Raw genomic sequence first — 735,322 nt, forward strand, 5'->3', positions numbered from 1 at the left:
TCAAGGACTTCAGCCACAGCTTCGTCCCCGGCTGGCTGGCGCTCTGCCTGATGGCGGCGGTAGCCCTTGTGGTCACCGCCTGGAGCGGCCGCGGCCTGCCCACGGCGCTGCCACAGAAGCACTGAAGCGATGACGGCCACGGCCGAGGAGGCACGATGCGCGCGATCCTGTTCGATGTGTTCGGTACCCTGGTGGACTGGCGTTCCAGCCTGATCGAGCAGTTCCAGGCGTTGGAGCGCGAACTCGGCGGAACCCTGCCCTGCGTGGAACTGACCGACCGCTGGCGCCAGCAATACAAGCCGGCGATGGACCGGGTACGCAACGGCCAGGCGCCCTGGCAGCACCTCGACCAGTTGCACCGGCAGAGTCTCGAGGCCCTGGCCGGAGAGTTCGGCCTGGCGCTGGACGAGGCCCTGCTGCAGCGCATCACCGGCTTCTGGCACCGCCTGCGGCCGTGGCCGGACACGCTCGCCGGGATGCATGCGCTGAAGGCCGACTACTGGCTCGCCGCGCTGAGCAACGGCAACACCGCGCTGATGCTCGACGTCGCGCGGCACGCCGGGCTGCCCTGGGACATGCTGCTGTGCGCCGACCTGTTCGGCCACTACAAGCCCGACCCGCAGGTCTACCTCGGCGCCTGCCGCCTGCTCGACCTGCCGCCGCAGGAGGTGATGCTCTGCGCGGCGCACAACTACGACCTCAAGGCCGCGCGCGCCCTCGGCCTGAAGACCGCGTTCATCGCCCGGCCGCTGGAATACGGCCCCGGCCAGACCCAGGACCTCGCCGCCGAGCAGGACTGGGACCTGATCGCCAGCGACCTGCCGGACCTGCACCGGCAACTGGCGGCCTCGGCCTGACCGACTTCCTGCTTCCTGCCCCCTGAACCGCTCGCCTACCCGCGTGCCAAGGCGCGCCGGGAAAGGCGCGCGGGCAGCGCCGGTACGCGTCCGGCAGGAGCTTAGCCATGTCCGCGAAGGAGACCCCGGCCACCCAGGCCGCCGAGCCCGGGCGCGCCCAGCCGGTCGAAGTCCCCGGCGGCGGCCACTGGTGGCGCCGCCTGCTGGCCTTCGCCGGCCCCGGCTACCTGGTCGCGGTGGGCTACATGGACCCGGGCAACTGGGCCACCGATGTCGCCGGCGGCGCACGGCTGGGCTACCTGCTGCTCTCGCTGATCCTGCTCTCCAGCCTGATGGCGATGCTGCTGCAGGCGCTGTCCGCACGCCTGGGCATAGCCAGCGGCCTGGACCTGCAACTGCTGGCCGACTTCGCGTTCGGCTGAGCATTGCCCGACGGCACGCTGCATGGTGCGGGACGCGCACTCAGGCGATGCTCAGCCATCGAGCCCGCGGGGAAAGCGGTCGGCCACCAGGTTCAGGGCGATGCCGTGCTCCAGGCAGGCCTTGAGCCCGGCCAGCACCAGGGTGAAACCTTCGGTGGCGTCTACCACCCGCGGGATGACCTCTTCCGGGGTGCCGACGAAACCGCTGTTGCGGATGCTGACGAAAGTCCCGGCGCCGGGCAGTTCCTCGAACAGCCACTCCACCTGGGAAGGGTTGCTGTCGCCATTCGGCCATTCGATGAGGATGCGACGGTTCGTTTGCAGGTCCTTCACTTCGATTTCCTGGGAAACCCCGTACATGTCCCAGTGCCAGCGCAACCGTTTCCCGGCTTCGAGGCGGGCATCGCCGCGGCTGAACCAGAACCTGGCGGTGATGGCCGGATCGACGAAGGCTTCGAAGACCTCGGCGATGGGGCGGCGGATCAGCATCTCCGCCTTGGCGACGACCTGTGCGGCAGCAGTCATGGCAAGTCCTCCATGGGGTTGGGCAAGGGAGCGGCCGCCGCATCGGGCGGCCGCTCGCTGTTAGTGGCTCAGGCCGGGTATTTCTCGTTCAGAGCGTAGAGGATCGCCGCCGTCTCCACATCCAGCGCGCCGTCGTGGTTCTCCGGGCGGAAATGCATCTGGAAGGCACGCAGCAGGCTGGCGAAGTAGGCGTCGTCGATCGTCGCCGGCAGCGCATAGCCGTAGCGACGGAATGCCTCCAGCAGCTCGGCGCGCGGCGGCAGGCCGTCGCGCTCGAAGCCTTCGCGATAGCGATCGCGGCTAGCGTCGTCGTACCAGGCGCCGATGCCGGCCGCGTAGAGTTCCTTCCAGGGCAGCTTAGGACCCGGGTCGGACTTGCGCCCGACGGCGATGTCGGAGTGGCCGACCACATTCTTCGGCGTCATGTCCGGATAGCGTTGCAGGATGTTCTTCGCCAGTTGCTTGAGAGCGCCGATCTGCGAGCGCTCGTAGTCGGGGAAGGTGAACACGCCGTCGTCGTCGCGGGCGAGGTTGACGATCTCGATGCCGATCGAGGTGTCGTTGAGGTTGTCGCGCCCGGCCCAGCCGCTGATGCCGGCGTGCCAGGCGCGGTCCTCCTCGGCGACCAGGTTGAAGATGCGCTGGCCCTTGAAGCCGGCAGCCTTGTAGCTGGGGTCATGCGGCGCCGGGATCAGGTAGTGGGCGCTGGCGGCGCCGGTGGTCAGGGCCTCGACCGAGGCGGCGAAGTCGAGCGCGGTGTAGTGCAGCACCAGGAAGCGCACACGTTTGCCGTAGGGAGTGGTGGTGCGATAGCTGTTGTAGTCGATGGTCAGCATGGTTTTCACCTTTTTGCGGATGATGGAAAGCCCCCGGCCACAGGCTCGCCTGTAGCCAGGGACGTCGCTGCAGCGATGAGGTTCAGGGGCCGGCCGGGGAAACGCGGGCCCCGGGTAGACCGGAAGGAAGAAGACCGGGCATAAAAAAGCCCGGCACGCGGCCGGGCAAAAGGGATACACCAAAGGCAAGCCCAGCGAACTGGGGGTACGGGGGCTCACCGAGGCGACTGAACGATGGCGTTATGACAGCAGTCGGCACAACCGAACTTTAAGTTGGCCGGATGCCGTGCGGGTGCACGCCAGAGCCTTCCGCGCCGGTCGCCGCCACGCCGCGTCCGGTAACACGGCGGGCGGAAACGACGAAGCCCGGCGCTGGGGCCGGGCTTCGAAGGCGACCACGGGAAACGTGATCATGGGAAAAAGCTACCGCGGGCGTCCCGCCGCTGGCAAGGCCGTTCGTCCGCTGGACGCTCTACTTTGCACTTCTTCACAAAGACCACAAATACCCATACAGACCCTGGACGAAGCGACTACTACTCTACACACGCCAGGTGCGATTGCTCCTCTATTCCCTGGCATTTCCCGCCACTGCCCCCCGCACAGTGGCTTTTTTTTTGCCCGCTCGCCGGGCCTTCCGGCGCCAGCACCAGCGCCAGGATGCAGCCAAGCAGGAACACCTGCAGCAACAGCCGCGCGCCCAGCGCCTGGGGCGGGAAAGCCGGGAACGACTCCGGGTGCTGCCACATGTGGAGGTTCGCCGGGGTCACGCAGAGGGTCAGGAGGAACAACCCGCAGGCCGCCATGCGCCGCCAGCCCGGCAGCAACAGGACGAAGGCGCCGAGCAGTTCGAACACCCCGCTGGCATACACCGCCGCCAGCGGCCAGGGAATATAGGGCGGGACGATGCCGACGAAGAAATCGGTGAAGACGAAGTGGCCGAGCCCGCCCAGCAGGAACCAGGCGAAGACGAAGGCCAGCAGCAGCGTACGGACGGTCGACGGCATGGATGAACCTCGGCGCGAGGATGGCCGGCACCGGCATCCTGCCACGCGCCAGCGGCGGCGCGCCCATAACCTTTGCCCGGTTGGCGGCCGCCCTGAAACAAATGCTCAAACATTCCCGACCCCGGGACGACATCTGCTCAAAAAATATCCTGGCCTTTCCCGGCCGAAAGACATACAATCCGAAACTGCGTACCAAACTGAAAGTCAATCAGGCTTTACCCCACGACCGGGCCCACAGATGAAAAGGGCTCTACCATCAGGGTTACAGCCTTCCGATGGTTCTTCGGTCGCCACTCTTCTGAAGCAATCCCCTGCCACGCAGGGCCGATGGGAAGACCGGCGTCCCGCAATACCACCCGCAGATTGATCAGGATCCTGGCCAGGAAACTTTTCCGTCAGTCCATCCTCTGATTAGTACCTGAACTGCCAGCTTGCTCTTTTCGAAAAAAGCCGGCATAACCAGTACGTTCCCCCGACACAAAGCTTTCTTGGCACTGTCACGGAGCGGGAACATTTGCAATATACGCTGACCTACAAGCGTGAAAGTAAAGGAAATAAGAACATGTCCATTCAACATCGTACTCAGGATGCAATTCGCACCCTAACCGCCGCATTTGCGCCGTTCGACTGCCTGATCCAGGCAACTCGTAAAGGAAACTTCAGTTTCACCATCGTTGACCAGCATGGCGTGGCCTGTCACAGCGAGCGCCTGTATCCGGAGCAATACGACGACTCCGGCAAAATGGAAGAAGTGATCAATCGAGTTCGCAAGAAGACACTGGCTGCCTGAATCATGCAAGCATCAGCGCGAATGCAAGAGAAAAGCCCCGTCCCCGACGGGGCTTTTTTGTAGGTGGCGAAGAAAGCAGACTATTCCCAAGAAAAATCCTACATAAGAAATAAATATTTACTTATTCCTTTTTAAATAATTCCCGGACAACTTCGTCATGTTCAAACGGCCCGCGGGAAAACCGCCGGCCGCCTGCTCTCTCTTCCCCTCAGACGATCGCCAGGTGCCGCTTGCGGGACGGTGGCGGGAAGGCCCGGTCGAGCGCCCGCAGGTCCTCGGCGGACAACTCCAGGCCGGCCACCGCGGCGTTCTGCCGGATGTGCGCGGAGGTCACCGCCTTCGGAATCGCGATCACCCCCTGCTCCAGCAGCCAGGCCAGCGCCACCTGGGCGCTGCTGGCCTCATGCCGCGCGGCGATCTCGCCGAGCGCCGGATGCTGCAGCAACTTGCCGCCCTGCCCCACCGGACAGTAGGCCATCACCGGCATGCCGCGCTCCCGGCACCAGGGCAGCAGGTCGTACTCGATGCCGCGCTCCTCCAGGTTGTACATCACCTGGTTGGCGGCGCAGTCGCTGCCCTCCAGTTCGTGCAGGTCGCCCAGGTCGAAGTTGGACACGCCCCAGCGCTGGATCTTGCCTTCCTCGCGCAAGCGCTCGAAGGCCTCGACGGTTTCCTCCAGCGGATACTGGCCCTGCCAGTGCAGCAGGTAGAGGTCGATGCTGTCGCAGCCGAGCCGTCGCAGGCTGCGCTCGCAGGCCGCCGGTAGGCCCTTGCGGCTGGCGTTGTGCGGGTAGACCTTGCTGACCAGGAAGACCTCCTCGCGACGCCCGGCGATGGCCGCGCCGACCACCTCCTCGGCACCGCCCTCGGCGTACATCTCGGCGGTATCGATCAGCGTCATTCCCAGCTCGATGCCTTCGCGCAGCGCCGCGACCTCGCGCTTGCGTTCGCTGGGATATTCGCCAAGGTGCCAGGTGCCCTGGCCGATGGCGGCGACCTCGCGGCCGCCGATCAGCGTCAGCGTTTTCATGCAGCGTCTCCTGTGGTGAATGGACGGGGCCTCATGCCCAGGGATCATAGCTGCCGAAGCTCCAGACGTGGCCCTCCGGGTCGCGGCAGGTGAAGCCACGGCCGCCGTAGTCCTCGTCCGCGATGTCGATGACGATCTCGGCGCCGGCGGCCTGGGCGGCGCGGAACAGCGCGTCGGGATCGGCCACCACCAGGTAGAGGCTCTGGGTATTGCCGCCGGCTTCGTCGACGTGGCGCATCAAGCGGCCATAGGCGTTGTCGCGCACGCTGGAGCCGAGCATGAGCATGCCGTTGGCGCCGCTCGGGCTGGCATAGGTCAGCTCGGCATGGAGTATCCGTCCATCCTCGCAGGGGACCACCCGCTTGCGCTGGAAGCCGAAGGTCCGGCACAGCCAGTCGATGGCGGCCGGGGCGTCGCGGTAGCGCAGGCAGGGAATGACGCTGGCGACGGTGTTGCTGGCAGGCGTGTGCATGGCGCATACCTCCGGGGGAAAGCACGACCACCAGCATAGACGCTGGACCGGACCGCCCCCGAGGCACGGGTGGGCGGCGCGCCCTTCAGCGCAGCAGCGCCAGCACCCCGCCGAGCAACGGCACTCCGGCGGCGCAAGGCAACGCCCAGCGTGGCCGCCAGGCGAGCAGCAGGACCAGCGTGCCGGTCGCCAGCATCGACAGGCAGGCCCAGAAGACGATGCCGATCTCCACGCCCTGGCGATGGATCGAGAAAGCCAGCGCCAGGCCCAGGTCGAGCGCCGCCACGCCGCGTAGCAGAAGCACCCGGGAAGCCGGCGGCTCGTGGCCGAGGAGGTTCCTGTGGTGGCGGTTCATGGCCAGGCAGAGAGCGGTGAAGGCCAGCAGGTTGAGGCCGAAGACCAGCAGCATCAGGCCACCTCCCGGGCGTCCAGGCGGCGCCGCGCGGGCTTCGCCGCCAGCTGCGGACGTCGCCAGCCGAGCCAGGCGCAGAGCAGGCCGATCCCGAGCAGGCTGAGGTCGACCCCGGCAAGCACCCAGTCGCCGCGCTGCAGGCTGGCCAGCAGGTTGCCTTCCGGGCTGCGCAGCAGGCCGAGCAACGGCAGGCCCAGCGCCAGCACGGCGGCGAGGCGCAGTTGCGTGCGACCGAGCGTCCCGCTGTTGCGGCGGACGATGGCCCACAGCGCGACCAGGAGCCAACTGGCGCAGAACACGCGAACTTCCCAGGCGTCGCGGCCGGCCAGTTGCGTCGGCAGCAGGCGGTTGCCCCACAGCAGCGCCAGGCTGGCCAGCGGCAGGCCGCCGCAGACCGCCAGGTTCAGCGCGCGCACCAGGCCGATGCCGCGGCCGCCGCGCGCCTCGCGCTTGGCCAGCCAGACCTGCAGCCCACCGAAGATCATCATCGCCCCGGAAAGCCCGAGCAGCAGGTACATCCAGCGCACCAGTTGGCCACCCCACTGGATCATGTGCAGGCCGGTCAGCCAGCCGTAGGTGGCGTAGCCGGGCGCGTAGGACGGCTGGGCGTGCAGCAGTTCGCCGCTGGAGGCGTCGAAGCTGACCGTGCGCTGGTCGTCGAGGATGCGCGAGGCATCGCGGCGGCGGATATCCACGGTGGCCGCCGCGTCGTAGGGATGGTGCACGCTGATCCAGCCCGGCGCGCCGCCGTCGCCCCAGACCTTGCCGGCCTCGACGATCAGGCCGTCGATGGACGCCGGCGGCCCCGCCGGGCGGCCGACTTCCTCGCGTTCGTAGGAGCCCTGTACTTCCTGGAAGAACCGTTCGCCGTCGTTCTGGTAGACCACCTGCAGGCCCGCCTGCATGTAGTAGACGATGAAGATCACCAGGCCGGTATAGGCGATCATCAGGTGGAACGGTAGGCCGACCACCCCCAGCACGTTGTGCGCGTCGAGCCAGGCGCGCTGCCGCCCCGCCTGCGGACGCAGGGTGAAGAAATCCTTGAAGATCCGCCGATGGACGATGGTCCCGCTGACCAGCGCCACCAGCATCAGCATCCCGGCGATGCCGACGATATAGAGGCCGACCATGCCGGCGTGCAGGTCGTAGTGCAGAGTGAAGAAGAACTCGCCGCCGACCGTCTTCGGCAGCGGCTGGCCGCTCGCCGCGTCGAGCTGGAAGACCTGGAACTCGCCGCCGTCGCGCGGCTCCCAGCCGGCGTTCCAGTAAGGCGCGCGCTCGCTCGGCGGAAGCATCCACCAAGCATGGGCGTCAGGGGCGCGCTGGCGCAGCCAGTCGCGCACCTGGTCGGCGCCCAGCGACTGTGCGCCGGGCTGGTGCAGCTCCGGCTGCATCCAGCGGGTCAGTTCCTTGTCGAAACTGGCCAGGCTGCCGGCGAAGACGATGACGAACAGCAGCCAGCTGACCAGCAGCCCCGACCAGGTGTGCAGGCCGGACATCGATTGGCGCAGGCTCATGCGCGCGCTCCGTAGTCGAGGCCGAGCCAGGCCAGGCCGCCGAGGGCCAGGCTGGCCAGCGCCAGCACCCAGCAGGCGCGCCAGGCGCTGCGCGCGGCGAAGGCATAGACGATGGCCGCGACCCACACGGCGAAGCAGCCGAGGCTGCCGAACGAGACACGGTCGGGACGCGGCAGCGGCAGGTAGATGCTCAGGCAGGCGGTGGCCGCGTAGGCCAGCGCATAGCCAAGGAGGATCGCGGCGAGGATACGGCCGCTGACGGACAGTCCGCCGGCCGGAAGCGGGCGGGTCATGGGGTGGCGTCCCTCGGGAAAACGGGGCCTTGCATCGTCGCTACCTCTGTCTGGCTGGCACGGCGACGCCGCGCCCGCGCAAGGCGGGACGGTCATCGATCCGGAAGGTTTGCGACTGTATCTCAATTACGTTCGCATTTGTACTTGCTCCGGACGACCGCCAGGTCGCGTCCCGCCCGGGACTGGCGGGCGCGGCGGCATGCCGGTCATATCCGGACACACTTGTCCGGCACGGCCATCGACCGCGCCATACGTCCATCTCCGCTCTGCGCAAGCGCCTCGAGCTTGGTAATATCGGCTGTTTGCGGTTTCGGCTGGTTCCGCCGAAGGACATACCGGATGACTTCACCCTCCGCCCCAGACACCCAGCTCAGCCTGGCCATCGACCCGGCCCGGCCGTATGCGCGGCTGACCCTCGGCAGCCACGTCCACAGCGGCTACGACCTGCGCAGCGGACGCATGCAGAGCATTTCCCGGCACCGCGCGGCGCTGGCCTTCATCTATGCCGGCGAGGCAGTTTCCGGGCGTCCCGGCAGCGAGCCGCGGGAAGCCCGCCGGCGCATCGAACGGCGCCCGGCGCACGAGCAGGAATATCGCGAGACCCTGCGCCGCCTCGGCTTCAAGCCGGCGACCCGGCGCAGCGACGCGCTCGAGGAAAGCGCCGGCGAGATGTTCGAACTGCCCGGCGACAACGCCTGGCTGCACTTCATGCAGGAAGACCTGCCGCGCCTGCGCCAGCAGGGCTGGTTCATCGACATCCGCGCCGACTTCGCTTACGACCTGACGCCCATCGACGCCTGGTACGCCGAGGTCGAGGAAGCCGACGACCGCCAGTGGTTCGAGCTGGAGCTGGGCATCCAGGTCGCCGGCCAGCGGGTCAGCCTGCTGCCGGCGCTGACCGAGCTGATCCGCCGCAGCCCGGCCCTGCTCGACCCGCGCGCCCTCGCCCGGCACGCCGACGAAGAGCAACTGGTGCTGCGTCTGGAGCTCAACCCGCCGCTGCGCGTGGCGCTGCCCTTCGGCCGCCTGAAACCGGTGCTGGCGGCGCTTTCCGACTTCTACCTGGGCGACCCCGAGCCGCAGCGCAAGCTGCGCCTGGGCGCTCCGGACGCGGCGCGCCTGGCCGACCTCGACGAACTGCCGCTGGCCTGGGAGGGCGGCGACAACCTGCGCGACTTCGCCCGCCGCCTGCGCAACTTCCAGGCCCGCCCGGCGACCCCGCCGCAAGGCCTGCGCGCGGAACTGCGGCCCTACCAGCTCGAAGGCCTGAGCTGGATGCAGACCCTGCGCGAACTCGACAGCGGCGGCGTGCTGGCCGACGACATGGGCCTGGGCAAGACCCTGCAGTCGCTGGCCCACGTGCTCCTGGAAAAGCAGGCCGGGCGGCTCGACGCGCCGGCGCTGGTGGTGATGCCCACCAGCCTGATCCCCAACTGGCTGGACGAGGCCGGTCGCTTCGCTCCCGATCTGCGCGTGCTGGCCCTGCACGGCGCCGGCCGGCGCCGCGATTTCGCCCGCATCGACGAGCACGACCTGGTGCTGACCACCTACGCCCTGCTGCCGCGCGACGCCGCCGAGCTGGGCAAGCGGCGCTTTCACCTGCTGATCCTCGACGAGGCGCAGAACATCAAGAACGCCACCACCAAGGCCGCCGTCGCCGCCCGCGAGCTGGCGGCGCGGCATCGCCTGTGCCTGACCGGCACGCCGCTGGAGAACCACCTCGGCGAGCTCTGGTCGCTGTTCCATTTCCTGATGCCCGGCTGGCTCGGCGACGCCCGCCAGTTCGCCCAGGACTACCGCACGCCGATCGAGAAGCACGGCGACGAGGCGCGCCTCAGCCACCTGGCCGCGCGCCTGCGGCCGTTCCTGCTGCGCCGGACCAAGGAACAGGTGGCCTCGGAGCTGCCGCCCAAGAGCGAGTTCACCCAGTTCGTCGAACTCAGCGAGGCGCAGCGCGAACTCTACGAGACCGTGCGCCTGGCGCTGGACCGCAAGGTCCGCGAGGAGATCGCCCGGCGCGGCCTGGCGCGCAGCCGCATCGTGATCCTCGAGGCGCTGCTCAAGCTGCGCCAGGTCTGCTGCGACACGCGCCTGCTGCAACGCCAGGAAGACAGCGCGCGCGGCGGCCGGGCGGCCAGCTCCGGCAAGCTGGCCTACCTGCTCGACATGCTCGACGAACTGATCGCCGAGGGCCGCCGGGTCCTGCTGTTCTCGCAGTTCACCTCGATGCTCGCGCTGGTCGAGGACGCCCTGCGCCAGCGCGGCGTCGACTATGTCCTGCTGACCGGCGAGACCCGCGACCGCCGCGCCCCGGTGCAGCGCTTCCAGGGCGGCCAGGTGCCGGTGTTCCTGATCAGCCTGAAGGCCGGCGGGGTCGGCCTCAACCTGACCGCGGCGGACACCGTGATCCACTACGATCCCTGGTGGAACCCCGCGGTGGAGAACCAGGCCAGCGACCGCGCCTACCGCATCGGCCAGGACAAGCCGGTGTTCGTCTACCGGCTGATCGCCCGCGGCACGGTGGAAGAGAAGATCCAGCACCTGCAGCAGGAAAAGGCCGCCCTCGCCGACGGCCTGTTCAGCGAAGGCAACGGCGACGGCTGGAAGCTCGACGAGGCCGATATCGACGCGCTGTTCGCGCCGCTGCCCAAGCCGCTCTGAGGCCGACGCTCAACGCGCCAGGCCACGGTAGACGTAGGTCAACGGGCGCGGCCCGGGCAGGTAGCCCTGTTCCAGCTCGTCGATGCTGAAGCCGGCTTCGCGCAGCAGCGCCGGCATGTCGCGGTCCAGGTGGCAGCCGCCGGCCAGCGGTTTCCACCAGGGTGTCAGGCGCCGCTGCCAGGCCTGCACCGAGGCGTCCGGCGCGCGGCCGTGCTCGCAGAACAGCAGCTCGCCGCCCGTCTTCAGCACCCGGCGCATCTCGCCCAGCGCCGGCAGCGGCGCGGCGATGGAACAGAGGGTGAAGGTGCAGACGATGCTGTCGAAGCTTTCCGCCTCGGCGCGGATCTCGCCAAGCTCCAGGGCGAGCATCTGCACCGGGATGCCGATCCGCTCCGCGCGCTCGCGGGCCAGGCCCTGCATCTGCGCCGCCGGATCGACGCCGACGATCGCCGACACCTTCGCCGCGTCGTAGAAGCCCAGGTTCAGCCCCGTGCCCAGGCCGATCTCCAGCACCCGGCCATGGGCGCGCGGCACCAGCAGCGAGCGCTGCTTCATCACGTCGCCCATGCCGCAGGCGAAATCGATCAGGCGCGGCAACACATAACGGTCATAGATACCCACGAACCTTCTCCTGGCAGCGGCGGCCGAACGGGAAAGCATAGCCCAACGCGGCATTAGACGATTGTCGACAATCATGCGAAGAATGATTGACCCAGCCCAATCAAGGCGGTAGGTTTCGCACACATTGTCGACACATCGACACAGGCAGCCCAGGCATGACCCAGAACCCACCCTCCCTCGAAATTGCCCATGACGACGGCGAGACCCTCTCGGAACACGTCTTCCGCAAGATCCAGAGCGCCATCGTCAGCGGCGAGATCGCGCCGGGCAGCAAGATTTCCGAGCCGGAGCTGGCGCGCACCTACGGCATCAGCCGCGGGCCGCTGCGCGAGGCGATCCATCGCCTGGAAGGCCTGCGCCTGCTGGTGCGGGTGCCGCACGTCGGGGCGCGGGTGGTGTCGCTGAGCCATGCCGAGCTGATCGAACTCTACGAGATCCGCGAGTCCCTGGAAGGCATGGCCTGCCGCCTGGCCGCCGAACGCATGAGCCAGGCCGAGATCGACGAGCTGCGCCGGGTGCTCGACACCCACGAGCGCGACGAGGCGTTCCAGGCCGGGCGCGGCTACTACCAGCAGGAAGGCGACTACGACTTCCACTACCGGATCATCCAGGGCAGCGGCAACGCCACCCTCAGCCGCATGCTCTGCGGCGAGCTCTACCAACTGGTGCGGATGTACCGCATCCAATACTCGACCACGCCGAACCGGCCGCGCCAGGCGTTCGCCGAACACCACCGCATTCTCGACGCCATCGCCGACCGTGACGGCGAACTGGCCGAGCTGCTGATGCGCCGCCACATCAGTGCGTCGCGCCGCAACATCGAGCGCCAGCTGGAAACCCAGCCGGCGAAGCTCGCCTCCGCTTCCTCCACCGTCTAAGAGGTCCGTGATGAGCCAGACGTCCCTTACCCCCGGCCAGCGCTTCCGCGAAGCCGTGGCCACCGAACACCCGCTGCAGGTGGTCGGCACCATCAACGCCAACCACGCCCTGCTGGCCAAGCGCGCCGGCTTCAAGGCCATCTACCTGTCCGGCGGCGGCGTCGCCGCCGGTTCCCTGGGCCTGCCGGACCTGGGCATCAGCGGCCTCGACGACGTGCTCACCGACGTGCGCCGGATCACCGACGTCTGCGACCTGCCGCTGCTGGTGGATGTCGACACCGGCTTCGGCTCCTCGGCGTTCAACGTCGCCCGCACGGTGAAGTCGATGATCAAGTTCGGCGCCGCCGCGATGCATATCGAGGACCAGGTCGGCGCCAAGCGCTGCGGCCACCGGCCGAACAAGGAGATCGTCTCGCAGCAGGAGATGGTCGACCGCATCAAGGCCGCCGTCGATGCCCGCAGCGACGACTCCTTCGTGATCATGGCGCGCACCGACGCGCTGGCCGTGGAAGGCCTGCAGGCCGCCATCGATCGCGCCTGCGCCTGCGTCGAGGCCGGCGCCGACATGATCTTCCCGGAAGCCATGACCGAACTGGCCATGTACAAGGAATTCGCCGCCGCAGTGAAGGTGCCGGTGCTGGCCAACATCACCGAGTTCGGCGCCACCCCGCTGTTCACCACCGACGAGCTGGCCTCCGCCGACGTGTCCCTGGTGCTCTACCCGCTGTCGGCCTTCCGCGCCATGAACAAGGCGGCGGAGAACGTCTACACCGCGATCCGTCGCGACGGCACCCAGAAGAACGTGATCGACACCATGCAGACCCGCATGGAGCTGTACGATCGCATCGACTACCACAGCTTCGAGCAGAAGCTCGATGCGCTCTTCGCGCAGAAGAAGAACGCCTGAGCATAGTGGTCGGCGTGCGCCTGAGCGCCGGCCCGCGAACCCCGTGAAACCGAGTTGCAGCATCCAGAAAAAATTCAAGAAAGGAGAGAGCAATGGCTGAAGCAAAAGTACTGAGTGGCGCCGGCCTGCGTGGCCAGGTGGCCGGCCAGACAGCCCTGTCCACCGTCGGCCAGGAAGGCGCCGGCCTGACCTACCGTGGCTACGACGTCCGCGACCTGGCGGCAGCGGCGATCTTCGAGGAAGTCGCCTACCTGCTGCTCTACGGCGAGCTGCCGAACAAGCAGCAGCTCGACGCCTACCTGAAGAAGCTCCAGGGCCAGCGCGACCTGCCGCAGGCACTGAAGGAGGTCCTCGAAAGGATTCCCAAGGACGCCCACCCGATGGACGTGATGCGCACCGGCGCCTCGGTCCTCGGCACCCTGGAACCAGAGCTGAGTTTCGACCAGCAGCGCGACGTCGCCGACCGCCTGCTCGCCGCCTTCCCGGCGATCATGACCTACTGGTACCGCTTCACCCACGAAGGCCAGCGCATCGACTGCAACAGCGACGAGCCGACCATCGGCGGGCACTTCCTCGCCCTGCTGCACGGCAGGAAACCCAGCGAGCTGCACGTGAAGGTGATGAACGTCTCGCTGATCCTCTACGCCGAGCACGAGTTCAACGCATCCACCTTCACCGCGCGGGTCTGCGCCTCGACCCTGTCCGACCTGTACTCCTGCGTCACCGGCGCCATCGGCTCGCTGCGCGGCCCGCTGCACGGCGGTGCCAACGAGGCGGCGATGGAACTGATCGAGCGCTTCTCTTCGCCGCAGGAAGCCACCGCCGAGCTGCTGAAGATGCTCGAGCGCAAGGACAAGATCATGGGCTTCGGGCATGCGATCTACAAGGAATCCGACCCGCGCAACGAAGTGATCAAGGGCTGGTCGAAGCAGCTCGCCGACGAGGTCGGCGACAAGGTCCTGTTCGCGGTTTCCGAAGCCATCGACAAGACCATGTGGGAACAGAAGAAGCTGTTCCCCAACGCCGACTTCTACCATGCCTCGGCGTATCACTTCATGGGCATCCCGACCAAGCTGTTCACGCCGATCTTCGTCTGCTCGCGGACCAGCGGCTGGACCGCCCACGTCTTCGAACAGCGTGCCAACAACCGCATCATCCGCCCGAGCGCCGAGTACACCGGCGTCGAGCAGCGCGCGTTCGTGCCGCTGGAGCAACGCTGATCCACGCCGTCCGGCGCGCCGCCGACCGCGGGCGCGCCGGACGGTTGCCGCACCCAGAATTCGAAAGGCCGGCGTGGGCTGCGCCACGGCGCGAGCGACACGCTTCCGAACACCCCGTGATTGAGTCCGAGCCATGAACAGCGCACACCGCAAACCGCTCCCCGGCACCCGCCTGGACTACTTCGACGCCCGCGAGGCGGTCGAGGCGATCCAGTCCGGCGCCTACGCCAAGCTGCCCTATACCTCCCGCGTGCTCGCCGAGAACCTGGTGCGCCGCTGCGACCCGGCGACCCTGGAGGCTTCGCTGCGCCAACTGGTCGAGCGCAAGCGCGACCTCGACTTCCCCTGGTACCCGGCGCGGGTGGTCTGCCATGACATCCTCGGGCAGACCGCGCTGGTCGACCTCGCCGGCCTGCGCGACGCCATCGCCGACAAGGGCGGCGACCCGGCCCAGGTCAACCCGGTGGTGCCGGTGCAACTGATCGTCGACCACTCGCTGGCGGTGGAATGCGGCGGCTACGACCCCGAGGCCTTCGCCAAGAACCGCGCCATCGAGGACCGCCGCAACGAGGACCGCTTCCACTTCATCGACTGGACCAAGCAGGCCTTCCGCAACGTCGACGTGATCCCGCCGGGCAACGGCATCATGCACCAGATCAACCTGGAGAAGATGTCGCCGGTGATCCAGGCGCGCGACGGCGTGGCCTTCCCCGATACCTGCGTGGGTACCGACAGCCATACCCCGCACGTCGACGCCCTGGGCGTGATCGCCATCGGCGTCGGCGGCCTGGAGGCGGAGAACGTGATGCTCGGCCGCGCCTCCTGGATGCGCCTGCCGGACATCGTCGGCGTCGAGCTGAGCGGCCGTCGCCAGCCGGGCATCACCGCCACCGACGTGGTGCTGGCCCTGACCGAGTTCCTGCGCAAGCAGAAGGTGGTCGGCGCCTACCTGGAGTTCTACGGCGAAGGCGCCGCCAGCCTGACCCTCGGCGACCGCGCGACCATCTCCAACATGGCTCCGGAATACGGCGCCACCGCGGCGATGTTCGCCATCGACCAGCAGACCATCGACTACCTGCGCCTCACCGGCCGCGACGACGAGCAGGTCGCCCTGGTGGAGGCCTATGCGCGCACCGCCGGGCTCTGGGCCGACAGCCTGGTAGACGCCGAGTACGAGCGGGTACTGAAGTTCGACCTGTCCAGCGTGGTGCGCAACATGGCTGGCCCGTCCAACCCGCACGCCCGGGTCGCCACCAGCGAACTGGCGGCGAAAGGCATCGCCGGCAACCTCGAGCGGGCCCGCGCCGAGGAAGCCGAGGGCCTGATGCCGGACGGCGCGGTGATCATCGCCGCGATCACCAGTTGCACCAACACCAGCAACCCGCGCAACGTGATCGCCGCCGGCCTGCTGGCGCGCAACGCCGACCGCCTCGGCCTGGTCCGCAAGCCATGGGTGAAGACCTCGCTGGCACCGGGCTCCAAGGTGGTCACCGAATACCTGCGCGAAGCCGGCCTGCTGCCGCACCTGGAAGCCCTCGGCTTCGGCGTGGTGGCCTACGCCTGCACGTCTTGCAACGGCATGTCCGGCGCCCTCGACCCGGCGATCCAGCGGGAGATCGTCGAGCGCGACCTGTACGCCACCGCGGTGCTCTCCGGCAACCGCAACTTCGACGGGCGCATCCACCCCTACGCCAAGCAGGCCTTCCTCGCCTCGCCGCCGCTGGTGGTGGCCTACGCCATCGCCGGGACCATCCGCTTCGACATCGAGCGCGACGTGCTCGGCGTGGCGGACGGCAAGGAGATCCGCCTGAAGGACCTCTGGCCGAGCGACGAGGAGATCGACGCGGTGGTCAGGGCGGCGGTGAAGCCCGAGCAGTTCCGCCAGGTCTACATCCCGATGTTCGACATCACCCACGGCGAGCGCGAAAAGGTCGACCCGCTCTACGCCTGGCGCCCGACGAGCACCTACATCCGCCGCCCGCCGTACTGGGAAGGCGCCCTCGCCGGCGAACGCACCCTGCGCGGCATGCGTCCGCTGGCGGTGCTGCCGGACAACATCACCACCGACCACCTGTCGCCGTCCAACGCGATCCTCGCCGACAGCGCGGCAGGCGAATACCTGGCGAAGATGGGCCTGCCCGAGGAGGACTTCAACTCCTACGCCACCCACCGCGGCGACCACCTCACCGCGCAACGCGCAACCTTCGCCAACCCGAAGCTGTTCAACGAGATGGTGCGCAACGCCGACGGCAGCGTGAGGCAGGGTTCGCTGGCGCGGGTCGAGCCGGAAGGCAAGGTGATGCGCATGTGGGAAGCCATCGAGACCTACATGGAGCGCAAGCAGCCGCTGATCATCGTCGCCGGCGCCGACTACGGGCAGGGTTCTTCGCGCGATTGGGCGGCCAAGGGCGTGCGCCTGGCCGGGGTGGAGGCGATCGTCGCCGAGGGCTTCGAGCGCATCCACCGCACCAACCTGATCGGCATGGGCGTGCTGCCGCTGGAGTTCAAGCCGGGCACCACCCGCCTGACCCTGGGGATCGACGGCAGCGAGACCTTCGACGTGGTCGGCGCTCGCCGGCCGCGCGCCGACCTGACCCTGGTCATCCACCGGCGCGACGGCGAGCGGCTCGAAGTGCCGGTGACCTGCCGCCTGGACAGCGACGAGGAAGTCTCCATCTACGAAGCCGGCGGCGTACTGCAACGCTTCGCCCAGGACTTCCTGGAGGCGGCCGGCGCCTGATGGCGCCGGCGAAACACCCTGGTAGGACGGACGACGCGTAGCGTCATCCGCCGACGACCGGCAGCGGCTGCCGAACGCAGCGGCTGCCCCTGAATTCGATTGCCGAGGACGACGACGCATGGCCCACCCACCCCAGATCCGCATTCCCGCCACCTACCTGCGCGGCGGCACCAGCAAGGGCGTGTTCTTCCGCCTGGAAGACCTGCCGGAATCCTGCAGGGTCCCCGGCGAGGCGCGCGACCGGCTGTTCATGCGGGTGATCGGCAGTCCCGACCCTTATGCCGCGCACATCGACGGGATGGGCGGCGCCACCTCCAGCACCAGCAAGTGCGTGATCCTCTCGAAGAGCAGCCAGCCGGGCCACGACGTCGACTACCTCTACGGCCAGGTCTCCATCGACAAGCCCTTCGTCGACTGGAGCGGCAACTGCGGCAACCTCTCCACCGGGGCCGGCGCCTTCGCCCTGCACGCCGGGCTGGTGGATCCGGCGCGGATACCGGAAGACGGCATCTGCGAGGTGCGCATCTGGCAGGCCAATATCGGCAAGACCATCATCGCCCACGTGCCGGTGAGCGGCGGCCAGGTCCAGGAAACCGGCGACTTCGAGCTGGACGGAGTGACCTTCCCGGCGGCCGAGATCGTGCTGGAGTTCCTCGACCCGTCCGACGACGGCGAGGACGGCGGCGCCATGTTCCCCACCGGCAACCTGGTGGACGACCTGGAGGTGCCGGGGGTCGGCACCTTCAAGGCGACCATGATCAACGCCGGGATTCCCACGGTGTTCGTCAATGCCGAGGAGATCGGCTACCGCGGCACCGAGCTGCGCGAAGAGATCAACGGCGACCCGCAGCAACTGGCGCGCTTCGAACGGATCCGCGTCGCCGGCGCCCTGCGCATGGGGCTGATCAAGACCCCCGAGGAAGCCGCGACCCGCCAGCACACGCCGAAGATCGCCTTCGTCGCCCCGCCCCGCGACTACCGCACCGCCAGCGGCAAGCTGGTGGCGGCCGGGGATATCGACCTGCTGGTCCGCGCGCTGTCCATGGGCAAGCTGCACCACGCGATGATGGGCACCGCGGCGGTGGCCATCGGCACCGCCGCGGCGATCCCCGGCACCCTGGTGAACCTCGCCGCCGGCGGTGGCGAGCGCAGCGCGGTGCGTTTCGGCCATCCCTCCGGCACCCTGCGAGTAGGCGCCGAGGCCCGCCAGGCGAACGGCGAATGGACGGTGACCAAGGCGATCATGAGCCGCAGCGCGCGAATCCTCATGGAAGGCTGGGTGCGCGTACCCGGCGACGCCTTCTGAACCGACCTATCCTTGCTCCGGCCTGCCGCCACCGCGAAAGGCCGGGGCGTCTTGCAGCCACGACAAGAAGAACCATCCCCGAACCAGCCTGACCCGAGAGGAAACCCACCACCTACGAACCACTGGAGTACGCGATGAGTGCCAACGTCGATCTCAACCAACGTCCCGACTACGACGCCGTCCTGCAGGACATCGCCGACTACGTGCTGGACTACCGCATCGATTCCGCGGAGGCCCTGGACACCGCCCGCAACTGCCTGATGGATACCCTCGGCTGCGGCCTGCTGGCGCTGCGCTTCCCGGAATGCACCAAGCACCTCGGCCCGCTGGTCGAGGGCACCCTGGTCCCGCACGGCGCGCGGGTGCCGGGCACCTCCTTCCGGCTCGACCCGGTCAAGGCCGCCTGGGACATCGGCTGCATCGTCCGCTGGCTGGACTACAACGACACCTGGCTGGCCGCCGAGTGGGGCCATCCCTCGGACAACCTCGGCGGCATCCTCGCCGTCGCCGACCACCTCTCGCAGAAACGCCTGGCCAACGGCGAAGCGCCGCTGAGCATGCGCCAGGTACTGGAAGCGATGATCATGGCCCACGAGATCCAGGGCGTGATCGCCCTGGAGAACTCGTTCAATCGCGTCGGCCTCGACCATGTGCTGCTGGTCAAGGTCGCTTCCACCGCCGTCTGCGCCAAGCTGATGGGAGCCGACCGCGAGCAACTGCTGGCCGCCCTCTCCCACGCCTTCGTCGACGGCCAGGCCCTGCGCACCTACCGTCACGCGCCGAACGCCGGCTCACGCAAGTCCTGGGCCGCTGGCGACGCAACGAGCCGCGGCGTGCGCCTGGCGGACATCGCCCTGCGCGGCGAGATGGGCATTCCCGGCGTGCTCAGCGCGCCACAGTGGGGTTTCTACGATGTCCTGTTCAGCCACACCAACAAGGATCTGGCGACCAAGCCCGAAGACAAGCGGCGCTTCGGCTTCCCCCAGGGCTACGGCAGCTACGTGATGGAAAACGTGCTGTTCAAGATCAGCTTCCCCGCCGAATTCCACGCGCAGACCGCCGCCGAGGCCGCCGTGCGCCTGCATCCGCTGGTGAAGGACCGCCTGCAACGGATCAGCCGCATCGTCATCACCACCCACGAGTCGGCGATCCGCATCATTTCCAAGGTCGGCCCGCTGGCCAACCCCGCCGACCGCGACCATTGCCTGCAGTACATGACCGCCGTGCCGCTGATCTTCGGCGACCTGGTGGCCGAGCACTACGAGGACGCCTTCCACGCCGCCCACCCGCTGATCGATCGCTTGCGCGAGAAAATGGAGATCGTCGAGGAGCCGCGCTACAGCCGTGAATACCTGGAGGCGGACAAGCGCTCCATCGCCAACGCCGTGGAAGTGTTCTTCGACGACGGCAGCAGCACCGGCCAGGTCGCCGTGGAGTACCCGCTCGGCCATCGCCGCCGGCGCGCCGAAGGCATCCCGCTGCTGCAGGAGAAGTTCAAGGCCAACCTGGCCACGCGCTTCCCGCCGCAGCGCTGCCAGAGGATCTTCGACCTGTGCAGCCACCAGGCATCGCTGGAAGCCACGCCGGTGAACCGCTTCATGGACCTCCTGGCGATCTGAGCGCGCCCGCCTGGAAGGCGCTGGGCGGCTGGCCGAGGACCCGGCGGAACATGGTCGAGAAGGCTGCCGGGCTCTGGTAGCCGCAGTCCAGGGCGATGGCGGTGACCGTTTCGCCGCCGGCCAGCCGCGCCAGTGCCTGCACCACGCAGGCGCGTTGCTTCCAGGCACCGAAGCTGAGGCCGGTGTAGCGACGGAAGGTGCGGTTGAAACTGCGCAGGCTGGTATGCAGCAACCCGGCCCAGCGTTCGGCGCTGGCGCGGATGTCGGGCTCGACGAGGAACGCCTCGCAGAGCGCCAGCCAACGCGGCTCGGGCGGCAAGGGCACGTGCAGCGGCAGCGTCTCGGCCGCCGCCAGCTCATGGAGCAACAGCGTCGCCAACGCGCCGTCGCGACCTTCGGTGTCGTATTCCAGGGGCATGTCCACCGCCGCCAGCAACAGTTGCCGCAGCAGCGGCGACACCGCCAGCACCTGGCAGTGCGCCGGCATCGCCATGGCGCTGCCGGGCTCGATGTACAGGCTGCGGGTGCTCACCCCGAGCATTCGCACCTCGTGCTCGACGCCCGGCGGAATCCACACTGCGCGCTGTGGCGGCACCACCCAGCCGGCGTCGCCGGTACGCACCTGCATCACCCCGCTGGCACCGTACAGCAATTGCGCGCGACGATGCCGATGGCGCGGCAGCAGGTAGCCGTCGGGATAGTCGGTACCCATGGCCACCACGGCCCGGGGCGTGGCGTCGTACTGCTCGATGGAAGCGTTGCGCATGGTCGAAGCACCTGGCCGAAACACGAATAGTATTGGCCAACCTCGCGAAGCGGGCCAGCCCCGTGACGCCTAAGCTGGCCTTCCGCTCTCGCTCCGGAAACCCGCCATGTTCTATCTCCTGCTCTTTCTCTGCGGCTGCCTCACCGGGGTCAGCGCCGTGTTGTTCGGCTTTGGCGGCGGCTTCGTGGTGGTGCCGCTGCTCTATCACCTGCTGCAACTCGGTCGCGCCGCCGACGACCCGCTGGCCCAGGCGGCCATGCAGGTCGCGGTGGCCACCTCGACCTGCGTGATGATCGTCAACGCCGCCCTCGCCACCTATCGCCACCGGCGCGCCGGCAGCCTGCTGCGCGCCTATGTCTGGCCGCTGGGCGCGTACATCGGTATCGGCGCGGTGCTTGGCGCGGCGCTGGTCGGCCTGGCCAGCGGCGACTTCATTCGCCTGGCCTTCGTCGCCTACCTCGCCATCACCATCCTCGACTGCCTGTTGCGTCGCGGCTTCCTCAGCCGCGCCGAGGAGCGCCAGGCGCGGCCGCTGGGCGTCGGCGAGACGCGCCTGGGCGGAACGCTGATCGGTGCGATCGCCACCTTCCTCGGCGTCGGAGGCAGCGTGATGACCGTACCACTGCTGCGCCGCTGCGGGCTGAGCATGACCCAGGCGACCTCCATGGCCAACCCGCTGAGCCTGCCGGTGGCTCTTGGCGGCACCCTTACCTACCTGGTCCTGGCCGGCTACCAGGAGCAAGGCCTGGGCCGAGGCTTCGTCGGCTACATCGACCTGCTGGCCTTCGCCACCCTGGCCGGCGGCGGCTGGCTCGGCATCCGCCTGGCGACCCCGCTGATCGGGCGGATTCCCGATGCGCTGCATGCACGGGTGTACGTCGGCCTGCTGGCGGCGGTGATGCTGAGCATGCTGGCGGGCTGATGCCCCAGCCTGGGTAGGGCGAATAACGCCAACGGCGTTATCCGCCGCACCGGGCCGGATATTGGCGCAACGAAAAAGGGCCTCGTCCGAGGCCCTCTTTCCTTTCCGGCGCTACACCGCTCAGGACGCCGCGCGGCTCACCGCGCCGGCATCGGCAGGTTCCTTCGGCGCCAGGTTGAAGGCGTAGTACAGGACGGTCAGCAGCAGGATGAACGGCGGGCCGATGTACAGGGCGATGCGGGTGTCCTCGAAGAAGGCCATGAGCACCACCACCATCACCAGGAACGCCAGCGCCAGGTAGGAACTGACCGGGTACAGCCACATGCGGTATTGCAGCTTGTCGCGCTCGGCCGGGCTCAGGGTCCTGCGGAAGCGCAGCTGGGCCAGCAGGATCATCGCCCAGGTCCAGATCGCGCCGAAGGTGGCGATGGAGGTCACCCAGACGAACACCTTCTCCGGCACCAGGTAGTTCAGCAACACGCCCAGCAGCAGCGCCAGGATCGACAGGATCAGCGCCCGGCGCGGTACGCCGCTGCGCGAGGCCTTGCCGAAGAAGGCCGGGGCCTGGCGATGCTGGGCCAGGCTGTAGAGCATGCGCCCGGTGCTGAAGATGCCGCCGTTGCAGGACGACAGCGCGGCGGTGATCACCACGAAGTTGATGATTCCGGCGGCGGTCTTGATGCCCATGCGCTCGAAGGTCATGACGAAGGGGCTGCCCTGGGTGCCGATCTCGTTCCACGGGTAGAGCGACATGATCACGAACAGCGAGCCGACATAGAACAGCAGGATGCGCCAGAACACCGAGTTGATCGCGCTGGGAATGGTCCTGGTCGGGTTGCGCGCCTCGCCCGCGGTGAGGCCGATCATTTCCACCCCGAGGTAGGCGAACATCACCATCTGCAGCGACATCAGCACGCCCTGGATGCCGTTGGGCATGAAGCCACCGTGGGCCCAGAGGTTGGAGATGCCGGTGGCGATGCCGTCGTTGCCGAAGCCGAAGGCGATCATGCCGATGCCGACCACCACCATCGCCAGGATGGTGACGATCTTGATCAGGGCGAACCAGAACTCGAACTCGCCGAAGGCGCGCACCGCGATGAGGTTGATCGTGCCCATGCTCGCCAGGGCCGCCAGGGCCCAGATCCAGCGCGGCACGTCGGGGAACCAGATACCCATGTAGACGGCGACGGCGGTGATCTCGGCGACACAGGTCACCAGCCAGAGGAACCAGTAGTTCCAGCCGGTGATGAAGCCCGCCAGCGGGCCCAGGTAGTCCTTGGCGTACTGGCTGAAGGAACCGGCCACCGGGTTGTGCACCGCCATCTCGCCGAGGGCGCGCATGATCACCAGGATCGCCAGGCCGCCGAGGATGTAGGAGATCATGATGGCCGGGCCGGCCATCTGGATGGCCTTCGCCGAGCCCAGGAACAGGCCGACGCCGATACAGGCGCCGAGCGCCATCAGGCGGATGTGTCGCTCACCGAGCTCGCGCTTCAGGGAGCCGTCTTGAACCTTCTGTTCGCCGACAGACGACATGGGAACAACCTCATTTTGTTATTGAGATAGATCAGTTGCGAACTCGCTCGTGCGGTCGGGGTAGGGAAGCGGATTTCACCAACGGCGCAGCCCCTGCGCGGTACCGCACAGCGGGCGACGACGGGGCGTCATAGGTTCCAGGACTGCACACCGGAAGAGGCTGTCCGCTCTCGTGGAGCGAACGTGGGCATTGCGGGAGTCGACTACAACTGAGGTCGGGCCGGAGTTTTACACAAGATTTCGAGGCCGTCATGCCCCGTGACGGGGCAACTGGACCAAAGGCGTAAGCGCCGCCGGAGGTGGCCCGCGCTGAATGGTTTCACCGCGAGTTCAGCGCAGGGGCTCGCGGCAGTGGAGATCGCGATAGGGACCGTCGAGCCTTACCCAACCGTCGCCCGGCGAGGTCTGCATGCAGGCGACCTGGCCGTCGAGCTTGCTCTGCCATTTGTAGAAGGGCGCCGGCGCGGCCTGCGCCGCGAGGCCGGAGAAACCCGCCAGGACGACAATGGCGAGAAGGGGGAAAAGTGTGCGCATCGACATTCCGGACCCGAAACACAAGGAACTCAGACAGACACTCTAACCCCTGCGCCACGCCGCTCCAACCCTCGGTCGTCCGATGCCGCCAGGGGGATTTTCCTTGCACGAATGACAGCAGGGTTGCAACGGGACAACTAGACTTCCCCCCAGGTGCGGATGAATTGCGCAGCTACAGGCGGTGCGAGCATGGGTGCATCAGAACGATCCACGAACGACCCTTCCGAGCTGCAACCCTGCGGTCTGCCTGCCGCCGCTCCCTCTCGAAAAAACCGCCTGCGCCAACGCCTGATGCTGCTCGGCTTCGCCTTGCCGATCCTCGGCGCGGTGGGCATCGTGGTACTTCACGAAGCGCACACTTCGCGCCTGCAGGCGCGCGAGCTGGCACGCTACGCCGCGACCCTGGACTACGCGGTGGGCCAGGGACCCAGCGAGGCCATCCGGTTCCCGGAGGACGGCCCGTTCGACCGCCGCCTCGGCTACCAGTTGCTGCCGTCCTTCATGCAGCGCCTGTACGACCGCGACTACACCATCACCCGCCAGGCGCGCTTCTCCCCGGCGCTGATGCGCTACGCCGAACACCGGCTGTTCCCGCCCTACGCGGAGAAGCCCCAGGCCGGGCTGGACATAGCCGACTGCCGCGGCGTGCCGATCTACGACTTCCGTTATCCGCAACGGCGCTACGCGAACTTCGCCAGCCTGCCGCCGCTGGCGGTGCAGAGCCTGCTGTTCATCGAGAACCGCGACCTGCTCGATCATGAGCGCCCCTACCTCAACCCGGCGGTGGACTGGGGCCGCTTCACCCAGGCGGCGCTGTCGCAGGTCGGCAGGATGCTCGGCTTCAGCGCGCACTCCTCCGGCGGCAGCACCCTGGCGACCCAGATCGAAAAGTACCGCCACTCTTCCGAGGGCCGCACCACCAGCATCGGCGACAAGCTGCGGCAGATGTTCTCGGCCAGCGTGCGCAGCTATCGCGAAGGCCCGGCGAACTTCGCCGCGCGCCAGGGCATCGTGCTCACCTACCTGAACTCGGTGCCGCTGTCGGCGGCGCCGGGCTACGGCGAGGTCACCGGCCTGGCCGACGGCCTGTGGGTCTGGTACGGCGCCGATTACCGGCAGGTCGGCGCGGCCCTCGACGGCAAGGCCGGACTGGCCGCCCAGGGCCTGGCCCTGCGCCAGGTGCTGGCGCTGATGATCGCCCACCGGCGGCCTTCCTTCTACCTGGCGCCGCGCGGCCGCGACGAGCTGAACCGGATGACCGACAGCCACCTGCGGGTGCTGGCCCAGGCGGGCATCATCGAGGCACCGCTACGCGACGCGGCGCTGGCGCAGAAGCTGGCGTTCCGCGACTCGCGCAGCCAGCCGACGGTACAACCGCTGCCGACCAACAAGGGCGTGACCCTGGCGCGTACCCGCCTGGCCGGGATGCTCGGCGTGCCGCTGTACGACCTCGACCGTCTCGACCTGCGGGCCAATACCACCCTCCAGCACGAGTTGCAGGAAAGCGTCAGCGCCTACCTGCAGAAACTCGCCGACCCGGACTACGCCGCCCAGCTCGGCCTGATCGGCGAACGCCTGCTGACCCCGAGCTCGACCGGCGCGGTGCGCTACAGCTTCACCCTGTTCGAACGCACGCCGAGCGGCAACCAGGTGCGGGTGCAGACCGACAACACCGACCAGCCCTTCGACATCAACGAAGGCAGCAAGCTGGAGCTGGGCTCCACCGCCAAGCTGCGGGTGCTGGCCAGCTACCTGGAGAGCGTCGCGCAGATCCACCGCGACTATGGCGGCATGAGCGTCGCTGAGCTGCGCAAGGTGGAAGTGGAGCCGCTCGATTTCATCCTCCGCTGGGGCATCGACTACCTGATGGCCAGCCGCGACCGCGATCTTTCCGCGATGCTCCAGGCGGCCATGGAACGGCGCTATTCGGCCAGCCCCTACGAGAGCTTCTTCACCGGCGGCGGGCTGCACACCTTCAACAACTTCCGCAAGGAAGACAACGGCCGCCGGCCGATGCTGCTGGAAGCCCTGCGCGAATCGATCAACCTGCCCTTCGTGCGCCTGCTGCGCGACCTGATCCGCCACGACATCTACCAGAACGCCGGGAGCAAGGTGCAATTGCTGGCCGACGACAAGGACCCGCGCCGCGCCGACTACCTCGACCGTTTCGTCGACAAGGAAAGCCAGGTCTACCTGCGCCGCTTCTGGGTCAAGTACCGCGACAAGGACGCCAACCAGCGCCTGGAGACCTTTCTCGACGGCCTGCGTCCCTGGCCGGTGCGTCTGGCTGCGATCCATCGCTACCTGCGGCCGCAGGCCGACCTGGCGAGCTTCAGCGCCTTCCTCCGCGAACGCCTGCCCCGCGGCAGCCTGACCGACAAGCGCGCCGCCGAGCTGTACCAGCGCTACGGCCCGGGCAAGTTCAACCTCAACGACCAGGGCTACGTCGCCCGCGTGCACCCGCTGGAGCTATGGCTGCTCGGCTACCTGCAGAAGCAGCCGCAGGCGACTTTCGGCGAGGCGGTGGCGGCCAGCGGAGCCGAGCGCAAGGAGGTCTACGGCTGGCTGTTCAAGTCGCGGCACAAGAACGCCCGCGACAAGCGCATCCGCATCCTGCTGGAGGTGGAGGCCTTCCTCGACCTGCACCAGCAGTGGAAGAAGCTCGGCTATCCCTTCGATCACCTGGTGCCGTCCTACGCCACCGCCCTGGGCAGCTCCGGCGACCGCCCGGCGGCGCTGGCCGAACTGATGGGGATCATCGTCAACGACGGCGTGCGCATGCCGACCCTGCGCCTGGAGCACCTCGACTTCGCCCTGGGTACGCCCTACGAGACGCGCTTCGCGCCGGAAGCCACCCTCGGCCAGCGGGTGATGACCTCGGAAGTCGCCACCACCCTGCGCAACGCGCTGTCCCAGGTGGTCGACGCCGGCACCGCGCGACGCCTGCAAGGCACCTTCAGCCGTCCGGACGGCGCGCCGCTGGTGATGGGCGGCAAGACCGGCACCGGCGACAACCGCCTGCAGACCTTCAGCGCCGGCGGCCAGGTGCGCAGCTCGAAGGCGCTGAACCGCACCGCCACTTTCGTCTTCTACATCGGCCCGCGGCACTTCGGTACCCTCACCGCCTACGTCGATGGCAGCGAGTCGAGCCAGTTCAAGTTCACCTCGGCCCTGCCGGTGCAGGTGCTCAAGGGCATGGCGCCGATCCTCCGGGACTACCTCGACCCGCGCACCGCCACGCGCTGCCAGGTGCCATTGGCGCCGCAACAGATCGGCCGCCTGTAGCGGTTCAGCGCACCGGCCAGTACCAGGCCGGCCGGTCGAGTTCGCGCAGGCCCTGCACGCGGGTTTCGCCGAAGTCCTTCTCCAGCCCCAGCGCATGGCATTCCGGCTGTTCTTCGAGCGCCGCGATCAGCCGCGCGGCGTGCGACACCACCAGCACCTGGGAGCGTTGCGCGGCCTGGCCGACCAGGCGCCCCAGAGCCGGCAGCAGGTCGGGGTGCAGGCTGGTTTCCGGTTCGTTGAGCACCAGCAGCGCCGGCGGCCTCGGCGACAGCAGCGCGGCGACCCACAGCAGGTAGCGCAGGGTGCCATCCGACAGCTCCGCGGTGCGCAGCGGCCGCAGCAGGCCGGGCTGTTCGATCAGCATCTCGAAGCGCCCGCCCGGGTTGTCGATGTGCAGGCGGCTGCCGGGAAAGGCGTCGTCCACCGCCTCGTCCAGCGCCGCCGCGTCGCCGATCTCGCGGATGGTCTGCAGGGCCGCGGCCAGGTCGGCGCCGTCGGCGCCGAGCACCGGGGTATGGGTGCCGATCTGCGGGCGCCGCGCCGGCGCCTCGGCGTCGCTGCGGAAATGGTCGTAGAAGCGCCAGGAGCGGATCCGCTCGCGCAGGCCGAGCAGTTCCGGCACCTGTCGCGGATCCACCGCCGCGCCCAGCATGCTGTCGAAGCTGGCGAGGTGCTGCGCCACTACCTCCCAGCGACCGCCACCACCGCGTGTACGCAACAGCGGCCCGCGACGGTCGACGAGGACATTGGCCGGGCGCAGGAACGGGCCGGCCCAGATGCATTCGCGCTTGATCACCGGATCGAGGCCGAACTTGCTCTGGCTTGGCTGCGGCAGGCCGAGATCGATGCAATAGCCGAAATCCTCCCCGGCGAAACCCAGGCGCAGGTTCACCGACTGCCTGCGCACGCTGCCCTCGATCGGCTGCGCGCCGCTGCGCATGGCCCGGCTGATGTCCTCCGGCCCCGCCCACAGGGTCGACTGCAGGCCGCCCTCGCGCGCCAGCGACGGAATCACTTCGCCGCGCGCGCTGTCCGCCAGCAGGCGCAGGGCACGGTAGACGTTGGACTTGCCGGCGCCATTGGCGCCGGTGATCAGGTTCAGGCGCCGCAGCGGCATCACCAGGTCGCGCAGGGTACGGTAGTTGGACACCGCCAGGGTGGTCAGCATGGCTGCTCTCGAAGGAACGGAAACGCCGCCGATTGTAGGCCAAACGCCGCCTCCCTTACTTGAGCCCGGCCACCCCGGCGACGATCAACCCGACCGAGATCAGCTTCACCGCCGTCAGGCTCTCGCCGAGCAGGAGCACGCCGAGGAACACCGTGCCCAGCGAGCCGATCGCGGTCCAGATCGGATAGGCGACGCTGACCGGCAGTTCGCGCAGCGCCAGGGTCAGGAAATAGATCCCGCCGAGCGCCGCGACCAGCGTCAGCAGCGACGGCCAGAGCCTGCCGAAGCCGTTGGAGAACTTCATGCCCATGGCGAAGGCGACCTCGAAGGCCGCCGCCACCAGCAGATGGAACCAGGCCATGGCGCCTCCTCAGATCGACCGCGCCAGCGCCAGCAGCCGCTGTTCCGCCTCGGCGCAGGAGTCGGCGAAGGACTTGCCGCCGGACTCCTCGCCCTCCGCCGCGACCACCGTGACCTGGTCGATGCCGATGAACCCCAGCGCGGTGCGCAGCCAGGGATCGGCGTGGTTCATCGCCTGGTTCTCACCGCCCGGCCCGAAGCCGTGGCCGCCGCGACTGGTGACGATCAGCGCCCTTTTCCCATGTACCAGCGGCCGGTACTGGCCGACGCCATTGTCGAGGACGAAATCGAAGGTCACTCCGAGGCGCACGATCTGGTCGATCCAGGCCTTCAGGCCGCTGGGCACGCTGAAGTTGTACATCGGCGTGGAGATCACCAGCAGGTCGCTGTCGAGCAGTTCGCCCACCAGTTGGTCGCTCAGCGCCAGGTCGGCCCGCATCGCCAGCGAACGCTGTTCCGGCTGGGGATGGAAGGCGGCGGCGACGAAAGCCTCGCTGACCGCCGGCACCAAAGCCCGGCCGACTTCGCGGCGGGTCGAGCGGGCCTGTGGATGGGCCTGCTGGTAGGCATCGAGGAAAGCTTCGGCCAGGCGCCGCGACTGCGAGCGCTCGCCCCTCGGGCTGGCATGGACAACAAGAACTCTACTCATCTGTATCTCCTTGGATTCGGCTAGACTCGAAGCACCTTGCGGCCCTTCGCTTGCAGGCAAAACTATTGGCGGCGAGGGCCGTCGACAAATGAGCAATAGTTGTTCCGGATGAATTGAATTCATCCATGGAGATTCCAATGTTCGCTTCCCTGCCGCTGACCGCGCTGCGCACCTTCGAATCGGCGGCCCGCCAGTCGAGCTTCAAGGCCGCCGCCGAGGAGCTTTCGGTGACGCCGACCGCCGTCTCCCACCAGATCCGTTCGCTGGAAGCCTGTCTCGGCGTTCCGCTGTTCCAGCGCCTGCCACGGCAGGTGCGCCTGACCGACTGCGGCGAACGGCTGTTCCGCAGCCTGCACGGGGCGCTGCTGGAGATTTCGCAGAGCGTCGACACGCTGCGTCCGCAGCGCAGCGGCGGCAACCTGACGGTTTCCACCACGCCGGCCTTCGCCGCCCTCTGGCTGGTGCCGCGCCTCGGCCGCTTCTATGCCGCCCACCCGCAGATCAACCTGCGCCTGGACACCAACTGCGAAGTCCTCGACCTGCACCAGGACGCCAGCATCGACCTGGTGATCCGCTACAGCCTCGACGACTACCCGAACTTCTACGGCCTCTGCCTGTTCGACGAATGCTTCGCGGTCTACGGCTCGCCAGCCCAGGTCGCCCTGGCCGCGGAGCAGCGGCCGACCCTGATCAGCGTGCGCTGGCACAACTCCAGGCTCTACGCCCATGGCTGGGAAGCCTGGTGCGCGCAGGCCGGCGAGAGCTGGATGCAAGGCCGACCGGTGGTCCGCCAGTACGACGAGGAGCACTATGCCCTGCAGGCGGCCATCGCCGGCCAGGGACTGGTGCTGGCCAGTTCGATCCTGGTTTCGGAAAGCGTCGCCAGCGGCCTGCTGCAATCCTACAGGCCGGAGATCAGCGTCGACGGCGCCGGCTACAGCGCGCTGTGCGTGCCCGGACGGGAACGTCATCCACCGGTGAAGGCATTCTTCGAATGGCTGAGGCTGGAGGCACGACAGTCGGGACACGCTTGCCGGCTGGAGCGGGACGCCTGAGTCGCGCGACGAGATGGGGGCAACGCGGCCGCCGTTATCCGTCCTGCGCGGCCAGGCGCAGACGCCGGAAAAAACGACGGCCCGCACCTTGCGGGGCGGGCCGTCGCGATGGGCGGGCGCTTCACGCGCCCGCAGGCTCGATCAGCGCTGGGTTACCGGAGCGGCGGCCCCTTGGTGCGCCTCGCGGTACTCCTGCTCCGCATCGTCGAAGCGCTTGAGCATGCTCGTCGAAGGCGCCTTGCCGACCAGGCTGAAGACGACGATGGCGACGCTGGCGAAGAGGAAGCCGGGGATGATCTCGTACAGGCCGGTCCAGCCCAGCAGGTTCTTCCACAGGATCACCGTCACCGCGCCGACGATCATGCCGGCCAGCGCGCCGTTGCGGGTCATCCGCTTCCACAGCAGGGAGAACAGCACCAGCGGGCCGAAGGCGGCGCCGAAGCCGGCCCAGGCATAGGACACCAGGCCGAGCACGCGGTTTTCCGGGTTGGATGCCAGCCAGATGGCGATCACCGCCACCAGCAGCACCATGGCGCGGCCGACCCAGACCAGTTCCAGCTGGCTGGCGCCCTTGCGCAGGAAGGCCTTGTAGAAGTCCTCGGTGAGCGCCGAGGAGCAGACCAGCAGCTGGCAGCTCAGGGTGCTCATCACCGCGGCGAGGATGGCGGACAGCAGCACGCCGGCGACCCACGGGTTGAACAGGATCTTGGCCAGTTCGATGAACACCCGCTCGGGGTTCTCGCCGACCGCTCCGGCCTGCTCCGGATGCGCCTGGAAGTAGGCGATGCCGAAGAAGCCAACGGCCACGGCGCCGCCGAGGCAGAGGATCATCCAGGTCATGGAGATGCGGCGCGCGGCCGGGATCGATTTCACCGAGTCGGCGGCCATGAAGCGCGCCAGGATGTGCGGCTGGCCGAAGTAGCCCAGGCCCCAGGCCATCAGCGAGATCACACCGATGAAGGAGGCGCCCTTGAGCATGTCGAAGCTGGTCGCGTCCTTCAGCTCGATGGCGGTGAAGGTCGGCTCGACGCCGCCGGTGGCGATCATCACGATCACCGGGGTGAGGATCAGCGCGAAGATCATCAGCGAGGCCTGCACGGTGTCGGTCCAGCTCACCGCGAGGAAGCCGCCGATGAAGGTGTAGGCGATGGTCGCCGCGGCGCCGGCCCACAGCGCGGTCTCGTAGGAGAGGCCGAAGGTGCTCTCGAACAGGCGCGCGCCGGCGACGATGCCCGAGGCGCAGTAGATGGTGAAGAACACCAGGATCACCAGGGCCGAGAAGATCCGCAGCAGGCGGCTGTTGTCCTCGAAGCGGTTGGTGAAGTAGTCGGGCAGGGTCAGCGCGTTGCCGTTGTGCTCGGTCTGCACCCGCAGGCGGCCGGCGACGAACAGCCAGTTGAGGTAGGCGCCGACGATCAGGCCGATGGCGATCCAGCTTTCGGACAGGCCGGACAGGTACACCGCGCCGGGCAGGCCCATCAGCAGCCAGCCGCTCATGTCGGAGGCGCCGGCGGACAGCGCCGTGACGAAGCTGCCGAGGCTGCGGCCGCCGAGGATGTAGTCGGAGAAGTTGTTGGTGGAGCGATATGCCGCCAGGCCGATCAGGACCATGGCCGCGATGTAGATCACGAAGGTGATCAGCGTGGGCGTATTGACACTCATAGGGACTCCCCTATTGCTTGTTTTTATCCGGGCCCTTGCGTGTGCAAGCAACGGGTAGCGGGCCCTTGGTTGGCAGAATGGCGCTTGTGGCGTCACTCCGTGAGTGCTTGCCGGAGCAAGCCGGAAACGCGGGTGGCCTCAAACGAGTCCGAACAGGCCCACGCCTCACGATCCCTCCCCTGTCGGGCAGGGAAAATCGTCCTTTATGGTCCGTTCCGGGCACGCACCGGAACGGCGGTCATTTCCACGGTGCCCGCCACGGCGGACCCCGGAAACCGACCCGGGCGCCAAGGCGCCCGGGAACGGAGTATCACTCGGCGTCGGCCAGCGACAGCAGCGACGCGTTGCCGCCCACCGCGGTGGTGTTCACCGAGGTGGTGCGCTCGCTGACGAAACGCAGCAGGTAGTTCGGCCCGCCGGCCTTGGGACCGGTGCCGGACAGCCCGTGGCCGCCGAACGGTTGCACGCCCACCACCGCGCCGATCTGGTTGCGGTTGACGTAGAGGTTGCCGACCCGCGCCAGCTCTTCGATGCGGCGGGCGGTTTCCTCGTTGCGGCTGTGGACCCCCATGGTCAGGCCGAAACCGGTGGCGTTGATCGCCTGCACGACCTTTTCCAGGTCCTGAGCGGCGTAGCGCACCACGTGCAGCACCGGGCCGAAGTTCTCTTTCTTCAGCTCGTCGATGCCGCTGATCTCGAACGCGACGGGAGCGACGAAGTGACCGTTCAGGTTGCCCGGCACCGGGGTCTCGGCGATCAGCTTGCCGGCGGCCTTCAGCGCGGCGATGTGCTGCTCCAGGCCGGCCTTGGCCTCGGCGTCGATCACCGGGCCGACGTCGCTGACGCGCACATCGGTCGGACCGACCTTCAGCTCGGCCATGGCGCCCCTGAGCAACTCGATCACCCGCTCGGCGATGTCCTGCTGCACGTACATCACGCGCAGCGCGGAGCAACGCTGGCCGGCGCTGGTGAAGGCGGATTGTACCGCATCCTTGATCACCTGTTCCGGCAAAGCGGTGGAATCGACGATCATCGCGTTCTGCCCACCGGTCTCGGCGATCAGGGTGGCGATGGCGCCGGGCTTCTCGGCCAGTTGGCGGTTGATGATGCGGGCGGTGTCGGTGGAGCCGGTGAAGGCCACCCCGGCGACCCGCGCGTCACGGCAGAACACGCCGCCGAGGGTGGCGCCGTCGCCCGGCAGCAGGGCGATCACGTCCTTCGGCAGGCCGGCTTCGAACATCAGTTCGACGGTGCGCGCGGCGATCAGGCTGGTCTGCTCGGCCGGCTTGGCCAGCACGGTGTTGCCGGCGACCAGCGCGGCGCTGATCTGGCCGAGGAAGATCGCCAGCGGGAAGTTCCACGGGCTGACGCAGGCGAAGATGCCGCGGCCCTCGTAGAACAGCTCGTTGCGCTCGCCGGTCGGGCCGCGCAGTTCCTCGCGGACCAGGCGCTGGCGGGCCTGCTGGGCGTAGTAGCGGCAGAAGTCGACCGCCTCGCGGATCTCGTCGATACCGTCCTGCAGCGACTTGCCGGCTTCCAGGGTGCACAGCGCCATCAGCTCGCCGCGCTGGGCTTCCAGCAGGTCGGCGAGGCGTTCGAGGATGCCGGCGCGCTCGTCCACCGGGGTGGCGCTCCAGCGCGGCCAGGCCGCCTGCAACACGTCGAGGGCCTTGCCGGCCTGCTCGGCGGACGCGTACTGGACGCTGCCGACCAGCTTCTCCAGGTCGTACGGGCAACGCACTTCGTGGGCCGGGCCGGAGAGCTTCTCGCCGTTGACGATCGGCGCGGCTTGCCACTGGCGGGTCAGGTGCGGCTTGTAGGCGAGCTCCAGCTCGTTCCACTGGTTCTGGATGTTCATGTTGATGCCCTGGGAGTTTTTCCGCCCGGCGCCGAAGATCGCCTGGGGCAGAGGGATACGGTCGTTGGCCAGCGTCTTGAACTGGCGCAGTTGGGTAACCGGGTGCTGGATCAGCGTCTCCACCGGCACGCGCGGGTCCACCAGCTTGTGCACGAAGGAAGAGTTGGCGCCGTTCTCCAGCAGGCGGCGGACCAGGTACGGCAGCAGGTCCTTGTGCGCGCCGACCGGGGCGTAGATGCGCACGTTGCGGCGGTACTTCTCGATCACCGTGTCGTACAGCGCGTCGCCCATGCCGTGCAGGCGCTGGAACTCGAAGTCGCGCTCCTCGCCGCCGGCGGCCCTGGCCTCGTCGGCCAGGGCGAGGATGGCGCTGACCGTGTGGGCGTTGTGGCTGGCGAACTGCGGGTAGATCACCCCGCGGGTGTGCTCGCTGAGCAGGTAGCGGGCGCAGGCCAGGTAGGAAGTGTCGGTGCCTTCCTTGCGGGTGTAGACGGGGTAGCCGTCGGCGCCCTGCACCTGGCACTGCTTGATCTCGCTGTCCCAGTAGGCGCCCTTCACCAGGCGCAGCGGGATGCGCGCGCCGAGTTCGCGGCCGAGCAGGGTCAGCCACACCAGCACCGGCAGGCAACGCTTGGAGTAGGCCTGGATGACCAGGCCGAACTCGCCCCAGCCGGCGATGGCCGGGTCGCGCATCAGCTTCTCGTAGAGTTCGAGGGACAGCTCCAGGCGATCGGCTTCCTCGGCGTCGATGGTGATGCCGACGTTCAGCCTGCGCGCGCGCACCGCCAGTTCCAGGACGTTGCCGAACAGCTCGCTGAGCACCCGCTCGCGCTGCGCCACTTCGTAGCGCGGGTGCAGCGCCGAGAGCTTGATCGAGATCGACGGCCGCGGCCCCGGACCGACCTGCGGCTCGGCGCCGACGGTGTCGATGGCCTGGCGGTAGTCGGCCATGTATTTCTCGGCGTCGGCCGCGGTCAGCGCGGCCTCGCCGAGCATGTCGAAGGAATAGGTGTAGCCCTGCTCGCGGCATGGACGGCCGTTCTTCAGCGCTTCGGAGATGGTCCGGCCAAGCACGAACTGCTTGCCCATCAGCTTCATCGCCTGGTTCATCGCGGCGCGGATCACCGGTTCGCCGGAGCGCTGCACCAGGCGGCTGATGACGCTCGGGGCGCGGCCGTCGGTGCGTTCGTCGATGTTCACCACCTTGCCGGTCATCACCAGGCCCCAGGCGGCGAAATTGACCAGAACGTTGTCGCTCTGGCCGAGATGGCGCTGCCAGTCGGCGGCGGACAGCTTGTCGCGAATCAGCGCGTCGGCGGTCGCCGCGTCGGGCACGCGCAACAGCGCCTCGGCCAGACACATCAGCATCAGGCCTTCCTGGGTGTCCAGGCTGTATTGGCGCAGGAGTGCGTCGAGGGTATCGACGGCGTTGTCCCGGCTGCGCACGGTTTCGATCAGTGCGCGGGCGTTGCGGCGGATAGCCTCGATGCCGTCGGGACCGGGGTCGGCGAGTTGCAGCAGTTCGCCCAGGTAGGCTTCCTCGTCGACCGCGTAGTTGGCGCTGACGACGGGGAAGAATTCGGCTGCGGACCGGGTCTGGTCCTCGCCCTGCAAGACGTGACTGGCTTTGAACATCACGCCCTCCTCTTGTGGAGCCATTGTTATTGAAAGAAGTCCGGCCAGGCGTCCATTGCCCGGGGCACCGCCGCCGACGGGTGGTGCCGGCGGCGCGGCACGTCCTGTGGCGCGGGAATACGGATCAGTATGGGTCAGGCCCATTCCGCCGGCGCGAGGCATCAGCGGATAGCGGAATGTAGTGGCTGCGAGAGGGGCGATTCTTGCGAAAGGCTCTGGAGTTTTTGCGGAAAACTCCTGGCCGCGGAACTTTCCCGTTCCTCTTCGCCGGCAGGCATGCGGACATTGCCGCTGCTCGTCGGCACGACGCCATGCAGAGTGGCTACGCGGGTCTACCGACACAAAAAGAAATAATATAACATCCCAACAAATACGCCGATCCAACCCCGTCGCCCTTCCTCCGGGAAGGGCCTGGGTTCGCTTTGGCCTGAAAAAAGTCCGTCCCATGACCATGGAGCCCGCAATGTCCTCTTCCGGCCTTTTCCCTTCCCGTCCGCTCTGGCCTCTCACGCCACTGGCGCTGGCCTGCCTGATCGTTTCGGGGGAAACGCTCGGCGCCGACGGCCGCCCCAGCGAATTGCCCTCCCAGGTGATCACCGCCAACCCGCTGGGCAACCAATCTCCCGCCACACCCAGCAGCGTGCTCGAAGGCGACGAGCTGACCCTGCGACAGAAAGGCAGCCTCGGCGAAACCCTCAACGGCCTGCCCGGGGTGTCCTCCACCTACTTCGGACCGGGCGCCAGCCGACCGGTGATCCGCGGCATGGACGGCGACCGCATCCGCCTGCTGCGCAACGGCGTCGGCGCGCTCGACGCCTCGTCGCTGTCCTACGACCACGCGGTGCCGGAAGACCCCAACAGCGTCGAGCGCCTGGAAGTGGTACGCGGCCCGGCCGCCCTGCTCTACGGCGGCAATGCCATCGGCGGGGTGGTGAACAGCTTCGACAACCGCATCCCCAGCGAACCCGTCGACGGCATCCACGGCAGCGGCGAACTGCGCTACGGCGGCGCCGACACCACCCGTAGCCGTTCCGGCGCACTGGAGGCCGGCGACGGCAACTTCGCCCTGCACGTGGACGCCGCCAGCCGCGAGTTCAACGACGTCAGGATTCCCGGCTACGCCCATTCCAGCCGCCAGCGGCAGATCGACGGCGACACCGGCAAGCATCGGGTGCAGAACAGCGATGGCCGCCAGGACGGCGGCGCCGTCGGAGGCTCCTACCATTGGGAGCACGGTTACGCCGGCCTTTCCTATAGTGGCTACGACAGCAACTATGGCTCGCCGGCCGAGGACGACGTGCGCCTGAAGATGCAGCAGGACCGCTACGCCTTCGCCTCGGAGATCCGCGACCTCGAAGGCCCGTTCACCTCGCTGAAGCTGGACGCCGCCTATACCAAGTACGAACACAAGGAAATCGAAGACGGCGAGACCGGCACCACCTTCAAGAACGAAGGCTACGAAGGCCGCATCGAGGCCCGCCACCGCCCGCTCGGCCCGCTGAACGGGGTGGTCGGCGCGCAGTTCGCCAACAGCCGCTTCTCCGCCCTCGGCGAGGAAGCCTTCGTGCCGCACACGGAAACCGACAGCGCCGCGTTGTTCGCCCTGGAGGAATGGAAGCTCAGCGACCGCCTCGACCTCAGCTTCGGCGCGCGCCTGGAGCACACCCGCGTGGACCCCGACGCCAAGGGCAACGAGCGCTTCGCCGAGAACGACGGTTCGCAGAGCTTCACCACCGGCAGCCTGTCCAGCGGCGCGGTGTACAAGCTGACGCCGATCTGGTCGCTGGCCGCCACCCTCAGCTACACCGAGCGCGCACCGACCTTCTACGAGCTGTACGCCAACGGCCCGCACGCCGCCACCGGCACCTACGAGGTGGGCGATGCCGACGCGGACAAGGAAAAGGCGGTCTCCACCGACCTCGCCCTGCGCTTCGACAACGGCGTGCACAAGGGCAGCGTCGGCGTGTTCTACAGCCGCTTCTCCAACTACATCGGCCTGCTCGCCAGCGGCCGCCAGCGCAACGAGGAAGGCGAAGTGGTCGCCGCCGGCGACGACGAGGCGCTGCCGGAATACCTCTACAGCGGCGTTCGCGCGGACTTCTACGGCGTCGAGGCGCAGGACCGCATCCATCTGCTGGAAAGCCCGTACGGCAACTTCGACCTGGAACTCTCCGGCGACTATACCCGCGCCAAGAACAAGGACACCGGCGAACCGCTGCCACGCATCGCCCCGCTGCGCCTGAACAGCGCGCTGATCTGGGAATTGCAGCAGTGGCAGGCGCGGGTAGACGTCGAGCACGCCGCCTCGCAGCATCGGGTGCCGGAGGAAGAACTCTCCACCGACGGCTACACCACCCTCGGCGCCAGCCTCGGCTACAACTTCGATCTCGGCGAGAGCCGCTGGCTGGCCTTCGTCAAGGGCACCAACCTGACCAACCAGACCGTGCGCTACGCCAGCTCGATCCTGCGCGACCGGGTGCCGGCGGCGGGACGCGGCGTCGAGGCGGGGGTGAAGGTGGCGTTCTGAGCCAGGCCGTGCGGGACCAATCCGCTCGGCGGATGACGTCCGCGCCGTCATCCGCCCTACGCCACTCCCGGCAGGGCGGATAGCCGCTGCGCTTAATCCGCCGAAGGTGGCGAAGGGCGGACGGCGCTCAGCCCTTGCGCAACGACTTCGGCGTCAGCCCCAGGTAGCGGCGCATCGCCGTGGTCAGCGCGCTCTGGCTGGAGAAGCCGCACTCCTCGGCGATCCGCACCAGCGGCAGGCGGCTTTCCCGCAGCAGCCGCGCGGCGCAGTCCAGGCGGACCTTGAGCAGGTACTGGTGCGGGGTCAGGCCGACGCTGTCCTTGAACTGCGCGTGGAAATGGCTCGGGCTGAGACAGGCGACCTGGGCCAGTTCAGCGACCGTGATGCGCCGCGCCAGGTTCTGCACGATGTGCGCATCCAGGCGCTCCAGGTCCAGCGGACCGCTGGCCGGCAGCGGTTGCTGCTCGCCGAACAGGCGCAGGTGCAGGGCACGGATCAGCACGCCGCCGAGGGCGCGGGTCAGCAGCGGGTCGCTGCCGTAGCGCGCCAGTTCTGCCCCGGCGTAGCTGAGCAGGTTCTGGAAGTCGGCATCCAGGGTCGGGTAGCGCGGCGCCTCGAACAGGCGGGCGAGCAGGTCGGGGTCATCCGGGGTCGGGTTGTCCTCGCCCAGGTCGATGATCAGCATGCGGTTGTCGCCCACCCCGGCGAATACGTGGCCCGCCTCGCCCGGCACCAGGCAGGCGCGCATCCGGCAGACTTCCCCGCCACAGCCGTTGACCTCGAATTCGGCGCGCCCGGCCAGGGACATCACCAGTTGATGATGTTCGTGGGCGTGGGTATGCGACTGGTCGGGCAGGCGGATGAGGCGGGTGTCGAACATGAACGGCAACTGCTCAATTTTTGCGCACTTTACTCGACTTGCCCGGCGCTGCCCAGCATCTCGCCGCAACTGGCACCGGCGTACCGCGGACTCCGTGGAAACCTCCGGCAACATCCCCTGCGCGGGCAGGGATTGAAACCCTCCCCCGGGGCCCCATCTAGACTCTCATGTTTCAGTCAGTCAGGTGCCTCATGAGCGACCAGGACGTTAATCCCGAACACATCAGCGACGCACAGCCCACCAGCACCGGCCTGGTGCTGCCCGGCCAGACCCTGCCGACCACCCTGTACGTGATCCCGATCCACAACCGCCCGTTCTTCCCGGCGCAGGTGCTGCCGGTGATCGTCAACGAAGAGCCGTGGGCGGAAACCCTCGAACTGGTGGCCAAGACCGACCACCATTCGCTGGCCCTGTTCTTCATGGACAACCCGCCGGAAGACCCGCGCCACTTCGACGTCAACAGCCTGCCCGAGCACGGCACGCTGGTCCGCGTGCACCATGCCTCGCGCGAGGGCGGCAAGCTGCAGTTCGTCGCCCAGGGCCTGTCGCGGGTGCGTATCCGCGGCTGGATCAAGCGCCACCGCCCGCCATTCATGGTCGAGGTGGACTATCCGAAGACCCCGATCGACCCCAGCGACGAGGTGAAGGCATACGGCATGGCCCTGATCAACGCGATCAAGGAGCTGCTGCCGCTCAACCCGCTGTACAGCGAAGAGCTGAAGAACTACCTGAACCGCTTCAGCCCCAACGATCCGTCGCCGCTCACCGACTTCGCCGCGGCCCTGACCACCGCGCCCGGCGCCGAGCTGCAGGAGGTGCTGGACACCGTGCCGATCCTCAAGCGCATGGAGAAGGTCCTGCCGCTGCTGCGCAAGGAAGTGGAGGTCGCGCGCCTGCAGAAGGAGCTGTCCGCCGAGGTCAACCGCAAGATCGGCGAACACCAGCGCGAATTCTTCCTCAAGGAACAGCTGAAGATCATCCAGCAGGAGCTGGGCATCACCAAGGACGACAAGAGCGCCGACGCCGATGAATTCCGCGCCCGCCTGGAAGGCAAGGTGCTGCCCGAGCAGGCGCGCAAGCGCATCGACGAAGAGCTGAACAAGCTGTCGATCCTCGAGAGCGGCTCGCCCGAGTACGCCGTCACCCGCAACTACCTGGACTGGGCCACTGCCCTGCCCTGGGGCGTGTACGGCAAGGACAGGCTCGACCTCAAGCATGCGCGCAAGGTCCTCGACAAGCATCACGCGGGCCTCGACGACATCAAGGATCGCATCCTCGAATTCCTCGCCGTGGGTAGTTTCAAGGGCGAAATCGCCGGCTCCATCGTGCTCCTGGTCGGCCCGCCGGGGGTGGGCAAGACCAGCATCGGCAAGTCCATCGCCGAGAGCCTCGGCCGGCCGTTCTATCGTTTCAGCGTCGGCGGCATGCGCGACGAGGCGGAGATCAAGGGCCACCGACGCACCTACATCGGCGCCCTGCCCGGCAAGCTGGTGCAGGCCTTGAAGGAAGTCGAGGTGATGAACCCGGTGATCATGCTCGACGAGATCGACAAGCTCGGCGCCAGCTACCAGGGCGACCCGGCCTCGGCGCTGCTGGAAACCCTCGACCCGGAGCAGAACGTCGAATTCCTCGACCACTACCTGGACCTGCGCCTGGACCTGTCCAAGGTGCTGTTCGTCTGTACCGCCAACACCCTCGACTCGATCCCTGGCCCACTGCTCGACCGGATGGAGGTGATCCGCCTGTCCGGCTACATCTCCGAGGAAAAGCTGGCGATCGCCAAGCGCCACCTGTGGCCCAAGCAACTGGACAAGGCCGGCGTGCCGAAGGGTCGCCTGAGCATCAGCGACGCCGCCCTGCGCGCGGTGATCGAGGGTTACGCCCGCGAGGCCGGGGTGCGCCAGCTGGAGAAACAGCTGGGCAAGCTGGTGCGCAAGTCGGTGGTCAAGTTGCTGGAAGACCCCGAGTCGAAAGTGAAGATCGGTCCCAGGGACCTCGAGGACTACCTCGGCATGCCGGTATTCCGCAGCGAGCAGGTGCTTTCCGGGATCGGCGTGATCACCGGCCTGGCCTGGACCAGCATGGGCGGCGCCACCCTGCCGATCGAGGCCACGCGCATCCACACGCTGAACCGCGGCTTCAAGCTGACCGGCCAGCTCGGCGACGTGATGAAGGAGTCGGCCGAGATCGCCTATAGCTACATCGGCTCGCAGTTGAAGAAGTATGGCGGCGACCCGACCTTCTTCGACCAGGCCTTCGTCCACCTGCACGTGCCGGAAGGCGCGACGCCCAAGGACGGCCCCAGCGCCGGCGTCACCATGGCCAGCGCGCTGCTTTCCCTGGCGCGCAACCAGGCACCGAAGAAGGGCGTGGCGATGACCGGCGAGCTGACCCTGACCGGCCAGGTCCTGCCGATCGGCGGGGTACGCGAGAAGGTGATCGCTGCCCGACGGCAGAAGATCTTCGAGCTGATCCTGCCGGAGGCCAACCGCGGCAACTTCGAGGAACTGCCCGAGTACCTCAAGGAAGGCCTCACCGTGCACTTCGCCAAGCGTTATGGCGACGTGGCCAGGGTGCTGTTCCCGGCCTGATCCGCGAGCGCCCGGCAGGTATCCCGGCCGGGCGCCACGTCAACCTTGGCACTGGGACGCCGCCAGGGTTTATGCTGGCGTCCTTTCCATTCGAGCCGAGGAACGCTGCATGTCCTTTTCCCCCTCCCGTCTGCTGCTGCCATTGTCCATCGCGGTCCTGGCCGGTTGCGCCGGACAACAGAAGCCGGTGGTCAGCCTGGACGACGCCGACGACTGCTCGCCGCTGAAGCTGACGCAAGGCCAGGAACTGGTGCTGACCCTGCCGAGCAATCCCACCACCGGCTTCCGCTGGGAACTGCGCAACCCCGCTGCCGGCGTGCTCAGGCGCCTCGGGCCGGAGGTCTACAGCAACCCGGACGACAACGGACTGGTCGGCAGCGGAGGCGAATCGACCTGGCGCTTCCGCGCCGCCGCCAGCGGCGACGATCGCCTGGAACTGGTCTACCGGCGGCCCTGGGAAAAGGACGCGGAACCGGCGGAAAGCTTCTCCTGCGCGATCCAGGTGCGCTGAACGCGCGCCACGACGGACACATTCTGTAGGAAGCGCGCCGCCCCACCGCACCCTGACCTGGCCTATCCTGGCAGTCCCTGCAATCACGAGTCCTCCATGCTCCGCGCCGCCCTCGTCCTGCTCGCCCTGTCCTGCGCCAGCCTGCCATCGGCACTTGCCGAACCACTGCGTTTCGCCGGCGAAGACGGCTGCCCCTACCTGTGCCCGCACACGCCGCAGGAACCCGGCTACCTCGCCGAGGCGCTCGGTCTGGTACTGCCGGAACCGCCACGCTTCGACAGCCTGCCCTGGCCGCGCGCCGTGCAGATGGTCCGCGACGGGCATCGCGATGGCCTGGTCGGCGCCTACGGACTCGCCGGACTGCGGGTCGGCAGCGAACCCATCGGCTGGGTCGAGCTGGCCTTCTATACCCGCCGCGACAGCGACTGGCGCTACCACGGCGACGCTTCCCTGCTCGGTCAGCGCCTGGGCCTAGCCCAGGGCTACGCGAACAGCCCGCGCTTCATCGCCTGGCGTAACCAGGCCGGCGACGACGACCTGCACCTGCAGGTGCTCGGCGGCGAACGCGTGCTGCCGCGCAACCTGCAGAAACTGCTGCTCGGGCGCATCGACGTGCTGCTCGAGGACCGGCACATCATCGAACACTACCTGTATCTTCACCCGCAGCTCGCCGGGCGGATCCGCCGCGCCGGCGAGCTGCCCGGTCGGCAGCCGCTGCATGTGGGACTCAGTCCGCACCTGCCGGCGGTCGACGAGCGTCTCGCGGAACTCGACGAGGGCCTGCGCCAGCTGCGCCGCGATGGCACGCTGAAGACCCTCGGCGAACGCTATAGGCTTTCTTTCGACTGAGTTTTCGGCGACGCCGGAAACCGCCGCCAGGCCAGCAACCACGCCGCTTCCAGTCCATTGAATAAATCCCGGCGCGCCTTCCGGGGCATCGTCTGTTATTCAATCACGACGGTCCCGGAAGGAGGCGCGTCAGGAGCACCCCTCTTCGCTACTCGCAGCTCCGGGCGTCCACTGTCTTCGTTTGCTCCTGCGACAGCCTGCCGCCCAGCGAACGAGCGGAAGTCCCATCCCCCTTCGTCGACTATCTCGATGCCGAGTTGCGCTATTCACAGGCGCACCTCCGGCAGCACCACCCGGCTGGGTTTCGATCCGTTGCCCCAGGGCAACGGCCGCATGCTGTCGTTCATCGACGCGCGGCTCATATTCATCCAGCCGCACATCCCCATCGACTACCTGCCCGGTGGCCTGGTGCAATGCCCGGAAGCGAAGGACCGCTGCATCGGCTGCGCCTTCGGCTTCGGCAAGACCGACACCCAGCGGGTCGCAGCTTCTGGTCGGACCTGTTCGACTTCCGCGAGAAACGGGAATTGCAGGGCCGCTCGTTCAAGACGGTGTTCGTCTTCGTCAACGACGCGCTGGTGCGCAAGCTCAGCAACGGCGAAGCGAACATCCATCGCCTGGCAGACAGGAAGAACCCGCTGGGTCCGCTGCAGGGCGCGGGCGAGAGCTTCTCCGACAAGCCCAGGTGATACCGCGCACATCGGGCAGGGTGAATCGTCGCCGCACGGTTGGGCGACGATCGTCCCTCGGCTACAATTCGGCCCCCTGAAAAGCCGTGATGCCCGAGGTCACCCGCGTGAGCGAGTCCGATCGCCTGTTCGCCCAGCCCCAGCAACGTGTCGCCGACTTCGTGTTCAACGAAGACGTGGTGCGCGTGTTCCCCGACATGATCAAGCGCTCCGTGCCGGGCTACCCCACCATCGTCGAGAACATCGGCGTGCTCGGCGCGCAGTTCGCCCGGCCGCACAGCGTGCTCTACGACCTCGGCTGCTCGCTCGGCGCGGTCACCCAGTCGCTGCGCCGCCACGTGCGCAGCGACGGCTGCCGGGTGATCGGCGTGGACAACTCGCATGCGATGATCGAGCGCTGCGGCGAGTACCTGCACGCGCAGGACGCCATGTACCAGGAACTGCTGCCGGTCGAGCTGATCGAGGCCGACATTCTCGCCCTGGAGTTGCAACCCACCTCCCTGGTGGCGATGAACTTCACCCTGCAGTTCGTCGCCCCGGACCAGCGTCTCGGTCTGTTGCGCAACATCCGCCGGGCGCTGCTGCCCGGCGGCGCGCTGATCCTTTCGGAGAAACTACGCTTCGCCGATGCGCAGGAGCACGCCCTGCTCACCGACCTGCACATCGCCTTCAAGCGCGCCAACGGCTACAGCGAGCTGGAGATCGCGCAGAAGCGCAGCGCCCTGGAGAACGTGATGCTACCCGACACCTTCGAGGAGCATCGCGAACGGCTCCTGGCCGCCGGTTTCAGCCGCGTCAGCCAGTGGTTCCAGTGTCTCAACTTCGCCTCGATGATCGCCCTGCCATGATCCAGCACCTCGCTCTCGACGCCCTCCAGCGCCACCTCGCCGGCTCGCCGCTGTACGCCTGGGCGACCAGCCTGCCGGCGCAGATCGCCGCGCGCATCGAGGAAGGCCACGGCGACCTCGCCCGCTGGTGGAGCGCGGTGCAGCGCCTGCCCCAAGTGCAGGCGCCGACGGTCGAGCTGGCCGGGCGTTTCGCCCTGCACAGCGAGCGGGACGCAGCCCTGCAACCCCAGGTGAAGGAGGCGCTGCAGGGACTGATTCCGTGGCGCAAGGGGCCGTTCGATTTCTTCGGCGTGCAGGTCGACACCGAGTGGCGCTCCGACTGGAAATGGAGCCGCGTCTCGCCGCACGTCGATCTGCGCGGCAAACGCATCCTCGACGTCGGCTGCGGCAATGGCTACTACCAGTGGCGCATGCTCGGCGCCGGCGCGGAAAGCGTGATCGGCATCGATCCGAACTGGCTGTTCCTCTGCCAGTTCCTCGCCGCCAAGCGCTACCTGGCGGACCTGCCGGCCTGGCACCTGCCGTTGGCCCTGGAAGACCTGCCGGAGAAGCTCGAAGGCTTCGACACGCTGTTCTCCATGGGCGTGCTCTATCACCGACGCTCGCCCATCGACCACCTGCTGGCGCTCAAGGACTGCCTCAAGCGCGGCGGCGAGCTGGTCCTGGAGACCCTGGTGGTGGAAGGCGACGCCAGCACCGTGCTGGTGCCCGAGGACCGCTACGCGCAGATGCGCAACGTCTGGTTCCTGCCCTCGGTGGCGGCCCTGGAACTCTGGCTGCGCCGCGCCGGATTCGCCGACGCGCGCTGCGTCGACGTCAGCCTGACCAGTGTCGAGGAACAACGCGCCACCGAATGGATGCGTTTCCAGTCGCTGCCGGAATTCCTCGATCCGCAGGACCGTTCGCGAACCGTCGAAGGCCTGCCCGCGCCGATGCGCGCCACGCTGGTGGCGCGCAAGCCCTGACGGCGGATATGAAAAAGCCCATCCGCGGATGGGCTTTTTCATGGGCTCTGTCCCGTCCTGAACAAGGTTTACAGGAAGCGGGGCGCAATGGCCTCAGCGCTTGGCCGCCGCGGCCAGCATCAGGGCCTTCATCTCGGCCACCGCCTGCCTGAAGCCGACGAACAGGGCATGGGCGACGATGGCATGGCCGATGTTCAGCTCGTTGATGCCCTCGATCGCCGCGACCGGCTCGACATTGTGGTAGTGCAGGCCGTGCCCGGCGTTGACGATCAGGCCGAGGGAGCGCCCGAGGGCCACGCCCTCGCGTACCCGCTGCAGTTCTCGGGCCTGCTCCCCGGGATTTTCGGCATCGGCGTAGCGACCGGTATGCAGTTCGATAGCCGGCGCGCCGACCCGCGCGGAGGCTTCGATCTGCCGCGGATCGGGATCGATGAACAGCGACACTTCGCTGCCCACCGCAGCCAGGCGGCGCACCGCGTCGCGGATCCGCTGTTCCTGGCCGGCGACGTCGAGGCCGCCCTCGGTGGTCAGTTCCTCGCGGCGCTCGGGCACCAGGCAGCTGTGCGCGGGACGGATCTCCTCGGCGAAGGCGAGCATTTCCTCGGTGACGCCCATCTCGAAGTTCATCCGCGTCTGCAGCACTTCCTTGAGCATCCGCACGTCGCGTTCCTGGATATGCCGGCGGTCCTCGCGCAGGTGCACGGTGATACCGTCGGCGCCGGCTTCCTCGGCGTCCAGGGCGGCCTTCACCGGATCCGGATAGCGGGTACCGCGGGCCTGGCGCAGGGTGGCGACGTGATCGATGTTCACGCCGAGCAGAATTCGAGTGGCTTCAGTCACGGGGTGACTCCTTACGGTTCATGAACAGCTCGCGGCTGACCAGCGGCCGGCCGCCCAGATGGGGAGCGAGCGCCTGGCGCATCAGGCGCTTGGCCGCCGCCAGGGCGCCCGGGGCGCTCCAGTCGGCGTCGGCCATGGATAACAGTTCGACGCCCTGGAACAGGCCGGGCTGCAACTGCGTCACCGGTTCCAGGCCGGCTTCGGGCAGCAACTGGTACAGCGCCTGCGGTTCGATCGGGCGTCCGTGGATGTCGACGTCGAGAGCGAAACCATAGCCCAGTTGCTCCAGCAGGCGCCATTCGAACGCGCGCAACAGCGGCTCGAGCGGCCGCCCCGCCGCCAGCAGCGGCAGGGTCGCGGCGTAGTGGGCGAAGATCTCCGGTTGCGGGTCTTCCGCCGGCAACAGGCGGATCAGCAGTTCGTTGAGGTAGAGACCGCTGAACAGCGCCTGGCCACTGAGCAGGTTGGGAATGCCGGCGCTTTCCAGGCGAGCGACGGTCTTCAGTTCGCCACGCCCGCGCCACTCCGCTTCCAGCGGCACGAATGGCCGCGCCAGTGCGCCAGCCTTGCCGCGGGCACCGCGCAGGACCGCGCGCAGGCGGCCCTGCGCGGTGAAGAAATCCACCAGGGCGCTGGTTTCCTTGTACGGCCGGCTATGCAGCACGTAGGTGGCTTGGGCGGCGGCGAAGGTCATGGCGGCTCGACCGGGCGCGGGTGGGACGGCGCCTGGCGCCGTGCGCCAGGCGACCGGGAACGTCAGAGGTCGCCGTAGCCCAGCGAACGCAGGGCGCGCTCGTCGTCGGACCAGCCACCCTTGACCTTGACCCAGAGGTTGAGCATGACCTTGGAGTCGAATAGCACTTCCATGTCCTTGCGCGCATTCTGGCCGATGCTTTTGATCCGCTCGCCCTTGTCGCCGATGATGATCTTCTTCTGCCCCTCGCGCTCCACCAGGATCAGCGCATGGATATGCAGGATGCGACCCTCCTGCTTGAACTCCTCGATCTCCACGGTGATCTGGTAGGGCAGCTCGGCGCCCAACTGGCGCATGATCTTCTCGCGGACCAGCTCGGCGGCCAGGAAGCGGCTGCTGCGGTCGGTGATCTGGTCTTCGGGGAAGAAATGCTCGCTTTCCGGCAGGCGCTCGGCCACCAGTTTCTCCAGCACCTCCAGGTTGGTCCCGTTCTGCGCCGAGATCGGCACCACCTCGGCCTTCGGCAACTGCTGGGTGAGCCATTCGAGATGCGGCAGCAGGTCGGCCTTCTCCTCGATGCGGTCGGTCTTGTTCACCGCGATCAGCACCGGGCAACTGACGTACTGCACGCGCTCCAGGACCATCTGGTCCTCTTCGGTCCAGCGGCTGCGGTCGACCACGAAGATCACCACGTCGACATCCTTCAACGCCGCGCTGGCGGTACGGTTCATGTAGCGGTTGAGGGCCTTCTCGCCGCTCTTGTGCAGGCCGGGGGTATCGACGTAGACCGCCTGTACCTCGCCTTCGGTCTTGATCCCGAGCATGTTGTGGCGGGTGGTCTGCGGCTTGCGCGAGGTGATCGCCAGCTTCTGCCCGAGGATATGGTTGAGCAGGGTGGACTTGCCCACGTTGGGGCGGCCCACGATCGCCACGTAGCCGCAGCGGCTGCCGGCGGGGATGTCGTCGTGCATGTCAGTCATGGCCATTCTCCACGCCCAGGGCCACCAGCGCGGCGGCCGCGGCCACCTGCTCGGCGATGCGGCGGCTGCCGCCATGCCCGTGGGTCTTGTCGCTCAGCAGGGCCACTTCGCAATCGACGAAGAAGGTCCGGCAATGGGGTTCGCCCTGGATATCCACCACTTCGTAGCGCGGCAGGTCGCAGCCGCGCGACTGCAGGAACTCCTGCAGGCGGGTCTTGGGGTCCTTGTTGGTATCCACCGGGGTCAGCTCGCGCAACTGCGGCCCGAGCCAGGCGATGATCCGCTCGCGCGCGGAGTCCATGCCGGTGTCCAGGTAGATGGCGCCGATCAGGGCCTCCATCGCGTCGGCGAGGATCGACTCGCGGCGGAAACCGCCGCTCTTCAGCTCACCCGAGCCCAGGCGCAGGTAGTCGCCCACCTCGAAGCCGCGCGCCAGCAGGGCCAGGGTCTCGCCCTTGACCAGCCGTGCGCGCAGGCGCGAAAGCTGGCCTTCGCGGGCCTGCGGGAAGTGGTGGAACAGCGCCTCGCCGATGACGAAGTTGAGAATGGCGTCACCGAGGAACTCCAGGCGCTCGTTGTTGCGCCCGGCGTAGCTGCGATGGGTCAGGGCCAGGACCATCAGGTCCTGGTCTTTGAAGGTATAGCCGAGCTTGCGCTCGAGTCGGTCCAGCGGATTACTCACGGCATGCGTACACGGAATTCTTTGTCGAAGTGGACCACCAGGTCGATGTTGCTGATCAGTGGCTCGCGTTTTTCATATTTCAGGTGCGCCCGGAATTCGTTGTCTTCCAGTTGCACGTCCAGGGCCTTTTCCAGGTCCAGGTTGCGGATGCCGTTGATCTGCATCCCCTTGCCGACGTAGCTGTAGAACTCCGGTACGGAACGCACCTCGGCCGCCTTGTCGGTCTCCACGGAAGTGATCACCTTTTCCAGGGAGTAGTAGTCCAGGTAGTGCGGGATGATCTTGAACGCGGCGCTGGCGAAGAATGCCACCACGCCCAGCACCACCAGCCACCCCAGCAGGGACATCCCCTTCTGCGAACGCGCGAACCTCATGTCGGACCTCATGTCAGTGTAGTTATTCCGTCCTGCGACCGGTAACACCATCGGGCGGGCCCGGCGGCGGCGTTCGCGGAAGTGAAAGCGGGGCTGCCCTCGGGCGAGCAGCCCCGCTTCGCGATTATTCAGCAGGACCGCCCTTCCGCGTGGCGAACCTGCGCACAGGTCAGTGAATCACGCCGACCCGGGAGAAGTTCGGCAGGTTGCTCATCTTCGGATCGGGCCAGCTCATCCACACGGCGAAGGCCTTGCCGACGATATTGCGATCCGGGACCATGCCCAGCAGCTCCTTCGGGATCTTCGGATCGTTCCAGTAGCGGCTGTCGTTGGAGTTGTCGCGGTTGTCGCCCATCATGAAGTAGTGGCCGGCGGGAATGGTCCACTGGCGATCGGGCTCGATGCGGTAGCGGCTCATTTCCTTGCGGATCAGGTGCTCGGCCTGGCCCAGCTTCTCCTGGTACAGGGTCACGCTGCCGAGGGTGCCCGGCTCCTCGCCGACCAGTTTCTCAGCCACCAGCTCGCCGTTGACGTACAGGCGCTTTTCCCTGGTGTAGCGCACGGTATCGCCCGGCAGGCCGACCACCCGCTTGATGTAGTTGATGTTCGGTTCGCTGGGGTAGCGGAACACCATGACATCGCCGCGCTGCGGATCACCGATCGGGATCACCTTGGTGTCCAGCACCGGCAGGCGGATGCCATAGGCGAACTTGTTGACCAGGATGAAATCGCCGACCTCCAGGGTCGGTTTCATCGATCCCGAGGGAATCTGGAACGGTTCGACCAGGAAGGAGCGCAGCACCAGCACGATGAACAGGACCGGGAAGAACGACTTGCCGTACTCGACCAGCAGCGGTTCCTTGTTGAGCTTCTCCAGCACCGCCGGATCGGGCTCGTTCACCTGCCCTTCGTAGGACGAGATGGCGGCCCGCCGACGCGGCGCGAACAGCACCAGGTCGACCAGGGCCAGGGCGCCGCATACAGCCACGGCGATGACCAGCAACAACGGGAAATTGAGTGTCATGGGTTCTAGCTATCCACTTTGAGCACGGCGAGGAAGGCTTCCTGGGGAATCTCCACGCTACCGACCTGCTTCATCCTTTTCTTACCGGCCTTCTGCTTCTCCAACAGTTTACGCTTACGGCTCACGTCACCGCCGTAGCACTTGGCCAGCACGTTCTTCCTGAGCGCCTTGACCGTCGAACGGGCGATGATCTGCCCGCCGATGGCTGCCTGGATCGCCACGTCGAACATCTGCCGCGGGATCAGTTCCTTCATTTTCTCCACCAACTGGCGGCCCTTGTATGGCGCGTTGTCGCGGTGGACGATCAGGGCGAGGGCGTCGACCTTCTCGCCGTTGATCAGCACGTCGAGACGAACCAGGTTGGACGGTTCGAAGCGATCGAAGCTGTAGTCCAGGGAAGCATAGCCGCGGCTGGTGGACTTGAGGCGGTCGAAGAAGTCGAGCACCACCTCGTTCATCGGCAGGTCATAGATCACCTGCACCTGGCCGCTGAGGAAGTGCATGTCGCGCTGCACGCCGCGCTTCTCGATGCACAGGGTGATGACGTTGCCCAGGTGGTCCTTGGGCACCAGGATGGTGGCGCGGCAGATCGGCTCGCGCATTTCCTGGATCGAGGCCAGGTCCGGGAGCTTGGACGGGTTGTCGACGTAGATGATCTCGCCGTTCTTCTGCACGATCTCGAACACCACGGTCGGTGCGGTGGTGATCAGGTCCAGGTCGTATTCGCGCTCCAGGCGCTCCTGGATGATCTCCATGTGCAGCATGCCGAGGAACCCGCAACGGAAGCCGAAACCCAGGGCCTCGGAGCTTTCCGGCTCGTACTGCAGCGACGAGTCGTTGAGGGTCAGCTTCTGCAGGGCGTCGCGGAAGTCCTCGAAATCGTCCGAGCTGACCGGGAACAGGCCGGCGTAGACCTGCGGCTTGACCCGCTTGAAGCCCGGCAGGACCTCGACGTCAGGGGTGTTGTTGAGGGTCAGGGTGTCGCCCACCGGCGCGCCGTGGATGTCCTTGATGCCGGCGATGATGAAGCCCACCTCGCCGGCCTTGAGGTCGGCGGTCTCGGTGTGCTTCGGGGTGAAGACGCCGACGCTGTCCACCTGGTGGACCTTGCCGGTGGATTTCACCAGGATCTTGTCGCCCTTCTTCACCCGGCCGTTCTTCACCCGTACCAGCGAGACCACGCCAAGGTAGTTGTCGAACCAGGAGTCGATGATCAGCGCCTGCAGCGGCGCCTCGATCTCGCCTTCCGGCGCGGGAATGACGGTCACCAGGCGCTCCAGCACCTCGAGCACGCCCATGCCGCTCTTGGCGCTGCAGGCCACGGCGTCGGTGGCGTCGATACCGATGATGCTCTCGATTTCCTCCTTCACCCGCTCCGGCTCGGCCTGGGGCAGGTCCATCTTGTTCAGCACGGGCATCACTTCCAGGCCCTGCTCGATGGCGGTGTAGCAGTTGGCGACGGACTGCGCCTCGACGCCCTGGCCGGCGTCCACCACCAGCAAGGCGCCTTCGCAGGCGGCCAGCGAGCGGCTGACTTCGTAGGTGAAGTCGACGTGGCCGGGGGTGTCGATGAAGTTGAGCTGGTAGGTCTTGCCGTCCTGCGCCTTGTAGTGCAGGGTCACGCTGTGGGCCTTGATGGTGATCCCGCGCTCGCGCTCCAGGTCCATGGAATCCAGGACCTGGGCCTCCATTTCACGGTCGGACAGGCCGCCGCACATCTGGATGAAGCGATCGGCCAGCGTCGACTTGCCATGGTCGATATGGGCAATGATGGAGAAATTGCGGATATGGCTCAGGTCGCTCACGGCTCAACACACTCGAAAAGGGCAAGGGCGGCAATCCGCCGAAAAATAGCCGGGGAGTTTACCTGATGCTCGGGCAGGGCGTCACGCAGGTAACGGATTGACGGACATGAAAAAGGGCGGTGGAAACCGCCCTTTTTTCGTCAGCCGGCTTATTCGGCCAGCTTGAAGGTGATGAAGCTGGCACGTCCCTGGCGCAGAACCCGCATCGAAACCGAACGATTCTTCGGCAGCGCCTTGGCCACGTCGGCGAAGACCTTGGTCGAGGTCACCGCCTTGTTGTCCAGGTGGGTGATGACGTCGCCCGGACGCAGGCCGATGACCGCGGCGGGGCCGTCCTGGACTTCCTTGATTACCACGCCGCCCTGGATATCCAGGCTCTTGCGCTGCTCGGCGGTGAGGTCGGCGACGGTCACGCCGAGGCGGTTGCTGCTGCGCTCGGCACCCGGGGCGCCCATCGAGGCGATTTCCTCGTCGTCGTCCGGCAGGCTGCCGACCGCCATGCTCAGGGTCTTGCGCTGGCCGTTGCGGATCACCTCGAGGTTGATCTTGTCGCCCGGCTTCATGTTGCCCACCAGGTGCGGCAGGTCGGCGGACTCGTTGATCGACTGGCCGTTCAGGCTGAGGATCACGTCGCCCACCTGCAGGCCGCCCTTGGCTGCCGGGCCGTCTTCCACCAGTTGCGCCACCAGCGCGCCGGACGGCTTGTCGAGACCGAAGGACTCGGCGAGATCCTTGTTCACTTCCTGAATCACCACGCCCAGCCAGCCGCGGCTGACCTTGCCGGCTTTCTTCAGTTGGTCGGCGACATTCAGCGCGACATCGATCGGAATGGCGAAGGACAGGCCCATGAAGCCGCCGGAACGGGTGAAGATCTGCGAGTTGATGCCGACCACCTCGCCCTGCAGGTTCAGCAGCGGGCCGCCGGAGTTGCCCGGGTTGATCGCCACGTCGGTCTGGATGAAGGGAACGTAGCTCTCGTTCGGCAGGCTGCGGCCCTTGGCGCTGACGATACCGGCGGTGACCGAGTGGTCGAAGCCGAACGGCGAGCCGATGGCCAGCACCCACTCACCGACCTTCAGCTTGTTCGAATCGCCCAGCTTCAGGGTCGGCAGGTTCTTCGCCTCGATCTTCAGCACCGCCACGTCGCTGCGCGGGTCCGCCCCGATCAGCTTGGCCTTGTGCTCGCTACGGTCGGACAGGCGCACCAGGATCTCGTCGGCATCGGCCACCACGTGGTTGTTGGTGAGGATGTAGCCGTCGTTGGAAATGATGAAGCCGGAGCCCAGCGACTGCGCCTCGCGCTGCTGGCCGCGCGGATTGCGCGGAACCTGCGGGATGCTGCGCTCGAGGAAGTCGCGGAACATCGGTGGCAGGCCTTCGAGGTCCGGGATCGACAGCTGCCCGCGCGCCATGGCGCGATCCGGCAGCTTCTGCCGGGTACTGATATTCACCACCGCCGGCGACGCCTGTTCGACCAGAGGCGTGAAGTCCGGCAATTCTGCCCGGGCCGTCATCGCCAGGCTCAAGGCCAGCAAGGCCACCATCGCAGCCATACAGCGTTTTAGGGTATGCATCGACTACAGCTCCCGTGATGTTCGAGGGAAGAGAAGGACTCAGGCCGAATCGGACGGCCCGGAAATCAGCGCTCGCAAGACCACCGGCTGCGAGGCTGGATCATCGGCATGACGACGAGCATGCCGACGCACCAATAGCCAGGCCGCCAGCAAACCTGCCAGCCCGGACACGATGACCAGGGGTTCCACAAGACCTGCCCGGCTCGCCAGCAATGCTGCCACGAAAAACCCGAGCAGAGGGAAAAGATAGAAGAGGATGGAGGCGCGCAACAACAGGTCTTCGCGAATTCCTAGGATGACGCCGTCGCCGACCCGCAGGCTCAGGTCGCAGAGCGCGCGCACCCGGGCGCGCCCTTCGCCGACGCCAAGCCGCTGCAGCAGCCCCTGGCCACAGCCGGCGTTGACCGAACAGGATGAGCAGGTGCTGCGGCGCGCGGTTTCGACCCACACCGCTCCCGGCTCGGTCGCCACCACGCGCCCCTGCTCTTCGATCATTTCTGGGCGGCAGCCTCAGGACGGATGGACAGTGCCACCCGCTCGGCGGTACCCAGCGGTACTTCGCCGACCACGGTCACCATCTGGCCGCCATCGTCGGTCTGCAGGCGCTTGGACACCACCACGGTGGGGCCGAGCTGGCTGCGTGCGTCACCGACCATCGCGCCATGCAGGGGCTCGATGAATACCGAGAAACGCGCCAGGCCATCGTCGTAGGTCAGGCAGGCGACCGGGTCGGGAGTCACCGGGCTGCGCCGCATGAAACTGCGGGTCAGGGTGAAGCCCGGCGGCAGCCACTCGGAGCGCCAGGCGACGGCTTTTTCCGCCTCGCCCTTGACCGGGCCGACCGCCTGGCACTCGGCGCCAGCCTGCAACTGGTCGTCAGCCGGCGCGGCGCCGGTGTTCAACCGGGTGAACTGGAAACGCTCGAGCAACTGCCCTTTCTCGTTGAGCAACAGCGACTTCAGCGGCAGGCCGGTCTCGCGATCCAGGTGCAGCTCGAAGCCATAGCGATGCTGGTCGCGCGGACTTACCGCCAGGACCACAGCCGGGCGCCCGGCAACACGCGACTCGCCGACCAGGCGCAGGTCATACCAGGACGCCAGCTGAGAGGGATCGAACTTGCGCACCGGCCACAACTGGGCATCGGCCAGTTGGTCGGCAAGTCCGCCGCTGATGCACTGGGTGCGGCCGTCGACGCGAACCACCTCCTGGCGCGCACCGTCGAGCTGCAGCAGGCGTTCACGGACCGCACCATCGCCCTCGACGCGATGCCAGATCTCATGGGTCGAGAAGCTGCCATTGCGCTCGTAGACGAAGGTGCCCTGGAAACTGTTCTGGCGCTCGGCCTCGGCGAGGCGCTTCAGCCAGTCGGAAGCGTCGGCGGCCTGAATGGCGGGTACCGCCATCAGGCTGCCGAGCAGGAGCAACAGGGAGGTGGTGCGCATGTCTCTCCTCAGCGGTTTTCCAGGCTGGCTGCCCGAGCGTAGGGCAGCGCGCTCTCTGAACCACTGACGGCGGACTGTTGCACGTGCTGACGCAGGTAGATCGGCAGGCGCTGCTCGTGCCAGCGGGTGTCGCTGGACGAGGAGTTGGTGATCACCTGCGGCGCACCCTGCTCTTCGCTGTAGCCGGCCAGCACAGCCGGCCCCTTGACCTGCGGCAGGGCGATCTGCGGGGTTGCCCCCTGCTGCGCCATCTGCGGCAGTGCGTCGTTCTGGTTGTACAGGCGCACACCGGCCAGCACCGCCAGGGTGACCGACGCGGCGACCGCCAGACGACCTACCATGCGCCACGGTCCCTTCTCCGCTTTCGGCGGAGCGGCCTCGTCGGCCAGGGCAGCCGATACCGCCGCAGCGATATCCAGCTTCGGCAAGGTAGGCTCGCGGTGCATGACGGACCGCGCCAGCTGGTAACGCGACCAGGTGGAACGCAGCTCGGCATCCTCGCCGCAAGCTGCGAGCACCCGCCGCAACTCAAGTTCATCCGCCTCGTTATCCATCACAGCGGACAGAGTTTCCTGCAGGGCTTCACGACTCATAGCGATACCTCTCTTGGCATTTGCCGCTGTGTCAGGCTTCTCGCAACAAAGGCTGCAGAGCTTTGTCGATTGCTTCACGGGCGCGGAAGATCCGCGACCGAACCGTCCCCACCGGACACTGCATCACGGTGGCGATATCCTCGTAACTCAAACCTTCGAACTCGCGCAGGGTCAGGGCCGTACGCAAATCCTCGGGCAACTGCTGGATGGTCTGGTGCACGGTGGCCTCGATCTCATCCCGCAACATCGCCCGTTCCGGCGACTCGATGTCCTTCAGGGCATGATCGCCCTCGAAGAACTCCGCATCCTCTGCGGTCACATCGCTGTCCGGCGGCCGACGCCCGCGAGCGACCAGGTGGTTCTTCGCGGTGTTGATGGCGATCCGGTACAGCCAGGTATAGAAAGCACTATCGCCGCGGAAATTTCCGAGCGCCCGGTAGGCCTTGATGAAGGCCTCCTGCGCTACGTCCTGGGCTTCCTGGGCGTCATGCACGAAGCGCACGATCAATCCCAGTATCTTGTGCTGGTATTTCAGTACCAGCAGATCGAAAGCCCGCTTGTCTCCGCGCTGTACCCGTTCAACCAGTTGCTGATCCTGTTCCTGGGTTAGCATGAAAGCTCCTCTTCGAACCCGGAGGAGCTTCGAGCGTCCCAGCGAATCGTCTTGCCAAGATAGACTCGGGCTTCTTGCAAAAGTTCTCCCCTCCAAGCATGCGCCACGAGATTTTTCCTCGCTCGTGACGTGCGGCCCCGGACATCGTGTCCGGACCCCGCGAAAATGGATTGCATCGGGCTCAGGGCCCGGCCTCTGCGCCGCTGGGTAGGCCAACCGGACGAGGTCTTCAGGCATCCTGCTTTGGAACCGATGCGTCTAAGAAAGTTCCAGCACTACATCGCCCCGCTCTGATGAAGCCTGCCGCTGGCAGGCCCGCAACTCATCCGCCGGACCGGCGGCGGGGTGCGCTATTGTGCCGCCAGGCCCTTCTATATACTAGGGCTCCACCATGGGGAAATGCGGGCATGAGCCAACATTATCAACACGATGTACTGGTCATCGGCAGCGGCGCCGCCGGCCTGAGCCTGGCCCTTACCCTCCCGGAACACCTGCGCATCGCCGTCCTCAGCAAGGGCGAACTGTCGCAGGGCTCGACCTATTGGGCCCAGGGCGGCGTGGCCGCCGTGCTGGACGATACCGACACCGTGGAATCCCACGTCGAGGACACCCTGGTCGCCGGCGGCGGCCTGTGCCGCGAGGATGCGGTGCGCTTCACCGTTGAGCATAGCCGCGAAGCGATCCAGTGGCTGATCGAGCAGGGCGTGCCGTTCACCCGAGACGAACAGGGCAACCACGAGGAAGGCAGCTTCGAGTACCACCTGACCCGCGAAGGCGGGCACAGCCACCGGCGCATCATCCATGCCGCCGACGCCACTGGCGCGGCGATCTTCAACACCCTGCTGGCTCGCGCCCGCCAGCGCCCGAACATCGAGTTGCTGTCGCAACGAGTGGCGGTCGACCTGATCACCGAACGCAAGCTCGGCCTGCCGAGCAAGCGCTGCCTGGGCGCCTACGTGCTGAACCGGGAAAGCGGCGAAGTGGACACCTTCCGCGCCCGTTTCACCGTGCTGGCCTCCGGCGGCGCGAGCAAGGTCTACCTCTACACCAGCAACCCCGACGGCAATTCCGGCGACGGCATCGCCATGGCCTGGCGCGCCGGCTGCCGGGTCGGCAACCTGGAGTTCAACCAGTTCCACCCGACCTGCCTGTACCACCCGCAGGCCAAGAGTTTCCTGATCACCGAGGCATTGCGCGGCGAAGGCGCCCTGCTGCGCCTGCCCAACGGCGAGCGCTTCATGCCGCGCTTCGACCCGCGTGGCGAACTGGCGCCCCGGGACATAGTGGCCCGCGCCATCGACCACGAGATGAAGCGCCTGGGGATCGACTGCGTCTACCTGGACATCAGCCACAAGCCGGCCGAGTTCATCAAGGCGCACTTCCCCACCGTCCACGAGCGCTGCCTGGACTTCGGCATCGACATCACCCGGCAACCGATCCCGGTGGTGCCGGCCGCGCACTACACCTGCGGCGGCGTGCTCGTCGACCAGCACGGGCATACCGACGTGCCGGGCCTCTACGCCATCGGCGAGACCACCTTCACCGGCCTGCACGGCGCCAACCGCATGGCCAGCAATTCGCTGCTGGAATGCTTCGTCTATGCCCGCTCGGCCGCCGCCGACATGCTCCAGCGCCTGCCCGGCACGCCGCTGCCGGAAAGCCTGCCGAGCTGGGACGCCAGCCAGGTCACCGACTCCGACGAGGACGTGATCATCGCGCACAACTGGGATGAGTTGCGGCGTTTCATGTGGGACTACGTCGGTATCGTGCGCACCAACAAGCGCCTGCAGCGCGCCCAGCACCGGGTGCGCCTGCTGCTCAGCGAGATCGACGAGTTCTACAGCAACTACAAGGTCAGCCGCGACCTGATCGAGTTGCGCAACCTGGCGCTGGTCGCCGAACTGATCATCCGCTCGGCCATGCAGCGCCGCGAAAGCCGGGGCCTGCACTACACGCTGGATTATCCGGACCTATTGCCCGAAGCCCGCGACACTATCCTGGTGCCGCCCATCTACGGCGACTGAAGCGCAAGCGGACGCGCAGGCGCCGATGGCTGTCGGCGCCCAGCGCGTCGGCCGGGATACAGCAGCCAAGGGTGCGCCAGCCGCCCGGCAGGCGCACGCGCAGTACGATCAGCCAGGGCAGCGCCAGGCTGTCCGGGCGCAACTGCACCGCCTGCCAGCCGCTACCGGCACTCCACAACTGCCAGCCGCGCTCGTCGTGGCGCAACCCGCGGAAAGCCTGCGGACCGCGCAGCAGTACCTGGCGCTGGAGCCCCCAGCCGCCATAGGCGAGACAGCCCGCGACGAGCGCCAGCTTCAGCCAGACCGGCAATGCCGCCAGGAAGATCGCCAGCAGCGCCAGCCCCCACAATGTCAGACAGGCCGCCAGCAGGGTCGGAGAGACCCGCCAGCGGCATTCGAACGGCTCAATCCGGCTGGACACGGTCCAGAATCATCCGCACCATCCGCCGCAGGTCGGCGTCTTCCGGTTCGCCGCGCTGCATGAACCAGCCGAACATGTCCTGGTCCTCGCACTCCAGCAGCTTGCGGAAGCGCGCCTGGTCCTCGGCATCCAGCCCCGGATAGACCTCCTGCACGAAGGGCACCAGCAGCACATCCAGTTCCAGCATGCCGCGACGGCTGTGCCAGTAGAGTCGTTTCAGTTCGGTTTCATCTGCCATGTCGGGCTCCTCGAAAACGCCCGGCATTATAGGGCGGTTGCGCTCGAATGGCGCGGCCCGATGACGAGGCACCGCCCCGCCGGCGTCCGCCCTTGGTCGTATTGCCCATCGCGCGGGGGCCACAGGCCGTCCCACGGACCACGCCCGCGGCCGTTTCGGAAGGGTCCGACAACTCGCCGGCAGGAACGGCGAACGCGCGACCCGCTGACAAGCCCCGGACCGAGTTCTATGATGACCACCCTGACTGACTGACCGCGCAGCATCGCAATGGCCGACTCCGCTTTCCATACCCCGCTTGTCCATGAAGGCATCCTCGCCGTCCGTGGCCCGGACGCCGCCAAGTTCCTCCAGGGGCAGCTGACCTGCAACCTGGCCTATCTGAACGACGAAACCTCCAGCCTCGGCGGTCGCTGCACCATCAAGGGCCGGCTGCTGTCGAGCTTCCGCATCCTGCTGCAAGGCGACGGCCTGCTGCTGGCGCTGGCCAGCGAACTGCTCGAGGCCCAACTGGCGGACCTGAAGAAGTACGCGGTGTTCTCCAAGGCCACCCTGGCCGACGAGAGCGCCGCCTGGGTCCGCGTCGGCCTGCGCGATGCCGGGGAGGCCCTGCGCGCGCTGGGCATCGAGGCGCCGGACGAAGCCGGCGGAATCGCCCGCCACGCCGACCTGCTCGCCGTCGCCCTGGGCGACGCCCGGGTCGAGTTGTGGATCCCTGCGGCACGCGCCGAGGCTGTGCTCGCCACGCTCCGCGAGCACAGCCGGGAGGCGCCGCTCGACGACTGGCTGCTCGGCCAGGTGCGCGCCGGCATCGGCCAGGTGTTCGGTGCCACCCGCGAGCTGTTCATCCCACAGATGATCAACCTGCAGGCGGTCGGCGGGGTCAGCTTCAAGAAAGGCTGCTACACCGGCCAGGAAATCGTCGCCCGCATGCAGTACCTGGGACGTCTCAAGCGTCGCCTGTACCGGTTGGCACTGGCCGGGGAAGACCCGCCGGAGCCCGCTACCGGGCTGTTCTCGCCGGTCCACGCCACCAGCGTCGGCGAAGTGGTGCTGGCCGCGCGCACGCCGGAAAACACCGTGGAGCTGCTCGCAGTGCTGCAGGACGACGCCGTCGCCGACGGCCAGATCACCCTCGGCAGCAGCGACGGAGCGCCGCTCGTCCTCCTCAATCTGCCTTACACGCTGGACAGCGACCGCGAAATCCAGCGCTGACCGTAGACTGTAGGTGCCGTCCGCGGACGGTCCGCCAGTATTCCCATGGCCGGTGCACGCACAGCGTGCCCCGGCCATCGCGTTTTCAAAGGAAGTGCCATGAGCAAGCTTGCCGACAAAGTCCAACAGGACCTGATCCGCGCCATCGATCAGGATGAACTGGTGCTGCCGACCCTGCCCGAGGTGGCCCTGCAGGTCCGCGAGGCGGCCGAGGACCCGGATGTCAGCATCCAGGCCCTGAGCAGGGTGATCGGCAACGACGCGGCGCTGACCGCGCGCATCATCCGCGTGGTGAACAGCCCGCTGCTGCGCAGCCCCAAGGAAATCACCGACCTGCAGATGGCGATCAGCCGGCTGGGCATCAACTATACCTGCAACCTCGCCACCGGCCTGGCCATGGAGCAGATGTTCCAGGCCACCACCGACGTGGTCGACCGCAAGATGCGCGAGGTCTGGAACAAGAGCACCGAGATCGCCGGCATCTGCCACGTGCTGGCCCGTCACTACACGCGCCTGGCCCCGGACCAGGCGACCCTGGCCGGCCTGGTGCACCAGATCGGCGTACTGCCGATCCTCACCTACGCCGAGGACCACAACGAGCTGCTGTCCGACTCCATCAGCCTGAGCCACGTGATCGAGCGCATCCACCCGCTGATCGGCGAGCGCATCCTCAAGGCCTGGGACTTCCCCGCGCCGATCGCCGAAGTGCCGCGCCAGCACCTGGACTTCAGCCGCGATTCGCCGCGCGCCGACTACACCGACCTGGTCCAGGTCGCCACCCTGCAGAGCTACCTGGGCAGCGAACATCCCTACACCCGCCTGGACTGGAGCCAGATCCCGGCGTTCGCCAAGCTCGGCCTCGAACCGACCGTCGACATGAAGGAAGACGAGGATCTTTCCAGCGCCCTGGAAGCCGCCACCAGCATGCTCCAGTAAGGCGCCCTACTCCGCCGGGAAACGCACCCGCACCAGCAGGCCACCCAGTCCGCCCTGGTCGAGCTGGATCTGCGCGCGGTGCGCCCGGCAGACTTCGCCGACGATCGCCAGCCCCAGGCCGCTACCGGGACTGTCGCCACGCCGGTAGAAGCGCTCGAAGACCCGCTCGCGATCGGCCTCGGGAATCCCCGGACCGTCATCCTCCACTTCCAGCACGCCTTCCCCCAGTACCCTGAGGATCACATTGCCACCCTGCGGGGTATGCGCCAGCGCGTTGTCCAGCAGGTTGCTGAGCAGTTCGTTGAGCAATGTCGGCTCGCCCTGGATCCACACCGATCCGGCGCTTTCCAGGGCCAGCGTGGCACCGCGCGCGTAGGCCAGCGGCGCCAGCGCCATGCCCAGTTCCCTGGCCAGGGCGGTCAGGTCGATGCATTCGGCGCCCCCCTCGGCGATGGCCTGGGCGCCGCTTTCGATGCGCGCCAGGGAGAGCAACTGGTTGGCCAGGTGGATCAGTCGGTCGGTGTTCTTCGCGGTGGTCTCCAGGGTCGAGCGCCAGGACCCGGGCTCGCGTTCGCGCAGGCCGAGTTCCAGACTCGCCTTCAGCGCCGCCAGCGGCGTGCGCAGTTCGTGGGCGGCATCGGCGATGAACTGCGACTGGCGCTCGAACAGGCCGCGCAGGCGCTGGGTGAAGTGGTTCAGCGACTCCACCAGCGGGCGCAGCTCACGCTGCACCTCGAGCATCGGCAGCGGGCGCAGGTCGTCCGGCTGGCGCTCCTCCACTTCGCGCCGTAGGCGGTCCAGCGGGCGCAACGCGGCGCTCACCGCCAGCCACACCAGCACCAGCGCGCCGACCCCGAGCAGGCCCAGGCGCAGCAGGGTATCGGTCATCAGGCTGCGTGCCATGCGCTCGCGGGCGCCCTCGGTCTCGGCCACGCGGATCTCCGCCATGCCGCTCATGCTCGGCTCGCTGACTGGCTGCAGCAGGCTCACCACGCGCACGTCGACGCCCTGGTAGACGCCGTCGTAGAACTTCGCCAGGGCCGGATAGTCGTCGGTGCGCAGGGCCTCGGCGGGCGCCGCCGGAAGATTCTCATAGCCGGAGATCATGCGCCCGTGGATGTCATTGACCTGGTAGAAGATCCGCCCGGCGCTGTCGTAGGCGAAGGTGTCCAGGGCCACGTAGGGCACATCGGCGCGCAGCGTGCCGTCCTTTTCGTAGAGGCCGTCGGCGATCGCTCGCGCCGAGGCCAGCAGAGTCCGGTCGTAGGCGGTGTCGGCCGCCTCGCGGCCGTTCCAGTAGGCGCTCAGGCTGCTCGCCAGCAGCACCAGCAACAGGAGCAGGGCCAGCCGCAGCAGCAGCCGCCCGCGCAGGCTGCCGGCATCAGTCACCCTGCGCCTCCAGCAGATAGCCGAGGCCTCGGAAGGTGACGATGCGTACGGCGCCGCCCTCCAGTTTCTTGCGCAGGCGGTGGACGTAGATCTCGATGGCATCGGCACTGGCCTCCTCGTCGAGACCGAAGACCTGGGCCGCCAGTTGCTCCTTGCTCATCACCCGCCCCGGGCGGGCGATCATCGCCTCCAGCACCGCCTGCTCCCGCGAGGTCAGGATCAGCGGCTGCTCGTCGAGGCTGAAACGCCGGGTGCCGAGGTCGTAGGCCAGGGCGCCGCAACGCTGTACCTGCTCGCCGCCGAGCATGCTGCGGCGCAGCAGGGCCTTGACCCGCGCCTCCAGCTCGGACAGTTCGAAAGGCTTGGCCAGGTAGTCGTCGGCGCCGAGATTGAGCCCGTGCACCCGGTCCTTCACCTCGCCGCGCGCGGTGAGCATCAGCACCGGCAGGGTCTTGCCGCGCCCGCGCAGGCGCGCCAGCACCTCGAAACCGTCCATCCGCGGCAGGCCGACGTCGAGGATCGCCAGGGCGTACTCCTCGCTGGCCAGGGCCAGGTCGGCGGCCACTCCGTCCTGCAGCAGGTCCACCGTCCAGCCGGCGCCCTTGAGCGCCTGGACCACGCTTTCGGCGAGTTGCGGATGGTCTTCCACCAGAAGGATGCGCATGGACGGTTCTCCACCACCGGATGAGGGCACAAGAGGCGAAGTGTACCGGGGAAAACCCTCCGGTAAATGGCTTCTCTGCCACCGGGGATTGCTGAAAGCCTGGCGAAAGCTTGGCGTCTTAGGATCAGTCGATGGACGGCGCAGATCGTCCGCCAAAACGCCTTGCAGCGTGGTGCTCGGCGTACAAGAACAAGAATCGGAGACCACTGCATGTCGACTTCCCTGCCGCAGGCCGCAAGGTCTGTACGTTCGTCCCGCAGCACCACCCTGACCACCACCGCCGTCGTGCTCGCCAGCATCGCGCCCCTGGGCAACGCCGCCGGCTTCCTCGAAGACAGCAAGGCCAGCCTGGAAACCCGCAACTTCTACATGAACCGCGACTTCCGCGACGGCCCCGGCCAGTCCAAGCGCGAGGAGTGGGCGCAAGGCTTCATCCTCAACCTGCAGTCCGGCTACACCCAGGGCACCGTCGGCTTCGGCCTCGACGCCATGGGCATGCTCGGCGTCAAGCTCGACTCCGGCCGCGGCCGCAGCGGTACCGGACTGCTGCCGAAGGATTCCGACGGCCGCGCGCCGGACACCTACTCGAAACTGGGCCTGACCGCCAAGGTCAAGGTCTCGCAGAGCGAGCTGAAGGTCGGCACGCTGATTCCGAAGCTGCCATCGGTACAACCGAACAACGGGCGGATCTTCCCGCAGATCTTCGAGGGCGCCCTGCTCACCTCGAAGGAAGTCAAGAACCTCGGCTTCACCGCCGGGCGCCTGGAGAAGACCAAGATCCGCGATTCGAGCGACTCCGAGGACCTCGCGCTGAACGACAAGAACGGCCGTTTCGCCGGGGTCAGCGCCGACCACTTCGACCTCGGCGGGCTGGACTACAAGCTCAGCGACAACCTCACCGCCAGCTACCACTACAGCAATCTGCAGGACGTCTACCGCCAGCATTTCGTCGGCCTGCTGCATACCTGGCCGATCGGCCCCGGCGAACTGACCAGCGACCTGCGCTTCGCCCGCAGCACCGATAGCGGCTCGGCCAAGGCCGGCGGCATCGACAACAAGTCGCTCAACGGCATGTTCACCTACAGCCTCGGCAACCACGCCGTCGGCGCGGCCTGGCAACGAATGAACGGCGACGACGCGTTCCCCTACCTGGAAGGTAGCAACCCGTACCTGGTCAACTTCGTCCAGGTCAACGACTTCGCCGGTCCCCGGGAGCGCTCCTGGCAACTGCGCTACGACTACGATTTCGTCGGCCTCGGCATTCCCGGCCTGACCTTCATGACCCGCTACATCAAGGGCGACAACATCGAGCTCGCCGGCCAGCGTGGCGAAGGCCGCGAGTGGGAACGCGACACCGAGCTGCAGTACGTGTTCCAGAGCGGCGCACTGAAGAACCTCGGAATCCGCTGGCGCAACGCGAGTTTCCGTTCCAACTTCACCCGCAACGTCGATGAGAACCGCCTGATCGTCAGCTATACCCTGCCGATCTGGTAAGCCAGAACAAGAACTCCCCAGGAGCTCCGATCATGATGAAACCGTCTTTTCGTCCCCTCGCCTCGCTTGCCGCCGGCCTGCTGCTGGCCGGCGTCGCCGTGGCCGAACCCAAGCGTCCCGAATGCATCGCCCCGGCCTCGCCCGGCGGTGGCTTCGACCTGACTTGCAAGCTGGCGCAGAGCGCCCTGGTCGAGGGCAAGCTGCTGAGCAAGCCGATGCGCGTCACTTACATGCCCGGCGGCGTCGGCGCGGTCGCCTATAACGCGGTGGTCGCCCAACGTCCGGGCGACGCCGGCACCATCACCGCCTTCTCCAGCGGCTCCCTGTTGAACCTGGCCCAGGGCAAGTTCGGCCGCTTCGACGAGAACGCGGTGAAATGGCTGGCCGCCATCGGCACCAGCTACGGCGCCATCGCCGTGCGCAACGACTCGCCCTACAAGAACCTCGACGACCTGGTGAAGGCGCTCAAGACCGACCCGAGCAAGGTGGTGATCGGTTCCGGCGGCACCGTCGGCAGCCAGGACTGGATGCAGACCGCGCTGATCGCCAAGGCCGCCGGGATCAACCCGCGCGACCTGCGCTACGTGGCCCTGGAGGGCGGCGGCGAGATCGCCACCGCGCTGCTCGGCGGGCACATCCAGGTCGGCAGTACCGACATTTCCGACTCCATGCCGCACATCCTCAGCGGCGACATGCGCCTGCTCGCTGTGTTCTCCGAGGAGCGCCTGCCGGAAGAGGCGATGGCCGGCATCCCCACCGCCAAGGAACAGGGCTACGACATCGTCTGGCCGGTGGTCCGCGGCTTCTACCTGGGGCCGAAGGTCAGCGACGAGGACTACGCCTGGTGGAAGAACGCCTTCGACCAGTTGCTGGCCTCCGAGGACTTCGCCCGGCTGCGCGATCAGCGCGAGCTGTTCCCCTTCGCCATGACCGGGGAGGAACTCGACGGCTACGTGAAGAAGCAGGTCCAGCAATACAAGCAACTGGCCAAGGATTTCGGCCTGATCCAGTAAGCCTGCCCGCGCGCGGCCGCACTCCGGCCGCGCCACGAGGATCGTTCCATGCCCCATTCAACGCTCTACCAGCGCCTGTTCGCCGGGCTCTGGCTGCTCGCCTGCGTCGGCCTGGCGATCGCCGGCTGGCAATACCAGGCGCCGTTTTCCTACGAACCGGTCGGGCCGCGCGCCTACCCGCTGCTCTGCCTGGCGCTGATGGGCGCCGGCCTGGCCTGGCTGATCGCGCGGCCGACGCCGATCCGCCACGCCGAAGACGAACAACCGCTGGGCGCCGCCGTGCTGCTCAAGGTGGTCGCCTGCATCGCCCTGCTGCTGGTATTCGCCGGCCTGTTCGAAACGCTCGGCTTCATTCTCAGCGCCGCCCTGGTCGGCTCCTGCATGGCCATTCTCTACGGCGCCCGGCCGCTGCCCGCGGTGATCACCGCGTGTCTGCTCGGCATCGGCCTGTACTGGCTGTTCGACCGAGCCCTGGACGTCCCGCTGCCGCTGGGCATCCTCGACTTCCTGCCGCTGTGAGGACTTCGTGATGGAAACCCTGAACTACCTGGGCCACGGTTTCGGCGTCGCGATGACCCCGACCAACCTGATCACCGCGCTGATCGGCACCCTGATCGGCACCATCGTCGGCCTGCTGCCCGGTCTCGGCCCGATCAATGGCGTGGCGCTGCTGATCCCGGTGGCCTTCGCCCTCGGCCTGCCGCCGGAAACCGCACTGATCCTGCTCGCCGCCGTGTACCTGGGCTGCGAGTACGGCGGGCGCATCAGCTCGATCCTGCTCAACATCCCCGGCGAAGCCTCGACCGTGATGACCACCCTCGACGGCTATCCGATGGCGCGCAAGGGCCTGGCCGGCGTGGCCCTGTCGCTGTCGGCCTGGAGCTCGTTCATCGGCGCCTTCATCGCCACCTGCGGAATGGTCCTGTTCGCCCCGCTGCTGGCCAAATGGGCGATCGCCTTCGGCCCGGCGGAATACTTCGTGCTGATGGTGTTCGCCATCGTCTGCCTCGGCGGCATGGCCGGCGACAAACCGCTGAAGACCCTGCTGGCGGCGCTGCTCGGCCTGTTCCTTTCCTGTGTCGGGATCGACGCCAACAGCGGTGTCTACCGCTTCACCGGCGACAGCATCCATCTCGCCGATGGCATCCAGTTCGTGGTCCTGGTCCTGGGCCTGTTCTCGGTCAGCGAGATCCTCCTGCTGCTGGAGAAGACCCATCACGGCCAGGAGGCGGTGAAGGCCACCGGACGGATGATGTTCAACCTCAAGGAGGCCGCCAGCGTGTTCGCCGTCAACCTGCGCTGTGGCGTGCTCGGCTTCGTCATGGGCGTGCTGCCTGGCGCCGGCGCGACCCTGGCCAGCGCGGTGGCCTACATGACCGAGAAGAAGCTGGCCGGCGCCAAGGGCGAGTTCGGCAAGGGCGACATGCGCGGCCTGGCCGCACCGGAGACGGCCATCGGCGGCGCGGCCTGCGGCGCCATGGTGCCGATGCTGACCCTCGGCGTGCCCGGCTCGGGCACCACCGCGGTGATGATCGGCGCGCTGACCCTGTACAACATCACCCCCGGCCCGCTGCTGTTCCAGCAGCAACCGGACATCGTCTGGGGGCTGATCGCCTCGCTGTTCATCGCCAACGTCATGCTGATCATCCTCAACGTGCCGATGGTCCGCGTGTTCACCCGCATCCTCGCGGTGCCGAACTGGGCCCTGGTGCCGGCCATCGCGATCATCACCGGGATCGGCGTGTACGGCGTGCACGCCACTACCTTCGACCTGTTCCTGATGGTCGGCATCGGCGTGCTCGGCTACATCCTGCGCAAGCTCGACTTCCCGCTCTCGCCGCTGCTGCTGGGCTTCATTCTCGGCGGCCTGATGGAACAGAACCTGCGCCGCGCGCTGTCGATCTCCAACGGCGAACTGGGCATCCTCTGGTCGAGCCCGATCAGCCTGGTGACCTGGGCGCTGGTGGTGGTGATGCTGCTGTTGCCGCTGCTCCGCGCCTGGCGCCGCCGCGCGGCACGACGCGCGACAGGATTGGCCGATGCCTGACCGCGCCACCTGGAAGCTGTACTGGGCGACCCCGCTGGTGGGCGCCCTCGGCGGCTGGCTGGCGAGCCTGGTCGGCTGGCCGCTGCCATGGATGATCGGCTCCCTGCTGGCGGTGATGCTGGTGCGCTGCCTGGCCGACCTGCCGCTGGCCGAGGTGCCGGGCGCGCGCAAGTGCGGGCAGTGGATCGTCGGCATCGGCATCGGCCTGCACTTCACACCGGCGGTGATCGAGCAGGTGCTGGCGCACAGCGCGATCATCGTCTTCGGCGCCGTCGCCACCACGCTTTCCAGCGTGCTGGCGATCGTTTTCCTGCGCCGCAGCGGCGAGGACCGCGCCACCGCATTCTTCGCCAGCATGCCCGGCGGTGCCAGCGAGATGGTCAACCTCGGCCAGCGCCACGGCGCGGTGCTCAGCCGCGTCGCCGCGGCGCAGAGCCTGCGCCTGCTGCTGGTGGTGCTGCTGGTGCCGGCGGCGTTCCAGTACCTGCTCGGCGGCGGCCAGCCGGGCCCGCACCAGGCCGCGCCGGTGGACTGGCGCTGGCTGGCCCTGCTGTTCCCGGCCGGGGCGCTGGTCGCGCTGGGCTGGCAGAAGTTGCGCCAACCCAATCCCTGGCTGCTCGGCCCGCTGCTGCTGGCGGCCAGCGTCAGCCTCGGCTTCGACCTGCATATCGGCCTGCCGGCCGGTTCCAGCGGCGTCGGCCAGTGGCTGATCGGCAGCGCCCTGGGCTGTCATTTCAACCGCAGCTTCTTCCGCAGCGCACCGGCCTTCGTCAGTCGCACCCTGGTCTGCACGCTGTGGATGATGCTTGCCGCGGCGCTCACCGCCGAGTTGCTCGGCTGGCTGAGCACCCTCGATCACCAGTCGCTGATGCTCGGCATGATGCCCGGCGGCATCGCCGAACTGAGCCTGACCGCAGAAGCCCTGCAATTCTCGGTGCCGCTGGTCACCGCCCTGCAGGTGCTGAGGCTGTTGCTGGTGCTGTTCCTCGCCGAGCCGTGCTTCCGCTACTGGACGAAGCGCGCCGGCTGACCGAGCCACGCCGCCACACCGGATGTGTGGCGTTTTCCAGCCCGCCTCGTGCGGGCTTTTTTAATCGCGGGAACGGCTGCGGCGGACTGCCGGGCGGCGGCCCCGGCGGGCTTCAGAGATCCGGCAGCGACCAGTCGATCGGCGTCTTGCCGTTCTGTTCGAGGAACTTGTTGGTGCGGCTGAAGTGGCCGTTGCCGAGGAAGCCGCGGTAGGCCGACAGCGGCGACGGATGCGCCGACTTGAGGATCAGATGGCGCTGCGGGTCGATCAGCTTCTGCTTGCTCTGCGCGTGGCTGCCCCAGAGCAGGAACACCAGGCGCTCGCAACGCTCGTTGACCACCTCGATGACGCGGTCGGTGAAAGGCTGCCAGCCGGCGTTGGCGTGGGAGCCGGCCTTGGCCTGCTCGACGGTCAGCGAGGTGTTGAGCAGCAGCACGCCCTGCTCCGCCCAGCGCTGCAGGTAGCCGTTGTTGGGAATCGGGATGTTCAGGTCGCGGTTGAGTTCCTTGTAGATGTTCTGCAAGGACGGCGGCGTCGGTACCCCGGGCTGCACCGAGAAGCACAGGCCGTGGGCCTGGCCCGGCCCGTGGTAGGGGTCCTGGCCGATGATCACCACCTTGACGTTCTCCAGCGGCGTGGTGTTCAGCGCGTTGAAGATCAGCGGACCGGGAGGGAAGATCACCTTGCCGGCGGCCTTTTCCTGGCGCAGGAACTCGCCCAGCTGCTTCATGTAGGGCTTGTCGAATTCCTCGCGCAGCGCTTCCTTCCAGCTCGCCTCGAGCTTGATGCGGTCGTCGTTATCGGTCATGGAACCCCCTGTCTCGGTACTGAAAAAGTCGTCCGGCCTTTTCAGAAGGTCGCCGACAGCCTGTGGCCGCGGAACCGTAGAAAAGCGCGCCGCGCTTGTCAATCTCGGGACAGGCGGGCCTCTTCCACCGGATACTTCACGCACACCCGGTTGCGGTACAGGCACTCGCTGGCCAGCAGGGTGCCGGCCTGGCCCTTTTCCCGGATATCGCGCCAGATCTCGTTGAGCCTCAACACCGCATCGCCGTCGCGGACAAAGCGCTGGGCCCTCTCGTAGACGTGGTAGCGCACAGGGCGCGGCGCGCTGCACAGCAGTTCGCCTTCCAACTGGTGGGCGGCGATATGGAAGCGCAGCTGGAAGCTATCCGCCGTCGGATTGTGCAGCACCAGGTCGATGAAGTTGTAGAAGATCGCCGCGCCCGAGCCGAACGGCAGGATCCGTCCCTCGTCGGGGAACGGATCGAAGCTGTGGTTGGCCCGCTCCACCACGCGCAGCGGCGAATGCAGGGCCATCCAGTGGATCAGGTTGCTCAGTTGGCAGATGCCGCCGCCGATTCCGCTGCGCGCCTCGCCGAAGGACAATTCCATGCCTTCGACGAAGCCACGCCGGGCGCTGGGCCGACCGACCAGCCGGCAGAACGAGAAGTACTCGCCGGGGCCGATGCGCACGCCGTTCATGCAGTCCACCGCCAGGCGCAGGTTGACCACCTTGTTGCGTTGCAGGGCGAGGTCGCTGTCGCCGAGGCGCCGAATCAGCTTCGAGGTATGCCTGATGTAGCGGTGCGGCAGGCGCTCGTCGACCAATGGCAGCCGCGCGTAGCGGCGGCCGCCAAGACGCCAGCGGCAGTGCCGCCAGAGACGCCGTTGCCAGACCCGCAGCCAGTAGAGCCAGGGGTGGTAGAGCGATAGAGGTTTGCGCATCGACGATCCTTGTCGGTCTCGGCCCACTGGCCGGAGACGGCATTATGCCCGGAGTGCTAGCCCTGGTGCAGCGCCCGGTAGTGACTGGGCGCCATGCCCACCACCTTGCGGAACAGCCGCGAGAAGTAATAGGGATCGGCGTAGCCGAGCTGCTCGGCGATCTGCCGCACCTCCAGCGCGCCCTCGTCGAGCAGGCGGCAGGCATGGGCCATCTTCATCTGGATGAAGTCCTGGATCGGTGCCTGGCCGGTCAGGGCGCGGTAGGTCTTGGCGAAATGGAAACGCGACAGCTTGAACTGCGCCGCCAGTTCGTCGAGGTTCAGGCTGTCGTGCAGGTGCGCGCGCATCAGCGCCTGTACCGCGTCGATGTCCAGCACCCGCCCGGACTTCAGGCTGGCCCGCGCCGGACGCACCGCCAGCGAGGTGAGCAGGCCCTGCAACAGGTGCGCGGCATGGATGAAGTGCGGCAGGCTGAGGCCCTGGCGGCGCAGCGCCAGCAGCGCGTCAAACTCCGCCAGCAGGCGCGGCTGCATGCCCAGGCGCAGGCGCGGGACGCTGCCCAGCGGGTGCAGGAAGTCCTCCGCCAGGACGCCTTCGAAATGCACCCAGTAGATGCTCCATGGCCGCTGCGAGTCGGCGCCGTAGGCATGTTCCAGGCCCTTGGGCAGGACCAGCAGGTCGCCGCCGCCGACCTCGACGCGCTCGCCGGCGCATTCCAGCCAGCCACGCCCGGCGCGGCAGTAGATCAGCAGATGGTCATCCGGCGTGCGCCGCTGCATGCGGTGGCCATGGGCTTCGGGGTAATAGCCCAGGGCCAGTGGATAGCAGGCCTGGCCGAGCGGGTGGCGGGCCAGGGCGCGACGCAGGCGCGGCGGCGTGATGAAACGCACGCCCTGGTTGGGCAGGGGCCAGGCGGAGGTCTGTACGGAACGCTTCACGGCGATGCGACTCGGCAGTCTGAATCCCAAGATCGTCCATCCCTTGCGCAAGATCGTCAATCCACAGGCGGCTTGCGGCCGGCTATAACGACTCAAAACAACATCCCGGCCCACCGGGAAGCGGAGGCGACGATGGCCAAGGCAATCCCCCAGCTGATCGACGGCGAATGGCGCGGCAGCCGTTCCCGCGAACTGATCGAAGTCACCGATCCGGCGACCCAGGACGTCCTCGCGCTGGCACCGAAGGCCACCGCCGACGAGATCGAGCAGGCCATCGCCAGCGCCCAGCGCGCCTTCGAGACCTGGCGCGAAGTCCCGGCTTCCGAGCGAGCGCGGTTGATGCTGCGCTACCAGCACCTGCTCAAGGAACACCACGACGAACTCGGCGAACTGCTGGCCCGCGAGACCGGCAAGAACCTTGCCGATGCCAAGGGCGACGTGTGGCGCGGCATCGAGGTGGTCGAGCACGCCGCCAACGTGGCCAGCCTGATGATGGGCGAGACGGTGGAGAACGTCGCCCGCGAGATCGACACCGCCAGTTGGATCCAGCCCCTCGGCGTGTGCGCCGGGATCACCCCGTTCAATTTCCCGGCGATGATCCCGCTATGGATGTTCCCGCTGGCCATCGCCTGCGGCAACACCTTCGTCCTCAAGCCCTCCGAGCAGGATCCGCTGACGCCCAACCGCCTCGCCGAACTGTTCCTCGAGGCCGGCGCGCCGAAGGGCGTGCTGCAGGTGATCCATGGCGGCCGCGAACAGGTCGATGCCCTGCTCACCCACCCTGACATCCGGGCGATTTCCTTCGTCGGCTCGGTCGCCGTCGGCCAGCACGTGTACCGCACCGGCACTGCGCACCTGAAGCGGGTGCAGGCCTTCGCCGGGGCGAAGAACCACATGGTGATCCTCCCCGACGCGAACAAGGCCCAGGTCCTCGGCAACCTGGTCGGCGCCAGCTGCGGCGCCGCCGGCCAGCGCTGCATGGCGATCAGCGCGGCGGTGTTCGTCGGCGCGGCGCGCGAGTGGATTCCCGAGCTGGCCGAGCGGATGGCCGCCCTGCGCCCCGGTCACTGGCAGGACCCGGACGCCGCCTATGGTCCGCTGATCAGCCCGCAGGCGCGGCAGCGCGTGCTGCGCCTGATCGCCGAAGGCAAGGCGGAAGGCGCCGAGTGCCTGCTCGACGGCTCGCAGTGCCAGGTCGAAGGCTATCCCAACGGCAACTGGCTCGGTCCCACCCTGTTCCGCGCAGTGACGCCGAGGATGGGCCTGTACCGCGAGGAAATCTTCGGCCCGGTGCTGGCCTGCCTGGAGGTGGATAGCCTGGATGAGGCCATCGCCCTGGTCAACGCCAATCCCTATGGCAACGGCACCAGCCTGTTCACCCGCTCCGGCGGCGCCGCTCGGCGCTACCAGCACGCGGTGCAGGTCGGCCAGGTGGGAATCAACGTGCCGATCCCGGTACCGCTGCCGTTCTTCTCCTTCACCGGCTGGAAGGGCTCCTTCTACGGCGACCTGCACGCCTACGGCAAGCAGGCGGTGCGCTTCTATACCGAGACCAAGACCGTCACCAGCCGCTGGTTCGACGATGAACCGACGGCCGACGAATCGTCGGCCGGCCCGAACATGACCATCCATCTCAAGTGACCCGAGGACCTATGGATTTCGACCTCACCGAAGAACAACGCCTGCTGGTGGAGAGCGCCCGCGCCTTCGCCCGCCACGAACTGGCGCCGAAGGCGGCCGACTGGGACCGCGACCATCACTTCCCGGTGGACGTCATCCGCGCCGCCGCCGAACAGGGCTACCTCGGCCTGTACATCGCCGAGGAAGACGGCGGCCTGGGCCTGTCGCGGCTGTCCACCTCGCTGATCTTCGAGCAACTGGCGGCCGGCTGCGTGGCCACCACCGCCTACATCAGCATCCACAACATGGCCGCCTGGATGCTCGCCTCGTTCGGCGACGCGGCGCTGAAGGAGGCCTGGCTGCCCGGCCTGATCGGCGGCGAGCTGCTCGCCTCCTACTGCCTCACCGAGCCGGACGCCGGCTCCGACGCCGCGCGCCTGCGCACCCGCGCCCGCCGCGAGGGCGACGAATACGTGCTCGACGGCAGCAAGTGCTTCATCTCCGGCGCCGGCAGCACCCAGGTGCTGATCGTCATGGCGCGCACCGGCGAGGACGGCGCCAGGGGCATTTCCTGCTTCCTGGTGCCGGCCGATGCGCCCGGCATCCGCTACGGCCGCAACGAGGACAAGATGGGCTGGCGCGCCCAGCCGACCCGCACCATCACCTTCGACGGCGTGCGCATCCCCGCCGGCAACCGCATCGGCCCGGAGGGCCAGGGCTTCGTCTATGCCATGAAAGGCCTCGACGGCGGCCGCCTGAACATCGCCAGTTGTTCCCTGGGCGCCGCCCAGGCGGCGCTGGAGCAGTCGATGCGCTACGTCGAGGAGCGCGAGCAGTTCGGCAAGCCGCTGGCGACCTTCCAGGCCTTGCAGTTCAAGCTCGCCGACATGCTCACCGAACTCACCGCCAGCCGCCAGATGGTCCGCCTCGGCGCCCATCGGCTGGACCGCGGCGACGCCGAGGCGACCCTGTACTGCGCGATGGCCAAGCGCTTCGCCACCGACCGCTGCTTCTATGTCTGCAACGAAGCCTTGCAACTGCACGGCGGCTACGGCTATCTCAACGATTATCCGCTGGAGCGCTGGGTACGCGACACCCGCGTGCACCAGATCCTCGAAGGCACCAACGAAATCATGCGGGTGATCGTCGCCCGCCGCCTGCTGGAGCAGGGCGGCATGCTCGATCGCCTGCTGTGAACGCCGCGAACCATCGCATCCGATAGTGCCGGAACGCCCCGGCCCATGATCCAGTGAGGGACTTCATGAACACTGCCGTCGAACCCTACAAGGCTTCCTCCTTCGACCTGACCCACAAGCTCACCGTGGAGAAGCACGGGCACACCGCGCTGATCACCATCAACCACCCGCCGGCCAACACCTGGGACCGCGATTCGCTGATCGGCCTGCGCCAACTGATCGAGCACCTCAACCGCGACGACGATATCTACGCCCTGGTGGTGACCGGCCAGGGGCCGAAGTTCTTCTCCGCCGGCGCCGACCTGAACATGTTCGCCGACGGCGACAAGGCCCGCGCTCGCGAGATGGCCCGCCGCTTCGGCGAAGCCTTCGAAGCGTTGCGCGATTTCCGCGGGGTGTCTATCGCGGCGATCAACGGCTACGCCATGGGCGGCGGCCTGGAGTGCGCCCTCGCCTGCGACATCCGCATCGCCGAGCGCCAGGCGCAGATGGCCTTGCCGGAGGCCGCGGTGGGCCTGCTGCCCTGCGCCGGCGGGACCCAGGCGCTGCCCTGGCTGGTGGGCGAAGGCTGGGCCAAGCGGATGATCCTCTGCAACGAGCGGGTGGACGCGGAAACCGCCCTGCGCATCGGCCTGGTCGAACAGGTGGTGGACAGCGGCGAGGCGCGCGGCGCCGCCCTGCTGCTGGCGGCCAAGGTGGCACGCCAGAGCCCGGTGGCGATCCGTACCATCAAGCCGCTGATCCAGGGCGCCCGCGAACGCGCGCCGAACGCCTGGCTGCCGGAGGAGCGCGAGCGCTTCGTCGACCTGTTCGACGCCCAGGACACCCGCGAAGGGGTCAACGCCTTCCTCGAGAAGCGCGATCCCAAGTGGCGCAACTGCTGATCCTTCCCATCGAACCCGGCGGGCTGCGCCACAGCCCGCCCGAGCCGAGAGCCCCGACATGAACGTGCTTTTCGAAGAACGCCCGAGCCTGCATGGCTTCCGCATCGGCATCGCCACCCTGGATGCGGAAAAGAGCCTGAACGCCCTGTCCCTGCCGATGATCGAGGCCCTGGCGGCGAAACTCGACGCCTGGGCCGAGGACGCCGGCATCGCCTGCGTGCTGTTGCGCGGCAACGGCGCCAAGGCCTTTTGCGCCGGCGGCGACGTGCGCAAGCTGGTGGACGCCTGCCGTGAGCAACCCGGCGAGGTACCGGCCCTGGCGCGACGCTTCTTCGCCGATGAATACCGCCTCGACTACCGCATCCATACCTACCCGAAACCCTTCATCTGCTGGGCCCACGGCTATGTGATGGGCGGCGGCATGGGGCTGATGCAGGGTGCCGGGATTCGCATCGTCACCCCGTCCAGCCGCCTGGCGATGCCGGAAATCGGCATCGGCCTGTACCCGGACGTCGGCGCCAGCTGGTTCCTCGCCCGCCTGCCCGGCAGGCTCGGCCTGTTCCTCGGCCTGAGCGCGGCACAGATGAACGCCCGCGACGCCCTCGACCTCGACCTGGCCGACCGCTTCCTTCTCGACGACCAGCAGGACGCCCTGCTCGCCGGCCTGGTGCAGATGAACTGGAACGAGGCGCCCCAGGTGCAACTGCATAGCCTGCTCCGCGCCCTCGAACACGAGGCCCGCAGCGAACTGCCGGAGGCCCAGTTGCTCCCGCGCCGGCCGCGCCTGGACGCCCTGCTCGACCAGCCGGACCTGGCGAGCGCCTGGCAGGCGCTGGTGGCGCTGCGCGACGACGCCGACCCGCTGCTTGCGCGTGGCGCGAAGACCCTGGCCGAGGGCTGCCCGATGACCGCACAGCTGGTCTGGCAGCAGATCGCACGGGCGCGCTATCTGTCGCTGGCCGAGGTGTTCCGCCTGGAATACGCCATGAGCCTGAACTGCACGCGCCATCCGGAATTCGCCGAGGGCGTGCGGGCGCGGCTGATCGACCGCGACAACGCGCCGAAGTGGCACTGGCCGGAGGTCGGCGCGATCCCCGCGGCGGTGATCGAGGCGCACTTCGAGCCGACCTGGGAAGGCGAACACCCGCTGGCGGAGCTCTGACCCCCACGGCGGCCTTCTCCCGCGGGAAGAGGGCCGCCAGTCCCGTGCATAGCGTCTAAGCTGTTTCACAGCATCCCCAAGAGGCCCCGGGCCGCCACAGGAGGAGCTCCATGAAACAGATCGCCTTCATCGGCCTCGGCCACATGGGCGCGCCGATGGCCGCCAACCTGCTCAAGGCCGGCTACCTGCTGAACGTCTTCGACCTGGTGCAGAGCGCCGTCGACGGCCTGGTCGCCGCCGGTGCCAGCGCCGCCCGCAGCGCCCGCGACGCGGTGCGGGGCGCCGACGTGGTGATCAGCATGCTGCCGGCCAGCCAGCATGTGGAAGGTCTGTACCTGGGCGACGACGGGCTGCTCATGCACATTGCCGCCGGCGCCCTGGTGCTGGAGTGCTCGACCATCGCCCCGGCATCGGCGCGCAAGGTCCACGCCGCCGCCCGCGAACGCGGCCTGGCGATGCTCGACGCGCCGGTGTCCGGCGGCACTGCCGGCGCGGCGGCCGGCACCCTGACCTTCATGGTCGGCGGCGACGCCGAAGCCCTGGAAAAGGCCCGGCCGCTGTTCGAGGCCATGGGTCGCAACATCTTCCACGCCGGCCCCGACGGCGCCGGCCAGGTGGCCAAGGTGTGCAACAACCAGCTCCTCGCGGTGCTGATGATCGGTACCGCCGAAGCCATGGCCCTGGGCGTTGCCAACGGTCTCGAGGCGAAGGTGCTGGCCGAGATCATGCGCCGCAGCTCCGGCGGCAACTGGGCGCTGGAGGTCTACAACCCCTGGCCGGGGGTGATGGACAATGCCCCGGCGTCGCGCGACTACAGCGGCGGCTTCATGGCCCAGCTGATGGCCAAGGATCTCGGCCTGGCCCAGGAGGCCGCCCAGGCCAGCGCCAGCAGCACGCCGATGGGCAGCCTGGCGCTGAGCCTGTACCGCCTGTTGCTGAAGCAGGGCTATGCGGAGCGGGACTTCTCCGTGGTGCAGAAATTGTTCGATCCGACCCAAGGCCAATAGACACCACGGCGGCTCCTCGCCCAGGCTGGTCAATTCGCCCGATGCGAGGAGCCTTTCGTGAATACCCTGCTGCTGCGCTACCGTTTCCGCCTGCTGTTCTTCTCCACGGTCCTCTTCACCCTGGTCCTCGGCCTCCCTTCCAGCACCAAGCCACGGGTGCTCGGCGCCCTCCTGCTGCTGGTGCTCAGCGGCATGAATACCCTGCGCCGGCGCAGCCCACTGGTCTACCTGACGGCCTTCTTCGGCCTGTTCAGCCTGGCCCTGTACACCACCGCCGACTTCAGCAGCCCCTATTCCAGCCTGCCGCCCGGCCTGCTCCGCGGTCTGAGCCTGATCCTGCTGTACCTGACCCTGTTCGCCGCGCTGTTCCGCCGCGTCACCCAGGAGCGCCCGGTGACCCACGAGTTGCTCTACGGCCTCTGCGCCCTCTACCTGCAGATGGCGCTGGCCTTCGCCCTCGCCTACTACATGGTCGAGCAGATGGCGCCGGCCAGCTTCATCGCCAGCCATGGCGCGCTGGGCCTGGATACCTTCGTCTACTACAGCCTGGTGACCCTGACCACCGTGGGCTACGGCGACATCCAGGCGATCAATCCGCTGGCACGCCTGCTGGCGGGCAGCGAAGGGGTGATCGGGGTGTTGTTCATCGCTCTCGCCGTGGCCCGCAGCCTGACCTTGATGAGCGACAGCGAAGAGCTCTGATTATTAAGCAGAGCTAATGAGTGCATCCGCTTCGCAACGGTTTATCCCGATCGTCTCGGCGCGGATGATGTGTTCCACCGCCGCCCCGCGGCATGTCTCGAACGGAAGGTGCAGCATGAAAATCGCCCTGATCGGCGCCACCGGCCACGTCGGCCACTATTTCCTCAACGAAGCCCTGCTGCGCGGCCACGCGGTGTCCGCGCTGGTCCGCGACCCGGGCAAGCTGGCGGCCCGCGACGGCCTCAATGTAGTGCAGGCGGACGTCAGCGACCCGGCCCAGGTGGCCAGCGCCGTAGCAGGCCACGAGGTGGTCATCAGCGCCTTCAACGGCGGCTGGGGTAGCGCCGACCTTCGCGCCCGCCACGCCGCCGGCAGCCAGGCCATTCTCGACGGCGTGAAACGCTCCGGCGTGCCGCGCCTGCTGGTCCTCGGCGGCGCCGGGAGCCTGGAGATCGCCCCTGGCCAGCGCCTGGTGGATAGCCCGGAGTTCCCCGAGCAGTGGAAGCAGGGCGCCCTCGGCGCCGCCGACGCCTTCGACCAGCTGCGCGGCGAGCAACGACTGGACTGGGTGTTCCTCAGCCCGGCGATGCTCCTCGAACCCGGCCAGCGCAGCGGCAAATTCCGCCTCGGCGGCGACCAGGTGCTGTTCGACGCCAAGGGCGAGAGCCGGATTTCCCTGGAAGACCTGGCGCTGGCCATGCTCGACGAGGCCGAGCAGCCCCGTCATCATCGCCAGCGCTTCACCGTGGCCTACTGAAAAGCCAAGGCGCCCCTCTCGGGCGCCTTCGTCGTCAGCCCTCGGACTTCGCCGCCGGCGTGACGACATCGAACCAGAAGTCGAAGTCGCCGAGCATGCCGAACAGTTGCCCCAGCAGCAGCGGATTGCCGGAACTCTTCAGCTTGCCTTCGAGGACCAGGCGTACCGCCGACACCTCCTTGAGCAACAGCCGGTTGAGATCGGCGCGGTCGATGCTCACGGTCTGCCCGGCGTCCTCGCTCTGCACGCCGCGCAGGTTGTTCAGGTGCGAGTTCTTCAGTTCCAGCAGGTAGTCCTCGCCGATGTCCGGCAGGCGCAGGTTGATGCTCAGCGCCTTGCCCTCCGCAGCGCCGGCGTCCAGGCGCACGCCGAGATAGTCGAACAGCAGGCCGGTATCCATCGCCGCCAGGGCATCGGCGCTTCCGGCCTTCATCGTCGGCTGGTCGCGCGGTACGCCGTGGCGCAGTTCGTAGGCGGCGCTCAGGTAGCTGTTGCGCCAGCCGGCGTTCTCCGCCTGGTAGCCGAGCTGCTCCAGGGCGTCGGCCTGCAACTCGCGCGCGGCCCGATTATCCGGCTCGGCGAAGACCAGCCTGTTGACCACCTCGACCACCCAGCGGTACTCGCCCCTGGCGTACGACGCCCGCGCCTGCTCCAGCAGGCGCTCGGCGCCACCCATGTATTGCACGTAGCGGCCCGCCGAGTCCTCCGGGCTGAGCGGGTCGAGGGTCGCCGGGTTGCCGTCGTAGTAGCCCAGGTAGCGGTTCAGCACGGCCCGTGCGTTATGGCTGACCGAGCCGTGGTAGCCGCGGTCGTACCATTCCTGGTCGAGGCTGGCCGGCAGGCGCAGGCGGTTGTGCACCTGGCTGATGGTCACGCCCTGGTTGGCCAGGTGCAGGGTCTGGTCGTGCAGGTAGCCGTACAGGTCGCGCTGCTTCTCCAGGACCTGGACGATCTCCGCGTTGCCCCAGCGCGGCCAGTTGTGCACCGCGAACATCACCTCGGCCTGCCTGCCGAAACGATGCAGCGCCTGGTTGATGTACTTGCTCCAGCCCAGCGCATCGCGTACCTCGGCGCCGCGCAGGGTGTACAGGTTGTGCAGGCTGCCGACCACGTTCTCGGCCATCAGCAGGGCCTTCTGCCGCGGCAGCCAGATGTTCATCTCCGCCGGCGATTCGGTACCCGGCGTGTTCTGGAAGGTGAACGGAACGCCGTCCAGCACCAGGTCCTCGCCCTCGCCTTCGATCAGGCGGGTCGGCGCCAGCAGGCTCAGCGGTCCACGCGCCAGTCCCTTGCCGATGGCCATGTCGACCTGCCCCTGCGGCCCCTTGGGCAATTGCGTGCCGTACTGGTAGGTGGCGCGGCGCATCATGGCATTGCCGGCCAGGACGTTCTCCTTGATCGCCGCCTCCATGAAGCCGGCCGGAGCGATGATCTGCACCGCGCCGCTGGCGACCTGCTGCGGCTCGACCAGACCGCGCACACCGCCAAAGTGATCGGCGTGGGCATGGCTGTAGATCACCGTACGGATCGGCCTCTCGCCCAGCTCGCGGCTGACCAGCTCGTAGGCCGCCCTGGCGGTGGCCGGGGTGGTCAGGGTGTCGACCACGATCCAGCCGCTGTCGCCGCGGATGAAGGTGATGTTGGCCAGGTCGAAGCCGCGCACCTGGTAGATGCCTTCGGCAACCTCGAACAGGCCGTACTTGAGATTGAGCAGGGCCTGGCGTTGCAGGCTGGGATTGATGCTGTCGCGGGGCTTGCCGTCGAGGAGAAAGTCGTAGCCGCCGAGCTGCCAGGCGACGCTACCGTCGGGGTTGCGGATGAACAACCGCTCCGGGCGTCGGATCAGGCCGCGTTCGGCGCGCTCGAAGTCGGCGCGGTCGGCGAAGGGCAATTCCGCTTCGACCCGCCGCTGGGCCTCGACGGTGAAGGCGCTGGGCGGCTTGGCCGCGGTGGGTTCGGCGGCGCCGGCGAGCAGCGGGGCGAGCGCCAGGAGTGCGAGCAGACGGCTCATCGGATGCTCCGTTTTATTGTTGTGGGCTTCGGCTGGCACTATGCCGAGGGACACGCCAATAATTCCAATGCATTCCAAATCCATATTCGATGCGGAGTCCGCATGAGCGATCTACGCCAGTTCCGCCATTTCGTCGCCCTCGCCGAACACGGCCACTTCGCCCGCGCCGCCGAGGCGGTGAATCTCAGCCAGCCAGCACTGTCGCGCAGCATCCAGGCGCTGGAGGGCCAACTCGGCTGCACACTGGTGGAACGCGGCGGCCGCGGCGTGGCGCTCACCGCCCACGGCCGGCTGGTGCTGGAACACGCCCGCCGCCTGCTGGCCGGGCATCGCGCGCTGCATAACGCGGTGAGCCAGCTGGGAAACCTCGACAGCGGCGAGCTACGCCTGGGCGGCGGTCCCTTCCCCGCCGCACGGCTGTTGCCCGAGGCACTGGCCGGTTTCTCCAGCGCCCACCCATGCGTGCGCGTCGCGCTGCTCATCGAGGACTGGCAGACCCTGCGCCAGCGCCTGCTGGATGACGTCGTCGAACTCTTCGTCGCGGACATCCGCGAGTTGCAAGGCGATCCGCTGTTGCACATCCATCCGCTACCCGAGCATCCCGGCGTACTCTTCTGCCGGCCCGGCCATCCACTGCTGCGTCTGGAGCGGCCGGGCGCCGCGCAACTGGCCGCCTATCCGCTGGCGGGGCCGCGCCTGCCCAAGGAGATCCGCCGCGACCTGGCGCGCCTGCTGCGGCGCGACGAACCGCTCGGTGTGCAATGCGACGACGTGCTGATGCTCAAGGGACTGGTCGGCTCCAGCGAACTGATCAGCCTGGCGCCGTGGGACGTGGTCGCCGCCGATGTCGAGGCCGGCCGCCTGGCGCTGCTGCCCTGGCCGGTCGGCGTCGAGCCCGCCCGCGCCAAGGGTTCCGCCTACGGCCTGGTCAGCCGCGCCGGCCGCAGCCTTTCGCCGGCGGCGGCAGTATTCGTCGAGCGGGTGCTGGAACAGGAGCGGCGCTTCGCCGACGCCTGAGGTCAGCGCCAGCGACCGTCGTCGCGGCGATTCTGCCAGGAACGGTTCCAGTCGCGTCCGCGGTTGTCATGGGCGCGGTCGTGGTAGCGCTCGTAGCGGTAATCGGGGCGATGCCGGTGGTCGTCGCGGTCGTAGAGCACGCAGGCCGACAACGGCAGGACGAGGATCAGCAGGGAGGAAAGCAAACGACGCATGGCGCCTCCTGTGCGGCCCCGGCCTCTCCTGCGGATGCGGGAGGATTGCCTTCCGGAGCCTGCACATCGGACTGCGCGACGCGCGGGCGGTGCCCGCGGCGAGGGTAAAGCCTGTGTAAATCAGCCGCGGCTGCGCAGGTGCAGGACGCCGAACAGCAGCACCTGCAGGCGCTCCAGCCAAGGTGCCGGGCGCGCCTCGAGGCGCCCGTTGAGCAACAGGATCTCGGCGGCATGGACCAGCACCAGTACGCCGGACGACAGCAGGATCGGGCGGTGCAGTTCACCCAGCGGATAGGCCAGGTTGACCAGCGCGACGAGCCAGAACATCGCCAGGGCGCCCTTGGCGAACGACAGGAAATGACTCATGGGAACCTCCTCGTTTCGGTATCGGCAGAGTGTGCCGAGCAAATGCGCCAAGGGGGTCCGCACTTTCGACTGGAAAGCACGGCGGAGTTTGGCAGGCGCCGCCGTGCCTTCCATCGTTCAGTTGCGCCAGCGGGCCGCGCCGCCGTGGTGGTCCTGGCGCCCCGGGCGGTCCTGCCGACCGTGTTGCTGCCAGCGTTGCGGCGAGTGTCCGCGCCATTGCGGCTGGCCACCGCGCTGCCAGTTGCCCGGATGCCGCTCGCCGCGGTGCGCCGGGCGCGACTCGTGGTAGCGGCGCTCCTGGTAGCGATACTGCTCGCGCCGGTAGTCGCGATGGCCATCGTAGCGCCGTGGCGCCGGGTAGTAGCGGCGGTCGTAGTAGCGCGTCGAGTGGTAGCGCCTTTCACTGCGCCAACCATCGTCATACACGCGATAGCGCGGCACTTCGTAGGCGTAGCCGTAGGGCTGGCCGCGATAGTGGCGCCAGTCGCGGTCATCGTAGTCGTAGTCATAAACCGCGCAGCCACCCAGGCTGGCGAGAAACAGGAGAAGCGGAACTCTCAGGAATGTGCGCCACATGGCAGCCTCCTGCGGCCCCGCCGCCAGCCGGCCGGATGACCGGCGACGCTGCGAGGCGCGCATACGACGTGAAGACTCGGGAAGGGAGTGGGCTCAGCACCAGCCTTTCTTGGCATGGCCCGGGGGACAATGGGGCGGACCGCCGCGATCGTAGCCGTAGTAGCCGACGTCGAACGGATCCAGCTCGACATAGGCGCCCGGCACACGGACGCTGCATCCGCTTATCAGGTAGGCCGCCAGCAGCAGCCCGATCATTCGCACGACCATCAGCATTCTCCTTCATCGCAGAACGCAGCCGAACCACGCCTGGACAAGATCCCGATGGAGCGGGAAACCGGTTGCGGCGGATGCAATCCGGCTGCAATAAAGACTGGAAGGAAAAGCGGAAATTCCCTGAATCCGACCAACGACACGGCTACCCACAGGACGTGACCGCTACCAATCTTTCTCGGTAGAGTGCGCAGATCAAGGACTGCCGGCCCGCCGGCAACGCTCAAGGAGCATGCATGCAACCCCTCGACCGCGCCCAGGCCCAGCAGCGCGCCAACGACATCCTGGTGTTCCAGCGCGAGCTGCAACGCCTCGACCAGGAGCAGGCGTTCCGCCTCGAACCGACCCAGGCCCGGCAACTCGCCGACTACCACCTGGCCCTGCTGGACGGCTACCGCGACCGTTTCGACATCGACCACGACCTGCGCAGCCAGCAACTTTCGCTGGGCATGCGGGTGGCCTCGTTCTTCGGCGCGCTGGCCTTCGCCGCCAGCGTGTTCCTGCTGTTCTATCGCTTCTGGGGCCTGTTCCCCACCGTCGCCCAGGTGGCGATCCTGGGCGGCAGCGCCTTCGCCGCGTTCTTCGCCACGCTCTGGGTCCAGGCCAAGGACGCCTCGGGCTACTTCAGCAAGCTGGCGGCGATGGTCGCGTTCGCCTGCTTCGTCCTCGACCTGACCATGCTCGGGCAGATATTCAACGTCACCCCGACCGACCTGGCCCTGGTGCCCTGGGCGCTCTATGCCCTGCTCCTGGCCTACCTGTGCAACGCCCGGCTGCTGCTGGCGGCGGCGATCCTCTGCGTGATGGGCTTCATCGCCGCGCGCGTCGGCACCCGGGGCGGCGGCTACTGGCTGAGCGTAGGCGAGCGACCGGAGAACTTCTTCCCCGCCGCCGCGCTGATCTTCGCCGTGCCGCTGTGCTTCGAGCAGCGCAACTTCAGCGGCTTCGCCGTGACCTACCGGGTGTTCGCCCTGCTCGGCCTGTTCCTGCCGATGCTGGTGCTGGCCAACTGGGGGGCGGCCAGCTACCTGGCGCTGCCGACAGCGCTGATCGAGGGCCTCTACCAGGTCGCCGGCTTCGTCGCCGCCGCCCTGGTGATCTGGCTCGGCGCACGACGCAACTGGGCCGACGTGAGCAACACCGGGGTCACCTTCTTCGTCATCTTCCTCTACACCAAATTCTTCGACTGGTGGTGGGAAGCGATGCCGAAGTACCTGTTCTTCCTGGTGGTCGGCCTCAGCGCCCTGCTGATCCTGCTGGTCCTGCGCCGCTTGCGCGCGCCCCTGGGTATCGTGAAGAGGGACGACGCATGAACCGAAGCCGTCGCAACGCCCTGGTCGCCGGCAGCCTCCTGCTGCTGGCAGCGAACCTGGCCGCCCTCGGCGGCGTCGCCTGGAACCGTTCCGGCGAGGCCGAAAGCAAGCTGCTGCTCAGCCAGCGCGAACTCCAGCGCAACTGGTCCTACGACTTCTGGAGCGAAGAGAACAGTGGCGTCGAACTACGCCTGGAGCTCCGCTCGCCGAACAGCGATCCGCCCAATGACCTCGTTCCCCCGCTGCCACCTGAGCAGATGCGCGCCCTCGGTTTCAGCGTCCCGGATTCGCTCGACGAGGAAAACGTGCGGCGCTACCGTCGCCAGCAGGAAAAACAGGTGCTGCTGGTCCTTGAGCTCGACGGCCCGGCCTATCGCCGCGAAGTACGCCTGGCCGAGGAGCGCCTGGCCGAAGCCCGCGCCCGCAGCAAGGCCCTGCCCAAGGATGAAATGCTGTCCAGCCACATGGAGGCCGCTCGCCACCAATTGAAGCATGAGCAGGAAGAGGCCAGCCGACTGTTCATCGTCGACGCCGGCCTCGACCTGGCCGTTCTGCGCCAGCGCTACCCGGAGCGCCAGCGCTACGCCATCGTCAAAGGCCGGGTACGCCCTTGGTCCGCGGTCGACGGAGGCAGGACGCTGGTCGGCGGCTACGTCAGCCGTACCGACCTCGCCGCGATCAACGTGCCACGTCAATGGCACGCAGTGTTCGCCAAGGTCGACGAGCAAGGCTACCGGCTAGCGCCGCTGGAACTGCATCTCAGCTTCGGCCAGCGCCTGGAGCCCTGGATCACCAACGCCGTCCGCCGCTGAAACGCCCCGCCCGGCGCGCGGCGCTTGCATCCGCGCGCCGGGCGCTGCACCCTGAGCGTTCCCGCCCGCCAACCACCGCGTCATGAACAGCGAAATCGATCCCGGCCGCTGCCCGCTGTGCCAGCAATCCAACCGCTGCACCCTGGCCGACCCCGCCAGCGCCACCCAGGCTTGCTGGTGCTTTACCACGGAAATCGATGCGACCGCGCTGGAGCGGATTCCAGCCGAGCTGCGCCGCCGCGCCTGCCTCTGTCCGCGCTGCGCGCAACTGCTACCGCCCGACGCCGACCACTGATGCGCCTGGACCGCTTCCTCGCCAACCTGCCCGAACTCAGCCGCCGCGACGCGCAAAGGCTGATCGCCGGTGGGCGCCTGCGCGTGGACGGCCAGGTGGTGCGCGACGGCACCCACGAGGTGCGGGTATTCAGCCGGGTGGAACTGGACGAACGGCTGCTCCAGGCCGGCAAGCCGGCGCGCTACTACATGCTGCACAAGCCAATGGGCTGCGTCAGCGCCACCCGCGACCCAGAGCATCCAACCGTGCTAGAGCTGCTGCCGCCAGATCACCGCGACGACCTGCATATCGGCGGCCGCCTCGACTACAACACCACCGGGCTGATGCTGCTGACCAACGACGGCCGGTGGTCGCGCCGTCTGACCCTTCCCGGCAGCCGGCGCGACAAGGTCTACTACGTGGAGACCGAAGAGCCGATCGACCAGCGCTACGTGGACGCCTTCGCCGCCGGCATTCATTTTCGCTTCGAGGACCTCGTCACCCTCCCCGCACAGCTCGAACCGCTCGGTCCGCGCAGCGCCCGCCTGACCCTGCACGAAGGTCGCTACCACCAGGTCAAGCGGATGTTCGGCCACTTCGACAACAGGGTACTGCGCCTGCACCGCGAGCGCATGGGTGACATCCAGCTCGACCCGACGCTACCACCGGGGGCATGGCGGCCACTGAATGCTGAAGAAATCTGTTCGGTGTGAAACCCCGCCGCCGGCCCCAGTGTCCACCGAAAGAGGCCGGCCCCCGCGGTTTGGCCGACCGTCGCGACCGACGCTAAGCTGAAAGGCATCTGTCGGATCGACAGTCTTTCCCGCATGGAGCAAGAGAAAGCGCCGATGAAGAGACCCCTTGCCGTACTGCTGCTGGCCTTCGCCGTCGCGGCCGTCCAGGCGGCCCCCGCCAGCCCGCCGAACGCGCCGCTGCCGCCGGCGGACATCAAGGCCCGGTTGAAGAGCATGAAGCCCGGCGAATACCTCTGGTATCCGGAGGTATCGCCACAAGGCCCGGTGACCATCGTGGTCAGCCTCACCGAACAGAAGGCCTACATCTATCGCAACGGCATCGCCATCGGCGTCAGCACCTTGAGTTCGGGGAAGAAGGGCCGGGAGACTCCTACCGGGGTATTCTCGATCCTGCAGAAAAGCGTCGACCACAAGTCCGATCTCTACAACAGCGCGCCCATGCCCTACATGCAGCGCCTGACCTGGGACGGCATCGCCCTGCACGCCGGCAACCTGCCCGGCTACCCCGCTTCCCACGGCTGCATCCGCCTGCCCATGGCATTTGCCAAGAAGCTCTACGGCATCACCGGCTTCAGCTCGACCACGGTGATCATCTCCGATGCCAGCAGCGCGCCGAAAGAGGTCGACCACCCCGGCCTGCTGGCGCCGACCGTGGCCGACGGCCGTCCGGTGACACTGCCGGTGGAGCCTGGCGAGATCGCCTGGAACGACCCCGGCGCCGAGCGCGGCCCGCTGTCGGTACTGATCAGCCGCGCCGACCAGCGCGCCTACGTGTACCGCGGCGGCCAGCGCATCGGCACCGCGCCGGTACAACTGCCGGCACGCCCGCAAAGCGGCATGGCGGTGTTCTCGCTGCTGGAAAAACCGACCCGGGCGGAAATCGAGGAAACCTCGCCGAACCTGCGCTGGTCGGTGGTCCAGGTGAGCAATCCGGGGCATGGCCTGACGCCCTCCGAACAACTGGGCAAGATCCGCATGGATCCGGCCTTCGTCCGCGAGATGCTCGGCGCCATGGATGTCGGCAGTACCCTGGTGATCACCGACTGGGCCTCGACCCGGGACACCCACAGCGACTCCGATTTCACGGTGATCGCCACGGAAACCCCGAACAATCCGACGAAATCGCTTAAAAAGTAGTCGGCAAGTTGTTCAAAAATCGAGCACAATGCCTCTCATCCGGTAAAAACCACACTGAACCGATGGGAATACTGCTCGTATGCCAACCTTCCTCCGTGCCGCCCTGCGCAGGCTGAGCCTGGCGGGCGCCACCCTTTGCGCACTGGCCAGCCTGCCGGTGTTCGCCCAGCCCCTTCCTTCCGCCAAGGACCTTCAGGAACTCGCCCCCCGGGCCAGCCTGCCAACCCTCGAACTGGCCCTCACCGCCTATGCCTGCGCGAGCGCCAGCCAGGGCGGCGACAACGGCCTGCTGACGGTGATCGACTACTCGCGGCCATCGCGCGACAAGCGCCTCTGGGTATTCGATCTGAAGGCCCGCAAGCTGCTCTTCGAAGAGTGGGTGACCCACGGCAAGAACAGCGGCGACGACCTCGCCACCTCCTTTTCCAACCGGCCGAACAGCTACCAGTCCTCCATCGGCCTGTTCCAGACCGGCCAGCTCTATACCGGCAAGCATGGCCAGTCGCTACGCCTGGTGGGCCTGGAGCCGGGCTTCAACGACAAGAGCGAAGAGCGCGCCATCGTCATGCATTCCGCCGCCTACGCCGATCCCAGAGTGGTCCCCGGACTCGGTCGCCTCGGCCGCAGCCAGGGCTGCCCTGCGGTACGCCCGGCCGTAGCCGCGCGGCTGATCAACACTCTCAAGCGCGGCAGCTACCTGTTCGCCTATTACCCGCAGCCGAAATGGCTGGAAACCTCGCGTTTCCTGACCCCGCAGAGCTGCGCCGTGGCTCGCGCGGCCCGCACGCCGGAAGTGATCGCCAGCCTGCTCAAGTAGCCCGCCGGGGCGGGAACGCCCCGCTCCTCGAAAACGCAGCGCAGGGGCATCCGCGTGCGGCAACTCGTCGGATTCCCTCCCCTCCACCCCTTTTCAAAAGCGAAACAGGCTTGCGGTGCCGCACGCCTGCTGCTTAACTGACGACCACGTTGTGACCGACCAGTCACGAACGACTTCCAAGAAAGCCCGCGTATCTGCCCGCGCTTCGGCGCAGGCCTTTCCTGCCCGGCCGAACAGCCGTATCCCCATGACCTGAAAGGGTTTTTGGACGATCTCCTTTTGGCCAGTAAGTCGTTGAAAATTAAGAGTTTGTTAAGTTACTCCGAATGACATCCAACTGTCATTGGGAGGCGCTTTCATCTGCCCATGAGCAATTTGACTTCGCCGCGACAAGCAGGTCGCCGCGTTCCCATCGAACGATTCCAGGAGGAAGCGACATGAGGCCGGAAACCGCCATCGTCGAGATTCACGGGCAACACCGCGTCCACACCGAGTTCTACGGCAATCCCGCGGCGCAGCAGACCATCGTCCTGGTCAACGGCTCGCTGTCGACCACCGCGTCCTTCGCCCAGACCGTGAAGTACCTGCAACCACACTTCAACGTGGTGCTCTACGACCAGCCCTATGCAGGGCAGTCCAAGCCGCACAACGACAACCGGGCGCCGATCAGCAAGGAATGCGAGGCCGGGATCCTGCTGGAACTGCTCGAGCATTTCCGCGCGGAGGTGGTGATGTCCTTTTCCTGGGGCGGCGTCGCCACCCTGCTCGCCCTCGCACAGCGTCCGGGACGGGTGCGCAAGGCGGTGGTCAACTCGTTCTCGCCGCTGCTCAACCCGGCCATGCTCGACTACCTGCACCGCGGCCTCGACTACCTCGCCGCCTGTGATCGAACCCAGGTCGGCAACCTGGTCAACGAGACCATCGGGCGCTACCTGCCTCAGTTGTTCAAGCGCTACAACTTCCGCCACGTCAGCGGCCTCGACGAGCACGAGTACCGGCAGATGCACTTCCACATCCGCGAAGTGCTGCGCCTGAATGCCGGCAGCTACACCGAAAGCTTCGCCGGCATCGAGATCCCGGTGCTGTTCATGAACGGCGAGCTGGACATCTACACCACTCCCCACGAGGCCCGCCAGTTCGGCCAGCTGATCCGCGCCGCGGAATTCCACACCATCCGCAACGCCGGCCATTTCATCGACGTCGAGCACAAGGCCGCCTGGCAACAGACCCAGGACGCCCTGCTGGCCTTCCTTCGTCCACAACACGCAAAGCCGCTCAACCCGATCTACCGCCCCCTGCCCAACGGCGCCAGCGTCCCCCTTGCCGCCCTCGCCAGTTGACCACCGCCCGGGGAGCCCCGCTCCCCGGACGGAAAAAACCAGCCACATCAACAAAAAAACCGCCCCGGGCTTCACCTGCCGCCACGCATCTGGTAAAAAGGCGCCCTGGCCGCAAAAGCCGTCCGAGCGGGCGTCGTATAATGGCATTACCTGAGCTTCCCAAGCTCATGACGAGGGTTCGATTCCCTTCGCCCGCTCCAGAACATCCTGTCAAGCCCCTGAAATGCCTAGCGTTTCGGGGGCTTTGCTTTTTGGGGGAAGGAAAGGTGTCGAAGAAGTGTCGAGGCGCATTCAGCGCTACATGCTCAGGAGTAGAAAGCCATCACTCGATTGGCCCCACCAAGCAATAGCGGATCAATTGTTGCTCAACGCTCTGCTTCTGTCGCAAAACCAAGATCACTGCCACCTCGCCTTGCTCTTCGTGGAATTCGTAAAAAACACGATAGGGGCCGGTATTAAGCTCGCGATAGCTCAGCACCCCCAGAAGACTCGCCTGCTGGCTGACTGGGTAACCTTTAGGTGCAAGTGAAATCTTCTCTTCAATCTCATCCAAAAGGCTCAGTACTGACTGGAGTGCAGCCTGTTCACCTTGGAATGGAGCCAAGTGGTGGACTTGGTCTTCGATGCTTTGCTCTGCGGTATCAGTAAAACGAATGACGACCGGGGACATTAAACCTCCTTATTCTGGCTGAGCGAACCTCCTGGAAAGGCGAGCTTTCAAATCATCAACAGAGCGATGCTTGCCTTCTGCGTACTGGCGGGAGCCAATCGCAAGCAACTTCACCAGCGCAATTGCTTCATCGCGCTGCTTCCGCTCAGCATATGACTCAACCACATAGGCAGGAACACCGTTCTGCGTGACGACCATTGGCTCGGATAAATCCAGGTCAGCCGCATGACGTTTCAAATAACTAATTGTCTCGACTCGCATGAGCCGGTACCTCCATTGCTGTGGGAACACTTAAGGCCTGGAACTCAGGTTCTACGGTGTTCGAACTCCACCACGCTCCATATCCAGGCGACGAGTGGGATTCGCGCGTCGGCAGTCTGTCTACCGTCGGCTCCAACATCATAATCCGAATTCAGACCGAATTTGAACCACCTCAAGTCTATTTTTCTTTCCCTCTGTCGACCCCCGCAGCCTTCAACCTATGAGCGGGTTGAATCGAACAGCCTCAGATAGGTGGTCTTGGGAGAGGTGCGCATATCGCATCGTCATCGACAACGAGGCATGCCCCAGGATGTGCTGTAACGTCACGATGTGCCCGCCGTTCATGATGAAGTGACTGGCGAACGTATGGCGCAGTACGTGGCTGGCCTGCCCCTTCGGCAGCTTGATCGAGGTCGACAGCTGTAGTGGTCAACCCATCCCGGACAGTGGGTTGAGTTTTTCTTCGGCCACCGCAGGCGGTAGCCCGTCGTTGAATTGATGCGGCCTGATCCAGTTGTAGCGGTGCATCAGGTAATGACTGATGTCCCGTTGGGCCTCCTGCGCCGTCAGGTAGCCCGTTGACGGGACCCACTCCGACTTCAGACTGCGGAACAGGCGCTCCATCGGCGAGTTATCCCAGCAATTCCCCCGACGGCTCATGCTCTGCTGCATCCGATAGCGCCAGAGCCGTTGCCGAAACAGGCGGCTGGCGTACTGGCTGCCCTGGTCTGGATGGAACAGCACCTGCTGTGGCCTGCCGCGCTGTTCGTAGGCCATGTCCAGGGCCTTGATCACCAGCTCGGCATCCGGCTTGGCCGAGAACGCCCAACCGATCACCCGCCGGGTATGCAGATCCAGCACCGCGGCCAGGTAGTGCCAACGGCCTTGCGCCCAGACGTAGGTGATGTCGCCACACCACACCTGATTGGGATGCTCGGTCGCGAATTCGCGGTTCAGCCGATTCGGGATATCCGGCCGCTCAACCGTGGCCTGTTTGTAGGCGTGCGAGCCCGGTTGCTTGCTAACCAGGCCCAGCTCACGCATCAACCGACGCACTCGGAAACGGCCGATGGTCACGCCCTCTTCGCGCAGCATGCCCAGAATGCTGCGGCTGCCGGCCGAGCCCCGACTCTGGCTGAACAACTGGTTGACCTGGCTGCGTAGCGCCACGCGGCGAGCATCGACACGCCGCCGTCGAAGACGGTGGACGTAGTAGCAAGACCGCGCCACATCGAAAGCTGAACAGACCACTTCCACCGACTCCTGCTCACTCAACTGGTCTATCAGCGCGTACGATCGAGTTCGTCCGACATCAAGAGAGCGGTAGCCTTTTTTAATATCGCTTTCTCCCGCTCCAGCCGGTTGATCCGGGCTTCCAGCTCCTGGATCTTTTGCTGCTCAGGCGTCAACGCCTTGCTCTTCGGGGTCACACCCTGGCGCTCCGTCTCGAGCTGCTTCACCCAACGGCGCAAGGCCGAGTCCACCCACCCCCAGCGAACGGCAGGCGTCGATATGGCTGTAGCCTTGGTCCAGCACCAAGGCGGCAGCCTCTCGTTTGAACTCGGCGGAAAACGTACGTCGTTGCTTGCTCATCAGACACCTCTCTCACGGCGAGGATTCTCGCCTAAATCGGTGTCCGGGATCAGTAGACCACTACACCCTGGCGATTGCCGCGAACTGCGCAGACACGTTCCCCCAGGCGGACGTTTGATCAGAGGCTGAACCAAGGACATGGACGGATTCAGCCTAACTCACCTCGGACAATACTCTCTTGGACAGATTCGCATGAGGTGCCCTCAACGATCATGAGCATTTGCCAAGATGCGCGCTGCCATGTCGTATCAGAATATTTATCAGCCGCACCTATCACGGCACCGGATCCCTGAAAGCTCGATAAAAGGACGTCGATTCAGGAAGCGCTCCGGTAGCACATGCCCTCCATGTCCGAGAAGCTGCCATGACGCGCTCGCAATGGCAGTGGCATCTCATGCCACCTGGCAAGGCGGGCATAGACCGACAACGGACAGCCTACATCATCAGCAAATACACCTGCTCCAACTGGTCCAGGTCGATATCCAGGGGCAGCGGCAACGGCACTTCACCGATATGCTTCTCACTGGCGAACCGCCCCTGCGCCAGTGCCCGCGCGGGGGCGTTGAGGGCCAGGAAGTCGCCTTCGGCGTATTCCCAGAAATTCAGAGGGGAGCGGCCCGAGTAGGTTTCGTTCCAGCAGGCGACGTACGAGCGTTTGCCCAGAACCTTCGGCCGGCAGGAAACGTAGGGATCCAGGTAGACCTCGTGGGTCAGGTACATCAGAGTCAGCTCATCGATCCTATGGACCGGGACTTCGCTGACCTCTTGCGCCTCCTCGGGCGCTCCCATGGCCATACCTCCGCCGATGAAAAGGAAAGCAACCACGACCAACAACTTCAACACGACGAAACCTCGCCTGAAAAGCGCAGAGATTACGCCGACAACTTTTCAAGTATGCGAACAGGGTAGCCCGCAACGTTCACCCCTAAAGCCCGATATCAGGCAATTCCTACATGACGGAAAGTACCGACCGGCCCCACACCCGACAGGTCCCTCCGCTCAGCGCTAATTCACGATTTACCGCGACAAGCTTTTTTAGTAATTTTCTGTAGGAAAAACTCTCCGAAAAAACCTCCTCATTTCCGTTCGATACCGATTTCAACCAATGTGCCTTCGGTGACACACGGCTGCCGATCGGCCCGCTACCGTGTCCATCCGGAACTCGCTGCGGCGGCACTGAACCTGGGCACACCGTTGTTGCACAACGCAGATCGGTTGACGATCCGCCGCCGCGGTTGCCCGGGTTTAGCCAAAACCTGCCGGTCATCACCCTCGCCTCGACCAGATGCGGGCCGTATCTCGTCGCGGCGGCGACAGGCCTGGAGAGGGAGCAGCGCCAACATGCTGCGGCGCATGGCAGCCTCCCGGCCTGGTTGGCAATGGAACCGCGAGTCACCGCGGGAGAGGACGAACGCCCTCACAAACCGATGATCCCGGGACAGCGGCATGACGACGCAGCCACTGCCTTGTCGTCGCCTCGTCCGCTCGGCTAGACTGTCGCCCCATAGTCACCTCCGTGACTGCCCCTCCCCGTTCCGAGGCTTGCATGCTGGAGATAGTAGTCATCCGATAACCGCCGCTTCGTCGCCTTGCACGAGGTGTCGCCGGTTATCTGCCTTCGCCATGGTCCGCATGCGCCTGTTCGCGCCGTGCGACCGCGTTGCCATACCGATGACTACAGGTTCTCCCGACATGAACGTTTCCAAGCCGGAACAACGGACCCTCCACGCCTTGGCCCAGGGTGGCCATATCGCTTTCTTCCGCGACGCCTCGGGCAAGGTCACCCAGGTCGAATGCTACAACCGCGACGGCCATCTCCTGCTCGACTGTACCCTGGCGGTGTTCGCCAGGCTGAAGAGCAAGCGCCTGATCCACTCCAGCCAGGGCCGGCCCTACCGTATCTCGATGGCCGGACTGAAAGCCGTGCGCCCGCAGGCGGACAATCGCTGAGTCCAATTCTTCTCCACCGCCCTGGCCAGGAGAAGGCCAGGGCCATGCCCGAGGAGTACACGCATGAACATCTCCATCCGTGCGGAGACCGCCGCCGACATCGATGCCATCGCCCGCCTGACCGAAGCCGCGTTCCGCCGGGCTACGCATGCCAGCCATACCGAGCAGTTCATCGTCGCCGCCCTCCGTCGTGCCGGCTCGCTGACACTATCGCTGGTCGCCGAGGGCAACGGCCAACTGTTCGGCCATGTCGCCGCCTCACCGGTGACCATCGACGGCGCACCGGGCGGCTGGTACGGCCTCGCACCGGTCTCGGTAGAGCCCGAATGGCAAGGACGCGGCATCGGCTCGCGGCTGATCCGCCAGTTGCTGGCCGAACTGCGCTCGCTGGGCGCGGAAGGTTGCGTGGTGCTGGGTGAACCGGCCTACTACAGCCGCTTCGGCTTCCGCGCTGAAAGTGGCCTAGTGCTGCCTGGCGTTCCCGCCGCTTTCTTCCAGGCACAGTCCTTCGCTGGAGCGGCGGTCCGGGGAACGGTCGCCTTCCATCCCGCCTTCGACGCTACCGGCTGAACCGAAGCGCCAGCGCCCGGGCCACCGGGCGCCTGTCGCGGCGTTCAATCGAACAGGGGCCCTCCTGGACCAGTTCGATCCCGTAGCCAGCCGCCCCCAGAAAGGCGTTCACGCGGTGCCTCATCACCCCGGCCTCGCGGAACACGCGGGCCCAGCGCCCTGGCGATCTCTTCGCCTGCGCGCCGGAAGGCTTCGTCGCACGGTTTGCCTCGCAACAGCACGACCTCCATGCCACTACGGTCGTCGAACTGGACTCCAGAAGCATCCACTTCGCCTGGCGCAAGCAACAGGCTTCACCGCTTGTCCTGGGCTGCACCGACAGCATCGGCGCGGGTTGACGCCGGCGCCGCGCAGCGCAACACGCGTACGGCGGGAAAAACGGCAACAGCGGAACCACTGCACAGACCGGAGAAAAAACCGCTGGCCGCCAGGCCTGGCGGCGGCCACGGAAGTACCCTCGCGGCCGATTGCCGAGCCGATCCCCTGCCTGCCCACCGGGCTTTCCGACGAAAGACCTTGATTCGCCGGAGGCAGAACCGTCTCCGCTAGACACCCCTTCAATCCTGTGCACGGGCACTGTCCGTGCGCCTCGGCGAGATTTGCCCATAGAGCCATCACCTATGACTGCGACAGACAGAACGCCCCCGCCATTGAAATGGCTTTGCCTCGGCAACCGTGACGCGAACGACGGATTCGAGCTCTTCGCCCACGGCATCTATGCGAGGAACGGCGCGTTGGTCGGCAGCAAGCTCTCCCTGCGCGAACGCCGTCAACGGGTCGACCTGTCGGCCTTCCTCTCCGGCGCCCCACCATTGCTCGCCGAAGCCGCGGTGAAACACCTGCTGGCACGACTACTCTGCGTCCACCGACACAACACCGACCTCGAACTGCTGGGCAGGAACTTCATTCCCCTGCATGCCAGCAGCCTGGGCAATGCCGGAGTCTGCGAGCGTCTCCTGGCCTCGGCCAGGCAGTTGCAGCAGCACCAGGTCGAGCTGTGCCTGCTGCTGGCCATCGACGAGCAGGGCCCCGCCTCGCCGGAATATCTCGCCACCCTGGCCCGTCTGCGCGACAGCGGCATGCGCATCGCGCTGCATCCACAGCGCATCGACACCGACGCCCGCCAATGCTTCGCCGAGGTCGATGCCGGGCTCTGCGACTTCCTGGCGCTGGACGCCCGCCTGCTGGCGCCCGGCCCGCTGACCCGCAACCTGCGCCAGCGCAAGAGCATCGAATACCTCAATCGTCTGCTGGTGGCACAGGACATCCAGATGCTCTGCCTCAATGTCGACACCGAGGAACAGCACCAGCAGGCCAACGCGTTGCCCTTCGCCTTTCGCCACGGCAGGCACTACTCGGAACCGTTCCAGGCCTGGCCGTTCAGCGCCGGCACCTGAGCGCCAGCGCCGTCCGCCAGCCGTCACGCCGCGCTGGCCCGTCCCCTCGCCAGAGGCTACCCTTGAGCGCTTCGACGGACAGGGACGCCAGGTCATGGGCAATTATTTCGCGAGTAGCTTCAGGGGCAAGCTGCTCTCGGAGCAAGTCAGCAATCCGAACATTCGGGCGGGGCGCTACAGCTACTATTCCGGCTACTATCACGGGCATTCCTTCGACGACTGTGCGCGCTACCTGATGCCGGACCGCGACGACGTGGACAGGCTGGTCATCGGCAGCTTCTGTTCGATCGGCAGCGGCGCCACCTTCATCATGGCCGGCAACCAGGGACAGCACGCCGGGTGGGCGTCGACCTTTCCCTTCCATCTCATGCACGAGGAGCCGGCCTTCGCCAACGCCGAGAACGGTTACCTGCCGGCGGGCGACACGGTGATCGGAAACGACGTCTGGATCGGCGCCGAGGCGATGTTCATGCCGGGCGTGCGGGTCGGCCACGGGGCGATCATCGGCAGCCGCGCGCTGGTGACCCGTGACGTGGCCCCTATGCCACCGTCGGCGGCAACCCGGCGCGGACGCTTCGTAAACGTTTTTTCGATAGCGATATCCGGCACCTCCTGGAAATGGCCTGGTGGGACTGGTCGCTGGAGGAGATCGAGGCTGCGATTCCGCTGCTCTGCGCCGCGGTTATCCCGGCCCCGTACCAGCACTGGCAACGGCGGTGAGCAGAGGCCCGATGCCCGCAAGCATGATCCGGAGGGTTTTTCTCGGCTCCACAGGCATATCCTCCAGGCTCCAGGCGGTATACTGTCGCGATACCCGGGTATCCAGGCATGCATGCCAGAGCCTTTCCGACGCTGGCGTGCCTCCGCTGAAAGGGGTCCGCTGATTTCTCGGAAGCTTCCCGAAGACCGACCGCTGGAACATTCGCAGGACTTCCTGACCGGCGCGCCGCCCGGGGCGGTCGCCGTGCAAGACGAGTGACAAGAACGACACATGATTGCAGAAGCCACTTCCAGCAAGCCCTCAGGCACGACGGATACCCCCCTGGTCTCCGTCGTCGCGCCCTGCTTCAACGCGGAAAAGTACCTGGAAGAAGCCCTGCGGAGCATCTATGCGCAGGACTACCCGAATTTCGAAGTGATCATCGTCGACGACGGTTCCACCGACGCCAGCTATGCCATGCTGGAACAGCTGCAGGCCAGCTACGGCTTCCAGCTCTACCGCCAGCGCAACCAAGGCGTCAGCGCCGCGCTGAACTTCGGCCTGCAGCATGCCCGCGGCGACTACGTCGCCACTCCGGACCTGGACGACATCATGCTGCCGCATTCGCTGAGCGTACGCGCCGAGTACCTCGACCAGCACCCCGAGGTCGGCTGCGTCGGCGCCCTGGTCATCTACATCGACAGCGAAGGCCAGGAAACCAAGCGGCAGAGCAGCAACCGCATCCGCCAGCTGGACTTCGACTACCTGCTCGGCAACGCCTATGTCTGCGGCGCCCCGGTGTCCCTCTACCGCATGGAAGCCCTGCGCGCCGCCGGCTTCTACGATCCGCAGATCAAGGTCCAGGACTTCCAGATGACCCTGCGCATCGCCAGCCAGGGCTACCAGATCCACAAGCTGCCGGTGCTGGTCACCCGCTACCGGCGCCACCCCGACAACCTGTCGCGGCGCTACAAGGTGCTGCTCGACGCCGACCTGCGCACCATCGAGCCCTACCAGTCGCATCCGGCCTACGAGCGCGGCCGCACGGAGCTGGTCAACAAGGCCCTGAAATACGCCGTGGTATCGGACAAGAAGCATGCCTGGCAACTGCTCCGCTCGCTGCCCCTGCGGCAGTGGAACCGCACCACCTTCCGCCGTCTGAAGCGCTTCCTGCTCCATCACGAGACCACCTGAGGCCCGCCGCGCCTGCCAGGGTGGCAAGGTAAACCAATGAGATTCCTGGAAAAACTGAAAAAACGCAAAGAGCGTAAATACTTCCGTGGCTGGGAAAAGATCTTCAAGGCGCCCGAGAAGATCCGCCTCGCCTATCCCGGCTACGAGGTCGGCGTGGGCACCTATGGGATCCCCGAAGTCACCGAGTTTGGCGACAAGTCCACCCTCCGGATCGGCGCCTACACCTCGATCGCAGCCGGCGTGAAGATTCTTCTCGGCGGCGAGCATCACACCGACTGGCTCACCACCTATCCCTTCCCGAAGATGATCGACGAGGTCGCCGACATCCCCGACAGCACCACCACCCGGGGCGACGTGATCATCGGCAGCGACTGCTGGATCTGCACCAACGCGCTGATCCTCTCCGGCGTCACCATCGGCCATGGCGCGGTGGTCGCCGCCGGCGCGGTGGTGACCCGCGACGTGCCACCGTTCGCCATCGTCGGCGGCAACCCGGCCCGGCAGATCCGCTGGCGCTTCGAGGAAGACGTCCGCGAGGCCCTGCTGGCCTCGGCCTGGTGGGACTGGCCCGTGGACGAGGTGAAGCGGGTCGCCAGGACCCTCTGCAGCACCGACATGCCGGCCTTCCTGCGCTACATCGAGCAACGCAACGGCTGAGCCGCGTCGGCGGAACAATCGCCGGCGATGGGCTATACCTCCCCGATACGTCATGTTTCGAATCCGTGCCCGGCTCCGGGCACGCCGGTCGCGCCTCGTCCGCGGCCGGTCTTCGGGGGAGTCTGAATGAGCGCGCTGCACGATATCGAGGGAGCCCGCCTGCTGGCCCTGTTCGCCCGCCGGGAATTGTCGCCGAGCGAGTACTACGAGCATCTGCTGGAGCACATCCAGCGCTGGGAACCGCACCTCAACGCCCTGTACCGCTTCGACCCGCAACGCGTCCGCGAACAGGCCGCGGCGGCCACCGAGCGCTGGCGCAAAGGGCAACCGCGGGGCCCGCTGGACGGACTGCCGGTGACCATCAAGGAACTGATCGCCACCGCCGGCGAGCCGATCCCGCAGGGCAGCGCCGCCACCGCCGCTCAGCCCGAGCCCCGCGACGCGCCACCGGCGGCGCGACTGCGCGAGGCCGGGGCAATCGTCCTGGCCAAGACCACGGTACCGGACTTCGGCATGCTTTCCTCGGGTATCTCCAGTTTCCACGGGATCACCCGCAACCCCTGGAACCTGGCCAACAACACCGGCGGCTCCAGCTCCGGCGCCGCTGCCGCCGCGGCAGCCGGCTACGGGCCGCTGCACCTGGGCACCGACATCGGCGGCTCGGTGCGCCTGCCGGCCGGCTGGTGCGGTCTGGTGGGCTTCAAGCCGAGCCTTGGGCGGATTCCCATCGACCCCTACTACACCGGCCGCTGCGCCGGCCCCATGACTCGTGGCATGGACGACTGCCTGCTGCTGATGCGCCACCTGGCGCAGCCCGACGCCCGCGACGCCACCAGCCTGCCGCCACAAACGCTGGATTGGAGCGCCGAGCCGGTCTCGGTTCGCGATCTCGAGATCGGCCTGCAGCTCGACCCCGGCTGCGGCCTGCAACCGGACGCGGAGATCCGCGCGGCGGTCGAGGCCGCGGCACGGCTGTTCGAGGAACAGGGCGCGCGGGTCCGCGTCGTCGAGCCGCTGATGGACCGCGCCCTGCTGGACGGCCTCGACGACTTCTGGCGCGCCCGCCTGTGGAGCGAACTGCTGCGTCTGGACGAAACCCGCCGGGCCAGGGTGCTGCCCTACATACATGCCTGGGCCGAGGGCGGCGCGCGGGTCAGCGGGGTCGACGCGGTACGTGGCTTCAACCAGACCTTCGAGATGCGCCGGCGCGCGGCCAGCCTGTTCGGCGAGATCGACCTGCTGCTGACGCCGACCAACCAGGTCGGCGCCTTTCCCGCCGACTGGGCCTCGCCGCTGAACGACCCGCACCGGCCGTTCGAGCACATTGTCTTCACCGTGCCCTGGAATATGGGCGAACAACCCGCTCTCTCGATAAACTGCGGCTTCACGGCCGCCGGCATGCCGATCGGCCTGCAACTGGTCGCGCCGCGCTTCACCGATACCTGGCTGTTGCGCGTCGGCAAGACCTACGAAGGCTGGCGCGGTCCGATCCGCGCCTGGCCACGGCCGCCGGCGGACTGAAACCGGCTGCCGGTCGCTGCTCGGCGCCAGGCCCGAGTGTTTTCGTCGTCACTGCGAGAGGGCCTCGCCATGCACTCCCCCACCACAACCCCGGCGGCCGCCGAACCAGCCAGCCGCCGCAGCGTCTTCGCCGTGGTGCTCGGCAACGCCGTGGAATTCTTCGACTTCGGGGTCTACGCGACCTTCGCGGTGATGATCGGGCAGACCTTCTTCCCTTCCGACAGTGCCTTCGTCAGCCTGCTGCTGTCGGTCACCGCGTTCGCCGTCGGCTTCGTCATCCGTCCCCTCGGCGCGATTCTCATCGGCGCCTACGCCGACCGCGCCGGGCGCAAGCCGGCGATGCTCCTGACCCTGCTGCTGATGGCGCTGGGCACCGGCGGCATAGCCGTGCTGCCCGGCTACGACAGCATCGGCCTCGCTGCGCCGCTGCTGCTGGTGCTGACCCGCCTGCTGCAGGGCCTGGCCTGGGGCGGCGAAGCCGGCCCGGCGACCACCTACATCCTCGAAGCGGCGCCGCCGCACAAGCGCGGCACCTACGCCTGCTGGCAAGTGGTGGCGCAAGGTATCGCGGCGGTCGCCGCCGGGCTGATGGGCTACCTGCTGACCCTCTGGCTCGACGAGCGGCAGCTGCAGCAGTGGGGCTGGCGGATTCCCTTCGCGGTCGGCCTGCTGGTCCTGCCGATCGGCCTGTACATTCGCCTCAACCTGGCCGAGACCTTTTCCGGACGCGGCCGCCAGGCCAGCACCCGGAGCCTGCTCGGCGAGTTGTTCGGCAATCATCGGCGGGCCCTGCTGCTCGGCCTGCTGATCCTCTCCGGCAGTACCATCACCCAGTACTTCCTCAACTACATGACCACCTTCGCCCTCACCGAGCTGCACCTGCCGGCGGGCATCGCGATGCTCTCGACGCTGGTGGCCGGCGCCGCCCTGGCGCTGTCGGCGCTGCTCGGCGGTATCCTCTGCGACCGCTACGGCCGCCGCGCCGTGCTGATCCTGCCGCGCCTGCTGTTGCTCGCGGTGCTGTTCCCGGCTCTACAGGCAATGACCCGCCATCCCGAGGCGTCGACCTTCCTCGCCGTCCTCGCCCTGCTCTCGGCCCTGCATGGCATGAGCGGCGCGGCACTGATCGTACTGCTGGTGGAAAGCTTCCCGCGGGCGCTGCGCTCCACCGGTTTTTCCCTGGTCTACGCGATCGGCGTCGCCGCCTTCGGCGGCACCGCGCAGATCGTGGTGACCTGGCTGATCGGCGTCACCGGCAATCCGCTGTCGCCGCTGGGCTACCTGCTGCTGGCCAACCTGGTCTGTCTCGGCGGGGCCTGGCTGGCCCGCGAGACCTGGCCGGGTCGCGGAAACATGCGAAACGAGGCGCTGGTGGTGCGCGACTGAGAACTTGCGCGGTTCGTTCAAGCGCCGCCGGCCTGCCGCGAGCGACGCTGGGGACCTCATTCATCCGGAGGTCCCACCATGCAGTTCTTCCTGCGCTACGCCTACGCTCCCCTCTTCTGGTCCGGCTTCATCGGCCTGGCGGTCTGGCAGGTCGGCTATCGCCAGGCTTCCCACGCCTGGCTGGTCGCCCTGTTCCTCGTGGCGCTCGGCCTGTCCTTTCTCGCCGAACGACGACTGCCCTACCAGCCACGCTGGAACCGGCCGCACGCCGACCGCCTGCGCGATGTCCTGCACGCGTCGGTCAACGAAAGCCTGAACGCACTCGGCATCCTCGCCCTGCCACTGCTGGCCGGAGTCCTGGGCTTCTGGCCGGTATGGCCGCAGGCCTGGCCGCAGGCCTGGCCGCTGTGGCTGCAACTGCTCCTGGCTATCGTCCTCGCCGATCTCGGCATCACCCTGGTGCACTACGCCAGCCACCGTTCGGCGCTGCTCTGGCGGCTGCACGCGGTGCACCATAGCGTGCAGCGCCTGTACGGTTTCAACGGGCTGATGAAGCATCCCCTGCACCTGGGCCTGGAAGCGCTCGGCGGCACCCTGCCGCTGTTGCTGCTCGGCGTGCCGCAGACGGTCGTCGCGCTGCTCGCCTTCGCCATCGGCATCCAGTTGCTGCTGCAACACAGCAACGTCGACATGCGCATCGGCGGGTTGCGCCATGTGTTCGCCTGGGCACCGCTGCATCGCCTGCACCACATCCGCTACGGGCGCGCCGGCGACGTCAACTTCGCGCTGTTCTTCAGCGTCTGGGACCGCCTGCTCGGCACCGCACTCCATCGTCCCGGCTACCGCCTGGACAGCGCCGACATGGGCATCGGCGACCAGCCCGACTATCCCCGCGACTACACCGGCCAGTTGCTCGCGCCATTCCGCGACCTGCCGCGCCGCAGGTGCGTCCCGCAGCCGCCGGAAGGACTGGGGCGTTCAACCGGCCAGGCGTAGGTGCGGCAGCGACAGGCCGGCGCGGATGCCGAGCAGGCTGCGTACGCTGCGCGACAGATGCGCGGCATCGGCGAAGCCGGCGTGATGGGCCGCCTCGGTCAGGCTGCGCCCCTGCAGGGCCAGGGCGAAGGCCAGGTACAGGCGCCGCCAGAGCACCAGGCGGCGCACCGACAGGCCGACCTGGACGGCGAACAGCCGCTCCAGCTGGCTCAGCGAAAGACTGGCGCTGCGCGCCAGTCTTTCCGCCTCGACCCGCGCCACGAGTTGCTCGTCGAGCGCCTCCAGGGCCTTTTCGACGCGACGGTCGAGTCGTCGACGAGGCAGCCGCGCAAGCCGCCCCAGCAACGCCTCGGGCTCGCCGGGAGCGTCTTCGAGAAGCTGACCCAGGACTTCGCTGTCGAATGCCAGCGGCTCGACGTACAGCGCCAGCAACGACTGCGACGTTTCGACGCGATGAGCTTGCAGCGAGGGCACCAGCAAGCGCCGGGCCTCCAGTACCTGGCCGGCGAGGCGCACCCGCAGCGGCGTCTGCGCCAGCAGCAACTGGTGGGCATAGTGCGCGTGCTCGCGGGTGTCGCCGTTGATCCCGGCGAACAACGCATGGTCCCGCGCCAGCCAGACCTCGCCCTGCCAATGCCGCTCCGTCATCGCGTGTCTTCCGTCAGCCGTTCCGTGGCGAAACGGTGTCGGCTATGGCGGCGGCCGTCAAGCCCGCAATGTCAGCGTCCGAACCAGTCGCGCCGGTCGTCGAAGGCATGCTCGATCAGATCGAGCAAGGCACGGACCTCGGTGCGGTTCGCCGCCTCCGACTGCACGCTCAGCCAGACCTCGCGCCGCATCGGCTGGTCGAACACCTGCGGCAACGCCGCCAGGTTGCGTTCCAGGCGCCCGGCGTAGTGCGGCAGCAGGCCGATGCAGGCGCCCCAGAGGATCGCCTGTAGCAACAGATCGTGGCTCTGTACCTCGATCACTCCCGACTGCCGTGCCGCCACCCGCCGGTTCCAGGGTGCCAGGGCGGCGCTGGCGGCGTGGCCGTGGAGCTGCGCCAGCAGGTAGTCGTCCAGCTCGTCTTCGCTGGCCGGCCGCGTGCGCTCGCGCGAATAGCGCTTGCCGATGTGCGGCTGGTACTCCAGCTCGGCGATACGCGCCGGCGCCGCGTCATGGCCTTCCAGTATCGGATGCGGCTGGTCCGGATCGGCGATCCAGATGGCGATCTCCGCCGGGCCGGCGTTGCCCGGCCAGCCTTCGCGCAATTCGGCCAGCGCCACGCGCAGGTTGGCGTTCTTGCGCAGGTAGCCCCACAGCTCGCGGCTGAGCACGTCGTGCAGCACGCTCTCGGCCACCGCCAGGCGCACCAGCGGCTGCTGCCGGTGAAGATCGGCATGGCTGTGGCTGTCCTCGACCAGGCGCTGTCCCGCAGCCTGGAGCAGGCGGCCCTCGCGGGTCAGCGACAGGGCGTTGCCCTCGTGCACGAACAGGTGCAGGCCGAGACGCTCCTCGAGCCGGGCCAGGGTCTTGCGCAACAGCGTCGGCTTGACGTCGAGGCTGCGCGCGGCCTGCATGAAGCAGCCGCAGCGGGCGGTGACCAGGAAGAAATGCACCACTTCCAGGGAGCCGAACAAGTCGTGCCAGTAGGCACGGTCGTCGCGTCCCTGCGCGGGCCTGAGCAGTACCGGGCGCTGCCCGGCGGACTCCGATAGGGCCATGCTTCCTCGCTAGCGTCCAGGCATGAGGCGGATCCGCAGCTCGATCGGCTGCGGCATGTGGTCCGGCGGCGGCAGACGCAACGAGCGATCCATCAGGGCCCGCCGCAGTTCGGCGTCGATCGGTTCGGCATCGGCGCGCAGGCAGGCCAGGCCGACGATCCAGCCGCTGGCGTCGAGCCAGACTTGCAGGTCGATGTCGGTATTCGGCAATTGCCCCGCCGCGCGCCGCGACTCCAGGTAGGCTTGCAGCCGTGGCGCGACCTCGGCGTCCTCGCCGAGACGCTGCTGTACCTGCTCGCCGAGCCAGGCGGCATAGGCGATCCATAGCCGCTGGCGCTCGTCGCGAACCCGCTCGGGTTCACCGAACAACCAACTACGCAGGTGCCGCCAGCGACTACCGCGTGGCGCTCGACCCGTCTCCGGCGCGCGCTCCATCAACGCAGCTCGGCCAGGGTCTTGCCAAGCAGCGCGCCATCGATGCTCAGGGTGGCGTTGTTCACCAGACCGTCCAGGTAGGCTTTGGCGATCTGCTCCTGGCGTTGCGCGCGCAGGCTGGCGCGCAGGCGTTCGCGGACCTCGTCGAGGCTGGCGAGGCGGGGGTCGCGACGCTCGGTCAGCTTGACCAGGTGAAAGCCGTTGCCGCCCTGGATCGGTTCGGATACTTCGCCCACCTTGAGCCGTTCCAGCGCCGGGCGGATCGCCGGCAGCAGCTGCGCCTGCGCCAGCAGTCCACCGATATCGCCGCCGTTGCGCGCGGTCTGCGGGTCATCGGAATACTTTCGCGCCAGCTCGGCGAAATCGCCGGTGGCGGCCTGCCGGTAGAGTTCCTGGGCGCGCTTGCGCGCCTCGGCCGGGCCTCCAGCGGTGGCGGTGGCGATGAAGATCTGGCTGACCCGGTACAGCGCCGGCACCCCCAGTTGCGCCTTGTTCGCCTCGTAGGCGTCGTGCAGATCGGCATCGCTGGGATAATCCTCGGGCACCGTGCTCACCGACTCCAGGTAGGTGCGCAGGACGATCTGTCGCGTGGCCGCGTCGATCAGCGTCTTCACTTCCGGTCGCTGTTGCCAATCCTGGGCGCTGGCCTGCTCGTAGAGCGCCTTCTCGGCGAGCCGCGCACGCATCCAGCGCTCCAGAGCGTCGCGGTTCTCGCCCAGTTGCGCACGGGTTTGCGCCGGTACCTCGGCCAGCAGAGCCTTCAGCTCGTCCGGCGCCACCTGCAAGGCTCCGAGGCGCGCCACCGCGGGCTCCGCGACGCCGCTGGCAGGTGGCTTGGCAAGCGCGGCCTGGGCCTGGCCCGCGCCGCCGTTCCCGTCCTGGCCGCAGCCGGCGAGGATGACGAACGCGAGCGCCAGGCCGCCGCAACGGTAAACCGGCCGCATAGGTTCAGGCCTCGCCATCGACGGACCGCGCGGCTTCCTGCGCCACGCCCTGTTGCTCGGCGGCCAGGCGGCTGTAGTCGCGCAGATAGGCGAGGAACTCCTGCAGCAGGCGGTCCCACAGCTCGACATGGCTGCGCAGGTTGGCCGGGCTGACGCCACCGGCGACGATCACGTCCATCTCCATCACCAGGAACTCGCCCTGTTGCGACAGGCGGCCGAAGCGCCGGCTGAGGTTCCAGCGCTCGGTCAGCCCGGCCGGCAGCTCGCCCTGCACGCGCAGGGCGCAACTGAAGGTGAAGTCGAGGTAGCTCGCCGGCACCGACGCCGGATTGCCGAAGCGCACCGCGTAGCCGATCCCCTGGCTGGCGCTGAGCAGTTGCACCACGCCGTTCTGTTCGCTGCGATTGACCCGGTAGCCGGCGTCCTGCAGGGCTTCGGTCAGGCTGTCGATGGAAAGGTGTTCGATCAGGGTGATATCGCTCATGTACGGATTCCTTGATTGCTCTGGAGGTTCACTGGGCCAGCGCCGCCTGGCGGTCGTCGACCTGGGTCTTGTAGAGGTCGTCGCCGAGCTTCTGCGCCATCTCTTCGAATTTCACCCGCGCACCGCTGGCGAACGGCTGGCGGATCTTCATCACCTCGGCGACGCTGACGTTCTCGTAGGCGCCGAGGATCTCCTTGGCCACGCCATACATTTCCCGGTTCTTCGCGGTGCATTGCTGCAACTGCCGGTCATGCTCGCGGAACGCCAGGTCGAGCTTCTGCCGCTCGGCCTCCTTGGCTCGCGCCATGACCAGCAACTCGTCGTAGGCCTGCTTGTACTTGCCCAGTTGCTCGTTGCTCGCCTCGACCATCTGCCGCGCCCGGTCGTGCAAGCCCTGTTGCTGGGCCGAGAGCTGCTCGGCCTGGCCCTTGGCCCGGATCAGCTCGGCGGTCAGTTGCCTGACCTGGGCCAGCGCCGCGTCGCGCTGGCCTTCCAGCGCAGCCTTGGCCGCAGCGGCCTGGGCCTGCTCGGTCTGCAGCGCCTGCAGCTGCTGGGTGGTGCTGCGCAACTGGGCGCGCAGGCGTTCCTCCAGGCTGTCGGCATAGGCCGCCTGGCTGGCGTAGGCGGCGAAGGCGGCCCCGGCGAGCAACGCCTGGGCCCAGATCGGCAATGAGAAAGGTCGCATGTTCATGGTCTGCCTCTTCATGGCCTGCCTCGGGGAGCGCTCAGAAGCGCGTATTGACCTCGAGCTGCAGGACGTCGATGGAGAACGGTGCGCCGTAGACTTCGTCGGAACTGAGCCAGCGCGCGGTACCGTAGACGCGCTTGTCGAAGCCGTAGCTGGCGCCGAGGATGTAGCCCTTGGCGTTGGTCCCGCCGAGATGGAAGGTGGAGTCGTTGAAGCCATCCGGCAGGGCGTCCGGCTGGATGTACTTATAGGCGGCGAACACCTGCCAGTCGCCGGCCTCGCGCATATCCAGGGCGTTGCCCAGGGTGAACTGGAGCATCCACGCATTCGCCCCGCTCTTGATGTCGCCATCGGAGCCGAGGTTGTTGGCGATCTGCGCCACACCACCGGCGCGCTTGCGCATGTCGCCCTCGTCGTAACCCAGGTTGTGCACGTAGTTGCCGGCCACCCGCAGCTTGAAATCGTTGGGCAGCTCGGCGTCCCAGCCCAGGTTCAGGTCGAGCAGGTTGAACTCCGAGGCGAGGCCGACGTACTGCGGGTTCGGCGTGTTCGCCGGATCGGCCGGGTTGGGCACGATGTCGCGCAGGAGGAACACCGTGTTGCCCTTCTGCATGAAGGTCGGACGGCTGCCGTCGGTATCGCACTCCGGCTGCCCGGCCCAGGGCCGGCAGGGGCTGGAGCGTTGCCCTTCGATGTCGTCGAAGCGGTAGTAGGCCAGCGCGCCGGTAAGGCTGTGCCGCGGGTTGATCTTCCAGGTGGCGCCCAGTTGCGCGCCGTAGAGCCATTTGTTGTCGCTGTCTTCCTTGTCGAAGCCGTTCGACGAGGCGGTGTCCGAGCTGTATTCCACGGGGAACGCACCGACCGTGCCGAACAGCGAGACATCGCGGCCCAGCGGCTGGTTGAAGATCGCCGCCACGCCGTCGAAGTTGAGGTCGCTGGAATACAGCAGGTCGGTGGACAGGAACGGGTTGGCGATCCGTCCGCCGGTCAGGCTCAGGCGCTCGCTGGGCTTCCAGGTCAGGTAGCCCTGGTCGAGCCAGAGGTCCTTCTTGCCGAAACCGCCGCCGAGGGTCTGGGTGGTCGATACCGGGTTGTTGTCCGAACCGGTACCGATGCGGATCCCGGCGCTCCAGCTTTCCGACAGCGCCGCCTTGAGGCCGAAACGCGCGCGCAGGCGCAGCAGGCTGTCGCGGTCCTCGCGGGTATTGAGCAACGGCGGCAGGCCGGAGCTGGTGTTCGGGTTGACGTCGTACGGGCCGTCGTCGTTGAGTTCGGCGAAGTCGGTGATCTGGTTGCTGTTGCCGTTGCCGAAGGAGCGCGACTCGTAGCGCAGGCGCACGTCGCCGTCGAAACTGATGCGCGAGGCCCAGTCCGGGAAGGCGTTGGGCTGCGCCCAGTTCTCCGCCTTGGCCTGGGTCATCACCTCGGCCTTCACCTCGTCGCGGATCTGGTCGCGCACCACCTGCGGGATATAGGGCACGCGGACCTCCCCGGGGACCGCGGCGACGGCCGCCGCGGGCGCCACGGCCTGGCGCGCCTGCTGGGCCTGCAGCGCCTCGGCCTCGGCCTGCCTGACCAGCGCATCGGCCTGGTCCTTCTTCAGCACGCCCTGCTGCACCAGCAGGCGGATCAGGTTGATCGTGGCATTCTCCGAGGGCGCCGGCGGCTGGGCCTGCGCCTGGCCGGCCAGCGCGGCGAGCATGACGCCCATCGCCAGCGCCGGTCGGTTCATTTTCGCGTTCATCTGTGTACGGCTCCTAAGGTCCTTCAAGGCAGTCGCCTGCCGGAAATCGTTCTGGGTTGGCGTCTTCTCATCCCGGCCGCTTGCCCTGCAGGGCGATGCGCACCGGCAGGGTCAGCGAGGCCGGCGGGCGCTCCTGCAGGCGGCCGGCGCCGCGCAGGGCGGCGAGCACCTTCTGGTCGGTCTCGGGGTCGCCGCTGGAGCGGGTCAGCTCGACCCGGGTGATGTCCCCCGAGGAACTCAGCCAGACCTCCGCCTGCAGGCGGAACGCCAGGTTGCGCAGCTCGGGGTTGTCCCGCAGCAGGCGCTGGAAGGCGTAGGCCAGGTACTGGCTGTAGCTGGCGTTGCCGGCGCGACCGCCGCCGGAACCGGCCATCCCGCCGCCCTTGCCGGCGCCGATGTTGAAAGCGTCGGAACCGGACTGGGCATCGCCGTCCATCTGCATCGGATCGGCCAGGTCGTCGGCCGGCGACGGCGGCGCTTCCTCCTGCGGCTTGACTTCCTCCAGCTCTGGCTGCGGCTCCGGCTCGACGATCTTTTCCTCCTCCACCGGCTGTTCCGGCTCCGGCGGTTTTTCCGGCGGCGGCGGAGGCGGTGGCGGCAGCGGGATGATCGCCGGCACCTTGGGCGCCTCGCGGCGCACGCCGCTCATGTCGTTGGCCCACTCCCAGACCAGCCAGGCGAGGCCGGCGAGCAGCAGCGCGCCGATGCCCCACTTGAGGTAGCGCAGGGTCGGGTTCGCCGGGCGGCCGTCGATGGACAGCGGCGCGGCGTTGTTCGGCTCGGGGGTGTGCTTGGGATCGGCGGACATGTTCATCCCGGGCCTCAGGTCGGTTTGCCGGTGACCAGGCCGACCTGGGACAGCTCCAGGCGGCGCAGCAGGTCGAGGACCTCGATGACCTTTTGGTACTGCACCGTGGCGTCGCCGCGGACCACTACCGGGAAGTCGGGGTTGAGGGCCTTCTCCGTGCGCAGGCGGTCTTCCAGCTCGGGCAGGGTCACCGGGTAGGCGTCGAGGAACACCTGGCCGGCGTCGTTCACCGAGATCGCCTTGGTCTTGGGCTGCGACAGCGCCACGGTGGCACTGGCCTTCGGCAGGTTGATCTGGATCCCGGCGACCTGGGCGGTGGCGGTGAGGATGAACATCACCAGCACCACCATCAGCACATCCACCAGCGGGGTAATGTTGATGCTGTCGACGGCACCGTCGTCGTCATCGTCGTGGCTGCTGTTCACGGAAGCCATGGCGTTCTCCTCAGGCCGGCAACGGCTGGCCGTTGCGACGATGGGCCACTTCGCTGAGCTGGCTTTCGCCATGCACCTCGGCGAGGCGGGTAACGAATTCGTCGACGAACACCCGCATGTCCGCGCTGACTTCCTTGTTCCGCGTGACCAGGCGGTTGTAGCCGAACAGCGCGGGGATCGCGACGAACAGGCCCATGGCCGTGGCCAGCAGGGCGGCGGCCATGCCCGGGGCGATGGCGTTGATGTTGACGTCGCCGGCCATGGCGGTGCCGAGGAACACCACCATGATCCCCAGCACGGTGCCGAGCAGGCCGATGTAGGGGCCGCCGGCGATGGCGTTGGACAGGCTCGACAGGCGCGCGCCGAGCTGCTGGTTCTCCTTGGTGCGCACGCCGTCCATGGAGGCGCGGATCGCCTCGATGGTGGCCGCGGAAACGGAAGAAGTGTCGGCGCCCTGCTCGCGGCGCGTGCGGATCTCCTTCACCGCCACCTGGTACAGGCGCCACAGCGAGGAGTGTTGCAGGCGGGCGGCCAGCTCGCGGTCGTCGGCGAGCAGTTCCAGACGCGTGCCGACCTCGGCGAAGCGCTCGCGGAACAGCCCGTTGGCGCGACTGACGCGGCCGACGTTCTGGTTCTTGCGGTACATGATCACCCACGACTGGACCATCATCAGCGCCAGGATCGCGATGATCACCCAGGCGTCCAGCGGCACCGCGTTGAGCAGGAAGCCAAGCTTGCCGAAGCCGAAGCCGGACTGCTTCTCGTCGACCCCGTAGGCCACCAGGCGCGACTCGGCGCCCTGGGCGGTGGCGTCGGCGAGGAGCAATGCCGCCGGACGGGCGATCTTCGACAGGCGCAGCTCGTCGATCGCGCCCTGGAAGGGTTGCAGGGTCGGCGCCGCCTCGCCCTCGCCGGCGACCGCCGCGGTGGCTGGCGCGGGCTCCGCGCCGATGGCGATGGCGCCGCTGAACGCCGGTAGCGCCGCCGCCAGGCTGGCGACTTCGCGGCCGCCGAGATACAGCGCCAGGCGGCTGCCGTCGGCGACCAGGGCCAGGTGCTGCCACTGGCCCTGGACCAGGGCCTGGCCGGCGGCGCTGCGCTGGCCGTCCAGCTCGACGAAGGGCGCGCCCTGGGCCAGGCCCAGCAGCAGCGAGTGGCCGCCCTCGCGGCGCGCCAGCAGGACCTGCTCGCCGGCCAGTTGGTCGGGACGCACCCAGCCGCTGAAGCTGAAGCTGCCGCCGGCGCTCACCGCCAGCGACGGGCTGGGCGGCAGCAGCAGCGGCTGGCCTACCAGCTGTGCGGAGCGACCGATGACGCCTTCCACCGGGCTGCCGGCGGCGCTCTGCGCGTTGTTGGCATAGGCGGTGGCGTCGCGTGGCGGAGTGCCCGGCGCGCCGTCGAAGTGGTAGACCAGGGTGTAGTCCGGGTCGAACACCGCGGCGCCGTTGCCGCTTTCCGGGGCCTTGGCGTTGCCGTAGTACATCCAGATATCCTGGCGCTGGCCCCCCTCCACCCGCGGCACGTCGACCCAGATCAGCGCCATGCCCATCAGCGGGTCGAAGCTCTCCACCTGGTGGTGCAGCACGGTCTTGTCGTCGGCGGCGACGAAGCGGATGTCCGAGCCGTTCTCGTTGACCCCGTCGAAGGTGAAGTTGCCGGTATGCAGACGCACCAGCAGCGGCAGGCGACCGAGACTGTCGTTGATCGCCGCGCCTTGCGGGGTGGTATCGACCGATACCTGCTTGCGGTACTGCCAGTCGTCCTGCCACCAGGCACTGGCGCTGGCCGGGGCCAGCAGGCCCAGGCAGATCAGCGATGTCAGCAATAAGCGATACATGGGTGGGTACTCCGGGGTCGGGGTCAGAAACTCGCCTGCACGCTGAAATGCAGGCGCGAGTCGTGTTTGTCGGTGTTGGTTCCTTCCAGCAACGGGAAGGCCCAGTCGAGGCTGCCGGACAGCCAGTCGGCGAGTTGCGCGCGGGTGCCGATGCCGACGCTGGCCAGGCTGAAGTCGTCGTCCTGCTCGGGCAGCGCGTCCTGCAGGCGCAGTTGCGCGCCCTCGGCGAACACATAGAAGCGCCAGTCGTTGACGTAGCCGCCGGCGCGCTTGCCGAGGAAGCGTCCGAGGGACGGCGTACGCCATTCCTGGGAGAGCAGGTAGCCGTCGTCGGCGGTGTTCTCCGCCGCCAGGTAGCCACGCACGCTGGTGGCACCGCCGGCGGCGAACTGTTCGTTGGAAATCAGCGGCCCGGAGGCGAGCTGGAAGGCCGCCTTGGTCGCCACCTGCCAGTCGCCGCCGAAGGTCAGGGTGTGGTTGAGATCGCCCTTGAGCACGCCGAAGCCGGACTTGGCGCGATAGCGCTTGCGGTCGAACGCCTCGTCGTCGTCGCCGTAGCCGAGGACGCTGCCGGTGCCGGCCACCAGGCTCAGGCCGAGGGCCAGCTGGGAACGTTCGGTGTAGCGGAAACCGTTGTAGCCGAGGGTCAGCGGGGCGTACCTGATCGGTACCTTGTCGTTGTTGCCGCCGATCCGGGTCTGTTCCTCGAAGTCCTTGAAGTCGACGCCGAAGGAGAACGAGTGCGACCAAAGGCCGGTGACCGGCAGGCTGTAGATCGCCGCCACGCCGTAGGAGTGGCCCTGGCCGACCACGTTCATGCTGCCCACCGTGGCCACGTCGCTGTCGGACTGGTAGCCGGACAGCTGCACGCTCCAGCGCTGGCTCAGCGGCGCGGTGTAGGAACCGGACCAGACCTTGGCGTTGTCCTGGTCCTGCGGCGCCGTGAAGTAGGTCAGCGACACCGCGTGGCCGAGCTGCCACAGGTTGTCGTAGCCCAGCGAAACCACCGAGCGCAGGTGGCGGGTATCGGCGCTGTAGTCGTTGTTCAGGCCGATGCTGGCGTGCCAGGGATTCTTGTCCTCGACCTGCAGGTCGACATCCATGGTCCCGGGCCGCTGGCCCTCGCGCACCAACGGCAGCACCTGGCGGCCGGGGGTGCGATTGACCTGCGCCAGCTCACGCTGGACCTGGGCGAAATCGGGCACCTTGCCCTCCTCCAGGGCCGGCACTTCCTCGCGCAGCTCCACCGGCGAATAGTGCTTGGCGCCGACCACCCGGACACGACCGACAGTGGTCTCGGTGACCTGCAGGTAGACCACCCCGCCGTTCACCTGCTGCTCCGGCAACTCGACATGCACCGACTGGTAGCCCTTCTCCTGGTAGGCGGCCTGCAGCGCATCGCGCGCACCCTCGATGTCGCCCAGGCTGCGCTGCGGCCCGAGGAAGGGATACACCGCCGCCTCGATGGCGCGGTTGTCCAGCACGGTGTTGCCGCGCACCACGTACTCGTTGATGTCCACCAGACGCTGGGGCTCGCTTCCCGCCGCAGCGGGAGGCGCCTCGTCGGCCAGCGAAGCGCACGACAATGCGACAGCCAGGCAACCGATCGACCAGCGCTGGCGAAACGGGTGCGCACAATTGAACAGCGAACGCTTCACACGGTCCCCCGAAGTTCCATCGGGACTTATTGTTCTCTTCAACAAGTCCGTTCATCGAACAGTTCTATGAAAGGCAACAAACTAGCGACGGCGCATGAACAACCTGTGAAAAACAGTGCTCCGCCCTTATGAAATTTCGTTCTTTTCTATTTTCACCAGCGCGCTAGATATTCCGCTGTCGCACTCCGCCATGACGCGCCTGCCAGGTATGCAACAAGGCGAAATTGAGGGAGAACTCCGGCATCTGCATGAGGTCTCCGGAAATTACTTCGGCGATAATCCGGCCTATTATCTTCACCGCCTCCGCGCTATTCAGCAGAACGCTTATATCGCTGACGAAAACCGGGAAACTCCAGATCTTCTGCTTCATCTCGAGGCCGACGAACCAGCGGTACAGCAGGTTGTAATTGAGTTGTTCGTACAATTGCTGTTCGCTGGGAATCGCGTACAACAGTTGCAGCAACAGGGCCTGGATCAACGGCTCAGGCGCCAACTGCATGGCGTTCTCGCGGGCGATTCCCGAGAGGACTTTCGCCTCTTCGCCAAGGAGACTTTCTATTTGCGGTTTCAGCAATGCCAGGGAATGTCCGGGCGGTATATAACTGGAAACTTCCTTGAGCGCGCCCTGCCAATCTTCCTGGGACACTATCCAGACCCACGGCGCTCCATAACGATAAACCGACACCGGTTTCTTGCGCGCAGCCTCGACGATCTTCGACAAACGCTGGTCAAGCTCCTGCATACCGACCTTCGAATAACTTTCCATCAACGTTCACCGTCCTTCGCCATCGCCGTAGAAACACCGACGGCCGTTAGCGGATACTATTTCTCCTGTTTCAGAGCAGGGCTTGTCGTTGTCAATGACGCGCCCTTTTTCAGCAACCGGTTCGCGTAACCCGGAACAGCTCGCTTCCCTTCGTATCCATCCCTGGTCGTCATCGAGGAATTCCGTTTTCGTCATGCACACCTGATTGACGGAAAGGCCGCCGCACCACCGAACTTTTGTCATGAAAACTTCATGCGCCCCCTGGTTCGCCAGCCACCGGCGGGGACGAACGGACGTTCTCCCGAGGATCACGCCCAGTGGCGGTTGCTGCGAAAAAAAGAAGCCCTCCGCGGGGAGGGCTTCAGTGGTCCTTCCCGGCCCTACAAGGCCAGGTTGCCGCGCTCCTCGTCGGTCAGCTGGCGACGTGCCTGCTCGCTGAGCGCGCCGGCGCCAAGCACCTGCACGGCGCTGTCCGGGTCGTAGCCCGGCGCGCGGCTGGCGCCGTCGCGCGAAGGCTCCAGTCGCTCGTTGCCGAAGCCCAGCACCTGCACCGTGATCACCGAGGGCATGCGCTGCCGCGCGGTGGCCTGCTGCTGGCGGCTGACATCTTCCGCCGCCTGGCTCGCCGAACTGGCCGCGGCGCTGGCGGAAGTCAACGCGCCGGTGTTCACCGAGGCCACCACCGGGATACCGCTGGACTGGCCCTGGGTCTGGATGTTCGCCGCGTTGATCACCTGCAGCGCCGCCACGTTGACGTTGCCGGAAACCCGGATGCCGGCCTCGCCGGCGTCGATGGTGCCGAGCGGCGCGATCAGGTCGATATCGCCCGGCGCCACCTCGGGAATCGGGTTGAGGGTGGCGATGCCGGCGCCGGTGCTGGGCACCTGCGGCGACAGGCTGACATTGCCCCAGGCGTCGTACACGCGCCGCGGCGGGGTGTACACCACGGTGGTCTTGCTGCCACGCCCGGCGTTGATGTCTCCCTCGGCCGACCAGATCTGGATATCCCCGCCGAACGTGGTCATCATCCGGCTCTGGCCGAGGAGGATGCTGCCCTGGGCATAGGAGCGGATGTTCCCCATGCCCTGGGTCACCACGCCGGCGCTCGACGGCGGCGCCTCGCCCTCGATGCCGAACACCTGTTGTCCACCGGGAGTGAGCAACTGGATGTCGCCACCGAAGTTGGTGTGCACCCCGGCACCACCGTACATGACGATGTCGCCGTCGTAACGGATCGGGTTGCCTGCCGGGTCGCGCCCGGGGAATAGCGTGGCGATCGCGTTGCGGCCGCGCAGGTAGCTGCCCTGGCGCACTCCACCGGCCTCGTTGTACTCACGACCAGCGGCCTTGAGTTCGGCGAAGTACAGCTCGCGGGCGAAGATCCGTTGCTGCTCCGCCGGCAGGCCGGCGAGGAAGTCCCGCGCCTGGAGGACGTCGCCGCTGAAGCCATAGCGGCCGGCGAGCCACTCGACCAACTCGTTCTCGTAGGTCCGCACTACCTTGCCGGGCTGTTCCGCCAGAGACACTGCCGCCAATGCAAGGTTATCGGGTTCCAGGTAACGCTGGAGGAAACCGGAATAGTCCGCCTGGCTGGCGCCCGCCTGCAGGACGACGCTGGCGCCGGAACGAGCATCGCCCGGCGCGACCGGTCCCAGGCTGGTGACCGCCACCTCGTCTTCCATCAGCAGGTTGCGCCCGGCGCTGATTTCCAGGCTGCCCGGCCCGGCGACGTTGAAGTTGCCGTAGAGGATGTCGCGCCCCGCCTGCACCAGCGACACGTCGCTAGCCAGGGTATTGACGAACAGATTGCCGCTGCTGGCGTAGTTCTCCAGCGTGCTCGCGAACCGTCGCTCGATTCCCAGTCCGGTTCCGCTGCTGACGATGTCACGGCCGGCGAGCATGCGTACCGCGCCGTAGCCCTCGTACCGCAACTGGCCGAAACGCGCATCCCCCGGATCGGTGTAACGCAGCAGCCGTCCACTGTCGACGCCGACCAGGTCTCCGCTGAGAGCATGGAAGCGCGACGGTTCCTGCGCCGCTCCCCATTCGCCGGAAACGCTGTTGGCGCCGAAAGCGAACAGCGGGAACAGTTCGAAACTCGCGCGGCTGCCGTCGCTGGCAAGGTTGTCGGCCTGCCGCGCCCCCCCGGTGTACCCCTGGTAGCTCGGGTTCGACGGCGTGGCCAGGCTGGCGGCACTGGCGCCGGAGCGGCTGATGCTGTAGCCGCCAGCATAGATGGAATCGCCTGCCAGCAGGTCGAGACGGCCCTGGCTCGACGGCGCCAGGACCAGTGCGGTCATGTCGCTGCGTGTATTGTCGCGCCGTGTCGCGTTGCCGTAGTAGAGGCTGCCGGCAAGCGCCACCGCGGATAGCTTGGCGGGGTAGACCAGCGCCGAGTCGGTGACCTGCTCCGGCCTGCCCAGGGAAACCGGGGTCAGGTTGCCTCCCGCCGAGGCCAGGTCGATCGCCGTGCGTTCGCTCCACAGCGAGAAACCGCTCAGCCCGTAGCCATCGACGCCGCCGCTGGTATAGGGCGTGCCGTTCATCAATGGAGCCCGGCCGGGATCGACCACCCCCTGCAGGACCAGGTCACCCAGGCTGTTCAGGCTGAAGGTGGCGTCGCCCGGAACCAGCGTCGGCCCGCCGTTGGCCAGGCCGAGGGTCGCGACGAAAGGATCGTAGGCCCGCCGTTCGCCCGGAACCTGCAGGGAATCCGTACGGCCATAGAGCAGGTCGATACCGCCCAGGCTCGTCGCCCGTACCTGGGCATTGCCCCGCAGATTGATCACCGCGCCGTACAGCGAACTGCCCTGGTCGAAAGGGGTCAACGGATTGAGCGTACCGCCGATGCGCACGTCCATGTCGCCGCCGCCGCTCAGGCTCAACCGGCCATCCTCGCCGACCCGGCCACTGCCGCCCACCGCCAGCACCAGTCCCTGGCTGCGCTGCGACCTCACCTGCGCGACGCTGGACGTACGGGTCTCGATGATACCCGCATCGCCCGCGACCCTCAGGCTCAGGTCGCCACCACCAAGGGTGCCGATGCCGGTGAAGCCTACCTGCTGGGTGGCGGCGGCAGCCCCCTCGCTGCCGGGCCGGCGCGCATAGGTACCGAAGTTGACCCACCAGGCGGTGGCATCGGTCGTACCGGCGGTCGACGCGCTGCCCTGGCGCCAGAGCCAGTTGCCGACAGCGGCCGAATCCTGGCCGGTGTTGGACACGGCACCGGACAGCCGTCCCAGTATGTCGCCACTCAGATCGCCGCCGACCACCAGTGTCAGGTTGCCCCCCTGGGTCGGATACCAGGCGCTGTAAAGGCTCTGTTCGCCGCCATCCACCCATTGCTCGTAGCCGCCCAGCGCCGGATCGAGCAGAACGCTGCCGCCATCCCTGGCGCGTGGGAGGTTGTACCTGGCATCGACGAGGCTCGCGGTACCTGCGGTATAGACCCCGAACGGCGAGTCCATGCGCAGGTTGCCAGCGGCGAACAGCTCGAGATCGCCGGTACCGGTGCGCAACACGCTGAAGCGCGAAGCGTAGGGTTCGGCTTCCAGGGCGTAATCGTCTCCGGACGCCGCGCACCAGGTGGGGAAATCGTCACAGAGGGTCGGGTAGCCCAGCGCCTCCGGGTCCAGCGGATCACCCGGCTTGATGCCGGGATCGCCCCAGCCGGCCACACCTTCCTCGGTCCATACCATGCCGCCGGAACTCGCCGCGCACCAGCTCGGGAAATCATCGCAGAGCGTCGGATAGCCCAGCGCTTCCGGGTCCAGCGGGTCGCCGGGCTTGATGCTGGGATCGCCCCAGCCATCGACTCCCTCCTGGGTCCATACCAGTCCGCCGCCCGTCGCCGGTATGCGCCGCATGCCATAGTGCGTATCGGCGAGACGCATCTGCCCGCGGGAAAGCGGATCGGTCAGCCGCGGATCGGCCGCCTGCAGGTCGGCGCCAGCCACCAGGCGCAAATTCCAGGACTGCGAACCGGCCGTCAGCATCGGCGCAATGGCCCAGTTGCGCGAAACCGCGCCGACCGGGCGCACATCCACCGAGGCGGCGCCATCGGGCAGGCGGATGTCGCTGCCGGCCGGGAGGAAGGCCCCGGCGCGCAATTCCAGTCCACCTGCCAGGCGCACGCCATCGGCCTCGCCGTTGGCCAGCGTGGCGCGGCCGGGCAACGGCACGCCGCCAGGCCAGCTCATGGCCATCACCGGCGTCGCCAGCGGCAGGCGGCTGCCCGCGCCGAGGCGGGTGCCGGCGGGCAGCTCCAGGGCCTCGCCAAGCAGGCTGCCGGCCGGCTGCAGCAAATTGCCGGCAGCATCCAGGATCGCCCCTTCGAGCACGGTCCCCGCCGGCAGCCGCAGCGGCTGGCTGAGCACCGCCTCGACTGGCAGTCGGGTACCGGCGGCCATAGTCATGGCCTTGATCGGCAGTTCGAAGTTGAGCGTCTTGCCCGCCGGGAAGAAGCTGTCGTCGTCCAGGCGCACGCCGGCCGCCGGCACCACCCGGTCGCCGCCCAGGCGGTCCTGGCCGGAAAGCAGCCGCCAGCCCTGGTCGTCGTCGGTTTCCGGCGGAGGGGCGAAACCGTCGGTGACGCTGCCATAGATGTTCAGGTCGCCGCCGGCGCGGAGTGCCAGCGAACCGGCCTCTCCGGAACCGTAGACCATGGTCTTTGCCGTATGCGGGTTGAGGCTGGCGTAGCGATAGCCCGAGAGGTCCAGATCGCCCTGTACCACCAGGTCGCCGTCGGCCGTGGCGCTGACGATCTCCAGTCCGGGGCGGAGGTGGAACGCGTCAGCGTAGGCGGCATCGTTCAGGCCGGCCAGCTTGCCGTCGAGCAGGGCGGCATTGGCAAGGGCGGCTTGCATGAACAGCTCGTTCTGCTGGTGCTTGCCATCCAGATAGGCCTGGGTGATCTCCTGGTACGCTCGGCCGTTGCTCGCGGGCTGCGCGGCGCTCGGCGCATCGTCGTAGCGTTGCACGGCGTTGAGGGTGATGGTGCGGGCGCCGAGTATCTGCAACGGGCCGCTGGCGTCGACCGCGATGTCGCCCGCCGTCGCCCCGCCCAGGCGTGGCGCGTACAGGTCGAGGCTGCCGCGGGCGACGCCGTCGTTCTGCCCGGCCGCGCCGCCCGGTGCCGCTGCGGTGCCGTGGCGCAGGTCGATACGGGCGCCGGCGCCGAGGCTGAGCAATCCGTCTCCGGCATTCAGCTCGATCACCGCGCGGTTCGGCGAATCGATGATCTTGCCGTAGCTGTCCACCCGCAGCCGGCGCCCATGGGCGTCGAGCAGCGCCTCAGCGCCGATGCTCAGGCCCTGCTTGCCGGCCAGGCGGATACTACCGACCTGCTCGCCGCTGGCATCGAGGACACCGTTCACGCGCAGATGGCCACCGTCCAGCGACACCTCGATCGCCGCGGCCTTCACCTCGCTGCCGATGGTCAGGTCGCCCTGCTTGATCTGGAAACTGCGCGCGCCGAATACCTGGCCGGCATTCAGCCTCTGGTTGAGGTCGGCGAACCGGCTGTCTGGCGTACCCTCCCCACCCAGTTGCTGGGCGCGAATCTCGACGCTGCCCGCAGCGTATGGCACCAGGGTGCCACCGGCGTCGTATTCGCCGCTGCTCGCCGCCAGGAGCTGCCCCTGCAGGTCGACCACTCCAGCCTCGCTGCCCAGCGCCACCGCCGTCAGGCTGCCAGCCCGGTTGTTGCTCGCCGACAGGTCGATGCGCGAAGCGCCAGCCTGGCGGATATCGCCGCCACGGCTCAGCAGGTTGACTTCACCGCCCCAGCTGTAGCGGGTCACGTCATCGAAACGGACCGCCCGCCCCGCCAGGTCGAGCTGCGCGCCGGCGCCCAGTTCCAGGTCCTCCCGCGCGGTCAGGCTCAACTTGCCGCTGGGCAGGCCGACGCGAGTGTCCAGCAGCAGGCTCCCTCCTTCCAGGGCCAGCTCGGCGCCCAGGGCGCCATTGGCCAGTTCGAGCGGAGCGGACGTCACGTTGCCCGGCCCCGCGCTGACCCGCAACGAGCCGCCGGCCAGCAGGCTGTTGCGCGAGCCGGCCTCGCCGGTGAGCAGGGGCGTGATCAGGTTGAGGTCGCCGCCGCTGTATGCATAGCCGCTGCCGGCCTGGTACTCGCCCTGGCTCTGGTAGACCGCGAGGCTGCCCTTGTGGTTGGCGGTGATCCGCTCGCTGGCCGACAGGTTGACCGTGGCGAAGCCCAGCGCCAGGCGCCGGTAGCTGTCGATGGCGCTGGGCTGGCTGAAGGGGCCGTAGCCGAATTCCAGACGCTCGCTGCGGATGTCCAGCGTACCCTGGCCGCTACCGGCGCCACCGGCGATGACCCCGGCGGGCGGGGTCTGCGCGCCGTTCCAGATCAGGTTGGAGGTCCGGATCGAGGCGACGCTGTCGCTATCGCCATAGCCATAGATCGCCGGGGTGCCCAATACCAGGCGTGACAGGCGGGAACGGCCGGTCGCCGGATCGTAGGAGTCGAGGCCGACATCACCATAGAAGTTGAACGCGTCGCGGGCGTTCAGCACCAGGGTTTCCAGGGGCGGCGCCCCCTCCGACGCATCGCCCTGCAGCAGGCGGTCGAGCAGGCGCTGGTCGAGCGCCAACCCCGTCGGCAGCACGCCACGTTGCGCCAGGCCGGCCAGCAGCGCCTGCTCGCCGACATTGAAGGCGCCCGCCGCCAGGGTCAGGTTACGCGTGCCGTAGCGCACGCTGCTGTCGAGCACGAAACGCTTGTCGGTGGCCGCGACCAGACTGCCCTCGGAATACAACCGGGTTTCGCCAGCCGCTCCGCCGGCAGCGGAAACACCGAGCAGGATGTCGCCGGGACCGCGATCCGGCGTTCCCGCCTCCGGCGGCAATACATTCAGCACGCCGTTGGAGAGGGCGAGCATGGAACGCCCCCCCGGCGCATACAGGAAACCATCCCGCGCATCGTAGGCCGCTGCCCCTCGTCCCAGGGTGACGATGGCGGCGCCTTGCTCGAGGCTGATCGCCTCCCCCGGCCGGTTGGCCAGGAGGAACACCTCGGGCGCGGCCAGCTCGGCGCCATTGCGCAGGACAATACTTCGTGCGCTATCGGTGATATCGAAGCTGACGTAGTTGCCGCCCTGCCCGTAGAGAACCGTTGGCGTCGAGCCGATCACCAGGCGGGCGGCACCGACGGCGTTGAGATCGTCGGCCCGCAGCGTCACGCCCTGGAAACCCTCGCTGGCCTGCGCGCCGCCGCCGACGATCTCGATCCGCTGGTTGTTGCCCGATACCACCAGGCTACCGCCATAGCCGCCGCGGGCGGCCTGGAACAGCCCACGGCCGTCGAACGCCAGCGCGTCGGCGCCGCCCCCGGCGAGCAGGTCTAGGCGCAGGCTGCGCGCATCTTCCGGCAGCATCGGCCGCGGGACACCACGGCGGGCGGCATCGGCTCGAGCGAAGTCGCTGTAGCTCGTCTCGTTGTACTGCGAATGGCGTCGCACCACGTCCGCCGGGGTCAGCAGCACCTGGCGGTACAACTGGTCGCGTACCCCGGTCCCGGCCAGGGACAACTGCCCGGCCAGCGACCAGGAGCCGCTGCGCATGAGCTGGGTCGGCAACGCGCGGCCCAGCCCGGCCTGGCCATTGAGTTCGACCCGATACGCCCCGGGCAGCAGGGCATAGGTCGACGGCAGCAGCGTATAGGTTCCCGCCGGCAGGCCGGGCACGCCGCCGCCGATGCTGATCTGCTGGCCGACCAGCGGATCGACGGCACCACGTTCGGCGGCGACCGGCGCGATGCGCTGGACACCGGGCACGATGGCGTAGATCGGATTGTCGGCCAATCCCGGCAGGCTGAAGCGGCCATCCTCGTCGATGCGTACCAGCGGGTTGTAGCGCGCGTCGGTGGAACCGCCGCGACCGGAGACGAAGCCGGCGCCGAGCAGTTCGCCGCCGCCGGAAAGATCCAGCGTCGCGCCGGGCGCCACCTGCACGGAGAGGCCGCCCAGGTCGAGGCCGGTTTTCAACACTCCCCTGTCGTTGGAACTGCCGCCCACGCCGGTCAGAACGACTTCCTTGCCGGCGTAGCGCCAGGCCTGGCCGTCTACCGTACCGCCGTAGGGCAGCGCCAGACCGGCGCCGCTGACCGAGGTCAAGCTCCCGGGCAACAACTCGACCCTGTTGGTCGTGCCGGCACCGCCATTGCTCTGGCCGATCTCCAGGTAGCCCAGTGGCGCGCGCACGACACCACCCTGGATGACACTGGCCGCCCCCAGCGACAGGCTGCCGAAAACCGCAAGCGGCTGCTCCGGCGTCGTCGCACCGCTGCGCTCGATGCGCAGGCTGCGCGTCGGGTCGAATGCCGGGGCGGCGCCATCGGCCTGATAGCCGTAGCCGGCGAGAATGCGCGCGCCTGCACCGCTGCCCGGATAGAGCTGGGCGGCGCGAATCAGCACATCGCCAGCGCTGAGCAGCTGGGTGTTGATACGTTCCATGGGTTCGGCGTTCCCCGCCAGCAAGCGCATGTCGCCTGTGCTGGAAAGCTCGACCCGGTCGAAGCCGCGCCGGTCGACCACGCGCGTCCCGCCGGTGGCGTCGCGGAAACCGCCGCGCGAACCGAACACCAGGCTGTCGCGGATATCCAGCACCTGCGCGCTGGCCTCGAAGCGCGCCTCGCTGGGCTGCCTGGAGACCTGGGCCAGGCTGGTCGACAGCGGCTGGGTTTCATTGTTCTCCGCCGCTTCGTTGACGAACGCTCCCGCCAGCAGCAATGACGGCGCCGCCAATCTCACCCGGCTGTCGGCGGCGGCTCCTTCGCCGAGTCCCAGCGCCCCGCTGTAGAGGCTCAGGCGTTGCGCCAGGGACAGCTCCAGATCGCCGGCGAAGCTCAGCAGCCCGTCACTGAACAAAGTCAGCTCGCCGAACCCGCCGTCCTGCACCTGGCTCGCCGCCAGGCGGCCATGGCCATAGGCGTAGCCGCGCTCTTCCCCGGCGGTATCGCGCTGCTGGGCGACGACCAGCTCGCGCGGGCGCAGCACCTGGTCGGTCGCCAGGCTGGTCAGGTAGTTCGGCGTGGCCAGCGCCACCGACAGGCTGCCGGCGGCGGCACCCTCCCCACCGGAGAAGGCTCGCAAGTCGCCGTCCAGGTACAGGCCATTGGCCGAGGCCAGGGAGATACTGCCGCCGGCGCTGGCGACCCGGGTCTGGCCAACCCCCGGGATGTCCAGCAATGCCTCGGTGCCGGACGCATCCAGCAGGCTTCCCGGACGCAGATCGATGAACAGTTCGGCGGCGGCGGCCTTGCCGCCGGCCTGCTCGACCGTGCCGCCGATGACGATGCTGCCGCCCTCGGCCACCCGGCCGTAGCGCCGTCCCTGGAAATCCAGCGCGGTCGCGGCGCGCGCGGCGACATCGAGCACGCCCTGCTCGCCGACGCGGATGGCCCGCTGGTGGCCGACGCTCTCGAGCGGATCGCGTTGCGGAGCGGGCAGCGCCACGCTACCCAGCTCGATCGAACCGCCCCAAGCGTTCAAGCGACCTTCGATGTTCAACTGGCCGACACCGCGCAGCTCGATGCGCTGGCCGGGGTCGACCTCGAGCAGGCTGCCGCGGGCGATGTCGAGGACGCTGGCGGCTACCTGCCCGGCACCGGTCTGGCGAGTGCCGGCCTGCAGGAACAGGCTGGCGCCGGGACGCTGGAGCAGCTCGCCGCTGGCCGGCCGCTCCTCGTACAGTGGCGCCAGCCAGGGTTCCAGCGCGCGCAGCGGGTCGGCGCCGCTGGCGATGGCCACGGCGTCGTCGCGGAAACGGTACAGCGGGCGCCGCACCTGCACCTGCGTGCCTTCCGTCACTTCCAGGCCTTGCTCGCCGATCACCCGATAGCTGGCGAACCCCCTGTCGAAGAATCCGCTGGCAAGCGCCAGGGTGTCGTCCCGCGCCGTCGCGCCGATGCTCACCCGCGGCGCCTGGATGCTCAGGGTGCCGGCGCCGGCGACACCATGGCCGGCCAGCTCGCCGCCCAGTTGCAGGCGGCCGTCGGTCGCCGCCGCGCCGGTGTTGGCCGACAGCGTCAGGTCGCCACCCTTGCCGCCCACCTGCTTGCCGTCGGCGAGAAGCGCGGCGCCGGAGGACACGTCGATGCGGCTGTCCACGCCCAACGACAGGTCACCGCTGCTACGCAGGGAAACCCTTCCGCCATCGAGGTAGGCTCGCTCGGCTTCCACGCCACCGCGCAACAGGTTGCTCCAGAGGCCGCGCGCATCCAGCCTGACGCCATCGCCCAGGGTCACGCCGGCACGCTGGCCGGCGGCGGGGCCGAGGTAGGTATCGAGGCGCTCGCCACGCACCATCTCCACCTGTTCCAGGACGTTGCCCAGGCGAAGGCTGCCAGCGCGCGCGACAAGATCGGCGTTCACCTCTACCTCGGGAGCGTAGAGGGTGATCTCGCCACCGTTGCCGACTTGCAGGGCGTCGCCCACCTCGATCCGCTCGCTCGCCGCCACCCGTACCGCCCCCAGTTCGAAACCGGACAGGCGTTCGCTGTCGAGTTGGAGCGTGCCGCGCTGCTCGTCGGCCAGCGCGGTGTCCAGGCCGAGACTCGCCGCCGAGGGTCCGCCGCCATCGGCCAGGCGCACCCGTTGCAGAGTCGGTGCGAGGTTGTACGACACGTTGCCGCTGGCACCTTCGTAGCGTGGTGTATAGCTCCCCACGACCAGCTCGGCGCCGCGCGCCACCGCGTTCTGCGCCTGCCGATAGCCATCCGCCCCCGGCTGTGGCGCGCGCACTTGGCGCTCACCCTGGAACACCTTGCCGAGCAGGTCGCCCTCGAGCACCGCCGAAGCGGTGCCGACCACCATGCGGCCGGCGTCGCGTCCGACCATGTAGCCGTTCTCGTAGCGGCTCTGCGGGGCGATCAGCGGATTGTAGAAATAGCGCGTCTGTCCCCAGCGCGGGCTGCTGTCCTCGAAGCCACGATAGATACCCTCGTAGAGCAGGTCGCCGGGGGCGCGGGAAATTTCGTAAAGGCGCCCGTCGCTGCCCTTTAGCCAGGTTTGCCGGATGAGGCCGCCCTGTACGTCGAGGGTGCCGCCGGAGAGGTTGGCCACCGAGCCGGGCTGGCTGACCAGCTCGCCGCCGGTGAAGGTGAGGGTGCCGCCCTGGGCCATCCATTCGCCCGCCGAGTGGTTGCGCGTGCCGAGATAGCCGCCCAGCTCCAGCAGGCCGCCGGCGGTATACCAGCGATCGGAGGCATAGCCGTTGCTACCGGCCGGGACCAGCACCAGTTCGCGGGCGTCGACCCAGACATCGTTGCTGGCCAGCCCGCCACCTTCGCGGTTGACCGGTGCGTCGCGCTGTTCGTTGCCCTGGACGTTGATCCGGATGTTGTTGCTTTCCATTGCCACCTTCACCCCGACGGCGCCAGCGACATCCACCTGCGCGCCGTCGCGCAGCAGGCTCCGGCCCGCGGCGCTGACCGCCACCTGGCCGCCACTGGCCAGGGTCAGCGAGCCCCTCTGGAAATCCACGTTGCCACCGCTGACGATCTCGATCCGTGACTGCTCGCTGCGATCGGTGACCCGACTGAGGTTGTCGAAACGACCGGTGACGTTGTTGGTCGGCGAGGCACCGTCCAGCGCCTGCTGGGCGGCATCGCGCTGGCTGTCGAGCGCACCGGCGCCACTGGCGTCGACCAGCACCGCGGTGCTGCTGCCCTCGCCCAGGACCACGCTGCCCCTGGTATCGCTGGCCGAATTGAGCAGGTGGATGGTACCGCGCACATCGGTGGAACTGCTGGACAGGACGACCCCCTCCTGCCGTACCTGGCGGCCGGTCAGAGTGATGTCGCCGGTGGAGGCCTGGACCAAGCCCTGGTTGACCACCCGCCCGGCGCTGCTGCCGGCGACCAGCGCGGTGGCCACTTCGTTGCCGCGGGTGGTAGAGCGCAGGTTGCCGTCGGTGCCGACACCGCGGCGAATGTAGAAGCTATCGCCCGCCGCCAGGGTCGCCTGGCCCTTGGGCGTGACGATCTGCCCGGCGTTCTCCACCTCGCTGCCGAGCAGCAGCACGTAGCCGCCTGCCGCGGTGGAACTGGCCGGATCGGCGCTCTGCAGCAAGGCCCCCCGCTCCACCCGTACCGCTCCGGCGGCGTCGGTGAAGCTCGGCTGACTGCCGTTGGCATCGAAGTACAGCCCGCGCTCGCGGAACTGGATGTCGCTGATATTGGCCGCCGCGGCCACCAGGTTGCGGACATTGACCTGGCTGCTGCCGCTGAACACCACACCGTTGCGGTTGGCCACCATCACCGTGCCGCCCGCCTCGATCCGGCCCTGGATCTGGCTCGGCCGGGCGCTCGGGTCGTTGACCCGGTTGAGCACCGCCCAGTTGCTCTGCTGGTCGAAACGCAGGGTGGTCTGCCGGCCGATGTTGAAGGTTTCCCAATTGAGGATCGCGCGATCGGCGGTCTGCTCCACCGTCACCGTGGTACGCCCGCCATCTTGCGACTGCACCGGCGCCTTGGCGTTCTGCCAGGCCTGTTCGAACGGCAGGGATGCGTCCACCTTCAGGCCGCCCTCGCCCAGGCCGTCCGGGATATTCGTCGGCGCCGCCAGCGCGGCCTGGCGTCCCGCCGCCTGGGCGGCCTGCTGCGCGGCGATCGCCGCCACGGTGTTGTTGAGGTTCTGCAACGAACGCTGCAACTGCTGGTTGACCTTCTGCTGCTGGGCCAGCGGCGGTGGCGTCATGCCCGGTAGCGGCGCGCCCGGACGCGCGACTCCAGCGCTCTGCTGGGCGCCCTTGGCAGCGAACCAGGCCGCGCTGAACGGCTGGGAAGCCTGGGCACCACCGGCAACCATGAGCAGGGCGATGACCTGTGCCAGCGGTTTCAGCCGCGGCAGGCCGCTATCGAGCGAAACGACGGTTGACGAAGGGGCGGACGGGCGAGACGGGCGAGACGGCATGACGCGGGATTCCTTGGGCCTGTTCAACTCGACGCGCCGGTTCGCCAACGCGCACTCCTGATGGGAAGACGGCCGGCGACGGGGTGGGCCGAAGTCTTGTCACGGAAAGTTCATGGAAAGCGGTTATGCGCCGGAAAAAGAAACCGGCAGTGCTTGCGCACCACCGGTCCCGGGTATCGCCTGTAGGCGGGAACGTCTCAGAGCGGACGGCCAATGCCGTTGCAGACGTTGGTGTGGCCGATGTACAGGTTGTTGGTGGAAGTCAGGAACGACTGACGCACCGCGAGCTTCCAGGAAGCAGGCAGCGGCACGAAGCGATGGTTGGTGATCGCGGCGTCGTTGTTGACGCTGGCGCCGTAGTGACGGGTGAAGAAGTCGCGCACCTGCTGGGTCTGGGTGGCGTCCGCGTAGCACTGGCTGAAGATCAGGTTGGTGAAGCCGAGGATCGGGTAGCCGGTGGTGGGGTACGGACGTACGCTCGGATCGGTCGCGCTGGCGGTGGCGGCGAAGACCGGCACCCAGTTGTTCGGATCGGAGCGTTGGGCGGTGGTCGGCGGGGTAACGGCGCCGATGGCGGCCGAGACGTTGGCCGGAGCCGGCGATACGCCGCGAATCTGGGCGACCTTGGTGGCATCGTCGAGACCGGCCAGGGTCGGCGCGGCGAAGTCCGGGCTCATGTAGGTGATGCGGCCTTCGGCGGCGTTGAGCGTGTTCATCACGGCCTGGCTGCCCTGGGCCGAGACGGCGCCGGACGGCAGGCCGCCAGAGAAGCTGCTGCCGAAGCTGGTGGTGATGGCGAAGGTACCGCCCTCGGTGGCGCTGGAGCAGGAAGCGTTGAGGAAGCGGGTGAACAGCTCGGTGGTACCGCTGCTTTCCGAACGGTAGACCACGGTGATGGCGCCGGTGCGGCCCGAGTCGGGGATCTGGCTCCAGTCGGTCAGGCGGCCGGAGAACACGCCGCAGAGGGTGTTCACGTCGGCGAAGTTGACGGCGTTGCTGCCTGCCTTGTTGAACGGAATGGCGACCGAGGTGGCGACCGAGGGAACCTGGATCAGCGGACCCCAGGCGGCGCCATGGGCGGCCAGGTAGGGGCTGGTTTCGCTGGTCGGGTTCAGCTTGGAGTCGCTGCCAGCCCAGTGCACGTTCTTGTCGGTGGTGCCGGCGACGAACTTGGTGTAGTCGTTGTTCAGGAAGGCAGCCTTGCCGTTGCCGCTGCCGACGCCGATGTAGGCGGCGAAGCCGGCGGTCAGGACGCCGGGCTCCTGGTACAGCTGCTGCGGCAGGGTAGCGCCGCCGCCATTGACGGTGGCCATGGCCTGGGCGGATACGAGGGCGGCCACGCTCAGCGAGGCAGCGATCAGAGAGCGCTTGAACATGAAGAATCTCCTTTCATCGTGGTGTTGGTACGTTGAGAAGTCGTCTTGCATGAGGCGGCGCCGTGCTTGCCGGGCTTTGCATCCCTAGCCGGTCGAAGGGGCCGCTGGGGTTAAAACTCGCAAGTTCCGGTGACAGATCGGGGAAAAAATCTCGGGAGCATCGAATTGTTTTCAGGCCCTTTCCTCGGGTGTTCGAAGGCTCTGCGCCGGGCGTTTTCGCCAGGCGCGCAATGCCTTCTTGGCCTGCCCCGGCGGGTGGCCCGCGGCGGCCCTGGCGCGCCCGCGGGGCAACCTCGCTGAAACATGCACCCGAGCCCTGGCGCGGGGCCACACGGGTTGATGACAGCCAGAGGAAGGCCTGCCTGCCCTCGGCCCTCCCGCTGGCCGGGCAACGCCAGCGGCGTTATCCGCCCGACACGGCAGTGGATCGTCCAGGCACCGGCTACTGGACCAGTTGGTTCATCTCGATGATCGGCATCAGCACCGCCATCACGATCATCAGCACCACGCCGCCCATGACCACGATCATCAGCGGTTCGAGCAACGCGGTCATGCCCATGGCACGGCGTTCGATGTCGCGCGACAGGGTCTGCGCCGCGCGGTCGAGCATCGGTGGCAGCGCGCCGGTCTTCTCGCCGCTGGCGATCAGGTGGGTGAGGATCGGCGGGAATACCTGCCGCGCGCGCAGCGCCGAGGCCAGCGAGACGCCCTCGCGAACCTGCGCGGTGGCCTCCTCCACCGCCCACGCCAGGCAGTCGTTGGCCAGGGTCTGGCGCGCCGCGTCGAGCGCGCGCAGCAGCGGCACGCCGGCGCTGCCGAGGATCGCCAGGGTGGAGGCGAAGCGCGCGGTATTCACCCCGAGCACGAAGCGGCCGATCAGGGGCAGGCGCAGCACCCGGCGATGCCAGTCGAGCCGCGCCTGCGGGTTGCGCAGGTACAGGCGCCAGCCCCAGAAACCACCGCCGAGGGCTCCCGCGCAGAGCCAGCCCCAGGCGCGCACGAAGTCACTGGCCTGGAGCATCACCCGGGTCAGCGCCGGCAGGTCCTGGCGCGCCTGGGAAAAGGCGCTGACCACCTGCGGCACCACGTAGCCGAGGAGGAAGATGACGATACCGATGGAAACCACGCCGACCACCGCCGGATAGATGAACGCGGTGAGGATCTTGCCACGCAAGGCGTTGCGTTCCTCGATGTAGTCGGCCAGGCGCTCCATTACCTGGGCCAGGTCGCCGGACTCCTCGCCCGCCGCCACCAGCGCCCGGTAGATTTCCGGAAAGTCGCGCGGCCGCGCGGCGAGGGCGTCGGCCAGGCGCATGCCGCCGCGCACGTCGCTGCGCACGGCGCCGAGGGTCTGTGCAATATGCTTGCGCTCGGCCTGGTCGAGGGTCGCGCTCAGCGCCGCTTCCAGCGGCAGGCTGGCGGCCAGCAGGCTGGCCAGCTGGCGGGTGGCCCAGGCCAGGTCGCCGTCGGACAGGCGTGGGGCGAACAGCGCGCCCGCCCCTTGCCCGGTCCCGCCACCAGCCTGCTCGCGGACCTCCAGCGGAGTCAGGCCGCGGGCGCGCAGCTGGCCGAGGGCACCGCGCGGGCTGTCCGCCTCCAGGGTCCCGGTCTCGATCCGCCCCTGGGCGTCGGCGGCTTCGTAGCGGAAGGTCTGCATCAGGCGTCCCGGGTCACGCGGAGGATTTCCTCCAGGGTGGTGGCGCCGCTGGCGATCCAGCGCTCGCCGTCCTCGCGCATGCTGCGCATGCCGGCGGCGCGGGCGGCTTCGCGGAGATCCTGCTCGGCGCGGCCCTGGTGGACCAGGCGACGGATCTCGTCGTCGATCACGAACAGCTCGTGGATGCCGGTGCGCCCGCTGTAGCCGGTGTGGTTGCAGGCCGGGCAGCCGACCGCGCGCCAACCGCCGTCCTCTTCGACCCGGCAGTGCGTGCACAGGCGCCGCACCAGGCGCTGGGCGAGCACGCCGAGCATCGACGAGGCGAGCAGGAATGGCTCGACGCCCATGTCCACCAGCCGGGTCACCGCCGACACCGCGTCGTTGGTGTGCAGCGTGGCCAGCACCAGGTGCCCGGTGAGCGAGGCCTGCACGGCGATCTGCGCGGTCTCCAGGTCGCGGATCTCGCCGATCATGATGATGTCCGGGTCCTGCCGGAGGATCGCCCGCAGGGCCACGGCGAAGGTCATGTCGATGCGCGCGTTGACCTGGATCTGGCTGATCCCGGGCAGGTCGTACTCCACCGGGTCCTCGACGGTGAGGATGTTGCTGGTGCTGGCGTCGAGCCGCGCCAGGGCGGCGTAGAGGGTGGTGGTCTTGCCGCTGCCGGTGGGCCCGGTGACCAGCACGATGCCGTGCGGCTGGCGGATCAGCTGGTCCAGCGGCGCCAGCACCCCCGGGGCCATGCCCAGGGTCTCCAGCTTCAGGCGCCCGGCCTGCTTGTCCAGCAGACGCATCACCACCCGCTCGCCGTGCCCGGTGGGTACGGTGGAGACGCGGATGTCGATCGGTCGCCCGGCCACCCGCAGGGCGATGCGGCCGTCCTGGGGCAGGCGTTTCTCGGCGATGTCCAGCTGCGCCATGATCTTGATCCGCGATACCAGCGCCGCGTGCAGCGCCTTGCGCGGCGCGACCACGTCGCGCAGGGCGCCGTCGACGCGGTAGCGCACCACCGAATGGGTCTCGAAGGGCTCGATGTGGATGTCGCTGGCCTCGTCGCGCGCGGCCTGGGTCAGCAGCGCGTTGATCATGCGGATCACCGGCGCGCCGTCCTGGGTGTCGAGCAGGTCGGTGACCTCGGGGATGTCGTCCAGCAGGCGGTCGAGGTCGACCTCGCTCTCCGCCGCGCCGACCACCGCCGCGGCGCTGCCGGTGTCGGAATAGGCGCTGGCCAGCAGGGTGTCGAGTTCGTCATCGCGGACGCTCTCGAGACTGGCCACGGCATGCCGCTGGCGCACCTCGCTGATCGCCCAGCCGGGCGTGCGCGGACTGACCAGCAGGGTCGCGCCGTCGGCGCCCGGCCGCAGCAGGGCGCGCTGCGCCTTGGCCCAGGCGTAGGGCAGCAGGCTCACAGCGGCGCCGCCTCGTCCAGCGGTACCGCACGCAACGGCCGCGGGGTCGGGCGCAGGTCGTAGGCGGCCTGCGGGATGCCCTGCTCCGCCGGCGGCAGTACCGGCGCCTGCATGTCGCCGACGCTCCAGTCATGGCGCGGTTGCACGCGCTGCTGGGCGCGGCGGATGAAGTCGTAGCGGTTGAGGGTGATGCTGCGCCCGGCGGCGGCGTCGCGGACGATATAGGGACGCAGGAACACCATCAGGTTGGTCTTGGTCCGCGAGCGCTTCTGGTAGCGGAACAGCGAGCCGACGCCGGGCAGGCTGGAGAGTCCGGGAACGCCGTCGGTGTTGTCCTGCACGTTGTCCTGCAACAGGCCGCCGAGGACCATGATCTGGCCGTCGTCGAGGAGGATGCTGGTATCGATCGCGCGCTTGTTGGTGACCACCCCGGCGACGGTGCTGGCGCGCTCGTCGACGCTGCTGACTTCCTGGTAGACGTCGAGCTTGACCGTGCCGCCTTCGGAAATCTGCGGTCGGATGTTCAGCTTCAGGCCGACGTCCTCGCGCTGGATGGTCTGGAACGGGTTGTTGCTGGTACCGCCGCCGTCGGTGACGTACTGGCCGCTGACGAAGGGTATGGTCTGGCCGACCATGATGCTCGCCGACTCGTTGTCCAGGGTCAGAAGGTTCGGGGTCGACAGCACGTTGGTGCCGCCGCGGCTCTTCAGCGCCCGGGCGAGCACCTTGAGGTCGAGGATCTTGCCGATCCCCGGGATGTCCACGGTGCCATCCACCAGGCCGATGTTGAGGCCCTTGGGCAGCACGTCGATGCTGTTCCTGGCGGCCGTGTTCAGCGCCGACTGGCCGAAGTTGACCCCGCCGATCACGCCATTGCCGCCGAGGTTGCCGGCCTGCCACTGGATGCCGAACTCGCTGGAATCGTCCTCGCTGACCTCGACGATCAGGCTTTCGATCACCACCTGGGCGCGGCGCTGGTCGAGCAGGTCGATGACTTCGCGGAGGTTGCGGTACAGCGGCTCGGGCGCGGAGATCAGCAGGGTATTGGTGGTGGCGTCGGCCTGCACGGTGACGCCGCCGGCGGAGAACGCCGAGTTCTCCTCGCCCATCGCACCGGGTCCGCCGCCGGCCTGGCCGCTGCCCATCGCACCGTAGGCGCCGCCGCTGCGGTTACCGCCGCCCAGCCCGCTGGAACCGCTGCCCGTGGTATTGCCGCTGGTTCCCAGGCCCTGGCTACCAGTACCGCTGTTGCCGCCACCGAGCATGCCGCCGCCGCTCAGGCGCGCGCGCTGCTGGTCGCCCTCGTTGCCCTCGCCGCCGCTGTCGCCGGTGATCAGCCCGCGCAGGGCCTGGGCCAGGCGGGTCGCCTGGGCGTTGCGCAGGTACACCACGTGGAGGTTGCCGGGGTTGCTCTGCACGCTGTCGAGCTTGCCGATCAGCTCGCGCGCCAGCTGCGTGCGCTCCGGGCTCGGCGAGCGGATCACGATGCTGTTGGAGCGTGGATCGGCGAGCACCACGGTCTTCTGGCCCTGCTCGGCGCCACCGCTGCCCTGATTGTCGAGCAGTTCGGAGACGGTGCTGGCGATGTCCACCGCGATGCCGTTCTGGATCGGCACCACATCGGTGTCGCTGGCGCTGGGGGTGTCGATGCTGGCGATGATCCCGGCGACCCGGTCGAGGTTTTCCGCGTAGTCGGTGACCACCACGGTGTTGTTCCCCGGATAGGCGTTGATCGGATTGTTCTGCGCGACGATCGGGCGCAGCACCGGGATCAGGTTCACCGCGTTCTCGTAGCGCAGGCGGAAGGTCCGCGTGACCATCCCGTTGGCCGCCGGCCGGTCGGCGCCGTAGACCGGCCCGCCGAGCAGCTTGGCGTCGGCCTCCGGCACCACCTGGCTGACGCCGTCGACGTCGACCACGCTGAAGCCCTGCATACGCAGGGCGCTGGTGAGCATCCGGTAGGCGGTGCGCGCCGGCACCTGGCCTTCGGAGACCAGGGTCAGCTTGCCTTTCACCCGCGGGTCGACCAGGAACTGCCGGCCAGTGGCGCGCGACAGCGCGCGCACCACCGCTTCCACCTCGGTATCGACGAAATTCAGGCTAACCGGCTGCTCGCCGAGTTCGGCCGGAGCTGCCGGAGCCGGGGCGCCGCCGCTGGAGCGCGGCCCGCCGCGCCCGGCGCCCAGCGCGCGGCGGGCCTGCTCGGCCTGGGGTCGCCCAGCGACATCGGCGTTGCGCAACGGCGCGCCGGAGCGGACGCTGCTCAATGGCCGGCCGATTTCCTCATCGGCCGGTGGCACGCCGGGAAGCTTCGGCGTCTCGCTGCACGCCGCGACCAGCAGCGCGCCCAGCGCCACGCCCAGTACAGGCCAACGACGCCGGGCAGGATGGAAAGCTGTTTGCCTCATGGGGAATCCTTGGGAGCGGAAGTCGACTGCAAATGGATCGAGGCGGACACCAGCCCGCCGGCGGCTTGCTCCTCGGTGGGCGCCTCGAGACGCGTCACCCGTGCCTGGTCGACGCTCAGGCGCAATGCTGTCGGGCTGCGCGCCAGCCAGCGCAGCAAGGCCTCGCCGGAAGCGCTGGCGAAGTCCAGTTGCCACTGGCCGGGCCCTATCGCCTCCAACTGGAAACCATCCAGGCCCTGGTCGCGCAGGCTGCGGCCGATCGCCTGGGCATCCGCCGCACCATCCAGGAGCGGGCCGCGCAGCGCCTCGACTTCGCCCAGCACAGCGTCCACCGCCGCCGCCTGCGAACGCAGGCGGGGCAGCTCGGCCTGCCAGTGCTCGATGCGCGCCAGCGGCGGCTCGACGAAGAGTTGCCAGGTCAGCGCCAGGCCCAGCGCCAGGCCGCCGCCGGCGACGGTCCTGCGCTCGCGCGGAGCCAGTCGCCGCCAGTAGGCCTGCGCCCGCCGCAGCAGGGGATTCCAGCGCTGCGCCGGAGCCGTCAGGAAGCCCGCCAGGCGCCTATTCATCGCCGGCCACCCCGGTCTCGCCACCATCCGCCGTGCCCGGCGCCAGCGGCGTTTCCGCGGCACGCACCTGCCAGCCCCTGTCGGAGGCGTCGGCCTGCAGGCCATGCTTGCCCAACTCTCCCTGCCAGGTGGCGGCATCGGTGATGGCGGGCCCCGGCAACAGGGCCAGGTCCAGTTCGCCGTCGCGGTAGTCCAGGCGCTGCAGGCGCCCGGCGAGGAACGGCATCGCCTCGCCGGTGCCATGCAGCAGCGCGGCCAGTCCCGGCGCGGCATCGCCATCGGCCTTGCCGGCCAGGTAGGCGTCTCGGCGCTCGCGAGCCTGGCGCAGCGGATCGAGCACCACCGGCAGTTCGGGAAACGCCTGCTGTACGCGCTGGATGCCCTGCCGTTGCAGGGCCTGGCCCTGCCCCGCCAGGCGCCCGGCATACAGGTTCAGGCCGGCGACCCACACCAGCAGGGCGAGGGCGGCGCAGGTCAGGGGGAGCTTCCAGGTGCCACGACCGGCACCCGCCATCGGCTGTTTCAGCGCCAGTCCCCAGGGGCAGGCGGGCCCGCTCCAGCGCAACGCCTCGTCCAGCGCCTCGGTCCGCGCCAGGGTGGCGCAGTTCCACGTTGGCCGTTCGCCCAGCCAGTACAGGCGCAAATCCTCCGGCAACTCGTCCAGGCCTTGTTCCGGCAAGGGGTGGACCGCGGCATCGGTCAGCGAGCGGCGCAGCAGGAGATGGCCATCCCACTCGCCGGCCACCCAGCCGTCTTCGCGCAACGGCAGCAGGAACGGCGCGGCCTGCACCTGTCGCACATCGAGCCGCAGGCGCTGCAGGGCCTGCTCCAGCGGAGCCAGGGCCGACGCCTCCAGCCAGCCCAGGGTCAGGCCCCCGTCGGCGCCGCGCGGCCCATGGGCCAGGCGCAGTTGCGCCGGATCGCCGAGGACCAGCGCCTCGGCCGCGCAGTTCACCGCGGCGGCGAGCTTCGCCGCGGGCAGCGCCGGCAGCTCGAGAGCAGCCAGGCGGCAATCGCGCGGATGCAGGTAGAGTTCCACGGGCAGGCCCTGGCGCCGCTGCGCCAGTTCCCCGAGGGACAGTTGGCAACGCTCCAGGAGCACTCCCCGCGCATCCAGGCGCAGGCAATCCAGCGACGCCGCCTCGGCGAACCCGGCCAGCGGCGGCAGCAGGCAACGCCAGGCGGCCTTCACGGGCCCACCCTCAGCCAGTTCACCGTGGTGCGCTCGCCGGCCTGCCGCTGCAGCAGGGCCTGCAGACGCACCTGTTGCTGCTCGCGCTGGGCGTAGGCATCGAGCAGGAACCAGTCGCTGGTGATCCCGACCTTCACCGACTGCGCCTGCAACTGCGGCATGTTCAGGCGGTTGACGAAGTCGCCGCGGTTGAGGAACCAGCGGCCCTGGTCGCGCTCGCCGACCACCCGCCGCGCCTGCTCCAGGCCGAGCCCGGGAACGCAGGCGGCGAGCACTTCGGCACGCGCGGTGTTGCCGTTGACCCAGGTGCTTTCGGGCAGGATGGTGACGTAGGGGCGCAACCGCTCCAGGGTCGCCGCCGGAATCCCCAGCCGCGCCAGATCGTCGAACCGCCGGAGCGGCGGTCGGCGTGCCGCAAGCGCTCGCCGCGCAGCGCCCGGTGAGGTTTCGCGACCGCTGTCGAAACCCGGGGGACGCGTATCGGCCAATGGCACCTCGGCGGGTAGCCGCGCATAGGAGGCGAGCACTCGCTCGACGATCAGCCGCGCGTCCTTCGGGCGCACGCCGAGCAGCCCAGCGAGGCGTTCGAAATTGGCCTGTTCCTGCGCATCGGGACGCTGGTCGACCAACAGGTTGCGCAGGTTGAACTTGCCCTGTTCATCTTCCATCCGGCCGTTGAACAGCAACTCGGCGTCGCTCAGGCGCAGATCGCGCATCGGTCGCGCCCAACGCTGGTCGAGGCGGGTCAGCGGGTCGCGGCGGCTGTCCTCGAGCAGCAACTGGCGACTCCACTCCAGGCCGCCGCGCAGCATCCAGCTGGCGCGGATGCGCAGTTGCTCGCTCTCCAGACCGCGGATATACGCACCCTGGCGGGCGATCAGGCCGGCGGCGATGACCGCGACCACGGTGACGATCAGCAGCGCGCTGATGATCGCCATGCCGCGCTGGTGACGGCCGTTCATGGCGCGCTCAGAGCTGCCAGGAGCCGATGTCGGCGTTGATGCCCTCGCCGCCCGGCTGGCCGTCGGCGCCGAGGGAGAAGACATCGATCTCGCCGTTCACGCCCGGGTTCAGGTACTGGTAGGGCTTGCCCCAGGGATCGTTGGGCAGGCGCTCCAGGTACGAGCGCCAGTTGCTCGCCGAGGCATCGGCGGGACGTTCCGCCAGCACCTTGAGGCCCTGCGCCTGGCTCGGATAGCGCCCCTGGTCGAGGCGGTAGAGCTTGAGCGCCTGCATCAGTCCGGAAATGTCCTGGCGCGCCGCGGTGGCGCGGGCCTGGTCGGGCCGGTCGAGCACCTTGGGTACCACCATCGCGGCGAGGATGCCGAGGATCACCACCACCACCATGATCTCGATCAGGGTGAAGCCCCGTTGTCCCCGACGTCCTTTCGGGCTGGAGCTGAACTGCACGATATCCATCTCGACACTCCTCGGCATGGTTCGATTCGCCGCGGATTGTTTCAGGAAGATATGTCAACGATATTGAAAATCCTCGGGTGCGCACCTCTCCCGCAGGGGCGCGGAAGGCCCTGGAACAGGGCTCTCCGGCAGGTCTTGGAAGGCCCGCCGGGGGAGCCCTCCCGAGCTTTTGTCAGGTATCGGTCAGATTCCCCGGCTAGCCTGGAAGCCCTCCTTTCGCCGACCCGCGATGCCCATGCCCTCTTCTTCCCGCGGTTTCACCCTGATCGAGGTGCTGGTGGCCCTGGCCATCGTCGCCATCGCCCTGGCCGCAGCGATCCGCGCGGTGGGCCTGATGACCGATGGCAACGGCCTGCTGCGCGACAAGTCGCTGGCCCTGCTGGCGGCGCAAAGCCGTCTCGCCGAACTGCGCCTGGATGGGGCCGTGCGTCCCGGCGAGAGCGATTTCGAATGCTCCCAGGGGCGCCTGCGGCTGTACTGCGAGCAGCGCGTCCAGGCCACCGCCGACCCGGCCCTGCTGTGGGTGGAGATCCGCGTACGCGCGCAGCGCGAACAGGCCGTCCCGCTGGCACGCCTGAATACCCTGCTGAGCCGCGTGCCCTGATGTCAGCCGCGCTTGAGGGTGGCCAGTGGCGGCGGCTCGGCGAGCCGCGGCATGGCTACCCGGCGAACCTCGCCGTTCTGCTCGATGAGCACCGCGTCGGCCTCGATCCGCCGTACCTTCGCCGCACGCCCCAGCGCCTCGCCCTCGCGGTAGGCCTGGAGTGGCGCGCCATTCACCGAAAGGATGGCGATCGCCGCCGGCCCCCCACCGATCAGCCCGGCCAGGGACACCTCGATCTCGCTGGAAGGTGCCGCGAACCAGCGCTGCGCGGGCTCCTCGCTGGACACTGGCGGAGCGGCGCCGACTTCGGCCTGGACCACGCCGGGAATCGGCGCCAACAGCAGGTAGCCCCAGAACAGCAGGCCGGCGAGAAGCGCCAGAACGGCGGCGAGCTGGACCAGGCGGGGCGGGTCGATACGGGGTATGGCCGGCATGGCGGGACACTCCTGGAGAATGAACGGCGGGCACCGCGAACGGCGCCTCGGAACCAGCCTAGCGCCGAATTCTCTCCGTTATGTTTCACACGCCGATCATCTTCGTCGGGCAGGCTGGAGCCTTCTATCCCTGCGAAGAGGCATGCGGTGGCGGGTTCCCGGCAAGGCGGCTTCACCCTGATCGAACTGATGGTGGTGCTGGTGATCGTCGGCATCGCCACGGCGGCCATCAGCCTGAGCACCCGTCCCGATCCGACCCGGTTGTTGCGCCAGGACGCCGCGCGCCTGGCGCAATTGCTGGAGATCGCCCAGGGCGAGGCGCGGTTGCGCGGCACGCCGATCCTCTGGCAGGCCAACGCAAAGGGCTACCGCTTCAGTCCGCAGGCGTATCGCGGCAAGGCCGACGCCTTCGCCGCCGACGCCCAGTTGCGCGCGCGCCACTGGCAGGCCGCGCCGCTGCGGGTCAGCGTGCGCCCGTCGCGACCGGTACTGCTGGATGCCGAATGGATCGGCGCGCCGTTGCTCATCATCCTTTCCGATGGACAGCACAGCGTCACCGTGCGGCGCGAGGCGAACGGCCATGTGCGGGTGCGCTGAGCGCGCCTCGGCAGCGCGCCGGCAAGGCGGCTTCACGCTCATCGAGGTGATGGTCGCGATCATGCTCATGGCCATCGTCAGCCTGATGGCCTGGCGCGGCCTGGACAGCATCACCCGGGCCAGCGCGCACCTGGAGGCGACTACCGAGCAGAGCGCCGCGCTGCTTCGCGCGCTGAACCAGCTGGAACGCGACATCGCCCTGCACGCCCCCAGCCGGGAAGAAGCCTCCCCCATCGATGGCGAGGAGCCTGCGCAGCCGCGCGATCGGCTGCCGCCTGGTCTCGAACTCAAGCGGCTCGGCGAAATCCCGCTGCGCCTGGACATCGTCCGCGCCAGCGCCGAACCCGGCGCGCCGCTGCAACGAGTGCGCTGGTGGCGCCAGGGCAAGATCCTCTACCGCGCCGCCTCGCCCAGCGGCGATCGCTTGCCGCTGCCGGCGCTGGCGGAGCGGGTGGCGGTGCTGGAGGACGTGACCCGCTTCGAGATCCGCGCCTGGGTGCCGGGCAAGGGCTGGACGCGCCTGCCGGCGCACGGCAAGGTGCGCGCCAGCGGGCTGGAGATCAGCCTGGCGCGGGTCACCGGCAATGGCGTGGAGCGTTACCGGCGGGTGGTGGCTTTGCCGTGAGCCGACGATTCAGCCGAGCAGCACCACCCCGCCCGGCAAGCGGGTGACTTCGATGCCGTAGGCGTCGCGGATCAGGGTCGCCACGTCGGCCAGCTGGTCGAGGCTGAAGCGGGCCTGGACCCGGCGCCGGCCGAGGGTCTTGTCGAGCAACAGGAGCATCCCGGGACGGTAGCGGTTGATCTCGTCGATCAGGGTGGCCAGCGGTACGTCGTTGAACACCAGCATGCGCTCGCGCCAGGCCATCACCTCGGCGGCATCGAAAGGCACCGGCGGACCGTTGCGGCGCTCATCGAAGGTCAGTTGCTGGCCGGCCTCGAGGTCCAGCCGCTGGCCCAGGTGATCGAGCACGACGCGGCCCTCCAGGCAGGTCACCACGCAGACATCGTCGTTGCTGCGCACATTGAAGCGGGCCCGGCTGGCGCTCAGCCAGGCGCTCCCGGCCAGTACCCGCAATCCGCTCTGCGGCGGGTGGCTGGCGATGATCTCGGCTTCGCCGCTGAGCAACTCGATGGTTTCCTGTTGCTCGCGGTTGCGCCGCACGTTCAGGCGGGTCCGGGTGTTCATCTCGATCCGCGTCCCGCCGCTCACCTGCACCTGGCGCTGCTCGCCGACCGCTGTCACGTAGTCGGCGCCGCCCAGCCCCTGTCCGAGCAGCGACGGACGCAGGGCGAACAGCGCCACCGAGGCGGCCAGCGCCCCGCCGACGAACCAGCGGCGCCCGAAACGCCGCGGCGTCCGCGTGGCTACCCGCGCCACGGCCCGTGGCTCCAGCGGGAGCGCGGCGGCACTGCCGAGGGTCTGCCAGAGATCACGCGCCTCGACGAACGCCCGCAGGTGTTCCGGACTGCGCGCGCACCACTGGCGGAAGGCCCGCGCGTCGCCCTGGGTGACGCGTCCGGAGGTCAGGCTGATCACCCAGGCCTGCGCCTCGCGGCGAAGATCGCCGGTTTCATCGGCGGCGGAGTCGGAGGCTGTCATGGCTGTGCTTTACGGACACCGGAATGGCTCATGGATTGAAGGCGGCCGCGACGGTTTCGGCCTGCTTGTTCTTATGACGGTTTTCCGGCCCCGGGACCGAACCTCTGGATGACTTTTCTTTCTAGACGCTCCGCGCAGTACCACAGCGCGGCCTTGAGTTCCTTCTCCACGGTGCGGGTGGAAATGCCGAAGCGACGGGAAATCTCCAGGTGCGGCGTTTCCTCCAGGCGCGAAGCGATGAGGATCTGCCGGCGCCGCGCGGGCAGCTCGCAGAGCGCCTCCACCAGGCGGCGGATGTCGGCGTGGCCACCGACGATGCGTTCCGGGTCGAGGCCTTCGTCGGGCACCTGCAGTAGCTCCGCCACCTCCTCCCCGGTGAGCAGCCGGGCGTCGCCCTCGCGGCGGTCGGCGGCGATGTTCAGGGCGATGCGGAACAGGTAGGCCTGGGGCTTCCTGACCTCCAGGGCGTGATCCATCCGGTCGACCCGCAGATAGGTCTCGTGCAGGACATCGCTGGCCAGGTCCTCGGAACCCAGGCGCCGCTTCAGGCGCGCCTTGAAGTCGTCGTAGGAGGCAAGGAACAGCTTGACCATCGCGCTTTGCGGCGATTCGCTCATGACCCTCCCACTCCCTCCCTCAACGTGCATTCCATGGCCCTGTCCGTCGCCTTCGGCAGCAACAGGATGGTCAGCGGCTGGGCCAGCGTGGCCGGCGTCGCGCGCATCACCCTCACTCCGCGCAGGCTCTCGACCAGGGCGCCGTCGCGCCGGGCATCGCCGGTCGAGCCGAGCAGGCGGCTGTGGCGTACCTCGCCATGGCGTCCGATCCAGAGCTGCAACACCGCCCGGTAGGTGCCGGGACGGGTGTGTGGCGAACGATACAGCTGTTCCTCCAGGGCCGCCTGGAGCGCTCCGGCGTAGCCGCGATCCAGGGGCTGCACGGCCCGCGACGAGGAGATCGGCGACGCAACGACGCTCCTGGCGGCTTGCGCCGGCAGCAGGGTGAACGCCTCCTGGCTGGTATAGCGCGCCATCAGACCGGTGCCGTCGAGCAGCCGGGCCAGGGCGTCACTGGCGGTGAAGCGGCCCTGCAATCGTGCCGAACGCCGCCCGCGGGCCAGTTCGCCATCCACCAGAACCGCCATTCCCGTCACTCCGCTGTAGGTCACCAGCGCCGCTGCCAGGCCCTGCGGGGGAATATCGAATTCATGCACCGCCAGGCGCAACATCGGCCTGCCACTTTCACCCGGCACGGCGCCGGGCGCCGGCAACACCATGCCGAGGCCGAGCAACGACACTGCACACGACCTTGCCACCCCGAGGATCGACATCGACGGATTCCAGTCCGAACTACCCGGTGCAGGCCAGATGGCCATCACCCAGGAGGGACATCCTGATGGCACTGTGTGACTGTGGTGTGACGGCGCGCGCGGTGACATGTTTTCGCCGATTGCCGTATAAGCGGGAAACCACCATCCCAGCGCGGGAGAATCGTCATGCACCGTTCATCGCGGATCCTGCCGGGCCTGTTCCTGGGCCTGGCCATGTCCACCGCCCAGGCCGACGAGCCGACGCCACCGGCGAACTGCATCAGCACCAAGGTCAATGGTTACCAGGCGCTGTCCTATGAATGCCTGAGCCAGCAGATGGCCGACCCGGAGAGCGCGGCCAGGGCCCGCCGCGAACAGGAGCTGGATTCCGCCGCCATCGTCCGGCGTCCGCCAAACCAGCTCGGCCTGTACAACCAGTCGGCGACACGCATTCGCCTGGGTACCTCGTTCGGCAACTCGGTGGAAGCGCAGCGGCCACCTCGTTAAGGGCTTCCATCTGCCGACGCCGGCCTTCATTCGCCCTGCCGGTCGGACACGCTGTTCCTGGCCGGCGGCAAGACAAAAAAGCCCCGGACCAGGCCGGGGCACTCGTCGTCGGCAGGGTTGGCCGCCGACCAAAGGAGAAGGAACGCCACTCAGGCGAAGGTACGCTCCAGCAGGTCGCCGAAACGATTGAAGGCATCGCTGGCGCCCTTCGCGGCCAGGCGCTCTTCCTCGTCGTTCAGTTCGATGCCGTCGAGGATCGCCACGAAGCTCTTCCAGCCCTGGGCGCGACCGCCTTCCGGTTCGGCCAGGTGGCGGGCGCCGAAGTTCTCGTCGAGCTCGAGGGCGGCGGCCTTCTTGAACAGGAACGCCGCGCCCAGCTTCGAGCCCTCGGAAACGAACAGCCAGCCCAGCGCCTCGGCCAGGCTCAGGTCGGCCTCGCGCACGCTCTGGTCGCCTTCCGGCACGGCGTGGCCGAGGTCGGCCAGGTCGGCACGGGCGGCATCGTCGCGGGCGCGGGAAGCCAGGTCGGGGAACAGACGGGCCAGCGCCTCGTTGCGATAAAGCGGCTCCAGGTCATGCTGGAAGAGATACTGGGCAGCGACGAAGCGGGCGAAGTTGTCTCGGCTGGCGAAGGGTTCCTTGCTCTTCACCAGGCTCTCCAGGCGCTGGTGCGGCTCGTTGGTCAGCAGGTTGAGGCGTTGCGAACGCAGGTTTTGCCGAGTGGATTCGGGGGCCAGGGTATCCATTAGGGAAATTCCTTTCGAGAGACGGAACGCATTGGGCCGCCGAGGCGAGCCCAAATATAAATAACGATTCTCAATTATATTCGTTATTGAGTCTCAATGGCATAGAAAAGGATGCCGACCGACAGTCATTGACCAGAAAAGGACTACAGCAAATACTGTATTTACATACAGTAAACGAGTCATTTTCCTTGGCCTCCCTGTCATCCGTAGCCCAGCGTTCCCCTCTCGACACTCTCCCGGGACAAGGAGCAGGCATAGACCTGAATACCCTGCTCGATGCCCGTCGGGTCTGGAAAGGCCAATCCGCTCCCCCGGCCAGCAGCTCCCAGCCCACCGGGCATGCGCGCCTGGACGCGCTGCTACCGGGCGGCGGCTGGCCGGAGCATGCCCTGAGCGAAATCCTCCACGCCCGCGACGGCGTCGGCGAGCTGCAATTGCTGCTACCTACCCTGGTCCGCCTGACCCGGGCACAACGCCGCGTAGTGCTGGTCGGCGCGCCGTACCTGCCCTATCCGCAGGCCTGGCTCGCCGCCGCGGTCGATCTGCGCCACCTGGTCCTGGTCCAGGCCAGCGGCCGTGACGCCCTGTGGGCCGCCGAGCAATGCCTGCGTTCGGGCAGTTGCGCCGCCGTGCTGTGCTGGCCGCAGCAGGCCGATGACCGCGCCCTGCGTCGACTCCAGGTAGCCGCCGAAAGCGGCCAGGCGCTGGGGTTCGCCTATCGCCCCCTGCGAGAAGCGGTCAATCCCTCGCCCGCGGCGCTGCGCCTGTGCCTGGAGAGCCACCCCGCGCGCCTGCGCATCCTCAAGTGCCGGGGCGGCCTCGCGCCGGCGACCTCCCTGCCGGCCAGCGCCTGGCAATGAGGCGGCCATGCTCTGGGCTTGCATTCTCCTGCCGCAGCTGGCCATGGACAGCGCCTTGCGCCAACGGTCGGATCCCGGGGCGCCGCTGGCGCTGCTCGGGGGACCGCCGCAACGCCGCCTGCTGCGGGCGGTCAACCCGGCGGCGCGCGCCCTCGGCCTGAAGCCCGGGCAGTCGCTGATCGCCGCCCAGGCCCTGAGCCGGGACTTCGCCACGGCAGAGTACGACCTCGTCGCCATCGAACGCTGGCAGGCCTTTCTCGCCGCCTGGGCCTATGGCTTCAGTTCGCAGGTCAGCCTGCACTATCCACGCGCGCTGCTGCTGGAGGTACAGTCGAGCCTTGCCCTGTTCGGTCCCTGGCCGCGCTTCGAGGCCCGCCTGCGCAGGGAGCTGACGGCCCTGGGTTTCAGCCACCGCCTGTGCCTGGCGCCGAACCCGGCGGCGGCCAGGGTGCTGGTGGACAGCCAGGACGGGCTGGCCATCGAGGACGACGACGCGCTGCGTCGCCACCTGGCCAGCCTCCCGCTCGACCGGCTGGGACTGTCCCGGGACCTGACGACCGCCCTCGGGCGCATGGGGCTGCGCCACCTGCGACAGGTCCTCGACCTGCCGCGCGCGGCCCTGGCCCGCCGCTTCCCTGCCGAACTGCTGCTGCAGATCGATCGCATCGGCGGACGCATCCCCCTGGCCCTGGAGCACTACCGGCCGCCGGACGTATTCGATCTGCGCATCGAGCTCAACTTCGACGTGGAATCCCACCAGGCCCTGCTCTTCCCCCTGCGCCGGCTGACCGCCGACCTCGCGGCCTTTCTCGCCGGGCGCGACAGCGGCGTGCAGCGCTTCAGCCTGCGCCTGGAGCATCACGGACGCGCCGACAGCCTGGTCACGATCGGCCTGCTCGGCGCCGAGCGCGAGGCGGCCATGCTGTTCGAACTGACCCGCGGCCGCCTCGAACAACTGCAATTGCCCGCGCCGGTGCATGCCGTGCGCCTGCTGGCCGACGAACTGCCCCCCTTCACCCCGCGGCACAGGGAACTGTTCGACGAGCGTCCGCAGCAGTTCCTCGCCTGGGACCAGTTGCGGGAACGCCTGCGGGCACGTCTGGGCGACGAGGCCGTGCACGGCCTGAGCGCTGTCGCCGAACATCGTCCGGAGCGCAGCTGGCGGCTGGAGACCTGCGACAGATCCGTGCCGCTGGCCCCCGCCGGCCTCCGCCCCGGTTGGCTGCTGATGGAGCCCCGGCCCCTCGGCGAGGCGCTGCCGACCGTGCTGGCCGGCCCCGAACGCATCGAGTCGGGCTGGTGGGACGGCGAAGACATCCGTCGCGACTACTACCTGGTGGAAACCCGTTCCGGCCAACGCGCCTGGGTCTACCGCGAAGTCGGCAGCGAAGGGCCGCTGTGGCTGCATGGCTGGTTCGCATGAGCGCCTACGCCGAGCTGCACTGCCTGTCCAATTTCAGCTTCCAGCGTGGCGCCTCCAGCGCTGCGGAGCTCTTCGCCCGCGCTGCCCGCCTGGGCTACCGGGCCCTGGCGATCACCGACGAATGCAGCCTGGCCGGCATCGTGCGAGCCTGGCAGGCGGCGCGGGAGTACCGGGTGAAATTGCTCGTCGGCAGCGAGATCCGCCTCGAACAGGGACCGAAACTGGTCCTGCTGGCGGAGGACCTGGCGGGCTACCAGCAGCTCTGCCGACTCATCACCCGTGGCCGGCGGCGTGCCGACAAGGGCAGTTATCGGCTGCTGCGCGAAGACCTGCAACCTGCGCTGGACGGAGTGTTGGCGATCTGGCTGGCCGAGCCGGGCGATGACGACGATGCCGCCTGGCTCGGCGAATGCTTCCCGCAACGCCTGTGGCTGGGCGTCGAGCTGCATCGCGGCGCCGATGACGACGCTCGCCTGCGCGGCCTGCTGGCGCTCGCCGCCCGCGCGCAGTTGCCGGCAGTGGCCTGTGGCGACGTGCATATGCACTGCCGTGGCAGGCGCGCCCTGCAGGACTGCATGACGGCGATCCGCAACCATCTGCCGGTGAGCGAGGCGGGCGCCCATCTGTTCGCCAACGGCGAGCGCCACCTGCGCCCGCTGGCGGCCCTGCAGGGCATCTATCCGGAGGCCCTGCTGGCGGAAACCCTGCGCATCGCCGAACGTTGCCGGTTCGACCTGGAACAGTTGAAGTACCAGTACCCCCGGGAACTGGTGCCGGCCGGACATGACCCGGCCTCCTGGCTACGGCGACTCACCGAGAAAGGCATCCGCAGGCGCTGGCCGGACGGCGCGAGCGCCAAGGTCCGCGAGCAGATCGAGAAAGAACTGAAACTGATTTCCGAACTGGGTTATGAAAGCTATTTCCTCACGGTGCAGGACATCGTCGGCTTCGCCCGGCGCCAGAAAATCCTTTGCCAGGGACGCGGCTCGGCGGCCAATTCGGCGGTGTGTTTCGCCCTCGGCATCACCGAGCTCGATCCGGAGCGGATCAACCTGCTGTTCGAGCGCTTTCTTTCCCGCGAGCGCAACGAACCACCGGACATCGACGTGGACTTCGAGCATGAACGCCGCGAGGAAGTCATCCAGTACGTCTTCAACCGCTACGGTCGCCAACGCGCGGCGCTGACCGCGGTGGTCAGCACCTACCATGGGGCCGGCGCGGTGCGCGACGTGGCCAAGGCACTGGGCTTGCCACCCGACCAGGTCGATGCCCTGGCCAATTGCTGCGGGCGCTGGAGCGACCGGGCGCCCAGCGCCGAACGCCTGATGGAGGCCGGCTTCGATCCGCAGAGCGCGGTCCTGCGTCGGGTGCTGGCCCTGACCGGCGAACTGGTCGGCTTCCCGCGCCACCTCTCGCAGCACCCCGGCGGCTTCGTCATCTCCGAGCAGCCCCTGGACACCCTGGTGCCGGTGGAGAACGCCAGCATGGTCGAGCGCACCGTGATCCAGTGGGACAAGGACGACCTCGACGCGGTCGGCCTGCTCAAGGTCGACGTGCTCGCCCTGGGCATGCTCAGCGCCCTGCGCCGCAGCTTCGACCTGCTGCACGAACTGCGCGGCGGCGAACGCCTGAGCCTCGCCAGCATCCCCAGCGAAGACCCGGCGACCTATGCGATGATCAGCCGCGCCGATACCATCGGTGTGTTCCAGATCGAATCGCGCGCGCAGATGGCCATGCTGCCACGCCTGCGCCCGGAAAAGTTCTACGACCTGGTGATCCAGGTCGCCATCGTCCGCCCGGGGCCGATCCAGGGCGACATGGTGCATCCCTACCTGCGGCGGCGAAACGGAGAAGAGCCGGTGGCCTATCCCTCCGTCGAACTGGAGAAGGTCTTCGAACGCACCCTGGGCGTGCCGCTGTTCCAGGAACAGGTCATGGAACTGGCGATCGTCGCCGCCGACTATTCGCCGGGCGAGGCGGACGAACTGCGTCGTTCCATGGCCGCCTGGAAGCGCCACGGCGGCCTGGAGCACCATCGCGAACGACTGACCCGCGGCATGCTCGCCAACGGCTACGAAGCCGACTTCGCCGCGCGTATCTTCGAACAGATCAAGGGCTTCGGCAGCTATGGCTTCCCCGAGTCCCACGCCGCCAGCTTCGCCCTGCTCACCTACGCCAGCAGTTGGCTGAAACGTCACGAGCCGGCGGCCTTCGCCTGCGCCCTGATCAACAGCTGGCCGATGGGTTTCTACAGCCCCGACCAGTTGCTCCAGGACGCACGGCGGCACGCCATCCAGACACGTCCGGTGGATGTCCGCCACAGTCGCTGGGATTGCAGCCTGGAGCCCATCGGCCAGGAGCAACCGGCCATTCGCCTCGGCCTGCGGATGATCCGCGGCTTTCGCGAAGAGGACGCCAGGCGCATCGAACAGGCCAGGCAGGCGCAGTCATTCACGGACGTGCATGACCTCGGCCGACGTGCCGGACTCGATACCCGGGCCCTCGAGTTACTGGCCGATGCCGGCGCCTTGCGAGGGCTCGCCGGGCATCGGCACAAGGCGCGCTGGGCGATCGCTGGCGTCGAGCCACAGTTGCCGCTGTTCGCCGAGGGCCCTCGGATCGAAGAACCGGCGATCAGCCTTCCACTACCCAGCCGGGGCGAAGAGCTGCTGAGCGACTACGCCCTGCTCGGCACCACTCTCGGCCCGCATCCTCTGAAGCTGCTGCGCGTCCAGCTCAAGGCGCGCCGCTGTCGTGCCTCCCGCGAACTGGTGGGCATGGAACATGGGCGCCCGGTGCGGATCGCCGGTCTGGTGGTCGGCCGGCAGCGGCCGCAGACGGCGAGCGGCGTAACCTTCATCACCCTGGAAGACGAGTTCGGCATGGTCAATGTGGTGGTCTGGCACGACCTCGCCGAGCGGCAGCGGCGCCCCTTCCTCGAATCCCGCCTGCTCCAGGTGGAAGGCACGCTCGAGTCATCCAGCGGCGTACGGCATGTCATCGCCGGCCGTTTGCAGGACCTGACGCCCCTGCTCACCGGACTGGACGTACGCAGCCGGGACTTTCACTGAGACAAAGAAAAAGGCAGCTCGATGAGCGAGCTGCCTGGGATGGCCAACAGGGATGGCCACGAAGGGGGGAGCGCTCACGATACTGTTTATTCATACAGTAAAGCAAGCGATTCCCTTCAGTAAAACCCATCCGTTTCTTTTCGAGGCCGCGAGCTAGCGCTCTAGCCAGTGTTTCAGGCCCGTCGACCGCGGCGCTGAGACAGGTGGAAGGGAAAGGGCACCCTCCCAGAGCGCGGCAGCCCGCCGATAAAGGCTGCAGCGCAGACTCGGGCTTCGGAGGCAACTCGCGAACGTCGTCGAGCCGGGATATTTCCAGCGCCAAAGCAAAACCCCCGGCCATTGCTGGCCAGGGGTTTTGGGATAGGAGCTTGACGATGACCTACTCTCACATGGGGAGACCCCACACTACCATCGGCGATGCGTCGTTTCACTTCTGAGTTCGGGAAGGGATCAGGTGGTTCCAACGCTCTATGATCGTCAAGCAATTCGGTTGGATATCCGTTTGCTTGTGCTTACGTCTATCCGGATTCAGGTATGTGATTTCAAGGTGTTTGCGGTTCATGCGAACTTTCGGTTCGTCGACTTCACCCTACAACACACAATCATCAGATTGTTTGGGTGTTATATGGTCAAGCCTCACGGGCAATTAGTACTGGTTAGCTCAACGCCTCACAACGCTTACACACCCAGCCTATCAACGTCGTAGTCTTCGACGGCCCTTCAGGGGAATCAAGTTCCCAGTGAGATCTCATCTTGAGGCAAGTTTCCCGCTTAGATGCTTTCAGCGGTTATCTTTTCCGAACATAGCTACCCGGCAATGCCACTGGCGTGACAACCGGAACACCAGAGGTTCGTCCACTCCGGTCCTCTCGTACTAGGAGCAGCCCCTCTCAAATCTCAAACGTCCACGGCAGATAGGGACCGAACTGTCTCACGACGTTCTAAACCCAGCTCGCGTACCACTTTAAATGGCGAACAGCCATACCCTTGGGACCGGCTTCAGCCCCAGGATGTGATGAGCCGACATCGAGGTGCCAAACACCGCCGTCGATATGAACTCTTGGGCGGTATCAGCCTGTTATCCCCGGAGTACCTTTTATCCGTTGAGCGATGGCCCTTCCATACAGAACCACCGGATCACTAAGACCTACTTTCGTACCTGCTCGACGTGTCTGTCTCGCAGTCAAGCGCGCTTTTGCCTTTATACTCTGCGACCGATTTCCGACCGGTCTGAGCGCACCTTCGTACTCCTCCGTTACTCTTTAGGAGGAGACCGCCCCAGTCAAACTGCCCACCATACACTGTCCTCGATCCGGATCACGGACCAGAGTTAGAACCTCAAGCATGCCAGGGTGGTATTTCAAGGATGGCTCCACGCGAACTGGCGTCCACGCTTCAAAGCCTCCCACCTATCCTACACAAGCAGGCTCAAAGTCCAGTGCAAAGCTACAGTAAAGGTTCACGGGGTCTTTCCGTCTAGCCGCGGATACACTGCATCTTCACAGCGATTTCAATTTCACTGAGTCTCGGGTGGAGACAGCGCCGCCATCGTTACGCCATTCGTGCAGGTCGGAACTTACCCGACAAGGAATTTCGCTACCTTAGGACCGTTATAGTTACGGCCGCCGTTTACCGGGGCTTCGATCAAGAGCTTCGCTTGCGCTAACCCCATCAATTAACCTTCCGGCACCGGGCAGGCGTCACACCCTATACGTCCACTTTCGTGTTTGCAGAGTGCTGTGTTTTTAATAAACAGTCGCAGCGGCCTGGTATCTTCGACCAGCCAGAGCTTACGGAGTAAATCCTTCACCCTAGCCGGCGCACCTTCTCCCGAAGTTACGGTGCCATTTTGCCTAGTTCCTTCACCCGAGTTCTCTCAAGCGCCTTGGTATTCTCTACCCGACCACCTGTGTCGGTTTGGGGTACGGTTCCTGGTTACCTGAAGCTTAGAAGCTTTTCTTGGAAGCATGGCATCAACCACTTCGTCATCTAAAAGACGACTCGTCATCAGCTCTCGGCCTTGAAACCCCGGATTTACCTAAGATTTCAGCCTACCACCTTAAACTTGGACAACCAACGCCAAGCTGGCCTAGCCTTCTCCGTCCCTCCATCGCAGTAACCAGAAGTACAGGAATATTAACCTGTTTCCCATCGACTACGCTTTTCAGCCTCGCCTTAGGAACCGACTAACCCTGCGTCGATTAACGTTGCGCAGGAACCCTTGGTCTTTCGGCGTGGGTGTTTTTCACACCCATTGTCGTTACTCATGTCAGCATTCGCACTTCTGATACCTCCAGCAAGCTTCTCAACTCACCTTCACAGGCTTACAGAACGCTCCTCTACCGCGTCACTTACGTGACACCCGCAGCTTCGGTGTGTGGTTTGAGCCCCGTTACATCTTCCGCGCAGGCCGACTCGACTAGTGAGCTATTACGCTTTCTTTAAAGGATGGCTGCTTCTAAGCCAACCTCCTAGCTGTCTAAGCCTTCCCACATCGTTTACCACTTAACCACAACTTTGGGACCTTAGCTGGCGGTCTGGGTTGTTTCCCTTTTCACGACGGACGTTAGCACCCGCCGTGTGTCTCCCATGCTCGGCACTTCTGGGTATTCGGAGTTTGCATCGGTTTGGTAAGTCGGGATGACCCCCTAGCCGAAACAGTGCTCTACCCCCCAGAGTGATACATGAGGCGCTACCTAAATAGCTTTCGAGGAGAACCAGCTATCTCCGAGCTTGATTAGCCTTTCACTCCGATCCACAAGTCATCCCCTACCTTTTCAACGGGAGTGGGTTCGGTCCTCCAGTCAGTGTTACCTAACCTTCAACCTGCTCATGGATAGATCGCCCGGTTTCGGGTCTATACCCAGCGACTAAACGCCCTATTAAGACTCGCTTTCGCTACGCCTACCCTATTCGGTTAAGCTCGCCACTGAATATAAGTCGCTGACCCATTATACAAAAGGTACGCAGTCACCTAACAAGTAGGCTCCCACTGCTTGTACGCATACGGTTTCAGGTTCTATTTCACTCCCCTCTCCGGGGTTCTTTTCGCCTTTCCCTCACGGTACTGGTTCACTATCGGTCAGTCAGTAGTATTTAGCCTTGGAGGATGGTCCCCCCATGTTCAGACAAAGTTTCTCGTGCTCCGTCCTACTCGATTTCACTTCAAAGATCCTTTCGCGTACGGGGCTATCACCCACTATGGCCGCACTTTCCAGAGCGTTCCGCTAAAATCAATGAAGCTTAAGGGCTAATCCCCGTTCGCTCGCCACTACTAAGGGAATCTCGGTTGATTTCTTTTCCTCAGGGTACTTAGATGTTTCAGTTCCCCTGGTTCGCCTCTTGCACCTATGGATTCAGTACAAGATACCTAGGTTATCCTAGGTGGGTTCCCCCATTCAGAGATCTCCGGATCAAAGTCTGTTTGCCGACTCCCCGAAGCTTATCGCAGGCTACCACGTCTTTCATCGCCTCTGACTGCCAAGGCATCCACCGTATGCGCTTCTTCACTTGACCATATAACCCCAAGCAATCTGGTTATACTGTGAAGACGACATTCGCCGAAAATTCGCGCTTGAACTCGCAAATTTTACCTTGACTTTAATGATCACCAGTGAAAGAGATCATTCAGTCTTACTTCTATCACATACCCGAATTTTTAAAGAACAGTTCTGGTGCAAAGACCAGAAATCAATGTTCATCCACGAACATTCATTTCTGAGCTTTCGACGATTGTTAGATGGTGGAGCCAAGGAGGATCGAACTCCTGACCTCCTGCGTGCAAAGCAGGCGCTCTCCCAGCTGAGCTATGGCCCCGTATCGGATCACGCAGCACACCAACAATTGGTGGGTCTGGGCAGATTCGAACTGCCGACCTCACCCTTATCAGGGGTGCGCTCTAACCAACTGAGCTACAGACCCAATCGTCTAACCAGTGAATCAAGCAATTCGTGTGGGAGCTTATGAAGAAGCTGGGATCTTCGATTAAGGAGGTGATCCAGCCGCAGGTTCCCCTACGGCTACCTTGTTACGACTTCACCCCAGTCATGAATCACTCCGTGGTAACCGTCCCCCTTGCGGTTAGACTAGCTACTTCTGGAGCAACCCACTCCCATGGTGTGACGGGCGGTGTGTACAAGGCCCGGGAACGTATTCACCGTGACATTCTGATTCACGATTACTAGCGATTCCGACTTCACGCAGTCGAGTTGCAGACTGCGATCCGGACTACGATCGGTTTTATGGGATTAGCTCCACCTCGCGGCTTGGCAACCCTTTGTACCGACCATTGTAGCACGTGTGTAGCCCTGGCCGTAAGGGCCATGATGACTTGACGTCATCCCCACCTTCCTCCGGTTTGTCACCGGCAGTCTCCTTAGAGTGCCCACCCGAGGTGCTGGTAACTAAGGACAAGGGTTGCGCTCGTTACGGGACTTAACCCAACATCTCACGACACGAGCTGACGACAGCCATGCAGCACCTGTGTCTGAGTTCCCGAAGGCACCAATCCATCTCTGGAAAGTTCTCAGCATGTCAAGGCCAGGTAAGGTTCTTCGCGTTGCTTCGAATTAAACCACATGCTCCACCGCTTGTGCGGGCCCCCGTCAATTCATTTGAGTTTTAACCTTGCGGCCGTACTCCCCAGGCGGTCGACTTATCGCGTTAGCTGCGCCACTAAGATCTCAAGGATCCCAACGGCTAGTCGACATCGTTTACGGCGTGGACTACCAGGGTATCTAATCCTGTTTGCTCCCCACGCTTTCGCACCTCAGTGTCAGTATCAGTCCAGGTGGTCGCCTTCGCCACTGGTGTTCCTTCCTATATCTACGCATTTCACCGCTACACAGGAAATTCCACCACCCTCTACCGTACTCTAGCTCAGTAGTTTTGGATGCAGTTCCCAGGTTGAGCCCGGGGATTTCACATCCAACTTGCTGAACCACCTACGCGCGCTTTACGCCCAGTAATTCCGATTAACGCTTGCACCCTTCGTATTACCGCGGCTGCTGGCACGAAGTTAGCCGGTGCTTATTCTGTTGGTAACGTCAAAACAGCAAGGTATTAACTTACTGCCCTTCCTCCCAACTTAAAGTGCTTTACAATCCGAAGACCTTCTTCACACACGCGGCATGGCTGGATCAGGCTTTCGCCCATTGTCCAATATTCCCCACTGCTGCCTCCCGTAGGAGTCTGGACCGTGTCTCAGTTCCAGTGTGACTGATCATCCTCTCAGACCAGTTACGGATCGTCGCCTTGGTAGGCCTTTACCCCACCAACTAGCTAATCCGACCTAGGCTCATCTGATAGCGTGAGGTCCGAAGATCCCCCACTTTCTCCCTCAGGACGTATGCGGTATTAGCGCCCGTTTCCGGACGTTATCCCCCACTACCAGGCAGATTCCTAGGCATTACTCACCCGTCCGCCGCTGAATCCAGGAGCAAGCTCCCTTCATCCGCTCGACTTGCATGTGTTAGGCCTGCCGCCAGCGTTCAATCTGAGCCATGATCAAACTCTTCAGTTCAATACTGCTTGGGTTTTGAGAAAACCCTAAACTTGGCTCAGCAATCGCAATTAACTCTTGTGAATTCACAGAGTTACTTGTGTTGCTGATAATCTTGCGATCACCAGTCTTACATCACAAGCACCCACACGAATTGCTTGATTCGACTTGTTAAAGAGCAGTTGGTCAAGGCTTTCGTCTCAACCGAGGCCGCGCATTCTACAGCAACCTCTCGTTCCGTCAAGCGTTATTTTCGAAAATTTTCTTTTCTACTCAACCGCTTGCGCCGACCTTCAAACCATCTTCCGATCAGCGGGAGGCGCATTCTACAGCGTTCAAACTCGCTGTCAAGCACCTCGGCGAAGCTTCGTTTCGAGCCCCTTCCGGGACCGGACCGCTGCGGCGAACAACCTGCCGGAGCGCTTCACCACCCCTGGGAGAGAATCCGTAAACCCTTGATTTTCAAGCATTTACTCTTCGTCGTCGCCGGGAGTGGTGCGCATTATAGGGAGATAAAAACTGCCGTCAACACTTAATTGAAACTTTTCAACCCAAAGGTCAAGAAGCCTCCGGCGGACGCCACGCCTTCCTTATAGGCTGGCTTGCCCCGCCCTCTCCTTCTGTTGCCTCATATAAGGAATGCGAGCCCGCTCCCCGTTTTCGACGAGTCATCCATGCGCCTCATCCACACCTCCGACTGGCACCTGGGCCAGACCCTGCACGGCCAGGACCGCGACCATGAACACGCGCGCTTCCTCGACTGGCTGCTGCGCCAGCTGGAGGAGCAGCGCGCCGATGCCCTGCTGATCGCCGGTGACGTCTTCGACACGGTCAACCCACCGCTCAAGGCCCAGGAGCGCCTCTACGACTTCATCGTCAGCGTTCATCAGCGGCTGCCGCAACTGGAAATAGTGATGATCGCCGGCAACCACGACTCCGGCGCGCGCATCGAGTTGCCGGCAGCATTGATGAAACGTCTGAACGCCCATGCCATCGGCCGTATCGGCTGGATAGACGAAAGCCTCGACAGCGATCGCCTGCTGTTACCCCTGCACGATGCAGATGGCCAGGTTGCCGCCTGGTGCCTCGCCCTGCCCTTCCTGCGCCCCGCCGAAGTCACCGGTGGCGCGAACGGCGACGACTACCTGGCCGGCATCCGCCAGGTGCATGAACGCCTGGTCGACGCCGCGGAGGCTCGCCGCGAACCGGGACAGGCGCTGGTCGCCCTCAGCCATGCGCACATGGCCGGTGGTGCGATTTCCGAAGATTCCGAGCGAAACCTGATCATCGGCAATGTCGAGGCGCTACCCGCCAGCCTGTTTCCGGAGCAGATTGCCTACGTAGCCCTCGGTCATCTGCACAAGCCACAGAAAGTCGCCGGACAGGAGCGCATTCGCTACAGCGGCTCGCCGTTGCCGTTGTCCTTCGCCGAAGTGAACTACCGCCACCAGGTCCTGCTCGTCACCCTGGAGGGTGAGCGGCTGGAGGATGTGCAGAGTCTCCAGGTGCCCCGCGCCGTGGACTTGCTGCGGATCGGTCCGGCTCCCCTTGGCGATGTCCTGCTGCAGCTCGCGGGGCTGGCCGACGCCGATCTGCTGGACGAACACCGCCCCTGGCTGGAAGTCCGCGTGCGCCTGGACGAACCGCAGCCCGATCTCCGCCAGCAGATCGAGAGCGCCCTGCAGGGCAAGGCCTGTCGCCTGGTGCGTATCGCCAGCGAGTACCGGCGGCGCGATGAGGAGCAGGCGCCGCTGCTCGGTCTCGACCAGCTCAGCCCGCAGGAGCTGTTCAGCCGTGCCTGGGAAAGCGCCTATGGTTCCAGCCCGGATGCGCAGGCGCTGGACGACTTCGCCAGCCTGCTGCAGAGCGTCGAACTGACCACCGAAGAGCCCTCGGGGAAATAAGCCGCTTCATGAAGATTCTCGCCATCCGCCTGAAGAACCTCGCCTCCCTCGGCGGCGAGCAGGAAATCGATTTCACCCGCGAGCCACTGTCCAGCGCCGGCCTGTTCGCCATCACCGGGCCGACCGGCGCCGGCAAGAGCACCGTGCTGGACGCCCTGTGCCTGGCCCTGTTCGGCAGCACCCCACGCCTGGAATCCACCTCGACCACCAGCAAGGTGCCCGACGGCCGGAACGAACTGTCCAGCAACGACGAGCGCAACCTGCTGCGCCGCGGTTGCGCCAGCGGCTACGCCGAAGTGGACTTCGTCGGCATCGACGGCCGCCGCTACCGCGCCCGCTGGGAAACCCGCCGCGCGCGGGACAAGGTCGACGGCCAGTTGCAGGCCAGCCGGCAGAGCCTGCAGGACCTGGATAGCCGGCAGATGCTCGCGGCGAACAAGAAGAGCGAATTCCGCGAGCAGCTGGAACAGAAGCTCGGCCTCAACTTCGCCCAGTTCACCCGCGCCGTGCTGCTGGCACAGAGCGAATTCAGCGCCTTTCTCAAGGCCAACGACAACGATCGCGGCGCGTTGCTGGAGAAACTCACCGACACCGGCCTCTACAGCCAACTGAGCAAGGCCGCCTACCAGCGCGCCAGCCTGGCCGACGAACAGCGCAAGCAGCTGGAACAACGCCTGGAAGGCAGCCTGCCGCTCGCCGAACAGGCGCGGACCGAGCTGGAGTCGACGCTGGCGAACCACACCCAGGCCCGCCAGCAGGAGCAGCAGGCGCTGCAGCGCCTGGAAAACCAGCAGCAATGGTTCCTGGAGGAGCGGCGCCTGGCCCTGTCTTGCGAGCAGGCCCAGCGTCAACTCGCCGAGGCGCGGCACGCCTGGGACGGCCTGGCCGCCGAGCGGGAAACCCTGCAGCAGCTGGAGCGCCTGGCCCCGGTTCGCGGCCTGCTGCAACGCCTCGAACAGCTCGGACAGGACCTGCTGCTTTCCCAGGAACAACATCGCCAGCAAAGCCAGCGGCACACCGCGGGCAGCGAACGTCTGCTGCAGTTGCAGAGCCAGTTGCACGAGGCGCGGCAACGCCAGGCCGCCGCCGAAAGCACTCTTCGCGAAGCCCAGGGGCCGCTGCGCGAGGCTTTCCAGCTGGAGGCCGAGGCCAGCCGCCTCGAGCGGACGCTATCCGAACAGCAGACACTCCATCGCCAGTCGAACGAGCGCCATGCCCAGCAGTGCGAGGCAATCCAGCGCCTGGAGAGCGAACGGCAGCGCAGCGCCGAAGAACAGACGCAATTGCGGGCCGCGCTGCAGCAGAGCAGCGCCCTCGCCACCCTCGGCGACGCCTGGCCGACCCAGCAGGGCCAGTTCGCCGCTTTCCTGCAACGGCGCCAGCGTTCGGCCGAAAGCCGCGCCCTGCTGCCGGAGCTGGAGAACGCCCTGGCGCAGGCCGCTGAGCCACTCGGGCAGCTCCAGGAAAAGTGGGTTGCGCTGCATGGCAGCGACACGGATGACCTCGCCGCGCGACTGGATGAGCTGCGCCAGCAGACCTCCGGGCTGGAGCAAAGCCAGGCGCTGTACAAGGAGTGGCAGCAAGGCCTGGGCCGGCGCGCCGACCTGGTCCGACGCTTGGCCGAACTCGGCCAGCGCCTGGTCGCCCAGGAACAGCAGCTGCTAGAGCTGAAGCAGCAAGGCAGCCAATGCGCCGAACAGGTGAAGGCGGCGGAGCAGGCGCTGCAACTCACCCGCGAGTTGCTCCAGCGCCAACGCCTGGCCCGCAGCGCCAGCGTGGAACAGTTGCGCGCCGGCCTGGTGGAGGGAGAGGCCTGTCCCGTCTGCGGCAGCCAGGAGCATCCCTATCACCACCCCGAGCGATTGCTCGCGGCCCTCGGCGAAGCCGACGACCAGGAACAGGCCCGCGCCGAGCAGGCTCTCGAGCAGCAGCGAGGAGCCCTCGGCGATCTGCGCGAGCGTTACTCCAGTCAACGCGAGAAGCTCAACCAGAGCCGTCATGAACAGCAGGAGTTGACCGAACAGTTGGCCGCACTCGATCGCCAGTTGGGGCAATGGACCCTGCCGGGAGAATTGCTGCGCCTGGAACCAGCCGCACAACTGGAGTGGCTGGGCACGCGCCTGGACGAGCTGGCGGAGCAGCGCCAGCACAGCCAGCAGGACTTCGACCGGCTGATCGCCCGCCAGCGTCAGGCCCAGCAGTTGCGGCAGCAGCTGCGGGCGGCCGAGGCGACGCTCCAGCAACGGCAGCAAGCGCTGCACGAACAGCAGCAGCGCTGCGAACACCTGCGCCAGCAGGTCGAGGAGGACGACCAGCAACTGCGCCTGCTGCTTTCCGCCGAACACTGGCAACGCTGGCAGGACGCTCCGGAGCCGACCTTCCAGGCGCTCGCCCAGGCGATCGAGCAACGTCGGCACCAGCAGGACCGCCTGCTGCAGGTCGAACAGCAGTTGCAGGAACTGGAGCGGCGCGGCGACGAGCTGCAGTGGCAACTGAAGCAGAACGACGAACAGCGCAGCCAGGCCCGCCAGGCCGAGGAACAGACCCAGGCGGAACTGGCCGGGTTGCGCGGGCGCCTGGGCGCCCATCTCGGCCGGCACACCCGCGCGCAGGACTGGCAGCAGGCACTGGAAAACGCCGTGCAGGCGGCGCAGGCCACGGTCGAGACGCTGCAGGCGCCGCTCGACACGCTTCGCGAAGAACAGCTCAGGCTCGGCGAAGCCCTCGAGCACCTGCAACACCAGCAGTCGCGCCAGCAAGAGGAGCGGCAGCGGCTACAGGCCGACTGGCAGGCCTGGCGCGAAGGCCAGGAGAATCTCGATGACAGCCGCCTCGACGCCCTGCTCGCCCTCCCCGACGCGCAGGCCCGGCAATGGCGCGAACACCTGCAGCAGCTGCAGGAAGAGATCACCCGCCAGCGGACCCTGGAGGCGGAACGCCAGGAACAATTGCAGCAGCATCGTCGACAACGACCGGAGCTTGACCACGAGGCACTGGAAGACATCCTGCGCCAGCAGCGCGAACGCCTGGCCGCCAGCGAACAGGCCTATCTCGACGCCTACAGCCAGTTGCAGGCCGACAACCAGCGCCGCGAACAGAGCCAGGCGCTGCTCGCCGAACTGGAGCAGGCTCGCGCCGAGTTCCGCCGCTGGGGGCGCCTGAACGAGCTGATCGGTTCGTCCAGCGGCGACAAGTTCCGCCGCATCGCCCAGGGCTACAACCTCGACCTGCTGGTCCAGCACAGCAACGTGCAACTGCGCCAGCTCGCGCGGCGCTATCGCCTGCAGCGCGGCGGCAGCGAACTGGGCCTGCTGGTGGTGGATACGGAGATGGGCGACGAGCTGCGTTCGGTCTACTCGCTGTCCGGTGGCGAGACCTTCCTGATCTCCCTGGCCCTGGCGCTCGGCCTGGCCTCGATGGCGTCGAGCAAGCTGCGTATCGAGTCGCTGTTCATCGACGAAGGCTTCGGCAGCCTCGACCCGGAGTCCCTGCAACTGGCGATGGATGCCCTGGACAACCTGCAGGCCCAGGGTCGCAAGGTAGCGGTGATCTCCCACGTACAGGAAATGCACGAGCGTATTCCGGTGCAGGTGCGGGTACAGCGCGAAGGCAACGGCATGAGCAGCCTGAAGGTGGTCGGCTGAGCCGACCACCTTCAGGCGCGTCCTCAGAACGGTAGCTCGCCCTGTTCTCCAGGCTGGCGCGGCGCTTCCCGGCTTTCCGCCTGCAGATGCAGCATCAGCCCGCTGAGTCGGCGCACCTTGCGCCGCAGCGCTTCCTCGAATACCCCGGGGTGGCTTTCCACCAGGCTGAACCAGTCGCGGGCGCGGGTGATGCCGGTATACACCAATTCCTTGGTCAACACCGGGTTCAGCGCGTCCGGCAGAACCAGCGCGGTATGCGCGAACTCCGAGCCCTGCGACTTGTGCACGGTCATGGCGAACACGGTGTCCACCTCGACCAGGCGGCTCGGCAGGACGAAACGCACCCCGCCGCTGCCATCGTTGCGCGGGAAGGCGACCCGCAAGGCGAAGCGCAGGCTACCGTCGGCGCCGCGCTCGGGCAGGCGCAGGGCGATGCCGATGTCGCCGTTCATCAGCCCCAGGCTGTAGTCGTTGCGCGTCACCAGCACCGGTCGTCCCTCGTACCAGCCGTGGTCGGCGTCGATCAGGCCGAGTCGCAGCAGTTCCGCCGCCACCCGCTGGTTCAACCCCTCCACGCCCCAGGGACCGCGGCGCAGCGCGCAGAGCAGGCGGAAGGCATCGAACGCCGCCAGCACCGACTGCGCCCAGCGCTCCCAGGCCTCGCTCTCCAGCGCCAACCCGGCAGGCGGACGGCCCTCGGCCAGGCGTTGCAGGTAGTGCCGATAGCCGTATGGGGTTCCAGCCGCGCGCGGATGCCCGTCGACGAACAACCGGGCGAAAGCCACGTCCCGCTCGCCGCGCAGGCGCAGATCGAACAGGTCGGCGGGCGGCTGGTCGAGCAGCGCGCGGGCATCCGCGGCCTGTTGCCGATTGACCAGCCGCGCCAGGCGGCCGATCCCGCTGCTGGCGCCGAAACGCCGCGAATGCCGCAGCATCACCGTTTGCTGCGCCAGCGGATGCGCCTGCGCCGAACCTTCGCGCAGCCCCTGCCAGGTTTCGCCGCTGACCTGCTGCAACCAGGCGCGGGTCTCGGCGCTATACCAGCCTTCCTCGGCGTCCCGGCAGAGATCGCCGAGCACCGCGCCGGCCTCCACCGAGGCCAACTGGTCCTTGTCGCCAAGGAGGATCAGGCGCGCCTGCGGCGGCAGCGCGTCGAGCAGGCTGGCCATCATCTCCAGGTCGATCATCGAGGCCTCGTCCACCACCAGCACATCCAGCGCCAGCGGGTTGTCCCGGTGATGGCGGAAGTGCCGGGTATCCGGCCGGCTGCCGAGCAGCCGGTGCAGGGTGGTGACCTCGGCGGGGATCGCCTGCAGCACCGCCTCCGGCAATGGCAGGGCGCGGACCTGCTGGCCGATGGATTCGGACAGGCGCGCCGCGGCCTTGCCGGTGGGTGCCGCGAGGCGGATGCGCAGCGGCTGGCCGGCGGCCACCGCCGGCGCCTGGAGCAGGCCGAGCAGGCGTACCACGGTAGTGGTCTTGCCGGTGCCAGGGCCGCCGGTGATCAGACTGAAGTAACCGCGCGCCGCCAGGGCGCAGGCCAGCTTCTGCCAGTCGGTGACGCGCCGGCCGTCTTCCCGCGGCGGCTGCGCGAACAGCGCGGCCAGGCGTGGCGCCAGGTCCTCGGCCAGGGGCGCCCGGCGCGCCAGACGCTCGCGCAGGGCCGCGGCGATTTCCAGTTCATGCCGCCAGTAGCGGCGCAGGTAGAGACGCTGGTCGCAGAGCACCAGCGGCGAGGCCTCCTGGTCGCTCGCTGCGGGATCGTCCGCACGCCCGTCGACCACCTCCACCAGCGGCGAACCTGCCAGGGCCTGGCGCCAGGCGTCGAGGCGCATACCCTGCAGCAGCTGCGAAGGCAGCAGGACATCACCACTTTCATCGCCTTCCGGCGGCAGCGACAGGGCCGCGTCGGGGGCGCCGAGGGTCGCGTCCAGGTCCAGGCAGACGTGACCATGGCCCAGTTGGTGGCTAGTCAGGGCCGCCGCCAGCAGCACCCGGGGATCGGCCTGCGGCTCCAGTTCGACGAGGAAGGCCACGAGCGCGCGGTCCAGCGCGCGCAACCAGCCGCGCGCCACCCACAGGTCGAGCTGGCGCAGCAGATCGTGGCGCGCCGCCAGCGGTTGCGTCAGCCGCTGGTCGCCAGTATCGCGAACTTCGCCGGCCAGTTGCTTGAGGGTCGGATTCATCGCGGGACTCCCGGCTGGCCGCGGAACAGAGCGTCCAGGTCCTCGATCAGTTCGCGCGGCGGTCGTTCGAAATGCAGGCCCTGGGTCGCCGCGCGGGCGCCGCGGAGGAACAGGTAGACGGCGCCACCCACGTGGCGGTCGTAGTCATAATCGGGCAGGCGCGCCTGCAACTGCCGGTGCAGGGCCAGCAGGTAGAGGACGTATTGCAGGTCGTAGCGGTTCTCCAGCACCGCGGCGGCCATCGCTTCCGGGCTGTAGGCGCCGTCGTCGGCGCCCAGCCAGTTGGACTTGTAGTCGGCCACGTAGAAACGCCCCTGGTGCTCGAAGACCAGATCGACGAAGCCCTTGAACATGCCGTTCAGCAGGGTCGGCGCCAGCGCCGGGCGCGCCGCGCCGCCGAGGGTATGGCGGCGGACCAGGGCGTCGATCGCCTCGGCCTGGACCTGGTGGCTGGCGAACCAGAACTCCATTTCCACCTGGTAGGCGAGCAGCCCGGCCAGGCTGGCTTCGCCGCCGGGCCAGCGCAACGGTTCGGCGAGATACTGTTCCAGCCACAGGTCGAGCGGTTCGGCCCAGTCCTTCCAGCCACGCAGTTCGCAGCGCCGGGCGATCAGCTCGCGGCGACGCGGGGCATCCGCCCGGGCCGCCTCGAAGCCTTCGCGCCCGGCCCACTCGAGCAGGCCGTGGAGGAAGGTGCCGGGCGCCGGGCCGCGCGGGAAGCGGTGCAGGTCGTCGCGCATCGCGCTGGCGACGGCGGGCGGCGGTTGCTCGGCGGAGCGGCCCTCTTCCTGGAAAGTGGCTTCCTCGGCGCTGATCGGCTCCTGCGACTCGGCGACGGCGACCGCCTCGTCGTCCTCCAACCCGCTGGAAGCCTGCAACTGCAGGCCGGAATAGCTGGCGACCCACCATTTCTCGCGGCTGCTGCGGCAGGTCTCGCGCGCCTGACCGAGCGCCTCGCCGCGCCCCATCACATAGGGTTCGGCATCCGCCGGCGGCGCCGGCTCGACGACGATCCCCGCACATTCGCCACGCAGCGCGGCGAGGCAGCTCGCAAGACCCTCGCCGCTGATCGCGGCGCCGCCGGCGAGCAGGTAGCCCATGGCGCCCTTGTGCAGTTCCGGTGATCGGCTGTTGCCCGCCACCAGCGGCGCGATGCCCAGCCACACCGAGTGCCGCGCACGGGTCAGGGCCACGTAGAGCAGGCGCATGTCCTCGCCGAGACGCTCGTCGTTGGCCTGCTCGTAGGCGCGTGCGGCCTGCTCCTTGCGCCGCGCCAGCTCGACCACCTGCCCCGGGATGCCGTCCTCGTGGAAACTGGCCGGTGCGCCGCTATTGCCGTCCAGTTCCTTCCAACTGCAGATGAAGGGCAGCAGTACCAGTGGATATTCCAGGCCCTTGGATTTGTGGATGGTCACTACCTTGATCAGGTCGGCGTCGCTTTCCAGGCGCAGGATCTCTTCGCTGCCGGGGCTCTGCAACTGCTCGGCGAGGTGGCGGACCAGCGCATGCTCGCCGTCCAGCTCCACCGCCGCGCGTTGCAGCCATTCGGCCAGGTGCAGCAGGTTGGTCAGGCTACGCTCGCCGTCGGTATGCCGCAGCAGGCGCGCCGGCAGCTCGAAGTCGGCGAGCAGGCGCCGCAGCATCGGCAGCACACCCTGGGTCTGCCAGAGGCGACGATAGTCGCGGAAGCGCAGGACCATCCGTTCCCAGAACAGTTCGTCCTGGTTCAGCCGCTCCAGGGTCGCCCAGTCCAGGTGCAGGCTGCGGCTGGCCAGGGCGACCCGCAGCAGGGTATCGGCGCCCGGGTCGGCGCAGGCGCGCAGCCAGTGCAGCAGGTCGGCGGCTTCCTGGCTGTCGAACACCGAGTCGCGGTCGGACAGGTAGACGCTGGCCAGACGCCGCGCCGCCAACGCGCTACGGATCGCCTCGGCCTCGGCGCGACCGCGGACGAGGATGGCGATATCCGCCGGGCGCAACGCCCGCCAGCCGCCCTGTTCGTCGGCGAAGCCGGCGCGGCCCAGGTCGGCCAGGCTCAGCCAGCGGCGGATGGCACTGGCGCTACGCTCGGCCATTTCCTGGCGATACGCCGCGGAGCCGAGCACGCCGGCTTCGGCGTCGAGGCACCAGAACGTCATCGCCGGCGCCTCGGCACCATCGATCGACAGGCGTTCGGCGCGCCCCTGGGCATCGACCGCATGGAACGGCAGCGGATTCTCCACCCCCTCGCGGGCGAAACGAAAGGCGCCGCGCGGATGCTCTTCGGCGAAGGCGAAACAGCGGTTGGCGGCCGCCACCATGGCGGCGGTCGAGCGGAAGTTCCTGCCGAGGGTGTAGTGGCGGCCGCGAGTGGCTTCCCGCGCACGCAGGTAGGTATGGATGTCGGCGCCGCGGAAGGCATAGATCGCCTGCTTGGGGTCGCCGATCATGAACAGGCCGGTCTCCCGCGCCTGGGGCCCGGCGGGATCGGCGGCGATCCGGTAGATGCGTTCGAAGATCCGGTACTGCACCGGGTCGGTGTCCTGGAATTCATCGATCAACGCCACCGGGAACTGTTCGCGGATCAACTGCGCCAGGCGCTCGCCACCGGGACCTTGCAGGGCGCGGTCAAGACGGGTGAGCAGGTCGTCGAAGCCGATCTCGGCACGCCGCTGCTTCTCGACCTCAAGTTCGCGGCCGACCTCGCCCAGCGCGTGCAACAACAGGTGGGGAGCGATATCGGGACGCTCTTCCTGATGCGCGGCCCAGGCGTCGATGGCCCGCAGCGCGGGATGCTCGGGCGCGGCACGCTTGGCGGTAAGCTTGATCCGGGTCTGGCCGAACTTGCCCAGGTTGGCCGGCTGGTCGCCGCCCTCGCTCCAGTCCGCCAATGCCTGCAGCCAGGCGTCGAAGGTCTCGTCGCTGTCCTTGCCGCGATAGCTGTTGCCGTTCAGGCAGGGACGCAGCTCGCGCAGCAGCGTTTCCAGTTCGACGCGCGCTGCGCGCCAGGCGGCGCGGGCTTGCGCGTCCAGTTGGTCGAGCTGGCGATACCAGTCGCCGCCCCGCTCCAGCAAGGCTGCCAGCGACTCGGGCGCACTCAGCGCCTGGTCGGCGTAGCGGAAGTCGGCGTCCTGCCGCGCCAACAACGGCTGCAAGGCCTTGCCCAGCGCCTCCGGCCCGCTGTAGCAGCTGGCCACGGCTTGCGCCGCCTGCGCCGTCAGGCCGTAGAAATTGCGCCGCCAGTAGTCCCGCACCACTTCGGCGAGCAATTCGCTCTGGTCGGTTTCCAGGTTCTGGGTGAACAGGCTGCCGCTGTCGAAGGCGTGTTCGCGCAGCATCCGGTAGCACCAGCTATGGATGGTCGACACCGCTGCCTCGTCCATCCACTCGGCGGCCAGCCGCAACAGGCGCGCGCAGCCCGGCCAGCGTTCGGCGGGATATTGCTGGCGCAGCGCGACCAGCAGGCCGTCGTGGCTCGCCTGCGGCTCGGCGAAGCAGCGCGCCGCTTCGGTCAGGCGACTGCGGATACGCTCGCGGAGCTCGCGGGTCGCCGCATCGGTGAAGGTCACCACGAGGATTTCCGGCGGACTCAGCGGCCGGCCGAAGGCGTTCTCGCCACCATGGTCGAGGACCAGGCGGACATACAGCAGGGCGATGGTGAAGGTCTTGCCGGTCCCGGCGCTGGCCTCGATCAGGCGGCTGCCGTGCAACGGGAAATCCAGCGGATCGAGGGGCGCGGGCATCTGTGCAGTCATGCCGGTTCCTCCGTGCCACGGCCCAGGGTGGTCAGCAACGGTGCGTAGAGCAGTTCGGCCCAATGGGCGAAGCCACCATCGGCGAGAAGCCGATCGAAGTCCGGGTAGACCCGCGCCAGAGCCGGCGAGCCATCCACTTCGCCGCCGACGTTGAAGCCGCCTTCGTAGCGCTTGCGCGCCTCGCGTGCGGCCTTCTCCGGCTCGCCGGCGCCACCGCCGGCCAGCCAGGCGAAGGCTGTCCGGCAGGCCACCGGCAGGGGCCGGCGCATGCCTTCGCACCAGGCGTCGAGCAGCCGGTCGAGGTGTTCACCGGCGCGCTCGGCCGGCAGCGGCGGAATCTCCAGGGTTCCGCTCTGGCTCACCAGCACGCTGCGCACCGGCTGGCCGAGCATCTGCAAGGCAAGGTGCTGCAACCAGTGGCGCACCAGGCTATGCCACTTGTAGCCGCGCCCTTCGTGGAGCTTGCCGCTGAGCAACTGCAGGCGCGCCAGGCGTCCGGATGCGTCGCGGCGCAGTCCACCGAGCCAGTCCTCCAGTTCCAGCCCGGAAGGATGGCGATGGCGCAGTTCCTGCTGCTGCTCGACCACCTCCGGCCAGCGCTGGATTTCCTGGCGATAGCGCCAGAGCAGGTCGGGCAGCGGTTGCAGCAAATGGCGCGCGGAGAACTCGCCGAACGCCGCCAGCGGCAGGCGCCCCTGCCGGCGCAGGCGCTCGACCTGCGCCTGCAACTGCGCCGGCAGGCGCTCGGCGTCCCAATCCAGCTCCACCCAGCGCTTCAGGCGCTCGGTCAGCTCGAACTGCAGCTTCCAGTTGTCCAGGGCATCCAGTTCGAAGGGTTCTTCGTCGTTGCCGGTCAGTTGCTCGTCGTCGAAACGCACCTTGAGCCGCTGCTGGAAGAAGGCGTTCACCGGGTTGGCCAGGAACTCCGCCAGCGGGCGCAAACCCAGCGCGCCCTCCAGGACCAGCGGGGGCAGCGGCGCCTCGGCCTCGGCAGCGGCGGCTTCGTCCTCGCGATGGACTTCGCGCCACTCGCGGGCATAGGTAAACAGACCGTCCACGCCCTGCGCCGGCGCAGCCTGGAAATAGCGCCGGCTGAACGGCTGCAGCGGATGTTCCTGGGTCAGGGCGCGCAGCAGCGCATCGCCGTCAGCGTCCGGAGACAGGCGCCAGCCGGCCGCCAGGTGATCGCGCAACTGGCCGATCAGCACCGAGGGCGGCCGCTCTTCATTGTCGCGGATGCTTCGCCCCACCCAGCTCACGTAGAGCTGCTCGCGCGCCGAGAGCAGCGCCTCGAGCAGCAGGTAGCGATCGTCCTCGCGCCGCGAGCGGTCGCCGGGACGGTAGTCGTTGCGCATCAGGTCGAAGTCCAGCGGCGCTTGCTGGCGCGGGTAGTCGCCGTCGTTCATGCCCAGCAGGCAGACCAGCCGGAACGGGATCGCGCGCATCGGCATCAGCGTGCAGAAGCTCACCGCGCCAGCCAGGAAGCGCTGGTTCAGGCCGCCCTGGTCAAGACTGCCGAGCCAGGCCTCGCGTACCACGCTGAGCGGCAGCGGTTCGGCGAAAGCCGCGCAGGCGCAGTGTTCCTGCCAGCGCTCGAGCAGTTGCAGGAGCTGGGTAAGCAGCAGTTCGTCGCGCTCGTCGTGGGCCTCGAAGAATACCGTGAGCAAGGCCTGCAGGCGCTCGCCCCACTGTACCGGGGTGGCCGGCTCGGCCAGTTCGGCATAGGCCACCTCGAGGCGCTCCAGCAGCACCGCCAGCGGGCCGGCCAGGGCCGCGTCGAGACCACCGACCTCGTCATAGGGCTGGATCCCCTGCAGGGGCGCGCCCTCGCCGACGGCATAGCCGAGCAGCATGCGCCGCAGGCCGAAGCGCCAGCTGTTGCCCTCCAGGCCCGGCGGCAGGCCGAGACGCTCGCGCTGCGCGGCGTCCAGGCCCCAGCGTACCCCCGCACCCTCGATCCAGCGATGCAGGATCGCTAGCTCGGCCTCGTCGACGCCGAAACGCCGGCGCAGTGCCGGGACGTCCAGGAGGTCGAGGATTTCACTTACCGCGAAGCGGCTCTCGGGCAGTTTCAGCAGGTGCTCCAGGGCGATCAGCAGCGGTTCGCGGCCGCGCTGGCCCTGGTCGGCGAGGGTGTAGGGAATGAAGCGCTGGTCGTCGCGCGGCACCTGGCCGAACACCGCTTCGATGTGCGGCGCGTAGGCGTTGATGTCGGGGACCATGACGATCACGTCGCGCGGCTTCAAGCGCGGATCGGCGTTGAAGCGGGCGAGCAATTGGTCGTGGAGGATCTCCACCTCGCGCTGCGCGCTGTGCGCTACCTGGAAGCGGATCGAGGCATCGTGCTGCGGGCTCACCGGCGGCCAGTGCCGACGGGTCTCCGCCAGCGGGCGCAGTTCGAGGATGTCGTCCTGCAACTGGCCGAGCAGACTGGCCGGCGGCTCCTCGCTGAACAGGTCGATGCGCCCGCCGTTGACCTCGCCGAACAGCGTGCGATAGCTGTCCGGGTCGTCGTAGCTGTCGAGCAGGTTGATGTAGTCGCGGCCCTGCTTGCCCCAGGCCGCCAGCAGCGGCTGGGCGTGCTGGTGCTGGAGGTCCTCGTCGAGGCCGGCCGGGGTGCCGGCGCGGCGCTGCTGGCGGCGGTACTCGTGGCGCAGCAGGTCCTTGTCGGCGACGATGTCGGCCCAGTGGTGGCGGCAGGGGTTGTGCACGCAGAGCAGCACCTGGCTGAACCTGGCCAGGGCGGCCAGCGCCTCGAGGGTCTGCGCCGGCATCGAGGAGATGCCGAACACCACTACCCGCCGCGGCAATGCGCGCGGTGCGACCTCGGCCGAACGCAAGGCCTCGATGAAACGTCGGTGCACGCCGGAACGGCTGCGGGCCAGGCTGTCGGCGCCGACGTCGGCGAGCAGCGCGCGCCACAGTTCGGCCTGCCAGCGTTCGCTGGCGTCGAGCGGACGCGCCTTGCCGTTCGCCGTGCGCAACTGGTCGCGCCCCTGGCTCCAGTCGTCGAGCCAGTCGCCGCGGTAGACCTGGTACTGGTCAAACAGGTCGGCCAGGCGCTCGGCCAGTTGGTGGCGCTTGCGCAGGTCGGCGTCATCGGCGAGGAAGCGTTGCAGGGCATGGAACTCGGGACGCTCCAGCAGCCCCGGGAGCAGGCGCATCAGACGCCAGGTCAGCGGCGCCTTGTCCAGCTCGGAAACCTCGGGAATGCTCTCGCGACCGAGCACCGCGCGGTAGGCCTGCCAGAGGAACTGCGCCGGCAGCTGCACCTCCAGCGCCGCGGCGATGCCACCGCCGCCGCCGTCCGCGCGCGGATCCTCGGCCAGCGCCAGCTTCAGCCACTGGGCGATACCGTTGCTGTGCACCAGGATCCGCTCGCTCTCCAGCGGCGCCAGCGGATAGCGGCGCATCCAGGAGACCGCGAGGTCGCGCAGGTCGTCCAGGCGGTTGCCATGGACGATCATGAATCCGGGCGTGAGGGCTGTGGTTCCCAAGGGTTCTGGCATCGGTACGGCTATTCCTGGCGCAAGGCTCTGGCGGAAGGATCAGGATCGGGCGGCGGCGAAGCGGCGCTCCAGGTCGGCGCTGTCGGCCAGGCGGAAATCGCTCCAGCGTTCGCTCAGGCCGAGGTGGCTGTCCGCCCGGCAGTCCGGGACGCTGGCGCAAAGACGGGTGAAGGTGTTGACCACCTCGACCATCTCCTCGCGTTCGGCGCCGACCAACAGCGCCGCGTGCGCCAGCACCACCGGCCGCCCGGCGCCATTGCGCCGCCAGCGTTGCGCGGTACCGGCGAGCTTGCGCCCGTCCAGGGTTACATTGTAGCGGCCGTCGCAGAAGGAGCCCGGCACGGCGCCGACGCCAGCGTCCAGTCCGCGCTCGCGCAGCCAGTCGCAGATCGGCTGGCAGAGCCGCTGGTAGGCGGTCTCGATGCGCGTCTGCTCGTTGTCGCCAGCGCCCAGCGCATAAGAGAGGGCGATGTTCAGCACACCCGGCGACTGCGGCACCGGTTCGCCGCCGGTGTCGCGCAACAGCACCGGCCAGCCGCGCCCGGCGACCGCCGCGCTGGCCGGCTCGAATCGTTCCAGCCGCTGCATCCGGCGCGGCATGACCAGCGCCCGGTCGCGCGGCTGCCAGAGCAGCAGGGCATGATCGCGGACACCGCCGCACACCTCGTCGAGCAGGGCGCGCTCGGCGTCCAGCCCGTCCTGCACGGAAAACACTTCGACCACGATTCTTCCTCTTTTTTCAGGCGGGAACGGCACGGCCCCGGGGAACGGGGCCGTGCCTATGATAGCCAGTGGCGCCGCGTACGTGCGCCGTGATCGCGAGGAAGATACAGGCAAATCAGCAGCTTGCCGATCGCAGGCGGGCCGGCCGGCGCTGCCAGAACTCGGCCAGCAGCACCCCGGCGAGGGTCAGTGCGCCGCCGACCAGGTGATGGACGGTCAGGCGCTCGCCGAGCACCAGGGTGGCGATGCAGGCGGTGATGATCGGCAGCAGGTTGAAGAACAGCGCCATCCGGCTCGGCCCGAGACGGGCGACACCGTGCATCCAGGCCAGCGCGGCGACGATCGAGGCGAACAGCGCGGCGTACAGCACCAGCGGCAGGTTGGCGGCGTTCAGCCCGCTGCGCGGCGACAGCAGGTACAGCGGCAGCAGGGCGAGGATCGCCACCAGCACCTGCAGGTAGAGCATCTGCATCGCCGGCAGCTGCAGGCTCCATTTCTTCAGCAGCACGCTGTACACGGCATAGGACAGGGTCGCGACGATCATCATCGCGTCGCCGAGATTGACCCCGTGCTCGAGCAGCGCGCCGAGATGTCCCTGGGAGATCACCAGGACCACGCCGGCCAGCGACACCAGCGCGCCGAGCACGGCGCCGGGATTCAGGCGGTGGGCCAGGATGCTGCTGGCCAGGCCCAGCGACATCAGGGGCATCAGCGACAGGATGATGCCCATGTTGGTGGCGCTGGTCAGGGCCGCCGCGTAGTAGGCCAGGCTCTGGTAGACGGCCATGCCGAGCAGGCCGAGGAGCACGAGGCGGCCGAGGTTGGCGCGGATGTAGCGGCGGTTGCGCAATACCGGCCGCAGCATGAAGGGAGTCAGCGCCAGGCCCACCAGCAGCCAGCGGAAGAAGCCGATCTCGGCGGGCTGGATGACGCCGACGGCGAGCTTGTTGACCACGGTGTTGCCGGCCCAGATGAACACGGCGAGCAGGGGAAACAGGTATTGCATGGAGGTTCCGGGCATGGACAAGGAATACCCGGCCATTCTGGTCCAGTCCGAATACAGACGTATAATGAAATCCAGACAAACTACCCGTGCGTTCGGACATGTCGACCACCACCCTCCTGCGCCTGCCCGATCTCCAGGGCCAGCCGTTCGATGTCTATTTCCGCTACGACGAGTTCGGCGCCGACAGCCACTCGCCGCCACACACCCACGCCTGGGGCCAGCTCAATTATGCTTCGCATGGCGTGATGCAACTGGAGATCGACGGCCAGCGTTTCCTTTCGCCGCCGCAGTACGCGGTCTGGGTGCCACCGGGGCGGGAGCACAGCTGCTACAACAGCCAGGCCATCGTCTATCGCTCGCTGTACCTGTCCGCCGAGCTGTCGCGGCGCCTGCCGACGACGCCCTGCACCCTGGCGATCAGCACGATCCTCAAGGCGATCCTCTCGGACTTCGCCGAGCGCCGGGTCAACCTGCCGACCTCGGCGAAGGACCTGCGCCTGGCCCAGGTGGTGATCGACCAGCTGGAATGCGCCCAGCCGCATGACGACTACCTGCCCTACGGCCGTACCCCGGCGCTGCGCGAGGTGCTCGACGCGCTGCAGGCCGAGCCGGGCGACAACCGCTCGCTGGCGCAATGGGCCGAGCGGGTGCACAGCACCGAGCGGACCCTGGCCCGCTACTGCCAGCGCGAACTGGGCATGACCTTCGGCGAATGGCGCCAGCGCCTGCGCTTTCTCTCGGCGATCGATGCGCTGGAGGCCGGCGAAGGCATCCAGCAGATCGCCTTCGACCTCGGCTACAGCAGTCCCTCGGCATTCATCTCGATGTTCCGCCGGCTGGCCGGCACCACCCCGGAACAATACCGCCTGGCCAGCCGCGCGCAGGACGCCTGAGAGGTGTCATCCGCCGTGCACGCGCGGCGGCTATGCTCGCAGCAGTCAGCACACCGGAGCCCGCATGCCTACCAACCGCCGCCATCCCGACACCGCCCGCACGGTATTCTTCGCCTTCCTCAAGCTGGGCTGCAGCGCCTTCGGCGGGCCCATCGCGCATCTCGGTTACTTCCGCGACGAGTTCGTCCGTCGCCGCGGCTGGCTGAGCGAAAGCAGCTACGCCGACCTGGTCGCCCTCTGCCAATTCCTGCCCGGCCCCGCCAGCAGCCAGGTCGGCATGGCCCTGGGCCTGGCCCGCGCCGGCTACCCCGGGGCGCTCGCCGCCTGGGTCGGCTTCACCCTGCCCTCGGCGCTGTTGCTGGTGCTCTTCGCCCTCGGCCTGGGACGCTGGGGCGCGCTGTTGCCCGCTGGCGTGCTGCACGGCCTGAAGATCGCCGCGCTGGCGGTGGTGGCCCAGGCGGTCTGGGGCATGGGCCGCAGCCTGTGCCCGGACCGCCCGCGCCTGGCGCTGATGGCGCTGGCCTGCGCCACTGTGCTGGCCTGGCCGAGCGCCTGGGCGCAGGTCGCGGTGATCGCCGGCGCAGGCCTGGCCGGCCTTGGCCTGCTGAAAACCGACCCCGGGGCAGGCCACGAGGGCCTGCCGATCGCCGTCGGCTATCGCGCCGCGCTGTTGTTCCTCGCCCTGTTCGCCGCGCTGCTGGTCTGCCTGCCGCTGGCCGCGGGCCTGTGGCCGGAGCAGTGGCTGCGCCTGTTCGATGCGTTCTACCGGGCCGGAGCCCTGGTCTTCGGCGGCGGCCACGTAGTGCTGCCGCTGCTGCAGGCCGAGGTGGTGCCCAGCGGCTGGGTCGATGGCGACACCTTCCTCGCCGGCTACGCCGCCGCCCAGGCGGTGCCGGGACCGCTGTTCACCTTCGCCGCGTTCCTCGGCGCGGCTTCGTCCAGCGGTCCGGGCGGCTGGAGCGGCGCGCTGCTGTGCCTGCTGGCGATCTTCCTGCCGTCGTTCCTGCTGGTCGCCGGCGCCCTGCCGTTCTGGGAGCGCCTGCGCCACAGTCCGCGGGCACGGGCCGCGCTGGCCGGGGTCAACGCGGCGGTGGTCGGCCTGCTGCTGGCGGCGCTGTACCAGCCGCTCTGGACCCAGGGGATCCTCGGCGCGGCCGACTTCACCCTGCTCCTCTTCGCCCTGCTGGCCTTGCTGGCCTGGCGCCTGCCGCCCTGGCTGGTGGTGCTCGGCTGCGCCATGGCAGGCGGTCTGCTGGCGGCGGCCGGCTAGGTCCTCAGGCCAGGCTCAGGCGCGCCGTCGACGCCGCCGGAACCTTGCCCGGTTCCGCATCCTCCGGGCGATAGCCCAGGCGCAGTCCGCCCCAGTGCTTGCCGTGGATGAAGATCGGTACCGAGAGATCGTGCATCAGCTCGCCGGTATCGCGGGTGTAGGTCTGCAACAGCAACGGCTGCTGGTGACTGCCGCAACGGATCCCGGTCCGATCGTTGAACAGACGCTTGCTGCGGCTGCGCAGGGCATCCGCCTGCGGGTCGCCGCTGGGCGGATGGGCGAAGGCACGGTTGTGGGTCGGCACGTAGCCTTCGGGGGTGCAGGCAATGGCGAACACCAGGTTGCGATTGCGCTCCAGCAGCTGTTCCTGGATGCCCGGCAGGACCTGGTCGGTGTAGCTGTCGAAGCGCGTGCGGTACTTGGTCGGCTGGGTATTGGGCAACGGCTGGTAGCTGCGGTCGAACAGGTCGTCGAGGTCGATGCGCCCGGCACGCACGTCCTCCTCGAACCGCGCGGCGATGGCCGCCGCGCCTTCCCGGGCGAGGTCGTAGACCGCCTGGTGGTAAGCGTCCAAGCTGACCTCGGCGAGCCGTTCGCTGATCACCTCGGCCTGGTTCTCCAGTTGGCTGGCGGCCTCGCCGAGGCGCAGGGTCTGCTCTTCGCTGGCGCTGAGGTCGCCGCGCACCTGCTCGACCGCGGCGAACAGGCTGGCCAACTGATTGCGGTTGATCTCGGCGCCCTGGGCGATCTCGGTGATCTGGCTCTCCACCCCGGCGGCCAGCTCGGCGATGCCTTCCAGTTGCCGGCCGGTCAGCTCGACCTGGCCGACACCTTCGCCCAGTTCCAGCGACAGCTGGCGGATCTGCTCGACCACCTCGCTGGTCTGGCGCTGGATCTCGGCGATCATCTGGCCGACTTCCTCGGTGGCCTCGGCGGTACGCCCGGCCAGCCCGCGGACTTCCTCGGCGACCACCGCGAAGCCGCGACCGTGTTCGCCGGCGCGGGCCGCCTCGATGGCCGCGTTGAGGGCCAGCAGGTTGGTCTGGCTGGCGATGCCCTGGATCACCAGGGTGACCCGCTGGATGTCCTCGCTGCGCTGGTTCAGCGCCTCGATCGCCTCGCGGCTGGCGCCCATCCGCTCGCTCAACTGGTGCATGCGCTCGATGGTCGAGGCCAGCAACGCCTGGCCCTCGTCGCTGCCGGCGCGCGCGCGGGTGGCGGCATCCATCGCCTGGCGGGCGAGATTGGAGGTGGCGCGTTCGGTATGGATCATCACCTCGGCGCTGCCGACGATCTGCTCGGCGGCGTCGAGTTGGGACTGCAGCTTCTCCGCCAGGCGCTTGACCGCGTATGCGACGCCGGCGGCCGACAGGGCGTTCTGGCTGGTGTTGTGAGAAAGGTCGCGGGCCAGCCGAGCGATGTCCGGCTCGCCGACCGCCGCCGCCGCGGTGCGGTTGCCGGGCAGCAGCCAGGGCCCCCAGAGCAGCGCGATGCCCAGCGGCATGGCCAGGTACAGCGGCAGCCAGCCATGCCGGGCGCCGACCAGCAGGAGGACCAGGGCCAGGCTCTGCAACAGGCAGATGAAGAAAATTCGGGAACGAGCGGGCTGCATCGGGTCTCTCCAGCCTCCGGAGCGTTGCGTCATGACCGCGCGGACGGACAACGCCGGGGCGTTCTTATTTGACTTGTGCCTGCGTTTGTAGCCTGCCCCCGGCAAGGCCGCCATCGTTCCTTAGTGGTATGGCCATTGCTGGGTATTCGACTAGCGCCCGCCCCGGCCACATGCCGGAAACTCTCCACCGGGCGCCTCCGGGGCCCCGGCCCAGCGGGGTCATACGGCGTTGGCACGGCCCGCTCGAAGAACTTCCGACCTGCCGTCCGTCGGCCCGTACCGTATGACAAGCCGGGAGCGCACGTTATAATTCCGCGCCCCATTCACAACCGGTAACGCTCGACTGGACTGCCGCCCAGCGCCGCGCGGATCCCGTTTCCGCACAGCCGAACCGTTGCCGGGCCTGCTCTTTTTTGGACCCAGGACCACCCGTGACGAAAGACGAGTTGCGTGCCGCGCTGGCGCGCGAGGAACAACGTTACAAGGATGTCTACGGCGGCGAGGTAACGCTTTATGCCGCCCAGCCGGAACCCGACCGCAAGCCCTGGCGCAAGCGCCCCAGCGTCCAGGACCAGGCGTTCGACAGGGAACTGCAGAAGATAGAAGAAGAGCGTCTCAAGGCCGGACAGGAAGCGGCCGGAACCCTTTCATCAACCCCCAACCGACAGGAGAGCGAGGGATAACGAAGCGTTTCAATGTGTTTCGTTTTTCCCGCAAAGCCCGATGCGCCGGGGCGTTGCCCGCGACAATGGCAACCTTCCGGAGTTCCAGACGGATAAAAAAGCATCTGGCATAATCGCCGCCCCGTCTCTGACCGGTTTCTCACATGTTCGATCTTTTCAGCGGGCTCGATGCCTGGGTAGGCGTCAGCCTGGTGCTGGCCCTGATCTTCGTCCTCAGCTTCGAGTTCATCAACGGCTTCCACGACACTGCCAACGCGGTCGCCACCGTCATCTACACCAAGGCGATGTCGCCCTACCGGGCGGTGATGCTCTCCGGCGTGTTCAACTTCCTCGGCGTGCTGCTCGGCGGCGTCGGCGTGGCGTATGCCATCGTTCACCTGCTACCGGTGGAACTGCTGATCAACGTGAACACCGGCCATGGCCTGGCGATGGTCTTCTCGTTGCTCGCCGCGGCCATCGCCTGGAACCTCGGCACCTGGTACTTCGGCATCCCCGCCTCCAGTTCGCATACCCTGATCGGCTCGATCCTCGGTGTCGGCCTGGCCAATGCACTGATCACCGACGTGCCGCTGGCCGAGGGGATCAACTGGCAGAAGGCGATCGACATCGGCCTGTCGCTGATCTTCTCGCCGATGGCCGGTTTCCTGGTCGCCGCGCTGGTCCTGCTCGGCCTGAAGTGGTGGCGTCCGCTGTCGAAGATGCACAAGACCCCGGAGACCCGCCGCGAACTCGACGAGAAGAAGCATCCGCCGTTCTGGAACCGCCTGGTACTGGTGCTGTCCGCCATGGCGGTGAGCTTCGTCCATGGCTCCAACGACGGGCAGAAGGGCATCGGCCTGATCATGCTGGTGCTGATCGGCATCGTTCCGGCCAAGTTCGTCCTCGACCTGAACAGCACCACCTACCAGATCGAGCGCACCCGCGACGCCGCGCTGCACCTCAGCCAGTTCTACCAGCGCCACACCGACACCCTCGGCGAGATGCTGGCGCTGGGCAAGAGCAACGCCAGCGAGATGCCGCAGTTCTACCGCTGCGATCCGAAGCAGACCGAACCGACCATCAATGCCCTGCTTCGCGACCTGCGCGGCGTGCCCAGCTACAACGACCTGAGCGCCGACGAGCGCGTGCAGGTGCGCCGCTACCTGCTATGCCTGGACGACACCGCGAAGAAGGTCGGCAAGCTGTCCGACCTGCCGGCGCGGGAAAAGGCCGACCTGGAAAAACTCCGCAAGGACCTGACCGCCACCACCGAGTACGCGCCGTTCTGGGTGATCATCGCGGTAGCCCTGGCCCTTGGCATCGGCACCATGGTCGGCTGGAAACGCGTGGTGCTCACCGTCGGCGAGAAGATCGGCAAGCAGGGCATGACCTATGCCCAGGGCATGAGCGCGCAGATCACCGCCGCCGCCGCCATCGGCATGGCCAATATCTACAGCCTGCCGGTGTCCACCACCCATGTGCTGTCTTCCGGCGTGGCCGGGACCATGGTGGCGAACAAGAGCGGCCTGCACGGCGGCACCGTGCGCAATATCCTGATGGCCTGGGTGCTCACCCTGCCGACCTCGATGGCGCTCTCCGCCGGCCTGTTCTGGCTGGCCTCGCAGTTCCTCTGAGCCCTGCCGTCCGCAACGAACGCCTGCTCCCGCAGGCGTTTTTTTTGCCCGCTACGCCTCGCCGGACGGCGGCGCCAGCGGCAGGCGTATCACGAACAGAGCCCCTTCCGGCAGGTTGCTCGCCGCCAGGCTGCCGCCCATGTTGCGCACCAGGTCGTGGCTCACCGAAAGCCCCAGGCCGGTACCCTTGCCTTCCGCCTTGGTGGTGAAGAAGGGTTCGAAGATCCGCTCCAGCAGGGCCGGCTCGATGCCGCCGGCGTTGTCGCGCACGTGCAGCTCCACCCAGCCCGGCTCGCGGCAGGCCTCCTGCGCCAGGACGATGCGCCGTTCGGCCAGTCCGGGGTTGCCGAGCAGGGCATCGCGGGCGTTGGCGAGCAGGTTGATGATCACCTGTTCGAGCTGGTCCGCATGCCCCCTGACCACCACCCGCTGCGCCGGCGCCCGGCATTCGACCTGGATGGCGTGCTGCTGCAGGCCTTCGCCGAGCAGGCCGAGGGCACCTTCGAAGGCGGCATAGGGATCGAACGGCAGCGCCTCGACCGCCGATTTGCGGCTGAACACGCCGAGGTGGCTGACCAGTCGGTCGACGCGCATGACCTGGGCGTCCATGCGTTCCAGCTTCTCGTCCAGATAGCTTTCGTCGAGGCCGACGTTGTTCATCCGCTGGCGCATGTTGAACAGGGTCATGCGCAGCACGTGCAGCGGCTGCTTCACCTCGTGGGCCAGGCCGCTGACCATTTCTCCCAGGCTGGCCATCTTGGCGCCCTGCGCCAGTTGCTGCTGGGCCCTGCGCACCGGGGTGTTGTCGCGCCCGACTGCCTGCACCTCGAGTAGCTGGCCGCGGCCATCGTAGAGCGGCCGCTCGGCCCACACCAGCCAGAGGAAGCGCTGTCCCGGCAGGTTGAAGCGTACCTCGGAGACCTCGATCGCGCCCTCCCGTGGCGCATCCAGCAACCGCGCCCGCAGGGCGCTGCCGTCCTCCGCCGCCAGCCACTCGTCGAGCCGCCGGCCGACCAGTTCCTCCGGGTGCGCCGCAAGGCAGTCGGCGAACGTCCGGTTCACGTAGGTGAGCACCAGGTCGGCGGTATAGCGGCAGATCAGCGCCGGCGAATCCTCCACCAGCGCCCGGTAGCGCTCCTCGCTCGCGGCGATGCGCTGCGCCGCCAGGTGCTGCTCGGTGACGTCCAGCCACAGGCCGACCGCTTCGCTGGGCAACCCCTGGGCGTCACGCAGCAGCTTGGCTTCGTCATATAGCCAATGCCACTGGCCCTGGCCATCGGCGAGACGGTAGCGGGTCTTCACCCGCCCCTCGCGCAGCAACTCGCGTCCGCGGGCGAAGAAGGTCTCCAGGTCGTCCGGATGTACGCGCTCCGCCAGCGCTTGCCAGCTCTGCCCCTGCAGGTCGAGACCGAGCAGGTTGCTCGCGCTCTCGCTGTAGAACTCCGGCACCAGCCGCCCCTGCTCGACCCGCTGGACATAGATCACCACCGGCGCGCTATCGATCAGGTTGCGCAACCGCGCGTGGGCCGCCTGGGCGTGCTCCTCCTGGCGCCGGCCTTCACTGATGTCGAGGAGGACGCCGGACAGCCCCGGCGCACTGCCGCCCCCCTGCGGGCGGCCTTCGATGCGCAGCCAGCGGCGCTCTCCACGGCTGTCCGGCTGGCGCAGGCAGAGATCCTGGGCCAGCGCCTGGCCACTGCGCAGGCTGGCGCGCAGGCGCAGGCCCAACTCGTCGGCGTCGGCCGGCTGCAACAGGTTCTGCAGTTGCTCCAGCGGCACGCGACGCTGCTCGCCGGTCAGGCCCAGGCTCTGCAGCAGCGCCGGCGACAGCTCGAACAACTCCTGCTCCGCCCGGTAGTACCACCAACCGCCACCGATCATCTCCTGCAGCAGGCCCAGCTTGCGGGCGCTGTCGCGCTGCGCGTGGAGTTCGCAGCGATCCGCCACCTGGTTCGCCAGCAGTTCCGCGAGATACTGCCAGTCCTGCGGCGCCGGCCCCTCGGCCAACTGCTCCAGCGAGACGGGCTTGACCAGCAGGGCGCCGACGCGCCCGCCGCGCATGGCCGCCGGCACCAGGTAGACAGCCTCCTCGCCGATCTGCCGCAGCAGCGCCGAAGCGCCATCGCCACTGCGCAGCAGGCGTACCCCACGCTCCTCGCGCAGCTCGCCATCGGCCAGATGCAGCCCGGGCCGCAGCAGGCTGTCGCTACCGGGCCGGACGTGGCTGGCGAAGACCGAGCAGGCGCCGTCGCCATCCCCCAGCAGCAAGGCGATCGCCTGCATCCGGAAGGCTCCGGAGAGCGATTCGAGGATATCCTGGGTCGCCTCCGCCAGATGGCCCAGGGAGACATGCCGCAGGCGCGAGAGGACCAGCTTGCCCAGGCTCAGGCTCTGCAGTTGATGCAGCTGGCTGTCGGACTGCCAGTTCAGGTCGGAGATATCCATGCCCAGCAGCAATGAACGCCCCAACCCATCGAGCGGCTGCATCGGCTGGAAACGACAGGTGAAGGGCGCCGCCGCATCGCTGCGCAAGGCCAGGTCGAGCCGTTCGCCGCGGCGCAGGGCCGCCAGCGCCGGCGCGCCGGGAGCGCGCCGTTCCAGGTACTCGGCGAGCGGCCGCGGTCCGTCGCCACGACCGTGGGGGCGCTGCAGGCGATAGGCCTGGCGACCGCCGACGCGGATCACCCGGTCCTGCTCGTCCAGCTCCAGGCACAGGTCCCAGCTCTTCAGCGCGCCCGCCCATTGGCCGGCGCCTTCCGGCGAAAGCGGCTCGCGCGCCTCGCAGGCGTCCGCGGCGGAAGACGAACGGGAAAACTCGAACATGCCACCACCTCACAGCAACAGGTTGGCGCTCGCCTTCAGGGTCTGCGGCAGGTTGGGGATCGCGCCGATACCGGGAAAACGCAGCACCGGAATGATCGCCTTGGCCGGATCTCCGTACTGGTACTGCACGCAGACTTCGATCCGCGAGGTGGCACCGACATAGTCGGCATACTGGCCGTTTCCGGCGCAGGGCTCCAGGTTCGCCCGCCAGGTCGCCGGCATCCACGCCAGGCGCGCCAGCAGCTCGTCCTTGGCGCGGGTTTCGGCGAGCGCCTCGTAGCCCGGCTCCGAAGGATCCACAGCGACCGCCGCGCGCGCGCCCACCGCCGCGGCATCGTTGAACGACTGCAGCATGAGCAGGGGGATGCTGTAGCTGATCAGGCCGTAGATCAGCGCGAAGAACAGCAGGAAGACCGCCGTGAATTCGATGGCGACGGCTCCCTTCTGGCCTCCCCGGAAAGCTTTTCTGTGCATGAGCTGACATCCCCGTTCCGCATCCTCAATACTAGTCGGCATTGGCGTCGCCAACGCTAGCGAAAAAGTATTAATCCAGGGTTTCGAAAAAGGCTGCCGAAAAGCATGGAACAATTAGCATTGGCGCTATGGGCAAGCGTTTGCGGTTATCAGGACATCAAACGTTTGCGCGTTTCAAACTGGCTTACCCTGGGCGGCCTTCTTATTTCCTTTATTTATTTATATGTGAAAGAGTCAAGCCTGGCCGGCGGCACGGTTAATATGGCAATGATCGCACTTCTTATAGGTGTCGCGCTCACCCTTCCCGGGTATTTCTCCGGTAGACTCGGCGCCGCCGACGTCAAGTACCTTGCCGCTCTGGGGCTGGCCAGCGAGCCGCTCACGGTCCTCTACAGCCTGTCCTTCGGCTGCCTGACATGCATAACGCTATTCATGCTCCGAAAACTATTCGAACGCGCAGTTGGAAAATCCGTAATGCATGAGGAAGTTGGTAATCCGCAGGCACCGTCAAAAAACAAGACATTCCCCTTTATATTCGCCATGAGCGTCGGCCTTTTGGCACACCTGACTATCAATGAAATTACCTGAGCAAACTTGCGGAAAACCTCACTTAGCGACTATATGCTTATGGCTAATACCATTCGGTATGGCTGCATTTCGTAATGCACGGACACCCTAAAAACACAATAAGCAAATGGAGCGTATGACCATGGACAAACCAGCCTCGCGGCGTTTCGGCGTGTTGATCATCGATGACGAACCCCAGGTGACCTCGGAACTTCGCGAACTGCTGGAAAACAGTGGCTACCGTTGCGTGACCAGCACCCACCGGGAGGCGGCCATCGCCAGCTTCCAGGCCGACCCGAACATCGGCCTGGTCATCTGCGACCTGTACCTGGGCCAGGACAATGGCATCCGCCTCATCGAGAGCCTCAAGGAGGCCGCCGGCAGCGGGCGTTTCTTCGAGTCGATCATCCTCACCGGCCACGATGGTCGTCAGGAAGTGATCGAGGCCATGCGGGTCGGCGCCGCCGACTACTACCAGAAACCGGTGGCGCCACAGGAACTCCTGCGTGGCCTGGAGCGCCTGGAGAACCGCCTGCAGGAGCGGGTGCGCAGCCAGCTGAGCCTGAGCCACGTCAACCAGCGCCTGGAGTACCTCGCCGAGTCGCTGAACTCGATCTACCGGGATATCCACAAGATCAAGTACGAAGTGCATGGCAACAGCCAGCCGAGCGCCCTGAAGAGCGAGGACAGCCCGCCGCCGACGCCGGTCGCGGAAAGCCAGGTCTCCCCGGCCAACCCGCTGTTCAGCAAGCTCTCCCCCCGCCAGCAGGCGGTGGCGCGCCTGGTGAGCAAGGGCCTGACCAACTACCAGATCGCCTACGAGCTGGGCATCACCGAGAACACCGTGAAACTGTACGTATCCCAGGTGCTGCGCCTGATGCACATGCACAATCGCACCCAGCTGGCGCTGGCCCTTTCGCCCGCGGCGATGCAACAGGGCAGCGGGGCGGTGGTGCACTGAGGCGGCCACTACGGCGGAATCGCTAGATCAGCAGTTCCGCCTGCCCCACATCGACTTCGAGGATTTCCGCATCGATGTAGCCGAGCTGTATACCCAGCAGCGGCAGGACCAGGTTCAGGAGCGGCGTCAGCAGATTGTCCACCAACGGCGCGACGACCGAGTTGAGGATGAGGTCGGTCAACGCCGTCGGGCCACACAGCAACGGCAGGCACAGCCCCAGTACCTCAGGCTGTACGCTGATCCGGGACCTGAGCGTGCTGCCGAGGGAGCCGCCTTCCGGCAGCCTGCGGCTTTGAGAGAGATCGGAACCATCGGCTTTCACCACGACTGCGCTGTCACCGGAGCTGTTGGCGAGGGTGGTGTCCAACTTCAGATTCAGCTTCACCAGGCCTCCAAGCACCAGGATGGCACCAGCCTGGTCGATGTTGCCCGGTGCGCCGATCCGTATGGTCGCCCCGCTGCTGTTCCACCCGAGCCCCAGGTGAGTGTCGGGCCGGGAGCAGGTCATGCTCTCCAGCCAGAGCGCCCCTGACGCCCCTTCGATGGCCAGTTGCAGTTTCGTTGTGGCAAGGATCGAGAGGAAACCGGAGTCGATATCCGCGGTGAGCCTCAGTTGAGCCTGTTTCACCTCGGTTCGCCATGCCCCGGCGGCATCTCGTCCCGGAGGACCGGACACCACCCTCTTGGGCTCGATGACCGTGACCCGGACGTTGGCCAGCCCCGGTATCCCCAGACCCACGGCGACCGCCGAGTTCTTGTTGGCGACCTGGGCCACCGCCATGATGAGGTCCAGGGCGTTGATCGCCGTATCCAGCTGGGACACGCTGTTCACCTCGCCGGCGCTCAGCCCGAGCACGTCCCCCAGCTTCAGCGTGGCCGACTTCACTCCAAGCAGCTGCGTCTTCAGCGCCTCGACCGAAGCCACGCCGCTCTTCGCCAGGACATTCACGCTGGCGGCAAGCACCTGCTGCAGTCCGACATTGGTATTCAGCAACTGCTCGATGGTGCCCAGGCTGGTATCGACGCCGATCAACCCCATTCCGTCCGGCCCGAGGATGTCCAACACACTGAGCTTGGCATCGGCGATGCCGTTATAGGCCGCCGCCGAAAGACTGACGTCGGTTCCCAGCAATCCGCTCAGTATGGGATTGAGCAGGGCCGACTGGCTGCTGTTCAAACTCGCCAGACCGGTGCCCGCGGAAATCGTGGCGCTCGGCAGACGTCGGGCCACCGCTTCCGCGCGCAGGTTCACGTTGGCGTTGGCACCGCCGAACAACCCCGCCAGGTTGGCCACCAGGCTGCCGGGAACGCTCTTGCTGACGAGCACACGCACCGCCTCGTTGTCGACGGCCACGTTCGAGGCGCTGGAGGAAAATCTGCGCAGCCCTCCCAGGCTTTGTACCCCGCCCACCTCCGCCAGCAGACCGGAACCGGCGGCGTTCGCATCGAAACCGTTGAGCGATGCGCTAGCCTTGGCGAAAGACGTGGCCTGGGCACTTGTCTGGTCACCGCACAAGGCCCCCTGGGAAGCGCTTTCCAGCGCCGCCACATCCGCCACCCGCTGCAGGTTGCGCTGCTCCAGGTAGAGCCGCCCGGTATCCACCACCAGCAGCAGGCAGATCAGCGCCAGCAGCAGAGTGGTCGCCGCCAGGATGCCGATCGCCCCGCGCTGTCTCGCAGGCCATCCGTTCATGCCCTGCCCTCCGCCCGACCCGTCAGTTCTTGCTTTCGCCGAAGCCGCGATCTTCCAGCAGGTACTCGGGAATCTCGTGCTCGTAGCTCTTCAGGTAGCGCTGGTAGGCGCGTTCGCGCTCCGCCGCGGTCGCGCCCTGGCGCACCGGGCTGGCGGCCTGGCCGCTGGCCTGGATGGCCAGCCAGGCGCGGCTGGCGGTCTGCGGCTCGGCCGGCGGCGGGGCGGCGGGATAGACAACCGGCCTTTCCGCGCCCCGGGCCAGTGCGGAGGCCAGCAGCAACGCGCCGATCAGGATTGGCTTGTGCATCGTTCAGCTCCCCGGCGCCGGCTCACGGCGCCTCGTTGGTCATCGCGGTACGCAGGTGCGCGGGCCGCGCCGGAGCGGCCGGCAGGTCCGCCAGTGGCTCCTGCTCCGGCGCCGGGCCGGACGGCTGCGCCGGGGCGCCCCAGTTGCGCGCCCGCGCCTCGGCCTCGCGGATGTCCCGCTGGTCCAGTTGCAGGCGCTCGATCAGGCGCTGCGCCTCCCGCCGCTCGCCCTGCAGGTAGAGCAGGCCGAGCAGGTTGGTGGCCGGCAGCTTGCCGCCCTGCTGCAGCTCCAGCGCGGTGATGAATTCGAAACGCGCGCCGACCCGGTCGCCGCGCTTGAGCAAGGCGACGCCGAGGTCGTTGCGGAAGCGGCTCTCGGTCGGCCGCAGGCGTGCCGCCTCGCGCAACTCGAGGACCGCGCGGGCGCTGTCGCCGGCGCGCAGGGCGAGCAGGCCCAGCCCGTGGTGCGCTTCCGGCGCCTTGCAGGTCCGCAGCAGCGACTGGTACTCGGCCCTGGCCTTCGGGTCGCCGATCCGGCGCAGGATCAGTGCCTTTTCCTCGCGCACGTCGAGCAACGCCGGCGGCATGCTTTCCAGGTTGGCCAGGGCCGCGTGCAGGCGCCCTTCCCTGATCATGTCGCGCACCATGTTCATCTGCAGTTCCTGCTCCTGGCCGAGCTGCGCCGGACACTCGCGTCCGGCGCCCGGCCCCGCAGGCAGCCCCGGCAGGCTGGCGCAACCGCCGAGCAGGGCGGCGCCCAGGGCAATGCCGATCAAGCCTTTCATCCCAATCCTCCCAGGGCCTTGCTGATGGCGATCACGCCCGGTCCGGCGAGCACGATCAGCAGCGCCGGGAACAGCAGCACCATCATCACCAGGCTCATCTTCGCCGACAGCTTGCCGATACGTTCCTGCAAGGTGGTCAGGCGCCGGTCCTCGAACAGTTGCTTGAGCGTCAGCAGGGTGCCACGCGCGCTGCCACCCTGGCGCAGCATCTGCCGCAGCACGCCGCAGCAGTCGTTCAGCGGGTCCACCTGCAGGCGCCGGGCGAGCGCCTCCAGCTCCTCCGCCAGGTCGATGCCGTTGCCGGCACGGGCCAGCGCCAGGTCCAACTCGCGAGCCAGCTGCGGGGTGATGCCGCGGCCCTCCTGGCAGACCACCCGCAGCGCCTGCTCCACCGTCAGGCCGGCGTCGAAGAGGATGCGGATCAGTTGCACGAACAGGATCATCTCTTCGGCGATCAGCGCGCGCCGGGCCTTGGCGAAGTGCTTGAGGACCTGCTTGGGCAGGAGGAAACCGATGCCGGCGGCGAACAGCAGCGGCACCGCGTGGGACGCCTCGCTCTCGGCGCGCAGCAGCCTGGCCAGCAGGACCAGCAGGACGAACAGCAGCGGCGTGAGGAACACCGAGATCAGGTAGAGCGTGCGATGGCGGCTCGCATGCCAGCCGGCTTGCTGCAGCAACTGGCGTGCCTCGCTGTCCATCAGTTGCAGGCGACGCACCCAGAAGCTGTCGTCCATCCGCTCGGTCATTCCGGCCAGCCAGTCTCCCGCGCCGCCGGGGTTGGCCAGGCCGCCCAGACGCTTCTCGATCAGGCGCTGTTCGCGACTGCCGTTGCGCGCCTGGAGCAACAGCAACAGCCCGCCGCCAAGGGCCATCAGCACTGCCGCGAAGATCAGCCACTGTGCCTGCATGGTCACCTCCTAGACGCTCTTGAGCATGCGCCAGAGCGCATAGCAGCCGAGCAGTTGCAGGCCCAGCGAGGCCAGCAGCAGGAAACGCCCGCTGCCGTCGGCCCACATGTTCAGCAGATAGCCCGGGTTGCTCGCCAGGATGTAGCCCCCCAGGGCGCTCGGCACGCCGGCCAGGACATAGGCGCTGATGCGCGTCTCGCCGGTCATCGCGTGTAGCTGCCGGCTGAGCTTCTCGCGCTCATGGATGAGCCTGACGATGCCGTCCAGCAGGTCGGTGGTGTTGCCGCCGTAGCGGTGGTTGACCGAGACGCCGAGGGCGAGGATGCGCAGCTCCTCCACCTCGTAGAGTTCGGCGACCTCCTGCAGAGCCTCCGGCAGGTGGATGCCGAGAAGCACGTGGTTGCGCGCCAGGCCGAAGATGTCGCGCAGCGGGTCCTCGGCATCCTCCACCGCCTGCATCAGCGCGTCGCCCAGCGTGCGCCCGGCATGCAGGCTGCGCACCACCTGGTCGAGGAAGCGCGGCATCTGCCGGATCATCCGCTTCAGCCGGCGCCGGTAAAGCATGCCCAGGATGCCGCGCAACAGCAGCAGCGCCAGCAGCAGCCCGGCGAGCAGGCCGGGGAACCCCAGCAGCCGCTGTCCGGCCCCGGCCAGCAGCAGCGCAACCAGTAGCGCCCCGACCAGCCACGGCCGCGAATGCTGGATTCCGGCGCGACGCAGCTGCCGGGCCAGCCAGTGGCTGCTGCGCGGCCGTTCGGCGGTTTCCGGACGCCCGAGCAGGCGCTCCAGCACCTGCTCGTTGCGCCCGGCACGCCAGCCCATGAACGCCAGGGTCAGCGCGGTGAGGCCCAGCAGGCCGCTGAACAGCACCAGCAACTGCGCCCCGTTCACAACAGCTCCTGGCGGAACTTCTGGCCGACCGGCGCGGCCTGGCGGACGAACTGGCCGCTGCCACGCCGGTCGAGGCTGAACAGGGTATTGGTGACGTATATGCCGTCGCGCACCTCCAGCACCTCCAGCACTTCGCTGATGCAACGCCGACCGCTGGCCAGGCGGGTGATCTGTACCACCACGTCGAGCGCGGCGCAGATCATCAGGCGCAGGGTCTGCTCCGGCAACCTGTTGCCGGTGAGGCCGACCAGCATCTCCATGCGCAGCAGCGAGTCCATCGCCGAGTTGGCGTGCACCGTGCTCATCGAGCCATCGTGGCCGGTATTCATCGCCTGCAGCACGTCGAGCACCTCGACCCCGCGGATCTCGCCGAGGATGATCCGGTCCGGGCGCATCCGCAGGGCATTGCGGATCAGGTCGCGGGCGGTCACCTCGCCATAGCCCTCGGCGTTCGGCGGACGGGTTTCCAGGCGCACCACATGGTCGTGACCGAGTTGCAGTTCGGCAGTGTCCTCGATGGTGACGATCCGTTCGCGCGGGTCGATGAAACCGCTGATGACGTTGAGCAGGGTGGTCTTGCCGGTACCGGTGCCGCCGCTGATGAGGATGTTGCAACGCCGCGAGACGGCCTGGCGGAGGAACTCCAGCAAGGCCTCGTCGACGCTCTGGTAGGCCAGCAGGTCGGCGCTGCGCAGCAGTTCCTGGCTGAACTTGCGGATCGAGATGCACGGTCCGTCCAGCGCCACCGGCGGGATGATCGCATTGACCCGGCTGCCGTCCGGCAGGCGCGCGTCGACCATCGGGCTGGACTCGTCCAGGCGCCGCCCGAGCGGCGCGAGGATGCGCTGGATCACGCGCAGCACATGATGATCGTCGATGAAACGCAGGTCGCTCTGGTAGAGCCGCCCTTCCCGCTCGATGAACACCCGCCCCGGTCCGTTGACCAGGATTTCCGAGACGCCGGGGTCGCGCAACAGGATTTCCAGCGGGCCGAAACCGGTGAGTTCGTCGACCAGTTCCTCGGCCAGACGATCCAGTTCATAGCGGGAGATCGCCAGTTGGTGGCGCGAGCCGTATTCGCAGACCTTTTCCGAAACGTACTGGACCACCGCGCCGCGAGCGCCTTCCAGCAGGTTCATGCCATCTTCGTCGATCTCGTCGATGATGTAGCGGTGCAGGCGCAGCTTCAGCGCCTGGATATCCTGCTCCTGGCGATAGTGGAAACCGCCGCCGTCCGCCGGCGCGCCGAATGCAGGCCTCATAGCAGCGCCGCCTTGGCCCGGCCGAGCCAGGACAGCAGCGAGCGACGTTCGCCGCGCGCCACGCAGAGGCTGTCCGCCAGTTGCCGCAGCCTGACCGCCAGCGGGTCGCGCGGGGCCACCTCGAACAGACTCTTGCCTAAGTTCTTCGCGCGCAGGCGCGATTCCGGCGACAGCGGCAGCACGCCGAACAGGTCGAGGTCGAACATCCGGCTGAGGGCCTGCTGGTCCGGCGCCACGTTGGGCAGGTAGCGCTCGATCAGCAGCTCGATGGAAGGCAGCGGCAGGTTGCGTTCGCGCAGTCGGCGCAGGCGCTCCAGGCCTTTCTTGCAGGACGGCACGCTCTGGTCGACCATCCACAGCACGCGGTTCGCCTGCACCAGCAGCTGGTTGCTCAGCTCGCCCTCGGGCAGCCCGGTGAGGTTGACCACCACGTGGCTGAACGCCCCGCGCAGATTGCCCAGCAACAGATAGAGCTCGGCGGTGGTGACCCGCTCGAGCACGCCGGGCTCGTCGGTCAGGCTGAGTATCCGCAGGCCGCTGTCGAGGCGGGAGAAGGCGCTGTCGATGAGGGTCTGGTCGAGCCGCCGCAGGTTACGCAGGGCATCGCTGAAGGTGAAGGCCGAGTCCAGGCCGAGAATCGCCAGCGCTTCGCCGGTCGGCTGGCCGACATCCAGCAGCAGGACCTGGTTCGGCGTCTGTTCCTGCAGCGCCTTGGCCAGGTGCAGGGCGACGAACGCGCCGTCGGCATCCGGCCGCGCGCTGACCAGGGTCAGCAACTCGCCCTGGCGCGCCGCGCTCACCGGGACGCTGGGCAGGCGCCCGCCGAGGCGGCGAACCAGCCCGGTCAGCTCGCTGGCGCGGGCACCGTAGGTGATGAAGTCGCGCGCCCCGGCGCGCATCGCCGCGAGCACCAACTGGTTGTCCAGGCCATCGCCGATGGCGACCACCGAGAGCATCGGCCGTGCCGAGACCAACCCTTCGACCAGCGCGCCCTGGGACACCAGGTTGTTCTTGCCGAGGCTGATGAACAGCACGCCGGCGGCGGTGACATCGAGCAGCGCCAGCAGCTCCTCCAGGCTCGCACTGCCGGCCGGCACCACCTGCCCGGCGGAGGCCAGGCTGTTCTGCAGCCAGTCGAGCTCCCCGGGATGCTGGGTCAGCGCCACGAAATTCTGGTTCATCCGCGCCTCCCTAGTCCGACAGTCCGGTATCGTTCTGCTGGCCGTCGTATTCGCCGCGCTCGAGGAAATACAGGCGCGAGAAGCCCGGGTCGTAATGGCGCAGGCCTTCGCCGGGCAGGCCCGGCAACTGCGCGTCGGCGGCCAGCGGCTGGACCAGGTGCGGGGTGACGATCATCAGCAGCTCGCGGTCGTCCTTGTCCAGCTTGGTCGAACGGAAGAAGGCGCCGAGGATCGGGATGTCGCCCAGCCAGGGAAACTTGTCGACGTTGCTCACCGAGTTGCTGCTGGTCAGGCCGCTGATCACGAAGCTTTCGCCATCGGCCAGCATCACGCTGGTGTCGGTGCGCCGCACCCGCAGGGCCGGCACCGCCACCCCGCCGCTCTGGATGCCGGCGCTGTAGTCCAGCTCGCTGACCTCCGGCGCCACCTTGAGGGCGATGCGCCGGTTGTTCATCACCGTCGGGGTCAGGGTCAGGCGGATGCCGAATTCTTTGTATTCGATGGTGACGTTGTCGTTGGTGCCGTTCGGCACCGGGATCGGGAACTCGCCACCGGCCAGGAACGACGCGCTCTGCCCGCTCATCGCCACCAGGCTCGGACGCGCCAGGGTATAGGCGAAGCCGCTGCCCTCCAGGGCGTTCATGAAGCTCAGCCACTTGCCGCCGCCGAAGATCAGGTTGAAGCCCGACGCGCCGGCGCCGAAGGTACCGCCCAGGCCGCTGCCGTCGGCGTTCACCTTGATGTCGCCGAGGCTGCCCGGCGCGCCGAGCACCCAGAGATTGCCACCACGACGGACGAACGATGTGCTGGCCTGCTTGAGCTTGCTGCGGCTGACCTCGACGAAGCGGATGTCGGTCTGCACCTGGTTCGGCAACTCGTCCGCGCCCCCCGCCCCGAGCGCTGGCGCGGCTGCGGTATCGACGCTGCCGCGCCCTTCGACCGCGACCTGGCTGCGCAGTGGTTCCGCGCTGCAGGCGGTCCAGATCAGCAGGCTGGTGGAACCCTGCTCCTTGCCGGTGACCAGCAGGCTGCTGCGGTCCAGCAACTGCACGTCGGCGATCTGCGGATCGCCGATGGCCAGGCGCTTGATCGGCACCGCCAGGCGCAGGTCATTCTGCTGCCCCTGGGCGACACTGACCTGCGGCGCCTGCGCCAGCAGTTCCAGGCAGCCCTGCGGCAGGGCCGAGGCCGGCTGCGCAAGCGACAGCGCCAGCAACCCGGCCAGCCCACACCACATCTGTACTCCCCTGGTCCGATGCATGGGCCGGCTCCCTCTCAAGGCGCTTCGTGGGTCATGGCACTGCCACGGTAGACCGCCACCCCGGCGCCGGCCGGCGCGCGCGGCGCTGCGCTGCGTACGCCGGCCGGCGTGGCCTTGCGCCGCTCGAGCAACTGGTCGAGGGTCAGCGCCGCGCCTGGAGCGCCCAGCGAGGCCCGCAGCAGCGGGCCTTCCTGTTCCCTGCGGTAGAGTTCCTCGTCCTGGCTGCGGATCGCCAGGCGCAACGCCCCGGCCTGGCTCGCCAGCATCAGCCGCGCCACGCCTTCCGCCGGCACCGCCAGCACGGCGGTACGCGGCGGGCGCGGATCCTTTTCCGTGGCCGAACGGTCCTGGCCGTCGCCGCCCACGGCGATCCGTTCGCCGTAGGTGAGCACCCGCACGCCGGGCAACACCAACTGCGCCAGCGACGTCGACTCGCCACCGCGCTCGTCGCGGACGAAGAGCATCACGTCGACGTAGTCGCCGGGCAGGACGAAGCCGCCGCCGCCGATCACCTCGTCCACCGCGATCGCCATGGCGCGCTCGTCCGCACGGATGGTGCGGGCCAGCGGGCCGCCGGGCTCGAGCGTCGCCGCGGAGAGGATGCTGCCCGCCGGCACCGCCACCCAGACCCGCTTGCCGAGCAGCGCCTCGGGCTTGTCGTAGCTGCCGGCCGGCGCGGTGCGCAGCATTTCCACGACGAGGTCGTCCTTGCCGATCACCGCCAGCGCCGGCAGGTCACGGCTGGCCACCAGCACCGGCTTGCGTTCGAGTTTCTCCAGCGACGCGTCCACCACCGAAGTCGCCGGCGCCACCGCAGGGACCTGGACGGTCGAAGGCGCACGCCCGATGGACACGCCGAGGTATCCAAGCAGTACGGCACCGACCAGCAGCAGCCCGGCCAGCACCATCAGCACCTTGCTATTCATGGGCAGCCACCTGCTATGCGTCCGGGCAGTTCGGATATCGGAAAATCACCGGCGAACGCCAGTGGGCGAACAAGAGAGGGCGGCTTCTTACGGTCCGTGTCATGGCCATACTCCGGGATTGGCTTTCCATGGCAGGTACTTCGAGGCTATCGGCTGACCGGGAGGTATTCCTCAAGAACTAAAGCTCATAACTTCGCCTGGCCATCGATATATCCGAATCTAGACTTCCGATGATCAATGTCAATTTCCATTAGATGTAGTCCAAGTGCTGTAACCCGCCTATATAACCTTGCGACTAATCCACTCCTACTAATGCCATTTACTTGTTGCAAACTGCCATCACCGGCCTAGCCTCAGCGGTGAGGCATCGCTCTGTCTCGGTGGTTTGCCGCGTGCGAGGAGTAGACTGAAAATGAAAAACCTGTCCCTGTTCCTGTATTGCAAGTTCCGCGCATTCCTGGCGGATGAAGAGGGAGCCAATGCCATCGAATACGCGGTTATCGCCGGATTGATCGCGGTCGCTCTTATTGCGGTATTGAGCCCGACGGATAGCGGTATCGTCGGCGGGTTGAAAGCCTTCTTCGACGGCGTCGGGGAAAAAGTCGGCGGCCTGGCCCCTTCAGCCAACTGACCTCTTTTTCCTCCCGCAATCCTCCTTCCCCAGTGGCGCCATTTTCATGGCGCCACTATTTTGCCTTTATACTGGCACTATGCTACAAAGCCTCCCGCTCAGGCGCTGGAACACGGCTTTCCCCGGCAAGCTCCCCCCTGGTGGCCTGGGCTCCCTGCCCCATCTGAGGCTTTTGCCAGGACGCATCGCTCATGCTTCGCTCGCTGTCGTTTGCCAAGAAAATCCTTCTCGCCGCCGCGCTGGTGGTGGTCTTCGCCTTCACCTGCTTCATCCTCTACAACGATTACCGGCAGCGCGAGGCGGTGCGCACGGACACGGAAAACTACCTCGGGGAAATCGGCACCCTGACCGCCAGCAACATCCAGAGCTGGCTGGAAGGCCGCATGCACCTGGTGCAAGGACTGGCCTCGCAGCTCGCGCTGCTCGAGCAGCCCGACGAGGCGGGCATCGCGCGACAGCTGGAACAGTCGGTGTTCAGCAGCAACTTCGCCTCGGTCTACCTCGGCGAGGCAGCCACCGGGGCGTTCACCATGCGTCCCTACGATGCCATGCCGGCAGGCTACGATCCGCGTACCCGTGCCTGGTACAAGGAAGCGCTGGCAGCCGACCGGCTGATCGTCACCGAGCCCTTCGTCGATGCCGGCACCGGCGAGCAGATCCTCGCCATGTCGCTGCCGGTGCGGCACAACGGCCAACTGCTGGGCGTCGCCGCCGGCGACATGAAGCTGGAAACCCTGACCGCGATCCTCAACTCGCTGAAGTTCGACGGCGCCGGCTATGCCTTCCTGGTCAGCGACGCCGGCAGGATCCTCCTCCACCCCGACTCCGGGCTGGTCCTGAAGAGCCTCGCCGAAGCCTATCCCAAGGGCGCACCGGCAATCGCCCCCGGAGTCCATGAAGTGGAGCTCGACGGCCGCAGCCAGTTCGTTTCCTTCACTCCGGTGAAGGGACTGCCCGGCGTGACCTGGTATGTCGCCCTGGTTCTCGACCGCGACACCGCCTATTCGATGCTCAGCGAGTTCCGCACGTCGGCGATCGTCGCCACGCTGATCGCGGTGGTCGGCATCATGTTCCTCCTCGGCATGCTGATCCGCGTGCTGATGCAGCCGCTCACCGACATGGGCCGCGCCATGCAGGACATCGCCCAGGGCGAGGGCGACCTGACCAAGCGCCTGAAGGTCACCAGCAACGATGAATTCGGCGCCCTGGCGATCGCCTTCAACCGTTTCGTCGAGCGCATCCACGAGTCGATCCGCGAGGTCGCCGGCACCGCCCGCCAGTTGCACGACGTGGCGCAACTGGTGGTCAACGCCTCGAACTCGTCGATGGCCAATTCCGACGAGCAGTCCAACCGCACCAACAGCGTCGCCGCCGCGATCAACGAACTCGGCGCCGCCGCCCAGGAAATCGCCCGCAACGCCGCCGACGCCTCGCACCATGCTTCCGACGCCAACCATCAGGCCGAGGACGGCAAGCAGGTGGTCGAGCAGACCATCCGCGCGATGAACGAGCTGTCCGAGAAGATCAGCGCTTCCTGCGCCAACATCGAGGCGCTGAACAGCCGCACGGTGAACATCGGGCAGATCCTCGAGGTGATCAAGGGCATCTCCGAGCAGACCAACCTGCTCGCCCTCAACGCCGCCATCGAGGCCGCCCGCGCCGGCGAGGCCGGGCGCGGCTTCGCGGTGGTCGCCGACGAGGTGCGCAACCTCGCGCACCGCGCCCAGGAGTCGGCGCAGCAGATCCAGAAGATGATCGAGGAACTGCAGGTCGGCGCCCGCGAAGCGGTGGCCACCATGACCGAGAGCCAGCGCTACAGCCTGGAGAGCGTGGAGATCGCCAACCGCGCCGGCGAACGCCTGGGCAGCGTGACCAGCCGGATCGGCGAGATCGACAGCATGAACCAGTCGGTGGCCACCGCCACCGAGGAACAGACCGCCGTGGTCGACTCGCTGAACATGGACATCACCGAGATCAACACCCTCAACCAGGAAGGCGTGGAGAACCTCCAGGCCACCCTGCGCGCCTGCGGCGAGCTGGAGGCCCAGGCCGGGCGCCTGCGGCACCTGGTGGACAGTTTCAAGATCTGAGCCCGTCCGTCCCGCCGGGGATATCGCCACGGGCGTTATCCGCCGGGCCCCCTCGCTGAAACGGCGGATAATCGCGAAGCGGTTATCCGCCCCACGCACTCATCCAGCCTCCATGAAAAAGGCGCCCAAGGGCGCCTTTTTTAGTGCCTGGCGCTCAACGCCGCTTCTTGCCGCCCATCAACGAACCCAGCAGGCCGCGCACCAGCTCGCGGCTCAACTGGTTGGCCGCCTGGCGCATGGCGCTCTTCACCGTCGAGTTGGACAGCAGGCTGCCGAGGATCTGCCCGGCCATGCCGCCAACGCCGGACGAGCCCTCCTGCTGTGCGGGCGCCTGGCCCTGCACCTCCGGCTTGGCGGCCGCCTTGCTCGCCAGTACCTCGTAGGCCGACTCGCGATCGATCGGCTGGTCGTAGCGGCCCTTCAATGGCGAACGCTGGACCAGTTCGGCGCGTTCGCTGTCGCTCAGCGGGCCGATCCGCGAATAGGGCGGCGCCACCGCGACACGCTGGACCATGGCCGGCGTGCCCTTCTCCTCCAGGGTGCCGACCAGCGCCTCGCCGATGCCCAGTTCGGTCAGCCCCCCCAGGGTGTCGAACGCCGGGTTCGGGCGGAAACCGTCGGCCACCGCGCGCAGCGACTTCTGTTCCTTGGCGGTGAAGGCGCGCAGGCCGTGCTGGATACGCAGGCCGAGCTGGGCGAGGACGTCGTCCGGCAGGTCGCCCGGCGACTGGGTGACGAAGTAGACGCCGACGCCCTTCGAGCGGATCAGCCGCACCACCTGTTCCAGACGGTCGCGCAGGGCTTTCGGGGTGCCGTTGAACAGCAGGTGGGCCTCGTCGAAGAACAGTGCCAGCACCGGCTTGTCGGCATCGCCGCGCTCCGGCAGTTGCTCGAACAGTTCGGCCAGCAGCCAGAGCAGGAAGGTCGCGTAGACCTTCGGCGCCTCGTGCACCAGGCGACTGGCGTCGAGCAGGTGGATGCGTCCGCGTCCGTCCGGCTCGGGGCGGAGGATGTCCTCCAGTTGCAGCGCCGGTTCGCCGAAGAACGCCTCGGCGCCCTGCTGCTCCAGGGTCGCCAGGCGGCGCAGCAGCGCCTGCCCGGAAGCACCGGTGAACAGTGCACGGTCCTCGCCGAGGATTTCCGGATTGTCCTTCAGGTGGTTGAGCAGCGCCTTCAGGTCCTTCAGGTCGAGCAGCAGCAGGCCTTCGCGATCCGCCACCTGGAAGGCGGCGAACAGCGCGGCCTGCTGGCTGTCGGTCAGTTCCAGCAGGTTGGCCAGCAGCAGCGGGCCCATTTCGCTGATGGTGGTGCGCAGGGGATGGCCGGTCTTGCCGGCGATGTCCCAGAGGGTGGTCGGGTAGGCCTTCGGCTGGTAGTTCAGCCACGGCATGCTGGCGATGCGCTCGGCGACCTTGCCCTGCGGATTGCCCGGCGCGGCGATGCCGCACAGGTCGCCCTTGATGTCGGCGGCGAACACCGCCACGCCGGCATCGCTGAAGGACTCGGCGAGGTGCTGCAGGGTCACCGTCTTGCCGGTACCGGTGGCGCCGGCGATCAATCCATGGCGGTTGGCCAGGCGCCAGGCCTGCCCTACCGGCTGGCCATCGGGGCCAGCGCCGATCAACAACTCATTCGCTTGCGACATCCATTCATCCTCGGGACTAAAGCTCCAGCACGCAGTGCCGACAGTTAAGGAAAGCCCTTTTATACCGGGGCCTCCAGCGGCCCCCGCTAGCAGATGCGCGGGGACCGCGAAGGGGCGTCGGGCCCGCCGTACCGGCCCGACCTGGCCGTCCAGCTTCAGTGAAGACCGTCCGGCCTTCCTGAGACAGGAAAAAACGCCATCGTATCCGTATCACGCACTCTTCGGAGCCACCAGGGAACCGTGGCTTCGCGGCACAAGGCAGTGCCTGGGTCGACGGGCTTGCACCCGCCCGGCCCGCCCGACGCTGCAAGGCGTGCGGACAGCCCCGGCCGATCGCGGAGCGCTCGCCGGGGCCAGGTCAAAGACTGGCGCTACATACTCCTGGACGCAATACAACATGATCAAAAGTCTGAAGTTCAGCCACAAGATCCTCCTCGCGGCCTCCCTCGTGGTGTTCGCCGCCTTCGCACTGTTCACCCTCTACAACGACTACCTGCAACGCAACGCGATCCGCGAGGACCTCGAAAGCTACCTGCGGGAAATGGGCGACGTGACTTCCAGCAACATCCAGAACTGGCTGGGCGGCCGCCTGCTGCTGGTCGAGCAGACCGCACAGACCCTGGCCCGTGACCACGCCCCGGAAAATGTCAGCGCCCTGCTCGAGCAGCCGGTGCTGGCCTCGACCTTCAGCTTCACCTACCTCGGCCAGCAGGACGGCGCCTTCACCATGCGTCCGGACAGCCCGATGCCGGCCGGCTACGACCCACGCACCCGCCCCTGGTACAAGGATGCCGTGGCTGCCGGCGGCCTGACCCTGACCGAACCCTACGTCGACGCCGCCACCCGGGAACTGATCATCACCGCGGCAACGCCGGTGAAGGCCGCCGGCAACACCCTCGGCGTGGTCGGCGGCGATCTCAGCCTGAAGACCCTGGTACAGATCATCAATTCGCTGGACTTCAGCGGCATGGGCTACGCCTTCCTGGTCAGCGGCGACGGCAAGATCCTCGTCCATCCGGACAAAGAGCAGGTGATGAAGACCCTGGGCGAGATCTACCCGCAGAACACGCCGAAGATCGCCGCCGGTTTCAGCGAGGCCGAACTGCACGGGCATGCCCGCATCCTCGCCTTCACCCCGATCAAGGGCCTGTCCGGCCTGAACTGGTACATCGGCATCTCGGTGGACAAGGACAAGGCCTACGCCATGCTCAGCAAGTTCCGCGTCTCGGCTATCGCCGCCGCGCTGATCTCGATCGTCGCCATCCTGCTCCTGCTCGGCCTGCTGATCCGCCTGCTGATGCAGCCGCTGCACCTGATGGGCCGAGCCATGCAGGACATCGCCCAGGGCGAGGGCGACCTGACCAAACGCCTGAACGTGACCAGCCACGACGAGTTCGGCGTGCTCGGCGAGGCCTTCAATCAGTTCGTCGAGCGCATCCATCGCTCGATCCGCGAGGTCGCCGGGACGGCGCACAAGCTGCACGACGTCTCGCAACTGGTGGTCAACGCCTCGAACTCGTCGATGGCCAATTCCGACGAGCAGTCCAACCGCACCAACAGCGTCGCCGCCGCGATCAACGAACTCGGCGCCGCTGCCCAGGAAATCGCCCGCAACGCCGCCGACGCCTCGCACCATGCTTCCGACGCCAACCACCAGGCCGAGGACGGCAAGCAGGTGGTCGAGCAGACCATCCGCGCGATGAACGAGCTGTCCGAGAAGATCAGCGCTTCCTGCGCCAACATCGAGGCGCTGAACAGCCGCACGGTGAACATCGGGCAGATCCTCGAGGTGATCAAGGGCATCTCCGAGCAGACCAACCTGCTCGCCCTCAACGCCGCCATCGAGGCCGCCCGCGCCGGCGAGGCCGGGCGCGGCTTCGCGGTGGTCGCCGACGAGGTGCGCAACCTCGCGCACCGTGCCCAGGAATCGGCGTTGCAGATCCAGAAGATGATCGAGGAACTGCAGGTCGGCGCCCGCGAAGCGGTGGCCACCATGACCGAGAGCCAGCGCTACAGCCTGGAGAGCGTGGAAATCGCCAACCGCGCCGGCGAACGCCTGGGCAGCGTGACCAGCCGGATCGGCGAGATCGACAGCATGAACCAGTCGGTGGCCACCGCCACCGAGGAGCAGACCGCCGTGGTCGACTCGCTGAACATGGACATCACCGAGATCAACACCCTCAACCAGGAAGGCGTGGAGAACCTCCAGGCCACCCTGCGCGCCTGCGGCGAGCTGGAAGCCCAGGCCGGGCGCCTGCGGCAACTGGTGGACAGCTTCAAGATCTGAACCTGCGCGGCCTTCCCATCCAGCATCCGCCGAGCCGACGAGAAAAGCGCCCCCGGCGCTTTTTTCGCTCTCCACGTCGCATTCGGCGCAACCATTCATCCAGTGCGCTAAAGCTTCCGGGCTTGCCGCCGACAGACACGGCAAGCCTTGCAGTTGCGATCCAACTGGGGCTGTTCACGACAGCGCGCCCGCGCCTCCCGGATGCAAGAAACCATGATCAAAAGTCTCAAGTTCAGCCACAAGATCCTGCTCGCCGCCGCCCTGGTGGTGATCGCGACCTTCTCCCTGTTCACCCTCTACAACGACTCCCTGCAGCGCACCTCGATCCGCGAGGACCTCGAGGATTACCTGCACGAAATGGGCGAGATCACCGCCAGCAACGTGCAGAACTGGCTGAGCGGGCGCATCCTGCTGATCGAGAACCTGGCCCAGACCCTGGCCCGCGACCACAGCCCGGAAACCACCCAGGCCCTGCTGGAACAGCCGCTGCTGGGCTCGACCTTCCTCTTCACCTACCTGGGACAGACCGACGGTACCTATACCGCGCGCCCCACCAGCGACCTGCCGGCCGACTACGATCCGCGCCGCCGCCCCTGGTACAACGCCGCCACCAGCGCCGGCCAGACCACCCTCACCGAACCCTATATGGAGCCGGCCATCCATGAGCTGGTGCTGACCATCGCCAGCCCGGCGCGCCAGGGCGGCCAGCCGTTCGGCGTGGTCGGCGGCGACCTCAGCCTGCAGACGGTGGTGAAGATCATCAACTCGCTGGACTTCGGTGGCATGGGCTACGCCTTCCTGGTCAGCGGCGACGGCAAGATCCTCGTCCATCCGGACAAGGACCAGGTGATGAAGAACCTCAGCGACGTCTACCCACGCAACACGCCGAAGATCGGCAGTGGTTTCAGCGAGGCCGAACTGCAAGGCAACACCCGCATCCTCAGCTTCTCCCCGGTCAAGGGCCTGTCCGGCCTGAACTGGTACATCGGCATTTCGGTGGACAAGGACAAGGCCTACGCCATGCTCACCAAGCTGCGCACCTCGGCCATCGTCGCCGCGCTGATCGCGGTGGTGGCCATCGTGCTCCTGCTGGGTATGCTGATCCGCGTGCTGATGCAGCCGCTCACCGACATGGGCCGCGCCATGCAGGACATCGCCCAGGGCGAGGGCGACCTGACCAAGCGCCTGAAGGTCACCAGCAACGATGAATTCGGCGCCCTGGCGATCGCCTTCAACCGTTTCGTCGAGCGCATCCACGAGTCGATCCGCGAGGTCGCCGGCACCGCCCGCCAGTTGCACGACGTGGCGCAACTGGTGGTCAACGCCTCGAACTCGTCGATGGCCAATTCCGACGAGCAGTCCAACCGCACCAACAGCGTCGCCGCCGCGATCAACGAACTCGGCGCCGCTGCCCAGGAAATCGCCCGCAACGCCGCCGACGCCTCGCACCATGCTTCCGACGCCAACCACCAGGCCGAGGACGGCAAGCAGGTGGTCGAGCAGACCATCCGCGCGATGAACGAGCTGTCCGAGAAGATCAGCGCTTCCTGCGCCAACATCGAGGCGCTGAACAGCCGCACGGTGAACATCGGGCAGATCCTCGAGGTGATCAAGGGCATCTCCGAGCAGACCAACCTGCTCGCCCTCAACGCCGCCATCGAGGCCGCCCGCGCCGGCGAGGCCGGGCGCGGCTTCGCGGTGGTCGCCGACGAGGTGCGCAACCTCGCGCACCGCGCCCAGGAGTCGGCGCAGCAGATCCAGAAGATGATCGAGGAACTGCAGGTCGGCGCCCAGGAAGCCGTCAGCACCATGACCGAGAGCCAGCGCTACAGCCTGGAAAGCGTGGAGATCGCCAACCGCGCCGGCGAACGCCTGAGCAGCGTCACTGGCCGGATCGCCGAGATCGACGGGATGAACCAGTCGGTGGCCACCGCCACCGAGGAACAGACCGCCGTGGTCGACTCGCTGAACATGGACATCACCGAGATCAACACCCTCAACCAGGAAGGCGTGGAGAACCTCCAGGCCACCCTGCGCGCCTGCGGCGAGCTGGAGACCCAGGCCGGGCGCCTGCGGCAGTTGGTGGACAGCTTCAAGATCTGACCCCGCCCGTGTCCTGACAGGCATTCCCGCCGAGCCGGCGGATAACCGTGAGGCGGTTATCCGCCCCGCTCCAAGCGCGGCCATCCGCTCCACGCCCCTCGCCTGCGACCTATCCCCGCGCTGGCTCTTCCAAACGCGCCGGTTGGCGCTTTCTTTCCTAGACTTGAAGCCAGGCCGCCCCGCGCACGCCGTTCGAACGTCTGCCGGGGCCGGTGGTCCACTGACTGGCAGAAGGAACAAGCTCAACGGAGGAAGGCCCATCGTGCACATCGCCGATATGACCATGTTCTACGCGCCTGCCAGCGGGGGGGTTCGCACCTATCTGGAAGCCAAGCATCGCCATCTCTGGCACTACCCCGGTATCCGCCACAGCGTGCTGGTCCCGGGCGCCGGCTACCGCCAGGCGAATGGCATCCACGAGGTCCCGGCGCCGCCGCTCCCGTTCGGCAACGGCTATCGTTTTCCCCTCCGCCGCGGCCCCTGGCGCAAGGTGCTGCGCAATCTGCAGCCGGACCTGATCGAGGTCGGCGATCCCTACCTCACCGCCTGGGCGGCGCTCGACGCACGGCGCCGGCTGGACGTGCCGGTGATCGGCTTCTACCACTCCGACCTGCCGCTGCTGGTGAGCAACCGCATGGGCGCCTGGCTGGGCACCAATGCCGACAACTATGTGAGCAAGCTGTACGGCCATTTCGACCGGGTGCTGGCGCCCAGCCGGGTGATGGCCGAGAAGCTGATGCGCCTGGGCGTCGCCGACGTACACGTGCAGCCGCTGGGCGTCGACCTGGTCACTTTCCATCCGTGCAACCGCGACCCGGGCCTGCGCCAGGAGCTCGGGCTGGACGAGGAAACCCGCCTGCTGGTGTTCGCCGGTCGCGGTTCACGGGAAAAGAACCTGCCGGTGCTGCTCGATGCCATCCAGCGCCTGGGCGATGGCTACCATCTGCTACTGGTGGGTTCCAACATGCCGACCCGGGTACCGCACAACACCAGCGTGGTCGACCATTTCTGCGACAGCCGGGAAGTCGCCCGCCTTCTGGCCAGCAGCGACGCGCTGCTGCACGCCGGCGACCAGGAGACCTTCGGCCTGGTCGCCCTGGAAGCGATGGCCAGCGGCATCCCGGTGGTGGCGGTGCGCGCCGGGGCGCTGGCGGAAATCGTCCCGGAACGCTGCGGCGTGCTCTGCGCGCCGAACAATGGCGACGCCATGGCCTGCGCCGTGCGCGAGCTGTTCAGCCACGACGTGGCGCAGCGCGGCCAGCGCGCGCGCCGCCACGTCGAGCGCCAGCACGCCTGGGACGCGGTGGTCGCCGGACTGCTGCTGCACTATCACGCGGTACTCGGCGACAGCGAGGCGAGGTTCCCGCGCCATGGCTGAACGCAGCCTGCTGCTGGTGCTGCATGACGTGGCTCCGGAGACCTGGCCGGACTACCGGCCCTTCGTCGAGGCGGTGGATGCTCTCGGCCAGGTGCCGATGACCTGGCTGGTGGTCCCCGATTTCCACCATCGCAACCCGCTGGAAAACGACGAGGCGTTCTGCGAACTGCTCTCGCGACGGGTGGCGCATGGCGACGAACTGGCTCTCCACGGCTTCTATCACTACGATGACGCCCCACCACCGCGCACTCCGGGGCAATACTTCATGCGTCGCATCTATACCTGGGAGGGAGAGTTCTACGCCCTCGACCACACCGAGGCCAAGGCCCGCCTGGCCGCCGGCATCCAGCTGTTCCGCCGGCGCGGCTGGCCGCTGCACGGTTTCGTCGCGCCGGCCTGGCTGATGAGCGCCGGCACCCGCCAGGCGCTCGGCGAGAGCGGACTGCGCTACACCAGCGACCCGTCCAACCTGTACCTGCTTCCCCGACTGCAACCGATCGAGGCTCCCGGCCTGGTCTGGAGCGCACGCAGTGCCTGGCGTCGCGGCCTCTCCTGGGCGCTCAGCGAGCAGCGCCGGCGGGCCTGGCGCGAAGCGCCGGTGATCCGTCTCGGACTCCATCCCGTCGACATGCGTCATCGCTTCTCCCGCGAATACTGGCTGCGCACCCTCGAGACCCTGCTGGCCGAGGGGCGCCGTCCGCTGACCAAGATCGACTGGCTGGACCGCCAGCAGGCTTCGGACCGCGCGGCATGAGTCGAGGCTGGTTGCTGCTGTTCGGACTGATCGGCGCCTCGCTGATTCCGCTGCTGCTCGGCGGCAGCGACATGTTCCCGCGCCTGCGCGCCTTCCCGCTGGACAGCCTGCTGCTGATGTTCGGCATGATCGTGGTCTGCTGGTTCATCAACGGCCTGCGCCTGCGCCTGCTGCTCGCCGGCCGCGCGGGCAGGCTCGGGCAGATGCAGAGCGTCGGTATCATCATGGCCAGCGAGTTCGCCTTCTGCGCCACCCCCGGCGGCAGCGGCGGTCCGCTGACCCTGATGGCCCTGCTGGCCCGCCGCGGCCTGAGGCCGGCGCAGACCAGCGCGGTGTTCGCCGTGGACCAGTTGGCCGACCTGACCTTCTTCCTCTGCGCCCTGGGCGCGATCCTGATCTACGCCCTCAGCCATTCGCTGAGTCCGAACATGGAGTCGAGCCTGATCTTCAGCGCGGTGTTCCTGGTCGGCCTGTTCGTCGGCGCGGTGATGCTGATCCGCTACCTGCACCAGGTGATCCGCTTCAACGGCCGGGTCCTGGCCCGGCTCGGCGTGTCGCCGCGCAAGCGGTTGCACTGGGGACGCAAGATCCTGCACTTCCGCATCGCCCTGCACGACAGCCTGCGTCTGCCGAAACGCCGCCTGCTGGCGGTGTTCCTGCTCAGCAGCACGCACTGGCTGCTGCGCTTCAGCGTACTCGACCTGACCCTGCGCGGGCTCGGGGTGGATATCCAGTGGGCCTGGACCTTCCTGATCCAGATGGTTTCGCTCAGCGCCGGCCAGCTCTCGCTGATTCCCGGCGGCGCCGGCGGCACCGAGCTGACCTCGGCGGCGCTGCTGGCGCCCATGGTCGGCAAGTCGACAGCGGCGGCGGCCATCGTCATCTGGCGGGCAGTGACCTTCTATTTCTACCTGGTCGCCGGCGGTCCGGTGTTCGCCGTGCTCGCCGGGCGGCCGCTGCTGAAGAAGCTGATCAGCAGTCGCGAGGCGTCTTCCTGAGCCTGTCGTCGGCGGAGCCCTCGGCCATCTCGCCGCCGTTCTCCTGGAGACGCCGCCAGAGTTCGGCCGCGCCTGGAAACTCGGTTCCGTCCTCGTCGCCCAGCGCGTCGATGTCGTAGCGGCTGGTGCAGCCCTCGCCGAGGGTCGGCGGCGGGCTGGCGGTACCCGCCTGCCTGGGATCGCTCATGTTCCTTCCTCCGGATGCCGGCCATGGCCGGCACCGCGCGGGAACCGACTCAGTCGAACACCACCGTCTTGTTGCCGTGAACCAGTACACGGTCTTCCAGGTGATAGCGCAGACCGCGCGCGAGCACCAGTTTTTCCACGTCCTTGCCCAGGCGCACCATGTCCTCGACGTTGTCGCGGTGGGTCACCCGCACCACGTCCTGCTCGATGATCGGGCCGGCATCCAGTTCCTCGGTCACGTAGTGGCTGGTCGCGCCGATCAGCTTGACCCCGCGCTTCGACGCCTGGTGGTAAGGCTTGGCGCCGATGAAGGACGGCAGGAAGCTGTGGTGGATGTTGATCACCTGGTGGGCGTACTTGCGGCACAGGTCCGGTGGCAGGATCTGCATGTAGCGGGCCAGTACGATGCAATCGGCACCATGTTCGTCGATCAGCCGGGAAACCTCGTCGAAGGCCGGCTGTTTGTCCTGGGGATCGACCGGAACGTGGAAGTACGGGATGCCGTGCCATTCGACCATGCTGCGCAGGTCGTCATGGTTGGCGATCACGCAGGGAATCTCGCAGTCCAGTTCGCCACTGTGCCAGCGGTGCAGCAGGTCGGCCAGGCAATGCGACTCCTTGCTGGCCATCAGCACCACGCGCTTCTTCACTTCGGAATCGGTGATCCGCCACACCATGGAAAACTCGCGGGCGATCGGGGCGAAGGCCTGGCGGAAGCCATCGAGATCGAACGGCAGGGAATCGGCACGGATCTCGTGGCGCATGAAGAACCAGCCGTTATCGTTATCGGAATGATGGCTGGCTTCGGTGATCCAGCCATTGTAGGTGGCCAGGAAGTTACTCACCTTGGCAACGATCCCGACCCCGTCGGGACAGGCGATCACCAGCCGAAAAGTGCGCATGGGTATACTCCAGAAACATCGCGAAAAGCCGCCATTCTAGCGGCACGGCGGGAAAAGTTCAGCCTCGGCGACAGCCTTTCGACGGGCTGTTCGCAGGCGAGAATAAAGCCCGGCAACAGGGCAATGGCGATGCCGAATTAATTACTTTGAATTTCTTCGAGAAAACTTTTCTTCGCGGTTTACTTACAGTTTCGCCCTGACTATTATTGAATCTACTTACATGCCCGCCATCGCCACTCAGCACAGACAAGGTACCTGACATGTCCCTGATCAATGAATATCGCGCCACGGAAGAAGCCATCAAGGAACTTCAGGAACGCCTGAAGTCCCTCGAACAAGACGACAAACTGAAAAAAGAACTGGAATTCGAAGAGAAGCTGCGGGCACTGATGGGTACTTACCAGAAGTCTCTGCGCGACGTGATTTCCCTGCTCGATCCGGACGCCAAGATCGGCGGCAAGAGCACCCGCGCGGTGAAGGCCCCTGCCGGCAAGCGCGCGCGCAAGGTCAAGCAATACAAGAACCCGCATACCGGTGAAGTCATCGAGACCAAGGGCGGCAACCACAAGACCCTGAAAGAATGGAAAGCCAAGTGGGGCCCGGAGGCCGTCGAGAGCTGGGCCACCCTGCTCGGCTAAGCGCCGCTCGCTCGAAGGAACGCCAGCCTAGTGCTGGCGTTTTCATTTCTGCCGGAGAGTGCGCCGGCACATGCCTCGCGCCGTCAGTTGTCCAGCGCATAGCGTCGACGCAGTTCCCCGGCATAATCGCGCCAGGCCGCAAGTACCGCCGGCAATGTCCCGCCCTGCTCTTGTCGACAGGCTTCCATTGCCGCCTCGAAGGCCGGCAAAGTATTCGGCGCACCGAATTCTTCATGGGACAAACGATTGCGGCAGAACGCCTCCCATTGTTGTCGCTCGCTGGGACTTAAAGTTTCCGGGAAATTGCGCGCACGATAACGGAAGAACAATTCCTGCAAGCGGATATCGTCGAACGGCCATTGTTCTCTGGCCAACTGCTCCGGTTCGGCGCGACGCAGCTGTTCGCAAAGGCGCCGGTCGCGGTCGCCGATAAATCCGTCATACAACTGTTGTTCGGGGTCTTCGCTGGCAGCGAAACTTTCCTCGCTATATGCGAGGGCCAGTTTTTCCGTCCAGGCAGCCTGCCGCTGGCGCAACAGCTCGGCTCTCCGCTGGCAGGCCTCGACATCGATGCCTGTGCGCAGGCGATCCTCGGCACGCAACACCGACAGCGGCGCCACCACCGGGCAACGGTTCACCTGGATCTGCTTCAGCGGCACCGGCAGCTCGCCTTCGGCCAGCTCGTCGCGCCGGGTATACAGGCGCCGGCGCAGCTCCTCGGCGGACAGCTCCAGCAACGGCGCGGGGTCGGCGCGCAGGTCGCAGACGATCAGGGCATTGCGGTTGCGCGGGTGCCAGGCCAGCGGCAGGACCACGGAGAGGAAATGACGCTCGGCGGAAAAGCGCCCGGAGACGTGCACCAGCGGCTGCAGCAGGTGGATCTGGTCGAGCACCCTGTGCTTGCTGCGCAACTGGTAGAGATAGTCGTACAGGCGTGGCTGGCGCTGGCGGATCAGGCGGGCCAGGGCGATGGTCGCGCGGACGTCGGACAGCGCGTCGTGGGCCTGGCCGTGCTCCAGGCCATTCGCCGCGGTGAGCAGTTCCAGCTTCAGCGATACGCGACCGTCCGCTTCCGGCCACTGGATGCCTTCGGGGCGCAGGGCGTAGGCGGTGCGGACCATGTCGATCAGGTCCCAGCGACTGTTGCCGCCCTGCCATTCGCGGGCATAGGGATCGAAGAAGTTGCGGTACAGGCTGTAGCGCGTCACCTCGTCGTCGAAGCGCAGCGAGTTGTAGCCGGCCACGCAGGTCGCCGGGTGCGCCAGTTGGGCGTGGACCCGGGTCATGAAGTCGGCCTCGGAGAGCCCCCGCTCGGCCAGGCGCTGCGGGGTGATGCCGGTGATCAGGCAGGCCATCGGGTGCGGCAGGATGTCGTCGCTGGGGCGGCAATAGAGATTCATCGGCTCGCCGATCTCGTTCAGCGCCTCGTCGGTGCGGATGCCGGCGATCTGCAGCGGGCGGTCGCGACGGGGGTCGATGCCGGTGGTTTCGTAGTCGTACCAAAAAATACTCGCGTTCACGGTCATTCCCTATCTGGCGGCAGCAGGGAGTCTAACAGCGACAGCCGTTCCGCTTTCAAAGCCTTGAGGTATTCGCTGGTTTCCCCCGGGCTATCAGAAACCTCTGAACTCAATCCACCCCATAATCCGCGACAATCCGCCTCTTCCTCCATCCAACCTTGCGCAACGCCCCCACCCCTCGTTAGCATTCCGCACGCACGGATGCCCGTTTCACAGACAAGGAAAGCACCATGACCGACACCAGCAATCCCTACGCCACACCCGCCAGCGCGCTGCAGCCCACCCAAGCGGTGCCACCGGTGATCGGTGACTACGATTTCCGCATCGGCGACGTGATCAGCGAAGCCTGGGCCAGGATCAAGGGTGTCAAGGGCATCCTGATCGGCGCCTTCGTGGTCTACAGCGTGGTGGTCCAGACCGTCACCTTCGTCCTTACCCTGATCTTCGGCGGCATCGGCCTGATGAGCGAAGCCGATCCCGTCGCCCTGGCGATCGGCCAGATGATCGCCAGCCTGGCCGCCACCGCCGTCAGCTATCCGTTCTTCACCGGCCTGACCATGATCGGCATCCGCCGCGCCGCCGACCAGCCGGCGACCTTCAACGAGATGTTCAACTATTTCGGCGTGATGGTGCCGCTGCTGATCACCGGGCTGCTGATGATGCTGATGGTCTACCTCGGCTTCTTCCTGCTGGTCATCCCCGGCATCTACCTGAGCGTCGCCTACATGCTCGCCCTGCCGCTGGTGGCCGAGCGTGGCCTGTCGCCCTGGCAGGCGCTGGAAACCTCGCGCAAGGCCATCAGCCGCCACTGGTTCAAGGTCTTCGGACTGATGCTGGTACTCAGCCTGCTGATGCTGGTGAGCATGATCCCGCTGTTCATCGGCCTGATCTGGACCGGCCCGCTGTTCGTCGTCTCCATGGGCATCCTCTACCGCACCATCTTCGGCGTCCGCCCGCTGGGCAATTGAGAAGCCGTCCGGGCCGCCGCGGCGGCCCGGTTGCCTGATGACGCCGCGCTGGCTAGCATCTGACTTTCCCCGACACGGCCCCCCGATGCTCCCGAACGCTGCCGCCCGCCTCGTCGCGCCCGCCTCACGGCCTGGCGCCGAGGTCCTCGACACCCATTACCACGTGGAAACGCCGGAAGGCATCGACCTGCTCCTGCGCCCCGCCGGCGTCGTCCCCAGGGCCCTGGCCTACAGCATCGACCTGGGCATCCGCGGACTGATCATGCTGGTGCTGATGCTCGGCCTGGCCTTCCTCGGCAAGCTCGGCGCCGGCCTCGGTCTGCTGCTGACCTTCGTCATGACCTGGTGGTACATGGTCCTGTTCGAAGTGCTCAACCAGGGCCGCTCGCCCGGCAAGCAACTGATGGGCCTGCGCGTGGTCCACGACGACGGCACGCCGGTAGGCTGGGCCGCCTCGCTGCTGCGCAACCTGCTGCGCTTCGCCGACATCCTCCCGTTCGGCTACGCCCTGGGCCTGCTCAGTTGCCTCAACCACCCGGCCTTCAAGCGTCTCGGCGACATCGCCGCGGGAACCCTGGTGGTCTACCGCGAGCCCGAGCTGAGCCGACCGAGCCTGCCCGACGTCGAGCCGCTGCTGCCACCCTTCCCGATGAGCCTGGAGGAACAGCGCGCCTTCCTCGGTTTCGCCGAACGCGGCGCGGCGCTTTCCGCCGCGCGTCGCGAGGAGCTGGCGGGCATCCTCGCCGAACCGCTGGGCGTCGAGGCGGTCCGCGCCCAGGCCGAGATCAACGGCATCGCCCGCGGCTTTCTCGGCCTGCGCCAGGAGAGCGCATGAAACAGAGCCTCTTCGAACAGCGTCACCAGGCCGCCTGGCAGCGCTTCGACAAACGCCTCGCCTTCCTCGAGAAAGGCAGGAAGCTGGAGGGTTCCAGCGAGGACTTCGCCGCCGATTACCGGCGCCTCTGCCAGCAGCTGGCGCTGGCCCAGGAACGCGGCTACAGCAGCCACCTGATCGATCAGTTGCAGCAGCTGGTGATGCGCGGCCACCAGCAGTTCTACCGGCACCGCAGCCACCTCGGCAGCCGCATCCTCGGCTTCCTCCTCGCCGGCCTGCCGCGCCTGGTTCGCGAGGAATGGCGCAGCATCGCCGTGGCCAGCCTGCTGTTCTACGGCAGCGCCCTGCTCATGGGCCTGCTGGTCTACCACTTCCCCGACCTGATCTACAGCGTGGTCAGCCCGGACAAGGTCAGCGAGATGGAATCGATGTACGCCCCCGAGACCACCCGCCTCGGACCGCTGGGTGCGCGCGACACCAGCGACGACTGGGAGATGTTCGGCTTCTATGTCATGAACAACATCGGCATCGCCTTCCAGACCTTCGCCAGCGGCGTGCTGCTGGGCCTGGGCAGCCTGTTCTTCCTGCTGTTCAACGGCCTGATGATCGGCTCGGTGGCCGGCCACCTGACGCAGATCGGCTACGTGCAGACCTTCTGGCCGTTCGTCATCGGCCACGGCGCCTTCGAGCTGACCGCCATCACCTTCGCCGGCGCCGCCGGCCTCAAGCTCGGCTGGGCGCTGCTCGCCCCCGGTCGCCTGACCCGCGGCGAAGCACTGCGGCTGGCCGCCAGACGCAGCGTGCAACTGATCGCCGGGGTGATCGTGCTGTTGCTGCTGGCCGCCTTCACCGAGGCCTACTGGTCCTCCATCAGCCATTTCCAGCCACGGGTGAAGTACGTGGTGGGCGCAGTCCTCTGGCTGCTGGTCGGCGCCTACTTCCTGCTCGCCGGACGGAGCCGCCATGCGCCTGACTGACGCCAGCGTGGCGATCCGCCCGCGCAGCGCCTGGGAGGCGCTGGACCTCGGCATGCTGTTGGCGCACCGCCACGCGCGGCTGCTGATGGCCAGTTGGGCACTGCTGACGCTGCCGCTGTTCGTCGTGCTCAGCCTGCTGCTGTGGCGACACCCGACCCTGGCGATCCTGCTCTTCTGGTGGCTCAAGCCGGCCTTCGAGCGGCTGCCGCTGTACATCCTCTCGCACGCCCTGTTCGGCGACACGCCAACCCTGAAGCAGGCGCTGCGCGCCTATCCCGCACTGTTGAAGAAACAGTTGCCGGCCAGCCTGCTGTGGCGCCGCTTCAGCCCGACGCGCAGCTTCGACCTGCCGGTCCTGCAACTCGAAGGACTCGCCGGGGACACGCGCAGCCAGCGCCTGATCGTCCTGTCCCAGCGCAACGCCGGCGGCGCGACCTGGCTGACCGTGGTCGGCGTGCACCTGGAGATGGCCCTCTGGGCCGGCTTCGCCATGCTGCTGTACCTGCTGATCCCGGCGCAGAGCGAGATCGACTGGAACTGGCAGAGCCTGCTCGATCCGGAGGCCGGCGAATGGCTCTGGCTCGAGCACCTGTCGAACCTGCTCTACGCCCTGGTGCTGGTGATCTGGGAACCGATCTACGTGGCCTGCGGCTTCACCCTCTACCTGAACCGGCGCACCGAACTGGAGGCCTGGGACATCGAACTGGTGTTCCGCCGCCTGCGCCAGCGCCTGCTCGGCAGCGCCTACGTACTGCTGCTCGGGCTCGGCGGACTGCTGGCCTGGCTGCCCTCCCCCGCCGTCTACGCCGAGCCGGCGCCGGCCGCCAGCGCCGCCGCGGCCGAGCTGCCGCCCGAACAGCCCCGCCTGCTGCGGCAGAAGCTCAACAGCGAACAGGCCGGCAAGCAGATCCAGGCGCTCGTCGACGCCGCTCCGTTCAAGAACAGCGAGACCGTCACCGGCTGGCGCTTCGGCGACAAGACCGGGAAGAAGGACGGCAGCAAGGACGACGAGAAGCAGCTCAAGGCGTTCTTCGAGGCCCTGGCCAACTGGGTGCCGTTCCGCCATGTCGCCCAGGCCATCGAGGTACTGCTCTGGGCGTTGCTGTTCAGCGCGGTGTTCCTGCTGGTCTGGCGCTACCGCGAATGGCTGCGCCTGTTCGTCGGCAACCTGGGTCTGCCGCGCCGGCCCCGGCGCGAAGCGCCGACGGTGATGTTCGGTCTCGACCTCAGCCCGGAAAGCCTGCCCGACGACATCGCCGGTCACGCCGAGCGGCTCTGGGCGGAAAAACCGCGGGAGGCCCTCGGCCTGCTCTACCGTGGCCTGCTCAGCCGCCTGCTGCACGACTACCGCCTACCGCTGAAGGGCTCGCATACCGAGGGCGAGGTCCTGCGCCTGGTCGAGCGGCTCGACCAGCAGCAGCCACTGCTGCACTACGCCCGGTTGCTGACCGCCCAGTGGCAGGCCCTGGCCTATGGCCACCGCCTGCCCGCCGAAGAGCTGCGCCAGCGCCTGTGCGACGGCTGGCGTGGCCTGTTCGCCACCGAGGTGCGCCCATGACGAGCCGCCGTGCGCGTTTCCTGTTCGTCGCCGTGCTCCTGCTGCTGGCTGGTTTGCTGGCGCTCTTCCTCTTCAGCCGGCTGCAACCCTATACCGAGACCATCGACCTCGGCCCGGCGCCGGAGGCCCGGCGCAACCCCTACCTCGCCGCCGAGCTGTTCCTGCGCAAGCAGGGCGTCGCGGTGAACCGTGCCGACGGCCTGGAGACACTCAAGGACCTGCCGCCGGCCGGGCATACCCTGCTCCTGCTCGGCAGCCGCGCCGGCATGACCCCGGCCCAGGCCCGGCGGCTGCTCGCCTGGAGCGAACAGGGCGGACACCTGGTGCTGGTCGCCGAGCGTCTGTGGGACGAGGACGAGAAGAAGAGCGGCGACCTGCTGCTCGACAGCCTGGACATCCGCCAGTACCTGACCGAGGACTTCGACGACAGCCAGGACCAGGCACGGGAGCAGGCCCAGGCCGACGAGGAGGTGGCGGAAGAGGACGAGGCCGTGGATACGCCACCGGCGGACGCCGCCGAAGAGGACGCGCAGACGCCTGCCGACGCCACTCCCGACCATTCCGCGCTGACCCGCCTCTACCTGGAGAACGAGCAGTCGCCGGCCTACATCGGCTTCGATCCCGATTATCACCTCTACGACCCGCAGAACCACGCCTACGCCTGGGCCAACAGCGGCGATGCCACCCACCTGCTGCAGATGCAGCACGGCAAGGGCCTGGTCACCGTGCTCACCGACGCCTGGATCTGGCAGAACCGCAACATCGAGCAGTACGACAACGCCTGGCTGCTCTGGTACCTGACCCAGGACAACCAGGTCACCCTGCTCTACCGCGCCGAGCGCGACAGCCTCGCCACCCTGCTCGCCCGCCACTTCCCCGAAGCCCTGGCGGCGGCGCTGCTGTTGCTGCTCGGCGGCCTGTGGCGCGCCGGCCTGCGCCAGGGACCGCTGCAGCCGGTGGCCAGCCGCTCGCGCCGGCAACTGGAGGAACACCTGCGCGCCGGCGCCGACTTCCTCCTCCGCCAGCGTGGCCACGTCGCCTTGCTGCACGGGTTGCAACGCGACATCCTGCGCAGGGCGCGACGTCGCCACCCCGGTTTCGAACAGCTCGGCGTCGCCGAGCAATGGCAGATACTCGGGCGCATGACCCGCCTGCCACCCAGTGCCATCAGCCAGGCCATGCGCCCCTACCCGGCGCAGCGGCTTTCCGCTGCCGACTTCACCCGCCAGGTCGCCCACCTGCAAAGCCTCAGGAATGCCCTATGAGCGAACAGACGCCCGAACAACCGAGCACCGCGCCCAACCCGGCGCTCCAGCGCCAGCGCGCCAGCCAGCTGGCGCAGGCCTTGCGCAACGAACTGCAGAAAGCCCTGATCGGCCAGGGTGCGGTGATCGACGACGTGCTCACCGCGCTGCTCGCCGGCGGCCACGTGCTGGTGGAAGGCGTCCCGGGGCTCGGCAAGACCCTCCTGGTGCGCGCCCTTGCGCGTTGCTTCGACGGCGGCTTCGCGCGTATCCAGTTCACCCCCGACCTGATGCCCAGCGACGTCACCGGCCACGCCGTGTACGACCTCGCCAGCGAGCAGTTCAAGCTGCGCAAGGGCCCGGTGTTCACCCACCTGCTGCTGGCCGACGAGATCAACCGCGCCCCGGCCAAGACCCAGGCCGCCCTGCTGGAAGTGATGCAGGAGCGCCAGGTGACCCTGGAAGGCCGCGCCCTGCCGGTGCCGCAGCCGTTCATGGTGCTGGCGACGCAGAACCCGATCGAGCAGGAGGGCACCTACCCGCTGCCGGAAGCCGAACTCGACCGCTTCATGCTCAAGCTGCGCATCGACTACCCGGCCGAAGCCGAGGAGCAGACCCTGGTGCGCCAGGTGACCCGCTCGGCGCGCAGCGACATGCTCGACGTAGCCAGCCTGCGGCCGCTGCTGAAGGACAAGGACATCCTCGCCCTGCAGCGGATCGCCAGCGACCTGCCGCTCGACGACCAGGTGCTCGACTACGCCGTGCGCCTGGCCCGCACCACCCGCAACTGGCCGGGCCTGGCCCTCGGCGCCGGGCCGCGCGCGTCGATCGCCCTGGTCCGCTGCGGCCGCGCGCGGGCGTTGCTGCGTGGTGGCGAGTTCGTGCTCCCCGACGACATCAAGGGCTGCGCTCTGGCGGTCCTGCGCCACCGGGTCCGGCTGTCGCCGGAACTGGATATCGAAGGCCTGTCGGTGGACCAGGTCCTGCAACAACTGCTCGACCAGGTACCGGCACCGCGCGTATGAAGCCATCCCGCGCCCTGCTGGCGCTGACCGCCGCGCTCCTGCTGCTGGCCATCGTCCTGGGCAGCCTGTCGGCGCTCGGCCGGCAACTGCCGGCGCAGTTGCACACCTTCTGGTGGGCGGCGCTGGCCGCGCTGGTCCTGCTCGGCCTGCTGGACGCCCTGTGGGCACGACGCCAGCCGGCGCCGAGCCTGAGCCGCCAACTCAGCGGCAACCTGCCGCTCGGACGCTGGAGCGAAGTGCGCCTGCACCTGCAGCACGGCTACCGTCGCCCGCTGCGCCTGAGCCTTTTCGACCACCTGCCGGCCGGCATGGACTTCGAATACCTGCCGCAGGAAGTCGAGCTGCGCCCGGGCGAAAGCACCGAGCTCGGCTACCGGGTACGGCCACTGAACCGCGGCCACTTCGTGTTTCCCCGCTGCGAACTGGAACTGCCCAGCCCGCTGCGCCTGTGGCGGCAGCGACGCTACCTGGAGGTACGCGACGAAACCCGGGTCTACCCGGATTTCGCCCGCCTCTACGGCGCCGAGCTGATGGCGGTCGATCACTGGCTCAACCAGATCGGCGTGCGCGGCGGCCAGCGCCGCGGCCTCGGCCTGGAGTTCCACCAGTTGCGTGAATTCCGCGACGGCGACACCCTGCGCCAGATCGACTGGAAGGCCACCGCGCGCAAACGCACACCGATCGCCCGCGAGTACCAGGACGAACGCGACCAGCAGATCCTCTTCCTGCTCGACTGCGGGCGGCGCATGCGCAGCCAGGACGGCGACCTCTCGCACTTCGACCACGCCCTCAACGCCAGCCTGCTGCTGGCCTACGTCGCCCTGCGCCAAGGCGACGCGGTGGGCGCCATGACCTTCGCCGGCGACGACCGCCGGCACCTGCCTCCGGGCAAGGGCAACGGCCAGCTCGGCGCGTTGCTGAATACCGTCTATGACCTGCGGACCAGCCAGCGTCCCGCCGACTTCCCGGAAGCCGTCCAGGCCGTGCTGTCCCGCCAGCGGCGGCGAGCGCTGGTGATCCTGGTGACCAACCTGCGCGACGAGGATGACGAAGAGCTGCTCGGCGCGGTGAAACGCCTGGGCCGCCAGCACCGGGTGCTGGTCGCCAGCCTGCGCGAGGAAGTGCTCGATACCCTGCGCCAGGAGCCGGTGGCCCGCTACGAGCAGGCACTGGCCTACACCGGCACCATCGACTACCTGAACGCGCGCAACGGTCTCCACGAGAAGCTCGTCGCCCATGGCGTGCCGGTGCTCGACGCGCGCCCCAGCGAACTGGGCCCGGAGCTGATCAGCCGCTACCTGGGCTGGAAGCGCGCCGGCGTGCTCTGAGGCGTCAGACCGATTGCGGCTGGCGCGGGAAGCTGAAGTAGCGGCGCAACGCCTCGACCAGTTCGAGGAACTCGGCGGGCGGCGCCAACAGGTGGAAGCCGGAGTCGAAATGACCGGGCGTGACGTCCTCGCGGGTCCACTGGCAGTCGGCGGAAAAGTCGATGCATTGCGGGCGGCCGCCCAGTCCCGGAACCTTCAGGCGCAGTTCGAAACGTGCGCCGACCAGCATCGGCAGTTGGCTGATGAGCAGCAGGCCGTCCTCGGAGACATTGCCGATATAGCCCATCGGCTTGTCGGTGATGCGATTGAACACCTTCAGGTAGCTGGGCAACTGATGGCGCTGGATATGTCGTTGATGACCCATAATGGCATTTCGCTATGATTTGCAGTCCAGTATGACGATGCCGGCGCTCGCGGAACAAGCTCAGCGGCAGCGTTCGGACTCCCGCGAGGTCAGTTCGCGACGAATGGCGTCCAGCTCGGCATCGCTCAGGTAAACCTGCTCGCCGCCGGCGTCCTGCCGATAGAAGCGGCCGCCGCGTTCGAGCCGGGACAACTGTTGCCGCAAGCGCCCGCACTCTTCGGCCAGCGCGGCCTGGCGCTGGCCGGCGCGTTCGGCGGCGGCGTCGCGTTCCTCGCGGCGAGCATCGAAATACTCCCGGGTGCGCTGCTCGCGCTGAAGGGTGGCGGCGTCACGCTCCACCACCTGCGGCCTGACTTCGACGCGTTGCGCGCCGGCCGGTGGCGTGGCGGAGAAGTGCACCTTGCCCTGGGCATCGGTCCAGCGATAGATGTCCGCCTGTGCCAGCAAAGGCAGCAGACCGAGACAGAACCACAGGGCACGCATGCGAACCTCCTCCGTGAAATCCAGGGCGCAGCTTACCGGATCGGCCAGGCCTGCACGCGACCGACGGTCAGCCTGAACGCCCGTCCAATCCGCCGGGCGCCTACAGGCGGGTTGGCACGGCACTGGCCGAGGCCGGCGTCTCGCTCAGCCGGCCCAGTTGGCGCAGCGTCTCCAGCCGCGCCTTGGCACGGTAGGCATATTCGCTGGTGGGGTAACGGGCGATGATGAAGTGGTAGGTCTGCGCCGCGTCGACGAACAGGCTTTGGCGCTCCAGGCACTGCCCGCGCAGCAGCGAGATTTCCGGCTGCAGGTAGGGCCGCGCGCGGATCCGCCGCTCGGCGCGCGACAGGTCGAGCATCACCTGTGCGCAATCGCCCTTGTCGTAGGCGCGGTAGGCCCCGTTCAGGTCGCTGTTCAGCGACCAGCTGTTACAGCCGGTGGCACTCAGCGCCAGGCAGGCAACGATCAAGCTTCGCATAGGCATATCCTCCGTTGGGTACTGTATCGGCGCGTATTGGCGTGGCTGAAGGGCCTGACTAGACTGGAGCGGCCCTCGCCCTGGCGCCAAGGAGATGCCATGCGCTTCGCCCGCCGTCTCGTCCTGCCCCCGCTGCTGTCGCTGCTGGCCGCCTGTTCGCCGACCACGCCGTTGTTCGTCGCCCAGGTCACCACAGGCGAAGTCGCCGAATACAAGCAGATGAAGAGCAACCGCATGACCGCCGCCATCGAGGAGGAAGGCGACCTGCTGACCTACAGCGCCATGGCGATCCGCGACAACAGGAGCGCCGAGGCGGAGAAGCTCTACCTCACCGGCTACGACAATGACCGCTACAGCGCCGAGGTGCGCGGCATCTCGCTGTACCAGATCGGCCTGATCTACATGAGCCGCTACAACGACCAGCGCGACGACGCCAGGGCCACCGACTACTTCCAGCGCGTGGTCCGCGAGTTTCCCGGCACCCACGCCGCCGAGCATGCCCAGGCGCGCCTGCTGGTGATGCGGCAGCGGGCCAGGGAGCCGGTGCAGAAGAGCGCCCGCGAATTGCTCGCCACCTGGAAGCCACAGCAGAACCTCGACCTCTACAAGACCAGCCTCGACCCGGACATGACCCTGCTGTCGCGCCGGGCGGTGCTCAAGGATCGCGTCGACGAAGCCGCCGAACTCTACCTGCTGGCGGTCAACGATCCGGCGATTCCCGCCGGTATAAAGGAAAAGGCCCTCTACCAGCTCGGCCTGATGTACCTGGCGCCGGACAACCCGCACCCCAACCGCGACAAGGCCATCGAATACCTGCGCCGCCAGCTGCTCGACTATCCTGAAGGGGATCTGTCGAACAAGGCCAGCCGGCACCTCGACCAGGCTCTCAACGCGCAGCCGCGCTGATACCCGCCGGACTGACCCAGATCAAGCGCCCGACGCGGCGCCTGGTCTGCAATGGCATTCTCGCCCACAGCCAGGAGCGTTGCCATGAACCTGCAGAACCTGCTGGTGGTCATCGACCCGAGCAGCGACGAACAACCGGCTCTCACCCGCGCGCAGTGGATCGCCGAGCGCAGCGGCGCCAGCGTCGAGTTGCTGCTGTGCGACTTCAACCCGGCGCTGGACGGCGGGCTGTTCTTCGACAGCCACTCCCTGAGGCGCGCCCGCGACCTTTACCTGGACGAACGGGTCACCTGGCTGGAGCAGCTTTCCATGCCGCTGCAGCAGGCCGGCCTCCGCACCCGGGTCGAGGCCCTGTGGGGCAAGCCGCTGGACCGGATGGTCCTGCAGCGGGTCGACGAAACCCGCCCCGACCTGGTCCTCAAGAGTACCCGCAGGCACAACCTGCTGCGCCGCCTGCTGCTGGGCAGCAGCGACTGGCAACTGATCCGCCACTGCCCGCAGCCGCTCTGGCTGGTGCATCACGATAGCTGGCGCGGCCAGCGCCTGTGCGCGGCGCTGGACCCGCTGCACGCCAGCGACAAGCCAGCGGCCCTCGACCACCAGCTGATCGCCGCCGCCGAGCGCCTGGAGGCCAGCCTCGGCCTGCGCGCCGACTATCTCCATGCCTACGCGGCAATGCCGCGCAGCCTGCTGTTCGACGCGGAGATGCTCGCCGGCTACGAGCGCTTCGTGCTACAGCACGAGGAACGACACCGCCAGGCTTTCGACGATCTGCTGGCGGCTTATCCGCAGGTCGCCGCGGAGCGCCGCCACCTGCTGGCCGGCTACGCCGAGCAGGCGGTTCCCGACTTCGTCCGGGCCAACGACATCGACCTGCTGCTGATGGGCGCGGTCGCCCGCGGGCACCTGGACAACGCGCTGATCGGGCAGACCGCCGAACGGGTGCTGGAAGAGGTGGAGTGCGACCTGCTGGTGCTCAAACCGACAAATGACATCTGATGCAGATAGTATGACTCCGCAGTCGCCGCCGAGCCTCGCCGGTGGTAGCCTGCACGCCAGCGTTATCCAAGGAGTCCTTTGCATGTCCGTTCGCCGCACCAAAATCGTCGCCACCCTCGGCCCAGCCAGCAATTCCCCGGAAGTGCTGGAGCAGCTGATCCTGGCCGGGATCGACGTCGCCCGCCTCAACTTCTCCCACGGCACCCCCGATGAACACCGTGCCCGCGCCAGGCTGGTGCGCGAGCTGGCGGCCAGGCACGGCCGCTTCGTCGCCCTGCTCGGCGACCTGCAAGGACCGAAGATCCGCATCGCCAAGTTCGCCAGCAAGCGCATCGAATTGCAGGTCGGCGACAGGTTCCGCTTCTCCACCAGCCACCCGCGCGACGCCGGCACCCAGGAAGTGGTCGGCATCGACTATCCGGACCTGGTGAAGGACTGCGGTGTCGGCGACGAACTGCTGCTGGACGACGGCCGGGTGGTGATGGTGGTCGAGGAAGTCGCCGCCGACGAACTGCGCTGCCGGGTGCTGATCGGCGGCCCGCTGTCCGACCACAAGGGCATCAACCGCCGCGGCGGCGGTCTCACCGCGCCGGCGCTGACCGACAAGGACAAGGCCGACATCAAGCTGGCCGCGGACATGGACCTGGACTACGTGGCCGTTTCCTTCCCGCGCGACGCCAAGGACATGGAATACGCCCGCAGCCTGCTCACCGAGGCCGGTGGCAAGGCCTGGCTGGTGGCCAAGATCGAACGCGCCGAAGCGGTGGCCGACGACGACGCCCTCGACGGCCTGATCCGCGCCAGCGACGCGGTGATGGTGGCGCGCGGCGACCTCGGCGTGGAAATCGGCGATGCCGAGCTGGTCGGCATCCAGAAGAAGATCATCCTGCACGCCCGCCGCAACAATAAAGTGGTGATCACCGCGACCCAGATGATGGAGTCGATGATCCACAGCCCGATGCCGACCCGCGCGGAAGTCTCCGACGTGGCCAACGCCGTACTCGACTACACCGACGCGGTGATGCTCTCGGCGGAAAGCGCCGCCGGCGAATACCCGGTGGAAGCGGTGAAAGCCATGGCCCGCGTCTGCCAGGGCGCCGAGAAGCACCCGACCAGCCAGAAGTCCAGCCACCGCCTCGGCCAGACCTTCGACCGCTGCGACGAGAGCATCGCCCTGGCGTCGATGTATACCGCCAACCACTTCCCGGGGATCAAGGCGATCATCTGCCTGACCGAAAGCGGCTTCACCCCGCTGATCATGTCGCGCATCCGCTCCTCGGTACCGATCTACGCCTATTCCCCGCACCGCGAGACCCAGGCCCGCGTGGCCATGTTCCGCGGCGTGGAGACCATCCCCTTCGACCCGGCCGCGCTGCCACCGGAAAAGGTCAGCCAGGCCGCGGTCGACGAACTGCTCAAGCGCGGCGTGGTGACCAAGGGCGACTGGGTGATCCTGACCAAGGGCGACAGCTATACCGCCCAGGGCGGGACCAACACCATGAAGGTCCTGCACGTCGGCGACCTGCTGGTATAAGCGCCTCACGCACGTCGCGGCGGATAACGCCTGGAGCGTTATCCGCCCTACGGATCGGCGCCCCGCCAGCCCGACAACGGCGCACTCAGGCGAACCTGGAGAAATCCGGCTGGCGCCGGTGCATGAAGGCGCTGAGCGCCTCGATCGCCTCGGGTGAGCGCAGACGGGCACTGAAGATATCGCCTTCCTCGGCGATCACCCGGCGAAGCTCCTCGATGAATGGCGCTTTCATCAGACGCTTGCTCTCCACTACCGCCGACGGCGCCAGGTGCAGGAAGCGCCGCGCCGCATCGCGGGCGTGCTCCAGGACCGTGGCGCCATCCTCCAGCGCCGCGTTGGCCAGGCCCCAGGCGGCGGCCTGCTCGCCGCTGAAGTCCTGCCCGAGCAACAGCAGCTCGGCGGCCCTGGCATGACCGAGCATGCGCGGCAGGATCAGGCTGGAGCCGAACTCCGGGGTCAGGCCGAGGTTGGCGAAAGGCATCTTCAGTCGCGCGTTGCGTCCGACGTAGACCAGGTCGCAATGCAGCAGCAGGGTGGTGCCGATGCCGACCGCCGGACCGTTCACCGCGGCGATCACCGGCTTGGGAAATTCCAGCAGCGCGCTCATGAAGCGGCCCACCGGGCTGTCGCGCAGGGACGGCGGCTGCTCGAGAAAATCGAGGATGTCGTTGCCGCTGGTGAAGCAGGCGTCGCCACCGGTGATCAGCACCACCCGCACAGCCGTATCGGCCTGCGCCTCCAGCAGCGCCTCGGCCATCCGGCTGTACATCGCGCGGGTCAGCGCGTTCTTCTTGTCCAGGCGGTCCAGACGCAGGGTCAGCAGACCCGCCTCGCGCTCGACCCGAATCAGCTCGCTCATCGTCACTCCCAGGAATGCGGCGCGCGGCCGCGGCAATCGCTGCAAGGCCCTGCCGCCAGCGCCGCTCAGGCGTGGGGCAGGAACAGGTCCGCGAGCGTCTGGCTACGCGGCACGCCGGCCAGGTAGAGATGCCGGGCGAAGCGCTCGACACTGGCGGGCTGGCCGCAGAGTAAGGCCAGGCTGCGCCGGGGAACAAGGCGGAGATCGGCCAACGCAGAGGGCAACTGCGCCGCCGTGACCAGGCTGGTCCGCAACTGCGGGTATTGCGCGGCCAACCCGGCGAGTTCGCCGGCCAGGTAATGCTCGCGCGCCAGGTGCAGCAGCTGGATCGGCGCCTGGTGCCCGCCGCGCAGGGCCTCGCGCAGAATGCCCCAGAGCGGGGCCAGGCCGGTGCCGGCGGCCATCAGCAGCAACGGCCGGTCCTGCCAGTCGGGTTCGTAATGCAACGCCCCGCCGCGCAGCTCGCCGAGCCGCAGGCTGGCGCCGGGTGCCAACTGGCGGGCGCGGTCGCGGAAGGCGCCGGGCTCGCGGCAATCGATGTGGAATTCCAGCCAGGGGTCCTCGTTGGGCAGGCTGGCCAGCGAGTAGGGCCGCGCCACGCCATCCTCGCTCCACAGCAGCAGGTGCTGCCCGGCGCGATAGCGCAACGGCCGCTGCGGTTCCAGGCGCAGGCGCAGCACCTGGCCACCCAGCCAGTCGCAAGCGAGCACCCGGGCCGGCAGTCCGTCGCGCGCCGGGTCGAAAGGCTGCAAGGCGAGGTCGCCGCGGATCCGGCACTGGCACGCCAGCCGCCAGCCCTGTTCGCGCCGCTCGGCGTCGAGCGCCTCGGGCAACACGTCCTCCACCTCGCCGTCCAGGCATTGCACCAGGCAGGCATGGCAACTGCCGGCCCGGCAGCTATAGGGCAAGGCGATAGCGCCGGCGAGCAGCGCGTCCAGCAGGTTGCTGCCGGCGGCGACGACCAGGCGTCGCTCGCCGACCCGGATCTCAGGCACTGGTGACCTCCCAGGTGGCGTCGCAGCGGTTTCGTCCGCCGCGCTTGGCACGGTAGAGCGCCTGGTCGGCCCGCTGCAAGGCCTCGTCGAGATCGTCGTCGGCATACAGCAGGGTCATGCCCACCGACAGGCTCAGGACCTCCACCGCCACGCCCACCGGTTCCGCCTGTTCGAATGCCAGGCGCAGGCGCTCGCAACAACGTTCCAGCTGCTCGGCATCGGCGTGCGGCAGCAGCAGGACGAATTCCTCGCCACCGTAGCGGGCCAGGATGTCACCGTCGCGCAGGCAGGAACGCGCCACCGCGGCGAAGGTCTGCAGCACACGGTCGCCGGCGGCATGGCCGTGGCGGTCGTTGATCCGCTTGAAGTGATCGAGGTCGATCAGCGCCAGGCCGTGCTGCCGGTTCGGCAGCAGGTCTTCCAGTGCGCGCCCGGCCATGCGCATGAAGTGCCGGCGGTTGAACAGTCCGGTGAGTTCGTCGGTGGCGACCAGGTCTTCCAGTTGACGCATCATCCCGCGCAGGGTGTCCTGGTGCGCCTGCAGGGCATAGCGGCGCTGGCGCATGCGCTGGCGCATCGCCTGCACGTAGCTGGCGAACAGACTCAGCCAGACCAGCACGATGAACAGCGCCAGCACCTGCAGGGCGGCGCGCCCCGGCAGTTCGAGGCGCCGCTGCAGGACTTCCACCAGATGGATGCCGGAGAAGGCGATGAATGCCAGCGCCGCGCAGCGGGCGAACACCCGTGGCGGCAACTGGAATACGCCGAACAACAGGGCCAGCACGTAGAACACCATGAAAGTGCCGCGCAGGCTGTCGACGTGATAAAGGAAGTAGGTCAGCCAGACGATCGCCACCAGCACCTGCGGCTCGGTCAGGCTGGGGTCGGCGTAACGCAGGTTGCGGCCACTGGCGAACAGCCAGAGGAACGCCAGTTGGCAAGCCACCACCAGGGTGGTGCTGAGCGCCGCGGTGGTCGGCGCGGCCCGGTAGAAACCGCTGAGCACCGCCAGCCAGAGCAGGACCAGGCCGAACAGGTAGGTGCCGGCGGCCATGCCGAACCGGCGGAGCAAGAGCTTTTGCAGGGCGCGCTGCTTCAGAGGAGGCTTGTCTGTGCGCATGGGCTCCGTCCCGTAATGGCACCTGGCCGCAATGTACCCTTCCCCCCGCGGGTTGCCTAGTCGAACGAACAGCCAGCTAGTCACACCCCCGGCCGACCAAGGTCTGATCGCCGGCGCGTGCCCCTGTCGCGCGGGAAGGGCTATACTGTTCCGCCTTTTTTGCGCCGGTGCCTGACCGGCGCGCTCCTCGGCTGCGGCCGGTTCCGTGACCCTACCCCGCCGCCGAATTACCCGCCTGAAGAGGACCGTGCTCCATGGCCGTGATCAAGCAAGACGACCTGATCCAGAGCGTCGCCGATGCCCTGCAGTTCATCTCCTACTACCACCCGGTCGATTTCATCCAGGCCATGCATGAGGCCTACCTGCGCGAAGAGTCGCCGGCCGCCCGCGACTCCATGGCGCAGATCCTGATCAACTCGCGCATGTGCGCCACCGGGCACCGCCCGATCTGCCAGGACACCGGAATCGTCACCGTGTTCGTCCGGGTCGGCATGGACGTGCGCTGGGACGGCGCCACCATGAGCGTCGACGACATGATCAACGAAGGCGTGCGCCGCGCCTACAACCTGCCGGAAAACGTCCTGCGCGCCTCGATCCTGGCCGACCCGGCCGGAGCGCGGAAGAACACCAGGGACAACACCCCGGCGGTGATCCACTATTCCCTGGTCCCCGGCGACAAGGTCGAGGTCGATGTCGCGGCCAAGGGCGGCGGCTCGGAGAACAAGTCGAAGATGGCCATGCTCAACCCGTCCGACTCGATCGTCGACTGGGTGCTCAAGACCGTTCCGACCATGGGCGCCGGCTGGTGCCCGCCAGGTATGCTCGGCATCGGCATCGGCGGTACCGCGGAGAAGGCCGCGGTGATGGCCAAGGAGGTCCTGATGGACCCGATCGACATTCACGAGCTGAAGGCCCGCGGCCCGCAGAACCGCATCGAGGAACTGCGCCTGGAACTGTTCGAGAAGGTCAACCAACTGGGCATCGGCGCCCAGGGCCTGGGCGGCCTGACCACCGTGCTCGACGTCAAGATCATGGACTACCCGACCCACGCCGCTTCGCTGCCGGTGTGCATGATCCCCAACTGCGCCGCCACCCGCCACGCCCACTTCGTCCTCGACGGTTCCGGCCCGGCCGAGCTGGAAGCGCCGCCGCTGGACGCCTACCCGGAGATCGTCTGGGAAGCCGGCCCGTCCGCGCGCCGCGTCGACCTGGACAGCATCACCCCGGAAGAGGTGCGGAGCTGGAAGCCGGGCGAGACCCTGCTGCTCAACGGCAAGATGCTCACCGGCCGCGATGCCGCCCACAAGCGCATGGTCGACATGCTGAACAAGGGCGAAGAACTGCCGGTGGACCTGAAAGGCCGCTTCATCTACTACGTCGGCCCGGTCGATCCGGTCGGCGACGAGGTGGTCGGCCCGGCCGGTCCCACCACCGCCACCCGGATGGACAAGTTCACCCGGCAGATCCTCGAACAGACTGGCCTGCTGGGCATGATCGGCAAGTCCGAGCGCGGCCCAATCGCGATCGAGGCGATCAAGGACAACAAGGCCGTGTACTTGATGGCCGTCGGCGGCGCCGCCTACCTGGTGGCCCAGGCGATCAAGAAGTCCAGGGTCCTGGCCTTCGCCGAACTGGGCATGGAAGCGATCTACGAATTCGACGTGAAGGACATGCCGGTCACCGTCGCGGTCGATACCAACGGCGAGTCGGTGCACATCACCGGCCCGGCGGTCTGGCAGAAGAAGATCAGCGAAAGCCTGGCGGTGGAAGTCAAGTAGAACGCGCCGCCCCAGGAAAAGCCCGGCCTTGCGCCGGGCTTTTCCGTTAGGGACGCACGCATCCCGCTACCAGACCACCTGCTGGTCGAGCGCATAGGCCCGACAGGGGGTCGACGAGTTGGTGTTGCAGTACTCCAGCGCTTCATCCAGCGGATTGGCGGAAACCGACCAGCCCCAGGCGTCCCCATCCTCGCTCAGGGCGAAAGCCCGTTGACCGGCAGCCTCGAGGAAGGTCCGGTAGTCCTTGCCGCCGGCTTCACGCTCGTGCTCGACGAACGGCACGCTGTCGACGTCCCCGATGGCGGCGAACCCGCTCTCGCCCGGACGCCTGGTTTCGGCGATGTGCCGCACCTTGCGCGTCGGCAATCCCACGGCCCGCATGAACCCCTCTACCTCCGGCCACCAGGCTTGCAGTCCGCTCCGCTCAGGGAAGAACAGATGACCGTCGCCGGGATGCGCAGCCAGCACTCGCAGGCGCCCCGCGCCCCCCGCCTGGCGGTAGCTGGCGAACAGCTGCCGGGCCAGCTCCGGCGGGAACATCCGGTCGTTTTCCGCGTACACCCAGAGGGAGGGTATCCGCGAGGCCGCGGCCTGGCGCATCTCTTCCAGCAGCGGCGTCTGCCAGTCGCAATTTTCCCAGCGGAAGCCGCCCGCCATGTTTACGACGCCGACGACGCCAGGCAAGTCCTGCTCGGCTGTCTTCAGTCCGACCAGGCCACCCACCGAATGACCCACAAGGAGGATCCGCCGCGTGTCGATATCGTCGCGCGCCAGGGCCAGCCGCAGGGTAGCGTGGATTTCGCGCTGCGCCTCGCGGGTATAGGCGCCGGGCTGGCAGTCCGGCCAGTCGCGCGGCCCCTCGGAACCGCCGAAGGAACGTCGCTGCGGCACCATCACGGCGTAGCCGCGCTGGACGAACTCGCGCGCGGGCACCTGGAAGCGTACGCGGTCCCGGCTACCGTCGGGGTCGATGCCATGGTTGAGGATGACCAGGGGGAACGGCCCCGGTCCCGAGGGTAGGAAGGTGTTCACCCGGATCACGAAGGACTTGCCCGGGCGGGGCGAGATCCGCTCGTAGAGAATGGTCTCGCCGATTCGCCGGTCCAGGTGGTCCGTGGCGAACGTCGGCCCGCCATTCAGTGCGAGCCCGATGAGCAAGAGAAACCCGCGGCTGGTTCTTTTCATTGCTGCACTCCCGTTGGTCGTGGACATTGCGTCGAAGACAGTCATCGCCGACCGCCGGCGTTCCCGGGGACAAAGGACAAGGTTGCCGCATCGTCCGCATGGACAGGACTGGACCGGGATTCGAAAGAGCAGCCGGAATGACTTTCCCGCTGACGCCCCATCCACGCGGGGGTTCCACGGAGAAAGCCGAGCGCGCGACCCAGCTCACACTTGGGGAAAAGAACGCGCGGCCGGGGAATTCCCCTGGCTCTCCAGGCTCGGGCCGGAGCCGAGCGTTTTCAGGCGAACCAGAAGTACAGCAGGGCCAGGTTCGCCGCCGAGATCAGGCCGAACAGCAGCCAGGCCAGCGCGCTCACCCAGGGCGGGTTGACGAACTCGCCCATCAGGCCCCGGTCGCCGCTGAAGCGGATCAGCGGCCATAGCGCGAACGGCAGTTGCAGGCTCAGCAGCACCTGACTGAGCACCAGCAGCTTGCCCACCGCGCCCTCGCCGAGCCAGAGCACACCGAGCAGTGCCGGTACCAGGGCCAGGCCGCGGGTGATCAGGCGCCGCTGCCAGCAGGGAATCTTCGCGCGGAGGAAACCCTCCATCACCACCTGGCCGGCGATGGTGCCGGTGAAGGTCGAACTCTGCCCGGCCGCCAGCAGGGCGAAACCGAACAGGAAGCTGGCCAGGGCGCCTCCCACCAGCGGGTCGAGCAGGTGGTAGGCGTCCTGGATCTCCACCACCTCGGTATGGCCAGTGCCGTGGAAGGCGGCGGCGGCAAGGATCAGGATCGCCGCGTTGACCAGCAGTGCCAGGGACAGCGAGCCGATGGTGTCGAACCGCGAGAAGCGGATCGCCGAGCGCTTGCTCGCCGCGTCGTCGCCGTTGACCCGGGTCTGTACCACGGAGGAATGCAGGTAGAGGTTGTGCGGCATCACCGTCGCGCCGAGGATGCCGATCGCCAGGTACAGCGGCTCCTGGCTGCCCAGGGTGTCCCAGGACGGCCGCAGGCCGGCGGCGACGTCGGGCCAGTAGGGCTTGATCAGCACCAGTTCGACGAAGAAGCACGCGCCGATGGTGGCGATCAGGCCCAGGACGATGGCTTCCAGGCGGCGGAAGTTGGCGCCCTGCAGGGCCAGCACGATCAGGGTGTCGAAAGCGGTGAGCACCACCCCGGTGGTGATCGAGACGCCCAGCAGCAGGTGGAAGGCCAGCGCCGCGCCGAGCACCTCGGCAAGGTCGGTGGCAACGATCGACAGCTCCGCCAGCAGCCATTGGCCGCGCGCCACGCCGGGCCGGTAGCGCTCCCGGGAAAGCTGCGCGAGGTCGCGGCCGGTGGCGATGCCCAGGCGCGAGCAGAGACTCTGCAGGAGCATCCCGGACAGGCTCGCCAGGACTACCACGAACAGCAGCGCATAGCCGAAGCGCGAGCCGGCCTCGATGGCGGTGGCCCAGTTGCCGGGGTCCATGTAGCCGACCGAGACCAGCAGGCCGGGTCCCACGAACAGCGCCAGCTTGCGCAGCGGCGAAGCATTGGCCGGCACCGCGACGCTATGGCTGACCGCCGAGGGGCAGAACGGCGCGGTGGCGGTGGAGGGCAGGGAAAATTTCACGAACACTTGCCAGGTCGGAAGGGAGGCTCTGCCAGAGTAAAGCTTTCCACCCGGCCGCGCCTCCCCGGTTCAGCCCTGGGCGCGCTGGCCGACCAGGCTCAACCCGGCGACATTGGCGCGCCGCTGCGCCAGGTAGCGGGTGCAACTGACGCGCAGGAACGAAGCGAAGTTGAGCACTTCGCCGCGATAGTCCATCACTTCCTCGTAGAGATTGGTGATCAACTGGTTGGTGCTCAGCCCCTCGCCTTCGGCGATCTCGCGGAGGATATCCCAGAACTGGTTCTCCAGGCGCAGGGTGGTCACCACCCCGCGGATGCGCAGGGAGCGCGAGCGCGATTCGTAGAGGATCGGATCGGCTTTCACATAGAGTTCGCACATGCGCGGGGCCTCCTGGATCTCAGTGACTGATACGGGTGCCGAGCACCTCGAGGAAGCGCGCCAGCCAGGCCGGGTGCGCCGGCCAGGCCGGCGCGGTGACCAGGTGGCCGTCGACATGGGCCTGGTCCACCGGGATGTCGACGTACTCGCCGCCGGCCAGGCGCACTTCCGGCGCGCAGGCCGGGTAGGCGCTGCATGCCCGCCCTTGCAGGACACCGGCGGCGGCCAGCAGCTGCGCGCCATGGCAGACCGCGGCGATCGGCTTGCGCGCGGCGTCGAAGGCGCGCACCAGGGCCAGCACCTGCTCGTTCAGGCGCAGGTATTCGGGGGCGCGTCCTCCGGGGATCAGCAGGGCATCGTAATCCTCGGCGCGAGCCTGGGCAAAGTCGGCGTTGAGAGCGAAGTTGTGCCCCGGCTTCTCGCTGTAGGTCTGGTCGCCTTCGAAATCGTGGATGGCGGTGCGTACGCTCTGCCCGGCGCTCTTGTCCGGACATACCGCGTGCACCTGGTGGCCGACCATCTGCAGGGCCTGGAACGGCACCATGGTCTCGTAGTCTTCGGCGTAGTCGCCGACCAGCATCAGGATCTTCTTCGCAGCCATCACGCGCACTCCTTCGGGCGGGGACCCGGACACCCCGGGAATCCACCTAAGGTAGCCAATCCCGCCGGTGTCGCGGGTAATAGGCGGTTACTACAGGCGCGCCGGGCTCAGATGCCGATCCTGTCCAGTGTCCGCCCGACGCCTTCCCAGAACGAACGCTGGATGCGCTTCTGGTAGCCGCTGGCGGCGAACTGCATGGGCTCCTGGACCTGGTGGGTGGCAGCGATCTCGGCGCTGCCGAGGTCGCCGCCCACCAGTTGCAGCGGGCCGTCGCCCTCGCCCGCCGGATGCTCGCTCTTCGGCGGCGGGGCGAGTTCGTCGTAGCGCAGGTAGTAGACCGCGCCGGCCCTGGCGTCGAGCACGAAGCTGGCGATGCGGGTGAAATCCATCGGCCCGTCGGCGAACAGGGTCCAGAAGCTGCCTGCCAGCGGACGGCGCATCTCCAGCTTGTAGCTGCCGGTCTCGAACTCGAAGGCCAGGTAGCCGTTGCTCGGCAGGCTGCCGATCAGCTCGTTGTTGAGGAAGATGCCCGGCGCCTCGAGTTCCTCGTCCGCCCACTGGCTCTGCGGGCGGTAGAGGTAGACCGTGGCGTGACTGGCGTCGGCGGCAGGATGGGTGGCGAAGACGGGACCGTCCAGCGCACCGAAGAACGCGCCGGGCGTGCTGCAGCCAACCAGGCTCGCGACGATCGACAGGGCCAGCGACAGGCTGCGCAGCATGCTCCATCCCTCTTCTTATGGTTATTCGCCAAGAATAACCAGCCCGGTCATGGCTGCCACCCGTCGAAAGTCCGGTTCGCCGGCCTCAGGCCGGGCGCGGCACCTTGGCCAGCGGCGGGGCCGGCATCAAGCGGCGCACCAGCCACTTGCGCACCGGCACCACGCCGCGCTCCTGGAACAGCACGCAGAACGCCACCAGCAGCATCAGGAACAGCGGGTAATAGAGCAGCGACGAGGGCAGCGCGGCCGCCGCCTCGGTACAGGCGCGCCAGTCGTCGAGACAACGCCCCGGCACGGCGATAAGGCGCTCTCCCCGGGAGAACAGGGTGAACAGCGGCACATGCAGGGCGAACAGCGACAGCGAGGCGGCGCCCAGGCGCGGCGACCAGTGGCGGACGAAGGCGCTCTTCGGGTCGGCGGGCAGCGCGCAGAGGCACACCAGCAGCAACTGTGCCGGCAGCAGCAGGCCGTTGTGCAGCAGGAAGTACCAATGCTTGGCACCCTGGGTGAACAGATAGTCGGCCACCAGGAAGGCTGCCACCACCAGCGCCACCAACCCGGCGAGAAGACCGCGCCCTGGCGCCAGGCCACGGTCGCGGTAACCGCGGAACAGCCCGTAGGCGAGGATGCCGCCGAGGAATTCCGGCAGGCGCAGCAGCGGATTGCGGTGCAGCAGGCCGGTCCAGGGAATCCCGTAGCTCTCGCTGGCCACCACCAGCACCGGCGGAACCAGATAGACCAGCCAGACCAGCGCCAGCACCTTCCACTTGTGCCGGCTGCGCATCAGCCGCGGGGCGACGAACGGAAACGCCAGGTAGAAGAACATTAGCGTCGACAACGACCACAAAGGCGCGTTGAAGGTCAGGTAGTAGGGATTCCAGGCCTGCAGCAGGAGGATCTGCAGGATGCTGTTGAGGAACAGTTCGGTGTTGCTCATCCAGTGCAGGAAAAGCTCCGGGTGGGTGCGACCGAGCACTTCGTTGGTGTCGTAGATGACGAAGCGCGGAGTGGCCTTGTCCAGGTCGGGGCCGATCCCGAGATGGCTCAGCGCCAGCAGCACCAGGATCGACAGCAGCAGGGAAAACAGGTGCAGCGGGTATAGATTGGACAGGCGCTTGGTCCAGAAGCTGCGGGCACTTTCGCGCAACCGGCCGCTGCGCGCGTAGACGTGGGCCAGGAGGAAGCCGGAGAGCGCGAAGAAGGTGCTGGTAGCGAAGAACCCCAGGCTGGTCAGCTCATCGAGGCCGGGAAACTTCTGCTCTTTCGGATAGCTATGCAGGGTGTGGTACACCACCACGTACAGGCCGAGCAGGAAGCGCAACCATTCCAGTCCGATGAAACGTTCCTTGGAGTCGGGCGTTGCCACGCATCTCTCCTTTGTCATTGTAATGGGCGGTCCGGGGTAGACCCGCAGGCTCCCCGGCAAGTTTCACCGGGGCGGCCAGCGGGTACGAACGGCCGGCACCCTAGCGACGACGGTCGAGGAAATTCACCACCACCCGGTCCAGCCACCCCCACAAGCGCTGGTGCAGACGCATCCACAGCGGCCGCGCGCGCCACATCTCCAGGGTCACCTCGCGGCTGTCGGCGAAGTCCGCCAGCAGGCTCGCCGCCGCCTGGTTGGTGAAGTCCGGGTCGAGGGCCTCGAGATTGGCGTCGAGGTTGAAGCGTAGATTCCAATGGTCGAAGTTGCAGGAGCCGACGCTGACCCAGTCGTCGACCATGACCATCTTCAGGTGCAGGAAGCGCGGTCGGTATTCATGGATCTGCACGCCGGCGCGCAGCAGGCGCGGGTAATAACGTTGTCCGGCATAGCGTACAGGGGCGTGGTCGGTGAGCCGCCCGGCGAGCAGCAGGCGCACTTCCACGCCACGCTGGGCGGCCTTGCGCAGGGCCCGGCGGACCTTCCAGGTCGGCAGGAAGTACGGTGTCGCCAGCCAGATGCGCCGCCGCGAACCGTTCAGCGCGCGGACCAGCGACTGCAGGATGTCGCGATGCTGGCGAGCATCGGCGTAGGCCACCCGGCCCAGCCCCTGCTCTGCCCCCGGTTGCGGCGGCAGGCGGGTGAGCGTCATGCCGTCGCGGGGCTTCCAGGCCTTGTCCTCCAGGCAGGCCTGCCATTGCCGCTCGAACAGCGCGGCCCAGTCCGCCACCACCGGGCCGTCCATCTCCACCATCACTTCGCGCCAGGCGCTGACGTCACTGACCGGATCCCAGAATTCGTCGGTGATCCCGGCGCCGCCGACATAGCCGATGCGCCCGTCCACCAGCAGCAGCTTGCGATGGTCGCGGTAGAGATTGCCGCCGGTCAGCTTCCAGCGCAGCGGGTTGTACAGCCGCAGTTCGCCACCGGCCTCGCGCAGGCGCTGGCCCCAGGCGCTGCCCAGGCCTAGGCAGCCGAAGCCGTCGAACAGGCAACGCACGGCGACGCCCCGGCGGCGGGCATCGAGCAGGGCCAGAAGAAACAGTTCGGCGCAATGCCCGTCCTCCACCAGATACAACTCCAGCTCGATGCTCCGCTGCGCCGTCTCGATGGCCAGAAGCATGCGCGGAAAGAACCGCGCGCCATCGTTGAGCAGGGCGAAGCGGTTGTCGCTGCGCCAGGGGAAGACCGGGCCGCTCACCGCGACGTGAAGATCAGCACGGCGCCGACCGGCACCGTGAGCCCGATGCTGCTGGCGCCGGCCAGCTTGCGCAGGGTCTCGATACCCGGCGCAAGGTCGAAGTCGGCGGCTTCCAGCACCAGCGGCGACAGGGTGACCACCTGGAAGCGATGCTCGTCCAGGCGGGTCACCAGCAGGTCGCTGGAGTAGCGCTTCTGCCTGCCGTGCAGGCTCACGGTCAGCGGCTGGCTCATCTCCAGCTGTACGCCGCTGGCCAGGTCGACGATCGGACCCAGGTCGAGCTGCGCGGTGATCTCCGCTTCGGCGAAGCGCTTGGTCTCGAACAGATGCTCGCGGATGCGCTCGTCGCGCAGCGGGATCCCGCTGCTCACCGAGTCCAGTTCGACGCGCAGGCGCGCCTGGCCCTTGTCATCGACCTTGCCATGCATGACCAGGAAGCGGCCGACTTCGGAAAGGGTGGCGTTCTTGGTGGAGATGAAGCTGAGTCGCGACGACTCGTAGTCCAGGTACCAGGCGGCCTGGACCGGCAAGGCCAGCAGGGCCAGGCCGAGGCAGATCAACTTGTGCATGCGGGCTCCCTATGCGTCCGGCGCCACCTTAAACCGGGCGCCGGGGAGCAGGCAAACCCCCGCCTCAGTCCAGCGCGTGCTGCAACTGACTGATGGTCTCGGCCAGGGTTCCCAGGTGCCGCCGGCGAACCCGCTCGACGCAATCCTGGTCGCACGGCCAGTGCAGCGCCACGCTGCCCAGCAGGCGGCCCTGGACGCGCACCGGCAGGGCCACCGCGCGAATCAGGAACGGCAGGCGCACCGGGTATTCCCAGTGCCCCTCGGTGCGTTCGCCGTAACCCTGGCCATGGGCCTGTTCGCGGGTGCGCAGCCAGAGGTCCTCGTCCACCTGGTGGTGGCGCGCCAGGCGGCGTACCTCGCTGTCTTCCAGTTCGCCCAGGCAAGCCTTGCCCATCGCCGAGTGGAACAGGCTGGCATGCTGGCCGACCACCAGCCGGTTGGCCGGGTAGCGTTTACGCAGGGCACCCGGCACCGAGCTTTCCGCCACCAGCAAGTGGTCGCCGTCGAGGATCGACAGATCGGCGACCAGCCCGGTACGCTCGCTCAGTTCCACCAGCAGCGGCGCGGAACGCTCCACCACCTGGCAGCGGAAACGCTCGGCGGCGTCGCCGTACAGGCGGTTGGAACGCAGGCGGTAGCGCCGGTCGGTCAACGCGCGGTACAGCCAGCCCTGTTCCAGCAGGGTATGCAACAGCCGCGACACCGTGGCCTTGGGCAGCCCGCTCAGATAGTGCAGTTCCTCCAGGCCCAGCGCGCGGTGCTGGCCAAGCAGGTCGAGGAGCGCCAGCGCCCGCTCCACCGAACGGACGGTTCCCGCTTCTTCTTTTTCCGGCATGACGACACCTCCACCGTCGACAGACCGTGATGGCAAAGCAATATGCAAGCCCAGGCCTTGTAGGAGAAGTCTGCAAGCACAGCCAGCGTGCCTACCGAAGCCAGGCCGCTCCCGCCACCTCCAGCATCGCAGGCGGGCGCCGGCCGACCCAGCCGGTCAGTTTCTCGTGGGCCCGGGCCAGTTGCAGCACCGCCAGGTCGGCCTGCGCCGGGCCGATGATCTGCAGCCCCATCGGCAAGCCCGCCGCACCGAAACCGATCGGTACGCTGATCGCCGGCAGGCCGGCCAGGGTCGCACCGATCACTACCTCCATCCAGCGATGATAGGTGTCCATCGGCCGCCCGCCGACCTGCCGCGGCCAGGGTATCTCTGCATCGAAAGGAAACACTTGGGCGGTGGGCAGCAAGAGGAAATCGTAACGTTCGAACAGGCGCGCCAGGGCGCGGTACCAGTCGCTGCGATCCAGCGCCGCGCGATACACCTCGGCAGCCGTCAAGCCGAGCCCGGACTCCACCTCCCACTGCGCCTCCGGCTTGAGCCGGGCGCGACGCACAGGGTCGGCGTAGAGCTCGCCGAGGCTGCCCTGCACCAGCCACTGGCGATGGACCAGCCAGCTGCACCACAGACGTTCCAGCGAATAGTCCGGCAGGCACGCCTCGACCTCGCAACCCAGTTCGGCGAAATCGCCCAGCGCGGCGTCGCAGAGCGCCAGCACGCCCTCCTCCGTCGGCAGGTAGCCGGCGTAGTCGCCGAGCCAGCCGAGCCGGGCGCCGTGGAAATCGCGCTCCAGGTCGCTGGCGAAAACGCCCGGATCGTCACGCAGCGACAACGGGCAGCGCGGGTCGTAGCCGGCCTGGGTGGCCAACAGCCGGGCGACATCGGCGACGCTGCGGCCCATCGGCCCTTCGGTGGCCAGTTGCTGGACGAACAGCTCCGGCTGCGGTCCGTGCGGCACCCGGCCCTGGGACGGCCGGAAGCCGTAGATGTTGTTGTAGGCCGCCGGATTGCGCAGCGAGCCCATCATGTCGCTGCCGTCGGCCACCGGCAACATGCGCAGCGCCAGCGCCACCGCTGCCCCGCCGCTGCTGCCGCCGGCGGTCCGCGACGGATCGTAGGCGTTGCGAGTGGTACCGAAGACACGGTTGTAGGTCTGCGAGCCGAGGCCGAACTCCGGCACGTTGGTCTTGCCGATGACGATCGCCCCGCTGCGCCTGGCGCGTTCGACGATGATCGCGTCGTGCGCCGGCACCTGTCCGGCGAACAGCGGCGAGCCCAGGGTGGTGGGGATGCCGGCGGTGGCGGCGAGGTCCTTGACCGCCTGAGGCATGCCGTGCATCCAGCCAAGCCATTCGCCGCGCGCCAGTTGCCGGTCGCGCTCGTCGGCCTGGGCCAGCAGCAGGCTTTCCGGTCGCAACGAGACGATGGCGTTGACCCGTGGGTTGAACCGCTCGATCTGCGCCAGGTAGGCCCGCATGACCTCGCGACAGGACAGCTCGCGTCGGCGGATCGCCGCGGACAACGGCAACGCGTCCAGCGCGACGATCTCCTCATGGTTGTCGCGTCGATGGCCGGTAGCGCTCATTCACAGACTCCTTGCCGGCTTGCCCAGGACCGGTTGGGGGGCGCGCGGAGCGGGCGTGGCGCCCTCTCGCAGGTACAGGGTGGCAAGCAGGCCGAGGAAGGCCGCGCCGAGCACGTAGAACGCCGGTGCCACCGGCGAGCCAGCGGCCTCGCTCAGCCAGGTGACGATGAACGGGGCGAAGCCGCCGAACAGCATCACCGCCAGGTTATACCCCACCGCCAGGCCGGTGGAGCGGACCCGCACCGGGAACTGCTCGGCCACCGCGGTCGGCGCCGGGCCGTAGAAACCGCCGATCGCCGTGCACAACAGCAGTTGCATCAGCAGCAGGCGCTCCAGGCTGGGCGCGGCGGCGACCCAGGCGAACAACGGGTAGACCATCAGCATGAAGGCCAGGGTCGAGACCAGCAGCACCGGCCGCCGGCCGACCCGGTCGGACAATCCGCCGGCCAGCGGGATCACCAGCGTCATCAGCGCCACCGCCGCCATCTGCACCATGAATACCTGGTCCAGCGCCAGGCCCAGTTGCTTGTGGGCAAAGGTCGGCATGTTCACCAGCACCACGTAGAAAGACACCGTGCCGATCACCGTCAGGCCCATGCTCACCAGCACGCCGCGCCGGTGCCGGCGCAGCACGCCGAGCAGGCCCAGGCGCTCGCCGGGCGCCTGGCGGGCCTCGAGGAAGGCTTCGGTCTCGCTCATGTAGCGGCGGATCCAGAACCCCACCGGGCCGATCAGCAGGCCGACCAGGAACGGCAGCCGCCAGCCCCAGCTTTCCAGCGCCGCCGCACTCAGGCAATGGGTGACCAGCGCGCCCATGCCGGCACCGGTGAATACCGCCAGGCACTGCCCGAACAACTGCCAGGAACCGTAGAGGCCACGCCGATGCGGCGGCGCGCTTTCCACCAGGAACGCCGTGGCGCTGGCGAACTCGCCACCGGTGGCGAAGCCCTGCAGCATCCGCGCGATGACGATCAGCAGCGGCGCGCCCAGGCCGATGGCCGCGTGGGTCGGGGCGAGGGCGATCAGCGCGATGGACAGGGTCATCAGCAGGATGATCAGTTGCATCGCCGCCTTTCGCCCCTTGCGATCGGCATACAGGCCGAGCAGCACGCCACCGGCCGGGCGCATGAAGAAGCCGACGCCGAAGGTCGCCAGGGCCATCAGCAGCGAGGTGTAATCGTCGCCGGAGGGAAAGAACAGCCTGGCGATCAGGCTGGAGAGAAAGCCGTAGACGATGAAGTCGTACCATTCCAGGGCGTTGCCGATCACGGCAGCCGCCACCTGGCGGGTACGCGAGGTACCGCTCGGGCAAGCGTGCATGGGAGTCTCCTGGTAACTGGGAAAGGCCGGCGCGGTTCAGGCCGCACCGAGGCTGGCGGCGGTGCCGACGCCGGCGGCCGCGGAAGCGTCCAGCCAGGTCTCGGCGAGCGCGCCCCAGTAGGCGGCGCCCAGGACCAGGATGTCGTCGTTGAAGTCATAGCCCGGGTTATGCACCATCGGTCCCCCGGCGCCATTACCGATGAACAGGTAGCTGCCGGGGCAGCGTTGCAGCATCCAGGCGAAATCCTCGCTGCCCATCAGCTTCGGCGTAGCGCCGTCGACCTGGTCCGCGCCGAGCAGCTCGACCCCGACCTGGCGGGCGAACTCGGTTTCCTCGGCGCTGTTGACCAGCACCGGGTAGGCCGGATAGTGCTCGATGCTGGCCTGGCAGCCGTAGCTGGCGGCCTGCTGCTCGATGATCGCGCGGACCCGTTGCAGGACCTGCTCGCGCACCTGCCCGTCGAGCGCCCGTAGGCTCAGGCGCAGCAAGGCGCGCTGGGGAATCACGTTGGCCGCTTCGCCGGCCTGCAGCGCGCCGACGGTGACCACCGCGGCCTTCTGCGGGTCGATGTTGCGCGCCACCACGCTCTGCAAGGCCATCACCACGCCGGACGCGGCGAGCAGCGGGTCGACGCTCAGGTGCGGCATCGAGCCGTGGCCGCCGACGCCTTCGACGGTGACCGTCAGCAGATCCTGGGACGCCATCATCGGCCCGGCGCGGAAGCCCAGGTGGCCGGCCTCCAGCCCCGGCATGTTGTGCATGCCGAACAGCGCGTCGCAGGGGAAGCGCTCCAGCAGACCATCGGCGAGCATCGCCTCGGCACCGCCCTGGCCTTCCTCGGCGGGCTGGAAGATCAGCACCAGGGTGCCGTCGAAACGCCGGGTCGCCGCCAGGTAGCGCGCCGCGCCAAGCAGCATCGCGGTGTGCCCGTCGTGGCCGCAGGCATGCATCCGCCCGCCGTGGCAACTGCTGTAGCCGAGCCCGGTGGCCTCGACGATGGGCAGCGCGTCCATGTCCGCCCGCAGCCCGATCCGGCGCGGACTGTCGCCCTGGCGCAGGACCCCGACCACGCCGGTGCGGCCGATCCCTTCGTGTACCTCGTAGCCCCACTCGCGCAGGCGGTCGGCGACCAGCGCGGCGGTGCGCCGCTCCTCGAAACCCAGTTCGGGATGGGCGTGGATGTCCTGGCGCAGGCTGCGCAGATCGTCGCCGACCTCCTCGAGCCAGGCCACGATGTGTCGATGTCGAGCCATGCCGTCTCTCCTCTGGCCGGATAGCGCTCCGGTCTTGTTGGCGGGAGCCCCGGGACGCAAGGCCGCCCGGGCTTGGCAACAGCTAAGCGCGGCACGCGGCGGAGGACAACGAAAGGCGGTTCCACTGGGTGGAACCCGACGCCCGCGCCGGCCTTCAGAGCTGTTCCGGCGGCACTTCGCGGAAGTTGAGCACGGCGAAGACCGGCACCTCGGGAGTGATCGAAGGGATATTGGCCATGTCCTTCAGCGGCTTGAGCTTTTCCTCGAGGTTGAAGTCGAGCAGCTTGAGCAGCACCGGCTCCAGGGTGGCCACCTGGACCAGCCCCTCGCCCTGGCGGGTGACCAGCACGTCGGCCTTGAGGCGACGCTGCTGGCCGTGCAGGTCGAGGGTGAAGTCGAGCTTCTCGACCCGCGACTGGCCAACCCGCAGGTCGTCGAAGCCGGCCATGTCCAGGCGGCTCTCCACGGTGGCCTGGGGGAAGCGCGAGGTCTCGAAGAAGTTGTCCTTCATCCGCTCGTCGCGCAGGGCCAGGCCGCTGTCCAGGGTGCCCAGCGGTACCACGATGCGCGCCACGCCCTGCTTGTCGATCTGCCCGCTGAGACGGTCGAAGCGCTGCACCTCGGCCATCTTCGCGCGCTTCACGGAGACGAAGCTGATTCGCGAATAATCCGGTTCCAGCTGCCATTCCGCCGCCGACAGCAACGGGCTGAACAGCAGCAGCACACACAATACGACAGGCATTCCACCTCCGGCTGCGGGCCGGCGCCATCCCTCGCACCGCGCCCCGACATGCGCCGCCGGTCAGTCCGGCAGCCTGTCCGCCTCGGCCAGCAGCCGGCATCCTTCGCGCGGGCCCAGCCAGGCGGCCGTCTGCGTACTGCCGAGGCCGCGGGCGGTCACCCGGCGGCGGGCTTCGTCGTCGAAGAAGCCGCTGATCGGCACGTACTGTTGGGTATAGGCCCGGCAATAGTCCGCAGAGTTCCCCATCACGTAGCGACAGGAACAGTACTCCTTGGCCGTGTAGGCGCCGATGATGGCGGGAAAGGCCGCCAGGTGGACGCGGTTCTGCCAGGCCCAGGCCAGCGCCGCGAGCAGTAGCAGGAGGAACAGCGCGAGCCAGGGGTGGCGTCGGATCATGGCGGTGTGTCCCCGGCGAACGCCGCCCTGGCCAGGCCGAGGAAGCGGTTGTCGTCGTAGCGTCCGTCGCGGTCGTCGGCGTAGCGCACGATCACCAGCTTCTGCTCGGGCAGGACGTAGAGCGCCTGGCCCCAGTGACCGAGCGCGGCGAAAGCGGTCTCCGGGATGTCCGGCCAGGGCGGCGGCGCGCCTTTCACCGCGCGGTTCAGCCACCAGTGCCCGCCGGGCACCGCCTCGCCGGCCTCTTCCGGACTCGGCCGGTAGCGGGCGAAAGGCGTCAGGTTGAATTCGATCCAGGACAGCGGCAGCAGCTGGCGCTCGCGCCAGCGCCCGTGGCGCTGCATCAGCAGGCCGACGCGGGCCAGGTCGCGGGCGCTCAGGTAGGCATAGGACGAACCGACGAATGTGCCGGCGGCATCCCGCTCCCAGACCGCCGAACGAATCCCCAGCGGCTCGAACAGCGCGCGCCAGGGATAGTCGGCGTATTCCGCGCCGAGCATGCCGTGCAGGGCCGCCGCCAGCACGTTGCTGTCGCCGCTGGAGTAGCGGAAGCGCCGGCCCGGCTGGCGTGCCGCCGGTGTGCTGGCGACGAACCCGGCCATGTCGTCGCGGCCGCGGGTATAGAGCATCGCCACCACCGAGGATTTCAGCGGCGCGAACTCGTAGTCCTCCTGCCAGTCCAGCCCGGAGGACCAGTTCAGCAGGTGACGCAGCGTCACCTCGGGATGGCGGGCGAACGGCGGGTAGTAGCCGGCGACCGGATCGTCGAGCTGGAAGCGCCGCTCACCCTGGGCGATGCCGAGCAGCGTGGCGAGCAGGCTCTTGCTCACCGACCAGGTCAGGTGCGGCGTCTCGGCGCGGCTCGGCCCGGCATAGCGCTCGTAGACCAGGCGGCCGTCGCGGACCACCACCACCGCATCGGTGCGAACGCCCTTGCGACGGACATCGTCACGACGGGGAAAGGCATAGCGCTCGAACGCCTCCAGCGCCGGCCCGGTGGGCTGCGGCGCGCGCGGCCAGTCGGCGTCGGGCCAGTCTTCACCGAGAGCGGCAAGGGAACACGTCAGGAGCAGCGCGGCGAGGGCGCCGCGGAACAACGGCAAAGCGGGCATCGGCGGGGCCCTCTCGACAGTCGAGGGGCCACCCTAGCACGGCCTCGATGACAGCCGGAAGCGCGGGTTCAGCCGGGCATGCGGTAGTCGTCGGGACCGAGCAGGTCGATGCCGCACTCCAGGTTCTCGATCCAGTAGAGGAAGGCGCTGATCATTTCCTTGCCGACGAAGGGGCGGCCGTGTTGCGGCACGATCATCTCCACATCCATGTCCCGGACCATCCGCGCCCACAGGCGGCAGATCTTGTTCGCCGCCATGTAGCGGCGATGGAAGCCGTCCATGTACTGGATGTGCGCGGCGAAGTCGGTCACCGGCGAGGCGTCGTCCACCAGCGAGGCGCCCATGTCGCCGGAGAAGAGAATCCTGCTCACCGGATCGTAGAGCTGGAAGTTGCCCACCGAGTGCAGGAAATGCGCGGGAATCGCCTTCAGCGAACAGTCGCCGAGGGAAATCGCCTGGCCGCGGTCGGGCAACGGGATGACCCGGTCGTAGGTGTTGATGCCATGGCTGACCGCCAGGTAGTTGGCCGTCAGGTGCGGCAGGAAGCGTGCCCAGAGCTTGGAGCAGATCACTCGCGCGCGGGTGTGCAGCAGCCATTTGTCGAGGGCGGCGATGATGTCCGGGTCCTGGTGCGAAGCGAAGATGTAGTCCAGTTCCTGCAGCGGGAAGCGCTTCGACAGCTCCAGCGAGAGCGGCGTATAGGTCAGGTCGCCGCCCGGGTCGAGCAGCAGGTACTGGCCGTTGTCGACGATGAGGAACTGGTTGGACTGGACGCCTTCGCCGCTGACGAGGTCATCGAAACACAGGCACTGGTGGCTGCCGTTGTCGAACAGCACGATCGGTTCGCGTCGCATGGTCGGTGGAATCTACTCTGTGCAGGCGCGAGGCATGCCTCGCCGGATGCTGCGCAGGGTAAGCGCCTGCGGCGCGGCGCCTCACTGACCTGGGTCAAGCCCGAGGGTGGTCAAGGCCTTTTCCAGGCGAACTTTGCGGGCCCCGTTGGCAATCGCCAGCAGGCCGCGGTCGCGCTGCCACAGCGCCTCCCAGGCCGAGGCGTTGGCGGCGAAGGCGGCGTCGAGGTCGGCTTCGAGCGCCCTGAACTGTTCGAACAGCCCGGCCAGCACCGCCTGGGTACCGACGCAGGCGACCGGGTGTCGCGCCACTTCGGCGCAACCACCGAGGACCCCGGCCAGGCGCAGCAGCAGCGGCGTCGGCCAGCCGCACTCGTGGCCGACGCCGTAAAGCCAGGCGCCGAGCGCGGCCAGCACGTGGACGTCTTCCAGCAGACGGAACGGCTTGACGTAGTCGTCCCAGCCATCGCCGGGCAGGCGCTCGCAATGGGCGCCGTCGAGCACCAGGCGGGAATGCGGCACGTCCGGCATCAGCGGCAGCGCCGGGAACGCCTCCAGGCGCGCCCCCGGCGCGCCGGCCAGGACCACCGTCATCGACAGTCGCGGCGGCTGCCCCGGCGCTTCGTCGCGGGCGGCCACCAGCCACCAGGCAGCACTGTCGCCAGCGGTGACGAAATCCTTTTGCCCATGCAGGACCAGCCCCTCCAGGCGGGTCTGCAGGTCTGCCGGGCGCACGCTGCGCTTCTCGGTGACGCACAGCGCGCCGAGGCCTTCCGGCGCCGCCGGCCAGAGCGCGCGCAGGGCCGCCTGGTAGCCGGCGAGGAAGGCCAGGCCCGGACTCGCGGCCAATCGTCCGCCGAGCACCGCGCGCTCCAGGCTGCCGAGGCCGTCGGCGCGCGCCAGGACGGCGGCGTGCCAGTCCTCCAGGGAACCTTCGGTGGGCAGGCGGTCGAGCGGGCCGAGCAAGGGTTGCCAGGACATGGCGGACTCCAATCGAAGATGTCGAAACCGGCATCCTGCCGAGGCTGCCGGGGTGGAACAACGGCGCGTTACATCCGGCGACAATGTCATACAAGCATCACGCCCCTGTCACAGGGGTGACACCGCGCCTTCCTAGCCTGAGCTTGCACAACAAAGCCGAGCGGCCGCAACCCGCGGCGCCGGCCCAAGGAGGCCCAGGCATGACCCAGACCGCCATTCCCCGCGAACCCGTCGCCGGACGCCGCCTCAAGGCCGAGCGCCTGAACGGTGCCCGCGCCCTGCGCGAGGCCCAGGCCTTGCGTTACCGCGTATTCAGCGCCGAGTTCGACGCCAAGCTCGAAGGCGCCGAAGACGGTCTCGACCGCGACGACTACGACCGCCACTGCGCGCACATCGGCGTCCGTGACCTCGACAGCGGCGCCCTGGTGGCCACTACCCGGCTCCTCGACCATCGCGCCGCCGAGCGCCTCGGGCGCTTCTACAGCGAAGAGGAATTCCACCTCTCCGGGCTCGACGCCCTGCACGGCCCGGTGCTGGAGATCGGCCGCACCTGCGTCGCCGCCGAATACCGCAACGGCGCTACCATCGCGGTACTCTGGGGCGAACTCGCCGAGGTCCTCAACGAGGGCGGCTACCGCTACCTGATGGGCTGCGCCAGCATTCCCATGCGCGACGGCGGGGTCCAGGCCAAGGCGGTGATGCAGCGGCTGCGCGAACGCTACCTGTGCACCGATTACCTGCAGGCCGAGCCGAAGAACCCGCTGCCGCCGCTGGACGTCCCGGAAAACCTCACCGCCGAACTGCCGCCGCTGCTCAAGGCCTACATGCGCCTGGGCGCGAAGATCTGCGGCGAGCCCTGCTGGGACCCGGACTTCCAGGTCGCCGACGTATTCATCCTGCTCAAGCGCGACGAACTCTGCCCACGCTACGCCCGCCACTTCAAGGCGGCGGTCTGATGGCGCGGCTGCGCCTGCTGCTGCGCAGCGCCCGCCTGCTCGGGCTGGTCGCGCTCGGATTGGGCCTGGCGAGCTGTGTCAGCCTGCGCGAGCGGCTCCCCGGGACCGACGTCACGCCGCTGCGCCAGCGCCTGACCCGCTGGTGGCTGGCGCGCCTGTGCGCGGCGCTGCCGTTCGATATCCGGGTCAGCGGCGAAGCGCCACGGCAACCGATGCTGTGGGTCGCCAACCATGTGTCCTGGACCGATATTCCCCTGCTCGGCGCCCTGGCGCCGCTGACCTTCCTGTCCAAGGCCGAGGTTCGCGCCTGGCCGCTGGCCGGCTGGCTGGCGGAAAAGGCCGGAACCCTGTTCATCCGCCGCGGCGCGGGCGACAGCCGGCTGATCAACCAGCGACTGGCCGAACAGTTGCACCGCGGGCGCAATCTGCTGATCTTCCCGGAAGGCACCACCACCAACGGCGAGAGCCTGCGCACCTTCCACGGACGCCTGATGGCCAGCGCCCTGGAGGCCGGCGTGGCGGTGCAGCCGGTGGCGATCAGCTACCGCCGCGATGGCGTACCCGATGCGCTGGCGCCGTTCATCGGCGACGACGACCTGCTCAGCCACCTCGGCCGCCTGCTGCGCGGCGAGCGCGGCAGCGTGCACATCCAGCTGCTGGAACCTATCCCCAGCCAGGGCCTGGACCGCGCCGAACTGGCCCGCCAGGCCCAGCAGGCGGTGCGCCTGGCGCTGTTCGGCACTGCCGTCCCTGCGGAAACCCGGCGCGCCGCCTAGTCGCGCTTGGGCGGCACCGCCAGCACGTCGCATGGCAGGTCGCCGAGGGCCGCCTCGGCCACGCTGCCGATCAGCGCGCGGCGGAAGCCGGTCAGGCCCTGGGTGCCGAGCACCGTCAACTGCGGGGCCTGGCGCCGCACCTCGGTCATGATCACGTTGATCGGCAAGCCTTCGCCTACGCGCAGCTGGATATCCTCGCGGCCCAGCCCCAGCCCGGCGACGTAATCGCGCAGCTCGACGTTGGCCTTGAGCTCCTCCTGGTCGACGTAATGCTCGACGCGGTCTTCCTTGATCCCCGAATAACGCATCATGCCCTTGGCGAACGGCTCGAAGGCATGCAACGCGGTAAGGCTGGCGGCGTCGAGGAAGCCGAGCTGGCCGGCCATCTGCACCGCGCGCGTGGAGGTCGGCGAGAAGTCCAGCGCCAGCAGCACCCGGCGGTACTCCTCTTCCGGCGCACCGGCCGCGCGCAACACCGGGATCTTCGCATTGCGTACCACCCGCTCCAGGGTGGTGCCGATGAACAGGTCGCGCAGCGGCGTGTGCCGGTGCGCCCCCATCACCAGCAGGTCGGCGCCGAGTTCCTCGGCCACCGCGTTGATCACCACCACCGGGTCGCCGACCCGCACGATCGCCCTGGAGTCGACCCCGAGGCGTTCCTTCAGGGCCTGCCCATTGACCTCCAGCAGGTTGGCGATGGCCAGCCGCTGTGGCGCGATCAGCACCGGTGGCTGGTCGTCGTCGAGCACATTCAGCACGGTCAGCTCGGCATTCCTCGCCTTGGCCAGTGCCGCGGCGCGCATGACCGCCAGCTCGGAACGCGTGGACAGGTCGGTCGCCACCAGGATTCGTTTCATCTTCCACCTCCATTGGCAGAGCGTTGAACGTCGGCCTCATTGAACGATCGACGCGACCGTTGCCGGTTGATATGCATCAAGCGGATGCTTCGGCCTGAAACAATTGACAGGTGATTCCGCCGACCGGGCCAATGGCCGCTGCGCCAGGGGTCAGCGCTGGCTCAGGGCGAAGGCCTGGAGCTGCGGGTAGAAGGCGCGGAAATCCGCGCTCAGGACGTCGTAGCGCTGGGCCAGTTCTTCCCAGGAGCCGTCCAGCAGGTGCGGTCGCGACAGCCTCCGCGACATGCCGCCCAGCACTTCGCGCAAGACCTCGAACTCGCGGTAGCTGCCCAGCCAGTCCTGGGCCGCCATCCGCGGCGCGATGCGCGCCAGGCGCTCCGGCAGCGGCGAGGCGGTGCGCAGGGTGCCGTAGACCCGCTCGACGAACTGCGGCAGCGGTTCGTCGGCGTAGTCGCTCCAGTCGCGCGCCAGGCAGTGGTCGAAGAACACGTCCAGCAGGACACCGGCGAAACGCCGTCGCTCCGCCGGGAAGCGCCGCTTGGCCGCATGCACCAGCGGGTGGCTGTCGGTGAAGGCGTCGATGCGCCGGTGCAGCTGGATGGCCCGCTCGATCTCGTCCGGCCATTGTCCCTGCAGGCGGCCCTTGACGAAGTCGCCGTACAGGCTGCCGAGCAGTTGGGCCGGCTGCGGGCCGCCGAGGTGGAGGTGCGCGAGGTAGTTCATGCGGGCTAGCTTACCCCAGGGACGGAACGGTCGTTTCGATCATCGTCATCAGCCCTGTCGATAGCGACTATCGTCGCAATCGATCCCAATATCGTCCCGCGTCGATATATAGTTCGTTCCAACCCGATATGAACGGCCAACGGACCACCGCCATGCCACTGGACATCGACGAAATCATCAAGGCTCTCTCCCACCCGGTGCGACGCGACATGCTGCGCTGGCTGAAGGAGCCGGAGAAGTACTTCGTCGAACAGGACCATCCGTTCGAGATCGGCGTCTGCGCCGGCAAGTTCGACCAGCGTACCGGTCTCTCCCAGTCCACCGTGTCGGTGCACCTGGCCACCCTGCAACGCGCCGGCCTGGTGACCAGCCGCCGGGTCGGCCAGTGGAACTTCTTCAAGCGCAACGAGGAGACCATCCAGGCCTTCCTCGACCAACTCGGCGACGAGTTGTAAGCAGCACTCGCTTCCACCCCACTACTTCGCTGTCCAGGAGCTCGACCGATGCCGGCGTCCCTTCTCGTCCTCGCTTTGTCCGCCTTTGCCATCGGTACCACCGAATTCGTCATCATGGGCCTGCTGCCGCAGGTCGCCGGCGACCTGCGGGTCTCCATTCCCAGCGCCGGCTGGCTGATCAGCGGCTACGCCTTCGCCGTGGCCTTCGGCGCCCCGCTGATGGCCATGGCCACCGCCCGCCTGGAGCGCAAGAAAGCGCTGCTGGCGCTGATGGGCATCTTCATCGTCGGCAACCTGCTCTGTGCGGTGGCCGCCAACTACGGCCTGCTGATGCTGGCGCGGATCGTCACCGCGCTCTGCCATGGCGCCTTCTTCGGCATCGGCTCGGTGGTCGCCGCTGGCCTGGTGGCGCCGAACCGCCGCGCCTCCGCCGTGGCCCTGATGTTCACCGGCCTGACCCTGGCCAACGTGCTCGGCGTACCGCTGGGCACCGCGCTCGGCCAGGAAGCCGGCTGGCGCGCGACCTTCTGGGTGGTGACCCTGATCGGCGTGGTTGCCTTCGTCGGCCTGGCCAGGGTGCTGCCGAACGACCGCGAGGAAGAGAAGGTCGACCTGCGCCAGGAAATGTCCGCGCTGAAGAACCCGTCGCTGTGGCTGGCCCTGGGCACCACCGTGCTGTTCGCCGCCTCGATGTTCGCCCTGTTCACTTACGTCGCGCCGCTGCTCGGCGAAGTCACCGGGGTCAGCCCGCGCGGCGTGACCTGGACCCTGCTGCTGATCGGCGTCGGCCTGACCGTCGGCAACGTGATCGGCGGCCGCCTCGCCGACTGGCGCCTGGGCACCACCATGGCCGCGGTGTTCGCCGCCATGGCGCTGGTCTCGGCGCTGTTCAGCTGGACCAGCCAGGCCGTGCTGCCGGCGGAAATCACCCTGTTCTTCTGGGCCGCCGCCGCCTTCGCCGCGGTGCCCGCGCTGCAGGTCAACGTGGTGCGCGTCGGGCATGCCGCGCCGAACCTGGTGGCGACCCTGAACATCGGCGCCTTCAACGTCGGCAACGCACTCGGCGCCTGGGTCGGCGGCAGCGTCATCGACCACGGCCTGGGCCTGACCCGCGTGCCGCTGGCCGCCGCCGCGCTGGCCGCGCTGGCGCTGCTGGCCACCCTCATCGGCTTTTCCGGAAACGGCCGCGCCCAGGCGCAGCCGGTCCTCGATTGATCCCTGTCCGTCTATTCCCTAGTGGAGGATGTTCCATGGCTACTCTGTTCGATCCCATCGTGCTCGGCGACCTCGAGCTGCCCAACCGCATCGTCATGGCGCCGCTGACCCGCTGCCGCGCCGATGAAGGCCGCGTGCCCAACGCCCTGATGGCCGAGTACTACGCCCAGCGCGCCGAGGCCGGCCTGATCCTCAGCGAGGCCACCGCGGTCACGCCGATGGGCGTAGGCTATCCCGACACCCCCGGCATCTGGTCCGATGACCAGGTCCGTGGCTGGAGCAACGTGACCAAGGCGGTGCACGCCGCCGGCGGGCGCATCTTCCTGCAACTCTGGCACGTCGGGCGGATTTCCGACCCGCTCTACCTGAACGGCGAGCTGCCAGTGGCGCCGAGCGCCATCGCCGCCGAGGGGCATGTCAGCCTGGTGCGTCCGAAGCGTCCCTTCGTCACCCCGCGCGCGCTGGACACCGAGGAGATCGCCGACATCGTCGAGGCCTACCGCCAGGGCGCCGAACGGGCCAAGGCCGCCGGCTTCGACGGCGTGGAGATCCACGGCGCCAACGGCTACCTGCTCGACCAGTTCCTCCAGGACAGCACCAACCAGCGCACCGACCGCTACGGCGGCTCCATCGAGAACCGCGCACGCCTGCTGCTGGAAGTCACCGACGCGGCGATCTCCGTATGGGGCGCCCAGCGCGTCGGCGTACACCTGGCGCCGCGTGCCGACTCCCACGACATGGGCGATTCCAACCGCCTGGAAACCTTCAGCCATGTCGCCCGCGAGCTGGGCAAGCGCGGCATCGCCTTCATCTGCGCCCGCGAAGCGCAGGCCGACGACAGCATCGGCGTGGCCCTGAAGGAAGCCTTCGGCGGTCCCTACATCGCCAACGAGAAATTCACCCGCGACAGCGCCAACGCCATCCTGGCCAGGGGCGACGCCGATGCGGTGGCCTTCGGTATTCCCTTCATCGCCAACCCGGACCTGGTCAAGCGCCTGCGCAACGGCGCCGAGCTGAACCCGCCGCGCCCGGAGACCTTCTACACCGGTGGCACCGAAGGCTACCTGGACTACCCGACCCTGGACTGATCGCACCACCCAGGAAAAAGCCCGTCACGCTTGCCGTGGCGGGCTTTTTTCGCATCTAGCGGCGACGGAACCGCGGCTCCGGCTCCGCGCAAGGATCGCGCTGGGCGCAGCCCTTGCAGCCACCGCCGCAACCGCCCGAGCCTTGCGCAGCCACCCGCTCGACCTTGCCGAGAGCGATCAGCCGCTCCAGGATCGCCTCCACCAGCGCCGGCGGCGCGTCCACCTGGCGGCTGAGCTGTTTCAGCCCGCGCGCCTGGCCGTCTTCCAGGGCGGCGCGGATCTGCATGAGTGTCGCCATCAGTGACATCCTCCCTGCCCGCCCGGGGCATCGACCATTCGGCCTGGCAGTTGCAGTACCTGCTCGCGGCCGAACAGACGCAGGCAGGTCATCAGGATCAGGTTGAAGACCAGCACCACGGCGATGGTCAGGACGCTACGCTCGGGGTGCGCGGCGAAGGTGGCGACCTGGTAGCAGAGGGTCGCCAGCGAGTAGGCGACGTTCAGCCCCCAGAGCACCGAGAAAGCCATCCAGCCCTTGCTGCTTTCCCGGGCGATCGCGCCCATGGCGGTCACGCAGGGCACGTAGAGCAGGACGAAGACCAGGTAGCTGTAGGCCGCGATGGGGCTGCCGAACTTGCTCGCCATGGTGCCCATCGAGCCGGCCGCCATGTCGCCGTCGGCCATGCTCGCCTCCACCGGGTTGGCCAGCACGCTGAGGCTGAAGGTATCGATCAGGCCGTCCCAGGTTTCGGTCAGGGCGTCGCGCAGCTGTCCGGGCAGGTCGTAGCCTTCGTAGTCGAAGGCCTCGCCCTGGATCTGCTCGGCGGTATAGAGGGTGTTCAGGGTGCCCACCACCACTTCCTTGGCCATCGCCCCGGTGACCAGGCCGACGGTGGCCTGCCAGTTGTCCGGCTGCACCCCGAGCGGCGCCAGCAGCGGAGTGAGACGCTGGCTGACGCTGGCCAGCGCGGAATGGCCGATGTCGCCCCGCACCGGCTTGCCGTCGAGGGTGATGCTGTTCAGCCCGCCGATCACCAGGCTGACCAGGATGATCACCTTGCCGGCCCGCACCACGAAGCCGCGCAGGCGCGACCAGGTCTGCAGCAGCAGGCTCTTCAGGTGCGGCACATGGTACAGCGGCAGCTCCATGACGAAGGGCGAGGCCTCGCCGCGCATCAGGGTGTGCTTGAGCAGCAGCCCGGTGAGGATCGCCACGACGATGCCGAGCAGGTACAGGGAGAAGATCACCAGCGCGCCGCCCTGGCCGAAGAAGGCCCCGGCGAACACGGCGAAGATCGCCAGGCGCGCGCCGCAGGACATGAACGGCGCCATCATGATGGTGATCAGCCGCTCGCGCTGCGCGTCCAGGGTGCGCGCGCCCATGATCGACGGCACGTTGCAGCCGAAACCGACGATCAGCGGCACGAACGACTTGCCCGGCAGTCCCAGCGCCTGCATCAGGCGGTCCATGACGAAGGCCGCGCGGGCCATGTAGCCGGAGTCCTCGAGCAGCGAGAGGAACAGGTACATCAGGCCGATCTGCGGCACCAGCGGCAGCACCGTGTTGACCCCGCCGCCGATGCCCTGGGCGAGAAACACCGTGAGCCAGTCGGGCAGGCCGAAGCGGATGCCCAGCCACTGGATGCCATCGATGAAGATCGCCGCCGAACCCTTGTCGAAGATCGGCTGCAGCGCCCCACCGATGTTGATGGCGAAGAAGAACATCAGGTACATCACCAGCAGGAAGATCGGCAGGCCCAGCCAGCGATTCAGGACGATCCGGTCGAGCCACTGGGTCAGCAGGTGCGGCTGCGCCTGCTGGTGGTCGCAGACCGCCGCGCAGATCTCGCCGATCAGCCGGTAGCGCGCATCGACGATAGCCAGCTCGGGCTCCTCGCCGCAGGCCTGGCGCGCCTGTTCCAGGGTAGCGGGCGGCAAGCCCAGCGCCGGGCCGTTGAAGATGTCACCTTCCAGCGCCTGCAACGCCAGCCAGCGCGGTTCGATGGCCGAGGCCGCCGGAGTGCGCGTTTCCAGCAGGTAGCCTACCTGCGCCTCGATGGTCGCCGGGTAATCCACCGCCAGCGCCGCCTGCGGAACCTGCAGGTCGTCGATGGCCGCCTTCAGCTCGTCGATGCCATCGGCGCGGGTGGACACCAGCGGCACCACCGGGCAACCGAGGCGCCGCGCGAGTTCGTCGATGTCGATGCGGATCCGCTGGCTGCGGGCGATGTCCAGCATGTTCAGCGCGACGATGCAGGGGATGCCCATCTCCCGTAGTTGCACCGTGAGGTAGAGATTGCGCTCCAGGTTCGCCGCGTCCACCACGTTGACCAGCACGTCCACTTCGCCACTGGCGATGTAGCGACACGCGATCTGTTCGTCCAGCGAGGCCTGGGCGGACACGCTGGTCAGCGAATAGGTACCCGGCAGGTCGACCAGGCGCACCGCGTGGCGGGCGGTGTGGAACGCGCCCTCCTTGCGCTCGACGGTGACGCCGGCCCAGTTGCCGACCCGCTGGCGCGAGCCGGTGAGCTGGTTGAACAGGGTGGTCTTGCCGGAGTTGGGGTTGCCGATCAGGCCGAGGGTCAGCGCGGTCATGGGGACTCCGGGCGGGATCAGTCGAGCGGGACGAGGGTCAGCAGGGCGAGGTCCTTGCGCCGCAGCGCCAGGCTGGTCTGGCGGGTCTCGACCTGGATCGGGTCGCCCAGCGGGGCGATGCGCACCACGCGCAGCGCGGCGCCGGGCAGCAGGCCCATGGAGAACAGGCGCTGGCGATAGCCGTTGCCGATGGCCGGTGAATACCCGGTGATGCGATAGGTACGGGAAGGTTGCAGTGCGCTCATGGCGGATTCCAGGCAGTAGGGAGGAACGGTGGCCTCCCTGGCCGCTGATCGAGAATCTAAACGACTCTCACTTAAGGCTCGCTTAAGGGCGCAGTATCGGAGCGGATGGACAGCGGATTCGCTGATCCAGAGCAATGGATGGAGGGATTTCCGCGCGGCGCGGCAATCTGTCGCCGCCAGCGCCCCGGGCAACGGAGCAACTGGCGACACAGCGGATTCAGCGGCTGTTGAGCTGCTGTTGCAGGTTCTGCACCTGGGCCTGGAGGGTATTGATGTTACGCATCACCTGGGTGCGGAAGGCGTCGAACTCGGCGGTATTGCCACCCTGGGGACGATTGTCGAGCTGGCTGCGCAGCACCAGCAGGTCGTCCTGGATGCCCTTGATGGCCTGGCTGGGATTGCCCTGTTTCTTCAGCGCCGCGACGTCGCCACCGAGGCTCTTGAGCTGCTCGTTGGTCTTGCCCAGCTCGGCCTGCAGCGCCTTCAGCTTCTCCTGCTCGGTGGCCAGCGCCTGCAGCTTGCCGTCGAGCTGCGCGACCAGTTGCGCGGCGCTTTCCTGCTGGGCCTTGAGGTCGCTGGCCAACTGGTCGAGGCGCTTGCCCTGGCCGCCGAACTGGTTGCTCACATCGGCCTGCTGGCGTTCCTGGCTGCCGAGTTTCTCCTGCAGTTGCTTGACCTGCAGGCGCAGCGCCTCGCGCTCGCTGGTGACGCTGGACTCGCTGGCGACCACCTTGCCGCGGATGTCGTCGAGGCGCCCGGCGGCTTCCTCGCTGATCCGCACGAAGCTTTCCTGGGTCGCGACCAGTTGCTGCTCCATCAGGCTGAGCTGCTGGTGACTCCACCAGGCCACTCCGGCGAGGGCGATCAGCATCGCCCCGAGCAGGGCCCAGAGCGGGCCGGTGGAAGCCGGGCGGCGCGCCTTGGTATCTACCACCCGACGCTGTTCCGGTTCGTAGACGTGCCGCGGGTGGTGGCCGAACTCTTCGCGGTCGGCGGCATCGGTGGTCAGGCTGGGCACATCGTCGAGTTCGTCGAAAGAATCGTTACGCATGGTGAAAACCTGTGAAGGGGAACGGCATCCTGCCGGAGGCCTGGAGAGAGGGCCGAATGACGCATTATATCGATTCGGCCCCACCCCTTCAGCGTCCGCGCGAAGGAAGTTCGTCGAGACCGGGGCGCTCCATCGCGGAGCCGCACGCACCATCACGGCGCGAGCCTGGCCCGACACAGACCGCCGCCGGACGCGGCCGGTTCCCGCGCGTCGCGCCGCCATCGGTGGAACCGTCGCGGCTGTCCGCACCCGCGCCGAGCCGGCATTACGCCGGCCCGCTGCGCGGCTGATCAGAGTTCCTGGGCGCGCCACCAGGCGCAGAACTCGTCGAGCGCCGTCCACAGACTGACCCGCGGATCGTAGTCGAGGTATTCGCGGGCGCGGTTGATGTCCAGGGTGAAATTCTTCGCCATCACCGCCATGCCCAGGCGGAACAGCGCCGGCTCCGGGCGCCCCGGGAGAATCCGGCAGACGCCCTCGTTGAGCGCCGCCAGGCCGTAACCCATGGCATACGGCAGATGCCCGGTGACTGGCGGCAGGCCGAGCTGGCGCATGACGTAGTTGACCGCGTCCCAGAACGGCACCGGCTGGCCGTTGCTGATGTTGTAGACCCTGCCCAGCGCCGGCTCGCCGGCCAGCAGGCAACTGAACAGGGCATCGTTGAGGTTGTGCACGCTGGTGAAGTCGACCCGGTTCAGACCGTTGCCGAGGATCCGCAGGCGGCCCTTGCGATGGGCCTGGATCAACCTTGGGAAGATGCTGGTGTCGCCAGCGCCGACCACGAAGCGCGGACGCAGGGCCAGCACCTCGAGGCCGAGGTCGCGGGCACTGAGCACCAGTTGCTCGGCCTGGTACTTGGTCGCCCCGTAGTGATCGGAAAAGCGCCGCGGGACATAGTCTTCACCGAGGTTCAGGTGGTCACGCCCGTCGAAGTAGATCGACGGCGACGACAGATGCACGAGGCGCCGCACCTTCTGCTTCAGGCAGGCCTCGACCACGCTCTCGGCGAGGCCGACGTTGGCCGCCTGGAACCGCTCGCGCGGCCCCCACACACCCACCGCGCCGGCACAGTGCACCACCGCCTCGACACCCTCGCAGAGGCGCTCGACCAGCGCCGGCTCGGCCAGGTCGCCGGGAACGAACTCGGCGCCCCGCGCCACCAGGTGCTGCACCGCCTCCTGGCGACGTCCGCTGACCCGCACCGACAAGCCCTGCTCTAGGGCGAAGCGGGCGAAACGCCCGCCGATGAAGCCCGTCGCCCCCGTTACCAGTATCCGCATCCCGAGTACTCCCGCTGTTCTTCTTGTGCCGCGACTCTAGCAATCCGACGTCGCGAAACCACTGGCACAGCATGCCAGAACAACGACCCTGCGGGCCGCCGGCACGACTTGCGTTGGGCGACAGGACAGGCATGGCGCGCTACAAGGGCTAACCTGAATGCCACCAGTTCGCGGGAGACGCAGCATGGCCAGTCACTGGATGATCTACGGCGCCAACGGCTACACCGGCCGGCTGGTCGCCGAACAGGCGCGGCGCGAGGGCCTGACGCCGCTGCTCGGCGGGCGCAATCCGGCCGCCCTGCACGCGCTCGGCAGCCAGCTCGGGCTGGAGGGCCGGGTCTTCGACCTGGGCAATCCGCACGGCTGCCGCGAAGCGTTGAGCGACGTGCAGGTGGTAGCCCACTGCGCAGGTCCGTTCTCCGCCACCAGCGCGCCGATGATCGCCGCCTGCCGCGCCGCCGGCAGCCATTACGTGGACATCACCGGCGAGATCGCGGTGTTCGAGCAGGCCCATGCCGGCGACGCCGAGGCGCGCGAGGCGGGCATCGTGGTCTGCCCCGGGGTAGGTTTCGACGTGATCCCCACCGACTGCCTGGCCGCCTGCCTGAAGGAGGCCTTGCCGGACGCGCAGCGACTGGCGCTGGGCTTCGACACCGGCAGCGGACTCTCGACCGGAACCGCCAAGACCAGCGTCGAAGGCCTCAAGCTCGGCGGCAAGGTCCGCGAGAACGGACGCCTGCGCGACGTGCCGCTGGGCTACAGGCGCCGCGACATCGATTTCGGCCGCGGCCTGCGGCACGCCGTGACCATTCCCTGGGGCGACGTCGCCACCGCCTACTACAGCACCGGCATCCCGGACATCGAAGTCTACCTGCCGGCGCCGCCGCTGCTGGCCCTGGGCATGCGCCTGGTCGACCCGCTGCGGCCGCTGCTCGGTCGCGAACGGGTCCAGGACTGGCTCAAGGGTCAGGTCGACAAGCGCATCGCCGGCCCCGACCAGGCGGCCCGCGAACGCCTGCGCACCTGGGTCTGGGGCGAGGCGCGCAATGCCCGCGGCGAACGCCGCACGGCGCGCCTGGAAACCGCCAACGTCTACGACCTGACCGTGCACGGCGTGCTCCTGGCGGTACGCCACCTGCTCGGCTACCAGGGCCCCGGCGGCTACTTCACGCCCTCGCAGCTGCTCGGCGCGCGCTGCGTCGAGGCGCTGCCCGGTTCCGGCCGGATCGCCGTCATCGGTTGATCAGCCGGCCACCCGCACCAGACCGTCGCCGGCACGGGCGAGCAGGTGCTCGGTGAGCGAGGCGAGCAGTTCACCGCCATTGCGCCAGTAGTGCCAGTACAGCGGCACGTCGATGACCTGGCCGGGCAGCAGCTCGACCAGTTCGCCGCGCGCCAGCTCGCCTTGCACCTGGCGCTCCGGCACCAGACCCCAGCCGAGACCGCCGGCGGTGAGGCGGACGAAACCTTCCGAGGACGGGCAGAGGTGGTGGATGAAACCGCCCTCGACGCCAAGGTCCTTGAGGAAGCGGTGTTGCAGCAGGTCGTCCGGACCGAACACGATCGCCGGCACCCTGGCCAGGGCGGCCGCTTCGACGCCCTGGGGAAAGTGCCGGGCGACGAACGCCGGGCTGGCCAGCCCGCGGTAGCGCATGGCGCCGAGCAGCAGCGAACGCGCGCCGGCCACCGGACGCGCGCTGCCGCAGACGCAGCCGGCCACCTCGCCCGCGCGCATGCGCTTGAGCCCGACTTCCTGGTCCTCCACAACCAGGTCCAGCAGCACCCCTCGCTCGGCGCAGAAGTCGCCCACCGCGGCGGCCCACCAGGTCGCCAGGCTATCGGCGTTGAGAGCGATGCGCAGGCGTTCCGGGGCACCGCCTTCATCCAGGTTCGGCACCCAGCGCTGCAGGTCGCCCTCCAACAGGCGTACCTGCTGCACATGGTTGAGCAGGCGACGGCCGAGATCGGTGGGTTGCGGTGGCGTCTCGCGCACCAGGACCGGCTGGCCGACCCGCGCCTCGAGCAGCTTGATCCGCTGCGATACCGCCGATTGCGACAGCCCCAGCGCCTGCGCGGCGCGCTCGAAACCGCCCTGCTCCACGACCGCGGCCAGCGCGGCGAGCAACTTGTAGTCGAACAAAATCAGTTTTCCTAATGAGAGATCAGCAGGATTCGTTTTCCTTATAAACCGTTCGCCATCACACTCGCCAGCACTTCCCGATCATCCACCGCGGACCGACCATGGCTGGCGAAACCTCGCTGCGTACCCTGCTGCGCACGCTCACTCCCGAACTCAACCCCGGCGACTACGTGTTCTGTACCTGCGCCGATGGCGCGCTGCCGGACGGCGCCGAGCCGATCGCCAGCTTCCGCGAGCGCGAGGGCCTGACCCTGGTGCTCGAACGCCAGCAAGCCGAACGCCTGGGCCTGCCCTACGAATACGTGGCGGCCTGGATCACCCTGACGGTGCACTCCTCGCTGGCGGCGGTGGGCCTGACCGCCGCCTTCGCCACGACGCTGGCCGGAGCCGGGATCAGTTGCAACGTGATGGCCGGCTATTTCCACGACCATCTGTTCGTCGCCCGCGACGACGGCCCGCGCGCCCTCGCCGTCCTGCAGAAGCTGGCCAGGGAGGCGCACTGAGATGTGGCAGAGCTATTTCAACGGGATCCTGGTGGCCGCCGGCCTGATCATCGCCATCGGCGCGCAGAATGCCTTCGTCCTCGCCCAGAGCCTGCGCCGCGAGCATCACCTCGCGGTAGCCGCTCTCTGCGTGCTCTGCGACGCGATACTGGTCAGCCTCGGCGTGTTCGGCCTGGCCAGGCTGCTGGTGGAGAACCCGACACTACTGGCCATCGCCCGCTGGGGCGGGGTGGCCTTCCTGAGCTGGTACGGGCTCAAGGCGCTGCTTCGCGCGCTGCGCCCGGACGCCCTCGGCGACGCCGCGGAAACCGGCCCTCGCTCGCGCCGGGCGGTGCTGCTGGCGGCGCTGGCGGTGACCCTGCTCAACCCGCACGTCTATCTGGATACCGTCCTGCTGATCGGTTCGCTCGGCGCCCAGCAGGCCGCTCCCGGCGCCTACGCCCTTGGCGCGGCCAGCGCCTCGCTGATGTGGTTCTTCGCCCTCGCCCTCGGCGCTGCGTGGCTGGCGCCCTGGCTCGCGCGCCCGGCCACCTGGCGCCTGCTCGACCTGATGGTCGCCGCCATGATGCTGGGCATGGCCGTCCAACTGGTCCTCCGCAACTGAGCGGAAATCCGGCGAGGCGATCGAACCCCGGCGCCGCCACGCAGTCCAGAAGGAAGGTGGGCAGTGCGCCGAGTGGCCTTGCGAAGCCCGGCGCAGCGCGCTGCCATCGGCCTTTGCCCCTACAGTTGCTGCGTGGATATGCCCCGACACGGGTGCTATGATCCGGAGTTCGCGGCACTGGGAGCCTAGGCTCCGAGTCGCACCCGGCGCCCTTTCCGGAGCGCTCCGCCGAACGTCCCCCCGGGGATCCAGGACGGGCTCCCGGACAGGCATCGGACCGGCCCCGTGAACCGGTCGCGCGCTAGCCGCGCCAGTCCTGACCTGAGGAAGAATAGGAGAGACACCATGGCTTTCGAATTGCCGCCGCTGCCTTACGAAAAGAACGCCCTTGAGCCGCACATTTCCGCCGAGACCCTGGAATACCACCACGACAAGCACCACAACACCTACGTGGTGAACCTGAACAACCTGATCCCGGGCACCGAGTTCGAAGGCAAGAGCCTGGAAGAGATCGTCAAGACCTCCTCCGGCGGCATCTTCAACAACGCCGCCCAGGTGTGGAACCACACCTTCTACTGGAACTGCCTGAGCCCCAACGGCGGTGGCCAGCCCACCGGTGCCCTGGCCGACGCGATCAACGCCGCCTTCGGCTCCTTCGACAAGTTCAAGGAAGAGTTCACCAAGACTTCCGTCGGCACCTTCGGCTCCGGCTGGGGCTGGCTGGTGAAGAAGGCCGACGGCTCCCTGGCCCTGGCCAGCACCATCGGCGCCGGCAACCCGCTGACCAGCGGCGACACCCCGCTGCTGACCTGCGACGTTTGGGAACACGCGTACTACATCGACTACCGCAACCTGCGTCCGAAGTACGTCGAAGCGTTCTGGAACCTGGTCAACTGGGACTTCGTGGCGAAGAACTTCGCTGCCTGAGTCTGTTCAGAACCACGAAAAAGCCCGGCATTCGCCGGGCTTTTTCGTTTTAATCTGTGGCCCAGGAGCCATCGTCTACCCTCAGGAACTGGTAGACCTCCGCTCGTGTTAGCCTCTTGAGGCAAAGAAGTTCTGCCTACCGGCTTGTCTTTCGCCCTGGCGACGTACAAGGAAGGCCCCTTGAAACTGGACTCCCGACACAGCCTCTCGCTCAAGCTGCTGCGTGTCGTGCTACTGGCGGCGCTGGCCGTTGGCGCAGTGCTCAGTTGCGCACAGATCGTCTTCGACGCCTACAAGGCCAGGCAGGCGGTGAACAGCGACGCCCAGCGCATCCTCGCGATGGTCCGCGACCCGTCCACCCAGGCGGTCTACAGCCTCGACCGGGAGATGGCGATGCAGGTCCTCGAGGGGCTGTTCCAGCACGAGGCGGTGCGCCAGGCGAGCATCGGCCACCCCGGCGAACCGATGCTGGCGGAGAAATCCAGGCCGCTGCTGGACCTGCCGACCCGCTGGCTGACCGACCCGATCCTCGGCCAGGAGCGCACCTTCAGCATCCGCCTGATCGGCCGTCCGCCCTACAGCGAATACTACGGCGACCTGAAGATCACCCTGGACACCGCGCCCTACGGGGAAAACTTCGTCACTACCTCGGAGATCATCTTCATCTCCGGCATCCTCCGCGCCCTGGCCATGGGCCTGGTGCTGTTCCTGGTCTACCACTGGATGCTGACCAAGCCGCTGTCGAAGATCATCGAGCACCTGGTCAGCATCAATCCGGACCGCCCCGGCCAGCACCAGCTACCGCTGCTCAAGGGACACGAACGCAACGAACTGGGCCTCTGGGTGACCACCGCCAACCAGTTGCTCGCCTCCATCGAAAGCAACAGCCATCTGCGCCGCGAAGCCGAGGACAACCTGCTGCGCATCTCCCAGTACGACTTCCTCACCGGCCTGCCGAACCGCCAGTTGCTGCAGCAGCAGCTCGACCAGATCCTCGACGGCGCCGGCCGCCAGCAGCGCCGGGTGGCAGTGCTGTGCCTGGGCCTCGACGACTTCAAGGGGATCAACGAGCAGTACACTTACCAGCTCGGCGACCAGTTGCTGATCGCCCTCGCCGACCGCCTGCGTGGCCACAGCGCGCGGCTCGGTTCCCTGGCGCGGCTGGGCGGCGACCAGTTCGCTCTGGTCCAGGCCGACATCGAGCAACCCTACGAGGCGGCCGAGCTGGCGCAGAGCATCCTCGACGGCCTGGAGGCGCCGTTCGAGATCGATCAGCACGAGGTGCGCCTGCGCGCCACCATCGGCATCACCCTCTTCCCCGAAGATGGCGAGACCACCGAGAAGCTGCTGCAGAAGGCCGAGCAGACCATGACCCTGGCCAAGACCCGCTCACGCAACCGCTACCAGTTCTACATCGCCAGCGTGGACAGCGAGATGCGGCGCCGCCGGGAACTGGAAAAGGACCTGCGCGACGCCTTGCAGCGCCACGAGTTGCACCTGGTCTACCAGCCACAGGTGGACTACCGCGACCACCGCGTGGTCGGCGTCGAGGCGCTGCTGCGCTGGCAACACCCGCTGCACGGCTTCGTTCCGCCGGACCTGTTCATTCCGCTGGCGGAGCAGAACGGCAGCATCTTCAGCATCGGCGAGTGGGTGCTCGACCAGGCCTGCCGGCAACTGCGCGAATGGCACGACCAGGGCTTCGACGACCTGCGCATGGCGGTCAACCTGTCCACCGTGCAACTCCACCACAACGCCCTGCCGCGGGTGGTCAGCAACCTGCTGCAGGTCTACCGCCTGCCGGCGCGCAGCCTGGAGCTGGAAGTCACCGAGACCGGCCTGATGGAAGACATCTCCACCGCCGCCCAGCACCTGCTCAGCCTGCGTCGCGCCGGCGCACTGATCGCCATCGACGACTTCGGCACCGGTTACTCCTCGCTGAGCTACCTCAAGAGCCTGCCGCTGGACAAGATCAAGATCGACAAGAGCTTCGTCCAGGACCTGCTGCAGGACGAGGACGACGCCACCATCGTCCGCGCCATCATCCAGCTCGGCAAGAGCCTGGGCATGCAGGTGATCGCCGAGGGCGTGGAAACCGCCGAGCAGGAGGCGTACATCATCGCCGAAGGCTGCCACGAAGGTCAGGGCTACCTGTACAGCAAGCCGCTGCCGGCCAGGGAATTGACCCAGTACCTCAAGCAGGCGCGGCGCCTGAGCCAGGCCACCAGCGAGCGGCCCTGAGGCTGCCGGAGGCACTTCGGACGACGACGCGGCATATCCCGGCACGCCGCGGCCTTTTCAAAAATGCAAATCTTTCGCATTATGTGGCGGTTTTTCCGCGCCCTTCCGGACGTTCTCGACAAGCGCACGCCGCTTCGGCAAGCCACCAATAAAGCAAAGGAATCCGCCATGACTCGTATGCCCCTGGCCACCGCCAGTCTGCTGGCCCTCGCCATCTCCCTCGCCGGTTGCGGCGACGACAAGAAAGCCGAAGCGCCTGCGACCCCGGCGGCCAGCACCCAGCCCGCCGCTCCAGCCGCCGCCCCGGCCGCCAAGGTCGACGAGGCCGCCGCCAGGGCGGTGATCAAGAACTACGCGGATCTCGCCGAAGCCACTTTCGCCGACGCTCTGAGCACCGCCAGGGAGTTGCAGAAGGCCGTCGACGCGTTCCTCGCCAAGCCCGACGCGGAGACCCTGAAAGCCGCCAAGGAAGCCTGGTTCGCCGCCCGCACCCCCTACTCGCAGAGCGAAGCCTTCCGCTTCGGCAACGCGATCATCGACGACTGGGAAGGACAGGTTAACGCCTGGCCGCTGGACGAAGGCCTGATCGACTACGTCGCCAAGGACTACCAGCATGCCCTGGGCAACCCCGGCGCCACCGCCAACATCGTCGCCAACACCGAGATCCAGGTCGGCGAAGACAAGATCGACGTCAAGGAAATCACCGGCGAGAAACTGGCCGGCCTGAACGAGCTGGGCGGTTCCGAAGCCAACGTCGCCACCGGCTACCACGCCATCGAGTTCCTCCTCTGGGGCCAGGACCTGAACGGCACCGGTCCGGGCGCCGGCGACCGCCCCGCCACCGACTATGCCCAGGGCAAGGACTGCACCGGCGGTCATTGCGACCGCCGCGCCGCTTACCTGAAGGCGGTCACCGACCTGCTGGTCAGCGACCTCGAATACATGGCCGGACAGTGGAAAGCCGGCGTCGCCGACAACTACCGCGCCAAGCTGGAAGCCGAGCCGGTGGATACCGGCCTGCGCAAGATGTTCTTCGGCATGGGCAGCCTGTCCCTCGGCGAACTGGCCGGCGAGCGCATGAAGGTCGCACTGGAGGCCAACTCCACCGAGGACGAGCACGACTGCTTCAGCGACGACACCCACCACACCCTGTTCTTCAATGCCAAGAGCATCCGCAACATCTACCTGGGCGAGTACAAGCGCGTCGACGGCAGCGTGGTGAAAGGCCCGAGCCTGGCCGACCTGGTCGCCAAGGCCGACGCCGCCGCCAACGACACCCTGAAGGCCGACCTTGCCGACACCGAGGCCAAGCTGCAGGTCATCGTCGACAGCGCCGAGAAGGATGGTGTGCACTTCGACCAGATGATCGCCCCGGACAACAAGGAAGGTCAGCAGAAGATCCGCGACGCCATCGCCGCCCTGGTCAAGCAGACCGGCGCCATCGAGCAGGCCGCGGGCAAGCTGGGCATCCAGGACCTGAAGCCGGATAACGCCGACCACCAGTTCTGATCCCTTCCTGCGCCAACAGCGTGCGGCCCATGGCCGCACGTTGCGTTTCAGGCCCGCCGCTGCGGGCTGCGGGGGCCTTCACAAACGCAAATCCCTCTTATTTTGATTAGCCCCAACTGGTAAGCTTGCGGGCTGTCTCCACGCAGTCCGGATGTTCGCCGATGTCGTTGCCGTCACCTCTTACACCGCTCGCCTGCCTCCTGACGGCGCTCCTCCTGAGCGGCTGCGGCGCCAGCGACGAGCCGCCGCGCGCCGAGCCCGGCGAACAGCTCTCCGGGGGCGCGGCCACGGTGCAGCAAAGCGACCGCAACGCCTTCTCCCTGCCGTCCGCCAACCTCGCCCCGAGCCGGCGCCTGGACTTCAGCGTCGGCAACAGCTTCTTCCGCAACCCCTGGGTCATCGCCCCTTCCTCCACCACCGCGCGCGACGGCCTCGGCCCGCTGTTCAACACCAACGCCTGCCAGAACTGCCACGTCAAGGACGGCCGCGGCCATCCGCCGGGGCCGGACGCGGTGAGCGCGGTGTCGATGCTGGTGCGCCTGTCGATCCCGGCCGGCCCGGACGACCAGCAGACCCTGTTGCACCAGGGGGTGATTCCCGAGCCGACCTATGGTGGCCAGTTGCAGGACGTCGGCATTCCGGGCGTCGCCCCGGAAGGCAAGGTGCGGGTGGACTATGAACCGCTGAAGGTGAGGTTCGACGACGGCACCGAGGTCGAACTGCGCAAGCCGGTCCTGCGCATCAGCCAGCTCGGCTACGGGCCGATGCACCCGCAGACGATGTTCTCGGCCCGTGTCGCCCCGCCGATGATCGGCCTCGGTCTGCTCGAAGCGATACCCGAAGCGGCGATCCTGGCCAATGCCGACCCGGACGACCGCAACGGCGACGGTATCCGCGGGCGCGCCAACCAGGTCTGGGACGCCGCGCGCCAGCGCAGCGCGCTCGGCCGCTTCGGCTGGAAGGCTGGCCAGCCGGACATCCCGCAGCAGAACGCGCACGCCTTCGCCGACGACATGGGCCTGACCAGCAGCCTGCGGCCCCACGACGACTGCAGCCCCGCCCAGGTCGAGTGCCGCCGGGCGCCCAACGGCGGCGAACCGGAAGTCAGCGACAACATCTTCGCCCAGGTGCTGTTCTACAGCCGCAACCTGGCGGTCCCGGCGCGACGCAAGGTGGAAGACCCGCAGGTGCTGGCCGGCAAGCGCCTGTTCGCCCAGGCCAACTGCGTCGCCTGCCATGTTCCCAGCTTCACCACCGGCGCCAACGCCAGTGAGCCGGAGCTGGCCAACCAGGTGATCCGCCCCTATTCCGACCTGCTGCTGCATGACATGGGCGACGGCTTGGCGGACAATCGCCCGGAATTTCTCGCCAGCGGGCGGGACTGGCGTACCCCGCCGCTGTGGGGCATCGGCCTGACCGAGACGGTCAACGGCCATACCCAGTTCCTTCACGACGGGCGCGCCCGCAACCTGCTGGAGGCGATCCTCTGGCACGGCGGCGAAGCCGAAGCGGCCAAGCGGCATGTGCTCGGCTTCGACGCCGACCAGCGCAGCGCCCTGCTGGCCTTCCTGAATTCACTCTGAGGAGCCCACATGTTCCGCCCACGACTGCTCTTGACCAGCCTCGCCATCGCCCTCGGCGCCTGTTCGCCGCAAGACCCGCAGGCCGTCACCAGTGCCGCCCTGGCGCAACAGGTGATCCTGCCGACCTACAGCCGCTGGGTGGAGGCCGACCAGGCCCTGGCCAGCAGCGCCCTGGCCTACTGCCAGGGCAAGGAAGACCTGGCCAAGGCCCGTGACGCGTTCCATGCCGCGCAGAAGGCCTGGGCCGAGCTGCAACCGCTGCTGATCGGCCCGCTGGCCGAAGGCAACCGCGCCTGGCAGGTGCAGTTCTGGCCGGACAAGAAGGATCTGGTCGGCCGCCAGGTCGAGCAGCTGCTCAAGAGCAACCCGCAGGTCGACGCCGCGGCCCTGGCCAAGGCCAGCGTGGTGGTACAGGGGCTCTCCGCCTACGAATACATCCTCTTCGACAGCAAGATCGATCTCGCCGACGCCGCCACCAAGGCCCGTTACTGCCCCTTGCTGGAAGCCATCGGCACCCACCAGCAGCAACTGGCCCAGGACATCCTGGCGCGCTGGAAGAACGACGGCGGCATGCTCACCCAGATGAGCAAGTTCCCCAACGATCGCTACGCCGACGCCCACGAGGCGATCGCCGAACTGCTGCGGGTACAGGTCACCGCCCTGGACATGCTGAAGAAGAAGCTCGGCACGCCGCTGGGCCGGCAGAGCAAGGGCATTCCCCAGCCCTACCAGGCCGAGGCCTGGCGCAGCAACGCCTCGCTGGCCAGCCTGGACGCCAGCCTGGGCGGCGCCCAGGCGCTCTGGGAAGGCATCGATGGCAAGGGCCTGAAGACCCTGCTGCCGGCCGAGCAGAAGGAACTGGCCGGCAAGATCGACGCCGCCTACGCCGACAGCCATGCGAAGCTGACGGCGCTGGAACAGAAACCGCTCTCCGAACTGCTCGCCAGCGAGGACGGGCGCACCCAGCTCAACGCCCTCTACGACAGCCTGAACGTGGTCCATCGCCTGCACGAAGGCGACCTGGCCCGCGCCCTCGGCGTGCAACTGGGCTTCAACGCCAACGATGGCGACTGAGGTCGGCGCCATGCTGCGACGTCATGTGATCGGCCTGGGCAGCCTGTTGCTCGGCGCCTTGTCCTTCGGTGGCTGGAGCTTCAGCCGCCAGGGTAGTCAGCCGCTGGTGCTGTCGGCGCGCGACGACGCCGAGGGCCAGCACTACGCGGTGGGCTACCGCCTGGATGGCAAGCGCCAGTTCGCCACCCGCGTGGCCCAGCGCTGCCACGACATCGTCCAGCACCCGAGCCTGCCGCTGGCGCTGTTCGTCGCCCGCCGGCCGGGCACCGAAAGCTACCTGATCGACCTGCGCGACGGTCGCCTGCTGCAGACCCTGGTCTCGCAGGAAGACCGCCACTTCTACGGCCACGGCGTGTTCCACCAGGGCGGCGAATGGCTCTACGCCACCGAGAACGACACCACCGACCCCGGCCGCGGCGTGCTCGGCGTCTACCGTTTCGACGGCGAACGACTGCGACACAGCGGCGAGATCTCCACCCACGGCCTCGGGCCGCACCAGGTTTCCTGGATGCCCGACGGCGAAACCCTGGTGGTGGCCAACGGCGGCATTCGCACCGAGGCGGAAAGCCGGGTCGAGATGAACCTCGACGCCATGGAGCCAAGCCTGGTGCTGATGCGCCGCGACGGCAGCCTGCTCTCCAGGGAAACCCTGCCACAGCAGATGAACAGCGTCCGCCACCTGGCGATCGGTCGCGACGGCACCATCGTCGCCGGCCAGCAGTTCATGGGCGACGCCCACGAACATGCCGACCTGCTGGCGATCAAGCGCCCCGGCGGTCCTTTCGAAGCCTTCCCGGTGGCCGAGGAACAGCGCCTGGCAATGGCACAGTACACCGCCAGCGTGGCGATCCACGACGAGCTGCGCCTGGTGGCCCTGACCGCTCCGCGCGGCAACCGCTTCTTCATCTGGGACCTGGACAGCGGCGCCGTGCGCCTGGACGCGCCATTGCCGGACTGCGCTGGCGTAGGCGCGGTGCGGAACGGCTTCGTCGTCACTTCCGGACAGGGGCGTTGCCGCTTCTACGACTGCCAGGGCGAACGCATCGCCGCGCAACCGCTGGAGCTGCCTTCCGGCCTCTGGGACAATCACCTGCACCTGGCCTGAAAGCGGCGCGCAGCGCTGGTTCCGGGTTTCCCGGCGAAGGCCGCGGGCGGCCTGCTAGCTGCCTGGCAGCTTTCGCCAGCCCGCTGCTTTGACAAGCCTTGAAAGCTGCACGTAATGTGTCGGATTCGCCCCGCGATGGGGCGCTCTCGACATACCAGGGACCAGGATTATGTTGCTCCGCCGCATGTTGATCATGCTCGCCGCAGTGATCGCCGTGGTGGCGATTCTCGCCGGCTATAAGGTCTATTCCATTCGTCAGCAGATCGCGCTTTTCAGCGCGCCGAAACCACCGATCAGCGTGACCGCCAGCCTGGCCGAGCGGCGACCGTGGCAAAGCCGCCTGCCGGCCATCGGCAGCCTCAAGGCGTTCCAGGGCGTGACTCTCACCGCCGAGGTCTCCGGCACGGTACGCGACGTGCTGTTCCTCTCCGGCGATCAGGTGCGGCTGGACCAGCCGCTGATCCAGTTGGAAAGCGACGTCGAGGAGGCCACCCTGCGCACCGCCGAAGCCGATCTCGGCCTGGCCAGGGCCGAGTACCAGCGTGGCCGCGAGCTGATCGGCAGCAAGGCCATCTCGAAAAGCGAGTTCGATCGCCTCGCCGCACAGTGGGCGAAGACCAGCGCCACCGTCGCCGAACTCAAGGCGGCACTGGCGAAGAAGCGCCTGCTCGCGCCCTTCGCCGGGACCATCGGCATCCGCCAGGTGGACGTCGGCGACTATGTCTCGCCCGGCACGCCGATCGCCACCTTGCAGGACCTGTCCACCCTGCTGCTGGACTTCCACCTGCCGGAGCAGGATTTCCCCCTGCTCAGCCGCGGCCAGGCGGTGAGGGTCCGGGTCGCCGCCTACCCCGGCCAGGTGTTCGACGCCGAGATCGCCGCCATCAACCCCAAGGTCGACAATGCAACCCGCAACCTACAGGTCCGCGCCGCCCTGGAGAACCCGGGCGGCAAGCTGCTGCCGGGGATGTTCGCCAACCTGGAGGTGATGCTGCCGGGCGAGGAACAACGCATCGTGGTGCCGGAGACGGCGATCACCTTCACCCTCTATGGCGACTCGATCTACGTGGTCGGGCAGAAGAAGGACGGACAGGGCCAGGCTTCGAAGGACGACAAGGGCCAGCCGCAACTGGTCGTCGAGCGCCGCTTCGTCAAGGTCGGCGAGCGCCGCGAAGGCCAGGCGGTGGTGCTCGAAGGCCTGCGGGACGGTGAGCAGGTGGTCACCTCCGGGCAACTGAAGCTCGACAACGGCGCCGCGGTGGCCATCGTCGCCGAGCGGGACCTCCAGCAAGGGCACTGAGTCGCACGCCTGACCGCCTTGCGGCAGGCCTGCCAAGGGACTGAAACATGGCTTTTACCGATCCGTTCATTCGTCGCCCGGTCCTCGCCTGCGTGGTCAGCCTGCTGATCGTCCTGCTCGGCATGCAGGCCTTCAGCAAGCTGGTGATCCGCGAATATCCGCAGATGGAGAACGCGCTGATCACGGTGACCACGCTCTACGCCGGAGCCAACGCGGAGACCATCCAGGGCTACATCACCCAGCCGCTGCAGCAGAGCCTGGCCAGCGCCGAAGGCATCGACTACATGACCTCGGTGAGCCGGCAGAACTACTCGACCATCTCGATCTACGCGCGGATCGGCGCCAACACCGATCGCCTGGTCACCGAGCTGCTGGCCAAGTCCAACGAGGTGAAGAGCCAGCTGCCGCCGGACGCCGAGGACCCGGTGCTGCAGAAGGAGGCCGCCGACGCCTCGGCGCTGATGTACATCAGCTTCTACAGCGAGCAGATGAACAACCCGCAGATCACCGACTACCTGTCGCGGGTGATCCAGCCCAAGCTGGCGACCCTGCCCGGCATCGCCGAGGCGGAGATCCTCGGCAACCAGGTATTCGCCATGCGCCTGTGGCTGGACCCGGTGAAGATGGCCGCGTTCGGCGTCACCGCCGGCGAGATCAACCAGGCGGTGCGGCAGTACAACTTCCTCGCCGCCGCCGGCGAAGTGAAGGGCCAGTTGGTGGTCACCAGCGTCAACGCCTCCACCGACCTCAAGTCGCCGCAGGCCTTCGCCGCCATCCCGGTGAAGACCGACGGCGACCGCCGGGTGCTGATGGGCGACGTCGCGCGGGTCGAGCTGGGCGCCGCCAGCTACGATGCGATCAGTTCGTTCAACGGCATCCCGTCGGTCTACATCGGCATCAAGGGTACGCCCAGCGCCAACCCGCTGGACGTGATCAAGGAAGTGCGGGCGAAGATGCCCGAACTGGAAGAGCAATTGCCGCCGAACCTCAAGGTGTCCATCGCCTACGATGCCACGCGCTTCATCCAGGCCTCCATCGACGAGGTGGTGAAGACCCTCGGCGAGGCGGTGCTGATCGTCATCGTGGTGGTGTTCCTGTTCCTCGGCGCGTTCCGCTCGGTGCTGATCCCGGTGGTGACCATCCCGCTGTCGATGATCGGCGTGCTGTTCTTCATGCAGGCCATGGGCTACTCGATCAACCTGCTGACCCTGCTGGCGATGGTCCTGGCCATCGGCCTGGTGGTGGACGACGCGATCGTGGTGGTGGAGAACATCCATCGCCACATCGAGGAGGGCAAGACGCCTTTCGACGCCGCGCTGGAGGGGGCGCGGGAGATCGCCATCCCGGTGGTCAGCATGACCATCACCCTGGCCGCGGTGTACGCGCCGATCGGCTTCCTCACCGGCCTCACCGGCGCCCTATTCAAGGAGTTCGCCTTCACCCTGGCCGGCGCGGTGATCATTTCCGGGATCGTCGCCCTGACCCTGTCGCCGATGATGTGCTCGCGCCTGTTGCGCCACGAGGAGAATCCCTCGGGCCTGGCGCATCGCCTCGACCTGCTCTTCGAGGGCCTTAAACGCCGCTACCAGCGCGCCCTCCACGGCACCCTGGAGACCCGTCCGGTGGTGCTGGTATTCGCCGTGCTGGTGCTGGCGCTGATCCCGCTCCTGCTGATGTTCACCAAGAAGGAACTGGCGCCGGAAGAGGACCAGGGCATCGTTTTCCTCATGACCAGCTCGCCGCAGACCGCCAACCTCGACTACCTGAACCGCTACACCGCCGAGTTCGAAGGCATCTTCCGCAGCTTCCCGGAGTACTACTCGGCGTTCCAGATCAACGGCTACAACGGCGTCCAGGCCGGCATCGGCGGCATGCTGCTCAAGCCCTGGGACGAGCGCGAGAAGAGCCAGATGGAACTGCTCCACGCGGTACAGGCCAGGCTCAACGAGATCCCCGGCGTGCAGATCTTCGCCTTCAACCTGCCGTCGCTGCCGGGCACCGGCGAGGGCCTGCCGTTCCAGTTCGTGCTCAATACCGCCAACGACTACGAGTCGCTGCTGCAGGTGGCGCAACGGGTCAAGCAGCGCGCCACGGAGTCCGGCAAGTTCGCCTTCCTCGACCTCGACCTGGCCTTCGACAAGCCCGAACTGGTGGTCGACATCGACCGCGAGAAGGCCGCGCAGATGGGCGTCTCCATGCAGGACCTGGGGGTGGCGCTGGCCAGCCTGCTCGGCGAGGGCGAGATCAACCGCTTCACCATCGACGGGCGCAGCTACAAGGTGATCGCCCAGGTCGAACGCCCCTACCGCGACAATCCCGGCTGGCTCGGCAGCTACTACGTGAAAAGCAGCGACGGCCAGCTGGTCGCACTCTCGACTCTGATCGAGACCCGCGAACGGGCGCGGCCGCGCCAGTTGAACCAGTTCCAGCAACTCAACTCGGCGATCATCTCCGGCTTCCCCATCGTCAGCATGGGCGAGGCCATCGAGACCGTGCAGCAGATCGCCCGCGAGGAGGCCCCGCGCGGCTTCGCCGTCGACTATGCCGGCGCCTCGCGGCAGTACGTGCAGGAAGGCAACGCGCTGCTGGTCACCTTCGGCCTGGCCCTGGCGATCATCTTCCTGGTCCTCGCCGCGCAGTTCGAAAGCTTCCGCGACCCGCTGGTGATCATGGTCACCGTGCCGCTGTCGATCTGCGGCGCGCTGGTGCCGCTGTTCCTGGGCGTGTCGAGCCTGAACATCTATACCCAGGTCGGCCTGGTGACGCTGATCGGGCTGATCAGCAAGCACGGCATCCTGATCGTCGAGTTCGCCAACCAGCTACGCCACGAACAGGGCCTGGGGCGCCGCGAGGCCATCGAACAGGCGGCGGCGATCCGCCTGCGGCCGGTACTGATGACCACCGCGGCGATGGTGCTCGGTGTGATCCCGCTGATCCTCGCCAGCGGCGCCGGCGCGGTCAGTCGCTTCGACATCGGCATCGTGATCGCCACCGGGATGTCGGTGGGCACCCTCTTCACCCTGTTCGTGCTGCCGTGCATCTATACCCTGGTGGCGCGGCCGGATGCTCCACCCGGCGTGACGCAGGCGGCAGGCGCGCACTGATCCGGAACGGCGGACAGCGCCCACGGCGCCGTCCGCCGACGCTTGCGCCGCCTCCCCGGCCATCCCGCCGCGATCCTATGTCCGCCGGCAGCCGCCTCCAGTAGACTGCCTGCTGAAACGCAGTGGTGAGACGAGCATGGCCGAGAGCGCTTTTTCCGAACGTATCGTGCAGAACCTGCTGGATACCGACTTCTACAAGCTGACCATGATGCAGGCGGTGCTGCACAACTATCCCAATGCCGAGGTGGAATGGGAGTTCCGCTGCCGCAACCAGGAAGACCTGCGCCTCTACCTGCCGGCCATCCGCGAACAGATCGAGTACCTCGCGGGCCTGGCGATCAGCGACGAGCAACTGGCCTTCCTCGAACGCATCCCCTTCCTGGCGCCGGATTTCATCCGTTTCCTCGGCCTGTTCCGCTTCAACCCGCGCTACGTGCAGACCGGCATCGAGAACGACGAGTTCTTCCTGCGCCTGAAAGGCCCCTGGCTGCACGTGATCCTCTTCGAGGTTCCGCTGCTGGCGATGATCAGCGAAGTGCGCAACCGCGCGCGCTACCCGAACGCGACCATCGAGCAGGCTCGCGAGCGCCTGCGGGAGAAGTTCGACTGGCTGCGCCGCGAGGCCGGCGCCGAAGAGCTGGCCGGTTTCAAGATGGCCGACTTCGGTACCCGCCGGCGCTTCTCCTACCGGGTCCATGAGGCCGTGGTGAGCGGCCTGAAGGAAGACTTCCCGGGCTGCTTCGTCGGCACCAGCAATGTTCACCTGGCGCGCAAGCTGGATCTCAAGCCGCTGGGCACCATGGCCCACGAATGGCTGATGGCGCACCAGCAGCTCGGCCCGCGCCTGATCGACAGCCAGAGTGCCGCGCTGGACTGCTGGGTCCGCGAGTATCGCGGGCTGCTCGGCATCGCCTTGACCGATTGCATCACCACCGATGCCTTCCTGCGCGACTTCGACCTCTACTTCGCCAAGCTCTTCGACGGCCTGCGCCACGACTCGGGCGACCCGCTGCTATGGGCGGAGAAGACCATCGCCCACTACCTGAAGCTGGGCATCGACCCGCTGACCAAGACCCTGGTGTTCTCCGACGGCCTCGACCTGCCCAGGGCGCTGAAGATCTATCGCGCCCTGCGGGGACGGATCAACGTCAGCTTCGGCATCGGCACGCACTTCACCTGCGACCTGCCAGGCGTCGAGCCGATGAACATCGTGGTGAAGATGAGCGCCTGCAACGGCCATCCGGTGGCGAAGATCTCCGATACCCCGGGCAAGGCCCAGTGCCGGGACCCGGACTTCATCCACTACCTCAAGCACGTGTTCCAGGTCGCCTAGGGCGGGCCTGGCCTACCGCGGCAAGGCGCCGAATGACGCCCGGAGCCAGTCGGTCGATCTTCCGGTGAACTCATCGCCCACGAAAAAGCCCCGCTCAGGCGGGGCTTTTTCATCAAGGATGTCCCGTCCTGAATAAGGTTTACACCTCCCATGCCGATTTTCCGGAGAGCTAGATGGAGCAAGGTGTAAAGCGCACACAGCGAGATTACTCACTGTCTTTTAAATTGGCCGTCGTTGATCAGATCGAAAAAGGCGAACTGACCTACAAGCAGGCCCAGGTGCGGTATGGCATCCAGGGCCGGTCGACGGTTCTGGTATGGTTGCGCAAGCATGGTCGGCAGGATTGGAGCCAAGGGGCGTCGATTCGAGCCGAGAGGAGTTGCGCGATGTCTGACCCCAAAACGCTCACTCCAGAGCAGCGGATCAAGGAGCTTGAGCAGCAGCTTGAGTTGATGAGCCAGAAGGCTCAGTTCTTCGAGACCGTCGTTGATGTCCTGAAAAATGATTACGGTGTATCGGTCGTAAAAAAGCGATCCGGCAAGTCCTCTCGCAAGGTCAAGTCGCAGGACTGAGCATTGCTAGGGCTTGTCAGTTTCTTGGCATGAGCCGACAGGCTTACTACAAGCGCAATCGAGCTGCTGATAGCAAAGCACGCCAGGCAGATCGGGTTGTCGAATTTGTTCAACAAGTCCGGATGCGTCAGCCACGACTAGGCACGCGAAAGCTGCACTATCTGCTGCATTGCCAACCTGATAGGCAGCTCCAAGTTGGCCGAGACCGACTATTTCAGGTCCTGGGAGAGCGCCGTTTGCTGGTGTTGCCCAAGCGGGCGTATCACAAGACAACACAAAGCTTTCATCGCTTCTACCGCCATCCGAACCTACTCAAGTCAGGCCCGAACCAGGTTGTCCCGTCAGGACCGGAGCACGTTTGGGTGGCGGACATTACTTACCTGCCAGCCAGTAGTGGCCCGCTGTACCTAAGCCTGGTAACGGATGCGTATTCCAGAAAAATTGTTGGCCACCATGTGCATGAAAGCCTGCATGCCGAGTCAGTTGCACAAGCCTTTAGGCAGGCCCTACGCAAACGGCAGCGTCGCCAGTCACTGGTCCATCACTCGGATCGCGGTATTCAATATTGCTCGGCACTGTATCAGTCACTGCATGCACGGCATGGCGTCCAGTGCTCGATGACTGACGGATATGACTGCTACCAGAACGCGCTAGCTGAGCGCATCAACGGAATCCTCAAAACAGAGCTGCTGCTGAGTAGCCCTGAAAATCTGGAGCAGGCAAGGAAGATGGTTGCTGAAGCCGTGCAGATCTACAACACAGAGCGGCCTCACATGGCCCTGAAAAACAAAACGCCCGATACGGTGCATCGGGCGTTTTGAGGCATATCGGCCTACCTGAGCAGGTGTAAACCTATTTCAGGACTAGACAGGAGTCTCAGCGCGAGAGGCTGGCTCCCCCCTGGGAAAGACCGAACATCAACAGCAGGATGTCCTTGTTCGGCTGGACCTCCTGCCGCGTCGGCCGCTCGGCCTTCAGCACCGAGGGTGTCGGACAGTACTCGTGGCCGCCGCTCATCTGCACCACGTTCGGCGCGGGTTCGTGCCAGGCGGCAGCCGCAGCCGTGGCCACGGCGAGAGCGCCGACCAGCAACAAACCTCGAGTGATTTCTAGTTTCATGTCTGCAACCCTTTGATGGCGCTGCCAAACGCCCTCTGGTAACCATAGATGAAGGCTTGCCACTGCGCGCTGGTCCACGACGAACGGCGCTTCAACTGCTTCAGATCGTGCCGGGACGCCCTGTTCACGGTGAGGCGACGACGGCTTTTCTCGAGGTCGATCAGCGCCACCTCGATGGTCTCGCCTTCGACGCGAACGAAAATATGCTTCGGATACAGGCAACCATGCTGCCAGTGAGCAAGGTTCATACGGGCGATGGTAGCGCCGATTTGTTGCAGAATTCTTTGGTGCTTCGCTTCGCCCCAACGATCCTGGTCACCGCGCGCATAGCACTCGTCGAGGCTGGAGAAACCCTCCAGGGCCTCGGTGACCAGCAGCGCCTGCCATTGCCCATCGACCTTGCGGCAGCCGGAGTAGACCAGGCGCGGCACGCGGATGCCGAGCGATTCGAAGGCCCGCAGCGCGTCGCGCTCGCGCATGGCGGTGGGATAGCCGAACGGACGTTGCCAGTCGCGGTAGACGTGCCCGGTCTGCTGCTTGCGATAGAGCAGCCGTCCATCGCCGGTGTACACCCGCTGCACGCCGCTGGCGCCGCCGCGCCGCTCGTTGGGCTCCTCGACCCAACTGCCGGGCACCTGCAACCACTGGTCGATGGCGGAGTCGCCGGAAATACGTTGCAGGGATGCCAGATCGGGAGCCATCGTTATTCCTTTCGCAAGATATAGACCCGCCACATGTGGTAAAGCGGGATGAAATCGAGATGCTTCTGAATGACGAAGCCGGCGTCGAGAAATTCGCGCTCGACCGTGTCGGCAGGTAACACGAAGCGGTTCTGGTAGCCTGTCTGTTCCCCGTTCGCTACCCGCCGTGCCTCCATGCGCCTGCGTTTCCAGGCCTTGAAATTGCCGTCGACCCAGAGGGAAAGAATCACGCTGTCCCGCGTGACCCGGTGAAACTCGCGCAACAGAACGCTCCGGTCGGTTGCCTCGCCGATATGGTGGAGCAGGCGCATGCAGAAGATGTTGTCCACCGAGTTGTCCGGCAGGTCGATGGCGAAAGCGGACGTCTGCAAGGGCCGTACCCGTTTCACCACGCCGTCGGGCTGTCCGGCGCAGGCGACCGCCAGCATGTCCGCGGAATTGTCCGCGCCGATGATCACCCGGTTGTCCTTTTCCGCCAGCAGTGGCCAGAAACGCCCGGCGCCGCAGGGCAGGTCGAGCACCAGGTTGGGCTGGCCGGCGAGCCTCAGCGCATGCCGGGCGAGTTGGACGTCGCGCCGGTGGGAAAGTTTCCGGGCGAGACCATCCTGATGCTTCTTCAGATAGGCCTCAGCATGCTCGCGATCATACTTGTGGGAAAAGTCGAGGTCGACAGGCGGATTGTTCATGATGGCTGCTCCTGGATTCATGGGACGAACGGTATGAATCCAGCCGTCAAGCTCGGGTCAAGGGGTGGTGAATTTTTCGTCAAGCAACATCGAGTAAAACTTCGAACCGGCAGCCGTGCGGCTCCACCGCGCTGAGGGTCACGCTCCAGCCCTCGGCCGCGCAGATCCGCTTCACCAGCGAGAGCCCCAGGCCCAGGCCTTCGCCACGTCCGGAGCTGGAACTGCCGCGGACGAACGGCAGGAAGATGCGTTCGCGTTGCTCTTCCGGTACACCCGCACCGGTGTCCTCTACGCTGAAACCGTGCTCGCCGAGGGTCAGCGTGATGCTCCCGGAATCGGTGTAGTGCACCGCGTTGCGCAACAGGTTGCCCATCACCGCGCGTAGCAACGGGGCATTGAACTGGCCGGCGCAGGTGCCTTCGTTGCGGTAGTGCAGGGTCAGGCCACGCGCCTCGACCTGTTCGCGCCAGACCTGCACCAGGTCGTCGGCGATGCTCTCCAGGCTGCCGTGGGGCGCCAGGCTTTCCTCACCCTTCTGCGCCCGCGCCAGCAACAGGAAGGTTTGCACCAGGTCGCGCATCTCCTCGGCAGCCTTGGTCATCCGCTCCAACTGGCCGCGGGCACGCGGCCCGAGGCTGGACTCTTCGGCCAGCAGTTCGCAGGAAGTGGCGATGACCATCAGCGGCGTACGCAACTCATGGCTGACATCGCTGGTGAACAGCTGCTCGCGCTTGAGCGCGTCGCGCAAGCGGCCGAGGGTCTCGTCGAACGAAGCGGCCAGTTCGCCGACCTCGTCGTTGGCGTAGTCCGGCGCCAGCGGCGGCGCCAGGCCGAGCAACTGTTCGCGGTGGCGCACCTGGCGCGCCAGCCGGACCACCGGCTCCATCACCTTGCGCGCGAGCATCCAGCCGAGCAGGCCGGCCAGGGCGATGCTCAGCACGTAGCCGGTCAGTACCGAGGCATAGAGCACCTGTTCGCGGGCTTCGAAATCGCTCTGGTCCTGCAGCAGGATGAAACGCCGGCCGTCGATATCGCGCACCAGCGCGTGGAACGACAGGTCGCCCTCGAAGACTTCGTGGAAACCGACATCCAGTTGGTCCAGCGCCGGCGGCATGGCGTAGGAACCCTGCCCGTCGCTGATGAAGAAGCGCATGCCGGGATCGAGCACCGGGTTGCGTCCCTGGGCCAGGTCGTCGCGCAGGATGCGCTCCAACTCGCCGCCCAGGTCGCGGGAAATCAGGCGCTCCTCGATGATGTGGACAACGCCGACGATGCCGGCGGAGAACAGTCCTCCCACAGCGACCGTCATCAGCATGAAGGCGATGACGATCCGACGGGCGAGGCTCTGCTTATACTCCATTCGGCTCCTCCGCCAGGCGGTAGCCGACGCCATGCACCGTATGCAGCAAGGCCACGGGGAATGGCTTGTCGATCACCTGGCGGAGTTGATGGACGTGGCTGCGCAGGCTGTCGCTGTCCGGACAGTCGTCGCCCCACACCGCTTCCTCCAGGGCGTCCCGGCGGACCACGTGGGGGCTCTTCTGCATCAGCACGGCGAGCAGCTTGAGGCCGATCGGGTTGAGCTTGAGCGACTTGCCGGCACGCCTGACCTCCAGGGTGTCCAGGTCATAGCTGAGATCGGCCACGCTCAGCTCGCGCCGGCCGCCGCCCTGGGCGCGGCGCAGCACCGCCTCGATACGCGCGGACAGTTCGGAAAGGGCGAAGGGCTTGACCAGGTAATCGTCGGCGCCGGAACGGAAGCCCTGCAGGCGGTCGTCCAGTTGGTCCCGGGCGGTGAGCATGATCACCGGGGTGTCACGCCGGGCATCCTCGCGCAGGCGCCGACACAGCGTATAGCCGTCGATGCCCGGCAGCATCACGTCGAGCACGATCAGGTCGTAGTGCTCGGTGGCCGCCAGGTGCAGGCCGGACAACCCGTCCTGCGCGCAGTCCACCGTGTAACCCTTGAGCGACAGGTAGTCGGCCAGGTTGGCCAGGATGTCGCGGTTGTCTTCGACCACCAGTATTCGCATGTCCCACTCCTTCACAGGAAGACCGATCGGGCGCGTTGCGCACATTACGGATTCTTCACCGGCGATTCACACCGACTCCACGCTCGTCACCACAGACTCCACGGCGTCTTCCACAGCAGCCGATCATAGCGGCTTTGGAAGTGCGCTCGAACCCCGGCGGTGGATTTAACCAGCGTCGAAGTCAAGAGAACGTCAACGCCGCGTCGGAGATCGCATGTCCCAGGCCGCCACCCGCCCCCTTTCCCGCCCCTTCAATCCCTGGCTGTTCCTCGTCCTGCCGCTGGGCCTGGCCGCGCTGCTGCTGGCCTGCGAGCCGGTGACCCTGGACCTCGCCCTGGCCAACCTGATGTACGAGCCGGGAGCCGGTTTCATCGGCCGGCACAGCTGGTTCCTGGAAAACATCCTGCACGACCGGGTCAAGCAACTGGTGATCGCCATCAGCGTCATCGGCCTGCTGGCTTCCATCGCCGGCCTGTTCTACCGGCCCTGGCGTGCGCTGAGCCGGCCGCTGGCCTATGTGTTCCTCGCCATGAGTATTTCAGCCAGCATAGTCACCCCGCTCAAGGCTCTCACGGCGGTGCAGTGCCCCTGGAGCCTGGCGCAGTTCGGCGGCGAGGAAGCCTACAGCTCGCTGCTCAGCCCGCGACCGCCGACCGATCACCCCGGGCGGTGCTGGCCGGGAGGGCACGCGTCGTCGGGCTTCGTCCTGTTCGCCCTGTTCTTCGCCCTGCGCGACCGCCGGCCGAAGCTGGCGCGCTACGCCCTGGCCTTCGCCTTCGGCATGGGTTGCCTGCTGTCCCTGTCGCGCATGCTGCAGGGCGCGCACTTCCTCTCGCACAACCTGTGGACGATGCTGTTCGACTGGCTGATCTGCCTCGGCCTGTACCGTCTGATGCTCTATCGACCGGCCGTGAGCGGGCAACACGACGGCGGCGGGGAAAACCGCGTTCAGGAAGCGGGCTCGTCCGCCCCGAGTGCGCCGAACTCGACGGGTACTTTCATGTAGAACAGCCGCACGCCAGCCTGGCGGATCGCCTCGTCCAGCAGCCAGTCGCAGAGCGGCTGGCCCTGGTGGTGGCGGCCCTGCTGGGTGATGAAGGTCAGTTGGTAGCCTTGCATGATCGTTCCTCCCGCTGCGCTATCTGCCCAGCATCCAGTTCATCGAGAACAGCCCCAGCAAGGTCATCAGCAGCGAGCCGCCGACATGCGTCGCGATAGCCCCGGCGGCCCAGCCCAGGCGCCCCTCCTGGAGCAGGGTGACGACCTCGGCGGAAAAGGTGGAGAAGGTGGTCAGGCCACCGCAGAACCCGGTGATGATCAGTAGCCGCCACTCCGGCGCTATGCCCGGCGCCTGGGCGAAATAGGCGATGGCCGCGCCAATGGCATAGCCGCCGACCAGGTTGGCCAGCAGCGTGCCGGGGGGAATGCTGGGCAGCAGGCTGTTCAGCTTGAGCCCGAGGAACCAGCGCAACAGCGCCCCGAGGGCGGCGCCGAGGGCGATGGCGAGAATGGATTTCCACATAGTCCTGTCCTTGTAGGAGAGCGATTCGGACAGGCGGCAGGCGAGCGCCTACGCGCCTTTTCCAGGTTCATGCGTAGGCATCATCAGCCCCAGGGGCGGTTGAAGGAGGAATGCCATCTCCTGCCGGCTAGATTGGCACAAAGCGCAGCGCCTATCAAAGCCCGGGGTACGCAGGCACGGGCAAAACGTGCCAGTCTGACAGCAAGAACCCCCTCGCCGGAGTCTCTCCATGCGCCCCTGCCTGCTGTTCTGTTGCCTGTTCCTCGCCTGCGCCGCTCAAGCCGAGGAATGCTCGTCGCACAGCCCCCTCGACAGCTGGTGCGAACTGCCCCTGGCGGCGCTCCACCCGACCCAGCAGAACGTCGGTCTGCTGCAGGTAGAGGATGAACAGGCCAAGCTCGCCGGGAAGAAGCCCAAGGCCCTCGAACGCTACCTGCGCAAGAAGGAGATCCCGGTGGTGATCGGTCCCGATGGAGGCTTCTACCTCACCGATCGCCACCACCTGAGCAGCGCGCTCTGGCGCCTGGATCCTACCCGGGAAGTGCCGGTGAAGGTGATCGGCCGGCTATCCCAGGGCAGCGACTTCTGGGAGAAGATGCAGGAAAACCACTGGGTCTGGCTGCACGATGCGCACGGCGCGCCGATCCCGCCCGCCGCCCTGCCCGACGACCTCGCCGGGCTCGGCAACGACCCCTACCGCGCCCTCGCCGGCTACGCCGAGGACGAGAACGCCTTCGACAAGGATCGGCGGAGCTATTTCATCGAGTTCCACTGGGCACGCTATTTCGGCGAACGCATGCACTGGCGGCCGATCAGCCGTGCCTCGCTGCCCGGCGACCTGGAGGAAGCCCTGCGCCTGGCCTGCGAACCGGCGGCGAAGGAACTGCCGGGCTACCGCCAGGACTGCCCGCGCTGAGGCAAAAAAAAGCCCCGCCGAAGCGGGGCTTTTTTCAACCACAGGGGCCGGTCGGCTTACATCATGCCGCCCATGCCACCCATGCCGCCCATGTCAGGCATGCCGCCCATGGCCGGCTTGTCTTCCACGATCTCGGCGACCATGGCTTCGGTGGTGATCATCAGACCGCCGATGGAGGCCGCGGCCTGCAGAGCGGAACGAGTGACCTTGGCCGGGTCCAGGATGCCCATCTCGATCATGTCGCCGTACACGCCGGTGGCAGCGTTGAAGCCATAGTTGCCGGAGCCCTGCTTGACCTTGTCGACCACCACGCTCGGCTCGTCGCCGGCGTTGGCCACGATCTGGCGCAGCGGCGCTTCGACGGCGCGACGCAGCAGGGCGATACCGACGTTCTGCTCCTCGTTGTCACCCTTCAGGCCTTCGATGGCCTGCAGGGCACGAACCAGGGCTACGCCACCGCCGGGAACCACGCCCTCTTCCACCGCTGCACGGGTAGCGTGCAGGGCGTCTTCGACGCGGGCTTTCTTCTCTTTCATCTCGACTTCGGTGGCAGCGCCTACCTTGATCACGGCAACACCGCCGGCCAGCTTGGCCAGGCGCTCTTGCAGCTTCTCGCGGTCGTAGTCGGAAGTGGTTTCCTCGATCTGCTTGCGGATCTGCAGGACGCGGGCTTCGATGTCAGCCTGCACGCCGGCGCCATCGATGATGGTGGTGTTTTCCTTGTTGATCACGACGCGCTTGGCGTTGCCCAGGTGCTCCAGGGTAGCGCCTTCCAGGCTCAGGCCGACTTCTTCGCTGATCACGGTACCGCCGGTGAGGATGGCGATGTCCTGCAGCATGGCCTTGCGGCGGTCGCCGAAGCCCGGAGCCTTGACGGCCGCGACCTTGACGATGCCACGCATGTTGTTCACCACCAGGGTGGCCAGGGCTTCGCCCTCGACGTCCTCGGCGACGATCAGCAGCGGACGGCCGGCCTTGGCGACGGCTTCCAGCACCGGCAGCATTTCGCGGATGTTGGAGATCTTCTTGTCGACCAGCAGCAGCAGCGGGCTGTCCAGCTCGGCAGCCATGGTGTCCGGCTTGTTCACGAAGTAGGGAGACAGGTAGCCGCGATCGAACTGCATGCCTTCGACGACGGACAGTTCGTTCTCCAGGCCAGAGCCTTCCTCGACGGTGATCACGCCTTCTTTACCGACCTTCTCCATGGCCTCGGCGATGATCTGGCCGATGGACTCGTCGGAGTTGGCGGAGATGGTGCCTACCTGTGCGATGGCCTTGGTGTCGGCGCAGGGCTTGGCCAGTTCCTTCAGCTGGGCGACGATGGCCACGGTGGCCTTGTCGATGCCGCGCTTCAGGTCCATCGGGTTCATGCCGGCGGCGACGGCCTTCAGGCCTTCGTTGACGATGGCCTGGGCCAGGACGGTAGCGGTGGTGGTGCCGTCACCGGCAGCGTCGTTGGCCTTGGAGGCAACGTCTTTCACCAGCTGGGCGCCCATGTTCTCGAACTTGTCTTTCAGCTCGATTTCCTTGGCGACGGAAACGCCGTCCTTGGTGATGGTCGGAGCGCCGAAGGACTTGTCCAGAACCACGTTGCGGCCTTTCGGGCCGAGGGTGGCCTTGACGGCATCGGCCAGCACGTTCACGCCGACCAGCATTTTCTTGCGAGCGGAATCGCCGAACTTAACTTCTTTGGCAGCCATGTTCTCTTTCCTCTAAATCGAATTCGGTGAAAACGGAGTGGGGAGACCGATCAGTCTTCCAGGACGGCGAGGATTTCGGACTCGCCCATCACCAGCAGTTCCTCGCCATCGACCTTGATGGCGTTGCTGCCGGAGTACGGCCCGAAGACCACCTTGTCGCCCACCTTCACTGCCAGAGCGCGCACTTCGCCGTTGTCCAGTACACGACCGGTACCTACGGCTACCACTTCACCGCGGTTCGGCTTCTCGGCGGCGGAACCCGGCAGCACGATGCCGCCTGCGGTCTTGGTCTCTTCCTCGCTGCGACGGATAACGACGCGATCATGCAGAGGACGAAGCTTCATAGTCGTAACTCTCCCAAACAGTGGTTTCCAACGGCCGGATCGAAGTCCGGCGGGTTTGTTGAAGCCGGCGTTGCCGGGTTGCGACTCGACGCGCGAGCCGCGTAAGACAGCCTGCCCGTATGGCAGGGACCTTGCGGTGACCGTTACATAAGGTCGTCACAAGCCATTTCAAGGGCAGGCAGTGAAATTTTTTTCAGCGGCGCGAATCGTCGCGGCGCTCGTACTCGCCCTCGATGACGTTCGGCCGCGACGCACCCTGTCCGTAGCGGGCGTCAAGGTCGTCGGCGAAGGCGCGGCGGCGCAGCGCCTGCTGCTCGACGCGACGGCGCAGGCCGCCGAGCATCAGGCGGCGGGTGAAGGGAATCAGGCAAAGGATGCCGAAGATGTCGCTGATGAAGCCCGGCAGCATCAGCAGACCGCCACCGACGGCGATCAGCAGGCCTTCGAGCATTTCCTCCTCCGGCAGTTCGCCGCGGGCCAGCCGCTCGCGGGCGCGCCAGGCGGTGGCGACACCGGCCACGCGCAGCAGGGCGGCGCCGATGAAGGCGCTGGCGACGATCAGGAACAGGGTCCAGCCCACGCCGATGACGCTGCCGACCTTGATCAGGACGGCCAGCTCGACCAGCGGGAAGAGCAACAGCAGAAAGAGAAAAGCGCGCATTTCAGAGTCCTTGGCGGGGCCTGGATGCCCCCGGTACCACCAGTAGTTGGCGCCGATCGGCGGAGAATTCAACCCTGCGCCGGCTCGGCGGTCGGCCAGCGCTCGGCCCTGGCCAGTTGCACCAGAGCCTGGCGCACCGCCCCGGGGTTGCCGCAGGCCGCGGGGAACGGCAGCCAGTGCAGGCCCTGGCCAATGCGCAGGTGGAAACCTTCTGTATCAATTCCCGCCAGTTGCGCCGCGGCGTGCGCCGGCAGTCCGGCCAGTTCCACATAGTGCGCGATGGCGGCGGCATGATCGCTGTTCATGTGCTCGACCATGCCGCGCTCGGCTTCGCCAGCGAACGGATTGGCCAGCGGCACGCGCTCGGCGCCCAGCCAGTGGATCGCGCCGAAACCGCCGATGAAGCGCCACTGGACCGGCTGCAGCACCCAGAAATCGAAATCGTGGACCCGATGGTAATCGGCGGACTCGGGAAAATAGCGGTAGTAGCGCTCGGCCGCCGCGGCGACCTCCTCCTCCGCCAGTTGCCGCGCCTCGGCCAGCAGGGTGAGGCGGCCGACCGCCTGGATGTCTTCGGCGCCGCGCTCGCCGACCAGCAGCGAGCAGCGCCGATCGGCCTGCAGGTTATGGGTGTGCTGGGCGATGCGGCTGATCAGGATCAGCGGCCGGCCTTCACCGTCCAGGCAATACGGCACCACCGAGCCGAAGGGAAAGCCCGGCCATTTCTTCGACTGGGTGGAAAGGACCGCGCGGTATTCCTTGAGCAGCAATTCTCGGGCATTCTTTGCAGCTTCAACGCTCAATTTATGACTCCTTGCATAAAATCCGTCGCAAACGGACGGGCATAGAAAAGTGCGTTCGCAGATGCCGGCAAGGTCCGCTTCCAGAAACTGCTCGTGGGGTTCCAACCAATGCAACTGAAAGACAAGGTCATCATTATCACCGGCGGCTGCCAGGGTCTCGGCCGGGCGATGGGCGAATACCTCGCCGGCAAGGGCGCCAGGCTGGCCCTGGTCGATCTCAACCGCGAACGCCTCGACGAAGCCGTCGCCGCCTGCAAGGCCGCCGGCGGCGACGCCCGCGCCTACCTGTGCAACGTGGCGGACGAGGAACAGGTTACCCACATGGTGGCCCAGGTCGCCAGCGACTTCGGCGCCATCAACGGCCTGGTCAACAACGCCGGCATCCTCCGCGACGGCCTGACCATCAAGGTCAAGGACGGCGAGCTGAGCAAGATGAGTCTGGCCCAGTGGCAATCGGTGATCGACGTCAACCTCACCGGTGTATTCCTCTGCACCCGCGAAGTGGCGGCGAAGATGATCGAGCTGAAGAACCAGGGCGCGATCGTCAACATCTCCTCGATCTCCCGCGCCGGCAACATGGGCCAGGCCAACTACTCGGCGGCCAAGGCCGGGGTGGCCGCGGACACCGTGGTCTGGGCCAAGGAGCTGGCGCGCTACGGCATCCGTGTCGCCGGCGTGGCGCCGGGCTTCATCGAGACCGAGATGACCGCGGGCATGAAACCCGAGGCGCTGGAGAAGATGACCGCCGGCATTCCGCTCAAGCGCATGGGCAAGCCGGTGGAGATCGCCCATTCGGTGGCCTACATCTTCGAGAACGACTACTACACCGGTCGCATCCTCGAGCTGGATGGCGGTCTGCGCCTGTAGGCGCCAGCACCGCAAGGAAAGAAGCCCCGCGTTCGCGGGGCTTTTTCGTGGCGCGGGTACTACCAGCCGACCCCGAGGCCGAAGGTATAGCGGCGCTGGTTGACGTTACCGTCGTTGCCGCTGAACTTGTCCCACTCCGCCTTCAGGCTCAACGAGGCCCAGCTGGTCAGCTTGTAGCGGATCCCCGCCTCGGTCTGCAGTTCGTAGTCCAGGCCCGACTGCAGCGGCTTGCTGACCTCGCCATTGGTGAACAGCTCGAACTGCTTGGCCAGCAGGTAGCGGTTGTAGTCCCATTTGAGGCTCGACGAATAGAAGTGCTCCTTCTCGCCGTCGGCGAACTCGTAGTCGTTGCGGTTGACCAGGGTGGCGATGGAGAACGCGCCCAGTTCGTTGTCCCAGAACTGGTAGCCGGGACCGGTGCCGATGGTGCGCTTCTTCGCCAGGTCCTCGATCATGTCGCGCTTGTAGGCGACCTGGCCCTGCCAGAACCAGTGATCGTCGATGAAGCGGTCCAGCGCGTACTGGCCGGAATAATTGTCGGTGCTGACCTGGCCGTTCTTCTTCTCGCGGTTGTACTCGCCCTGCATGTTATGGCGCCAGAGCCCATGGCGGGCGTTGGTCTTGAAGTCGATGTCGTAGTCGGAGACGTCGTTCTCGGCCTGCTTGCGGTCCAGCGAGAAATCGACGTTGCCGTTCCACACCCAGTCCTGGAGGATCGGCTTGGGCGGCATCATCTGCTGGATGCTGGCCAGCTCCACGGTCTTCGGTTCGCCATTGACCAGCGTCACCTGGCCCGGCCCGGCGGCCTTGATCCCCCTGGAGTGCTCGCCGGTCTCGGCGTCCTGCTTGACCAGCAGGTTCTGCTCGCTCTCGAAGGTGGAGATCTTGTCCCATTTGAGGGTGATGTCGCCGCCGTAGTCGGTCTTGAGCAGCAACTTGCCGCCATCGAACAGGGTGATCTTGCCGGTGAGGCGGTCACCGTTCTTCATCCAGACCGTATCGGCGAGGGTGGAGGTGGAGCTTGCGAGGGCGGCGAGGCACAGCAGAATTCTCGACAACATGAGCACAAATCAACTGAAGTGGGTTCGAAGAGGCCGGCATTATCCAAATGCCGGGCGGCAGAGCAAGGACCGGGGCACGGGCGGTAAAGTTCAGCCGGATCGGCCGAAAGGTGCGTCGGTTCACCAGCCGACGCCGATTCCGATCAGGTAGTGCCGGTCGGACTGGGTACCGCCCGCCGCGCGCAACTGGTCCAGTTCATAAAGGAACGAAAGACGCGCCCAACTGTTCAGGCGGTAACGCAGGCCGTATTCGCTGTCGAGCAGGTAATCGATCTGCTCGATGCCCGGCACCAGCACGGTTCCCTTGCTGTACAGCTCCAGCCGGGTCCCGGCGAGCAGCCGCTTGTAGTCCCATTCCAGCGAGTAGGAGGTGAAGTCCTCGCGCGGCTGGTCGCGCCATTCCAGTTGCCAGCGGCTGATCTCGGCGACCAGGTCGAAACGCCCCAGCTCGTCGTTCCAGAACTGGTAGCCGGGGCCGGTTCCCAGCGCACGCTGGCGCTCGAGACTGTCGATCCCATCGCGCTGCTGCGAATAGCTGGCGCGCCAGAACCAGTGTTCGTCGAAGAAGCGATCGAGATCGTAGTCCAGATCCCAATTGTCCTCGACCTGCCTGCCGTCCTTCTTCTCCCGTTCCACTTCTCCCGCCAGCACGTGGCGCCAGGCGCCGTGGCGAACCCGGGTATCGCCCTTGAGCTTCCACTCGTCCTTGTCGCTGTCGTTGCGCTTGCTGTCCAACTTGACATCGAGATTGCCCTCCCAGACCAGGTCCTCCACCAGCGGTCGTGGCGGCACCATCTGGTGGATGCTGGCCAGCGGGACGGTATGGCTGCCACCATCGACGATCCGCACCATGCCCTTGCCCGCCGCCTCCAGGGTTCGGCTACGCTGCCCGGAAACGCCCTGCTGCTTGACCAGCAGGGGTTTGTCGGAACTGATGGTGTCGATATTCTTCCAATCGATCAGTACCTGCCCGGCGTAGCGGGTCTTCAGCGCCAGCTTGCCGCCGTCCATCAGCACGATTTCGCCGGACAGGCGGTCGCCGTTGTCCAGCCACACGGTGTCGGCCAGCGCTGGGCCGGACAGCAGTATCAAGACCAATGAACAGAGGGCTCTGAGCGACATGGGCGTTCACAAGGCGGACAGGAAAGGGAAAACCGGCGAGCATGCCTGGACCGGCAGCGACCCGGCAAGCGCCCAGGCGCGCCGCGAGGCCCTGTACCTGGTGCTGGCGCAAGTGCCGCCGGGCCGGGTGGTCAGCTACGGCCAGCTGGCCGAAATGGCCGGTCTCGGCCGCGCCGCGCGCTGGGTCGGGCGAACCCTCGGCCAACTGCCGGCGGACACGCGCCTGCCCTGGCACCGGGTGCTCGGCGCCGGCGGCCGCATCAGCCTGCCGGCGGACAGCCCCGGCGGCCGCGAGCAGCGCACGCGCCTGCGCGAGGAAGGCGTCCTCCTGCACAACGACAGGGTGGACATACGTCGGCATGGCTGGCTTACAGCGAAGTAGAGCGGTTAGAGTGCGCGTTATTTTTTGCGGAACGGTTACCTCATGACTCAGCAATCCTGGCGAGAGGCCCTGGTCGCCTACAAGTCTCCCGCCAGCCTGGCCCTCCTGCTGCTCGGCTTCGCCGCCGGCCTGCCGACCATGCTGGTGTTCAACACCCTGTCGGTATGGTTGCGCGAGGCAGGCGTGGCGCGGGACACCATCGGTTTCGCCAGTTGGCTGGGTCTGGTGTACGCCTTCAAGTGGGTCTGGTCGCCGATGCTCGACCAATGGCGCCTGCCCATCGTCGGCCGTCTCGGCCGGCGCCGCTCCTGGCTGGTGTTCTCGCAGGTGCTGATCGCCCTCGGCCTGCTCGGCATGGCCCTGTGCAACCCGCAGAACCACCTGCCCTGGCTGATCGGCCTGGCCCTGCTGGTGGCGTTCGCCTCGGCGACCCAGGATATCGCGATCGACGCCTACCGCCTGGAAATCGCCGAGGACAGTCGCCAGGCCGCCCTCGCCGCCTGCTACATGACCGGCTACCGCGCGGCGATCCTGCTGGCCAGCGCCGGCGCGCTGATCCTCGCCGAATGGTTCGGCTCCACCAGTCTCAACTACAGCCAGACGGCCTGGGGCCTGACCTACGCGCTGTTCGCCCTGCTCATCCTGCCCGGCCTGGTCACCAGCCTGCTGATCCGCGAGCCGGCGGTGGACGTGCCGATCCACGTCAATCCGTCGCGCTTCGATTTCAACCACCAGTTGCTCTCGGTGCTCCTGTTGCTGATCCTGCTGATCTCGCTGCCGGCGATGATCACCGCCCTGCTCGACCGCGCCTGGCCACGCGCCGGCCTCTACGCCCTGCTGATGGGGATCTGCCTGTCGCCCTGGGGGCGCCAGCAGATCCGCCCGGTCCGCGAACTGCTCGCCACCGTGCGCCGGCCGCTGCTGGTGGCGGCGCGCGGCAAGGAAGTGCCACTGTTCGATTTCGTCCACCAGGCGGTCTCGGTGATGGTCCTGATCATCCTCCTGGTCACTGTCACCGCCATGTGCCGCGCCTACTACTCCGGGGCCTGGCCGCGCGGCACGCTGTTCCTGCTGATCGCCGCGTCCTGCCTGTCGGCGCCCGGACGCCTGCTGATGGCCCCGGTGCTGACGCCGATCACCGAGTTCGTCCAGCGCTACCGCTGGCAGGCCCTGCTGCTGCTCGGCCTGATCTCCACCTATCGACTGTCGGACACGGTGATGGGTGTGATGGCCGGGGTGTTCTACATCGACATGGGTTTCTCCAAGGAAGTCATCGCCAGCGTCAGCAAGGTCTTCGGCGTGCTCATGACCCTGATCGGCGCCGCCGCCGGCGGGGTGCTGATCGCCCGCTTCAGCATTCTCTCGATCCTGTTCATCGGCGGCGCCGCCTCGGCCACCACCAACCTGCTGTTCGCCATGCTCGCCCAACTCGGCCCGCTGCATGCCGAGGCCCTGCCCAGCCACGACGTGTTCAGCCTGGTGATGGCGCTGGAACCGCACGTGCTGATGCTGGTGATGACCATCACCCTCGACAACTTCAGCGGCGGCCTCGCCGCCTCGGCCTTCGTCGCCTACCTGTCGAGCCTGACCAACCTGAAGTTCTCCGCCACCCAGTACGCCATGCTCAGTTCGACCATGCTCCTGCTGCCGCGCTTCATCGGCGGTTACTCCGGAACCATGGTCGAAAGCCTCGGCTACGAGCGCTTCTTCTACGTCACCGCGGTGATGGGCATTCCCACCCTGCTGCTGATCGGCTGGCTGTGGCTGCGCCGCGCGCCGACCAGCGAGACGCCGGCGCCGGGGCACCAGAACGCCGAGCAACACTGAGTCGAATGAAAAAAGGCCGGCGAATGCCGGCCTTTCTCGTGGTCGCCCGCGCCGTCAGTCGGCCAATGCGCCCTGCACCACCTTGACCACCCGCTGCGGGAACGGGATGCCGATGCCTTCCTTGCCCAGCGCGTCGCGGGCCTTCTCGTTGAACATGAACATCACGTCCCAGTAGTCGGCGTTCTTCACCCAGACCCGCAGGGACAGGGTGATCGCACTCTCGCCGAGGTTGGCCACCACCGCCACCGGCGCCGGATCCTTGAGCACGCGCGGGTCGTCGGCCATGGCCAGGAGGATGTTCTGCGCGCTCTTCAGGTCGGCGTCGTAGTCGATGCCGACATCGAAGATCACCTTGCGCAGCGGCTCGGCCGAATAGTTGGTCACCGTGCCGTTGGACAGCGCGCCGTTGGGCACGATGATCCGCTTGTTGTCACCGCTGCGCAGCACGGTGTGGAAGATCAGGATCGAATCCACTGTGCCGGACACGCCCTGCGCCTCGATCCAGTCGCCGACCTTGAACGGGCGGAACAGCAGGATCAGCACGCCGCCGGCGAAGTTCGCCAGGCTGCCCTGCAGGGCCAGGCCGATGGCCAGGCCGGCGGCACCGATGGCGGCGACGAAGCTGGTGGTCTGGATGCCGATCATCGAGGCCACGCTGACCACCAGCAGGATCTTCAGGACGATGCTCACCAGGCTGCCGACGAAGCCCTGCAGGGTACGGTCGACGCTGCGCTTGGCAAGCAACCCGCCGACCCGCCCGGTCAGGGTGTTGATCAGCCACCAGCCGACCGCCAGGGTCAGCAGCGCCAGGGCGACCTTGCCACTGTACTCCAGCACCACCGGCAACCAGGACTCGGTCTGCTGCACCAGTCGGTCGTAGTTCAATTCCATGCATTACCTCCATTCTCGAGAAACACCCACCCGTGCGGCACGGAAAACGGGGCGGGCTCTTGCAGATTCCTGCCCGGAGACGCCGCGCGACGGTTTCCGGACCTGGACACGAATCGGCGCAGCGCGGATGGCCCGGCGCTGCGCCGACAGGGAGAGGCATCGCCGGAGACGCCGCGGCGGCGCTACTCCTATTGCGATGCCCGGGATGGCGAGAGGTTCCGAAAAACCTCGTCAATCGCGGAAGTTGGTGAACTGCAGCGGCATCCCCAGGGACTCGCCACGCAACAGGGCGATGGCTTCCTGCAGGTCGTCGCGCTTCTTGCCGGTGACCCGCACCTGCTCGCCCTGGATGGCGGCCTGGACCTTGAGCTTGCGTTCCTTGATCAGGCCGACGATCTTCTTCGCCAGGTCCTTGTCGATGCCTTCGCGGAAATTCACCTCCTGCTTGACCACCTTGCCCGACGGGTAGGCGTCCTTGACCTCCATGCACTGGCTGTCGACCTTGCGCTTGACCAGGTTGGAGCGGAGGATGTCGAGCATCTGCTCGAGCATGAAATCGGCTTCGGCGGTGAGGGTCACCGACTTGTCCTTGGCTTCGAAACTGCATTTGCCTTTCAGGTCGAAACGGCGATCCAGTTCCTTGATGGCGTTGTCCACGGCGTTGGTCAACTCGTGTTTGTCCAGTTCGGACACCACGTCGAACGAAGGCATGTCATCTCTCCAGATGGAAGGCGCGACAGGGTTCACAGACGGAACCGCGCCTGACTTGACGGTAAAAAATGCCCGCCCATTATAACCGAGCCCTCGCGAGCGAATGCCCGCCGGTTTGGCGGAGACCGACGATTTATTCCCGATGACGCGCACCAACGTGCCCGAAAGGGGTCTCCCGCGACGACCGGGCCCCTGCCGGCAGCGTACCGGCCCAATCCTCATCCCGAGTCCGTTCATGCCCAACCCCGATCTCAGCATCCTGGTCGTCGACGACGCCAAGTTCTCCAGCGCCATGATCGGCCGCGCCCTCAGCCAGGCCGGCTACCAGGACATCCGCTTCGCCAGCAGCGCCAGCGAAGCCCTGCGGCAACTCGAGGAGCGCCCGGTCAGCGTGCTTCTCGCCGACTGGCTGATGCCGGAGATGGACGGCCTGGAACTGACCGCCCGGGTGCGCCAGCTGGACGAAAGCAGCAACCACTACACCTATGTCGTCCTGCTCACCGGCAAGGAGGGCGAGAACGTCCTCGGCGAGGCCTTCGACCGCGGCGTCGACGACTTCGTCAGCAAGGCGGCGATGAACGAGCAACTGGTGCCGCGCATCTATGCCGCCGACCGCCTGTGCAACACCCTGCAGCGCCTGCTGGTGGAAAACCGTCTGCTCACCGAGAACATCGCGCGGATGGAGGAGCGCAACCTGGTGGATACCCTCACCGGCCTCGGCAACCCGCGCTACCTGCGGCAGAAGCTGGCCGACAGCCTGCGCCAGGTGGAGACCCGCGGCGGCGCACTGTGCTACCTGCTGATCGGCATGCCCGAAGCACCGACCCTGCGCCAGCGCCACGGCGAGGCCTTCCACCGCGAACTGCTGCTCGGCGTCGCCCGCCGCCTGCAACAACTGGTGCGGCCGCTGGACGTGCTGGTGCGCCTGGACGAACAGCACTTCGCCCTGATCACCCTGGTGGAAGACCTGCACGAGTGCTCGTCGAGCAGCTTCAAGCGGCTGCACGACGGACTCAACCTGAAGGCCTTCAAGACCAGCGAGGGCTTCATCGGCCTGAAGGCCGGCATCGCCATGCTCGGCCTCGACGGCAAGGCCCTGCCGCTGGGCATCGACGAACTGATGCAGCGCACCGAGGCGCTGCTGCCCGATGCCTACGCCAGCGGCCGGATCGCTACCTGCCGGATACCGGCGCTGCGCTAGACTTCGCCTATCGTCAGCCATTCGCAGTAGCACCCTCATGACCTGGCACATCCTCGGCGCCGGCAGCCTCGGCAGCCTCTGGGCCGCGCGCCTCGGCCGCGCCGGCCTGCCCGTCCGCCTGATCCTGCGCAACCGCCAGCGCCTGCGCCGCTACCAGCAGGCCGGCGGCCTGAGCCTGGTGGAGGATGGCCAGGCCAGCCTCTACCCGATCGCCGCGGAAACGCCCGATGGCGGGCCGCCGATCCAGCGCCTGCTGCTGGCCTGCAAGGCCTACGACGCGGAGGAGGCCGCCGCCAGCGTGGCCCACCGCCTGGCCGGCAACGCCGAACTGCTGTTGCTGCAGAACGGCCTGGGCAGCCAGCAGGCGGTCGCCGCGCGCCTGCCGCGCAGCCGCTGCCTGTTCGCCTCGAGCACCGAGGGCGCGTTCCGCGACGGTGATTTCCGCGTGGTCTTCGCCGGTCGCGGGCATACCTGGCTCGGCGATCCCCGCGGCGGTGCCGCCCCCGCCTGGCTGGGCCAGCTGTCGCAGGCCGGGATCGCGCACAGTTGGAGCGCCGACATCCTCGAGCGCCTGTGGCGCAAGCTGGCGCTGAACTGCGCGATCAACCCGCTGACCGTGCTCCACGATTGCCGCAACGGCGGCCTGCGGGAGCATTCCCAGGAGGTCGCGGCGCTCTGCGACGAACTCGGCCAGCTGCTCCACGCCGGCGGCTACGTCGAGGCCGCCGGAAGCCTGCTGCAGGAGGTCCGGGGAGTGATCGACGCCACCGCGTCGAACTACTCCTCGATGCACCAGGACGTCGCCCGGGGCCGGCGCACCGAGATCGGCTACCTGCTCGGCTACGCCTGCCAGCACGGCCAGCGCCTGGGGCTGCCGCTGCCGCGCCTGCAAGCCCTGTTCGTCCGCTTGCAGGACCACCTGCGCCAGCGCGGTTTGCCCGACCGCTAAAGCGCGCTACCCTGCCCGCCACCCTCTTCGCCACGAAACATCCGAGCCCATGAACCTGCGCCAGCGCCTCGACAACCTGCCCGTCGGACAGAAACTGCTCGCCGCCCTGCTGATCCTGCTGGCCACCGTGCTGCTGGTGGCCAACCTGGCGTTCATCAGCGCCGCCTACTGGATCTCCCAGGAAAGCGTCGCGCCCCAGGCCATGCAGACCATCGGCCGGCTGATCGCCAACCCGGCGCTGAGCCAGCCGGCGCTCAGTTCGCCGCAGACCGCCGAGGTCCTGCTGCGCCAGCTCAACGACTACCAGCCGCTGCGCGCCGCCGCCCTGTACGACAGCAACGGCCTGATGCTGGCCGACCTGCAGCGCGGCGATACCCTCAAGCTGCCGGCCCGGCTCGATCGCCTGGAACACTGGCGACGCGGCGAATATCGCCTCAATGCGCTGATCGAGCTACCACAGGAAAACGCCCGCCCCGGCTACCTGCTGCTGGTGGCCAGCGGTGAGCTGCCCAGCGCCTTCTACACCGGGACCCTCACCGCCAGCCTGGCGATCCTCGGTATCAGCGTGCTGCTCTGGCTGCTGGTGGCGCAGCAGATCCGCCGCCTGATCACCCGGCCGATCCGCGACCTGGAGGAACTCTCGCGCCAGGTCACCCGCGAGGAAAACTACGCGCTGCGGGCCCAGCGCGGCAACGGCGACGAGATCGGCCGCCTGGCCGACGCCTTCAACACCATGCTGACCCGCATCGAAGCCCGCGAGCAGCAGCTCAAGCGCGCCCGCGACGACGCCCAGGAGGCGGTCGAGCAGGCCCAGAGCCTGGCCGAGGAAACCCGCCGCTCGAACCGCAAGCTGGAACTGGAAGTGCAGGTGCGCAGCAAGATCGAGAAGAAGCTCACCGGTTTCCAGCACTACCTCAACAGCATCATCGACTCCATGCCCTCGGCGCTGATCGCGGTGGACGAGCAGCTCTATGTCACCCAGTGGAACCAGGAAGCCAGCCAGCTTTCCGGCACCAGCCTGGACGACGCGGTGAACCAGCCGGTGTTCCTTGCCTTCCCCTCGCTCAAGCCGTTCCTCCCGCAGCTCACCCGCGCCGCCGAGAAACACAGCGTGGAGCGCGTAGAAAGGGTCACCTGGGCACTGATCGACACCCCGCGCCACTATGCCCTGACCTTCTATCCGCTGATGGGCGGCACCGGCCGTGGCGCGGTGATCCGCATCGACGACATCACCCAGCGCCTGAGCCTGGAAGAAGTGATGGTGCAATCGGAGAAGATGCTTTCGGTCGGCAGCCTCGCCGCCGGCATGGCCCACGAGATCAACAACCCGCTCGGTGCGATCCTGCACAACGTACAGAACATCAAGCGACGCCTGTCCCCGGAGCTGGCGAAGAACGTCGAGCTGGCCGCCGAGGTCGGCGTGCCGCTGGAAGACATCAATCACTACCTCGATGGTCGCGACATCCCGCGCCTGCTTGAAGGCATCCAGCACGCCGGCTCGCGGGCGGCGAAGATCGTCACCCACATGCTCGCCTTCAGCCGCCGCAGCCACCGGCAGATGACCGCCTGCGAGCTGCCCGCGCTGATCGAACAGGCGGTGGAGATCGCCGGCAACGATTTCGACCTGGCCGAGGGTTTCGACTTCAAGTCGCTGCAGATCGTCCATGAGTTCGACCCCAACCTGGGGCCGGTGCCGGTGATCGCCAACGAGGTCGAGCAGGTCCTGCTCAACCTGCTGAAGAACGCCGCCCAGGCCATCCACCAGCGCGACGACGAAGAGGAAGGCGAGCAAGGCCGGATCGTCCTGCGTACGCGTCTGGTGCCGCCCTGGGCGGAAGTCCAGGTGGAAGACAACGGCAGCGGCATGCCGGAGCTGGTGCGCAAGCGGATCTTCGAGCCGTTCTTCACCACCAAGGAAGTCGGCCAGGGTACCGGCCTCGGCCTGTCGGTCTCGTATTTCATCATCACCAACAATCACAAGGGCCAGATGGAGGTGCGCTCGGAACTCGGCCGTGGCACCTGCTTCAGCATCCGCCTGCCGCTGGAGAGCACCGGACTGGTCGCCCCGGCACAGGCCAAGGCCCTGCCACCCGCCCTGCCGCAGCCGGGCAGCAGCCTGCGGCGTGGCGACGAAGAGGAAGGTTGAAGCCATGGGCAATCGATTGTCGAAGATCTACACCCGCACCGGCGACCGCGGCGAGACCGGCCTGGCCGGCGGACGCAGGGTACCCAAGAGCCATCCGCGCATCGAGGCGATCGGCGCGGTCGACGAGTTGAACAGCCAGTTGGGCCTGCTCCTGGCCGAGCTGCTGGAAGCGCGTGGCGCACATCCCGGCCTGGAGGAGATCGTCCAGGCGCTGGCGCCGGTGCAACACCGCCTGTTCGACCTCGGTGGGGAGTTGGCGATGCCGGAGTACCAGGCCCTGGACGAGACGGAAGTGGCACGCCTGGAAAGCTGCATCGACCGCTGGAACGACGAGCTGGGCCCGCTGAAGAATTTCATCCTCCCCGGCGGTTCCCGCCTGGTCGCCCTGGCCCATGTCTGCCGCAGCCTGGCGCGCCGCGCCGAACGGCGCTGCCAGGCGCTGGACCAGGAAGAAACGCTGGATGGCGTCGGCCTGCGCTACCTGAACCGGCTCTCCGACCTGCTGTTCGTCGCCGCCCGCGCCATCGCCCGGCGCCAGGGCGTGGCGGAGATCCTCTGGGAGGCGGCGGCAAAACCGGACTGACGGGGAGCGAGGGCGCGGCATCGAGACGAAAAAAAAAGGAGGCCGAAGCCTCCTTTTCTTCGTCCACCGTCAAAGGCCGCCCGGCCAGAACGCACGGATACCCGCCACGCCCTGGGCTCCATGCTCCCAAGCCTGCTCGGCCTGCTGCGGACCGACGCCACCCAGCAGGTAGACCGGCTGGTTGAAGCCGGCGATCAGTTCGGCGGCCTTGTCCCAGCCCAGCGCCGGCGCGCCGGGATGGCTCTCGGTCGGCTGTACCGGCGACAGGGTGACGAACTCCACGCCCATCGAGGCGGCCAGGGCCAGCTCCTCCGCGTCGTGGCAGGAAGCCGCCAGCAGGCGCCCTTCGGGAAACGGCCGACCGGCGCTGGCATACTTGCGCAGCTGGGCGGAGGTCAGGTGCCAGCCGGCGGCCGGGAAGTCGCCCAGCCATTCCAGCGGGCCCTTGAGCATCAGTTGCGCCTTGCCGGCGCAGAGCCCCTGGATATCGATGGCGAGATCGCGGTACTCGGGACTGAACATGTTGGGCGCGCGCAGCTGGATCAGGCGGATGCCCGACTCCAGTGCCTTGCGCACGCCGCTGATCAGTTCGCCCGGCTCCAGGCCATCCGGCGTGATCAGGTAGTGCGCCGGCAGGCGCGCGGCCTGGACGATCGGCACATTGGCGGCGGGGAACTCGTAGTCCGCCAGCTCGCGCGGCTCCGCCCAGGCCAGCGGCTGGCCTTCGGCGCCATGCGGCTCGCCGGAGAAACCATCGACCTCCCAGACATCGAGCAGCACGTGCTTGTCGGCATAGTCGTGGCGCACCTGGATCAGCGGGCGGGCCCGCTCGACGCGAATGCCCAGCTCCTCTTCCAGTTCACGGGCCAGCGCCACGCGCACCGGCTCGCCCTCCTCCACCTTGCCGCCGGGAAACTCCCACAGGCCGCCCTGGTGCTTGTCTTCCGGCCGCCGGGCGATCAGCACCCGGCCATCGGAGCCACGAATCACGGCCGCGGCGACATGTACTCGTTTCACGGATCATCTCCTCGCTACTGCCGCCGCGCACCGCCTGGGACGGTACCGACGGTCAACTAGGCCTGCTCGCGCAATGCCGCGTCGTACCAGGTACGAAACGCAGGCCACTGATAAATGGTCTCGACATAGGCCCGGGCGGTGTCCGGCAACTCCACGGCATAGCTGCGGAAGCGCGCCGCCACCGGCGCGTAGAACGCATCCGCGAGGCTGGCATGGCCGAACAGGAACGCACCGTCCTGGCCGAAGCGCCGGCGGCACTCCGCCCACGCCTGGCAGATACGCTGAATATCCTGTCGCGTCGCCTCGGACAATTCCACCAATGGCTGCTGGCGGCGCAGGTCCATCGGCAACTCGCCGCGCAAGGCCATGAAGCCACTGTGCATTTCCGCGCAGAGCGCGCGCGCCATCGCCCGCGCCGCCTCGCCGCGCGGCCACAGGTGGGCCTCGGGGAAACGCTCGGCAAGGTACTCGGCGATGGCCAGGGAGTCCCAGATATCGCCGTCCTCGCTTTTCAACAGGGGCACCTTGCCGGTCGGCGAATGCCGCAGGATACGTTCTCGGCTATCGGGCCGCCCCAGCGGCACGAGGATTTCATCGAAGGCCGCCCCGCTCATCTGCAGGGCCAGCCAGCCGCGCAGCGACCAGGACGAATCGTTGCGGTTTCCAATCACGATGGTAAGGGCCATGCGTCTCTCCTTCTCGGTCGTTCCTTCATCCAGGGGAACTTAAGAGGCGCATGGCCCGATGGCAAATTCCCGATTTTCATCCATCGATGAAGGATCGGAATGCCGGGCTCAGGTGCGGTACTCCGCGTTGATCTTGACGTATTCGTGGGACAGGTCGGTGGTCCAGATGGTCTCGCTGCAGGTGCCGCGTCCCAGTTCGATGCGGATGCCGATCTCGGCCTGGGTCATCACCGCCGCGCCCTGCTCCTCGGTATAGCTGGCCGCCCGGCCGCCACGGCTGGCGATGCAGACGTCGCCGAGGAATACGTCGATCTTGCTCACGTCCAGATTGGCCACGCCGGCACGCCCGACCGCGGCGAGGATCCGTCCCCAGTTGGGATCGGAAGCGAACAACGCGGTCTTGATCAGCGGCGAGTGGGCCACCGCATAGCCGACATCCAGGCACTCCTGGTGAGTGGCGCCGCCATTGACCTGAACGGTGACGAACTTGGTCGCGCCCTCGCCGTCGCGAACGATGGCCTGGGCCAGTTCCATGGACACCTCCAGCACCGCCTGCTTCAGCGCGGCGAAAAGCGCGCCGCTGGCCTGGGTCACTTCCGGCAGCGCCGCGCGACCGGTGGCGATCAGCATGCAGCAGTCGTTGGTGGAGGTATCGCCGTCGATGGTGATGCGGTTGAAGGACTTGTTCGCGGCGTCGCGCAACAGGTCCTGCAGCACGCCCTGGGCGACCTTGGCGTCGGTGGCGATGTAACCGAGCATGGTCGCCATGTTCGGCTTGATCATCCCGGCGCCCTTGCTGATCCCGGTCACGGTCACGGTCACGCCGTCGTGGACGAACTGGCGGCTGGCGCCCTTGGGCAGGGTATCGGTGGTCATGATCCCCGTGGCAGCTTCGGCCCAATGATCCTCGGCCAGGTCGGCCAGGGCCGCCGGCAGCGCCGCCTCGATCTTGGCCACCGGCAGAGGTTCGCCGATCACTCCGGTGGAATATGGCAGCACGGAAGTCTCGACGACTCCGGCCAGTTCGGCGAGCTTGGCACAGGTTTGCGCGGCGGCGGCGAGGCCGGCCTCGCCGGTACCGGCGTTGGCATTGCCGGTATTGGTCAGCAGGTAGCGCACCTCGCCGAGGAAACGCTGCTTGGCCAGGGTCACCGGCGCGGCACAGAATGCGTTCAGGGTGAATACCCCGGCCACGCTGGAACCTTCTGCGCAGCGCATGACCACCACGTCTTTGCGCCCCGGTCGCTTGATGCCGGCCGAAGCGATGCCGAGTTCGAAACCGGGGACCGGGTGCAGGGTGGACAGGGGGCCAAGACCGACAGCCATGGGAACGCGCTCCTTTACCAAACAGTGGACTCGATGCCGTCTGCGACGGCGTGACGGAAAACGCATCGGCGCCGGACTGGCGCCAATTCGAACAAACGCCGCGAGCGGCAGGACCGGTCGCGGCGTTGGTGAACCAGGCGGGAAGCTTAGTCCAGCTGCCCGTGGCAATGCTTGTATTTCTTGCCGGAACCGCACGGGCAAGGCTCGTTGCGGCCGATCTTCTGCTCGTTGCGCACCGGCTCGAGCGGCACTACCGGAGCCGGGCCCTCGGGAAGCTCCTCGTCCTCGCCGGCCACCGCCTGTTCCATCGACGGTGCCTCGGCATGCTGGAATTGCATGCGCTTGGCCAGTTCCTCCGCCTCGCGACGCAGGCGGGCTTCCTCTTCGGCCGGGTCTTCGCGACGGACCTGGACATGGGACAGCACGCGGATGGTGTCGCGCTTGATCGAATCCAGCAACTCCTGGAACAGGGTGAAGGACTCGCGCTTGTATTCCTGCTTCGGGTTCTTCTGCGCGTAGCCACGCAGGTGGATACCGTGGCGCAGGTGGTCCATGGTCGACAGGTGGTCCTTCCACAGGTCGTCCAGCACGCGCAGCAGCATCTGCTTCTCGAAGGCGCGCAGGGCCTCGGCGCCGGCCAGCTCTTCCTTCTCGTAGTAGGCGGCGACGATCTGCTCGAGGATCTTGCTGCGCAGGGTTTCCTCGTACAGCTTGTCGTCTTCGTCCAGCCACTGCTGGATCGGCAGGCGCACGGCGAAATCGCTGTACAGCGCGGCTTCCAGGCCTTCGACGTCCCACTGCTCCGGCAGCGACTGCGGCGGGATGTGCTGGTTGATGGTGGCGTTGAGGGTTTCCTCGCGGAACTCCTTGATGGTCTCGCCCACGTCCTCGGCCGACAGCAGGGTGTTGCGCATGTGGTAGATCACCTTGCGCTGCTCGTTGGCGACGTCGTCGAACTCCAGCAGTTGCTTGCGGATATCGAAGTTGCGGCCTTCGACCTTGCGCTGGGCCTTCTCGATGGCGTTGGTCACCATGCGGTGCTCGATCGCCTCGCCGGACTGCATGCCCAGCGCCTTCATGAAGTTCTTCACCCGGTCGGAGGCGAAGATGCGCATCAGGTTGTCTTCCAGCGACAGGTAGAAGCGGCTGGAACCCGGGTCGCCCTGGCGGCCGGCGCGGCCGCGCAACTGGTTGTCGATCCGGCGCGACTCGTGGCGCTCGGAAGCGATCACATGCAGGCCGCCCGCTTCGATCACCTGCTGGTGGCGCTTCTGCCACTCGGCCTTGATCTGGGCGATCTGCTCCTCGGTGGGGTTCTCCAGAGCGGCGACCTCGACTTCCCAGTTGCCGCCGAGGAGGATGTCGGTACCACGGCCGGCCATGTTGGTGGCGATGGTCACCGAACCCGGCGCACCGGCCTGGGCGATGATCTCGGCTTCCTTCTCGTGGTACTTGGCGTTGAGCACCTTGTGCTCGATGCCGGCCTGTTGCAGCAGCTTGGAAACGTATTCGGAACTCTCGATCGACGCGGTACCGACCAGGATCGGCCGGCCGAGGGCCTGGCACTGCTTGATGTCGGTGATGATCGCCGCGTATTTCTCTTCCTGGGTCAGGTAGACCAGGTCGTTGAAGTCCTTGCGCGCGATCGGTCGGTGGGTCGGGATGACCACCACGTCCAGACCGTAGATCTGGCGGAACTCGAAAGCCTCGGTATCGGCGGTGCCGGTCATGCCGGCCAGCTTGTTGTACAGGCGGAAGTAGTTCTGGAAGGTGGTCGAGGCCAGGGTCTGGCTCTCGGCCTGGATCGGCAGGCCTTCCTTCGCCTCGATCGCCTGGTGCAGGCCCTCGGACAGGCGGCGACCCGGCATGGTGCGCCCGGTGTGCTCGTCGATCAGGAGGATCTGGTCGCCCTGGACGATGTACTCGACATTGCGGTGGAACAGGGTATGCGCACGCAGCGCCGCGTAGACGTGGGTCAGCAGGCTCAGGTTGTGCGCCGAATAGAGGCTTTCGCCTTCGCCGAGCAGGCCGTTCTGGCTCAGCAGGTCCTCGATGAACTGGTGGCCCTGCTCGTTGAGTTCGACCTGGCGGGTCTTCTCGTCGATGCTGTAGTGGCCTTCCTCGCTCGGCTTGCCCTCGACCTCTTCGACCTGGCGCTTGAGACGCGGGATCAGCTTGTTGATTTTGATGTACAGCTCGGAGCTGTCTTCGGCCTGGCCGGAGATGATCAGCGGCGTACGTGCCTCGTCGATGAGGATCGAGTCCACTTCGTCGACCACGGCGAAGTTCAGCTCGCGCTGGAACTTGTCGTCCAGGCTGAAGGCCATGTTGTCACGCAGGTAGTCGAAGCCGAACTCGTTGTTGGTGCCGTAGGTGATGTCCGCAGCGTAGGCCGCGCGCTTGTCTTCCGGCGGCTGGAAGGGGGTGACCACACCGACGCTGAGGCCGAGGAACTCGTACAACGGGCGCATCCAGTTGGCGTCGCGGCGGGCCAGGTAGTCGTTCACCGTGACCACGTGCACGCCCTTGCCGGACAGTGCGTTGAGATACACCGGCAGGGTGCCCACCAGGGTCTTGCCCTCACCGGTGCGCATTTCCGCGATCTTGCCATCGTGCAGGGTCATGCCGCCGATCAGCTGGACGTCGAAGTGACGCATGCCCATCACCCGCTTGCCGGCCTCGCGAACCACGGCGAAGGCTTCGGGCAACAACTGGTCGAGCGTTTCGCCCTTGGCATAGCGCTGCTGGAACTCGGCCGTCTTCGCCTTCAACTGCTCGTCGGAGAGCGCCACCATCTGGGGCTCGAGCGCATTGATGGCCTGTACAGCCTTGGCCATGCGCTTTACATCACGCTCGTTCTTGCTTCCAAAGAGTTTCTTCAACAAAGGCGCAAACATATCGACTTGGTCATCCACACGTGGGGAATGGAAGGCTCACCCTTCCGGCGGCCCGTGCCGATCAACGGCATGAAAGGGAACATTCTACCCGGAAACGGGTATGAGAAAAGTACAGCAGATCAATGCGCGCCGCTCACTCGGAAACAGACGCGCGCGCGATGAAGCTTTGCGGATTCATTACCCGGCCATCCTTCATCACCTCGAAATGTACGTGGTAACCGGTGGAGCGTCCGGTGCTGCCGACCTTGGCCAGGACCTGGCCTCGCTTGACCAGGTCGCCGACCTCGACCAGGTTCTTCTGGTTGTGCGCATAGAGCGTGGTATAGCCATCGGCATGACCGACCTCCACCACGTTGCCGTAGCCGTTCTTGCGCCCGGACCAGGTCACCACGCCGGCCGCCACGGCCACCACGTCGCTGCCCGCCGGCGCGGCGAAGTCGATGCCCTTGTGCAGGCTCAGGCGCCCGCTCACCGGATTGACCCGGCGCCCGAACGGCGAGGAGATGTAGCCCTGGCGCACCGGCTGGCCGGCCAGGTAGGTCGACTGGCTGATGTGCTTGTCGGCGAGCAGTTGCTCGAGTACCTCGAGCTGCTGCTCGCGGGTATCCAGGCGTGCCGCCAGTTCGTCCAGCGTCGCCATGAACGACGGCGGGGCATAGGCGTTGCCCTCCAGCGGTTCATCGACGCCGCCCTGGCCGACGCCCAGGGAGAAGTCGAACTCTTCGGGGTCGACGTCGGCCAGTTCGGTAAGGCGCTCCCCCAGGGCATCCAGCCGCACCAGGCGTGCCTGCAGCTCACCTAGATGCACGCTCAGCGCGTCCATCTGCCGCTGCGCATCCTCGCGCGCGCTGCTGATCTCGTCGCTCTGCGCCTGCAGAGCGGCATCGACCTCGGTACCCACCGCCGGCGCCGGCGCGCGGAACAGCCAGGCGCCCATGAAGCCCCCCGCCAACAGGCTGGCGCCGACCACGCAGGCCCCCGCCAGCATCAGCAGCCGCGGCTGCAGATGGACGGAGCGAGCGGCCCCATGACGCCGGCTCAGAAAAATGATGTGCATGACTTATCCTTCATACGGGCCGGCAGTAGCGAAACGCTTTCTGCTACCATTCCGACTCAGTAACCCCCAGGCTTCCCGCCATGTCTTTTCGTCCCTTGCCCGCCCAGGCCTCGACCCAGTTGCTGCGCCAGGCCAAGCCGCTGCAGATGCTGTTCGCCGAGGCCCAGCGCATCTGCCGCCTGCAACAGCTGCTGGAAAGCCAGCTGCAACCGGCGGCACGTCCGTACTGTCACGTGGCCTCGTGGCGCGGCGGTTGCCTGCTGCTGATCGTCACCGACGGACACTGGGCCACACGCCTGCGCTACCAGCAACGGCGCCTGCAGCGACAGCTGCAGGGTTTCGAAGAATTCGCGAACTTAGCGAAAATCCTTTTCAAGGTGCAACCCACCACGTCCACACAACGTGCGGCGCGTCGCAGCTTGACCCTCTCCAGCGTGGCCGCGGAAAACCTACGCGGCTCCGCCGACATCGTCGCCAACCCGCGTCTCAGGGAAGCGCTCGAACGACTGGCAAGCCGCGCCGAGAAAAGCCGGCAAGAATAAATCCTGAAATAAAAAGAGGCCACCCTGAGGTGGCCTCCAAAGATGGAAAGGAGAGATTTCCTACACTGCTGCCGCCGGGCGCATATAGGAAATAGGCGCGGTACGCGCGTCTTCGAAGGTCACCACTTCCCAAGCGTCCCTGTCTGCGATCAGCGAACGCAGCAGTTGGTTGTTCAGGGCATGGCCGGACTTGAAGCCGCGGAACTCGCCGATAAGGCTGTTGCCGAGCAGGTACAGGTCGCCGATGGCATCCAGGATCTTGTGCTTGACGAACTCGTCCTCGTAACGCAGGCCGTCTTCGTTGAGCACGCGGTTCTCGTCGACCACGATCGCGTTCTCCACGCTACCGCCGAGCGCCAGGTTCTGCGAACGCAGGTACTCGATGTCGCGCATGAAGCCGAAGGTCCGGGCGCGGCTGACTTCCTTGACGAAGGAAGTGCTGGAGAAGTCGACCGAAGCCTGCTGGGTGCGGCCACGGAAGACCGGGTGATCGAAATCGATCTCGAAGCTGACCTTGAAGCCGTCGAACGGAACGAAGACGGCGCGCTTGTCGCCTTCCTCGACGCTGACCTCGCGCTTGATGCGGATGAACTTCTTGGCCGCTTCCTGCTCTTGCAATCCGGCGGACTGGATCAGGAATACGAACGGACCAGCGCTGCCATCCATGATCGGCACTTCCGAAGCGGACAGCTCGACGTAGGCGTTGTCGATACCCAGGCCGGCCATGGCCGAGAGCAGGTGCTCCACCGTATCCACTTTGACGTCACCCTTGACCAGGGTGGTCGACATGGTGGTTTCGCCGACGTTCTCGGCCCGGGCCGGGATTTCCACTACCGGATCCAGGTCGGTGCGGCAGAACACGATGCCGGTGTCCACCGGCGCCGGTTTCAGGGTCAGGTAAACCTTCTCCCCCGAATGCAGACCGACGCCAGTAGCCCGGATGATGTTCTTCAAGGTGCGTTGTTTGATCATGGCTTTGGCCGCTTAAGCGCTGACTGCGAACTGTTTTCAACAATGGCCGGCGATGATAGCAGAACCGGCCTTTGCTGAACACCAATCACGTCTCTACTCCTGATTAATAACTTCAATCGGCCTGGCGACGCAGGAACGCCGGGATATCCAGGTAATCCAGGTCATCCTGCGGGTTCAGCTTGGCCGCGGTCGCCGCGCTGCCGTGAGACTGGTTGCGCATCACGGTCGGACGGTCGAGGTCGCGGTAGTTCACCGACTGCTGCTCGCGCTGGGCCGGGGCGGCTGCCTGGGCGGCACTGGCCTGCACGGTGTTGTCGACGACCTTGACCGGCTTCTCCAGGCGCGCACCCAGGCCGGTGGCGACCACGGTGACGTGCAGCTCATCGCGCATGTCCGCGTCGATCACGGTGCCCACCTTCACGGTGGCGTGCTCGGATGCGAACTGTTCGATGATGTTGCCGACGTCGGAGTACTCGCCCAGGGACAGGTCCGGACCCGCGGTGATGTTCACCAGGATGCCGCGCGCGCCCTGCAGGTTGACGTCTTCCAGCAGCGGGTTGCGGATCGCCGCCTCGGTGGCCTCGCGGGCACGGTTCGGACCGCTGGCGCAGCCGGTGCCCATCATCGCCATGCCCATCTCGCTCATGACGGTCTTCACGTCGGCGAAGTCGACGTTGATCATGCCCGGACGCTTGATGATGTCGGAGATCCCGCGCACGGCGCCGGCCAGCACGTCGTCGGCCTTGGCGAAGGCAGCCAGCAGGCTGGCGTCCTTGCCGAGGATGGTCAGCAGCTTCTCGTTCGGGATGGTGATCAGCGAATCGACGCTCTCGGCCAGGGCACGGATGCCCTCGTCGGCGATCTGCATGCGCTTGCGACCTTCGAACGGGAACGGGCGGGTCACCACCGCGACGGTGAGGATGCCCATCTCCTTGGCCACTTCGGCGATGATCGGCGCCGCACCGGTACCGGTACCGCCACCCATGCCGGTGGTGATGAAGACCATGTCGGCGCCTTCCAGCACTTCGGAAATTCGCTCACGATCTTCCAGCGCCGCCTGACGACCGACTTCCGGATTGGCGCCGGCACCCAGCCCCTTGGTGACGCCCGGGCCGAGTTGCAGAACGGTGCGCGCCGCGATGTTCTTCAGCGCTTGTGCGTCGGTGTTGGCGCAGATGAACTCGACGCCCTCGACGTTGTTCTTGGCCATGTGATTGACGGCGTTGCCGCCACCACCACCTACACCGATCACTTTTATGACGGCGGTTTGTGCGATGTTATCGACCAGTTCAAACATTTCCCCTCTCCTTCCTTTCTAGTTTTGTCGCCTGCTGTTACCGCGTTGAATCAGAAATTGCCCTGGACCCAGCGTTTGAGCCGCTCCAGGACAGGTGCCTTGGGTTCGTCGCTGCTGTAGCTGCTGCCTGAAACGGACATCGACATGCCATCGGACTGCTTCTGCAGTCCGTACATCAGCAGGCCGACGCCCGTCGAATAGATCGGGTTGCGCACCACGTCGGTGAGGCCCTTCACGCTATACGGCACGCCGAGGCGTACCGGCATGTGGAAGATTTCCTCGGCCAGCTCGACCGCGCCTTCCATCTTCGAGGTGCCGCCGGTGAGGACGATCCCTGCCGGGATCAGGTCCTCGTAGCCGCTGCGGCGCAGCTCGGCCTGGACCAGGGTGAACAGCTCGTCGTAACGAGGCTCGACCACTTCGGCCAGGGCCTGGCGCGACAGTTCGCGCGGCGGCCGGTCGCCGACGCTGGGCACCTTGATGGTCTCGCCGGCACCGGCCAGCTTGGCCAGGGCGCAGGCGTAGCGGATCTTGATCTCTTCCGCGTACTGGGTCGGCGTGCGCAGGGCCATGGCGATATCGTTGGTGACCTGGTCGCCTGCGATCGGGATCACCGCGGTATGGCGGATCGCGCCTTCGGTGAAGATGGCGATGTCGGTGGTGCCGCCGCCGATGTCCACCAGGCACACGCCCAGTTCCTTCTCGTCCTCGGTCAGCACCGAATAGGCAGAGGCCAATTGCTCGAGGATGATGTCGTCGACCTCCAGGCCGCAGCGGCGCACGCACTTCTCGATGTTCTGCGAGGCATTCACCGCGCAGGTCACCACGTGCACCTTGGCTTCCAGGCGCACGCCGGACATGCCCAGCGGCTCGCGCACGCCTTCCTGGTTATCGATCACGTAGTCCTGGGCCAGGGTATGCAGCACCCGCTGGTCCGCCGGGATCGCCACCGCCTGGGCGGCGTCCAGGACACGCTCGATGTCCGCCGGGTTCACCTCGCGGTCGCGGATCGCCACGATGCCGTGGGAGTTCAGGCTGCGGATGTGGTTGCCGGCGATGCCGACGAACGCCGAGTGGATACGGCAACCGGCCATCTGCTGGGCCTCGTCGATGGCGCGCTGGATCGACTGCACGGTGGACTCGATGTTCACCACCACGCCCTTCTTCAGGCCGCGGGACGGATGAGTGCCGATGCCGACGACTTCCAACTGGCCATCGGCCGTCACCTCGCCCACCAGCGCCACCACTTTGGAGGTACCGATGTCCAGGCCGACGATCATCTTGCCGCTCTGCACGCTTGCCATGGTTATTACTGTCTCCTCAACTCACTGCACGGCGCTGGCCGTGGCCACCGACGTGGGCGTGACCGGCTCGCGCCACGCAACGGCCAGGCCGTTGGGGTAACGCAGGTCGATCCGCGCAATGTTCGAAATCTGATCTTTGAGTGCCTTGTCGTAGATGCTTACGAAGCGGCGAATCTTGTCTACCACGTGGTCGCGCCCGATCTGGATCTCGACGCCCTGGGCCGTGGTCAGCGCCCAGCCACCGCGATCGCTCATTTCCAGGCGGGCGATGGAGAACCCGAGGGGACGCAGCAGCTGGCTGAGCAACTGGTATTGCTGCATCACCTGTTGTTGCGCCCGCTGTGGACCATGCAAGCGGGGCAGATGTTCATAATTCGCCAGCTCTTTTGGCGTGAAGGCCTGTCCCTGGTTGTTCAGCAGCGCCTCGTCACCCCAGCGGGCGATCGGCAACTGCTCGTCCAGGCGGATCACCACCTGGTCCGGCCACACCCGGCGCACCTCGGCGTGGGCGATCCAGGGCATCTGCTCCAGTTGCCCGCGCATGCCCGCCAGGTCGATGGTGAAGAAGCTCGCCGCCAGGTACGGGGAGATCCGCTGCTGCACCGCGTGCTGGCTGATGTAGCTGAGGTCGCCCTCGACGCTGACCTTGGCGATCGGCCGGTCGGCGTACGGCAGGATGTACTCGGCGCCGCGATAGGCGCCATAGCCGAGGATCGCCAGCAACAGCGGCCAGGCCAGGTACTTGAGGAAGCTGAAGTCGGCTTTGGGCAGGCGCACGCTCAGCGGTTCCTTGGCCACCAGACGGCTGGCACCGCGCGGCATCGGCTTGCGCGGAGCGCGGCCGAGTCCACCGGGTTGCTGATGACGGAGCAGTACGCCGTTCATGGCTTATCCCCTCGCCTCGCGGCTATCGGCCAGGATCGCCAGCACCAGTTGCTGGAAATCCAGACCGGCGGCGCGCGCGGCCATGGGCACCAGGCTGTGGTCGGTCATGCCCGGTGCGGTGTTGACTTCAAGCAGCCAGAAACGCCCTTCGGCGTCCTGCATCACGTCGGCCCGTCCCCAGCCCTGGATGCCCAGTGCGTCGCAGGCGCGCGCGGTGAGATCCTTCAGCTCGCTTTCCTTGGCCTCATCGAGGCCACAGGGCACCTGGTAGCGGGTATCGCTGGCCAGGTACTTGGCGTCGTAGTCGTAGAAGGTGTGCGGCGTACCCAGGCGGATCGCCGGCAGCACCTGCCCGCGCAAGGTCGCTACGGTGAATTCCGGGCCGCTGATCCACTGCTCGACCAGCACCTGCGAGTCGTAGCGGGCCGCCTCGCGCCACGCCGCGATCAATTCGTCGAGCCCGCCGACCTTGGCCATGCCGATGCTCGAACCTTCATGGGCCGGCTTGACGATCAGCGGGAAACCCAGTCGTTGCGCGGCTTCGCGGCAATCATCCTCGCTGCCCAGCACCGCGTAGTCCGGGGTCGGCAGGCCGAGGCTGCGCCAGACCCGCTTGGTCCGCAGCTTGTCCATCGCCAGCGCCGAGGCCAGCACGCCGCTGCCGGTGTAGGGAATGCCCGCGCACTCGAGCAGGCCCTGCATGCTGCCATCCTCGCCGCCACGACCATGGAGAATGATGAAGGCACGGTCGATCTTCTCCTCGACCAGGCGATGCAGCAGGTCGTCGCCGACATCGATGCCAAAGGCGTCGACCCCGGCGGCCAGCATGGATTGCAGGACCATGGCGCCAGACTTCAGCGACACCTCGCGCTCGGCGCTCTTGCCGCCGAACAGCACGGCGACGCGACCGAAGGCCCTGGGATCCTGGGTGCCGTTCAGCAGGCTATCGAGGCTAAGGTTCATGCGCCCTTCCCTCCCTTGCCGGCGAACAGCGGGTTCCTGATCAGTTGCGGGGCCAGGCCGCCGACATCGCCAGCGCCCTGGCAGAGCAGGATGTCGCCGGCGCGCAGCAGCGGCTTGACCAGCGGCGCCAGGTCGGCGTCGCGCTCGAAGTAGATCGGGTCGAGCTGGCCGCGCTGGCGGATGCTGTGGCACAGCTGGCGACTGTCGGCTCCCGGGATCGGCTCTTCGCCGGCCGGATAGACCTCCATCAACAGCAGCACGTTGGCCTCGCCCAGCACCTGCACGAAGTCTTCGTACAGGTCGCGGGTACGGGTATAGCGATGCGGCTGGTAGACCATCACCAGGCGACGCTCCGGCCATCCGCCACGGATCGCCTTGATCACCGCGGCGACTTCGCGCGGATGGTGGCCGTAGTCGTCCACCAGCATCACGCTACCGCCCTCGACCTGCAGCTCGCCGTAGACCTGGAAGCGCCGGCCCACGCCCTGGAAGCCGGACAGGCCCTGGACGATGGCTTCGTCGGAAATGCCTTCGTCGGTGGCGATGACGATGGTCGCCAGGGAATTCAGCACGTTGTGCAGGCCGGGCATGTTCACCGAGACGTCCAGCGGCTCGCGCTCCGGGCGCAGCACGGTGAACCAGGTGCGCATGCCTTCCTGGCGGATGTTGATCGCGCGCACGTCGGCGTCTTCGCTGAGGCCGTAGGTCACGGTCGGGCGGGCGATCTGCGGAAGGATCTCGCGCACCACCGGGTCGTCCACGCACATCACCGCCAGCCCGTAGAACGGCAGGTTGTGGAGGAACTCGACGAAGGTCTTCTTCAGCTTGTTGAAGTCGCCGCCGTAGGTCGCCATGTGGTCGGCGTCGATATTGGTGACCACCGCGACCATCGGCTGCAGATGCAGGAAACTGGCGTCGCTCTCGTCGGCCTCGGCCACCAGGTAGCGGCTGGCGCCGAGCTGGGCGTTGGTCCCGGCGGCGTTCAGCCGGCCACCGATGACGAAGGTCGGGTCCAGGCCGCCGGCGGCGAACACCGAGGCGATCAGGCTGGTGGTGGTGGTCTTGCCGTGGGTGCCGGCGACCGCGATGCCGTGCCGGTAGCGCATCAGCTCGGCGAGCATCTCCGCGCGCGGCACCACCGGAATCCGCCGTTCCAGGGCCGAGGCCACTTCCGGGTTGGCTCGGTTGATGGCGCTGGACACCACCAGCACATCGGCGCCGTCGGCGTTTTCCGCCTGGTGACCGATGAAGATCTGCGCGCCGAACTTCTCCAGGCGCTCGGTCACCGCCGAGGCCTTGAGGTCCGATCCGGACACCTCGTAGCCGAGGTTCAGCAGCACTTCGGCGATCCCGCACATGCCGGCGCCGCCGATGCCGACGAAATGGATGCGGCGGATACGGCGCATGGTCCGGGTGACGCCATTGGGTTCCTTAACCACGGGCCACCTCCAGGCAGGCATCGACCACCGTCCGGGTAGCCTCGGGTTTCGCCAGGCTGCGTGCCTGGTCTGCCATGGAGCGCAGGGTTTCGGGATGCATCAGGACCTCGGACAGCTGCGCGGCCAGTTCGGCCGCGCCGGTAGACTTTTGCGGCAGCAGGCGGCCGGCGCCGCTGCGAACCAGGAATTCGGCGTTGCGGGTCTGGTGGTCGTCGATCGCATGGGGCAACGGCACCAGGAAAGCGGGGAGTCCCGCGGCGGCCAGCTCGCTGACGGTCAGCGCGCCGGCGCGGCAGATCACCAGGTCGGCCCAGGCATAGGCCGCGGCCATGTCGCTGATGAAGGGCGCGACGTCCGCTTCGACCGCCACTGTGCGATAACGCTCGGCGGTAATCTCGGCATGCTGACGACCGGCCTGATGGCGGATTGCCGGACGGATTTCCAGCGGCACCTGCGCCAGGGCCTCTGGCAACAGCTTGTTCAGCGGTTCCGCGCCAAGGCTGCCGCCGAGCACCAGCAGATTGACCCGACGGCCGGTCAGCGGCGCGCGGGCGTGCGCGTCGAGGAACAGCTCGCCGCGCACCGGATTGCCGGTGGTCAGACGCTTGTCACTGGCCGGGAAGGTATCCGGGAATGCCTCGCAGACGCGCCTGGCGATCGGCGCCAGGCTGCGGTTGGCGGTGCCGGCCACGGCGTTCTGCTCGTGGATCACCAGCGGCACGCCGTTGAGGCGCGCAGCCAGGCCGCCCGGGCCGGTGACATAGCCACCCAGGCCGAGCACGCAGACCGGCCTCAGCTGGCGGATCACCCGCAGCGCCTGGAACAGCGACTTGAGCAGTTCCAGCGGCGCCTTGACCAGCGACTTCAGGCCCTTGCCGCGCAGCCCGCTGACCTGGATCAGGTGCAACGGCAGGCCGGCCTTGGGTACCAGGTCATTCTCGATGCCGCGCGGCGTCCCCAGCCAGTGCACGGCATAGCCGCGCGCCTGGAACTCCCGCGCACAGGCCAGCGCCGGGAACACGTGTCCGCCGGTGCCACCCGCCATGATCAGGACATTACCTTTCATCGGCAAAGTCCTCTTCGTTGAACTCATATTCCTCGCTACCCAGGTGGGTTCGCCGTTCCCATTCGATGCGCAGCAACATCCCCAGACAGGCACAGCAGATCACCAGCGAACTGCCGCCGTAGCTGAGGAACGGCAGGGTCAGGCCCTTGGTCGGCAGCAGGCCGACGTTCACCCCGATGTTGATCAGGAACTGGCCGATCCAGAGGAAGGCCAGGCCGTAGGCCACGTAGGCGGAGAAGAACTGCTTGGCCTGCTCGGCCCAGATGCCGATGTACAGCGCGCGCAGGCTGACGAACACGAACAGGGCGACGGTCGCCAGGGCGCCGACGATGCCCAACTCCTCTGCAAGCACGGCGAAGACGAAGTCGGTGTGCGCCTCCGGCAGGTAGAACTGCTTCTGGATGCTGTTGCCCAGTCCCATGCCCAACCAGCCGCCGCGGCCGAAGGCGATCAGCGCCTGGCTCAACTGATAGCCGGCGCCGAACTGGTCGGCCCAGGGGTCGGTGAAGTTGGTCAGGCGTGCCATCCGGTAGGGCTGGGTCTGGATCAGCAGGACCACCGCGCCGACCGCCAGCAGCACCATCAGGCCGAAGCGGAACAGCCCCACCCCGCCGAGGAACAGCATGGCCGCGGCAGCGCCCATCATTACCACGGTGGCGCCGAAGTCCGGCTCGCGCAGCAGCAGGCCGGCCATCGGCAGCAACACCACGAAGGGCTTGAAGAAGCCCATCCAGCTTTCCCGGACCTCCTGCTGGCGGCGGATCAGGTAGCCGGCCATGAAGATCACCACGCAGACCTTGGCGATCTCCGAAGGCTGGATATTGAACAGGCCGAAGCCGATCCAGCGCATCGAGCCGTTCACCTCGCGGCCGATGCCGGGGGTGATCACCAGCACCAGCAGGCCGAAGGCGACCAGCAGTAGCTTCCAGCCCCAACGCTGCCAGGTGGCCATCGGGACCATCATGGTCAGGCCGCAGGAAATCAGGCCGATCACCAGGTAGATCAGGTGACGGACGGAGAAGTACAGCGGGTTGCCCGACTGCGCCGCCGCCACCTCGGAAGAGGCGGAAGTCACCATAACCAGGCCGAGGCCGAGCAGCGCCAGGCAACCCGCCAGCAGCGGGAAGTCCAGGTCGATGCCGTGCCGGCTCAACAGCGGCGACGGGAAGGGGCGCAACACCGACAGCATCACGCGAGTTCCTCTACGGCTTTGGCGAACAGGCGTCCGCGTTCTTCGAAGTTCTTGAACATGTCCAGGCTCGCGCAGGCCGGCGACAACAGCACCGCATCGCCTTCGCGGGCCAGCTCGGCGGCCTGCCGGACTGCTTCGTCCAGCGTTGCGACGCGCACCAGCGGTACCGCGTTGCCCAGTGCCTGGGCAATCAGCCCGGCGTCACGGCCAAGCAGTACCACCGCCCGGCAGAAGCGCGCGACCGGCTCGCGCAGGTCATGGAAATCGGCGCCCTTGCCATCGCCGCCGGCGAGCAGCACCAGCTTGCCGTCGATGTCGGCACCCAGCCCCTCGATCGCCGCCAGGGCGGCGCCGACGTTGGTGGCCTTGGAATCGTCGTAGTAGCTCACGCCCTGCCGCTCGCGTACCCACTGGCAGCGATGAGCCAGGCCGGAAAACGCCTTCAGCGCGCCGAGCATGGCGTCGAACGGCAGGCCGACCGCATGGCCCAGCGCCAGCGCGGCGAGCGCGTTGGAATAATTGTGGGCGCCACGGATCTTCAGTTCGCCAACCGGCAGCAGCTTGTCGAACTGGAACGCCAGCCACTTCTGGCCGTCTTCCTCGATCAGGCCGAAAGCCTTGAAGTCCGGCTTGTTCAGGCCGAACGACCAGCACGGCACGGTATCGGCGATCAGCGGTCGGGTCAGGGCATCGGCGCGATTCACCACGACCTGGCGGGCACCGCGGAAGATCCGGTGCTTGGCCAGGTGGTAGTCAGCCATGCCGTCGTAGCGATCCATATGGTCTTCGCTGACGTTCAGCACGGTCGCCACCTCGGCGTTGAGGCGATCGCAGGTTTCCAACTGGAAGCTCGACAGCTCCAACACGTACAGCTCGATGTCGTCGGCCAGCAGGTCGAGCGCCGGGGTGCCGAGGTTGCCGCCGACGGCGACACGCTTGTCCGCGGCCACCGCCATTTCGCCCACCAGGGTGGTCACGGTGCTCTTCGCGTTGGAACCGGTGATGGCGACGATCGGGGCCTTCGCCTCGCGGGCGAAGAGATCGATGTCACCGGAGATGCGCACGCCTTTCGCGGCGGCCTGTACCAGCGCGGGGGTGCGCAGCGACAAGCCGGGGCTGACGTAGAGTTCGCGGGCGGAGCAGAGGAACTCGGCGTCGAGTTCGCCGCAACGCACTTCCACCTGCGGATACTGGGCACGCAGGGTGGCCAGCTCCGGCGGGTTCTCTCGGGTATCGACCACGGCGAAAGGCAAGCCGCGGCGCGCCAGGTAGCGCACCAGGGACATGCCGCTCTTGCCGAGGCCGACAACGATGCGGAAGTGGTCGGAGGCGATCAGGCTCATGCTCTCTTCGTCCTCAACGCAGCTTCAAGGTGGCGAGGCCGATCAGCACCAGGATCACGGTGATGATCCAGAAGCGCACGATCACGCGCGGCTCCGGCCAGCCTTTCAGTTCGAAATGGTGATGGATCGGCGCCATGCGGAAGACGCGGCGTCCGGTCAGCTTGAAGGAAGCGACCTGGATCATCACCGAGAGGGTTTCCATGACGAACACCCCACCCATGATGAACAGCACGATTTCCTGGCGCACGATCACCGCGATGGTGCCCAGCGCGGCGCCCAGCGCCAACGCGCCGACGTCGCCCATGAAGACCTGCGCCGGATAGGTGTTGAACCAGAGGAAGCCGAGGCCGGCGCCGACCAGCGCGGCGCAGAACACGATCAGCTCGCCGGCGCCCGGTACGTTGGGAATCAACAGGTACTCGGCGAACTTCACGTTGCCCGACAGGTAGCAGAAGATGCCCAGCGCGCCGGCAACCATTACCGTCGGCATGATCGCCAGGCCGTCGAGACCGTCGGTGAGGTTCACCGCATTGCTCGAACCGACGATGACGAAGTAGGTCAGGACCACGAAGAAGATGCCCAACTGGATCTCGACGCTCTTCAGCATCGGCACGATCAGGGTGGTCTCGATCGGGGTTTCGGCAGTCATATAGAGGAACACGGCGGCGCCGATGCCGAACACCGACTGCCAGAAGTACTTCCAGCGGCTCGGCAGGCCGCGGGAGTTCTTCTCGATCACCTTGCGGTAGTCGTCCACCCAGCCGATGGCACCGAACAGCAGGGTAACGACCAGCACCACCCACACGTAGCGGTTGGAAAGATCCGCCCACAGCAGCGTACTGATGGCGATGGCGGTAAGGATCAGGGCGCCGCCCATGGTTGGGGTGCCCTTCTTCGACAGGTGCGACTGCGGACCGTCGTTGCGCACGGCCTGGCCGATCTGGCGGATCTGCAAGGTACGGATCATCCAGGGACCCAGCCACAGCGACAGCGACAGCGCGGTGAGCACGCTGAGGATGCCGCGCAGGGTCAGGTACTGGAAGACGCCGAAGCCCTTGTAGAACTGTTGCAGGTATTCGGCCAGCAGCAGGAGCATTAGTGACTCTCCTCGGAGGAACCGCACAGCGCCGCGACGACTTTGTCCATCGCCGCGCTGCGGGAACCCTTGATCAGAATGGTGGTTGTCGGTTGTTCGGTGGCCAGCGCCCGGATCAGGCTGGCCTGGTCGGCGAAATGCCGGCCCGCCTCGCCGAACGCCTGCACGGCGTTGGCCATCAGTGGCCCGACCGCGTACAGCGCGGATACCTTGCCGGCGGCGTAGGCGCCCACCTCGCGGTGGGCCTGCTCGGCCCAGGAACCGAGTTCGCCCATGTCTCCGAGGACCAGGACGGTGCGCCCGGAAAAGCCGCCCAGTATATCAATCGCCGCCAGCATTGACGCGGGGTTGGCGTTGTAGCTGTCGTCTATCACACGCAGCCCGCTGGCAGTCAGCTGCGCTACCGCGCGGCCCTTGACCGGTTGCAGCGCCTGCAGCCCGGCGACGATCCCGTCCAGCGGCACGCCCAGCGCATGGGCCGCGGCAGCGGCGGCCAGCGCATTGGCCACGTTATGCCGGCCCAGGAGATTGAGCTGGACCTGTGCCTCGCCCGCTACGCCGTGCAGCCGGAAGCCCATGCAGCCACGCGCGTCGCGCTGCAGATCGGCGGCATGGAAGTCGGCCTGGGCCTGCTCGAGGGAGAAGGTCAGCAGCGGACGCCCGTTGGCCCGCGCCTTCCAGGTGGCGAAGGCCTTGTCGTCCAGATTCAGCACCGCGGTGCCGTCGGCGGCCAGGCCTTCGAGGATCTCGCCCTTGGCCTCGACGATCTTCTCCGGCCCGCCGAACTCGCCGACATGGGCGGTCCCGGCATTGGTGATGATCGCCACGTGCGGGCGGGTCAGTCCGACCGTATAGGCGATCTCGCCGATGCGCGAGGCGCCCAGTTCGATCACTGCGCTACGGTGCTGCGGCGCCAGTTGCAGCAGGGTCAGCGGTACGCCGAGGTCGTTGTTCAGATTGCCACGGGTCGCCAGCACCGACTCGGCGTCGCCGGCCTGGGTACGCAGGATGCTGGCGAGCATCTCCTTGACCGTGGTCTTGCCGCTGGAGCCCGTCATGGCCGCCAGCGGACCGGTGAACTTGCGCCGGTTCAGCGCGCCCAGTCGCCCCAGGGCCGCACGGGTATCGCGCACCAGCAATTGCGGCAGGGGCGCGTCGGCGACTTCGCGCTCCACCAGCGCAGCCACCGCGCCCTTGGCGGCAACCTCGGCGAGATAGTCGTGGCCGTCGAAACGCGGCCCACTCAGGGCAATGAACAGTTGGCCGGGCCCGATGGCGCGACTGTCGGTGGAAACCGCCGAAAAGACGGCGTCCTCGCCGATCAGGCGGGCGTCCAGCGCGACCGTCAACTGGCTGAGGCGAAGAGGCTCAAGCATGCGGCACCTCCCAGGCGGCCAGGGCGCGCTCGGCCTGCTCGATGTCGGAGAACGGATGGCGTACGCCGTCGATCTCCTGATAATCCTCGTGACCCTTGCCGGCCAGGAGCACCACGTCATCCACCGCAGCGGAAGCAATCAGATGGGCGATCGCCTCACCGCGCGACGGCAGGAAGGTAACCTTGTCAGCGGCAGCGAAGCCTTTGCGGATATCGGCGATGATCGCCGCACTGGCCTCGGTGCGCGGGTTGTCGTCGGTGACCAGCACCCCATCCGCCAGGCGTTCGGCGATCGCAGCCATCAGCGGACGCTTGCCGGCATCGCGATCGCCACCGCAGCCGAACAGGCATAGCAGGCGCGCGGCCGCGTGCGGACGCAGGGCCTCCAGGACTTTTTCCAGGGCGTCGGGAGTATGCGCGTAGTCCACCACCACCAGCGGCTTGTCGCCGCCTCCCAGGCGCTGCATGCGGCCGACCGGCCCCTGCAGTTGCGGCAAGGTGCGGAGGATATCGCCCAGGGGATAACCCAGGCCAAGCAACGCACCGACCGCCGCCAGCAGGTTGCTCAGGTTGAAGCGGCCGAGCAACGGGCTGCGCAGCAGGCCCTCGCCGTGCGGAGTGACCAGCGCCGCCTCGATGCCGGCGTCGCCGAAGCGCGCTTCGCGGCAATAGAGGAACGCCGAGCTGTCGGTGAGGCTGTAGGTGATCAGCTCCGAGTACTGCTCCTCGCCGGCCAGTCGACGGCCGAAATCGTCGTCCAGGTTGACCACCCGGCAGCGCAGGCCCGGCCAGGCGAACAGCTTGGCCTTGGCGGCGGCGTAGGCCTCCATCGAGCCGTGATAGTCGAGGTGGTCGCGGGACAGGTTGGTGAACACCGCGATATCGAAACCGAGCGCCGCCACGCGCCCCTGGTCGAGGCCGTGGGAAGACACTTCCATCGCTACCGCGCGGGCGCCGGCCTGCTTCAGCGTGGCCAGCGTGGCCTGCACGGCGAGCGGGTCCGGGGTAGTGTGGCGGCCGCTTTCCAGCGCGCCATAGAAACCGGTGCCGAGGGTACCGACGATGCCGCAGCGCTCGCCGAGCAGGTCGAGGGCCTGGGCCACCAGTTGGCTGACGCTGGTCTTGCCATTGGTGCCGGTGACGCCGATCAGGTCCAGCCCGCGGCTCGGCTCGCCGTAGAAACGCCCGGCGACCGCCGACAGTTGCGCGGCCAGCCCCTTCACCGCGATCAGCGGCGCATCGCTGGGCGGCAACTCTCCGGCGCCTTCCGCCTCGTAAGCCACGGCAGCCGCGCCCTTGGCCAGGGCATCGGCGATGTGCGCACGACCATCCTGGCGCCCGCCCGGCACCGCCAGGAACAGGTCGCCCGGACGAACGCCGCGGCTATCCAGGGTCAGCTCGCGGATCAGCAGATCGCGCTCGGCCTGGGGAAACAGTTGGTTCAGGCTCATAGGCATCAGCCACGCCCTCCTTTTGCGGGCGCAGCATTGACCTGCTGCTGTTCGGTGGCCGTCGGCAGGTTATCCGGCGGCACGTTCATCAGGCGCAGCGCGCCAGCCATGACCTTACTGAACACCGGCGCCGACACCAGGCCGCCGAAGTAGCCCGCCTTGCTCGGCTCGTCGATCACCACGACCATCGCGATGCGCGGATCGGTGGCCGGGGCGAAACCGGCGAACAGCGAGCGATAGGCGTTTTCCCGGTAGCCCTTGGTGCCGACCGAGACCTTGCGCGCGGTCCCGCTCTTGCCGGCGGCGTGGTAACCCGGGACCTGGGCGCGGAACACCCCGCCCTGGGCCTCGACCACTTGTTGCAGCATGCCCTGCACGGTGGAAGCCACTTCAGGCGAGATCACCTGCACGCCATCCGGCACGCGGTCGACGCGGGTCATGCTCAGCGGCACGCTCTTGCCGTCGTTGGCCAGGGCCGCATAGGCATGCGCCAACTGGATCGCGGTTACCGAGAGACCGTAGCCGTAGGCCAGGGTCGCGGTTTCCGCCTTCGGCCACTTGCGGTGGTTGGGCAGGTTGCCGACGCGCTCGCCGGGGAAGCCCAACCCCGTGTCCTGCCCGAGACCGACCTGTTGCATGACCGAGTAGATGGATTCGGCGCCGATGTCGAAGGCGATCTTGCTGATGCCGACGTTGCTCGACTTGATCAGGATGCCGGTGAGATCGAGTTGCCGCGAATTGCGCGAGACGTCGCGGATGGTGTAACGGCCGATCTGCAGGGTGCCCGGGTAGACGTCGACGATATCGCTGGGTTTCCAGCGCCCGCTGGCCAGCGCCGCGCTCATCGAGAACGGCTTAACCGTCGAGCCCGGCTCGAACACGTCGATCATCGCCCGGTTGCGCATGGCCGCCGGCTGCAGGTTACGACGATTGTTCGGGTTGTAGGTGGGCTGGTTGGTCATGGCCAGGATTTCCCCGGTCTTCACGTCCATGATCACCAGGCTGCCGGCCTTGGCGCCGTTCTCCACCAGCGCATTGCGCAGTTCACGGTGGGCCAGGTACTGCAGGCGGAGGTCGATGGACAGCGCCAGGGTCTTGCCCGGCTTGGCGTTCTTGGTGACCTGCACGTCCTTGATCACCCGGCCACGGCGGTCCTTGAGGACCTGGCGCTTGCCCGGCACGCCGGCCAGCCACTCGTCGAAGGCCAGCTCGATGCCCTCGCGGCCACGGTCGTCGACATCGGTGAAGCCGACCGCGTGGGCCACCACTTCGCCCGCCGGGTAGAAACGACGAAACTCCTCGATGGAGTAGACGCCGGGTACCTTCAGACTGATCACGCCTTCGCCCTGCTCGGGGGTCAGGCCACGAACCAGGTAGATGAATTCGCGCTCGGCATTCTGTTCGATGCGATCGGCGAACAGCTTGGTGTCCTGGCCGAGCGCCGCCGCCAATTGAGGCCAGCGCTCCTTGGCGGCCATCAGTTCCTTGGGATTGGCCCACAGGGTGGTGACCGGGGTACTCACCGCCAGCGGCTCGCCGTTGCGGTCGGTGATCAGGCCACGGTGCGCAGGGATGGCGATATGCCGAACGCTGCGCGCGTCGCCCTGGCCCTTGAGGAAGTCATGGTCGATCACGTGCAGGTCGACGATCCGCCAGACGATGGCGCCGACCATCGCCAGCAGCAGGCCGACGATCACGCAGAACCGCCAAGGATAGAGCGCGCCCTGGAAATGGTTCAGCTTCATGGCGCCACCATCCTGACCTCGGACGGGTCGGGCACGCGCATGCGCAGTTGCTCCACCGCCAGGCTTTCGATCCGGCTATGGGCGGTCCAGGTGCTCTGTTCGAGGATCAGCCGGCCCCACTCGGCCTGCGCCTTGTCGCGCACGCTCAGTTCGGAATACAGCGAGTTGAGCAGTTGCCGGTTCCAGTAGGTGCTGTAGGCCACCGCGATCGCTGAAAGCAGCAGGCTTATATAAAGCAGCAGCATGAGAAAGCTGCCGGTGGGCAGGCGCTTGACGAAGAGGCGGCTCATTTCAGCTTCTCCGCGACACGCATGACCGCGCTGCGCGAACGCGGGTTGGCCTTGAGTTCAGCCTCCGAAGCGTACTGCGGCTTGCCCAGCAGCTTCAGGCGCGGCTCGAAGACCTTGGAGCGGATCGGCAGATCGCGTGGCAGGTTGTCCGCCTCGCCCTTGGCATGCTTGCGCATGAACAGCTTGACGATGCGGTCTTCCAGGGAGTGGAAGCTGATCACCACCAGGCGGCCGCCGACGGCCAGCGATTCGAGCGCCGCATCGAGGCCACGCTCGAGATCGCCCAGTTCGTTGTTCACATGGATGCGCAGGCCCTGGAATGCCCGCGTCGCCGGGTTCTTGCCTTTCTCCCAGGCGGGATTGGCGACCGTGATCACTTCGGCGAGATCGGCGGTCCGCTCGAACGGGCGCTCCTGACGGCGCTGCACGATGGCGCGGGCCATGCGCTTGGCGAAACGCTCTTCGCCATATTCCTTGAAGACCCGGGCGATCTCCTCCTCCGCGGCGCTGGCGATGAACTCCGCAGCGCTGATGCCCTGGCCTGGATTCATGCGCATGTCCAGCGGACCGTCGTTGAGGAAGCTGAAGCCGCGCTCGGGATCGTCGAGTTGCGGCGACGACACGCCAAGGTCGAGCAGGACGCCATCGACCCGCCCTTCGAGACCGCGTGCGCGCACCTCATCGCCCAGTTCGGCGAACGAGCGCTGCACAATGACGAAGCGGCCGTCTTCGGCCGCCAATGCTTTTCCTGTCTGGATGGCCTGGGGATCTTTGTCGAATCCGAGCAGGCGCCCCCCGGTGCCCAGTTTCTCGAGCAAGGCTCGACTATGGCCCCCTCTTCCGAAGGTACCGTCCAGATAGCAGCCGTCCTCCCGTGGGGCCAGCGCGGAAACGGCCTCCTCGAGCAGAACGGTGATATGGCGGTAGGTGGCATTCATAGTCAAAGGATCAGGTCGCGTAGTTCGTCCGGCAGCCCACCGGGTTGTTTGATTGCCGCCAGGTCGGCTTCAGCCATGGCGTTCCAGGCATCCTCATCCCACAACTGAAACTTGTTCAGTTGCCCCACCAGCATCGCCCGCTTGTCCAGCTTGGCGTACTCGCGCAGGCGCGGCGGAATCAGGAAACGCCCGTTTCCGTCCAGTTCCAGATCGACGGCATTACCGATCAGCAGTCGCTGCAGGCGCCGGGTCTCCTCACGCAGGGACGGCAACTCGCGCAGCTTGGCTTCGATCAGTTCCCATTCGGGCAAGGGGTAGACGGTGAGGCAAGGGTCGACTGCATCGATGGTGACGATGAGCTGGCCGGCACAACGCGAAACGAGCTCGTCACGATACCGACTCGGCATCGCGAGGCGCCCTTTGGCGTCGAGACTGATGGCATTAGCTCCGCGAAACACGTCAGCGCTTCCCCTGTGGTTGGCTTTCCATGCCAATTGATCCCACTTTTACCCACTTCATACCACTTCTGCACACTATAGAAATCCACACTCCCCACCGTCAAGGCGCGTCAGAAGTGAAAAATCCTTACAGGACGGAGATTTAGCGTGCTTTTGGAAGGTTGCGGAGCGCTTTTAGAAGTAAAAGAGATGACAAAACACAATAAGTCCAAAGTCTTAGCCTTCGAACTTAAAGTGATTTATCAAGAGTTGCGGCTTTTCGCTTTTGCGACGGACGGATAAAACCGGGAAAAAGCGAAGAGAGTGGGAAGAAGTGGGAGAGTCGATCTATAAGCCGGGTTCTGTCGAGGACAGCCATTCCTCTGGGACGCACATCACTGTACGCCTCAAGCGACCTACCCGAATCCAACGCGGGCCGCGCCAATGGATTCCTATTTGGTCTTGCTCCGAGTGGGGTTTACCTAGCCACGCACTGTTGCCAGCCGTGCGGTGCGCTCTTACCGCACCTTTTCACCCTTACCGGCGCTGCTGCGCTTAGGCGGTTATTTTCTGTGGCACTTTCCGTAGGCTCGCGCCTCCCAGGCGTTACCTGGCACTCTGCCCTATGGAGCCCGGACTTTCCTCCACCGCGCTATTGCGCGACAGCGACTGCCCAATCGACTCTCCGCCGACAAGGTTAGCGGGAGCAGGCGCGAAGAACAAGCTCAACTCTTCCCTTGGCGCTGCAAAGCCTGTTGATACAAAAGGTTTTTTCGCACCCCGGTGATTTCCGCCGCCAGCGCCGCGGCTTTCTTCAACGGCAGCTCGGCAAGCAGCAGGTCGAGCACCCTGAGCGCCTCTGCACCGATCGACTCCTCGCCTTCCGGCGCCTGCCACCCCGCCACCAGCACAACGCACTCGCCGCGCTGCTGGTTGCTGTCCGACGCGACCCAATCGTGCAGTTCGGCCAACGGTAGGCTGCGGATGGTCTCGAAGGTCTTGCTCAGCTCCCGCGCCAGCACCGCACGGCGCTCCCCGCCGAACACGTCGCGCATGTCCGCCAGGCTTTCCAGCAGACGATGGGGCGCCTCGTAGAAAATCAGCGTACGCGGCTCTTCCTGTACCGCCTGGAGGCGGCTGCGCCGTCCCGCAGCCTTGGCGGGCAGGAAACCTTCGAAGATGAACCGGTCCGACGGCAATCCCGCCGCCGACAGCGCCGCGATCAGCGCGCAGGAGCCCGGCACCGGGACGACCCGGATACCCAGCGCCTGCGCCTGGCGTACCAGGTGGAAGCCGGGATCGGAAATCAGCGGGGTACCGGCGTCCGAGATCAGCGCCACGTCGTCGCCGGACTGCAGGCGGGAGATGAAACGGCCGCCCTCCTCGCGCTCGTTGTGTTCGTGGCAGGCGGCCAGCGGCGTCTCGATGCCGAAGTGCTGGAACAGGCGGATCGAATGGCGCGTATCCTCCGCGGCCACCAGCGCCACCTCGCGCAACACCCGCAGGGCACGCGGGGTGATGTCGTCGAGATTGCCGATCGGGGTCGCCACTACGAACAGAGTGCCTGCTGACACGAAAACACCTCGGGAGCTATCTGAAAAGATGGCATTGTATCGCGATTCAGGGTGCCGCCATCGCACCCGGCGCGGGGCTCCGGTACAATCGGCGACTCTTTGTGTATGCGCCATGAGAAGCCCGATATGATCGCTTGCTTGCGTCCGCTTTCTGCTTTGATCCTGGCCGGTCTGCTGACCGCCTGCGCGACCTCGTCCAACTCCGGACTGGGCGAACTTCCCCGTACGCCGAATGCCAGCATCGAGCAATTGTTGCAGCAGGCCAGCCAGAGCAAGCCGGAAGAAGCCGCCCTGCTGCGCCTCTCGGCCGCGGACCTGGCCTACCAGCAGAAGGACCTGGCACGCTCCAGCGCCATTCTCGGGCAGATTCCCCTGGAAACCCTGAAACCGGCCCAGCAGGTCTTCGCCAGCACCCTCGGCGCCGAACTCGCCCTCGCCCGCAACAAGCCCAAGGCCGCCCTGCAGGCCCTGCAGCACCCGAGCATGCAGCATCTCGGCGAACTGCCGGTGACCCAGCAGGTGCGTACCCAACGCGCCAAGGCCCAGGCCCTCGCCGCCGACGGCCAGGTCCTCGCGGCAGCCAAGGAGCGCATCTACTTCGCACCACTGCTCGAAGGCCCGGCGGTACTCGAAAACCAGGAGAAGATCTGGAGCCTGGTCAGCAGCCTGCCGGTCGACCAGTTGCAACCGAGCGCCAGCGAAGGCGACCTCAGCGGCTGGCTGGCCCTGGCGCGCATCACCAAGACCTCGCCGACCCTGCAGCAACAGCAGGCCAGCATCCAGAGCTGGCAGCAGCAGAACCCGGAACACCCGGCTGCCAAACACCTGCCGGCCGCGCTGGAAAAACTCAAGACCCTGTCCCAGCAGCCGCTGACCCGCATCGCTCTGTTGCTGCCGCAGCAAGGCCAGCTGGCCAACGTTGCACGCGCCCTGCAGGACGGCTTCCTCGCAGCCCACTACCAGGCCCAGCAGGCCGGTCAGAACCCTCCCTCGATCAAGCTCTACGACAGCACCCAGGTGCGCTCGGTGGACGACTTCTATCGCCAGGCGCAGGCCGACGGCGTCGAACTGGTCGTCGGCCCGCTGGAGAAGCCACTGGTCAAGCAACTGGCCAGCCGCGAGCAACTGCCGATCACCACCCTCGCGCTCAATTATGGCGACAACAGCCAGGAAGGTCCGGCACAGCTGTTCCAGTTCGGCCTCGCCGCCGAAGACGAAGCCCGCGCGGTAGCCAGCCGCGCCTGGGGCGATGGCATGCGCCGCGCCGTGGCGCTGGTGCCGCGCGGCGAATGGGGTGACCGCGTCCTGGCCGCCTTCAGCCAGAGCTGGCAGGCCGCCGGTGGCAGCCTGATCGCCGCCGAGCACGTCGACCAGCCGGTACAACTGGCGCAACAGATCGCCGACCTGCTGCAACTGCGCCAGAGCGAAGGCCGCGCCCAGCGCCTGCAAGGTGCCCTGGGCAGCCAGATCGCCACCCAGCCGTCACGCCGCCAGGACATCGACTTCGTGTTCCTCGCCGCCACCCCGCAGCAGGCCCGCCAGATCAAGCCGACCCTGGCCTTCCAGTACGCCGGCGACCTTCCGGTGTACGCCACCTCGCACCTCTACACCGGGACCAACAACCCGACCCAGGACCAGGACCTCAACGGCATCCGCTTCTGCGAGACCCCGTGGCTGCTCAACCCCAGCGACCCGACCCGCCAGCAGGTCGCCGCCCAGTGGCCGCAGGCCAATGGCAGCATGGGCCGGCTCTACGCCATGGGCGTCGACGCCTACCGACTGGCTCCGCGCCTGCCCGAACTGAAGGCCGTACCGAGCCTGCAGATCGACGGCCTGACCGGCACCCTGAGCCTCAACCCGGCCCAGCGTATCGAACGCCAGCTGCAATGGGCCGAATTCCGCAACGGCCAGGTCCAGCCGCTGGGGACCACCAGCTTTTGACCGATAGAGCGAACTCCCGGGACAAGGGGCGCCAGGCCGAGGAAATGGCCTGCGCCCACCTCCTTCGCCAGGGCCTTGCCACACTTGGCAAGAATTGGACCTGCCGCCGGGGGGAGCTCGATCTGGTCATGCTCGACGGCGATACAGTAGTATTCGTCGAAGTCCGCTCCCGCCGGCATCGCGCCTGGGGTGGAGCGCTGGAGAGCATCGACGCGCGCAAGCGTCAGCGCCTGATCCTCTCCGCCGAACTTTTCCTGCAACAGGAGGCGCGCTGGGCCAAACGGCCCTGTCGCTTCGATGTGGTCACCGTCGATACCAGCGACGGACAATCACCACCGCGACTGGACTGGATTCAGAACGCGTTCGACGCCTGAACAGCCGCCCCACCGAAGGTCATTACCGATGGACATGCAACACCGTATCCGCCAGCTCTTCCAGGCCAGCATCGAGACCAAGCAGCAAGCGCTGGAGGTTCTGCCCCCCTATATCGAGCAGGCCAGCCTGGTGATGGTCAATGCGCTGCTCAACGAGGGCAAGATCCTCTCCTGCGGCAATGGCGGCTCGGCCGGCGATGCCCAGCATTTTTCCTCCGAACTGCTCAACCGCTTCGAGCGCGAACGTCCGAGCCTGCCGGCCGTGGCCCTGACCACCGACAGCTCAACCATCACCTCGATCGCCAACGACTACAGCTACAACGAAGTCTTCTCCAAGCAGATCCGCGCCCTGGGCCAGCCAGGCGACGTCCTGCTGGCGATCTCCACCAGCGGCAACTCGGCCAATGTGATCCAGGCCATCCAGGCCGCCCACGACCGCGAGATGGTGGTGGTCGCCCTGACCGGCCGCGACGGCGGCGGCATGGCCTCCCTGCTGCTGCCGGAAGACGTGGAGATCCGCGTTCCGTCCAAGATCACCGCGCGCATCCAGGAAGTCCACCTGCTGGCCATCCACTGCCTGTGCGACCTGATCGACCGCCAACTGTTCGGGAGTGAAGAATGAGCCGTACCGCCTTCGTCGCCGCCACCCTGGCCCTGAGCCTGGCCCTGGGAGGCTGCAGCAGTTTCCTCAGCGCCACCCGGGACAAGCCGATCGACGATGATCGCGGGACCCGCACCATCGGCAGCAAGATCGACGACTCGCTGATCGAGACCAAGGCCGCGGTGAACATCGCCAAGGCCGATCCGGCCCTGGACAAGGATTCCCACATCGTCGTGGTCAGCTACAACGGCATCGTGCTGATCGCCGGCCAGACCCCGCGCGCCGACCTCAAGAGCAAGGCCGAGCAGGCCGCGCGCACGGTGCAGAAGGTCAAGAACGTGCATAACGAGCTGCAGGTGACCGCGCCCTCCTCCCTGCTCGCGCGCAACAATGACACCTGGATCACCACCAAGCTGAAGACCCAGATGCTCAGCGACCCCAACGTGCCTTCCTCGCGGATCAAGGTGGTCACCGAGAACGGCATCGTCTACATGATGGGCCTGGTCAACCAGCAGGAGGCCGCCCAGGCCGTCCGTGTCGCCCAAGGCGTCGACGGCGTGCAGAAGATCGTCAAGCTGTTCGAATACATAAACTGACGAACGCCAGAACGAAAAAAGGCGATCCTTCGATCGCCTTTTTTCATTGCTCGCCGTCTACTTGACCACCTTCAGCGACGGCCTGCCGCTGGGACGCGGCGGCTCATCGGACGGTCCACCGTCGTCATCACCCGGCTCGTCGTCCACCGGACCTGGCTGCTCCAGATCGAAGACCATGCCCTGGCCGTTCTCCCTGGCATAGATGGCCATCACCGCCAGCGCGGGAATGTACAGGCTCTGGGCCACGCCCCCGAAACGCCCCTCGAAGCTCACCGCCTCGTTGTCCATGTGCAGATGGCGCACGGCCGAGGGCGAGACATTGAGCACGATCTGCCCATCGCTGGCGTACCCCGGAGGCACCTTTACCCCGGCGAACTCGGCGTTCACCAGGATGTGCGGCGTGCAGTCGTTGTCGACGATCCATTCGTAGAGCGCGCGGACCAGATAGGGACGGCTGGAATTCATCTTCATGTTCCTTAACGCATATCTCGTTCAACGGAAGACAGGCTGGCCCGGAAGCTGTCCCGGGCGAAGCCGCGCTCCATGTAGTCGAGCAACGGCTTGGCCTGCCGCGGCAACTCGATGCCCAGTACGGGGAGGCGCCAGAGGATCGGCAGCAGGCAGCAATCCACCAGGCTGAAGTCCTCGCTGAGGAAGTACGCCTTGTCGGCGAACAGCGGGGAAACGCCGGTCAGGCTCTCGCGCAACTCCTTGCGCGCCAACGCCCGCTCGGCCTCCTTGCTGCGCGCATCGAGGATCCGGTCCACCAGGGCACACCAGTCCCGCTGGATACGATGGATCAACAAGCGGCTGTTGGCACGCTTCACCGGATAGTCGGGCAAGAGTGGCGGATGTGGGTAGCGCTCGTCGAGGTATTCCATGACCACCGTCGGTTCGTACAGCGCCAAGTCGCGATCGACCAGGGTCGGCACGCTGCCGTAGGGGTTGACCTCCGCCAGCTCCGGCGGACAGCGCCCCGCCTGGATATCGACCACGTCCACGCTCACATTCTTCTCGGCCAGGACCAGGCGGATGCGATGGCAGTAATGATCGGCAGGGTCGGAATAGCAGGTCAGCTTGTTGATCGAAGCCATGGAGCCCTCCTCGCAGGTCGACTTGTGGGAGGTGAAAAGACGCGCGCGCCCCGGAGGGCGCGCGCTTCGAGACCAACGTGCGGGTTAGTGCACGTCCTTCCAGTACTCGCGCTTGAGGAGATAGGCGAATACGAAGAAGAAGGCCAGGTAGAGCAGGACGTAGGTACCGATACGCTCGGAGGCCAGTTTGTTCGGGTTGGCCGAATAGGCCAGGAAGGTCACCAGGTTCTTGACCTTCTCGTCGAACTGGGCTTCGTTCAGCTCGCCGGTCTTCGGCACCACGGTCAGCTGGTCACAGGCTTCGTGGGTCAGCGGGGTGCCGGTCAGCGGGTCGAACTGCTTCTTGCCATCCTCGACCACCTGCACCTGCTTGCAGCCGATCACCTGGCGTCCCTGCAGGGGAGCCAGGACGTTCGGCATGCCGACGTTCGGGAAGACCACGTTGTTCACGCCCCACGGACGCTTGGGATCCTCGTAGAACGAACGCAGGTAGCTGTACAGCCAGTCGGTGCCACGTACGCGGGCGACCAGGGTCAGGTCCGGCGGAGCGGCGCCGAACCAGGTCTTGGCGTCGGCCGGCTTCATGCCGATATCCATGTGATCGCCGATCTTGGCGCCGGTGAATACCAGCTTTTCCATCATCAGATCGGCAGGAATGCCCAGGTCGGTGGCGACGCGCTCGTAACGCTGGAACTTGGCGCTATGACAGCCCATGCAGTAGTTGGCGAAGGTACGCGCGCCATCCTGCATGGCCGCCTTGTCGGTCAGGTCGATATCGACATGGTCCAGTTGCGGCCCATGGCCGCCGGCGGCGAAACCCAGGACTGGCAGTACCGCCAGGATCAGTGCAGCGAATTGCTTTTTCATCAGCCAGTCACCCTTTCCGGAACCGGTTTGGTCTTCTCCATCCGGGTGTAGAACGGCATCAGGATGAAGAAGGCGAAATACAGGACGGTGCAAATGCGCGACAGGGTAGTACCCAGCGGGCTCGGAGCCTGGGCGCCGTAGTAGCCGAGGATCACGAAGGACACCGCGAAGATCACCAGCCACAGCTTGCTCAGCCAGCCCTTGTAGCGGATCGAGCGAACCGGGCTGCGATCCAGCCACGGCAGGACGAACAGCACGGCGATCGCCGCACCCATTGCCACCACGCCCATCAGCTTGTCCGGAACCGCGCGGAGGATCGCGTAGAACGGGGTGAAGTACCAGACCGGAGCGATGTGCTCGGGGGTCTTGAACTGGTTGGCCATCTCGAAGTTGGGCTTCTCGAGGAAGTAGCCGCCCATTTCCGGGAAGAAGAAGATCACGGTGCAGAAGATGAACAGGAACACCACGACGCCGACGATGTCCTTCACGGTGTAGTACGGATGGAACGCGATGCCGTCCAGCGGTACGCCGTTCTCGTCCTTCTTCTTCTTGATGTCCACGCCGTCCGGGTTGTTCGAACCGACTTCGTGCAGCGCCAGGATGTGCAGCACGACCAGGCCGAGCAGGACGATCGGCAGGGCGATCACGTGCAGGGCGAAGAAGCGGTTCAGGGTGATGCCGGAGATCAGGAAGTCACCACGGATCCACTGGGCCAGGTCTTCGCCGACCACCGGAATCGCGCCGAACAGGGAAATGATCACCTGGGCGCCCCAGTAGGACATCTGGCCCCAAGGCAGCAGGTAGCCCATGAAGGCCTCGGCCATCAGCGCCAGGTAGATCAGCATGCCGAAGATCCACACCAGCTCGCGCGGCTTCTGATAGGAGCCGTAGAGCAGGCCGCGGAACATGTGCAGGTAGACCACGATGAAGAACGCCGATGCACCGGTGGAGTGCATGTAGCGAATGATCCAGCCGTAGTCGACATCGCGCATGATGTATTCGACGGAGGCGAACGCCTCTTCGGCCGACGGCGTGAAGCTCATGGTCAGCCAGATACCGGTGAGGATCTGGTTCACCAGCACCAGCAGCGCCAGGGAGCCGAAGAAATACCAGAAGTTGAAGTTCTTCGGTGCGTAGTACTTGCTCAGATGGTCTTCCCACATCTTGGTCGCGGGAAAACGCGCATCGACCCAAGCCATGAACTTGTTCATCAGGCTTTCTCCTGGTCCACGCCGATGGTGATGACATCGTCAGCATCGAACGTATAAGGCGGAATCGGCAGGTTCAGCGGCGCAGGCTGGCCCTTGTAGACACGACCGGCGAGGTCGTAGTGGGAGCCGTGGCAAGGGCAGAAATAGCCACCCTTCCAGTCCGGACCGAGGTCGGCAGGGGCGACTTCGGGACGGAAGGTCGGCGAGCAGCCCAGGTGGGTGCAGATGCCGACGATCACCGCCAGTTCCGGCTTGATCGAGCGAAGCTTGGGATCGACGTACTCCGGCTGCTCCGAGGCCTTGGAGTCCGGGTCGGCCAGTTGTCCTTCGAGGCTCGGCAGGGCGTCCAGCATCTCCTTCGTACGGTGCACGATGAATACGGGCTTGCCGCGCCATTCAGCGATGATCTGCTGACCTGGATCGATCTTGCCCACGTTCACCTGCACCGGCGCGCCAGCAGCCTTGGCTTTGGCACTGGGGAACCATGACCCTACGAACGGGACCGCAGCACCCACCGCTCCCGCCGCGCCAACCACAGAAGTGGCCGCGACGAGGAAGCGACGCCGGCCTGCATTCACGCCGTCATTACTCATTCAGTCGTCTCCCATCAGCTTCAGACCTGTTCTAATCAGGCCTTTAAGTAAAAATTCGAGCCGCGCAAAAAATTCGCCAAATGGTAAAGAAAACCCCCTTTGATGACAAGGTAATAGCCTGACACAAACAGCCCGAAACCCTTGCAGGGCGCGCTCTCCGGCCATGCGACACCTTGCCGCAGAGAGTAGAGCGTAGACATAAAAAAACGCCCAGCTCCGAAGAGGTGGGCGTTTTTCATCAAGCGTCGACTTAACGCTTGGAGTACTGCGGACGCTTACGCGCTTTACGCAGACCGACTTTCTTACGCTCGACTTCGCGGGCATCGCGGGTCACGTAGCCGGCCTTGCGCAGCGGGCTGCGCAGGGTTTCGTCGTATTCGATCAGGGCACGGGTGATGCCGTGACGGATCGCGCCAGCCTGACCACTTACACCACCGCCGACGACGGTGACGAAGATGTCGAACTTCTCGACGGTCTCGGTCAGCTCGAGCGGCTGACGCACGACCATGCGAGCGGTTTCACGACCGAAGAACTGGTCGAGGCCGCGGTTGTTGATGGAAATCTTGCCAGTACCCGGACGCAGGAAGACGCGAGCGGTAGCGGTCTTACGACGGCCAGTGCCGTAATTTTGAGTCGCCGACATAATGAGCTATCCCGTTAAATCTTCAGTTCTTGGGGCTGCTGAGCGGTGTGCGGGTGGTTGGCACCCTTGTACACCTTCAGCTTGCGATACATATCGCGACCCAGAGGGTTCTTCGGCAGCATGCCTTTCACAGCGGTCTCGATGACGCGCTCAGGGGCCTTGGCGATCAGCTTCTCGAAGTTGATCGACTTGATGCCGCCCGGGAAGCCGGAGTGGTGGTAGTACATCTTGTCGGTGGTCTTGGCACCGGTCACACGCACCTGCTCGGCGTTGATGACGACGATGTAGTCGCCGGTATCAACGTGCGGAGTGTACTCAGGCTTGTGCTTGCCACGCAGGCGGCGGGCAATTTCGGTCGCCAGACGACCCAGGGTCTGGCCGGCAGCGTCGACGACGAACCAGTCGCGCTGTACAGTTTCCGGTTTCGCGGTATAGGTTTTCATTCGTTATAGCCTCAGGGGCCGCCTGAAAATAAGACGGCGAATCTTACTGGACAGTGGTTGCCTTGACAAGTCAAGGACAGCCGAAAACAGACACGAATTGGGGCTCGGGTCGGTGTGCGTCCGTAACGACTAGATATATCGATCGGCAGGCTAGGCATCCCCCGCCGATGAAAGGCTGCGGAATTATGCAGATTTCGCCAGAATTTACAACCGCATTAACCACTTAATTTCACGAGGACACCCGCATGCAGTATCGCCCGCTCGGCCGCACCGACCTGAAAGTCAGCGCCCTGTGCCTCGGCACCATGACCTGGGGCGAGCAGAACAGCGAGGAAGAGGCGTTCGCCCAGATCGCCAGGGCCAAGGCCGCCGGGATCAATTTCATGGATACCGCGGAGATGTACCCGGTGCCGCCGCGCGCGGAAACCTATGCCAGCACCGAGCGCATCATCGGCAACTGGTTCCGCCGCAGCGGCGACCGCGCCGACTGGATCCTCGCCAGCAAGATCGCCGGCCCCGGCAACGGCATCAGCCATGTGCGCGACGGCAACCTCAGGTTCAACCGCCACCACATCGTCGCCGCTCTCGACGCCAGCCTGCAGCGCCTGCAGACCGACTGGCTGGACCTCTACCAGTTGCACTGGCCCGAACGGCGCACCAACTTCTTCGGCCAGCTCGGTTACCAGCACCAGGAGGAGAGCTTCACCCCCCTGGAGGAAACCCTGGAAGTGCTCGACGAGCAGGTGCGCGCCGGCAAGATCCGCCATATAGGCCTGTCCAACGAAACGCCCTGGGGCACCATGACCTTCCTCAGGCTCGCCGAGGAGCGCGGCTGGCCGCGCGCGGTGTCTATCCAGAACCCCTACAACCTGCTCAACCGCAGCTTCGAGGTCGGCCTGGCGGAGATCGCCATCCGTGAACAATGTGGCCTGCTGGCCTACTCGCCAATGGCCTTCGGCATGCTTTCCGGCAAGTACGGGAATGGCGCCCGTCCGGCCAGCGCGCGCATCAGTCTCTACAGCCGCTTCACCCGCTACACCAACCCGCAGGCCGAGGCGGCCTGCGCGCGCTACGTGGCGCTCGCCCGCGAGCATGGGCTGGAGCCGGCGCAGATGGCGCTGGCCTATGTCACCTCGCGGTCGTTCGTCAGCAGCAACATCATCGGCGCCACCTCGCTGGAACAACTGGAAACCAACCTTGGCAGCATCCACCTGAAGCTGGACGAGGAAGTGCTCGCCGCTATCGACGCGATCCACCGGGAGCAACCGAACCCGGCGCCCTGAGCTCTCCAGGGCCCGGCGGCCGGGAGCGCGTCACAGCGCCCGTGCGATGATCTCCTTCATGATCTCGTTGGTACCGGCGTAGATCCGCTGCACCCGGGCATCGGCCCAGGCCCGCGCCACCGGGTATTCCCACATGAAGCCGTAGCCGCCGTGCAATTGCACGCATTCGTCGAGCACCTTGCATTGCAGGTCCGTCGTCCAGTACTTGCACATGGCGGCGGTGGGTACGTCCAGCTTGCCCTGGAGATGCTGCTCCATGCAGCGATCGACGAAGACCCGGCCGACCTGGATCTCGGTGGCCATTTCCGCCAGCTTGAAACGGGTGTTCTGGAAATCCGCCACCGACTTGCCGAACGCCTTGCGCTCGCGAGTGTAGTCGAGCGTCCATTGCAGGGCCGCCTCGGCCGACGCCAGCGCGCCGATACCGACGGTCAGGCGCTCCTGCGGCAGCTCCTGCATCAGGTAGATGAATCCCTGGCCGTCCTTGCCGAGCAGGTTCTCCCGGGGAATCCGCACATCCTGGAAGAACAGTTCGGAGGTGTCCTGGGCCTTCATCCCGACCTTCTCCAGTCGCTTGCCCTTGCTGAAGCCCGGCGTACCCGCCTCGACCACGAACAGGCTTATGCCCTTGGCGCCAGCCTTCGGATCGGTCTTCGCCACCACGATCACCAGGTCGGCGAGGAAGCCGTTGGTGATGAAGGTCTTCGAACCATTGATGACATACTCGTCGCCATCCAGTACCGCGGTGGTCTTCACCCCTTGCAGGTCGGAGCCGGCGCCCGGTTCGGTCATGGCGATGGCCGCGACCATCTCGCCGGATACCAGCTTCGGCAGGTACTTGCGCTTCAGCGCCTCGCTGCCGTAGTGGAGGATGTAGGGTGCGGCGATGTCCGAATGCAGGGAGAAGCCGATCCCGGTCAGCCCGGCCCGACCGATTTCTTCGATGACCACCGCGCTGTAGAGGAAGTCCGCGCCCATCCCGCCATATTCCTCCGGCAGGTGCGAACAGAGCATTCCGGCCTCGCCGGCCTTGTTCCAGAGCGCGCGGTCGACATGCCCATCCTTTTCCCACTGGTGATGGAAAGGCACGGCCTCCTGTTCGAGGAACTTGCGCACGCTGTCGCGGAACAGTTCGTGGTCGGAGCTGAACAGGGTTCTCGGTATCATCGTGGTCACCTGGAAACGGTCTGGGATCGGATTGGCCGCACGCGGCAGGCCTTCGACTGTAGGGAAATGCCCCGACCGACGCACTGGACAGTTGCGCCAAAAAATAAGACGATCCAGCCGCCTTTTGACCGCTTTCCCTTACTCACAACAACGATAAAAATCCATGCGCGCTCAATCCGCCCCGGTGCTGAAACATGTCGGCATCGTCGCCATCGACGGCGTCTTCGCCTCGACCCTGATGCAGGCCAAGGACTTCTTCCACATGGCCAGCCTGCGCCACGGCAAGCAGCAGGGCCTCGGCCTGCAGCCGGCCTTCCGTACGCGCATCCTCAGCCCCGACGGCCAGCCGGTACGCAGCTTCAGCGGCGACAGCATCGCCGTCGACGGCCCCCTCGCCGCCTGCGATATCGTGGTCCTGCCAGCCTTCTGGGGCGACTTCGACGCCCTCGAGCGGCGCTATCCGCAGATCGTCCCCTGGCTGCGCCGCAGCCACGCCGAGGGCACCGCGCTATGCGGCGAGGCCACCGGGGTCTTCTGGCTGGCCCGGGCGGGGCTGCTGGACGGCAAGGAAGCGACCACCTACTGGCGTTTCTACCGGGAATTCGCCGAGCGCTTTCCGAATGTGCTGCTCAACCAGGAAAAACACCTCACCGACGCCGACGACCTGTTCTGCGCCAGCGGCGTCACCTCCGCCTGCGACCTGTACATCTACCTGATCGAACGCTTCTGCGGCGGTCCGGTGGCCCAGGCGGTGGCCCGCGATACCCTCTACGAGGTGCAGCGCAGCTACACCCCGGGACGCATCGGCTTCGGCGGGCAGAAACTGCACCACGACCCGACGATCCTGCAGATCCAGCAATGGCTGGAAGACCACTTCGCCGACAAGTTCCGTTTCGAGGATGTCGCCCGCGACCACGGCATGAGCATCCGCAACTTCATGCGGCGCTTCCAGGCGGCCACCGGCGACAAGCCACTGCACTACCTGCAGCGCCTGCGCATCGAGACCGCCAAGGGCCTGTTGTCGAGTACCCGCAAGAGCATCAAGACGATCAGCTACGAAGTCGGCTACGACGACGCCAGCTTCTTCGCCCGCCTGTTTCGCCAGCACACGGAGCTCTCCCCCCACCATTACCGCCGCCAGTTCCTGCAGAAGGAAAGCTGAGCCGGCCATCCCTAGGATGGGTAGCCAGGCGGGCCTGCACGGGTTCTCATGAACCTCGCAGGCCCGCCGCAGACGCGGGCGTTCCGAACAACGACAAGAACGGACCTTTGCCATGCGCCTTTATCTGCTCGCCTTCCTGGCCCTCTTCGGTACGAATGTCATGGCCGCCGACCACTGGAAAGCCTTCCCCTACGACCAGAGCGCCTATGACTATCCCGGCGACAAGTTGAAGGAAGCCTGGCCGCGCCTGACCCGCGGCTTCGGCAGCTATCCCTATCCGGACGCCGACTGGGTGGTGAGCATGGCCACCTCGCACCCCGACGCCCTGGAAAAGACCGTGAAGGCCGGCACCGGATTTACCGGCAGGCCCGAGGAAGCCGCGGAGTATGCGGCGCGACTGCAGGACGTCTGGCGCCTGCTGTTCCGTGGCGACTACGCCAAGGCCAAGGAACAGGGCCTGGCCCTGGGGGTTGGCGGCCAGGTCCCGGCAATGTTCGCCCAGGTGCTCTACGCCATGTTCCTGGCGCCCACCCAGGCGGAGAAGCAGCGCCTGCTGGAAGAGGTGATCGACTACACCGAGCAGGCCGGCCCGCTGGTCAAGGCCGATATCGTGGCCCAGTTCGGCAGCGTCTACGCCAAGGCGCGCCTGGCCGAGGAACTGTCGGTACCGGTGGTGCTCAAGCGCGGCTATACCAGCGAGATCCCCAGGGAACTGGACGCCCTCCTGGCCAGGCAGCCCAACCAGCCGTTCGCCCTGGCGCTCTACGGCGGTTACGAGGCGGGAGTGATCCGCAAGGTCGGCAAGCTGGTCGGCAAGATGACCTACGGGGTCAGCGCCGACAAGATGGAGCAGTATTTCGCCCGCTCCTTCCGCCAGGCCGACGACCTGCCGATCGGCCACTACGAGTACGCCAACGCGCTGACCTACGTATACGGCGACGACGAACGGGAGAAAGCCATCGGCCAGCTGAAGCAGGCCGTGGCGATCAAGCCGATCAACGCCATGGAAGCCCTCGAAGTGGCCCACGCGAAGAAGCTCCTCGCCGGTTTCGAACAGAACACCGCGCAACGTTGAGACGCCGCGCGCCCATGAAAAAAGGGGTTGCCATCGGCAACCCCTTTCTCGTTCCCGCCCCGGATCAGGGCCGGTGCGGACGCGTCAGGTATTCGTGGGACTGCATTTCCAGCAGACGGCTGAGGGTGCGCTGGAACTCGAATTCCAGCCGGCCGCCACTATAGAGGTCCTTGAGTTCGACCTCGGCGGAGATGATCAGCTTGACGCTACGGTCGTAGAACTCGTCCACCAGGTTGATGAAGCGTCGCGCCATGTCGTCCTTGGCGACGCCCATCTGCTCGACGTTGGAGATCAGTACCGCGTGGAAGATCTTCGCCAGTTCGATGTAGTCGTTCTGGCTGCGCGGGCCGTCGCACAGCTCGCGGAACTCGAACCAGGCAACGTCGTCGCAGGTCAGGCGCGCGCGAATCTCGCGGTTCTCGATCATCAGCGCCTCGTCGCGCTGGGCCTTGGCGCAGTCCGGGGTCAGGGCCTTGAAGCTGCGCGCCATCTCCTCCTCGACCTGCTCGCTGAGCGGCCAGTGGAACAGTTCCGCCTGCTCCAGCGCACGCAGTCGATAGTCGACGCCGCTGTCGACGTTGACGATCTCGGTATGCTCCTTGAGCAGGGCGATCGCCGGCAGGAAGCGCGCGCGCTGCAGGCCGTCCTTGTAAAGGCCGTCCGGAACGATGTTGGAGGTCGCCACCAGGCTCACGCCGTTCTTGAACAGCTCTTCCAGCAGCGTGGCGAGGATCATCGCGTCGGTGATGTCGGAGACGAAGAACTCGTCGAAACAGATCACCCGCGCCTCGTCGGCGAAACGCTTGCCGATGATGGTCAGCGGGTTCTTCTCGCCCTTGAGGGTCTTCAGTTCTTCATGCACCCGCTTCATGAAGCGGTGGAAGTGCGTGCGCACCTTCTGCTCGAACGGCAGCGATTCGAAAAAGGTATCCACCAGGTAGGTCTTGCCGCGGCCGACGCCGCCCCAGAAGTACAGGCCCTTGACCGGCCCGCCGGACTTCCTGCCGAGCAGCTTGCCGAACAGGCCGGGCTTGGCATGGTCGGCGGCGACCAGGTCGTCGTAGAGGCGTTGCAGATGCTTCACGGCATTCGCCTGTGCGGCATCGTGGAAGAAATCGGGGCGTTGGAGATCGGCCTGGTAGCGCTCGAGGGGCGTCATGATCGGTAGCAATGCAACGAAAACGGGGCCGTCACTTTAGCGACGACCCCGTCTCTTGGCAATCGGCCATCCGTCGAGGGCGGGCCGCAGCCTTATTCCTGCGGCGCCAGCGCTTCGCGGGTGCGCTCGATGGCGGCGTCGCGGGCGGCGGCGTCGGCAAAGGCCGGGCTCTGCGCCACCGCTTCGCCGTCCAGCCACAGGCCGAAGGCATTGCCGTCGACCCGCAGGTCGGTCCCCTCGCCGCCCTGCAGGCGCTTGCTCACCGCGCCGGCGGCCTTGCCATCGGCAAAGGCGCGGGACAGCAGCAACTGCTCGCCGGCGGCATCCAGCAGGCGGAAACGGAAGCTGCCGTCGTCGTCGCGGAAGCTGACCAGGCGCGCCGCCTTGGTGGCCTTCTTCCTGCCAGCCTCGGCGCTCTTCAGCGGCTCGCGCAGGGAGCGCAGGCCGACCGCCTCGCGCAGCTCACCGAGGAACGGCGTGGCGATGCGGCGCGCCTTGGCCGCGCCAGCGAGAAGGATGTCCTCGATGTCGTCCGGCTTGGCGATCAGCGCCTGGTAGCGCTCGCGGGCCTCGCCCAGTTCATCGTCGAGCAACTGGAACAGGCGTTGCTTGGCCTCGCCCCAGGCCAGGCCGGCGAGCAGCTCCTGGCGGAACGTGGCGACCTGCTCCGAGCTGGCGAAGGCCGAATAAAGGGTGAACAGGTGCGAGTTGTCCGGGTCCTTCGCTTCGCCCGGCGCGCGCGAGTCGGTGACGATGCGGGCGATGGCGTCCTTGAGTTGCCTGGACGAACTGAACAGCGGGATGGTGTTGTCGTAACTCTTGGACATCTTGCGTCCGTCCAGGCCCGGCAGGGTGGCGACGCTTTCCTCGATCACCGCCTCGGGCAGGACGAAGAACTCGCGACCGTTGCCGAACAGGTGGTTGAAGCGCTGGCCGATGTCGCGGGCCATTTCCACGTGCTGCACCTGGTCGCGACCGACCGGGATCTTGTGCGCGTTGAACATCAGGATGTCCGCGGCCATCAGCACCGGGTAGCTGTAGAGGCCCATGGTCACGCCGGCGTCCGGGTCTTCGCCGGCCTCGACGTTGCGGTCCACCGCCGCCTTGTAGGCATGCGCGCGGTTGAGCAGGCCCTTGGCGCTGACGCAGGTGAGCAGCCAGGTCAGCTCGGGAATCTCGGGAATGTCCGACTGCCGGTAGAAGGTCGCACGCTCGACGTCGAGGCCACCGGCCAGCCAGGTCGCGGCGATCTCCAGGCGCGAGCGCTGGATACGAGCGGGATCGTCGCACTTGATCAAGGCGTGGTAGTCCGCCAGGAAGTAGAACGAATCCACGTCGCTCCGACGGCTGGCGAGGATCGCCGGGCGGATGGCGCCGGCGTAGTTGCCCAGGTGCGGAGTGCCGGTGGTGGTGATGCCGGTCAGGATACGAGTAGTCATGCGATACCAGGTGTCAGGCAAAGAAAAAGATGGCGCGCCGGATGGTAGCAGGGCCGGCGCGACGACGTCAGTCCTGCAGGCGCGGCAGCAGCAGGTCCTTCAGCTCGATCAGCTTGCCGTGGAAGAAATGTCCGCTTTCAGCCACCCGCAGCAACTCGTGCGGACGCGCCAGGGACTCGCTCCAGGCATACACCGCAGAAGGCGTGACCACATCGTCGTCTTCCGGCTGGATCACGGTCAGCGGGCAGCGCCCGGGCAGGCTGACGGCGAAGCGCTCGACCGGCGGCGCGATCATGAACAGTCGCGCCAGCGCGACGTCCTGCGCCTCCAGGCGGCCGGCCAGGTTGCCGGCCACGCAGGAGCCGAAGGAAAAGCCCATCAGGGTCAGCGGCAGCCCCGGATGGCGCTCCAGCAACCAGCGCGCGGCGGCCTCGGCGTCATCGATCTCGCCGATACCCTCGGCGTAGCTGCCGGCGCTCTGGCCGACGCCACGGAAGTTGAAGCGCAGGGTCGCCAGGCCGGCGTCGCGGGCGGCGCGCTGCAGGGTGGCGACCACCTTGTTCTGCATGGTGCCGGCGAACAGCGGATGCGGGTGGCAGGCCAGGGCGACGCCGCGGGCGTCCGCCAGGTCGAGGTGCAGGGCTTCCAGCGGCCCGCAGGGACCGTCGATGGTTACAGGGTTTTCGCGGGTAGACAAACAGGTACTCCGTGACCCCGGTTCGGGTCGACTCGTCTAGCAGATTACTCCAAGCGACACAGGCACTTACTCGCGTGCCGTGGTATACAGCTCGGACTCAAGCCGTTAACGTAAAGCAAAGCCGTCTATAGAGGAAGGATTCGCGTGGAACAGTCGCTCACCGCCTGGCTGCTGCCGGCCCTCGCCCTGGTCGCCGGGGTCGCCATCGGTTTTCTGATCGCCCGCCTGCTGCCCAACGCCGCACCGAACAAGGTGCAACGCCAGATGGACGACCTGCAGGACCGCTTCGACAGCTATCAGCGCGAAGTCGTGACCCATTTCAACACCACCGCCAGCCTCGTCAAGAAGCTGACCCAGAGCTACCAGGACGTGCAGGAGCACCTCTCCGACGGCGCCCAGCGCCTGGCCCTGGACGAACAGACCCGCCAGCGCCTGCTGGCCGCGCTGCATGCCGACGAAGCCTACCCGGCCGAGCGCCGCGAGCGCCTGACCCCGCCGGCCAGCGGCGAAGTGCCGAAGGACTACGCGCCGAAGAGCCCGGACAGCCCCGGCACCCTCGACGCCACCTACGGCCTGAAAGGCAAGTACTGACGCGTTGCGCAAAACCGTCGGACGCCCATGAAAAAGCCCCGCATCCGCGGGGCTTTTTCATGGCTGCGAGATGATCAGATCGCCTGGCGTTCGCGCAACAGCTCGAGCACCTGCTTCACGCCGTCCTCGACGCTCAGCGACTGGGTATCGATCACCAGGTCGGCGTCCAGCGGCACATCGTAGGGGAAGGACTCGCCAGGGATGTTGTCCTGCCCCGCCGCATACAGCCCCTGGGGATCGCGTTCGCGGCAGACCTGCGGCGAGGCCTGCACGTAGACCGTGATCAGGCGCTCGGCGCCGATCAGCGCCCGGGCCTGCGCGCGTCCTTCCGCGCTCGGCGCGACGAAGGCGCACAGGCTGATCAGCCCGGCCTCGTTGAACTGCTTGGCGACGTGCGCGGTGCGCAGCCAGTTCTCGGTGCGCCCGGCGCGATCCTGCGGCAGGCCCTTGTTCAGGTCGTGGCGCAGGTTCTGTCCGTCGAGCACGTAGACCGCGCGGCCCATGTCGAACAGCTTGCGCTCCACGGCATAGGCCAGGGTGCTCTTGCCGGCGCCGGAGAGGCCGCTGAACAGCACGGTGGCCGGCTGCTGGCCGAAGCGCGCGGCGCGCTCCTCGCGGGTGACGTGGGCGCTCGCGCCATGCTGGGCCGCACCATGGCCTGCCGGCGGCGCGGAGATGATCATGCCGGCGCCGACGGTGCCGTTGGTCAAGCGGTCGATGACGATGAAGGCACCAGTGGTGCGGTTCTGCTCGTAGCCGTCCAACGCGATGGGCGCGTCCAGGCTGACTTTGACCCGGGCGATCTCATTGAGCTTCAGCTCGCTGCCCGGGGTCTGCTCCAGGGTGTTCACGTCCACCTTGTGGACGATGCTCGGGATCGAGCCCGGCACGTAGCTGGTGGCGCGCTTGATGTCGTACTTCTTGCCAGGCAGCATCGGTTCCTCGGCCATCCACACGAGCATGGCGTCGAAGCCGTCGCTGACCAGCGGGCGGTTGTCGGCATGCACCAGCATGTCGCCGCGGGACACGTCGATCTCGTCTTCCAGGGTCAGGGTGACGGCCTGGCCGGGTCCGGCCTGCTCCAGTTCACCTTCGAAGGTGACGATGGACTTCACCTTGCTGCCCTTGCCGGACGGCAGCGCCACGACCTCGTCGCCCTTGCGCACCACGCCGCTGGCCAGGGTGCCGGCGAAACCGCGGAAGTTCAGGTTCGGCCGGTTAACGTACTGCACCGGAAAGCGCATGTCGTCGAGGTTGCGGTCGGCGGCGATCTCGACGGTCTCGAGGATCTCCATCAGCGACTGGCCGCTGTACCAGGGCGAACGCTCGGACTTGTTGACCACGTTGTCGCCCTTGAGCGCCGACATCGGCACGAAGTGCAGCGAACTGGTCTTCAGGCCGATCTTCTCGGCGAAGGCCAGGTAGTCGGCCTTGATCCGCTCGAAGACACCCTGGTCGAAGTCCTTCAGGTCCATCTTGTTGATCGCCACGACGATGTGGCGGATGCCCAGCAGCGAAGCGATGAAGCTGTGCCGGCGGGTCTGGGTCTGCACGCCGTAGCGGGCGTCGATCAGGATGATCGCCAGGTCGCAGGTCGAGGCACCGGTAGCCATGTTGCGGGTGTACTGCTCATGGCCGGGGGTGTCGGCGATGATGAACTTGCGCTTGGCGGTGCTGAAGTAGCGGTACGCCACGTCGATGGTGATGCCCTGCTCGCGCTCGGCCTGCAGGCCGTCGACCAGCAGCGCCAGGTCGACGTCGTCGCCCGTGGTGCCGACTTTCTTCGAGTCGCGGGTGATGGCCTCCAGGTGATCCTCATAGATCATCTTGGAGTCGTGCAGCAAGCGCCCGATCAGGGTGCTCTTGCCGTCGTCGACGTTGCCGCAGGTGAGGAAGCGCAGCAGTTCCTTGCGTTCGTGCTGCCCCAGGTAGGCGAGGATGTCCTCGCTGATCAGATCGGATTGATGAGACATGCTGCGTATCCTCAGAAATAGCCCTGGCGTTTCTTTTCTTCCATCGAACCGGCCTGGTCATGGTCGATGACCCGGCCCTGGCGTTCGGAAGTACGCGTCAGGAGCATTTCCTGGATGATTTCCGGCAGCGTGGTGGCGCTGGACTCGACCGCGCCGGTGAGCGGGTAGCAGCCGAGGGTACGGAAGCGCACCATGCGCTTCTCGATGCGGGCTTTCTCTTCGTCAGAGAGATGCTCGAGGATGCGCTCGTCGTCGATCATGATCAGCGTGCCGTTCTTCTCGATGACCTCGCGCTCGGCAGCGAAGTACAGCGGGACGATCGGGATGCCTTCGAGGTAGATGTATTGCCAGATGTCCAGCTCGGTCCAGTTGGACAGCGGGAAGACGCGGATCGATTCGCCCTTCTTCACCTTGCCGTTGTAGATGTTCCACAGCTCGGGACGCTGGTTCTTCGGGTCCCAGCGGTGCTTGCTGTCGCGGAACGAATAGACCCGTTCCTTGGCCCGCGACTTCTCCTCGTCGCGGCGCGCGCCGCCGAAGGCAGCGTCGAAACCGTACTTGTCCAGGGCCTGCTTGAGTCCCTCGGTCTTCATCACGTCGGTGTGCTTGGCGCTGCCGTGGGTGAACGGGTTGATGCCCTGGGCGACGCCGTCCGGGTTGACGTGGGTGATCAGGTCCAGGCCCATTTCCTCGACCATCCGATCACGGAACCTGTACATCTCCTGGAATTTCCAGCGGGTGTCCACGTGCATCACCGGGAAGGGCAGCTTGCCGGGGAAGAAGGCCTTGCGGGCCAGGTGCAGCATGACCGCGGAATCCTTGCCGATCGAGTACAGCATCACCGGGTTATCGAACTCGGCGGCCACCTCGCGGATGATGTGGATGCTTTCCGCCTCCAGCTGTTTCAGGTGCGTCAGTTTGTCGACCATGGCTACTCACGGAATTGCTTATGGACGGCCGTCGGGCCGTAGACGAACGCGCACTCTATCACAGCGCAAGGCTCTAAAAGATCGGTCTGTTATACCGAAAGAATATACCCATATAGCCATCCGCGCTCAGCGCCGAAGCCGGCGGAAACACTGGCCTGGAGAGGAATTCCGCAGTCTCGGCGAAGCCCTCTCGAGCAGGTACGCACAGCGTCTTTCTCCACCCCGTCGACAACCGGGCCCCGCCTGGCGGGGCATCCGCGGCGACCCTTCGGCGCCTCGACTTGTACGTCGCCGGCACTGCGCTAGCATAGCGGGCATCGTTCCCCGGCCAAGAAGACCGCACATGCGCCGCACCGCCCTCGCCCTGCCCCTGTTCCTCCTGGTCTCAGCCTGCAGCAGCGAACCGACGCCGCCTGCCAAACCCGCCGCCAAGCCCCAGGCCCGCAGCGTCATCTCGCCCCAGCCGGTACGCAGGTCGGTACAGCCGATCCTGCCGCTGCGCGGCGACTACGCGAACAATCCGCAGGCCCAGCGCTTCATCGACCGGATGGTCAGCCAGCACGACTTCAATCGCCAGCAACTGCACGACCTGTTCGCCCAGACCCAGCGCCTGGACTGGGTGATCCGCCTGATGGACCGCCAGGCGCCCAGCTATACCCCACCCAGCGGGCCGAACGGCGCCTGGCTGCGTTACCGGAAGAAGTTCGTCACCCCGGGCAACGTGCAGAACGGCGTGCTGTTCTGGGACCAGTACCAGGCCGACCTTCAGCGCGCCTCGCGCATCTATGGCGTGCCGCCGGAAATCATCGTCGGCATCATTGGCGTGGAGACCCGCTGGGGACGGGTGATGGGCAAGACGCGGATCATCGACGCGCTGGCCACCCTGTCCTTCTCCTACCCGCGCCGCGCGGAGTTCTTCAGCGGCGAGCTGGAGCAATTCCTCCTCCAGGCGCGCAAGGAAGGCAGCGACCCGCTGGCCCTGCGCGGTTCCTATGCCGGCGCCATGGGTTACGGCCAGTTCATGCCGTCCTCGTTCAGCAAGTACGCGGTGGACTTCGACGGCGATGGGCATATCGACCTGTGGAACCCGCGCGATGCGATCGGCAGCGTCGCCAACTATTTCAAGCAGCACGGCTGGGTCAGCGGCGATCGCGTGGCGGTTCCCGCCAGTGGCCGCGCGCCCTCGCTGGAGGACGGCTTCAAGACGCTCTACCCGCTCGACGTGCTGGCCTCAGCCGGACTACGCCCGCAGGGTCCGCTCGGCGGCCACCGGCAGGCGAGCCTGCTGCGCCTGGACATGGGCAGGAACTACCAGTACTGGTACGGCCTGCCGAACTTCTACGTGATCACCCGCTACAACCACAGTACCCACTACGCGATGGCCGTCTGGGAACTGGGCAAGGCAGTGGACCAGGCGCGTCACGGCGCCGTGGTCAGGCAGGATTGGGACAGTCGATGAACAGGTGTTCGATGGCGAAGCGCTTGCCCAGGTAGTCGCCCAGCGCCTGCACCCCGTAGCGCTCGGTGGCGTGGTGTCCGGCGGCGATGAAGCTGATGCCGTTCTCCCGCGCGCTGTGCACGGTCTGCTCGGAAACCTCGCCGGTCAGGTAGGCATCCACGCCGGCGGCGATCGCCTGGTCGATGTAGCCCTGGGCGCCGCCGGTGCACCAGGCGATGCGCCGGATCGGCTGGCCGGCATCGACCAGCAGCGGCTCGCGCCCCAGCGCATCGCGCACATGGCGGGCGAAGTCGGCGGGCTGCATCGGCTCGGCAAGCGAACCGAGGAGGACAATGGAACGCGGATTGCCCGGCTCCAGCGGTCCTTCCACCTCGAGGCCGAGTTGCCGGGCGAGCTGCACGTTGTTGCCCACTTCGGGATGCAGGTCCAATGGCAGATGGTAGGCCAGCAGGCTGATGTCGTTGTTCAGCAGGGTCTTCAGGCGCCGCTGCTTCATGCCGACCACGCACGGATTCTCGCCCTTCCAGAAGTAGCCGTGATGCACCAGCACCACATCGGCCTCGGCCTCCACGGCGGCATCCAGCAGCGCCTGGCTGGCAGTGACCCCGCTGACGATGCGCCGCACCTGCGGCCGGCCTTCGACCTGCAGGCCGTTCGGGCAGTAGTCCTGGATGCGCGCGGCCTCCAGGTAGCGGTCGGCTTCCTCGACCAGGGTGCTCAGGGCGATGGCCATGGCAAAATCCTCTTCATTCAGGCAGGGCGCGCCGCTCCTCTAATGGACGGCTTCGCCCTATAATGGCCGCCACCTTATCGGCCGTTTTTCGGCCTCGCAACCCCAAGGATTTCCCGATGCCCAAGGCCCTGCGTTTCCTCGGCTGGCCCGTGCTGGTCGGCGTGCTGCTGGCCCTGCTGATCATCCAGCGCAACCCCGAATGGGTCGGCCTGCCGCGCCAGGAGGTGCATGTCGAGCAGGCGCCGCTGCTCAGCCGCCTGCAGGAAGGCCCGGTGTCCTACGCCAATGCGGTGAGCCGGGCGGCTCCCGCGGTGGCCAACCTGTACACCACCAAGATGGTCAGCAAGCCGTCCCACCCATTGTTCGACGACCCGATGTTCCGCCGCTTCTTCGGCGACAACCTGCCGCAACAGAAGCGCATGGAGTCGAGCCTCGGCTCGGCGGTGATCATGAGCGCGGAAGGCTACCTGCTGACCAACAACCACGTCACCGCCGGCGCCGACCAGATCATCGTGGCCCTGCGCGACGGCCGCGAGACCATCGCGCAACTGGTCGGCAGCGATCCGGAAACCGATCTCGCGGTACTGAAGATCGACCTGAAGAACCTGCCGGCGATGACCCTCGGCCGCTCCGACGGCATCCGCACCGGCGACGTCTGCCTCGCCATCGGCAACCCGTTCGGCGTCGGCCAGACGGTGACCATGGGCATCATCAGCGCCACCGGGCGCAACCAGCTCGGTCTGAACACCTACGAGGACTTCATCCAGACCGACGCGGCGATCAATCCGGGCAACTCCGGCGGCGCGCTGGTCGATGCCGCCGGCAACCTGATCGGCATCAATACCGCGATCTTCTCCAAGTCCGGCGGTTCCCAGGGCATCGGTTTCGCCATCCCGACCAAGCTGGCCCTGGAGGTCATGCAATCGATCATCGAGCATGGCCAGGTGATCCGTGGCTGGCTCGGCGTCGAGGTCAAGGCGCTGACCCCGGAGCTGGCGGACTCCCTGGGCCTCGGCGAAACCGCCGGGATCGTCGTCGCCGGCGTCTACCGCGACGGCCCGGCGGCGCGCGGCGGCCTGCTGCCGGGCGACGTGATCCTGACCATCGACAAGCAGGAAGCCAGCGATGGCCGCCGCTCGATGAACCAGGTGGCGCGCACCCGGCCGGGGCAGAAGATCAACATCCTGGTGCTGCGCAACGGGCAGAAGGTCAACCTGACCGCCGAGGTCGGCCTGCGTCCGCCGCCGGCGCCGGCGCCGCAGCAGAAACAGGACGGCGGCGAGTAGAGAGCCTGCCCGAATGAAAACGGCGCCCGCGGGCGCCGTTTTCGTTTCACTTGAGGAAGTGCAAGGCGTCCAGCAGCGCCTGGTTCTGCTCCGGGCTGCCGATGGTGATGCGCAGGAACTGCTCGATCCGCGCCTGCTTGAAATGGCGGACGATCACCCCTTGCTCGCGCAGGGTCGCGGCGATCTGCCCGGCCTCGTGCCGCGGATGGCGGGCGAAGACGAAGTTGGCCGCCGACGGCAGTACCTCGAAGCCCAGCGCCCGCAGCGAGCCGCTCAGCGTCTCGCGGCTGTCGATCACCGCCTGGCAGGTGCGGCGGAAGTAGGCATCGTCCTCGAAGGCCGCCGCCGCGCCAGCGATCGCCAGGCGATCCAGCGGATAGGAGTTGAAGCTGTTCTTGATCCGCTCCAGCGCCTCGATCAGCTCGGCATGGCCGACCGCCAGGCCGACCCGCAGACCGGCCAGGGAACGCGACTTGGACAGGGTCTGGGTGACCAGCAGGTTCGGGTAGCGATCGACCAGGGCGATGGCGCTGTCGCCGCCGAAGTCGACATAGGCCTCGTCGACCACCACCACCGAGTCCGGCGATGCCTTCAGCATCGCCTCGATGGCGTCCAGCGGCAGCAGGCAGCCGGTCGGTGCGTTCGGGTTGGGGAAAATGATCCCGCCGTTGGGCCGCGCATAGTCCTCGACGCGGATGCGGAACTGCTCGTCCAGCGCGATCTTCTCGTACGCGATGCCGTACAGGCCGCAGTAGACCGGGTAGAAGCTGTAGGTCACGTCCGGGAACAGCAACGGCAGGTCGTGCTGGAACAGGCCGTGGAAAATGTGCGCCAGGACCTCGTCGGAGCCGTTGCCGACGAACACCTGGTCGTCCCGTATGCCGTAGTGCCCGGCCACCGCCTTCTTCAGGCGCTCGCCGTTGGGGTCGGGGTACAGACGCAGGTCGTCGTTGAGCTCCGCCTGCATGGCGGCGAGGGCTCTGGGCGACGGACCGTAGGGGTTCTCGTTGGTGTTCAGCTTGACCAGCCGCGACAGCTTCGGCTGCTCGCCCGGCACATAGGGCACCAGATCCTTGACGAACGGGCTCCAGAACTTGCTCATGCTCAGCTCTCCTTCTCGTCGAGGATGCGGTATTCGGCGCTACGCGCGTGGGCGGTCAGCGACTCGCCGCGGGCCAGTACCGAGGCGGTGCGGCCGAGGACCGACGCGCCCTGCGCCGAGCAGTTGATGATCGAAGAACGTTTCTGGAAGTCATATACCCCCAGCGGCGAAGAGAAACGCGCGGTACCGGAGGTCGGCAGCACGTGATTCGGCCCGGCGCAGTAGTCGCCCAGCGCCTCGGCGGTGTAGCGGCCCATGAAGATCGCGCCGGCATGACGGATCTCCGGCAACCAGCTCTCCGGATCGGCCACCGACAATTCCAGGTGCTCCGGCGCGATGCGGTTGGCCACCGCGCAGGCCTGGGCCTGGTCGGCGACCTGGATCAGGGCGCCACGCCCCTCCAGGGAGGTGCGGATGATCTCGGCGCGCTCCATGGTCGGCAGCAGGCGGGCGATGCTTTCCGCGACCTGGTCGAGGAACGCCGCGTCCGGACTGACAAGGATCGACTGGGCGTCCTCGTCGTGCTCGGCCTGGGAGAACAGGTCCATGGCGATCCAGTCGGGATCGGTCTGGCCGTCGCAGACCACGAGGATTTCCGAGGGGCCGGCGATCATGTCGATGCCGACCTGGCCGAACACGTGGCGCTTGGCGGTGGCCACGTAGATGTTGCCGGGGCCGACGATCTTGTCCACCCGCGGCACGCTTTCGGTGCCATAGGCCAGCGCGGCCACGGCCTGTGCACCGCCGATGGTGAAGACCCGGTCGACGCCGGCGATGCAGGCGGCGGCGAGGACGATCTCGTTGATTTCGCCGCGCGGGGTCGGCACCACCATGACCACCTCGGTCACCCCGGCGACCTTGGCCGGGATCGCGTTCATCAACACCGAGGACGGGTAGGACGCCTTGCCGCCCGGCACGTAGAGGCCGGCGCGGTCCAACGGGGTGACCTGCTGGCCGAGCACCGTACCGTCGGCCTCGGTATAGCGCCAGGAGCCCTGCTTCTGCTTCTCGTGGTAACTGCGCACGCGCTCGGCGGCAACTTCCAGGGCCTCGCGCTGGGCCGCCGTGATACGGGTCAGGGCCAGCTCCAGGCGCTCGCGCGGCAGGATCAGGTCGGCCATCGAGGCGGCCTGCAGGCCGTCGAAGCGCTGGGTGAACTCGACCACGGCGGCGTCGCCGCGGCTGCGCACGGCGGCGATAATATCGAGGACGCGCTGGTTGACCGAGTCGTCGGAAACACTTTCCCAGCTCAGCAGATGATCCAGATGACGCCCGAAGTCCGGATCAGCGGCGTTGAGTCGACGGATAGCGAAAGGAGCGGTCATAGCGAGCCTCTTTATGGATGGCGTTGTCTCGGGCGCCGCTAGACTACCAAGCCCACCGTGCGGGCACCCGAGAAAATTTGGCTATGACACGGATAGGCAGGTGCGGCGCGAGGGGCCGCACGGGTATCAGTGACGGTGTCGCGCCTCGACGGCGTCGCGCAGGGTGTCGATCAGCGCCTGGATTCGAGCATGCTGCATCTTCATCGAAGCCTTGTTGACCACCAGGCGCGAACTGATCGTGGCGATCAGTTCCTGGGGCTCCAGGCCATTGGCGCGCAGGGTGTTGCCGGTATCCACCACGTCGATGATCTTGTCGGCGAGGCCGACCAGCGGCGCCAGCTCCATCGAGCCGTACAGCTTGATCACGTCGACCTGACGGCCCTGCTCGGCGTAGTAGCGCTTGGCGACATTGACGAACTTGGTGGCCACCCGCAGGCGCCCCTTGGGTTCGGCCGCGCCGATGGCGCCGGCGGTCATCAGCTTGCAGTTGGCGATCCGCAGGTCCAGCGGTTCGTAGAGTCCCTGGCCGCCGTACTCCATCAGGACGTCCTTGCCGGCCACGCCGAGATCGGCGGCGCCATGCTCGACATAGGTCGGCACGTCGGTGGCGCGGACAATGAGCAGGCGCACATCGGGCAGGGAGGTCGGGATGATCAGCTTGCGGCTCTTGTCCGGGTTCTCCGACGGCACGATTCCCGCCGCTGCGAGCAGCGGCAGGGTGTCGTCGAGAATCCGGCCCTTGGACAAGGCGATGGTCAGCATTGCGCGACTGCCTCCGCTAGCCCGGTACGCGGCGGATCTTCGCGCCGAGCAGCTGGAGTTTCTCTTCGATGCACTCGTAGCCACGGTCGATGTGGTAGATGCGGTCGATCAGGGTGTCGCCCTCGGCCACCAGGCCGGCGATCACCAGGCTCGCGGAGGCGCGCAGGTCGGTGGCCATCACCGGAGCGCCCTTGAGCCTGGGTACGCCGGTGACGATCGCGGTGTTGCCCTCGACGAGGATCTGCGCGCCCATGCGGTTCATTTCATAGACGTGCATGAAACGGTTCTCGAAGACCGTCTCGATGACCGCGCCGGTGCCTTCGGCGACGGCGTTCATGGAAATGAACTGGGCCTGCATGTCGGTGGGGAATGCCGGGTACGGCGCGGTGCGGATATTCACCGCCTTCGGCCGGTTGCCCTTCATGTCCAGTTCGATCCAGTTGTTGCCGGTGTTGATGTGGGCACCGGCCTCTTCCAGCTTCTGCAGGACCGCCTCCAGGATGGTCGGATCGGTGTCCTTCAGTTTCACCCGGCCCCCGGTCGCTGCCGCCGCCACCAGGTAGGTACCGGTCTCGATACGGTCGGGGAGAACGTCGTAGCGGGCGCCGCCGAGGCGCTTCACGCCGTCGATGACGATGGTGTCGGAACCGGCGCCCTGGACGTTGGCGCCCATGGCGTTCAGGCAGTTGGCCAGGTCGACGACCTCCGGCTCGCGCGCGGCGTTCTGCAGCACGGTACGGCCGTTGGCCAGCGCGGCGGCCATCATGAGGTTCTCGGTCCCAGTCACGCTGACGGTATCGAAGAAGAACTGGCCGCCATGCAGGCCACCGACTGGGGCCTTGGCCTTGATGTAGCCACCTTCGACCTCGATCTGCGCGCCCATCGCCTCGAGACCGCGGATGTGCAGGTCGACCGGGCGCGAGCCGATCGCGCAACCGCCCGGCAGGGCCACCTCGGCCTCGCCGAAGCGCGCCAGCATGGGGCCGAGCACGAGGATCGAGGCGCGCATGGTCTTCACCAGTTCGTAGGGCGCGACCAGGGTCTTGATGCTGCTGGCGTCGACTTCGACGTTGAGCTTCTCGTCGATGATCGGCTGCACGCCCATGCGGCCGAACAGCTCGATCATGGTGGTGATGTCGTGCAGGTGCGGCAGGTTGCACACGGTGACCGGGGTATCGGCCAGCAGGGTCGCGGCCAGGATCGGCAGCGCCGAGTTCTTCGCGCCGGAAATGCGGATTTCGCCATCGAGGCGGTTGCCGCCGGTAATGATCAGTTTGTCCATCGCAGTGATTTCCCCCGTGGGCTCAGGAACGCTCGGCCCAGGCGGCGCGGCTGAAGAATTTCATGGTGACGGCGTGGATGCTGCCATCGGCGATCCAGGCGTTCAAATGGGCGTAGACCTGCTGCTGGCGCTTGACCGGGCTCTGGCCGGCCAGCTCGTCGCTGATCAGATTCAGTTGGAAATTGCACCCTTCGCCCTCGACTTCCACCTGGGTGCCGGGGAGTTTTTCCTGGAGAAGGCTCTTAACGTCTTCGGCCTGCATGCTCAACCTCAATCGGGCGCCCTACGCGCACGGTCGGCCATCATACAAAAAAGCCCTCCGCCTGCGAACCCCAGGAAGGGACGCGCAGACGGAGGGCCGCTCGTTCCGCCGGCCGGTCACGCCTGCAGCGGCAGGATTTCCAGCACGCTGCTGACCTTGGCGATCTCCCGCATGTCGTCCGGCAGTGCCCGGATGCTCAGGGTCTTGCCGGCCTTGCGCGCATCGCGCATGAAGGCCAGCAGCAGGGAAATGCCCACGCTGCTGGAGCGCTCCACCGCCGAGCAGTCGACCACCAACTGCGCCGCCTGGCTGGCATGGATCAGCCGTCCGCCCTGCTCGCGCAGCGCCGGCCCGCTGCTGTAGTCGAGCACGCCGACGAGCTGCAGCTCGCCAGGCGCACCTTCGCGCAGGCTGGCCTGGCTCATTTCGCCCCGGCCTCTTCCGCCTTCGCGGTTTCCTTGGCCTTGGCGACCACCTCGCCCCAGCCGGCGATGGTTTTCTCGAGGTCGTTGCGGTTCTTCTGCATGGTGTCGGCGAACTGGTCACGGAACAGTTTGCCGATGTTGATACCGTTGATGATCACGTTGCGGACCTTCCAGCCGCCAGCCAGGTTGGTCATGGTGTAGGACACCGGATAGACGGTGCCCTTGCTGTCGCGGATCTCCATGTTGACGCTGGCGCGCTCGTCGCTGGGCTTGGCCGAACTGGGCAGGACGCGGATGTCCTGGTTGTCGTACTCGAGCAGGGCGTTGCCGTAGAACTGCATCAGGCTGTTCTTGAACACTTCCTCGAAGCGCTTGATCTGCTCCGGCGAGGCCTGCCGCGAGTACTTCACGGTCATCACGCTCTTGGCGATGCCCTCGGCGTCGACCACCGGCCCGAGGATGCGGTCGAGGGTGGCGTAGAGCTTTTGCGGATCTGCCTTGTAGGCGGCCTTGTTGGCCTTGATGTCGGAAAGCAGCTCGTCGACCGTGCCCTGCACGACCTGTTGCGGGGTCGACGCGGCCACGGAAAGCAGCGGGAAAGCCGCCAGGAGCACCAGCAGGCCACGACGCAGGAGAGTCAGCATGGAAGAGAACCTCACTTTTTGGCTTCGTCTTTGTTAACCGAGTTCAGCAGGAACTTGCCGATCAGGTCTTCCAGCACCAGCGCCGACTGGGTGTCGTGGATGGTGCTGCCGTCCTTCAGGACGTCCTCGTCGCCACCCACGCTGATGCCGATGTACTTCTCGCCCAGCAGGCCGGCGGTGAGGATCGACGCGGTGGAGTCGACCGGCAGGTTGTTCACGTTCTGGTTGATTTCCATGGTCACGCGACCAGTGTAGCTGTCGCGGTCCAGGTCTACCGCGGTCACCTTGCCGATGGTCACGCCGGCCAGGGTCACCTTGCCGCGCACGGTGACGCCGGCGATGTTGTCGAAGTAGGCATAGACCTTGTAGGTATCGCCAGCGTTGCCCACGCTCAGGCCGCTGACGCGCAGGGCCAGCAGCAACAGGGCCAGCAGGCCGGCCAGGAGGAACAGGCCGACACCGATTTCCAGGGTGCGGGTTTGCATTCAGAAATCTCCAAACATCAAAGCAGTCAGAATGAAGTCGAGCCCCAGCACCGCCAGGGAGGCATAGACCACGGTACGCGTCGTCGCGCGACTGATCCCTTCCGAGGTCGGTTCGCAGTCGTAGCCCTGGTAGACCGCGATCCAGGTCACCACGAAAGCGAACACGATACTTTTGATCACGCCGTTGAGCACATCCTCGGTGAACTGCACGCTGTTCTGCATGTTCGCCCAGAACGATCCCTCGTAGACCCCCAGCCAGTCGACCGCGACCATCGCCCCGCCCCAGATGCCGACCACGCTGAAGATCGCGGCGAGCAGCGGCATGGAAATGAAGCCGGCCCACAGGCGCGGCGCGACGATGTACTTGAGCGGGTCGACGCCGATCATTTCCAGGCTGGAAAGCTGCTCGGTGGCCTTCATGTTGCCGATTTCCGCGGTCAGCGCCGAACCGGCCCGGCCGGCGAACAGCAGACCGGTCACCACCGGGCCGAGTTCACGCAGCAGGGTCAGCGCCACCATCTGCCCGACGGCCTGCTCGGAGCCATAGGAAATCAGGATGTTGTAGCCCTGCAGGGCGAGCACCATGCCGATGAACAGCCCCGAGACGACGATGATCGCCAGGGACAGCACGCCCACCGAGTAGAGTTGCTTCACCAGCAGGTGCAGGCCGGCGCCCGGCGTGCGCCGACCGAGCAATGCATGGCCGAGGAACAGGGTCGAACGGCCGAGCGCGGCGACCACGTCGAGGCCGGCGCGACCGAACAGGCGCACGCGCTCGAGGGGAGAGACTCTACGCATCAGCGCTCTCCCAGCAGGTCGGCCCGGTAGTCGCGGGCCGGGTAATGGAACGGAACGGGGCCATCCGGGATTCCCTTGACGAACTGGCGGATACGGGGATCGTCGGTTTCCTTGAGCACGTCCGGGGTCCCGTGGCCAAGCACCCGGCCATCGCCGACGATGTAGATGTAGTCGGCGATGCTGGCGGTTTCGGCCAGGTCATGGGAAACCACGATGCTGGTGATGCCCAGGGCATCGTTGAGCAGGCGGATCAGGCGCACCAGGACGCCCATGGCGATCGGATCCTGCCCCACGAAAGGCTCGTCGTAGAGGAGGATCTGCGGGTCCAGCGCGATCGCCCGGGCCAGCGCGACGCGGCGCTTCATGCCGCCGGACAGCTCGTCGGGCATCAGCTCCACGGCGCCGCGCAGGCCGACGGCCTGGAGTTTCATCAGGACGATGTCGCGGATCATTTCCTCCGGCAGCTGGGTATGCACACGCAGCGGAAACGCTACGTTCTCGAACACGTCGAGATCGGTGAACAGCGCGCCGCTCTGGAACAGCACGCCGAACTGCTTGCGCATGTCGAACAGGTCGCCGCGCGAGAGTTGCGGCAGGTTCTGACCGTTGACCCAGACTTCCCCTTTCGAGGGACGCAGCTGGGAGGCGATCAGCCGCAACAGCGTGGTCTTGCCGCAGCCGGACGGACCCATGATGCCGGTCACCTTGCCGCGCGGAATACGCACATCGATGTTGTCGAAAATCGCCCGCGATCCGCGCTTGAAGGTCAGGCCCTTCAACTCGACCGCGTAGGCACTATCGGTGCTCATCAGGACTCCTTGCGATGCGACCCGTCCATGCTAGACGCTCTGCCCCGTCGCAGAGGCACGCATCCGGGAGGGCCGAATGGGCGCGGACTATAGCACCGCGGCGGGTTGTCGCCCAAGGCCTGGTGCCGTGCCGTTCAGCTTGAATTCAGCTTGTTCGGAGCGATCTCCAAGCCTTTTAGGACATATCGCACACTTCAGGTTCAGCGCGGACAGAAAAAAATCACACCGTGGTCGAATATATCGACATTTGCGCAGTCATAGCGCGGAGGGCGGATGACCACGGCGTAACAGCGCGTTACAGCCGCCGCGCCATCGTTCGCGCGCCGCCGACCGGGTTCGCTGCACGGTTGGTGTAAGCCGGGCACGCTTTCCCGTTATAATCCCGCCTTTCATCCAGGCGCCACATTCGTTGAACATGAGCCAGAACCTCGATTTCATCCATTCCGCCCAGCGCACCATCGGCCTCGAGCGCGACGCGGTAGACAGCCTGCTGGCGCGGATTGGCGACGATTTCGTCAGGGCCTGCGAACTGCTGCTGGCCGGCAAGGGCCGGGTCGTCGTGGTCGGCATGGGCAAGTCCGGCCACATCGGCAAGAAGATCGCCGCGACCCTGGCCAGCACCGGCACCCCGTCCTTCTTCGTGCATCCGGCCGAAGCCAGCCATGGCGACATGGGCATGATCACCGAGGACGACGTGGTCCTCGCCCTGTCCAATTCGGGCTCCACCGCGGAAATCGTCACCCTGCTGCCGCTGATCAAGCGCCTGGGCATCACCCTGATCAGCATGACCGGCAACCCCGAATCGCCGCTGGCCAAGGCCGCGGAGGTCAACCTGGACGCCAGCGTCGGCCAGGAAGCCTGCCCGCTGAACCTGGCTCCGACCTCTTCCACCACCGTCTCCCTGGTGCTCGGCGACGCCCTGGCGATTGCCCTGCTCGAGGCCCGCGGCTTCACCGCCGAGGACTTCGCCTTTTCCCATCCGGGAGGTGCGCTGGGCCGGCGCCTGCTGCTGAAGGTGGAAAACGTCATGCACGTCGGCGAAGAACTGCCACAGGTATTGCTCGGCACTTCGCTGACCGGCGCGCTGATGGAGATGACCCGCAAGGGCCTGGGCATGACCGTGGTGCTCGACGAACACGGCAAGCTCGCCGGCATCTTCACCGATGGCGACCTGCGCCGCGCGCTGGACCGGGGCGTCGACGTGCGCCAGGTCACCATCGACCAGGTGATGACCGTCCACGGCAAGACCGTCCGCGCCGAGATCCTCGCCGCGGAAGCCCTGAAGATCATGGAAGACAACAAGATCGGCGCACTGGTGGTGGTCGACGCGGACGACCGTCCGGTCGGAGCCCTGAACATGCACGACCTGTTGCGCGCAGGAGTGATGTAATGAGCGATACCCACTCGGCCATGGAACTCTCGGCCCGGGCCCGCCAGGTGCGCCTGGCGATTTTCGACGTCGATGGCGTGCTGACCGACGGCAAGCTGTATTTCCTCGTCGACGGCAGCGAGTTCAAGACCTTCAACACCCTCGACGGCCACGGCATCAAGATGCTGATCGCCTCCGGCGTGCGCACCGCCATCATCACCGGCCGCGACACCCCGGTGGTCGAGCGCCGCGCGCGCAACCTGGGCATCCAGCATCTCTACCAGGGCCGGGAAGACAAGCTCGCGGTGCTCGATGAACTGCTCGGCGAACTCGGGCTAGGCTATGAGCAGGTCGCCTACCTGGGCGACGACCTGCCCGACCTGCCGGTTATCCGCCGCGTCGGCCTCGGCATGGCGGTGGCCAGCGCCGACCCGTTCGTCCGCCAGCACGCCCACGGAGTCACCGCGACCCGCGGCGGGGAAGGCGCGGCCCGGGAGTTCTGCGAACTGATCATGCGCGCCCAGGGCACGCTCGAAGCCGCCCAGAGCGCCTACCTGTAGAGCCGACCATGCCGAAAACACTGCAACAGAAACTGCTGCTCGCCCTGATCGCCCTGCTGTTGATCGTCGCGGGCTATTACTGGAACGTCGGACTTGAACTGTTCAACGAACAGCCGGCCCGGCCCGGCCAGGACAACACCATCGACTACTACGCCGAGAAGGCCCACAGCCTGCAATACCAGGAGAACGGCAGCCTCGACTACGAGATGACGGCGGTGAAGCTGGAACACCAGAAGGCCACCGACATCACCTTCGTCACCACCCCCGATCTGCTGCTGTTCCGCGGCAACGTGCAGCCCTGGCATATCCAGAGCGCCCGCGCCGAAGTCGGGCCAAAGGGCAAGGAAGTCGAACTGATCGACGACGTGCGCGTCGCGCGCACCGATGCCAAGGGCCAGCCAAGCATCCTCACCACCACCCGGCTGACCGTATTCCCCGACAAGAATTATGCACAGACCGAGCAAGCCGTTAAAATCGACGCGGCCAATGGAGTGACGACGGCTGTTGGAATGAAAGCGTATCTGAAAGACAGCCGGATGCACCTGCTGTCCAACGTAAGAGGTCAGCATGAGGTTCGTTAACACCCTCCCCCTTGTATTCGGTCTGACTGCCGTCCTCGGCAGTTCCCTGGCATGGGCCCTGCCCTCGGATCGCGAGCAACCGATCCGCGTCCAGGCCGACAGCGCCGAACTGGATGACAAGCAAGGCGTCGCGGTCTACCGCGGCGATGTCGTGGTGACCCAGGGCAGCACCAGGCTGACCGGCAACACCGTGACCCTGAAACGGGACAAGAACGGCGACGTCGAGGTGGTGACCTCGGTCGGCAGGCCCGCCTACTACGAGCAGAAGCCCGCGCCTGACAAGGACGTGACCAAGGCCTACGGCCTGACCATCCAGTACTTCGTCACGCAGAACCGGGTCGTGCTGATCGACCAGGCCAAGGTGATCCAGGAAGGCAACACCTTCGAAGGCGAGAAGATCGTCTACGACACCCAGCGCCAGATCGTCAACGCCGGCCGCGCCACCGGTTCCCAGGTGACCAGTCCGCGCCCGCGCATCGACATGGTCATCCAGCCGAAGAAAAAGGCCCAGTAATGGCAACGCTCAAAGCCCAGCACCTGGCCAAAAGCTATAAAGGCCGGCAAGTCGTCCGCGACGTCAGCATGTCCATCGATAGCGGGCAGATCGTCGGCCTCCTCGGCCCGAACGGTGCCGGCAAGACCACCTGCTTCTACATGATCGTCGGCCTGGTGCAGGCCGACCAGGGCGTGGTCCGCATCGACGAGCAGAACGTCACCCACCTGCCGATGCACGGGCGGGCGCGCGCCGGTATCGGCTACCTGCCGCAGGAGGCCTCGATCTTCCGCAAGCTGTCGGTGTCCGACAACATCATGGCGATCCTCGAGACCCGCAGCGACCTCGATCGCAACGGACGCAAGGACGCCCTGGAAGGCTTGCTGCAGGAGTTCCACATCCACCATATCCGCGACAACCTCGGCATGAGCCTGTCCGGCGGCGAGCGACGCCGGGTGGAAATCGCCCGGGCCCTGGCCAGCGCGCCGAAGTTCATCCTCCTCGACGAACCCTTCGCCGGCGTGGACCCGATATCGGTCGGCGACATCAAGCAGATCATCCATCACCTGAAGGCAAAGGGTATCGGCATCCTCATCACCGACCACAACGTCCGCGAGACCCTGGACATCTGCGAAACGGCGTATATCGTCAATGATGGGCAGTTGATCGCGGAAGGCGATGCCGAGAGCATCCTCGCCAACGACCTGGTCAAGGAAGTCTACCTGGGGCACGAGTTCCGCCTCTGAAGAAATCTCCTACCGTGCCCTCCGGCCCTGCCGGAGCGGTTTCGCACGTCCCCGGTTTTTACGGGCAGAGGTGTCGCCACGGGCGGATGATTTATTCGGAGCAACCCTAGGCAAAGTACGAAAATTCAGGCATATAATTTGCTTCCTGGCGGTGCCGCCACCTCGGCACCCGTAGTAGTGGATGGTGCCATCCGGTACCAGCGAATAAGGTACTAAGCCCTCAGCCATGAAACCATCGCTAGTCCTCAAGATGGGCCAGCAGCTGACGATGACGCCTCAGCTGCAACAGGCCATACGCCTCCTCCAGCTCTCCACCCTGGACCTCCAGCAGGAAATCCAGGAAGCGCTGGAATCCAATCCCATGCTCGAACGCCAGGAAGACGGCGACGATTTCGACGGCAGCGACCCGCTCGCCGATGGCGCCGAACAGGCAACCAGCGCGCCGCAGGAGAGCGCCCTCCAGGAAAGCACCACACCCAGCGTAGAAAGCCTCGACGACGACCAGTGGAGCGAGCGCATCCCCAGCGAACTGCCGGTGGATACCGCCTGGGAGGACATCTACCAGACCAGCGCCAGCAGCCTGCCCAGCAGCGACGACGACGAATGGGACTTCACCGCGCGCACCAGCAACGGCGAGAGCCTGCACAGCCACCTGCTCTGGCAGGTGAACCTGGCGCCGATGTCGGACACCGACCGCATGATCGCGGTGACCATCATCGACAGCATCAACAATGACGGCTATCTGGAGGAGTCCCTCGAGGAGATCCTCGCCGCCCTCGATCCGGAGCTGGACGTCGAGCTCGACGAAGTCGAAGTCGTGCTGCGCCGCATCCAGCAGCTGGAGCCCGCCGGCATCGGCGCTCGCAACCTGCGCGAGTGCCTGTTGCTGCAACTGCGCCAGCTGCCACCCGCCACGCCCTGGCTGGACGAAGCCCTGCGCCTGGTTTCCGACTACCTCGACCTGCTCGGCGGCCGCGACTACGGCCAGTTGATGCGGCGCATGAAGCTCAAGGAAGACGAGTTGCGCCTGGTCATCGAGCTGATCCAGTGCCTGCATCCACGGCCCGGCTCGCAGATCGAGTCGAGCGAGGCCGAATACATCGTCCCGGACGTCATCGTGCGCAAGGACAACGAGCGCTGGCTGGTGGAACTGAACCAGGAGGCGATGCCACGCCTGCGTGTCAACGCCACCTATGCCGGCATGGTCCGCCGTGCCGACAGCAGTGCCGACAATACCTTCATGCGCAACCAGTTGCAGGAAGCGCGCTGGTTCATCAAGAGCCTGCAGAGCCGCAACGAGACGCTGATGAAGGTGGCGACGCAGATCGTCGAACACCAGCGTGGCTTCCTCGACTACGGCGAGGAAGCCATGAAGCCGCTGGTCCTGCACGACATCGCCGAAGCGGTGGGTATGCACGAGTCGACCATTTCGCGGGTCACCACGCAGAAATATATGCATACGCCGCGCGGTATTTTCGAGCTGAAATATTTCTTTTCAAGTCACGTCAGTACCGCCGAAGGCGGGGAATGCTCGTCCACCGCGATCCGCGCGATCATCAAGAAACTGGTGGCCGCGGAAAATGCGAAAAAGCCATTGAGCGACAGCAAGATCGCTGGTTTACTGGAGGCACAGGGCATTCAAGTGGCTCGCCGCACCGTCGCCAAGTACCGCGAATCCCTGGGCATAGCCCCTTCGAGCGAGCGCAAGCGACTGGTGTGACGTTGATCCACGCCAAGGTGTTCCGGAGGCAGGTTGCTAACCTGCCACTTACACACGGGCAACAAGGAGAACGCGGTATGCAAGTCAACATCAGTGGCCATCAACTGGATGTGACCGACGCCCTGCGCGACTATGTCGGCGAGAAACTGAGCCGTCTGGAGCGCCATTTCGACAAGATCACCAATGTGCAGGTGATCATGGAGGTCGAGAAACTGAAGCAGAAGATCGAAGCCACCCTGCGCGTCGCCGGTGGCGAGATCGTGGCCAATGCGGAACATGAGGACATGTACGCGGCCATCGACCTGCTGATCGACAAACTCGACCGTCAACTGATCAAACACAAAGAGAAGTACCTCGAACGGCAGCAAGGCGTAGGCGCCCGCTGATCTCCCCTCCCCTATGATCCGACTTGAGCAAATCCTGACCCCCGGCCGTTCCCTCGTGAACGTGCCGGGTGGCAGCAAGAAACGCGTCCTCGAACAAATCGCCAACCTGGTAGCCAGGGAGCTGCCGGAATTCGACGCCCAGGACATCTTCGAAAACCTGGTGGCCCGGGAAAAGCTCGGCTCCACCGGCTTCGGCAATGGCATCGCCATTCCACACTGCCGCCTGGCCGGCTGCCAGAGCCCGATCAGCGCCGTGCTGCATCTGGATGCCCCGGTGGACTTCGACGCGCTGGACGGTGCGCCGGTCGACCTGGTCTTCGTCCTCCTGGTACCGGAGGCCGCGACCGAAGAACACCTCGAACTGCTCCGGCAGATCGCCGCCATGCTCGACCGTGCCGACGTACGCGAGCGCCTGCGCAGCGCTCCCAGTGCCGAAGCGCTTTATCAGATCGTGGTAGACGTACAGAACGGGCAATGACATGCGCCTGATCATCGTCAGTGGCCGCTCGGGGTCGGGCAAGAGCACCGCCCTGAACGTCCTCGAAGACAACGGCTTCTATTGCATCGACAACCTGCCCGCCAGCCTGCTTCCCGACCTGGCGCAACGCGCGCTGCTGCACACCGAGCTGCTGCACCCGCAGGTCGCGGTATCGATCGACGCACGCAACCTGCCCAGCCAGTTGCAACGCTTCCCCGAGCTGCTGCAGGAAGTGCGCGACAACCATATCAACTGCGACGTGCTGTACCTCGACGCCGACGACGAAACGCTGCTCAAGCGTTTCTCGGAAACCCGTCGACGCCACCCCCTGACCACCGATACCCGTTCGCTGGCCGAAGCCATCGGCGACGAGAGCCAGTTGCTCGGACCGATCGCCGACCTCGCCGACCTGAAGCTGGACACCACCAGCCTCAACCTCTACCAGCTGCGCGACACCATCAAGCTGCGCCTGCTGAACAAGCCGGAGCCGGGAACAGCGTTCCTCGTCGAGTCCTTCGGCTTCAAGCGCGGCATGCCGGTCGACGCCGACCTGGTGTTCGACGTGCGCTGCCTGCCGAACCCCTACTGGAAGCCCGAGCTGCGCGACCATTCGGGGCTGGAGCCGGAAGTCAGGGAGTACCTGGCCGCCCAGCCGGACGTCGAGGAGATGTACCAGGATATCGTCGGCTACCTGAACAAATGGCTGCCGCGCTTCGCCGCCAGTAACCGCTCATATGTGACAGTTGCGATCGGCTGTACCGGCGGCCACCATCGCTCGGTCTACCTCGCCGAACGGATTGGCGCTGCACTCAGGGAATCCCTGAAGAACGTGCAGATCCGCCACCGCGATCTCAACAGCTAGCCCATAACAAGAAGGACAGACTCCCCACGATGCCCGCCCTAGAGATCACCATCATCAACAAGCTCGGCCTGCATGCCCGCGCCGCGGCCAAGTTCGTCGGCGTCGCGGGACGCTATCCCTGCCAGGTCCGCGTCGGCCGCCAGGCGGACAGCTGTGTCGACGGCAAGAGCATCATGGCCGTGATGATGCTGGCCGCCGGCAAGGGCACCAGCCTGCACCTGCATACCGAGGGTGAGCAGGAGGACGAAGCGCTGAACGCACTGGTCGAACTGATCAACAACAGGTTTGACGAGGGCGAGTGAACGCCCTCACCTTCCGTCCTTAAAGCCGCTTCACACCTGGGCTACAGCCTGACCCTGTGCGTCCACACCAGATTCGCATTCCTTTTCAGCGTCCACGAAACGTCCACACCCCTGAGCCAATGGGTTCAGGTTGACGACTTCGGCCAAGTGTCCGGGGCTGAAATGTGCATAGCGCATCGTCATCTGGAGAGTCGCGTGGCCCAGCACGCGCTGCAGGGTCAGGATGTCACCACCGTTCATCATGTAATGACTTGCGAAGGTATGGCGCAGCACATGGGTCAGTTGCCCTTTCGGCAGTTGCAGATCCAGTTCGGCCACCGCCAGCTCGAACGCCTTGTAAGTCGCCGAGTAGGACGATCTCCAGGGGAGCGCCCCCTCAAGCGACTTCTGCAGCTCGGCAGAAATCGGCACTGCGCGGTTTCTTGCCGACTTCGTGCGGACGAAGTGGATTCGACCATCCCGCACCTGCAGAGGTGTCAGATTCATTGCTTCGGACCACCTGGCACCAGTGGCTAAGCAGACCCGGGCAACCATGCCAACCGTGGACGGGTGTTGATCCAGCTTGGCCAGCAAAAGCGGGATCTGTTCCCGACTCAGGTAGCCCATTTCCGTCTCGTCCTGCTTGAGCGCTCGAACCTTCGCCAACGGGTTCTCACCTGTCCACTTCTCCAGACGCTCCAGCTCATTGAACATGGCCCGCAGGTGCACCAGTTCGTGGTTCAACGTCTTGGCACCTACAGGCTTGGCCGCCTGCCCTTTCTTCTTGCCTGACCCAGTTTTGAGCCGCCCCCACTTCCCTGCAATCCGGGCAGCACGGTAGTCGGCAAACATCTCGGCGGTGAAGGTGCAAACCATGGGGTCGCCGATCCGCGCCACAGTGGTCAGCATTTCCCGGCGTCGCTTGTCGCCTTGCTTTAAGGTGTTGCCGTGCATGGTGAACCACAGCCCCACCAGTTCACTCAGGCGGCGTTCGTCGCGTTTCGGCTTCTTCTCAAACTCGCCCTTGGAGCCGTCGCCCATGATTCGACGCTCCAGGTGCATGGCTTCGTTCTTTGACTTCACCTTGCGACGAATTCGTGGACCGTCACGACCATCCGGACGGCAGTCCACCAGCCATTCCCCATTATCCAGCTTCTTGATCGACACAACGCTATTCCGGGGCTACCTGCCCGCACTCAGGGGCCGTTTCTCCGATCATCAGCCAGAGCGTGTACTTCTTGAAACGCTCGTGACCCAAGACCTTGGTAAGCGCGCCATACCCCATTTCGAAGGAGGCCCCTTCGTATTTCTTCACCGTGCTGATGCTGATCCCTGTCAGCGCAGCAAATTCAACCTGTGTCACCCGCTCTTGTGCCCGCATTGCTTTCAGCTTCGTGGCGAAGTCCATTCCTACCCCTCTTGACATGGATCCTATATAGGGACCAGGATACGTCCCTATATAGGTACTTTGATCCCCAATAAACGCCAAAGAGGTTATCAGAATGAAGATCACCATCGACACGCCATATGTGACCGTCGCTGAGTTTGTCCGCCGTTCCGGGCAGTCCACCAGCGCCGTTGAGCGCGAAATCAAACGCGGCAACTACATCATCCGGCCAAAGGAAGCAGGTTCGAAATCGGCCGTCCTCATCAACATGGTGCATATGGCCATGGAGGCAGCAGAACAGGCTCAACGGGTGCGTGGTGAGAATAGTCAGGCCGGTAAGCAGTAAGGGGCCGGCAATGACCGTACGTAGCACCCAAGAGCAGTTCGAAGATATCTACCGCCAGGACGTGATCCCGGCCCTGGAGAACGACAGAGAACTGGACTTCAAACCGCACGAAGCCTCGGACGAGTACCTGAACAAAGGGGAATGTCCGGGCTGCGGCAAGCGCTCGCTGTACATCAGCAAGAGCAAGCCCTACCAGTTGAAATGCAACCGGTTGAACCAGTGTGGTTACGAAGAGAAAACCCGCGAACGCTACCGCCACCTCTTCGAGAATCTGAGCGAGCGCTTCCCTTCGACGCCGGAGAACCCCAACGCCACCGCCGACGCCTACCTGCAGCGCAGCCGCGGCTTCGACATTTCCAAGATCGCGGGCTGGTACACCCAGGGCCGCCGGCCGATGGCGAACGGATCCTGGGCGGACACAGTGCGTTTCCCGCTCTGCAACGGCTATTGGGAACGGATCATCGACGCCCGCGCCGTGGCCGCGAACGAAGGCGACAAGGCCGGGATCCGCAAAGGCATGACGTACAAGGGCGATGGCTGGGAGCCAACTGGCCAGACCTACGAGAAGAACGACCGGGTGTACATCGTGGAAGGGATCTTCCATGCCATCGCGCTGTGGCTCGCCGGCTATAAGGTGATCGCCTCGATCTCGGCCAACAACTTCCCGTGGCGAATCCTCGAAGAGAACAAAGGGAAACTCATTACCTGGATCATCGCCCTGGATGATGACCCAGCTGCCCATGCAGTGATTCCTAAGTACCTGGCAGGGATCCGCAAGCGAGGGGAAATCGGCTGGGTAGCCCTAGCCGGGCAGCGGGCCGACGGGAAGAAGCGCGACTGGGACGACGTGTACCGCGACGGCCAGCTGGACGACGCATTCCTGCAGGAAGCGTGCTACCGGGGCCGGCTGTTCTGCGCCACGTCGCCGATGAAGAAGGCTTATCTGCTGTACATCAAGCGACCGCGCCCGTTCTTCCTGGTCGAGTTCGACAACTGCCTGTACTCGGCCCGGGTGAACCTCACCGAGTTGCAGAAAGATCTGGATGGCGACGACGTGGACGGACACCAGCCCGAGTTCGCCAAACACACAACCATCAGCCAGGTGGCCAACTGTGTCCCGCGCTTCGAATACATCGAGCGCGATGCGATCACCGGCGAGCAGCGCTACTTCTTCCAGTTCGACTTCCCGAACTCCCGCCTGAACTGCAAAGAGCCGCTGCCGCCGAGCGCGATAACCGAGCCGCGAGGCTTCACGAAAGCCCTACTGGAGCGCACCCCAGGCGGCATGTTCGAAGGCGGCGAACGGGTGCTGGCCATGCTCAAAAGCGAGTGGCTACGCAACCCCAGCACCGTTCGCACGTTGCCCTTCATTGGCTACGACGAAGCCACTGGCGCCTATTGCTACCCCTCCTTCGGCTTCCACAAAGGCAAGGAAATCATGACCAACGACCATGGCTTTCTGGACATTGGCGGCGACGGTTTGAAGACCTCGGCGCGTAGCTACCCCGTCTTCCAGGGCGAGGCCTTCGACCCGTCCTGGTTCGCAGACTTCCGCGCAGTGTTCAGCCTCAACGGCCTGGCGGCGCTCTCCTGGTGGACCGGTACCCTGTTTGCCCAGCAGATCCGCAGCGCGCAGTCCTCCTGGCCTTTCCTGGAACTGACCGGCGTCGCCGGGTCCGGTAAGACCACCTTGCTTCGGTTCCTCTGGCGCTTGATCGGCCGCAAGGACGAGGAAGGCATCAAGCCCAGCGGCAACGGCGCATCCGGCATCGGTCTACTCCGCGCCATGTCTGCCGTCTCTAACATGCCCGTGGTGCTCCTAGAGTCCGACCGGGAAAAGACCGACGCCATGGGGCGCACCCTGACTGAGCAATACAGCTGGGATGAAATCAAACCGCTGTTCGACCATAACGCCAAGCTGCGCGTCACCGGCGTGAAGTCGGGCAACAGCGATACGGAGGCGCTGATTTTCCGGGGGGCGGTCTGTATCTCACAGAACACCATGGTAGACGGCTCGGAAGCGATCCTGACCAGGATCGTCTATTTGCACATGACGCTGGACCACCATAGCCCCGACCTCAAGCCTCTGGCCGACCGCCTGAAAGCTATCCCGGTCGAGCAACTGGCGGGCTACCTGCGCGCTGTTCTGTGCCAAGAGAACGCCTGGCTGCAGCGCTATTTCGAGGCCTTCCCTCACTACGAACAGCGGTTCATGACCCAGAGCGGCGTCAGTCACAGCCGGATCGTGCTTTGCCACGCCCAGGTCATGGCGGCGGCCAAGGCCACCCAATCGCTGTTCCCGGCCTGGACCGATCGTGATCTGGAATCCCTGGCACGCCATCTGGAGGCCCGCGCCCTAGATCGGCAACAGAGCTGCACTGCAGAGAACAAGACCGCCGCCCAGTTCTGGCAGATCTACCACTACCTCAACGAGCAGACCGTCACCGTGACGGACAGCGATGGCGAAACCCACCACGAGATCCGCGAGACGCTGAACCACAGCACGGAAAAGGGATTGATCGCCGTCAACCTGAACCACTTCCAGCAGGCTTGCCGCGCTGCCGGCCAGGAGGTGCTGCCTACGGCCCTGCTCCAACGCTACCTGAGGCAAAGCCGCACGCACACCTTCATCGAGACTCGCAAGTGCCATTCCCGCCTGGAACAGCGCTCCATCAACTGCTGGATCTTCAAAAGGGCTGGATAGCCAGTCTTCCGTGGCCTGGAGAGTTTCCGGGATGGGTTCGTGGGTGAGTGGAAAGGCTTTCTGTGTACTCACCCTGAATATCTGGAATATCTGGAAGGAATAGGAATAGTTCAATGAATACAGTCAGTTACACCGATAAAGCAAGCCGCGTACCAGCGGAAGGCCCTGGAAGGTTTTTCCTTCCACTACCTTCCATCAACCTTCCACTTTCGGGCTTTTCGGCAGAGTCGGCTGGAGGCCTAGAGCCGCGTGGCCTACAGCCCTACCGGCATGCAACAACCTTCCACCACCTTCCACCCCAGGTGGAAGGAGCCCCAAAAAAATCAGCCCAGCAACCACGCGGGTTCCAGAGGTGCCGCCGCCACGGCCTTCCACTCCTTCCAGACGTTCCGGGGGAGTACGCGCCGCAGACCTTCTTACGGGGGATCGCATGAGCCTGCCCGCCGATATCGCATACCGCCGCGACTGCCTGGCCCGCCACGTTCTGCGCCATTGGAGGCGCGAAGAGATCACCGAATGGCTGGCCGATCCGAAGCACTCGGAGGAATACCGCGAAGACATGCGCAAGCGACTGAACGAGCAACAGAAGGAGATCCGCAGGAATGAACGCAAGCCAACCGCTCACCCATGAATTGGCCCGCGTCTGCGGTCCGTTCGACCTGGCAAGCACCACCGCGCACCAGGACTTTCTGCACTGCTGGCGGCGTGGCGCCAGGTTGCTGGGCCTGCCGCTGCTGCAACTACCACCGGCGAGGCATTGGGAAATACCCGTGATCGAGGACGCGCACCTACCGCAACTGCTCAAGGCCTTTCGGACCTTGGACACGTCCCGCCAGGTACTGCTGCTGACCATGCTCAGCCTGGCCGGCTTCAAGCGGTCGGCATGGCTCAGTCAGGAAGTGGGTCTGGAGTTCGGCCAACTGGCCGCCTGCAGACTCGGAAATGAAGTGTTCCAGGTGGTGGTCGGCCTGCTGGCCCACCACCGCGAAACCCCAAGCAACTGAGATAGGAGAAGCACTATGCAGAACGAACAGACGCCACGCCAGACCCTGGAAGCCGTACTGGTGACAGCTCTAATCGAGAGAGCCACCACCGCCGCGCTGAAACAGTTGGTACCAGCGGCCTTGTGTCACACCGAAAAGGGCAGCGTGATCGGACGCTTCCTGCTCGCTTTGGACGACGGAGCCGGACACCCCTTCAACCTGAACGATCTGCGCCGCCTGGAGCATGTGCAACTGGATGCCTGCCTGCAGATCCTCGCCGTCGATCATGCAGGCCGGCTTAACGTCCGCCAGCGCGTGGAAAAGGACGCGGACGGCCGCCTGGTCTGGGCTCTGCTGAGCAGCATGTGGGCGCCCCGCAAACCGAACGCCTGACGGCATGAAGAAGAGGCGTCGAGGAGTTGCCGCTCCCCGACGCCGACCACCAACCGAGGACACACCAGTGACAGTAGCAACCCAAGGCGGCGGCGCCGCTGAGACTACCACCCCACGGCCCGATACGCTCACCATCAGCGTTCGCTTCTCGACCGGCACCTATGTTGCCCGGGCGAAGGGCCATAAGCAGACAGCCAGTTGCACCGAAAACGCCTACCGGGCCGCCGAGCGACTGACCGAGAAACTGGGCATGGACCCCAAGACCTTGGAACTGCGGGAGCATCTGGACCAGCGCTGGATCTTCCAGACAATCGAGCTGGTGCCCGGCGAGTTCACCCACTTTTGCCACCTTTGCCCCGACTGCGGACAGACACACCTGGTGCCAATCACGAAGGATGCACCGCATCCCTACTGTTGCGGCCGGCGCACTCTGTTCAAAGGCGGACGGCACGTCCGGGAGGTCGCAGATGCGCGTTCGTAACGACGAGATCCGCCAGCTGTGCAAGCTGGCCAGGGCAATGGGTTACGCCGTCCAGCAGACCAAGCGGCTGCACCTGAAATTCACCAAGCCCGGGCGGCCACCAGTTTTCTGCAGCAGCACCCCGGGGGACTGCCGCGCCTGGCTCAATGCCCGCGCCCAGTTGCGCCGTTCCGAGCTGATGGCAGAGGGTGGTCCCGCATGAAAGCTGACCGCCACGGCACTCTGGAAGAACAGAAACGCTACGCGCTGCGCTGGCAGGACGTGAACGAACGCCCGGAGTGCGGCAACTGCTGTTACCTGCGCACCGAGAAAGCCCCGGCAGCAGCTTGTCCAGGTGCGGCCACACTGGCCGTCCACCACTGCGACCGGGGCGGTTTCGTCACCACCAGGACGGCGATCTGCGACCAGCACAGGAGGAAGAAAGCATGAGCAACGGCGCCCCCGTTCACGTCCAGGAGCGACAGGTATTCAACGTCAGCCCGGAGCGTAACCGCCAGGCCCAGGCCCAGTTAGGCCTACCGCCCAGCTTCGTGATCTTCGAGGCCTCCGGCGTCCTGAACTACTTTACCGGCCTGGGCGTGGTCCAAGTGCCCCTGCCGCAAGGCGAGTTCCTGGTGGGCCTGCAGGATCCTGTCGGCGCTCGACGCTTCGGCGTTGTGCGCTTTGACGGACTCGACGACCAAGAGGGATGGGGGGAACAGCAGTAGCCAAATAGAAAAGGGCGCCTCGGCGCCCTTTCCTATTACCCCCTATCTATAGTGATAGTTGTATTCGAGATCAAAATAAGCAGAAGCCGCTAACCTCAAGAATATGAAACATAGCAATCCAAAATCACGAACATAAAATAAAAACCATCCCCAACCCTTAGAACCTTTCAGCCCTCACGGCACTCTATTACCGAATAAATTCGCCATAAAAGCCCCAATCTTGACGCGAAAATATTAAAGAAAAAATCATCAGACATACTACATTAATTCTAACTTTTCCGCTTATCTCCCTCACACTTGACTATGTAATTTTCATAAAAGTAAAGTTAGGAAAACACGCAGTAAGGGAGTTGTTTTCATGGAATTTCAGACAGTCAACCTAACGTCAATCCGCGAAGGCCTGGACGATAGTAGGTATGTCATGAAATTTATTGGTGCTGCCGTTTGCCATGGCCAGTTAGGCGTGGAAGAGCGGCTGGGCGCTCAGATCGTCATGGAGTGGCTAGACCAACGCATGAACGATACCGCGTCCACGCTCCTGGTTCAGGACCGCAAGGCCCCGAGCTGATTAAATAGCTCAACCTGCAGGTGGCGGGGTAACTCCCGGAGCCGGTCAAACAGCAGCCGGTCCAGAGGCTCCGCCGCCGGAACCAAGGTATGCGAAAAAGACAGGTTCATGACGAACCTATGCCCGCAGCCCTTCGCGTCCAGGCACTGGCAATAGAGTTTGGCGAACTCCGGGGTGATGTCCTCTCGCGTAGCAATCCGCGCCTTCTCTCCGCACACCTTGCAATAAACTCGCATTTCGCCCCCATGGTTCCGTTATAGGAACCCATTCTGCCATAACAGCTAGCCCGATACAGGTTCCTTAAACGCAATCCGGCGATCCTCCCGCAGCACTTCATTCACCTGAAGGAACAGCTGTTGGATCGGACGAATCTCGTTATTCATGTACACCCGGTCGATCTTCTCAATGTCACCGAATCCAGCGCTATTCTCCGGAATAATTCCCGCCAGCGCCGGGTTCATTCGCCACGCGGCGATAACATCATTCCGAGTTATGTTCTTGACCTTCTCCAGTTCGTCCTTCGCCTGGAAATCGCCGACCGGGATTATCTGGATCGCCTTTTCAGAGCCGCCTGGGATGTTGACGAACATAGAGCGAAAGTTTCCGACTCCCTTACTTGCCGCAATCTGCTGTTTCAGATTCTCTTCATCTTCTTCCGACAAGTTCTCGTCGTTCGTATAGAACACATATCCGGCATGGGCGCCGTTACTGTAGTAGCGCCGGCGAAACAGTGTCGCCGCTTCGTTCAACAGCAGCGACTGGAGCCCGCCCAAGTAGTCGGGTATCCCGTAGATGTTCTGCTCCACGTCGTATTCTTTCAGGTGCAGCACTTCGTCCTGGTCAAACTCCAGTTCCTCAGCATGCGGCAGTAACATGGTGTACCCGCCGTCCAATCGGCAACGCATGTTGATCGCCGGCAGGTGCTCCAGCTCCAGGACCTGGCCGGCGATGTTCTCGCGCAGGTACAGGAAGCATTCCCCGAACACCATATGGTCCAGGCCTACACAGCGCATCGTCTGCACGCTGAGCCCAAGGGACGGGAGAAAGTCACGCAACAGCAGGTTGCGCTTGAACGGTGCGATGGCGCCGTGATGGGGGTTTGCACGCAGCAGCTTGGCCAGCCCCTGGCGCGACACGGGCGGCAGGTAGATCCGCCCGCACTCGCTGGCGAAGACGCCCAGGTACTCGCCGATATTCTGTGTCAGCACCTGTTCCGGTGCGCCGAACGAGAACGCGCGCGCGCCGTTGCGCTGTTGTGCCTGCTGCCGTGGTTTTCGCTTTGCCATGGGTCGCCTGTGTCGAGCTGCTGAGGGAATAGCGGCTGCGCCGCCGCTTGTTGGTGTTCAGGGGTTCATGAGCCAGCGCGTGCATGATCGACCATGCGACGTCGGCATGGCCGGTTGCCTCAGTCCTAGACGCGCTGTAGGTAATCAGGCCGCTGGCCGTGGTGCCGCGCTTGATCGACAGGAACGCCGCCGCGACCTCGGTCCAACCGGCATCCCATTCGATGCGCTTGCCCTGGATCACGTCCTGGGCCTTGAGCACCAGGGCGTTCTTCGCCTCCAGGCTGTAGTGAATCGGAGTAGCCCGGGGGAAGAAGTCTTTCACCAGGTCGAACACCCCGTAACCGACGCCGGTAATGTCGATGCCGATGTGCTGGACGTTGAAGCGCTCGCACAGCTTCTCGATCTGCTTTGCCTGATGCGTGAACGACGTCCCCCGCCAGCTGTGCTTCTCCAGGATCCGGAACTTGCCGCCCGGCTCCAGGGGCGGAGCAACGACAACGCACGTCGCGTCGTCGCGGGTTCGACTGGGGTCATACCCGAGCCAGACCGGGCGGTTGTCGAACGGCCGCGGGCTGTCCGGGTCGTAGTCGGTCCATAGGCCCAAGTCGGAATAGCAGCGCTCCAGGTCGGCCAAGGCGAATGCAGCCTGGGTGCTGTCGATGAACTTGCACATGAACAGCTGTTCGAAGCGCTCTTCGTCGTACTCCAGTTGCAGGCGCTCCAGGTCGAACAGGTTGCAGCCGCCGGCGATGGCGTCTTGAATCGTGATGACCTTGCGCCACTGCCCATCCGGGCACAACGCGCCGGCGTGGATCTGCGCTTCGCTGGGCCACGGCCCGGCCTTCTTTCCGCGCTTGCTGTTGCGGAACTCCTCGCCGGTCCAGTACGGGTACGCCTGGTGCGTTACTGCGCTGGGCGTGGAGAAGTACGTCAGGCGCCACTTTGCATGCGAGGCCATCGCGCTGGCCACCGTCTGCAGCTTCTGGAAATTGGGGATCCAGAACACTTCGTCGATGTAGACGTGGCCGTGGTAGCTCTGCGCCGTGTTGCTGTTCGTCGAGAGAAACCGCAGTTCCGCCCACGGCTTGCCGTCTTTGCTCAAGATGATGGGATTGCCGGACAGCTCGATATCGAACCATTGCGCGGCGAACGCGACGATGTAGCTGCGGAACACTTCGGACTGGGCGCGGCTCGCGGACAGGAAAATCTGGTTGTCCCCGGTCAGCACCGCGTCCATGAACGCTTCGGCGGCGAAGTAGTAAGTCAGCCCGATCTGGCGCGACTTCAGGATATGGCGGATCCGCGCCGTAAGCGGATTCTTCTTCGCCGCGAACAGCTCCAGCTGGTAGCCGAACATCCGCGACGTGAACTTGTCCAGGAAGTCGATTTCGGTCACGCCGGAGACGTCATTCTTCAACTTTTTGGGCTTGCGTTTGCCCTCTCGTGGCGGACGCTCGCCGCGCTCCCGGCCGCGCTCGGCGCGGGCTTCCGGTGCGGGCTCGCCTGCAGGTGACGGCGCAGGCCTGGCCGCCTGCTTCTGCAGGCGCTCGCGGATCGAGGTCAGTCGGTCCAGTTCGTCCAGGTCTGCTTTCGACAACGCCCCAGGCTTCTCCGCAATCAGCGTGATCCGCCGGCTGATCGCGGCCAGGGGTTCTTCATCTGTCAGCAGTTCGTCCCAGCCGCCCCGGGCGATCCAGTAATAGACGATGCGGACGTTGGGCAGGCCCAGCTGGGCCTGTATCTCCTTCGGCTTCGCCCGCCGGAGATACAGCCGCTTGGCGGCTTCCTTCACTTCGATTGAGTACGACATGGGGCGCAGTCTATGCGCCGAAAATCGCCCTAACGCGCTCCGCAACTGCCTGTTTTTACTAACGAAATCAGATCGCAGGAACGCGCAGTGGATCCGCTTTCTTGGCCCTTCTCCGCTCCCTATCGTGGCGCTCAACGACACCAACCGAGCACCACGAATGCCCCGTTCCCTTGTTTCACCGTGGAAGCGCGTGGCCGTCAGCGGCGACACCGTAGACGGGCGCGTCATCACCGAGCAGGAACTGCGCGACTGCGCGGAAACCTACGACCGCAGTTTCTACACGGCGACGATCTGGGCCGAACATGATCGCTGGAGGGGCGCCCACGGCACGGTCTACGAAGTGCGCCTGGTCGAAGCAAAGGACGACCCGGAACTTGAGCCCGGCCAGGTCAGCTTGGAAGCCCGCCTGCGCCCGAACGACGACCTGCTGGCCCTGAACGACCAGGGCAAAGGTCTGTTCTCCAGCATCGAGATCTGGCCGAACTTCCGCAATTCCGGCCGCTGCTACCTCTCCGGGATGGCCGTCACCGACGAGCCGGCAAGCACCCGCACCCAGGAACTGTATTTCTCCCGCCGCCGCCCCAACGGCGCTGGCGTCCGCTTCTTCACCAATTCCCACCCCCTCAGCAACCTGCGCGAAGACGACGGCGCGACCGCGCCCGAGGTGCGCGGCCTGATCGCCTCGCTAACCCGCGTGTTCAAGCTCTTCAGCGTCCCCAACACCCCCACCGAAAACCCATCATCCGACGAGGTAGAACCAATGGATGAAGCCACCGCCAAGGCCCTCAAGGCCCTTTACGATCAACTGGTTATCATCCTGGCCGGGCTCCAGGCAGTGATCGAACCCGTCGTCGAAGACGTGGACACCAGCGACACCCAGGAACAAGTCGATGCCGTTGGCGCCGCCGTCCAGGACGTGGTGGACCAGGCCGACGAAGAACGCGACTTCAAGCGCAAGAAGGGCAAGGAAGGCAAGGAAACCAAGGAACTCAGCGCCCGCATGGATGAGCTGCAGGACACCATGGCCAAGCTGCTCAACACCGCCCAGGGGCGCAAGATCCCGCGCACCACTGGCGCCGCCGCCAAGGCTCGCGGTAAGGGGCTGCGCTAATGGGAGCCCTCAGCGAACGCGCCCAGGCGCAGTACCAGCAACTCCAAGAGGACATGGCCGAGGCCTATAACGTCCACGACACCGCCCGCACCTTCGCAGTGGAGCCCACCCACGCCCAGGAACTCAACGACCAGATCACCGAGCGCGCCGACTTCCTCGGTCGCATCAACGTCGTCCCGGTCAGCGAGATCAAGGGCGAAAAGGTTCTGCTGGGCCTGAACGGACCTGCGTCGAGCCGCACCGACACCAGCACCAAGGACCGCGAGCCCCGCGACCTGCTGGACCTGAAGAACAACGAATACGAACTCTTCCACACCGAAACGGACGTGGCCCTGAAGTTCGCCACCATCGACAGCTGGGCGAAGTTCCCGGACTTTGCCGACCGCTACCTGGCGGCGGTTCAGCGCCGCATCGCCCTGGACCGGATCCTGATCGGCTTCCACGGCACCCATGCGGCCAAGCAGACCGACCTTCAGCAATTCCCGATGCTCCAGGACGTGAACAAAGGCTGGCTGCAACTGGCCCGCGAGCTGATCCCGGAACAGGTGCTGAAATCTGCCGACCCGGCCAAGAAAATCGTTATTGGCAAGGGTGGCGACTATGCCAACCTCGACGCGGCTGTGCACGACGTCAAGCAGATGATCGACCCTGTGTTCCGTGACGAAGGCGACCTGGTGGCGATCATCGGTTCCGACCTGCTGGCATACGACAAGGGCAAGCTGTATGCCGCGCAGGGGCAGACCCCGACCGAGAAAGAGCGGATCGAGGAAGCCCAGGTGATCGCCACCTATGGCGGCCTGCCGTCCTTCCTGGTGCCGTTCTTCCCGGTCAAGGGAATCATGGTCACGAGCTGGGACAACCTGTCGATCTACTTCCAGGACACCAGCTGGCGGCGCCATCTGCTGGAGAACCCCAAGCGCTCCCGCGTCGAGGACTACAACGGTCGCAATGAAGGTTACGTGATCGAGCAGTTGGGCAAGTTCGCTGCGCTGGAATCCGATTCCGTGGAGCTTGCGCCGTGAGCCTGGCCCTGGCCCACAAGCGCCGGATTCTGGCCGAGGGCGTGGCGGCTGGTGCCGCCACCGTCCCGGCCTACAACCCGAGCGAGGCCCTGAACAGCCCAGCGAACGCGCAGAAGCACCTGGCCCTGATGCTGACCGCCCTGGATGGCGACCTGGAGCGCATCAGCGCGATCAACAGCCGCGAGGAACGCCAGCGCCTGAAGCGCGACGAGCTGCTGCCCAAGTATCTGGACTATGTGCAGCGCTACCGCGCCGCCGGGCTTTCCTACCCGAACCCGGTCCTGGTCCAGGTGCTGGTCTGGCTGTTCGACACTGTGCAGTTCGAAGCCGGCCTGGAACTGGCCCTGTTCGCCATCGGGGATGGCCAGGAGATGCCCGAGCGGTTCAAGCGCCGCGACGTCCAGACGTTCGTCGCCGATGAGGTGATCGACTGGGCCGAAGCCGAGTACAAGGCCGGCCGCGCGCCGGAACCCTACGTCTCGAACCTGCTGCCGCTGGTGGACGGCCAGTGGCAATTGTTCGAGCGGATCCCCGCCCGCTACCACAAGCTCCTGGGCCAGTTGGCCATGGACAACGAGGAATGGGCGCAGGCCATCGAGCACCTGGACCGCGCCGTGGCGCTGTATCCGGAAATCGGCGTCGGCACCCGCCGCGCTGCCGCCGCCAAGGCGCTGACCAAGGCCGAGGCGGCAAAGCAGAGCGACGAGGGCGACGAGCCCCCGCCCACCTCGTAACCGACTACCCCCCGCAGCGGGGCGCGCCCAGGCGAGACGGCTACCTGTAGTCCGCTCAACCCGAAGGCGTCAGCCCCGCCCTATTCGAGTGTCACGCATGAGCTTTTCCGGCAAACCCACCAACGTGATCCAGCAGGCCATCCCCAACGACGGCTTCTGGCCAGACCTGGACGTCGCCGAGTTCCAGCGCCTGTACCGGATGCCGGCGGAATACCTGCTGGATCTGCTGGTGGACGGCGTGACCACCGCCCGGGCCGAGGTGAACCAGGACCTGGCCAAGCGCAAGCGCGCCTGGCAGACCGCCGGGGTCACTCGGCTGGAAACCGCAGATCCGCAGGTGCTGCCGGATCGCGCCGAGTACGTGGCGCACTACAAGCGCGCCGTCTACTGCCGCGCCAAGGCTCAGCTGCTGGGCCAGTTCGCAACGGTCAACCGCCGTCCCGAAGCCGAGAACCTGGCGAAAGAAGCCGAACAGACCCGCGAGCTGTTCCTTTCGTACAGCCAGCAGGCCGTCCGCCTGATCCAGGGCCGGTCGCGCATCACGGCGGAGCTGATCTGATATGAACAAGCTGCGCGCCCTGACCGCCTACCTGATCGACCGCCAACTGGTGCCCGCCGAGCAGTTGGACAGCTTCGCCGAACAGGTGAGCCTGACCCTGGTCTGGAAGCCTGAACGCGAAGGCCTGCGCCTGGGCGACATGCGCTATCGCGCAGTCGTCCTCCTGGAGCGCCTGGCCGACCACCCCGCACGCCTGATGGCACTGGTCGGCAGTTGGCTTGAGAACAACGACCCCGACCGCGACGGCCTGCCGGATCCGGTGTTCGACGTCGAGCAGATGGACCGCGACCTGGCCGACGTCGAGCTGGCCGTGGAGTTCGTCGAGCCGGTCCACCTGGCAGAGGATTCCGCCGGCGAGATCGAGGCGTTCGGCCGGCGCTGGGCGTTCGTGCCGTTCGATCTGTGGATTGCCGAACATGGCGAGGTGCGCCATGGCTGAGCCGCTGAATCTCGACCTGCGCGGCCTGCTCGGCGTGCGTGCCCAGCTGGCGCTGGCGACGCTGCCGCCGCAGCTGCGCCGGCGTCTGCTGAACAACGCGCTCAAGCGCGTCCGCGTCCAGGCCCGGCGCAACGTGTCCGGCCAGGCCAGCCCGGACGGCGCGCCGTTCCCGCCGCGCAAGCGCAAGGGCCGCCGCAAGATGCTTGCGGGCCTGGTCAAGCCCAAGCACCTGAACGTCACCCAACTGAACGCCGACCAGGGCGTCCTGGGCTGGCGGAACGGCCTGATGGGCCATATCGCCGGGCAGCACCAGGACGGCTACACCGAGCGCCGCACCGCCGCGCAGATGCGCCGCTGGAACCGCGTCCAGCCGAACCAAGCATGCACCGAGAAACAGGCCAAGCGCCTGCGCCGGCTGGGTTTCCGCGTGCGCCAGGCCGGCAAGCGCGGGCTGTCGCGCCCGTCCGTGCCGTGGATCCAGGAGCACGTCGGGTTTCTCCAGGCCGGGCTGCTGATCCGCGTCCTGCGCGACGAGCAGCCCGGGCCACAGAGCTGGGAAATCACGCTGCCCAAGCGGACGTTTCTCGGCATCACCCAGGACGAAACCGGGCGCCTGGTCGCCCAGCTCCTGGAACAAATCCTGAACTCACCCCGATAACGAGGCCCCCTATGGCTCTAGGCAGCGTCAGCGTCAATAACCTCAACCTCGGCCAAGGCCCGGTGACGGCTATAGAACGCTATTTCCTTTTCATCGGCCCGGCGTCGAAGAACGTCGGCAAATTCCTGGCCCTCAACACCCAGTCCGACCTGGACGTTCAGTTGGGGATCCCGGACGCGGACCTGAAACGCCAGATCGCGGCCGCACGCGCCAACGGTGGCCCGCGCTGGGCGTGCATGGCGGCGCCCATCGGCGCCGACGGCCGCTGGCAGGACGCCCTGGCCGCCGCGCAACAGCAGGGCGTGTCGGTCGAGGCGGTGGTCATCACCCGTCCGGTGGCCACCGCCGCCGAGCTGCAGGAGATGCACGCCGCCGCTGTGGAGCTGAGCAACCGCTACGGCCGCCGCGTGTTCGTGATGGCCGCCGTTGCCGGCCTGGTCGAGGGTCAGGACTGGGCCACCTACCTGAGCCAGGCGCGCGCCCTGGTCGCGGATCTGGCAGCGCCTCGCGTGCTGTGCGTGCCGCAGCTGCACGGCAACAACCTCGGCGTCCTCGCCGGGCGCCTGGCCACCGACGAAGCCAGCATCGCGGACAGTCCCATGCGCGTCCCCACCGGCGCCGTGCTCGCCCTGGGCGAGACGCCCAAGGACAAGGACGGCGTTCCGCTGGACATGGCGACCCTGGCCGAGCTGGACAAGGCCCGTTACTCGGTCCCGCAGACCTACCCCGACTATCCGGGCGTGTTCTGGGGTGACGGCAACATGCTCGACGCCCCGGGCAGCGACTTCAACGTCGTGGAGAACCTGCGCGTCGCCGACAAGGCCGCCCGCCGCGTGCGGATCCTGCTGATTCAGCGTGTCGCGGATCGCCGCGTGAACAACACCCCCGCGAGCATGGCGGCCACCGCCTCGGCGCTGATGCGCCCGCTACGCGAGATGAGCCGCAGCACCACCTTTGCCGGCCTTGTGTTCCCCGGCGAGATCCAGCCGCCGCTGGACGGTGACGTAGTGCTGACCTGGAAGAGCCGCACCGAGATCGAGGCGTTCATCCGGGTCCGCCCCTACAACTGCCCGAAAACCCTGACCGCAAACATCGCGCTGGATCTGTCCGGCGGCGACGAGGAGTAAGCCGTGGCCCGCATCTCTGGAATGAACTTCGATATCACCCTGGGGGACCTGCAGGTCCACGTCGAGAAGGCGACCCTGGATATCACCGACAACAGCGCGGTAGCCCAGACCCGTGGCGTGCCGGATGGATTCGTAGACGGCGACGTGACCGCCAGCGGCGAATACGAGTTGGACGCCGCGAACTTCGCCCTGCTGATCGAGGCGGCCAAGCGCGCCGGCAGTTTCCGCAAGCTGGAGCCGGTCGATTCCCTCTTTTACGCCAAGGCGGGCGACAGCGAAGTCCGCGTAGAGGCCTTCGGCTGCAAGCTGAAGGTTTCCAGCCTGCTGGATATCGACCCCAAGGGCGGCAGCAAGACCACCCACAAGGTGCCCTTCGACGTCACCAGCCCCGACTTCATCCGCATCAACGGCGTGCCGTATCTGGACGCCAGCGAAACCGAGGACCTGCGCTGATGGCCGACTGTTTCGACCGCGCCCAGGCCCGCGAGCTGCAGGACCGCGAACTGGCCCTGCAGGCGCACCAGGTGCGCGTCCGGCCCAGCGGGCCGAGCCTGACCCACTGCCAGGAATGTGGCGAGCAGATCCCCGAGGCGCGCCGCGCCCTGGGCGGGATCATCCGCTGCACGCCGTGCCAGGCCCGTTTCGAGAAAGGGGGCCGCTGATGGGCAACCGCACTACGCCTGCCGGCCGCCTCGGCAAACTGGAGCGTGACATGGCCGTCATCGATCACCGCCTGACCGACGTCGAGCGCCTGAACCGCGACGTACCGCCCCGGCTGACCCGCCTGGAACAACAGTTCGAGCACGTCACCGACCAGCTCGACGAACTGAACCAGGGCCAGCAGAAACTGGCCGTCACCGTAGACGGCCTGGGCCGGAAGATCGCCTGGGCACTGGGCGTCGCCAGCGCGCTGTGGGCCGTTATCCAGATGGTCGCACCACACCTACTGCGCGGGGTGATGCCATGAAGCTGCCGCCCAAGCTGGCCGCCGGCGGCGGCGTGCTGGCACTGGCCGCCGCCCTGGTTGCGCCGTTCGAGGGGCGTTCGTTGGTGGCCTACCTGGACCCAGTGGGAATCCCGACGATCTGCGAGGGCATCACCGCCGGCGTGCGCATGGGCGACAGGGCGACCCCGGCCGAGTGCGATGCACTGCTTGAACGCGAGCTGCAGCGCGCCGTCGATGCCGTGGACCGCCAGGTCCTGGTGCCGCTGCCCGACACCCGCCGCGCCGCCCTGGGCTCGTTCGTCTACAACGTCGGCGAAGGCCAGTTGGCCCGCTCGACGCTGCTGCGCAAGCTCAACGCCGGCGACGTGCGCGGCGCCTGCGCCGAGCTGTCGCGCTGGGTCTACGCCGGCGGGAAGAAGCTCGGCGGCCTGGTTCGCCGGCGCGCAGCAGAGCGCGAACTGTGCGAGATCGGTCTATGAGCCGCGTCCTACTCGCCCTGGTCGCCTGCCTTGTCGCGCTGCTGATCGAGCGCGGCTGTCTGCAGCGCACCAACGACCGGGCATCCCGCGACCTGCAGGACGCCCGCCGCGAGGTCGCCGGGCTGCAGCAGGCCGCGCAGGTCGCCGGCGAGCTGCTGGCCGCCCGCGATGCCCTCGACCTCAAGCACACCCAGGAACTGAACGATGAACGCAACGCGAACGAGCGCCTGCGCGCTGCTGTTGACGCTGGCCGTCAGCGGCTGCACGTCAAGGCCACCTGCCCCGCCCCTGTGCCCACCGATGCCGGCGCCGCCGGCCTGGCTGCTGCAGGAGCCGCCGAACTCGATAGAACGGCTCGACAGGATTATTACGCCCTCCGCGACGATCTCGCCCTGACCCGCCGCATGGTGCTGGCCCTGCAGGACTATGCCCGCAGCTGCTCCCGCTCCTTTTCCACCCAACCCCAAGGATCCACGCAATGACCGAACGCACCGAAATCACCCTGGAGATCCAGGACACCGAATTCCTGTTCACCCTGACCCCGGCGGACGTGACCCGCTATTTCAACGCCGTGACCCAGAACAACAAGGTCGCGCCGTCGAACAACCTCCTGCGCAGCACCGTCAAGCAGGAGCAACTGGCGTCCCTGCGCCCGCACCTGGCCAACCCCATGACGGTCATGAAGCTCGCCGGCGCGCTCCTCGAGGAGTACGCCCCCGACGTTGAAGTCACCGTAAAAAAGCGCTCGACCGAGCCGAGCGACTGACCGACGACGGCCTTGGCCAACTTATGGCCCTGGCCGAGCGCTGGCTACCTGGCGCCGCGCCCACGGCAGACAACCTGGGCACGGCCAAGTGGCTGGAGGACGAGCACTGGCGGCGGATGGAAATCGCCGTGGCAAACGGCATCGCCAAGGCCCTGAAAGGCTGATTTAGGACCACCACATGAGCACCAAGAGCACCGCGAAACTCGACTTTGTGCTACGCCTGATCGACCAGGTGACGGCCCCGGCCGCGAAGGTCAGCAAAAGCCTGATGGACGTGGCCGAGGTCGGCAAACGGGGGTTCATGCAGGTGGGCGCCGGCATCGCCGGCGTGGTCGGCTCGCTGATGGCATTCCGGCAATCGCTCGCCCCGGCGCTTGAGCAGACCGGCGCCCTGGGCGAGATCCAGTCCCTGGGCGTCGCCCAGGACGCCCTGGACGAGCTGAACCAGGCGTCGATGGAGTTCGCCGCGAACTACGGCGAACACGCCTCGGCGTTCGTGCGCTCGGCCTACCAGGTAGAAGGCGCCATCAAGGGCCTGGTGGGCAGCGAGCTGGCCAGCATCACCAGCGCGTCCAACGTGCTGGCCAAGGCCACGAAGGCCGACGCCGACACCATGACGACCTACATCGGCACCATGTACGGCCTGTTCCAGGGCCAGGCCGATGCGATGGGCCGGGCAAAGTGGGTCGAGCAACTGACCGGGCAGACCGCCCGCGCCGTCCAGTTGTTCCGCACGTCCGGCGCGCAGATGAACGACGCATTCAAGGCCGTGGGCATTGGCGCCTCGGCCGCCGGCGCCGACCTGGTGGAGCAGATGGCGGTCCTGGGCACGCTCAGCCAGACCATGGAAGGCGGCGAGGCAGGCGGGCTCTACAAAGCGTTCTTCGAAAACGTCAGCGCCGCCCAGGACAAGCTGGGCATGAAGTTCACCGACGCCGGCGGCCGGCTGCTGCCCATCATGCAGATCCTGGACAAGCTGCAGGTGAAGTTCGGCCAGTTGACCAAGCAGAGCGACCTGGACGCGATCACCGGCGCGTTTGGCGGCGAGGCGGCGCGGATGATCGTCACCCTGCTGAAGGACACCGGCGCCCTGGCCAACAACCTGGACCAGCTGGGAAAAGTGAAGGGGATGGAGCGCGCCGAGCAGATGGCGCGGGCGATGGTCGATCCCTGGCAGCAGCTCGACAGCGTGATCGAGAACATCCGGATCTCCTTCGGGATGGTCCTGCTCCCGGTACTCAACCCACTGATCGAAGGCCTGCGCGATGCTGGCAACACGTTCCAGCGCTGGCTTGTCATGTTCCCGAACATCGCTCGCTGGCTCGGCTATATCACCCTCGGCGTGCTCGGCCTGGTCGCGGCCGCCGGCATGCTGACCGTGCTGGGCGGCCTGCTCAGCCTGTTTTCCGTCCTGGTCAGCCCCGTCGCGCTGCTGGTGCTGGCGTTCATTGCCCTGGCCGCCGCCGTCGTCGGCGCAATCGTCTACTGGGACGAGCTGCGGGCGGCGTTCGGCGACACCAGCTGGTTCCAGGCCATCGTCATCATGGTCACGCCGGTGGTGCTGCTGTTCCGGATCCTCGGCGCGCTGCTCGGCCTGCTGTGGGACAAGTTCGCCCAGCTGTGGGACATGGGCGTGAAGTTCGCCCAGTCGCTGGGCCTGCTCAGCGAAAGCACCGCCGGCGCCACTGATGCCTGGGGCGGGCTGCTCAAGGTGCTGGCCAACCTGACCCCGCTGGGCATGCTGGGCAAGGCCTTGCGCGGCCTGATCCAGCTGCTGAACCTGATTCCCGGGGTGAGCATCGACGCGGAGTTTGGCGATCTGCCGGCAGCACCTCAGCCGGCCGAGCTGCCGGCGCTGCAGCAGTCGGTCGCGCCCGTGCTCGAGCACGCCACCGCGCCACGGATCCCCGCGCAGCCGCTGGTCCTGCTGCCCCAGGTCGCACCGCTGCCGGACGTGCCAGCGCTGCAGGCGCTGCCCCAGGCCACCGTCCCGCCGGCGCCAGTGGCCACAGAACGGATGGACGCCGCCCAGCGCGCCCGCGAGGCGATCAACCGAGCGATCCCGAGCCTGAGCCCCAGCCAGCCCGCAAGCGTGCCGCGCGGCGGGCTGCTGCAGACGATCCAGAACAGCAACCGCACCGACCGAGGGACGCACATCGAGAAAGTCGAGATCCGCACGGACAAGCCGCTGACACCGCACGAACTGGAAGGGCTGCTGGAGATGGCCGGATGACTGCCCTTTATATCGATCTCCTGATCGTCGGCAACGACCTGGACCTGGACCCGTCCCACCAGCCGCGGCTGGTCGACGACCGGGCCAGCATCGCTCAGGACATCGCCCACCTGATCCGCGAAAGCGGCCTGCTGGTCACGCTGGTCGCCGAGCGCAGCCGGCTAAGGCAGCGTGACTGTATCCAGCAGCTGGAACTGCTGGTGGAGTCCGACGAACGCCTGGTGCCGGGCACAGTACGGATTATCGAAGAGGGGCCGGGCCGCTACCTGGTCACGGCCACCACTGTTGAATTCGGCGCAATCGAGGTAACGCTGTGACTGTAGATTTCAAGGCCGCACTGCGCGATGCCGGCATCCCCACCACCGAAGCCGAGCTGCGCAAGGCGTGGGAAAAGGAAGTCGAGGCCCAGGGCTCGCTGTTGTCCAACACCAGCGCCTATTCGCCGTTCTGGCGCATCGTCACCGCGCTGGTGACGAAGCCGGTCCTGGCCCTGCTGGAGTTCGTCGCCGGCACCGTGCTGCCGAACTTCTTTGTTCAGACTGCCGGCGGCGCCTGGCTCGACATGCTGGCCTGGGCAGTGGACGTCGAGCGCAAGCCGGCGACCCGCGCCCTGGGCTCGCTGCTGTTCACCCGCGCCGCGCCGGCCAGCACGCTGGAAGTGCCCGCCGGCACGCGGGTGCAATCCGCCGCGATCAACGGCCACGTCTACGAGCTGGAGACAACCCAGCCGGGGCTGTTCAACGATGGACAGACCCAGGTGGCCATCCCCGTCCAGGCCGTCGAGCCGGGCAGCGGGTTCAACCTGGCGCCCGGTTACTACGCCATTCTCCCCGTGCCGGTCCCCGGCATCGTCCAAGTCGTCAACCCGGATGGGTGGCTGACCCAGCCCGGGGCCGACTCGGAGCCCGACAGCCAGCTGCGCCTGCGCGTGCGCAACCAGTTTTCAGCGGTCAACCAGTACCACACCGACGCCGTGTATCGGGCGATGATTTCCGGGTTCCAGGGCGTGCGCCCGGATGGCGTCTATTTCGAGCACGGCGCCCCGCGCGGCCCCGGCTCAGCCAATGCGTTCGTGCTGTTCGACGCCGGCGTGCCGGCGGACGAGTACCTGCAGCAGATCAACGCCTACATCCGCGACCAGGGCAACCACGGCCACGGCGACGATCTCCAGGTGTTCGTCATGCCCGAGACGCTGCACCAGGTGCGCGTCGAGATCTGGCCCCGGGCTAACCTCAGCATCGAGCAGCGCGCCGAGCTGAAAACCCAGGTGGAGCAGTTCATCCGCGCCGCCTTCCGCGAAAGCACGGCCAGCGACTACCAGCCGACGCTGACCTACCCGCAGTCGCGCTTCAGCTTCAGCCGCCTGGCCGAGGAGCTGCACGAGCAGTTCCCGCGCCTGGAGTCCCTGCACTTCGACAACACCGACATTCTGTCGCAGCTGAATATCCCCCGGCTCCAGAGCCTGCAGGTGGTCGCCCATGATTAAGCTGCACTTGCCCTTCTGGCTGGACGGCCCCGAGCTGGCCAAGCTGCGCCGCGCCGCGCAGGCTTGGTGGGAGCGGGCCGAGGGCTGGCTGCGCTGGCCGCTGCTGCAGCTCGACGCGGAAACCTGCCACCTCACGATCCTGGATCTGCTCGCCTGGCAGCGGGATATCAGCCGGTTTCGCGGCGAGCCGGAACCCCTCTACCGGCTGCGCGTGAAGCACGCATTCGTCAACGCCGTGGATGCCGGCTCCGTCGCTGGCGTGAAGCGGATCCTGCAGCGCCTCGGCGTCGGCTATGTCGAGATCGAGGAGCGCATGCCCGGTCGGGACTGGGACGTCGTGCTGCTGACGCTGACCGACTCGCAGTTGTCCGCGAATCCCGAGCTGTTGCGCGTCCTGGTGCAACAGTACGGGCGCACCTGCCGCCGCTACGACTTCCAGACCATCACCCCGGTGACGCTGCACGTCGTCGCCGTCGATTTCAACGACGACCAACAGACCCTGGTCGCGACCCTTTAGGAGCCGAACACATGGCACGCATTACCGCCGCCGGCGAACGCTTGATTGCCCAGAAGCTGGGCGAAAAGAAGATTCTGGAGGTCAGCCGCTTCGTGCTCGCCCTGGTCCCCGGGCTGGATCCCACCAGCCCTGTGGATCGCGACGCGGCCCTGCCGCCGGCGCAGCAGATCGTCCACACTGCGCCCGTCACCCAGGCCGGCTACGTCAACCCCAACCAGGTGGTTTACAGCCTCATGATGGGTTCGGACGTGGGCGACTTCGACTGGAACTGGATCGGCCTGGAGACGGCGGAAAAGGTCCTGCTGGCGGTCGCATACGTGCCTGTCCAGCAGAAGCGCAAGAACCGCCCGCCGCTGCAGATCGGCAACAACGTGACGCGCAACTTCCTGGTGGCGTTCGACGGCGCCCAGGAGCTGACCGGGATAACGATCGATGCCAGCACCTGGCAGCACGATTTCACCGTGCGCCTGGCCGGGATCGACGAGCGCGAGCGCCTGGCGAACCGCGATATGTTCGGTCGCGCTACGTTCTTTTCGACCGGTCTGTTGCTGGAGAAGGCAAGCACGAACTACCGCCTGAAGGCGGGCTTGGCCTACGTCGAGGGAATCCGCGTTCACGCGCCGGAGGACGTCAGTATCGCCGCACCGTCGCTGCCGAACACGGCCTGGCTCGATGTGCGCCTGCAGCGCAGCCAGTCCGACGTCGTGGCGTCCTGGTCCATCGCCTGGGGCACCAACCAGACCGACTACACCGACAGCGCCGGCGTCCGTCACTACCTGGTCCCGCTCGCGGATCTCGACGCCGGCGGCAATCTGGTGGCCGACCGGCGCCTGCCGAAACCCATCACCGGACCGCTGGTGGATCACTGGGCCGCCCAGGTCGGCGATTATCCGAAGCTGCGCGCCCGGGCGACGACAAAGACGGACGTCGGGCTGGACAAGATCCCGAACGCGATCAGCGACGACCCGGCCCTGGATCGCGGCGACGTGCTGGCCACGACGAAGGCGACCCGGGCCGTCCAGCTCCGGGCCGCCCAGGATCTGGACGACCTTGCCAAGAGCCTGGGGACTGCCGCACGGCGAGACGTCGGCACCGACGCCGGCGACCTCCTCGAGGTCGGCGCATTCGGCTGGGGAACGAATGACAGTCCGGTCGCCGCCTCAGTGAACATCTATGAATCATCCGTTACCAAGTTCACCCCGGCGACCGAATACGTTCCCGAGATCTTCGGCATGAGCTACGGCGTCGTCGCGACGTTCGCTTACAGCGAGCGAGAAACCCGTGCGTCGCAACTGTTTTTTGGGCAAAGCCCCGAAAACAAACTGATGTTCCGCTCTGGCAATTACACCTGGGCCCCGTTCCTGGAAATCTGGCATAGCGGCAACCTGAACCCCCAGGCCATCGTACCCGCCGGCGCCGTCGTGGCATTCGCCATGTACAGCCCACCGGCGGGCTACCTGAAGGCCAACGGCGCCGCCGTCAGCCGTACCGCTTACGCCGCTCTGTTCGCCACTATCGGAACCTACTACGGCGCGGGAGATGGATCGACGACGTTCAACCTGCCGGATTATCGCGGCGAATTTTTGCGCGCACTGGACGACGGTCGGGGACTCGACCTGGGGCGCCAATTGGGCACTCTCCAGTCGAGCCAGAACCTGGCTCATACCCACGGCGCGAGCAGTAGCGGCAATGGCGGCCACACGCACACCGTAACCGGGACCGCTGCGGCAGCAGGCGCGCACAGCCACAGCATTGCTTCGGTGAACGCCACCGCACTGGTTAGCGGCACACGCCTGGCAACGCTGGTAGGGAATGCGTCCAACAGTACGACAGACGTTGCCGGTGATCACACCCACGCCGTCACTGGTGTCGCCGCACTCGAAGGCACCCACAACCACACGATCTACGTCGAGTCCAGCGGCGGCAGCGAGGCCCGCCCGCGTAACGTCTCCGTCCTCATTTGTATCAAGTACTGAGGCCCCCGCCCCCATGACCACCCTGACCGTTTACCAAACCAACGCCCTGGGCCTGTACGTCGGCCCCACCGACGCCGATGAATCGCCTCTGGAGCCCGGCGTGTTCCTGATTCCCGCCGGTTGCGTGCAACTGGCCCCACCGAAGGAGCCGAAGGGCAAGCGCGCACGCTGGACGGGATCCGACTGGGAGCTGGTGGACTGGCTCGACGGCGTGACCACCTACAGCACCCGCGACGGCTCGCCCCTGGTGCTGCAGGGCCTGGAACCGCTCCCCGAGGGCTACACCCTGCAGCAGCCCGGGCCGAACCAGGTCTGGAAGGACGGCGCTTGGGTAGACGATCTGCCCGGCCTGCTCGCCGCCGCCCACAAGCGGAAGACCCTGGAGATCCGCGCCGCCGGCCAGGCGTTCCTGGACGGCGGTTTCTACTCCAGCGCCCTGGGCAACCCGCACTTCTACGCAAGCAGCCTGAGCGATCAGATGAACGTCACCAGCCTGGCCGCCCTGGGCATCAGCGCCGACTATCCGTGCGCCGCCGGCGGCGAGCAGAACCGCGAGTGGCGCCGCCACACGGCCAATCAACTGCGCCAGGTCGGCGTGGACCTGGTGCAACATCGCCAGGCTGGCCAGCAGCAGGTCGAGCGCCTGCAGGACGAACTGGACGCCGCCCTGGCCGCCCAGGATCTGGAACGCCTGGAGGCGATCACCTGGAGCATTCCGGCATGACATGGGCACCCGTCACCATGCGCTGGCCCGCACAGACGACCCGCTGGCTGGACGACCTGGGCGCGGCCCAGCAGCTCGCCAGCGGCGAGCTGGCGGGCACCGCCGAGCGCCTGCGCGGGCTCCAGGACCTGGCCACCACCAACCCGGGGCCGGTCGCCGGCGCCGCCAAGGCGGCCATCACAGCCGGGCGCAGCGCCATGGCCAGCACACTGGGCGAGGTACCGGCGTGCCTCGCGGTAACGCCGTTCCTCGCCGGCGTCGGCCAAGGCCAGGGCAACCAGCGATTCCTGTCCGCGCCGAACCTGCTGCAGCAACTGGCCGACAAGCTGCTGCAGCCGCAGCGCGACGACCAGGAACAGTACGCCCTGGTCCTGCTGTTCCTCGGCACCCGCTACGACCAGTTGGCCGCGACGCTGGCCCGCTTCAATGCCCTGCTGCCGGTCCCTGACCTGCAGCGCGCCGAGCGCCGCGCCGCGAGCCTGGCCCGCCTGGAACTGGAAAAGTGGATCATGCCCAGGACCACGCCCGGACCGCGCTGGCAGGACCTGCCGCTGGATCGCTGCACCATCACCCGCGCCGCCCAGCAGAGCCTGTCCGGCCAGTTGGCGGTTCTGGAGGGCTACACCGCCGACAGTTCGCCCATGGCCGAGCTGGGCGCCCTGGCGCAGCGCAAGCAGGCACTGCAGGCGAGCAAGGACAACGCACTGCAGGCGCTGCGCGAGCAGTTGGCCAACGGCGTGGCGGACGGCACGATGCAGGCCCGCCTGGTCGGCCCGGGCAATGCCGTCGAGCTGCGCCGGCAACTGCTCCAGGGCGAGGCCCCGGGCCACGAATGGGTCCTGTGCGCCGGCCTGGCACTGGTCGGCTCCCTCTCCGGCCTGGCGTTCGTGCGCGAGCTGGTGGGGCTGGATCCATGACGCTGCTCCTCGATGGCCAGCAGGTCCATGGAAAGGGCCTGCAGGTGACGGCCAATCTGCGGATCGAAAGCGCTGACCTGTCCGGGCAGACCAGCAACACGGCCAAGGCGCACAAGGGCTTCAAGCCCAAGGGGCTGACCGTCAGCCTGATGATTCCCTACGTGGACCAGGTGCACCTGGTCGAGCTGGTGCGGATGGCCGAGGCGACCGCCGGCGGCGGCCAGTTGCACACCTATCGGGTGGTGAACCAGACAGCGGCCGCGTTCGGCGTGCGCCAGGTTCAGTTCAGCGACAACCTCAGTGTCCGGGAAGATGACATTCTGCGGGCCTGGCGGATCCAGTTCACCCTGACCGAGCAGCTGTCCAACCCCGAGCGCGTGGAGACGCGCCGGCCCGGGAAACCGGTCCAGCAGCAGGTCGGCGCCGGCGCGCCGGTCGCGGATCCCGCCGCCGGCGGCGACGGCAAGCCAGGCCAAGAGCTGACCGGGTTCGAAAAGATCCTGCAGCGCGTAGACGACGCCATCGGGGGCGCCTGATGAAACTTCACCAGGTGCTCACCATCAACGGCAAAGCCGTGCCGCTGGTCCAGGACGAAGTCCGCCTGGATCTGCGCACGCCTGGGCGGGCGTCGTTCACCATCAAGGCGGCGGAGCCGGTACGCGGCCTGGTCGCCCTGGACATTGGCTACAACGACCGGCCGCTGCAGCGGCACTTCCTGGGCTACGTCGAGCGCTGCAGCGCGGCGAACGCGACGGAACAGGTCCTGTTCTGCCGCGAGCTGGCCGCCGTCCTCGCCCAGCCCCTGCCGATGGGGCTACGCCACGTCGATATGCGCGAGGTCCTCGAGGACGTGAGCCGCCAGACCGGGCTGTCGTTCCGCGTCCCCGACGCCGACTACTCCAGGACGAAGGCCCCTTACTTCTACTCGCTCGCCGCCGGCTACCAGGCCATGGACAGCCTGGCCCGGGTGTTCGGCATCCCCGATTTCGTCTGGCATCAGCAGGGCAACGGCGAGGTCTACGCCGGCAGCTGGGCGGACAGCTACTGGGGCGCCCGGGCGCCCATCGAACTAGAGGCCGAGCTGTTCGACAGCTACCAGGGGCGGCAGTCCGCCGTCATCGCAGCACTCCCCGGGATCCGTCCCGGGGCCACGATCAACCAGGGCGAGCGCATCACATCCGTAACGCTCACCGGCACTCAAATGGCCATCAAATGGAAGAAGCCGTAACCCGCATCGTAGAGCGTCAATTCCCCGAACTCTCCGGCGGCTACCACCTGCCGCGCTTCGCCCGCGTCATCGCCGTGGCGGATCCACCGGCAGCGAACGGGATCTGCGACGAGTTCCGCCCGCGCTATGCCGTGGACCTGGAGATCCTGGACGTGAACGGCGAGGCCGACCCGGCATTGCCGCCCATGCCAGGCGTCCCGCTACCGCTGCCGAACGGCGGCGGCGAACGCGGGTTCCTGGCGTTCCCCGAGGAAGGCAGCATGGTGGTGGTGGGTTTCGCCTACGGCCTGCCGAACAAGCCGTTCATTTTGCAGATACTGCCCCACGGCCAGAGCCTGCCGAAGCTGCCGAAAGAGGATCAGCTGTGGCAGCACAGCGAAGCCGTTCTGCAGCGCGTAGACGGCGCGGGAAACTGGACGAGGCAGACGGACGGGCGGATCCGCGATCAGGCCATGGAGCGCGAGGTAGAGGCCCTGGAGAACGTCGAGCGCTACCAAGGTAGCCGAGTCGAGATCGAGGACCACGCGACCGAGCAGGTGGGCGGAGTCAAGCGGATCGAGGCGCTGGGTGCGCTCAAGCTGTTATCCGGCGGATCCGCCAGCCTGGCCGCCGTGGACGATCTACACCAGGCCACCGGGCGCGACCTGAACCTGGTTGCCAGCCAGCGCTACAACGCCACCATCGGCGCCGACATGGACGAACGTATCCAGGGAATGCGCCGGAGCGTGGCGGCCGTCGCCCAGCGCCTGCAGGCGCCGACGACCTGGGTCGGATCCGCGGGCGTGAACGTCCTGCAAGTGCTGTGCGACCTGCTCGACCTGGTGGAGCAGATGAACAACCAGCTGGCCGGGCACGTCCACCCGCCAGTAGGACCACCGACGAACGCCGGCGACTTCACCGCCGACGCGGCCCAGGCGGCCAACCTGGCCGCGAAACTGAAGCCGATCACCGCATAGCAAAAGCCCGCCAGATGGCGGGCTTTTCGATCCTGGCGTAGGTCACGCCACTGACAGTTCGCGCATCGCCGCTGTTGCCAGAAAGCCCGACCGAGACTGATAGCGCTTATCCACCTTCACGCGCTCATCGATCCGCTGCAGAAGGTGTTCCGGGAGCGTCGCATTAAAGCGTACGGCCTTGCCCAGGTACGGGGTCACGTCGAAGTCAACCACCGCCCATACGCCACCTTCGAAGTCCGGATTCTTCATATGGGCGTCAACGTCCTGCGGCTGGGGTAGCTCTTCGCCGTCCGTAACCAAGCCTTCGAAGTGCAAGGCCAGCGCCTCTTCTACATTGGCCAGGGCCTCGGACACCGTAGCGCCGGCAGAGAAGCAACCCGGCACATCGGGCACAGTCACGCCATAGTCAGAATCAGGGTCTTTGTGTAACACCACGGGGAATTTCATGGCTCTACTCCGTGAGATTGACCGGCCTCACTTGAGGCCGGCTTGTTTCAGTATGTTGTTCAGGGTTCCTTTCGGTATCGTCGAGGACGGATGTTGAACCGTCACCTTTCCAGGCTTTGAAGGATGTTTGAACTGGTGGTGGCTACCTTTCACCGCCACTTCATACCAGCCATCCTCCAACAGCAAATCAATCACTTCCCTACTCCGCATCCAATCCTCCGACTGCGATCCTTGGTGTGTATTATACACACTTAAATCACACTATCCAACCTTTAATGCACACCATACACACCGAACCAACAGGCTTCGAAAAAATGCCGGCCGCCAAAAAATTCGCGGCCAAAACGCACTTATCCCCCTCCCGCCGACGGGCCGTGTGTCGTGGAAATCGTGAAACCCGGGGTGCAATGAAACCAAGCCTCCAGGGCGCGCCCCTGCTGGGCCTGGCGAGCCCAGGGGCCGTTTCACACTGTGAAAGGAATTGTGAAGGAATGAAGCAGGTGCGAGCGGATAGTGTCCACAAATCGTCCACACCAGGGATAGATATTTAACCCAAATAAGGGCAAATATCCAATAAAACCTTTACAATTCAACACTTTACAAGCTGAACCAAAGCATGCGAAGCGGTCAACAACCGCTTCGACGAAGGCGAATAGCCTCTCTTCCGCCACTGAAGAAAAAAGCCGCCAACTGGCGGCTTTTTCGTTTCCTCTGTCCCGTCCTGAATAAGGTTTACACCTCCCATGCCGATTCTCCGGAGAGCTAGATGAAGCAAGGTGTAAAGCGCACACAGCGAGATTACTCACTGTCTTTTAAATTGGCCGTCGTTGATCAGATCGAAAAAGGCGAACTGACCTTGCCCAGTCCTGAGCAGGTGTAAACCTATTTCAGGACTAGACATCCCTTCCGCTCGGCAACTAGCCCAGCGCGGTATCCAGCACCATCATCAGGCAGAAACCGAACACCAGGCCCAGCGTGGCCTCGGCGGCATGCCCCTGGCGATGGGACTCGGGAATGATCTCGTGGGTGACCACGAAGAGCATTGCCCCCCCCGCCGCCGCAAGGCCCCAGGGCAGGAGCAGCGCGGAGAGACCGACGAGCCAGGCGCAGAGCACGGCGAACAGCGGCTCGACCAGGCCAGACGCGGCGCCGACCAGCATCGCCTTGAACCGCGACATGCCGACCCCGGCCAGCACCAGCGCCACCACCAGCCCTTCCGGCACGTCCTGCAGGGCGATGCCCAGGGCCAGGCCGTTGGCCTCGTCCAGGCCGGCCCCGGCCGAGACGCCAACCGCCATGCCTTCAGGGATGTTGTGCAGGACGATCGCCGTGACGAACAGCAGGATGCGCGGAGGGATCCCGCCGGACAGGGGCGCGCCCTCGCGGCCGGGATGCACGTCCGGCATCAGCCGACCGAGGACGAACAGCCCCATGACGCCCAGGGCCAGGCCGAGGCTGACCAGGAAACCGGCGCCGAACCTGGAGTAGCCGAGGTCGCCGGCCGCGGAAAGCGCCGGCATGATCAGCGAAAAGGCCGTCGCCGACAGCATCACCCCGGCGCCGAATCCCAGCAGCGCATCCGACAGGCGCGCCGGCATGGTCCTTACCACCAGCACCGGCATCGCCCCCAGAGCGGTACCGAAGGCGCACAGCAGGCCGCCCTTCAGCGCCAGCACGACGGGTGCCGGGAGGTTGAGTTCGGCCAGCAACAGCGCGTGGCGACCGAGCAGATAGCCGCCACCGATGAAGATCAGCAGGCCAAGCAGGTTGCGCAGGGGCCGGGCATGGCCCTCGGCGATGCTATGCAGCAAGGCTTTCATCGCACCTCCGCGACACGGGCCACACCGGGGCAGCGCCGCAGCCGCGCCCACCCTCCTTCACGGACATCAGCGGGCCAGAGCCTGCGCATAGCGACGCGCGACCTCCCGCCAGTCGATCACGTTGTAGAACGCGCCGATGTATTCCGGGCGGCGGTTCTGGTACTTCAGGTAATAGGCATGTTCCCAGACATCCAGGCCGAGGATCGGCGTGTTGCCGTTCATCAGCGGGCTGTCCTGGTTACCGCTGCTTTCCACCAGCAGCCTGCCCTGCGGGGTCACGCTGAGCCAGGCCCAGCCGCTGCCGAAGCGGGTCAGCGCGGCCTTGGTGAAGGCCTCCCTGAACGCTTCGAAGCCGCCGAGTTCCTGGTCGATGGCCCGCGCCAGATCTCCCTCCGGATGGCCACCACCCTCGGGCGACATCACCGTCCAGAACAGCGAATGGTTGGCATGCCCGCCACCGTTGTTGATTACCGCCGGGCGCAGGTTCTCCGGCAGCCCGGCCAGTTGCAGCAGCAGGCTTTCCACCGGCTGCCCGGCGTAGGGCGTGCCTTCCAGCGCGGCGTTCAGGTTGTTCACGTAGGTCTGGTGGTGCTTGCTGTGGTGAATCTCCATGGTCAGCGCATCGATGTGCGGTTCCAGGGCATCGTAGGCATAGGGCAAGGCTGGCAATGCATGCGGCATGGAAACTCTCCGTCAGTGATAGCGAAGTGAGGGGGGCGGAGCGAGGAACTCGGGGCGGACTTCCGCATTCGGCGGTCCCTTGAGCAGGCGCTCGGTGCGTGGATAGGCGCCGTGCTCGCCGATGAACGACAGCAGTTCGACATAGGTACGCCGGCTATGATGCTGGGCCGCCAGGCGCAGGGCCTGCGGCAGCTTCTGGTCGGCGCTGACCCGCAGCAGGCGCTCGTGGCAGGCGCAGAGGTACTCGGCGGTCTCCTCCGGCTGCTCCAGTTGCAGATGCAGGTCGGCCAGGTTGTGATGGGAGATGACGAACGCCATCACCGCCTCGTCCGGATCGCCCCAGCGCTCCAGCAGGACCTGGGCCAGCGCCAGGGCGTGGAGATAGTGCTCGCGCGCATCGATCAATGCGCCGGTGACGAAGCAGCGGTTGCCCTGTTCGATCGTACGTTGCCAATGACGCATGGCCGGGACCTCCAGTACTGGGGCGGCCTCAGAGGCCGCCGGCCGTGAGTTTCTCCGGATCGAGCAGCGCCTCCAGGCGCGCGCGGTCCAGGTCGGTGTTTTCCAGTGCCACATCGATGATCGGCCGGGCTTCGCGATAGGCCTGCTTGGCGATCTCCGCGGCCTTCTGGTAACCGATGATCGGATTCAACGCGGTGACCAGGATCGGATTGCGCGCCAGCGCCTCGCCGAGCCTAGCCTGGTTGACCTTGAAGCTGGCGATGGCCTTGTCCGCCAGCAGGCGGCTGGCATTGGCCAGCAGCTGGATGCTGTGCAGCAGGTTGTCGGCCACCAGCGGCAGCATCACGTTCAGTTCGAAGTTGCCCGACTGGCCGGCGACGGCGATGGCGGCGTCGTTGCCGATCACCTGGGCGGCGACCATGGCGGTGGCCTCGGGGATCACCGGGTTGACCTTGCCGGGCATGATCGAGGAACCCGGCTGCAACGCTTCCAGCTCGATCTCGCCGAGCCCGGCGAGCGGGCCGGAGTTCATCCAGCGCAGATCGTTGGCCAGCTTCATCAGTGTCACGGCGAGGGTCTTCAGTTGGCCGGACGTGGCGACCGCGGTGTCCTGCGAACCGATCAGGGCGAAGAAGTCGTCGCCGGGACGGAACGCCAGGCCGGTCAGGTCGTTCAGCTCCTGGCTGAAGCGCTCGGCGAACTGCGGATGGGCGTTGATCCCGGTTCCCACCGCGGTGCCGCCCTGGGCCAGTTGCTGCAAGGCCGGCAACACGCCCTCGATATGTCCGGCGGCCTGCCGGACCTGCTGCGCCCAGCCGCCGAGCACCTGGCTCATGCGCACCGGCATGGCGTCCATCAAGTGGGTGCGCCCGGTTTTCACGTAGGCGTGCACTTCGCCGGCCTTGCGCTCGATGGTCTGCTCCAGGTGGCGCAACGCCGGCAGCAGGCGTTCGCCGATCTCGAGGGCGGCGCTGATGTGGATGGTCGACGGGATGATGTCGTTGCTGCTCTGCCCGCGATTCACATGGTCGTTCGGATCGACCTTGTCGCCCAGGCGCCGGCTGGCCAGGGTCGCCACCACTTCGTTGGCATTCATGTTGGAACTGGTACCGGAGCCGGTCTGGAACACGTCCACCGGGAAGTGCTGCATGAAATCTTCCTGGAGCAATTGCAGGCAGGCCTCGGCGATCGCCTCGCCCATCGGTGCGTCCAGTTGCTGCAGGGAGACGTTGGCCCGCGCCGCCGCGGCCTTGGCCAGCAGCAGGGCACGGACGAAGGCCTGCGGCATGCGCTGGCCGCTGACCGGGAAGTTGTTCACCGCGCGCTGGGTCTGGGCGCCATAGAGGGCGGTCGCCGGGACCGCCAGTTCGCCCATGCTGTCGCGTTCGATGCAGGTATCAGTCATCTTGGTTTCCTTGTTGCGGATGATCGAAGCTCATCGACGGCACCAGGTCTTGCCTGGCCATCCGTACCGAGAGCTGGCGCAGCCGGCGACGCTGGCTGCCGTTGGTGGTCAGTCGCTGCAGTTCGCAGAGGGGCCGGTAGGCGTAGTCGAGACAGAGGCTGCGCCAGTGCCAGGGCAATGCCGGATCGCGACCGGTAGCGAGCAGGAGGTTGTAGGTCTTCTCGAACAGTGGCCAGGCGGCCATGCCTTCCCAGCCGGCGAGATAGCGAGCCTCGCCGAAGTACTGGTCGAGCAGGCGCGGTTCGTCGGGAGCGAGCGCGCAGCGGATCTGCATGCCCAGCCAGTACCAGTGATCCAGTGCTTCCGGGTCGTGCGTCTCGACGGACATGGCAACCTCACTAGACGATAATGAGATTGATTATTGTTTTCTTCTTTCCAAAACACAAGCCATGGGACCGATAGAACCCGGCAATCGATCAGGCGCAAAGCAAAACGCCAGCGACAGGCGCTGGCGTTCGGAAGAAGCTGGGGCGGGGGGTCAGCGGCCGGCAACCATCATCGACTCGACAAGCACCGAACCGGTGTGCAGGTTGCCGCGTCCCTCCACGTCCTTGCCGATCGCGACGATGCGGCGGAACAGGTCGCGCAGGTTGGCGGCAATGGTGACTTCCTGCACCGGGAACTGGATCTCGCCGTTCTCCACCCAGTAGCCGGCAGCGCCACGGGAGTAGTCGCCGGTCACCAGGTTGACCCCCTGCCCCATCAACTCGGTGACCAGCAGGCCGCGCCCCATGCGTCGAAGCAGGGCGGCCTGGTCCTCGTCGCCATGGCTGACGAAGAGGTTGTGCACGCCACCGGCGTTGGCTGTGCTCGGCAGGCCGAGCTTGCGCCCGGAGTAGGTACCCAGCACATAGGAGACCAGCTCGCCGCTCTCCACGAAGGGCTTGGCGTAGGTGGCCAGGCCGTCGCTATCGAAGCTGGCGCTGCCGAGCGCACCGACCAGGTGCGGACGCTCGTCGATGCTCAGCCATTCGGGGAACAGACGCTGGCCCAGCGCACCTTCGAGGAACGACGACTTGCGGTACAGGCTGCCACCGGAAATTGCCCCGAGGAAATGGCCGAACAGGCCGACGGCGATTTCCGGGGCGAACAGCACCGGGACTTCCGCGGTCTGTACCGGGCGGGCGCCCAGGCGGCTGGCGGCGCGCTCGGCGGCGCGCCGGCCGATGGACTCGGCGCTGGCCAAGGCCTCGCCGCGACGATTGACGTCGTACCAGTAGTCGCGCTGCATCTGCCCCTCGCCCTCGGCGATCATCACGCAACTGAGGCTGTGTCGGGTGCTGGCATAGCCTCCGATGAAGCCGTGGCTGTTACCGTAGACCCGACAGCCCTGATGGGTATTCAGGGTGGTCCCGTCGGCCTTGGTCACCCGCCTGTCGGCGGCGAACGCCGCCGCCTCGCAGGCCAGGGCACGCTCCACGGCCTGCTCGGGAGTCAGGCTCCAGGGATGGTAGAGATCCAGTTCCGGCAATTCACGGGCCATCAGCGCCGCGTCGGCGAGGCCGGCGCAGTCATCCTCGGAGGTGTGCCGGGCGATCGCCAACGCCGCCGCCACGGTTTCGCGGATAGCCGCCTCGCCGGTCGCCGAAGTGCTCGCCGAGCCTTTGCGCTGGCCGGCGTAGAGGGTGATGCCGAAACCCTGGTCGCGGTTGAACTCGACGGTTTCCACCTCGCCCTGGCGCACGCTGGTGGACAGCCCCTGCTCCAGCGATACCGCCACTTCGCAGGCACTGGCGCCCTGGCGGCGGGCCTCGGCGATGATCTGCTCGACCTGCTCGCGAAGGTCCGGAAGAACGGCGGGACCGACTGCCGCGGCATGTAGACTCATCTGTTGGTTCTCCTGTAGACATGGCCGCCTACGCGGCCGGGCCGGACAAGCGGCCCCTGACTCGTTATCATGGCGGCGTTTTCCACTGGACCACCACCATGGCTGAATTTCACGACGACGACGCGCAATTCGAAGAGAAGAGCAAGTCGCAGATCAAACGCGAGCTGCATGCCCTGCAGGACCTCGGCGAACGCCTGACCACCCTGCAACCGCAGTTGCTGGAGCGCCTGCCGCTGACCGACCCGCTGCGCAAGGCCGTGCTCGACGCGCCGAAACACAAGGCGCACATCGCCCGCAAGCGACATATCCAGTACATCGGCAAGCTGATGCGCGACCAGGACGTGGACGCCATCGTCGCCCTCATCGAGCAGGTGGACACCTCCACCCGCCAGTACAACGAACGCTTCCACGCCCTCGAACGCTGGCGCGACCAGTTGATCGCCGGCGGCGACGCCGCGCTCGACGCCTTCGTCGGCGAATTCCCCGACTGCGACCGCCAGCATCTGCGCAGCCTGGTCCGCCATGCCCAGCACGAAGCCGCGCACAACAAGCCGCCGGCCGCCGCGCGCAAGGTGTTCAAGTACATCCGCGAGCTGGACGAGACCAAGCGCGGCTTGCGCTAGGTCCCGCAACGCCGGCCTCTGGGCCATGCCTCAGGCGCCGGTACCGCCGACGGTGATCGCATCGATCTTCAGGGTCGGCTGGCCGACGCCGACCGGCACCGACTGACCGTCCTTCCCGCAGGTCCCCACGCCACTGTCCAGCGCCAGGTCGTTGCCGACCATCGAGACCCGGCTCATCGCCTCCGGGCCATTGCCGATCAGGGTCGCGCCCTTCACCGGGGTGGTGATCCTGCCGTTCTCGATCAGGTAGGCCTCGCTGGTGGAGAACACGAACTTGCCGCTGGTGATGTCCACCTGGCCGCCGCCGAGGTTGGCGCAGTAGATGCCCTTCTCCACCGAGGCGATGATCTCCTGCGGATCGCTCTCGCCTGCCAGCATGTAGGTGTTGGTCATGCGCGGCATCGGCAGGTGCGCGTAGGACTCGCGACGACCATTGCCGGTCCGCGCCACGCCCATCAGGCGGGCGTTGAGCTTGTCCTGCATGTAGCCCTTGAGCACGCCGTTCTCGATCAGCACGTTGCAGTTGCTCGGCGTGCCTTCGTCGTCGACGCTCAACGAGCCGCGGCGCCCGGCCAGGGTGCCATCGTCGACGATGGTGCACAGGCTCGAGGCGACCTTCTCGCCGACCCGGCCGCTGTAGGCGGAACTGCCCTTGCGATTGAAGTCGCCCTCCAGGCCGTGGCCTACCGCCTCGTGCAGCAGTACCCCCGACCAGCCGGCGCCCATGACCACCGGCAGGGTACCGGCCGGCGCGGGAATCGCCTCGAGGTTGACCAGCGCCTGGCGCAGGGCCTCGCGGGCGTAGCCCATGGCGCGGTCTTCCTGGAGGAAGTAGCGGTAGTCGGTACGTCCTCCGCCGCCGTGGCCGCCACGCTCGCGGCGGCCGTTCTGCTCGACGATCACGCTGACATTGAAACGCACCAGCGGACGGATGTCGGCGGCCAGCGAACCGTCGCTGGCGGCGACCAGGATCTGCTCCCAGACCCCGGCCATGCTCACCGTGACCTGCTGGATGCGCGGGTCGAGGGCGCGGGTCGCGGCATCGATCTTCTTCAGCAACTCGACCTTCTCGGCGCGGCTGAGCACGTCCAGCGGGTTCTCCCCGGCGTACAGGCGAGCCGGCAGCACGGCCTTGAACGCCTGCACGCTGCCGTTCTGTCCCGCCCGGGAAATCGAGCGGGCCGCCTGGGCGGCCTGCTTCAGCGCCTCGCCGGTGATCGCGTTGCTGTAGGCGAAGCCGGTCTTCTCGCCCGACTGCGCACGCACCCCGACGCCCTGGTCGAGATTGAAGCTGCCTTCCTTGACGATGCCGTCCTCGAGCATCCACGACTCGGAGACCTGGCTCTGGAAATACAGATCGGCGGCATCGACGCCGGGGCCGCTCAGTTCATGCAGGATACCGGGCAGGCTGTCCAGCTCCAGACCACCGGGGGCCAGCAACTGCTGGCTGACGGATGACAACAACTCGCTCATATTCACTCCGTACGCGCCGGCCGTGGTTCGGCCGGCGGGAAAAATCGTCTGTGCGCCACCACCGGCATGCGCCGACGGATATCCGCCTGTTCTGCGGCGTCGCGCGCCGCCAGCAGCACCGCTTCGCCCTGCGGCCGCTCGGCCAGGACCCGTCCCCAGGGATCGACGATCGCCGAGTGACCGAACGTCTCGCGGCCCCGCGGATGAACGCCGCCCTGCCCGGCCGCCAGCAGGTAGCACTGGGTCTCGATGGCGCGCGCGCGGACCAGCACTTGCCAGTGCGCCGCACCGGTCACCGCGGTGAATGCCGACGGCGCCGTGATCAGCTCCGCGCCGGCCTCGCGCAGCGCGGTATAGAGCTCCGGAAAACGCAGGTCGTAGCAGACCGTCAGGCCCAGGCGACCGACCGGCGTATCCGCCACCACGATCTTCTGACCAAAAGCATAGTCGTCGGATTCACGGTAGCGGCCCCGCGCATCGGCTACATCCACGTCGAACAGGTGCAGCTTGTCGTAGCGGGCGACCCGCTCGCCATGTTCGTCGAACAGCAGCGAACAGGCATTCGCCTTCGCCTCGGGCTGGCCTTCGGGCGGCAGCGGCAGCGTGCCGGCGACTATCCACAACCTGAGGTCGCGGGCGGTGGAATTCAACCAGGGCAGGATCGGCCCCTCCCCCCGTGCCTCGGCCCGACCGAGTTCGGCGAGGTCACGGCGGCCCATGGCGGCGAAGTTCTCCGGTAACACGACGAGGCGCGCGCCGCCCTCGGCGGCCTCTTCGAGCAGCCGACGGGCGGCGGCCAGGTTGGCCATCACGTCGTCCTGGCTGACCATCTGGATCACGGCAATGGACATGCGTTCCTCCACGCGGGCGAGAACGCCCCGGCGCAGCACCGGACGGCGCTCAGCGGGGCTTCTCGAATGGCTTGTCGAAACTGATCTTCGGGTCCTGCCAGGGGCCCTTGACGCTGTATTGCACGCTGGCGAAACGCGAGACCCGGTCGCCGAGCAGCTTGTCTACGACGAAGACCGCGCCACCGACCGCCGGACCGCCGACTATCAGTGCCGCCAGGGTCAGGTTGTTGGTCAGTGGCAGGGTCACCAGCAGCTTGGCGTCGACCCGATCGTGAGCCAGGTCCAGGGTACCGTTCAACTCCAGGTTGCTCGAAGGCCCTTCCAGCTTCAGCGGCTCGCGGGTGATGTAGACGCCGTCGGTGGCGGAGAGGACCCCCTTCACCCGGTCATAGCTCAGGCCCTTGCCGAGGATGTCCGAGAAATCCAGGCGCAGGCGGCGGTTGATCGCGTTGAAGTTGAGCAGGCCGAACACCCGCAGCGCCTGGGCGCCCCCCTCGACCTCGACGAACTGGCCCTTGCGCAGCGATGCATCCATGCTGCCGCTGAAGCGTTTCAGGGCCATGTAGGCCGGCGATCCAGGCCACTGGCCGTTGATATCCATGCGGAAACGCTCGCTGGTGGCGCTCGGCGCGAAATTCCAGGCCTTGAGCACATCCGCCAGGTTCTTGCCCTCGATCCGGCCCTGGTAGGTGCTGCGGGTATTGCCCGGACTGCCGTCCCAGCGCAGGCTGCCGTTGACGTGCAAGCCACGCAGGTCGAGGTCCAGGTCGTTGAACGCCACGCCGTTGCTGCCCGGCCGCACTTTCAGGCTCCAGGCGCCCAGCGGCTGGCCGCCGAGGGCGACCTGGCCGATCTTCACGTCCACCGCCGGCAGGCTGCGCGGGTCGACGGCGGCCAGCGGGTCCGTGTCCTGCATCTTGTCCTCGTCGGGCAGCGTCGTTTTCGGCAGGTTCAGGCGGTCGAGATCGACCATGATCGGCACGCCCCGGGCATCCGGCAGGACCACCCGGCCCGAGGCGAGGTCGCTGACCAGTACCAGTTGCCAAGCCCGCTCCTGGCGCGCCAGATCGACGGTGAGGTTCTTCAGTTGCTGGCCGAAGCCCTTGAAGCTGTCGATGCGCAGTTCGGCTCCGCGCAGCACGCCGCCAGCTGCGCCGGCCTGGCCGCCGCCGGCGTAGCGCTTGAGTGTCGCCTGCCAGGCGTCCCAGTCCAGCTCCGCCAGGCGCCCGCGCACCCGCAATCCGGGCGCCGAGGGCAGCAACGCCGGATCACCGCCCAGGCGCAGGGCGCCGCGTCCGTTCAGCGGCTTGTCCGCCGGGGCCGCATAGGCCAGGCTGGCGAGGCCGTCGTAGCGCGCCCAGTAACGCCGCTCGGCGCCATCCAGGGTCATCCGCCACTCGGTCGGCCGCGCCTGGGCGGCCGTCTTGCCGAACGGCGCCGGCAGGTCGACCACGGCGCCCTTGAGGTCCGAATTGACCTGCAACTGGCTGTCCTTGCCATCCAGCAGCAGGTTGAGCTGGTACGGCAGGCGCCCCGAGACCGGCAAGGGACGCTGGCCAGCGCCGAGCCAGTCGCTCAGCGATCTGACCGCCACCTGGCCGTTGAGCAGCAAGCGCGTGCGCGCATCGCCGCGCCCCTCGGCGACGATTCGCCCGCGTACCTCGCTGCCCAGCACCCGCGCCTGCACCGCCGGCGCGCTCAGGCCCTTGGCCAGGTCGAAGCGGAAGTCGCCCTTCACTTCGCTCATATCCAGTTTCGGACTGGGCATCTTCAGGGTCGCGCCCACGGTGGAGAAATCCACGACCACCCCGGTCTTGCCGGCCTCGTCGTGGTCCAGCGGAATATCCAGCTTCAGGTTGCCCTGCAAAGGCCCGTCGCCCTCCCAGCCGGCGAAGATCTTGCGGGTCGGGATCGGCGCTTCCTGGAGCAGCTTGATCCCGTCCTTCAGGTTGCTGTCGACGGCGCCATCCACATACAGGTGCGGCGTCTGCCCCGGACGGCCGAGAGGTATGTCGACCTTGACATCGCTGACCCGGGAGTTCAGCAGGTTCCCGCCGGAGGCCAGCACGCGGACCCCGGAGTCCTCGACGAACACCTCGCCGACCGTTTTGCTCAGGGCGGGCCAGCCGGGCTGGTAGGCCAGTTCACCGTCGCGGACCTTGAAATACAGGTTCATCACATGGGCCTCGGGCGCCGCCCCGCGGTTCAGCGAGCCCTGCCACTGGAAATAGCCCTGGTCGACGTGGCCGCCGCGGATCGCGGTCTTCAGCCAGTTCGCCAGGCTCTTGTTCATCCCCGGCAACCGGGTCGGCAGGTACTTGGCGGTGAAGCGCGCGTCGCCGTCGCTGAGGCCGACCTGCAGGTCCATGTAATCTTCAGCGCCGGGATCACGCATCAGACGGATCAGCATGTCGCCGGCCAGGCTGCCCTCCTCGCCCTCGACCCGCATCAGGTGGCTGCCGAGGGTGAAGGCCCGCTCGTCCAGGCTCCAGAACATCCGCGTGCGGGCCTCGCGGTAACGCCACGGTTCGGGAAACACCTTGGCCAGGTGCAGCATGAAATCCTGCGCCGACGCGTCGAGCTGGCCTCCGGCCAGGGTGCCGGTCAGCGTGCCGCTGACGTTTTCCACCGCCGGGACTTCGTGGAACGCCGAGATACCGACCTTTTCCAGGTTGGTCGCGTAGCTGACCCGCTCGGGCAGCGCTCGCTGCGGCCAGAAGTCGGCGTTCAGGTTGTGCAGGACGCCCTTCGGCTTCAGGCCCGCCATCCACTCCGCCGCCGCGTCCGGCAATGGCGCCAGCGCTTCTATCGCCGGCACCAGGGGCGTCAGGTCGACGCGGTCGGCCTGCAGCTTCCAGTGCGACTCGTTCTGCTGCTGGTCGCGACGCAACAGCAGCTCCACTTCGCCCCAGCGCTGCTCGCCGAAATTCGCCGCGAGATCGCCAACGCGGACCTTCCAGCCCTGCGCCTCGCGATCGAAGAACAGATTCATGCCCAGGTCGTTGATTTCCACCGGCTGGCGCGCGGCGTACGACGCCTTCAGCTGCGGCGCCAGCAGCCGCGCCACCAGCCGTTGCGCCTTACCGTCGCGCCAGTCGAACCAGAAATCGCCGCCGGCCTTGGCCCGTGCGATCTTCCACTCCCCCGTCAGGCCGGCCGGCAGCCACTGCGCCCAGTCGCTCTGCGGCAGGCCGAGATAGACCCGGGCGTTGCTGCGCAACCAGTCCTCGGGCTTGATCCGGCCTTCGGCGTGCAGCGCCAGGGGCTGGCCATCCGGCAGCGTCAGGCGGGCATCGAGGCGCTGTCCGGCAACGGATGAACTGCGCAGGGTCGCGCCGAGCGCGCTCAGGGACAGCGTCTTCCGCCCACGCGGCGCCACTTCCAACTGGCTGTCGAGCAACGAGATGCGCTGGGTCTGCAACAGGAAGTTGAGGAGTTGCCGCGGATCGCTCGGCTTGTCGCTCCGTGGCAGGCCGTCCAGGCTCCACTGGCCGTCGGCGCCTTCGCGCAGGGTCAGTTTCAGCCCTTCAAGCTCCAGGCTGGCGATCCGCGCCTGGCGCGCCAGCAGGCTGCCGAGCAGGTCCGGCACCACCCTGACCCGCGCCAGGCGCAGGCCCTGCGGGTCTTCGCCGAGCTGGATGTCGCGCGCCACCACCAGGGGCTCGAAACCACGCCAGCTACCGCTCAGCTCGGCGATACGGACCGGGATGCCGAGCTGCTTGCCGGCCTCGTCCTCCAGTTGCTGGCGGTACTCGGCCACCAGCGGCACCAGTTGCCGCCCAAGGCTGACATACAGCGCCAGCAGCACCAGCACCAGGGCGCACAGACCCAGGAGGATCCGCAGCAGTCGTGTTCCGAGGCTCGCCACATCCACCATTTCAGCCATCAGCCTCAGAGCAGGACCACGTCATATTGCTCCTGCGAGTACATCGCCTCGACCTGGAACTTGATGGTGCGACCGATGAACGCCTCGAGGTCGGCGACATTGCCCGACTCCTCGTCGAGAAGCCGGTCCACCACCTTCTGGTTGGCCAGCACCAGGTAGGAATCGGCCTGGTAGGCGCGCGCCTCGCGGAGGATTTCGCGGAAGATCTCGTAGCAGGTGGTCTCCGCGGTCTTCAGCATGCCGCGTCCCTGGCAGCAGGGGCAGGGCTCGCAGAGGATCTGCACCAGGCTTTCGCGGGTGCGCTTGCGGGTCATCTGCACCAGGCCGAGTTCGGTGATGCCGATGATGTTGGTCTTGGCGTGGTCGCGCTCCAGCTGTTTCTCCAGGGTGCGCAGGACCTGCCGGCGGTGCTCCTCGTCCTCCATGTCGATGAAGTCGATGATGATGATCCCGCCCAGGTTGCGCAGACGCAACTGGCGGGCGATCGCGGTGGCCGCCTCGAGATTGGTCTTGAAGATGGTTTCCTCGAGGTTGCGATGGCCGACGAAGGCGCCGGTGTTGACGTCGATGGTGGTCATCGCCTCGGTCGGATCGACGATCAGGTAGCCGCCAGACTTCAGCAGCACCTTGCGCTCCAGGGCCTTCTGGATCTCGTCCTCGACGCCGTACAGGTCGAAGATCGGCCGCTCGCCCGGATAGTGCTCGAGCCGATCGGAAATCTCCGGCATCAGTTCCTCGACGAAGGAAGTGATCTTCTGGAAATTCTCCCGGGAATCGATGCGGATCTTCTCGATCCGCGGGTTGACCAGGTCGCGCAGGGTACGGATCGCCAGGGACAGGTCCTCGTAGATCACCGAAGGTGCGCCGATGCTCTGGATCTGCGCGGCGATCTGATCCCATAGCCGGCGCAGGTAGCGGATGTCGGCGAGAATCTCGTCCTCTCCCGCGCCTTCCGCGGCGGTGCGCAGGATGAAGCCGCCCTGCCCCTCGATCCCCTCCGCCGCGACGCAGTCGGCGACCACCTTCTTCAGCCGCTCGCGTTCGACTTCGTCCTCGATCCGCAGGGAAATCCCGACATGGCTGGTGCGCGGCATGTAGACCAGGTAGCGCGAGGGAATCGACAGGTGGGTGGTCAGGCGCGCGCCCTTGGTGCCGATGGGGTCCTTGGTCACTTGCACCACCAGCGCCTGGCCTTCGTGGACCAGCGCGCTGATGCTTTCCACCGCGCTGCCTTCGCGGGTGGAGATCTCGGCGGCATGGATGAACGCTGCCCGTTCCAGGCCGATGTCGACGAACGCCGCCTGCATCCCCGGCAGCACCCGCACCACCCGCCCCTTGTAGATATTGCCGACGATGCCGCGACGCTGGGTGCGCTCGACATGCACTTCCTGCAGGACGCCGTTCTCCACCACCGCCACGCGCGATTCCATCGGCGTGATATTGATCAGGATCTCTTCGCTCATGCGTCCACTGTCCTTATTTCGGCGCGTTAGGCGTTACGGCGGATTCCCGCCCACGGGCTGCCAGCAAGGGATGCCGAATTCCCCCAACAGTTCCGCAGTTTCACACAAAGGCAGCCCGACCACCGCACTGTAACTGCCTTCGATACGGCTGACGAATATCGCGCCAAGGCCCTGGATCGCATAGCCACCCGCCTTGTCCGCCGGCTCGCCGCTGAGCCAGTAACGCAGGGCCTCGTCGTGACCGATCTGGCGAAAGCGCACCCGGCACTTCACCACCCGCGCCTCGATGCCAGTGGCGGCGGCCAGCGCCACCGCGGTAAGGACCTGGTGTTCACGTCCGGAAAGCGCGGCGAGCATCGCCAGCCCGTCGGACTCGTCGGCCGGCTTGCCGAGGATCCTGCCATCGATCACCACCGAGGTATCCGCACCCAGCACGCACCCCTCCCCACCCAGCTCTTCCAGCATAGCCAGGCCGGCGGCGGCCTTGCCACGCGCCAGGCGTTCGACATAGGCGGCCGGCGCTTCGTCCGGCAACGGGGTTTCGTCGATGGCGATGGACAGCACGGAGAGCGGCACGCCGATCTGGGCCAGCAGTTCGCGGCGGCGGGGCGAGGCGGAGGCTAGGTACAGCGAGGACATGGAGGCTCCCGGGAAACGCGACGGGGATGCGGCGCCCCCGTCTCGAAGAATGACGATATCCGCCGCAGCATAGCCGCGGAACGGACCTACCTCACGTTAAGGCGCAGCCGTACGAACTGCAGCAGGGCGTACACCCAGGGCCAGAGCAGTGCGCTGACCAGTGCCGGGAGCAGGAAGGTCAGGGTCGGCGGACGGTTTCCGGTGAGAGCGTTGAGCCACAGCTGGAGCAGTTGCGCCAGGCCGTAGACCACCACCAGCACCAGGCATTGCTGCCAGGCCGGGAACATGCGCAGGCGCTGGTGCAGGGACAGTACGAGGAAGGTGATCAGGCCGAGGATCAGCGCGTTCTGCCCGAGCAGGTTGCCGTAGAGCACGTCCTGGGCCAGGCCGAGCAGCCAGGCGGTGACCATCCCGACCCGCTCGGGCAGCAGCAACACCCAGTAGGTCAGCAGCATCGCCAGCCACAGCGGGCGGCCGATCTCGGTAAAGGTCGGCATCGGCGCCACCGCCAGCAGCAGGCCGACCAGCAGGCTCAGCCAGATCACCCAGACATTGTTCGAACCCTGGGTCGCGCGAGCCATCAGCGACGTCCCCCGGCGGGCGCCGTCGGTGCGGCGGGTTGTGCGGGCGCGGCGGGGGCACCGGCGGCAGGAGTGGCGCCACCCTGCGGCGCGGGGCTTGCCGGCGCCGGGGCGGGCGCGGCGGCCGGCGGGGCCGCCTGGGCGCCGGCGGCGGCCTTCTTGTCCGCTTCTTCCTGGGCCTCTGCGGCGTCATTGGCGCGCTGTTCCGGCGTACGACTGTCGCTGAACACCAGCAGCACGTAGCGACTGCGGTTCATCTTCGCGGTCGGCACCGCGCGGACCACGGCGAACGGCTGGCCGGAATCGTGGATGACTTCCTTGACCGTGGCCACCGGATAGCCGGCGGGGAAACGCTGCCCAAGGCCGGAACTGACCAGCAGGTCGCCTTCCTTGATGTCGGCGGTGTCGGCGACATAGCGCAGCTCCAGGCGTTCCGGGTTGCCGGTGCCGACGGCGATGGCGCGCAGGCCATTGCGGTTGACCTGCACGGGGATGCTATGGGTGGTATCGGTGAGCAGCAGGACCCGCGCGGTGTAGGGCATGACCTCGACCACCTGGCCCATCAGGCCGCTGGCATCGAGCACCGGCTGGCCGACGAAAACGCCGTCGTTCTCGCCCTTGTCGATCATGATGCGCTGGGTGAAGGGGTTCGGGTCGACGCCGATCAGTTCGCTGACCAGCACCTTGTCGTCGACCAGCGCGGCGGAATTCAGCAGTTCGCGCAGGCGCACGTTCTGCTCGGTGAGCGCCGCGAGCTTCTGCACGCGACGCTGCATCAGCAGGGACTCGGCCTTGAGACGCTCGTTCTCGGCGATCAGCTCGCTACGGCTGCTGAACTGGTCGCGCACGCCTTCCCAGGCGCGCACCGGCATTTCCGCCAGGCCGTAGAAAGGCGTGAGCACCATCCCCAGCTTGCTGCGGACGGGCTCCAGATAGTCGAACCGGGCGTCCACCACCATCAGGCTGACCGACAGCACGGCCAGCACCAACAGGCGAACGCCCAGCGACGGGCCTTTGGAGAATAGCGGTTTGATGATCCGCTCCTAGACGACGATGCTCGCCACCTTACTCGGTGGAGAGCAGGTCCATGGAGTGGCGGTCCATCATCTCCAGCGCACGGCCACCGCCGCGCGCCACGCAGGTCAGCGGCTCCTCGGCGACGATCACCGGCAGGCCGGTTTCCTGGGCCAGCAGCTTGTCCAGGTCGCGCAACAGGGCGCCACCGCCGGTCAGCACCAGGCCGCGCTCGGCGATGTCCGAGGCCAGCTCCGGCGGCGACTGCTCGAGGGCACTCTTGACCGCCTGGACGATGGTCGCCAGGGATTCCTGCAGGGCCTCGAGGACTTCGTTGGAGTTCAGGGTGAAGCTGCGCGGCACGCCTTCGGCCAGGTTGCGGCCACGGACGTCGACTTCGCGGACGTCGCCGCCGGGGAAGGCGGTGCCGATCTCCTGCTTGATCCGCTCGGCGGTGGATTCGCCGATCAGGCTGCCGTAGTTGCGCCGCACGTAGGTGACGATGGCTTCGTCGAAGCGGTCGCCACCGACTCGGACGGACTCGGCGTAGACCACGCCGTTGAGGGAGATCAGGGCGATCTCGGTGGTACCGCCGCCGATGTCGACGACCATCGAGCCGCGGGCCTCCTCGACCGGCAGGCCGGCGCCGATGGCGGCGGCCATCGGCTCCTCGATCAGGAACACTTCGCGGGCGCCGGCGCCCAGGGCGGATTCGCGGATCGCCCGGCGTTCAACCTGGGTGGACTTGCACGGTACGCAGATCAGCACGCGCGGGCTGGGCTGCAGGAAGCTGTTTTCGTGAACCTTGTTGATGAAGTACTGCAGCATCTTCTCGCAGACGCTGAAATCCGCGATCACGCCGTCTTTCATCGGACGGATGGCGGCGATGTTGCCCGGGGTACGGCCGAGCATGCGCTTGGCCTCGGTGCCCACGGCGACGACGCTCTTTTGGCTGCCATGGCTGCGAATGGCGACCACGGACGGTTCGTTCAGGACGATGCCGCGCTCGCGCACATAAATAAGGGTATTGGCAGTACCCAGGTCGATCGACAGATCGCTGGAAAACATGCCACGCAATTTTTTGAACATGGGAAAGAAACCCTAGGCGAAGCGTGGGTGAAAAATACGCGGGTAAAAAAGTGCGGCAAACTCTAACAACGACGGGGATTTTGGGCAAGGCGGGCAATATGCTAAATTGCTGGCTTTTCCCGGCCCCACAAGGCCCGTCCAGGCGGAATTAGACCGCCGACCGCGGCATCCGTTCCCTGCCTTATATATCGCATGGCGCCCGCCGCCCTTCCAAGGCCGCTTTTGCTGGAGACTCCCGATGGCGCTTGAACGCTCCGACGTGGAAAAAATCGCCCATCTCGCCCGCCTGGGCCTGAGCGAGGCCGATCTTCCGCGTACCACCGAGACCCTGAACAACATCCTCGGCCTGATCGACCAGATGCAGGCGGTCGACACCAGCGGCGTAGAACCGCTCGCCCACCCGCTGGAAGCCACCCAGCGCCTGCGCCCGGACGCGGTCACCGAGACCGATCACCGCGACGCCTACCAGACCATCGCCCCCGCCGTGGAAGAAGGTCTGTACCTGGTTCCGAAAGTCATCGAGTAATAAGGACGCGGACACATGCTGCATCAATTGACCCTCGCCGAGATCGCCCGCGCCCTCGCCGACAAGCGATTTTCCGCCGAAGAGCTGACCCGCACCCTGCTCGGTCGCATCCGGCAGCTGGATCCCCAGCTCAACAGTTTCATCAGCGTCACCGACGACCTGGCCATCGCCCAGGCCAAGGCAGCCGACGAACGGCGCGCCAACGGCGAGAACGGCGCCCTGCTCGGCGCGCCGATCGCCCACAAGGACCTGTTCTGCACCCAGGGCGTACGCACCAGCTGCGGTTCGAAGATGCTCGACAACTTCGTCTCGCCCTACGATGCCACCGTCGTCGAGAAACTCGCCGCCGCCGGCACCGTGACCCTCGGCAAGCTGAACATGGACGAATTCGCCATGGGCTCGTCGAACCAGTCCAGCCACTACGGCGCGGTGAAGAACCCCTGGAGCCTCGACCGCGTGCCCGGCGGCTCCTCCGGCGGTTCCGCCGCGGCGGTCGCCGCGCGCCTGCTGCCGGCCGCCACCGGCACCGATACCGGCGGCTCGATCCGCCAGCCGGCGGCGCTGACCAACCTCACCGGGATCAAGCCCACCTACGGCCGGGTATCCCGCTGGGGCATGATCGCCTACGCCTCCAGCCTCGACCAGGGCGGCCCGCTGGCGCGCACCGCCGAGGATTGCGCGCTGATGCTGGGGGCGATGGCCGGCTTCGACCCGAAGGACTCCACCAGCGTCGAGCAGCCGGTGGACGACTACCTGGCCGCCCTGCAGAAGCCGCTGAGCGGCCTGCGCATCGGCCTGCCGAAGGAATACTTCGGCGCCGGCCTCGACAGTCGCATCGCCGACGCGGTGCTGGCGGTGGTGGAGGAGTTGAAGAAGCTCGGCGCCACGGTGAAGGACATTTCCCTGCCGAACATGCAGCACGCCATTCCCGCCTACTACGTGATCGCCCCGGCCGAGGCCTCCTCCAACCTGTCGCGCTTCGACGGCGTGCGCTACGGCTATCGCTGCGACGCCCCGCAGAACCTGGAAGACCTGTACAAGCGCTCGCGCGCCGAAGGCTTCGGCAGCGAGGTGAAGAACCGCATCATGGTCGGCACCTACGCGCTGTCGGCCGGCTACTACGATGCCTATTACCTGCAGGCTCAGAAGATTCGTCGGCTGATCAAGAACGACTTCGTCAACGCCTTCGCCGAAGTGGACGTGATCCTCGGCCCGACCACGCCGAACCCGGCCTGGAAGATCGGCGAGAAGAACGACGACCCGGTTTCCCAGTACCTGGAAGACATCTACACCATCACCGCCAACCTCGCCGGCCTGCCGGGGCTGTCCATGCCCGCCGGCTTCGTCGACGGCCTGCCGGTGGGTGTCCAGTTGCTCGCGCCTTACTTCCAGGAAGGCCGCCTGCTCAACGTCGCGCACCAGTACCAGCAGGTCAGCGACTGGCACACCCGCACCCCGGCCGGCTTCTAAGCCATGGCAACGCCGCGCAGTCCCCTCCCCTCTCCCCGCACGGAGAGGGCGGCCCGCAGGGTCGGCAGCGGGACTGCGCAGGCACAGAAGGATTGAGGAACACCACATGCAATGGGAAACCGTGATCGGGCTGGAAATCCACGCACAGCTCGCCACCCAATCGAAGATCTTCTCCGGCAGCCCGACCGCCTTCGGCGCAGCGCCGAACACCCAGGCCAGCCTGGTCGACCTGGCCATGCCAGGCACCCTGCCGGTGCTCAACGAGGAGGCCGTGCGCATGGCCTGCCTGTTCGGCCTGGCGATCGACGCGCGGATCGACCGGCAGAACGTGTTCGCCCGCAAGAACTACTTCTACCCGGACCTGCCGAAGGGCTACCAGACCAGCCAGATGGACCACCCCATCGTCGGCAAGGGCCACCTCGACATCACCCTGGAAGACGGCACCACCAGGCGCATCGGCATCACCCGCGCGCACCTGGAGGAAGACGCCGGCAAGAGCCTGCACGAGGACTTCCAGGGCATGAGCGGGATCGACCTGAACCGCGCCGGCACGCCGCTGCTGGAGATCGTTTCCGAGCCGGACATCCGCAGCGCCAAGGAAGCCGTGGCCTACGTCAAGGCGATCCACGCCCTGGTGCGCTACCTGGGCATCTGCGACGGCAACATGGCCGAGGGTTCGCTGCGCTGCGACTGCAACGTCTCGGTGCGGCCCAAGGGCCAGGCCGAGTTCGGCACCCGCGCCGAGATCAAGAACGTCAACTCCTTCCGCTTCATCGAGAAGGCGATCAACCATGAGATCCAGCGCCAGATCGAGCTGATCGAGGACGGCGGCAAGGTGGTCCAGGAAACCCGCCTGTACGACCCGAACAAGGACGAGACCCGCTCCATGCGCGGCAAGGAAGAAGCCAACGACTACCGTTACTTCCCCTGCCCCGACCTGCTGCCGGTGATCATCGAGCCCGAGTACCTGGCGAAGCTGCGCGAGCAATTGCCGGAACTGCCGGTGCAGAAGCGCGAGCGCTTCGAGAGCCAGTACGGCCTGTCGGCCTACGACGCCAGCGTGCTGTCCGCCAGCCGCGAGATGGCCGACTACTTCGAGAAGGTCCAGGAAATCTGCGGCGACGCCAAGCTGGCGGCCAACTGGGTGATGGTCGAGCTGGGCAGCCTGCTCAACAAGGACGGCCTGGAGATCGAGCAGTCGCCGGTGTCCGCCGAGCAACTGGGCGGCATGATCCTGCGTATCAAGGACAACACCATCTCCGGCAAGATCGCCAAGATGGTCTTCGAAGCCATGGCCAACGGCGAGGGTTCCGCCGACCAGATCATCGAGGCCAAGGGCCTGAAGCAGGTCACCGACAGTGGCGCCATCGAGAAGATGCTCGACGAGGTGCTGACGGCCAACGCCGAGCAGGTCGAGCAGTACCGCGCCGCCGACGAGGCCAAGCGCGGCAAGATGTTCGGCTTCTTCGTCGGCCAGGCGATGAAAGCTTCGAAAGGCAAGGCCAACCCGCAGCAGGTGAACGAGTTGCTGAAGAAAAAGCTCGAAGCGTGAGTCAAAGCCAGACGCCGGGTTCGCCCGGCGTCTTCTTGTCCGCCAGGAGCCTATTGTCCATGCCCAACCCATCCGCCGCCGTGCGCCTCGCCCTCGCCGTCCTACCGCTGTTCCTCGCCGGCTGCTCCAGCCTCGGCGGCAGCGGTTCCGCGGATACCGGCGAAGCCTCCTATTATGGCAGCCGCCACGCCGGCCTGCGTACCGCCAGCGGCGAACGCTACAACCCCAACGCGATGACCGCTGCCCACCGTACGCTGCCGTTCGGTACCCGCGTGCGGGTAACCAACCTCGACAACCGCCGCAGCGTGGTGGTCCGCATCAACGATCGCGGGCCGTTCCGCCGCGGGCGGATCATCGATGTATCGCGCAAGGCCGCCGAAGGCCTGGGCATGATCCGCAGCGGCGTGGCGCCGGTTCGGATAGAGTCGCTGGATTGAGCCGCCTCCTACCCTAGACAGGAAACTTCCGATGAGCGAACACCACAAGACCGGTCTGGAGATCCGACGTGAAGTCATGGGCGACGCCTTCGTCGAGCGCGCCATGGGCAACGCCACCGCCTTCACCCAGCCATTGCAGGACTTCGTCAACGAGCATGCCTGGGGCTCGGTGTGGGCCCGCGATACGCTGCCGCGCAAGACCCGCAGCCTGATCACCCTGGCCGCCCTGACCGCGCTGAAATGCCCGCAGGAGCTCAAAGGCCACGTGCGCGGCGCGCTGAACAACGGCTGCACGGTGGAGGAAATCCGCGAGGCGCTGCTGCACTGCGCGGTCTATGCCGGGGTACCGGCGGCGATCGACGCGTTCCGCGCGGCGCAGGAAGTGATCGATACCTGGCAGGGCGAGCAGCCCGCCTGAGCCCAGGAGCCATTCGCAGCGGCATGCGCGCCGCCGTCATGCCACGCGGTTGGTAACGCCGATGCCGGAGCGACGGCGAATGACGCCAGGGGCGTTATCCCCCTACGGGACGGCGCGCGGCGCGTCTCTCCCGCCTACGGGTAGCTGAAGCGCTTCACCAGCGTCAGCTCGCCGGGCTTGCGCATCGGTACCAGGAAGGTTTCCTGTTTCTCGTTCGGCGTGCCTTCCTCGGTGACCAGGGTGATGCGCGCCGTGGTCAGGTCCTGGGCGGCCTGCTCGGCGCCGTCCTCGCTGCTGCCGTAGCCACCGCCGAAATAGTTGACGTAGACCAGGTAAGGCCCCTTCTGCGGAGTCGGCGTGGCGATGATTTCCGGGCCGTAACCGGTGGTGACGTCGACATCCAGGGTCGCGCCGTTGGCCAGCGAACGGTTGCCATACCAGACGTGCTCGCCGTCCGGGGTCACCAGGTGCAGGTCGAGGTCGGTGTTGTCGCTGTCCCAGGACAGCAGCACGCGCAGCTTGGCCGGCACTTCCCCGCCGCCGCCACCGTGATAGAACTGGACCCGTCGCGACTGCCCGGCGGCGTTGCGCACCTCGACGCTGTTGCTGCCGGACGGGAAGGCGAACGGGCGGTCGAAGCTGCCATCGGCGTCCACCTTCAGCGGCATGCTCACACCGTTCACCACCAGCGTCGCCGGGCGGTCCTTGGACTGGGCCGCGATCGCGCCGCGAATGCGCGCGGTGGTCGCCTGGTCGGCGGCGACGTTGACCGAGGACGCCGGGTAATTCACCACCTGCCGGTAATTGGCGGCGGAACCGTCGCCGGCGCGCCAGCCGGAGACCGGCGTATCCAGTTTCACGGGGTTGTCCGCCCAGGCGACGAGGGGCAGGCAACTGAGCAGGGCGGCAAGGGACATTCGGTTCATGGAGTCATTCCAGTAGCAGGCGCCGGGCCAGGCTTTCGACATAGTTTTCGTCCTGGCCGCTGGGATGGGCGCGGAAGGCCAGGTGCAGGTATTCGTGGGTGAGGTCCAGGCGCTCCTGTAGGGAATACAGGCCACGGACGAAGATGCGTTCGCGCTCGCGATCGACATAGGGCCGCCCGGAAGCCAGGCGGCATACGGAAAAACTCGGTATTTCCTCGTAGCCGGGCTCGCGGTCGAGGCGCTCGCGCCACTGCCGGCGCTGCTTGCGCAGCCACTCTTCGGCGGCCGGCAACGGCTGGCAGGCGGCCACCGGGTTGTCCCAGCGGCTCAGGCTGCTGCGCGGGAAGGCCTGGGCGAGGATGCTGTCGTAGCCCAGGCCCTGGCCGGCCTGCTCCACCGCCTGCTTCCAGGACAGGCGCGCCGGGCCAGGCTGGTCGGAGTGATAGTTGACGGTCGCCCCGGCCAGCACCAGGTCGGCGCTCCAGGCGGCGATGCGCCGTGCCGGCGCGCTGGCCGGGCGCGGCGCCACGCGCTGGCGCTGGCTGCTGTCATCGATGGCCAGGCACTCGCCGCGCGGTGCGGCGTTCTGCAACAGATAGGTGCGAATGGTCACCGCCAGCGCGCGGGCGGCTTCCTTCGGCTGCGCCGAGGCTTCGCGCTCCAGCACCCGCGCCACGTACTCTTCGCGCGAAACCCGGGCGACCAGGCGCGGCACGCCATCCACTCGCTGTAGAAAGAGGTCGCCGGCGCTGGCGATGTCCAGGCGATTGCCGTTGGCGAAGAGCACTTGCTGCGGACCGTGCAGCAGGCCTTCGGGGGCCGGGTGGCCGGCGGTAGCGCTGACCGAACGCAGCGGATAGCGGCTGAACAGGTTCACTTCCACGCAACGGCCCGGATCGGCCGGCCACGGACTCGGCAGGAAGCGCCCGAGCACCTCGGCGTAACGGTCCAGGATCACCTTGCTGGTCCCCGGGCCACCGAGCCAGAGCGGCGTCCCGTCGACCAGCCAGCCGGCGAAACCGCCCTGGCGCGCCTGTGGATCGCGGTCATCGAGCCAGCTCCAGGTCTTCACCCGCAGGCGCCCGCCCAGACTGGCAATGGCATGCCCATCGCCGGCCTGCAACGCCACGTCGAGCAGCACACGCCGCGCTTCGTCCTGGGCCGGCAACTGCTGCAACTGTTCCAGAAGCTCTTTAACCGGCACCCGCGTCTGCGGTTGCAGCCGCTCCAGATCGAGCAGCCAGGCCGGCGCCTGGCGCGCCTGCCAGTAGTCGCGCCAGGCCTGCGGCCGCACGGCGAGGCGCTGCGGGTCGAAATACAGCCCGCAGGAACGCACCAGGGCGCGGTCACGGCCGATCGTCTGGCCATTCTCGCAGCAGTAGACCTCTTCGCGGCTGCGCCCCTGGCAGGCATAGGGCGGCTCGGTCTGACCGGTGTCGCTCAGCCAGGCGAAGACGAACAATTTCCACAGGCTGCCCAGCGGAGCCTGCAAATCGGCCGGCAATGGCCGGCGCTCGAGCACCCGCTGGCGATCCAGGCTCACCAGTTCGTAGCCCTGGGCCGTGCGCCAGGCCAGTTGCACCGGCGCCTCCGCCGCGCGAAGCAGCAACGGCACGGCGCACAGCAGGACCAGCCAGGCGCGCAACGCGATCACTCGACCTTGACCTTGGCCAGCGCCGGCTTGGCTTCCAGGGCCTGCTGTTCCGGCGCGTAGAGACGCAGGTAGCGGGCCGGAGGCAGGTTGAAGCTGCCTTTCTGGGAGAAACGCACCAGGTGACGGAAACGCTGTTCGCCACTCAGGCTGTCCACCGGCACCCCATAGAACAGCTCGCCCGGTTCGTTGCGCGCGCGCTCCAGGGTGGTCGCCTCGTCGCCAGCCAGGCCGCTGATCTTGATGCCCCAGGTGGTGCGCTCGACATCCGCGCCGGGCGGCAACGGCATCTCCAGCATGCCGTAGCGCAGGGCGGTGTTCTCCGGAACGTTCAGCGTCACTTCGTCGAGATACAGCTCGTCGCTGGAGAGCGGCCTGTCGCCGACCTCCTCGACCTTGAACTCGAACGCCCCTTCGCCGGGCACCAGGCGTAGCAGACGACGGCTGATCTGCACCGGCAACTGCGCGTTCGGCGCCTGGGCGCTGCGGTAGCTGAGCGCGACCGGCAGCGGCCGGGCCGGCGCCTCGTCCAGGTCGACCCAGCTCGGGATGCCGCGGCCGCGCCATTGCCAGTAGGTCTCGCCAGTAGCGCCGCGCTGCGCCTGCCAGTCCTTCGGCGGCTGCGGCAGCTTGCCTTGAGGCGCCTGGGCCAGGACACCCTGCAACCAGGTCAGGGCCAGGGCGCGCTCCAGGGTCGATTGCGCCGGCGCCAGGCGTTGCAGCAAGGCGCTGGCCTGCTGCGCGTCCACGCTCGAGCGGGACGCCAGCAAGGCGTCGGTGAACGGCAGGCCGGCCTCGCGCAGGCGCTGCGTCGCCGCCTCGGACTGCGCCGCCAGCGGTGCGGGCACCGCGACCCGCAGTTGCCGCGCCAGGTCCACCGCCAGCACCCGCGCCGCGGCCAGGCCGAGGGCCGAGTCCGGATCGCCCAGCACCAGGCCGTCATCGGCCTCCAGCGGCTGCGCACGCGCCTGCCCTTCGCCGGCGTTGGCCAGATCGTTGAGCAGGCCGCCGAGCAGGGTGTTCACCGGCAACTGCATGTCGCGGGCGAAAGCCAGGATCAGCGCGCGCTGCAACAGCGGAGTCTGCGCCGCCTGCTTGGCGTAAGGCTCGAGGATGCGCTGCCAGTGTTCGGCCGGCAGTTGGATCTCCAGTGCGCGGCTGGCGTACCAGTCGGCGTAGTAGGCATAGGCGGTGAGGAAAGCGTCGCCATCGACGTCGCCGCCCCACCAGGCGAACCAGGCGTCCGGGCCGGCCATCTGCACCAGGCGCAGGCGACTGTTCTGCATGATCAGGCGCAGGCGGTCGCGAATCCGCGGCTCGCCGCCGGCCAGCGCCGGATAGGCGATGCTCAGCGGCAGCAACTGGCTGGCGGTCTGCTCGACGCCGCCGTAGGGATACTCCAGCAGATCATCGAGATTGCCCAGGTAGGCCGCCGACGGTCCGTCGGCCAGGCGCAGGCGTACGTCGCGGGCGTCCGCCGGCAGTTGCAGCGGGTTGCTCGCCGCCGCCAGGCTGAGGTTCTGCGCCTGCTCCACCTGCCAGCCGTCGGCCAGCAGGTTGAAGCGCACCGCCAGGCGGTCGCGGACCTGCCCGTCCTGGCGCAGCTCGGCGCTCCAGTCGCCATCGGCGAGCGGCTGTTGCGCCAGCGGAATGTAGTTGACCCCCTTGGCCAGCTCCAGGGTCTGGCTGCGCTGGCTGCCGGGCGGCCCGCTGAGCAGCTCGGCCTTGACCGGCTGTTCGCCCTGGTTGAAGACGAACAGGCCGAGGTCGGGCTGGTCACCCTGGCGGAAGCGGGTCGGCCCGCTCCACTTCAGGTACAGCGGCTTCTCCGAGCGAAGGAACTGCTTCTTCTGGCCGACCTGGCCGTTGTCGTCGATGGCCCGCGCGGTGATCCGCCAGCGGGTCAGCGAGTCGGGCATGCGGAAGCTGAAGCTGGCCTTGCCCTGGGCGTCGGTGACCAGTTCCGGCTGCCAGGCGGCGGTGTCGACGTCCTCGCGGCGCGGCCGCTCCAGTACCTTGACGCCGCGCTCGCTGCGGTTCGCCCGTCCGGGTGCGCTGGTGCTGCCGGGCAGCGCCACGTCATAGCTGATGAAGGCCAGGCTGGCGCTGGTGCGCACGTTGTTGCGCCGCGGATGGTAGAAGAACTGGTCGATGCCGGGGGCGATCTCCGCTTGCAGGGCATAGACCATCTCATCCACCACGCTGACGGTCAGGTGGCTGGAAACCGGTTTGCCGGCGAAGCGCGTGGCCAGGGTCACGGTCACCGTCTCGCCCGGTTCGTAGCGCTCCTTGTCGGTGGCGATGTCGATCTCCACCTGGGGCATGCCGACCTTGATCCCGGCGTTCTGGAAGCTGTAGTCGCCGCCCTTGGTGTAGAGCACGGAGAAGGTCAGGTTCGGCGCGAACTCCTCGCGCACCGGGATCCGCACGCGGTACTGGGTCGGGTTGAGCTTTTCCAGGCGCAGCCAGTCGGCGCCCTTGGACAGCAAGGCGGTGGCCTCGACCTTGTCGCGCTCCAGGGACAACAGCGCATCCTCCACCGGCTCGGGGAAGGTGATCAGTGCGGAAGCTTCCTCGCCGGTGCGGTACTCGGGCTTGTCGAAGATCACTTCGACGGTGCCGGGCACCGACTTCACGCCCTCGCCGCTCACCGAGTGGCCGGTGGCGCCAAGGAGCTGGCCCTTGTCGTCGCGCAGCTCCACGGAATAGGTGCCGGGACGCTCGAAGGTCAGCGCGAAGCGGCCGGCGGCGAGCGGACCGCTGTCGGTGGCGCGGTCCTCCAGGCGGATCCACTGGTAGCTGCTCGGCTTGAGCGGGGTCGGCTGTTCGCTGGCATAGCTGAACTCGACCTTCTCGCCGGCGGCGCTGAAGCGCTGCGGCGCGCTCAGGCGATAGCGCGCGGCGCCGCGCTCGATGAGGATCTCCTTGCTGGTCTTGACCCGGTAGGCGGCGCCGTCGCTGGCGAAGATGGTCAGCATGTAGCGACTGGGCTTCTCCGCCGCCGGCAATTCGATGGTGGCGCGGCCCTTGCCGTCGGTGGTCAGTTCGGTGCTGCTCAGTTCCACCGGGAACTGGCCGAGATACTGCAGTTCGTTGTCCACCATCGACAACTGCTGGGCGCGCAGGCTCAGTTGCAGGCGCGCATTGGCCACCGGCTTGCCGTCCGGATAGAGCAGGACGATCTCGCCCTTCACCGGCTCGGCGGTCTTGAAATCCGGCTTGGCCAGGTCGAGGGAAACCTCGAAGTGCGGCTTGATGTATTCGGCGACGCGGAAGGCGCTGCTGTAGGTCTGCCCACGGTAGTCGAAGCGCAGCTCGTAGCCGCCGGCGACGGCGTTCTCCGGCAGTTGGAAGCGGCCATTGGCGCCGCTCTTCGCGTCGAAGCGCAGGTCCAGGCTTTGCAATACGGTGCCGCTGGCGTCGATCACGCTCAGGCGCACCGGAGCGCTGGCGGCGGCCTGGGATTGGCGGGCGTTCTTGAACTCGCGGCCGACCATCTTCAACGAGACCCAGTCGCCCGGCCGGTACAACGGACGGTCGGTGAAGGCGTAGATCTTGGTGTCGTAGATCTCGCTGTCGTAATAGAAGTTCTCGGAGACGAAGACCCCACCCTCGCGGTCCTCGCCGATCACGTAGGAGCGCTCCGGACTGGCGTGCCGGAGCCGCAGCAGGCCATCGGCGTCGGTATTGCCGCTGCTCATCACGCCCAGGCCGTCGGTCCACAGCACCTTGGTGTCGGGCACCGGGGTGCCTTCGTGCTTGCGCGCGGTCCAGACCAGCAGCTCGTCGCCGGCGACCTTGCTCACCGCCACGCTGTTGGAGACGAACACCACGGTGGTGGCGCGGTACTTGCCGACCAGCGCCTCGACCAGGTACAGGCCCGGTTTCAGCTTGCCCAGCGGGATGTAGACATTGCCCGGCACGACGTTGATGAACTCGCTGGAGGAGCCGGCCAGCTTGACGTCCTGCGGCGGCTCGATGGGCTTGGCGTCCCACAGCGGGTAGCGGAACTGGCTGACCAGCGGCAGGCCGGGAATCGGCGCGTACTGCGGCTGCGCGTCGTAGGGCGTCGGCGCGCTCATGGCGTTGCCCATCTTCAGCTCGGGCACCGCCTCGGTGACCTGTTGCCGCGACTCGTAGGAGAAGGCGCGCTGCATCACCCGGCGCGACTTGCGATACCAGTTGTCCCAGAGATAGGCCAGGGTATTCGACAGCCCTTCGCCCTTGAACTGTCCTTCGGCCAGGACACGGTGCAGGTTCTTCTGCCGCTTGAGGAACTCCAGCGGCTGTTCGATCCGGTACAGGCGCACGTCGACCCCGCCATAGGGCTCCATGCGGTAGCGCCGGTAGTCGCGGCCGGGCGCCTCGAGGCGGACCCGCGCTTCCTCGTCGGTGGCGAAGCTGCTGTCGGCGAGCAGGAAGAAGGATTCACCGGCCATCGGCGTGTAGCCGCTCGGCTCCACCGCATCTTCCGCCTGGACGGCGGCGAACGGCAGCAGGGCCAGGGCGGCGACCGCCAGGCTACGGCTGAAACGACGCAGGTTGCTCATTGCTGTGGTCTTCACTGGGACGTGATTCATTGAGAAAGGAAAGCCAGCCGATAGATGCCGATAAAGTTGGGATTGGATTCGTCGGGGATCCATCGGGTGTCCTTCCATGTCATGAGTTGTTGCAGGCTGACCGAGCGCATGCCGTTGTCGGTCGGGGTGCTGCTGCCGGTGTGATAGGCGATGGAGCGGCCCATCCAGATCATCAGGTGCTGGTCGTCGCCCTGGTCGTAGAACATCAGGTCGCCGGGGCGCGCCTGGTTGAGGTCGCGGCCGACCAGCCGGCTGTTGAACTGCACCAGCTTGATCGCATTCACGTAGGGTCCGACCTGGCCGCCCCCCTGCTGCCAGTTCTGCGCCAGGCGCCGTTGCTCGGGACTGAGCGCCAGCTCCGGGGGCAGGTAGCGGTTGGACAGGCCGTTGGCGCGCAGCCATTTGCCATCATGGACCTTCAGCGCCTCGTTGGCGGCGAAGCGCACCAGGCCGGCGCAGTCCTGCTGGTGCCAGCGCGGGCTCGGTCCCTGGCGCAACTGCTCCTGGGCGATGCGCACGAACCAGGCGCGGAACACCTGCGATTGCTGCGGGTCGAGCGCTACCGGGGTCTCGCCACGGGCACCGCCGCTGGCCAGCAGGAGCAGCGCCAGGCCGAAGGTCGTCAGGCGCCTCACAGCGGCCGCCATTCCAGCGGCAGCCACTGCCACGGCGCGTTGGCCTGGCTGCCGGCAGGCAGCCCGAGGGCATAGCCGCCCTTGCCGGCGAGGGTCTTCAGGCGCGGCATCAGGTAGGTGTCGGCGGCATTGCGGAATACCGGCTCCATGTCTTGCGGCAGGCTGTCGAGGGTTTCCCGCTGCAGCAGTTCGGAGAGCGGCTGCGGCGCCAGGTAGGCTGGCACCAGCGCATCCTTGGGCAGCACTTCGGCGAGCGGCGGATAACGCTTGTCGAGGGTGTCCAGGGCCTTGCCGAGCAACTGGTCGTCGAGGGAGAACAGCAGGGTCTGGCCATGCCGCGCCATGCCGATGCGGAAGAACGCGCGGCCGCTGATGCTGTCCGGGTCGTCCGCCTGGCTGGCCGGATAGGCGCCGAAGTTCGAGCTGACCTGGCGGGTCCAGCGGCGGGTCTGGCCATCCACCCGGTCGTCCACCGGGAAGCTGCCACCCTCGGCCTTGGCTTCCTTCGCGCCGATCACGCGGCTGAACAGCTTGCCCAGCTCGTCGTCGAGTTCGACACTGGCCGGCGCGCTCAACTGGCCTACCAGCAGCGGCGAATGCAGGCGCGAATTGGCATACCAGCAGAGACCGGCGGCGCCGCTGAGATGCTCGGAGAAGGCCTGGGCCATCTTCTGCTCGGCCCCCAGGCGCTCCAGCATCACACCGTACAGGCCGGGCGTGACCGGCAGCGCCACGCAGGCGCTGGCGCCCATCGGCATGGCCTGCCACACCGGGGAGAAGTCCAGCGGCGGCTGACGCTCCACCTCGTTCAGCGCCAGGTAGCTGCTCCAGCCCTGCTCGCCCTTCTCGAAGCGCACCCCGGCGAAGCTCGGGATGAAGCGCTGGTAGCCCATGGCCAGGACGCTGGCATTCAGGGTGATGCGCTGGCGCAGCTCGCCACGGTCCGGCAGGCCGAAGCGCTCGGGGAACAGCTCGTCGCCATCGATCAACGCCGCCAGATCCTCGCTGGCCGGACCGTTCAACGGGCTGTCGTCGCTTTCGCCGCCATCGTCGAAGAGCATTCGTGGGTTCGACAGCAGCAACAGCCGGTCGCCCTTGGACAGGAACAGCATCGCCTTGTCGTTGCCGTAGCGCAGGCGATAGACCGAGGTTCCAGCCAGCTCGCCGACCTTGCGCAACTGCTGGTCGTCGGCGGCGATATGCGCCAGCGGCTCGAGCACCCGTGCCAGGCCGCCGCGCTTGAGCACCACCACGAAGTCGCGCAGGCGGCCGTCGGCGCCGCGCCAGAGGGCGACCTGGGCCGGCTGGTCGAGGAGTTCCTCGACCAGGCTGTCCTTCAGAGTCAGGTCGTGTTCGTAGATGATCCGTCGCAACGTACCGGTCAGGCCGAGGCGGTCGCCGTTGTTCTCGTAATAGAAGACGAAGTCCTCGGTGAGGGTATCGCGCAGCAGCGGCACCTCGAGGATTTCCTTCGGCAGGCGGCTCAGCGATACGCTCTCGATCAGCGCGTCGGGCTTGCGCAGGTCGCGGTAGGCGCGTGGCGCGGCGGAGTCCGCGGGTGCCTGGGCGCCGATCGGCTGGCCGAGGTCCTCTTCGGCCGGGCGCCCTCCGCCGAGCCGCTCCAGCCAGCCCATCTGCCAGGCCAGCACACCGCCGGCGGCCAGCGCGGCGACGATCCCCAGCACCGGCCACAGGGCGCTTCGCGGGCGCGCAGCGGCGGGCGCAGGGGTTCCGTTGGCAGGGCTGGGGGTATTGTTCTCGCTCATGGTTCGCTAATCCCGTGTCATCCGTACGAGGGGGATGCTTCAGTAGGTAAAGGTCTTGACCAGCACCAGGTCGCCGATGGTGCGCAGGGGCACGACGAAGGTCTCGTGCTTCTCGTCGACGCTGTTTTCGTTGAACACCAGGTTGACCTGGGCGGTGATCACGTCCTGTACGTTGCTGCCGGCCTGGAAGTTGTAGCCCTGGTTGTTGAGGTTGCCCCAGTAGTTCACGTAGATCAGGTAGGTGCCGTGCAGCGGCGCGCCCATGGTGAACATCTCCGGGCCGGGCCCGTCGACGCCGTCCGGATCCAGGCCGCCGCTGTTGCTCAGGCGCGGATGCGCCCAATAGGCGTGCTGGCCATCGGGGGTGACGATATGCAGGTCGAGCTCGGCCTTGGGGTCGTCCCAGCCGAGCACCACGCGTACACGCGGGGGCACCTGGGAGCGGTTGGCCTCGTAGAACTGCACGCGCTTGAGGATCTTGCCGTCGGCGCTGCCGACCTGGACGCCATTGGAGCCATGGCCGAACGCATAGGGGCGGACGAAACGCCCGGCGCCGTCGGTATAGAGAGGGAGAGGATTGCCGTTGACCACCAGGCGCTGGGCGCGCTCGGTGCCGACCAGTTCGCGCAGATGTCCTTCGATCAGGCTGCGGCCGCGCTGGCCGCCGCGATCGATGGGCGGAGTCGGATAGGCGACACGCGGGGCATCGGGCTGTTCGAGCAGGCCGGAATAGCGCCAGCCCGCCGTCGGACCATCCAGGTCCACCGAGGGCTCGGCTAGTGCAGGCAGCCCGAAGGCCAGTCCGAACAGCACCGACAGGCAGCCGGCACTCGAACCGAAGATACGCATGATCAATCCCTGGTCGTGCGATTTATGAAAGTTGCATCTTAACGATTGCTCGGCCCGCTGGATATCCCCGGCGACCGGTGGAACCCGCGAAACCGAGCGCGAATCGACGGAAAGCGAAAACGCCAGGGGCGCCCTGCGGCGCCCCTGGCGTCATTTTCGCTTCAGCGCCGGACCGGCCGCTTCTGCAGCTTGCGCTGCAAGGTCCGTCGATGCATGCCCAGGGCGCGAGCGGTGGCGGAGATGTTGCCCTCGTGCTCGGCGAGCACGCGCTGGATGTGCTCCCATTGCAGGCGATCCACCGACATCGGGTTCTCCGGCACCAGGGTGTCCAGGTCGGCGTGCTCTGAGAGCAGCGCGGCCAGCACGTCGTCGGCATCCGCCGGCTTGCACAGGTAGTTGCAGGCACCGCGCTTGATCGCCTCGACCGCGGTGGCGATGCTGGAATAGCCGGTGAGGATCACCACCCGCATGTCCGCGTGCAGTTCCAGCAGTTTCGGCAGCAGCACCAGTCCCGAATCGCCCTCCATCTTCAGGTCGAGCACGGCGTAGTCCGGGGTGTCCTGCTGGGCCAGCGCCAGGCCTTCCTCGGCGGAGCCGGCGGTACTGACCCGCAGGCCGCGGCGGCTCATGGCCCGCGCCAGGACGCGGGTGAAGGTGGGATCGTCGTCCACCAGCAGGAGATGGGGATGTTCTTCCCCTTCGAAGAGCAGCTCTTCAGACATAGGCAGGGCCTCTCAGACGGATCACTCAAGCCATCCCGTACATGCGCGGCAGGCGCAGTTCGGTCAGAGTGCCGCCATCTTCGTGGTTATACAACTTCACCGTTCCACCAGCGCGGGTCACGCTGGCCTGACTGAGAAACAGGCCAAGGCCGAAGCCCTTGCCCTTGGTGGTGAAGAACGGTTTGCCGATCTGCTCGGCGATCGCCAGGGGCACCCCGACGCCATGGTCGCGGATGCTCAGGCAGATATTGCTGCTATCCCAGTCCAGGCGGATGTCGAGGTCGTCGGGACAGGCGTCCGCCGCGTTGTTCAACAGGTTCAGCAGGGCCTGGCTGAGGTCGGTCGGCGGGGTCAGGCGCGGCGCGGCGCCCAGGCCCAGGCACTGGTAGCGGTAGGAGGCCTCGGGGCGCATCAGGTGCCAGCGGCGCAGCACCGACTCCAGCCATTCGGCGGCGCTCTGCTCTTCCACCGCCTGGCGGCGGTCGGCCTCGGCGGCACGCACCAGTTGCTGGAGGGTGTGCTTGCACTGCTTGACCTGCTCCTGCAGCAGGGCCAGGTCTTCCTGCAGGGTCGGATCCTGCGGACGCTCCTGGCGCAGTTCGTTGAGCAACACGCTCATGGTCGCCAGCGGCGTGCCCAGTTCGTGCGCGGCGCCGGCCGCTTGCGTGGCCACCGCCAGCAACTGCTGGTCGCGCATGCTTTCCTCGCGCCGCTCGGCCTGTACGTGCGCCTGCCAACGCAGCGCCTCGGACATCTTCACCACGAAGAAGGTGATGAAAGCCGCCGACAGGGCGAAGTTCAGCCACATGCCGAACAGGTGCAGGTTGATCAGCATCGCCTCGTGCTGCACCGCCTGCAGGTGCAGCGGGTGGTACCAGATCAGCAGCAGGGTGTAGCCGGTCAGGGCCAGGCCGGAGAGGACCATGGAATAGATCCAGGGCAGGGTCGCCGCGGCGATGGTCAGCGGTACCAGGTAATAGGAGACGAAGGGGTTGGTCGAGCCGCCGGAGTAATACAGCAGGGTGCTGTGGATGATCAGGTCGCAGGCCAGTTGCACCGCGTATTCCTGGTCGGTCACCGGCCATGGCGCGCGCAGGCGCAGGGCGGTGAACAGGATCAGGCCGGCGGACAGGCCGAGGGTCAGGCCCAGCGCCAGCCAGGGGAGCGGCAGCAGGTCGGAGAGCCAGGCGAAACCCACCGAGCCGGCCTGCGCGGCCAGCACGAGAATACGGATGAGGAGCAGACGGCCAAGGTTCTGGCGACTGGCGGAGAGCAGGAAAACCGGTGCGCGCATGTTTTCTTCCGGAATAAGCGCGAGTATAGCCAAGACACTGTCGGCAACTCTGCGGCAAAGTGACTCAGAAACCTCGCAGGTCGCCATCCTGCCCTGTTTCGCCGGACCCTGTCAGGGCCCAGATCAGTAAATTTCTCGTTTTTTCCGAAATCGCCTAACCCGTTTTGCGAAAAACTTCCGTCTCAGGGTCCAAGACCGGCTTGCAGGCGCGCTCGCCGCGCCCACCGGAACCATGCTCTACAGTGTGAATTCAGCCTCAAGTACAAGGAGTTGCCCAATGTCCGCGATTTCCCGCCTGGCCGCCGCCGTCACCCTCTGCGCCGCCAGCCTCTCGGCGGTGGCCGAGGAAGCGCCGCGCTACAACCAGGTCTCGCTGCACGCCGAAGTCAGCCAGCAGGTGGCCCACGACCTGATGCAGGTCACCCTCTACAGCGAAAGCCAGGGCAGCGACCCGGCCAAGCTCGCCGCCGAGACCACCAGCGTCCTCAATGCCGCCGTCGCCGACGCGCGCAAGGTCAAGGGCGTGACCATCAGCCTGGGCAGCCGCAACAGCTACCCGGTCTATGACGACAAGGGCCAGAAGATCACCGGCTGGCGCGAGCGCGCCGAGCTGCGCCTGGAAAGCTCCGACTTCGCCGCCCTCGGCCAGCTCTCCGCCGACCTGCTGGGCAAGCTGAAGATGGGCGGCATGGACTTCAGCATCGCCGAGGCGACCCGCAAGAAGAACGAGGACCAGTTGATGAAAGGCGCCGTGGACGCGTTCAAGGAACGCGCCCAGTTGCTCACCGAGGCACTCGGCGGCAAGGGCTACAAGCTGGTCAGCCTGAACGTGAACAGCGCCGGCGCACCGCGCCCGTATCCGGTGATGCGGATGGCGGCGATGAAAGCCGACGCCAGCTTCGGTGGTGCCCAGGCGCCGGAGATCGAGGCCGGTACCAGCCAGGTCACGGTGAACGCCGATGGCGTGATCGAAGTGCAGATGCCCTGATCCGGGACCTCGCCGCACCACCAGAGGCAGCCCAGGGGCTGCCTCTTGCGTTGCCGCTGTCGCTCGCGCGGCAAACGCGCCCAGATCGCCTTTGCGCAAATTCGAAAATGCGACATTCCCTTTCAACCAGATAACAACATCTACACTGAACCGACCTCGACGCTTGCGGCCGGCACATGCCCTGCATAGCTTCGCGCAAGACAGCTCACGAGGCTGTCCCTCGCAGACAATCAAAATAACCAGAGGTCATTCCATGCGTAGAAACGCCGTCATCCGCTCCGCGATCATGCCGTCCCTGCTCGGCGCCGCCCTGATCGCCAGTGTTCCCCAGGCCTTCGCCAGCAACCTGATCTTCTGCTCGGAAGGCAGCCCGGCCGGCTTCGATCCCGCCCAGTACACCACCGGTACCGATTTCGACGCCGCGGCGGAGACCGTCTTCAACCGGCTGACCCAGTTCGAGCGCGGCGGCACCCGGGTGATCCCCGGCCTGGCGGAGAGCTGGGAGGTCGGCGACGACGGCAAGACCTACACCTTCCACCTGCGCAAGGGCGTGAAGTTCCACAGTACCGACTACTTCAAGCCGACCCGCGAATTCAACGCCGACGACGTGCTGTTCACCTTCGAACGCATGCTCGACAAGAACCATCCGTTCAGGAAGGCCTACCCCACCGAGTTCCCCTACTTCACCGACATGGGCCTGGACAAGAACATCGCCAGGGTCGAGAAGCTCGACGAGCACACGGTGAAGTTCACCCTCAACGAGGTCGACGCCGCCTTCATCCAGAACCTGGCGATGCCCTTCCCGTCGATCCAGTCCGCCGAATACGCCGCGCAACTGCTCAAGCAGGGCAAGGCCAGCGACATCAACCAGAAGCCGATCGGTACCGGGCCCTTCGTGTTCAGCCGCTACCAGAAAGATGCGCAGATCCGCTTCAAGGGCAACAAGGACTATTGGAAGCCGGGCGAAGTGAAGGTCGACAACCTGATCTTCGCCATCAACACCGACGCCTCGGTGCGCGCGCAGAAGCTCAAGGCCGGCGAGTGCCAGATCACCCTCAACCCGCGCCCCGCCGATCTCGACGCACTGAAGAAAGACCCGAACCTGAACCTGCCGTCGCAGGCCGGCTTCAACCTCGGCTACATCGCCTACAACGTCACCCACAAGCCGTTCGACCAGTTGGAAGTACGCCAGGCGCTGGACATGGCGGTGAACAAGAAAGCGATCATCGATGCCGTCTACCAGGGCGCCGGCCAGTTGGCGAGCAACGGCATGCCGCCGACCCAGTGGTCCTACGACGAGACCATCAAGGACGCGCCCTACGATCCGGCCAAGGCCAAGGAGCTGCTGAAGAAGGCCGGCGTCGCCGAGGGCACGGAGATCACCCTCTGGGCCATGCCGGTACAGCGTCCCTACAACCCCAACGCCAAGCTGATGGCGGAAATGCTGCAGAACGACTGGGCGAAGATCGGCATCAAGGCGAAGATCGTCACCTACGAATGGGGCGAATACATCAAGCGCGCCAAGGGCGGCGAGCACGACGCCATGCTGATCGGCTGGAGCGGCGACAACGGCGACCCGGACAACTGGCTCGGCACCCTCTACGGCTGCGACGCGGTGGACGGCAACAACTTCTCGAAATGGTGCGACGCCGGCTACGACAAGCTGGTCAAGGACGCCAAGCGCACCACCGACCAGGGCAAGCGCACCGAGCTGTACAAGCAGGCCCAGCACATCCTCAAGGAGCAGGTGCCGATCACCCCGATCGCCCACTCCACCGTCTACCAGCCGATGCGCAAGACGGTCCGGGACTTCAAGATCAGCCCCTTCGGCCTGAACTCGTTCTACGAGGTCAGCGTCGGCAAGTAGCTTCGCCTGCCAGCCGCGCCGCCCCGCCACGAGCGCGGCGGCGCCTCCCCCCGGGGCGTCCGACCCGGCCGTCCCGTTCCAGAGGAGTCATCCATGCGACCATGCTCTGCCCTGCGCTACAGCCTGCTGCTGCTCGCCTTCGCCGCCAGCGCCGCCATCCAGGCTCAGCCGAAGACCCTGGCGGTATGCACCGAAGCGGCGCCGGAAGGGTTCGATCCGGCCCGCTATACCTCCGGCTATACCTTCGACGCTTCCGCCCATCCGCTGTACAACGCGCTGGCCGCGTTCGCTCCGGGCAGCGCCACGGTGATCCCGGCCCTGGCGGAAAGCTGGGACATCTCCGCTGACGGCCTCGTCTACACCTTCCGCCTGCGCCAAGGCGTGAAATTCCACAGCACCGATTATTTCAAGCCAAGCCGCGAATTCAACGCCGACGACGTGCTGTTCAGCTTCCAGCGCATGCTCGACCCGCGGCATCCCGCCCACGACCTTTCTCCCAGCGGCTACCCCTACGCCGACGCCATGCAACTGCGCGAGATCATCGAGCGTATCGAGAAGATCGACGAGCACCAGGTGCGCTTCGTCCTCAAGCACCCGGAGGCGCCGTTCCTGGCCGACCTGGCGATGCCGTTCGGCTCGATCCTCTCCGCCGAGTACGCCGGCCAGTTGATCGCCCTGGGCAAGGGCGACGAACTCAACAGCAAGCCGATCGGCACCGGTCCGTTCGTCCTCACCCGCTACCGCAAGGACGCTCAGGTGCGCTACGCGGCCAATCCCGACTATTGGAAGGGCAAGCCGGCCATCGACCACCTGGTGCTGGCGATCACCCTCGACCCCAACGTGCGCGTGCAGCGCCTGCGCCGCAACGAATGCCAGATCGCCCTGACGCCCAAGCCGGAAGACATCGCCGCGCTGCGCCAGGACCCGCAGCTGACCGTGCTCCAGGAGGCGGCGATGATCACCTCCCACGCAGCGATCAATACCCGGCACAAGCCGTTCGACGACCCCCGCGTGCGCCGCGCGATCTCCCTGGGCTTCAACAAGCCGTCCTACCTGAAGATCGTCTTCGGCGACCAGGCCCGCCCGGCCATCGGCCCGTACCCGCCGATGCTGCTCGGCTACGACGACAGCATCCACGACTGGCCCTACGACCCCGCACAGGCCAAGGCCCTGCTGAAGGAAGCCGGGGTCGCCCCGGGCACCCCGCTGAACCTCTACATCAGCACCGGCAGCGGCCCCGGCGGCAACCCGGCGCGGGTGGCGCAACTGATCCAGTCCGACCTGGCCGGGATCGGCCTGCAGGTGAATATCCGCCAGTTCGAATGGGGCGAGATGGTCAAGCGCACCAAGGCTGGCGAGCACGACATGATGCTCTACAGCTGGATCGGCGATAACGGCGATCCGGACAACTTCCTCACCCACAACCTCGGCTGCGCCTCGGTGGAATCCGGCGAGAACCGTGCGCGCTGGTGCGACAAGGCGTTCGACGAGGCGATCCGCAAGGCGCGCATGAGCAACGACGAGAGCCAACGGGTAGCGCTGTACAAGGAAGCGCAGCGGATCTTCCACGAACAGATGCCCTGGCTGCCGCTGGCCCACCCGCTGATGTTCGACGCGCAACGCAAGAACGTCGGCGGTTACCGCATGAGCCCGATGTCGGCACGGGACTTTTCCCGGGTCACGCTGGAGTGAGGGAACAGCCGGCGATGCCAGCGGGGTCCAGGCCCCCGCTCGCCGCCGGCGCGCGGCTCAGCCTTGCAGGCCGAACGGATCGTCGATCGACGGGCTCGGCTGGGTGAACCAGCACGGCCCCTGCGCCGTCATGTAGAAGTGATCTTCCAGGCGGATGCCGAACTCGCCGGGCACGCAGATCATCGGTTCGTTGCTGAAGCACATGCCGACGTCCAGCGGCGTGCGGTCGCCACGCACCAGGTAGGGACCTTCATGGACGTCCAGGCCGATGCCGTGCCCAGTGCGGTGCGGCAGGCCGGGCAAGCGGTAGTCCGGCCCCAGGCCGTTGGCTTCCAGCGAACGCCGCGCGGCGGCGTCCACCGCCTCGCAGGGCTGGCCCAGGCGCGCGGCGTCGAAGGCCGCCAGCTGGGCGTCACGCTCCATCGCCCAGAACTCGCGCTGACGAGTGCTGGGCATGCCGAATACGTAGCTGCGGGTGATGTCCGACTGGTAGCCGTGGAGCTGGCAGCCGGTGTCGATCAGCACCATGTCGCCCCCCTTCAGCACCTGCGCGTGCTTCACCCCATGGGGGAAGGCGCTGGCGGCGCCGAACAGGACGATGCAGAAGGTCGAGCCGGGGGCGCCCACCTTGCGGTGCGCCTGGTGGATGAATTCGGCGACCTCGGTGGTGCTGATGCCTTCGCGGAGAATGCTCGCCGCAGCCTTCTGCACTTCCAGGGTCATGTTCTTGGCCCGCTGCATCAGCGCCAGTTCCTCGGCCGACTTGCGCATCCGCCCCTGGTCGACCAGCGCCGCGGCGCTGACGAAGGACCGCGCCGGCGCCAGCCAGCGCAGCCGGTCGAACATCTCGAACGGCAGGGTCGGGCACAATGCGACCGGACGCGCCTCGTCGATGCCGAGCGCGGCCAGGCGCTCGAGCAGCAGGCGGTAGGGATCCTGGTGTTCCTCCCAGGTGTGGATGATGCCGTCGACCACCTGGAAGTCGCGTACCGTACCTTCCTCGAAGGCCGGCGCAAGGTATTCGAGCGCTCCTTCGGCGGGCAGCAGGGCGCCCACCAGGCGTTCGCTGGGGTGCCATTGCACACCGCTGAAGTAACGCAGATTGCTGCCCGCATGCAGGTAGGCCGCGGCGATGCCGCGCTCACGCATCCAGGCCTGGGCCGCGGCGATGCGCTGGCGATAGGCCGGCAGGCCGATCGGCTGCGCACCGTCCGTCATGTTCCGCAGACGCGCCAGCGCCTGCTCAGGGGTACTACCGCCAACACCCACGGTCATTTGTTGTTCTCCTCGTCTGGACCGGGCTGGAATTTAAGTCGAGCTTAAATTCAGGTCAAAGCAAATTTTCAGTCACACTTAAAAAATACTGCCTCGGGTAGTTCATCTGTCAGACTTCATTGACGCACCGCGCTGGGTATACTGCGCCTTTCAACAAGAGTCTCCCCAATGACCGTAGACCGCATCGGCGAACGCCTGCGTCGCTATCGCCGCGCCGCCAAGAAAACCCTGCACCAAGTCGCCAGCGAATCCGGTCTCACCGCGAGCTTCCTTTCCCAGGCGGAGCGCAACCTCACCGGCGTATCGATCTCCTCCCTGGCCAACATCGCCAAGTCGCTGAACATCCCGCTCAACGCCCTGTTCGACCAACCGGCCCAGCCACAGCCCGATTCCCACGAAGGCGAACGGGTGCGCTACACCATCGAGGGCCAGCCGCTGGCCTACGAGCGCCTGTCCAGCTCCTTTCCCGGCAACCTGATCAACGCGGTGAAGATGAACATGCCGGTGGGCTATCAGTCCGAGCTGATTTCCCATGAGGGCGCGGAGTTCTCCTACGTTCTTTCCGGACAGATCGTCTACACCATCGAAGGCCGCCAGTATCCCCTCGGTGCCGGCGACTCGGTGCATTTCGACGCCACCAAGACCCACTGCCTGGCCAATGTCGGCAACGACGTGGCGGAAGTCCTGACCATCACCACCATGGGCCTGTTCGACGACCATCCAGCGCCCTGACGCAGCCGCAACGCGCCAATCCTCCCTGTCAGGCAAACGTTTTCGTAAGAGAAATGTTAGTCATGCTTAATTTTCGTTGACCACAATTTCAGCATGACTTAATTTCGGCATCAGCGAATCGTCGACCAACAACAAGCGGACGATCGCTGTCGCCGCACAGGGTCCATGGCTGTCATCCGCCATCCATGGAAAGGCGAGAGTTGCCATGGCCCACAAGGCCGATCCTCAGACGATGCCCTTAGAAAAAGAAAAAATGAGGTTTGCATGCGTAAGATCCTTCCCGTTCGGGCCTGGCTGGCAGCCGGTCTGATCCTCGGCACCCCGTTCTCCCACGCCGCCAGCAACCTGGTGTTCTGCTCGGAGGGCAGCCCGGCCGGTTTCGATCCCGCCCAGTACACCACCGGTACCGATTACGACGCGACCTCGGTCACCCTGTTCAACCGCCTCGTCCAGTTCGAACGCGGCGGCACCCGGGCGATCCCCGGCCTGGCGGAGAGCTGGGACATCGGCGACGACGGCAAGACCTACACCTTCCACCTGCGCAAGGGCGTGAAGTTCCACAGCACCGACTACTTCAAGCCGACCCGCGAGTTCGACGCCGACGACGTGCTGTTCACCTTCCAGCGCATGCTCGACAAGAACCATCCGTTCAGGAAGGCCTACCCCACCGAGTTCCCCTACTTCACCGACATGGGCCTGGACAAGAACATCGCCAGGGTCGAGAAGCTCGACGAGCACACGGTGAAGTTCACCCTCAACGAGGTCGACGCCGCCTTCATCCAGAACCTGGCGATGGACGTCGCTTCGATCCAGTCCGCCGAATACGCCGGGCAGTTGCTAGAGGCCGGCAAGCCGCAGCAGATCAACCAGAAGCCGATCGGTACCGGACCCTTCATTCTCAGTCGCTACCAGAAGGACGCGCAGATCCGCTTCAAGGGCAACAAGGACTACTGGAAGCCGGAAGACGTGAAGATCGATAACCTGATCTTCGCCATCAATACCGACGCCGCCGTGCGCGCGCAGAAACTCAAGGCCGGCGAGTGCCAGATCACCCTCAACCCGCGCCCCGCCGACCTCAAGGCCCTGCAGGAAGCGGCGAACCTGAAGGTGCCGTCGCAACCGGGCTTCAACCTCGGCTACATCGCCTACAACGTCACCCACAAGCCGTTCGACCAGTTGGAAGTGCGTCAGGCGCTGGACATGGCGGTGAATAAACAGGCGATCATCGATGCCGTCTACCAGGGCGCCGGGCAACTGGCCGTGAACGGCATGCCGCCGACCCAGTGGTCCTACGACGAGACCATCAAGGACGCCCCGTTCGATCCAGCCAAGGCCCGCGAACTGCTGAAGAAGGCCGGCGTCGCCGAAGGCACCGAGATCACCCTCTGGGCCATGCCGGTACAGCGTCCCTACAACCCCAACGCCAAGCTGATGGCCGAGATGATCCAGGCCGACTGGGCGAAGATCGGCATCAAGGCCAGGATCGTCAGCTACGAATGGGGCGAGTACATCAAGCGCGCCCACGCCGGCGAGCACGACGCCATGCTGTTCGGCTGGACCGGCGACAACGGCGACCCGGACAACTGGCTGGCGACCCTCTATGGCTGCGACTCGATCAACGGCAACAACGTCTCCAAATGGTGCGACGCCGGCTACGACAAGCTGGTCAAGGAAGCCAAGCGGGTCACCGACCAGGACAAGCGCAGCGAGCTGTACAAGCAGGCCCAGCACATCCTCAAGGAGCAGGTGCCGATCACCCCGATCGCCCACTCCACCGTCTACCAGCCGATGAGCAAGTCGGTCCACGGCTTCAAGATCAGTCCCTTCTCGCGGAACGCCTTCTATGGCGTAGCCAACCAGCCCTGATGCCGACGCCGCCCCGGTCGTGAAACGACCGGGGCGCAGAAGAACGGCACGACTTCGTACTTCATTTTTTTGCTTTTCCTGCCCGTGTTCCAGAACGGCGCTACGCGCGTTCCGCCAGGAACGCTCGCCGCGCCGTCTTCGACCGCCGCGCCCCGGCGCAGGCGAAACCGGCGCAAACCTGGTGGTGAAACAGGTGCCAACGACAACAATAAAGGGAGCAATCAGGTGATGAGAAACCAACGTGTGACCAGCGCTACGCTGGGGCTGGCCTTGCTGGCTGCGAGCGCGCCGGGCTGGGCGGCCGACGAGCAGGAAAACCCGCCGGCCCCGGACAACCCGAGCTACGCCGCCGAAGTGCAGAGCATTCCCAGCGTGGCGAAGCCGATCAAGGGCCAGGCCGGCGCCACCGGGCTGGTCGAAGGCCAGAGCCTGACCCTGACCACCCGCAACTTCTACTCGCGGGAAAACATGAAGGACAGCTTCACCTTCCGCATTCCCAAGGCCGGCGGCGGCTCCCAGCGCATCCACCAGCGCAACGCCTGGGTCCAGGGCACCGTTCTCAAGTACAGCTCGGGCTACACCCAGGGCACCGTCGGTTTCGGTTTCGACGTCGCGGCATTCAACGAGATCGCCCTGGAGCGCGGCAAGGGCCGCATCGGCGGCGGCGGCAACCGGACCCTGGCGAACAGCGACGGCGAGGCGCTCGGCGAGTGGTCCAAGCTGGGCGTCGCCAACATCCGCCTGCGCGCCTCCAACACCGAATTCAAGGCCGGTCGCTTCCTGGTCAACACTCCGGTGTTCAGCTACATCGACAACCGCGCCCTGCCCTCCAGCTTCACCGGCTTCGCCGTGACCAGCGAGGAGCTGGACAACCTCAGCCTGCAGGCCGGCAGCTTCCGCAAGGTCAGCCCGCGGACCGGCTCCGGCGACGAGGACATGACCACCGAGTACGGCACCCGCCAGGTCAAGGGCGACCGCCTGAACTACCTCGGCGGCAACTACAAGCCGCTCGACGGACTGGAGATATCGCTCTACGGCTCGCACTTCCAGGACGTCTGGAACCAGTACTACCTCGGGGTCACCCACGACATCGGCGACCTGGAGAACGGCATCGCCCTGCGCACCGCCTTCAACGGCTACCACACCGGCGACACCGGCGCGCGCGAAGCCGGCTACATCGACAACGACACCTGGAGCCTGGCCTTCACCCTCGGCCATCGCGCCCACGCCCTGACCCTGGCCTACCAGCAGGTCGATGGCAACGAATACTTCGACTACGTGCACGAGACCTCGGCGATCTTCCTCGCCAACTCGATACTCGCCGACTACAACAGCCCCAACGAGAAATCCGCGCAGATCCGCTACGAGACCGACTGGAGCTACTACGGCGTACCCGGCCTGAGCACCGGGGTGTGGTACGTGAAGGGCTGGGACATCGACGGCACCCACTACGACGGCGACCGCAACGGCGCCTACGGCAACTATGCCGAGGTGCGCGCCCAGGACGGCGAGAAACACCACGAACTGGGCCTGATGGCGGCCTACAAGGTGCAGAACGGCCCGATCAAGGACAGCACCTTCAAGCTCACCTACATGATGCACAAGGCCAGCCAGAACCAGATCGACGGCAGCGTCAACGAACTGCGCCTGGTCAGCACCTTCCCCTTCAACCTGCTGTAAACCTGCGACAACCGGCGGCCCCGGCGACGGGGCCCACGAGGAGGACTCCATGCTCCATCCGTTGCTCCGACACCTGCCCCTGGCCCTGGCGCTATGCGCCGCCGGGACGGCCCAGGCGAAGAACCTGGTGGTCTGCACCGAGGCCAGCCCGGAAGGCTTCGACATCGTCCAGTACACCGGCGCGGTCACCGCCGACGCTTCCGCGGAAACCGTGTTCAGCCGCCTGCTCGCCTTCCGCCCCGGGACCACCGAAGTGATCCCCGGGCTGGCCGAGCGCTGGGACGTCAGCGCCGACGGACTGAGCTATACCTTCCACCTGCGCCCCGGCGTGAAATTCCATACCACCGACTACTTCAAGCCGACCCGGAGCCTGAACGCCGATGATGTGCTGTGGAGCTTCCAGCGCGCCCTCGATCCGAAGCATCCCTGGCATGCCTCGGCGCCGCGCGGCTACGCCTACTTCGAGGCGATGGGCATGGGCGAGCTGATCAGGTCGGTGGAAAAGGTCGACGACCTCACCGTGCGCTTCGTCCTCAACCGTCCCGAGGCGCCATTCCTGCGCGACATGGCGATGCCCTTCGCGTCGATCTATTCCGCCGAGTACGGCGACCAGTTGCTCGCCGCCGGCAAGCAGGGCCAGCTGAACAACCAGCCGATCGGCACCGGGCCCTTCGTCTTCAAGCGCTACGCCAAGGATGCCCAGGTCCGCTACACGGCGAACCCGGACTACTACGCCGGCAAGCCGCCGATCGACAACCTGGTGTTCGCCATAACCCTCGACCCCAACGTGCGCATGCAGAAGGTCCGCGCCGGCGAATGCCAGGTCTCGCTGTACCCGAAGCCGGAAGACGTTCCGCGCCTGAAGCGGGATCCCAACCTGGCGGTGGACGAGATCGATGCCCTGCTCACCACCTACATCGCCATCAATACCCGGCACAAGCCGCTCGACGATCCGCGCGTGCGCCAGGCGATCAACCTCGCGGTGGACAAGAAGGCCATGCTCGACGCGGTGTTCGGCCCCGGCGCGGCCACCCCTGCGGTCGGTCCCTACCCGCCGACCCTGCTCGGCTACAACCACTCGATCCAAGACTGGCCGCACGACCCCGAACGTGCAAAGGCGCTGCTCAAGGAGGCCGGCGCGGAAAACCTGAAGATCACCCTGTTCATTCGCAACGGCACCTCGCCTACCATCCCCAATCCGGCTCTGGCGGCACAGATGCTGCAAGCGGACCTGGCCAAGGCCGGCATCCAGATGACCATCCGTTCGCTGGAGTGGGGCGAGCTGCTCAAGCGTTCGAAGGCTGGCGAGCACGACCTGTCGCTGCTCGGCTGGGCCGGCGACAACGGCGACCCGGACAATTTCCTCAGCCCGAACCTGAGCTGCGCCGCCGCCGAGTCGGGGGAAAACCAGGCGCGCTGGTGCGACAAGGACTTCGAGGCGCTGATGCGCAAGGCCCGCGAGCTGAGCGACCCGGCCGAGCGGGCGAAACTGTACGAGCAGGCCCAGGTGGTATTCCACGAACAGGCACCGTGGATTCCGCTGGCCTACCCGAAACTGTTCAACGTCCGGCGGAACACCGTCCAGGGCTATGTGATCAATCCGCTGAGCAACAACAACTTCGCCACCACCTCGGTGAAGCCGTAGAAGAACAAGGGCCACAGCCCCGTCGATGGCGGGGCGCATGGCTCGCGATGAGGAGTTACCCGCCACCATGCTTAGTTTCATTGCTCGACGACTGGGGCTGCTGATCCCCACCTTCTTCGGCGTGACCCTGCTCACCTTCGCGCTGATCCGCCTGATTCCCGGCGACCCGGTGGAAGTGATGATGGGCGAGCGCCGCGTCGACCCGCAGATGCACGCCGAGGCCCTGCACCGCCTGGGCCTGGACAAGCCGCTGTACCAGCAGTACCTGGACTATGTCGGCAACCTCGCCCAGGGCAACCTTGGAAAATCCATACGCACACATGAGCCTGTCTGGAATGAGTTTCTCACGCTATTTTCAGCCACCCTGGAACTTTCATTCGCAGCAATGCTTTTTGCCGGCACACTCGGCCTCCTAGCAGGAGTGGTAGCCGCACTCAAGCGAGGTTCGATTTTTGACCACGGAGTAATGACAATATCTCTAGCGGGCTACTCAATGCCGATTTTTTGGTGGGGCCTGCTCTTGATCATGCTCTTTTCCGTTTCATTAGGCTGGACTCCTGTTTCTGACCGTATCGGCGTGCTGTATGAGGTGGAGCCGAAGACCGGCTTCATGCTCATCGACACCCTGCTCTCCGACGAGGAAGGCGCGTTCCTCGACGCCGTGCGCCACCTGATCCTGCCGGCCATCGTGCTGGGCACCATCCCGCTGGCGGTGATCGCCCGCATGACCCGCTCGGCGATGCTCGAGGTCCTGCGCGAGGACTACGTGCGCACCGCCCGCGCCAAGGGCTTGTCGCCGGCCCGGGTGGTCTTCGTGCACGCCCTGCGCAACGCGCTGATCCCGGTGCTGACGGTGTTAGGCCTGCAGGTCGGCACCCTGCTCGCCGGCGCGGTGCTGACCGAGACCATCTTCTCCTGGCCGGGCATCGGCAAGTGGCTGATCGACGCCATCAGCGCTCGCGACTATCCGGTGGTGCAGAACGGCATCCTGCTGGTCGCCACCCTGGTCATCCTGGTCAATTTCGTCGTGGACATCCTCTACGGCCTGGCCAACCCACGCATTCGCCACCAACGCTGAGGAGCGAGCCGATGAACGCCATGCACAACGCTCCCGCCAGCGACCCGAGCCTGGTCTACCCATCCCCGCTGAAGGAATTCTGGCAAGCCTTTACCCGGAACAAAGGTGCCGTCGGCGGCCTGCTGTTCATGCTGCTGATCGTGTTCTGCGCGCTGTTCGCCCCCTGGGTCGCGCCCTACGATCCGAGCGAACAGTTCCGCGACTTCCTGCTGACCCCGCCGTCCTGGCTGGAGGGCGGCCAGGCGCGTTTCCTGCTCGGCACCGACGAACTGGGCCGTGACCTGCTCTCGCGGCTGATCCACGGCGCCCGCCTGTCGCTGCTGATCGGCCTGTCCTCGGTGGTGATCTCGCTGATCCCCGGCATCCTCCTCGGCCTGCTCGCCGGCTTCTCGCCGAACCGCGCCGGGCCGCTGATCATGCGCCTGATGGACATCATGCTGGCGCTGCCGTCGCTGCTGCTGGCGGTGGCCATCGTGGCGATCCTCGGCCCGGGCCTGATCAACACCGTGATCGCCATCGCCATCGTCTCGCTGCCAGCCTACGTGCGCCTGACCCGCGCCGCGGTGATGACCGAGCTCAACCGCGACTACGTCACCGCCTCGCGCCTGGCCGGCGCCGGCACCCTGCGCCTGATGTTCGTCTGCGTGCTGCCGAACTGCATGGCGCCGCTGATCGTCCAGGCCACCCTGAGCTTCTCCTCGGCAATCCTCGACGCCGCCGCCCTGGGCTTCCTCGGCCTCGGCGTGCAACCGCCGACCCCCGAGTGGGGCACCATGCTCGCCTCCGCCCGCGACTACATCGAGCGCGCCTGGTGGGTGGTCAGCCTGCCCGGCCTGACCATCCTGCTCAGCGTGCTGGCGATCAACCTGATGGGCGACGGCCTGCGCGACGCCCTCGACCCGAAACTGAAGAACGCGGCATGAGGAGCACGACCATGAACCCCGCACCCGTACCCGCGCCACAGGAGACCGCCGCATGAGCCTCCTCGACATCAAGAACCTCAGCGTGCGCTTCGGCGACACCACCGCCGTACCCGTGGTCGACGGCCTCGACCTGAGCGTCGACAAGGGCGAGGTGCTGGCCATCGTCGGCGAGTCCGGCTCCGGCAAGTCGGTGACCATGATGGCCCTGATGGGCCTGATCGACGCCCCCGGCTGGGTGTCCGCCGATCACCTGCGCTTCGACGGCCACGACATGCTCACCCTCAAGGGCCGCCAGCGCCGGCGCATCGTCGGCAAGGACATGGCGATGGTCTTCCAGGACCCGATGACCGCCCTCAACCCCAGCTACACCGTCGGCTACCAGATCGAGGAAGTCCTCCGCCTGCATCTCGGCCTGCGCGGCAAGGCCCTGCGCCAGCGCGCCCTGGAGCTGCTCGAGCGGGTCGAGATCCCGGCCGCCGCCAGCCGCCTCGACGCCTACCCGCACCAGCTCTCCGGCGGCATGAGCCAGCGCGTGGCCATTGCCATGGCCATCGCCGCCGAGCCCAAGCTGCTGATCGCCGACGAGCCGACCACCGCCCTCGACGTGACCATCCAGGCGCAGATCATGGAGCTGCTGCTGAACCTGCAGCGCGACCAGGACATGGCGTTGATCCTGATCACCCACGATCTCGCCGTGGTCGCCGAGACCGCCCAGCGCGTCTGCGTGATGTACGCCGGCGAGGCGGTGGAGATCGGCGGCGTGCCGGCGCTGTTCGACCGCCCGACCCACCCCTACACCGAGGCGCTGATCAAGGCGATTCCCGAGCACTGTGCCGGCGAAGCCCGCCTGGCCACCCTGCCCGGCATCGTGCCCGGGCGCTACGACCGTCCGCGCGGTTGCCTGCTGTCGCCACGCTGTCCCTATGCCCAGGAGCATTGCCGCCAGGAACGGCCGGCCCTGGAGGCGCACGAGCGCGGCGCGGTGCGCTGCTTCTATCCGTTGAACCTGCTGAACGAGGTGGCCTGATGGAAACCGTTCTGACCGCCCGTGATCTGACCCGTCACTACGAAGTCTCCCGCGGCCTGTTCAAGGGCCACGCCCAGGTACGCGCGCTGAACGGCGTGTCGTTCGAATTGGAAGCCGGCAAGACCCTCGCCGTGGTCGGTGAGTCCGGCTGCGGCAAGTCGACCCTGGCGCGCGCCCTGACCCTGATCGAGGAACCCACCTCCGGCTCGCTGAAAATCGCCGGGCAGGAAGTCAAGGGCGCCAGCAAGGACCAGCGCCGGCAGTTGCGTCGCGACGTGCAGATGGTCTTCCAGAACCCCTACGCCTCGCTCAATCCGCGGCAGAAGATCGGCGACCAGCTGGCCGAGCCGCTGCTGATCAACACCGCGCTGTCGCGCGAGGAGCGCCGCGAGAAAGTCCAGCAGATGATGCGCCAGGTCGGCCTGCGCCCGGAACACTACCAGCGCTATCCGCACATGTTCTCCGGCGGCCAGCGCCAGCGCATCGCCCTGGCCCGGGCGATGATGCTGCAACCCAAGGTGCTGGTGGCGGACGAGCCGACCTCGGCCCTCGACGTGTCGATCCAGGCCCAGGTACTGAACCTGTTCATGGACCTGCAGCAGCAGTTCCGCACCGCCTACGTGTTCATCTCGCACAACCTGGCGGTAGTCCGCCATGTCGCCGACGACGTTCTGGTGATGTACCTCGGCCGACCGGCGGAGATGGGGCCGGCGGACAAGCTCTACGAGAACCCTCTGCATCCCTACACGCGCGCGCTGCTCTCGGCGACCCCGGCGATCCATCCGGACCCGACGAAGCCGAAGATCCGCATCCAGGGCGAACTGCCGAACCCGCTGGACCCGCCGCAGGGCTGCGCCTTCCACAAGCGCTGCCCCTACGCCACCGAGCGCTGCCGCAGCGAGGTGCCCGAGTTGCGCCCGCTCGACCAGCGCCAGGTGGCCTGCCACCACGCCGAGCAGTTCCTCGGCTGAGCCACGACGGGGCGCTCGCCGCCCCGTCTGCCTTCAGAGCTGGCGCAGCAGCGCCAGCCTCACTCCGAAACCGATCAGCAGCCCACCGAAACCCCACTGCTGCAGGCGCTGCGCCAGGGGCCGGGAGGCCAGCCAGCGCCCGAGGCGGCCACCGGCCAGGGCGTAGGCGCAGTCGAAGGCCAGCCCGACCAGTACCAGTATCGAGCCGAGCGCGGCGAACTGGAGGGCCAGCGAACCGGCCTGGGGACTGACGAACTGCGGCAACAGCACCGAACAGAACAGCAAAGCCTTGGGATTCAGCAGGTTGGTCAGCAGCCCGCGCAGCAACGCCCGGCGGTCGGCGTGCGGCACCAGTGGCGCGGAACCCGCGTCGCTGGTCGGCAAGGCCAGTCCGCCACCGCGCAGCATCTGCAGGCCGAGCCAGGCGAGGTAGGCGGCGCCGAGCAGGCGCACCAGGTCGAAGGTCCAGGGCGCGGTACGGAACAGCAGCGCCAGCCCGGTCGCCGCCATCAGCACATGGCAGGCCCGCGCCAGGGCCAGGCCGAGGGCGGTGACCAGCGCCGCGCGCCGCCCCTGGCGGGCGCCGGTCTGGAACAGCAGGAGCATGTCCGGTCCGGGGACCAGGTAAACCACCGCCAGGGCAATCAGGAAAGCGCTCGTGTCCATCGCATTGGCTCCAGGAAGGTGACCCGGATAGCGATTCTATGCCCGCAAGGCAAGGCAGGTGCTTGCGTTTTCCACCAGTCGAAGCATTCTGTTTGGCAGGAAATTCCACTCCATGAAGACTATCCATCCGGATATGCCAAGATGAAACTCGACGCCTATGACCATCGCATCCTCGCCGCCCTCCAGCGCGACGGCCGCCTGAGCAACGTCCAACTGGCCGAGGAGATCGGCCTTTCGCCTTCGCCCTGCCTGCGCCGCGTGCGCCTGCTGGAAGAGGCCGGGGTGATCCGCGGCTACCAGGCCAGCATCGACCGCGACGAGGTCGGCCTCGGCCTCACGGTGTTCGTCGGGATCAAGGTGGAACGCCATCGCCAGGAACAGGCCGAAGCCTTCCACCGGGCAGTGGTCGACCTGCCGGAAGTGATCTCGGTGCACCTGGTCTCCGGCGAGTCGGACTTCCTCCTGCAAGTGGTGGTCCCCGACCTGCGCGCCTACGAACGCCTGCTCAGCGAAACCCTGCTGCGCCTGCCCGGGGTCAGCGACATTCGCAGCAACTTCGCGATCAAGACGGTGAAGGCGCCCTCGCCGCTGCCGCTCGGCCACCTGGCCGGCTGAGCGCTCAGCCGCGGAAGAAGCGGTAGAAGCGCAGCAGATCGGCCTGCTGCGTCGCCAGGTCGGTTTCGACGAAGCGCACCTCGCTGTGCGCCGGGGCTTGCGCCAGGCGCGGCAGGTCCAGCGGATGGACGAAACCGAGCAGCGGATAGCCGCCCATGCTCTGGCGGTCGGCCATCAGTACGATGGGGTGGCCATCCGGCGGGACCTGGATAGCCCCTTCCACCCCCCCCTGCGACCAGCTGCGCCGCGCCCCGCGCAGCGGCTCGCCGGACAGGCGCACGCCCATGCGGTCGGACTGCGGGCTGATGCGCCAGGAACAGGCGAAAAAAGCCTGCCGGCTGGCTTCGTCGAAGGCCGCCGCGTCGCCGCCGAGCAGCACCCGCAGAGGCGGTGGGCGCCGATAGTCCGGCTGGAAACGCCAGGGCACGCTGGCCGCCCTCGGATGGGCGGCGCCCGCCTCGGCGCATGGCAGGCAATCGCCCTCCTCCAGCGCCTGGCCGTCACCGCGCAAGCCGCCCAGGCCATCGCGGACCTGGCTGGCGACGCTGCCCAGCACCGGGCGGGCCTGGAAGCCGCCGGCGCAGGCCAGGTAGGCACGCTGTCCGGCCTCGGCGAAGCCCAGTTCGATACGCTGCCCGCGGCGGACCCGGAAGCGGCTCCAGGGCAACTGCACGTGTCCGTCCACCGCCAGCGCCAGGCGCGCTCCGGTCAGCGCCAGCCAGGTCGCTTCGACCGTGCATTCCAGCACCAGGCCGCCGAGGGCGATCTCCAGCAGCGGCGTGCCCCAGGGATTGCCGAGCAGGCGATTGGCCCAGGCCGCCGCCTGGCGGTCCAGCGGCCCGCCCGGGGATACGCCCAGATGCTGCCAGCCGCGCCGGCCGTCGTCCTGCAGCAGGCTCTGCGGCCCCGCCCGGATCACCCGCAACCCGTTCATTCACGCCCCCCCAAGGTCAGGAAGGCCTCGTGATCGATGGCGACGAAACGCACCCGGTCGCCCGGCGACAACGGACAAGGCGGGGTGGCGGCCGCATCGAACGGGCGCCACGGACTGCGCCCCAGCAGGTGCCAGCCACCCGGCGAGGCCTGCGGATAGATCGCCGTCTGCGCCTCGGCGATGGCCAGGCTGCCAGCCGGCACGCGTGCCCGTGGCGTGGCCCTGCGCGGCAGGAGCAGACGCGGATCGAGGCCGCCGAGATAGGCGAACCCCGGCGCGAAACCGATCGCGCCGACCCGGTATTCGACCGCGCTGTGCAGCGCGATCACTTCCTCGCGGTCCATGCCGCAGGCAGAAGCCACCAGCGGCAGATCCTCGCCCGCATACCAGACGGGAATCTCGTGCAGGCGACCGGCCGCTTCGGCGGGTCGCCAGGCACGCCACTCCGCCAGCAGCGGACGCAGGCGCGCCTCCAGGACCTGCGGGTCGACCCGGTAGGCATCGTAATGCAGCAGCAGCCCGGTCCAGCCCGGCACCAGGTCGCGGACGCCCGCGCCGAACTCCTCGCGCAGGCGCCTCGCCAGCTCGACCAGGCGTAACGGCAGGTCCGCCCCGGGCTCCTCGGCAAGGACCAGCAGCAAGGCTTCCGCGCCAGCGGGCTCGATACGGATCACAGGCTGCCCAGGGCCGCGCGCAGGCGCCGGAGCACCGCCAGCGACTCCGGGTTGTCGCCATGCACGCAAAGACTGTCGGCGGTCAGGCGCAACGGGTTGCCATCGTAGTCGGCGAAGGCTTCGCCGCGGGCGATGGCCAGCGCCTGTCCGATGATCCGCTGCGGATCGCGATGCACCGCGCCGCCAAGCCGCCGCGGCGCCAGCCTTCCGTCCGGCAGGTAGGCACGATCGGCAAAAGCCTCGAACAGCAGGGGCACGTCGGCTTCGTCGGCCAGTTGCAGTTCGCGGGCGTTGTCGGCCAGCGCCAGCACCATCAGCGGCAAGCCCTTGCGATAGGCGGCACAGGCGTCGAGCACCGCGCGCAGCAGTTCGTCGTCGGCGACCAGGTCGTTGTACAGCGCGCCATGCGGCTTCACATAGGCGACCTGGGTACCGAGGGAGCGGCAGAAGGCGTCCAGCGCGCCGATCTGGTACAGCACCATGGCATGTACCTCTTCGGCGGAGCAGGCCAGCGAACGCCGGCCGAAGCCACTCAGGTCGGGATAGGCCGGGTGCGCGCCGATGCTCACCCCGTGACGCACCGCCAGCGCCACCGAGCGCTGCATGGTCAGCGGGTCGCCGGCATGGAAACCGCAGGCCAGGTTGGCCTGGTCAACCAGCGGCATGCTGTGGGTGTCGTCGCCCATGCGCCAGGCGCCAAAGCTTTCGCCCATGTCGCAGTTGAGCAGGATATGCCGGCCACTGTCGTTCATTGCACGCTCCTTTCAGGGCCGCCAGGACCGAGAAACAGGCCCGGTGCTGGCGAATTAGCGTCAGGTAGCATACTCAGGCGCCCATAAGAGGAGTAAATTCTCCTCTTTTGCACCGACGACCTTGCATTCATGAAAGTTCTCATCCTGGCGGCCTATGCGCTGAGCATCCTCTATGTCCATTTCCGCGGCCGGGTACGCCATAAACTGTCACGCCAGTTGAGCGACCACTCCAGCTTCCTCGCGCCGGTCAACTGCCTGATGTACCTGTTCTCCAAGGTACCGAACCGGCCGTACCTGGCGCCGGAGACCTTCCCCGAACTGAAGACGCTGGTCGACAACTGGCAGACCATCCGCAGCGAAGCGCTGCACCTGCACGACGCCGGCAATATCAAGCGTTCCGAGCAGTACGACGATATCGGTTTCAACTCGTTCTTCAAGAGCGGCTGGAAGCGCTTCTACCTGAAATGGTACGACGAGGCCCATCCCTCCGCCGGCGAACTCTGCCCGCAGACTACCGCCCTCCTGCGGCAGATTCCCTCGGTCAAGGCGGCGATGTTCGCCGAGCTGCCGCCCGGCTCGAAGCTGGTTCGCCACCGCGATCCCTACGCCGGCTCGCTACGCTTCCACCTGGGCCTGTACACCCCCAATGACCCGGCCTGCTTCATCGAGGTGGATGGCGAGCGCTATCACTGGCGCGACGGCGAGGCGGTGGTGTTCGACGAGACCTTCATCCACTACGCGGAAAACGCCACCGGGCACAACCGCATCATCCTCTTCTGCGACATCGAGCGGCCGCTGTCCCAGGGCTGGGCCGCTGCCTTCAACCGCTGGTTCAGCCGCAACGTGATGGCCGCCGCCGCCGCCCCGAACAACGCTGGCGACCGGACCGGCGGGCTCAATCGGGTCTTCGACAGCCTGTACAAGATCCGCCTGCAAGGCAAACGTTTGAAGAAGCGCAACCGCACGCTCTACTACCTGCAGAAATGGGGCTTCTTTGCCCTGGTACTGGGCTTCATCCTGTGGATCTGAGGCCCGGCGGCGCAACGTCCCGATAGCCATCCAAATGGCGGATAACCGCTCTGCGGTTATTCGCCCTACGCCACGGGCGGTGCGAAGTCCCGATAGCTCCGTAGGGCGCATGACGCCTACGGCGTCATCCGCCGATGCCTCGCCGGAATGGCGGATAACCGCTCTGCGGGTATCCGCCCTACGCCACGAACAGCCCGGCAGTTCTGGCGGCAGGCAAAAAAAGGCTCCCTGGGGAGCCTTTTTCATTCATTCGTTCAGTACACGTCGCGCCGGTAGCGTCCTTCGTCGGCCAGGCGTTGCAAGGCCTCCTCACCGAGCACTTCGCGCAGCACCTGGTCGACGCCGCCGGCCATGCCCTGCAGACTGCCGCAGACATACAGCGCCGCGCCCTGGTCGACCCAGCGCCGCAGTTCGTCCGCCGCTTCACGCAGGCGATCCTGGACATAGATCTTCTCCGCCTGGTCGCGGGAGAACGCCAGGTCCAGGCGCTGCAGTTCGCCGCTGGCCAGGGCCTGCTCCAGTTCGGCGCGGCAATAATAGTCATGGGCGAAATTGCGCTCGCCGAAGAGCAACCAGTTGCGCCTGCGCCCGGCGGCGATGCTGGCGCGCAGCAGGCTGCGCAGGCCGGCGAGGCCGGTGCCGTTGCCGATCAGGACCAACGGTAGGTCGTCCTCCGGCAGGTGGAAGCCGGCGTTGCGTCGCAGGCGCAGGCTCAGCGCGGCGCCGAGCGGCAGATATTCGGTGAGCCAGCCGGAACAGATACCCAGGCTGCCGTCGGCGTGCTGCTCCTGGCGCACGATCAGTTGCAGGTCGCCGTCGCTCTGCAGCGAGGCGATCGAGTACTGCCGCACGGACAGCGGGATCAGCGCATCCAGCAACGCCTGCGGATGCAGGCCGACCAGGTGTTCGAAGGAATCCGGCAGCAGGCGTCCGGCCAGGGCCTGCTCCAGGCATTGCTCGACGCCTTCCAGCGACACCCGCGCCTGGCCGTCCAGGTGATGTCGCTCCAGCCATTCGCGGATACGCACGGGCGCCTGTCGCGGAACGATCTCCACCAGGTCGCCGGCGCGCCATTCGATGGCGCTGTCGGCCGGCGCGCGCAGATCCAGCAGCCAGGTCGACTCGCCCTGGCTACCGGGATTCAGTTGCTCGCGCCGGGCCAGCGACCAGACCTCGAAGGACGGCGCCGCCCAGGCCGCCGGCGCGCCGCCGCCGGTGACTTCGGCGAGTCGCTCCTGCCACTGGCGCAGCGCCGCGGCATCGCCGTCGTCCACCTCCACGGGGGAGAACAGGCTCTGCGCACCCTGTCCCTGCAGCCAGCCCTGCATGCGCCGGGCGAAACCGCAGAACTGCTCGTACTGGCGATCGCCCAGGGCCAGCAGGGCGTAGCTCAGGCCACCGAGGCTGGCGGCCTGGCCGAGGACCTTGCGCTCGAAGCCGCGGGCGCTGTCCGGCGCCTCGCCATCACCGAAGGTGCTGACCACGAACAGCGCGTTGCGTGCCTCGGCGAGCTGGCCGACGTCCAGCCGCGCCAGTGACTCGACCCGCACCGGCAGGCCTGCGGCCTGCAACTGGCCGGCGCTCTGCCAGGCCAGCTGCTCGGCGAAACCGCTCTGGCTGGCGTAGCCGATCAGCCACGACTCGCCGCTGGCGCCGGCGCTTTCGTCCAGCCCGGCACGGCTCGCCCGCACCGCGCGCTTCTTGCGCCGACGGTCGAGATAGAGCAGCCAGCCGGTAATGAAGAACAAGGGCATCGCCAGGCTGGCGAGCATCATCAGGATGCGCCCGGGCAGGCCGAAATAGCTGCCCACGTGCAAGGCGTAGACGCTGGCGAGCAACTGGCCGCCGAAGGAGCGCTCGCTGTAGCGCTGGTCGCTTTTCACCTGGCCACTGGCCGGATCCAGTGTCAGGGTGTTGAAGGCACGCTCGTGCGGCGCATCGGTCAGGCGGTAGAACACCGTCGCCGGCTGGCCGCCCGCCGGTGGCAGGCGCAGGTTGTAGGCCTGCAGGCGATCGCCGCCGGCCTGGCGGATGCTGTTCCACACCGCGGCGTAGTCGACCACCAGCGGCGCTGCCTCGGCCGGTCGCTCGCCGCGCCCGCCGGGCTTGCCACGCTGCGCCTGTTGCCCGGCCGGTGCGTCGTCGAGCAGCTTGAACAGGCCGTTGCGGTACCACTCGTAGGACCAGTACAGGCCGGTCAACGCCGCCAGCAGGTACAGCGCCAGGCACCAGGTGCCGGCCACGGCGTGCAGGTCCCAGTTGAAGCTGCGGCCCTTGCGCGACCAATCGAGGGTCAGCCAGGCGCGCCAGTCCAGGGCCTTGCGCGGCCAGCGCAGGTAGAGGCCGGACAGGCAGAAGAAAATCAGGATCAGGGTGCAGGCGGCGGTGACCTGCTTGCCGTACTCGCCCATGGCGAGGAAACGGTGCAGTTGCATCATCAGGTTGAAGAAACCCTCGCCCTTCGGTTCGCCGACGAAGGCGCCGGTATAGGGATCGACCCAGCGCGATTCGCCGCGGCGCTTCCCCGGCGGCGGGGTGTAGAAGATCCGCCCGGCCTTGTCGCTGTCCATCTCGACCCAGACGAAGGCCACCTTCCGGCCCGGCTCGGCGCTCTCGATGCGATGCACCAGTTCGTCCAGCGGCAGCACGCCCCCGGGGCGCTTCTGCACCACCAGTACGTCGGGGTTGAGGACGCGCATCAGTTCGTCCTGGAACGACAGCGTCGCCCCGGTGACGCCCATCAGCGCCAGCACCAGGCCGGCGCTGATGCCGAAGAACCAATGCAACTGGAACCAGACTTTCTTCACAGGATCACCTTCACGGGCCGCCAGGCGGCAACAACGGAACAGGGCCAGGTGCTTCGCACTGGCTGGACGATACGGAAATCGCAGGCAGCCAATTCTATTTGATAATCAGTTGCGATAAAGCCGAATTAACGTTCTTTACGCTCTATTTACCCGCCCCGGATGCGGAAAAGCCCCGCCCCGGGAAGGGGTGGGGCTTTCGCGGAAAGCGCAAGCGGCTGTCAGAAGTGGAAGTTGGTGGAGAACAACACCGTCCTTCCGGCAGCCTGGGACGCATAGTGCGCCGCGTAGGCCTTGTCGAAATACTTCTTGTCGAACACGTTCTGCACATTGACCTGGAAATCGACGTTCTTGCTCAGCTTGTAGCTGGCCATCGCATCGTAGCGCCAGTAATCGGGGACATAGACGGTATTGCCGACATCGCCATAGACCTTGTCGACATAGAAGGCGCCGCCCCCGATGGTTGCTTTCGGGAAGAGGTCGTAAGTGGTCCACAGACTGAAGCTGTTCTTCGGCGTGTTCGGCATCTCATTGCCATTGCTGGAAACTGCCGATGCGTTGACGTTGCCGTTGCGCCCGGCCTTGCCGGCATCAACCAGCTCGCTGTCGAGGTAGCTGTAGCCTGCGAACACCTTCCACTTCTCGGTCAGTTTGCCGCTGGCGCTCAGCTCCACGCCATCGACGCGGGATTGTCCGGCATTGTCGTAGGTCTGGTTGGCCACCAGGATACGGGTGTTGTCCTTGTCCGTGCGGAAAATCGCCGCACTCAACTCCAGCCGCTCGTTGAAGAAGGCCCACTTGGTACCAAGCTCGTAGTTGGTGGTTTCTTCCGGCTCGAGATTATTGCTGATGGCGAACCCGTCGACGGCATTCGAGGTGTCGCCATTGTCGAGCATGCTCCCCGGCGGGGTCGCCGAGGTGGCGTAGGACGCATAGATGCTGCCGTTCGGTGCAGGCTTCCACACCAGGCCTGCCTGCCAGTTCCAGAAGCTCGACTTGTCGCTGAGCTTGGTAGTGGGGCTGACACCATGGTTCTTCGCCGTGGTTTCGAAACTGTCGAAGCGGGCACCGATATTGACCTGCCATTGCTCGTTCAGGTCGATGGTATCGAACGCATATATGGCCTTGGTGGTGCCGACCGTATTCAGCGGCGCATATTTCCGAGTGATGCTGCCATTCCACGGATCATGCGGATTGGGGTTTTCCAGGCTGGTGCAGTTATAGCCACTGGGAGCCCCGATCAGCGATGGATTGCACTTGTTGTTGCCCAGACCGGTATTGGTATCGACGGTATAGCCATCGCGCTTGCTGTCTTCGCGGCTGAACTCGAGGCCGGTGCTGAAGCTGTTCTTGAAGCCACCCAGGTAGAACTCTCCGAACAGGTCCGTCTGGTTGACTGCCGTGGTGGTGGTGCTCACGCGGTTGTTCTGCCGGCGCCAGACCGTGCCATTGTTGATGTTGCCCTGGCTGTCGTCCGGCTGCGTCCACAGATAGTCCTGATGGCTGTTGCCGTAACGCGAGGTGTTGCGAATGGTGAGACTGTCGGTCAGGTCATGCTCGATGGTGACGGTACTGGTATCGATCCGGCTCTTCTGGAAATCGCGCCCCGTCAATCCATAGAAATTGCCTCGATCGACATTCACCGGCTTATCTGGATTGTGCTTGCTGCGGTTGCCGCTCTTGGCGTATGGAATCCCCGAGTCGGGCGTATCGTCACTTTCCAGGTGATAGTGGCTGACGGTAACTCGCGTCGGCGAACCGAGGCCGAAGGTAAGCGATGGCGCTACGCCCCAGCGGCTGACGTCCACTTCGTCGCGGCCGGCGACATTGGCGTCGTGCTTGAGAAGATTCAGGCGAAATGCCGCATTGCCATCGAGGAACTCCTGATTGAGATCCAGGGTATAGCGGCGGGTCTGGTCGGAACCATAGGTGAAGCCACCATCGATGAAGTTCCCCGCCTTGGCCTGCTTGCTCACGAGATTGAGGCTGCCGCCGGCCGAGCCACGCCCGCCGAACGCCGAGTTGGGCCCCTTGCTGACCTCGATCTGCTCGAGGTTGAAGATCTCGCGCGTCTGCGCGCCGGTGTCGCGTACACCATCGACATAGGTGTCGCTCTGCGCATCGAATCCGCGGATGAACGGTCGGTCACCGGTGGGGTTACCGCCTTCGCCCGCGCCAAAGGTAATGCCCGGAACGGTACGCAACGCGTCCTGGAGGGAAACAGCGGCGGTATCCTTGATCACCTGCTTGGGCACCACGGTGACAGAACGTGGCGTATCCAGCAGCGGCGCGGTGTACTTTTTCGACGCGGAGCGATCGACGTTGTAGGTGGTTTCGTCCTGCTGCTCACCGACGATGGTGGCCGCGTCCAGCGACAGAACGCCGTCCTTGTCGGTCTTTTTCTGCCCGGCCTGTTCGGCATGGGCCGCCTGCGGCGTGGCGATGGCAGTGATGGCGACACCGATGGCCGAAGCCAGCAGGCGCTGCGACGAAACGGCGATATCCGTGGACTGACGCGACATTCGAAACCCCTCCCCGGGAGCTGTGAAGGTCGCGAAATCTATTGCAGATCAGAATTGTTATCAATTATTACAGATTCGCATCCGACAGGAATTTACATTTTTTACACTTTTCTCATTACATTTTTCTGCGCTTCGCTCGTCTATACCGGGATGGCGGTTTTACAGCACCAATGCAAATCAATATCATTGGCAATCATTTCGCCTCCATGGACAGCGCCATGCTGCTGCACATCCCCGCCCTCTTCACCGCCGATGAAGTCTCCCGGATCCGCGCCGCCCTGGAACAGGCGGAGTGGGCCGACGGCAAGGCGACCGCCGGCTACCAGTCGGCCAAGGCCAAGCACAACCTGCAGTTGCCGCAGGACCACCCGCTGGCGCGGGAAATCGGCGAGGCCATGCTGCAGCGACTGTGGAACCACCCGCTGTTCATGTCCGCCGCGCTGCCGTTGAAGGTCTTCCCGCCGCTGTTCAACTGCTATACCGGCGGCGGCTCGTTCGACTTCCATATCGACAACGCCGTGCGCGACATCCAGGGCGGTCGCGAACGGGTCCGCACCGACCTGTCCTCGACGCTGTTCTTCAGCGACCCGCAGGACTACGACGGCGGCGAACTGGTGATCCAGGACACCTACGGCCTGCACCAGGTGAAGCTGCCCGCCGGCGACCTGGTGCTCTACCCCGGCACCAGCCTGCACAAGGTCAACCCGGTCACCCGTGGCGCGCGCTACGCCTCGTTCTTCTGGACCCAGAGCCTGGTCCGCGAGGACAGCCAGCGTACCCTGCTGTTCGAGATGGACCAGTCGATCCAGCAACTGACCCGCGACGTACCCGAGCATCCCTCGCTGATCCGCCTCACCGGCACCTACCACAACCTCCTGCGGCGCTGGTCGGAACTCTGAGCATGCGCCACCTGCTGCATCGACATGAGGCGCTGGACGCCGAAGGCTTCGCCGCGCAACTGGCCGGCAGCCCGCGAGAGGCCGCCCAGGCCATCCTCGGCGCGGCGCGCGAAGGCCTGCCGGAAGCCCAGGCGCTGCTCGGGCAGATCCTCCTCGATGGCCAGGGCATCGAACGCGATGCGGCGCTGGCGCGGACCTGGTTCGGCATCGCCGCCGAGGGTGGCCACGCGATGGCGCGCAACATGCTCGCTCGCTGCCTGGAGCACGGCTGGGGCGGCGCGGCGGATCTCGCGGCGGCGGCGCGACACTACCGGATCGCCGCCGGGCAAGGCCTCGACTGGGCCCGCTACAACCTGGCCAACCTCTACGCCACCGGCCGTGGCGTGGAACAGGACCAGGCGTGCGCCTATGCGCTGTACCGGCAGGCCGCCGAGCAGGGACACGCGAAGTCGATGAACCTGGTCGGCCGCTATCACGAAGAAGGCCTGGTGGTCGCCCGCGACCAGGCACAGGCGGCACACTGGTACCGGCGCTCCGCCGAGGGCGGCGACTTCCGCGGCCAGTTCAGCCACGCCGCGATGCTGGCCGCCAACGGCCGCCATGCCGAGGCCGAGACCTGGCTACGGCGCGCCCTGGAGGGCGGCAACCTGAACTTCCTGCGCAGCGCTCGCCACAGCCTGGAGCAATCGTCCCATCCCGCGTTCCGCGGCCTGGCGCTGGCCTATTGCCGACGCGCGGCGGAACTGGGCGACGCCAGCGACAGGGAGGCCCTGGAGCGCGCCATCGGGCATGCCGAGACAGCGCCGCTACCGGCCTGACGACCAGCCGACAACCCTTTGTTCACGCTGGCATAACACTTTTTTGACAAGCCCTTGCCTACCCTCGCCTCCTCATCGAGGCGCACCCGACCACGCCTCCGCTCACTGAACGAGGCTATCGTGTCCCCCACCCCACCAAGCGTCACGCGCAACCGCATCGACTGGGCCGGCCTGGGCTGGCTGTTCCTGTTCTTCTGGTTCTTCTCCGGCATCACCCAACTGCTCCTGCTGGCCTCCGGCAACAGCGGCTTCTCCGGCTTCCGCAACGCCATGGTGCTGAGCAGCATCTGGCTCGCGCCGGTGCTGTTGTTCCCGCGCTGGACCAAGCCGCTGGCCGCGATCATCGGGCTGGTGCTGTGGGCCGCCTCGCTGGTCGGCCTGAGCTATTTCGGCATCTATCACCAGGAATTTTCGCAAAGCGTGATCTTCGTGATGTTCGAGTCGAACACCGCGGAAGCCAGCGAGTACTTCAGCCAGTATTTCAATCCCTGGATGACCCTCGGCCTGGTGCTCTACAGCCTGGTTGCGATCCTGCTCTGGCGGCGCCTGCGGCCGGTGTACCTGCCGCGCTTCAGCGCCGCGCCGGTGGCCGTGCTGCTGATCGTCGCGACCATCGGCTATCCCTTCTACAAGCAACTGGTAAGCCAGGGCCGTCCGTTCGACCAGGCCCTGGACAAGGTCCAGGCGCGCATGGAGCCGGCGGTGCCCTGGCAACTGCTGATCGGCTACCAGCAATATCGCCAGCAACTGGCCAGCATGCAGGCGCTGCTGCAGAAGAATGCCGCCCTGCCGCCGCTGAAGAACCTGGTCGACGCCAACGGCGACACCCCGCGCACCCTGGTCCTGGTGATCGGCGAGTCGACCTCGCGCAAACACATGAGCCTCTACGGCTACTCGCGTGAAACCACCCCGCAGCTGGATGCGCTGAAGGCCGCCAACCAGAACCTCACGGTGTTCAACAACGTGGTGGCCTCGCGGCCGTACACCATCGAGGTGCTGCAGCAGGTGCTGACCTTCGCCGACCAGGAACATCCGGATCGCTTCCTCACCGATCCGTCGCTGATGAACCTGATGAAGCAGGCCGGCTACAAGACCTTCTGGATCACCAACCAGCAGACCATGACCAAGCGCAACACCATGCTGACCACCTTCGCCCAGCAGACCGATGCGCAGTTCTACCTGAACAACCAGCGCAGCCAGAACGCCAGCCAGCTCGACGGCGCGGTGCTGGCGCCCTTCGCCAAGGTGCTGGAAGACCCGGCGCCGAAGAAGTTCATCGTGGTCCATCTGCTCGGCACCCACATGAACTACAAGTACCGCTACCCCGAGGACTACGCCCGCTTCGTCGACCGCCAGGGCGCGCCGGCGGCGCTCAGCGACGACCAGGTGGCGGTCTACAACAGCTACGACAACGCCGTGCTGTACAACGACTACGTGGTCTCCAGCCTGATCAAGGGCTTCGCCAACAGCGACCCGAATGGCTTCCTGGTCTATCTCTCCGACCACGGTGAGGAAGTCTTCGACGAAGCCCCGCACGATCGCCTGGGACGCAACGAGGGCGACCCGACCCGCGGCATGTACACCGTGCCCTTCCTGGTCTGGACTTCCCCCAGCTGGCAGCAGAGCCACCCCCGCGACCTGCAGGCGCTGGTCGACCGACGCTACAGCAGCGAAGATCTGATCCACACCTGGTCCGACCTGGCCGGCCTCGGCTACGACCTCTTCGACCCGAGCAAGAGCCTGGTCAGCAACGACTTCCGGCAGGAAGTCCGCTGGATCGGCAACCCCTACGCGCACAATGGCCTGCGCGACTTCGACAAGCTGCCGCTGGACAAGGCCGCCACCGAACAGCAAGTGGCCCAGGCCGGGCGCCCGGCACCGGCGACGCCGCGCGCGCCGGCCCGCCAGCCGAACGAAGGCTGACGCCGCGAAAAGAAAAGGCGCCCCGCCAGCGGGGCGTTTTCCTGTGTGTAGCGAACTCAGGGCAATACCAGGTTGCCCTGCTCGTCGAGCGGTCAGAACGGCTTGTGGGCGACTTCCCAGAGATGCCCGTCCGGATCGGCGACGTATTCCGAATAACCGCCCCAGAACACCTCCTGCGGCACCTCGGTCGCTTGCTCGCCACCCGCCAGGGCGGCGGCGAACAACAGCCGGTCGGACTTCTTCCCGCGGGGCGCAGTCGCAGGCCAGGGTGATGGCGCGAAGCCGGTCGGGCGCTCCTCCACCCGGGCGTCCTCGGCGAGCGCCTGGCGACCGTGGAGGCCGAGGGCCAGGTTGCGCCCCTTGAGGAACACCACCTGTTCGTTGCCGTCCGCCGACGCTTGCCAGCCCAGCGCCTGGTAGCAGCGGCTGGAGCGTGCGAGATCGGCGGCGCCGAGAGTCACCAGGGAAATACCGTTGCCTCTTGCTTCCCCCTTGTGCTCGTCGAGCGCCCAACCTCGCACACGGGAACTCCGTCGGCCAGCGCCGTGTCTAGTCCTGAAATAGGTTTACACCTGCTCAGGTAGGCCGATATGCCTCAAAACGCCCGATGCACCGTATCGGGCGTTTTGTTTTTCAGGGCCATGTGAGGCCGCTCTGTGTTGTAGATCTGCACGGCTTCAGCAACCATCTTCCTTGCCTGCTCCAGATTTTCAGGGCTACTCAGCAGCAGCTCTGTTTTGAGGATTCCGTTGATGCGCTCAGCTAGCGCGTTCTGGTAGCAGTTATATCCGTCAGTCATCGAGCACTGGACGCCATGCCGTGCATGCAGTGACTGATACAGTGCCGAGCAATATTGAATACCGCGATCCGAGTGATGGACCAGTGACTGGCGACGCTGCCGTTTGCGTAGGGCCTGCCTAAAGGCTTGTGCAACTGACTCGGCATGCAGGCTTTCATGCACATGGTGGCCAACAATTTTTCTGGAATACGCATCCGTTACCAGGCTTAGGTACAGCGGGCCACTACTGGCTGGCAAGTAAGTAATGTCCGCCACCCAAACGTGCTCCGGTCCTGACGGGACAACCTGGTTCGGGCCTGGCTTGAGTAGGTTCGGATGGCGGTAGAAGCGATGAAAGCTTTGTGTTGTCTTGTGATACGCCCGCTTGGGCAACACCAGCAAACGGCGCTCTCCCAGGACCTGAAATAGTCGGTCTCGGCCAACTTGGAGCTGCTTATCAGGTTGGCAATGCAGCAGATAGTGCAGCTTTCGCGTGCCTAGTCGTGGCTGACGCATCCGGACTTGTTGAACAAATTCGACAACCCGATCTGCCTGGCGTGCTTTGCTATCAGCAGCTCGATTGCGCTTGTAGTAAGCCTGTCGGCTCATGCCAAGAAACTGACAAGCCCTAGCAATGCTCAGTCCTGCGACTTGACCTTGCGAGAGGACTTGCCGGATCGCTTTTTTACGACCGATACACCGTAATCATTTTTCAGGACATCAACGACGGTCTCGAAGAACTGAGCCTTCTGGCTCATCAACTCAAGCTGCTGCTCAAGCTCCTTGATCCGCTGCTCTGGAGTGAGCGTTTTGGGGTCAGACATCGCGCAACTCCTCTCGGCTCGAATCGACGCCCCTTGGCTCCAATCCTGCCGACCATGCTTGCGCAACCATACCAGAACCGTCGAACGGCCCTGGATGCCATACCGCACCTGGGCCTGCTTGTAGGTCAGTTCGCCTTTTTCGATCTGATCAACGACGGCCAATTTAAAAGACAGTGAGTAATCTCGCTGTGTGCGCTTTACACCTTGCTTCATCTAGCTCTCCGGAGAATCGGCATGGGAGGTGTAAACCTTATTCAGGACGGGACACCGGGAATGAAAAAGCCCCGCCAGGGCGGGGCTTTTCCGGAACCAACGGGAGTTACAGGTAGAACGCCTTCAGCGGCGGGAAGCCGTTGAACTCCACGGCGCTGTAGCTGGTGGTATAGGCACCGGTGGACAGCCAGTAGAGCCGGTCGCCGCTCGACAGGTTCAGCGGCAGGCCGTACTTGTAGTGCTCGTACATGATGTCGGCGCTGTCGCAGGTCGGTCCGGCGATCACCACCTCTTCCATTTCGCCCTGCTTCTCGGTCCAGATCGGGAACTTGATCGACTCATCCATGGTTTCGATCAGTCCGGAGAACTTGCCAACGTCGGCATAGACCCAGCGCTCCACGGCGGTCCGCGACTTGCGCGCGACCAGCACCACTTCGCTGACCAGGATGCCGGCATTGGCGATCAGCGAACGGCCCGGCTCGAGGATGATTTCCGGCAGGTCGTCGCCGAAGTCTTCCTTGAGGAAGCGGATGATCTCCTCCGCGTAGGTCTCCAGGTCATTGGTCTTGGTGATGTAGTTGGCCGGGAAGCCGCCGCCCATGTTGATCATCTTCAGGACGATGCCGTCCTCCTCCTTCAGGCGCTCGAAGATCACCTTGACCTTGGCGATCGCCGCGTCCCATACCGAGATGTCGCGCTGCTGCGAACCCACGTGGAAGGAGATGCCGTAGGGCTCCAGGCCCAGTTGGCGGGCCAGGATCAGCAGGTCCATGGCCATGTCGGTCTGGCAGCCGAACTTGCGCGACAGCGGCCAGTCGGCGGTGGTCGAACCCTCGGTGAGGATACGCACGTAGACCTTGGCCCCGGGCGCGGCCTTGGCGATGTTGCGCAGGTCGGCCTCGGAGTCGGTGGCGAACAGGCGCACGCCCTTCTCGTAGAAGTAGCGGATGTCCTTGGATTTCTTGATGGTATTGCCGTAGCTGATGCGCTCCGGACCGACGCCGGTCTTCAGCACCTTGTCCAGCTCGTAGATCGAGGCGATGTCGAAGTTCGAGCCCTTGTCGCGCAGCAGTTCGGTGATCTCGGTGGCGGGGTTGGCCTTCACCGCGTAGTAGATCCTGGCGAAGGGGAAGCAATCGGTCAGCTGGTCGTAGGCATCGGCGATGGTCTGCCTGTCGATGACCACGAAGGGGGTTTCCTGCTTGTCGGCGAAGGCCTTCATGCGCTGGAAGGTTTCAGGGGCGAAATAATCCTCGACCTTGATGGACATGGTTGGGACTCCCAATGGCAAAACACATGGATTCGTAGGGGTGAAGCTGAACGTCTAATCCGTTTCCCCACTTTGGTTCGCCTACTTCCCAAGGCATGTCGCCGAGTATCACCTGCCTGCCGGCAGCCACCGCCTGTTCATCCTGCCAGGTCGCCCTCCGCAAGCGCCGCGGCGCCTGGCGAATGGAACGAACTGGCCGCGATGAGCGGCGGGCGTCGCCTTGCCTCAAGGCGATCTCTCGTCGTCAGTACTTGAGCCGGATGGATCGTTTCCAGCATGGACGTTCGGGCGCGAACTTTAGGACCAAGGGGGCACGAGATCAATAAAAAAATGCCGCGATTTCGCCTCCGCCTGTCGCGGCGCTGGCTTGACCTGCCCAGGCTTTACCCCATGCGCATGACAGTGGGATGTCGTCGCCCGCCCGGGGTTCGCTCGGACGGACGAAACGCACCCGCGCGCGGGCCTTGCGCCTATACCCTGAACGCCCCGATCAGACGCTTGAGCTGGTTCACCTGCGCGCCCAGCTCGCGGCTGGCCCGCTCGGTCTGGCTGGCCCCTTCGGCGGTGCGCTCGCCGGCCTGGTTGATCTCGACGATATTCTGGTCGATGTCGTGGGCCACCGTGGTCTGCTGCTCGGCGGCGGCGGCGATCTGCTGGTTCTGGTCGACGATCATGCCCACCGCGCCGAGGATGTTCTCCAGCGCCTGCTGTACGCGCGCCGACTCGCTGACGGTGCCGTCGGCGGTGTGATGGCTGCTGCCCATCGCCTTCACCGCCGCGTCCACTCCGTCCTGCAGGCGCAGGATCATCTGCTCGATCTCGGCGGTGGACTGCTGGGTGCGCTTGGCCAGGGTCCGCACCTCGTCGGCGACCACCGCGAAGCCACGGCCCTGCTCGCCGGCGCGGGCCGCCTCGATCGCCGCGTTGAGCGCCAGCAGGTTGGTCTGCTCGGCGATCCCCTTGATCACGTCCAGCACCTGGCTGATCGACGCGCTGTCGCTGGCCAGGCGATTGATCGCCGCCACCGACTGATCGATCTCGCCGGCCAGGCGCTGGATGCTGCCCACCTGCGACTCGACCAGGCTGCGCCCGCTGAGGGTTTCCTGGTTCACGCTGTTCGCGCTGCTCACCGCCATCGCCGCGCTGCGCGCCACTTCCTGGGCGGTGGCCGCCATCTGGTTCATCGCCGTCGCGACCTGTTCGATCTGGCTGCGCTGGCCAGCAACCGCCTGGTTGCTTTCGGCCGACACCGACTCGACCCGCAGGGTCTGCCGCTCGACCTCGCCGACGGTCTGGCTGACCCGCTCGATCAGGTCGTGGATCTTCGCCACCGACTCGTTGAACGACTGCCCCAGTTCGCCCAGTTCGTCGCGGCTGCGCGACTGGAAGCTGACCGTCATGTCGCCGCCGGCGACCCGCTCCATCATTCGCCCGAGGTCCTTCAGGGTGGCGCGGGTGGACACGTAGAAACCGCCGTAGAGGTAGAAGATCGCGATGAACACCACCACCAGCGCCGTCACCAGCAGCAGCATCTGCGCACGCACCTGCTGCAGGCGCTTCTGCAACTGGCTGTCGAGGTAGGCAAGGACACTGTCGTCGAGCTGGTAGGTCTTGCCCATCGCCGCGCTGACCTGGTCGTAGAACTGGGTCCAGGGCGCATCCAGGGTGTCGGCCACGATCACCTGGTCTTCGAGCAGTTGCCCCAGGCTCTTCAGGGTCTCGCGACTGGCCTGGGCGGCATCGACCAGCGCCTGGGGACTGTCGGCCAGCGACTCCTGCAGCTTCAGGCCGTATTCGCCATGCAGTTTCTCGAACTCCAGCAGGAGTTCGTCGAGGCGCGCGCTGGAAGACGAATTGAGAAACCCCTGGCCCAGGGAATAGGCGCCGATGGCCCGTCCCTTGCTGATCGCCGCCGTCACCTCCGGGGTTATCGAACCGACCAGCTCGCTGAGCTGGCGCACCTGGCGCTGGCTGTCCTGGCTGAGCCCCGCCTGGCCGATCAGCAGCTTGATGAAGACCTGCGCGCCGCCGAGCAGTTTCTCCGCCCGTGCGCCCTTGCCCTGCAGCGAGCCTTCGGCCTCGACCGCCTGCAAACCCTCCAGCAACTGGTTGCGCTGGGCCTGGAACTCGGCGATCGCCGCGCCGTCCTCGCTGAGCGGGACCAGCGCCTCGAGGCGCCCGCGAAGGGCTTTCTGCAGGCTCGCGATGCGCGCTTCCAGGTCGCCGGCCTTGCCGGACTGGCCGATGACTGCGTTGATCTGCACCAGGTCGTTGAGGGACTCCAGGTCGCGCCGGAGCTGCAGGCTGCTGCCCAGCAGCGCCAGGCTCTGCAGCTCGATGCGGGTATCGCTGAACTGGCGGTAGGCGTCGCGTACCAGGTAGAAGCTGGTGATCAGCAGAGGCAGGAAGAACAGCACGCTGATCAGGCCGAACTTCATGCCGAAGCTGAGCCGGTTCATCAGCGCGATGGCGGGATAGAGTACGGTCTTCACCCAGACGTCTCCTGATTATTCTTATCGTTCTGAGAGATGTCGCGCCGTGGCGACACCGACGCTCGGCACTCGCTCGTGATGGCTTTTCGAAATCACGCAAGCGCGATCACCTGTGTACCCGATATCGGCCCGCCGTTCTGTAACTTAAGGTTAACGGGGAGCCGCGAGCGGGCTCCCCGCCTTTGCGCTCAGAGGAACAGCGCGCAGAAGGCGAACACGGCGTACCAGAGCACCGCCGCGCGCACCAGCAATTGCCAGAGCGCATCCAGGCTGGCGACCCCGGCGGCGCCCAGCTCGACCGCCTCGACGTCGCTGGCGACCCGCCCGGCCTTGGCCAGCAGGGCCGCCGCGGAGAGGTCCCAGGCCAGCAACCAGTGCAGCAGTACGCGGATCACCGCGAGGAAGTTGCCGACCAGGGCGAAGCTCAGCACCAGCGCGCGCGCCGGCAGCCAATCGAGGGCATGACGTACCCGCGCCGCCCGTTCGCGCAGTTCCGGCTGACGGGCATGCTCCACCGTCAGCGCCAGCAGGCGGTAGGCCAGGGCCGCCGCCGGCCCGAGCAGCGCATACCAGAAGATCACCGCGAAGAAGCTCTGGTAGCCCTGCCAGAGCAGATGGGCATGCACCCGGCCGATCAGTTCGCCCTCGCTGCAACCCTGGACACCCAGGTCACGCTCGGCGACCAGGGATGCCGCCTGGGCGTCCTCGCGCCGCCAGGCATCGCGGAATGGCCCGAGGTCGGCCAGTACGTCGCCACGCCCGAGGCTATAGACCACCACCAGGAGATGCAGCGGCAGGCTCAGCCAACCATAGGCCAGCGGCTGCAGCAGCGTCAGCAGCAGGGCCAGCGGCAGCAGCGGCAGGACCACCGCCAGCAGCACGCCGAGCCAGGAGCGGCGGGACACCAGGGGCAGGTCCTCGACCAGCCCCAGCCAGGCGAGCCAGGCTCCATCGCGCTGGATACGCCGGCGCCAGCCGGAGAACTTCTCCAGCGCCAGGGCCAGCAGCAACACCAGGAACGTCATGTTTCCTCCTTGGAATCGGTCAATCCGGCACGGTAGCGCGGCCAGTCGAAGGCCTCGCCGGGGTCGGTCTTGCGCTGCGGAGCGATATCGCAGTGCCCCTGGATCCGCCCGCGGGTGATCGCCGGAAACGCCGCGCGCAACAGCCGCGTCAACCCGACCAGGGCAGTGTACTGCGCATCCGTGTACGGTTCCGTGTCGGTCCCTTCCAGTTCGACCCCCAGGAAAAAGTCGTTGCACGCCTCGCGCCCTTCGAAGCAGGACACCCCGGCGTGCCAGGCGCGATCGTGGCAGGAGACGAACTGGGTGATGCCGCCGTCGCGTTCGATGAGGAAATGCGCGGAGACCGTCAGGTGGCGGATTTCCGCGAAATAGGGGTGCTCGTCCGCGTCCAGGCGGTTCTGGAAAAAGGCCTGGACCTTGCCGGTGCCGAACTGCCCCGGTGGCAGGCTGATGTTGTGGATGACCAGCAACGACACCACTTCCCCCTGCGAACGCAGGTTGAAGTTCGGTGAGGGACAGTGGCGGATCCCCTGGACCCAGCCGGTGACGGAATCGAAATGCATACGGGCTCCTGAACGAGCCCCCACTCTAATCCAGGCGTAGCGGAATGACGATCGGCCTGGCGCAGGATCGGCCGGTTCGACTGCGGTCGAAGAAGGTTCGTACCTGGAGAAACGAAAAGCCCGGCGCAATGCCGGGCCTTCACCTGGACTCAGGCGCCCTTGAGCCGTCGCAGGTTGCCGATCACCGACTCGAGAGCACGGTCGAACAGCAGTGCGTCATCCAGCAGGCGTACCGCCTCCCGGCGGAACTCCACGGCCAGGCCCATGCGGGTCTTTTCCAGGACCTTCATCCCGGTGCGGTTGACGAAGATATAGCGGCCGGTCGGGCGGATCACCGCCGCCAGCTTGCAACGCAGCTTGTGCTCGGCGTCCTCCTGGATCTCCACCCAACTGCCGACACGCAGCGCATCGACCCGCAGCAGCGCCTCGTCGTCGTCCGCCAGGCGCACCTCGCTCTCGCTCGGCGGGGTAGCAGCCTCCGGCGAGCTGAGGACGATCTCTTCGACCACTCGCAGCATGACCGGCGCGCGCGGCTTCTCGGCGAGCGTGTCCGACGACGGCTCATCGAGCAGCGGGATGTCCGCCGCCTCGCCGCGCTTGTCGCGCTGCAGGCCCTGGACATGCAGGGTCTCCAGCTGGCTGAAGAACTCGCCGGTGGAGAACGGATCGAATGCCGCGCTGGCCAGGCCCTCGCGCAGCGCCTTGAGCAGGCCCGGCACGCGTTCCAGCAATTGCTGGCGGGACAGCGGATCGTCGTGCGGCTCGACGCTCCAGATCAGTTCGTCCATGGTCGCCAGGGCCTCTCGCCATTCGGCCGATGCCTTGCCATGCTTGAGGCAGATCAGCAGCATCACCTTGCTCCAGGCGTCGCGCAGCAGGCGTACCACCACCTCCGGCAGGACCTTGCCGAGCAGGCGCTGGTTGAGTACCTGCTCCACGTCCTGGCGCGCCAGCTCGGCCCGGGCCCGGCCTTCCTCGGCGTCGCGGGTGCGTTGCTCGAGCAGTTCGCTGCGGCGACGCTCGTCGCCGGTGAAGGCGATGAAATCCTCCAGCAGCTCGGCGAAGATCGCCGGGTCGTCGACGAAGTCGTTCAGCAGGCGCATCACCACCTGCTCGATCTTCTGGTAGAGGCTGTCGCGCCGGGCGTCGTTGTGCTCGGCCCAACCCAGCGAAGCCGAGGCGATCTCGTTGAGCAGGCGCCGCGCCGGGTGGCTGCCGCGGCTGAAGAAGGTCTTGTCGAGCAACGCCACCTTGAGCATCGGGATCTGCATCCGCCCGATCAGGGCCTTCAGCGAGTCCGGCAGGGTGCGGTCGTCGAGGATGAACTCGAAGAGCATCGATACCAGGTTGATGACGTCGTCATCCACCTGGCCGACCACCCGCGAGCGCCCGCTCTTGTGGCTGACGCGCTGGAGCAGCTGGTCGACCCCGTCGCGCACGTCGAACTCCGCGCCACTGGCGCTCGGCAGGTGCTGCTGCAGGTGGGAAAGCAGGCGCATCAGGTCGTTGCTGGAAATCGGTGCGGCATTTTCCGGGATTTCCCGGCGATAGAAGGACGGATTGGCGCGGACCTGCGACAACAGCTCCTGCAGCGCGCCGAAGACTTCCTGCTGGCCGCCGTCGAGCAATGCCGCCTGCGCCTGCAGCGCGTCGCTATCGCGCACCGCCTCGCTGCGCGCCGCGGGACTGCGCCGCGGCAGGGCCGACTTCAGCTCCGGCAGCACGCCCGCCGCGACCAATACCTGGTTGGCCTCGGCGTAGAGCTGGTCGCAGTGCGCCAGGACATACTTCTCGAACAGCTTGAGGATGATCAGCTTGACCTTGATCTCGACGCCCAACCCCTGGCAGGCATCAAGGAAGGCCGCGGTCAGCGGGCGCGGACCGAGGGGATTGTTCTTCTCGTCGACCTTGCGCCCGACCAGGGTGTTCAGGCGCGTGCCGAGGTGCGCCAGCGCGGTCGCGTCGCGGCTCATCACCCGCGCCACCATGGCATCCACGGCGACGGACTCCTCCAGTTCCTCGTTCTGCACCAGGCTGAGACTGTCGAAGGACACGCTGTCCAGCGTCGGTACGGACCTACCGGGCTGTACCTGGTTGAGTGCGGAAAACTCCTCGAAGACCTTCTGCAGGTAGACCCGCTCGATGCTCTTGCGCTTGAGGCGCAGGTCGCGCATGGCTTCGAAGAAGGCGTTCTGCTCGAGATTGCTGGTGGCCCGGTCGGCCATCTCGAAAAGGGTGTCGTCGGCATTGTCGAACAACGCCTGCAGTGCCTGCTTCAGTTGCAGCGCCGCCTTGTCGCGCACCTGCACGAGGATGACCGGCAGCCGTCCTGCGCCGGCGTTCGGCGACGGCTCGGAGGCGATCCTGGTCAGGTGCACCACATTGGCATCGTTCTGCATCGGGACTCTCCTGCCACCCTCGCGGCCGCGCATGGAATGGCAAAATTCGGGCACAGAGGATCGATTGGCGTCGTCCGTAACGTCAATTTCCAGGCGTCAAAAACAAGTATCTACATTCATTATAGAGATACTTTCGAATCTAGATAGAGGGTTTTCCTATAGACATGACTCTTTTCACACAAGCGAAGACCGATGAATGGAAGCCCTCCCGACGACGCCCAGGCAGGCACAGACGCCGTCCGCCGCGCTCCGTATAATCGCCCGATCTCGTACAGGAGCCCGCCATGCCCAACCTCACCCTTGCCGACCTCCAAGGCGAAATCCAGGCCAACGTCCGCACCGCCCTGGCGGAAGACGTCGGTGGTGGCGACCTTACCGCTCAATTGATCGATCCACAGCGCGAAGCCGAGGCCCGGGTGATTACCCGCGAGCACGCGACGATCGCGGGCCGCGCCTGGGTCGACGAGGTCTTCCGCCAGGTCGATCCCCGAGTGCTGGTGACCTGGCAGGTGGAGGACGGCCAGCGAGTCGAGCCGAACCAGACGCTGTTCCAGCTAAAAGGTCCGGCCCGCGCCCTGCTCACCGGCGAGCGCAGCGCACTGAACTTCCTGCAACTGCTTTCCGGCACCGCCACCCGCAGCCAGCACTACGCCGACCTGGTCGCCGGCACCGCGGTGAAGCTGCTCGACACCCGCAAGACCCTGCCCGGCCTGCGCCTGGCGCAGAAGTACGCGGTCACTTGCGGCGGCTGCCACAACCACCGCATCGGCCTCTACGACGCCTTCCTGATCAAGGAAAACCACATCGCCGCCTGCGGCGGCATCGCCCCGGCGATCGCCGAAGCCCGGCGCATCGCGCCCGACAAGCCGGTAGAAGTGGAAGTGGAGAACCTCGACGAACTGCGCCAGGCCCTGGAAGCCGGTGCCGATATCGTCATGCTCGACGAACTCAGCCTGGACGACATGCGCACCGCCGTCGCGCTCACCGCCGGGCGCGCCAAGCTGGAAGCGTCCGGCGGGATCAACGAGAGCACCCTGCGCAACATCGCCGAGACCGGCGTCGACTACATCTCCATCGGCACCCTGACCAAGGACGTCAGGGCCGTCGACCTGTCCATGCGCCTCGCCCTCTGAACGAATCGCAGGCAATAAAAAGCCCCGCCGAAGCGGGGCTTTTTATTGCGACTGGTGCCGGATAGAGGAATCGAACCCCCGACCTTCTCATTACGAAAGCGATTTAAACCCCAATCGATTCAGTTAGTTACCAACAAAATCAGTAACTTAGCGTCTCATTGAGTCCGATTAAGATGGCCCGTATAGTGGGTTTTGCACCCACCACGCACCCACGGGAAGCCATGAAAGCCAAGCTGACTCAGAGCCTGCTGAACTCCCTGCAGACGACCGGCGCCACCTATGAGGTTCACGATACCACCGTGGTGGGCCTGTTTGTGCGCGTCACAGCGAATGGACACAAAGCCTACGTGCTGAGGTGGGCCAGGGGGAAAAAACGCACCTTGGGCCGCGTAGGCGTGCTGACGCTGGATCAGGCCCGCAAGGAGGCATTGCAGGATCTGGCCGAAGCTCGCGAACACGGCGAGCCCTTGGCCGTCGCCCTGGGCCGAAAGAACTCCACTACCCCCACTCTGCGCGACTTCATCGACGACCACTATTCGCCATGGATGGACACCCACCTGAAGAGCGCCAGCAAGACGCTGAACCTGATCAACGTGGGCTTCGCCGAGATAATGAGCAAGCGCCTGACCGAGATCACCCAGCGCGACCTAGAGACGCTGCGCATTAGCTGGCAGGCTGCCGGCAATACCGACAGCACCGCGAACCGGAAGATGGCTTCGCTGCGTGGCGCCCTGTCCCGGGCCGTGGAGTGGGGATTCCTCGATGACCATCCAATGGCACGCCTGAAGCAGATCAAGACCGACCGGGCCGGCCGCGTTCGCTATCTCCTACCCGACGAGGAAAAGCGCCTGCGCCAGGCTATGGAGGACCGCCAAGAGTCGATCCGAACCGACCGTGATAGCGCGAATCAGTGGCGAGCCGAGCGCAAGAAAGAGCGGCTGGCCGACCTGCGAGAAGTGCTGTTCGTCGATCACCTCAAGCCCCTGGTGCTGCTCTCGCTCAATACCGGAATGCGCCGCGGTGAAGTATTCAACCTGACTTGGGCCGATATTGACCTTACCAATAAGCTAGTCACTGTCGAGGGCGAGGGCGCGAAGTCGGGCCAGACGCGACATATCCCGCTGAACAAGGAAGCTCTGGAGACTTTGAAGGGTTGGCGAAAACAACATCCCCGGAATACCGGGTATGTATTCCCCGGCAAGGACGGCGAGCGCCTGGACAACGTGAAGAAGTCTTGGGAGGGGCTATTGAAACTCGCCAATGTGACGGGCTTTCGCTGGCACGATCTGCGCCACACGTTCGCGTCGAAGTTGGTTATGGCTGGCGTGCCCCTGAACACCGTGCGGGAACTGCTGGGGCACTCGGATATTACGATGACCCTGCGCTATGCCCACCTCGCACCAGACAGCAAGGCGGCGGCGGTGGAACTCATTTAGAACGGAATAATATCAGCGTCATCAATAGGTTTTATAGTTGGGCTGTTTTTATTCTTTTCTACAAACTCTAACAGCGAACTCCACCCCATCCTTACCCATCCATAGTTTATGGAGTCTTCTGTTGTATCGTAGGTCCCATCCTGATACGTATTCCAGAAGAACGGACTTGCCTTTATCGTCTCCCACACCCTGAGCTCATCATAAGTAAGAGCCTGAGGTATATAGAATGCCAACTTAACAAACCTGGTTGACTCATCTGTAGACCAGACCTTATCTATTAGGTCAGAAAAACTATAATCAGAGTTGGGGACGGCTTGTTGCGCAATAGCGTTTGAAATAGCCCATTCAATTACTGCGGTCAGCGATCTTTTCTGCTCCCGCCCCATGATGTCCAAAGCGAATTTAATCTTCGGATCGATGCGAATCCCCACGCTCACGGTCGTGCTGGTTTCGCCCTTCTTTTTGGTCGGCTTCGTAGCCATCTCGTCCTGCCTTACCTGAGCGACCAAGGTCGCTGTCAATTTACGCATAAATCGCGATCTGATCGAAGCGTGGCCTACGAGCAAAAAATAGTCAATCCAGTTATGTACAGTGACGTATAGCAATTGCTTGCACTGTTTGAATTTTGCGGTGTAGCCTAGCACCTACTGACGACACCCGCGTCAGCAAGGAGAGCTACCTATGAACCAAGCAGCAACCGCCTCCCCGCTCGCCGTCGGTCCCGAAGAGGCCGGCCGGATCAGTGGGCACACCCGTTCCGCAATCTACGAAGCCATCGCCCGCGGCGACCTGCTGAGTTTCAAGTCCGGCAAGCGTCGGCTGATCCTCATCAAGGAGCTGGAGGCCTGGCTGAATCGCATGGCGAAGGAGAACGCACGTTGACCATTCGCCTCTTCGATCACGCTGGCGCTGTACTCGGCCAGCTCCACCTGCCGGCGTCCACCCGCCTGGCAGATCTCGCAACCCTTCGCATCCTGGGTGCCACCCGGGTGGAGGTAATCCAATGAACACCGTGGAAAGCATCGCCGACGACGGCATCGAGCACGCCCGTTATTGCACTGAGCAAGCCCGCTGGCTGAATGCCTTGGGCACTTCCATCTGCGACGCTCTGGTCGGCGGTAAGGCGAGCCCTGATATCCGGGCAGATCGCGCCAAAGAGTTGGCCAGCCTGATCTGCTACCTGGCGCACAACCTCATCCACTACTCGGAGTCTCGCGCCTCCGAAATGGAGAAGGAGCTTGCGGCGCTGTAGGCGCAAGGTGGCGCGCAATGAATATCTATCCCCTCGGCCATGAGTCCGCGAGGCTCATGAGCGAAGCCGGCTATGCCGTTGACGTGATCAGCAAACTAATCCTTGAGGACCAGTGCCGGAAATCTGATCGCGACCGGGAGGGTTATCTCAGCGACTACGACCTTGGCGGGCTGCTCGCCGCGCTCACCGTTGCCGGTAACAGCCTGCAGGAGTGCGAAGTAGGCGCGCCGTCGCCGGCGCCTGAAAGGCGTGAAATGGAGAGCGCGTCGTGATGAAGAAGGGAGAGAAGAGTGCCCAAAACGGAGCGGCAACTCCGTCTGGGCGGTACACATTGGATAGCACCAAGTGAGGTTGAGACTATGGCATCACACTCGTCCACCGAGCAAGACCGCAAAATGATGGAGGCGCTGCGTAAAGGCCCCATCACCACCCTGGAGGCGGCCAACGACCTGGATATCGTTCACCCGCCGAACACGATCCGCCGCCTGCGCAACAAAGGGCACGAGATCATCACGCACTGGACCTACCAGGCTACCGACCCCGGGCGTCCGCCCCACCGGGTAGCTAAGTACGTCCTGCTGCGCGAAGCGTCCTAAGCGTGATCGACTGGCGGGCTTCGGCCCGCTGGTTCCTGCCTGCGAGCTGATGAATGGCGAAGAAAGCCAAACCGAAGATTGATTGGGGTCCGATGGGCGCCTTCGTGATCCCGAAGGCCCTGATGGCGCACCCTGATTTCCGCGACCTGTCGCCGTCTGCACTCAAGGTTCTGATGGTGCTCGGCTACCAGCTCAACGGGCGCAACAACGGCGACTTGTCCGCCACTCACGTGATGCTTCAGGAGTGGGGAGGGATGGCCGAAGCAACGCTATCGAAGGCTCTGAAAGAACTGCAGGAGCGTAATCTGATCGTGAAGACCCGCACCAACTACAAAGGCCGGGATGGCGCTCGCTGCGCTCTGTACGCCGTAACCTGGGCGCCCATCGATGAATGTCCTGGCAAGATGCTGGAAAGCAGCCCGACCGTCACTGCCCCGCGCAAACTGACCCTCTAATTTAGATTTCGACCAGCTTCAAAAATTGAAGTCATTGGCTTCAGAAAATGAAGCCTTCTATTCCGGTTCCGTCTGGTTCATTTTTCGACCCTCAGGAAGGCTTCAAAAAATGATGCCTTATTGAGGGTTTTCGGGGTTTTGTAGCTTCAAAAATTGAAGACCCTTATAAATTACCACCTGCTACGGTGACTGTTCACAGCACGAAATAGCCCCTCGGGTGCTAGTGCCACGTCAAACACCGCAAACCACTGGAGGAAACTCATGTCCATCGAACGCCCGAAGGGTATTCCCATCGCTGTAGGCCACCGCATTGTCAAAGATGACCAAGAGCCTCAAATCGACCCCTATGGATTGGCAATGATTGAATCGCTATGCGGCAGGCTCCAGACCTTGCACTTCGCAGAAGACGATGAGGGACTTAAGGAGAAGTTGGGGCACGTGATGGAGTATGCCGAGAGCATCGTCGATCGCTACAGCTAACGCGCTCAGTGGACTGGTGTGGCACTGAGTGCCACACCGTGGTGGAAACACCAGCCGTCCCAAAGGTCCGCATTTCAAATGCTACCCTTCCGAACTGCCGTTTCAAACGGAACTTGGAACCCAGTGCTAACCGGCTGGGTTTCTCCTGGGTTTCCGCCCCGGATTGGAAAGTGGGCAGATCCTCCCCTTTTCCTAAAGATCGGAATCCCGGCTTTACCAGCACGAAACGTGTACGTCTGGTGACGATGGCTGGTACCGGAAAATCCGGCGTCAAAAGTGACCCCGCCTCACCTTTAAATCCCTCTGATCCGAGGTATTTAAATCCCCTGGTTTCGGGGTATTTGCCGATCCCCCAACGCTCGCGCCAATACCATTCGTCGGGAAAATTTCCGCGCAATCGTGCTCCCAAATCCCATTGAACAACACCGGACAACGCTCGCTTTCATCGCACTCTAACTGTATGGATTTACAGTAATCAGCCTTTTATGGTGGCCATAGGAAAACCCCTTTCCTGCCACCTCTAGAGGCTTACTCGACATGAAGTTGCACCAACTCCGCGAGCAGCGCACCGCCAAGGTCGCCGCGATGAAAGACCTGGTTGACGTTGCCGCCGCTGCTGGCCGCGACCTCACCGCCGACGAGTCCAAACAGTTCGACACCCTGAAGGCTGAAGAACGCTCCCTGTCCACCCAGATCGAGCGCGCCGAGTTCCTGGCCGATGCCGAACGCCGCGCAGCCGGAACCCCTGCCTCCGGCAACGACGTTGCCGACTTCGACCGCCTGGCCGGCTCCGTCTCCGTGGTGAAGGTGATCCGCGCCCAGATGGAAGGCCGCAGCCTGGACGGCGCCGAGGCCGAATATGCGAAGGAAGCCGAGCGCCGCACTGGTCGCAAAGCCCAGGGTATCTTCGTTCCGATGGGCGCCCTGGAGACTCGCGCCAACACCACCACCAGCGCCACCGACCTGGTGGGCACCGACCACCGCGCCGACCAGTACATCGGCCCGCTGCGTGACCGCCTGTTGGCCCGTTCGCTGGGCGTGCGTGTGCTGTCCGGCCTGCAGGGCGATGTGTCCATTCCGAAGTTCGGCACCGGCCTGACTACCGGCTGGGTGGCAGAAGGCGGAGCGGTACCCGAGGGCAATATGACCTTCGACGCCGTGACCCTGACCCCGCGTCATGTGGGTGGCAAGACCGAGATGAGCCGCCAGCTCATTCAGCAATCGGCCCCGGCCATCGAGCAACTGGTCCGCGACGATCTGGCGTACCTCATCGCCAAGCAGATCGACTCCGCACTCATCTACGGCGGCGGCACCAATGAACCGGTGGGCGTGCTCAACACTGCCGGCATCCAGACCGCCAACCTCGCCACCCTGACCTGGGCCAACGTGCTGGGGATGCTGGAGAAGGCCGAGATCGCGAACGTCGATGCGGTGAACTGGCTGACCAACCCCGCCGCCAAGACCAAGCTGGCGTCCACCCTGAAAGAAGCCGGCCTGCCAGGCTACCTGCTGGAGAACGGTCGCATGGCCGATCTGCCGCTGTACTCCACCAATCAGGTGCTGAGCGACAGCAACGGTACTCCGGTAATCCTGGGCGACTGGTCGCAGGTGCTGCTGGGCATCTGGAGCGAGATCGACATCCTGGTGAATCCGTACGCCGAACCTGCATACACCCGTGGCGGTGTTCAGGTTCGCGCGATGGCCACCTGCGATATCGCCCTGCGCTACCCCGAGGCGTTCGTCGTCGCCACCGACCTGAGCGCCTGACCATGGAACGGCGAGCATTCAGCATTGAGCAGAAGGGCCGCACCCTGACCGGGTACGCGGCTCGTTTCAACTCCGAGGCGAACATCGGCGACTTCGTGGAGGTGATCCGCCAAGGTGCCTTTGCGCGAACGCTCGCCGCTCCCTCTGCCGTGAACATCCGTGCCATCTACGAACACGATGACACGGCATTGCTGGGCCGCGTCGGCGCCGGCACCTTGCGCTTGGTTGAGGATGACGTGGGCCTAGCTTTCGAGCTGGACCTGCCCGATACCACGCTCGGGCGGGATCTGGCCGAACTGGTGAAGCGTGGCGATGTAGCCGGCTGTTCGTTCGGCTTCATGGTCGCCAAGGATTCTTGGCTGCCAGGGCCGCTGCGTGAGTTGCGCGACGTGGACCTGTTCGAGATCACCCTGACCTCTCGCCCGGCGTACGACAGCACCAGCGTGTCGCTCCGCTCGCTTGCGTTCGGTCGCCTTAACCTGGCTCGCCGCTACCTGGAGGCCGTCGCGTGAAGTTCCTCGACCGTCTGCTCAAGCGCAACACCACTCCGACCTATGACACCTACTGGAATCAGTTCACCGGCGCGGACGTGGCCGGCGTCACCGTGAACGTGAACAGCACCGAGTCAATCAGCGCTGTATATGCCTGCGTGGCCGCAATCTCGGAGAGTGTGGGAAGCCTGCCCCTGAACCTCTATCGCAAGACCGATAGCGGGCGCGAGAAGGCCACCACCCACCCGCTCTATCGCCTGCTCCATGACCAGCCGAACGAATGGCAGACGGCCCTCGAGTTCCGCGAGCAGATGCAACGCCAGATCCTTCTGCGTGGCAACGCCTTCGCCGAAATCAAATGGTCGCCATCGGGCCGAGTGGAATCGCTGGTCCCTCTGCATCCGCTCAATGTCACCGTCTCTGTGAGCGATACCAATCGCTTGCTGTACGACGTGACCGACCGCAAAGGCCACGTCCGCCGCCTGCTGGCCGATGAGGTTCTGCACCTGCGCTACCACTCCGACGATGGAGTTCTCGGACGGTCCCCGATTGCCGTTGCCCGCGACACCATCGGGCTGGCGCTGGCCGAGCGCACCCACGGGGAACGAATGTTTGCCCAGGGCACCAAGCTGTCGGGAGTGATCGAGACTCAGCCGGGCACTACCAAGGACCAAGCCAAGCAGATCCGCGAGAGTTGGGCCGAGGGCTACGGTTCCGTGTCCAACCACGGCAAGACCGGCGTACTGCCGCAGGGCGCCACCTTCAAGACGGTGAGCATGACCCTGGAGGATGCCGAGTGGATCGAGGCCCGCCGCCTGAGCGTGGAGGAAGTGGCCCGGCTGTTCCGTGTTCCGCCTGTGCTGATCGGCGACCTGCGCGAGGCCAACTACAGCAACGCCGTGGAGCTGGGCCGTTACTTTGTAACGCACACCCTACGCCGTCACCTGGTGCTCTGGGAACAGGCCATCAACCGCTCCCTGATTACCGACACCGCCCACTTCTTCGCCGAGTTCAATGTCGAGGGCCTTCTGCGTGGCGACTCGCTGAACCGCGCGCAGTTCTATGACTACGCTCTGAAGGACGGCTGGATGCTCAAGTCCGAGGTGCGCCAGCTCGAGAACCTCCCAGCTATTCAAGGAATCAACGATGCCCAACAAGAAGCCGCGCCGCCTGCAGACACTTCCCCCCAGGCTGAAGGAGCTCGACCCAACCAAAAGGCTCAAGAGTCTGGAAGACCTCAAGGGGGAGCAGCATGAAGCCCCCGAAGAGAAAGGCGAGTTCTACGTATCTGCCGAAGGCGAGAAGTATTTCATTATCCAGCGCCGCATGGCGTCGGATGAGGAATCAGGTTCTAGCTGAGGAACCCCTGTGCCGTATGTGCGCGGCTCGTGGTCTTGTGGTGCCCGCCACTGACGTTGACCACATCCAAGACAGCCGCGCCGACTACAGCGACGACAACAGCCGCGCCAACCTTCAACCCCTTTGCCACGAGTGCCACTCACTCAAGACCGCCCGCAGCATGGGCAAGAGCGTGACACTGGGCTGTGACGTGTCCGGCCTGCCTGTAGATCCTGCGCATCCGTGGAACAGCGAAAGATCACCAGAAACCGCTGGTCTGAAGACCGCGCCCCCCCAGCTCTTTGATTGCTAATCGCCATGAAACTGACCGCCCGCCGTCCTCGCTCTGACAGCGCCAAAGCCGCCGTAACAGCCGCCCAAGCCGCTGCGCTTGGCCCTATTGCGCCGCCTGCCTGCGTGCGCGTGTGCAAGCGCTCCAGGCCGTTCTGGGATGCCATCGTGTTGGCCCGTCCGCGTGACACCTGGACGGATGCTGACCTGATCCTGGCCGCCAGCCTGGCCCGCGCCTATGCCGACATCGAGCACCTGCAACAACGGATCGACGATGACGGCCTGCTGCTGGATGACGGCAAGCCGAACCCGGCGTGCGACCTGCTGGACAAGATGACCCGCCGCGCCCTGGCCACGGCCCGCCAGCTCAAGGTGGATACCATCGCCACCGTGGGCAAGGCCGAGAGCATCCCGAAGGCTGCCGCCCTGGAGCGTGACGCCCGCCGCCAGTTCGATGATGACCTGATCCCGACGCTGGGGACGATGCAATGACCCGGGCCGAGAAGATCATCGCCTTCATCGAGCGCTATTGCGTGACGCCCGAAGGTGCCGACGTGGGTAAGCCGCTGGTGCTGGCCGACTTTCAGAAGCGCTTCATCCGCGACGTGTACGACAACCCCGCAGGCACTCGCCGCGCCATCCTGAGCGTGGCCAGGAAGAACGGCAAAAGCGGCCTGATTGCTGGTCTGCTGCTGGCGCACCTGGTCGGCCCCGAGGCCAAGCAGAACAGCCAGTTAGTGTCCGGTGCCATGAGTCGCGACCAAGCCGCCCTGGTGTTCAACCTGGCCGCCAAGATGGTGCAACAGTCCGAGGCCCTGAGCCGGATTGTCCGCATCGTGCCAAGTGGCAAGCGCCTGCTGGGGCTGCCCCTGAATACCGAGTTCCGCGCCCTTGCCGCGGATGGTAGGACCGCGCATGGATTGTCCCCGGTGCTGGCTATCCTCGATGAGGTGGGCCAGGTACGCGGCCCTCAATCCGACTTCGTGGACGCCATCATTACCAGTCAGGGCGCGCATGCTGACCCGCTGCAGATCGTCATCAGCACCCAGGCCGCCAACGATGCGGACTTGCTGAGTAGCTGGATTGACGATGCCAGGGCCAGCAGCGACCCGCGCATCGTCTGCCACGTCTACGAGGCCCCGAAGGGCTGCGACCTGCTGGACGTGGAAGGCTGGAACGCCGCGAACCCTGCCCTTGGCCTGTTCCGCTCTCTGGACGATCTGCGCGAGCAGATGACCCAGGCAGCCCGTATGCCGAGCATGGGCAACACCGCCCGCAACCTGCTGCTGAATCAGCGTGTCAGTCTCGACAGCCCATTCATCAGCCCGGACGTGTGGGCAAGCTGTAGCGGCGATCCTGAGCCGTTCGACGGCCCGGTGTATGGCGGCCTCGACCTGTCCGCCCGTACCGACCTCACAGCTCTGGTGCTCATTGGCAAGGTGGCCGGTAAGTGGCAGGTGCGCCCCTTCTTCTGGACGCCCGAACAGGGCTTGTACGACCGCGCCAAGCGCGACCGTGCGCCCTATGACGTGTGGGTTCGGCAGGGCTTCATCCGCACCACCCCGGGGGCGACCGTTGACTATGAGGCCGTCGCCCTGGATGTGGCCGAGATCCTGGCCGACTTGGATGTGTCCGCCATCGCCTTCGACCGCTGGCGCATCGACCTGCTGAAGAAGGAGCTGGAACGCATCGGCCTGGAACTGCCGTTGGTGCCTTACGGCCAGGGCTTCAAGGATATGTCCCCGGCCCTGGATGCACTGGAGGCCGAGCTACTGAATGCCCGAATTGCCCACGGTGGGCACCCGGTGCTCACGATGTGCGCCGCCAACGCCGTGACGACTCAAGACCCAAGCGGCAACCGGAAACTGGATAAGTCGCGCCGCACCGGGCGCATCGACGGCATCCAAGCCCTTGCTATGGCCTTCGGTGCCGCGCAGTCCGCCGAGGCCCCCATAGAAATTGATACAGAGGTGTTTTTCGTATGACCCTGGAAGAAGCCAAAGAGCACCTGCGTGTCGTCCACGACCTGGAAGACGACCTGATTCAGACCTACCTCGATGCGGCTCTCGGGCACGTTCAGATCTACCTGGGCGACGACCTGCCTGATCCTCTGCCGAAGCCGGTAGAAGCCGCCGTGCTGTTGCTGATGGCCGACCTGTACCTCAACCGTGAGCGCCAGGTGGACCGCGTGCTGAGCGAGAACAGCGCCTATGCCCTGCTGCTCAACCCCTATCGCTCCATGAGCGTGACGGAATGAACGCCGGTCGCCTTCGCCATCCGCTCAACCTGCAGCGCGTGGAGGTAGTACAAGATCCCGTCACGGGTGAAGTGATCGAAGATTGGGTGACTGTGAGCAGGGAGTGGGCCAGCATCGAGGGCGTGTCAGGTCGCGAGTTCCTTGCCGCCAGTGCGGAACAGGCCGAGACGACCTATCGCATCACCATCCGCTTCCGCGATGACCTGGACGCCACCTGGCGCCTGGTATCGGGAGCGACCACTTACGGAATCGAAGCGATCCTGCCAGGCAATCAACCCGTCTGGCTGGTGCTTATGTGCAAGACGCTCTAACCGCTGCCCGTGCGGCCCTTCGGGGGTTACGGGACGGGGAATAGTCGTGAGTCACCCGTCATGAAAGAACCGCGACAGCTTGCAGGCAGCCCTCCTTCCGGCATCTTGTCGGAGCCGTGGCAAGCAATCCAGCCCGCGCTTGGGCACAAAAAAGCCCCGCCTGACGAATCAGAGCGGGGCTTTTTCTTGGACCTTTTGCACCCACCCTGCACCCACAGCGTCTGAAGGTGCAAGGTACTGAATGGCTGAAAGGCCCGGTTTTACTGGTGCCGGATAGAGGAATCGAACCCCCGACCTTCTCATTACGAATGAGCTGCTCTACCGACTGAGCTAATCCGGCGGCGGGCGTAATCTATCATTCCATGAGGCGATAGACAATATAGACTTCCGCTGGCATCCCACTGTGTTTTGAGATCACCATGGCCTCAAGTCGACAACAGCAATAATCTTTATATTTTGATCGAACAAAACGACCAGGTCTGCAGCGGTCCCTTTCAAGGGGAGCCATCCGAACAGATCCAGCCAGCCACCAATAGCCGCCTCCACCTTTTTTTCGCTGTTATACTTTAGAAGTTCCGAAATGGGCTTCAGCCTATACTTTATCTCATCCTTTCTGCTCTCCAGCGGAGTATATGCCTCTGGCCTCCGCGCCAAGCTAATGCCCAGGAAAATCTCGTCCTCTCTTTGCGCCTTCCTGATCACCGGATCATCAGAATAAGTAGCAGCGATCCACCTAGGCCCATTGAGAACTCCGAGATCTACATAACCATTCCGCACATCCAGATCAACGGGCCTAACAACTTCAAAATCATCAACAACAAAAACTAACCAGGCAGGTCGTCCGACAGATAACACATGCAGACCATAGGCAAAAGAAGAAACCTGAACCAACAAAATTACAGAAATATCAAAAAGGAACTTAAGTTTGTTTTTCTTATAAACAAGAAACGTAAGAACAGGCCCCAAAACCAGATTACAAAAAAAAATCAAACCCAGGACTTTCTGTACTCCCGACACGTGGAAAAACGGAGAGGGGTACCATAAAAAAAGAACCAAAGACAGCGCGAGCAACGATAAAATGGCAGCAAAAAAAAGATGAATCCCGGCAACCTTAAAGCGTTCTCTAGCAGCAATCCTCACCATAGCCATCACACACCACCATTTAAAATAATCCCTCTACGAATCATTTCACCACAAGATTCTTTTTTATATGAACTAGCTTTACAGAACCCTTTCAACAAAGAAGAAAAATTATATCTCATCCCACTCTTCATATAATACCGATAGCGCTCCTGCTCATTATAAATACGTTCAGCGCGCGAATACTCACCTAAAGCATAAAAAATAGCGCTACGTTGATACATCAAAGGAATCAGCTCTCCCTTCCCTAAATACCATTCAGCAATAACACTATATTTCAAGGCTTTTTCAGCATCCCCTTTAAATATCATGAGCGCATTAGCATAATCGGCATAAGCCCCCCCCATCTGCATGGAGGTAAGCAAGGTAAAATTCTTCATCGCGCTCCGACCATCCTTCTCCTCATGAAACTTTGGAAAAGCATAAATCACGCCTTCGAGATATTTCATACCTTCGGCATCGCCAGTTCTTATCAGCCGATTTGCATACAGTAACTGCTCAGAAACCTCCAGCCCTCCTCTCTCACGCTGCAGCCTTTCCACTTCTTTGTCCACGAGATCATATCGATAAAAACGAGACGCACCATACAAGTAGTTATATCTGGCATATTGAAAATCTGGATGATCTTTATAGGCCCACGTCCACAGTGAAACCTCCGAGGACCACATTGGCAGGATCCCGTTAACTGTAAACCCTGCAGCAACGAGCCAGACAAATGTTGCAAAAGTAAGTACTCGCAAATAAGCAGGCCGCGCCAGTCTCAAGCAAGAGAAAAACAAGTCATAACGCACCAACACCACGGACATCGCAAGAAAAGCTAAAGGTGCAGTTAAAAATCTTTCATGCCCAAGATTTCCACCTATCGTCATCGGAATTATATGGACAACCGGAAGCAGGCAAACCAAATAAGCAATGGCAAGCCAAGCAGCCACCGAACGCCTATAAGCAGCCATGTACCCTACTCCCAATAAAAGTAGCAGCGTACACAGTTGCCCTAAAGCTGAAAGCAGCACCCCTCCTTCCTGATACTCAGAAACAGGATGAAGGGGACTTATAGAATAAAACGGCAGGAAGCTTTGCAGCAAATAGAACTTCAATGCTTCTAGCGGAAGTCGCTGATACAAAATCGCGTCTTTTGCATACTCCGTGGTTAGAGGCGAATGATAAAACCCCCCAGCCGAAAACTCCCTCACGACAAAATAAAAAAGAACTGTCAAAACCAGCCCGAACAGTACCTTGAAATTTTTTGAGCAGGCAGCAAAAAAAAGCCCCCGCCCTATCGGCTCCGCCGAACAGTTAAGCGCCATCCACACACATAAAATCAACGCAGGAAACACTACCCCCAACTCTTTACTCAGTAGCGCAGCCATCATGCAAGCGGACAAAAGCAAAACCCTAAATAGGCCAGATTTTATTTCCGCCAGAAATATGCCCACACCCAGCAATAAAAAAGTCGTGACCATCAAATCAAATCTGCCTGAAACCCAGACCGACGATTCGACCAGTGCAGGATGAATTACATAGAGCATGGCTGCCAGGAAGCCCAACAGCTCTGGCAAAGAACGTTCAAGAAGAAAAGCGATGCGCCTGCAAACCCAAAAAACCAGAATAGCGTTAAAATTAAATATAATTAAATTTACGGCATGCGATACAAGTGCACTCTGCCCGAAAGCATGAAATTCAACATAAAATGTCAAAAACACCAAAGGCCGCAGGTATGAGGTACCAGGCAGAACCGGCTCGGCCAGTAACTTCCAACTGAGTGGCAAGTTCAACAAATCCGTCTTATCAAGAAAAAGCAGACTATCATCCCAGACATAATCAAAGCCCAGGGCACGCCCATAAAGTCCCCAGAGACATAGAGAGACAAAAGTCATCAACGACAGGACAACGAGTCTCTTTCTCTTTAAAAACGGATCAGTATACAAAGTCAAGCTCCGGATAAAAAGGAAGCCCCCAAAGAAAGGGGGCGTCCTTTTGAACTACTTAATTAGGGCTTGCAGGCGTTCGGCAGATATTTAGCATCGATGGTGGTACCGGAACCTTGAGCGTCATCTACCTTGGCGTTGCCACAGGCCCAGCTCGAACCACCATTTGTGGTGGTCAGAGTCAGAACGCTGTTAGCTGCCTTGCCAGTCGTCATGGTTACGGTAATGACACCCGACGGGTAGCTACCACCAATGGAGGGGGTAACGGTGCTGTATTTACCGATCAGAGTTGCATTAAGTTGGTTCGCGGAAGGGGTCACGGTCGGAGCAACCAAAGCAGTCGGCCAAGCGTTCTTGTCGGCGCCATACTCGGCCAGCGGGGACTTCAGACCACCGCCCAGGGATACGGCCTCGGTGACCTGACCGCGGGTGATGTAGTCCTGATAAGCCGGGATAGCGACGGCAGCCAGAATGCCGATGATCGCCACCACGATCATCAGTTCGATCAGGGTAAAGCCTTTTTGCGCTTTCATTGAATTCTCCATAATTTTTCCAGGCGTGGTGCCTGAAAGTGCTTTCAGCAGGATCCATGCCAAACCCAAAAGCGCGCAACATCCTGATTTCTCGTGGAAAAGCTATAACCCTCAAGCCCAAATAAGCAGGATGTGACATTTTTTGACAGCTACGGAAACGCAATTTGGCAGCCTTGGCCAACTACGCTATAAGGCAAGCCAAACTCCCTATCGATGCCCGTCATGAATGATCGCCACCCCTTGACCGGACTGGCCAGGCAACTGGTTCTCTCCAATCTTCTGGATGAAAATGCCGCCCAGCAGGCCCATTTGCAAGCCCAGCGCAGCAAGCTGCCCCTGGTCACCTATCTGGTACAGAACAAGCTGGTCAAGAGTCGCGATTTGCTGGAACTGACAGCTGAACAGTTCGGCATCGCTTACGTAGATCTTGGTGCTCTGGACAAGGAGAGTTTCCCCAAGGATCTGATCAGCGAAAAACTCTCTCGACAGCACCGAGTCGTTCCACTGTGGCGACGCGGCAACAAACTGTTCATCGGTCTCTCCGACCCCGCCAACCACCAGGCGGTGTCTGACATTCAGTTCAGCACCGGGCTGACCACGGAAGCGATCCTGGTCGAAGACGACAAGCTGACGCAGACCATCGACAAGCTTTATGAAAATGCCACCGACAGCCTGGCTGGCCTGGACGATGTCGATCTCGACGGCCTGGATGTATCCACCGGCGACAGTTCGCCCCAGGAGGACGGTTCGGGCGGAGACGCCGACGACGCACCGGTAGTGCGCTTCGTCAACAAGATGTTGCTGGACGCCATCAAGGGCGGCTCTTCCGACCTGCACTTCGAACCCTACGAGAAGATCTACCGGGTGCGCTTCCGTACCGACGGCATGCTCCACGAAGTGGCCAAGCCGCCGATCCAGCTGGCTAGCCGTATATCTGCGCGTCTCAAGGTGATGGCCGGCCTCGACATCTCCGAACGGCGCAAGCCGCAGGACGGGCGGATCAAGATGCGCGTGTCGAAGACCAAGTCCATCGATTTCCGGGTCAACACCCTGCCGACCCTCTGGGGCGAGAAGATCGTGATGCGGATCCTCGACTCCTCCAGCGCGCAGATGGGCATCGATGCGCTGGGCTACGAAGAGGACCAGAAGGAACTCTACCTGGCCGCGCTCAAGCAGCCGCAGGGCATGATCCTGGTCACCGGCCCCACCGGTTCGGGCAAGACGGTCTCGCTGTACACCGGCCTGAACATCCTCAATACAACCGATATCAACATCTCCACCGCCGAAGATCCGGTGGAGATCAACCTGGAAGGCATCAACCAGGTCAACGTCAACCCGCGCCAGGGCATGGACTTCTCCCAGGCGCTGCGCGCCTTCCTGCGCCAGGATCCGGACGTGATCATGGTCGGCGAGATCCGCGACCTGGAAACCGCCGAGATCGCCATCAAGGCGGCGCAGACCGGGCACATGGTGATGTCCACCCTGCACACCAACAGCGCCGCCGAGACCCTCACCCGTCTGCTGAACATGGGCGTGCCGGCGTTCAACCTGGCGACCTCGGTGAACCTGATCATCGCCCAGCGCCTTGCGCGAAAACTCTGTTCGCATTGCAAGAAAGAACACGATGTTCCGAGGGAAACTCTGCTTCACGAGGGCTTCCCTGAAGAACTGATCGGCACCTTCAAGCTGTATTCGCCGGTGGGCTGTGAAAATTGCAAAGGCGGTTACAAAGGTCGCGTCGGTATTTATGAAGTGGTTAAAAACACCCCCGCCCTGCAGCGGATTATCATGGAGGAAGGCAACTCCATCGAGATCGCCGAGCAAGCCCGCAAAGAAGGCTTCAACGATCTGCGCTCCTCAGGCCTGCTGAAAGCCATGCAGGGAATCACCAGCCTGGAGGAAGTCAACCGCGTGACCAAGGACTAATCCATGGCGGATAAAGCGTTAAAAACCAGTGTCTTCACCTGGGAAGGCACCGACAAGAAAGGGGCCAAGGTCAAGGGGGAACTGACCAGCCAGAACCCCATGCTGGTCAAGGCGCAACTGCGAAAGCAGGGTATCAATCCGCTCAAGGTACGCAAGAAGGGCATTTCCCTGATGGGCCGGGGAAAAAAGATCAAGCCCATGGACATCGCCCTGTTCACGCGTCAGTTGTCCACCATGATGGGTGCGGGCGTCCCCCTTTTGCAATCCTTCGATATCATCGGCGAAGGCTTCGACAATCCGAACATGCGCAAACTCGTCGAGGAGATCAAGCAGGAAGTTGCCTCAGGCAATAGCCTGGCCAACTCCCTGCGCAAAAAGCCCATGTACTTCGATGACCTGTACTGCAACCTGGTGGATGCTGGCGAGCAGTCCGGTGCGCTGGAAACGTTGCTCGATCGCGTCGCGACCTACAAGGAAAAAACCGAATCGCTGAAAGCCAAGATTCGCAAGGCCATGACCTACCCCATCGCGGTAGTCATCGTGGCAGTGATCGTCTCGGCCATTCTGCTGATCAAGGTCGTGCCACAGTTCCAGTCGGTATTCGAAGGCTTTGGCGCCGAGCTGCCGGCCTTTACCCAGATGGTCATCAATATTTCCGAGTTCCTGCAGGAATGGTGGCTGCTCGCACTGGCGGGCCTGATAGGAGTGGGCTTCGTCCTGAAGGAGGCCTATAAGCGATCGGAGAAATTACGCGATGCCACCGATCGCAACCTGTTGAAGCTTCCGGTCGTTGGCAACATCCTCTACAAATCCGCCGTCGCCCGCTACGCGCGCACACTTTCGACCACTTTCGCCGCCGGTGTTCCGCTGGTAGAAGCCCTGGATTCCGTAGCTGGAGCTACTGGCAACGTAGTCTTCAGAAATGCCGTCAGCAGGATTAAGCAAGATGTTTCCACCGGCATGCAGCTGAATTTCTCCATGCGCACCACCAACGTATTCCCCAGCATGGCCATCCAGATGGCTGCGATCGGTGAGGAATCAGGCTCGCTGGATGAGATGCTCGGGAAAGTAGCCGGCTTCTATGAGGAGGAAGTCGACAATGCCGTCGACAACCTAACGACACTCATGGAACCAATGATCATGGCAGTCCTCGGTGTGCTGGTCGGTGGTCTGATCATCGCCATGTACCTGCCGATCTTCCAACTGGGTTCCGTTGTATAAACATGCCCCTTCTCGACTACCTGGCCAGCCATCCGCTGGCCTTTGTCTTGTGCGCCATCGTCCTCGGCCTGCTGGTCGGCAGCTTCCTCAACGTCGTCGTGCACCGCCTGCCGAAGATGATGGAGCGCAACTGGAAGGCCGAGGCCCGCGAGGCGCTCGGGCTGCAGCCGGAGCCTGATCCGGCGATCTACAACCTGGTCCTGCCGAACTCCTCGTGCCCGCATTGCGGCCACGAGATCCGTCCCTGGGAAAACATCCCGGTGCTCAGCTACCTGGCGCTGGGCGGCAAGTGCTCGTCCTGCAAGGCCGCCATCGGCAAACGCTACCCCCTGGTGGAACTGGCCACCGCGCTGCTTTCCGGCTACGTCGCCTGGCATTTCGGCTTCACCTGGCAGGCGGGCGCGATGCTCCTGCTGACCTGGGGCCTGCTGGCGATGAGCCTGATCGATGCCGATCACCAGCTGCTGCCGGACGTGCTGGTGCTGCCGCTGCTCTGGCTGGGCCTGATCGCCAACCATTTCGGCCTCTTCGCCAGCCTCGACGACGCGCTGTTCGGCGCGGTGTTCGGCTACCTCAGCCTGTGGTCGGTGTTCTGGCTGTTCAAGCTGGTGACCGGCAAGGAAGGCATGGGCTACGGCGACTTCAAGCTGCTGGCCATGCTCGGCGCCTGGGGCGGCTGGCAGGTCCTGCCGCTGACCATCCTGCTGTCGTCGCTGGTCGGGGCCATCCTCGGGGTGATCATGCTGCGCCTGCGCAACGCCGCAAGCGGCACGCCGATCCCCTTCGGTCCCTATCTGGCGATTGCCGGGTGGATTGCATTGCTCTGGGGTGATCAAATAACCCGGACCTATTTGCAATTCGCCGGATTCAAATGACCCAACCCTGGATACTTGGCCTCACAGGCGGCATCGGCAGCGGCAAGAGCGCGGCCGCCGAGCATTTCGCCGCCCTCGGCGTCCACCTGGTGGACGCCGACCATGCCGCCCGCTGGGTGGTGGAACCGGGGCGCCCGGCCCTGGCGAAGATCGTCGAACGCTTCGGCGACGGCATCCTCCTGCCCGACGGCCAGCTCGACCGCGCCGCCCTGCGCGAACGGATCTTCCAGGCGCCTGAGGAGCGGCGCTGGCTGGAACAACTGCTGCACCCGCTGATCGGCGCGGAGATCGTCCAGTACCTGGCCAGGGCCGAATCGCCCTACGCCATCCTGGTTTCGCCGCTGCTGGTGGAGTCCGGGCAGCGCCACATGACCCAGCGCGTGCTGGTGGTGGACACCCCGGAACACCTGCAACTGCAACGCACCATGCTCCGCGACAAGGTCTCCGAGGAGCAGGTGCGCTCGATCCTCCAGGCCCAGGCCCGGCGCGACGAACGCCTGAAGCACGCCGACGACGTGCTGGTCAACGACGGCGACCTGTCCCACCTGCAGCGTGAAGTCGAACGACTGCACGCCTTCTACCTGACCTTGCGAGGAGGCCGAGCATGAGCCAGCCGCTGACCGTGGAGTGCCCGACCTGCGGCGCGCCCGTCGAATGGAAAAGCGACAACAAGTACCGCCCCTTCTGCTCCGACCGCTGCAAGCTGATCGATCTCGGCGCCTGGGCCGCCGAGGAACACGCGATCCCCGGCGACACCCTGGAAGACGACATTTTCTCCGCCGACCTGCCGCCTCGCGAGCATTGATCGCGACGGGCCAGCCAACCCGGCTGGCCCGTCTCCATCAAGGGCGCATGAAGGCATAGTCGCGCTGATCGTCGAGGTTCTCCGCCAGGAACCGCAGTTCGCCGGCCAGGTCTTCAGGGGCGCGCTGCGCCTTGTTCAGTTCGACGATCACGCTCAACAGCGCGCGCAGGCGCATCGTCCGGTCCGCCTCGCCATTTTCCGCCAGCAAACGCAGCAGGCCCTGCCGGGCCCATTCGTGGACTCCCATGTTCCGATCCTCCCGTGAGAAAGCGGCAGGATCGCGGTGCGCCCGCGCCGAAACACTGATCCAGGTCAGCCGCGCCCCGCCATGGACATGGCGAATGACTGGCCATCAGGGCTTGCGGTCGTCGTCCTTCCAGGGCGCCTGCAGGTAGCGCGTGCGGTTGAAGGTTTCCAGCCACTCCGGGTAGTAGACCACCAGGCCGGTGATCACCGTGCCGTTGATGAAGGCCTCGGGGAACATGATCAGCCACAGGTAGCCGGCGAAATCCTCGAGCCAGGGCGGCATCGGGAACAGGCCGTCGATCCAGACCACGCCCAGGCCGAGCAGCAGAACCACCACGGCGGTCAGCGCCGCCGGGAAGAAGCCGCAGCAGAAGATATAGACGAACAGGTTGCGCGGCTGGCGCCTTTCCACGAACAGCGCCGCCAGCTCGGCGATCAGCGCCGGGATCGCCACCAGCAGCACGCCGTTGACGCCGATCGCCAGCCAGTCCTGGCGTCCGAGCAGGCACAGGCCGAGCTGCGCCACCAGCCCCACCACGATCGCCAGCGGCCAGTCGAGCAGCAGGGTCACGGCGGTCATGCCGATGAAATGGAACGACAGCCCCGAATCGAAGTCACGGCGTACCAGCCAGAGCAAAAACAGCCCGAGCATGGTGCCGAACACCAGATGCTGGCGACGGGTATCGCTGACCAGCTCGACCCAGGGCGCGCGCCAGGCGGCGAGCAGCAGCACCGGCGCATAGATCGCCCAACCCAGCTCGAGGCTTTCCGCCGACAACAGCTCGGCAGCGATCACGGCTGCGCCTGTTCCAGGGCGATGCGCAGGGCCACCGGCGAGTCCAGCTCGCGGACCTCCTCCACTCGCCGCTGCTCCAGGCGGATCCACAGGACCTTGCTCGCGCCCGCGCCATAGCGCGGCGCCACCGCGGCCTCGCGGTCCAGCACGACCGGATAGCTGTAGTCGCGCATCGCCGGTACCGCGAAGAGCCGCGAGATCAGGCCCGGCATCCGGCTGATGTCCGCCAGGAACAGCACCTGGCGCGCCTCCAGGTAGCCTTTGGGACGTTCGGCCAGAGCCGCCTTGACCAGCTTCGCGCCGTCCATGTCGCGGGCGACCAGCAGGACCCGCGTGGAGTCATCGAGCGAGCGGGCCTGCCCGAACTGGTCCTGGAGCGTCCAGGGCTCCAGGGTCTCGCCCTTCTCCAGCGCCAGGGCCAGGGCCAGGCCCGGCAGCAGCATGGCCAGCAGAATCCAGTGCAATCGTTTCACGCGCGTTCCTCCCGAGTGGAAAATACCTGGATGTCCTCGCGCCGCTGCCAGCCCGCCTGGGCCTGCCAGAACGCCAGGGCCTGTTCGGCGGCGTCGAGGACGAAGACATGGGATTTGCCGATCCCTTCCCTGGCCAGGCGCGCCAGCGCCTCGTCGAGCAGGCGCCGCGCCAGCCCCTGGCGACGATAGGCGGGATCGACCGCCAGGTGCTGCAGGTAGCCACGGCGGCCATCGTGGCCGGCCATCAGGCAGGCGATCACCACGCCCGCGGATTCGACCAGCAGGCTCAGCCCGGGGTTGCGTTCGAGATAAGCGACGAAGAACGGATACTCGTCCTCGGCGCGGATGCGAATACCCGGCGTTCGCGACCAGAGGGCGAACAGAGCCGGATGATCGGCGGCGATGACGCTGCGAAGCTGCATCGGAACGGCTCCAGGCCATGGGGAACGGCAGTGTACACCGAGGTCCGGCGGCGATGCGCGCCGGGCGGATTGTCGCAGGCAGAACGCCCACGGGCTGGAAAGCGGACCTGCGGGCGGACTAAGCTGAGCCCATGAACGAAGCGGATTACCTGCGCCTGCTCACCCGTCAGGCCGAACAAGCCAACGACTTCCTCTCCAACGCGCGCAAATGGGACCGCGAGCGCTGGGTCTGCCAGCGCTTCCTCGAAGCGCTCAACGTGCCCTATCGCCAGGAGGACTTCGCCGCGCCGGGCGACCAGCCGCCGGACGTGCTGTTCAAGGGCGCCGGTTTCGAGGTGTTCTTCGTCCTCGACGAGGGTCGTCGGCTCAACGAGGAATGGCGCGAGGAGCTGAGCCGCCGTCGCCAGGCCGTCAGCCTGCGCCAGCTGATCCGCCGCGAGGAGCGTCCGCAACGGATCGCCGCCGCCGAACTGCAGGCCCGGCTGGCGCCGACCCTGCGCAAGAAGGCAAACAACTACAGCGAGCGCGGCATCGATCATGCCGAGCTGGACCTGCTGGCCTTCGTCAACCTGAAACGCGCGGTGCCCGACTTCAACACCCCGTTCCCACCGCCGACCGAATACCTGCGCCAGGGCTGGCGCTCGCTATCGATGGTCGGCCCGACCTTCGCCCGGGTGCTTTTCGCCCACTCCGGCGCTCCCGAGTTCCTCCGCGCCAACCTCGGCCGCAGCATCCTGTTCGACGCCGGAGTGGGGCTGTGAGCGAGGGACGGGTGAAGTGGATCGGCGTACGCTCCGGCAGCCGCGCGCCGATCCAGGAACTGGAGGCGGTCGAGGCGCGCCGCGGCCAGGGACTGACCGGCGACCATGCGCAGCCGCCGCGCCAGGTCACCCTGGTGCAGTGGGAGCACATCGAGGCCCTCGGCACCCTGCTGGGCAGGCCGTTGCTGCCCACCGAAATGCGCCGCAACATCGCCGTCGCCGGAATCGACCTGCTCAGTCTCAAGGACCGGCGTTTCCGCCTCGGTGGCGCGCTGCTGGAAGCCACCGGCTGGTACCAGCCCTGCGGCCGCCTGGAAAAGCACATCGACCACCGCACGCTGAAGAGCGTGCGCGAGCAGGGCGGCATCACCGCGCGGGTGATCGGCAGCGGGGTGATCCGCCTCGACGATCCGCTGGTGATCGAACCCCCTGTCTGACTAGAATGACCGATATCGAAAACGGAGGCCCACCATGCCCAGCCGACTGAGCCCCGAAGACCAGCGCAAGGTCGAGCAGTACCTCGCCTCGCCGCTGCACCAGGTCGAGCGTGCGCCGTTCCGCCCATGGTTCCTGATGTTCGTCCTGCTCGCCGTGGTCATCGGCCTGGGCCTGCTCAGCCGCCTCCTCAGCTACCTGGCCTGAGTCGTCCGGTCGAGCCCCGCTCCCGACGACCGCCTCACGGAATTCCCACTATGAGATATCGACATGTCCCATCGCATCGTGATCGTCGGCGGAGGCGCCGGCGGGCTGGAGCTCGCCACCCGTCTCGGCCGCACCCTGGGTAAACGCGGCAGGGCCCAGGTCACCCTGGTCGACGCCAACCTCACGCACATCTGGAAACCGCTGCTGCACGAAGTCGCCGCCGGCTCGCTCAACTCCTCGGAGGACGAGCTGAACTATGTCGCCCAGGCGAAATGGAACCACTTCGAATTCCAGCTCGGCCGCATGCAGGGCCTGGATCGCGCCGGCAAGCGCGTCCGCCTGGCGGCGCTGGTGGACGAAAACGGCGTGGAACTGGTGCCCGAACGCGACATCGACTATGACACCCTGGTGATCGCCGTCGGCAGCACCACCAACGACTTCGGCACCGAGGGCGCCGCGCAGCACTGCATCTTCCTCGATACCCGCGCCCAGGCCGAACGCTTCCACCGCCAGTTGCTCGGCCAGTACCTGCGTGCGCATACCGGGCATGACGCCGACAACAACGCGGTGAGCATCGCCATCATCGGCGCCGGCGCCACCGGCGTCGAACTGGCCGCCGAACTGCACCATGCGGCGCAGATGCTGGCCGCCTACGGGCTCGACCGGATCCGCCCGGAAGACCTGCACATCAGCCTGATCGAAGCCGGCCCGCGTGTGCTGCCGGCATTGCCCGAGCGTATCGGCCAGCCGGTCCACCAGACCCTGAGCAAGCTCGGCGTGCGGGTGATGACCGGCTCCGCGGTGAGCAAGGTGGATGCCGACGGCCTCTGGACCGGCGACGGCGAGTTCGTCCCGGCGACCCTCAAGGTCTGGGCCGCGGGCATCCGCGCGCCGGCCTTCCTCAAGGACCTGGACGGCCTGGAAAGCAACCGCATCAACCAACTGGTGGTCCGCCCGACGCTGCAGACCACCCGCGACGACGACATCTTCGCCTTCGGCGACTGCGCCGCCTGCCCGCAACCGGCGCAACCGGGCGCGGAACCGCGCAACGTGCCGCCACGCGCCCAGGCCGCGCACCAGCAGGCCTCGCTGCTGGTCAAGTCGCTGCGCGCCCGCCTCGACGGCAAGCCGCTGGGCGACTACCACTACCGCGACTACGGTTCGCTGATCTCGCTGTCGCGCTTCAGCGCGGTCGGCAATCTGATGGGCAATCTGATGGGTAGCGTCATGCTCGAAGGCTGGCTGGCGCGGATGTTCTACGTCTCGCTGTATCGCATGCACCAGATGGCCCTGTACGGCCCGCTGCGCACCGCGATGCTGATGCTCAGCGGGCGCCTGCGCAGCACCGAGCCTCGCCTCAAGCTGCATTGACGGCAGCGCCCCGCCAGCCGCGCGGGGCGCCACCTCAGCGACGCAACTGCCGCAGTTGCGCCAGGCGGCTGGCGGTGCGCTGCATGTCCGCCGGCAGCTCGCTGCCTTCGACCAGCTCCGCCAGCGGCGCCTCGGCGCGCAGGAACAGGCGCCGGTCGTTGTCGTGGAGGACATCGACCAGATTGATGAAGCGCTGCTGGGCGGCGACCGAACAGCGCGCCATCGGCGGTACGCCATCCAGCACCCAGGTGGAAAAGCGCTCGCCAAGTGCCAGGTAATCCATCACCGCGGTCGGCGCCTCGCAGAGATCGGCGAAGGCGAACCACACCAGGTCGCCGCGCACCGCACGCGCCAGCAGGGACCTCGCCCCGCTGCGCAGCATCACCCGCTCCGCCGGCGCCGGCACGGCCAGGCCCAGCCCTTCCATGACGGCGGCCGCGGCGGCCTGGCAATACGCGCCGCTCGGGTAGCCGGAGACCGCTTCGGCGACCGGCGAGCACGTCCGGTAATCCTGCGCGCCAGCCACTTCCAGCACATCCATGCGCGCTTCGATCAGGCGGATAGCCGGCAGGAACCGCTCGTGGTACAGCGGGTTGGGCAGCAGCTCCCGGGGCGCGTAGTTGGACGTGCAGACCAGGGTGATGCCGCGCCGGAACAACTCACGGAACAGGCGGGTGATGAGCATCGCATCGCCGATGTCGTGCACGTGGAATTCGTCGAAGCAGAGCAGCCGGCAATCGCCGAGCAGCTCATCGAGCGCCCCGCCCAGCGCGTCGGCCTGCCCCTGGCGACGGAACATGCCGTCGTGCAGCTGGCGGAAGAACGCGTGGAAATGGATCCGGCGCTTGCGCGCCAGGTCGGCGCTGCGGAAGAAGCCATCCATCAGCCAGCTCTTGCCGCGCCCCACCGGGCCCCACAGGTAGAGGCCGCGCGAAGCCCGGCGGAACAGCGTGGGCCCTCGGCGCAGGCGCCGCAACAGGTCATCCAGGTGAGCGATGGCTATGCGCTGGGCTTCATCCAGGGCATAGCCGCACCGCTGCGCTTCGCGCTGGAAGTGGTACGCCACGGGGGATGCTGGAGTCGGCTCGGACATGCGCGATCGTCAGGGCGGAAAGAGTCTCTGCGCGGGGCCGGGCAGGCGAAACCCCGCGACAAGAGGACGATTCTAGCGCCGACAGATCGGAGCGCTCCAGCCATGCCCCGCCAACAGTGGGCGATTGCCGGACGGGCAGCGCAGACGCCGTGGTCGACAGCGATAGCAGCACGCGTCTGACAGACCGCTCCAACACCGGCAGGAAATCCGCGCAGGTCCGGGGAAGCCCTTCTCCGACATCCTCTTCCCACCCATCCGACAGCGCTCCCCCGCAGCCCCTACAAAAGCCGGAGAAAAGGGGCCATCCAGAATCAGAAAGCTACGATTGTTTCCGATTCCCCTCCTCTCCAGCCTATTGGCATCTCTTTCCAGTCCTGATCCCGCCCTGCATCGGTAACGGTCGATGCGGCTACAGGGCTTTCTTCCGCGCAACAAGCGAACCGAATGACGATGCCGCCTCGCCCCGATGATTTTCCGCTGAACCACGCTCCGCTACCGTCCGCCACCCACCGGCCACCCCGCAACCAGGCCCTGCCCGGCCACCGCGCCGGCCTTGCCGGCCTGGCGCTGCTGCTCTCCAGTTTCGGCGCCACGGCCGCGCCTCCCTCGGTACCGGATGCCGGCCAAGCCTTGCGCGATGCGCAAAGCAATCGCCTCAGCCTGCCCGACCCGGTGAAGCTGGATCCGGAAAAACCCAAGCCGCAAGACAAGGTCGCGGCCGACGCGGTGCCGGAGGGCCCACGCGTGCTGGTCAAGGAGTTCCGGGTGGGTGGCAATCGGGTATTCGACTCCACGCGACTGCTGGCCCTGCTCGCCGACCTCCAGGGAAGGGAGCTGAGCCTGGCGCAGTTGCATGCCGCCGCCGAGCGGATCGGCGAGTTCTATCAGCAGCAGGGCTATGTGCTGGCCCGTGCCTACCTGCCCGCCCAGGAGATCGACAACGGCGCGGTTCGCATCGAGGTCGTCGAGGGACGCTACGGCCAGGTCGACTTGCGGAATACCTCGCGCACCCTCGACCGGGTATTGCGACAACCCCTCTCCGCCCTGGAAAGCGGCAACGCGGTGAAGGGTGACGAACTCGAGCGCAGCCTGCTGCTGCTCAGCGACATTCCGGGCGTGGAGGCCAAGGGCACCCTGCTGCCGGGCCAGGCGCCCGGCACCACCGACCTGCGCATCGACGCCCAGCCGGCGCCACTGCTCAGCGGCCGCCTGGAGGCGGATAACTACGGCGACTTCTACATGGGCGAGTATCGCCTGGGCGGCGTCCTCGACATCAACAGTCCGCTGCGCCTGGGCGACCAGTTGAACCTGCGCCTGCTCGGCAGCGACCGCCACCAGCGCTACTACCGGGCCGCCTACCAGTTGCCGGTGGGGCCGTGGGGCTCGCGGGTCGGCCTGGCACGTTCGGAAACCTCCTATCGGCTGGCCCGCGACTTCACTGAGCTGGAGGCTCACGGGCGCGCCACCATCGACAGCCTGTTCCTCGCCCAGCCGCTGCTACGCGGCCGGGCCTTCAACCTCTCTACGCAGCTGCAATTCGAGAACAAGCGGCTGCGCGACGACATCGATCTCTTCGATTACAGCAAGCACAAGAAAATCCGCCTCTGGACGGCGGGCCTCAGCGGCAACAGCCAGGACCGGTTGCTCGGCGGCGGCCAGAACGGCTTCTCCGTGGCCTACGGCCATGGCCGGCTGGACATGAACAGCATGGAGCGCCGCGCCGACAGGCGAACAGCCGGTGCCGTGGGCCGTTTCGACAAGCTCAGCGTCAACGCCGTACGCCTGCAACGCGTGACCGACCGCCTGCAATTGTTCACCCAGCTCAACGCCCAGTGGGCCAGCGGCAACCTCGACAGCGCGGAGAAATTCGACATCGGCGGCCCCTACGGCGTACGCGCCTTCCCCGCGGGCACCGGCCGAGGCGTCGGCGACGAAGGCTGGCAGGCCAGCGCGGAGCTGCGCTACAGCCTGGCGCCCGGCTGGCAACTGAGCACCTTCGTCGACCAGGGCGCGGTGAAGTTCCAGAAGAGCCCCTGGACCCCGGAAAGCAACCACAACCGCATGGGTGGCGCCGGCACCGGCGCCACCTGGTACGGGGCGGACCACCAGGTCAGCCTGACCGCCGCCTGGCCGCTCGGCCAGGAGCGCGACACCGTCCCCAAACGCACCCCGCGCCTGTGGCTGCAGGCGACCCGCTATTTCTGAGCGTCACCCGTTCTGCTGGGGATCAGCAGAATTTTTCCCACCAAGAGAGGACCTACCCATGAACAAGACCTACGCCCTGGTCTGGAACCAGGCCACGGGATGCTGGAACGTCACCAGCGAAGGCACCCGCCGGCGCGGCAAGAGCGGTCGCGGCACCCTGCTGGCGGTCGCCGGCGCCTCGCTGCTGGGCCTGCTCGGCCTGCCCGAGGCCTTCGCCCTGCCCAGCGACGGCAAGATCATCAACGGCCAGGGAGGCATGCACACCTCCACCGATGGCAAGCACCTGACCATCGACCAGCAGAGCCAGAAACTGATCACCCAGTGGAACGGCTTCGATATCGCCGGCGATGAAAGCGTCCGCTTCAACCAGCCCAACAGCAACGCCGTCGCCCTCAACCGCGTGGTCGGCACCAACGGCAGCCAGATCCTCGGCAAGCTCGACGCCAACGGCAAGGTGTTCCTGGTCAACCCCAACGGGGTGGTGTTCGGCAAGACCGCCCAGGTCAACGTCGGCGGCCTGGTCGCCAGCACCCTGGACATCTCCGACAAGGACTTCCTCGACGGCAACTACCGCTTCAGCGGCAAGTCCACCGCCCAGGTGAGCAACGCCGGCCGCCTCAACGCCAGCGAAGGCGGCAGCGTCGCCCTGCTCGGCGCGCGGGTCGACAACAGCGGCGTGATCCAGGCCCGCCTGGGCAGCGTCGCCCTCGGCGCCGGCGAGGACGTCAGGCTCAACTTCGACGGCAACGGCCTGCTCAACCTGCAGGTGAACGCCGGCGCGGTCGACGCCCTGGCGCACAACGGCGGCCTGCTCAAGGCCGACGGCGGCCAGGTGCTGATGACCGCGCGCAGCGCCGACAGCCTGCTCAAGACCGTGGTCAGCAACCAGGGCGTGATCGAGGCGAAGACCCTGCAGAATCGAGACGGCCGCATCGTCCTCGACGCCGGCAAAGGCACTCTCCAGGTCGCCGGCCGCCAGGACGCCAGCGCCAGCGGCCAGGGCAATGGCGGAGTGGTAGAAAACCGCGGCGCCAAGGTCGAAGTGCACCAGTACGCCAAGGTCGATACCCGTTCCAAGCAAGGCCAGACCGGTACCTGGAAGATCGCCGCGAACAACCTGGAAGTCGCCAGCAGCGTGCTGCGCGACGCCGCAACGCTGAAGGCCAGCACCCTGGCGGACAACCTGGAAACCACCAGCATCGAACTGGCCAGCACCCAGGGCGACCTCAAGGTCGACGCACCGCTGTCCTGGAACAGCGGCAACAAGCTGGGCCTGAGCGCCGAGCGCGGCAACGTCGAGGTGAACGGCAACCTGCGCGCCAGCGGCGACAAGGCCGAACTGGCGCTGAACGCGCGCGACCAGGTACGCCTGAACGCCGACCTGTCCCTCACCGGGCGCAACGCCAGGCTGGAGCTGAACAGCGGCAAAGGCCACAAGCTCGCCGACGGCGTGCGCGTGACCCTTTCCGGCGCCGGCGCCGGCTACCGTGCCAACGGCGAGGATTACCGGGTGATCCAGAACCTCGCGCAGCTGCGCGAGATCGAAGCCGACATGGACGGTCGCTACGTGCTCGGCAACCCGATCAAGGGGGGCAACGCCAGCTTCCGCACCCTCGGCGACGGCGTGAACTTCAATGGAACCCTGGATGGCCTGGGGAATAGCATCAGCGACCTCTCCGTCTACGGCACCAGCGGCTATGTCGGCCTGTTCGGCGTCAACGACGGCATCCTGCGCAACCTGAATCTTGACCATGTCTGGGTCAGCGGCGCGCAATCCCTCTACTACAACACACAGGTCGGCACCCTGGCAGGCGTCAACCTCGGCACCATCTCCAACGTCAAGGCCAGCAATGTGCGAGTCACCGGCGCCTCGTACTTCAACAGCCTGGGCGGCCTGGTCGCCCTTAACCTGCAGAACGGCAGCATCGAAAACTCCTCCGCCAGCGGCATGGTCGTGGGCGACCAGTACACCTATGCCATGGGCGGCCTGGTTGGCGAGAACATCGCCAACGCCAAGGGGGTGGCCCGTATCGAAAACAGTCAGGCTGCTGTCGTCCTGAACGGGCAACTGTCGAGCGACTTGCGCCACTACGGTGCCGGTGGACTGGTCGGCTCGAACATCGGCGGCAGGATCGCCAACAGCAAGAGCGCGGGCGCCCTCCAGGTCAGCGGCGACAACCTCAACCTCGGCGGGCTGGTCGGTTACAACAACGGCGGCAACCTGAGCAATGTCGAGTCCTCCTCCAGCGTGACGGGACAGGGACTGAACGGTCTCTACGGCGGACTGGTCGGGCTGAACCGCTCCGGCGAGATCATCAACGCCAAGGCCAGTGGCAAGATCTCCGGCAGCGGTAGCGAGGCAATCGGCGGCCTGGTTGGCAAGAACCTGTACAGCGCCATCATCACCAGCAGCGCCACGGGCGACGTGAGCGACCTGCGTGGCCGCTACCTGGGCGGTCTGGTCGGTTACAACCAGGGCGGCGCCCTTACCAATGCCTTGGCTACCAGCAACGTCACCGCCGGTGCTGGCGCACACCTAGGTGGGTTGCTGGGCTACAACAGCGACGCTCCGCTGGTCAACGTCTCGGCCAGGGGCAAGGTCACCGCCGATGGCTCGCGGGCCATCGGTGGACTGGTCGGCTACAACCTGAACGGCCCGATCACCGGTGGCAGCGCCAGCGGCGCGGTAGCCGACAGCCGCGGGCTTTATGTAGGAGGACTGCTGGGCTACAACAAGGGCGGCAGCCACACCAACCTTTCCGCCACTGGGAATGTCACCGGCGGCCGGGAAAGCCGGGTCGGAGGGCTGATCGGTGCCAACCTGGACGCCTTACTGAACAATGCTTCGGCCAAAGGCAACGTCATCGCCGACAAGGCCTACGCCATTGGTGGACTCACTGGCTGGAACCAGGGCGGCAGGCTGGAGAACCTCGAGGCGAGCGGCAATGTCTCCGGCAAGGAGGCTCAGAACCTAGGAGGCCTGATCGGCATCAGCAGTGGTGCCACGATCATCAATGTCAAGGCCAGCGGACAGGTCGCTGGCGGCGACGCTGCCGTGGCCGGCGGTCTGATCGGCAACAGCGACGACGTTGCCATCAGCAACGCCAGGGCCTCCGGCAAGGTGAGCGGAGGCCGGAACAGCTATGTCGCCGGTCTGATCGGTGTTCTCGGCAGGAAGGCCACCGTGGAAAACAGCTCGGCCAGCGGCGACGTGCAAGGCAACCACGCTTATTACCTCGCCGGTCTGGTCGGCAGCAACTCGGGTACCCTGCGCAACACCTCGGCATCCGGCAAGATAAGCGGCATCGCCACCGGTATGGGCGGCCTGGTCGGCTTCAACCAGGGCGGAGTCTATACCTCTTCTGCCAGCGGCAGGCTCGAGCCGCAGCTCCAGGGACAGGCCTATGGCGGGCTCATCGGCAGGAACTTCGGCAAGCAGTCGCAAAACACGGTCTACGGAGACGCCACCAAGGCGCCGTTCATCGGCCGTGATTTCAGCTTCTGATCCGCCCCCTCCCGCGCCCTGCGCGGGAGGGCTCTTCCAGCCGGCATTGCAGAGCACGGACAACAAAAAAGCGGCAAGACTCGCGTCTTGCCGCTTCTTCGGACCTCCCGAGGAAGTCTGTATATGGTGGGTCGTGTAGGATTCGAACCTACGACCAATTGGTTAAAAGCCAACTGCTCTACCGACTGAGCTAACGACCCATGTATGAGGTGGTCGGGGTAGAGAGATTCGAACTCCCGACATCCTGCTCCCAAAGCAGGCGCGCTACCGGACTGCGCTATACCCCGATTGGAAGTTGGCTCCGCGACCTGGACTCGAACCAGGGACCCAATGATTAACAGTCATTTGCTCTACCGACTGAGCTATCGCGGAACGTCTTTCTTCCAACCCTGGACGCTTCCGGTGTTGCTGGATTCGCGTCTCAGAGGCGCGCCATTTTACGGATGCGCGACGACATGTCAACCCTCTGATCCAAAAAGTTTTTCTTCTTTTTCCCGACCAGGCCACACCACCTTGCCAGCCACCAGCCGTTCATGAAAAAGCCCCGCCGAAGCGGGGCTTTTTCATGCGCCTGCGAAGCGATCAGGCGAACACGATCTCGTCGCCGTCCACCTTCGCCGAGACCTTCGTCCCCGGCGCGAACTTGCCGGCCAAGATCAGTTGCGCCAGCGGGTTCTCGATCCAGCGCTGGATTGCCCGCTTCAGCGGACGCGCACCGTAGACCGGGTCGAAGCCGACGGCGATCAGCTTGTCCAGTGCCTCCTGACTCAAGTCCAGGCTCAGCTCGCGCTCGGCCAGCCGCTTGCGCAGGCGGCCAAGCTGGATCTCGGCGATGCCGGCGATCTGCTCACGTGCCAGCGGTTCGAACACCACCACTTCATCGATCCGGTTGATGAATTCCGGACGGAAATGCGCGTTGACCGCATCCATCACCGCGGCACGCTGCGCCTCGCGGTCACCGGCGAGTTCCTGGATCTGCGCCGAGCCGAGGTTGGAGGTCATCACCACCACGGTGTTGCGGAAATCCACGGTGCGCCCGTGGCTGTCGGTCAGGCGGCCATCCTCGAGTACCTGCAGGAGAATGTTGAAGACGTCCGGGTGGGCCTTCTCCACTTCGTCCAGCAGCACCACCGAATACGGCTTGCGGCGGATCGCCTCGGTCAGGTAGCCGCCCTCCTCGAAACCGACGTAGCCCGGAGGCGCGCCGATCAGGCGAGCCACGGAGTGTTTCTCCATGAACTCGGACATGTCGATCCGCACCAGCGCCTCCTCGGTATCGAAGAGGAACTCGGCCAGCGCCTTGCACAGCTCGGTCTTGCCCACCCCGGTCGGGCCGAGGAAGAGGAACGAGCCGCTGGGCCGGTTCGGATCGGCCAGGCCGGCGCGCGAACGGCGCACCGCATTGGACACGGCGACCACCGCCTCGTCCTGGCCGATGACCCGGCGATGCAGTTCCTGCTCCATGCGCAGCAGCTTCTCGCGCTCGCCCTCGAGCATCTTCGACACCGGGATACCGGTCCACTTGGAGACCACCTCGGCGATTTCCTCGTCGGTCACCTTGTTGCGCAGCAACTGGTTCTCGGTCTTGCCGTGCTGGTCGACCATCTGCAGGCTGCGTTCCAGGTCCGGGATGGTCTGGTACTGGATGCGCGCCATGCTTTCCAGGTCGCCCTTGCGCCGCGCCGCCTCCATTTCCTGCTTGGCCTGCTCGATCTTCTGCTGGATCTGCGCCGAACCCTGTACCTCGGCCTTCTCCGACTTCCAGATCTCTTCCAGGTCGGCGTACTCGCGTTCCAGCTTGACGATGTCCTCTTCCAGCTTGGCCAGGCGCTTCCTGGTGGCTTCGTCGTCTTCCTTCTTCAGCGCCTCGCGCTCGATCTTCAGCTGGATCAGGCGACGGTCGAGACGATCCAGTTCCTCCGGCTTGGAGTCGATCTCCATGCGGATGCGGCTGGCGGCCTCGTCGATCAGGTCGATGGCCTTGTCCGGCAACTGCCGGTCGGTGATGTAGCGGTGCGACAGCTTGGCGGCGGCGATGATCGCGCCGTCGGTGATGCTCACCCCGTGGTGCACCTCGTAGCGCTCCTTGAGGCCACGGAGGATGGCGATGGTGTCTTCCTCGCTCGGCTCGTCCACCAGCACCTTCTGGAAGCGGCGTTCCAGGGCGGCGTCCTTCTCGATGTACTGGCGATACTCGTCGAGGGTGGTGGCGCCGACGCAGTGCAGTTCGCCTCGCGCCAGAGCCGGCTTGAGCATGTTGCCGGCATCCATGGCGCCTTCCGCCTTGCCGGCGCCGACCATGGTGTGCAGTTCGTCGATGAACAGGATGACCCGCCCTTCCTGCTTGCCCAGTTCGTTGAGGACCGCCTTCAGTCGTTCCTCGAATTCGCCGCGGAATTTTGCGCCGGCGATCAGCGCGCCCATGTCCAGGGCCAGCAGGCGCTTGTCCTTGAGGCCATCCGGCACTTCGCCATTGATGATGCGCTGGGCCAGGCCTTCGACGATGGCGGTCTTGCCGACACCGGGTTCGCCGATCAGCACCGGGTTGTTCTTCGTCCGCCGCTGCAGGACCTGGATGGTCCGGCGGATCTCGTCGTCGCGACCGATCACCGGGTCGAGCTTGCCTTCCTCGGCGCGCCTGGTCATGTCGACGGTGTACTTGTCCAGCGCCTGGCGCGACTCCTCGACGTTCGGGTCGTTCACCGCTTCGCCGCCGCGCAGGTTGGCCACGGCATTCTCCAGCGCCTTGCGTGACACGCCCTGGCCGAGCAGCAGCTTGCCGAGCCTGGTGTTCTCGTCCATCGCGGCCAGCAATACCAGCTCGCTGGAGATGAACTGGTCGCCCTTCTGCTGGGCCAGGCGGTCAGCCTGATTGAGCAGGCGCGCGAGGTCCTGGGACAGGTTCACGTCGCCGGTCGGGCTCTGGATCTTCGGCAGCGCGTCGAGTTCCTTGTTGAGGCCGCTGCGCAGGGCGGCGATATCGAAGCCGACCTGCATCAGCAGGGGCTTGATCGAGCCGCCTTGCTGTTCGAGCAGGGCGGAAAGCAGATGCACCGGCTCGATGGCCGGGTGGTCGTGGCCGACGGCCAAGGACTGGGCGTCGGAGAGCGCGAGTTGCAGCTTGCTGGTCAAACGGTCTATTCGCATGGGTCGTCCTTCCTTCTATAGAGCGGGCCGGAACGATGGGTGTCCCTGATGAAGAAAAGCCCGCCGAGATGGCTCAATAGATAAGGGCGATTTTCCGCGGTTCAAGCGACCGGGCCGTGACATCGGTCAGTTCGCGTCGGATAACCTGCGCGGGCCTAGCCCTGGAGCCAGACCAGGCTGGCGAAACGGCCGGTGCGCGACGAGCGGCGATAGGAGTAGAAGCGCTCGCTGTCGCTGAAGGTGCAGAAACCGCCGCCATGCACGGCGGTGACGCCATGGACGGCCAGGCGGATGCGAGCCAGGTGGTAGATGTCGGCCATGAAGCGCCCGGGGTTGGCACTCGGCACGAATGCCGCCTGCGCCTCGGCATGCGCGCCGATGAAGGCGTCGCGCACCTCGCCGCCGACCTCGAAGGCCCGTGGGCCGATCGCCGGGCCGAGCCAGACCAGTAGCTCGTCGCCGGGCACGCCCAGGCTGTCCACCGTCGCCTCCAGCACGCCCGCCGCCAGCCCGCGCCAGCCGGCATGGGCGGCGGCCACGCGGGTGCCGGCGCGGTCGCAGAACAGCGCCGGCAGGCAATCGGCGGTCATGACCGTACAGGCGGTACCCGGCGTCGCGCTCCAGCTGGCATCCGCGATCGGCAGCCGGCCCGGGTCGGCCTCCACCACCGTGGTCCCGTGCACCTGCTCGAGCCAGCTCGGCCGGCAGGCCAGGCGTTCGCTGAGGCGCCGGCGATTCTCCGCCACGGCCCGAGGATCGTCGTCGACATGGGCACCCAGGTTCAGGCTGTCGAACGGGGCCTGGCTGATCCCGCCGCCGCGCGTGGTCACGCAGGCGCGGACATTGGCCGGCGCCGGCCAGTCGGGGCTCAGCCAGCCGCTCATCCGACGAACGCCTCGCGGTCCTGGCGCAGCAGGCTGAGCAACCAGAGGAAGTCTTCCGGCAGCGGCGACTCCCACTTCATGCGTACGCCCGTCGCCGGGTGGTCCAGTTCGAGGAAGCGCGCGTGCAGCGCCTGGCGCGGGAACTCGCGGAGGGTCTGGACCAGCGTCTGGCTGGCCACCGGCGGGATCTTGAAGCGGCCGCCATAGACCGGATCGCCGACCAGCGGATAGCCGATGTGGCTCATGTGCACGCGGATCTGGTGGGTGCGCCCGGTCTCCAGCTTGACCCGGGTGTGGGTGTGCGCGCGGAAGCGTTCCAGCACCCGGTAATGGCTCACAGCCACCTTGCCGGCATCGACCACCGCCATCTTCTGCCGCTGCACGCCGTGCCGGCCGATCGGCGCATCGATGGTGCCGCCGGAAGTGATCACGCCGATCACGATCGCCTCGTAGATGCGGCTGACCGAGCGCGCCTGCAACTGCGCGACCAGCTTGGTATGGGCCTCCAGGGTCTTGGCCACCACCATCAGGCCGGTGGTGTCCTTGTCCAGGCGGTGGACGATGCCCGCACGCGGCACGTTGGCGATGCCCGGCACGTGGTACAGCAAGGCGTTGAGCAGGGTGCCATCCTGGTGGCCGGCAGCCGGGTGGACCACCAGACCGGCAGGCTTGTCGATCACCAGGATATGCTCGTCTTCATGGACGATATCCAGCTCGATATCCTGTGCGACCCACTCGCCCTGGGCCTCCTGCTCGGCTTCCAGGACCAGCTGCGCCCCGCTGTGGACGATGTCGCGCGGGCGCGCCGCGGCGCCATCGACGGTCAGCCGACCGTCCTTGATCCAGCCGGCCAGGCGGGAGCGCGAGTGTTCGGGAAAAAGCTGGGCGGCGATCTGGTCGAGACGCTGGCCACCCAGCTCGAACGGCACCTCGGCCGCGCGTTGAATCATATCGGACATGAGTAGGGAACGGTGCTCAGCGCGGCTTTTGGAATCGGCTACGCGCTGTGGTTAAATACGGGGTCTTTGTCCCAGGGGGTGCCTGGGGCGCCAATCATAACAGACGGTTGAGGCCAAGCCGACCGTCCCAGGGACGCAAGCCGCCATGCAAGTGAAACACCTGCTGCTGATCGCCATCCTCGCCCTCACCGCAGCCTGCTCCTCGAACAAGGAGACTGTCGACGAGAACCTGAGCGAGAGCCAGCTGTACCAGCAGGCGCAGGACGACCTCAACAACAAGAGCTACAACAGCGCCGTCACCAAGCTGAAAGCCCTCGAGTCGCGCTATCCCTTCGGCCGCTACGCCGAGCAAGCCCAGCTCGAGCTGATCTACGCCAACTACAAGAACATGGAGCCCGAGGCCGCGCGCGCCGCCGCCGAGCGCTTCATCCGCCTGCATCCGCAGCATCCCAACGTCGACTACGCCTATTACCTCAAGGGCCTGTCCTCCTTCGACCAGGACCGCGGACTGGTCGCGCGCTTCCTGCCGCTGGACATGACCAAGCGCGACCCGGGCGCCGCCCGCGACTCCTTCAACGAGTTCGCCCAGCTCACCAGCCGCTTCCCCAACAGCCGCTACGCCCCTGACGCCAAGGCGCGCATGGTCTACCTGCGCAACCTGCTGGCGGCCTACGAGGTGCACGTCGGCCACTACTACCTCAAGCGCCAGGCCTACGTCGCCGCGGCCAACCGTGGTCGCTACGTGGTGGAGAACTTCCAGGAAACCCCGGCCGTCGGCGATGGCCTGGCGATCATGGTCGAGGCCTATCGCCGCCTGGGCCTGGACGACCTGGCCAGCACCAGCCTGGAAACCCTCAAGCTGAACTACCCGGACAACGCCAGCCTCAAGGACGGCGAGTTCGTCGCCCGCGAAAGCGAGGCCGATACCCGTTCCTGGCTGGCCAAGGCCACCCTGGGCCTGATCGAGGGCGGCGAGCCGCCGCCGCACATGGAGACCCAGGCCGCGAAGGACGTGATCAAGCAGTACGAAGACGCCGAGCGCGAGATTCCCGCCGAACTGAAGCCGGAGAACCAGGACCACGGCGCCGACGAAGAGAAACCGGAAAGCGACGACGACGAAGACTCCGGTCGCTCCTGGTGGAGCTACATGACCTTCGGTCTCTTCGACTGATCGCAGGAAACACCGGAGGGAGGCGCAAGCCTCCCTTCTTTTTTCCCCGGCCGGCCCCGTCAGCGCCAAGCGCCGCACAGCCTGGGCCTTCCCGACTGTGATCGGGCCGGCGGCTTGGCTAAACTGCAGCTTTCCCCAGCCTACGAGACCACCATGGGCCTTTTCCGCCTCCTTTTCTGGATCGCCCTGATCGCCATCGCGTTCTGGCTCTGGCGCCGCTTCACCCGTCCCGTTCCGCGCCGGCAGCAGCGTCCGCGGGAGGAGCCGAACGCCTCGCCGATGGTCCGCTGCGCGCATTGCGGCGTGCATGTACCGCAAGCCAACGCGCTGGCCCACGAACGTCGCTGGTATTGCAGCCAGGCGCATCTGCAGCAGGACCAGGGCGACCGTGCGCGCTGAGCGGCTGCGGCTGAGCGAGGAGCAAGGGCAGCGCATCCTCCGCCTGTATCACCTGTATCGCCTGACCATCGGCCTGGTACTGGTCCTGCTGATCTCCAGCGAGCTGGAAGAACAGGTCCTGAAACTGGTCCATCCCGAATTGTTCCATGTCGGCAGCTGGTGCTACCTGGTCTTCAACATCCTGGTCGCGCTGTTCCTGCCGCCGTCACGGCAGTTGCTGCCGATCTTCATCCTCGCCCTCACCGACGTGCTGATGCTCTGCGGCCTGTTCTACGCGGGCGGCGGCATGCCCAGCGGCATCGGCAGCCTGCTGGTGGTGGCGGTGGCGATCGCCAACATCCTCCTGCGCGGGCGCATCGGCCTGGTAATCGCCGCGGTGGCCAGCCTGGGCCTGCTGTACCTGACCTTCTTCCTCAGCCTGAGCAGCCCGGACTCCGCCAACCACTACGTCCAGGCCGGCGGCCTAGGCACCCTGTGCTTCGCCGCCGCGCTGGTGATCCAGGCCCTGGTGCGGCGCCAGGAACAGACGGAAACGCTGGCCGAGGAACGCGCCGAGACGGTCGCCAACCTCGAAGAACTCAACGCACTGATCCTGCAACGCATGCGCACCGGCATCCTGGTGGTCGATAGCCGCCTGAGCATCCTCCTCGCCAACCAGGCCGCCCTCGGCCTGCTCAGGCAGGACCAGGTGCGGGGCGTCGGCCTGGACCGTTGCAGCCCGATGCTGGTGCACTGCATGAAGCAGTGGCGCCTCAACCCCAGCCTCCGCCCGCCGACCCTCAAGGTGATTCCGGAGGGCCCCGCCGTGCAACCCAGCTTCATCAGCCTCAACCGTGAACACGACCGGCATGTGCTGATCTTCCTCGAAGACATCTCGCAGATCGCCCAGCAGGCGCAGCAGATGAAGCTTGCCGGCCTCGGCCGGCTGACCGCCGGCATCGCCCACGAGATCCGCAACCCGCTGGGCGCCATCAGCCATGCCGCGCAACTGCTGCAGGAATCCGAGGAGCTCGACGGCGCCGACCGCCGCCTGACACAGATCATCCAGGACCAGTCGCGACGGATGAACCTGGTCATCGAGAACGTCCTGCAGCTCTCCCGCCGCCGCCAGGCCGAACCACAGCAACTCGACCTGAAGGACTGGCTGCAACGCTTCGTCGACGAATATCCCGGCAAGCTGCGCAACGACAGCGAACTGCACCTGCAGCTCGGCGCCGGCGACATCCACACGCGCATGGACCCGCACCAGTTGAATCAGGTACTGAGCAACCTGGTGCAGAACGGCCTGCGCTACAGCGCCCAGGCGCACGGGCGCGGCCAGGTCTGGCTGAGTCTCGCGCGCGATGCGGACAGCGACCTGCCGGTGCTGGAAATCGCCGACGACGGCCCCGGCGTGCCGACGGACAAGCTGAACAACCTGTTCGAACCCTTCTTTACTACAGAAAGCAAAGGTACCGGCCTGGGCCTCTATCTCTCCCGCGAATTGTGCGAGAGCAACCAGGCGCGCATCGACTACCGCAATCGCGAGGAGGGTGGAGGCTGCTTCCGCATCACCTTCGCCCACCCGCGCAAACTCAGCTGACAGAAGCCGCAACGCATGAGCCGACAAAAAGCCCTGATCGTCGACGATGAACCGGATATCCGCGAGCTGCTGGAAATCACCCTCGGCCGCATGAAGCTGGATACCCGCAGCGCCCGCAACGTCAAGGAAGCCCGCGAGTTGCTGGCCCGCGAACCGTTCGACCTGTGCCTGACCGACATGCGCCTGCCGGACGGTAGCGGCCTCGACCTGGTGCAGTACATCCAGCAGCGTCACCCGCAAACTCCGGTCGCCATGATCACCGCCTACGGCAGCCTGGACACCGCGATCCAGGCGCTCAAGGCCGGCGCCTTCGACTTCCTCACCAAGCCGGTCGACCTCGGCCGCCTGCGCGAACTGGTGGCGACCGCCCTGCGCCTGCGCCATCCGGAAACCGAGGAAGCGCCGGTGGACAACCGCCTGCTCGGCGAGTCTCCGCCGATGCGCGCGCTGCGCAACCAGATCGGCAAGCTGGCGCGCAGCCAGGCGCCGGTCTACATCAGCGGCGAGTCCGGCAGCGGCAAGGAACTGGTGGCCCGCCTGATCCACGAGCAGGGGCCGCGCATCGAGCGACCGTTCGTGCCGGTCAACTGCGGCGCGATCCCTACCGAGCTGATGGAAAGCGAGTTCTTCGGCCACAAGAAAGGCAGCTTCACCGGCGCCATCGAGGACAAGCAGGGCCTGTTCCAGGCCGCCAGCGGCGGTACCCTGTTCCTCGACGAAGTCGCCGACCTGCCGATGCCGATGCAGGTCAAGCTGCTCCGCGCAATCCAGGAAAAGGCCGTGCGCGCGGTCGGCGGCCAGCAGGAGATCGGCGTCGACGTCCGCATCCTCTGCGCCACCCACAAGGACCTCGCCGCCGAGGTCGGCGCCGGGCGCTTCCGCCAGGATCTCTACTACCGCCTCAACGTCATCGAATTGCGCGTTCCGCCCCTGCGCGAACGCCGCGAGGACATCCCGCTGCTGGCCGAGCGCATCCTCAAGCGCCTGGCCGGCGATACCGGCTTGCCAGCCGCCCGCCTGACCGGCGATGCCCAGGAAAAGCTGAAGAACTATCGCTTCCCCGGCAACGTGCGTGAACTGGAGAACATGCTGGAGCGCGCCTACACGCTGTGCGAGAACGACCAGATCCAGCCCCACGACCTGCGCGTGGCCGACGCGCCGGGCGCCAGCCAGGACGGCGCGGCGAGCCTGAGCGAGATAGACAATCTCGAGGACTACCTGGAAGACATCGAGCGCAAGCTGATCATGCAGGCTCTCGAGGAGACCCGCTGGAACCGCACTGCCGCGGCCCAGCGCCTGGGCCTGACGTTCCGTTCGATGCGTTATCGCCTGAAGAAACTCGGCATAGATTGATGATGAAAAAAGGCCTGTCGACGACAGGCCTTTGCCTTTCCCGCCTCAGAGCCTGCCCACCGGGGCATAGGGCGCCGGATCGATGATCGGCTCGCGGCCGCTCATCAGGTCCGCCAGCAGGCGGCAGGAAGCCGGCGCCAGGACCAGGCCGTTGCGGTAATGCCCGGTATTCAGCCAGAGCCCGTCGAAGCCCGGCACCGGGCCGATATAAGGAATGCCTTCCGGAGATCCCGGCCGCAAGCCCGCCCAGTGCGCCACCGGCCGCTGCTCCGCCAGCGCCGGTAGCAGTTCGGCCGCCGAGGCCCTGAGACTGTCCAGCGCGTCCCCGGTCGGCGTCTTGTCGAAGCCCGCATGCTCCAGGGTGCTGCCGATCAGGATATGCCCGTCGCGCCGAGGGATCGCATAGCGCCCCTTGGCCAGTACCATGCGCGGCAGGAAGTCCGCCGCGCACTTGTAGAGAATCATCTGCCCTTTCACCGGCTCGACGGGCAACTCCAGCCCCAGCGGCTTCAGCAGCTCGCCGCTCCAGGCTCCCGCCGCCAGCAGCAGCCTGTCGCCACGGATCTCGCCTCGCGAGGTGGCCACGCCGACCACTCGATCACCGTCACGCAACCAGCCGCGCACCTCCGTCTGTTCATGCAGTTCGAGGTTGGCGAATTGTTGCAGGGATGCCCGCAATGAACGCGCCAGGCGAGGATTGCGCACATTGGCCACGCCCGACATGTAGACGGCCCGCTGGAAGCCTGCGCCCAACCCGGGCACCGCCGCATAGGCGTCCTCGATCGGCACCTCCTGCAACGGCCGTGTGTGATTGCGCGCCCAATGCAATGCCTCGGCCTGATCCTCCAGGTCCAGCCAGTACAGGCCCACGGTGTGGACCTCGGGGTCCAGCCCGGTCTCGTCGAGCAGGCGCTGCCCCAGCGCCGGGTAGAAGTCCTGCGACCAATGCGCCAGGGCGGTCACCGCCGGACTGTAGCGCCACGGATAGAGCGGCGAGACGATCCCGCCGCCCGCCCACGAAGCCTCCCGGCCACTCTCGCCGCGTTCCACCAGGGTCACCCGCAGGCCGGCGAGCGCCAGCTCCCGGGCGGTCAACAGGCCGATGACGCCAGCGCCCACCACTACTACTCGTTCCGACACCAGGGCCTCCACGATCACACAGGGGTTGCAGAAAAGTCGCTCATGCGCCTCTACCAGCCGCTGATTGAGGCAACCCGGCAAATCCGGCGAGATACGACCAACGCGGAATGATACGAGCAAAAGGATCGCCTGCCATGGTCGAAAGGTCGCAGAGTGCGTTCACCCTCCCCGAGCTGCTGCTCACGCTGACGCTACTGGGAATCTTGGCAAGCCTTGCGCTGCCCGGGTTGGAGGGCTGGCTGGCTGGAAACCGCCAGCAGGCCCTGCTGCACGAACTGAGCGCGAGCATTCAGCTGGGCCGCGCGCATGCCGTCACCCATCGACGCCCGGTGGCGCTCTGTCCTTCGAGCGATGGCCGGGGTTGCGGCGGCGACTGGGGACAAGGCTGGCTGCTCGCCGAAGAGGACGCTGGCCTGGTGCTCGCCCGGCGCCAGTTGCCGACGCCGGAAGCGATCCGCTGGAACCGTTCGAATACCCTGCGCTTCCTCCCCAGCGGCCAGCTCAACGTACACAACGGCCGGTTTCTGCTCTGCGGGAGAAACGGCGTCGCCTGGCAACTGGTCCTCAATCGCCAGGGTCGCCTCCGCGCCGCGACCGCGCAGGAGAACCGGGAGAAACGTGAGCTATGCGGCACTTCGGAATGATCATCAACCAGTTGTCCTGCCCCATGGCCCGACCGTCAACCACCGCAAGACGCTCCATGACCCGTTTGGCATGCTTTCCAGGCGTAGAAACCCTGGAGCAACCGCATGTCATACCGTTCCAGCTCGGCCGGCTTCACCCTGATCGAGCTGCTGATCATCGTCGTCCTGCTGGCCATCATGGCGAGCTTCGCCATCCCCAACTTCAAGCAGTTGACCGAGCGCAACGAACTGCAGAGTGCCAGCGAGGAACTCAACGCGATGTTGCAGTACGCCCGCAGCGAAGCCGTCTCCCAGCGCCGCGCGATCAGCATCCAGGCGCTGAAGGACCACGACTGGGGCAAGGGCCTGAGCATCGGCGTCCTCGACTCCGGCACGATCGCCGCACCGCTGCGCAAGCACGACGGCTTTCGCGGCGCCACGCTGACAGCCAGGGAAGAGAGCGCCATAGCCGAACTGACCTTCACGCCCAACGGGACCCTGCTGCCGCCCACGGAGCGGACCTTCGCCATCTGCCAGAACGGCAAGGCCGAGGGCGGCCGCCTGCTGCGCATCAGCCAGGCCGGACGGATCCAACTCGAACCTTCCTCCAAGGCACCGCCGTCATGCTATTGAAACTCCCGCGCAAACCGCTGCGCGAATCCGGCTTCAGCCTGATCGAAGTGCTGGTCGCCCTGCTGCTGGTCAGCATCGGCGTGCTGGGCATGATCGCCATGCAGGGCAAGACCATCCAGTACACCGCCGACTCGGTGGAGCGCAACAAGGCCGCGATGCTCGGCAGCAACCTGCTGGAAAGCATGCGGGCGAGCCCCAAGGCCCTGTACGACGTCAAGGACCAGATGGCCACGCAATCCGATTTCTTCAAGGCCAAGGGGTCGGCGTTCCCCACCGCGCCCTCCTCCTGCACGCCATTGCCCGACACGGTGAAGGACCGCCTGGGCTGCTGGGCGGAACAGGTAAAGAAGGAATTGCCGGGAGCCGCGGACCTGCTGAACAGCGAGTTCTACATCTGCCGCAGTTCGAAGCCGGGCGATTGCGACGGCAAGGGCTCGATGCTGGAGATCCGCCTCGCCTGGCGCGGCAAGCAGGGCGCCTGCGTCAACCCCGCCGACAGCGGCGCCGACAACTCCCTCTGCCATTACACCCTCAGGGTCGAGCCATGAGCATGATCAACCGCTCCCGACGGCAATCGGGCCTGTCCATGATCGAATTGCTGGTGGCCCTGGCCATCAGCAGCTTCCTGATCCTCGGGATCACCCAGATCTACCTGGACAACAAGCGCAACTACCTGTTCCAGCAAGGCCAGGCCGGCAACCAGGAGAACGGCCGCTTCGCCATGATGTTCCTCGACCAGCAACTGGCCAAGGTCGGCTTCCGCCGGCGCGCGGACGACCCCAACGAGTTCGCCTTCAAAGCGCTGGCCAAGTCCGCGTTTTGCGAGGAGTTCAAGGCCGGCGCCACCCTGGTGCCCGCGGTGACCAAGAGCGGCCAGAGCGGGTTCTGCTACCGCTACCAGCCGGCCCCCGGCGAGGCGTACGACTGCGAAGGCAATTCGATCAGCACGCCCAGCGATCCATTCGGGACTGCCGATGCCATCACCGCCCGCATTCTCTTCATTCCCCCCACCGCCGATGCTCCCGGGACGCTCACCTGCTCCGCGCAGACAATCAAGTTAAACGGCCAGGAGATCGTCAGCGGCCTGGTCGATTTCAAGCTGGAATATGGCGTCGGCCCGACCATGGTCGGCAAGCGCGAGGTGGAGGGTTTCGTCGAACAGGCCAATATCGCCGGCCGGCCGGTCCGGGCGCTGCGCTACTCCGCCCTGATGGCCAGCGACAAGAACCTGCGCCAGGGCGACAGCAAGACGCTGGACGACTGGATCGCCCTCTATCCCGCCTCCAGGACCAGCCTGCAGGACAACGACAAGGACCGCCTCTACCAGATCGCCCAGGGCAGCCAGACACTCAGGAACCTCGTGCCATGAACCATCCCCTTTCGAAGCAGCGCGGCGCCACCCTGGTCATCGCTTTGGCGATCCTGGTGATCGTCACCCTGCTGGCCGTCTCGAGCATGCGCGAAGTGGTGCTGGAAAGTCGCATCACCGGCAACGTGATCGAGCAGACCCGCTTGCAGAACGCCGCCGAATCCGGCCTGCGCGAAGGCGAACGGCGCTTCGTCAACACCCTGCGCCCGCCGGAGCCCGGCACCGGCTGCACGGTCGACAACATCGCCCGCCCCTGCCTGCTGAACCTCGCGGCACTCAACGTGAAGCTGGAGGACGCGCACCAGGACCCGGTCGGCGTGCTGAAGAACACCGCCAACGCCTGGATGGACTACCGCGGCAGCGACGTCGCCAACGCGACCACCGCCGGAACGCTCTACAAGGTCCAGTGGAACAACCTGCCGATCCCCTCGGGCGGCCAGGTCAACGAAGCGGAAAGCCCGGAATACGGCAACCTGATGCGCGGTATCGGCACCTTCTACTACGAGACCAACAGCGTCGCGCGCAACCAGACCAACAGCGAGACCGTCCTGCAGACCGTTCTCGCTCGTCTCTATACCAACTGATCGAGCCTCGCATGAAATCGGCACTCCACCAGATCGGCAAGACCTCGCTGGCCGCCGCGCTCAGCGGCGCCATCCTGCTTTCCGCCCAGACCACCCAGGCCGCCGCGCTGTCGGTCAGCCAACAGCCGCTGATGTTGGTCCAGGGTGTCGCTCCCAACCTGCTGGTCACACTGGACGACTCCGGCAGCATGGCATTCGCCTACGCCCCGGACAGTATCTCCAGCTACAGGGACTCCACGTTCTTCGCTTCGAACAGCTTCAACCCGATGTACTTCGATCCAAACACCGAATACAAGCTGCCGAAGAAGCTCACGCTGGTTAACGGCCAGGTACAGATACAGGACTATCCCGCCCCCAGCTTCACCTACGCCTGGCGCAACGGTTTCACGCGCGCGGGAGGTATCGATCTATCGCGCAACTACAAGGTCACCGTAGAGTACGGCCGAGGTTATGACCGGGAATCGACTATCAGGCCCGCCGCAGCCTTCTATTACGAGTTCACCGGCTCGTCCAACTGCAGCCGCACCAACCAGAACTGCTATACCCGTCGCTCCGTGAGCACAGAACAGCGACAGAACTTCGCCAACTGGTACTCCTTCTACCGCACCCGCGCCCTGGCCACCCAGACCGCAGCCAACCTGGCGTTCTACAGTCTGCCGGAGAACATCCGGGTAAGCTGGCAGATGCTGAACAACTCCTCCTGCAACCAGATGGGTAGCGGTTCCAGCAATGGCAATTGCTTCAACAACTATCTGAGGGACTTCAACGGTCAGCACCGAGTGAATTTCTTCAACTGGCTGGAAAACCTCTCAGTAGAGGGAGGCACGCCATTACGGCGTGCGATGACTCGTGCTGGCGACTTCCTGCGCAGAACCGGCGTGAACGGCCCCTACGCTTACCGCCCCGGCGAACAGACCGCACCAGAATATAGCTGCCGCGGTTCCTACCATATCCTGATGACCGACGGTCTCTGGAACAGCGATTCCGCTAACGTGGGCAATGCAGACAGCAACAGCAGGACCCTTCCCGACGGGCAACATTACAGCAGCCAGGCGCCGTACAAGGACAATGCCTCCAATACCCTCGCCGATCTGGCATTTCACTATTGGGCCAATGACGCCAGGCCCGATATCGAAGACAATCTGAACCCTTTCATTACCTACCCCGACAAGGCCAACCCCTCGGCAGAATATTGGAACCCGCGTAACGACCCTGCTACGTGGCAGCACATGGTCACCTACACCCTTGGCCTGGGATTGACCACGACCCTCATTAGCCCGAAATGGGAAGGCTCTACCTATGCCGGCGGCTACCAGGATATCCAGGCGGGCCGCCTGAACTGGCCCAGCGCCGCTGTAGACAGTGCCAATAATGTCTATGATCTATGGCACGCAGCGGTCAACTCGCGGGGAGAATTCTTCAGCGCCGACTCTCCGGATCAATTGGTTGCAGCCTTCCAGGCTATCGTGAACCGAATCTCCGGCGGCCCCTTGCCAGCCTCACGTCCGGCCATTAGCTCGTCACTGCAGGAAGATGCAACCGGCGACAAGCAGATCCGCCACGCCTACCAGACCAGCTTCGCCAGTGACCAGAACTGGGCAGGGGACCTGACTCGCTACAGCCTGACCAGTCAGGACAAGGTTACCGTGCAGACCAAGCTGTGGAGCGCGCAGGCCATCCTCGACGCGATGCCCAACGGCGGCGCGGGACGCAAGATCATGATGGCCGGCTCCGGCAGCAACGGACTCAAGGAGTTCTCCTGGACCAGCCTCAGCGCCGACCAGCAGCGACAACTGAACCGCGATCCGGACCGCAACGACGTCGCCGACAGCAAGGGCCAGGACCGCGTGGCCTTCCTGCGTGGCGACCGCAGCAAGGAAAACAGCGACAACTTCCGCACCCGCAACTCGATCCTCGGCGACATCATCAACTCCTCGCCGGCGACCGTGGCCAAGGCCCAGTACCTCACCTACCTGGCCCAGCCGATCGAGCCCAGCGGCAACTACGCGCAGTTCGCCGAAGCGCAGAAGACCCGCGCACCGCGGGTCTATGTCGGCGCCAACGATGGCATGCTGCACGGCTTCGATACCGACGGCAACGAAACCTTCGCCTTCATCCCCTCCGCGGTCTTCGAGAAGCTTCATAAGCTGACCGCCCGCGGCTACCAGGGTGGCGCGCACCAGTTCTACGTGGACGGCTCGCCGGTGGTCGCCGACGCCTTCTTCGGCGGCGCCTGGCATACCGTGCTGATCGGCAGCCTGCGCGCCGGCGGCAAGGGCCTGTTCGCCCTCGACGTGACCGACCCCGGCAACATCAAGCTGCTCTGGGAGCTAGGCGTCGACGAGGAGCCCGACCTCGGCTACAGCTTCCCCAAACCGACGGTGGCCCGCCTGCACAACGGCAAGTGGGCGGTGGTCACCGGCAACGGCTATTCCAGCCTGAACGACAAGGCCGCGCTGCTCATCATCGACCTGGAGACCGGGGCCGTTACCCGCAAGCTGGAAGTCACCGGCAAGGCCGGCGTGCCCAACGGCCTGTCCACTCCCCGGCTGGCCGACAACAACAGCGACGGCGTTGCCGACTACGCCTACGCCGGAGACCTGCAGGGCAACCTCTGGCGCTTCGACCTGATCGCCGGCAAGGTCGACCAGAACGATCCGTTCAGCCGCGCCAACGACGGCCCGGCGGTGGCCTCCAGCTTCAAGGTTTCCTTCGGCGGCCAACCACTTTACTCGGCGGTCGACTCGAACGGCGCGGCGCAGGCGATCACCGCCGCCCCCTCGCTGGTGCGCCATCCGACGCGCAAGGGCTATATCGTGATCTTCGGCACCGGCAAGTACTTCGAGAACAGCGACGCCCGCGCCGATACCAGCCGCGCCCAGACGCTCTACGGCATCTGGGACCAGCAGACCAAGGGCGAGGCGGCAGGCAGTACGCCGCGCCTGAGCCGCGGCAACCTGCGGCAGCAGACCCTGGACCTGCAGGCGGACTCGACCTTCGTCTCGACAGCCCGTACCATCCGCCTCGCCAGCCAGCATCCGGTCGATTGGCAAAGCCAGTCCGGCTGGTACCTCGACTTCATGGTCAACGGCACCCTCAAGGGCGAGATGCTGATCGAGGACATGATCGCCATCGGCCAGGTGGTGCTGCTGCAGACCATCACCCCGAACGACGATCCCTGTAACGATGGGGCCAGCAACTGGACCTACGGCCTCGACCCGTATACCGGCGGCCGCACCAATTTCACGGTGTTCGACCTGGCCCGCCAGGGCGTCGTGGACTCGAAGTCCGACTACAGCTACAACAAGCAGAACGTGGTGGTCTCCGGCACCGAGCAGAAAGGCCTCGGCGGCCTGACCCTGAGCACCAACGAACAGGGCAACCCGGAAGTCTGCTCCTCGGGCGAATGCCTGACCGTGAACCCCGGACCGAACACCCGTGGCCGCCAGAACTGGCGTCCCATCGAAGGAAAGAACTGATATGAAAACGCTGTCTCTGCTGCTGGCCCTGGCGCTGCCCGGCCTGAGTTGGGCCGAAGAGCCCAGGACCTTCGAAGGCGCCGGCGTGGTCCTCGAGGTACAGGTCGAGAAGAACCTGGTGGACATCGATCACAGTTTCTACCGCCTGCCCAACAGCACCGCTCAGAACGGCATGCCCAGCCTGTTCCAGGTCAAGCCGGGCTCGGTGGTGTCCTACTCGGGCGTCGTCAGCCAGCCGTTGTCCACCATCACCAGTATCTACATCCACAGACAGATGAGCGAACAGGAGCTGGCCGAGATGATTCAGAAGGAAAAGCCCCTCCAGGCCGGCGAGGAGCAATCCCGATGACGAAAAAAGAGAAAGGCTTCACCTTGCTGGAGATGATGATCGTCGTGGTGCTGATCGGCATCCTCCTCGGCATCGCCATTCCCAGCTACCAGAACTACGTGATCCGCGCCAACCGCACCGAAGGCCAGGCGCTGCTCTCGGACGCGGCAGCACGCCAGGAGCGCTACTATTCGCAGAACCCCGGGGTCGGTTACACCAACGACGTGGCCAAGCTGGGCATGAGCTCGGCCAACTCGCCGAACAATCTGTACAGCCTCACCATAGCGACGCCCACCAGTACCACCTATACCCTGACCGCCACGCCGATCAACTCGCAGACCCGCGACAAGACCTGCGGCAAGCTGACCCTCAATCAGCTCGGCGAACGCGGCGCAGCCGGCAAGACCGGCAACAACAGCACCGTCAATGACTGCTGGCGCTGAAACGAAAGAGCCCCTCTACGAGGAGAGGGGCTCTTTCATTGCGCACGGTTCACAAAGCCTTGACCCGCAGTTCCTTGGGCATCGAGAAGGTAATGTTCTCCTCTCGCCCGTCCAGCTCCTGTTCCTCCGACGCCCCCCACTCGCGTAGCTGGGCGATCACGCCGCGCACCAGCACTTCCGGCGCGGAAGCGCCAGCGGTGATTCCGATGCGACGCACACCGTCGAACCAGCCGCGTTGCATGTCCTCGGCACCGTCGATGAGGTAGGCCGGCGTGCCCATCCGCTCGGCAAGTTCGCGCAGGCGGTTGGAGTTGGAACTGTTGGGGCTGCCCACCACTAGGACCATGTCGCACTGGTCGGCCAGTTCCTTCACCGCATCCTGGCGGTTTTGCGTGGCATAGCAGATATCGTTCTTGCGCGGCCCCTGGATCTGCGGGAATTTGGCGCGCAGGGCATCGATGACCTTCGAGGTGTCGTCCATCGACAGGGTGGTCTGGGTCACGTAGTGCAGGGCTTCGGGCTTGCGCACCTCCAGCGCGGCGACGTCGGCCTCGTCCTCCACCAGGTAGATGGCGCCGCCGTTGCTGGTGTCGTACTGGCCCATGGTGCCTTCCACTTCAGGGTGCCCTTCGTGGCCGATCAGCACGCACTCGTGGCCGTCGCGGCTGTAGCGCACCACCTCCATGTGCACCTTGGTCACCAGCGGGCAGGTCGCGTCGAAGACCTTCAAGCCGCGCCCCTCGGCTTCCTTGCGGACCGCCTGGGATACACCGTGGGCGCTGAAGATGACGATGACGTTGTCCGGAACCTGGTCGAGTTCCTCGACGAAGACCGCGCCGCGCTGGCGCAGGTTGTCCACGACGAATTTGTTGTGCACCACCTCGTGGCGCACGTAGATCGGCGGGCCGAAGACATCCAGGGCGCGGTTGACGATCTCGATGGCGCGATCCACGCCGGCGCAGAAGCCGCGGGGATTGGCGAGTTTGATTTGCATGGCGGTCTCGTGGGCGACACGGTGAGTGGACGAATGAACCTTGCTACCGCCCTCCCCGCTTGGGAAGGGCGCAGCGACCGGCGGTTCAGGCCGGCTGGACGTCGATGATCTCGACCTCGAAGGCCAGGGTCTTGCCGGCCAGCGGGTGATTGAAATCGACCGTCACCTGCTGCTCGTCGAAGGCCTTGACCACCCCCGGCAGCTCGGTCTTGGCCGCATCGTTGAAGATCACCAGCAGGCCTTCGGCCAGTTCCATGTCCTGGAACTGATCGCGCGGCATGACCTGCACGTTCTGCGGGTTCGGCTGGCCGAAGCCCTGCTCCGGGAGGATGGTCAGGGTCCGCTTGTCGCCGGCCTTGAGACCGAACAGCGCCTGCTCGAAGCCCGGCAACAGGTTGCCGTCGCCGACCTGGAAGGAAGCCGGCTGCTTGTCGAAAGTGCTGTCGACGACGTTGCCGTCCTCCAGCTTCAGGGCGAAATGCAGGGTGACGCGGCTCTCCTGGCCAATGCGGGTCGACTCAGCCATGGGCGGCTTCTCCGGATTTCTTCGATCTGAACATGTCGAGCGCCAGCATGACGGCGCCGACGGTGATGGCGCTATCGGCCAGGTTGAACGCCGGGAAGTACCAGCGGTTCTGCCAGTGGACCAGGATGAAGTCCACCACGTGGCCGAGCACCATGCGGTCGTAAAGGTTTCCCAGGGCACCGCCGAGGACCAGCGCCAGGGCGACGGCCAGCCAGGTCTCGCCTTTCTTCAGGCGCTTCAGCCAGACCACCAGGATGGCGCTGACGACGATGGCGATCAGGGCGAACAGCCAACGCTGCCAGCCCGAACTGTCGGCCAGGAAGCTGAAGGCGGCTCCGGTGTTGTAGGCCAGCGTCCAGCTGAACAGGTCGGGGATCACCACGACCTGCTGGTACATGCTCAGTTCGGCCTGGAAGAACGCCTTGCTGACCTGGTCGAGGACGAACACCAGCACGGTGATCCACAACCAGGGCAAGCGCCCGAAACGATCGACCTCAGGCATAGTGGCGAACCTCGCCGCTGCCTTCGATGTTCTCGATGCAACGGCCGCAGAGCTCGGGATGCGCCGCGTGCTGGCCGACGTCCTCGCGGTGGTGCCAGCAACGCCCGCACTTGGCATGGGCCGACTTGACCACTTTCAGCTTGAGGCCGGCGACTTCGCTGTCCACCGCATCGGCCGGCGCCGAGGCCAGCGGCGCGAGGGTCGCGGTCGAGGTGATCAGGACGAAGCGCAGTTCATTGCCCAGCCTGGCCAGGCTGGCCTGCAAGGCATCCTCCGCGTACAGGGTGACCTCGGCCTGCAGGTTGCCGCCCACGGCCTTCGCCGCGCGCTGGTTTTCCAGCTCCTTGTTGACCGCGGCCTTCACCGCCATGACCTGCTCCCAGTACTCGCGGTTCAGCGCGGCGTCGGCCGGCAGTTCGCCGAGGCCGTCGTACCAGGTGGCGAGCATCACCGACTCGACGCGCTCGCCGGGCAGGAACTTCCAGACTTCCTCGGCGGTGAACGCCAGGATCGGCGCGATCCAGCGCACCAGCGCCTCGGCGATGTGGAACAGCGCGGTCTGGCAGGAGCGCCGGGCGACACTGTTGGCACCGGTGGTGTACTGGCGGTCCTTGATGATGTCCAGGTAGAAGCCGCCCAGCTCCTGCACGCAGAAGTTGTGCACCTTGGAGTAGACGTTCCAGAAGCGGTACTCGCGGTAGGCTTCCTCGATCTCGCGCTGCAGCAGCAGCGCACGGTCGACCGCCCAGCGGTCCAGGGCCAGCATCTCCTCCGGCGGCAGCAGGTCCTTGGCCGGGTCGAAGCCGTTCAGGTTCGACAGCAGGAAGCGCGTGGTATTGCGGATCCGCCGGTAGGCATCGGCGCTGCGCTGGAGGATCTGCTGGGATACCGCGATCTCGCCCGAGTAATCGGTCGAGGCCACCCACAGGCGCAGGATGTCGGCGCCCAGGGTATCGATGACGGTCTGCGGCACCACTGTGTTGCCCAGCGACTTGGACATCTTGCGGCCGGACTCGTCGACGGTGAAACCGTGGGTCAGCAACTGGCGGTACGGCGCATGGTTGTCGATCGCGCAGCCGGTGAGCAGCGAGGAATGGAACCAGCCGCGGTGCTGGTCGGAACCCTCCAGGTAGAGATCGGCGACCGGGCCGCTGGCATGGCCGATCCGGTGGGAGCCACGCAGCACGTGCCAATGGGTGGTGCCGGAGTCGAACCAGACGTCGAGGGTGTCGCTGATCTTGTCGTACTGCGCGGCCTCGTCGCCGAGCAGTTCGGCGGCATCGAGCCTGAACCAGGCTTCGATGCCCTCTTTCTCGACGCGCTGCGCGACCTCTTCCATCAGCTCGACGGTGCGTGGATGCAGTTCACCGCTGGCCTTGTGCAGGAAGAACGGGATAGGTACGCCCCAGTTGCGCTGGCGCGAGATGCACCAGTCGGGACGGCCGGCGATCATGCCGTGCAGGCGCGCCTGGCCCCAGCCGGGTATGAACTCGGTCTGGGTGATGGCTTCCAGCGCCCGCTCGCGCAGGGAAGCACCCTGCCCGGGCTGCTTGTCCATGCCGACGAACCACTGCGCGGTGGCGCGGTAGATCAGCGGGGTCTTGTGCCGCCAACAGTGCATGTAGCTGTGGTTGATGGTCTCGTGGGCCAGCAGGCTGCCGACTTCCTCCAGCTTGGCCACCACGTTGGGGTTGGCCTTCCAGATGAACTGGCCGCCGAAGAACGGCAACGAGTCGACGTAGACGCCGTTGCTCTGCACCGGGCTGAGGATGTCGTCGTTGCTCATCCCGTAGCGCTTGCAGGTGTAGAAGTCGTCCTCGCCGTAGGCCGGCGAGGAGTGGACGATGCCGGTGCCGGCGTCGAGGGCCACGTAGTCGGCCAGGTAGACCGGCGACAGGCGCTCGTAGAACGGGTGGCGGAAGTTGATCAGTTCCAGCGCCTCGCCCTTGGCGGTGGCGACCACCTTGCCCTCGCGCTGGTAGCGCGCCAGGCAGGGCTCGACCAGGGCCTCGGCGAGTACCAGGTAGCGATCGCCGGCATCGACCAGTGCGTAGTCGATTTCCGGATGCACGTTCAGCGCCTGGTTGGCCGGGATGGTCCAGGGCGTGGTGGTCCAGATGACGATCTGCGCCGGCTTGTCCAGCGCGGCCAGGCCGAAGGCCGCGGCCAGTTTGTCGGCATCCGCCACCGGGAAGCCGACATCGATGGTCGGCGACGTCTTGTCGGCGTACTCGACCTCGGCCTCGGCCAGCGCCGAACCGCAGTCGAAACACCAGTTCACCGGCTTCAGGCCCTTGAACACGAAGTCCTGCCTGACCATTTCCGCGAGTGCGCGGATTTCGTTCGCCTCGTTGGCGAAGGCCATGGTCTTGTACGGGTTGTCCCACTCGCCGAGCACGCCCAGGCGGATGAAGTCGGCCTTCTGCCCTTCGATCTGCTCGGCCGCGTATTCGCGGCACAGCTCGCGGGTCTTGTCGGCCGGCAGGTTCTTGCCGTGGGTGGTCTCGACCTTGTGCTCGATCGGCAGGCCGTGGCAGTCCCAGCCCGGCACGTAGGGCGCGTCGTAGCCCGCCAGGGTCTTGGAGCGGACGATGATGTCCTTGAGGATCTTGTTGACCGCGTGACCGATGTGAATGCTGCCGTTGGCGTAGGGAGGGCCATCGTGCAGGACGAACTTCGGACGGTCGCCACCAATAGCCCGCAGCTTCTGGTACAGACCAATGTCGTTCCAGAACTTCAGGGTCTCCGGCTCGCGCTGGGGCAGGCCGGCTTTCATCGGGAAGGCGGTTTCCGGAAGGTTTAGCGTCGCTTTGTAGTCGGTCATCTCAGGGCCTGTTCAGGATCTCTTCAATCAAGCGGTTGGCCCAGCCAGTAGGCCCGGGCGGCGGCGATATCCGCGAGAATCGCCGCCTTGAGTGCCTCCAGGGAGGCGAATCGCTGCTCGTCGCGCAGCTTCTGGTGGAAGGTCACCTGCAGGTGCCGGCCGTAGAGGTCGCCGGAGAAGTCGAGCAGGTGCACTTCCAGATGGGGACGGCCATCGCCGTTCACCGAGGGACGGGTGCCGATGTTCGCCACCCCCTGGCAACGCTGGCCATCGACCAGCGTACTGACCAGGTAGACCCCGTTCAACGGCGCCTTGCGCCGTTTCAGTTGAATGTTGGCCGTGGGCGAACCCAGTTGCCGGCCGAGCTTCTGCCCATGCAGGACCCGTCCGCTGAGGCTGAACGGGCGGCCCAGCAGGCGCTCGGCGAGATGCAGGTCGCCGTCGGCCAGGGCCTGGCGCACCCGCGTGCTGCTGACCCGCACGCCATCCAGTTCGACGGTGGCGGCGGCCTCGACGGTGAAGCCCTGCTCACGGCTGGCGTTGACCAGGAAGGCGAAGTCGCCGGAGCGGTCGCAGCCGAAGCGGAAATCGTCGCCCACCTCCAGGTGCCGCACCGCCAGGCCATCCACCAGCACCTGGCGAACGAATTCGGCCGCCGACAACTCGCGCAGGCGGCGGTTGAAGGCCAGGCACAGCACCACGTCGACCCCCTGCCCGCGCAGCAGCTCGAGCTTCTCGCGCAGGCGGGTCAGGCGCACCGGAGCGGAGTCGGGGGAAAAGAACTCACGCGGCTGCGGCTCGAAAATCACCACGCAACTGGGTACGCCCAGTTCCTGCGAACGCTCGCGCAGACGCGCCAGGATCGCCTGGTGCCCCAGGTGTACGCCGTCGAAGTTACCGATGGTGGCGACGCAGCCCCCGGCCAGGGGCTGCAGGTTGTGAAGTCCGCGAAGCAGCTGCATAGCACGCTTATTGCTCAGAAAGTGGTCGATTATACGCGCACCGGGCGCGCGACAACAGGCAAAACGGCATGAACGTGCCGCTCGGACGGAACCCTCTCACAGCACGGCCCGGCGGGAAAAGTCGCGCACACGGAACCCCAGCAGCGCGAGCATACCGAAATAGGCCAGCAGGCCGGCCGCGACCAGCAGGCCGAGGCGCAGGAAACGCTCCAGCATGCCGCCCTGCTCCCAGGCCGGCAGCCAGTGCATCGCCCCCAGCAACACCGCGGACATCACCAGCACCGCGAACACCAGCTTGAGCAGGAACTTCGCCCAGCCGGGCTGCGGCAGGAACAGCCGCTGCTTGCGCAACTGCCAGTACAGCAGGCCGGCGTTCAGGCAGGCGGCCAGGCCGATGGACAGCGCCAGGCCAGCGTGCTTCAGCGGGCCGATGAAAGCCAGGTTCATCAACTGGGTGGTGATCAGGGTGAAGATCGCGATCTTCACCGGCGTGCGGATGTTCTGCTGGGCATAGAAGCCCGGCGCCAGCACCTTGACCAGGATGATCCCGAGCAGGCCGACCGAATAGGCGACCAGCGCGCGCTGGGTCATCGCCGCGTCCGTGGCGGTGAACTTGCCGTACTGGAACAGCGAGACGGTCAGCGGCTCGGCGAGGATCGCCAGGGCCAGCGAGCACGGCAGCACCAGCAGGAAGCACAGGCGCAGCCCCCAGTCGAGCAGCCGTGAATACTCCTGGCGGTCCTTGTTCGAGTAGGTCTTCGACAGCATCGGCAGGAGAATCGTCCCCAGCGCCACGCCCAGCACCCCGGACGGCAGCTCCATCAGGCGATCGGCGTAGTACATCCAGGACACCGAGCCGGCCGCCAGGAACGAGGCGAAGATGGTGTTGATGATCAGCGAGATCTGGCTCACCGAGACCCCGAGGATCGCCGGCAGCATCAGCTTCATCACCCGCCAGACGCCGCTATCCCTGAAATTCAGGCGCGGCAGCACGAGCATGCCGATCCGCCTCAGGTGCGGCAGCTGATAAAGCAACTGCAGCAGGCCACCGGCCAGCACCGCCCAGCCCAGTACCATCACCGGCGGGTCGAAGTAGGGCGTGAGAAACAGCGCGAAGCCGATCATCGCGATGTTCAGCAGGGTCGGCACGAAGGCCGGCACCGAGAAACGGTTCCAAGTGTTGAGGATCGCGCCGGCCAGGGACGACAGCGAGATCAGCAATATATAAGGAAAGGTCACTCGCAGCAGGTCGGTGGTCAGGTCGAACTTCTCCGGCGTGTCGGCGAAGCCTGGCGCGGTGATCCAGATCACCCAGGGCGCGGCGAGGATGCCGAGCGCCGTGACCAGCGCCAGCGCCAGCGTCAGCAGGCCGGAGACGTAGGCGATGAAGGTGCGCGTCGCCTCCTCGCCCCGCTGGTTCTTGTATTCCGCCAGGATCGGCACGAAAGCCTGGGAAAACGCCCCTTCGGCGAAAATCCGGCGCAGCAGGTTGGGCAGCTTGAAGGCGACGAAGAAGGCGTCGGTGGCGACGCCGGCGCCGAAGATCCGCGCCAGGATGGTATCGCGGACGAAGCCGAGGACCCGCGACAGCAGGGTGATGGAACTCACCGCCGCCAATGATTTGAGAAGATTCATGGATGTCGGGCTGTCGGCATGTCGAAATTGATCCTGTCCAAGACCGCGACCGGCCGGGCCGGTTCATCGCGCGAATGCGCCCTCGCCGCCGAACGGCGGTCCGCGAGGGCGCGCCGAGTGTAGAATGCGCGCCGGAATAAATCACCCGCAAGAAAGCAGGCGACATCCGTCGCCGATCTTTCCCGCCGCATGCGCAGCCCCTTGACAACCCCAGGAGGCGACGGCATTATTCGCGGCCTTAATTTGTTCGCTATTTACCCAGTTTTTTTCGAGGAGCTCGACGGTGGCCAACACACCTTCCGCCAAAAAACGCGCCAAACAGGCTGAGAAGCGTCGCAGCCACAACGCCAGCCTGCGCTCCATGGTGCGCACCTACATCAAGAACGTCGTGAAAGCCATCGACGCCAAAGACCTGGCCAAGGCCCAAGCCGCTTTCACCGCCGCCGTACCGGTGATCGACCGTATGGCTGACAAAGGCATCATCCACAAGAACAAGGCTGCTCGTCACAAGAGCCGTCTGAGCGGCCACATCAAGGCCCTCAGCACCGCTGCCGCCTAAGGCACGCCTTGCTCGAACAAAAAACCGGCCAATGGCCGGTTTTTTGTTGCCTCGCGGTTCCGCCCGCCTCAGCGAGCGGACGGCCAGGGCATGAGCGGAATCGCAGTCACCGCGTTCTGCGGGCTACCCTCGATCACCCGGTCGCTGTAGACCAGATAGACCAGAGCGTTGCGCTTGCGATCGAAGAAGCGCACCACCTGCATGCTCTTGAATACCAGCGAAGTGCGCTGCTTGAACACCTCCTCGCCATCCTTGAGCTCGCCGCTGAACCGGATCGGCCCCACCTGGCGACAGGCGATCGACGCCTCGGCGCGGTCCTCCGCCAACCCCAGACCACCCTTCACGCCGCCGGTCTTGGCCCGCGACAGGTAGCAGGTCACGCCCTGCACCTTGGGATCGTCGAAGGCCTCGACGACGATCTTGTCATTCGGCCCGACCCACTTGAACACCGTGGACACTTCACCGATCTCCTCCGCCCCGGCCAGCGCCGGCAACAGCAGCAGGCCACCGAGCAATCCCGCGAGCTTGCGCATTCGTCCTCTCCTCAGACCAGTACCAGATTGTCGCGATGCACCAGCTCCGGGCCATCCACGTAGCCGAGCAGCGCCTCGATGGCGTCGGTCGGCTGGCCGAGGATCTTCTGTGCCTCCAGCGCGCTGTAGTTGACCAGCCCACGCGCCACTTCGCGCCCGCTCTGGTCCACGCAGACCACCATCTCGCCGCGACGGAAGCTGCCCTGGACCGCCTTGACCCCCACCGGCAGCAGACTCTTGTGATCCTGGCTCACCGCCTTCACCGCGCCGTCGTCCAGCACCAGGGTGCCACGCATCTGCAGGTGGCCGGCCAGCCACTGCTTGCGCGCCGCCTTGCGGCTGCGGTCCGGGGTCAGCAGGGTGCCGAGGCGCTCGCCGGCGCGCAGGCGGTCGAGCACCCGCTCGATCCGCCCACCGACGATCACCGTATGCCCGCCGGAACGCGCCGCCAGGCGCGCCGCGCGCAACTTGGTCTGCATGCCGCCGCGCCCCAGGGCGCCGGCGCTGCCGCCAGCCACCGCATCGAGCTGCGGGTCGTCGGCACGCGCCTCGTAGATCAGTTGGGCATCGGGATTGTTGCGCGGATCGGCATCGAACATGCCGTCGCGGTCGGTAAGGATCACCAGCAGGTCGGCCTCGACCAGGTTGGCCACCAGCGCCGCCAGGGTATCGTTGTCGCCGAAGCGGATCTCGTCGGTTACCACCGTGTCGTTCTCGTTGATCACCGGCACCACGCCCAGCTCGACCAGGGTCCGCAGGGTGCTGCGAGCGTTCAGGTAGCGCTTGCGGTCGGACAGGTCGTCATGGGTCAGCAGCACCTGGGCGGTCTGCAGGCCGTGCAGGGCGAAGCTGGACTCCCAGGCCTGCACCAGGCCCATCTGGCCCACCGAGGCGGCGGCCTGGAGCTCGTGCATCGCGCTCGGCCGGCTGACCCAGCCCAGGCGGCTCATGCCGGCGGCGACGGCGCCGGAGGACACCAGCACCAGCTCGATGCCGGCGCAATGCAACGCCACCATCTGCTCGACCCAAACGGCCATGGCATTGCGGTCCAGCCCACGGCCATCGGCCGTCAGCAGGGCGCTACCGATCTTCACCACCCAGCGCCGCGCGCCGGTCACCTTGTCCCGCATACCCTCAACCTTAGAAGCCCAGGCTTCGACTCTTCAGCCCCACCGGCCCGCCCGGCGGGGTATCTCGTCATCAGGGAACGTAGAAGATCTCCGGTCCGTCGCCGTCGTCTTCCTCATCATCGAAATCGTCGTCATCCGCCGCGCCGGCGTTCTTCAGGCCGGAACGGCGCAACGCGCGCGCATCGTCCAGTGCCTGCAGGCGGGCCCGCGCCTCGTCCTCGATGCGCTGGTCGAGCTCGGCCAGTTCCTCGGCATACTGCGGATCCTCCTCCAGGCGCAGGGTGCGCTCGTCGAGGTAGCGCATGATGTCCTGGCTGAGCGCCTCGGTACCATCGCGCTCCAGCGCGGAGATCACGTAGACCGGACCTTCCCAGCCCAGCCGCTCGATCACCGCCTGCTTGCGCGCGTCGCGCTCGGCGGGGTCGAGGATCTGGTCCATCTTGTTCAGCACCAGCCAACGCTCACGCTCGGTCAATGCCGGACTGAATCTCCCCAGTTCGCGGACGATGACCTCGGCGGCGTCGGCCGGATCGCTTTCATCCAGCGGCGCCATGTCCACCAGGTGCAGGAGGATGCGGGTGCGCGCCAAGTGCTTGAGGAAGCGGATGCCCAGCCCTGCGCCTTCGGCGGCACCCTCGATCAGGCCAGGAATATCGGCGACCACGAAGCTCTTGTAGCGACCGACGCTGACCACCCCGAGGTTCGGCACCAAGGTGGTGAACGGGTAGTCGGCGACCTTCGGCTTGGCCGCGGAAACCGCGCGGATGAAGGTGCTTTTGCCAGCATTCGGCAAGCCCAGCAGACCGACGTCGGCCAGCACTTTCAGTTCCAGCTTGAGGTCGCGCGCCTCGCCCGGCTTGCCCGGCGTGGTCTGGCGCGGCGCCCGGTTGGTACTGGACTTGAAGCGGGTGTTGCCGAGGCCGTGCCAGCCACCCTGGGCGACCATCAGGCGCTGCCCGGGCTCGGTCAGGTCGCCGATGATTTCCTGGGTATTGGCATCGATCACGGTGGTACCCACCGGCACCGGCAGGACCAGGTCGTCGCCCTTGGCCCCGGTGCAGTCCTTGCTGCCGCCGTTCTCGCCGCGCTGGGCATCGAAACGGCGGGTGTAGCGATAGTCGACCAGGGTGTTCAGGTTGACGTCGGCTTCCAGATAGATGGAGCCGCCGTCGCCACCGTCGCCGCCGTTGGGACCGCCTTTTTCGATGAACTTCTCGCGGCGAAAGCTCATGAGGCCATTACCGCCGTCACCGGCTTTCACGTGGATTGATACTTCATCGACGAATTTCATGGATATGCCTCCCACCACAGGGGCGGGTTAACAGAAAAAACATAGGATACAGGATGCCCCGAAGGCAGGGCATGGCCGGAAGCCGGCGCAGAAACAAAAAAGCCCCGTCGCGAGACAGGGCTTTTTCAGCGAGCTATTGCTTAGGCAGCAACGATGCTCACGTATTTGCGACCAAAGGCGCCTTTGGTCTCAAACTTGACCACGCCGTCCACTTTCGCGAAGAGGGTGTGATCCTTGCCCAGGCCAACGCCGTAACCGGCGTGGAACTTGGTGCCGCGCTGGCGAACGAGGATGTTGCCAGCCTTGACAGCCTGGCCGCCGAACAGTTTCACGCCAAGGCGTTTACTTTCTGAGTCGCGGCCGTTGCGGGTGGAACCGCCAGCTTTTTTGTGTGCCATGAGTCATATCCTCCAGAAAGGAATTAGGCCTGAATGCCGGTGATCTTGATTTCAGTGAACCACTGGCGGTGGCCCTGACGCTTCATGTGGTGCTTACGACGGCGGAACTTGATGATGCGGACCTTGTCGTGACGACCATGGGAAACCACCTCGGCGGTAACCTTGGCACCTTCGACGACCGGCAGGCCGATTTTCACGTCGTCGCCATTGGCGACCAGCAGAACGCGGTCGAAATCGATCGCTTCGCCGGTGGCGATGTCGAGCTTCTCGACCTTGAGGAATTCGCCTTCGGTGACTTTGTGCTGCTTGCCACCGGTAACAATCACTGCGTACATGTGTATCTCCGTTAAACCTGCTCACCCGACGCTTTATAGAAGTAGGAATCGGCCGGCATGGCTGCATGGGGTCGGATGGGACGCCCGTGCAATTGCGTAAGGCAGGGTATGCCAAGGAAGTTCAGGGCCCGCGATTGTACGGAAAGGTCCAGGCCGAGGCAAGTGTCCCGGGCCTTTCCTTGACAGCCCCCCCCCTGCCACCTAGCATGCCGCGCAATCTTTGTGGAGCTATTGTCACTGATGCAACCCCAGGCCTTCTACCGCGTGGTGGCGGAAGATTTCACCGCCGTCGACGGGATCATCCGTCGCCAACTCACCTCTCGCGTTCCCCTGGTGGAAAAGATCGGCGACTACATCATCTCCGCCGGTGGCAAGCGCCTGCGCCCGCTGCTGGTCCTGCTCGCCGGCAAGACCCTGGGCTACAAGGGCGACGATCTGTGCCTGCTGGCGGCCACCATCGAGTTCCTGCACACCTCCACCCTGCTCCACGACGACGTGGTCGACGCCTCCGGCCTGCGCCGCGGCCGCTCCACCGCCAACGCCCTGTGGGGCAACGCGCCGAGCGTGCTGGTGGGCGATTTCCTCTATGCCCGCTCCTTCGAAATGATGGTCGAACTCGGCTCAATGCCGGTCATGCGCATCATCTCCCAGGCCACCCGGGTGATCGCCGAGGGCGAAGTGCTGCAACTGTCCAAGGTGCGCGACGCCAGCACCACAGAAGAGACCTACATGGAAGTCATCCGCGGCAAGACCGCGATGCTCTTCGAGGCCTCGACCCATAGCGCCGCCGCGCTGTGCCGGGCCGGCGAGGAACAGGCCGAGGCGCTGCGCCGCTTCGGCGACTACCTGGGAATCGCCTTCCAGCTGGTCGACGACCTGCTCGACTACCGCGGCGACGCCGCCACCCTGGGCAAGAACGTCGGCGACGACCTCGCCGAGGGCAAACCGACCCTGCCGCTGATCGTCACCATGCGCGACGGTACCGAGGAACAGGCGGCGCTGGTGCGCAAGGCCATCCAGCAAGGCGGCAGCCAGGACCTGGAGAGTGTCTGCGCGGCCGTCGAGGCCGCTGGCGCCCTGGACTACACCGCCAACCTGGCCCGCGACTACGCGGCGCGCGCCATCGCCTGCCTGGAAAGCCTGCCGGACAACGAGTACCGCGCCGCCCTGGTCGAACTCAGCGAATTCGCGGTCGCCCGCACCCACTGAGCCACCGCCGGGCTGTGACGAACGCCGCCGTTTTCACGGCGGCGTTTTCGTTTTGCGACGAAAGGCACGATCAAGACTTGCTATTACGATAATAAGAATTATTCTCATCTCACAGTCTTGTCACGGAGATGAGCGCCATGACTTATTTGATCGATGCCTGGCTTGATCGGCCACACCCCTACCTGCGGATCCTGCACCGGGAAACCGGGGAAATCTGCGCCGTCCTGGAAGAAGATGCGCTGGACGAACTGCGTGACCAGGGCGGCCTGGATCTGCACGAACTGAACTCGAGCGAACCGCTGATCCTCAAGGAACTGGTGCGCAACCTGTTCCTCTTCTGCTACGCCCGCGCCCTGCGCTGACTCTTGCGATGACGCCAGGACGCGTCATCCGTGCGCCGCTGCCCGGGAGGCGGATCGCACGAACGGAGGCAAAGGCGCCTCCGGACGGTTCCGGGAAGGTCACGGACGGCCTTCCCGGAGTTACTTTCCCCGCCTTTCCCGGATCGCCTGAGCACCCCGGCCTCGGGTACAGATCGCCACAGCGAACCCCCGCCTGATCCATATCAAGCAGCCCTCCTCCGAAAGCCGCTACAACAGCGGCACAACCGTCGAGCCTTCGACGGCCGCACAACGAAAAAAAGAATGGACCGTGGCCGAGGGGACCACCCCAGGCCTACGCCTAAGGATGAGGAAATGCCTGCTTCTTTCCCGCGCCTCGGCTTGCTCGGCGCGCTGTGCTCCATCGTTCCCCTGCTTCATGCCAGCGAACCGGCCACGGACGCCGCACTGATCGAAAAAGGCCGCTACGTGGCCCAGCTCGGCGACTGCGTCGCCTGCCACACCGCCCCGCAAGGCGCACCGATGGCCGGCGGCCTGGAGCTGAAGACGCCGATGGGCACCATCTACTCGACCAACATCACCCCCGACCCGGAGACGGGCATCGGCCGCTACAGCTTCGAACAGTTCGACCGCGCCATGCGCAAGGGCGTCAGCGCCGCAGGCGAGAACCTCTATCCGGCGATGCCCTATCCGTCCTACGCCAAGGTCAGCGAAGATGACATGCGCGCGCTATACGCCTACCTGATGCATGGCGTACAGCCGGTCAACCGGGCGAACACGCCGAGCGCGATGAGCTGGCCGTTCAACCAGCGCTGGGGCCTGGCGCTGTGGAACTGGGCGTTCCTCGACGACACACCGTTCACCCCCTCCAGCGACGCGGACCCGATGATCAACCGCGGCGCCTACCTGGTGCAGGGCCTCGGCCACTGCGGCGCCTGCCATACTCCGCGCGGCATCGCCTTCCAGGAAAAGGCCATGAGCGACGCGGGCCGCTCCGGGCAGCTCTACCTCGCCGGCGAGACCGTCGAGCAATGGCAGGCGCTGAGCCTGCGCAACCTGTGGACGGTGGAGGACACCGTGCAACTGCTGAAGACCGGGCAGAACCGCTTCGCCACGGTATCCGGCAGCATGACCGACGTGATCCACCACAGCACCCAGCACTTCAGCGACGACGACCTGGTGGCCATCGCCAGCTACCTGAAATCCCTGCCGGCCGGCAAGGACGACCTGCCGATGCCCGCCAGCGAACGCCCGCCGACCACTCCGGACGACCTCTACAGCTCGCGCGGCGGCCTCGGCTACGCGCAGTTCTGTTCCGATTGCCACCGCAAGGACGGTAGCGGCGTGCCGGGCATGTTCCCGCCGCTGGCCGGCAACCCCACCGTCGCCTCCGCCAATCCGAGCACCCTGCTGCACATCACCCTCACCGGCTGGAAGACCGCGGAAACCGCCACTCATTCGCGGGTCTACACCATGCCCGGGTTCGCCCAGCTGGAGGATCGCGAGATCGCCGAGATCCTCAGCTTCGTCCGCGGCAGCTGGGGCAACCATGGCTCGGCGATCGACGCCGGCCAGGTGAACAAACTGCGGCGGCAGGTCGAAGCCGGCAGCGGCCCGAGCGGCGCGTTCGTCTCCCCGCGCCTGGCGGACATGCTCGCTGCGCCGAACGCCGAACAGGTGGTGCGCGGCATGCGCCTGCATCTGGAAACCCGCGAACTGTTGCCGGACAACGTCGGCAACCAGCTCAACTGCACCAGCTGCCACCTGAACGCCGGGACCGTCGCCGACGGCTCGCCCTTCGTCGGCGTCTCGGCGTTCTTCCCCGGCTACGCGCCACGGGCGGGCAAGGTCATCGACCTGGAGGAACGCATCAACGGCTGCTTCCGCCGTTCGATGAACGGCAAGCCGCTGCCGCCGGAATCGGCCGACATGCAGGCGATGGTGGCCTATTTCGACTGGATGAAGAACAACACCCGACCGGAGGACAAGGTCGCCGGACGCGGCGTCGGCAAGGTCGACCCGGCGCTCAGGCCCGACCCGGAAAACGGTCGCAGGGTCTATGCGCAGCAATGCGCGGTGTGCCACGGCGAGAACGGCGAAGGCCTGCGCAACGCCGCCGGGGAGATGCTCTTCCCGCCGCTGTGGGGCGAACAGTCGTTCAATATCGGCGCCGGCATGGCGCGGACCTTCACCGCTGCCGCCTTCGTCAAGCACAACATGCCGATCGGCTTCCAGGAACGCTTCCCGCTCGGCCAGGGCGGCCTCAGCGACCAGGACGCAGTGGACGTCGCGGAGTACTTTTCGCACCAGCCGCGCCCGGACTTCCCGGACAAGATCAAGGACTGGCCGAAGGACAAGCGTCCGCTGGATGCCCGCTACTGATGCCGCAATGAAAAACGCCCCGTCGATGCGTCGACGGGGCGTTTCGCTCCTTCCTGGGGCCGATGCGCCTCAGAGGATTTCCAGCAGTTCGACGTCGAACACCAGCACGCTGTGCGGGGGAATGCTGCCGACGGCCTGGCCGCCATAGGCCAGTTCGCTCGGTACGTGCAGGCGCCACTTGGAGCCGGCGTTCATCAGTTGCAGCGCTTCGACCCAGCCGGCGATCACGCCACCCACCGGGAACTCGGCCGGCTGGCCGCGCTGGTAGGAGCTGTCGAATACGGTGCCGTCGATCAGGGTGCCGTGGTAGTGGGTGCGCACGGTATCCTCGCGGGAAGGCTTGGCGCCCTCGCCAGTGCTCAGCACTTCGAACTGCAGGCCGGACGGCAGCACGGTGACGCCTTCGCGCCTGGCGTTCTCGGCCAGGTAGGCACGGCCTTCGCCAGCGGCGGCTTCGGCCTTGGCCTGGGCTTCGGCCTGCATGCGCTCGCGGATCACCTGGAAGCTGGCCGACAGCGCCTCGCCGGAAACCCGGCTGTCGATACCTGCGAACGCATCGGACAGGCCGGCCAGGACTGCGTCCAGGGTCATGCCCGGAACCGGATTCTCGCGCAGTTGGTCGCCCAGTTGACGGCCGATGCCGTAGCTGACACGGGCTTCGTCAGTGGTCAGGTTGAGTTCGCTCATGGCGCTGCTCCGCTGTGGGGTCGAAAAAGGGCGGCCAGCCTAGCACAGAAGGCCCTTCCCCCCTACCGGCGCAGCCGCTTGTGCTCAACCCTGGCGGATCGACAGCGGCAGCCCGCCGATAAACGAACCCGACTCGGCCAGGAGTCCACACATCTCGTCATCGACATCGGCGCACACCAACTCCACCGGAACCCTGTTCAGCCCGCGCAGTACCTGGCGCGCATGCTCCACGGAGCGCAGGCTGACCGGCTGGCCGAGATCGTCCTCCACCGGATAGGCGCGGTCGCCCATCTGCGCCTCCAGGACATAGATGCCGCCCTCCAGCGACACCAGGTGCAAGGCGTCGATATGTCCGGCCTGGACCCGGCCGGCGAGATCCTGCATGTTCATCGCGAACCTCTCGAGGTTGCGCGGGCAGCGGAAGCCTCCCGGATTCCGCCAACCGCCTCGGTCCCGGCAGCGCCGGCCCGACTCCCGGCATCGTCCGGACACCTGGCCCCGACGACGCGAAGGACGCCCGCTCCCGGCGTCCGCCCGACAACACTGGAAGTCTTGCCCAGGCACGGCTCGACGCAAGCCCGAAACAGCGCCGCCCGTCCGTTTTGCAGCGGCCGGGCGGCACGAGCGAAGCGCTGGACAGGGCCCTCAGTGACGGGTCTGCTTATCCAGATAGCCCATGGCGAAGGCCGAGAGCACGAAGGTCATGTGGATGATCACGTACCACATCAGCTTGTTGTCCGGCACGTTCTTCGCGTCCATGAAGATGCGCAACAGGTGGATCGAGGAGATCGCCACGATGGAGGCGGCCACCTTGTTCTTCAGCGAGCCGGAGTCCATCTTGCCCAGCCAGTTGAGTTTCTCCTTGCCTTCGTCGATGTCCAGTTGCGAAACGAAGTTCTCGTAGCCGGAGATCATCACCATCACCAGCAGGCCGCCGACCAGCGCCATGTCGATCAGCGAGAGCAGGACCAGGATCAGGTCGGCCTCGGCCATCGCGAAGATGTTCGGGATGACGTGGAATATTTCCTGGAAGAACTTGATGGTCAGCGCCAGCAGCGCCAGGGACAGGCCCATGTAGATCGGAGCCAGCAGCCAGCGCGAGGCGTACATGGCGTTTTCGAAAAAGCGTTCCATGGTCTCTTGTGTGTATGTGCAGGGAAAATGGCTGGCGAGTATAGCGCAGCAGCTTGCGGTTTTTATCCAGAAAATCTGTGGATAAATATGTGCACCGAGCCGGGATGAATCCCGCCAGCGATGATGGCACGCGGCCTTGGCCGGATTGCTCAGGCTTTGCCCAGGCGCCGCCTCAGGACTCCGGTCGGAACAGGTAGTCACCGACATGGGGCGTGCGTTCGCCGTTGAGCCGGCGCAGCTCGCCCTGCAGGTGCAGGCGCCAGATCGGCGGATCGACGGCTTCGATATAGCCTTGCTGGGCCAGGCAGTCGGCAATCGCCTGCAACACCCCTTCGGCCACCAGCGGTCCGTGGAAGGGGCCCTGGGCCTTGATCGCCGAAGGCTGGGAGCCGGACATGCCGGCGGCGCAAAGCAGGGTCCAGAGTCCGTTCTCTCCGGCCAGCGGCCTGACCACGCATTCGATTCGCGTGGTCAACCCCAGGCAGGGGCGGATGAGGCAGAGGTTACGCGGCATGGCGGCATCCTCACGGGGGTTCCCAGTTTTGAGCCTACACCTGCCGCCAGGTTCCGCATAGCGCCGGCGGGAACTTGTCCACAGGGCTGAAACGCACGAGGGCGGGGCTTTCCAGCCCCGCCCTCGACAGGTTCCGACAGCGCGCCAGGCTCAGTCCTTCTTCGCCGCGGCCTTGTCCTTCGGGGCGAGGGCCTCCTTCTCCACCGGCTTGTCCTTTTCCTTGTCGTCCTCTTCCATGCCGAGTTCGGAGATTTCCTGCAAACGCGCCACCACCAGGTCATTCACGCTGTCTTTCGGGAAGCGTCCCTTCTCGTCCTGGGCACCGACCGGCTTGCCCACCAGCAGCGCCAGCGCCTCGTCCACCTCGCGCACCGCGTAGACATGGAACTGCCCGGCGCGTACCGCCTGCAGCACGCGCTCGTCGAGCATCAGGGTGGTGACGTTGGCGCGCGGGATGATCACGCCCTGCTCGCCGGTCAAGCCACGGGCCTCGCAGAGGCGGAAGAAGCCTTCGATCTTCTCGTTGACCCCGCCCACTGCCTGCACCTCGCCGAACTGGTTGATCGAGCCGGTAATGGCGAAGCACTGCTTCAGCGGCGTCCGCGACAGCGCCGAGATCAGCGTGCAGACCTCGCCCAGCGAGGCGCTGTCGCCGTCCACGTAGCCGTAGGACTGTTCCAGGGCGATGCTGGCGGAGATTTCCAGGGGGAATTCCTGGGCGTAGCGGCTACCCAGGTAGCCGGTAAGGATCATCACGCCCTTGGAGTGGATCGGCTGGCCGAGGTTGACCTCGCGCTCGATGTCGACGATGCCGCTGCTGCCCGGATAGACGGTGGCGGAAATCCGCGCCGGTACGCCGAACACCGAATCACCGACTTCCAGCACGGTCAGGCCGTTGCACTTGCCGACCGCGGCGCCGGCGGTGTCGATCAGGATGATCCCCGCCAGCATGTCATCGAGGATCCGCGCCGACACCCGGCCGGTGCGGGTCTGCTTGGCCTTGAGGGCACGCTCGATATGGCCGAGCTGGATCACCTCCTCGTTCGCCAGCTGGCGGATGAAATCGGCTTCGCTGACCAGTTGGAACAGGTCGCCGATCCGCGCCGAGAGCCGTCCCTGGTGCTCGGCCAGGCGCGCGCTGTAGGTCGCCAGGCGGGCCACCGCCGCGCCGCTGAGCGGCGCCATGCCCTCTTCCGAGGTGCGCGTCTTGAGCAACTGGGCGAACTGCTCGAGGCTGTCCTCGCCCAGCGGGATGTCTTCGTCGAAGTCGACCAGCACGCGGAACATCTCCTGGAAGTCCGGGTCGAGGTCCTGAAGGGTGTAGTAGATCTGCCGCGAGCCGATGATGATCACCTTCAGTTGCAGCGGGATCACCTGCGGCGTCAGCGAGACCGCGGCCAGGCGGCCGAGTTCGGCCAGCGGCGACTCCATCTTCAACTGGCGCGACTGCAGGGCGCGCTTCAGCGCGTCCCAGACGAACGGCTCGCCGAGCATCTTTTCCGCTTCCAGGATCAGGAAGCCGCCGTTGGCCCGGTGCAGCGCACCCGGACGCAACTGCCGGTAGCTGGTGTAGAGCGCACCCTGGTCGGAGCTGTACTCGATGCGGCCGAACAGGTTGTCGTAGGTCGGGTGCGACTCGAACACCACCGGTGCGCCGCTGGTCGCATGGTGGACGATGGCCTGGTTCGGCGCGTACTGCTCGATCAGCCCCTGCTTGCGCTGGGCGTCGGTGCGGCTGTCGTCGACCAGTTGGTCGACCACGGTCTTCAGCAGGTTCAGTTGCATCGCCTGCAGGTAGGCGCAAACGCCCGGGTTGTTGTTGTACTTCTCCACCAGAGGCGCCAGCAGCGGCTGCAGGGCCAGGGTGATGGTTTCCTCGTTGAGCTCGCGCAACTGGTTGCTCGATTCGCGCTTCCACTGCGGCAGGCTCGCCAGCTCCTCGTTGAGGTATTCCTCGAGGGCGGCGATGTCCTTGTGGAAGCGCTCGCGCTCGGCCTCCGGCAACTGGGCGAATTCGGCCTCGTCGAGGGCCTTGCCGTCCTTCATCGGGGTGAAGGCGACGTTGGCGCTGTCGCGGTACAGCGCCACGTCCTTCTCCAGGGCGCGCCGCTCCACCGAGTCCAGGGCGCGGTCGTAGCGCTGGTTGAAAGCGCGGTCGACGGCGTTCTTCTTCTGCTGGTAGGCCGGATGCTCGAAGACCGCCGGGAAGGTCGACATCAGGTTGTCGATCAGACGGTCGATGTCGGCGCTAAATTCGGTCGCGCTGCCCGGCGGCAGCTCGATCACCCGAGGTTCGCGCGGCTCGTCGAAATTGTTCAGGTAGACCCAGTCGGAGGGCGTGGCGACGCGCTTGCCCTCGGCCTGCAGGTAGCGCTTGACGAAGGAGAAGCGTCCGGTCCCCGGTTCGCCCATGACGAATACGTTGTAACCCGGCCGCGGCATCGCCACCCCGAACTGCAGCGCCTCGACCGCCCGCTCCTGGCCCAGCACGCCGCGGAAGGGCTCCAGGTCGTCGGTGGTGTCGAAGGCGAATTGCTCGGGAGCGAAGGGACGGGTCAGTTCTTCTGGCGCCAGGCGCAGGCCGGCAGCGACGGAATCGGGCATCGGGAATCCTTGCATCGGGCGGCAGGTTGCCGCGGGGTGTCGTCGCCCGCATTCTCCCCCCAGCCTCGCGCCACTGACAAGGCGCCGATGGCGCTATCTCACCGATGTGCCAGGTCGGCGCAGCGCAGGCAGTATTCCGCCGCTGGCAGGGCGGCCAGGCGCGCCGGTTCGATGGCCTCGCCGCAGCGCTCGCACTCGCCGTAGCGACCTTCCGCCAGGCGCAGGCGGGCAAGGCCGACCTGACGCATCCCCGCCTCCGCCTCGGCGAGCAGGCCTTCGAGCACTTCGTCGTTCTGCCGCTGCACCGCCTGCTCGGCGAAATCCGGCGAATGGCTGCGCGCCAGGTCCCGGCGGATCGCCGCGGCGCGTGCCGCGTACTCGGTCGCCAGGGTTTCCAGGGCAGTCGCGGGGTCGAAAGCGCTCATATCCACCTCCTGCATGAGGAACGGCTGACCAAGGCCGGCTTCGCTCAGACCGACCAGGACTTTCTCAAGTCTGGACGCTTCCAGGCGGATTGCCGCTGACGCCGGTCAATTTTCGCCCGGCATTGCGCGCTGCCACCCATTCGGTGCCTTGACACCCCGGTGGCATTCCGAAAAGCTCACGGCGTCGCTGGCCCGCTCCAGATGGCTTCGATCCACCTCAAGAGAGAACAAACGATGAAACGGATTCTGCTCGGTACCCTGTTCGCCGCCGCCTCCTTCAATGCCTTCGCCGACGCTCCCGGCGGCGCCGGCTGCGGCTGGGGCAACATGCTCTTCAAAGGCCAGCGCGGCGTGGCCACCCACGTGGTCGCGGCGACCACCAACGGCACTTCCGGCAACAATACCTTCGGCATGACCACCGGCACCAACGGCTGCCACACCAACGGCGCGCTGTCCTATGGCGGCAAGCCGCTGCTGGTGCTCGGCAGCATGATGGACGAGCTGTCCGAAGACATGGCCAAGGGCAATGGCGAAGCGCTGACCACCTATGCCGTGGTGCTGGGCGTGCAACCGCAGGACCGCGAGCACTTCGCCGCCGTTACCCACGAGCACTTCTCGCAGATCTTCAACAAGTCCGACGCCACCGCCGCCGACGTCTACGCCAATACCCAGGCGATCCTGAAACAGGACGCCCGCCTGGCCAAGTACGCCGAGCAGGCCTGAGCCTCGCCGCCTGCCCGTTCACGGGCAGGCCCCTTTCCCCAGCCTTAAGCCTTGCCGATGCCGAAACGCCTGTTGCCCTGGATGGCGCTGTGCGCCTGTTCTCCCCTGCTGGCCGCGCCGGCCGTTCCCGAAGCCCGCCTCCAGCAGTTGGCCGCCGATCCCTACTGGATCGCCCTCGGTCACTACGAGCGCGGCAAGCTCGGCGGCTGGCGCAGCTACGTCGACGACGAGCGGTTCTTCCTCGCCGACGACGGCGAGAGCCACCCGGAAGCCGAACTGGCGGCCACGCTGGAGGCGCTCTACGCCTCGCCCAGCCTTGGCGACAAGCACGCGCAGTGCGTCTACCCGGCGCGCACCCGCTGGCTGCGCCGGCAACTGCAACTCGATGACCTGCCGCAGCCGCAGTGCAGCGAATACGAAACCTGGTACCGCGACATCAACCCGCACAGCGCCGTGCTGGTGTTTCCCGCCGCCTACCTGAACAGCCCGTCGTCGATGTTCGGCCACACCCTGCTGCGCATCGACCAGGCCGACGTCAGCAGCAACAACACTGCCCTGCTCAGCTACGCGCTGAACTTCGGCGCCTATATCGAAGGCATGGACAACAGCATCCTCTATGCCTGGAAAGGCCTGATGGGCGGCTATCCCGGCCTGTTCGCGCTGGTCCCCTACCGGGAGAAGCTGGCCGAATACAGCCGCCTGGAGAACCGCGACCTGTGGGAATACAAGCTGAACCTGACGCCCGAGGAGACCGGGCGCATGGTCGAGCATGTCTGGGAGCTCAAGCAGGTCCGTTTCGACTACTACTTCTTCGACGAGAACTGTTCGTTCCGCCTGCTCGAACTGATGGAGATCGCCCGCCCGGGCATCGAGCTGACCGAGCAGTTCCCGCTTACCGCGATCCCCACCGACACCGTCCGCGCGGTGAAGAACGCCAGGCTGATCGAGCGCATCGACTACCGGCCGTCGCGCGAGAAGGAACTGCTCGCCCGCGCCGAACCGCTCGACCATGCCGAGCGCGACTGGGCCAAGCGCCTGGCGGACGACGACAGCCTGCTCGACGCTCCCGACTTCAAGGCCCTGCCGATGCCGCGCCAGGCGCTGATTCAGGACGCCGCCTTCCGCCTGGTGCGCTACCGTGCCACCGGCCAGGCGCGCGACAGCGGCATCGCCTCGCGCAGCTACAACCTGCTACGGGCGATCAACCGCAACCCACCGCCGGAACTGCACGTCGAACGTCCCGGCCAGCCGGAGGACGGCCACGAGTCACGCACCTGGCAGCTCGGCGTCGGCAGCCGCGACGACCGCGCCTTCGCCGAATACGGCCTGCGCATGGCCTACCATGACCTCGCCGACAACGCCTATGGCTTCCCGCTCGGCGCGCAGATCGAGATCGGCCAGCTCAAGCTGCGCCAGTACGAGGGCAACCGCTGGCAGTTGCAGAATCTCGATCTGGTCACCATCCGCTCGCTGACCCCGCGCAACCAGTTGCTCAAGCCGCTGTCCTGGCAGGTCGCCGGCGGCCTGGAGCGAGTCCTGGGCGAGGACGGCGACGAGGTCCTGGTCAGCCACCTCAATGGCGGTGCCGGCGGCAGCTGGATGTTCGGCGACGACCTGCTGCTCTACGCCATGGGCACCGCGCGGATCGAGAACAACAGCGACTTCGCCGCCGCGATCGCCCCGGCCATGGGCTTCGACAGCGGCCTGCTGTGGCGCAACCCGCTGGGCAACCTGACCCTGGAAGCCAGGGGTGACTACTTCCACAACGGCGAGGTGCGGCGCAGCCTGAGCTTCGGCCAGCAGGTCGAACTGGGCCGCGACCTGGGTCTGCGCCTGAGCGCCGAACGCGCGTTCAGCCACGTCAGCCAGCCGATCAACGAGGTGAAGCTGGAACTGCGCTGGTACTACTACTGAGCCAGGCGCCGGCGCACTTCCATCAGGGCGAAACCGAGCAGGTTGAGGCCGCGCCAGGCCGCCGGTTCGGTGGCCTGGGGATCGGTGGCGGCCAGGCCGATGCCCCAGATCGCGTCCACCGGGCTGGCTTCGACCAGCACCCGGTCGGCGGTGCCCAGCAGGTATTTCTTCAGCGAGGCGTTCTGGCCGAACTTGCCGAGATTGCCTTCGATCACGATTCCCATCCGCTCGGCGCTCCATAGCGCCTCGTCGAAGCCGGCGACTTCCCGGCCCAAGGCCTTCGCCTCGCCTGGGCTGCGCGCCGCCAGGATGCGCTCGAGCAGCTTACGGTCGTCGAACAAGCGTGCCTTGGCCGCCATCATGTAGTGCTCGGCGCTGGCATAGCGCACCCCGCCGAGCTTGAACGAAGCCTCGTACCACTGGCTGAAGCAGCTCTTGCCGACCTGGTCATCCGCTGCCGGGCGATGTCCCCAGAAATACAGGTATTTGAAGCTTTCGCCGGCCGCGCAGCGCTGGCGCAGCCGCTCGAGGTTCATTATCTCGCTCATCGGCAATCGTCCCTGGAGCCCGTGAAAAGTGCCCAGGATATCCCGAAGTGGCGTTCAGGCGCGTATCTGCGCCCAATCCAGGCCGAAACGAGCCAGGAACTTGCGCAGTCGGTCGGCGTCGTTGGGGTTGCGCTTGCCCTCGCGCGAAACGGCGAACAGCCGGCGTCCCGCCTCGGAAAGGGTCTTAGCCCCGCGGCACACCTCCAGCACCGCCTGCAGTTGCAGGCGGTCGAACAGATCCAGGGCCTCCACCCGCTGCCCCAGCAGCTCAGCCAGTGGCTCCCGCCCCGCATCGAGCCCCCAGGCCTGGCGCAGGCGGAGGATCTCCTCCTCGACCAGCGCCTCGTCGATCCGCCCGCTGTCGGCGAGGGTGGCCATCCGTGTGATGGAAGCCGACAGCTCGCGGAAGTTGCCGGCCCAGCGCGCTTCGCTGGAACCGGCGAAGGCCAGGTAGCGACGCTTGGCCTCCAGGTTGAAGCGCACCTGCCGCCCCTGCTCGCGGGCGTGCCGCTCCAGTTCGAAGTCGATGTTCGGCTCGATGTCCTCGCGGCGCCCGGCCAGACCCGGTAGCTCGAAGGTCCACAGGTTGATGCGGGCGAACAGGTCCTCGCGGAACAGGCCTTCGGCCACTCGTCCGCGCAAGTCGCGGTGGGTCCCGGCGATGAGCTGGAAGTCGCTCTCCACCTCACGGTCCGAACCCAGCGGGAAGAAGCGCTTCTCTTCGATCGCCTTGAGCAGCATCGCCTGTTCGTCGGCACCCAGCTCGCCGATCTCGTCGAGGAACAGCATGCCACCGTCGGCTGCGCGCAGCAGGCCTTCGCGCGCGTTCTGCGCGCCGGTGAAGGCGCCCTTGACGTGGCCGAACAGTGCCGACATCGCGCCGTCGCCGCGCAAGGTGGCGCAGTTGACCTCGACGAAGCGCCCATCGAGCTGGTGCCGGCTGCGCTTGAGTTCGTAAATGCGCCGGGCGAGGAACGATTTGCCGGCGCCGGTCGGCCCCACCAGCAGCATTGGCGCCCGGGAACGCACGGCGACCCGCTCGATCTGCTCGATGGAACGGTTGAAAGCGGCATTGCGCGTGGCGATTCCCGACTTGAGCAAAGCCAGGCTTTCCTCCTGTTCACGGCGGAACCGCGAGGCGATGCGGTCGTAGCGGGACAGGTCGAGGTCGATCAACGTCGCCGAGCCCTCGGGATGGCGCGCCTCGTCCTTGCGCCGCGACGGCGAGGTCTGCACCAGCCGGGCCGGCAGGTAGCGCGCCTCGGTAAGGAGGAACCAGCAGATCTGCGCGACATGGGTCCCGGTGGTGATGTGCACCAGGTAGTCCTCGCGCTCGGTGTCGAAGGGATAGGCGCTGACGAAATCGTGCAGGGCGCCATAGACCTCCTCGAAGTCCCAGGGGTTGCGCAGCGCCATCGGCTGCAGGCGCACCTCGGTGTGCGGCGACACCGCGGCGATGTCGGCGCGGATCCGCTCGGCCAGGCCGAGATCGCGGGCGTCGTCGCCGTGGATCAGTTCGAGGCGGTCGATCAGCAGGTCCGGCTGCTGGCACAGGCCGATGCTCGGCCGCCACTTTTGCCAGCGCGCCGCGCCCTTGCCGAGACGGTCGAGGGTGGTGCCGATGAAGCCGATGGCGACCGTGCGTTTCATCACTTCTTATCCTTCAAGATAAAGATCGATATGAAAATATATAGAAATAGCCAGGCATCTCTCCATCGAGTTCGCCGACGAATCCCAATAAAAAATTTATTAATCTTTAAAATCAAAGAGTTAAATAAAAAACAGACTTATCGAGAAAAACCTGGCACGCCGCTCGCTATATCCATTTCGACCGCATCGCCCATGCAGGCCGACGGGTCGGGACTCCAGTCCCGCCGGTGCCCGAGCCCACCCCTGGTGTCGGCGTCGTGCATGCCGCCCGCAGCAACGACGGTCACTCGCGAGTCCGGCAATGCCGGTTCGCGGTTCGATAGCTCAGCCTGGTAGAGCAACCATCCACGAAATGGTCTGTCGCGGGTTCGACTCCCGCTCGAACGTTGCCTTAACGGCAATCACTCAATGGCAACACCCGCCGGTGTGGCCGAGGCGAACTGCGCAAGCGGCCAGGAAGGCCGGAGAACGCAAGGGAGCCGAGGCCGCCGCCGGCCCGCCCGGCCCGCGGATCGGGCACGTAGCAGGGCAGGCCTGGAGCGAGGGACATCGCCCATACGGACAGGACGTTCGCAGGCCCCCGCCTCCTCCGCACTCCATCCGCGAGGTCCGGCGGGCCGGCGAACACCGGCACCCGGAAAACACGAAAGGAATGAAGAAATGAAAATGCTGAAGCGCTTCATCGTGAAGAAGAACGAACGTGGCCTGCTGTACGCCGAGGGCGACTTCCTCGCCGTGCTCGAACCGGGCACCTATCGCCGCTTCGATCCGTGCGACCGCCTGAGCCTGGAAACCTTCAGCCTGAACACCCCGCAATTCGAACACCGCCTGGCCGGTTACCTGCGGCAGAGCGAGCCGGAACTGGTCGAGCGCTACTTTACCCGGATGGACCTGGGCGACAACGAGGCCGGCCTGCGCTACGAGGACGGCGTACTGGTGGAACTGCTCGCCCCGGGTAGCCGTCGACTGTACTGGAAGGGCCAGACCGAGCAGCGACTGGAGCGCATCGACCTGGCGCAGGACTATCGCCTGACGGCCGCACTGGTCGCCCAATTGAACCAGCCGAACCTGCGCGGTCGCAGCCTGGCGGGCCTGGAAGCGGTGTTGCTGGCCCAGGTGCCGGCGTTCCAGGTCGGCGTGCTGAAGGTCGATGGCGCCCTGGCCGGGCTGCTGCAAGCCGGACAATACGGTTTCTGGCGCTACAACCGACAAGTCGGCGTGGAACTGGTCGACACCCGTATCCAGGCGCTGGAGGTCAGCGGCCAGGAGATCCTCACCCGCGACAAGGTCAGCCTGCGCCTGAACCTCGCCGCCAACTGGCGCTACAGCGACGTTCTGGCCGCGTACTCGCGACTGAGCAAGCCACTGGAGCATCTGTACCGCGAGCTGCAGTTCGGCCTGCGGGCGGCGGTGGGAACGCGCACGCTCGACGAGTTGCTGGAGAACAAGCAGTCGATCGACGAAGCGGTCAGCGCCCACCTGGCCGCCAAGCTGGAAGGCAGCGGCATGGAGGTGAGCGGCCTGGGCGTGCGCGACATCATCCTGCCCGGCGAGATGAAGACCCTGCTGGCGCAGGTGGTGGAGGCGGAAAAGGCGGCCCAGGCCAACGTGATCCGGCGCCGCGAGGAAACCTCGGCGACCCGCTCGCTGCTGAACACGGCGAAGGTGATGGAGGAAAATCCGACCGCGCTGCGCCTGAAGGAACTGGAAACCCTGGAGCGGGTGGCCGAACGCATCGACCGGATCTCGGTGTTCGGCGGCCTGGACCAGGTATTGAATGGGCTGGTCACGCTGAAGCAGGCCTGACCGCGAACGACTCCGCACCGGCCAAGGGACGGCGCGGAATACAAGGAAAGCACGATGAAAGACATGAACATCCTCGAAGTCGCCGGCGGCAAGCCGATCAAGCTCTGGACCCAGGGCGTCCCGGTGGAGGAAGAAGCGCGCCGGCAACTGATGAACACGGCGAAGATGCCGTTCATCTTCAAGCACCTGGCGGTGATGCCCGACGTCCACCTGGGCAAGGGTTCGACCATCGGCAGCGTGATCCCCACCCTCGGCGCGATCATCCCGGCGGCGGTGGGCGTGGACATCGGTTGCGGGATGATCGCCGCGCGGACCTCGCTGGTCGCCGCCGATCTGCCGGACAACCTGCACGGTCTGCGCAGCGCCATCGAGCAGGCGGTGCCCCACGGCAAGACCTTCGGCCGTCGCGACCGCGGCGCCTGGCATGAGGTGCCGGACGCCGCCGACCAGGCCTGGAAGGCGCTCGCCGGCCGCTTCAGGGCGATCACCGACAAGTACCCGCGGCTGGAGAAGACCAACAACCGCCAGCACCTGGGTACCCTCGGCACCGGCAACCACTTCATCGAGGTCTGCCTGGACGAGGCCGATCGCGTCTGGTTCATGCTGCACAGCGGTTCGCGCGGGGTCGGCAACGCCATCGGCAACCTGTTCATCGAACTGGCCAAGGCCGACATGCGCCAGCACATCGCCAACCTGCCAGACAAGGACCTGGCCTACTTCGAGGAGGGCAGCCGGCACTTCGACGACTACGTGGAAGCGGTCGGCTGGGCCCAGGACTTCGCCCGGCAGAACCGCGCGCTGATGATGCACGCGGTGATCGAGGCGGCGCGCCAGGTGATCCGCAAGCCGTTCGAGGCCAATCTCGAAGCGGTCAACTGCCACCACAACTACGTGCAGAAGGAACGCCACTTCGGCCAGGAGGTGCTGGTCACCCGCAAGGGCGCGGTGTCCGCGCAGAAGGGCCAGCTCGGCATCATCCCCGGCTCGATGGGCGCGAAGAGCTTCATCGTCCGCGGCCTCGGCAACCAGGAAGCGTTCTGCTCGTGCAGCCACGGGGCCGGGCGGACCATGAGCCGGACCCAGGCGAAGAAGGTCTTCAGCGTCGAAGACCAGATCCGCGCCACCGCCCACGTCGAATGCCGCAAGGACGCCGACGTGATCGACGAGATCCCGATGGCCTACAAGGACATCGACCGGGTCATGGAAGCCCAGCGCGAGCTGGTGGAAGTGCTGCACACCCTGCGTCAGGTGGTGTGCGTGAAAGGATGAGAAGAATGCAACGCTTGAAACTCTGGCTGCAGCGGCAACGGCAGGCGCCGTTCACGGATACCTGGACCGAGCGTCACCGCCGCGAGGCGCTGGGGCTGGTCGAACGGCGCCTGTGGGAAAACGACGTCGACTGGGTCGAACTCAGCCGCTCATGCAATGGCTTCGTGCGCGAGGCCGCGGTGCTCGGGCTCAGCGCGAGCAACGACGCGGAGGCGCTGGCGGCGCTGATCGAGCGGGCCAACGACTGGGTCGGTCCGGTCCGCGCCGCGGCCCGGGAGGGCCTGGAACGCTACCTGGTCAGCGAGTGCGTGCCGGCCCTGCTCGGCGCGCTGCCGCAGTGGGTTGCCCTGGGCCGGAAGAACCGGGCCGACCATGGCGACCTGCTGGATCGGCTGGCCGTCCTGCTGGCAGGTGCGGAACACCGTGGACAGGTCCTGGAGGCCCTGCTTCGACAGCGCTCCGCCAGCGCGCGCTTCCTTCTGGAGGTCCTGCTGCGGCCTGGACAGAGCGGCCGGTTCGAGGTGCTCGAGCGGGCGCTGTCCAGCCCGGATCCGAGCGTGCGCCGCCAGGCCCTGCACGAGGCCGCGGCGCTGCCGCCGGACAGCGCGATCCGCCTGCTGGAAAGCGGACTCCGTGACCACGGCGCCAGCCTCCGGGCCCAGGCGCTGCACCTCTATGACCGGGCCCTGGGAGCCGAGCCGCTGCCTGCGGCGGTCCAGGCCCGGGCGCTGCTCGATGCGTCGCCCAGTGTGCGCAACCTCGCGCTGTACCTGGCGAAAGCCGCCGGAACCGACGTCGACGCCATCCTGGCCGAACGGCTCGCCTGGATGCCAACGACCAAGGCCGACTGGCTCGGCCTGCTCGGTCTGGCCCGCGACCGCCAGGCCCAGGCGGTCGCGCCGCTGGCCCGGCAGGCATTGCGTCATCCCGCGCAGCAGGTGCGTGGCGCAGCGCTGGACACCCTTGCCGCGCTGCCGGCCGAGGACCTCGCCGACGCCTGCCTGCAGGCCCTGCGCGATCCGTCCGGCAAGGTCTTCGCCAAGGCCGCGCAGTGCCTGCGCAGCGCCGCGCCAGGGATATGCCCGCAGCGTCTGGACGAGGTCCTGCGGCATCTGCTCGAGGACGCGGCATACGGGCGGGCCGATCGCTTGCTCGCGCTCAAGCCTTACTGGCAGCAACTCGACTACCTGCTGCAGACGCGCCCGGAGCTGGCCGCGGACGCCTGGCAACCTCTGCTGTTCGCCTGGCGCGAGCGGCGCAGCGGCGCCATCGACTACGCCACGTCGCCGGCTCGACGCGAAGAGCTGCTGGAACATCTCCAGGCATTGCAGGAACAGGGGCTGCTCTCCCGGCAGATCGTCATCGATGCGCTGCGCTGAGCGCCGCGCAAGAACGAGAGGGCAAGGAACGCCAGGAAACGCCCCCATCGAACTCGACGACAACGACGGCGGCGGGCAGATCCTGCGCAGCGCCCTGAGCCTGTCGATGAGCAGCGGCTGGGGCAGCGTGACTGGAACGACCGCGACGCCGACTGGCAACGCGACCGCGAGCGCTGAACCGCGCTGCGACAACCGTCCGCAGGAGCGATTCCGGCGCGCTTGATCCACGTCAAGCCTCGCCGTCCTTCGCTGGCCTCTCCTCACAGGACCGGTTGTAACACCTGATAAGGAGAAAAAAGATGCAGTCCTCGTCACTGCTCCCGCTTGGCAGCCTGTTGCTGTCGTTCGCCATGCCCCTCGCCCATGCCGACCCCCTGCACGACCAGGCCAGCGCCCTGTTCAAGCCGATTCCCGAGCAGGTCACCGAACTGCGCGGCCAGGCCATCAACGAACAGCAGCGCGAACTCGGCAAGAAGCTGTTCTTCGACCCGCGCCTGTCGCGCAGCCATGTGCTCAGCTGCAACACCTGCCACAACGTCGGCACCGGCGGCGCCGACAACGTGCCGACCTCGGTCGGCCACGGCTGGCAGAAAGGCCCGCGCAACTCACCGACGGTGTTCAACGCGGTATTCAACGCCGCGCAGTTCTGGGACGGCCGCGCCAAGGACCTGGGAGAACAGGCCAAGGGCCCTGTCCAGAACAGCGTGGAGATGCACAGCACCCCGCAACTGGTGGAACAGACCCTGGGCAGCATCCCGGAATACGTCGACGCCTTCCGCAAGGCCTTCCCCAAGGCCGGCAAGCCGGTCAGCTTCGACAACATGGCGCTGGCCATCGAAGCCTACGAGGCGACCCTGGTAACCCCCGACTCGCCCTTCGACCTGTACCTCAAGGGCGACGACAACGCCCTCGACGCGCGGCAGAAGAAAGGTCTCAAGGCGTTCATGGACAGTGGCTGCAGCGCCTGCCACAACGGCATCAACCTGGGCGGCCAGGCCTACTTCCCGTTCGGCCTGGTGAAGAAGCCCGACGCCAGCGTCCTGCCCAGCGGCGACAAGGGCCGCTTCGCGGTGACCAAGACCCAGAGCGACGAGTACGTGTTCCGCGCCGCGCCCCTGCGCAACGTCGCACTCACCGCGCCGTACTTCCACAGCGGCCAGGTCTGGGAGCTCAAGGACGCCGTGGCGATCATGGGCAACGCCCAGCTCGGCAAGCAACTGGCGCCGGATGACGTGGAGAACATCGTGGCCTTCCTGCACAGCCTGAGCGGCAAGCAACCACGGGTGGAATACCCGCTGCTGCCGGCCAGCACCGAGACCACGCCACGCCCGGCGGAATGACCGGCGCAACGAAAAACGGGGCTCGTCGAGCCCCGTTTCTTTCAACCACGGCGATACCTCAGACCACGCCCTGCGCCAGCATCGCGTCGGCGACCTTGACGAAGCCGGCGATGTTCGCGCCCTTCACGTAGTTGACCCGGCCCCGTTCCTCGCCGTACAGCAGGCAGGCATGGTGGATCGACTGCATGATGCCGTGCAGCTTGGTATCCACCTCGCCCTCGCTCCAACGCAGGCGCATGGCGTTCTGCGACATCTCCAGGCCGCTCACCGCCACCCCGCCGGCATTCGACGCCTTGCCCGGCGCGTAGAGGATGCCGGCCTCGAGGAACAGGTCGACGGCCTCCAGGGTCGAGGGCATGTTGGCACCTTCGGCGACGCAGACGCAGCCGTTGGCCAGCAGGCGCCGCGCATCCTCGGCGTCCAGTTCGTTCTGGGTCGCGCAGGGCAGCGCGATGTCGCAGGCCAGCTCCCAGGGGCGACGATGCTCGAGGAACTGCAAGGAAAAACGCTCGGCCATCTCGCGGATGCGCCCGCGACGCACGTTCTTCAGCTCCATCAGGTAGTCCCACTGCTCGTCGGTGAGGCCCGCCTCGGCATACAGGGTGCCTTCGGAATCGGACAGCGAGATCACCCTGCCGCCCATCTCCATGACCTTGCGCGCCGCGTACTGGGCGACGTTGCCGGAGCCGGAGATCGCCACCCGCTGGCCATCGAAGCCGCGACCATGGCCCTTGAGCATTTCCTGGGCGAAGTAGACGCAGCCGAAGCCGGTCGCCTCCGGGCGGATCAGGCTGCCGCCGTAGCTCAGGCCCTTGCCGGTCAGCACCGAGGTGAACTGGTTGGACAGGCGCTTGTACTGGCCGAACAGGTAGCCGATCTCACGCGCGCCGACGCCGATGTCGCCGGCCGGCACGTCCAGGTCGGCACCGACGTGGCGGTACAGCTCGCTCATGAACGACTGGCAGAAACGCATCACCTCGGCGTCGCTCTTGCCCTTCGGATCGAAGTCGGAGCCGCCCTTGCCCCCGCCCATGGGCAGAGTGGTCAGGGAGTTCTTGAAGACCTGCTCGAAGGCGAGGAACTTCAGCACCCCGAGGTTGACCGAGGGATGGAAGCGCAGGCCGCCCTTGTAGGGGCCGATGGCGCTGCTCATCTGCACCCGGTAGCCACGGTTGACCCGTACCCGGCCCTGGTCGTCGACCCAGGGTACGCGGAACAGGATCGCCCGCTCGGGTTCGACGATGCGTTCGATGATGCCGGCTTCCAGGTAGTGCGGGTTGGCCTCGAGGAACGGCCAGAGGGAACGCAGCACCTCTTCCACCGCCTGGTGGAATTCGGGCTGATCGGGATCGCGCCGCTTCAGGCGCTCGAGGAAAGCGTCGACGGATTGCGTCATTTTTCTCACCGGTTTCTAGTTTTGTGAACAATTTTTTGCGCGTGACTCTAGCAAGCCAGGCGGCACCTAGAAAGTGCGAAATGACGCATTGATGAATCTTTATGGTGCAAAAGTGAAACTTTCAGCGACCCGCAGAACGCGCCGCGCCAGAGCGCTCGCCGCCCGACGCCCATTGCGCCGGGCGGACGATGCACCTTTGGCGGGCGGCGAAGGCACCACCTTCGTGCGACATGAGCGAACGAGCCCCATCTTTCGATGGAGGCCCGCTCGCCGCATCCCGGTTCTAGAAATCGTAGGTCGCGGACAGGCTGAACACTTGCCCCTTGCTGGTCGCCTTGCCATCCAGACGACCGCCGCCGAGTACCGCCTGGTTGACCGTCTTCACCGGTACCTCCTTGACGAACTGCCGTGAATAGGCCGCGTCGATCGACAGTTCCGGCATCGACTTGAAGCGGTAGCCGGCCCCCAGCGAGGCGAAATAGCGGTCGCCATCGGGGATCCGAGGATCGCGGGTGGAATTATGGGTAGGCGTCTGGTCGTAGGCGACGCCGGCGCGCACGGTGAACTGATCGGTCAACCTGTAGTCGCCACCCAGCGCCAGGGTCCAGGTGTTCCGATAATTGTAGGGGATGGAGACGATAGTGCTGCCGTGGGACTTGAGGGTAAGGTCCTCGAACGACGACCACTCGGTCCAGGTCGCAGTGGCGCCAAGACTGAAACGGTCGTTGAACTGGTGCACCCAGTCCAGCGAGGCGTAGGCGGGAATATCCAGCCGCGCCGAGGCCGAAGCGCCACGCCGCAGGTCGAGCCCCGGATAAGCGACGCCGATCAGCCCGCTGTCGAGGATGGTATCGGTCGGTCCTCCATCGTGGATATAAAGGTTGTAGTGCCCTTCCAGCTTGTTTCGGATCTTCGCGTGATAGGCGAAGCCCAGGCTGTCGCGCATCGTGGGCTTCCATACCACCCCGGCGAACCAGCCGGGCGAGGTGTTGTCCACCTTGACCCGCATCAGCGCCGACGAAACCTGCGCCGGGAACGGCAGGCCAAGATTCGGCGAGTTGGCCGCCGCGGCGTAGACGTCGAGGTTCTGACTGACGAAGCCAGAAGTGCGCTGGATGATGACCCCGGCGCCCAGGGAGAAATTCTCGTTCACCTTGAACGACAGGGAGCCGGACAGACCCGCCGTCTCGATCTTGGTGTCCACCGCGAAATCGCGACCCTTCCAGTTCGGGTCCCAGGTGCTGCGCATGCCCATCGGCACCACCTGGCTGAGGCCGAAGACGAGTTGGTCGTTGATCGGTATGACCATGAAGCCGGTCGGCAGCCAGGCGCCAAAGCCAGCCTGGCCACCGTCGTTGGTGGGCAGCGCGTCGGCGCTGGGTCCGCCGGTTGCGGGATCGAATGGATAACCACCGGTCATGGGGTTGCCCTGGTAATCGTAGGCATTGCCGTTGTACTTGATGTCGACGTCGGCGTAGTTGACTGTCAGTTGCGCGATGCGCTTGTCGATGAAGGCCATCGCCGCCGGGTTGTTGAACGCGGCGCTCGGATCGTCGGGGAACAGCGAGCCACCCGCCATGGAGCGTCCCCAACCGGCGGTGTTGGTGGTTGGCACCATGAAACCACCAGCGTGCGCCTGGGGCGCGCCGAGCAGGCCACCGACGATCAGGGCGCAGAATAACGGCAGTGGTCCTCTGGCAGACAGGCAGGAAATATCTTTGTTGTTGTTCAAGGTTCACCCCTGTTGGACTACTAATACACGGGAACGATGGCCGGCCTGCTCGAGTGTCCGGGTAGATCCCCTCCCCCAGGCCGGTCTGCATGTGCGAGCGAAACGTGGTGCTGGCGCTCGGGCGGCCGGTCCGGCCTGCGAAGACGCCGCGATGCAGCTTGCGCAAAGCCGCTGGCGCGCAAGGCGCCAGCGGAAGCCCGGATTACGGATTCACGGTGAATGCCGGACTCGGATTCACGCTCAGGCTGTTGATCTTGCAGTTACCGGCCAGCGGCTGGTTGCTGCCGCTCAAGGTGTTGGTGGCATTGCTCCAGGCGCCGTACACGGTGCTCGGGCCGCAGGTGGAAGTCAGGATCTTGAAGCCGACGCCATCGACCTGGCCGCTGGTGACGCTGGAAACCGTCAACCTCCAGGGCAGGCCGGTCATCTGCGGCACGTTGCACAGCGGATTGCTGCCGCTGACGGTGACGCTGTCGATGCTGGCATAGGAACCATCCGGAGCGGTGGTGCCCTTGAAGGTCACGTTGCAGTTCACCGGAACCTGCAGCGACGCCGGCGAGCTCACGCTGATGGTGCCGGGAGCGGTGAATGCGGTACCGACCGGGGTGATGGTGGCCGCACTGGCCAGGGACGAAGCGCTCAGGCAGAAAGCGAGAGCGGCAAGGGACGGCAGGGATTTGATGGATTTCATTGTTTTGTATCCTTCCAGTGAATTGGCAACGCTCGCGGTTGCCAGGCCTTGGCCGTGGGCGGCAACCTCACCGCCCCGCGGCCACCTTGTGCCTTCCCGCACGATCCACCCGCCAGACGAACCACCACACCCACTCGCCATGACTTTTTCGTATCGAGAATCGGGAAAGGCATTACTTCATGAGTCCTATCCGGTGCCGCCGCTGACGCCCCACGACAAGCCGGAGGTACCGGATATCGGAAACAGCGCTGGATCGCTCCGCGCGCCATACCTCGGCCTGCCTCCCCCGCAACTACGCGACGAGCGCAGCCTGACAGGCTTGGCAGCTACGGCGAGGAGGCAGAGGGCCAGTCAACGACGGGGCTCAGAGTACGGGCAGAGAGGCCCTGGAAAAGCCTAGCGAAAGAAGGGGGCTGCCCTGTTCGAGAACGGCGCGGAGCGCGCCGTGGAGGGTCCGAAACGCTTCGTCACGAAGCAATCCTGATACCTCTGTCAGCATTCGAGACGGAAGGAAACGCACCACTTTGGGTCAAAACCTGCCAGAACTGGTAGCTAAAGGCATGCGCTCGCCATACCAAAGTCAGGTTGCCTTCAGCTCCCGTCCGCTACGTGCACGCGCACCTGCCCCGCCGCCAGGTCCAGTACTTCGACGCCCTCGGGAGTGGAACGCCCCACCCGGACAGGAAGTTGCTCGATCGGGGCGGCAGGAGACGCGCGGTAAACCACGGACAATCGATCGCCCTCATGACGCACGGCCTCGGGCGGCACGACGAGTGCTCGCTCGTTGCGATAGGTGGTGACCGCCAGTTTGGCGCTCATGCCCAGGCGGATTTTCCTCAGTTGGCCGGGGGTGAGGTGCGCCACCGATACCGTTACCTCGAACTGTGGGCTGCTGCCCTGGGTGCCCCCCGGCAGCGCCTGTCCGCCAAGAGCGGAGATGACTCCTTTCAAGGCGATGCCGTCGAAACCGTCACCACTCACCTCGACCTCCTGCCCTTCGCGCAGTTGATTGATGTCCAGCTCCGACACCCTGGCGGAAACCTTCAGGCGTTCCACGCTGGCCAGTCCGAACAGTGCCTGGCCCTGGCCCAGCTTGCTTCCGGTCTGCACCGGCTCCCGCACGCCCTGCTCATTCGAAGACCCGGGAGCGACAACGATGATGCCGGCGAACGGCGCACGGACCGTCCGCCCATCCAACTGCGCCTGCAGCGTCTCGAACTTCACCGTGGCATTGGCCAGGTCCATCTCGGCGATCTGCAGGTTTTCCCCCTGCCCCTTGCTGCGCGTCGCCTCCACTTCCAGGCGGGCAGCCTCCAGATCCATCCGCTGTTGACGCGCCTGCTGTTCGAGGTCGTCGAGTTCGTTGCGCGGAACGATGCCCTTGCCGAAGAGTTGCCGGGTCTCGCGCAACTTTCGTTCGGTGCTGTCCTGTGCTAGCTGCGCGCTGCGCAGGGCCCGGCGGGCGCGCGTCATGTTCTCGCCGCGCTCCCAGTCCCGCAACTCCTGCAAGGTCCGCCGGGCCTTGAGCAGCGCCGAGCGGGCCTCGCGAACCTGCACGGCGATCTCGCGAGTGTCCATGCGCAACAGTTCCTGCCCTTCCTCGACCCGCTGCCCGGGTTGCACCAGCAGTGCCTCGACATTGCCGGCGAAGGGCGCCGCCAAGGTCACCACCCGCCCCGGTTCCAGGCGCCCGACCAGGCCTATCCGGTGCACCAGCGCCGACGGGCGTACATCGATCCAGCGCTCGTCTTCGTCGCGTGGAACTGCCCCCCCGCCGAACAGCAGCCAGGTCGGCAGCGCGACGGCGGCCAGCAGGGCAGCGGCGATCAGCAGCAAACGCCGCCCCCGGGAAAACAACCGGTCAGTGGTCATTGAGCGAAATCTCCCAGCTATCCAGGGTCATGCCGACGATCAGGTCGAGCTGCGTCTGCGCATTGAGAAACGAGATCAGGGCATTCAACTGGGTGTTCTCGACATTGCGCAGGTCGGTTTCGAAGCTCAGCACCTGGAAGTTGCTCGAGCGTCCGACACGCAGTTTTTCCCGCTCGATTTCCAGCTTGCGCCGCGACAGCGCGGTGGCGCGCTGGGCGATCTGGTACTGGCGCCAGCGGGCGCCAAGGTCGCGCACCGCATCAATGACATTCTGTTCCAGGGTCTGCCGCGCATCCTCGATGAGGAGCTTCTGGTTCTCCACTTCCACCTGGGCGCGGACCTCGGCCTGCCGGCGACTGAGATCGCCGATGGGAATTTCCACCTGCACCCCTGCGTAACCGTCCCAGGTCCGCGAATTGTCGCCGCCGCCCTCGCTGTAGCGATCGCGGATCTGGCTGGCACCGCCCACCAGCGAGACATCCCACAGGCGCTGGTTCTTCGCCAGCACCAGGTTGAGGTCGGCCTGGCGGCTGCCGATCAATCGTTGCAGGTATTCCGGCTGTTGTTGCAGAGCCGTGCGGATCGCCTGCTGGCGGTCGATCTCTATCGGCGAGGCGCTCAGCGCGTCACTGGCGCGGATCTGCGTCGACAGGTCCAGCGCCAGCAGTTGCAGCAGGGCCAGGCGGGCACTATCGACCTGGTTGGTGGACTCTTCGACGTTGAGCTCCTGGGTGGCGACATCGGCCTCGGTCTGGACGCTATCGAACTCGGCCATCCGCCCCGCGGCGATCATCGCCCGGTTGACCTCGAGCAGCTTGCGGGTCCGCGCCAACGCTTCCCGGGCGATTCGCGCCTGCTCCTGCGCGCGCAGCAGTTCCCGGTACGCGCCAATGATCCGGCTGATGGTCTGCGACACGCTGGCCTTGAGTTGCAGGCGGTTGGCGTCCTCGGACAGGCGCGCCAGGCGCAGCGGCGCGGTGGTCACGTCCCAGCCGGCGTCGCGCAGCAACGGCTGGACGACGGTCAGGTCGAGACCATCGCTGCGGTAGCGCCCGGCCTCGTCGGCGCTGCGGAACTGCTTGACCCAGGCCAGGCTGAAGCGGGTGCCGTACTCGCCGAGCAGGGTCGCGGTCGGCGACAGGTTGCTGGTCCGCATACGGTCCTCGGTGGCGCGGCTGGCACGGTAGTCGCCACGCACCACCAGCTTCGGATTGAAGGCATCGGCGGCGACGCGCAGGTCGAACTTCTGCGCGATGCGCTGCAGGTAGGCGCTACGGATTCCACGGTTGTTGCGCAGGCCGAGGTAGACCGCGTCGCTCAGGCTCAGGTCGATCACCTGCTCGCTCAGCAGCACCGATCCGCTGCGCGCGCGGGCCATGCTCGGCGCATCCGGGCTCAGCGCCGGGTTGTCACTTGCCGCGACCGGAAGCGCCAGCGCCAGCCACAGTGCAGCCAGGCTCCGGCTACTCATCGCGCAGCGCCTCGACCGGTTGCATGCGTGCCGCCGAAAGCGCCGGATAGAGGCCGAAGAACAGCCCCACCAGCAAGGTACTGCCCATTCCCAGCGGCAGGGCCGCGTAGGCCAGGGAGAAAGTCCAGCCGGAAAACCTGGCGTAGAGATACGCAGCCGCCACGCCGAGCACCGCCCCCGACAGCGCGCCCGCGGCAGTCAGGGTCACCGCCTCGATCAGGAACAGGTTGCGGATGTCCCGCTGACGCGCGCCCAGCGCCATGCGCACGCCGATCTCCCGGCGGCGCTCGGCGACGCTCATCAGCATCACGTTCATCACCCCGACGCCGCCGCCGAGCAGGGAGATGATCCCCAGCCCGGCCAGCAGGTAGGTGAAGGTCCGGGTCTGCCGCTTGAGCCCGTCGAGCACCTGCTGCGACACCTGCACCTGCGCCTCGTGACCGGGCAACCGCGCCGCCAGGGCCTCGCCCAGCGCCGCGCCGACCCGGTAGACATCCGCTCCCGGCGCCACCCGCGCCACCACGTGGCTGACCTCGGCGGCGGGCTGCAGGCGCGGCATGCCGGCAGCCGGCACGAACAGCGAGTCGTTGGCGGCGAACGGCAGCAGCGCGGCGCTGGCCTGCGGCCGCAGGATACCGATCACGCGGAACAGGTAGTCGTTGACCATCAGTTGCTCGCCGAGGCGCAACGGATCGCCTGCTGCGCCCAGCGCCTCGGCGAGGCCCGCGCCGACCACCACGTAGGTGTCGTGGTCATCGAAGCGCGAGAGAAATCGCCCTTCGCGCAGGTGCAGCCTGGCGGCGCTGGCGAGCCCGGCGCTGGCGCCGACGATGCTGGCGTTGCTGGTACGCCCATGGTAGGTCACCGGCGCGGAGTACAGGCCGAGCGCAGCGAGGTGGTCCAGCCCCGCCACGGCACGGCGCAGCGGCTCGGTGTCGAGCACCGCCGGCATAGGCTGCGGCGCCTGCGGGGCGAACGGGAACTGCACCACCAGGGTGTCGGTGCCCATGTCCTTGAAGATGCTCATCGCCTCGTCGGTCGCATTGCTGCCGATATTCAGCATCGCGATCACCGATGAACAGCCCATGACGATCCCCAGCAACGCCAGCAACGAGCGCCGACCCAGGCCACGAAGGCTGGCCAGGGCCTCATGGAGCAACTGCCGCGGCGACGGACTGGCGCTCACCGGCAAGTCTCCGCCAGTTCCTCGTGGATCTCGCCATGGCGCACCGTCAGCTGGCGCCCGAGACGGGCGGCCAGGCCGGGATCGTGGGTGACCACCACCAGGGTCACCTGGCGTTCGCGGTTGAGCGCCAGGAGCAGTTCCAGCACTTCCTTCGCGGTGCTCGCGTCGAGGTTGCCGGTCGGTTCGTCGGCGAGGATCAGCGCGGGCTCGCCGACCAGCGCGCGGGCGATGGCGACACGCTGCCGCTGGCCGCCGGAGAGGTCCGCCGGGCGATGCCCGGCGCGCTCGGCGAGGCCGACCTGGGCGAGCATCGCCGCGGCGCGCTCCAACGCCTCGCGGCGCGGCATGCCACGATAGCCCAGCGGCAGCGCCACGTTCTCCAGCGCGCTCAGGCGCGGCAGCAGGTTGAAACTCTGGAAGACGAAACCGATCAGGCGGTTGCGGATCGCCGCCAACTGGTCTTCGTCGACCCTGAAGATGTCGTGTTCGGCGAATCGATAGGCGCCGCTGTCCGGCCGGTCGAGCAGGCCGAGGATATTCAGCAGGGTGCTCTTGCCCGAGCCCGACGCGCCGACGATCGCGCAACTTTCACCGGGAAAGATGTCCAGGCAGACGTCTTTCAGTATCTGCAGTGGCTGCCCCCCCAGGAGATAGCCCTTGCCGATTCCCCGCAGGGAGATCAATGATTCGTGCTTGTTTGTTGTAGGCATTCGCACTCGGCCGCTCGCATCCCTTCACGGCTCGCTCCGGACGTATCGCCGCAAGGCCGGCGAAACAGGCCGAAGGGCCATACCGCTGATGATGGAGACAGCGCACAAGCCGCCACCACCGGCAACGCTACCCCGAGGCGCCAGCGCCGAGCGAAGGTAGCGGGTGGTCCGCCCGGCCAAGCCCGATACTCGATTTCCGCCGGGCTTCGCCATATGGCGCGGTCTCTCCGGGCAGGCGGTATTGAGCGCACGGATCGGCTGCGCAGACCACTAGCAGAGCTGACACCATCGGGGCCGTCGATGCACCCCCATCTTTAGTTAGGTGAAGGCTCAGGCATGCTGCTTGGAAGCCTCACCCTGGGCACCACCGATGGAAGCGCCCTGCACATTGAATTCCAGGCATGAAAAAACCGCCGGCCGGCAGGGCCGGCGGGCGGTTTCGATCCAGGCGCGCTTACGCCAGCTTCTTGTAGCGCACGCGGTGCGGCTGGGCCGCGGCATCGCCCAGGCGCTTCTTGCGATCGGCCTCGAACTCGGTGTAGTTGCCTTCGAAGAAGGTCACCTGGCCATCGTCCTCGTAGGAGAGGATGTGGGTGGCGATCCGGTCGAGGAACCAGCGATCGTGGGAGATCACGATGGCAGCGCCGGGGAAGTCCAGCAGCGCCTCTTCCAGCGCGCGCAGGGTTTCCACGTCGAGGTCGTTGGACGGTTCGTCGAGCAGCAGCACGTTGCCGCCCTGCTTCAGGGTCAGGGCCAGGTGCAGGCGACCGCGCTCACCGCCGGAGAGGTCCTTGACGAACTTCTGCTGGTCGGCGCCCTTGAAGTTGAAACGGCCGACATAACTGCGCGACGGGACTTCGTAGTTGCCGATCTTGATCTGCTCGAAACCGTCGGAAACCTGTTCCCACACGGTCTTGTTGCCTTCCAGGCTGTCGCGGCTCTGGTCGACGCTGGCGATCTGCACGGTCTCGCCGATCTCGATGGTGCCGGAGTCCGGCTGCTCCTTGCCGGTGAGCATGCGGAACAGGGTCGACTTGCCCGCGCCGTTGCCGCCGATCACACCGACGATGGCGCCCTTGGGGATGCTCAGGGACAGGTTGTCGATCAGCACGCGGTCGCCGTAGCCCTTGGTCACGTTGTGCAGCTCGATGACCTTGTCGCCCAGGCGCGGACCGGCCGGGATGTAGATCTCGTTGGTCTCGCTGCGCTTCTGGAATTCCTGCGACTGCAGTTCCTCGAAGCGCTGCAGGCGCGCCTTGGACTTGGCCTGGCGGCCCTTGGCGCCCTGGCGTACCCACTCCAGCTCGGCCTTCATGGCCTTGGCGTGGGAGGCTTCCTGCTTGGCTTCCTGGGCCAGGCGGGCGGCCTTGGATTCCAGCCAGCCGGAGTAGTTGCCTTCGAACGGGATGCCATGGCCACGGTCGAGTTCGAGGATCCAGCCGGCGACGTTGTCGAGGAAGTAGCGGTCGTGGGTGATCGCCACCACGGTACCGGGGAAGTCGTGCAGGAAATGCTCCAGCCAGGCCACCGAGTCGGCGTCCAGGTGGTTGGTCGGCTCGTCCAGCAGCAGCATGTCGGGCGCCGACAGCAGCAGGCGGCACAGCGCCACGCGGCGCTTCTCGCCGCCGGACAGGTGCTCGACCTTGGCATCCCACGGCGGCAGGCGCAGGGCGTCGGCGGCGACTTCCAGCTGGCGCTCCAGGTTGTGGCCGTCGGAGGCCTGCAGGATCGCCTCCAGCTTGGCCTGTTCGGCGGCCAGGGCGTCGAAGTCGGCGTCCGGCTCGGCGTAGGCGGCGTAGACCTCGTCCAGTCGCGCCTGGGCCTGCTTGATCTGGCCCACGGCCTCCTCGACGATGTCGCGCACGGTGGCCTGCGGGTCCAGCTTGGGCTCCTGCGGCAGGTAGCCGACGTTGATCCCCGGCATCGGCCGGGCCTCGCCTTCGATCTCGGTGTCGACGCCGGCCATGATCCGCAGCAGCGTGGACTTGCCCGCGCCGTTCAGGCCGAGCACGCCGATCTTGGCGCCGGGGAAGAACGACAGGGAGATGTCCTTGAGGATTTCACGCTTGGGCGGAACGATCTTGCCGACCCGATGCATGGTGTAGACGTACTGAGCCAAAACGAGCACCTCATGAAGAAAAGGAAAAAAACTCGGCCAAGTATATGACAGACCGGGAGAAAGCTGGCCAGCCACCCTGGTTTTCGTGGGGCGCGGGGCGCCGCCGGCGAATGTTCGCCGTCCGCCACGGGCGCTTGCCGGGCCTCGCCGGTTTCCGGTTCCCGCGATCTGCCTGGCCAACCCGAGGAACGGTGCCGCCCTGGCCGCCCCCAGCCTGATGAACCTGGGCGGCTTCCCGGCATTCTCCTTCGGCGCGATCGCCGGATCGGTCTCGGTGGCGAGGTGATCGGCACGCTACATCTCCGGACCTGACGCGGAGCAAGGCGAGTGCCGGTCTCGCCTGCTACGATTGAATCAGACCAGCCTCAAAAGAGTTAAAAAAACCTCAAGATGGTACTCACGCCCCTCCCCGGCCAGATACCCGCCTCGCCACCTGGGAGCGGCCCAGGCGCAGCGCCGGACCCGTCGCCCCAGGAGCAGCGCCTGCTCAAGGCCCTGGCCACCGCGATGGTCAGTCATCCGCGAGCCACCATGCGGGAACTGGCGGAGCTGGTGGGAGTGAGCAGGGCAACCCTGAACCGGCATTGCGGAACCCGCGAACGCCTCAGACGGCGCCTGGAAAGCCATGCCAGGAGCACCCTCGAGCGCCTCATCCGCGACGCCGCCCAGCCCCGACTGGAGCCGCGGGCAGCGCTACGCGAACTGATCCGGGAACACCTCGCGCACCGCGACCTGTTGGCGCTGCTGATGTGCGAGCAGAACCCGGGACACCAGGCCGGGAATGAAGACGCCGGTTGGCAGGCGCATATCGAGGCCCTGGATGCTTTCTTCCTGCGCGGCCAGCAGGCGGGCGTGTTCCGCATCGACATCAGCGCGGCGGTCTTCAGCGAACTGTTCATCAACCTGGTCTACGCCATGGTCGATGCCGAGCGCCGCGGTCGCGCGGCCGGCGCCGGATTGTCCGGCAGCCTGGAGCAACTGTTCATGCACGGCGCCTCGCACGTCCCCTAGCCCGGCGCATCGGAGGCACCGCGCGGTGCCATGCTCAGCGCTGCGCCAGCGCAACGCGAGCCTGTCCCCAGCCGCCGCCAAGGGCGCGGAACAGATCGACCAGGGCGATCTGCCGCTGGGTGCTGCCGTCGATGAACGCAGACTCGTCGAAGAAACTTCTGCGCTGTGCATCGAGGTAGCGCAGGTGGCTGTCCACACCACTCTCGTAGCGTGCCCTGGCCAGCTTCAGCGCTTCGTTGCTGGTGTCGGCCAGGGCGCGCAGGGCCTTCTCCTCGCGGCGCAGGGTATCGCTGGCCGCCAGGGCGTCGGCGACTTCGCGGAAGGCGCCCTGGATGGCGCCTTCGTAGGCCGCCAGCGCGGAATCCTTGCGCGCCTCGGCCAGGCTCAGGTTGGCGCGGTTGCGCCCGCCGTCGAAGATCGGCAGCGTCAGCGTCGGCAGGAAGCTCCAGGAGCGCGAGCCGCCGTCGAACAGGCCGGACATTTCCGCGCTGGAGGTGCCGAAGTTGCCGGTCAGGCTGATTCGTGGGAAGAACGCCGCGCGCGCCGCGCCGATGTCCGCGTTGCGCGCGCGCAGGCGATGTTCGGCGGCGAGGATGTCCGGGCGCCGCTCGATCAGCCCGGACGGCGTGCCGGGAGCGATGTCCTGCAGCAGCTTCGGCTGTTCTCCCGGGGCCCGCGGGATCGTCTGCGCCGCATCGGCGGAGCCCAGCAGCAGCACCAGCGCGTTGAACGCCTGCCGCTTCTGCCGCAGGTTGCGCTCCCGCTCGGCGCGCGCCTGTTCCACCAGGCCCAGGGCTTCCTGGTAATCCAGCGCGGTGGCGGTGCCGGCCGCGCGACGCTGGCCGATCAGGGCGAGGGAAGACTCGCGGCTGGCCAGGGTCTGCCGGGTCAGCGCCAGGCGCCGCTGGGCGCCGTCATAGCTCAGGTAGGCCTGGCTGACCTCCGCGACCAGGGCGATCCGCGCCGCGCGCGCCGCCTCCTCGCTGGCCAGGTACTGCTGCAGGGCCGCGTCGCTCAGGCTCTTGACCCGGCCGAACAGGTCCAGCTCGTACTCCGGCAGTGCCAGCCCGACCTGGTAGCTGCTGGCGACGGCGGAGCGGTTGCCGGCGGACAGGTCGGCCGGCTGTCGCTGGCGGCTGCCGCTGGCACTGGCGTCCAGGCCCGGCACCCGGTCGGCGCGCTGGATGCGGTACTGCGCGCGGGCCTGCTCGATATCCAGGAGGGCCTGGCGCAGCGAGCGATTGTTGTCCAGGGCGACGCTCACCAGGCGGCGCAACTCGGCGTCGACGATGAAACCCTTCCAGTCCAGCTGGTCGACGGCCACCCCCTGGCGCTGGGCGGCCGGGCCGCTCCAGCGGTCGGCCACCGGCGCGACGGGACGCTCATAGGTCGGCGCCATGGTGCAACCGCCGAGGGCCAGGGCGATCAGCAACGCCGATACGCCGAATGCAGGTTTACGCATGTCGATCACTCCCGGGCCGTGGCGGCCGGTTCGATGGGCGCCGGCTTGCTGCGCAGCAGCGACAGCAGCCAGACGAAGCAGATGGGCACGAACAGCACGCCGAGGAAGGTCGCGCTGAGCATCCCGCCGATCACCCCGGTGCCGATGGCGCGCTGGCTGGCCGCGCCGGCGCCGCTGGCCAGGGCCAGGGGCACCACGCCGAGGATGAAGGCCATGGAGGTCATGATGATCGGCCGGAAGCGCAGGCGCGCAGCCTCGATGGCGGCGTCGCGCAGGCCATGTCCCTTTTCCCAGAGCTCCTTGGCGAACTCGACGATGAGGATCGCGTTCTTCGCCGACAGGCCGATGATGGTGATCAGGCCGACCTTGAAGTAGACGTCGTTGGCCATGCCCGTGACCATCACCGCCAGCACCGCGCCGATGGCGCCGATCGGCACGATCAGCATGACCGACAACGGAATCGACCAGCTCTCGTAGAGCGCCACCAGCAGCAGGAACACCACCAGGATGGCCAGGGCGAACAGGGCGGTCGCCTGGCCGGCGGAGACCTTCTCCTGGTAGGACAGGCCGGTCCATTCGTAACCGATGCCGGCCGGCAGCTGCGCGGCCAGGCGCTCCATTTCCGCCATGGCCTCGCCGGTGCTGAAGCCGGGCGCGGCGTCGCCGACGATGCGGATCGACGGGTAGCCGTTGTAGCGCACCAGCTGTACCGGTCCCTCTTCCCATTTCATGCTGACGAAGGCGCTTAGCGGCACCAGCTCGCCGCGGGCGTTGGGCACGTAGAGCCTGAGCACGCTTTCCGGGGTCATCCGGGCGCCCTGCTCGGCCTGGATCACCACGCGCTGCTGGCGCCCGGCGTTGGTGAAGTCGTTGATCACGTCCGAACCGAACGCGGCGGACAGCGTGCCGCTGATGCTCTCGAAGCCCACCCCCAGGGCCCGGGCCTTCTCGCGGTCGATCAGCAGGCGCAGCTGCGGCGCCTCGGCCAGGCCTTCCATCATCGCGTAGAGGAATTTCGGATTGCCCCGGACCTCGCCGAGCAGGGTATCGCGGGCCTGCAGCAGGGCTTCGCGGCCGACGCCGCCACGGTCCATCAGGCGCAGGGCGAAGCCGCCGGAGTTGCCCAGGCCGTCGATCGGCGGCGGCGAAACGGCCATGATGGTGCCGTCGTCGGGCAACGCGAAATGCTCGTTCACCGCGGCGATCTCGGCGGCGGCCGATTGCCCCGGGCCGCGCTCGGACCAGTCCTTGAAGGTCGGGAAGGCCAGCGCGGCGTTGTCGCCCTGTCCGGAGAAGCTGAAGCCGGAGACCAGGAATACCGAGTCCACCGCCTCGCGGGTCTCGAGGAAGCGTTCCAGTTCCTCGCCGGTGGCGTCGGTGCGCATGCGCGAGGCACCGGGCGGCAACTGCACGTCGACCACCATGTAGCCGAGGTCTTCAGCCGGCACGAAGGCCTCCGGCAGGCGCAGGTAGAAGTAGCCGAGCGCCGCCACCAGGCCGGCGTACACCAGCATGAAGCGCCCGGCGCGCGCCACCAGCTTCGAGTTGAGCAGGGAATAGTGGCCGGTGAGGCGGGCGAAGCCGCGGTTGAAGGCGCCGAAGAAGCCGCGCTTCTCGTGATGCCCCTCGGGGATGGGCTTGAGCAGGGTGGCGCACAGCGCCGGGGTGAAGGTCAGGGCGAGGAAGCCGGAGAACAGGATCGAGACCGCCAGCGATACCGAGAACTGCTGGTAGATCACCCCCACCGAGCCGGCCATGAAGGCCAGCGGCAGGAACACCGCCGAAAGCACCAGGGTGATGCCGACGATCGCACCGGAGACCTGCCTCATCGCCTTGGCGGTGGCCTCGGCCGGCGACAGCCCCTCCTCCGCCATGATCCGCTCGACGTTCTCCACCACCACGATGGCATCGTCCACCAGGATGCCGATCGCCAGCACCATGCCGAACATGGTCATCATGTTCACCGAGAAGCCCAGCAGGTACATGACCATCAGCGTGCCGAGCAGACACACCGGCACCACGATCGACGGGATCAGGGTGTAGCGGACGTTCTGCAGGAACAGGAACATCACCAGGAACACCAGCACCATCGCCTCGATCAGGGTGTGGATCACCTTCTCGATGGCCACGTCGACGAAGCGCGAGGTGTCGTAGGGCACGCTGTACTGCATGTCCTCGGGGAAGAACGCCGACAATTCGGCGAGGCGCTGCTTCACCAGTGTGGCGGTCTGGATCGCGTTGGCCCCGGGCGACAGCTGGATCGCCCCGCCCACGGTAGGCGTGCCGTTCAGCCGCGAGGAAATGTTGTAGCTCTCCTTGCCGAGCTCCAGGCGCGCGACGTCGGCGAGCCTGACCAGGGATCCGTCCTCGTTGGCGCGCAGGACCACCTGGCCGAACTCCTGCGGGTTGTCCAGGGTGCCCTTCACCGCCAGCGTGGCGCTCAGCTCCTGCTCGGAACTGCCCGGCGCGCTGCCGAAGGCGCCGGCGGGGACCTGCACGTTCTGTCCGCGAATGGCGTTGCTCACGTCGTCGATGGAGAGTCCGAAGCCGACCAGCTTCTGCGGATCGATCCAGACCCGCATGGCCGCCTCGGAGGAGAAGAACTGCAGCTTGCCGACACCCGGCAGGCGACGCAGTTCGTTGTTGATGTTGCGCGCGGCATAGTCGCCCAGGGCGGTGGTGTCGCTGCGCTGCACGCCTTCCTTGTAGTTGAGGGCGTAGATCAACAGGAAGCCGGCGCTGGTCTGCTCGACCTCCACCCCCTGGGTCAGCACCGCCTGCGGCATGCGCGCCTCGGCTTTCTTCAGGCGGTTCTGCACATCGACCTGGGCCAGGTCCGGATCGGTGCCGGGCTCGAAGGTGACGACGATCTCGGCGGTACCGTTGGAATTGTTGGTCGACTCGAAGTAGAGCAGGCCCTTCGCGCCGTTCAGCGACTCCTCGAGAACGCTGGTGACGGAATCCACCAGTACCTTCGCCGAAGCGCCGGGGTAGGTGGCGGTAATGGTGATCTGCGGTGGCGCGACACTGGGGTACTGCGCCACCGGCAATCTGGAAATGACCAGCAGGCCGGCCAGGGAGATGAACAGCGCCACCACCCAGGCGAAGTTCGGCCGCTTGATGAAGAATTCGGACATCGGAAAATCCTCGGGGCGAACCCGCCCTTACTGTTGCGGCACGGTCGACCGGGCTTGCGCCAGGGCACCATCCGGCTTCGGCACGATCTTCATCCCCGGCTGCACCGCGGCCAGGCCACCGACGATGACCCGGTCACCCGGCTGCAGGCCCTCGGTGATCTGCCAGCGCGAGCCCTGCATGACGCCGGTGCTGACGTCGCGCGCCTCGGCGCGTTCCTCCGCGCCCACCACCATCACCTGGGCGGTGCCGTCGCTGCCGCGGCGAACGGCGCGCTGCGGGACCAGGATCGCCCGGCTGTCGGTGCCCTGCGGCGCCCGCACGCGCACGTACATGCCCGGCAGCAGCACGCCGTCGGGATTGGCGAACTTGCCGCGCAAGGTGATCTGGCCGGTGCCGCGATCCACCGCCACGTCGGCGAACTGCAATGCGCCCCGGCGCTCGTAGGAGGTGCCTTCGACACGGATGCTCAACGCCTCGCTGTCGCCGGCGGCCAGGCTGCCATCCTTCAGCGCTTCGCGCAGGCGCAGCGCCTCGGCGGCCGTCTGGGTGAAGTCCGCGTAGATCGGATCGAGCTGCTGGATGCGCGCCATCAGCGTGGCCTCGCCCTGCCCGACCAGCGCGCCCTCGGTAACCAGCGCGCGGCCGATGCGGCCGGAGATCGGCGCGCTGACCGAGGCGTAGCCCAGGTTCAGCCGCGCGGTTTCCACCTCGGCCTGGGCCGACCGGCTCGCCGCCTGGGCGCTGCGCAGGTCGGCGATGGCGGTGTCGAAGTCCTGCTGGCTGACCGCCTGGATCTTCACCAGCGGCTCGTAGCGGCGCACCCGCGCCTGCGCCTCGAACAGCACCGCCCGGGTTCGCGCCAGCTCCCCCTCGGCACGCGACAGCGCAGCCTTCAGCGGCGCCGGATCGATCTGGAACAGCAGCTCGCCGGCCTTGACGTCGGCACCTTCTTCGAAGCGCTTCTGCACCACGATGCCCGCTACCCGCGCACGTACCTCGGCGACCCGCACCGGTTCGATCCGCCCCGGCAGTTCCGAGGTCAGCGCCAGGGTTTCGCTCCGCACCGCCAGTACCTCCACCGGCAGCGCCGGTTCGGCGGCGTCCTGCCGTTCTTCCGCCGGCCCGCAACCCGCCAGCGCGACGGCCAGCGCCAGTGCAGCGCCCCTTCCTATTGCCCGCAAATCAGCCATGACATACCCGGCCCTTGATTGAAAAACGGATCGAATGGTACTTTTCAAATCTAAATGAGTCAATAATGTCTCATATGAGCAAAAGTTACCTGATTCTTTTGAAGTGCGGGCACTTTTCTGCACAATGGCGCGCAAACGGAAAGCCAACCGGGACCTGCCGATGACCCTGATCACCCATGACGAACGACTCCTCAAGGCGCTGGCCGTCGCCATCGTCGAGCGCCCACGGGCCACGCTGAAAGAGCTGGCCGAGGCGGCCGGCGTGAGCAAGGCCACGTTGCACCGCTTCTGCGGGACGCGCGACAACCTGGTGCGGATGCTCGAGGACCATGGCGAGGCGGTGCTGAACCAGGTCATCGAGACCTGCGACCTGGAACGCAGCGAGCCCCTGGCGGCGCTGCAGCGGCTGGTCAAGGAGCACCTCGCCCATCGCGAGATGCTGGTCTTCCTGGTGTTCCAGTACCGCCCGGACTACCTCGACCCCGACGGCGAAGGCGCCCGCTGGCAGTCCTACATCGCCGCGCTGGATACCTTCTTCCTGCGCGGCCAGCAGAAAGGTGTGTTCCGCATCGACATCACCGCGGCAGTCTTCACCGAGCTGTTCCTGACCCTGATCTATGGCCTGGTCGACGCCGAACGGCGCGGGCGCGCGGCCAGCGCCAACTCCGCGCAAACCCTCGAACAGATGTTCCTCCACGGCGCCGCCAATCCGGCGCGTCCCTGAGGTTGCACCGCCCTGCCCGGAATCCCCCGCGGCCATGTCCGGCCAGATTTTCCGGGCACCGCCGCCAGACAGCCCCGGCGAACCGGAAAGCCCCGCCATTCCTCGCTGCGACAAAGTGACCCGTTAGGCCGGAAAGGACCACGACGCTCGTCGGCGATACTGGCACTTGGCCTTGCTTCCGGGCATCCTAACTGCCTACTGAATCACAGCTGCCCCAGGAACTCCGGTCAGTGTCGACCCCCTCGCAAACCCCGTCGCCGCCTCCCGCCGGCGACCCGCTGACCGTTCCCGTCCGCCAGGCAGCCAAGGGCGGTCTGCTGTTGCTGGTCGTGCTGATGCTCGGCTTGCTGCTCTGGCAGATATGCCAGGAATTGCGCCAGCAGGAGCGCTTCGAACACGAACGGGCCGCCGCCCAGCTCGACCGCCTGCACGACCGCCTGTCCCTGACCCTCGAACTGAAGGCCCGCACCGCCCTCGCGTTGCTGCCAGGAGCGCCGCCCGCCGAGCGCGACGAGATCCGCCGCAGGCTGTTGCCCCGGGTCAGCGATGCGCTGCCGCAGGTGCGGGCGCTGGAGTGGGTGGATGGCAAGCCGCAAGCGGGCAATCCGCCACTCTATGACCGGCTGCGCCAGCACGCCGGTGCCGGTCTCTATCACTATTGCCTCGATCCGCGCGATGGTGAATCTCTCTATCTCACTCTGCGCGAACCCGGCAGCCGCCGCGACAGCGGCTTCTGGCTGCTGCGCCTGGCCAGCGACAGCCTCGCCCAGTGGAGTCCCGACCTGCCGGCCGGCAACCTGCTCTGGCGCCTGGAAGACCAGTACGCCGGCCGGGTGCTCTGGCATGCGCCGGGCAACGCGACGTTGCTCGACGACATGCAGAGCCTCGGCGTGGAGCCCCTGCGCAACAGCGACTGGCAATTGCGCGGGCTCCACGACAGCCCCCAGGTGCGGCTCGGCCTGCTGCGGGGGATCGGCGGCGAACTGCTGATATTCCTCCTGCTGGTCGGCGTCACGGTGCTCACCCTGCTGCGCCTGCATCGCGAACAGCAAGGCCTGCGCGCCATGACCCTGGCCTCGCAACGCAGCCTGCGCCAGGCGGCCACGGCACTGGCGGCGATCGACGAGCGGGTGCTGGTGACCCGCGCCGATGGCCGTCTCAGCTATCTCAACCCGCAGGCCGAGCAACTCTTCGGCATCAGCTCGGCGCAGGCGCGCCAGCATCATTTGCTGGGCCTGCTGCCAGACCTCGAGCCGGGCTGGCTGAGCGACGCCGCCGGCGATGGCGAAACCCGCAGCGAATTGCTGCCGCTGCGGGTGCGCGGCGAACCACGGGTGTTCACCCTCAGCCGCCACCCGTTGGCCAGCCATACGGAGGCCGCCCAGGCCTGGACCCTGCGCGAACGGATCCTCCAGGGCGGCCAGGTCTGGGTGCTGCGCGATGTCACCGAGGAGCAGCACGCCCTCGGCGTCCTGGAAGAGACCCGGCGGCGCTACCAGGACATCTTCGAGGGCGTCGGCGTGGCGCTCTGCGTGCTGGACCTGTCCGCCCTGCGCCAGGCCCTGGCCGAGTACCGGCTGGAGACTCCCGCCGCGCTGCATGCCTGGCTCGCCGGGCGGCCCGCCCGGCAGCGCGAGCTGCTGGAGCGGATCCGCATCACCGAGATCAACGACCTTACCCGCCGCCTGCTGGGAATCGACTCCACCGGCCAGGCCTGGCAGCGCCTTCTCGACCACGGACCGCTGCAACCGGACAGCCTGCGCCTGCAGGTGATCGAGGCCCTGATCGAGCGCCGCCCGCTGCTCGAACTCGAAGCCACGCTGCGCAACGACCGCGGCGCGCCGCGCCACCTGTGGCTGCAGCTGCGCCTGCCGGACAACCCCGGCGAATGGCACGCGGTGACCCTCAGCCTGTCCGACGTCACCAGCCGCAAGGAAGTCGAGCTGTCGCTGATCGAGCGCGAGAAATTCTGGTCGGACGCCGTGCAGGCGGTGCCCGACACCCTGTACATCCATGACCTGAACGCGCGCCGGGTGATCTTCAGCAACCACCACCTGGGCCAGCAGCTTGGCTACGACCAGGAAGAACTGGCACGGATGGGCGAGAACTTCTGGGAAACCCTGCTGCACCCCGACGACCAGGAATACTACTGGCGCATCCGCAACCTGCAGCACGTGGTCGGCGACGGCCTGCTGCTCGACAGCCAGTTGCGCTGGCGCCACCGCGATGGCCGCTGGCACTGGTTCGACATCCGCGAACAGGCCTTCAGCCGGGACCGCAGCGGCCGCGTGGCGCGCCTGATCGGGGTGGCCAAGGACATCACCTTCACCGTCGAGGCGAACAACGCGCTGCGCGAGAACGGTCGGCGCTACCGCATGCTGGCGGAGAACATCAGCGACGTGATCTTCTCCACCGACGCCGAGCTCAACGCCAACTACGTCAGCCCCTCGGTGCAGCACGTGTTCGGCTACAGCCCGGAGTGGGCGCTGCTCAACGGTCTCCACCAGACGGCCACCAATCCGCGCCAGCTGGGTCGCCTGAACGGCCTGTTGCGTCGCGTGCGGCATGCCATCGGCGACCGCGAGAAACTCGCCGAGCTGCGCGAGAATCCCGCCCAGCACCTGTTCGCCCTCGACTGCCTGCGCGCCGATGGGCGCAAGATCCCCATCGAACTGCGACTGGTCCTGATGTGGGACGAACACGATCGCTTCGAGGGCCTGCTCGGCGTCGCCCGCGACATCAGCCAGCAACGCCGCGCCGAACGCGAATTGCGGATGGCGGCGACGGTATTCGAACACTCGACCGCGGCGATCATGGTCACCGACCCGGCCGGCTATATCGTCCAGGTCAACGACTCCTTCTCGCGCCTGACCGGCTACAGCCCGGCCGACGTGCTCGACCAGCAGCCACGCCTGCTCACCGCCGACCGCCAGGAAGCCAACCAGCTCAAGCACGTGCTCGCCAGCCTGCAGCACAGCGGCAGTTGGGAAGGCGAGATCCTGCAGAAGCGCAAGACCGGCGAACTCTATCCCTCCTGGGTCGGGATCACCGCGATCCGCGACGAGGAAGGCGACCTGGTCAGCTTCGTCTGTTTCTTCAGCGACATCAGCGAACGCAAGGCCAGCGAGCGACGCATCCACCGCCTGGCCTACTACGACGCCCTCACCCACCTGCCCAATCGCACGCTGTTCCAGGACCGCCTGCACACCGCCCTGCAACAGGCCGAGCGCAACGGCCAGTGGGTGGTGCTGATGTTCCTCGACCTCGACCGCTTCAAGCCGATCAACGACTCCCTCGGCCATGCCGCCGGCGACCGCATGCTGCAGGAAGTGGCGACCCGCCTGAGCGCCTGCGTCAGCCAGGACGACACGGTGGCGCGCATGGGCGGCGACGAGTTCACCCTGCTGCTGCCGTCCCAGGGCGACCGCGAGATCGCCCTGAAGCGGGCGATCCAGGTCGCCGAGCTGATCCTCGGCCGCCTGGCCCGACCGTTCACCCTGGAAGGCCGCGAGTTCTTCGTCACCGCCAGCATCGGCGTGGCCCTGTCGCCACAGGACGGCGCCGAGCTGAGCCTGCTGATGAAGAACGCCGACACGGCGATGTACCACGCCAAGGAGATGGGCAAGAACAACTTCCAGTTCTACCAGGCCGAGATGAACGCCCGCGCCCTCGAGCGCCTGGAACTGGAAAGCGACCTGCGCCGCGCCCTCGAACTGGGCGAGTTCGTCCTCCACTACCAGCCGCAGTTCACCGGCGACGGGCGTCGCCTGACCGGCGCCGAGGCCCTGTTGCGCTGGCAGCACCCGCGCCGCGGGCTGGTTCCGCCGAGCGAGTTCATTCCGGTACTGGAGGAGATCGGCCTGGTGGCCCAAGTCGGCGACTGGCTGCTGGCGGAAGCCTGCAAGCAGTTGCGTAGCTGGCACAAGGCCAAGGTACGGGTGCCGAAGGTCTCGGTGAACCTCTCGGCACGCCAGTTCGCCGATGGCCAACTGGGCGAGCGGATCGCCGCGATCCTCTACGAGACCGGCATCCCGCCGGCCTGCCTGGAACTGGAACTGACCGAAAGCATCCTGATGAGCGACGTCGCCGAGGCCATGCAGATCCTCTCCGGGCTCAAGCGCCTCGGCCTGGCCATCGCGGTGGACGACTTCGGCACCGGCTACTCCTCGCTGAACTACCTCAAGCAGTTCCCCATCGACGTGCTCAAGATCGACCGCAGCTTCGTCGACGGCCTGCCCCATGGCGAGCAGGACGCGCAGATCGCCCGGGCGATCATCGCCATGGCCCACAGCCTGAACCTGATGGTGATCGCCGAGGGCGTGGAAAGCCAGGCGCAGCTGGACTTCCTCCGCGAGCACGGCTGCGACGAGGTGCAGGGCTACCTGTTCGGCCGGCCGATGCCCGCCGAGCAGTTCGGCATGCTCTACGCCAGCGACGTACTGTTCATGTTCAACGAGGCCTGAGCGCCGGGCGGCGCGCTTGAGCGCCGCTTGTCCGCGACATGATGGCCTTTCATGTGCCAGCTCCCGCCGCATGGGTTAGAATGCGCGCCTTTTCCCAGCACCGATCCTTATGAGGACCGCCATGTTCAGCCGTGATTTGACCCTCGCCCGCTACGATGCCGAACTCTTTGCCGCGATGGAGCAGGAAGCCCAGCGCCAGGAAGAGCACATCGAGCTGATCGCCTCCGAGAACTACACCAGCCCGGCGGTGATGGAAGCCCAGGGTTCGGTGCTGACCAACAAGTACGCCGAAGGCTACCCGCACAAGCGCTACTACGGTGGCTGCGAGTACGTCGACATCGTCGAGCAACTGGCCATCGACCGCGCCAAGCAACTGTTCGGCGCCGACTACGCCAACGTCCAGCCGCATGCCGGCTCCCAGGCCAACGCGGCGGTCTACCTGGCCCTGCTGTCGGCCGGCGACACCATCCTCGGCATGAGCCTGGCCCACGGCGGCCACCTGACCCACGGCGCCAGCGTCTCCTCCTCCGGCAAGCTGTACAACGCCGTGCAGTACGGCATCGACGCCAACGGTCTGATCGACTATGACGAAGTCGAGCGCCTGGCCGTCGAGCACAAGCCGAAGATGATCGTCGCCGGCTTCTCCGCCTATTCCCAGGTCCTCGACTTCCCGCGCTTCCGCGCCATCGCCGACAAGGTCGGCGCCTACCTGTTCGTCGACATGGCCCACGTCGCCGGGCTGGTCGCCGCTGGCGTCTACCCGAACCCGGTGCCGTTCGCCGACGTGGTCACCACCACCACCCACAAGACCCTGCGCGGTCCGCGCGGCGGCCTGATCCTGGCGCGCGCCAACGAAGAGATCGAGAAGAAGCTCAACTCCGCGGTATTCCCCGGCGCCCAGGGCGGTCCGCTGGAACACGTGATCGCGGCCAAGGCGGTGTGCTTCAAGGAAGCCCTGCAGCCGGAGTTCAAGACCTACCAGCAGCAGGTCCTGAAGAACGCCCAGGCGATGGCCCAGGTCTTCATCGACCGCGGCTTCGACGTGGTTTCCGGCGGCACCCGGAACCACCTGTTCCTGCTATCCCTGATCAAGCAGGACATCACCGGCAAGGACGCCGACGCCGCTCTCGGCCGCGCGTTCATCACCGTGAACAAGAACTCGGTCCCGAACGACCCGCGCTCGCCTTTCGTCACCTCCGGCCTGCGCATCGGTACCCCGGCCGTGACCACCCGTGGCTTCAAGGAGGCCGAATGCCGCGAGCTGGCCGGCTGGATCTGCGACATCCTCGAGAACATGGGCGACGAGTCCGTGGTCGACGGCGTACGCGAGAAGGTCAAGGCGATCTGCGCCAAGTTCCCGGTCTACGGCAACTAAGCGACAAGGCAAGACGAAAGAGCCCGGCAAATGCCGGGCTTTTTCATTTCCACGCTCCCTTTGTCCGATTCCATGCTCCCTTGACGTCGCTGCGCCTCAGCGGCTTTCGACGATGCGTTCGAAGCCCTGGCGGATGCTGTCTTCCGGCAGGTTGTCGCCGATGAACACGATCACGCTCTCGCGCGCTTCGTCGTCCCGCCACTCGCTATCCCAATCGAAGCCGTAGAGTCGCAGCACGCCCTGGAATACCAGGCGACGCGGCTCGCCGGCGATGTTCAGCACGCCCTTGTAGCGCAGCAGGGAATTGCCATGCCACTGCAACAGGTCGTCCATGAACTCGCTCAGCCTTTCGAGATCCAGCGGCGTGTCGCTGCGCAGCACCAGCGTGCCGATGCGATCGCGGCTGTCCTTGGCTGCCACCGCTCGCAGCGGGCGCAGGCCGATGCCCGGACCGAGGTCGGCGTTGAGGTTGAAGCCTCGTACGTCGAGCAGGTTCGCCAGGTCGATGCGGCCGTGCTCGACCACATGCACCAGCGCCCGCCGGTTGATCCGTTGCAGGCGCTGGCCCAGGGCCTCGAAGGTCGCGGCGTCGACCAGGTCGGTCTTGCTCACCAGGATGCGGTCGGCGAAGCCGACCTGGGCCTGGGCGATGGTTTCCTGCAGGTGGCGCTCGGCATTGGCGGCGTCCACCAGGGTGATGATGCCGTCCAGCACATAGCGCTGGCAGAGTTCCTCGTCGGCGAAGAAGGTCTGCGCCACCGGCGCCGGATCGGCCAGGCCGGTGCACTCGATCACCAGGCGGTCGAAGTCGATCTCGCCGTTGTCGCGGCGCTCCAGCAGGAGGAACAGGGCCTTTTCCAGGTCGGTGTTGATCGAGCAGCAGACGCAGCCGTTGGACAGCGTCATCACCTGCACCGGCTCGACGCCGAGCAACTGGCCGTCGATCGGTGTCTCGCTGTACTCGTTCTCGATCACCGCGATCTTCATGCCGTGCTCGGCCTGCAGCAGGTACTTGAGCAGGGTGGTCTTGCCCGCGCCGAGGAAACCGGTGAGCACGGTGACGGGGATCGGGGCGTGTTTGTCGTTGGCTACTTCGGACATGCGCAACTTCCAGAAAAGACGCGGGCCACGTCAGACGTGGCCCGCGGAAGGATGGGGATTCAGCAGCAGCGGATCGGCCGGCCCTTGCCGCCACCGTAGCGCGCCTCCTGGCGCTCGCGGAAGAACTCCTCGTAGGTCATCACCGGCTTGTCCGGGTGCTTGTTGCGCATGTGCTCGACATAGGTGTCGTAGTCGGGCATGCCGACCAGCATCCGGGCCGCCTGGCCCAGGTATTTGCCCATGCGGCTGAGGTCGTTGAACATGGCGATTTCCTCGTGAAGGCTCCCCGGCGAACCGGGGAGCGCGGCCGGTCAGGCATCGGGAATGGGCTGGAACGGGGTTTCCTTGTCGGTCCGCTCGCTCTTGCCCCAGGCCGCGATGCCGACCTTGATGGCGTAGAACAGTACGCTGAACACCACCAGCAGGAACAGCACGGTCAGGCCGGCGTTGATGTAGGCGTTCAGCACCACGTGCTGCATCTGGCCGATATCCTTGGCCGGAGCCAGTACCTGGCCGGCATCCAGCGCGGTGGCGTACTTCTCGCCGAGGGCGACGAAGCCGACCGCCGGATTGCTGTCGAAGATCTTGATCAGGCCCGCGGTGGTGGTGCAGATCAGCAGCCAGGCGGCCGGCAGGATGGTCACCCAGACGTACTGCTGGCGCTTCATCTTGATCAGGACCACGGTGGCGAGCATCAGCGCGATGCCGGCGAGCATCTGGTTGGAAATGCCGAACAGCGGCCACAGGGTGTTGATCCCGCCCAGCGGATCGACCACGCCCTGGTACAGCAGCCAGCCCCACAGCGCCACGCAGCCGCCGGTGCCGATGATGTTGGCGGTCCACGACTCGGTCTTCTTCAGCGCCGGCACGAAGTTGCCCAGCAGGTCCTGCAACATGAAGCGCCCGGCGCGGGTGCCGGCATCCACCGCGGTGAGGATGAACAGCGCCTCGAAGAGAATCGCGAAGTGGTACCAGAAGGCCATGGTGTTCTCGCCCGGCAGCACCTGGTGAAGGATGTGCGCGATGCCCACCGCCAGGGTCGGCGCGCCGCCGGCGCGGGCCAGGATGGTGGTCTCGCCGATGTCCCTGGCGGTCTGGGTGAGCTGGTCCGGGGTGATGGCGAAGCCCCAACTGCTGACGGTCGCGGCCACCGCGTTGACGTCGGCGCCGACCACCGCCGGCGGACTGTTCATGGCGAAGTAGATGCCCGGCTCGATCACCGAGGCGGCAACCATCGCCATGATCGCCACGAAGGATTCCATCAGCATGCCGCCGTAGCCGATGTAGCGGGCATCGGGCTCGCGGTTGAGCAGCTTCGGCGTGGTCCCCGAGGAGATCAGCGCGTGGAAGCCGGACACCGCGCCGCAGGCGATGGTGATGAACAGGAACGGGAACAGGCTGCCCTTCCAGACCGGGCCGGTGCCGTCGGTGAACTGGGTCAGGGCCGGCATCTTCAGTTCCGGCATGACGATCAGGATGCCGATCGCCAGGCCGATGATGGTGCCGATCTTGAGGAAGGTCGACAGATAGTCGCGCGGCGCCAGCAGCAGCCATACCGGCAGCACCGAGGCGACGGCGCCGTAGCCGATCAGCATCCAGGTGATCTGGATCCCGCTGAAGGTGAAGTGCGGCGCCCATTCCGGGCTGGCCGCCACCTGGCCGCCGAGCCAGATCGAGCCGAGCAGGAGGAGCACGCCGATGATCGAGATCTCGCCGATCCGGCCGGGCCGGATGAAGCGCATGTAGACGCCCATGAACAGCGCGATCGGGATGGTCGCGAGCACGGTGAACATGCCCCACGGGCTGTCGGCCAGGGCCTTCACCACGATCAGCGCGAGCACCGCGAGGATGATGATCATGATCAGGAAGGCGCCGAACAGCGCGATGGTGCCGGCCACCTGGCCCATTTCCTCGCGCACCAGCTCGCCCAGCGAGCGGCCGTTGCGCCGGCTGGAAATGAACAGGACCATGAAGTCCTGCACCGCGCCGGCGAGGACTACGCCAGCGATCAGCCAGAGCGTGCCGGGCAGGTAGCCCATCTGTGCGGCGAGCACCGGGCCGACCAGCGGGCCGGCGCCGGCGATGGCGGCGAAATGGTGACCGAAGAGGATGTGCTTGTTGGTCGGGACGTAGTCCAGGCCATCGTTGTTGAGCACCGCGGGGGTCGCGCGGTTGGGGTCCAGTTGCATCACCTTGCTGGCGATGAACAGGCTGTAGTAGCGGTAGGCGACCAGGTAGATGGCCACCGCCGCGACCACGATCCACAAGGCATTGATCGCTTCGCCGCGACGCAGGGCGACGACGCCCAGGGCCGCGGCGCCCACGATCGCCACCACCAGCCAGGCGAGGTGACGTAGCAGGCTATTGTTATTGTTCATAGTGTTTGGCTTCCGACAGATGGAGGGCGCAGTTCTGCAGCGAAAATTCTAGCCGCGAACCGACCGGGGGTCATACGACCTTAGTCTAGAGCGGTTACCGCGTGATGGCGGTAGGCGCAATGTCGCAGGAATCCGGCGGAAAAGTCCATGGCCGGCGGGCCCTGGCGGCAGCGAGCGGAAGGAATGACAGCTGCGGAGCCCTTCAGGGCGAATGTTTCCGGCTATAGGAAAAAACTGATGGATGCGCCGGGTTCGCGCCGTTCCACTAGCCCTTGGGAAGCCTCCATCCAGGCCCGGCCAGTTGCCGCGCGCCCATGAAAAAGCCCGCCGTAGCGGGCTTTTTCCTAGGCCTGGGTGGATCAGGCCGGCTGCTTGGCGTAGCGCGCCAGGGTGCCATCGCGACTCATGACCGCCAGGGTGTTGCTCAGCACCTGCTCGCCGGTCGCATCCTGGCTGGCGAAGATCTCGCCGAAGTGCTGCTGGGTGACCTGGGCGAAATGCGCACGGTCCTTGGCTTCCACTCCGAGCAGGACGGCATAGGCGTCGAGCGCTTCGCCCTGGCCCTTGGCCATGTCCTCGGCGATGTTGTCGAGCATCCCGTTCATGGCGAAGATCGAGCGGCCGCCGTAGCCCAGGCGTGCGTTGGTGTTACAGCCGTTGGTGCCGGAGGTCATGCCGAAGGTGGCGTTGCCCGAGGTACCGTTGGTGGTGGTGGCGAGCAGGTGCGGGAACAGGCCGCGCTGGCCCTCGAACACCATGTTGCCCCAACCACAGCCGTTTCCGCCTGCCGCGTCGGCGTATGCCGTCATGCTGCCCAGGCTCAGCAGCCCCAGAACCAACCCCTTGCTCAAAAGTCGCTTGTCCATGTCTGCGCTCCGCAGTTGTATTTTGGAGAAAAACGCTCTAGCAGCTTTGGCGACACTTGACGAACTGTCAAACTCGCACAGGTGCCGTCGATCCAGCCGCCACTGAGAGAGACACGGTGCCCACCGCACAGGTTCCGTCACTACCCCGCCGGCGGGGCTTGGCTATAGTGGTATCCAGCAGCGCGCACCGAGGGATCGCGACATGAGTGACCAGCACGACGAACGTCGACGTTTCCACCGGATCGCCTTCGACGCCGACAGCGAGATTCTCCAGGGTGAACGGCGCTGGGAGGTCTTGCTCCACGACGTCTCCCTGCACGGCATCCTGGTCGGCCAGCCACAGGACTGGAACGGCGATCCGCAGCGGCCCTTCGAGGCCCGCCTGTACCTGGGCCTGGACGTGCTGATCCGCATGGAGATCAGCCTGGCCTGGGCCCGCGACGGCCTGCTCGGCTTCGAATGCCGGCACATCGACCTCGACTCCATCAGCCACCTGCGCCGCCTGGTCGAGCTCAACCTGGGCGACGAGGAACTGCTGGAGCGCGAACTGGCCCTGCTGGTCAGCGCCCACGACGACTGAGGCGAATCATTCGAAGAGGGCGTCCAGGGCCTGCTCCAGGCGCGTCACGGCGATCACCTGCAAGCCCGCCGGGGCTTCCTTCGGTGCGTTGCCGAGGGGCACGATGGCGCGCTTGAAGCCATGCTTGCCGGCTTCCTTCAGGCGCTCCTGGCCGCTCGGCACCGGGCGCACCTCGCCCGACAGCCCGACCTCGCCGAACACCAGCAGGTCGTGCGGCAACGGCCGGTTGCGCAGGCTCGACATCACCGCCGCCATCAGCGCCAGGTCGGAGGCGGTTTCCAGTACCTTCACCCCGCCCACCACGTTGAGGAACACGTCCTGGTCGTAGGTCGGGATGCCGCCGTGGCGATGCAGCACCGCCAGCAGCATCGCCAGGCGGTTCTGGTCGAGGCCCAGGGTCACCCGCCGCGGGTTGGCCAGGTGGCTGGTATCGACCAGCGCCTGGACCTCCACCAGCATCGGCCGCGAGCCCTCCCAGGTGGCCATCACCACGCTGCCGGGCACCGCTTCCTGGGCGCGGGTGAGGAAGATCGCCGAAGGATTGCTGACCTCCTTGAGGCCCTTGTCGGTCATGCCGAACACGCCCAGCTCGTTGACCGCGCCGAAACGGTTCTTCACCGCACGCAGCAGGCGCAGGCGGCCGTCGGACTCGCCTTCGAAATACAGCACGGTGTCGACCATGTGCTCGAGCACCCGTGGCCCGGCCAGCGCGCCTTCCTTGGTCACGTGGCCGACCAGGAAGATCGCCGTGCCGCTCTGCTTGGCGTAGCGCACCAGCATGGCGGCGCTTTCGCGCACCTGGGCGACGCCGCCCGGCGCCGATTGCAACTGCTCGGTGAAGATGGTCTGGATCGAGTCGATCACCATCACCCGCGGCTGCTCCTGGCGGGCGGTGGCGATGATGGTCTCGATGCTGGTCTCGGTCATCACCTTGAGCCGGTCTTCCGGCAGCGACAGGCGCCGCGCGCGCATCGCCACCTGCTGTTGCGACTCCTCGCCGGTGACATACAAGGCCGGCACCCGGGTCGCCAGGTTGCACAAGGTCTGCAGGAGGATGGTCGACTTGCCGATGCCGGGATCGCCGCCGATCAGCACCACCGAACCGTCCACCAGGCCGCCGCCGAGCACCCGGTCCAGCTCGGCCGAGCCGGTGGTGAAGCGCGGCATTTCCTCGACGCTGACTTCCGCCAGGGTCTTCAGGTTGGCCTGCTGGCCGGCCCAGCCGCCGCGCCCGGAACCGCTCGGCGCGGCCTCGATCACGGTCTCCACCAAGGTGTTCCAGGCCCCGCAGTCCGCGCACTGGCCGGCCCATTTCGGGAAGGTCGCACCACACTCGGTGCAGCCGTACATGCGCTTGGCCTTGGCCATGGGAATTCCTCTCGCGGGCAAAGCGCAGATGATAGCCGCTGGCTTGATTCCGATCAGCCTCGATTGTCCGCGCTTCGCGCGACACTGGTGGCCGGACAAGGAGACTTCCATGCGCATACTGCTGTTCCTGCACCTGCTGGGCGCCGCGATCTGGGTCGGCGGCCACCTGGTCCTGGCCCTCGGCATCCTCCCCGGCGCCCTGCGCCGCCGCGATCCGCAGGCGATCCGCGCCTTCGAGCAGGTCTACGAGCGGATCGGCATCCCCGCCCTGCTGCTGCAGGTGGCCAGCGGCCTGTGGCTGGCCAGCCTGTGGCTACCGCTCGGGCACTGGCTCGACGCCAGCCCGGTGGCCCGCGCCCTGCAGCTCAAGCTGCTGCTCCTGGCGGCGACCGCCGGCCTCGGCGCGCACGCCCGCCTGCGCCTGATCCCGAGGCTGGACGCCGCCAGCCTGCCAAAGCTGGGCTGGCATATCGTGGCGATAACCCTGGTCGGACTGGCGTTCGTCGCGGTCGGCCAGAGCTTCCGCTTCGGCGGGCTGTTCTGAAACCGCCGACACGAAAAAGGGCGCCCCCAGGCGCCCTTCCCTACCACGGGCTGAACTCAATGGCCCCTGCCGTTGGCCTTCCTCAGCCTCTCGGCGATCTCGTCCTTGAGCTGTACCCGCTGCTGTTTCAATCCCTGCAGCGCCAGATCGTCGAGGGCTTCGCGGCCACCCTCGACCTCGTAGATACGCTTGTCGAGGCTTTCGTAATCCGCCGCCAGGCGAGTGAAGTGGGCGTCGTTGCCGTGAAGCTGCTTCAGTTCGGCGTGAAAATCCGGAAACTCCCGGGAAAGCGGATGTTGCTCGAGCGGCATGGCGGACCTCCTCTGACGTTGGATACGACACCTCCAGACTAGCCCAGCCCGCTCCCGCCGAACATTGCCCCCGATCACTTCGCTGGCGCAGTACCGTTCAGCTCGCCGCGTCGCAGGCTTTCCACGCTGTTGCCCAGGGCATCCCGGGCGCCAAGGTCGGCGCCGCGCGCCGACAACGCCTGGAGCAGTTCCTCGCGCTGGAACAGCGCGGCGTACATCGCCGCGGTCTGGCCCGCGCCGTTGCGCTGGTCCGGGCTGCACTCGGCGCCGATCAGGCGCCGGGCGATGCGCATCTCACCCTTGAAGATCGCGCCCATCAGGGCGGTATTGCCGCGCTTGTCCTGGGCGCAGGGATCGGCGCCGGCCTCCAGCAATTGCTCCACCGCCTCGCCATGGCCGTGGTAGGCGGCCAGGATCAGCGCGGTATAACCCTTGGCGTCCCGCGCATCGAGATCGAAACCGGCCTCGACGAACTCCTTCAGCATGGCCTGGTCGCCACGCCGGGCGGCGTCGAAGAGGTAATCGCGCAACCGCGCCTCCACCTCGGGCCCCGACGCCGCTGGCCGGCTGCCTTCGGCCTGGGCTCCCAGCGCCGCGAGCAGCATGCAAGCCGCCACTATCCAACCTCGCATCGTCCTCACCTCCTGCCCAGTCGATATAGGGAGAGGGCGGCCTCGCAGGCCGCCCCGTCTGGCGTCAATCCTGGAGTTTCGCCGCCAGTTGGCGAACACGCTGCAGATCGGCCCCGGCCACCTTGGCCAGGCCGGTACCGTAGTCGCTGTCGGCCTTGTAGAAGTAGGAAAGCATGATGTACTTGCTCTCGTCGTCGGTGATCGCCAGCGCCCCGCCGAGGCTGGCGATCAGGTCGGCCTGGTCCTTCTTGCCGTACGAGCGGAACAGCTCGCCGGTCTGCTTGAAGTTCTGCTCGCGCTGGATCTTCGCCTGCTGGGTGGTGCCGCTCAACGGGGTCTGCACATAGCGCGCGCTGGCCTGCTCCTCGCGCGGCTCCAGGCGGCTCGGCTGGTAGTTCACCCCGCTCGCGCTGTGCCCGGCGTTCAGCGCACCGTCCTGGTTGACGGTATTGACCACGCTGCGCGGCCGGTTGACCGGCAGGCCCAGGCCGTTGGCGCCGACCCGGTACATCTGGGTGTCGGCGTAGGCGAACAGCCGGCCCTGGAGCAGGCGATCCTCGGAAGGCTCGATGCCCGGCACCAGGTTCGAGGGCGCCATGGCGACCTGCTCGGTTTCCTGGAAGAAGTTGTCGACGTTGCGGTTCAGCACCATCCGGCCGATCTTGCGCTCGGCAATGCCCGGCCAGATCTTGGTCGCATCCAGCGGATCGAAGTCGAACTTCGCCAGGTCCTCGGGCTTGAGCACCTGGATGTACAGGTCCCATTTCGGGAAATCACCCTTCCTGATCGCGCTCACCAGGTCGTTGGTCATGTGGCTGTAGTCGCGCCCCTGGACCTCCATGACCTGCTTCGGATCGAGGTTCTTCTGGCCCTGCAGGCTCTTCCAGTGGAACTTCACGTAGTGCACCTCGCCCTTGGCGTTGACCAGCTTGTAGGCGTGCACGCTGTTGCCGTCCATTTCCCGGTAGCTGGCCGGAGTGCCCTCGTTGGAGTACAGCAGGGTCAGGGTACGGGTCGCTTCCGGTACGTGGGAGAAGAAGTCGAAGCGCCGCGAGTCGTCGTCCAGGTTGCTGCGCGGATCCGGCTTGAAGGCATGGACCATGTCCGGGAACTTGATCGCGTCGCGGATGAAGAAGGTCGGGAAGTTGTTGCCGACCAGGTCCCAGTTGCCGTCGGCGGTGTAGAACTTGGTGGCGAAGCCACGCGGATCGCGCAGGGTTTCCGGGGAATGGTTGCCGTGCACTACCGCGGAGAAGCGCACGAACACCGGGGTCTTCTCGCCCTTGCGGAAGACCTTGGCCATGCTCAGGTCGCTGATGTCGGCGCTGGCGACGAACTCGCCATGGGCTCCGGTGCCGCGAGCGTGCACGACGCGCTCGGGAATGCGTTCGCGGTCGAAGCGCTGCAGCTTCTGCAGCAGTTGCACGTCTTGCAGCAGCACCGAGCCGTTGGGGCCGGCGGTCTGCGAATTCTGGTTGTCGCCGACCGGGGCGCCGTTGTCGCGGGTGAGGGTGGTGGCCTGCACGGACAGCGACAGCAGGCTGGCGCTCAGGCTCGCTGCCACGAGCAGGCGGCCGGGACGGAAGGCGTTCAGGGAAAGGGTCATGGAAGAGCTCCTAGTGGCTTGTCAGGCGTCTTGTTGCGCCGGACCAAGGTACTGAGCCGGGCGGGCGACGCTAAATTGAAAAAGCCCACATGCCCGATAGGGAATCTTCATCCCCCATCCCTTTCCATCCGGGTTATGAGGCCCGTTCCAGAGCGGGAGACGGCGTTCCCGCCTCCCGCCGCGGCCACTACTCGCGCAGTTTCGCCGCCAGCGCAGCGATGCGCGTCGCATCTTCGTCCAGCGCCCGGGCCAGCGCCTGGCCGTAGTCGGCATCGGCCTTGTAGAAGTACGAAAGCATGGTCTGCCGCACCTCGGCCTGGCGTACCTGGCCAAGCTCGGCGGAAAGATTGGCGATCAGGTTCTTCCGTTCGCTGCGCGACAGGCTGCGGTAGAACTCGCCGGCCTGCTGGAAGTTGAGGGTCTTGGCGATACGCCGTTGCTGCACGGTGCCGCTCAGCGGCGTCGGCACGGCCCGCGAGCGTGGATCCTCGACCCAGGGCTCGCGCTGTCCCGGCTGGTAGTTCACGTCCGACAGGCTGTGCCCGTTGTCGCCGGCGCCGAACTGGTTGCCGTTGACCACGCGGATCTGCCGCGGCCGGTTGATCGGCAACTCCAGGCCGTTGGCGCCAAGCCGGTAGATCTGCGTATCGGCATAGGAGAACAGCCGTCCCTGGAGCATGCGGTCCTCCGAGGGCTGGATGCCCGGCACCAGGTTGGAAGGCGCCATGGCGACCTGCTCGGTCTCCTGGAACACGTTGTCCGGATTGCGGTTCAGGGCCAGGGTGCCGACCTTGCGCCGCGCCACACCGGTCCAGACCTTGGTCGAGTCCAGCGGATTGAAGGCGAAGTCGTCCAGCTGTTGCGGGGCGAGAACCTGGATGTACATGTCCCACTTCGGATAATCGCCCCGCTTGATCGCCTCGACCAGGTCGCGGGTCGCGTGATTCGAGTCGCGCGCCTGGATCGCGCTGGCCTGCTTGGCGCTGAGGTTCTTCACGCCCAGTTGCGGTTGCCAGTCGAAACGCACGTAGTGCACTTCGCCCCGGGCGTTGACCAGCTTGTAGGCATGTACGCTGGAACCGTCCATGTGGCGGTAGCTGGCCGGCGTACCGTAGTCGGAGAACAGCCGGGTCAGCATGTGCGTGGCTTCCGGTACCCGGGCGAAGAAATCGAAGGTGCGCTCGGGATCCGGCAGGTTGGTGGTGGGCGACGGCTTGAGCGAATGGATGACATCCGGGAACTTGATCGCATCGCGGATGAAGAACACCGGCAGGTGGTTGCCCACCAGGTCCCAGTTGCCTTCGCGGGTATAGAACTTGGTGGAGAAGCCGCGCGGGTCGCGGGAGGTCTCCGGCGACCCGCTGCCGCCGATCACCGTGGAGAAGCGCACGAACACCGGCGTCACCTCGCCCTTGCGGAACAGCGCCGCGGAGGTCAGGGCGGAAAGGTCTTCACTGGCGATGAACTCTCCGTGCGCGCCGGTGCCGCGCGCATGCACCACACGCTCCGGAATCCGCTCGCGGTCGAAGCGCTGCAACTTCTGCAGCAGATGGCCATCCTGCAACAGCACCGGGCCGTCGGGACCGGCGGTCTGCGAATTCTGGTTGTCGCCTACCGTGGCGCCGTTGTCGTCGGTCATGGTCGCAGCCGGCTGGGCGCCGGCGACCAGCGCGAAGGACAGCAGCGAAGCACCCAGGCCCAGGCGCAGATCTGCCGCCCTCGGGCGAAGAACATGGTTCATGGTCGGAACTCCTTATAGGTCTCGTCGGACGTTGTCGGGCAACGCGTTTCGACAGTAAGGAAGTTTCGACTCAATACATAAATGACAAAATCTAACGGACTGATGGCTTTTTTCAATCAAAACCGGGGAACCCACGGAACCAATGACCAACCTTCCAGCCTGAGCATCCTGACGAGGGCTGGATTACACTGCCTTCACCTTTTAGCGAAATACAGGGAGTGAACCCATGGGTCTTCTGAGTGAATTCAAAGCCTTTGCCGTCAAGGGCAACGTGGTGGATATGGCAGTCGGTATCATCATCGGCGCGGCCTTCGGCAAGATCGTCTCGTCCTTCGTGGGCGATGTGATCATGCCGCCGATCGGCCTGCTGATCGGCGGGGTGGACTTCTCCGACCTGGCGATAACGCTGAAGGCGGCGGAAGGCGATGTGCCGGCGGTGGTATTGGCCTATGGCAAATTCATTCAGACCATCCTCGACTTCGTGATCGTGGCCTTCGCCATCTTCATGGGAGTCAAGGCGATCAACCGACTCAAGCGCGAAGAGGCCGTCGCGCCGTCCGAGCCGCCGGTGCCGAGCGCCGAGGAAACCTTGCTGACCGAGATCCGCGACCTGCTCAAGGCCCAGCAGAACAAGCCGTGACCGCGTCGGCGAGCTGTCTAGTCCTGAAATAGGTTTACACCTGCTCAGGTAGGCCGATATGCCTCAAAACGCCCGATGTACCGTATCGGGCGTTTTGTTTTTCAGGGCCATGTGAGGCCGCTCTGTGTTGTAGATCTGCACGGCTTCAGCAACCATCTTCCTTGCCTGCTCCAGATTTTCAGGGCTACTCAGCAGCAGCTCTGTTTTGAGGATTCCGTTGATGCGCTCAGCTAGCGCGTTCTGGTAGCAGTCATATCCGTCAGTCATCGAGCACTGGACGCCATGCCGTGCATGCAGTGACTGATACAGTGCCGAGCAATATTGAATACCGCGATCCGAGTGATGGACCAGTGACTGGCGACGCTGCCGTTTGCGTAGGGCCTGCCTATAAGGCTTGTGCAACTGACTCGGCATGCAGGCTTTCATGCACATGGTGGCCAACAATTTTTCTGGAATACGCATCCGTTACCAGGCTTAGGTACAGCGGGCCACTACTGGCTGGCAAGTAAGTAATGTCCGCCACCCAAACGTGCTCCGGTCCTGACGGGACAACCTGGTTCGGACCTGACTTGAGTAGGTTCGGATGGCGGTAGAAGCGATGAAAGCTTTGTGTTGTCTTGTGATACGCCCGCTTGGGCAACACCAGCAAACGGCGCTCTCCCAGGACCTGAAATAGTCGGTCTCGGCCAACTTGGAGCTGCTTATCAGGTTGGCAATGCAGCAGATAGTGCAGCTTTCGCGTGCCTAGTCGTGGCTGACGCATCCGGACTTGTTGAACAAATTCGACAACCCGATCTGCCTGGCGTGCTTTGCTATCAGCAGCTCGATTGCGCTTGTAGTAAGCCTGTCGGCTCATGCCAAGAAACTGACAAGCCCTAGCAATGCTCAGTCCTGCGACTTGACCTTGCGAGAGGACTTGCCGGATCGCTTTTTTACGACCGATACACCGTAATCATTTTTCAGGACATCAACGACGGTCTCGAAGAACTGAGCCTTCTGGCTCATCAACTCAAGCTGCTGCTCAAGCTCCTTGATCCGCTGCTCTGGAGTGAGCGTTTTGGGGTCAGACATCGCGCAACTCCTCTCGGCTCGAATCGACGCCCCTTGGCTCCAATCCTGCCGACCATGCTTGCGCAACCATACCAGAACCGTCGACCGGCCCTGGATGCCATACCGCACCTGGGCCTGCTTGTAGGTCAGTTCGCCTTTTTCGATCTGATCAACGACGGCCAATTTAAAAGACAGTGAGTAATCTCGCTGTGTGCGCTTTACACCTTGCTCCATCTAGCTCTCCGGAAAATCGGCATGGGAGGTGTAAACCTTATTCAGGACGGGACAAGCAGATGAAAAAAGGCCCTCTCGGGCCTTTTTTCCTGGTCGGAAACACGCCGGTCGGCGACCAGGCCTACCAGTAGTTCTCCACCGCCACCTGGCCCGGGCGCCGGGTCAGGCTCAGGTTCATGTCGCGGGCCTTCAGCACCGCGCGGGTATCCTCGATCATCTGCGGGTTGCCGCAGAGCATCACCCGCGAATGCTCCGGAGTCAGCGCCAGGCCGGCCGCGCGCTCCAACTCGCCGTTCTCGATCAGGGTGGTGATCCGCCCGTTCAGGCAGCCGGGCACCCGCTCGCGGGTGACCACCGGAATGAACTGCAGCTTGTGCGCCTGCTCGGCCAGGTAGTCGCGCCCGGCGAGGCCGGCGATCAGCTCGCGGTAGGCCAGCTCCCTGCCCTCGCGCACGCTGTAGACCAGCTTGATGCTTTCGAAGCGCTCCCAGACCTCGAAGTCCTGCAGGATCGAGAGGAACGGCGCCACCCCGGTGCCGGTGGCCAGCAGCCAGAGGTCGCGGCCATCGACGAAGCGGTCGAGGGTGAGGAAGCCGAAGGCCTGGCGGTCGACCAGCAACTGGTCGCCTTGGCGCAGGCGGCTGAGCTCGCTGGTGAACTCGCCGTCGGGGACGACGATGGAGAAGAAGTCGAGGAACTCGTCGTGCGGCGCCGAGACCATCGAGTAGGCGCGCCAGACGATGCTGCCGCTGGGCTTGTACACGCCGAGCCGGGCGAACTGCCCGGCGCGGAAACGGAAGCCCGCGTCGCGGCTGGTACGCAGGGTGAACAGGTTGGGGGTCAGCGGCTGCACGTCGAGCAGCGTCTGACGGGTGAACTTCTCTTCGCTGGCGGTCATGGTCCGCTCCGGATACCGATACCCCCCTAGTGTCCCGCAAAGCACCCGGCAGAAACACCCGCAAGGCTTGTGGCTATCCCCGCACGCGAGGACAGCCGGACGGGCTCAGCGCTTGCGGTTGACCACCTGGGCCGCGCGCAGCACATCGCTGCCGATCTGCGCCTCGTAGTTCTTCCACAGCGGCTTCATCGCGTTGCGCCAGGCCTGGTGCTCCTCGGCGCTGAGGCTGACCAGACGGCTCCTGCCGGCGGCCAGCAGGTGTTCGCGCTCCTTCTGGTTGAGTGCCTCGGCCTCCTTGTTCACCACCAGGGTGACCTCGTCGACGATGCTCTCCAGCTCGGTGCGGGTCTGGTAGGGAATGCCGGTCCAGAACGCCGAACTGGTGATCAGCATGTAGCTGAGCGCGCCATGGTTGGATTCGGTGATATACGGCTGCACGCTGTCGATCTTCTGCCCGGCCAGGTTCGACCAGGTGTTCTCGGTGCCCTGCACGCTGCCGGCCTGCATGGCCTTGAGGGTCTCGGCGTAGGACAGCTGCCTGGCGGTGGCGCCGAGCATGTCGAACTGCGCCTCCAGCACCGACGACGGCTGGATGCGGAACACCAGGCCCTTGGCGTCGCCCGGCTGGCGCAGCTCGCGAGTGGCGGAAAGCTGCTTCATGCCGTTGTTCCAGTAGGCCAGGCCGTAGATCCCGTGCTTGGCCATGGAGCGCAGCAGCTCGCGGCTCTTGTCGCGTTTCTGGAAGCGCTTCAGGGCTTCCAGGTCGTCGAACAGGAACGGCAGGTCGAACACCTGGAGTTGCTTGGTATAGGGTTCGAACTTGGACAGCGAGGTGGCCAGCATCTGCACCTTGTTGGCGCGCAGGGCCTCGATCTCGTCGGCGTCGCCGAACAGCGTCGAGTTGGGGTAGACCTCGACCTTGACCTTGCCCGGCAGGCGCTCCTCGGCGAGCTTCTTGAACAGCAGGGCCCCCCTGCCCTTGGGGGTGTCGTCGGAGACCACGTGGGAGAACTTGATCACGATCGGACCGGTGTCCTCGGCATGGACGGCGGCGGAAACGGCGAACAGTGCGGCAAGCGCCACACCGACAAACGGCTTGAACATCGATGTACCTGTGCGATGGCAACGACGAGCCCCGCGACGGTTCGCACGGGGCTCGCTCGGAAAACGGTTGGGTGACGGTCGCCGCTCGACGTGGCGAAGGCGCCCGTCCAGGCGCTACCGGGTCATGACAGGCGCTATCGAAGCCCCAGCCCGGTTATTATTGGCGTGCCCGGCACGGGTGACTCGTCGGTAAGGAAACGACTAACCAGGGCCGGGTAAAGAATTTTTCGGCATATCCGTGTGCCGCACAAGCTGGAGAACTCCAACCAGCTCTCAGTTTCGACAGATTGTTAATTGACGAGCGGGATTCTCCCGCCGGGAAGCCGATGCCTCTATTCGCGACACCCTTCGCCCAGCTCGACCTGATCCGCCAGCCCGAGCAGGACGGCGAGCCCCTGCAGGCGTTCGACGCTGCCGACGAGTACCTGCTCAATCACCTGTACGAACGGGGCGTGACGGCGCAAAGCCGGATACTGGTGCTCAACGACGCCTTCGGCGCCCTCGCCGCGAGCCTGGCGCCGCACGTTCAGCTCACCAGCAGCGGCGATTCGCACCTGGGCTTCCTTGCCCTGCGCAAGAACCTCGCGCGCAACGGCCTCGACCTGGGCTCGGTGCGCTTCGTCCCGGCCAGCGAAACCGCCGTGGGGCCCTTCGATCACGTGCTGGTCAAGGTGCCGAAGACCCTCGCGTTGCTGGAGGAGCAACTGATCCGCCTGCACGGCCAACTGGCGCCGGGCGCGCAGGTGGTCGCCGCAGGGATGGTCAAGCACCTGCCGCGCGCCGCCGGCGACCTGCTGGAGCGCTACATCGGCCCGATGCATGCCTCGCTGGCGGTGAAGAAGGCCCGCCTGCTGGTCGCCGAAGCGGCGGAGCGCCCGGCGCCGCGCTCGCCCTACCCGACCCGCTACCGCCTGGAGCAACCGCCGCTGACGCTGCTCAACCACGCCAACGTGTTCTGCCGCGAAGGCCTCGACATCGGCACCCGCGCCTTCCTCCCGCACCTGCCGCGCAGCCTCGGCGCGCTGCGCGCGGCCGACCTCGGTTGCGGCAACGGGGTGCTCGGCATCGCCTACGCGCTGCTCAACCCGCAGGCCGAACTGACCCTGGTGGACGAATCGTACATGGCCGTGCAGTCGGCACGGGAGAACTGGCGCGCGGCGCTGGGCGAGCGGCCGGCGGCGTTCCGCGCCGACGATGGCCTGGCCGGCCAGGCGGCGGGCTCGCTGGACCTGGTCCTGTGCAACCCGCCGTTCCACCAGCAGCAGGTGGTTGGCGACTTCCTCGCCTGGCGCATGTTTCTCCAGGCTCGCGATGCCCTGGCGGCGGGCGGCGAACTGTGGATCGTCGGCAACCGCCACCTGGGCTACCACGCCAAGCTCAAGCGGCTGTTCCGCGGGGTCGAGCAGGTCGCGGCGAATCCGAAGTTCGTGATCCTGAAAGCGGGAAAATAGTCAGCCGAGCGCCGCCGGGGTGTCCACGTCGCGGAGTACCCCCGGATCGTCGCACGGCACCTCGCACCAGGCCGGACGATGGGCCTGCAGCACACGGCGCGCGCCCTGGTCGCCGTCCAGTTGCGCAAGCGCGTCCCAGAAAGCGCGGCCGAACAGCACCGGATGGCCGCGCTGGCCGTCGTACAGGGGAAACACGATGGCTTCGGGAGTGGCCATCGCGGCCAGACGCTCGAGGGTATCGGCGGCGATCCAGGGCATGTCGCCGAGCAGGACGGCGATGGCCCGCGCCGGGCTGCTCCCCGCCGCCGCGACGCCGGCGGCCAGGCTGTGGCCCATGCCCAACGACGCGTCGAGGCTGTGGACAAGCCGCTGCTGCGCCGGCAGGCCCAGGCTCGCCGGGGTCTCTCCGGCACGCACCACCACCCGCACCTCGGCGAACGCCTCGCGCGCCCGCGCCACGCTGGCCGCCAGCAGGGTGGTGCCATCAGCCAGGCGCGCCAGGCGCTTGTCGCTGCCGAAGCGGCGCCCCCGCCCGGCCGCCAGGACCAGGCACAGCACCTCGTCGGCAGCGACCATCAGAGCCGCTCGCGCGGAATGCCGTTGCGGATGCGGAGAATGTCCGCCAGCACCGCCAGGGCGATTTCCGCCGGCGTCTTGCTGCCCAGGTTGAGGCCGATCGGCGCGTGGATCCGCGCCAGTTCGGCATCGCCCAGGCCGCCGATGCGCCGCAGGCGCTCGAAGCGTTTCTCCGAGGTCGCCCGCGAGCCCATCACGCCGATATAGAAGGCTTCGGTACGTACCGCCTCGAGCATCGCCAGGTCGTCGATCTTCGGATCATGGGTCAACGCCACCACCGCCGTATCGGCGTGGCAGCCGCCGTCGGCGATGAACAGCGAGGGCAGCTCGCGACGGATCTCGATGCCCTCCAGCACCACGCCGCGCAAGGCTTCTTCGCGCGGGTCGCAGAGGATCACCTCGAAGCCCAGGCCCTTGCCGAACTCGGCGCAGGCATGGGCGACGCTGGAATAGCCGGCCAGCAGCAGGCGCTGGGCGGCGCCGACGCGCAAGCGCACCCGCTCGCCGCCGCGCTCCACCCGGGGGCCATGGCTGGAGTCGTCGCGCAGGCTGCGCGCGCCGCTACCCAGCTCGACCTCGCGCAGCAGGCGGCGCTGGCCAAGCAACGCCGACTCCAGCTCGCGCAGATGGGCCTGGACGTCGCAGTCCGGCGCCAGGTTTTCCACCAGTACGTCGAGAATGCCGCCGCAGGGCAGGCGGATGTTCGAGTTCGGGTCGTCACCCTCGCCGTAGCGCACGATCACCGAGGGCTCGGGGAAACCGCCGGCGGCGACCCGCCCGAGGAAATCATCCTCGACGCAGCCGCCGGACAGCGAGCCGATCCATTCACCGCTGGCGTTCACCGCCAGCAGCGATCCCGGCGCGCGAGGCGCCGAGCCGTAGGTCGTAAGCACGGTACAGAACCACACCCGTTCGCCGCCCACGGACCACTTCAGCGCCTTGCGGACCACCTGTAGATCGAGGTGTTGCACGATTCACTTCACCTTGACGGTATGCGCCGAGGCGCTCTCCGTCTTCAATTGCGCGACCTGTCGGGGACCGAGGTCACCGGGCAATCCGCCCCAGGTCTGGCGCAGGTAGTTGAGCAGGTCCGTGAGTTGCTCGTCGTCGAGTTTCCCGGCGAAGCCGGGCATCGGTTGCATGCGTTCGAAGCCGGTGAACTGCTGTTCGACGATGCCGTCTTCGATCACTCGCAACAGATTACGCGGGTCTTGCAAGCGCAGGGTAGTGTTGCCGTTCATCGCCACCGCGATATGCGGCTTGCCCTCGCCTTCGCCACCGTGGCAGCCGGCGCAGACATTGAGGTACTGCTGGCGACCGCGCTTGCCGCTGTCGTTCAGCTGCGCCTCGGGCAGCGCCTGGACCTCCCTGGCCGGCGGCGGCTGGTCGCCGAGCAGGTAGGTGGCCATGGCCGCCAGGTCGCCGTCGTCGAGGTGCTGGGTACTGTGGTGCACCACCGGGAACATCTCGTTGAACATGCTGCCCTGGGCGCTCATGCCGTGCTTGAGGAAGCTCGCCAGGTCCGGCTGGGTCCAACCGCGCTCGGCGAGGTCGCCGGGCAGCAGGCTGGGCGCCAGGTAGCCGTTGAGCAGGCCGCCGCTCAGGCGCTTGTCCTGCTCCAGGGCACCGGCGAGGTTGCGCGGGGTATGGCACTCGCCGCAGTGGCCGAGCACCTCGACCATGTACTGGCCGCGCTTCCACGCCTCGCTGCGGCCCTCCTCCGGCTGCAAGCGCACGCTCTTGCCGTAGAGCAGGTTCCAGCCGGCCAGCCCCATGCGCACGTTGAACGGGAAGCTCAGGCTGGTCTGCGGCGCCGGCCGGGCGATCGGCTCCTGGGCCATCAGGTAGGCGTAGATGGCGTCGGCATCCTCGCGCTCGATCAGGTGGTACGAGGTGTAGGGCATCGCCGGATAGAGATAGGCGCCGTCCTTGCGCTTGCCCTCGGTGAGGGCGGCGAAGAACTCGTCGGCGCTGTAGGCGCCGATGCCATGTTCCTTGTCCGGAGTGATGTTGGTGCCGTAGATGGTGCCGAACGGCGACTGGATCGGCAGCCCGCCGGCGAACGGCGCGCCGCCCTCGGCGGTATGGCAGGCCATGCAGTCGGCGGCGCGGGCGAGGTATTCGCCGCGCTTGACCAGCGCCGCATCGGCGCCGGCGGAGGAAGCCAGGGACGGCGAGAGCGCGGCCAGCGCCAGGGCGAGGCCGGAAAGGGTGCGCTTCATCCTCAAGCCTCCTTGACCAGGCCGAGTTCGTCGAGCACGTCGCGGGTGGCGCTGTAGTAGCGCACGTAGCCGGTGCAACGGCAGATGTGGTGGCCGAGGCTGTCCTCGATCGCCTGCTCCAGCTCGCTGCGCCTGATCGGCTGGCGCTGGGCTTTTTCCACCAGCACGGTGGCGGCGTTGACGAAGCCCGGCGCGCAATAGCTGCACTGGAAGGCGAACTGGTCGACGAACTTCTGCTGGATCGGGTTCAGCGCGCGGATCTCGCCGTTCTCGTCGCGCTGGGCGTGGCCCTCGATGGTGCGAACCTTCTTGCCGTCGAAGTAGTGCGCACCGGTGATGCAGGTGCGCACTTCCTCGCTGGTGCCGTCCGGGTTGTCGACGATCACCACGCAGGCATGGCAGATGCCCTGGCCACAGCCCAGGCGCGAGCCGGTGAGGTTCTGGTATTCGTGCAGGTAGTCGATCATCGGCAGGTCTTCGGCGACCTCCACCGGACCGACGGCTTGACCGTTGAGGGTCATCTGGAGCTTGCGGTTAGCCATGGAGGGCCTCCTTGATGCGGGCGGGAGTGATGGGCAGGTCGCGGACGCGCTTGCCGGTGGCGTGCGCCACGGCGTTGGCGATGGCGCCGACCACCGGGATCATCACCACCTCGGCGATGCCCTTGGCCGGATCGGTCGGCGACAGCGGCGGCAGGATCTCCGCCGTCTGTTTCCACACCGCCACGTCCTTCGCCCGCGGCAACCGGTAGCGGTTGAAGTTCCAGTCCCCTTCCGCGGGGCCGCCCTCGTAGAGCGGCATTTCCTCCAGCAACGCGTGGCCGATACCCATGGCGATGCCGCCCTCCAGCTGGCCCTTGACCAGTTCCGGCACCAGCACCCGGCCGCACTCGATCCAGGAATGGTGGTCGAGCACCTGCACCTCGCCGCTGCCCTTGTTCACCTTCAGCTCGACCAGGGTCGCCACCGGGCTGTAGTAGGTGACCATCGCGTTGTTCAGCTGGGTCGCCGGATAAGCCGGGTTCTGCCGGTCGAGCAGGTGGAAGCCGGCGCTGTTCATCATCGCCTTCTTCACTCCCGGCGCACCGTCGCCGTACTTCACCGCCATGGCGTCGAGCGGCAGGCGTTCGCGCACGCCATCGATGACGAAGTCCGCCTCGGCCCAGCTCCAGCGGTTGAAGCCGTGGACGCTGACGCCGGTGACCAGGCCCATCTCATGGGCCTTCTTCGCCAGCTCGGCGAAGGGAATCGGCGCCAGGCCGTTGCCGGTCAGTTGGCCGTCGACCCATACCGCGTTTTCGCGACGCACCACGTAAGGGTTGGCCTGGCCGCCGAACGGACCGCTGCGCCACAGTTCCAGGGCCGCCGGCCACAGGCCGTGGTTGAACAGCACACGCGCCGCTTCCCGAGTGGCATGGCTGAAATAGAACGCCGAGTTGGTCGCCGACGACGGCGAGGCCAGCTTGCCGACCCAGCGCGGATCGCGCAGCGCGGCATCCTGCTCGGCCTGGCTCATCAGGTAGGGATTGCCCTTGGTGGTGAGCCGCAGCTCGGGCCATTCGGTCTCGGCGGTCTTCACCTCGTCCGCCGGACGGCCGAGGAAGTCGCCGACCACGAAGGCCTGCGAGGTGGACATCCCGGTACCGATCTCGGTGCCGATGTGGCGCAGGCTGATGCGCCCGTCGGCGCTGAACTCGATGCTCGCCATCGGCGCCTCGGCGCCGGTGCCGAAGTCCTTCTGGCAGATGGCGAAGCCGACCCCGTACCAGTTGTCCGGGTCCTCCGCGTCGAAGCGCTTCTTGCGCGCCTCGCGGTCCTTCCAGACTTCGTGGGCAGCGGCCTTGTCGAGTATCTCGTGCAGGCGCAAGGCACCGGCCGGGACCGCGCCCTGGGTGTTCTTCATGCCCGAGCGCAGGGCATTGCGGCGGCGCAGGTCGATGGCGTCGACGCCCAGCCGGCCGGCGATCTCGTCGACCATCATCTCGGTCGCGGCCATGGTCTGCAGGGTGCCGTAGCCGCGCATCGAACCGGCCTCGACTCCGCGCGAATGGTAGGCGGTGACCGCCAGGTCGTTCTGCGGCATGTAGTAGATCGACTGCGCGGCGGTGGCACCCACCGCCGCCACCGAGGCGCTGTAGTTGGCGCGGCCGCCGCCGTCGGCGCTCATGTCGGCGCGGAAGATGCGGAAGCCGAGGTCGTTCCTGTCCACCGCCAGTTGGTAGCGGATGTCGAACGGGTGGCGCTTGATGCCGCTCTGGAACTGCTCGTAGCGGTCGTTGGCCAGGCGCACCGGCACACCTTCGCCGTACAGCGCGGCGAGCGCGGCGTAGAAGACGAAGATGTTGTTGTCCTTGGAGCCGTAGCCGACGGTGTAGCCCGGATGGATGTTGAGCTTCTCCAGGGCGAAGCGCGACGGCTTGATCATGTGCACGCTTTCGTAGGCGACCTCGAACGGGCACTGGGTGGCGACCACGAAGTGCAAGGTCTTGCTCGCCGCGTCGTACCAGCCGTTGCCGTTGTCCGGCTCCAGCGCCGCCGGCTCGATCGACGGAGTCTTGTAGCGCTCGTCGAAGACCAGCCAGTCCTGCGGCGGGTGTTCCAGTTGCTCGGCCATGCGCTTGGCATGGAACAGGCCCTGCTCGGTGAGGTCGCCGTGCAGCTTCGGCTCGCTGGTCCAGACCGGCTTGCGGTTGAGGATGGTGGGGAACAGCATCGAGTCCTTCAGGCTGGAGAACTCGTCGTCCTCGTAGGGCGTCTTGCCGCCGACCCGGACGAAGCGATAGCTGCCGTAGGGATCGCCCTGGTACAACGGGGCCTGGGCGCCATAGCGGATCGCCTTGTCGTTGAACTTGAGCTTGAGCTTGGCCCGGCGGAAGCGCTCGAAGTCGTTCCAGATCAGGATCGCCACCGGATGGCCGATGAACATCGGCACCTTGCCCGGCGGCAGCAGCGGATCGGGCGAATGCGCCTCGGGGAAGACGATGCCGTCCTTCTCCAGGTCGGCGGCGGTGACGATACGGTCCGGCTGCAACTCGGCGCCCAGCCAGGAAAGGTCGTGGCCTTCGTAGATGCGGTCGGCGCGCACGGTCTTCAGCAGCATGGCGTGGCCCTGCTGCTGAGGCCAGCCGGGCATGTCCCTGGCGCGGATGTCGCGGGCGAACACCTTGTTGCCACAGACCTTGGACAAGGCGTCGTTACGGAAGCGAACCTGGCCGTTGCCCGCCATCCACTGCTGGGCGGCAACGGTCACCTGGTTCTCGAACAAGGCAGCGAAAGCCCGGCTGCCGAGCGGCGCCAGGGTGACGCCCACGCCGGCGATCAACCCGCCCTGGAGAAAGGCGCGCCGGGAGATATCACGGTTGGACATGCAAGTTCCTCTGGGTGGTAAGGGGCCCACCCATGTCGTTATTCAGGCTTGAACAGCTCGCCCGGACGGGCGAGGTGGAGCACGCAGGCGAAAAACCTGACTCGGAAGTTAATTTTAGCGGCAAGTCACGCCCGAGGAAAAGTCCCGCCTGCCGCCGAAAGGCCCCGTGGATACTCGACTTTGGTCGCCCGCAGGGTCCGCGCCCGGGTCTTCGTGCGCTTTTCGAGTTCACCGATTCCGGCAAATGCAACAGCCAGGAGGTAACTGCATGTTACTCTCCGTCCTCCTCCCGCAATGCCCCGATCCAGCATGTCCAGCGAACCCCATTCCCTGCTCCGCCACCGTCCCTTCCTCGCCTTCTGGCTGGCCCGCGTCTGCACCGCAAGCGGTTTCCAGATGCTCACCGTGGCCATCGGCTGGCACATCTACGAACTCACCGGCAACGTCCTCGACCTGGGCCTGGTCGGCCTGGTGGAGTTCCTCCCGCGGGTACTGTTCATGCTGCATACCGGGCACGTCGCCGACCGCTACGACCGGCGCAAGGTCGCCGCCCTCTGCCAGGCCGGCCAGGCCCTGGTGGCGGTGGCGCTGGTGTTCGGCGCGGCCTCCGGAGAGCTGACCCGCAACATGATCTTCGTCCTCGCCTTCGCCCTGGGCAGCGCCCGCTCCTTCGAGATGCCGACCACCCAGGCGCTGTTGCCGAACCTGGTACCGGCCGGGCTGTTCCCGCGCGCGGTGGCCGCTTCGGCCTCGGCGATGCAGGCGGCGACCATCGCCGCCCCGGCCCTCGGCGGCCTGCTCTACGCGTTCGGCGCCGCCTGGGTCTATGTGCCGACAGCCACCCTGTACGTCCTCGCCTGCGCCCTGACGCTCAGCCTGCCGGTGCGCAACCAGCCGCTTTCCCAGGGCAAGGCCACCCTGGACTCGCTGCTCGCCGGGATCCGCTTCATCCGCAGCCGGCCGGACATCTTCGGGGCGATCTCCCTCGACCTGTTCGCCGTGCTCCTCGGCGGCGCCACAGCCCTGCTCCCGGTGTTCGCCAAGGACATCCTGCTCACCGGCCCCTGGGGCCTCGGCCTGCTGCGCTCGGCGCCGGCGGTGGGCGCACTGGCGATGTCGTTCTGGCTGGCGCGCTTCAGCATCGAGCGCAACGTCGGACGGATCATGTTCCTCTCGGTGGGCATCTTCGGCCTGGCGACCATCGCCTTCGGCCTGTCGACGTCGTTCTGGCTGTCCCTCGGCGTGCTGGTGGTGCTCGGTGCCGCCGACATGGTCAGCATGGTCATCCGCGGCGCCTTCGTGCAACTGGAGACTCCCGACCAGATGCGCGGCCGGGTCAGCGCGGTGAACGGCCTGTTCATCGGCGCCTCGAACCAGCTCGGCGAGTTCGAGTCCGGGCTCACCGCACACTGGTTCGGCACGGTGCCGGCGGTGGTCCTCGGCGGGATCGGCACCCTGGTGGTCACCGGTGCGTGGATGAAACTGTTCCCCACCCTGGCGCAACGCGACCGCCTGCACTGAGGCCCGTGCCGTCGCGCGCCGAAGCCTCGGCAGCGGTGTGTCTGCGGATGACGCCCGACCTACCCGTACACCGCTCCTTCTCGACAATTAAGAAAGCCCGGCATCGAGCCGGGCTTTTCTCGCGCCTTGCGGCGTGGTCCGCGGTGTCAGGCGGGGCGCTGCATCTCCCGATGCAGGCGCTCGACGGTGCGCTCGCTACCGTTGTCGGCCAGGCGCAGGTCGGCGCGCCCCAGGTCCTTGTGCAAACGGTCGACGGTCTGTTCGCTGCCGTTCTCGGCCAGGCGCGCCTCGCGGCCGGTCATGTCGCGGTGGAGGCGGTCGACGGTCTGCTCGCTGCCGCTTTCGGCGATCCGGCGTTCTTCCTGGACCCGCGGCGCCTGGGTCTTGCGCAGGCGTTCGAGGGTGCGGTCGGAACCGTCGGAAGCGATCATTTGCTGGGCGCCGCGCAGGGCGACGGACTCGACGCGCGGTGCGGCGAAGGCGGCATTGGCGGCCAGGGTAGCGAGAGCGATGGCGAGGATCAGCGGACGTTTCATGGCGGTGGCTCCAGGTAGTCGTTGCGTGGAGCCATTCTCTGTTCGGGAAAGTCGATTGGAAAACGAAGCACGGCAATAGTCTTTATCGACATTTGAAATAGTCGAAAAAGCCGCTCTAGATCGGAGCCTCAGGAGAAAAACGGTCGTATCGCGAGGAAACTGGCGCTATTGAGGATGTCGATAAGAAAAATCGAAGAAATCGAATGTTTGACAGGATTACTCGGACTAAAGCACGGAGAAGCCCGCAGCCAGGCCCGCCTGGCTGCGGATGAAGGAGACGTTCAGAAACGCGCCACCACGTTGAACAGGACTCGCGTATCGCGCTTGCCGTCGCGCTGGTCGGCCGGCTCACCGATGACCTGGCGGGCGATCTCCGGGTTGAACGACAATTGGTCGGTGAGGTTGAAGCGCACTCCGGCACCTATCGAGCCGAGCTTCTGCTGCTCGTCATCGTCCACGTCGAGGTTGTAGGTCTTGCCCCAGTCGTAGAAAGCGTAGGCCTGGTAGCTGCGCAGCCAGTTGTAGCCCACCGCCTGGCCGTAGCGCGGCTCGATCTTCAGGGCGAAGCCGCGGTCGCCGGTGATGTTGCCGGGCGCGAAGCCACGACCGATGCCGCTGCCGCCGACACCGAAGCGCTCGCTCGGCAGCAATGGGTCGAAGCTGTACTGCCACTGCAACTCGCCGTACACCGACCAGGGCCCGCCGAGGCCCTGCAGGCGGCCGACGTTGCCGTTGAGATAGACGAAGCGGCCGTCGGCCACCTCGCGGGAACGCCGCTCGTCGTCCTTCTTGGTCGCCCCCCACATGTCCAGGCCGATGTTGTTGCGCACCTCCGCCAGGTTGATGCCCATCCAGCGGTCGACCCAGTCGTAGGTCAGGCGCTGCTGGAACACCCGCACGTGGTCACGGCCTGGGTTCGAGGCGTCGCTGGCGAAGTCGCGCAGACGGGTCTCGGTATCCTTCCACTGCAACGCCAGGCCACCGCTCAGGTTCTGCGAGCGCGAGCGGATGAAGGGATGGTTGTAGGCAATGCTGCCTTCGGTGCTCTTGCTGACGCTGTCGAAGGGGAACACCGAGTCCGGGATGTCCGGGTTGACCTTCGAATAGGAGCCCATGATCTGCAGGGTATCGCCGGCGAACATGCCGCCCAGCGGCAGCGTGCCGCGCAACTGGATGTAGCGGGTGGCGTCGCTGAACGGCGAGATCGCGCCGAGCACGTCGATCTGCTCGTAGAAGCCCAGGCGGGAAAACTCGGTGGCGCCGAAGGCCAGGGTGGTCGGATCGGTGTAGTGCGAGCCACGGTTGTCGAGACTGACGAAGCCCTCGTAGCGCTGCTGCTGCAACGCCACGTCGAGGTTCGACGAGCCCAGCGCCTGGCCGGGGCTGAGCACGCTCTGCACGTTCACCCCCGGCAGGTCGCCGACCAGCAGCAGGCCGCGCTCCAGCGTGTCGGCGTCCAGCGGGCGCTTCTCGCTGAGCGGCGCGAGCAGTTCCTCCACCCGCACCCGCGGCCCGTCGACGGTGCCCTTGATCTGCACGTGCTCGAGGTAGCCCTCGATCACCTGCAGGCGCACCTTGCCGCCCTCGATGCTCTGTTCCGGCACCACCACCTGGGTCAGCAGGTAGCCGTCCTGACGGTACTTGGCGGTCAGGCGGTTGGCCAGGTCGACCAGTTCGGCCAGGGAAACCTGCTTGCCGAGCATGTGCTGGTAGTAGGACTCGAGCACCGCCTTGTCGTAGCGGGTATTGCCTTCGATGCGAATCTCGCGCAGTTCGAAGCGGATCTGTTCACTGCCTTGCGGCGCGACCTGCCTGGGTACCACCAGCGGCGCCTCGGGCTTGGCCTGCGGCTCGCTGCGCGGCTTGAAGCGTTCATCGAGCTGGGATGGCTGTACAGTCCCTGGCAACTCCACGGCGGCGGCGGATGCTGCCAGCATCCCGCAGCCACAGAGCGTCACCCAGCGAAGCGTCCATTGCGAAGGTTTCATCATTCACCTCGGGCAAATGACGCGCTATCGCCCGAGGGCGATAGCGCGCACTGCGAAAAGGGTTAGAAGTTCAGAGGCTTGTTGAAGCAGCTCCAGTAGTCGGCCAGGTAGCTCTGGTTCGAGCAGCCCGCCCCACTCTCCGCCTCTGCCCGCAGCGGACGATCGGTGAACTGGCCCACCCGCTTGGCGCTGGCGTCCTCGGCCGGACCCGCGGCGGTCGCCGGCAGCAGGTTCGGGTCGCTGACGTCCATCCCCAGAGCGTAGGCACGCAGGAAGGGATTTTCGAGGAACGGGTTTTCCAGCGTGGTGGTGCGGTAGACCGCGTCCCCGGGGGTATCCGGATCGCGCCCTTTCTGCAGTTCGCGCAGATCGGAGAACGCCGCCAGTTGGCCCAGGTCGCCCGGATTGACCGGCAGCGGCAGGATGCTCAGCAGGTTGCCCTGGTAGTTGAGCTGATAGTTGCCGCTGGTAAGCGCGAGCCCGCCCTGGAGGATGTCGTACTGGCCGACCGCCTCGCCGCCCATCCGACCGAGTCCACCGGCGAGCACCTGGCCGGCACTGTCGCCATTCTTCAGGCCGCTCACCTGGTAGGTCAGCGCCGGGTCGACGCTGCCGACCTGCTTGCTCTTGGCGTCGGCGAATACGTTGAGCAGCGCCTTGGTGATGGTCAGGTCATTGCCCTGGTAGGCCAGGTCATAGTTGCCGCTGGTCAGCACCAGGCCGCCCTGGTTGATGCCATACACGCCCACGTTCTCGCCCGCGGCACGGTTCAGCCCGCCGGTGAGGATCGCGCCTGCACTGTCGCCGTTCTTCAGACCGCTGACCTGGTAGGTCAGGCTCGGGTCGGCATCGCCGTAGACCTTGGTCTTGGCGTCGGCGATCACGTTCAGCAGCGCCTTGGTGATGGTCAGGTCATTGCCCTGGTAGGCCAGGTCGTAGTTGCCGCTGTTCAGTGCCAGGTCGCCCTGGTTGATGCCGTACACACCCACGTTCTCGCCCGCGGCACGGTTCAGCCCGCCGGTGAGGATCGCGCCTGCGCTGTCGCCGTTCTTCAGCCCGCTGACCTGGTAGGTCAGGCTCGGGTCGGCATCGCCGTAGACCTTGGTCTTGGCGTCGGCGATCACGTTCAGCAGCGCCTTGGTGATGGTCAGGTTATTGCCCTGATAGCTCAGGTCGTAGTTGCCGCTGTTCAGTGCCAGGTCGCCCTGGTTGATGCCGTACACACCCACGTTCTCGCCCGCGGCACGGTTCAGCCCGCCGGTCAGGATCGAACCGGCGCTGTCGCCGTTCTTCAGCCCGCTGACCTGGTAGGTCAGGCTCGGGTCGGCATCGCCGTAGACCTTGGTCTTGGCGTCGGCGATCACGTTCAGCAGCGCCTTGGTGATGGTCAGGTTGTTGCCCTGGTAGGCCAGGTCGTAGTTGCCGCTGTTCAATGCCAGGTCGCCCTGGTTGATGCCGTACACGCCCACGTTCTCGCCCGCGGCACGGTTCAGCCCGCCGGTGAGGATCGCGCCTGCGCTGTCGCCGTTCTTCAGACCGCTGACCTGGTAGGTCAGGCTCGGGTCGGCGTCGCCGTAGACCTTGGTCTTGGCGTCGGCGATCACGTTCAGCAGCGCCTTGGTGATGGTCAGGTTGTTGCCCTGGTAGGCCAGGTCGTAGTTGCCGCTGTTCAATGCCAGGTCGCCCTGGTTGATGCCGTACACGCCCACGTTCTCGCCCGCGGCACGGTTCAGCCCGCCGGTGAGGATCGCGCCTGCGCTGTCGCCGTTCTTCAGACCGCTGACCTGGTAGGTCAGGCTCGGGTCGGCGTCGCCGTAGACCTTGGTCTTGGCGTCGGCGATCACGTTCAGCAGCGCCTTGGTGATGGTCAGGTCATTGCCCTGGTAGGCCAGGTCGTAGTTGCCGCTGTTCAATGCCAGGTCGCCCTGGTTGATGCCGTACACGCCCACGTTCTCGCCCGCGGCGCGGTTCAGGCCACCGGTCAGGATCGAACCGGCGCTGTCGCCATTCTTCAGCCCGCTGACCCGGTAGGTCAGGCTCGGATCGGCGTCGCCGTAGACCTTGGTCTTGGCGTCGGCGATCACGTTCAGCAGCGCCTTGGTGATGGTCAGGTTGTTGCCCTGATAGCTCAGGTCGTAGTTGCCGCTGTTCAGTGCCAGGTCGCCCTGGTTTATGCCGTAGGTGCCGACATTTTCACCGGCAACTCGACTCAGGCTACCGCCGTTGAGCACGGCGCCGGCGGTGTCGCCGTTCTTCAGCCCAGACACTTGGTAGGTCAGCGCCGGATCGGCATCGCCATAGACCTTGGTCTTGGCATCGGCGATCACGTTCAGCAGCGCCTTGGTGATGGTCAGGTTGTTGCCCTGGTAGGCCAGGTCGTAGTTGCCGCTGTTCAATGCCAGGTCGCCCTGGTTGATGCCGTACACGCCCACGTTCTCGCCCGCGGCACGGTTCAGCCCGCCGGTGAGGATCGCGCCGGCGCTGTCGCCGTTCTTCAGGCCGCTGACCTGATAGGTCAGGCTCGGGTCGGCGTCGCCGTAGACCTTGGTCTTGGCGTCGGCGATCACGTTCAGCAGCGCCTTGGTGATGGTCAGGTTATTGCCCTGATAGCTCAGGTCGTAGTTGCCGCTGTTCAGTGCCAGGTCGCCCTGGTTGATGCCGTACACGCCCACGTTCTCGCCCGCGGCGCGGTTCAGCCCGCCGGTCAGGATCGCGCCGGCGCTGTCGCCGTTCTTCAGGCCGCTGACCTGATAGGTCAGGCTCGGGTCGGCGTCGCCGTAGACCTTGGTCTTGGCGTCGGCGATCACGTTCAGCAGCGCCTTGGTGATGGTCAGGTTATTGCCCTGATAGCTCAGGTCGTAGTTGCCGCTGTTCAGTGCCAGGTCGCCCTGGTTGATGCCGTACACGCCCACGTTCTCGCCCGCGGCGCGGTTCAGCCCGCCGGTCAGGATCGAACCGGCGCTGTCGCCGTTCTTCAGACCGCTGACCTGGTAGGTCAGGCTCGGGTCGGCATCGCCGTAGACCTTGGTCTTGGCGTCGGCGATCACGTTCAGCAGCGCCTTGGTGATGGTCAGGTTGTTGCCCTGGTAGGCCAGGTCGTAGTTGCCGCTGTTCAATGCCAGGTCGCCCTGGTTGATGCCGTACACGCCCACGTTCTCGCCCGCGGCACGGTTCAGCCCGCCGGTGAGGATCGCGCCGGCGCTATCGCCGTTCTTCAGCCCGCTGACCTGGTAGGTCAGGCTCGGGTCGGCGTCGCCGTAGACCTTGGTCTTGGCGTCGGCGATCACGTTCAGCAGCGCCTTGGTGATGGTCAGGTTATTGCCCTGGTAGGCCAGGTCGTAGTTGCCGCTGTTCAATGCCAGGTCGCCCTGGTTGATGCCGTACACGCCCACGTTCTCGCCCGCGGCACGGTTCAGCCCGCCGGTGAGGATCGCGCCGGCGCTATCGCCGTTCTTCAGCCCGCTGACCTGGTAGGTCAGGCTCGGGTCGGCATCGCCGTAGACCTTGGTCTTGGCGTCGGCGATCACGTTCAGCAGCGCCTTGGTGATGGTCAGGTCGTTGCCCTGGTAATTCAGCGTGTAGTTGCTGCTGACCAGGCCCAGGCCGCCCTGGTTGATGCCATAGACCCCGACGTTCTCGCCCGCCACGCGACTCAGGCTGCCGCCATTGAGCACCGCGCCGGCGGTATCGCCGCGCTTCAGGCCGGAGACCTGGTAGGTGAGGGTCGGATCCAGGTCGCCGTACACCTTGGTCTTGGCGTCGGCGATCACGTTCAGTTGCGCCGGCGTGATGCGCAGGTCGTTGCCGACGTAGCTCAGGGTGTAGTTGGCGGTATTGAGGCCCAGCCCGCCCTGGAGAATCCCGTAGTTGCCGACGTTCTCGCCGGCCACCCGGCCCAGGTTGCCGGTCAGCACGCTACCCGCGGTGTCGCCGTTCTTCAGACCGCTGACCTGATAGGTCAGGCTCGGATCGGCGTCGCCATAGACCTTGCTCCTGGCGTCGGCGCTGACGATCAGTTGCGCCGGGGTGACCGTCAGCTTGCCGTCCTGGCGTACCAGCTGGTAGCGCTGGCTGAAGTATTCGCTGCCGTTGGCATTGCCGGTGATCGCGTATTGCCCGACGTTCGACGCCTGGGTCGCAGTGGTGCTGGCGGTCACCTGGTAGAGGTCGTTGAACTGGCTGTTGACATAGGCATCGATGGCATTGATGCCGGACATGGTCGCCGTCAGCGCCGGGTTGGCATCGCCGTAGACGCGGCTGGCATCGCCGGCGGTCAGGGTGGCGGTCTGCTGGCGCGAGAGAATGTCGCCAGCGGTGGTAGTGGTCTTGAACATTTCCACCTGGGCGCGCTCGGCAAAGCTGCCGAATGGCCCCTCGCGCATGAACAGGTCGAGGCGGGTGTCGACGCGGCTGGTCTTGCCGCCCAGGCCGAAGATCAGTTCCTCGGTCAGGCCGGTGCCGACGTCGTACTGCAACTCGTCAGTCACCCCGATCACCCCGCCGAAGCCCTTCACGCCCCAACTGGTGCCCCAGTTGCCGGCCCAGGTGGTGACGCTGCCGTTGCCGGCGGCGACGGTGAAGCCGCTGGGCGTGCCGCCGGTCGGCGTGGCCGTGACGTCGCTGCCGTTGACCCGGTAGCGCAGGTTGGTCACCAGGTAATCCGACGAGTCGTTGGTCGGGAAGCTGGCGGAGCCGCTGACCCGGCGGTAGGGCAGCGCGGTGAAGACCAGGCGGTCGAACTCGCTGTTGCCGTCGGCGGTCAGGGTGTAGTTGCCGGTGGTGCCTCTGCTGTTGGCCTCGAGGACCCGGGTACCGACGCTGGAGACGATGTTCTGCGCGGTGCCGGTCATGCTCTGGCTGGCGATGAACGGATCGAACACCGTGCCGCTGGTGGTCACACCGGTGGAGTTGCTCTGCCGGTACTTCAACGCGCCATTGAAGGTCTGCAGCGCCAGGTTGCCGGCGTAGTTGTCCCAGGAACCGAGATCGATGCTGCCGGCACGACCGGCCAGGTTGGCGGCGATCAGCGCGGTACCGGCCTGCTGGCTGATCTTGCCGGTGGTGCTGGTCTGCATCCACAGGGTGCCGCTGCCAAGGTCGACGATGCCACTGGTCTGCGGGGTGCCACCGCTGAGGAAGTTGATATTGCCGCCGGCGCGGATCGCCAGGCTGCCGTTGCGGAACAGGATCGGCGCGGAGATGTCCACCGCGCCGGCCGGGCCGGTGGCGATCAGCTCCAGGCCACGGCTGGCGCCGCCCAGGTTGTTGGTGATCAGCGGCGCCTCGACCGACAGCCGGTCGCTGGCGCTGAGGGTAACCCGGCCGCCGGCCAGCGCGCCGGTGACCACCGAGGCATTGACCGTCGCGTTGCCGCTGGCGCCATTGGCTCCCCCGACCGAGCCGGAGGTGCCGCCGGAGGCGACGATGCGCAGGGTGGTCGGGTCGAGCAGCCAGGTGCCGCCGTTGCCGTAGGGTGCCGCGACGCTGACGTAGGCGCTGTCGGCGATGCTCAGGTTGACCTTGCCGGAGGTTTCCACCAGGCCGCCGTTGCCGCCCTGGGCACCGCCCCGGGCGAGGATCCGCCCGTCCATGCGGGTATTGCCGTCCGACCAGACCACGGCGAGGCCGCCGTTGCCCTTGCCGGTTGCGGAAACGTCGATGCTGGAGCCCTTGTCCAGCGTGGTGTTCTTCGCCCGGGGCAGTTCGCCGCGGCCCTGGAAGTCGCCGCCGATGCGTACGCTGCCACCCTGGGCGGCGCCGCGCGCATCGACGCTGGCGCTGCTCGCCAGGACCACCTGCTGGCCGCTGACCAGCACGTCGCCACCATTCTTCGGTCCGCTGACGTCGATCTTGCCGGCGACCTGGATGTCCCCGGACTTGCTCACCAGCGCCACGCTGCCCTCGCGCACCTCGGTGCCGCGGGCGAGGATCACGCCGGACAGGTTGACCGCGTTATCGACCACCCGCGAGGCCTGCTCGGCGGTGATCAGCACGCTGCCGCCATCGGCCTGGATGGCCCCGCCGTTGCTGACCAGCGCCTGGGCATCCTGCGGCTTGCGGGTGACCGGGTCGGTCACCGCGATCGACACCAGGCCGTCGCCGTAGAGGTCGATGGTGGCGGCGTTGCCGGCGGCCATCGCCACGGTGCCGAGGCGCGCGTTGATCACGCCGTTGTTGGCCACCGACGGCGCGACGAAGGCCGCCAGGCCTTTCTCGGCGACGCTGATGCTGCCGTCGTTGACGATCCGCGCATTGGGGTTGCCGGGCTGGTCGAAGATCAGCTTGCCCTGGCGGAAGTGTTCGTCGCTGATGTTCGCCGTGGTGGTGATCAGGGAGCCGACGTCGACCTTGGCCGTGCCGCTGAATACCACGCCGTTGGAGTTGTAGATGATCACCTGCCCGGGCGCCGAGATGCGCCCGGCGATCACGCTTTCCTGGCCGGCGGTGACCCGGTTCAGGGTCGACGAGGTCACCCCGGGTTGGTTGAAGCGCACCGCTTCGTCGGCGGACACGTCGAAGCCCTTCCAGTTGATGATCGCGCGCTGGGTGCTCTGGTCGATCAGCGTGGTCTTGCCCTGCTGGCTGATCTTGATCTCGTTGGGGTTGAACTGGGCACCGGTGGGCGCCGCCATGGCCGCATTGATACTGGCGATGGCGAACATCAGGGTGCTGCTGGCGGCGAGGACGAAACGACCCTCCCTACCGGCTTTCGAAGTGGTGCGCTTGTCGCGCTGGTTATCCGGACGGACCATGAAAATCTCCCTATCTACGTGGCGCACGTCAGTTTTCCAGCACTTCATTTCGTCAGTTAAATGACGAAAATCTGAGAAGTAATTCACATGGCGCCCTATGTGCCAAAAAAATGCCTTCCAGATCAAAAAATGTCCACTTGAAAGGGCGACCGTTCGTCGGAGTGACTCAAAAATGACACTACGAAGGTTAAATATGTAACAACGTCAAAAAACCGACAATACTTTCGAGATAATCACTGTCAAGAAAACCGGAAAGCCCGCCTGGCGCGGGGGTTTGCTAGGCTAGGCAGCCTTCGCTCGCTGCCGCCAAGGACCTTCCATGAGCCATTCCCTGCGCGCCGTCTTCCTCGACCACGCCTCCCTCGACCTCGGCGACCTCGACATGCGCGCCCTGCATGCCGCGTTCGACGAACTCATGCTGTACCCCTCCAGCCAGCCGCAGGAAGTCGCCGGGCGACTGCACGGGGCGCAGGTGGCAATCAGCAACAAGGCGCCCATCGATGCGCAATGCCTGGCCGCCAATCCCGAACTGCGGCTGATCCTGGTCAGCGCCACCGGCACCAACAACATCGATCTCGCCGCCGCCCGCGAGCGCGAGATCGTCGTCGCCAACTGCCATGGCTACGGCACGCCGTCGGTGGCCCAGCACACCCTCGCGCTGCTGCTGGCGCTGGCCACCCGGCTGCCGGACTACCAGCAGGCGATACGCGCCGGACACTGGCAGCAGGCCAGCCAGTTCTGCCTGCTGGACTTCCCCATTGTCGAACTGGAAGGCAAGACCCTCGGCCTGCTCGGCCACGGCGAACTGGGCGGCGCGGTGGCGCGGCTGGCGGAAGCCTTCGGCATGCGCGTGCTGCTCGGCCAGTTGCCAGGGCGGCCGGCCCGGGCGGACCGGCTGCCGCTTGGCGAACTCCTGCCGCGGGTCGACGCCCTGACCCTGCACTGTCCCCTGACCGAGGCTACCCGCGGCATGCTCGGCGCCGCCGAACTGGCGCTGATGAAGCCCGGCGCGTTCCTGGTCAATACCGCCCGTGGCGGACTGGTCGACGAACAGGCGCTGGCCGACGCGCTACGCGGCGGACACCTGGGCGGCGCCGCCACCGACGTGCTCAGCGTCGAGCCGCCGCGAAACGGCAATCCGCTGCTGGCACCGGACATCCCGCGGCTGATCGTCACCCCGCACAACGCCTGGGGCAGCCGCGAGGCGCGGCAACGCATCGTCGGCCAGTTGGCGGAAAACGCCGAGGCCTGGAAGGCCGGTCGTGCGCTGCGGGTGGTGAATGCCGGCTGAAACGGGCAGAGGAAACCCGGCACGGATGAACGGCAGTCATCGCCGATAATCCAGGCGGGTATGCCAGGCCCAAGCCTGTTAAGATTTCCCATTTTTCCGGAGCCCGCATGGACCCACGCAGTGAAGTGCTGCTGCGCCAGCGCCACCTCTTCGCCGCGCCGACGCTGCTGGCCGGCCTGCCCGCCGACGACCTGCTCGCCGAGCTGCCGCTGGCCCACGGCTGGAGCTGGCACGCCGGCGAACAGGCGCAACTGGACGCCCGCTTTCCCGGCCGCAGCCGCTTCGACACCCGCGCGCCGGTGGGCGCCTGGTCGGCGGCGGTAGTGTTCCTGCCCAAGTCACGCGAACTGGCCGACTACCTGCTGGCCAGCCTGGCCGCGCGCCTGCCCGGCGGCGAACTGTTCCTGGTCGGCGAGAAGCGCGGCGGCATCGAGCGCGCCAGCAAGCAACTGGCCGCCTACGGCAGGCCGCGCAAGCTCGACAGCGCGCGACATTGCCAGCTCTGGCAGGTACAGGTCGAACAGGCGCCGGCCGAACCCGACCTGCTGGCCCTGGCCCAGCGCTACAGCCTGCCTCTGGCCGATGGCGAGCTGCAGGTGGTCAGCCTGCCGGGCGTATTCAGCCATGGCCGCCTGGACCGCGGCAGCGCGTTGCTGCTCGAGCATCTGGACGACCTGCCCAAAGGCCACCTGCTCGACTTCGGCTGCGGCGCCGGCGTGCTCGGGGCGTTGGTCAAACGACGCTATCCCGCCAGCCGCCTGACCCTGCTCGACGTCGACGCCTTCGCCGTCGCGAGCAGTCGCCTGACCCTGGCCGCCAACGGCCTCGACGGCGAAGTGATCGCCGCCGACGGTATCGACGGCGCGCCGCGCGGCCTCGCCGCGATCGTCAGCAACCCGCCCTTCCACCAGGGCGTGCATACCGACTACCAGGCCTCCGAGCGCCTGCTGCAACGAGCCGCCGAACACCTGGCGGCAGGCGGCGAGCTGCGCCTGGTGGCCAACAGCTTCCTGAAATACCCGCCGTTGATCGAGCGCCACCTCGGCCCTTGCCGGACGCTCGCCGAAGGCGATGGCTTCCGCGTCTACACCGCCCGTCGCCCCTGATTTCTGCCTGGAACCCTCGTGAATGAAGCTTTTCCTCTCCCTGCCCGTCCGCCCGCAGCCATTCCCTTTCGCGGCCCCTCGCCGGGAGGCCGCCGATGACTGACCTCAACGCCAGCCAGGGCCAGCAACTTCGGCGGGTACTCAAGCCGCGGCACCTGAACATGATCGCCATCGGCGGCTCCATCGGCACCGGGCTGTTCGTCGCTTCCGGGGCCACCGTGGCCAGCGCCGGCCCGGGCGGCGCGCTGCTCTCCTACGCACTGATCGGCCTGATGGTCTACTTCCTCATGACCAGCCTCGGCGAGATGGCCGCCTACATGCCGGTTTCCGGCTCGTTCTGCACCTATGGCAGCCGGTTCGTCGAAGATGGCTTCGGTTTCGCCCTCGGCTGGAACTACTGGTACAACTGGGCGGTGACCATCGCCGCGGAACTGGTGGCGGCGCAGCTGGTGATGAGCTTCTGGTTCCCCGACGTGCCGGGAATCTACTGGAGCGCGATCTTCCTCGGCATCATGTTCGGCCTCAACGTGATCTCCGCGCGTGGCTTCGGCGAAAGCGAGTTCTGGTTCGCCCTGATCAAGGTGGTCACGGTGGTCATCTTCATCGGCGTCGGCCTGGCGACCATCTTCGGCATCATGCATGGCGTGGAGTCGCCCGGCTTCAGCAACTTCACCCTGGGCGACGCGCCCTTCGTCGGCGGCTTCCAGGCGATGGTCGGGGTGGCGATGATCGCCGGCTTCTCGTTCCAGGGCACCGAACTGATCGGCATCGCCGCCGGCGAGTCGGAAAATCCGCGGAAGAACATCCCGATCGCCATCCGCCAGGTGTTCTGGCGCATCCTGATGTTCTACATCCTGGCGATCTTCGTGATCGGCATGCTGATCCCCTATACCGACCCGAACCTGCTGAAGAACGACGCCAGCGACATCAGCGTGTCGCCTTTCACCCTGCTTTTCGAGCGCGCCGGTTTCGCCGCCGCCGCAGGGGTGATGAACGCGGTGATCCTCTCGGCGATCCTCTCGGCCGGCAACTCGGGGATGTACGCCTCGACCCGCATGCTCTACAACCTGGCCCTCGAGGGCAAGGCACCGCGCCTGTTCTCCCGCGTCTCGCGCAGCGGTGTGCCGCGCAACGCGCTCTACGCCACGACCCTGGTCGGTGCCCTGTGCTTCCTCACCTCGGCCTTCGGTGACAGCACCGTCTACACCTGGCTGCTGAATACCTCGGGCATGTGCGGCTTCATCGCCTGGCTGGGCATCGCCATCTCCCACTACCGCTTCCGCAAGGGTTACCTCGCCCAGGGCGGCCGCCTGGAAGACCTGCCCTACCGGGCCAAGCTGTTCCCCTTCGGCCCGCTGTTCGCCTTCGCCCTGTGCATGGTCATCACCCTCGGACAGAACTACCAGGCGCTGGTCGGCGAGCGCATCGACTGGATCGGCCTGCTGGCCACCTACATCAGCCTGCCGCTGTTCCTGGCGATCTGGCTGGGCTACCGCTGGAAGAAGCGTTCGCGCTTCGTCCGCTACAACGAGATGGACGTCAGCCCGACCAATCCCTGAACCGCCGAGTACTCTGGCGATCCGCATGGATTCGCCGCGGTTCGCCGGCATTTGGCCGCACGATCCCGCCTCCCCCTGCGCCCGGCCGAACGAAAGTTCCCCCCTTGGGCTTGCCCAAGCCGCCCGGCTTGGGCAGAATGCGCCCCGTCCTAGGGGAGTAGTCTCCCGCGAGCGCCGTCCAGGCCTCGCCCGGCACGCGTCAACACACTTGGTCCGCAGACCATGGCGCGCGCGACCCAAGCCTGCCCAGACAGGCCAAGGGTTTGACAAGACCTATGACACGCACGATCTGACCCGGGGCGGGCAGATGGCGCGTGTCATGGTGATTAGTCGACCCGCCCCTTAGGAAGCCTGATGGAATCGCTGTTCGTCCCCACCCTGATCGTTGCTCTCGCGGAAATCGGCGACAAGACCCAGTTGCTGGCGCTCCTGCTCGCGGCGCGGTTCCGCAAGCCATGGCCGATCATCGCCGGCATCGTCGCCGCCACCCTGGCCAACCACTTCGCCGCCGGCGCGGTAGGCGCCTGGGTCGCCAGCTTCTTCTCCGAAGCCACCCTGAGCTGGATCCTCGCCGCTTCCTTCATCGCCGTCGCGCTCTGGACGCTGGTCCCGGACAAGCTCGACGACGAAGAGTCCGGGCTGAAGAAATACGGGCCCTTCCTCACCACCCTGATCGCCTTCTTCCTCGCCGAGATGGGTGACAAGACCCAGGTCGCCACGGTGATGCTGGCCGCCCAGTATCCGCATTTCTGGCTGGTGGTGATCGGCACTACGCTGGGCATGCTGATCGCCAATGTGCCGGTGGTGCTGATCGGCAACCTGGCCGCCGACAGGTTGCCGCTGGCGCTGATCCGCCGCCTGGCCGCGGCCGCCTTCGCCGCGCTCGGCCTTTACGCCGCCTGGCACGCCGCGCGATTGACCGGCTGGCTCTGACGGACCGCGCCGCCGGGCCCGGATGGCTAGGCGGCCAATGCAAAATGCATGGAAGCGGCTAGAGTTCAGGCAGGTACCGGATGCCTGCCCGACCACCCGCCCGCGAGAGCCGGAGATGCCCGCACACGACCTGAAACGACTCGCCCGCCATCACATCGAACTGTCCTGGAACAAGGGCCGCATGGCGCTGGTGGAGCAACTGCACAGCAAGGATTTCCTCTACAAGAGTTCGTTCATCGGCCATCCCCTGGATACCGCCGGCTATATCCGCCTTGTGCAGGACATCCGCGCGGCCATGCCGGACCTGGAGGTGGTGGTCGAGGACTGCATCGGCGAGGAGCGCAAGGTGTTCACCTGGAGCACCCTGATCGGCACCATCGTCCGGCCGACCCTGGGCTATCCGGCCAGCGACAAGGTGCTGAGCATTTCCGCGATGGGCTTCTGGGTGTTCAACCCGCAGGGCCAGTTGCAGGAACTGTGCACCATGTTCGACATGGAGAGCTTCCGCGCCCAGTTGGGACTGCAGACCCGGCCCTTCGCGGAAAAGGCGCTGCCCTAGGTGTTGAAATAGCCGTTGTCGCGGAACCAGTCGATGGCGCGCAGCAGGGTGTCGTCCAGGGCGGTGGTGGAGAAGAAGCCGAGTTCCTCGCGGGCCTTGCGTCCATCGAGGAACTGCCCTCCGGCCATCACCTCGATAGCGGTCTCGTCGAGCAGCGGCAACTGGCCGCTGACCCGGTAGCGCAGGCGGCCGAGGGTGGCCAGGGCGCGAGCCATGGCCATCGACATCGGCTGCGGTGCCGGCTGGCCGAGCAGTTCGGCGATGCGCCGGGTCAGGTCGGCCATCTCCAGGTTGTGCCCGGTCAGCAGGTAGCGCTCGCCGATGCGCCCGCGCTCCAGGGCCATCAGCAGGCCGCGGCCGGCTTCGGCGGCGTCGATGACGTTGCGCTGGCCGGCGACGTAGTGGGTCATCTCGCCATTGCCGATGGCGGTGATCACGCGCCCGGTGGTCGGGCCGATGTCCAGTTCGCCGAGGACCATTCCGGGAATCCCGATCACCACCGGCAGGCCATTGCGCGCCTGCTCCCGGGCCTGCTCGTCGAGCGCCCACTTGCACAGCACGTAGGAACTCTTGCCACTCGGCAGGCTGTCGTAGAACAGCCCCTCGTGTCCCGGCAGGCCCTGCGGATGGCGCGGCATGGCGTAGGCCGAGCCGACATAGAGGATGCGCGGCACCCGCGCCTGCAGGCAGGCGGCGTAGAACGGATTGGTCTGGCCCAGCGCGCTGGCCACTTCCTCCTGCCAGCGGCGTGGCCGCGACGGATAGTAGCCGGCGCTGAAGATCACTCCGTCGAGGCCGCGCAGCGCGCGCTCCAGGCCGGCGTGATCGAGCATCTCGGCGACCCGGCACTCGGGCTCCAGATAGGCGAGACGCTGGATCTGTGAAGAAGGACGGTGGACCAGCACCAGATCGTGACCGGCGGCCCTGATAGCGCGCGCGGCGTGATGTCCCAGCAGGCCGGTGGCTCCGAGTACGGCGTATTTCACATGAGCTCCAGGGCGTGAGAGTGACTGTTCGTCCACGGGTCCCGCGAGCGGGTCGGCCAGCAGTCTAGGCCGAACACCGGCGAGATACCAAACAGCGGGTTACGGAAATACACATCGGGCGTTTCCGACGGTAAGCCTGTCGGCGCGCCGGCCGCCCCGCGACCGCGCGCGCCTGGCCTCACTTGCCGCGCCTGGCCTGCTGGTAGAGCGGCATCACCTTGGGAATCGCGGCCTGGAGGTTGGCCATCCGCGAGCTGTCGGAGGGGTGGGTGCTGGTGAATTCCGGCTGGCCGGCGCCGCCGCTGGCCTTGCCCATCTTCTGCCAGAGGCTGATCGCCGCTTCCGGGTTGTAGCCGGCGCGGGCGGCCAGTTCGAGGCCGATCAGGTCGGCTTCGTTCTCGTTGGCCCGGCTGTTGGGCAGGGTCATCAGGTATTCGACCCCGGTATTGGCCAGTTGCAGGCTTTCCTGGCCGAGCCCGGCGAGGGCGCCGATCTGGCTCGCCAGCTGTACGCCGTAGGCCTTGGACATGGCTTCGCGGCCATGCTCGCGCAGGGCGTGGGCGATCTCGTGGCCCATCACCGCGGCGATCTCGTCGTCGGTGAGCTTCAGCTTGTCGATCAGGCCGGTGTAGAAAATGATCTTGCCGCCGGGGCCGCAGTTGGCGTTGAGCTCGTCGCTCTTCACCACGTTGACTTCCCAGTTCCAGCCGGTCGCATCCGGGCGGAAGGCAGCGGTCTGCGGGATCAGCCGCTGGGCGATCGCCTTGACCCGCCGCGCGTCGGCGCTGCTGGTGTCGAGCACGCCGGCGCTCTTCGCCTCGCCGAGGGTCTTCTGGTACGACTGGGCGTACATCTGGTCGACTTCCTGGCTGGACAGCATGCTGAACATGTATTGCTTGCGGTCGACGCCGACGGCGCCGCCACTGGTGGTGTTCACTGCCTGGCAACCGGCGAGCAGCAGCGCGCCGGCGAGGGTGGCGAATCGGAAGGGATGAGCCATGGTCCTTGTTCTCCTCTGAAGGCCGGAGCGCATGGTAGGCCCCGGCTCGCACGGCGGCAACAGCCGCTGGAGCGGAAACCCGGGAGCGCCGATTAAGGATTTTCCGGGCACCTGCCGATAACCCTCCCTGAGACAATTCCAACAAGGGTCGGAAGTCCCATCATGAAGCTCAAGTCGATCCAGTTTTCTGTCGCCGCCCTCGCCGGCGCCAGCGTTCTAAGCGTCGTCGTGGTGCTGGTGCTGTACGCCCTGTTCGCCGGCGCGCGCACCCAGGAGCTGGTGCAGCAGCGCACCCAGGGCCTGTTGGAAAAGGTCATCAACGAGCGCCTGGTGGCGCTGGCGCGCGCCCAGGTCAGCCAGATCCAGCGCGAGCTGGAATATCCGCTGACAGTGGTGCATGGCCTGGCCAACAGTACCCGCCTGCTCGGCGAGCCGGGCACCGACGGCATGCCGCAGCTGAACGCCAGCCGCGACGAGATTTCCGCGCTGCTGCGCAGCACCGTGCAGAACAATCCTAAACTGCTCGACACCTTCATGGCCTGGGAGCCGGACGCCTTCGGCAGCGACGCCGCCTTCGCCGGCCAGACCGGCAAGGGCTACGCCCCGGACGGCCGCTACCTGCCCTGGTGGTACCGTGGCGCCGACGGCCAGCCGATCGTCGAGTCGATGGTCGGCACCATAGACAGCGAGAAGCTGCTGCCCACCGGCGTGCGCGAGAACGAGTTCTACGCCTGTCCGAAGGAGCGGAAGCGGCCCTGCATCGTCGACCCGGCCCCCTACGAGATGGGCGGCAGGACGGTGATGATGTCGTCGTTCAACGTGCCGATCATGGTCGGCGGCCAGTTCCGCGGCGCGGTCGGCGCCGATCTCTCGCTGGCCTTCATCCAGGACCTGCTCAAGCGCGCCGACCAGCAACTCTACGACGGCGCCGGGGAAATGGCGCTGATCGCCAGCAACGGCCGGCTGGTGGCCTATACCCGCGACGACGGCAAGCTCGGCGAGCCGGTGAGCAGCGTTCTCGACAGCAACGAAGTGGATAATCTGAAGAATCTCTCGCTCGACCAGCCGCTCTACGACGTCGACGCCGAACATGGACACATCGAGCTGTTCCTGCCCTTCACCATCGCCGACACCGGCGTGCGCTGGACCCTGATGCTGCAGATTCCCCAGACCGCGGTGTTCGGCGAACTGCAACAGTTGCAGGCCGACCTGAGCAGCCAGCGCCAGCAGGACATCCTCGGCATGAGCCTGGCCGGCCTGGTGGTGGCGGCCCTCGGCCTGCTGGTGGTATGGCTGGTCGGCTACGGCATCGCCCGGCCGCTGCGCCAGCTGGTCGGCATGCTCGACGACATCGCCCAGGGCGAAGGCGACCTGACCCGCCGCCTGAGCAGCGAGCGCGCCGACGAGTTGGGCTCCATCGCCAATGGCTTCAATACCTTCCTCGGCAAGCTGCAGAACATGATCGGCCAGGTGGTGCAGTCGGTGCAGAAGGTCAGCGACTCCTCGGAACACACCGCCGACATCGCCATCCGCACCAACCAGGGGGTCCAGCAGCAACTGGCGGAAATCGAGCTGGTGGCCACCGCGGTCCACGAGATGACCGCCACCGCCCAGGACGTGGCGCGCAACGCCACCCACGCCGCCGAGGCGGCCAACCACGCCGACCAGGCCGCGCACCAGGGCAAGCAGATCGTCGAGAGCAGCTCGGCGGCGATCCAGGCCCTGGCCGGCGAGATCGGCCGCGCGGTCGGGGTGGTGCAAAACCTGGCCAAGGACAGCGAGAACATCAACGCGATCCTGGTGGCGATCCGCGGCATCGCCGAGCAGACCAACCTGCTCGCCCTCAACGCCGCTATCGAGGCCGCCCGCGCCGGCGAGCAGGGGCGCGGCTTCGCGGTGGTGGCCGACGAGGTGCGCAACCTGGCGCAGAAGACCCAGCAGGCCACGGAAGAGATCCAGAGCATGATCCAGCAATTGCAGCAGGGCACCCGCGACGTGGTGAAGGTCATGCAGGACAGCCAGGACCGTACCGACGACAGCGTGCGTCATGCGCGCCAGGCGGCCGAGGCGCTGGAGTCGATCACCCAGGCGGTGTCGGTGATCAACGACATGAACACCCAGATCGCCAGCGCCGCCGAGGAGCAGAGCGCGGTCGCCGAGGACATCAACCGCAACGTCAGCAACATCGGCCAGGTCGCCAACCAGGTCGCCGGCGGCGCCGACGAGGCCTCCCAGGCCAGCGCCGAGCTGACCCGGCTGGCCGAGCAGCAGCGGCGGCTGGTGAATCAGTTCAAGGTGTAGCTCAGGCCGGGGTCAGGCACTCCGGCCCGTCGGCTTCCGGCTGGTTGACGAAGCCGGCCAGGGCCACGCTGCGCAGGTTCGCTTGCGGCTTGGCGAGCAGGCTGATCAGGGCCGGCAGCGGCGTGTCCGGGGCCAGCCAGGTGTCCTGCTCGGCCTCGTCGAGCAGCAGCGGCCGGCGGAACTCGGCGGCCGCCTGGGACACCTGGGCCACGCTGAGCCAGGTCTGTCCCTGTACCGGATAGGCTTCCCAGATCCCGGCGAAGAACAGCAGGCGCTCGCCGGTGGAGACCCAGTAGGGGCGCTTGCGCACCCCGCGCCATTCATAGAAACCGTTGGCCGGCAGCAGGCAACGGCGCCGCTGGAACGCCTCGCGGAACATCGGCTGCTCGGCAAGGGTTTCCGCCCGCGCGTGGCTGGGCGTTCGCGACAGGTCGGTGAGCCAGGCCGGGGTCAGTCCCCAGCGCGCCAGGTCGGCGCGGCGCGCGCCGCCCTCCGCGCGAACCATCAGCACCTGGTTCGCCGGAGAAATGTTCCACTGCGCCCGCCAGTCCGCCGGGAACCCCGGCAGCGCCGCCAGCGCGGGATTCCAGCGGAACAGCGCGTAACGACCACTCATGCTTGCCACCGCCTGGTGAAGGAAAGCCGCACAGTGTAACCCGAAGCGCCGCGCCGGCCTTGCCGAACGAAAGCTGAATGAAACCCAATCTTCACTTGACGCGCCTATCCTCCGGGCTTAACGTCCCCGCCCGCATTCCGCAACCCACACAGGAGTCCTGCATTGGACAACAGCCCCAGTCGATTGCGACAGGTCCCTCCGGCGAGCTAGTCCAGCAGAACCCTCTGCCACTGCTCGCCGGACATGGCGGACAGTGGCGATCCGCATCCCGCACGGGATGACGCATCCCCATCTTCCCATCGTGCCCCTTCCCTTCGCGCCACCGCGCCGGGAAGCCACGCGCCTGCGCAATCCATCGCCCTTTTGACCGCGCGCGCCGACGGCTCGCGCCAGCCCCGGCCGTCGGCCGGCAACGAGGTGGAACATGATGGATTGGAAAGTATTTCTCCTGCGCGTCGCGGTCGCGCTGGTCCTGGGCGCCCTGATCGGCGCCGAACGCCAGCTGCGTCAGCGCCTCACCGGCCTGCGCACCAACGCGCTGGTCAGCACCGGCGCCTGCCTGTTCGTGCTGATGACCCAGGGCGTGCCCGGCCTGGCCGGCGACGCCTCGCGGATCGCCGCCTACGTGGTCTCCGGGATCGGTTTCCTCGGCGGCGGCGTGATCATGCGCGACGGCCTCAACGTGCGCGGCCTGAACACCGCCGCCACCCTCTGGTGCACCGCCGCCATCGGCGTGCTGTGCAGCATGGGCCTGCTGCTGGAGGCCAGCCTCGGCAGCCTGGTGGTGCTCTGCGCCAACATCCTGCTGCGCGATATCGCCCAGCGCCTGAATCGCCAGGACGTGGTGCCGGCCAGCGAAGCCGAGCAGCGCTACGAGGTACAGATCGTCTGCCGCGCCGAGGACGAGATCCAGGTCCGCAGCCTGATGCTGCACAGCCTGGGCAGCAGCGGCCTGCGCCTGCAATCGCTGCACAGCGAGGACCTGGACAACCCGGCCAAGCTGGAAGTCCGCGCCGAACTGCTCGGCACCCCGGAAGCCCCGGCGCAGCTGGAACGCCTGGTCAGCCGGGTAAGCCTGGAGAAGGGCGTCAGCTCGGTGCGCTGGCAGGTCTTCGAACTGGCGGCCGACTGAGCGGCCGCCGCCTCAGCACAACAGGCTGCCGGGGCCACAGGGCTCCGGCGGCTCCTCGGCCAGCGGGGCAGCAGCGTTGTAGGCGAGGATCAGCTCCCGCGCCCGATCCGTCTGCTCGTCGGCCACCAGCAGCGCCAGCAGCCCGCCGGGAGGCAGTTCGCCGATGGCGCCGACCAGGTGGCGGCCGCTGACATGGGCGGCGATCCCTTCGCTGGCGAGCATTCCCACCAGCATCTCGGCCTCCAGCAGGTCGGCCGGTTCGTATACGCGCTGCATCAGTCGTCCTCCCGGTGAACCTCGAGTGACCAGTCCTGCCCATCGGTGCGCAGGTCGAACAGGATCGGCCGGCAGCACACCGGGCAGTCCTCGTAGTACTGCTGGTCGCCGGCGCTGAGGTCGAGCAGCGCCTCGGCCGGTTCCCCGCAGTAAGGGCAACTGTAGGCCTGGCTTTCGAGCATCGCTGCACCCCCCATGAGTTCCGTTTATAATCGCGCGGTTCAAATTTCGGCCGCCCCCTGGGACGGCCTTCGCAGCATCCATATGGAACCAGAAAGCATGATGGGCGAGTTCGAAGCCATCCGACCCTACAGTGACGCCGAAGTCCCCGCGGTATTGCAACGCCTCCTGAGCGACGACGCCTTCCTCGGCGCCCTGGTCCGCTACCGCTTCCCGCGCCTGGCCGGTCCCTTCGGTTGGCTGCTCAAACCTCTTATAGCCCATCGCCTGGCCCGCGAGGTCACCGGCATCCGCAGCGTCGCCACGCTGCAGGACAAGTTCGAACCCTACGTCGACCATACCATCGAGAAGGCCACCGACGGCGTCACCTACTCCGGGGTCAACCGCCTCCAGGCCGGCTGCGCCTACCTGTTCATCGCCAACCACCGCGACATCGTGATGGACCCGGCCTTCGTCAACTACGCGGTATACCACGCCGGCCTGCCGACCCCGCGCATCGCCATCGGCGACAACCTGCTGCAGAAATCCTTCGTCAGCGACCTGATGCGCCTGAACAAGAGCTTCATCGTGCACCGTTCGCTGAGCGGCCGCCGCGAGAAGCTCGCCGCCTACCAGACACTCTCCGCCTACATCAATCACTCGATCCGCGAGGACCGCCAGTCGGTGTGGATCGCCCAGGCCGAGGGCCGGGCCAAGGATGGCGACGACCGTACCGACTCGGCGATCCTCAAGATGTTCCACATGAGCCGCAAGGACGAACCCTTCGCCGAAATGGTGCGCGCCCTGCATTTCATCCCGGTGTCGATCAGCTACGAATACGACCCCTGCGACCAGGCCAAGGCCCGCGAACTGCACACCCGCGCCAGCACCGGCGAGTATCGCAAGGCTCCGGGCGAGGACGACGCCAGCATCGCCCTGGGCATCACCGGCTACAAGGGCCGCGTGCACATCAATTTCGGCGCCGAACTGCAAGGCGAGTTCAGCGACGCCAAGCAACTGGCCGCCGAACTGGACCGGCAGATCCTCGGCAACTACCGTCTGTTCCCGGTGCACTACCTGGCCTACGAGATGAGCGAGCACCAGGACCCGAGCCTGGCCGTGCCCAAGGCGGAGACTCTGTTCGGCGCCGAGGAGCTGGAGAAGGCGCGCAAGGAATGGGGCCGCCGCCTGGAACAGTGCCCGCCCGAACAGCGTCCCTGGCTGGTGCTGCAATACGCCAACCCGGTGCTCAACCAGTACCGGATCAAGCGGCAGTCCTGAAATTGAAAGCCCGGCGATGCCGGGCTTTTTCATCGGGCCACGGCTTCGCGGCAGCATGTGCCGGGGCGAATAACGCCATCGGCGTTACCCGCCGATATCTACCGGTACCAGCCCATGCAAGCGTGCGGTTCGGATCGACCAGGCAGGGCCTTTCAGAATCGCGTGCTGGCCCAGCTGACCAGCAGTGCCAGGCCCAGGCAGGTAGCGCCGAAGCGGTAGAAGAAGCGATTGATCCGCAGGGTCGCCTCGTCCACCGGCAGCGCGGCCTCGTCGTCCAGGCCCGCCTCGCCCTCCGCGGCCCAGCGCGCCAGGGCACGGCGCTCGCGCACGCGGGTGGCGAGCAGCAACCAGGCGCCGGCGACCCCGAAGAACAGCGCGAGGCCGTTCACGGCCTGGGCGGGATGGGCGAGGAACAGCGCCCACAAGGCTTGCAAGGACATCGATAACCTCCACAACAGGACAACACGCCGGGGCTATCGAACAACGCCATGGGTGAGCTGATGACAGGACGGGCCGTCGCAACGGCGGGAAAGGAATGCCCGGATTCTATCCAGGATGCATGGCGGCCGGCCAGCGGCAGCCGTCCTGGCGCGACGAAGCGCAGCGGTTAGCAGCAATGGATCTAAAAACATCGCGGCTTCGTCATAGTGACCAGCTAGTCTGAAAGTGCTTTTCCGGTCACGCACCCCGCCAGGCGAATGACAACACAGGAGAGTCGTCATGCTGGAAACCGCTCCCCACGAACATAACTACCTGATCGACCATCTGGACGAAATCGAGGCCGTCATCGTCGACCTCTCCTTCAACGTCCAGGACGACCGCTGGCTGGTGTATTGCACTGCCTGCGGCCATGATCACCTCGACCTGCCCGAGACCGACGAACGCATCGGCGTCAGCGAGCCGGATCCGTTCCACCAGGCCGCCTGACCTCTCTCGCGATGAAAAAAGCCCGGCATGCGCCGGGCTTTTTCGTCAGCGCCAGCTCACTGCTGGCCGAGGGTCTGGCCGATGGTCGGATCCTTGAACACCCGGGTCAGGGCATCGCTGAGCACGTCGCTGACCAGCTTGCTGTTGGTCGCCTGGTTCGGCGCCATGCCGAAGCGCTGGTTCAGCGAGGCGCCATAGCGACCGGTGTAGCGGCGGCCGCTGTTCTGCACGTCGGCGCGGAAGGTCGCGGTGATGTCGGCCTGGGTGACATAGACGCCGTCCTTGGGCGACTGGTACTTCAGCTCGGCCAGCGTCAGGGTCAGTTGCGGCGCGTTGTAGGCGTTGGCCGACGGCGTATAGCCGAGCAGGCGCACGGCGGTCTCGGCCTGGGCCTGGAGCTTGGGCACCACGTCCTCGCTGCGCACGGTCAGGGTGCTGGTGTCGGCGTAGAGGCCGCCGCGGGTGCCGAGGGACGGGCCGGGCCGGCCATCGACCACCTTGACCACCACCGGCTGGCCATGGCCGACGGCGGTCAGCGGTCCTTTCAGGACCGGTTGCGGATCCAGTTGTTGCGGGCTCAGGGCGCAGCCGCCGAGAACCAGCGCGCTTGCGGTCATCAGGCTGAGCAACAGGCGATGCAGCATGCTCATCTCTCCATGGGTTGGGCACGAATGGCCGGCAGTATAACGGCGCCGCGAAGGCGCCGCAGCATTGCCTTGGACGTCCGCCACGAGGGCGTGGTTCCTCGCCTGTGCCGGGCGACGCAGGGCACGCGGGCCCGGCGTTTGGCCGAGGCGGCGCGGCGGATTGTCCCAGGGGGCTTTCGCCGGCGGGCACTTCGTGACCGGGAATGGGAAAAAAGTCTAAGGAGCGGGGTATTTTTCGTTTTTCACCGTTATAATCGCCCCCCGATTATAAGGACGCCTCCTGATCGGGTCCCGGCCCCGCGCCATCCCCCACAGAGAGCCGCCATTAGAGCGCTGCCGCAAGAGGCAGACGCCCTGAAACGCCTGTAGCGAGTTTTTCGGCAAGGAGTGCCGCATGACCCCGCACCATTCTGCGAAGGCATGCCCGCGACAGACGAGCCCTTCCGGCCCATGCCTCCAAAAGAGCGTGGATCGAAGGTATTTCACTACTTCACGAGAGTGTGGCGAGCAATGAAGAGTTTTGCGTCGGTAAGTGCACCATTAGCGCTTGAAACAGCCTCCCGCAGACGCGACCGCAGCGGATACCTCATGACCAGAGCCTGACGGCCCGTTCCGTCGCGAATGTGCTTGCACGACCGGATGCCCGCATGAACCGGCCAGGCGGCCAGATCGCCAGCCCCGCCCCGGCATCCACAGGCGATGACGCCCGGCGTCGCGCCGCTGTTGCGAAGAATCGGACATGACGGCTCCTTCCGCCGCTGCCTGCCGGCCCGTACCGGCCTCGGCCCCGCCCCGTCTGTCGTCAATTTGGTGCTGAAGATTTTGGAGAAGCGTTAATGGCGCAAAACGATCACGAAACAGTCGACATGCTGCTGGTAGGCGCCGGCATCATGAGCGCGACCCTGGCGGTCCTGCTCAAGGAACTCGACCCCAACCTGAAGATGGAAGTCGTCGAGCTCCAGGAGTCCGGCGCCATCGAGAGCTCCAATCCGTGGAACAACGCGGGCACCGGCCACGCCGGGCTGTGCGAGCTGAACTACACCCCGCAATCGGCCGACGGCAGCATCGATATCAAGAAGGCCGTGGGCATCAACACCATGTTCGAGGTGTCCAAGCAGTTCTGGTCGCACCTGGTCGCCAAGGGCACCTTCGGCTCGCCGAAGGGCTTCATCAATCCGGTGCCGCACCTGAGCTTCGTCCGTGGCAGCGACGGCATCGCCTACCTGAAGAAGCGCTTCGAGTCGCTGACGAAGCACCACGCCTTCGAGACCATGGTCTACTCCGAGGACAAGGCCACCCTCGCCGAGTGGATGCCGCTGATGATGCCGGGCCGCCCGGCCGACGAAGCGATCGCCGCGACCCGCGTCGAGGGCGGTACCGACGTCAACTTCGGCGCCCTGACCAACCAGCTCCTGCAACACCTGGCGCAACAGCCGGGCGCGCAGATCCGCTACAACCAGAAGGTCACCCACCTGCGCCGCGCCGATAACGGCTGGCGGGTCACCGTCAAGGACACCCGCAACGGCGGCGACCGCGAGATCCAGGCACGCTTCGTCTTCCTCGGCGCCGGCGGCGGCGCCTTGCCGCTCCTGCAACTCTCCGGCATCCCGGAAGGCAAGGGCTTCGGCGGCTTCCCGGTGAGCGGCCAGTGGCTGCGCTGCGACAACCCGGAAATCGTCAGGCAGCACCAGGCCAAGGTCTACAGCCAGGCCGAGGTCGGCTCGCCGCCGATGTCCGTGCCGCACCTGGACACCCGCGTGGTGGATGGCAAGAAATCCCTGCTGTTCGGACCCTATGCCGGCTTCTCCACCAAGTTCCTGCGCCATGGCTCGTTCCTCGACCTGCCGCTGTCGGTACGCCCGGGCAACATCCTGCCGATGCTCTCGGTGGCCCGCGACAACATGGACCTGACCCGCTACCTGATCGGCCAGGTCATGCAGTCGCCGGAACAGCGCCTGGAGGCCCTGCGCAAGTTCTACCCGGAGGCCAGGGCCGAGGACTGGCGCCTGGAAGTCGCCGGCCAGCGCGTGCAGATCATCAAGAAGGATCCGAAGAAAGGCGGCATCCTGCAGTTCGGCACCGAACTGGTGGCCGCCCACGACGGCTCCATCGCCGCCCTGCTGGGCGCCTCGCCGGGCGCTTCGGTGACCGTCTCGATCATGCTCGGCCTGATCGAGCGCTGCTTCCCGGAACAGGCCCGCTCGCCGGAGTGGAGCGCCAAGCTGAAGGAAATCTTCCCGGCCCGCGAGAAGGAGCTGGAGAACGACGCCGAGCTGTACCGCCGCGTCAGCGCCCACAGCAGCGAAGTGCTGGAGCTGACCGCGAAGAACGACGTGCAGGCTCCGGTCAACGCCGGGTAAGCAGAACGTCGCTGAAAAAGCCGCCTCCGGGCGGCTTTTTCATGGGCGACTCAGGCTCCGGCTTCGCAATTGATCATCCAGGACACCCCGAAGCGGTCGACCAGGGTGCCGAAACAGGGCGACCAGAAAGTCTTGCCCAGTTCCAGCTCGACCCGCCCACCGTCCTCCAGCAATGCGTCGTAGCAGCGCCGCGCCTGTTGCGGGTCGCGGGTGTTGAGCGAAAGGGAGATTCCCGAGATCGCTTGCAAGGCCGGACCGTATCCGTCGGAAGCCATGATCTGGCTGTCGCCGATCTGCAGGTTGGCGTGCATCACCTTGTCGCACCAGCCTTCGGGCACCACCACCGGACCGGGCGCCTCGTCGAAGCGGAACAGGAAACTCACCTTGGCGCCGATGGCGCGTTCATAGAAACGCAGGGCCTCTTCGCAACGGCCGTTGAAGCAGACATAGGGCTGGACGTACATGGCGACCTCGACAGGCGGTTTTTCACTTGAGTGTAGAAACCCCGGCACGACCTGTAGGACTAACGCCGCCATCTCTCCGAAACGGCGGATAAGCGCATCGCGGCCAACCGCCCTACTCCGGGTCAGGCGCGCCAGCCGCCGACGCGCAGTGCGAATGCGCCCGCGTTATCCGTGGCTGGACCAGCGAGACGGCGGCCGCGGCGCACCGACAGGAAGCCCGCCGCAGGGCGGGCTGCGGAAAGCGCGAGGACTCAGGCGCCGCGGGCCGTCTTCACGGCCTCGATGTAGGGCTCGGCCTGGCGCTGGTCGGCGATCAACGCGATGAAGTCGTTGCCCTTGGCGTCGCGCGCGTCGAGATCGTAGCCGGCCTCGCGGAAGAAGGTGAGGAAACGCTCGAAGTCATCGATGCGCAGGCCGCGGTAGGCCTTGACCAGCTTGTGCAACGAAGGCGGCGTGTCGTCGGCCGGCTCGACGCCGAGGAACAGCTTGATCGACTCGTCACTGATCTCTTCGCCAATGATCTGCTTCTTGTCTTTGCGCATCGCTCTCTCTCAACGGCTCTGGGGCCGGGCTCGCCCGGCGCGGGATAAGGCCAGGCAGTTTACTCCCGGCGCGCGGCGCGGCTCAACGCGCGCGTACCGTGCCGGTGTGCAGGTCGGCCCAGACATGCCCGTTGGGGTAGGCGAGGAATTGGCAATAGACCGTCTGGTTGCGCAGCAGGTCGAGCAACGCCGGGTACTGCGCCAGCGGATAGTTGAGCGTGAGGGTGCGGGTCCGGGGGTCGTAGACGGGCTTCTTCAGGCTCTTGCCTTCGCTGTCGAACTGGATCAGCACCTGCGCCAGGGTCGCACCCTTGCTCAGCGGCTTGCCCTTCAGGCGCAGCAGGGTCGGCGTGGTGATCGGGATCGGCTGCTGGTTGGACTGCCGCTGGTTGCCCAGCACCACGCTGTACTCGGTGATCTGGATCAGTTGCTGCTGCTCCGGCGCCTCCTGGCGCGACTGGCCATCGTCGGGCGGCAGGAAGCGCGCGTGCATCGGAGGGTTCTCGGCGGCCAGGCCGGCCAGGCTGACGAACAGGAGCAGGGAGCCGCACAGGCTACGGGCGAACATCGGGACCTCCGGACAGGGCGAGCCGGCACTCTAGCATGGCTGCCGCCCCGCCGCCGACGCCAAGCGCTCAGGGGAACTGGGCGCGCATCCAGTCCCGGTAGGCCGGCGCATCGGCGCTGCCCTCGGCGGGCGCCCAACTGGCGAACTCACCCTCGCCGAGCGGCCGGTAAGGGCCGGCCTTGCATTCGAACAGGATGCTGTCCGGCTCCAGCACCACCAGGGCGTGGAACACACCCGGCGGCAGGTCGACACCAGGGCAGTCGCCAGCGGCGCTCAACTCGCGCTTGTCGAGGACCTGACCGTCCTCGGCGAACAGCAGCAGGCCGAGGCGACCCTTGAGTACGATCAGCGCCTCGGCCTTGCCGGCATCCAGGTGCCGGTGCGGCGGAATGTAGGTGTGCGGCTGGAGCCCTACGGCCATGCGATGGCAGGGCTCTTCCATATGATGGAAGTTGTGGTGCTGGCGGCCGCGCGGCGCATTGCCCGCGGCGACAGCCAGCTCGGCGAACAGCTGCTGGTCGAGGTAGCGCGGGCCGCTCATCTCAGAGCCCCTTGACCGCGAAGATGCCCGCGGCGTTGCGCCAGTAGCCCTTGTAGTCCATGCCGTAGCCGAACACGTAGCGGTCTGCGCAGTAGAGGCCGGTGAAGCTGGCCTTGAGGTCGGGACGCGCCTTGCGCTCGTGCTCCTTGTCCACCAGTACCGCGGTGTGCACCGCGCGGGCGCCGGCATGCTTGCAGAAGTCGATGATCGCCGAGAGGGTGTGCCCTTCGTCGAGAATGTCGTCGATGATCAGCACGTCACGGTCGATGAAAGAGATTTCCGGCTTGGCCTTCCAGAACAGTTCGCCGCCGGAGGTCTCGTTGCGGTAACGGGTCGCATGCAGGTAGGACAGCTCAAGGGGGAAGTCCAGCAGCGGGAGCAGCTTGCCGGAGAAGATCAGGCCGCCGTTCATCACGCAGAAGACCACCGGGTTGGTCTCGCCGAGATCGCGGTTGATCGCCTCGGCGACGCGACCGATGGCTGCCTCGACCTCGTCGTTGTTGAACAGGCAGTCGGCTTCCGCCATGACTTGGCGGATGTGCGCGAGATCGACGGACATGGTGCTTCTCCCTGGCTGGGCTGAGAAAAAGTCGGCAAAGGTACTCATCCGGTCGCCATCGGGCAACCCCCGGCGGTCGAGTGCGAATCAGAATAATGGTCCAGACTGTGCGGAATGCATTACGCTAGCGCAATTTTTTTGCCCGCCCCCGTTGGAGACCGTCGCCCATGCCCGTACATGAGATCCGCCACCCCCTCATCCGCCACAAACTGGGCCTGATGCGCCGTGCCGATATCAGCACCAAGAACTTCCGCGAACTGGCCCAGGAAGTCGGCGCCCTGCTGACCTACGAGGCGACCAAGGACCTGCCCCTGGAGCAGTACGAGATTCCGGGCTGGGCCGGCCCGGTGACAGTGGAGAAGATCTCCGGGAAGAAGATCACCGTGGTACCGATCCTGCGCGCCGGCATCGGCATGCTCGACGGCGTGCTCAGCCTGGTTCCCGGTGCCAAGGTCAGCGCGGTCGGCGTCGCCCGCAACGAAGAGACCCTGGAAGCGCGCACCTACCTGGAGAAGCTGGCGCCGGACATCGCCGAGCGCCGCTCGCTGATCATCGACCCGATGCTCGCCACCGGCGGCTCGATGGTCGCCACCATCGACCTGCTGAAGAAAGCCGGCAGCAAGGAGATCCGCGCCATGGTGCTGGTCGCCGCGCCCGAAGGCATCGAGGCGGTGCGCCAGGCGCATCCCGACGTGATCATCTATACCGCTTCGATCGACGAGAAACTCGACGAGAACGGCTACATCATCCCGGGCCTCGGCGACGCCGGCGACAAGATCTTCGGTACCAAGCAGAAGGAAGCCTGAACATGGGCGATGTCTTCCAGGAGCCGCTCTGGCGCCAGGTGCTGTCCGGCGCGCAGATGCTCTTCGTCGCCTTCGGCGCGCTGGTGCTGATGCCGCTGATCACCGGTCTGGATCCCAACGTGGCGCTGTTCACCGCAGGTCTCGGCACCTTGTTGTTCCAACTGGTGACCGGGCGCCAGGTACCGGTGTTCCTCGCCTCCAGCTTCGCCTTCATCACCCCGATCATTCTCGCCAAGGGCCAGTTCGGCCTGGCCGCGACCATGGGCGGGGTGGTCGCCGCCGGCTTCGTCTACACCTTCATGGGCCTGGCGGTGAAGATCAAGGGCACCGGTTTCATCGATAGACTGCTGCCTCCGGTGGTGATCGGCCCGGTGATCATCTCGATCGGCCTGGCGATGGCGCCGATCGCCGCGAACATGGCGATGGGCAAGGCCGGCGACGGCAGCGAGTTGCTGCCGTATCGCACCGCGATGATGATCTCGATGCCGGCGCTGCTCACCACCTTGGTGGTGGCGGTATTCGGCAAGGGCATCTTCCGCCTGGTGCCGATCATCGCCGGCGTGCTGGTCGGCTTCGCCCTGTCGTTCGTCTTCGGCGTGGTCGATACCGCCGCCATCGTCGCCGCGCCCTGGCTGGAGCTGCCGAAATTCACCGCGCCGGAATTCAACTGGCAGGCGATCCTGTTCATCGTCCCGGTCGCCCTGGCGCCGGCCATCGAGCATATCGGCGGGGTCATCGCGGTGGGCGGCGTCACCGGCCAGGACTACCTGAAAAAGCCCGGCCTGCACCGCACCCTGCTCGGCGACGGCCTGGCCACCTCGGCCGCCGGCCTGTTCGGCGGACCGCCCAACACCACCTACGCGGAAGTCACCGGCGCGGTGATGCTGACCAAGAACTACAACCCGAAGATCATGACCTGGGCGGCGCTGATCGCCATCACCCTGGCCTTCGTCGGCAAGTTCGGCGCGATCCTGCAGAGCATCCCGGTACCGGTGATGGGCGGTATCCTCTGCCTGCTGTTCGGCACCATCGCCTCGGTCGGCATGAACACCCTGATCCGGCACAAGGTCGACCTCTCGGAAGCGCGCAACCTGGTGATCGTCTCGGTGACCCTGGTGTTCGGCATCGGCGGCGTACTGATCGGCAGCGGTACCGGTCCCGACGACATCGGCCTGAAGGGCATCGCCCTGTGCGCCATCGTCGCCATCGTCCTCAACCTGCTGTTGCCGGGCAACGACGGCTGGCAGAACAAGGCGCTCGACGAACAACACAAGGATTCGCACTGAAATCAACGGACGGAACACTTCGCTGTTCCGTCCGTTTTCCACCCGCCACGTTATTTTCAAAGCATGTAGCCAATCGCTTACTACTTTGTAATTAAACTTCCCTGTATTTCCCAAATAAACACGTCATCTAACTGGCAGAGGCTTATTCGCGCTGCTATATAGCCAGTCAAGCATGACTGGCGAGCCGCTCTGCGCCGCGCCCAGCGCGTCGCCAGCCATGAACTTCGAGTTTGGCGGATATATAAGGCCGATCATTTAAAATCCTGGAAAATTTGTTTATCCGCCAACATCGTCCTGCGTCACCGACATTCGTTATCGACAGGAAGTTAGAGATGAATAAACGCACTCCGGCAGTCTTGTTGTTCTGTGCCTGCGCCAGCCTGCTGGGCACCGCCCAGGCCGCCGGTACGCTGATCGGCCAGGTCGGCGTGCAGATGGTCATCGGTGCCGGCTGCACCATCATCAACGGCAGCGTCAGCGGCGGTATCAACCAGTGGGGAACCCTGGACTTCGGCAGCCATTCCGACCTCACCAACGTGGTCGACGCGCAGACCGTCGGCACCAGCGGCAATATCCAGATCCAGTGCAGCACCGGCCTGACCCCGAGCCTGACGGTGAACGCAGGCCTGCACGCCAGCGGCGGCCAGCGCTACATGCAGAACACCACCACCACCAGCAGCACCATCGCCTACAACATCTATTCGGACGCCGCGCGCAGCGCGCTGATCCAGGCCAACACACCGATGGACATCTCCTCGGTCTCCACCGGCACCGCAGTCAACATCCCCCTCTATGGCCGCGTGGTGCCCACCGGACAAAGCACGCCCACGCCGACCGCGGGGACCTACACCGACACCCTGCTGGTCACCATCGCCTGGTAAGACGCGCCGCCAGGCGCGGCGCCGGGCACAGTGGTCCTGGGGGGACCGATGAGCCTGAACCGCTACTTCACCGGAGGACTGCTCTGTCTGCTCGGCTGCAACCCGGCAAACGCGCAGACCGCCACCATCGTCCTGAGCGCCACGCTGCTCCCGGCCTGCGAAGCGGGTAGCGTCGGCAGCGGCGGCACGATCACCTTCGGCACCCTCGACTTCGGCCAGTACGCCTCCCTGAACAACGCCATCAGCGCCACCAGCCAGCAGGGCGCAGGCTCCATCCGGGTCAAGTGCGTCAACGGCCAGACCTATGCGATCACGCTCGACGGCGGGCTCTACGGCAGCGTCGCCACGCGGCGCATGGCGAACATCGCCAACACCGCCCTCACCCTGACCTACAACCTGTACAGCGACCGCCCCGGCGGCATCGTCTGGGACAACACCACCGGCGTTGCCGCCACCGGCAACGGCACCGACCAGTGGTACCCCATCTACGGCCTGGTGCCGGCACAGACCACGCCGGTCGCCGGGACCTACCGCGACACCGTCAACGTGACCATCAGTTGGTGATGCCGATGTCCAGCCGGCGTCTATTCCTGCCGCTTCTCCTGCTCCCGCTGCCGAGCCTGGTCGCGCATGCCGATCCATCGCCGATCAGCCGCGCCTTCCAGATCCAGGCGGTAGTCGCCAACGGTTGCGCCTTCGGCACCGCCATCAGCAACAACGCCTATGACCTCGGCACCCTGAGCTTCGGCACCCTCGGCAACCTGGCCAGCCCGGTGAACGTCGCCAGCAGCTCCGGGGCCGGCTCCATCGTCCTGACCTGCACTCCGGGAATGACCGTCTCCGTCGCCCTCGACTATGGGGTCAATGGCGGCAGCAGCAGCCAGCGCTACCTGAAGCGGGTGAGCGGTAACGAGACCCTCGCCTACCAGCTCTACCAGGATGCCGCCTACTCCCAGGTCTGGGGCAACGGGGCACTCGCGCGGACCATTGCCAGCTTTCCCGCCAGCACCCAGACCTACACGGTATACGCGCGCCTGTTCGCGGTCGGCAGCCTACCGTCCGCCGGCAACTACCGCGATACCGTCACCGTCACCCTTTCGTTCTGAGCCGTCATGGAGGATCACATGCCCAGTCCACATCCACCTCTCCGCCCCGGCCTCTGGCTTGCGGCGCTGCTGACGCTGCTCCTGGGCGACCCGGCACAGGCCGCCAGCGCGGTGCTGATCTGGCCGATCAACCCGGCCATCGAAGCCGACCAGCCGGCCACGGCGATGTGGCTGGAGAATCGCGGCAAGCAACCGGTGACCCTGCAGGTACGGGTGCTCGGCTGGTCCCAGGCGGATTTCCAGGACGTCTACCGCAACCAGCAGGCGGTGATTCCCAGCCCGCCCTTCGTCAAGGTCGAGCCGGGTCGCCGGCAACTGGTCCGGCTGATTCGCCAGGGCGGCCAGCCCAGCACGCCGGAGGACGCCTACCGGGTGTTGATCGACGAAGTGCCCGACGGTAGCGCGGGGCAGGCGCAACGAAGCCCCGGTCTCGCCCTGCAGTTCCAGATGCGCTATTCGGTACCGCTGTTCGTCAGCGCCGACGGCGTCTGGACCCAGCCGCGCAGCGATGTCGAGCGCGACCCGGCCGACGCGACCCGGCCGAAGCTGGCCTGGCGGCTGGTCGAGGAACAGGGCAAGCGTTACCTGCAGGTGCGCAACGAGGGTAGCGTGCACGCCCGCCTCAGCCATGTCCGCTGGGAGGGCAACGGCCGCAGCCTGGCGCTGCTGGACGGCCTGCTCGGCTACGTCCTGCCCGGCCGGCAGATGCGCTGGCCGCTGCCGCCGGGGCTGCTGCCGGACGCCGGCATGACCCTGAAACTGCAACTGGCGGACAACGACGCGCCGATCAGCGTTCCCGGATACTGAGGCGGACGTCGGTCCCGTGCCTCGCCCGTGTCAGCGGCGCTCCCGCCGCCACCGCTCGCTACTGATCGGCCTGGCGCTGCTCTCCCCTGTCCATGCGACGGACTACCTGGCCGGACTGCCGTCGCCGCAACCCGCTCCGTCCGGCGGCGGCAACGTCCTCTACTACCTGGAACTGGTGATCAACGGCCGCGACAGCGGCCAGGTGGTGCCGGTCAACGCCGCCGATGGCCATTACCTGCTCGACGCCGAGGCCCTGCGCGAAGCCGGCGTACGCCTGCCTGGCAACCCCGCCGGACAGGTCGCGGTGGACGCCCTGTCCGAGGTCCGGGCGGACTATGACAGCGCCAGCCAGCAACTGCACCTGCAAGTACCGCCGGACTGGCTGCCGGAGCAGAGCTTCGACGATCCCGGACTGGTCGCCCGCACCCCGGCGCGCAGCAGCCTCGGCGCGCTGTTCAACTACGACCTGTACTACTCGGCCCCCGCCGACGGCGCCACGCCCTGGCTTTCCGCGCTGCTCGAGCAACGTCTGTTCGACGGCTTCGGGGTGATCTCCAACACCGGCGTCTACACCCGCTATTTCGGCGACGCCGACAACCTCGACAGCCGCTACCTGCGCTACGACACCTACTGGCTGTACAACGACGAACGCAACATGCACAGCTACCAACTGGGCGACTACGTCAACGGCGCGCTGAACTGGACCACCCCGGTACGCATGGGCGGCTTTCGCTTCGCCCGCAACTTCGGCGTACGTCCGGACCTGGTCACCTATCCGCTGCTGCGCTTCGACGGCCAGGCCGCGGTGCCCAGCACCGTCGACCTGTTCATCAACGGCTACAAGGCCAGCAGCGCCGACCTGCAACCCGGCCCCTTCGCCATCAGCAACGTGCCGTACATCAACGGAGCCGGCGAAGCCACGGTGGTGACCACCGACGCCCAGGGCCGACAAGTGGCGACCAGCCTGCCGTTCTACGTATCCAACACCCTGCTGGCGCGCGGCCTGAGCGATTTCGACCTGTCCGTCGGGCGCCTGCGCGGCGACTACGGCCTGCGCAACTTCTCCTATGCCGACAGCGCCGCCAGCGGCATCTACCGCTACGGCGTCAGCGACCGCCTGACCCTCTCCACCCACGCCGAGGCCGCCAGCGACCTGCGCCTGCTCGGCATCGGCGGCGACATCGCCGTCGCCACCTTCGGTACCCTCAGCCTGGCGGCCAGCGGCAGCGACGGCCAGGGCGACAGCGGCCAGCAATACCTGCTCGGCTACTCCTACTATTCGCGACGGCTCGGCCTCAGCCTGCAGCACATCGAGCGCAGCGCCGGTTATGGCGACCTCGGCACCCTGGATGGCGAGTACCAGTTGAGCCGGCGCACCGACCAGGCTACCGCCAGCCTGACCTTCGACGAGCAGGGCACCATCGGTACCGGCTACTTCGACATCCGCGCCCGCGACGGCAGCCGCACGCGCCTGGCCAACCTCTCCTACAGCCGCCCGATCGGCAGCCGCAGCAGCTTCTACCTGGCGCTGAACAAGGATCTCGACGGCGACGGCTACAGCGCGCTGATGCAACTGGTGATTCCCTTCGACATCAACGGCCTGCTGAACATCGGCGTCACCCGCGACAGCGACCGGCGCTACAGCGAGCGGGTGATCTGGAGCCGCTCCACGCCGAGCCAGGGCGGCCTCGGCTGGAACCTCGGCTATGGCGGCGGCGCCAGCCGTTACCAACAGGCCGACCTGACCTGGCGCATGCAGAACGTACAACTGCAGGGCGGCCTCTATGGCGAGACCGGCAACTACACGCGCTGGGCCGATCTCAGCGGCTCGCTGGTATGGATGGACAACGCCGTGTTCGCCAGCAACCGGATCAACGACGCCTTCGTCCTGGTCAGCACCAAGGGCTATCCACAGGTGCCGATCCGCTACGAGAACCAACTGATGGGCAGCACCGACGACAACGGCCACCTGCTGGTGCCCTGGGTCGCGGCCTACTACCCGGCGAAGTTCCAGATCGAGCCGCTGGACCTTCCGGCCAACGTCAGCGCGCCCGAAGTCGAGCAGCGCGTGGCGGTACGCCAGGGCAGCGGCCTGCTACTGGATTTCCCGATCCGTGCCGTGGTCGCCGCCAGCATCAGCCTGGTGGACGAGCGCGGCGAACCGCTGCCGCTGGGCAGCCAGGCCGAGGAAACCGGCAGCGGCCAGCGCGCCAGCGTCGGCTGGGACGGCCAGGTCTATTTCGAAGGATTGCAAAGCGACAACCAGCTACGCGTGGTCCGCCCCGACGGCCGGGCCTGCCAGGCACGCTTCCGCCTGGATACGCGCAAACCCACCGTCAGCCAGGTCGGCCCGCTGACCTGCTCGGCCCCGATCGGAGATACGCCATGAGCCGCCACTCCACGCCCGCCTGCCTGCTCGGCTTCGCTACGCTCTGCGCCAGCCCGTTGCTGCTCGCCGCCTGCACCACCAGCTCCGGCACCGGCAATTTCGGCAGCCTGAGCTCGTTCACCTTGGCCAGCACCGCCCAGACCATCACTGGCACCACCGGCTTCAAATGCACCGGCAGCCTGTTGTCGATCCTTAGCACCAACACCATCGACGCGACCATCGCCAGCACCGCCAATCCGCTGGGCACCACGTCGCGGCTGTACAACGCCGCCAGCGGCACCTACCTGCCCTACAGCATCTGCAAGGACAACGGCTGCGGCACCGTCTACAACGTCGGCTCGACGGTGCGCTGGAGCAGCACTACCTTCCTCGGCATCCTCGGCCTGTTCAACGCCACCGACGGCAGCCTGCCGCTGTACCTGCGCACCGCCACCGGGGTGACCCTGCCGGCCGGCACCTATACCGATACCATCGGCCTCAACTGGGCCTGGCACCTCTGCGCCGCCGGTGCCCTGGGACTCTGCGTGTACGACGACGGCACCGCCAGCAGCAGCGTCAACGTTACCCTGACGGTGCTCAAGGACTGCTTCATCGACAGCGCTCCGGACCTCAGCTTCGGCAGCGCCGCACTGGTCTCGGCCTTCACCGCGGTGAACCAGAACATTGGCGTGCGCTGCACCCTGAACGCCACCTATACCATCGGCTTCGACAACGGCAACAACTTCAGCGGCGGCTGGCGGCGAATGCTCAGCGGTGCCAACGCGATCCAGTACAACCTTTACAAACCCGGCGACTCGACGGTCTGGACCACCAGCAACACCCAGGCAGGCACCGGTAGCGGCGCCGCGCAGAACGTGCCATACCGGGCCATCGTCAACCCGGCCCAGGGCAACGTCCCCGCCGGTACCTACAGCGATACCGTGCGGGTCATCCTCACCTACTGAGTCAGGCCGGCTGCCGGGACGCCTTCCAATCCTCGCCGCCCTCGCCTTCCCGCCGCAGGCTCCAGTCCTTCAAGTGCTCCAGGCTGGCGCGATAGGGCTTGAGGCCGATCCCCAGCAGGACCACTGCGCCAAGCACCGCGGCCAGGGTCACCAGCAGCAGCGAGTAGCGCAGCGCCATGTCGTCGGCGAAGACGAAATCGGTGACCAGCGCCACCGCCGTCGGCCCCACGCCGAGACCGAACAGGGTGACCACGAACAGGTAGATCGCCGAGGCCTGGCCGCGCATCGCGTTGGGCATGATCTCCTGGATCGCCGCCGGGGCCACGCCGAACGGCATGCTCAGGAAGAACACCGTCGGCGCCATCAGCGCCGCCGCCCAATTGGCGTTGTCCAGCAGCGGATAGACCAGGGTGAAGGGAATCACCGCCCAGGCGGCGAGCAGCCCGACGCGCATGTTCGCGTCGCTGCGCCCACGCTTCGCCCAGTAGTCTGCCAGGCGTCCGCCGAAGACGATGCCGAGGCAGCCGAACACCGCGACGATGCTGCCGTAGACCACCCCGACATGGCCGGCGTCCCAGCCGTGGGTGCGGACGAAGAAGGTCGGCACCCAGGCGCCGCTGCCGTAGCCGGCGAAGGACAGGCAGGCGAAACCGAAGTTGTGGCAGAGCACGGTCTTGCGGTTGGCCCGCAGGTAGGCGCCGACCTCGCCCAGCGGCACCGCCACGCCTGCGCCGACTCCGCGCCGGGCCGGCTCGCGGATCGCCAGCAGCAACAGGCAGAAGAGCACGCCGGCGGCGCCGAGGATGAGGAAGATCAGTTGCCACGGGCGCACTTCGCCGAACAGCGGCAGCTGCACGTCGCCCTGGGCCGAGGCGAACTTGATCACCAGCCCGCCGAGCAGGAAGGCCAGCCCCGACCCCAGGTAGATGCCCATCGAGTAGACGCTGATCGCCGTCGCCCGACGCTCGCGCGGGAAGCTGTCGGCGATCAGCGAGTAGGCCGCCGGCGACAGCGCCGCCTCGCCAACCCCGACGCCGACCCGGAAGGTGAGGAATTGCCAATAGCTGCGCGCCAGGCCGCAGGCCGCGGTCATCGCGCTCCACACCAGCACGCCGAACAGGATCAGGCCGCGCCGGCTGCGGTTGTCGGCCATGCGTCCGAGCGGGATACCGCAAAGGGTGTAGAACAGGGCGAAGGACAAGCCCATCAGCAGGCTCATTTCCGTATCGCTGATGGCCAGGTCGCGGCGGATCGGACCAACCAGCAGGTTGAGGATCTGCCGGTCGATGAAGGACAGCACATAGGCGACCATGAGGATCGCCACCGTGGTCCAGGCCGCAAGGTTGGAGGGATAGCCGTTATTGTTGTTATGCATGCCGAACTCCTGGACGCCGCCGAAGCGGCGGATGCGAAGGGAGGGGTCGACAGGCAGGATAAGCCGGCAACATCCGGGCTTATACCCAGGGCAAGGGACTATAGAACTGCTGAATGCGAGAAGCGGGCTCCGGCGAATGACCGCCAGGTCATTCGCCGCCGCGTGCGCTCAGAGCCTGTCCATCATCTCGCGAGCTGGAGTTGGAGCAGGACAGGGCTGAAACCCTGCTTTCAAAGCCGTCATACCGCGAAGCGCAGCGGATCGTGGACAGCTTCTCACAGCGGCCTGGCCAGGCGTCCGCTCATGTCGGCCAGGGCGCCGACCCAGGCGGGGTGGTCGTTGAGGCAGGGAATCAGCACCAGATCCTCACCGCCGGCGCTGATGAACTGCTCGCGGCCACGCATGCCGATTTCCTCCAGGGTCTCGATGCAGTCGGCGACGAACGCCGGGCACATCACCAGCAGACGCTTCACCCCACGCTGCACCAGTTCGTCGAGCTTGGCGTCGGTATAGGGCTCGATCCACTTGGCGCGCCCCAGGCGCGACTGGAACGACACCGACCAGCGCCCCTGCTCCAGGCCGGCACGCTCGGCGAAGGCCTCGGCGGTGCGCAGGCACTGGCTGCGGTAGCACAGGGCGAGGGCTTCGGGGCTGACGTTGCGACTGCTCTCGGCCAGCAGGTCGTGGGCAGGATCCTTCACCAGCTTGCGGATGTGCCGCTCGGGCAGGCCATGGAAGCTCAGCAACAGATGGTCGTGGGGCTGCTGCAGGTACGGATGCACGCTTTCCACCAGGGCATCGAGGTACACCGGCTGGTCGTAGAACGGCGGCAGCGTACTGACCTCCAGCTCCAGGCGATGGGCGGCGATCACCCGGCGCACCTCCTGTTCGGCGGTGGTCGTGGTGCTGTCGGCGAACTGCGGATACAGCGGCGCCAGGGTCACCCGGCGGATGCCGCGGCGCGCCAGGTCGAGCAGGACCTTCTCGATGGCCGGCTGGCCGTAGCGCATCGCCAGTTCCACTGGCCCATGCGGCCAGTGTGGCTTGATCGCTTCCTGCAGGCGACGACTGAGGACGATCAGCGGCGATCCCTCGTCCCACCAGATCGAGCTGTAGGCGTGCGCCGATTCGGCCGGGCGCTTGACCAGGATCAGCGATACCAGCAGGCGTCGCAGCGGCCAGGGCAGGTCGACCACGTAGGGATCCATGAGGAACTGGTCGAGATAGCGGCGGACATCCTCCACCCGGGTCGAATCCGGGGAGCCCAGGTTGAGCAGCAGCAGGGCGTTCTCGGTCATGCCTGATCCTTTCGTCGGTCGTCCAGGACATCGGTCAGCGCCGCGTCCAGGTCGGTGAATTGAAAACGGTAGCCGGCCTCCTGCAAGCGCTGCGGCAAGGCTCGCTGGCCGCCGAGCAGCAATCCGGACATTTCCCCCAGCCCCAGGCGCAGGACGAATCCGGGAGTCGGTATCCGCGCCGGCTTGTGCAGCGCCCGGCCCAGGGCCTTGGCGAAATCGCGGTTGCGCGCCGGGTTGGGGGCGCACGCATTATAGGGACCGCTGGCATCGGGCCGCCGCAAAAGAAAATCGATCAGCTCGATTTGATCCTGGATATGGATCCACGGCATCCATTGTCGGCCGTCGCCCAGCGGTCCGCCCAGGCCGAGCCGGTAGAGCGGCAACAGGCGCCTGAGGAAGCCGCCCTCGGGCGCCAGCACCAGGCCGGTACGCAGCAGCACGACACGGATGCCGAGCTTTTCCGCCTCGCCGGCGATCTGCTCCCAGGCGAGGCACAGCTCGCTGGCGAAGTCCTCGCCGGCCGCCGCGCCCTCCTCGGTCACCGGGCGCTCGCCGCTGTCGCCATACCAGCCCACCGCAGAACCCGATAAGAGCAGGTCCGGGCGCTGCTCGCGGCTTTCCAGCCAATCCACCAGGCGCTCGGTAAGGCGTACCCGGCTTTCCCACAGCAGCGCCTTGCGCTTGTGGCTCCAGGGTTTGTCCGCGATCGGTTCGCCGGCCAGGTTGACCACCGCATCGAGCGGCTGCTCGCCGTACTCGTCGAAACTACCGATGCCGCGCACGCCGGCGCCGCACAGCGATTCCACCTGCTGCGGCCGCCGGCTGAACACGGTCAGCCGGTGCCCGGCCTGTCGCCAGCGGGCGCACAGGCGGCGGCCCATCAGGCCGGTACCGCCGGTCAAGAGAATGTGCATGGCTGTCTCCTCGTTTTGCCTGCGTACCCTTGCAGTCTGGACCATCGATCTGCCCGATGACGCTGCATCCGCCCCGCATTCCGGCGTTATCCTGTGGCTGGACGATCCGTCGGCTCGGGCCGGGGAACCCTGGCGTCGTTTTCGACTCAGCCAAGGAACAGGGCTTGCATCGCACTGGTGCCTAAATGAACGGCGCCAGCCGTCTATTCTTCAGATAACTCGGTTGATACTTCCGAACGGAACGTCTGAAGGTTCGACAGGCCAGGAAGCGAGCCGTGCGCCGCAAGCGCGCCACCGGCGCGACGCAAGGTGCGCCTCGAAGCACGCGCAATACTGTACATCAAATAAAGTTTGTACAAGAAACCTGATTCGCCTGTCCAGACGCTACACAACCAGAGAGGCATGTCATGAGCGTCCCCATCGCCATCATCGGTACTGGCATCGCCGGGCTTTCCGCCGCCCACGCATTGAGGTCCGCCGGCCAGACCGTGCAACTGTTCGACAAGGGCCACGGCAGCGGCGGCCGCATGGCCAGCAAGCGCAGCGAGGCCGGCACGCTGGACCTCGGCGCGCAATACTTCACCGCCCGCGACCGGCGCTTCCTCGACGCCTTGCAACACTGGCGCGAGGAGGGCTGGGTGGACGAGTGGCAACCCGCGCTCTACCAATATCGCGACGGCCAGTTGAGCCCGTCCCCGGACGAACAGCCACGCTGGGTCGGCATCCCACGGATGAGCGCGATCACCCGCGCCCTGCTCACCGATCTACCGGTGGTCTTCTCCTGCCGCATCACCGAGGTCTTCCGCGGCAAGCAGCACTGGCACCTGCAGGACGCCGAGGGACAGAACCACGGTCCGTTCAACCAGGTCCTGATCGCCCTCCCGGCCCCCCAGGCCACGCCGCTGCTGGCCAGCGTGCCGAAGCTGGCGGCCACCGCCGCGAGCGTGGTCATGGAGCCGACCTGGGCGGTGGCGCTGGGCTTCCGCGAGGTCCTCGACACCCCGGTGCAGGGCTGCTTCGTACACGACAGCCCGATCGCCTGGCTGGCCTGCAACCGCAGCAAGCCGGGGCGCGACACCGCCCTCGACACCTGGGTGCTGCACGCCACCAGCCAATGGAGCCGGCAGCACATCGACATGGCCAAGGAAGACGTGGTCGAGCACCTGCGCTGCGCCTTCGCCGAAGTGATCGGCTGCGCCGTGCCGGAAGCCGCCTTCAGCATCGCCCACCGCTGGCTCTATGCGCGCCCGGCGGAAGCCCACCAGTGGGGCGCCCTCGGCGATCCCGACCTGGGCATCTACGCCTGCGGCGACTGGTGCTCCAGCGGTCGCGTCGAGGGCGCCTGGCTCAGCGGTCAGGAAGCCGCGCGGCGCCTGCTGGAACATCTCTGACGGGGTCGGGCCGTCGCCTGGCGGCCCGATGCGAACGAATATACCTGTACAAAATAATTGACCTGTACAAGATAAGTCCTAGGATGTGTCGTATGTCCGTCACGCTGTCGAGCGACGCGCGGGCCACCTTTCCCAATGGGAGACGACACCGATGCACGAATCTCACCTTTCCCTGACACCCCGGCTCGGCATCAGCGCCTGCCTGCTCGGCGAGCCGGTGCGCTTCAACGGTGGACACAAGCGTTCCGCGCTTTGCGAGGAACTGGCGCGGCACGTCGAGTTCATCTCCTTCTGCCCGGAACAGGCCATCGGCCTGGCCACGCCGCGTCCGGCGATTCGCCTGGAAGGCACTCCGGAAGCCGCCGAGGCGCGGAGCCGCGACGGCCTGGCGGTCGGCGGAGCGCTCGCCGAATACGCGCGGCGGGTGACGCAACGGACGGACACGCTGGACGGCTTCATCTTCATGCAGCGTTCGCCATCCTGCGGACTGCAGCGGGTCAAGGTCTACCCGGAAGGAGGCGGCGCGCCGCGCGCCGAAGGCCGTGGACGCTTCGCCGCAGCCCTTTGCGAAGCCTTGCCGGAGCTACCGGTGGAAGAAGAAGGCCGGCTGCACGATCCGGTCCTGCGGGAAAACTTCCTCACCCGGGTGTTCGCCCATGCCCACTGGCAGGCCCTGCGCCAGCGCGGGCTCAGCCATGCGGCCATCGTCGCCTTCCACAGCCGCTACAAGTACCAGTTGCTGGCGCATTCGCCGGAGCACTACCGCAGCCTTGGCCGCCTGCTCGGCGAGGCCGGCCACCACCCGCCGGAAGCTCTCGGCAGACGCTACTTCGGCGCGCTGATGCAGGGCCTGCGCCGCTGCGCGACCCGCGGCAGCCACGGCAACGTGTTGCTGCACCTGAGCGGCTACCTGAAACGCAGCCTCGCCGCCGACGACAGGCGGGAACTGCGCGAGCTGATCGAGCAGTACCGACACGGCAGCGTGCCGCTGGTGGTACCGCTGACCCTGCTGAAGCACCACTTCCGCCGCCACCCGCAGGCGTACATCGCCCAGCAGGCCTACCTGCAACCGCACCCGGCCGAACTCGGCCTGCGCAACTCGCTCTAGGACGCCCTGATGAACCCACCCCACGCCGAACGCGGCGGCCTGCCGATCCGCGAAGTCACCCGCCTGACCGGCGTTCACCCGGTCACCCTGCGCGCCTGGGAGCGCCGCTACGGCCTGGTGGTGCCGCAACGCACCGGCAAGGGCCACCGGCTCTATAGCGAGGAGCAGGTCGAGCGCATCCGCCGGATACTGGTCTGGCTCGAGCGTGGCGTCGCCATCAGCCAGGTTCGCGCGTTGCTGGATCGGCCGGAGGAAACGCCGGCGGCGGATGTCGAGTCCCCCTGGGAAGGCCTGCACGAACAGTTGCTGGAAGCCATCGCCGCACTGGCCGAGCGCCGTCTCGACGATCTGTTCAACCAGGCCGCCTCGCTCTATCCGGTAGCGACCCTCTGCGAAAAGCTCCTGCAACCCTTGCTGCTGCACCTCGAACGACGCTGGCAGGGACAATTCGGCGCGCGCATGGAGCGCGCCTTCTTCTTTTCGTGGCTGCGCAGCAAACTGGGCGCCCGTCTCTATCACCAACAGCGGCTGCAACAAGGCGCGCCATTGCTGCTGATCAACCAGTCGGAGCTGTCTCTGGAGCCAAGCCTGTGGCTCTGTAGCTGGCTGCTCGGCAGCGGCGAGGTGCCTCTGCAGGTTTTCGACTGGCCGCTGCCCCCGGCCGAGCTGGCCCTTGCCTGCGAGCGGCTGGAGGCACGTGGCGTACTGCTGTACGCCAGCCACCGCCTCAACCCCGAGCACCTGCCGCGCCTGCTGGCGGGGGTGGAATGCCCGGTGCTGCTGGCCGGGCCGGCGGTGGAGATCCAGCGCGACGCCTTGGAGGCCCTTGCCCTGCCCGGCCTGCTGCTGGCGAACTCGCCGCTGGAGGCCCGGCAGCTGCTGGCTGAACGGGGCCTGCTGACACCATGAGGAAGGTACCCATGAACCTGGTCTGGTTCCGCTGCGACCTGCGCACAAGCGACAACAGCGCCCTTCTCGCCGCCGCCGACGGGCGCCCCTGCGTGGCCCTCTACCTGCTCAGTCCGGCACAGTGGCGGGAACACGACGATGCGCCCTGCAAGGTCGACTTCTGGCTGCGCAACCTGAGTGAACTGCAACGCCAGCTCGCCGCACTGAACATCCCGCTGCTGGTGCGCGACTGCGAGCACTGGCGGCAGGCCCCGACCGTCCTCGGCCGGCTCTGCAGCGAGCTGGGGATCGGCGCGGTGCACGTCAACCAGGAATACGGCGCGAACGAACAGCGCCGCGACCAGGCGGTCGCCCGCCACCTGCGCGAACAGGGCGTGGCCTTCCACGAACACCTCGACCAGCTGTTCTTCGCTCCAGGCTCGGTGCTGACCCGGGGCGGCGGCTACTTCCAGGTGTTCAGCCAGTTCCGCAGGGTCTGTCACGAGCGCCTGTACCAGGCGCTGCCAGCTGTCCAGCCGCGGCCGCAACCGCAGCCACCGCACCGCCTGCTGCCCGGTGATCCGCTGCCGGATGCGGTTCCCGGCTTCGCAGCGCCAGGCGCTGGCCTGCGCGCCCTCTGGCCGGCCGGCGAGACGGCGGCGCAGCAGCGCCTGCGCGATTTCGCCGAGCAGCACCTGGACGACTACCATGAACAGCGCGACTTCCCGGCGCTCCCCGGCACCAGCCAGTTGTCGCCCTACCTGGCCGCCGGCGTACTCTCGCCCAGGCAATGCCTGGACGCCGCGCTGGTCGCCAACCGCGGTGAGTTCAGCGGCGGCCGGCAAGGCGCCGCGACCTGGATCAACGAGTTGCTCTGGCGCGAGTTCTACAAACACATTCTGGTCGGCTACCCGCGCGTTTCCCGGCACCGTCCGTTCCGCGAAGAGACCGAAGCCCTGCGCTGGCGCCAGGCGCCAGCGGAACTGGAGGCCTGGCAACAGGGACGCACCGGCATTCCGATCATCGACGCGGCGATGCGCCAGCTGCTGGCCACCGGCTGGATGCACAACCGCCTGCGGATGGTGGTGGCGATGTTCCTCAGCAAGAACCTGCTGATCGACTGGCGCGAAGGCGAGCGCTGGTTCATGCGCCACCTGATCGACGGCGACCTCGCGGCGAACAACGGCGGCTGGCAGTGGAGCGCCTCCACCGGCACCGACGCAGTGCCCTACTTCCGCCTGTTCAACCCGCTCTCGCAGTCCAAACGCTTCGACCCGCGCGGCGAATTCATTCGCCACTGGCTGCCGGAACTGGCCGGCCTGGAGCGCAAGGCGATCCATGATCCGTCTCGCCTGGGACTGTTCGCCGGCGTGGACTATCCGCAATCGATGGTCGACCTGAAGGCCAGCCGCGAACGGGCGCTGGCGGCCTTCCGCGACCTGTCGCCAGGCGGCAGGCAGCCCTAGGGAAGTCAACCGCCATCGCCCCACGGCCACGGCCAAACGGCGGCGGCGGGTCGCAAGCGATCGTCCGCCAGGCCAACCGCCCGCCCCATGTCGCAGGCATGAAAAAGCCGGGATGGACCCGGCTTTCTTTCACCTGTGGACAAGTACCGACTAGATCGGGATCTTGTAGAACAGGCTGTAGGACTCGATACCATCGTTCGGCTGCTTCAGGCCGGCGTTGGAATAGTGGATCGCGCGTACGCCGACCGACTGGCCGTTGGCGAACTTCAGGCCGGCACCGATGCGGTCTTCGAAGTTGAACGAGGAGCCCAGGTCCCGGTCGCCGACCCGGGTGCCGGAGAACGCCGCCACGCCGATACCGGCCTCGATGAACGGCTTGATCGAATCGCCGGCGAACTCGTAGACGAACACCGGGGCGAACGACAGCGAATGCTTGCCGGCGCCTTCGTCGCCACCTTCCCAGTAGGTGTAGCCCGCATCCCAGTAGCCGGTCAGGCGGCCGGTGGAACTCTGCCACCAGCTCTTGTCCCAATCCCAGCTCAGGCCCAGGCGATAGGTCATGCCCGACTGGCCGGTCGCACCGACGGCGGCCGAGACGTCAGCCGCCTGGGCCGACGCCACGTGGACGGAGGAAAGTGCGGCCAGAACGGCCAGCGGAAGTAGTTTCTTCATTGAAACGTCCTTTTCGAAAGTTGCATGAAAGCCCCCGCATTCAAGCTGCGCATTATAAGAGCGCACTTACTAAAGCAGATACTAGACCAAACGCTTTAGTTCAAAAAATCGCTGACAAGTCTGCCAGTAACAGCTAAACGTCTAATTTTCCTACACTTTCCTGGCTCCCCCAGAGAATCGGCAGGATTCTTTCCATCTCCTCCGGCAACGCGCTGGTCCAGAAACGCGGTGCCGCGGCCTGGCCAGAGGCCAGCAGCGCTCGCGTCGACAATACGCGCTCGAGCTGCCGGGCGACAGCCGCTCCCGTGTCGATCACCGCGATATCCGCCGGGATCAGCTCGGCCAGCAAGGGTTTGACGAAGGGATAGTGAGTGCAACCGAGGATCAGCGTATCGCAGCCCTGTTCGAGAATGGGACCCAGCAGGCGCTCCAGCAGCGCCCGGGTCCTCGCCCCGTGGAGATCGCCGGCCTCGATACGCTCGACCAGCCCCGGGCAGGGCTGGGTGAAGACCTGCACGTCGCTGGCGAAACGATCGAGCAAGGCGGCGAAGCGCGCGCTCTTCAGGGTGCCGGTGGTGGCCAGCACGCCAACCCGGCCATTGCGGGTAGCCGCCGCCGCTGGCTTGACCGCCGGCTCCATGGCCACCAACGGCACCTGCGGATAGCGTTCGCGCAACTCCGCCGCAGCCGCAGCCGTCGCTGTGTTGCAGGCCAGCACCAGGGCCTTGGCGCCCCGCTCCAGAAGGAAATCGCCGATCCGCTCGCAGCGCTCGCGGATGTACTCCGCACTCTTCTCGCCATAGGGCACGTGGGCGTTGTCGGCAACGTAAAGCAGGGATTCGGCCGGCAACCGCGCGCGGATCTCGCGCAGCACGCTGAGCCCGCCGACGCCGGAGTCGAACACCCCGACCGGCGCCGACTCAGCCGCCATGACGTTGCCCGCAGACCGCGCAGGACGGATCGCGACGTACCCGCAGTTCGCGGAAGCGCGTGCCCAGGGCGTCCACCAGCAGCAGCCGGCCGATCATCGGTTCGCCGAAGCCAGCCAGCAGTTTCAGCGCCTCCAGCGCCTGCAGGCTGCCCACCAGTCCCACCAGCGGGCCGATCACCCCGGCTTCGCTACAGGTCAGCTCGGCCTCGCTGCCGTGGCCGTAGAGACAGTGGTAGCAGGGGCTTTCATCGCAGCGGGTATCGAATACCGAAAGCTGGCCTTCGAGGCGGATCGCCGCGCCGCTGACCAGCGGCTTGCCGGCGCGCACGCAGGCGGCGTTGACCGCCTCGCGGGTGGCGAAGTTGTCGGTGCAGTCGAGCACCAGGTCGACCGCCGCCACGGCTGCATCGAGGGAGTCCTCGTCCAGCGCGGCGCCATGGGGAACCAGGCGGATGTGCGGATTCAAAGCCTGCAGCCGCCGGATCGCCGAATCCACCTTGGCGACTCCAACACTGGCGCCGTCGTGGATCACCTGGCGTTGCAGGTTGGTCAGGTCGACGCTGTCGAAATCCGCCAGGTGCAGTTCGCCGACCCCGGCTGCGGCCAGGTACAGCGCCACCGGCGAGCCCAGGCCGCCGAGGCCGACGATCAGCGCGCGGCTGCGCTTCAGGCGCAGCTGGCCCTCGACGTCGACCTGCGCCAGCAGGATCTGACGGCTGTAGCGCAGCAGTTCCTCGTCGCTCAGCATGTCCATTGTCCGAGAGTGATCCGCTCGTTGCCGCCGAGATCGCGCAGCGTGCGCACTCCGGCGAAACCGCGGGCGCCGAGCAGGTCGCGTACCGCGGCTCCCTGATCATAGCCGTGTTCGAGCAGCAGCCAGCCTTCGGCCAGCAGGTACCTTGGCGCCTGCTCGACGATCTGGCGGATATCGTCGAGCCCGTCGTTGCCGGCGACCAGCGCGCTCTTCGGCTCGAAGCGCACGTCGCCCTCGCTCAGGTGCGGGTCGCTGGCGGGAATGTACGGCGGATTGCCGACGATCATCCGGAAACGACGCCCGTCGAGTGCGGAAAACCAGTGGCTGTGGCACACCTCGACGTTCTCCAGCAGCAACCGCTGGCGATTGCGCTCGGCCAGCGCCACGGCCTCCTCCACACGGTCCACCGCAGTCACTGTCCATAGCGGCCGTTCGCTGGCCAGGGCCAGGGCGATGGCGCCGGTGCCGGTGCCCAGGTCGAGGACGGTGGCGCTGTCCGCCGCGAGGGTCGCCAGCGCGGTTTCCACCAGCAACTCGGTGTCCGGGCGCGGGATCAGGGTATGCGGCGCAACCTCCAGGTCCAGGCTCCAGAAGCCCTGGTGGCCAAGGATGTAGGCCACCGGCTCGCCGTTACGGCGACGGGCGATCCAGTCGTCGAACAGTTCGTTGGCCTCGCGCGGCACGATACGCTCCGGCCAGGTACGCAGGAAGCTGCGCGGCTTGCCCATCGCCGCCGCCAGCAGCAGTTCGGTGTCGAGCCGGGCGCTGGGTGAATCGGGCAGTTGGGAATCCTTCAGAAGGGTGCAGATGGTGGTCATGTCAGTCGCCCAGGGCGGCCAGCTGATCGGCCTGGTATTCCTGCAGCAGCGGCTCGATCACCTGTTCCACCGCACCTTCCATCACCTCGCCCAGGGAATACAGGGTGAGGTTGATGCGGTGGTCGGTGACCCGCCCTTGCGGGAAGTTGTAGGTACGGATGCGTTCGGAACGGTCGCCGGAGCCCACCAGCAGCTTGCGCGTGCTGGCGATCGCCTGCTGCGCCGCGGCCTGCTGCTGGTCGTTGAGCTTGGCCGCCAGCCAGGCCATGGCCTTGGCACGGTTCTTGTGCTGCGAGCGCTCTTCCTGGCATTCCACCACGATGCCGCTGGGCAGGTGGGTGATGCGCACCGCCGAATCGGTCTTGTTGACGTGCTGGCCGCCGGCGCCGGAGGAACGGTAGGTGTCCACCCGCAGGTCGGCCGGATTGATCTCGATCGCCGCCTGCTCGTCCGGCTCCGGCAGCACCGCGACGGTGCAGGCGGAGGTGTGGATGCGGCCCTGGGATTCGGTTTCCGGGACCCGCTGCACACGGTGCGCGCCGGACTCGAACTTGAGCTTGGCGTAGACGTTTTCGCCCTCGACCCGGGCGATCACCTCTTTATAACCGCCATGCTCGCCCTCGTTCTCCGACAGCGTCTCGACCCGCCAGCCCTGGCGCTCGGCGTAGCGCGAATACATGCGGAACAGGTCGCCGGAGAAGATCGCCGCCTCGTCGCCGCCGGTGCCGGCGCGGATTTCCAGGAACACGTTGCGGCCGTCGTTGGGGTCCTTGGGCAACAGCATGCGCTGCAGGCTGTCGCCTAGGGCGGCCAGGCGCTCGCGCGCCTCGGCGACCTCCTCCTCGGCGAGATCGCGCAGCTCCGGATCGCTGTCCTTGAGCAGCGCCTGGGCGCCCTCGAGGTCGGCCTGCACCTTGCGGTAGTCGCGGAACGCCAGGATCACCGGCTCGACCTCGGCGTACTCGCGGGAATAGGCGCGGAAGCGGGTCTGGTCGCTGATCACTTCGGCGTCGCCGAGCAGCGCCGTCAATTCTTCGTAGCGATCGCTGAGGACATCCAGCTTTTTCAGCAGAGAAGCTTTCATGCAGGCATAGGTACCGGTCAGTGGCGCGGCGCGCCCTCGTCGAGGGCGAACAGCTCCTGGGCCAGGGCCAGCGCATCGATGCGGCCCTCGGCGGACATTTTCTTCATCTGCACGCTGGGCGCGTGCAGCAGTTTGTTGGTCAGGCCGCGAGCCAGCTGGGCCAGCACCTCGGCCGGGTCGGCGCCGTTGGCCAGTTGCCGCTGGGCCTTGCCCAGTTCGTCGTCGCGCAGGCGCTCGGCCTGCTGCCGGTAGGCGCGCAGCACATCCACCGCAGCCAGCTCGCGCAGGCGCTGCATGAACTCGGTGACGCCGCTGCCGACCAGTTCCTCGGCGGCCTGGGCAGCGCCCTGGCGGCTCTTGAGGTTCTCCGCGACCACTTCGTGGAGGTCGTCGACGCTATAGAGGTAGACGTCGTCCAGCTCGCCGACTTCCGGTTCGATGTCGCGCGGCACGGCGATGTCGACCATGAACATCGGCTTGTGCTTGCGCTGCTTCAGCGCGCGCTCCACCGCACCCTTGCCGAGGATCGGCAACTGGCTGGCGGTGGAACTGATGACGATGTCGCTGTTGGCCAGTTCCTCGGGGATCTCCGAGAGCAGCACGGCGTGGGCGCCGAACTGCTCGGCCAGCAGGCTGGCGCGCTCCAGGGTACGGTTGGCCACCACGATGCGCTTCACGCCCTGCTCGAACAGGTGGCGGGCGACCAGGGTGATGGTTTCGCCGGCGCCGATCAGCAGCGCCTGGCTGCGGTGCAGGTCGCTGAAGATCTGCTTGGCCAGGCTCACTGCGGCGAACGCCACGGACACCGGGTTCTCGCCGATGGCGGTGTCGGTGCGGACGGTCTTCGCCGTGCTGAAGGTGGCCTGGAACAGGCGGCCGAGCAGCGGGCCGACGGTGCCGGCCTCGCGCGCCACGGCATAGGCCGACTTCATCTGGCCGAGGATCTGCGGCTCGCCGAGGACCATCGAGTCGAGTCCGGAGGCCACGCGCATCATGTGGCGCACCGCGTCCTCGTCCTGGTGCACGTAGGCGCAGGCGCGCAGCTCGTCGAGGGTCAGTCGGTGGTAGTCCGCCAGCCAGGCGAGCACGTCGTCCGCGGTCGGGTGGTCGATCTCCAGGTAGAGTTCGCTCCGGTTGCAGGTCGACAGGATGGCCGCCTCGCGGCTGGTGGTCAGGCGGCAGAGCTGCTGCAGCGCCTCGACCATCTGCTCCGGAGTGAAAGCCACGCGCTCGCGGACAGCCACGGAGGCGGTCTTGTGATTGATGCCGAGGGCAATGAAGGCCATGCAGGATCGCTGAGCTAATCGGGGAAACGCGCAATTCTCCTACTTCGCCAGGGGCAGGACAACCACTGCCGATGTATTGACCCCATAGACAGCTTCATCGACGCCCCGTCCCGGCCCCCTTGGGCTTGCCGGACGGCTTATGTCATGATGGCGCCACCCTCGCAGGTTCAAGGCCGGCTTTCTTCCTCTATGAACAAATCCCTTGCGCTGCTGACCGTCACGCTGCTGCTCGGCGGCTGCCAGTCACTTACCCACAAGACCCCCGATGGCACCCCGCCGGTGGAAGACACCGCGGCCGAGACCCAGGCCAAGCCGGAGAAGTATGGCTCCTTCAGCGAGGACAGCCTGTATTCGCTGCTGGTGGCCGAACTGGCCGGGCAGCGCAACCGCTTCGACATCGCCCTGAGCAATTACGTGGTTCAGGCGCAGAAGACCCGCGATCCCGGGGTTTCCGAGCGAGCCTTCCGCATCGCCGAATACCTCGGCGCCGATCAGGAAGCCCTCGACACCTCGCTGCTCTGGGCGCGCAGCGCGCCGGACAACCTCGACGCCCAGCGCGCCGCCGCGATCCAGTTGGCCCGCGCCGGGCGCTACGAGGAATCCATGGTGTACATGGAAAAGGTCCTCAACGGCCAGGGCGACACGCACTTCGATTTCCTCGCCCTCTCGGCCGCGGAAACCGACCCGGACACCCGCGCCGGCCTGTTGCAGAGCTTCGACCACCTGCTGAAGAAGTACCCGAACAACGGCCAGCTGCTGTTTGGCAAGGCCCTGCTGCTGCAACAGGACGGCCGTCCCGACGAGGCCCTGAGCCTGCTCGAGGACAATTCCGCGAGCCGTCACGACGTCGCCCCGCTGCTGCTGCGCTCGCGCCTGCTGCAGAGCATGAAGCGCAGCGACGAGGCCCTGCCGCTGCTCAAGGCCGGGATCAAGGAACACCCGGACGACAAGCGCGTGCGCCTGGCCTACGCGCGCCTGCTGGTGGAACAGAATCGCCTGGACGACGCCAAGGCCGAGTTCGCCGGACTGGTCCAGCAGTTCCCCGACGACGACGACCTGCGCTTCTCCCTGGCGTTGGTCTGCCTGGAGGCCCAGGCCTGGGACGAGGCCAGGGTCTACCTGGAGGAACTGGTCGAGCGCGAGAGCCATGTCGACGCCGCCCACTTCAACCTCGGCCGCCTGGCCGAGGAACAGAAGGACACCGCACGCGCCCTCGACGAATACGCCCAGGTCGGCCCGGGCAATGACTTCCTCCCGGCACAACTGCGCCAGACCGACGTCCTGCTCAAGGCCGGGCGCGTCGACGAAGCCGCCCGGCGCCTGGACAAGGCGCGCAGCGAGCAGCCCGACTATGCCATCCAGCTGTACCTGATCGAAGCCGAGGCACTGTCCGGCAACGAGCAGCAGGAAAAGGCCTGGCAGGCCATCCAGGAAGGCCTGAAGCAGTATCCGGAGGACCTCAACCTGCTCTATACCCGCTCGATGCTGGCGGAAAAGCGCAACGACCTGGCGCAGATGGAAAAGGACCTGCGCTTCGTCATCGCCCGCGAGCCGGACAACGCCATGGCCCTCAACGCCCTCGGCTACACCCTGGCCGACCGCACCACCCGCTACGCCGAGGCCCGCGAGCTGATCCTCAAGGCGCACAAGCTGAACCCGGACGACCCGGCGATCCTCGACAGCATGGGCTGGATCAACTATCGCCAGGGCAAGCTGGCGGATGCCGAGCGCTACCTGCGCCAGGCACTGCAACGTTATCCCGACCACGAGGTCGCCGCGCACCTGGGCGAAGTCCTCTGGGCCCAGGGGCGCCAGGGCGACGCCCGGGCCATCTGGCGCGAATACCTCGACAAGCAGCCCGACAGCGACGTGCTGCGCCGCACCATCAAGCGCCTGACCGGCGCCGAGACTCCTTGAAGCCATGCGTCTACGTCTTTTCCTCGCCGCCTCCGCGCTGGCCCTGCTCAGCGGCTGCGCCGGCCTGACCTCCCACGAAGCCCTGGAAGGCCAGGGCGATGCGCAGACCTGGAAAACCCACAAGCAACAGCTCAGCGAGCTGGATGCCTGGCAGATCGACGGCAAGGTCGGCATCCGCGCCCCGCGCGACTCCGGCAGCGGGACTCTGTTCTGGCTGCAGCGCCAGGGCTACTACGACATCCGCCTGTCCGGCCCGCTCGGCCGCGGCGCCGCCCGCCTGACCGGGCGTGAAGGCGCGGTGAGCCTGGAAGTCGCCGGGCAGGGCCGCTACCAGGCGGAATCCCCGGAAGCCCTGCTGGAACAACAGCTCGGCTGGCGCCTGCCGGTCTCGCACCTGCTCTGGTGGGTGCGCGGCCTCCCCGCGCCGGACAGCAAGAGCCGCCTGACCCTCGACGCCGACAGCCGCCTGGCGCGCCTGGAACAGGACGGCTGGCAGATCGAATACACCCGCTACGCCGAGCAGAACGGCTACTGGCTGCCCGAGCGCCTGAAGCTGCACGGCCAGGACCTCGACATAACCCTGGTGATCAAGGACTGGCAGCCGCGCCAGCTCGGCCGCTGACATGGCCGTGCGTCTCAGCCTGCCGGCGCCGGCCAAGCTCAACCTGTTCCTGCACATCCTCGGCCGTCGCGCCGACGGCTACCACGAGTTGCAGACCCTGTTCCAGTTCCTCGACCACGGCGACGAATTGCATTTCGAAACCCGCGAGGACGGCCAGGTACGCCTGCACACGGAAATCGCCGGGGTGCCTCACGACGGCAACCTGATCGTGCGCGCCGCGCGCGTGCTCCAGGAAGCCTCCGGCAGTACGCAAGGCGTCGACATCTGGCTGGACAAGCGCCTGCCCATGGGCGGCGGCATCGGCGGCGGCAGCTCCGACGCCGCCACGACGCTCCTGGCCCTGAACCATCTCTGGAACCTCGGCTGGGACGAGGATCGCATCGCCGCCCTGGGCCTGCGCCTGGGCGCCGACGTGCCGGTCTTCACCCGCGGACGCGCGGCTTTCGCCGAAGGCGTGGGGGAAAAGCTCACCCCGGTGGACATCCCGGAGCCCTGGTATCTCGTCGTGGTTCCGCAAGTACTTGTCAGCACAGCAGAAATTTTTTCAGATCCACTGTTGACACGCGATTCTCCCGCCATTAAAGTGCGCACCGTTCTCGAGGGGGACAGCCGAAACGACTGTCAGCCGGTAGTCGAGAGGCGTTACCCAGAAGTTCGTAACGCTTTGATCTTGCTAAACAAATTTGTTTCAGCTAGATTAACCGGCACTGGAGGTTGTGTGTTTGGGAGCTTCCCAAACAAAGCTGAAGCTGATAAAGTCTCGGCCCTTCTTCCAGACCACCTTCAGAGGTTCGTCGCCAAGGGAAGCAACGTCTCGATGTTGCACCGGAAGCTGGAAACTCTGGTCTGAGAAAGGAATGCCGAAACGGCATTCGGGCAATACCACAGGGGCGTCGCCAAGCGGTAAGGCAGCAGGTTTTGATCCTGCCATGCGTTGGTTCGAATCCAGCCGCCCCTGCCATTTTCCTCTTCTGTATTTCATCCGGATCCCTTCGGTCGACACAGGTACCTGTAGCGTGTCCAAGATGATGGTCTTCACGGGGAACGCTAACCCCGATCTTGCACGACGCGTCGTGCGTCAGCTGCACATTCCTCTTGGCGATGTTTCAGTTGGCAAATTCTCCGATGGCGAAATCAGCGTCGAAATCAACGAAAACGTCCGCGGCAAGGACGTATTCCTGATTCAGCCGACCTGCGCGCCGACCAACGACAACCTGATGGAACTGGTGGTGATGGCCGATGCCTTCCGCCGCTCCTCGGCCACTCGTATCACCGCCGTCATCCCCTACTTCGGCTATGCCCGCCAGGATCGCCGTCCGCGCTCCGCCCGCGTGGCCATCAGCGCCAAGGTAGTGGCCGACATGCTGACCGTGGTCGGCGTCAACCGTGTCCTCACGGTCGACCTGCACGCGGACCAGATCCAGGGCTTCTTCGATATCCCGGTAGACAACATCTACGGTTCGCCCGTGCTGGTGGACGATATCGAGGACCAGCGCTTCGAGAACCTGATGATCGTCTCCCCGGACATCGGTGGCGTGGTGCGCGCGCGCGCCGTGGCCAAGTCCCTGGGTGTGGACCTGGCGATCATCGACAAGCGCCGCCCCAAGGCCAACCAGTCCGAGGTGATGCACATCATCGGTGACGTCGAAGGCCGCACCTGCGTGCTGGTCGACGACATGGTCGATACCGCCGGCACCCTCGGCCACGCCGCCAAGGCCCTGAAAGAGCATGGCGCCGCCAAGGTCATCGCCTACTGCACCCACCCGGTGCTGTCCGGCCGCGCCATCGAGAACATCGAGAAATCCGTACTGGACGAGCTGGTGGTGACCAATACCATCCCGCTGTCCGCCGCTGCCCAGGCCTGTGGCCGCATCCGCCAGCTGGACATCGCTCCGGTCGTCGCGGAAGCCATGCGCCGGATCAGCAACGAAGAATCGATCAGCGCGATGTTCCGCTGAGGCCCCGGCCTCGGCGAACGCGCCTGAACGAAAACGCCCCGCTGCGGCGGGGCCTTTGAAATCGCCCGAACGCTGGTCGCAAGCGTTCGGGCGCATTGTTATTTTTGGAGAGACACAATGGTCGACTTTATTCTGAATGCCCAAGTGCGTTCCGATCTGGGGAAAGGTGCGAGCCGCCGCCTGCGTCGTAACGCCGCTCAGGTTCCCGCGGTAATCTACGGCGGCGACAAAGAGCCCCAGTCCGTTACCCTGGAACTGCGCGAAATCGCCAAGCTGCTGGAAAACGAGGCTGCCTTCAGCCACGTGATCGCCCTGAACGTTGGCGGCGCCAAGGAAACCGTACTGATCAAGGCCCTGCAGCGCCATCCGGCGAAAGGCTTCGTGATGCACGCCGACTTCCTGCGCGTGGTCGCCGACCACAAGCTGACCGCCCACGTACCGCTGCACTTCATCAACGAAGACGTAGCCGTTGGCGTCAAGCAAGCCGGTGGCGAGATCTCCCACACCATCTCCGAAGTCGAAGTTTCCTGCCTGCCGAAAGACCTGCCGGAATTCATCGAAGTCGACATGGCCAAGGTCGAGCTGGGCCAGATCGTTCACCTGTCGGACCTCAAGGCTCCGAAAGGCGTCGAGCTGGTACAACTGGCCCACGGCAACGACCTGGCCGTTGCCAACATCCACGCCTCCCGCGTGGTGAAGGAAGAAGGTAGCGAAGAAGGCGCCGCCGAGTAATTCATTACTCGATCGCCTTTTTATAGAGAGGGGCTCCCGTCGTGACTGCCGTACAACTGATCGTTGGCCTGGGAAACCCGGGTCCTGAATACGACCAGACCCGGCATAACGCGGGGGCCCTTTTCGTTGAGCGCCTGGCGCATGCCCAGGGCATCAGCCTCGTGGCTGAGCGCAAGTATTTCGGCCTGGTCGGCAAGTTCAGCCACCAGGGCAAGGACGTTCGTCTGCTGATCCCGACCACCTACATGAACCGCAGCGGCCAGTCCGTGGCGGCGCTGGCGGGTTTCTTCCGGATCCCCCCGGACGCCATCCTGGTGGCCCACGACGAACTCGACATGCCCCCCGGCGTCGCCAAGCTCAAGACCGGCGGCGGCCACGGCGGGCACAACGGGTTGCGCGACATCATCGCCCAGCTCGGCAACCAGAATTCTTTCCATCGCCTGCGGCTTGGCATCGGCCATCCGGGGCACAGCAGCCTGGTGTCCGGTTACGTGCTCGGCCGCGCCCCGCGCAGCGAGCAGGAACTGCTCGACACCAGCATCGACTTCGCCCTCGGCGTGCTGCCGGAAATGCTCGCCGGGGACTGGACCCGGGCGATGCAGAAGCTGCACAGCCAGAAGGCCTGATCCACTTTTTCTAGCGCCCACCTCTGCGCGCGAGGGACATAGCATGGGATTCAACTGCGGCATCGTCGGCCTGCCCAACGTCGGCAAGTCCACCCTGTTCAACGCCCTGACCAAATCCGGCATCGCGGCGGAGAACTTCCCGTTCTGCACCATCGAGCCGAACAGCGGCATCGTGCCGATGCCCGACGCGCGCCTGAACGCCCTGGCCGAGATCGTCAAGCCCGAGCGCGTGCTGCCGACCACCATGGAGTTCGTCGACATCGCCGGCCTGGTGGCGGGCGCCTCCAAGGGTGAGGGCCTGGGCAACAAGTTCCTCGCCAACATCCGCGAGACCGATGCCATCGCCCACGTGGTGCGCTGCTTCGAAGACGACAATGTGATCCACGTGTCCAACAGCGTCGACCCCAGGCGCGACATCGAGATCATCGACCTCGAACTGATCTTCGCCGACCTCGACAGCTGCGAGAAGCAACTGCAGAAAGTCTCCCGCAACGCCAAGGGCGGCGACAAGGAAGCCCTGGCGCAGAAGGCCCTGCTGGAAAAGCTCATCCCCCACTTCACCGAAGGCAAGCCGGCGCGTTCGCTGCTGAAGAACCTCGGTGACGAGGAGAAGCGCCTGGTGCGCAGCTTCCACCTGCTGACCAGCAAGCCGGTGATGTACATCGCCAACGTCGCCGAGGACGGCTTCGAGAACAACCCGCACCTGGACGTTGTGAAGGCCATCGCCGAGGAAGAAGGCGCGGTGGTGGTGCCGGTCTGCAACAAGATCGAAGCCGAGATCGCCGAGCTGGAAGACGGCGAGGAGAAGGACATGTTCCTCGAATCCCTCGGCCTCGAGGAGCCCGGTCTGAACCGCGTGATTCGCGCCGGCTACGGCCTGCTCAACCTGCAGACCTACTTCACCGCCGGCGTGAAGGAAGTACGCGCCTGGACCGTCCGTGTCGGCGCCACCGCCCCGCAGGCCGCCGGCGTGATCCACACCGACTTCGAGAAAGGCTTCATCCGCGCCGAAGTGGTCGCCTACGATGACTTCATCCAGTTCAAGGGCGAACAGGGCGCCAAGGAAGCCGGCAAATGGCGCCTGGAAGGCAAGGACTACATCGTCAAGGACGGCGACGTGATGCATTTCCGCTTCAACGTCTGAGCCAATCAAGCTCTTTCTAGAGGTTTCACAAGATTGCATTGAGACCCAGAAACAGCGCAAGAGCCCCGGATTTTCCGGGGTTTTTCATTTCAAGAAACCTCTTGCAATGACCTGAGCTTGCCAGCGTAAAGTGCCTACAGTGGTGTATATGGCAGATAGACTGATACCTTGAAGGTGTATATGATCATGATGTCACCCACTGATCCCGTGCTGCCGTGCTCACTGATGCCCACTGCCGTGCTGCCAAACCGAAGGAGCAGCTTTACCGTCTGAACGACTTTCGCGGTCTCTACCTCGAAGTCAAACCCAATGGCGTCAAGGCTTGGCGCTACCGCTTCAAACTTGCGGGCAAGGGGTCATGGTTCGCGCTCGGCGACTACCCCAGCGTCAGCCTCGCAGATGCCAGGGATAAGTGCGAAGAGGCACGGAAGCTGGTCAAGCAGGGCATCAACCCCGTTCAGAACAGACAGGTCGAACGGATCAAGCGAGAACAGGACTCTGCCAACACGTTCGAGGCCGTGGCTAAAGAATGGCTGGCCTTGAAGGACTGGGAGGAAGTCACCAAACGCCGCAGGCTGGACATGCTGCAACGGGTGGTCTTTCCCTCTATCGGCAAGATGCCCGTGCGGCAAATCACGCCTGCACACGTCCTAGACATCCTCAGCAAGACGGCGAAGCGCGGCGCGCCGACCGTGGCTGCCGAAGCCAAGCGCACCATGTCCGGCATTTTCGAGCTGGCGGTTGCCACCTTGCGGGCAGATAACGATCCCGTCTGGCCCGTCCGCAAGGCGTTACCCGCCAACAAGACGCAACACAAGACAGCACTGACCACGGCGCAGATCGGGAAGTTGCTCACGGACTTCGACAACCACCGTTGCGGCTATCAGGTGAATTTCTGCATCCAATTGATGTGGTGGACGCTCGCTCGCCCAGGCGAGGCTGCGGAGGCAGAATGGGCCGAGTTCGATCTCGATAAGGCGCTATGGTCCATCCCCGCTCGCCGCATGAAGGCTCGACGCGAACACCTGGTGCCGTTGCCACGACAAGCCGTAGAAATGCTGCGTCGATTGCACGCTATCAGCGGCGACCGGATGCATCTTTTCCCTGGCCGGGATGACCGCAACAAACCGATGTCTGCGCATTCGATCCGGCAGGCGCTCAAAGCGCTTGGCTGGAGCGGCACCTACAGCCCGCACGGCACGAGAACTACGGGCAGCACCCGCCTGAATGAAATGGGCTACCGTCCCGACGCCATTGAAGCCCAGCTTGCACACGCTGAGCCGAATTCTGTGCGCCGGACGTACAACCATGCCACCTATCTCGACGAGAGGCGCGAGATGATGCAGGCATGGGCGGACAAGCTCGAACTCTGGAAGCGGGAGGTGCTCAATGGCAAGAACTAAGGGTCAGCAAGCCACCAACCAGAGGGGGCGGCGACAGCTCCGCTTCAGCCTGCTGAAGGAAATCTTGCGCTGCGAGTCAGTGCGCACCCTGTCCAGCGATCACAAAAAGCTGCTTTTCCGGCTTCTGTCGAACGGCTGGAGCATCACCGATACGCCGCCCGATACTTCGCGCATCCGAGCGCTTGAAAAGGTAGCGTCCGACGCTCGTCGGCTACGCGGCGCACTCAACAGTCTTGAGGCAAAGGACGCCGCCAGCCTGGACAGCAACTACCGGCAAACCATTCCGCTCTCTACGCGACTGCTCGCACTGGAAGAGTTGGAGCATGATGCCGCCGCGCTGGCTAAGGTTATCAAGGGAGAGCAGGCAGACATCACCCGATTGCGGCAAAAGCGGACAGCGGCGCAGTTGGTGAAAACGCTTTGCATGTTTGGAATCCCATGCGGCACCCGCAACGATCATGATGTAGACGCTCGCAACGTGACAACCGCGATGCGCTGCGTGATGTTCTCCATGCTGGAAGCAGGTTCGAAGAAGCTGAGCTGGAGCACTACCGCGTCCATCATCAAGCTGGGTATCCGGGTCCAGACAGACCCAAGCGAGAACAGAATGCTGCCACTTGAAGGACTCCAGGCAGTTACGCAGGCGGGTGAGGATGCACTTCGCCTGTTCATGCTTGAGGAACCGCTATGGAACGGCATCAGGCTGGAGACATGAGGCAGAGCTTTCCACGGCATCGTATTGGCCTTATCATCTTGGAAATTAGCGGATAAGGAAAAGCGGTCTTCATGCAAATACGGGTGCAGACCTACAAAGGCAAAGATGGGCGGATTAGGCAGGGCAAGACCGTCTCCCTGCTGCGGTATGCCTATGATCCTGAGAAACGGCGCTCAAAGCAGGTCGTCATTGGTACGCTGGATCGTTGGGCAACAGAGTTACCGCCAGAACTCGATAGCCTGCTCACTGATGCCGAGCATCACGAGTTCAGGGAGTGGATTGCTGAGCGGGATCAGCAGCGTCAGGAACTCGCGCAGCGCCATCATTTGCTGCATGCCGCAGAGCACATGGGATGGGCCGCAAAGGCGCTTCTGGCCGGGGCGGACCCAGTGCGGCCCGAGCGGATTTGGGAGGCGCTGGACGTGCTGGCAAAGGCGCTTGAGAAAGCAGGTTACCCAAGGCCAAGCAGAGGGCGTGGGCGTCCATCGAAAGACGAAACCCCAACCCCGGATGATCTGGTTGTAAGTCTTTACGATGATCCGATGCTGGCGGCAGAGATAGAAGATGCGCAAGAACGGGTGGCGGCGTTGCCAAACTTCATCCCGCTCCCCCCGGCAGCACGAAAGGGGAAAGGGTCAGATGGCCCGTGATGCGTTAGGATTATGAGATAAGAGTATTGGTGAAAAAATGGCCACAGCCGAGCAAATTAAAGCACTTTTAAGAAGCCATGCTGATCGGGACGATCAGCGCTTCTACGCTACGGCTTTGCAGGTCGCAGCTCAAGAGGCTCGCCAAGGCCATCGTAAACTGGCCAGCGATATTAAGGAGATGGTTGAAAAATCCCAAGTTAATAGCAACTTGGGGCTCGCGCCGGTAAAACCAACGCCACTTGTTCAGCAACCCAAAGGCGACTTAAGGGGATTGCTTGAGCTTACGCACTCGACAGTAAGAATTGGCGAGCTGGTCCTCGGTGCCGAGGTTCTGGAGCGCCTCCATCGCGTATTGCTTGAGCAACGACAAAAAGATCGCCTTTCCCAATTTGGATTGCTCCCGCGACGCAAGCTCCTGTTCACCGGACCGCCAGGAACGGGAAAGACAATGTCTGCCTCTGTGCTTGCGACAGAGCTGAAACTACCGCTCTATACGATTGTTCTTGATAGTTTGATTACTAGGTTCATGGGGGAAACCGCAGCAAAGTTGCGACTTGTTTTTGACCACATCAAGCAAACTCGGGCGGTCTATCTCTTCGACGAGTTCGACGCCATCGGCACCCAGCGCGGAGCGCAAAATGATGTAGGGGAAATTCGGCGCGTTTTGAACTCGTTCCTTCTTTTCGTGGAGCAGGACGACTCCGAAAGCATTATCGTCGCCGCGACCAACCATCCCGAGCTGCTAGACAAGGCGCTTTATCGCAGATTTGACGACATCATTCGGTTTGAGAAGCCGTGCGATGACCAAATTCAGAAGATTATCGAGAACCGGCTGGCCATGTTCGAGACCCGATCTCTTGCTTGGAATGAGGTTACTGCGGCAGCTCACGGCCTGAGCGCTGCGGAAGTGACACGAGCCTGCGAAGATGCGGCGAAAGAGGCGGTTCTTCATCATGACAATAAACTGTCTACCACGCTTGTATTGAAGGCGATTGAGCAACGTCAAGCTGGCAAAGAATAAGGAGTGGTTATGCCAGACCAGAAGCGGCACCTTCTGATCGAAGGTTTTCTGTCCAACGAAGATTTTAGATCGCGCAGAACTGGTAGAAACCCGGCCATTCCTCTTCAAGATCGGATTCCGCACGGCCAGCAGTTGTCAGCAAGATACGCTGATCTAATGCAGCAGTACGATGAGAAACGGCAGAATGCCGAGCCACCAATCACAGAAGATGTGGGGATATTTGTAGAGATCGTCGGAGTCCCCGGCATCAAGTTGCCTCTAGACAGTCTAGATACGCGGGACTTCAGGTTGCACGCTTGCCGCAAGGTTGGCGATCGCGAGGTTGCTCTGGTATTCATTCCTGAGACTCGTCGAGAAACGTTTCAAAGGAAGGTCACGCAATATCTTGACCCGGAGAAAGATGGGAAAGGTGGTCCTCGCAATCACAATTTGATCGACAGTATCGCCGAAATGCGCTTGGCGGACCTGCGTGCGTTTTGGACGGATGCCCCCAGCCTATTCCCCCAGGACTCCAATCAACAAATTTGGTGGGAGCTTTGGCTCAAGCGACGTAATGGCGAAGACCCGCAAATCATTGCGGCACAGCTATCAGAGAGGATCGGCGGGCGACTCGGAAATACCTCGCTAAGTTTCTTCGATAGCATGGTATTTCTGATCAGAGCTTCCTCTCAACAGTTGGAACGTGCCCCTGAGTTAATCTCTTCTCTTGAGGAACTGCGGCGCGCCAAGGAAACTCCGAACGTCTTGGTGGAATCTTCGCCAAAAGAACAGCGTGAATGGGCGGGCGATTTGGCCGCACGGTTGAGAATTTCGGACGAGGCATCCGTTTCTGTAGCCATTCTCGATACCGGCGTAAACTACAATCATCCATTGCTATCTTCTGTCTGCAATCAGCCGCAATCGGAAACATGGCAGCCGCAGTGGCCGCGTTACGATGAGGTCAATGACCATGGCTCCAGACAAGCCGGCTTGGCGATATTCGGGGATTTGCATGACGCGCTGGTGAGTCGGTCTGAAATACCTCTACAGCATCGCATTGAATCGGGGCGTATTATACCGCCGCGCGGTGCGAATGACCCGGAACTGTACGGCGCAATTACTGTAGGTACCGCATACAAACTGGAAGCAACGAGACCCGAATGGCGGCGCGTCTATTCCTTGGCAGTAACGGCCGACTCGGAAAAGGAAGGCGGAATTCCTACCTCATGGTCAGCGGAAGTTGATCAATTCTCGTCGGGCGCAGAGGACGGGCAACAACGACTTTTCGTGATCTCAGCCGGTAACAATCGCTCCCTCTTGCCAAACGTAGACCACTGGGAGCAGCTACATCTTGCGGAGATAGAAGACCCGGCGCAGGCATGGAATGCCCTGACGGTTGGGGCATACACCGAGAAGACAACCAATGATGACCCAAGCTTTGATGGGTGGTCGCCCTTTGCCCGAGCTGGAGATGCAGCTCCTGCCTCTAGGTCATCTGTCAATTGGGGTTGGAAGAAGCAGGCACCTTATAAGCCTGATGTTGTAGCGGAGGGCGGCAATCGTTTGCTGTCTCCCGATGGGACGGCCATATCCGATGCTGACTCAGTTTCTCTTCTGACAACATCCGGAAAGGCGGCCGGTCAACTCTTTGAGGTATCCGCCGATACAAGTGCCGCCTGCGCATTGGTTTCACGCCAAGCGGCTATTCTCATGGATGAATACCCGGACTATTGGCCAGAGACAGTTCGTGGGCTCCTGGCACACTCAGCAGAGTGGACTGAGCGCATGTGGGAACGTTTCGGAGTTCTCAGCGGCCACCACAGCCCCAAGGTCGCCAAAGAGACGATGCTTAGGAGCGTCGGATACGGCGTTACCAACCTTGAGCGTGCGCGCTATAGCGCCGGTCATGAATTGACGCTGGTCGCACAAGATCATCTTCAACCATTCACCAAGAACGCGGATGCCTCGGGTTCGGCCGATCCCAAGCTTAACGAGATGCAGCTATATGAGCTGCCGTGGCCGGCAGATATTTTGCGCCAGCTCCCCCCAGAGTTAGAGGTGAAGCTGAGGGTAACGCTCTCGTACTTCATTGAGCCCAATCCTGGTCGGAGAGGCTATAGGCAACGATATAGCTACCAGTCGCATGGCCTGCGTTTCGAGGTCATTCGGCCTGGCCAGTCACTTGAGAATTTCCGAGCATTTATCAATGCGCTTGCAGATGCAGATGACTACATCGGTCCAGAAGGTGATGCAGATGGTTGGCAATTTGGCCCTCAGCTTCGGACGCGAGGCTCGCTGCACTCCGATGTCTGGACTGGTTCTGCCGCAGCCTTGGCGGACATGCAAACAATCGCCGTTTATCCTGTGGGAGGCTGGTGGAAATACCGCGCAGCACAAGATCGCTGGCAGAACAGTGTTCGCTATAGCCTGATCGTCAGCATCGAGGTGCCAGATGAGACGGTCGACATCTATTCCGTGGTTGAGAATATCGTTCAGGCTCAAGTTGAAATCGCTGTCTGATATGCCCCGTAGGGCGTCCGTCGTGCTGCGGGCAATGCCTAGAAGGGGATGTCGTCAGCCCACGGAAGTCGTGATGCGTGTTGCTCTGCCGCCTTGGCCTTTGACTTGATCTTTATCTCCAGCGCCTTGATGAAGCGGATCGACGCCGCGACGTGATTGAAGATCAGCAGGCTTTCCTCGTAGTTGAGGATAGGGTTGTCGTGAGCGAGGCTCTTGTTGTTGCGCACGTCATTGAAGGCTTCGAGCACCGATATACTGGACTTCAAGATGCGCTCGGTCATGGCCGACTCAAGATGTCCACCATCTCGTAGCGCCTTGATGTACTCGCCGAAGACACTGTGCAGCGGCTTTTCACGAGTGATCGTGATGCCGTGTGGCTCGCACGTCACGCGGATGAACTTGTTGACGAAGGTATGCAGCCGATCCAGCCCGCCCTCGGGCTGATTCTTCTCGATGGCTTCGCGAACATGCTCTGCCACCACCTCGAAATCCCGTTCATCAGCGATGGCGGTCAGCGCATCCAATTCGGCCACTGGCTGGTCACTGAGAAGCCGCTGGGCGATCTTCCGACAGTCGTCGATGAGTAGAGGGTTGCTGTCGCCAAAGCACTGCTCATCGGTCGCATAGTCGATCAGCCCGCCAATGACACGCCCCGCGACATGATTGCCATCCACATCCCAGAACGTGCGCATCCTGTTGGCCTTGGAAGTGCCCCGTGCCTTGTACCTCTCGGCATCAATCTCGACTCGGTACTCATCGAAGAAATCGCCAAAGGTACGGTCGGAAAAGTTCAGGACGTAGCCGCCGCCCATGCCAAGCAGCTTTTCCAGCTTTCGACGCTCGCTCCCAGTCAGATCGGACATGCGCTCCCTTACGCCTTCATCTTGACCCACACTATGCCGACCGCGATGGTCAGGACGAGCCCGGCGAACACCGTGTTGGCATAGCGGTAGTACAGTTGTCTCAACGCCCAGCGCAAGGGCCGGGCCTCTGCCTTCTTCTGTTCAGCGATCAACTGGGTACACGCTCGTTCGCGCGCCTGTAACTCCGATGTGGCACGCTCCTCGGCATAGAGGACAGCCGCCAGATAATCGAGCATCCGGTGCTCGACGATGTTCTGCTTCCACGTTTCGACTGTGGCCAATGCCCCGGCCTGCATGGGGCGGGATCGCCCTTCGCGATGTTCGGGGTCGGTGTAGTCGAAGACCAGCCCGAACTGCTCATAAAACCAGTTGCGGCGCGCCTTGTTGTCACCGTGAGCCTGCCCGGCCAGCAGCTCGATGCTGTTGACGGTCGCCTCGGGCCACTGTTGCACCCACTGGACAATCTCATTCATCAGGTAGGTGCCGATCCGCTGGCCATCCAGCCCTGGCAGATCAAGAAACACCGCCCCCTTCGACATCGAGGGCGATGTCAGCGAGACAGAGTTGAAGTTGCACGAGTAGCTGCCATCAAACCGCCCTTTTCCGCCGTCCCGGTGCGAAAACTTGGCGGTGATGCGCTGATACGAGAGGCGGATCGACGCCTCGTAGATCGTCCCGTCACGAGGATCGCGCCGATAGGTTTCCTCCCGCTCGACCAACACCCAGCCCAGTGCCTCGGCCTCCGGGCGCTCCTTGTCCTTGACCTCCAACACCAGAATGCGCGGTTTCACGCTCTGGCTGTCTCGCCACGAGTTATCGAAGGATGGGAGTGCCATGTCCACCTCTTTGGTTAGCAGGGCGTTGCACGAGCTAACCTACCAACCGGGCAGTCTTCGGGTCATAGACCACATCGCTGATTGAGCCATCCAGAATGCGCCGCACCGCTTCGTCGATCACATGGAGCGGTACAAGGAACCATTCCCTCGGCCTGACGGGGTGGCCGAAACGGTCTTGAATGGTGAGGTCGAGCTGCGCCGGCGCGAAGATGCGGTGGAAGATGCCTTCCAGCTTTGTGCGGTTGACACCCGCCAGCTTGTAGCTGGCGACAACCTCCACCTCCGCCAGCAGGTAGGTAGCATCGTGCGCCGCGTTGGCTATGCGGCTTTCGACCTTGCCGCCCGTGACTCCAATCTTATGAATCAGCTCCCGGTGTTCCGCAACGAAGGGATGACTGGACAAGCTGCGCAGCACGTAGATGGTGCCGCTCGCAATGTCATCCTCTTCCCAGGTCTCGCTGAACAGTGGCCCAGCGTTCGGGTCTGTCAATCTGCGCCCGGCCTGATCTTTGTATAAGGCGCGTTGCAGAGACCTGAGCAGGAGATTGCTTTCAGTGCCATTCGAGTAGATGACCCTGAGCCGCGCGTCCGGCTCACCATTCGGTGTTCGGAACACATCCCCCATTTCAGCGACGTAGACAAGCTGTCCACCGAGAATGAAGAAGTTACCTGTCGTGACGCTTGCATCTCTGCCGAAGGGGCGCGTCTGCCTGATGCCCGACTTGAGTTCGCTCTCCGCCTGCTGAAACAGAGGCTGGAAGCGGTCGAAATCCTCGCATCTCTCGCGGTTTGCGATTTCCTCTGCCGCCCGTATCTCGGCCCTGGAGCGAACATGGCGCAGTTCGGTGATATCGGATGGGCCTGCCGCGCCTTCGAGTTCGGCGAGCAGCTCTTCATCATCCATCGATTCCACTGAATCTGCCTGAGCGATTTCAGCCCCGCTTAGGAGCCCTTGATGATCGAGTGGAGCAAGGAGGGCTCGGCACTCATCCATCGCACGCAGACGATCCAAGCGAACAGCGTACAACCGTTCGAATATGTCCTTGTCTTCGCCGTGCTGCGGAGTGCGCCCGTGCCCCTCAACAAACCGCTGAATTTCCTCGAATCCCGCGATGATGCGCTCCTCGCGCACCGAGCGCCCGCCTTCCCTTTTGGGTACTGCGTACTCGGCCAGTTCTTCTCGCAGCTCGTTCAGATCAATCATAGCGCCCCTCGTCTTTGAATCGAACGAAGGCGGCGGCCCCTTCAGCCATTCGCTTCTCCCAGGCGTCAGTTGAACTGATCGACGGCAAACGGCCACGCTCTTTTTTGAACTTGACTGCCCGGACAGCGAGTTCCTTTGCCTCGTCGGGCGTCAATCCGGTGCGTTTGGCCGCAATCGCTGCTGCGACCTGTTTCAGGCTCTCCTCGCTCATCGTTTTGGCGAGAATCGCGTAGGCTTCGCTGAACGGATTAATGCGGTCGATAAGGTCGATGTCCAACTCCCGCACGTCCATCGCAAACTTGCGCACCCCATCAATGAGGGCTGTGTTGACGGCAGGCTCGCCATTGCCTTGGCCACCAAGTGCAAGTTGCTTGGCCTGCTGCGTCAGGTTGAGGGCGGCGATAGCATGTTGACGCACTGCTTCCTGATCCTCTTCATCAAGGTCCGGATACCTCTCCTTGATGATCTTGCCCATCCGAACCTGAGTCAGCTCCTCCGGGACCAGCTCTTCATCAAACAGGCCGCGCTCAATGGTGGTCTTGTCTTGAACGAAGGTTGCAATAACTTCGTTCAGGTCTTCCCGACAGATGCGGGCAGCTTCGTCGCTCTTGGGCTCGGACAGTCCCTTGATCTCGATCTGGAACTGCCCGGTGTCGTGATTGAAGCCCACATTACACTTGTCCGGGTCATATCCCCCGTCGCCATAGTCGAACCCCGGTGCGGGCTCGTTGGTCGGATGTTTCGGCTTGAACTCGAAGCGAGGCGCAAGCACCTGCTCCATGAGTAAGCTAGCGGCGATGGCCTTAAGCGTATCGTTCACCGCTTCGGTTACGGCCTGCTCCGAAGCGTCGGGCTCGGCGATCAGATTGGTAAAGCGGGCGCGAGTCTTACCCGGCGCATCGCGGGTCGCGCGACCGATGATCTGCACGATTTCAGTGAGGCTGGACCGATAGCCAACTGTCAGCGCGTGTTCGCACCAAATCCAGTCGAAGCCTTCTTTCGCCATGCCGAGGGCGACGATGATGTCTACGTGATCGCGGTTGTTCTTCTGTGCCGGGTCTTTCAACGCAGCGGCCACCACGTCGCGCTTGGCTGAGTCGTCATCCACCAGGTCAGCGATCCGAAGAAGCCGCCCATTAGGGGTCATGACCAATTGGAAGCCAGTCGCTGGATCGGTCCCTTGCCATTCACCCAGTTCCTCGATGATGTGCTCGACCTCCCTGATCTTGTCCTTCGTGCTTTCGCGAGAGTTGACGTTCGGGATGTGGATGATGGTTTTCTCGGCTGGGTCGAGCACCTTGAGGATGTCATCGGCGTAGGAGCCCGAGTAGAAGAAGTAGCCGATGTCGAGCTGCTTCAGGTACTCGTAGCCATTGAGTTGCTCATAGTAGGTATAGGTGACGGTATCGAACTTCGACTCGTCCTGTGGTGCCAGCACGGCCTCGGCGTCACCCCGAAAGTACGAACCGGTCATCGCGATGATGTGCACCCGGTCGCGAGCGATAAATTGCCCAAGATGCAAGCCAAGCTTGTTGTCCGGGTTGGCGGAAACATGATGGAACTCATCCACCGCAATTAGCCGCCCGTCGAACGCCTCCACCCCAAACTGATCGACCGCGAAGCGGAATGTGGCATGGGTGCAGACCAATACTTGGTCATTGCTCTCAAGGAATGCGCCAAGTGACTTGACCTTGCCGCCGTTGTCCGAGCCGGGCGCATTGCACAGGTTCCATTTCGGCTCCACGCACCAATCGGTCCAGAAGCCGAACTTACTCAGAGGTTCATCGCAAAAACTGGAACCAATGGACTTTTCCGGCACAACGATGATCGCCTGCCTCAACCCTTGGTTGTGGAGCTTATCGAGAGCAATGAACATCAACGCCCGGCTCTTGCCCGAGGCTGGCGGCGACTTGATGAGCAAATACTGCTCACCGCGTCGCTCATATGCGCGCTCCTGCATCGGGCGCATACCGAGCGCGTTTGCTTTTGATGAACTTCCGTTGCGGGCATAAGAAACCGAGACGGATGGAACGGCATTCTTGAAAATTTCAGTCATTTCTGGCTCGCCTGTTTTCGTTTGGCGTTGTCATTCAAAATGGCTTTCTCAAGCCAGCCGGGCACGTCGGTGGTTTGGGAAGCAAATACGTTTTCTGGAACGTCCTGCCAGAACGCCACAATAGCGTCCGAGAATGCCTGAAATTGCGCATCACTCACCTTCAGGTGTGTGTGATCACGATATTCAACGCCAGATATGACGCCACCAGCACCTTGGAATGGGTCATCAAGATATTCGGGGTAATCTTGTTTCAAATCGACGAGAGACTTCCCCTCGCCATGCTTGTAGACATTCACCACCAGACGGCACGCATCAAGCGTGGGGAAATAGCGAGCGCCGCGAATTTTCCAGCCGAGGCAGTCCAACAAGTCGACGATCTGGCCGAAATCCGCAGACCAGACCTTCAAGGTCGTATTGTCTCCACGATGCCAGTGCCCTATTTCCCGCACGAGCCAGTCGCGCAACTGCTTATCCCATTCATGGAACATCCCGGCCACAACGCTTAGACGAGTTCGATCCCGCATGTCGCTCAGGAGACTATAGAACTCAATTCCCACGTCATTGGCAGCCTCATAGAAGGACGCGGGGTCATGTCGGTCAGGATCAAAGTTGTGGCGGCTTCTTTCCAGCCACTCTTCGGCTGCCTTGTCAGCCTCCGATTCAATGTCGTCAAACTGGGAGAGCAGGCGCTTGCGCGCCTGTTCAACGTAGAAGAGGTGGCCGTCGATCAGAGACTGCCGAAACGGCCCCCACATTTGGAACAGCACATAATCACTCATGCCGTTGTCGCCTTCCTCGCCTTCGACGTCTTGCCAGAAATGGCGATCATCTTTGTGTAAAGCTCAAACAGCTTTTCCAGCCGCTCGGTGTCATTCTTGAAGCGACGGCCGATGTAGATTCGCTCTAGCACCTCGTCGTTACGCTCGTGAGCCGCACGCAGGTTGTGCGGCATGTTTCCCGGGTCGTAGAGATCGGCAATAGTGGCCGGGAAATGCGCTTCGCGGGCTAGAAGGATGTCTTCAGCGCAGCGAGTGAGGTCTGCCTTGTTTTTCTCCGTCAGTGTTGGCACGGGGAAGGTATTCCAGCCCAAGGTGTTGGAGTAGCGGTAACGTGTTTCTAACTTGCCGCAGACGGTGGCAATCCAGACAAGGTGCAAGCGAGAGGCAATCAGCGCCAGATTCCAGAGGGGGGCGTCGTAGAGAGCGAGCGCCTGATCCTGAACCACGCACTCAGGCCCTAGCAGTCCAACTGGTAAGTAGGGGCGACTCTCTGAACTGACGCGCGGCATTACAAGCAAGTGCCTTGTAGCCGTTACCTGATCGCGGAATCGATATGGTGTTTCAGACAGCTTCTGCGCGGCCTTATCCTGCTTCGCAGCCCTTCGTGAGCGCACCACCTCGGTTGCCTTCGTGGCAACAGGAGCAAGCTGCATGGCTTCCGCTGCTTCGTGGTCTTCAATCCATAGGCACGCACGCGGCACAGCATTAATGAATTCTTGGGCGCCGTAAAGCGGACGAATATAGCGAGCGACATCGGGGGTTTCCTCAATCAGTTCACGAGCTTCCTCCACTGGAAAAATCAACGCCGCTCCATAATACGGGTGGTTGCCGAACTGCATGGGTGCCAAATCCGATAGCGGTGCAGACTGGGCTTGTATCTCGATGTTGGGCGCAGCTACCAGATAAGCGTTGATATTGTCGGTTTCACGTAGCACGGCTCCGCTTTCTTCACTGATGGAAAACAAGCGTCGTACTGGGCGGGCGTTACTGGAAATACCCACTATCACAACGGTCACGCCCGCGTTGTGAGCAGCAAGGTTGGCCCATTTAAAGGACGTATGGGCAAACTCGATTTGACAGCCAGTAGCGAAAACGGCCGGCCAGAGAATGGGAACTTGCTGCCCCTGACAAATGGAGTTAGTAGACACGAAAGCCGCCGCCGCAGGAGTGTGCTTGCCGTAGTCAGCGGCTTTCATGAACCAGCCGGCTACATAGTCCAGCGATTTCCAATTTTTTATCCGGCCATCAAAGATTCCGGCTAGTTCAGCCTTCTGCTCTGCCGATTGCCACTTTGAGCCCAAATATGGCGGATTGCCGCAGATATAGGTTTCACCGCCCTCATTCTCAAAATCAATTTGAGCCTGATTCAGTGGGGTTTCAAACAAATCATCGGCGTGCAGTTTTACACCAGTGCCGGTGGGCGGACAGATACTCAGCCAATCCAAGCGCAGAGCATTGCCGCTGGTGATCCAGTTCTGACTGCTGAGAGGCAGAAATTCCAGCAGGGCTTCTTTCTGCCCTCGATACAATACGTCGCACTGGTACTCGGCGATAATGAGCGCGAGACGTGCAATCTCAGCCGAGAAATCCCGTAGCTCAATGCCCCTGAAGTTGGTCAGCGGAATGTCACTCTTGCGGCCACGTTCGCCACGCCGTTCGTTGATCGTGTTTTCGATCTCCCGCATCTGCTTGTAGGCGATGACCAAAAAATTACCTGACCCGCATGCCGGGTCGAAAACTCTGATCCGCGCGAGACGTTTGCGGAGGTTGAGTAACATGCGAGGGTTGTCACCGGCCTCTTCAAGCTTCATCCGTAGGTCGTCAAGGAACAGCGGATTGAGTACCTTCAAGATGTTCGGCACGCTGGTGTAGTGCATGCCGAGCTCCCCACGCTCTTCGTCATCCGCAACCGCTTGGATCATCGAGCCGAAGATATCTGGATTGATCTTTGTCCAGTCCAGACTGCCGATATGGAGAAGGTAGGAGCGCGCGATCTTGCTGAATCTCGGCACATCCACGCTGCCCGAGAACAGTCCGCCGTTCACATAGGGAAACCCATCGGCCCAGCGGGGCAGCTTCGCGTTCGCCCGGTCCGCGATCTTCGTGTTCATGGCGCGGAAGATTTCGCTGATCACCTCGTGCGTGTTCGAGGAGTCCCGCGCGCTCATCTGCTCGATGGTCGCAGTGAACAGACCTTCACCATTGAAGATGTCGGTGTCCTCCGCGAAGAAGCAGAAGATCAACCGCGCCATGAAGTGGTTCATCTCATGGCGCTGTGCAGCGGCTCCCCAGTCCGGATTGTCTTTCAGCAACTCGACGTACAGTCGGTTCAAGCGACTTGTTGCCCGGATGTCGAAAGAGCTATCGCGGACCTGCTTGACTGTCGTGATTCCGGCGAGCGGCAGGAAAAAGCCGAAGTGATCCGGAAATTGCTGGTAGGTACATGCGACCGTCTCCCCGGTCTCCATGTCCTCGGCTTCGAACCCCTCGCCATCGGTAGCTAGAATGAAGCGTGCTTTCGCCCTGGTCGTTGCCGAGCTGGCCTTCAGTGCAGCCAGCGTCTTCGTCACCTCTCCCGGCTGTGCAACCGCGATGTGAATGTTGTTCGTTTGAAGCACGCCGCCCAAGTCGGACTTGTTCGATGCGCCCGAACGCAGGCGCTTGATCGTCGTCTCCTTGTTTCCGAAGGCTTGTAGGAATGCAAACGGGAACTCCGTTCCATCGAAGGGCTGGAGCGCCAAGTCCGAGACGGCTGATTCAATTTCTACTGCGTTCATGAGGCATCTCGCCGGTGTGGCTCGGCTCCGCTTCCATCCGCCTGCGTGTCAGCAGCGAATGCGGGGCTGCGGGGGGCCACCTTGTATATGGTTGTGCGTGAGACCTTGTAGCGTTCCGCGATCTGACTGACCGGGATGGTCGGGTCAGACATCAGCCGCTTAATCTCCCGAATTTGTCGTGTATCCAGCTTCGGCTTGCGGCCACCGGCCCGGCCTCGTGCACGAGCAGCAGCCAAGCCTGCCCGAGTGCGTTCCCGGATCAGGTTGCGCTCGAACTCCGCCAACGCAGCGAAGACATGAAAGACCAACTTCCCAGCTGCGCTCGTTGTCTCAATCTTCTCGGCGATGCTCTCGAAGCCGATTCCCTTTTCTTCCAACTCGGCGACGATGTGCACGAGGTCGGGCAAACGGCTCTGTTGCAAAGATTGGCGGCAGTCAGAGGTAGGCTGTCGCTCTGCGCCGATCAGGCGGCTGCTGCGAAATGGTGGTTGAGCATGCCCATGGCCTCCGTCAGCGCCGAGGGCCCAATGCCAAAAGCTCTCTCCACAAGGCGCACCTCGCCCCTGATGCCGGGCTGCAGGCACCAGGGGCGAGCCTGTCCTTTGCGCAGGGCTCGCATGACTTCGAATCCCTTGATCGTGGCATAGGCCGTGGGGATCGATTTGAAACCGCGCACCGGCTTGATCAGTATCTTGAGCTTTCCGTGATCGGCCTCGATCACGTTATTGAGATACTTCACCTGCCGGTGGGCCGTCTCCCGGTCCAGCTTTCCTTCGCGCTTCAATTCGGTGATCGCTGCACCATAGCTCGGCGCTTTGTCGGTATTGAGCGTGGCAGGCTTTTCCCAGTGCTTCAGGCCTCGCAGGGCCTTGCCCAGGAACCGCTTCGCTGCCTTGGCGCTGCGGGTCGGCGACAGGTAGAAATCGATCGTGTCGCCCCGCTTGTCGACTGCCCGGTACAGGTAGGTCCACTTGCCCCGCACCTTGACGTAGGTTTCATCCAGGCGCCAGCTCGGATCAAAGCCACGCCGCCAGAACCAGCGCAGCCGCTTCTCCATCTCCGGGGCGTAGCACTGGACCCAGCGATAGATCGTCGTATGGTCGACCGAAATGCCGCGTTCCGCCAGCATTTCCTCAAGGTCGCGATAGCTGATCGGATAGCGACAATACCAGCGCACCGCCCACAGGATCACATCACCCTGGAAATGGCGCCACTTGAAATCCGTCATCGTTCCGTCCGTCCAATCTCCGCCAAGCATGCTCAAGCTTCACGATTTTTGCAACAGAGCCGCTCGAAGCGCTGCTGAGCTTCGTCCGCGAAGGCGATACAGTGGTGGTGCACAGCATGGATCGGCTGGCCCGCAACCTCGATGACCTGCGTCGCTTGGTACAGAAGCTGACTCAGCGCGGCGTGCGCATCGAGTTCCTGAAGGAGGGCCTGGTGTTCACTGGCGAGGACTCGCCGATGGCCAACCTGATGCTGTCGGTGATGGGGGCCTTCGCTGAGTTCGAGCGCGCCCTGATCCGCGAGCGGCAGCGTGAGGGCATCGCCTTGGCCAAGCAGCGTGGCGCGTACCGGGGCCGCAAGAAAGCCCTGTCCGATGAGCAGGCTGCTACCCTGCGGCAGCGAGCGACGGCCGGCGAGCCCAAGGCGCAGCTTGCCCGCGAGTTCAACATCAGCCGGGAAACCCTCTACCAGTACCTCCGCACGGACGACTGACACATGCCGCGTCGCTTGATCCTCTCGGCCACGGAGCGGGACACCCTGCTTGCGCTGCCGGAAAGCCAGGATGACCTGATCCGCTACTACACCTTCAACGACTCCGACCTGTCGCTGATCCGCCAGCGACGCGGCGACGCCAACCGCCTCGGCTTCGCCGTGCAGCTCTGCCTGCTGCGCTACCCCGGTTACGCGCTGGGAACCGACAGCGAGCTGCCCGAGCCGGTCATCCTGTGGGTGGCGAAGCAAGTCCAGGCCGAGCCGGCGAGCTGGGCAAAGTACGGCGAGCGCGACGTGACCCGTCGCGAGCATGCCCAGGAACTGCGCACCTACCTGCAACTGGCCCCGTTCGGCCTGTCCGACTTCCGCGCCCTGGTGCGCGAGCTAACCGAGCTGGCCCAGCAGACCGACAAAGGCTTGCTGCTGGCCGGTCAGGCCCTGGAGAGCCTACGGCAGAAACGACGCATCCTGCCGGCGCTGAGCGTGATTGACCGGGCCTGCTCGGAAGCCATTGCGCGAGCCAATCGGCGGGTCTACCGCGCCCTGGTCGAACCACTCACGGACTCGCATCGGGCCAAGCTGGACGAGCTGTTGAAGCTCAAGGCCGGCAGCAGCATCACCTGGTTGACCTGGCTGCGCCAGGCACCGCTGAAACCCAACTCTCGGCACATGCTGGAACACATCGAGCGGCTGAAGACATTTCAGTTGGTGGACTTGCCCGAAGGCCTGGGCCGGCACATCCACCAGAACCGCCTGCTCAAGCTGGCCCGCGAGGGTGGGCAGATGACGCCCAAAGACCTCGGTAAGTTCGAGCCGCAGCGCCGCTACGCGACCCTGGCCGCCGTGGTGCTGGAGAGCACCGCGACCGTGATCGATGAGCTGGTCGATCTGCATGACCGCATCCTGGTCAAGCTGTTCAGCGGCGCGAAGCACAAGCATCAGCAGCAGTTCCAGAAGCAGGGCAAGGCGATCAACGACAAGGTGCGCCTGTACTCCAGGATCGGCCAGGCGCTGCTGGAAGCGAAGGAAAGCGGCAGCGACCCCTATGCCGCCATCGAGGCGGTGATTCCCTGGGACGAGTTCACCGAGAGCGTCAGCGAGGCCGAGCTGCTGGCCCGGCCGGAAGGCTTCGACCACCTGCACCTGGTCGGCGAGAACTTCGCCACCCTGCGCCGTTACACGCCGGCCTTGCTGGAGGTGCTGGAACTGCGCGCCGCGCCGGCCGCGCAAGGCGTGCTGGCAGCCGTGCAGACCCTGCGTGAGATGAACGCCGACAACCTGCGCAAGGTGCCGGCCGATGCACCCACGGCCTTCATCAAGCCGCGCTGGAAGCCGCTGGTGATCACCCCGGAAGGCCTCGACCGGAAATTCTACGAAATCTGCGCCCTGTCCGAGCTGAAGAACGCCCTGCGCTCCGGCGACATCTGGGTCAAGGGCTCGCGGCAGTTCCGCGACTTCGACGACTACCTGCTGCCGGCCGAGAAGTTCGCCGCACTCAAGCGCGAGCAGGCCCTGCCCCTGGCGATCAACCCGAACAGCGACCAGTACCTGGAAGAGCGTTTGCAGCTGCTGGACGAGCAGTTGGCCACCGTCACCCGCCTGGCCAAGGACAACGAGCTGCCCGATGCCATCCTCACCGAGTCAGGGCTGAAAATCACCCCGCTGGATGCGGCGGTGCCGGATCGGGCGCAGGCGCTGATCGACCAAACCAGCCAGTTACTGCCGCGCATCAAGATCACCGAACTGCTGATGGACGTGGACGACTGGACGGGCTTCAGCCGCCACTTCACCCACTTGAAGGACGGGGCCGAGGCCAAAGACAGGACGTTGCTGCTGTCCGCAATCCTCGGTGATGCGATCAACCTCGGGCTGACCAAGATGGCCGAGTCGAGCCCCGGCCTGACCTACGCCAAGCTGTCCTGGCTGCAAGCCTGGCACATCCGCGACGAAACCTATTCGGCGGCCTTGGCCGAGCTGGTCAACCACCAGTATCGCCACGCCTTTGCCGCCCACTGGGGCGACGGCACGACCTCATCCTCCGATGGCCAGCGCTTCCGCGCGGGTGGCCGGGGCGAGAGCACCGGGCACGTCAACCCGAAGTACGGTAGCGAGCCGGGACGGCTGTTCTATACCCATATCTCCGACCAGTACGCGCCGTTCAGCACCCGCGTGGTGAATGTCGGCGTCCGCGATTCCACCTATGTGCTCGACGGCCTGCTGTACCACGAGTCCGACCTGCGGATCGAGGAGCACTACACCGACACGGCCGGCTTCACCGATCACGTCTTTGCCCTGATGCACCTGCTAGGCTTCCGCTTCGCGCCGCGCATCCGCGACCTCGGCGAAACCAAGCTGTACGTGCCGCAGGGCGTGCAAGCCTACCCGACGTTGCGCCCGCTGATCGGCGGCACCCTGAACATCAAGCACGTGCGTGCCCACTGGGACGACATCCTGCGCCTGGCCAGCTCGATCAAGCAGGGCACCGTCACCGCCTCGCTGATGCTGCGCAAGCTCGGCAGCTACCCGCGCCAGAACGGACTGGCCGTGGCCCTGCGCGAGCTGGGCCGGATCGAGCGCACGCTGTTCATCCTGGACTGGCTGCAAAGTGTTGAACTGCGCCGCCGCGTGCATGCCGGCCTGAACAAAGGTGAGGCGCGCAACTCGCTGGCCAGGGCGGTGTTCTTCAACCGCCTTGGGGAAATCAGGGATCGGAGCTTCGAGCAGCAGCGCTACCGGGCCAGCGGCCTCAACCTGGTGACGGCGGCTATCGTGCTGTGGAACACGGTGTACCTGGAACGCGCCACCCAGGGGTTGGTCGAGGCCGGCAAGCCGGTGGACGGCGAGCTGCTGCAATTCCTGTCGCCGCTGGGCTGGGAGCACATCAACCTAACCGGCGATTACGTCTGGCGGCAGAGCCGCAGACTGGAAGACGGGAAGTTTCGGCCCTTACGGATGCCCGGAAAACCTTAGCGTACGATTTTTTCCGAATTCTGCGGGCTCCCCAATTTAAGCGTGATGCAGTTCGCATAGCACTCACTAGTGGCTTAACACGCCGTCAAGTTGCGTCAGATTTAAGTATTGGGCTTTCCACGCTTGGGAAATGGATCGCATCAATTTCCGATGAAACTAAAATTCCTACCCAAGACACTGATCTTCTGCGTGAGAATGAACGTTTACGCAAAGAGAACCGTATCCTTCGGGAGGAGAGGGAGATATTAAAAAAGGCAGCAATATTTTTCGCAGTACAAAAGCTGTGAGATTTCAGTTTATTACGGATTACCGTGGCTCTCTCTCACGTTCACGCATATGTCGTTTGATGGGCGTAACAGATCGTGGTTTACGTGCATGGAAACGCCGTCCTCCATCACTGCGCCAGCGTCGTGATCTTATACTTCTAGCGCATATACGTGAGCAGCATCGGTTGTGTTTGGGGAGCTATGGTAGGCCGCGTATGACAGAAGAGTTGAAAGCGCTGGGCCTGCAGGTTGGGCAGCGTCGGGTTGGACGTTTGATGCGCCAGAATAACATTACAGTTGTTCGAACGCGTAAATTCAAACGGACAACGGATAGTCATCATACCTTCAACATTGCACCGAACCTATTAAAACAAGACTTTAGCGCAAGCGCACCCAACCAGAAATGGGCAGGCGATATCACTTATGTTTGGACCAGAGAAGGATGGGTCTATCTTGCTGTTATCCTTGACCTGTATTCCCGTCGCGTGATTGGCTGGGCAACAGGTGATCGATTAAAGCAGGATCTTGCATTAAGGGCACTGAATATGGCGTTGGCTTTACGCAAACCACCACCGGGTTGTATTCAACACACAGACCGTGGGAGCCAATATTGCGCTCATGAATATCAAAAGCTACTGCTCAAACATCAATTGCTGCCGTCCATGAGCGGGAAAGGCAATTGTTTTGATAACTCCGCAGTAGAAAGCTTCTTTAAATCATTAAAGGCTGAGTTGATTTGGCGCAGACACTGGCAAACAAGGCGAGATATTGAGATTGCAATCTTCGAATATATAAATGGCTTTTATAATCCACGCCGAAGACATTCAACACTCGGCTGGAAATCGCCGGTGGCATTTGAGAAAAAAGCCGCTTAAAATGAGAGATAGACCGGAACACAACCGGTGCAAGTCCATAGCAACTCGTTTCTTTTCGCAGGTTGAGCCACCTCCGCGCTTCATCAGAAAACTGAAGGAACCTCCATTGAATCGAACTAATATTTTTTTTGGTGAATCGCATTCTGACTGGTTGCCTGTCAGAGGCGGAGAATCTGGTGATTTTGTTTTTCGACGTGGTGACGGGCATGCCTTCGCGAAAATCGCACCTGCTTCCCGCCGCGGTGAGCTCGCTGGAGAGCGTGACCGCCTCATTTGGCTCAAAGGTCGAGGTGTGGCTTGCCCCGAGGTGATCAACTGGCAGGAGGAACAGGAGGGTGCATGCTTGGTGATAACGGCAATTCCGGGAGTACCGGCGGCTGATCTGTCTGGAGCGGATTTGCTCAAAGCGTGGCCGTCAATGGGGCAGCAACTTGGCGCTGTTCACAGCCTATCGGTTGATCAATGTCCGTTTGAGCGCAGGCTGTCGCGAATGTTCGGACGCGCCGTTGATGTGGTGTCCCGCAATGCCGTCAATCCCGACTTCTTACCGGACGAGGACAAGAGTACGCCGCAGCTCGATCTTTTGGCTCGTGTCGAACGAGAGCTACCGGTGCGGCTCGACCAAGAGCGCACCGATATGGTTGTTTGCCATGGTGATCCCTGCATGCCGAACTTCATGGTGGACCCTAAAACTCTTCAATGCACGGGTCTGATCGACCTTGGGCGGCTCGGAACAGCAGATCGCTATGCCGATTTGGCACTCATGATTGCTAACGCCGAAGAGAACTGGGCAGCGCCAGATGAAGCAGAGCGCGCCTTCGCTGTCCTATTCAATGTATTGGGGATCGAAGCCCCCGACCGCGAACGCCTTGCCTTCTATCTGCGATTGGACCCTCTGACTTGGGGTTGATGTTCATGCCGCCTGTTTTTCCTGCTCATTGGCACGTTTCGCAACCTGTTCTCATTGCGGACACCTTTTCCAGCCTCGTTTGGAAAGTTTCATTGCCAGACGGGACTCCTGCAATCGTCAAGGGATTGAAACCTATAGAAGACATTGCTGATGAACTGCGCGGGGCCGACTATCTGGTATGGCGCAATGGGAGGGGAGCAGTCCGGTTGCTCGGTCGTGAGAACAATCTGATGTTGCTCGAATATGCCGGGGAGCGAATGCTCTCTCACATCGTTGCCGAGCACGGCGACTACCAGGCGACCGAAATTGCAGCGGAACTAATGGCGAAGCTGTATGCCGCATCTGAGGAACCCCTGCCTTCTGCCCTTCTCCCGATCCGGGATCGCTTTGCAGCTTTGTTTCAGCGGGCGCGCGATGATCAAAACGCAGGTTGTCAAACTGACTACGTCCACGCGGCGATTATAGCCGATCAAATGATGAGCAATGCCTCGGAACTGCGTGGGCTACATGGCGATCTGCATCATGAAAACATCATGTTCTCCAGTCGCGGCTGGCTGGTGATAGATCCCGTCGGTCTGGTCGGTGAAGTGGGCTTTGGCGCCGCCAATATGTTCTACGATCCGGCTGACAGAGACGACCTTTGTCTCGATCCTAGACGCATTGCACAGATGGCGGACGCATTCTCTCGTGCGCTGGACGTCGATCCGCGTCGCCTGCTCGACCAGGCGTACGCTTATGGGTGCCTTTCCGCAGCTTGGAACGCGGATGGAGAAGAGGAGCAACGCGATCTAGCTATCGCGGCCGCGATCAAGCAGGTGCGACAGACGTCATACTAGATATCAAGCGACTTCTCCTATCCCCTGGGAACACATCAATCTCACCGGAGAATATCGCTGGCCAAAGCCTTAGCGTAGGATTCCGCCCCTTCCCGCAAACGACCCCTACATGCGCGTGTCGTCGGACTCCGACCGCCAGAGCACGAACTTGCAGCGCGATGCGCTGCTCGCCGTCGGCGTCGATGCGCGGCATCTGTTCGAGGATCATGCTTCCGGCGCGAAGGACGACCGCGCGGGCCTGGCGCGGGCGCTCGAATTCGTTCGCCCTGGCGACGTGTTGGTCGTGTGGAAGCTCGACCGGCTCGGCCGTTCGTTGTCGCACTTGCTCGCCATCGTGACCTCGCTCAAGAAAAAGCAGGTGGCGTTCCGCTCGCTGACGGAGAACCTGGATACCACGACGCCCTCGGGCGAGTTTCTGTTCCAGGTGTTCGGCGCGCTCGCGCAGTACGAACGCGCCTTGATCCAGGAACGTGTCGTCGCCGGTCTGGCTGCCGCCCGCAAACGCGGCCGGATCGGCGGCCGGCCGCAGGCGATCACCGGCGAGAAGCTGGAGGCCATCGTCGCTGCGCTCGATGGCGGCATGTCCAAGGCGGCGGTGTGCCGCAACTTCGGCGTCAAGCGAACCACGCTGATCGAGACCCTGGCACGGGTTGGTTGGACGGGCTCTCGTGGAGCGTCATCGCGATGACGACCAAGAGCGAACGATTGACCGTCCTGTCGGACGCCGAGCAGGAAGCCCTGTACGGCCTGCCGGACTTCGACGACGCCCAGCGGCTGGAATACTTGGCGTTGACTGAAACCGAACTGGCGCTCGCCAGCAGCCGGCCTGGTCTCCATGCCCAGGTCTATTGCATCTTGCAGATCGGTTACTTCAAGGCCAAGCATGCCTTCTTCCGCTTCGACTGGAGTGAGGTCGAGCACGATTGCGCCTTCGTGCTGAGCCGCTACTTCCACGGCGAGTCCTTCGAGCACAAGCCAATCTCCAAGCACGAGCACTACACCCAGCGCGAGTGGATTGCCGATCTGTTCGGCTACCGGCCGTGGGCGGCCGAGTTCCTGGCGCAGCTCGCGCAGCAGGCCGCGCAGACCGTGCGGCGCGACGTGATGCCGGGGTTCATCGCCGCCGAGCTGATCGTCTGGCTAAACGAGCACAAGATCATCCGGCCCGGCTATACCACCCTGCAAGAGCTGGTGAGCGAAGCCCTGTCCGCCGAGCGTCGGCGGCTGGCTGGCCTGCTGTCGGAAGTGTTGGACGAATCGGCCAAGGCCGCGCTGGGTCGGCTTCTAGTGCGTGACGACACCCTGTCGCAATTGGCGGCGCTCAAGCAGGACGCCAAGGACTTTGGCTGGCGTCAGATGGCCCGCGAACGCGAAAAGCGCGCCACGCTGGAGCCGCTGCACCGGATCGCCAAGGCGCTGCTGCCCAAGCTCGGCGTCTCGCAGCAGAATCTGCTGTACTACGCCAGCCTGGCGAACTTCTACACCGTCCACGATCTACGCAACCTGAAGGCCGATCAGACCTACCTCTACCTGCTTTGCTATGCCTGGGTGCGCTACCGGCAGCTTTCCGACAACCTGGTCGATGCGATGGCCTACCACATGAAGCAGTTGGAGGACGAAAGCAGTGCGGGCGCAAAGCAATCCTTTGTCGCCGAGCAGGTGCGCCGTCAGCAAGACACACCGCAGGTCGGCCGCCTGCTGTCGCTTTACATCGACGACAGCGTGCCCGATCCCACGCCGTTCGGCGATGTGCGCCAGCGCGCCTACAAAATCATGCCCCGCGATACGCTGCAAACCACCGCGCAGCGCATGAGCGTGAAGCCGGTGAGCAAGCTGGCTTTGCACTGGCAGGCGGTGGACGGCCTGGCTGAGCGCATCCGCCGCCATCTTCGGCCGCTGTATGTCGCGCTCGACCTCGCTGGCACTGATCCGGGCAGCCCGTGGCTCGTGGCGCTGGCCTGGGCCAAGGACGTGTTCGCCAAACAGCAGCGCCTATCGCAACGGCCGCTCGCCGAATGTCCAGCGGCCACGCTGCCGAAACGCTTGCGACCGTACCTGCTGACCTTCGATGCCGATGGCAAGCCGACGGACCTGCATGCCGACCGCTACGAGTTCTGGCTGTACCGCCAGGTCAGGAAGCGCTTCCAGTCGGGTGAACTCTACCTCGACGACAGCTTGCAGCACCGGCATTTTTCCGACGAGCTGGTTTCGCTGGATGAGAAGGCCGCCGTGCTGGCGCAGATCGACATCCCGTTCCTGCGGCAGCCACTCGATGCCCAGCTCGATGCGCTCGCGACCGAGCTGCGCGCTCAGTGGCTGGCCTTCAACCGCGAGCTGAAGCAGGGCAAGCTGACGCACCTAGAATACGACAAGGACACGCAGAAGCTGACATGGCGCAAGCCCAAGGGCGAGAACCAGAAGGCGCGCGAGAAGGCGTTCTACGAGCAACTGCCGTTCTGCGACGTGGCCGACGTGTTCCGCTTCGTCAACGGCCAGTGCCAGTTCCTGTCGGCGCTGACGCCTTTGCAGCCGCGCTATGCGAAGAAGGTCGCCGACGCCGACAGCCTGATGGCGGTCATCATCGCGCAGGCGATGAACCACGGCAACCAGGTCATGGCACGCACCAGCGACATCCCGTACCACGTGCTGGAGAGCGCCTACCAACAGTACCTGCGCCACGCAACGCTGCACGCGGCCAACGACTGCATCAGCAACGCCATCGCCGCGCTGCCGATCTTCCCGTACTACTCGTTCGACCTCGATGCACTGTACGGTGCCGTCGATGGTCAGAAATTCGGCGTCGAGCGGCCGACCGTGAAAGCGCGCCACTCGCGCAAATACTTTGGGCGCGGCAAGGGCGTGGTCGCCTACACGCTGCTGTGCAACCACGTGCCGCTCAACGGCTACCTGATCGGCGCGCACGATTACGAGGCCCATCACGTGTTCGACATCTGGTATCGCAACACGTCGGACATCGTGCCGACCGCGATCACCGGCGACATGCACAGCGTCAACAAGGCCAACTTCGCTATCCTGCACTGGTTCGGCCTGCGTTTCGAGCCGCGCTTCACCGACCTTGGCGATCAGTTGAAGGAACTCTACAGTGCCGACGATCCGGCGCTGTACGATCAGTGCCTGATCCGGCCGGCCGGGAGAATCGACCGCGATCTCATAGTCAGCGAGAAGCCGAACCTCGACCAGATTGTCGCCACGCTCGGACTGAAGGAGATGACGCAGGGCACGCTGATCCGCAAGCTATGCACCTACACCGCGCCGAACCCCACGCGGCGCGCGGTGTTCGAGTTCGACAAGCTCATCCGCAGCATCTACACGCTGCGCTACCTGCGCGATCCGCAACTGGAGCGCAACGTTCACCGCTCACAGAACCGCATCGAGTCCTATCACCAGCTACGCTCAACCATCGCCCAGGTCGGCGGCAAGAAGGAATTGACCGGGCGCACCGACATCGAAATTGAGATCAGCAACCAGTGCGCCAGGCTGATCGCCAACGCGGTCATCTTCTACAACTCGGCCATCCTCTCGCGGCTGCTGATGAAGTACGAGGCGAGCGGCAACGCCAAGGCGCACGCTCTCCTGACCCAGATATCGCCGGCGGCCTGGCGGCACATCCTGCTGAACGGGCATTACACCTTCCAGAGCGACGGCAAGATGATCGACCTGGATGCGCTCGTGGCGGGGCTGGAGCTGGGATGACGGAAATTTCGGCGGTTCTGGCTTAGAACCCCGATCAGCGCGGAGCTGACACCCCGGCCCGCATGTGTCCGTCGCACCGCGAGCTTGTGCAGATATGCGGCCTCCCCCTTGAGGGCGTCGGGCCAGAACTCGGGATCCTCGGCCGACAAGGTGCAACAGCCGACGATGCCGTCGCTGCAACTCGCGACTAGGAGCTCGGATCTCAGGACGAAGGTCTCCGCGAATGTCCGGTCGATCCGCGCGACGTCCCAGGCGGGCGTTCCCTTGGCGGACATCCACGCCGCAGCGTCGTGCATCAGCCGCACAACCTCGTCGATATCACCCGAGCAGGCGACCCGAACGTTCGGAGGCTCCTCGCTGTCCATTCGCTCCCCTGGCGCGGTATGAACCGCCGCCTCATAGTGCAGTTTGATCCTGACGAGCCCAGCATGTCTGCGCCCACCTTCGCGGAACCTGACCAGGGTCCGCTAGCGGGCGGCCGGAAGGTGAATGCTAGGCATGATCTAACCCTCGGTCTCTGGCGTCGCGACTGCGAAATTTCGCGAGGGTTTCCGAGAAGGTGATTGCGCTTCGCAGATCTCCAGGCGCGTGGGTGCGGACGTAGTCAGCGCCATTGCCGATCGCGTGAAGTTCCGCCGCAAGGCTCGCTGGACCCAGATCCTTTACAGGAAGGCCAACGGTGGCGCCCAAGAAGGATTTCCGCGACACCGAGACCAATAGCGGAAGCCCCAACGCCGACTTCAGCTTTTGAAGGTTCGACAGCACGTGCAGCGATGTTTCCGGTGCGGGGCTCAAGAAAAATCCCATCCCCGGATCGAGGATGAGCCGGTCGGCAGCGACCCCGCTCCGTCGCAAGGCGGAAACCCGCGCCTCGAAGAACCGCACAATCTCGTCGAGCGCGTCTTCGGGTCGAAGGTGACCGGTGCGGGTGGCGATGCCATCCCGCTGCGCTGAGTGCATAACCACCAGCCTGCAGTCCGCCTCAGCAATATCGGGATAGAGCGCAGGGTCAGGAAATCCTTGGATATCGTTCAGGTAGCCCACGCCGCGCTTGAGCGCATAGCGCTGGGTTTCCGGTTGGAAGCTGTCGATTGAAACACGGTGCATCTGATCGGACAGGGCGTCTAAGAGCGGCGCAATACGTCTGATCTCATCGGCCGGCGATACAGGCCTCGCGTCCGGATGGCTGGCGGCCGGTCCGACATCCACGACGTCTGATCCGACTCGCAGCATTTCGATCGCCGCGGTGACAGCGCCGGCGGGGTCTAGCCGCCGGCTCTCATCGAAGAAGGAGTCCTCGGTGAGATTCAGAATGCCGAACACCGTCACCCTGCTGCGTAACATCGTTGCTGCTCCATAACATCAAACATCGACCCACGGCGTAACGCGCTTGCTGCTTGGATGCCCGAGGCATAGACTGTACAAAAAAACAGTCATAACAAGCCATGAAAACCAGCACTGCACCGCTACCACCGCTGCGTTCGGTCAAGGTTCTGGACCAGTTGCGTGAGCGCATACGCTACTTGCATTACAGTTTACGAACCGAACAAGCGTATGTCCACTGGGTTCGTGCCTTCATCCGTTTCCACGGTGTGCGTCACCCAGCAACCTTGGGCAGCAGCGAAGTCGAGGCATTCCTGTCTTGGCTGGCGAACGAGCGTAAGGTTTCGGCATCCACACATCGGCAGGCATTGGCGGCCTTGCTGTTCTTCTACGGCAAGGTGCTGTGCGCGGATCTGCCTTGGCTTCAGGAGATCGGAAGACCTCGGCCGTCGCGGCGCTTGCCGGTCGTGCTGACCCCGGATGAGGTGGTTCGCATCCTCGGTTTTCTGGAAGGGGAGCATCGTTTGTTCGCCCAGCTTCTGTATGGAACGGGCATGCGGATCAGCGAGGGTTTGCAACTGCGGGTCAAGGATCTGGATTTCGATCACGGCACGATCATCGTGCGGGAGGGCAAGGGCTCCAAGGATCGGGCATTGATGTTGCCCGAGAGCTTGGCGCTCGGCCTGCGCGAGCAGCTGGCGCGTGCCCGGGCATGGTGGCTGAAGGACCAGGCCGAGGGCCGCAGCGGCGTTGCGCTTCCCGACGCCCTTGAGCGGAAGTATCCGCGCGCCGGGCATTCCTGGCCGTGGTTCTGGGTTTTTGCGCAGCACACGCATTCGACCGATCCACGGAGCGGTGTCGTGCGTCGCCATCACATGTATGACCAGACCTTTCAGCGCGCCTTCAAACGTGCCGTAGAACAAGCAGGCATCACGAAGCCCGCCACACCGCACACCCTCCGCCACTCGTTCGCGACGGCCTTGCTCCGCAGCGGTTACGACATTCGAACCGTGCAGGATCTGCTCGGCCATTCCGACGTCTCTACGACGATGATTTACACGCATGTGCTGAAAGTTGGCGGTGCCGGAGTGCGCTCACCGCTTGATGCGCTGCCGCCCCTCACTAGTGAGAGGTAGGGCAGCGCAAGTCAATCCTGGCGGATTCACTACCCCTGCGCGAAGGCCATCGGTGCCGCATCGAACGGCCGGTTGCGGAAAGTCCTCCCTGCGTCCGCTGATGGCCGGCAGCAGCCCGTCGTTGCCTGATGGATCCAACCCCTCCGCTGCTATAGTGCAGTCGGCTTCTGACGTTCAGTGCAGCCGTCTTCTGAAAACGACATGATGGCCGACCGCTCTACGTCATTCTGGACGACATTCCTCAGCCGTGGCGGGATCAGTTTTGGGCGGCGCTACGCGGCTCCCAATGCCCAAAGGTCGAGGGCGTCGAGCGTGCGGCCTACGTTTGGGATTGGCAGAGCTGGGTGCGCGACCGTGCGGACAAGGCGTGATCCTGCCGCCCGTCTGTGGGCATTTGTTTGTGTTTCATCGTAGCCCTACCGACCTGTTCAGAAAACGGTGGTTTTCTGAGCACTGGTGGCGCACATGCCGAATAGCTGTCGAAAAGGTCGCTGACCTGTTAAAATTCCCGTCATTTTTTCATCGTCCGGCAACTGTCCATGAATCAACGGATCGGCTACGCCCGAGTTTCGACAGATGACCAAAACCTGGACTTGCAGCGCGACGCGCTGCACCTCGCGGGAGTTCAGTCCATCTACGAAGAGACCGCGAGCGGTAAGACTGCTGGCCGCCCAGAGCTGGACCATTGCCTGAAGGCATTGCGAGCGGGTGACACTCTGGTGGTGTGGCGGCTGGATCGGCTTGGCCGCAGTTTGCCCGGCTCTGTTGCAAAAATCGTGAAGCTTGAGCATGCTTGGCGGAGATTGGACGGACGGAACGATGACGGATTTCAAGTGGCGCCATTTCCAGGGTGATGTGATCCTGTGGGCGGTGCGCTGGTATTGTCGCTATCCGATCAGCTATCGCGACCTTGAGGAAATGCTGGCGGAACGCGGCATTTCGGTCGACCATACGACGATCTATCGCTGGGTCCAGTGCTACGCCCCGGAGATGGAGAAGCGGCTGCGCTGGTTCTGGCGGCGTGGCTTTGATCCGAGCTGGCGCCTGGATGAAACCTACGTCAAGGTGCGGGGCAAGTGGACCTACCTGTACCGGGCAGTCGACAAGCGGGGCGACACGATCGATTTCTACCTGTCGCCGACCCGCAGCGCCAAGGCAGCGAAGCGGTTCCTGGGCAAGGCCCTGCGAGGCCTGAAGCACTGGGAAAAGCCTGCCACGCTCAATACCGACAAAGCGCCGAGCTATGGTGCAGCGATCACCGAATTGAAGCGCGAAGGAAAGCTGGACCGGGAGACGGCCCACCGGCAGGTGAAGTATCTCAATAACGTGATCGAGGCCGATCACGGAAAGCTCAAGATACTGATCAAGCCGGTGCGCGGTTTCAAATCGATCCCCACGGCCTATGCCACGATCAAGGGATTCGAAGTCATGCGAGCCCTGCGCAAAGGACAGGCTCGCCCCTGGTGCCTGCAGCCCGGCATCAGGGGCGAGGTGCGCCTTGTGGAGAGAGCTTTTGGCATTGGGCCCTCGGCGCTGACGGAGGCCATGGGCATGCTCAACCACCATTTCGCAGCAGCCGCCTGATCGGCGCAGAGCGACAGCCTACCTCTGACTGCCGCCAATCTTTGCAACAGAGCCTCCGTCGCCATGCTCACCTCGCTTTGGTGCACACGAGTATTGAGCATAGTCGAGATTGGTGCAGATCACTTCTGATATTGAACTGTCAGGAGCTGGCTGCACAACAGCCATTACGCCCAATCAACTGGTGCAGTCGTCTTCTGAAAATGACACATCACGCTCATGCACCGGAACGGCTGCACGCAGCGCCGACCACCGTTTCATCTTCTCGGCCTCGGCGGGGTCGCCTTCGATGGCATCCCAGACGCTGGCGAATCGTTGGCTTTTCACGTCGGCAGGCCGAAACTGGCCCATTGCCTCGGTCAGCCAGTAGGCCACCTGATACTGCGGCCACGCTGCAAATTCTGGATCGGCTGCGCGATGGTGGACGCGCTCATAGAGCGTGCGCACGCGGTCTGCTACAGGCCCGCCCGGCTGCTCAATGATGGCGTGCAGCAGCCCGACAAACGCCTCGCGATCGCCGCGATTGATGATCTCGTCAACGCCTGCGAGTGACCCCAGCGGATCGCCTGAAAGTCGGACTGACTCCATAGCCCCCCTTACGATGAAACACAAACAAATCCCACCCGGCCCGCCTATTGGGGAGTGTCAAGGTCGATCACCACGGCCTTGAATGGATCTCCAACCGTGTTCTCGTCCGGCAACTCGCAGTATTGGCCTATGGGCGTAAATGACCAGTCGAGGCGGTGCCGCGCTACGTCGGCCACCCGGACGGCACGGGCATAGTCGATACCGCCCTCACTTACTATGAGCATCACCGGCAAGTCTGGCGGCAAGGTTTGCAGCGTTGCGATCAGGTCGGCAACGTTAATGGTCACGGGCTTTTTGGGCTTCAGTTTGCCGTCGAGGGCGTGAAAGAAATCGTCGATGGTGCCGGCAGGTCGTGCGTGGTCGTTGCGGTCGCTCGCCAACTCGATCAGACAGCCGATGTCCTCCAGTGCCACGGTCAAAGCATCTGATCTGGCCTGTTTGGTATCGACTCGCATGTATTCATGCTTCGGGCTGCAATGGGCGGTCGTACCGCTGGCAACGGCAAGCGTCTTGATCGCCCAGCGCCACCTAGCCAAATGAGGTCGATCCGGCCAGCGGTCACGCTGGGGCCAGTCGTCGGGGCGGTCGAGCGGATGCCGCCCGGCCTCGATGTCGCCCAGCATCTGCTCGATGATCGCCAGCGCCCGCGCCATATCCGGTGACGGCTCGCCCAGCTCGGCGGCCAGCACAGCAAGCGCCTTGCGAGCTTGGGGTGCTGCCCTTTGTAGATCACTGTTCATGACCGCATCCATCTTTTCAATCGCGTAATCAGGTTCGGCGGTGTCTGCTCGACAGCCCCATCCAGAGAGCGCTTTGTCACCCAGATCGGCAGTTCCAGCGGCAGTTTGATTTCGCTCTGCTCACAGGCTTGCAACTGCGCCCGCGCCCATCGCCCGTCCCGCTCCATCTCTTCTCGCAGAGATAAGAGATGGGTGCCCTCGAACTGCTCACGGTCGAACATCACCCCAGCAATGTTCAGCCGTTCGGGCATGGGCCATTCATGCCCGCCATCGCGCACCATCAGCATGTCGCCGCGCTGGATGATGTAGCACCCCTCGGGGTCGGCCTCCATATCGGCAGGCGGCACCAACACGAAGTCAGTCCGGTTCTCGTCGAACCTCCAGATGCTCACGCGCCACTCTCCTTGATCGGCAGAAGATGGCGGCGGGAATGTGGCTGCATTGTGGTGATGTGCCACGCTGTCGCCACCATGCTCACACACAGCCGCCACAGTATTCCCACCGTCTTACCAGCATCCCGCCACCATCGTTCCACCATGTCACCACCTTGTTACCGTCATCATTGACACCATGCCGCCACCGTCTTTCCACACTGTTCCCACCATTGCCAGTGCAATCAGAGCGTCGGCGTCGCATCGGGAGAGTCCTCCGGTGACGATTTCGTGTCGGCATCCTTCGCGGCGCGCTCCTGCATGTTCTGCCGATCCTGCGCTGCCATAGTCTTCGCGCAGGCCTGGGCGAACATTTCCGCCGTCATGCCCTGTTCGGCAGCGGTATCCATATACGCCGAGAATTGCGCCTTGAGTCCAGTCAGCGGAGCCGTCAGTTCGATCAGGCTGAGATCATATTCAAACTGGGCGGCGTGCATGAATGCACGCTCGAACACCGTCCAGCGCGGATCGTCACTGCTGCATTCGGACTGGGCCGCATCGGCTTCCTGCGCAGCACGCAGTTCATTCAGGCGGCGCTCCAGGTCGGCCAGCGAATCCTCAACACGTTTACGCTCGTGCCCCAGCCTGCGCTCAGCGTTCTGGGCAAAGATGGCCCGGTTCAGGTTTCCCCAGAACGTGTTGATGCCTCGCCGCTCCAGTGCGGTGGAAGCAGCGCCGATGTGTACACCGGGCAGACGGTCAAGCTCTTCGGCGGTGGCCGTATCCCCACGCTCCAAAGCATCCTCACGCTGGACTGACAGCGTGCGGTGATCCCAGCGTTCATCCAGACCTGCACGCTCCATGTGCGTGTTGCCAATCAAGGCCCATTGCTCGCGCCAGTAGCGGAGCGTTTTCGGCCCCAGCTTCCGGTCAATGAACTCGCGCCCCTTGATCTTCGAGAAGCCTTCTGGCGTCAGTTCCCGCGTCGGCATCGCCAAATGCGCATGCTTTCCTACGATCCCCTTTGCCGAGCCGTCCCACTTCTTCGGATCGTCGCCGTGGATGGCAAAGTCCACGGGTAATCCGTGCCGGTCTGCAACGCTTTGGGCAAGGTCGCGCACCATCGCAATTTCCTGCTCCGGAGTGAGGCCATGCGGCAGGGCAACGATGAACTCGTGCATCAGCCGCGCATCCTTTCGTGGCTCCGCCGCTTCCACTGCATTCCACAGCGCCTCGCGGTGGCTGGCCCATGACGGCGCACCGGGCGGCAGGACGATTTCCGTGTGACCGATCCTGCGCTTGCGCGTGTAGTCATGCACTTCGCCTGTGCGGTAGTCCGTCACGATGCCGCCGCTGCGATAGGCAATGGCAGCAGTAGCGGAGAAGCCGTGCCCCTGCTTGGCGGCATCCCGCTTCCGTCCCTTGCTGCCGCCATCGCGGCTGATGTAGTTCAGCTCCAGCCGGTACATGCCGCCACCTCCATTGAAAACCAGTTGGCACCGCTTCCCTCGCTGAATGCAGCTTGAAGGGGGTCAAGGGGCACAGCCCCTTGCGCAGGCGTCGCGCAGCGATGCGTAACTGCGCTGTTGCGGCAGGCGCAACAGATGAAAACCACCACCATCTTGGCCCCACGCGGAGCGCACTAAACACAGGACAGATGATATCGCCGAAGCTCTCATTTGCCCTCATAAAATACTATTTATTGGAAGCAGGAGCAGCAAGCTGATACCTAAATGGCGGCATGTCCGCAGTTGCTCGCACACGACGAGCATCAAAAAAATCTTGTAGGCGGAATATGGACTATAAGCCGCATTAATAAAGGCTTTAACGTGTACCAGTAACCACCTATGGCTATGGTTATAGCGCGGCACGAGGCCGCGATCAGGAGCCATAAAACATGGAGTGCGGTCCATGTTAAGCATGGATTGCGCAGCTTGACGCAACATTTTTTCAAGCTGATAGTTCGTCTTGATACATACCAAATGGAGCAGAGCAAAAGTGCAGCAAGCAGAGGAACAGAAGCGCGGCAGGGGAAGGCGTCCGGCAAGCGAACTGGCAGAGAAGCGCGATCGCGAAATCGCCGCATTGGCAGCGGCAGTCGCGAAACAGCAGCAGCGGCTTGAAGAGCTGAAAGAGGCTCAGCGGAAGGCCCAGAAGGCCGCGCGGCGCACCTACCTGAATCAGCGCAAGTTCGCGGTCGGCGGTCTCGCCCAGATCGCCGGGTTGCTGGAGGCAGATGCGGGTTTCGTGCTTGGCGCAATGCTCGTTATTGCCGATCAGCGTGAGCGCGACGGGACATGGCCTAGCTCAGTGTTCCTTCAATACAAGGCGCGTGGCGATGCGGTACTAGCCGCACGTGCCGCCGCCCGCAAGGGCCGCAAGCAGACCGATGACGACGATGAAGATGACACCGAGGTCGAGGCCGTTGCCGCGCTCTCTCAGGAATCCCGCTATCAGGAAGGAACATCCTAAATGGCCGCCGCCATGCCTTTCTCACCGTGCGACGATGCCACGTCTTGCATAGATCACTCCGTTGATATGCTGCGGTCGATCTTCGGCCCGGTCATTGATGCGCTGGTAACTGGAGCAGACCCGGATACCGTCAGCGCCGCAAGCAACGTGATCGCGACGATGATGTCGTTTTTCAACTCCGGCATCCTGATCGTTGGCACGCTCATTGTCAGCTACGTCGCGGCAATGGGCACAATCAACACGGCCAACGATGGCGAGGCAATGGGGCGCAACTGGTCGTCGCTCTGGACGCCCGTGCGGATCGTGGCCGGGGGCGCGGTACTGCTCCCGACCACAAGCGGCTTTAGCTTCATCCAGCTCGTGGTGCTGATGTTCGCGCTGTGGGGCGTCGGGTTCGCCAATGGCACCTACAAGACGGGCATGGCGATTGGCGCCCTAAGCCCAGATGGTGTCGTTCAAGGCGTGAATGACCCCGGCTCGTTCTACGGGCTGCGCGACTTCGGAAAGCAGTACCTCGCCGCTTCCTATTGTGCCCGCGCCGCGAACCAGATTTATCCGGGAGCACAGGTCAGTGCGGCACCCAGCGCCGACAAGACCACCACGAATGGCGGGCGTACCGAATATCTCTTCCAGATCAAGGATCGGAACGCCACGACGAATTTGGGTGGTGGAGAACCGCTGTGCGGCACCGTCAGTATCAGCCAATACACCGCTCAGCCCGCAAAAGACGCAACCGGCATTGAGGCAGCTCTGGAGCAGCTCCGCGTGGCGGCGCAGAACTCCAAGATTCAGGCCGCGACCAAACTCATGACCGATCTGGAGGCATGGGTGAATACCTGGCCGGATGACATTTCGGGCGATTGGTCGAACGTGGATTCAGCCAAGTTTAACGAACTTGTGAATAGCGCGGAAACCCAAGTCGCGGCAGCCCTCATGGCTGCGCTTAGTGACACAACTGGCGTGAAATCCGGGTTCCAGTCGCTGGCCACTTCCCTGACCAGTGAGGGCTGGGCGATGAGTGGCGGCTGGTATCAGCGCGTGGGCGAGGTGCGGGGACGCATTGCTGCAATTACTTCCGAATCGGTTGGCTCCGTCAGCGCCCCATCGCTGTCCGCGCTGCCCGCCGATGCAGCGGCCAGCCGCCTCATCGGCAGCGTGACGACTGTCACCGAGGCGATCAGCAAGAAATCGGAGGCCAAGGGGAACTACAAGGCACCGACCAGCGGCCCCGGCGACCTCACCAGCGTCATCCCGAAGGACGCGCAGAGCGACATCAACATCGGCAGCATCAATGCCGACTTCGACGCCAAAGTCAGCCTCTGGATCAACTCCATGATGGAGTCGATGGTTGAGATGGCAACCGGCGCGAACAGCTCCGGCACCACGCCTCTCTGCGGCACCGCAGGCCAGATGGGCGGCTCTCTCAACCGGATGAAGTGCATCGGTGACTACCTAACAGTCGCCCGCGCCGGAATCGGTGCAGCAGACGTGGCGATCAAAACAGGAGCCACCGCGCTGCGCGTAGTCGCTGGCACGCTGTCCTCGGTCAAGGGTGTCGGCACCGGCCTCGATCTCGACAAGGTGGTAACGCCAATCTGGGATTGGGTGATCGAAGTGCCGGTCAAGCAGCTTGCCATGATGGCTACGTACATCGAGCCGATGGCCTTCTACTTCGGCGTCTTCCTGCCAAGCCTGCCCTACGTGATCTTCATGACGGTGGTGGTTGGCTGGATTCTCGCGGTGCTCCAGTCCCTGATTGCAGCGCCGCTCTGGGCAGTCATGCACATGACGCCTGACCGCACCTTTGTAGGAAGCCAGTCGCAGGGCTACCTACTGCTGCTGTCGTTGTTTGCCCGCCCGGCGCTGGCAGTGGTTGGTCTATTCGCTGCCATGCTCGTGTCCGACCCGATCATCGACTTCATCGCCAAAGGCTTCTTCGCGATGCGTGGGGCCGTCGTCACATCAACCGGTACTGTCGGTGCAATTGCCTCATTCCTGAGCTTTGCATGGTGGTTTATGGTCTTCGGCCTGACGCTCCTGCCGGTGCTCTACATGATCTTCGGCCTGCCGCAAATCCTGCCGGATCATGTGCTGCGTTGGATCGGTGCTGGCGTCAGTGACCTCGGCGAGACGCAAGCAGTCGGGCAGATGCGCAGCGGCATGGCACACGCCGCGTCCAGTGGTGCGCTGCCCAGTGGCGGCAACAGCCCATCCCGGCGAATCGGGGGTGACGGCGGATTGCTCCCCGGTGACGGCAATGGCGGCACACCACCCACTGGCAATGGCGGTGGCACTCGCGGCACTGCAACGCCTAAGCGGGCGTTGCTGAGTGCAGGCGACCAAGGCGTCGCTCCATCCGCTCCCGACTCATCCGCTCCGGCCCCTCAGCCCGACAGCCGTTCTGGTCGGCAAAAGGTCAGCGATGCCGCAGGCGTCGGACTGGGCCGAGCTGTTACCGGTGCAGCGGGAGCTACCGCCCGCAGCGCAGGCCGTGTTGCTGATGCAGCGATCTCGACTGGCAGCGCCGGAGTTGCCGCGTACCGAGACGCCAGCGAAAGCGGTGAGAGTCTTGGTCAGCGCATTCGGGCCGGGCTGGTTGGCTCCGGTGCAGCCGCCGTCACTGGCTTTGGCGGTGCAGCTTCCGCATCCGCCAATGATTACGCCGCATCAGGCCGCACAGCTCTTGCCGAAGGCAAGGCCGCCTACTCCGAGGGAGCCGACGCCCGCATTACGGCCTACAAGGAGTCGCTGCGCGGGAAGCCCGTTAGCACCGGCAGCGAAGTCGTTACCGACTCGGGCGGCATCGACCAGCTCTATGACAGCCGCTATTCCCCGCCACCGACCGATACCGATAACGGCGAAACCTCGCCGGACAAGGAGTGATGACTATGTACAAAACCGACGAGGCATTCACCGCCGAAAGCCATGGATTGGTCGTAGGTAAGGCTTACGGCCTCCGCCAAGGCTACGACGAGGGCTGGAATGCCGCTATCGCTCATGTGCAGCCTCAGTACGACGCCGCGCTCCGCGAGCAACGCGAGCTGGCCTATGCGCTAAACGCATTGTCGGTCATCGCCTATTCCGCGCTGGCTGCCCTGAAGGCAGCTCCAGAGCAGCATCGTCTCGCGGTCACTGACATCTACGCCAAAGAAGTGAATCGGTTGCTGAAGGCTGGCCAGAACGCCCCCGGCGCGATCCGTGCCGTGCCGCACACCGACCCCGCCTTGCTCGCTCGGGAACACGACATCGCCAACCTGGTGCGGCAATGGTTTGAGCAATCACTGGCTCTGGCGAAGCAGCAGCAACGCTCCAACGACAACTCCCCCAGCCCATGAAGGAGGGCCATATGGACACGATCGACACCACCGTTCCCGCCGCCGTGCTGGCCATTCTGCTGTCTGTCGCGGACACCGTGTTGGCCCAGCGCAAACGCCGCAAACACTCCCGGAGGGCTCGCGCATGAAGTTCATCAGTGGCGCGAAGCGCGCGGCCAAGTTCACCTTGGTGGACATGCCGCTATCAATCCTTGGCTGGCGTCAGCTCAAGGCGAACCACGGATTCATCAGCAATCTGTGGCACACCCTGCGCAATCCACGCTGTCCCGAATGTGGCTGCGGCGTCATGCACCTGCCTGCCGACGCTCAGCCCGATGACAACACGTTTTATGGCTGGGAGTGTTCCGCCAAGTGCGGTTTCGGCGTGTTCGCCCCGAACGACCAGATCGAGATTCGCCGCATCGTCGAGGCCCGCATAGCCGAGCGAGAAAAACAGCGCCTTGCCTTCCTCGACGCCCCCGAGCGGAACAAGCTCATCAGCAGCCACCTATGGAAGTCTCGCGCCTACTGGGCAGTCGTCTGGCTTGCGTTCCTGATGGTCGCTTGGCAACTCGCAATAGGCGCTCACGTGGTGGTGGTCTTGAGCGTGCTATCGGTCACCTTGGCGGCCTCCAGCAATGCGATCCGCTGGAGCTATCGAGCATGGCAGATGCGCACTGGCACGCTGTTTGTCCCCGGCGCATTCAGCCGCTATGTGCGCGACATGCTGTGGATTCGGAGGGTGCAGTAATGACCTCGATCCTGCGCACTGTCTTGCAACGCCTTGGCCGCGAGCGAATCACCGCGATCTGCTGCGTACTCGGCACCTGCCTCGCGCTCTGGGCGGAAAGGGACGCGCTGATTAACGGGCACCCTGCCGAGCAGCTCGGAACCATCGCCCTCGCCATCGTTGTCCCGATCCTGTACCTGACGCCGCTGGTCTGGCTCCTTTTCCGCTACCTCGTGAGACCCGCCGATGAAAACCAATAGCAGCTATCCCCTACTGCGCGTGTCCTTCCTGCGCGAGCACGATCAGGTCATCGCCGAGATGGTTGAGCTGTGGCTCGCACGGCAGGCCAAAAGACAGCCCAAACCCCAGCCAGCCGTCCGAATGCAGCGAACCACCAACAGCCTTCAGTAGCGAAGCGGAGATACAGTCATGTTCGTATTCCTACATCCCGAGGTCCTGAAACTGCTCTGTACTGAACAGGAGGATCGGCAGCGTTTCGTCCGGGCGATGCGCTCGTGCCCAGGTACTATTCTGCAAACGCTGCCATTCGAGCCAAGAAAGCGGAAGCCGGAGCCCCGTATCGTGCTGATCCCGTCACGGTGCAAGCGTGAGTACCGCCGAGAGGAGCTTGTCATCTGCTGCGATCGCTTCGACCTGTTCGAGAAGATGGATCTTCTGGCATACCTCTCGCTGCTTCAGATGCGCATAGAGCAAGAGGTAATGACAGCGCAGTAAGCTTATCCCTGCTGGGCTTTCACGATGGCGGCGGCTGCAATAGCCGCCGCTTCGTTGTCTGCGGCTTCTCGTGCCCACCATGCAGGCCGGGCAGCGGCACTCGACAGTGCTCCGACAGCCCATAGGGCAAGTTCCTGATCGCCCAAGTTCGCGGCTTGGGTGAATACAGCGCCAATCTGCCGCAGCTCGTCGGCAAGCGCCTGATACTCCGCTGCGTTCGGCATCACTCACCCTTGCCTTTCGCTTTAGTGCCCTTCGGAGCTACCCCAGCCGCCGCTAGACGCTCTTCGAGGCTGGCAAGCTGCTGCTGGACATCGCCAGCCTTGGCTAGCTGGGCTTGCAGGTCGATCACCTGCTGCTCGGCCTTAGCCAGGGCGGCACGGGCCTCGCGAAGCTCGACCTCCATACGCGTCGCATGCTCGGCACGCTCTTCCAGACGGCCAACCTTCAACTCCAGCGCCCGGTTCGCCTCTCGCAATGCGGCCAGCTCATCGGCACAAGCGGCATCCTGCGCTTCCAGCCGGGCGATTTCCTCGGTCGCCTCGCTCAGTTCGCCTTTCATCGCACCCACACGGACCTCGGCATCCTTGCGCACCGCCTCAGATTCCACTCGCGCTTGCTGGGCCACCTCGGCGTATATGGTACGCACGAGGTCAGCGCCGCGAGCGAGCAGGGCGTCCGGCACCTCCACGGCGGCCTCTTCGCCTTTCTCGCGCCGAGCCTCCCAGTAGGCCAGCATCGGCTTGAGCGTGGTGAACGATCCGCCGACGCGCTGCTGGATCAGCCGGAAGGTGGGCTTGCCGCCAGCGGCGACGATGGCATCAGCGGCGGCATCGACCGCCTGCTGCGTGACGACCTGCTGCATGGCTTCTTCCTTTCATCGTAACTTGTTACGTTATGATAACGTAACGACACAGTCAATCAAGGGCGCGACCGGGAGGAGAGGGGGCACCCCGCGAAGGTTTCTCCGCGCCGTTCCGGCGCTGCGCGTCCGCCCGTGGACAACCTGCCCGCCCACAGCACAAGGCTATGGACGGCCCGCCGTTGGCGGGTACGCAGGTCTGCCCACCGGCTACCTTGCCGGGCTACTCGTCATTTCAAAAATGACGGGGCTACTTGAAAAGCGGCTTTCCGGCTCCTCTCTGGGAGTGGATGGCGGGTCAAGAAAAATCACGGAGGGTCACGCGAAGCGGGAAACCGTTATTTTTCTTGATGCGACAGAAGCGACCCTAGCCTATCGGCAAGGGGGCAGGGACGAAGGGCGCAGCCCGCCCCCCTGCCCCCTGAGCCTCACGGCGGCGAGTGGCCCCCGGCAGGGCCGCCGGAGGCATCTGAAAACAGCGACAACCAAGTAGCCCCTGCATTTTTCAAAATGCGAGTAGCCAGCAAGGAAGGCGGTGGGTAACGGCTTGCCGTTACCCACGGTCTGACGCGCAGCGCCGAAGGCGCGAAGGCCTCTTTGGTTAAAGAAAGGTTAAAAAGATGGTTAGCGTCTTGTAGCTCATGGCAAATAAACAATATAAATCAATTGGTTGCGCGAGTTTATGACCCGTGAGTTGCGGGTCATCTGTCACGAAAACCCGGATCATCTGTCACGGTTTTCTGGGTCATCAGTCACCAGATTTGCCCCAAAACCCGGTTCCTCTGTCACCGATACGGGGTCATCTGTCACGGAAATGGCCGGTTTTACAGACCTCTCGATGTCGGCAGGTCAGGTTATCCACAAGCGGGCCTGCGAGGCAGGCAAAATCTCTTAGGATTCAGCCCCAAACCGTGACACTTGACCCATGAAATGCAAAACTGCCATGGGCCATCTGTCACGCCTCCCGGGTCATCTGTCACGCGAAAACAACCCTATCTGTGGATAAGTCGCGCATCGAGCGTGGACGGTGTTGCCAAAAAGCACAAAAGGGCGCGTGCGCGCCCTTTTGTACTATCGCTCGACAGGCTATCGACCTAGTCGTTTGCGCAGCGGATATGGTCATCGTTGGAGAGAAAGGCCAGCTTGGCGATCTTCACGGCCTGCACCTCCGCGCACGCCTTCTTGACCGTCCGCCGCCAGTCGGCAACGTCCTTGTTGTGCGAGCCGCACATGGCGCGGAACTTCGCCAATGCCAAGGGATAGGGATGCCTGTGGCTCTCGATGTAATCAGCCAAGCGACGGGCCACTGGCGACAGGCTGCGGTAGGTTTCCCATGAATGACTGGTGAAGGTGTTACCCGCGAACAGCACAATCAGGTTGGGGTCGATCCACGCACGGTAATGTGTCGGCTTGCCATCCGCGCCGTTGATCGCAGTGTAGTTCTGAATGAGCGAGATAGCGCCGCTCTTTCCGTAAGCCTTGGTGTTGAGAGCCAGCACTTCATTTGCTTTCAAGCGGCTGATGCATTCACGGGCCTTGTCGTAGTAGCGACCGTTCTTGTGCCATCCCACGTCGGCCACCAAGTCCTTGACCGAAAACTCGAACGGCTCGCCGAGCGTCACGCGCTGGGCGTAATTGAGGATTTGCAGCCACACGATTTCGTCATCTTCGGCGCGAAGCTCGATGCCGGTATAGAGGATTGAAACGTGATCGTTATAGTGGAACAGCTTTTCGTGCATGAGCGTCCGGCGCGGCATACTCTTGTTGCCCACCGTGAAGAGGGACGACCTTGCGTAGTCATTTGGAATGTGCCGCAGGTCTTCTCGGTCACCGATGGTGTCTGGAAAAAGTAGATCAAGCTGGAACTGCTCGGTCGGTTTAATTCCCTTGGTCTTGAGATAGGCTGATCGCTGCAACTTGTCGATGCGGCCAGTCCCAGCCATGTTGACGAGTTCGTTCCCGTCCAGGGCTGCGGCTTTGTCCAAGCTGCGCATTGGCTGCAATTCCCGAGCCGTAGTCTGCAAGGGAGCAGGGTTTAGGGGTAGACAGCCGTCGTGCTGGCAGCACGGGCAGCAGCGGCCTTCTGTCCGAGCCACGCATCAATCTCGTGCTCCAGCCATCCAACAACCCGCTTGTTGATCTGGATGGACGCAGGAAATGTCGGATCGTCGCGAGTGATCCGCCAGAGCGTTACGTCGTTGATGCCGCCGAGCTTTTCGCAGACGGCCTTGCGGCGTAAAATTTGCATTGTCCTGACCTCCTGCATATTTAAAGTCAATGCAGGAAGTTTCAGACGGCGACCCGGTAGCGGTCACGGATTCCCAAAAGGGAATTTTTGCAGCCAAAAATCCGTGCGAATCCGGGCGGTGCAGGTAGGCCAAAAGCCTGTCTGCGGTCAGGCAGCGTTTCGGAAAGTGTATATAGAAGTGACTACAAGATGACTAACCATACCAATGAATCCGCTTATGTAGCCACTTTTCGACACCACTTCCCGTTTAACGTCTACCCCGCCGCCCGTATAGAAGCCCTCTGAAGTCAAGCGCTCCAGAGGGCTTTTCTTTTTCCCTGCGCGACCTTCAGGGCTGCTTGGAAAGCAGGGCCTGGTCATGGATTCGTTCCAGCGCCTCCACGCGCCGCCGTTCGGCCTCGTTGCCGAAACTGCTCCGGCGCAAATCGTCCAGCTGGCGCTCACGATCCTCCTCGCTCAACCCGGGTGTCTTCAGCAATTCGTCGCGCTGCGCATACCAATCGCCCATGCGACGGTCCCAAGAGGCATTTTCCTGGTCCAACACTTCGAGCCGCGCGGTCGCCTCCGCGCCCAACAATCCCTGGCGGATCTGGTGCAACTCCTCCGCCGATCCGCCACGCTGTTTCCAGTCGTCCGTCAGCGTCTTCAGGTTCAGGTACTGATTCATCGCCTTGAGCGAGTCCTGGATGTCATCCGGCAACTGTCGCTCCAGTTCCGCCAGTTGCTGCGCCCGCGCCTGCGGCGAAAGCTCCTTGTTGCGCATGAGTTCCAACCGCGCCAGCGTATAGCGATCATAGGCGTCCTCATCGCCGTAGAAGGCCGCGATGACCTCGGCAGACAGATACTGCATTCGAAGTGTCCGCACCCGCTCCATCCGCTGGCGGAGGGCCCCCATGTCCAGCGCCCCCGCCTCCTGGACGCCCTCGCTCTGCTCGAACTGCGCCATACCGCTCATATAGGCGAGATAGGCCGCCAGGATCTGCTCGGCCTCGTCCCGCGCCGGCTCCTGCAGACGGCTGCGCAGTTCGGCGCGGATACGTGCGGCTAGCACCTCGACACGCTCCTCACCGATGGCCGCGAGAAAATAGTCGAAGCACAGTCGAAGCCCCTTGGTTATGCGGAGATGACCGTCGGCTCCAGTTTCGACCGGACAATTCACCTCGGTGCCCAGCAGCGAGGCCGGCAGGCTCCGGGGCGGCGCGGTGGCGGCGCGGGAAACGGCAGGGGCGGCTACCGCAGGCGCCGCGAGCCGCGGCGGCACCTCGGCGACCTTCTGCGGTTGCGCAGCCGGGGGGGCCTCTTGCAGCCACCACCCCAGTCCGGCGCCCGCCACGGCCAATACGCAGGAGCCAAGGATCATAAGCACGGTTCTTTTCATACGGACTCCGGTTCTGTCGCGGCAAGCGCCAGGGCCGGCAGGCCCCGGCTGCTTCTGAGCGATGCTCCTTCCTGGACCTGTCAGAACCCGGCCAGCTTCAAGCGGTTCGCTTGCTGGAGATAGACCGTCTTCGGATTGGTCTCGATCGGAGAGACGATACCCAGCAAATGGTTGACGCTATCGAAGTGGTTCATCATGTAATCGTCGCGAATCACCATGCCGAGGTGGTTGGAGCATTTCGGCACCACGCCGTCATTGGGCTGCCCCAAGATCAGCAGGCTGGCGCTTTTCATCCACCAGTCCGAAGGGTCCAGGACACTGGTGAGATGCTTCGCTCCCCCCCAGGAGTAGTAGCGAACCCCATTGGCTTCGGCCGGACCGGCGCCGCAGGCGGTCGCCGGTATCCCGCCAGGGAAGCGCTGGTTGAAGGCCAGGGCGCCACCGCTGGTCAGGTCGCGCATGGCGCCCAGCGAGTTCTGCGCGCTGCCCGAACCGTCGCCGAGCGCGTCGATCATCCAGGTGATGGCGTTCACCGCACCGGCAATGACGTCCGCCCCAAAAGGCCCTACTACCGAGGCGATGCCCTGGACCACGTCCGCCACCGGAGTGCCTTTGTGCGGCGTACTGACGGAAGTCACCGAGGCCACGAGTTCTGGCGCCACCCCGGCCACATAGCGGATGGTCATCCCTCCCTGGCTATGGCCGATCAGGTTGACCTTGTCCGAGCCTGTGATGGCCCGAATCTCCTTGACCTGAGCCAGCAATTGCTCACCCCGGGAGTCGTTGCTCTGCGCCGGTGCCTGGGCGGTGACGAAGACCGTCGCGCCATTCTCCCGGAGTTCATTGGGTATGCCGTACCAATACTCTATCGGGCCGATGTTGCTGAACCCGAAAAGGCCATGCGCGAAGACGATGGGGTATTTGGTCTTGGCATAATCGGAGTAGGCGTGAGCAGGGGCTGCACCCACTGCGGCAGCAACCAGCACCATGGGAGCTATCAGTTTCTTCATAAGGACCTCGTTTTATGCTTGTTCTTTCGGTCGCCGGGTAGCAAGGAGCCCTGAGGCATCCTCTTGGCAGTCTTGGCAATTCGGCCCGTAGGCCACACAAGCATTACGGAGGCGCCATGGCGGGGAAAATGAGGAAAACGGACATTGATACTGTCGGTCTGGGACATGTCCCTGTTGCGTCATCCGCCCGGGAGCGACATTGCGCGGCCTTCACGGCCAGGCTACAAATGGAGAAACAACGAAACGCTCACCAGTCCCCAGACACCAGCATGAAGCACTTCACACCGAGTCCGGCTGCCCACAATGCCATGGCCGAAGGGAGCAAGACCGAGGGTTTCTTCCTTGCCAGCATCCTTCTGGACGCGTTGGAGACGCTGCGTGCCCGCGACATCGACGCCGAAGCCATCGGCCAGGCACTCGGCCTGAATCTGCACAGCCTGCTGGCCGATCCCAATGCCTGGCTGCCCACCCAACTGCTGGAAACCATCCTGCGCAAGGCCCTGTCGCTCTACCCCGACCCGCTCATGGGTCTGCATGCCTCCCAGTCCGAGCGCGACTCCGCCTTCGGCGTACTGGGCTATCTGGGACAGACCTGCGCCACCCTGCAGGAGGTCTTCACCACCAAGGCCCGCTATGAACGTCTGGTGAGCAACATCGGCACCACCACACTGCGCCAGGAGCCAGGCGTCGTCCTCTGCTGCTGGAGCTGCAATACCTGCGACCCGCTGTTCGCCAGGCACGCCACCGAGTTTCTGCTGGGCCAGTGGCTGCGGCATATCCGATCGATCCGGGAGCAGAAGCGGGACCTGCTGCTACGCGTGCATTTCCGTCATGCGGCTCCCGACGACCCGACACTCCTCGACGAGTACCAGGCTATTTTCGGTTGCCCGGTGCTGTTCGAACAGCCGGAGTCGGCACTGGTGGTCCCGGCTCCGGTCATGAACCTGCGCCTGCGCACTCCCGATCCAGGTCTGCAAGCCACCCTGGAGCGTCACGCCCATCTGCTGCTGAACGAACGCCACGGCACGCCCTCGCTACTCGACCAGATCCGCTCGCGCATGCGAGTACTACTGATGGAAGGCAGCGTCTCCCGCGACCATCTCGCGGAAGAACTCGGCATAAGCAGCCGCCATCTACACCGGCAATTGCAGAAGGCCGGCAGCAGCTACCGGGAATTGGTCGACGATATCCGCATCGAGCTGGCCAAAACTCTCCTGCACGACAACGGCCTGACCGTAGAAACCATCAGCCGACGCCTCAACTTCAGAGAAGGTCCCTCCTTCAACCGCTGGTTTCGCGAGATGACCCAGCAGACGCCCGGTGAGTACCGGCGGCAACTGCGGTCTGCGGAAACCGCCGCTCCCCGCAGCCGCCCCTAGGCAGCAAGGAGGCAACGGCAGCCCGGCAGCCCGGCAGCCAGCGACCGGGGCCGAACCTTCCGTCTAAACGTTTGAAAGAACAGAAAATTATCTATGGCCAGGGCTTGACAGTCCCGACCGGGATACGGAAAATGCGCGCCACTCGGCTACATAGCTCAGTCGGTTAGAGCGCAGCATTCATAATGCTGATGTCCCAGGTTCAAGTCCCGGTGTAGCCACCATATTTTTCAAGGGGTTAGCGCAAGCTAACCCCTTTTCTTTTGCCTGTGGTGACTACAAAGTGACTACAGCGTGTCTACCAAGCTAAAGACCACAGTTGCAACCAGCCTCCTTGCTCGCATTTGGTGTCAGCCACTCCACGGATTAATCAGCTCAACACCGAAGCTCTGGAAGTGGCGGATATTGCGGGTAGCAACCGGTACGCCGTGCAACTTGGCTATCGCTGCAATTTGCCCATCAGCCATATCGGCTATCTTTCCCTTGCCCTCACTCTCTGCCGCCAGCTCTGCGTAATGAACAGCGGCATCCGCATCGAATGGCAAGATCCTCCCGGCAAAGTCCTCTTCGAACATGGCAATGGCCACGTCCTGTAGTGCTTGCCTGCGCTTACCCTCCGGCATTCTGGCGATACCATAGAGGATCTCTGCCACCGTGATCGAACTGATGAGCAAATCCTGGACAGGTTGAGCGTCGACCCAAGCAACCACCACCGGATCCGGCTTCGCTCTCATGAGTTCTGACAGGACATTGGTGTCGAGCAGGATCATTCGTCGAAGTCCGCAGCCCGAGCCTTGGTATTACGAGCGGGCACCTCGATATCAGCCCCACCAACCAACGCAAAGCGGGAGTGAATTCGGCTTCCCAGCCCACCACGTTTCTCTTCCCGAGAAAGTGCTTGGGCGAGGATTACTCGGACTTCCTCTTCCATCGAGCGGCCATGGTTCGCAGCGACCACTCGAAGCTTGGCCTTGAGGTCTTCGTCTAGGTTCCTAATGGTGATACTGGCCATATTCCCTCCGGCGCAATCAATGAAATCACTGATAGCATACAGCAGACTGTCCAAGCTGAGCGAGCGGCGACAGACGCATGGCTGATTCAAGATGCTCCGGCGATAGGTGCGCATACCGCATCGTCATCGTGATCGAGGAGTGACCGAGGATCCGCTGTAGGGCCAGGATGTCCCCTCCCCCCATCATGTAGTGGCTGGCGAAGGTATGGCGGAGAATGTGGGTCATCTGGCCCGGCGTCTGGAACCCACAACGCTGATAGGCGCAGCGGAACGCGGCGCGGCAAGACATGAACAGGCGGCCAGACCCAGGCATGCCCACCTTGAATATCAACCTCTCCAACTCATCCGGGATCGGCACTGATCGGCTCTGCCGATTCTTGGTCCGGTGATAGTGCACCTTGCCGCCATGCACAGCGCCCCGCGTCAGGCTTTCCGCCTCTTCCCAGCGGGCTCCCGTGGCGAGACACAACAGCGCGACCGGATAGGTATGGTTGTTCGTACTGGCCTTGCACTCTTCCAGCAGTCGAGCGACCTGATCCAGGGACAGAAACGTAAGTTCGACCTGATCCGTCTTGATTTGCCGGACCTTGCCCAGCGGGTTTTCCTTGTGCCAGGAGCCCAGGCGAATCAGTTCAGAGAAGACCGCCGACAAGTAGCGTTGCTCGTGATTGACCGTCTCAGGTTTCACCCCGGTCAAGCGACGTTGCCGGTAGCGTGCCCACGCCAACGAATCGAACTCGAACGCCAAGGGGTTCCCTAGCCGCTTCGCCAGCGCCTCGCAGCGCGCCAAGCGTTGCTTGCCATCCTTCAAGGTGCAGCCGTGGAGGGCATACCAAACCTTCACCAGATCGGAGAGGCGGTCATCCAGCGGTCGGCCCGTCTCGCCCTTCACGGCAAAAAAATCCTGCTCATAGCGAATCGCGGCAGACTTGGTGGCGAAGCCTTTCTTGCGAATCCTGCGCCCGGAACGACCATTCTCATAGAAGTCAGCCGTCCACGTCTTGCCGTCCTTGCGTACCGTCATATCGCATATCCCTTGCGCAGATAGCGATCACACATGAGCTTGTGGATATGCCTTTCCAGATCGCGACGAGTCCAACCCTTGGCGAGATAGTGGTCTTCGATAACGTGCCAGAACTCCAGTTTACGGGCGGACTCAATAGCCTTTTTTGCCGGGACACGCTCCCGCGCGATCAGGCTCACGAACTGGCCGAGGAACATCTCGCAGTTGCGCCCGCTAAAGCCCTTGGCGGTCTTGTAGTAGCGCCGATACTCGGTGCGCTCGATCAACGGATCGCACTCGACCTGGACGCGGGCGTCCTGGCTGATCAGGCTCCAGAAGGCGTCATACATGCCCTCCCGAGAGAGCACACGGAATGCCTCGCAGGCATAGTTCCACAGCCCCTGTAGGTGCGGGCAAAGGCCCTCGTAGGTGCGGCAGCCGATGACCTCTCCCGAGGCCATACGCGAGCCTTCGGAGAACTGCTGGACGATGGAGTGGTGATAGCGAAACTCGATCCGCCACACCGTTTCCAGGGGGTTATAGGCCGGGTCGCCATCGCCGAACGGATCCCCGTTCAGGGCCGCCCACACGCTTTCCCAATGGTCGAGCTTGTCGGCGGCCCGAGCCTGGAGGGTCTTGTTATAGATCGACAGTTGCAGGCCGTTGGCCGAGCCGAACATGTACGTCTCGCCACGCCCGTAGACCGAGGCGTTGCCGTCGAACTCGATCCGCTCGATCCCACTGATTTGCCGTACCCGACGCGAGCGGCAGTGCATGCGATCAACGAGATCAGCCGGAGGCGTCCAGCCCTGCACATCCAGCGCGATATGCACGGCTGCTTGGTTGGTCTCGCAGTGACTCAGCACCGCTGCGGCCAGGTCATCCAGCACGCCCTGGAGGATACGCGGGTCGGCGCCGTCAATGGCGTGGGGCGACACCTCGATCTTGAGGTGCGAGCCAATGGTGTCGACCTTGATGTTGTGGTTCTTGATCAGCAGGATCAGGCCCATTTCGGCGTTCTGCAGGCGGTACTGATAGCCAGAGTCGCGACCGATACGGCCCTTGGACCATTCGTAGCCGGCGAACTCGACCACATCCACCGACAGGTCAAACAGCGCCATGACTTCCGGCCGGAGCTTGCCGTTGTACAACTGCCGCACGGTGTCCACGCCACACCGCAGGATCCGCACGCCTGACAGGTCGGTGAACTGTCCATTGAGCGGGTCCATGAAAAGCATCCCCTTCGGGGACTTGTGGAAATCCCCGTTTTCTTCGAGGACCAGTCGGGTTGGATGGATCGGAGTCTTCATGTTCTTTACCCGTTAATGAGGTTCTATGGGGTTGCTGATCGGGGGTTATCCGACGTGTTACAGGGGCGTCGGCCGCGCCTTCGGCCTATCGCTCATGCCTTGCGCTCCCGGCCGGCGGCGCGGCCCGCCCCTCATGGCGGCACCCCTACCGCCACTAGCGCCGTCATCACCGACCACCAGTGATGCAGCGCCCAGCCCATCGCCACCGGGACGAGGAATTCCCAATCGATCATTTCTGCCTCCAGGGCCGCGAGGCGTATTCGGAATCGGGGACGATGGTCAGCGGCGACTGGCCCCTGGCCGGTGCGTCTGCGGAGGCGGCGACAGGCGCTGCCGGAGCGATGCTGGCCACCGCGCCGGCCTGCCTCCCGGCACAGGTGACGGTCTGTTTCCAGTCCCCATAGCGAAGCTCTACGACGCACTCGCCCTTGGGCGTCACCCGGTAGCCGGAGCCGATCAGTTGCCAACTGGTGAGTTCCAGGCGCCGGCCCGTGGGATCCTCCAGGGCGAACAGGTAGATATCGCCTCGCGACTTGCGGTAGGCGTGGGCGAGGATGGAGATCCGCCGATCGGCGAAGGGATGGGCGTTCAGATCAACAGGCGCAGCAGCAGGCCCATCAGGTACAAGCCCAGGAGGAAGAAAGCTATTCGCAGCAGGACGCGCTGGAGCAGCCACAGCAGCGGGTGCAGCAGGGGCTTGAGCAGGGTCGCCAGGAGCGTCGGCAGGTGTCGCAGCAGCCGGACCGCCAATCGTGCGCAGAGGCCCCATATACCAGACAAAGCCAATAGTGCCGGCCAGCAATGCCAGTAGAAGAACCAGCTTAGGCGACCGGAAGAGGCTCTTGCCCGCCTTGGTGTCTTGGTTCTTGCCGGTGGCCGTGGACTGGTAGAGGGCGAAGGTCTGCTTTCGGATCCGCTTGTATTCGATGATGGTGCCATCGGCGGGCGGACGGTTGAGTTGGGCGTCATGCTGGGCCTCCTTGTAGCGGCCAGGGATGCCGATCACCGCAAGGTTGGAATGCTTGTAGGCCATCTCGCAGGTCATGCGGATGTCGTCGCGGATGTAGGAGATGTTCGGCGTGGTGAGGACAATGTCCCAGTTGAAATGCCGATGCCGGGTCCAGGCGTCGAGCCAGCCCATGGGGCGGTCGGCCGCGTGGGCCGCTTCCGGTCCCCCGGGGTAGTCGAAGCGTTCGAGGTCTTTTTCCCGCCAGGACTTGGGAAACAGCAGTTGGGTTTCGTCGAAGATCAGGAAGGCCCCGCGGGGCGCCCACTGAAACCACGTGCGCATCTTTTCGAGGTCTTCCAGCGACTCCAGATCGAGGTTGATGATTTCCGCCGTGTTGGGCAGGTCCGGGAAGACCTGATAGGCCCGCTCCAGGGTGAAGCCGCGCACGTTGGTGATGATCACCCGCCCATCTTTCAGCGCGGGCACGGCGTCATCCTGGATCGCGCCGGAGGTCTTGTAGGAGCCATTGGGGCCGTGGTGGATCTTGATCGACACGGTTCACCTCCCAATGAACGGCACGAAGCGCATGCAGAAGCGCGTCGCCGCCGCGACCATGATGATGTTCAGCGCCTGCGGCACGCCGAAGAAGGCCAGCCCCGCCGCAATCGGCCCCGGCAGCGCGGCGTACATGCTGCGGATCATCTGCGGCACGCCGAGGCTGTCGATCAGTTCGCGGGCGGCGGTGTAGCTGACATCGATCAGCAGGATCAGGGTCTGGAGCGCGGCATACATCGACGCCTTGGTGGCGACCACCAGTCCGTCGCGCACGAAGTCATAGATGCCTTGGGCGAAGAAGTCCCAGATCCATTGGAAGAAGGCGATGATTTGATCGAGAAAACCGGAGAGCCATTCCATAGGGTCAGTCCTTCAGCAGAATGAGGGCGGCGATCAGCGCGGCCATCAGCAGCAGTGCCACGCGCAGGCTGGAGAGTTGGCCGGCGTAGTCGGAGATGCAGAGGGAGTAGGACTTGCCCCAAATGGTCATGGACTCGCAGGGCAATTGCCCGCCGCCTTCCGCCAGGTTGAGGTCGAAGGCACCCTTCATCTGGTCGACGTTGGCCTTCACCTTGGTCTTGAGTTCTTGCTTGGCGTCCTCGACCTTCTTTTCCCAGGTGGCGATGGCGTCATCCCAGGTGCCGGGCGTGGGTTCCTTGAGTTCGCCGCCGGGGCCTTCGGGGCCGGTGGAACAGTTCTCTTTCGCCGGGTCGCAGGTACCGTTGCCATCGCCGCCCGTGCCGCTGCCGTCACCATCGCCGCTACCATCGCCCCCGCCGTTGCCATCCCCTCCCCCGCTGCCGTCGCCGCCATTGCCGGTGCCACCGTCATTGCCGCCGCCATTGTTGTTTCCACCGCCATTGCCATCGCCGCCGCCGTCGCCATCACCGCCCGGCGTGGTCGGGTCGGTTGGGTCCGTGGGGTCGGTCGGGGTCTTGACGCAGGTTGTGCCGGACCAGCTGTAGCCCGCTGGGCAGCCAGGGTCATTCGGATCGGACGGGGGTTCTTCCGGGTTGGTTGGCGGGGTGTCGTTCAGCGAGGGACCAGTCATTCCCGGATTGCCGGAGTCAGCCGCACAGGAACTGCCGTCAGTGGTTAGGACGTAATTGCAGAAACCCTGATCGCTGGTTCCAGGGTAGCGATAGCAGCTTGTCGACTTGGACGTTAACGGAATGTACTGGCAGCCGTTCTTGCAACCCGTGGGCGGCGAACTATTCACAAAATTTCTTCCGCCGACCGAGAAAATACTCGACGGCGGCGAACTGAATAAGTCGGACAGCCCTTCTATGCAGTCATTCTCAGGCGGCTCAGGCTTCGCCACACATTGATTGCTTACGAGATCCAGGTCCTTGCCAGGACCACAGTCGCACGCCATCTTGGCTTCGTCGTAACTCGCCCCTGTAGGACATTCGCCGCCGCCACGGTAGATAGAGGCCAGATGCTCATAAAACACCCCCGGAGGCTGCGGAGGCGGATTTATAACGGTGCGTTTGTATTGGCAGAGTCCATAAGAGACGCTTTGAAGGTTGAACTTATTGAACTCAAAAGTTGTTGTCGCATCATCCTTGGGAGTCAAGATCTCGCACAGCGAGACAGGGTTAGAAAATTTCTGCCCCGGTAACGTCGTGGCGTACCAATAAAACGTCTCGGCGCGAGCCGCCGAACAACACAGCAACAACGCCGGCAATAGAAACCGCCACCCCCAACCTAGCCGCGTACTCATCCGCATTTCCTTATCCTCTGGCAACAAAAAGCCCCCTGCCGGAAACTCCGGAGGGGGCTTCCGCCTCGGTCTGTTCGGTTAGAAGAATTCGCCGGTCCGGTACCCGGTGATGAAGGCGCCGGCGAAGAACGCCCCCAACCACACCGACCAGAGCACCCGTTACGCCTTGCGCAACATGCTGTAGATCAGGCCGGCGACGGCCAGGATCACCAGGGCGCCGACGACGTAGCCGCCGATGGTCTTCATATCGCCCTGGCCATCGGTGATCGCCGATTCCACCGCGCTGGTGTCGATCACCCCGGCGAAGGCCGGCAGCGACGTCGCGGCAGTGACGGAACCGGCGATGCACAGGTTGCGGAACGAGGCGACCGGGCTGAACTTGGCGATGCGTTGCTTCATTGCTTTCATGGTGTTTCCTCTCTACTTGGCTTTACGAAGAAGTGACGCGACCCAGCCAATCAAAAGCCCCGTCACGAACGATCCCAGGACGCCAGCGGCACCGATGCCGAAGGCTTCCGGGGAAAAACCACCGTTGACCAGGATGTCCACGTATCCAGCGGCCTCGGGCGGAATCAGGTAGGCCTGTTGCCATGCGAGTTCGCGACACGCCATGAAGCCCTCGGGGGTCGAGGTCCATGCGGTACACACCTGCACAGCGACAACGCCTGACATAGCGATCAGTCCTCAAACAGCCAGGGAGGCCGCTAGGCCGTCGATCCAGCCCCAGGCGTAGCCGGTGGCCAGACCTACCGCGAACAGCGAGAGATAGCGGAGCATCGCGGCCTCCTACGGCTTACGCCTTGGTATCCGGGGACTTGTCTTGTTTGTCCTGGCCCTGCGGCTGCTGGGCCGGGCGCGGGGCTTGGGCCTGTGCTTGCGGGCGGGCCGGGGCTTGGGCGGTCGGCGCCATCGGCTTGCCGCCCACGGCCAACAGATCCACAAGGACTTGGGTATTGGTGATCCGGCCGAAACGGTCTTGGGTCGGACGGACCACGCTGGCGAACTTGCAGAGCACCGGCTGGCCTTCGAAGACGATGGCGTCCAGCAGGGTCGGTTCGATGTTGTATTCGCTGATCTCGAAGCCCTTGGCGTTGCCACGGGCGCCTTCCGGGATCGGGGCGATGGATTGGACCGAGGCGTAGATTTCCCCGGTCTTGGTCGAGGTATAGGTGTCGGTCTTGGTGACCCACAGTTCGACGACGCCGCCTTGGGTTGCAAACATGTTCATCGGTGTTTCTCCTTCAATTCGCCTTTTTCGGCGTGAGTTAGCCCGCTGCTGCAATTCGGCTCATGTGCCGGTGATTCAGCGGAAGTGATTGCTTAGGAAAAGAAGAGCCTTTTTTACCGAGTTTCAGCGAGTTCTAGTGGAGCTATATCAACACAGATAAAGCGCCTAAAATCGTTTCTGAGGAAATATCAAGCTACTGAACTTATTGAGCAACAAAGTGCAGTAACGAGCATTTCGATTTTCGCCGGAATGAATAACTTTCAAGTCTGTTAACACCAAGGGCTCTGCCCTTGTCATCCCGCTCTTGCCACCGAGGGCTCGGGAGCGCGGGGCGGAGAAGCTGCCCCACACTCCCCAGCGGAGGCTGTTTCAGGGGGGAGGCGTTCAAGGGTGCGCTCCGCCCGTGCTTCCGTTCGCCGGAACGGTGAGGCTGTTCCGACGAGCCGGGAGCGCGGCCCTTGACCGGATCGGCCACGGTGCGGGCGGCTTGGATCAGGCAGAGCAGGAGCAGCGCTTTCAGGGTCTTAGCGAGCATGGGTCAACCCTCCAGTTGGAATGCTTCGCGCACAGGCACGAAGGGCGTGGGTTTCCCGCTGTCGTACACAACGTGCCAGTACTTCGGCGGACGCCGGGACGGGTCGTGTTTCGCGCAGAAGGAACGGGGACGGCAGAGCCAGCGGCCATCTTCCCGATAGGGCAGCCCAGGGGGCCGGCAGTCCGGACACGGCGACGGGCTGTGCAATGGGATGGCCTGCCTTGCGGACCAGCATACAGAGCAGCCGCAGTCCGGGGCGTGGGTTTGGCGCAGGTAATAAGGGGAGACCATTTCGCTCCCCCTCTCCGCCGAGGCGATCACTCAGCATCGTAATCACCCTGGCAGAAGATCGACTTGCCCCGGTCGAGGTCGCGGCGGATACGGTGCAGGTTCACCACGCGGCGGCGGCCAATCTTGGCAGTCGGGATCGTCTTGGTCTCCACCCAGCCCCGCACCACGTCTTCCGTGATGTCTTCCAGGCCCAGCATCTGCGCGAATACCGCCTGCGAGCAGAACGGCGCGGTGCGGAAGTCCGTGACCTTTTCCACAGCACCCGTGACGGTGAACCCCACTATTCCAGACTCTTCCATGGTTTTTGCCCTATAATAAAAATCACACTTACTGAGTAAAATTTACTAAGTAAGAAACCATACATTTAGATTGCTACTAAGTACAATCTACTAAGTAGAATATTTGGGCATGATAAAAGACCGCCTTATAACCTTGTTCAACAAGGAGCGGACAAGCGTCTGGTTCGAGAAGGAAACCGGTATTGATCGTTACCGGTGGGGAAACGTGCGCAATGGAAAGGCACGCATTACCGATGCCGAGATCGAGGCCGTGATAGCCCTTTTTCCCCAGTACGCTCTATGGCTTGTGACTGGAGAGGTCGCGCCCGAAAGCGGCCAAACCAGCCCTGAATACGATGAGGCCCACCGAAACTTGGTCGGACAAGACGCGGGATAGAGATTACCGAGAGAGTCGCTAGGCGTTGGTTTGCCCGAGAGAAATCCGCCAGGAAGACATGAGGCATAGGCAGCAGGAATAAGCCTGCATAGAGATAGATAAGGTGATGAGCATGACCACGGACTAGGCGCCGCTCACTGTTCCAGATATTTCTTATTGACGCTGGGCACGATCAGCTTAAGGTCTAGCTGACTATACACACCCCGAGATAATGCCCATCTCGGACTACACGGATGTAACTCAGATGAAGAAAGCGTTGATCACTCTGGCCATATGCAGCTGCACCGCCTTCGCATCTGCCGAAGAGAAAACCGCCCTCGCCGAAGCAGCCGAAACGATGAAACCTATCATCGAAGTGCCTGCACGATATCTCGAGAAAAGCATCATGCAAGATCTTGCAGATGGAAAAGGGCCATTGGCGGAAGGGGCTAGAAGGAATCTCAAGATGCAGGCTCTACGAGACCGGGAGGCCAATCGAGGTGTGCGCAGATCCATGAAGGAGTGCATAAAACCGGGGAACGTCATTGATGATGACGTAAAGGAGTGCACCGAAGGAACTCGTGAGAAATCTTGGTAACTATATTATTCAATATAAATGTCGATGCCCCACAAAGGAGGCATCGCATACGACTCAGGCAACAATAAATCTTGGTGGACAAAAATCCGTGTTCCACACAGCGTCGCAATACGACGCAAGCCAAGTCCCCTTCTCCCTGACGCTTGAACTCGCTGAACCTGACACCTCGTTCAATATAGAGCGAACCACTGGGATAAGTCTAACCCTTTCCTCTTCACATCCTCCCAAATAGTCCACAAAATACAATCCATCGCCCTCCCTAATAAGACTATTTGACACTCCGCCTTCCGAAAAAACAAGATCAACAACATCCGGAGATACTACAACCCTAGGATATTTTGCGCTTGTACTCTCCACCATATACGCATCAATCAAACCAGCACTAAAAGTAAATGACTCATCATTAAAATGCTGATTCACAGCGACCCCTCCCCTGCATAGCAGCCCTTCCTCGAGAAGGTATCGCTGATACATACATATCCTTTCCACAAAACTCTCAAAATAGCACTTTGAGTATGGGCGAGAGATAACAATGGAGTCAGAGAATTGTATAACTGACAATTCAGGATCAGACTCAAAAATCGATTTCGCTTTCTGATGACAATTATAGAGCTTCCTTAAGAAGAACCCCTCACCGCTCTTCACTTCACTTTCGACCATAGCCTTGAAACCTAAAATATCCAGAAAGGCCACATAGTGAAATTTCAACTCTGTATTCATTGCTTATCTCGCCATCCCTTTGCTGTTGAGCGCCGCTCACTTTTTCGAAGTCGACTTAGGTGCAACCAAAGGTTTCTTTTTAGCAACAGAAGTTGATGCAACCTTTCCTTTCGGCTTTACTGCTACCGCCTTACTAGCAGGCTTTTTATTACCAGCACTCGCACTTGTTTTCTTACCACTCTTCTTAGGCTCAGAATTTACCGCTGCCTGAGCAGCATCCACAGCCTTAACAGGTTTTCTGCGAGCTTTCCTTTTCGCGATGGCAGGCTTAGGGTATGGAGAAATTTTGGCGCCATTATCGAAAGCAATTAAAGCTTCCGCCAGCCACTTAAATAGCAGCTTATAGCTGGCCATGCGTCTCTGCGCCCCAGACCAGTTATTTCCACCCCATGGCTTCTTACTTTTTGTAATTAGAGCAGTATCAAGTCGATCAATATTGAACACCGCCTTTCCGACTTCTTGCATCAAAGGGGCTAACTGATTGAAATCCGGAATCTCAACTGCAATTGAGTTCTCGACACTTCGCGTAGACAAAGCGGGAAGATACAAACCATCAGAGTAAATTTCAAGAACAGGCCTCAACGAATTTTCTATTTCAACCGGCAATCTCCCCATCCAGAGTTTGAAGCCAGGCTTTGCCTCACCGGCATATTTCTTAAATGCCTGAACGATTGCACCTAAGAATGCCGGCCGCCCAGCTCTAATAGGCATCTCTAGATCTTGATACTTAGAAATAACTTCTTGATGCTCTCTAATCCAACGACTAAGAATCTTAGACAAAGTGCCTATTGCTTGGACATTAAAACGGTCTGGCGCGACGGGAATAAAAAATGCGTCACATGCCAAGAAGAACGCGCGAGTAAGCGCCCCGGAGCTCGGACCTACATCGATGAATATGTAATCATACCCTTTCTTATCAGCTAACCGAACTAAGAAGTCCCCAATAGAGACATAGGTTCGCATGAGGTTTGTCCTCATACTCATACGCTGAACATGAGCCTCCGCCAGATCATCCTCAATTGAACTCAAGTCAACTGAGCCTCTAAGAAGGTCTAGATTCTCATGAATTTCGCAAGGTTCAATCTTCTCGATATCAATGTAGGCTACATCACCCTTAATACGCTGATTCAGCGCATCCAAAACGCTCGTCCCCGGCAACGCACCAGCATCAGCTAAACCATTAGCTTCCGCAGCCTTGTCTAAAGAAGCAATTGTTCTTGCCAATGCAATTTCAGTCAAATTGCACTGAGGATCAGCATCAACCATTAAAACTTTCTTGCCGTGATCAGCGAGATAGGTTGCTATATTGAAGGTAGTAGTTGTCTTAGAAACACCACCTTTGTGATTGTATAGAGTTACGATTTTCATGCACAAACCTCAGAATAGAATTATTAACTCTCACAAATTACAAAACTTCCTTTACACCCCGGCAGGCCGGAAACTTTTGGCAGCCCCAGAATTCTCCTCCAGAATTAAATCCTCGCTTAGCGACTCTGATATTCATAGCCCCATCACACAATGGACAAGCGGGACTTTTCGACTGTATAGAACTAGATGAGTTTAGATAGTCTTCAGACTTATCTACCACATGATTAGAAATCCATCGTTTGAGCAATCCCCCGTCTACCAACTGGATATTACGCCCCTCTGCGAACGCTTTAGCTTCGGAGGTGTACCTACCCGACGTAACAACAAAGCCGCCTGCTGCGCCTTCCGCAGCCATCACGCCGAAGAACTCGCGAATCACCGTCACGCCAACATTGATGGCCTTCCATTGCTTGCATTGAACTAAGTATTTTTCCGTACCTAAGTGCAACACAAGATCAACACCGCCGTCCGGCCCGCGGTCGCCTTTTTCGACAACGGCGAACCCTTTGCGGCGGAAGGCCTCGCCCACCAGCAGCTCGAACTCGCGCCAGCTAATGCCTTCAATGGTCCGTCCGGCCTCTCGCGCGTTTGCCACGTTTGCATGCAGCTTCTTGCGTTCAGCCCTGGCAAGCACTGAGCCAATGGCGCCTATCACGAACACCGTAGGCAACACGAACTGGCCAAAAAAGGAGAAAGTGCGGATGAGCTGGCCGGCAACTGACTGCCCCATCTCATGCAAGTCCTTGGGCACTGCGGGCTGGCTGTCAGCGATTGGATGGAGGATGAACCAGCTACCCAAGGCAATGAGCAGGCTTACCCACCAGGGTAAGCGGCTAGCAATCTCTATAAGGTCCTCAATGAGCGAGGTTCTGCGGCGACGAGCCATCCCTGTCTCCCAAATACGCATCCATTCATGGCCAGGGGCCATACATAGAAGCTAGCGCGAGACGCTAGTACCCGTAAAGACTCTAGGGTGACTACATAAGGCCAATTGTCAGAAACAGCCTGTTGAAGTGAGGTTTCGTCGCCGTTGAAAGGTCCGATTCACATGGCTTCGGGGTAGCGTGGGGAGGCTCTCATGCGATTCATAATGCTGATGTCCCAGGTTCAAGTCCCGGTGTAGCCACCATATTTTTCAAGGGGTTAGCGCAAGCTAACCCCTTTTTGTTTTGGTCGGCAGACTACAAACCGACTACAAACCGTCTACGCTCCCCCCTTTACCGATTTACGGTTCGCATAAAAAAGCCCCGCATCTGCGGGGCTCTCCGATCCACGTCACCGCTATCCGTGAGCAAGCAGCGGCTCAATCTCATGTTCGATCTGCTCGCCATTCGCCGCATAAGCAGTTGCTAACGAATACTCACTCTGGAGATTCATCCAGAACTGAGCGGACGTATCAAAGTAACGCCCCAGACGAATCGCCATATCTGCGGAGATACCACGCTGCTCACGAACGATATCGTTCACTGTCGGGGCGGAGACTTTCAAAGCGCGTGCTAGAGCAGCTGGAGAGATATCCAACTCCGTCAGAAACTCATCGCGCAATATTTCCCCAGGATGGATAGGGCGCATACCATTGGTAGCCATGGTCCACCTCCTCAGTGGTAATCAACTATTTCGACTTCTTCGGGACCCGCATCTGTCCAGACGAAACAGACACGCCACTGGTCATTGATCCTGATGCTATGTTGGCCAGCCCGCTTTCCCTGCAACGGCTCCAACCGGTTTCCAGGTGGAGAGCGCAGGTCTCGAAGCTCCGTAGCCGCATGAAGCATTGCGAGCTTACGCGTAGCGACTGTGAGGATGGCTCCCCACCGCCTCGAAAGACCCGTCTCAAAAAGCTGACGAGTCTCGTCGCATCGAAAGGTCAGAATCATTCATTAACCCTTAACGTTAAGCGTTAACTTCACTACAGATTACCACAGATCCTCATGTGGTCAATTTGTAGCCAGATTGAGTAATCGGAGAAAAGCGCATCGCCGATTCCAAGTGCTCCGGCGATAGGTGCGCATACCGCATCGTCATGGTGATCGAGGAGTGGCCGAGGATCCGCTGTAGAGCCAGGATGTCCCCTCCCCCATCATGTAGTGGCTGGCGAAGGTATGGCGGAGGATATGGGTCATCTGGCCCGGCGTCTGGAACCCGCAACGCTGATAGGCGCAGCGGAACGCGGCGCGGCAGGACCTGAACAGGCGTCCAGACCCAGGCAGCCACCTTGAATGTCAGCCTCTCCAACTCACCTGGGATCAGCAGGTGGCTTGTAGTGACTCATAATGCTGATGCCCCAGGTTCAAGCCCCGGTGTAGCCGGCATGTTCTTCAAGGGTTAGCGCAAGCCAAACCCTTTTTCTTTGGCCTGTGCCGACTCCAGTCCCGGGACGATCCATAAACCCCATGAAACAGGGCCAGGGACGCCGGTAGATCCCGCTCCCTCTTCCCGGAAAACTTGGGAATATCCACCTCTGCAAAAATCAGAATTCCCTGACTGACGTCCCCCTTTCCCCTGTGAAGTAATGGGTGTTTCCGTCAGCCCAAGGGAGAAGTCCCCATGCAGGTGCATATCTGGAAACGCAGGGAAGGTGACATCGTCACCCTCAAGCTAGCCAGCGACGGTGACGAACACACGTTGCTCCAGCAGTTGCGCGACGAAGGTATCGAGCTGATCTTCAGGCCGAACGACAGCCAGGTCACCGAAGTCTGCGTGCGTGCACCGGCATCGCTGAGGGCGCGGGTCGACTCGGATGCGATCTGAGCGGCTAGCACGTCGAGGCCGGTGCGCCAACTACCTGATCTGGATCCGACACCTCGCCCGCTGAGCCTGGAAAGGCTTGGCGATCTGTGCATCAATAGCCCTCTGCCAGTATTTGCGCCTTTTCGAGTCCGGGGCTCCGCTCCGGGCTTTCCTTCGCGCTCGTTGCCACGGCGAGCGCGGTCGGACCAGGGCGCCGTTCCCGCTTCACCCGTGCCCGACGCACGCCAAGGATAGGCATCGACATGGCCCAGTTCTTCCCCGCCCGCAACGCCTGTCGCTTCGACAGCCCCGGCGAACGGCGCCTCGCCGAACGCCTGGAAAAGAAACTCGACGACGACTACCTATGCTGGTTCAACGTCCCGGTCGGCGACAACGCCCTGCATCCCGACGTGATCCTGGTCCATCCGCAGCGCGGCATGCTGGTGCTGGAGGTCAAGGACTGGAGCCTGGAGCGGATCACCTTCATGGACAAGGCGCAGGCGCGGATCCGCGACGGCGCTGGCGAGCGGACCCACAAGCATCCGCTGGAGCAGGCGCGCGAGTATACCTTCGAGGTGGTGAAGACCCTGCGCAAGGACGCCGCCCTGAAGCAGCCGGAGAGCGCCGCGCGGCCGGGCCAGCTGGTGATGCCCTTCGGCTTCGGCGTGGTGCTCAGCAACGTTACCCGCAGCCAGTTCGAACAGACCGACCTGCACGAAGTACTCGACCCGCACAAGGTGATCTTCCAGGACGAAATGACCGAGTCGGTAGACAGCGAGGCCTTCCAGCAGCGCCTGTGGGACCTGTTTCCCTACCCCTTCCACTGCCAGCTGTCGCCGGAGCAGCTGGACCGGGTGCGCTACCACTTGTTTCCCGAGGTACGGGTCAGCCAGCAGTCCGGGCAGTTCGGCCTGTTCAGCGCCAGCGAGGCGCCTCTGCCGAGCCTGATCAAGGTCATGGACCTGCAGCAGGAACAACTGGCCCGCTCCCTCGGCGACGGTCACCGGGTGATCCACGGCGTCGCCGGCAGCGGCAAGACCATGATCCTGGCCTACCGCTGCAAGCACCTGGCGGCGCTGGCGAGCAAGCCGATCCTGGTGCTCTGCTACAACCGCTCGCTGGCCGGGCGCCTCAACCAGCTGATGGTCGAGCGCGGCCTGGGTGACAAGGTAAAGGTGCGCAGCTTCCATGCCTGGTGCCGGGAATTGCTGGTCGAGCACGGTCTCGAGCTGCCCGGAGCGACGCTCTCGGTCAACGAGAAGATGGAAACCATGGTCCGCCAGGCCGTCGACGGCGCGAACGACGGACGCATTCCCGGCGCACGCTACGCGGCGGTGCTCATCGACGAAGGCCACGACTTCCAGCCCGACTGGTTCCGCCTGGCCGTGCGCATGGTCGACGGCGACAGCGGCTCGCTGCTGGTGCTCTACGACGACGCCCAGTCGATCTACCGGCCGAAGGGCGGCAGGCGCCTGGACTTCAGCTTCGCCAGCGTCGGCATCCGCGCCCAGGGCCGCACCACCATCCTGCGGACCAACTACCGCAACACCCTGGAGGTGCTCAGCGTAGCCCGCGCCTTCGCCCACGACCTGCTCGCCGCTCGCGAGGACAGCGACGATGGCGTTCCCACCCTGGCCCCGGAAAGCGCCGGCCGCCGCGGCGCCTTCCCGGAACTGATCCACTGCGCCAGCGAACGCAAGGAATGGCAGTGCCTGGTCGAACGCATCCGCGACGCCCAGGCCCACGGCCGCGCGCTCAGCGACATCGCCATCGTCTATCGCCACCACGCCCAGGGCCAACGCGCCGAGCGCGCCCTGCAGGAGGCCGGCATTCCCTGCGCCTCCGGCCTCTCCACCCAGGGCCGCGCCAGCCTCTACGGCGCCAGCGATTCGGTGAAGCTGGTCAGCATGCATTCCAGCAAGGGGCTGGAGTTCGGCCTGGTGCTGATTCCAGGTCTGCACGAGATGCCCAGGACGAACGAAGACGAAAGCGACGAGGCGCGCCTGCTCTACGTGGCGATGACGCGGGCGATCGACCGTTTGGTGATGACCTATAGGGAAGGCACCGGATTCACCGGGAGGGTTGCAGAGGCGATAGGGGTCGCGCGGGGAGTGCTTGCCTGAGGGGGTAGGCGGGCTCGCGACTGGTCCAGTCGCCGGCCTCTTTCTGCCCCTCGTTTCCGAACCATCGTCAGGAATGCCGTCTTGTTTGGCTACCAGGCAAGGGTCGCTGAAACAGTTCTTATCATTTGATAATAATTATCAATTTGTTTAGCTTTGCCGTCGACAAAACAACAGCAAATCGGACACCCCTCATGCCCCGCTCCATTCCTTCGCGCCCGGCTCCCCTGGCGCTTTCCCTCTCCCTGTTCGCTTCGTTTTCCGCTCCCACGCTGGCCGCCGATCCGGTGGAGCAGCAGATGGTGGTGATCGGTTCGCGCGCGCCGACCAGCATCAGCGAGTTACCCGGCACGGTCTGGGTGATCGAGCGCGAGCAACTGGACCAGCAGACCCAGGCCGGCGTGCCGCTGAAAGAGGCGCTGGGGCAATTGATCCCGGGCCTGGACATCGGCTCGCAGGGCCGCACCAACAACGGCCAGAACCTGCGCGGGCGCAGCGTGCTGGTAATGATCGACGGCGTGTCGCTGAACAGTTCGCGTGGCATCAGCCGGCAGTTCGACTCCATCGATCCGTTCAACATCGAGCGCATCGAGGTGATGTCCGGCGCCAGCGCGGTCTATGGCGGCGGCGCCACCGGCGGAATCATCAATATCGTGACCAGGAAGGGCGTCGGCGGCGACACCCGCTTCAACACCGAACTGGGCGCCCGCAGCGGCTTCCAGAGCCACGAGGACCACGACCTGCGCGCGGCGCAGTCGATCAGCGGCGGCAATGATCTGTTCAACGGCCGCCTGGCCATCGCCTACCAGAAGAACGGCGCGGCCTACGACGGCAATGGCGACCAGGTGCTGACCGACATCACCCAGACCGACCTGCAATACAACAGGTCGGTGGATCTGATGGGCAGCCTCGGCTTCACTTTCGCCAATGGCCACAGCCTCGATCTCGGCCTGCAGTACTACGACTCCGGCTACGATGGCGACCGCGGCCTCGATCTCGGGCGCAACTTCGACGCCCTGCGCGGACGGGCGCCCTATTCGATCAAGGGCGGCGTCGACCTCGACCGCGAGCCGGAGAGCAAGCGCCACCAGTTCAACGCCACCTACCACGCGCCGGAAGTGCTGGGCCACGACCTCTACCTGCAGGCCTACTACCGCAACGAGAAGATGGCCTTCAACCCCTTCCCCACCATCCGTTACAACAATAGCGGCGCGATCAACTACGGCACCTCCTACTACTCGGCCTCGCAGCAGGACACCGACTACTATGGGATGAAACTGGCCCTGGTGAAGACCTGGGAGCGTGTCAGCCTGACCTACGGGGTGGACCTGGACCGGGAGAAGTTCACCTCCGACCAGATGCTCTTCAACCTGCCGCTCGCCGCCGCCAGCGGCGGGCTGGTCGCCAGCGAGCAGGCCAAGCTGGGCCGCTACCCGGACATCGATACCGACAGCCGCGCGTTCTTCCTCCAGGGCAGTTGGAAGGCCACCGACGACCTGACCCTGAGCGCCGGCGTGCGGCGCCAGTCGATGAGCACCGACGTCAGCGACTTCGTCGCGGCGAACCAGCAGATCCTCATCGCCAACGGCCTCGGCAAGACCGCCGACGCGGTTCCGGGCGGGAGCAAGGACTACGACGTCAACCTGGTCAACGTCGGCGCCATCTACAAGCTGAACCAGCAACAACAGGTCTGGGCCAACTACAGCGAAGGCTTCGAGCTGCCGGACCCGGCCAAGTACTACGGCTTCGGGCGCTACGGCGCAGCCGACGGCAACGGCCACTACCCGCTGCTGCAGGGCGTGAGCGTGAACGATTCGCCGCTGGACGGGATCAAGACCAAGCAGGTCGAGCTGGGCTGGCGGCACACCGACGGTGCGCTGGATACCCAGGTGGCGGCGTTCTATTCCTGGTCGGACAAGAGCATCAAGTACGACTCGAAGACCCTGGCGGTGCTGCAGCAGGACACCAAGAAGCGCAACTATGGCTTCGAGGGCCAGGCCACCTACTGGCTGGACGATCACTGGCAGGTCGGCGTCAACGGCCTGGCCATCCGCTCCCAGGAGAAAGTCGATGGCCGCTGGCTGAAGCAGGACGTGACCTCGGCCAGCCCGTCCAAGGCCGGCGCCTTCGTCGGCTGGAAGGACGACCAGCGCAGCCTGCGCCTGCAGGGCGTGCGCACCTTCAACCTGAACGACGAGGCGGGCAACAAGATCGACGGCTACGCGCTGTTCGACCTGCTCGGCACCCAGGCGCTGCCGGTGGGCAGCCTCACCGCGGGTATCCAGAACCTGCTGGACAAGGACTACACCACGGTCTGGGGACAGCGCGCCCAGGTCTACTACGGCGGACTCGCGCCAGCGGGGCTGTTCGATTACAAGGGGCGGGGACGCACCTACAGCCTGACGTATAGCGTGGAGTTCTGAAGCTCTCCCCTCTCCCCGAAGGGAGAGGGGGCCGATCGGAGCGAGGCGGGGACCATGGCTGGCACCGCCGCGCCTCTCAGCAGCAACTTCCCAGCGGACTCAAGCGATACTGCGGCGGCAACTGGTCGAGGCCGCTGACCGTGACGTTGAGGTTCTTCCACAGGCCATCCTTGATCCCGTAGATGCAGCCGTGCACGGATAGCGGCTGGCCACGGTGCCAGGCATTCTGGACGATGCTGGTATGGCTGACGTTGGCCACCTGCTGGATCACGTTGAGCTCGCAGAGGCGGTCGACGCGTTCCTCCTCGGTAGGCAACTGTTCCAGATGCTCGCGGTACTCGTAGGCGAGGTCGCGGATGCTGCGCAGCCAGCCGTCGATCAGGCCTAGCTGGTCGTTGTGCAGGGAGGCGCGCACGCCGCCGCAGCCATAGTGACCGGTGACCAGGATGTGCTTGACCTTGAGCACGTCGACGGCGAACTGGATCACCGACAGGCAGTTGAGATCGGTGTGCAGCACGACGTTGGCGACGTTGCGGTGGACGAACAGGTCGCCGGGCAGCATGCCGACGATCTCGTTGGCCGGCACCCGCGCGTCGGAGCAGCCTATCCAGAGGTATTCGGGGGTCTGCTGGCGGGCCAGCTTGGCGAAGAAGTCCGGGTCTTCCTGCTTGATCGCTTCGGCCCAGCGGACGTTGTTCTCGAACAGTTGCTGCAAGTCGCTCATGGCATGCCCCTCGTTTGACCGGTGCAGCACCTTACGGAAGGCGGCGCCCGTTTGACAAGCGTCACAACGCGGCGTGGCTGCGCCACCAGCGCGGTTGCGCCAGCGGCTGCGCGGCGGCCTGTTCCTGCCAACTGGCGTGCCAGGCGGCGGCGTCCTCGGCCAGGCGCTGCCAGTCAGGCCGCTCGAGGCCGGCGAAGAGCTCCCGCTCCAGCCAGTCGCGGCCGCTGCGCAAGGCCTGGCGGAAGGCGCGGTCGCGGAGCGCGCGGCGATGCACCGCCTCGAAGCGCCACCAGGGCGAGTCCTGCACCGCGTCGCGCGGCTGGCTGAGCACGGCGGCGCCGGAGGCCGGATCGAAGGACAGCGGCTGGAACAGTCCCAGGCACGGCGCCGAAGTACCGCTGGCGGCCAGCAGCGGGCCGTCGTCGCGCAAGCGGGCGACCAGGCTGGCGGTGGTCTGCGAGGGCCGCCAGAAACCGCCGGCGTGCATGCACACCTGGCGATTGTTGTGGCGACTGAAATGATCGCCGCGCGAGCCGTGGTGGCGCAGCGCGGCGAACAGCGCATGCCAGTCCGGCTCGCCGGGCAGGCTGTCGAGGAAGCGCTGGTTGACCCGGCAGCGCTGGTGCGCGCCGCCGACCCAGGGCAGCAGGCGGGTGTCGAAGACCCGCGCGAAGTGGAAGTCGCCGCGGCCGTCCCAGCAGCCCTGGCGGCGCGCCTGGTCTTCGAGGTCGCGGCTGCACAGGTCGAACTCGTGGCCAAGGGTCAGGGCGTTGGAGATGGCCCAGCGCTCGACCTTCTTCGCCGCCCACAGGTTGCCGGCGGTTTCCAGTACCCAGGCCTCGCCGGGGTCGGCGATGAGGAAGCTGTTGTCGTAGCGCAAGCGCTTGTCGCGGTAGCCGGCCGGGCCGCCCTGGCCGTAGCGCTGCAGCAAGCCGGTGATCACCTCCAGCGCCTCACGGGCGCTGGCACCGCGCTCCAGGCCCAGGCGCAGCAGGTCCATGCCGAGCAGCGCGGCGCCGCGCTGGCGGGTCAGCCTGGTGAACACCGCTTCGTTGCCGATCGCCACGCCGTGTTCGTTGACGCCCATCTCCGCGCCCCAGATCCAGCTCGGCTGGCTGATCACCAGCGCATGCCGCCGGGCGACCTGGGGAATGTCGAGGTAAGTGGTGCGCAGGCGCGCTTCCGGATCGTTGCGCACCGCCGGCAGGCGCAACAGGCGCTGCGGTTCGGCGGGCTCGCGATCGCTGTTCTTGGCGAACCAGGTCTGGCCCTGGTGGCGAAGGATCAGGGTGTCGCACATGGGGGAAGCTCCAGTCTGCGCATCCTGCCACCGGCCACTGTCGACCTGACTTCGCACTCCCGCGAAGGGCTGCCACGTGAAGGGACCTGCCTGCGGCATGCAGGCGAGAATCGGAACGCTGGTAAGGGTACGACGGTGCCAGAAGGCCAGCTAGCTACCCCATGTGATAGCTAGTTGCCGGTAGCGCAGCGGAGCATGGCTCAATCGAGCAGGGTACAGGCCATCACCAGGGCGTCCTCGCGCCCGCCGACCGCCGGGTAGTAGTCGCGGCGGCGGCCGATCTCGTTGAAGCCGTAGCGCTCGTAGAGGCGGTAGGCGGCCTGGTTGGAGGCACGCACTTCGAGGAAGCATTCGCGGGCCTGGTGTCCGGCTGCCTCGCGCATCAGGTGCTCGAGCAGGCGTAGGCCGAGGCCACGACCCTGGCTCTCCGGCTTCACCGTGATGTTCAGCAGGTGCGCCTCGTCGAGGATGATCTGGATGACCCCGTGACCGACCTGCTGGCTGCCTTCGAACATCAGCCAGCAACGATAGTTCTTCAGGCCTTCGCTGAAGATGCCGCGGGTCCAGGGATGGCTGAAGGCGGCGTATTCGATTTTCAGCACGGCATCGAGGTCCGCCTCGGTCATCGGGCGGAAGGAAATCGCATCGCTCATTGAATCTCGCTCGACCAGCGCTGACGGACACGACGCATGGCGCGCCATAGCTCGCCCTTGAGGGCGGGCTCTTCCATGAGGGTTTCCAGGCCCGGAACCGCCCAGGCGGCGCCCAGGCCCTCCACCTGTAGCTCGCGGAACAGGCTGCCCTCGTCGCCCTCGCCAGCGAAGCGGATCGCCGGCAGGCCGACCAGCCACAGGCAGCGGCTGCGCTCGCCCTCTTCCAGGCGCGCGGCGACGAAGCTCTGGACGAACTCCAGGGCCGCCTGCGGGCCCTGGTCGAGATTGCCGCGCGCCAGCAGCGGCCAGCGCACCGGTTCGCCGATCAGCCGCGGGCTGTCCGGCAGGCCGGCGGCGCGCAGCAGGTCGCGCAGCAGCAGGTAGCCCGGATCGCGGCTGGCGAAGGGCTCGCCGGTGGGCAGTTCGACCAGCAGGGCGCAGGACCCGGCCTGCAACAGTTGCAGAGCGAAACGCGGCGGCGGCGCCTGGACGACCGGCGGCTCGGCCGGGGCTTCCTCCACCGGCGCGAGCGGCTCGGCCTTCTTCGCCGCCGGGGCGCCCGGCTTCGGCAGGCTGATCGGAATCCCCCGGCCCTCCGCCGGCACGACGGGCGCCACGCTCGCAGCGGCGGTCGGCGCTTCGGCCTGCGGCACGCGGGCCTGTGGCAGGTCGACCGCGGCACGCGCGGACACCACCGGCTCCTCCCGCGATGGAGTCTCCAGCAGTTCCAGCCGCGACGGCGCGGCGAACGGCAACGGCTGGCGGGGCAGCCAGCTGGTTATCTGCATCGCGCCCAGGAAGGCGCGGCGACGCTGTTCTTCGATCAAGTCTCGGGCACCGGCAAATAGGCGATGCGCGGGAGATGCTGGCATCCCCCGGCGTTCAGGCTGGCCATGATAACGGTTCTTCGACCTCGGCGGAGCGGCTTTGTCCCGTCGGGCGACGGTTCGTCGCTCAGCGCGGGGCGACGGTGAAGATGTTGACGTTGCCCTGCAGCTTCAGGGTGCCGTCGATGCGCGCGCTGACCAGGTTGGTCTGCACCAGCCCGGGGTCGGTGCCGCGCGCCTTGTTGGCGCCGGCGATGGTGAAGCGCAGGTCCTGGAAGCTGGTGTCCTTCAGGCCGACGCGCAGCACGGGGCGGTTGAAGGCGGCGCCGTCGCCGCCGAAGCCGTCCTTGATGGTCACCACATCGAGGGTCACTTCGTCGAAGCTGAACTTGCCGCTGATGTCGTCGATCACCAGGTAGTTGTTGCCGCTGCCGGCCGGCTGGATCGCCAGGCGCGCGCCGCAGCCGCCGGCGCAGCGGGTCTGCGAAGGATTTTCCTGGAGATTGAGCGAGGCGCTGATGCTGATCCCGGCCTGGCCGACCACGTCGCCCAGGTCGCTATCGCCCAGCGAGCGCAGCTCGGCCCCGGCCGAGGCGCTGAACAGCAGCGTCAGCGCCGCGAGGATGCCGATGCCGCCTGCCTGTGGATGAGTCTGCCTGGCCATGTGCTGTGTGCCTCGTTTCGCGCCGCCACCTCAGAGGTTGTGCGACGTCACCTTCAGGTAGTTGAAGCTGAGCCCGGAAATCTCGTTGCGGCCCATGTCGTAGCCGCCGGTGGGCACCTGCCCGTAGCCCGGCCGGGTGCCACCGATATTGAGGTTCTCGATCACCAGGCTGGTGCGCGGTGCGTTGGCGTAGAAGTCGGCGGCGTTGGCCAGGGTCAGCTTGGGCAATTCGAAGGTGAAGTTGCCGTCGGCGGTGACCGAGAACAGCAACGGCTGCGACTTCCCGTAGCCCAGCGCGACGCTGGCGTAGGCATTGGTCAGGTAGACGGTGCGCGCGGCCTGCTCGGCGGCGCTGACGCAACTGGGCGAACCGGCGCCGCAGGACATGATCTCGAAGGTCTTGGCGTAGAGGTTCAGGCGCATCTCGCCGACCAACTGGCTGCGCGCGTTGGCGCCCCAGAAGCGCAGGTAGGAGCCGTCCATCGCCAGTTCGGAGAAATCCAGGTTGAGCACGTCGGTGCGCGTGGAGGTGACGCCGAAGTCGAAGCGGATGCCGGCGTCGACCTTCTCGCCGGCGCGGCTCGAGCAGTTGCTGCCGGCCCCTGCGTAGCCGGCGATGCACGGCTGGCCGCCGGCGCCGTTGACCAGGCTGGGAAAGGCCAGCTCGATCACGTCCGCGTTGTCCGGCAGGGTACTGACCAGCCGGCCGTCGTCGAGCTGGGTGGTCAGTACCGAGCCCTTGGCCAGGTTCAGCTTGAACGGGAAATTGAGACGACCCAGGGTCACCGGCGCCAGGGCGCTGCCCTTGTCGCTGCCGGTGGCGGCGAGGTACAGCTCCTTCACCGTGATCGGCACGTTCTGCCCGGTGCTGGTGTTGGTCACGCCGTTGATCGCGACGGTGGCCTTGTTGCCGTCGAGCATGGCGTTGTCGAGGACGAAGCCGATGCCGGCGCCCTGCACGTCCGACAGTTGCTCGTCGTCGAGGGCGGTCATCTCGGCATGGGCGAAGGGTGCGGCCAGCAGGGCCGCGAGCAGATAGGCGCGGCTCATCTCAGCAGCCCTTGTTGAGGCCGCCCAGGCAAGTGTCCTGCCGTGGGATGCCATTGAAGGCCTGCCCGAAGTCGACCTTGATCGGTGCCGTTCCATCGGCGTTGCGCGACATGTTGAGGAAGGCGCCGGCCAGCGCGGCGACCAGCTTGGACGGATCCTGCTGGTCGCGCCACTGGACGTTCTGGCTCTGCATCGAGATGAAGAAGCCTTTCGACGAGTCGATGAATTTCTGCGAATTGTTCGGATCCACGGTGCCGATCGGGAACGACTGGTACTGGGCGAGGTTGAAGCAGGTCTGGGCGCCCATCAGCTTGCAGTCGTTGGAGGTCAGGAACGGCAGCAGGACGTTCACCAGGCTGCCGATGATGGTGCTGTCGTGCATGTCCAGCGCCGTGCCGTTCTTCAGGCCGATCATGGTGGCGCGGATCGGATCCGGGTTGCCGGAACTGTTCACCAGCTCGGCCTGGGCGGTGTACTGGGAACTGCCGGTGAGGGTGATGGCGGTCTTCGCCGCCAGGCAGTCGAGGGCCAGCAGGCCGCAGGAAATGCTGCCGCCCAGCTGGCTGCCGGTGCCGTACAGGTCTACCGGCACGTTGCCGGTCAGGCTCTTGATGTCGCCCGAGAGGTAGCCCTTGGCCTCGCCGAAACCGATGCGGATGCCGACCATCCTGTTGCCGTCGTAGGCGAACTCGATGTAGGGGTTGCTGATGAGGAACGGGTTGATCGCCCCGGTGGCGTCGTTGACCGTGCCCAGGGCGAAGTTGTCGATGGCGATGTCGGCGCTGCCGGCGGCCTCGCCGGCGCGGTTGTACTGGCCCAGCTGGAGCTTCTTCATGTTCAGCTGGGTCTCGATGTCGGCGCCGAAGTTGATGCGGGTGAAGTTCAGCCCGTTGGCGGCGTCGGTGGTCAGGTTGATGAAGGCCTGGCCGACCACGTCGGAAAGCTGCTCGTCGTCCAGCGACTCCATCCGCGCCTGGGCGGTCGTGGCCAGGAGAGCGACGCCGCAGAACAGCGCGCAACGCAGCAGGAAGGGCAGACGACGGGACATGGGCACACCTCTTGTTCTTCTCGTGGCCACGGCGAAGGCATTGCGACCTGTAGTCACTATAGAAAGCCCCGGGCGAATCGGGGCCGACCCATAGTCGAGAAAAACCGCCGAACGACGCGTTCGCCGCGACCTGCGCGGCGGACGAGCGGTCGTCCAGCCGAGGCGGATGTTACCCATCGTCACACGGGGTAACGCCGGCCCTTCACTGCTGGCGGAACAGACCGATCAGATGGTCGGCGATGGCGCCCTTGATGGCGTTGAGGCTGAGCATGGAGTGAGCGCCGAGACGGGCGGGATTGATCCGGTGCAGATGCAGCGAGGGCATGCGCGCCTCGTACTCGCGCAGGTCGCCCTTGACCAGGATCGGCAGGAACACGTCGTCGTGGGCCTGGTAGCGCTGGATCAGCAGCTTCAGCCCCTCCTGGAACGGCAGCTCCTTCGACGCCACCAGGCGGTGCTCGCCGGGAATCTTCAGGTACAGCCCGCGATAGCCCATGGTCTCGCCCGGCAGGATGTGGATACCGGTGGGTTCCACCGCGGCCAGCGGGATGTCGTGGAAGGTGTCGTGCCAGGCCTGCTCGCTGGGCAGGATGGTGATGCCGCCATGGTCGCTCTCGGGAATCACGAAGCTGTAGTTGCTGTAGAGCTTCTCGACGTAGGCCGAATAGATGCACAGGCGGTTCTCGAAACGCTTGAGGAAGGCGATCGCCTCGCTGCGGTTGGTAATGGCATCCAGGTCCCAGGCAAGGTCACCCTGGTTCTGCAGTTCGGCCCAGCGGGCCTCGGCGTAGGCGGCGTCGTTCAAGAGTCGGCATTCATTTGGAATAAACAGGCCAGGGGGCTTCAGCAGAAAGCGTGCCAGCCCCCGGCAGCCCCATTCCCCGGACCAGGCGGGGCAGGAATACCCTGGCGCGGTCATAAACTGCCGTTTTTCGACACCCGAATAATGGCCAGGCGCCACCCATGCCGGCAGTCGCCGGCAGGGCCTCCGCCAGCGGCGGCGCAGAGCCGCCGGCGACGGCAGGCGCACTCATCGGCGGCGTCTGCGTCGGCCGCGCCTTTGCAGTACAATCGGTGCTTTTTCCACGGACCGGCCCTCCCGATGATCGACCCCCGACGCGTACTGCGTGCGCTTGCCGAACACTGGGCCCTGCTCGAGCCTCTCTGCGAGCGCTTCGATGCCGGCACCCTGAGCCTGGCGGAGCTGCGCAGCCAGCTGAACACCCAGTTACCGGAAAGCAATCCGGCGGAAATCACCGCCCTGCTCGACCAGTGGATCCGCCTGGACATCCTGGTCCCGGTGGCCAAGAGCCCCAACCGTTTCGAGCTGAACGCGCAGATCCACGACTTCCTCGCCTATCTGCGCCACGAGCACCGCCTCGGCCTGTGCCTGGAGATCGAAGCCTACCTGCGCCATCTGGAGCGCCTCGCCGGCTATATCCAGGACGCCTTCGAGACCCGCGACAGCCAGGACCTGGCGCGTCAGCTGCGGCTGCTCGACATGCGCGTGCGCGACGTCCTGAAGAAGCTCGGCAACGACGAGCAGGCGCTGATCGGCGTGGCCGAGCGGGCCAAGACCAGCGACCGGCAGATTCCCCTGGCGCAGCGCTACGCCGAGGTCCTGGCGACCTGGGACGAGTACGTCGAGCCGATGATCCAGCTGGTCAGCGCCGACGGCGCCTTCGAGCAGGGCGTGCGGCGGGTCGAGCAGGTCCTGCTGCGCCTGCTCGGCGAACAGCAGCGGCTCGGCCACCTGGTCGACGACGACCTGGTGCTGCGCACCCATGCGCGCATCCTGGAAATGCAGACCAACGCCCAGCTGACCCTGCGCCGCGCCCGCGAACTGCTGCTGCCGCTGCGCGAAGAGGCACGCCGGCACAACGCCGTGACCCGCGGCGCCGCCCTGGCGCTGGCGGCGATCCGGCGCAAGGGCCTGGACGCCGTGCCGCAGGCGGCGATGCCGCTGTTCACCCGGCCGCAGAGCACCTTCCTCGGCACCGCCTCGCAAGTCGAAAGCTACGTCTTCGCCCTCGCCCGCTTCGAGCCGAAGCCGGCGCAGTTCCCCAAGTCCAGCGGCCCGCGCAAGAGCAACGGGCCGGCGCGACCGCCGCGCACCGCGCGCGAGATGATCGAGCGCTGCCAGGCGGCGCTGCCGCTGCCGGACCTCATGCAGTGGCTGCTGGCCCAGGAGCCGGACGGCGCCACCGACGAACTGCTCTACTGGTTCTCTCGGCTGTCGCGCGACGCGCGCTTCCAGCGCGAGCGCCTGCAGCGCCGCGAGTACGAAACCACCGAACATTGCGTCAGCCTCTGCTCCTTCGCCCTGAATCCCGCCGCCAAGGACAAGGGCCAGGCCAGGGACGCAGACACCCTTTCCGCGAGCGAACCCCATGCATCTTGACCTCTCCGAACTGACCCAGCTCGCGCCGATCTTCCGCGAACTGTTCAAGGGCTACCACATCAGCCACCGCGACCCGGAGCTGTACACCCAGCTGTCCTCGCAGCAGGACCAGTACCGCGGTCTGTTCCGCGCCATGGGCTTCGAACTGGTCTGCGACACCCGCGGCTTCTACTACTTCGTCCCGGAGCAGGTCGGCGCCCAGGTCAACAAGACCGCCCAGCGCCTGGCGCTGTTCACCTTCATCCTCGTCGAGCATCTCGCCGACCAGGGCCGCGACCCGCTGTCCGTGCTGGACGGCGGCAGCATCGGTCGCGAGGAACTGCCGCCGCTGCTGGAGAAATACCGCGACCTGTTCCTCCAGGCCGAAGTGCAGACCCAGGAAGAACTGGAAGAGAAAGTCATGCGCCGCCTGACCCAGCTCGGCTTCGCCTCCGAGGACAACGGCGTGTACCGCTTCATGCCGCCGATGCACCGTTTCCTCGACGTCTGCCTGTCGGTGCAGCAGGACCGCAACCTGTCCGCCAGCCTGCATGCCGACCTGCCGTTGCAGACCCCGGTGCTGGTCGATGACGGCGAGATCGAAGCGCTGATGGCCAGCGACGAAGAACTGGCCGAAGAGAGCGAGGAAGACGCCCTCGCCCGCGCCATCGCCGAAGAACACGCGCAACAGGAGGCTGACGCATGAGCCAGACCCGCTACGGCATCCGCCGCTTCGCCCTGCTCAACACCGCCGGCTACAGCCTGGGCATCTTCCCGCTGGAAAACCCGCTGTCGATCTACGGCGCCAACAACCTGGGCAAGAGCGCCTCGATCAACGCCCTGCAGTTCCCGATCCTTGCCCGCCTGTCGGACATGAGCTTCGGCAAGTACAGCATGGAGCAGTCGCGGCGCTTCTACTTCGCCTCGGATACCAGCTACATTCTCCTCGAACTCATGCTGCCCCACGGTCCGCACGTGATCGGCGTGGCCGGGCGCGGCCCGGGTGGCGGCTTCGGCCACCAGTTCTTCGCCTACGCCGGCGAGCTGAGCCTGGACCACTACCAGAAGAACGGCACCTGCCTGCGCCAGCGCGAGCTGTTCGCCAACCTCGAGCGTGAAGGCATCAAGGCCTACGAGGTGAAGCCGGAAGAGCTCCGCCGTCTGCTGGTCGGCGGGCATACCTCGATCCCGCTCGACCTGACCATGATCCCGCTGCGCTCCACCAGCGAGCAGAGCCTGAAGACCTTCCGCTCGCTGTTCATCAACCTGCTGCACATGCGCGAGATCACCGCGGCCAAGCTCAAGCAGCTGTTCCTCGACGCCTTCGAGCACAGCCTGCGCTCAGGCAACGTCGACTACATCGCCGCCTGCGAGGAAGCCTTCCGCGACGTGCGGCGGATGGAGCAGGACTACCAGGCGCTGGTCGCCGCCGGCCCGCTGGTGGAAGCCCTGGCCAATGGCGTGACCCAGCGCGACGTGCTGCGCGGCAAGATGCACCGCCTCTCGCCGCTGCTCGACAGCCTGCTCGGCACCTGGCACGACTATGCAGGCGCACGCCGCGAGGAACTGCTGATCCAGCATGAGCAGTACCGCGCCGAACAGGACGGATTGCAGAACGAACAGCGCGGCGGCACCCAGGAGCTGATGCGCCTGGAGCGCGAGATCGCCGGCATCCAGCGCTGGCTCGGCGAGCTTTCGGTGCTCAAGACCCGTTTCGCCCTGGTCGACGACGCCAAGGTCCTCGAACAGCAGCTGCTCGCCGCCAAGGACGCCCACGATGAACTGGCCGGGGCCCTGGCCCATTCGCGGCAGTTCTCCAGCGAAGACCTGGAAGAGCGCCTGCGCGACCTGGAAAAACGCCTGAAGAGCGTCCGCCAGCAACTCGAGCACGCCGACAACAACAGCTACGCACGCCTGCGCGAAGAGTTCAGCCAGCAGGACGTGGAGCGCCTGATGCGCCTGTTCAACGGCGCGCTGTTCAGCCTGCCGCTGGGCGAGAACGGGGTGAACCTGGATGACGGCGACGTCTGGGTGAAGAGTGTTGAAGCCATCCTCGACCACTTCAAGGGCGAGCATTTCGAGGCCCCGGGCCTGAGCATCGACCTGTCGCACATCGAGCCGCCGGCATTGCAGGCCCTGGCCGACCGCGCCGCCCTGCGCGACCAGAAGGAGCGCCTGGAGAAGGAACTGAAGCAGCTCAAGACCCAGCAGAGCGTCGCCGCCGACCGCGCCGCGAGCAAGGCCCAGGCGGAAAAGCTGTACCAGGACGTGCTGGACGCGCAGAAGGCCCTGGAAGACTTCCGTCGCACCCAGACGCTGGCCGCCGAGGAGCCCGGGAAGCTCGCCGAACTGGCCCAGCTGGAGGCGTCCCAGGACGAACTCAAGCGCTCCAGCGACGCCTTCGCCGAGCGCGTCCAGCAGCTCTCCGCGCGCCTGCAACTGGTAGCCCGGCAACTGGGCGACCTGGAGGCCAAGGAGCGCACCCTGGAAGATGCCCTGCGCCGTCGCCAGTTGCTCCCGGCCGACCTGCCCTTCGGCACGCCGTTCATGGAGCCGGTGGACGACTCGCTGGACAACCTGCTGCCACTGCTCAACGACTACCAGGACACCTGGCAGGCTCTGCAGCGCATCGACGGGCAGATCGAGGCGCTGTACGCACAGGTGCGTCTGAAGGGCGTCGCCAAGTTCGACAGCGAGGACGACACCGAACGCCGCCTGAAGCTGCTGATCAACGCCTACGCGCATCGCCAGGACGAGGCCCTGACCCTGGCCAAGGCGCGCCGCGCGGCGGTCACCGACATCGCCCGGACCCTGCGCAACATCCGCAGCGACTACGACAACCTGGAACACCAGTTGGCCCTGTTCAACCGCGAGATCAACAAGCGCCAGGTCTCCAACCTGCAGAGCTTCCGCATCGTCCTCGCGCCGAACAAGGATGCGCTCAAGCACATCGATCAGATCATCCACAGCGCCGGCCAGTACGAGGAGGGCGAGAACCTCTCGGTGTTCGACCTGACCCAGAGCGCCGAGCAGGACGCGAAGAACGAGGAGGCCAAGGAATACCTGGCGCGCCTGGTCGCCGCCAACCACAACCAGTTGGGCCTGAAGGACCTGTTCGAACTGGCCTTCGAGATCACCAAGGTCAACGGCCAGCCGATCATGCATACCGACATCGACGGCGCCGCCTCCAACGGCACCACCATGACCATCAAGGCGCTGACCAACATGTACCTGCTGCTGCACCTGATGGACCGCGAGCAGGCCGGGCGCGTGCGCCTGCCCTACTACCTCGACGAGGCGGCGGACATCGACGAACGCAACCAGGCCGCACTGCTGGAGACCAGCCTGCAACTGGGCTTCGTGCCGATCCTGGCGAGCGTGAAGCCACAGGTTTCCGCACACGTGGCGATCGACCTGGAAGGCGGTAGCGGCCCGAACGGCATCTATATCGACGAAGCCGACTGGAAATACATCCGTCGCCGCGATACCGCCGCCAGCGGCGAAACCCGCGCAGCCAGCGAGCCGGAGGAAGCCGGCGAACCGGCGTGAAGCGTCTGCCACGGCCCCGCTCGACGGGGCCGTGGACTTTTCCGGTAGGCCCGGAGCCCCCGCGAAGATATAATTGGTTACATTCGCATTTGTAACCCACGGGGAGAATCCATGCCTGTTCGACTTCTCAACCGTTTCCGCCACGCCACCCTGGCGTGCCTGCTCGGTTCGCTTTCCCTCAATGCGGCGGCCGATCCCGTCACCCTTACTCTCTACAATGGCCAGCACGCCGCCACCGGTATCGCCATCGCCAAGGCCTTCCAGGACAAGACCGGCATCCAGGTGAAGATCCGCAAGGGCGGAGATGGCCAGCTCGCCAGCCAGATCACCGAGGAAGGCGAACGCTCGCCGGCCGACGTGCTCTACACCGAGGAATCGCCACCGTTGATCCGCCTGGCCAGCGCCGGCCTGCTGGCCAGGCTGGAGCCAGAAACCCTGGCCCTGGTCGAGCCGGAGCACGCCGGCGGCAACGGCGACTGGATCGGTATTACCGCCCGCACCCGGGTACTGGCCTACAACCCGAAGAAGATCGACGAGAAGGACCTGCCGAAGAGCCTGATGGATCTTTCCGATCCGTCCTGGTCCGGCCGCTTCGGCTTCGTGCCCACCAGCGGCGCCTTCCTCGAGCAGGTCGCCGCGGTGATCAAGCTCAAGGGCCAGGAGGAAGCCGAGGACTGGCTGACCGGCCTGAAGGCCTTCGGCTCGATCTACACCAACAACGTCACCGCCATGAAAGCCGTGGAGAACGGCGAGGTCGACATGGCGCTGATCAATAACTACTACTGGTACACCCTGAAAAAGGAAAAGGGCGAGCTGAACTCGCGCCTGCACTACTTCGGCAACCAGGACCCGGGCGCGCTGGTGACCGTCTCCGGCGCCGCGGTGCTCAAGTCCAGCAAGCACCCCAGGGAAGCCCAGCAGTTCGTCGCCTTCATGCTCAGCGAGGAAGGCCAGAAGGCGATCCTCAGCCAGTCCGCCGAGTACCCGATGCGCAAGGGGATGCAGGCCGATCCGGCGCTGAAGCCGTTCGCCGAGCTGGACCCACCGAAACTGACCCCGGCCGACCTGGGTGAGGCCAGCGAGGCCCTCAGTCTCGAACGCGACGTTGGCCTGAATTGATCGGCGCCGCCTCCACGCCCGTGCCCCTGCGCACGGGCTCGCGCCGACGAACGCCGTTCTGGCTGCTCCCGCCGGTCCTGCTCCTCGCCCTGCTGGCCAGCCTGCCGCTGCTCTACGTCGCGGCCAAGGCCTGGGACGCCGGCTGGCACAGCGCCTGGCAACTGCTCTGGCGCCCCTACGTATTCCGCTTGCTGGGCAACACCCTGTGGCTGATGTTCGGCGTGACCCTGCTCAGCGCCCTGCTCGGCCTGGCCCTGGCCTGGTGCGTGGAGCGCAGCGACCTGCCGGCGCGGCGCTTCTGGAACGTGGTGCTGTGCCTGCCGTTCGCCATCCCGGCCTTCGTCAGCAGCTTCACCTGGGTTTCGCTGAGCCCGATGTACGAAGGCCTCGGCGGCGCCATCCTGGTCATGACCATGTCCAAGTACCCGCTGGTCTACCTGCCGGTGGCGGCGACCCTGCGCGGCATCGATCCTTCCCTGGAGGAGTCGGCGCGGATGCTCGGCCTGTCGCGGCGCCAGGTATTCCTGCGGGTCACCCTGCCGCTGCTGCGCCCGACCCTGGCCGCCACCGGGCTGCTGGTGGCGCTGCACATGCTGGTGGAGTTCGGCGCGCTGTCGATCCTGCGCTACCAGACCTTCACCACCGCCATCTATCAGGAATTCGAACTGGAATTCAGCAACGCCACCGCGGCGATGCTCTCCTCGGTGCTCCTGGCGCTGTGCTTCCTGCTGCTCTGGCTGGAGTTGCGCATGCGCGGCCGCGGCCGCCTGGTGCGCACCGGCCAGGGCAGCGCGCGACAGGCCGAGCGGGTTCGCCTGGGGCTGGGGAAATGGCCGCTCCAGGCGTTGCTGGTGGCGCTGGTGATCGTCGGCACCGGCATCCCGCTGGTGATGCTCGGCTACTGGCTGTACGAAGGCACCTCGGCCAGCTTCCCGCTGATGGAAATCGCCTCGACCCTGCTCTCCTCCCTGTCGCTGGCCTTCGGCGGGGCCCTGCTCAGTTGCCTGCTGGCGTTGCCGGTGAGCATCCTGGTGGTGCGCTACCCTGGCGCCCTGGCACGCTGGACCCAGCGCCTGCCATACCTCCTGCAGGCGCTGCCGGGCCTGGTGATCGCCTTGTCGCTGGTGTATTTCTCGCTGCACTACCTGCCGGCCACCTACCAGACCACCGGCCTGCTGCTGGTCGCCTACGCCCTGCTGTTCATGCCGCTGACCCAGGCGCCGATCCGCGTGGCCCTGGAAAAGGCCTCGCCGCAACTGGAGGAAGCCGCCCGCACCCTCGGCCAGACGCCGCTGATGGCCTTCCTGCGCATCACCCTGCCGATCATCTCGCCGGCCATCGGCGCCGGCTTCGTCCTGGTCTTCCTCGATACCATGAAGGAACTGACCGCCACCCTGGTGCTCGGCCCCACCGGGCTGTCGACCCTGGCCACCTCGGTCTGGGTGCACACCGCCAACCTGGAGTACGCTGCCGCCGCGCCTACGCCGCGCTGCTGATCCTGATCTCCGGCTTGCCGGTGTACCTGCTGACCACCCGGGCGCATCTCAGCGCTCACTGACACCCATTCCCCACCAGCAGGCATGCATGAACGAAAACGCCGCTTACCCAGGTAAGCGGCGTTTCTTTTTGCCGGTCCGAGCATCAGCGGCGGGCGGTTTCCTGCAGAGGAATCTTGGGCGCCCACTCCAGCCACTCGTCGTTGGCCGAATCGAACAGGGCGAAGGTCTGCCCCGGCTTGGCCGGTTCACCCATCTGCGCATTGTTCGGGGTGGCGAAGGCAATGCCGCCCTCCATCAGCGCCTCCATCGACTCGGTGCGCAGCGACAGGCCCTTGAACAGACTGGCGTCGACGCCGAAGCCGCTGGCATTCCAGAAGCGGCTGCCGGTACGCACCAGCGGTACGTAGCGCGGTTCGATGAGGATGTCGATCAGCACCCGGTCGGCTTGCTGGCCGAGGGCGAGGTCGATCACCTTGCCCACCGGTATCTGCCGGTAGGTCACCAGGTTGCCCGGCTTGATCGAGCCCTTGCGTGGCGCGCTGAGGGTCAACCGCAGGCCGCTTTCCCGGCCCAGCAGGTTGGGCGCTTCGGCGAGGGTCTGGAAGCGTGCCTGGCGCTCGCCCGGCGTGCTCGACGGCAGCGCCTCGATATAGGGGCCGCTGACCAGGGTACCGAGGTTCTCGGTACGCAACAGGCCGAGCGCCGGACGCACCACCCAGAAGCGGGTTCCGCTGCGGGCGACGCGCTCGCCGGCGGAAGTCAGGCGAGCCTTCATCAGCACCCCGGAGAGGTCCGGATTCAGCTCGACGCTTTCGATCTTGCCGATGTCCAGGCCCTTGAAGCGGATCGGCGTGCCTTCATGCAGGCCGTCGGCGTTGTCGATGCTCAGCTGGATCTCCACGCCGCGGGCCATGGCCGCCTCCTCGCTGTCGAAGAGAGTGAAGCGGCGCACCCTGGTCACGGTCGGCGCCTTCGGATCCAGGGTGTCGAAGGAAATCCCCCCGGTGATCAGGGTCTGCAGCGACTCGCTCTTCACCTGCACGCCACTCAGGTTGCCGGTCAGGGTGATCCCGCTGGAGTTCCAGAAGCGCGTCGAGGTGTTCACCAGGTGTGCGTACTCCGGCTCGATGTGCACGCCCACCACCACCCGCTGGCGGTCACGCGAGAGCTGGTAGCTCTGCACGCTGCCGACGCGGACCTGGCGGTAGAGGATCGGCGCGCCGATATCGATCGAGCCGAGCTTGTCGCTGGTCAGCACCAGGTGCAGGCCGGGCGCGTCGGTGTTCAGCGGCGGTGCTTTCGGGCGGATGGTGAACTCACGGCTCGGCGCACCGCTCTTGGCGAAGCGCACATCGATGTAGTTGCCTTTGACCAGAGCTTCGAGACCGGTTATCCCGGCCAGCGAGATGCTCGGCTTGACGGTCCAGAACTCGGTGCCTTCGAGCAGCATGTCCTCGACCCGCGGATCCATCGCCAGGTCGGCGGTGGCGCTGCTGTAGTCCTTGCCCATGTCGATCGACTTGACCAGGCCGACCTGCACGCCGTTGAACATCACCGGCGTGCGGCCCGGATCGATGCCGCTGACGTCGTTCATCTTCAGCTTCACGCGCAGACCGGCCTGGGCCGCGTCGTAGTCGTCGTACAGGCGGAACGGCTTGCTCGGATCGGTGGGCGGGCTATCGGCACGGTTCTCCGGAGTGGAGAAGGCGATACCGCCGGCAACCAGGGTCAGCAGCGACTCGCTGTGCACCTTGAAGCCGGAAAGGCCGCCGGAAATGGAGATGCCGCTGGCGTTCCAGAATCGCGTGTGCTTGCGCACCAGGTCGGCGTAGGCCGGCTCGATGTGCACCTTGATCTCGATGGTGCGCTGGTCGTCGCCGAGCTGGAAGCTCTTCACCTGGCCGACCTGGATCTGCCGGTAGAACACCGGGCTGCCCTGCTCCAGGGAGCCCAGGCGATCGGCCTTGAGGGTCAGGTGCAGGCCGGGCAGCTTGTCGGAAAGGGGTGGCGGCTCCTTCAACGCGGTGAAGTAGCGTTCTTCCTTCTCGCCCTTCACCGGATCGACCGCGATGTAGACGCCGGATACCAGGGTTTCCAGGCCGGTGACGCCAGCCAGGGAAACGCGCGGCTTGACCAGCCAGAAGCGGGTGTCCTTGCTCAGGTATTCCTGGGCTTCCTTCTTGATCTCGATGGTCGCGACCACACCCTTGATGTCCTTGCTGACATGCAGGTCGGTCACCTTGCCCACCGAGATGCCCTTGTACAGCACCTCGGTCTTGTTGGCCTGGATCCCGTCGCCGCTCTCGAAGCGGACCTGGATGTCCACCCCGGCCTGGTCGAAGGCACGCCAGGCCAGCCAGGCGCCGATCGCCAGGGCCACCAGCGGCAGCACCCAGATCGCCGACCAGTTCGAGGTCTTGTGTTTCTTCGGACTTGGCAGATCAGTCATTCTCGTCATCCAGATTGGTATTGTCCCAGATCAGCCGGGGATCGAAAGTCACGGCGGCCAGCATGGTGAGAACCACCAAGCTGGCGAAGGCGGCGGCGCCGAGGTTGGCCTCGATGCTCGCCAGGTTGCCGAAGTTCACCAGCGCCACGAGGATGGCGATGACGAAGATATCGAGCATCGACCAGCGCCCGATCCACTCGATGAAACGGTACATCAGGATCCGTTGGCGTGCCGACATCGGCTGGTGCCGCTGCACCGAGTAGAGGAGCAGGGCGATGCCCACCAGCTTGAAGGTCGGCACCAGGATGCTGGCGACGAACACCACCATGGCGATCGGGAACATGTCGGCGTGCACCAGTTCGACCACGCCCTCCATGATGGTGGCGGGCATCCCGCTGCCGAAGAGGTTGACCGTCATGATCGGCAGCAGGTTGGCGGGGATGTAGAGGATCGCCGCGGTGATCAGCAACGCCCAGGTCCGCGTCAGGCTGTTCGGGCGCCGGGCGTGCAGCGTCGCGCCGCAGCGGCTGCAGCGTGGGTGTTCGCTCGCGTCGGCACGATTCAACTGGTGGCATTCGCCGCACACCAGGATCCCGGCATCAAGGGCGCGCATCGTCGTCCTCGCCTCCCAGCGCTTCCCACACCTGGTGCGGCGACATGGTGACCTCCAGCCAGACCTGGGTGAACAGCAGTGCCACGAAGCAGGCCAGGCCGATACCCAGGCTGAGGTCGGCCATGTCGACCAGCTTGACGATGGATACCAGAATGCCCATGAGATAGACCTCCAGCATCCCCCATTCGCGCAAGTGGTGATAGCCGCGATAGAGCAGCATGCCGGTATGCCGGGCAATGCCGAAGCGCACGCTGATCATCACCAGCAGTTGGCAGAGCAGCTTGATCAGCGGAATCACCATGCTGCACAGGAATACCAGGATGGCGACGCCCTGCATGCCGCTGTCGTAGAGACCGAGGACACCCGTCCAGACCGTGTCGCTGCGGGTCTGGCCGAGCAGGCTGAGATTCATGATCGGCAGGAAGTTGGCCGGGATATAAAGGAAGAGCGCCGTCAGAACCAGTGCGAAGCAACGGCGTTTCCATTGATGGCGATGGGCAGCCAATTCGAAGCCGCAACGCGGGCAATTGGCTTTCTCGCCCGGACCGAGAGGCTCCCGGCGCATCAACAGGTCGCACTCGTGGCAGGCGACCAGTTCTTCCAGGGGAAGATCCTGCAGGCCACGGACATCGGTATCGGACATGAATGAGCTCGGCTGGATTTGTCGGCTATTGTAGACGAGCGCACCGTGCAAATCGCGCCCCTGAAGGCCTCGGAAGTACGCCGCCCGGCAGCTCTCGAAGTTTTTCGATTATCCTCCGCGGCGCCGCTCGCCTGCCACTTTTCCGCGCGCCAAAGCAAAACCCCCGGCCATTGCTGGCCAGGGGTTTTGGGATAGGAGCTTGACGATGACCTACTCTCACATGGGGAGACCCCACACTACCATCGGCGATGCGTCGTTTCACTTCTGAGTTCGGGAAGGGATCAGGTGGTTCCAACGCTCTATGATCGTCAAGCAATTCGGTTGGATATCCGTTCGCTTGTGCTTACGTCTATCCGGATTCAGGTATGTGATTTCAAGGTGTTTGCGGTTCATGCGAACTTTCGGTTCGTCGACTTCACCTTACAACACACAATCGTCAGATTGTTTGGGTGTTATATGGTCAAGCCTCACGGGCAATTAGTACTGGTTAGCTCAACGCCTCACAACGCTTACACACCCAGCCTATCAACGTCGTAGTCTTCGACGGCCCTTCAGGGGAATCAAGTTCCCAGTGAGATCTCATCTTGAGGCAAGTTTCCCGCTTAGATGCTTTCAGCGGTTATCTTTTCCGAACATAGCTACCCGGCAATGCCACTGGCGTGACAACCGGAACACCAGAGGTTCGTCCACTCCGGTCCTCTCGTACTAGGAGCAGCCCCTCTCAAATCTCAAACGTCCACGGCAGATAGGGACCGAACTGTCTCACGACGTTCTAAACCCAGCTCGCGTACCACTTTAAATGGCGAACAGCCATACCCTTGGGACCGGCTTCAGCCCCAGGATGTGATGAGCCGACATCGAGGTGCCAAACACCGCCGTCGATATGAACTCTTGGGCGGTATCAGCCTGTTATCCCCGGAGTACCTTTTATCCGTTGAGCGATGGCCCTTCCATACAGAACCACCGGATCACTAAGACCTACTTTCGTACCTGCTCGACGTGTCTGTCTCGCAGTCAAGCGCGCTTTTGCCTTTATACTCTGCGACCGATTTCCGACCGGTCTGAGCGCACCTTCGTACTCCTCCGTTACTCTTTAGGAGGAGACCGCCCCAGTCAAACTGCCCACCATACACTGTCCTCGATCCGGATCACGGACCAGAGTTAGAACCTCAAGCATGCCAGGGTGGTATTTCAAGGATGGCTCCACGCGAACTGGCGTCCACGCTTCAAAGCCTCCCACCTATCCTACACAAGCAGGCTCAAAGTCCAGTGCAAAGCTACAGTAAAGGTTCACGGGGTCTTTCCGTCTAGCCGCGGATACACTGCATCTTCACAGCGATTTCAATTTCACTGAGTCTCGGGTGGAGACAGCGCCGCCATCGTTACGCCATTCGTGCAGGTCGGAACTTACCCGACAAGGAATTTCGCTACCTTAGGACCGTTATAGTTACGGCCGCCGTTTACCGGGGCTTCGATCAAGAGCTTCGCTTGCGCTAACCCCATCAATTAACCTTCCGGCACCGGGCAGGCGTCACACCCTATACGTCCACTTTCGTGTTTGCAGAGTGCTGTGTTTTTAATAAACAGTCGCAGCGGCCTGGTATCTTCGACCAGCCAGAGCTTACGGAGTAAATCCTTCACCCTAGCCGGCGCACCTTCTCCCGAAGTTACGGTGCCATTTTGCCTAGTTCCTTCACCCGAGTTCTCTCAAGCGCCTTGGTATTCTCTACCCGACCACCTGTGTCGGTTTGGGGTACGGTTCCTGGTTACCTGAAGCTTAGAAGCTTTTCTTGGAAGCATGGCATCAACCACTTCGTCATCTAAAAGACGACTCGTCATCAGCTCTCGGCCTTGAAACCCCGGATTTACCTAAGATTTCAGCCTACCACCTTAAACTTGGACAACCAACGCCAAGCTGGCCTAGCCTTCTCCGTCCCTCCATCGCAGTAACCAGAAGTACAGGAATATTAACCTGTTTCCCATCGACTACGCTTTTCAGCCTCGCCTTAGGAACCGACTAACCCTGCGTCGATTAACGTTGCGCAGGAACCCTTGGTCTTTCGGCGTGGGTGTTTTTCACACCCATTGTCGTTACTCATGTCAGCATTCGCACTTCTGATACCTCCAGCAAGCTTCTCAACTCACCTTCACAGGCTTACAGAACGCTCCTCTACCGCGTCACTTACGTGACACCCGCAGCTTCGGTGTGTGGTTTGAGCCCCGTTACATCTTCCGCGCAGGCCGACTCGACTAGTGAGCTATTACGCTTTCTTTAAAGGATGGCTGCTTCTAAGCCAACCTCCTAGCTGTCTAAGCCTTCCCACATCGTTTACCACTTAACCACAACTTTGGGACCTTAGCTGGCGGTCTGGGTTGTTTCCCTTTTCACGACGGACGTTAGCACCCGCCGTGTGTCTCCCATGCTCGGCACTTCTGGGTATTCGGAGTTTGCATCGGTTTGGTAAGTCGGGATGACCCCCTAGCCGAAACAGTGCTCTACCCCCCAGAGTGATACATGAGGCGCTACCTAAATAGCTTTCGAGGAGAACCAGCTATCTCCGAGCTTGATTAGCCTTTCACTCCGATCCACAAGTCATCCCCTACCTTTTCAACGGGAGTGGGTTCGGTCCTCCAGTCAGTGTTACCTAACCTTCAACCTGCTCATGGATAGATCGCCCGGTTTCGGGTCTATACCCAGCGACTAAACGCCCTATTAAGACTCGCTTTCGCTACGCCTACCCTATTCGGTTAAGCTCGCCACTGAATATAAGTCGCTGACCCATTATACAAAAGGTACGCAGTCACCTAACAAGTAGGCTCCCACTGCTTGTACGCATACGGTTTCAGGTTCTATTTCACTCCCCTCTCCGGGGTTCTTTTCGCCTTTCCCTCACGGTACTGGTTCACTATCGGTCAGTCAGTAGTATTTAGCCTTGGAGGATGGTCCCCCCATGTTCAGACAAAGTTTCTCGTGCTCCGTCCTACTCGATTTCACTTCAAAGATCCTTTCGCGTACGGGGCTATCACCCACTATGGCCGCACTTTCCAGAGCGTTCCGCTAAAATCAATGAAGCTTAAGGGCTAATCCCCGTTCGCTCGCCACTACTAAGGGAATCTCGGTTGATTTCTTTTCCTCAGGGTACTTAGATGTTTCAGTTCCCCTGGTTCGCCTCTTGCACCTATGGATTCAGTACAAGATACCTAGGTTATCCTAGGTGGGTTCCCCCATTCAGAGATCTCCGGATCAAAGTCTGTTTGCCGACTCCCCGAAGCTTATCGCAGGCTACCACGTCTTTCATCGCCTCTGACTGCCAAGGCATCCACCGTATGCGCTTCTTCACTTGACCATATAACCCCAAGCAATCTGGTTATACTGTGAAGACGACATTCGCCGAAAATTCGCGCTTGAACTCGCAAATTTTACCTTGACTTGAATGATCACCAGTGAAAGAGATCATTCAGTCTTACTTCTATCACATACCCGAATTTTTAAAGAACAGTTCTGGTGCAAAGACCAGAAATCAATGTTCATTCACGAACATTCATTTCTGAGCTTTCGACGATTGTTAGATGGTGGAGCCAAGGAGGATCGAACTCCTGACCTCCTGCGTGCAAAGCAGGCGCTCTCCCAGCTGAGCTATGGCCCCGTATCGGATCACGCAGCACACCAACAATTGGTGGGTCTGGGCAGATTCGAACTGCCGACCTCACCCTTATCAGGGGTGCGCTCTAACCAACTGAGCTACAGACCCAATCGTCTAACCAGTGAATCAAGCAATTCGTGTGGGAGCTTATGAAGAAGCTGGGATCTTCGATTAAGGAGGTGATCCAGCCGCAGGTTCCCCTACGGCTACCTTGTTACGACTTCACCCCAGTCATGAATCACTCCGTGGTAACCGTCCCCCTTGCGGTTAGACTAGCTACTTCTGGAGCAACCCACTCCCATGGTGTGACGGG

The 735,322-nt window shown here is 65.8% G+C and carries 659 protein-coding genes, 12 tRNA genes, 6 rRNA genes, 1 other RNA gene, 14 pseudogenes and 2 riboswitches (2 of these 694 cut by a window edge); of the genes and pseudogenes, 316 read left to right on the forward strand and 376 right to left on the reverse strand.

Translation table 11 applies throughout. The annotated features are described in order from the left end of the window. The 3 genes and pseudogenes from PSPA7_RS22380 to PSPA7_RS22390 form a co-directional block, all read left to right on the forward strand. Positions 1-125: the 3' end of an MFS transporter gene (locus tag PSPA7_RS22380; RefSeq protein ID WP_012077002.1), read on the forward strand. Its footprint begins 1,123 nt before the window's first position; only the last 125 of its 1,248 coding nucleotides appear in the window; its start codon lies beyond the left edge, outside the window; its stop codon occupies positions 123-125. A gap of 30 nt (positions 126-155) precedes the next feature. Next, positions 156-857, forward strand: coding sequence for a haloacid dehalogenase type II (locus tag PSPA7_RS22385; protein ID WP_003116497.1), 702 nt, complete (start codon positions 156-158; stop codon positions 855-857). Between the two features lie 107 nt (positions 858-964). Continuing rightward, positions 965-1,249, forward strand: a pseudogene (locus PSPA7_RS22390) (divalent metal cation transporter); the annotation flags it as partial. Between the two features lie 81 nt (positions 1,250-1,330). On the opposite strand, the gene PSPA7_RS22395 reads toward PSPA7_RS22390, so the two are convergent. The 3 genes and pseudogenes from PSPA7_RS22395 to PSPA7_RS22405 form a co-directional block, all read right to left on the reverse strand. Continuing rightward, positions 1,331-1,804: an SRPBCC family protein gene (locus PSPA7_RS22395; RefSeq protein ID WP_003149740.1), complete on the reverse strand. Its 474-nt coding sequence runs from the start codon at positions 1,802-1,804 to the stop codon at positions 1,331-1,333. Between the two features lie 68 nt (positions 1,805-1,872). Then, complete coding sequence (gene ampDh3 / locus PSPA7_RS22400; protein WP_012077004.1) at positions 1,873-2,640, reverse strand: N-acetylmuramoyl-L-alanine amidase AmpDh3; 768 nt, start codon at positions 2,638-2,640, stop codon at positions 1,873-1,875. Positions 2,641-3,278: 638 nt separating this feature from the next. Beyond that, a pseudogene (locus PSPA7_RS22405) lies at positions 3,279-3,644 on the reverse strand (DoxX family protein); the annotation flags it as partial. A gap of 2 nt (positions 3,645-3,646) precedes the next feature. Here PSPA7_RS22405 and PSPA7_RS32205 point away from each other — a divergent pair. Together PSPA7_RS32205 and PSPA7_RS22410 are read left to right on the forward strand one after the other, a co-directional pair. After that, the gene (locus PSPA7_RS32205) at positions 3,647-3,886 is read left to right on the forward strand and encodes a hypothetical protein (protein WP_138009462.1); all 240 of its coding nucleotides are present in this window, start codon (positions 3,647-3,649) and stop codon (positions 3,884-3,886) included. A gap of 320 nt (positions 3,887-4,206) precedes the next feature. Beyond that, a complete protein-coding gene (locus tag PSPA7_RS22410) occupies positions 4,207-4,434 on the forward strand; it encodes a hypothetical protein (RefSeq protein WP_003085644.1) in 228 nt (75 codons plus the stop codon). A gap of 208 nt (positions 4,435-4,642) precedes the next feature. Here the strand turns inward: PSPA7_RS22410 and PSPA7_RS22415 are convergent, their stop codons facing one another. The 5 genes from PSPA7_RS22415 to PSPA7_RS22435 all read right to left on the reverse strand — a co-directional run bounded on the left by PSPA7_RS22415 (position 4,643) and on the right by PSPA7_RS22435 (position 8,158). Next, positions 4,643-5,464, reverse strand: coding sequence for an aldo/keto reductase (locus PSPA7_RS22415; RefSeq protein WP_012077007.1), 822 nt, complete (start codon positions 5,462-5,464; stop codon positions 4,643-4,645). Positions 5,465-5,495: 31 nt separating this feature from the next. Continuing rightward, positions 5,496-5,936 (reverse strand): VOC family protein, encoded by a 441-nt coding sequence (locus PSPA7_RS22420; protein ID WP_012077008.1) that lies wholly within the window; start codon positions 5,934-5,936, stop codon positions 5,496-5,498. 85 nt (positions 5,937-6,021) lie between these two features. Then, positions 6,022-6,345, reverse strand: coding sequence for a DUF3325 domain-containing protein (locus PSPA7_RS22425; RefSeq protein ID WP_012077009.1), 324 nt, complete (start codon positions 6,343-6,345; stop codon positions 6,022-6,024). Continuing rightward, positions 6,345-7,865 (reverse strand): PepSY-associated TM helix domain-containing protein, encoded by a 1,521-nt coding sequence (locus tag PSPA7_RS22430; RefSeq protein WP_012077010.1) that lies wholly within the window; start codon positions 7,863-7,865, stop codon positions 6,345-6,347. Before PSPA7_RS22430 ends, PSPA7_RS22425 begins: the two co-directional genes overlap by 1 nt. Further along, on the reverse strand, positions 7,862-8,158 hold the full coding sequence (locus PSPA7_RS22435; RefSeq protein WP_012077011.1) for a DUF3649 domain-containing protein: 297 nt from the start codon (positions 8,156-8,158) through the stop codon (positions 7,862-7,864). Before PSPA7_RS22435 ends, PSPA7_RS22430 begins: the two co-directional genes overlap by 4 nt. Positions 8,159-8,497: 339 nt before the next feature. On the opposite strand from PSPA7_RS22435, the gene PSPA7_RS22440 reads away from it, so the two are divergent. Next, positions 8,498-10,819, forward strand: a complete 2,322-nt coding sequence (locus tag PSPA7_RS22440; protein WP_012077012.1) for a DEAD/DEAH box helicase — start codon at positions 8,498-8,500, stop codon at positions 10,817-10,819. 9 nt (positions 10,820-10,828) lie between these two features. Here PSPA7_RS22440 and PSPA7_RS22445 read toward each other — a convergent pair whose 3' ends face one another. After that, positions 10,829-11,479: a class I SAM-dependent methyltransferase gene (locus PSPA7_RS22445; RefSeq protein WP_074197269.1), complete on the reverse strand. Its 651-nt coding sequence runs from the start codon at positions 11,477-11,479 to the stop codon at positions 10,829-10,831. Between the two features lie 116 nt (positions 11,480-11,595). On the opposite strand from PSPA7_RS22445, the gene PSPA7_RS22450 reads away from it, so the two are divergent. The 6 genes from PSPA7_RS22450 (at position 11,596) to prpD (ending at position 20,110) form a co-directional block, all read left to right on the forward strand. Next, positions 11,596-12,318: a GntR family transcriptional regulator gene (locus PSPA7_RS22450; protein WP_012077013.1), complete on the forward strand. Its 723-nt coding sequence runs from the start codon at positions 11,596-11,598 to the stop codon at positions 12,316-12,318. A 10-nt stretch (positions 12,319-12,328) separates the two neighbouring features. Further along, the gene (gene prpB, locus PSPA7_RS22455) at positions 12,329-13,225 is read left to right on the forward strand and encodes a methylisocitrate lyase (protein ID WP_003103044.1); all 897 of its coding nucleotides are present in this window, start codon (positions 12,329-12,331) and stop codon (positions 13,223-13,225) included. Between the two features lie 92 nt (positions 13,226-13,317). Further along, positions 13,318-14,445 (forward strand): bifunctional 2-methylcitrate synthase/citrate synthase, encoded by a 1,128-nt coding sequence (prpC, locus tag PSPA7_RS22460; RefSeq protein ID WP_012077014.1) that lies wholly within the window; start codon positions 13,318-13,320, stop codon positions 14,443-14,445. Positions 14,446-14,578: 133 nt separating this feature from the next. Further along, positions 14,579-17,185, forward strand: a complete 2,607-nt coding sequence (acnD, locus tag PSPA7_RS22465; protein ID WP_012077015.1) for a Fe/S-dependent 2-methylisocitrate dehydratase AcnD — start codon at positions 14,579-14,581, stop codon at positions 17,183-17,185. 118 nt (positions 17,186-17,303) lie between these two features. After that, on the forward strand, positions 17,304-18,491 hold the full coding sequence (prpF, locus tag PSPA7_RS22470; RefSeq protein WP_012077016.1) for a 2-methylaconitate cis-trans isomerase PrpF: 1,188 nt from the start codon (positions 17,304-17,306) through the stop codon (positions 18,489-18,491). A 134-nt stretch (positions 18,492-18,625) separates the two neighbouring features. Beyond that, on the forward strand, positions 18,626-20,110 hold the full coding sequence (gene prpD, locus PSPA7_RS22475; RefSeq protein ID WP_012077017.1) for a 2-methylcitrate dehydratase: 1,485 nt from the start codon (positions 18,626-18,628) through the stop codon (positions 20,108-20,110). Here the strand turns inward: prpD and PSPA7_RS22480 are convergent. Further along, positions 20,088-20,876, reverse strand: coding sequence for an AraC family transcriptional regulator (locus tag PSPA7_RS22480; protein ID WP_003103062.1), 789 nt, complete (start codon positions 20,874-20,876; stop codon positions 20,088-20,090). The two genes, prpD and PSPA7_RS22480, sit on opposite strands and share 23 nt — an antisense overlap. A gap of 106 nt (positions 20,877-20,982) precedes the next feature. On the opposite strand from PSPA7_RS22480, the gene PSPA7_RS22485 reads away from it, so the two are divergent. After that, positions 20,983-21,798: a sulfite exporter TauE/SafE family protein gene (locus PSPA7_RS22485; protein WP_003159593.1), complete on the forward strand. Its 816-nt coding sequence runs from the start codon at positions 20,983-20,985 to the stop codon at positions 21,796-21,798. Positions 21,799-21,918: 120 nt separating this feature from the next. Here PSPA7_RS22485 and PSPA7_RS22490 read toward each other — a convergent pair whose 3' ends face one another. Together PSPA7_RS22490 and PSPA7_RS22495 are read right to left on the reverse strand one after the other, a co-directional pair. Further along, positions 21,919-23,334, reverse strand: a complete 1,416-nt coding sequence (locus PSPA7_RS22490) for an amino acid permease (RefSeq protein WP_012077018.1) — start codon at positions 23,332-23,334, stop codon at positions 21,919-21,921. A gap of 330 nt (positions 23,335-23,664) precedes the next feature. Then, complete coding sequence (locus PSPA7_RS22495) at positions 23,665-23,874, reverse strand: hypothetical protein (RefSeq protein ID WP_023442815.1); 210 nt, start codon at positions 23,872-23,874, stop codon at positions 23,665-23,667. Positions 23,875-24,027: 153 nt separating this feature from the next. On the opposite strand from PSPA7_RS22495, the gene PSPA7_RS22500 reads away from it, so the two are divergent. Then, on the forward strand, positions 24,028-27,153 hold the full coding sequence (locus PSPA7_RS22500; protein WP_033996913.1) for a transglycosylase domain-containing protein: 3,126 nt from the start codon (positions 24,028-24,030) through the stop codon (positions 27,151-27,153). Between the two features lie 4 nt (positions 27,154-27,157). Here the strand turns inward: PSPA7_RS22500 and PSPA7_RS22505 are convergent, their stop codons facing one another. The 3 genes from PSPA7_RS22505 to PSPA7_RS22515 are packed head-to-tail and all read right to left on the reverse strand — an operon-like array spanning position 27,158 to position 29,330. After that, complete coding sequence (locus tag PSPA7_RS22505; protein WP_012077020.1) at positions 27,158-28,321, reverse strand: AAA family ATPase; 1,164 nt, start codon at positions 28,319-28,321, stop codon at positions 27,158-27,160. Between the two features lie 55 nt (positions 28,322-28,376). Next, entirely contained in the window at positions 28,377-28,682 is a 306-nt protein-coding gene (locus tag PSPA7_RS22510; protein WP_012077021.1) for a DMT family transporter, read from the reverse strand. 9 nt (positions 28,683-28,691) lie between these two features. Beyond that, complete coding sequence (locus PSPA7_RS22515) at positions 28,692-29,330, reverse strand: FMN-dependent NADH-azoreductase (protein ID WP_003150240.1); 639 nt, start codon at positions 29,328-29,330, stop codon at positions 28,692-28,694. A 125-nt stretch (positions 29,331-29,455) separates the two neighbouring features. Here PSPA7_RS22515 and PSPA7_RS22520 point away from each other — a divergent pair, with 125 nt between their 5' ends. Further along, complete coding sequence (locus PSPA7_RS22520; RefSeq protein WP_079262201.1) at positions 29,456-30,385, forward strand: LysR substrate-binding domain-containing protein; 930 nt, start codon at positions 29,456-29,458, stop codon at positions 30,383-30,385. Positions 30,386-30,526: 141 nt separating this feature from the next. On the opposite strand, the gene putP is transcribed toward PSPA7_RS22520, so the two are convergent. Then, positions 30,527-32,047 carry a sodium/proline symporter PutP gene (gene putP, locus PSPA7_RS22525; protein WP_012077023.1) on the reverse strand — a complete coding sequence of 507 codons (1,521 nt, stop codon included), beginning with the start codon at positions 32,045-32,047 and terminating at the stop codon, positions 30,527-30,529. Between the two features lie 310 nt (positions 32,048-32,357). Beyond that, positions 32,358-35,540, reverse strand: coding sequence for a bifunctional proline dehydrogenase/L-glutamate gamma-semialdehyde dehydrogenase PutA (gene putA, locus PSPA7_RS22530; RefSeq protein ID WP_012077024.1), 3,183 nt, complete (start codon positions 35,538-35,540; stop codon positions 32,358-32,360). A 463-nt stretch (positions 35,541-36,003) separates the two neighbouring features. Between putA and PSPA7_RS22535 the strand changes: the two genes are divergently transcribed. After that, a complete protein-coding gene (locus PSPA7_RS22535) occupies positions 36,004-38,067 on the forward strand; it encodes a TonB-dependent receptor (RefSeq protein WP_012077025.1) in 2,064 nt (687 codons plus the stop codon). A gap of 127 nt (positions 38,068-38,194) precedes the next feature. Here PSPA7_RS22535 and PSPA7_RS22540 read toward each other — a convergent pair whose 3' ends face one another. Continuing rightward, positions 38,195-38,947, reverse strand: coding sequence for an AraC family transcriptional regulator (locus PSPA7_RS22540; RefSeq protein WP_012077026.1), 753 nt, complete (start codon positions 38,945-38,947; stop codon positions 38,195-38,197). 191 nt (positions 38,948-39,138) lie between these two features. Between PSPA7_RS22540 and lon the strand changes: the two genes are divergently transcribed. The 6 genes and pseudogenes from lon to cmoB all read left to right on the forward strand — a co-directional run bounded on the left by lon (position 39,139) and on the right by cmoB (position 45,400). Then, a complete protein-coding gene (lon, locus tag PSPA7_RS22545) occupies positions 39,139-41,538 on the forward strand; it encodes an endopeptidase La (RefSeq protein ID WP_012077027.1) in 2,400 nt (799 codons plus the stop codon). 109 nt (positions 41,539-41,647) lie between these two features. Then, a complete protein-coding gene (locus PSPA7_RS22550) occupies positions 41,648-42,049 on the forward strand; it encodes a protease inhibitor I42 family protein (protein ID WP_012077028.1) in 402 nt (133 codons plus the stop codon). A gap of 96 nt (positions 42,050-42,145) precedes the next feature. Beyond that, positions 42,146-42,898, forward strand: a complete 753-nt coding sequence (locus PSPA7_RS22555; protein WP_012077029.1) for a substrate-binding periplasmic protein — start codon at positions 42,146-42,148, stop codon at positions 42,896-42,898. Between the two features lie 92 nt (positions 42,899-42,990). Continuing rightward, positions 42,991-43,587: pseudogene (locus tag PSPA7_RS22560) on the forward strand (hypothetical protein). 107 nt (positions 43,588-43,694) lie between these two features. Beyond that, positions 43,695-44,435: a carboxy-S-adenosyl-L-methionine synthase CmoA gene (gene cmoA, locus PSPA7_RS22565; RefSeq protein ID WP_058174584.1), complete on the forward strand. Its 741-nt coding sequence runs from the start codon at positions 43,695-43,697 to the stop codon at positions 44,433-44,435. Continuing rightward, positions 44,432-45,400, forward strand: a complete 969-nt coding sequence (gene cmoB, locus PSPA7_RS22570) for a tRNA 5-methoxyuridine(34)/uridine 5-oxyacetic acid(34) synthase CmoB (protein ID WP_003150227.1) — start codon at positions 44,432-44,434, stop codon at positions 45,398-45,400. The genes cmoA and cmoB overlap by 4 nt, the downstream gene beginning before the upstream one ends. A gap of 93 nt (positions 45,401-45,493) precedes the next feature. Here the strand turns inward: cmoB and pdxJ are convergent, their stop codons facing one another. The 12 genes from pdxJ to rpoE all read right to left on the reverse strand — a co-directional run bounded on the left by pdxJ (position 45,494) and on the right by rpoE (position 56,021). Beyond that, complete coding sequence (gene pdxJ / locus PSPA7_RS22575; RefSeq protein ID WP_003150225.1) at positions 45,494-46,240, reverse strand: pyridoxine 5'-phosphate synthase; 747 nt, start codon at positions 46,238-46,240, stop codon at positions 45,494-45,496. Next, complete coding sequence (gene recO, locus PSPA7_RS22580; RefSeq protein WP_003150223.1) at positions 46,233-46,934, reverse strand: DNA repair protein RecO; 702 nt, start codon at positions 46,932-46,934, stop codon at positions 46,233-46,235. Before recO ends, pdxJ begins: the two co-directional genes overlap by 8 nt. Positions 46,935-46,996: 62 nt before the next feature. After that, positions 46,997-47,914: a GTPase Era gene (era, locus tag PSPA7_RS22585; protein ID WP_003150221.1), complete on the reverse strand. Its 918-nt coding sequence runs from the start codon at positions 47,912-47,914 to the stop codon at positions 46,997-46,999. Next, entirely contained in the window at positions 47,907-48,596 is a 690-nt protein-coding gene (gene rnc, locus PSPA7_RS22590; RefSeq protein ID WP_003150219.1) for a ribonuclease III, read from the reverse strand. Before rnc ends, era begins: the two co-directional genes overlap by 8 nt. Next, on the reverse strand, positions 48,593-48,970 hold the full coding sequence (locus PSPA7_RS22595; RefSeq protein WP_003150217.1) for a DUF4845 domain-containing protein: 378 nt from the start codon (positions 48,968-48,970) through the stop codon (positions 48,593-48,595). Before PSPA7_RS22595 ends, rnc begins: the two co-directional genes overlap by 4 nt. A gap of 169 nt (positions 48,971-49,139) precedes the next feature. Beyond that, on the reverse strand, positions 49,140-49,994 hold the full coding sequence (gene lepB / locus PSPA7_RS22600) for a signal peptidase I (RefSeq protein WP_003150215.1): 855 nt from the start codon (positions 49,992-49,994) through the stop codon (positions 49,140-49,142). Between the two features lie 5 nt (positions 49,995-49,999). After that, positions 50,000-51,799: a translation elongation factor 4 gene (gene lepA, locus PSPA7_RS22605; protein WP_012077032.1), complete on the reverse strand. Its 1,800-nt coding sequence runs from the start codon at positions 51,797-51,799 to the stop codon at positions 50,000-50,002. Between the two features lie 149 nt (positions 51,800-51,948). Beyond that, entirely contained in the window at positions 51,949-53,373 is a 1,425-nt protein-coding gene (gene mucD / locus PSPA7_RS22610; protein WP_012077033.1) for a serine protease MucD, read from the reverse strand. 39 nt (positions 53,374-53,412) lie between these two features. Next, the gene (locus PSPA7_RS22615) at positions 53,413-53,868 is read right to left on the reverse strand and encodes a SoxR reducing system RseC family protein (RefSeq protein ID WP_003150212.1); all 456 of its coding nucleotides are present in this window, start codon (positions 53,866-53,868) and stop codon (positions 53,413-53,415) included. Continuing rightward, positions 53,865-54,815, reverse strand: coding sequence for a sigma factor AlgU regulator MucB (gene mucB, locus PSPA7_RS22620; protein ID WP_012077034.1), 951 nt, complete (start codon positions 54,813-54,815; stop codon positions 53,865-53,867). The genes PSPA7_RS22615 and mucB overlap by 4 nt, the downstream gene beginning before the upstream one ends. A gap of 8 nt (positions 54,816-54,823) precedes the next feature. Beyond that, the gene (mucA, locus tag PSPA7_RS22625) at positions 54,824-55,408 is read right to left on the reverse strand and encodes an anti-sigma factor MucA (RefSeq protein WP_003150208.1); all 585 of its coding nucleotides are present in this window, start codon (positions 55,406-55,408) and stop codon (positions 54,824-54,826) included. 31 nt (positions 55,409-55,439) lie between these two features. Continuing rightward, positions 55,440-56,021 (reverse strand): RNA polymerase sigma factor RpoE/AlgU, encoded by a 582-nt coding sequence (gene rpoE / locus PSPA7_RS22630; RefSeq protein ID WP_003085543.1) that lies wholly within the window; start codon positions 56,019-56,021, stop codon positions 55,440-55,442. A gap of 407 nt (positions 56,022-56,428) precedes the next feature. Here rpoE and nadB point away from each other — a divergent pair, with 407 nt between their 5' ends. Beyond that, the gene (gene nadB / locus PSPA7_RS22635; RefSeq protein WP_012077035.1) at positions 56,429-58,045 is read left to right on the forward strand and encodes an L-aspartate oxidase; all 1,617 of its coding nucleotides are present in this window, start codon (positions 56,429-56,431) and stop codon (positions 58,043-58,045) included. On the opposite strand, the gene PSPA7_RS22640 is transcribed toward nadB, so the two are convergent. After that, positions 58,014-58,466, reverse strand: a complete 453-nt coding sequence (locus PSPA7_RS22640) for a protein YgfX (protein WP_003150206.1) — start codon at positions 58,464-58,466, stop codon at positions 58,014-58,016. The two genes, nadB and PSPA7_RS22640, sit on opposite strands and share 32 nt — an antisense overlap. Continuing rightward, positions 58,450-58,704, reverse strand: coding sequence for an FAD assembly factor SdhE (locus PSPA7_RS22645; RefSeq protein WP_003085532.1), 255 nt, complete (start codon positions 58,702-58,704; stop codon positions 58,450-58,452). Before PSPA7_RS22645 ends, PSPA7_RS22640 begins: the two co-directional genes overlap by 17 nt. A 267-nt stretch (positions 58,705-58,971) precedes the next feature. On the opposite strand from PSPA7_RS22645, the gene ygfZ reads away from it, so the two are divergent. Together ygfZ and PSPA7_RS22655 are read left to right on the forward strand one after the other, a co-directional pair. After that, positions 58,972-59,916 carry a CAF17-like 4Fe-4S cluster assembly/insertion protein YgfZ gene (gene ygfZ / locus PSPA7_RS22650; protein ID WP_012077036.1) on the forward strand — a complete coding sequence of 315 codons (945 nt, stop codon included), beginning with the start codon at positions 58,972-58,974 and terminating at the stop codon, positions 59,914-59,916. Between the two features lie 99 nt (positions 59,917-60,015). Continuing rightward, complete coding sequence (locus PSPA7_RS22655) at positions 60,016-60,852, forward strand: HDOD domain-containing protein (RefSeq protein WP_012077037.1); 837 nt, start codon at positions 60,016-60,018, stop codon at positions 60,850-60,852. A 6-nt stretch (positions 60,853-60,858) separates the two neighbouring features. Here PSPA7_RS22655 and tctE read toward each other — a convergent pair whose 3' ends face one another. Together tctE and tctD are read right to left on the reverse strand one after the other, a co-directional pair. Further along, a complete protein-coding gene (tctE, locus tag PSPA7_RS22660) occupies positions 60,859-62,241 on the reverse strand; it encodes a two-component system sensor histidine kinase TctE (protein ID WP_012077038.1) in 1,383 nt (460 codons plus the stop codon). Beyond that, positions 62,234-62,905, reverse strand: coding sequence for a two-component system response regulator TctD (gene tctD, locus PSPA7_RS22665; protein ID WP_012077039.1), 672 nt, complete (start codon positions 62,903-62,905; stop codon positions 62,234-62,236). Before tctD ends, tctE begins: the two co-directional genes overlap by 8 nt. Positions 62,906-63,115: 210 nt before the next feature. On the opposite strand from tctD, the gene opdH reads away from it, so the two are divergent. Genes opdH through PSPA7_RS22690 form a run of 5 tightly spaced genes read left to right on the forward strand, consistent with a single transcriptional unit; the run spans position 63,116 to position 68,489 of the window. Further along, complete coding sequence (opdH, locus tag PSPA7_RS22670) at positions 63,116-64,399, forward strand: cis-aconitate porin OpdH (RefSeq protein ID WP_012077040.1); 1,284 nt, start codon at positions 63,116-63,118, stop codon at positions 64,397-64,399. Between the two features lie 29 nt (positions 64,400-64,428). Further along, the gene (locus PSPA7_RS22675; RefSeq protein ID WP_079262202.1) at positions 64,429-65,412 is read left to right on the forward strand and encodes a Bug family tripartite tricarboxylate transporter substrate binding protein; all 984 of its coding nucleotides are present in this window, start codon (positions 64,429-64,431) and stop codon (positions 65,410-65,412) included. A gap of 48 nt (positions 65,413-65,460) precedes the next feature. Next, positions 65,461-65,931, forward strand: a complete 471-nt coding sequence (locus tag PSPA7_RS22680) for a tripartite tricarboxylate transporter TctB family protein (RefSeq protein WP_012077042.1) — start codon at positions 65,461-65,463, stop codon at positions 65,929-65,931. A 10-nt stretch (positions 65,932-65,941) separates the two neighbouring features. Beyond that, positions 65,942-67,459 (forward strand): tripartite tricarboxylate transporter permease, encoded by a 1,518-nt coding sequence (locus tag PSPA7_RS22685; protein ID WP_012077043.1) that lies wholly within the window; start codon positions 65,942-65,944, stop codon positions 67,457-67,459. Continuing rightward, a complete protein-coding gene (locus PSPA7_RS22690; RefSeq protein WP_012077044.1) occupies positions 67,452-68,489 on the forward strand; it encodes an AbrB family protein in 1,038 nt (345 codons plus the stop codon). Before PSPA7_RS22685 ends, PSPA7_RS22690 begins: the two co-directional genes overlap by 8 nt. Before the next feature lie 112 nt (positions 68,490-68,601). On the opposite strand, the gene ung is transcribed toward PSPA7_RS22690, so the two are convergent. From ung to PSPA7_RS22705, 3 genes are all read right to left on the reverse strand, one after another. After that, entirely contained in the window at positions 68,602-69,297 is a 696-nt protein-coding gene (ung, locus tag PSPA7_RS22695; protein WP_003106436.1) for a uracil-DNA glycosylase, read from the reverse strand. Positions 69,298-69,395: 98 nt separating this feature from the next. Next, positions 69,396-70,217 (reverse strand): VanW family protein, encoded by an 822-nt coding sequence (locus PSPA7_RS22700; RefSeq protein WP_012077045.1) that lies wholly within the window; start codon positions 70,215-70,217, stop codon positions 69,396-69,398. Positions 70,218-70,273: 56 nt separating this feature from the next. Then, positions 70,274-71,155, reverse strand: coding sequence for an AraC family transcriptional regulator (locus tag PSPA7_RS22705; protein WP_003155027.1), 882 nt, complete (start codon positions 71,153-71,155; stop codon positions 70,274-70,276). A gap of 132 nt (positions 71,156-71,287) precedes the next feature. On the opposite strand from PSPA7_RS22705, the gene PSPA7_RS22710 reads away from it, so the two are divergent. The 7 genes from PSPA7_RS22710 to PSPA7_RS22740 all read left to right on the forward strand — a co-directional run bounded on the left by PSPA7_RS22710 (position 71,288) and on the right by PSPA7_RS22740 (position 78,483). Next, complete coding sequence (locus PSPA7_RS22710; protein ID WP_012077046.1) at positions 71,288-72,796, forward strand: CoA-acylating methylmalonate-semialdehyde dehydrogenase; 1,509 nt, start codon at positions 71,288-71,290, stop codon at positions 72,794-72,796. 11 nt (positions 72,797-72,807) lie between these two features. Continuing rightward, complete coding sequence (locus tag PSPA7_RS22715) at positions 72,808-73,971, forward strand: isobutyryl-CoA dehydrogenase (protein ID WP_012077047.1); 1,164 nt, start codon at positions 72,808-72,810, stop codon at positions 73,969-73,971. A 65-nt stretch (positions 73,972-74,036) separates the two neighbouring features. After that, positions 74,037-74,855, forward strand: coding sequence for an enoyl-CoA hydratase (locus PSPA7_RS22720; RefSeq protein WP_012077048.1), 819 nt, complete (start codon positions 74,037-74,039; stop codon positions 74,853-74,855). Positions 74,856-74,913: 58 nt separating this feature from the next. Next, entirely contained in the window at positions 74,914-76,017 is a 1,104-nt protein-coding gene (gene dspII, locus PSPA7_RS22725; protein ID WP_012077049.1) for an enoyl-CoA hydratase/isomerase DspII, read from the forward strand. A 110-nt stretch (positions 76,018-76,127) separates the two neighbouring features. Next, entirely contained in the window at positions 76,128-77,024 is an 897-nt protein-coding gene (gene mmsB / locus PSPA7_RS22730; RefSeq protein ID WP_012077050.1) for a 3-hydroxyisobutyrate dehydrogenase, read from the forward strand. A gap of 57 nt (positions 77,025-77,081) precedes the next feature. Further along, positions 77,082-77,726, forward strand: a complete 645-nt coding sequence (locus PSPA7_RS22735; protein WP_012077051.1) for a potassium channel family protein — start codon at positions 77,082-77,084, stop codon at positions 77,724-77,726. Between the two features lie 115 nt (positions 77,727-77,841). After that, entirely contained in the window at positions 77,842-78,483 is a 642-nt protein-coding gene (locus PSPA7_RS22740) for an NAD(P)-dependent oxidoreductase (RefSeq protein ID WP_012077052.1), read from the forward strand. A 34-nt stretch (positions 78,484-78,517) separates the two neighbouring features. On the opposite strand, the gene sdsA1 is transcribed toward PSPA7_RS22740, so the two are convergent. Then, on the reverse strand, positions 78,518-80,494 hold the full coding sequence (gene sdsA1 / locus PSPA7_RS22745; protein WP_012077053.1) for a linear primary-alkylsulfatase SdsA1: 1,977 nt from the start codon (positions 80,492-80,494) through the stop codon (positions 78,518-78,520). Positions 80,495-80,596: 102 nt separating this feature from the next. Between sdsA1 and PSPA7_RS22750 the strand changes: the two genes are divergently transcribed. Continuing rightward, positions 80,597-81,511, forward strand: a complete 915-nt coding sequence (locus PSPA7_RS22750; protein WP_012077054.1) for a LysR family transcriptional regulator — start codon at positions 80,597-80,599, stop codon at positions 81,509-81,511. 2 nt (positions 81,512-81,513) lie between these two features. On the opposite strand, the gene PSPA7_RS22755 is transcribed toward PSPA7_RS22750, so the two are convergent. From PSPA7_RS22755 to PSPA7_RS22770, 4 genes are all read right to left on the reverse strand, one after another. Continuing rightward, complete coding sequence (locus tag PSPA7_RS22755) at positions 81,514-81,705, reverse strand: hypothetical protein (RefSeq protein WP_012077055.1); 192 nt, start codon at positions 81,703-81,705, stop codon at positions 81,514-81,516. A gap of 120 nt (positions 81,706-81,825) precedes the next feature. Beyond that, entirely contained in the window at positions 81,826-82,071 is a 246-nt protein-coding gene (locus PSPA7_RS22760) for a DUF1145 domain-containing protein (protein WP_003151246.1), read from the reverse strand. 117 nt (positions 82,072-82,188) lie between these two features. After that, the gene (locus tag PSPA7_RS22765; protein WP_012077056.1) at positions 82,189-82,647 is read right to left on the reverse strand and encodes a hypothetical protein; all 459 of its coding nucleotides are present in this window, start codon (positions 82,645-82,647) and stop codon (positions 82,189-82,191) included. Between the two features lie 93 nt (positions 82,648-82,740). Then, positions 82,741-82,920, reverse strand: a complete 180-nt coding sequence (locus PSPA7_RS22770; RefSeq protein WP_003151251.1) for a hypothetical protein — start codon at positions 82,918-82,920, stop codon at positions 82,741-82,743. Positions 82,921-83,153: 233 nt separating this feature from the next. Here PSPA7_RS22770 and PSPA7_RS22775 point away from each other — a divergent pair, with 233 nt between their 5' ends. The 8 genes from PSPA7_RS22775 to PSPA7_RS22810 all read left to right on the forward strand — a co-directional run bounded on the left by PSPA7_RS22775 (position 83,154) and on the right by PSPA7_RS22810 (position 89,565). Next, positions 83,154-84,230: a DUF2157 domain-containing protein gene (locus PSPA7_RS22775; protein WP_012077059.1), complete on the forward strand. Its 1,077-nt coding sequence runs from the start codon at positions 83,154-83,156 to the stop codon at positions 84,228-84,230. Beyond that, complete coding sequence (locus tag PSPA7_RS22780; protein WP_012077060.1) at positions 84,227-85,042, forward strand: DUF4824 family protein; 816 nt, start codon at positions 84,227-84,229, stop codon at positions 85,040-85,042. Before PSPA7_RS22775 ends, PSPA7_RS22780 begins: the two co-directional genes overlap by 4 nt. Before the next feature lie 82 nt (positions 85,043-85,124). Further along, the gene (locus PSPA7_RS22785; RefSeq protein ID WP_012077061.1) at positions 85,125-85,337 is read left to right on the forward strand and encodes a cysteine-rich CWC family protein; all 213 of its coding nucleotides are present in this window, start codon (positions 85,125-85,127) and stop codon (positions 85,335-85,337) included. Beyond that, positions 85,337-86,029: a pseudouridine synthase gene (locus tag PSPA7_RS22790; RefSeq protein WP_003151254.1), complete on the forward strand. Its 693-nt coding sequence runs from the start codon at positions 85,337-85,339 to the stop codon at positions 86,027-86,029. The genes PSPA7_RS22785 and PSPA7_RS22790 overlap by 1 nt, the downstream gene beginning before the upstream one ends. 135 nt (positions 86,030-86,164) lie before the next feature. Beyond that, entirely contained in the window at positions 86,165-87,208 is a 1,044-nt protein-coding gene (locus tag PSPA7_RS22795; RefSeq protein ID WP_003151256.1) for a L,D-transpeptidase, read from the forward strand. Positions 87,209-87,287: 79 nt separating this feature from the next. Then, positions 87,288-88,025, forward strand: coding sequence for a murein L,D-transpeptidase catalytic domain family protein (locus tag PSPA7_RS22800; RefSeq protein WP_012077063.1), 738 nt, complete (start codon positions 87,288-87,290; stop codon positions 88,023-88,025). Between the two features lie 437 nt (positions 88,026-88,462). Continuing rightward, on the forward strand, positions 88,463-89,365 hold the full coding sequence (locus PSPA7_RS22805) for an alpha/beta fold hydrolase (protein WP_012077064.1): 903 nt from the start codon (positions 88,463-88,465) through the stop codon (positions 89,363-89,365). A gap of 126 nt (positions 89,366-89,491) precedes the next feature. After that, positions 89,492-89,565 (forward strand) — tRNA-Gly (locus tag PSPA7_RS22810). A 122-nt stretch (positions 89,566-89,687) separates the two neighbouring features. On the opposite strand, the gene PSPA7_RS22815 is transcribed toward PSPA7_RS22810, so the two are convergent. From PSPA7_RS22815 to PSPA7_RS22835, 5 genes and pseudogenes are all read right to left on the reverse strand, one after another. After that, positions 89,688-90,035, reverse strand: coding sequence for a type II toxin-antitoxin system RelE/ParE family toxin (locus tag PSPA7_RS22815; protein WP_003114156.1), 348 nt, complete (start codon positions 90,033-90,035; stop codon positions 89,688-89,690). 9 nt (positions 90,036-90,044) lie between these two features. Further along, complete coding sequence (locus PSPA7_RS22820) at positions 90,045-90,296, reverse strand: type II toxin-antitoxin system Phd/YefM family antitoxin (RefSeq protein ID WP_003114155.1); 252 nt, start codon at positions 90,294-90,296, stop codon at positions 90,045-90,047. Positions 90,297-90,509: 213 nt separating this feature from the next. Then, positions 90,510-90,716, reverse strand: a pseudogene (locus PSPA7_RS31845) (tyrosine-type recombinase/integrase); the annotation flags it as partial. A gap of 9 nt (positions 90,717-90,725) precedes the next feature. Then, positions 90,726-91,889, reverse strand: a pseudogene (locus PSPA7_RS22825) (IS3 family transposase). A gap of 435 nt (positions 91,890-92,324) precedes the next feature. Beyond that, on the reverse strand, positions 92,325-92,732 hold the full coding sequence (locus PSPA7_RS22835) for a hypothetical protein (RefSeq protein ID WP_033996869.1): 408 nt from the start codon (positions 92,730-92,732) through the stop codon (positions 92,325-92,327). Between the two features lie 849 nt (positions 92,733-93,581). Here PSPA7_RS22835 and PSPA7_RS22845 point away from each other — a divergent pair. From PSPA7_RS22845 to PSPA7_RS22885, 9 genes and pseudogenes are all read left to right on the forward strand, one after another. Then, positions 93,582-93,839: a YjhX family toxin gene (locus tag PSPA7_RS22845; protein WP_003148476.1), complete on the forward strand. Its 258-nt coding sequence runs from the start codon at positions 93,582-93,584 to the stop codon at positions 93,837-93,839. Positions 93,840-93,902: 63 nt separating this feature from the next. After that, entirely contained in the window at positions 93,903-94,409 is a 507-nt protein-coding gene (locus tag PSPA7_RS22850; protein WP_003148474.1) for a GNAT family N-acetyltransferase, read from the forward strand. A gap of 620 nt (positions 94,410-95,029) precedes the next feature. Continuing rightward, a complete protein-coding gene (toxR, locus tag PSPA7_RS22855; RefSeq protein WP_033996868.1) occupies positions 95,030-95,806 on the forward strand; it encodes a toxA transcriptional regulator ToxR in 777 nt (258 codons plus the stop codon). A gap of 94 nt (positions 95,807-95,900) precedes the next feature. Then, positions 95,901-96,526: pseudogene (catB, locus tag PSPA7_RS22860) on the forward strand (type B chloramphenicol O-acetyltransferase). A 271-nt stretch (positions 96,527-96,797) separates the two neighbouring features. Next, entirely contained in the window at positions 96,798-97,700 is a 903-nt protein-coding gene (locus PSPA7_RS22865) for a glycosyltransferase family 2 protein (RefSeq protein ID WP_003148469.1), read from the forward strand. A 36-nt stretch (positions 97,701-97,736) separates the two neighbouring features. Next, positions 97,737-98,357, forward strand: coding sequence for a CatB-related O-acetyltransferase (locus PSPA7_RS22870; protein WP_003148467.1), 621 nt, complete (start codon positions 97,737-97,739; stop codon positions 98,355-98,357). A 126-nt stretch (positions 98,358-98,483) separates the two neighbouring features. Further along, positions 98,484-99,878 (forward strand): amidase, encoded by a 1,395-nt coding sequence (locus tag PSPA7_RS22875; protein WP_012077070.1) that lies wholly within the window; start codon positions 98,484-98,486, stop codon positions 99,876-99,878. A gap of 69 nt (positions 99,879-99,947) precedes the next feature. Further along, positions 99,948-101,264 carry an MFS transporter gene (locus PSPA7_RS22880; protein ID WP_012077071.1) on the forward strand — a complete coding sequence of 439 codons (1,317 nt, stop codon included), beginning with the start codon at positions 99,948-99,950 and terminating at the stop codon, positions 101,262-101,264. Between the two features lie 78 nt (positions 101,265-101,342). Beyond that, positions 101,343-102,260 carry a sterol desaturase family protein gene (locus PSPA7_RS22885; RefSeq protein WP_012077072.1) on the forward strand — a complete coding sequence of 306 codons (918 nt, stop codon included), beginning with the start codon at positions 101,343-101,345 and terminating at the stop codon, positions 102,258-102,260. Here the strand turns inward: PSPA7_RS22885 and PSPA7_RS22890 are convergent. The 21 genes from PSPA7_RS22890 to gspG all read right to left on the reverse strand — a co-directional run bounded on the left by PSPA7_RS22890 (position 102,243) and on the right by gspG (position 136,726). Then, the gene (locus PSPA7_RS22890) at positions 102,243-102,908 is read right to left on the reverse strand and encodes a helix-turn-helix transcriptional regulator (protein ID WP_003157527.1); all 666 of its coding nucleotides are present in this window, start codon (positions 102,906-102,908) and stop codon (positions 102,243-102,245) included. The genes PSPA7_RS22885 and PSPA7_RS22890 overlap by 18 nt on opposite strands. A 71-nt stretch (positions 102,909-102,979) precedes the next feature. Further along, positions 102,980-103,966, reverse strand: a complete 987-nt coding sequence (locus tag PSPA7_RS22895) for a LysR family transcriptional regulator (RefSeq protein ID WP_003157526.1) — start codon at positions 103,964-103,966, stop codon at positions 102,980-102,982. Positions 103,967-103,975: 9 nt separating this feature from the next. Then, a complete protein-coding gene (locus PSPA7_RS22900) occupies positions 103,976-104,401 on the reverse strand; it encodes a hypothetical protein (protein ID WP_012077073.1) in 426 nt (141 codons plus the stop codon). Continuing rightward, entirely contained in the window at positions 104,401-105,345 is a 945-nt protein-coding gene (locus tag PSPA7_RS22905; RefSeq protein WP_012077074.1) for a peptidylprolyl isomerase, read from the reverse strand. The genes PSPA7_RS22900 and PSPA7_RS22905 overlap by 1 nt, the downstream gene beginning before the upstream one ends. Before the next feature lie 4 nt (positions 105,346-105,349). Further along, on the reverse strand, positions 105,350-105,829 hold the full coding sequence (locus PSPA7_RS22910) for a YbjN domain-containing protein (protein ID WP_012077075.1): 480 nt from the start codon (positions 105,827-105,829) through the stop codon (positions 105,350-105,352). A gap of 28 nt (positions 105,830-105,857) precedes the next feature. Next, on the reverse strand, positions 105,858-106,520 hold the full coding sequence (locus tag PSPA7_RS22915; protein WP_012077076.1) for a hypothetical protein: 663 nt from the start codon (positions 106,518-106,520) through the stop codon (positions 105,858-105,860). Positions 106,521-106,554: 34 nt separating this feature from the next. Next, positions 106,555-108,261, reverse strand: coding sequence for a putative porin (locus tag PSPA7_RS22920; protein ID WP_012077077.1), 1,707 nt, complete (start codon positions 108,259-108,261; stop codon positions 106,555-106,557). A 67-nt stretch (positions 108,262-108,328) separates the two neighbouring features. Next, positions 108,329-109,075 (reverse strand): energy transducer TonB family protein, encoded by a 747-nt coding sequence (locus PSPA7_RS22925; protein ID WP_012077078.1) that lies wholly within the window; start codon positions 109,073-109,075, stop codon positions 108,329-108,331. A gap of 8 nt (positions 109,076-109,083) precedes the next feature. After that, positions 109,084-109,503, reverse strand: coding sequence for an ExbD/TolR family protein (locus tag PSPA7_RS22930; protein ID WP_003085366.1), 420 nt, complete (start codon positions 109,501-109,503; stop codon positions 109,084-109,086). A gap of 10 nt (positions 109,504-109,513) precedes the next feature. Then, on the reverse strand, positions 109,514-111,340 hold the full coding sequence (locus PSPA7_RS22935; RefSeq protein WP_012077079.1) for a DUF2341 domain-containing protein: 1,827 nt from the start codon (positions 111,338-111,340) through the stop codon (positions 109,514-109,516). A gap of 23 nt (positions 111,341-111,363) precedes the next feature. Next, complete coding sequence (locus PSPA7_RS22940) at positions 111,364-112,998, reverse strand: ShlB/FhaC/HecB family hemolysin secretion/activation protein (RefSeq protein ID WP_012077080.1); 1,635 nt, start codon at positions 112,996-112,998, stop codon at positions 111,364-111,366. Between the two features lie 163 nt (positions 112,999-113,161). Then, complete coding sequence (locus PSPA7_RS22945; RefSeq protein WP_003157022.1) at positions 113,162-113,764, reverse strand: transposase; 603 nt, start codon at positions 113,762-113,764, stop codon at positions 113,162-113,164. A gap of 380 nt (positions 113,765-114,144) precedes the next feature. Further along, the gene (locus tag PSPA7_RS22950; protein ID WP_012077082.1) at positions 114,145-126,699 is read right to left on the reverse strand and encodes a putative filamentous hemagglutinin family protein; all 12,555 of its coding nucleotides are present in this window, start codon (positions 126,697-126,699) and stop codon (positions 114,145-114,147) included. Positions 126,700-126,896: 197 nt separating this feature from the next. Then, entirely contained in the window at positions 126,897-128,075 is a 1,179-nt protein-coding gene (locus PSPA7_RS22955; protein WP_003157434.1) for a substrate-binding domain-containing protein, read from the reverse strand. Positions 128,076-128,517: 442 nt separating this feature from the next. Next, complete coding sequence (gene gspF / locus PSPA7_RS22960) at positions 128,518-129,732, reverse strand: type II secretion system inner membrane protein GspF (protein WP_012077083.1); 1,215 nt, start codon at positions 129,730-129,732, stop codon at positions 128,518-128,520. After that, entirely contained in the window at positions 129,732-131,141 is a 1,410-nt protein-coding gene (gspE, locus tag PSPA7_RS22965; RefSeq protein WP_012077084.1) for a type II secretion system ATPase GspE, read from the reverse strand. Before gspE ends, gspF begins: the two co-directional genes overlap by 1 nt. Continuing rightward, on the reverse strand, positions 131,138-133,549 hold the full coding sequence (gene gspD / locus PSPA7_RS22970) for a type II secretion system secretin GspD (RefSeq protein ID WP_012077085.1): 2,412 nt from the start codon (positions 133,547-133,549) through the stop codon (positions 131,138-131,140). Before gspD ends, gspE begins: the two co-directional genes overlap by 4 nt. Next, complete coding sequence (locus tag PSPA7_RS22975; protein ID WP_012077086.1) at positions 133,546-134,115, reverse strand: type II secretion system protein M; 570 nt, start codon at positions 134,113-134,115, stop codon at positions 133,546-133,548. Before PSPA7_RS22975 ends, gspD begins: the two co-directional genes overlap by 4 nt. After that, positions 134,108-135,307, reverse strand: a complete 1,200-nt coding sequence (gspL, locus tag PSPA7_RS22980; protein ID WP_012077087.1) for a type II secretion system protein GspL — start codon at positions 135,305-135,307, stop codon at positions 134,108-134,110. Before gspL ends, PSPA7_RS22975 begins: the two co-directional genes overlap by 8 nt. Beyond that, positions 135,304-136,269 carry a type II secretion system minor pseudopilin GspK gene (gene gspK / locus PSPA7_RS22985; protein WP_003157395.1) on the reverse strand — a complete coding sequence of 322 codons (966 nt, stop codon included), beginning with the start codon at positions 136,267-136,269 and terminating at the stop codon, positions 135,304-135,306. The genes gspL and gspK overlap by 4 nt, the downstream gene beginning before the upstream one ends. 7 nt (positions 136,270-136,276) lie before the next feature. Then, a complete protein-coding gene (gene gspG, locus PSPA7_RS22990) occupies positions 136,277-136,726 on the reverse strand; it encodes a type II secretion system major pseudopilin GspG (protein WP_003157394.1) in 450 nt (149 codons plus the stop codon). 229 nt (positions 136,727-136,955) lie between these two features. On the opposite strand from gspG, the gene gspI reads away from it, so the two are divergent. After that, on the forward strand, positions 136,956-137,330 hold the full coding sequence (gene gspI, locus PSPA7_RS22995) for a type II secretion system minor pseudopilin GspI (RefSeq protein ID WP_041025399.1): 375 nt from the start codon (positions 136,956-136,958) through the stop codon (positions 137,328-137,330). 2 nt (positions 137,331-137,332) lie between these two features. On the opposite strand, the gene PSPA7_RS23000 is transcribed toward gspI, so the two are convergent. Further along, on the reverse strand, positions 137,333-137,764 hold the full coding sequence (locus PSPA7_RS23000; protein ID WP_012077089.1) for a type II secretion system protein N: 432 nt from the start codon (positions 137,762-137,764) through the stop codon (positions 137,333-137,335). Positions 137,765-137,911: 147 nt separating this feature from the next. On the opposite strand from PSPA7_RS23000, the gene gspH reads away from it, so the two are divergent. Beyond that, positions 137,912-138,361, forward strand: coding sequence for a type II secretion system minor pseudopilin GspH (gene gspH / locus PSPA7_RS23005; RefSeq protein WP_012077090.1), 450 nt, complete (start codon positions 137,912-137,914; stop codon positions 138,359-138,361). After that, complete coding sequence (locus tag PSPA7_RS23010) at positions 138,345-138,986, forward strand: PulJ/GspJ family protein (protein WP_041025400.1); 642 nt, start codon at positions 138,345-138,347, stop codon at positions 138,984-138,986. The genes gspH and PSPA7_RS23010 overlap by 17 nt, the downstream gene beginning before the upstream one ends. A 9-nt stretch (positions 138,987-138,995) precedes the next feature. Here the strand turns inward: PSPA7_RS23010 and PSPA7_RS23015 are convergent, their stop codons facing one another. The 3 genes from PSPA7_RS23015 to PSPA7_RS23025 all read right to left on the reverse strand — a co-directional run bounded on the left by PSPA7_RS23015 (position 138,996) and on the right by PSPA7_RS23025 (position 141,294). After that, positions 138,996-139,964 (reverse strand): FecR family protein, encoded by a 969-nt coding sequence (locus PSPA7_RS23015; RefSeq protein WP_012077092.1) that lies wholly within the window; start codon positions 139,962-139,964, stop codon positions 138,996-138,998. 71 nt (positions 139,965-140,035) lie between these two features. Beyond that, positions 140,036-140,581: an RNA polymerase sigma factor gene (locus PSPA7_RS23020; RefSeq protein ID WP_003157194.1), complete on the reverse strand. Its 546-nt coding sequence runs from the start codon at positions 140,579-140,581 to the stop codon at positions 140,036-140,038. Beyond that, positions 140,578-141,294, reverse strand: coding sequence for an STN domain-containing protein (locus PSPA7_RS23025; RefSeq protein ID WP_041025401.1), 717 nt, complete (start codon positions 141,292-141,294; stop codon positions 140,578-140,580). The genes PSPA7_RS23020 and PSPA7_RS23025 overlap by 4 nt, the downstream gene beginning before the upstream one ends. Positions 141,295-141,459: 165 nt before the next feature. Here PSPA7_RS23025 and PSPA7_RS23030 point away from each other — a divergent pair, with 165 nt between their 5' ends. Beyond that, positions 141,460-141,780: a hypothetical protein gene (locus PSPA7_RS23030; RefSeq protein WP_012077094.1), complete on the forward strand. Its 321-nt coding sequence runs from the start codon at positions 141,460-141,462 to the stop codon at positions 141,778-141,780. Between the two features lie 149 nt (positions 141,781-141,929). On the opposite strand, the gene pigA is transcribed toward PSPA7_RS23030, so the two are convergent. After that, on the reverse strand, positions 141,930-142,526 hold the full coding sequence (gene pigA / locus PSPA7_RS23035; protein ID WP_012077095.1) for a biliverdin-producing heme oxygenase PigA: 597 nt from the start codon (positions 142,524-142,526) through the stop codon (positions 141,930-141,932). A 254-nt stretch (positions 142,527-142,780) separates the two neighbouring features. Between pigA and imuA the strand changes: the two genes are divergently transcribed. The 3 genes from imuA to dnaE2 are packed head-to-tail and all read left to right on the forward strand — an operon-like array spanning position 142,781 to position 147,880. Next, the gene (imuA, locus tag PSPA7_RS23040) at positions 142,781-143,386 is read left to right on the forward strand and encodes a translesion DNA synthesis-associated protein ImuA (RefSeq protein ID WP_033996951.1); all 606 of its coding nucleotides are present in this window, start codon (positions 142,781-142,783) and stop codon (positions 143,384-143,386) included. Between the two features lie 7 nt (positions 143,387-143,393). Continuing rightward, a complete protein-coding gene (locus PSPA7_RS23045; protein WP_012077097.1) occupies positions 143,394-144,809 on the forward strand; it encodes a Y-family DNA polymerase in 1,416 nt (471 codons plus the stop codon). After that, positions 144,785-147,880 (forward strand): error-prone DNA polymerase, encoded by a 3,096-nt coding sequence (gene dnaE2, locus PSPA7_RS23050; protein ID WP_079262204.1) that lies wholly within the window; start codon positions 144,785-144,787, stop codon positions 147,878-147,880. Before PSPA7_RS23045 ends, dnaE2 begins: the two co-directional genes overlap by 25 nt. A gap of 366 nt (positions 147,881-148,246) precedes the next feature. Here dnaE2 and rrf (PSPA7_RS23055) read toward each other — a convergent pair. The 5 genes from rrf (PSPA7_RS23055) to PSPA7_RS23075 all read right to left on the reverse strand — a co-directional run bounded on the left by rrf (PSPA7_RS23055) (position 148,247) and on the right by PSPA7_RS23075 (position 153,401). Further along, positions 148,247-148,362 (reverse strand): 5S ribosomal RNA (gene rrf, locus PSPA7_RS23055). Positions 148,363-148,505: 143 nt separating this feature from the next. Then, positions 148,506-151,396, reverse strand: a 23S ribosomal RNA gene (locus PSPA7_RS23060). Positions 151,397-151,620: 224 nt separating this feature from the next. Continuing rightward, a tRNA-Ala gene (locus PSPA7_RS23065) sits at positions 151,621-151,696 on the reverse strand. Between the two features lie 28 nt (positions 151,697-151,724). Beyond that, positions 151,725-151,801, reverse strand: a tRNA-Ile gene (locus PSPA7_RS23070). A gap of 64 nt (positions 151,802-151,865) precedes the next feature. Continuing rightward, a 16S ribosomal RNA gene (locus tag PSPA7_RS23075) occupies positions 151,866-153,401 on the reverse strand. The 16S, 23S and 5S rRNA genes sit together here with 2 tRNA genes alongside, the layout of an rRNA operon. A gap of 653 nt (positions 153,402-154,054) precedes the next feature. Here PSPA7_RS23075 and PSPA7_RS23080 point away from each other — a divergent pair. Together PSPA7_RS23080 and PSPA7_RS23085 are read left to right on the forward strand one after the other, a co-directional pair. Beyond that, positions 154,055-155,284 (forward strand): exonuclease SbcCD subunit D C-terminal domain-containing protein, encoded by a 1,230-nt coding sequence (locus tag PSPA7_RS23080; protein WP_003157029.1) that lies wholly within the window; start codon positions 154,055-154,057, stop codon positions 155,282-155,284. Between the two features lie 8 nt (positions 155,285-155,292). After that, entirely contained in the window at positions 155,293-158,928 is a 3,636-nt protein-coding gene (locus PSPA7_RS23085; RefSeq protein WP_012077099.1) for an AAA family ATPase, read from the forward strand. A 23-nt stretch (positions 158,929-158,951) separates the two neighbouring features. Here the strand turns inward: PSPA7_RS23085 and recD are convergent, their stop codons facing one another. The 5 genes from recD to PSPA7_RS23110 all read right to left on the reverse strand — a co-directional run bounded on the left by recD (position 158,952) and on the right by PSPA7_RS23110 (position 170,083). Continuing rightward, positions 158,952-161,114 carry an exodeoxyribonuclease V subunit alpha gene (recD, locus tag PSPA7_RS23090; protein WP_012077100.1) on the reverse strand — a complete coding sequence of 721 codons (2,163 nt, stop codon included), beginning with the start codon at positions 161,112-161,114 and terminating at the stop codon, positions 158,952-158,954. Continuing rightward, positions 161,111-164,845 (reverse strand): exodeoxyribonuclease V subunit beta, encoded by a 3,735-nt coding sequence (gene recB / locus PSPA7_RS23095; protein ID WP_012077101.1) that lies wholly within the window; start codon positions 164,843-164,845, stop codon positions 161,111-161,113. Before recB ends, recD begins: the two co-directional genes overlap by 4 nt. Next, positions 164,842-168,354 (reverse strand): exodeoxyribonuclease V subunit gamma, encoded by a 3,513-nt coding sequence (recC, locus tag PSPA7_RS23100; RefSeq protein ID WP_041025402.1) that lies wholly within the window; start codon positions 168,352-168,354, stop codon positions 164,842-164,844. Before recC ends, recB begins: the two co-directional genes overlap by 4 nt. A 39-nt stretch (positions 168,355-168,393) precedes the next feature. Next, on the reverse strand, positions 168,394-169,077 hold the full coding sequence (locus PSPA7_RS23105; protein WP_012077103.1) for a lipoyl protein ligase domain-containing protein: 684 nt from the start codon (positions 169,075-169,077) through the stop codon (positions 168,394-168,396). A 115-nt stretch (positions 169,078-169,192) separates the two neighbouring features. Beyond that, a complete protein-coding gene (locus tag PSPA7_RS23110) occupies positions 169,193-170,083 on the reverse strand; it encodes a DMT family transporter (RefSeq protein WP_012077104.1) in 891 nt (296 codons plus the stop codon). 98 nt (positions 170,084-170,181) lie between these two features. On the opposite strand from PSPA7_RS23110, the gene PSPA7_RS23115 reads away from it, so the two are divergent. Beyond that, a complete protein-coding gene (locus PSPA7_RS23115; protein WP_012077105.1) occupies positions 170,182-170,976 on the forward strand; it encodes an AraC family transcriptional regulator in 795 nt (264 codons plus the stop codon). A gap of 64 nt (positions 170,977-171,040) precedes the next feature. After that, positions 171,041-172,246, forward strand: a complete 1,206-nt coding sequence (gene chrA / locus PSPA7_RS23120) for a chromate efflux transporter (protein ID WP_012077106.1) — start codon at positions 171,041-171,043, stop codon at positions 172,244-172,246. A 4-nt stretch (positions 172,247-172,250) separates the two neighbouring features. On the opposite strand, the gene PSPA7_RS23125 is transcribed toward chrA, so the two are convergent. Further along, positions 172,251-173,858, reverse strand: coding sequence for a methyl-accepting chemotaxis protein (locus PSPA7_RS23125; RefSeq protein ID WP_012077107.1), 1,608 nt, complete (start codon positions 173,856-173,858; stop codon positions 172,251-172,253). Between the two features lie 431 nt (positions 173,859-174,289). Here PSPA7_RS23125 and PSPA7_RS23130 point away from each other — a divergent pair, with 431 nt between their 5' ends. Next, entirely contained in the window at positions 174,290-174,541 is a 252-nt protein-coding gene (locus PSPA7_RS23130; RefSeq protein WP_003153316.1) for a hypothetical protein, read from the forward strand. Between the two features lie 143 nt (positions 174,542-174,684). Beyond that, on the forward strand, positions 174,685-176,154 hold the full coding sequence (locus tag PSPA7_RS23135) for an inorganic phosphate transporter (protein ID WP_003153314.1): 1,470 nt from the start codon (positions 174,685-174,687) through the stop codon (positions 176,152-176,154). Between the two features lie 51 nt (positions 176,155-176,205). Here PSPA7_RS23135 and PSPA7_RS23140 read toward each other — a convergent pair whose 3' ends face one another. Together PSPA7_RS23140 and PSPA7_RS23145 are read right to left on the reverse strand one after the other, a co-directional pair. Beyond that, positions 176,206-178,977: a PAS domain-containing sensor histidine kinase gene (locus tag PSPA7_RS23140; RefSeq protein WP_012077108.1), complete on the reverse strand. Its 2,772-nt coding sequence runs from the start codon at positions 178,975-178,977 to the stop codon at positions 176,206-176,208. Between the two features lie 9 nt (positions 178,978-178,986). Beyond that, positions 178,987-179,493 (reverse strand): TadE/TadG family type IV pilus assembly protein, encoded by a 507-nt coding sequence (locus PSPA7_RS23145; RefSeq protein ID WP_074197463.1) that lies wholly within the window; start codon positions 179,491-179,493, stop codon positions 178,987-178,989. A gap of 63 nt (positions 179,494-179,556) precedes the next feature. On the opposite strand from PSPA7_RS23145, the gene PSPA7_RS23150 reads away from it, so the two are divergent. Further along, on the forward strand, positions 179,557-180,039 hold the full coding sequence (locus PSPA7_RS23150) for an A24 family peptidase (protein WP_041025403.1): 483 nt from the start codon (positions 179,557-179,559) through the stop codon (positions 180,037-180,039). Between the two features lie 121 nt (positions 180,040-180,160). Continuing rightward, positions 180,161-180,979 carry a two-component response regulator PprB gene (pprB, locus tag PSPA7_RS23155; RefSeq protein WP_012077109.1) on the forward strand — a complete coding sequence of 273 codons (819 nt, stop codon included), beginning with the start codon at positions 180,161-180,163 and terminating at the stop codon, positions 180,977-180,979. A gap of 22 nt (positions 180,980-181,001) precedes the next feature. On the opposite strand, the gene PSPA7_RS23160 is transcribed toward pprB, so the two are convergent. Genes PSPA7_RS23160 through rcpC form a run of 9 tightly spaced genes read right to left on the reverse strand, consistent with a single transcriptional unit; the run spans position 181,002 to position 190,192 of the window. Continuing rightward, positions 181,002-182,672 carry a pilus assembly protein TadG-related protein gene (locus PSPA7_RS23160; RefSeq protein WP_012077110.1) on the reverse strand — a complete coding sequence of 557 codons (1,671 nt, stop codon included), beginning with the start codon at positions 182,670-182,672 and terminating at the stop codon, positions 181,002-181,004. Between the two features lie 22 nt (positions 182,673-182,694). Next, positions 182,695-182,979 carry a DUF3613 domain-containing protein gene (locus tag PSPA7_RS23165; protein ID WP_012077111.1) on the reverse strand — a complete coding sequence of 95 codons (285 nt, stop codon included), beginning with the start codon at positions 182,977-182,979 and terminating at the stop codon, positions 182,695-182,697. A gap of 22 nt (positions 182,980-183,001) precedes the next feature. Next, positions 183,002-183,763 (reverse strand): tetratricopeptide repeat protein, encoded by a 762-nt coding sequence (locus PSPA7_RS23170; RefSeq protein WP_012077112.1) that lies wholly within the window; start codon positions 183,761-183,763, stop codon positions 183,002-183,004. Continuing rightward, the gene (tadC, locus tag PSPA7_RS23175) at positions 183,760-184,671 is read right to left on the reverse strand and encodes a type 4b pilus Flp biogenesis protein TadC (RefSeq protein ID WP_003154899.1); all 912 of its coding nucleotides are present in this window, start codon (positions 184,669-184,671) and stop codon (positions 183,760-183,762) included. Before tadC ends, PSPA7_RS23170 begins: the two co-directional genes overlap by 4 nt. 9 nt (positions 184,672-184,680) lie before the next feature. Beyond that, a complete protein-coding gene (gene tadB, locus PSPA7_RS23180; RefSeq protein ID WP_012077113.1) occupies positions 184,681-185,562 on the reverse strand; it encodes a type 4b pilus Flp biogenesis protein TadB in 882 nt (293 codons plus the stop codon). After that, positions 185,559-186,824 carry a type 4b pilus Flp biogenesis ATPase TadA gene (gene tadA / locus PSPA7_RS23185; protein ID WP_012077114.1) on the reverse strand — a complete coding sequence of 422 codons (1,266 nt, stop codon included), beginning with the start codon at positions 186,822-186,824 and terminating at the stop codon, positions 185,559-185,561. The genes tadB and tadA overlap by 4 nt, the downstream gene beginning before the upstream one ends. Beyond that, positions 186,821-188,005, reverse strand: a complete 1,185-nt coding sequence (gene tadZ, locus PSPA7_RS23190) for a type 4b pilus Flp biogenesis protein TadZ (RefSeq protein ID WP_012077115.1) — start codon at positions 188,003-188,005, stop codon at positions 186,821-186,823. The genes tadA and tadZ overlap by 4 nt, the downstream gene beginning before the upstream one ends. Positions 188,006-188,015: 10 nt before the next feature. Next, positions 188,016-189,266 carry a type II and III secretion system protein family protein gene (locus tag PSPA7_RS23195; RefSeq protein ID WP_049792048.1) on the reverse strand — a complete coding sequence of 417 codons (1,251 nt, stop codon included), beginning with the start codon at positions 189,264-189,266 and terminating at the stop codon, positions 188,016-188,018. A 14-nt stretch (positions 189,267-189,280) separates the two neighbouring features. Then, a complete protein-coding gene (gene rcpC, locus PSPA7_RS23200; RefSeq protein ID WP_012077117.1) occupies positions 189,281-190,192 on the reverse strand; it encodes a type 4b pilus Flp biogenesis protein RcpC in 912 nt (303 codons plus the stop codon). Positions 190,193-190,604: 412 nt separating this feature from the next. Between rcpC and flp the strand changes: the two genes are divergently transcribed. Both flp and pctC read left to right on the forward strand, forming a co-directional pair. Next, positions 190,605-190,823, forward strand: a complete 219-nt coding sequence (flp, locus tag PSPA7_RS23205; protein WP_003158020.1) for a type 4b pilus Flp major pilin — start codon at positions 190,605-190,607, stop codon at positions 190,821-190,823. Between the two features lie 191 nt (positions 190,824-191,014). Next, a complete protein-coding gene (gene pctC / locus PSPA7_RS23210) occupies positions 191,015-192,913 on the forward strand; it encodes a methyl-accepting chemotaxis protein PctC (RefSeq protein WP_012077118.1) in 1,899 nt (632 codons plus the stop codon). 154 nt (positions 192,914-193,067) lie between these two features. Here pctC and PSPA7_RS23215 read toward each other — a convergent pair whose 3' ends face one another. Continuing rightward, positions 193,068-194,558, reverse strand: a complete 1,491-nt coding sequence (locus PSPA7_RS23215) for a helicase HerA-like domain-containing protein (protein ID WP_012077119.1) — start codon at positions 194,556-194,558, stop codon at positions 193,068-193,070. A gap of 397 nt (positions 194,559-194,955) precedes the next feature. Between PSPA7_RS23215 and pctA the strand changes: the two genes are divergently transcribed. The 5 genes from pctA (at position 194,956) to gpgF (ending at position 202,078) form a co-directional block, all read left to right on the forward strand. Next, on the forward strand, positions 194,956-196,845 hold the full coding sequence (gene pctA / locus PSPA7_RS23220) for a methyl-accepting chemotaxis protein PctA (protein WP_012077120.1): 1,890 nt from the start codon (positions 194,956-194,958) through the stop codon (positions 196,843-196,845). A gap of 213 nt (positions 196,846-197,058) precedes the next feature. Further along, positions 197,059-198,948, forward strand: coding sequence for a methyl-accepting chemotaxis protein PctB (gene pctB, locus PSPA7_RS23225; protein ID WP_012077121.1), 1,890 nt, complete (start codon positions 197,059-197,061; stop codon positions 198,946-198,948). 262 nt (positions 198,949-199,210) lie between these two features. Next, entirely contained in the window at positions 199,211-200,326 is a 1,116-nt protein-coding gene (gene gpgS, locus PSPA7_RS23230) for an N-acetylglucosaminyl phosphatidylglycerol synthase (RefSeq protein WP_012077122.1), read from the forward strand. After that, positions 200,319-201,080 carry an N-acetylglucosaminyl phosphatidylglycerol deacetylase gene (gene gpgD, locus PSPA7_RS23235; RefSeq protein WP_012077123.1) on the forward strand — a complete coding sequence of 254 codons (762 nt, stop codon included), beginning with the start codon at positions 200,319-200,321 and terminating at the stop codon, positions 201,078-201,080. The genes gpgS and gpgD overlap by 8 nt, the downstream gene beginning before the upstream one ends. After that, positions 201,077-202,078: a glucosaminyl phosphatidylglycerol flippase gene (gene gpgF / locus PSPA7_RS23240; RefSeq protein ID WP_012077124.1), complete on the forward strand. Its 1,002-nt coding sequence runs from the start codon at positions 201,077-201,079 to the stop codon at positions 202,076-202,078. The genes gpgD and gpgF overlap by 4 nt, the downstream gene beginning before the upstream one ends. Here gpgF and PSPA7_RS23245 read toward each other — a convergent pair. Further along, complete coding sequence (locus PSPA7_RS23245; RefSeq protein ID WP_012077125.1) at positions 202,053-202,265, reverse strand: hypothetical protein; 213 nt, start codon at positions 202,263-202,265, stop codon at positions 202,053-202,055. The two genes, gpgF and PSPA7_RS23245, sit on opposite strands and share 26 nt — an antisense overlap. 49 nt (positions 202,266-202,314) lie before the next feature. Beyond that, positions 202,315-203,166: a formyltetrahydrofolate deformylase gene (gene purU, locus PSPA7_RS23250; RefSeq protein ID WP_003157637.1), complete on the reverse strand. Its 852-nt coding sequence runs from the start codon at positions 203,164-203,166 to the stop codon at positions 202,315-202,317. A gap of 260 nt (positions 203,167-203,426) precedes the next feature. Here purU and mvaT point away from each other — a divergent pair, with 260 nt between their 5' ends. Next, positions 203,427-203,804: a histone-like nucleoid-structuring protein MvaT gene (gene mvaT, locus PSPA7_RS23255; RefSeq protein WP_012077126.1), complete on the forward strand. Its 378-nt coding sequence runs from the start codon at positions 203,427-203,429 to the stop codon at positions 203,802-203,804. Positions 203,805-203,887: 83 nt separating this feature from the next. On the opposite strand, the gene sbcB is transcribed toward mvaT, so the two are convergent. After that, positions 203,888-205,330 carry an exodeoxyribonuclease I gene (sbcB, locus tag PSPA7_RS23260; RefSeq protein WP_023443431.1) on the reverse strand — a complete coding sequence of 481 codons (1,443 nt, stop codon included), beginning with the start codon at positions 205,328-205,330 and terminating at the stop codon, positions 203,888-203,890. A gap of 224 nt (positions 205,331-205,554) precedes the next feature. Here sbcB and PSPA7_RS23265 point away from each other — a divergent pair, with 224 nt between their 5' ends. The 7 genes from PSPA7_RS23265 to PSPA7_RS23295 are packed head-to-tail and all read left to right on the forward strand — an operon-like array spanning position 205,555 to position 213,259. After that, a complete protein-coding gene (locus PSPA7_RS23265) occupies positions 205,555-206,292 on the forward strand; it encodes a hypothetical protein (RefSeq protein WP_003157639.1) in 738 nt (245 codons plus the stop codon). A gap of 37 nt (positions 206,293-206,329) precedes the next feature. Next, entirely contained in the window at positions 206,330-207,127 is a 798-nt protein-coding gene (locus PSPA7_RS23270; protein ID WP_023443432.1) for an RDD family protein, read from the forward strand. Next, the gene (locus PSPA7_RS23275) at positions 207,124-208,104 is read left to right on the forward strand and encodes a stage II sporulation protein M (RefSeq protein WP_012077129.1); all 981 of its coding nucleotides are present in this window, start codon (positions 207,124-207,126) and stop codon (positions 208,102-208,104) included. Before PSPA7_RS23270 ends, PSPA7_RS23275 begins: the two co-directional genes overlap by 4 nt. After that, positions 208,091-209,662, forward strand: a complete 1,572-nt coding sequence (locus PSPA7_RS23280) for a DUF4129 domain-containing protein (RefSeq protein ID WP_012077130.1) — start codon at positions 208,091-208,093, stop codon at positions 209,660-209,662. Before PSPA7_RS23275 ends, PSPA7_RS23280 begins: the two co-directional genes overlap by 14 nt. Next, positions 209,659-210,927: a DUF4350 domain-containing protein gene (locus PSPA7_RS23285; RefSeq protein WP_012077131.1), complete on the forward strand. Its 1,269-nt coding sequence runs from the start codon at positions 209,659-209,661 to the stop codon at positions 210,925-210,927. The genes PSPA7_RS23280 and PSPA7_RS23285 overlap by 4 nt, the downstream gene beginning before the upstream one ends. Then, positions 210,924-211,931: an AAA family ATPase gene (locus tag PSPA7_RS23290; protein ID WP_012077132.1), complete on the forward strand. Its 1,008-nt coding sequence runs from the start codon at positions 210,924-210,926 to the stop codon at positions 211,929-211,931. Before PSPA7_RS23285 ends, PSPA7_RS23290 begins: the two co-directional genes overlap by 4 nt. Further along, positions 211,928-213,259 carry a DUF58 domain-containing protein gene (locus PSPA7_RS23295; protein WP_012077133.1) on the forward strand — a complete coding sequence of 444 codons (1,332 nt, stop codon included), beginning with the start codon at positions 211,928-211,930 and terminating at the stop codon, positions 213,257-213,259. The genes PSPA7_RS23290 and PSPA7_RS23295 overlap by 4 nt, the downstream gene beginning before the upstream one ends. 4 nt (positions 213,260-213,263) lie before the next feature. Here the strand turns inward: PSPA7_RS23295 and PSPA7_RS23300 are convergent, their stop codons facing one another. The 3 genes from PSPA7_RS23300 to PSPA7_RS23310 form a co-directional block, all read right to left on the reverse strand. Continuing rightward, positions 213,264-213,623 carry a PilZ domain-containing protein gene (locus PSPA7_RS23300; RefSeq protein WP_012077134.1) on the reverse strand — a complete coding sequence of 120 codons (360 nt, stop codon included), beginning with the start codon at positions 213,621-213,623 and terminating at the stop codon, positions 213,264-213,266. Positions 213,624-213,683: 60 nt separating this feature from the next. Beyond that, positions 213,684-214,106 carry a DUF4124 domain-containing protein gene (locus PSPA7_RS23305; RefSeq protein ID WP_012077135.1) on the reverse strand — a complete coding sequence of 141 codons (423 nt, stop codon included), beginning with the start codon at positions 214,104-214,106 and terminating at the stop codon, positions 213,684-213,686. 100 nt (positions 214,107-214,206) lie between these two features. Next, on the reverse strand, positions 214,207-214,590 hold the full coding sequence (locus tag PSPA7_RS23310) for a tetratricopeptide repeat protein (RefSeq protein ID WP_003120855.1): 384 nt from the start codon (positions 214,588-214,590) through the stop codon (positions 214,207-214,209). A gap of 93 nt (positions 214,591-214,683) precedes the next feature. On the opposite strand from PSPA7_RS23310, the gene PSPA7_RS23315 reads away from it, so the two are divergent. The 3 genes from PSPA7_RS23315 (at position 214,684) to pyk (ending at position 218,023) form a co-directional block, all read left to right on the forward strand. Next, entirely contained in the window at positions 214,684-215,490 is an 807-nt protein-coding gene (locus PSPA7_RS23315; protein WP_003157684.1) for a tetratricopeptide repeat protein, read from the forward strand. Positions 215,491-215,574: 84 nt separating this feature from the next. Next, a complete protein-coding gene (gene uspM / locus PSPA7_RS23320) occupies positions 215,575-216,489 on the forward strand; it encodes a universal stress protein UspM (RefSeq protein WP_012077136.1) in 915 nt (304 codons plus the stop codon). 82 nt (positions 216,490-216,571) lie between these two features. Continuing rightward, positions 216,572-218,023, forward strand: a complete 1,452-nt coding sequence (gene pyk / locus PSPA7_RS23325) for a pyruvate kinase (protein WP_003157682.1) — start codon at positions 216,572-216,574, stop codon at positions 218,021-218,023. 85 nt (positions 218,024-218,108) lie between these two features. On the opposite strand, the gene PSPA7_RS23330 is transcribed toward pyk, so the two are convergent. The 3 genes from PSPA7_RS23330 to PSPA7_RS23340 form a co-directional block, all read right to left on the reverse strand. Next, entirely contained in the window at positions 218,109-218,882 is a 774-nt protein-coding gene (locus PSPA7_RS23330; RefSeq protein WP_012077137.1) for an enoyl-CoA hydratase-related protein, read from the reverse strand. Between the two features lie 65 nt (positions 218,883-218,947). Further along, positions 218,948-219,877, reverse strand: coding sequence for an iron-sulfur-binding ferredoxin reductase (locus PSPA7_RS23335; RefSeq protein WP_012077138.1), 930 nt, complete (start codon positions 219,875-219,877; stop codon positions 218,948-218,950). Further along, the gene (locus tag PSPA7_RS23340) at positions 219,870-220,997 is read right to left on the reverse strand and encodes a GGDEF domain-containing protein (protein WP_012077139.1); all 1,128 of its coding nucleotides are present in this window, start codon (positions 220,995-220,997) and stop codon (positions 219,870-219,872) included. The genes PSPA7_RS23335 and PSPA7_RS23340 overlap by 8 nt, the downstream gene beginning before the upstream one ends. 254 nt (positions 220,998-221,251) lie before the next feature. Between PSPA7_RS23340 and PSPA7_RS23345 the strand changes: the two genes are divergently transcribed. After that, entirely contained in the window at positions 221,252-222,775 is a 1,524-nt protein-coding gene (locus tag PSPA7_RS23345) for a fumarate hydratase (RefSeq protein ID WP_003155448.1), read from the forward strand. Between the two features lie 66 nt (positions 222,776-222,841). Here PSPA7_RS23345 and PSPA7_RS23350 read toward each other — a convergent pair whose 3' ends face one another. From PSPA7_RS23350 to PSPA7_RS23430, 17 genes are all read right to left on the reverse strand, one after another. Continuing rightward, the gene (locus PSPA7_RS23350) at positions 222,842-223,960 is read right to left on the reverse strand and encodes a dienelactone hydrolase family protein (RefSeq protein WP_003155449.1); all 1,119 of its coding nucleotides are present in this window, start codon (positions 223,958-223,960) and stop codon (positions 222,842-222,844) included. Between the two features lie 278 nt (positions 223,961-224,238). Next, positions 224,239-225,546, reverse strand: a complete 1,308-nt coding sequence (locus tag PSPA7_RS23355) for an Nramp family divalent metal transporter (RefSeq protein WP_074197303.1) — start codon at positions 225,544-225,546, stop codon at positions 224,239-224,241. An 81-nt stretch (positions 225,547-225,627) separates the two neighbouring features. Continuing rightward, complete coding sequence (locus PSPA7_RS23360; protein ID WP_012077141.1) at positions 225,628-225,936, reverse strand: ribbon-helix-helix domain-containing protein; 309 nt, start codon at positions 225,934-225,936, stop codon at positions 225,628-225,630. A 19-nt stretch (positions 225,937-225,955) separates the two neighbouring features. Continuing rightward, positions 225,956-226,540, reverse strand: a complete 585-nt coding sequence (locus tag PSPA7_RS23365; protein WP_105446913.1) for a DJ-1/PfpI family protein — start codon at positions 226,538-226,540, stop codon at positions 225,956-225,958. A gap of 104 nt (positions 226,541-226,644) precedes the next feature. Beyond that, complete coding sequence (locus PSPA7_RS23370) at positions 226,645-227,256, reverse strand: DUF2846 domain-containing protein (RefSeq protein ID WP_003155451.1); 612 nt, start codon at positions 227,254-227,256, stop codon at positions 226,645-226,647. An 85-nt stretch (positions 227,257-227,341) separates the two neighbouring features. Beyond that, positions 227,342-228,622, reverse strand: coding sequence for an acyltransferase family protein (locus PSPA7_RS23375; protein WP_012077143.1), 1,281 nt, complete (start codon positions 228,620-228,622; stop codon positions 227,342-227,344). Between the two features lie 100 nt (positions 228,623-228,722). Beyond that, the gene (locus tag PSPA7_RS23380) at positions 228,723-229,802 is read right to left on the reverse strand and encodes a phospholipase D-like domain-containing protein (protein WP_074197302.1); all 1,080 of its coding nucleotides are present in this window, start codon (positions 229,800-229,802) and stop codon (positions 228,723-228,725) included. Positions 229,803-229,876: 74 nt separating this feature from the next. Further along, on the reverse strand, positions 229,877-230,449 hold the full coding sequence (locus PSPA7_RS23385; protein ID WP_003155453.1) for a YceI family protein: 573 nt from the start codon (positions 230,447-230,449) through the stop codon (positions 229,877-229,879). A gap of 64 nt (positions 230,450-230,513) precedes the next feature. Then, positions 230,514-231,284, reverse strand: coding sequence for an IclR family transcriptional regulator (locus PSPA7_RS23390; protein ID WP_012077145.1), 771 nt, complete (start codon positions 231,282-231,284; stop codon positions 230,514-230,516). A 91-nt stretch (positions 231,285-231,375) separates the two neighbouring features. After that, on the reverse strand, positions 231,376-232,866 hold the full coding sequence (locus tag PSPA7_RS23395; protein ID WP_012077146.1) for an amidase: 1,491 nt from the start codon (positions 232,864-232,866) through the stop codon (positions 231,376-231,378). Continuing rightward, positions 232,867-234,186, reverse strand: a complete 1,320-nt coding sequence (locus tag PSPA7_RS23400; protein ID WP_003155455.1) for a citrate-proton symporter — start codon at positions 234,184-234,186, stop codon at positions 232,867-232,869. 36 nt (positions 234,187-234,222) lie between these two features. Further along, entirely contained in the window at positions 234,223-235,440 is a 1,218-nt protein-coding gene (locus tag PSPA7_RS23405) for a M20 aminoacylase family protein (protein WP_012077147.1), read from the reverse strand. 154 nt (positions 235,441-235,594) lie between these two features. Continuing rightward, entirely contained in the window at positions 235,595-236,182 is a 588-nt protein-coding gene (locus tag PSPA7_RS23410; RefSeq protein ID WP_012077148.1) for a YceI family protein, read from the reverse strand. 60 nt (positions 236,183-236,242) lie between these two features. Beyond that, positions 236,243-236,578: a hypothetical protein gene (locus PSPA7_RS23415; RefSeq protein WP_012077149.1), complete on the reverse strand. Its 336-nt coding sequence runs from the start codon at positions 236,576-236,578 to the stop codon at positions 236,243-236,245. After that, entirely contained in the window at positions 236,575-237,690 is a 1,116-nt protein-coding gene (locus PSPA7_RS23420) for a serine hydrolase domain-containing protein (protein ID WP_012077150.1), read from the reverse strand. Before PSPA7_RS23420 ends, PSPA7_RS23415 begins: the two co-directional genes overlap by 4 nt. Before the next feature lie 68 nt (positions 237,691-237,758). Continuing rightward, entirely contained in the window at positions 237,759-238,544 is a 786-nt protein-coding gene (locus tag PSPA7_RS23425; protein ID WP_012077151.1) for an oxygen-binding di-iron domain-containing protein, read from the reverse strand. Between the two features lie 81 nt (positions 238,545-238,625). Further along, the gene (locus PSPA7_RS23430; protein WP_012077152.1) at positions 238,626-239,522 is read right to left on the reverse strand and encodes an acyl-CoA dehydrogenase middle domain-containing protein; all 897 of its coding nucleotides are present in this window, start codon (positions 239,520-239,522) and stop codon (positions 238,626-238,628) included. A 200-nt stretch (positions 239,523-239,722) separates the two neighbouring features. Between PSPA7_RS23430 and olsB the strand changes: the two genes are divergently transcribed. Beyond that, on the forward strand, positions 239,723-240,478 hold the full coding sequence (gene olsB / locus PSPA7_RS23435) for an L-ornithine N(alpha)-acyltransferase (RefSeq protein WP_012077154.1): 756 nt from the start codon (positions 239,723-239,725) through the stop codon (positions 240,476-240,478). Next, entirely contained in the window at positions 240,478-241,254 is a 777-nt protein-coding gene (olsA, locus tag PSPA7_RS23440) for a lyso-ornithine lipid O-acyltransferase (RefSeq protein ID WP_012077155.1), read from the forward strand. Before olsB ends, olsA begins: the two co-directional genes overlap by 1 nt. Here olsA and uspK read toward each other — a convergent pair. Together uspK and PSPA7_RS23450 are read right to left on the reverse strand one after the other, a co-directional pair. After that, positions 241,251-242,111 carry a universal stress protein UspK gene (gene uspK / locus PSPA7_RS23445; protein WP_003156406.1) on the reverse strand — a complete coding sequence of 287 codons (861 nt, stop codon included), beginning with the start codon at positions 242,109-242,111 and terminating at the stop codon, positions 241,251-241,253. The genes olsA and uspK overlap by 4 nt on opposite strands. A 150-nt stretch (positions 242,112-242,261) precedes the next feature. After that, the gene (locus PSPA7_RS23450) at positions 242,262-242,834 is read right to left on the reverse strand and encodes an acyl carrier protein phosphodiesterase (protein WP_003156404.1); all 573 of its coding nucleotides are present in this window, start codon (positions 242,832-242,834) and stop codon (positions 242,262-242,264) included. A gap of 152 nt (positions 242,835-242,986) precedes the next feature. Between PSPA7_RS23450 and pyeR the strand changes: the two genes are divergently transcribed. Genes pyeR through PSPA7_RS23465 form a run of 3 tightly spaced genes read left to right on the forward strand, consistent with a single transcriptional unit; the run spans position 242,987 to position 245,592 of the window. Then, on the forward strand, positions 242,987-243,289 hold the full coding sequence (pyeR, locus tag PSPA7_RS23455) for an ArsR family transcriptional repressor PyeR (RefSeq protein WP_003093978.1): 303 nt from the start codon (positions 242,987-242,989) through the stop codon (positions 243,287-243,289). Between the two features lie 48 nt (positions 243,290-243,337). After that, positions 243,338-244,504 carry an MFS transporter gene (locus PSPA7_RS23460; protein WP_012077156.1) on the forward strand — a complete coding sequence of 389 codons (1,167 nt, stop codon included), beginning with the start codon at positions 243,338-243,340 and terminating at the stop codon, positions 244,502-244,504. A 35-nt stretch (positions 244,505-244,539) separates the two neighbouring features. Continuing rightward, the gene (locus tag PSPA7_RS23465) at positions 244,540-245,592 is read left to right on the forward strand and encodes an alkene reductase (RefSeq protein ID WP_012077157.1); all 1,053 of its coding nucleotides are present in this window, start codon (positions 244,540-244,542) and stop codon (positions 245,590-245,592) included. Positions 245,593-245,647: 55 nt separating this feature from the next. Here PSPA7_RS23465 and PSPA7_RS23470 read toward each other — a convergent pair whose 3' ends face one another. From PSPA7_RS23470 to PSPA7_RS23490, 5 genes are all read right to left on the reverse strand, one after another. After that, the gene (locus PSPA7_RS23470) at positions 245,648-245,890 is read right to left on the reverse strand and encodes a FeoC-like transcriptional regulator (protein ID WP_003157275.1); all 243 of its coding nucleotides are present in this window, start codon (positions 245,888-245,890) and stop codon (positions 245,648-245,650) included. Further along, complete coding sequence (gene feoB, locus PSPA7_RS23475) at positions 245,890-248,190, reverse strand: Fe(2+) transporter permease subunit FeoB (protein WP_012077158.1); 2,301 nt, start codon at positions 248,188-248,190, stop codon at positions 245,890-245,892. The genes PSPA7_RS23470 and feoB overlap by 1 nt, the downstream gene beginning before the upstream one ends. Before the next feature lie 17 nt (positions 248,191-248,207). Then, positions 248,208-248,435 (reverse strand): ferrous iron transporter A, encoded by a 228-nt coding sequence (gene feoA / locus PSPA7_RS23480; RefSeq protein WP_003157276.1) that lies wholly within the window; start codon positions 248,433-248,435, stop codon positions 248,208-248,210. A 217-nt stretch (positions 248,436-248,652) separates the two neighbouring features. Continuing rightward, the gene (locus PSPA7_RS23485) at positions 248,653-249,486 is read right to left on the reverse strand and encodes an ATPase (protein ID WP_012077159.1); all 834 of its coding nucleotides are present in this window, start codon (positions 249,484-249,486) and stop codon (positions 248,653-248,655) included. A gap of 290 nt (positions 249,487-249,776) precedes the next feature. Continuing rightward, a complete protein-coding gene (locus PSPA7_RS23490; protein ID WP_012077160.1) occupies positions 249,777-250,766 on the reverse strand; it encodes an NAD-dependent epimerase/dehydratase family protein in 990 nt (329 codons plus the stop codon). Positions 250,767-250,950: 184 nt separating this feature from the next. Between PSPA7_RS23490 and PSPA7_RS23495 the strand changes: the two genes are divergently transcribed. After that, positions 250,951-252,009: a saccharopine dehydrogenase family protein gene (locus PSPA7_RS23495; RefSeq protein ID WP_012077161.1), complete on the forward strand. Its 1,059-nt coding sequence runs from the start codon at positions 250,951-250,953 to the stop codon at positions 252,007-252,009. Here PSPA7_RS23495 and PSPA7_RS23500 read toward each other — a convergent pair whose 3' ends face one another. After that, complete coding sequence (locus PSPA7_RS23500; RefSeq protein ID WP_074197299.1) at positions 252,010-252,912, reverse strand: LysR family transcriptional regulator ArgP; 903 nt, start codon at positions 252,910-252,912, stop codon at positions 252,010-252,012. Between the two features lie 95 nt (positions 252,913-253,007). On the opposite strand from PSPA7_RS23500, the gene PSPA7_RS23505 reads away from it, so the two are divergent. The 12 genes from PSPA7_RS23505 (at position 253,008) to PSPA7_RS31500 (ending at position 269,582) form a co-directional block, all read left to right on the forward strand. Beyond that, a complete protein-coding gene (locus PSPA7_RS23505; protein WP_012077163.1) occupies positions 253,008-253,409 on the forward strand; it encodes an ACT domain-containing protein in 402 nt (133 codons plus the stop codon). Position 253,410: 1 nt separating this feature from the next. Continuing rightward, entirely contained in the window at positions 253,411-254,013 is a 603-nt protein-coding gene (locus PSPA7_RS23510) for a LysE/ArgO family amino acid transporter (RefSeq protein WP_003153861.1), read from the forward strand. Positions 254,014-254,358: 345 nt separating this feature from the next. After that, positions 254,359-254,940, forward strand: a complete 582-nt coding sequence (sodB, locus tag PSPA7_RS23515) for a superoxide dismutase [Fe] (protein ID WP_012077164.1) — start codon at positions 254,359-254,361, stop codon at positions 254,938-254,940. A gap of 180 nt (positions 254,941-255,120) precedes the next feature. Beyond that, positions 255,121-257,181, forward strand: coding sequence for a cyclic-di-GMP phosphodiesterase BifA (gene bifA / locus PSPA7_RS23520; RefSeq protein WP_003156316.1), 2,061 nt, complete (start codon positions 255,121-255,123; stop codon positions 257,179-257,181). A gap of 168 nt (positions 257,182-257,349) precedes the next feature. Then, positions 257,350-258,690: an imelysin family protein gene (locus PSPA7_RS23525; RefSeq protein ID WP_003156314.1), complete on the forward strand. Its 1,341-nt coding sequence runs from the start codon at positions 257,350-257,352 to the stop codon at positions 258,688-258,690. Positions 258,691-258,851: 161 nt separating this feature from the next. After that, positions 258,852-260,273 carry a di-heme oxidoreductase family protein gene (locus tag PSPA7_RS23530; RefSeq protein WP_012077166.1) on the forward strand — a complete coding sequence of 474 codons (1,422 nt, stop codon included), beginning with the start codon at positions 258,852-258,854 and terminating at the stop codon, positions 260,271-260,273. A 9-nt stretch (positions 260,274-260,282) separates the two neighbouring features. Continuing rightward, entirely contained in the window at positions 260,283-261,347 is a 1,065-nt protein-coding gene (locus PSPA7_RS23535) for an imelysin family protein (protein ID WP_012077167.1), read from the forward strand. Positions 261,348-261,357: 10 nt separating this feature from the next. Further along, complete coding sequence (locus tag PSPA7_RS23540) at positions 261,358-262,452, forward strand: DUF1513 domain-containing protein (protein WP_012077168.1); 1,095 nt, start codon at positions 261,358-261,360, stop codon at positions 262,450-262,452. A 169-nt stretch (positions 262,453-262,621) separates the two neighbouring features. Then, the gene (gene mexV, locus PSPA7_RS23545) at positions 262,622-263,752 is read left to right on the forward strand and encodes a multidrug efflux RND transporter periplasmic adaptor subunit MexV (RefSeq protein ID WP_033999770.1); all 1,131 of its coding nucleotides are present in this window, start codon (positions 262,622-262,624) and stop codon (positions 263,750-263,752) included. A 47-nt stretch (positions 263,753-263,799) separates the two neighbouring features. Continuing rightward, a complete protein-coding gene (mexW, locus tag PSPA7_RS23550) occupies positions 263,800-266,856 on the forward strand; it encodes a multidrug efflux RND transporter permease subunit MexW (protein ID WP_003156307.1) in 3,057 nt (1,018 codons plus the stop codon). Between the two features lie 136 nt (positions 266,857-266,992). Beyond that, on the forward strand, positions 266,993-268,189 hold the full coding sequence (gene pncB, locus PSPA7_RS23555; RefSeq protein ID WP_003156305.1) for a nicotinate phosphoribosyltransferase: 1,197 nt from the start codon (positions 266,993-266,995) through the stop codon (positions 268,187-268,189). 173 nt (positions 268,190-268,362) lie between these two features. Next, a protein-coding gene (locus PSPA7_RS31500; RefSeq protein WP_086008394.1) for an IS3-like element ISPa57 family transposase occupies positions 268,363-269,582 on the forward strand; the annotation gives its coding sequence in 2 pieces (ribosomal slippage) (positions 268,363-268,711 and positions 268,711-269,582; 1,221 coding nt in all). 55 nt (positions 269,583-269,637) lie between these two features. Here PSPA7_RS31500 and PSPA7_RS23570 read toward each other — a convergent pair. The 5 genes from PSPA7_RS23570 to PSPA7_RS23590 all read right to left on the reverse strand — a co-directional run bounded on the left by PSPA7_RS23570 (position 269,638) and on the right by PSPA7_RS23590 (position 273,300). After that, positions 269,638-269,880, reverse strand: coding sequence for a hypothetical protein (locus PSPA7_RS23570; protein ID WP_012077171.1), 243 nt, complete (start codon positions 269,878-269,880; stop codon positions 269,638-269,640). After that, positions 269,877-270,581: a lipopolysaccharide kinase InaA family protein gene (locus PSPA7_RS23575; protein WP_012077172.1), complete on the reverse strand. Its 705-nt coding sequence runs from the start codon at positions 270,579-270,581 to the stop codon at positions 269,877-269,879. The genes PSPA7_RS23570 and PSPA7_RS23575 overlap by 4 nt, the downstream gene beginning before the upstream one ends. A 2-nt stretch (positions 270,582-270,583) precedes the next feature. Further along, positions 270,584-271,267, reverse strand: coding sequence for a class I SAM-dependent methyltransferase (locus PSPA7_RS23580; RefSeq protein WP_003156299.1), 684 nt, complete (start codon positions 271,265-271,267; stop codon positions 270,584-270,586). 79 nt (positions 271,268-271,346) lie between these two features. Next, the gene (locus tag PSPA7_RS23585; protein WP_012077173.1) at positions 271,347-272,627 is read right to left on the reverse strand and encodes a sensor histidine kinase; all 1,281 of its coding nucleotides are present in this window, start codon (positions 272,625-272,627) and stop codon (positions 271,347-271,349) included. After that, complete coding sequence (locus PSPA7_RS23590; RefSeq protein WP_003156297.1) at positions 272,617-273,300, reverse strand: response regulator transcription factor; 684 nt, start codon at positions 273,298-273,300, stop codon at positions 272,617-272,619. Before PSPA7_RS23590 ends, PSPA7_RS23585 begins: the two co-directional genes overlap by 11 nt. 214 nt (positions 273,301-273,514) lie before the next feature. On the opposite strand from PSPA7_RS23590, the gene PSPA7_RS23595 reads away from it, so the two are divergent. Further along, the gene (locus tag PSPA7_RS23595; protein WP_003156296.1) at positions 273,515-274,306 is read left to right on the forward strand and encodes a phosphatase PAP2 family protein; all 792 of its coding nucleotides are present in this window, start codon (positions 273,515-273,517) and stop codon (positions 274,304-274,306) included. Here the strand turns inward: PSPA7_RS23595 and PSPA7_RS32535 are convergent. Together PSPA7_RS32535 and crcB are read right to left on the reverse strand one after the other, a co-directional pair. After that, a complete protein-coding gene (locus PSPA7_RS32535; RefSeq protein ID WP_003156295.1) occupies positions 274,249-274,419 on the reverse strand; it encodes a putative PII-like signaling protein in 171 nt (56 codons plus the stop codon). The genes PSPA7_RS23595 and PSPA7_RS32535 overlap by 58 nt on opposite strands. Before the next feature lie 19 nt (positions 274,420-274,438). Then, positions 274,439-274,822, reverse strand: coding sequence for a fluoride efflux transporter CrcB (gene crcB / locus PSPA7_RS23600; protein ID WP_003156293.1), 384 nt, complete (start codon positions 274,820-274,822; stop codon positions 274,439-274,441). A 67-nt stretch (positions 274,823-274,889) separates the two neighbouring features. Then, positions 274,890-274,952, reverse strand: a riboswitch (Fluoride riboswitch). A 99-nt stretch (positions 274,953-275,051) separates the two neighbouring features. Here crcB and PSPA7_RS23605 point away from each other — a divergent pair. Beyond that, positions 275,052-275,738: a ParB-like protein gene (locus PSPA7_RS23605; RefSeq protein ID WP_012077174.1), complete on the forward strand. Its 687-nt coding sequence runs from the start codon at positions 275,052-275,054 to the stop codon at positions 275,736-275,738. Positions 275,739-275,794: 56 nt separating this feature from the next. Here PSPA7_RS23605 and groL read toward each other — a convergent pair whose 3' ends face one another. The 4 genes from groL to PSPA7_RS23625 form a co-directional block, all read right to left on the reverse strand. Beyond that, positions 275,795-277,438 carry a chaperonin GroEL gene (gene groL / locus PSPA7_RS23610; RefSeq protein ID WP_012077175.1) on the reverse strand — a complete coding sequence of 548 codons (1,644 nt, stop codon included), beginning with the start codon at positions 277,436-277,438 and terminating at the stop codon, positions 275,795-275,797. Positions 277,439-277,488: 50 nt separating this feature from the next. Beyond that, on the reverse strand, positions 277,489-277,782 hold the full coding sequence (locus PSPA7_RS23615; protein WP_003094064.1) for a co-chaperone GroES: 294 nt from the start codon (positions 277,780-277,782) through the stop codon (positions 277,489-277,491). 193 nt (positions 277,783-277,975) lie between these two features. After that, positions 277,976-278,443 (reverse strand): FxsA family protein, encoded by a 468-nt coding sequence (locus tag PSPA7_RS23620; RefSeq protein ID WP_012077176.1) that lies wholly within the window; start codon positions 278,441-278,443, stop codon positions 277,976-277,978. Between the two features lie 68 nt (positions 278,444-278,511). Beyond that, positions 278,512-279,246, reverse strand: coding sequence for a HugZ family pyridoxamine 5'-phosphate oxidase (locus tag PSPA7_RS23625; RefSeq protein ID WP_012077177.1), 735 nt, complete (start codon positions 279,244-279,246; stop codon positions 278,512-278,514). A gap of 108 nt (positions 279,247-279,354) precedes the next feature. Here PSPA7_RS23625 and PSPA7_RS23630 point away from each other — a divergent pair, with 108 nt between their 5' ends. Then, a complete protein-coding gene (locus PSPA7_RS23630) occupies positions 279,355-280,113 on the forward strand; it encodes an SDR family oxidoreductase (protein ID WP_012077178.1) in 759 nt (252 codons plus the stop codon). Between the two features lie 59 nt (positions 280,114-280,172). Here the strand turns inward: PSPA7_RS23630 and PSPA7_RS23635 are convergent, their stop codons facing one another. Both PSPA7_RS23635 and PSPA7_RS23640 read right to left on the reverse strand, forming a co-directional pair. Then, positions 280,173-281,180, reverse strand: a complete 1,008-nt coding sequence (locus PSPA7_RS23635; protein ID WP_023442907.1) for a DUF481 domain-containing protein — start codon at positions 281,178-281,180, stop codon at positions 280,173-280,175. Positions 281,181-281,294: 114 nt separating this feature from the next. Next, positions 281,295-282,296 (reverse strand): DUF481 domain-containing protein, encoded by a 1,002-nt coding sequence (locus PSPA7_RS23640; protein ID WP_012077179.1) that lies wholly within the window; start codon positions 282,294-282,296, stop codon positions 281,295-281,297. Here PSPA7_RS23640 and PSPA7_RS23645 point away from each other — a divergent pair. Then, on the forward strand, positions 282,295-282,678 hold the full coding sequence (locus tag PSPA7_RS23645; RefSeq protein WP_012077180.1) for an MGMT family protein: 384 nt from the start codon (positions 282,295-282,297) through the stop codon (positions 282,676-282,678). The two genes, PSPA7_RS23640 and PSPA7_RS23645, sit on opposite strands and share 2 nt — an antisense overlap. A gap of 42 nt (positions 282,679-282,720) precedes the next feature. Beyond that, positions 282,721-284,505 carry an MFS transporter AmpG gene (ampG, locus tag PSPA7_RS23650; RefSeq protein ID WP_003155663.1) on the forward strand — a complete coding sequence of 595 codons (1,785 nt, stop codon included), beginning with the start codon at positions 282,721-282,723 and terminating at the stop codon, positions 284,503-284,505. Positions 284,506-284,559: 54 nt separating this feature from the next. Here ampG and PSPA7_RS23655 read toward each other — a convergent pair whose 3' ends face one another. Next, entirely contained in the window at positions 284,560-285,396 is an 837-nt protein-coding gene (locus PSPA7_RS23655) for a mechanosensitive ion channel family protein (protein WP_003155665.1), read from the reverse strand. 231 nt (positions 285,397-285,627) lie between these two features. After that, complete coding sequence (locus PSPA7_RS23660) at positions 285,628-286,107, reverse strand: YajQ family cyclic di-GMP-binding protein (RefSeq protein ID WP_003155666.1); 480 nt, start codon at positions 286,105-286,107, stop codon at positions 285,628-285,630. Positions 286,108-286,210: 103 nt separating this feature from the next. Here PSPA7_RS23660 and PSPA7_RS23665 point away from each other — a divergent pair. From PSPA7_RS23665 to PSPA7_RS23680, 4 genes and pseudogenes are all read left to right on the forward strand, one after another. Further along, positions 286,211-287,308: pseudogene (locus tag PSPA7_RS23665) on the forward strand (response regulator). A gap of 37 nt (positions 287,309-287,345) precedes the next feature. Then, positions 287,346-288,257: a putative 2-dehydropantoate 2-reductase gene (locus PSPA7_RS23670; protein ID WP_012077182.1), complete on the forward strand. Its 912-nt coding sequence runs from the start codon at positions 287,346-287,348 to the stop codon at positions 288,255-288,257. A 49-nt stretch (positions 288,258-288,306) separates the two neighbouring features. After that, positions 288,307-290,403, forward strand: a complete 2,097-nt coding sequence (locus tag PSPA7_RS23675; protein WP_012077183.1) for a sensor histidine kinase — start codon at positions 288,307-288,309, stop codon at positions 290,401-290,403. Positions 290,404-290,407: 4 nt separating this feature from the next. Beyond that, positions 290,408-290,986, forward strand: a complete 579-nt coding sequence (locus PSPA7_RS23680; protein WP_012077184.1) for a cob(I)yrinic acid a,c-diamide adenosyltransferase — start codon at positions 290,408-290,410, stop codon at positions 290,984-290,986. A 69-nt stretch (positions 290,987-291,055) separates the two neighbouring features. Here PSPA7_RS23680 and PSPA7_RS23685 read toward each other — a convergent pair whose 3' ends face one another. From PSPA7_RS23685 to PSPA7_RS23705, 5 genes are all read right to left on the reverse strand, one after another. Then, positions 291,056-292,003 carry a Nudix family hydrolase gene (locus tag PSPA7_RS23685; RefSeq protein ID WP_012077185.1) on the reverse strand — a complete coding sequence of 316 codons (948 nt, stop codon included), beginning with the start codon at positions 292,001-292,003 and terminating at the stop codon, positions 291,056-291,058. Between the two features lie 56 nt (positions 292,004-292,059). Continuing rightward, positions 292,060-292,689 (reverse strand): glutathione S-transferase family protein, encoded by a 630-nt coding sequence (locus PSPA7_RS23690; protein ID WP_003150384.1) that lies wholly within the window; start codon positions 292,687-292,689, stop codon positions 292,060-292,062. 108 nt (positions 292,690-292,797) lie between these two features. Beyond that, positions 292,798-294,015 carry a bifunctional glutamate N-acetyltransferase/amino-acid acetyltransferase ArgJ gene (gene argJ, locus PSPA7_RS23695; RefSeq protein WP_012077186.1) on the reverse strand — a complete coding sequence of 406 codons (1,218 nt, stop codon included), beginning with the start codon at positions 294,013-294,015 and terminating at the stop codon, positions 292,798-292,800. Positions 294,016-294,161: 146 nt separating this feature from the next. Continuing rightward, positions 294,162-296,912, reverse strand: coding sequence for a preprotein translocase subunit SecA (gene secA / locus PSPA7_RS23700; RefSeq protein WP_012077187.1), 2,751 nt, complete (start codon positions 296,910-296,912; stop codon positions 294,162-294,164). Positions 296,913-297,045: 133 nt separating this feature from the next. Beyond that, complete coding sequence (locus PSPA7_RS23705; protein WP_012077189.1) at positions 297,046-297,969, reverse strand: M23 family metallopeptidase; 924 nt, start codon at positions 297,967-297,969, stop codon at positions 297,046-297,048. 80 nt (positions 297,970-298,049) lie between these two features. Here PSPA7_RS23705 and PSPA7_RS23710 point away from each other — a divergent pair, with 80 nt between their 5' ends. After that, positions 298,050-298,511 carry a DciA family protein gene (locus tag PSPA7_RS23710; RefSeq protein WP_003150389.1) on the forward strand — a complete coding sequence of 154 codons (462 nt, stop codon included), beginning with the start codon at positions 298,050-298,052 and terminating at the stop codon, positions 298,509-298,511. 60 nt (positions 298,512-298,571) lie between these two features. On the opposite strand, the gene lpxC is transcribed toward PSPA7_RS23710, so the two are convergent. The 18 genes from lpxC to rsmI form a co-directional block, all read right to left on the reverse strand. Beyond that, positions 298,572-299,483, reverse strand: coding sequence for a UDP-3-O-acyl-N-acetylglucosamine deacetylase (gene lpxC / locus PSPA7_RS23715; RefSeq protein ID WP_003150391.1), 912 nt, complete (start codon positions 299,481-299,483; stop codon positions 298,572-298,574). A gap of 112 nt (positions 299,484-299,595) precedes the next feature. Beyond that, positions 299,596-300,780 carry a cell division protein FtsZ gene (gene ftsZ / locus PSPA7_RS23720; RefSeq protein ID WP_003150393.1) on the reverse strand — a complete coding sequence of 395 codons (1,185 nt, stop codon included), beginning with the start codon at positions 300,778-300,780 and terminating at the stop codon, positions 299,596-299,598. A gap of 50 nt (positions 300,781-300,830) precedes the next feature. Next, entirely contained in the window at positions 300,831-302,084 is a 1,254-nt protein-coding gene (ftsA, locus tag PSPA7_RS23725) for a cell division protein FtsA (protein WP_003094115.1), read from the reverse strand. A gap of 21 nt (positions 302,085-302,105) precedes the next feature. Next, positions 302,106-302,969: a cell division protein FtsQ/DivIB gene (locus tag PSPA7_RS23730; RefSeq protein WP_012077190.1), complete on the reverse strand. Its 864-nt coding sequence runs from the start codon at positions 302,967-302,969 to the stop codon at positions 302,106-302,108. Between the two features lie 3 nt (positions 302,970-302,972). After that, positions 302,973-303,932: a D-alanine--D-alanine ligase gene (locus tag PSPA7_RS23735; RefSeq protein WP_012077191.1), complete on the reverse strand. Its 960-nt coding sequence runs from the start codon at positions 303,930-303,932 to the stop codon at positions 302,973-302,975. Beyond that, entirely contained in the window at positions 303,929-305,371 is a 1,443-nt protein-coding gene (murC, locus tag PSPA7_RS23740) for a UDP-N-acetylmuramate--L-alanine ligase (protein ID WP_012077192.1), read from the reverse strand. Before murC ends, PSPA7_RS23735 begins: the two co-directional genes overlap by 4 nt. Next, positions 305,364-306,437, reverse strand: coding sequence for an undecaprenyldiphospho-muramoylpentapeptide beta-N-acetylglucosaminyltransferase (murG, locus tag PSPA7_RS23745; RefSeq protein WP_012077193.1), 1,074 nt, complete (start codon positions 306,435-306,437; stop codon positions 305,364-305,366). The genes murC and murG overlap by 8 nt, the downstream gene beginning before the upstream one ends. Continuing rightward, a complete protein-coding gene (gene ftsW / locus PSPA7_RS23750) occupies positions 306,427-307,626 on the reverse strand; it encodes a putative lipid II flippase FtsW (protein WP_003094125.1) in 1,200 nt (399 codons plus the stop codon). Before ftsW ends, murG begins: the two co-directional genes overlap by 11 nt. Beyond that, positions 307,626-308,972: a UDP-N-acetylmuramoyl-L-alanine--D-glutamate ligase gene (gene murD, locus PSPA7_RS23755; protein ID WP_003103104.1), complete on the reverse strand. Its 1,347-nt coding sequence runs from the start codon at positions 308,970-308,972 to the stop codon at positions 307,626-307,628. The genes ftsW and murD overlap by 1 nt, the downstream gene beginning before the upstream one ends. A 13-nt stretch (positions 308,973-308,985) precedes the next feature. After that, complete coding sequence (mraY, locus tag PSPA7_RS23760; RefSeq protein WP_003094129.1) at positions 308,986-310,068, reverse strand: phospho-N-acetylmuramoyl-pentapeptide-transferase; 1,083 nt, start codon at positions 310,066-310,068, stop codon at positions 308,986-308,988. Beyond that, positions 310,068-311,444, reverse strand: coding sequence for a UDP-N-acetylmuramoyl-tripeptide--D-alanyl-D-alanine ligase (locus PSPA7_RS23765; RefSeq protein ID WP_012077194.1), 1,377 nt, complete (start codon positions 311,442-311,444; stop codon positions 310,068-310,070). The genes mraY and PSPA7_RS23765 overlap by 1 nt, the downstream gene beginning before the upstream one ends. After that, positions 311,437-312,900: a UDP-N-acetylmuramoyl-L-alanyl-D-glutamate--2,6-diaminopimelate ligase gene (locus PSPA7_RS23770; RefSeq protein ID WP_012077195.1), complete on the reverse strand. Its 1,464-nt coding sequence runs from the start codon at positions 312,898-312,900 to the stop codon at positions 311,437-311,439. The genes PSPA7_RS23765 and PSPA7_RS23770 overlap by 8 nt, the downstream gene beginning before the upstream one ends. Further along, complete coding sequence (gene ftsI / locus PSPA7_RS23775) at positions 312,900-314,639, reverse strand: peptidoglycan D,D-transpeptidase FtsI (RefSeq protein ID WP_012077196.1); 1,740 nt, start codon at positions 314,637-314,639, stop codon at positions 312,900-312,902. Before ftsI ends, PSPA7_RS23770 begins: the two co-directional genes overlap by 1 nt. Next, positions 314,636-314,929, reverse strand: a complete 294-nt coding sequence (gene ftsL, locus PSPA7_RS23780; RefSeq protein WP_003150404.1) for a cell division protein FtsL — start codon at positions 314,927-314,929, stop codon at positions 314,636-314,638. Before ftsL ends, ftsI begins: the two co-directional genes overlap by 4 nt. Then, positions 314,926-315,867: a 16S rRNA (cytosine(1402)-N(4))-methyltransferase RsmH gene (gene rsmH / locus PSPA7_RS23785; protein WP_012077197.1), complete on the reverse strand. Its 942-nt coding sequence runs from the start codon at positions 315,865-315,867 to the stop codon at positions 314,926-314,928. Before rsmH ends, ftsL begins: the two co-directional genes overlap by 4 nt. A gap of 2 nt (positions 315,868-315,869) precedes the next feature. Further along, a complete protein-coding gene (gene mraZ / locus PSPA7_RS23790) occupies positions 315,870-316,325 on the reverse strand; it encodes a division/cell wall cluster transcriptional repressor MraZ (protein WP_003103101.1) in 456 nt (151 codons plus the stop codon). A gap of 314 nt (positions 316,326-316,639) precedes the next feature. Then, an RNA gene (gene rnpB / locus PSPA7_RS30505) (RNase P RNA component class A) lies at positions 316,640-316,989 on the reverse strand. Between the two features lie 40 nt (positions 316,990-317,029). After that, positions 317,030-317,878, reverse strand: coding sequence for a 16S rRNA (cytidine(1402)-2'-O)-methyltransferase (gene rsmI / locus PSPA7_RS23795; RefSeq protein WP_033998158.1), 849 nt, complete (start codon positions 317,876-317,878; stop codon positions 317,030-317,032). A 126-nt stretch (positions 317,879-318,004) separates the two neighbouring features. Here rsmI and PSPA7_RS23800 point away from each other — a divergent pair, with 126 nt between their 5' ends. Genes PSPA7_RS23800 through PSPA7_RS23815 form a run of 4 tightly spaced genes read left to right on the forward strand, consistent with a single transcriptional unit; the run spans position 318,005 to position 321,390 of the window. Then, the gene (locus PSPA7_RS23800; protein ID WP_012077200.1) at positions 318,005-319,819 is read left to right on the forward strand and encodes a penicillin-binding protein activator; all 1,815 of its coding nucleotides are present in this window, start codon (positions 318,005-318,007) and stop codon (positions 319,817-319,819) included. Beyond that, positions 319,816-320,193 (forward strand): YraN family protein, encoded by a 378-nt coding sequence (locus tag PSPA7_RS23805; protein ID WP_003150412.1) that lies wholly within the window; start codon positions 319,816-319,818, stop codon positions 320,191-320,193. The genes PSPA7_RS23800 and PSPA7_RS23805 overlap by 4 nt, the downstream gene beginning before the upstream one ends. Positions 320,194-320,221: 28 nt before the next feature. Then, positions 320,222-320,815 (forward strand): phosphoheptose isomerase, encoded by a 594-nt coding sequence (locus PSPA7_RS23810; RefSeq protein WP_012077201.1) that lies wholly within the window; start codon positions 320,222-320,224, stop codon positions 320,813-320,815. Beyond that, entirely contained in the window at positions 320,812-321,390 is a 579-nt protein-coding gene (locus PSPA7_RS23815; RefSeq protein ID WP_003150415.1) for a BON domain-containing protein, read from the forward strand. The genes PSPA7_RS23810 and PSPA7_RS23815 overlap by 4 nt, the downstream gene beginning before the upstream one ends. Positions 321,391-321,447: 57 nt before the next feature. Here the strand turns inward: PSPA7_RS23815 and PSPA7_RS23820 are convergent, their stop codons facing one another. From PSPA7_RS23820 to rplM, 7 genes are all read right to left on the reverse strand, one after another. Then, a complete protein-coding gene (locus tag PSPA7_RS23820; RefSeq protein ID WP_003094153.1) occupies positions 321,448-321,855 on the reverse strand; it encodes a ClpXP protease specificity-enhancing factor in 408 nt (135 codons plus the stop codon). 11 nt (positions 321,856-321,866) lie between these two features. Further along, positions 321,867-322,484: a glutathione S-transferase N-terminal domain-containing protein gene (locus PSPA7_RS23825; protein ID WP_003150418.1), complete on the reverse strand. Its 618-nt coding sequence runs from the start codon at positions 322,482-322,484 to the stop codon at positions 321,867-321,869. 84 nt (positions 322,485-322,568) lie between these two features. Continuing rightward, positions 322,569-323,351: a cytochrome c1 gene (locus tag PSPA7_RS23830; protein WP_003150420.1), complete on the reverse strand. Its 783-nt coding sequence runs from the start codon at positions 323,349-323,351 to the stop codon at positions 322,569-322,571. Further along, the gene (locus tag PSPA7_RS23835; RefSeq protein ID WP_012077202.1) at positions 323,351-324,562 is read right to left on the reverse strand and encodes a cytochrome b; all 1,212 of its coding nucleotides are present in this window, start codon (positions 324,560-324,562) and stop codon (positions 323,351-323,353) included. Before PSPA7_RS23835 ends, PSPA7_RS23830 begins: the two co-directional genes overlap by 1 nt. Next, positions 324,562-325,155 carry a ubiquinol-cytochrome c reductase iron-sulfur subunit gene (gene petA, locus PSPA7_RS23840; RefSeq protein ID WP_003100631.1) on the reverse strand — a complete coding sequence of 198 codons (594 nt, stop codon included), beginning with the start codon at positions 325,153-325,155 and terminating at the stop codon, positions 324,562-324,564. The genes PSPA7_RS23835 and petA overlap by 1 nt, the downstream gene beginning before the upstream one ends. Positions 325,156-325,405: 250 nt before the next feature. Next, on the reverse strand, positions 325,406-325,798 hold the full coding sequence (gene rpsI / locus PSPA7_RS23845) for a 30S ribosomal protein S9 (RefSeq protein ID WP_003150422.1): 393 nt from the start codon (positions 325,796-325,798) through the stop codon (positions 325,406-325,408). A gap of 14 nt (positions 325,799-325,812) precedes the next feature. Next, the gene (gene rplM / locus PSPA7_RS23850; protein ID WP_003150423.1) at positions 325,813-326,241 is read right to left on the reverse strand and encodes a 50S ribosomal protein L13; all 429 of its coding nucleotides are present in this window, start codon (positions 326,239-326,241) and stop codon (positions 325,813-325,815) included. A 245-nt stretch (positions 326,242-326,486) separates the two neighbouring features. On the opposite strand from rplM, the gene PSPA7_RS23855 reads away from it, so the two are divergent. Beyond that, positions 326,487-327,524, forward strand: coding sequence for an NADP(H)-dependent aldo-keto reductase (locus PSPA7_RS23855; protein ID WP_012077203.1), 1,038 nt, complete (start codon positions 326,487-326,489; stop codon positions 327,522-327,524). Positions 327,525-327,554: 30 nt separating this feature from the next. Here the strand turns inward: PSPA7_RS23855 and PSPA7_RS23860 are convergent, their stop codons facing one another. Beyond that, on the reverse strand, positions 327,555-328,700 hold the full coding sequence (locus PSPA7_RS23860; RefSeq protein ID WP_003120905.1) for an acyl-CoA dehydrogenase family protein: 1,146 nt from the start codon (positions 328,698-328,700) through the stop codon (positions 327,555-327,557). Positions 328,701-328,953: 253 nt separating this feature from the next. On the opposite strand from PSPA7_RS23860, the gene PSPA7_RS23865 reads away from it, so the two are divergent. Together PSPA7_RS23865 and PSPA7_RS23870 are read left to right on the forward strand one after the other, a co-directional pair. Next, positions 328,954-329,853 carry a GlxA family transcriptional regulator gene (locus tag PSPA7_RS23865; RefSeq protein WP_074197390.1) on the forward strand — a complete coding sequence of 300 codons (900 nt, stop codon included), beginning with the start codon at positions 328,954-328,956 and terminating at the stop codon, positions 329,851-329,853. A gap of 112 nt (positions 329,854-329,965) precedes the next feature. Continuing rightward, positions 329,966-330,928, forward strand: a complete 963-nt coding sequence (locus tag PSPA7_RS23870) for a hypothetical protein (protein WP_003150429.1) — start codon at positions 329,966-329,968, stop codon at positions 330,926-330,928. 64 nt (positions 330,929-330,992) lie between these two features. Here PSPA7_RS23870 and zapE (PSPA7_RS23875) read toward each other — a convergent pair whose 3' ends face one another. The 3 genes from zapE (PSPA7_RS23875) to PSPA7_RS23885 form a co-directional block, all read right to left on the reverse strand. Further along, positions 330,993-332,087, reverse strand: a complete 1,095-nt coding sequence (gene zapE / locus PSPA7_RS23875; RefSeq protein ID WP_003150430.1) for a cell division protein ZapE — start codon at positions 332,085-332,087, stop codon at positions 330,993-330,995. 92 nt (positions 332,088-332,179) lie between these two features. Further along, positions 332,180-333,526 carry a tryptophan--tRNA ligase gene (locus PSPA7_RS23880; protein WP_012077204.1) on the reverse strand — a complete coding sequence of 449 codons (1,347 nt, stop codon included), beginning with the start codon at positions 333,524-333,526 and terminating at the stop codon, positions 332,180-332,182. A gap of 67 nt (positions 333,527-333,593) precedes the next feature. Next, positions 333,594-334,223, reverse strand: coding sequence for an alpha/beta hydrolase (locus tag PSPA7_RS23885; RefSeq protein WP_003150434.1), 630 nt, complete (start codon positions 334,221-334,223; stop codon positions 333,594-333,596). A 144-nt stretch (positions 334,224-334,367) separates the two neighbouring features. Between PSPA7_RS23885 and PSPA7_RS23890 the strand changes: the two genes are divergently transcribed. Further along, a complete protein-coding gene (locus PSPA7_RS23890; protein ID WP_003094304.1) occupies positions 334,368-334,814 on the forward strand; it encodes a Z-ring associated ZapG family protein in 447 nt (148 codons plus the stop codon). 74 nt (positions 334,815-334,888) lie between these two features. Here PSPA7_RS23890 and cysN read toward each other — a convergent pair whose 3' ends face one another. Both cysN and cysD read right to left on the reverse strand, forming a co-directional pair. After that, positions 334,889-336,787 (reverse strand): sulfate adenylyltransferase subunit CysN, encoded by a 1,899-nt coding sequence (cysN, locus tag PSPA7_RS23895; RefSeq protein WP_012077205.1) that lies wholly within the window; start codon positions 336,785-336,787, stop codon positions 334,889-334,891. 11 nt (positions 336,788-336,798) lie between these two features. Beyond that, entirely contained in the window at positions 336,799-337,716 is a 918-nt protein-coding gene (gene cysD / locus PSPA7_RS23900; protein ID WP_003094311.1) for a sulfate adenylyltransferase subunit CysD, read from the reverse strand. Positions 337,717-338,059: 343 nt separating this feature from the next. Here cysD and mltB point away from each other — a divergent pair, with 343 nt between their 5' ends. After that, a complete protein-coding gene (gene mltB, locus PSPA7_RS23905) occupies positions 338,060-339,175 on the forward strand; it encodes a lytic murein transglycosylase B (RefSeq protein ID WP_003150436.1) in 1,116 nt (371 codons plus the stop codon). Here mltB and PSPA7_RS23910 read toward each other — a convergent pair. After that, positions 339,150-339,908, reverse strand: a complete 759-nt coding sequence (locus PSPA7_RS23910) for a Nif3-like dinuclear metal center hexameric protein (protein WP_003150438.1) — start codon at positions 339,906-339,908, stop codon at positions 339,150-339,152. The two genes, mltB and PSPA7_RS23910, sit on opposite strands and share 26 nt — an antisense overlap. Before the next feature lie 116 nt (positions 339,909-340,024). On the opposite strand from PSPA7_RS23910, the gene algW reads away from it, so the two are divergent. Then, positions 340,025-341,194, forward strand: coding sequence for a Do family serine endopeptidase AlgW (gene algW, locus PSPA7_RS23915; RefSeq protein ID WP_012077206.1), 1,170 nt, complete (start codon positions 340,025-340,027; stop codon positions 341,192-341,194). A gap of 46 nt (positions 341,195-341,240) precedes the next feature. On the opposite strand, the gene hisC is transcribed toward algW, so the two are convergent. From hisC to PSPA7_RS23965, 10 genes are all read right to left on the reverse strand, one after another. Next, positions 341,241-342,296, reverse strand: a complete 1,056-nt coding sequence (gene hisC, locus PSPA7_RS23920) for a histidinol-phosphate transaminase (protein WP_012077207.1) — start codon at positions 342,294-342,296, stop codon at positions 341,241-341,243. Between the two features lie 2 nt (positions 342,297-342,298). Then, positions 342,299-343,621: a histidinol dehydrogenase gene (hisD, locus tag PSPA7_RS23925; RefSeq protein ID WP_012077208.1), complete on the reverse strand. Its 1,323-nt coding sequence runs from the start codon at positions 343,619-343,621 to the stop codon at positions 342,299-342,301. 126 nt (positions 343,622-343,747) lie between these two features. After that, positions 343,748-344,383, reverse strand: a complete 636-nt coding sequence (gene hisG, locus PSPA7_RS23930; RefSeq protein WP_012077209.1) for an ATP phosphoribosyltransferase — start codon at positions 344,381-344,383, stop codon at positions 343,748-343,750. A 16-nt stretch (positions 344,384-344,399) separates the two neighbouring features. Beyond that, the gene (gene murA, locus PSPA7_RS23935) at positions 344,400-345,665 is read right to left on the reverse strand and encodes a UDP-N-acetylglucosamine 1-carboxyvinyltransferase (protein WP_003155078.1); all 1,266 of its coding nucleotides are present in this window, start codon (positions 345,663-345,665) and stop codon (positions 344,400-344,402) included. 22 nt (positions 345,666-345,687) lie between these two features. Beyond that, positions 345,688-345,927 (reverse strand): BolA family protein, encoded by a 240-nt coding sequence (locus PSPA7_RS23940; RefSeq protein ID WP_003094334.1) that lies wholly within the window; start codon positions 345,925-345,927, stop codon positions 345,688-345,690. Between the two features lie 116 nt (positions 345,928-346,043). Continuing rightward, a complete protein-coding gene (locus PSPA7_RS23945; protein WP_003155080.1) occupies positions 346,044-346,352 on the reverse strand; it encodes an STAS domain-containing protein in 309 nt (102 codons plus the stop codon). Beyond that, entirely contained in the window at positions 346,349-346,996 is a 648-nt protein-coding gene (locus PSPA7_RS23950) for an MlaC/ttg2D family ABC transporter substrate-binding protein (protein ID WP_003155083.1), read from the reverse strand. The genes PSPA7_RS23945 and PSPA7_RS23950 overlap by 4 nt, the downstream gene beginning before the upstream one ends. A gap of 11 nt (positions 346,997-347,007) precedes the next feature. Continuing rightward, positions 347,008-347,481 carry an outer membrane lipid asymmetry maintenance protein MlaD gene (gene mlaD, locus PSPA7_RS23955; protein WP_003094339.1) on the reverse strand — a complete coding sequence of 158 codons (474 nt, stop codon included), beginning with the start codon at positions 347,479-347,481 and terminating at the stop codon, positions 347,008-347,010. Further along, positions 347,482-348,279: a lipid asymmetry maintenance ABC transporter permease subunit MlaE gene (gene mlaE / locus PSPA7_RS23960; RefSeq protein WP_003155085.1), complete on the reverse strand. Its 798-nt coding sequence runs from the start codon at positions 348,277-348,279 to the stop codon at positions 347,482-347,484. It abuts the gene before it with no gap. Next, positions 348,279-349,088: an ATP-binding cassette domain-containing protein gene (locus PSPA7_RS23965; RefSeq protein WP_003094343.1), complete on the reverse strand. Its 810-nt coding sequence runs from the start codon at positions 349,086-349,088 to the stop codon at positions 348,279-348,281. The genes mlaE and PSPA7_RS23965 overlap by 1 nt, the downstream gene beginning before the upstream one ends. Before the next feature lie 409 nt (positions 349,089-349,497). On the opposite strand from PSPA7_RS23965, the gene kdsD reads away from it, so the two are divergent. From kdsD to PSPA7_RS24015, 10 genes are all read left to right on the forward strand, one after another. Beyond that, positions 349,498-350,478, forward strand: coding sequence for an arabinose-5-phosphate isomerase KdsD (gene kdsD / locus PSPA7_RS23970; RefSeq protein ID WP_170870649.1), 981 nt, complete (start codon positions 349,498-349,500; stop codon positions 350,476-350,478). Then, the gene (locus PSPA7_RS23975) at positions 350,478-351,017 is read left to right on the forward strand and encodes a KdsC family phosphatase (RefSeq protein ID WP_012077212.1); all 540 of its coding nucleotides are present in this window, start codon (positions 350,478-350,480) and stop codon (positions 351,015-351,017) included. The genes kdsD and PSPA7_RS23975 overlap by 1 nt, the downstream gene beginning before the upstream one ends. 8 nt (positions 351,018-351,025) lie before the next feature. Beyond that, entirely contained in the window at positions 351,026-351,598 is a 573-nt protein-coding gene (lptC, locus tag PSPA7_RS23980; RefSeq protein WP_012077213.1) for an LPS export ABC transporter periplasmic protein LptC, read from the forward strand. Then, entirely contained in the window at positions 351,585-352,112 is a 528-nt protein-coding gene (gene lptA / locus PSPA7_RS23985) for a lipopolysaccharide transport periplasmic protein LptA (protein ID WP_012077214.1), read from the forward strand. The genes lptC and lptA overlap by 14 nt, the downstream gene beginning before the upstream one ends. Further along, the gene (gene lptB / locus PSPA7_RS23990; RefSeq protein WP_012077215.1) at positions 352,112-352,837 is read left to right on the forward strand and encodes an LPS export ABC transporter ATP-binding protein; all 726 of its coding nucleotides are present in this window, start codon (positions 352,112-352,114) and stop codon (positions 352,835-352,837) included. Before lptA ends, lptB begins: the two co-directional genes overlap by 1 nt. Positions 352,838-353,063: 226 nt before the next feature. After that, positions 353,064-354,557: an RNA polymerase factor sigma-54 gene (locus PSPA7_RS23995; protein WP_003155095.1), complete on the forward strand. Its 1,494-nt coding sequence runs from the start codon at positions 353,064-353,066 to the stop codon at positions 354,555-354,557. A 77-nt stretch (positions 354,558-354,634) separates the two neighbouring features. After that, positions 354,635-354,943: a ribosome hibernation-promoting factor, HPF/YfiA family gene (gene hpf / locus PSPA7_RS24000; RefSeq protein ID WP_003155096.1), complete on the forward strand. Its 309-nt coding sequence runs from the start codon at positions 354,635-354,637 to the stop codon at positions 354,941-354,943. 13 nt (positions 354,944-354,956) lie between these two features. Further along, positions 354,957-355,421 (forward strand): PTS IIA-like nitrogen regulatory protein PtsN, encoded by a 465-nt coding sequence (gene ptsN / locus PSPA7_RS24005; protein WP_003155098.1) that lies wholly within the window; start codon positions 354,957-354,959, stop codon positions 355,419-355,421. Position 355,422: 1 nt separating this feature from the next. Then, positions 355,423-356,283 (forward strand): RNase adapter RapZ, encoded by an 861-nt coding sequence (rapZ, locus tag PSPA7_RS24010; protein WP_003155100.1) that lies wholly within the window; start codon positions 355,423-355,425, stop codon positions 356,281-356,283. 29 nt (positions 356,284-356,312) lie between these two features. Beyond that, positions 356,313-356,585, forward strand: a complete 273-nt coding sequence (locus PSPA7_RS24015) for an HPr family phosphocarrier protein (RefSeq protein ID WP_003155102.1) — start codon at positions 356,313-356,315, stop codon at positions 356,583-356,585. Positions 356,586-356,615: 30 nt separating this feature from the next. Here the strand turns inward: PSPA7_RS24015 and PSPA7_RS24020 are convergent, their stop codons facing one another. Together PSPA7_RS24020 and PSPA7_RS24025 are read right to left on the reverse strand one after the other, a co-directional pair. After that, positions 356,616-357,731 (reverse strand): phage integrase, encoded by a 1,116-nt coding sequence (locus tag PSPA7_RS24020; RefSeq protein ID WP_012077216.1) that lies wholly within the window; start codon positions 357,729-357,731, stop codon positions 356,616-356,618. A gap of 4 nt (positions 357,732-357,735) precedes the next feature. Beyond that, positions 357,736-357,972 carry a helix-turn-helix domain-containing protein gene (locus tag PSPA7_RS24025; protein WP_012077217.1) on the reverse strand — a complete coding sequence of 79 codons (237 nt, stop codon included), beginning with the start codon at positions 357,970-357,972 and terminating at the stop codon, positions 357,736-357,738. A 94-nt stretch (positions 357,973-358,066) separates the two neighbouring features. Between PSPA7_RS24025 and PSPA7_RS24030 the strand changes: the two genes are divergently transcribed. The 10 genes from PSPA7_RS24030 (at position 358,067) to PSPA7_RS32545 (ending at position 364,133) form a co-directional block, all read left to right on the forward strand. Beyond that, positions 358,067-358,297: a hypothetical protein gene (locus PSPA7_RS24030; RefSeq protein WP_012077218.1), complete on the forward strand. Its 231-nt coding sequence runs from the start codon at positions 358,067-358,069 to the stop codon at positions 358,295-358,297. A 10-nt stretch (positions 358,298-358,307) separates the two neighbouring features. Beyond that, a complete protein-coding gene (locus PSPA7_RS24035) occupies positions 358,308-361,001 on the forward strand; it encodes a toprim domain-containing protein (RefSeq protein ID WP_012077219.1) in 2,694 nt (897 codons plus the stop codon). Between the two features lie 430 nt (positions 361,002-361,431). Continuing rightward, the gene (locus PSPA7_RS24040) at positions 361,432-361,632 is read left to right on the forward strand and encodes a hypothetical protein (RefSeq protein WP_012074157.1); all 201 of its coding nucleotides are present in this window, start codon (positions 361,432-361,434) and stop codon (positions 361,630-361,632) included. Continuing rightward, positions 361,604-362,005, forward strand: a complete 402-nt coding sequence (locus tag PSPA7_RS24045; RefSeq protein ID WP_012077220.1) for a hypothetical protein — start codon at positions 361,604-361,606, stop codon at positions 362,003-362,005. Before PSPA7_RS24040 ends, PSPA7_RS24045 begins: the two co-directional genes overlap by 29 nt. A gap of 15 nt (positions 362,006-362,020) precedes the next feature. Then, positions 362,021-362,377, forward strand: coding sequence for a DUF7673 family protein (locus PSPA7_RS24050; protein ID WP_012074155.1), 357 nt, complete (start codon positions 362,021-362,023; stop codon positions 362,375-362,377). A 67-nt stretch (positions 362,378-362,444) separates the two neighbouring features. After that, positions 362,445-362,858, forward strand: coding sequence for a hypothetical protein (locus PSPA7_RS32540; RefSeq protein WP_025297579.1), 414 nt, complete (start codon positions 362,445-362,447; stop codon positions 362,856-362,858). Further along, the gene (locus tag PSPA7_RS24060; RefSeq protein ID WP_012074154.1) at positions 362,845-363,060 is read left to right on the forward strand and encodes a hypothetical protein; all 216 of its coding nucleotides are present in this window, start codon (positions 362,845-362,847) and stop codon (positions 363,058-363,060) included. The genes PSPA7_RS32540 and PSPA7_RS24060 overlap by 14 nt, the downstream gene beginning before the upstream one ends. Beyond that, complete coding sequence (locus tag PSPA7_RS31515; protein WP_012074153.1) at positions 363,057-363,287, forward strand: hypothetical protein; 231 nt, start codon at positions 363,057-363,059, stop codon at positions 363,285-363,287. The genes PSPA7_RS24060 and PSPA7_RS31515 overlap by 4 nt, the downstream gene beginning before the upstream one ends. After that, positions 363,284-363,565: a hypothetical protein gene (locus PSPA7_RS24065; RefSeq protein WP_012074152.1), complete on the forward strand. Its 282-nt coding sequence runs from the start codon at positions 363,284-363,286 to the stop codon at positions 363,563-363,565. Before PSPA7_RS31515 ends, PSPA7_RS24065 begins: the two co-directional genes overlap by 4 nt. Before the next feature lie 358 nt (positions 363,566-363,923). Beyond that, entirely contained in the window at positions 363,924-364,133 is a 210-nt protein-coding gene (locus PSPA7_RS32545; protein WP_012074151.1) for a hypothetical protein, read from the forward strand. On the opposite strand, the gene PSPA7_RS24075 is transcribed toward PSPA7_RS32545, so the two are convergent. From PSPA7_RS24075 to PSPA7_RS24085, 3 genes are read right to left on the reverse strand one after another with little or no spacing between them, the layout of a single operon-like run. Further along, positions 364,109-364,369, reverse strand: a complete 261-nt coding sequence (locus tag PSPA7_RS24075) for an ogr/Delta-like zinc finger family protein (protein ID WP_023122741.1) — start codon at positions 364,367-364,369, stop codon at positions 364,109-364,111. The two genes, PSPA7_RS32545 and PSPA7_RS24075, sit on opposite strands and share 25 nt — an antisense overlap. A gap of 45 nt (positions 364,370-364,414) precedes the next feature. Continuing rightward, positions 364,415-365,269: a phage portal protein gene (locus PSPA7_RS24080; protein ID WP_034019547.1), complete on the reverse strand. Its 855-nt coding sequence runs from the start codon at positions 365,267-365,269 to the stop codon at positions 364,415-364,417. Further along, positions 365,181-367,229 (reverse strand): terminase large subunit domain-containing protein, encoded by a 2,049-nt coding sequence (locus PSPA7_RS24085; RefSeq protein WP_012074149.1) that lies wholly within the window; start codon positions 367,227-367,229, stop codon positions 365,181-365,183. The genes PSPA7_RS24080 and PSPA7_RS24085 overlap by 89 nt, the downstream gene beginning before the upstream one ends. Before the next feature lie 157 nt (positions 367,230-367,386). Between PSPA7_RS24085 and PSPA7_RS24090 the strand changes: the two genes are divergently transcribed. The 24 genes from PSPA7_RS24090 to PSPA7_RS24205 all read left to right on the forward strand — a co-directional run bounded on the left by PSPA7_RS24090 (position 367,387) and on the right by PSPA7_RS24205 (position 385,107). After that, entirely contained in the window at positions 367,387-368,340 is a 954-nt protein-coding gene (locus PSPA7_RS24090; RefSeq protein WP_034019549.1) for a GPO family capsid scaffolding protein, read from the forward strand. Beyond that, complete coding sequence (locus PSPA7_RS24095) at positions 368,340-369,362, forward strand: phage major capsid protein, P2 family (protein WP_012074147.1); 1,023 nt, start codon at positions 368,340-368,342, stop codon at positions 369,360-369,362. Before PSPA7_RS24090 ends, PSPA7_RS24095 begins: the two co-directional genes overlap by 1 nt. Then, positions 369,359-370,096, forward strand: a complete 738-nt coding sequence (gene gpM, locus PSPA7_RS24100; RefSeq protein ID WP_012077221.1) for a phage terminase small subunit — start codon at positions 369,359-369,361, stop codon at positions 370,094-370,096. Before PSPA7_RS24095 ends, gpM begins: the two co-directional genes overlap by 4 nt. 97 nt (positions 370,097-370,193) lie before the next feature. After that, positions 370,194-370,655 (forward strand): head completion/stabilization protein, encoded by a 462-nt coding sequence (locus tag PSPA7_RS24105; RefSeq protein ID WP_012077222.1) that lies wholly within the window; start codon positions 370,194-370,196, stop codon positions 370,653-370,655. Position 370,656: 1 nt separating this feature from the next. Then, complete coding sequence (locus tag PSPA7_RS24110; protein ID WP_012077223.1) at positions 370,657-371,094, forward strand: phage tail protein; 438 nt, start codon at positions 370,657-370,659, stop codon at positions 371,092-371,094. Next, positions 371,087-371,752, forward strand: coding sequence for a virion morphogenesis protein (locus PSPA7_RS24115; protein ID WP_012077224.1), 666 nt, complete (start codon positions 371,087-371,089; stop codon positions 371,750-371,752). Before PSPA7_RS24110 ends, PSPA7_RS24115 begins: the two co-directional genes overlap by 8 nt. Positions 371,753-371,763: 11 nt before the next feature. Then, the gene (locus PSPA7_RS24120) at positions 371,764-372,879 is read left to right on the forward strand and encodes a DUF2586 domain-containing protein (RefSeq protein ID WP_012074142.1); all 1,116 of its coding nucleotides are present in this window, start codon (positions 371,764-371,766) and stop codon (positions 372,877-372,879) included. A 3-nt stretch (positions 372,880-372,882) separates the two neighbouring features. Then, entirely contained in the window at positions 372,883-373,332 is a 450-nt protein-coding gene (locus PSPA7_RS24125; protein ID WP_012074141.1) for a DUF2597 family protein, read from the forward strand. Then, positions 373,332-373,541, forward strand: coding sequence for a TraR/DksA family transcriptional regulator (locus PSPA7_RS24130; RefSeq protein WP_012074140.1), 210 nt, complete (start codon positions 373,332-373,334; stop codon positions 373,539-373,541). The genes PSPA7_RS24125 and PSPA7_RS24130 overlap by 1 nt, the downstream gene beginning before the upstream one ends. Next, positions 373,541-373,846 carry a hypothetical protein gene (locus PSPA7_RS24135; protein WP_025297585.1) on the forward strand — a complete coding sequence of 102 codons (306 nt, stop codon included), beginning with the start codon at positions 373,541-373,543 and terminating at the stop codon, positions 373,844-373,846. The genes PSPA7_RS24130 and PSPA7_RS24135 overlap by 1 nt, the downstream gene beginning before the upstream one ends. Then, positions 373,843-374,304, forward strand: coding sequence for a lysozyme (locus tag PSPA7_RS24140; RefSeq protein ID WP_012074138.1), 462 nt, complete (start codon positions 373,843-373,845; stop codon positions 374,302-374,304). The genes PSPA7_RS24135 and PSPA7_RS24140 overlap by 4 nt, the downstream gene beginning before the upstream one ends. Then, positions 374,301-374,786, forward strand: a complete 486-nt coding sequence (locus tag PSPA7_RS24145) for a lysis system i-spanin subunit Rz (RefSeq protein WP_012074137.1) — start codon at positions 374,301-374,303, stop codon at positions 374,784-374,786. The genes PSPA7_RS24140 and PSPA7_RS24145 overlap by 4 nt, the downstream gene beginning before the upstream one ends. After that, positions 374,783-375,070 carry a putative phage tail assembly chaperone gene (locus PSPA7_RS24150; RefSeq protein WP_012074136.1) on the forward strand — a complete coding sequence of 96 codons (288 nt, stop codon included), beginning with the start codon at positions 374,783-374,785 and terminating at the stop codon, positions 375,068-375,070. Before PSPA7_RS24145 ends, PSPA7_RS24150 begins: the two co-directional genes overlap by 4 nt. A gap of 23 nt (positions 375,071-375,093) precedes the next feature. Continuing rightward, entirely contained in the window at positions 375,094-375,234 is a 141-nt protein-coding gene (locus PSPA7_RS32550) for a DUF6890 family protein (RefSeq protein ID WP_012074135.1), read from the forward strand. A gap of 14 nt (positions 375,235-375,248) precedes the next feature. Further along, positions 375,249-377,303 (forward strand): phage tail tape measure protein, encoded by a 2,055-nt coding sequence (locus PSPA7_RS24160; RefSeq protein ID WP_012074134.1) that lies wholly within the window; start codon positions 375,249-375,251, stop codon positions 377,301-377,303. Beyond that, a complete protein-coding gene (locus PSPA7_RS24165) occupies positions 377,300-377,620 on the forward strand; it encodes a DUF2590 family protein (protein WP_012074133.1) in 321 nt (106 codons plus the stop codon). Before PSPA7_RS24160 ends, PSPA7_RS24165 begins: the two co-directional genes overlap by 4 nt. Continuing rightward, entirely contained in the window at positions 377,617-378,789 is a 1,173-nt protein-coding gene (locus PSPA7_RS24170) for a baseplate J/gp47 family protein (protein ID WP_012074132.1), read from the forward strand. The genes PSPA7_RS24165 and PSPA7_RS24170 overlap by 4 nt, the downstream gene beginning before the upstream one ends. Continuing rightward, entirely contained in the window at positions 378,782-379,306 is a 525-nt protein-coding gene (locus PSPA7_RS24175; protein WP_012074131.1) for a phage tail protein, read from the forward strand. Before PSPA7_RS24170 ends, PSPA7_RS24175 begins: the two co-directional genes overlap by 8 nt. Positions 379,307-379,317: 11 nt before the next feature. Next, positions 379,318-381,282 (forward strand): phage tail-collar fiber domain-containing protein, encoded by a 1,965-nt coding sequence (locus PSPA7_RS24180; RefSeq protein WP_012077225.1) that lies wholly within the window; start codon positions 379,318-379,320, stop codon positions 381,280-381,282. Positions 381,283-381,295: 13 nt separating this feature from the next. After that, positions 381,296-382,006: a hypothetical protein gene (locus PSPA7_RS24185; protein WP_012074129.1), complete on the forward strand. Its 711-nt coding sequence runs from the start codon at positions 381,296-381,298 to the stop codon at positions 382,004-382,006. Continuing rightward, positions 382,003-382,923 (forward strand): hypothetical protein, encoded by a 921-nt coding sequence (locus PSPA7_RS24190; RefSeq protein WP_012074128.1) that lies wholly within the window; start codon positions 382,003-382,005, stop codon positions 382,921-382,923. The genes PSPA7_RS24185 and PSPA7_RS24190 overlap by 4 nt, the downstream gene beginning before the upstream one ends. Next, complete coding sequence (locus PSPA7_RS24195; RefSeq protein ID WP_012077226.1) at positions 382,920-383,459, forward strand: baseplate complex protein; 540 nt, start codon at positions 382,920-382,922, stop codon at positions 383,457-383,459. The genes PSPA7_RS24190 and PSPA7_RS24195 overlap by 4 nt, the downstream gene beginning before the upstream one ends. Next, positions 383,459-384,151, forward strand: coding sequence for a hypothetical protein (locus PSPA7_RS24200; RefSeq protein ID WP_012077227.1), 693 nt, complete (start codon positions 383,459-383,461; stop codon positions 384,149-384,151). The genes PSPA7_RS24195 and PSPA7_RS24200 overlap by 1 nt, the downstream gene beginning before the upstream one ends. Further along, positions 384,136-385,107, forward strand: coding sequence for a hypothetical protein (locus tag PSPA7_RS24205; protein ID WP_012077228.1), 972 nt, complete (start codon positions 384,136-384,138; stop codon positions 385,105-385,107). Before PSPA7_RS24200 ends, PSPA7_RS24205 begins: the two co-directional genes overlap by 16 nt. 42 nt (positions 385,108-385,149) lie before the next feature. Here PSPA7_RS24205 and PSPA7_RS24210 read toward each other — a convergent pair whose 3' ends face one another. The 8 genes from PSPA7_RS24210 to pmbA form a co-directional block, all read right to left on the reverse strand. Continuing rightward, positions 385,150-385,554: a type II toxin-antitoxin system HicB family antitoxin gene (locus tag PSPA7_RS24210; protein WP_012077229.1), complete on the reverse strand. Its 405-nt coding sequence runs from the start codon at positions 385,552-385,554 to the stop codon at positions 385,150-385,152. A 27-nt stretch (positions 385,555-385,581) separates the two neighbouring features. Continuing rightward, entirely contained in the window at positions 385,582-385,764 is a 183-nt protein-coding gene (locus PSPA7_RS31520) for a type II toxin-antitoxin system HicA family toxin (protein ID WP_071534354.1), read from the reverse strand. Between the two features lie 707 nt (positions 385,765-386,471). Continuing rightward, positions 386,472-387,374 (reverse strand): ZIP family metal transporter, encoded by a 903-nt coding sequence (locus tag PSPA7_RS24215; RefSeq protein ID WP_003155104.1) that lies wholly within the window; start codon positions 387,372-387,374, stop codon positions 386,472-386,474. 66 nt (positions 387,375-387,440) lie between these two features. Beyond that, positions 387,441-388,055, reverse strand: a complete 615-nt coding sequence (locus tag PSPA7_RS24220; RefSeq protein ID WP_012077233.1) for a superoxide dismutase — start codon at positions 388,053-388,055, stop codon at positions 387,441-387,443. A gap of 12 nt (positions 388,056-388,067) precedes the next feature. Next, positions 388,068-388,517, reverse strand: a complete 450-nt coding sequence (locus PSPA7_RS24225; protein WP_012077234.1) for a DUF2753 family protein — start codon at positions 388,515-388,517, stop codon at positions 388,068-388,070. 28 nt (positions 388,518-388,545) lie between these two features. Next, complete coding sequence (fumC, locus tag PSPA7_RS24230) at positions 388,546-389,922, reverse strand: class II fumarate hydratase FumC (RefSeq protein WP_012077235.1); 1,377 nt, start codon at positions 389,920-389,922, stop codon at positions 388,546-388,548. Then, positions 389,915-390,310 carry a hypothetical protein gene (locus PSPA7_RS24235; protein WP_003155111.1) on the reverse strand — a complete coding sequence of 132 codons (396 nt, stop codon included), beginning with the start codon at positions 390,308-390,310 and terminating at the stop codon, positions 389,915-389,917. The genes fumC and PSPA7_RS24235 overlap by 8 nt, the downstream gene beginning before the upstream one ends. Before the next feature lie 150 nt (positions 390,311-390,460). Then, on the reverse strand, positions 390,461-391,810 hold the full coding sequence (pmbA, locus tag PSPA7_RS24240; RefSeq protein ID WP_012077236.1) for a metalloprotease PmbA: 1,350 nt from the start codon (positions 391,808-391,810) through the stop codon (positions 390,461-390,463). 98 nt (positions 391,811-391,908) lie between these two features. Here pmbA and yjgA point away from each other — a divergent pair, with 98 nt between their 5' ends. Then, positions 391,909-392,433, forward strand: a complete 525-nt coding sequence (gene yjgA, locus PSPA7_RS24245; protein ID WP_003156633.1) for a ribosome biogenesis factor YjgA — start codon at positions 391,909-391,911, stop codon at positions 392,431-392,433. 30 nt (positions 392,434-392,463) lie between these two features. On the opposite strand, the gene tldD is transcribed toward yjgA, so the two are convergent. From tldD to mreB, 8 genes are all read right to left on the reverse strand, one after another. Continuing rightward, entirely contained in the window at positions 392,464-393,906 is a 1,443-nt protein-coding gene (gene tldD / locus PSPA7_RS24250) for a metalloprotease TldD (RefSeq protein WP_012077237.1), read from the reverse strand. A gap of 2 nt (positions 393,907-393,908) precedes the next feature. Then, a complete protein-coding gene (locus PSPA7_RS24255; RefSeq protein ID WP_003156636.1) occupies positions 393,909-394,757 on the reverse strand; it encodes a carbon-nitrogen hydrolase family protein in 849 nt (282 codons plus the stop codon). Positions 394,758-394,806: 49 nt separating this feature from the next. Further along, positions 394,807-398,634, reverse strand: coding sequence for a YhdP family protein (locus PSPA7_RS24260; RefSeq protein ID WP_012077239.1), 3,828 nt, complete (start codon positions 398,632-398,634; stop codon positions 394,807-394,809). A gap of 14 nt (positions 398,635-398,648) precedes the next feature. Then, positions 398,649-400,106 carry a ribonuclease G gene (gene rng / locus PSPA7_RS24265; protein ID WP_003156999.1) on the reverse strand — a complete coding sequence of 486 codons (1,458 nt, stop codon included), beginning with the start codon at positions 400,104-400,106 and terminating at the stop codon, positions 398,649-398,651. Positions 400,107-400,139: 33 nt separating this feature from the next. Then, entirely contained in the window at positions 400,140-400,745 is a 606-nt protein-coding gene (locus PSPA7_RS24270; protein WP_012077240.1) for a Maf family protein, read from the reverse strand. A gap of 86 nt (positions 400,746-400,831) precedes the next feature. Further along, positions 400,832-401,326, reverse strand: a complete 495-nt coding sequence (gene mreD / locus PSPA7_RS24275; protein WP_012077241.1) for a rod shape-determining protein MreD — start codon at positions 401,324-401,326, stop codon at positions 400,832-400,834. Then, on the reverse strand, positions 401,326-402,360 hold the full coding sequence (gene mreC, locus PSPA7_RS24280; RefSeq protein ID WP_071535372.1) for a rod shape-determining protein MreC: 1,035 nt from the start codon (positions 402,358-402,360) through the stop codon (positions 401,326-401,328). The genes mreD and mreC overlap by 1 nt, the downstream gene beginning before the upstream one ends. 31 nt (positions 402,361-402,391) lie before the next feature. Then, positions 402,392-403,429 carry a rod shape-determining protein MreB gene (mreB, locus tag PSPA7_RS24285; protein WP_003094393.1) on the reverse strand — a complete coding sequence of 346 codons (1,038 nt, stop codon included), beginning with the start codon at positions 403,427-403,429 and terminating at the stop codon, positions 402,392-402,394. 238 nt (positions 403,430-403,667) lie between these two features. Between mreB and gatC the strand changes: the two genes are divergently transcribed. The 5 genes from gatC (at position 403,668) to PSPA7_RS24310 (ending at position 407,832) form a co-directional block, all read left to right on the forward strand. Continuing rightward, a complete protein-coding gene (gatC, locus tag PSPA7_RS24290; protein WP_003094397.1) occupies positions 403,668-403,955 on the forward strand; it encodes an Asp-tRNA(Asn)/Glu-tRNA(Gln) amidotransferase subunit GatC in 288 nt (95 codons plus the stop codon). A 15-nt stretch (positions 403,956-403,970) separates the two neighbouring features. Next, positions 403,971-405,425 carry an Asp-tRNA(Asn)/Glu-tRNA(Gln) amidotransferase subunit GatA gene (gene gatA / locus PSPA7_RS24295; protein WP_012077243.1) on the forward strand — a complete coding sequence of 485 codons (1,455 nt, stop codon included), beginning with the start codon at positions 403,971-403,973 and terminating at the stop codon, positions 405,423-405,425. 91 nt (positions 405,426-405,516) lie between these two features. Then, positions 405,517-406,977 carry an Asp-tRNA(Asn)/Glu-tRNA(Gln) amidotransferase subunit GatB gene (gene gatB / locus PSPA7_RS24300; protein WP_228380099.1) on the forward strand — a complete coding sequence of 487 codons (1,461 nt, stop codon included), beginning with the start codon at positions 405,517-405,519 and terminating at the stop codon, positions 406,975-406,977. Between the two features lie 59 nt (positions 406,978-407,036). After that, a complete protein-coding gene (locus PSPA7_RS24305) occupies positions 407,037-407,414 on the forward strand; it encodes a septal ring lytic transglycosylase RlpA family protein (RefSeq protein WP_012077245.1) in 378 nt (125 codons plus the stop codon). A gap of 31 nt (positions 407,415-407,445) precedes the next feature. Continuing rightward, positions 407,446-407,832 carry a carboxymuconolactone decarboxylase family protein gene (locus tag PSPA7_RS24310; RefSeq protein WP_003154549.1) on the forward strand — a complete coding sequence of 129 codons (387 nt, stop codon included), beginning with the start codon at positions 407,446-407,448 and terminating at the stop codon, positions 407,830-407,832. Between the two features lie 134 nt (positions 407,833-407,966). On the opposite strand, the gene PSPA7_RS24315 is transcribed toward PSPA7_RS24310, so the two are convergent. From PSPA7_RS24315 to PSPA7_RS24350, 8 genes are all read right to left on the reverse strand, one after another. Next, positions 407,967-408,758: a YfaP family protein gene (locus PSPA7_RS24315; RefSeq protein WP_012077246.1), complete on the reverse strand. Its 792-nt coding sequence runs from the start codon at positions 408,756-408,758 to the stop codon at positions 407,967-407,969. Between the two features lie 4 nt (positions 408,759-408,762). Then, the gene (locus tag PSPA7_RS24320; protein WP_012077247.1) at positions 408,763-410,412 is read right to left on the reverse strand and encodes a YfaQ family protein; all 1,650 of its coding nucleotides are present in this window, start codon (positions 410,410-410,412) and stop codon (positions 408,763-408,765) included. Beyond that, positions 410,409-414,959, reverse strand: a complete 4,551-nt coding sequence (gene magD / locus PSPA7_RS24325) for an alpha-2-macroglobulin MagD (RefSeq protein ID WP_012077248.1) — start codon at positions 414,957-414,959, stop codon at positions 410,409-410,411. Before magD ends, PSPA7_RS24320 begins: the two co-directional genes overlap by 4 nt. A gap of 26 nt (positions 414,960-414,985) precedes the next feature. Beyond that, entirely contained in the window at positions 414,986-415,624 is a 639-nt protein-coding gene (locus PSPA7_RS24330; RefSeq protein WP_003152479.1) for a DUF1175 domain-containing protein, read from the reverse strand. Then, entirely contained in the window at positions 415,621-417,390 is a 1,770-nt protein-coding gene (locus PSPA7_RS24335; RefSeq protein WP_012077249.1) for a DUF2138 domain-containing protein, read from the reverse strand. Before PSPA7_RS24335 ends, PSPA7_RS24330 begins: the two co-directional genes overlap by 4 nt. A 39-nt stretch (positions 417,391-417,429) precedes the next feature. Beyond that, on the reverse strand, positions 417,430-418,239 hold the full coding sequence (locus PSPA7_RS24340) for a YfaP family protein (protein WP_012077250.1): 810 nt from the start codon (positions 418,237-418,239) through the stop codon (positions 417,430-417,432). Between the two features lie 161 nt (positions 418,240-418,400). After that, a complete protein-coding gene (locus tag PSPA7_RS24345) occupies positions 418,401-418,961 on the reverse strand; it encodes a response regulator transcription factor (RefSeq protein ID WP_003094419.1) in 561 nt (186 codons plus the stop codon). Positions 418,962-418,986: 25 nt separating this feature from the next. Then, on the reverse strand, positions 418,987-420,255 hold the full coding sequence (locus tag PSPA7_RS24350; RefSeq protein ID WP_012077251.1) for an ATP-binding protein: 1,269 nt from the start codon (positions 420,253-420,255) through the stop codon (positions 418,987-418,989). Between the two features lie 277 nt (positions 420,256-420,532). Between PSPA7_RS24350 and PSPA7_RS24355 the strand changes: the two genes are divergently transcribed. The 3 genes from PSPA7_RS24355 to PSPA7_RS24365 all read left to right on the forward strand — a co-directional run bounded on the left by PSPA7_RS24355 (position 420,533) and on the right by PSPA7_RS24365 (position 424,802). Next, complete coding sequence (locus PSPA7_RS24355; protein WP_003157828.1) at positions 420,533-421,243, forward strand: SIMPL domain-containing protein; 711 nt, start codon at positions 420,533-420,535, stop codon at positions 421,241-421,243. Between the two features lie 253 nt (positions 421,244-421,496). Next, a complete protein-coding gene (locus tag PSPA7_RS24360) occupies positions 421,497-423,110 on the forward strand; it encodes an ABC transporter substrate-binding protein (protein ID WP_012077252.1) in 1,614 nt (537 codons plus the stop codon). A 93-nt stretch (positions 423,111-423,203) separates the two neighbouring features. Next, entirely contained in the window at positions 423,204-424,802 is a 1,599-nt protein-coding gene (locus tag PSPA7_RS24365) for an ABC transporter substrate-binding protein (RefSeq protein WP_012077253.1), read from the forward strand. Between the two features lie 57 nt (positions 424,803-424,859). On the opposite strand, the gene PSPA7_RS24370 is transcribed toward PSPA7_RS24365, so the two are convergent. After that, complete coding sequence (locus tag PSPA7_RS24370) at positions 424,860-426,077, reverse strand: M24 family metallopeptidase (RefSeq protein ID WP_012077254.1); 1,218 nt, start codon at positions 426,075-426,077, stop codon at positions 424,860-424,862. A gap of 168 nt (positions 426,078-426,245) precedes the next feature. Here PSPA7_RS24370 and psdR point away from each other — a divergent pair, with 168 nt between their 5' ends. The 8 genes from psdR (at position 426,246) to PSPA7_RS24410 (ending at position 435,999) form a co-directional block, all read left to right on the forward strand. Beyond that, positions 426,246-426,809, forward strand: a complete 564-nt coding sequence (psdR, locus tag PSPA7_RS24375; RefSeq protein ID WP_012077255.1) for a transcriptional regulator PsdR — start codon at positions 426,246-426,248, stop codon at positions 426,807-426,809. Positions 426,810-427,073: 264 nt separating this feature from the next. Then, positions 427,074-428,675 (forward strand): ABC transporter substrate-binding protein, encoded by a 1,602-nt coding sequence (locus PSPA7_RS24380; RefSeq protein WP_012077256.1) that lies wholly within the window; start codon positions 427,074-427,076, stop codon positions 428,673-428,675. A gap of 225 nt (positions 428,676-428,900) precedes the next feature. Further along, entirely contained in the window at positions 428,901-430,355 is a 1,455-nt protein-coding gene (locus PSPA7_RS24385; protein ID WP_079262206.1) for an OprD family outer membrane porin, read from the forward strand. A gap of 49 nt (positions 430,356-430,404) precedes the next feature. Beyond that, positions 430,405-432,000 (forward strand): ABC transporter substrate-binding protein, encoded by a 1,596-nt coding sequence (locus PSPA7_RS24390; protein WP_003153101.1) that lies wholly within the window; start codon positions 430,405-430,407, stop codon positions 431,998-432,000. 67 nt (positions 432,001-432,067) lie between these two features. Then, positions 432,068-433,078: an ABC transporter permease subunit gene (locus PSPA7_RS24395; protein WP_003110329.1), complete on the forward strand. Its 1,011-nt coding sequence runs from the start codon at positions 432,068-432,070 to the stop codon at positions 433,076-433,078. Positions 433,079-433,089: 11 nt separating this feature from the next. Next, positions 433,090-434,001 (forward strand): ABC transporter permease subunit, encoded by a 912-nt coding sequence (locus tag PSPA7_RS24400; RefSeq protein ID WP_004347993.1) that lies wholly within the window; start codon positions 433,090-433,092, stop codon positions 433,999-434,001. A 52-nt stretch (positions 434,002-434,053) separates the two neighbouring features. Continuing rightward, positions 434,054-435,028, forward strand: a complete 975-nt coding sequence (locus tag PSPA7_RS24405) for an ABC transporter ATP-binding protein (RefSeq protein ID WP_003094451.1) — start codon at positions 434,054-434,056, stop codon at positions 435,026-435,028. Next, the gene (locus tag PSPA7_RS24410; RefSeq protein WP_003153098.1) at positions 435,028-435,999 is read left to right on the forward strand and encodes a peptide ABC transporter ATP-binding protein; all 972 of its coding nucleotides are present in this window, start codon (positions 435,028-435,030) and stop codon (positions 435,997-435,999) included. Before PSPA7_RS24405 ends, PSPA7_RS24410 begins: the two co-directional genes overlap by 1 nt. 33 nt (positions 436,000-436,032) lie before the next feature. Here the strand turns inward: PSPA7_RS24410 and PSPA7_RS24415 are convergent, their stop codons facing one another. Beyond that, complete coding sequence (locus tag PSPA7_RS24415; RefSeq protein WP_012077258.1) at positions 436,033-436,665, reverse strand: LysE family translocator; 633 nt, start codon at positions 436,663-436,665, stop codon at positions 436,033-436,035. A 141-nt stretch (positions 436,666-436,806) separates the two neighbouring features. Here PSPA7_RS24415 and PSPA7_RS24420 point away from each other — a divergent pair, with 141 nt between their 5' ends. Then, positions 436,807-437,280, forward strand: coding sequence for an Lrp/AsnC family transcriptional regulator (locus tag PSPA7_RS24420; RefSeq protein WP_003094456.1), 474 nt, complete (start codon positions 436,807-436,809; stop codon positions 437,278-437,280). Between the two features lie 4 nt (positions 437,281-437,284). Here the strand turns inward: PSPA7_RS24420 and PSPA7_RS24425 are convergent, their stop codons facing one another. From PSPA7_RS24425 to PSPA7_RS24435, 3 genes are read right to left on the reverse strand one after another with little or no spacing between them, the layout of a single operon-like run. Continuing rightward, positions 437,285-438,214 (reverse strand): 5-oxoprolinase subunit C family protein, encoded by a 930-nt coding sequence (locus PSPA7_RS24425; protein ID WP_012077259.1) that lies wholly within the window; start codon positions 438,212-438,214, stop codon positions 437,285-437,287. Beyond that, positions 438,211-438,888 (reverse strand): 5-oxoprolinase subunit PxpB, encoded by a 678-nt coding sequence (pxpB, locus tag PSPA7_RS24430; RefSeq protein WP_012077260.1) that lies wholly within the window; start codon positions 438,886-438,888, stop codon positions 438,211-438,213. The genes PSPA7_RS24425 and pxpB overlap by 4 nt, the downstream gene beginning before the upstream one ends. Beyond that, positions 438,885-439,640: a 5-oxoprolinase subunit PxpA gene (locus tag PSPA7_RS24435; protein WP_012077261.1), complete on the reverse strand. Its 756-nt coding sequence runs from the start codon at positions 439,638-439,640 to the stop codon at positions 438,885-438,887. Before PSPA7_RS24435 ends, pxpB begins: the two co-directional genes overlap by 4 nt. Before the next feature lie 129 nt (positions 439,641-439,769). Between PSPA7_RS24435 and lpxO the strand changes: the two genes are divergently transcribed. Beyond that, the gene (gene lpxO, locus PSPA7_RS24440; protein ID WP_012077262.1) at positions 439,770-440,669 is read left to right on the forward strand and encodes a lipid A hydroxylase LpxO; all 900 of its coding nucleotides are present in this window, start codon (positions 439,770-439,772) and stop codon (positions 440,667-440,669) included. A gap of 254 nt (positions 440,670-440,923) precedes the next feature. On the opposite strand, the gene PSPA7_RS24445 is transcribed toward lpxO, so the two are convergent. Together PSPA7_RS24445 and piuD are read right to left on the reverse strand one after the other, a co-directional pair. Next, complete coding sequence (locus PSPA7_RS24445) at positions 440,924-443,476, reverse strand: PepSY domain-containing protein (protein ID WP_012077263.1); 2,553 nt, start codon at positions 443,474-443,476, stop codon at positions 440,924-440,926. Between the two features lie 218 nt (positions 443,477-443,694). Beyond that, on the reverse strand, positions 443,695-445,995 hold the full coding sequence (piuD, locus tag PSPA7_RS24450; protein ID WP_012077264.1) for a TonB-dependent siderophore receptor PiuD: 2,301 nt from the start codon (positions 445,993-445,995) through the stop codon (positions 443,695-443,697). A gap of 218 nt (positions 445,996-446,213) precedes the next feature. Here piuD and PSPA7_RS24455 point away from each other — a divergent pair, with 218 nt between their 5' ends. The 3 genes from PSPA7_RS24455 (at position 446,214) to PSPA7_RS24465 (ending at position 449,635) form a co-directional block, all read left to right on the forward strand. After that, on the forward strand, positions 446,214-446,894 hold the full coding sequence (locus PSPA7_RS24455) for a Fe2+-dependent dioxygenase (RefSeq protein ID WP_034081372.1): 681 nt from the start codon (positions 446,214-446,216) through the stop codon (positions 446,892-446,894). 2 nt (positions 446,895-446,896) lie between these two features. Next, complete coding sequence (locus PSPA7_RS24460) at positions 446,897-447,712, forward strand: tetratricopeptide repeat protein (protein WP_012077266.1); 816 nt, start codon at positions 446,897-446,899, stop codon at positions 447,710-447,712. Positions 447,713-447,832: 120 nt separating this feature from the next. Then, positions 447,833-449,635 (forward strand): phosphoethanolamine transferase CptA, encoded by a 1,803-nt coding sequence (locus PSPA7_RS24465; protein ID WP_012077267.1) that lies wholly within the window; start codon positions 447,833-447,835, stop codon positions 449,633-449,635. A 92-nt stretch (positions 449,636-449,727) separates the two neighbouring features. Here the strand turns inward: PSPA7_RS24465 and PSPA7_RS24470 are convergent. The 7 genes and pseudogenes from PSPA7_RS24470 to PSPA7_RS24505 all read right to left on the reverse strand — a co-directional run bounded on the left by PSPA7_RS24470 (position 449,728) and on the right by PSPA7_RS24505 (position 459,199). After that, positions 449,728-450,156, reverse strand: a pseudogene (locus PSPA7_RS24470) (VOC family protein). A gap of 74 nt (positions 450,157-450,230) precedes the next feature. After that, positions 450,231-451,450 (reverse strand): IS3-like element ISPa57 family transposase gene (locus PSPA7_RS31530; RefSeq protein ID WP_086008395.1). Its coding sequence is split into 2 segments (ribosomal slippage): positions 450,231-451,102 and positions 451,102-451,450, totalling 1,221 coding nucleotides; the frame shifts between segments, so codons are not numbered across the junction. Between the two features lie 106 nt (positions 451,451-451,556). After that, positions 451,557-452,720, reverse strand: a complete 1,164-nt coding sequence (locus tag PSPA7_RS24485) for a type III PLP-dependent enzyme (RefSeq protein WP_012077270.1) — start codon at positions 452,718-452,720, stop codon at positions 451,557-451,559. Between the two features lie 470 nt (positions 452,721-453,190). Beyond that, positions 453,191-455,212 carry a methyl-accepting chemotaxis protein gene (locus PSPA7_RS24490; protein WP_012077272.1) on the reverse strand — a complete coding sequence of 674 codons (2,022 nt, stop codon included), beginning with the start codon at positions 455,210-455,212 and terminating at the stop codon, positions 453,191-453,193. A 188-nt stretch (positions 455,213-455,400) separates the two neighbouring features. Then, complete coding sequence (gene ampE, locus PSPA7_RS24495; RefSeq protein WP_012077273.1) at positions 455,401-456,237, reverse strand: regulatory signaling modulator protein AmpE; 837 nt, start codon at positions 456,235-456,237, stop codon at positions 455,401-455,403. Then, positions 456,234-456,800, reverse strand: a complete 567-nt coding sequence (gene ampD, locus PSPA7_RS24500) for a 1,6-anhydro-N-acetylmuramyl-L-alanine amidase AmpD (protein ID WP_012077274.1) — start codon at positions 456,798-456,800, stop codon at positions 456,234-456,236. The genes ampE and ampD overlap by 4 nt, the downstream gene beginning before the upstream one ends. 149 nt (positions 456,801-456,949) lie before the next feature. Further along, positions 456,950-459,199, reverse strand: a complete 2,250-nt coding sequence (locus tag PSPA7_RS24505) for a DUF1631 domain-containing protein (RefSeq protein ID WP_012077275.1) — start codon at positions 459,197-459,199, stop codon at positions 456,950-456,952. 284 nt (positions 459,200-459,483) lie between these two features. Here PSPA7_RS24505 and nadC point away from each other — a divergent pair, with 284 nt between their 5' ends. Both nadC and PSPA7_RS24515 read left to right on the forward strand, forming a co-directional pair. Continuing rightward, entirely contained in the window at positions 459,484-460,332 is an 849-nt protein-coding gene (gene nadC, locus PSPA7_RS24510; RefSeq protein ID WP_003152758.1) for a carboxylating nicotinate-nucleotide diphosphorylase, read from the forward strand. A gap of 221 nt (positions 460,333-460,553) precedes the next feature. Next, a complete protein-coding gene (locus tag PSPA7_RS24515; RefSeq protein ID WP_012077277.1) occupies positions 460,554-461,768 on the forward strand; it encodes a site-specific integrase in 1,215 nt (404 codons plus the stop codon). Here PSPA7_RS24515 and PSPA7_RS24520 read toward each other — a convergent pair. Next, positions 461,765-462,250, reverse strand: a complete 486-nt coding sequence (locus PSPA7_RS24520; protein ID WP_041025519.1) for a hypothetical protein — start codon at positions 462,248-462,250, stop codon at positions 461,765-461,767. The two genes, PSPA7_RS24515 and PSPA7_RS24520, sit on opposite strands and share 4 nt — an antisense overlap. Before the next feature lie 199 nt (positions 462,251-462,449). On the opposite strand from PSPA7_RS24520, the gene PSPA7_RS24525 reads away from it, so the two are divergent. From PSPA7_RS24525 to PSPA7_RS24590, 14 genes are all read left to right on the forward strand, one after another. Beyond that, a complete protein-coding gene (locus PSPA7_RS24525; RefSeq protein ID WP_012077278.1) occupies positions 462,450-462,650 on the forward strand; it encodes a helix-turn-helix domain-containing protein in 201 nt (66 codons plus the stop codon). 121 nt (positions 462,651-462,771) lie between these two features. Further along, on the forward strand, positions 462,772-463,020 hold the full coding sequence (locus PSPA7_RS24530; RefSeq protein WP_012077279.1) for a hypothetical protein: 249 nt from the start codon (positions 462,772-462,774) through the stop codon (positions 463,018-463,020). 17 nt (positions 463,021-463,037) lie between these two features. Then, complete coding sequence (locus PSPA7_RS24535; protein ID WP_041025406.1) at positions 463,038-463,292, forward strand: hypothetical protein; 255 nt, start codon at positions 463,038-463,040, stop codon at positions 463,290-463,292. 87 nt (positions 463,293-463,379) lie between these two features. Continuing rightward, the gene (locus PSPA7_RS24540; protein ID WP_012077281.1) at positions 463,380-463,616 is read left to right on the forward strand and encodes a helix-turn-helix domain-containing protein; all 237 of its coding nucleotides are present in this window, start codon (positions 463,380-463,382) and stop codon (positions 463,614-463,616) included. Positions 463,617-463,669: 53 nt separating this feature from the next. Next, positions 463,670-464,071, forward strand: a complete 402-nt coding sequence (locus PSPA7_RS24545; protein WP_012077282.1) for a MarR family transcriptional regulator — start codon at positions 463,670-463,672, stop codon at positions 464,069-464,071. A gap of 261 nt (positions 464,072-464,332) precedes the next feature. Further along, positions 464,333-464,551, forward strand: coding sequence for a hypothetical protein (locus PSPA7_RS24550; protein WP_041025407.1), 219 nt, complete (start codon positions 464,333-464,335; stop codon positions 464,549-464,551). Positions 464,552-465,088: 537 nt separating this feature from the next. Then, entirely contained in the window at positions 465,089-466,318 is a 1,230-nt protein-coding gene (locus tag PSPA7_RS24555) for a phage major capsid protein (RefSeq protein ID WP_012077284.1), read from the forward strand. Positions 466,319-466,320: 2 nt separating this feature from the next. After that, positions 466,321-466,830: an HK97 family phage prohead protease gene (locus tag PSPA7_RS24560; protein WP_012077285.1), complete on the forward strand. Its 510-nt coding sequence runs from the start codon at positions 466,321-466,323 to the stop codon at positions 466,828-466,830. Further along, entirely contained in the window at positions 466,827-468,065 is a 1,239-nt protein-coding gene (locus tag PSPA7_RS24565; protein ID WP_012077286.1) for a phage portal protein, read from the forward strand. Before PSPA7_RS24560 ends, PSPA7_RS24565 begins: the two co-directional genes overlap by 4 nt. Before the next feature lie 119 nt (positions 468,066-468,184). Beyond that, positions 468,185-468,460 carry an HNH endonuclease gene (locus PSPA7_RS33070; RefSeq protein ID WP_353738703.1) on the forward strand — a complete coding sequence of 92 codons (276 nt, stop codon included), beginning with the start codon at positions 468,185-468,187 and terminating at the stop codon, positions 468,458-468,460. Positions 468,461-468,465: 5 nt separating this feature from the next. After that, positions 468,466-468,930 carry a phage terminase small subunit, hendrixvirinae-type gene (locus PSPA7_RS24575; RefSeq protein ID WP_041025408.1) on the forward strand — a complete coding sequence of 155 codons (465 nt, stop codon included), beginning with the start codon at positions 468,466-468,468 and terminating at the stop codon, positions 468,928-468,930. Continuing rightward, entirely contained in the window at positions 468,927-470,423 is a 1,497-nt protein-coding gene (locus PSPA7_RS24580) for a terminase large subunit (RefSeq protein WP_012077289.1), read from the forward strand. Before PSPA7_RS24575 ends, PSPA7_RS24580 begins: the two co-directional genes overlap by 4 nt. Beyond that, positions 470,420-470,695 carry a head-tail connector protein gene (locus tag PSPA7_RS24585; protein ID WP_012077290.1) on the forward strand — a complete coding sequence of 92 codons (276 nt, stop codon included), beginning with the start codon at positions 470,420-470,422 and terminating at the stop codon, positions 470,693-470,695. Before PSPA7_RS24580 ends, PSPA7_RS24585 begins: the two co-directional genes overlap by 4 nt. Then, entirely contained in the window at positions 470,692-471,006 is a 315-nt protein-coding gene (locus PSPA7_RS24590; RefSeq protein ID WP_012077291.1) for a phage head closure protein, read from the forward strand. Before PSPA7_RS24585 ends, PSPA7_RS24590 begins: the two co-directional genes overlap by 4 nt. Positions 471,007-471,270: 264 nt before the next feature. On the opposite strand, the gene PSPA7_RS24595 is transcribed toward PSPA7_RS24590, so the two are convergent. The 4 genes from PSPA7_RS24595 to PSPA7_RS24605 all read right to left on the reverse strand — a co-directional run bounded on the left by PSPA7_RS24595 (position 471,271) and on the right by PSPA7_RS24605 (position 474,607). Beyond that, positions 471,271-471,346, reverse strand: a tRNA-Thr gene (locus tag PSPA7_RS24595). A gap of 74 nt (positions 471,347-471,420) precedes the next feature. Then, entirely contained in the window at positions 471,421-472,155 is a 735-nt protein-coding gene (tfpZ, locus tag PSPA7_RS32210) for a TfpX/TfpZ family type IV pilin accessory protein (RefSeq protein ID WP_124179916.1), read from the reverse strand. Further along, positions 472,155-474,074, reverse strand: a complete 1,920-nt coding sequence (locus PSPA7_RS32215; RefSeq protein WP_012077293.1) for a glycosyltransferase family protein — start codon at positions 474,072-474,074, stop codon at positions 472,155-472,157. Before PSPA7_RS32215 ends, tfpZ begins: the two co-directional genes overlap by 1 nt. A 62-nt stretch (positions 474,075-474,136) precedes the next feature. Beyond that, on the reverse strand, positions 474,137-474,607 hold the full coding sequence (locus PSPA7_RS24605; RefSeq protein ID WP_003152762.1) for a pilin: 471 nt from the start codon (positions 474,605-474,607) through the stop codon (positions 474,137-474,139). Positions 474,608-474,829: 222 nt separating this feature from the next. Between PSPA7_RS24605 and pilB the strand changes: the two genes are divergently transcribed. The 5 genes from pilB to yacG are packed head-to-tail and all read left to right on the forward strand — an operon-like array spanning position 474,830 to position 479,434. Then, complete coding sequence (pilB, locus tag PSPA7_RS24610; protein WP_033998207.1) at positions 474,830-476,533, forward strand: type IV-A pilus assembly ATPase PilB; 1,704 nt, start codon at positions 474,830-474,832, stop codon at positions 476,531-476,533. 3 nt (positions 476,534-476,536) lie between these two features. After that, positions 476,537-477,754 (forward strand): type II secretion system F family protein, encoded by a 1,218-nt coding sequence (locus PSPA7_RS24615; protein WP_012077296.1) that lies wholly within the window; start codon positions 476,537-476,539, stop codon positions 477,752-477,754. Between the two features lie 2 nt (positions 477,755-477,756). After that, complete coding sequence (gene pilD / locus PSPA7_RS24620) at positions 477,757-478,629, forward strand: type IV prepilin peptidase/methyltransferase PilD (protein WP_012077297.1); 873 nt, start codon at positions 477,757-477,759, stop codon at positions 478,627-478,629. Continuing rightward, the gene (coaE, locus tag PSPA7_RS24625) at positions 478,626-479,237 is read left to right on the forward strand and encodes a dephospho-CoA kinase (protein WP_003152767.1); all 612 of its coding nucleotides are present in this window, start codon (positions 478,626-478,628) and stop codon (positions 479,235-479,237) included. The genes pilD and coaE overlap by 4 nt, the downstream gene beginning before the upstream one ends. Then, positions 479,234-479,434, forward strand: coding sequence for a DNA gyrase inhibitor YacG (yacG, locus tag PSPA7_RS24630; RefSeq protein ID WP_003094656.1), 201 nt, complete (start codon positions 479,234-479,236; stop codon positions 479,432-479,434). The genes coaE and yacG overlap by 4 nt, the downstream gene beginning before the upstream one ends. Positions 479,435-479,471: 37 nt before the next feature. Here yacG and PSPA7_RS24635 read toward each other — a convergent pair whose 3' ends face one another. The 4 genes from PSPA7_RS24635 to PSPA7_RS24650 form a co-directional block, all read right to left on the reverse strand. Further along, a complete protein-coding gene (locus PSPA7_RS24635; protein WP_003152770.1) occupies positions 479,472-479,681 on the reverse strand; it encodes a hypothetical protein in 210 nt (69 codons plus the stop codon). 105 nt (positions 479,682-479,786) lie between these two features. Further along, a complete protein-coding gene (locus PSPA7_RS24640; RefSeq protein WP_012077298.1) occupies positions 479,787-480,476 on the reverse strand; it encodes an energy-coupling factor ABC transporter permease in 690 nt (229 codons plus the stop codon). Beyond that, positions 480,473-480,949 carry a hypothetical protein gene (locus tag PSPA7_RS24645; RefSeq protein ID WP_003152773.1) on the reverse strand — a complete coding sequence of 159 codons (477 nt, stop codon included), beginning with the start codon at positions 480,947-480,949 and terminating at the stop codon, positions 480,473-480,475. The genes PSPA7_RS24640 and PSPA7_RS24645 overlap by 4 nt, the downstream gene beginning before the upstream one ends. Further along, positions 480,946-481,371 (reverse strand): GNAT family N-acetyltransferase, encoded by a 426-nt coding sequence (locus tag PSPA7_RS24650; RefSeq protein WP_003152776.1) that lies wholly within the window; start codon positions 481,369-481,371, stop codon positions 480,946-480,948. Before PSPA7_RS24650 ends, PSPA7_RS24645 begins: the two co-directional genes overlap by 4 nt. A gap of 131 nt (positions 481,372-481,502) precedes the next feature. Between PSPA7_RS24650 and PSPA7_RS24655 the strand changes: the two genes are divergently transcribed. From PSPA7_RS24655 to PSPA7_RS24670, 4 genes are all read left to right on the forward strand, one after another. Continuing rightward, the gene (locus tag PSPA7_RS24655; protein ID WP_003152777.1) at positions 481,503-482,132 is read left to right on the forward strand and encodes a DUF1780 domain-containing protein; all 630 of its coding nucleotides are present in this window, start codon (positions 481,503-481,505) and stop codon (positions 482,130-482,132) included. After that, a complete protein-coding gene (locus PSPA7_RS24660; RefSeq protein WP_012077299.1) occupies positions 482,129-482,569 on the forward strand; it encodes an MOSC domain-containing protein in 441 nt (146 codons plus the stop codon). Before PSPA7_RS24655 ends, PSPA7_RS24660 begins: the two co-directional genes overlap by 4 nt. A gap of 34 nt (positions 482,570-482,603) precedes the next feature. Further along, positions 482,604-482,774 (forward strand): DUF3094 family protein, encoded by a 171-nt coding sequence (locus PSPA7_RS24665; protein WP_003152781.1) that lies wholly within the window; start codon positions 482,604-482,606, stop codon positions 482,772-482,774. 63 nt (positions 482,775-482,837) lie between these two features. Next, positions 482,838-484,145 (forward strand): NAD(P)/FAD-dependent oxidoreductase, encoded by a 1,308-nt coding sequence (locus PSPA7_RS24670; RefSeq protein WP_012077300.1) that lies wholly within the window; start codon positions 482,838-482,840, stop codon positions 484,143-484,145. A gap of 34 nt (positions 484,146-484,179) precedes the next feature. On the opposite strand, the gene zapE (PSPA7_RS24675) is transcribed toward PSPA7_RS24670, so the two are convergent. Next, entirely contained in the window at positions 484,180-485,238 is a 1,059-nt protein-coding gene (zapE, locus tag PSPA7_RS24675; protein ID WP_033998225.1) for a cell division protein ZapE, read from the reverse strand. A 570-nt stretch (positions 485,239-485,808) separates the two neighbouring features. Here zapE (PSPA7_RS24675) and PSPA7_RS24680 point away from each other — a divergent pair. Further along, a complete protein-coding gene (locus tag PSPA7_RS24680) occupies positions 485,809-487,443 on the forward strand; it encodes a ShlB/FhaC/HecB family hemolysin secretion/activation protein (protein WP_033998250.1) in 1,635 nt (544 codons plus the stop codon). Positions 487,444-487,501: 58 nt separating this feature from the next. After that, positions 487,502-490,948 (forward strand): GLUG motif-containing protein, encoded by a 3,447-nt coding sequence (locus tag PSPA7_RS24685; RefSeq protein WP_012077302.1) that lies wholly within the window; start codon positions 487,502-487,504, stop codon positions 490,946-490,948. Positions 490,949-491,072: 124 nt separating this feature from the next. Here PSPA7_RS24685 and PSPA7_RS24690 read toward each other — a convergent pair. The 6 genes from PSPA7_RS24690 to rluD all read right to left on the reverse strand — a co-directional run bounded on the left by PSPA7_RS24690 (position 491,073) and on the right by rluD (position 495,938). Then, positions 491,073-491,148: transfer RNA gene (locus tag PSPA7_RS24690), tRNA-Lys, on the reverse strand. Positions 491,149-491,158: 10 nt separating this feature from the next. Continuing rightward, positions 491,159-491,235 (reverse strand) — tRNA-Pro (locus tag PSPA7_RS24695). Positions 491,236-491,244: 9 nt separating this feature from the next. After that, a tRNA-Asn gene (locus PSPA7_RS24700) sits at positions 491,245-491,320 on the reverse strand. Positions 491,321-491,530: 210 nt separating this feature from the next. After that, a complete protein-coding gene (gene clpB / locus PSPA7_RS24705) occupies positions 491,531-494,095 on the reverse strand; it encodes an ATP-dependent chaperone ClpB (protein WP_012077303.1) in 2,565 nt (854 codons plus the stop codon). Between the two features lie 155 nt (positions 494,096-494,250). Beyond that, positions 494,251-494,979, reverse strand: a complete 729-nt coding sequence (pgeF, locus tag PSPA7_RS24710; protein WP_012077304.1) for a peptidoglycan editing factor PgeF — start codon at positions 494,977-494,979, stop codon at positions 494,251-494,253. Next, positions 494,976-495,938, reverse strand: coding sequence for a 23S rRNA pseudouridine(1911/1915/1917) synthase RluD (rluD, locus tag PSPA7_RS24715; RefSeq protein ID WP_003150035.1), 963 nt, complete (start codon positions 495,936-495,938; stop codon positions 494,976-494,978). The genes pgeF and rluD overlap by 4 nt, the downstream gene beginning before the upstream one ends. 145 nt (positions 495,939-496,083) lie before the next feature. On the opposite strand from rluD, the gene PSPA7_RS24720 reads away from it, so the two are divergent. From PSPA7_RS24720 to pilR, 4 genes are all read left to right on the forward strand, one after another. After that, positions 496,084-497,109 carry an outer membrane protein assembly factor BamD gene (locus PSPA7_RS24720; RefSeq protein ID WP_012077305.1) on the forward strand — a complete coding sequence of 342 codons (1,026 nt, stop codon included), beginning with the start codon at positions 496,084-496,086 and terminating at the stop codon, positions 497,107-497,109. A gap of 153 nt (positions 497,110-497,262) precedes the next feature. Continuing rightward, positions 497,263-497,508: a PP0621 family protein gene (locus PSPA7_RS24725; protein WP_003150030.1), complete on the forward strand. Its 246-nt coding sequence runs from the start codon at positions 497,263-497,265 to the stop codon at positions 497,506-497,508. Beyond that, a complete protein-coding gene (gene pilS / locus PSPA7_RS24730) occupies positions 497,498-499,090 on the forward strand; it encodes a two-component system sensor histidine kinase PilS (protein ID WP_003150028.1) in 1,593 nt (530 codons plus the stop codon). Before PSPA7_RS24725 ends, pilS begins: the two co-directional genes overlap by 11 nt. A gap of 15 nt (positions 499,091-499,105) precedes the next feature. After that, positions 499,106-500,443 (forward strand): two-component system response regulator PilR, encoded by a 1,338-nt coding sequence (gene pilR / locus PSPA7_RS24735; protein ID WP_012077306.1) that lies wholly within the window; start codon positions 499,106-499,108, stop codon positions 500,441-500,443. Between the two features lie 45 nt (positions 500,444-500,488). Here pilR and thiO read toward each other — a convergent pair whose 3' ends face one another. Beyond that, positions 500,489-501,583 carry a glycine oxidase ThiO gene (thiO, locus tag PSPA7_RS24740; RefSeq protein WP_041025522.1) on the reverse strand — a complete coding sequence of 365 codons (1,095 nt, stop codon included), beginning with the start codon at positions 501,581-501,583 and terminating at the stop codon, positions 500,489-500,491. A 134-nt stretch (positions 501,584-501,717) separates the two neighbouring features. Between thiO and PSPA7_RS24745 the strand changes: the two genes are divergently transcribed. The 8 genes from PSPA7_RS24745 (at position 501,718) to PSPA7_RS24780 (ending at position 509,042) form a co-directional block, all read left to right on the forward strand. Then, the gene (locus PSPA7_RS24745) at positions 501,718-502,227 is read left to right on the forward strand and encodes a GspH/FimT family protein (protein ID WP_003150026.1); all 510 of its coding nucleotides are present in this window, start codon (positions 501,718-501,720) and stop codon (positions 502,225-502,227) included. Positions 502,228-502,332: 105 nt separating this feature from the next. Then, positions 502,333-502,839 (forward strand): GspH/FimT family pseudopilin, encoded by a 507-nt coding sequence (locus tag PSPA7_RS24750; RefSeq protein ID WP_012077308.1) that lies wholly within the window; start codon positions 502,333-502,335, stop codon positions 502,837-502,839. Then, entirely contained in the window at positions 502,830-503,387 is a 558-nt protein-coding gene (gene pilV / locus PSPA7_RS24755) for a type IV pilus modification protein PilV (RefSeq protein WP_012077309.1), read from the forward strand. Before PSPA7_RS24750 ends, pilV begins: the two co-directional genes overlap by 10 nt. Then, on the forward strand, positions 503,384-504,208 hold the full coding sequence (gene pilW, locus PSPA7_RS24760; RefSeq protein WP_012077310.1) for a type 4a pilus minor pilin PilW: 825 nt from the start codon (positions 503,384-503,386) through the stop codon (positions 504,206-504,208). The genes pilV and pilW overlap by 4 nt, the downstream gene beginning before the upstream one ends. Next, positions 504,205-504,792: a type 4a pilus minor pilin PilX gene (pilX, locus tag PSPA7_RS24765; RefSeq protein WP_003150019.1), complete on the forward strand. Its 588-nt coding sequence runs from the start codon at positions 504,205-504,207 to the stop codon at positions 504,790-504,792. Before pilW ends, pilX begins: the two co-directional genes overlap by 4 nt. An 11-nt stretch (positions 504,793-504,803) precedes the next feature. After that, positions 504,804-508,271 carry a type 4a pilus biogenesis protein PilY1 gene (pilY1, locus tag PSPA7_RS24770; protein WP_012077311.1) on the forward strand — a complete coding sequence of 1,156 codons (3,468 nt, stop codon included), beginning with the start codon at positions 504,804-504,806 and terminating at the stop codon, positions 508,269-508,271. 1 nt (position 508,272) lies between these two features. Then, a complete protein-coding gene (gene pilY2, locus PSPA7_RS24775) occupies positions 508,273-508,620 on the forward strand; it encodes a type 4a fimbrial biogenesis protein PilY2 (protein WP_012077312.1) in 348 nt (115 codons plus the stop codon). Further along, on the forward strand, positions 508,617-509,042 hold the full coding sequence (locus PSPA7_RS24780) for a type IV pilin protein (RefSeq protein ID WP_003150015.1): 426 nt from the start codon (positions 508,617-508,619) through the stop codon (positions 509,040-509,042). The genes pilY2 and PSPA7_RS24780 overlap by 4 nt, the downstream gene beginning before the upstream one ends. Positions 509,043-509,091: 49 nt before the next feature. Here the strand turns inward: PSPA7_RS24780 and ispH are convergent, their stop codons facing one another. The 6 genes from ispH to murJ form a co-directional block, all read right to left on the reverse strand. Then, positions 509,092-510,036, reverse strand: coding sequence for a 4-hydroxy-3-methylbut-2-enyl diphosphate reductase (gene ispH / locus PSPA7_RS24785; RefSeq protein WP_012077313.1), 945 nt, complete (start codon positions 510,034-510,036; stop codon positions 509,092-509,094). A gap of 85 nt (positions 510,037-510,121) precedes the next feature. Next, on the reverse strand, positions 510,122-510,562 hold the full coding sequence (fkpB, locus tag PSPA7_RS24790; RefSeq protein ID WP_003150012.1) for an FKBP-type peptidyl-prolyl cis-trans isomerase: 441 nt from the start codon (positions 510,560-510,562) through the stop codon (positions 510,122-510,124). Then, the gene (gene lspA, locus PSPA7_RS24795; RefSeq protein ID WP_003150009.1) at positions 510,555-511,064 is read right to left on the reverse strand and encodes a signal peptidase II; all 510 of its coding nucleotides are present in this window, start codon (positions 511,062-511,064) and stop codon (positions 510,555-510,557) included. Before lspA ends, fkpB begins: the two co-directional genes overlap by 8 nt. Further along, complete coding sequence (ileS, locus tag PSPA7_RS24800; RefSeq protein ID WP_012077314.1) at positions 511,057-513,888, reverse strand: isoleucine--tRNA ligase; 2,832 nt, start codon at positions 513,886-513,888, stop codon at positions 511,057-511,059. The genes lspA and ileS overlap by 8 nt, the downstream gene beginning before the upstream one ends. A 23-nt stretch (positions 513,889-513,911) precedes the next feature. Further along, positions 513,912-514,850 (reverse strand): bifunctional riboflavin kinase/FAD synthetase, encoded by a 939-nt coding sequence (gene ribF, locus PSPA7_RS24805; RefSeq protein ID WP_003150007.1) that lies wholly within the window; start codon positions 514,848-514,850, stop codon positions 513,912-513,914. A gap of 96 nt (positions 514,851-514,946) precedes the next feature. Then, positions 514,947-516,485, reverse strand: a complete 1,539-nt coding sequence (gene murJ / locus PSPA7_RS24810) for a murein biosynthesis integral membrane protein MurJ (RefSeq protein ID WP_012077315.1) — start codon at positions 516,483-516,485, stop codon at positions 514,947-514,949. A gap of 283 nt (positions 516,486-516,768) precedes the next feature. On the opposite strand from murJ, the gene rpsT reads away from it, so the two are divergent. After that, positions 516,769-517,044: a 30S ribosomal protein S20 gene (gene rpsT / locus PSPA7_RS24815; RefSeq protein ID WP_003150004.1), complete on the forward strand. Its 276-nt coding sequence runs from the start codon at positions 516,769-516,771 to the stop codon at positions 517,042-517,044. Between the two features lie 68 nt (positions 517,045-517,112). On the opposite strand, the gene PSPA7_RS24820 is transcribed toward rpsT, so the two are convergent. The 5 genes from PSPA7_RS24820 to rplU all read right to left on the reverse strand — a co-directional run bounded on the left by PSPA7_RS24820 (position 517,113) and on the right by rplU (position 520,731). After that, the gene (locus PSPA7_RS24820) at positions 517,113-517,577 is read right to left on the reverse strand and encodes a CreA family protein (protein WP_012077316.1); all 465 of its coding nucleotides are present in this window, start codon (positions 517,575-517,577) and stop codon (positions 517,113-517,115) included. A gap of 11 nt (positions 517,578-517,588) precedes the next feature. Further along, positions 517,589-518,707: a glutamate 5-kinase gene (gene proB / locus PSPA7_RS24825; protein WP_012077317.1), complete on the reverse strand. Its 1,119-nt coding sequence runs from the start codon at positions 518,705-518,707 to the stop codon at positions 517,589-517,591. A gap of 70 nt (positions 518,708-518,777) precedes the next feature. Continuing rightward, positions 518,778-519,998: an Obg family GTPase CgtA gene (cgtA, locus tag PSPA7_RS24830; protein ID WP_012077318.1), complete on the reverse strand. Its 1,221-nt coding sequence runs from the start codon at positions 519,996-519,998 to the stop codon at positions 518,778-518,780. A gap of 140 nt (positions 519,999-520,138) precedes the next feature. Further along, a complete protein-coding gene (gene rpmA / locus PSPA7_RS24835; protein ID WP_003094760.1) occupies positions 520,139-520,396 on the reverse strand; it encodes a 50S ribosomal protein L27 in 258 nt (85 codons plus the stop codon). Between the two features lie 23 nt (positions 520,397-520,419). Next, positions 520,420-520,731 carry a 50S ribosomal protein L21 gene (gene rplU / locus PSPA7_RS24840; protein WP_003154364.1) on the reverse strand — a complete coding sequence of 104 codons (312 nt, stop codon included), beginning with the start codon at positions 520,729-520,731 and terminating at the stop codon, positions 520,420-520,422. A gap of 240 nt (positions 520,732-520,971) precedes the next feature. On the opposite strand from rplU, the gene PSPA7_RS24845 reads away from it, so the two are divergent. The 3 genes from PSPA7_RS24845 to PSPA7_RS24855 all read left to right on the forward strand — a co-directional run bounded on the left by PSPA7_RS24845 (position 520,972) and on the right by PSPA7_RS24855 (position 524,663). Next, positions 520,972-521,940: a polyprenyl synthetase family protein gene (locus PSPA7_RS24845; RefSeq protein WP_003154366.1), complete on the forward strand. Its 969-nt coding sequence runs from the start codon at positions 520,972-520,974 to the stop codon at positions 521,938-521,940. 137 nt (positions 521,941-522,077) lie between these two features. Then, positions 522,078-522,302, forward strand: coding sequence for a PA4570 family protein (locus tag PSPA7_RS24850; protein WP_003094765.1), 225 nt, complete (start codon positions 522,078-522,080; stop codon positions 522,300-522,302). A 333-nt stretch (positions 522,303-522,635) separates the two neighbouring features. Next, a complete protein-coding gene (locus tag PSPA7_RS24855) occupies positions 522,636-524,663 on the forward strand; it encodes a c-type cytochrome (protein WP_012077319.1) in 2,028 nt (675 codons plus the stop codon). Between the two features lie 69 nt (positions 524,664-524,732). Here PSPA7_RS24855 and bamJ read toward each other — a convergent pair whose 3' ends face one another. The 6 genes from bamJ to PSPA7_RS24885 all read right to left on the reverse strand — a co-directional run bounded on the left by bamJ (position 524,733) and on the right by PSPA7_RS24885 (position 530,027). Continuing rightward, positions 524,733-525,350, reverse strand: a complete 618-nt coding sequence (bamJ, locus tag PSPA7_RS24860; protein WP_012077320.1) for a BamJ family beta-barrel-assembly machinery protein — start codon at positions 525,348-525,350, stop codon at positions 524,733-524,735. Positions 525,351-525,434: 84 nt separating this feature from the next. Further along, positions 525,435-525,740, reverse strand: coding sequence for a DUF6482 family protein (locus tag PSPA7_RS24865; RefSeq protein WP_003161426.1), 306 nt, complete (start codon positions 525,738-525,740; stop codon positions 525,435-525,437). A gap of 255 nt (positions 525,741-525,995) precedes the next feature. Further along, positions 525,996-526,484, reverse strand: coding sequence for a TIGR00645 family protein (locus tag PSPA7_RS24870; protein WP_003111135.1), 489 nt, complete (start codon positions 526,482-526,484; stop codon positions 525,996-525,998). A gap of 172 nt (positions 526,485-526,656) precedes the next feature. Continuing rightward, positions 526,657-526,998, reverse strand: a complete 342-nt coding sequence (locus PSPA7_RS24875; RefSeq protein WP_041025409.1) for a PA4575 family protein — start codon at positions 526,996-526,998, stop codon at positions 526,657-526,659. 150 nt (positions 526,999-527,148) lie between these two features. Then, the gene (locus tag PSPA7_RS24880) at positions 527,149-529,602 is read right to left on the reverse strand and encodes a Lon protease family protein (protein WP_012077322.1); all 2,454 of its coding nucleotides are present in this window, start codon (positions 529,600-529,602) and stop codon (positions 527,149-527,151) included. A gap of 98 nt (positions 529,603-529,700) precedes the next feature. Beyond that, complete coding sequence (locus PSPA7_RS24885; protein WP_012077323.1) at positions 529,701-530,027, reverse strand: TraR/DksA family transcriptional regulator; 327 nt, start codon at positions 530,025-530,027, stop codon at positions 529,701-529,703. A 234-nt stretch (positions 530,028-530,261) separates the two neighbouring features. Between PSPA7_RS24885 and PSPA7_RS24890 the strand changes: the two genes are divergently transcribed. Further along, positions 530,262-530,750 (forward strand): DUF3015 domain-containing protein, encoded by a 489-nt coding sequence (locus PSPA7_RS24890; RefSeq protein WP_003154378.1) that lies wholly within the window; start codon positions 530,262-530,264, stop codon positions 530,748-530,750. 57 nt (positions 530,751-530,807) lie between these two features. Beyond that, complete coding sequence (locus tag PSPA7_RS24895; RefSeq protein WP_012077324.1) at positions 530,808-532,664, forward strand: Lnb N-terminal periplasmic domain-containing protein; 1,857 nt, start codon at positions 530,808-530,810, stop codon at positions 532,662-532,664. Here PSPA7_RS24895 and ybiA read toward each other — a convergent pair. Both ybiA and rtcR read right to left on the reverse strand, forming a co-directional pair. Continuing rightward, positions 532,658-533,212, reverse strand: a complete 555-nt coding sequence (gene ybiA, locus PSPA7_RS24900; RefSeq protein ID WP_033999455.1) for a riboflavin biosynthesis intermediates N-glycosidase — start codon at positions 533,210-533,212, stop codon at positions 532,658-532,660. The two genes, PSPA7_RS24895 and ybiA, sit on opposite strands and share 7 nt — an antisense overlap. 54 nt (positions 533,213-533,266) lie before the next feature. Continuing rightward, positions 533,267-534,862: an RNA repair transcriptional activator RtcR gene (gene rtcR, locus PSPA7_RS24905; protein ID WP_041025410.1), complete on the reverse strand. Its 1,596-nt coding sequence runs from the start codon at positions 534,860-534,862 to the stop codon at positions 533,267-533,269. Positions 534,863-535,175: 313 nt separating this feature from the next. Here rtcR and PSPA7_RS24910 point away from each other — a divergent pair. The 6 genes and pseudogenes from PSPA7_RS24910 to ccpA all read left to right on the forward strand — a co-directional run bounded on the left by PSPA7_RS24910 (position 535,176) and on the right by ccpA (position 540,656). Beyond that, positions 535,176-535,249, forward strand: a tRNA-Arg gene (locus PSPA7_RS24910). A 273-nt stretch (positions 535,250-535,522) separates the two neighbouring features. After that, the gene (locus tag PSPA7_RS24915; RefSeq protein ID WP_012077328.1) at positions 535,523-536,668 is read left to right on the forward strand and encodes a slipin family protein; all 1,146 of its coding nucleotides are present in this window, start codon (positions 535,523-535,525) and stop codon (positions 536,666-536,668) included. Between the two features lie 54 nt (positions 536,669-536,722). Further along, positions 536,723-537,937, forward strand: a complete 1,215-nt coding sequence (locus tag PSPA7_RS24920; protein WP_003154386.1) for an RtcB family protein — start codon at positions 536,723-536,725, stop codon at positions 537,935-537,937. 5 nt (positions 537,938-537,942) lie between these two features. Then, the gene (locus PSPA7_RS24925; protein WP_012077329.1) at positions 537,943-539,316 is read left to right on the forward strand and encodes a hypothetical protein; all 1,374 of its coding nucleotides are present in this window, start codon (positions 537,943-537,945) and stop codon (positions 539,314-539,316) included. Continuing rightward, positions 539,303-539,434 (forward strand): annotated as a pseudogene (locus PSPA7_RS32750) (hypothetical protein); the annotation flags it as partial. The gene PSPA7_RS24925 and the pseudogene PSPA7_RS32750, both read left to right, overlap by 14 nt. Positions 539,435-539,615: 181 nt before the next feature. After that, positions 539,616-540,656, forward strand: a complete 1,041-nt coding sequence (gene ccpA, locus PSPA7_RS24930; protein WP_003154390.1) for a cytochrome-c peroxidase CcpA — start codon at positions 539,616-539,618, stop codon at positions 540,654-540,656. Between the two features lie 58 nt (positions 540,657-540,714). On the opposite strand, the gene gdhA is transcribed toward ccpA, so the two are convergent. From gdhA to ettA, 8 genes are all read right to left on the reverse strand, one after another. After that, positions 540,715-542,052 carry an NADP-specific glutamate dehydrogenase gene (gdhA, locus tag PSPA7_RS24935; RefSeq protein WP_003154391.1) on the reverse strand — a complete coding sequence of 446 codons (1,338 nt, stop codon included), beginning with the start codon at positions 542,050-542,052 and terminating at the stop codon, positions 540,715-540,717. 283 nt (positions 542,053-542,335) lie between these two features. Continuing rightward, positions 542,336-543,739, reverse strand: coding sequence for an outer membrane protein transport protein (locus tag PSPA7_RS24940; protein ID WP_033999465.1), 1,404 nt, complete (start codon positions 543,737-543,739; stop codon positions 542,336-542,338). A gap of 247 nt (positions 543,740-543,986) precedes the next feature. Next, positions 543,987-544,475 carry an alkane oxidation protein activator PraA gene (praA, locus tag PSPA7_RS24945; protein ID WP_003154394.1) on the reverse strand — a complete coding sequence of 163 codons (489 nt, stop codon included), beginning with the start codon at positions 544,473-544,475 and terminating at the stop codon, positions 543,987-543,989. A gap of 591 nt (positions 544,476-545,066) precedes the next feature. Next, a complete protein-coding gene (locus PSPA7_RS24950) occupies positions 545,067-546,347 on the reverse strand; it encodes an efflux RND transporter periplasmic adaptor subunit (RefSeq protein ID WP_012077330.1) in 1,281 nt (426 codons plus the stop codon). Next, positions 546,337-547,818: a TolC family protein gene (locus PSPA7_RS24955; protein ID WP_012077331.1), complete on the reverse strand. Its 1,482-nt coding sequence runs from the start codon at positions 547,816-547,818 to the stop codon at positions 546,337-546,339. Before PSPA7_RS24955 ends, PSPA7_RS24950 begins: the two co-directional genes overlap by 11 nt. Next, the gene (locus PSPA7_RS24960; protein ID WP_012077332.1) at positions 547,811-549,004 is read right to left on the reverse strand and encodes an ABC transporter permease; all 1,194 of its coding nucleotides are present in this window, start codon (positions 549,002-549,004) and stop codon (positions 547,811-547,813) included. Before PSPA7_RS24960 ends, PSPA7_RS24955 begins: the two co-directional genes overlap by 8 nt. Continuing rightward, positions 549,001-549,687 (reverse strand): ABC transporter ATP-binding protein, encoded by a 687-nt coding sequence (locus PSPA7_RS24965; RefSeq protein ID WP_074197473.1) that lies wholly within the window; start codon positions 549,685-549,687, stop codon positions 549,001-549,003. The genes PSPA7_RS24960 and PSPA7_RS24965 overlap by 4 nt, the downstream gene beginning before the upstream one ends. Before the next feature lie 481 nt (positions 549,688-550,168). Further along, complete coding sequence (gene ettA / locus PSPA7_RS24970) at positions 550,169-551,833, reverse strand: energy-dependent translational throttle protein EttA (protein ID WP_003157916.1); 1,665 nt, start codon at positions 551,831-551,833, stop codon at positions 550,169-550,171. A 507-nt stretch (positions 551,834-552,340) separates the two neighbouring features. Between ettA and PSPA7_RS24975 the strand changes: the two genes are divergently transcribed. Beyond that, positions 552,341-552,844, forward strand: coding sequence for a TetR/AcrR family transcriptional regulator (locus PSPA7_RS24975; protein ID WP_041025411.1), 504 nt, complete (start codon positions 552,341-552,343; stop codon positions 552,842-552,844). 34 nt (positions 552,845-552,878) lie between these two features. Here PSPA7_RS24975 and PSPA7_RS24980 read toward each other — a convergent pair whose 3' ends face one another. The 3 genes from PSPA7_RS24980 to PSPA7_RS24990 are packed head-to-tail and all read right to left on the reverse strand — an operon-like array spanning position 552,879 to position 558,634. Next, the gene (locus PSPA7_RS24980) at positions 552,879-554,306 is read right to left on the reverse strand and encodes an efflux transporter outer membrane subunit (RefSeq protein WP_012077337.1); all 1,428 of its coding nucleotides are present in this window, start codon (positions 554,304-554,306) and stop codon (positions 552,879-552,881) included. Between the two features lie 5 nt (positions 554,307-554,311). Continuing rightward, positions 554,312-557,443: a multidrug efflux RND transporter permease subunit MexD gene (mexD, locus tag PSPA7_RS24985; protein WP_012077338.1), complete on the reverse strand. Its 3,132-nt coding sequence runs from the start codon at positions 557,441-557,443 to the stop codon at positions 554,312-554,314. Positions 557,444-557,470: 27 nt separating this feature from the next. Then, positions 557,471-558,634: a MexC family multidrug efflux RND transporter periplasmic adaptor subunit gene (locus PSPA7_RS24990; RefSeq protein WP_003153051.1), complete on the reverse strand. Its 1,164-nt coding sequence runs from the start codon at positions 558,632-558,634 to the stop codon at positions 557,471-557,473. A gap of 160 nt (positions 558,635-558,794) precedes the next feature. Here PSPA7_RS24990 and PSPA7_RS24995 point away from each other — a divergent pair, with 160 nt between their 5' ends. The 3 genes from PSPA7_RS24995 to glyA all read left to right on the forward strand — a co-directional run bounded on the left by PSPA7_RS24995 (position 558,795) and on the right by glyA (position 565,196). Further along, complete coding sequence (locus PSPA7_RS24995) at positions 558,795-559,358, forward strand: TetR/AcrR family transcriptional regulator (protein ID WP_033999467.1); 564 nt, start codon at positions 558,795-558,797, stop codon at positions 559,356-559,358. Between the two features lie 230 nt (positions 559,359-559,588). Further along, entirely contained in the window at positions 559,589-563,821 is a 4,233-nt protein-coding gene (morA, locus tag PSPA7_RS25000; protein WP_012077339.1) for a cyclic di-GMP receptor MorA, read from the forward strand. Between the two features lie 121 nt (positions 563,822-563,942). Continuing rightward, complete coding sequence (gene glyA, locus PSPA7_RS25005; protein ID WP_012077340.1) at positions 563,943-565,196, forward strand: serine hydroxymethyltransferase; 1,254 nt, start codon at positions 563,943-563,945, stop codon at positions 565,194-565,196. A 96-nt stretch (positions 565,197-565,292) separates the two neighbouring features. Here the strand turns inward: glyA and yjiA are convergent, their stop codons facing one another. The 4 genes from yjiA to PSPA7_RS25025 all read right to left on the reverse strand — a co-directional run bounded on the left by yjiA (position 565,293) and on the right by PSPA7_RS25025 (position 569,541). Further along, positions 565,293-566,297: a GTPase gene (yjiA, locus tag PSPA7_RS25010; RefSeq protein ID WP_012077341.1), complete on the reverse strand. Its 1,005-nt coding sequence runs from the start codon at positions 566,295-566,297 to the stop codon at positions 565,293-565,295. Between the two features lie 59 nt (positions 566,298-566,356). Then, on the reverse strand, positions 566,357-566,560 hold the full coding sequence (locus tag PSPA7_RS25015) for a YbdD/YjiX family protein (RefSeq protein WP_003094856.1): 204 nt from the start codon (positions 566,558-566,560) through the stop codon (positions 566,357-566,359). A gap of 48 nt (positions 566,561-566,608) precedes the next feature. Then, a complete protein-coding gene (locus PSPA7_RS25020; RefSeq protein ID WP_012077342.1) occupies positions 566,609-568,675 on the reverse strand; it encodes a carbon starvation CstA family protein in 2,067 nt (688 codons plus the stop codon). A 359-nt stretch (positions 568,676-569,034) separates the two neighbouring features. After that, entirely contained in the window at positions 569,035-569,541 is a 507-nt protein-coding gene (locus PSPA7_RS25025) for a DUF3015 domain-containing protein (protein WP_003153055.1), read from the reverse strand. A 202-nt stretch (positions 569,542-569,743) separates the two neighbouring features. On the opposite strand from PSPA7_RS25025, the gene mapZ reads away from it, so the two are divergent. After that, positions 569,744-570,121 (forward strand): cyclic di-GMP-binding protein MapZ, encoded by a 378-nt coding sequence (mapZ, locus tag PSPA7_RS25030; RefSeq protein WP_003153057.1) that lies wholly within the window; start codon positions 569,744-569,746, stop codon positions 570,119-570,121. Between the two features lie 6 nt (positions 570,122-570,127). On the opposite strand, the gene radA is transcribed toward mapZ, so the two are convergent. Beyond that, a complete protein-coding gene (radA, locus tag PSPA7_RS25035; RefSeq protein WP_012077343.1) occupies positions 570,128-571,489 on the reverse strand; it encodes a DNA repair protein RadA in 1,362 nt (453 codons plus the stop codon). A gap of 109 nt (positions 571,490-571,598) precedes the next feature. Between radA and PSPA7_RS25040 the strand changes: the two genes are divergently transcribed. Continuing rightward, entirely contained in the window at positions 571,599-572,033 is a 435-nt protein-coding gene (locus PSPA7_RS25040; RefSeq protein WP_012077344.1) for a CopD family protein, read from the forward strand. A gap of 56 nt (positions 572,034-572,089) precedes the next feature. Here PSPA7_RS25040 and PSPA7_RS25045 read toward each other — a convergent pair whose 3' ends face one another. From PSPA7_RS25045 to PSPA7_RS25060, 4 genes are all read right to left on the reverse strand, one after another. Continuing rightward, entirely contained in the window at positions 572,090-572,344 is a 255-nt protein-coding gene (locus PSPA7_RS25045; protein WP_012077345.1) for an HP1242/YdcH family protein, read from the reverse strand. Between the two features lie 74 nt (positions 572,345-572,418). After that, positions 572,419-572,985, reverse strand: a complete 567-nt coding sequence (locus PSPA7_RS25050) for an ankyrin repeat domain-containing protein (protein ID WP_074197475.1) — start codon at positions 572,983-572,985, stop codon at positions 572,419-572,421. A gap of 55 nt (positions 572,986-573,040) precedes the next feature. After that, entirely contained in the window at positions 573,041-574,582 is a 1,542-nt protein-coding gene (gene katB / locus PSPA7_RS25055) for a catalase KatB (protein WP_012077347.1), read from the reverse strand. 187 nt (positions 574,583-574,769) lie between these two features. Continuing rightward, positions 574,770-576,323, reverse strand: coding sequence for a catalase (locus PSPA7_RS25060; protein ID WP_012077348.1), 1,554 nt, complete (start codon positions 576,321-576,323; stop codon positions 574,770-574,772). A gap of 226 nt (positions 576,324-576,549) precedes the next feature. On the opposite strand from PSPA7_RS25060, the gene mscL reads away from it, so the two are divergent. Beyond that, positions 576,550-576,963 carry a large-conductance mechanosensitive channel protein MscL gene (gene mscL / locus PSPA7_RS25065; RefSeq protein WP_003153067.1) on the forward strand — a complete coding sequence of 138 codons (414 nt, stop codon included), beginning with the start codon at positions 576,550-576,552 and terminating at the stop codon, positions 576,961-576,963. A 63-nt stretch (positions 576,964-577,026) separates the two neighbouring features. On the opposite strand, the pseudogene PSPA7_RS31545 reads toward mscL, so the two are convergent. The 3 genes and pseudogenes from PSPA7_RS31545 to PSPA7_RS25085 form a co-directional block, all read right to left on the reverse strand. Next, positions 577,027-578,247 (reverse strand): annotated as a pseudogene (locus PSPA7_RS31545) (IS3-like element ISPa57 family transposase). Between the two features lie 121 nt (positions 578,248-578,368). Continuing rightward, entirely contained in the window at positions 578,369-579,145 is a 777-nt protein-coding gene (locus PSPA7_RS25080; RefSeq protein ID WP_003153069.1) for a ferredoxin--NADP reductase, read from the reverse strand. 105 nt (positions 579,146-579,250) lie between these two features. Next, positions 579,251-580,249 carry a DctP family TRAP transporter solute-binding subunit gene (locus PSPA7_RS25085; protein ID WP_003153072.1) on the reverse strand — a complete coding sequence of 333 codons (999 nt, stop codon included), beginning with the start codon at positions 580,247-580,249 and terminating at the stop codon, positions 579,251-579,253. 326 nt (positions 580,250-580,575) lie between these two features. Here PSPA7_RS25085 and PSPA7_RS25090 point away from each other — a divergent pair, with 326 nt between their 5' ends. Next, positions 580,576-581,700: a methyltransferase gene (locus tag PSPA7_RS25090; RefSeq protein WP_003153074.1), complete on the forward strand. Its 1,125-nt coding sequence runs from the start codon at positions 580,576-580,578 to the stop codon at positions 581,698-581,700. Here the strand turns inward: PSPA7_RS25090 and PSPA7_RS25095 are convergent, their stop codons facing one another. Genes PSPA7_RS25095 through PSPA7_RS25115 form a run of 5 tightly spaced genes read right to left on the reverse strand, consistent with a single transcriptional unit; the run spans position 581,701 to position 587,864 of the window. Further along, on the reverse strand, positions 581,701-582,276 hold the full coding sequence (locus tag PSPA7_RS25095) for a nucleotidyltransferase family protein (RefSeq protein ID WP_012077351.1): 576 nt from the start codon (positions 582,274-582,276) through the stop codon (positions 581,701-581,703). Continuing rightward, positions 582,276-583,247, reverse strand: coding sequence for an XdhC family protein (locus tag PSPA7_RS25100; protein WP_012077352.1), 972 nt, complete (start codon positions 583,245-583,247; stop codon positions 582,276-582,278). The genes PSPA7_RS25095 and PSPA7_RS25100 overlap by 1 nt, the downstream gene beginning before the upstream one ends. Positions 583,248-583,250: 3 nt before the next feature. Then, complete coding sequence (locus PSPA7_RS25105; RefSeq protein WP_012077353.1) at positions 583,251-584,498, reverse strand: cytochrome c; 1,248 nt, start codon at positions 584,496-584,498, stop codon at positions 583,251-583,253. Between the two features lie 2 nt (positions 584,499-584,500). After that, positions 584,501-585,040, reverse strand: coding sequence for a (2Fe-2S)-binding protein (locus PSPA7_RS25110; protein WP_003153422.1), 540 nt, complete (start codon positions 585,038-585,040; stop codon positions 584,501-584,503). Then, complete coding sequence (locus PSPA7_RS25115) at positions 585,033-587,864, reverse strand: xanthine dehydrogenase family protein molybdopterin-binding subunit (protein WP_012077354.1); 2,832 nt, start codon at positions 587,862-587,864, stop codon at positions 585,033-585,035. Before PSPA7_RS25115 ends, PSPA7_RS25110 begins: the two co-directional genes overlap by 8 nt. A 309-nt stretch (positions 587,865-588,173) precedes the next feature. On the opposite strand from PSPA7_RS25115, the gene PSPA7_RS25120 reads away from it, so the two are divergent. Next, the gene (locus PSPA7_RS25120; protein WP_012077356.1) at positions 588,174-589,385 is read left to right on the forward strand and encodes an MFS transporter; all 1,212 of its coding nucleotides are present in this window, start codon (positions 588,174-588,176) and stop codon (positions 589,383-589,385) included. A gap of 146 nt (positions 589,386-589,531) precedes the next feature. Here PSPA7_RS25120 and PSPA7_RS25125 read toward each other — a convergent pair whose 3' ends face one another. The 3 genes from PSPA7_RS25125 to PSPA7_RS25135 form a co-directional block, all read right to left on the reverse strand. Then, on the reverse strand, positions 589,532-589,921 hold the full coding sequence (locus tag PSPA7_RS25125) for a hypothetical protein (RefSeq protein WP_012077357.1): 390 nt from the start codon (positions 589,919-589,921) through the stop codon (positions 589,532-589,534). Between the two features lie 281 nt (positions 589,922-590,202). Continuing rightward, entirely contained in the window at positions 590,203-591,909 is a 1,707-nt protein-coding gene (gene cdrB, locus PSPA7_RS25130) for a two-partner secretion system transporter CdrB (protein ID WP_012077358.1), read from the reverse strand. Between the two features lie 62 nt (positions 591,910-591,971). Then, positions 591,972-598,661, reverse strand: a complete 6,690-nt coding sequence (locus PSPA7_RS25135) for an MBG domain-containing protein (RefSeq protein ID WP_041025412.1) — start codon at positions 598,659-598,661, stop codon at positions 591,972-591,974. A gap of 319 nt (positions 598,662-598,980) precedes the next feature. Between PSPA7_RS25135 and PSPA7_RS25140 the strand changes: the two genes are divergently transcribed. The 5 genes from PSPA7_RS25140 (at position 598,981) to PSPA7_RS25160 (ending at position 604,109) form a co-directional block, all read left to right on the forward strand. Continuing rightward, entirely contained in the window at positions 598,981-599,952 is a 972-nt protein-coding gene (locus tag PSPA7_RS25140) for a 2-hydroxyacid dehydrogenase (protein WP_012077360.1), read from the forward strand. Between the two features lie 107 nt (positions 599,953-600,059). Continuing rightward, the gene (locus PSPA7_RS25145; protein WP_012077361.1) at positions 600,060-601,058 is read left to right on the forward strand and encodes a methyltransferase; all 999 of its coding nucleotides are present in this window, start codon (positions 600,060-600,062) and stop codon (positions 601,056-601,058) included. 95 nt (positions 601,059-601,153) lie between these two features. After that, entirely contained in the window at positions 601,154-602,617 is a 1,464-nt protein-coding gene (locus PSPA7_RS25150; RefSeq protein ID WP_003158017.1) for an amino acid permease, read from the forward strand. Positions 602,618-602,757: 140 nt separating this feature from the next. Next, positions 602,758-602,882, forward strand: a riboswitch (yybP-ykoY riboswitch). A gap of 89 nt (positions 602,883-602,971) precedes the next feature. Next, on the forward strand, positions 602,972-603,550 hold the full coding sequence (locus PSPA7_RS25155; RefSeq protein WP_012077362.1) for a TMEM165/GDT1 family protein: 579 nt from the start codon (positions 602,972-602,974) through the stop codon (positions 603,548-603,550). 115 nt (positions 603,551-603,665) lie between these two features. Continuing rightward, complete coding sequence (locus tag PSPA7_RS25160) at positions 603,666-604,109, forward strand: nuclear transport factor 2 family protein (protein ID WP_012077363.1); 444 nt, start codon at positions 603,666-603,668, stop codon at positions 604,107-604,109. Here the strand turns inward: PSPA7_RS25160 and PSPA7_RS25165 are convergent. Beyond that, positions 604,106-605,131, reverse strand: coding sequence for an NAD-dependent epimerase/dehydratase family protein (locus PSPA7_RS25165; RefSeq protein ID WP_074197232.1), 1,026 nt, complete (start codon positions 605,129-605,131; stop codon positions 604,106-604,108). The genes PSPA7_RS25160 and PSPA7_RS25165 overlap by 4 nt on opposite strands. Positions 605,132-605,273: 142 nt before the next feature. Continuing rightward, a complete protein-coding gene (locus PSPA7_RS25170; protein WP_012077365.1) occupies positions 605,274-606,095 on the reverse strand; it encodes a M48 family metallopeptidase in 822 nt (273 codons plus the stop codon). Between the two features lie 162 nt (positions 606,096-606,257). On the opposite strand from PSPA7_RS25170, the gene PSPA7_RS25175 reads away from it, so the two are divergent. Then, complete coding sequence (locus PSPA7_RS25175; RefSeq protein ID WP_012077366.1) at positions 606,258-608,396, forward strand: methyl-accepting chemotaxis protein; 2,139 nt, start codon at positions 606,258-606,260, stop codon at positions 608,394-608,396. Position 608,397: 1 nt separating this feature from the next. On the opposite strand, the gene PSPA7_RS25180 is transcribed toward PSPA7_RS25175, so the two are convergent. Further along, positions 608,398-609,012: an SOS response-associated peptidase gene (locus PSPA7_RS25180; protein ID WP_012077367.1), complete on the reverse strand. Its 615-nt coding sequence runs from the start codon at positions 609,010-609,012 to the stop codon at positions 608,398-608,400. Positions 609,013-609,439: 427 nt separating this feature from the next. Here PSPA7_RS25180 and PSPA7_RS25185 point away from each other — a divergent pair, with 427 nt between their 5' ends. Then, positions 609,440-610,144, forward strand: coding sequence for an MgtC/SapB family protein (locus PSPA7_RS25185; protein ID WP_003149962.1), 705 nt, complete (start codon positions 609,440-609,442; stop codon positions 610,142-610,144). A gap of 12 nt (positions 610,145-610,156) precedes the next feature. Here PSPA7_RS25185 and PSPA7_RS25190 read toward each other — a convergent pair whose 3' ends face one another. Together PSPA7_RS25190 and PSPA7_RS25195 are read right to left on the reverse strand one after the other, a co-directional pair. After that, positions 610,157-610,420, reverse strand: coding sequence for a putative signal transducing protein (locus tag PSPA7_RS25190; RefSeq protein ID WP_003149960.1), 264 nt, complete (start codon positions 610,418-610,420; stop codon positions 610,157-610,159). Continuing rightward, positions 610,420-610,602 carry a CPXCG motif-containing cysteine-rich protein gene (locus PSPA7_RS25195; RefSeq protein WP_003149958.1) on the reverse strand — a complete coding sequence of 61 codons (183 nt, stop codon included), beginning with the start codon at positions 610,600-610,602 and terminating at the stop codon, positions 610,420-610,422. The genes PSPA7_RS25190 and PSPA7_RS25195 overlap by 1 nt, the downstream gene beginning before the upstream one ends. 97 nt (positions 610,603-610,699) lie before the next feature. Between PSPA7_RS25195 and PSPA7_RS25200 the strand changes: the two genes are divergently transcribed. Beyond that, positions 610,700-611,860, forward strand: coding sequence for a 1-acyl-sn-glycerol-3-phosphate acyltransferase (locus PSPA7_RS25200; protein ID WP_003149956.1), 1,161 nt, complete (start codon positions 610,700-610,702; stop codon positions 611,858-611,860). 152 nt (positions 611,861-612,012) lie between these two features. Here PSPA7_RS25200 and PSPA7_RS25205 read toward each other — a convergent pair whose 3' ends face one another. Next, a complete protein-coding gene (locus PSPA7_RS25205; RefSeq protein ID WP_012077369.1) occupies positions 612,013-612,300 on the reverse strand; it encodes a hypothetical protein in 288 nt (95 codons plus the stop codon). Between the two features lie 280 nt (positions 612,301-612,580). Between PSPA7_RS25205 and PSPA7_RS32940 the strand changes: the two genes are divergently transcribed. Then, complete coding sequence (locus PSPA7_RS32940) at positions 612,581-612,787, forward strand: hypothetical protein (protein ID WP_012077370.1); 207 nt, start codon at positions 612,581-612,583, stop codon at positions 612,785-612,787. A gap of 56 nt (positions 612,788-612,843) precedes the next feature. On the opposite strand, the gene PSPA7_RS25215 is transcribed toward PSPA7_RS32940, so the two are convergent. Next, a complete protein-coding gene (locus tag PSPA7_RS25215) occupies positions 612,844-613,431 on the reverse strand; it encodes a YajG family lipoprotein (protein WP_012077371.1) in 588 nt (195 codons plus the stop codon). Positions 613,432-614,270: 839 nt separating this feature from the next. On the opposite strand from PSPA7_RS25215, the gene mqo reads away from it, so the two are divergent. Next, positions 614,271-615,794, forward strand: coding sequence for a malate dehydrogenase (quinone) (gene mqo, locus PSPA7_RS25220; RefSeq protein WP_003149947.1), 1,524 nt, complete (start codon positions 614,271-614,273; stop codon positions 615,792-615,794). A 50-nt stretch (positions 615,795-615,844) separates the two neighbouring features. On the opposite strand, the gene PSPA7_RS25225 is transcribed toward mqo, so the two are convergent. The 5 genes from PSPA7_RS25225 to PSPA7_RS25245 form a co-directional block, all read right to left on the reverse strand. Continuing rightward, complete coding sequence (locus tag PSPA7_RS25225; RefSeq protein ID WP_012077373.1) at positions 615,845-616,258, reverse strand: VOC family protein; 414 nt, start codon at positions 616,256-616,258, stop codon at positions 615,845-615,847. Positions 616,259-616,509: 251 nt separating this feature from the next. Further along, positions 616,510-616,800: a PA4642 family protein gene (locus PSPA7_RS25230; RefSeq protein ID WP_003149943.1), complete on the reverse strand. Its 291-nt coding sequence runs from the start codon at positions 616,798-616,800 to the stop codon at positions 616,510-616,512. 82 nt (positions 616,801-616,882) lie between these two features. Continuing rightward, entirely contained in the window at positions 616,883-617,368 is a 486-nt protein-coding gene (locus tag PSPA7_RS25235) for a hypothetical protein (protein ID WP_003149941.1), read from the reverse strand. A 67-nt stretch (positions 617,369-617,435) separates the two neighbouring features. After that, positions 617,436-617,909, reverse strand: a complete 474-nt coding sequence (locus tag PSPA7_RS25240; RefSeq protein WP_003149939.1) for a WbuC family cupin fold metalloprotein — start codon at positions 617,907-617,909, stop codon at positions 617,436-617,438. A gap of 1 nt (position 617,910) precedes the next feature. After that, positions 617,911-618,468 carry a hypoxanthine-guanine phosphoribosyltransferase gene (locus tag PSPA7_RS25245; RefSeq protein WP_003094967.1) on the reverse strand — a complete coding sequence of 186 codons (558 nt, stop codon included), beginning with the start codon at positions 618,466-618,468 and terminating at the stop codon, positions 617,911-617,913. Between the two features lie 167 nt (positions 618,469-618,635). Between PSPA7_RS25245 and upp the strand changes: the two genes are divergently transcribed. The 8 genes from upp (at position 618,636) to PSPA7_RS25285 (ending at position 626,687) form a co-directional block, all read left to right on the forward strand. Continuing rightward, positions 618,636-619,274, forward strand: a complete 639-nt coding sequence (gene upp, locus PSPA7_RS25250) for a uracil phosphoribosyltransferase (protein WP_012077374.1) — start codon at positions 618,636-618,638, stop codon at positions 619,272-619,274. 2 nt (positions 619,275-619,276) lie between these two features. Next, positions 619,277-620,560 carry a uracil-xanthine permease family protein gene (locus tag PSPA7_RS25255; protein ID WP_012077375.1) on the forward strand — a complete coding sequence of 428 codons (1,284 nt, stop codon included), beginning with the start codon at positions 619,277-619,279 and terminating at the stop codon, positions 620,558-620,560. A gap of 332 nt (positions 620,561-620,892) precedes the next feature. After that, positions 620,893-621,441, forward strand: a complete 549-nt coding sequence (locus tag PSPA7_RS25260; RefSeq protein WP_003149934.1) for a Csu type fimbrial protein — start codon at positions 620,893-620,895, stop codon at positions 621,439-621,441. A 30-nt stretch (positions 621,442-621,471) separates the two neighbouring features. Continuing rightward, positions 621,472-622,005, forward strand: a complete 534-nt coding sequence (locus PSPA7_RS25265) for a Csu type fimbrial protein (RefSeq protein ID WP_023442800.1) — start codon at positions 621,472-621,474, stop codon at positions 622,003-622,005. After that, on the forward strand, positions 622,005-622,547 hold the full coding sequence (locus PSPA7_RS25270) for a Csu type fimbrial protein (protein WP_049792051.1): 543 nt from the start codon (positions 622,005-622,007) through the stop codon (positions 622,545-622,547). The genes PSPA7_RS25265 and PSPA7_RS25270 overlap by 1 nt, the downstream gene beginning before the upstream one ends. A gap of 18 nt (positions 622,548-622,565) precedes the next feature. Continuing rightward, positions 622,566-623,354 carry a fimbrial biogenesis chaperone gene (locus PSPA7_RS25275; protein WP_003149928.1) on the forward strand — a complete coding sequence of 263 codons (789 nt, stop codon included), beginning with the start codon at positions 622,566-622,568 and terminating at the stop codon, positions 623,352-623,354. A 16-nt stretch (positions 623,355-623,370) separates the two neighbouring features. Beyond that, on the forward strand, positions 623,371-625,743 hold the full coding sequence (locus PSPA7_RS25280) for a fimbria/pilus outer membrane usher protein (RefSeq protein WP_012077377.1): 2,373 nt from the start codon (positions 623,371-623,373) through the stop codon (positions 625,741-625,743). Beyond that, positions 625,740-626,687 (forward strand): Csu type fimbrial protein, encoded by a 948-nt coding sequence (locus PSPA7_RS25285; protein WP_012077378.1) that lies wholly within the window; start codon positions 625,740-625,742, stop codon positions 626,685-626,687. Before PSPA7_RS25280 ends, PSPA7_RS25285 begins: the two co-directional genes overlap by 4 nt. Before the next feature lies 1 nt (position 626,688). On the opposite strand, the gene PSPA7_RS25290 is transcribed toward PSPA7_RS25285, so the two are convergent. The 3 genes from PSPA7_RS25290 to PSPA7_RS25300 all read right to left on the reverse strand — a co-directional run bounded on the left by PSPA7_RS25290 (position 626,689) and on the right by PSPA7_RS25300 (position 630,274). Then, positions 626,689-628,062 (reverse strand): spinster family MFS transporter, encoded by a 1,374-nt coding sequence (locus PSPA7_RS25290; protein ID WP_012077379.1) that lies wholly within the window; start codon positions 628,060-628,062, stop codon positions 626,689-626,691. A 275-nt stretch (positions 628,063-628,337) separates the two neighbouring features. Beyond that, positions 628,338-629,360: a ferrochelatase gene (gene hemH, locus PSPA7_RS25295; protein WP_003149922.1), complete on the reverse strand. Its 1,023-nt coding sequence runs from the start codon at positions 629,358-629,360 to the stop codon at positions 628,338-628,340. Further along, positions 629,357-630,274, reverse strand: coding sequence for a TIGR01777 family oxidoreductase (locus tag PSPA7_RS25300; protein ID WP_012077380.1), 918 nt, complete (start codon positions 630,272-630,274; stop codon positions 629,357-629,359). The genes hemH and PSPA7_RS25300 overlap by 4 nt, the downstream gene beginning before the upstream one ends. A 407-nt stretch (positions 630,275-630,681) precedes the next feature. Here PSPA7_RS25300 and PSPA7_RS25305 point away from each other — a divergent pair, with 407 nt between their 5' ends. The 4 genes from PSPA7_RS25305 to phrB all read left to right on the forward strand — a co-directional run bounded on the left by PSPA7_RS25305 (position 630,682) and on the right by phrB (position 635,127). After that, positions 630,682-631,665 (forward strand): NAD(P)/FAD-dependent oxidoreductase, encoded by a 984-nt coding sequence (locus PSPA7_RS25305; protein ID WP_012077381.1) that lies wholly within the window; start codon positions 630,682-630,684, stop codon positions 631,663-631,665. 151 nt (positions 631,666-631,816) lie between these two features. Beyond that, the gene (locus tag PSPA7_RS25310; RefSeq protein WP_012077382.1) at positions 631,817-632,773 is read left to right on the forward strand and encodes a DUF523 and DUF1722 domain-containing protein; all 957 of its coding nucleotides are present in this window, start codon (positions 631,817-631,819) and stop codon (positions 632,771-632,773) included. A 9-nt stretch (positions 632,774-632,782) separates the two neighbouring features. Beyond that, on the forward strand, positions 632,783-633,682 hold the full coding sequence (locus PSPA7_RS25315) for a MerR family transcriptional regulator (RefSeq protein ID WP_012077383.1): 900 nt from the start codon (positions 632,783-632,785) through the stop codon (positions 633,680-633,682). Continuing rightward, a complete protein-coding gene (gene phrB, locus PSPA7_RS25320; protein WP_079262208.1) occupies positions 633,679-635,127 on the forward strand; it encodes a deoxyribodipyrimidine photo-lyase in 1,449 nt (482 codons plus the stop codon). The genes PSPA7_RS25315 and phrB overlap by 4 nt, the downstream gene beginning before the upstream one ends. Before the next feature lie 150 nt (positions 635,128-635,277). On the opposite strand, the gene pagL is transcribed toward phrB, so the two are convergent. The 6 genes from pagL to hemA form a co-directional block, all read right to left on the reverse strand. Next, a complete protein-coding gene (gene pagL / locus PSPA7_RS25325; protein ID WP_003151671.1) occupies positions 635,278-635,799 on the reverse strand; it encodes a lipid A 3-O-deacylase in 522 nt (173 codons plus the stop codon). Between the two features lie 133 nt (positions 635,800-635,932). Beyond that, positions 635,933-636,730 (reverse strand): glutamate racemase, encoded by a 798-nt coding sequence (murI, locus tag PSPA7_RS25330; protein ID WP_003151673.1) that lies wholly within the window; start codon positions 636,728-636,730, stop codon positions 635,933-635,935. Beyond that, positions 636,720-637,478 (reverse strand): molybdopterin-synthase adenylyltransferase MoeB, encoded by a 759-nt coding sequence (locus PSPA7_RS25335; RefSeq protein WP_041025524.1) that lies wholly within the window; start codon positions 637,476-637,478, stop codon positions 636,720-636,722. The genes murI and PSPA7_RS25335 overlap by 11 nt, the downstream gene beginning before the upstream one ends. Further along, positions 637,472-638,302, reverse strand: coding sequence for a peptide chain release factor N(5)-glutamine methyltransferase (gene prmC / locus PSPA7_RS25340; protein WP_012077386.1), 831 nt, complete (start codon positions 638,300-638,302; stop codon positions 637,472-637,474). Before prmC ends, PSPA7_RS25335 begins: the two co-directional genes overlap by 7 nt. A gap of 1 nt (position 638,303) precedes the next feature. Then, positions 638,304-639,386, reverse strand: a complete 1,083-nt coding sequence (gene prfA / locus PSPA7_RS25345) for a peptide chain release factor 1 (protein WP_003151675.1) — start codon at positions 639,384-639,386, stop codon at positions 638,304-638,306. 17 nt (positions 639,387-639,403) lie between these two features. Continuing rightward, a complete protein-coding gene (hemA, locus tag PSPA7_RS25350) occupies positions 639,404-640,672 on the reverse strand; it encodes a glutamyl-tRNA reductase (protein ID WP_012077387.1) in 1,269 nt (422 codons plus the stop codon). Positions 640,673-640,816: 144 nt separating this feature from the next. Here hemA and lbcA point away from each other — a divergent pair, with 144 nt between their 5' ends. From lbcA to PSPA7_RS25410, 13 genes are all read left to right on the forward strand, one after another. Continuing rightward, positions 640,817-642,589, forward strand: a complete 1,773-nt coding sequence (gene lbcA / locus PSPA7_RS25355) for a proteolytic complex protein LbcA (protein ID WP_074197235.1) — start codon at positions 640,817-640,819, stop codon at positions 642,587-642,589. Positions 642,590-642,593: 4 nt separating this feature from the next. Next, positions 642,594-643,211 carry a lipoprotein insertase outer membrane protein LolB gene (gene lolB, locus PSPA7_RS25360; RefSeq protein WP_012077389.1) on the forward strand — a complete coding sequence of 206 codons (618 nt, stop codon included), beginning with the start codon at positions 642,594-642,596 and terminating at the stop codon, positions 643,209-643,211. Between the two features lies 1 nt (position 643,212). After that, positions 643,213-644,061 carry a 4-(cytidine 5'-diphospho)-2-C-methyl-D-erythritol kinase gene (ispE, locus tag PSPA7_RS25365; protein ID WP_012077390.1) on the forward strand — a complete coding sequence of 283 codons (849 nt, stop codon included), beginning with the start codon at positions 643,213-643,215 and terminating at the stop codon, positions 644,059-644,061. A 36-nt stretch (positions 644,062-644,097) separates the two neighbouring features. Continuing rightward, a tRNA-Gln gene (locus PSPA7_RS25370) sits at positions 644,098-644,172 on the forward strand. A 55-nt stretch (positions 644,173-644,227) separates the two neighbouring features. Continuing rightward, positions 644,228-645,169 (forward strand): ribose-phosphate pyrophosphokinase, encoded by a 942-nt coding sequence (locus tag PSPA7_RS25375; protein ID WP_003099281.1) that lies wholly within the window; start codon positions 644,228-644,230, stop codon positions 645,167-645,169. 117 nt (positions 645,170-645,286) lie between these two features. Next, positions 645,287-645,901 (forward strand): 50S ribosomal protein L25/general stress protein Ctc, encoded by a 615-nt coding sequence (locus tag PSPA7_RS25380; RefSeq protein WP_003151680.1) that lies wholly within the window; start codon positions 645,287-645,289, stop codon positions 645,899-645,901. Positions 645,902-645,942: 41 nt separating this feature from the next. Beyond that, positions 645,943-646,527, forward strand: a complete 585-nt coding sequence (gene pth / locus PSPA7_RS25385; RefSeq protein WP_003151683.1) for an aminoacyl-tRNA hydrolase — start codon at positions 645,943-645,945, stop codon at positions 646,525-646,527. A 43-nt stretch (positions 646,528-646,570) separates the two neighbouring features. After that, positions 646,571-647,671 carry a redox-regulated ATPase YchF gene (ychF, locus tag PSPA7_RS25390; RefSeq protein WP_003151685.1) on the forward strand — a complete coding sequence of 367 codons (1,101 nt, stop codon included), beginning with the start codon at positions 646,571-646,573 and terminating at the stop codon, positions 647,669-647,671. Between the two features lie 215 nt (positions 647,672-647,886). Beyond that, on the forward strand, positions 647,887-649,074 hold the full coding sequence (locus PSPA7_RS25395) for a tyrosine-type recombinase/integrase (RefSeq protein WP_012077391.1): 1,188 nt from the start codon (positions 647,887-647,889) through the stop codon (positions 649,072-649,074). Further along, complete coding sequence (locus PSPA7_RS25400) at positions 649,061-649,789, forward strand: hypothetical protein (protein ID WP_071535395.1); 729 nt, start codon at positions 649,061-649,063, stop codon at positions 649,787-649,789. Before PSPA7_RS25395 ends, PSPA7_RS25400 begins: the two co-directional genes overlap by 14 nt. A 71-nt stretch (positions 649,790-649,860) precedes the next feature. After that, a complete protein-coding gene (locus PSPA7_RS31560; RefSeq protein WP_033989083.1) occupies positions 649,861-650,439 on the forward strand; it encodes a hypothetical protein in 579 nt (192 codons plus the stop codon). Between the two features lie 37 nt (positions 650,440-650,476). Further along, on the forward strand, positions 650,477-651,460 hold the full coding sequence (locus PSPA7_RS25405; protein ID WP_012077394.1) for an AAA family ATPase: 984 nt from the start codon (positions 650,477-650,479) through the stop codon (positions 651,458-651,460). A gap of 9 nt (positions 651,461-651,469) precedes the next feature. Further along, positions 651,470-653,959, forward strand: coding sequence for a S8 family peptidase (locus PSPA7_RS25410; RefSeq protein WP_012077395.1), 2,490 nt, complete (start codon positions 651,470-651,472; stop codon positions 653,957-653,959). Positions 653,960-653,997: 38 nt separating this feature from the next. Here PSPA7_RS25410 and PSPA7_RS25415 read toward each other — a convergent pair whose 3' ends face one another. From PSPA7_RS25415 to PSPA7_RS25450, 8 genes and pseudogenes are all read right to left on the reverse strand, one after another. After that, on the reverse strand, positions 653,998-654,822 hold the full coding sequence (locus tag PSPA7_RS25415; protein WP_012077396.1) for an abortive infection family protein: 825 nt from the start codon (positions 654,820-654,822) through the stop codon (positions 653,998-654,000). Between the two features lie 8 nt (positions 654,823-654,830). Beyond that, complete coding sequence (locus tag PSPA7_RS25420; RefSeq protein ID WP_012077397.1) at positions 654,831-655,658, reverse strand: hypothetical protein; 828 nt, start codon at positions 655,656-655,658, stop codon at positions 654,831-654,833. Between the two features lie 34 nt (positions 655,659-655,692). Beyond that, positions 655,693-656,862, reverse strand: a complete 1,170-nt coding sequence (locus PSPA7_RS25425) for a GIY-YIG nuclease family protein (RefSeq protein WP_012077398.1) — start codon at positions 656,860-656,862, stop codon at positions 655,693-655,695. Then, positions 656,855-658,918, reverse strand: a complete 2,064-nt coding sequence (locus PSPA7_RS25430) for a DEAD/DEAH box helicase (RefSeq protein ID WP_012077399.1) — start codon at positions 658,916-658,918, stop codon at positions 656,855-656,857. Before PSPA7_RS25430 ends, PSPA7_RS25425 begins: the two co-directional genes overlap by 8 nt. Beyond that, positions 658,915-659,697, reverse strand: a complete 783-nt coding sequence (locus PSPA7_RS25435; protein ID WP_012077400.1) for a BAR domain-containing protein — start codon at positions 659,695-659,697, stop codon at positions 658,915-658,917. The genes PSPA7_RS25430 and PSPA7_RS25435 overlap by 4 nt, the downstream gene beginning before the upstream one ends. Next, on the reverse strand, positions 659,694-662,474 hold the full coding sequence (locus tag PSPA7_RS25440; protein ID WP_012077401.1) for a class I SAM-dependent DNA methyltransferase: 2,781 nt from the start codon (positions 662,472-662,474) through the stop codon (positions 659,694-659,696). The genes PSPA7_RS25435 and PSPA7_RS25440 overlap by 4 nt, the downstream gene beginning before the upstream one ends. Next, positions 662,471-662,881 (reverse strand): annotated as a pseudogene (locus PSPA7_RS25445) (recombinase family protein); the annotation flags it as partial. The gene PSPA7_RS25440 and the pseudogene PSPA7_RS25445, both read right to left, overlap by 4 nt. A 56-nt stretch (positions 662,882-662,937) precedes the next feature. Further along, positions 662,938-663,702: an IS6-like element IS6100 family transposase gene (locus tag PSPA7_RS25450; protein ID WP_001389365.1), complete on the reverse strand. Its 765-nt coding sequence runs from the start codon at positions 663,700-663,702 to the stop codon at positions 662,938-662,940. Between the two features lie 62 nt (positions 663,703-663,764). On the opposite strand from PSPA7_RS25450, the pseudogene PSPA7_RS25455 reads away from it, so the two are divergent. The 7 genes and pseudogenes from PSPA7_RS25455 to PSPA7_RS25480 form a co-directional block, all read left to right on the forward strand. Next, positions 663,765-664,193, forward strand: a pseudogene (locus tag PSPA7_RS25455) (recombinase family protein); the annotation flags it as partial. 3 nt (positions 664,194-664,196) lie between these two features. Then, positions 664,197-667,163, forward strand: a complete 2,967-nt coding sequence (locus tag PSPA7_RS25460; protein WP_001138014.1) for a Tn3-like element TnAs1 family transposase — start codon at positions 664,197-664,199, stop codon at positions 667,161-667,163. A 17-nt stretch (positions 667,164-667,180) separates the two neighbouring features. Continuing rightward, positions 667,181-668,304, forward strand: a protein-coding gene (locus PSPA7_RS31570) for an IS3-like element IS1133 family transposase (RefSeq protein ID WP_201789284.1) whose coding sequence is annotated in 2 segments (ribosomal slippage) — positions 667,181-667,421 and positions 667,421-668,304 — 1,125 coding nt in all. Because the reading frame shifts where the segments join, the coding sequence is not laid out codon by codon here. Between the two features lie 106 nt (positions 668,305-668,410). Next, on the forward strand, positions 668,411-669,214 hold the full coding sequence (aph(3'')-Ib, locus tag PSPA7_RS25465) for an aminoglycoside O-phosphotransferase APH(3'')-Ib (protein WP_001082319.1): 804 nt from the start codon (positions 668,411-668,413) through the stop codon (positions 669,212-669,214). Continuing rightward, a complete protein-coding gene (locus tag PSPA7_RS25470; RefSeq protein WP_000480968.1) occupies positions 669,214-670,050 on the forward strand; it encodes an aminoglycoside O-phosphotransferase APH(6)-Id in 837 nt (278 codons plus the stop codon). The genes aph(3'')-Ib and PSPA7_RS25470 overlap by 1 nt, the downstream gene beginning before the upstream one ends. Positions 670,051-670,159: 109 nt before the next feature. Further along, complete coding sequence (locus tag PSPA7_RS25475) at positions 670,160-670,738, forward strand: recombinase family protein (RefSeq protein ID WP_012077403.1); 579 nt, start codon at positions 670,160-670,162, stop codon at positions 670,736-670,738. Beyond that, positions 670,735-673,764 (forward strand): Tn3 family transposase, encoded by a 3,030-nt coding sequence (locus tag PSPA7_RS25480; protein WP_012077404.1) that lies wholly within the window; start codon positions 670,735-670,737, stop codon positions 673,762-673,764. Before PSPA7_RS25475 ends, PSPA7_RS25480 begins: the two co-directional genes overlap by 4 nt. Here PSPA7_RS25480 and PSPA7_RS31580 read toward each other — a convergent pair. Continuing rightward, entirely contained in the window at positions 673,695-674,129 is a 435-nt protein-coding gene (locus PSPA7_RS31580; RefSeq protein WP_050157843.1) for a GNAT family N-acetyltransferase, read from the reverse strand. The genes PSPA7_RS25480 and PSPA7_RS31580 overlap by 70 nt on opposite strands. Before the next feature lie 127 nt (positions 674,130-674,256). Further along, complete coding sequence (gene sul1, locus PSPA7_RS25485; protein ID WP_000946487.1) at positions 674,257-675,108, reverse strand: sulfonamide-resistant dihydropteroate synthase Sul1; 852 nt, start codon at positions 675,106-675,108, stop codon at positions 674,257-674,259. A 101-nt stretch (positions 675,109-675,209) separates the two neighbouring features. On the opposite strand from sul1, the gene intI1 reads away from it, so the two are divergent. The 3 genes from intI1 (at position 675,210) to PSPA7_RS25495 (ending at position 677,807) form a co-directional block, all read left to right on the forward strand. Further along, positions 675,210-676,223: a class 1 integron integrase IntI1 gene (gene intI1, locus PSPA7_RS25490; RefSeq protein ID WP_012077405.1), complete on the forward strand. Its 1,014-nt coding sequence runs from the start codon at positions 675,210-675,212 to the stop codon at positions 676,221-676,223. Between the two features lie 539 nt (positions 676,224-676,762). Further along, complete coding sequence (locus PSPA7_RS31595; RefSeq protein WP_445261732.1) at positions 676,763-677,077, forward strand: recombinase family protein; 315 nt, start codon at positions 676,763-676,765, stop codon at positions 677,075-677,077. Next, on the forward strand, positions 677,043-677,807 hold the full coding sequence (locus PSPA7_RS25495) for an IS6-like element IS6100 family transposase (RefSeq protein WP_001389365.1): 765 nt from the start codon (positions 677,043-677,045) through the stop codon (positions 677,805-677,807). The genes PSPA7_RS31595 and PSPA7_RS25495 overlap by 35 nt, the downstream gene beginning before the upstream one ends. 174 nt (positions 677,808-677,981) lie before the next feature. Here the strand turns inward: PSPA7_RS25495 and PSPA7_RS32560 are convergent, their stop codons facing one another. The 4 genes from PSPA7_RS32560 to mobQ form a co-directional block, all read right to left on the reverse strand. Beyond that, positions 677,982-678,392: a hypothetical protein gene (locus PSPA7_RS32560; protein WP_041025414.1), complete on the reverse strand. Its 411-nt coding sequence runs from the start codon at positions 678,390-678,392 to the stop codon at positions 677,982-677,984. A gap of 44 nt (positions 678,393-678,436) precedes the next feature. Further along, positions 678,437-679,132, reverse strand: a complete 696-nt coding sequence (locus tag PSPA7_RS25505) for a hypothetical protein (RefSeq protein ID WP_041025415.1) — start codon at positions 679,130-679,132, stop codon at positions 678,437-678,439. Next, positions 679,129-679,524 (reverse strand): hypothetical protein, encoded by a 396-nt coding sequence (locus PSPA7_RS25510; RefSeq protein WP_012077409.1) that lies wholly within the window; start codon positions 679,522-679,524, stop codon positions 679,129-679,131. The genes PSPA7_RS25505 and PSPA7_RS25510 overlap by 4 nt, the downstream gene beginning before the upstream one ends. 224 nt (positions 679,525-679,748) lie before the next feature. Continuing rightward, positions 679,749-680,972 carry a MobQ family relaxase gene (mobQ, locus tag PSPA7_RS30475; RefSeq protein ID WP_012077410.1) on the reverse strand — a complete coding sequence of 408 codons (1,224 nt, stop codon included), beginning with the start codon at positions 680,970-680,972 and terminating at the stop codon, positions 679,749-679,751. A gap of 529 nt (positions 680,973-681,501) precedes the next feature. Here mobQ and traD point away from each other — a divergent pair. The 6 genes from traD to PSPA7_RS25545 all read left to right on the forward strand — a co-directional run bounded on the left by traD (position 681,502) and on the right by PSPA7_RS25545 (position 686,754). Beyond that, the gene (traD, locus tag PSPA7_RS25520; RefSeq protein WP_012077411.1) at positions 681,502-681,975 is read left to right on the forward strand and encodes a conjugal transfer protein TraD; all 474 of its coding nucleotides are present in this window, start codon (positions 681,502-681,504) and stop codon (positions 681,973-681,975) included. Continuing rightward, positions 681,976-684,858 carry a DotA/TraY family protein gene (locus tag PSPA7_RS25525; protein ID WP_012077412.1) on the forward strand — a complete coding sequence of 961 codons (2,883 nt, stop codon included), beginning with the start codon at positions 681,976-681,978 and terminating at the stop codon, positions 684,856-684,858. A 5-nt stretch (positions 684,859-684,863) separates the two neighbouring features. Continuing rightward, complete coding sequence (locus PSPA7_RS25530) at positions 684,864-685,310, forward strand: hypothetical protein (protein ID WP_012077413.1); 447 nt, start codon at positions 684,864-684,866, stop codon at positions 685,308-685,310. A gap of 124 nt (positions 685,311-685,434) precedes the next feature. Then, positions 685,435-686,040, forward strand: a complete 606-nt coding sequence (locus PSPA7_RS25535) for a hypothetical protein (RefSeq protein ID WP_012077414.1) — start codon at positions 685,435-685,437, stop codon at positions 686,038-686,040. Beyond that, positions 686,040-686,279: a hypothetical protein gene (locus tag PSPA7_RS25540; RefSeq protein ID WP_012077415.1), complete on the forward strand. Its 240-nt coding sequence runs from the start codon at positions 686,040-686,042 to the stop codon at positions 686,277-686,279. The genes PSPA7_RS25535 and PSPA7_RS25540 overlap by 1 nt, the downstream gene beginning before the upstream one ends. A 169-nt stretch (positions 686,280-686,448) precedes the next feature. After that, positions 686,449-686,754 (forward strand): hypothetical protein, encoded by a 306-nt coding sequence (locus PSPA7_RS25545; protein WP_033976165.1) that lies wholly within the window; start codon positions 686,449-686,451, stop codon positions 686,752-686,754. A 223-nt stretch (positions 686,755-686,977) separates the two neighbouring features. Here the strand turns inward: PSPA7_RS25545 and PSPA7_RS25555 are convergent, their stop codons facing one another. The 5 genes from PSPA7_RS25555 to PSPA7_RS25575 all read right to left on the reverse strand — a co-directional run bounded on the left by PSPA7_RS25555 (position 686,978) and on the right by PSPA7_RS25575 (position 692,252). After that, positions 686,978-687,619 (reverse strand): DNA-binding protein, encoded by a 642-nt coding sequence (locus PSPA7_RS25555; RefSeq protein ID WP_012077417.1) that lies wholly within the window; start codon positions 687,617-687,619, stop codon positions 686,978-686,980. 1,091 nt (positions 687,620-688,710) lie between these two features. Next, positions 688,711-689,610 carry a plasmid replication initiator TrfA gene (gene trfA / locus PSPA7_RS25560; RefSeq protein ID WP_012077418.1) on the reverse strand — a complete coding sequence of 300 codons (900 nt, stop codon included), beginning with the start codon at positions 689,608-689,610 and terminating at the stop codon, positions 688,711-688,713. A 41-nt stretch (positions 689,611-689,651) separates the two neighbouring features. Then, positions 689,652-689,864, reverse strand: coding sequence for a helix-turn-helix transcriptional regulator (locus PSPA7_RS25565; protein WP_012077419.1), 213 nt, complete (start codon positions 689,862-689,864; stop codon positions 689,652-689,654). Between the two features lie 328 nt (positions 689,865-690,192). Then, positions 690,193-691,242, reverse strand: a complete 1,050-nt coding sequence (locus PSPA7_RS25570) for a lipase secretion chaperone (protein WP_079262210.1) — start codon at positions 691,240-691,242, stop codon at positions 690,193-690,195. Between the two features lie 80 nt (positions 691,243-691,322). Continuing rightward, positions 691,323-692,252: a lipase family alpha/beta hydrolase gene (locus PSPA7_RS25575; RefSeq protein ID WP_012077421.1), complete on the reverse strand. Its 930-nt coding sequence runs from the start codon at positions 692,250-692,252 to the stop codon at positions 691,323-691,325. Positions 692,253-692,521: 269 nt separating this feature from the next. On the opposite strand from PSPA7_RS25575, the gene PSPA7_RS25580 reads away from it, so the two are divergent. Together PSPA7_RS25580 and PSPA7_RS25585 are read left to right on the forward strand one after the other, a co-directional pair. Then, positions 692,522-693,631 (forward strand): AraC family transcriptional regulator, encoded by a 1,110-nt coding sequence (locus PSPA7_RS25580; protein WP_171941866.1) that lies wholly within the window; start codon positions 692,522-692,524, stop codon positions 693,629-693,631. A 144-nt stretch (positions 693,632-693,775) separates the two neighbouring features. Further along, positions 693,776-693,852 (forward strand) — tRNA-Met (locus PSPA7_RS25585). Between the two features lie 126 nt (positions 693,853-693,978). Here the strand turns inward: PSPA7_RS25585 and PSPA7_RS25590 are convergent. The 12 genes from PSPA7_RS25590 to PSPA7_RS25655 form a co-directional block, all read right to left on the reverse strand. Further along, positions 693,979-694,398: a type II toxin-antitoxin system VapC family toxin gene (locus tag PSPA7_RS25590; RefSeq protein ID WP_041025417.1), complete on the reverse strand. Its 420-nt coding sequence runs from the start codon at positions 694,396-694,398 to the stop codon at positions 693,979-693,981. Continuing rightward, positions 694,395-694,640, reverse strand: a complete 246-nt coding sequence (locus tag PSPA7_RS25595; protein ID WP_041025418.1) for a FitA-like ribbon-helix-helix domain-containing protein — start codon at positions 694,638-694,640, stop codon at positions 694,395-694,397. The genes PSPA7_RS25590 and PSPA7_RS25595 overlap by 4 nt, the downstream gene beginning before the upstream one ends. Before the next feature lie 25 nt (positions 694,641-694,665). Beyond that, positions 694,666-695,664 carry a phage integrase gene (locus PSPA7_RS25600; protein WP_012077425.1) on the reverse strand — a complete coding sequence of 333 codons (999 nt, stop codon included), beginning with the start codon at positions 695,662-695,664 and terminating at the stop codon, positions 694,666-694,668. Next, positions 695,661-696,953, reverse strand: a complete 1,293-nt coding sequence (locus tag PSPA7_RS25605; protein WP_041025419.1) for a phage replication initiation factor — start codon at positions 696,951-696,953, stop codon at positions 695,661-695,663. The genes PSPA7_RS25600 and PSPA7_RS25605 overlap by 4 nt, the downstream gene beginning before the upstream one ends. 229 nt (positions 696,954-697,182) lie before the next feature. Further along, complete coding sequence (locus PSPA7_RS25610) at positions 697,183-698,457, reverse strand: zonular occludens toxin domain-containing protein (RefSeq protein ID WP_012077427.1); 1,275 nt, start codon at positions 698,455-698,457, stop codon at positions 697,183-697,185. Positions 698,458-698,460: 3 nt separating this feature from the next. Further along, complete coding sequence (locus tag PSPA7_RS25615; protein WP_003114150.1) at positions 698,461-698,817, reverse strand: DUF2523 family protein; 357 nt, start codon at positions 698,815-698,817, stop codon at positions 698,461-698,463. 4 nt (positions 698,818-698,821) lie between these two features. Then, on the reverse strand, positions 698,822-700,180 hold the full coding sequence (locus tag PSPA7_RS31860; protein WP_049792053.1) for a hypothetical protein: 1,359 nt from the start codon (positions 700,178-700,180) through the stop codon (positions 698,822-698,824). Positions 700,181-700,339: 159 nt separating this feature from the next. Continuing rightward, positions 700,340-700,588, reverse strand: a complete 249-nt coding sequence (locus tag PSPA7_RS25625; protein WP_012077430.1) for a major capsid protein — start codon at positions 700,586-700,588, stop codon at positions 700,340-700,342. 12 nt (positions 700,589-700,600) lie between these two features. Then, on the reverse strand, positions 700,601-700,852 hold the full coding sequence (locus PSPA7_RS25630; RefSeq protein WP_003115979.1) for a hypothetical protein: 252 nt from the start codon (positions 700,850-700,852) through the stop codon (positions 700,601-700,603). 121 nt (positions 700,853-700,973) lie between these two features. After that, positions 700,974-701,408, reverse strand: a complete 435-nt coding sequence (locus PSPA7_RS25640) for a hypothetical protein (protein ID WP_012077431.1) — start codon at positions 701,406-701,408, stop codon at positions 700,974-700,976. 538 nt (positions 701,409-701,946) lie between these two features. Next, entirely contained in the window at positions 701,947-702,234 is a 288-nt protein-coding gene (gene pflM / locus PSPA7_RS25650; RefSeq protein ID WP_041025529.1) for a lysogeny maintenance protein PflM, read from the reverse strand. A 26-nt stretch (positions 702,235-702,260) separates the two neighbouring features. Further along, complete coding sequence (locus PSPA7_RS25655; RefSeq protein ID WP_004352675.1) at positions 702,261-702,533, reverse strand: helix-turn-helix domain-containing protein; 273 nt, start codon at positions 702,531-702,533, stop codon at positions 702,261-702,263. A 109-nt stretch (positions 702,534-702,642) separates the two neighbouring features. Here PSPA7_RS25655 and PSPA7_RS33075 point away from each other — a divergent pair, with 109 nt between their 5' ends. Both PSPA7_RS33075 and PSPA7_RS31615 read left to right on the forward strand, forming a co-directional pair. Further along, positions 702,643-702,909 carry a hypothetical protein gene (locus PSPA7_RS33075; RefSeq protein ID WP_034073212.1) on the forward strand — a complete coding sequence of 89 codons (267 nt, stop codon included), beginning with the start codon at positions 702,643-702,645 and terminating at the stop codon, positions 702,907-702,909. 244 nt (positions 702,910-703,153) lie between these two features. Continuing rightward, entirely contained in the window at positions 703,154-703,486 is a 333-nt protein-coding gene (locus PSPA7_RS31615) for a hypothetical protein (protein ID WP_071535397.1), read from the forward strand. A 54-nt stretch (positions 703,487-703,540) separates the two neighbouring features. On the opposite strand, the gene PSPA7_RS32240 is transcribed toward PSPA7_RS31615, so the two are convergent. The 6 genes and pseudogenes from PSPA7_RS32240 to PSPA7_RS32760 all read right to left on the reverse strand — a co-directional run. Then, positions 703,541-704,206, reverse strand: coding sequence for a hypothetical protein (locus PSPA7_RS32240; RefSeq protein ID WP_138009465.1), 666 nt, complete (start codon positions 704,204-704,206; stop codon positions 703,541-703,543). Positions 704,207-704,242: 36 nt separating this feature from the next. After that, on the reverse strand, positions 704,243-705,574 hold the full coding sequence (locus PSPA7_RS31620; protein ID WP_012077433.1) for a ParA family protein: 1,332 nt from the start codon (positions 705,572-705,574) through the stop codon (positions 704,243-704,245). A gap of 37 nt (positions 705,575-705,611) precedes the next feature. Beyond that, positions 705,612-706,460: a restriction endonuclease gene (locus PSPA7_RS25665; protein ID WP_041025421.1), complete on the reverse strand. Its 849-nt coding sequence runs from the start codon at positions 706,458-706,460 to the stop codon at positions 705,612-705,614. Between the two features lie 395 nt (positions 706,461-706,855). Beyond that, positions 706,856-707,161, reverse strand: a complete 306-nt coding sequence (locus tag PSPA7_RS25670; RefSeq protein WP_012077435.1) for a HigA family addiction module antitoxin — start codon at positions 707,159-707,161, stop codon at positions 706,856-706,858. An 11-nt stretch (positions 707,162-707,172) separates the two neighbouring features. Then, on the reverse strand, positions 707,173-707,451 hold the full coding sequence (locus PSPA7_RS31625) for a type II toxin-antitoxin system RelE/ParE family toxin (protein ID WP_003113526.1): 279 nt from the start codon (positions 707,449-707,451) through the stop codon (positions 707,173-707,175). 52 nt (positions 707,452-707,503) lie between these two features. Then, positions 707,504-707,821 (reverse strand): annotated as a pseudogene (locus PSPA7_RS32760) (tyrosine-type recombinase/integrase); the annotation flags it as partial. A gap of 300 nt (positions 707,822-708,121) precedes the next feature. Between PSPA7_RS32760 and PSPA7_RS25675 the strand changes: the two are divergent. The 3 genes from PSPA7_RS25675 (at position 708,122) to PSPA7_RS25685 (ending at position 712,847) form a co-directional block, all read left to right on the forward strand. Beyond that, positions 708,122-708,325, forward strand: a complete 204-nt coding sequence (locus tag PSPA7_RS25675) for a hypothetical protein (protein WP_012077436.1) — start codon at positions 708,122-708,124, stop codon at positions 708,323-708,325. Positions 708,326-708,567: 242 nt separating this feature from the next. Continuing rightward, positions 708,568-710,427 (forward strand): DEAD/DEAH box helicase, encoded by a 1,860-nt coding sequence (locus tag PSPA7_RS25680; protein WP_012077437.1) that lies wholly within the window; start codon positions 708,568-708,570, stop codon positions 710,425-710,427. Between the two features lie 191 nt (positions 710,428-710,618). Continuing rightward, entirely contained in the window at positions 710,619-712,847 is a 2,229-nt protein-coding gene (locus PSPA7_RS25685) for a TonB-dependent receptor (protein WP_041025422.1), read from the forward strand. Positions 712,848-712,923: 76 nt separating this feature from the next. Here the strand turns inward: PSPA7_RS25685 and can are convergent, their stop codons facing one another. The 8 genes from can to PSPA7_RS25725 form a co-directional block, all read right to left on the reverse strand. Next, complete coding sequence (gene can / locus PSPA7_RS25690; RefSeq protein ID WP_012077439.1) at positions 712,924-713,571, reverse strand: carbonate dehydratase; 648 nt, start codon at positions 713,569-713,571, stop codon at positions 712,924-712,926. A 61-nt stretch (positions 713,572-713,632) separates the two neighbouring features. Further along, on the reverse strand, positions 713,633-714,871 hold the full coding sequence (locus PSPA7_RS25695) for a C69 family dipeptidase (RefSeq protein ID WP_012077440.1): 1,239 nt from the start codon (positions 714,869-714,871) through the stop codon (positions 713,633-713,635). 200 nt (positions 714,872-715,071) lie between these two features. Then, positions 715,072-715,524: a ribosomal protein S18-alanine N-acetyltransferase gene (gene rimI / locus PSPA7_RS25700; RefSeq protein ID WP_012077442.1), complete on the reverse strand. Its 453-nt coding sequence runs from the start codon at positions 715,522-715,524 to the stop codon at positions 715,072-715,074. Further along, positions 715,521-716,351: an alpha-ketoglutarate decarboxylase gene (locus tag PSPA7_RS25705; protein ID WP_012077443.1), complete on the reverse strand. Its 831-nt coding sequence runs from the start codon at positions 716,349-716,351 to the stop codon at positions 715,521-715,523. The genes rimI and PSPA7_RS25705 overlap by 4 nt, the downstream gene beginning before the upstream one ends. A 127-nt stretch (positions 716,352-716,478) precedes the next feature. Continuing rightward, entirely contained in the window at positions 716,479-717,015 is a 537-nt protein-coding gene (locus PSPA7_RS25710; protein WP_012077444.1) for a DUF6160 family protein, read from the reverse strand. A 30-nt stretch (positions 717,016-717,045) separates the two neighbouring features. Continuing rightward, a complete protein-coding gene (locus PSPA7_RS25715) occupies positions 717,046-718,065 on the reverse strand; it encodes a hypothetical protein (protein ID WP_003149573.1) in 1,020 nt (339 codons plus the stop codon). Position 718,066: 1 nt separating this feature from the next. Further along, positions 718,067-719,113, reverse strand: a complete 1,047-nt coding sequence (locus PSPA7_RS25720) for a DUF6160 family protein (protein ID WP_003149571.1) — start codon at positions 719,111-719,113, stop codon at positions 718,067-718,069. A 202-nt stretch (positions 719,114-719,315) separates the two neighbouring features. Continuing rightward, on the reverse strand, positions 719,316-719,918 hold the full coding sequence (locus tag PSPA7_RS25725) for a hypothetical protein (RefSeq protein WP_012077445.1): 603 nt from the start codon (positions 719,916-719,918) through the stop codon (positions 719,316-719,318). Between the two features lie 297 nt (positions 719,919-720,215). Between PSPA7_RS25725 and mksB the strand changes: the two genes are divergently transcribed. The 5 genes and pseudogenes from mksB (at position 720,216) to PSPA7_RS25750 (ending at position 727,719) form a co-directional block, all read left to right on the forward strand. Further along, positions 720,216-721,514: an Mks condensin complex protein MksB gene (gene mksB, locus PSPA7_RS25730; protein ID WP_012077446.1), complete on the forward strand. Its 1,299-nt coding sequence runs from the start codon at positions 720,216-720,218 to the stop codon at positions 721,512-721,514. Continuing rightward, positions 721,504-722,199, forward strand: coding sequence for an Mks condensin complex protein MksE (gene mksE / locus PSPA7_RS25735; protein WP_012077447.1), 696 nt, complete (start codon positions 721,504-721,506; stop codon positions 722,197-722,199). The genes mksB and mksE overlap by 11 nt, the downstream gene beginning before the upstream one ends. Then, positions 722,196-725,042, forward strand: a complete 2,847-nt coding sequence (gene mksF, locus PSPA7_RS25740; protein ID WP_012077448.1) for an Mks condensin complex protein MksF — start codon at positions 722,196-722,198, stop codon at positions 725,040-725,042. The genes mksE and mksF overlap by 4 nt, the downstream gene beginning before the upstream one ends. Before the next feature lie 111 nt (positions 725,043-725,153). Next, on the forward strand, positions 725,154-726,161 hold the full coding sequence (locus PSPA7_RS25745) for an iron ABC transporter substrate-binding protein (protein ID WP_012077449.1): 1,008 nt from the start codon (positions 725,154-725,156) through the stop codon (positions 726,159-726,161). Positions 726,162-726,181: 20 nt separating this feature from the next. Further along, positions 726,182-727,719: pseudogene (locus PSPA7_RS25750) on the forward strand (ABC transporter permease). An 83-nt stretch (positions 727,720-727,802) separates the two neighbouring features. On the opposite strand, the gene PSPA7_RS25755 reads toward PSPA7_RS25750, so the two are convergent. The 8 genes from PSPA7_RS25755 to PSPA7_RS25790 form a co-directional block, all read right to left on the reverse strand. Beyond that, positions 727,803-730,109, reverse strand: coding sequence for a PqiB family protein (locus PSPA7_RS25755; RefSeq protein ID WP_012077450.1), 2,307 nt, complete (start codon positions 730,107-730,109; stop codon positions 727,803-727,805). Then, entirely contained in the window at positions 730,102-730,722 is a 621-nt protein-coding gene (locus PSPA7_RS25760) for a paraquat-inducible protein A (RefSeq protein WP_012077451.1), read from the reverse strand. The genes PSPA7_RS25755 and PSPA7_RS25760 overlap by 8 nt, the downstream gene beginning before the upstream one ends. After that, positions 730,709-731,416, reverse strand: coding sequence for a paraquat-inducible protein A (locus PSPA7_RS25765; protein WP_079262211.1), 708 nt, complete (start codon positions 731,414-731,416; stop codon positions 730,709-730,711). Before PSPA7_RS25765 ends, PSPA7_RS25760 begins: the two co-directional genes overlap by 14 nt. A gap of 146 nt (positions 731,417-731,562) precedes the next feature. After that, positions 731,563-731,678, reverse strand: a 5S ribosomal RNA gene (gene rrf / locus PSPA7_RS25770). Between the two features lie 143 nt (positions 731,679-731,821). Next, positions 731,822-734,712: ribosomal RNA gene (locus PSPA7_RS25775) — 23S ribosomal RNA — on the reverse strand. 224 nt (positions 734,713-734,936) lie between these two features. After that, a tRNA-Ala gene (locus tag PSPA7_RS25780) sits at positions 734,937-735,012 on the reverse strand. Positions 735,013-735,040: 28 nt separating this feature from the next. Beyond that, positions 735,041-735,117: transfer RNA gene (locus PSPA7_RS25785), tRNA-Ile, on the reverse strand. 64 nt (positions 735,118-735,181) lie between these two features. Then, positions 735,182-735,322, reverse strand: a 16S ribosomal RNA gene (locus tag PSPA7_RS25790); it runs 1,395 nt beyond the window's last position.

Source organism: Pseudomonas paraeruginosa PA7 (assembly GCF_000017205.1).
GTDB classification, from domain to species: domain Bacteria; phylum Pseudomonadota; class Gammaproteobacteria; order Pseudomonadales; family Pseudomonadaceae; genus Pseudomonas; species Pseudomonas paraeruginosa.

Coding starts and splice junctions, on each gene's coding strand:
- PSPA7_RS22385 (WP_003116497.1), top strand. CDS start 156: ATGCGCGCGATCCTGTTCGATGTGTTCGGTACCCTGGTGGACTGGCGT.
- PSPA7_RS22395 (WP_003149740.1), bottom strand. CDS start 1,804: ATGACTGCTGCCGCACAGGTCGTCGCCAAGGCGGAGATGCTGATCCGC.
- ampDh3 (WP_012077004.1), bottom strand. CDS start 2,640: ATGCTGACCATCGACTACAACAGCTATCGCACCACCACTCCCTACGGC.
- PSPA7_RS32205 (WP_138009462.1), top strand. CDS start 3,647: ATGAACCTCGGCGCGAGGATGGCCGGCACCGGCATCCTGCCACGCGCC.
- PSPA7_RS22410 (WP_003085644.1), top strand. CDS start 4,207: ATGTCCATTCAACATCGTACTCAGGATGCAATTCGCACCCTAACCGCC.
- PSPA7_RS22415 (WP_012077007.1), bottom strand. CDS start 5,464: ATGAAAACGCTGACGCTGATCGGCGGCCGCGAGGTCGCCGCCATCGGC.
- PSPA7_RS22420 (WP_012077008.1), bottom strand. CDS start 5,936: ATGCACACGCCTGCCAGCAACACCGTCGCCAGCGTCATTCCCTGCCTG.
- PSPA7_RS22425 (WP_012077009.1), bottom strand. CDS start 6,345: ATGCTGCTGGTCTTCGGCCTCAACCTGCTGGCCTTCACCGCTCTCTGC.
- PSPA7_RS22430 (WP_012077010.1), bottom strand. CDS start 7,865: ATGAGCCTGCGCCAATCGATGTCCGGCCTGCACACCTGGTCGGGGCTG.
- PSPA7_RS22435 (WP_012077011.1), bottom strand. CDS start 8,158: ATGACCCGCCCGCTTCCGGCCGGCGGACTGTCCGTCAGCGGCCGTATC.
- PSPA7_RS22440 (WP_012077012.1), top strand. CDS start 8,498: ATGACTTCACCCTCCGCCCCAGACACCCAGCTCAGCCTGGCCATCGAC.
- PSPA7_RS22445 (WP_074197269.1), bottom strand. CDS start 11,479: ATGCTTTCCCGTTCGGCCGCCGCTGCCAGGAGAAGGTTCGTGGGTATC.
- PSPA7_RS22450 (WP_012077013.1), top strand. CDS start 11,596: ATGACCCAGAACCCACCCTCCCTCGAAATTGCCCATGACGACGGCGAG.
- prpB (WP_003103044.1), top strand. CDS start 12,329: ATGAGCCAGACGTCCCTTACCCCCGGCCAGCGCTTCCGCGAAGCCGTG.
- prpC (WP_012077014.1), top strand. CDS start 13,318: ATGGCTGAAGCAAAAGTACTGAGTGGCGCCGGCCTGCGTGGCCAGGTG.
- acnD (WP_012077015.1), top strand. CDS start 14,579: ATGAACAGCGCACACCGCAAACCGCTCCCCGGCACCCGCCTGGACTAC.
- prpF (WP_012077016.1), top strand. CDS start 17,304: ATGGCCCACCCACCCCAGATCCGCATTCCCGCCACCTACCTGCGCGGC.
- prpD (WP_012077017.1), top strand. CDS start 18,626: ATGAGTGCCAACGTCGATCTCAACCAACGTCCCGACTACGACGCCGTC.
- PSPA7_RS22480 (WP_003103062.1), bottom strand. CDS start 20,876: ATGCGCAACGCTTCCATCGAGCAGTACGACGCCACGCCCCGGGCCGTG.
- PSPA7_RS22485 (WP_003159593.1), top strand. CDS start 20,983: ATGTTCTATCTCCTGCTCTTTCTCTGCGGCTGCCTCACCGGGGTCAGC.
- PSPA7_RS22490 (WP_012077018.1), bottom strand. CDS start 23,334: ATGTCGTCTGTCGGCGAACAGAAGGTTCAAGACGGCTCCCTGAAGCGC.
- PSPA7_RS22495 (WP_023442815.1), bottom strand. CDS start 23,874: ATGTCGATGCGCACACTTTTCCCCCTTCTCGCCATTGTCGTCCTGGCG.
- PSPA7_RS22500 (WP_033996913.1), top strand. CDS start 24,028: ATGAATTGCGCAGCTACAGGCGGTGCGAGCATGGGTGCATCAGAACGA.
- PSPA7_RS22505 (WP_012077020.1), bottom strand. CDS start 28,321: ATGCTGACCACCCTGGCGGTGTCCAACTACCGTACCCTGCGCGACCTG.
- PSPA7_RS22510 (WP_012077021.1), bottom strand. CDS start 28,682: ATGGCCTGGTTCCATCTGCTGGTGGCGGCGGCCTTCGAGGTCGCCTTC.
- PSPA7_RS22515 (WP_003150240.1), bottom strand. CDS start 29,330: ATGAGTAGAGTTCTTGTTGTCCATGCCAGCCCGAGGGGCGAGCGCTCG.
- PSPA7_RS22520 (WP_079262201.1), top strand. CDS start 29,456: ATGGAGATTCCAATGTTCGCTTCCCTGCCGCTGACCGCGCTGCGCACC.
- putP (WP_012077023.1), bottom strand. CDS start 32,047: ATGAGTGTCAATACGCCCACGCTGATCACCTTCGTGATCTACATCGCG.
- putA (WP_012077024.1), bottom strand. CDS start 35,540: ATGTTCAAAGCCAGTCACGTCTTGCAGGGCGAGGACCAGACCCGGTCC.
- PSPA7_RS22535 (WP_012077025.1), top strand. CDS start 36,004: ATGTCCTCTTCCGGCCTTTTCCCTTCCCGTCCGCTCTGGCCTCTCACG.
- PSPA7_RS22540 (WP_012077026.1), bottom strand. CDS start 38,947: ATGTTCGACACCCGCCTCATCCGCCTGCCCGACCAGTCGCATACCCAC.
- lon (WP_012077027.1), top strand. CDS start 39,139: ATGAGCGACCAGGACGTTAATCCCGAACACATCAGCGACGCACAGCCC.
- PSPA7_RS22550 (WP_012077028.1), top strand. CDS start 41,648: ATGTCCTTTTCCCCCTCCCGTCTGCTGCTGCCATTGTCCATCGCGGTC.
- PSPA7_RS22555 (WP_012077029.1), top strand. CDS start 42,146: ATGCTCCGCGCCGCCCTCGTCCTGCTCGCCCTGTCCTGCGCCAGCCTG.
- cmoB (WP_003150227.1), top strand. CDS start 44,432: ATGATCCAGCACCTCGCTCTCGACGCCCTCCAGCGCCACCTCGCCGGC.
- recO (WP_003150223.1), bottom strand. CDS start 46,934: ATGACCTTCGCCGCCGCCCAAGCCACCTACGTGCTGCATAGCCGGCCG.
- era (WP_003150221.1), bottom strand. CDS start 47,914: ATGACTGACATGCACGACGACATCCCCGCCGGCAGCCGCTGCGGCTAC.
- PSPA7_RS22595 (WP_003150217.1), bottom strand. CDS start 48,970: ATGAGGTTCGCGCGTTCGCAGAAGGGGATGTCCCTGCTGGGGTGGCTG.
- lepB (WP_003150215.1), bottom strand. CDS start 49,994: ATGACACTCAATTTCCCGTTGTTGCTGGTCATCGCCGTGGCTGTATGC.
- mucD (WP_012077033.1), bottom strand. CDS start 53,373: ATGCATACCCTAAAACGCTGTATGGCTGCGATGGTGGCCTTGCTGGCC.
- PSPA7_RS22615 (WP_003150212.1), bottom strand. CDS start 53,868: ATGATCGAAGAGCAGGGGCGCGTGGTGGCGACCGAGCCGGGAGCGGTG.
- mucB (WP_012077034.1), bottom strand. CDS start 54,815: ATGCGCACCACCTCCCTGTTGCTCCTGCTCGGCAGCCTGATGGCGGTA.
- mucA (WP_003150208.1), bottom strand. CDS start 55,408: ATGAGTCGTGAAGCCCTGCAGGAAACTCTGTCCGCTGTGATGGATAAC.
- rpoE (WP_003085543.1), bottom strand. CDS start 56,021: ATGCTAACCCAGGAACAGGATCAGCAACTGGTTGAACGGGTACAGCGC.
- nadB (WP_012077035.1), top strand. CDS start 56,429: ATGAGCCAACATTATCAACACGATGTACTGGTCATCGGCAGCGGCGCC.
- PSPA7_RS22645 (WP_003085532.1), bottom strand. CDS start 58,704: ATGGCAGATGAAACCGAACTGAAACGACTCTACTGGCACAGCCGTCGC.
- ygfZ (WP_012077036.1), top strand. CDS start 58,972: ATGGCCGACTCCGCTTTCCATACCCCGCTTGTCCATGAAGGCATCCTC.
- PSPA7_RS22655 (WP_012077037.1), top strand. CDS start 60,016: ATGAGCAAGCTTGCCGACAAAGTCCAACAGGACCTGATCCGCGCCATC.
- tctD (WP_012077039.1), bottom strand. CDS start 62,905: ATGCGCATCCTTCTGGTGGAAGACCATCCGCAACTCGCCGAAAGCGTG.
- opdH (WP_012077040.1), top strand. CDS start 63,116: ATGTCGACTTCCCTGCCGCAGGCCGCAAGGTCTGTACGTTCGTCCCGC.
- PSPA7_RS22680 (WP_012077042.1), top strand. CDS start 65,461: ATGCCCCATTCAACGCTCTACCAGCGCCTGTTCGCCGGGCTCTGGCTG.
- PSPA7_RS22685 (WP_012077043.1), top strand. CDS start 65,942: ATGGAAACCCTGAACTACCTGGGCCACGGTTTCGGCGTCGCGATGACC.
- PSPA7_RS22690 (WP_012077044.1), top strand. CDS start 67,452: ATGCCTGACCGCGCCACCTGGAAGCTGTACTGGGCGACCCCGCTGGTG.
- ung (WP_003106436.1), bottom strand. CDS start 69,297: ATGACCGATAACGACGACCGCATCAAGCTCGAGGCGAGCTGGAAGGAA.
- PSPA7_RS22700 (WP_012077045.1), bottom strand. CDS start 70,217: ATGCGCAAACCTCTATCGCTCTACCACCCCTGGCTCTACTGGCTGCGG.
- PSPA7_RS22710 (WP_012077046.1), top strand. CDS start 71,288: ATGGCCAAGGCAATCCCCCAGCTGATCGACGGCGAATGGCGCGGCAGC.
- PSPA7_RS22715 (WP_012077047.1), top strand. CDS start 72,808: ATGGATTTCGACCTCACCGAAGAACAACGCCTGCTGGTGGAGAGCGCC.
- PSPA7_RS22720 (WP_012077048.1), top strand. CDS start 74,037: ATGAACACTGCCGTCGAACCCTACAAGGCTTCCTCCTTCGACCTGACC.
- dspII (WP_012077049.1), top strand. CDS start 74,914: ATGAACGTGCTTTTCGAAGAACGCCCGAGCCTGCATGGCTTCCGCATC.
- mmsB (WP_012077050.1), top strand. CDS start 76,128: ATGAAACAGATCGCCTTCATCGGCCTCGGCCACATGGGCGCGCCGATG.
- PSPA7_RS22740 (WP_012077052.1), top strand. CDS start 77,842: ATGAAAATCGCCCTGATCGGCGCCACCGGCCACGTCGGCCACTATTTC.
- sdsA1 (WP_012077053.1), bottom strand. CDS start 80,494: ATGAGCCGTCTGCTCGCACTCCTGGCGCTCGCCCCGCTGCTCGCCGGC.
- PSPA7_RS22750 (WP_012077054.1), top strand. CDS start 80,597: ATGAGCGATCTACGCCAGTTCCGCCATTTCGTCGCCCTCGCCGAACAC.
- PSPA7_RS22755 (WP_012077055.1), bottom strand. CDS start 81,705: ATGCGTCGTTTGCTTTCCTCCCTGCTGATCCTCGTCCTGCCGTTGTCG.
- PSPA7_RS22760 (WP_003151246.1), bottom strand. CDS start 82,071: ATGAGTCATTTCCTGTCGTTCGCCAAGGGCGCCCTGGCGATGTTCTGG.
- PSPA7_RS22765 (WP_012077056.1), bottom strand. CDS start 82,647: ATGTGGCGCACATTCCTGAGAGTTCCGCTTCTCCTGTTTCTCGCCAGC.
- PSPA7_RS22770 (WP_003151251.1), bottom strand. CDS start 82,920: ATGCTGATGGTCGTGCGAATGATCGGGCTGCTGCTGGCGGCCTACCTG.
- PSPA7_RS22775 (WP_012077059.1), top strand. CDS start 83,154: ATGCAACCCCTCGACCGCGCCCAGGCCCAGCAGCGCGCCAACGACATC.
- PSPA7_RS22780 (WP_012077060.1), top strand. CDS start 84,227: ATGAACCGAAGCCGTCGCAACGCCCTGGTCGCCGGCAGCCTCCTGCTG.
- PSPA7_RS22785 (WP_012077061.1), top strand. CDS start 85,125: ATGAACAGCGAAATCGATCCCGGCCGCTGCCCGCTGTGCCAGCAATCC.
- PSPA7_RS22790 (WP_003151254.1), top strand. CDS start 85,337: ATGCGCCTGGACCGCTTCCTCGCCAACCTGCCCGAACTCAGCCGCCGC.
- PSPA7_RS22795 (WP_003151256.1), top strand. CDS start 86,165: ATGAAGAGACCCCTTGCCGTACTGCTGCTGGCCTTCGCCGTCGCGGCC.
- PSPA7_RS22800 (WP_012077063.1), top strand. CDS start 87,288: ATGCCAACCTTCCTCCGTGCCGCCCTGCGCAGGCTGAGCCTGGCGGGC.
- PSPA7_RS22805 (WP_012077064.1), top strand. CDS start 88,463: ATGAGGCCGGAAACCGCCATCGTCGAGATTCACGGGCAACACCGCGTC.
- PSPA7_RS22815 (WP_003114156.1), bottom strand. CDS start 90,035: ATGTCCCCGGTCGTCATTCGTTTTACTGATACCGCAGAGCAAAGCATC.
- PSPA7_RS22820 (WP_003114155.1), bottom strand. CDS start 90,296: ATGCGAGTCGAGACAATTAGTTATTTGAAACGTCATGCGGCTGACCTG.
- PSPA7_RS22845 (WP_003148476.1), top strand. CDS start 93,582: ATGAACGTTTCCAAGCCGGAACAACGGACCCTCCACGCCTTGGCCCAG.
- PSPA7_RS22850 (WP_003148474.1), top strand. CDS start 93,903: ATGAACATCTCCATCCGTGCGGAGACCGCCGCCGACATCGATGCCATC.
- toxR (WP_033996868.1), top strand. CDS start 95,030: ATGACTGCGACAGACAGAACGCCCCCGCCATTGAAATGGCTTTGCCTC.
- PSPA7_RS22865 (WP_003148469.1), top strand. CDS start 96,798: ATGATTGCAGAAGCCACTTCCAGCAAGCCCTCAGGCACGACGGATACC.
- PSPA7_RS22870 (WP_003148467.1), top strand. CDS start 97,737: ATGAGATTCCTGGAAAAACTGAAAAAACGCAAAGAGCGTAAATACTTC.
- PSPA7_RS22875 (WP_012077070.1), top strand. CDS start 98,484: ATGAGCGCGCTGCACGATATCGAGGGAGCCCGCCTGCTGGCCCTGTTC.
- PSPA7_RS22880 (WP_012077071.1), top strand. CDS start 99,948: ATGCACTCCCCCACCACAACCCCGGCGGCCGCCGAACCAGCCAGCCGC.
- PSPA7_RS22885 (WP_012077072.1), top strand. CDS start 101,343: ATGCAGTTCTTCCTGCGCTACGCCTACGCTCCCCTCTTCTGGTCCGGC.
- PSPA7_RS22890 (WP_003157527.1), bottom strand. CDS start 102,908: ATGACGGAGCGGCATTGGCAGGGCGAGGTCTGGCTGGCGCGGGACCAT.
- PSPA7_RS22895 (WP_003157526.1), bottom strand. CDS start 103,966: ATGGCCCTATCGGAGTCCGCCGGGCAGCGCCCGGTACTGCTCAGGCCC.
- PSPA7_RS22900 (WP_012077073.1), bottom strand. CDS start 104,401: ATGGAGCGCGCGCCGGAGACGGGTCGAGCGCCACGCGGTAGTCGCTGG.
- PSPA7_RS22905 (WP_012077074.1), bottom strand. CDS start 105,345: ATGCGGCCGGTTTACCGTTGCGGCGGCCTGGCGCTCGCGTTCGTCATC.
- PSPA7_RS22910 (WP_012077075.1), bottom strand. CDS start 105,829: ATGAGCGATATCACCCTGATCGAACACCTTTCCATCGACAGCCTGACC.
- PSPA7_RS22915 (WP_012077076.1), bottom strand. CDS start 106,520: ATGAACATGCGACCTTTCTCATTGCCGATCTGGGCCCAGGCGTTGCTC.
- PSPA7_RS22920 (WP_012077077.1), bottom strand. CDS start 108,261: ATGAACGCGAAAATGAACCGACCGGCGCTGGCGATGGGCGTCATGCTC.
- PSPA7_RS22925 (WP_012077078.1), bottom strand. CDS start 109,075: ATGAACATGTCCGCCGATCCCAAGCACACCCCCGAGCCGAACAACGCC.
- PSPA7_RS22930 (WP_003085366.1), bottom strand. CDS start 109,503: ATGGCTTCCGTGAACAGCAGCCACGACGATGACGACGACGGTGCCGTC.
- PSPA7_RS22935 (WP_012077079.1), bottom strand. CDS start 111,340: ATGTATCGCTTATTGCTGACATCGCTGATCTGCCTGGGCCTGCTGGCC.
- PSPA7_RS22945 (WP_003157022.1), bottom strand. CDS start 113,764: ATGGAAAGTTATTCGAAGGTCGGTATGCAGGAGCTTGACCAGCGTTTG.
- PSPA7_RS22950 (WP_012077082.1), bottom strand. CDS start 126,699: ATGCCGTCTCGCCCGTCTCGCCCGTCCGCCCCTTCGTCAACCGTCGTT.
- PSPA7_RS22955 (WP_003157434.1), bottom strand. CDS start 128,075: ATGTTCAAGCGCTCTCTGATCGCTGCCTCGCTGAGCGTGGCCGCCCTC.
- gspF (WP_012077083.1), bottom strand. CDS start 129,732: ATGCAGACCTTCCGCTACGAAGCCGCCGACGCCCAGGGGCGGATCGAG.
- gspD (WP_012077085.1), bottom strand. CDS start 133,549: ATGAGGCAAACAGCTTTCCATCCTGCCCGGCGTCGTTGGCCTGTACTG.
- PSPA7_RS22975 (WP_012077086.1), bottom strand. CDS start 134,115: ATGAATAGGCGCCTGGCGGGCTTCCTGACGGCTCCGGCGCAGCGCTGG.
- gspK (WP_003157395.1), bottom strand. CDS start 136,269: ATGAACGGCCGTCACCAGCGCGGCATGGCGATCATCAGCGCGCTGCTG.
- gspG (WP_003157394.1), bottom strand. CDS start 136,726: ATGGATATCGTGCAGTTCAGCTCCAGCCCGAAAGGACGTCGGGGACAA.
- gspI (WP_041025399.1), top strand. CDS start 136,956: ATGCCCATGCCCTCTTCTTCCCGCGGTTTCACCCTGATCGAGGTGCTG.
- PSPA7_RS23000 (WP_012077089.1), bottom strand. CDS start 137,764: ATGCCGGCCATACCCCGTATCGACCCGCCCCGCCTGGTCCAGCTCGCC.
- PSPA7_RS23010 (WP_041025400.1), top strand. CDS start 138,345: ATGTGCGGGTGCGCTGAGCGCGCCTCGGCAGCGCGCCGGCAAGGCGGC.
- PSPA7_RS23015 (WP_012077092.1), bottom strand. CDS start 139,964: ATGACAGCCTCCGACTCCGCCGCCGATGAAACCGGCGATCTTCGCCGC.
- PSPA7_RS23020 (WP_003157194.1), bottom strand. CDS start 140,581: ATGAGCGAATCGCCGCAAAGCGCGATGGTCAAGCTGTTCCTTGCCTCC.
- PSPA7_RS23025 (WP_041025401.1), bottom strand. CDS start 141,294: ATGTCGATCCTCGGGGTGGCAAGGTCGTGTGCAGTGTCGTTGCTCGGC.
- PSPA7_RS23030 (WP_012077094.1), top strand. CDS start 141,460: ATGCACCGTTCATCGCGGATCCTGCCGGGCCTGTTCCTGGGCCTGGCC.
- pigA (WP_012077095.1), bottom strand. CDS start 142,526: ATGGATACCCTGGCCCCCGAATCCACTCGGCAAAACCTGCGTTCGCAA.
- PSPA7_RS23045 (WP_012077097.1), top strand. CDS start 143,394: ATGCTCTGGGCTTGCATTCTCCTGCCGCAGCTGGCCATGGACAGCGCC.
- PSPA7_RS23080 (WP_003157029.1), top strand. CDS start 154,055: ATGCGCCTCATCCACACCTCCGACTGGCACCTGGGCCAGACCCTGCAC.
- PSPA7_RS23085 (WP_012077099.1), top strand. CDS start 155,293: ATGAAGATTCTCGCCATCCGCCTGAAGAACCTCGCCTCCCTCGGCGGC.
- recD (WP_012077100.1), bottom strand. CDS start 161,114: ATGAATCCGACCCTCAAGCAACTGGCCGGCGAAGTTCGCGATACTGGC.
- recB (WP_012077101.1), bottom strand. CDS start 164,845: ATGACTGCACAGATGCCCGCGCCCCTCGATCCGCTGGATTTCCCGTTG.
- recC (WP_041025402.1), bottom strand. CDS start 168,354: ATGCCAGAACCCTTGGGAACCACAGCCCTCACGCCCGGATTCATGATC.
- PSPA7_RS23110 (WP_012077104.1), bottom strand. CDS start 170,083: ATGCAATACCTGTTTCCCCTGCTCGCCGTGTTCATCTGGGCCGGCAAC.
- PSPA7_RS23115 (WP_012077105.1), top strand. CDS start 170,182: ATGTCGACCACCACCCTCCTGCGCCTGCCCGATCTCCAGGGCCAGCCG.
- chrA (WP_012077106.1), top strand. CDS start 171,041: ATGCCTACCAACCGCCGCCATCCCGACACCGCCCGCACGGTATTCTTC.
- PSPA7_RS23125 (WP_012077107.1), bottom strand. CDS start 173,858: ATGCAGCCCGCTCGTTCCCGAATTTTCTTCATCTGCCTGTTGCAGAGC.
- PSPA7_RS23135 (WP_003153314.1), top strand. CDS start 174,685: ATGTTCGATCTTTTCAGCGGGCTCGATGCCTGGGTAGGCGTCAGCCTG.
- PSPA7_RS23140 (WP_012077108.1), bottom strand. CDS start 178,977: ATGTTCGAGTTTTCCCGTTCGTCTTCCGCCGCGGACGCCTGCGAGGCG.
- PSPA7_RS23145 (WP_074197463.1), bottom strand. CDS start 179,493: ATGCCGACTAGTATTGAGGATGCGGAACGGGGATGTCAGCTCATGCAC.
- PSPA7_RS23150 (WP_041025403.1), top strand. CDS start 179,557: ATGGAACAATTAGCATTGGCGCTATGGGCAAGCGTTTGCGGTTATCAG.
- pprB (WP_012077109.1), top strand. CDS start 180,161: ATGGACAAACCAGCCTCGCGGCGTTTCGGCGTGTTGATCATCGATGAC.
- PSPA7_RS23160 (WP_012077110.1), bottom strand. CDS start 182,672: ATGAACGGATGGCCTGCGAGACAGCGCGGGGCGATCGGCATCCTGGCG.
- PSPA7_RS23165 (WP_012077111.1), bottom strand. CDS start 182,979: ATGCACAAGCCAATCCTGATCGGCGCGTTGCTGCTGGCCTCCGCACTG.
- PSPA7_RS23170 (WP_012077112.1), bottom strand. CDS start 183,763: ATGAAAGGCTTGATCGGCATTGCCCTGGGCGCCGCCCTGCTCGGCGGT.
- tadC (WP_003154899.1), bottom strand. CDS start 184,671: ATGCAGGCACAGTGGCTGATCTTCGCGGCAGTGCTGATGGCCCTTGGC.
- tadA (WP_012077114.1), bottom strand. CDS start 186,824: ATGAGGCCTGCATTCGGCGCGCCGGCGGACGGCGGCGGTTTCCACTAT.
- tadZ (WP_012077115.1), bottom strand. CDS start 188,005: ATGAACCAGAATTTCGTGGCGCTGACCCAGCATCCCGGGGAGCTCGAC.
- PSPA7_RS23195 (WP_049792048.1), bottom strand. CDS start 189,266: ATGCATCGGACCAGGGGAGTACAGATGTGGTGTGGGCTGGCCGGGTTG.
- rcpC (WP_012077117.1), bottom strand. CDS start 190,192: ATGAATAGCAAGGTGCTGATGGTGCTGGCCGGGCTGCTGCTGGTCGGT.
- flp (WP_003158020.1), top strand. CDS start 190,605: ATGAAAAACCTGTCCCTGTTCCTGTATTGCAAGTTCCGCGCATTCCTG.
- pctC (WP_012077118.1), top strand. CDS start 191,015: ATGCTTCGCTCGCTGTCGTTTGCCAAGAAAATCCTTCTCGCCGCCGCG.
- PSPA7_RS23215 (WP_012077119.1), bottom strand. CDS start 194,558: ATGTCGCAAGCGAATGAGTTGTTGATCGGCGCTGGCCCCGATGGCCAG.
- pctA (WP_012077120.1), top strand. CDS start 194,956: ATGATCAAAAGTCTGAAGTTCAGCCACAAGATCCTCCTCGCGGCCTCC.
- pctB (WP_012077121.1), top strand. CDS start 197,059: ATGATCAAAAGTCTCAAGTTCAGCCACAAGATCCTGCTCGCCGCCGCC.
- gpgD (WP_012077123.1), top strand. CDS start 200,319: ATGGCTGAACGCAGCCTGCTGCTGGTGCTGCATGACGTGGCTCCGGAG.
- gpgF (WP_012077124.1), top strand. CDS start 201,077: ATGAGTCGAGGCTGGTTGCTGCTGTTCGGACTGATCGGCGCCTCGCTG.
- PSPA7_RS23245 (WP_012077125.1), bottom strand. CDS start 202,265: ATGAGCGATCCCAGGCAGGCGGGTACCGCCAGCCCGCCGCCGACCCTC.
- purU (WP_003157637.1), bottom strand. CDS start 203,166: ATGCGCACTTTTCGGCTGGTGATCGCCTGTCCCGACGGGGTCGGGATC.
- mvaT (WP_012077126.1), top strand. CDS start 203,427: ATGTCCCTGATCAATGAATATCGCGCCACGGAAGAAGCCATCAAGGAA.
- sbcB (WP_023443431.1), bottom strand. CDS start 205,330: ATGACCGTGAACGCGAGTATTTTTTGGTACGACTACGAAACCACCGGC.
- PSPA7_RS23265 (WP_003157639.1), top strand. CDS start 205,555: ATGACCGACACCAGCAATCCCTACGCCACACCCGCCAGCGCGCTGCAG.
- PSPA7_RS23270 (WP_023443432.1), top strand. CDS start 206,330: ATGACGCCGCGCTGGCTAGCATCTGACTTTCCCCGACACGGCCCCCCG.
- PSPA7_RS23275 (WP_012077129.1), top strand. CDS start 207,124: ATGAAACAGAGCCTCTTCGAACAGCGTCACCAGGCCGCCTGGCAGCGC.
- PSPA7_RS23280 (WP_012077130.1), top strand. CDS start 208,091: ATGCGCCTGACTGACGCCAGCGTGGCGATCCGCCCGCGCAGCGCCTGG.
- PSPA7_RS23285 (WP_012077131.1), top strand. CDS start 209,659: ATGACGAGCCGCCGTGCGCGTTTCCTGTTCGTCGCCGTGCTCCTGCTG.
- PSPA7_RS23290 (WP_012077132.1), top strand. CDS start 210,924: ATGAGCGAACAGACGCCCGAACAACCGAGCACCGCGCCCAACCCGGCG.
- PSPA7_RS23295 (WP_012077133.1), top strand. CDS start 211,928: ATGAAGCCATCCCGCGCCCTGCTGGCGCTGACCGCCGCGCTCCTGCTG.
- PSPA7_RS23300 (WP_012077134.1), bottom strand. CDS start 213,623: ATGGGTCATCAACGACATATCCAGCGCCATCAGTTGCCCAGCTACCTG.
- PSPA7_RS23305 (WP_012077135.1), bottom strand. CDS start 214,106: ATGCGTGCCCTGTGGTTCTGTCTCGGTCTGCTGCCTTTGCTGGCACAG.
- PSPA7_RS23310 (WP_003120855.1), bottom strand. CDS start 214,590: ATGCCTATGCGAAGCTTGATCGTTGCCTGCCTGGCGCTGAGTGCCACC.
- PSPA7_RS23315 (WP_003157684.1), top strand. CDS start 214,684: ATGCGCTTCGCCCGCCGTCTCGTCCTGCCCCCGCTGCTGTCGCTGCTG.
- uspM (WP_012077136.1), top strand. CDS start 215,575: ATGAACCTGCAGAACCTGCTGGTGGTCATCGACCCGAGCAGCGACGAA.
- pyk (WP_003157682.1), top strand. CDS start 216,572: ATGTCCGTTCGCCGCACCAAAATCGTCGCCACCCTCGGCCCAGCCAGC.
- PSPA7_RS23330 (WP_012077137.1), bottom strand. CDS start 218,882: ATGAGCGAGCTGATTCGGGTCGAGCGCGAGGCGGGTCTGCTGACCCTG.
- PSPA7_RS23340 (WP_012077139.1), bottom strand. CDS start 220,997: ATGCGCACAGACAAGCCTCCTCTGAAGCAGCGCGCCCTGCAAAAGCTC.
- PSPA7_RS23345 (WP_003155448.1), top strand. CDS start 221,252: ATGGCCGTGATCAAGCAAGACGACCTGATCCAGAGCGTCGCCGATGCC.
- PSPA7_RS23350 (WP_003155449.1), bottom strand. CDS start 223,960: ATGAAAAGAACCAGCCGCGGGTTTCTCTTGCTCATCGGGCTCGCACTG.
- PSPA7_RS23360 (WP_012077141.1), bottom strand. CDS start 225,936: ATGTGCGAACTCTATGTGAAAGCCGATCCGATCCTCTACGAATCGCGC.
- PSPA7_RS23370 (WP_003155451.1), bottom strand. CDS start 227,256: ATGCTGCGCAGCCTGTCGCTGGCCCTGTCGATCGTCGCGAGCCTGGTT.
- PSPA7_RS23380 (WP_074197302.1), bottom strand. CDS start 229,802: ATGCTTCTGGCCATCGAGACGGCGCAGCGGAGCATCGAGCTGGAGTTG.
- PSPA7_RS23385 (WP_003155453.1), bottom strand. CDS start 230,449: ATGCACAAGTTGATCTGCCTCGGCCTGGCCCTGCTGGCCTTGCCGGTC.
- PSPA7_RS23390 (WP_012077145.1), bottom strand. CDS start 231,284: ATGCCGGAAAAAGAAGAAGCGGGAACCGTCCGTTCGGTGGAGCGGGCG.
- PSPA7_RS23395 (WP_012077146.1), bottom strand. CDS start 232,866: ATGAGCGCTACCGGCCATCGACGCGACAACCATGAGGAGATCGTCGCG.
- PSPA7_RS23400 (WP_003155455.1), bottom strand. CDS start 234,186: ATGCACGCTTGCCCGAGCGGTACCTCGCGTACCCGCCAGGTGGCGGCT.
- PSPA7_RS23405 (WP_012077147.1), bottom strand. CDS start 235,440: ATGGCTCGACATCGACACATCGTGGCCTGGCTCGAGGAGGTCGGCGAC.
- PSPA7_RS23410 (WP_012077148.1), bottom strand. CDS start 236,182: ATGCCTGTCGTATTGTGTGTGCTGCTGCTGTTCAGCCCGTTGCTGTCG.
- PSPA7_RS23415 (WP_012077149.1), bottom strand. CDS start 236,578: ATGATCCGACGCCACCCCTGGCTCGCGCTGTTCCTCCTGCTACTGCTC.
- PSPA7_RS23420 (WP_012077150.1), bottom strand. CDS start 237,690: ATGCCCGCTTTGCCGTTGTTCCGCGGCGCCCTCGCCGCGCTGCTCCTG.
- PSPA7_RS23425 (WP_012077151.1), bottom strand. CDS start 238,544: ATGCGACGCGAACCGATCGTGCTGTTCGACAACGGCAGCCACCAGTGC.
- PSPA7_RS23430 (WP_012077152.1), bottom strand. CDS start 239,522: ATGTCCTGGCAACCCTTGCTCGGCCCGCTCGACCGCCTGCCCACCGAA.
- olsB (WP_012077154.1), top strand. CDS start 239,723: ATGACCCAGACCGCCATTCCCCGCGAACCCGTCGCCGGACGCCGCCTC.
- olsA (WP_012077155.1), top strand. CDS start 240,478: ATGGCGCGGCTGCGCCTGCTGCTGCGCAGCGCCCGCCTGCTCGGGCTG.
- uspK (WP_003156406.1), bottom strand. CDS start 242,111: ATGAAACGAATCCTGGTGGCGACCGACCTGTCCACGCGTTCCGAGCTG.
- PSPA7_RS23450 (WP_003156404.1), bottom strand. CDS start 242,834: ATGAACTACCTCGCGCACCTCCACCTCGGCGGCCCGCAGCCGGCCCAA.
- pyeR (WP_003093978.1), top strand. CDS start 242,987: ATGCCACTGGACATCGACGAAATCATCAAGGCTCTCTCCCACCCGGTG.
- PSPA7_RS23460 (WP_012077156.1), top strand. CDS start 243,338: ATGCCGGCGTCCCTTCTCGTCCTCGCTTTGTCCGCCTTTGCCATCGGT.
- PSPA7_RS23465 (WP_012077157.1), top strand. CDS start 244,540: ATGGCTACTCTGTTCGATCCCATCGTGCTCGGCGACCTCGAGCTGCCC.
- PSPA7_RS23470 (WP_003157275.1), bottom strand. CDS start 245,890: ATGGCGACACTCATGCAGATCCGCGCCGCCCTGGAAGACGGCCAGGCG.
- feoB (WP_012077158.1), bottom strand. CDS start 248,190: ATGACCGCGCTGACCCTCGGCCTGATCGGCAACCCCAACTCCGGCAAG.
- feoA (WP_003157276.1), bottom strand. CDS start 248,435: ATGAGCGCACTGCAACCTTCCCGTACCTATCGCATCACCGGGTATTCA.
- PSPA7_RS23485 (WP_012077159.1), bottom strand. CDS start 249,486: ATGCGTAACGATTCTTTCGACGAACTCGACGATGTGCCCAGCCTGACC.
- PSPA7_RS23490 (WP_012077160.1), bottom strand. CDS start 250,766: ATGCGGATACTGGTAACGGGGGCGACGGGCTTCATCGGCGGGCGTTTC.
- PSPA7_RS23495 (WP_012077161.1), top strand. CDS start 250,951: ATGGCCAGTCACTGGATGATCTACGGCGCCAACGGCTACACCGGCCGG.
- PSPA7_RS23505 (WP_012077163.1), top strand. CDS start 253,008: ATGGCTGGCGAAACCTCGCTGCGTACCCTGCTGCGCACGCTCACTCCC.
- PSPA7_RS23510 (WP_003153861.1), top strand. CDS start 253,411: ATGTGGCAGAGCTATTTCAACGGGATCCTGGTGGCCGCCGGCCTGATC.
- sodB (WP_012077164.1), top strand. CDS start 254,359: ATGGCTTTCGAATTGCCGCCGCTGCCTTACGAAAAGAACGCCCTTGAG.
- PSPA7_RS23525 (WP_003156314.1), top strand. CDS start 257,350: ATGACTCGTATGCCCCTGGCCACCGCCAGTCTGCTGGCCCTCGCCATC.
- PSPA7_RS23530 (WP_012077166.1), top strand. CDS start 258,852: ATGTCGTTGCCGTCACCTCTTACACCGCTCGCCTGCCTCCTGACGGCG.
- PSPA7_RS23535 (WP_012077167.1), top strand. CDS start 260,283: ATGTTCCGCCCACGACTGCTCTTGACCAGCCTCGCCATCGCCCTCGGC.
- PSPA7_RS23540 (WP_012077168.1), top strand. CDS start 261,358: ATGCTGCGACGTCATGTGATCGGCCTGGGCAGCCTGTTGCTCGGCGCC.
- mexV (WP_033999770.1), top strand. CDS start 262,622: ATGTTGCTCCGCCGCATGTTGATCATGCTCGCCGCAGTGATCGCCGTG.
- mexW (WP_003156307.1), top strand. CDS start 263,800: ATGGCTTTTACCGATCCGTTCATTCGTCGCCCGGTCCTCGCCTGCGTG.
- pncB (WP_003156305.1), top strand. CDS start 266,993: ATGGCCGAGAGCGCTTTTTCCGAACGTATCGTGCAGAACCTGCTGGAT.
- PSPA7_RS23570 (WP_012077171.1), bottom strand. CDS start 269,880: ATGAAACTAGAAATCACTCGAGGTTTGTTGCTGGTCGGCGCTCTCGCC.
- PSPA7_RS23575 (WP_012077172.1), bottom strand. CDS start 270,581: ATGGCTCCCGATCTGGCATCCCTGCAACGTATTTCCGGCGACTCCGCC.
- PSPA7_RS23580 (WP_003156299.1), bottom strand. CDS start 271,267: ATGAACAATCCGCCTGTCGACCTCGACTTTTCCCACAAGTATGATCGC.
- PSPA7_RS23585 (WP_012077173.1), bottom strand. CDS start 272,627: ATGGAGTATAAGCAGAGCCTCGCCCGTCGGATCGTCATCGCCTTCATG.
- PSPA7_RS23590 (WP_003156297.1), bottom strand. CDS start 273,300: ATGCGAATACTGGTGGTCGAAGACAACCGCGACATCCTGGCCAACCTG.
- PSPA7_RS23595 (WP_003156296.1), top strand. CDS start 273,515: ATGTCCCAGGCCGCCACCCGCCCCCTTTCCCGCCCCTTCAATCCCTGG.
- PSPA7_RS32535 (WP_003156295.1), bottom strand. CDS start 274,419: ATGCAAGGCTACCAACTGACCTTCATCACCCAGCAGGGCCGCCACCAC.
- crcB (WP_003156293.1), bottom strand. CDS start 274,822: ATGTGGAAATCCATTCTCGCCATCGCCCTCGGCGCCGCCCTCGGGGCG.
- PSPA7_RS23605 (WP_012077174.1), top strand. CDS start 275,052: ATGCGCCCCTGCCTGCTGTTCTGTTGCCTGTTCCTCGCCTGCGCCGCT.
- groL (WP_012077175.1), bottom strand. CDS start 277,438: ATGGCTGCCAAAGAAGTTAAGTTCGGCGATTCCGCTCGCAAGAAAATG.
- PSPA7_RS23615 (WP_003094064.1), bottom strand. CDS start 277,782: ATGAAGCTTCGTCCTCTGCATGATCGCGTCGTTATCCGTCGCAGCGAG.
- PSPA7_RS23620 (WP_012077176.1), bottom strand. CDS start 278,443: ATGCGCGCTTTTCTCTTTCTGCTGTTGCTCTTCCCGCTGGTCGAGCTG.
- PSPA7_RS23630 (WP_012077178.1), top strand. CDS start 279,355: ATGCAACTGAAAGACAAGGTCATCATTATCACCGGCGGCTGCCAGGGT.
- PSPA7_RS23645 (WP_012077180.1), top strand. CDS start 282,295: ATGGGCGTTCACAAGGCGGACAGGAAAGGGAAAACCGGCGAGCATGCC.
- PSPA7_RS23640 (WP_012077179.1), bottom strand. CDS start 282,296: ATGTCGCTCAGAGCCCTCTGTTCATTGGTCTTGATACTGCTGTCCGGC.
- ampG (WP_003155663.1), top strand. CDS start 282,721: ATGACTCAGCAATCCTGGCGAGAGGCCCTGGTCGCCTACAAGTCTCCC.
- PSPA7_RS23655 (WP_003155665.1), bottom strand. CDS start 285,396: ATGGAATTGAACTACGACCGACTGGTGCAGCAGACCGAGTCCTGGTTG.
- PSPA7_RS23660 (WP_003155666.1), bottom strand. CDS start 286,107: ATGCCTTCGTTCGACGTGGTGTCCGAACTGGACAAACACGAGTTGACC.
- PSPA7_RS23670 (WP_012077182.1), top strand. CDS start 287,346: ATGACCTGGCACATCCTCGGCGCCGGCAGCCTCGGCAGCCTCTGGGCC.
- PSPA7_RS23675 (WP_012077183.1), top strand. CDS start 288,307: ATGAACCTGCGCCAGCGCCTCGACAACCTGCCCGTCGGACAGAAACTG.
- PSPA7_RS23680 (WP_012077184.1), top strand. CDS start 290,408: ATGGGCAATCGATTGTCGAAGATCTACACCCGCACCGGCGACCGCGGC.
- PSPA7_RS23690 (WP_003150384.1), bottom strand. CDS start 292,689: ATGGCCCTTACCATCGTGATTGGAAACCGCAACGATTCGTCCTGGTCG.
- argJ (WP_012077186.1), bottom strand. CDS start 294,015: ATGGCTGTCGGTCTTGGCCCCCTGTCCACCCTGCACCCGGTCCCCGGT.
- secA (WP_012077187.1), bottom strand. CDS start 296,912: ATGTTTGCGCCTTTGTTGAAGAAACTCTTTGGAAGCAAGAACGAGCGT.
- PSPA7_RS23705 (WP_012077189.1), bottom strand. CDS start 297,969: ATGCACATCATTTTTCTGAGCCGGCGTCATGGGGCCGCTCGCTCCGTC.
- PSPA7_RS23710 (WP_003150389.1), top strand. CDS start 298,050: ATGTCTTTTCGTCCCTTGCCCGCCCAGGCCTCGACCCAGTTGCTGCGC.
- lpxC (WP_003150391.1), bottom strand. CDS start 299,483: ATGATCAAACAACGCACCTTGAAGAACATCATCCGGGCTACTGGCGTC.
- ftsZ (WP_003150393.1), bottom strand. CDS start 300,780: ATGTTTGAACTGGTCGATAACATCGCACAAACCGCCGTCATAAAAGTG.
- ftsA (WP_003094115.1), bottom strand. CDS start 302,084: ATGGCAAGCGTGCAGAGCGGCAAGATGATCGTCGGCCTGGACATCGGT.
- PSPA7_RS23730 (WP_012077190.1), bottom strand. CDS start 302,969: ATGAACGGCGTACTGCTCCGTCATCAGCAACCCGGTGGACTCGGCCGC.
- PSPA7_RS23735 (WP_012077191.1), bottom strand. CDS start 303,932: ATGAACCTTAGCCTCGATAGCCTGCTGAACGGCACCCAGGATCCCAGG.
- murG (WP_012077193.1), bottom strand. CDS start 306,437: ATGAAAGGTAATGTCCTGATCATGGCGGGTGGCACCGGCGGACACGTG.
- ftsW (WP_003094125.1), bottom strand. CDS start 307,626: ATGCTGTCGGTGTTGCGCCCCTTCCCGTCGCCGCTGTTGAGCCGGCAC.
- murD (WP_003103104.1), bottom strand. CDS start 308,972: ATGAGCCTGATCGCCTCCGACCACTTCCGCATCGTTGTCGGCCTCGGC.
- mraY (WP_003094129.1), bottom strand. CDS start 310,068: ATGCTCCTGCTGCTGGCCGAATACCTGCAACAGTTCTACAAGGGCTTC.
- PSPA7_RS23765 (WP_012077194.1), bottom strand. CDS start 311,444: ATGCTTGAGCCTCTTCGCCTCAGCCAGTTGACGGTCGCGCTGGACGCC.
- PSPA7_RS23770 (WP_012077195.1), bottom strand. CDS start 312,900: ATGCCTATGAGCCTGAACCAACTGTTTCCCCAGGCCGAGCGCGATCTG.
- ftsI (WP_012077196.1), bottom strand. CDS start 314,639: ATGAAGCTGAACCATTTCCAGGGCGCGCTCTATCCTTGGCGGTTCTGC.
- ftsL (WP_003150404.1), bottom strand. CDS start 314,929: ATGAGCCGCCTCTTCGTCAAGCGCCTGCCCACCGGCAGCTTTCTCATG.
- rsmH (WP_012077197.1), bottom strand. CDS start 315,867: ATGAATGCCACCTACCGCCATATCACCGTTCTGCTCGAGGAGGCCGTT.
- PSPA7_RS23800 (WP_012077200.1), top strand. CDS start 318,005: ATGATCGCTTGCTTGCGTCCGCTTTCTGCTTTGATCCTGGCCGGTCTG.
- PSPA7_RS23810 (WP_012077201.1), top strand. CDS start 320,222: ATGGACATGCAACACCGTATCCGCCAGCTCTTCCAGGCCAGCATCGAG.
- PSPA7_RS23815 (WP_003150415.1), top strand. CDS start 320,812: ATGAGCCGTACCGCCTTCGTCGCCGCCACCCTGGCCCTGAGCCTGGCC.
- PSPA7_RS23820 (WP_003094153.1), bottom strand. CDS start 321,855: ATGAATTCCAGCCGTCCCTATCTGGTCCGCGCGCTCTACGAATGGATC.
- PSPA7_RS23825 (WP_003150418.1), bottom strand. CDS start 322,484: ATGGCTTCGATCAACAAGCTGACCTGCTATTCCGACCCTGCCGATCAT.
- PSPA7_RS23830 (WP_003150420.1), bottom strand. CDS start 323,351: ATGAAAAAGCAATTCGCTGCACTGATCCTGGCGGTACTGCCAGTCCTG.
- PSPA7_RS23835 (WP_012077202.1), bottom strand. CDS start 324,562: ATGAACAAGTTCATGGCTTGGGTCGATGCGCGTTTTCCCGCGACCAAG.
- petA (WP_003100631.1), bottom strand. CDS start 325,155: ATGAGTAATGACGGCGTGAATGCAGGCCGGCGTCGCTTCCTCGTCGCG.
- rpsI (WP_003150422.1), bottom strand. CDS start 325,798: ATGTCGGCGACTCAAAATTACGGCACTGGCCGTCGTAAGACCGCTACC.
- rplM (WP_003150423.1), bottom strand. CDS start 326,241: ATGAAAACCTATACCGCGAAACCGGAAACTGTACAGCGCGACTGGTTC.
- PSPA7_RS23855 (WP_012077203.1), top strand. CDS start 326,487: ATGCAGTATCGCCCGCTCGGCCGCACCGACCTGAAAGTCAGCGCCCTG.
- PSPA7_RS23865 (WP_074197390.1), top strand. CDS start 328,954: ATGGCCAGCCTGCGCCACGGCAAGCAGCAGGGCCTCGGCCTGCAGCCG.
- PSPA7_RS23870 (WP_003150429.1), top strand. CDS start 329,966: ATGCGCCTTTATCTGCTCGCCTTCCTGGCCCTCTTCGGTACGAATGTC.
- zapE (WP_003150430.1), bottom strand. CDS start 332,087: ATGACGCCCCTCGAGCGCTACCAGGCCGATCTCCAACGCCCCGATTTC.
- PSPA7_RS23880 (WP_012077204.1), bottom strand. CDS start 333,526: ATGACTACTCGTATCCTGACCGGCATCACCACCACCGGCACTCCGCAC.
- cysN (WP_012077205.1), bottom strand. CDS start 336,787: ATGTCTCATCAATCCGATCTGATCAGCGAGGACATCCTCGCCTACCTG.
- cysD (WP_003094311.1), bottom strand. CDS start 337,716: ATGGTCGACAAACTGACGCACCTGAAACAGCTGGAGGCGGAAAGCATC.
- mltB (WP_003150436.1), top strand. CDS start 338,060: ATGCGCCGCACCGCCCTCGCCCTGCCCCTGTTCCTCCTGGTCTCAGCC.
- PSPA7_RS23910 (WP_003150438.1), bottom strand. CDS start 339,908: ATGGCCATCGCCCTGAGCACCCTGGTCGAGGAAGCCGACCGCTACCTG.
- algW (WP_012077206.1), top strand. CDS start 340,025: ATGCCCAAGGCCCTGCGTTTCCTCGGCTGGCCCGTGCTGGTCGGCGTG.
- hisC (WP_012077207.1), bottom strand. CDS start 342,296: ATGAGCAAGTTCTGGAGCCCGTTCGTCAAGGATCTGGTGCCCTATGTG.
- hisD (WP_012077208.1), bottom strand. CDS start 343,621: ATGACCGCTCCTTTCGCTATCCGTCGACTCAACGCCGCTGATCCGGAC.
- hisG (WP_012077209.1), bottom strand. CDS start 344,383: ATGCTGACCATCGCCTTGTCCAAGGGCCGGATTCTCGACGACACCCTG.
- murA (WP_003155078.1), bottom strand. CDS start 345,665: ATGGACAAACTGATCATTACCGGCGGCAACCGCCTCGATGGCGAAATC.
- PSPA7_RS23940 (WP_003094334.1), bottom strand. CDS start 345,927: ATGCAGGCCGAAGACGTTAAGAGCCTTCTCCAGGAAAAACTCCCCGGC.
- PSPA7_RS23945 (WP_003155080.1), bottom strand. CDS start 346,352: ATGAGCCAGGCCAGCCTGCGCGAAGGTGCGCCTGGCGAGCTGCAGCTC.
- PSPA7_RS23950 (WP_003155083.1), bottom strand. CDS start 346,996: ATGCTGACTCTCCTGCGTCGTGGCCTGCTGGTGCTCCTGGCGGCTTTC.
- mlaD (WP_003094339.1), bottom strand. CDS start 347,481: ATGCAAACCCGCACCCTGGAAATCGGTGTCGGCCTGTTCCTCCTGGCC.
- mlaE (WP_003155085.1), bottom strand. CDS start 348,279: ATGCGTAGAGTCTCTCCCCTCGAGCGCGTGCGCCTGTTCGGTCGCGCC.
- PSPA7_RS23965 (WP_003094343.1), bottom strand. CDS start 349,088: ATGAGCACCGATAGTGCCTACGCGGTCGAGTTGAAGGGCCTGACCTTC.
- PSPA7_RS23975 (WP_012077212.1), top strand. CDS start 350,478: ATGAGCGATACCCACTCGGCCATGGAACTCTCGGCCCGGGCCCGCCAG.
- lptC (WP_012077213.1), top strand. CDS start 351,026: ATGCCGAAAACACTGCAACAGAAACTGCTGCTCGCCCTGATCGCCCTG.
- lptA (WP_012077214.1), top strand. CDS start 351,585: ATGAGGTTCGTTAACACCCTCCCCCTTGTATTCGGTCTGACTGCCGTC.
- lptB (WP_012077215.1), top strand. CDS start 352,112: ATGGCAACGCTCAAAGCCCAGCACCTGGCCAAAAGCTATAAAGGCCGG.
- PSPA7_RS23995 (WP_003155095.1), top strand. CDS start 353,064: ATGAAACCATCGCTAGTCCTCAAGATGGGCCAGCAGCTGACGATGACG.
- hpf (WP_003155096.1), top strand. CDS start 354,635: ATGCAAGTCAACATCAGTGGCCATCAACTGGATGTGACCGACGCCCTG.
- ptsN (WP_003155098.1), top strand. CDS start 354,957: ATGATCCGACTTGAGCAAATCCTGACCCCCGGCCGTTCCCTCGTGAAC.
- rapZ (WP_003155100.1), top strand. CDS start 355,423: ATGCGCCTGATCATCGTCAGTGGCCGCTCGGGGTCGGGCAAGAGCACC.
- PSPA7_RS24015 (WP_003155102.1), top strand. CDS start 356,313: ATGCCCGCCCTAGAGATCACCATCATCAACAAGCTCGGCCTGCATGCC.
- PSPA7_RS24025 (WP_012077217.1), bottom strand. CDS start 357,972: ATGGACTTCGCCACGAAGCTGAAAGCAATGCGGGCACAAGAGCGGGTG.
- PSPA7_RS24030 (WP_012077218.1), top strand. CDS start 358,067: ATGAAGATCACCATCGACACGCCATATGTGACCGTCGCTGAGTTTGTC.
- PSPA7_RS24035 (WP_012077219.1), top strand. CDS start 358,308: ATGACCGTACGTAGCACCCAAGAGCAGTTCGAAGATATCTACCGCCAG.
- PSPA7_RS24040 (WP_012074157.1), top strand. CDS start 361,432: ATGAGCCTGCCCGCCGATATCGCATACCGCCGCGACTGCCTGGCCCGC.
- PSPA7_RS24045 (WP_012077220.1), top strand. CDS start 361,604: ATGAACGCAAGCCAACCGCTCACCCATGAATTGGCCCGCGTCTGCGGT.
- PSPA7_RS24050 (WP_012074155.1), top strand. CDS start 362,021: ATGCAGAACGAACAGACGCCACGCCAGACCCTGGAAGCCGTACTGGTG.
- PSPA7_RS24060 (WP_012074154.1), top strand. CDS start 362,845: ATGCGCGTTCGTAACGACGAGATCCGCCAGCTGTGCAAGCTGGCCAGG.
- PSPA7_RS31515 (WP_012074153.1), top strand. CDS start 363,057: ATGAAAGCTGACCGCCACGGCACTCTGGAAGAACAGAAACGCTACGCG.
- PSPA7_RS24065 (WP_012074152.1), top strand. CDS start 363,284: ATGAGCAACGGCGCCCCCGTTCACGTCCAGGAGCGACAGGTATTCAAC.
- PSPA7_RS32545 (WP_012074151.1), top strand. CDS start 363,924: ATGGAATTTCAGACAGTCAACCTAACGTCAATCCGCGAAGGCCTGGAC.
- PSPA7_RS24075 (WP_023122741.1), bottom strand. CDS start 364,369: ATGCGAGTTTATTGCAAGGTGTGCGGAGAGAAGGCGCGGATTGCTACG.
- PSPA7_RS24085 (WP_012074149.1), bottom strand. CDS start 367,229: ATGTCGTACTCAATCGAAGTGAAGGAAGCCGCCAAGCGGCTGTATCTC.
- PSPA7_RS24090 (WP_034019549.1), top strand. CDS start 367,387: ATGCCCCGTTCCCTTGTTTCACCGTGGAAGCGCGTGGCCGTCAGCGGC.
- PSPA7_RS24095 (WP_012074147.1), top strand. CDS start 368,340: ATGGGAGCCCTCAGCGAACGCGCCCAGGCGCAGTACCAGCAACTCCAA.
- PSPA7_RS24105 (WP_012077222.1), top strand. CDS start 370,194: ATGAGCTTTTCCGGCAAACCCACCAACGTGATCCAGCAGGCCATCCCC.
- PSPA7_RS24110 (WP_012077223.1), top strand. CDS start 370,657: ATGAACAAGCTGCGCGCCCTGACCGCCTACCTGATCGACCGCCAACTG.
- PSPA7_RS24115 (WP_012077224.1), top strand. CDS start 371,087: ATGGCTGAGCCGCTGAATCTCGACCTGCGCGGCCTGCTCGGCGTGCGT.
- PSPA7_RS24120 (WP_012074142.1), top strand. CDS start 371,764: ATGGCTCTAGGCAGCGTCAGCGTCAATAACCTCAACCTCGGCCAAGGC.
- PSPA7_RS24130 (WP_012074140.1), top strand. CDS start 373,332: ATGGCCGACTGTTTCGACCGCGCCCAGGCCCGCGAGCTGCAGGACCGC.
- PSPA7_RS24135 (WP_025297585.1), top strand. CDS start 373,541: ATGGGCAACCGCACTACGCCTGCCGGCCGCCTCGGCAAACTGGAGCGT.
- PSPA7_RS24140 (WP_012074138.1), top strand. CDS start 373,843: ATGAAGCTGCCGCCCAAGCTGGCCGCCGGCGGCGGCGTGCTGGCACTG.
- PSPA7_RS24145 (WP_012074137.1), top strand. CDS start 374,301: ATGAGCCGCGTCCTACTCGCCCTGGTCGCCTGCCTTGTCGCGCTGCTG.
- PSPA7_RS24150 (WP_012074136.1), top strand. CDS start 374,783: ATGACCGAACGCACCGAAATCACCCTGGAGATCCAGGACACCGAATTC.
- PSPA7_RS32550 (WP_012074135.1), top strand. CDS start 375,094: ATGGCCCTGGCCGAGCGCTGGCTACCTGGCGCCGCGCCCACGGCAGAC.
- PSPA7_RS24160 (WP_012074134.1), top strand. CDS start 375,249: ATGAGCACCAAGAGCACCGCGAAACTCGACTTTGTGCTACGCCTGATC.
- PSPA7_RS24165 (WP_012074133.1), top strand. CDS start 377,300: ATGACTGCCCTTTATATCGATCTCCTGATCGTCGGCAACGACCTGGAC.
- PSPA7_RS24175 (WP_012074131.1), top strand. CDS start 378,782: ATGATTAAGCTGCACTTGCCCTTCTGGCTGGACGGCCCCGAGCTGGCC.
- PSPA7_RS24180 (WP_012077225.1), top strand. CDS start 379,318: ATGGCACGCATTACCGCCGCCGGCGAACGCTTGATTGCCCAGAAGCTG.
- PSPA7_RS24185 (WP_012074129.1), top strand. CDS start 381,296: ATGACCACCCTGACCGTTTACCAAACCAACGCCCTGGGCCTGTACGTC.
- PSPA7_RS24190 (WP_012074128.1), top strand. CDS start 382,003: ATGACATGGGCACCCGTCACCATGCGCTGGCCCGCACAGACGACCCGC.
- PSPA7_RS24195 (WP_012077226.1), top strand. CDS start 382,920: ATGACGCTGCTCCTCGATGGCCAGCAGGTCCATGGAAAGGGCCTGCAG.
- PSPA7_RS24200 (WP_012077227.1), top strand. CDS start 383,459: ATGAAACTTCACCAGGTGCTCACCATCAACGGCAAAGCCGTGCCGCTG.
- PSPA7_RS24205 (WP_012077228.1), top strand. CDS start 384,136: ATGGAAGAAGCCGTAACCCGCATCGTAGAGCGTCAATTCCCCGAACTC.
- PSPA7_RS24210 (WP_012077229.1), bottom strand. CDS start 385,554: ATGAAATTCCCCGTGGTGTTACACAAAGACCCTGATTCTGACTATGGC.
- PSPA7_RS31520 (WP_071534354.1), bottom strand. CDS start 385,764: ATGCGGAGTAGGGAAGTGATTGATTTGCTGTTGGAGGATGGCTGGTAT.
- PSPA7_RS24215 (WP_003155104.1), bottom strand. CDS start 387,374: ATGAAAGCCTTGCTGCATAGCATCGCCGAGGGCCATGCCCGGCCCCTG.
- PSPA7_RS24220 (WP_012077233.1), bottom strand. CDS start 388,055: ATGCCGCATGCATTGCCAGCCTTGCCCTATGCCTACGATGCCCTGGAA.
- PSPA7_RS24225 (WP_012077234.1), bottom strand. CDS start 388,517: ATGCGTCATTGGCAACGTACGATCGAACAGGGCAACCGCTGCTTCGTC.
- fumC (WP_012077235.1), bottom strand. CDS start 389,922: ATGACTGATACCTGCATCGAACGCGACAGCATGGGCGAACTGGCGGTC.
- PSPA7_RS24235 (WP_003155111.1), bottom strand. CDS start 390,310: ATGTCCGTCGAGACGCACGACCCGGAAGCACTGGATCACTGGTACTGG.
- pmbA (WP_012077236.1), bottom strand. CDS start 391,810: ATGAGTCTACATGCCGCGGCAGTCGGTCCCGCCGTTCTTCCGGACCTT.
- yjgA (WP_003156633.1), top strand. CDS start 391,909: ATGGCTGAATTTCACGACGACGACGCGCAATTCGAAGAGAAGAGCAAG.
- tldD (WP_012077237.1), bottom strand. CDS start 393,906: ATGAGCGAGTTGTTGTCATCCGTCAGCCAGCAGTTGCTGGCCCCCGGT.
- PSPA7_RS24255 (WP_003156636.1), bottom strand. CDS start 394,757: ATGTCCATTGCCGTGATCCAGATGGTCAGCCAGGACGACGTGATGGCC.
- PSPA7_RS24260 (WP_012077239.1), bottom strand. CDS start 398,634: ATGGTGGATGTGGCGAGCCTCGGAACACGACTGCTGCGGATCCTCCTG.
- rng (WP_003156999.1), bottom strand. CDS start 400,106: ATGAGCGAAGAGATCCTGATCAATATCACGCCGATGGAATCGCGCGTG.
- PSPA7_RS24270 (WP_012077240.1), bottom strand. CDS start 400,745: ATGTCCTCGCTGTACCTAGCCTCCGCCTCGCCCCGCCGCCGCGAACTG.
- mreD (WP_012077241.1), bottom strand. CDS start 401,326: ATGGCTCGCGCGACCCAGGGTTCGAACAATGTCTGGGTGATCTGGCTG.
- mreB (WP_003094393.1), bottom strand. CDS start 403,429: ATGTTCAAAAAATTGCGTGGCATGTTTTCCAGCGATCTGTCGATCGAC.
- gatC (WP_003094397.1), top strand. CDS start 403,668: ATGGCGCTTGAACGCTCCGACGTGGAAAAAATCGCCCATCTCGCCCGC.
- gatA (WP_012077243.1), top strand. CDS start 403,971: ATGCTGCATCAATTGACCCTCGCCGAGATCGCCCGCGCCCTCGCCGAC.
- PSPA7_RS24305 (WP_012077245.1), top strand. CDS start 407,037: ATGCCCAACCCATCCGCCGCCGTGCGCCTCGCCCTCGCCGTCCTACCG.
- PSPA7_RS24310 (WP_003154549.1), top strand. CDS start 407,446: ATGAGCGAACACCACAAGACCGGTCTGGAGATCCGACGTGAAGTCATG.
- PSPA7_RS24315 (WP_012077246.1), bottom strand. CDS start 408,758: ATGAACCGAATGTCCCTTGCCGCCCTGCTCAGTTGCCTGCCCCTCGTC.
- magD (WP_012077248.1), bottom strand. CDS start 414,959: ATGAGCAACCTGCGTCGTTTCAGCCGTAGCCTGGCGGTCGCCGCCCTG.
- PSPA7_RS24335 (WP_012077249.1), bottom strand. CDS start 417,390: ATGAGCGAGAACAATACCCCCAGCCCTGCCAACGGAACCCCTGCGCCC.
- PSPA7_RS24340 (WP_012077250.1), bottom strand. CDS start 418,239: ATGCGTATCTTCGGTTCGAGTGCCGGCTGCCTGTCGGTGCTGTTCGGA.
- PSPA7_RS24345 (WP_003094419.1), bottom strand. CDS start 418,961: ATGTCTGAAGAGCTGCTCTTCGAAGGGGAAGAACATCCCCATCTCCTG.
- PSPA7_RS24350 (WP_012077251.1), bottom strand. CDS start 420,255: ATGCGCGCACCGGTTTTCCTGCTCTCCGCCAGTCGCCAGAACCTTGGC.
- PSPA7_RS24355 (WP_003157828.1), top strand. CDS start 420,533: ATGTCCGCGATTTCCCGCCTGGCCGCCGCCGTCACCCTCTGCGCCGCC.
- PSPA7_RS24360 (WP_012077252.1), top strand. CDS start 421,497: ATGCGTAGAAACGCCGTCATCCGCTCCGCGATCATGCCGTCCCTGCTC.
- PSPA7_RS24365 (WP_012077253.1), top strand. CDS start 423,204: ATGCGACCATGCTCTGCCCTGCGCTACAGCCTGCTGCTGCTCGCCTTC.
- PSPA7_RS24370 (WP_012077254.1), bottom strand. CDS start 426,077: ATGACCGTGGGTGTTGGCGGTAGTACCCCTGAGCAGGCGCTGGCGCGT.
- psdR (WP_012077255.1), top strand. CDS start 426,246: ATGACCGTAGACCGCATCGGCGAACGCCTGCGTCGCTATCGCCGCGCC.
- PSPA7_RS24380 (WP_012077256.1), top strand. CDS start 427,074: ATGCGTAAGATCCTTCCCGTTCGGGCCTGGCTGGCAGCCGGTCTGATC.
- PSPA7_RS24390 (WP_003153101.1), top strand. CDS start 430,405: ATGCTCCATCCGTTGCTCCGACACCTGCCCCTGGCCCTGGCGCTATGC.
- PSPA7_RS24395 (WP_003110329.1), top strand. CDS start 432,068: ATGCTTAGTTTCATTGCTCGACGACTGGGGCTGCTGATCCCCACCTTC.
- PSPA7_RS24400 (WP_004347993.1), top strand. CDS start 433,090: ATGAACGCCATGCACAACGCTCCCGCCAGCGACCCGAGCCTGGTCTAC.
- PSPA7_RS24405 (WP_003094451.1), top strand. CDS start 434,054: ATGAGCCTCCTCGACATCAAGAACCTCAGCGTGCGCTTCGGCGACACC.
- PSPA7_RS24410 (WP_003153098.1), top strand. CDS start 435,028: ATGGAAACCGTTCTGACCGCCCGTGATCTGACCCGTCACTACGAAGTC.
- PSPA7_RS24415 (WP_012077258.1), bottom strand. CDS start 436,665: ATGGACACGAGCGCTTTCCTGATTGCCCTGGCGGTGGTTTACCTGGTC.
- PSPA7_RS24420 (WP_003094456.1), top strand. CDS start 436,807: ATGAAACTCGACGCCTATGACCATCGCATCCTCGCCGCCCTCCAGCGC.
- PSPA7_RS24425 (WP_012077259.1), bottom strand. CDS start 438,214: ATGAACGGGTTGCGGGTGATCCGGGCGGGGCCGCAGAGCCTGCTGCAG.
- PSPA7_RS24435 (WP_012077261.1), bottom strand. CDS start 439,640: ATGAACGACAGTGGCCGGCATATCCTGCTCAACTGCGACATGGGCGAA.
- lpxO (WP_012077262.1), top strand. CDS start 439,770: ATGAAAGTTCTCATCCTGGCGGCCTATGCGCTGAGCATCCTCTATGTC.
- piuD (WP_012077264.1), bottom strand. CDS start 445,995: ATGTCGCGTCAGTCCACGGATATCGCCGTTTCGTCGCAGCGCCTGCTG.
- PSPA7_RS24455 (WP_034081372.1), top strand. CDS start 446,214: ATGCTGCTGCACATCCCCGCCCTCTTCACCGCCGATGAAGTCTCCCGG.
- PSPA7_RS24460 (WP_012077266.1), top strand. CDS start 446,897: ATGCGCCACCTGCTGCATCGACATGAGGCGCTGGACGCCGAAGGCTTC.
- PSPA7_RS24485 (WP_012077270.1), bottom strand. CDS start 452,720: ATGTCCATCAAGGTCGAGGATTATTTCGCCCCTGAAACCTTCCAGCGC.
- ampE (WP_012077273.1), bottom strand. CDS start 456,237: ATGACGTTCCTGGTGTTGCTGCTGGCCCTGGCGCTGGAGAAGTTCTCC.
- ampD (WP_012077274.1), bottom strand. CDS start 456,800: ATGCATTTCGATTCCGTCACCGGCTGGGTCCAGGGGATCCGCCACTGT.
- PSPA7_RS24505 (WP_012077275.1), bottom strand. CDS start 459,199: ATGCAGAACGATGCCAATGTGGTGCACCTGACCAGGATCGCCTCCGAG.
- nadC (WP_003152758.1), top strand. CDS start 459,484: ATGCCCAACCTCACCCTTGCCGACCTCCAAGGCGAAATCCAGGCCAAC.
- PSPA7_RS24515 (WP_012077277.1), top strand. CDS start 460,554: ATGAAAGCCAAGCTGACTCAGAGCCTGCTGAACTCCCTGCAGACGACC.
- PSPA7_RS24520 (WP_041025519.1), bottom strand. CDS start 462,250: ATGGCTACGAAGCCGACCAAAAAGAAGGGCGAAACCAGCACGACCGTG.
- PSPA7_RS24525 (WP_012077278.1), top strand. CDS start 462,450: ATGAACCAAGCAGCAACCGCCTCCCCGCTCGCCGTCGGTCCCGAAGAG.
- PSPA7_RS24530 (WP_012077279.1), top strand. CDS start 462,772: ATGAACACCGTGGAAAGCATCGCCGACGACGGCATCGAGCACGCCCGT.
- PSPA7_RS24535 (WP_041025406.1), top strand. CDS start 463,038: ATGAATATCTATCCCCTCGGCCATGAGTCCGCGAGGCTCATGAGCGAA.
- PSPA7_RS24540 (WP_012077281.1), top strand. CDS start 463,380: ATGGCATCACACTCGTCCACCGAGCAAGACCGCAAAATGATGGAGGCG.
- PSPA7_RS24545 (WP_012077282.1), top strand. CDS start 463,670: ATGGCGAAGAAAGCCAAACCGAAGATTGATTGGGGTCCGATGGGCGCC.
- PSPA7_RS24550 (WP_041025407.1), top strand. CDS start 464,333: ATGTCCATCGAACGCCCGAAGGGTATTCCCATCGCTGTAGGCCACCGC.
- PSPA7_RS24555 (WP_012077284.1), top strand. CDS start 465,089: ATGAAGTTGCACCAACTCCGCGAGCAGCGCACCGCCAAGGTCGCCGCG.
- PSPA7_RS24560 (WP_012077285.1), top strand. CDS start 466,321: ATGGAACGGCGAGCATTCAGCATTGAGCAGAAGGGCCGCACCCTGACC.
- PSPA7_RS33070 (WP_353738703.1), top strand. CDS start 468,185: ATGTGCGCGGCTCGTGGTCTTGTGGTGCCCGCCACTGACGTTGACCAC.
- PSPA7_RS24575 (WP_041025408.1), top strand. CDS start 468,466: ATGAAACTGACCGCCCGCCGTCCTCGCTCTGACAGCGCCAAAGCCGCC.
- PSPA7_RS24580 (WP_012077289.1), top strand. CDS start 468,927: ATGACCCGGGCCGAGAAGATCATCGCCTTCATCGAGCGCTATTGCGTG.
- PSPA7_RS24585 (WP_012077290.1), top strand. CDS start 470,420: ATGACCCTGGAAGAAGCCAAAGAGCACCTGCGTGTCGTCCACGACCTG.
- PSPA7_RS24590 (WP_012077291.1), top strand. CDS start 470,692: ATGAACGCCGGTCGCCTTCGCCATCCGCTCAACCTGCAGCGCGTGGAG.
- tfpZ (WP_124179916.1), bottom strand. CDS start 472,155: ATGGCTATGGTGAGGATTGCTGCTAGAGAACGCTTTAAGGTTGCCGGG.
- PSPA7_RS24605 (WP_003152762.1), bottom strand. CDS start 474,607: ATGAAAGCGCAAAAAGGCTTTACCCTGATCGAACTGATGATCGTGGTG.
- pilB (WP_033998207.1), top strand. CDS start 474,830: ATGAATGATCGCCACCCCTTGACCGGACTGGCCAGGCAACTGGTTCTC.
- PSPA7_RS24615 (WP_012077296.1), top strand. CDS start 476,537: ATGGCGGATAAAGCGTTAAAAACCAGTGTCTTCACCTGGGAAGGCACC.
- pilD (WP_012077297.1), top strand. CDS start 477,757: ATGCCCCTTCTCGACTACCTGGCCAGCCATCCGCTGGCCTTTGTCTTG.
- coaE (WP_003152767.1), top strand. CDS start 478,626: ATGACCCAACCCTGGATACTTGGCCTCACAGGCGGCATCGGCAGCGGC.
- yacG (WP_003094656.1), top strand. CDS start 479,234: ATGAGCCAGCCGCTGACCGTGGAGTGCCCGACCTGCGGCGCGCCCGTC.
- PSPA7_RS24635 (WP_003152770.1), bottom strand. CDS start 479,681: ATGGGAGTCCACGAATGGGCCCGGCAGGGCCTGCTGCGTTTGCTGGCG.
- PSPA7_RS24650 (WP_003152776.1), bottom strand. CDS start 481,371: ATGCAGCTTCGCAGCGTCATCGCCGCCGATCATCCGGCTCTGTTCGCC.
- PSPA7_RS24655 (WP_003152777.1), top strand. CDS start 481,503: ATGAACGAAGCGGATTACCTGCGCCTGCTCACCCGTCAGGCCGAACAA.
- PSPA7_RS24665 (WP_003152781.1), top strand. CDS start 482,604: ATGCCCAGCCGACTGAGCCCCGAAGACCAGCGCAAGGTCGAGCAGTAC.
- PSPA7_RS24670 (WP_012077300.1), top strand. CDS start 482,838: ATGTCCCATCGCATCGTGATCGTCGGCGGAGGCGCCGGCGGGCTGGAG.
- zapE (WP_033998225.1), bottom strand. CDS start 485,238: ATGTCCGAGCCGACTCCAGCATCCCCCGTGGCGTACCACTTCCAGCGC.
- PSPA7_RS24685 (WP_012077302.1), top strand. CDS start 487,502: ATGAACAAGACCTACGCCCTGGTCTGGAACCAGGCCACGGGATGCTGG.
- clpB (WP_012077303.1), bottom strand. CDS start 494,095: ATGCGAATAGACCGTTTGACCAGCAAGCTGCAACTCGCGCTCTCCGAC.
- pgeF (WP_012077304.1), bottom strand. CDS start 494,979: ATGAGCGGCTGGCTGAGCCCCGACTGGCCGGCGCCGGCCAATGTCCGC.
- rluD (WP_003150035.1), bottom strand. CDS start 495,938: ATGTCCGATATGATTCAACGCGCGGCCGAGGTGCCGTTCGAGCTGGGT.
- PSPA7_RS24720 (WP_012077305.1), top strand. CDS start 496,084: ATGCAAGTGAAACACCTGCTGCTGATCGCCATCCTCGCCCTCACCGCA.
- PSPA7_RS24725 (WP_003150030.1), top strand. CDS start 497,263: ATGGGCCTTTTCCGCCTCCTTTTCTGGATCGCCCTGATCGCCATCGCG.
- pilR (WP_012077306.1), top strand. CDS start 499,106: ATGAGCCGACAAAAAGCCCTGATCGTCGACGATGAACCGGATATCCGC.
- PSPA7_RS24745 (WP_003150026.1), top strand. CDS start 501,718: ATGGTCGAAAGGTCGCAGAGTGCGTTCACCCTCCCCGAGCTGCTGCTC.
- PSPA7_RS24750 (WP_012077308.1), top strand. CDS start 502,333: ATGTCATACCGTTCCAGCTCGGCCGGCTTCACCCTGATCGAGCTGCTG.
- pilV (WP_012077309.1), top strand. CDS start 502,830: ATGCTATTGAAACTCCCGCGCAAACCGCTGCGCGAATCCGGCTTCAGC.
- pilW (WP_012077310.1), top strand. CDS start 503,384: ATGAGCATGATCAACCGCTCCCGACGGCAATCGGGCCTGTCCATGATC.
- pilX (WP_003150019.1), top strand. CDS start 504,205: ATGAACCATCCCCTTTCGAAGCAGCGCGGCGCCACCCTGGTCATCGCT.
- pilY1 (WP_012077311.1), top strand. CDS start 504,804: ATGAAATCGGCACTCCACCAGATCGGCAAGACCTCGCTGGCCGCCGCG.
- pilY2 (WP_012077312.1), top strand. CDS start 508,273: ATGAAAACGCTGTCTCTGCTGCTGGCCCTGGCGCTGCCCGGCCTGAGT.
- PSPA7_RS24780 (WP_003150015.1), top strand. CDS start 508,617: ATGACGAAAAAAGAGAAAGGCTTCACCTTGCTGGAGATGATGATCGTC.
- ispH (WP_012077313.1), bottom strand. CDS start 510,036: ATGCAAATCAAACTCGCCAATCCCCGCGGCTTCTGCGCCGGCGTGGAT.
- fkpB (WP_003150012.1), bottom strand. CDS start 510,562: ATGGCTGAGTCGACCCGCATTGGCCAGGAGAGCCGCGTCACCCTGCAT.
- lspA (WP_003150009.1), bottom strand. CDS start 511,064: ATGCCTGAGGTCGATCGTTTCGGGCGCTTGCCCTGGTTGTGGATCACC.
- ileS (WP_012077314.1), bottom strand. CDS start 513,888: ATGACCGACTACAAAGCGACGCTAAACCTTCCGGAAACCGCCTTCCCG.
- ribF (WP_003150007.1), bottom strand. CDS start 514,850: ATGCAGCTGCTTCGCGGACTTCACAACCTGCAGCCCCTGGCCGGGGGC.
- murJ (WP_012077315.1), bottom strand. CDS start 516,485: ATGAATCTTCTCAAATCATTGGCGGCGGTGAGTTCCATCACCCTGCTG.
- PSPA7_RS24820 (WP_012077316.1), bottom strand. CDS start 517,577: ATGCGCAAGCTCGCGGGATTGCTCGGTGGCCTGCTGCTGTTGCCGGCG.
- proB (WP_012077317.1), bottom strand. CDS start 518,707: ATGCGGGACAAGGTGACCGGCGCGCGGCGCTGGGTGGTGAAGATCGGT.
- cgtA (WP_012077318.1), bottom strand. CDS start 519,998: ATGAAATTCGTCGATGAAGTATCAATCCACGTGAAAGCCGGTGACGGC.
- rpmA (WP_003094760.1), bottom strand. CDS start 520,396: ATGGCACACAAAAAAGCTGGCGGTTCCACCCGCAACGGCCGCGACTCA.
- rplU (WP_003154364.1), bottom strand. CDS start 520,731: ATGTACGCAGTGATTGTTACCGGTGGCAAGCAGCACAAAGTCACCGAA.
- PSPA7_RS24845 (WP_003154366.1), top strand. CDS start 520,972: ATGCAACCCCAGGCCTTCTACCGCGTGGTGGCGGAAGATTTCACCGCC.
- PSPA7_RS24850 (WP_003094765.1), top strand. CDS start 522,078: ATGACTTATTTGATCGATGCCTGGCTTGATCGGCCACACCCCTACCTG.
- PSPA7_RS24855 (WP_012077319.1), top strand. CDS start 522,636: ATGCCTGCTTCTTTCCCGCGCCTCGGCTTGCTCGGCGCGCTGTGCTCC.
- bamJ (WP_012077320.1), bottom strand. CDS start 525,350: ATGAGCGAACTCAACCTGACCACTGACGAAGCCCGTGTCAGCTACGGC.
- PSPA7_RS24865 (WP_003161426.1), bottom strand. CDS start 525,740: ATGAACATGCAGGATCTCGCCGGCCGGGTCCAGGCCGGACATATCGAC.
- PSPA7_RS24870 (WP_003111135.1), bottom strand. CDS start 526,484: ATGGAACGCTTTTTCGAAAACGCCATGTACGCCTCGCGCTGGCTGCTG.
- PSPA7_RS24875 (WP_041025409.1), bottom strand. CDS start 526,998: ATGCCGCGTAACCTCTGCCTCATCCGCCCCTGCCTGGGGTTGACCACG.
- PSPA7_RS24880 (WP_012077322.1), bottom strand. CDS start 529,602: ATGCCCGATTCCGTCGCTGCCGGCCTGCGCCTGGCGCCAGAAGAACTG.
- PSPA7_RS24885 (WP_012077323.1), bottom strand. CDS start 530,027: ATGAGCGCTTTCGACCCCGCGACTGCCCTGGAAACCCTGGCGACCGAG.
- PSPA7_RS24890 (WP_003154378.1), top strand. CDS start 530,262: ATGAAACGGATTCTGCTCGGTACCCTGTTCGCCGCCGCCTCCTTCAAT.
- PSPA7_RS24895 (WP_012077324.1), top strand. CDS start 530,808: ATGCCGAAACGCCTGTTGCCCTGGATGGCGCTGTGCGCCTGTTCTCCC.
- ybiA (WP_033999455.1), bottom strand. CDS start 533,212: ATGAGCGAGATAATGAACCTCGAGCGGCTGCGCCAGCGCTGCGCGGCC.
- rtcR (WP_041025410.1), bottom strand. CDS start 534,862: ATGAAACGCACGGTCGCCATCGGCTTCATCGGCACCACCCTCGACCGT.
- PSPA7_RS24915 (WP_012077328.1), top strand. CDS start 535,523: ATGAAAATGCTGAAGCGCTTCATCGTGAAGAAGAACGAACGTGGCCTG.
- PSPA7_RS24920 (WP_003154386.1), top strand. CDS start 536,723: ATGAAAGACATGAACATCCTCGAAGTCGCCGGCGGCAAGCCGATCAAG.
- PSPA7_RS24925 (WP_012077329.1), top strand. CDS start 537,943: ATGCAACGCTTGAAACTCTGGCTGCAGCGGCAACGGCAGGCGCCGTTC.
- ccpA (WP_003154390.1), top strand. CDS start 539,616: ATGCAGTCCTCGTCACTGCTCCCGCTTGGCAGCCTGTTGCTGTCGTTC.
- gdhA (WP_003154391.1), bottom strand. CDS start 542,052: ATGACGCAATCCGTCGACGCTTTCCTCGAGCGCCTGAAGCGGCGCGAT.
- praA (WP_003154394.1), bottom strand. CDS start 544,475: ATGAAATCCATCAAATCCCTGCCGTCCCTTGCCGCTCTCGCTTTCTGC.
- PSPA7_RS24950 (WP_012077330.1), bottom strand. CDS start 546,347: ATGACCACTGACCGGTTGTTTTCCCGGGGGCGGCGTTTGCTGCTGATC.
- PSPA7_RS24955 (WP_012077331.1), bottom strand. CDS start 547,818: ATGAGTAGCCGGAGCCTGGCTGCACTGTGGCTGGCGCTGGCGCTTCCG.
- PSPA7_RS24975 (WP_041025411.1), top strand. CDS start 552,341: ATGGTCAGTCATCCGCGAGCCACCATGCGGGAACTGGCGGAGCTGGTG.
- PSPA7_RS24980 (WP_012077337.1), bottom strand. CDS start 554,306: ATGCGTAAACCTGCATTCGGCGTATCGGCGTTGCTGATCGCCCTGGCC.
- mexD (WP_012077338.1), bottom strand. CDS start 557,443: ATGTCCGAATTCTTCATCAAGCGGCCGAACTTCGCCTGGGTGGTGGCG.
- PSPA7_RS24990 (WP_003153051.1), bottom strand. CDS start 558,634: ATGGCTGATTTGCGGGCAATAGGAAGGGGCGCTGCACTGGCGCTGGCC.
- PSPA7_RS24995 (WP_033999467.1), top strand. CDS start 558,795: ATGACCCTGATCACCCATGACGAACGACTCCTCAAGGCGCTGGCCGTC.
- glyA (WP_012077340.1), top strand. CDS start 563,943: ATGTTCAGCCGTGATTTGACCCTCGCCCGCTACGATGCCGAACTCTTT.
- yjiA (WP_012077341.1), bottom strand. CDS start 566,297: ATGTCCGAAGTAGCCAACGACAAACACGCCCCGATCCCCGTCACCGTG.
- PSPA7_RS25015 (WP_003094856.1), bottom strand. CDS start 566,560: ATGTTCAACGACCTCAGCCGCATGGGCAAATACCTGGGCCAGGCGGCC.
- PSPA7_RS25020 (WP_012077342.1), bottom strand. CDS start 568,675: ATGAACAATAACAATAGCCTGCTACGTCACCTCGCCTGGCTGGTGGTG.
- PSPA7_RS25025 (WP_003153055.1), bottom strand. CDS start 569,541: ATGGACAAGCGACTTTTGAGCAAGGGGTTGGTTCTGGGGCTGCTGAGC.
- mapZ (WP_003153057.1), top strand. CDS start 569,744: ATGAGTGACCAGCACGACGAACGTCGACGTTTCCACCGGATCGCCTTC.
- radA (WP_012077343.1), bottom strand. CDS start 571,489: ATGGCCAAGGCCAAGCGCATGTACGGCTGCACCGAGTGTGGTGCGACC.
- PSPA7_RS25040 (WP_012077344.1), top strand. CDS start 571,599: ATGCGCATACTGCTGTTCCTGCACCTGCTGGGCGCCGCGATCTGGGTC.
- PSPA7_RS25045 (WP_012077345.1), bottom strand. CDS start 572,344: ATGCCGCTCGAGCAACATCCGCTTTCCCGGGAGTTTCCGGATTTTCAC.
- katB (WP_012077347.1), bottom strand. CDS start 574,582: ATGACCCTTTCCCTGAACGCCTTCCGTCCCGGCCGCCTGCTCGTGGCA.
- PSPA7_RS25060 (WP_012077348.1), bottom strand. CDS start 576,323: ATGAACCATGTTCTTCGCCCGAGGGCGGCAGATCTGCGCCTGGGCCTG.
- mscL (WP_003153067.1), top strand. CDS start 576,550: ATGGGTCTTCTGAGTGAATTCAAAGCCTTTGCCGTCAAGGGCAACGTG.
- PSPA7_RS25080 (WP_003153069.1), bottom strand. CDS start 579,145: ATGACCGCCAGCGAAGAGAAGTTCACCCGTCAGACGCTGCTCGACGTG.
- PSPA7_RS25085 (WP_003153072.1), bottom strand. CDS start 580,249: ATGTTCAAGCCGTTTGTCGGTGTGGCGCTTGCCGCACTGTTCGCCGTT.
- PSPA7_RS25090 (WP_003153074.1), top strand. CDS start 580,576: ATGCCTCTATTCGCGACACCCTTCGCCCAGCTCGACCTGATCCGCCAG.
- PSPA7_RS25095 (WP_012077351.1), bottom strand. CDS start 582,276: ATGGTCGCTGCCGACGAGGTGCTGTGCCTGGTCCTGGCGGCCGGGCGG.
- PSPA7_RS25105 (WP_012077353.1), bottom strand. CDS start 584,498: ATGAAGCGCACCCTTTCCGGCCTCGCCCTGGCGCTGGCCGCGCTCTCG.
- PSPA7_RS25110 (WP_003153422.1), bottom strand. CDS start 585,040: ATGGCTAACCGCAAGCTCCAGATGACCCTCAACGGTCAAGCCGTCGGT.
- PSPA7_RS25115 (WP_012077354.1), bottom strand. CDS start 587,864: ATGTCCAACCGTGATATCTCCCGGCGCGCCTTTCTCCAGGGCGGGTTG.
- PSPA7_RS25120 (WP_012077356.1), top strand. CDS start 588,174: ATGTCCAGCGAACCCCATTCCCTGCTCCGCCACCGTCCCTTCCTCGCC.
- PSPA7_RS25125 (WP_012077357.1), bottom strand. CDS start 589,921: ATGAAACGTCCGCTGATCCTCGCCATCGCTCTCGCTACCCTGGCCGCC.
- cdrB (WP_012077358.1), bottom strand. CDS start 591,909: ATGAAACCTTCGCAATGGACGCTTCGCTGGGTGACGCTCTGTGGCTGC.
- PSPA7_RS25135 (WP_041025412.1), bottom strand. CDS start 598,661: ATGGTCCGTCCGGATAACCAGCGCGACAAGCGCACCACTTCGAAAGCC.
- PSPA7_RS25140 (WP_012077360.1), top strand. CDS start 598,981: ATGAGCCATTCCCTGCGCGCCGTCTTCCTCGACCACGCCTCCCTCGAC.
- PSPA7_RS25145 (WP_012077361.1), top strand. CDS start 600,060: ATGGACCCACGCAGTGAAGTGCTGCTGCGCCAGCGCCACCTCTTCGCC.
- PSPA7_RS25150 (WP_003158017.1), top strand. CDS start 601,154: ATGACTGACCTCAACGCCAGCCAGGGCCAGCAACTTCGGCGGGTACTC.
- PSPA7_RS25155 (WP_012077362.1), top strand. CDS start 602,972: ATGGAATCGCTGTTCGTCCCCACCCTGATCGTTGCTCTCGCGGAAATC.
- PSPA7_RS25160 (WP_012077363.1), top strand. CDS start 603,666: ATGCCCGCACACGACCTGAAACGACTCGCCCGCCATCACATCGAACTG.
- PSPA7_RS25170 (WP_012077365.1), bottom strand. CDS start 606,095: ATGGCTCATCCCTTCCGATTCGCCACCCTCGCCGGCGCGCTGCTGCTC.
- PSPA7_RS25175 (WP_012077366.1), top strand. CDS start 606,258: ATGAAGCTCAAGTCGATCCAGTTTTCTGTCGCCGCCCTCGCCGGCGCC.
- PSPA7_RS25180 (WP_012077367.1), bottom strand. CDS start 609,012: ATGAGTGGTCGTTACGCGCTGTTCCGCTGGAATCCCGCGCTGGCGGCG.
- PSPA7_RS25185 (WP_003149962.1), top strand. CDS start 609,440: ATGGATTGGAAAGTATTTCTCCTGCGCGTCGCGGTCGCGCTGGTCCTG.
- PSPA7_RS25190 (WP_003149960.1), bottom strand. CDS start 610,420: ATGCAGCGCGTATACGAACCGGCCGACCTGCTGGAGGCCGAGATGCTG.
- PSPA7_RS25195 (WP_003149958.1), bottom strand. CDS start 610,602: ATGCTCGAAAGCCAGGCCTACAGTTGCCCTTACTGCGGGGAACCGGCC.
- PSPA7_RS25200 (WP_003149956.1), top strand. CDS start 610,700: ATGATGGGCGAGTTCGAAGCCATCCGACCCTACAGTGACGCCGAAGTC.
- PSPA7_RS25205 (WP_012077369.1), bottom strand. CDS start 612,300: ATGTCCTTGCAAGCCTTGTGGGCGCTGTTCCTCGCCCATCCCGCCCAG.
- PSPA7_RS32940 (WP_012077370.1), top strand. CDS start 612,581: ATGCTGGAAACCGCTCCCCACGAACATAACTACCTGATCGACCATCTG.
- PSPA7_RS25215 (WP_012077371.1), bottom strand. CDS start 613,431: ATGCTGCATCGCCTGTTGCTCAGCCTGATGACCGCAAGCGCGCTGGTT.
- mqo (WP_003149947.1), top strand. CDS start 614,271: ATGGCGCAAAACGATCACGAAACAGTCGACATGCTGCTGGTAGGCGCC.
- PSPA7_RS25225 (WP_012077373.1), bottom strand. CDS start 616,258: ATGTACGTCCAGCCCTATGTCTGCTTCAACGGCCGTTGCGAAGAGGCC.
- PSPA7_RS25230 (WP_003149943.1), bottom strand. CDS start 616,800: ATGCGCAAAGACAAGAAGCAGATCATTGGCGAAGAGATCAGTGACGAG.
- PSPA7_RS25235 (WP_003149941.1), bottom strand. CDS start 617,368: ATGTTCGCCCGTAGCCTGTGCGGCTCCCTGCTCCTGTTCGTCAGCCTG.
- PSPA7_RS25240 (WP_003149939.1), bottom strand. CDS start 617,909: ATGAGCGGCCCGCGCTACCTCGACCAGCAGCTGTTCGCCGAGCTGGCT.
- PSPA7_RS25245 (WP_003094967.1), bottom strand. CDS start 618,468: ATGTCCGTCGATCTCGCGCACATCCGCCAAGTCATGGCGGAAGCCGAC.
- upp (WP_012077374.1), top strand. CDS start 618,636: ATGCCCGTACATGAGATCCGCCACCCCCTCATCCGCCACAAACTGGGC.
- PSPA7_RS25255 (WP_012077375.1), top strand. CDS start 619,277: ATGGGCGATGTCTTCCAGGAGCCGCTCTGGCGCCAGGTGCTGTCCGGC.
- PSPA7_RS25260 (WP_003149934.1), top strand. CDS start 620,893: ATGAATAAACGCACTCCGGCAGTCTTGTTGTTCTGTGCCTGCGCCAGC.
- PSPA7_RS25270 (WP_049792051.1), top strand. CDS start 622,005: ATGCCGATGTCCAGCCGGCGTCTATTCCTGCCGCTTCTCCTGCTCCCG.
- PSPA7_RS25275 (WP_003149928.1), top strand. CDS start 622,566: ATGCCCAGTCCACATCCACCTCTCCGCCCCGGCCTCTGGCTTGCGGCG.
- PSPA7_RS25285 (WP_012077378.1), top strand. CDS start 625,740: ATGAGCCGCCACTCCACGCCCGCCTGCCTGCTCGGCTTCGCTACGCTC.
- PSPA7_RS25290 (WP_012077379.1), bottom strand. CDS start 628,062: ATGCATAACAACAATAACGGCTATCCCTCCAACCTTGCGGCCTGGACC.
- hemH (WP_003149922.1), bottom strand. CDS start 629,360: ATGACCGAGAACGCCCTGCTGCTGCTCAACCTGGGCTCCCCGGATTCG.
- PSPA7_RS25300 (WP_012077380.1), bottom strand. CDS start 630,274: ATGCACATTCTCTTGACCGGCGGTACCGGCCTGATGGGCCGCCGCCTG.
- PSPA7_RS25305 (WP_012077381.1), top strand. CDS start 630,682: ATGAGCGTCCCCATCGCCATCATCGGTACTGGCATCGCCGGGCTTTCC.
- PSPA7_RS25310 (WP_012077382.1), top strand. CDS start 631,817: ATGCACGAATCTCACCTTTCCCTGACACCCCGGCTCGGCATCAGCGCC.
- PSPA7_RS25315 (WP_012077383.1), top strand. CDS start 632,783: ATGAACCCACCCCACGCCGAACGCGGCGGCCTGCCGATCCGCGAAGTC.
- phrB (WP_079262208.1), top strand. CDS start 633,679: ATGAGGAAGGTACCCATGAACCTGGTCTGGTTCCGCTGCGACCTGCGC.
- pagL (WP_003151671.1), bottom strand. CDS start 635,799: ATGAAGAAACTACTTCCGCTGGCCGTTCTGGCCGCACTTTCCTCCGTC.
- murI (WP_003151673.1), bottom strand. CDS start 636,730: ATGGCGGCTGAGTCGGCGCCGGTCGGGGTGTTCGACTCCGGCGTCGGC.
- PSPA7_RS25335 (WP_041025524.1), bottom strand. CDS start 637,478: ATGCTGAGCGACGAGGAACTGCTGCGCTACAGCCGTCAGATCCTGCTG.
- prmC (WP_012077386.1), bottom strand. CDS start 638,302: ATGACCACCATCTGCACCCTTCTGAAGGATTCCCAACTGCCCGATTCA.
- prfA (WP_003151675.1), bottom strand. CDS start 639,386: ATGAAAGCTTCTCTGCTGAAAAAGCTGGATGTCCTCAGCGATCGCTAC.
- hemA (WP_012077387.1), bottom strand. CDS start 640,672: ATGGCCTTCATTGCCCTCGGCATCAATCACAAGACCGCCTCCGTGGCT.
- lbcA (WP_074197235.1), top strand. CDS start 640,817: ATGATGGCGCCACCCTCGCAGGTTCAAGGCCGGCTTTCTTCCTCTATG.
- lolB (WP_012077389.1), top strand. CDS start 642,594: ATGCGTCTACGTCTTTTCCTCGCCGCCTCCGCGCTGGCCCTGCTCAGC.
- ispE (WP_012077390.1), top strand. CDS start 643,213: ATGGCCGTGCGTCTCAGCCTGCCGGCGCCGGCCAAGCTCAACCTGTTC.
- PSPA7_RS25380 (WP_003151680.1), top strand. CDS start 645,287: ATGGTCGACTTTATTCTGAATGCCCAAGTGCGTTCCGATCTGGGGAAA.
- ychF (WP_003151685.1), top strand. CDS start 646,571: ATGGGATTCAACTGCGGCATCGTCGGCCTGCCCAACGTCGGCAAGTCC.
- PSPA7_RS25400 (WP_071535395.1), top strand. CDS start 649,061: ATGGCAAGAACTAAGGGTCAGCAAGCCACCAACCAGAGGGGGCGGCGA.
- PSPA7_RS31560 (WP_033989083.1), top strand. CDS start 649,861: ATGCAAATACGGGTGCAGACCTACAAAGGCAAAGATGGGCGGATTAGG.
- PSPA7_RS25405 (WP_012077394.1), top strand. CDS start 650,477: ATGGCCACAGCCGAGCAAATTAAAGCACTTTTAAGAAGCCATGCTGAT.
- PSPA7_RS25410 (WP_012077395.1), top strand. CDS start 651,470: ATGCCAGACCAGAAGCGGCACCTTCTGATCGAAGGTTTTCTGTCCAAC.
- PSPA7_RS25415 (WP_012077396.1), bottom strand. CDS start 654,822: ATGTCCGATCTGACTGGGAGCGAGCGTCGAAAGCTGGAAAAGCTGCTT.
- PSPA7_RS25420 (WP_012077397.1), bottom strand. CDS start 655,658: ATGGCACTCCCATCCTTCGATAACTCGTGGCGAGACAGCCAGAGCGTG.
- PSPA7_RS25425 (WP_012077398.1), bottom strand. CDS start 656,862: ATGATTGATCTGAACGAGCTGCGAGAAGAACTGGCCGAGTACGCAGTA.
- PSPA7_RS25430 (WP_012077399.1), bottom strand. CDS start 658,918: ATGACTGAAATTTTCAAGAATGCCGTTCCATCCGTCTCGGTTTCTTAT.
- PSPA7_RS25435 (WP_012077400.1), bottom strand. CDS start 659,697: ATGAGTGATTATGTGCTGTTCCAAATGTGGGGGCCGTTTCGGCAGTCT.
- PSPA7_RS25440 (WP_012077401.1), bottom strand. CDS start 662,474: ATGAACGCAGTAGAAATTGAATCAGCCGTCTCGGACTTGGCGCTCCAG.
- PSPA7_RS25450 (WP_001389365.1), bottom strand. CDS start 663,702: ATGACGGATTTCAAGTGGCGCCATTTCCAGGGTGATGTGATCCTGTGG.
- PSPA7_RS25460 (WP_001138014.1), top strand. CDS start 664,197: ATGCCGCGTCGCTTGATCCTCTCGGCCACGGAGCGGGACACCCTGCTT.
- PSPA7_RS25470 (WP_000480968.1), top strand. CDS start 669,214: ATGTTCATGCCGCCTGTTTTTCCTGCTCATTGGCACGTTTCGCAACCT.
- PSPA7_RS25475 (WP_012077403.1), top strand. CDS start 670,160: ATGCGCGTGTCGTCGGACTCCGACCGCCAGAGCACGAACTTGCAGCGC.
- PSPA7_RS25480 (WP_012077404.1), top strand. CDS start 670,735: ATGACGACCAAGAGCGAACGATTGACCGTCCTGTCGGACGCCGAGCAG.
- PSPA7_RS31580 (WP_050157843.1), bottom strand. CDS start 674,129: ATGGACAGCGAGGAGCCTCCGAACGTTCGGGTCGCCTGCTCGGGTGAT.
- sul1 (WP_000946487.1), bottom strand. CDS start 675,108: ATGTTACGCAGCAGGGTGACGGTGTTCGGCATTCTGAATCTCACCGAG.
- intI1 (WP_012077405.1), top strand. CDS start 675,210: ATGAAAACCAGCACTGCACCGCTACCACCGCTGCGTTCGGTCAAGGTT.
- PSPA7_RS31595 (WP_445261732.1), top strand. CDS start 676,763: ATGAATCAACGGATCGGCTACGCCCGAGTTTCGACAGATGACCAAAAC.
- PSPA7_RS25495 (WP_001389365.1), top strand. CDS start 677,043: ATGACGGATTTCAAGTGGCGCCATTTCCAGGGTGATGTGATCCTGTGG.
- PSPA7_RS32560 (WP_041025414.1), bottom strand. CDS start 678,392: ATGGAGTCAGTCCGACTTTCAGGCGATCCGCTGGGGTCACTCGCAGGC.
- PSPA7_RS25505 (WP_041025415.1), bottom strand. CDS start 679,132: ATGAACAGTGATCTACAAAGGGCAGCACCCCAAGCTCGCAAGGCGCTT.
- mobQ (WP_012077410.1), bottom strand. CDS start 680,972: ATGTACCGGCTGGAGCTGAACTACATCAGCCGCGATGGCGGCAGCAAG.
- PSPA7_RS25525 (WP_012077412.1), top strand. CDS start 681,976: ATGGCCGCCGCCATGCCTTTCTCACCGTGCGACGATGCCACGTCTTGC.
- PSPA7_RS25530 (WP_012077413.1), top strand. CDS start 684,864: ATGTACAAAACCGACGAGGCATTCACCGCCGAAAGCCATGGATTGGTC.
- PSPA7_RS25535 (WP_012077414.1), top strand. CDS start 685,435: ATGAAGTTCATCAGTGGCGCGAAGCGCGCGGCCAAGTTCACCTTGGTG.
- PSPA7_RS25540 (WP_012077415.1), top strand. CDS start 686,040: ATGACCTCGATCCTGCGCACTGTCTTGCAACGCCTTGGCCGCGAGCGA.
- PSPA7_RS25545 (WP_033976165.1), top strand. CDS start 686,449: ATGTTCGTATTCCTACATCCCGAGGTCCTGAAACTGCTCTGTACTGAA.
- PSPA7_RS25555 (WP_012077417.1), bottom strand. CDS start 687,619: ATGCAGCAGGTCGTCACGCAGCAGGCGGTCGATGCCGCCGCTGATGCC.
- trfA (WP_012077418.1), bottom strand. CDS start 689,610: ATGCGCAGCTTGGACAAAGCCGCAGCCCTGGACGGGAACGAACTCGTC.
- PSPA7_RS25565 (WP_012077419.1), bottom strand. CDS start 689,864: ATGCAAATTTTACGCCGCAAGGCCGTCTGCGAAAAGCTCGGCGGCATC.
- PSPA7_RS25570 (WP_079262210.1), bottom strand. CDS start 691,242: ATGAAAAGAACCGTGCTTATGATCCTTGGCTCCTGCGTATTGGCCGTG.
- PSPA7_RS25575 (WP_012077421.1), bottom strand. CDS start 692,252: ATGAAGAAACTGATAGCTCCCATGGTGCTGGTTGCTGCCGCAGTGGGT.
- PSPA7_RS25580 (WP_171941866.1), top strand. CDS start 692,522: ATGAAGCACTTCACACCGAGTCCGGCTGCCCACAATGCCATGGCCGAA.
- PSPA7_RS25590 (WP_041025417.1), bottom strand. CDS start 694,398: ATGATCCTGCTCGACACCAATGTCCTGTCAGAACTCATGAGAGCGAAG.
- PSPA7_RS25595 (WP_041025418.1), bottom strand. CDS start 694,640: ATGGCCAGTATCACCATTAGGAACCTAGACGAAGACCTCAAGGCCAAG.
- PSPA7_RS25600 (WP_012077425.1), bottom strand. CDS start 695,664: ATGACGGTACGCAAGGACGGCAAGACGTGGACGGCTGACTTCTATGAG.
- PSPA7_RS25605 (WP_041025419.1), bottom strand. CDS start 696,953: ATGAAGACTCCGATCCATCCAACCCGACTGGTCCTCGAAGAAAACGGG.
- PSPA7_RS25615 (WP_003114150.1), bottom strand. CDS start 698,817: ATGGAATGGCTCTCCGGTTTTCTCGATCAAATCATCGCCTTCTTCCAA.
- PSPA7_RS31860 (WP_049792053.1), bottom strand. CDS start 700,180: ATGAGTACGCGGCTAGGTTGGGGGTGGCGGTTTCTATTGCCGGCGTTG.
- PSPA7_RS25625 (WP_012077430.1), bottom strand. CDS start 700,588: ATGAAAGCAATGAAGCAACGCATCGCCAAGTTCAGCCCGGTCGCCTCG.
- PSPA7_RS25630 (WP_003115979.1), bottom strand. CDS start 700,852: ATGTCAGGCGTTGTCGCTGTGCAGGTGTGTACCGCATGGACCTCGACC.
- PSPA7_RS25640 (WP_012077431.1), bottom strand. CDS start 701,408: ATGAACATGTTTGCAACCCAAGGCGGCGTCGTCGAACTGTGGGTCACC.
- pflM (WP_041025529.1), bottom strand. CDS start 702,234: ATGGTCTCCCCTTATTACCTGCGCCAAACCCACGCCCCGGACTGCGGC.
- PSPA7_RS25655 (WP_004352675.1), bottom strand. CDS start 702,533: ATGGAAGAGTCTGGAATAGTGGGGTTCACCGTCACGGGTGCTGTGGAA.
- PSPA7_RS33075 (WP_034073212.1), top strand. CDS start 702,643: ATGATAAAAGACCGCCTTATAACCTTGTTCAACAAGGAGCGGACAAGC.
- PSPA7_RS31615 (WP_071535397.1), top strand. CDS start 703,154: ATGAAGAAAGCGTTGATCACTCTGGCCATATGCAGCTGCACCGCCTTC.
- PSPA7_RS32240 (WP_138009465.1), bottom strand. CDS start 704,206: ATGAATACAGAGTTGAAATTTCACTATGTGGCCTTTCTGGATATTTTA.
- PSPA7_RS31620 (WP_012077433.1), bottom strand. CDS start 705,574: ATGAAAATCGTAACTCTATACAATCACAAAGGTGGTGTTTCTAAGACA.
- PSPA7_RS25665 (WP_041025421.1), bottom strand. CDS start 706,460: ATGGCTCGTCGCCGCAGAACCTCGCTCATTGAGGACCTTATAGAGATT.
- PSPA7_RS25670 (WP_012077435.1), bottom strand. CDS start 707,161: ATGGCTACCAATGGTATGCGCCCTATCCATCCTGGGGAAATATTGCGC.
- PSPA7_RS31625 (WP_003113526.1), bottom strand. CDS start 707,451: ATGATTCTGACCTTTCGATGCGACGAGACTCGTCAGCTTTTTGAGACG.
- PSPA7_RS25675 (WP_012077436.1), top strand. CDS start 708,122: ATGCAGGTGCATATCTGGAAACGCAGGGAAGGTGACATCGTCACCCTC.
- PSPA7_RS25680 (WP_012077437.1), top strand. CDS start 708,568: ATGGCCCAGTTCTTCCCCGCCCGCAACGCCTGTCGCTTCGACAGCCCC.
- PSPA7_RS25685 (WP_041025422.1), top strand. CDS start 710,619: ATGCCCCGCTCCATTCCTTCGCGCCCGGCTCCCCTGGCGCTTTCCCTC.
- can (WP_012077439.1), bottom strand. CDS start 713,571: ATGAGCGACTTGCAGCAACTGTTCGAGAACAACGTCCGCTGGGCCGAA.
- PSPA7_RS25695 (WP_012077440.1), bottom strand. CDS start 714,871: ATGTGCGACACCCTGATCCTTCGCCACCAGGGCCAGACCTGGTTCGCC.
- rimI (WP_012077442.1), bottom strand. CDS start 715,524: ATGAGCGATGCGATTTCCTTCCGCCCGATGACCGAGGCGGACCTCGAT.
- PSPA7_RS25710 (WP_012077444.1), bottom strand. CDS start 717,015: ATGGCCAGGCAGACTCATCCACAGGCAGGCGGCATCGGCATCCTCGCG.
- PSPA7_RS25715 (WP_003149573.1), bottom strand. CDS start 718,065: ATGAGCCGCGCCTATCTGCTCGCGGCCCTGCTGGCCGCACCCTTCGCC.
- PSPA7_RS25720 (WP_003149571.1), bottom strand. CDS start 719,113: ATGTCCCGTCGTCTGCCCTTCCTGCTGCGTTGCGCGCTGTTCTGCGGC.
- mksB (WP_012077446.1), top strand. CDS start 720,216: ATGATCGACCCCCGACGCGTACTGCGTGCGCTTGCCGAACACTGGGCC.
- mksE (WP_012077447.1), top strand. CDS start 721,504: ATGCATCTTGACCTCTCCGAACTGACCCAGCTCGCGCCGATCTTCCGC.
- mksF (WP_012077448.1), top strand. CDS start 722,196: ATGAGCCAGACCCGCTACGGCATCCGCCGCTTCGCCCTGCTCAACACC.
- PSPA7_RS25745 (WP_012077449.1), top strand. CDS start 725,154: ATGCCTGTTCGACTTCTCAACCGTTTCCGCCACGCCACCCTGGCGTGC.
- PSPA7_RS25755 (WP_012077450.1), bottom strand. CDS start 730,109: ATGACTGATCTGCCAAGTCCGAAGAAACACAAGACCTCGAACTGGTCG.
- PSPA7_RS25760 (WP_012077451.1), bottom strand. CDS start 730,722: ATGCGCGCCCTTGATGCCGGGATCCTGGTGTGCGGCGAATGCCACCAG.